This window comes from Ignavibacteriales bacterium, from assembly GCA_026390775.1.
Lineage (GTDB): Bacteria > Bacteroidota > Ignavibacteria > Ignavibacteriales > Melioribacteraceae > Fen-1258.
In genome coordinates this window covers 173,015-1,095,760 of record JAPLFF010000007.1, presented here as the reverse complement: position 1 = coordinate 1,095,760, position 922,746 = coordinate 173,015, and the positions used below count along the sequence as shown (strand labels likewise).

Sequence of the window (922,746 nt, the reverse complement as noted above, 5' to 3'; positions counted from 1 at the left end):
CACATTCACGTTTGGACAGTTGGTGATAATGATATTCATCTGGAAGCGCATGTAAATGTAAATGATATGAAAATAAGCGAGAGCGATAAACTTCGGAATAAAATCGAGCAGCTTCTCGAATTAAAATTTGGAATACATCATATCACGCTTCAGTTTGAATGCAATCAATGTTTGGAAGACGGATTGATTGGAAAGCATAAATAATTAATAATTGAAAATCGCGAACTGAAAATTTTTCTGATTCACTTTTCACACTTGTCCGCCATTAGTTGATTTTGCGCATGACAATAAAACAATACAACATTCCATTTTGTAAAGACTAATCATTCAGTGATTTCATTCTATAACCTATTCCTGGTTCGGTTATTATCATACTAGGGCGGGCAGGATCTTCCTCTATTTTTTTTCTTAGTTGTCCCACAAAAACGCGCAAGGATTGGGATTGCTCAACATAACTTTGGCCCCATACTTCCTTAAGTATAAACTGATGAGTTAATACCTTTCCTAAATTTTTTGCTAATAGTATTAATAACGAATATTCCGTAGCAGTAAGTTTTATTTCCTCATCGCCTTTTGTAACGGTTCTTAAAACAAGATCAATTTTAACTGAACCATTTGTGAATATGTTGCTCTCTTGAACTTGGCTTGCTCTTCTTAAACTTGCTCTTATCCGGGCAAGTAATTCCGCACTATAAAACGGTTTTGTAAGATAATCATCGGCTCCTAAATCCAAAGCTTTCACAATATCTTCCTCAGAATTTCTAACGGACAATATCATTACAGGCAATAAACTCCATGTTCTAATTTCTTTCAAAACGGAATAACCGTCTTGATCTGGTAATCCTAAATCTAAAATTATTAGATTGGGATGTGCGGTAGCTGCTTGAATAATTCCGTCTTTCCCATTCTCAGCCTCGATCACTTTATATTCGGCGGATTCAAGTGTAATGTGTAATATTTTTCTTATTTGAGATTCATCATCAATGATCAAGATTATTGGTTTTGTGCTCATAATTTTTAGATCTTAATTTTGCATCGGAATCTTTATAATAAATACCGCTCCGCCTTCTTTTCGATTCTTTGCAGTAATGCTTCCCGAATGTGCTTCAATAAATCCTTTTGCAATCGATAACCCTAAGCCGGTTCCACCGGTTTTTGTTCCGGGTATTCTATAAAATTTTTCGAATAATTTACTGAGAGTTTCTTCCACAAACCCAGGACCGTTATCCGATATCTCAATTAAACAAATATTTTTTTCCTCTTTTACGCTAATCTTGATCGTACTTTTCTCCGGAGTGTAAATTAATGAATTGTGCATAACATTAATCAAAGCTTGTTCAAGCAATCCGAAATCGAACTTAAATAGCGGGATATTCTCTTGAATATCGGTTTTAACCGTGTGATTAATTAATTCGTTACTCAATCTTTTCAAAACACTTTCAATAAGGTCTGTGATTTCGTTCCAATCTAATTTTAATTTCATCTGTCCGGATTCCAGACGTGTCATATCGAGCAAATTCTCCACAAGACGGTTTAATCTTTCGGCAGCTATATTTATTTCGTTTATCAGACGGGATAGAATAGTTTTGTTCTGTCTTATCTTTTCATCTTTGAATGAGCTAGTTGCACCAATAATAGTTGTAAGCGGGGTTTTCAATTCATGTGAGATAGAATCGAACAAAGTTTTGTAAAGTTTTTCAGATTCGGAAATTATTAATGATTTTTTTGATTCTTCATTTAAGTATTCTTTTTCAACAGCATTTGATATTTGAGCAATAAAAGCATTAAGAAGAATTTGCTGATCAGAACTTAAAGGATTAATACTTTTTATCTCAAGAACCCCGAGAGATTTATTTACGCTGAACAAAGGCATGTGCGTTATTTCTGACGACGGGAGCGTCTTGGTATATTTTCCCGCAGGCTGTCTATTAGTAAAAACCCAGTGAGCTATTTGCCAATCAGTTGCATTTATCTTGAAGAAGCTTAATTTATGTTCACTGCGCGATAATTCCTTGTCAGTACCGCAAAGTAAAATTGCAACATCTATATTAAAAGCATTGCTAATATTTTGGATCGCAATTTCTGCCACTTTATCTAAATTATATGCGGCAGATAATTCTTTCGAAAGTTTATATAGTGCATTAGTTCTTTCTTCCCGTTGTCTAACAAATTTTTCTTGCTTTCTTATTCTTGCAGATAGAACTCCGGTAACCATTGCAACAATAAAAAACATTATTAGCATCAATACATCTTCTATCTTCGAGATATCGAGTGTGAACTGGGGTGGGATAAAAAAATAGTTCCAACTGAAAGCACTAAGTGTTGCTGCAAAAAATATCGGTCCGGGTCCAAAATTAAATAACGGCAACAGAGAAATAGTCAAGAGGAAAATGAAAGAAACTGTTTGATATCCAATGTGAGTCTGGATAGTATAACAGATTACATTTAGAACGGCAATGATCAATAATGAAATTAGATACTGGTTCAAGCTGGATTGAAAAACAAATATTTTTTTTAATATCATTCTTGCGGATTTAATTTTCATGTCCTCAATCATATGAACATCAAATTCTATTCTTATGTGGAGTTATACTTTTATATCCAATTTGAAATTGCAATAGACGAAAGTTTCGATATCGTATTAATAAGATTCCTTTGCTCTAGTAAAATATCTTTATAATTAAATTTAAATCCTACAACACCGATTGTTCCACCGGAAGGAATAGAAATAGGAAGAAAGAACCAAAAAATCTCGGTTAAATTATTCGTACCGCATCCTGCAAGTAAATTTTTATTAAACGCCCAATCTGCAACTCCTAATTCTTTTGCATTCAGTTCGATACGGGAAGAACTCCTTGATAAAGTACGAAGATTATTTTTTTCATCTTTCAGCATCATAATGCAATCGGCTTTTACAACTTTACCGATATATTTGATAACGATTCTAGAAATCTCTTCCTGAATTGATGTTTTAATAACCTTTAAAATATTATCCGGCTGATTGTTTGACTTATCAAAATCTTTAAGAATTTCTTCATGCAAAGGAATGTTTAGAAGCTCTTTGCTCAGATCTTCAATCACGCTCAAGCTCTCTAATCTCATCCTTAATGCTGAATATTGATTCTTGGATTGATTTATTAATTGACTCACCAATGTAGAAACAACAAGGAAGATTAAAAGGCTTACAAAATGTTCCGGTCTGCTTATTGTAAAACTTAAACGCGGTTCAACAAAAAAATAATCGTAAAACAAAACGCTCATTAAAGAAGAAAAAATCGCAGGACCCAAACCATAAAATATTGCCGCTACTATCGGCGCAATAATAAAGATCATTTCAAAGGAGGGAAGAGAAAATAATTTTTCGAGGACGCTGACTGTTATGGTAACTGGAATAAGAATCAAAAAAGAATAAAGATAATTTTTGAAATTAAATTTCTTCTTGCCATGTCTCAATATTTCCGTACTTACGGAGGCATCGGTTTCAGAAAACGGTGTTATTAGCTGGACATCGAACGAACTTTGATCATACATCAGCTTAAATGTCGGAGATCGTTTCAAGAATTCATGTAACGGCGATTTTAGCGGTTTACCGATTAACACGCGTGTAATATTTTTATCTTTAGCAAAATTTATTATCTCATCGGCTATATCCGAGCCGGAAAGTGTAAATATTTTTCCGCCCAAGTTTTCGGCAAGGTTCAGTGCATCCGAAAGATATGCTTGTTCTTTCTGTGACAAATTTTTGAATTTAGGAATCGATACATATACCGCAAACCATTCTATTCCGGCATCATACGCTAAATTATATGCACGCCTAACAATCTGTTTTGAAAATGGACTCGGTGAAACACAAACCATTATCTTATCCGCAATATGCCATGGATTGTCTATGGATCTTGCTTTAACATAATGAAGAAGTTCGCTGTCTATTTTGGTTGCAACTTTTCTTAAAGTTATTTCTCTAAGAGCAGTAAGATTTCCTTTACGGAAGAAATTTTGAATCGCACGTTGTGCTTGTTCAGGTAAATAAACTTTTCCCTCTTTCAACCTTAATAACAATTCTTCAAGCGGAATATCTACTAATCTGATCTCATCGGCTTCATCCAATAAACTATCGGGAATTGTTTCCTGAACTCTTATTCCTGTAACCTGTTCGATAATATCGTTTTGGCTTTCGAAATGCTGGATATTAACCGTGGTCAAAACATCGATACCGCGTTCAAGAATTTCTTTTACATCCAAGTATCGTTTCGGATGGCGGCTTCCTGAAATATTTGTGTGGGCTAATTCATCTACAAGAACAATTTGCGGATTTCTATTTATGATTGCATCAATATCCATCTCCTCAAGCATCAAATCTCTATAAGGAAGTTTCCGTCTCGGCAGAACTTCAAGACCTTCGAGCAACGCGTTTGTTTCATCTCTTTTGTGTGTTTCAATGTATCCGATGACGGTATCCAACCCCCGTTTCTTGAGAGCATGTGCTTCAAGCAACATTGAATAAGTTTTACCAACACCGGGAGCGTAACCTAAAAATATTTTCAGCTTACCTTTTTTATTTTCATTACGCTTTATCTCGGCTAATAGCGCATCCGGGTCGGGTCTTCGATGTTCTTCGGTTTCTTTCATTACATCAATTCATTTTATCTAACTCTAAATTTAATAAAAGAATATTAACAACCGAATTGCCTAAAAAGCCGAACTGGGGTTTTTCCGTTAACGAATTAATTAATTGAATTAATTTTTCCTTTTTAGATTGATCAAAATTTCTGGCTTTGGCAACTCTTTCAACCTGCAGCATTGCCGATAAAGGTGAAATATGCGGATCCACACCACTTGCTGAAGCAAAAAACATTTCGTTTGGAATGATTGATGCGTCTTTGATCATATTTTTTTCTACAAAATTTTTCATTCTATCGTCGTACGACTTTTTTAATGCGGCGCTTGTAGGACCTAGGTTGCTGCCGCTGGAAGGCATAGGATTGTAATCGACCGCAGACGGGCGCGACCAGAAATATTTATCGCTCTCAAATTTTTGTCCTATTAACTCTGAACCGATTATTTTGCCGTCTTTTTTAATCAAGCTGCCGGATGCTTTACCGGGAAAGATTATAATTGAAATTAATGTGATGAATAGCGGGTAAATCAATCCGGTTACGATTGTAATAGCAACAAAATATTTTATGGTAATTAAAAGTTGTTTTTTCATATTATCTTCTCTTGAATTTTCAAATTTTATTAGACCAATTTAATTGCAGTTATGAACAAGTCTATTAATTTTATTCCGATGAACGGAACTATCAATCCTCCAACGCCATAGACCCAAATATTTTTTCTTAATATGGCCGCCGCACCAGCAGGTCTATATTTAACACCTTTCAATGCTAATGGAATTAAAAGAACAATTATTAATGCATTAAAAATAACAGCACTGAGAATAGCGCTTTGAGGTGTTGCAAGTTTCATTATGTTAAGAGCAGAGAGAGGACCGTCTGTAAAATGTGTTGCGTAAAGAAAAGTTGATATCGCCGGGATGATAGCAAAATATTTTGCAACATCGTTAGCAATGCTGAACGTTGTAAGAGCACCGCGTGTCATTAATAACTGCTTACCAATTTCTACAACTTCAATAAGTTTTGTCGGGTTGCTGTCGAGGTCAATCATGTTCCCAGCTTCGCGAGCGGCCTGCGTTCCGCTGTTCATAGCAATTCCGACATCGGCTTGTGCAAGTGCAGGTGCATCGTTTGTTCCGTCGCCGATCATGCCGACCATTCTGCCACCGGTCTGTTCTTCACGGATACGTTTTAGTTTATCTTCCGGTTTAGCCTCGGCAATAAAATCATCAACTCCTGCTTCTGCAGCAATTGCTGTTGCTGTAAGCGGATTATCGCCGGTAATCATAACAGTTTTGATACCCATCTTTCTTAACTGTGCAAATCGTTCTTTAATTCCACCTTTCACAATGTCTTTTAATTCAATTACACCGAGCACTTTAAAATTTTCTGCAACAACAAGAGGAGTAGAACCAGCTTTGGAAAATTCGTTTACGATCTGCTGAACATCCGAGTTAAATTTTCCGCCGTTACTTTCAACATATTTTTTTATTGCATCGGCGGAACCTTTGCGAATAATTCTTTTTGATTCACCATTCGAAGGATGAATATCCACACCGCTCATTCTCGTTTGAGCGCTGAACGGAATAAAATGTGCATCCAATTTTGAAATATCTCTTCCTCTCAAACCGAATTTTTCTTTAGCAAGAACTACAATAGATCTTCCTTCGGGCGTTTCGTCCGAAAGCGAAGAAAGCTGTGCCGCATCTGCTAATTTCTCTATTGGAACACTGTTAACTGGGACGAAGACTGAAGCCATTCTATTTCCCAATGTGATTGTACCGGTCTTATCAAGAAGAAGAACGTCTATATCACCTGCCGCTTCAACTGCTCTTCCGCTCATAGCGATTACATTATGACCGAGCAAACGATCCATTCCGCTGATTCCGATCGCACTTAATAAACCGCCGATTGTAGTAGGAATCAAACAAACTAAAAGTGCAACAAGTACTGGCACAGAAACAATATCACTAACATTCACAGAACCTGTCTGATGGTATTCAATAAAAACTCTTATAGTTAGAACGACAAGTAAAAATACCAGGTTGAATCCGGCGATAAGAGTTGACAATGCAATTTCGTTCGGAGTTTTTTTACGTTTTGCACTTTCAACAAGAGAAATCATTTTGTCTAAATAAGTTCCGCCCGGATCGGCAGTAATTCTAATAACTATTCTATCGCTGATAACTTTTGTTCCGCCGGTAACAACACTTCTATCACCGCCGCTTTCACGAATTACGGGAGCGGATTCACCGGTTAGAGCAGATTCATCAATACTTGCCGCACCTTCGATTACTTCTCCGTCGGAAGGAATAATATTTCCCGTTTCGCAGACAACAAGATCACCGATTCGAAGTTCAATTGCCGGCACATGTTTCTCTTCGCTGTTAACCAACTTTCTTGCAATCGTAAGAGTGCGGGTTTTCCGGAGATTTTCCGACTGTGCTTTTCCTCTTCCTTCGGCAACAGCTTCCGCAAAATTGGCAAACAGCACAGTGAACCAGAGCCAAATAATTATTTGCAGATTAAATCCGGAAAAACTGCCGATGAAAAGATTTTTAAAAAAGAATATTGTTGAAAGAAGAGCGCCCACTGCAACAATAAACATAACAGGATTCTTAACTAAGAATTTCGGATTCAATTTCTTGAAAGAATCTATTACCGCCTGGGTAATAATTTTTTTGTCGAAAAGTTTTCTGTTGATAGATTTATTTGAGTTCATTTTCATTTTCCTATTATTTCAATGCAGTTAAAAAGTAATTCCCTGTCCCATAAGCAGATGTTCGAGTATCGGGCCAAATGATAATGCCGGGAAGAAAGTTAAAGCTCCTACTATTAGAATAACGCCTATTAACAATATACCGAACAGTAAATTTTCCGTAGAGAGAGTTCCGGAAGATGTAGGCGTAATATTTTTTTTGACTAAACTTCCCGCAATAATCATTACAGGGATGAGCACACCGAATCTACCGACGAACATTGTTAGGGCTAACATTAAATTATAAAACGTTGTGTTTGCATTTAAACCGGCGAATGCGCTTCCGTTATTTCCCGCCGCCGAAGAAAAAGCGTAAAGTATTTCCGAATAACCGTGCGGGCCTGCATTAGCAAGACTTGATAATCCTGCAGTTGTTTTCATTGCAATTGCCGAAAAGAGAAGTATACATGCGCTTGGTAATAGTATTGCTACAATAGACCATTTCACTTCCCGCGATTCGATCTTCTTTCCTAAATATTCGGGAGTTCTTCCGATCATTAATCCCGCAATAAAAACAGTTAGAAATACAAAAAGTAAAATTCCATAAAGACCGCAGCCGTTACCGCCGAAAATTATTTCGCCGACTTCCATATTTATAAGAGCAATCATTCCAGCAAGCGGCGATAAACTACTGTGCATTGAATTAACTGAACCGTTTGATGCCGATGTTGTAGCAGTGGACCAAAGTACGCTGTTCATAACTCCGAAGCGGGTTTCTTTTCCTTCCATTAAACCGCCTGCGTGAAAGATCGGATTTGTTGAATACTCAGAATAAACCGAAACCGACAATCCCGCAACAAAAAGGAAAAGCATCACTCCGTAGATCACCCAAGCATGTTTTTTCGAGCCGATCATTCTACCGAATGTAAAGACCAAAGAAGCCGAGATTAAAAGTATTCCAAGCACTTGAATAAAATTTGAAAGTGGTGTAGGATTTTCAAACGGGAAAGCACTATTTGTGTTAAAGAATCCCCCGCCGTTTGTTCCTAACATTTTTATAGCGATCTGGGAAGCTGCCGGTCCTAAAGGAATAATTTGTTTAGCTCCTTCTAACATTGTTGCTTCTTTGTAAGAAGAAAAAGTTTGTACAACTCCTTGACTGACCAATAATAAAGCCCATATTATGGCTAGCGGTAATAGTATATAAATTGTTGAACGGGTTAAGTCCACCCAGAAATTTCCGAGTGTATTTCCTTTTCTTGTTTTCAATGCACGGACTAAAACCAACAAAACGGCAATTGCAGTTGCAGCGCTTACAAAATTTTGAACTGCTAATCCGATCATCTGAACAAAATAACCGAGCGTATTTTCACCGCCATAAGACTGCCAGTTGGTATTTGTTACGAAACTAACAGCAGTATTTATTGCAAGTGTTAGTTCGACATTGGGAAGTCCTTGCGGATTTAAGGGTAGATATGCTTGAAGAAGCTGGATCACTACCAAAAAAATTATTCCAAGTAAATTGAAAGCCATTAAAGCGAAAGTATAGACCTTCCAATCCATTTCTTCGGAAGGATTAATTTTTGAAAATTTATAAACTGCCGTTTCTATTTTCCCAAATATGGGAGTTAGAAAATTTTTCTCGCCTTTCAAAACTTTAGCAAAGAATCCGCCCAACAACGGTGCAAGTGCCGTTAAGACAACTATGTAAAAAATTAACTGAATTATTTCATGTGTTGTTATCATTGTTGATCACCTGACTGTTATTAAAATTTTTCGGGTTTAATTAGTGTGTAAATCACATACACAAAAAGAGCAAGTGCTACTATCAAGGTTAAAACGAGTTCAAATGTACTTTCCATTTATTCTCCAATAATAAAGTTTATTAAACTATTTTTCATATTCGATATAGTAAGGTACAAACTAATTTCTTTTACTCATCAAAAACGAACAAGCGTTGCAAAAATAATACGTGTTTCTGATTTCACGAGGTCAGGTTTCCAATCTATAGGAATTGGAGTATTATTATAACCATCGGGAGATGTAATACCACCTGGACCGGCAAAATATGGTATGTCTGTTTCGCGATGAACAATTTCTATGCGCCATGTCAAAAAATCATTTGGCATCCAATCAAGAGTGGTAGAACAATCCCACCCATGAAATTGGTCTCCAGGGTTTGCTGAGAATGGATGTGTTCCGGTTTGTCCTGAATTGATCGCTGGAATCGGATTCGCATCGCCTGTCGGGTAAAGTACTAAGTAGCGCCCAGGATTATTTATGAATCCACCGCCCACTGTCCAGCCTATATGATCGTTCGCCATCCAAAGACGATGGTAAATCATTCCGCTAATAAAATATTGTGCGGGACCATCAGATCCATTGCTTAAACCACTTACTCCGCCACCCTTTTCAAACCCCATATCACCGGTAATAGAAAACGCCCCGCGAGTTACAAAGCTTGTCGGATTATTATAATAGCGGAATTCAAAACTATTATCTGTGTGGAAACGAATTCGGTCAGGGTGACCCTGGGTATCAGTCCCGTAATAATTGTTTGAAAGCAATTGGATCTCCTCTTTAGGTCTCCACAAGATCTGAGCGCCAACACCAGGACCATTGTTAAATTTTGCGTACGATTGCCAACCGTTGATCAACCATAATTCTACCTTAAGACAATCTGTTGGAAAAGTTTGAATTCTAATTCCGTTAAAGAACCAGGGTGTATTATCAGATGTAAAGGAAGATTGATAAGCCCAGTTCTCAGCATTATAATAAGAGAAGAGGCCAACATACGACATGAAAATGCCGGCATCTACATTTATTCCATGCCATACATTAAAATGATAACCTGCATTTGCCTCACTAATATAGCGGTATGCATTTGCCAGATCGAATTGACCGTGAAGAACACTAAAATCGTTTCTCGGTACTACAGTTGCCCGTGTTCCTATTTGGAGTAATATTCTGCCGCGTACATTATCATAATGGAAATCACCGCCAATTGCTGCAACCGAGACTTCAAATTCATTATCACGGGCAAGCGCGGTTGAGCCCACAACAGTGTGGTCAACCGGATGATTACTTGATGCTGTATAATTCATATCAAGTAGAAATTGTCCTGTGAAGTATTTGCCGTCAAGTAAGACGGTGTGCCGTCTGTCGTTTCCATTGAGCCATGTAAAATCTCCCCACGCAAAAGGCTCTGCCACTGTTTCTATAGTTGTTGCTGTATCAATGGATTGTGAATAGACAACCGAATTATTCACTGCAATCCAGACTGATAAAATGAAATATATAGAGTATAAAGAAAATAATCTTTTCATGTTGTACCTATTTTATTAATAATGAGTTAATTGTTCGATTAGTAATTGCATCTAATTCTTATATATACTCCGAATAGCAAAGAATAAAATGTAAAGGGCAAATAAAACCATAAGTATAACACCGGGTATAAACAAAGTTAGATATGCAAGCGAAAATAAAAACGGCGTTATAGTTTTTAGGTCGTTAGGTATATCGGTAAAATATGATGCGTATTTATGGGGTTGCAGATAAGCCAGTATCGTTGAAATAATAATCCATATTCCATAAACAATAGATAACCATTTTATTTTCTTCGTGATGAAAAAATTCTTTAATTCGATCATTGATTTTTCTCTTGATAGATAATTTGTAAATATTAGATCCATCTTATTAAAATCCTTTTTTACGTGCGTAATAATAATGTAAGAGTTATAAAGCCGTTGCAAATATGTGAGTGAAAAGGATAAAGAAAATGTAAAGACGTTGCGTTTAGTTATGATTTTTCAGGTAATGTTTTTGGAAAGATTACAAATAAACATTAATGCCAAACAAGATAATTATTTTTTGTTCGCGAGAGTTTTAAATGCCACCGCATAAAGCTGGATCTGTTTCATCATAGCGCTTAAACCATTCTTGCGTGTAGGAGAAAGGTGATTATCAATTCCAATTTTTTTAATAAACTCCGGTCGCGAAGAAAGAATTTCATCCGGCGTGTGACTGGAATATATTCTGATCAGCAAAGCGACCAACCCCTTAACTATTGAAGCATCGCTGTCGGCCTCAAATATTATTTTACCCTCTTCAAGTTTTGCATTTATCCACACTTGGCTTTGGCAGCCGCTTAATTTGTATTTATCAGTTCGAATAGAAGGATCAATCTGCGCAAGAGTTTTTCCAAGACCGATGATATATTTATATTTTTCTTCCCAATCTGTAAACTGTTCGAACTCTTTTACTATTTGATCTTGTGTCTCTCGTATTGTCATTTTCAATTCTTGTTCTGATATTTTTAGGGGATGAAAAAAAATATTTATAACAATCTATAATTGATCCCGATTTGTAATCCCTCTTTCACCTGCGTTAACGGCGACTGCGCTTTTTCGTAAACAACCAGATAAGTAAAATTAACCGCAATGATTTTTGTGATTTGAGCCGAGATCATATTATCCAGACGGACGTCCCAAATATCTAAACTTTTGAACTGCGAGAATAATCTTATTTTGCTCTGAAATAAAATGTTATCAGCAAGTTTATAGTTTATGTCGGTAACAGATTCGACGCCGGTTTCAAATATAAACCCGTCAACCATATTAACCGGATCTGTGTATTCTTTGTGCGAGCTCGCGAAGATTTCCTGGAAACCGACACCAAGACGTGTAACAATATTCTGATATTTATCGTATGTAAAACCTATTGTTTGTGTAACGTAGCCAGGATCGAAGAAGTTAGAAGTCTCAACTTCTGGTGTTACTTTATAATTATAACCTTGTGCGACGGACGATCTAATGGAATTAGACACGAACGGACTGACTGCCCAGCCAAAATTGTAGATCGCGACATTTTCAATGTAAAGATCATTGTCGGTTGTTTTATAGATTGACGAACCAACTTTAGATCTTCCGTAGACAGCCTTAATTGAATTTTTGTATGACCAAATATCTCCGGCGAGATCATAATGAAAATCGCCAAAAACCATCCACGCGATTGAATTATCACCGCCCCGAACCCAATTTGTAAATGCAATTTGGTTTATTCCGGCGCTTACTACAAACGACGGAATCCATTTATTTTTAAGCGAGTCTGGCACCTGGCCGAATGTAAACGATGCCGAAATAAAAAGCAGTAATAATATTACCTTTTTCATTTTCTCAACCTGTGGTTATTTGATTTGAACATTACAAATGTACAAAAATATAACTGTTATTATTGAGCAGGCCCATCCGGAATTTTCCCACAACATTTTTTGTTTAGTTGAAAACCGATTTTATATATTTCCAGTTGCTCTTTCACGATCAGAATAAAGAATATGAATAAATTTGAGTTAGTTTCTAATTATCAACCGGCGGGCGATCAGCCCAAAGCAATTGCAGAATTGCTGGAAGGATTGAAGCGCGGAGCCAAGCATCAAGTTCTTTTGGGTGTTACCGGAAGCGGTAAAACTTATACAATGAGCAACATCATAAAAGAATATAACCGTCCAACGCTTATAATCTCTCACAATAAAACTCTTGCCGCACAGCTCTATTCGGAATTCAAATCATTTTTTCCGAACAACGCCGTAGAATTTTTTATCAGTTATTATGATTACTATCAGCCGGAAGCATACGTAGTTAAAAGAGATCTTTACATTGAGAAAGATTTTTCGGTGAACGAGGAAATAGACCGTCTCCGTCTCAAAGCAACAACATCATTAATAGAAGGTCGAAGTGATATAATTATCGTTGCAAGCGTCAGTTGTATTTATGGAATCGGCGCGCCGGATCAGTATGCAAAACAAATTATATTTTTAAAGAAAGGGCAATCAATAGAGCGTAAAAAACTTTTAAGAAGTTTGATAGAAATTTATTACACAAGGAACGATGCAGATTTTACACGCGGCACTTTCCGTGCACGCGGCGATGTTGTTGAAATTATCCCCGCTTATCAATATGAAGAAGCGGTCAGAATCGAATTCTGGGGAGACGAAATAGAAAGACTTTCTATAATAGATTCGATTACAGGGGACGTAATTAAAGAAGTTGAATCAATTCCGATATATCCCGCAAAGTATTTTGTTACTACGAAAGATCAGGTTAACAAAGCTATTGTTTCAATAGAAGAAGAATTAAGAGAGCAATTAAAATATTTTTGGTCGCAGGAAAAATATGTTGAAGCACAGCGGCTTGAACAGCGCACAAAGTTTGATATTGAAATGATGCGTGAGATCGGTTACTGTTCCGGAATAGAGAATTATTCCCGGCACATGGATGGAAGAGCGCCCGGTTCACGTCCTTCGTGTCTGTTCGATTATTTTCCGAAAGACTATCTATTAATAGTAGATGAATCTCACGCGACTATTCCGCAAATCCGTGGAATGTATAATGGCGACCGCTCAAGGAAGGAAGTTTTGGTTGAATACGGATTCCGCCTTCCATCTGCAATGGATAACCGCCCGCTGAAATTTGAAGAGTATGATGAATTGACAAACCAAGTTATTTATGTTAGCGCAACTCCGGCTGATTATGAATTTACGCGAACCAGTGGGTCGTTTGTTGAACAAGTCATTCGCCCGACTGGCTTGCTTGATCCAGAGATTGAAGTCCGACCGGTGAAAGGACAGATTGACGATCTGATTGGTGAAATTAGAAAACGCGTTATGCTTAAAGAGCGGATACTTGTAACAACACTTACAAAAAAAATGGCGGAAGATTTAACTGATTATCTCGACAAACTGAAAATAAAAGTCCGCTACATTCACAGTGAAGTTGAAGCGCTTGAACGCGTTGAAATTATCCGCGATCTGCGCATTGGTGATTTCGATGTTCTCGTTGGAGTGAATTTGCTGCGGGAAGGTTTGGACTTGCCGGAAGTTTCTCTTGTTGCCATTATAGATGCAGACAAAGAAGGATTTTTACGAAGCGAACGTTCTCTAATGCAAACCGCTGGAAGAACTGCGCGCAATGTTAACGGAAGAGTAATTATGTATGCAGATAAGGTTACGGAATCAATGCGTAAAACAATCGAAGAAACAATCCGGCGAAGAAAACTTCAAACCGAATACAACGAAGCAAACGGCATTACTCCAACAACAATTTACAAAAGCGTTGAAGAGATCATGAATGCAACATCAATTGCAGATGTACGTAAGAGAGATCTGGAAAAAGAAGATGCCACATTTCTGAAAGTCGCAGAGCCGGTTATTAGATATATGTCAAACGATCAACGTAAAGAATTACTTGATCAAATGACCGAAGAAATGCTTTCGGCTGCAAAAGATTTGGAATTTGAACGAGCGGCAAGTATGCGTGATGAAATTGAGAAGATGAAGAAGTTGATTAAGTGACATGAAACGCAAAGAAGAGAAAAAAATTATTAAATAAATTAGGAGAACTTTATGATTGGAAGAATTTGGCATGGATGGACAAAACAAGAAAATGCTGATGCTTACGAAAATCTTTTGAGAGAAGAAATATTTTTCGGTATTGCATCGAGAAACTTGACCGGTTATAACGGCATACAGCTTTTCCGTCGCAAAGCAAAAGAAGAAGTTGAGTTTGTTACAATCATGTGGTTTGAATCTATTGAAGCGATAAAAAAATTTGCCGGGGAAGATTATGAAACCGCTGTAGTTCCTTCTAAGACAAGAGAATTGTTGAAGAGATTTGATGAACGCTCCCAACATTACGAAGTTCGGGAAAAACTTGCATATTAAGTCAAATACTTTTTGCTTGTTTATTATCTCTAAAAATATATAAAAACTACTTTTCATAATCAGTTGTTATTCAAAATTGAAATAGAGAATTTTCTTGCCTGTTCCACTCAACGTAATTAATTTGTTAATAACAAAGAGATATAAACTATGTTCATCGGACATTTTGGAGTTGGCTTAGCGGCGAAGAAAATCGACAGCAAACCGTCTCTAGGGACACTCTTTCTCGCATCACAATTTATTGATCTTCTCTGGCCCATTTTTTTGTTAATTGGAATTGAGAAAGTTCAAATCGAAAAAGGCAACACTGCTGTTACTCCGCTTAATTTTATTTCTTACCCGTACTCACATAGTTTGTTCGGAGTACTTATCTGGGCAATTTTATTGGGTGCGGTATATTACATATTGAAGAAAAATTTTAGAACTTCTCTTTTGTTGGGATTGCTCGTATTAAGTCACTGGGTACTTGATCTTTTCACGCACCGTCCCGATCTGCAATTACTTCCATGGAATGATTTCAAAATGGGTTTCGGATTGTGGAATTCGGTAGCACTTACAATAATTGTGGAAGGATCTATTTTTATTCTTGGCGCATATTTTTATCTGAGTACGACTAAATCCGAAAACAAAAAAGGAAAATATGGTTTGTGGGGCTTGCTGATTTTTTTAACTCTGATTTATGTTATGAATATAGTAGGCCCTCCTCCATCTGATACAAATGCTATAGCAATAATCGGATTGTTCCAATGGCTTTTAGTTGCATGGGCATATTGGATTGATAGAAATAGAAGCGCTGTCTAGAATCAATAATTGCATTAATAAGCAAGGTTGCTTTTTAGAATTTGTTAAGATAAGTTGAATTGCAATTCAAAAGAGGAGCGTAAAAAGTGTGTGTAAGAAAAGGGAATAATCCCAAAATCTTTTTTTTGCTTTTTCTATTATTCATTTCGCAAATAACCTTCCCGCAATCAAACAAATACGGACTTGTAATTCACGGAGGAGCCGGGACAATTCTGAAATCAAATATGACTCCTGAAAAAGAAGCGGAGTACGTTTCTAAACTCAACGAAGCATTAGAAACCGGATATAAGATTTTGGAAAACGGCGGTTCATCTCTCGATGCAGTTGTTGCGGTTATAAATATTATGGAAGATTCTCCGCTGTTCAATGCCGGCAAAGGCGCTGTGTTAACAGAGAAGGGCATTGCAGAATTAGACGCCTCCATCATGGACGGGAAAACATTAAAAGCCGGGGCTGTTGCAGGAATTAAGCACGTAAAAAATCCAATTACACTTGCAAGACTGGTAATGGATAAATCGCCCCACGTTATGATGATAGGAGAAGGTGCGGAAGAATTTGCAAAAGAGAATAACATCGAGATGGTTGATAACAATTATTTCATTACGCCGAACAGATTGCAGCAGTATCAAAAAATGAAAGAAGCAAAGGATAAAAAAGCCAAAGAAGAAAAACACGGAACAGTTGGATGTGTTGCTCTGGATAAAAACGGAAATCTTGCCGCGGGTACTTCTACCGGCGGGATGATGATGAAAAAATTCGGGCGAGTTGGTGATTCACCGATAATCGGCGCCGGAACTTATGCCAACAATAATACGTGTGCTGTTTCCGGAACAGGATACGGAGAATATTTTATTAGATTAAATATTGCTCGCGATATTTCTGATTTAATGGATTATAAAAATTTAACTCTAAGCGAAGCCGCTAACGAAGTAATAATGAAAAAATTACCGCAATTGGGCGGCGACGGCGGAATAATAGCAATTGATAAAAACGGAAATATAGCAATGCCGTTTAATACCGAGGGAATGTACCGCGGATATCATATCAGCGGAGAGCAGTTGGTTATTAAAATTTATAAGGAATAAAATTAGAAACATGATTTACGAATTACAATTTCGGATTTTTACGACAGTCGTTAATTCGTAAATCAAAAATCTCAAATCGTAATTCAAAAAGGAGATCCAATGGCTCTTCATGGTCAAGTTAATTATTTAGCAGTTTTGCTTTGCGGGGTAATTGCAATGTTGCTCGGTTCATTTTGGTATAGTCCTTTTATTTTTGGAAAGATATGGATGGAGTCACTGGATAAATCTGAAGAAGAACTTAAAAAAGATTTTAAGCCATTTAAAACTTATGGACTAACATTTATCAGCTATTTGGCGATGGCTTTTGGTCTTGCACAAATAATGACTTTTATGGACGCATATTCAATTCCGCAAGGAATTAGAGTTGCGTTTTTATGCTGGATCGGATTTACAGTTGCACCGATGTTGATCAATACTCTATTCGAAGGGAAAAAAATAAAACTGCTTGGTGTTGATATTGGTTATCATTTAATAGTTATGCTTGTCTTCGGAACAATTCTTGGAGCGTGGCCGGTTTAGATTTATTTCTATCTGCAGAAAATATTTTCAACTCATTGATTAATAATTATACATGAACATTAACCTTGTTGTCTTTGATCTAGATGGAACACTCATCTCTTCCCACAAAACAATTTATAAAGCAACACTTCATGCGCTTAGAGAAATAAATATTTATCCAAAGATGCCCGAAGAGGATTTTTACAAAACAATCGGAATGCATTTCGAAGATATTTTCACTCAATTTGGTTTTAGTGTTCCGGATTTTGAAAAATTTATTAACATTTATAAATCAATCTATTTCGATTACATCGATTTATCGGTCGTTTATCCTGGAGTAAATGAGATCATAAATAAATTGCAGAGAAAAAATATCAAAACAGCTTTGCTTACAACAAAGGGACAAGATCACGCAGAAAGAATTCTTAGTCATTTTAAATTATTTGATAAGTTCGATTATGTAATGGGAAGAAGACCTGGAATTGCACACAAACCATCACCTGAACCGCTGCTTAAAATTTGCAACGATTTAAATATTGATATTGCAGAAACATTGATTGTTGGAGATTCCGAATTAGATGTTCAATGCGGAAAAAATGCCGACTCCAAAACTTGTGCAGTAACTTACGGATATAGAACAGCAGAAGAATTGAAAAAAGAATTTCCGGATTTTATTATTGACAATATTCTCGACGTAGATTATATAGTTAGTAGATAGAATAATTTTTGAGGAGATGAACCATGGATAAGAATGGAAAAGTTACAACAAGTATAATCAATGGAATTGCTACAATTAATTTCATGCATCCTAAAAGCAATTCTTTACCGGCTAAGATGTTGAAGGAGATGACAGAAGCGGTCAACAAATTTGCAGAAGATAAACATGCACATGTTATAGTAATCCGTAGCGAAGGCGAAAAAGCATTTTGCGCCGGTGCTTCTTTCGATGAATTACTTGAGATAAAAGATTTCAAAGGCGGTAAAGAATTTTTTATGGGCTTTGCAAGATTAATCAACGCTATGCGAAAATGTCCAAAATTTATTATTGCACGTGTGCAGGGCAAAGCAGTTGGAGGAGGAGTTGGAATTGCTGCCGCGGCAGATTATACTATTGCCTCTAGCGAAGCATCCGTAAAATTGAGCGAGTTGTTATTGGGCATTGGTCCATTTGTTGTCGGTCCGGCAATAGAAAGAAAAATTGGGAAGACTGCGTTTATTACAATGTCTATTGATGCAGAATGGCATGATTCACTTTGGGCGAAGCAAAGCGGACTATACACAAAAGTCTTTGCAAATAATCACGATCTTGATGAAGCGGTTTCAGCTCTTGTAAAAAAAATTTCAAGCTGTAATCTCGAAGCAATTTCTCAGATGAAAAAAGTTTTTTGGGAAGGAACCGAAAACTGGGACCAGCTTTTGGAACAACGCGCGGAGATAAGCGGAAAACTTGTTCTTAGTGAGTTTACAAAGAATTATATAAAAGCGTTCAAAAACAAATAAATAAATTGACCAACAAAACACGACTGTTGAAAAATCGCTTGATCAATAATAAATTATTACTTTTTGTAAAGTTGTGCTTATCATTTCTTTTTTCGATTTTACCAAACAAGAACAAGATTAATCTAAATAACTGCGGAGTGATTCATGCGGAATGGAGCAGCTAAAATATTTCTAATTTTAATATTAATGGGGGCTCTTAACAATTTCTTTTGTCAAACTGCAAAAAGTAACTGGAACGCTTTTAAATTTTTGATTGGCGAATGGACCGGAGAAGGAACGGGCGCACCAGGCGAAGGGTCCGGTCAGATCACTTTTTATTTTGCTTTACAGGACCAAATTCTGGTTAGAAAAAACCATACTGAGTATCCCGCAACAGCAAATAAATCCGCATTTACTCATGATAATGTATTAATACATTATCATGAGAACAATTTGGTGCGGGCAATTTATTTTGATAACGAAGGACACGTGATTCATTATACAACAAATTTTTCTTCAGATTTAAGTGCGCTTGTCCTAACAAGCGATGTAATTCCGTCAGCGCCAAGATTTCGGTTCACTTATACAAAGCTTGATAACGAGAGACTAAAAGTTTCTTTTGAAATTGCTTCTCCGGGTAAACCCGAAGAGTTCTCAAAATATTTAGATGGGGTTGTAAAAAAGAAAATCTAAACCGAATGCACGCCGATCTAAAATATCATCATCTGGGTATTCCGACAAAAGAAAAACGAGATGGAGAAACCTACCTTGAAGAATTCAAAGTTTATGTCTCCGGTTACGATACAAGTCCGTATAAAATAGAATGGATGCGCTTCGAACAAGATTCGACAACGCCGGAATTGGTAAAAACAGTTCCTCATATTGCATTCGAAGTTGATGATCTGATGAAAGTGCTCGAAGGGAAAGAAATTTTGATTGAACCAAATAGTCCGTCGCCCGGTGTAATGGTTGCTTTTATTGTTGATAACGGTGCACCGATAGAATTTATACAATTATCAAAAAAGTGATCTCCTCATTATGATGTATCAATCATCCATAAGTCTAACAAACAGAAAGAACCTTGAATGGGTTTTGCTGGCATTTTTGATAATCGTCGCTTCTGCAATTCGTCTTCACACAAATTTCAGTACTAAATATATACCTGGCAACAATGGTGCATATTATCTTGTTCAAGCACGGTCATTATTAGAAAATGGACGGCTTGAGTTTGTCGAATTCCCTTTGCTGTTTTGGCTGGAAGCAGGACTTGCCTGGATCTTATTTCATTTAGGTTTTGGCAATATAGATTCTTCCGTTGATTTAGCAACACGGCTTTTCGATTCAATCATTCCCGCTTTATCAATTATACCTGCGTATGCTTTAACAAAAAGAATTTTTGGCAAACAAGAAAAAATCTATTTGCCAGCGCTCATCTCTGCGCTATCAGTTTTATATTTTTCTCCCTTGATGCTGATCTCCGATTTCCAAAAAAACGCACTTGGTGTTTTGTGGTTATTCTGTTTGATGTATTGGCTCTACCGTAGTTTTGAGGAGTCAAGTAGAAAAAATTTTTTGTTAACCTTTTTGTTTTTACTACTTACCGGATTAACTCACTATGGATGTATTTCGGTTGCCGTAACAATAGTTCTTCTCAATTTAATTTTGAAATATGAACTGCGTTATACACTTAAAAAACTTCTAAAGGTTATATCCGGAGTTGTTGTAATAGTTGCAGTATGCATAGGAATCGTTTATATAACAAGTCCGTGGCGAACCAGAGTTTTTATTAATATACCGTTAGAAATATTCCGCAACCAGCTGATCTATTTTATTCTTCAACAGAAACCTGTTATTTCACCGCTTGATATGATTGATATCTTGTTAGTGAATTTGGTTGCAATTATTTCTTTGGTTTTGTTTATTAGAAATTTTAGAACACTGGAACTAAAAACTCGTCCGTTTATTCTGGCTTGCATAATTCTATCGTTCTTTTTGGCTTCTCCTTTTCTTGGAATAGATGCAGCCCAGCGGCTCTATTTTATGAGCTATCTTCCTGTAATACCGCTTCTTCCTTTTATCTACAATAAAATTTCAAGCGTAACCGCGAAATCTTTTTTAACAGAAACTGTTTTGTTAATAATAATTTTTTCGATTTTTATTGTTGTGGGCAAAGGCACACAATCTAATATGAACGAAAAACTTTACGCAGAGCTGGTAGAAATGGAAAAAACTATTCCCCCTAACGGCAATTCGATTATTGTTGCAAGACACGGAATGGAGTTCTGGTCGGCTTGGATTTTCCGAACTGCTGTAACTCGACAAGAATCATTAACAAAAAATTATTGGCGGGCTTACGCTAATGTTTTATTCCTTCAACAGAAAAAAGATAAGTCATCATTCGGTCCCGCCGGCATGATGGGCAATCCATTCCCCGAGCCTGCATTGCCGGAATCTTCACGAATGATTTTTAATGGAAGATATTTTAATCTATATCATGTGCCAACACCGCCGGATAATTTTTCTATCTTTATGGAGAAAAGGCCATAAATGAAGGAATTATTTTTTTTATCTATGATGTTAATATCAACAGTACTTTCTGCGCAAAAGGATAAAACGAATTATGATTCTAATGTCGGAAGAAAAGCATAAACATTCCGTCTTGAAATATAAAACTGGTACAGGTACTAAAGAAGACGGCACCTTTATCGGATGGCTCGTAGGATATGTTGAAAAAGAGAAAAATGTTTATTTATTTGCTTTCAATATTGAGGCAAAAACATTTGATGAAGTTCGTAAGCTTAGAGACGAATCTTCTCGCGCAATATTTAGGAAATTAAAAGTCTTAGAATGAATTAGTAATATGGCAAAATATATTCTTACTGAAATCAACATCTACCCAGTTAAATCCCTTGGTGGAATTTCTCTGCAAAATTCTGATGTAACAGACCGCGGACTAAAACATGACCGAAGATGGTTGATAATCAATAACGAAGGAAAATTTATTACACAGCAAACACACCCGCAGTTAGCGTTGATCAAGACAAAGATCAACGGCAATAAATTAATTTTAGGACATAAGACAAAAGATATTCCTCCGCTTGTAATTCCAATTTATCACGAAAGCGTAGAAATTGTTCTGGTAAGCATTTGGCAAGACCTGGTTGAAGCGCGTGTTGTTGGTAAATATGCCGACGAATGGCTAAGCGATGCATTAGGCATTAAATGCAGATTGGTTTACATGCACGATGGAACACAACGGTTAGTAGATCGAGCATTTGCCGCAGACAACGAAATAGTTAGTTTTGCCGATGCATATCCATTTATGATGATCGGGCAATCTTCTTTGGATGATTTAAATAGCCGGCTTAAAGAAAAATTACCGATGAACAGGTTCAGACCAAATTTTGTTTTCAAGGGAGGAAATCCTTTTGATGAAGACAAATGGAAGATGATAAGAATAGGTGAAATAGTATTTAATTTAGTAAAACCATGTTCGCGCTGTGTTTTAACCACCGTCAATCAAGACACCGCAGAAAAAAAAGAAGAACCCTTAAAAACATTATCTACTTATAGAAGTTTTAACAACAAAATTTATTTTGGGCAGAATCTTTTACACGAAGGAAACGGCACATTAAAAGTTGGCGATGAAATAGAAATATTGGAACTTAAATAAATGCCCACGATTTATGATCTGCTTACGGGCAACGATCTCCGCTCAATAGGAAAATCAAACGAAGTTGTTCAGCTTGTAACAAGTGATCCAATTTTATTTGACGAAGTCTTTGAGGGAATATTTAACAGCGATAAAGTTGTGCGTGCAAGATGTGCCGACGCAGTTGAAAAAGTCGCAGTAAGATTTCCGAAAATGATTCAAAAGAAAAAATCTATAATTCTAAAAAACTTAAATAAGTTTGAACAGAAAGAAGTTATATGGCACATTGCTTTAATGATCGGTTATTTAAAACTTACGCCAAAAGAATTAGTAAAAGCATTTAACGCATTGTATAAATGGCTAAACACATCGGACAGCATAATAGTTAAAGTTGCATGCATGCAATCACTTGCAACGCACGCGATGAAGGAAAGGAAATATTTGAAAAGTGTACGTATGGAGATTGAAAAGCAAATGCTAACCGGTGCCCCGGCAATTAAAGCAAGAGGGAGACATCTTCTAGCGGACTTCAATAAAATTAAATGAACCTAATCACAAAAAATATTACAACACAAAAAACCGCACGATATTTTCTAATTGGCAAACCTTCAGAGAAAATAAAATCAGTTTTAATAGTTTTGCATGGTTACGGGCAGCTTGCAGAATACTTTATTAAATTTTTTGAACCGATAATAAATGAAACTACATTGATTATTGCCCCCGAAGCATTAAATAGATTTTATATTAAAGGATTCAGCGGAAAAGTCGGCTCTACTTGGATGACAAAAGAGGATCGCGAAAATGAAATTAAAGATTATGTTAATTATTTAGACATTGTATACGACGACGTAATCAATTTCGGTTTGTTATTAAAAACCAAAATAACAGTTCTTGGATTTTCTCAAGGAACGGTAGCTGCTTGTAGGTGGATTGCAAAAGGTAAATCAAAAATAGACCGATTAATACTTTGGGGTGGAGGAGTGCCTCCAGATGTTGATCTTGAATTATCGAAAGAATTATTTAATTCGATACAGTTAACCATTGTGGTCGGTGATAAAGACGAATTTATTTCTGTCGAACAAATTAAAGAACAAGAACAGCGCCTGGGGAAAAATAATATTAAATATTCTTTGATACTTTTTGAAGGAAAACATATTATTAAAAAAGAAATTCTTTTAAAATTATTTCATTGATTGTAAAAATAGATAGATTATAAGTTATATTTTTTCTCCAGATCCTTAGCCCTGTATTTAAGTCTATCATTATCCAAATCATCAATAACATCCAGCAAAGTTTTCACTTTTGATTTGTCAACATTCTGTCGAGAATAAATTTCCATTAAATTTTTAACTGCAGAATATTTATCACGATTGTCAGCGGCATTAATTGATTTTTTAAAATATTGCTCAGCTTTATCGAATACACCCCTCTCAAAATAAAATGCACCCAGCAATAAATTAAACTGATCTTCAAATCCTTTTGCTTTACTAAAATTCGGTTTTGATTTAATTAAAGTTTCAATGTCAGCCACTGATTTATCCGCAGCGATTTGAACCGAAAGGTCGTGAAGCCACCTACTCTCCTTCTCGTTATTCTTGATAACCGCAAATAATTCTTTGTAACGGTCATTTAAAGTTGTTTCATATTTTTTTACTTTTGAATTATCTCCGGTCAGCCAGCTATTAAAAACTATAATATAGCGAGAAGCGGCGCCACCACCTCGATATAATTTATTTTCATTTTCTAAAGCTTGCTCTCCGCATTGAATTGCAAGTTGAGAATTGCCTTTGAGGTCACGGAGACGCGCCCTTGCATAATTATCAACAAGAGCTTGCTTGTCGTTCTTAATTATTATTTCTACTTTTTTAAGATCGCCGATGTTCATTAATATCTGGCAGTAAGCATTAAGAGTCCGTTTGTTTTTGGGAAAGCGATTCAAAAAACTTTCAAAATAATTTAGAGAAGCATACTCATTTCCTTCTAAACTTGCATATACCTCAATTAATGTTAGAGCGGATTGCCCGAAAGTTAATTTACCTTTTTCATATGCTGTGTGAAGCTGGGTCAATCCTTTTTCTCTATCACCGGAGAAACCCAAAATTCCGGCAACAAAACTTGTAATTCCGCTTAAGCGGTCGGCATAATAATTCAGCATTCCAAGAACCAAATACGCATCATAAAATTGAGGATCGGATTTTAAAACATCTTCCATAATATTCTTTGATTTCAATCCGCTTTTGAATGCACTCCACCACGAACCATCTATTCCATAAATACGCCCAAGATATGCATAGATAGTTCCGTAATAAAATTTGTTCTCGGTATTTAATTTGTCATTGTCAAACTTATCAATAATGCTTTCACAGTAATCAATTATTTCTTTGTTCAGAAATTTTCTTCCCTCATCACGTTTTTCCGGGTCAAGTTCCGCAACTCTTTGATAGTACTCTAATATCTTTGTGTTAATTAAATAATAATAATACTTAGGCGAGTTGGGATTAAGTTTGATTTGTTCTTGAGATAATTTTTTAGCTTGATCAAACTCCTCATTAAATGTGTGGGAGATTATTTGCAGATCGATTTGAGTAGGTTCATAAGGCTTGGCTGATAGAATAGTGCTTAAGAAAAAAAGGAAGAGCAGCTTTTTCATAAAATACCATCGCAATTGTAAACATCTAATTATTTATGAGAATCAAAATAATCAAAGTTAATAAAGGAATCACTCCAGGCACGCAAGCAAAATAAAAATGAAATTGTACAGCGTAGAATTCAAGAACTACTTGGCGATTCAAGATATTTGAGATGGGAATAATTTTGTAAGAGTAGAGATGCATTGCCATGCGTCTCTACTCTTATTTTATTTTTCTCCTGCATAGAAAACCGTCCATGGTTGTGAAGGACGATCTTTCAAAATCTCATTCATCCAATCGTATTGCGGATGTTCTTCTAAAAATTTCTTTGCATCGAACGAAGTACCACATGCAGCTCCCCATCTCGCAACAAATGACATTTCTTTGGCCATTGTCGCATCAACTACTTTTCCATCAAGTGTTCCTTCGGGAGAAAAAGGAATACCGGTATTGTATAATTGCGGATCCAGCTCCCAGTGTGCACAAAGCATACGCTGACTTGGAGTATTTGATTTTAAATATGGATCGTAATGATCGGATTCAAAACCTTTTGCAAGCTCAAGATTTATTTTGCCTGCGTTCTCTTTCATCAATTGTTTCCATCTAACTCTGCGTGCGATATTAGAATTTTTAATATTCGTATCTTCACTTTTAGTTTCGAAGCGTAAGAGTTTTAAATCTTCAGCAATATTTGATCCAATAAAAAATCCGTCTTTCTTTTTCTCAAACCCGACTTGTTTCAATCCAAGTTCAAGACGCGCAATTTCATTTGTGTTGATATCGCCCAACAGCCATGCGTTTGCATATCCGCCGTTATTATCTTTCTTCATCATCTCGCACCATTCATCAATTGAGTTAGCATACTGAGTTGCGTGACGCATACGTGAAAATTCCGGCGCGCCGTTCGGATCGAATGGATAAAACCCGACGATAGTTGTTTCAGAGCCGACAAGTCCGGCATCGGTTATAAAAAAATCTGTCCCACTGTGAATGAAACCCGTGAACGCCTGCATCAAAATCCTGTGCCCTTTCTCCGGAAGAATATCCAGAATAATATTGCAGAAAGGATCTTCGTAACCGACCATTGAATTATGTCCAAGCACAATTTTTCCGTCAGCAGTCATGCTACCGGTTGCAATGAAAGAACTGCACGCTTCCTTTTTTGGTGGGGGTGAATTTGTATTGAACGAATCTTTTACTGTAGGCCACCAATACCACATTAATTCCATGTAACCGTTAAGAGCAACAAGCTCATCGCGCGTTGTTGATATACCGGCGGCTTCCATTCCTTCTACCATTCCGTCAATCTCGGCAAGATTTTCTTCATCAATTTTTTTTGTTAGAATTACTCCAGCTTTTTGAACAAGCCATTGCCACTCCATCGCGCTCTGATATTTCCATTTAATACTCAGCTTATATAATGATTCTTTGATTTCGTTTGCAATTAAGTAGCCATGTTGAAATCCGCGTTCTCTTGGCGCACCTTCGATGTGGATATATATCCATCCGTTCTTTTCATGACGGTTAGCTTTTTCAAGCCAGGATTTTTGTTGCTGAGTTAGTGAAGATGTTTGTGAAAGAAAAGTTGCCGTTGATGAAAGCAAAAATAAAAAAACTAAAACTAGCCAGAATTTCATTTTAGACTCCAAACCTTATTAACGTTTTAAATTTTGATTCAATCTAACATCTGTTAGCATTTCAATCAAGCAGAAAGGTTAGCCTCTAAGCCACAAAAGGGGATTTTCATCTTGCTTCTCACTTCTTACCTCTCACCTTTTCCAGCAGTTCAAGATATTTTTTGGGTACTCCTTATTTATAAACACTTTTATTTGCCGAATGAAAGTAATCAAGCGCTTGAGATTGCTGTTCTTTTTTTCATAACGAACTCATTTGTGTCTTGATAATCTCTAATTATTTTTCCCCACCCCTTTTATTTTTTCAGCTGCTTAACAAAACGTTCTTATGCTTCTCTAAAAACATTAAATATATAATTTGTTGACTTTTTTGATGTTTGTCAGCATAATGCAATAAGTATTTTTGTTCAGATAATAAGAATATAGAGCTACAGCATTTTTCAATCGGCAATTCTTTTGGGGGATAGATAAAAATAAACCGTCGGAGAGAAAATGAAAAAGAGAATCTTAACAACAACACTGATTTTATTTGCACTTGTGCTTAATTCAAGCGCACAAATGGAACGGTACAGCAGCAACCCGATTCCGAAGTTAAATGTCTTTGGGGTTGCGTTATCAGAAAATGTTGAATCAGCCAACAAAATGTTCAATGAATTTTTCAAAGAGAAAATGCGGCTGGACTTAAATTATAATTATGTTATTGATCCCACCTACAAAAAACTCAAAGATCAGAAAACCCTGGATATTTCATTGTTTGGCAAAAGCGTTAGTGGAAAGAAATTCGAATCGAAGGCTGATTCTATGCTTGAACTGAACGCGAATCTTAATACGCTCTTAATTGTAGACAGGCAAAAAAGAGTACGGGCATTCTCTCAAGTGATAACTATGGATTACGACAAAATGGCGCGTATTGTTGAAGAATTGTTATTGAATATTAACGGCAAAGAATTAATAACAATTGATTCCGAAAAGCCAGACGAAGCCATCGGTTGGCAGACAGACTTGGGGAAAGAGAATGCTGATAAGAAGAAAGACAGAAATACAATTACCATAGACTTTGGTGCCAGCAAAAATTATTGGTATAAATATTTAGGTCAGCCCATTCCAAATGTTGAACTTAAAAAACTCGATGGAAAGGCAACTTCGCTTTATGATGAGTTGAATAATAAAGTAAGTGTTGTTATGGTTTTTGTTGCTTCGGCAGAAGAAGAAATGCAGTATTTTATTGGAGGTACAGCATTTATGCTGAATTTAGGTAAAGAGTTCTACGAAAAATTCACACTTGGTAAAGCAGGACCCGGAGAGGAGTTTGTAAAAAATGCTGTTCCCGATACTCAGCCGGAACAAAAATAATTTTAACACTTTAATGCGAGGGTTTAATTTTTTGTACTATGCAAAGCAAAATAATTTTGTCAACAGATTAGACCCTCACTTCTCACTTCTCGCCTTTTCCAGCGCCTCAAAATATTTTCTAATCAAATCTTCGTAATCTTTCTTATATCCTTCGCGAATTGCTTTCATTAGCTCGTCTTTAAGTTTGTTCTTCCCTTCGTCAGTGTTAAGAATCAAATCGGGCGGTGAATTGCGGTTATAGTCTTTTCCGGCGGCAGATTTTCTATCCTTCTCATAATCGCGCTCGTTCATGGAAGTCTGTGCGTCAAGTAATTTTGATAAAATCTTTTCCTGCTGTTTCACAAGATCGTCATTCACTTTTTCAGATTTAAGATTTGTTACAACCTCTTCCATCTCACTTAAGATCTTTTCAAGATTTGAAGCAAGGCGTTTCGATTGTCCGGCTTCTTTTGCTTCTTGGTTCAATTGTTCAAGCGATTTGCGAATTGATTCCTGCTGCTGAGCAAGGTTCTGCATTTGCGCCATCATCTCCTGAGTCATTTGTCCTTGATTCATCATCTGAGTCAATTGATTTAAATTCATCTGCTGTTGCGAAAGCTGCTGCAGTTGCTGCATTAAACTCATCATACCGCCGCCCTGTCCGCCGCCACTCATCATTTGATCCATTGCGCCTTTCATCAAGCTTGCGGCTTCGTTTAGCGAAGCCATTGCATTTTTTTGCATTTGTGCTGCCGGAGGTCCCTGCTGGTTTTGCATAGCATTTATTGATTGCTGCATATTAGTCAATGCTTTTCCGAGAGCTTTACCCATCTCGGGAGTAATTGCAAAAGTTTTTTGAGAAAGGTCGCGCATCTTCTGCAATATTTTTCCAAGATTGTTTTGTATCTCGCTTTGATCGCGGGAGTTTTTAGAAAACCCCTTTGAGTATGGACTAAGCTGCTCTGTATTATTCTTTAAGCTTTCCTGATCTTTGGAAAGGGTTAAAAGATCATCTAATATTTTCATCATATCATAAAACGTTTTCATCTGGTTCATCTGCTGCATTGCAGATTGTAAGCCTTGCATTTGTTTTCCCGTGTTCTTCATGTTTTGAGAAAGTTGTAACTGGTTCTGCATAGCTTCGGATTTTTGCATTTGTTGTAAGTCTTTTGCCGTCTCGTCCGAGAGTTTTTCATTGTTCTGTTTATCAAACTCTTTCTGAAGTTTATCAAGTTGATCCTTTGGCATATCAGAAAGCCCGTTCATCTTTTCGCCAAGTTTATTTATTTCTTCGTTAAGTTTTTTCAGATCACTCGTTACATCCTGTTGGCGTTTAGACAATTCGTCACGCTTTATTTTATCGGAAAGGTTTGATTGCTCGGTCTTACTTTTTAATTCATCGATTCTCTGTGTAAGTTCATCGGTGCGCTTAATAATTTCGTCAATCTTTTGCTCTATTTGAATTCTTTTAAGAAGATTAAGAGTGCGCTCAATACTTTTCTTTATATATTCTTCGTTTGCCTTCATTTCTTCCATAGACATTTGCACATTATCGCGGTTCAAGCTTTTAAGAGAATCTTGTAAACGCTTAAATGCTTCTTTCATTTCTTCACTGCTCATTTTTTCCAGCAACTCCTGGAGCTCGTTATATTTCTGCAATGTTTCTTCAGAAAGGAGATTGTTCTTTGCGAGATCATTTTTCATTTCAGATAGTTTTTGGGAAACATCGCTGATTTTTTTTGTTATATCCTTAAATTTCTCAACAGCGGATTCAATTCTTTCTTTTTCCTGCCATGAAATTTCTTTCGAGTTTTGCTTGAGATCGTCGCTTAGCTTTTGCATTTCTTGTTTGAGCTGTTCTGCATCTTTAAGTGTTTGTGATAAATCTTTTTCAGATTCTTTTTGTTTATCCTCTGACTTGGAATATAGCTCATTAAGAGAAGGAACCGCGATCGTGAATTGTTTTGTCTTTGTTGATTTCGGTCCGCCAAAGGTATCGTTATCAAAAATTTCTAAATAATAGGAGAGAACTTCTCCTTCTGCAAGGACTAACGGTGCAAGATCCCAAACAAAATAAATCTCTTCTTCTTTTTGCTGATTAGAGATTGTTATCGGAACTTGCGTAAACTCCTTATTTGTAGTGCGATACTTTGATACCGATAGCCGGAAGCTCAAATTCATTTTGCTAAATCCATAATCGTCGCTGATCTTAGAAACAATGGAGATCTTATTTTGATTTCCAAGTTTTATATTTTCATTTGGAGAAATCATTTCGATGGACGGATTTTCATCAGCCAAAGTTTTTATTGAATAAGTAATTGGATTTATGTTTGAGTAACCCTGAGCATCTGCGATAAGCATATAATAGTCGGTTTCTTTGGTAACAATGAAATCAACCGATGCTTTTGTTGAAATAATGCCCATCCTTTTTGATGTGCTGTCGCTAAACATTACAATCGCACTTGAAAGTTCGCGTGATGAGCTCGTTGTCAATTTTATTTTACTTCCAATCAAAGCGGTTATGTTTCCGTTATCTTTTTGTGTTTGTTCCGGTAAACGGGTGTAAGCGGGAGGAATAATTATTAATTCAATATTCGAAATCACAGGACGGTTAATAATAGAAATTTTGTATTTCTCGCTGGTAATATTTTCGGCTGTAGCGAAATATTCTAAAGAACTTTTTACATTATTAATGTAATAAGTAAATATTCCCAGTGAATCAGGGGATAATGTTCTTTCCAAGAACTCAGTTTGTTCTTCGGATTTTTCCAACAGAAAAATGTCTTTCGGCTGCTCGCCGACGGCTTTAATTGTTATTGTAATATTATCGCCCTTTGTAATCTCTTTGTTTCCTGGAACGATTTCAAAAACAAATTTTGGCGGTGGCGTATAATTTTTATTGTAATTAAGAAAACGAAATGCCGCCGAACGAAAAGAGGGAACAAAAAAGACTAAAACAATAGTTGCAATAAATGTTGTAATGTAAAGTTTCCATAATCTTTTTATGGAAGTAAAATCAACAATCGCATTAAAATTTAACTTTTCGGTTTTGGAATAAACATTTTTAAAAGCCGCATCAACAAGTTGATTTGAATAATTGATATTGTTTTCATTTATCAATTGGACTGCATTTGCAAGCTCATCTTTAATATCAGGATAATGGGTACCCACCTTGCTAGCAGTTTCTACATAATCCGGATGAACGTAATAAATAAAATCTTTTATGAAAGGGAACGCAACATACAATCCAATCGTAAGTACGACAATAATAAGAAATGAATAAAACAGAATTGTACGTATGTCCGAACTCAAGTTTCCTACAGCTTCCAAAAGAACGAGTGTGAGAAATAAAACGCATAGAATTGTTAATGAGATAAATAGTTTTCTCAATCCATCTCTTCGTTTCTCGTGCTCAACAACAGAGCGGAGTTTTTTTTGTATTTCTATAAAATAACTATTCATTCATTTTCTTATTAAAATCATTACGTAAAAAAATTAGTTCGTAAGCGCCCAAACAACAATGTTTGTCCCAAATTTCAACGCCTCTTCTCTTTTTGCATGAGGATCTTTATGTACTTCAGGATCAGCCCATCCGTCGCTCGGATTGCTTTCGTATGTGTAATACAAACACAATCTGCCGTTAACAAAAATCCCAAAACCTTGTGGCGGTTTTCCATCATGTTCATGTGTTTTAGGTACTCCCGCATTAAAATCATAAAAGCAATGATACAATCCATAACTGAATGGAAGTTCCATTAAATCTTTTTCCGGGAAAATTTTTTTTATCTCTCTTCGGAACGCCTTGTTCAATCCGTAATCATCATCAACATAAAGAAAGCCGCCGTTCTCTAAATAACTCCGTAATTTTTTTGCTTCCGGATCAGAAAAAACAATGTTGCCGTGTCCGGTCATAAACAAAAACGGATTATCAAAAATATTTCCACTTGTCAGATCAACAAATTCATATACAGGATTTGTTTTGATGTTTGTATTTTGTGCAACGAACTTAAGTAAATTAACTTCTTCCGAAGGATCATTATACCAATCGCTCCCGCCATTATATTTTAAGCGAGCAATCTTAAACCCGCCTTCATTTTGGGCAAGCGATATTGAGGTGAACACGAGTAAAGTTAGTAATATATTATTTGATCGTTTCATTATTCGATTGTTAATTATATAACGAAGATAAAGATTTCAACCGCACTTTGCATAGGTAAATAAATTACACACGGAGATAATGATTATAACCGATTCATCTGTGAAATCTGTTGATTCTGCATATGAGCGAAGCAAATCCGTATGCTATTTATTATTTTTACTGAGAAACAATTCAGGATAATTATGAAAACGTCAAAACTAATTGTGCTATTTCTTTTTTCGGTAATCCTAAAAGCACAAACAATCAACTTCGACGACTATTTCACAGATCAAACGATGAGGATTGATTACTTCCATGTTGGCGATGCAAACAGTGAGATTGTTACGCTTGATCAAGTTTATCAATACGGGACCTGGGCGGGCAGCTTAAAAAATTTGATCGATAATTTTAACAACGGCGCATATTACTACAAAGTATATGATACAGCAAGCGGCAAATTAATTTTCTCACGCGGATTCGACAGCTACTTTAAGGAATATCAAACGAGCGATGAAGCATCGAAAGGAATAAAGCGGACGTATCAAGAAAGCGCGATAATTCCATTTCCTAAAAACAAAATTAAATTTGTTTTGGAGAAACGTGACAGACAAAACAATCTTAACGAAGTATTCTCAACAGAAATTAATCCGGCGGATCTTTACATTATTAAAGATGCTTTGATTGACAAATCAGTAAAAGTTCTTAAAAGTCATTATAGCGGAGATCCGCACAATAACGTTGATGTAGCAATTCTTGCTGAAGGATACACAGCATTAGAACAGAAAAAATTCGAAAAAGATTTGAAACACTACACGAATCTTTTCTTAGGTCATGAACCATTCAAATCGAACAAAGACAAGTTTAATATTTATGGTGTGTTCAAAGCATCACAAGAAAGCGGAATTGACGAACCGGGCGCAAACATATATAAAAACACAACACTAAACACAAGGTTCTATTCTCTTGGTTCAGAAAGATATGTTTTAACGGAAGACAACAAAACCCTGCATGATCTCGCAGCACATGTTCCTTACGATGCAATATATATTATGTGCAACAGCGAGCGTTACGGCGGCGGCGGGATATATAATTTCTACTGCACATTTACCAGCGATAATCAATTTAGTCCGTACATTTTTCTGCATGAGTTTGGCCATTCGTTCGGCGGATTGGCAGATGAGTATTATACTTCTGATGTAGCCTACAATGAATTTTATCCCGAAGGACAAGAACCTGTTGAGCCGAACATTACTCGTATGCTTGATAAAAGTAATTTAAAATGGAAAGATCTTATTACATCAGGTATTAAATTACCAACTCCATGGGAAAAAGAGAATTATGATAAAATGGATTATGCTTGGCAGAAGGAACGAAGAGAAATGAATAAACATATCGCAGAGCTAAAACTAGCAAGAGCTCAGCAAAGAGAAATTAATGCAGCTCAAAACGAATACAACATAAAAGATAAATCTCACAGTGATGAGATAGATAAATATTTAATGAGCAGTAAATATTGTGGTAAAGTTGGTGTCTTTGAAGGCGCAGGATATTCTGCTAAAGGAGTTTATAGATCGATGATCGATTGTTTAATGTTTACTAAAGGAATGAAACCATTTTGCAAAGTTTGTGAAGAACATGTTGTAAAAGTGATAAAGCATTATACGGATTGATATACAAAAAGGGAATTTTAAGTCAAGGCCGGGGCTAACTTGACCTTTTTTATTTTCAAAGTCTTGAATGCCAACCAACTATCTATTAATTTCAAATCCAATTAATCATCAATAAATAGAAGTTATAATATATTATGAAAATATTCTATCTCAACAATCCAGCAGCGGGACATAAGAACGGAGTTAAATATTATCCTCTAATTGAACAATTATTGAAAAAGAAAAATATATTACACGATTCTGTTCAAACCGAGTATGCCGGACACGGAACGGAGATAATAAAAAATATTGATTTTGAAAAGTATGACGGTATAATTGCTTCAGGTGGGGACGGAACAATTTTCGAAGCGCTTAACGGATACTTTGCAAATTCTTCTAAGAAAAGAATTCCTTTCGGTGCAATCCCAATTGGAAGGGGAAATGCATTTGCGCGCGATCTCGATCTTATCCCCGAAAGATGGGAAGAATCGATAGATGCAATTTTATCCGGCAGGACAAAAAAAATCGATGTCGGCGCGTTTACAACCGAAGGGATAAAGTATTATTTCATAAATATTCTTGGATTTGGTTTTGTTACGGATATTGCAGGCACCGCACAAAAGCTGAAAATGTTCGGCGATCTTTCATACGTATTGGGAGTTTTCTATCAGACGGCAGCATTAAAAGCATATAATCTGAAAATTGAAGCTGACGGGAAAATGATTGAACGCAAAAATGTGTTTGTAGAAATTTCCAATACAAGATATACAGGAAAAGATTTTCTTATGGCGCCTTTGGCAAAGCTGGATGACGGACTTCTAGATGTGACTCTTCTTAACAAACTAAGCCGCGCAAAAGTAATGCAGTGTCTTCCCAAGATTTTCAAAGGGACACACGTTTACATGAAAGAAGTAGAAACGTTCCGGGCAAGACATTTGAAAATAGAAACCGACACGCCAAAATTGTTAACTCCCGACGGACAATTAATGGGAAGCACACCGATAGAAGTTGAATGCCTTCCCGGCGCCATTGAAGTTTTTGTAAAATAATATTTCTGAGTGTAGTTAGCCTAGCAGACGGTAACCCAATAAAATATTTTCCCAGCGCGAAATTATGAATGGATTTTAATAATTCTAAATAATATTTTATTTAGCAGATAGTGAACCGGGGAAAAATCAACTAAAAACAAACAAAAAATATGAGGAAACTATGAATATTAAAAAAATCGGGAATTCTTTTTTAGCAATAATGGTCATAACTTTATTGGTCTTTTCTTCTATTAATGCACAGCAAAAGACAGAAACTCAGCAAACACAAATAAATTCAACAGCAGTTCAAATAACATCAGCAGAAGCGCCGGTAATAAAAATTTACGGCGTCCAATTGATAATATTATCTTCTCCCGATAAAACCCAGATTTCTAAAGCGCCCGTTAACAATACCGGAGCTGGGGGATTCAAGGTTTCTAAAGCAGGTACATATTTTATTAAAGTAACATTCGGCAAAAAAGTTGAAGACGAGACCATTAAAGAATTGAACGTTGATATTAAATATCCAGACGGCACTAGAAAAACTTTAACTACCACGCCAGCATCGAATGGTAAATCGATTGAATCGGCAGAGTTCGAGTGGACAGAGCCAGCGAAACCATTATTTGCTTATTTAACAAGTACACAAGGAAAAGTAAATACACTTTTAATGAGTGAAGACAAGAAAAAATAGTCGATAAAATTTCTTTGAAAAGCTGATTTTGTTATACAAGATCAGCTTTTTTATTGAAGTGATCTTAAAATGATCTATGACCACGGCAGTTTTTCCAAATCCACATTTCCGCCGGAGAGAATAAGCGCAACTTTCTTTCCAGAAAATTTTTCTTTATTCTCGGATATTATCGCAAGTGTTACCGCTGAAGAAGGTTCAACTATAATTTTCATTCTTTCCCATATCATTCTCATAGCATTAATTATAGATTCTTCTTCTGCGGCTATTATTTGGTAAATATTATTTTTAATTATTGAAAAAGTTTTTTCGCTAAGATTCGTTAACAGACCATCACAGATAGTTTTTGGATTTACAGACGGATAAATTTTTCCATCACGAATAGACCGGAACGCATCATCGGCTCCTTTCGGTTCTGCGCCGATAACTTTTGTATTAGAAGAAAAATATTTTGTGCTTAGACAGGTTCCGCTTAGCAATCCACCGCCACCAACAGGAACGACTATAAAATCTAAATTACCCAACTCATCATAAATTTCCTTAGCACACGTTGCTTGTCCGGCGATGATCGAATAATTGTCGTAAGGATGGATAAAGATTGCACCGGTTTCTTCAACAACTTTTTTCAATGCTTCTTCCCGGGCTTGAAGAGTCGGCTTGCAGAAAATAATTTTTGCATCATATCCCTGAACAGCATTCTTTTTTATTTGTGGTGCGGTTCTAGGCATCACAATGTATGATGGAATATTTTTCATCTTTGCAGCAAGAGCTAATGCAGCGGCATGATTTCCCGACGAATGAGTTGCAACACCCGACGGTAATTCTGTTTCACTCAAAGATAAAACCGCATTACTTGCACCTCTAAACTTAAACGCCCCAACTTTTTGAAAGTTTTCACACTTGAAATATAATTCGCAGCCAAAGATAGAATTAAGAGTTGAAGAAGTTAGTATTGGCGTACGGTGAATTTGCTTAATAATTCGTTCGTGGGTATCTAGAATGTTTTGTTTTGTCGGCTCGTGTGTTAGCATATTATTTGATTCTGAGGATTCCAAGCGTGATGTCATCGCTTTGTTCGGCGTCTCCTCGAAATAATTTTATTTCATCAAATACTATTTTAGATAATTTGCTAACATCAAGAGTTTTATTCTTAGAAAGAAGTTTTTCAAATCTCTCTTCGCCAAATTCTTCTTCATTCTTATTCATAGCCTCAGGGATTCCGTCAGTGTAAAAAACAATCATATCGCCTGTCTGTAAGTTAATAATTTCGGAACTGTAGGGAAGGTCAATGCTTCCAAGCAACAATCCGCCAGCGGATAGTTTTTCAAAAGAACTGTTACCGTGTTTAAAAAGATATGTCGGATTATGCCCGGCATTAATGCTTATTAAATTTTTATTTGATTGGCCATAAAATCCAAACCATGCTGTGACAAATTTATCCGATGTAGTAGAGGAGATTAAAAATCGGTTAAATGATTGAACGAATTCAATCGCGTTGTAATTCTCTTTTCTAACGATAAAATAGAATTGAAGAAAAGAATATAGAGTAGATACAATTAACGCAGCAGGAATGCTTTTACCGGAAACATCAGCGACAAAAAATAATGTTGTTTCGTTGTCTATCTGGATTACATTAAAATAATCACCCCCGATTTCTCGTGCCGGTTTAAGTTTAATACAGACATCAACATTTTTTACTGTTGGTAGTATTTCCGGAAGGAATCTTTGCTGAATCTTCCAAGCGGTTTCCATTTCATGTTTTGTCTGTTCGGCTTTTATTTCTATTTCATTCAATCGTGCATTTTCTATTGCAACAGCGCACTGAGCGCCAAGGGCTTCGAAAAGATGAAGATCTTCCGTGTTAAATTTGCCACTATTCTTTTTGTTAATTGCTTGTATTATTCCAACTAATTCGTTCTTGTCAATCATAGGAACGCAGATCATATTTCGTGTCTTGAAACCTGTGGACGTGTCAAAATCTTTGTTGAAATGCGGATCGCTGTAGCAATCGTTAATAATAAGCGATTCTTTTTTCATTGCAACCCAACCGCCAATTCCCTCGCCAAGTTTTAAAGGTTTAGATTTTAATGAAGCACCTTTTCTGCCAGAAACTGTGTGAAAGTATAAAACGGATTTGTTTTTATCATACAGCAAAAGAGAAGCAGCTTCGGTGTCTAATAGTTTTTTGCTCGAAGAAATTATTTGATCAAGCAACTCGTGAAGGGGTTTTCTTGCAGAAATTTCATGTATGATAGTTTGAAAAAACTTTATTCTCTTTAGAAGGGAGAGATATTCAAGTTTATCAAGCTCGACCGTAGATTTTGCTGCCATCTACTTCCTTTTGATAATGATAAATGTAATGCGTTAAGAAATATTACGAAATATTATTTTAAGTTTTGATTGCAGACCAGAAAAAATCAATATGCATATTTACGATCTTAAAAACCGCACTCATGTTTTTATTCTCACCAGAGACAAGATGTTCTGTACGTATGAGAAATAACGGAGCAATAAATTGTTCTGCAAGAATCTCGGGATTGAACTGTTTAACTATTTTGGTTTTAATCATTTCACCAAAGATCAAACGGCACATTTTACGGAGCTCGTTTAAGTAATCGGTCGTGGAAAGTTCTTTGTTCCCGATATGCGTAAACTGTTCCATCAAAAGTACGCGAATAAATTTTCTTTCCGGCGGCGTATTCCAATAGTTTATCAATCGTTCTGCAAAGTTTCGCAAGAATTTTTCCGGATTAGACAGATCGTCAAGGAGATCATCGCTTAAAATTTTTTCGCTAATAGTTCTTGATTTGAATTCAGCGAGGATAGCTAAAAATATTTCTTCTTTTGATTTGTAATGATTATAAATCGCGCTTTCCCTAATGCCAACCACACGTGCGATCTGTCTTATTGAAGCTCCATTATATCCATGCCGAGAAAAGAGATCTAAAGCTGTTGATAATATTAGCTGTTTTGTATTTGCCTGTTTCAATTAATAAACCCTTAATGAACACTCGTTCACAATATACAATTTTACTTATTGAATGTATAGTAATGAATAATGAAATGTTATTTTAGATCAGAAAGGATGGTCTTCAATTTATCAAGCGCTTTTTCCCAATCGGCAAGCTTTGTCCTTTCACGCTCTAGAACTTCAGCAGGAGCTTTGGCAACAAACCCATCGTTGGAAAGTTTTTTCTTAACACCTTCAAGCGAAGAAGTAAGACGCGCAATTTCTTTTTCGATCCTGCCGCGTTCAACACCGACGTCAATCAATCCTTCAAGAGGAATAAAAATATCGCAGCCCTTAACCACAGCAGAAGCGCTTGCTTTTGGTTTTGTAATGTTCGCATCAAACTTAAGATCGTTTATGCGGACAAGAGATTTTATGTAGCGGACTTGTTCTTCGGTTACTTTTTCTGTTTTTAAGAAAACATTTATCAGTTTAGACGGAGGAAGATTCATCTCTCCGCGGATATTTCTGATTGCTGAAACGACTTCCTGAACAAAAAGAATTTCTTCTTCGGCTTTCTTATCAATTAATTTATTATTGAATTTTGGAAATGAAGAGGTGGAAATACTTTCGCCTTTTTTACGTTCATCGAGTAATTGCCAAATCTCCTCAGTTATAAAAGGCATGAACGGATGAACAAGTTTCAACATTTCTTCATACAAAAGAACAACTCTTGTTAATACGGCAGATTTCACTTCTTCGGCGCCCTGGTATAATCTATTCTTGGCAAGTTCTATATACCAATCGCAGAAATCATTCCACACATAAGAATAAACAATCTTCGATCCGTTGTTCACTTCAAATTTATCGAGAGTGTCATTAAACTCTTTCATGGTAGTTTGAAAGCGGGACATAATCCATCTATCTGTAAAATCAATATGTTTATCTTTCAATGCGGGATTGAGTGGAATATTTTGTGCGTTCATTAATAAAAATCTTCCGGCGTTCCACATCTTGTTTGCAAAGTTCCTTCCGATCTCAACCATCTCTGAACTAAAAAGAACATCCTGTCCGAGCGGTGCAATGTATGTCATCGTAAAACGCAAAGCGTCTGCACCATATTCGTCAATCAGATCAAGCGGATCGGGGGAATTGCCCAAAGACTTACTCATCTTTCTGCCCTGCATGTCACGCACCAGGCTAGTGAAGTAAACATCTTTGAATGGAATTTCTTTCATGAAGTACAATCCTGCGATGATCATTCTTGCAACCCAAAAGAAAATTATATCTGGTGCTGTAACAAGTAGGTCGGTCGGGTAATAATATTTTTGATCACGCTTGTTAGTAAAAACATCCTGTGCCCAGAGCCAGCTTGAAGCCCATGTATCAAGCACATCATCATCTTGATGCCAATTCTCAATGTCTTTCGGCGGATTAACCTCGCAGTAAATTTCCTTTGTTGTTTTATGATACCAAACCGGAATGCGGTGTCCCCACCATAATTGACGGGATATACACCAATCTCTAATATTGCTCATCCAGTGTTCGTAAGTTTTTGTCCAATGTTCGGGATGAAATTTTACTTTGCCCTCCATAACAAATTGAATTGCCGGCTTGCATAGTTCATCCATCTTCATAAACCACTGTTCAGAAAGATAAGGTTCGATAGGAACGTTGCCGCGTTGGGAGTAACCGACCTTATTAGTGTAGTCTTCTGTTTTATAAAGAAGACCGAGTTCCTCAAATCGCGCTACTACTTTTTTACGGACTTCATAACGGTCAATCTCTTGAAATTCTTTCGGCACATTTCCGTTTGTTGTAGCATCTTCATTAAAAATATTAACGAACTCAAGATTATGACGCTTACCCATTTCATAATCGTTTTCATCGTGCGCAGGAGTTACTTTAACTGCACCGGTTCCGAATTCTTTATCAACATACTCATCAGCAAAAAGAGGAATCTGTCTACCAACTATCGGAAGAATAATTGTTTTTCCGATAAGATGTTTGTAGCGCTCGTCTTCTGGATTAACAGCAACACCGGTATCACCTAGCATAGTTTCCGGGCGAGTTGTTGCAACTATTACAAACTCTTTGGAATCCTTAACCGGATATTTGAAATACCAAAGTTTTCCTTGAACTTCTTTGTAGAAAACTTCTTCATCGGAGATTGCCGACTTCGAAGCCGGATCCCAATTTACCATTCTATAGCCACGGTAGATCAAACCTTTTTTGTAGAGATCTACAAATGCTTCAATCACTTTTTTGTAATAGTGATCATCCATTGTAAACCGCTCTCTTTGCCAATCGCAGCTTACGCCGAGTTTGCGCAACTGCTGAAAAATTATTCCGCCATATTTTTCTTTCCACTCATAACAATATTTTAAAAATTCTTCGCGCGAGATATCGTCTTTAGTAATTCCTTTTTCCTTTAAGAGAGCAACTACTTTTGCTTCAGTGGCAATTGATGCGTGATCAATCCCCGGCACCCAGCATGCATTAAATCCGTTCATCCGTTTGTAGCGGATGTAAATATCCTGCAGGGTGTTATTAAGTATATGCCCGATGTGAAGTATGCCGGTAATGTTCGGCGGAGGAATTACAATTGTATATGGAGTTCTGCTATCATCAACTTCTGAATGATAAAGATTGTGATCTTCCCAATACTTATACCATTTGTCTTCGGCTTCTTTCGGATTATAAGCTTTTGGAATATCTGCAAGATTTTTAGGATTCATTAACGGTTCTTTAATTTATAATAAGTGAATGCAAATATAATAAAAAGAAAAACTGCATAAGAGCAGCTTTCTATTGGGAACTCATATTCTCGCTTAAGCAAACAATTTGTTTAATATTTTTATTTCAAAACCACCCAATCCTCAATAGTTTCAGAAGTCGTAAAATATTCTCCGTTGCAATTAAGCGGATTAGCGTCTCTAGCTTCTTTGGAAATAATAATATCATTGCGAGAGGTAATTCCATGCTGCTGATAATTTTGAAACAGCGTGTCGGTTATAACATCAAAGTATGAGATCAACTTTCGGATAGAATTATAGGGATGATTCGGAATCATATGAACTACTGCAATATCGGAACTAGTTTGTGAACCGATGTGTGTACCGATCTGTTTCCCGGCAATAACTTTATCTCCAACTTTTAGTGGGCTTGATAAATTTATGTGAAAGATTATAAAATAATAATTAGGGTATTGATCCGACCTAATTTGTACTTGCGTCCCCGCCCATTCCTCAATTGTTCTATCAACCGTTCCGTTGATCGGAGAATAAATTTTTATAGTTGACGCGTCTATATAGTCGGAAGGCCTATAATAATGCTTCATACTTCTGCAATGTTCAATTTCGTCCGAGTAATCGTGTCCGGCACTGGAACGGAATTTTGATATCTGAGATATCTTACTCAATTCGATATAATCGTTAATTACAAATTTCGGAATTATAGTCGGATCTGCTTCCTCCGGTGTGTTTGGGTCCGGATTAGCAATTTCATCTGTGTTATTATCTTTATGCGCACATGAAAAAAGGGATATTGAACACAATGCAATGAAGAAAAAGAAAAATATATTTCTAAATCTATGCTGCATAAATAATTTTTCCACAATATGATTTAATCAAGCAGATATAAATAACTCGGTAATTTTATTTTTATTCCCGTGCTATCGCCAACAAGATCACTCCACTGATCACCGATACAAGCAATAATATTATAACCTTTAGAAACTAGTTCTTCGCGTTTTGCCGCTTTCCATTCAGCTGTGGGAATTTTGCGTTCGTTATCCGATCGTATAATCAACGTATCAAATTTTGCGTAACCTTGTTCGATAAGATTTCTCTTCGTTGCTTCACCAACTTCTGCATAACGTCCGGTAACAAATATTACATGTATATTCTTTGAAAGAAGATAGTCATAAAATCGTTTTGTATCCTTGATTGCAGGCGCAATTCCTTTTTGCTGCCATTCGTTCCAAAGCTTATCAACGTATCCGAATCCGATTTCCTTTGTGTATTCATAATTGGAAAGAGCAGTCTCATCAAGATCAAACACTACAGCAGACTTTCCCGAAAGGTTTATTCCGTCTATTTGATCAATTGCATTATCAATTATCTTTGCACACTCGCGGTCAAACTCGCCTGATTCATAATATGCTTGAACAGCATTCTTTGCCGCACCGAGATTCATTATTTGAAGAGTAGGATTTGTTGAAGTGCAGCCTATAATCAATAACGTAAGAAGAATTGTTATATAAATTCTAGGTGATTTCAATTTTTCTCGAATAAGTTTAAACTAAAAATAAATATTTTATAGACAGTTGGAAATATAACTAACCGGAAAGAAAATACTTACAACTTTCATTTTTCTATTAACCTTTTTGCTCCATCAACGATTGATTTGGGGTAGCCGACATATTCTAAAAGAGCAATTGCGTTTTTGCTTGTTGCGTTTCCCTTATGAAGTTTATAATCGAAGTGAAGACCGTCTCCTGTCATTTGTTCCTGGAAGTGATAGTTTAGATAATTCTCTTTCAGTATCTCAGTTAACTGCAAATCATGGGTTGCTAGAATCGTAAAATCTTTTCCGTTTGTCAAATATTTAAGAACTTCAATTGACGCTGCAGTCCTTTCCACTGAATTTGTTCCCCTAAAAATTTCATCAATGATAAACAAATTAATATTATTTGTACATGAAGCATTAACAATTCTAAGAATAGATTCAACTTCCGCCATATAATAACTTTTGCCGGACATTAAATCATCGGCTCTTTCAATGGAAGAAATTATTTTTAGAAACGGGGCCTCATATTTTTTTGCTGTACACATATTTAAGGTTTGAGCAAGAACGGCATTAATGCCAATCGTTTTGAGGAAAGTTGTTTTGCCGGACATGTTGGATCCGGTAAGAAGAATGTTTTTCGATTCAAATCTAAAATCGTTTGAGATGGGATCAACAATTAAAGGATGAAATATTTCTTTAACATTAAAGTGATTAGAATTGTTGCCAAAAAAAGGAGTAGTAAAATTGGGAAACTGCTTCCTGTAGGATGCAATTGAAATCATTGCATCTAAATATCCGACCGTTTCAAAAAGCTTTCGCAAACCGTGAAGATTAATTTTTATCTTATTTAAAGCGGAATAAAATCCGGTTATTTGAGACAAGAAATAAATATTGAAATAAGCAGCAATCGGATTATTCTCACTTAGTTGAAGGGAGTAAATATTATACGCAACCGACCTGACAGGCTTTAAGTTTTTATTTATATCTTCACAGACTTCCGGAAAATCATTTTTTATTAGATCATGAATTTTTCCTGCCACATTGATTAAAACTGCAAGATACTGGAATGACGCAAGAAATTGTTTCAACTTATTCTGATTTAGAAAAAGAACAACTGAATTAACCGCAAAGGGAATAATTATAAAACCAACGTGTAAAAAACCCGAAAGAACTAAAATCAATAACCAGATTGCAAGTGCAGACAGACAATAAAATACGAAAACATATTTTGGCTTTTGCGGAAGAGGAGTCCATAATGAAAAGACTAAATATTTTACATAAGGTCCTGCAAGTGGCAATAAAGCGACTTGAATTTTTTCTCTTAAAGCGCGGTTCTTTGAAACAGCATTAATTATGTTTTCCCGCGCAATTAGTTCTTCTTGAGTTAGAAGCGGTATTCTTAAAAGATCATAAAGATATTGTGCACCGATAGGTGTAATGGTTCTATCTACAGTTTTTAAAAATTCGTCCATATCGAGGTCATTCCACGTACCATCATTTAGTGTGTAATAATCTTCAGATTCTTTTTTCTCTTTGAATTGGAATAATAATTTTGAGATTTCCAGATCTGTAGAATTCTCTGAAAACTTTCCCCATTGATTACGAAGTTTTTTTATTGCGCGGTATCGTTGAACGGCGGAATAAAATTTAGAAATAATAATCGCAACAATAATTACAGAAACAAAGAAAATAATATTTATCGCCATTCTTTATATCTCTAATTCACAAACTTTACAAAAAGAATCTATAAAATATATTTACTCAAATCTCTGTTCTTAACAATCTTGTCAAGTTTTTCATTTACCATCTCTCCGGTGATTTCGATTGCCGCTTCGGGCATTTTATCCGGCACTTCAAATAAAATATCTTCAAGAAGAGTTGTTAAAATTGTGTGCAATCTTCTTGCGCCGATATTTTCTACCTGGTCATTCACGGTCGCAGCTGTTTTTGCGATCTCCGTTATTGCATTATCCTTAAATGAAATTTGAACGCCCTCCGTTTGCAGCAGCGCGGAATATTGTTTGAGCAACGCATTTTGCGGAATAGTAAGAATCTTTACAAAATCATCTTCACTCAGACTTTTCAATTCAACGCGAATTGGAAATCTTCCTTGAAGTTCCGGAATAAGATCGCTCGGTTTTGAAACATGAAATGCGCCGGAAGCGATGAACAAAACATGATCGGTTTTTACCGGACCGTATTTTGTATTTACCGTTGAGCCTTCAACTATCGGAAGAAGATCGCGCTGTACTCCTTCGCGAGAAACATCCGGTCCTTGCTGACTTTTGGCGCCGGCAATTTTATCTATCTCATCAATAAATACAATTCCGGATTCTTGAACGCGTTTAATTGCTTCGCGCTGAACAGCTTCCAGATCAATTAATTTTTCTGCCTCTTCCTGCGCAATAATTTTTCTTGCTTCGCGTATCGGCGTTTTGCGTTTCTTTTTCTTTTTGGGAATCATACTGCTCATCATCTCTTGCAAGTTCATCGTCATATCATCCATTCCCATCGGACCAAGAACTTGCATACCGAATGCTGGCGCAGATGTATCGAACTCAATTAACTTATCATCCATCTCTCCATTGCGGAGTTTTTCTCTCATCCACTCGCGTGTTTTTTCGTTGCGCAATTCTTCGCTCTCGCCATTTTCATCTTCAACCGTTGAAGATTTTTTCTGCGGAGGAATTAGTTGATCTAAAATTCTTTCTTCCGCCACCCGCTCTGCTTTTTCCTGTACTTCGTTTGTCTTTTCGGAACGAACCATACTAACGGCAAGCTCAGCAAGATCGCGTATCATTGATTCAACATCACGGCCAACGTAACCAACCTCGGTATATTTAGATGCCTCAACTTTTATAAATGGCGCACCGGAAAGTTTAGCAAGACGGCGTGCGATCTCGGTTTTACCAACTCCGGTCGGACCGATCAGAATAATATTGTTCGGCATAATTTCTTCCCGCATACTCTCATCAACCTGTCTGCGTCTCCATCTATTCCGTAACGCAATTGCAACAGCGCGTTTTGCATCATCTTGTCCGATGATATATTTGTCCAGCTCTTTTACAATTTGTGTAGGTGTAAGATCTTTTGTGATATTGTTCTTCATTACTCGTTTCCTCATTTGCCGATCACTTCGACAGTAATTTTTTCGTTTGTATAAATGCAGATATCTGCTGCGACTTTCAGTGCTTCTTCTACAATTTCTTTTGAAGAAAGGTTGCTATATTTTTTTAACATCTTTGCTGCGGCAAGAGCATACATTCCACCGCTTCCGATTGCTACAATATTATCTTCCGGTTCGATTACATCTCCGGTACCCGAAACAATAAATGCTTTATCTTCCGAAACGATTGCTAGCATTGCTTCAAGTTTCCGTAAATATTTATCTGTCCGCCAGTCTTTTGCAAGTTCAACAACGGCGCGGTAAACATTACCGCTGTACTGTTCAAGCTTTTCTTCAAATCTTGCTAAGAGTGTGAATGCATCTGCGGTAGATCCTGCAAATCCGCAAATAACTTTTCCATTAAGAAGCTTGCGGATCTTCATTGAGTTATGCTTCATCACCGTGTTGCCGAGCGTAACTTGTCCGTCTCCGCCAAGTGCCGCTTGCCCGTCTTTAATTATTCCTAAAATTGTTGTTGATCGAATTTTCATTTCTCTCTCCAATTTAATAATGTCATTCCGGACTTGATCCGGAATCTATTTTGGATACCGGCTTTTGCAAGTATGACTTCGCAAAAGGGACCAATCGCGGAATATTTTTCTGATATTCTATGTATTCATCGCCAAATTTTTCTACAAGCTTCCGTTCTTCATAAATCGAACCGATATAAAAATAAACAACGATGCAAATGAACATGATAAAGTAAAACAAACTCATTGTTGGACGCAGACCTAAAAACAAAATTGAGAACAAGTAAATCGGATGACGTACAAATTTAAACGCACCTTCGATCCTTAAAGTTTGTCTTTCATCTAGATCTTCAACTTTGTATTCACCACGCAAGTAACGTTCTATCTGAGCTGTTCCGAGAAATTCTTTTAAGTCGATCGGTCGCGTTGCCCAGACTAATCCAATTAGCGAAAGAACTTGGAGTGCAAATGTAATAATATCGAAAGGAAACTGTAAGTCGTAAACAATTACATTAGGTTTTGGTGCTGCCGCATAGAAGACAATAAAAAATAACAATGAGGATAAATTATAAAACAACCGGTAGAAAGCTATCTTTACGCCAAGTTTTTCTGCAAGTGCAATTTTTATTTTATTCGATGCCAGCAGCGTGTGTGAAAAAGCAAATAGTGTGAAGAGTAAAATGATAATAAAAACATCAATAGCAATCATAATTCCCTTCGCAAACGCGCGACGGATATTTTGAGCGCCTCGCGGTATTTAGCAATCGTTCGGCGAGCTACGTGTATTCCTTTTTCCTGAAGTATGCTTGCAATTCTATCGTCACTATAAGGACTGTCCTTCGGTTCGTTGTCGCAAATTTCTTTTATCAGTTCTTTAATATGTTTGTTCGAAATATCATCGCCGCTATCAGTAGAAAGTCCTTCGCTGAAAAAATATTTTAATTCATGAATACCTTGCGGACTCTGAACAAATTTTCCATTTACAACGCGGCTGATGGTGGAAATATCCATTCCAATTTCATCGGCAATATCTTTATAGATCATCGGTTTGAGAAAACGGGGACCCATCTCGAAAAATTCATATTGCTTTTCAAGAATAGCGCGCATGATCTTCATTAATGTATGTCGCCGTTGTTGAATTGATGCAATAAACCATTTTGCAGAATCAAACTTTTCCCTCAAGAACTTATAAGTTTCTTTTTCACGATTGGAAATTTTTCTTTTCCGTTTGTTAGTGTCTATCATTTCAAGATAAGTTTTACTTATTGTTACGGATGGAACACTTCTATCGTTTAAAGTAACAATATAATTCTCTTCAACTTTTTCTATAAGAAAATCCGGCGTGATCTGATTCATCTCTTCGGAATCAATGTTACCTTCTCCCGGCCGTGGATTTAATTTCTGAATCACATCAATTGTTGTGCGTAAAGTTTCTTTTGAAAGATCAAGATCTTTCTGAATAGCATCGAACCGCCTATTTGCAAAATCTTCAAAATGTTCTGATAGAATTTTCTCTGCGATATAAGAATAGTATGGATCGTAAGATGAATTTCTAATCTGGACAAGAAGACCTTCCTGTAAATTTCTTGTAGCAATGCCAATCGGTTCAAGCGTTTGGATCTGCTTAATTATTTTTTCAGCATCCTCAACTGTTACTTTTATATTTTCAAACAAATTTAATTCGTGAACCATCTTTTCTAAACTCTGTTTGAAATAACCGTCCTTATCCAATCCACCGATTATATTTTCGCCCAAGATCGTCTCTTCTTCTGTAAGATCGAGCATATGAAGCTGGTCCATCAAATTTTCTCGTAGGGATTTTTTCTGAGGAGTGATCGGACGAATCTTTTCATCGTCACGGCTTCTATTCATGCGGTCAAACTCATGTTCCGATTCAGCCTCATTCATGTAATCTTCAAGATCGAACTCATCTTCTTTACTGTCGTATTTTTCTTCTTCGTCGGCAGTTTTTAATTCTTCGCCTTCATCAGAATCTTCATTCTCTTCCTGTGATAATTCAAATTCTTCATCAAGAGATTCTTCAAGTATCGGATTTAACTCAAGTTCTGTTTTGATTCGCTGTTCAAGCGCAAGAGTATTCAACTGCAGCAGTTTCTGATATTGGATCTGCTGCGGAGAAAGTTTTTGCTGTAAAGACAATCTTTGATGAAGTGACAACATAGTTAATTATCAACCGCTTTTTTTGTTTCTTCAAACCACTCTTTGCCGAATTCTCTCTCAAGAGCAGTACGGCAGAAATCTAAAATTTTTATTTGAGTATTATTTCCTTTTTCCAATGCGGGCCCACAATCTGAATATCTTTCATAACGCAGTACAGGTCCGCTAAAATTTGAAATTCGAATTGGAAATAAATGACAAGATACAGGCTTTATAAAATCAATCTTTCCGTCGTTATGTGCTTTCTCTATCCCGCACTTTGCAATATCACTATCCCAAGTTACGAAAACGCAGGCTCTCTTGTTTAGACTTCGTGTCATTAACTCATCATTCACATTCATCCAAAATCCGTTCTTGTTGATCTCTTCGACGTGATCTTTCGGTAAATATTCTAATATAACAGGAAGAACTTTATTGATCTCTTCAATTTCGTTTTTAGAAATTGGCGCGCCGAACTCACTTTCCATTGTACAACACGCACCTTTGCATTTTGCAAGATCGCACGTAAAGTTTATATCAACAATCTCTGCGTTGACGAACACATTTTCTATTTCGAGAAATTCGCTATTCATAAATTTTAAATTAGAATTGTGAAAAGATACAAATTTTGTTCTATCTAAAAAAACTGTTGATTTTTTGGTTTAGGATTTAAGAATGACGATTTTGAAATGGAAATATTTTTTTATATGAGATCATTATGAATTTTAATAACAAAGTTGTTTTGATCACCGGCGCCTCTACCGGAATTGGAAAAGCAATAGCAGTTAAACTTTTAGAAGCGAATTGTAAATTAGTTTTAACGGCTCGGCGTACTGAATTGATTGAAAAATATTTACATCAATCACTAATTACCAATAACCAACCACTTATTTTGAAATGTGATGTTAGCAAAAAAGAAGAAGTTGTTTCCGCATATAACAAGATCAAAGAAAAATTCGAAAAAGTTGATGTAGCAATTTTAAATGCTGGCATTGGACATAATGTTACAGTAGAAAATTATAATTCACGTTTTGCAGAAGAAACTTTCGGCGCTAATATTTTTGGAATAGTTTATTGGGTTGAACAACTGCTTCCTGAATTTGTAAAAAGTAAAGAAGGAATGATAGTCGGGGTTTCATCTCTTGCTGATAACCGCGGTTACTCCGGAAGCGGATTCTATGGTGCAAGCAAAGCCGCCGCATCAATTTATCTTGAAGGATTACGCGTTGAATTAAAACGTTATGGAATAAATGTTATTACCGTTAAACCTGGATTTGTAAAAACTCCGATGACGGACCAGAATAAATTTAAAATGCCTTTGCTAATGTCGGCAGAGAAAGCCGCATATATAATAATAGATGGAATAAAAAAAGAGAAACGCGTAATACAATTCCCATGGCAGATGGTTTTGTTAACGAGGTTTGTTGGTTGTCTGCCGGGTAGATTGTATGAATGGCTGGCGATGAAAACCAAAACTTGATATGGAGTTCAATAAATTGAACCCTGGAGAAATTTATTTCAATTCCTTCGATGGAATTTCCTGTACGGTTAAAACTTTTGCAACAGGATACGGCAAAAACATTCCGCCCCATTGCGGCACAAGATATTTATCCCAATAATTCCAATAGAGCAAACCGTCATCAGTTTCCGGTTCAAGCAGATATGCAGCAACATTTGCTAATCGTTGAGATGTACGCACAATTAAACTTCCCGCCGCAAATTCCTTTTTCTCGTTAATATATTCAACCTTGATAGAATTGTTATAATGTCCTTGATTCAAGCGTGCCGCCGGTTTTAACTCTTTTGTTTTTATTGTTTGAACATCAATCGTTATTGTTTTTTCCAATTTTTCAATTTTGATTCCGTGCATCTTAAGAAGATTAATCACTTGAGCATCCGGAATGGTGATAATATAAGCATAAGGAAACTGCACACTTCGTTTGGAAAAATAATCCGCAAGGTAAGGAACGGTAACGGTTTTAACTTTATCGGTTGGTTTTAACCGGTCTCTTCCGTTCGCATCTTTGTACGGTTCCATCTCGAATGCATTAATTATTTCCGGTTGAGGAGTTGGTTTGTAAGTATAATCAACAGAAAAAGAATCTTTTTCAGTTGGATTCATTCCGCGCACAATTGTTTTTGCATCAACTTCTTTCAGCATATTTTTTATTTCATCTTTGTTCGCGGAAACGTAATCCAAGAGTGATCTAAGTAAATTATAGCATCCGGTAACGCGCGTTTTAAAATCTGCATAAACATAGTTCTCGTTCAAAATAGAAAGACGGTTTCTCAAACCGACATAGTTTACAATGTAACGCGGTTGAACTGCATCATAGTACCATCCTTTTTCCGGTGCGCGTTGATCAAAGAACTCTCCATAAAAAACATTTTGCTGTTTATATTTTTCCGTTAAGGTTGTTTTCATCCAAGGCATCATTTTATCGCGCATATAATTTATCAAACCTCTGTCACCGTTTGGATTAACCATCCATGTGTATGTTAACGGCTCTTGATGATAAGAACCGTTCGTTGTGTGAAGATCAATAAATAGAGAAGGGTCCCAGCGATTCATTGCCGATACAAATCCGCGGTCTTCAGGAGATTCAAGTTTCATTGCATCGCGGTTCAGATCAAGCATTTGTCCATTGTGGCGTACGCCAACACCATTAACAGGTCCATTCTGATTGGTTCTGTTTTGCTTGCTGATTTGTTCGTTGCCGTCCGAATTGAATATTGGACAAATTAGAAGAACAACATTTTTTAAATAATCAGGTGTTTCTTTTAATAAAATATCACGAGCGATCATTTGTATTGCTTCTTTTCCTTCAACTTCTCCGGCATGAATATTTGCCTGAACATAAATTACAATGCGTTTATCTTTTGTTAGTTCTTTCGGCGATCTTGGAAGCGGTTTTCCCATGATGATAAGCGGAACATCTCTTCCTTCAATACTTTTTGCAAGAGATTCAATTCTAATATTATTAGGATAATTCTTTTTAAGCTGTTTGAAAAAAAACATCACTTCGCTGTAACGTGATGTTGATTCAAAATTTGTTTTCTCAGCAGTTGTTAGAATTTTTTGTTTGGAAGATGCAGTTAAAAATGATGAAGTTAACATCGCAATGAATAATATTAGTCTGATTAATTTCATAATGTACCCGTAATATTAAGTTGATGTATTATTCGTTAAATTTTTCTTGTGTGGAAATTACAAAAACTTATTCTGGGTCAAAATTTAATTTTAGTTAATTTTGTAGCAATTATATCTATTATAATAGAAAGGGAAGAAATTATGTTCGTAAAACCGCTCAACAACATTCCAAAAGAAGAAGTTAAAGCAGGAGAGAAAACATCAAAGCAAGTTTTAATTTCATCGGAAGAGGGACCAAATTTCGCAATGCGTAAATTTTCGATAGAGCCGGGCGGCGGAATGCCGATGCATACAAACACAGTTGAACATGAACAACTTGTACTCAACGGAAATGCGAAAGTGATTATCGGCGGTTGTGAGTTCGAAGCAAAGAAGGATGATATTGTGTTCATTCCTGCCAACACTCCACATAGTTACAAAAATATAGGCAATGAACCGTTTGAGTTTTTGTGTGTTGTTCCGAATAAGACCGATGTAATGGAAATAGTTGACAAAAAATAAACTCAGTTAATATTATAAAGATTTTCGAACGATAGATTTTTACATGCTTCGGTTTGTGTTGGAATCAGCAATTAAAAAGTAAGCTGGTTATATTATAACAGTAAAATTTTTTTTTACAGTGATCTGGAGAAATAATGAGCAAGTTCAAATATGTAATTAAAAGAAGCGGGGCAGTTGTTCCTTTTAATCCCGATAGAATTGCAAATGTTATTTACAGAGCGGCGGTTTCTGTCGGAGGACGCGATAAAGAAAAATCTTTTGAACTTGCTAAAAAAGTTGTGACTATGATGGAAGAAACATTTGAAGAAGGTTATAGACCGCAAGTTGAAGAGATACAAGATATAATTGAAAAAGTTTTGATTGAGAACGGACACGCTAAAGTTGCAAAAGAATTTATTCTTTATAGGGAAGAAGCAGCTCAAAGAAGACGCGCGGACTCACGCCATTTTTCCAAACCGAACGAATTGATTCCATGGAGAAAAGTTTGGCGCTCTCTTGATTGGGCGGTTACGCATAATCTAAACACAGTTGAAGCTGCCAATGCAAGAATCCGTAATGGAGAATTTCCGCACATCGTTCACGAAGCAGAATCATTTTACGAAACACAACTTGATACTGCTGCTGAACTAATCAAAGAAAGAAGCAGCGAATTAAAAATGGTAATGGTAAGCGGACCTTCGTCTTCCGGCAAAACGACAACAACAATGAAACTTGAACAGCGTTTGAAAAAAAGCGGAATGAGTTTTGTCCCGCTGGTTGTTGATAATTATTTCTTTGATCTTGAAATGCATCCTAAAGATGAATTTGGTGATTATGATTTCGAAACTCCGCAAGCACTCGATCTTGAAATGATCAACGATCATTTAAAACGGCTCGCTGCTGGTGAAGAAGTTAAAATTCCTTACTATGATTTTAAGACCGGTAAAAGACTAGCAGACAGAACACCGCTTCAAATACACGATCATGAAGTTTTGCTTATTGATAGTCTCCACGGATTGTTTCCGGAGTTCAGCAAAGAAATTCCTGCTTCACAAAAATTTAAACTCTACCTTGAACCGTTACTGCAAATGAAAATGCCGAACGGAGAATATATCCGCTGGACTGATTTACGTTTGATTCGCCGCATGCTGAGAGATTCTGTTCACCGCGCTTATAATCCCGAACAAACATTATTGCATTGGCATTACGTGCGGGCATCTGAAAAAAGGAATATTCTTCCATACAGCAATACCGCGGATTATATTGTGAATACTTCCATGCCGTATGAAATTTCGTTATACCGACCAAAACTTTTAGCTCATTTTATTGAATGGGAAAAGAAATATCAAAACGATCCTTTGAGAGAAGATGCATACACGCGCGCTTCACGCGTTAAGAAAATGCTCGAAGCAATTGAACCGATTGAAGACGATTCACCTGTTCCTGGCGATTCAGTAATGCGGGAGTTTATTGGCGGAAGCACGATTGAATATCATTAGAACTAAGAATGTAGAGTGCAGAGCGTAGAACGAAGAACGCAGAGTGAAGAAATAGTATTTATTCTCTCACTATTTGTCTTCCAAGGAATCAAAATGACTAAAAAATATTTTCTTTTACTTATCATCATTCTGTTTTCGACAAATTTTTTAGCGCAGAATAAAACAAAAACTCCTTACGATTATGTTAATCCATTTATTGGTACGGATGATATGGGGCATACATATCCCGGCGCAGCAGTTCCGTTTGGATTGGTGCAGCTTAGTCCCGAAACAGATTCTGTTTTGTACAGTTACGGCAAAGGCTATAATCCCGATGTTTATAAATATTGCGCAGGTTATCAGTACGCAGATAAAACAATTGTTGGATTTTCCCACACGCACATGAATGGAACCGGGCATTCGGATCTTGGCGATTTCCTGATTATGCCGACAATCGGCAAGTTGAAATTAAATCCCGGGACAAAAGAAAATCCCGAAAGCGGATACCGCTCACGATTTTCTCACAACACAGAAAAAGCGAATCCCGGTTATTATGCTGTTCATCTTGATGACTATAATATAGATGTAGAATTAACGGCGAGCGAACGGGTTGGATTTCACAAATACAAATTTCCGAAAGCAAATGATGCACATATAATTCTTGATCTAACTTCCGGCATCTATAATTATGATGGAAAAGTTGTTTGGTCTTCGGTGCGTGTTGAAAATAATAAGTTGGTTACAGGATTCCGGCAGACAAACGGATGGGCGCGAACACGTTACGTTTATTTTGCAATGGAGTTTTCCAAGCCGATAAAATCTTATCAATTACGTAACGATGAACAAAGTGTTTACGGAGGATTCTGGCGGAAGTTTAATCAGAACGAAAATTTTCCTGAACGCGCCGGACATAAAGTAAAATGCGCTTTCAACTTTGAAACTGAAAATGGAGAAATAATTTTAGTTAAAGTTGCTCTAAGCGGTGTAAGCACCGCAAACGCAATCGAAAATCTAAAAGCAGAAATACCTGGCTGGGATTTTGAAAAAGTTAAAGATCGGGCAAAAGAAAAATGGAACAAAGAACTTTCTAAAATTACAATTGAAACGAGTGAAGAGAGAAAAATAAATTTTTATACGGCGATGTATCACAGCTTTTTGAATCCTAATATTTTTTCCGATGTAAACGGAGAATACCGCGGATTGGATCAGAACATTCACAAGTCGAACAAGTTTACAGATTATACTACTTTTTCTTTGTGGGACACATACCGCGCGCTTCATCCTCTCTACACAATCATTCAGCAAAAACGCACGGGCGATATTGTTAACTCAATGCTCGCGCATTACGAGCAAAGCGTTCATAAAATATTGCCGGTTTGGTCTCATTGGGCAAATGAAAACTGGTGCATGATCGGCTACCATGCCGTTCCGGTTATTGTTGATGCTTACATGAAAGGGATTAGAGGATTTGATGTGAACAAAGCGTTTGAAGCAGCTACAGCCAGCGCTAATTATGATTTGTATGATGGAATCGGTGCATACAAAAAATATGGTTTCGTGCCGGAAGATTTGAGTTCGAACTCCGCATCAAAAACTTTGGAATATGCTTACGATGATTGGACGATTTACAAAATGGCAGAAAAGCTCGGCAATAAAAAAGAGGCAGATGAATTTTTGAAACGTGCGAACAGTTACAAAAATATTTATGACAAAGAAACTCATTACTTGCGAGCAAAGAAATCAGACGGAACATTTAAATTTCCGTTTGACCCGTTAAGCGTAATTAACCAAGGCTATATAGAAGGAAACGCATGGAATTATTCTCTGTATGTTCCGCACGACGTGAAAGGATTTATTCAACTTCTCGGCGGAAAAGAAAAACTTGTAACCTGGCTCGATTCACTTTTCACAGTTGATCTGCCGGAAAAATATTTTGGCGAGAGCGAAGATGTTACAAAAGTCGGAATGATCGGCAATTATGTTCACGGCAACGAGCCGTCTCACCATGTGCCGTACATGTATAACTTTGCGGGAGCGCCGTGGAAAACACAAGAAAGAATTCATCAGATAGTAAACACAATGTACAAACCAGAACCGCACGGTCTTTGCGGTAACGATGACTGCGGACAAATGTCTGCCTGGTATATTTTCAGCGTAATGGGTTTTTATCCCGTTGCGCCGGGAAGCAATGAATATGTTATCGGGAGTCCTTGTGTTGATAAAGCAACAATTAATTTAGAGAACGGAAAGAAATTTAAAATTACCGCAGAAAATCTTTCTGAGAAAAATATTTATATAAAAGAAGTTTGGCTGAATGGTAAAAGTATTGACAGAAGTTATCTTACACATAAAGAAATTGTTAGCGGCGGGGAATTGAAATTTGTAATGCAAGATCATCCGAATAAAAATTGGGCGGTTGATAAAAATTCTGCACCGTATTCGATGAGCAGATAAGAGCGTAAAAAGTGAAACGTGAAAGGTGAAACGGAAGACGGAATTAATTCAGAATAATTATAAACGATACTGTTAGAATAAAATGGACGAAAAGACCAAAAGCGAGTTTAAAAGTAACGACCCCTTGTTATTGCTGAATAATAGATACGAAGAAATCGTATTTGCAATAAATTTATGTTTGGAAAACAATTATGTCTTACCAACACTTATGATACTTTTTACCGCTATTGATAGTGCTGGACATTTATACTCAAATAATAAATCTGGACGAAAAAGATTTATTGAATGGGTCAACAGATGGCTAATCGGCGATAAAGAATTGCCATTCACTGCTATTGACTTGTATTCAGCACGATGCGGAATACTCCATACACTTACGGCGAATTCATCTCTTGTCGAAGAAAGAAAAGCTAAAAAAGGTATTTACACTCTAAAAGAAACTAATGAAAAAGAAGCCATCGATGCTTTGGGAGAGGGAATATTGGACGAATATTTCATAATTAGAATCAATTCTTTGGTTGAATTATTTTTGAAAGGGTTTCTAGATTTTTTTGATAATATTCTAACAAATCCAGAGTTGAGGAAAAATGTTACTAATAAATGTATGAGTTATTATAGTAGAACAACAACGGATGAAGTATTAGAAAAATTTAATATCAAAAATGTGTAACAAACTACTCAACAACAACCTCTTCCATATTACTTGTAGAATTGTAAAAGTATTGTAAAAGTTGATTAAAACCGCCATCCGCGCAAAGTTTGCAAAGGATTAATTACTATTTTTAGTTGCGAAAGGAATTAACCCAAGCAACTGAAGATATTATTTATCTCACAAGTTTTATTTCCTCGCAATTGAAATCAGAAACAAACTATTGTACAAATTATTTGGAAAAAAGTGTTTAAATCTTTCGGACATAAATTTCACATTCCCGTTCTCGGTGTTGCTTACTCAGTTGATGCACCTCTTAAAGTAGCGAAGTACGGAATATCGTCTGTTATGTCGCTCGTTGACGATACTTTGGTGGAGCGACTACGCCAGCATTACCTCGAAAAATTAGGCAGACCATACGTAAAAATTGAAGACAGCGATGAAGCACGCTCTCTAAGAATAAGCGCATACTTGAATATGGTTAAACAATTAGTGAAAGAACAATTCGAAGAATTAAAAAACTCTCCGTTTGAAATTGGAAGCGAGATTACAAAATATTTTGAAATGCTTCCGGACTCATCTGAATTGAAAATCAAATATTATGAAATGCTGAACTCTGAAGACGAGCAAGCTCGAATAAATTTACAGAATGAATTACGAAATAATATTTATTCCGGCTCGATTGATGTAAACATTATGACCAAGGTGGACAAAGCAAATTATAATTCTGAGGGCACTCAACTATCGCATGAATTTAATGATGCACATGCTGCCTTGCGCGGATTTGCTATGAGCGATCTTGAAAGCTCAATTGTTTTTTCTGCAGGCATGAATCCGAAATTGTACGGCTACATTGAAACGTTTAAAGATTTTTATCCAAACGAGGAAAGCAGTTTTAAAAAGAAAATTGTTATTAAAGTCAGCGATTACCGCTCCGCATTGATTCAAGGAAAGTTTTTAGCTAAGAAAGGATTATGGATTTCGGAGTATCGAATTGAATCCGGTTTAAACTGCGGCGGACATGCATTTGCAACAGACGGTTTATTGCTCGGTCCGATTCTCGAAGAATTCAAAAATAAAAAAGACGAATTGCTGAACACGTTAAAAGAAATATATCTACCCGCGCTCATCAAAAAAGAAATTTCCGTTGATGCCGAAAAATTAAATTATGATGTAACCGTTCAAGGTGGAGTGGGTAAATCAAGCGAACAGGAATTTCTTCTTCGCTATTACGGAGTTAAATCGGTTGGATGGGGAAGCCCGTTTCTTTTGGTGCCGGAAGTAATGAATGTTGATGATTATACATTGCAGAAACTTTCTGCTGCAGGAGAAGAGGATTTATATTTAAGTGATATCTCTCCATTGGGAATTCCTTTCAACAGTCTGCGCGGCAACAGCAAAGACATTGAAAAAATGGAAAGAATTGAAAACGGAAAACCCGGCAGTCCTTGCCCCAAAAAGTTTTTATTGTCGAATAAAGATTTTTCTGATAAACCGCTGTGCACTGCTTCAATCACATACATCAACAAAAAAATTGCCGAGCTGAAAGAAAATTATACAAACGAAGATGAATACAAAAAACAATTCGATAAAGTTGTTAACAAAGTTTGTTTGTGTGAAGGGCTTACCGTTCCGGCATTGATCGTAAATAATATTGCAACACCAAAATTAAGCCGCTCAGTGTCTGTATGTCCCGGACCTAACCTGGCATACTATTCAAAAATTGTTTCTCTGCACGAAATGGTTGATCACATTTACGGTAGAATAGATCTCATCACCCATCCTAACAGACCGAATATGTTTGTAAAAGAACTCGGGCTCTATATAGATTACCTTCAGAAAAAGATGGATGAAAATGAAAACGAGTTTTCTGCAAAAGATGAAGAGTTTTATAATATGTTTACCGCGAATCTTTTAGAAGGTATTAGCTACTACAAAAAAATGATTTCCGATATTTCGGAAGAATCAGAGACAACGAGAGAAATAATTAAAGAAGGGATCGAAGCATTAGAACAACGGCTGCTTGCTATTTTTTCTGTTGCTGTGGAAATTGATTGAAAGATTATTCCAAGTAAACTCTCGGCACCCGCGTATTTATATTAGTTAGAATTTCATAAGGAATTGTTCCTGCCCAATCCGCTAGTTCTTCAACTGTAATTTTATTTGAACCGTCTTGACCAATCAAAATAACTTCATCGCCGTTAAATGCAGAATCGTTTTCGATGTTCACAACAATTTGATCCATTGAAATTGATCCAACAACAGGATAACGTTTTCCACGGATTAAAACCTCAGCTTTGTGAGTCATGCTTCGCAAATACCCATCTCCATAACCGAGAGGAATAGTAACTGCTCGGATGTCGTGCTCGGGCTTCCACGTTAAACCATATCCGACAGGATGACCCGCTTTGATGATTTTAAAATAAACTACCAACGATTTCCATGTTAATGCCGGATGGACTTTTATCGTTTGTGGGATTTCTTGTGAAGGATAAACTCCGTATAATAAAATTCCGGGACGCACCATATCAAGATTGGCTTCGGACATTTGAAGTATTGCACCAGAGTTTGCGATATGACGAAGCGGCATTTCGATAGAATGTTTTTCGAAGAACTTTAATACATCGTGGAATCTTTCAAGTTGTGTGCGCGTATAGGATGTGTCTCTCAGTTCCGAATTTGCAAGATGAGAATATATTCCGTCTATTCTAATATTTTTACATTTAACAGCGGCATCAAGAAATTTTTCCGCAGTATAATAATGAACCCCGATCCGTTCCATTCCTGTATCAATCTTTAGATGAACTTTAGCTTTTGTTTTCATCATCGAAGCAAGTTCATCTATTTGATTCAACTTACCAATGGAAGACGCTGTAATTGTTAAATCATGTTTTAAGAAAAGCGGAATTTGATTTCCCCAAATTCCTCCCAGTACTAAAATTGGAATTGTAATTCCCTGTTCCCGCAAAAGAATTCCTTCTTCAAGAACAGCGACTCCGACACAATCTGATTTTAGTTCCTGCATCAATCGAGCAACTCTTACCAATCCGTGTCCGTAAGCGTTGGCTTTTAAGATCGGCATCATCTTCGCCGGTGAAACAAACTTTTTTATTTTATTAAAATTATCGGATAAAATTTTCAGATCAATTTCTAAACGCGTAGGACGAATAATTTCGTCCACGCTCATTGTCGGGTGATTAATCGTGTTTGCCATCGCTTAAGTTTTTTGTTAATGTAAAAGTAATATTTTATAATATAACTAGAATGGAATAATGTATCTGCAAGCTATATATTTAATTAAACGACAATCCAGAATGGAGAAAAATGAAAAATTATATTCAGAAAATATTTCTTACCCTATTTTTTTGTTGGGCAATGTTGCCTGCTCTCCAGCTAAAATCACAAGATAAAGCAACAGATAAAGCCACTCCAGTTACAATACACCGCTCACAAGTAATAAATATTACATCAAAAATAAATAGCGTAACCTACCCGATATTTGTTGCACTGCCGGGCAGTTATTCTACATCTAATAAAACTTATCCCGTTGTTTACATGCTTGATGCATATTCATCATTTGGAATTATGGTTCAAATGGCGCGCTTGCTTTCGTTCGATAAAGAAATTCCCGAAGTAATAATTGTAGGTATATCATCCGAGGGCGGCTCTAAAGAATTTAATTATAATCGAGCGCGAGATTTTACACCAACACAGATCCAGCCGGAAAAACTGCCGGAAGAATTTAGATCAACATTCCCAATTTCAGGCGGGGCAGAAAAATTTCTTGGATTTATCAAAGACGAATTGATACCGTATGTTGAATCGAATTATAGATTTAGTCCCGGTGACAGAACAATAGAAGGTCATTCATTGGGCGGACTTTTTGTTTTTTATTCATTGTTTAAGGAACCGGAATTATTTAAAAGATATATCGCAATTAGCCCGGCTTTATTATGGGATGATGGATTATTAATAAAGGAAGAAGCAAAATTCTCGCAAGATCATAAATCATTAAAGTCAATTATTTACACAGCGGTTGGTTCTCTAGAAAACGAAACATTTAAAAATCCCTGGACACAATTAGTTAATAACTTAAAATCACATGGCTATGATGGAATGAAGTTAAAATCCGAAATTGCCGAAGGAGAAACCCACTATACTATAATTCCATATATAGTAACCCATGGATTGAAATCTGTTTTTTCAGAATCAGAAAAATAAATCGGCAGAAATTAGAATTATAAACAAAAATTGAAATGGAGAAAAATGTTTAACAACATACAGCCGATCGTGCTCTTCGGTTACGCTGCATCAGCTATTATTGCAGTTTCTTTGATGATGAGCTCGATTGTAAAACTTAGAATTATAAATCTATGCGGGGCGATGTTATTTTCCAGTTACGGATTAATTATTAAAGCATACCCGGTCTTTATGCTTAACGGGTTTATTACACTCGTTGATGTTTATTATCTGCTTCAGATATTCGGCGCTAAAGAATACTTCCGCATATTGGAGGTGAAAACAAATTCCGAATATTTGGAATATTTTTTGAAATTTCACGAGAAGGAAATAACAAAATTCATTCCCAATTTTATTTTTGAACCGAACGATAAATCCCACGTGATGTTCGTACTAAGAGATACTGTTCCTGCTGGACTTGTCTGCTCGGAATATCTTGACAATGACTGCATCTACATGAAATTAGATTATGCAATTCCCGACTACAGAGATTTTAAGATCGGCAAATATGTATTTCATGAAATACTCAAAGAGAAAAAAATAAAAAAGATTTACAGCGATACTGGCAACAAGAAGCATGAACAATATTTGAAGCGGATGGGTTTTGTTAAATCAAGCTTAGATTCAAAACCGGTTTATTGCCTTGACATTTTATCTTGAACGATGACGGCATCCGCAAAACAAATTAGTACAATTAAGGAAGCGATTAATGGCTGATCAAATTGAAATACTTTTTGAAGACAAAAATGTTATTGCTGTTAACAAACCGGAAGGGCTTGCCTCAATAACAGAAAACGACACAACTGTTGATTCTCTTCATTCACTTCTAGAAAAAAAATACGAACAAAAACTTTTTATCGTTCACAGGTTGGATAAAGAAGTTAGCGGTGTAATTCTATTCGCAAAGAATTCGGATGCACATAAATACTTAAACGATCAATTTGCCGGGAGAAAAGTAAAAAAGTATTATACAGCAGTGGTTCACGGAATTATAAAAGAAAATGACGGCGTGATTAAGAAACCGATTCGCGAATTCGGTTCGGGAAGAATGGGTGTTGATGACCGGAATGGAAAACCTAGTGAAACGAAATTCCATGTTGTTCAAAGACTCCGCGATTATACTTTGTTGGAATTAAATCCATCAACAGGCCGCCGCCATCAACTACGCGTTCATCTATATAGTATTGGTTTCCCGATTGCAGGCGATTTGCGTTACGGCGACAAAACAATTCAAGAAAAATATTTACGAATAATGCTTCATGCAAAGCGTCTTGAGTTTCAGCTGCCGGATAAGAAAAATATTTCAATCGAAGCTCCGCTTACGGAATCATTCCTTGAAGCATTAAAACAAATATCTTAGAACAATTAACTTATTTGGAGTCGTTAACAATGAATGATTTAGCACGCAAATTAAATTCTGTTTTAGAATCATCAGAGAAAAAATTAAAAACAGTAACTGAACAACAAAGCTCAAAGAAATTTTCGCCGGATAAATGGTCATCGAAAGAAATATTGGGTCACTTGATTGATTCCTCTTTTAATAACATGATAAGATTTGTCAACGGCCAATTCAAAAGTGATTTAGAATTCTCCGGTTACGATCAAAACAAATGGGTTGAAGCGCAGCATTACCAGAACGCCGAATGGAATTTTCTAATTGGTTTATGGACGATGAATAATTTACAATTAGTCCGAGTGATCGGGTCAATACCGGATGACGTGTTAAAGAAATCAACAATAAATCACAATTACGATCAGATTGCATGGAAAGAGTTATCTAAAAATGAATCTGCAACCTTGGAATATTTAATAGAAGATTACATCGGTCACATGAAACATCATTTGAATCAAATATTCATTCTATTGGAGGAATAATTTCTTAATAACGGAACAATCGCTCCGGAGCTATTGTTATTAATTAAACACAAAGATGAGGCATCAATGTTTTTGCGGGATGAAAGTAAAGATTTATCAAACAAAAAAGTTTTCGATCTTCAAAATTATATTCGAAGTAGCATTCCAATAACCGATTATATGAATTTCCGTATTGAAGATTTACAACTCTATTCGATCAAACTATCCGCGCCGATAAAACCGAATGACAATCATTATGAAACTGCTTTCGGAGGCAGTCTTTCAACGCTAGGTATTTTAGCCGGGTGGTCAATTTTGCATTTTAGGGCAGCGGAAGAGAAACTCAAATGTGTAATTGTAATTCAAGAAAGCAATATGAAATATTTACGTCCGGCACGCACAGACTTTGAAGCGGTATGCGATACGCTGAATGAAAAATTGTGGAATGAGTTTAAGAACGGTTTGCTTGCAAAAGGAAAAGCAAGAATTTCAATGTTCACAAATCTATATTCGCAAGGCGAACTAGTTGCCACTCATAAAGGAATTTTTGTCGGACTTGCAAGAGCAAAATAAATTATTTGGAATGATAAAATGAAATCATTAAAAGAAATATCAAACGAACATTTAAATTGGATTCAACCAAAAGCCACTCAACAATTATTTGAACTGCGCATTAAAGATGATTTGTTCGGCACGTTATTGTTTCCCAAATCGGTTGGATCGCTTGCCGAGGCGGAAACATTTGACGGAAAATGGACTTTCAAACGGGTGGGATTTTTTACAACACGAATAACAATTAGAAATACCGGAGAGGAAAATGATCTCGCCGTGTTCAAACCGAATCTGATGGCATCAAGCGGGATCTTAGAATTTAATAATGGAAAGAAATATCAATGGCAGTCATCAAATTTTTGGGCTACAAAGTTTGAGTTCAAAAATTCCGACGGTGAATCTGTTGTTATATTCCGTTCAGGCGTTGAAGAACCGAAGTTAAAAGATTGGTTCAAGACACAAGCACGTGTTGAATTTTCGGATCACAAAAAAAATCTTAAAGAACTTTCAATTTTGATTTTACTCGGTTGGTATTTAATAATTGTTCTTCAGATGGATTCTTCCACGGTCGCAGTGGTTGCGGCAACAACATAGGTTGGAATAAACCAAACTTCTCAAAGAAAATTGGTTTATCAATATCTGTATTGCCATGTGTTATTGGCGAAATCATCGGGTTGATACAATTAGAATTAAAAAAACATTGACGGTTAAGTAAAGGAAAAATCATTAAAGGAAAGTATGATGAAAAATTTTTTTGTTTTGCTAGTTTTATCTTTGTCTCTTCTAAACGCACAAGAGAAAGTAAAAGTAACTTTAGAAGTTATTTCGCCAACACTGGAGGACACAACAAAAATTTATGTTGCGGGAAATGTTGATGAGCTTGGCGGATGGCGACCGGACAAAGTAATGCTGGATACTTACGGCAATAAAATCTGGAGTAAGAAATTTGAAATATCAAAAGGAACTCGGCTCGAATATAAATTTACAAAAGGAAGCTGGGCAACCGAAGCTCTCGGAAGCGATTCTTCCGTTCCTCAAAACTCAGTATTAGTAGCCAATCGCGATACTACTGTATCGATAACAATTTTTAATTGGCGAGATAAATTTAATTTCAAAGTGAAAGGACAAATTACCGGAACAGTTAAATATCATAAAAATTTTATTCTTCTCGGATTAAAACCACGCAACATTTTTGTTTGGCTCCCACCGGATTATGAAATCAATATAAAGAAACGATATCCTGTATTTTATATGCACGATGGACAGAACCTTGTAGATCCGAGAACTTCAAATACATTTATTGATTGGCAAGTTGATGAAGCCGCAGACAGTTTAATCCGCGCGGGAGAGGTTGAACCGTTCATCATTGTTGGAATAAATAACACTGACGACCGCGGAACGGAATACAGCAATACACCGCTTGGAAAACTTTATATGAAATTGATAGTGGAACAAATAAAACCTTTCATTGATAAAGAATATAGAACACTACCGGAGGCAAAACATACAGCAATAGGCGGTTCATCAATGGGCGGACTAATTTCGATGATCTGTGCATGGAATTATCCCAATGTGTTTTCAAAAGCAGCCTGTTTTTCCCCGGCATTTATGTTCCGCGATTTTGATTACACTAAAGTCATTCAAGATGATAAATCACCAAAGAAGAAGTTGCTAATATATATAGATAACGGCGGCGTAGGTCTGGAAACAGTGCTTCAACCAGGTGTTGATAAAATGATTGAAGTACTGAAAGAGAAAGGTTATAAAGAAGGGAAAGATCTTTTTGTTTTTCTTGATAAGAACGCTGAACACAATGAAGCTGCCTGGGCTAAGCGTGTTTGGAAACCAATAAAGATATTTTTTGGTGTTCATTAAATGAAAATTCTTGTCGGCTCAAAAAATCCAGTAAAAATATCTTCAGTTGATGATGCGCTTAAAAATTATTTTAAAAATATTGAAGTAATTGGAACTGAGATTGAATCCGGAGTTTCAGTTCAACCGATTAACGATGAAACATATACCGGAGCGCAAAACCGTGCGTTAAGATTGAAAGAGATTAACGATTTGCAAAATCTCGGCGCTGAATTATTTGTGAGAATTGAAGGAGGAATTACGGAACAATTCAGCAAGTGGTTTGCTTTTGGTTGTATCTGTGTTTTAGATAATAATGGAAGAACCGGATTTGGAACGTCTCCACATTTTCAACTTCCACCAAGTGTTGTTGAAAAACTTTTGCGAGGGATTGAACTTGGTGATGTAATGGATGAAATTATGAATCAACAAAACACAAAACAGAAAAACGGTGCGATCGGGTTTTTCACAAATGGTGTTATGAATAGAAAAGAACTTTACGTTGAAGGATTGAAAGTTGCGGTAATTCCTTTTTTGCATAAAGAAATGTATTTTAAATAAATCTTGCTCATGATCTCGATCTGCTCAAATAGAAAACGATCAAGGGCAAAATCATGAGCATGATTACGATTTGAAGGAGAAAAATATGACTTTACCATTATATCAAGTTGATGCTTTCACAACAAAACTTTTTGGCGGTAATCCGGCTGCGGTTATTCCGTTAGAAAAATGGTTAGATGATTCAACTCTTCAAAACATTGCCGTAGAAAATAATTTATCCGAGACAGCTTATTTTGTTAAAGAAGGAGAGCATTATAAAATTCGATGGATGACACCGGCGAGCGAGGTTCCTTTATGCGGACACGCTACGCTTGCCTCTGCATTTGTAATTTTTAATTTTATTGAGAAGAACTCGAACACAATAAAATTCATATCAAAGAGCGGAGAACTAATTGTTGAAAGAAATGGAGAGATGTTGACACTCGACTTTCCCTCACATAAACCAACGCCAATCAAAATTACCGACACAATTAAAAATTGTTTTGATAAAGAGCCGCTGGAAGTTTTACAAAATGGATTTTATGTTCTCGCAGTTTTTGATTCCGAAGATTACATCCGCAACTTTCAACCAAATTTCGAATTGATAAAACAAATTCATCCTCATGCAGTAATAATTTCATCAAAAGGAAAAGAAGCAGATTTTGTATCGCGCATGTTTGCCCCCAATGAAGGCATTAACGAAGATCCGGTTACCGGCTCATCACATACTGTTCTTATTCCATATTGGGCGGAAAAATTAGGTAAGAAAAATTTTCGTGCACTTCAAGTATCTAAAAGAGAAGGAGAGCTTTTTTGTGAAGACCTTGGAAAACGGGTTAAAATATCTGGTAGAGCTGTGCTCTATTCCACAGGAAATTTATTTTTGAGTTTATAATTCAGATTATTTCCTGCATATTAGCTCTGGAAATTGGGGATTTTTAAAGTTGGATGATTTATCTCGCAAATTATTAACATTGAAAATTGTCTGTATGAAAATTTTTCGTAGTCTAATTGTCTTTATGGGTTTGTTGTTCGTTATCTCATGCGATGCGCCAAAACTTAATCCATTGGACCCGAATAATCCGGATTCCAAACTTGGACAGTTTTATGGATTTGTTAAAACACAAACAATTCCTCAACAAGCGATTATGGGAGTAAAAGTTTCCTGGAAAAATGATAATAGAACTCTTGAGACGGATGCTAACGGATATTATAAATTAGAAAACTTACCAATGATTGATGGAATTCTTTATTTAGAAAAGGACAGCTATAGTAAAGATTCAATAAGAATAAATTGGCAAAACCAGAAAAACATTAATCTCGGGACAACTTCACTCAATTCTATTCCCAAGTTAGATAATTTAGCAATCTACACAAGTGTTGAGAACCGATATCAAGATGACCAAAGATATACTTTGTTCGTTCAAGCATCTATTACAGATGTTGAGAATGACATAGACAGCGTTTATGTACGCTGCAATGCATTAAATTTTAATAAGCAATTAATATATAATTCTCAGACTCGTTTATATGAACTAAGCTATCTGTATGGAAGCAAGAATAGTCTTCCTTCAATAGATGATGCGATAGGAAAAAATTTTGATATAATAGTAAGAGACCGACTTGGCAAATTTTTTACTGTGGGTACTTCAACGATAAAGAGAATCATCAAACAAGAAATTTTATTTGAATTACCCGCTAACGGTATAACAGTTGGTTCTAAACCGGTTCTCAAATGGAACAGATTTTTACCTGGATTTAATTTTCAGTATATGCTTCAAATATATACTGATGAAGCAAACTCCCAATTGAAATGGGAAAAGCAAAAGATTTCCAAGGATGATATTGAAGCTATAACTGAAATTAATTTACCTGCCGGAAATTACTATTGGGTAATTTGGGGAATAGATGATTTTCAAAACAGAGCACAATCCAAGCCGGCAACGTTTAATGTTCAATAAAGAGTTTTTTAGAAATTGATGACAACTTTTTTTACAAATAATATTAATCATATTAAGAATTTATCGAAGGATGAATTCGAATCTCTTTATGAATTCAGCCAAATTCTTAATTCAGCGACCAAACAAGAATTATTGATTGAAGACGCAATTGATATTGTGATAAATATTATTAATGCGGAGCGCGGATTATTTGTGAAGTATGATGAAATAAATGACAGCTTTTCTATAATCACCGCGAGAAAAATTTCGAATGAGAGCATTACTGATCTTCATGAATTTTCTTCAGGAATTTTGCAAAAAGTAATCAAAGAAAAGAAACCGCTTCTCTATCATGATGTAATGAGCGATCCGCACCTTTCACAATTTGAGAGCGTGCAAATTCAACGGATCAAATCTGTAATTGGCGTTCCAATTGTCCGCGACGAAAAGGTGTGGGGAGTAATTGTTGCCGATAGCCAGCTTGATCGCCGTGAGTTTACTGAAGAAAATCTTTTATTCTTAAGCTTCTTCTCAAACTTAGTTTCGCTTGCGCTAGATCGGATAATTAGACTGGAAGAATTAGAAAAAGAGAATCAAATTCTTACCAACAGATTGCAGTCATATTTTGAAATCCCGGACATGATCGGTGATAGCCCCGTTATGAATACCCTCTCGCAAATTCTTTATAAAGTAGCACTGACTGACACAACAGTGTTAATTACAGGTGAGAGCGGAACGGGAAAAGAAATTGCGGCACAAGCAATTCATGAATTGAGCAAGAGAAAAGATAAACCGTTCCTTGCTCAGTTCTGTGGATCAATTCCCGACAATCTTCTAGAAAGTGAATTGTTCGGATACAAAAAAGGCGCGTTTACCGGTGCCAATAGTGATAAGCAGGGATTACTTGAAGCCGCAGAAGGTGGAACATTTTTCTTAGATGAAATTGCGGATATTTCCACGGCGCTTCAAGCAAAATTATTGCGTGTCCTTGAAAATAGAGAGATCATTCGGCTTGGAGATGTTAAAGTAAGGAAAATTAATGTTCGAATAATAACCGCGACAAACAAAGATTTACAAGCACTCGTAAAGGAAGGTGCGTTCCGCGAAGATTTGTTTTACAGATTAAATGTTTTTCCAATTCGCATTCCACCATTACGAGAGCGAAGAACTGATATTTCTTTACTTGTTAGCTATTTTATTAAGAAGATGGGCAAAAAAGATATGGCGATAGATTCAGAAGCTATTAAAAAATTAGAAAACTATTATTGGCCCGGGAACATTAGACAATTAATAAATGTAATTCAACGTGCACTTATTCTTTGCGACGGAAATAAATTACACGCGGAACATATTATACTTGAAGATACAGCGGAACATATTATACTTGCAGCAGTCACAGAAAATTTTCAAGGCACTTTACAAGAATTTGAAATGCTGCTATTGAAAAAACGTTTGGAAGAGTTAAACGGGAACAAAACACTTACGGCTAAATCACTTGATGTTTCCGTCAGATGGATACAACTCAAAATGAAAGAAATGGGAGAACAGTAGAATGTCCGCACTCTCTGCTGAAATATTATTCGAGAAGTTCCAAATTATTGAAGTGTTAAAGAAAGACGAACACGCAGCGGTATTTCTCGCCAATCATATTTATCTCAATAAAAAAATTATTCTTAAAGTTCTTAATACACAAAAAATTCACGATCCATCACTTGTTGAAAGATTTAAACGCGAAGCAAAAATATTAGCAAAGCTCGATCATCCGAATATTATCAAAGTTCTAGACTTTGGACTTAGCAAAGAGTTTTTCTACATCTCATTTGAATATATTGAAGGCGAATCACTTCGAAATGTTTTCAAAACAAAAACTCTTACTCAAGAACAAAAAGAACATTTAATGATTCAGCTTCTTAAGGGATTGGATTACGCGCACGCTAATCAAATTATACACCGAGACATAAAGCCGGAAAACATTTTTATTGATAAAAACCTCAACGTAAAATTAGGTGATTTTGGTCTGGCGCTTTCCGCTGAGGATAATTATGTAACCAATCCATATTCAATTGTAGGCACTCCAAGTTATATGAGCCCAGAACAAATACGAGGTTCAAAACTTACAGCGCAAAGCGATCTATTCTCTTTGGGAGTTGTTCTTGCGGAATTGTTTACGGGGCAAAACCCATTCTTAAAAGAAAATGTTAGCCTTACCCTCAATGAAATTAACAGTTATGATGAAACTACTCTCGAAGAAAAACTTTCCGGTGTTCAGGAAAATATAAGAGAGATACTTCTTGTTTTACTTAAGAAAAATATAAATCAACGGTATGAATCCGCCGGAGAGATTTTAGAAGAGTTAAATATACAAGTGGATCAGCCAACAATAGTAGTTAATAATATAGATACTGAAGGAAGAAAATCAAAACTTGCGTGGATTTTTCTTGCAGCAATTGCTCTTGTAGTTATCGGGATTGTTGTTGTACTAATAATCAATGGACAAAAACAAAACTCTTCTCAAGTTCCATTTGGGAAAGACTCGGCTCAACTTAAAAATGATTCCGCGATTCAAAACAATATTTCAAATCAGCAGAAAGATCAAACAAATAATCCGGTTGATCTTAATAAATTGAAAGAGCCACTTGTTGATAATAAAGATCAAGCATCAACAGAAAATCAAAAAACGAATCCAAATTTAAACCCCAGTAATTCAATGGGTACCGGTTCTCTCGATATTAAAACATTTCCGACCAATGTTGAGGTCTTCATTAACGGGGAGAGTTATGATAAAACTCCGTTTAAGAGAGTAATCCCAATGAAAACAGGAGAATTCATAATTAAGTTTATACATCCCAATTATCCCCCTTTTTATAAAACCGTAAAGGTTGAAGTTGATAGTATAACAAAGGTTTATGTTAATCTCGAAACGGAAACTTTGGGATTTATTAATTGTGCAGTTTATCCGTTAGTTGGAGATATCTATATTAACGGAAATTATAAAACACAAGTACCTATGAAAAAAAGTGATTTGATAAAAGTTACGCCGGGTCCAATTACATTGACAATTAAAAATTCTAACTTTCAGGATATTGATACATCGTTTACTATTAAAGCAAAAGATACGCTGAGACTTCAATTTAGATTTAGAAATAAATAATTTTATACAATGAAAAAATTATTAACCATATCATTATTGCTGTTTCTGTTTTATCCGGTTCACGCTCAATTAAAATGGAAAATCACCGGTACTATGCCGTATCCGGTATACGGCGGTCAAGTAGTTTATGATATTGCTTCTCTTAGTAACAAGATTTATATACTTGGCGGATATTCTGAATCACTTCAGCGCGAAGTTGATTGGATTCAGGAGTATGATGTATTTCAGAATACATGGCGAATAGTGGGCAACATGCAGCAAATCAGAAAAGATTTTGTTGCCGGTATCTGGAAAAATAATATTATGTATTACGGCGGAGTTGTTGAAACATCTACTGATAAATACTCAATTGAATCATGGGACTTTAAGCTTACAACATCGCCAGCGATCGTTTTTGATCACAAATCTAATTTTGGAAGATCATTATCCACCGGACATATTCTTGGTGATAAGTTTTATATTATTGGTGGTGATTCATTAAATGCCGGCAGTTCTTCAGATTTTCCATACATTGTTGAATATAATTTGATAACAAAAAAGGATACTGGTATTGCCAAGATTAATTCCTCAAAGGATAAACCACGGCAGCATATGTCGTTCATTGTAGGAGACAACATTTATATTTTCGGCGGAGTATTTAATGGAGTAAACAGATCAATCAGAAAATTTAATATACCGTTACGAACTTTTTCCGATTCGACACAAAAATTGATTGAGGCAAGAGCAGGTGCCGCCGCCGTATATAACCCAATAAGTCAGAAAGGGTTTATTATTGGCGGATATAATGAAACAAATATAGCACTTAACTCAGTTGAAGAAGTTACTATTTTACCTGATGGATCCTTAAACATAGTTTCATCTACTCCCTTAAATTATTCAAGAACAAATTTAATGGCTGTTAATTATAAGGGAACAGTAGCGGTGTTTGGCGGAAAAGATGCGAGCGGAAAAGTTGTTCCTTATGTAGAAATCTCAGAAAACATTACTGATGTTGTATCAAATTTATCTATGCCCAATGAATTTCAACTTAATCAAAATTATCCGAATCCTTTTAATCCAGAAACTGTTATTAGTTATCAGTTAGCGAAGGGAAGTTTTGTTACATTGAAGGTTTATGATATGATCGGTAGAGAAATAGAAACTCTTGTAAATGAATATCAACAGTCAGGAGTATATAATACTCGATTCTCAGTCCTAAACTCTCAATTGCCTTCAGGGATTTATTTTTATCGTTTAACAGCGGGCAGTTATTCCTTAACTAAAAAAATGCTTCTTCTTAAATGATGAAAAAAAAATTATTTATTATAATTCTGTTAATTGGGGCATCATATTCTTTCGCACAGGGTGTATCCTATCAAAAAGTTAAACAGTTATATGAAAAATTCAAGTACGAAGATGTGATTATACTTTCAGATCAACTGCAGCAGCAGGGCGGATTATCCGATTCATTAGCGATAGATGTTTATATAATGAGGGCAAACATATTTTATTCGAACGGTGATGAATTATCAACAAGAAAAAGTTTTGAAAATATTTTATTGATCAAAAAAAATTACACGCCAGACCTATCAAATATATCTCCGAAATTAATATCGATTTTTAACGAAGTGAAAACCGAATATTTGCGCCAGCATCCTGACGTAGTACAAACGCAAGATTCAACACAAACAAAACCGGAAATAAAAATTATAGATCTAAGTACAATGAAAAGTGCGGTTGTGCAGAATATATTACTTCCCGGACTTGGGCAATTCTATATTGGAAACAACACAAAAGGATGGTTTACAACATCTGTTTCAACTTTAAGCTTAGGTGCTATGATTTATTTAGTGCTGAATACTCAAAAGAAAGAAGATGCTTATTTGAATGAAACAGATAAATTATTAATTCAACAAAAGTATGATGATTATAATAAATTTTATAAAATCAGAAATGTACTAATTATTTCATATGCAGTTGTTTGGTTATACAGTCAGATTGATTTACTATTTTTCTCAAATGGTGAACATGATTCTAACAGCAAACTTTCCCAATTAAATAATTTTAACTTTACATCTTCCCCGTTAAGCACATTACAAATAAATATTAGAGTTCCTCTATAATGCTTTTTTATAAGGCATAATTTTCGCGAGTTGCGAATATTATTCGCCCCCATAAATTCATTAGCATATTTCTTTCATATAGAATCATAAATTAATCGTTAAAAAAGCTATAAAACAGCAAAATTTAGCTATTTGGTTATCGTATCATTCAAATTCTGTCATTATTTTCTTGGCATTCAACTTGACTCTATTTATGCACACACACAATAAGGCTCCGTCCTTAAGATTGGCGAAGGGTAAAAGTTTAAAAGGCGTCCTTCGCCTTTCCTTTTTAAACCACTACTACAAAACTTAATCTGTAAATCATTAAGTTCAGTTGATTCCAATTACTGATTATCACAGATCTATTTATTACTATCGAATCATCAAGAATGGATTTACTCCATAGTAATCAAGTAGATCATTATGTGTTTATAAATAGTTCATAATCCGTATTACCCAAATCACATATTAGATTTTTAATTAGTTAAAAAACCCAATGCTCTCACCAGTGTAAATTTGTTTTCTATTAAAGTTAGAATTCATATATTGACTACCCGAAATGAGTTTTAATAATATAAAAAGTCTATGGATTTTAAATCTGATAAAATTGGCGAAATTGCGGTTATACATGTTTATTTGAATAGAGCTACTCTTGCAAAAGCTGTAAAGTTTAAAGAATTTGTTAGCGAAATTATTACAGAGGGTGCGACCAAAATTATCATTGATCTAAGCGTATGTGAATATGTTGACTCAACTTTTTTGGGTTCGATGGTTGCATTGCTCAAGAAAGTTAATTCTATTAATGGCGACTTACGGTTAGTTTATAATAAAGAAACGCCCTCATTAGTTTTTGTTTTAACACGAATGGATAAAGTATTCAAAGTTTTTCCTATGCTGGACGAAGCTATTGATAGTTTTGAAGGTGGAAAACCCAAGTTAACTTGGAAATAATTTTACTCAACAACAGAAACTATTTTATAAACTCTATCATTTGCACGAACCAATTCTTCACATTCAAAAGTAAAATCACCTCCCTTATTAACAGAATTTAACTCGATATCATCTTGAATAATTTTGTTAAGTTTTAATTCCACGACCCCGGTGGTACTTCCGATTATATATATTAAATCTCCAATTGCCAACGAATCAGCTTCTAATCTTACAAATGCGATCTTACTTTTCTTATAATAATTTAAAACTCTTCCGATATAAACTTTTCTTGTAGTAGCAATACTCCCAAAAGTTTTAGTATAACTTTCCGAACCGGGCTGACCGAAATAAAAACCCGAAGAAAATCCGCGGTTATAAACTTTTTTTAAATCTTCTTGGTATTCTAGTTTATGTTCTTGAGTAAGAGTTCCATCAAAGTAACGATCTATTGCTTTTCGATATGTTGATACGGCTTTTTCTATATATTCGGGAGCCCTTTTTCTTCCTTCGATCTTGAATGCATCAATACCCACTTCTATGAGTTTATCAATAAAATCAATTGTGCATAAATCTTTTGGCGATAATACATAATCTTCTCCGAGTGTTAAAGAAAATTTTTCATCCACATCTTTTATTTCATATTCTCGTCTGCATGGCTGAAGACACTCGCCCCGGTTAGCGCTTTTACCAAAAATTTCATGGCTCATAAAACATCTTCCACTAATAGCAATACACATTGCACCATGAACGAAGGCTTCAATTTCAACATTGGTTTTACTTTTTATCTCTTTAATTTTATCAAGCGTGCATTCGCGAGAAAGAACAATCCGCTTGGCACCTAGCCGCTCATAAAATGCTACTGTTGAAGAATTAGATACAGATGCTTGTGTGCTAACACAAAAAGGTATTTTATAATCAATACACTTTTGTATTACAGACATATCCCAACAGATAATCATTTCCACGCCGGCTTTCTTAGCTGCGGGAATAATTATATCAAGTTCTTCTAATTCATTTTCAAAAACAATTGTGTTGAGTGTTAGATGTGCCTTTACATTTTTTTCATTGCAAAATTCAACAATCTTAGGGAGTTCGGAAACATCGAAATTATTAGCGGCAGCGCGCATGCTTAGGTTTTTCAATCCAAAATAAATTGAATCAGCCCCGCTATTTATTGCGACATTTAGCATAATCCAATCACCAGCAGGAGCCAGGAGTTCAGGTTTTTTGATTTTTTCTTTTTCCATCTATCACAATAATAATAAAAGTTGTATAATTAATTTTAACCAAATTATTTAACAATATTACTTTTTAAAAGATATGCGGAATAATTTTATTTTTGCCTTGATCGGCACTGGAGGAATTGGGTTTAGCTACCCCGGTTACAATTATACTGCTTGAACAAAATCATGTGCCGAGCAGAACAATAGGTTTATCGGCGATGGTTGGAGATATAAGCATTGTAATTTTTTCAAGATACGCCGGAAGGCTTAAAAACTCATTCGGAGGAAAAACAATTTTTAACCCGGGAACTTTGTTTCTGCTTTTTCTTTTTGTTCAAATACTATAAAAAGAAGATATTCTATTAGTGCATTCTCTATATTTCCTCACACGAATTTATTATCTTACAACAAAATTTATTAAGAATAGTTGAATGAAACGCGGAAGCGGTAAAACAAAATCATCCGAAAAAGAAAAACTTTTAAAAGATAAAACCGGACAGCTTTTTAGCGAGACGGTTAGTTCTATTAATATAGTTCTTTATTCAATTAATGCTGAAGGAACAGAATATAATTTTATTACAGATGCAGTAAGAACTTTATACGGATTCTCGCCCGAAGAAATTTATAAGAACAAAACACAAATATTGCGGTCAATATATCCTGCACATTTCAGCAATTTTAAAAGTTTTATTAATAATCTTAATAATGGGATTGAGTCAACCGTTGAATACCGGATGAAAGATAGATTCGGCAAAGAGCACTGGGTCAGACACTCCGGATTTCCGATTATTAAAAACAATAAAACCGTACGCGTAGTTGGCGCAATTCAAGATATTACCGAAGAGAAACAAATACTACTGAAACTAGAAGGTTCTGAAGAAAGATTTAGAGCGCTGATTGACACTGCCGATGATTTGATCTTTATTCTTAACGGTTTTGGTTATTTCAGCATGGTTAATAAAAACGGCGCGACTACACTTGGTTATACCCCCGATGAAATGATAGGCAGACATTTTCTTGAATTCATTGATAAAGAAGATGAACCTAAAATAGCCGCCGCATTTACTGAAATATTAAACTCAAACGGAATTACAACTTTCGAAGCAATGTTTCTAGACAGATTTGATAAGGGGATTACATTTGAATTTAGCGCAAAGCCGATGTTAAGCGACGGAGAAGTTTCCGGTATGTTAAGCATCGGACGCAATATTACAAACCGCAAACTTGATGAACAAAAAATAAAAGATCTCAATGCAAAATTAGTTGAAGCTAATCGTATAATTTCTATTGAACGGGAAAGAGCCCAGCATAAGATAACTGTTCTTGAAGAAGTGAATAAATTAAAAAGCGAATTCATTTCAAATGTATCGCACGAACTGCGAACACCGCTTGCATCAATAGTTGGTTTTGCAGAAACAATTTTATCGGATCCGGATCTTCCCAAAGAAACTATTCGTGAATTCAGTAATATTATTTTAATGGAAGGCAAACGCTTAGGCAAATTAATTAATGATGTACTTGATTTTTCTAAACTGGAAAGCGGCGAGGAAGAATTACAAAAATCCTTAATTAATATTGTTAATGTCCTGGATGAATCCTTAATTAATTTTTCAGATCAGATTAAAGAAAAAAAGATTACACTTTCAAAAGAATATCCTAAACATGAATTACAAATTAACGTTGATAAAGACCGTCTAAAAAAAGTTTTTGGAAATTTAATATCTAATGCAGTTAAATTCACAAATGCTGGCGGAAGAATTACAGTAATACTGCAGGACTACGGGAAGGAAATTGAAATAGTTATTAGCGATACAGGTGTTGGAATTCCGGAAAAAGATTTGCCGAATCTTTTTCAAAAATTCAGTAAAATTCAACAATTTGGAACACCGCTGGGCGGCGCTGGGTTTGGTCTTGTAAGCGTAAAACAAATTGTAGATTTGCACAAAGGTTTTATTAAAGTTAGAAGTCAGGTGGATAAAGGAACAACATTTATTATTCGTTTACCAAAGTAGAAATACAGCCGAGGGAAAAATTGGAAAAATTAATCTTTATTATTGATGACGAAGACTCAATTCAAAAAATGCTTACTCATTGGGTTAAAAATCAATGGAATTACAGAATCAAAACTTTTACAACCGGAACAGATGCGCTAAATTCTTTTTCCGACAATCCCGATTTGGTTCTTCTTGATATAATGCTTCCTGATATTAACGGCAATGAAGTTCTTAACAGGATGAAGCAAAAGAGTCCGCACCTGCCAATAATAATGTTATCGGCTCAGGGAAGCGTAGAAGTTGCACTTGAATCTATTCGTCTTGGAGCGTTCGATTACTTTCCTAAACCAATAGATAAGAACCGTCTTGGACCGGCAATTAGAAATGCAATTAAAAATTATGATCTGGAACGTGAACTTGAAAAGCTAAAAGAAAATATTGAGAAAGAATATAGTTTTGATAACATCATCTCTGCAGATAAAAAAATGCAGGAAGCTTTTAAGATGGTATCAAAAGTACTTGATAACGAAATCACAGTATTAATTACCGGAGAAAGCGGAACAGGCAAAGAGTTGGTAGCACGCGCAATACATTTTAATGGAAAGAGAAAAACCGCACCCTTTGTTGTTGTAAATTGCGCTTCCATTCCGCGCGAACTCTTGGAAAGCGAATTATTTGGTCATGAAAAAGGCGCATTTACAGGAGCTCATGTTAGAAAAATTGGAAAGTTTGAACTTGCAAAAGGAGGATCAATTTTCCTTGACGAAATAGGCGAAATGGAAATGTCTCTTCAAGCAAAAATTCTAAGAGTAATTCAACAAAAAGAATTTGAACGCGTTGGTGGAAACGAAGTTATTAAAACAGATGTAAGAATTATTTCCGCAACTAATCGTGATCTTAAATTAGCAGTGGATAATAAACAGTTTAGAGAAGATCTCTATTACCGACTTAGCTCATTCCCAATACATATTCTCCCTTTAAGAGAAAGAAAAGGCGACATAGTAATTTTAATTGATCACTTCATGAAAATATTTAATAAGAAGATCGGTAAAGAAATAAAAAATGTAAGCAAGGCAGCTCTAAAAATTATGTACGATTATGATTGGCCGGGAAATGTGCGAGAACTTGAGAACACTATAGAGCGATGTATGATTTTAAGTGATGGAGATTATATTGAAGCTGATGTCCTGCCGGCAAATATTTCCGGAGCTTTAGGAACACCGAGTTCAAACACTAACGGAGTTCTCTTCGGCGAGGATTCACCCGTAGTTCCTTTCGAAAAATTAAAGGAAGAAGCCATTAGGCATGCATTAAAAGTAACGGAAGGTAACATTGTTGAAGCCGCACGTAAACTTAAAATTGGCAGAGCAACACTTTACCGTCTAATGGATAAATATAAAATCGAATCACCAAAGGATTGAAAAATTAAAGGTAGACCATGAGCATAATTGAAGAAACAATTGATGATATTATTGTTGAGATTGTAAATTTTGATAGAGCCACTCTTCTTGAAGCCGAGGAATTGAAAAGACAAGTTAACGATAAGATTGACAGCGGTTATAGAAAGGTAATAATTGATCTTACATCAGTAGAATATCTTGATTCAACATTTCTCGGGATAATTGTCAACACATTAAAAAAAGTTGCTAAACTTGGGGGAGATCTAAAATTAGTCGGGTTCAAACCTAATGTTCGCTCTATGTTTGAATTGACAAGATTGTTCAGAGTATTTGAATCGTATAGTGAATTACAAGACGCAATAAAAAGTTTTCATAAATGATAATGTAGCGATGATTCTGATCTTGCTTTAGCCGGAGAAGAATCTTTAATAATTGCAAATAATATTTTTGGAAAGCCAGTGACACAAGAAAATAATAAATCCGTAAACACAATCTTATTAGTTGAAGACGAATTTAACATTGCTAAGCTTTTTACTTTCAATTTAACAAAGGCGGGGTTTCGTTGTGAGGTAGCTGGTAACGGAAGAGAAGGTTTTGAGCTGGCAGAAAAAATAAAGCCGGATCTTATAATCAGCGACGTAATGATGCCTGAGGTTGACGGATACGAATTTCGTAAACGCTTATTGGCAAATCCCGAACTCAAACAAATTCCATTTGTCTTTCTTACAGCAAAAGGAGAAGAGGAAGATATTCTTCAAGGATTTGATCTTGAAATAGAAGACTATATTATTAAAACATCCAGTCCCAAAGTTGTAATTGCAAAAGTATCCGCAATTTTGAAAAGTCTTGAAAAAGAACGGGTAAAAGTTGTTGATGAAGTTCAAAAAGCTGCGGACTCAATGGGAGCTAAAGTTGTTCCGGAAGAATTTCCGCAGTTCGAAGGATTTCAAATCAAGCATTGGCACTTGCCCTTCAAAAATGTTCCCGGTGGGGATTTTATTGATTACTTTAAAATGGACGATGATCATATAGCAATAATTTTGGGAGATGTAATGGGTAAACGATGGGGCGCCTGGTATTTTGCGGTTGCTTATGCCGGCTATGTGCGCAGTGCCGCACGGTTTGTGCTTGAATCATCCAAAGATTATCAACCAAGCCACATACTGCACAAAGTAAACGAATCTGTTTTTAAGGATGAAAGAATTTCCGAAGTGTTTATCACGCTTTCAGTAATTATTCTTGACAAAAAAAATAAAATTGCACGCTACTCCGGAGCAGGAGATCTACCGCTGATATATAAATCAAAAACCGTTGAGAGAATAATTTCTAAAGGTGTTCTTCTTGGATTTAGTAAATCGGGAGAATATGAGGATGTTGAATTGAAACTAAATAAGGGGGACGAACTATTTTTAGTTACTGATGGAATTACTGAAGCGAGAAACACAGCCGGTGAACTTTATTCGGAAGATCACTTGATGAAGTTTTTAGAAGAATTAAATCCGAACGAAGACTCACTAGCTCAGATGCAAAAAGAAATTTTTGATTATACCGGCGGAGAGATGGATGATGATATAAGCGTAATAGCAGTTAAGGTATTGTAATGTTTTTTTATTCCTTGCTATTAACTGTTTTCATATCTAAATAAATATCTCACCTATTTTCTTTCTTAGAAATTCAAAATATTCTTTTGTTATAGTTACTTGTTTGTAAATATCAATCACATCGTCTCTGGTAATTTTTAAGAAATCTTCTTCACGCGGGGTAATAATTAAACCGCTCATATCAACGGTGGCAGGACTAATTAGCAACTGATTATCGCCATATGCAAAAAACTGTTTTGGTCTGTGTTTGCTTCGGGGGAAGAAAACTAAACGCCAAATATTTTCCTGGTAATTCGCCAGCATGTTTATTAGAGGCTCTTCATGCGGAGGAGATATCTTTCTAAGTGCATAGATTAAAGTTTTGAAAACATAAAGCAATTCACCTTTGTCTCTGGATTCGAAGGAAATAAAGTAACGCAAATGTTTTTCAAAAAAACGAACCTCTATTTTTCTGTTTCGCAAAACTTCTTTAGAAAATAAATTTATCATTTTATCGAATTCAATTTCTACCGGCATCACATTTTTTGTTACTGCCTGAAAATGCATATGATCCGGCGCGGAGGAACCGCATTTTGGTCCATTATAAAAAACCGAATAATACTTGTCGAGATCACGGGAAAGAACAAGCATCTCCGCAAAATTTCCGATCAAAGTTTGCGGCATATGATTTTTTTTTGAAATCGTAAAATGTTCCGGAAAGATCGGGTATGGATTAGCAAGAACAACAAAATTCTTATTGTAACCTAAAGCTGTTTGTTCTTTCGGAAGATTATCAAGACACAAAAAACATTTGCGCGATTTGATAGCATCTTCACTTACATCCGCAGAAGATGATTTTATTCTGGCGGGGTTAAACTGAACTTTTATTTCAAAACCATCAAATTCAAAAGTTCGAATTTTAGTAGAAGAAAAATTTTGATAATTCTCATTTAGTAATGGCCAAGATTGTCTTTGGTCTTCGAGCAGTTTTTTAGATTGCTCTGCCCACCAATCAGCGCTGGCATTTCTTTCGGGTTTGTCGTTGATGATCATTTAGATTTATTCATTTTTTGCCTCGTTAATATTTCGAATGTACGAAGGCGATCCTTATAAAGATTGTTCAGATTCAGTTTATTAATATCAAGAAGAGAGTCGGTGTTTTCTTCCCAACGTCTGCAATAATAAATTGGCTCGTAGATTCTTCCAATCTTATATTCCCTCGAAATCGTAATTCCCAAATAATAATCTTCACCATAGCTGACATTTGGAATTATTATTTCTCTAAGTAGTGGTGTATAAAAAGCCCGAGGTGCGCCTAAGCCGTTAACTCGAAGTGCGTTGTTAGAACCGTTATCATTGCTCCATTCTTTGTGATCAATTAATCCGGGCGGAATTTGATTTAGAGAAAAATCTGTTAGAATATAAGAACCGATGACCATTGCACATTTTTCTCTATAGAATGTATCAATTATTTTATGAAGTGTATTCCCATCGTAGTAAACATCGTCGCTATCAAGTTGAACAGCAAATTTGCCGCAAGCTTTATTGTTGATGGCTTCATTCCAGCATCCGCCAATTAATAAATCTTCTCTTGATGGAATAATATGAATCAGTTGTTCGTGTTTTGCAGAAAGAGTTTTTAGAAGCTCTGTTGTTCCGTCAGTTGAATGATTGTCAACAACAATTATATTAAAGCGGAAATTAGTTATTTGTTTAAGTGCAGAAGTTACAGCCTCTCCAATTGTTTTTATTCTATTCTTTACCGGGATAATTATGGAAGCTTCTGTGTCGAAAGAACTATTCATCAAATCAACAGTCTTAAAAGTTGGCCTCAAAAATGCATTTATTTTTTTTAAGTGATCAGTTGCGACTTTCTCCATTTCAATTTGTATAGAACGGTTATCCGGATTCACGTAGTCAAACTGCTTTTCACCTGAATTTCTTAGATCCTGTTCATAGGATGTATATAAATATTCCGGAATTCGAAGTATAGAATTAAACCGTGAAATATTAAGTCGTAAATCATAAAGCCCTGAAAACGAGTAATCTTCTTTCATAGAGGATACAGTATTCTTCAATGCTTTTGTGTTAATAAAAAGTAAGGGGCCAAAATTGAAATCATCGCGTATGCTGCCCGGTTGATAATCTATGGTTGGATGTTGCTGAGTCTTATTATTTTTAATTTCATAATAATTTGAGTAGAGTATCCCAGCTTGAATCTCTTGTGCGATTCTTAAAAATCTTTCAAGTGAATAAATGCCTAAATTAATTTCTACTGGTTGAGTAACAAGAAGCACATATTCAGATTCAGTGCTTTTCGCCATAACTCTTATTGAGTTAGTACTCTTAAAATGATCAATAGATAGTTCCAGAACCTTATCACTATTAAATCCTAAATTGAGCTCAGAAAGGATAAATATCTTTTCTATGTGCTGAGAAGCAGAAAGCACTTGCACAATACCACTGGTAATTGAATTATTTAAATAAGGAATAAAGGCGCAAATGTTTCTCATTATAATCTTAGTTTGTTAAGAGTAAATTATGAAAAATGGTTATGACTGTAAATTGGAAGTTACAAGATTACTTTATTTATAAATCTATTGGATGATTAATTATCATAAAATTCACCGGTTGCTTTTGCTTATTAAACTGTTATTTAGAACGATCGCAAATCTCCACTAAAGAGGAAACAGTCTGCTTAAGACTTAATAACTTCTTTTTAGACCAGTCAGCCGGACTCAAATGGTTTAAAAGTATAAAAAAAATCTCCGATCTCATAAATCGCTTAAAAACGAAGTTTTTAACTAATTTATTTTTTGAATTGTGATTTCAGTCCCATTCAAAGATTGGCTGAGATTTCCTAAATGATTAAATTTAGGATGTAAGTTTTCAATAACTAATAGATTATCAATTGAAGTATAGAAATCTGACATATTTTGTTGTTTGGTTAATGCTCGTCTCGACTTTCACTTTATACGCAAGAACCAATACTGATAAAAAGGACTTGGTTATAAAAGTGAATCAGTCTGTTTTAAACCAAAGCCTGAGTCATAATATTGATGGTTTTTTTATCAATGCTTCAGATCTTAACAACCAATCTGGAAAATCTTTGTTTTATGATAAATTTGTATCTTCAGCGGACTTAACTCAACATCAGAATCTAGCTAAAGAATTTTTCCTTCAACAAAATCTTTTTACTAAAGAAAATCTAAGAAGAACCAGCCTTAGACTTCTTACGTATCTGAAAAATTAACTCCACCTGTATTTTCACCTAAAGTTTTCCATTACTCCAACTAAAAGGTATGTTCAACAAAAAAAGAGGTAAAATTTGCGTACGTTAAAAATAGGTTTCATCATCAGTCTGTTTGCTGTAAGTGTCGGGTTCAATCTTAGCGATACTTCTGCAGGCGAGATAAATGGTGTGGCTAAAATAACTGTAAGCAAAGATGCAGAACCCATAATGACATCTGTTAACTTTAACAATTTGGGTGTAATGACCGCATCTTGGTACGGTCCGCGCTTTCACGGAAAGTTAACGGCAAACGGCGAACAGTATAATCAAATGGCGCTTACAGCAGCACATAAGTCATTACCATTTGGAACTATCCTTCAAGTAACAAATCTGAAGAATGGTAAATCAGTTATTGTAAGAATAAATGATAGGGGTCCATTCATTGAAGGACGTGATTTAGATTTATCTAAAGGGACAGCACTTAATCTCGGTATGATTGGCCGTGGTGTTATAAAAGTGAAAGTTTCTGAAGTACTATTAAATTCTGATACTAACCCGATTAATACACTTAATTGATAAATAAAAAAGCCGTCACAAAACTTTCTTGTGACGGCTTTATATTTTTAAACAATCCTATAATTTTATAATCCGAACATCACTCCAGCTACAATTTGAAATCCGTTCGATTTTACCGAGTTAAGACCATTAACTTGTTTGCCCTTATCGTTTAATACGTTTGATAAACCCAAAGAATAACGAACGTCAAGAATAACTGTGGTCAATGGGGTGACCTTAATACCGGCGCCAGCTCCAAAATCTAGCGCAAAAACCATAGAAGTCGTCTGATCCTTAATGTCGGTATCTTGAGACTGCCCACCTCCTTCGGCTAGCTGGTTTGCAGAAAGCACTAAGCCCAGATTTGGTCCTACAAAAGCGTAAGGGGTAACCGATCCTTTTACAGGAATCTTTACTTTAAACAGTATGGGGATTTCGATGTATGATATTTTAAAAGTAACCTTACCATTGGTAAAACCAAAAGGAACGTTATCTAGAACACAACCCCCCTGAGAATACATCGGTTCGATTTGGAGTGCAAACATAGGGGCGAATCCGACTTCTAGAGCACCGCCAAATTTAAATCCAGTTCGGGACGACTTATTAATTCCGCTCGCTATGTCTGGATCAAATGAAAGACTGGCAATATTTAATCCAGCTCTAACACCGAAACTGATATGTGTTTGAGCATTAATATTACTGAATGATAATATCAGTAGTATAGATAGAAATGGTAGTAAAATTTTTTTCATAGAATTTGACCCTTCTTTTAGTTATTAAATTTATGGTAACTCGTACCTTATTCCGGTTGTTATTGCTATATAGAAAAAGTTTCCTCCTGTGACGAAAACCGGGCCCAATTGTAAATCAGCGGGGATATAAAGATTATTTGCAACTTTGAAATTAGCCCCACCGCCAAAACGCAAACCAATATATGGTCCGCCAGTTAAAAACCACAAACCCATTCCTGCGTCTCCATATATTTTAATAGATGGATTTTGAGTAACAAAATAATACTTAAAGTATGCCGCCCACTCAACTGGAGTTCCAGCTTGAGTGTTAATATTTAGTTCGGTACCTAAAGCGATATTCTTATTAAAAAGAACTTCAGCCATCGGTCCCAGTTGTAGCCCGGCAGATGACCCACCGCCTCCGCTACCGATTGATAATCCAAATCTTCCTCCCACCATCCAATTGACTCCAGAACTTGCGGCAGGAGATTCTGATATGGAGGAATTATTAGAATAACTCTGTGCTTGGATAAATGATGTAGATAAAAATAAAATTAAAACGATTGAGAAAAGAGAACTGTTACGAAACATGGTTGATTGTAATTTCATTCTTTCTCCTTTAGTTGTTCTGAAAAAATTTATTAAGTACAGTTGAATTAATTTATTTTGTAATTTATAATCAAATAGAAAATACTATTTACATTTTCTATTGTCAATCTGTCGTACAACATGTTCAAACAAGGAATGACTTAGATCATAAACTGTTTGAGACGGTCATTCGAAATTGAAGTAGCTTAAATTGTCTTGTAATTCTTCGGAAGAGAAACTGAAATTGTTGTTTTGCCATTAGGAATAGAAACCACTTCAATATTTCCACCATGAAGATTTATAATAGATTTAACAACAGATAGACCCAGCCCAACACCGCCTGTTCTTCTTGTTCTTGAAACATCCACACGATAAAATCTATTGAAGATTTTATCAAGGGATTCGTTCGGAATTCCCGGGCCTGTATTTGTAACACTAATCTTAATTGTGTTATTAATTTCTGCAGCGCGCACTAGAACTGTTGTGTTCTCATCGCCGAACTTAAATGCATTATCAATAATATTTGATAACGCCTGTTTTATTAAATCTTGATCAATATCAATACCGATTTTAGCTGTTGGATCAAGGACAAGATCCATATTTTTTTCTTGTCCAAGCAGTTTCATACTTTGGGCTAGATGAGTTAAAAATGAGTTTAATTCAACCCATCTCTTATCTATAGTTATAAGAGCGTTATCGCTCTTAGAAATAAAAAAGAGGTTATCAACAATTTTTGTTAAACGGATAGTCTCTTCGTAATTACTTTTTAACACTTCAATATAGCGCTCGGGAGTTTTTTCCGATTTCAGCGCAATCTCAATCTCGCCTCTAAGTATAGTAAGCGGAGTTTTTAATTCGTGTGCGGCAGAAATTGAAAACTGGTTCATAAAATCCAATGAGGTTTTTATTCTCAGGATCATTTCATTCATTTTGTTTACTAATCTACCGTACTCATCAAAATATTCGCCGCCGGGAATTTTCTCGGATAAGTTCTGCGCAGTTATTTCTTCCGTCTTTTTAATTATGGCGTCTATACGCGATAATGACTTTGTAGAAATAAGCGCGCCGCCAATAATTGAAATAATTAAAAATATTGGCGCCATCACTATGTATATATCTCTCAGATTATTAAGGGTCTGTGCAATATGTTCTATCGGATATGCCACGATCACAACAAATCTCTTTCCTTTCAATTGGCAAATTCTGATTACATCTTTAGATAATAATTCGTTATTATAATCAAAGATTGACTCAGCGTTCTTTTTTTCCGGAAAAGCCAAATGATTTTGCTCTAGATTTGCAGACTTATAGATTAATTTTTGCGATGCTGAGATTTCGATAAAAGTATTTCTTCTGTTGAATACAACGGCATCATAAATAATATCCCAGATTAATTCATCCTCGCTTTTATAAACAGGGCTAGGTTCAAACGTATCAAGATCAAGATGCTTTTCCTCTACAACTCGCAGAATTGCACTTGCCTGTGTTTTTAAATTTAGATCCAAGTTAACGTGAGAAATGTGATAAAGATAAATGTAAACACTTACACCAAGTAATACTTCAAGCAGAAGGAAAAGCGAAGAATACCAAATTGTAATCTTGAAACGCGTTGAAGTAAAAAACAACTTAATGTTCTTTAACATAAAATTTTTTTATTCTTTTATTATGTAACCAACACCGCGAACGGTATGAATTAATTGTTTCTTATTAGGCAAATCGATCTTTGAGCGGAGTTTGTTAATATAAACATCAATCACATTTGTGCCGCTATCAAAATGAAAATCATAAACATGTTCAATCAATTTCGTTCGGGAAACAATTTTATTTTTGTTTCTTAAAAGATATTCCAGAATGGAATATTCCCTTGGGGTTAATATTATTTCTTCATCGGTTCTGATTACTTTATGTGCAACAAGATCCATTCTTAAATCAGCAGCGGTAAGAGTATTATCTTTTTGAGTTTCTTTTCTTCTTAATAGAGCTCTTACTCTTGCGGTAAGTTCTTCAAATGAAAAGGGTTTGGTCAAGTAATCATCTGCGCCGCAGTCTAATCCCTCTACTTTATCTTTAGTGCTGTCTTTAACGGTAAGAAATAATATTGGAGTAATAACTTCATTTTTTCTTATTTCTTTTACAAATTGAATCCCATTCATCACCGGCATCATTACATCGGAAATAATCAAATCATATTCATTGCCGATAACCATTTCCAAGCCTTCCTTGCCATTAGAAGCAAGATCTACTTGGTAAAATTCCTCTTCAAGACCTTTCTTTATGAAAGAGGCAACTTTCTTTTCATCTTCAACAACTAATATTCTCATTAAAGTAAGATAAACAAAAAAGGAGAGTTGTTAAACTCTCCTTTTTTAGTCTTCAACAATTTCAAGAATAATTATCCGTTAAAATTACTTTTTAACTTCTTTCTTGGCAGCTTCAACTTTCTTATCAGCTACTACTTTAGCTGCTTTTACTTTCTTTGCAGCTACCGGTTTAGCAGCTTCTACTTTCTTATCAGCTGTTACTTTAGCAGCTTTTACTTTCTTTGCGGCTACTGGTTTAGCAGCTTCAACTTTTTTGTCAGCTGTTACTTTAGCTGCCTTTACTTTCTTTGCAGCTACTGGTTTAGCAGCTTCAACTTTTTTGTCAGCTACCACTTTAGCTGTTTCAACTTTTTTCTCTGCTACTTTCTTAGCAGCTTCAACTTTAACCGCTGGTTTAGCAGCTTCGGCTTTCTTTTGTGGCTGAGCTTGTGCAAATGCTGTTGCTGTAAATGCAACTACAACTAATAATGCAATTAACTTCTTCATTCGAAACTCCTTGTAATTATGTGTTTGTTATTTATTATTGATTAATTTGTACACTGAAAAGTTAAAGTTCTTGAATTAAGATAGAGTTAAAGAAAGATTAAAAAGATTTAATTATTACTGAAACAACTGAAGAATAGAAGGATTTTTTCAATAAGTGAAGAAACTTTGGAAAATTTGAAGGAGAAAACTGTAAATAAAATTGCATTCTTTAATCTTTTTCAAACGGAGGAATAAATGAGAACGCCGCTTAGGAAAGATGAACAAATACTTTTCGAAACTCACAAACATTGGTATGTGCTTATTATCCCGTTTTTGTTTTCGCTAATTATAATCTCATTATCGCTCTACTTTTATACAAAGCCAAACCCAGTATATTGGTGGTATTTCACTTTTCCATTAATAGCAGTTATCTACTTTGTCTTCAAATATTATTCTTGGAAATTTGATCTTTGGGTAGTTACAAATTATCGTGTCATCGATGAATTTGGCGTCTTCTCTATTAGCTCCAAAGAAAGTCCGATTGATAAAATAAATAATGTGTCTTATCAGCAGTCTCTCCTTGGAAGAATTATGGGATTTGGAAATGTGCAGATTCAAACAGCTGCAGAGATGGGTGAAACGAGCTACACAAATATTTCTCGCCCGCAACAATTAAAAGAAGCTCTTTCAAATGCACAAGAATTATATAAAGAGTACCAGATGAACAAACAGGCGTATAAACTTGCCGATGCTGTTGACGGTGAAATTGGCGAAGAGATGAAAGAGTGTCCATTTTGTGCAGAAAAAATAAAAGCCAAAGCAAAAGTGTGTAGATATTGTAAAAAAGAATTATAATTTCTTTACCGCTTCAACAAACATATCTTTCGAATGGTTCGTGTTAAACCTTTCGCCGGCAAAATTCTTCATGAATTTAATTTTAGTAAATCCAACCGCTCTTAGATAAGCTCCAATTTCATCTTTTGTGTGTGGATAATGTTTTGTCGTAACTAATTTGAATTCTTTCGGCAAGTTTTGTGGAAAAGAAAGAATGTTGAAATCCAGATCATTCTTCCGGAAATCATAAAAGCGGATAATAATTTTTTCGTTACTGTTAGCTATGTTATTAATTCTTTTATTTTCCTTTTTGATTAGCTGATAATTAAGAATGTGAAGAAATATTTTACCGCCCGGAAGAAGCAGACGACACATTACTTTTATAGCTTCTCTTAGTTCTCGTGTGTTAACATGAGCGATTGTATTTCCTACCGAGACAACATAATTAAATTTACCACTGAATCTTTTCGATATTGTTTGGAAAGAGTGAACATGCGAAGAGATGTTAACATTATATTTTGCCGCATTAAGTTTTGCCTGCTCAACCATCTTGGGAGAAATATCAAAAGCTGTTACGCTGTGTCCGTTTAATGCAAGAGCAATCGAATCTAATCCAATACCGCATCCAATATCTGCAACATTTCCTTTAACAAAAAATATTTTCTTGTATGCATTCTCACGCAGAACAAGATTTTTCTTGAAATCAATCATCTGTTCATAAATATCCGAAACCTCGTCGTAGAAGTTGTTAGCACTAATAAGTTTTGAAGGCTGCTGTTTCATCTTTTCTCAAACAAATTTTCTATTACAATTTAGTTAAGATATCATTCAAATATTAAATAAGATAAAAGAAAAAGGCTCGAGCCCTAATTATTATAAAAGTAAAAACAAATTATTTCTTAGAATTTTTCTCCCGTCGCCTCGCGAATATGACTGCCTACGGATCTTATTCTACCCCACATTGAAACAAAGAAGAAAAAAGGTTGGGTTAAGCCAGGCCTTTTTTGTTTTATGAAAGTATTTTTAGATTGGCAGAGAAAGATTAATTAATGATATTTAATGAGCTAATTCATTAATAAGGATTTTAACCGAGCATAGAGCAGTTCAAAAATTTAGAGAGAAAATTTATTTAATCGGCACTTTATTGTTTTTGCTTGTTGTGAATGCTACCGCTCAATTCGAAGAAGGCGCGCTTGTAAAAGGAAACAAATATGCTGTGTATCTGATATCGAAAAGCAAAACATGCTGGATTCCGGGTGAATCTATTCTCAAAGCACTTGGTTACGAATTGAAAATGGTAATTCAAATTCCAAATAAAGAAATGATGCAAACACCAAAATCACAACTTCTATCAAGAGGAAGCGATGATAAAATCAATAGAGCAGAAAACAATAAACGAAGATAGATAACCAACGTAGTTCTTTTTACTCGACTCGGTTACGATCGGAATTCCGTTTTTGACTGTGAGGAATGCTCAATTAAAAAACATTCCCGAGGGCGAACTCATTAAATAGTTTTAGAGAAAACCAAAAGAATAGAAGCAAATTTTTTGGTTGCCCGCAAACATTTTTCTCTCTATGTTATTCAGAGAAAATTTGCAGACTGTCTAGATGAAGAAACTATTTCCACTTTTTATTGCATTTCTTATTTTCACAAATTTCTGCTTTGCACAAAGCACGGTTCAAAATTTTTTTTCGGTTGACTGGGACGCTTCATATAAATCAATTCAGTCACTATTTCCCAAAATAAAATTCACGGAGAAAATATTTCTCGATTTGCGCGAGATCTATTTTAATGAAACTAGTGACTCGATAGATGTTAAGATCGGTTTTTTCTTTAACAACAATAAGGAACTAAGAGCTAAAGCTATTAATAATCTTGGTAAAGACGCTCGGTCCGGCCAAAAGTTTTTTGATGTGTTTAAGAATTATGCTGTAGAACATTTCGGTGATAAATACGAATCTCAAAAAGTTTACTCCGCTTTTGTTATAACCTGGAATTTGGGAACAGACGCAATTGTAATACTCTCTCACAAAGACGAAAAAGCTTCGCTCACGATCACAAAGAAAAGAGAATTTAAAAATCAAAAAAGTGATTAGGATAAAAGATGAACGAAAAAGAATTAGTATGCGACAAGTGCGGAAGAGATTTTAGATGAGTTGAATATTTTGGAAGAATGATGACCAGAAAATAATCTAACAATCAATAAAGTATTTGGGAAAACAACATGAATGCAAACACAAAATTCGGTTTTATTCCTGTTTCAAGCTCAATTACTCAAACCTCAATAGAAGAGATAGCAGGCAATCTTCTTTCTTCATTTCATGATTATGGCGGTGAACGATTTACAGAAGAGATGATTAATCTAAACACGCCGATTTTTTATTTTATAATTACCGGTGGGACAGAAGAGAAAGTTTTAAAACTTTGGCATAAACGGAAGGAAATTTATAATAATGAACCGGTAATTTTAATTGCTCACGCCGGGAATAATTCTCTTGCCGCATCAATGGAAATTTTAGCAAAGCTTCAGCAAGACGGCGAAAAAGGAAAGATCATTTATATAGATAATAATGCAAACAAAGATTGGCGGGACGATTTAGAAAGAAACGTAAAACATCATCAAGTATTTCATCAATTGAAAAACACAAAGATCGGTTTAATTGGAAATCCGTCCGATTGGCTTGTTGCAAGTATGCCCGATCCTTCCGTCATAAAAAAAATTTGGGGTCCTCAAGTAGTAAATGTTGATCTTGAAGAACTAAAAACAAGAATAGCAGAAATAAAAGATGAACAAATCGAAGACGATCATTACAACTTAACAACAAAAGCCGCAGCAATAAAAGAACCCTCAAAGAAAGAAATTAAGAATGTGGTTAAGGTTTATGCAGCGCTTAAAGAGTTGATCAGCGCTCAAGAATTAAATTCAGTTTCAGTCCGCTGTTTTGATTTGGTCACTGATCTTAAAACTACCGGATGTGTTGCATTATCAAAACTGAACGATGAAGGAATAACTGCCGGCTGTGAAGGTGATCTTGTTTCAACACTCGGAATGCTCTGGGCAAATTATTTAACAAATCAGATTGTCTGGATGGCTAACCCTGCACAGATAGATGAACAGAGCAATTCAATATGGCTTGCTCATTGCAGTGTTCCGATGAGTATGACGGAGAATTATAAATTACGCTCGCATTTTGAATCTGGACTTGGAGTTGGTATAGAAGGAGAATTAGCAAAGGGAAAAATTACTTTATTGAGGATTGGCGGAAAAAATCTGAAAAAAATATGGGCATCGAACGGTGAGATATTAGAAACCGGTTCATCGGAAAATCTTTGCAGAACACAAGTGAAAGTAAAATTGCACGGCTCTGCTAAAGTAACAGATTTGCTTAACGAACCGCTTGGTAATCACATCTTGCTCATGCGTGGAAGTTATGCTAAAGAAATGATCGAATGGTGGGAGATGTTTATCAGTTAAAAATGATCCTATACTTTTCATAAATAGTATCATCTTTCGGCAAAGCGCCATTCACCATGCAAATTTCCCAGGCAAATTCATTTGCCAGTTTATTCATTTTACCAATCGGCATTTTGTATAAATAGCCAAGACAAAGTATTGCCGCATAAGCATCACCCGCACCAAGAGTATCAACCACATTAACAAATTCTGTTTTGTAATAATTTGTTTCATTCTTATTGTAAAGTTCTGCGCCATTCTCACCAAGTGTTAATCCGATCAAATCAATATCAAACTCTTTTGTTAATTGTTCGATAGCACTTTTGTTAGATTGATCAAGATTGAAGAACTGTTTAAGCTTGTCTAATTCTTCTTGGTTGATTTTAAGAACATTACATGTCAACAAAGTTTGTTTAATCAATTCCTTTGTGTAAAAATTGTGACGAAGATTGAGATCGCAAAAATATTTTAAGTGCGGTTTTCCAAAGAGAGATTGAATTGTATTGCGGGAAATATCACTGCGCGTTGAAAGCGTACCGAAATACAACAAATCAGTTTCCTTCTCGATAAGATTAGTTGTAGAATTATTTAAGGTGAGATAATCGTAACTGCACTCGGGAGAAATTGTGAATTGCGGTGTTCTATCTTCGCTAAGTTTTACTTGAACTGTTCCTGTTGGATATTTCTTATCTATATATATGTGATTTGTATTGAAACCGATAGAGTTGAGGTAAGAAAGCATTTCTTTACCGTTATCATCATTACCAACACTTGAAATGAAATTTGCTTTGCCCAGTATCTTCCAAATGTGATAAATAAAATTAAACGATGCCCCGCCTAATCTTTTTCTATCAGAATAAACATCGTAAAGTATTTCACCTATCGCAGTAACCCTTAAATTTTTCATTGGGTAATTTATGATTTTTTGTTGTGAGTTAAATTTGATACTTAAAATTAGTTTCTTCTTTTGATTTGAACAACAACAGCTCCGGCAGCAGCAATCAACATTCCGATCCCTTCCCTCCACGTTACAGGCTCACCAATAAATATCCAAGCAAGAAAAGCAATTTGGATTAACATTGTTCCGTTTATTATGCTTGATTCCATCGCAGTGAGAGTTCTCAAAGATAAATTCCAAAGTGTAAATGCAAAAGCTGTATTTACAACTGCAAGCCAAAGTAAAAATAAAATATTTGTTAAACTTAAAAGCGGTAATCCTTGTGTTACAAGACCAATAATCAACATTACGATTGATCCAATCCCCATGCTTATAACTGTAACCGTTAAAGGATGGAATTTACTGCTTCGATTTATTCCGCGGCCCAATACGGAAGAAAATGCGTTGGAGAAAACTCCAACTGCCATCACAATAATTCCAAGAGTTTTGCTTTCGGGCAGATCAACCGGATAAAAATAAGTAAGGATTCCTACAATAAATAAACTTGCCCCTACCCATTGAAGCACTGAAGGTCTTTCAGATAAAAGAAAAATTCCCATTATCGCAACTATGATAGGTGTGAAATTAAGAAGCAGACTTACAGTTACTGCGGGAAGAAGTGATAATCCGATAAATTGAGTTCCTTGAGTAAATGTATAAAAGAGAAGTCCGAGGACAGTTAAACGAAGCCAATCTTTTCTATCTATTTTCTTTATTTCGGAAATTCTTTCTTTTGTTAACGCAAAAGGAAGCAGACAAACAAAAGCTAAGAAGTAACGCAACCCGGCAAAAGTCAACGGGGGAATATCTCGCAATCCCAACTTTATTATTATGAATGATGTAGACCAGAAGAAAGTAACAAGCAATGCAATTAAAACAGATGCGGTTCTTGAAAGCGGTTTTGAGAAAATGTTCGCCTCTTGCTACGCTGTTATTAAATTTTAAATAAGCAGCTATAAATAATTTTTATTTTCCCATCAATAGTTTAAGGGCATAAAGAATAAGAAATACAGCAAAAACTTTTTTCAAAACTCCTTCGGGAAGAGTAAGAGCATATAAAGATGATAAATAACTTCCGATAACAAATGTAACAGCCATTATACCAACGGCTTTAAGATTTACATGCCCGGCTTTATAATAATTCATTACGGCAAGAATACCGATAGGGAGAAGAAGAAGACCAAGCGATGTTCCTTGTGCGTCTTTTTGTGTATAACTTAAAAATCCTACAAGCATTGGTATAATAATTATTCCGCCGCCGATGCCAAGAACACCGCTAACTAAACCGGCAGCGAGACCGATGATTAAAAGAATTATTATTTCATTCATAGAAGTTTTTATTTATTAGAACACATACGAAATATAATGAAACGAAGAATCCCGTGCATAATTGAAAACAGATTCTTCGTTTATAAAGTGAAGGGTAATAACTTATTGTTTAACTGCCTTTAATACCCAATCCATTGGATCAACTGTAAAATCAGATCCTTGTGGTAAATCAATCACGCTAATTCCGTTTTTCATTTCCATGCGAACAATTTTTCCGGCGATACTTACATCAACAGGCATTGGGAAAGGAAGATTATTTTCAGTTTCCCAGCTTAGTTCAACTTTATTGTTGGTGCTTTTCACATTTAGAATCGGTAAAGGTGCGTGTCTAAGATAAACTTCAAAGAACCAATCTAATTTTTTACCGGAAATTTTTTCTGCCATTTCCATTAACTCGTCGGTTGTAGTAATGCGGCATTGTCTTCCGTCTTTTATTTTTTCCATCTCTTCTGTTGGATATGCCCATCTTCGCAGCACTTTGAAAAACATTTCATCGCCCAGGTAATAGCGAAGTGTGTGAACTATCCATCCACCTTTATAATAGATATCGTTATTGTAAGATTCGCTCGAAGTTTTTTCACCACGCTGGGCAACCGGATTTTTATTACTAAAATGTTTTATTGATTTCATATATCGGAAGTATTCGTCTTTACCGAAAACTTTTTCCAAATAAAGCGGCTGCATATAAGTTCCAATTCCTTCATGAATCCAGAAATCGCTCCAATCTCTGCACGTAACAAGATTGCCCCACCACTCGTGAGAAAATTCATGATGATGAAGCCAATCGAACGCAAACTGCGGATGATTCTTCCAGCCATAACCGTATGCAATAGCAGTTTGTTGTTCCATGCCAAGATGAGGCGCTTCAACAACAGCATATTTATCGCCGCGGAAAGGATACGGCCCGATGAGTTCTTCCATCACTTTCATATGAATTAAAAACTGAGGGGCATGTTCTTTTGCCTTCTCATAACTTTCCGGAAGTACCCAAACGGTGAATGGAAATTTTTCTCCGGTTACACTTGTGTAATCGTAATCTATCCGTTTATATGGGCCGAGATAAAAAATTACACCATAATTATTGATTGGAGTTGATACAAACCAGTTCCACGTTTTAGTTCCGTTGTTGTTTTCGTTAGATGAAATAAATCTTCCATTGCTGACAAGAATTAAATCGGAAGGTGCAGTGAAATGAAGTGAAACCGAATCGGGTTCATCAGACGGATGATCTTTACATGGCCACCATGTATCAGCTCCGCCACCTTGACATGTTAGAGTTACCCAATCTTTTCCATCCTTTGTTTTAGCAAGCACCAATCCGTCATCCCACGGCGGACGTTTTGCAATTCGAGGAAGACCCGCATAAGTAATTTTTGTTGAGAAGAACTCACCTTTCTTAATCGTTGCGGGAAAATCAATCCAAACTTTATTGCTTTCGTGGGTAAACTTCAAATCAATTTCTTGTTTGTTGTCCAGAACAGACTGAACCCCATCAATTGTATATCTGCTGTCAAGATCAATCAAGATTTTTTTGAAATCACTTAGAGCTTGTGCACGCATAATAACCGTACCGGCGATAGCTTTTTCGTTTAAGTCTATTGTCAGATTAAGGTCGTAAAATTTTACATCATAACAAGCTTGAAAAGGAGAAAGTTTTCCGCCGGAATCTTGAGAGCCGAATTGTGCAAAGATTTGTGTGGATAAAACAATGAACAGAAGCGATATTATTTTTTTCATAAGGCAATTTTTTTATGATCAATTGGTTCTAAAATAATCAACGGGTGATTAACTTAGACAAATTTTTTAATTTTATTTTGAATTCCTTTTTTTGTGAAGAGATAAAAGAGCCGAATAACTTCATGACTTCTCCAATTAAAATGTTTATCATAACCAATTTTTTATTTATTAGTTTTTCCCGCAGCATTTTATTTCCTTCGATGAGTTGATAAATCCAAATTACAAAAAAGGTGTTTATTTAAGCAATTCAATAACCTATTTTAAATGGAGCGATAAAAGAGGTCTTGCTTAAATGCTTAAGCTTTACACAACAAGTCTGCGCAGTAAAATTCTGCTCGGTTTTACAGTAATACTGCTCATCATGTTCTTTGCAACATTATGGAGTATCTATAATTTTTACCGTCTTAATGAGCAGATCAAAATTACTATGCAGCAGAATTATACAAGCATTATAGCTGCAGATAATATGGGCCGTGCGCTTGATGAACAATTACAGTCAATCGTAATAATGTATAATCAAAATTTTGAAGTAGGCGAAAAGCTTTTTGAAAAAACGAAACAGGATTTCTATTACTGGTATGATCGCGCCCGCGAATCAGTCCCCGCATCCGAAGAAAAAGATATTAGAAATATCTTGGATGATTTAAACTCCGAATACCAAAGGTTTGTTAAAGATATTTCCGATAATATTGATTATAACATTTATATCTCAAACAAACGACAAACATTGCGTAGTGATTTTGTAAGGTTCGTTGATGAAATTCAATCTATTAAAAAAAGAAACAATAGTATTCTCGAAATCAATCACTCCGCATTAAACGGTGCCGTATCGAGAGTAAAAGATATTACACAAGGCGCAACTATTACAATTCTTATAATTCTTTTCGGAGCTATAGCAACCAGTCTAGCCTTTGGATCTCGGTTCTCAGATTATATTGTTAAACCGATTTCAAATCTAAGACAATCGGTGACACACATTGCGGAAGGAAATTTTAATGAACGAATTGAGATTGATGAAAATGGCGACGAGATAAGTTCATTGGCAGAAGAATTTAATAAGATGAGCGAAAAACTTCAGGTTTACGAACAGTTTAATCTAAATAAGATTTTGTATGAAAAGAAAAAATCGGAACTAATAATAGAAAGCATGAACGAACCGGTGTTAATGGTGGACGAGAATTTTGATGTTATGCTTTCCAATAAGACGTTTAATGAAGTATTTGGGGAAAGTCTGCTTACACAGCATAACATTCAAAAAATACTAGCACCGCAAACTATCGGTTCAAAAAATGATACTACACAAGTAAGTAAAGATCTTTATCAAAAAGAGGATATAATAAATATTAAATACGGAAACGGAGAGCAAAAATATTTTAAGGTTATTGCCGCTTCTCTTGATATTCCGGAAAGCAATTTGAAAGGGACCGTAATTGTTTTTAATGATATTACAAAGTATCAAGAACTTGACCGCATGAAGTCCGAGTTTATTGCTAAAGTATCTCATGAACTTAAAACCCCGCTTACTTCAATAGGTATGGCGTTGGGAATATTGGAAGATGGGGTTGTTGGCAGTCTATCTCAAAATCAAAATGAACTTATTCTATCTATGAAAGAAGATTTTGAAAGACTCAACAGACTTGTGTATGAGATACTTGAGCTGACAAAACTCGAGGCTAATATTGGTAAAAGTAAATTCGAAAAATTCGAAGCTCAAAAACTTGCAGAACATATTTCAAAGAAATTTTTAATTCTAGCAAAAGAAAAAAAGATTAATCTTCAGATTATTGATAAAAGTAATAAGTTAAAGATCAACGGCAGCTATGATAATATGATCAGCGCTCTGGAAAACTTAGTGTCTAATTCACTTAGGTTCACACCCACTGGAGGAGAAATAAAAGTTAATTTTTCAAGAAACGATGGAAATTTGCTAATCGAAATTTCCGATACGGGAATTGGTATCAGTCCAGATAACTTGAAAAAAATATTTGATAAGTTTATACAGATAGATGATTCGGCCCCCGGGAGCTTGGGGCTCGGTCTTTCCATTGCAAAAGAAGTGATCGAATTACATAACGGTGAAATAAAAGCGTTCAGTGACCTTGGTAAAGGAAGTACATTTCAAATAAAATTGCCGGAAGCATAAATGCATAAAGGAAAAATTCTTGTAATTGATGATGAAGTAAACATTTTAAAAACTATTGAGCTTTCGCTTAGTTCATACGGCTATTCTCCGGAAGTTTTTGCAAATCCTATAGATGGACTTGCCAGAGCAAAAACAGTTTATTTTGATCTTGCTTTTATTGATTTGAAAATGCAGCCGATGAACGGTATTGAAGTTCTTCATGAATTAAAAAAATCTTCACCCGATACAACAGTTGTATTGATGACTGCACATGGTTCAATTGAATCTGCTGTTGAAGCGATCAAAAAAGGCGCTTACGATTATATTACGAAACCATTTACTCACAAAGAATTCATACATATTATAGAACGTGTATATGAGCATCACCGGCTAAGTAAAAAGTTGAAGGGATTAGCTTATCAAATAGACGAAAAGTTTGACGATGATAATTTTGTAAGTTCAAATAACAAAGTAAAAGATATTTTAAAAACCGCAAAAGATGTTTCCGACAGCAACATTCCGATTTTAATTGAAGGTGAAAGCGGAACAGGAAAAGAAGTCCTTGCAAGATTTATTCATAAAAATAGTTTAAGAAGCAACAATCCGTTTATCATTATCAATTGCTCTGCTATCCCGGAAAATCTTTTTGAAAGCGAACTATTCGGTCATGTTAAAGGCGCTTTTACAAATGCAATTAAAGATAGAATTGGAAGATTAGAGCTTGCCGATACTGGTACGGTTTTTTTAGATGAAGTTGCGGAAATTCCAAAATCTATGCAGGTAAAGTTGCTTCGGTTTCTTCAAAGGATGGAATTTGAAAGGGTGGGCGAAAGCATTACCCACAGTATTGACATTAGAATTATTAGTGCAACAAACAGAGATGTTGAACATGATTTAAGTTCTGGAATGCTGCGCGACGATTTTTATTTTAGAATAGCAGGCGTAAAAATAAAACTACCGCCGCTTCGTGATAGAAAGGATGACATACCTGTTCTTATAGACTACTTCATAAAAAAATATTCCGACAGAAATGAGATTACTATTCCCAAAGAGACACAGAAGCTTCTTGCAGATTATGATTGGCCGGGAAATATTCGTGAGCTTGAGACTGTTATTAAACGACTTCTGGTTTTTGCAAAGGACAGCATAATTAAGTCGGAATACCTTCCTCATGAGATCATAAACTTCAAACCAAAACAGAATATATATTCATTGCAGAAAATTGAAGATCTTGAAAAGTTACACATAATAGAGACTCTAAAAATCGCTTCAAATACTAAAGAAGCTGCAAAGATTCTCGGCATATCCGAAACAACACTGTGGAGAAAGAGAAAACTTTATGGATTATAACTTATTAATTAATACTAATAGTCTTAGTTAAAACGTGATTATGTTTCATTTGTTATATATAATTTCATTTTGAAATACCCGTAAATCCTTTAATTACAACCATTATTTTCTCTTGATTGCAAAATGAAATCGCCTTACTTTCACTATGCATTTTTTCAATTTTCGAGTAGATCGTAATCTTAAACATTCCGATCGTTTTTACGATTTTTTATAGAAAATTTTGCCTTGGGCATATAGGCACGTAAATTGGCTGTACTTTAAGTAACATATTTATTTATTAACAGGAGAGTAACAATGAAACAATCTGCTTTTATCGTAATTCTTTTCTTCGTTGCCTTAGTCGCAGCTTTTATTATTTATTTATTTGTGCTGGGCAATCCGGCTAATTTTGCAGACTATGCAACAAAAGGGACAAAAGAAGTTCCATTGGGCGGTAACATTATGGGTATGGTTTACGTTGGCGGTCCGCTTGTTGCATTATTAATTTGTCTTTCAATTATGGTATTTGCAATTATTATTGAAAGAGCACTTTCACTTAAAAAAGCTGCTGGTAAACAAGTAATTCCAAAATTCTTTAAAAAAGTAATTGATCAGATCAGAGCGAATAAAATAAATGACGCTATAGCTTCTTGTGATGCACAAAGAGGTTCTGTGGCAAATGTTTTAAAAGCAGCTTTAAGCAGATTTCAAGAAGTTACCTCATCCGGTTCAACAGTTGATAATGAAAAGAAACTTGTTGAAGTTCAACGTTCAGTTGAAGAATCAATGATGTTGGAAACACCGCTCTTAGAGAAAAACTTAATTGCACTTTCAACAATTGCATCTATTGCAACAATGGTTGGTCTTTTAGGAACAGTTATAGGTATGATTCGTGCGTTCAAAGCTCTTGCACAAGCAGGCGCCCCGGATGCAATTTCTTTAGCTACCGGTATTTCTGAAGCATTGATCAATACCGCGGGCGGTTTGTTTGCAGCTATTCTTGCTATCGTTGCTTATAACTTTTACGTAAACAAAGTCGATAACTTCACATACCAAATTGATGAAGCAAACTATAACGTTATGCAATTATTAAAAGAAAAGTGAGGTAATTAATGCCGCGCATTAAAAAGAAAAGAGTCTCTGTTCGTATAGATATGACTCCGTTGGTGGATGTGGCATTCCTGCTTCTTACCTTCTTCATGCTTACTACACAGTTTAAACCCACAGAAGAAGTAGAGATTACCTTTCCATATTCGCATGCGGAAGTTAAACTTCCGGAAACCAACACAATGATTCTATATGTAAGCAAAGATTCAAAACTGTTTCTTGGTTTCGATTCATCTATATTAATGGAAAAAATGTTTGGCCAAGCTAATCGGCTTCGCCAGGCTGTTGAAGTTAAACAGGAAAATCTTGGTGATCTTTTAATCAAAGCAAGAATTTCTAATCCTAAACTTATTACTATAGTGAAATCTGATGCTGAATCAGAATTTGGATTAGTTCAGGATATGATGGAGCTGCTTCGAAAAGTTCAGATAACCAGATTTAATATGGTAACAAATTTTAAAGTTGATAAAAAAAGTTAAAATAGGAGAATAATATGGCTGGTGGTGACGTTGGCGGCGATGGCGGTGGACACAAACAGAGAAAAGGTAGTAAAAGGAAACCAAAGAAAAGACTCAATATTCGTATTGATATGACTCCTTTGGTAGACGTTGCTTTTTTGCTGTTAACATTCTTTATGTTAACAACAGTCTTCCGTAAGCCACAAACACTTGAAATAAATCTTCCTCCGGATAAAGATGTTGAAGTTAAAATGGCCGAATCAAATTTGCTAACTATCAGATGCGATGAACAACATAATCTTTATTGGAGTGTTGGATTTGATTTGCCTCATAAACTTACTTTTGAGCAATTACCAAAATTCCTAAAAGAGAAAAGACAAGAGAACCCAAAATTTGTTGTACTTCTTAAGATAGATAGAAAAGCAAAATATCATGTTATGATTGATCTGGTTGACGAATGTGTTCAAGCCAATCTTAACAGTCGTGCTTTTGCACCAATGACTGAAATCGATAAAAAAGAAATGTCAAAAGCAACCATATAAGCCGGAGGAAAATTATGTCTGAAACAATAGCACTTAAAAAAAATGGCGGAATATATGGAGCTTTCGAATTAAAAAAGCTCTACCCAAGAAATTATGCGATCGGAGTAACGATTGCGATACTTCTTCACTTATCGTTGATAGCATCTTATTATATATATCAAGAGATTACTCGCGAAGATTTTGATAATGCGCCGACGGTAGGCAGAGTATTAAAATATAGTGACCTTGGTCCACCGCCTTCTATTACAAATGAAGCACCTCCGCAAATATCTGTTGCAGGCCCAGTAGCTCCTCCTACGGTTGGTGTTCCTGTCCCTGTTCCTGATGAACAAGCTCCACCTGAAGCTACAATTGCTACTCAACAAGAGATGAGCCAGCAGGTTGCGCCAGCTTTGGGTAATGATATAGGCGGACAAACTCAAATCACTCAAGATATAAAAATTGAAGAAGAGCCGGGAATAGATGCTTTCGTAGCAGTGGAGAAATTACCCGAGATGGTAGTTGCCGTAAAACCGGAATATCCTGAAATTGCAAAACGCGCAGGTATAACCGGAAAAGTTTTTGTGAAAGTCTTAGTTGATAAAGAAGGTAAACCGAAAAGGGCAGTAGTAATTAAAACAGATTCAGATTTGTTTAATGATGCAGCGATTGCAGCAGCTATGAAATCGGCTTTTACTCCTGCATTGCAGAATAATCACCCGATTGCTGTTTGGATAGTTTTACCATATAGATTCCAATTACAGGAATAATGAAAAACTTGATGACATATATTGCATACACTGCGGGCGTTATTTTTATTTTACTTGGGCTGGCAATTTTGTTTACAAACTTATTTCCGGCCCATCTTCCTTCTCAACTTAAAATAACGATGGGAATTGTTCTTTTTCTCTATGGCGCATTCAGAATTTTATCTACTATGTTCAAGGTTAAAAGACGCATAAAAAATGAGGACTCTAACTAAAATATCTTTTCTGTTTTTTCATTTTATTTTGATGTTCACTGCTTGCAACGAACGTCAAATATCTCCGCTCAAGGGCTCACTTAAATGTTATGTTGATGAATCTCTTTACAATGTTGTTAAAGCAGCAAGAGATACTTTTGTTGTGCATTACCCCGGCAGCAGTATAGAATTAGTTTCAGTTAAAGCGCGCGAAGGAATTGCATCGGTTCTTAATCAAGAAGCAAAGATTTTTATCAGCACCAGGGAATTGAACGCTGAAGAAAAAGCATTTTCTGAAAAATCAAAATTAGATTTGCACCACATTAATTTTTGTTATGATGCCGTTGTTCCAGTTGTAAGTGAAAACGATTCGAAATATCAGATTACAGTCCAAGAAATAAAAAGTTTAATATCCGGGCAAACAACAAATTATAAAGTTATTGTTCCCGAACACAATTCCGGTGTTTATGAATATTTGAAGGAAAACGTACTTGATAAAAAGGAACTTCAGAATATTACAATAGTTAAAAGTGAAGAAGAAGTAATCAGCAAAATAAAACAGACAAAAAAAAGTATTGGCTTTGTAGGAGTTAACACATTAACTGATGTAAAAGGAATTAAAGTTTTGGAATTAGGTTCAAAAATTAGGAGTGATGGAGAAGTGTTATATTATAAACCATATGCCGCTTATTTGATAACTCAGAATTATCCTTTTACACGGACTACAACTATTTTTCTGAATGAAATTGGTATTGGTTTGGCTTCGGGATTTGCAACTTTCTTAACAAGTTTTGAAGGCCAGAAAATTGTAGCAAAAAATAATTTGGGACCAGCAACTGTTCCAATTAAAATGGTGAAATAAAACAACGGTAAAAAAATGAAAAAAACAGCCCTTTTATTTATTGGAATCTTTTTTGTCTTGTCGTTTAATGTAAATGCACAGAGCTCAGTAGCTGATGGTGAAAAAGCTATTAAAAATAAAGAGTACTCTAAAGCTTTAACTATTGCCAAAGAGTTTATTGATAGCAACAACACAACAGATGCTCTAAGACTTTTAATTCAATTACGCGAAAAGAATTTTAGTGACATTAAACTATTTGAATATTTAGGCGATACATATTCAAAAATGAATGTTGCTGAGAATGCTATTATAAATTACGAACAAGCCGAAGCAATGGACTCATTAAATATTCAATTGAAATTTAAATCTGCAGAATTACTCTCAAAATCAAAAAGATATAAAGAAGCCGGTAATAAATATTTGAAGATTATTCAGATTGACCCAAATAATACCAAAGCAATTTTACAAACTGCTACTATTCTTTATCTGGCGAAATATTATAATGAGGCGGCTACTTATTACGAAAAATATTTAGCTCTTGAACAAACCAAGGATGCATATCAAAAAATCTCAAAAGCTTTTTTAGAATCAAAAAATTATGATAAAGCGTATAAATATGTAGTTGAAGGATTAGTTAAATATCCTGGTGATGCAGCTTTAACTAAGAGTGCAGCAATTGCATCTTTTGGTCTGCAAAAATTTGAAGATGCCGGAAAATATTATTCCGCAATTCAGGATTCTCAGTTAACAGTAAGCGATTTGAAAAACGCGGGCAAAGCGTTTCAAATGATCAAAGCGGATTCCATTGCTATTAAATATTTTGAAAAAGTAATTAAGAAAGATCCCGCTCAATCAGGTCTGTTCATGGAGATGGCAAATATCTATTTCCGAAATAAAAAAGATTCTCTTGCGATAATATATTATATGGCAAAAATTAAAATAGATCCAGGCTACGAGCCCGCATATCGCAATATGGGATTTGCTTATTATGATATGAAAAAATGGGATGGCGCAAGACAATCATTTTTAAAAGCAAAAGAAATAGTTGATACAACTTTTCAAACAAATTATTGGTTGGCGCAATCCTATAGCCAAATGGATTCAACGGATCAAGCCGCAGAACAGTACATTAAATGTCTTAGACTTTCAGAAGGAAAAGAAAAACAGCATAAAGATGAAATTTTTACTGCAAATTATTTTTTGGGAAGACGCGCTTATGATAGGAAGAATTATAGTGCAGCCCTACCTTATTTAAAAAAAATTCTTCTATCTAAGCCAGGAGATGTTGGTACGACAGAGATGATTGCTATTTGTTATCATCAATTACAAAATATAGATGAAGCCATTAAATGGTACAGAGCGGTTCTGAAATTAAACCCTAAAAGCGAAGTTGCAAAAAAGGGGTTGCGAATGTTAAGTGCTGATTAGACTTATAAGGCAACAAGATTAAACCATGACACAAAAAAATATTAGTAAGTATTTCAATCCTTGGCACCATGTAAGTTATGGTGATGATGTTCCGGTATTTGTAAATACAATAATAGAGATTCCGGAAGGCTCTAAAGCAAAATACGAGCTCGATAAAAAAAGCGGTCTTCTTAAGTTAGACCGCGTTTTATTTTCAGCTGTTCATTATCCCGCTAACTATGGCTTTATTCCCCGCACATTAAGTGATGATGAAGATCCGCTTGATATTCTTGTTATATGTTCTGTAGAAGTTGATCCGCTCTGTTTAATTGAAGCAAAAGTTATCGGCGTTATGGAAATGGTTGATAATGAGGAGAAGGATGAAAAAATCATTGCCGTAGCAAAGAATGATATTTCTGTGAATTATATAGACGATCTTGAACATATGCCGCCGCATACAATGATACAATTGCAAAGATTTTTTGAAGACTATAAAAAGTTAGAACACAAAAATGTTGTTGTGGAAAAAATTGTCGGTAAAGAGGAAGCATATAAAATTATTCTTGATGGAATAAAGCGTTACGAAGATATTTATGGAAAGGAATTATGATGGATAAAATTAATTCAATAACTAATTCAGAACAAAATGAAGCCACGGGTAATTACAAACTTTCTAATTCGCTTTTGTACTTATACTCGCTTTTGGGATTTATTTTCCTGGTTATGATTTTTGGTATGGGATATTTTCTTTATTTCATTTTCAAATAGGATTATTCAGTATATCATAATTAAAAAGACGCGTTACCGCGTCTTTTCTTTTTTTTAAAAATTATCTTTTATGTGATACTTCTTTTGCCTGTATTTCCAGAAGAAGTACATTGGCAAACCTGCCGCGATCAATATTAATCCCATCATAGCATTTGATGTATCTGATATAATTGTGTTTGCCAGAAATAAAAATGAAAAGACAATAAATATTATTGGAGTATAAGGGTAACCCCAAACTTTATACGGACGTTCTGCATCAGGCATTTTTTTGCGTAAGACGAACACACCATAAGCGCCAAGCATATAAAATAAATATGCACCGAATATTACATAATCTGTAATGGTATCGAACGAGCCAGACATTACTAATACACATGACCAAATTCCTTGCACAACCAAAGAAACATGAGGAGTTCCAAACTTAGGATGAACTTTACCCAGACCTCTGAAAAACAAATTTGTTCGCGCCATTGCATATGGAATTCGTGCCGTTGCAAGTATACTGCCGTTGAGGGCACCAAATGTAGAAATTATAACGGCAATAGCAATTAATGATCCGCCGTTTGTCCCGAAAATTTTTTCTGCCGCAGTGGCAGCAACAAGCGGAGATTTAGCCATCTCATTAATCGGTAGAACGTAGAGATAAGCAATATTTATTAAAACGTATACACCGATTACAATCAACGTTCCCCACAACAGACTAAGTGGAATATTTCTTTTCGGGTTTATTACTTCGCCAGCAACATAAGTAACGCTGTTCCATGCATCGTATGCCCAAAATGCGCCGGCAAACGCAAGACCAATCATTGCTATTAAATTATGAGAAGTAGATGCCGGAATTGCAAATCCAGTGTATATATTTGAAAAACTTCCGTTACCCAAAAGAAGAAGAAAAACAGAAATTAAAATGATGGAAATAATTTTTACATAAGTAACAATTGTTTGAACAACTCCACCGAAGACAACGCCGATATAATTAACACCTGTTAGGAAAAAAATGCAGAGAATTGCAACTGCTTTAGTTCCAAAATCCAAAAACGGATGGATGTTTCCAACAAGAGGCATGTATATTGCAAAATCCTGCCAGTGCTGTGATAACTGCGGATACTTTATAAAGTAACCGAGATATTCGGCAAAAACATATGCTATTGCAGCTTGGCTTCCAGTTTGAATTACCGAAAGAATAGACCAGCCATAAAGATATGCAGTGAAATCGCCGTACATTTTTCTGAAATAAACATACTGTCCGCCTGTCGCATCAATCATTCCGGCAATTTCAGCATTAATAAGCGCACCAATAAATGTAATGATTCCGGCGGCGATCCAAATTATAATAAGCAATTCGGGAGAACCGAGTTGCTGCGCCATTACTGATGGTTTACGAAATATACCGGAACCGATCATAGAACCGGCAACGATCATTATGGTTGCAGTTAATGTTAATCCCCGGACGAGCTCAGTCTTTTTATTTTTTTCTATCATTTAGGTTGATTAAAAAAGTTGGCACAAAATAGCTAACTATATAGAAAAGTCCAATGAAATTATAAATCCGATTCAATTCTTTTTGAAAGGTCTTGTAATGATGTTATACTTTCTAATAATTCGGGGATGTATTCAACAGAGGTAACGAATGTCCATAAATAAGCAACGATCGAGTAAATATTTCCCAGGGAAAAATTATCCAGATCAATAGCAATATAAAGAACGAACAAAAATATTATTAACAAAACAAATCTCATAATCCCGAAATTAGCCGCACCCCAAGTTGCAATTTTTTCTTGAAGCTTTGCCATTGTTTTATAAATAGTGGTTACTTGTTCGGGCTTTCTCTTTGAAAATGTATCATAAATTGTTTCATAAGTATCATGGAGTTCTGCATGCAGTTTTACAACATTTCTTCCGTAAAGAATGCTTAGAACTATCAGCGGTAAAGAGATTAACAAACAGACCAGCGAAATTCTTAAATCAAAAAAAGTTAAAGCTATAACTGCGCCAAGTATCGCAATAATCTGCTCGGCAATTTCCGGAATTCTATACTGAACAAATGTTACAAATTCTTGTGAGAGATGTGCCCGTGCAACAGTTTTAGAAGTGTCGTGTCTAAATTTATTACCGGCTTCTGCAATCTTAGTAACAAGTTCAACATACATTTTTTGAAATACCCGCGGTTCAAATCTTCTGCGAAAAGTGCCGGAAGCTGAATTTATTAAATATGCAGTTATCCAAAAAATTAATGGAACAATGTGAGCAAATTTATCCGACGGAACAGTTGGATTTGATCTTTGAAGAAAAGCATCTATTAAATTTCCAAATAAAGTTGGCTCAAGAATCCATGCAACATTTTCGAGAAAAATGAGAAAAGTAATTAGTGCAATTCCCTTTCTATGTTCTTTGATTAATTTGAAAAGAGCCATTTAATTTTTTTAATTGCTAAATGATTGTTCCGAATAATTAATTAGTTCAAAATTTTTATGAAATAAAAATAATAACTATCTTGGCAATGTGCATTTAATGTTTTTACTACTTTAAGAAAAATAATGAGGTTTTGATGGAAACTGTCGGCAATAAGAACAAATTAAATGATATTGCTTTCTACTTTTTAATGGGAATTCTTGGATTCTCTATCGTATTTACGGTTGGTTATCTACTATACTCTGTACTTTTCGGTTGATCATACAAGAAATTAAAAAAATACGATAATAACTTACACTCTCATAAATATTTTTTTCTTGTACAAGAATTAACCCCATCAAAGATTTATTCAACTGTTACTTCATCGGCAAAAATCCATGCTTTACCGCCGGCGCCTTTATGCCATGCAGGACAAACGCCAATATTCTTTGCAAAAACTTTTAAGTAACGTGCTTTAACGTTATCAACTTTTGCAGAGAATCTTTTGATCATCAATTCTTGGTTAGTTGTCGGAATATTATTGATGATATTGGCGATCTGCTTAAAATTTATTCCATCATCGGAAGTAGAAAATATAACTTCAGTTGGGAAAAAAATCCAAACATTTGGGTCGTTCAAAAATCCGATTGATAAATTATTTAATTGTGTTGGTTTTGTTAGATCAATCACGGCTTCAAGATCATTTCCTTCAAAGCCCTGCCATTCACCGCTTTGAAAATATGTTGTTCCGAACCTTCCATCCGTAAGAGCCACATCGCCGCCGCCGTTATATCTTTCATTAAAACTAAATGTGTATTTCGCCGGCGGATATTTTGATTTAATGAACTTTGAACTCATTGTAAAGCTACGGTCCTTGTCACTTGTGTAAGCAAAAGCTTTGATCGTAGCGGTTTGATTAATAATAATCGGTTTAGAATAAAGCGGAGAATCAAAAGTCGGTTCGCTTCCATCAATAGTATAGCGAATCTTTGCATCTTCCGTCCTACACATTAATTTTATTGAAAGAGTATCGTAAAAAGTTTCTCCTCTGGAAGAAACATAAGGCATCGAAACTCCTTGTTCTACTGGACGCATTGAAAACATTTCGGAATTATCATTGCCCCACGATTTATTTGGAGTATCGCCCATTATGAAAATTGTTTCTCCGCCATTCATAATTTGTTCATGTGTAAAGTAAGGGTGTTCATAAATTTTACCGTTTGAAGAAGCGAACTGAATATATTTATTCTCATCGGAAGCATTCACCGTATGAATTACAAATTTTTTACCGTTTTCCAAATTGATCGTAACTTTATCGAAGATCGGTGAACCGATTGCGTAAATGTTTTGTCCCGGCGTTACAGGATAAAAACCCATTGCTGAGAAAATATACCACGCCGACATTTGTCCGCAATCGTCGTTGCCGCATAGTCCATCCGGTTTTGATGTGTAAAGTTTTTTCATAATCTCTCTAACATGCCATTGAGTTTTCCATGATGCACCGGCATAATTATATAGATAAGCAAAATTGTGTGAAGGTTCATTTCCGTGTGCGTATTGTCCAATCAATCCGGAAATATCAGGCTGAAATCTTCCTTCGAGTTTATCAGACTCAGCAAATAAACCGTCAAGCTTTTTAACAAAATTTTCATTGCCGCCGTAAAGATCAATCAAACCTTTCAGATCGTGTGGAACAAAGAAACTATACTGCCATGCATTTGCTTCTGTATATTGTTGTGTAACTGCTTTCGGTTCGAACGGAGTAATCCATGAACCATCTGACATTTTTCCGCGCATGAAACCGGTTGTTTTATCAAAAAGATTTTGATAAAAGAGAGAACGCTGATTATATTTTTTATAATCTTCTTTTGCACCAACCTCTTTTGCAAGTTGAGCAATGCACCAATCATCATAACAATATTCAAGAGTTTTGGAAACGGATTCGTTTTCTTTATCGGCAGGAATAAATCCGCGCTCTCTATAAGATTTTTGTCCGTTCTGATCGCGTTCAGCGCTAGTCTTCATTGCTTCAAGAGCTTCCTTAGCATTGAAGCCGCGGAGACCTTTCATGTAAGCATCAAATATTACCGGAACGGAATGATAGCCGATCATGCACCAAGTTTCGTTGCCGTCGAGTTCCCAAACAGGAAGTAATCCGCCATCTTTATATTTTGCTAAAATTGATTTAACAAAATCACCGGCTCGTTTTTGATCTATGATAGTAAAGAGAGGATGTTCGGCGCGGAAAGTATCCCATAAAGAAAAAACAGTATAATGATCATAATCTTTAGCTGTGTGAATCTTGCGGTCCATACCGTAATATTTTTTGTCAACATCGGTAAATAAGTTTGGAGTTATTAAAGTATGATAAAGTGCTGTATAAAAAATTTTTTTCAGATCTTCGTTTTTACTTTCAACTTGAATCCGGTTCAGTTCTTTCTCCCAAATCTTTTCCGCTTGAGCTTTGATTTTTTCAAAATCAAAATTTGGAATTTCTTTTTCAAGATTTTTTCTCGCACCCTTGATGCTCACAGCAGAAATGCCAACGCGGATAAGTATTGCTTCACCTTCATTTGTTATAAAGCGCAGATAAGCTTTTACATTCCTGCCCGAAGCTTCACGGCTTCCATCCTTGAGAACGTCATTCGTAACTGTTCCGAATTGCGTAATCGGTTTTGAAAATTCAGCGACAAAATAAACAGAATGTTCCTTAGCCCAACCGCGTGATTTTCTCATTCCTTCAATTCTGTTGTAACTTACAAATTTTATATATGCTTCTCTGTCGGAATCGAGCCCGTGTTTGAGATCAATAATTATATTCGAGCTGTAGCCTTTAGGGAATGTGTACTTATGCAAACCCGCTCGCAACGAAACAGTTAGTTCGGCTTTTACTTTATAATCATCAAGATAAACGCTGTAGTAACCGGGAGAAGCTATTTCATTTTCATGTTTGAAGCGTGAGCGATATCCTTCGCCGGGTTTCAATTTACTTCCGGGGAAAAAATTTAAATCGCCGACAGTCGGCATAAATAAAATATCGGCTAAATCTGTTGCACCTGTTCCGCTTAAATGGGTATGACTGAACCCCATAATCGAATTATCGGAGTAATGGTAACCGGAACACCAATCCCAACCTTCGATTCCCGTATCCGGAGAAAGCTGAATCATTCCAAACGGGAGAGTCGCACCGGGATAAGTATGGCCGTGTCCGCCTGTTCCAATAAATGGATCTACATACTCGATAAGTTTTTTGTTTTGTGCGGATACATTCAGCACAATAAAAAATGTAAACAATAAAAAAATTTTTTTAATCATAATAACACCATTTTCTTTGCGACCTTTGCAAAATCTTTTGCGTTCTTTGCGTTAAGTTTTTGAAGCGCAGAGTACGCGAAGAAGACGCAAAGTGCGCAGGGTTTATTTAATATAAAACAAACTTACCGGAACAATTCTTCTGCTCATGTCGGCAGTTTCGTATTCAAGTTTCAATGATTGATCGCCTCCGCTTTCAAAGTACAAAATTTTATAGGATATTTCCATTTTTGCCGGTTTGGGTATAATTGAAACAAATTCTTTTTGATAGGCATGATTTGGTATGACGAGTAGAATCAAAGTAAAAAGAATAGTAAAAATCTTTTTCATTATAGAATCCGTGTTAAGGTTGTTTGTCAATTTTAGAAAAATAAATTATCATCTTAATTGTTAGAAAGGACATGGTGATAAGCATAAAAGCAAAATAGATCCAGACAGCAAATGTTAATTTGCCTTTGCCGCTTATATTTGTGTTGTAAACTTCTTGAATTATAAACGTTAAGAATCCTATTGTAATACTTCCAAGCCAGAACATGAATCTACGGAAGACAAGAAAGGTTTCTTCCCGATTCTTCTCGTTTAACCAATAATCTTTATTGGGAAGATTAATCATTGTCTTTGGCAGTTTCGGTACAAAATATATGATGCAAGAAAACATTACCGCAAGAAATACCATTGTTGCAAAATGAATAACGATGGATGTTTGTTTACTTATCCAGGCATCGGGTTCATTTCTCATATTAAAATGTGATGCGATTGTTTCGGGAAGGTGCGGATAGTAAAATACCGGCAGTATTAAAGATAAAGTAACAACTGCAAAAAAGATTATAGCCGGATACCTTAAATTTGACATTGAGAGCTAAGATTTTAATAACAAAATCCGTAAAAATTAGGAGAGAGAAAAGAAGTTTATTAAACAAAGTGTTAAACTTTAATTTCGAAAGATTTTACAAAGACAATTTTTTTACTGGTTTATTCCAAACTGTCCCAAATGGTGTGTAAAATGTTTCTCATGAAAGACATCCCATTCGTTTTTATTGAGTTCGCCAAAAGTGGGATTAACTAGAGTAGCATCGTGGTGTTCTTCAAAGTATTTATAATAATCCTCTAATTCTTTCTCTAGAACTAATTTTGCTTCTTCTAGGTTTTCATATTCTAAAGGTAACAGGCCTTCACCGATAAGCGGATTAACAAATCCTTTCGGTAAAGGTCTTCCGCTCATTAAAAATCTTTTTAATGTTGGAATCTTTTCCGGCGGATTAAAACAGCCGATATTTAATTTACCGTTACTTGTTCTTACTGCCAGAATCAAGTGCTCAATCATATGTTGAGCCGACATTTTTCCCCACAACTGTTTTGTATCTTGATGTAAAGCGACGAGAAGTTCTAGTTTATTTAAAAGGGGTTTATTCAAAACAATCCTTTCTGAAAACATTTTATTCTTGAGTTATAGGAATACTTCATCTATTTACCCGAACCATTCTGGAATAAAGTGAAAGACTAGGATCAAATAAAAATTTAAGCCATAACTTCATCCATGATTTATGTGAAATAAGATTATCATAAAACTCTGGGGCAGTCTTTTTTATTTTTGGAAGATTATTCCACGGCACAGATGGAAAATCATGATGTTCATTATGATAACCAACATTAAGGGCAACAATATTTAGCGGTCCATAGTAACTGTACGTTTCTTGCGGCGGATAAGTTAGAAAATGTTCTTGAATCCAACGGGCTCCCAACGGATGAAGACCGATCGAAAAGAAAAGGGAAACGAGCATATATAAAAATGAAATCCAACCAAAGAAATAAATCAGCAAGACATCAAATCCAAAGACAACGATCCAATTAATTATTGTCCACTTATTTATAAAATCAATTTCTTTTAATCTTGGCGTGCGCAGACCTTGAAATACAGGAAAAAATAAAAGCCATAATGCTTTCCCGATAAAAGTATTCCCGATAAGTTTTGCTTCCCATTTGCTTGCAAGATCGGCATCAAGATAGTAATTGCCTTGAAACGAATGGTGCTTCAGATGGTAACTTCTAAAAGAAATTGCTGATGGAATGCTCATCGGCAGATCGCAAATAATTCCTGCAATCATGTTGGCGGCTCTGCTCTTAAAAATTAAATTGTGAGAAGATTCATGTATTAAAACAAACAAGGTATGATTAGCAAATGCACCAACTAAGTATGCAACAATTAATGCCAGCCACCATTCTTGACCGCTGAGTAAAACAGCTATTGTAATCTGTAAAGCGACAATTGCAATTATATAATAGATGCTGTATGGATTACGGCCAAGAAACTCTCTTACTTCGGGATGTGTTCTTAAGATCTCCCGTGTTCGCTCTTTATGAGGTTCAGGCTTGTCAGAATAGTTAAAATCTTTTTCTCGCTTCAACATATTTTTATACCGTTGTTACTATTAGAATCACTTATAGAATACAAGAAACAAACAACTTGTTTATTCAACGTAATAAGCTATTGTGACTAAGTCAATTCTATGGAGAGGTAGTATCTTATAATTTAGTTATCGAAATAGAACTTCATGGATTATATAAGATATCAATTTTTGCTTGATGGAAAGGCAATTTATTTATATCATATTTGTGTAATAATTAAAGAGTTTGTTTTACTCCGCTTAATCCGCTTTTTATACGGTATTTAATAATATTAAGATGATGCTTTGACAGTTGATAACACAAACTATGTTGAATATTTGATCGAACATTCCAAAGATGGAAGAAAACGATCGTTTATTGATTTATGTGAAATTAATCTCAGAAACGTATACACTATTTCCTACCGCCTCCTTTCCAATGAGGATGAGGCACAAAAAGTCACACTTCATACTTTTGTAAAATCATGGGAAAAAATAAAAGAATATGATGGAAAAATTCCTTTCTCAATTTGGATGAAAAATATTGCCATTGGTTATTCAATAAGTATGTTAAATAATAGAGATGAGAATTATGCTGAAAGAAAAAGACCGATAAAAAGTTCTTCCGAACATGAATTTTTAGAAAGCCACATATTGTCACTTCCCCAAAATGATAGAATCATCATTATACTTCATGATATTGAAGGATACAGCTACAAAGAAATTCACAATTTTTTTGAAGATTTAGAAATTGACGAAATAAAAAGTAAATTAATTAACACCCGGGAATATTTAATAAATAAGATATCCGTATGAATTGCGAAGAGATAAAAATCGGACTCCATGATTTTGTAGATGAACTTTCCGATGATATTATGAAACATAAAATCGAAGTTCATTTACGTACTTGTGATAAATGTTTTAATGAATACAAGAAGCTAAAAAATCTTTTCGATAAACTAAAAGATCTTACTAATACTGTAGAACCTCCGGAAGGAATAATCCAAGCATTTTCATCAAAGCTTTTGGAAAATAGCATAAAGGACGATTTAAAAGAAAAGATTGCTTCGGATCCCGAAAAGATTAAAGAAGAGCAAATTAATCTTGAAAAAAGTATTCGGGAATCTAGCGGTGCCATGCGAAAAAGTATTTTATCAATGACTTTAATGGCGACGGGAGTTTCCAAATCACTTCCCATCCGTTCACGCTTAAATTGGTCTAAAATTATTTTAATTCTTTTACCCTTTGTACTTCTCGGCGTAGCTTATATTGTTTATGATTTGCAAAGAAATAATTCTCCTTGGGAAATAAAAACTGCTGAAGGCAGAATACTTATTAACGGGAAGGACAATAACACTGGAATGATTTCTGAGGATGAAAGTTTATTAAGCAGCGACAATTCAAAAGCGGAAATTTTAATACCTCATATAGGAAGTATTGAAGTCAACCAGAATTCAATAATAATTTTGAAAAAAGCCAAGGATAGCGACAATAGGATTATGTTAGAAAAAGGTTCTGTGAAGATCAAAAATGTTTCTAAGGAACCGGATTTTGCCATAGATCTAAAAAATAGTTCCGTAATTGATCGGGGCGGTGAGTTCACTGTTTCAGTTGATGAATATGGGAATGCTAAAGTCTCTGTAAATTTTGGTTTTACGGAAATTAATTATAATAGTGAAAGCTATTTTCTTAGTGAAAAATATGTCTGCGATATAATGAACGGGAAAAACCCCGGAACCCCTTACCGTTCAGATGCGCCGGATACATTGATAAAGGAAATAAAAAACTTTGATTACAATAATGGCGACGATAATTCTATTGATAATATTATTTCTACGGCACGGAAGTCAGATATGTTAACACTTTTGGCGATTATTCCACGTGCTTCTCAAACAAAAAGAAAAATTTTATTTCAAGCAATCACTAATCATTTTCCACCGCCGGCCAATGTTACTAGAATGGATATTATAAAAGCCGATAAAAAAATGCTGCACTTATGGTGGGAAGAAATCAAAGAGCAGTTAAAATCTATTTCTGATCGTAAGTAAAAATCGGGGTGGAAACATATCTATAAATCTTCCAAGAGCCGTCTTTTTGTTTTTTTAAGATTCTTATACCTTTTTCTGAATAAATCGGATTCAATTTTTTTTCTATAACATCCGGCATTAGAAAAGAACCGCTGCAAATAAAATATGCAAACTCTCCGGAAATATTTCCCTCATCAATTATTATTTCCCATTTTCCTTCTGGAAATTTCTTTTGGGAATTTACTATTTCATTACGAAGCGCATCAACTCCGGCAAGATCGTCGGAATCGGCGACAACACCTTTGTAATCTAAATCAAAAAAAGAGAGTGCTTTTTCTAAATCATTGCTGTTGTAAGCATCAGCAAAACTTTGAATAGTTTTTCGCGCATTATTTTCGTCAGTTGTTTTGATAATTTGTTTTTCAGTTTCCGGAACATCTTTTGTGCAAGCCGGGATCAGAACAAGAAACATTAGAATTACAACTATGAGCCGCATTTCAAATTCCAATTATAATTGAAAAAGTTTTGTACAATTATAAGGATTATATGTTTTATGTAGGAAATTATTTTAAATGATTTTATGAAATCATAAAAAAGTTAAAATAGTGAAAAAATAGGTACTGAATTTTTATATACAAAAATTATTGTCTTTAATTTTCAATTATAATTTGCGAGTATTGTCTCAGTTACTGCGGTGGCTTTTTATAAAATGTTTCTTGCAAACTGAACGAATCAAAAATGATAGGCGAGACCAAACCCCATACCATTATTATAATCAGGATAAATTGACCACGAAGAATTATCACCATCATTTTGTATTAAATTATTTCTGCCCGAGATAACCTTTCCAAACATATATCCTATGGCTACCGCTAAAGGAAAATCGCTGAACCAATGCCACCCTCTTGCAACTAAACCGATTCCTATCAAACCGATTGCCGAGTAGCCAACAGGTTTAATCCAAGAGGCTTCTGAATAATTATCTGCAATTACAGTTAGCACTGCAGCAGATGTTGAAACATGCCCCGAAGGAAATGAATAGTATTTAGTTTCATTGCGTGAATAATCTTGCATGTTTGGAAATGGTCTAAACAATCCGTGAATGTGTGATGCCGATTGGGGACTTTCTCTGCCGCTAATATGTTTTAGAATTTGAACTGTAATTCCTGTAGCAAGCTCGGCTTCAACAATTTGAAGAGCTGTTCTTAATGCTCTATTATCATTTAACGCAAGACCGACTCCGCCAAAAGCCGAGGCCATGATTAAATGAAATTCACCACCGCCTAACCAAGAAATATTTTTACTCCATTCATGTATTGTGGTGGAAGTTCTATAGCTGGACCTAAATGGTTCAATGGTTTTGTGATCAATTGAAATGAGAAACCCGGTTAATATTGTTAGTTCTGCCATTGTACTAATACTATTTGCACTAAAAGCATTTTGACCAAGAGTATAAAAATCTCTAGGAAGTTTTGTAATAGGATCATGCCAATTAAATGTATTTGTGTCTTCTGTTTTTATAATAGGAGATACTTGCTGAATAGTATACGAATGATCTTCGAGTTGAAAGAAAAACAGACTCGGATCTTCTTGTGCGGATAACTTAACAAGATAAATCGTACTGATAAAAAAAAGTATAAAGATAACTCTAAGCTTCTGCTTCATTTTTTAATTATTAATAGTTTTACAGATCCATACGGAAAGAATTGATCGCAATATAACTAAAAAAGCTATTTTCACAATTGGTTATTAAAATTTTTCAATTGGTGGATCCGACCAATTTAAAAAGAGTAGTAAAGAATTGGGCTGGAAAGTTGTGTCTAATAAATGTATTGTTTATATCATCAAAACATTATTTCTTCTTAAAGTATAGGGCTGTATAAAAAGAATTTTAGAATAGCGGCAACCATTACTATCTGATCTTTTGTAATCCCCAGTGTCTCTAATATTTTTTTAAGATCAATTATATCTTCACCATAAATATCCGACAGCATTCTTCTGGTTAGCGATTTGTTCTGCTCGAAAATCATTAGTTCGTCGTTGCTAAGTCCGCTGTTAAGATATTCCTGCGGAAAGCTGTAGATCACAAATTTTTCATCAGCAAATATTTTCTGATAAATTTTCAGATTTAAAGGAACTTTAAAATTATCTTGCAGAATTTCGAGACGATTGAGTCTTTCCGTATCTAAACTATTAGATTTAGTACTTAATTGCTTCTTATCGCTCGGAGTAATCTTTTTATTACTTAAAGTTTTGCTGGTGTCATGTTCTGTTTGAGAAAACAATTGAGCGGTAATTATTATTAAGAGAAATAATGTCTTAAGGAAAAGCTTCATAAAATGCTCAACAATAAGATGATTATTACTCCAATTGTTTTCGCCGCACCTAATATCTTTCTAATTTTAGCAATTGTAGGATAAGTCTCCTCTTCGGAAGGCGGTAGTTTTATCAAACTTTTCACAGCCTCTTTGTTTTTTTTATAGCGAGCCAATTCCTCTTCCGATAGGCCGCTTGCTAATTCATCTGCTGAAAAACTTGAAGTGTCGTCTATTACAATAAAAGGATTTCCTTTTAGGTTTTTAATCTCTTGAAGATCTTTCATTTTAATGATTAGAGTTCTTGGCGGAAGTTGCGGTACAACAAATAATTTATTATTCAGACTATCTTTAATCACCAATTTATTTTTTTCATTTCTTTTAAAAAAGGTTGAATCTTCCTGAGCCATTAAGATAATTGGAGAAAGAACCAGCAATGAGCCAATTATTATGAATTTCATTGTATGCCAAATATGCTGATTCTTATAAAGGAAAGTCGTAAGCTAAGTTCCGTTTAAAATAAAAAACCCCGACTTGGTCGGGGTTTGAATAAGAAACAGAAAAGTTATCTTCCAACTTTATCCAAATGTTCTTTCTTTGCAGCCAATTGTTCTTTCGTTTCTACATGATTTGGATCTGGGGCGATTGCTTCTGTTGGGCAAGCTGGAATGCATTGCGGTTCATCATAAAAACCAACACACTCGGTACATTTTTCTGGAACGATGTATGTGAGTTCTTCCGATAAAGCTGCATATTCTTGTCCCCCTACGTTGTAAGCTAATCCAGGTGAGTAAATAGCGGTATTCGGGCATTCGACTTCGCAAGCGTTACAAGAAATGCATTCCTCAGTAATCATAATTGCCATGAGTATTTCCTCCGGATAAAAAAATATTTTTTTTGAATAATGCTTTCAAAAATAATCAATTCTTTTTAATCTGAATTAAAAGAATTAGAAAAACATTATGATATGGACTCAGTATCCGATTAAAGACGATGAATTGTTAGTGCAAACTATTTAGATGTGAAGGGAGGGATTGTTACAATTAACAATTGACTTTTATATGATGTTAAAGGATTTTATAAGTCAAATAGATTAAAAACGGAATTTATATGAAAACACCTCTCAATTTTATTTTTTCTTCGTTTTTATTTCTCTTCCTCATTGCATTTGGAGGAATTCGTTCACAAATAATTTTTTCTCAACCGTTGAGTCCTCGAATAGCAAATTATGAAATTACGGTCAAGCTAGATGCGGATAAAAAAATGCTTAACGGAAAGGAAATTTTGCGCTGGAAAAATACTTCCCCGGGTATAATAAGTGAACTTCAGCTTCATCTTTATCTTAATGCATTCAAAAATACCAACTCAACGTTTATGAAAGAATCCGGCGGACAACTACGTGGAATAGGTATTGATAAGTATGATGAAAAATCTTGGGGTTGGATCGATATTCTTTCGATGAAAAGAAAAGATGGAAACGATCTGACAAAAAATATCAAATTCATTCAGACAGATGACAACAACAAAGATGATCAAACAGTTATTTCTGTTGCGCTTGATAAACCGCTGAAACCAAATGAAGAGATTCAACTTGAAATAAATTTCAACGCGAAACTTCCTAAAATATTTGCACGTACAGGGTATGCCGATAATTATTTTTTAATCGGTCAATGGTTTCCAAAGATTGGTGTGTATGAATATCCCGGAATTCGTTATGCTGAAAAAGGAGGATGGAACTGTCATCAGTTTCATGCTAACTCCGAGTTTTATGCGGACTTCGCTGTGTTCGATGTAAACATTACTGTCCCATCATCATTCATTGTAGGCGCTGTTGGAGTACTTCAATCGAAAATAAATAATGGCTATGGAACCGCAACTCATCACTATAGAGCAGAAGACGTTGTGGATTTTGCATGGACAGCTTCGCCAAAATTTAAAATTGTAAATGATCAATGGCAGAATGTAAAAATAAAAGTGATGCTTCAGCCGGAACATTTCGCACAAGCAGATCGCCACGTCAAAGCAGTAAAATACGCACTCGATTACTTTGATAAATACTTGGGAAAGTATCCTTACACAACAATTACTGTTGTTGATCCGCCGCTTAACGGATTTGGTTCTGGCGGAATGGAATACCCGACATTTATTACTGCGGGAACTCTTTGGGGATTACCAGAAGGAATAAAACTGCCGGAAATTGTAACTATTCATGAGTTTGGACATAATTATTTTATGGGACTGCTTGCCTCGAATGAATTTGAAGAGGCGTTTCTTGATGAGGGTTTCAACCAATATTTTGAAACGCGAATAATGAATTTTGCTTACGGTGAAAAAACTTCAGCAATAAATCTTTTTGGTTTTAAGATGGGAGATTTTGAATTTACTCGGCAGGGTTACGTTGGGATGAAAAATCCGAAGATAGCAGAGATATATCGTAAATCGTGGGAATATAAAAATGGCGGATATGGAAGTTTAACATACAACAAAACTGCCGTAATGTTGAAAACACTTGAAGGATTAGTTGGTATTGAAACAATGAATGAAATTATGAAAACATATTATGAACGGTGGAAATTCAAACATCCGTGCGTAAAAGATTTTATTGCTATTGCAAATGAAGTCGTAATAAAAAAACATGGAAGAAAATTTGGAGATAACATGAACTGGTATTTTGATCAGGTGCTTTATGGAAGCGATATTTGTGATTACAAAGTGGGTTCAATTTCCAACCAGCAAATTGAAAAGCCAAATGGAATATTCGACGAGAATGGAAAGAAAAAATTTGTGAAAGGACAAACAGAAGAAAATATGTACAAATCTTCTGTTGTTGTTTACCGCTCCGGTGAGGTAAAGCTGCCTGTTGAGGTTTTAATTACATTCAATGATGGGAAAAAAATTGTAGAGAACTGGAATGGACAAGCCCGTACATACGAGTTTGAGTATAAAGGTAAAAGTAAAATTGTCTCAGCACAGTTGGATCCTTTTTACAAAATTCCGCTCGATGTGAATGTTGTCAATAACAGTTTAACTACGGAACCGGAATCCGGAGTGTTTGAAAAATACACCGCTAAACTTTTGTTCTGGTTCGAAAATGTATTGCTAACAGCTTCAATGTTGTTCTAAGAGAGAGGTGAGAAATGAAAATAATTGGTTCATACATAGCAGGACTTAAAGAAGCATTGCGTCAAAAGAAAATTGTAACACTTCTATTTATCATCACGTTACTTCTCAGTGCAGTTTGGGCTGCAACATTTAAATCTGTTATGGTAACTGCCCTTGAAGGAAGATCCAATCTTTACAAACTTCTTAATGATTTTGATTCTACAATTTACTCGGATTTCATGAATAACTACGGCGACTTAGTAAAAGCTTTCATTACTGGAATGGGGTGGTTGTCGATGTTTTACTTTTTATTTACTGTATTTTTTGCCGGAGGCGTTTTCAGGTTAATGAATCAAAAACTTGATAAAGTAAACGGAAAAAATTTCTTTGTTGGTTGCGCACAATACTTTTTAAGATTTCTCCGGCTCGGTTTATACACACTTTTGATCCAGTTGATAGTATTCGGTGTTATAGCAATAATATTTTCTGTTGCGACTATGAATATGACGGAGACCTCTACTGAACCGACTATCTTCTACACTTATTTGGTATGGATGATTCTTCATATAATATTTTTCATTTTCATTACTATAGTCTCTGATTATGCTAAGATAATTCTAGTAAAAGAGGATTCTAAAAAGGTATGGCAGGCGCTACGTAGTTCATTCAAGTTTATAATTAGAAGAATACATTTAGTTTATTCTCTTTATCTGTTAATAATTATTCTTTTGATAATACTCACAATATTATACCTCTGGCTGGATTCTGCGATTGGGATGAATAGTATGATAGCCGTATTAGTGATGATGATAATCCAGCAGTTTTTAATTTGGGCGCGGATGTTTATAAAAGTATGGTTGTTTGGAAGTCAATTCAATTTTTATAATGAATACTATATAGCAAGAACACAACCAATGCAGACTCAAGAAATATTTTTAAATGAAAATTTATAAAGTAATGATCACAAATTTTGCGACCACAACAAACTAAATTATTTCTTTGCGTCAATCTCTTTTAACAATTCATCACAAGCTGCGTTGAATTGTGTTCTACCTCCTTGCTCAAACAAAAATTAATCTCTAACTTTTCTCAGGTAGTTAAGTTGTATAAATCAAAAAGGATTAAAAATGAATTTATTTCAAAAGCATTCGAAAATTTTCTGTGCACTCGTTTTTATGTTCCTCACCGCGCTGATTCAATCTTGCAATATTAATACAAATCCAACAGCACCGAATTGGGATGTTTCTCTGAATGTTCCAATCGCCAACAAGAGCTATACGATGTTTGATATTCTTGAAAGCAAATCATCAACAATCCAACATTACTCAGATGTTACAAATGGAAATTTGCTCTATTATTCAAAAATTCAGCAAATGGATAAGATCGTATTGGGCAATAAACTGCAATCAGATTTACCCGGAGTTAATGGAGCGATTAGCATCAATTCCGATTCAGTTACTTCCGATATTGATTTTTCATGGATAAGTCCGCCTGTTAGTCCCGGTATGCAGGTTGTTCTTCCGCCCATTCCGGAAACAAATGTAACAGGAAATTTTAGTTTAGCCGATCAATTCGAAACCATAAAAATTGAATCCGGTCTTATTGATCTTGAAATTACAAATTATTTTCCTTCACCGGTTAGCATAACTCTTAGAAACATAGTTTTGAAAAATGCGGGATCTGGGGAAATCATCGCACAGATATCAACGCCGATTGAAGTTCTGCCATTGCAAACAGCTAAAGTAAATTCAATTCCAATTTCACCTGGAGTAAAGGTAAAAAATCAGTTGAGTCTAGAATCTAAAATTTCTTCAACAGGAAGCAGCGGACAGCAAATTACTTTACCTGACAAATCATTAAGAATAAAAACAAGATACCGTAGGCTCATGGTCTCTGAATATACGGGGCAATTAAAACCAACCGTGTTGGAAAAAACCAGAAGCGCAGTTTCTCTTGATGTGAAAGACATACAAAAAAAATTGCAGTTTCAGCAGATCAATTTGAAGAATCCTAAAATTGAACTCCGGTTTAGATCAACTGCAAATGTGGAATTTAGTATTGATGGAAGTATTGAAGCGCGGAATGCAATCGGACAACGAAGCGTAATGTCTCTTAGTTCGCGAACTTTGAATACAACTCTTATCTCGCAAACTGATTCAATAATAACATTCAATGCCGACAGCGTAAGTAATTTTTTCAATAAATTTTCACAATTCCCGGATTCAATAGTAGTTTTCACCGGGGGAACAGTTAATCCAAATCATAAAACAATAAGTCTGAACAAGAATGATCAAGTAACAATAAGCAGTAAAATGGAATTTCCATTTGAGTTTGGTTTGAGCGGCGGCGAGTTTAGTGATTCAGTTAAAGTTGATCTATCAAATGATGACCGCAATCAGATAAAAGATGTTAATTCTCTCGGTGCGGCATTAAAAATTACAAATGGTATTCCGGCATCATTTAGTTTTACGGCTAAGCTTTACGATCAGAGCAAAAACTTTTTGATGTATTTCCCGCCTAAGTATTCAGATCAAGATACGATTGTTAGTGTAGACGGAGCTGTGGTTGATGCAAACGGAAATGTTATATCAAACACAATTCAAAACGTAACAGTGAAGACCTTAAAAAGTGAAGTTGATAAAATTTCAAAAGCATCATTCATGCGTGTTCGAATTAGATTTAGTACGTCGGGATCTGGAAACCAGGCAGTAAAGTTTAAGACAGATAACATGATCAAGTTCCTTGCCTCGGGTTCAACTAATTACCACATTAATCCGAAGGGGAACTAAAATGAAACCATACAAATTATTTATCGTTTTAGTTTTCATTTTCTCCGCAAATGCTTATTCACAATCCGGCGGTTCTATTGGAATGAGCGATGCGCGCTCTGCCGCAATGGGAAAGACAAGTGTAACATCATCATTAGGCCTTCGTGCGCTTGGAAACAACCCGGCAAATTTATTTAACGACTCATTAAAACATGTAGAATTTATAGTTCCTTTGCCGCTCCCAAGTATATCCGGCAATATCGGGACAAATTTTATGACGGTTGATGAATACAATTATTTTTTCGGATATAAAACAACCGATGCAAACGGAAAAACAATCGGCCGATATCTAACTGATTCCGATAAAAGCAGATTAAAAAATTTATTTGCCAACGGCGGAGCTATAACAGGTAATTTAAACGTGCAATTTTTTGCAATCTCCGTTAAACCAAATAATGATTTTGGAACGTTTGCGTTTTCAATGGGCGATGTTATTTCTTCTAATGTAACTTTTCCGAAAGGAATAGTTGATCTTGGTTTGGAAGGGAACTTGCTGAACCAAGTCTATAATTTTAATGATACAAAACTGAAAGCATGGTGGTTACGTAAATATTCTCTTTCATATGCGCGCAGTTTGAATATCCTTCCGGTATTTCAACAAATTTCTATCGGTGTTTCGTTCAACTTAATTCAAGGATTTGCTTACGCGGGACTTGATCACGTTGGCACACAATTAACTACAGGTGATGGAAATATTATAACCGGCAAAGGAGATTTTCTTGCGCACGCCGCCTTCTCGCCGGATTTTAATGTTAAGTACGATTTCGATAAAAGCACAACAGTAAAAAAAGATTTTAAGTTTTCTCCATTTCCAACTCCCGCGGGAAGTGGTTTCGGTTTTGATTTTGGAGTGAACGCAAAATTAAATGATGTTTGGTCTTTCGGGTTTGCAATTACTGATATTGGAAGCATTACCTGGAATAAAAATGTTGCGGAGTATTCTTCTAACAAGCCGATCTATCTTGATGATCTTACAAACCAGAGCCAACGCGATTCTTTAGTTAAAGCTCTTACCGGAAAAGACGGCGGAAAATATATCAGCGAATTTTCAACACAGCTTGCAACCGCACTTCGTCTCGGTGCATCAATGAACATTAACAATAAATTGTTGTTGGCATTCGATTACAATCAAGGATTTAATGATCAGCCAAGTAATTCTACCAAACCAAGATTTTCTATAGGTGCTGATTGGCAGTTTGGATTTTTTGCATTGAGATCGGGATTTTCATTTGGCGGATTCGATAAATTTAATTGGGGAATGGGCTGTGGTTTTGATTTTGGATTTCTTGAAATGAATTTAGGAACACCGGATTTTCAATCAGTCGTAAGTCCGAATACCGCAAAGAGAATTACATTTGCTTTTGATTCGAGATGGAAGTTTTAGTTGGTGGCTTGTGGTGAGCATAATTCAGGAATTAGTCTATTAATAGCAATAACATATCCTGAGTTCTGAGAGTCGAATTGTGAAAAACTAGTTGCACATGTATATTTTAATTATATAATTTGTTCCTATAATAAAATAATTCATACCAAGAGGGGAACACATCCATGTCAGAAAATGAAAATGTTGTCAGTTTCCGTCCTACCAAGCGTCTTCTTGTTGAAATAATTACAAAAGATATTAATGTTCATGATAGCATACTTGATTTAATTGATAACTCTGTTGATTCTTATGCTAGGCATAAAATAAAGGATAGAAGAAAAATTGAGATTGAAATGACAAACAAGTCACTAATAATCGAAGATAATTGTGGAGGTATTGATAGGGACACATTAGTGAATCATGTTTTTAGATCAGGAGAATTACCAGGATTTGTTGCTCAAACTATTGGTTACTATGGTATTGGTCTTAAAAGAGCATTATTTAAGCTTGCGAATGAATTTGTCTTTGAAACTTATGATGGGAAAGATTATTCAAAAATATTTATGAATGTTCCAGAATGGGAAAAAAAAGATGATGATGATTGGGATATACCACTGGATTTTAAGGATAATATTTCGCTAAAAGGGAAAAAGCCTTTTACAAAAATCACTATTAGTAAATACAAAGAAGAAATCTCAAGGATCTTAACGACAATTTTTATTAATAAATTTAAAAATGATCTTAGCATTTATTATACTCGTTTTATTGAAAAGGAAATTCAATTTGTATTTAATAATGAACAAATAGAAGCTTTTGATTTAGAAGCTACTTATAGTCCAGAGATAAAACCAATATTTATAAAGGAATCTTATGATAACGTAAAGTATAAAATATATTGTTGGGTAGAAAAAAAAACCGACTCACGTTCAAGAGCTGTTAAGATTCAAGAGAAAAACGGTTGGAATATATTTATGAATAAACGATTAATAATGATTAATGATAAAAGTTTAGTAACTGGTTGGAGTGGACAAAAATATGAACTTCCAAATTATCATAACATTTATAATGATTTTCGCGGTATCGTGATGATTGAATCAAGTGACCCAGGTCTTTTACCTATAAATACAACAAAAAATAATTTTAATTTAGAACATCCATTTTATCATTATATAAAGCAAAAGATGGTAGAAACTGCTAGACCTATAATTACGTATCTAAGTAATAAATATAATAGAGATAAAATCGATAATGTTGATAGAGAAATAGATCAAGAAATTAAGAAAGACAAGGATGATGAAAAAAAATTGGAAACTAAGTTTATTGATGATCTAAAACCACAAGCAAAGTTTAATCCTCCAAAATTGAAAAAGAAAACAGATTTAATTCCCATTTCATATAAAAGACCTCTAAAGCAAATTGAAAAAATAAAACAAACATATCATTTAAAAAGTAATAAAGGAGTTGGTGAATATACTTTTGATTATTTCTGGAATTTTGAGGGACTGAAAGATGAGTAAAAAATATAGCTTTGAAAAAATAGATTATTTGCTAAGACCCAAAAAGCAAATAGAAAGGAAAATATTTATCGATATTCTTAATAAAATTCAAAATATCAGTATAGTAAATCTAAGTGATTATTATTATATAGGAATGGGTTCGATATCTTATTATGACTTTATTTTATTTCACAAGTTCTTGAACATTAAAAAAATGATTTCTATTGACAACTCAACTCTAAAGAGGCGGTTTGAATTTAACAAGCCATATAATTTTGTTGAGTTTTACAATAAAAAATCTACTGATTTTTTATCAGATTATAAAAATGACTCTAATTTTATTCTATGGTTAGACTACGATTTTGGTATCTATGATGAAAACGATAAACAATTTAGATCATTAATAGAAGACGATATCTCTTTGGTTGTTGATAAGGCTATTGGCAAGGATTTTTTTCTTATTACAATTGACATAAAATTAAATAAAACTAATGATCTAGAAGAAGCCGAAGAATATCGAAGAAATATTTTTCATTCTATTGATCAATATATTTCACCACAATACAAACATATTAAATTTATAAAACAAGAATCTTTTGCAAGAATTGTTCAAGATGTTATAATTAATATTATTGAAGAAAAAATAAAGAATAAAAAAAACTTAGATTTCTACAAACTATTTGCTTTTACATATAACGATAGTACGCCAATGTTTACTATTGGTGGTGTGTTTGACGAGAATAATCTTTTGCAAGAAAAGATGAAAAAAGAAAAATTTGTTTCAACAGACGAAACAATAATTGATATTGATGTGCCAATATTAACCTATAGGGAAAAATTATATTTGGATCAAAAGATCGAGAAGAATTTTTTAGATGGTAAAATTTTGAAAAAAGACATAAAAAAAATTACAAAAAACATAGTGTTTGATTTGGAAGATATGGAAACCAATATCAACAATTATTTTAAATATTATAGATACTATCCTCAGTATTTTGAAGGGATTATTTAATGTTGCTTAGATATGAAATAATTGATGCCAGACATACGGAACTGTATTTTAAAAAACGGAAACCTCTTTCACCAAAATTAATTATAACTTCACCCCCATATCATAATTTGAAAAATTATGATAATAAAAAGAACCAAATGGGATATAAACAGACTTATGATAATTACCTAATTGATGTAATAAATGTTTTAAAGCAATGTTTTTCTATTGCTGCAAAAAATTCAACTCTTTGGCTGGTGGTAGATACTATTAGAAAACAAGGTGAGCTAAAACCACTCCCATTTGATATTATTAATAAATTGAGCGATAGCAAATCTTGGAAGCTTAGAGATATTATTATATGGAATAAAAAGAAAAATATTCCTTGGCACGCTAAAGGAAGGTTCAAAAATTCATTTGAATACATACTATTTTTTTCAAAAGGTAGTGAGTACAAGTTTAATATTGACAAAATACGGGAATTGGGAGAGTACAAAAAGTGGTTCAAGAGCTATCCGGAAAGATATAGCTCAAAAGGACAAGCCCCATCAAATATTTGGGAATTTAATTCTCCCCTCAGAGGATGGGGAAAGGGATATCAAAAACATCTTTGCCCATTTCCTTTCGAATTGATTGAAAGAATAATTTCTCTTGCAACTAATGAAAAGGATTTAGTATTTGATCCATTCGTCGGCTCAGGAAGTGTATTAGCAATTGCAAATTTGATGAACAGAAAAGCGATTGGTTTTGATTTATCAACAAATTATCGAAAAGCTTTTGAGAAAGAAGTAAAAGTTGGGGCAAAAAAATTTTTTGAAAAAAGCGAAAAAGAATCTGTGAAAAATAAAAAAGCACTTGGAGAATTTAAGAAAGAAAACATCAAATTGAGAAAAGTAAAAGCAGCGGTAGAACTATCCTCTTTTATCAACAAAAAATATATAAATCAATCAAACCGGTTTTTTGTTCTAACAAATGGAAAACAGAAAGAATTAAATCTTTACTTTGTTACAGATAATATTAAACAAGACAAGTCTCTAATTCTCATGATAGAGACATTAAAAAAACGTGCGCTACAAGAGTATAAACTAAAAACAAATATTCACATTCTTTCCTCAAAGAAATTTAGTGAAGAAAATAATATTAATAAGAAATTATACTTATACGCACCAGAAAAAATTCATCAATATGAGGGTAAGCTTAAAATTTTTGAAATAATGAATGGCAAAGGAGACTCAAAAAAAATATACTCAGATTTGCCCTTGTCAATTTCTTAATACTACTTTTATTTTAAATAACATTAAATTTTTTTTCCATACATTTATTTTCCTTGCTCAAGCTCTAACAATCGTTGCTTTCTCCAAAGTCCTCCGCCGTATCCGCCGAGATTTCCATTCTTATTAACTACACGGTGACATGGAATGACAATCGCAATTCTGTTCAATCCGTTTGCATGTCCAACTGCTCGTTGAGCTTTTGGAACGCCAACCTTTTTTGCAATCGTTTCATAAGAAACAGTTTTTCCAAACGGAATTTTTAACAACTCATTCCATACTTTTTGTTGGAACGGACTGCCGGGATAAATAATCGGAACGGTAAATTCTTTCAGAGATCCTTCAAAATATTTTTTCAATTCTTTACGGAGATGATTGAGGTGTTTGTTTTCACCGGGAACGATCGGAGACTTAAAAAGTTTTCTCAATGTAGTAAACTGTGCATCAAGCATTCTTCGGTCAGAAAATTCGAGTAAACAAATTCCCTCATCAGTTGCGGCAGTTATCAACGGTCCCATCGGGCTTTCAATCCATGCAGTTAGAATGCAATCTTTTGATTTACTTTTGCCCGGCGGTGTGCCGAAAGTTTTTACAAATGCATCGCGGAATCCGCTGTGCGATTCATACCCGTGTCCGAGCGCTACATCATCAAGATCTTTCCCTTGTCGAATCTGCTCGAAAGAAATTCCAAGTCGTCTTCCGCGGCAATATGCTTGAAATGTCATATTGTAATTTTTCAAAAAATATCTTCTTGCTCGTGCCGGATTAATTTTGACAGAACGGAGAAACGCATCGTTGTAACGGGCGGTAGGATTCGCATCAATCATATCAAGCAATTTATTTACCCATTCAGGCGGTGTTCCATGAGTTTCAAGAGGACGGCAGCGTTTACATGGACGATAGCCTGCAAAAACTGCTTCACGTGCAGATGGAAAGTACTCAACATTTTTTGGCAATGGTTTTCTTGCAGAACAAGACGGACGGCAGAATATTCCCGTACTGCGAACAGCGAGATAAAAAATTCCATCGTATGAACCATCGCTCTTTTTGTATGCTTGTTCCATCTCTAACAAAGAAGGAAGTGTGTTTTGGCTTGAAGCTGTGTTCATAAATTAATCCCATCAAAATTTCGACGAGCAATTATACGACCATTCAATTATTGCGTCCACCGAAAATTGAACATGGATATTTTTTAGAAGTATCTGGGTGATCTAAAAAATCATTTTATATACTTAGAAATAAATTCTTCAACCTCAGGCAAACCACCTTGATAGATTAAATAACCATTGCTCGGTTCGCGTTCGGTAATTTCTCCGGCGATAGATGTTAACATTATATCTTTCACTTTTTTCTGATCTGTCGTTTGTCCTAATGCCCAGCATAATTTCATGTAAGCAACTTCGGGCAGCATATTCTCTCCGGGAATTACACCGAGCTCCATCATATCACGACCGGTATCGTAAACATACATTTGTACGTATCCCCAAAGTGTTTGAACTGTCATGTAAATTGAAATTCCTTTTTCGTGTGCACGTTTAAGTGCGGGATACAAAGGTTTGTTCACGTGTCCAAGTCCAGTGCCTGCAATAACAATTCCTTTGTAGTCATTATCAATAAGTGATTCGATGATATCAGGTTTCATATTCGGATAGTAGTAAACAATACTAACTTTTTCTTCGAACGCAGTGTTAATTTTTACATTGCGGTCTTTGCGTCGGCGTTTATAATCTTGTCGCAGAGGAGTGATTTCATCGCGGCTGACTTTTGCAATAGGAATATCGCCGATAGTTCTGAATGTTGAGCGGTAACTTGAATGCATTTTTCGTACACGAGTTCCGCGGTGAAGTAGTCCGTAATAATCCGATGTCGGACCGAACATACAAACCATAACTTCTGCAATATCGCTTTCAGCCGCAGTCTTAACGCTGTGCATTAAATTCAGTGCCGCATCGGAGGAAGGACGGTCGCTCGACCTTTGCGAACCTACCATAACAATCGGAACTGGAGAATTTTGTACCATGAAAGAAAGCACCGCCGCTGTGTGATGCATCGTATCTGTTCCGTGACCGATCACAATTCCATCAACGCCTTTTTCAATTTCTCTTCCTATTGCTTCTGCAGTACCTTTCCATTGATCGGGCCCCATATTTTCGCTGAAGACACCGTAAAGTTTTTCCGTTTCGAGATTGCAGTAGTTGGCAAGTTCGGGAACGGAACCGTAAAGCTCTCCCGGTGAGAATGCAGGAATAACTGCGCCGGTTCTGTAATCAAGACGCGATGCAATCGTTCCGCCCGTGCCGAGAAGTTTTACGTTTGGCTTTGATGGATCGCGCGGAAAATCTTTTTCCGGAATTTTATAATGCGCTTCTTTACGTCCTCTTATTTGAATGTCGGTTACCAAATCGGCGGCAACCCCAATGTTATAACCGACAGGCATTTTGATTACGATGTGAAAAGGATCTGCTGTTTCGGAACGTGGAAGGATGATACCCTTATATTTTCCTTTTGTTGTTGTGATCTCAACATCACTCCACACAAGAGCACTGAAATTTTTTAAAACCGAAAGCGTCTTGCCTCGGTAACCTTTGTAATTGTCATCTGCCATAATTTTTCCTTTGTGTGCTTTGCGAATTTCTCAGCGTCCTTTGCGGTTTAAAAATTTAACGCAGAGAACGCAAAATCCGGCAGCTGCCGGATCGCAAAGAGCGCGGAGATTCAAACATTAATTTTTTTAGTTACTGTTTTTCCTTCAACATTCATTCTTACTTTGTTCATTACTAGTCCCATTAAAACTTCTTTTCTATTCTCATTATTTATCAAGCGCACTTTACTTAATTCATTATTCGTTTCAGCTATAATCTCTTCTAGTTCTTTTGTTGTAAGAGGTTTAGGTAATAATTCGGGATAGAATTTTCCTTTCTTAATAGATTTTTGCATTGCGGTTAAAATTCCGTCTCTGGAAAGCAAACCGTCTTTGTATGACCGGAAAATTTCTCTCATTATTTCTTCATCGAACAGTCTAATATCAAAACTACTTCTCTTTAACCGCTTGGGAAATTGTATTAACACAACTGCGGTAAGTATTGGATCCATTCTCCATTCATCAACAAGAAACTTAAACAACGGAGCGAATTTTGAAATTGATAACTCACGTAACGTGTCTTCTGGAATTCCAAGTTTACAATACCACTTTTCTCTATCCCAAAAATGTTCGGGCAAATTTAAACGAAGTTTTTCCAACCGTTCTTCTGTTATTCTCGTTGGCGGCAGATCAGTATCGGGATACATTCTATCTGCGCCAGGCAAAATTCTTTCAAAGCCATTTGTTCCATCGCGCATCGCTTGCCGTGTTTCCGATGGAACTCCAACAGTAGCTTCTTTTGCGCGGATAATAATTTCCTTCACAGCCATTTCAGTGTCTTGTTCATTTCCCCAAACGAGAACCATTGTATCGTTGTTTGTTGCACCAACCGCACGCTTAATGTTTTGCCAATCAGCGGAAGTTAAAGTATCTCCCTTACTATCCGAATGAATGATGTTTGGAATATTTGTTAAGCAAGCGATCACGCGCACGCGGTCGGAAATTTCTTTTGAAAAATAAGTGTCTGTTTGAGTCTGCCAGTGAAGAAGTCCAAAGTAACCGCGAAGCACAACACATTTCACCAATAATCCCTGATCTGTTGCAGTGCGGATTGGTAAGTAGAGAGCTTTTTTTACAATACGAGTAATGTCGTCGGACTTTGTTTCAAAAGTTTCTTTTGTAATTCCTCTTCGATGAAGTTCATCACGTAAACGTAAAAGATTCCACTGGCGCATTGCTTCGTAATATGTGAGGAGCGGAATTCTTCCGATCTTAGGCACACCTTTAATTTCAATTCGTGTTCCGCCTTCAACACTCACGTTAACATCTTCACGCGCCGATCCGATACCGCGGCGGACTTTGTTTGTACTTCGAACAAGATTCGCACAAATCTCGGCAACTTCTGCAACTTCGAACGGTGTTCGCATATTCGGTCCGGTTACTGTTTCGATGAGCGGCATCCCGAGACGATCTGTTCTGTAAACTCGCAAATGTCCGGAGTCTGATATTTCGCGGCATGAATCTTCTTCGATCGACATTTGAACAATATCTATCGTGCGGTTCTTGTATGGAATTTTTCCATCAAGAGCAAAAATTGCAGTGCGCTGAAATCCAGTGGGAATACTTCCGTCCAAATATTGTTTACGTGCAATATGAAGTTCATCAACGATTGAACAATCGAACAGCATACCGCACTGTAAAGCAATGTCTAATGCATCATCATTTATTAAAAACGGCGGTGTGTCATCCATTTCATAAGTACAAACACTTTCACGATTGATTCTGTAAAGAATATCTTTCTTTGTTTTAAATTCCATCAAAGCGGTACCGTCGTATTCACCAAGTTCTGAAAGAGTGGGACGCATGTGGCGCAGAATTTCAGCATCGTAACGGTCGCTATATTTTCCCGCGGGACAACGGCAGAAAAGTTTTTTCGTAGTGAAAAGCTGCTGATGAATTTCTAATCCGGATTTGAATCCAACCGTTTCATAATCTTTATCGGTCATTTCTTCAAACGGTTTGAACAAAAAATCTTTCATGATCTAATTTGTTTTCGTGGTGAGAATAAATGAAGTGAAAAAGTTTAACATAAACACAAAAATATATTGTTTGCTTATGAAAACTTAGCGAGAGGTGTTATAAGAAGCAAACTTACAGCAGGGAATTATAGGAGATTGCTTGCAAGTTCTGCTAATTCTGATCGTTCTCCTTTCTCAAGATTAACATGTGCGTAAAGTTTTTGTCCTTTGAAATGATCGATCAAATAAGAAAGACCATTTGATTGTGCATCAAGATAAGGGTGATCTATCTGGTAAATATCTCCAGTTAAAACAATTTTAGCACCTTCACCGGCGCGTGTAATAATTGTTTTGATTTCGTGAGGAGTAAGATTTTGTGCTTCATCAACAATAAAATAAATTCTTTGCAAACTCCTTCCTCTGATGTAACTAAGAGGTTCAATTACAAGTTTCTCATCTTTTATCAGCGCGTTAATAAGCTGATAACTCTTGTCGGTTTCCGGAAATTGATCTTGTATAACTTTTAAATTATCCCACAACGGCTGCATGTAAGGAGCCAGCTTGCTTTCTACATCACCGGGCAAGTAACCGATATCTTTATTACTCAAAGGAACCACCGGACGGGCAATATATATCTGCCTATAATTTTTTCTTACTTGAAGCGCACATGCAAGTGCAAGTAAAGTTTTTCCGGTCCCTGCTTTTCCCGTCATTGAAACAAGAGGGATATCGGAATTAACAAGTGCATCAACAGCAAAAGTTTGTTCTGCATTTCTTGGTTTAATTCCATAAGCAACTTGTTTATCAATGCGCTTAAATTTTTCCATCTCTTGATCAAGACAGGAAAGTATGGAACGGCTTGAGTTGCGCATTATAAAAAATTTATTCGGCACAGCTTCATTTTTAATTTTCTTGAGGATTTGTTTAGCGGGAACTTCAAACGGCGGTTGATAAAGCCGCTGTAAAATATCGTCATCAAAATCCTCGACAATAGTTTTGCCGCTGTAAAGCTCTTCTACATTTGTAACCCAGTCGGTTGTATAATCTTCTGCGGGAATACCAAGTGCTTTTGCTTTCATGCGGAGATTTACATCTTTCGTTACAAGAATCGTCCGCTCTTTTTCTTTCCCGGATTTATTAGCTTCGAGAGCAGCACTAAGAACTCTGTGGTCAACATTATCTTCGCGGAATACATCATGGATTTCCTGCGCAAGTCCGCGGGTAATAACGATTCGTACTTTGCCTTTTCCTTTTCCAAGAGATACACCGCCGTTGAAAATTTCATTTCCGGTGATTGAATCAAGTGTGCGGGCAAATTCGCGCGCATTCAAATTAATCACTTGATTACCGCGCTTGAAGTGGTCTAACTCCTCTATCACGACAAGCGGAATGATTATATTATTTTCTTGGAAGTGATTTATGCAAGTAGGATCGTGAAGGATTACGTTTGTGTCGAGAACAAAATTTTTAGGACTGGGTTTTTTCATAAAGAACAATAATTTATTGTGAAAGAATTTCTGAGTAATTTCAGATGGAACATAATAAATTTTTTTTTCTTTATCGAAAAATTCTTTTCTAAGGATGTTATTTAACACAAGCAGGAATAAAATTATGGCTATTCAAACAATTAACCCGTCAACCGGTAAACTCGAAAAGACATTTATTGAACATACTAATGAAGAAGTTCTTAAAATGATTGAGAGCTCGGACACCGCATTTCACAAATGGAGAGGAACAAATTTCACCTTGAGGTCGCAACTCATGAAAAACGCAGCTAAGATTCTTCGCGATAAAAAAGAATATTATGGTAAAATATTAACTCTTGAAATGGGTAAACCAATAACTCAAGCTATTTCTGAAGTTGAAAAGTGCGCTTTGGTTTGTGAATACTATTCTGATAATGCAGAAAAAATTCTTAGTGAAGAAATTGTTCAAACTGATGCTTCACAAAGTTATGTGCGCTTTGATCCTCTCGGAATAGTGCTTGCTGTTATGCCGTGGAATTTTCCGTTCTGGCAGGTATTCCGTTTTGCTACACCCACTTTAATGGTGGGAAATGTTTGTTTGCTTAAACACGCATCAAATGTTCCGATGAGCGCACTTGCTATAGAAGAAATCTTCTTGGAAGCCGGTTTTCCCAAAAACACATTTAAAACTTTACTTATCGGCTCTTCACTGGTTAAAGATGTAATTGATCATCCTTTTGTAAAAGCAGTTACTTTAACCGGAAGTGAACCGGCAGGTAAACAAGTTGCACAATTGTGCGGTGCAAAATTAAAAAAAACAGTTTTAGAATTAGGCGGAAGTGATCCGTTTATTGTTCTTAATGATGCTAACATTGATGAAGCAGTTAAAACAGCAGTAACCGCACGATTGATTAATAATGGTCAAAGTTGTATTGCCGCAAAAAGATTTATTGTTGTAGAAAAAATTTATGATGAATTTGAAAAGAAATTTATTGAAGCAATGGGTAAAGTAAAAATCGGCGATCCGATGGACAAAGAAACCGAACTTGGCCCGATTGCACGTGAAGATTTGTTAAATGAACTTGACGAACAAGTTAAACAATCTGTTGCAAAGGGCGCTGTTGTTTTATGCGGAGGAAAAAGAATTAATAAAGAAGGATTTTATTATGAACCGACTATTCTTTCGAATCTCTCTAAAGGAATGTCTGCTTATGATGAAGAAATATTCGGCCCCGTTGCAAGTTTAATAAAAGCAAAAGATGAAGATGATGCAATTAAAATTGCAAATGATTCTCCGTTCGGACTTGGTGCTTCATTATGGACTTCAAATATTACAAAAGCAAAAGTGTTAGCGAGTAAAATAGAAAGCGGTTCGGTATTTATTAACGGAATGGTAAAATCAGATCCGAGATTGCCATTCGGCGGAATTAAAAATTCAGGATACGGAAGAGAACTTTCTCATTACGGAATAAAAGAATTTGTAAACATCAAAACAGTTTGGATTAAATAGCTATCGGTGATCAGTTATCGGTTGTTAATAATTATTTTTTCTCCGATAACTGATAACAAATAACTTTTAACTAATGTTAAACAAAGGAAACGAGATGAAACAACGTTGCGGCTGGTCAACAAATGATCCGTTATATATAAAATATCATGACGAAGAATGGGGGGTACCGGTTCATGATGATAGAAAACTTTTTGAAATGTTAATTCTCGAAGGAGCGCAAGCAGGATTAAGCTGGATTACCATTCTCCGCAAACGGGAAAACTACCGCAAAGCATTTAATAATTTTGATGCGGAGAAAATTGCAAAATATGATTCAAAAAAAATTAAGCAACTTTTACAAAACGAAGGAATTGTACGTAGCAGATTAAAGATCGCAGTAACAATTCAAACCGCAAAATGTTTTCTTGAGATACAGAAAGAATTTGGATCGTTCGATAAATACATTTGGCAATTTGTAAACCGTAAACCAATTAGAAATAAATGGAAATCGCTCAAAGAGATTCCCGCTATGACAAATGAATCAGATGCGATGAGCAAAGATTTGAAGAAACTTGGATTCAAGTTTGTCGGTTCTACAATTTGTTATGCTTTTATGCAAGCTGTTGGAATGGTGAACGATCATATTGAAAATTGTTATCGTTACAAGCAGCATTAAATGAAACTGCCCGTTTTACCGGGCAGTTCCTAAAATGTTTTTTTAATCTTAGTCGTAAGCAATCTCGCCGTGCAGTGAACTATCCAAACCGGCTTCTTCTTCAGCTCTTGTTACTTTTACAGGTGTTATATAATTGATTATCTTCAACATTATATAAGTGAACAAGAAACAATAAATGCCAACTGCAATAACTGAGATTAATTGTTTCATAAAGAATTCAGCAGAACCTCCAATAAATAATCCATCAACATGAACCATTGGATTTACAGCTTTTGAAGCAAATAGACCAAGCATAATAATACCGATTGTTCCGCCGACTCCGTGAACTCCCCAAACATCTAGCGCATCATCCCATTTGAGTTTATTTTTTAATGCAACGGCAAAGTAGCAAACTATTCCGGCAACAATTCCAATAATTGCAGCATTGCCAATAGTAATAAATCCCGCTGCTGGAGTAATAGTTGCAAGTCCCGCAACAGAACCTGTTAACAGGCCAATAAATTTAGGTTTCTTTTCAAGTATCCACGCAAGGAACAACCAAGTAACTCCGGCGAATGATGCCGCAACATCTGTATTAAGAAAAGCTGTGACAGTGATTGTGTCAACTTTTAATTCGCTTCCGGCATTGAATCCATACCAACCGAACCAGAGTAAACCAGTTCCTAGAGCAACAAGTGGAATGCTATGCGGACCCCGCTCAAAAACATTCCGTTTACCGACATAGAAGACTGATGCCAACGCTGCCATTCCTGCACTTGCATGAACAACAATCCCACCTGCAAAATCAAGAACGCCCCATTGAGCAAGTAAACCGCCGCCCCAAATCATATGAACTAACGGGAAATAAACGCCCACTAACCAGATAGTTAAAAACAAAAAGTAGGCAGGGAAGCGAACTCTGTTTGTAAATGCACCGGTTATCAATGCGGGGGTGATAATTGCGAACATCATTTGATAAGCAACAAATACATAAAGTGGAATTTGATTATTTCCGGTGAAGATAGAATTCAGATTTGTTCCCGATAAAAATGCCATGTTAAGATTACCAATGATTCCTCCTTCACTGCCGCTGAAGCAAAGCGAGTACCCGAACGCAAACCAAAGTACGGTTGTCCAAACTAAAGAGACGAAACTTTGAATCATTATTCCTAATACATTTTTTCTTCCAACTAGACCGCCGTAAAAAAATGCAAGTCCCGGTGTCATAAGCATTACTAAGCTTGATGCGACAAGCATAAATCCAGTACTTCCAGTATCGAACATAATTACCTCTAATTATTTTAATTTAGTTTTTGTTGGACAGAAATTCTGAAAATTAAATAGGAAATTTCTGTTCTGATGTTGTAATAAGACAAAAAAATTTTCGTTCTCCGTTTATAATTTATTTCTTGATTAGTTGAAGAACGATTGACTAATCTTTTCGAATAAAAATGTTGTATGCAAAATTTGAAATATTTTTGTGAGCGAATAATTATATTCAACAAGCGCAGCAATTTTGTCGCAGACGAGTTGATTTTCGAATGCGACAAGATGGCTTAATTGAGAATGCAAACTTATTTTTTAATAAATAATATTGATAAAGGATTTTTCGAAATTGTTTTCTAAGTTTTCATATTAAATCTTGGTGTTTTGTTGAAAAGAATTTTGGTAATCGAGAATGCTAGCGAAGAACTAAAACAAATTGAATTGCTTCTTCCACAAACTGATTTTGATATTTATTTCTCCCACAATAAGAAAGATGGTTTAGAAATCGCCTCGCGATATTTACCAGACTTAATTCTTTTCTTTTTCTCTAACGGCAAGAACGATTTAGAGTTAATAAAAAAAATCTGCAATAACGAAGCTACAGCAAACTTACCTATGATCGTTATTTCAAACAATTCATCGTTTGAACAGCAAAGAGAAGTAATGGAATTAGGTGCCGACGATTATATTCCTATAACTTTACTCGAAATAAGTTTATTAAACTCTGTCCGAAAAAGATTTGAAAAGTTTACTAATGTAAAGATCCATTTGGACAAAGAGATTGATACTTTTGATGAATTTACTTCACGTTCGGGAAATGATGATCACGTTCTCGTTAAGATAGGTAACAAGTTGAAACTCGTAAAATTTTCCGAGATGGTTTGTGTTACTGCAATGAAAGAATACAGCAAAATTATTACAAAAGATGGTTGTAAAATTATTGTAAGAAAATCTTTGAGAAACTGGATAAAAATTTTACCTAAGAATTTATTCTTGCAGATTCACCGCGCTACAATTATTAATCTGGATTGTATAGATAAGATTGTGCGGACAAACGAAAGAACATATACGGTTCATCTAAAAAACATGGAAGAGACTTTTGATTTTAGCCATAGATATGCCAACATTATGCGGCATACTTTCCCGACTTAAAAACCTTTAACGATTGCTTCTAACGATTGTAGCGCATCATCAATTTTCTCAACATCTTTTCCGCCGGCGGTTGCAAGATGAGGACGCCCGCCGCCGCTTCCGCCAACAATTTTAGCGACTTCTTTAACAATATTTCCGGCAAGAATTTTTTTCTCCTTAATCAAATCATCGCTTACAACTGCAACAATTCCTACTTTATCTTCTATTTGAGAGATAAGCACACCAATACCGCTTTTCATTTTTTCGCGGAGTTCATCGCCCATAGATTTTAGTTCATCCATATTAGATGCAGAGACTTTTCCTTTAAATAAATTTATTCCGTTCACATTAATTGGAGAAGAAACAATCGAATTAATTCCGCCAAGCTTTTCTTTAAGCTGAAACTCAGCGAGCTGTTTCTCTAATTTTTTCTTTTCATCATGCAATTCATTAATTCTCAATTCGCCATTCTCAATTCTCAATTGCTGTTCCTTAATATATTTTTCAACTCCCGCACCTGTTACTGCTTCTATTCTTCTAACACCGCTTGCAATAGAGGATTCACTTATTATCTTGAACAAACCAATTTGCGAACTATTCTTTACGTGAGTGCCGCCGCAGAATTCCATTGTGAAGTCGCCGAACTGAACTACATTAACTTTATCGCCGTATTTATCACCGAAGAACATAAGCGCGCCCATTTTTATTGCTTCGTCAAAAGGTATGTCGCGATGATGAATTAAAGGTAAGTTTTCTCTCAACTTTTCATTTACTAAAAATTCAATCTCTTCAAGTTTTGATTCTTTTATTTTTTCGAAATGAGTGAAGTCGAAGCGGAAGCCGTCTGGACCAACATATGAACCAGACTGTCGTACGTGCTGACCGAGAATTTGTCTTAATGCTTTGTGCAGAAAATGTGTTGCCGAATGATTGCGCATTATGTCCCAGCGATTATTTTTATCAACTTCGGCTATCACTTTCGTTCCACTTTCTAGAACAATATCTTTCTTTTCGTTAATGAGTAGGTGATAAATCGTTTTATCGTTTTTCATTACAGCTGTGTAAAATTTTCTATCGTTAACAATTAAATATCCTTTATCTTCAACCTGTCCGCCACCGAAAACATAGAAAGGTGTTTTATCCAATGTAACAAGTAAATTGTTTCCATCTGGAAAAACATTTTCAACAACCGCTTCTGTTCTAAGTTCATCATATCCTGTGAAGATGGTTGGAACAATTATTTTATTTTCCGTTGAATCAATAGTTTTAATTTCCCAAGAAAGAGGCATTTTTAATGTTTTCATTTTTTCTTTCGTTGATTTTCTTGCGCGTTCTCTTTGTTCCTCTATCAATTCGGTAAAGCGAGATTCGTCAATTGAAAATCCTTTTTCGCGTGCCATCATATTAGTAAGGTCTTCTGGAAAACCATAAGTATCTTTCAATTTAAAGACGTCATCGCCTGAAATAACAACATTATCTAAACAATATTTTTTTAATGTTTCCGGATTAATGTTATTGAAAAATATTTTCTCAACATTAACACCATCTTTCTTGTCAATTATAATTCTCCAATCCATATTTTCAAATTCATATATTGCATAAGCATTGTATGGAGTTTTTTCTGAAATTGCTCTACACAATGAGCCAGAAGCAACTTGATTATACTCTTCAATTCCTCGATCGCGTGTTATATTGAAACTTTCTTCTTCAGCTTTAATTATCTTTTCAATATTAGATTGATTCGTTTTTATTTCTGGAAAGACATGACCAAAAGTTTGAACGACAACATTAACTAGCTTAAATAGGAAGGGTTCATTCAAATTAATCTTTTCCGCATATACAGCAGCACGGCGTAATAATCTGCGTAATACATATCCACGTCCTTCGTTACTAGGTAAAGCATCTGGAATTCCGTATTCTAAACCATCTGCAATTGCAAAAGTTAGAGTGCGGATATGATCTGCAATAACGCGCATCGAAATCATATCTTCTTCTTTTTTATAACTCACACCGGAAAGTTTTTCAACTGATTTTATAATTGGAGTGAAAACGTCGGTATCATAATTGGAATTTTTCTTCTGAAGAATCGCACAGACACGTTCAAATCCCATTCCGGTATCAACATGTTTTGCCGGAAGTTCATGAAGTGTTCCTTTTTCATCGCGGTTGTATTGAATGAAAACCAAATTCCAGATTTCAATGCACTCCGGTAATCCGGCATTTACATATTTCGGATTTTCATAATCATCGCTTAAGTTGATGTGAATTTCAGAACATGGACCGCACGGACCGGCTTCACCCATCTCCCAAAAATTATCTTTCTCATCAAACTTTAAAATGTGTTTCGGATTAATATCAGTTTCACTCTTCCAAAATTTTAACGTTTCATCATCCGTCCGATAAACAGTAGCCCAAATTCTTTCTTTTGGAAGTTTCCATACTCCGGTTAATAATTCCCACGCCCAGCCAATCGCTTCTTTTTTATAATAGCCTGCCCCGATTCCGTCTTTTGAAGGGGGGTCGCCAAAGCTCCAGTTGCCAAGCATTTCAAAAAATGTGTGGTGGTAAGTATCGTGACCAACTTCTTCAAGATCATTATGTTTTCCGGAAACGCGGATGCATTTTTGTGTATCGGCAGCGCGTTTATATTCACGCGAACCGGTTCCAAGAAATACATCTTTAAATTGATTCATTCCCGCATTAGTAAAAAGAAGAGTTGGATCACCATGCGGAACAACAGGCGCACTCGGTACAATCCTATGATCTTTGCTTTTGAAAAAATCTAAAAATTGCTGTCGTATTTCGTTCGATGTCATAAGTCAGTCTAAGTTTTTAATGAACAAATATAATAAAAATAGCTTATAGCCGAGCGCTGATAACTGGCCGCATATTGCCAATTGCAATTTTGATAGAGTAATGATACTTTTGATTGTAAACATTCAACAAAATTGAACAAGTGTGAGTAAATTTAAAGAGTTATCGGATTTAGAATTAATGCGGGAGATCGCCCAGTTTGAATCACGTGCGCTGGAAGAACTTTACGAAAGGTACTCATCACTATTATATACAGTTATTAAGAAAATTTCCCCCGATCAAGCCACTGCTGAACAAATACTCATTGAAGTTTTTGTAATCATCTGGCGTAAAATCGGCAAGTTCGATTTAAATAACGGAAATATTTTTAGCTGGCTTGTAACACTTGCCCGGAATAAAGCAGTTGATAGTTTAAGAAGAGCGCGCGCTGCGGGAGCGACAGTTCAATTTTATGATGATGATTATGAGGATTATTTTATTCTTCCCTCTTTTCCAAATGATATGGATAGTTTGGATTTTAACACAGCCTTCACAATTAAACCGAAGATCGAACAAGCATTATCAAAATTAACCGATACGCAGAAATATGTTTTACATTTAGCATATTATGAAGGATATGCGATAGATGAGATTTCCGATAAGCTTAATGTTCCTGTAGAAACAGTACGCGGAAAAATTATGACTGCTTTATCAAGTCTAAGAGATAATCTGGTGGGTGAGTGATGGCAGACAAAGCATTGAGCGAAATGATTGCTGCATTTGCCGCCGGCTGCATGGATAAACAAAATTACATGCAGTTCAAAGATTATATGGATGAAAGCGGATACTTACCGAAAGGAGAATTGGGAGAATTACAAAATATTATTTCAATGATTCCGGTTATTCTTGATTTAGAAAGACCCGATCCGTCAATCAAAGATTTAGTTGCAAAAAAATTGATCGGAATGAAAGAAGAGATCAAAACAAAAATTATTGAAGAGAAGAAAAAAACAACTGCAGCAGCAACAAAATTAAGTAAATCCTCAGTCGGTTCGCCGAAGAATAAATCTATAAGTTTTATAGATAGAAAAGCATCAACAACAACATCGGCTTTTCAATTTGGAGATGATGACGCTCAGATTCCTATTACCCCCAGAAAAACTAAAACACCAATACCCGAACCGAAAACCCCAACCATGGGATCTAAAAAAATAGAATCCCCTGATAAAACAACAACGCCGAAATCTTTAATAGCGCCACCTCAATTAATTGCGCAGGCCACGACTGAACAACAAAGACCAACTTCTCCGGAAAAAGCTTCATCAGGAATTATGGGATTGTCAGCGTTATTGTTATCTATAGTTCTTTTTTCTATTCTAGGGTATTTTACGTTTACATCAATCAAAACCCTCAATGGAACTGTTGATGATTTAACAGCTCAGGTTAACTCACTAAAAAATCAACTTGGTGCAGCAAATAATTTTATAAGCAATTACACATTTTTAATTGAATTTTTTAATTACAAAGATATTATTGTAACCGGATTATCAAGCTCAGACGCAGCAGAAAAAGGTTCTGCACAGCTTTTACTTTCTTTCAATCAAAAAGAAGGATTGATACAATTCAAGAATGTAAAACCGCTGCAGCCGAATCAAGGTTATCAGGTATGGGTTCAGAGTAAAGGTCAATCTTATTCACTTGGTGTGTACCAACCGAGCGGAAGCGAGTATTTGAAAATAAATTCTTTTCCGTTTCTCCCGAAAGAGAATATAGAATCATACTTTGTTACAATTGAATCTAACGAAGGATCACCCACACCTTCAACGATAATTTATTTATCGAGTTCTACGGCTGGTAAAATTCTGAAAGGCAGAGCTAATTAGAGCTATTACTTTTTTCTGTTGACGAAAATTATCATTCCCATTACAATCAATATTACAGGCCAAAATACTTCGGACAAATTTCCAATTCTATTCGCAGCGTTAAGCAATCCCAACTTTTTGAATTGAGTAATGCTTAAATAACTCAATACAAGAAGGGCAATGCCGGCATATAGAAAAATTTTTTCTTTTATGTTTTCTATGAAAAGAATTACTAAAACGGAACCACTTATAAAAAGAACCGAGAAAAAAACTATTCCTCGTGTATCAAGAATCTCAAAATACGATTTTACTAAAAAGACAACTCCGACTAAAAACAGTATTGTTGATGCAGTTAATTTTTCTCTCTCACCATTATTCAACGCAGAATAAACTGTTGGTATCGAATAAAAAACAAAAACAATCCCTACGACATCTTCAAATGTTAGTAAAATTATATTGCGGCCACTAAGCATTGAAAATATGCCGAAAATCAAAAAACTAAGTCCAAGTATGATTCTGTTATTCAAATTTTTGTCCTTCTTCGTAAGGAATAAAAACAACAAGAATAAGATAGAGCAAAGCAAATATTCCTAATGTTAATAATGTAGCAAGGATAAAAATTATGCGAAGTATGGTTGCATCAATCCCAATATACTTTGCAAGACCGCCGCATACTCCGGTTACTTTTCTATCTGCTATTGATCTAAATAATTTTTCCGGTAGTACTGATAAAATTATTTCGGTATTTGAAGGTTTAATTATTAAAAAATAAATTCCAATTGCAAAAGCTGCTAAAGAAAAGATAAAATCATCTGGAAGAATAAAAATTCTAGAACTACTGGCAATTCCAATTATTCTAAAAGCAAAATAAAATCCGAAAAGTATTAATAATCCGCCGACAACAGTTTTGAAATTTTCTTTTCTTATAGATATAATCTCTGGTTGAGAAAGAGGCAAAGAATTTTTATCAACCGGAATTAGTGATGCAGTTATTAAATATGCAACGATACTCCATCCGCCGAATAGGAGCGTTAAGAGTGCAATAACCCGGATGTTTGCCGGTTCCGTTTTCATATACTCAGCAATTCCGGCACAAACTCCAGTTATAACCACATTATTTTTTGAACGGGAAAACTTTTTAATGGGAGAGGACGGAACAGTAGCGTTATCCATTTTATCAAAAAGTTTTTCTTCGGATTGAAGAGATTCGTTTTGATCTTCCGATTTTGATTTGCTTTCGTTCGATTCGATCAGAGCAGCTCCGTACTAATTTTAACAGTTAAATTCATCAGCAATTATTTAGTTTATTTTCTTTTTGAATATATAAAATTATGTTTATGCTAACAATATTTTGATACGTGCAACTGCATATCCATTCTTTTATATTTCTAATTGATACTATGTCTCTTTGGAAAACAAGAATGAATTTGCTAATTCATCTTCCGGTTCACGTAGAATTATTTATCACCAAAAATAGATTAGAAATAATACGAGGAAGACATGCTTACAAAATTTTTCCGCCTAAAAGAACTTAACACAACCATCAAACAAGAAATTATTGCCGGGGCTACAACATTTGTAACGATGGCTTACATCATTATTGTTAACCCCAAGATTCTTGAAGCTGCAGGAATGCCGTTCGGCGCATCAATGGTTGCAACTATCATGAGTGCTTTTTTCGGAACACTTATAATGGGAGTTTATGCAAAGCGGCCTTTTGCAATTGCGCCTTATATGGGAGAGAATGCATTTATTGCCTACACTGTTGTAAATGTTTTACATTATAGCTGGCAGACTGCGCTCGGTGCAATTTTTATCGGCGGAATATTATTTACACTTCTTACTGTTTTTAAAATTAGAAGTTGGCTTGCTTATGCAATTCCGGAAAGCTTAAAGATAGCTTTCGCAGCGGGAATCGGATTGTTTTTAACTTTCATAGGTTTGAATGAAACCGGAATTGTAAAAATTGGCGTTCTCGGTGCGCCAGTCCACGTCGGAAATTTTCACGAGCCCTCTGTTCTTCTTGGGATATTTGCTTTTCTTTTCATCGGTGTGATGATGATTAAAAAAATAAATGGCTCAATATTGATTGGTATTTTAACAACTACAATTCTCGGTTTTATATTTGGCATTACAAAACTTCCAGAAAAAATCATGAGCCTTCCGCCGGATATACGCCCCGTTCTTTTACAGCTTGATATAACTGGAGCGTTAAGCTGGGGTTTCTTTTCTGTTATTCTTGTCGTCTTCATTATGGATTTTGTTGATACAATGGGAACGTTACTCGGACTTGGTTACAAAGCAAAAATGTTAGACAAGAATGGTAATCTTCCTGAAATTGAAAAACCGATGTTGTGCGATGCACTTGCTACAGTGTTTGGTGCGTTATTCGGTACAACAACAAGCGGAGCTTATATTGAATCGGCAACCGGAATTGAAGCGGGCGGGAAATCCGGACTGACTGCAGTAGTAACTGCAATTTTATTTTTGTTTGCTCTTTTCTTCGCGCCGCTGTTTGCGGTAATTCCACCTTATGCTTACGGATCAGCATTAATTATTGTCGGCTTGCTTATGATCTCTCCGGTCTCACATTTAAAGTTTGATGATCTTGCAGAAACAATTCCGGCTTTTGTTACAATGACATTAATGAGCTTTACTTATAATCTCGGAATCGGGATGACTGCAGGATTTGTTGTTTATCCGTTAACAATGTTAATTGCCGGGAGAATCAAAACCGTAACAGTTGGAATGTGGGTGTTGTTTGGATTCTCGGTTTTGTTTTATGTTTTTTATCCATTTTAATCTATAAACTGCAAACTAATGAGGTTTATATGATTGATCATTTTCTACAAGCAGCAATTGATGAAGCCAAAAAAGGATTAAGCGAAGGCGGAATTCCGATAGGCTCAGTGTTAGTAATTGATAATAAAATTGTTGGACGCGGACACAACAGACGCGTTCAAAATGGCAGCGCTATTCTTCACGCAGAGATGGATTGTTTTGAAAATGCCGGAAGATTAACTGCAAAAGATTATCAAAGGGCAACTTTATATTCTACACTTTCACCTTGCGATATGTGCAGCGGTACGGCTTTGCTTTATAAAATTCCCAAGATTATAATTGGCGAGGACAAAACATTCCAAGGACCCGAAGAATATGTTAGATCACGCGGAGTTGAGTTAATAATATTAAATGATTCAACATGTATAAAGTTAATGGAAGATTTTATTTTGAGTAATCCAAAATTATGGAATGAAGATATCGGGGAATAAAAAAGCGAATAGCTTTTAGCTGTTGGTTATTAGCTTTAGTAAAAGCAGAATCTAAACTGAATAATTTTCATCTTATTCTACATGAAAAGCTGAAGGCGGAGGGCTGATTGCTAAAAACGAATTACATGGAGTGAAAATGGCGACAAAGAAAGCATTTGTAAAACACATTAAAGGGGTTACTTTTTTAGGGAAATCAGATTCAAACCACTGGATAACGATGGATGGACCGAAAGAGTTTGACGGAAGCAATGCCGGAACCCGGCCGAAAGAATTATTACTTATTGCACTTGGCGGATGTACGGGAAGTGATGTCGCGACAATTCTTCAAAAGAAAAAAATTAAACTAGATGGATTTGAAATGAATATCTCTGCTGATGTCCAAGAAACACATCCGCAAATTTTCACCAAGATTCATCTTGAATATGTCTTTTATGGAAAAGGAATTCCCAAAGAAGCTGTAGAGAGAGCAATTAAACTTTCGCAGGACACTTATTGCAGTGTTACGGCAATGCTGCAAAAGGCGGTTGAGATAAATCATTCTTATAAAATTATTGAGAGCTGAAAATAGTTAAGAGGAATTTTTAGATTAGTTTCTTTGTAAATATTCTTCCGGTATCGGTTTTCTTCCAGCAAATCCTTCTTCAACACCATGATAAAACCGAATATCATCTTCATCACTTCGCCAGCAGAGTAAAACTTCTTCGTTATCAATAATTGCCGGGAAATCAACTAAGCCAATTTGAAAATTCCAGTCTTTATAAGTACAACCGATATCATTAAGTTCTTTCATAAAAGAATCTATATCAGAAATGAGCTGCTGAATTTCTTGACTGTCTTCTATTTTCCCTCCCCATGATTCCGCTAAATCCTTTATTTGATTTGCATTGATCAAAATATCACGAACGATCTGTTTTACGAGCGGCAACGTCCGCTTTGCTTCGTACCGAGTAAAATATTTTATTTCTGTTTGTGACATAAAGATTATTTTCTTTCTAACAAAAAATTTAGGTTCAAATTTTATTTCCGAACAAATTTAATATTAAATGTGTGACTTGACAAGACATATAAAAAAAATTATTTTGAACTCGTACTAATTATAATTGGTTTATTATTATATGAAGACAGCAAAGAAATACGGGAAAAAAACAGATCTTGCACTTGCAACATGGGTTAAACTTGCCCGTGCATTTTCTTCATTCAACAAAAGATCAATAGAGAGCATTCGGACATTCGGTTTAACGCAACCGCAATTTGCTGTTATAGAAATTATCGGGCATTTAGGACCATTGAAGGTTGGTGAAATTTGCAATAAAATGTTGGTAAGCGGCGGCAATATGACTTTAGTATTAGATAATATTGAAAAATTGGGTTTCATTGAAAGAGTACACAGTTTAGAAGATAGAAGAGCAATATTAATTCAGTTAACACAAAAGGGAAAAGATTTGTTCGATGAAGTTTTTAATAGTCACGCAGACCATGTTGCAAAATTAATGTCTGTCCTTTCAGTCGAAGAACAAAAAACACTGGGAGAACTTTTGAAAAAATTAGGCTTGATGGTTAGTAAACTTAAATAAAAATTTTTCTATTATTATTACTAACTCGTAATTTACTATATCGGCTTATAATTAAACAAATTAACCACGGAAAGGTTGTTATATGATTGAAGTAAGAAAAAGTAATGAACGCGGTCATACAAAAATAGATTGGCTGGATAGCCGCCACAGTTTTTCCTTTGGAGAATATTATGATCCGGGGAATATTCACTTTGGCCCGCTGCGTGTTATGAATGATGATATCATTAAACCGGGTGAAGGATTCCCGACCCACCCTCATAAAGAAATGGAGATTGTAACTATCATTCTCGAAGGAACAGTTGCACACAAAGACAGTTCCGGCGGGGAGGGAACAATCACAGTAAATGAAATTCAAAGAATGACTGCCGGAAAAGGGATTTTGCATTCCGAGTTTAATGCCTCGGATACGGAAATTTTAAAACTCTTGCAGATATGGTTTATTCCCAATAAACAAGGATTAACACCCTCTTATGAGCAAATGAAATTCTCGCACGAAGATAAGAAGAACAAGTTGCTAAAAGTTGTTAGCGGGAAAAAAGAAGATGGAATAATTTTTATCAACCAAGATGCAGAAATATTTCTCTCGGATCTTGAGACAGGAATAAAACTCAATTATGATGTAAAAGATAACCGCGGTGTTTATATTCATTTGGTTGATGGAACTTTTATTGTTAACGGCAATAAAATTGAAAAAGGAGACGCTCTTAAAATTACTGACGAAAAGAACCTTGAATTAATAGCAGAAAAAAACGCAAAAATTGTTTTGTTCGATATAACTCTAGAATTTTAACATATTTTACACATTATAGAATTGTCTTTCCTGCTAATCATTTATATTTTAATCCCAGCATACAATTTCAAGTTGGAGTTTTTAATATGAAAAAGATTCTGTCAGCTGCCGCAATTTTAATCTTCTTCTATAGCGTCACATTATCAAATGCGCAAACCAGCAAAAATTTTTCATTCAAACCTGAAAAACCAAAAGCAGGAGAAAAAATTACAGTTACATATAATCCCGACGGTAGTAAACTTGCAAATGCAACTAACGTTACCATGCTTATTCATGCTTATGGAAAAACAATTTATTATACTGATGAAACCGAACTGAAAAAGAATGGTAATGTTTGGACGGGAGAATTTTCTTCTGCGGATACATGCGCTGGAGTTGTTCTTCGTTTTACAGATGGGACTGAATTTGATAATAACGGATCAAAATGTTTTCCAATTCGTTTATATGGTAAGAAAGGAAAGTTAGCTAAATACGCTTCCTCCGGTTTAGCAGAAGGATATTTAATTTGGTTTAGCGTTTTCAATATTGACAAAGATGTTGAAACAGCATTTAAATTGTTCCAGGAAGAATTAGCTGTTAATCCCTCTGTAAAAAAAGAAATCTTTCCAATGTACATTTATGCTTACGGCAAAGTAGATAAAGAAAAAGCTGCAGAGTATATAAAAAAAGAGACTGCAAATTTTGAAAAGACACTAACTAAAAGCGAAGAAGACCTTGCTTTCTTAATGAGTCTTTACAGCAACCAAAAAATGAAAGACAAGCTTGAAAAAGTCCAAGCAATTATTTTAGAAAAATATCCAGCCGGAGTGACGGCTGAAGCAATAAAGTTTAATGAAGCTTATGGAACTAAAGACGCCGCAAAGAAAGCTGAACTAGCTGAAAAATTTAAAACACAATTTCCAAAATCGAGATATCTCACCCGCCTTTTCCCTGATCCAACACAGGCATTAATACAAGCAGGTAAATATCAAGAAGCTTTCGATGCTTTAAAGAATAACGAAAAAGCTGAAAGCCAAGATTACAACAGCATAGCCTGGGCAATGTTCGAGAAAGATGCTGATTTGAAACTCGCAAAAGATATTGCCGCAAAAGGTGTTGAGTTAAGCAGAAAAGAAGTTCAATCACCTGAAACGAAAAGACCGCCTTACTACACCGAAAAAGAATATTCTAAAATGATGAAAGCTTCTTCATACGCTATCGTTGATACTTATGGTGCCATCCTTCTTAAGCTTGGGGAAAACGCGGAAGCATTAAATTATATGAAAGAGGCTTATGAATTAGATGGAGGAAAAGATGCTGATATAAACGAGCGATATGCAAAAGCATTATTATTAAATGGAAAAATAGATGAAGCTAACAATAATTTAGAGAAATTTATTTCGAGCGGAAAAGGTACTGTCGGCATGAAAGAAATGCTAAAGCAGACTTATGTAAAATCAAAAGGCTCCGATTCCGGTTTTGATAATTATCTCTCTGCTTTAGAATCTAGCGCGCAGAAAGCAGCACTTGATGAAATGAGAAAGAAAATGATTAATGAACCGGCTCCAAAATTTACTTTGGTGGATTTAGATGGTAAAAAAGTTTCTCTTGAGGAGTTAAAAGGAAAAACTGTTATTATAGATTTCTGGGCTACATGGTGCGGACCATGCAAAGCATCTTTCCCCGGAATGCAAAAAACAGTTGAAAAGTTTGCAAACGATCCGAACGTAAAATTCTTATTCATAAATACCTGGGAAAAAAATGTTGACGATAAGAAAAAGAATACCGAAGATTTCATAAAACAAAACAAATATACTTTCCATGTTTTATTGGATAATGACAACAAAGTTATTGAAAGCTATAAAGTGAGTGGAATACCTACAAAGTTTATCATTGATAAAGATGGAAATATTAGATTCAAAAGCGTTGGATTTGACGGCAATGCAGACGAATTAGTTGAAGAACTCTCCACTATGATTGCAATATTGAAATAAAAGTTTCTAAGTTCCTTAGAGCCTGAGTTTACATCTTGGGCACTCAGAAAAACAATTCACACCAAATATATTTTACTCTCATATCCTTAAGTGCTAATTTTCATAAGTAAAATTTTTGAAACTATGGAGTAATTATGGCAGTTATTCGTCCCTTCAAAGCAGTTAGACCAAACGAAAAAGTTGCACATCTTGTCGCTAGCGTACCTTATGATGTTGTAAATCGTGAAGAAGCTGCAGAGTTAGCAAAAGGAAATCCATTAAGTTTTTTACGTGTTACCCGTTCAGAAATTGAAATGAAAAAAGATGTTAATGTTTATTCACATAATGTATATCAGAAAGCAAAAGAGAATTGGGAACGATTAAAAATTGATGCACCCCTAATCAATGATAATAATTCTCACTTTTATATTTATAAGCTTACGATGGGTAATCATTCTCAAGTCGGAATTGCAGCAACGTTTTCGGTTGATGATTATGATGATGATATAATCAAAAAACATGAAAAGACACGTAAAGTAAAAGAAGACGACCGCACTAACCACATCGTTACTACGGAAGCTCAAACCGGCCCGGTGTTTTTAACTTACAAACCGGTTGTAGAAATTGATAAAGTTATTAGCGAAACCTTGAAAAAGACAGAACCGATTTATGATTTTACTTCTTCCGATGGAATTAAACATCAAGTGTGGATTTTATCGAACGAGTATGTAGATATTATTACAAATGAAATTGGCAAAGTAAAAAATCTTTACATAGCTGATGGACATCACCGCGCTGCAAGTGCAAGTCGCGTACGAAAAATAAAAAAAGATCAAAACGGAAATCACACCGGAGAAGAAGAGTATAATTATTTTCTAGGAGTTCTTTTCCCGGCAGATCAGTTGAAGATCCTTCCTTACAACCGTGCGGTATATGATTTGAAGATGAAGAAAAACGAATTCATGAAAAAAGTGGAAAGGAATTTTTCGATTGAAGAAACAAGCTCGCCCAATCCGCCATCGAAAAGAACAATTGCGATGTATATTGATAAAAAATGGTATTTATTGAAGCCGAACGCTAATGTAAAACCCGGCGTCACCGTGGGAGACAATCTTGATGTGAGCATTCTGCAAAATTATTTACTCCATCCTGTTATTGGAATCGAGGATCCACGTACCGACACAAACATTGATTTCATTGGCGGAATACGCGGCGTGGAAGAATTAGAAAAATTAGTTGATAACGGTAAAGCGTCAGTTGCATTTTCAATGTATCCGGTTTCAGTTGATGATCTGATAAAAATTTCTGATGCAGGAGAAACAATGCCGCCTAAATCAACTTGGTTTGAACCAAAACTCAGAGATGGGTTACTTGTACACGTAATCTAAATAACAAAAAGGAAATCAAAAATGGAAAAACGTATTTATAATTTAAGCGCCGGACCCGCTATTCTTCCTGAAGAAGTTTTGCTTGATGCTCAGAAAGATTTATTCAGCTATAAAGGAAGCGGAATGAGTATAATGGAAATGAGCCATCGTGGAAAAATTTTTGATGCGATTATTAAGGAAGCAGATGCAGATCTAAGAAAACTTTTAGGTATTGATGATAAGTTCGCGATTTTATTTTTGCAAGGCGGTGCAACTTTGCAATTTTCGATGGTGCCGCTAAACTTAATGCCGCCGAAAAATAAAGCCGATTATATTGTTACCGGTTCATGGGCGGAAAAATCAGTTAAAGAAGCAAAACGAGTTGGGACAGTAAATATTGCTGCAACAACTAAAGCAGATAATTACACACGCATTCCAAAACAATCAGAATTAACACTTGACCCGGGTGCATCTTATGTTCACTTCACTTCCAACAACACAATTTATGGGACTGAATGGCGCAACGAACCTGAAACCGGAAATGTTCCACTCGTTTGCGATGCATCCTCAGACTTCCTTCACAAAAAACTTGATATGAATAAATATGGTTTGATCTACGCAGGTGCACAGAAAAATATCGGTCCCGCCGGTGTTACTGTTGTAATTATTAGAAAAAACTTGCTTGAAAGATCTTCCGATTCGCTTCACACTTATATGAACTATAAAATTCATGTTGATAATGAATCAATGTACAACACCCCAACTACATTTGGAATTTATATTGCAGGATTAGTTTTTAAGTGGTTATTAAACATGGGCGGACTCGATGAAATGTATAAACGCAATGTTGAAAAAGCAAGAATCTTGTATGACGCATTTGATTCGAGTGATGGTTATTACAAAGGAACAACTGTAAAAGAAGACCGGTCACTGATGAACGTTACTTACAGATTGCCTAATGAACAGCTGGAAGAAAAATTTATTAAGGAAGCATCGGCAAAAGGATTCAGCGGATTGAAAGGACATCGCTCTGTCGGCGGAATACGAGCATCAATCTACAATGCTTTCCCCAAGAAAGGTGTTGAAGAGTTAGTTTCTTTCATGAGTGACTTCAAGAAAAATAATTAAACAAGAAGTCAGAAAGCAGAAATAAGAGTTTAATCGGGGTCGAATATCATTCGACCCTATTCTTTAATGTCTGGAGAGATTGTAATGAAAAAATATTTTCTTCTAATATTTATTTTATTTTCTATCAATGCATGTTCAAAGAAAGAAGAAAAGTTTGAACTTTTCAGCGCGGAATCATTTGCTTATTCAATGGATAACGGCTGGGAATTAAATGCGACAATTCGCGCAAAAGGATTTATGCAAAAGGAAAATAACAATAAATTTTCCGTAAAACTATCTTATTATATAAATATAGAAACACCGGGAGGAAAGTTGTTAGAAAAAATAACATCGGGTGTTCTTGATAAAACTTCGGACGAAAAAATTAGCGACCTTCCAATTGAAGTTCAGATCCAACTAGATTCAACTTATAAAACGGGAATCTACAAGATTATTTTTTATGTAACAGATGAGCCGACTCGTAGAAGGACTGTGTTGTGGAGCCACTTCGAATTAAGTAAATAATAAAAAAGCTCAGACGATCTCTGAGCTTTTTGTTTAATAGAAGCAGTTGGGAAATTATTTTCCGCTAACAGCCATCCACCCGCCACCAATGGCAAAGATTCTTGTGTCAGACCAAGTTTTAACCTGAACTAAAAACCCGTCACGGGAAACACTGATGGTTTTTACTTCATAGCGGAGATTGGTTGTTTTATCGCAATCTATAAAATTTACGGATACCAGCACCTCCGGTTTTACTTCAAATGGTTTGTTGAATGTAACTTCGAGCTGAACAACCCTATCGCCGTCGTTTTTATCCAACGTATAATCAGATAGGTTTCTATCAAACCGATAAGTGCCGGTTTGAACTTGTTGTGCAAACATAGATGAGGTTAAAACTAAAAACATTATGATAAAAATTTTAGAAATTCTCATACATATCCTCCTGTCTAGTTGATTTTTTGTTTTGTTATTAGGTTAAGGTGTCCAATCCTTTTTTTAAACTGCAAAATCTATAACAATATTACAAGCATAATATTAAAGAAAATATTCAAGACAATAGTTGCCGGGTTAATTCGATTAAAAATTTCTAAAAAATAAGGGCTTGAAAGCCTAAATCTTTTCATAGTTAAGAATAAACCATAAATACTATTCTAAACATCCAACCGTCTTTTCAACTTCTTCCAAAATCTCACAGCTTTTTATTACTTCTTTCATTTTTGTATGATCCGGATAAAGCGGGCGATCAACATCAAGATGATCTACATATTTACGAATGACTTGTTTTGCTTTTGCAACTCCGCGTCCAGGGGTGAACTCACGGAAATCAAGCGCTTGAGCCGCAGCAATAAATTCGATCCCTAAAATTCCGAATGCGTTATCAATTATCTGCGCGTTCTTAATTGCAGTATTCATGCCCATCGAAACAAAATCTTCTTGATCAGCTGCTGCTGGTATAGACTGAATCGAAGCAGGTGTAGATAAAATTCTTTGTTCAACAATTAAACTATCTGCAGTGTACTGACTTAACATTAAACCGGAAAACATACCGGCGCCTTTTGTTAAAAAAGCAGGAAGCCCGACACTTAATGCAGGATTCAGCAAACGGTTTAATCTTCTTTCAGACAAAACGCAAACCATAGTAATTGCCATACCAGCCATATCCATCGGTAACGAAACCGGTGAGCCTTGAAAGTTTGCGCCCGTAAGAGTGAGTTTATTTTGAGGAAGGAATATTGGATTATCGCCAACGCCGTTCAATTCAATTTCAACTTGACTCTTTGCATAAGCGATTGCATCGTGAGCTGTACCGATAACTTGAGGTGAAGAACGCATAGAGTAAGCGTCTTGAACTTTCATTTTTAATTTGCCTGTTTGCAGATCGCTTCCCTCGATACATTTCATAATTGATTTTGTACTTCTAACGGCTCCTTTGAATCCTCTAATTTCGTGAAGACGAACATCGTAGGGTTTTAAATTTGCGAACAAAGCTTCGAGAGACATTGCACATGCAATCTCTGCTTGCTTAAGCCATCTGTTCATATCATAAAGATGAATGGCACTCATCGCAGTAAGAAGATTCGAACCATTAATCGTTGCAAGTCCATCTCTTGCTTGAAGACCGGGAATTTTTATGCCGGCTTTTTCTAATGCAACTTTGCCTGGCAATCTTTCTCCATTATAGTAAGCTTCACCTTCTCCCATCATGAGTAAAGCAATTTGGCTCATCGGGGCAAGATCACCGCAAGCGCCGACAGAACCTTTCTGGCAAACTACAGGTGTTACATTTTTGTTTAGCATTTCAACAAGTGTTAGCGTGATTTCCGGTCTGCATCCAGAGTTGCCGTGTGCGTGAACGTTAATGCGCCCTGCCATTGCACCTCTTACATATTCAATCGGGGCGGGATCGCCGATTCCAGCTGCGTGGTTGTAAATCAAATATTTTTGAAAGTCTTTTACTTGATCATCATTAAGCACAACTTCCGAAAATTCACCTATTCCGGTATTTACACCGTACATAATTTCGTGGGCCTTAATTTTTTCTTCAAGCATTGCACGGCAGATTTTAATTCTTTCTAAAGCATCGGGATGTAATTCTACTTTTTCATTGTGGCGGGCTATTGCTACTAGGTTTTCGATTGTTAAATTTGAGCCATCAAGAACAACAGACATATTATTTCCTCCGTGAAATAGAAAATTGACTAATCAAACTTAAGAAGAGTTTGCCAAAAAGTGAGGAAGAAAATTATTGTTAATTTAGAAAGATTTAGATTTTAGTGCGTCTAATTAGATAATAAAAAGGCCGAAGATGAGTTTATATACTATAGTATTCATTTTTGTAACACTGCTTATAGTTATCGGGTTAGCTTTATTCGGATTGTTGATTGCAAAAATTGACAGCTGGATTGATAAGAAAGAGAGAGTGGGTAAGGAAAGCATTTATAAAGAGAAATCCGATTCATGCCCGCCAACAGACAAAATTCAAAATCCGAAATCCACGAATAATCTACTATAATCTGAATTCAATTCTTCGTCTTCTTTTACAAAGACATTAGGACGCATTTTATTGAAAATAACCACGTCATTCTTATTAATATTGCTTTTCATTCTAACATTAAATTGCTAATTTTTCATTGAGTATCTTTCAATTTCGCTCCATTCTCATCCACTGTGATGATGAGGGAACACAAATATAAATCTAAAGTTAACCTAACCTTCTTTTTATTCTTTCTATTAATAATAGAAATTCACCCACTTAATTTTTTTACATCACCACCCGAGAACTGGACTGCATACGTGTTATATGTTAAAGATGGAAAAGCTCCAGTTCTAAAAAGTCCGTCTGATGAAGCCGATACAATTAACTTTGTTTATTACCGCGATAAAGTTTTAATCGTTGAAGAAGAGTGGCAAAAATTCGGCTGGAAAAAAATCGTTTATCCCATAAATGGTTTTATACATGAAAAATCACTCATGACTTACACGGAGAAAAAAGATATTGATAAAAGATTCAATAACCCCGTTGAAGAAAACGAATATTCGAAATGGGAATGGGAGATAATTTATTGTAAGAACGAATATGTTTTTGTTAAAGAAAAGATGGAGAATGCTTCTGCAACAATCGGGTTATTAAGAAAAAATGATAAGGTGTTGATCATAAAAGATCAATTAAACTTTCAAGGTGTTTGGTCCAAAACAGTTTATCCCGATAAGGGATATGTAAAGTTTTCTGAAATGCTTGCCGGCCAGAATTATCCATACTTTGCCGTTGGTGTATCTTATGGCGCTTTACATATGCCTTATGAAAAAAACTTGAAAAATTATTTCAATCCGCTTGGAGGATATTTAGAATACAGCAGGGCAAATTGGAATTTTGGTTTTAGATTAGGTTATAATTACACCGAATCGCGCTTAACTACATTTTATAATAAAACACATCAAGCGTACTTTCATATACTTTATAGATTCTTGAATCTGTTCAATGGTAAGTTAGAAGCATATGCATTAATCGGCGGTAACTATTGGTTCTCAAGTTTTCAGAATACTAAATATGGATCTGTCGGAGGATATTATAATATAGAAAAGGATTCCGGTCCCGGATTAATTACCGGCGGAGGATTAATCTATAACATGAGCAGTTTCTATTTAGAAGTTCAATACATTTTATTTATGTCGAGACAGGCGAAATTCGGCAAAGAACCAGCACCAGGTGAATTTGGTAATTATAATACTTTGTATCCCGGCTCGAATCACTTAGAAGTTATTTTTGGGTACAAATTTATTTTGTGAAAAAAATAATTGTGTTATAGAGATTATGAAAACAAAGATTAAACAATATTTACCGGTTATTATCATTGCAATTTCCATTCTTTTTTTAATGCAATGCACAAAAGAAAATTTTGTAGAACCGATTGATCCGTTTGAAACTCAACGCTTGGAACCAAATCCGCAAACTTTTAAATTAGGTTCCGGCAATAATGCGCTTCTACTTAAAGCCAACAAAGCAAGTGTTATTCAAACCGATTACGGTTACAGGATTAAGGGAAGTGTATACATTGAAAACTCTAAGTATGGAGATATAAGATTATCCAATGGCGATTTTGAATTAGTTAAAGATGCAACCGGAAATTTCTTTTCAAAAATATCTGGACTTGGAATAGCCGAACTGCCGCATGAAGGATTACTAAACAATTTAGCTTTAGAGGGAATGCCGGTTTCAAAGCTTGTTTTTAAAAAGGGAAGTGAATTTGAAAGCGGACCTTTTGCATGGCCTGTAGATCCGGATAGATATTATTTTTATTACGAAAATGATAATCCTTATTCTGCACTAATAACAAAATCTAAGTTTCAGAATATCCGTAAAGTTGCAATAGATCCACTCGATCCTTATTACTTTACATCATGCGACTTTAACGGATCAAAATTAGGCGATCTATCAGATGTAGGAATTGCAGTTTCTGTTCAAGGATTAATTCCGTATACACCGTTAGTAACAAGTTATAACATACCCTCGTTCAAAGGGAATTTTTATCTCTCGGGTACAATACCTCTGAACAAATACCCGATAGCTTTCAGCGGTGAGGCAGTTTTATCTATTGGTTCTTCCGGTTCAAATTCGGATGACTTCTTCGCGAATAAAAATTCAACGTTTAAAATGGGTCTCAACGGAAAAGCAACACTTGATAATCAAGTTTTGGATTGGTTAAATGTTGAAGTCGTTCTTGGAAAGGCAAGTTTATATCTCGGTGTTGAAAATTCAGGTAAGACACAAATAAAATTTGTCGGCGAACGCGAAATGCCGCCCTCTACACCCAGCGATTTTCTTTATCAAGTCATTGGTCAGGATTGGAATTTTTTAGATTACCTAGTTCCGATCGAACAAAAGGAAATATTTTACGGAACGATAGGAACAGAATTCTCCGAGTGGGAATTAGGATTTAAATCCGAATCGTCGCTCAACATATTGGGCAACAAAATAGATATGGGTCATACTTTTCTTGAAATAAATTCTAGTTCAATGCACTTTTCCGGTGAAGTTGTAGTTGCAGGTCTCAACCGTATAGGCGTTACAGGATATGCAGAAAGAAACGGCAACTTTGAGCTTACCGGTTATATGAGTAATGGTTTGAGTGTAAGTAAAGGCAAGTTGCATTTTGGTTATGAATTATCCGCGGATGTAACTCTAAAACATGAGAGCGGTACATTCACATTTAGAGGAAGAGTAAAACTTCATGGTGAAGCTTGTCTCTCTATAGGGAAAATAGATATATGCGTAGATTTTACTATTAGAGCAACTGTTACAATATCATCAAACGGAAATTTTGAAGTCTGCTTCTCCATTGGAATCGGGAAATTAGGTTTTGATGTATGTATCAACTATGAAAGTTCATCTTCTGTGAATGAAAAATTTACCCAGACAATGACGTATAAAGAAATACCGTTGGAACTAGTACCTAAGGAAAATAGATTTGAACCAAAAGATTCTAATTCTGTTTCTATAAAATGATTAAATAATTTCTTGAGGTTGCATTGCTTAAAAGAATATTAATTTTAATTCTGCTTTACATTATTGCAGTTTCATGCAATCCAACTGTGATTGAAGAGAATTACAATTATTCATTTAAAAAAGTATGGTGGTCAGATGTTATTGACGGCAATCAAGACGGCTATGCTCAGTTTAAAAGATTGAACTTCAACATTAATATAGCCGAACAAGTTACTAGGAAGATTCAAGCGCGCGTCTATTACAAACTGAAAAGCTCCTCAAGCTTCACTTTTTACGGAGTAACTCAGGAAACGGAAGTAATCGGAAATAATACCGACAATAATTTGTTTTATTCCATCGGCTTGCCCAATAAAGAGTTAAACAGAGGATACTACGATTTCTCGGTTGAAATTTTCGAAGCCAACAGCAGCAAACTAGCAGTAAAAACCGACAGTTCGAAAACAGCTTTATTAAATAACGCTTTTGAAGAATCAAACAATGATAATTCTTTTACTATCAAATATAGTTGGTCGGATATTTATGACAGGAATAATAATAATTACTGGCGATATGCTACTATGAACATAAATATAAACAACGATAAAAATTTAACAAAGACGGTTGATGTAAATATTTATTACAAAAAAGCAGAATCAACTACATTCACACTTCTTAAGTCAATTGATAACTACAAAGTAATAGGTCAAACTGCCGATACAATAAAATATGTATTCGGCCAGCCGGAACTTAAGCTAACTAAAGGAGAGTATGATTTCCGCATCGAAGTATTGAGGTCAGATATTAACACGTTAGTTGCTCTAAAGGATCAAGATGATCCTCTGTTGAATAATATAAAATTCGAATCGGTAGATGATGACAGTTATTATTATTCAATTCAAAGAGTATGGTGGACATACCCGGTTGATTTGGATGCTGACGGGTTTACCCAAAATCGAATGCTGAATTTTGATGTTGATGTTGATAAAGATGAGAACCGGACTTTATTCGCTAAAATTTATGTGCTTCATCCTGATTCAACAGATTATGCCCTTTATGATTCAACGGCCAATTTTATTATCAAGGGAACAACCGCATTAGATAAATATTCTGTGGGAATCGGATCATCAAAAACCGAATTAGACAGCAATAGATATGATATTCTAATCTCTATATATGATGCACTCGCTTCCAAACAAAAAGTTGAAATAACAACAAGCGGTTCTTCCGATACTACTCTTTACAAGCAAAAATTTGAATCAGTTAAACAAGATACTACGAGACATAGATAAATGAGATTCAAAACTATCCTGATAATTGTATTTATTTCTATTTCTGTTTTTGTTAATGCACAAAACGAACAACTGTTCGAAGAAACACGTATTACCCTTAATGATGCACTAGACAGAAATGCACAAATGTTAAGTTTATCAGATTTTAAAAAATCAACCGAACATTATAACAAGGCAATAGATATTCTAAAACGAAGAGGAAGTACGAGTTCTACAAAAGATGAATTAGAGAAATCTATTGCGCTTCTTACGATATTAAATGAGGATATCGAAAAGAGTAATGAGTTCTTTAAGGAAGTACTGACTACAAGGCAGAATGCATTAAAAATTAATTCTGATAAATATTCTCTTTTCTATTGGGAAAAAGCGGACGGACTTTTTTCTGAAGCCATTGAAAAATATAATGATCACCATTACGAAGAAGCTTCTTCCATGGTTAATACGATAATAAATTATTATTCGCGTGCAAACTTATATACAGAAAAAACACTTGATCTGCTTTTTAATTGGGATCCAATAAAAAAAGCCGACAATTCATTAGCATCTCTTATCTCTCCCGCGGCTTATGAAAAAGGATTGAAATATTATTTTACGGCAATAAATGGATTAGCAGACGGAAAGGAAATAATAGAGATCAATAAAAATATTTCAGAAGCAGCGAAATATTTTACATCATCTGCAACAACCGCTAATGATTTTTCCCGAAAATATTTCAATTGTATTGATGCAAGAAAACAAGCGCAAAGCGCCGGCGCTGAAATATATGCATCGGAAAATTGGGCTGGTGCGGAAGAACTTCTTACAAAAGCCGGAAGGGAGCTTGAAGATAAAGATTATGATTCTGCAAAGGATTATGCTGATAAAGCGGATAAAAAATATATAATCAGCAAAAAGGTTGCTGTTAAGGAAAAGTATTTATCTGTTTCAAGACAAAGACTTGAGCTAGCTCGTGATATGGATTTAGATGATTATGCGCCCAAGACATTTGACGATGCTAAGAAATTATTTTTCCACGCCGAAAGTCTTGTCGAATCTGATAAATATACTGAAGCAGAAGTTGAATCAATTGCGAAAGAATGCGAACAAGAATTAGATAAAGCAAATTGGATTGCACGCATAATAAAATCAATAAAGAAAAAAGAAACGACATGGGAAAATGTTATAATGAGCTGGAATATATGGGATAATCTGAATCAGCCTGTTGTTATGTTTGATAAAAAACCCGACTACGGGAAAAAACCGCAACAGATAAATCAATACGATAAAACAAGCTCACAAACTCTTTCAAAATATAGAGCGAACCAATCTATATTCAATAAAATCTCTGAAGTAGACATTGAAATACTTGAAGATGGCGATAATATACTGATGAGAATTTATAATATAGATTTTAAACCGGTCGGCTATCGCTTGAATGATGAAGCAACTGCGGTTCTTAATGGCTTAATACCCATTTTAGAAAAATTCGATAATTCGAAACATCAAATTTGTTCTTATACTGATAACGTGGGTGCGCAAAGGACTAATATTGAAATCTCTAAGAAAAGAGCAAAAAATATAGCAGACTATTTAAGTAATAACTCTCTGCAGCTTTCCGGCAAAATCTCTGCAATCGGATACGGCGAAGACAATCCGATTTCTTCAAATTCCAATTTCGAAGGAAGAAAAAAGAATAATAGGATCGAAATTATAATCAGTGACTAATTACTCAAATTTTTGAGATAGTCATTAGATTAACAAAGCGATACTTGAAATTTTCTCCAAAAGATAAAATGAATCTTAGTTTTAGATGAAGTATAAATCGCATTGGAGGAATACCGTGATGAGAAAAAAATTACTTTTTTTAATCTTAGTAATATTTTCCGTAAATCTTTTTAGCCAAACAGCAAAGTATCCCTACCCTATTATTTTCCTTCATGGATTAGTGTCGAGTGACAATACATGGACTCAGGCAATTACAGCGCTTGGCGGAAGTGCAAAAGTCTTTGATGTCTGCCTAGACCATGACGGAAACCGAGCGACGGCATCTCTTACAAATGATATTTCAATTATTGGTTGGAGAGATGGAAATTCTACTCCTTCTCCCAATCGTTTGTACGTGATGAATTTTGATAACACCAGATTCCAAGTTACGGGACATTCCTCTCATACATTAAGTAATCAATCTGCTATTTATAAACAGGGAATAGCTCTTAAAGAAATGATTAGAGCAGTACTGACAATTGAAAATGCATCTAAAGTAATTCTTATTGGGCATTCTATGGGAGGACTTGAGATAAGGGAATACTTGCAAAGAGGTTACGATGGAACAACAAATGGACGTGGTAGTAACTGGGTTGATCAATCATCAGCATCAGGACATTCCGTTGCACGCGTTGTTACTTTAGGTACACCTCATCTAGGCAGTAACCATACTGGAGGTATTCTTTTTCTAATTCTAAGCGGTATAGATGAGAGCAGTGAAGCATGCAGAGATTTAAGATTTACAACACCTACAACACCAACCGCACCATATCTTTTCGGCGGAAATGAATCTGCTTATGCATGGAATCCTCAACCATATAACAAAGATGTCAACTGCAATGGTTCACCGGTAGATTTAATTACTGGTTTAAATAGCGGAACATCTTTTAATTCGGCAATACCATTACCATCAAATATTTGGTACACATGGATAACATCAAACTATTTAGGAAGGAACGAAGATGGTCTTGTAGACCTTTCCTGCCAATGGCTTTATTCAGGAACAACTATAACACCCCAATCTGCAGATACACTTTTATTGAACATAAATCATATTGAAGAACCTAATAATGTTCATGCCATAATTCGCGGAATAGATGAACCTTCCGACCCAAATTATGCTTATGAATTGCCGGAGAACCAATTAACAAAAGGATACATTACACACGGGACGAATTGGAATAGTCGCGATGTTGATGCATTTTCTTATAAAGCTTCACAATCCGGCAAATTGGAAATCACGTTTACAAATACAAACTCAGGAGCGGATTCGCTTTATGTATATGATGGGACAACGATACTTAGCAGTAAAGCTGTTCAAAGCGGAACCCAAACCTTTGATGTCAACAATGCTGCTCAAGATAAGATTTATCATATTATAATTAAGGGGACAGCCACGGGAACAAGTTGGCAAAATCCATATTCGATCAGTTGTAAAACAGTCCTCCCCGACGATGTAAACGAAAATGAAATTCCATTATCATTTCAATTATACCAGAATTACCCTAATCCATTTAATCCGGAAACTATCATCAGTTATCAACTACCAACTTCTGGAATAGTGACGTTAAAAATATTTGATATACTTGGAAGAGAAGCAGCCGAATTAATGAATGAAGAGAAAACTGCGGGAAGGTATGAAGTGAAGTTCGATGGGTCAAAACTTCCAAGTGGAATTTATATTTATAGATTAACCGGAAATAATGTAAACATCTCGAAGAAGATGACTTTGACAAAATAAGAATCAAGACAGGGTCACATTAAAAAACCAGAGTAGATTACCTGCTCTGGTTTTTTAATATCAGTTTATTAATTAAATGATGATTCGTTGTACTGGTTCGATAATTAAGAGATACATATTCGTTATTATAATCTATGTTGATAACTTCAGCGAGTTCATAAATCTTCGATATTATTTTTGAATCGGAGTGATTCAGTTTTATTTTATAAGCAGTAAAATTCTGTTCATAAATTGCAAGAAGCATCTTTTTTAAATTGTTTATGTTTATTCCGCGTTCGGCTGAAATAAGAATACTGTTTTTATATTGCTTAACAACATAATCCATTCTGTTTTTATCTTTCAGTGCATCTACCTTGTTGAATATTTTTATCTGCGTTTTCTTGTGGCTGTTTAATTCTTCAAGTGTTGAATCAACAACATTAATGTGATCTTCAAAAAAATCATGGGAGATATCAATTACATGAAGAATTAGATCTGCATCCTTTACAACGTTTAACGTGCTCTTGAAAGAAGCAACAAGATGATGCGGCAGTTTACGTATGAACCCGACCGTATCGCTCATCAGAATTTTTTTATTCTTTTCAATTTCGAAAGAACGTGTTGTGGAATCAAGCGTTGCAAATAATTTATCTTCCGTAAGAACACCGGCTTCAGTTAAACGATTTAGTAAAGTAGATTTTCCTGCATTAGTGTAACCAACAAGACAAGCTGTGATTTGATCTTTTCTCCCAGCGCTTTTAGTTACTTGCTGTGCGGTAATTTTTTTCAAATTTTCTTTCAGCTTACTAATTTTTGTGCGGATAATTCTTCTATCGGTTTCGATCTGTGTTTCACCCGGACCTTTTGTACCAATGCCTCCGTACTGTTTTGATAAGTGTGTCCATGCACGCGTTAATCGGGGAAGCATATATTGAAGTTGTGCAAGTTCTACTTGAGTTTTCGCCTCGCGCGTTTTTGCATGAGAGGCAAAGATATCAAAGATCAATCCGCTTCTATCCAAAACTTTACGCTCAAAAAGTTTTTCAAGATTACGGGCTTGCGTAGCATTTAAATCATCATCAAATATTACAAGCTGAATATCATTTAACTCAATTAGTTGAGCAACCTCTTCAGCTTTTCCTTTCCCGATAAAATATGCAGGATCAGGTCTGTAACGCTCCTGCATAATTTTGAAAACAGTTATTGCGCCTGCAGTGTTCGTAAGTAATTCCAACTCCTCAAGATGCTCTTCAACTTGATCTTTTGAGTAATCCTCGGTTACGAGTGCAATTAGAATTGCTCGTTCTCTTGGAATCGGTTTAAGTTCAATCATTCTTGTTTCCGGATTCTGGTTTCTGGATGCTTGATAGATCTTTTTTAGTGTTTCTTGCCACAAGTGATTCCGTAATTGCTAAAATTAAAACTATAATTAAAAAATATTTCCATAGTTCGGTACCAAAACGCGATTGGTAAATTACTCTTGTAAAATCATCGTTGGGCGAAAGTGAAAAAGATTTTCCCTCAAAACTGATTTGCTTCAAATAATCTTCAAACTCTGAAGAACCAGCCTTGTCGGTAACTGATTCTTTAGGATCGTGATTAACGGAGATATAATCCAGCAATTTATTCGATGAGAAGAATTTGTAAGTCCCGGCTTCATTCGTTTTGGTATAAGTAAAATAAATTTTATTTGTTAGTGAATCCGAATTTACAAATTCATTTTCTCCGTTTGGTTTTTCAATTTTTATTTGAGATATGGAATGATTGGAAATATCAGCGGTGATAGCTTGCCCGGCAAAAAATGTGTTTTGCTCTTTTAATTTAGAAGAGGAATAAAGAACAAGTCTGTTGACCAATGGCGCAAAAAAACCTTTGAGCGGAAAATTATTCCAATTAAGATTTAATGATGAATTAAACAGGAATACTTTTCCCGCGCCGAGTTTATATTCACTTAAGAAAGATGATCCATCGAACATGGAAATAATATTTTTGCCGTTACCACCGGGAACAACCTTGAAGTAATAATAAATTTCCGGCGATTCAACTTGCTGCTGCTTATTGTTTTCAAATAGATCTGCAAAGAGGGGATCTTGATAATTGATTTTATCAAACAGAGCAGGCGAATCCTGGGAATTTATTTTTCCTACGGCACTTACAGGAGAAGAAATATTGAATGCAATACACACCTTTTGAAAATTTGATAAAGTGCTTTGAGAACCGGGCATTAGTATTAAACCCCCGCCGCCTTCAGTAAAGCGGATCAAATTTTTCCAGTCGGTGTTTTTTCCCGAGCCGATGACGATAACTGCATCATAGTTTTTTAAATTCAGAGATGAGACTTGCGACAAACTATTTTCTGTAATCTTCACTTTCAGTTTTGTGGGATCATCTATTGCATACTTAACAAACTTTGCATCATCCCGGGTGTCCGTAAGAAATAGAACAGAAATTTTATCCGGTACATAAACGCTGAAAAATCTTTTGTTGTCTTGAAGAATATCATCATCTTCAAGCTCTGCATAGATTTCAACTAAACCTGTATCTAAAAGAGTTGTTTCGAATGGAATTGTTTTAGATTCACCGGCTGAAAGATTAACACTTTGCTGCGCACTTCTTTTTCCGTTAACAAAGAGCGAAGCAACAGAATTGTTGACAGATTGTTTGGAGTAATTTTTGACCAATACATCAAAGCTGACGGTTTTTCCTTTTTCAAATATTTGATTGTTGGGTTTGATCTCTTCAATGCCGAGATTAACCGGCTCTTTATCAGACAGATCAATTAAATAGAGCCTGACATTGCTATTGAAAATACCGGAAAGATTTGAGAGCTCATTTGACGAATTATAAATTCTACCTTTCTGCAGATCAGTCAGCAAATAAATTTCTTTATTATAATTATTTGATTGATATAAAACTTGCGCCGCTTTTACCAACGATTCGTTAAGAGTTTTACTTACAACGGATATTTCCAGCTCATCAATTTGTTTTGTTAATTGTTTGTTGTTAGTTATTGGTTGAGCTGCTTCATTAGATCGATTGCCAACATCTAACAGAATGATCTCATCGCCATCTTGAAAGTTGGAAAGAAGATTTTTTGCAATTTGCTTTGCGTGGTTTAAGTAAGATCCATTCCCGGTCACCACAGACATGCTGAATGTGTTATCTATTATAATTACAGCTGTAGTTTTAGCCGCGGAAGAATTCCCGATAGAGAAATTTTTTACAGTTGGACGGGCAAAAGCCATTACAAGAAAAATAATTATTGCTATGCGCAGTAACAGAAGCAGCCACTGTTTTAATTTAATCCGTTTGATCTTCGTTTTCTGCAGTTCTTTCAAAAATGCAAGAGTGCTGAACTCAACTCTCTTTAACTTACGCAGATTAAGAAAGTGAAGAACTATCGGAATTGAAGCAGCGATCAAACCAAATAATATAGCGGGGTTAAGAAATGTCATTCGTTAATAAATTTTTTGAATTTGTGCACCGCTGAAATAATGTGTTAGTATCTCATCAAATCCATAACCAAGTTCGCCCATTACCGCTGCGCCTATCTGACAAAGTCCAACACCATGTCCCCATCCTGCGCCATGCAAAATAAATTTTTGAGGAACACCTTTAACAATTTTTTCCTTTCCAACAACAAACGCAGAACTATACAAATGTGTTTTAGAAAGAATTTTTCTTATCTCAAGTTCTTTCCCGATCGTAATAGTTTTTTTAGTGCCGATGATTTTCAATTTTATAATGCGTGTTGAAGGACCCCGTTCGATTGGAACGAGATCAATAATATTTCCAAAATCAATTCCGCTTTTTGTTCTAATTAGTCCGGCTATTTCGTCCTGTGTGTATTCAACATTCCACCGGAAGAAATCATTTGTGAAATGATCAAAGTTGACCAGTACTGTTGAAAGAATTCTTTCGTCGGTTGTATTGCAGAAAGCTTGAGGAGTAGAATTTATCCAATGATCGGCAAACTTTTCTTTTTTAATATCCGTACGGTCATCGTCGAATCTAAATTTATAATCCAAGATAGAACTTAGGTACGGGTGAGGAACATTTTCCCATACATTTTCAAAAACTTCTGTAATACCGCCGCAGCATTTTGAGTAACGAGTATCGCAGATTGTATCTTTATGTTTCAACACCAATCCGCGCGTGGAAGCAATTGCGTTCACGGCATTATCATTAATAATTTTTGTTACACCTTGATATCGCTGGCAATGATCATCAGCGCAAAAATCGTAATTGGTGTGATCTTCTCTATCATACCATCGAATAATTTCGTCCTTACCAATAATTTCGTTAACAGCTTTCTTGTTCTTTTTTTCCAGCTGTGCAAGAAGCCATCCACGCGATACTACTGAATGCGCTTTTAAAAGTTCGATTGAACTGTTAGCGCTCATTTCCGATGAGATAACACTTGTAAGATATTCTTCGAGCGGAAGAATATTAACAGCGGTAATTTGATCTTTCTCTTTTATAAATTTTAATCTTCCGCGAAATCTTTGATTCTCTTTATTTTGCCAGTGAAAACCTTTTCCGATCACCACGTCTCTAAGAAGAAATGATTCCGTCTCAAGATCATTAGGATTAAAAAGTAATTCATCAGCAGAAAAAATTTCTTTTTTCTCCTGGCTGATTGAAATTTTATCACCGCTCAGCTTAGCTTTAAATTTTCCACTATACTTCTTATCCGCTCCCTTCAAAGTAAATTCGCCGTATAGATCAAAGCGGATCTCTTTTTCGGTTACAATTCCAATGCTTACTAAAGGTTCATTCATAAAAAATCGGGTTACTGTATTATTTAACCGAAATATAACAATGGCAGTTATAATTAGATAGGATAATAGATATTAGCAGTCAGTCTAATTCTTATAGTTGTTCAAAAGGAAAATTCATCATTGATGAAAATGTTAATTACAAAAGGTAAAAAAAGTAGGTAACGCAATCCACCAATGGCGGACAAGAATTTACGTTCCCTACAACTCTATGTAACTAAAACTCAGTAAGCGACAATATATTTCCATCTGGATCTGTAAACCAGGCAATCTTTGCTTTACTCGGCGCAGTCCAAATCCCGTTTTCGTCTTGATTCATTCCTTCGTATCGAGCGAACTTAACACCGCGTTTTGACAGTGCATTAACTTCTTTTTTTATGTCGGCAACTTTCCAACCGAGGACTGTATAACCGTGAGGATTTACTTGATCAACTTTCTGAATCCGAAGCATAGTTCCGTTTGCTTCAAAGACTAAAGCAAATTGATCACCGCTTACGAAAGTCAAACCGAGAGTCTCTTCGTAGAATTGCCGTGCCTTCGTGGCGTTGCTTGTTGCGACAAAGCTGATGAGATCGGATTTATTAAGCATAAGAGTATTTTCCGTTTCCAAACGATGGTTGGTAATGCATTATTTCTATTTCATAAACCAAACTTGTGTTTGGAGAAATTGCAAATCGCTTTTTCCCCTCGATCTGTTTTCCGTAAAGCCAGTTATTTTTTCATTTGAAAATCAGTGTGTCCTGTCTGCCACAGACAGAAGGCGAACATATTAGCAAAATTTCTGAATGCAACTTTTTTGTCTTCGGTAAAATGACCGTTGTCGTAATTCACTTGCATCAATACTGGCTTTCCCGAAGCGGATGCATTCTGCAGTGCAGCAGCAAATTTGCCCGGCTGCCAAATGATGACGCGCGGATCATTGAAGCCGCCGACACAAATCACGGCTGGATATTTCACTCCTTCTTTCACATGTTGAAATGCATCCATCTCCATCAAAGCCATACATTCAACCGAGTCTTTGACGGTTCCGAATTCCGGTGTATTAACTGGGCCGTTCGGTGAATTTTCCATTCGCAATGCATTCAAACATCCCACATTGCAAATTGCCGCGCCGAATAGGTCGGGTCGCTCCGTAATTGCTCGACCAATCAGAATTCCACCGGCGCTCGTTCCCATGCCAAATAATTTTGGAGAACTGGTATACTTGTTTTTGACAAGATATTCGGCACAAGCAATAAAATCTTTCCATGTGTTCGGTTTCGTTGTCTTGTAACCGGCGCGATACCATTCCTCTCCTTTTTCCGCGCCTCCGCGTATGTGAGCAACTGCAACGATCACATTTCGATTTATGAGTGCGAGATTCATCGCGCTGAAATAAGGCGTAGCAGAAGAACCATAAGCTCCGTAACCATCGAGATAGCAAATGGCACTTCCATTTCTTTTAATGTTCTTATTGTAAATTATAGAAAGCGGAACCATCACGCCATCGTGACTCGATGTTTCCACTTCATCAACAACTATGTCATTGACGCCGGGATAATTTACTTCAATGTAAAATATGCTTTTTGTAAATGTGCCGGTTACGGGATTGAAGTCGTATCGCACCGTCGGAGTGTTCCATGAAGAAATAAAAGCATTACAATCATTGGTTGTAATATCGTAGCCGCCTGCATACATGGTACCTTTTAGAGGAAGGTTCACATCTTTCCATGTCTTATCATGGTAACTGTATTGATGGAGAAAACTGTTAATACCATCCGAAGTTACGGCAAAAAGATAATCCTTGCATCGTGACAAGTAATTTATGGTGTTCTTGCCTTGTGCCAAAACTTCGTTTGCTTTAGCGATGTCCGGATTTCGTAAATCCGTCACCAGGATTTTGAACTTCGGTGCGTTTTTGTGAGAAAGCAGATAGATCGTATTCCCCTCAACACTAAAATCTGTTACTTCATCTTCCGGTTTCAGTAAGGGTTTCCATGTAATAGTTGCATTTAAAAGCTCACTGGCCGGTGCGTAATACATGGTCAGTTCATTTTGTACCGTTCCCAGTAATCCAAAAATATATTTAAAGTCATAAGATATATTCACTAGAGGAATATCCTGAGGTTTGATCCCAAGCGAAGGATATTTTGACGCAGAAAAGATTTCTTGATCGCTCTTAGGGTTCGAGCCCACTACGTGATAAAAAGTTCTGGTATTCAACTCTCTGTCAATCGCATGTACATCGCTGGATTGCATCAGATTATAGAGAAAGCCCTTCCCATCTTTTGTCCATCCGCCAATGCCGCCCCAGCATGGCGAGATACTTTCTGGGAACATTGTTTTATCATCCACATTCATAATGCGAATGGTAGCAGACTCAGAACCACCTTCGGCAATGCCCAGCACAACCTTCTTTCCATCTTCAGTTGGTAAATAGGATGAAAGAGAAACGCTCTTTCCCGAATTGCCTTCCGTAGGATCGAACAACAATATTTCCTTACCGTTTAGTCCCTCGCGGTAATAGAGTTTACTGACGTTTTCCACAGGTAATGTTTTCCTATAAAAATAACGGCCGCTTTTTCGAATGACAGAACTAAAGCTGGCCGCTCTCATCGCATCGAGCCGGATGAAATCATTAATAAGTGAATCACGCCCCGGAATCTTGTCGAGAATGCCGGCAGTAAAATCATGCTGAGCCTTTAGCCAGTCTTTCACATCGGTGCTATCCATATTCTCGAGCCAGCGATAGTTGTCGTTTACGGCTTTTCCAAAATAGCGATCCGTGACCGGTATTTTTTTTGTTGCCGGATAATTCCATTGCGCAATGGCTTGCTTTGGAGTAAACAACCATGCAACCAGAATAGAAAGAGTGAAGGAAAGAATTATTTTTTTCATAGAACCTCCTTGATGTTTTTTCATATGTTATTATTTTTATTTTTCGTCTCTCAGTTAACTCTAAAAACTAATTTCATGATTTGTGATTTTCGGCGGACGTTTATCATCATAAGCGGGTTCTCTTCTTTTGTTTTACGATGTAGCGGTCAACAAAACAAAAACCAAAATGGCCGAGATACTTTGATTGAAGTAGTGAAGTTGACGAGTAATCGTGAATACCGCAAAAATGACTAACACATAAAATATAATCTGCATTGGCCAGACATTGTCGTTATATGCCTCAAATATTTTGAGGAATTGTTTCGGGAACGACATGTTCATGGTGTTCACTTCATGGTCATCGTTTCAAACACTGTTGGGCATTGCGTATGACTAGTGTAACTACGCGATACTTCGATTGTCCTTCTAATCTTATGAGAAAGTTAGAGAAGTGATATAGCTTTGTCAATCAATTTGTTTTATAAAAAAGCTGACAGCGGTCGGCTATCAACTTTCAGCAAAAAATATTTTAATATTTCTCTATTACATAATCCCACTTAGCTTCTTTTTCCCCTGAATGTTCATCAGCATCAATAATGAAGGGTCGTGCAACTATTATATCCCCCGCATTGATTTCAATTTTCCGTGTAATCGTAGGTCCAACCGTACGTTGATACCAGCTAACACTGAAGATCGCCCGAACTCCAATGATATGTGAACCGGGCTCAATTTCTGCTATCATTCGATCTTCACTTTTTTGATCAATGCTCGCGATTCTTGAGTTCTTAACAAAAATGCTACTCCCTATACGATCTCCCGCTATCAATACACCCTTACCTCTTGGAAGAACCGCGCCTTTTGATTTCAGAAATTCAACTATCTCTTTGTTACCCAAAGCCGCTGCTATGTAAATTGGTTTAAAACTGTCGTACACCCGAACCCCATGATCATCAGCCTCTCTTATCATCAAATTTGAATTTGAGTTTACATCCGCCCCATTGTCAAGCAGATACTCGAGAATTGACTTCGAAATTTCCTTATTCTGCACAGCAGCAATTAACGGCGTCATGGAGGCTGTAGTTGTATCAACAACGTTGTAGTTGATCTTTGCCCCGTGTTCTATCAGGAGTTTTGCCACATCAAGCTTGTTCCCATATGCAGCACATCCCAGCGGTGTCACCCCGTCAATACTCGCGGCATTGACATCTGCGCCTTTTTCCACTAGCAGCTTTACCATGTCCAAGTGCCCATTGGACGAAGCTATCATCAGAGCAGAAAAGGAATGATCATCACTTGTGTTAGCGCTTGTGCCGCTAGATAGGGATTCCTTTACTTCTTCATAGTTCCCGGTTCTGACAGATTGAAGAAAGTTGGAACAACTGCTTAACAGAACGGAAACAGCTAAAATTCCAATAAAGAAAAATGGTTTCATACGCTACTCCTTTTCATAAATCATTGTTTTGAAATAATCGCTAGATACTACTCGGCAAAATTGAAATGTAGAGATTGCGTATACTAGTGTAACTACGCAATCCACCTTCGGCGGATTTCGTTTATCCTACTTTATGGTTGGATAGACGCAATAAATTTTTATTTATTTTGTTTTTGTTATGCGCTATCTATTGAAGTGAAGTAATAATCTATTCAATTGTTTATTGCTGACATGTGTGTTCATCTTGCTTGTCTCTAAGCTTGAATACCCCAATATTTTTTGTATGTGTCTCTAGATTGGATTTTTAATAATCCTTATCGTCTCTAAGAGAAAATTAGAGAAGAGATTTAGCTTTGTCAATCAATTTGTTATATAAAAAAAGCTGGTAAAGACATCAGCAGACAAAAAGATTTTTAAAGGGATTTGAGAAAGGATCGGAATTGATTTACGGAAGTCTTGATCTATTTCCGAATTGAATTTTATAAAGTAGGGAACGCAATCCACCAATGGCTGACAAGACCTTGCGTTCCCTACAGAGCATCATTTTATTATTTCTAATTCATAAATCAAACTTGTGTTTGGAGATATTGCAAACCGCTTTTTTCCCTCAATCTGTTTTCCGTACACAACATTATTTCCATAAGCTAATTTTGATTGAGCAATCACGGTTCGTTGTTCGCCGGGTTTCATATCTGCGATTGATTCATCAAGTGCTGGATTAATTTTAGTCTTTCCGATTGTGTATTCAAAAATTTCCGGTTTATCTAAATCATTTGGTTTTCCTTCAACACTTGTGCTTACAAATTTATTTCCATCTAATAAAAAACTTCCTTTGTACTGAACTTTTAAAACAGCGCCTTCGGCAGGTTTATCACCAGTTCCTTCTTTCAAAATAAAAAATTTTAATCCGCTTGCCGTTTCATTCACGTTAGGAAATTTCTTTTTAATCAATTCCGCCTCTTTCTTTAGTCTCTTTTCTTCATCAGCTTTTATTTTTGCATTAGCTTCATCAACCATCTTCTTAAATGATTCGGTTGTAACTTTAAAGTCCATGGCTTTCTGTCCAACGCGCGAGATCACCACGCTTTTTATTGTATCTCCTTGAGTAATTTTTTCTACCACATCCATGCCTTCAGTCACTTGACCGAATAAAGTATAATTGTCGTCGAGATACGAACGGTCACCAAGTGTAATATAGAATTGACTTCCGTTAGTATTTGCACCGGCGTTTGCCATTCCAAGCATTCCGGCTTTGTTGTGACTTAATCCTTTATATATTTCATTCGGAAATTCATAACCAGGTCCTTCGGTTTCTTTTCCGGTTGCAGGCATTCCTGCTTGTATTACATGTCCGGCTACAACACGGTGCCAGATGCTTCCATTGAAATATGGTTTTTTTTCTTCAACCGCATCGTTCTTAATCGTTCCTTCTGCAAGTCCGACAAAATTTGCAACCGTCATTGGAACGTGTTCGTAATCCAGATTAAGAGTAAATCTTCCTTTGTTTGTATTTAGATCGGCATAAATTCCTTCCGGTGCAAATGCACCTTCGCGCGGTAGAAGATGATCTAAGTTTGCTGCGCCGTATGCAAGCAATGCAATTACAATTGAAGAATGTTCCTGCGCATCGGGAATTACTTCATCGTAAGTATCAAGCGGCGTGTGCCATGTTTTGGTATATTGATGAGGACCTTCAAGACGAAGACCTGGAGCCGGAACGCCTGCCATTATAAAAGAAAAACTGTCTGTTCCTCCTCGTCCCGCTTTTCTAAACGGCTGCGATTCGGTTAGTTTGAACGGATATTTTAATCCGGCTGTTTCAATCGGCTCAACAACTTTTTTCATTTCATCGAACATAACTTTAGGAACACCTAAACTTACGGCTGGATTGGTTCCGCTGTCTTTGTTTATCACGAGAGAAATTTTATTCAGAAGTTTTTTGTTTTTATTCACCCATGATTTTGATCCAACCAATCCCTGTTCTTCGGCAGCATAAAGATGAATCATAATTGAGCGTTTAGGTTTAGCCCCGGCTTTCATCATCAAACGGATTGCTTCCATCATAGCTGTTACACCCGAACCGTTATCAATTGCGCCGGTTGCAATATCAAACGAATCAAGATGACCGCTGATGATAACATATTCGTTCGGAAATTTTGTACCGGGAATTGTTCCGATCACATTGTAATATTTGATTGGACCTGGTTTGAAGAAATTCCGGATTTCAAATTCTAGAATTACTTCCTCATTCTTTTCAACGAGAGATTTTATTTCATTGTATTGAGTATCCACAAGTTTTATATCACAAAGAGTTGGAAGGTTATCCCAAGATTTAACACATCGTGAATCCAAAGTGCGGATCGGAACATGTGTTAATTGAATTGTTCCAAGCGCGCCGACCGCCATTAATTTTCTTGTAAGAGCTACAACAGAATCACGGTCGCGGGGCCAGCCCGTATTTTCTCCGTCAATCATTACCCAAGCGCCGTTCATTTTACTTTTTACTGAATCGAATCTGGCATCTGTCTTCGGCATTATTACAACCGGTCCGCGCTGAATCCCTTTTGTACCGGCAGTATATGATGGAGTTACAAACTCTAAAACTTTTTCTGCCGGCTTTATCATTTTGCCTGCCCAATGTCCGCGGAGAAATCCAACCGGCACTTCACCGACTTCATCTAACTTAACTTTTAATCCCCAGCTTTTTAATTCATTCATAGCCCAATTGCATGCGGTAAGATATTGGTCCGAACCGGTTAATCTTCCTCCGATTCTGTTGTTGAGAATATCTTGATGCCGCATAACTTGATTATCGGTTTTTCCTATCTCAATAATTTTTTTAATTACGGGATCCTGCTGCGGGAAAATGATTGCGGTGAAGACTAAAAACAGTAATGTTGATTTTAATAATAATCGTTTCATAAATGTCTCTGGTTTCTGATTGAATATTTCAATACAAAATACATAAAAACGGTTTTCAATAGAAAAAGAATTTGTTTAAGAAAGGTTAAATTGCTTAAAGTGAGAAGTAAAAAATTGATATTGAGCTTATCGTTCTCCCTTGCCTTGTACAACCTCAAGTAATGCTTTTAGCAAGAGAATTTTTTATTTTATGAATAGATTTTTACAATTGGGGTAATATCAAAATGAAATGGGCGGGAAAATTATTTTTTGTGGTAGTTCTTCTTAGCATCTCTCTCTTATCAGACATTTTTGCTCAAACCGGATCTGTTCTTACATTCAGCGAAATAATGTTCGATCCTTCTGAAACGAACGGCGAGTTTGTTGAGATCTACAATACTTCCACAACTGAAACGGTTGATCTTACAAACTATAAATTCAAATATTATACATCTTCTAATAATAATATTGTTGCTCTGTCCGGAGGAATGCAGTTGGGTCCGGGAAAGTTTGCCGTTATCTTACAAGGCAATTACGATTATACAAACGGGATTTATAAAACCTTAATTCCCGCCGATGCAATTGTTCTTAAGATCAGTTCCAACAGTTTTGGTTCATCCGGTATGGCAAACACAACGAGCAGAGATGTTTATTTAATTAACGCTTCTGGTCAGACAATTGATACTTATACTTATTCAGCCAATAATTCCGCGGGTATTTCTGATGAGAAATATATTCTCTCTAAAGATAATACTGCCGCCAACTGGAAGAATTCATTGACAATAAACGGAACTCCCGGAAAAAATAATTCAGTATCGCCTCTCAACTATGATCTTAATATAACGTTTGCTGGATTTATTCCCAGTGCACCAAAAGCAGAAGACACTTTAAAAATAACTGTGAAAATCAAAAACGCAGGACGGCTTGCAGTAGCAAATTTTAGTGTTGATATTTTTAATGATGCGAATGATGATTCGCTTGGACAGTCCGGAGAATCAATCTTTAATAACAATTACACAAATCTTGCAAGTGGTGATTCAATAATGATCCAGCAGTCTATTTATGCACCGTCTGCGGCAGATTATCATTTTATCGCCGCCGCCAATTTTACGGGAGATGAAAACACTTCCAACAACAAGGCTTTTTTGAAAATCACTGTTGCAGAAATACCCGCGTCAAGAAATGAAATTGTTGTAAATGAATTTATGTATGCACCTTCAAATGATGAACCGGAATGGATTGAACTATATAACACATCTTACAGAGCAATCAATTTGAAAAATTGGAAGATAACAGATAACTCAACCACGGTTACAATTTCTACTACGGATTATTTTTTGAATCCCGGCGAATATTTAGTTGTAGCTAGTGATGCTGCCATTTCAAATTATTATCGGATCACATCTAAATTTTTGATAAAACAACTTCCATCTTTGAATAACAGCGGTGATGATATTATTCTGAGAAGCAATCTCAACACAACAATAGATTCGTTGAAGTATTCTTCATCGTGGGGAGGAACCGGCGGAAAATCTTTGGAACGCATTGAATCAACATCGTCTTCAACCAATTCGTTAAATTGGCGGACATCAACGAATGCTATCGGCGCTACACCGGGATTTATCAATTCAGTATCAAAGAAAAACTATGATGTAAAGCTTCTTCTTCCAAGTATTTATCCTAAGAATCCAATTATTGGAGAAACGGTAAAAATTAATATCGGTATGTGGAATGATGGTAAAAAGCCAGCGGAATTTAAGGTGACTTTGCATGAAATTATGAAAGACGGGAGAAAAATATTTTTGAAAGAACAAATTGTTTCTCTCCCTGCCTTAGTCGAAATAATTTTTTATATCACTCAATTAGAATTAACTGTAGATAATTTATCTGGGGCTAGAACTTTTGAATACTTTGCCGACTTCCCACAGGATCAGGACACAACAAATAATAGAAAAATTATTAAAGTCCAACCAGGTTATCCGTCTGGCTCGGTGGTTATAAATGAAATTATGTACACCCCTGTTAACGGCGAACCGGAATGGATAGAACTTTATAACAACTCACAATATGATATTGATCTGGAAGATTGGTCTATCATAGATGTGTTGATAACTCCGGTAAAGAACAAAATCCAAGCGAAGGATTATATTTTTCCGAGCAAAACATTTTTAGTTGTTGCAAAAGATTCTACTATAAAAAATTTTCACGGAACGATTCCTTCAAAACTTATTGTTTCCACTTTTGCAAACTTAAATAACGATGCGGATGGAGTTGTGTTTAAAGATTCGCGAGATGTTACGATTGACTCTGTCCGCTATGAATCTTTCTGGGGCGGCGCAAATGGAAAATCGCTTGAACGAAAATCTATCAGCGCTTCATCGGTAGATAGAAATAATTGGTCTTCATCAAAAGATATTGAATTGAGCACACCGGGCCGTGAAAACAGCATCACACAGAAAAGATATGATCTGGCAATAAATGCAATAACAACCACGCCACAGTATCCTTTACTTAATGAAGAGGTTGGCGTTAGCGCAAAGGTTATCAATTATGGTTTAGAAAAAGCGACAGACTTCACGGTAAAATTTTATTTGAAAGTAAATAACTCGGCCACATTTTTTGCCGAAGGTAAAGGAATTAACTTAAACGGTAGCGATTCTGTGTGGATCACTGCAAATACAAAATTAAAATTGAACAACAACAAAACAATTTTGTGCAAAGTTATTTTCAGCGGTGATGAAGACACACTAAACAATTCATTTATTGCAGAAGTAAGTCCCGGCGCAAAAAGGAATTCGGTTCAGATCAGCGAGGTAATGTATGATCCGCTTTCGGGTGAATCCGAATGGGTGGAAATTTTCAACTCATCGAACGATCAAGTGAATCTAAAGAATTGGCAGATCAGCGATTTGCTGCCGTCGCCAACAAAAAGTGTTATAACAGTCAAAGATAATTTTTTGAGTCCCGGTGAATATGCAATCATAACTTATGATTCACTGAAGTATCCTTACTATCCTCCGAGGAAATTTTTCCAGGCAAAATTTGGTTCACTCAGTTCAACTGATGGAGTAATGATTTATGATTTTCGAAATTCTGTGATTGATAGTCTGAAATACAATTCAAGCTGGGGTGGTGCTAAAGGTTACTCGATGGAAAGATTTTCTTTTTCAGCAGTTACAAACGATAGTTTAAATTGGGCAACAACACTTGACCCTAATGGCGGTACTGCAGGTTTTAAAAACTCTGTAGTTAACACAACAAGATATTCTTTCGGTTCTCTTGTAATAAATGAAATTATGTTTGATCCGGCAACAGGCAATGCCGAGTATCTGGAATTTTACAATACAACAAACGATTCAATTCAGCTTGGCGGAATGGAAATTAGAATCGGGTCATCGGCAAAATTCAAACTTGCAAATACATTTTACAAACTTCCGCCGCAGAATTATTTTGTACTGGCATCGGATTCTTCTATTTATAGAAGCTTTCCTTGGCTAAAGCTTGAAAATAAAACAAAGATAGCCGGCAGTTCTTCGCTTAGTTTATCAAACGACGGCGCACAATTGATTTTAAAAGATCTACGCGGAGATACATTAGATTCTCTTAATTATTCTTTTTCATGGCACAATAAAAATATTCTTACTACTAAAAGCAGATCACTAGAAAGACTTAATCCGCTTCTCGGTTCTAACGTTAGATCCAATTGGAATACTTCAGTCAATGCTGAAGGAGGATCGCCCGGGAAGCAAAACTCGATTTATTCCGAAAACACTTCACGAGAATTGAAAGTTACGATTAGTCCCAATCCATTCTCTCCTGATAACGACGGTTACGAAGATTACGCAATAATAAATTTTGATCTTACCCAGCCGTTTTCGCAAGTTCGTATAAAAGTTTTCGATAGTCAGGGCAGATTAGTAAGAAGCATAGCAGAAAATAAATTGGCAGCATCAAAAAATTCTGTTATTTTTGACGGACTTGATGATAGCGGGAGACCGCTTCGCATCGGGATTTATATTTTACTCATCGAAGCAGTTGCAGAAGGTTCCGGCAATGTTGAAGTAATGAAGACTCCGGTTGTTGTTGCAAGAAAATTATAATCCCTTCGCTTAGAGTTAGCCGGCAAGTAAAATTTTCATATATAAGGAAAACTTTACACCCACCTTTCTTAAATTTCATAAATAATACAGTTTTCACGGGGCTTAGTTTTTGCATGAGTAGTTATGAATTAATTAACATTATTACTTTCAGACAGGTTCTCTTTTAAAGTGTAAAAAAATCTTTTAAAAAACACCGTAATTGTACTGATAGTATTTGCTGAAAAATTTATTACATTATTTACGGGAAATAAATGGGCGGCGAAATGTTTTACTTTCACAAATATCTTTTCTTAAATAACAAATCATATTAATTAATCGTGGGGGTGCGTCATGTATTATTAAAATAATTTTCTTATAGCTTTTATTACCTTCCAATTTTCAATACGGAAGAGTTCAAATTAAAATTCAACTAAGACAAATATGAAATACTATTTCAAAATTATAGTTTTTGCTTTACTAACAGTTAATTCATTTTCCTTTGCACAGGGCTATGGTAGTTGGTTTGCTACAGATTCCATGATAGAGAAAAGACGTTACCATGCGGGCATACAATTAGATAATGGAAATATTTTAATTACTGGAGGATATGGTGTCTCTGGTCCAGCGAGTAATGGTGCTGAAATATTTAATATAACGAATTTTAAATGGGGTACCGCTATTTCCATGAATAAAGGACGTGGTGACCACAACTTAGTAAAACTTAATGACGGTTCGATTTTGGCAATAGGTGGATATAGTGAGAAAACGTGCGAGATCCTTGATAAGAATTTGACTAACTGGATATTTACGGATTCGTTAAAAATGAGTAGGTGGTACGGACAAAGTGTTGTAATAATGCAAAATGGAAATGTGATGATAATAGGTGGTTATAAAGGAAGTTTAAATGATCCTTCTCAAAGAGCGATTAAGGAATGTGAAATCTACAATTATTCTGGGAAATTTTGGGAGATCACTTCAGAATTAAATATCGGACGCTTCGGACATACAGCCACAGTTCTAAAAGATGAGAGAGTGATTGTTATTGGCGGTAATACGATAAATAATGGAGTAATATTACTTAATTCATGCGAGATATTTAACCCTATCACGAAGAGCTGGACAACTGTTGCACCCATGCATTATTCAAGAGCAGGACACTCGGCAACTCTGCTGTCGAACGGGAAAGTCTTGGTTGTAGGAGGGAAGCAAGCGATTTCCGAATTATATAATCCTTCAACAGATACGTGGGAAGAAGTTGGTCCGGTGATGCTCGCTTCAGGTCACAACAATGCAGTAATTTTATCTAATGAAAAGTTTTTGTTATTGGTACATGATATTATCGGATACGCATACAATCCGGGATGGGAACTATACTCTCTTGAGAATCTTGAATCTGTTTATTGGGGAAAATTCAAAAGATTAATAAGTGACCCGGTTGTTGTCAAGATTGATGATAATAGAGTGTTATTCAGTGGTGGTTATGAATTTATAGAAGAATATTCTCTATATACTGCAGCGAATTTAAGTCAAGTATACGATCTTAATTTAACAAGCGTTAAAGAAAGTATAGCGCCGAATATATCTCCAAATGATTTCTCGTTAAGCTGCTATCCTAATCCATTTAATAGTTCTACAAATATTACCTTCGAATTAAGTTCCCCCAGTTATGTCTCATTAAAAGTTTTCAACATTATTGGTGCTGAAATAAACACAATTTATAACGGAGAACTTTCAGTAGGTAGGCATACTTTCAGATGTGAAATGAATAATTTCTCATCAGGAGTTTATTTTGTCAAAATGAACTCTCAAAAACAAACAAAACTAATTAAAATTATTCTTCAAAAATAATGGGGTTTAACATGTATAAGAAAATAATTATTTCGATTTTAATTTTCATTTTATCCTTTTTAGAAATTCATGGTCAAATAAAAAAATATTCCCCGCCAAATATGTTTTCAGAAGTTGAAATATATAAAGACGAAAAAGGAAACACTTATTCAACAACTGTTTCTGTAAAATTTAAAATAAAAACAATAGACAATAAAAAAGGTGTTAAAACAGCGACACTAAATGATATTTTGCTTCCTGAAATTAGAAATCTTTTTTCAAAGGTAGAAAAAAAATATGGAAAATTTATTTTGGAGAAGGAGTTTATTAATCATATATGGGGAGACACAATAGGAATACATATTGTTTCAAAAAAACCAGTAAAAATTAAGGATTTGTCACAATACTATAAATTGAGATTTAATAATATTATTTGTATTGATAGTCTTTCCACTATTTTAAGAGAATCTGGATGGTTTAGTTTTGTAGAGGGACCTTTCTTTGCATTTTATACTTACAATCCAAATGATTATTCGGCAAGCGAACAATGGTCTCTACCTAGAATTGAAGCCACTAAAACTTGGGATATTACTAAAGGCTCAGATCAAGTAAAAATTGCTTTTCCAGATGGCTGGAAATTTTATTCAAATCCAGAAACAAATCTACACAATGAACTTAGAAACGGAAAAGTAGTATATAATCAAAATAGTAATTCTGGTGGTCATGGTCAGCAGACTTCAGGAGTCGCAGCAGCACTTACTGATAATGGTTCGGGAACAATTTCAAGTATAGGTTTTAATTCAAGTTTAATGTTCGTAGCAGGATCACCATCAGGTATTAATACTGCAGTAGAACAAGGAGCTCATATAATTAATTGTAGTTGGATAAGTGGCAGTTATGGACCACTTGACACTGCAGTATATAATGCTCTTAGTCAAGGAGTAATTGTTGTTGCTTCTGCGGGAAATGATCAAAATAATGTTAGCGGTATCGGGACAATTCCTGTTTGTGTTTATCCAGCTGCTTATAATTTTTCAGATATTGGCAAACAAGTAATTGCTGTTTCCGCAACAGGATTGAGCGGCAGTACTGAATATTTTACGGATTCACCGTTATTTTCTCCTACTTGGAATTATTCACCGGGTACAAATCCTGTTACAGATCCTACAAATTCTTTTATAGATGTTGCAGCACCCGGTATTTCAATAAAAGTTCTACACGATTCACTGACTAATAGTTATAGAACAGTTAGTGGAACCTCATTCTCGGCACCTTTAGTTTCGGGGTTATTAGGCTTAATGCGATCAGTCTATTCAGGTTTAACTCCAGAAATTGCTCATTCAGTTTTGACAAATACTGCTGATAAAATAGGTCAATTTAACTATGATGGTTATGGTTGGAACCAACGTATGGGTTATGGAAGAATTAATGCTTACAAAGCAATTAAATATTTACTGGAGCATTATGGCGGGATATTAACACAAGACTTAACAATCCCATCAGGCGAAACTTGGGATTTCCAACCTGGTGTTACCGTTACTTTTGCAAGCGGAACCTCCCTTATTGTCAACGGTACCTTAAACGCGGTAGGTACTGCATCAGATCCAATCATATTTGATAGAATAGGTTCTAGTGGAACTTGGGGCGGTATAGTCATTAATTCCGGCAGTTATGGAGATGTTGAATATTGTAATATTAATAACGCTTCAACCGGTATTTATCTAAATAATAATGGTAATCATACTTCAATTAAAGATTGCGAGATTAATGACAGCGAATATTATGGAATATATGTATATAATTCTGTACCAACAGTATTAAGAAACAAAATTGTAAATCAAGATACAGGGGCTTTCGGAATATTATGTAATTATTATGCAGTCCCATTAACAAAAGATAATTTAATCAAAGGTTTTGCTACAGCAGGAATTTATAGCGTTGATCATTCCGGACCATATTGGTATAATGGTACCGCCAATAATGTAATTAAAGAAAATTATTATGGCATATATCTAAATTACTACTCATATGCTTGGTTAGGTAATAGCCAATATAACGGATCAAACAGCATTTACTCAAGTACGATCTATGATGTAAAGGCCATAGACAATAGTACAGCGAATGTGCAAAGTACTTGGTGGGGAACATATCCGCCAAACGCATCAAAATTTTATACTTCTGGTAGTTCGACGATTGATAGATCAAATCCGCTAAGCTCAGATCCGAACAATAGTGCAGATATGAAAATTGCCACAGACGATAACAAAAATAGTCATGTAGGTATTTCTTTATCTGTTGCGAATGTAAAATCTAACTTAGCAAGTGAAAATGATCCGTCAAATGAAATAAATACATTATTAGAACTCTTTAAGAAAAACAGCAATAACGAAACCGGAAAAAATTCTTTAATATCACTTGAATATTTATTTACCAAATCCGATAGAAAAGACTTTATGGATTTTTCTAAAAAAGAATTAAGACCGTTAATAAAAGAAGCCGATGAACTCTATCCGCTATTGTTAGAGTTAGAGATGCACCAACTTCTAAATATAGGTAATGTTAAAGAAGCACTAGATTATAATGATACTCTTGAGAAAATGATAAATGATAAGACAGTGAATAAATATGCTTTATTTAGAAAAGGGTTTTTATATCTAACACAAATGAATGATACAAAGAATGCAGAAAAAGTATTTTCTGATTTTGTAAACAAATATCCGGATGATGAATTGGTTTTAATTATAAATAATATAATGAATCATAATAATGGTTTTACTAATTCAATGATTAATTTACAAAAAGACGCTAATGATAAGGAAGAAAAACAAACAGAATCTAGCCTAAATGACTGCTACCCTAACCCATTCAACCCAACAACAAACATTTCATTTTCGCTCACGCAAAGAAGTAATTTAAAGCTTGTTGTATATGACGCACTCGGAAGAGAAGTAGCAAACTTGGCAGATGGTATTTATGAAGCCGGCAAACATGAAATTACTTTTGATGCAAGTAAACTGCCAAGCGGGGTTTATTTTTATAATTTAGTTATTGCAAATAGTTCGTTTACTAAAAAAATGATTCTGATGAAATAGGTTAAAGTTCAAAGTTAATAATGTAGATGCTACAAAACTCAAACCCGATTTTTTAATTGAATTCGGGTTTGTTATTTTTAAATACAAGAAATATTCATATAAATGGGAAAGAAAATGAACTACGAACAAAAAGTAAAAGACTTTCTTAATCAGAAATCAATTGCTATTGCCGGTGTATCGCGCAATCCTCAAGGATCAGTTGGTAATCCAATCTATAAAAAATTTAAGGAAAACGGTTATAACATTTTTCCAGTTAATCCAAATGCAGAAATGATTGAAGGAGACAAGTGTTATCCGAATTTAAAATCTATTCCCGAAAAAGTTGATGCTGTTTTCATCGCAACAAGTCCGGCAATCTCAACTGAAATTGTAAAACAGAGTATTGATGCCGGAGTTAAGACAATCTGGTTTCACCGTTCAATGGGAAACGGAAGTTTCTCAGAAGAGGCGGCAAAACTTGGAGAAGGTAAAGGCATAACTGTAATCAGAAGCGGATGCCCGATGATGTATATTAGTAAAGTGGATCCCTTTCATAAAATGATGCGGTTCTTTATGAAACTCTTTGGAAAGCTGAAATAAAATATTTTAGCTTTGCTTTTACTCCCAACACAACTATTTTAAGGCGTTCATTTCACAAACACAAAAAAGTAATTGAGAAAACTTAAAGAGATAAAATCAATCTGGCTGCCGTATCTGCTTGATAAAAGTTACAGAACAAAACTTCTAATTACGCTTTTTCTTCTTGTTATAATTCTTTTCTTTCTCGCAAAATTTCTTGCATACAACGAAGCACGTCCCGGCTTTACATTCAACGATCCGCTACTGGCTACATTTCATCCCGTTGATGTAACATGGTTAACCTTTGGTTTGATTTATCTTGGATTAATAATTGCTCTAACGTTTTTGATGTTTCATCCCAACAGAATGCTGACAGCACTGCAATCATATACATTAATTGCAGCATTACGATTGATTACTATTTACTTCTTACCGTTAAACGCACCGCTATATATCATACCTCTTAAAGATCCGTTCGTAGAATTTTTTGGCGGAGGTACAACTCTTTTGCGCGATCTATTCTTTTCCGGACATACATCAACAATGTTCCTTTTCTTTTTGACCGCAAAGAGTAAAAAACTAAAAAGTGTTTTTCTAATTTGCACAATTCTTATAGCTGCCTGCGTTTTAATTCAGCATGTCCATTATACAATTGATGTTGTTGCAGCTCCATTCTTTGCTTATACCGGCTATCGGATCTCCCGCCTAATTAATAAACGCAAAAAAAAATCTTCCTAGAGTGGAATTATTTCTCGTTAGTTATCGTTTTATTGTAATTGAGGATAATAAAATGAGTAAAATGATTCTTGAAGCTGTTTATCTGCATTATCTAAATGCACTTCTTGATGGAGATAAAAAGCAGTGCTCACAAATTGTGTTTAACCTTATTGAGCAGAAGGTCAGCATCAAAGAAATTTACATGGAGCTTTTTCAGCGCTCGATGTACAGAATTGGCCAAATGTGGGAACGAGAAAAATGTTCTGTTGCCGGTGAGCATATTGCAACAAAAATTACCGAGGCATTGATCGAATTAGTAAGTACAAGTTCTTTAGGAGATGACGACAACGGCAAACTTGCTCTGATAACTTGTGTTGATAAAGAGTATCATGAACTTGGAGCGCGTATGGTTGCCGGATTTTTAGAAGCATACGGCTGGCGTATTATTTTTATCGGTTCCAACACACCGCAATCGGATATCATAACTTTCGTCAGAGAAAAGAAACCGGATTTGGTCGGAATATCGAACAGCTTTTATATTAATGTTATAAGATTGATTAAATTAATTCAAGCTATCAAAGAAGAATTCCCAGATCAAGAAATAATCATTGGCGGACAAGCCCTTGCCGAAGGACGTGCCGATCAGTTATCCCAATATAATAATGTACACTACATTACCTGTCTAAACGGACTAGAAAAATATTTAACTGAATACTATCCGGTCTAAACCTCTTTTTAATTCTCTTATACCTTTAGTTTTTTTATTTTACACATGAAAAAATTCCACATGGAGATCAACATGAAGTTTTTTAAGCCGTTCTTTTTATTTTCTTTCTTATTTCTTGTTTCCAGTTATGCTCAGAATGGAATACAAGACATTATTAAACCGGTTAATCTCATCGCAGGTAAAACGGATTCAATGTTGATCAGCGATATGTTCTACTCAAATAACTACGATTTGAAATTCAAAGAAAACAAAAAAGTAAAAGTAAATTATAATAAACGAACCGGAAAAATTTATTTCAAAGCAGATATGAATTTTGCGGGGATGACATTAGTAGATTTCAAACTTGCGGGGAATACTTACTCCTTTCCGGTACGATCACGCGTTCAGCAAAAATTTAAATTCTCTTACAAACCCGAAAAGAAATACAATAAACTTACTCTCTTTGGAAGTTTTAACGGATGGGATAGGGGTAATCTTCCGATGAAAGATGAAAACGGTGACGGAATTTTTGAAACGGAAGTTGCGCTTGAACCGGGAAGATATGAATATAAGTTTTGGGGTGACGGAGAGGAAATTGTTGATCCTAATAATCCGAATAAAAAACCAAATGGTTTCGGTGACTTCAATTCACTTTTTAATGTTGCTAATCCGGATGCCGGTAAATTATTTCTTCACGTTGCCGGAAAAGAAATTAGCAAGAATGAATCAGAGTTTTCATTTATCTATGAAAATGAAAAAGATGGAAACGGTATTGAACAGAAAAATATTATTGCATTGCTTAACAATCAGCGAATAGATAAAAAGTATATCAAAATTAAAAATGAAAATATTGAATTCTCATTCTCCAAAAATCATTTAAAAGGAAAAAATCTTTTCTGTGTTGCAATAAATAAAAACGGTAGATCAACAAATATTCAATCAATAATTCTATTGAACGGTATTCCGGCAGACAACAATAATTTTACATGGAACGACGGTATAATTTATTCTTTGATGATAGATAGATTTAACGACGGGGATAAATCACTTAACAAACCGATCGTTCATGATTCGCTTTTTGAAAAGGCAAATTATATGGGCGGTGATTTTCAAGGAATCATAAATAAAATTAATGATGGATATTTTGATTCACTCGGCATCAACACAATTTGGATTTCGCCCGTTTATGATAATCCTGATCAAGCATATAAAGAATCTCCTGCGCCGCACAGATGGTTCTCGGGTTATCACGGATATTGGCCAATAAGTTCTTTTGATGTAGAAGAAAAATTCGGCACAATAGAAAAATTAAAAGAGATAGTTTCAACAGCACATAAACATAAAATAAAAATTTTATTGGATTTTGTTGCTAATCATGTTCATGAAAATCATCCGCTTGTCAAACAGCACCCGGAATGGTTCGGCAAACTTCAACTTCCTGACGGAAGATTGAATCTTAGGTTATGGGATGAACAAAGATTAACAACCTGGTTTGAACCGTATTTACCAAAGTTTAATTTCGTTGGCTCAAAGGAAGTGATTGATTTTCAAACCTCCAATGCAGTTTGGTGGTTGAAGACAACAAATGCAGATGGATTCAGACAAGATGCAGTTAAACATATGCCAAATGAATTTTGGCGCGCACTCAATCAAAAAATAAAGAAAGAAATTGAATTGCCGATGAATGTTTCCATATATCAAATCGGAGAAACCTTCGGCAGTTATGAATTGATAAGTTCTTACGTGAATAACGGACAGCTTTCCGCACAGTTCAACTTTAATCTCTATGATATAGCTCTGCCGACTTTTCTTGATAAAAAAATGTCGTTCAACTCACTTGATGCTGAATTAAAAAAATCGTTTTTAGTTTACGGTGAAAATAATTTAATGGGAAATATTATGGACAGCCACGATAAGAATCGGTTCATGGCATTTGCTGATGGAGATTTAGAATTAAGCCAATGGAGCGCAACGGAAGAAGGATGGAATAATCCGCCGAAGGTTGATAATCCCGCTAACTACGAAAAAGCAAAATTGTATTATGCATATATGAATACGATTCCCGGTCTTCCTGTTATTTATTACGGCAGCGAATTTGGAATGACAGGTGCATCCGATCCCGACAATAGAAGAATGATGCGCTTCGGAAATGATCTGAGTAAAGATGAAAGGAAAATGCTGGAAGATGTGCGAAAAACTATAAATGTTAGAAAAGAGCATCCGGCACTTCGTTATGGAGATTTTTTAACTCTTCGAACCGATGAAAATATTTATTCTTATATCCGTTCGGATATGAACGAGAGAATTTTAATTATTTTGAACAAGAGTGAAAATCCTCAGCAAGTAGAATTACAATTGCCGGATTTTTATAAGATTAATTCCGTCTTGGATGTAATCAGCGGAGAGAAGATAAAAGTTAAAAAAGGAAAGTTAGAAATTACGGTTAAAGGCGTAGGATTTAGATTTTTACTGTTATAATAAAAATAAATCCCTCCTCTGCTCATGAGGAGGGATCTTTATGAAGCCGTAAATTATTTGATCAGCATTAACTTCTTAGTGCTTGAATATTTTGGTGTAATTAACTGATAGAAATAGATTCCGCTTGTTAGATTACTTCCGTCAAATGTAATCTTGTAAATTCCGGTACCTTGATTTTCACTTACAAGAGTTGTTATAACATTCCCGAGCAAATCATAAACCTTTAATTGAACAAAACTATTTTCCGGAATTGAGTAACTAATAATTGTAGTTGGATTAAACGGATTAGGATAATTTTGATCCAGACTAAATTCAGTTGGAATCCGTTGATCCTTTTCTATCGCTGTTACTGTAGAAACAGTTGAAGTACTACTATAGTCGGACTCAGCATTATTGTTAACCGCACGTATACGATAAGTATACGTAGAACCAGCTGTAACATTTTGATCTGTATATGAATTAGAATTTGCCGTTACCGTTTGAACAACAGAATAATTGTTTGCACTGCTGGCATTTCCGTCTTTTCTTTCTATCGAATAACCTGTTTCGCTGGTTGAATTATCAGTCCATGTTAAATTATTCTTAGAACTGCTTGATGTTGCATTCAAATTTGTCGGTGTATTCAATTTATTTGAATATGATCTTATTGGTGAATAACCGCTGGTTAAGTTTGTGCCGAGTGCTCTCACTCTCCAATAAATTTTTGAGCCTTCAAGATTTGCATTGGCAAAGCTGTAAGTCGAGTCCGTCAAACTTGAATTATCAATTAAGATGTTTGTTAAGAAAAACGGATCGGCAGAAATCTGCAATTGATAATTTAAAGCACTGGTCACTTTCGTCCATGTTATTGTAACGGCACCGGATTTATTTTTATCGCCGTTATTCGGTGAAACAGCGCCGGGTTTTGAAAGATTGGTTGAAGAGTAAGATTCATTCTGATTAATATTTCCCGGCGTTGGAACGCCGTAGTTAAAACTAAATTGTGAAAATGCTGTTCCGCTTCCGCTTAGTTGAACTGAAGCAGTTGTTGGTATCATACCTATATCATTGCTAGTTAAACCGGTAGCATCTCCGTCAACAGCAGTAAATGATCCACCGTAACTTATAAATTGATTTTGTATTACGGCTCCTGTTCGACTTATTGCAACACCTGCTGGAGGACCTAATAAATTATTCGATGGAAAAGTTTTATAGTATGTTGTAAGTCCATTACTTGTGGTTCCAACAGTAAATTGATCTAACGTGTATGTTGCATACGATGCACCCGTTTTGCCGTCATACATCGTTACAGTATAATTATTTATATCTGTAATCGTACTTTTTAAAGCTACTTCAACGAACTGTGGAGTTGCTAAATTGCCAGTTACTTTTCGAGGAGCGGCATCGGTAAAAAATTCGTTAAAAAATGCAGCAGCATCTCTTCCTTCTTGAACAACAGGACTTTCTGCAACAACATCTGTTATAAAATTCTGGTTGTTCTGCCCGAAACGCATCCATCCGTTGGCATCAACCGTAACTTGTTCTATATCTTCTCTCAATCCTCCTGTGGCAGACTGATTCCCATCATGTTTGAATGCAATTTTCTTTGTGCCGTCTTGGAATTCATTTAAACCGGTTACATTTACACTATGACCATACCATTTTTGGTCTGTTGGATCCTTCCAGAAATAGTTCATCTCAACGTCTTCGCCATTTTTCATATTCTTTAGCAAATAATCCCAGGTCGGTTTTGGATTAGGATTATTTCTATCATCAAAATTTCTTCCGATTGATTTACCGCTTGTGCTCACCACTCCCACTGGATTATTATTCCAGGAACTTTGAAATTTTACTTCCAGCGGTAAATTATATTGTTCAATGAAATCAAGTTTGCCTGAAATAAAATTATTAATAGGTGTTCCTTGCCCATTCTTTCTTTTCATTTTTCCGCTTAAGGTTTGCTCTGTTTTTTTTAAATTCATATCCGCAGGCAGGCTTACATCAGTATATTTTGACTGCAGCCACTTCATACTATTCGCCGTTGCAGTAGGAACACATGCATTAAGATCGCCTGCATAAGTTGCAGATATTCCATTTTGTGTATTATCTAAATCGAGATTCGGCGCGTCAGGTCTATATTGATAGTTAGTCATTGGATCTCCAACTGATTGTCCTGGACGAACTAAAGGTGTAATGGTTATACCCGGATCAGTTCCATCACCGGCTCCTATTGCGTTATTTTCCACTGTATTTACTGTAATAATTTTTTGATCTACAAAAGTTGAAGGATCAAAAGGATAAAATCCGACCGCATCTAAAAGATGGATGTAAACAGTTAAACTCAATGGTACTGAATATGGAGGTGCAGATATTAATGAAAAATCAAAAGTTGTTGAAAATATTAAAGGTCCCGGGGTTTCGGAACTAGAAGGCAAGTACATATTTGAAACTATAATATTAAATTGGGATGTAGCATTATTGGTAGCTCCAATGCTTAAATATTTTGCTTGAGTTCCTGGAGTAAATGTAATTGTGGCTAAACCGTCGGGAATTTGTGGAGTGTAGTTCCCCCAATGAATTTTATTAATATCAAGAGAGATGGTCGGGAGGGTAGATTGTGATAGAATTTTATTTTGGATAGCAGTTGTTAATAAAAAAATCAACACTAATCGGAAAATATAGTTATATGTTCTTCTCATCGGTCTCTCCTAGGTTATTTATTTTTTCAATAAAGAGGAAACGGAAACAATAAAAGATGACGTATCCGTTATTAAAGTAATTTATTATTCCCTTGAGTGCAATAGAAATTTTATAGAAGTGATATAAAACGAGATAATAGAATCCTCCTCTCGGATTGAGAGGAGGAATAAAAACAACAGAATTTATTTTATTAGATAAATTTCATTCTGTCTTTCGGAAAGGAATTCACAGCCATCTTTTGTTATTAAAACTTCTTCTTCAATTGTAGCAATGCCGTAGTTTGGAATTGTTAATCTTGGTTCTATTGTAAAAACATTTCCTTCTTCAACTTCTAGCATTGGTAGATTTCCATATCGTTCCCATTTAGGTCCTAGCAATGCGCCACCGTCGTGTGCAAATCTACCAACTTGATGACCAAGTCCGTGCGGATATTCTTCGTAACCTTTTATTTGAATAAAATTGCGTGCTATCTCATCTATCTCCCAACCTTTTTTACCGGGCTTCAATTCGTTAGCTGCTCTTGTGATTGATTCCTTAATAACATCAAAACCGCGCTGAACATCTGCCGGAGCTTTATCTTCATGCGGAAAGCAAATGTACCATGTTCTCTGAAGATCGGAACAGTAACCATTATACTTAACACCAAAATCCATATTCACAACATGACCGGTTTCTACAACACGGTTTGTTGGTCCCGAATGTGCGCCCGCAGTATTTGGTCCGGAAAATACAGCCGGACAATGTTCTACATCCCAGGAAAGTTCTAATCCTTTTTTATTGCAGAGATCGAGAACGAATTGTGCAACTTGCTTTTCTGTTATTCCTGGTTTTAGAAACTTTGTTACTTCATCAAAGATCTTCAAAGTTTCTTTAATTGCTTCTTTCATGTTTGCAAGTTCGCCTGCAGATTTTCTTCCTTTTAATGAAGCAATAATTTCTTCTGATGAGATAAACGCGTTAACGTATTTTGTGTCTTTTAAGAGATCCATTAATTCAAGATATAACCCATGCGTTAACCCGTCTGCAAGTGATGAGTTGTGCGAATAATTAATGGCGATCTTTGTCGGTTTTATGGAATCTAATACTTCGATTAGTTTTTCTTTTACAGATTTTAGATAGCTGTGAATATTTTTATATGTCCCCACAGTTTTCATGTTTTCTAATTCAAGCGATCCGATTACAGCGTGTGTGTCTCCGCTCTTTGTTATAATAAAAGCAGATTGCCATGTCGCTCCTGTTCCAACCATCATATCCATCATAGGATCTTTCATGTTTCCGGTTTCACGGACGTATGTCATCCACATATCAATATTTTTTTCGTTTAATATTTTTGCTGCTTGATCAATTTTTTCAAGAATCATTTCTTTTGACATAAATTATTTCTCCGATAAGAACAAATCGTTTAACTTTATGGAAATATTCCTAATGCTAAGTAACTTTCACCTGATTAAGCTTTTGGAAGTGTAAATGTAAATGTTGTACCCACTCCAACTTTGCTCTCAACATGGATCTTGCCGCGGTTTCGTTCTATCATTTCTTTGCAGATAATTAATCCAAGTCCGCTTCCTTTTTCATCTTTAGTTCCGTATGTAGTATGATGAACATCTATTCGAAGAAGTTTCGGCAGATCTTCTTCTTTAATGCCTACACCTGTATCTGTAACTGAAATATCTACAGAGCTTGCTTTGATAAGCGAACGGAAAAGAACGGAACCTGATTCATTTGTAAATTTTATAGCATTTGAAAGCAGATTCTGAATAACTGAAGAAATCATGTCTTCATCGGCAAAGACAACTACATTCGGTGAAACTTCATTTACGAGATGAATTTTTTTGTTCGTTGCATTATCTGTAAGAAGTGAGATAATCTGATTTATCTTAAACGAAATATTAAAGTTTGATGGCTGATACGGGATTTTACCGGATTGGATTTTGGACCATTGAAGAAGATTTTCAAGAAGAGTAAAAACGTTTTTTGCTGATTCGTGGATTTTTTCCGCGAATGATTTAATATCTTCTTTCGGAAGTTCATCAATATCGTCAACGAGAAATTCCGAAAAACTTAAAAGAGAGCTAAACGGACTTCTCAGATCATGTGCTATAATAGAAAAGAATTTATCTTTAGAGGCGTTGGCGTTCTTTAGTTCTTCTTCAGAAATTTTTAACTGATTATTTATATATTCCAAACGTTCAATTAATTGCTTTAACTTACCCTCGCTCTTTTTTTGTTCAGTTATATCCCGAAGTATTCCTCTATATGCTATTATTTTGCCGCTGCTGTCTTTTATCGCAAGTGAAGTTTCATGAACTGTAGCAACAGTTCCATTCAGCCTTCGAATATTTATTTCATAGTCTTTTACAAAGCCGTTCTTTTCAAGTTCTTGCTTAAATTTATTTCTTTCTCTTTCATCCAAATAAAATATTTTTCCTATATCCAGATTTTTCAGTTCATCATTATCTATTGATGAAACACCAAACATCTCCATTCCGGCGGGATTTAAAGCAATAAATTTTCCTTCTGGGTTGCTTTCATAGACAGCATCTTTCAATTCTGTAAATAGTTCCTTAAATCTAATCTGAGCTTCACGAAGAATATTCTCAGATTTTATCTCTTCAGTTAAATCTCGCGCTACTCCAACACGAGCTACCAGATCTCCATTTTCATCGCGGGCTGTGGTTGTATATAATTCAATAAGAAATTCCGTGTTATCTTTTCGCTTATTCCATAATTTACCGCGCCAACCTTGCTTGATAGTTGATGGATGAATTTGGCTGATAGTCTGAAGGTCGTTTTTGTCTGAACGTATAATTGTAATAGATTGTCCTACCAGCTCGGAAAGACTATATCCATATGTTTTTAAAAATGCATCGTTAACGTAAAGTATCTTTTCATTTAAATCTGTAATTGAAATGCATTCGCTGATAGAGTTTAAAGCATAGAGAGCTAATTTTAATTCTTCCATAGACCGAGCTTTTTCATTCAGTCTCTCAAATGTTTTATGTCTTTCTATTTTGATGTTATCGCTCATCTGTATAGTATATAATAAACCTAATTGAAATATAAAAATCGTTTCAGACAGAATGTAGATAAAATTAGCCAATCTTGAATATTCTGTTTCTGGGGAATAATCTCTTTTTTAACTATTTCTGTCGTATTGTTAATATTTTAACAAGCATAGAGAAAAGAACGTTTCATCTCCAAATTATTCTCCTACTATTTCATTAGTGAATATCCAAGTTTTTACTTAGTGCAGTCAATCTAAATGTAATTACTTAAGTTTATTCGCTGCCTTTCTCAACCGGTCCATTATTGCTCTTCCTAAACCTTTTTCTTCAACTGGTTCAACTAGAATCAAATCAAGATTACTTTTTTCGAGTTCGTGAAGATGTGAAAAAAGATTTGCAGCAGCTTCTCTTAAATCTCCCGCCATAGAAAGAAGCTTTACATCAACAAACGGGAAATCAATTTTATTCTCTTTGAAGAAAAGGGCACCGATTTTTTTATTTTTATCAAGAAATTTCTTATTGAAAAACTTTAAAGGAGTTTGCGGTGAATAATGAAAAGGAAGTTGTCCTGGTGCTGTTGGTTTGTTTATATCAACCTTTCTGGTTTTTATTTTTCCAATTTCATTTTCAATTTCCTCTTTGGATAAACCGCCCGGACGTAAAAGATAAAACTCATTTTCATAAAATTGAATTATAGTTGATTCAACACCGATAGAACTTTTTCCTCCATCAAGAATCATATCAACTTTATCACCGAGATATTTCTCAACATGTTTTGCTTCGGTTGGACTTAGATGACCAAATTTGTTTGCACTTGGTGCGGCGATTGGTGTTCCGCATGATTCAATTAATTGAAGAGCTATTGGATGATTCGGCATTCTTACTGCTACTGTTGGATTTCCCGATGTAACTATATCCGGAACGATTTCTGTTTTTGGTAAAACCAATGTTAGGGGTCCGGGCCAAAATTTTTCAATCAACAGATCAATTTTTTCATTTTTAATAGGAGAGAATTTTTCAAGTGAATCTTTATCGGCAATATGGAGTATCAGAGGATTGAATGAAGGGCGTTTCTTCACCTCAAATATTTTTGCAACTGCGATCGGATTTAATCCATCGGCGCCTAAACCGTAAACGGTTTCAGTAGGAAATGCAACAAGTCCGCCGCGTTTAATAATTTCTGCCGCTTGCTGAATACTTTCGCTATTTGCTTTAACTAAACTCATTGATGATACGAAAATATAACTTTTGTGAACGAATTGTTAAACGAATATATTTGAAATAGTTGCTCAATTAAATTATGGTGACGATATGCAAGAGTTAAATGAGTTACGGCATTTCTGTAAATGGCTTGCTGATGAAAGCGGAAAGATCATTAAACACTACTGGCGAACCGGAATAACCGTTGAGAACAAGCCCGATCAATCGCCCGTAACAATCGCTGATAAAAAAGCAGAAGAGTTTATGCGCGAGGCGATTATGAAAAAATTTCCAAATCACGGAATACTCGGCGAGGAATTTGGTGAACATAATCCGAACGCGGGATACAAATGGGTTTTAGATCCGATTGACGGAACGAAAAGTTTTATATGCGGGACTGTTACGTTTGGAACTCTGATCGCACTACTTAAAAACGGTGAACCGATTCTGGGCGTTATAAATCAACCGATACTCAATGAATTTTTAATTGGAGATAATCACGCAACAGAATTAAACGGAAAGCAAGTTTACGTGAGAGAGTGCAATAATCTTTCTGAAGCGGTTTTGCTTACGACTGATCAACTTAACATTGAGAAGTATCAGAACATTATAAAATTTGATGAACTGGTTCACAAAGTAAAACTCTATCGCCAATGGGGCGATTGTTACGGTTACTATCTTGTTGCAACTGGGTATGCCGATATTATGATTGATCCGATTATGAATCCGTGGGATCTATTCGCACTTATTCCAATTATCCGCGGTGCGGGTGGAACAATTACTGATTATCACGGAAACGATCCGCTGAAAGGAAACAGTATTGTTGCAACTGCGGGAAAGATTCATCAAGACATTATTGATTTGTTAAATCCGTCTTAATTGTTAAAAAATGTTAACAACATAAATCCCCCTCTTTTGATAGTTAAAAAAAACTAAATTGTTAAATAGAAAACAAACAACTCTCTCTTTATGACCGCAGCAATATCTTTTCAGATAAAAACACAGACAACAAATAATTCCTTGGAGGAATAATGAAACACAAACGATCATTTATTTTTATTGCTCTTATGCTCTGCTTTAGCATAACAATATTTGGCGGAGAAAAGAAAAAGGAATTCAAGATTCCGTATGAAAAGTACAAACTTTCTAACGGGATGAATGTAATTCTACATGTTGACAAATCAGATCCGATCGCTGCAGTTTATGTAGTTTATCATGTTGGTTCTGCAAGAGAAGTTCAAGGCAAAACAGGATTTGCTCATTTGTTCGAACACTTGAGATTCAACGAGTCGCAAGACGTTCCGCAAGGACAATGGTTCAAAAAACTTCAGACTGCTGGCGCATCAAATGTAAACGGTTCAACAAATGAAGACAGAACTAATTATTTTGAAGTGATTCCGAAGAATGCAATTGAAATGGCTTTGTGGATGGAATCAGATAGAATGGGTTTCTTGTTAAGCAAAGTTAATCAAGAGACATTTGTTACACAGCAGAACGTTGTCCAAAATGAAAAACGGCAAGGCGATAACAGAGATTATTCACAAAGTCAATATATGTCCACTAAGTTAATGTATCCGCCAACACATCCTTACGGACATACTGTTATTGGTGAATTGGAAGATCTTGCCACAGCATCGCTTCAAGATGTTATTGATTTCCATGCTAAATATTATGCGCCAAGTAATGCAACTCTGATTGTTGCGGGAGACATTAATGTTACTCAGACAAAAAAATGGATTGATAAATATTTTGCTGAAATCAAATCCGGACCCGCACCAGCACCGCTTCCGAAAATGCCGGTTACTCTGAAAGAAACTATAAGATCATACTGTGAAGATAATCTTGCAAACGCTCCTAGATTGGGAATGGAATATCCTACGATTGAAGAATTTAATAAAGATGCTTATGCACTTGAATTTTTCGGACGCATATTTGCCGGAAGTAAAAAATCACCGTTGTACAAAGTAATTGTAGAAGAGAAAAAACTTGCACCATCTGTTAGCGCGCGCCAAAGCAGCAGCGAAATTGCGGGAACGTTTGATATTGCTATCACTGCTTTCCCAACAGTAAAATTGGGAGATGTAGAAGATGCAGTTAAAGAAGCATTCCAAAGATTTGAAAAGGAAGGATTCACAGATAAAGATGTAGAAAGACAGAAAGCTGGAATTGAATATGGTTTTTACAGTCAGAGCGCCAGTGTTTTGGGTAAAGCAATGCGTCTTGGCGATTATAATATTTTTAACGGTTCACCGGATTATATAGCAACCGATCTTAAAAATAGAATGAGTGTTACCAAAGAAGACGTATGGAGAGTTTACAACAAATATATTAAAGGCCAGAATTATCTTCTCACCAGCATCGTTCCCAAAGGTAAAGCAGATTTAGCTGCCCCTAATTCAAAATTGTGGGTGGTTCAAGAAGAATCGATAGAGAAACAAGGGACTAAGAAAAAAGATATTGTAAATGCTCCATATGTTCCAATTCCTTCGAAGATTGATAGAACTAAAGAACCGGTTAAAGGTCCTGATCCAGTTGTAAATATTCCTAAAATTTGGAAAGATAAAACCATTAACGAAATTCCAGTTTACGGAATTAAACAAAGTGAATTACCTCTGGTTCAATTCTCAGTTATTCTAAAAGGCGGAATGCTTCTTGACAATCCGGATTTGATTGGAGTTGGTTCATTAACAGCACGATTAATGAACCAAGGAACTAAAACGAAAACACCTGTAGAACTGCAAGAAGCAATACAAGATTTAGGCGCAAACATAAATGTTAATGGTGGAGGTGAATCAATTACAATTTCAGGAAGTTGTCTTGCAAGCAAACTGAATGAAACATTTGCTCTTGCAAAAGAAATGTTGTTCAAACCACGCTGGGATGAAAAAGAATTCGATCTTTCTAAAAGCCAGACGATTGAAGGACTAAAAAGAACTGAAACTTCTCCGGCATCTATTGCTCAAAGTGTGTTCAGTAAATTGGTTTACGGTTCTGATAATATCTTAGCAAATGAATCCGCTGGAACAATCAAATCAGTCGGTAAAATTACTCTCGATGATTTGAAGAAATACTACGAACAATATTTTTCACCTTCAGTTTGTAAAATCAGTATAGTAGGAGATGTAACACAAGAGAAAGCAGTTGCATTGTTCAATGGTTTGAAAGACTGGAATGCAAAAGAAGTGAAAATTCCCAATGTCACAAGTCTTACTCCCGCGAAACCGGGTATTTATTTTGTAGATGTTCCGAAGGCAAAACAATCACAAGTCTTTGCGGGACATGTAGGACCAAGCTACACTAATCCGGATTATTATAAAGCTGTTGTAATAAATCATAGACTTGGTGGTGACTTCAACGGAATATTGAACATGATTTTGCGTGAGAAAAAATCTTTTACGTACGGAGCTCGTTCGGGTTTTAGCGGTGCAACTTATGCAGGACAATTTCTTGCATCTTCTGCGGTCCAGTCTAATTCAACATTCGAGTCTACTCAGATTGTCCGGGATGAAATTAAAAAGTATACTGAAGAAATTTCGAAAGAAGATCTGGATCTAGTAAAGAGTACTTTATTAAAGAGCAATTCAGGACGGTTTGAAACATTGATGCAGCTTAACGGAATGTTGCTGCCTGTTGTTATGTACAATCTTCCATTCGATTACATAAAACAACGAGAAGCAATTGTACAAAAGATGACACCGGAAGAACATACAAAATTAGCACAGAAATTAATTCATCCGGATAAATTGATTTATTTGATCGTTGGTGATAAAGCCACACAATTCGATAAGTTGAAAGAACTTGGTCTCGGCGATCCTATATTATTAGATAAAGACGGAAAAGTTGTAACCAAGTAACAGATCAAGATTAAAAATAAGAGCAAGGGTATGAGATCTTAAATCGTGCTCTTGCTCATGATCTTGTTCTTCTTAGTATCTCCGAATCCTTTCTAAATTCTCTGCATCAAATCAACACAAAAATTTTTTAAGGAGAATAATATGAAGAATATAATAGAAGGAACGGATTCCAATTTCGCACAAGAAGTTTTACAATCTGATACACCGGTTTTAGTTGATTTCTGGGCGCCATGGTGCGGACCATGTAGAATGGTAGCTCCGATAGTAGAAGAAATTGCAAACGATCTTGCCGGAAAATTAAAAGTTGTAAAAGTAAACACAGATGAAAATTCTGGAATATCTGCACAATATGGAATTAGAAGCATTCCCACTTTAGGAATTTTCAAGAATGGAAAAATGGTTGATACTGTAATCGGCGCAGTTCCGAAATCTCATTTAGTTAGTAAAATTAATCCGCATCTTACTGCACTTAATTAAAACAAAAAGCCCTCACAATGTTGAGGGCTTTTTACTGTAAACTGTTTACTGTGAACTATCTAATTACCGCACCATTGCCTTGTATCTGGTAAACCTTTGCAACTTTCTGGTCAGCACAGCAGTTTTTTCCTTTGGAATCTTTAGCCTCTTTGGATTTATCAGCGCAGCAACCGCCATCCTTTTTTTCCTTCATTTCTTTAGTTGCTTTTGCATCTTGAGTTTTACTTTCTTTTGTTTCATCGCAAACGGCTTTGGGATCAGCCTGAGAAACAATTCCTTCCACCAAAGCGGTTTTACCTTTACTATCTTTTGGAAATACAATTACGCCGTCTTCAACTTTTACTTTGATCTTCTCATTCTTCTTTGTGCCTGCAATTTCAATCCAGCATCCTTTATCTTCGCAAACGCCAAGAATTTTTCCTTCAACAAGAACTACCTTGCCGTCAAATTTATCCGGTGAAGAAAGAATTTTCGAAATAGAAGTTTTTTCTTTTAGTGTGATCGCCTTTCCAAATTTCTGATCTTCTGCTTTTACAAAAGTTATAGCTAAAAGAAAAACCAATACAATTAATCTTTTCATTAAAACTCCACTATGTTTTATTATTGATGGCTGCAAAGTTAAAAGAACTGCACCGTTTATGCAATCCATTATTGCATTGATTATATTTGAATAAATAGCATTCAGCAATCAGCGTTTAGCTTTTGAGCTGATTGCTGAGAGACGAAAGCCGAGAGCGAAAAAAATGTTTTGCCAAGTAGTATTTCCATTGCCATTTAGAAAAGCGTTCACTTATTCTATTCCGGATGAATTAACTGATTCCGTTAAAGTTGGTGTACGTGTAGTTGCACCGTTTGGTAAGCGTGTGCTTACGGGATTTGTAATATCTAATTCGAAAATGGCAGATATAAAAGAAAAGATAAAACCGATACGCGACGTACTTGATGAAAAACCAATCTTCGATAGAACAGCGCTTAAATTTTATGAATGGATCTCCGAATATTACCTGAGCTCGTTAGGTGAAGCTCTTAAAAATTCTGTACCGTATGGAACAGAGATTGAGTCTAAACGTAGAATTGTAAGTGATAAAGACTTTTGTGAAAAGCTTTTAAATCAAGAAAGAAAGAAAACATCGCTCTGCGCAAAACTTCTCACTGCATTTTCTCAAAAAGAAGTTCATAGTATTTTTACTCTTCAGAAAGAAGTGAAGAATAAAAATATTTATTCACTACTCCGTTCATTCGAAAAGATTGGCGCAGTAACTCTTCTGGATGAAACAAGCGCCGCAAAAGTTAAAGCAAAAATGGTAAAATTTGTAAAGATTGAAAAATCAATTGATGAAATTTATGAACAAATGCCGGAGATAGAAAAAAAATCTCCCAAACAAGTTGTTCTCTTGCTGGAATTACTTTCATCTAAAGAACCAGTTGCATTAAGTGAGCTCTTACGAAAAACAAAATCCGCAGCATCTACGGTTAATAGTTTAGAGAAAAAAGGATTAGTAAAAATTTTTGATAAAGAAATAGAACGTGTTTATACTGAAACATATAAAGAAGAATCGAAACAGATAATCTTAACGGAACCACAATTGCAAATTGTAAACCGTATAAATGATACTATAGAAAAAAATACTTTTGAAACATTTCTTCTTCATGGAATTACAGGAAGCGGTAAGACACAAGTTTATATCGAACTTGCAAAAAAAATTATCGAGAAGGGAAAGAGTGTAATAATACTCGTTCCGGAAATTTCCCTTACTCCGCAAATCACCTCACGATTCTATAACTACTTCGGCGATCTCACCGCAGTTTTGCACAGCAGAATGTCTCTTGGCGAGCGTTACGATTCATGGCGCAGAATAATTGCGGGAAAATCCAAAGTTGTAATAGGTCCGCGCTCTGCATTGTTTGCACCGCTTCAAAATATCGGTTTGATTGTTGTTGATGAAGAACATGATCAAAGTTATAAGCAATATGATCTGGTGCCGAAATATCATGCAAGAGATGCCGCGATTATAAGAGCTAAGTTTAGCGAATGCCCGGTTGTACTTGGCTCTGCTACGCCTTCCGTTGAAAGTATGTACAATGCACTTAACGGAAAATATAATTTATTAGAATTACCGGACCGGATTGATAATGCAAAACTTCCATTGATAAAACTTGTAGATGTAACGATCGAAAAGAAAATGAAACGGATGGAGAGCATTTTTTCCCGCGAGATCCTCGATGAAATAGGAAATCGTCTAAAGAAAAAAGAGAGTGTAATAATATTACAGAACCGGAGAGGATTTGCAACCCAAGTTTTTTGTAATGATTGCGGAGAAGTTGTTACCTGCCCGGATTGTTCTGTCTCAATGGTTCATCATCTGAATAAAAATATTTTGCAGTGCCATTACTGCGGTATAGTTAAACATGTTCCTAAAGCTTGTACAAACTGCGGTTCTCTTGCGTTAAAATTTTTCGGAACAGGTACACAGCGTGTTGAAGATGAACTCGATTATTATTTCCCGAGTGCAAAGATAGAGCGTGTTGATTCGGATTCAATAAATAAAAAAGGGAAGTTGGGAGAAATATTAAACAGTTTTAGAAAAGGTGAGATAGATATCCTCGTCGGGACACAAATGGTTTCTAAAGGATTGGATTTTTCAAATGTAACTTTAGTTGGTGTTGTTGCCGCAGAAACTTCTTTATGGATACCGGACTTCCGTGCTGATGAAAGAACATTTCAACTTCTTACACAGGTTGCCGGTAGAAGCGGTAGAAGCGAGAAAGAAGGCGAGGTAATTATTCAAACACAGAACCAAAAACATTTTGTTCTACAAAAAGTGCTGATGAATGATTACAAAGGATTTTACGAAAGAGAAATTCTATTGCGTGAACAAGGAGAATACCCGCCGTTCACGCGTATTGGTCTAATCGAAATGAAAGACGAAAAAGAAGATCGTGTACAAGCTGGAATCCGGGAGTTTTTTGATTATTTACGAAAGCATGGCAAAGGTTTGAAAATGACTCCGCCAACTGAAGCTATCATTTATAAAATTAAAGGAATGTATCGTTTCCAAATTTTAATTAAGAGCCACAAAAAATTTGATCCGTCCGGTAAACAATTGCGTAATGCAATTTTAAATTCGTTTGTGGAATTCAATCAAAGATCACGTTACAGAGATATTAAACTGATAATAGATATTGATCCGCAAAGTATAATTTAACCTCACCCTGTTTCCCTCTCCTTAAAAAGGAGAGGGGCTAGGGGACAACAAGAAAATGATAACCGATAAAAAATATTTCATTCTATACAAACCTTACGGTGTATTAACACAATTCACCGATAAAGAGAATCGCAGAACAATACCGTCGCTTTATAGATTTCCCAAAGATGTTTATCCGGTGGGAAGGTTGGATATGGATAGTGAAGGACTTCTACTTTTGACTGACGATAAATCATTAACGGATTACCTTCTTAATCCAAAGAATAAACATGAACGCGAATACTTTGTTCAGGTGGAAGGAATTCCCGCAGAACAAGAATTACAAAAACTCCGTGACGGAATTATTTTGAAAGACGGGAAAACTCTTCCGGCAAAAGTAAAAATAATTGTTGATCCAAATTTTCCACCGCGCATTCCGCCGATCCGTGAAAGGAAAAATATTCCAACTTTCTGGTTAAGTATAACATTGATTGAAGGAAGAAACAGACAAGTGAGAAGAATGACCGCTGCAATTGGTTATCCTACTCTTCGGCTTGTTCGTGTTAGAATTATGAATATTTTATTAGAAGATTTAAAAGTTGGAAGTGTTAAAAAATTAGTGAAAGTGAAATAAGAAGGCTTATGAAATAAAAAACCCAACTTCTTCTTTGAAGTTGGGTTTTGAAAAACTCAAAATAAATTTATCCTGCCAAGAAACTTAAGAAAGGAACAGACTTAGCTAATGCAAAGAAAAGTAATCCAAATCCCAACCATACAGCAACAATTCCAATTATATATTTCAGTGTATTGCTGCTCTTAAACATTTTTGCCAAAGCTACACCGAACACAACATAAAACCAGATTGAAAAGACATCAAGTTTTCCTAATATGAATCCTGCAATTGTATTTTTTTCAGTACCTATAAAATCAGCAACGCTTGTTCCCGTAAAAAGTTTATTCATTGCTAATGCGGCAATAACCATAACTATCGCTTGAATGGCGAGAATATAATGAGGTAAACCATACGCCACCATTGCTTCTTTATAAGTTCCTGTGCCTTTTAAAACAAATTTTGCAAGAATTAAGTACACTCCGGAGACAATAAAGAAATAGAGAAAAACACCAAACGGAATTCCTACAAAAACACTAATCATTCGTATTGCGCCACCGCTTTGTCCCAATTGATCTCTAGTAGATTCAAGCCGTTGATCGGCTTGAGCTTGTGTCATTTGCCCTTTAGCAACTGCATCATTGAATGATTTTTCAACAGCCGCCATCTGTTTTTCTACTAATGCGGCTTTTATAGTAGGATTGTTCATCATTAAAAATTGAGAAAGTATAGTAATAACTATTACGATTAAAATTGGAATTACCCAATCGGCAGTCTTCGGAGGAAATTTTGACATCTTTGAAAACGTGGCATCTGGTTCGGAGAATACACCAACCAGTTTATCAGTGTGGCTCATTTCAAATTCTTCTTGTTCAACAGAGGACATTTTTGGAGCTTCTTGGTTTTGCATTTCTTCCATATTACTTCTCCTCGTTTATTTAATTGTTTAGTGAGGTTTGCTGAACCAAATTTAACAAAAAAATTACATGAAGCAAGAATGGAATAATAACTTTTTATGAAGATTTTGGAGTGTTAACCTTTCTTAAGAAAGATTAATCCCGCAATACCATGAACCATTGTGATTGAAGATATTGATAAGGTTAGCCAGCTATCTAAGATTAGATGCCCGTTAACAGTTTTATCAGTGATAAAATATATTATAGTTAATGCTACAAACTGTAATCCATAGGTTAGATTTCCCGTTTTGTAAAAGAGCTGTAGTTCTCTCTCGTCCGGTATTACTTTTTTCTTCCACGTGATTACAGGTAAGAAAGCTAAAAAAGATAACGAGGCACCTCCGACTGCACCGAATATTAGGATCGCTATAAAACAAAACGTTCCAACTATAGCTTCAAAGTAATATCTAAATTTCATTTTATTTCTCCCTTTCAAAAAGGATATTTCTTCCACTTTTTTATCAGAACGATCTCTTCTTGATAATTTATTTCATAGAAAACAATTTTACTCATTTCTAACAATGATTAATCCAACAATTCCCCACGAAAGAAGGAAAAGCGGAAATATGAGAACTCCCCAAATAACATTTATTTTGTATCCAAAAATAATTATATCATTTAGGTAAAAAAGAATTGAAAGAGCAATAATAAAAATAAGTCCCGCAAAGCTTAATGTCTTAAATAGAAGAAATTTTTCTCGCTCATCAAATTCTCTTTTAAGTTTATTTTTTATTTTACTTCTGTAGTCGTAGTATTGACCACCTATTAGAATTGGTGTTAAGAAAACAAATGAGCGTCCTATTATGACTTGATAATAAGCAAAGAAGAAAAAGAATATCCCGATCAAAAAAATAAGTCCGAAGAAAGACTTATTCATTTCAATGTAAGAATCTGAATTAAAAACTTCGTTTAACGATTTCTTATGATTTTTTATCTTGTTCTTAATGAATTCAATGTTAGTTAAAAATATTCCTAATGTTGAACGAAGAAGAATAAAAAGCGGGGCTAAAAAAAATGGTAAATATTTTTGTAATAACTCACCAGAAAAAGTTTTTAAATTACTTCCAAGTGTGAGGAACAAAACCATTACAATGAGGAAAATTATTGATGAAATAGTCAATGAGATTTCTAGAACAAGTATTTCTTCTTTATGCAGATCTTGTTTTTTTCTATAGATATAAGTTACCGGGTTTAAGACTAATATAACATTCGCAATGCCCACCACGATCATAATGAAGTGATTTGCTGGAATAAAGAGGCAGGTAATGAAAAAACTTAAAAGTAAAATTCCGCAAACTATTTCGACAACAAAAAATTTTGTTAAATTCATTTTGTCTTCTCCAGAAAAAATATTTCTTCAACTTTTTTACCAAATACCTTTCCAATCTTTAACGCAAGCGGTAGACTTGGGTCATACTTTTCCCGTTCAATTGCATTAATTGTTTGACGGGAAACATCCACAAGTTTTGCAAGATCTTCTTGAGATAACCTTCGTTCAGCCCGCAATATGTGGAGTGTGTTTTTCATTCGTACTTCTCTTTTACAAACTCTGCACCCAGTACATAAGCTATAATTGCAATCACTGAAAGAATTACCAATATGTAATTGAGCATTGTCGGTGCGAAATTCAGAAAAACAAAAATTAATGCGAAAAGAAAAACTAAAGTGGTTGTAAAGGCAATGTTCAAAGATTCTAAATGGATCTTTAGTTTTACTTCATCTCCGCGTAGAATTTGGAAATGATATCCCAGAGTACAGTAGATAAATCCAATCGTCCCTAACAAAGTTGAAAGGAAAAGAGTGGCTCGATGAATATATTTTGGGATACGAATTATCTGCTCGATTGGTAACATCGCAAAAACAAACATTGGTACAAAAAGAACTACCGATGATAAAATCAAAATTGATGTCTTATAAGGAAACGAAAAATTCTTTAGAATGTTTTTCATATTGACCTCTAACCAAATTAGTTGCTAAACCTAACTTATAGTATTCTTTACAATAAGTCAAGTATGCTTTACATAGTGTTTTTAACAATTCCTACTTAAGACCTTCGAGGTTAAAACCGAAAACCTCGAAGGTTGTTTGAAAGGGAATTCGTAATTTTGTTCAAAGAAAAAAATTTCATCCTACACTGAGGATTTCATGAAAACCATTATTGAGCCATTTAAAATCAAATCCATTGAACCAATCAGATTTACCACAAGAGAAGAGCGAGTTAAAATTTTAGAAGAAGCCGGTTACAATACTTTTTTGATTCATGCCGATGATGTACTGATTGATCTTTTAACCGATAGCGGAACATCTGCAATGAGTTCCGAACAATGGGCGGGGATAATGCGAGGTGATGAATCGTATGCGGGCGCAAAAAGTTTTTACAATTTTGAAGCGGCAGTTAAAAAAATTACCGGCGATGAATTTATCATTCCAACTCATCAAGGAAGAGCCGCCGAAAAAATTATTTTTTCAATTCTGGGCGGACCGGGAAAACATTTTGCGAGTAATACATTTTTCGATACAACACGTGCAAACATAGAATTCAGCGGCGCTGAAGCTGTTGATCTTTTGGTGGAAATTGGGAAACATCCCGAGCAGCGCGCACCATTCAAAGGCAATATGGATGTTGAAGCTCTCGAAGCGTTCATTAAAAAAGTTGGCAAAGAAAATATTCCTCTCATTGTTCTAACGGTAACAAACAATTCCGGCGGCGGTCAACCTGTTTCGATGCAAAATATTAGAGAAGTAAAAGATGTGTGTAAGAAATACGGCTTACCTTTATTCCTTGATGCATGCCGTTTTGCAGAGAACGCTTATTTCATCAAACTCCGGGAAAAAGGTTACGAGAATAAATCCGTTCTGGAAATTTGCCAGGAAATGTTTTCATACGCAGATGGTTCAACAATGAGCGCAAAGAAAGATGCGCTTGTAAATATTGGCGGATGGCTTTCACTCAACGATGATGAACTCGCGATGAAATGCCGCAATCTTCTAATTGTTACGGAAGGATTTCCAACTTACGGCGGATTAGCGGGACGAGATCTTGAAGCCATTGCTCAAGGTTTGGAAGAAGTTGTTGATGAGCATTATCTAGAATACAGAATTCGCAGTACGGAATATCTCGGAGAAAAAATGTTGAGTGCCGGAATTCCAATTATTGAACCGCCGGGCGGACATGCAATTTACATTGATGCAAAAAGATTTCTTCCTAATATTCCAGCGGAACAATATCCCGGACATTCAATTGTGTGCGAAATTTATATTGAAGGCGGAATACGAGCGTGCGAAATCGGCAGTATTATGTTTGGAAAATATGATAAACAAGGAAAATTAATTCCGGCGATGATGGAACTTGTGCGTCTCGCAATTCCAAGAAGAGTTTATACACAAAGTCATGTTGATTACGTTGCTGAAGTTTTAATCGAGGTTTATAAGAATAGAAGTAAAATGAAAGGCTACAAAATAATTTACGAAGCTCCGATGCTGAGACATTTCACTGCTAAATTCAAACCTCTTTAATTCTTCTCATACTTGCTGGTGGTTTGCACACTCAGTGTTTGAGATTATCAATCAACGAGTGTGCCAAGGAGAAAGATGAAAAAACATTTCACATATAAATCTGATAAACAAATTTGGAGAATTCTAATCTCCGATTCCGATAAACTTATTCTTGAAACACGCGATCTTAACACAAAAGAAGTTTTCTTTAATTGTTATTACATTGAAACCGGAAAAAATATTTTTTGTGATTTTCAGCTTGATGAAAAATGCTGGGTGGGCATTGAGGAAATTTATAAAGATATTATTTTCTTCCACTACTTTCCCAAACCTGATATGCCTTATCATAAGGGAATAATTGCATTTGATATTGCATCGCAAAATATTTTATGGACGAATAATGAATTCTCTTTTCTCTTTGCAAGTGACGAAAAAGTTTACGGATTCAAGCAAGGATTTGAAGAAAGATATTTTTCGGCTTTAAATTATTTAGACGGCGAGCTAATTGAGGAATTCGGCTCAGACCATAAAAAGATAAACGCATTACAAAAATCTGCGGAAAATGAAAAAAATTGGAGTTCGTATCTTTATCCCAAAGTTTTTTCAAATGATGAAATAGATTCTAGAATTGCTGAAGCAATACGAAGACAGACCAATAATACCAGTGTTGAAGGAGAAGTAGAGTATAATTCAAAAAATGATCTGCTCTTCTTTAACTATCACACAACAATATTTGAGAATAGTTTTGTAAATAAATTTCTCGCTGTTAATCTTAACTCAAACAATGTGATTCTATCTGAGATCTTAAATGCTAATGCTTCGGCATTATTTACGGATTCATTCTTTGTTTATAAAAAACATCTTTTCCTTCTTCGCGAAAAGAATGAAGTTATTGTTTATAAGCTAGAGTAAAATGAAATGGAAATAACATTAGAAGAGAAAAAGATTCTTCTCGATACTGCGCGTACTTCAATTAAATCAGTTTTTACCGGAGAGAAAAACCCAGAACCAGATTATGGACAACATCCGGTTTTCAATTCGCACTCGGGAGCTTTTGTAACTCTTACAAAAGCCGGTTCACTGCGCGGATGTATCGGGTACATTATTTCGGATAGTCCGTTATTCGAAACCATATGTGATGCTGCGATACATGCATCGCAAAATGATCCGCGATTTCCTTCTGTCCGTCAATCGGAAATTAAAGATCTCGCAATAGAAATTTCAGTTTTATCAGAACCCTTTCCGCTTAACAGTTATGATGAAATTGAAATCGGCAAGCACGGATTAATTCTTGAAGAAAAAGGAAGGCGCGGACTTTTACTGCCTCAAGTTCCAATTGAACATCATTTGAATCGTGAACAATATCTCGATGCAATATGCCTGAAGTCGGGATTTTCGCCCGGCTATTGGAAAACAAAACAGCTTATGCTCAATGCTTTTACCGCAACAATTTTTAGCGAAGAAGAACAGGGAGTAAAATGAAAAATATTCGAGAACCGGCAGTAGCGGGAATGTTTTATCCCGCATCGCCAAGTAAATTAAAAGACGAAGTAAGACTACTGCTGGATACTTATAAACCACAAGAGAAATTTGAAAATGTTGTCGGTATCGTATCTCCCCATGCAGGATATGTTTATTCCGGAAGAACGGCGGCATTTGCATTTAATGCTGTTAAACAGAAAAAATATAAAACAGTTGTAATTATTTCTCCGAGTCACCGTGAATATTTTCCGGGGATTTCTATTTATAACGGCGATGCATATAAAACCCCGCTAGGCGAAGTTCCGATTAATAAAGAAATGAGATATGGATTGGTGATTGATAGTAAAATCATTTTTAATGGAATAAACGGACACCGCGCCGAGCATGCTGTTGAAGTTCAAATTCCGTTTCTACAAATGGTGATGAATAATTTTTCTATTGTTCCTATCGTGATGGGTGATCAGGATAAAATGTATATCAATGAACTTTCTCAAAGATTAGCCGAAGTTATGGATGATGAGACATTAATTATTGCGAGCTCGGATCTTTCTCACTTTCACTCAAAAGAACAAGCAGACAAACGGGATTCAATTGTAGAAAAACGAATCGCAGAATTTGATTATGAAAACTTGCAGAAAGATTTAGAGACTGGAAAATGTGAAGCATGCGGCGGCGGAGCTATTGTTACAATGATGAAAACAGCTGATCTCTTAAATAAGAAAAAATCCCAAATCCTCTCGCGTACTGATTCTGGCGATATTACAGGGGATAATTCCGAAGTTGTCGGGTATTTAAGCGCAGTTCTCTTTCAATAGCATTTATCTGAAAATAAAAGATCTATTGTATACAATGTTGTAAATAAAATATTTTAATTTAGAGTGTAATTAATCAGCAGTAAATTTTTTAGGTCTTACTTCAATGCCTCTCAGAAATTTATTTTTAGATTTCAATTCATACTTTGCTTCTGTTGAACAGCAGGTCAATCCAAGACTGCGGAATAAACCTATCGCCGTTGTTCCTATGATGGCAGACAGCACTTGTTGCATTGCTGCAAGTTATGAAGCGAAAAAACTTGGTGTTAGAACCGGCACGCTTGTTTCCGAAGCAAAAAAACTTTGCCCGGGTTTACAATTAGTAGAAGCACATCATCGTCTCTACATTGAGTATCATTATAAATTAGTTGAAGCGATAGAGTCGTGTGTTCATGTTGATCAAGAAATGTCTATTGATGAAGTGTCGTGTTCACTTATGGGTAAACAAAAAATTCGCGAGAATGCTATTGAGCTTGCTCTTCAAATAAAAAAAACAATTGCAGAAAAAGTCGGCGAGTATTTAAAATGTTCAATCGGTATTGCGCCGAACAGATTTTTAGCAAAGACTGCTACAGATATGCAAAAACCGGATGGATTAATAGTGATTGAAGAGAAAGATTTGCCGCATTGTCTTTACAGCCTAAAACTTAGAGATTTAACGGGCATTGGAAGAAGAATGGAAGTTCGTTTAAAGCGGCACGGAATCTACACAGTTGAAGTGCTTTGCACATTGCCCAAGTCGCGTTTAAGAGAGGCATGGGGTGGAATCGAAGGGGAAAGAATATATGCGCAATTACGTGGAGAAGATGTTAAGAGACCTCCGACGCACAGACAGACTATAGGTCACTCACATGTTCTTCCGCCGAAAGAAAGAAATAAAGATGATGCCTTTGCTGTGATGAATCGCTTATTGCAGAAAGCGGCAATGAGAATGCGTTACCTTGGTTATGTTACAGGCGCGATGTCTATGGGTGTACGTTTTTTAGGAGGAATAAAATGGAGAGAAGAAATTAGTTTTTCTCATACGCAAAATACTATAACTCTTATGAAGGCTTTGGAAAAAGTTTGGGAAAGATACCCGGCAGGAAAAGAGAAACCACTTGCTGTTGGAGTTACTCTATTTAAGTTGCTGGATGAAGATCAGAGCACGCCAATCTTTTTTGAAGATTATGACAAAATAAAATCTCTTAACAAAGCAGTCGACGGATTAAATAAAAAATACGGATTTACATCCGCATATTATGCAGCCTCACACTTCGCAAGAAAATCGGCACCAATGAGAATAGCGTTTACTCAAATACCAAACTTAGAAATAGAAGATGACGAAAAAGATTTTTGAAAAAATAGGTTGAAGTAATTTTCCGCTAAGTGTTACGAAATAATAAACCATTTTAAGTTTTAAGTTGTCAAAGAGATATAAAAAGAAATTGAAAGGTGTCATCATGATATATCAATCGAAGAAGTATTCAATTTACTTTATACTGATTCTTTTTACCGCAATTAATTTTATTGGCTGTACTTCCTCCAGACTAATTGATGTGTGGAAAGATCAATCATATAAACCAGGCAAGATCAGGAATATTTTGGTTATTGCCATTAACAACAATAAAACGAAAAGAAGATTGTGGGAAAAAACTTACGTTGATGCATTGCAAGATGCCGGCGTAAAAGCTACTCCTTCATACAGCTATTATCCCAATGACGTACCGGAAGAAAAAGATATTCCAAATCTATTTAAAGATAATTATGATGGAATAGTTCTTATTCAAAAAGTAAGCGAAGAGAATAGAAAATACCGCGTTCCCGGACAGCTATATTATCAACCGATTTGGTTTGGATATACTTTTGGAAGAAGATACGGTGCCGGATACAGGATTGTTAGATCGCCGGGTTATATAGAAAAAGAAACTGTTACTCAAATAGAAACTACATTCTGGGAACCGAGCGAAGATGGAAAAATGATTTGGTCGGCTATAACAGAATCAGTAAATCCGTCATCACCGCTTAAGTTCAGCGAAGAAGTTTCCGGTTTGGTTGTTCCTAAAATGATAAATGACGGAATTATTTTACCTAAAGATAAAAAAGACAGAGATGTAAATTCCTCTTTCTGAAAAAAAAGTTGATATGAAGATAAAAACTGAATAATCAAAAAAAATCATAATAAAAAATGTTGAATTCACATTTCAATTAAGATAAATTCTTATTATAATTTTATAAATCTATTGGAAAATTAAAAATGAAATTAAAAGTTCAACTATTAGTTATATTTTTTATTGTTGTTTCAAACCTAATCTTAGCCCAATCGATCGGAAAAGTTAAATCGAAGGATGGAACTGAAATTGCATATACTATTCAGGGAAAAGGAGAACAAGCGCTAGTTTTTGTTCATGGTTGGAGCTGCAATAAATCATATTGGGATGAGCAGGTAAAAACATTCTCGCCTAAATATAAAGTTGTTACAATTGATCTTGCCGGACATGGTGAATCTGGACAGAACAGAAAAAATTTCACGCCAAAATCTTTCGGTGCCGATATAGCTGCGGTTGTGAATAAATTAAATCTTAAAAAAGTAATTATGATAGGACATTCAATGGGAGGAGCGGATATTATTGAAGCCGCAGTGCTGCTTAAAGGAAGAGTTATTGGTTTAATTGGGGCAGATACTTTTCAAGATCTTACACAAACAATGTCGAAAGGACAAGCGGAACAATTTTTAAAACCATTCCGAGAAAATTTTATTCAAGCCGCAAGCGGATTTGTTAAATCGATGTTTACAACTACGTCGGATACAATATTGGTAAAAAGAGTTGTGAAGGATATTTCTTCAGCTTCTCCGGATATTGCTATAAATACTTTATTAAATCTATTTACATATAATGCTGTTCCATCGCTTAAGAAAATAAATCTCCCCATCATTTCAATTAATAATGACCGTTATACCATGCAAATCAAAGAGAACAGCAAGTATGTAAAATCTTTTAAAGTAAAAATTATGAAAGGTATTGGTCATTTTATTATGCTGGAAGACCCGGCAAAATTTGATCAGCTCCTTCAGGAATCAATTGATGAGTTAACAAAACAATAATCACGGAGATTTTTTTTCACTTCCGGTTCCCAAATCACGCTCTAAAATATTTGGTATTAATAAAGGTTGATGCCCTTTCGCAATTATTCGATCGTTATTTCTTTGTGCCGCGACAATTTTTATTGCGTTTAAGTATGCATCATCATAGCTCATTCCTTTATCAAAAAATTCACGTTCCTTAAGTTCACACAAGATGGAAAACTCGGTTTCTTCACAAGAAATATTTCCATCAATCCAAATTTCTTTTGTAGGAATAAAATGATAAGCAAGATCATTTCCGCTTAGACCGAAGTCGGGATAAATATCTCTCCGAACTGCTGCACCATCAACTATCCAAATTGAGACACCGTTTCGCACTTCAATTTTTTGACGATAAATATTTTGAAGAATTATGGAATCCGGCAATTCAAAAATTTGTTTAATTCCATCACAATCAGTCGGCGAAACTTTAGGAATTAATTTTTCATGTTCTTTGGCTATTTTGAAATCGTTCTTACGCATTCGTCTTTCAAGAGCAAGCGAACTATCGTGAGCATCCGAATAACTCATTCCTTGAGTTGCCATTAAATCCCGCTCGTGCAATTCATGTGCTAAAGTGTATGTAAATTCTTCAGCTGAAATAGCATGATCAATCCAGATTTCGTTTTTTGGGATAAATGGATATCTCTCATTGTTCCCTCCATATAAAAACTCGGGGTAAATTTCTCTTCGAATGATCAAACCATCAACAATCCAGATTTTCTTTCCATTCTGTTCACTAACGGGAATGCGATAAATATTTTTAACTACAACAGTTTTTTTGAAACTGTGAGAAACTTGCGCCTCTAATGGAAAGTTCGAAGAATAAAAAATTAAGCAAAGAAGAATTACGAATATGGTTTTAATATGATATCTCTTCATAGGATCTCTCCTAGTTTTCATGCGATCTTAATTAATATTAGACATTATTAATAATAAAAGCGAAAAATTTTTTTTTATTATGAAAAAATTCTGTCGGATTCAATAAATTGTGAAGCGAATAAAATACTTCCGTTGTTTTATCAATATCTTTTCATGGGAGACAAATCATGAATTTCAAGACAGTAACAATGTTTTTATTTCTTTCGATAATAATTTCTGCCCAAGTAAAAAAAGATTATCCGATTCAACCTGTTCCATTTACACAAGTAAAAGTTGATAAAGGTTTTTGGTTCGATCGAATGGAAACCAACCGAACTGTTACGATTCCGTATGCACTTAAACTTTGTGAAGAAACAGGACGAATTAAAAATTTTGCAATAGCCGGAGGATTAGAGAAAAGAGACTTCTGCAGCAAATATTATTTTGATGATTCCGATGTCTACAAAGTAATTGAAGGTGCATCATATGCGTTAATGTTGAAGCCCGATAAAGAATTAGAAAAACAGCTTGATAAAATTATTTTGCTAATTTCTTCTGCCCAGGAAAAAGACGGTTACCTTTACACAGTACGTACTATGGGTTCTCATAAATTTGAAAGAGTAACAGGTTCATCACGCTGGCTGAATGAAGAAGGGAGTCACGAACTTTATAATGTCGGCCATCTTTATGAAGCGGCAGTTGCTCACTTTATGGCGACAAAGAAAAAAACACTTTTAAATGTTGCACTCAAAAATGCTAATCTTGTTTGTAATGTTTTTGGACCCGGTAAAATTAGTCTGCCTTCGGGACATCAAGAAATTGAAATCGGTTTAGTGAAACTTTATAGAGTGACCGGTAAAGTGAAATATTTAAAACTTGCAAAGTTCTTACTTGATATGCGCGGAAACTATGTTAATGGAAGAAAATCTTGGGGCGAATATAATCAAGATCACAAACCTGTTATTGAGCAGGACGAAGCTGTGGGTCATGCAGTCCGTGCCGGATATATGTATTCAGGAATGGCAGATGTTGCTGCGTTAACCGGAGATAAAGATTACCTGAAAGCATTAGATAAAATCTGGAATAATGTAGCGGGGAAAAAATTATATCTAACCGGCGGAGTTGGTGCAACAGGCTCATGGGAAGGATTCGGTAAAAATTATGATCTTCCGAATGCAAGCGCATACAATGAAACTTGTGCCTCGATCGCAAATGTGTTTTGGAATCACCGGATGTTTCTTCTTAGCGGAGATGCAAAATATCTTGATGTTATGGAGCGGACTTTATACAACGCACTTCTTTCCGGTATATCAATGAAGGGGAATTCATTTTTTTATCCTAACCCGCTTGAATCTTTCGGCACGCACGAACGTGCGGCGTGGTTTGATTGTGCATGCTGTCCTACAAATGTAACTCGTTTCATTTCTTCTGTAGCTAATTATATGTATGCTGTAAAAGGAAGCGAGTTGTTCGTTAATCTTTTTACCAACAATGAAACAGAAATTAAACTCAACAACGGTAAAGTTAATTTGAAACAAAGAACAAATTATCCGTGGGACGGAAAAATTACGATAGTTGTTTCTCCCAATCTGAAAGAAGAAAAATTTTCACTTAACATCCGAATCCCGGGTTGGTCTCAAAACGAAGCGATAGCAAGCGATCTTTATAAATTTATTGATCAGCCAAAAGAAAAGATTAATCTGGCTGTAAACGGAAAACCTATAGAGATAAAAATTGAAAATGGATTTGCTGTAATAAATAGAAATTGGAAAACCGGCGATATCGTTGAATTAAATCTTCCGATGGAAGTTAAAAGAATTGCAGCGAATGAAAATGTTGAAGCAGATAAAGGAAGAGTTGCAATTCAACGAGGACCAATAGTTTATGCAGCAGAATGGATTGATAATAAAGATGGCTATGTGCGCAATATTTTGTTAAATAATAATTCAAAGTTGACTGCGGAGTATAAATCGGAACTCCTCAACGGTGTAGAAATTATCAAAGGAAATGTTTTAGGTTATAGATTAGCCGATGATAAAAAAACCTTAAAGCAATCTGAACAAGAATTTACCGCAATTCCATACTATGCTTGGGCACATAGAGGTAAAGGTGAAATGAGTGTTTGGCTTTCAAGTGATGAATCAACCGTCCGACCTTTATCAGGACCAACGATGTTAACAAATGCAAAGTTGACTGTTTCTCACGGGAACAATCTACAGGCAATGATAGATCAATTGGAACCAAAAAATTCGATTGATGAATCACTACCATATTTTCATTGGTGGCCGAATAAAGGAGAAAAGGAATTTGTGCAGATCGATTTTGCAAAACCGGAAGAGGTTTCAGAAGTTTCAATATATTGGTTCGACGATACTGGAATCGGTGAATGTCGAGTTCCAACAACGTGGAAAGTTTTTTATAAAGAAGGAGAAAAATGGCCCGCAGTTTACACTACAGATAAATATGGTGTTGAAAAAGATAAATACAATAGTATTACATTTGAAACGGTTAGAACTTCTTCAATAAAAATTGAAATTCAATCTCAAAAAAATTTCGCCGGCGGAATTCACGAAATTAAATTAAAGTGATATTGGAGGAAATATGTTCAGAACAATCAATGATTTTTTAGATGGATGGGAGTATGAAAGCAAAGCAACATTAAAAATTTTTGAAAACTTAACCGACACTTCGCTGAATCAAAAGGTAACATCAACCGGACGATCTTTAGGATTTATTGCCTGGCATATTACAAATACAATTCCGGAGATGCTTTCTAAAACCGGATTACCATTTAGCTATGAAGAAAATACTACTGTGCCGGCATCAGTAGAAACGATTAAAGATATTTATGAAAAATCATCTAAAGCAGTAACTGACTTGATCTCGAAGAATTGGAAAGACGAAATGCTGAACGATGATATAAATATGTACGGACAAGTTTGGAAACGAACAAGTGTATTATCTAGTTTGATTGCACATCAAGCGCATCACCGCGGACAAATGACTGTGCTTATGAGACAAGCCGGATTAAAGGTGCCCGGTGTTTACGGACCATCAAAAGAAGAATGGGCAGAATTTGGAATGCCGACGCAAGAATAATATTGAATTACCGGTTTTTAAAACCGCAAAATTCATTAAAACAAAAAAGCGGCTAACTTTCTTTCTTATATCTTTCAAGTTTTTTCTTGTGAGCAATAATTTCCGCGTTTATATAAAAGATTAAATCTTCTGCAATATTTGTAGCGTGATCTGCCAATCTTTCAATATGTCTTGATAATACAACAAGGTGTGCACACGGCTCAATGACTTCCGGGTTCGACTGCATTTTTGCAACTAGAAATTTGAATATGCTTTTATTCAATTTATCAACAGCATCCTCATCTTGTAAAACCTTTTCCGCTTGCTCGATATTTTGATTAACAAAAGAATCAATTGCATATTTAACCATCTCGCGAGCCCGTTTGCCCATATCTAAAATTTGTGATTCAATAATTAACGAATGAAAAGCGGCCGTTTTTTTAACTCGCTGAGCAATGTTAACAGCTATGTCTCCACATCTTTCTAATTGATTATTGATCAGAAGTGCCGACATAATAAATCTTAGATCGCTTGCAACGGGTTGAAATAATGCAAGTATATTTTCACACTGAGTTAGAATAAGATTATCGTAAGCATCTATTTCCATATCCTTTGCTTTTATTCCACGGCAAAGTTCAGTATCTCCTGTCTCCAATGCTTTATAAGATCTATCAACCTGTTCATCAACAAGTGAGGCCATCTTGATAAGATTTGTTTTTAGTTCTTCTACTTCTTTTGTAAAATGTTCTTGCATAGAATTATTAAGATAAATTGTTAAGTTTAATACACATATTAAATTAAGCGATAGAATTCAATAATTCCAAATACATAATAGCAGATAAATAATAAGTATTGATGAATTTTATTTTCCTTGTACGTGAAATAATTTATTAATTTAGTACAAACAAAATCCTGTTCTTTCCCAATCAATTAATAATAGAAAAAAGGAAATTTTAAAATGGGTTTTAATCTATTACCAAAAGAATATGAATTCTTCGATATGTTCGACAGTCTGGCAGCACATTGTGTGACAGCCTCAAAACAATTTCAAGAGAACATGAGTAAATCTGTTTTTAGCGATGAAGATGTAAAAAAGATTAAAGAGATTGAACGAACAGCAGACAGCATTGTGTTTAACATTGTGGAGAAATTAAATAAAACCTTTATTACCCCGATTGATAGAGAAGACATTCACGAACTTGCTCACGAACTAGACAGCGTGATTGATTACATTCTGAAAGTTTCCAACCACATGAAAGTTTATAAGATCACAGATATTAATCCAAGATTTAGAGAAGAAGTAAAACTAATTGATAGATCAGTCGAAGCACTATCGAAAGCTGTAAATGGATTACGTAATACAAAAGATGCAAAAAAGATTATGCGGTACTGCAACGAAGTAAATTTAATTGAAGACGAAGGTGATCAACTTAAGAATGATGTTATGGCTGAGTTGTTTGGCGGCGAGACGGATGCAATTTACATTATGAAATGGAAAGACATTTTTCAAACCTCGGAAAAAGTTTTGGATCAATGCGATGATGTTTCCAAAATAGTTGAATCCATTTTAGTAAAACAGGCTTAAGCATGACTATTGCGGTACTCCTACTAATAATTCTTGCATTATTCTTCGACTTTCTAAATGGATTTCATGATGCAGCTAATTCTGTTGCAACAATTGTTTCAACAAGAGTGCTCTCACCTCGGTACGCAGTTTTATGGGCAGCATTTTTTAACTTCATTGCTTTTTTAGTTTTTGGTCTTCATGTCGCTGGAACAATCGGCAAAGGAATTGTTGATATCAAAATTATGGACTCATCAATAATTTTTGCAACATTGATGGGAGCTTGCATTTGGAATCTTATTACATGGTACTTTGGATTGCCTACAAGTTCGTCACATGCTCTAATTGGTGGTTTAATGGGAGCGGCACTCGTTAAAGCGGGTCCGGCTTCCCTCGTTGGAAGTGGAATTTTTAAGACTGTAATTTTTATTTTTATTTCACCAATGTTGGGATTAATTCTTGGTGTTGGATTAGGAGTACTTGTTTATAATCTATTCCGTAAAAGTCATCCCCTCAAAGTAGATCATATATTTAGAAAAGGACAATTAATTTCTGCCGCCGCTTACAGTTTGGGTCACGGCGGAAATGATGCCCAGAAAACAATGGGAATTATTGCAGGGCTTCTTTTCAGCGCAGGCATTCTTCAGAAGTTTGATAGTCCTGGAGATATTCCGCTTTGGGTTGTTCTTTCATGTCACACTGCAATAGCCTTAGGTACTATGTTCGGTGGATGGAGAATTGTTAAAACAATGGGGCAGAAAGTTGTTAAGTTAAGACCTGTGGATGGCTTTTGTGCAGAGCTAGGTGCAGCAACAACATTATTCATTTCAACCGGACTTGGGGTTCCGGTTAGTACCACACACACAATCACAGGTTCAATAATGGGTGTTGGTTCTATTAAAGGATTAAAAAATGTAAAATGGGGAGTTGCAGGTAGAATAGTTTGGGCTTGGATATTAACAATTCCACTATCTGCCGGAGTTTCAGCTTTAACTTATTCTGTTATAAAACTGTTCTAAAAATAAATAGAGATTAAACTTTGTCAATTAAAATAGAATCTCCATCAATAATATCAGCTGCAGGAAATAAACCTAAAATTATCGAAGAGTTTATCGGCAATGTGAATTCCCAAACAAACTTGGTTAGTGTTGCAAGGATGAAAAGTCCGGCAGGATGGATTGAGCCCGGGCAGAAACCTGAATTTGATGAATACACTGTAGTGTTGAAGGGAATGTTAAGAGTTGCTACTAAAAATTCTGTTATTGATATTAATGCAGGACAAGCTATTATTGTGAATAAAGGTGAATGGGTTCAGTACAGTTCTCCCGGCGCAGATGGTGCAGAATATGTTGCAGTTTGTCTTCCAGCATTTTCACCCGGCATTGTTCATAGAGATGAATAAACTCCTCGGTAAAGAAGTGTTCCTCCCTTTCAATATCAAAAAATTTTTATATTCGCATCTATAAAATAGTGAGGTATGCAATCGCAAAGAATCAGAATGAAATTGTAGAAAAGATCGTCTCGCTGGCAAAGAGAAGAGGATTTGTATTTCAATCGTCGGAAATTTACGGCGGATTAAACGGATGCTGGGATTACGGTCCACTTGGTGTTGAACTTCTTAAAAATGTAAAAGAAGAATGGTGGAAAGCGATGACCTACCGCGAAGATATTGAAGGATTGGATGCTTCTATACTAATGCATCCGCGCGTATGGGAAGCAAGCGGACATGTTGAGAACTTTACCGATCCGATGATTGATTGTAAACAATGTAAGGCAAGATTTAGATTAGATACACTTACAGAATTGATCAGTGATAAGAACAAAGAAAAAGCTTTAAAAGAATTTGATGCTGCAATTCTATCCAAAGAAGGTTCACTTGAAGAAAAATTTAATTCTATTCTTGAAGATCAATTATCCGCAACAAAACTTTTGGATTTACTCGGATGTCCTCAATGCAGCAACAAAGGAACATTTACACAACCGCGTAAATTTAATTTGATGTTCAAAACTTTTCTCGGACCGGTTGATGATTCCTCCAACATTATTTATCTCCGTCCGGAAACAGCTCAAGGAATTTTTGTAAATTTTCTAAATGTTGTCAATTCAAGTCGGCAAAAACTTCCGTTTGGAATTGCACAGATCGGGAAAGCATTCCGTAATGAGATCAACACAAAAAATTTCTTATTCCGTACACGTGAGTTTGAACAGATGGAAATGCAATATTTCTGCAAACCCGGTTCAGACAAACAGCATTACGATGAATGGAAAGAAAGAAGAATTGAATGGTTCAAATCATTGGGAATGACCGCAAGTAAATTACGTTTTCATGATCACCCAAAAGATAAACTTGCACATTATGCAAAAGAGGCAACAGACATTGAATATGAATTTCCATTCGGCTGGGGAGAGATCGAAGGGATTCATAACAGAACCGATTTTGATTTGGGAAGACACCAGGAATTCTCAGGTAAATCCCAGCAATATTTTGATGACGAGACAAAAGAGAAATTCATTCCATATATAATAGAAACATCAGCCGGTGCAAGCCGTTCATTCATGGCTTTTTTGGTTGATGCTTATTACGAAGAAAAAGTAAAAGATGATGTGCGCAGTGTTCTACGGCTCCATCCAAAATTGGCACCGACCAAAGCGGCAATTCTTCCGTTAGTAAACAAAGACGGAATGCCGGAGATCGCTCGTAAAATAGAAGCCGATCTTCGTCCTTACCTTAGAATTTTTTATGATGACAAAGGTGCAGTCGGTCGCCGCTATAGAAGAATGGATGAAGTAGGAACGCCATTCTGCATTACTGTTGATACCCAAACTCTGCAAGATGAAACTGTTACTGTAAGAGAACGCGATACAATGGAACAGATCAGAATTTCTATTAGCGGATTGCTAAATTATTTATCAGAGAAGTTGAGATAATTTATTTTTCGAGACGCGATTTATCAAGTCTTTTTTTTATTTGAGACTCGATAAATCGAGTCTCTACATTAACCCCACCGAAATATTTTTCCGTTCGATTTAACTTTTCCTATTTTCAGTCGTATCATTAATTGAAAAAAGAAAATACTGCATGCAGGACCAAATTCATATTGAACAGCTGAACGAGTTAATTCTTAAAGTGAATATGGGTGACACCAAAGCTTTTGAAGTGATTGTTAGAAATTATCATAAGTTCGGATATGCAGTTGCATTCAAAATATTATACAACGAAGAAGATGCTAAAGATGTTGTTCAAGAATGTTTTATTAGAATATGGAAACACTTAAATGAGTATGATAAGAAAATAAAATTTACTACGTGGATGTATAAGATTGTCGTAAACTTATGTTTCGACAAATTGAAATCACAAAAACGGAGAAGAAACATTTTTAAGAATCTTGATGAAAATTCTGTTATTAATACTCCGAGCGGAATTGATCTTGAAAAGGAATTAACCAATAAAGAACTGGCTGCGATGATAAAACATTTTGCAAGTGGGTTGTCGGAAAAACAAAAGACAGTTTTTATTCTTAGAGATATGGAAGATTTATCAATCGAAGAAGTTTCGGGAATAATGAAAATCTCTACGGGCTCAGTTAAAACGAATCTTTTTTATGCAAGACAAAGTATCAGAAAGAAAATAATAGAATGGGAAAATTAAAAATGGACTGCAGACAGGTAGAGGAATTAATCTTTTCAAAACGATTAGATGAATTAACCATGGCTGAAAAAAGTTTAATTGAAAAACATATTTCTTCATGCTATGAATGTAAAAGTATTTATGAGTCGGTTCAGAGGGCAGAAAGCGTGCTTATTAAAATGAAAACACAGCATCCGAGTCTAGATAACGAAGAAATTCTCATCGACTCAATTATGCGAAAAATTAACAATAAGTCCCTCATTCTAAAACATGCGAATGAATTTTATTTTTTTGAAAAACTAATACTATTCGTTTCTCTAAAACCAGTACGATACGCCTTAACAGCGATCTTATTTATAATGGTGTCACTTTATATGTTCGAAGAGTATTCTGCAATAAAAAATATTACTCATCTAGAAAGTCAATTGAACAATACCGCACAAGTTAATAATTCAAAAGCCGAAATTATTTCTTTTGATAATGATATGCTTAAATTTTTTTACGATACGTACAAATTTGCTAGCGGCAATTCATCTTATGTTAAGTTGTCCAAAGATTTACTTTTGGTAAATAAAAAGGATTTAAGAAATCTTTTATTAGACTATGAAAAATTAGATGAACCTACAAAAACTAAAATTAAATCATTACAAAGTGAATTGTTAAATCAAAAAGATCTAATCTTTTCAGAAACAGAAACCGGAAAGATGAAAACATTACAACTTGAAATCGAAAGATTAAATAGCGAACTACAAAAAATTAAAACACGAAGAGGCAAATAAAATGAAGATAAAATATTATTTGACATTTTTAACGTTTGTGTTGAGTATGATTTTGAGCTTTTCCGGATGCAGAGAATATAAGACTACCACAAAAATTAATAGTGATGGATCATGCGTAAGGACAGTAATTGTGAAGGACAAAACCATTGAACCGGACAGCATTGTGTTTCCAGTTCCTGCAGATAATAGTTGGAAGATAGAAAGGACAAAAGCTAAGGACGATACAACTCAAACAGTTTACACAGCAACAAAATATTTTAAGGATGTTAATAGTCTTAATAATGAATATAAGAATAAAAGAAAAATCGGTCTTGCCGTAAATCTGCAGAAAAAGTTTAGATGGTTTTACACTTACTTTGATTATGAGGAAGGCTATCGTTCATATTTTCCATTTAGGAATATTCCTTTAAAAAATTTTCTTACACCTCAGGAGTATGAACTATATTTAAAAAATGACACAACCAAAGCTTTCAAGAAGAAACTGGACAAATTTGCAGAAGCAAATTATTTCGAATATTTCTTAGATGAATTTATAACACTGCTGGGCAAAAATAAAATTGCAGATCTAACCCCGGATTTCGTCGCCGGAAAGAAAAGTGTTATTAAAGAACACATTAGCGAATATGGAGACAAAACCGAAGATCTAATGAAATATTTGGAGAAAGTTCTAGGAACAAAATCTGTTTGGAGATTGAAGGATGGAATTGAAAATATTTTTAAATCAATCAAGGATCAAATGAATCATTTCAGCACTGCAAATGGATCGTTTAAAAACGAAATAACAATGCCGGGTATAATTTTAAGTACAAATGCGAAAACAGTTGAAGGGAATAAAGTAGTTTGGGAATTTGATGAAAATAGATTTTGCTACGAAGACTTTAATATGACGGTTCAATCAAGAGTTGTAAATGTTTGGGCGTTTGTTGTTAGCGGAGTTATTGTTCTTGTAGTTATTATCTTGTTGCTGCTGCCAAAGTTCAAGAAGAAATAAACAATATTAATTTACTCCAAACCAGTCGAGGCAGTATTTATCAACTTGTTGATTTTCATTCCTTAATTTATAGAATAACATACGATAATTCTAAGTGCGTATTAAAAACAACTTTTGTAAAATGAAGTCGTCTTATTATTCACAAAAAAGGAAGAATTTCGTAATTTAACAAATCAATAAACCTCTTAAAGACAAATCAATTAATTTATAAGGAGCGGATTTAATGAAACGCAAACTCATAATATTTTTTATGCTAATGGGATTTATTAGCATAACAGCTCAGTCTAATAAGATTCTATATGAACAGTATAAGCTTGATAACGGATTGAGTGTAATCTTACATAAAGATAATACAAATCCAATTGTTCATGTATCTGTGCTTTACCATGTTGGAAGTAAAAATGAAGATCCCGCAAGAACAGGTTTTGCTCACTTCTTTGAACATTTAATGTTTGAAGGTTCACCTAACATAAAACGTGGTCAGTATATGAAAATAGTTGAATCAGCTGGCGGAAATTTAAATGCTAATACTTCTTTTGATAGAACATATTATTATGAAAATCTTCCGTCAAATCAGCTTGAACTTGGTTTGTATATGGAATCAGAAAGAATGCTTCAATTAAAGATTGATAGCATAGGCGTGGAAACACAACGTAAGGTAGTTAAAGAAGAAAGAAAACAATCTTTAGATAACAGACCTTACGGAACTTTAGTAGAGAAAATATTCAGCAATGCTTACAAAGTTCATCCATATAGATGGATGCCGATCGGTTCCGCACAATATATTGATCAAGCAACAATAGATGAGTTTATTGCCTTTTATAAAAAATTCTATGTCACCAATAATGCTACCTTAACTATTGCGGGCGATATTGATGTTCCCAAAACAAAAGAATTGATAAAAAAATATTTTGGTGAAATCCCTTTGGGGAAAGAAGAGATTGTACGTCCTAAAGAAATTGAACCGGTAAAAACTGCAGAAGTTAGAGAAATAGTTTACGATAAAGTTCAGCTTCCATTAGTAGCTCAAGCTTATCACATGCCGGCACAAGGTACACCGGATTATTACGCACTAAGTATGTTGACCACTCTTTTATCCGGCGGGGAAAGCTCAAGATTCACAAAAGAAATTAAAGACAAACAACAAAAAGCAATGCAAGTAGGATCAGTTCCATTTGCTCTTGAAGATCCGGGTTTATTCATAACTTTTGGCTTATGTAATGTTGGCGGTAAAGCAGAGGATTTGGAAACTGCAATTGATAACGAAATTGATAAAGTTAAAAAAGATTTAGTTGGCGAAACAGAATTTCAAAAAGTGAAGAATCAAATTGAAAGTAGTTTTGTAACAAGATATTCAACTGTTGCAGGTATCGGAGAAAGTCTTGCTAATTATTCGGTTTACTATGGCGATCCAAATCTTATCAATACTGAAATACAGCGTTTTATGAAAGTCACACGCGAAGATTTAAAACGAGTTGCAAATAAATATTTATCCAAAGAAAACAGAGTTGTTCTTTATTATCTGCCTAAATCAATGGAAAAGAAATAAGATTGTTTTTCTAAAAGGTTTAGATAAAAATATAAATTTGAAAACATAATGGAGTTAAAATGAAACGTATTCTGATATTACTTTTATTCTTGAGCATGGCAGCAAGATCTTTTGCTCAAGTTGATAGAACAAAATTTCCGCAAGCCGGACCAGCGCCGGAAGTTAAAATTGGCAATGCAGAATCTTTTGTGTTACCAAATGGTCTCAAAGTATTTGTAGTTGAAAATCATAAACTGCCTAAAGTTACATTTAGCTTGCTAATTGATCGTGACCCGATCATTGAAGGTAAGAATGCTGGGTATACATCAGCTGCGGGCGAGTTATTACGTAAAGGAACAAAGAACAGACCCAAAGACAAACTTGAACAAGAAATTGATTTCCTCGGTGCATTTTTATCTACGTCTTCTACAAGTGTTTTCGCTTCGGGTTTATCTAAGTACACAGATAAGATTATGAATATAATGGCAGATGTTATTTTGAATCCAGATTTTAAGCAAGAAGAATTAGATAAAATAACCAAAGAAACTTTGTCGAATTTAGCTTATTCAAAAGATGATCCGGATGAAATTTCCAACCGCGTTAAAATGACATTGATATTTGGTAAAGAACATCCTTATGGTGAATTTGAAACTGAAGAAAGTGTTAAATCAGTAACACTTGATATGTGTAACAAATATTATGAAACGTATTTCAGACCTAACATAGCTTACTTAGCAATTGTTGGTGATATTAACAAAGCAAAAGCAAAATCGCTTGTGGAAAAATATCTTGGCAAATGGCAGAAAAAAGATGTTCCCAAGAACACGTTTGCAAATCCGAAAGCGCCAATTGTAAATAAAGTTGCATTGGTTGATAGATCAAATTCAGTTCAATCTGTTATATCTATTTGTTATCCGGTTGATTTGGCAATTGGAAGTGAAGATGCAATGAAAGCGAAAGTTGCCAATTCAATTCTTGGCGGTAGTGCAACCGGAAGATTATTTATGAATCTTAGAGAAAGCAAAGCATATACTTACGGAGCTTACTCAAGTTTAAATCCCGATAAACTTGTTGGAAGTTTTAGTGCTTCAGCAAAAGTTAGAAATGTTGTTACCGATAGTGCAATTACAGAAATATTTATTGAGATGAAAAAAATAAGAAACGAAAAAGTATCCGAGAAAGAATTGCAGAGTGCTAAAAATTTATTATCGGGAAATTTTATCCGTAGTTTAGAACAGCCATCAACCATTGCAAGTTTTGCTATCAATACAGCACTTTATAATCTTCCAAAAGAGTATTACAAAAATTATTTGAAAAATATTAACGCTGTTACAGTTGAGGATGTTCAAATGATTGCAAAGAAATATATCAAACCAAATAACGCAATCGTTTTTGTCGTTGGAAACGGAGAAGAAGTTGCAAAGAACCTTTCCAAATTTAGTGTCAGTGGAAAAATTGATTACTATGATGTTTTTGGTGAGAAGATTGATCCAAATGTAAAAAAAGTGCCCGAAGGAGTAACGGTAGATTTGGTTTTAAATAAATATATTGAAGTAATCGGCGGCAAAGAAAACATTCTTAAAGTAAAAGACAGAACAACTAAAATGTCTGGAGCCATGCAGGGAATGAATATTACAATGACTCAAACACAAAAAGCTCCAAACAAATCCTATATATTAATTGATTTTGGAGTTGGGCAACAAATAATGGTCTTTGACGGAGAGAAGGGAAAGATTAGCGCTATGGGACAGGAACAACCGATGCCTGTAGAACAAGTAGAACAAATGAAATTTGGCTCTCTCTATTCCATGCTGGAACACAAAGAGAATGGAATTAAATATGAGTTAACCGGAATGGAAACAATTAATAATAAAGATGCTTATCGTGTTACTTCCACATATCCATCCGGCAAGAAGGGGACAAGTTATTATGATGTAAATACTGGATTCATTATAAGACAACTAGCTGAACAAGGCAGCGGGGTGCAGACGGTTGATTTTGATGACTACCGCGATGTTCAAGGTGTTAAATATGCATTTAAGTTGAGCGTCGGTACGCCGAACGGTGTGCTCGAGATGGTTGCCACTTCGGTCGAAGTGAACACTAATCCAAATAATTCGCTCTTTGAAGTAAAATAAACCATACTTAATAAACCACCAAAGCCCGACTTTATCAAAAAAGCCGGGCTTCTTTTTTTTCTACAAATATTTTTTTATTAAACGGAACTTTTATAAGTTTGGAAACGACTTATACAATATATGTTTCCATCGGAACCATTATTGGACAAATGGTGTTTTATAATAAGCATTAAACAAAGAAAAAATGATTCGAGATATTGAAATAAAAGAAAGAATTCTTCAAACAACTAAAGAAATGTTCTATAAGTACGGTTATTCAAAAGTAACCATGGAAGAAATAGCAGCCGATCTTGGAATTAGCAAGAGAACACTTTACAAACATTTCTCTAACAAAGAACATATTTTAAAAGAAATCGTTAACGGCGCTAAATGCGAGATAGAAGAATACGTTGATAATTTAATTGACGATAAAAAAACAGAATTTATTACAAAGCTACAAAATTTTATGGCGTTTGTAGTCTCGCATTTTTCCCGTCTATCTAATCCGATTGTGCAAGACCTTGTAAAAAACCAGCCGGAAGTTTGGAAAGAGATTCAGGAATTCCGCAAAAAGAATGCACAGGATTGTTTCACTAGATTAATCCAACAGGGAATTAAAAGCGGAATCTTCAGAGATGATATAAACAGCGAAGTGGTTACTATGCTCTATTTTTCTGCAGTTCATGGTATGCTAAATTTAGAAACACTTTCGCAATTACCAGTTACAGCGGACGAGGCTTATAAGATCATAGTTAGGGTTTTATTTGAGGGGATTTTTACCACTGAAGGCAGAAAAAAATTCAAAAACAAAATTCAATAAAAGATAAATATGGAGAATCAATAATATGTACAGATCTAATCGTAGTGTAATTTTTTGGGTTACCATCTTACTATTGTTCAATGTTAAAATTTATGCTCAAGAAAAACTTTCTCTTACGATTGAACAGGCAATCGAAATCGGTTTGCAGAACAGTAAATTGCTTCACTCTTCTCTGATGAAAGTGAAAGGCGCCGAAGCTAAAGTTAGAGAAGTTAATGCAATGCGTCTTCCTTCTTTGAAGTTAAGCTCCGGTTACAGAAGGCTGAGCCCGATTGATCCTTTTTCCGTTACTATACCGGGAATGGGTACCTTCAATATTTCATCGGTTATTCTTGATAACTATTCAGCGCAGCTTACTTTGTTTCAACCAATCTTTACAGGATTCAGATTGCTTGGTAATTCCGATATGAACGAACAACTTTCGAATGCTGTAAATGAAGATTACAATAAAGATAAGAGCGAATTAATTTTTAATATTAAAAATGCTTACTGGGGATTGTTTAAAGCAACTCAGTTTCAGAAAGTGATGGATGAAACTGTTGATCAAATCAAAGCTCACGTTGCTGATGCAAAAAACCTTGAGAAAGTAGGAATGATGACAACAAATGATATTCTGAAGATCGAGGTTCAGCTTTCCAATACTTTATATCAACAAGTTGATGCTGAAAATTCTGTAAAGCTTGCAGCAGTTGCTTTGTGTAATACTCTTGGAATTTCACTTGAAACTAGGATAGAAATTTTATCATCTGCTAATATGAGCTCTGCACAGTTTGATGAATTGAATAAACTTGTTGGTGATGCAATTACAAAAAGATCAGAGATAAAAGCCGCAGATTCAAGAGTTAAGGCAAGTGAAGCTGGCGTTACACTTGCAAAATCTTCATGGTATCCGCAGGTAAGTGTTGTCGGAAATTACTATTACTCTCGTCCTAACCAAAGAATACAGCCTTCTAAAGATCAATTCGATGCAACATGGGATGTGGGAGTGAACCTAAGTTTGAATGTGTGGGATTGGCTTACAACAAAACATCAAACCGATCAAGCAGAGACGCAACTTTCTCAGGCGGTTGATGCAATGGGAATGATTAAAGATGGAATTACTTTAGAAGTAACTCAAAATTATTTGAGTTTTAGTCAGGCCAAAAGAAAAATTGAAATTGCCGAACTTTCTGTTAAACAGGCTACAGAAAATTTAAAAGTAACAAACGATAAATTTAAAAATGGTTTAGCTACTACAACAGAATTAGTAGATGCAGAAACAGCTTTAATCGGTTCCAAGACAAATAATACCACAGCTGTAGTCGATTATGAACTGTCCAAAGCAAAACTTGAAAAATCAATAGGTAAATAAAAATTTAATTATTTGGAGATATAAATTATGAAGAAATGGAAAGTAATAGTTTCGGTGATAGTGATTCTTGTAATTATTATTGCAATACTATTTATGAACAAAAGAAAAATGGCTGCAACAACGGCTGGCGGAATAAAAGATGTTTATTTCGTCTCAGTTGATAAAGTAGCAAAGAAAGATCTTGCAGAAACCTTGTCCCTTGTTGGAAATATTACCGCGAACAACGATGTTAATATTATTTCTGAAACATCCGGAAAAATTACAGCAGTGTTTACAAAAGTCGGCGATTATAAACGAGCAGGCTCAGTTTTGTTTCAAGTTGATGATGAATTAAAGAAAGCTGCATTTATGAGTGCCGAAGCTAATTATGAAAAAGCAAAAAAAGATTATGAGAGATTTAAAACTCTATATCAGCAAAAATCAGTTTCCGATTCGCAATTAGATCAAGCAAAACTTAATGCTGCTATGGCTGAAGCACAATACATAATGGCAAAAAGACAATTGGATGATACACAAATAAAAACTCCAATTTCCGGTTATGTATCAGCACTTTACGTTGATATAGGTTCAATGGTTCAAGGTGCACCGCAATCAACTGTTGTTGCAAATGTTGTTGATATCGGTAGATTAAAAGTAAAACTTAATCTCGCTGAACGAGATGCATTTCTTATAAAACCAGGAGATCAAGTTTCAGTTACAGTTGATATCTATCCTGGTGTAATTTATAAGGGAAGAATCGAATCAATCAGTTCTAAAGGTGATGAATCACACACTTACCCTATCGAGATTACCATAAATAATGAAAGTGCTCATCCGTTAAAAGCCGGTATGTTTGCGCGCGTTGAATTTACTTCATTAAAAAATAGAGACATAATTGTAATTCCCCGCGAGTCGTTAGTTGGTAGTGTGAAAGAGCCACAAGTATTTGTTGTTGAAAATGGAATTGCCAAACTCCGCAGCTTAACTGTAGGAAATCAATCCGGAATATATATTCAAGTATTGCAAGGGCTAATGGAAGGCGAAACAATTGTTGTAAATGGACAAAATAATTTAGTGGACAATTTAAAAGTTGAGATACTCAATAAGTAAAAAGGATTTTTAAAATGACAATTACAGAATTATCAATAAAACGGCCGTCGCTTATAATCATTATATTTTCCGCATTGATTGTGTTAGGTTTGTTTGCGTACCGTCAGTTAAAGTATGAATTGCTGCCGAAAATTTCTGCGCCTGTTATTACGATTACAACTATCTATCCAGGTGCATCTCCTAATGAAGTTGAAACGGGCGTTACCAAACCGATAGAAGATGCTGTTTCCGGAATGGATAAAGTATCGGATGTACGTTCTACATCTTCTGAAGGTGTATCATTTGTTATTATAGAGCTATTACAATCGGCCAATACGGATCTTTCCCTTCAGGATGCTCAAAGAAAAGTTGGACAAATTACATCACAACTTCCGTCAGGCGCAAAAGCTCCAACAATTTCTAAAATCGCTTTAGATGAAATTCCCATATTAAGAATGGGTATTTCTGCTGATATGGATTCACGAGTTTTATATCAATTTGTGAAAGATAAAATCCAACCTTTACTATCACGTGTACCTGGAGTAGGACAGATTGCACTTATCGGCGGAGAAGAACGCGAGATAAAAGTTAATTTAGATTTGCAAAAACTTCGCGCGTACGGCTTATCCATTCCACAAGTTACACAAGTAATTAAAACAGCAAATTTAGATTTTCCTACCGGAAAGATTAAAGATAAAGACGGTCAGTTCATCGTTCGTATTGCTGGAAAATTAACATCGGTTGAAGATTTAAAAAATCTTACAATAGGAGAATCAAGATCAGGCGGCGAGATAAAACTTTCAGCGGTTGCCGAAATTGAAGATGGAATTAAAGATTATACAAATATTGCACGGATAAATTTCCGCAACACAATCGGTGTTGTTCTTCAGAAACAAACCGATGCCAATTCGGTTGAAGTTTCAAAGCTTGTAAGAAATGAAATTCAGAGAATAGAAAATGTTTACAAAAACAATAATCTAAAATTTGAAATTGCACAGGACGGATCTCTCTTTACTATTGATGCAGCGAATGCGGTAAAAAGCGATTTGGCACTTGCGGTTTTGCTCGTTTCTATGGTAATGTTAATGTTCTTACATAGTATAAGAAATTCATTGATTGTTCTTATAGCAATTCCATGTTCGCTTATTTCAACATTCATTGCAATATGGGCGCTAGGTTTTACTTTAAACTTGATGACATTACTCGGGCTCTCTCTTGTTGTGGGAATACTTGTAGATGACTCAATAGTAGTTTTGGAAAATATTTATCATCATCTTGAAAAAGGTGAAGAGAGCAAGGTTGCTGCTTTACGCGGTAGAAATGAAATCGGTTTTGCCGCTCTAGCAATAACATTTGTTGATGTTGCAGTTTTTTTCCCGCTAACTTTAGTCGGAGGAATGATTGGAAATATCTTACGCGAGTTCTCTGCAGTAATTGTGGTTTCTACTTTAATGAGTTTATTCGTTTCGTTTACCGTTACTCCAATGCTTGCTTCAAGATTTGCAAAATTGGAAAGACTTACTTCGAGAACATTGGTTGGAAGCTTCGCTGTCTGGTTCGAAAAGAAATTTAAACAGCTTACAGAAAATTATGTTCTTCTATTAAAGTGGGCATTAAAAAACAGAATGAAAGTTGCTCTGTTAACCATTGCAGCTTTTATTGCAACCTCTTCGTTAATTCCTCTCGGATTTATTGGAGCTGAGTTTATGACTCAAACAGACCGCGGAGAATTTGCTGTTGCATTGGAATTAGCTCCCGGCACTACAATCGAACAGACAAATATTGCTTCACAGAAAGTTGAAAAGATGATTGGCAAAATGCCGGAAGTTGAAAGAATGTATGCTAATGTTGGTGTTTCTTCCGAAGGATTAGTTGGCTTCTCGTCAAGCAATACAACGGAAATCACAGTTACTCTTATTCCGAAAGAAAAAAGAATTAAATCTACTGATGACGTTGGAAATGAGATTAAACAAATGGTGCAAACAATTCCCGGTGTAAAGGTACGTATTAATCCTATTGGTATTTTCGGCGTTGCTAATCAAACACCGCTAATGTTAATAATTAATGGTCCGGACTATGAGGGCGTGTTAAAAACCGCTCATGAAATTCAAAATATTATAAAAGTAATTCCCGGAACTGCCGATGTTCGCCTTTCAGCGCAGGATGGTAATCCGGAAACAAGAATTGAAATTGACAGAAGAAAATTAACAAGCTTCGGATTATCGGTAGCTGAAGTAGGACAAGCTCTTCAAATTGCACTTACGGGCGATAATGATTCAAAGCTTCGCGATGGCGAAACAGAATACGATATTAGAATTGCTCTCGATCAATTTGATCGTTCTAAAACCGATAACCTCGGTAACATCAGTTTTACTAATAGAAAAGGGCAGCAAATTTATTTAAAACAATTTGCAAATGTTTATCGTGCAACAGGCCCAACAAAATTATCACGTGAGGCAAGAAGCGCTGCTGTAACAATTTATTCTCAGGTTCAAGGCGGAAGAACTACAGGCGCTATTTCGCAAGACATAGAAAAACAATTTAAGAATTATAAATTTCCCCCGGGCGTTACTTATTCATGGCAGGGTGATATTAAAAGTCAACGCGATTCGTTTGGAGATTTAGGTCTAGCAATGCTTGCCGCAATTTTGTTCACCTACATGGTTATGGTCGCGCTGTATGATTCGTTTGTTTATCCACTTGTAATTTTATTTTCGATTCCTCTTGCCATGATAGGTGCTATATTGGCGCTTGGTTTAACATTAAAAGCGTTAAACATATTTACAATACTTGGAATCATAATGCTGACGGGACTTGTAGCCAAGAATGCAATTCTATTGGTAGATAGAACAAACTTTATGCGCTCTCAAGGTGAAAGTGTTTTTGATGCTTTGATTGATGGTGTAAGAATGAGAATTAGACCGATCTTTATGACAACATTAACAATGATCTTTGCTATGACTCCGGTCGCATTTTCAACAGCATCTGGTGCGGAATGGAAATCCGGTTTAGCTTGGGCTTTGATCGGAGGATTAATAAGTTCGCTTCTCTTAACCTTGATCATTGTCCCGCTTGTTTATACTAAAGTTGAAGAATACCGCCTAAGAATTCCGGTCTTATTCAAACGGGTTAGTGAAATTTTAAGACTAAAGAAAAAAAGTGTAGTTCCAAATTCAGTAGCGGAAGATTTGGGATTGAGTAAATAACAATACAAATGATTAAAAATAAACCGCAATCAATTCGGTTGCGGTTTTTTTATTACCTAAAATACTTATGAAAAGATATTCTGTAATTGTATTCGATCTTGGAAATGTTCTGCTTCCCTTTGATTATTCGAAACCGATAAGTTATTTCAACGGACTTAAAAAAGGATTGGGAGATAATTTTGCAAAGTTGTATCGGGAGAACTATCACGTTCATAGAGAATTTGAAGGTGGCATATTAAGCAAGGAACAATATTTAAAAACAGTGTTAACATGGCTTGAACACACAGTTACCGAAGAACAATTCTGTAAAATATTCTCCGATATTTTTACTGTGGACAAAAATGTTGTTGAGTTAATACCATTACTAAAAGAAAAATACAAAGTAGTTCTGCTTTCCAATACTAACAGTATTCATAAGCGTTACGGCTACGGTCATCTTGATTTTCTAAAATGGTTCGATCAAATCTTTCTTTCACACGAGATTGGCGCGGTTAAACCGGAAGAAAAAATTTACCGCACGGTTGAATCTTATACTCAAAAAAAATCATCCGAACATTTTTTTATTGATGATATTCAAGAATATGTTGATGGAGCTAAAAAGTGCGGTTGGGATGGAATTCAGTTTAAGAATTATGAACAGCTTTTAACCATTCTTCAAGAAAAAAATATTTTATTGCCATGAAGCCCAAATAGATGGTTGATATCCAATAGTAACTCCCTTTCCATTTCTAACAATCGGTGTTCTTAACAGAAGCGAATCGTTTAACAATTCCTCTTCTATATTAAAAACCATGAATTGAAGATTTCTTTTTTTGAATTGCTTTCCTTCACGGTCAATCAATTCTTCTAACGGAATAGCGCGCACAATATTTTCAAGTTCTCCTTTTGCCAGACCTTTTTCATTCAGATCGCGGAAATGAAACTGAATTCTTCTTTCCTTAAAATACCGTTCAGCTTTCCGGGTATCGCTGCAGCTTTTTACACCTATTATTTGAATGTTCATAATAATTCCTTAGATGCATTGATACTTCATTGTTTAGAGACTTCAAAAAGTTTATTTTTCTTTTGAACAATTATAAATAAATGATAGGAAACTTATGCAGCTACTTAAAAATATTTTATTCATCATTATTGGAATATCTATCATGAGCTGTTCTCCAAATCAAAAAAATAAAGACGACAATTTTAAGTATGTAACCGAGCAATTTGCAGATCTAAGAATCCAACGCTATCAAGTTCCGGGTTTTGAAGAACTCAGTTTAAGACAGAAACAGCTGGCATATTATCTGTATCAAGCATCGCTTTCAGGGCGCGATATGATTTATGATCAAAACTACAAACACAATTTATATATTCGGCGAACACTTGAGGGAATAATAAAAACTTATAACGGTGATAAATCTACACCGGATTTTCAAAAATTTATGATATACGTAAAAAGAGTTTGGTTTTCCAACGGGATACATCATCATTACGCCAACAAAAAAATTATTCCGGAATTCTCGAAAGAATATTTTGCACAGCTTGTACAAGGTGCAGATGAGTACGAACTACCGCTCCAAAATATGGAGACGCCAAACGATCTGATAAAAAAACTCACGCCAATACTTTTCGATCCTAAAGTTGACGGAATGAAGGTCAATCAAAATCCTAATATGGATTTAGTTAAATCATCAGCGGTAAATTTTTATGAAGGTGTTACACAAAAAGAAGTTGAAGCCTTTTACAAAAAAATAGTAGATCCAAATGACTTGGAACCGGTTTCTTACGGATTGAATTCAAAATTGTTAAGAGAAAAAGGAGAAGTGTTTGAACGGCATTGGAAAGCAAACAGTATGTACGCGGCACCGATTCAAAAAATTATCTATTGGTTAGGAAAAGCAGCGGAAGTTGCGGAAAATGAACAGCAGAAAAAATGTTTCCAGCTATTAATTGAATATTATGAAACAGGTGATCTAAAAAAATGGGACGAATACAACATCGCTTGGGTAAAAGATACAACTTCAGTGGTAGATTTTGTAAATGGATTTATCGAAACATATAACGATCCTCTTGGTTACCGGGCAAATTATGAATCAATTGTTTCTATAAAAGATAATGAAGCCACAAAACGTATTAAAGCGATCAGTGATAATGCTCAGTGGTTCGAAGATAATTCTCCGATAATGAGCGAGCATAAAAAGAAAAATGTAAAAGGTATCAGCGCAAAAGTAATTACAGTTGTAGTTGAATCCGGCGATGCTTCACCATCAACACCAATCGGAATAAATTTACCGAATGCAAATTGGATCCGTAAAGAACATGGTTCGAAATCTGTTAATCTTGGAAACATAGTTCACTCATATAATATGTTTGCAAATACAAGCGGAGTATTGGAAGAATTTGCTTATTCCCAGGAAGAAATAGAACGTGCAAAAAAATACGGCGCACTCTCAGATGATCTACATACGGATATGCATGAAGTAATAGGCCATGCGTCAGGTCAACTTAATCCAGGCGTTGGCGAAACAAACGAGACGCTTAAAAATTATGCATCAACATTGGAAGAAGCACGCGCTGATCTTGTGGCACTCTATTATGTGTTTGATCAAAAACTTGTTGATATTGGAGTAATGCCAAGTCTTGATGCAGGCAAAGCACAGTACGATGGATATATTAAAAATGGATTGATGATTCAGCTTGCACGGATTCAACCCGGAGAAAATGTTGAAGAGGCACACATGAGGAACCGCCAGCTAATTGCTAAATGGGTTTATGAAAAAGGATTACAAGAGAGAGTGATTGAGAAAAAAGTTAAAGACAGCAAAACTTATTTTGTGGTTAATGATTACAATAAATTGAAAAATTTATTCGGTCAATTGCTGAGGGAAATTCAGAGAATCAAATCGGAAGGAGATTATGCGGCAGGTAAAAACTTAGTTGAAAATTACGGCGTGAAGGTAGATCTGGAAATTCATAAAGAAGTTCTTGAGCGATACAAGAAACTAAATATTTCACCTTATGCTGGATTTATAAACCCCAAATTAGTCCCCGTTATGAATGGCAGCCAGATCATTGATATTAAAATTGAATACCCGGAAGATTTTACAAAACAAATGTTGGAGTATGCAAAAGAATATTCTTTCTTACCAACGTATAATTAAATTTTGGTTTAGTGAAATGAAAAAAAGCCGTTCTCTTTTATTTTTAATATTCGCATTTGTATTTGCACAAATTGCCTGGATGGGATTATTGGGGCTTTGGATTTATTGGTATGTTTCCAATTATCTAATCTTTAAGCAGGTTGGTGATAAACTTTCCCCCAAAATAATTTTGGACAGCCCCAATGTTGGCGTTTTTGTATTCGGTATCATCTTAATTGCTTGTGTTGCTGTTGCTATTTTTTTGTTTTTTAGAAATCTTACGGTGCAGATGAAACTCACACGTCTTTATGATAATTTTATTGCGAATGTAACACATGAATTAAAATCACCGCTTGCGTCTATTCAACTTTATCTCGAAACTTTAGACACCAAAGATGTTCCAAAAGAAAAACAAAAAGAATTTTATGCCTTAATGACTCGTGATGCAAACCGGCTGAAGAAACTTATTAATTCAATTTTAGAACTATCGCATTTGGAACAAAAAAGAATTGTGCACAATTATCAAGTATATGATGCAGACAGCATATTCCGGCAATTAATAGAAAACTCTATTGAACAATTCCGGATCCCAAAGGCAAATGTAAAAATAGAAGGAAGCACATTGTGTAATTGCGTGATTGATAAAGATTCCATGCAGATAGTATTTGATAATTTAACCGACAACGCAAAAAAATATTCATCAGGCAATGCTGAAATATTGGTTAAGCTGTCAACACATCAAAAACATATATTGATAGAGTTCATTGATAATGGTATTGGTATCTCTGCAAAATATCAGAAAAAAATATTTTATAAATTTTTGCGGATCAGTAATAAAAATATTCCTAATGTTAAAGGTACAGGGCTTGGTTTATATTGGGTGAAAGGAATAATTAAACAGCATGGCGGAAAAGTTTCAGCTTATAGTGAAGGAATAAATAAAGGGACGTGCATAAGAATTGAATTGCCGATATATCAAACATCTAAAAAGTTTTATATTAATTCATTATTGAGAAAGACTGCTCAAAAACAGAAATATTTGGAAAAGCAAGATGGAGAATAATTCATTTAAGAATTCAAAGATCTTATTGGTTGAAGATGAAGAGACACTTGCTGTTGGTCTTGAATATAACTTAACCGACGAAGGTTATATTATTGATTGCGCAAAAGATGGAAAACAGGCATTGAATTTTTTTGATTCTAAGGTTTATGATCTGATCATTCTAGATATAATGCTTCCGTATTTTGATGGTTATGAAGTAGCGGAAAAAATACGTGCTAAATCTCCTCAGATGCCGATTCTTATGCTGACAGCAAGAACTACAGCTGCAGATAAAGTTAGAGGACTTGAAGCAGGAGCGGATGACTATTTAACAAAACCGTTCAATCTGCAGGAACTATTGCTTCGTGTAAAGGGAATGTTAAAGCGAAAGATGTGGTATCAATCGTTTGCCGGGTTACCACCATTATATCAATTCGGTAATAACAAAATTGATTTTGAAAATCTGAATTGTTTAAGCGGATCAAAAAAAATTGCATTGACGCAGCGTGAAGCGATGGTATTAAAATATTTGATCGAAAGAAAAGGGAAGATTGTTTCCAGAAAAGAACTTCTGGAAAATGTCTGGCATCTAAATCCGGAAATTGAAACAAGAACAGTTGATAATTTTATTGCACGGCTGCGTAAATATTTTGAACCCGATCCTAATAACCCTGTTTATATAAAAAGTATCCGCAGTGCCGGATATTCTTTTGTTGATGCAAAATAACTGCCTCTCCTTTTAAGGAATTACTCAAAAACCCCAAAATTGTTTTTCCTGGCAAACCCTGAAGATATTCGGTTGACCTTTAAGGCTCGCAATTAAAAGGACTTTGGGTGACATTTGATTTTGATTGAATGAATGAAATTACTTCATTAGTTTTTATTACGATAAAAAGTTGAGGGTAAAATGAAAAAGTGTTTTCTAATACTTACTTTGCTGTTTTTACAAACTCTCATCCTATCTGCACAAGACACAGGAACTATAACCGGAAAATTAGTTGATCAAAACGGAATTGGTTTAGGGGGATTACAACTTAAGCTTTACATTTCTTCAAGAGATTATCCGCCTATTACCTCAATGCCGGACGGTTCTTTTACTTTTAATAATATTTCTAATGTTAAAGACGAACAACTTCCAACCGGTTATATTGTTTCAGCTAATTATCCAAATCCATTTAATCCTAAGACAAGAATAGACATTACACTACCAAACAGTGGTAATGTTAGAGTTGAAGTTTACAACTTGCTCGGTCAAAGTGTTCGAGATGAGATTGAAAAATATTTTAGTGTTGGCGAAAGTTACATTGATTTAGAACTGAACGGATTACCGAATGGTTTTTACCTCGCTAGGATCACATTAAGTGAAAAATATTCAGTTATAAGAAAACTGATGTTGATTTATGGAGGCCAGCATTTATCTCCTTCAATTGGTGTATCGAATTTCAGGTTGAACAAGTCAACACTTCATGCAAGAATTGATAGTCTTGTAGTTACCGGGACTTCGATTTCAAGAAAAGTATTCACAAATCTGCAAGATTTTACAGTCAGTCCTATGAATCTCGGCAATTTAGTTATTGGGATACCTCCACAAGTTCCATTATTATATATTCCAGTAAATGGCGCAACAAATATTTCTGTTCCACTAACACTGAACTGGTATGCAGTTGGTGGTGCAACAAGTTATACATTACAAGTATCAGCGAACAGTTCGTTTTCTAATTCTATTATTTTTAATCAAAATGTAGGCAATATCTTTAACCAACAAATAACCGGTCTCAATTATTCTGCAACATATTACTGGCGAGTAAGTGCAACTAATAATAACGTTACTTCCGATTGGTCTTCGCCATGGTCATTTACTACTCAAGAAACACCACATGTTCCACCATCTACACCAATATTATCATCCCCATCAAATGGCGAGAAAAATATTTCGCTTTCTCCAACGCTCAGTTGGAATGCTAGCAATTACGCAACAAGCTATACATTACAAGTATCAATTCCAGACAACGCAAATAATTTTAATGAAAACAGAATTATTTGTAATGGTGATGTAGGTAATAATACAAACCAACAATTAACCGGTCTTTATTATTCTACAAAATATGTCTGGCGTGTAAGTGCAACAAATAGTTACGGTACTTCTGCTTATTCACCTTTATGGTTATTTACTACGACAGGAGGACTACCATGCCCAGGAACACCGACAGTTTATTATGAAGGTAAAACATACAACACAGTACAAATAGGAACTCAATGTTGGTTAACTGAAAACCTTAATGTAGGAACTATGGTACAAGGGAACCAAAACCAAAGCGGTAATGGAATAATAGAAAAATACTGCATCAATAACGACACTACTAATTGTACTACTTATGGTGGCTTGTACCTGTGGGATGAAGCAATGCAATATGGAACAGCGGGCAATAAAGGTATCTGTCCAACCGGATGGCATATACCCACACAAGTTGAATTCCAAACATTAAGTGCCGCTGTAAATGGTAACAGTAACTTATTGAAGGCAGCTATACAGCCAACTTCAAACGGAACTGGTACAAATGCTAGCGGTTTTTCCGCATTACTTGTAGGTATGCATTGGACTTCAATGGAATTCCAGGATCTAGGGAGTAAAACTACTTTTTGGAGTTCGTATTCTAGTCAGACGTATTTCGCATATACTATGGTTCTAACCGCTAACAATAGCACCATTGACGTAACCGAGAATGGAAAAAATGCCGGTTTTAGTGTTAGGTGCATTAAGGATTAGAAAAAAAGATGAAACAAAAATGAAAAGAAACATAGAAGGAAAAATATTTTTTTTAATTCTTTTTGGTTTTACTGTAAACACTTCAGTTGCTCAACATATAAGTGTTGAAATAAAAAATTTAGAGAATGAGAAAGCATATTTCTCATCGTTAAGCGGCGAAAAGATTACGCTTATTGATTCTATAAACGCAATTGGAAAAGAGAAATTTAAATTCAATCTTGATAACCCCAAATACCACATTGGCCTTTATCGGTTATCTTTCGATAAAAACAAATGGATTGATTTTGTAAATGATGGCGAAGATGTTATCATAACAACAAATGCAAATAATGTATTAGATAGTCTGCAAGTAGTAAGTTCTTAGAGCAACAAATTGTATTATTCTTTTATTAAACTAAACAAACAGTACAAAATCAAAACTGAATTATTACAACTTATTTTAACCCGTTACCCGAAAGAAGATAACTATTACAAGACAACTCAAGACAGATTAACCCAAATACAAAACGAATACATAGAATTTATAAATGTAACTGCTCAAGCAAGTCCGTCATCATTTATAGCAAAGTATATTAAATCAGCTCAGCTTCCGGTTATTGATAATATAGTTCAGCCGCCGCTTTCATATCTAAAGTCGCATGCATTAGACAATGTTGATTTTAATAATTCATCGCTGATTAATTCAGATGTATTCACAAATAAAACAATAGAGTACTTAACATATTTCCGTAACCCTCAATTGCCGCTTGAGCTTTTAGAAAAAGAATTTATGTCTGCTGTTGATTTAATTCTAAACAAAGCAAAAGTAAACCAACTTGTCTATCAGCATGTTGTGGAATATCTGATTGACGGATTTAAGAAATTCGGTTTTGATAAAGTTTTGGATTACATCGTTGAGAATTATGTAATAAAAGATGATCTCTGTTTGGATGTAAAAACAGAAGGACTAATAAAAAGAAGAATAGACCAAGCCAAGTTTTTGAAGATCGGAAATGTTGTTCCAAATATTATTATCTCTGATTTATCCGGCAAGCAAATTGAATTGAACAAAATGAAAGCAGAGAAAACATTAATTGTATTTTATGCAAGCTGGTGTCCGCACTGTAAAGAACTTTTACCAAAACTGAATGAATTTTATAAAACTCTAATAGAAAATAAAATTGAAGTGCTTGCCATTTCTTTAGATTCAAAAAAAGATGATTGGCAGAATTTTATTACTGCAAATTGTCCATCATTAATAAATGTGTCGGATTTAAAAGGATGGGATGGAAAAGCAAGCGCAGATTATTTTATCTATGCTACACCAACAATGTTTTTAGTAGATAAGGACAAAAAGATAATTAGCAAGCCGATGACAGTTGAAGAGGTAAAAGCTCTATTAAAGTTTTAATTCAATCCGCACATTCCGTTAGCACAGCCTCCGCCATAAGAAGACATATCGCAGTTTCCGTCTGCACATGATGGACCGCTATCAAAATTTGATGAACCGGTAGAAGCGCTGAACGATGAAAGAAGTTTTTTGTAATTCTTCGATTGGCAATCGGGACAGATTACTTCTTCAAGATTTGCAGATGATTTGTGAAGTACTTCAAATTTTTTATTGCAATTGTTACATTTGTATTCAAAGATTGGCATGTGATTCTCCTTGTGTTTTGTCATGTTGAGCACATTCACTTCGTTCAGTGTAAACTCCGCGACGAATCTTTTCAATAATTACTTTGAGATTCTTCTCCCGACTCTTCGGCTTTGCTCAGAGTCGTTATCAGAATGACAAATCTATTTTACTTGTGTTTTTATCTTTCCAATATTTTCTATTTCAGCTTCAATCTTATCACCGGGAATAACTTTACTAACTCCTTCGGGTGTTCCGGTAAATATTAAATCTCCTTTTTCAAGAGTCATTTTTGCGGAAATATATTTTACAATTTCGACCGGAGAAAAAATCATATTTTTAATAGACGAATTTTGTTTTGTAATTCCATTCACCATAAGAGAAATGTTTTCATCACCGCGTAACTGATAATCTTTTTTAAATACAACATCAGTAAGAACCGCCGCAGTATCAAAACATTTTGCAAGTGTCCACGGCTCACCTTTTTTCTTGAACTCCATCTGTAGATCTCGTAAAGTCATATCTAGTCCAACTGTATAGCCTTGGATCGCATTTTCAGCTTGTTCGTTATTTGCATTCTTAACCGGTTCACCTATGTAAAGAACTAGTTCAACTTCGTGGTGTAATTCATTTGAATAAGTCGGATGAACGACAGATTCTCCTGAGTAGATTACATTTGAAGCGGGTTTTAAAAAAATAATTGGAAATTCGGGTACTTCATTACCTAGTTCTTTTGCATGTGCCGCGTAATTTCTGCCAACGCAAACCAACTTACCAATCGGAACTTGTTCACTATTATTTTTGAATTTTAGATATTTCATGATATTTATTAGATGATAGTTATTAAAATTGGTTTCTATGTTTTCTGTTCTTTTTTCTTAGCTGCTGGGAAAAGAATATTATTCAAAATTAATCTATAACCAGGAGAATTTTTATATAAACTTAGATCGGTCGGTGGATCGCCAACAGCATGCTGATAATCTTCAGGATCGTGCCCGCCATAAAAAGTAAATGTACCGCGTCCGTAATTTCCGTGGATATATTTTACTTGATCTGTTCCTGCACGTTCACCTAAAATATAAACAGAGTTCTTAATAAATTTTTTGTGGAACATAGTGGTTTGACCCATGAACCCGTGAATTACATTCACATGATCTTGCGTCAACATTGTTGGCACAGGATCATATTTTGCCGAGAAATCAAATAACGTGAAGTAATCATTTCTTTGGTCTCCAACTTCCAACGGTTGAATATCAATATCGCTGTATTCATAGATAAGCGGATTCATCTCTAACTTAAAATTCTGGAAAGCGAAAGTGTTAGAAAAATCTAATTTATTTTGTGCATCAACATCCGGCGGATCGCCGTCATACATTCGATCAACTATATCTACATTCATTGCTGCAAGAGTAATATCATATGAATCAGTTGCAGAGCACATAGCAAACATGAATCCGCCTTGAGCTACATAATTTTTAATTGTCTGAACAACAGCTTTTTCCATATCCGATACTTTTTTGAATCCTAATTTTTTAGCTTCATTTTCGTAGAGCATCTGTTGTTCAATGTACCATTGTGCACCGCTGAATGACGCATAAAATTTTCCATATTGCCCCGTAAAATCTTCGTGATGAGAATGAAGCCAATCATATTTTTCAAGATCGCCGCGAAGAATTTCTTCAATCCAAATTTTATCATAACTAACTTCCGCATAGTTTAGCGCTAGTATAACAGCATCATCCCATGGTTGGAACCCAGGCGGGACATAAACAGCAATTTTAGGTGCTTTCTCAAGCCGCACAACTTCCATATTTTGATCTTCACTTTGTACGAGTGAATATATTTGTACAGCATCTTGATTTGAAAGAGTTAGGAAGGCAACACCTTTTAATCTGCATCGCAGAGCAAGCTGTTCGGAGTAATCGAACATAAAAGATCCGCCGCGGTAGTTAAGAAGCCAATCAGAAGTAATCCCATCTTTCAGAGCATTGAAAGTTATTCCATATGCTTTAAGATGATCTGTTTGATGCAGGTCCATATAAATAAGAAGTTTTGCCTGCGCAAAAAGTGATGATGAAACAAATAAGATTATAAAAAGAATTTTTTTCATTTAATAAATTTAATTGGCGGGCTTAAAATAAAACCGGCTTAATCCATACTCAATTAATAAATGAATCAAGCCGGGAAAAATTATATAAAGTTCTTACGCTGTTTTTCTATCACTTTCTATATAAACCGGCTTCTCGCCTTTGGTAACAGTATCGCGAGTAACCATACACTTATCAATGTTTTCTTTTGTTGGAAGTTCATACATGATATCAAGCAAAATTCCTTCAACTATAGAACGTAGAGCACGTGCACCGGTTTTTCTCTCCATTGCTTTCTTTACAATTTCTTCCAAAGCATTTTGATCAAAACTTAATTCCACGCCTTCCATCATAAACAATTTTTGATATTGCTTAATGATCGCATTCTTAGGTTCGGTTAGGATATTTTTCATTGCTTTAGAATTTAGTGAAGCAAGCGGTGCAATGATTGGTAATCGTCCAACCAGTTCAGGAATCAATCCGTATTTCACCAAATCTTCCGGCTGAACTTTCTGAATAAGATTATCTCTATCTGTTTCTGACGAATTTGAAATGCTGGTATCAAACCCGATTGTATTTTTGTTTATGCGGGAAGCAACAATAGATTCGATTCCGTCAAATGCGCCGCCGCAGACAAACAAAATATTTTTTGTATTAACATTTATTAAACTTTGTTCCGGATGCTTTCTTCCTCCGCGAGGCGGAACACCGGCAACAGTTCCTTCTAAAATTTTTAAAAGTGCTTGTTGTACACCTTCACCTGAAACATCTCGAGTAATAGAAGTGCTTTCACTCTTTCTGGCAATTTTATCGATCTCATCTATGTAGACAATTCCTTTTTGAGCTTTCTCTAAATTATAATCGGCTGCTTGAAGCAGACGAACTAAAACAGTTTCTACGTCATCACCAACATAGCCTGCTTCGGTAAGTGTTGTTGCATCTGCAATAGCAAACGGAACGTCTAAAATTCTTGCGAGCGTTTGGGCTAATAATGTTTTCCCAACGCCTGTTTGCCCGATCAAAAGGATATTGCTTTTTTCTATTTCGACATCATCCATTTCAAAAAGAGAATTTGTTGCATTGCTTCTTTTGTAATGATTGTAAACTGCTACCGCTAGAATCTTTTTTGCAAGATCTTGATCTATAACATATTCATCCAAACTTTTCTTGATTAGATCAGGAGTTAGTGAGGAATGATAGGTTTCTTTTTTTGGTGTTGCAGTAATATTATTCTTTAAAATATCTATACTGGTCTTGATGCAGATGTCGCAGATATAGACATCAGGACCTGCAACCATTGATGTAACTTCACTGCCATCCCTTCCGCAAAAGGAACATTTAACTGTACGAGGTTCTCGAGGATCGCTCATTTTTAACCATTTTTTGTTGGAAGACTATTTAACGCTTCACGCGCACGGTCAAAATAGAGTGAGTTTGGGAAAGTTTCAAGTAATTTCTGATAGATTTGAGTAGCCTTTTGAAGATCTTTAGTTCCGTATTGATAGCACTGGGCAAGCAAGAAAGTGGCTTTTTCACCGAAAATCGAATTATTCCCATCTTTTGTTATCTCTTCAAAAATTTTAATAGCAGATAGTAGATCATTTTCAGCCAACAACATTTCAGCAAAATATATTTTTGCGAAATCATTTAGAACAAATAAGTTGGGGCGATCACTTAGAGTTTTAAATTCAATCGCCGCCTGTTTGTGTTTATTTTGTATTGCAAGAAGATCTGCATGAGCATACAAAGTAAGATTTAATGAATCTTTTTTAGTTGTACTAATAATTGATGAAAGTTCGATTGCATCATTAGCGAAATCAGCGGAAAGATTTTTTGATACTTCTCTAAATAAGCCGATTGATTTAGAAAAATTATCTTTCCAGAATTCTATTCTTGCTAAATAAAAGTTTGTTTCTGATAAATCATTTGAATCAATACGTTGAGATGATAATGCTTTTTGAAAATAAACTTTTGCTATATCCAAACCGTCTCTTTGGATTGCAATTTCTCCCTGCGCAATAAGTGATTGAACACCATAGTTAGTGTTTGGAGATATTTGAGAAAGTTTTTTATAGAAAGAATCTGCTTTTTGATAATCAAAAATTCTAGTTCTATAAATTTCAGCTATTCTAAATAATGCTTCTATATTGACCGCATTCCCCGGTGTTGTTATAATAAATTCTTCATATGCATTAATAATTTTTTTGTACTCGTCTGTAAAAAGTGGTTCGTGTTTTATAAATGGTTTCCAAGAATCATTACGCTCAAAAAATTTTTGATCTAACGACGCTTCCAAAGTTCTTGCATAACCGATTTTTGAGATCTGATAATAAGGTGAGTTTAAATAATTCTTAGTGATAAAATTGTAAGCTTCCGATGCCCAGTTATATTGTTTATTACGGTAAGCTTCTTGAGCAAATATAAAAACATAAGTTCCATTAACTTTATATTTTTTCTCAATTTCAATTACGTTCTCGAAAGCATCTTTGTAATCATCTGTTGATTGATATACAAATGTTAATAAATCGAAAAGTTCGATTTGTGATTTTGATTCAGAATAATCTTTTACTGCACGGATTGTTTGTTCTGCAGCTCCTGGTCTGTTCAAGTAACTGCTTATTCTTGCTTTTGCGGATTGGATCTGTTCGGGATGAGCTTCAATCAAACTACAAAATTCAATTGCAGCGTCTGAGAATTTAAAATTTGCTGCATAAATATTAGCCAGATCCATTGAAAACATGATAGGATCGCCTGAAATCTTTTTACCGCGTTTCAGAACATCAATTGCTTTCTCGTATGCTCTATTTTCTATAGCATAATTTGCAATTACTCTATAACCTATATAAGAGGATGGATTTATAGCTATCCCTTTTTCCCACGATTCAAATGCTTTCTCCGATTGATCCATAATAAAATATGTTGAGCCGAGCAGGCCGTAGAGGTTGTAATCATTAGGGACCTGATTAATTTTTTGAAGTAGCAGTTTTATTGATTCGTTATATTTTTTTTTTGAGATAAAAATTTTGTTCAATGATTCAAAAAAAACATTATTCATAGGCTGGATTTCAACCAACTCGCGGTAAATAATTTCTGCTTTATCGAATTGACCTGCTTGTTCATAAGTCTGTGCAATACGTAAATGAACATCGGTATTTGCATCCTGTGCTTTTAATACAGCAGCAAAAGACAAAACAATTATTATGAGTAAAGATCTACCTACCATTAGCTGAGTCCAAATATTTCTCGTCGAAAATATTTCCAACATTTAGAATTTTGTTCGGATCAAAAACTAATTTTAGTTTTGCCATCTTTAGAATATTATTTTCCCCATACATCATTTTTAAGTAATCTCTTTTCAATTTGCCTATACCATGCTCGGCTGAAATTGTTCCCTCCAGTCGGACTGCTTCCGCACAAATATTAGCGTAGATCTGTTTTGATTTAAAATATTCCAATTCATTCTTTGGCAGCATATTTAGATGAGGATGGCAATCACCGAAGTGACCATATACAACGTAATCAATATTTTCTTTTTTTACTGTTTCTTTCATCCAATAATAAAATGACCTGAAATGGATTACCGGAACGGATACATCCGTTCCAACTTTTTTAAAATTGTGTTGTGAAATAAACTCATTTACTTTCCAGGAAATGGCATGGCGGAATTCATGAAATTTTTCTTGTTCAATTTTATCAAAAGCAAACCAGACAGAATCATCGTTACAATTATATTTATTTAAAAGAGAGACCCAATTTTCAACGATATCATCGTTATTCGTGTTGTAGTCTTCTTCAAACCAGACAGCGGCTTGCGAAAGCTTTGGAATGTTAGGATAGTCTTTTTGTAGAAATCTTAAAGCTTTTTCATCAAAGAATTCCAATGCGCGTGCTTTTGGAAATGGAGAATTATTTTGTCTTAGCTCTCTCGCCTCATCAATAAAATCTAAAGCATTATTCTCTGTTTGGAAAAATGCAACACAGGATAAAAATTTTTTAGGCAGACCAATCAATTCCAATTTTATTTCTGAAATTATTCCCAGTGTTCCTTCTGATCCAATAAAAAGATCTATCAAATCCATATTTTTTTTACAATAATATCCGGCAGCGTTTTTCGTCTTGGGCATTTTATAATTCGGGATCTTAATCGAAATAACTTTACCGGATTCAGTCTTGATATTTGCCTCATACTGATTAGCAATATATTGCCCCCGCTCGATTGCGATTATTTCTCCATCAGACAAAATAATTCTTAACCCGAATACGTAATTTCTGGTAGCGCCGTATTTAAATGTTCTGGCACCGGATGCATTTGTTGAAACAGTCGCGCCGATAAAACAATTTCGCTCTGTGGGATCCGGCGGATAAAATAAATTTTGCGCTTCAACAAAATCTTGAAAGTCTTTTAACACAACCGCAGGTTGAACAATTACAAATTTTTTTTCAAGGTTCAATTCAAGAATTCGATTAAACTTTTCAAGAGAAATAATTATTCCACCTTCCGGCACACGGCCGCCGGTTAATCCTGTGCCGTTGCCGGAAACGGTTACTCTAATATTTTCCTTACTAAATTTTTTGAGAAGGCCAACTATCTCTTTTTCACTTTCAGGAAGATAAATTGAATCAGCATTACCTTTATAATTGGAAGCGTCCGATAGATAGTTTTGAAATTGTTCAGGATCGTTCTTAATAATCATTCAGTTGGTTTGCCGTGTTTCTTCATTATCTTTTTCCAAACCTCAAGATTGAGTTGCTCTGATTCATCAATAAGCATAATAGGAATATCATCCTCGATTCGGTATCGTCTGCGTGTAGCTTTGTCCGTTGACACCAAATAATTATCATCTAATACTAAATCTGCTTTTGTCTCCGGACAGCAGAGAATATCTAAAAGTTCTTTTGAAATCATAATTGCCTCTCAAAACTAATCTGTTTAATTGGTAAATTTATATTAAGATTTTCTCCAATAAATCTAACTAATTTTTTTACAAATATTCGAGCCAATTTATGTTACAAAATAAAAGACCGCAGGAAATTCCTAAAATTGAAACAGAACGGTTGATTCTCCGAAAAATTACTGTTGATGACGTAAATGATATTTTTGAATACGCATCTATTCCGGATGTTACAACGTTTGTTTTGTGGGATACACATAAAACCAAACAAGACTCAATTGATTTTGTAAAAATTGCTGATGAACAATTCAATAATAATATATCACTCATTTGGGGAATCGTAATCAAAAGCGAAAATAAATTAATTGGGACAATTGATCTCCGTAATTGGAATACAATTCATAATTGTGGTGAAATTGGCTATGTAATTTCAAAAAAATATTGGAATAAAGGATATGTTTCGGAAGCAATAAAGGTGGTAATTAAATTTGGCTTTGAAGTATTACACTTGAATAGAATTGAAGCGCATTGCGAAGAAGAAAATATTGGTTCGTGGAAAGTTATGGAAAAATGCGGAATGAAATATGAAGGTACACTTCGGGAAAAAGTATTTATTAAAGAAAGATTCCGTTCGATGAAAATGTATTCCATACTTAAAAGAGAATGGAAAGAATTATGACTCATGTAAAAATTTGCTGTATTTCTAGTATTGAAGAAGCTAACATAGCTGTTAAGTACGGAGCGTCTGCAATAGGATTAGTCTCGGAAATGCCCAGCGGACCGGGTGTAATTTCAGAAAAAACAATAAAAAAAATTGCCGAACAAACTTCACCATCAATTTCAACATTCCTGCTTACGAGCAAACAAAATGTAGATGAAATTATCGAACAGCATCATCGCTGCGGAACAAATACAATTCAGCTTTGTGACAAAATAATTACCGGCTCTCATTTTCAATTAAAAAAAGCTTTACCAAGGATCAAAATAGTTCAAGTTATTCATGTAACGGATGACGAATCAATTAACGAAGCAATAGAGACATCAAATTTCGTTGACGCAATATTACTCGATTCCGGAAATCAAAAATTAGTTACGAAAGAACTTGGCGGGACAGGAAGAACACATGATTGGAGTATCAGCCGAAAAATAGTTGAGTCAGTAAAAATTCCGGTTTATTTAGCAGGCGGATTAAATTCGCAAAATGTTGTTGAAGCAATTTTACAAGTAAAACCGTATGGCGTTGATATTTGTTCCGGTGTTAGAACTAATTCAAGGCTTGATGAAGAAAAATTGAAATTGTTTTTTGATAGAGTTAAATCAGTCAATAAATTACTGGCGGTGGATAAATAATTTATTTGGTCATTAATTTGTAGCCGGTCCCGTGAACATTTACCAGCTCAATTGATTTATCTTGTTTAAGATAGTTACGAAGTTTTGTTATATACACATCCATACTTCTGGCATTGAAATAATTATCATCGCGCCATATCCTTGTCAACGCTTCAGATCTTTCAAGAACTTTATTCTCATATAAACATAACAACCGAAGAAGTTCACATTCTTTTGGTGTAAGTTTTTGTTCAATGTGTTGGATAACTAATGTACGTCTATCATAATTAAATAAATAAGAGCCGATCTTAAATTCTATTTTTTCAATTTCGTCTTGCGGTATCTTACTTCGCTTTAGTATTGCATTGATACGCAAGATCAATTCTTCCATGCTGAATGGTTTAGTAACATAATCATCGGCGCCGATTTTGAAACCCTCGACCTTATCATCAAGCATTGCTTTAGCTGTAAGAAAAAGAAACGGAGTTTGTTTATCTATCATGCGGATTTTTTTTGCAAGAGTAAAGCCGTCCATTTTCGGCATCATTATGTCTATCAAACAAATATCGTATTTCTTTTTTCTGAATTGCTCAAACCCCTCTTCTCCATTAATGGCTTGAACGATTTCAAATCCCTTAACGGATAAAAATTCTTTTAAAATTGTTCCAAGGTTTGTGTCATCTTCAACTAAAAGTATTTTTGCAATCTGTTTCACTCAACACCATTATTTGGAAGAATAATTTTAAATTCACTACCAACACCAACCTCACTTGTTACAGAAATATCACCGCCTAATGTTTCAACAATTTTTTTAGCATAGCTCAAGCCAATTCCATTTCCACGTACGTTCTGAATATTGCCGCTGGAAATTCGGTAGAATGTTTCGAATATTTTAATTAGATGTTCTCTGGAAATACCAATGCCGTTATCTTTTATTGTTATTATTATTGTCCTGTTCTCATCTCGGGTTGATATTCTAATTTCCGGCGCCCTTTCGTTGTACTTGATCGCGTTGTCGATCAGATTATTCATAATGTTTGTGAGATGAAATTTATCACCGGTTATAACGGCTCGACTTGCATTAAGTTCTAAATTAATTTTACCGCTTTTTCGATTAATAATATTTTCAAACTTTGATGCAGCGGAAAGAATTAGTTCATGTAGGTCTATTTTCTCTTTCGTTAGATTAAACTCGCTCTTCTCAAGCGCAGCTGTATTAAGAAGAGCATCAACCATCATTTTCAATCGGTCGTTTTCTTCTTTAATAATTTTAGAATATCTGGTAACGGAATTCTTTTCAATTAACAAACCGGGTTCGTTTAATGCTTCACAAGCAATCGAAATAGTTGAGATTGGAGTTTTAAATTCGTGAGTAATATTATTTATAAGATCGTTTTTTACAGCCGTAATTTTTTTCTGACTTAAAAACATTTCAACAGTTTTGTAAAAAACACCCACAATTACAAGAATCAAACCTACTGAGAGAACAAGCATACCGCCGACGCTTGCGAGAATATATCTTTTCTGGTGAGGGAAATAAACAATAAGTTGATTTGGATTAAAAAAGATTTCGTCAGGGAACAAATTTACTTTAAAAATAGATTTCTTTAATTCTGTAGTATCTGTTCCTTTTTTTAGCAAAGTTAAACTGTCTTTGTTTGCTCTGTTAACTCCGAAGTAAAATTCGGAGGAGATTCCGTTGCCGCTGAATTCAAACGACAAATCTTTTTCAAGCTGATCGGTGCTGATCCTTTCCTCAATTTTTTTCCTAGCATTGATAGCCATTAGTTCTGTAACAACATTCTGCACAAGCAAATGACGTTTCTGAATAGAAGTGTCCTTAACTGATTTATCGAATGAAGAGGGAGGAATAAAGTAACGTGCATTTCTGTTGCCCGAGAATGCTTTTAATCGGTCAACCATAGTATCATTATCGGCAAAATATTTTACTTCATAATTAAATCCATGGTTGTTTGTATCAATCCTTAGATAACTCATTTTTCTAAGAGAATCTAAGTGTATCGGTTTATTTTTAGATTCATCCTGTAGAAAGAATAAAACATTCCCTTTTCCACTGGATACCTTTTTAACAACTGTAGTTGCAGCTTCTTTCTTTTCAATTTCTTCAGAAACTTTTCTCAGAGAATGAAAAACCGTTCTACGAAAACGATCCTCTTCAACTTTGATAATATTTGCCATCCAATAAAACTGTACGGCAATTAGTCCAATTACCGAAATAGTCATCAAAGCGATAATAATTTTTAATTTTCGTTCTTTCATAATCGCAAATTTAACTTAATCTAAATAAGAAATCTTTACTTTAACAATTTTTAACTAATAGTTAGGGATCGTTTTCCGTATTTGGGTTGTACGAAAAGTATATTTACACAAACAATTAGGAGAATAAAATGAAATTACTTCAAACAAACAAATCAAAGTTCTTAGCTATAATGATTATTCTGATACTCGGATTTTTCTCAATGAAGATCTTAGCTCAGGAAAAAGACGAAACAAAATCTAAACTTGATAATTTGAAAGGTAAGATTGAAAAACTTACGATTAAAGCTGATGGTAAAGATGTTGTCTTTGAAGGAAAGGATGCTGAAAAATTAGTCGGTATGTTAAGAAGTAGTTCGCGTAAAGGATTTATGTTTAAAAGTGATGACGGAAAAATGATGAAGATGAGAGGCGGCAACGTTATGATGTTTAGATCTGAAGATAATGATGCTGATGAAAAAGATGGTGAAAACAAAAAGAATATAAAAGTCGAAGTTAACGACAGTGGCAAAAAAATTACTGTTACAACTATGAAAGACGGTAAAGAAGAAACAAAAACTTACGAAGGTGATGAAGCTGAGAAGTTTTTGAAAGATGAAAATGGCATGAAACATTTTAATATTCAGATTGATGGCGATGAAGACATGCCGAAAGAGAAATTAATGTTCTTTAAGCATATGGGCGGAAACAATTGCGGATGTTCATGCTGTGGCGGCGAGAAGATGATGCGAAAGCATTCCATGGGTAAGAATATGAAGCATATGATAATTGAAGAAAAAGAAGACGATGAAAAATCTGAAAAGAAAGTAGATAAGAAATAAAAATTTTATCTTTTATTTTTTTACAGTAAAGAAAAGGGAATCCAAAAGGTTCCCTTTTTTATTTATGATTATTTTTTCATTATTTTTTTCAGACTCAACATCTTTTTGTCATAAATGTTTTTAAGTTTTATGTTGATTTCAGAATCAGATAAAATTATTTTTAAATCGGAATTCGTGTGTGTATATCTGATTAAAATAAGAATACTTCTTTAGAATGATTCAAACTTCACACCCAAATAATTTTAGAAAGGATAAAACAAATACAATAACCTTGGAGGTATCATAATGGATTCTTCCTCCGAATCGGAAGTAAACAATCAATTAATTACATACTTGAAAAATTTGGAAGCAAGAATTTCCCGGATTGAAGAGAAACTTAATCTTGAGAATCTTCCTTCGGAAGATAATTTTGAATTACCTTCATTGATGCCTCAAAATATTTCAGAACGAGCGGATTCATTAGAAACTCAGATAGGACAATTCTGGTTTGCAAAAGTTGGAATTGTAATTCTTGCGATCGGAATAATTTTTCTAATGACATTTCCGTATCAAAATTTACCTTCCTTTTTTCCTAGTCTTATAGGATATGTTTTAGTTGGATTTCTTTTCTGGTTATCGAATTACTGGAAAAGCTCGCTTCAATTTATTTCCCAATATATTTTTGGCGGAGCGTTACTTCTTCTTTTCTTTTCAACTTTACGGTTACACTTTTTCTCAAACAATCCCACAGTTGAAAATCCGACACTTGAATTACTTATGCTGATAGCAGTATCGATCTTTCACATTTCTTTTTCTTTTAAGAGAAAATCTATATATCTAATGGCTTTTGGCATCTCGCTAATTTCCATTACAGCTTTGATCGGTGATTTTTATTGGTTGATCTTTTTTATTCTAGTTTTGATCAGCGGGTGGTCGGTTTACTTAAAAAGAATTTTAGATTGGAATTCGTTCTATACCTATGCAATACTTTTGGTCTATATAACTCACTTTGTTTGGTTCATCGGTAATCCTGTTGCTGGTAATAAAATTGCTCTCCAAAGTTCTCCATTGATTAATATTTATTTTCTTCTTTTGTACTGCTTAATTTATGCTTACGGCAATTTATCCGGAAATCGAAACGAAAAAGAATCTGTTAATTCAATACTAAATACTTTATTGAATTCATTTCTATGTTTTTTTCTATTATTAATAATCGCACTTTCTAAATTCAGCAGCACGGCGGCTTTATCTGAGTTAATAGCTTCGAGTGTTTTCTTGCTTCTTTCAATTATGTTTTATGAGAGACAAAAAAGTAAATATTCAACTTTCTTTTATGCCATTCTTGGTTACACGGCATTGAGTGTTGCAATAGTAAATAATTTTCCTAAGCCGGAATACTTTGTTTGGTTAAGCTGGCAGAGTTTAGTTGTAGTGGCTACCGCGCTCTGGTTCCGTTCAAAAATTATAATAGTAGCAAACTTTATAATGTATCTGATGATATTCTTTTCCTATTTAGTATTAGAAGAAAAAATTGGTGTAATCGCACTCGGTTTTGGTATTGTGGCATTAATAAGCGCTCGTATTTTAAATTGGCAAAAGCATAGACTTGATTTAACAACTGACGCAATGAGATTATCTTATCTCGGCTCCGCGTTTATCATCTTTCCTTATGCACTCTATCATATAGTTCCTAAAGATTATGTCGGGCTCTCTTGGACGATAGTTGCGATCGGTTACTATGTAATGAGTATTATTCTTAAGAATAAAAAATACCGGTGGCTGGCGCTTTTAACATTTTTATTAACGGTGGTGTACATTCTATTTGTTGGAACAACAAATTTAGATCCAAGCTACCGAATTATTTCTTTCATGTTTTTAGGAATTGTGCTGTTGGCAATTTCAATTTTATACGCAAGAAGAAAGAAAGGAAGCGAGTTAATAAACAATTGAACCGATTGAAAAATAAATAAAAATACTTAAAGCAAAAACGAGTGTATTCATGAAAAATTTTTTACAAAAAATTCCGGAACAGGTTAAACGATTGTCTGTACTTTTACTTGTAGTAGTCACTGCATTTATTTTAGCCACTTCGCTTCTCACTCCGAAAGATTTTGGCTTGGTCGGTCATTATCGTGCCGGAGCTATTCAAAATAATGCTGATAAAAAAATGCAATATGCAGGACAGGAAGCATGTGCCGATTGTCATGATGATATATGGAAAACTAAAAATGCAGGGTATCATAAAAATCTTTCTTGCGAAGTTTGCCATGGACCTTCTGTTAATCACGTTAATGAGCCGGATCAATTCAAACCGGAAAAACCGCGGGATAGGATTTTTTGCCCTGTTTGTCATGAATATAATCCATCTCGACCTACAGGCTTTCCACAAATTGTATCTGCATCGCACAATCCGAGAAAAATTTGCGTAACATGTCATAATCCGCACAATCCAACTCCGCCACAAACACCAAAAGAATGTTCCGCTTGCCATGCTGAAATTTCAAGTGCAAAATCGGTTTCGAGTCACATGGATATTCCTTGTACTAAATGTCATGAATCTACGGAGAAACATAAATTACACCCGAGGGAATATTTACCAACCAAACCTGCAAACAGAGAATTTTGTGGTCAGTGTCATTCCCAAGATGCAAAAGGTGATGAATTTATTCCAAGGATCAATATGACTACACACGAGCCGAGATATGTTTGCTGGCAATGTCACTATCCACATTTACCGGAGGCACAATAATGGAAAACAATATAATTGAAACAGATAAAAAAGTTGAAAGAAGAAGTTTTCTAAAAAAAATTGCCATACTTGCGCTTGCATCAATTGCATTTGGATTTCTAGGCTCAACGGACAAATTAAAGACTATAAAAAAATGGATGCTCATAAACGGTTATATACCCAGCAACCACAAGTGGGGAATGGGAATAGACATTAATAAATGTATTGGATGCGGAAGATGTGCTGTAGCATGTAAAAACGAAAACAATGTTCCAAAAGAACCATTCTTTTTTAGAACATGGGTTGAACGTTACAGAATCTATGAAGATGGTGATGTACAAGTTGACAGTCCAAATGGTTCAATAGACGGTTTCGATAATTCTCGCACAACAAATCAAAAAATGTTAAGAAGTTTCTTTGTTCCAAAAATTTGTAATCATTGTGACAATCCTCCATGCGTTCAAGTTTGTCCTGTTGGTGCAACATTTAAAGGGGAGGATGGAGTAGTACTTGTGGATTCAGATTACTGTGTCGGCTGCAGATATTGCATACAAGCATGTCCTTACGGTGCAAGATTCTTACATCCCGAAACACATACTGCCGAGAAATGTACTTTCTGTTATCATAGAATTGTTCAAGATAAATTGCCGGCATGCGTTGAAGTGTGCCCGACTCAAGCAAGAGTTTTCGGCGAGTTGAACAAAAAATCAAGTCCATTAGTACGTTTCTTAAGAATGAATAAAATCGGAATTCTTAAACCATCGCTCAACACAGAACCAAAAGTTTATTACTCTAATTTAGATATGGAGGTAAGGTAGAATTGGAAGAGCTCATTCAACATTTGACGCCAATACTAAAAGAAGTATGGGGCTACATTTTTCCAAACGAAATTGAACTCCATTGGGGCATTCTTATAGTATTATATCCTTACTTAACAGGATTAGTTGCCGGCGCTTTTATCTTGGCATCGCTGGTGAAAGTATTCAACGTAAAAGAACTTCAACCAACATACCGCTTAGCAATGCTTACAGCGATGGCATTTTTAATTGTAGCACCACTTCCTTTACTTGCTCACTTAGGTCATCCTGAAAAAGCTTACGAGATTTTGATTACTCCAAATAGCACATCTGCCATGGCTATGTTCGGATTTGTTTACGCTTGGTATTTGATGGCGGTATTATGTTTAGAAATTTGGTTTGAGTATAGAAGAGATATAATTCTTTGGTCGCAGAAAGAAACTGGAATCAAAAAATGGATTCACAAAATCATTTCTCTCTTTTCAAAAGATATTTCAGAAAAGGCAATCCACTTCGATAAAAAGTGGGTAAAGATTGTTACAATTATAGGAATTCCTTCTGCATTTCTATTGCATGGTTATGTAGGATTTATTTTTGGTTCGATCAAAGCAAACCCATGGTGGTCAAGCGTACTAATGCCAATCGTTTTCTTGTTCTCTGCAATTGTTTCCGGCATTGCGATGGTTTTAATTCTCTATATGATCATAACACCCGTTCGCGGAAAACAATTAGATATTTTGTGTCTGGATAAATTAGCAAGTTACTTATTCTACGTAATGATCATAGATTTTTCATTGGAAGCGTTGGATTTTGTGCACCGTGTTTATGAATCGGAAGAATCCATTAAAATCTTAGCTTATCTTGTCTCGAATAAATTATTCATCAGCTTAGTAGTAATTCAACTCTTCATGGGCATGCTTATTCCGCTTGCCATGATTGCACTCATTAAAATTTTAAAATCACCGCCAGATTTAAAGAAAATGGTTTATTTTATCTCTGCAATTCTTGTACAAGTTGGAATTTTTTCAACTCGTTGGAATATTGTAATCGGAGGACAATTGTTTTCAAAAAGTTTTAGAGGATTAACCGTTTACAAAATAACTTTTTTCGGGTTGGAAGGATTTTTTGCTTCTGTAATCGTATTTTGCCTTCCGTTCATATTACTTTATGTCCTTACAAAGATTCTTCCACCTTGGGAAGAAGCAAGGAATCCGTAATTAAATAATTTGAACGGTTAAATAATTAAATTGATCATTAAAATTAGAATTAGATATGAAATTGGATAGAAGAAAATTTTTAAATATGCTTTTGGGATTTGGCGGTATAGGCGGTATTCTTTCCGTTTTTTATCCTGTCGTCTCATTTTTAATTCCTCCTAAAACTACCGAGCCAAAAGTAAATTCTGTTAAGGCGGGAATGAGTGCCGAATTTCCTACCAATAGTTCCAAGATAATTAAATTTGGAAGAAAGCCGGTAATTCTTATTAAGACCGACGATAATGAATACAAGGCGTTATCTGCCAGTTGCACTCATTTAGATTGCATCGTTCAATACAAGAATGATACAAAGCAGATCTGGTGTGCTTGTCATAACGGTATTTATGATCTAAGTGGTCGTAATGTTTCCGGTCCGCCGCCCAGACCTCTGGAAGAATACGAAGTAAAAATAGTTAAAGATGAAATTGTTATTACTAAAGTGGGTTAAAAAATGATGAAGAAAATCGGATCAAAATTAATTGATTGGATAGATGAACGGTATGATCTAACTCCGGTACGCAATTTACTTCTACACAAAAAAGTTCCGGAACATAGACACTCTATTTGGTATTATATGGGAGGTGTAACACTCTTCCTGTTTTTAGTTCAGCTATTTACAGGGATACTTCTTCTCTTATACTATAGACCCGGTGAAGACAGCGCTTATGAAAGCGTTCGCTTCATAGTTACCGAAGTTAAGTTCGGTTGGTTAATAAGAAATGTTCATAGTTGGTCTGCTAATCTTTTAGTCCTATTCGCGTTCATTCATATGTTCAGTGTATTCTTTTCAAAGGCATATGTAAAACCAAGAGAGTTAACATGGATTACCGGTTTTATTATTTTGGTTCTTACACTCGCATTCGGATTTAGCGGTTATTTATTACCATGGAATGAATTAGCATTTTTTGCAACGAAGGTTGGAACAGATATCGTTGGAGTAGTTCCTGTAATTGGAGAGCCGTTGAAGATATTTTTACGAGGTGGCGAAGAGGTAACTGGTGCAACACTTTCAAGATTCTTTGGAATTCATGTTGCGATTCTTCCCGCCATCTTTACGTTATTTTTAGTTATGCACTTATTGTTTATTCAACGGCAAGGTATGCATGAACCTGAACATTTTAAGAATCTACCCGAAGAAAAGAAAAAATATATTCCGTTTTTCCCGGATTTTGCTTTGAAGGATCTGTTACTATGGGTTATTGTTTTTAATGTTCTGATTTTTTTAGCACTCTATTCTCCGTGGGAATTGGGAAACAAAGCAGATGCGTTTGCTTCGGCTCCTTCTGGAATTAGACCTGAATGGTATTTTATGTTCATGTTCCAATCGTTAAAACTTCTTCCCGCTCATATTTTATTCCTGGAAGGTGAATTGCTCGGTGTATTGTTCTTTGGTGTTGCCGGTTTTGTCTGGATGTTAATTCCTTACATAAAAGTGAAACACAAACCTAATTGGAAAATTCAACCATTAACCTTAATCGGAATTATTATTGTTGCGTTTATCGTGATAATGACAGTCTTAGGTTACATATTATAGGGAACAACGATATGAGAAAAAGATTTTTTTATTTATCAATATATGCAATAACAATCTTGTTCCTATTTGGTTTCGTTCTCAGTGAAAAGAAAGGCGACAAAACTAAACAAGGTACTAAAGTAGATCAATGTTTTGCATGCCATAAGGAAATAGAAAACCTACCCAAAGATTTTACTGAAAATGATATTCATCGCCACGCAAATCTTTCCTGTTCCTCATGCCATGGCGGGGATCCAAATAGTGATGATCAAGATATTGCAATGAGCCCATCGAAAGGTTTTGTTGGCACACCAAAAAGAAAAGACATTCCAAAATTTTGTGGAAAGTGTCATTCGAATATTAATATTATGAGAGTATATCAGCCGAGAATCGCTACAGATCAAGTTGAACAATATTACACAAGTGTTCACGGCAAAAAACTATTGGCTGGAGACGAGAATGTTGCCGAATGTTCCAGCTGCCACACAGCACATTCAATTCTTCCCGCAAAAGATCCGCGTTCATCCGTATATGCATTAAACGTTCCGAATACTTGTAACAAATGTCACGGTAATTCCACTCTGATGAAAAATTATAATATTCCTGTAAATCAGTTGGAAGAATATTCAAAAAGTGTACATGGTATTGCTTTGCTTAAAAATAAAGATATTAGTGCGCCGGCTTGTAATGATTGTCATGGTAATCATGGCGCTACTCCTCCTGGACTTAAATCTATCTCGCATGTATGCGGAACATGCCACGTTAGCAATATGGAATTTTTCAACGCCACAAGAATGGCAAAAGCATTTGAAGAACAAGATTTTCACGGATGTGAGCAATGCCATGGAAATCATGGTGTTCAAAAACCAAACGATGAAATGATTGGTGTAGGAAAAGATTCAAAGTGTATTGATTGCCATACTGAGGGCGATAAAGGTTTTGCAGTTTCTAAAAAAATATATTCATCACTTACTCAATTGAAAAATGAATACGATGCAGCTAACGCAAAATATTTGGAAGTTAGACAAAAAGGAATGAACGATGTAGAAATCGGGTTCCAGCTTCAAGATGCAAAACAGGCATTGATTCAATCCAGGACTTTGATTCATACTTTTGATTCAGCTAAGGTTGGCGATAAAACAAAAGAAGGAATTGAATTTTCAAATAAAGCGTCTCTGTTGGCTCAAAAAGAAATTGACGACTATTCTACTAGAAGAAATGGATTTGCTATAGCTACTTTAGCTTTTTTGGTTTTTGTTATTGCACTGTATTTTAAAATTAAGGATAAAGAGAAAAAAGCTTCATAACTAAAGAAAATATTTTCCTACCGTGTGAAGTTGAAGTATTCCAATAATTATAAGTTGGAATTCCATCTCGCTCTAATTAATTTTCGGAAGTGATATCGTTTTAAAGACATCAATGAACCATTAATATATAAGGCAAGTAATGAAATTAAAATTACCTCATTCAACTCAGAACTGGGTTTCTCTTATTGGCGCAACTATTGCATTGATCAGTCTTTTTATGATAATCTTTTTATTTGTAATAACCTTCACATCCGGAGGAGGAACTTACTTAGGATTGGTAGTATATATTATTCTTCCGGGATTTTTGGCTTTTGGACTGATACTAATTCCAACTGGAATGTTCTTGAAAGTTCGACGTGATAGAAAAAAACATCTTCTTCCTCCTACTCAATGGCCGCAAGTTAATTTAAATGATATTCACCACAGACATGCATTCTTCATCTTTGCAATAGGAACAACAATTTTTCTTTTTCTTACTGCTTTTGGCAGTTATGAAGCGTTTCATTACACAGAGTCGGTTGAGTTTTGCGGTAAACTTTGTCACAGTGTTATGCAGCCTGAATATACCGCATATCAAAATTCTCCCCATGCTAAAGTCGCTTGCGTTGCCTGTCATGTTGGTGAGGGTGCCGATTGGTATGTGAGATCCAAACTTTCCGGTTTATATCAAGTATATGCCGTTACGTTAGGCACTGTTCCAAGACCGATAGAAACTCCAATATCAAATTTACGCCCGGCACGCGAAACATGTGAACAATGCCATTGGCCTCAAAAATTTTATTCAAGAAAACTAGTAACACAAAAACATTATCTAGCAGATGAAAAAAATACTGAGTGGGATGTTACGTTAACAATGAAGATCGGTGCGCCGTTAAGCGCTTTAGGTCTGCAAGAAGGAATTCACTGGCACATAAATCCAAATGTGAGAATCGAATATAAATCTTCAGATGAAAAGAGAGATAAAATTCCTTGGGTTAGATATACCAACTTAAAAACTGGTGAAGTTTTTATTTATCAAGATAAGAATGAAAGCGCAGGTACGAAAGCACTTGATACGATGGCAACTCGCGTAATGGATTGTATGGATTGCCATAACCGCCCATCTCATAATTATCAACCGCCCGCATTTTTTATTAACAATGCAATCACTGCCGGGTCTATTCCGAAAGAACTTCCTTCGATCAAATCTAAAGCAATGGATATTTTAGGTACCGATTATTCAACAACTGATACAGCAATGATTGTTATTAAGAACAAGATCAATTCATTTTATAAAGAAAAATATCCGGAGATTTACGCCAATAAAAAATATTTGATTGATAGAGCTGTAAGCGGAATTCAAGAAGCATATAAGAAAAATATTTTTCCCGAAATGAAAGTTAAGTGGAGTGTTTACCCGAATAATATCGGGCACATGGAATTTATGGGATGCTTCCGGTGTCATAATGATAATCACGCGGCTCCGCAAGGTAGATTGATAAAGAAAGATTGCAATCTTTGTCATAGTATAAATGCACAGGGACCACCGGATAAACTAGAACTTTCTTCTGTTAATTCTTTCCTACAATTCAAACATCCCGGCGAAGAAGCTGGAGATTCTTGGAAAGAAATGTCTTGTGCCGAGTGCCATACCGGGTTGAATCCGTAATCATAAGTTATTATTAAGTGAATGAAGCCCGATTACAAATACTAATCGGGCTTTGTTATTTTTGTACATATAATATTGAACGAACTCACGAGGTCGAATTGAATTCTTTTCTTTTATATATTCACTTAAGACATTAACAGGTTTCTGCACACCATGATAGAAATTAACAATCTTCACAAAAGTTTTGGAAGCAATCACGTTTTACGCGGGATCAATCTAAATATTAAAGAGGGGGAATCACTTGCCGTAATTGGTAGAAGCGGTTGCGGAAAAAGTGTTCTCTTAAAACATATTGTTGGTCTATTATTTCCTGATGAAGGATTTATAAAATTTGAAGGTAAGATTGTTAATGAACTGGATCGAAAAGAACTTTATGAAGTTCGCCGCCGGTTTGGATATTTGTTTCAAGGCGGTGCTCTTTTTGATTCTATGTCCGTTGAAGAAAATGTTGCTCTTGCTTTAGTCGAGAATAATTTTGGTTATTCAAAAGAAAAAATTCAAACAATAGTTGCAGAAAAACTTGAGCTTGTTGGTTTACCCGGGACACAAAAATTTAAACCCTCGGAGCTTTCCGGCGGAATGAAAAAACGTGTCGGACTTGCACGCGCATTAGTAACAAACCCGGATTATATTTTGTATGATGAACCCACAACAGGACTTGACCCGATAATGTCTGATTCCATAGATGAGCTGATCAAATCATTAAATGAGAAACTTAATGTTACTTCAATTATTGTAACACATGATATGTTTAGCGTAAAGAACACCGCGGATGTAATTGCAATGATGCACGAAGGGAAAATTTATTTTACCGGAACGTATGAGGAAGTACTAAACAGTAAAGATCATGTAATACAAAAATTCATTCAGCGTACAGGATTGTAATGGCAAAGAGTAGAATAAAATATATTTGTTCAAGTTGCGGGCATGAATCATTAAGATGGCTTGGTAAATGTCCTACGTGCGATAGCTGGAATACATTTACAGAAGAATTGATCGAAGAAAAAAAATCTGGCAAAAAGAAATACAGAGGTGAATTAAATATTTCTAAATTGAACACAATCACTGAACAAGACGAAGAAAGAATAAAAACCAATATAGTTGAGTTTGACCGCGTACTTGGCGGCGGATTAATGCCCGGTTCTGTTGTATTGCTCGGAGGTGATCCGGGTATTGGTAAATCAACCTTAGTTATGCAGGCAGCGGCAAAAATTAACGGCGAAGTTTTATATGTAACCGGTGAAGAATCTGCAAATCAAATCAATCTCCGCGCAAAAAGATTAAAATCACACTCAGAAAAAATTTCTGTCCTAACGGAAACAGACCTTGATATTATATTGAATGCAATTGAAAAATATGCACCGGATGTCGTGATAGTTGATTCAATACAAACAACATATAAACCGGATTTTGATAATCCTCCAGGGACCATTACACAAATCCGTGAATGTACTTCCGAGTTGATGCAGCTTGCTAAGAAAAAACATTGTGCGATAATACTTGTCGGACATGTTACGAAAGATGGCGCGATTGCAGGACCAAAAGTTCTTGAACATATTGTTGATACTGTTTTACAATTTGAAGGAGAAAGAAGTTATTCGTACAGAATATTGCGTGCACAGAAAAATCGTTTCGGCAGTACAAATGAGATTGGCATTTTTGAAATGAATGATGACGGATTGCATGAAGTTAAAAATCCGAGCGAAATATTTTTAAGCGAGCGCGAAAAAGAAATTACCGGTTCAGTTGTAACTTCCAGTATTGAAGGCACACGTCCAATCCTTCTTGAGGTGCAGGCATTAGTTACACCTTCTTCGTATGGAAATCCTCAGCGAGTTGCAACGGGATTTGATTACCGCAGACTTTCAATTCTTCTAGCTGTACTAGAAAAAAGAGCTAACCTTCGGTTATCGGCTCAAAATGTTTTTCTAAATATTGCTGGTGGAATTAGGATTGATGAACCGGCTGTTGACCTTGCTGTATGCTGTGCAATCGCATCAAACTTTACTAATAAGTTTGCAAATAATGATACGGTTGTTATTGGTGAGGTCGGCCTTGGCGGTGAAGTAAGAAGCGTAAGTAATATTGATAAGAGAATTCAAGAAGCCGCAAAACTTGGTTTTAAAAAAGTTGTTATTCCCTCAAATAATTTTAAATCCATTAAGATTAAAAACTCGATAGATATTATACCGATTGAAAATCTTCCTTCTGCAATAAAAGAAATTCTTGCTTAAACAAGTGGTTCGTCTATAGTTAATGTGTAGTTATGTTGTAAGAAGGAAAAAGATAATTTAAAGACAATTTCGAGAAGGAGATAATATAAAATGAAACATTTTAAAAATTTTTCTATCACGATTGTAGTTATATACATGTTTTTGATTCAAGCATCGCCTCTCGCCGCGCAGGAATGGTCATCCGCACAAAAAGAGGTTTGGAAAAATGTAGAAGCCTATTGGGCACTTTTTGCTAAAGGCGATTTCGATGGATTTCAATCCTACATTCATACGGATTATCGCGGCTGGTCAAACAGCAGTGCCATGCCAACCACAAAAAAATCTCATGGAAAATTTCTTGAATACAGTATGGAGAATTCTAAAATTCTCGTTTACGATATCACACCGGTCGCAATTCAAATCTATGGCAATTATGCTTTCGTTCATTACTATTTTAAAATGATTGAAAAGGAGAATGAAGGTAAAACAACAAGCAGTTCAGGCCGGTGGACTGATATTTTATTGAAGCAAGGCGACAAGTGGCTGATGATTGGTGATCACGGCGGATAAAAGTAGAAGTATCTGAAACTGCAATGGTAATAACAGTTTGCGGAGCCTACCGCTATCGAATATTACTAGAAGATTGGGATGACAAAGTATAACCATTGTTTCTTTTTAACTGATATAAGTAAATTTATATGAAAAATAAAATTGCTTTAGCCCTTAGAATTGTAATTGGAGCAATATTTCTTTTTTCAGCATATGCAAAATTTATTTCGCCCGGTTTAACAGAAATAATTTTAGTTGATCATGGAATTGTTTCCACACGCGAAACAGCGACAATAATTGTCCGGGTGTTAATTGGTTTTGAATTCGCTTTAGGTATTTTACTCATCCTGCCGTATTCCTTAAAAACGATTGTTATACCCGCGGCAATTATTTTTCTTCTTATTTTCACCGGATATTTAGCTTACACCGGATTCATATTAAAAGACACACAGAACTGCGGATGCTTTGGCGAAATGATAAAAATGTCTCCGCTTGAATCAATAATTAAAAATATTGTATTGATGAGTCTGCTCGTTTTACTTCTCAGATGGAGTGATGAGGAAAAAAATTATTTAGCAGCACCACTGATAATAATTCTTTCTGTTGCTATGGTCTTTATTACTGTTCCTGTAAAATCTCAAAAGGATTTCAAATTTGCCGAGTACATTAATTTTGTGGGACCGGGGAGAGTAGATCTTTCCCGTGGTGATAAATTGATTGCGATAATGAATACCGAATGCGATCATTGTCAATTTCTCGCAAGAGATTTGGCCGGCATGAAGAAAAAAATGAAATGGTTCCCGGAGATATATACTTTGTTTTTTAGTGAGGGAAGCATTTCGGTGGATTCATTTAAAGTAATAACAAATTATGATCTCCCCTATAAGATGATTGATGTCAACCAATTTTTTAATTTGATTGGGCAATCACCGCCTCGAATATACTGGCTGAAGGAAGGCGTTGTGAAAGAAATTTGGGATAAAGATTTTTTAAAAAGCATTGTCTTCAATTTTTCGGGGAATGCCGATAGATAACGATAAGGAATTACTATCAAAAAATGAGGAGTTCAACGCTGTAACCAGTTCTGTATTAGTTGTCCGCCGTATTTCGTCATAATCGATTCAGGATGGAATTGAACACCCCTAACATCATATTCAATGTGTGAGAGGGACATAATTACATCATCTTTACTGACCGAAGTGATTTTTAAGCAATCCGGGAAATTATTTTTAGAGACAGCCCATGAATGGTACAATCCGGCATCAAAATTTTGCGGAATACTACTGAATAAGTAATCATCCGAATCAATTACTTTTACATTAGTTGAAATGCCGTGGCAGACATCTGAAAAGTTATAAAGTTTTCCGCCGAATACCTCAGCTATTGCTTGATGACCGAGACAAATTCCCAAAATGCTTTTTGAAGAAGCAAATTGTTTGATAACTTCTTTCACAAGTCCGGCTTGTGCGGGAATTCCTGGTCCGGGTGAGATTAATATTTTTGAAAATTTATCTATCTCATCTAGAGTAAGTTCGTCATTTTTAATAATAGTATAATCGTAATGAAATTCTTCAACGATTTGTCTTAAATTAAATGTGAAGGAATCGTAATTATCTATTATTAATATTTTGCTATTCATTATCTTTAAAATATGAACATTAATAAATCACTTGCACTAGAAACAATGAATGAATATGGGAAGAATAAAATTCCTTTTCTATTCATTATTGATTTTGATATGCTTGAACCGCAAATCATTAAACTGAATGAAATAAATCCATTGGAGATTCTCTTCAATATTAACGGGAGAAAAAATTACGAAGTAACATTACTCCCGGACAAAAATATTCAATTTGAAAAATATCCAGTTCCGTTCGAAACTTACAAAAAATCGTTTGACAAAGTATTAAAACAAATTCGAGACGGCAACACCTATCTTCTCAACCTAACTTTTCCGACCGAGATAAAAACGAATCTTACACTGAAAGAGATGTTTTTGTTAAGTAACGCAAAATATAAATTGTTTTATAAAAACAAATTCATTGTATTCTCACCGGAATCGTTTATAAGAATAGAAGGAAACACTATTTCATCATATCCCATGAAAGGAACTATAGATAGTTCGATTCCTAATGCTGAAGAAATTATTCTTAGCGATAAAAAAGAAACGGCAGAACATAATACAATTATTGATTTGATAAGGAACGATTTAAGTATAATCTCAAGTAATGTGCAAGTTGAGAAATACCGGTATGTCGAAAAAATAGTTACGAATGATAAATCATTATTGCAGGTAAGTTCAAAAATAACTGGAACACTAAAAGAACATTACAACACTAAAATAGGCGAAATGATATTTACTTTACTTCCCGCAGGTTCTATTAGCGGTGCCCCAAAGAAAAAAACTGTTGAGATAATAAGAGAAGCGGAAATATATTCAAGAGGTTTCTACACCGGTATTTTTGGGTACTATGACGGTTCGGTTCTAGATAGCGCTGTTATGATACGATTCATTGAAAGGGAAGATGAAAAATATTTCTACAAGAGCGGTGGGGGAATTACTTTTTTGAGTGATGCTAAATCTGAATACCAAGAATTAATAGATAAAGTTTATGTCCCGATTAATTGAAAGTATAAAAGTATATAACAAGAGATTGTATAATATCGAATACCATAATGTTCGGATGAATAACTCACGTGCTGAACTCTTGAATGCAAAAGATCAAATTGATCTTAGCCAGATCATTTTATTACCGGATGATTTATCAAATGAACTTTACAAATGCCGTGTTATTTATTCCCAAGAAATTATTAGCGTAGACTTTCAGAAATACAACAAGGAAAAAATAAATTGCTTACAAATTGTACATGATAATGAAATTACTTATTCCCTTAAATTTGAAAACAGAACCATATTTGAAGATCATCTTACAAAATCTAAAGCTGATGAAATATTAATTATCAAAAACGGATTTGTAACTGATACGAGTTTTTCAAATGTTGTTTTTTTTGACGGAACAAAATATTTCACGCCTTCATCACCTCTACTAAAAGGAACTAAAAGAGCAAAGCTTATTGCTAATGGCATTATTCAAGAAGAAGAGATTAGATTAAATGATATTCAAAAGTTCAAGTTTGTTTATTTGATTAATGCTTTCCTGGATTTAAGCGAAGAGAATAAAATTCCAATAGAAAAAATAATTAGGATAGAAAAAACCCCGACTAGGTCGGGGTCTTTAATTATATAAGCTAAAACTTAATTTTCTTTTCAACTTCAGCAGCAACATCGGGTGATACTAATATTCTGCCGCATGATTCACAAGAAAATAATCTCTTGCTCGATTTGATCTCAAGCTGTCGCTGCGGGGGTACCACATTATGACACCCGGAACACGCTGCTCTTATAATTGTAACTACAGCTTTTCCGCCAAGAGCTTTACGGATTCTGCTGTATGTATTGTAATCTGGTTTGCGGACTTTTGTTGCAACCTTATCGCGTTTATCTTTTAACCGAGCTTCTTCGCGTTCATTAGCTTTGATGATTTGTTTTAGTTCCGTTTCTTTCTCCTTCAAATCTTTTGAAAGAGTATCGAGCTGCGGTTCAACTTCACTAATTTCTTTTTTCAATTTCTGAACAAGATCTTCAAGCGCAGAACTTTCCGCCTCAAATTTTGTAATTTGTGCCTCGCTATGATCAATTTCTTTTGTAAGAGCGTCATACTCTTTGTTATTGCGGACCTGGTAAAGCTGGGATTTGAACTTTTTAAGATTGGCTTTAATCCGGTCAACATCTTCATCATTCTGTTTGCGTTTATTGATAGAGCCTTTCTTTTCAGCTTCTTTAGTTTCAATTTGCTCATCAATAGTATTGATCTGAAATTTCAGATCATTAACTGCTGCGGGAAGGTCACCGCGCAATTCTTCAAGTTCATCGAGTTGGTTATCGATCAATTGAAGTTCGTAGAGAACCGAGAGCTTTTCTATCAAAGTGGACTCCTTATTGTTTATAAAATTTGACCGGGTTGGTACTGCCCGAATATTTTAAAATTTTTATACCGTTGCTTTTTGGAATAAAACTATTAATTACTTGTTGAGCAGCTTTTAGTGAAATAATTTCAGTTTCATAATGACCGGCATCAATCAACAAAATTTTTCTTTCGGCTTCTTGATAAGTATGATATTTTATATCTGCAGTTACAAAAGCATCCGCTCCTTCTGAAATAGTTTTTATCAATAGTTCGGAACCAGATCCACCGCAGACGGCAACTTTTTTAATTGCTTTCCCCGTTCCTTCGCAATATTTCAATACTTTTGTTTTTAACGATTTTGAAACGAACGATAAAAATTTATTTTCATTCATTCCTTCTTCAAGTTCACCGATTGCACCGGTGCCATAATTTACATTTTTATTTTTTAGAGAATAAATATCATATGCTGGTTCCTCATAAGGATGAGTTTTTAAAATTGCAGAAATCACTTTATTTAATTTCCAAGAATCTACTATAACTTCCAGTCGAATTTCATTCACATTTTCAAAACGATTTTTCTTCCCGACTTGTGGATTAGATTTAGGAGATCCCTTAAATGTTCCTTCTCCGGAAGATCTAAAGCTGCAATTTTCATACTCGCCGATTATTCCTCCACCTGCCGAAAATATTGCTTCAGAAATTTTATCTAAGCTCGTTGCAGGAATAAATGTAACTACTTTGAATTGATTGTTCTCTTCATTTTGTAGGAATCGAATATTCTTTAATTTTAAAACTTTAGCAAGTTCGAATGATACACCGTCTTTTATGGAATCGAAGTTTGTGTGGGCAGAATAAACGCTGATGTTATGCTTGAACAATTTTTCAATCAGTTCTGCTAAAGAATTATTTTCAGTATCTAATTTTTTTATTGGTTTGAATATGAGAGGATGGTGGGTAAATATAAAGTTACATTTTTTTTGAAGGGATTCTTTTAGGACTTCATCATTAAGCTCAAGACAGAGCATGATGCTTTTGATTTTTTGCCTCCTTGAGCCAATTTGAAGTCCAACGTTGTCCTTCTCCCAAGCGGCTCCAGGCGGTGCCCAATCATCCAGATATTTTGTCAAATCTCCAACTATCATATATAAAAAAAATGCACTCATGATATTGTGAGTGCATTTGGTAATCAGAATCCTCTATTTAAAAGTTCTGTGTTCTTTCTTTTGCCTGATTTGATTAAAAATTTTCTCATATTTGCACACAAAATATACCATAAACGCATATAAGATTCAAACTAATATATAGCGTCAAATTTTAGCTGGTTCTATCCAGCTCCCTTTTTCACGAATAATTTCAATTAATTCATCTACAGCATTTTCAGAATTCACATTTCTACGCACAATATCTTTGCCGCGGTATAGCGTTATTTTATTGGTTCCGGAACCAACATATCCGAAATCCGCATCCGCCATTTCTCCTGGTCCGTTTACTATACAACCCATAATTGCAATTTTAACACCTTTTAAATGCTCGGTCCGTTTACGAATTTTGTTTGTTACCTCAACGAGATCAAATAAAGTTCTTCCGCAAGAAGGGCATGCGATGTATTCTGTTTTAGAAATTCTTGTTCTCGCGGCTTGAAGAATTCCAAAGCACGTTCTATTGATAAATTCTTTTTCGAAATTATTGTTCGATTGATCTTTCCCGGTTAACCAGACACCATCGCCAAAGCCATCTATAAGCAAAGAACCAAAATCTGTTGATGCATATAAACGGAAAGTATCTTCGTCCATTTTTTCATAAGATCTTTTTATGATAACCGGATTTTTTATGTTTCTAAGCATCAACTCAAAAAAAACACGGCGCTGTTCAGCCATACCGTGAAGATTATCTGTTGATAAAACTAAAACAACCGGTTGATCATTTGCTATTACTGAAAGCAGATCGCTGAAAGCTGACTGCTGATTCATTTCAACAAAATTTAGAATAAATGATTTATTCCCGACAGACTTGTATTGTTCAATGGATGAATAGAAAGGAAATCCTTTTGTTTGATCTTCGAGCGTTGACAATTTTTCATAATTGTAAATAACTTTTAGAGTGGTCGGCGGTTCAAAATGTAAATCATTATTGCCTATGAATAAAAGATCGCTTGCCTGATCGGTCATGTTCCATTTATCTGTTCTCGGATCATAAATAAAACCGATTTGAGTTAAATCTTTGTAGTTGATAATTCTTTCTTCACTGAAATCCGAAATTACTTTTGGAACACTTACGCCGCCGATTCCGGCAACCTCAAACGTTTCTCTTCTTTGGTAAGTGTATGGATCTTTAGGTATTTCATCAATTGAAATTATTTGTGAATGGCTTTCTCTTCCTTTATATCTCTGCGTCAAAGAAATTGCAACCGGCACTTCAAACTCCGGCTCTTCTGTTAATGAAACGCGGATTGTATCACCAATTCCATCTTCGAGTAATGTTCCGATTCCAAGAGCAGATTTAATTCTTCCATCTTCACCATCGCCTGCTTCTGTTACACCAAGGTGTAATGGGTAATTCATGTTTTCAGATTCCATTCTTTGAATCAGCAAACGGTAAGCCTGAACCATTACCTGAGGATTACTGGACTTCATTGACAAGACAATGTTATGATAATCTAAGTCTTCACATATTCGTAAAAATTCTAAAGCAGATTCAACCATTCCATACGGTGTATCTCCGTAACGGCTCATAATACGATCTGATAACGAACCATGATTAGTTCCGATACGCATTGCAGTTCCGTACTCTTTACAAATTTTTACCAGCGGAGAAAATTTTTCTCTTATTCGATCAAGCTCGGAATTATATTCTGCATCTGTGTATTCAATAACTTGAAATTTTTTCTTATCTGCATAATTGCCCGGATTCACTCTTACCTTTTCAACAATACGAGCTGCAAGCTCAGCGGCATTAGGAGTGAAATGAATATCAGCAATAAGAGGTGTGTTATATCCACGCTTGTGTAATTCATTTTTAATGTTGCGAAGATTTTCCGCTTCGTTGATGCTTGGCGCCGTGATGCGGACATACTCACAACCTTCTTTAATCATTCTTATAGATTGTTCAACGGTTGCGATAGTATTCATAGTATCTGTCGTAGTCATTGATTGTATTCGGATCGGATTGTTTGCGCCGAGAGGGACATCGCCGATAAAAACCTCGCGTGTTTTGTAGCGGGAATATTGAGTTAGACTATTACAATATTTCGTAATTTTTTCAATCATGATACAACATAACTAACAAGAATAAATGGCGAGAAGTTCTAATTTGTTTTTGCAAGTTCGTATAAAAATGTTTTGATGAACTCAGGGGCGGCCGGGGGATTTTGTGCTGTAATAATATTTTTCTGTATAACAACAGGTGAATCTTTATAATCAACGCCTTGTTTTTCAAGTTCCTTCCTATCATCCGAATGGCAAGTAGCACATTCGGAAAGTATTCCGGCTTTAGCTAAAATAATTGCTGCACTGCAGATTGCGCCGATCGGCTTTTTACTTTTAGAAAATTTTTGAGCAGTTGATTGAATAACTGGATCGTTCCAATAATTTCTCATACCGCTTCCGCCGATAAGTATTAATCCGCCAAAATTACTTTCGTGAATGTTATAAAGCTGGACATCATTTTTAACTTTTAATCCGTTTGAACCGATACAGAGTGAGTATGAATCCGATGCAATGAATATTTTAATATCGGCTCTTTCGAGAGCATTGGTAATAATTAGATATTCTTCTTCGTTGAATTTTTGTGCCGGAAGGATTAATAAAACACTTTTCTTAATCAAAAATTTAACTCTTTCTTGTTTCAGTAATCAAAATACAAATATAAATTTTGATCGGCAATCTTATGGAAGTTTGGTTTGACGGAATAAATTTCTAATTTCGTTTGTATAAAGTTCACCACGAAGGCAAAAACTTATAAACATGCGTATTCCCGAACAAAAGATCGAAGAAATAAGAAACTCCGCTGATATTGTGGATCTTATTTCCGGTCACGTTCATTTGCGGAAGCGTGGAAAAAACTTTGTTGGGTTATGTCCATTCCATCAAGAAAAAACTCCATCATTTACTGTAAGCGAAAATAAACAGATCTATCATTGCTTCGGCTGCGGAGCGGGAGGAAATGTTTTTAAGTTCTTAATGGAATTAAAAAATATTTCTTTTGTTGAAGCTGTTGAAGAAATAGCCGAACACCTCGGAATAAAGATAGATTATGAAAGCCATCCTTCCGATTCACAACAGAATGAACTTGAAGAACTATATGAATTAAATGTTCTTGCTGCGAGATTCTTTTTCGAAAATTTATTGAAAAGTACCGACGGCGAAGAAGCTCGGGAATATTTAAAAAGAAGGAACATCAAACAGCCGACACAAAAAACATTTGGGATCGGTTACGCTCCGTTCGGATGGGATAATTTTCTTTCTCACGCTAAAGAAAATAAAGTTGATCTTGCTAAAGCAAAACTTCTTGGGCTGATTGACATCAACGATAAAGGCGAGTATTACGATAAATTCCGCGGACGTATAATATTTCCAATCTTCTCACCAAACGGAAGAGTAATTGCATTCGGCGGACGAATTTTAGAAAATCAAGAGAATGCCGCTAAGTATCTAAACTCACCTGAATCACAAATTTATTCTAAGAGACGATCTCTGTACGGATTGTTCCACTCCAAAGACGATATAAGAAAATTAGACCGCGCAATTCTTGTTGAAGGATATATGGATTTGATTTCCTTGTATCAAGCCGGAGTAAAAAATGTAGTTGCATCTTCCGGTACATCTTTAACAGAAGAACAAGTTCAGCTTCTTTCCCGATTCACTAAAAATATTATAATTCTTTTTGATGCCGATCCGGCAGGACAAAAAGCATCGCTTAGAAGTATTGAAATATTACTAAAGCAAGATTTTGAAGTGAAAGTTATTGCATTACCGAAAGGCGAAGATCCGGATTCATATATCATCAAATACGGTAAAGAAAAATTTGAAGAAGAAGTATCGCGTGCAAATAACTTCTTAGAATATCAAACTGCACAGTTTGAAGAACAAGGTTTGTTCGAAGACCCGGCTGAAATGACAAAAGCAATTCGCGAGCTTGTGAAGACTTTAGCTTTGGTCGGTGATGAATTAAAACGGAATCTTTTAATGAAAGCCATCGCCAAGCGATTTAATTTACGCGAAAAATTGATTGAGTCGGAATTAAACACATTTTTACAGCAGCAAAAAGAAAAGAGCACTGCTTCAACAGCACGTCCCGAACAAAGAAACGCAGTTCAGCAAACTCAATCACAACTTGCATTATCTTCAAAATCAGCCGACGAAAATCCTTACGAGAAAGAATTAATCCGCTTACTTTACAGCGGTGAAGAAGAAATTATTTCTCACATTCTCAATAAAATTTCCATTGAAAATTATAATAATCATAGCCTAAGAAAACTTGCCGAGATTGTTCAAGACGGGTTCAATGAGCAGAAATTTTCTCCTGCATATTTGATTGATAAAATTGAAGATGAAGAGTTACAAGAATTTATTTTTGAATTAACTCTTGCCGATGAATCTATAAGTAAAAAGTGGGATGAACTTTCTTATAACGGCAAAATTGAAAAAGATACACTCGATCATGCACTTGAAACAATAAAAAACTTTCTTCTATTTCAAATTGATCAGCAAATCAAACTGAATAATCAATTCATTACTGATTCCAAGGATGAACGGCTGCATTTAGAAATGATGAAACGAAATCAAGAATTGCAGGACGAAAAAAAATCGCTTCTTGGTTCAAAGAACAAACAACTATGAATTAAAGATGCTTTACAATCAATCTCTTTACGAAATTAATACCCGTATCTGGCTCCGAAGATTTGATCAAGGAATTATCAAATCAACTTTGAACGATGTGCCGAATTCATACTGGGACAATCTCGCGAAAAAGGGAATCGATTATATCTGGTTAATGGGAATTTGGAAAACATGTAATTCAGTAATTGACAGATGTTGTTTTGAAGAAGGATTAAAAAAAAGTTACGACCGTGCATTAAAGGGTTGGAAACGGGAAGATGTGGTCGGTTCGCCTTATGCAGTAGATGTTTACGAAATCAATCATGAGTTAGGCGATCATAAATCTTTGCTTGAATTAAAATCCCGCTTGAATAAAAAGGGAATGAAACTCATTCTTGATTTCGTTCCAAATCATTTTAGTGCGGACACCAGGTTAATCAAAACAAATCCCGGTATTTTTCTTTCGGTTGATAAAGAACTCTTCAACCGCGATCCGCACACGTATTACCAGCCAAATAATAATGAGCAGAAATATTATGCTCATGGCAGAGATCCTTTTTTCCCGGCATGGCAGGATACTATCCAGATAAATATTTTCAGCAAAGAGGCAAGACAGTTCCATATTAACACTCTGATTTCATTAACAAAAGTGTGTGATGGTGTCCGCTGCGATATGTCAATGCTTTTACTTAACAATATTTTTAAGAATACTTGGGGCGGAGTGTTAGGTAAAAATGGTTTTGATAATTATGAAACAGAATTCTGGACGGAAGCGATATCAGAAATTAAAAATGAGAGAGCGGATTTTATTTTTATTGCCGAAGCTTACTGGGATCTTGAATATGATCTTCAACAGATCGGGTTCGATTTTACTTATGACAAGAAATTGACCGATCGTTTGAAATATGCACCGGAAAAAGAAATTCACGATCATCTTCTTGCAGATTATGATTATCAAAAAAAATCATTGCGCTTCATTGAAAACCATGATGAAGAACGGGCAGCAGCTATTCTTGGAAAAGAAAAATCTAAAGCAGCGGCGGTAATAATAAGCACAATTCAAGGAATGCGTTTTTATTATGACGGACAATTTGAGGGGAAGAAAATTAAACTTCCGGTACAACTTGTAAGAGAACCCGAAGAGCAAACGAACATTGAGTTAAGAGATTTTTATAATAAGCTTCTAACGATTACTTCGCACGAAATTTTTAACAGAGGTAAATGGATACTTTTAGAACCGGAATCTTCTTTGGATAATAACACTACATTTTCAAATATCCTTGCTTGGATTTGGAGCTTTAAAGATGAGAAGCGTCTTGTAGTGGTTAATTATTCTGAAACTCTTTCAACTTGCCGTATAAAATTGGATGTTCGCGGTTACCCTGAAGATTTTTTAATTAAAGATTTATTGAATGATCAATCCTATATGCGATCGGCAGAGGAAGTTTATAATAGCGGTTTATATATAGAGCTAAAACCTTTCCAATCACACATTTTTACTTATTGAAAAATTCTATCCAGGTTGTTTAACCTTCATTCAAAATATTTTGAAATGTTTCTTGAATTACATTCCACGCTAATTCAACATGTTTTTCTTCAGTACGTAATCCCGAAACACATAATCGTATTGTAAATATTCCGTTCAATTTTGTGTGAGTAATAAAAATTTTTCCGGTTGCGTTTACTGCGTTCAATAATTTTTCATTTAGCTCATTTATTTTTACTTCATCATTCCATCCGTTTGGTTTTGCACGGAAACAAACTGTACTGAACGGTGTTGGTGCCAGCAATTCAAATTTAGGATTTTCATCAATCCATTTTGCAAAAAGTTGTCCGAGACGGATGTGCTCTCTCAATCTTGTCTGCAATCCTTCAACACCAAAGTAACGCAGTACAAACCAAAATTTTAATGATCTAAATCTTCGCCCGAGCTGTATTCCGTAATCCATATAATTATTAACTGATGAGTCTTCTGCGGTTTTTAAATATTCTGCAGAAAGTGAGAATGCCTTCTTAAGAACTTCCGGTTTGTGCGTATATAAAATGCTTAAATCAACCGGAACGAACAACCACTTATGCGGATTAACAACAAACGAATCTGCATGCTCTACACCTTTAAAATGTTTGTTCATCTCGGGCAGCATTGCAGTTACACCGGCATGTGCCGCATCAACATGAAACCAAATTTTTTCCCGCGTGCATATTTTCGCTATCTCTTCAACCGGATCTACGCTTGTTGTTGATGTTGTTCCGATTGTCGCAACAACACAGAACGGAACACTGCCATTTGCACGATCTTCTTTAATTGCTTTCTCCAACTCGGATGGAATCATTCTGAATTCCGAATCAACCTGAATTTTTCTAATTCCATCCAAACCGATGCCGAGCGTGATAGCACTTTTATCAATTGAATTATGTGCTTGTTCGGAACAATATAGCTTTAGCTTTGGCGCTCCGCACATTCCTTTTGCTCGAATATCTAATCCAATATTTTCACGTGCAGCTGCAATAGCATGCATTGAACTCACCGAAGCGGTATCGTAAATGATTCCCCAAAATTCTTTTGGAAGATTAATTATTTCTCTGAACCAATTTAAAACGGTTTCTTCAAGTTCGGTTGATGCTGGTGCGGATTTCCAAAGCATTGAGTTAACATTAAACGTGGCACTGATAAGTTCTGCAAGAATTCCGGGTCCGCTTGCGGTTGAATTGAAATACGCCATAAAGTTCGGATGCTGCCAATGAGTTGTTCCCGGTAAAATAATTTTATCTAAGTCTTCGATGATTTTATTTATCGGCTCGCTAGATTGCGGTGCGTGATTAGGTAATTTGTTTTTCACATCTCCCGGTTTAATTTTAGGCAGAACAGGAAATGAACCAACATTCTCAATATAGTTTGCCGCCCAGTCAATTAATTCATATCCGTACTTTTTAAATTCTTCTGCAGGCATATCGCCATAACTCTTGATCTTGCTCATGCTCTTTCTCTAAAATTTTATTTGGTTTACCCAATCTGAAATTAGTCTCATCAGTTGAATCCGTTTTTCGGAAAAGGAATGACCGGCTTCAAGTATGAAATCTTTAACGTTAGAATTTGCGAGTTTGAGTGCACCAACCACAGGCTTATGATGCAATTCTATAGGTGCTGTTGTATCATTCTTAGCGCTTATGATAAGAAGATTTTTTTGTGAAAGTTTTTCGGCATGATTAATAAGATCCCAATCGTTTTTATGTTGGATCAATTCATCTAAAAGTTTTTCCGGAGAGGGACAGTTCACAAAATCCTTTGCACGTAACATTCTTTCCGAACTATTTTTTTTTATTTCTTCAGTCATTGTTAATAATTGTCCAAACATTCCGAAGTTAAACGGCGCTATCGCACAAACATTTTTTATATCATCAAATTGAATCGAATTCAAGAGGGCAGAGAATCCTCCCATACTATAACCAACAAACACAATTCTATTTTTATCTACTTGAAATTTTTCTCTGCATAAATTATCTTTTAAAAATGTTACTGCCGCAGGTATATCTTCAATAAGATTCTTCCAGGAAAATTCACCTTCACTTCCCCATGAACCGCGGCTATAAAACGTGAACACATTAAATCCCTGGCGCTGAAGCATGTGTGCAATATCGTAATTCACTTCATTGCCCGGGAAACCGGTTAAGAGCAAAACAGTTGGATGCAGTCCTTCACCGGAGGTAATAAACATTGTACCTAAAACTTTTGATCCGCCGCTAATAAAAACAGCTGGGGATAATGATGATGGAAATTTAGAATTGGCATTAGGGTTATCTTGAGTTACAGGATCAAAATCTGTCATTGCTCATACCTTGGCATTTGTCATTTCTTCTATTCAAAGATAAGCAGAAAAAGATTTGTCTGAAATCAATTTACTCATTCATTCAAAATTTCCATCTCGCTTCTTCATTTCTTATCTTTGTCCATAATTTTCTAACAAAAACAATATTGTAATGAGAGTAAGTAAATCGTTTATTCCGACCTTAAAAGAAGTACCTAATGATGCGGTAATTCCGAGTCACATTTTAATGATCCGTGCTGGATTAGTAAGACAAGTATCAGCCGGAATATATTCATGGCTGCCGCTTGGATATAAAGTTCTAAGAAAAATTATGGATATCATCCGCGAAGAGATGAATGCAATCGGCGGACAGGAATTTCATTTTCCGGCATTAAATCCAAAAGAAATTTGGGAACAGACCGGAAGAGTTGAAGCATTCGGAGATATTCTTTTTCATATTAAGAACCGCGATTATGTTTTAGCTCCGACGCACGAAGAGATTGTTGCATATCATGCTAAGGGTTCCATCGCTTCTTACAAAGATCTGCCGCAAATCTGGTATCAGATACAGACTAAGTTTAGAAATGAACCGCGTCCGAGAAGCGGAGTTATACGCGGAAGACAATTTATTATGAAGGATGCTTACACACTCGACCGTGATGAAGCCGGGTTGGATGTTGGTTATGCTCTTCATGATAAAGCTTACCGGGCAATTTTTGACCGCTGCGGGTTAAAATATTTTGTTGTAGGTGCTTCAAGCGGTGCAATGGGCGGAAGTAAATCCGAAGAGTTTATGGTTAAGAGTGATGCTGGCGAAGATACTGTTGCTTATTGCGAGAAGTGCGGATATGCTTCCAATGCTGAAGTTGCACAGTCTGTTGCTCAATCAGTTCAGCGTCAAAAAGAATCGAAGGAACTTTTTGAAATATCAACACCGAATGTTCACACAATAGATGAACTTTGCGAATTCTTAAAAATTGATGAACACGAAACCGCTAAGTCAAGAATTTACATTCACGATAGCAAACCTGTTTTAGTTTTAATGCTCGGTAACGATGAAGTGAATGAAACAAAACTAGCAAATGTTCTCGGCGGGAATGTTCGTCCCGCACATCCTGAAGAACTGAAAGAGATTTCTGGTGCAGATGCCGGTTCAATCGGTCCGATCGGATTTCCACATAGAATAATTGCAGATAATCTATTGAAGGATGGAAATAATCTTTACAGCGGTGCGAACAAAAATGATTTTCACATCGGCGGAATAGATTTGAAGCGTGACGTTCAGAAATGTGAATACTTTGATCTGCGTACAGCAGAGAACGGAGAAAAATGTATCCGATGCGGTTCAACTTTAGATGTGTTCAAAGCAATAGAACTCGGACACATTTTCAAACTCGGGACAAAATATTCTGTAGCGCTTGGCGTACTTTATCTTGATGAAAACGGGAAAGAACATCCGATAGTGATGGGAAGTTACGGTATTGGTGTGGAAAGAATCTTTGCTTGCTTCCTTGAGCAGAATTATGATGAGAAAGGAATTATTTGGAAAAAACCTCTCAACCCATTTGATATTCATTTGATCGGATTGAATATGAAAAACGATCTCGTTTCCAAAACTTGTGAAAAACTTTACATTGATTTGATTGCAGAAGGTTACGAGGTGCTGTTTGATGACCGTCTTGAAGCGAGTGCAGGATTCAAATTCAATGATGCGGATTTGCTTGGAATGCCTGTTCAATTAATTGTAGGCGAGAAAAATTTGAAGGACGGCAAAGTTGAAGTGAAAAACAGAAAAACCGGTGAGAAAAAAATAGTTGAACTTAACCAATTGAATTCTATTCTAAAAGAATTGATTTAAAGCTAAACGCAAAGACCGCGGAGAATACGCAAAGTCCGCTGAGAAAAAACTTTGCGATCTTTGCATTGAACTTTGCGAACTCTGCGGTTAAAAACATGAATTCAAAGCTGTACATTGTTTCTACACCTATCGGTAACTACAAAGATATTTCTTTCCGTGCGGTCAACGTTCTAAAGTCGGTTGATTTTGTTATTTGTGAAGAATTCAAGGAAGCGAGACGATTACTTTCTCACTATCAAATAGAAAAAGAATTAATCTCACTTAATGAACACAACGAAAAAGAATCTTCTCAAGAAATTCTTCAAAAAATCAAAGAAGGAAAATCTGCTGCGTTAATCTCTGATTGCGGCACTCCACTCTTTTCAGATCCCGGAAACCTACTTGTCCAAATGTGTGTAACAGCAAAGATTGACGTTGTTCCAATCCCCGGCGCAAGTTCATTGCTGCCCGCACTTGTTGGTTCGGGTTTCAATCTTGATAAATTCTATTACGCCGGTTGGCTCTCACAGAAAAGTGATATGCGCAAGAAAGAATTACTTAGGTTAAAGAGCGTTAAAGAATTAATTGTTCTAATGGAAACGCCATACCGGTTAAAAGCAATCTTAACTGACATTTCAAAAATATTCGGCGGTTCAACAAAAATTGTTGTAGCATTCAATCTAACACTTCCAACAGAAAAGTTTTTTAGAGGAACTGTTTCTGAGATATTAAAATCAGTATCCGAGAAAAATCTTAAAGGTGAGTTTGTTCTATTAATCAATAATAAATAATAGGGCTGCGCGATGAAGACTCTATATCAAAAAGAAGTTGTTGATGGAATTATTAACAGAGTAAATAAACTTTCCCCTAACATTCAAAGGCAATGGGGAAAGATGAATGTTGATCAAATGCTGGCACATTGTTCAATCGGTTTGGAAACGGCAATCGGTACAAAATTTTTTCCGCAACTCCTTATAGGAAAGTTAATTGGTAAATTCTTTAAATCTTCTGGAGTCGGAGAAAAACCGATCAAGAAAAATAGTCCCACAAATCCAGCTTTTATTATTAAAAACCCGGAAGCATTTGAAAACGAAAAACAAAATCTTATCGGATTGATTAATCAATTTCATCAAGGCGGAGAAGCAAAGTGCACTACAAATCCGCATTCCTTTTTCGGAAAATTAACGCCAGCCGAGTGGGGTTCATTGCAGTATAAACATCTTGATCATCATCTTACACAGTTTGGTGTTTGAGTTTATATTTTTTTATGTATAAGGATTAACTAATGCCAGAGAAATATATAATTGCACATGATATGGGTACAAGTGCTGATAAAGCAATTCTTGTTACCGTAACCGGCAAGATTATTGATTCAGCAAAAAAACATTATCCGTTGTATCACCCAAAACCAAATTATGCAGAACAAGATCCGCTTGATTGGTGGGATGCGGTCTGCGAAACAACAAGAGATGTAATTCAAAAAACTTCGATCAATCCGAAAGATATTGTCGGAATGACTTTTTCAACACAAACTCAAAATGTTGTTGCGTTGGATAAAGACGGTAACCCGGTTCGTAATGCTATTAGCTGGCTCGATGGAAGAAGTGCCGATATCATTCGCGAAAAGTTTTGGAAGAAACCAAGAGTGATGGGATACAACATCTTTCGGCTTCCTAAATTCTTAATTAAAACCGGAGGAGCGCCGGGTACAACCGGAAAAGATCAGATAGGAAAAATTTTATGGATGAAATATAATGAGCCGGAATTATTTGCGAAGACCAGAAAATTTATTGATGCAAAAGATTTTATCATTTATAAATTAACCGGAAGTATGGTAACATCTGTTGATATTGCAGTAATCTGGTGGTTTCTAGATACAAGAAAAAATAAAAATGTGTGGGATGTAAAACTTTGTAAGTATGCAGAGATTACTCCCGATCAATTGAGCGAAGTAAAACCAAGCGCAGCCATTGCAGGCTATGTTACAAAAGAAGCATCTGTTAAAACCGGATTATTGGAAGGAACTCCGATTGTAAACGGCGCCGGAGATTTGGCATCTGCCGCTTTAGGTTCCGCAGCTATTGATGAAGGTGAACTTCACATCAGCTTAGGAACAAGCGGTTGGGTTGCCGGGCATTTTTCAAAAAGAAAAATTGACCTTGCACATTATACAGGTTGTATCGGAAGTGCATATCCAGATAAATATTATTTGGGAATGGCACATCAGGAAACTGCGGGAATTTGTCTAGAGTGGTTGAAAAATAAAATTCTTTATCACGAAGAAATACTAAAAGAAGAATAGCATCGTGCAAATCTCTATGAAATAATGGATGAACTTGCAGTTAAAGCCGGTCCTGGTGCAAATGGTTTAATGTTTACTCCTTGGATGTTTGGCGAAAGATGTCCTCTTGATGATGAGCATGTGAGAGCGGGATTATATAATGTAAGTCTGGATCATTCAAGAGAACATCTTGTTCGTGCTGTGTTCGAAGGAATTGCTTTCAATACTAGATGGGCAATGGAGACGCTTGAAAATTTATATTCGAAGGTGGAACAATTAAATATTATTGGCGGCGGTGCAAAGAGCGATATCTGGTGCCAAATTTTTGCAGACATATTAAACAGAAAAATCAACCGTGTTTCCGATCCTCAACAAGCCGGCGCAAGAGGAATCGCTTTGCTTGCTAGCATGACGCTCGGTTATATCCAATCATTCGATGATATCAAAAAATATATAAGTATTGATAAAACATTTTATCCTGATCCGACAAAACGTGATTTGTACGATAAACTTTTTGTCAACTTCAAAAACATTTACAAAAACAACAAGCGTTGGTACAAACGAATGAACAAAAATCGTTCTTCATCTCAATTCTAATATGGAAATTAATTTAATAGAATTCTGTGCACCAGGAACAATATTCAAAGAAGAGATGATTCCCATCTCTGAAAATGTTCAGCTCAAACTAATCACATTCACTCCGCCTTTAATAAATAATAATCCGGCAGTTGTTTTCGTTCCCGGATGGATTTCTATGATTAAAGGCTGGCATGAGGTTTTGAAGGAGATGACAAAAGATTTCACGGTTTATTATCTAGAGACAAGAGAAAAAATTTCATCTCAGATAAAAGAGAAAGCCGATTACAGCGTTGAAGAAATAGGTAATGATATAATTCGGCTAATTGAGATTTTAAAACTGCAAAACCGAAAATATATTTTGTTGGGAAGTTCTCTAGGAGCAACATCAATATTGAATTGTTGTAAAGATTTACAAGTGAAACCATTTAGTTTAATTCTCATTGGTCCCAATGCAGAATTCCGTATACCGCCGTGGGGCGTTCTTGTTATAAAATTATTTTATCCTCCTCTATATAATTTTATTAAACCGTATTTAAAATGGTATTTAAAAACTTTTCGGATGAATGTTAAACATGATTACGAACAATATGAAAAGTACAGCAGCGTTTTGAATTTTGCAGATCCTTGGAAACTGAAAAAAGCAGCACTTTCTGTTTACAAATATTCTGTTTGGAATTTACTGGATAAAATTGAGTATCCGACTTTAATTCTTGGTGGATCAAAAGATAAACTGCATGAACCGGAAAATTTAAAAAGAATTGTATCATCAATGAAAAATGCAACATATGTTGATATGGAGACCAATAAAGGAACTCATAGCAAAAAAGTGGTTTATGAGATTAGAAAATATCTTGCAAACATCTGAATCAAAACAAAGATTTTAACATGTTAATTAATTTCTCTCACTTCATAACTTGAATCCCTAACCAATTTTTGATAATGTTGCAGCGAAACTAATTTGAAATACTATTTGTTTAGGAAGAAAAGGAGTTAAATATGTTACTAGTTCAAGATGTAGATCTTACACCGAATCCGCAGGCACTTAAATTTGTTATAAATGAAAAACTTTTAATTAAAGAAACGCGCAATTTTAAAACAAAAGAAGAAGCTCAGAATGATCCGCTGGCAAAAGGCATTTTTGAAATTTCCGGAGTTGTTTCTGTTTTTTATATGGATAAATTTATTACGATCGAAAAAGAAGCTAAAGTTGCCTGGGGACAAATACAGCGTCCGTTTGTTGAGTTCATCAAAAATTTTGATAAGTCGTTGATACCGGCAGAAAATGTAAGTACAATAGTCAACAGCGAAGAAGAAACTGCACTTCTTAAAAAAGTAAATGAAATATTAGATCAGCGTGTTCGCCCCGCGCTTGCAGGAGATGGCGGCGGACTTGAAGTTACCGGGATGGAAGGTTATATACTTAAGATTAAATATCAAGGCGCTTGTGGCAGCTGTCCCAGTTCTATTAGAGGAACTTTGGTAGCAATTGAGAATTTATTACGCCGGGAAGTGAATCCTTCCATAGAAGTAGTTTCTGCAGATTAACAGAATTACTTTTCCTTAAAATGAAAAACCCCGACGAGGTCGGGGTTCTTTGTTTTAAGCAATAATTTTTATTTAAGGGTTGTCACTTTGCTGATATCATCAAGCTTAACAAACTTCTCATGAAATTTATAACTGTTACCGCTTTTTACGGTTTTAATAAATTTCACATTTACAACACTTGACTTAACCTTTCCTTTCGCTTTATCACCGAAGGACTGTTGCTTTGCCATGGTTTATCTCCATTAATTTTGATGGCAAATTTAAGAAAAATCCATTTAACAGCAAAAGGAAGCCTCTTTAAATTAGATCGAGAAAGTCAGCATTAATTAATAATGCCAAGTCAGAGGGAGATATGTTTACTTGAATCCCAACCATGCGTCCCTCTCATTAGTAAGGGGAGGGAATAAAAGGAGAGAAGGAGTTCAACCAATTTTTGCTAAAATTAAATCCGCTAGAATTCTTCCGCTTTCTTTTAATTCAAAATCAGTCACTTTTGTTTTAGGTACTTCAACTTCTTTTTTATCATCAATTTTTAATCCCAAATATTTTGCCCGCTCTTCATCTTTCTTCTTTTTATTAACTTCAGCTTGATCACGCTCCTGCTTACGAACAGATTCGTTTAGCGAAAGTGTTTTTTTATCTCTGTTTTGGTTAAACGCTTTTATATCATCCAACATAAAATTGAATTCAATATCATTTTTTATTCTATCGTTATGTTCCTTTTCCAAAAGAGGAAAATATTTTGATAGATCAGAGTACGGTTTAAACTGTGCAGATTGAATTTGATCCCAGGGTAATGCACTTGGCTGTGAACTTTCTCCAAATTCTTTTGCTGTGAACTGTGAAGGGAAACTAATATCAGGTTTAACGCCGAGACGTTGAGTACTGCTGCCTGTTATCCTATAAAATTTTTGTATAGTTATTTTCAATTGACCTAATTTCTTATTTGTCATTGGTAATGCCCGGTTAAGGTCAATCATATTTTGAACAGTACCTTTACCGTAAGTATTTGAACCAAGAATAAGTCCTCTGCCGTAATCTTGAATTGCAGCGGCAAAAATTTCTGATGCCGAAGCACTAAATCTGTTTGTCATAACAGCAAGCGGTCCATCATAAAAAATAGTTGGATCGGGGTCTTGATCAACTTCTACCATGTTTGAGGAATTCTTTACTTGAACAACTGGACCATCTTTGATAAACAAACCGGTTAATTGAATTGCTTCTTGAAGCGATCCGCCGCCGTTATTTCGCAGATCAAGTATTACTCCGTCAACTTTTTGTTCTTTGAATTTATTGAGAATAATTTTTACATCACGTGTTGTGCTTTTATAATTTGGATCACCTTTCTGTTGAGCTTCAAAGTCAGTATAAAATGAAGGTAGTTTAATTACGCCAAGCTTAAAACTTTTTCCGCTTTCTTCGATGTTTAATATTTCATCTTTAGCAGCTTGTTCTTCAAGTTTAATTTTTTCTCTTACGATTTTAATTTCTGTTGGAGGATCACCTGGTCCATCTTTAGCTTTCATTATTTGCAAACGAACAATTGTACCTTTCTTTCCGCGAATCAACTGAATAGCATCATCAACACGCCATCCAATTATGTCCACCATTTCGCCGTCATCACCTTGGGCTACACCGATTATTTTATCTTCTTCATGAAGTAGTCCGCTCTTATTAGCTGGTCCCCCCGGGACAATGCTTGCAACAACTGTATAATCATTGTCTTGACGTAATGTTGCACCAATTCCTTCTAAAGATAATCTCATAGCAATATTGAAATTTTCTGAAGCAGCAGGTGAAAAATAATCTGTATGCGGATCGTAAACTTGTGTAAATGAATTCATGAAAAGAGCAAAGATGTCTTCCGCCTCATATTGCAAAACTATCTTGTGATAATTATGATAACGTTTTGTTAACATGTCGGAAGTTCCTTTCCAATCTTTTCCAGATAAAATTAAATTAAGAGCATCATTTTTTATTCGTAATCTCCAGAGCTCGTCAAGTTCATCGGGCGTTTTTGCCCAATCCGATTTTTCTCGATCAGGTGCAAAGGATTCGTCAATACTAAAATCAAATTTATTTTTTAGAAGAGAATCAATGTATTTAATTCTTTCCCCCAGTCGCTTTTTGAAAACATAAAATATTTCAAATGCAGAATTGATATTTCCTTCTTTTAAGAAATCATCAATCTGAAATCTATATTTTTCAAAATTATCTAAGTCGGATTTAACGAAGTATAATTTATTATTATCAAGTGTGTTGATATATTGATCGTAAATAACCGACGATAAAGAGTCATTCAATTTTTGTTTTTTATAATGATACATGGAAAGAAATTGTGTAATTACCTGACTAACACGTTTGTATGTTTCATCGGGCAGAATTACTTTATTTGTATCTATTGAATGATCTTTTGAAAGAACTTCATTAGGATTTTGTGCATAGGAGTTAACCGCAAACACGAATAACAGTAGAATTATAAACAGTTTCTTCATTTGGTTCCCATTTCAGTATTGTTGAATAGTGTTACACCAAAATAATAGTTTAGTTTCAAAAAAATGAGATAAATTATATATAGTCTCATAATAGGAGAACAAAGACAGATATAAAAAAAATTCGCAAACATTGCTTAAAAAAGGTATCTATAAAAGGAATTATAAGTTACTGCTTAAGCATGACCTGAATGATCTAACTTTAGGAGGTTCCCTCAATTTATTTATTAAACCGGATCTACGTGCACAAAAACTTTTTGAACTTCTTCAAGTTTTTCAAGCGTAAATTTAACTTCATTGCCGATATCATGAGAAACAACCGTACTTAAATCTTTATCAACTTCAATATGAATTTCAATATGAAATTTATTTCCAACGTAATGAGAACGAAGATCGTTAATACCTTTAACACCTTTAATTTCTCTTGCAATACTTTTTAACTTTTCATCAAACTCTATGGTTGCAGATCGCCCCATTAAATAATCAAGATTTTCTTTTGCAACTTCATAACCTGTTTTGAAGACAAACATTGCAACCATGATTCCCGCAATGCTGTCAATAAATTTTAAATTATAAGATGCACCAATCACACCGACCAATGCAATTGAAGAAGCAAGCACATCGTTAATGCTGTCTATAGATGCCGCTTTAATTGCAGGACTGTTGAACATCTTGCTGATTTTTACTTGATAACGATTAAGAGAAATTTTTATAATCATGGTTATAATTAAAACAATATAGACGGCGGGAATTGTATTAATATTTTGCGGTGTGATCAATCGTTTAACGGATTCTTCGATGATATTTATCCCGACTACAAAAGCAAAGACGGAAAGAATGAATGCCGCAATCGGTTGAGCAGGCGTATGTCCGAACTGATGTTTTGAATCCGGTTTTTCCCGCGAAAGCTTTACAGCATATTTAATTCCTAATGAAGAAAGTATATCGGTAAGAGAATTAAGAGCTTCGGAAATTACTGCAATGGAATTTGAAAGTATTCCTACAATTGATTTAATGATAAACAGAAAAATATTTATTACAAGAGCAATGTCGGTTGCTCGTTTTAATCTATGGGGCATATTTAAATAAAACTCTTTCTATACGGATTAGAAATTATTTCACATCAACCTTCATACATAATCCATCAACCATCATGCTTTCTCTTCCCAAACATTTGCAAGAGTTACAATCATCTTCACAGCCGCTTCCATATCTTGAATTGCAACGTATTCAGTGTAAGCATGGAAATTATGCCCGCCGGCAAATAAGTTCGGCGTAGGCAATCCTAAATAACTTAAGCGTGAGCCGTCAGTTCCACCGCGTATAGCAGAGTTAATCGGTTTTATTCCCAATCGCTTCAGAGCTTCGATCGCATTTGCTTCGATCTCGGGGTGCTGATCAAGAATGAATTTCATGTTGCGGTATTGTTCGATCACTTCAAACCCCATTGTTGAACCCGGGAATTGTGCAATTGTTTTTTGGCAGAGATCTTTTAAGAATGATTCATATTCTTTCAACTTTTCTGCATCAAAATCGCGGATGATAAATTTTATTATTGTTTGTGTTTCATTTCCATTGATTTGTGTCGGGTGCACATAACCTTCGCGCATCTCTGTAGTTTCAGGTGAAAGGTTATCCTTAGGAAGCATTTCTAAAAATCTGGAAGCGATCTTAACAGCATTGATCATTTTTCCTTTTGCATATCCGGGATGAACATTCTTTCCGTTGAATTTAATTACTACAGCATCGGCGCTGAATGTTTCCGTTTCAACCTCACCGCGTGTTGATCCGTCAATGGTATAAGCATATTTTGCATCGTACTTTTTAACATTAAATTTTTCTGTTCCGCGTCCAACTTCTTCATCCGGAGTAAAACAAATTCTTATTGTACCATGTTTAACTTCCGGGTGTTGAATTAAGTAATTCATTGCATCTATAATTTCTGCAATACCAGCTTTATCATCAGCACCAAGTAAAGTTGTTCCATCGGTAGTTATGATGTCGAGACCGATCATTTCTTTCAGTTCAGGATTCTCTGAAGCAACAATTACTTTTGTCGGATCTTTTGGAAGAACAATATCTCCGCCTTGATAGTTTTTATGTATCACCGGATTTACATTCGTTCCTGTTACAGCGGGGCTTGTATCTACGTGAGAAATAAATCCGATAGTGGGGACATTCTTTGTTGTATTCGACGGCAGAGTTGCCATGACATAACCATATTCATCCATAACAGCATCCTTCAAACCAATCTGCTTTAGTTCTTTAACTAACGCTTTACTAAGTTCAATCTGTTTCGGATCGCTCGGAAATGTTGTTGAATCTTCGTTCGATTGAGTATCATATTTTACGTATTTTAGGAAGCGGTCAACGCAAGTAAACTTGTAATTAGGATCAAACATTTTTGCCTCTATTCTGTTTTGATGATTATTTGTGATGGCAAGTTAATAGAAATTGATAGAGAGTTCAATCGAAAATAATTACCCTTAACCGGTTTATTCTTAATCATAATCTTATTCTTATTTGGAGTTATATGAACACTGTAGAACTTATCAGAAAAAAACGAGACGGAGAATCTTTAACCGACGAAGAAATCAAATATCTGGTTTCAAATTTCACAATGGGGAAAATTCCAAATTACCAATTCTCATCGTTTCTAATGGCTGCTTATCTGAAGGGATTGAACAAAAAAGAAACAGCATGGTTAACTAAGGCAATGCTATTTAGCGGAAGTGTTATTAATCTTGATTCAATAAAAGGAAAAAAAATTGATAAGCATTCTACAGGCGGAGTAGGCGATAAAACTTCGTTAGTTCTTGCACCTATTGTAGCAGCAGCCGGAGTTAATGTGCCAATGATTAGCGGCCGCGGACTTGGGCACACTGGCGGAACTCTTGATAAGCTAGAAGCAATTCCGGGATTCAAAACAAAAATTAGTTTGTCTAAATATAAATCAGTATTGAAAAAATGCGGCGCAGTTTTAGCAGGACAAACAAAAGAAGTCGCACCGGCAGATAAATTAATTTATTCACTAAGAGATGTAACGGCTACTGTTGAATCTATTCCGCTTATAACGGGAAGTATAATGAGTAAGAAATTAGCAGAAGGAATTGACGGATTAGTTCTTGATGTTAAAACCGGCTCCGGCGCTTTCATGAAAACGTATAATGATTCATTAGCACTAGCAGAATCTCTTACCGATACTGCAAAAGCATTCAATAAAAAAGTAATTACATTTATTACGGATATGAATCAACCGCTTGGTAATTATATCGGCAACTGGCTTGAGGTTTATGAATCAATTAAAGTTTTGCAAGGAGAAATGTTCGGCGATCTTGCTGATTTATCACTGAATTTATCCGGTGCGATGATTTATCTTGGCGGTAAAGCATCATCCATAAAAGAGGGAGTGGAAATCAGTAAAGAAATTATTGCAAGCGGAAAAGCATTCAATAAATTTTTAGAGATTGTAAAACTTCAAGGCGGTGATGTTGCGATGATCAAACATCCTGAGAAGTATCCGAAATCAAAAATCCGTGAATCGTTAATAGCAGATAAAACCGGATATATAAAAACAATTAATAATTACGAAGTTGGTATGGCGTCGCTTGAACTTGGTGCCGGAAGAAAAACAATGGAAGATAAGATTGATCCTAAAGCCGGAATAATTTTCTATCCCAAGATCGGCACAAAAATTAAGAAAGGGGAAGTGATCGCTGAATTATATACAGATAGGGAAGAGAATGTAGCTTCGGTAAAGAAAAAACTTCTTTCAGCAATTACAGTTTCAAATCAAAAAACTCAATCGGTAAAACTTATTAAAACTATTATGGGGGTTTAGAAAAATATTTTTTTTGTACTTAATTAATTAGTAACTAATGATAAAGGAGGAAGTATGTTTTTTATATTTGCATTAATAATTTTTGCGGTATCAATTCTGGTTTACATCAATACTAAAAAAACGGGAAGAGTCCAGGAGGCAAAACTTTCTATAATCGGGATTGTGCTTGGCGGAGTCTTAGCGCTGGTTCAAATTTTCACTGTAGTTCCGGCAGGAACTGTTGGAGTTGTTGATTTTCTTGGAAGTGTTAGTAGCACAACTCTAAAATCCGGTGTGAACTTTGTTAATCCATTAGCTAACGTGATCAAGTTCAGCATTAAAACTCAAGAATTAAAAGAAACTATGAATGTTCCTTCGAAAGAGGGATTGAGCGTTCAGCTTGAGATAAGTTTGCTTTACAGTCTTGATCCGGATAACGCATCAAAGATTTATAAATCGGTTGGAGAAAATTACGAGGAAATTATTATAGTTCCACAATTCCGCTCAGTAGTTCGCGGTGTAACCTCTGAATACGAAGCCAAAGCTCTTTACACAGAATCTCGTGAACAGTTAGCAACGAAGATGAAAGATCAATTAGAAAAGTTAGTTGGTCCAAGAGGAATAACCATAGAATCCGCACCTATGCGACAGATAATTTTACCGGCTGGACTCACTGCGTCAATCGAGCAAAAACTTCAGGCAGAACAAGCCAGTCAACAAATGCAATTTGTTTTGAAGAAAGAAGAACAGGAAGCAGATCGTAAGCGAATTGAAGCGAAAGGTATCGCTGATTTCCAAGAAATTGTTGCAAGAGGTATTAGTCAAAACTATTTACAATGGAAAGGTATTGAAGCAACCGAAAAGCTATCGAATTCTACTAATGCGAAAATTGTTATAATAGGATCAGGTAAGAATGGATTGCCGATTATCTTAAATCAATAATGTGAAGGGTAAGAAGCTAGACGTGATTTTAAATTTACTTCTCATTTCCATTTCCCATTTCTTGTTTCTAACTTCTTGCGGAATAATATGAGCGTTCCAACTAAGATAAAATTACATAAGCAAGAACATCTTGAAATAATTTGGGATAACGGAAAAGTAATTAAATATCCGCTCAAATTTTTACGCGATGAATCGCCGGACGCAGGCAATAAAGGTGAGACAATTCTTTGGAAACATTACGCCCCGCCAAAAAGAGCGCCGCTTAAATCAGAAGCGTATAAGGTTGAAAAAATTGAAATGGTGGGTAACTATGCAATTCAAATTAAATGGAAAGACGGTTACGATTTTGGAATTTACTCTTGGGATCTACTGAAACAATACGGAGATTATTTAGAAGTGAGAAATAATCTTCATCAGGATTTTGATCACGAACACTGACGAAAGATTAAGATTATGAGAAAGAGCAAGAAAAAGAATTGATCTTAATCTTGCTCTTAATCTTTATAGTAACTTCTTAATATGATTTTCATAAGTTGATTTCGGCATCAAACCTTCATAGCTGGCTACTATTTTACCTTGTTTATCAATTACAAATGAAGTTGGTATTGCTCTTACACCGCCGTATGCTTGAGCAACAATAGAGTTTCCATATACAACCGGATAATTCATTCCCTGGTTCTTTATGAAAGGAACAACATCGCTTTTGGTATCTGTATCAAGTGAAACACCAACTATTTCAAATCCTTTACTGCCGTATTTCTTTTTCAAATCAATTAGATCCGGAATTCCTTTGCGGCACGGGGGACACCAAGTAGCCCAGAAATCCACAATTACCACTTTACCTCTAAGATCAGATAACTTCAGAGTCTTACCATCTGATGTCGGTAATGTAAAATCCGGCGCTAGTGTTGTTCCTTTTTGAGCTGCGGGAATATAATTAGGCGGATAAGGTCCGTTCTCTTCCGCTCTTCCGAATAAATAATCTGAGTTGTTAAAAAGGAATAACAATATAATAACACCGATAAAAAATCCTGTGTAGATCCAGCTTCTATGTTTTTTAGTTAAACCGCCAAATGTTTTTTGTTGATCGTTTTTATTCTGATTCATTATATCCTCTGAATTAATCTGTTAATAAAATAAGAATTTATTCTCATTGGAAAAAATTAGTTAGTCTTTTCATTTTTAAGGTTGTTCAAATCATTTACAAATGATTCTATTTCTAAATCATTAAACCCTTTTTCTTTCGCTGCGGTTTCAAGCGTACTCCAAATTGGTTCACCGCACCTCAAACATCTTATACCTTTTTCCATCAAATAAGTTACCGCTTTTGGAATTTCTTTTATAAGATCTTCTATTTCAATTTCTTTTGTTATCATCTGTGTTTTTCTTTTTAGTTGAAATAGTCCAGACCAAACCGATCAGTGCACCGTATAATGTGGAAATGTAATGGCTTCCTGTAATTGGACAAGATCCTGTTCTGCAGCCGATAAAATAATAATAAGCAAAACCTAAACTGGCTCCGGCAAGAACAGGCAACATTTTTTTTAGCTTCATTATAAACAATTCTGATTATATCATATTAGATGAGATGATTCATCCTTGGATTCAGTTACTTTTACTTTTTTCCTTTACCCCACTCAAGAACCTCCACTTTAACTTCTTGAATTCCAACATTAACCATATCCAGTTCCTGAGCGCATCCAAGTGAAAGATCAATAATTCGATCCGGACGGAATGGCATTTTATCATTTACCCGAATAATTACACTTTTATCATTATAAAGATTTGTAACACGAATAACCGTTCCCATCTGATATGAAGGATGAGCTGCACTCAAACCATACATATCATAAACCTCACCGCCATAAGTAATCTTCCCATCGTATTGATCTGCATAATAGGAGGCAACTCCAGTAACGGTTTCAAGCGGCTCGACATTTTTATATCGCTCTAAATTTTCAGTTGGAGGTGGTGTTCTTTTCTCAAATCGGGATTCTCTTGATGTAAAGCGCGGAGCTGATCCGCAAGCTGTTAATACAATAAAAATAATTAAGATAATTGCAATGTAAGTTAATCTTCTATTCATTAGACTTTTTTTTGTTCGGTTTAAAATTACAAAAGGGAACGATAATACGCTCCCTTTTGCATTAATACGTATAGAGAGTTGCCAGCCGACCGATTCTCTACACGAATTGATATCCATAAAAAATTAAACATCAATTGGAATATTTTAGTTCCGCATCACTTGACTTACGAATAAAAAGTTATTCCTATCTGAAATATTTTAGGAAAGAGTTAAAGAAATATAAATCAAAATTTAAACAATGAGTTTGAGAGTATTGATCTTTCAAACTCATAGAAATGAATTAATTAGGCAGATATCCGAACGATTTAATATAAGTTGCCTCGATCGGCATAGTTAACAGATTATTACTTTGCGATGGCAGATGGCGGTTGATTGTATAAATAACCATTCAGAATCCAGGATATTTACTGCCAGACTTAGGATAGTAAAGTTTTATATTCAATGTAGATATCTGGCATAGAATACTGCAAGATTGCCGTTTAGCCGAAAAAAATTTTGTGCGCACAAATAATTTTTTTACCTTCGTGCAATCAATTTTGAATTTTTTCCTCCCTTCACGCAATCAAAAAAATTATTAGGAGTCCGAAAAGAGGTTGAACAAGAAAACTGCACACGCTCAAACAACAAAATTAATATTAGAAGATGGAAATATTTTTGAAGGAAAACTTTTCGGTTATCATAAATCTATAGCAGGAGAAGTTGTTTTTAATACAGGTATGGTCGGATACCCCGAAACATTGACCGATCCGTCTTACAAAGGACAAATTCTTGTAATGACTTATCCGCTTATTGGCAATTATGGCATTCCATCAATGAATGAGGGAATACCGGAAAATTTTGAATCCGATCGAATTCAAGTGCAAGCTTTAATTGTCTCAGAAGAATCAAAATCATTTAATCATTGGAATGCGGTTGAAAGTCTTGATCAATGGTTTAAGCGCTTCAAGATTCCCGGACTTTACGGAATTGATACACGCCGCCTGACAAAAATTTTGAGAGAACGGGGAACGATGCTTGGTAAAATTGAAATCGGGAAAGAAAAAATTAAATACTACAATCCGGATGTAGAAGATCTAATTTCAAAAGTAACTGTTAATAAAGCAGAGAAATTTGGAAATGGTAAGAAAAGAATTTTATTGATTGATTGCGGCTGCAAGAAAAGTATTTTTTCAAATCTGATTCAAAGAAAAGTAACCGTTCTTCGTGTTCCGTATAATTATGATATAGACAAAGAAGATTTTGATGGGGCTGTAATTTCCAATGGTCCCGGAAACCCAGTTGTGTACAAACAACTTGTTGCTTCGGCAAAAAAACTTATTCAAAAACAAATTCCCACATTAGGTATCTGCTTGGGTCATCAGATACTTTCTCTTGCTGCTGGCGCAAAAACTTATAAATTAAAATATGGTCATCGCAGCCAAAACCAGCCGGTAAAGCAAGTAGATTCGAACAAGTGCTATGTTACTTCGCAGAATCACAGTTTTGCCGTTGATACAAAATCATTACCGCGTGGATGGCAGCCCTGGTTCGAAAATTTAAATGATTATTCAAATGAAGGTGTTCGTCATGAAAAACTTCCTTTCCGAAGTGTTCAATTTCATCCAGAAGCATCACCCGGACCAGCAGACACCGCATTTATTTTTGATGAATTCTTGAAGGATGTGAAGTGAAACATAAAATTAAAAAAGTTTTGATCATCGGTAGTTCAGCACTAAAGATTGGTGAAGCCGGCGAGTTTGATTATTCAGGCTCCCAGGCAATAAAAGCTCTTAAAGAAGAAGGACTTTATACAATTTTAATTAATCCCAACATTGCGACAATCCAAACATCAGACTACCTCGCCGATAAAGTTTACCTACTTCCAATCAACACTAACTATGTTGAAAAAGTTATTGCTAAAGAAAAACCTGATGGAATTATACTTGGATTCGGCGGACAAACTGCTTTGAACTGCGGATTGGCTCTTCATAGAGAAGGGGTGCTAAAAAAATATAAAATACAAGTTTTGGGAACCCAAATTGATGCGATTGAAAATACTGAAGACAGACAGTTGTTCTGTAATAAGCTTTCAGAAATAAACATAAAATTTCCGCAGAGTAAAGCTGTAACAAGCGTTGATAAAGCCATTGAGTTTGCAAAAAAAATTGGTTATCCGGTTATTATTAGAATTGCTTATGCACTCGGGGGATTAGGTTCAGGAGTTTGCAGAAATCAAAATGAAGTTAAAAAGCTTGCAGCAAAAGCGCTCTCTTATTCTTCTCAAATTTTAGTTGAAGAATATCTTGAAGGATGGAAAGAGATTGAATATGAAGTTGTCCGCGACAGATATGATAATTGTATCACAGTCTGCAATATGGAAAATATTGATCCGATGGGAATTCATACTGGAGAAAGTATTGTAGTTGCACCCAGCCAAACACTTACCAACAACGAATTTCATATGCTGAGGGAAATTGCAATTAAAACTATCCGCCATCTTCGAATTGTCGGTGAATGCAATATTCAATATGCACTTGATCCAAACTCTCAAGATTATAGAGTAATAGAAGTTAATGCGCGTCTTTCAAGAAGTTCTGCGCTTGCATCGAAGGCAACCGGTTATCCTCTTGCATTTGTTGCCGCAAAACTTGCTCTTGGTTTTGGTTTGCACGAATTACCAAACTCAATCACAAAAACGACTAAAGCATTTTTCGAACCTGCACTTGATTATATAGTCATAAAAGTTCCTCGCTGGGATTTGAAAAAGTTCCGTCTCGTAAAACGTAACCTCGGTTCCTCAATGAAATCTGTCGGCGAAGTGATGGCGATCGGAAGAAAATTTGAAGAAGCGATTCAGAAAGCAATGCGTATGCTGGATATTGGTGTTGAAGGATTAACCGCAAGCAGAACAAAAGTCGAGTTTGAAGAATTAGAAGAAGCACTGCGCAATCCAACCGAAGAAAGAATGTTTGCTGTTGTTCAAGCTTTGAAACAAGGATACTCCATTGACTGGGTTCATTCGCTAACTCATATTAATAAATGGTTCCTTTATAAAATTCAAAACATTGTTGATATAGAAAAAAAGATTTCAGTAACAAAAGGAAAATTATCTACAGAACTTCTGATAGAAGCAAAGCAGCATGGTTTTTCCGACCGTCAAATTGCAAACGTAATTGGAAAAGATGCACATGATATTTATTTGCTAAGAAAGAAAAATAATATTCATCCGTTCATCCAGCATATAGATACACTTGCTGCAGAATATCCTGCAAAGACAAATTATTTATATCTCACATACAATTGTTCTATTCATGATTTCGAGTTTAAATTAAAGAAAAGTGTTTTCATTTTAGGATCAGGTCCGTACAGAATTGGCAGCTCGGTAGAATTTGATTGGTGTTGTGTGATTACCGGGAAAACATTACGCGAGATGGGTTACAAAACTGTAATGATAAATTGTAATCCGGAAACTGTAAGTACTGATTACGATGAGTTTGATGCTTTGTTCTTCGAGGAACTAACAACCGAAACAATTTGGGAAATTTATGATGTATTAAAACCGCTTGGAGTTGTTGTTTCTATGGGCGGACAAACTCCGAATAACCTCGCACTCAAACTTCATAAGATAGGTGTAAAAATTCTCGGCACTTCACCTGAATCAATTGATGCAGCGGAGAACAGAAGTATCTTTTCAGCTATGCTTGATGAACTTGAAATAGAACAACCTGTGTGGAGTAAGCTAAGTACTTTGGAAGATGCGTTACAATTTGCTAACAAAGTCGGCTATCCGGTTTTAGTTCGTCCTTCTTATGTATTAAGCGGCGCTGCAATGGCAATAGCAACCGGCGATTTTGAATTAACTGGGTTCCTACAAAAAGCGGTTGATGTCTCTCCGGAACATCCGGTAGTGATTTCAAAATTTTTAGTTAATGCAAAAGAATTAGAATTTGATGCGGTTGCACAAAACGGAAAAATTGTTTGCTCTGCGATCTCTGAACATGTTGAGAATGCCGGAGTACATTCCGGCGATGCTACATTGGTTTTGCCGGCGCAACGAACCTATCTTGAAACTATGCGGCAGATTAAACAGATCTCTTCAGATATTGCCAAGAAATTAAATATCAATGGTCCTTTCAATATTCAGTTTATCGCAAAAGATAATCGTGTAAAAGTTATAGAATGTAATTTGCGTGCATCGAGAAGTTTTCCTTTTGTATCTAAGACACTCAAGAAAAATTTTATAGAAATCGCTTCCAAAGTTATTATAGGTAAGAAAGTTGAGAAGTGGGATGATCAAACTTTGACTTACGATTATGTCGGAGTAAAAGCGCCGGAGTTTTCATTTACACGTCTTGAAGGAGCTGATCCTACAACAGGAGTTGAAATGGCATCAACCGGAGAGGTTGCATGTCTGGGTCAGGATTTTGATGAGGCATTTTTAAAAGCTCTTACATCTGTCGGATATAAATTTCCGATCAAATCAATTTTAATATCATCAGGTTCGATTGTTTCAAAATCAGAATTACTAGAACCAACCAGACAGCTGGTAAAACTTGGAATAAAATTTTATGGAACACAAGGAACGTCTAAGTTTATGAATGCAAACGGAATTCCCGTAGAAACTTTGGAATGGCCTCTAAGCAGTAAAACTCCGAATGCAGCTGATTATATTAAGTCTGGTAAGATTGATCTTGTGATAAACATTCCTAAAAATTTCCAGGAAGAAGAACTAACCAACGATTACATCATTCGCCGTACCGCCGTAGATTATAAAATTCCGTTAATTACAAATCGCCAGCTTGCAATGCGTCTGGCAGAAGCATTAACAAACAAAGATCCGTTAAATCTAGAAGCAAAAAGTTGGGATGAGTATTAAGTCCAAGTAGTTAGTATTTCTTATGATTATTTAAATACTTATTTTATTCTTGAAGTTAAATTTGAATACGGAAAAAGGGTAAATTATTTGGATAAAAAGAAACCCAGACTTCTTGTTGTAGAAGATGATTTAGAAAATCAAAAATTTCTCCGCATTTTTCTTAAAAGAAATTTTGATTTGGATGTTTGTGATTCAGCAGAATCATTTTATGAAAAACTTAATGAAAACAAATATGATATAATCTTGATGGATATATCACTTCGCGGGGCAAAAGACGGTCTTCAACTCACAAAAGAACTTCGCTCTCAAGAAAAATACAAAAATATGCCTATCGTTGGTCTTTCCGCACATGCATTTCAAAAGGATAGAGATAATGCTTATGAAGCCGGGGTTGATATATTTATAACTAAACCTGCTCAGGGAAATTTTCTGATGGAAAATCTCCTAACCGCACTTAAACAAAAAACCGGTATCATTATAGCTTGATAAGCTACTCACATTAATTCTATTTTTTTTGAAAATGATGTGTAACAATTCTTAATAGAATTCGTCTAAAGCTAAAAAACCGATAGGAGGGAGTTAATATGATTCGTAAAATATTATTACTTTCTGCAGTAATTGTTCTATTAACAAATATGAATTTGTTCGCTCAGAACGGAAAAGATTCGACCGATGAAAAATGGAATGATGAAAAGTGGTTAAACTGGAAAGATTACGAATGGTTCCACTGGGAATTTCATGGCAGACCATTTATAGAAATTAATTACGGATTTGGAAAAGCTGATAACAAAAAACTTAAAAGCAATTTTGCCGATAACGGATCTCTGGAATTAAAACTCGGTTATGCTTCACGTTCAACATACTATACTGAAGATATTATTCAATTCAGCGAGAAATATCTTTTTGGATCTAAGTTCAGTGCGGATTTGAAATCTTCTTCGACGGCAATTGGCGAAATGAAATCCGATTTATGGAGATTTGGTTTTGCTAAAAGAGAAGGATATGCTTATAAACTTAATAATTTTTCAATCATGCCGTATAACAGTAGCGGTTTTGTTTGGTCCCGCCTCGATATGATTGATTACCCCGCGAAATTTTATTTGCTGACAAATCCGCCAATGAGTTTGGATGATGCTGTTAACGACACCGAAATTCTCAACAGATTTCATCAAGAATTCAGATTTGGAACAGTGAATGAAGGAGGAATTAAGTTTGATATTTTCTCTTCAGTATCATTAAATGTTAGTTATGAAGCGGCTGTTATTTTCCCGCGGCATTTATTTTGGAAACATCTGGGAAGTATGATGATAGAAGAAAGTGCCAAGCATTTTTTGGGTAATTTTATTGATGAAGTAAGTGATTCTTCGCCATATGCAACGCCAATTGTAGATTTTCTTTTGAACAATGGTCTTTCTTATGCATTCTTTACATTGAAGAAAGATAGAATGAATTGGCCGTTTGAAACAGAAGCACCGTTAACTTATGAAACGATCAAATTTGGTATAACTGTTACTTTTTAAATAACACTAAAAAGATTTAAAATGAAAAGAGCGGTTGTTTTATGCCGCTCTTTTTTATTCCTATACTATAAATTCTTTGCCATCATTGCAATTTGATTTGCCTGCTTCTGATTATACTCAAAAGCAATTTTTTTGTGATTCACCAAATCAATTATTGTCCCGATCATGCAGATACCTCCGGTAAGTAAATAGAGAATTCCCATACCAATCTGATCTGTTAAAAATCTTTGTATGCCGGAGATACCAAGAAATCCAACCAGGGTTACTAGTAAAATTGTTTGAGGATCTTTTCTTCGTGCACGATAAATATTGGCAAACTGTTGTGCTTGTTTGTCATCCATGTTTTTAATTAAACTGGATATGTACATTTGTTCTTCGCCCATAATTTCAGGCAGCATTTCTAGAACGTTAGCCATAGATAACCTCTTTAGTTTTGTGATAGTTGTGATACATTTTATGTGAAAGTTTTATAATGCGAATTGAGATAAGTATGAATGCAATAATTCCGAGAGGATGTGTTTGAAGAGAACGAAAAAAATCGCCATGATAAAAGAACGAGATTGATCTGCCTAATCCGCAGCCGGGACAAAATGTTATTCCAAGATTATGAAAAGGACAGAACGAAAATTGCTGAATTTGATACGGATTGATAGTTAGTAGAAACACTAACCCTGCAAACCAAAGTACGGCTTCCCATTCAACAATTTTCAATGTGGATTTAATACGTTTCATCTTCTTCTTAGATAAACTCCGATCAAATTATACTCGAATTTTTATCTTGAATCAAGCATCAGATATTTAGTCGTTTAGGGAAGAGAATAGTTATAATTAAAGAGCAAAAACAAAAAGCCCCGATTGAATCGGGGCTAATTGAATTTATTATGTTATCGTTTAAGCAATAGTTACTTCTTTACACAAATAAACATCTTGGATTGTGTTAAGGAGTTTTACACCTTCTGCCAATGGGCGCTGAAATGATTTACGTCCGCAGATCAATCCCATACCGCCGGCACGTTTATTAATGACTGCAGTTTTTGTTGCTTCGGCAAAATCGTTTTCACCGCTTGCACCGCCGCTGTTAATTAAACCTGCACGACCCATATAATTGTTCATCACTTGATAGCGAGCCAGATCAATAGGATGATCTGTTGTAAGTTCCGAGTAAACGCGTTTATCAATTTTTCCGTACGAAGAATTTCCCATATTAAGTGCAGTGTATCCTCCGTTATTTTCCGGAAGTTTTTGTTTAATAATATCAGCTTCGATTGTTACGCCAAGATGATTTGCCTGTCCGGTCAAATCCGCAGAAACATGATAGTCTTTATCTTTTTTGAATTGAGGATTTCTAAGATAACACCAAAGAATTGTTGCCATTCCAAGTTCATGTGCGTATTGGAATGCTTCACTGACATCTACGATTTGACGACCGCTTTCATCAGAGCCAAAATAAATTGTTGCACCAACTGCCGCCGCTCCCATATCGTAAGCTTGTTCAACTCCGGCAAACATAATTTGATCGAACTTATTTGGAAATGTAAGAAGTTCATTGTGATTTATTTTAACAATGAAAGGAATCTTGTGTGCATATTTTCTTGCCGTCATTCCAAGAACACCAAGAGTTGAAGCAACAGCATTACACCCGCCTTCAATTGCCAGCTTAACAATGTTTTCCGGATCGAAGTAATCCGGATTTTTAGCAAATGAAGCTCCTGCTGAATGTTCAATACCTTGATCTACAGGAAGAATTGATAAATAACCGGTACCGCTCAATCGTCCGGTGTTATACATCCATTGAAGATTTTTTAAAACATTATTATTTCTATCCGAAGGGAAAAAGATTCTGTCAACAAAATCAGGACCCGGCAGATGTAATTTTTCTTTCGGAAATTTTGCTTTGTAGTTGAGAAACGAATCAGCATCACTTCCTAAATATTCTTTGATCTTTTTAATCATTTTATCCTCATATATTTTCTTGAAATTTTTTATGGATTGAAATAAGCAACAACACCAACATGAATTGTGAAAAAATCAGTCTTAGATTTTTTTGCATTATAAATAGTTTGACCTTGATTATTTACAGTAATGCTTTGTTCGGTAAGATAACTTGCTTCTGTTCCAAATAAGTAGCGTGCTTTTATGTCAAGATATAAAGCGCTGATCTTATCAAGATTATCGGTCAACTTGAAAAGAATACCGCAACCACCGCCGTAATTCCAAGTAAAATCATTATAATTTGTCGTTGAGGCAATTTGCCAATTTCCATTTTCGTTTTTCACTTCTGATGATGTCCAGATAATCGCACCGCCAAATAAACCTTCGAAATAAGGGCGTACTGTACCAAAGAATGGACTTACTTGAAACATTAAATGTAGATTTGCCATGCTATTTGTTCTGGTTAAATTTAGATATACACCAGGAAACCCGGGCCATTCTCTACGATCGCTCGTGTGTCCGTAAACTAAATATCCTCCATCAAGTCCAATTGTAAAAGGTTTTTCATGTGTCGGTTCCCAAAGTGTTCCTTGAATTTGAAATCCAAATCCCAACTGATCAACATTTTTCCTGAAATCACCTTGCGGATAACCAAGCATAAAACTTCCGCCAGCTGTCTGCGCCATTGATAAAGACGCAAAAATTAAAATCATGATCACAGATAAATGTTTTTTCATACTTTACCCTATTTGCTAGGTTGAATTAACCTTCCTGTTGATTTTATATGTAAATATACAAAAAATCTTTAGGCTGATTAATTGAGTTTTTTTAAATAAAGTTAATATCTTTTTGGTATGATTTTAATAACAATTCTGCAAACTCTTGGAATGAAATTTCTTTTGCCCCAAACATCTTCAAATGATCGGTTTGATACTGAACATCGAGCAGTGTAAATCCTTTTTCACGAAGTCTTTCTAATAATTTAACGAGCGCACATTTAGAAGCTTGCGGAATTTTTGAAAACATTGATTCACCAAAGAAAGCTCCTTGATAAGTAACGCCGTATAAACCGCCTATCAAAATATTTTTTTGATAAACTTCTACCGAATGAAGATTACCCAGTTTCTGTAAGCCCCGATATGCTTCGATCAATTCTTTTGAAATCCATGTTGATTCACGATCGGCACATTTTTTAATTACTCCGATTGTATTTGAGTCATAGCGGAATTCAAAATCGGTTTTTTCTAAAATTTTTTTTAACGAGCGGGGTAGATTAAAATCATTTATCGGAATTATTGTGCGTGTCTCCGGCATGTACCAATTTATACCGCCGGTTTCATCTGCCATAGGAAAAGCACCGCGCGCATACATTAAAATCATATTCTCCGGTTTAAGCAGATCAACCTTCGAAAGATTTTTTTCTCTACTCATGAGATTTTACTTCGTACGAAATAATATCATATCCTTTTTTTGTTTCGAATCCGGCAAATACAATTCCTACAAGAACAAATAACATTCCAACCAAGAATGAGCTAATAATAAAATAATTTAATTTACCAATCGAAAGAAAAGAAGAAACGCCAAGAAGCAATGAGGTAAAAACAAATAATGCAACAGAAGTGGTGTAACACAAAACAGTATTTCTCACTAATTTTGCTCTGTACACCAAAGCATTAATTTGAATCGCTATACTTTCTAATCTAATGTTATCATCCGTTGAATGCTTACCATCTGCAAGCTTACTGAGCAATCTTCTTTTTTCTTCATTCAGTAATCTAATTCGGTTAGCGACTAAAGAATATTTGTTATTAATGCCGAGCAATAATAAACCGCAAGCGCTTATCATTACCGCTGGTGCAACCATAAGTTGAATTATTTGCAATGCGTTAAGAGTTAACTCTCTGAATGGGTCCATAGTTTTTGCTCCTTATTGTAGTAAGCAGATCATAAATTCAATTTGACAATTGAAAATTAATCATCTTGGCAATTAAATACGTAAAGGAGGTAAGAAAATTTTTCTAATTAAATTTATCTAGCGTAAATATAATTTTGAAGAACTTCAATAGTTTCTTTGTGATCTTTTATATCAACTTCCAAAAGATCTTTAATAGATAAAATTCCGGCTAGCTTTTCTTTATCAACAATTAAAATGTGACGAGTGCCTTTATCTTTCATTTTTTTTAAGCATTGTTCGTGGGTCTGGCTGATCTCTGCAACTAATAGATCCTTTGTCATCACGTCGTCAACACCTGTTTTTTTCAAATCTAATCCTTGCGCAATTACACGGCGGACTAAATCACGTTCTGAAAAAACACCTAAAAGTTTTCCATCTTCTCCTAATACCGGAACAAGTCCGATATTATGCTTTGCCATAAAACAAGTAACATCATAAATACTTGTTCCCGTTTTAACAGTTAAAATTGTTTGCGAGATCAAAATTTCTTTTAATGATTTCATTTATGCCTCCATTGGAAAACTTTCATAGTCTTCCAGAGTATCTTACGGTTTCAAAGGATTTATTGCAAGTAAAAAATGAAATAAATAAAAAACCCCGCATTTAGCGGGTTAAATGAATTTACTTTTCCGACATGAACGAATAACGGTAATCATGAGGCGGAATAAAATTTTCTTTTATTGTACGGGCAGAAACCCAGCGTAGGAGATTCAAATAACTTCCTGCTTTATCATTAGTTCCGCTTGCACGCGCACCGCCGAACGGTTGTTGACCTACAACTGCACCCGTTGGTTTATCGTTGATATAAAAATTACCGGCGGCATTCACCAAGATTTTATTTGCAAGTTCTACTGCATATCTGTCTTGTGCGAAGATAGCTCCGGTTAGTGAATAAGGAGAAGTTTGATCGCATATGTTAAGAGTCTCTTCGTATTTGCTGTCATCGTAAACATAAAGCGTTAGAACGGGACCGAAAATTTCTTCTTCCATTGATTTGAATTTTGGATTTGTTGTTTCGATAACGGTTGGTTCTATGAAATAACCTTTAGTGCTGTCGTAATTTCCGCCGGAGATAATTTTAGCTTCGTTCGATTTCTTTGCGTAATCTATGTAACCAGTAATTGTATCGAATGCACCTTTATCAATTACGGCATTCATAAAGTTAGAGAAGTCACGCGGATCGCCCATCTTAACAGTTTTTAATTCGCTAACAATAAAATCTTTTAGTTCTGGCCAAATTGATTTTGGAATATAAGCGCGTGAAGCGGCAGAACATTTTTGTCCTTGATATTCAAACGCACCGCGAATCAAAGCAACACCGAGAGCTTTTACATCTGCACTTTGGTGAGCAAAAATAAAATTTTTGCCGCCTGTCTCACCCACAATTCTTGGATAAGATTTATACTTAGGTAAATTATTCGAAACTGTTTTCCACATTCCTTGAAATACAGAAGTACTTCCGGTAAAATGAATTCCTGCAAAATGTTCTGAATCCATTACAGGATTTCCAACTTTAGAACCCGCGCCCGGAACAAAATTTATTACACCCTCAGGCAATCCTGCAGCTTCCAATAATTTCATTATCCAATAAGCAGAATAAACCGCACTTGATGCTGGTTTTAATAATGCAACATTTCCCATCAAAGCAGGTGCACTTGGTAAGTTTCCGCAGATAGATGTAAAGTTGAACGGAGCTACTGCAAAAATAAATCCTTCGAGAGGACGGTATTCCATTCTGTTCCACATTCCAATTGGGGAATGAAGCGGCTGCTCTTGATAGATCTTCATAGCGTAATAAGCATTGAAGCGGAAGAAATCAACCAGTTCAGCAGCAGCATCAATTTCAGCTTGAAATGGATTTTTGCTTTGTCCTAACATTGTTGCAGCGTTTAGAATATATCTCCATTCGGTTTGACTTAAAAGATCTGCAGCTTTTAGGAATACGGAAACTCTATCTTGCCAATTCATTCGTGACCAATCTTTATGTGCTTTCATTGAGGAGGCAATAGCATCATTAACTTCTTTCGTTCCTACTTTATGATATTTACCGAGAATATGTTTATGGTCATGAGGCATTACACAATTGTCCGTATCGCCGGTTCTGAATTCTTTTCCGCCGATAATAATTGGAATATCAATTGTCTGCTTAGCCATTTCATCAAGCTTTGCTTTCAGTGCAGCTTTTTCCGGTGATCCGGATGCGTAATTTTTTACCGGTTCGTTTGGTGGAAGTTGAACATTAAATATTGCATTTGCCATGTTTATACCTTTTTCATTCAAGAGGAAATAAATTGATATACGAAAATTAGGAAAATTATCTGGTGAGTTCACAATCTATTTAATCTGTGTTGTAAACTTATTTGATTTTTAGACTATCGTGGTTATGACAGTTTATGCCTTGTTGAAATTTTTCCTTAATTCTGTTTTCTCTTAAAAAATTTTTTAATAATTGCGTTAATGTTCAGTCCAAATCCCATAAAGTTTGGTTTAAGTTCAATAACGTCATTTAGGTTTATATTCGACTTATTGTTTGCTTTGATATCATCTTGCCAATACTTATCAATTTCTTTTATAAATGATTCGAGTAGAATTTTCGCTGTATTCAAACCATCCTTAAAATATTTTACATCTGTTTGATCATTTACAACAGTACTCAGAAATCTAATACTAGGCCTAAATTTTAATTTAATAAAATCTTTCAGTTGGCGGCTATCGCTGTTAAATATGTCAGAAAGGAGACCTTCAGTTTTTTTTCTCCAGTCTTCAAATTGTTCTGAGAACAGTTCACTTGGGTTAATAGAATCAATTACAGATATCTGACTTTGTATTTCAGTTATTGCTATGGTTTTAGTATAAGGAATCATAATGAACTCTTTATTTTAATAAATCATTTACTCCGCCGTCTTAGAAATTCTTCGCATAATTCAGGATGACAATCAAAATTGTTTTAGTAAGCTTGCAGTTACTAGTATTTGTTTTAGCTGCAGTTTATCCGGCTCACTCAATACCGAAAGCGGCGCTCGTGGTTCACCACCGAAATAGCCAAGCATATCCATTGCCGCTTTTAATCCGGCAACACCATACTTAGATGTAATAGCTTTGTTCACTGGTAACATTTTCTTCTGTAATTCAAGTGCTTCCGAATATTTTTTTTCTTCAACAAATTTTTGAATCTGCACACACTCATTAGGTGCAATATTTGCAAGCGCAAGTATTCCACCAACGGCTCCGGCAGCCAAACCCGGATACAATACGGAGGCAGTTCCAATAATTACTGCAAAATCTTTAGGTGTTTGATCAATCATCTCTATGGTTTGTCTAATATTTTCAGAACTGTTTTTTATGCCTACAATATTTTTATGCTCGGCAAGTTTTGCTACTGTCTCGGCTTCAATATCAACCCCGGTAAACTTTGGTACGTTGTAGATTATAACCGGGATTTTTGTTTTATCAGCTACCGCGGGAAAATATTTTATATATGCTGCGGGGTTCATTTCGGATTTATAAAAAGAAGGCGTTAGAATTAAAACATAATCAGCGCCGCGCTCAGCCGCATCATTCGATAATAAAATTGTTTCTCTAATAGAATCTGAACCCGTACCGGCAATCAGTAATTTATCATCAGGGATATTTTTCTTCACTTCTTCAACAAGTCTTAATTTTTCATTTCTTGTTAAGAAAACGGATTCACCGTTCGAACCCATAACTACAAATCCGCTCAATCCAGTTTTGTTCCACTTAGAAAAATTTTGTGCCAGCTTTTCATATGCAACTTCATCGTTAACAAATGGAGTTGCTATTGGAGGCATTATGCCTTTCAACTGTTTCATGTTTCCTCTTAACCTCCCCCGTGTCCCCCTCCTTAAGTAAGGAGGGGGAATAGAAGGGGGTGGTCTGATAATTTAAAAAATATTTTTTAAAACAAACCAAACATTGGATGGTCGCTCAGCTAATCTTCTCATGTACCATGGATACCAGAAATCGCCGTAACTGATCAACACTTTTAATTTGTAACCGAGTTTAACCAATTCGTTTTGGAAATTAGTTTTTATACCGTACAACATTTGAAATTCAATTTTGTTTTTAGGAACACCTAAATATTTTGATTCTTTAATTATAGCATAAATCAAATCTTCATCGTGAGTTCCAAACGCAACATGAATATTTTCTTCTTTGGCGGCAATCATTAATTTTTTGGAAATCTCAAAGAAAGAATGATCTACATCTTTCTTTTTGGGGAATGCAATTTCATGTGATTCTTTGTATGCACCTTTAACCAATCTTATATAAGGATTAATACTTAGCAGGTCATAAATATCTTTTTCAGTACTGTACAGATATGCTTGAAGGCATAAACCGACATTTTCATACTCACTTCTGATTTTTTTATAAAACTCAATTGTTTTCTGTGTATATGCACTGCCTTCCATATCGATCCAAATTACATTTCCGAGTTTTTCTTTTACTTTTTTAGTTATGGCTTTAAATCTTTCATACGTTTCATCAAATGAAAGATCAAAACCAAGTTGGGTAAGCTTTAAGGAAATTTCAATATCAAGATTTCGTTCTGCAATTTTATCTATTAATCTCAAATAATGATCACGTACAACTAATCCTTCGGAAAGATCGGTAATATTTTCACCAAGTTTCGTAAAGATTGTTGGAATGGTTTTATCTTGGAAAATTTTTGCAGCATTTAAAGCATCTTCAACTTTCTCGCCGGGCATAAATTTTTTTACAGCACTTTTTACAAATCCCAAAGAAGGAACATTTTTACGCATCCATTTATTTTCAGAAGCCCAGAGAAGAATGTTGCGTGATAAACTCATTAAAGAATCCTTTTAGTTTTATGATAGAGTAATGTAAAGGACATAACCAAAAAGGTTATTAGTTATGGGTTACGTTTTAATTCTAGCTGATTTTTTTACTCTGTATCTATTTTTCTTTTCATTTACAAATAAACTTAATTGATTTGTTTGCTTGTATTGAAGTCGAACCAATTTATATTTTTCTACAAGTTCTTCTGGGATCCCGAGTCTTTCTAAATTTCTTGGTTCAACTTTAATTGCACCTGAACCATAACTTTTACCAACGAGTAACAAATTTTTAATTGTATCAGGATGATTTAACACTTTCCAAAGATTGTGTACAAATATTTCATCTTTATGAATAGGATAAACACAAAGAAATCCTGTTAAAGGTAATACTTCGGCTTGATTTAAAATAAACCGAGAATTCCGGCGGCCCAAATACGTAAAAAGAATTTGAGGAATTTCTCTTCTTTCCATTCTGAACCATGGTTTTCTTTGTTGAATAAGTGCTCTATACGGTAAGCCCATCTCTTGGCCAAGTTTCAAATACTGAACTACCGACTTAGGTAGACTATCTTTATGATCTTCAATAGAAAGAAGGCGAGTTGGGCGTTGCTTAAACTCAAGGTTCTTGATTTCATTTGTTTCGAGAATATCACCAGTGACATCTTTAGTTCTTCCCACTGCTAATTTAAAATACTTTTCGGGAATCTTTGATTCTTTCACTTGGTCATTTGTTAAAAAGAAAAATTCGTTTGAACCGGTTGCAATTCCACGCATGACTTTTGCAAAGTCAGAAAGATGATATTTAAATCCATTCCCATTTTGTTGTGGTCTGGAAAATCCTGTTTCTAAGGCTTCCTGAATTTTTCTTTGCGTAACCGATATTGTTTTGTAATGTCCTGTTTGGAAACTACTTTTTATAAACAATGTCAGATCATCCGAATGTGGTTCATTTACTCTAACCCAAATAAGATTTTCCAGCGGTTCTGCTTTTTTAATCAAGAAAATTAATGGATTTGTATCTACAGATGGGAACGGAGTGGCTGAACTATCGAAAGTAATGACGCATTCAATAGCATATTTTTTTGAAATCCAGTTCCATAATTTTTTTGCGAATGTCCCTTCGCACGTATCCGCGGGCATGATAAAAGCAAGTTTTCCATTCTCTTCAAGATGATTCAGCGCTTGTAGCAAAAAGAAAATGTGATAACCTGTTCTTCCATCTAATGTAAATCCAGTAATGTTTGCAGTAAGTTTTTTTAAAAAAAGTTTTGTCGCACTATCGATGCGATGATGACGAATATATGGTGGATTAGCAATGATTGATTTGAAAAGTTTTTTCGGAGGGTCCTTAATGAAATCTCTTTTTTCAACAGAACAATTATTATCGCTAAAAATTGTATCACGCAAAACATCTTGGTCAATATCAGTTCCGTAAAAAGAAATTTTTTTATTTGTAGTTCTTCTTAACGCTTCTAAAAATGCGCCTCTCCCAACTGCGGGATCAAATATTAATTTTGTATTGTCTAAAACATAACTAACCATTGCATCTGCAACCCATGGCGGAGTCCAGAACTGACCTTTCTCTCTCAGCTTTTCTCTTTTGTCCCAGTTAGTTGGAATTAATTGAACCGCTTTATTTGTCATCGTAACCTTTCTAATTCTTCTAATGCTTCGTTCATAATTTTCAATTGACCGCCTTCAAACATTACATAAGGGAGTATATGACCATTTTTATCTTTAATGTAAGCAGGTATTAACTTTGGTTCTTGCGTCGAAACCCCTAATGGATAAGCATAGTGATAATAAACTTTATAAATGATTTTTTTTGTGGTTGCACCTCCGGGTGCTTGAAAGACCTGCTCAGTAGGAAGTATAAGCTTTCTAGAAATTAAGCTTTTTAATCTATTATAAGAGATTCCAAAAGCTAAATCATAGAAACCATGCCAAATATGAATAGTTTTTTTATTGCTTGTCTGCCATCTAGTTAACGGTTTTAAATCCTCTTCTTTTACAATGATTGTTGGAAGAACGGCAGATTTTTTTAACCCTAATTTTCCGTTCAATCTTTTTTGTGGGGTAAGTTCACTTCCATAAGCGGGCATATCTTTCGCAACCCAAAGCGAGTTTTCACATTCAACACCAATTAATGATTTTTCTATGAGTGGTTGTAAATCTTTTTCTTTTATGAATGGTAACTCCTGTTCCCCTCCAACATCATTGAGAAAATTGTCTACAAATTCTCGGTCTTCAATTTTATAGATCAACAAATCTGGTCGTTTGATATTTCCTAGTCCTGCTTTATCTAATCTTTCAAAGTATAATTCAAATTCTCGTACATCATCTGATGGTGCAGCACTACTTGGTCCATATTGAACAGCAAAATATTTTTTTGTTGAGTTCACTGCCTCAATCAATCTGTGTTCGCTCCAAACACCTTGCGACCAACGCATCAAGAAGTCGCTTCCACGTAATCTTCGCGGATTCAACAAAAAATCAGACCATTCAATTTTGCCTATACTCTGAAGTAGAATTGTAATTTCTTCTTTACTTACACTTAACTCTTCTTCAAATGGATGCATATTCTCTCCAAATTAATTTTGAGATTCCTCTCCCGACAAATCGGGATCGAAATAACATATATGTTAAATTTTGTCAGAAGCTATAGCCTCAACATCATCAACGGCTTTAGGAATTGGTTTGCCAAGTACGCGACATCCTTTCTTTGTTACAACAACATCATCTTCAATTCTAACGCCGCCGAAATTTTTGTACTGATTAACTTTGCTGTAGTTGATGAACTCAGTAAACTTTTTCTCTCCTTGCCATTTATCTATCAACTGAGGAATGAAATAGATGCCCGGTTCAACTGTAATAACGGTTCCGGGAACAAGCGGTTTTGCATAACGTAAATATTTTAAACCGAATTGTGTACTTCGTTTTGTTTTTTCATCATAGCCAAGATTATTCTCGCCATAATTTTCCATATCGTGAACATCAAGACCCATTAAATGTCCAAGTCCATGCGGGAAGAACAAAGCATGTGCACCGGCTTCAACAGCATTTTTCATATTTCCTTTCATCAATCCAACTGCTTTCAAACCCTCTGCAATTACTCTGGCTGTTTTAAGATGAACCGATTTAAAATTTATATCCGGTTTAATTTCCGATATTGCTACAAGCTGTGAGAGAAGAACTATTTCGTAAATATCTTTTTGACGCGGAGAAAATTTTCCGTTAACCGGAAATGTGCGTGTTATATCACTTGCATAATGTAAAGCTGATTCTGCACCGGAATCATTTACAACCAAATCGCCATTCTTAAATTTATTTCCGTAAAAATGATTGTGAAGAGTTTCTCCGTGACGTGATAAAATTACCGGGAATGATGTTCCGCTTCCAAGCGACATTGCTAATCCGGCAATAAATCCCATTACATCGCGTTCGTACATTTCGGGTCTTGCAAAACGCATGGCAGAAGTCTGCATCTGATAAGAAATTGCAATTGCTTTTTCAATCTCTGCTAGTTCTTCGTTGGATTTTATCATTCTCTGTTCGGCGATTGCTTTAATCAATTCTGTTGAAGCAAAATTATTTATACGGCTGGACATTATTCCAAGAATTCTGTGCAAAGTAAAAACATTATCATATCGGTATTGAGGAATAAAATGAATTTTTCTTCCTTGCTTAATTGCATTAGCGCACATAGTTTCAAGATCATTCAATGATGCAGTTTGTTTTACTCCGTATTTCGATGCAAGTTGTTTAACGGTTTGTTGCGGTCCCATCCAAACTATATCATCGAGTGAGAAATCATTTCCGAAAACAATTTCCTTATTCTCATCAACATCTATAACTGCAGCTAATTCTGATCTATCCAATCCGAAGTAATATAGAAAAGTGCTGTCCTGACGGTATGAGTAAGTGTTATCTGTATAATTCATCGGCGCTTCATTGTTGCCCAGGAACAAAATCAATCCTTTACCGATCTTCTTTTTTAATTCTGCTCTGCGTTGAATGTAAGTTTTTGATTTGAACATGGTGTAGTTCCTTCAATTATGATTGTCATTCCAAAATAAAGTGTTCTATTTCTTTTACTTGCTAATATGTAAATGTAATACAGCATTGCTTATGGATTCTGGTCCTCCTGCCGGTAGGCAAACTTTCGCCAAGATGATATTGTTGATTTATTCACGCACCAGTATGTTCTGTTCTTCTAATAATTTCATTCTGTAAATCTTCGCCGAGATCAACGAAGTAATCACTATAACCGGCAACTCGAACAATAAGATCCCTGTATTTTTCAGGATGCTTTTGTGCTTCGCGCAAAGTTTCTGCATTAACAACATTAAACTGCATATGATGTCCGTCCAACTTAAAATATGTTCTGATGAGATAAAGAACTTTTTCAATTCCCTCATCGGTCTCAAGAAAGTTAGGAGTAAATTTTTGATTAAGCAATGTTCCGCCCGTCCGTAGATGATCAATCTTTGATGCAGATTTAATAACAGAAGTAGGACCATGTACGTCAGCGCCTTGCACTGGAGAAATTCCTTCGCTTACAGGTTCTTTTGCAAAACGTCCGTCGGGTGTTGCGCCAAGAACACTTCCAAAATAAATGTGACAAGTAGTTGGCAACAGATCAATTCTGAAATGCCCGCCTTTTGTATTCGGCCTTCCATCTACAGCTTTAAAGTAACTTTCAAAAACTTTTCGCAATATATCATCAGCATAGTCGTCGTCATTACCGTACTTTGGAGTAAAGAACAAAAGTTTTTCTCTCTCCTCTTTTTTGTTTTCGAAATTACATTTAAGAAGTTCAAGCATTTCACTCATTGTAAAATTCTTATTATCAAACACGTTGAACTTGATTGAAGAAAGTGAATCGGTAATGGTTCCTATACCAACTCCTTGTATATAAGATGAATTGTAACGCGCTCCGCCGGCATTATAATCTTTTCCTTTCTTGATACAATCGTCAATCAATATAGATAAGAACGGTGCGGGCATGTATTCAGCATAAATTCGTTCGATGATGATATTTCCTTTAATCTTAATATCTATGAAATGATTGAGTTGTTTTTCGAAAGCAGAATAAAGTTCATCAAATGATTTGAATGATTCCGGATTTCCGGTTTGTAACCCAATTTGTTCTTCTGTTAGCGGATCTAATCCGTTGTGAAGAGTGATTTCCAAAATTTTAGGAATGTTGAAGTAGCCGGTAAGAATGTACGCTTCTTTTCCGAATGCATCGGCTTCAACGCATCCGCTTGCACCGCCGCATCGTGCGTCAATTATTGATTTACCTTGCCGTGTTAGTTCTTGAATTATCGCATCAGTGTTGAAGATAGACGGCTGACCATAACCGGTTTTAATGATTTTCAAAGCGCGTCTTAAAAGTTTATCCGGATTTTTTTTACTTACCTGTACCATCGAGCTTGGCTGAAGCAAACGCATTTCTTCAATAGTATCAAGAAGTATGTAGCTCATCTCGTTGGATGCATCATCGCCTTTTTCAGTAACGCCGCCAATGTTGATCAAACAAAAATCCGTGTAAGTATTACTTTCCTGTGCAGTCACACCGACTTTCGGGGGAGCAGGTTGATTGTTAAACTTTATCCAGAATGATTGAAGAAGTTCGCACGCTTGTTTTTCGTTCAGCAGTCCGCTTTCAATATCTCGTTTATAAAATGGATAAAGATGCTGATCAAGCCGTCCCGGATTGAATGAATCCCATGTGTTGAGTTCTGTTGTAACTCCTAGATGAACGAACCAATAATATTGAAGTGCTTCCCAGAATGTACGCGGTGCATTTGCCGGAACGCGCTCGCAAATACCTGCCATTGTTTCAAGTTCGTTCTTGCGTTGTTTATCTTTTTCTGTTTCAGCAAGCTCGGAAAGTTTTTTGCTGTAACGTTTCGCAAATGCAATTAAAGCTTCAGCAGAAATTTCCATAGCGTGCAGTTCTTCGCGTTTTGAGAACGCTTCCGGATCGTTATAAAAATCTAACTTGCTGATTGCTTCTTGAATCTCTTTTTTGAAATCAAGCATTCCCTTTTTAAAAATTTTATCATCGCCAACCGTATGTCCCGGAGCGCGCTGTTCCATAAACTCTGTGAAAATTCCGGCTTTGTATGAATCGCGCCATTCTTGGTCAACTTCTTCAAAGATTTTTTCGCGAATACTTTTTCCTTTCCAGAAAGGAGCCACTTCATTAAGAATTACGTTACGAGTTTTATCACTCGATTTGAACCATACTTTTTCGCGGTTGTGAAGAATTTCCAAATCTTGCTGTGAGTGAACACAGAGTTCCGGATAGGTCGGTGTTGCTTTTGGCGCAGGTCCTTTTTCACCAACGAAAAGCTCACCATCATTTATACAAAGTTCTTTATGCTCTAAAAGGTATTTGAAAGCTAAAGCGCGTGCAACCGGAACGGAATGTTTTTGCGGCTCTCCGCTTTTGTAAAATTCAGTTAAAAGTTTTGCACGTTCATGCGAAAGCGTGGGAATTGCATCAAGTGATTGCTGTCTGAGTTTTTTTATTTTTTCGTTCATTTTTATCCTCCGACCTTGATCGGAATGCCAAGTTGTAGGAATCTATTTCTTAATTCATTCATATATTCTTTTGTAGGCGGTACTAAATTAACAACTTTGTTCTCTTTTTGCATCCGTTCGTATTTAGATTTTGCCGTGCTGTGAAAGGGAAGCAGATCAATCTCGCGGATGTTCTTTAATGTTGAGATAAAAGAAATAGTTTGAGAAATATTTTCTTCTGTGTCGGTTATTGTAGGAATAATAGGAAGACGTAAAATAATTTTATCACCGCGGGAAGAAAGATTTTTGAGATTTTCATGAATCAGTTTATTGGATACACCGCAATATTCAAAGTGAATTTTATCATCCATGAGTTTCAGATCGTAAAGAAAAATATCCGTTTTATCATAAATTTTTTCAAAGTCACTGAACGGTACGTAACCGGTAGTATCAACAGCGGCGTTAATATCTTTCTTTTTGCATTCAGCAAGAAGCGATTGCAGAAAATCAATTTGAAGCATCGGTTCACCGCCAGAAAAGGTTGCGCCTCCGTTTGATTCTTCGTAGAAAGGAAGATCTTTTTCGATTTCTTTCATCACTTCATCAACAGAAACTTGAGAACCTATCTTGTTCCGCTGTGATTGATCGTGTGAGAGACTCCATCTAAAAATGCAGTTATCAACTTCTTCAGGTTCTGTGTGTTGAGATTCGGGATTATGACACCACCAGCAATTGAGCGGACAGCCTTTGAAAAAAACGGTTGTGCGGATTCCCGGTCCGTCATTAACCGAGAACTTTTTTATATCAAAGATGTAACCTTTGTCTTGCACAGTAAAACGGGCGTTATTATTTTTTTTTGTGCGGTTAATATAATTGAAAGGGGTGTAAAGAAAAAGAATCGACTTAGTTACCGCTTTTATTATATGAGAGAAGAGTGAAGCTCAGAGAGATTAAGACAAAACAAACGTCTGCCCGATTTCTTCCAGACCGATTTTAATATTATAATTTGGAGCAATTCGTTTCATCCAGTCAATTGGTTCGTTGAACGGTTCTACACCCTGCTGAAACGTTTTAGTGTGCATCGGAATGAAATATTTTGCGTTGATCTCGGTTGCCATTTGTAATGCTTGTTCCGGATTGCAATGGTTTCTTAACCAAGGATTGTAAGCGCCAATGGGCATAAGTGCAACATCGATATTTTCATTTTTTAGCTGGTGGAATTTATCCTGCAAAGATGTATCTCCGCCGAATAAAATTTTCTTGTTTTTATATTCGATCAAATATGCGTTGTAGCTTCTTCCATCCTTGAAATATCCGCGCGAGCGGTCTTTCTCCCACGGAAAACGCCAGCCGAAATGTTTTACTTCGTTAGCTCTGAATCTTATATTGTTAAGAATCAGTTCATCATTCCAATCCATTACGTGAAGTGATTTCCATGGCAGATCATTAATAACATCTTTTGTTAAGTAAGCTGTGATAACATCAATTTCATTCGGATAATGTTCAGCAATAGTTTTTAGTGTTGGATAATCCATGTGATCCATATGTGCATGCGAAAGAAGAATAATATCCGGTTTGGGTATTTCATGAACTTCAAGCGCCGGAGGCGTAAGTCGTGCCGGACCGATAGAACCGCCGAAGAAATATACACCGATCCGTTCGAATAAAACCGGATCTGTTATGATCCACTTACCCAAAAAATTTATTAATACTGTTGACTGCCCGATCCAGGCAAGTGTTAATTCATTGTCATTCCATTTATGCGGTTCGGGTTTATAATTTAGTTTAACACTTGGTTTTGCTTTTGAATCGGAATTAATAAATAAGGGAGCTAGTATTATTGCGCCCGCGGCTAAGAAACTTTTCTTTATAAATTCTTTTCGTTTCATGAAGTTATAAACAGAGATGTGAGCTAAAAAATTTCCGTACAGTTAGCAGTGGGCGGTTTGCAGAAAAGATCATTCGATTACGATCTCATTGGAGAGCTCGTTTGTATCGTCTGTTTTTATAGGAAAGTGATTTGAAAGAATTTTACCGACTCTTTCAATTCCCCAAATTAATCCTTCTGGAAAATTTCCGTTCTTAAAATGATCTTGTATTTCATCACGAACTTTATGCCAAGTTTCATCGCCGACTTTTTCATGAATACCTTTATCGGCAAGTATGTAGAATTGTCTTTCATTCAAAAGTAAATAAAGAAGTATTCCGGTCTTATCGCGTGTGTTGTGCATGTTAAGCTTATGGAATTCCTTTTCTGCCAGTTGACGAATATTTTTTTTGCGGTCGAGAAAATGTTTCTTTTCTTTTACTGCAACGCGGATTTCCCCGGAAGTATTTTTCTCCATCTCTTTGATCTTATTTGAGATGCGCAGAAAATCATCATCACTAAAGAAATTATAAATCAGACGATCCATTTGGCTCACACTTTTGCAGCAAAGATAACAGAAGATGCAATCAAAAGAAACTCTCCTCTTTTCAAATTTTCCTATATTTGCCAAAGCATTTACAACAATTATGGAAATTAAAAAATGTACAAAGTAGTATTACTAAGACACGGTGAAAGCGAATGGAATAAACTAAATCTTTTTACCGGTTGGACGGATGTTGATCTTTCGGAAAAAGGATTGGAAGAAGCTAAACAGGCCGGAATTGTTCTTAAACAAGAAGGTTATACTTTTGATATCGCATTTACATCTGTTTTGAAACGAGCTATAAGAACTCTCAACATTACTCTCGAGGGATTGGATCTGTTATGGATTCCGGTCATCAAATCGTGGCGATTGAATGAAAGACATTACGGAGCGCTTCAAGGATTGAACAAAGCAGAGACGGCAGAAAAATATGGTAATGAAAAAGTAAAATTGTGGCGAAGAAGTTACGATGTTCCGCCGCCATCGCTTGAAGAAAATGATGAAAGATATCCAGGCAAAGACCGACGCTATGCTGATCTTGATAAGAAAGATATTCCATTAACAGAAAGTTTGAAACTCACAGTTGATCGTTTTTTACCGTATTGGCATGATACAATCGCACCGACTATCAAGAGCAGAAAACGTGTTATTATTGCTGCACACGGAAATAGTTTGCGCGCGCTTGTAAAATATCTTGATAAAATTACTGAAGCTGAAATAACCGAATTAAATATTCCAACCGGTGTACCTCTAGTTTACGAACTTGATAAAGATTTGAAACCGATCAAACATTATTATCTAGGCGATCAAGAAGCAATTAATGCGGCAATTAATGCAGTTGCAAAACAAACAGATAAAAAGTAATATTGTATCAACGAAAAGGAGAAAGCAGATAGTTATTTCTACAATAACTAATTCAGAAGGAAAGCAATCATGAAAAAATCAGTTCTTGCATTATCCTTTCTCCTTTGCTCAATCACATCAATTCATTCCCAAACTGTAATTGGCAAATATGCCGGAGAGTTTTTAGCTATTGGTGTTGGCGGACGTGCGCTTGCTATGGGTAGCGCTCAAACTGCTATTGTTAATGATGTTACTTCCGGATACTGGAATCCCGCAGGACTTGCACGTATTAACTATCCACAAGTTGCTTTAATGCACGAAGAACATTTTGGAAGTCTTGTTAACTACAATTACGGTGCTGTAGCAATTCCTTACGGAAAAGATATGAGTTTTGGTATAAGTATTATGCGTTCAAGTGTTGATGGAATTCCGGATACCCGAAATGCATTGTACGATGCAAATGGTGACGGCATTCTTGATATTCACACCGACCGGCTTGATTACTCTAAAATTTCCGAATTCAGTAATACCGATTGGGCAATGTATCTAACATTTGCAAAACGTTACTCGGATGATTTTTACTGGGGCGCAAATGTTAAATTGATTTCGAGAAGTCTTGCCGAATACAGTGCGTTCGGAATTGGTTTTGATCTTGGCGCTGTTTACGTCCCGATGGAAAATTTATTTTTCGGTGCTAATATTCAAGATATTACTACAACGCTTGTTGCATGGAGTACAGGACGTAATGAATTAATTTCTCCGACAGCAAAAGTTGGTGCGGCATATGCTTTAAAATTTCTTGGTGGAAGAATAATGCCTGCTATTGATTTTGATCTTCGTTTTGAAAATAGAAAAACAGCTTCAACATTTAATATTGGACCCGTAAGTTTTGATGCACATGCCGGATTCGAATTCAATTATAAAAATATTTTTGCTGTGCGCGCCGGATACAATGATGTAAAACAATTTACTGTTGGTGCAGGTGTAACTTTACCAAAACTTCAAATTGATTATTCTTTTGCGCGGTTTAGTCAATCTGAAACGGAACGGTTACCGGATACACACCGAATTTCGTTAATCCTAACACTAGAACAGCCCAAGTTCATGCGTGACGGGATGTAATTTTTTTGTAGAGACACACGGCAATCGTTAATTTATAATTTTGAGACGACCCAACAGGTCGTCTCTACGTTTTAAACCATTCAAAATCTTTTCGTATTTTACCATTGTGTAATATTGTTTATAAAAATTATTTATAGGAGATAAACTAGATGTTAAAAATTGGTCAAGAAATTCCGGACTTTAAATTTGATGTTTACCATAACAATGAGTTCAAACAAATGAAGCTATCCGATACGCGCGGCAAATGGACAGTGCTTTTATTTTATCCGGCAGATTTTACTTTTGTATGTCCAACAGAGTTGGAAGAAGCCGCACATTATTACGAAGAATTCAAAAAAGCCGGCGCCGAAATTATTAGTGTTAGTACGGATACAAAATATGCTCACTTCGCCTGGCATGATACATCAAAAGCAATCGGTAAAATTAAATATCCGATGGCTGCAGATCCGACCGGAACTATGTGCAAAGCTTTTGGAACTTACATTGATGAAGACGGTCTTTCTCTACGCGGAACATTTATTATTGATCCGGATGGAATTTTGAAGACGATTGATATTCACGATAACAGCATTGGCAGAAGTTCAAAAGAAATTTTACGGCGTGTTAAAGCTGCCGCATATGTTCGCCAACATCCCGAACAAGTTTGTCCCGCGAGCTGGGAACCGGGTGATAAAACTCTTGTACCGGGTGAAGATCTTGTTGGAAAAATATAATTTAGAATTAAATGCGGATTCTTTTATGAGAGTTCGCATTTTAATAACAATTTGAAACGCTACATTAAAATATTTTTTGCATTTATTCTGCTTGGTATAGTTCAATCATGTTCAAGCGGATTATCCTCGTTGTATGATTCCAACTTTACACTTACAAATGAATTTGCAAAAGCAAAATCATCACAATTATCTGTTAAAATTCCGCAAGGCTGGTTCACTGCAGAAGACAATGAAAACAAGTTGATTGACCTCTGGCTTGTAAAAGATGATTACTCCGCCACACTAAATTTTATTACACTAAATGTTGATTCTCTTACTATGAAGGAAATTCAAAGCGATGAAATAAAATCCGTTGTTGAATTCAGTAAAGCTTTTAAAAAAGCAAAGTATGAAAAAACATTTGGAGGTTTTGTAAATCAAGAAACCTTCGAGATCAACAAACAGAAATTTTTTGCTTACGAGTATTCAGATGGCGCAAAGAGAAACATCCGCGTGGTGGTATTTAAGTCGGGCAATAAATTTTACGAACTTTCCGCTATTCCGGTAAAGACGCAAAACCTACAAGAACTCTATAAAATTCAGAATTCCATTTTATCCTCTATAAAAAACCCACTCTATTAGAGGACTTTTTGTTACAAACTAATTATGTCATTATAAATTATAAACGCCATCAACAAAAGTAAAAGTACAAATCCCGCGTTTTGAATTGCCATTTTAATTTTGATCGGCAATTCTTTCTTAAACAAACCTTCAAGCAAAATAATTACAAAATGTCCACCGTCTAAAACGGGGAAAGGAAGAATATTTATAATTGCCAAACTTAAACTGAGCATTGCAAGAAAGAATAAGAAATCCATTCCCCCTTTATCCGCGGAGGCAACAGCGATTTGAGCAATCTTAATTGGTCCGCCAAAAGCTTCCTTAAAAGCAATCTTACCTGTAATAACATTTTTCAACATTCCAAAAGTAAGTACTGTGTATTTGGCGGCATCATCGAGCGCATGAGTAATGGAAGAAAAGAAATTGTAAGTAATAAACTCACTTGGACCGGTATACGTGATTGAATGTGAAATACCAATTTTTCCATCAGGACCAGGTTTAACAGTGGTTGTAACTGTGTCTCTACCTCTTAAAACAATAATCTTAAGATTCTTTTCTTTAAAAGAAGAAATAATATCGTTAACCTGCTGTAATTCACTAATATTAATTCCATTAATTGAAATAAAAATATCGCCAGCTTTTAGTCCGGATTCTTCAGCCGGAGAATTCTTCATAACTTCTACAACCAAGGGTTTTGAAGGACTGGGCTGTATGAAAAATCCTTTTTTAGAATTTTGAGAAACTAAATGACGTTCAACAGTTATGATCTTTTCTTTCCCATCACGTTGGACTTTTATAACAACATCGCTTGTAGAATTTTGAACAAATAATTGTTCAACAGTTTTCTGCCAATTGTTAGCTTGTTCGCCATTAACCGATAAGATTTTATCGTAGGATTGGAATCCGGCTTTCTCTGCATCACTGCCGGGTAGAACCTTATTAATTGTAGTAGTTTTAAAAACTAGTTTTCCCTGGAAGAAATTAATTCCCCAGAATATCATAAGTGTAAGAGTAAGATTCATCATCACGCCGGCGGTGATAACAAAAAGTTTGGGTAAAGTTTTCTTTGCTCTAAATTCGTACGGCTTTGGTTCGGATTCTGCAAATTTGGTATCGAAACTTTCATCCACCATTCCGGCAATTTTAACGTAGCCGCCCAGAGGAAGAAGGCATAATCTGTAATCAGTATTTCCCTGTCCGTCAAAATCTTTTGGTAAATCACCGAATGTGAATCCGGTTAATTTATTCCAACCGAATAATCTCTTACCGAAACCGATGGCAAAAATATCAACGCGCATCTTGGAAATTTTTGCCGCGGCAAAATGTCCGAACTCATGTACAAAAACCAGAATTCCGATTGTAATCATGAAATAAATTATATAATCCATTCAACTCCCTTAGTTCAATTTTTTATTTAGGTATTCTCTCGTCATTGAATCGCATTCAATTATTGTTTGAAGATCCGCATTGTGTTTTATAGCGATAGTATTTAATGCATCATTAATTATTTCCGGAATCCGGGTAAACTTAATTTTACCCGAAAGAAATTTTTCTACTGCAACTTCATTAGCTGCATTAAGGATGCACGGTGCAGTTCCGCCCTCTTCAATTACCTTATATGCAATTTTAAGACATTCAAATTTATTAAAATCTGGTTCAAAAAATGTTAACAGATTAATTTTCTTGAAATCGGTATTAACGGTTTCAAAATAATACCTTTCTGGGAAAGTTATTGCATATAAAATTGGCAATTTCATATCAGGTAAACTTAATTGTGCTTTTATAGATCCGTCACAGAATTCAACCATAGAGTGAATTACTGATTGAGGATGAACTAATACCTCAATTTTTTCTTTAGGAAGATTAAAAAGCCAAAATGCTTCTATAACTTCGAGACCTTTATTCATCATAGTTGCGGAATCAATCGAGATCTTATTTCCCATTTTCCAATTTGGATGATTTAGAGCTTCTTCAATTGTTACGGTTTCAAGTTCGGTTTTATTTTTATTTAAGAATGGTCCACCGGAGGCGGTTAGAATTATTTTCTTAATATTTTTTTTGTCCTCACCGTTCAAGCATTGAAAAATTGCACTATGTTCGGAATCAACGGGAATTAATTCGGCTCCGTATTTTCTGCAAAGATCAATTATAATTTCACCGGCAGTTACCAGAGTTTCTTTATTCGCCAGAGCAATTCTTTTTTTTAACTTGATTGCCTCAATGGTTGGGGCCAATCCGGCAAATCCTACAAGTGCTGAAAGCAGAATATCATAATTATTACGGCGTGTTAATTCCAATAATCCTTCATCACCAATAAGAATCTCGCATCTGTTTCCGATTCTGTTTTTTAATTCTAATGCATTTTTCTTATCTCTAACAGCAACAGCACCGGGATGAAATTCTGAAATTTGTCTCTCGAGTAATTCTATATTATTGTTAACGGAGAGCCCGACAATCTCCAAGTTATCTGGAAATGTTCGTGCGATTTCTAAAGTGTTAATACCTATCGAGCCTGTTGATCCAAGGACTAAAATTTTTTTCATGTCAATTATAATTAAACAAAAAAAAATATGTGTGATCGCTAAAAGAAATTTAATTAATACAATAAAATTAATTACCACATTCTACTTAAAAAGCTTATTCAGATTATTATAAACATCATCGCTTAACTGTTCGTTTTTTCCAAAATCAATACCGATTGTAGTTCTAACCTTTTTTTTGAAGTAGGTGTGATCATTAATCCTATTATAATTAACAATATAACCATAAGAATTTATTTTGCATGTTTATTTTTGGTATTAAAAAAAGCCATGCTATTTACTCTTCCCTAATGGAAGGAATTTTAATTCAATCTTCTTTTAGCTTCATCAAACTCTTTGATTAATCTTTCTGTCAAATCTTTAACAGTAAGAATTTCTTTTATTAATCCTGCGCCTTGCCCTGCTTCCATCATTCCGTTTTGTTCGTCTCCTTCAAAGATTCCGAGCCGTTCCCGTTTTTCTCCTAACAAAGATTTTAATTTATCCTCATCAGCACCATTCAATTCTTCTTTATGAACGATTGAAGTAAAAACGTTCTTGATCATTCTTGCCATTCCGATTTTTTTTAGAACAAGTATAGTATCATTATTTTTCGCTTCAACTATTTTCTTCTTATAGTTGGGATGCGCAGAGGATTCTTCTGTTACAGCAAAACGAGTTCCGATCTGCACACCTTCTGCACCAAGAGAAAGCGCGGCAAGAATTCCTCTCCCGTCTGTTATCCCTCCTGCAGCAATGACCGGAATTTTTAAAGCATCAACAAGCTGAGGTATCAAACAAAAAGTTGTGATCTCATCTGCGCCGTTATGTCCTCCGGCTTCAACACCTTCACCTACAACCGCATCGCAACCAACGCTTTCTGCTTTGAGTGCATATTTTAATGACGGCACAACATGAACAACAGTAATATTATTTCTTTTCAACTCATCAATAAATTTTCCAGGATGTCCGGCAGATGAAAAAACAATTTCTACATTTTCTTCGATTATTACTTTTATCAATTCAGCAGCGTCTCCGCGAAGAAGAGGGACATTTACACCGAATGGTTTATCTGTTGCAGCACGGCATTTTTGGATATGTTCACGTAAAAGATCAGGTTTCATTGATCCGGAGCCGATTAAACCTAATCCGCCGTTATTAGAAACTGCAGATGCAAGTTTCCATCCGCTTACCCAAACCATCCCAGCTTGTATGATCGGACGTTTAATTCCAAAGAGTTTTGTAATGCGGTTATTAATTTCCATTATCTATCACATTTAATGTTCTGTTTATTTTCTTACATTCAAAATCTTAAATTCAAAGCTCAAAATCCAAAATTCGAGATATATAATTCATAACTTATAATTGCTTCTTCGTTGGGTTTGATATACGCCAACCTATTAATTAAATTGCCACGTGATTTTAAACAACGAAGGAAATTTTTGAGGGCAGTAATACCGGCAGCAGGAATTGGCACACGCCTTAAACCGCATACATATTCTCTTCCTAAAGTTTTGCTCAATGTTGGCGGCAAACCGATTCTCGGGCATATAATTGAAAAATTACTTGCCGAGAAAATTATCAAAGCTACTTTTGTTACAGGATATCTCGGTGAAAAAATTGTTGAATATGTTCATAAAGAATTTCCATCTCTAAAAGCAGATTTTATTGAGCAGGAAGAAGCGCTTGGATTAGGACATGCAATTCAAGTGGCAATACCAACTTTTGACGATGATGAAATATTCATAATACTTGGCGATACAATCTTTGATGTTGATCTAAAAAAAGTTTTTTTGAAAAAGAACAGTTCACTTGGCGTTAAGATTGTTGACGATCCTTCAAGGTTTGGAGTTGCTGTTTGTGAAAACGAAAAAATTATTAAACTAATTGAAAAACCAAAAGAGATTATCTCAAAACTTGCCTTGGTTGGTTTATATTATATCACGAACGCTAATTTATTGAAAGATTCGTTGAACGAACTTTTTAATAAGCAAATAAAAACTTGTGGAGAATATCAATTAACTGATGCACTTCAAATCATGATTGATAAAGGAGAAAGTTTAACAACATTCCAAGTAGAAGGATGGTACGATTGCGGTAAGCCGGAAACTCTTTTATCTACAAATCAATTTCTATTGACAAAACGTGGAACCAATAGACGAGTGGAAAATGTTGTTATTAATGATCCGGTTTTCATCTCTGATAGTGCAGTAATAAAAAATTCTGTTATTGGTCCATTTACAACAATATCAGATAATTGTGAAATCACTGATTCAATTATTCGCAATTCAATTATTAGTTCCGGTGCAAAGATTGAAAAAGCAATGCTTGAAAATTCGATCATTGGCAGTAATGCAATTGTTCGAAGCAACTTTAGAAAGTTAAACACCGGCGATTCATCCGAAATAGAATTTAATTAAATAATAGAGGAACAGATGTCATACTTATTCACTTCGGAATCCGTCTCGGAAGGTCATCCGGATAAAGTCTGCGATGCAATATCAGACGGAATACTCGATGCGATCTTTTCAAAAGATCCCAAAGCACGTGTTGCCTGCGAAACTTTTGTTACTACGGGACTTGTTATAGTCGGCGGTGAAGTTACAACAAGCGCTTACATTGATGTTGAATCTGTCGTAAGAAAAACAATTCGTAACATTGGTTATACAAAAGCAGAATATAAATTTGATTCAGAATCTTGCGGTGTGCTGAATGCAATTCACTCACAATCACCCGATATTGCTATGGGTGTTGATACAGGCGGAGCGGGGGATCAAGGAATCATGTTCGGTTATGCATGCGATCAAACTCCCGAGTTAATGCCGATGCCGATCGTTTATGCACATAAATTAGTTAAACGACTTGCGGAGGTGCGCAAAAAAAATCCGCGACTAATGCCTTACTTGAGACCTGACGCAAAATCTCAAGTAACAATTGAGTATGATGATAAAAATAAACCTCTGCGTGTAGATGCGGTTGTAATTTCTACTCAGCATGATGGTGATGTTTCTCAGAAAAAAATTAAAGATGATGTTATTAAACACATCATTAAAAAAGTTATTCCGGCAAAATATATTGATAGCAAAACAAAATATTTTGTTAATCCAACAGGAAGATTTGAAATTGGCGGACCGCATGGAGACAGCGGATTGACCGGAAGAAAAATTATTGTTGATACTTACGGCGGATGGGCACCGCATGGTGGTGGCGCATTCTCTGGTAAAGATCCATCCAAAGTTGACCGCAGTGCAACATACGCTGCACGGCATATTGCTAAAAATATTGTAGCCGCAAAACTCGCTAAAGAATGTTTGGTTCAGGTTGCTTATGCTATTGGTGTTGCAGAACCGGTATCAATTTATGTTGATACTAAAGGCACGGGAAAAATATCTGATCTTAAAATTGCAGATATGATAAAAAAGGAAGTGGATCTGACACCTCGAGGAATTATAGAAAGGTTGAAATTGCGCAGACCGATCTATCAGAAAACTTCTTCGTACGGTCACTTCGGCAGAAACGAAAAAGACTTTACATGGGAACAATTGGATCTTGTTCCAACGTTTAGAGAATATTTATAATTAAAAAGGGAAGTAAAATGAGTCAAGCAGTTGAAACGAAAGTTATGAATTATAAAGTAAAAGATATATCTCTTGCCGAATGGGGAAGGAAAGAAATTAAATTAGCAGAAGCTGAAATGCCCGGATTAATGTCGTTGAGAAGACAGTATGGCAAAGTAAAACCATTTAAGGGAGCTCGAATTGCAGGATGCCTTCACATGACAATTCAAACCGCAGTTCTTATTGAAACATTGATTGAATTAGGGGCTGAAGTAAAATGGTCTTCATGCAATATTTTTTCTACACAAGATCATGCCGCCGCCGCAATAGCTGCTGCCGGAATTTCTGTTTATGCGTGGAAGGGAATGACGCTCGAAGAATTCGATTGGTGCATTGAACAAACTTTATTTTTCGGTGAAGACAAAAAACCGTTGAACATGATTCTTGATGACGGCGGTGATTTAACCAATATGGTTTTAGATAAATTCCCGGAGTTAGTGAAAGGTATAAAAGGAATCTCTGAGGAAACTACAACGGGTGTTCATCGTTTATACGATAGAGTTAAACAAGGTACGCTTCCAATTCCAGCATTCAATGTAAATGATTCAGTTACAAAATCTAAATTTGATAACAAATATGGCTGCCGAGAATCTTTAGTGGATGCAATTCGAAGAGCAACAGACTTAATGATGGCTGGTAAAGTAGCTGTTGTTGCCGGTTATGGCGATGTAGGAAAAGGTTCTGCTCAATCTTTAAGAAGTGCCGGAGTTAGAGTAATCGTTTCTGAAATTGATCCTATTTGTGCACTGCAAGCTGCAATGGATGGTTATGAAGTTAAGAAGATGAAAAATGCAGTTCCTCGTGCGGATCTTATAGTAACAGCAACCGGAAATATAGATATCATAACAGAAGAACACTTCCGTCTTATGAAAGACAAAGCGATTGTTTGTAACATTGGACATTTTGATAATGAAATTGATATGGCTTGGTTAAACGACAATTATGGAAACACAAAAGACACTATCAAACCTCAAGTTGATAAATATACTGTGGATGGTAAAGATATTATTGTGTTGGCTGAAGGAAGATTAGTTAATCTTGGCTGTGGAACAGGGCATCCGTCTTTTGTTATGTCCAATTCATTTACAAATCAAGTGCTTGCACAGCTTGAGCTTTGGAATCATTCTGATAAATATGAAAATAAAGTTTACACGCTTCCAAAACATCTAGATGAACAAGTAGCAAGATTGCATTTAGAAAAAATTGGTGTGGAATTGGATTTGCTAAATGAGAAACAGGCAAAATATATTGGTGTTAAAGCAGACGGTCCTTACAAACCGGATTATTACAGATATTAATTTTTGTAAAATAATTCTTTTACAAAAAAGCCCCGCCTTACGCGGGGATTTTTTTATGATGTGGCAAAACCCTGTACGTGATTAGATCCTACTAAAGTTATTCCCTTCTCTCGTAGAAGATCAAATAATGAGTTAAGAAGAGTATGAATATCAGATGGTTTACTTAAATAAACATCACATCCGGCATCAAGAGCATTTAATCTGTCTTTATTAAATGCATGTGCAGTATAACAGACAACAGGGATGTTAGAATAATTCGGATTATTCTTTAACTCTCTTGTTAATTCAAGACCGTCTTTCTTTCCTTTAATAGAAATATCCATAAGGATGATATCATATTTCCCGTTATTCATTAAAGCATAGAAAGATTCGGATGAATCGCATATGTCGATTGTGAAATATTTCTTGAGAAACAATTCAAGAAATTTTTGATTTTCATAATCGTCTTCTGTTATAAGAAGTTTGGGTTTTTGTTCTACTAAATTCCCCATTTCTTATCTCCATTTAAAATTACTGTGAATGTTGTTCCTACATTTAATTCACTTTTTACTTTAATCTGTGCTTTATTTATATCTATAAAATTTTTTACAAGCGCTAACCCTAATCCTGTTCCCTCGTATCTTCTTGTATATCCCATTTCTTCCTGTGAAAAAGGAGCGAACAGTTTATTAATATATTCTTTAGATATTCCTTTGCCTGTATCGGTTAAATCAACGCAAATATTTGTGTTATTTCTGTAAATATTTAAGTTGATCTCACCTTTATTTGTGTATTTGATCGCATTATCTAAGAGATTTGCAAATATTTGAGTAATCGAATAATGATCTGCAACAACATTAGCATCTTCTTTAATTGGATTAGTCAGATTAATAATTAATCCTCTCTCTTCGGCTAAAGATGTGTACTCGCTTTGGAGAGTTTTTAAAAGTGCATAGAGATCAACTTTTTCCAAGCGAACATCGTATTTACCCGTTTGTAGCTGCGACATATTTAACAGCAGGTCAAATGTTCTATATAATCGCTTGCTGTTATTTTTCATTGAACGCAGAATAGAACCGAACTCACTTTCGATCGCATCGTTAGATTCTTCAAGCAAAAGATCAGTACAACCAACTATAACATTCAACGGTGAACGGATCTCATGTGAAATTTGCGCTAAAAAGAATTCCTTTAAACGTTTAGATTCTTCCGCATTAACTAACGCTACTTTTAAATTGCTTTCTGTGTTTTTCAATTCGGTTATGTCGCGGCCGTAAACCTGGCAGATATTAAGTTTACTAATACCTTCGAGAATGAATTGAAAATAATTATTTCCTATTAATGCAGATTGATTGATAGTTTTTTCTTGATCTATGATCTCTTTGATCTCTTTATCTTGTAAAAAAGGGAAAATGTTTTGTACTGTTTCACCAAGCAACACTTGATGTGGAAAGATTTTGTGTGCGGAATTATTTGCTAGAATAATTTTTCCGGATTCATCAAGCCTGAAAATAGGGTCTGGAGAAAGCTCTGCAAAAAGGGCAATAGATTCTGCTTTCTCAAGACGCATGTTCTCTTCTGCTTTAAGATGCTTCTTCCTCATCGGTATTATTACAAAGCGATAATAGATAAAAGTTATCGCCAAGATTAGGACCAGCAAGAATAAAGAAAATAATAAAGGATTCTCTACACTAAACAGTTTTTCCGAGCTTATTTTCTCCGCGGACTGAAAAGAAGAGTCCAAAGAGTATTTGCGCGATTGTTGTAATACTAAAAAAAGCAGTGGCATCAGCAAAACCTATAAGAACAATTAAAAATTTAGAAATAATTGTAAGGATGTAAAAAACTAATGCTAAATAGAAAACATTGAATTTAGAATTAATTGCGTATTCTACGATAAAAGTTTTTAGAAATACAATAAGAAGAATAAATTGAAGAATAATTGCGATGAAAAGATGATCTCTTGCTGTGAAATTAATTGTGAATAATAATATTAAATAAAATATGCCACCTACAATTAAGGAATAGTTTATTTCAGATTTATTTTTATTCCAGAGAATACTGACGAGCAATAAATAATTTCCCACTAAATAATAATTAAAAGAAATATCATTATGAAAAATTTCACCATATAAAAGTGCAATAGGATCCATTAAAGCAAGTATCAAAAAAAAGAAAAACTTGCTTGAGCGAAATTGTCTGATTGGGGGGAACAACCAAACAATAATACTGAAATAGACTAAGTACTTTATCAAATTTTTGTTTTAATTAAACAAATTATATTATTATAGAATTAATTCGAACATATTGGAGGACATGGTAAAGCAAACTCAAGAGTAGTTTCGCCGGCTGTTAAAGTTAAAACTGATGCTCTTACTTCAAAAGTAACTACAGGATCAGTAGTAGCCATTGCAGTTAATCCTTTTGATTTCCTTGGTTTCGCAAAATTCAGTAATTGTTCAACCTGGCTCTTGCTGAAAATGTATAATACATCATTATCATCAAGATATTCGTTCTCTTCCGACAATGAATTTTTCTTTTCATCGCGAATAACAACGCGGTTGTTTTTAATTGTAAATAAAACATATTCCTTATCATTTTTAAGAGCATCTCTTAAATCTTGGGCAGGAATATCAATTGAACCAATGACCTTACCAAACAAAACTTTTGCTTCTTGCTTGCTCATTAATTTACCAACAACACCAAGTTTACCTTGGGCACTAACAACTGATGAACCGATCATCAATATGATAGTGAAAAAAGTAATAAGTACTTTCAACTTTTTCATAATAGCTCCAATATATAAATTGAAAAAAATATTTTTTTCCGAAGGATTTTTCTCTTGAGAGATATATCCCCCGCATCAATATATTCATAATAAATTAATTTATACAACTACTTTTTTAAGAAAAAACACCCGCAATTAAAATGCCGCACGAAGGACATTTATTACCTGTTATCTTATAACTCTTAACAGAATGCCAGTCTCTAACAATAAGTTTATGACTGCAATGAGGGCAATAAGTATTTTGTCCAATCGAATCGTGAATATTACCCACATAACAAAACTTAATTCCAGATTGAAGCGCAATCTGTCGTGCTCTTATTAATGTTGGTGCCGGAGTTGGCCCTTTATTTATCAACTTAAAATCGGGGTGAAACGCAGTAAAATGTAGCGGCACATCATCTCCAAGATTTTCCAAAATCCACCCGCACATTTTTTTTGTTTCTTCTTCGGAATCATTCTCACCGGGTATTAGAAGTGTAGTTATTTCAAACCAAATAGCAGTTTCTTTTTTTAACCATATAAGAGTATCAAGAACATAATTAAGATGTGAGAAAGTTAATTTGTGATAGAAAGTTTCTGAAAAAGCTTTTAGATCAACATTGGCAGCATCAATATATTTGAAAACATCTTTACGTGCATTTTTATCAATGTAACCGGCAGTAACCATTACTGATTTAATATTTTCTTCCTTGGCAATCTTAGAAATATCTATAACATATTCACCAAAGATAACAGGATCATTATATGTAAAAGCTATAGATGGAACATTATGTTTCTTAGCAAGAGCAACAACATTCTCCGGTGAATAAGAAAGGGAATGAACGCTGTCTAATTTAGCTTTGCTGATTGACCAGTTCTGACAGAATTTGCATCCAAGATTACATCCTGCTGTACCAAAACTTAAAATTTCAGTTCCTGGGAGAAAATGATTGAGTGGTTTTTTTTCTATCGGATCAATTGCAAAGCCGGTTGGTTTTCCATATCCGGTTGAATAAAGTTTTCCTTCGATGTTTTGGCGGATGTAACAAAATCCTGCTTGTCCTTCACCAATTGTACAATAGCGTGGGCAAAGCGTGCAGAGCAACTTACCGATTTCAGTTTTTTCCCACCATTTTGCAAGATGATATTTTTCTGTTTGCAGATTTATCACTTGATTTCGAAATCCAAAATTCAAAACTGTTTTGAATTTTGGATTTTGTGATTTAAATTTTTTGCCTACACCCCAAAATAACATAAATATAAAAAAGATGTTGTTGATAGAATTAAAAAGTCAAAAGAGGATTAAAATAAATGGATAAGTGTAAAAACATGTCTCTATTTGTTTTAGTGCTAATTTCAAATACTTCTATGAAAATAAATGGTAATTGTACTGATAGTATTTGTTGAAAAATATATTATATTATTTGCGGGTAATAAATGGGTGGTGAAATGTTTTACTCTCACAAATATCACTTCTTGAATAACAAGTCATATTAACTAAGTATGGGGGAAGTTAACATATTAGAAAAATAATTAATCAACTTAATTTAGACATTCCATACTTCCAAAGATTGGAATAAAAATAAGTTTAACGAAATAATTTTAAAATAAAACTGATAATCGCTATGAATAAAATAATTGTAACAATAATGGTAATATTTTCTATCAAACTTTCAGCCCAAGATTACCCGCTTGCACCGGAAGTTTGGAGCGAACCAAAAAGAGTTGAAGATATATACATAAAAGGAATAGATGCAGATAATCCGAGCCTGACAAAAAATCTTGACACAATGTATTTCTACAGAAGCGGTGAAATTTATGTAACTACATTAAAAGAAGGGAAGTGGCAAACACCAAAAAGATTGAACAATAATGTCAACGCTGGTGGCGCAATGAGAAATCCATCAATAAGCAAAGATGGTAGAAGAATATATTATGCAGCATGGGGTGGTTACGGCGGCTGGGATCTATGGTACAATGATTGGGATCCACTTACTAATGACTGGGGTTCTTACAAGAACCTGGGACCAAAACTTAACTCGCCAACAATGGATTGGTACCTCTATGAAGTAAGCAAAGACACCCTTTTTATCCTTGACGATAAAGTAGCAACACCTTCTCCGATACTATATGTTTTCAACAAGACCAAGAACGATTGGGCAATCGCAGATAGTTTTTATTATCACAAGTTGGGTTGCTGTAGCGTTCAAGGTATAAGCATGCCTGCGAATAAAAAGAAAATATATTATAGTGATATAAATTTTTCATGGAGCAATGGTAATTATAAAAAACGTTACTCAGAATTGTGTATAGTATACTGGGATGAGAATAAGAATTATTGGAGTGACCCATATTTTCTAAATATAAATTCAGAAGCATTTCAACCAGACCCTAATAATCCATTCAATTGGACTGGCGGAGTAGATGAATTTCCATGGATATCCCGGAATGGTAAAACTTTATACTTCCATTCAAGTAGAAGAGAAGCAAGGGAAGATAGCAGTAACGCTTATAACATTTATGTAAGTTATTTACTAATAGATGAAAACGGTAAGCCTGTTTCAGTAGAAAATGAAAACAAAATACCAACGGGATATAAACTTTACCAGAACTACCCGAACCCTTTCAATCCATCAACAAAAATAAAATACAGCATTCCTGAAACAACATTTATCTCTCTTACATTATACGATATAAGAGGAAGAAGAATAACAGAATTAGTTAATGAAGAAAGACATCCGGGAGAATATGAAGTAGAATTAAATTCAAATAAATATAATCTATCCAGCGGAGTGTACATATACCAGCTTCGCACTTCCCGAGCAGTTCTAACTAACAAATTAACACTAATTAAGTAGGGGGTGATTTATGAAACGCCAAATTATTGTTTTATTGTTTTTAATCTTAATGTGTGAAAAAACAACTCCACAATCAAATACTATTAATTGTTATGTCCCGCCGGGTTACAAATCCTCTTTTGTTCTACAACAGGGAAAAAACAAAAGTATCTCGTCAATTACTGCGGTTACCCCTTTAAGCGAAGTAATTATTGTTGCAAAAGATTATGGAGCTAACCCTACATTGCCAGTTTGGTTTGATCAGGTAACTGATAGGTTACCTCAATATTTTAGCGAAGCAACCTTTGGTAATTTTTCTTACACGGGCACTGTATTAAAAGATGGTGGAGTAAGAGCATATATAATGCCCGCACCATATACTCCACCATTTGACGGCACGTGCCAGCATGTACATTCTGAAAGTAACATTAGAGCAGTACTTGCTTTAGCAGATGTAGACTATAATTTTGCAAACTATGCTGATGCAAATAACATAGTTAACGCACACTTTGTCTCTATAGAAGGTTCTGGAAACGGCGGTGTTGTTTGTCAAATTGATTATTTGTCAAACGACTATAAGAACGGCAGCCGTGTAACTGTTAGAATTGAAAGACAAACTAGAGGAAATGACCAGAAAAATTTCTTTAATATTTTCTGCCATGAATCAGGGCATTATTATTTCGGATTACCTGATATGGAACACAGTGCTTCTCAAACTTATGACCATTGGTCGCTCGGCTCTTTCGAGGTTATGAGTACTCTTGGTTTTGGTAATATACCATCATTATATAATCCGGTCTTTAGAGTAAATAACAATTGGTTTACTCCAACAACAATTACTTCCTCTCAGAATAATGTAACATTACAGGATTTTCAAACTTCAAAACAATGTTATGTTTACAATTCAAACTCTTCTCAAGGCGGTATGCTGTCAAGTCAAAGGTTTTATATTACGCACCATAATCGAAACGGTTACTTTTATAGTAATTGGCCATATCAAGACCCGCAAAAGGGCGGAGTTTTAATCTGGCATGAAACAGGCGGTGGTAGTTATGCTGACTGGCGAAGAATGGATATTGATTTAGAAGCAGCACACGGAAAATACGATTGGACAATATCACCACCTAATGCAACAAACACAGGAGTACAAAATCCTTATACCGGTAGAGACAGTTTAGAAATAAGAGTTGTTAGCAGCGGAAGAGTTGTAGGTGGTCCATATTATAACAGAGATGTTGGGAGCGGTTCAATATTTTTTACTCCCGATGCCGGAAAAACTTTTACACCAACATCTAATCCAAATTCAAATTGGTATTCAAGTAATACAAATAATTATGCACAAACCGGTGTTTCAGCTCTAAATGTAACTAACATAAGAAGCAACAGTGGAAGTGCTTTAGTGGATTTTAGCTTTAACAGTAATTATACAATCATTCAAGATATGTCGTTTAGCTCTTATGCATGGAGCTTTGACACCGATGTAATAGTAAACAGCGGTGTTACTTTAACTATATTACCCGGTGCATCAATTTATTTTACACCAGGTAAAAAATTAATTGTTTATGGTACACTAAATGCAACCAATACAACTTTTACTTCTGTATCAAGTTGGGGTGGTATTACATTTCAAAGTGGTGCTACTGGTATTATGGACGGTTGCACAATCAATTATGTCGATACCTATGGTGGTGCAGCTATAGTAATTAATAATTGTTCTCCTACCATTCAGAATTGTACCATTCAACCCAGAAATATTTCTAATGGTATTTCGGTTTTATCAAATAGCACTCCATACATCTATAATAATACAATTAGAATGTTTGGTACCAGCACGAACGGTATATATGTAAGTCAATCAAGTCCATATATTAGAAAAAACACTATTATTGGAAAAAATAATAGTGGCAGCACAGGTGTGTATGCCTACTATATTTCACGCCCATTTTTTGGTGTACCTTATGGCAGCACCGAAGGTAAAAACGAAATACAACAATTTTACGATGGGATCTATGCCTTTTACTACTGTACTGTAGATGCTGGTTCCGCTACTTTGGCAAGAGATAATGTGATTTATTTTAATACTAATTCTAATGTTTATGCAGACTATAATTCTACTGTAAATGCACGATATAACTGGTGGGGTCTGTATCCCCCAGATCAAACAAAATTCAAAGCTTATAATGGGTCTAGTATTTATTGGGATCCAGCGCTATCTTCTCCACCTGCTCAAGGATTACTTGCTGTTAGTACTCAAAACACCAGCATCTCACCTGACGAAGAATTATTGGAGAAAGCAAATGAATTGAGACAAAATAAAAAGTATGATGAATCAATAAAAATTTATAAATCGCTTCTTAGTTCAAGTGCTAATTCTAATGTTGTAAAGAAAGCTCTTGTGGGAGTTGCATTTATTTATTCGGGAACGAAATCCCCTGAATTGATGAGTATAATTGATGCTTATACACAACTTAAGAATGATAAATATCAAATGGAACCGCTTGCTTTCGAACTCCTTTCTTTACTTTATACAAACAACGGCGATAACTTAAAAGCTATTGAAGCAAACAATAAACTTGTTATAAAATTTGTTAATACAGAAAATGGGAATAATGGTTTGATGAATCTGTTTTATATTTATTACAATAAGAAGGAATATGATTTAGCTGCCTCAATACTTTCAAAGGTGAAGGCAAATAGAGCGAATGATTATGAAATATTATCTGCAAAATGGCTATTAAATGTTGTTGGAAAATGGGATTTTAATACAACTCTATCAAAAGGAATAACGGAATTATCAGAAAAACCATCGGCTGTTATTGAAAAGAATGATGGTGAAATATTGGAAAATTATCCTAATCCATTCAACCCAACAACAAAAATTAGTTTTTCTATTCCCCAGAAGAGTCAGATTAAATTAAAAGTGTTTGATGCATTAGGAAGAGAAGTAGCAAACTTAGCTGACGGAGTTTATGATATTGGAAAGTATGAAATAACATTTGATGCAAGTAAATTACCAAGCGGAGTTTATTTCTATAATCTAACAACAGGAAGCAATTCCATTTCGAAGAAAATGTTGTTGATCAAGTAATGCAACACGAGAAGTGAGACTAAAAAGGCGATCAAAAATTGGTCGCCTTTTTCTTTGTTTTCAATTCTCAATTATTTTTTTCTCTTTAATGATTTTCCCTCGTGATTACCGTTCGGTTTTGAATTATTCTTCTTTGATGACGGCGGGCGTATTCTCTTTCTCATTGCAGTAAGTTCTTTTTCTACTTCTCCGAAGATAGTATCTGATTGATATCTTCCATTGGTTAACTTTTTACCGGCACGTAAACCTGTAAGAATCTCAATAGCTTCTTCAACTTTAGAAACTGCATAAACATGAAATTGATTTTTCTTCACGGCATTTAGAACTTCATCTTTCAGCATCAAATCTTTTACATTTTGTAATGGAATAATTACTCCATGCTTTCCTGTTAAGCCTTTCATTTTGCAGACATCAAAAAATCCTTCTATCTTTTCGTTCACTCCGCCGATTGGTTGTATCTCGCCTTTTTGATTTACAGATCCGGTAATTGCAAAAGATTGTTTTATTGGAATGTTTGAAAGTGCAGAAAGCAAAGCACAGATTTCCGTAATGGATGCACTATCGCCGTCAATCATTCCGTATCCTTGTTCAAAAACCAAGCTTGCTTGAAATGAAAGCGGAATTCGATTTCCAAAATTTTCTCTAAAGTATCCCGAGATGATGAGCACACCTTTGTTGTGTGTATTCCCGCTTAAACCTGCTTCGCGTTCAACATTAATTATAATCCCATTGCCTAAAGAAACCGAAGCTGTAATACGCGTAGGTTTCCCAAATGAATGCTGACCGCTTTCATAAACAGCGAGACCGTTGATCGTCCCTACTCGCGCGCCATCTGTATCAATTAAAATTGTTCCGTCATTTATCATTTCAGAAAGTTTTGATTCATAGAGTCCATGCCGTTCTTTTGATGCATTGAATGCCGCATCAACATTTTTTTTAGTAACCATTTTATGCCCGATACTATGCGCCCAAAAATTTGATTCCCGCACGAGATCGGCTATATAAGCGAAACGAGTTGTTAATTTATTTTTTTCCCCTGCATAACGGGCACCGTATTCAATAATTTTTGCTATTGCCGATTTATCGAACTCCAAAAGTTTTTCACTCTCAATTAATTTTTTAATGATCATTGCATATTCGGTCATTGCAGTATCAGTGCGTTTCATTTCATAATCAAAATCAGCTTTGATCTTAAAAATTTTATTAAAGTCGTCTTCATAAGAAGAAAGTATTGAATAGATGTTTGCGTTACCGATCAAAATTACTTTTGTGTCAATATTGATCGGTTCTGGTTTTATTATGCTGGGAGAAAACTGATAGATATTTGCAAGATCTTGAATCTCCAACTGCCCGAATAGTAAAACACGTTTTAAGGTTTTCCAAACACCGGGTTCACCAAAAGCATCCATTGCATTAATAATTAAGTAGCCGCCGTTAGCACGCAGCAGCGACCCGGCTTTTATTTTTGTGAAGTCTGCGTACCAGCCGCCTTTGCCGTCGCTGTATTTTTCTATTGTGCCAAAAAGGTTGTTATATGTTGGTGATGTCTCAACTATTACCGGACATTTTTTTATGGAAGAATTGTCAAGTATGATATTTACTTCATATTCTTTTAAGTAATCAATTACAATTCCGCCGCCGGTTTCTTCGCGTACCGGTTTTTGTCCCTTAAACACATCAAGGTTTTGCAGAATACTTTCATGCATCTGATCTAAATATTCTTTTACCGAATGCGTTTTATATTTCTTTTTGAGATCATCAATTGTAACCATGATGAATCCATTTACAAAATCCGTTTCGAGCTGTGAAATTTTTTCTTGGAACTCCTGCGTTAGTTTTAAACTTTGTTTGAATAGAACCTGAAGTTCATCTTGATAAGAAGCATACTTTGTAATTATTTCTTGAGCTTTTTCTTTTGATAATTTTTCCGAACGAACCAGCTCATCTAACTGCTGAACAAAAACCGGCTTATCTTCAACCACTGCTAAAATTTCGGGACGGACCAATTCGCCTACTTTAACCTGTCCAAGTGTAAAATTATCTTTTCGTAATTTTTCTTCAAAGTCGTTCATCATCTTTTGCTGCGTTTGTCCAAACTCATTAAGCATTTGTTTCTTCTGAGATGTGAACGGATCGGTAGAAAGTAATTGCGGGATCTTTTCCTGTAAAAATTTTATTACCCATAAAAGATCTTTCCTAAATTTAGTTGCCTGTCCGGAAGGAAATTGAAGCAGTGTCGGTCGGTCTTCATCTTGAAAATTGTTTACATATGCATAATCGTTTAGATGAGAGTAATTGTGTGCGATTGATTCCAGCATTTGTTTTATTGCTGTAAACTTTCCCGTGCCTGATAGTCCTGTAATAAAAATATTGTAACCTGGACTTTTTAAATCAACTCCCAACCGTAATGCTTTCAGTGCTCGTTCTTGTCCTACAATTCCTTCAATCGGTTTTACTTTTTCGGTGTCTTCAAAATCAAAAACTTTGGTATCACAAGTCCATTTTAAATCTTCGGGTTTTAATTCTTTTGGTAGATGTGCCTTTAGAAGTGCCATTGTAAATTTCCTGCGATTAGTGAATGGAAATCCGTATCAAAAATAATATAAAAATGATGTTATTGAAATATCATTATTACAGCTATAAAATTTGAAGTAATTAACTTACTTTTACCAAGGTAATTTTGAAAAATTCCTCTTCGCTTCTGCGAGGAAGGGTGTTCTGTATTTTAAAGAAAGGGAAAATGAAATCAACCTCCGATGTTCTTCTAGACTCACTTCAATCTTTGCGCGAGTTAAAAGAAAAGATTTTTATTTTAACTCAGCATGAAAAGATTTTTGTCTCACCATTTGCCGGTTCATCAAAATCTCTTTTCATAAAATCTATTGTCGAGAAAGAAAAACAAATTCTTCTTCTCTGTCCGACGGTTCAATCTGTAAATGAAACTAAAGTTGAGCTGAATATTCTGGAATTGGAGGATTTAATAGTATCAGCTGATGAATTAAATGCCGAAATTCTTCAAGAAAGATTGACCGATCTTAACAAGAGAAACAAATTTATTCTTATTTCAACTTATGAAATTCTTAAACTGAAATTGCCTTCAAAGAATACGATAGATAAGAACACAACTAAAGTAGAAATCGGCGGCAACTTAACGTACAATGATTTGATCGAATACTTTAACTCGATTGATTACAACCGCGATAAGTATGTTGACGGTGCGGGTGATTTTGCAGTACGCGGTTCAATAATTGATTTCTGGTCTTACAGCGAGAAACAGCCGGTGCGGTTGGAATTTGACGGAGATTTTATAGAATCAATCCGTCACTTTGATCCTGATAACCAGCGCTCGCTTGATAAATTATCTTCGGCAACAATTGCCGCATCAATCAACGCAGAGGAATTAAGCGCAGATATTTTTGATTATTTGAACGATCCGCTTGTTTTTGTCGACGAATTTGAATTGCTAAATCTGTTCAACAAAAAAACAAATACAACTCCGCAAAAGTATGAAGAAGAAATTGATGATGATTTGAAAGAAGAACTTTATGAAACGAGCGAAGCAGCAGAAAGGAAAGAAGAAAAGACGGAAAGAAGAAATGATAATTTTGATTCGGTAGAAAAACTATTTGAGACAAACGCACGATGGATAATTGAAGATGCGATTGGTCAGCATGACGAGAGAATTAATCTTCAACTTAACCAAGCCCCGGCAATAAATTCCAACTTTGAATTGCTGTTTACATTTTTAAAAGATTATGCAAACAAAAATTTTCAAATAATTATTGCAGTAGAAAATGAATTACAGAAACAGCGTCTCTTTGAATTGCTGACAGATTATAAAAAAGAATTGGCAGAATTATTCGAAGCTGGAAAGATCAAAATAGTTGTATTCGGAATTAAGAGCGGGTTTATAGTAAAGCAGGATCATCTAATTCTTCTCACCGATTACGAAATTTTTAACAAACCTTATCGAACTAAACTTTCGACAAAACTTAAGTACAAAAAATCACGCATTAAAGATTTTGCTTCGATTAAAAAAGGAGATTTTGTTGTTCATGAGAATTTTGGAATCGGGCAATTCGTTGGATTAGAAACAATTAAGATCGGAACAACCGAGCAAGAATCAATAAAAATATTGTACGCTGAAAGCGGAGTAGTTTATGTTAATCTGAATTATCTGTCGCTTGTTAAAAAATTTTCTTCTAAAGATAATATTGCACCTAGACTTTCTGTCCTTGGCGGCGGTGAGTGGAAATCAACAAAGAAAAAAGCTAAAGCAAAGATCAAAGAAGCCGCACGGGAACTCATTACTCTTTATGCAAGAAGGAAATCCGCACAAGGATTTTCTTTCAGTGCAGATTCCATCTGGCAAAAAGAATTAGAGGCATCATTTTTTTATGAGGATACACCCGATCAAACAAAAGTTACTGAAGAAGTTAAACGTGATATGGAAAGCGAGAATCCGATGGACCGCCTTGTGTGCGGCGATGTAGGATTTGGTAAAACTGAAATTGCTGTGCGCGCTGCGTTCAAAGCAATAAATGATGGTAAACAAGTTGCTCTACTTGTACCAACAACAATTCTTGCTGAACAGCATTACAATACTTTTAAAGATCGGCTGACTCAATTTCCGGTTAAAGTTGAAGCGCTTTCTAGATTTAAAAACAAATCCGAACAAATGGCGATTACAAAAAAACTGGAAAAAGGTGAAGTTGATTTAGTAATTGGAACTCACCGCTTGCTTTCAAAAGATATTTCTTTTAAGGAACTCGGTTTGCTTATCATTGATGAAGAGCACCGCTTCGGGGTTATGGCTAAAGAAAAATTACGTTCATTAAAAGCGAATGTTGATACTTTAACCTTAACTGCAACGCCAATTCCTAGAACGCTGAATCTTTCATTGCTTGGTGCTCGAGATCTTTCTATCATTGCAACTCCGCCGCCGAACCGGCAATCAATCTATACAAAAGTTGATACGTTCGATATCCATAAAGTGCGGGAATGGATTTTAACAGAGGTGAAAAGGAACGGACAAATATATTTTGTACATGACCGTGTTCAGTCAATCGAAAAAATTGCAGCGTATGTTCAAAAATATGTACCGGAAATAAAAATCGGTGTTGCACACGGACAAATGAAACCGTCACAACTTGAAGACGTGATTCATAAATTTTTAAATAAACAATATCACATGCTGATCTCCACAAAAATAATTGAGAGCGGACTTGATATTCCAAATGTTAATACAATTATAATTAACCGCTCCGATCGTTTCGGCTTAGCAGAACTCCATCAGCTAAGAGGAAGAGTCGGCAGAAGCGATAGACAGGCTTACGCATATTTTCTTGTTCCGTCATTAGACACAATTACAAAAAAAGCAGTTAAGAGATTGCAGGCAATAGAAGAATATACAGATCTTGGTGAAGGATTTAATCTATCTATGCGCGATCTTGAAATCCGCGGTGCGGGAAATTTACTTGGTACCGAACAGAGCGGATTCATTGATACGATCGGCTTTGATATGTATATAAAACTTCTTGATGAAGCTGTGGACGAATTAAAACAAGACGAGTTCAAAGAAGTATTCAAAGACCTTCCGAAGCAGCAAGAGCGTTCTTCGCCAACGATAGATACATTTTTCGAGATCGGTATTCCTCACTCATATATGCCGGATCAAGCAGATAGATTAAGTTTTTATACCGCACTTTTTTCAATGATAAAAATTGAAGAGCTTGAAGAAATTAAAGAAGAAATGATTGACCGGTTTGGAAAAATGCCGCCCAATGTTGAAAGATTAATCCTTGCGGCAGTTCTAAGATTCTATTCTTCGTTCGCACTGTTTGAAAGAGTATTAATTCAATTTAATAAGATTACCATTGTTTTGCCGAAAGGCGACAAAGAGAATTTCTATCAGAAAAAATTTATTCCGCTTTTGACTTTCATCAACGAGAATTACTCAAAAGATATTAAATTTGTACAGGCAAATGAAATAATGAAATTTGAAATGAATAATAAATTCGGTTCCGCTGAAGCAGCAATGAATTTTCTAATCAAATTTTGCAAAGAAATTATTGAAGTAATTTCAAAGATCAGTTAATAATTCTTGTTTTATCTTTTTAAAAGATAAAAGTAAGATCATGCTAAAAAAGGAGTTTTTATGAAAATAGGTCGAGTATTTTTTGTCTTATTGATTCTCGCTTTCATTGGAATACAGTTCGTTGAGGTAGAACGGACAAATCCTCCTGTAAATGCAGATATAAATGCGCCTACTGAAGTAAAGAATATTTTTAAAAGCTCATGTTATGATTGCCATTCAAATGAAACGGCATGGCCGTGGTACAGTAAAATTGCACCAATCTCCTGGTTGATCGTAGATGATGTAATGGACGGAAGAAAAAAGTTAAATTTTTCTGAGTGGGAAAAATTTTATTCCGACAAACGAACTAAACTTAAAAAGAAAATATTGGATGAAATAAATCAAGATGAAATGCCGAAGGATATCTATACCATCATGCATACAAATGCAAAATTAGATATAATTCAAAAAAACATTATTAAGAAATGGGTTACTGAGTAAATTAATATTATACAATGGCTGAATTAAGAATCGGAACTTGCGGCTGGAAGTATGAATCATGGAAAGGGTTATTATATTCGGATAATTCTGATATAAATTATTTAAAAGAGTATTCAGCATATTTTAATTCTGTTGAAATTCCACAATGGTTTTCTTCGCTTTACGGAATAAATAATATTATTATGCCTCATAGTTATGTAGTAAAAAACTATAAAGAATCCGTAACGCCGCAATTTAAGTTTTCAATTAAACTTCCAAACACTATAACGCTTACACATCTGAACAAATCAGATATAGACCAACAACCTGTTATCAATCCTCATTTTCTCTCAATAGATTTACTTAAAGAATTTATACATTCGATAAAACCGCTGCATAAAAATCTTGGCCCGCTCATGTTTCAGTTTGAATATCTTAATAAAGAAAAAATGAAATCTCAATTTGAATTCCAAGGACTCTTTAGAGAATTTGTTAGTAACCTTCCGGATAGATTTTTATTTGCAATAGAAACTCGTAATTCGAATTATCTTAACGAGACTTATTTTCAGTTTCTTAGAGATAATAAATTGGGACAGGTATTTATGCAAGGATATGATATGCCGCCGATTTATGAAATTTATAACCGCTACAAGGATTACATAAAAGATTTTACAGTAATAAGATTACACGGACCGGATAAGCAGGGAATTGAAACAAGAACAGGCGGTGAGTGGAATAAAATTGTGGATCCTAAAGATGATGAACTTGAAAAAATTTGTTTAATGGTTATACAATTACTTGAGAGAGATGTTGATGTTTACTTAAATGTGAACAACTATTATGAAGGTTCAGCACCGTTGACGATTCGCAAAATTAAAAATCTATTAAAACATAATTAATGGAGTCTATATGGATCATTCACTCATTACAACTACATTTACAATTGACGGCTGCAAAGTTGTAAAAAATCTTGGTGTAGTAAAAGGAATCGTAGTTCGTTCTCGTTCGGTTATCGGAACCATCGGAGCCGGATTACAAACAATCTTTGGCGGAAACATTACACTCTTTACAGAACTTTGCGAGAAAACTCGCTCGGATGCATTTGAATTAATGGTTCAGCACGGACAAGCTATTGGTGCTAATGCATTACTCGGTGTTCGATATGATGCAACAGAAGTTATGAGCGGCGTTACAGAAGTTTTATGTTACGGTACCGCAGTAGTTGTTGAAAAGATAAATTAGTTTAATTGACAAGTATTAAGTTTACTTACATCAAAAAACAATTTTACTTCTTAAATGAGTAATTCTAGTTTAGCAACAAAAGAGAAAAAATCAATTGCTTTAACTTCGGTTGCAGCTGCAATCTTTTTGACCGGCTTTAAACTTGTGATTGGATTATTAACCGGAAGCTTGGGAATTCTTTCTGAAGCGCTCCACTCTGCGTTAGATCTAGTTGCAGCCATCATTACTTTTTTTGCAGTTAAGTTTGCCGATGTTCCCCCGGATGAAGGACACAATTACGGTCATGGTAAAATCGAAAATTACTCAGCTCTTATTGAAACATTGCTGCTTGTTATAACTTGTATATGGATTATCTACGAAGGGATAAGAAGATTAGTTACGCATGAAGTTCACATCGAAGTAACAGTTTGGAGTTTCATTGTTATTCTCACTTCGATAGTTATAGATATTTCCCGTTCGCGAGCGTTGTACAAAGTTGCCAAAAAACATGACAGCCAGGCACTCGAAGCAGATGCACTTCACTTCTCAACAGATATTTGGAGTTCTTTCGTTGTCTTGATTGGGTTGATCGGAGTTACTTTTAATTTTGATTACGCGGATCCGATCGCAGCTTTAATTGTTGCAATAATTGTTCTTACAGTATGTTACCGGTTGGGTAAAAAATCGTTTGATGCTCTAATTGACAGAGCTCCAAAAGGATTACATGAAAGAGTAGAAGATATTGTGAAAAATTTACCGGAAGTAAAACAATTTCATGATATAAAAGTCCGCGAATCCGGTCCGTATAAATTTGTTGATCTAAATATTCATGTTGATAAAAATATGACCATAGATCAAGCGCACGAAATTTCTCACATGGTTGAAGAAGCAATCAGCAGTAAAATTAAAAATGTAAAAGTGATGGTTCATGCGGAACCGGATAGATAGGTTTTAATCTGACAAATTCGTTTTACGGAAAAGATTCTCTCTGTACCTGCGGCTCATATTTAATTTTTCACCATTCTTTAAAATCACGATATAATCACCGTGGGACCATGGCTGCATTTCTTGAATCTGTTCGACATTAACAATATATGAACGATGGATGCGTGCAAACTTTTCCGGATCTAGCGATTCTTCAACATTGTTCATCGTATCTCTTAATAGATATTTTCCTTTTGCTGTATGCAGTTCAACATATTTTTCTGCGGATGAAATAAATATTATTTCTCTAACAGCAACAAAAAAGTATTTGGAACCAAGACTTACCAAAAACCTCTCTAAATATTTCCTTTCCTTTTTAACTTCATCTAGAATCAGTTTAATGTCATTGGTATTTCTTTTCTTGAATTTTATTTTTTCAGTTACACGATGAAATGATTTTGAGAATCTTTCCTTGTCAAATGGTTTCAAAAGATAATCCACTGCATTTACATCAAATGCATTGATAGCATATTGATCATAAGCAGTAACAAAAACTACCGGCGGCATATTTTCAGAGCCAATCTCTTTTATAACTTCAAAACCATTTAAGCCCGGCATCTGTATATCAAGAAAAATTATTTCTGGCTTTTCACTTTTTATTTTTTTTATTGCTTCAATTCCATTCCCGGCTTCTAGAATTTGTTCTATTTCACTTTCATCTTTTAAAAATGAAATAATCTTTTTTCGTGCCGGCTGTTCATCGTCAACGACTAATACTTTCAATTTTGTTCTTCCTCTTCTTTGAATGGGATTTCTATTGTAAGCAGCAAACCGCCTTCATCTAAATTAACCCAATTGAATTCGAAGTTGTTTCCATATAATTTCTCCAACCGTTCAACAGTGTTTGATAAACCAACACCACTGTTTAATACTGCAGCGTTTTCTTTCTGAATGCCGGGTCCATTGTCTCTTATTTTTATAATCAATTTGTCTAAAGATTTTTTAGCAGAGACTTCAATTTTAGTGCTTGTTAAATTTTCCATTCCGTACTTAATGGAATTTTCCACGAGCGGCTGAAAAATAAAATTAGGGACCAGAGCTTCGATAGTTTCTTCATCAATTTGTAATACAATCTCAAGTTTATCTTTAAAACGTGCTTTCATTATTTCTATGTAGAGATTAAGAATGTCAATCTCTTTTGCCAGTATGTTTTCACCTTTCGAAGAACTTTTTAAAGTGATTCTGAGAAGGTCGCTTAAGTTTGCAATCATTTTATCGGCGGCTTGTGTGTCTTCGTACATTGTGGATGAAATCATGTTCAATGTATTGAAAAGAAAATGTGGATTGAGCTGCATCTTTAAAGTTTCCAGTCTGGCTTTTGTAAGCTGTTCTTCAAGTTGTGCCGTCTTGATTTTATGTGCTTCTTTTTCTTGGAATGTTTTTATCAAAGCATAAACAGTAAACACTCCCCAGAATATGACGAACTGTTTTAAATACTCCATCACAATTCTAAATGGAATGTAACCGTAGTCATAGTTTCCCCAATGAAGAATCGGGTATATTATTGAGCGTGAGATGTACATCATTGAAGTGTGAGTTAAACCAACAATAATCGATGCTATTAAATAGAGAGGAAATTTGTGGAACCAATTTTCTTTTGTCAGCGGTACCCTTTTAAAAAAAATAAGCAACAATGGTAGAAGTAATACAAATGTGTAAGCTCCGGTTAACTCATCAACTAAAGGGTAACTAATCTTTACAAAATCTTTTGAAGTTAGATTGGTAAAATTTTCAGCTAATTCCGTTGTAACAACAACCGCAAAGCTCATCAAACCAATAACAGTTGCAACACCAAACATTATGAGAGAGAATTTAATTCTCTTCTTTGTTTTCACTTTAAGCATTTTATTCGGAATCATTTTATTACATAAATAATTTATGAAATTCTTGAATCTAATATTACAAATAGAATAATGATTCCCATTCATTATGGTATAAAAGGGATTTACAGTGGTATAAAAGGGAAACAACTTTAAAGTAATTACTATGAAATCACAAAATTAGTTTAAGTCTCCATTCATTCATTCCAACATGTACGAAATTACATTGGAGTTTATCCCGCTTATGTACAATAAATCTCCGCTCATGACAATTCATCTCTAAAAATAAAACCGACACAATATTTTTCCCGTCGAAATTAATAAACAAAAGGAGTTACAATGGAAACGAAAGAAAAACGTCACGATATAGATTGGCTGAGAGTAATAGCATTCTATATTTTAATATTCTTCCACGTAGGAATGGTGTTCGTTCCATGGGAATTTCACTTAAAGAATAATCAAACAGTTGAATGGTTCGAAACTTGGATGGCATTTCTGCATCAATGGCGACTGCCGCTATTGTTTATGATTTCCGGAATTGTTCTTTATCATTCAATGGGCGCTCGTCTTGGAAAATCATTTTTTGCAGAGCGAAGCAGAAGACTTTTGATTCCTCTCATATTCGGGATGTTAGTTATTGTCCCGCCGCAAATCTATTACGATAGATTATTCCATGGATTTCATTTCGCGAATTATTGGGAATTTTGGAAAACAGTTTTCAATTTTGTCCCTTATCCAATGGGCGGAAGTTTAAGCTGGCATCATCTCTGGTATGTGCTCTACATTTTTATTTATTCTTTAATTGCTTATCCACTTTTCAAATATTTAAGAAATGAAAAATCGCTCAACTTTAGAAATAAAATCGGATTGTTTATTAAAAAACATCCAAATTCAATTTATTTACTCATAGTTCCATTACTAATTTATTATTACACGCTTAGCCAAAAATTTCCTGAGACACATGGACTAATTGATGATTGGTATCTACATAGTGTTTCATTTACTTTATTCATTGTAGGTTTTGGTATTTCTGCAATCAATGGATTTTGGGATGTACTAGTTGCAAAAAGGAAGCAATCATTAATTCTTGCTCTTATTCCAACTTTAGTTCTCGCGCTTTTTGTTTGGGGTCCTACTTTTACAATCGTAAATGAAGATGCAGATTGGTTCATATATGTGTATGGTATTTTCAAAATGGTGATGATTCCTTCCTTACTCTATGCAACACTTGGATACGGAAGAGTTTATTTGAACAAGCCAAGTAAAGTGCTTTCATATGCAAATGAATCGGTTTACCCATTGTACATTTTGCATCAAAGCGTTGAATTGATTTTCACTTACTATATAATTCAATTGGATTGGGGAGTCCTGCCGAAGTTTGTTTTATTGGTTTTTGTTACGTTCGGTATAAGTTTATTGATTTACGAATTATTCATTAAACGTTATAATATAACGCGCTTACTCTTTGGAATGAAGCCAATTCGCAAAGCTGAAGCTATCATTCATATACAAACAACAGAAAAAGTTCTGCAAACTGAGATCAACAATTAACATTTTTGTTTTTGTTACGGGGTACAAGTTCATGTGCCCCGACAAAATATTGAACTTACCCTTCACAGACCTCGTTATCTATTGTAAGAACATTCTTGACTAAGTAGAATAGAATTCAAGCAACAGAATTATTAAATTTATGTCCGCATTTAGCGGGCACTCAAATTTATATTCCTATTATCAATTAGACTGAAGAGAAAAAGGATTATATACAATGAATGAAAATAATAGCAACGGACGTTCTGGCTTGGATGAAATTGAAGTCCGTGAATGGTTGGAATCATTAGAATATGTATTGCAATCAGGCGGACCGGAAAAAGTAAGAGAACTGTTGCATAATCTTGATACTTACGCACATGAATCCGGTGTTGATCTTCCGTTCACTGCAAACACACCTCACATAAATACAATCCCGAAAGAACAAGAACCTCCTTTCCCAGGTGGAAGAGAAATTGAACGCAGAATAAAAAGTTTGATCCGTTGGAATGCAATGGCAATGGTTGTCCGTGCAAATAAAGAAGAAACTGGAATAGGCGGACACATTTCCACTTACGCATCAGCGGCAACACTCTACGAAATTGGTTTCAATCATTTCTTCAGAGGTAAAGACGGTGACTCGGAAGGTGATATAATTTATTTTCAAGGTCATGCTTCACCCGGAATTTATGCTCGCGCTTTTCTTGAAGGAAGAATATCAAAAGAGCAGGTAGAAAATTTTAGAAGAGAATTAAAACCGGGCGGCGGGCTTTCTTCTTATCCGCATCCTTGGTTAATGCCTGACTTCTGGGAATTCCCGACCGTATCGATGGGACTAGGACCAATTCAAGCAATCTATCAAGCAAGGTTCAACAGATATCTTGAAGACCGTGGATTAAAGAAAGTTAGCGATCAAAAAGTTTGGGCATTTCTTGGCGATGGTGAAACAGATGAACCGGAAGCATTAGGTGCAATTTCTTTAGCATCGCGAGAGAAACTTGATAATTTAATTTTTGTCATCAATTGCAACTTACAAAGACTAGACGGACCGGTTCGCGGTAATGGAAATATAGTTCAGGAACTCGAAGCAAATTTCCGTGGTGCGGGATGGAACGTAATAAAAGTTATTTGGGGAAGCGATTGGGATCCTTTACTTGTTGCAGATAAATCGGGATTACTGATTAAAAGAATGAATGAAATTCTCGACGGTGAATCTCAAAATTATATTGTGCACGATGGAAAATATATCCGTGAAAATTTCTTTGGTAAATATCCGGAACTCCAAAAACTTGTTGAAAAATATACTGATGAACAATTAGAAAAAATGAAACGCGGCGGACACGATCCGGAAAAAGTTTATGCAGCTTACAAAGCTGCCGTTGAACATAAAGGTGCACCGACAGTAATTCTTGCAAAGACAGTTAAAGGTTACGGACTCGGTGAAGCGGGCGAAGGAAAGAATATTACACATCAACAAAAAAAAATGAATGAAGAAGAGTTGAAAGAATTTAGAACACGGTTCTCAATTCCTATCAGCGATGATGAAATAGCAAAAACGCCATTCTACCGTCCTCCCGAAGATTCTGCCGAGATCAAATATTTAAAAGAAAGAAGGAAAGCTCTTGGCGGTTACGTTCCCAAAAGAGTTACTAAAGCCACTCCGCTTAAAACTCCTTCTGAAGAATTATTTGAAGAATTTTATTCGGGCACAGAAGGGCGTGAAGTTTCAACAACAATGGTGTTCGTAAAAATTCTAGCAAAACTTTTACGTGATAAAGAACTTGGTCATTTAATTGTGCCAATAGTTCCAGACGAAGCGCGTACATTTGGTATGGAAGCTTTGTTCAGACAAATCGGAATTTATTCTCATGCAGGTCAACTTTATGAGCCGGTTGACAAAGACAGCTTGCTATATTATAAAGAAGCAAAGAACGGACAAATCCTTGAAGAAGGAATTACCGAAGCCGGATCGATGTCGTCATTCATGGCTGCCGGAACTTCTTATGCAACACACGGCATTAATACAATTCCATTCTTTACCTATTATTCTATGTTTGGCTTCCAAAGATTTGGTGATCTTGCATGGGCGGCGGGCGATATGCGATGTAAAGGATTTTTACTAGGTGCGACTGCAGGACGAACAACACTTGCAGGTGAAGGTTTACAGCATCAAGACGGAAATAGTCACTTGCTTGCATATACAATTCCAAATGTTGTTGCTTATGATCCGGCGTTTGCTTACGAGCTTGCTGTAATTATTCGAGATGGAATTTACCGCATGTATGAAAAGCAAGAGAATGTTTATTACTACACTACAATTATGAATGAGAATTATGCCCAGCCTGAAATGCCGAAAGGTGTTAAGGATGGAATATTAAAAGGAATGTATAAATTTAGAGCGAGTGGAGTTAAAGACCAAAAAGTAAAAGCTCACTTGCTTGGCAGCGGAACAATTTTAAACGAAGTAATCAAAGCGCAAGAAATTCTTGAGAGTAAATACAATGTCTCAGCCGATATTTGGAGTGTAACCAGTTACAAAAATTTACATCTTGATGCACAAGAAACTGAGCGCTGGAATATGTTTCATCCGGATAAAGAAGCACGGGTTCCTTATATCTCTCAAGTTACAAAAGGTGAAAGCGGAGTTTTTATTTCTGCTTCCGATTATGTTCAGCTATCGAGCGATGCAATTTCGAAATGGCTCCCGGGTCTGCTTCATTCTCTCGGTACATTCGGATTCGGAAGAAGTGAAGGAAGAACGTCTTTGCGTGATTTTTTCGAAGTAGATGCAAAACATATTATTTACGCAACACTTTATTCTTTGATGAAAGAAGGAAAGATAAAAGCAGAAGTTGTAAAAAAAGCGGCTAAGGATTTGGGAATTAATCCGGATAAAAAGAATCCGGCAAAAGCATAAAATATTCATTGTTATTACGATCCCGAATTTATTCGGGAGAAGTAATTTTATATAAAGATTGCTTCACCCGACAAGTCGGGACTCGCAATGACACTTAAAGGAAAAGGAAATGATTGTAGATTTTAGATTACCGCATCTTGGAGATGGCATTCACTCGGCTGATGTTATTAAGATACTTGTCAAAGAAGGCGATAATATTAATACGGATCAAGTTGTTGTTGAGATCGAAACAGATAAAGCAACAGTAGAAATCCCCTCTGATATTTCCGGAATAGTAAAAAAAGTTTATGTGAAAGACGGACAAAAAGCTGAAGTAGGCGAGCCGTTGGTAGCTATTGAAGTTAGCAGTTTGCAGTCAGCAGTTGGCAGTGAGAAGGAAGAGGTTAGAAAAGAAAAGGAATCAGAAATAAGAAATAAGAAATCAGAAGGAGAACTCGTAGTAGAACCAGTCGTCAACAACCAATCACTAATCACTAGTAACCGATCGCTGATCACAGAAAACGAACAATCTTCAATTCCTTCACCAATAGATCTTGTTCACCATATGCCGAAAATTATTACAGTACCAAAAAATATTTCCAAAGTTGTAGTTCCTGCAGCGCCCTCTGTAAGAAGATTTACACGTGAGATCGGAGTTGATATTTCACTAGTACGAGGCAGCGGATCAAGCGGAAGAATATCTATTGAAGACGTTAAGGCTTATGCAAAAACTTTGAACGAACAAATTCAAACTTGGCTGCCGGGGCAGCAAGGTGGGTTTACTTTAGGTGGTGTTGGAGCTGTAAAAGAATCGCTTCCCGATTTTTCAAAGTGGGGAGAAATAGAACACCAGTCGATGAGCAACATCCGAAGAAAAACGGCAGAACATTTATCATATTCATGGTCAACTGTTCCGCATGTAACTCAATTTGATAAAGCAGATATAACTGAACTAGAAAATTTGCGGAAGCAATTCGGGAAAAAAGTTATTGAGGCGGGCGGCAAATTAACTGTAACTGCAATTCTTCTTAAAGTAATTGCATCAGCATTTAAAGTTTTTCCTCAATTCAACACAAGTGTTGATGTGGATAAGAGCGAGATCATATTCAAAAAATTTATAAATGTTGGTGTTGCCGTAGATACTGACCGAGGTTTGCTTGTTCCTGTTATTCGAGATGTAGATAAGAAAAATATTATTCAGCTTTCAATTGAACTTCAGGAAGTTTCTAAAAAAGCACGCGATAAGAAACTTTCTCTTGAAGAAATGCAAGGAGGTTGTTTTACAATTTCTAATCTTGGCGGAATTGGCGGAACGTATTTCACTCCGATTGTTAATTCGCCTGAAGTTGCAATTCTTGGTGTTTCAAAATCGTCTTATGAACCGGTTTACATAAACGAGAAATTTGAACCACGATTGATCATGCCGTTATCACTTTCGTACGATCATCGAATAATAGATGGAGCTGATGGAATTAGATTTTTGAAATGGGTTGTTAACGCTCTTGAAAATCCTTTCTTGCTTTCTTTGGAAGGATGATTCTAAATTTGAAATTAAATCAAGGCGGACAATTTTAGTCCGCCTTTTTTATTTCTGTTTTTTCCTAAAATTAAACTCCTAACAAATACTGCACTTTAACGAAGTATTGTTGATTAGTATTAGAGAATCCGAATCCTTCACCATAATCCGAATAGTTACTTGTGGCGCCGGCGTAGAAAGTTGTAAAAGCACTTAGCTTATAACTGAATAGCGGATAAAATTGAAATGCTTTATTAAAGGAATCATATTGAAAAATAGTACGGAATAAAATCTCAGAGGAAAATTGATAATTGCCCACTGCACGATAAATATTCCCGTCATAAAATAATTCATTTGTTTCGTTGTCTGATAATCTTGCACGTGAATAAGAAAAAGAAATATTTAATTGCGATGTTGGTTTTAAAGTAACACTCGCAGAAAAATCATGTCCGTAACCCATTGTAGGTGAACTTGCTCTATAAATGAATTTACCTAACTCTGCATATGAAGATAAAGATATTTCATTAATAGGATTAGAGCTTAAACTCATAAAAATGCGGTTAATTCCTTTAAAAAATATTCCGCTAAATTGTTCATCGTTAACAAGAAGATAACCGACATATAAATTAATTGGTCCTTTTAAACTTGCATTGACATGTGGTTGGATTACTTGTTCTCTTTTAAGTCCATCATAATTGAACTTCAAATAAGATGAAATTCCTATCGAACCTCGATCAATGAATGAATCCTTTGGATATATCATGTATTGATTATTAAAATTTATAGAATGATATGAATTAGAATTGAAAAGTCCGTTATAAGTCTGATAAGTAGGTGAATAACTATTAATATTAAGTCCTGCATAATAAGCGGTGGAATTATAATTGACTTCCAATCGAATACCGTTTCCGGAATACTTCTCACCGTTAAAAGCGGCATTATATTCAGTACTTCCAAACATTCTTGAAGAATTGAAAATTGCCGGTTCATTCAACTCTTGAGTTTGTGAAAGAAATCCTTCTCCTAAGAAATTCCAATTGTCCCAAAATCTGTAATTCCAATCAACGCCTAATAGATAATTATGACCGCCATCTAAATTTCTTGTCATAATGTAACTACCTACATACGATTCATTACCTAAATTATATCTAAGTCTGCCAATGTTTACAAATGATTTTAAATTTGTTGCTACAGTATTGCTTCTTTCTTCACCGGGAATTACGAAAACAGTATTTCTATCATAAGCTCCCATATACAAATATGAAAGAGAACCTGTCTTACCGTTGATTCTTGCGGCAGCGAGAGGATCATTAATTGAACGTGAGTAATACATTTGTGTCTGCAATAACTCTTGACCAATTAAGAAGAAAGGACGCTTTTCATTATAGTAAAGAGCGAATGTTGTATTTACACTAATCTGTGCGGCATCAGATTCGATTTGACTGAAATCCGGATTAATAACGGCATCTAAAGAAAAGTTAGTGCTGGGAGAATATTTTATACCGCCGCCAAAACGGGTTTGAATAGGATCGAATTTGAAATCCGAGTTTGGATTACTCATGTTTGAAAAAGAACCCATTTTTTGACCGACGGCATAAGGTAATAGTTCGATGGAACTGCCTGATTTAATATTTTGAATACCGGTTAAATATCCAGCTTGAGACATGAAACCGGGAATGTTTCTGTCTTGTGAAGTCCATGAAATTTGAACGCGGCTGCTTCTTGGAATTGTACGAAGAATATTAGCTCTGAAATTTTGTACTTCAGCATCGGGAAAATTTAAACTTGAAAATGGAATTTTCATTTCTGCAGTCCAACCGGTTTCATTTTTAGATGCAGATGCATGCCAAATCCAATCAACGCTTGCATCTTCACTATTATTTGTTGCGAGTAAATCTCCCATTATACCGAATGGGTTAACGCAAAACTCATAAGATCTTTGAAAGTCGCCATAAGTGTCTAAACCAACAAACACCCAATCATCCTGGTACAATTTGTCGCGGTCGGAAATGTTAGCGCGTATCAATTCCGGGTTAGTATCAAAGCACTGGAATCCAAAATAAATATATTTTTCATCATAGAGTGCTCTAACAATTGTTCTCTGAGGGGAGGGTGTGTTATCACCCGGGGTAATCTCATACTTAAGCTCTATCGGTTCAGCTTTTGACCAAATAGGATTATCAAGTTTACCAGTTAATTCCAACTCCTTACCGATTTTTAAAATAGTCATTATTGGTTTTTTAATATCGCTCTCTGCTTGAGAATAGCTTTTAGATGTGATTATTAATACTGAACACAAAAGAATAATCATAGAAAATTTTGTTATCATAACTTGGTTCCAGGGGGTTTGTTAGAATAAATTAATAGTTAATACCAGCTATTTAGACTAATGAGTCAGTAAAAAGTTTCTTTTAATGCTAATAATATTACTTGTAAGACAGTGTATAAAATTTGCCATAATTCTTATAAATCTCTCTTATTGATTTTTTGTTCGCTATAGAACTGAAAATGGAATAATTAAAAAAATGAAAAAACTAGATTTTTAAGATGGATCATTAACGCTTTTGAGAATCGCTTCTTACTTTCTTTGGAAGGATAATTTATTATGAGACGTACCGTTGTATGTTTCTACTCTGCAACCTTTCTAATATCAACACAACCCAATATTTTTTTCTCAGAACCTTTCAGAACTACATTTATCATTGCCTTGCCAAGCTCTTCAAGTGTAATAACAAATTTCGGGAAAAGAATTTTCCAAAACGGATAATACAAAGCGAGTACTTTATAAATCTTGTAAGTGTTTCTCAGTCCTTTTGTTGGCTGAATATAACCGGGCCTAAACATATAAGTGGCTTTGAAAGGAAGTTTCAACAAATCATTTTCCGTTTTGCCTTTTACACGTGCCCACATGCTTTTTCCTTTTTCGGTACTGTCGGTTCCAACTCCCGATACATAAGTAAAAACCATTTCCGGATTTAATCTTAGAAGAGTATTTGCGAAATTTATTGTTAAATCATAAGTGATTCGCTTATACTCTTCTTCCTTTTTTCCAACAGAAGAAACTCCTGCGCAGAAGTAACATGCATTATATCCTGATAGTTGACTTTCGACCTGCGATAAATCAAAAAAATCTTTATGAATGATTTCTTTTAGTTTATCGTGCATAACTCCGCATGGTTTTCTATTTATTACAAGTACTGATTCGACATCGGGGTGTTTGAGGCATTCATAAAGAACACCCTCGCCCACCATTCCTGTTGAACCGGTTATTATAGTTTTAATTTTCATAATGATAAAAATCTAATTTCTCCACAAGTAAGACATTTTGAAAAAGAAACCTCTTTGTGCTTCAAGAAAATTATTGTTGTCAACATACCTATTTTGAAATTCATTCCATTCCGTTTTTTGATAAAGTGATCCGTAACCTAAATGTATTACTGTTCCAGGCACGTATGTAAATGAAACTAGAAAATCGCTAAGTAATTGCCTTTTGTATTTATTGTACTCAACTATTCCGCGGAAAAAAAGATATTTATTTAGTTGGTAAGTTAATCGCTCTCTGAATATAGGATACTCATAAATCAATTGAGAATCGGAATCGCGGTAGAAATCAGAGAATGTAAAAGTCGAGTAAGATTCAAAATTTTCTGAAAGATTATAAACCATAATTGCGCTAACGCGGTTACTCTTTCCTTGATAAGGATTTTGTGAATAATATATTGAATTTGTTCTCATGTAGGATAAAAAAACGGCAAGCCGTTTAGTAAATTGACTTCCAAAACTGACTTGAAATCCTCCGGTTTTAAATTTCTCAGTTAAAAATATTTCTGTTGAATATGAATATTTCAATTTAAAATTCCACGAACCGAGAAAAAAAGCTTGAGCTGAAACATAGTTATACGTTTCCCACATACTGCTTGGCTTATCTTGTGTTTGCGCAGAGAAAGTTTCTAAATCAATTCTTTGTATAAATGATGAATTAGGATAAATTTTTGGTCTGATTAATCCGGTTAGAGCAAAAACTCCGGTACGAGTTAAGTAGCCAGTCTCAACATTAAAATTTTCCGAGATTTCTTTTCCGGTAAAACTGTAATACAAATTCCTTGAATCGTAATTATAAACTAATCCTAATGCGTGCCCAGCTTGAATTTCTTGAAGAATATTTGAATTCGAACTTGAATAGAAAGCATTCCATTCAAGAGTGCCGGCATCGGTTAGTCTTAACATACCATCAATTCCAATAACTCGGTCATAACTATTTTTTATTTCTCTGTCCGTAAAAACTCCGCCAATATAACTATCATCCGAGAGAGAATGTTTATATCTAAGTATCGGTACATAAGAATAGCCGCCTGATAATGCCGTCGTATCTAAAGGTAGTCTATCCACAGCGAACAAAAAAGCAATAGTATTATTGGAACTAACTTTTCCAGAAAGTTTAATTCCTGTTAATGGATTTATAATTGTTCTTGTATGAACTAAAGATATAAGCGGATCAATTTCAGATGATTTAGTAGCGGCGATATTATAAATTTCATTTCCTTCCAGAAAAAATGGCCTCTTTTCAGGAAAGTACAATTGATATCTTAAGTTTACATCTACTTGTCCTGCATCTGCTTCGATTTGACTGAAATCTGGATTGTAAGTTCCATCGAGAATTAGATCTGAAGTAATTCCATATTTTGTAGTTAAACTTATTTCTCCTTGGTTTACATTTTTTTCTAATTGACCGGCATTGAGATTGTATTTTTGATTGTAAGTAAACGCGGGAAGTACTTCGAACAAGGTGTAATGTTTTAAATCATAATAAACTAGAGGCATCATCTGAGTGAGAAATGCAAATCCTTTAGCCGGATCCAATTCGGGATAAGAATCATGCTCGGAGAATCTGCTAATATATCTCTCGAAGAAGACAGACATAGTAATAGGATTTCCTTCTGAATATCGGATACTTTTTAGCGGTATGCTTATCTCAACACTATAACCATCCGAAAGTTTTTGTCCGGCGCTATACCAAACAAAATCAGCACTAACATCTTCCTGTCCAGATGCAAACCGGCTATCCATTTGTATTCCTAAGGGATTTACATAAAAAGCATACAGAGATTGCTGATCATTGAATGAATCAAGATTTATGCACACCCAATCATCGGGACGAATATTATCGCGGTTAGAAACACTTGATTTTATTTTACTCGGATCCCTATCATAACAGCGGCAAGCGAAATAAAGATTCTCACTATCATAAGCAGCATAAGATATAGTTTTTTCTGTGCCTTCTTTTCCAAAATCCGGTGCAAATGTTTTAAATCCCGAAACAGATAAAGCATCTTTCCATAATTGATCATTGAGATTACCATCTATTATAGGTGGTCTATCGGTTTTAAACGGTTTGAGATTGCCTTGTGCAGTTATTTGTTGCAATGCAAGAAGTGAAAAGAAAAAAAACGTAAATCTTATGCGGTAAACATTCTTCAATTTGCCCCCAACTTTATTCTAATGTGTATATATTTCTAATAATTAAATGAGTGAATATTCTTAAATAAATTTTTGTAGCGATTCTTACTTTTCCTAAAATAATAACAATAATAGTAATTCCAAAATATTCTTAGTGTAATAATTCATCATAAAATTAATTCATGTCTTTTTTCTTATTTTACTCACATTAAAATTAACTGATTGGTATAAACGATGTCAACTAAAACACAATTGGCAGTAATCGGTGGTGGACCCGGCGGATATGCCGCTGCATTTCTTGCAGCCGACTTAGGTATGCAAGTCACATTGATTGATCTAGAAAAAAATCCTGGTGGCGTATGCTTATACCGCGGATGTATCCCTTCGAAAGCACTTTTACATATTGCTAAACTTATTAAGGAAGCTGAAGAGGCAAAAAGATGGGGCGTTGAATTTGGCGAACCGAAAATAGATATTAATAAACTACGCGATTTTAAAAATGGAGTCGTGAATAAACTCACCAGTGGACTAGGTCAATTAGCCAAACAGCGCAAAGTTAATTTCATTCAAGGAAAAGCATCGTTTGTAAATTCGAATACTCTACTTATAAATAAATCTGATGGCACAACCGAAGAGATAGTTTTTGAAAAAGCGATTATTGCAACCGGATCAACGCCCGCAAAAGTGCCAGGGCTTTCCATAGATTCTCCCAATATTATGGATTCAACATCTGCACTTGAATTAAACGATATTCCTAATCGGCTTCTTGTTATTGGTGGCGGATACATCGGTTTAGAACTAAGTACAGTTTATGCCGCACTTGGGAGTAAAGTTACTATTGTAGAAATGTTACCTGGAATTTTGCCCGGTGCTGATCGTGATCTTGTGGCTGTTTTGGAAAAACGTGTTAAAGCAATGATGCAAAATATTTTTGTAGAAACTAAAGTTGTTGAACTGAAAGAAACAAAAGAAGGAATTCAAGTTAAGCTTGAAGGAAAAAATGTAACAGAGCCGGTACAAATTTTTGATAAAATTTTGATATCGGTCGGACGTAAGCCGATAACAAATGGATTAGGTTTAGAAAAAACAAATGTAAAAGTAAATGAACGCGGATTTATTGTTGTTGATAAAACATTAAGAACAGATGATCAAAATATTTATGCGATCGGGGATGTTGTTGGTAATCCTATGTTGGCGCATAAAGCAGCAGCCGAAGGAAAAGTTGCTGTTGAAGCAATACTTGGTCATAAAGTTGTGTTCGAACCAAATGCAATTCCTGCAGTTGTATTTACCGACCCTGAACTTGCATGGACAGGATTAAGCGAAACAGAAGCAAGAGAAAAAGGAATTAAAGTTGAAGTTGCAAAATTTCCGTGGGGTGCAAGCGGACGTGCTACTACATTGGATAGAAATGACGGAATGACTAAGTTAATTATTGAACCGGAGACTGAAAGAATTCTTGGTGTGGGTATTGTTGGAGTTGGTGCCGGAGATATGATAGCTGAAGGAACATTAGCAATTGAAATGGGTGCGGTTGTAAAAGATTTGGAATTAACCATTCATCCTCATCCGACTTTATCTGAAACGATGATGGCAGCTGCAGAAGTTTTTTACGGACGTGCAACAGATATGTATCGTCCAAAAAGAAAATAATAATTTCTTAAGAGGAAAATAAACATGCTTATTAAATCTAGGGAATTAAATCTCATTATTATAAAAGTGGCAAAAAGCCATTTTGGTAACAGTATATTTAATAGGCGTAGCCTTATGGATGCTGCAGAAAGAGCAATTAGAGCAAAAGGATTTTGGGAAATTGAGGATGATTTCGTATCTGAATCTGCAGGCGTTAAATCAAAAGGATTAGCAAAAATTGATTGGGGAATATCTAAACTAAAAGAACAAGGTAAATTATTAAACATTAGTCGCGATGAATGGAAAGTGGCTTAAAATCCTTTGAGGATAATTTACTGACAACGTTGATTCATCTGATTACTATGATTAGAAAAATTATCTAATAATTATTTATGAAATTAAAAAAATACATACTATTATTTTTTTTATTAGTCACTTTCAGCATCTCCGCTCAAAATTATAATTGGGTCAAGCATGATTCACTTGTTAAAGCCGGAGTGAATCAAATTTACGGTATCGAATTCGATAAAGCAGAAAAGACTTTCGATGTTGTAACAAAAGATTATTCAACACATCCTTCCGGAAAATTTTTTAAAGCAATGATTACATGGTGGAGAATTCTTCTTGATCTTGATAACGAAAGTTTAGACGAAAAATTTTACAATCAGCTTGAAGAGTGTATTGAGATATGCGACAACATTCTTGATAAAAATGATAAGAGTGTTGATGCAATGTTTTTCAAAGGCGGTGCACTTGGATTTAGAGGACGCATGCGTGCAATACGCGAAAGCTGGTTCAAAGCTGCGCTTGATGGAAAAGACGGACTTGCTCTTGTGTTCAAATCCTACGCAGAGAATTCGAAAAATGTTGATGTGCAATTGGGATTTGGAATCTATCATTATTATGCGGATGTAATTCCGCAAAAATATTCAGCAGTAAAACCATTCATGGTCTTTTTCCCGAAAGGTGATAAAGCAAGAGGTCTGAAAGAACTTGAAAACGTTGCAATAAACGGACGATATGCCCGTCTTGAATCGCGTTACTTTTTAATGACTCTCAATTTTCAGTTTGAAGATAATATGAATGAATCGCGCAAGTGGGCGCGAATTTTATTAGCTGATTTTCCGAATAATCCCAACTTTCAAAAATATTTTGGTCTTTCTTTTGTAAAAGAAAATAATTATTCCGAAGCGGTTAAAACTTTTAGGGATATTTATAACAAATGTAGAAGTGGTATACCCGGTTATAATAAACGCTTTGCACGCGAAGCAACTTATTATCTCGGAATGGATTTTAAATTAAAAGAGAAAGTTGATTCTGCTGCGGTTTATTTTGAAAAATCAGAAAAACTTTCCCGAGAATTAGATAAAGAAAATGAATCCGGTTTTTTAATTAATACTGTCTTTTATCTCGGGACGTTGTATGATCAAATGGGAAAGCGCGATAAAGCAATCAAATATTATAACGAGACTTTGCAATTACGTGATCGGAATGATTCTCATAAGTTAGCCGAACAATATCTCAAAACACCGTATAAAAAATAATTGAGAATTGAAAATTGCAAATTGAAAATTATCTAAAATCATTGAATTTTCAATTCTCCATTCGCAATTCTAAATTGTTCTTATAGGTTTGTCGAAATCCCAAATCTGTGAAGCGCACCAATTGACCCCATTGATGAGAATGAATAATCAACATTGTATTTGCTGACGATAAATCCGAGTCCTACACTGAACCCGGCTAATCCTGCAGAAGTTCCAATTTTCATCTCGCGTCTTTTCTCATTATCATAACCGAACCGCAAACGCATGCTTTGACCTAAACGGAATTCTCCGCCAAGTGTAATTTGACCGAAGCGGTCAAAAAAATTGTTTTGTCTCTCGTTGAGTTTGTTAAATGACCAATAAAATTTAAATGGAAGTTTTTCAAGTTCCTTTGAAAATCCCAAACGCATATCAAGAGGTAAATCTTCTTTAGTGCTGAAGTAACTTGAAAGTTGTTTGCCAAGATTTAAAATAGAAAAACCAAAATTCCATCTTGATTCCGGTATTGCATAATGCAGACCGAGATCAATAGCTAACCCTGTTGAAGATTGTCCTGCAATACTTGAATAAATAAATTTTAGATTAGCACCGTAATAAAAATTGTTATCAAGTTGATTTCCATAGCCGATAAGTAAAGCCATCTCTCCAGCGCTAAACTCGCCAAGTTTTGTTCCGCTTGCGTCTGCCTGAATAAACGAACCATAATTTATGTATTGAATTCCGGCTGCAAATCTTCCAATACCTTCAAACTCTTTTGAATATGCTAAACTTGCTGAATTGATATCTAACAGATGCTTTAAAAATGAAAATGAAACTGGTGTACCTGTAAGTAAATTAATCCCAGCAGGATTATAGAAAACAACATTGGGGTCATCATTGTTAGCTACAAAACTTCCGGCAACAGCAGCAGCGCGCGGACTTGTATCTAATTTTAAAAATTCAAATGTGCTTTGTGCAAAAAGTGTAGACGAAATTAACAATGTTGTTAAGACAATTGAAATCTTTTTCATATTCCCGGCAAATTTTGATGCGATTTTACAGATAAATGCCAATAAAGGCAAGCCAAACTTCAGCCGCTTTTTATTTTGGAACAATTTAATTTCAATATCTGTTAGAATAACAACTCTAACAAACTTGATAGAACTAAACTTTCAACCTAAATTTGATTCAAAAAAAGGAGTAATTGATGAACGGCTTTAAGACAGTTATACTGATGACTGTGATGATGGTGTTATTTATACTCGTCGGAAATTTGATCGGTGGTCAGTCCGGAATGATGGTGGCATTTTTAATTTCGCTTGTAATGAATTTTGGTTCGTACTGGTTTTCGGATAAAATAGTTTTAAAGATGTATCATGCACAGGAAGTTACACGCGAGCAGTATCCTCAACTTTATGATTCTATTGAGAACTTAGCAATGAAAGCTGAGCTGCCGATGCCAAAAGTTTATGTAATGGAAAATCCAACACCGAACGCTTTTGCTACAGGAAGAAATCCACAGCATAGTGCGGTAGCAGTAACAACAGGAATATTAAGTCTATTAAAGCGGGAAGAACTTGAAGGTGTAATTTCTCATGAATTAACTCATGTGAAGAACAGAGATATTTTGGTCGGAACAATAGCGGCGACTTTAGTTGGAACAATTACTTTTATTGCAAGAATGGCTGGATGGGCGGCAATGTTCAGCGGCGGAAGGAATGAACGTGATAGAGGAAATGTTTTTTCTGATTTGGCTTTAATAATCATAGCACCAATAGCAGCATTATTAATCCAAATGGCAATTTCACGATCCCGTGAGTATATGGCAGATGAAGGCGGAGCGCAAATCTCAGGCAACCCGCTTGCATTAGCTTCTGCATTGAATAAGCTTCAGCAAGGCAATAAATTAATTCCTATGACAAATGCCGGAACATCTTCTGCACATATGTTCATTGTAAATCCATTGAGCGGAAAATCTTTGATGAAGTTATTTTCAACACATCCGCCTATTGAAGAAAGAATTGCACGTCTTCAGGAAATTGCTGCTGGAAGAAGATAGATCTTATGTATGTCATTGCGAATCACTACGAAGTAGTGATGAAGCAATCGCTAAGCAAGAGATTGCTTCACTTCTCCCGATAGTCGGGATCAGTTCGCAATGACAGAGCTGGAGGATTCAAATAAATTATTGTTTGGATTTACTTTCGTGAATTTCTAATTTGAAATCAATCCTCAACAAAATTTGTAATTAATTGAAAACAAAACCGTTTATAATTCCAATTTTAACTTTATTGATTTCCGTTTCATCTATCGCTCAGACAAAAACCAATATTGATGTTATTTATAAATTAATTGACAGATCTGTTTCAAGAGCAGATTCTATTCTTGGTACAAAACAAACAATTAATCTTTCATTTACATCGTCTCCAATTCTCGAAGTTCTTAAACCGAAAATATTTCAAACATTCAATGAACACGGATATTTATTAACAACTTCCGCTAATGAATCAAACTCAGCAGTAAATTATACAGTCACTTCTCTAAAAGTAGAATACAGAAATCCTTTTTCCGGTGGTTTGTTTGGCGGTCTTTTGCTGTATAGGGAAATATCGTTCAACTATTCTTTAACTATTACAAGAACCGATAAAACTATTAAGTCATTTAGTTATACAGAAAATCAAATTGATACCGTAAAACTTGATGAAATATCCGGATTGGAAAATCAAACACTACCGTTTACACAATCATCAATACCATCAACACCTCTTTTATCAAATTTATGGGAACCGATTATTGTTGTCGGGACTCTAATCGTAACGATTGTTTTACTATTTAGCATTCGCGGTAAATAGCGTAGAATTGGTATTTCACAGCTAACCTAAATTGTTTATTTTTACAACGTTTAAAAGAGAGGAAATACTTGTTAAACAAGATGAAATTATTAGCGGTCATTCTATCTTTATCATTTATAATCGGATGTTCAAACTCTGCAGATACAAGCAAATTCAACGCAGAACAATATTATAATTATATTTATCAACTTTATAATGATGAAGATTATGAACAGGCAATTCAGCAATTCCAGAGTTTTCTATTACAATATTCCGGCAGTGCATTTAATGATGATGCACAATATTATTTAGGGATGACCTACTTCAAACGCGGGCAATATTTATTATCAGCGTATGAATTCAGTAAACTGATCAGGAATATTCCGGCAAGTCCGTTTGTACCGGAGGCACAATTCATGCTTGGTGAATCGTATTTTCAGTTATCACCGCCTTATCAACTTGATCAAGCATATACTAAAAAAGCAATTGAGGAAATGCAGGCGTTTATAGATTTTTTCCCTGCAAATAAGAAAGTTGAAGAAGCAGAACAAAAAATAAAAATACTCACAGAAAAATTGGCTCAGAAAGATTATCAAAGCGCGTTGATTTATGAAAAAATGAAATATGAAAGTGCAGCTATAAAATATTACGGCACTGTTGCAGAAACATATCATGATACTAAGTATGCACCATTGTCTCTTTACAATAGAATAAAGTTAGAGATGAAAAAAGGATTGAATAATGATGCGCTTGCGGACATAAGTTTATTTGTTAATCGTTACCCCGATAACACAAACGCAAAAGAGCTTAAAGAAACAGAAACGCAGTTAATGAGCAAAAAATGATCGAACCAAGAAAAAAAAAGAAAGTAAGCGAATCAATTATTACAATGACCGAACTCGTTCTACCAAATTATACGAATCAACTCGGAAATTTATTGGGCGGTCAACTAATGCACTGGATAGATATTTGCGCAGCGCTTTCTTCCGCCAAACATTCTCAACGCGTTTGTGTTACTGCTTCTGTTGACCGGATTGATTTTCATCATCCCATTAAACTTGGCAATGTTGTAACTTTAATTGCATCAGTGAACCGTGCATATAGAACTTCTATGGAAGTTGGAGTAACGGTATTTGCAGAATCACTCTTAGATGGAATACGCATTCACACTAATACAGCATACTTAACTTTTGTTAGTGTAGATGATAATGGAAATCCGGTTGATACATTCGAAATTGCACCTGAAACAGATGACGAAAAAAGAAGATTTGATGAAGCACTTCAAAGAAGAAAAAATCGTCTCGGCGGTTAAACAAATTATATTATATTCATTTCTTGTCACTCTCTTTTTTTTCTCCGACATCATTGCTCAAATTCCAATAAACGGTTTTTGCAGATACAGGGAATTTTCTGTAAAGAAGAATTTCACTAATATATTTCCCATAGATTACAACTCAGATGGTTATAGAGATTTATTGATCTATAATTCATTGAACAATAAATATGTTTCGGCTCTATCAGATAAAAAATCAGACCTAATAAATCTATCAGAAAAATATTCTCCGATTGCCATTTCTAATATTCATTCCTTTAGTAATAATTCATCTGGGAAAAAATTTATTTTTCTCTCGCGCAAAACAAGACAAATCGGAGTTGCTTCATTCTCTAAAACCGGTACGATCTCTTCACAAAGTAAAATTAAATTGAATGGTTATCCTTCAAACATTGATGTTGGTGATATAGATGGTGACGGAAAACCGGAAGTATTAGTTTCCGGGACTTCGCTCAACGGACTTTCTATCATAAAAGAAAAAAATAGAAGTCTTCATGAAACAAGCATTGAACCCGGGAAAGTATTTTTGGCTTCAACATTTATTGACTTGGATTACGATTCATTCCCGGATATTGCTGCTGTTGATCTCTATTCAAATTCTATTTTGTTATTCTATAATAACGGATCTGGAAATTTTACAGAATCTCGTTCTATCGGATTGAACGGTGATATAAGCGAATTCAAAACTGCCGATTTTAATTCCGACGGATTTAATGATTTGGTTTATATCAAGGATAATCATTTCGAAGTTCTGCTTGGGGATTCGGTTTCCTCATTTCAAAAAAAGTTTATTTTAGAAACCCCTGTTAAGCCTGATAAATATGCAATTCTTGATTTTAACGGAGACGGTTATAACGATATTGCTTTTATAAATACTCAAAGCGGAACATTATATATTTCATTTGCGAAAAGTACAAATGAGTTTTACCCGCCAATTATTTATCTGCAGAAAAATGGACTTGCAGACTTAACAGCATACATAGATCGAACCGGAAAGAAATTAGCTCTCATTAGCACTGAAGGGAAAATATACCTTATTAACAAACCGGGAATTAATGACGATTCTTTTTCGATTTCGCTTGGACTTAAACCAACCGCATTAACAACTTTTGATTATCTGAACGATAAATTTAAGGATGTTTGTTTTATTGATGAGACAGAGAATGCACTAAAACTTGTATTAAGTGAGAGAAGAAATTTGTTCAGAACATATTTTAGTATTCCGCTTCTATCTGATTGTACAGACATAATTGTTGATGAAAATAAATCAAGAATAAAAACTTTCTATTGTTATTCAAATAAAAGCACGATTGAAATTATTAGAATGAATTTTGACGATCATAGTTACAAAAGACAAACTTTGTACGCGGACGGTTTACTTGAAGATTTTAAAGTAATAAGTGATCGTTTGAAAGACCGTCAAAATATTTATGCGTTGATTATAAAAGATAATAAAACATATTTACAGGAATTCGAGTTTAGAGATTTCAGTCTTTTCTCTTCACAAATTAATTTAATTGATTCTAACGTTGAAAGATCATGGTTAACATTCGGAATTTATAAAGATATATACAGTGTTGAGAAAAAAGAAAATCAAATCAATCTGGTTAAAACAGTTTTTGATAATAAAGTTATTGATCGTAAAATTCTTCTCAATTTTAATTTGAATGAAAGAGATAAATTTAATTATACAGTTATTTGTCTAAACGAATTAATCGGCCGGGCAAAACCCGTTACATTCTGGATTACTAACAATAACAATTCTTTTCTTTATACATTCAGCAATAGCAAGATGAACAAGTATCACTTAAAAATTTCTATATATAAAAATGTAACAACCGCATATAATATAAGCAGCGATGGTGATGAACTGTCTTTTTATTTTTATAATGCAAGCGGTAAACTTCGGAGAATTTCATTTATGGGTGTAGAAAAAACACCAATCGAAAAGGATTTATTTGTTTCAAAAAATATCAATAATTATCTTGTTACTGTCTTAAACAATAGAAAAACATTTTTGATCTATTCAAACAGCTTACTTAATACAATAACTTTTGAAAAAATTAAATGAAGAAATTTTCAGTACTTCTTTTTGTTATCCCGGTCTTAATATCATCAGCACAAAATATAGATTCATTGTACAATGAATTTTTACGTGTAAGAGGAATAAATCAAAATGTAAAAACGCAAATTACCGGCGAAGCCAATCTTCCTATCAAATGCGGATTCGGGATTGTTAATCAAGTGAAAATGAATTACGATAAATTTAGTGTACAACAAAAAACTCTTCTTAAATCAGTACTGAATAGACCTACAACCGATACAAGTTTTGTAAGCCCTTCTAAAATATTCAGGATACATTTTAACAAAGCCAACTTCCCAGATTATGTTCCTGAGAATATTCGAAATACATTATCTGCTGATCAATTGACGATCTATAAAAAGAAGTATTTGGACTCATTAGCCATTGCTGCGGATTCTACTTATAACTATGAGGTTGGATTTCTGAATTATCTTCCGCCACCCAAAGATTTTCTAAATGGCGGTGATGATCGCTATGATATTTATCTTATATCAGGTTTAGGTTATTACGGGGAAACTGTACCTGAAGATTCATTAAATCCCCTATCTTCTACGAGTTATATTATAATGGATAACGCTTTTGGAACAGGGTTTTACACGCATAGAATAAATGCTGCTAAGGTAACAATTGCACACGAATTTCATCACGCAATACAGCTAGGTCATTACGGCTTCTGGCCAAAAGATTTATTTTATCATGAGCTAACATCAACATCAATGGAAGAGTTTGTTTACGATAACATTAACGACTATTATCAATATTTGGACACATATTTCAGAAATCCGCAAAGAGCATTTTCTTCTAACGATGGATATGATCTTGCAATCTGGAATATCTTTCTTAAAGACAGATTCGGGGCAAACATTATTAAACTAACATGGGAATTAATGCCGGTAGAGCGTGCACTCAATGCAATTGACAAAGCAATCCAGCAACAGCAAACTGGCTCTGATTTTAAAACAGAGTTTAACAAATTTGGACAGTGGACATATTTTACGGGTGGGCGATCCATTCTTAATAAATATTTCAAGGAAGCAGCCAACTATCCTCTTATTAACCCGACTGAAATTACAAATTCTATTACTGTGAGTTCCGAAGCCGTATCGAATAATTTTTATAAGATGTATTCTAATTCAAACGGTGGAAAAGATTCTGTTATTACACTTATCACCAATAGTGATATTGCCGGCGGAATTTCTTCACCTGTTTCTACTTTATCTTTTATATATACTTTATCTACATCATCAATAACTGGCGGGAAAAAGATTGCGGAAAATTTCTACTCAAAGCTGGAGCCACCAAGCAATAGTTTAACCGAAGCAAATGTATTGAGCGGTAATGTTATGTTTACTGTGATAGATTATCCTTTCCCGCAGCCGTTCAAATATTCTTTGTATAATGTAATAAACTTTCCGGTTGCCGCTAACGGTGAAAAAACAGCACAACTTTACATTTATTCTGTTGATATGAATTTGGTTTATTCAGGTCTAATTAATATTGTTGGCAATCAAATAATTTCGTGGAATTGTTTGGATAATAACAGCAAGAAGTTGGGAACTGGCGTTTATATCTTTGTAACTAAAACGGGGGATACAATTAAAAAAGGGAAGTTCGTTATTCACAATGATTAATTACACAGTAGAGCTAAATAATCTTGTTAAATATTTCGGAAGACGACTGATCTTTGACGGAATTAATTTTTCTTTTTCATCGCAACATATTTATGGAATATCCGGACCGAATGGTTCAGGCAAATCAACGTTAGTAAAAATTATTGCAAATTTAATTTCACCCACGCGCGGAAAAGTTATTCATAAAAATAATTTGAAAGAAGTGGAATCCGTCAAACTTCACAATCACATTGGTTTTGTTTCACCATATCTTTTTCTTTATGATGAATTCACCGCCGAAGAAAATCTTTTACACTTTTCGAATATTAGAAGGATTAGTTTCGATAAAGAACGTTCAGACTACTTACTTAATGAACTAAAACTTATTGACAGAAAAAATGATCTTGTCCGCGGGTATTCTTCAGGAATGAAACAACGGTTGAAATTTATTTTTGCGCTTCTGCACAAGCCATCTCTAATAATTTTAGATGAACCAACATCAAATTTAGATAATCTCGGCAAAGAAAAAGTTTATGAATTAATTAAGAAAGAAGCTGAAAATAATTTGGTTATAATTGCTTCAAATGAAGATTCGGACATTGCATTATGTAGTCAAGTAATTGAATTGGAAAAATTTAAAAGAGCAAATTGATAGATGAAAGCATATTCGCTTTTTAAAAAGGATTGGCAATCGGAACTGCGCACGCGTTATGCAATTAATGCGCTCGCGATGTTCATCATGGTTACAATCAGCGTAATAATGTTTTCAATTGGAAGTGAAAAGATCTCAGAGTATCTAACTGGCGGGCTTTTATGGGTAGTAATATTTTTTTCAGCAATGTCGGGACTCTCACGCGCTTTTGTATCAGAAGAAGAGCGCGGAACAACAATGACACTTCATTTAATTGCTGCACCATCAACTATATTTTCAGGCAAACTTATTTTTAATCTCTTGCTCGTTTTCTTAATGAACTTTGTAATTACTTTTCTTTTTTCGATCCTATTCAATTCTTTCATAATAAAAAATTTCACATTATTTGCAATTGCATTTCTGTTTGGAAATATCGGAATTGCAATTTCATCAACGATCATCGCAGCAATAATATCCAAAGCCAGTTCAAAAGGAACACTCTACCCGGTTTTATCTTTCCCGATTTTACTTCCATTAATTCTCACACTTCTTGAGCTAACCAAATTTGCAATGGATGGTAATTCCGTCAGCAGTTCATTTGTAGAAATTGCCGTTCTCGTTTGTTACGATGTAATCATGTTAACGGCTTCCTATCTGTTATTCGATTTTATTTGGGAAGAATGATTGTCTAATCCTTTTTTTGATTCAAAAGAGCATATTTGCTTAGTTGCTTTATTAACCGCCTATTATGTAAATTTGCTATCACAGCCGAACGCCAAAATCTATTTTGTCTCTTAGGCTGCTATCTTCAAGTCAGTTAAAGACAAACCATAAAAAAAGGTAAACTTGATAAATTGGAATATAAGCCCTGATATTTTCTCGATCGGTCCTGTTACAATTCGCTGGTATGGACTTCTTTTTGCAATGTCGTTTGTTGTCGGATACCAGATTATGATGATCATTTTTAAGAGAGAAAATAAATCAGAACATGATCTAAACGATTTAGTTTGGTATATGATTCTTGGAACTGTTCTCGGTGCACGCCTCGGTCATTGTCTTTTTTATAATCCCGATTATTATTTAAGTCATCCGTTAGAAATACTTCAAATTTGGAAAGGCGGTTTGGCAAGTCATGGTGCGGGAATTGGAATAATAACAGCTCTTATGCTTTATACCCGAAAGAAAAAAGAAATTTCATTTTTATGGATTATGGATCGTGTTGTTATAACAGTTGCGCTCTCAGGATTTTTTATCCGTTTGGGAAATCTATTTAACTCGGAAATAATTGGTAAACCAACTAATGGAAATTGGGGATTTATATTTGTCTCTGTGGATAATATTCCACGTCATCCGGCTCAGCTTTACGAAGCAATTGCATATTTGTTAATCTTTATTTTTTTGCTTTCGTTTTATTTTAGAGTTAAAGGAAAATTCAAGAATGGACTGCTGTTCGGATTGTTTCTTATCTCCATTTTCGGGTTCAGATTTTTTGTTGAGTTTTTTAAGGAGAATCAATCCCTCTTCGAGCAAAAATTATTTTTGAATATGGGACAACTCTTAAGCATTCCTTTTGTGATCATGGGAATTTATTTTCTATTCCGCAAAGATAAAAAAGTCATTAAAATTCAGTAACCTTTTAGAAAGAACAAACTTTGATGAAAAATAAAATTATTTCTTCGCGAACTTCTTTATTACTAATTCTTTTTGTAATGCCGTTACTTTTTTCTTTTACATCAACGGTGCAAAAACAAAATTATAATCCATCGTTAGACACACCTCGGTTTACCGGTGAAACTCATCTTCGTAACATAAAACAGCTTACCTTCGGCGGGAACAATGCCGAAGCATATTGGAGTTTTGATAATAAACAATTGACATTTCAAAGCGATTGGAATGAAATTAATTCACAACCGTGCGATCAAATTTTCAAAATGAATATTGATGGCTCTTTACTTGAAAATGGGAAACGGTATGAATTAATTTCAACAGGAAAGGGAAGAACTACTTGCAGCTATTTTCTTAAAGATGGAAGAATTATTTATGCCTCTACTCATGCTGCAGGTGATAAATGCCCTGAACATCAGACGTTTAGCGGCGGAAGATATGTTTGGCCGTTGTTCAACAGCTATGATATTTATATTGCAAACAAAGACGGATCTAACCTAAAAATATTGATTGGCGGAGAAGGTTACGATGCCGAAGCCACTGAATCACCGGACGGTAAATATATAATCTTTACTTCAACACGTTCAGGTGATTTGGAACTATGGCGGTATGAAATGAAAACAGGAAAATATTTACAACTTACTAACACATTAGGATACGACGGCGGCGCTTTCTTTTCTCGCGATTCTAAAAAAATTATTTGGCGTGCCAGCAGACCGCAGGGCGATGAAGCAGAAACTTATAAGAAATTGCTTTCTGAAGGTTATGTTGAACCGAAAGAACTAAATATTTTTATGGCTGATATTGACGGCAAGAATGCAAAACAAGTTACGCACCTTCCGGGTGCTAATTGGGCTCCTTTCTTTCACCCTAATGGAAAAAAGATTTTGTTCTGTTCTAATAATCACTCGGTGGATAAGGGTGGAAGGACATTTGATGTTTTTATGATTAATATTGACGGTACCGGGCTTGAAAAAATCACTAATTCAGAAACGTTCGATGCATTTCCTATGTTTTCATACGATGGTAAAAAAATAGCTTTTAGTTCTAACAGAAGAACAGATAGGAAACCGTCACACGATACTAATGTTTTTGTTGCTGATTGGATTGAAAACCCGGAGGCAGTTGATATAAATTTTAAATCGGTAAAATAATTTTCAATTGTCAGTGCAATCCCGCTTTAGCGGGAGAATCAATCTTTAATTGAAACCAGATCACTTCCCCCGAAGTCTCTCGGGGTCGTGATAACAAAAACTTAATTTTTTTATTTAGGTCATGACAGAAAAAGAATTTACACAAAATTGGGTTGAGAAAATCAAAGAGAAGTTAAAATCATTCCCGGATGATTTTATCGGCTCGGCTGAATACGAAGAAATTTCTCTTCCCGGAAAAATTCTCTTTCTTCCACCGCCATTTTTTGACAGCTACCAAATCACAAATGAACCTGGCGACACTATTTTTACTACTGACGATCACTTTAAAGCAAAATATGTTCTCTATGCAAACAGATTAAAACCACTTCAGATAAAAATACCGAAGGAAGGAATGCATGTTTATGAAACCGTGCGCGATTACGAAAAACATCTTGACTCATTCTTAAAAGAAATGGAAAAAGAATTCAAACAGAATTTTCCGAACTCGAAAGGATTTAAAAGAATTTCAATACAAGTATTCAACTCACTCAACCTCACACGACAATAGTTTGATCGAACTTAGCAGTAACATAACAGATTATATCCGCACGCACCTCGGGGAAGAATTTCTAATTAATTATAAACAATATCATAACAGCCAGTACAAACCTTATCTCAGAACTTCTTTACTGAATGATAATTATGATCTGGAAGAACGTTTAAGGAGTTACGGAATCAATCTCCAGACTATTCCCAATATTAAAAATGCATTTCGTATAATCTCCGGCGAAGAAGTTGTAAGCAAAACGCTCGAGTTTATTCTCGGCAAGTATTATATACAAAGTTTGTCGTCAATGATCCCGGCACTTGTTCTTAATCCAAGCAGCAGCGATGCAGTTTTAGATTTATGTGCTGCACCGGGTTCTAAAACAACACAGCTCGCAGAGTTAATGAATAACCACGGAACATTGATAGCAAATGAAATTTCCGTTGACCGGTTGAAAAGCTTGGTTTTTAATGTAGATAAAATGAGTCTGGTGAATGTTGGTATTCTTCACGGCAAAGGAGAATTGCTGAGTAAGCAATTTGAAAACCGGTTTGATAAAATTTTAGTTGATGCACCGTGCAGCGCTTTGGGAATCGTTCAGAAAAAAGGTGAAGTTAGTAATTGGTGGAATCAGCGCAAAGCTGAAGGAATGTCAGACTTACAATTACGGCTTCTTATTGCTGCTATAAAAATGTGCGCGATAGGCGGCGAAATTGTTTACTCGACATGTACGCTTACGTTTGAAGAAAATGAAATGGTAATCAATAAAGTGTTGAATAAATATCCTGTTGAACTGGAAGAAATAGATTTGCCAGTTAAAAGCAATGAAGGATATACAAAATTTGGAGATGAAACTCTTAGCAGTGAGTTAAAGAAAACCCGACGGATCTTTCCTTGGGAAATTGAAAGCGAAGGTTTTTTTGTTGCCAAACTGAAAAAGATTGATAAGACCGAACCGTTAGAGCGAACCGTGAGACAAGAAAAAAAATATGATCTGATCAAATCATCCAGCGGGAAAGTAAATAGTTATCTAAAAATTCTTTCTGATTATTATGGAATAGATCGAAATAAATTTGATGACTTCAAATATTTAATCAAGAACAATTATATTCATTTTGTTAGTAACGATTGGAACAGCGATCATCTCGAATCCTTTAATAGAATTGGAACACGACTTGGTACTATTGATAAACGCGGCATCCTTCAACTAAATCCGCTTGCAGCTCAGGTTTTTGGTGTAGCAATTACTAAAAATATTATTGAACTTGAGAATGTCTCCGAACTTAATATTTACTTCAGCGGCGGAACAATAAAAAAACATTTAGAAGTTGGTGGGCAAAAAGTTGTTAAATACAAAAACTATTTTCTAGGAACGGCAGTTGCGTCCAAAGAAGGATTGAAAAGCCAATTCCCGCGAGCATTTAGAACGCAAGAGATAATTTTACAACATTAATAAAACTTTTTAACAATCATTCCTACTTACAAATCAAATTAAGATAAACGCCTGCTGGTTATCTCGGATTTACAAAAATTAGATTGATAATGTTAATCTTATAATTTATCTTATTATAAAAGTATATCATGTCTTGTACTTCACTTCCATCAAATGAAAAAATATTTTTTTTGAAATTAGTATTCGACTTGTAAATTCGTTGTCCGGTTCACAACGGAAAATGATTTCAAATAATTTGTATAAACAATAAATATCTAAGCAGAGGATATAAAATGAAAGAAATAGAATTCTGTAAAAGTTTTTTCGTAAAATTATTTTTTACGATTATGTTAGTACTGCTTTATCATGGAAGTATTTTCGGGCAAAGTGCCGGCAAAGAAACTAAGAGCGATTGCTGGATATGGATAGATGCGAAGACAGGAAAACAAGTCCCCACAAAGCCACGCGGCAGTGATGTCGATCTCGACGGTAAACACGCCTTTAACTCCAAAAGTGGTAAGAATTATTTCTTAGATGACAATGGAAATTGGAGAGACTCAAAGACTGGTCAGTCTATTCCTACAACACCACACGGGAGTGATGTCGATCTCGACGGTAAGCACGCTTTCAACCCTAAGACCGGCCAGAATTTTGTCCGCGTCCCATGTCCACTGTCCACAACCAGCACTACACCCGAGTCGCCTAAGGTTTCCTCTTTAACTCCCGGTTGGTCAGGCATGTATCTTGTGGCGGTGAGCTCATGAAGAATTCGGGTCGTGTCCGATCAACGGAAACTTCGGCTGCTACCGGAGCGGTTACCAACCAGTTCACAGATTCGGGCGATCCGTTAGGAGCAGACATAGTTGCGGGCTACAACTTGGCGCTGTGGAACAATAATATTGTGGGTGGTCCGTTCATCTCATTCGATTTAATCAACCAGACCATCAACCACACGTTCGGCGGCGGAACTTTCCTCGGTACCACAACGCATTGGATTGCCGCTGCAGGAGTGAAGGGAGGCGTCGTAACAACTTCGGATATTTTCATTTACGGGATCGGTGGCGTGAGCTTGCTTAACCACGATCTCAACATCAACTTCGGCGGACCCGTTACATCGAGCAACACGACAGTGCTGGGTTTCACTCTCGGTATCGGTGGTGAATTCCAGCCGAGCTTCTTGCAGAGTTTCGGAAAGCCGGTATCGCTGACAATACAATATCAACACACTTGGTGGCTGGTCGCGAACCTCAACAATCCCACGGCATCACCAGGGTATAACTACGCCTTCAGCCGCGAGGACAATACCTTCAAGCTCGGTGTGAATATTTTCCTTTGGCAGGCAAAGCCATGATGAATTTGCTTAACAGTTATCGAAGACAAGCGCTTTATCTCTTCTGCGAAGAATTGTTATTCAAAAAATATTGTTTTATAAAATAATATCTAATTGGAGGAAATAAAATGAAACGAATTCTTCTAAATTTTTCTTTGCTCTTTATACTTTTTATTTCGAGCACAGCCTTTGGCCAAATTCGTAACTTTAAATCTATGGAAGGAACATGGACCGGACAATGGGTAAACAATTATTATGGTAGTACGGGAAACATAAGTGTTGTAATCACTGTTGATGAAGTTCAGCAAAAAGCTCATGGCAATTGGACTGTTGGAGGCGCTATATTAGGCGTAGATAATAGACCGGGTTTTTTAACAGATATTACTCTAACATCAACCGGATTTACAGCAAACTTTAATTCAATAATTTGGGGTGATATAAGTGGCACCGGTTTTTATACAGGAGCTTATTCCGGTACAGCAATCAATATTCCAAATCCTAATGCAAGTAATATTGCAGCTACAGGCACATTCAACAATCTTAATATTAATGGTACATTTTCATTTCGCTGGACTCCGGCAGGTTCTAATCCAATTAGCGGAACTGTACAAATAACAAAACAGAATCCGGTTGCTGATCCATCTAATTTAATTATTAATGAAAATCCTGCTAAAACTATTAATCTGCAATGGAATGATAATTCTAATAATGAAACGGGATTTAGAATTGATAGGAAGAAAACTGCAACTGGTGCCTGGACAGAAATTGCAATTGTCGGCGCTAATGTAACAACATATAAAGATCAAAGCTTAGATGTTGAGACTGAATACACTTACAGAGTTGCAGCATATAGCGCAAGTACGGAATCAGAATATACTCAGGAAGTAAAACTTAAAACTCTGACTTCTATAGATAATGTAAGTATAATTCCTTCTGATTATTTACTTCTTCAAAATTATCCTAATCCGTTTAATCCAAGTACACTTATTCGTTATGATCTACCACGCCAAAGCCAAGTTAAAATTTCTATTTTTACAATATTGGGAGAACATATATCTACTTTAGTAAATGATATCCAAAATGAAGGACACTATGAATTAAATTTTAACGGCAGTAATCGTTCAAGCGGCGTTTATCTAGTGAAGATGATAGCTCAATCAGTTGAAAGCGGGAGAAAATTTGTGGAAGTAAAAAAGATGTTGTTAATAAAATAATAGGTAATTTACAGTAAAGGCGGATAAATATCCGCCTTTGATTGTTTTTAATATTTTCTATCTATACTAATTTTTTATACATCATAGTACATTTCAAATTCAAAAGGATGAGGACGTAATGCCATTGGCTTTATTTCTTTAGTGATCTTATAATTTATCCATGTATTAATAACATCTTCTGTAAACACATCACCCTTTAATAAATATTCATGATCATCAGCTAAAGCTTCCAAAGCTTTTCCAAGAGATTCTGGAGTTGAAGGAACATCTTTCAATTCTTCCGGTGACAGATCGTAAATATCTTTATCTAATGGATCACCTGGATCAATTCGATTTTTCACTCCATCAAGACCGGCCATCATAATAGCAGAGAAAGCAAGGTAAGGATTACTTGATGGATCTGGACAGCGGAATTCAACACGTTTAGTTTTTGGATTGTTAGAGAACATTGGAATTCTTATGGAAGCGCTCCTGTTCCTTTGCGAGTATGCTAAATTTACTGGAGCTTCAAAACCCGGAACTAATCTCTTATATGAATTAGTTGTCGGGTTTGTAAAAGCAAGTAATGATGGCGCATGTTTTAAAAGTCCACCGATATAATAAAGAGCCATTTCACTTAAACCTGCATAACCGACGCCTGCAAAAAGAGGTTTACCTTTCATCCATAGACTTGTATGTACGTGCATACCGCTTCCGTTATCTCCAAAGATCGGTTTTGGCATGTATGTAACGGTCTTTCCGTTTTTCTTTGCAGTATTTTTTACAACATATTTAAACATTAGTAATTGATCGGCAGCTTTTAATAACGGCGCAAATCGCAAATCAATTTCGCATTGTCCTCCACTTGCAACTTCGTGATGTTGTGTTTCAACTTCAATTCCCATGTTCATTAGATTTACAACCATTTCATTTCTAAGATCATTTAGTTTATCAGTCGGAGGAACGGGAAAGTAAGCTTCTTTATAGCGAGGTTTGTAACCAAGATTTGGATCTTCTTCACGACCGCTATTCCATTTTCCTTCTACAGAATCAACAGAGTAAAAAGAAAAGTTTGGTCCTGAATCAAAGCGTACATCGTCGAAAACAAAAAATTCGGCTTCAGGCCCAAAGTATGCTGTATCGGCAATGCCGGTTGATTTCAAATATGCCTCGGCTTTTTGTGCAATGTTGCGCGGGCACCGCGAATATTTTTCTTTTGTAGCCGGTTCATATACATCACAGATCATAGAGATTGTCGGCAATGTTATAAACGGATCGAGGAACATTGTTGTTGCATCCGGAATGATAAGCATATCGCTTTCATGGATTTGTTTCCAACCACGGATTGATGAACCGTCAAATCCGAATCCGTCCTCAAAAGAATCTTCACTTAATTGATTGACAGGAACAGAGAAATGTTGCCACTGTCCGGGAAAATCCATGAACTTGAAATCAACGAATTGGATCTTGTTCGTTTTTATGTACGCAAGCACATTGAGTGCGGGAGAATTTGCTTTTGCCATTGCTACTCCTTTTTAGATTGTAAGTTTAAACTTGTTGTCTCTTTCATTGACGATAAAACAAAACTTGTTATAGTTCGCGTAACTCCCGGCCAAGATTGAATCTTGCTTAGAAGTAATTCAAGGGCTTTAGTTTCTTTTACTACAATTTTTAGAATATGAGATCCTTCGCCAAGTATTGAATGACATTCAAGAATTTCTGGAGTCTTTTTTACCAGGTCGGAAAATTTTTCATAATTCTTTGATGAATCCATAATCACAGAAACAAAAGCCATCATATCTAAACCAAAAACATGACGATTAACTTTTGTGTAGTAACCTTCAATTACGCCATTGTCTTCCAACTTTTTTAGACGCTCGCTTAGAGAAGGAATGGATAAACCAATTGCCTCAGCCAGTTCATTTCTTTTAGTCCTTCCGTTTTCCTGTAGTTTTCTAAGTATTGTTATATCTAAGTCATCAAGCATATATTTTCTAAATTATTTAGGCTATTCTATAAATTCGACTGAAAATATAAGGCGGGTTGAGTAAATATGCAAGTACCTGTGCGAATTAAAATTGCATTGTCTTAAGACCATTCTTTTTTAAATTAGCAGTAGCAATTAGGGTTTATCTTGATTAGAAAAATTACCTTCTGTTTTATTTTAATAGTGCGGAAAATGGTATTAGCTAAATAACGTTAAATCGGAGAGATTCTAATTTTTTTTTTATTTCAGGATCAGCAAAATTTAATTTGATTGTATAATTGTTAAACTCACGTCTTACCGGATAGTTTTTTCTAAGATCATCGAAATGTTTTGCTTGCTGATGCATGCCTAAATTTATTCCTTCTCGTAATAATTTATCATCCTTCTCAATTGTATAAATTTGGTTGATGATATCGTTCAATAATTCTTCTAAAGATAATCTCCTGTCAATTGTGATTACTGAATTAGAGATTGCTGGATATTTTGCTTCCCAATTTGGGGTAATGCCTAAGAAGTCACAAAGTTTATTATAAATTATTTCTGTACCGTTAACTTTCCCTTCAAGTGAATAACCCGCAATATGTGCCGAGCAAAGATTTACCATCTTGAGTAATTCAAAATCTATATTTGGTTCATTCTCCCAAACATCTAAAACCGTGATTAGATCATTTTTGTTTTGTAATCTTTTTTTCAAAGCTTCGTTATCAACAACTTCACCGCGCGAAGTGTTAATTAAAATTGTTCCACTTTTTATTTGATTAAGATTTTTCTCGTTCAGCAAATGATATGTTTTATCAATTCCCGAATGAGTAAGCGGAACGTGAAGTGAAATAATATCACATTGAAGAATATCTTCGAGAGGTACAAAATCTTTTACACCCGATTTTCTTTCAATCGGCGGATCGTTTTGTAGTACATTAAAACCAAGGGCTTTTGCAAAGCTGGCCACTTTGCTTCCGACATTACCAATTCCAACAATGCCTAGACTTTTTCCATTAAAAGAAAAATTATTATTCGAAAAAATGTTAGATAAAGCAGCAATCAAGTACTCAGCAACCGAAAAAGAATTGCAGCCGGCTGCATCGGCAAAAGTTATTTTATTCCTAATTAGATATTCTTTATCAACATGATCTGTACCGGCTGTTGCAGTGGCAACAAATTTTACATTTGTGCCGGTTAATAATTTTTCATTAACATTAGTGATTGAACGAACTAGTAAGACATCAATATCAGCTAAAAGTTCTTTCGAGATTTTTCGTCCGGTTGAAAATATTAATTCCCCAAAACTATCAAAAGCTTCACGGGCTTGAGGAATATTTTCATCTACAACAATCTTCATTTCGTTATTTACGAATTAATTACTTGTAAATATAATTCAACACGTTCAAAGAAACCGTATCTAATCCCTAATTTGAATACCCCTTCTTAAATGTTTATCTTTGCCCCTAAATTTTATTATGGAGTTATAAAAGGTTTATGGAATTCAAAAGAAGAACGCATACATGCGGAGAACTAAGAGAGAATAATATTGGTCAGAATGTAGTTTTGAACGGGTGGGTTGCAGTTCGACGCGATTTAGGCGGTGTAATTTTTATAGAGATGCGTGACCGCCACGGAATAACACAAGTTGTTTTTGAACCTTCCTATAATTCAAATGAACACGAACATGGAAAAAAATTAAGAAGTGAATATGTAATATCTATTGAAGGAAAAGTCAGAAAACGCCCTGAAGGTACCGAGAATCCGGCATTACCTACTGGGCAAGTAGATGTTATGGTAGATAAACTAATCATCCTAAATCATTCAGAGACTCCTCCATTTCCAATTGAGGATATGATTGATGTACATGAAGATCTACGGTTGAAGTACCGTTTTTTGGATCTGCGCCGAAACGAAATGCAAAAAAACCTTCTGCTTCGCCATAAGATGTATCAAATAACAAGAAAATATTTTGATGAAAACGGATTTGTTGAAGTTGAAACTCCAGTGCTAATGAAAAGTACTCCTGAAGGAGCGCGTGATTTTTTAGTTCCAAGCAGAATGCATAAAGGAAAATTTTACGCATTACCACAGTCACCGCAAACATATAAGCAAATCTTAATGGTTGCCGGACTTGACCGATATTTTCAGATTGTAAAATGTTTTAGAGATGAAGATTTAAGGGCAGACCGCCAATATGAATTTACACAGATTGATGTTGAAATGTCTTTTGTGGATGTAGAAGATATTTTTGAGATGGTAGAAGGATTGATGAAAGAATTTTTAAAAAAAATTCTTAATTATGAAATTACTTTGCCGCTTCCCCGTTTGAGTTATGATAATGCAATGGAAAAATACGGAAGCGATAAACCTGATCTGCGTTTCGATCTTGAAATGATTACTCTGAATGATGTATTCGAAAACTCTGATTTTAGAGTCTTCAAAGATTCTGTAACTAACAACGGTACTGTTACCGGATTACTTGCAAAAAATTGTGGCGATTATACCCGCAATCAACTTGATGTGCTTACGGATTTTGTAAAAAAACTTGGCGCCGGCGGATTGATTTGGATGAGAGTAAAAGAAAATGATCTAGAAGCTCCAATAGCAAAATTTTTATCCGAGGATGAAAAACAAAATATTATTAAGAAAATGAATGCAGCGCCAGGAGATTTACTTTTCATTTTAACCGGACAGAAAATAAAAACACTTTCGATCATGGGCGCTCTTCGTCTTGAAATGGCAAAAAGAATGGAATTAATCAAACCGGATTCAAAACCATCGCTACTCTGGGTTACAGAATTTCCGTTATTTGAGTGGGATGAAGAAACAAAACGATTTTATGCTATGCATCATCCTTTCACTTCTCCAAGATTAGAGGATGTTTCTTTAATGAAAACTGATCCTGCCAAAGTGAAAGCTCGTGCTTATGATTTAGTTCTAAACGGTAATGAAATTGCCGGAGGAAGTATTCGAATTCATGATTCAAAATTGCAATCTAAAATGTTTGATGCTTTAGGTATTGGGGAAGAAGAAGCAAATGAAAAATTTGGATTTTTAATGAATGCATTTAAATTTGGCGCTCCACCGCATGGAGGAATAGCATTTGGTTTTGATAGATTAGCAATGCTATTTGCCGGTGTATCATCAATAAGAGATGTTATTGCATTTCCAAAAACTTCTAGTGGTATTTCATTAATGGATGATTCTCCTTCTCATGTGGATGATGCACAACTTACAGAGCTTCATATAAGAGTAAAGTAACTCTAAAAGGCAGTGATAGTCTGGTAGTGTCCTAAGTTGAATTAGGTAAATAAATTTACCTCTTAAGTTTATAAATACTTTATGTTAAGGTTAAAGATGCACGGAAACATGATCTCTCCCAAAATATTTTTAAGAGCTAACTCATTACAATATAATAACTTGGGAAACTGACTACCCTAAGTCCCCATTTTGTTCTTGACATATCATCTCACTTAGACTATATTCGCACTAACAAAAATAATTAAGTCGAGGTTAAAATGTCAGCAGATCTTACAAGTGCGATTGAGTCTCTTTACGCTGAATTAGAAACTCTGACCAAAAGAGCCAACGAAATTAAAAAGAACATTAATAGTCTTTCCGCATTAATGGGAAAAGAGCAACCTTTTACCGATTCTGAATTTTCTTCTATCGGTAATTCGGCGAACATCAGACCAGATCAATTCTTCGGCAAGGGTCTGGCTACCGCTGTAAAAGAATATCTAAAGATGCGTGGACAAGCTGTAACAGCAAAAGAAATTTATGACGCTCTTAAAACTGGTGGTTTTGAGTTTACGGGAAACAAGAATGAAGCCATTCAATATCGCAATCTTGCAATTTCATTAGGCAAAAACTCAAGTGATTTTGTTTATGTGAAAAGTAGTAATGCTTATGGGCTATGGGAGTTTTACCCAGATAAAAAGAGAGAGAAAAGAAAAGCCGATGTATTAATTGATGAAAAACTTGAAGTGAAAAAAGAAGAAAAAGAAAGTTAGAAAAGAAAGGGTAGCTCGAACTACCCTCTAAATAACTGATTACGCTAATAATATGAAAGGAGTAAAGGTGAAAACGTTGTTGAAAATAATATCGTTGCCCGTTTGAATAGAACGGGCTTTATAAACGGGTCTGCAAGTGCGCTAACACCTACAAACCCTAAACTAATAGCCTGCGTGAACAAGCTATCAATCTCAAATCAAATATAATTCATAGCAGGCGTTTAATCAATGTAAAAATAAGGATGCCTGTAATGAATAAGTTATCAATCGAAAAACAAGTTTTAATTTTACAATCTCTTTGTGAGGGGAACTCAATCAGATCAACAGAAAGACTTTCCAATACTCACCGAGATACAATTATGAGACTTTTAGTCTCTGCAGGAAATAGAGCACAAGAAACTATGAACGAAAAATTTGTGAACTTAAAATCGAACTACATTCAAGCAGATGAGATCTGGACTTACTGTTATAAAAAAAGAACCACCCAATCTAAAGACGAAAAGAAAAATATCGAAATCGGCGATCAGTATGTTTTTGTCGCTATGGATTCAGAGACTAAACTTGTTCCCGCTTTTTATGTCGGCAAAAGAAATCTTGATTCTACCGTAACGTTTATAAATCAACGAAGAGAAAGAATTGTTAATCGGTTTCAGCTTTCTACTGATTCTTTCCCCGCTTATTGTGAAGCTGTTAATGAATCTTTCGGCGAGAACATTGAGTTTGCACAAATTTCTAAAATGTATGCAAACGATAACCAGTATGAGAGAAGATATTCACCACCCAAAATAATATGTTTACACAAAAAATGGATTAACGGAAATCCTGAATTTTCGAGAATCTCAACTTCTCACATCGAAAGACAAAATTTAACTATGCGAATGAATATGAGAAGATTCACAAGATTAACAAATGCTTTCTCTAAGAAACTTGAAAACTTAAAATGTGCGTGTTCGCTTCACTTCTTTTACTACAACTTTATGCGTGTTCATCAGACGTTGAAATCAACTCCGGCGATGGAATCAAATATTACAAATCGTATTTGGAGTTGGGAAGAATTTTTAGGAATTTCGGTAAAGCAAAAACAAGTTGCTTAAATTTAATTTAATAGATTTATTAAGCTGTCTTTGTTTTGCCAAGTGACTGTTTGTGAGAATTGATTTAGAATCTCTAATGAATGTGCTGTCCATTTATCTTCGGGATTCAGAACGCTTATCCAAGCAAAATTTGTATGATTCTCTTTGATATCGTAATAGCTAAATCCTGATTTGATAACTTTGGTTTGTAAGTCGGAGCCTGAAATTACATTAATAAAATTATCTTTCTCTTTTTTATAATGAAAATCAATTCGATGTTCTGTTGTTCTGCCATTAATTTTCTTGTTTGGAGTATAACTTAAATTTTTCCCTTTGAGAAACATTTCTACTTCGAATCTAAAAACATTTGAAGAGCTTGCCTGATGAAGATATATTAAATCATTAGCAGATTTAACGGCGTTTATTAAATCAATAATTGCTTCGCCAAGATAATCAACTTCAATTATTTTTTGAATTGTCCAGCCATTGACTTCGACATTATAAGTTCTGCATATATCTTTTAATAATTCTTCTCGGTGAGAATTATCAACTATTTTAACTCCTCTCAAGAAAAGAGATTGTAAGGTTTCGCCATTATCGTGAACTTTAATCTTGTTATCAGATTCATTAGCGAACACAGAAATATACACTCCGTGAGAATGCAGATATGGAGTAATAAGCACACAGTTATCTTGAATGCGTCTAATTTCAGAGTTGTTTGCTACAGCTCTTAAGTAACTGTCTAATAAGATTTCACATTTCATTTTATTTTAACTCCAATCTTAATTGTTCCCGATAGTCAATTTTCCAAAGTTTAAGAATATAATTTATCTGTCTATCGGAGGGAATATGTTCAAAGTCATTGTTTGGAAATTTATCGTTATCTTGATTTTTGTTTGACCATTTATGTTCGTGAACACCAGAATTTTTTTTACCATAACAATCTATATACGACGTATGATAATCTAATCCACGTATTCTCTTGTTATTAAATAAATATACAAAATTAGGAACTGCAATAGCGGTATCATTTTTAGTAGCACAAAAGCGAAGTTCTAAATTCTCCTCGTTTTTAATTGGTAAGTCAATTAAATATGAATTCTCTTTCCTTGCCCACACCGGATCGGCATCAAGCCAAGTTCTTAGGGAATTGATAATATGCTCTATAGTTGCTTCGTCTACTTGCAAAAAGTAACAACCCATATTTTAACATATATAAAATATATGCTGACTACTTAATATATACAAGCGTAATTTATATCTGTGCATTTCTATCCAATCTACTTTGAGATTGCAATCAATCAATATTTTTAAGAACTTCTATTTATTAAAAAATAACAAAACAAAAAAAGTCGTTCAAATTAGGACACTACCATAGTCTTACCCATCTTTACATGTAAGTATTACTTCACGGACAAATCCATCCAACTTAAAGTAGATTTCTCTTTCTATTAATCTTTCCGTTTTTTATATTCCTTTCAACGAAAATGCACTTTTTATTCTATCTAAAAGTTGGTTTGATAATTGACTTATTAGAATTCTCAAATAAGAATGGAGAGAAAGTTGGGCGGAAGAATTTACCGATTATCAAATGCAGCGGAGAATTAGGTGGGTCAACAGCAACTATTACTTATAGCGCTGGGAGTTATTATAGTTGGAATTGCGATATTCGTTGGTATCAATCTTTTTAGAGCTAATGCTATCGAAACTAAGCGGAATAATGTTACAAATGAATTGGTAAATTTAGCTTCAATGGCCCAGCAATACTACATGAAGCCAGGTGCTATGGGTGGTGGTTCAAGAACTTTTTCGGGTTGGACTATTCCAACCGAATTATCTGTGACTGCCAATGGTAATTTTACTGCGGTCGTTTCTCTGGATAATGTAATCATTACGGGAGTAGGTAATGAGGTTGTAACTGGTAATGACTCTGTAACAGTAAGAATAAATGTGACATCTACTTCATTTACAACGACCATAATTAAATAAATTGTGAGGGATTAAAGATGGGTCAACAGCAACTACTATTTATTGTTCTTGGTATAATAATTATCGGAATAGCTATAGTAGTTGGAATAAATTATTTTTCATCAAGTTCAGGAAAAGCAAATAGAGAAGCAATTATTGCAGATTTAACGAATATTGCTTCCATGGCACAAAAATATTATAGAGAACCAATAACATTAAAGGGCGGCGGTCATACATTTACAGGATGGATAGTTCCTGCAAACTTATCATTAACCGCAAATATGAGTGTAGCAGTAACGTATACAGTAGCAGCACAATCGGTAATACTTGTTGGTGTTGGTACCGAAAAAGGTAATGATGGAACTACGGTTGTTAAAGTAACAATGCTAGTCGGGCCAAATGCAATTACTTCAACAACAATTAATAATTAGTAAGTCACCTTACGCAAATTAAGTTGATTAATAGCCACGATGTGAAGAGAATTCGTTGGCACAGAAAATGAACAAGGATATAACAGAACATGAAATATGAAAGTAACTATATAGTGGGACTATGTTTGGTTACTTCGACAAAAATTGACAATTATTTCAGGATATATATTCTTTAATCTAATTAACAAACACAAACAAACAAGAAGGAGTTACAAAAATGGGTCAACAACAATTATTACTAATCGTTCTTGGTGTAATTATAGTTGGTATCGCAGTAGTTGTGGGTATCAATGTATTTACAGCAAGTGCATCACAAGCTAATCGTGATGGAGTTATTGCAGACTTAACAAACTTATCATCACTTGCACAACAATTCTATAGAAAACCTACAGCTCTTGGCGGCGGCGGTAATGCTTTCAACGGCGGCGCCGGCTGGACAGTTCCGGCATCTTTAAATCCAACAGCAAATATGAGCGCGGCATTAACAGTTACAGTAGCTGCACAAGTGGTAACCCTTGTTGCAGTAGGAACTGAAACAGGTACTGATGGATCTACGAAAGTTAAGGTAACTATGACAGTCAACCCAAGTTCAATCTCAACTGTGATAAACAATTAATTTTTAACAATAATTTTGTTAAATTGAAAGCCGATAGTCCCAACTAATTGGGATTATCGGCTTTCTTTTTCATATTAGATTTTACTTATGATAGAAATTAGATTTACTGCGCAAAAGGCAAATGGACAGGTTATAAGCGGATCATTTAGCGAGCCGACTTTTTCTGAAGCAAAAAAGAAAATTGAAAAACTTGCTAAAAAAAATCAGCTTAAAGTTCAATCTATTGAAAAGAAAAACACTTACCTTTATAAAATCAAAAAAGGGAAAGAAAAACCAATAAGAGGAGAGCAACGCGCATTTAATAAAGAAGAAGTAGTTGCTGCTCTTAGAAAACTTGGTTACGAAGTACTTTCGATCAACAGAAAACTTTTAGAACTTAATTTTAAACCTCCACAGAAAGATATAGTTTCATTTGTTAAAATTAGCGCTGAACTTCTTGATCAAAAACTTCCTTATAGTGAGATTCTTACATTACTTGTTAATGACATCGAAAATAAAACATTGAGGGAAACACTAAAACAAATTAACAATGAAATGAAAAAAGGCGCTGATAGCGAAGCTACATTTTTACGTTATCAATCAGTATTTGGAAAATTTACTGCATACATGTTGGGGTTAGCTTCTAAGAGCGGTAATATGGCAGAAATTTATAAAGCTACAGCAAAATTTTTAGAAAGACAGCAAGAGTTCAAGAAAAATATACGAAGTGCTCTTATTACTCCAATGGTAACTTTATTCGTACTTTTCCTAGCCGTACTTTTTTATGTCGGATACATCTTTCCTGCCACGGCAAAACTTTTTGTAAAGTTTAATATAAAACTTCCGCCTTTAACTGCAGCTACGTTAAATATTAGCAACTTTTTAATGAATAATGGTTTACTGGTTGCTCTTGTCTGTATCATTCCACCAATTGCACTTTGGCGATTCGGTAAGACAGAAGCTGGCAGATTGATAATTGATCGTTACATGCTCAAGATGCCAATCATGGGTTCCTTGATACATAAAACTCTTATTGAAGTTTTTTGCAGAGTATTTTATACTTTATACAGCGGATCGGCAGAAAGCATAGAACCAATACGAATAGCAGCAGAAGCGGCGGGTAATACTTATTTTGAACATCAAATTAAAAATGTAGCTATACCTTTAATGATAAAAAAAGGTATTGGCATTACTGAAGCTTTTACTGCTTGCGGTGTTTTTACTGAAACTGCTCTTTCAAGATTTCATTCAGGCGAAGAAACAGGTACAATAAAAAATACTGCACTACAACTGGCAAATTATTATGAAAGTGAAACAGTTTACAGATTGAAAAATGTTATTGAATTAATTCAAGTTGGAATTGCAATGGTTATAATGGTTGTTATGATTGGTCTTACTCTTGTATCTGCTGAAACTGCAACCATAAGCCCTAAATCACCAATGATGAAATAACAGATAGGAAAAACGATGCTTGATGCTCAGTTAGAAATGACCGATAAGATCGGTTATCTCCTTCTAAAAAAAGGAATTATTGATCACAAAATTTTAGAACAATCTCTCAAAATAAAAGATAGCGACCAAACCAAACTTAAAAGAAATCTTGCTCAAATTTTGGTAGACGAATTTGGTTATGATCATGATATGATATTTAGAGAAGTTGCAGTTCTTTATGCTTTCAAAGAATTAAATATTCATCCCGAAGAATTACCTGACGAACGTATTGCCGAAATTAAAAATTTAATGACCCGGCAAGGAAAAGAAGTTCAGAAAATGCTTCTTGAACACCGCGTTATTCCTTTTAAGTACGATGAAAGACAAAAAGACAAATTGATTCTTGCAGCGGTTGATCCAACTGATAGAAATATTGCAAAGGTAGCATATACATTAAACATTAAAAAGTATGAGATAAATTACCTCAGAAAAAAAGATTATGAAAAATTAATTTCTCTTCTTGTTACTTCCGAAAACGAATATTTGAAATTAGTTCAGGAAGCAGGAGAAGAAATTCAAGTAGTTCAGGATGAAGCATCAGTTGACGAAGAAGAACTTGATGCAGAAATTAATAAAAGTGCGTTAATCAATTTAGTTGAAGCTGCACTTATTGAAGGAACTCGAAAAGGTGTAAGTGATATTCATATTATTCCAAAGTCCGGCAACAAAACAGAAATACATTTTCGCTTAGATGGTAAATTAATGCTTTGGCATACTCAGGAAAACACATTACCCGAGGCCGTAATGGCAGTTGTAAAAGATCGATCGAAAGGACTGGACAGATTTGAGAGAGAACGTGCTCAAGATGGTTTTATGCAAAGAGAAATCGATGGACATATTATTCGTTATAGAGTTTCTGTTCTCCCTACTGTTGGCACAGAATTAAAAAATAAATTTGAAAGTATAGTAATAAGAATTCTTGATGATAGAAAAGTAATCCGGGATTTAGGAAAATTAGGTCTTACTGGTTACGCAAACACAGCATTTGTAAAAGCAATAAGTCAACCCCAGGGAATGATTATTTTAACTGGACCAACAGGAAGCGGTAAATCAACAACATTAGTTGCAGCACTTTATCAGGTAATCAATCCCACAAAAAATGTTTTAACAGTAGAAGATCCTGTAGAATATGTTATCGAAGGAGCGCGTCAGCTTAAGATTGGTTACAAAATGAATTTTGAACAGGCAATCAGATCAATCTTACGGCACGATCCGGATATCGTTCTCGTTGGTGAGATGCGTGATAAAGAGACAGCCGAAACAGCTATTAAACTTGCCAACACAGGTCACTTAACATTTTCCACATTACATACAAACGATGCACCCAGTGCCGTTGCGCGTTTATTTAAGATGGGTGTTGAACCATTTCTAATTGCTTATGCTATTAACATTATTGTTGCCCAAAGACTTATCAGAAAATTATGCGAAAGTTGTAAGAAGAAAATTGTGAATCTCGAAGATCATATACTTCCAACTGGACTCGATATAAAAGATTGGATGGGACATGAAATTTATGATGCTGCAGGATGCGAGAAGTGTAATCACAGTGGTTATAAAGGAAGAATGGCAATACATGAAGCTCTTTATTTTACAAAAGAAGTTAGAAGATTAATTGTACGTGCTGGCGAAGAAATTGATGAAGAATCATTACGCGATCAAGCAAGAAGAGACGGGACAAAAAGTTTGCGCGATTCAGGTTTTGAGAAAGTACAACTTGGATTAACTTCTATTCAAGAAGTAATTGGCGCAACAATGGAAGACTAATTCAGCAATCTTTTTTTTATATTGTAATTAAAGTATAATTCACCTTGCTATTTATTCATTTAAGTGGCGGATATTAATGATTTCAGATGCAAAACAGATACTTACGGCTTTTACTGCAAAAATTCCTTCTACTGTTCTTGGCCCCGAGCGTGTTAATTATATAACAGAACACATTCACGAGCTTCAGGTTGAACAGCGGCTTCACATCTTACAATTGATCAATAGTATTTTAGAAATAATGATAGACCGTCAAGCATCTGATGTTGAATTAGGCGGACACGGTGCTCAAAATTATGTTTGGTTCAGAATATTTGGAAAAAAAGAACGTGTTGCAGATATTCCTCAATTTACTGAAGATGAAACATCTACTCTTGTAATGACTTTACTCAGTAAAAACCAAATAGATTTTTTATTACAAGAAAGAAATCTTGATTTCAGTTATTCATTCCATTTCGATAAAGCAAACTTAGACGTTAGATTTAGAGCCGATGCATATTTTGATTTGGATAGTGTTGCTCTAAATATGCGATCAATACAGACGCGAATACGTCCGATTGAATCTTTAGACTTTCATCCTGTCGCAATTAAAACAATGAGCCATAGTTATATTAAATTCGGTCTCTCGTTGATTACAGGAATTACAGGATCTGGTAAATCAACCACACTTGATGCAATTATTGATTTTCATAATGATACTAACCCATGCCATATTGTAATTATTGCTTCTCCAATAGAATATGTCCACAAATCACGAAAAGCAATAATCAAACATCGTGAGGTTGGCAGAGATGTAAATTCGTTTAAAGAAGGAGTTATTCAAGCATTACGTCAAGATCCCGATATTATTGTAATTGGAGAAATGAGGGATTCCGATACAATCATGGCGGCTTTAGAAGTAACAGATACCGGGCATAAAGTATTCTCAACATTACATACATCATCTGCTGTAGAATCTATAGATCGTATAATTGCAGAGGTTAATCCCACAGAGCAAGAAAGAGTAAGAAACCGTCTGGCAGACGTTTTAATTTCTGTCGCATCTCAGAAACTTGTACCAAGTTTAGACGGCAAAAGAGTGCTGGCTAAAGAGGTTTTAATTGTTACTCCTTCGGTTAGAGCGGCAATAAAGAACAATAATACCAGTGAAATTTACATGATGATCAATCAAGGAGGCCCTCAGGGCATGGTTACGATGGAACAGGATTTGTTACGTTTATGTGCCGAAAAGAAAATCTCTAAAGAAAGTGCTATTGCTTATGCTAACAATAAAACTAGAATTCTTCAATTATTAAAGGGATAGATGAAACAGATTGTCTGTCTATATTGTGAAGGCACCGATGCTAAACTTGCTGTTTTATCAAGAGATAAAGACGGTATTAATATTCATAGTGTTGGTTCTCTTACTATGTCCCGCACGCTTCAGTCGTCTTTAAAACAAGATGTAATGGCTGAACTTGATGGACAGGATCTAATCTCTGCAGATCAAGTCTCTTTTGATAATCTTGATACTGAAGGAGTACTTTCATCTTCATCTATACCGATTGATCAATCTGATGTAGGTCAACTCAACTCTCTTCTATCTGAACTTAAACTTAGTAATATGCTTTTCATTCCAATTGTAACAGAACCTGTAATAAATTTTCATACTTATGAAGGGCAGAGTGATACTAATAAGAAAAAGTTGATCGAAAATGTTATTAGTGATTTGAAAACCTCTAAAGGAATAGAAGTAACTGAAGATTTGATAGATGTTTTTGAGTTGAATGAAAAATCTATGCTTGGAGTATTTATTGAAGGAGAGATTCCTTGTGTTGGTTTGATAAATCAACTAGCCAATTATAATAAGAAACGATATTTAAAAATACCTACAATTAAAACCGCAGAATTATCATTAGCATATTACGTTTCAAAATCCACAAAATTTTTTCCTGAAGATTACTCTCTAATAGTTTATATAGGAAAAGAATATAGCAAGCTGATCTTTATGGAAGGACAAAAACTTACTCATATCGGATCAACTTTAGATATTGGGACAAAAAATCTTCATACTTATGATGTTTATTTTTCAAAGATACTTCTGGAGATGGAGAATGGCGGTATTCCTAAGTTAGATAATATTATTATATGCGGTGAAGACAGATCTGAAAATTTAATCCTTTCTTTCTATGGAACATTTCCCGAAGCAAATGTCTCCGAGCTTAAATTTGAGAATTTTAATACTTCTTCAATTAGTGAAGAAGACAAAACAAATTTAGCTTTGTATGCAATTCCAATCTCCGTTGCTGTAGAATATTTTGACGAACTTGATAAAACATATGTAGGCGTTAATTTTTTGCCGAAGTACATTCAGGAGAATCAAAAATTCCTGCAATTCGGATGGCATAGTTATGCTGTTATGCCTCTGCTTTTTGGAGCGGCATTTTATTTTACGTTTCAAATACTTTCCAATATTCGTGAAATGAAGGATCTGGATTATGAAATTGCCCGGCTTAATCAGAGACAAATTGAAAATCAAGCTCTTGTTGCTGAAATAGCCCCTATTGATGAAAGAATTAGAAATTTCGATGCTACTCAAAAAATTCTAGATCAAGCCGCAGAAGGTTCCAGTCTTTGGAATAAAACAATTTTTAAAATGTCCGACTTTATTGAAAGAAGAAGAAATTTTTGGGTAACTAAAATTGAAACAGTAACGCCTGACGAAATCAAATTGAATGGTTATTCATTAAATAGAAGTGTACTTACCGAGTTTGCAGATCTGAATAAAGGGTCCTTACTGAAAAGTATTAATTATGAACAACTTCGAGAAAAAAGCGCTTTTGCATACATTCTTAATTTGAAGTTAATGAAGGAGACTCTTACTACAAAATGAGCAGTAAAGTAAAAAATACAATCATAATTTTAATAATTTTTATAGCCATCCTTGTTGGCGGGGGATTCTTCCATTTCTTTTTACAAAAAGGAAAAATTAATGATAAGCAAAAGAAGATCAAAGAATTAAAACTTTACCAACTTGATACCGATGCTCTGAATCAACAATTAGATCTTCTCAAAAAACGAGTTGCTGAACTTGATTCAATATTAGCAAATAGAAAGTATAACATACCCTATAATCTTACACAGGCATCGTTCTTCAATTTTGTGAATCAAGTGAGTTTTAATTTTTCACCGAACTCATATGTTAACATAGAATATGTTGAGACAGAAACTTCTGCTGATTACAATATTTATCATTACACTTTAAATGGCATTGCTGAATTCAATGATTTTGTTAAACTAATTTATGCATTAGAGGAAAGTAAACAACTTAAAAAAGTTAGTGACATTGATTTAACAAATAATGTTAAAGTAGAGCAAGACGGTACGCCGCATTATCTAGTAAGTTACAAGTTTAAGGCAAAAGTATATTATTCGAATGATAATCGTTTTTTTGTAAAGAATTTTAAAGAAAATCAGATAATTCCAAATCCGGTTTATGATTTCTTCTTTCCTCTTATTAGAAACGAGATCCCGCCGAATAAGGATAAATTATTGGATGCTCAATCAGCTCATTTGCTAGCGCTAATTCCGGACGGGGCTTTCCTTTCTGATGCAAGCGGCAACACATATTTATTATGGGAAGGTGATCAGGTATATCTCGGTTATCTTACAAATATTAATTATCAGAACAGCGAAGTAAATTTTGTACTTAATAAAGGCGGAGTAATCGAGAATTACAATTTGAAACTTGAAAAAGAAAAAAAGCAGAGTAAATAAAATGAAAAAGCTAATCGTAATTTTAATTCTATTCGGATTTATGTTAACTACTCATGGTCAAATTGATTTGAAGGATAAATTAAAAGGGTATGTTAATCCGGCTGAGCTTGTTACGTTATCAGAAAGCATCAGTTTTGACCAGGCTATACAAGTAATAAGCAAAGTTAGTGAGAAAATCTCCGGTAAGAAGGTTGTATCGCCGATAACTATCACAACTCCGATCGGAATTGAAATTGATAAGATGCAGTACAAAAAAGCGTTGGTCATAATTGTTCAATACAATAATCTGATTTTTGAAGAAACAGAATCAACAATTATCGTTAGGAGAAAAACAGATACAAAAATTGGTTCCGATACAAGTTCTGTTTCCATTGATGAAAGAGAAGTAAAAATATCGGCAGTAATGTTTGAAGCAAATGTTCAAGAGATGAAAGAAAAAGGTGTTAATTGGGAATTCATGTTGTCTCAAACGGGATTAACAGTCGGCGGAAAATTGGTTTCTCTTCAAGGCCAGGCTTCTTCATCTACAACAACTCAACAGCAACAAGTTCCTACAGACTTTAATTTAAGCAGCAAGTCAACTTTTTCTATGGGTCCGTTTGATGGAACCGCTACTTCGTTATTGAAATTTTTTGAGGAAGAAAATCTTGGTAGAATAATTTCCCGTCCGGTTATTACGGCAATAAACAAAAAATCTGGAAAAACACAAGTAGGTTCGGATTTCTCTATTAAAGAAAGGGATTTCTCTGGGAACTTGGTTGATAAGTTCTTTCAAGCCGGAACGATCATTGATGTTACTCCAACAATTTTAAATCAAGACGGAATAGACTATGTTTATCTAAAAGTTAGGATGGAAAGAAGTTCTGTAATAATCGGTTCGCTATCAACTGAAAAACCGAAAACTGAAGTAACAACAAATCTTCTTTTACTTGACGGAGAAGAAACTGCGATTGGCGGATTGATTGTAAACGAAGAAACAACTGTGCGAAGAGGAATTCCGTTGTTGAGAGATCTTCCGTGGTGGTTTTTAGGTCTAAGATATATTTTTGGATACGATCAGACTACAGTTTCTCAAAAAGAAATAATTCTTTTGATAAAAGCTGACATTCTTCCAACTTTAAGGGAAAGATTTTTAAGACCGAAGGCACAAAACACATTACAAAACACATTAGAGCAGCAGAAGAACGATATCGAGAAATATAAAGAGCAATCCAAGAAAAAAGAAGACGATAAAAAATAGTATTAGAACAAATTATTTTAATGCGGTTAGTTATCTTACCGTCAAGCAATTAACAATAGCTTTTCATTCCGTTTTAATACTCATTAAACCGGAAGGTAAAATCACGTAATGAAGCTTAACTATAGATTTATATTGATTGCTTTTCTTATCGTTCTTGTCATGTCCATTGCTTCAACTTTTGTTTTCTATTCATTAACGGGAAAAGTTTTAACTCAGCAACAGTCAAAAATTGTTTTAAATTCTACTAATGATTTTGCATTTGCATTCCAAAACGAACAAGTAAAATTGGAAGAGGATTTTCGTCTAATCTCTTCTTTCGTTAATTCTTTTAATAGAATAAATCTAGATTCAACTTCAATAGATTTTTGTTTTACACTTGTAAATGATTCTCTTATTAACAATCGGGAATTCAAAGTAAAATCCGGCTCATATCTCAATATTAGATCTTCATCATTTAGACAATTTTTTTCCGATAATCCAAATGTAATTCTTAAATATGCACAATTTCCCCACGGCAAAACTGTTTATTACGGAAATCAAATTTCGTCCAAGTATTTAAATCGAATCTCCCAAAAAATACGCGCTGAAGTTGCTTTGGTAATTAATAATTCTCCGGATGAGATCTCCAATCCGGAAAAAAACCAAGTTCATCTTTTAAGTATAATAAATGCAGTACGGAATTTAAAATACCGTAATAGTTTTGATTTATTTACTGCCGAGTTGGACAATGCAGATTTTACCGCTGCACTATTTATTCCAAAATCTATTCTAACTCCAGGTGCAAAAATTAATTTTATTGTTTTTAATGTTTATAAAGAAGGTGTTGAATTCCGGGATACATTAAGATTAGTAATGTTGCTTGTTGTAATTGCAGGAAGTGTTATAACCTTTATTGTAGTTTGGGTTTTTACTGCTAAGCTTAGAGAACAGGTCTCTCTATTAAGTCAGGCAGCAGAAATCACAGGGAAGGGAAATCTTGATCACCGCGTCCCGATTCTTACAAAAGATGAAGTCGGTAAGTTCGGTGAAACATTCAACCATATGCTTGATGAATTAGTCCGGAATAAAAGAGCTGAAAAAGAATATTCTGAGTTCTTAACTCTCATTAACCAAAACCCAACCTTAATTGAAATATCCGATGCCTCACTTTCTAAAATAATTAAGTCAACCGGATTAACATTTGGTGTACTATATCTTGTTGAGCAAAAATCTTTAAGATTAATATCGTCATTTGGAATCAGTAAAAAATTTATTGAATTAAAACAAGACGTGAGTCTATATAGTAATGCGATTGAGAAGAAAGAAAAAGTTGAATTCCGGTTCAGCGATAACTTCCCCGAAATAAAAACTGGTATAGCTTCTATAAAGATTAAGTATTTAATGATATACCCGATTATTTATAACAAAGAGACAATTGGAGTACTTGAATTAGCTGCAGAGTCCGACCCTCATACAGATGTTCGTAATTATATTGATAATATTCATGAACAGCTTGCAGTTGGAATTATCAATGCAAAATCTTTTGAACAGCTTGAAAATTTTATTGGTGAATTGAAGAAACTCAATGAAGAATATCAAAAGCAGAATAAACAGATCATTAAGCAAAACGATGAATTGAAAGAACTACACGAGCAATTAAAAGACAAAGCTGATGAAATTGAACGACAGAGAATCAAAGCAGTTGAATTAACAAAAGTGAAATCCGAATTTTTAGCTAGTATGTCTCATGAACTCCGAACACCTTTAATTTCTATTCTTGGATTGACAGAATTATTGATTAAAGATAGTTCGGTTGTTATAAAAGCTAAGGACCGCTTGAATATAGTTCATCGAAACGGGAAAAAATTGCTTTCTTTAATTACCAATATTTTGGAATTCTCAAAATTTGAGTCCGGCAAAATTGAAGTTAAGAAAGAGAGCTTTTTGTTGAATGATATACTTGAAGAAATTTATCCGAACATTCAACAAATCACATCAGAGAAAAATATTGAGTTTAATTTTGATGTTAAGAGAAATTCTAATGTTCTTCTTAATACTGATAGGAGTAAGCTGGAACAGATTCTAATTAACTTATTGGTAAATGCAGTTAAGTTTACCGATAAAGGATCTGTCCGACTTGGTATTAAACTAATCAATGGAACTGATATCGAGTTCAGTGTAACTGATACAGGCATAGGCATCTCTGATGAAAACAAGAAAATTATTTTTAGCGAGTTTAGACAGGTAGACAGCAGCACATCCAGAAAATATGGTGGTGCAGGTTTAGGTCTTGCTATCTGTAAAAAATATGTTGAACTGCTTGGAGGAACACTTTCTCTTCAAAGCGAATCCGGAAATGGTTCACGATTTTATTTTATGTTACCTGATACCGTACTCGATGTTGTTGAAGTTCAAGAGCATCAATTTTTAACTTTAACTGATCCAGAAAAAGAAAGACAACTGACAAAATCCATACTCATAATTAACGATAATATTGATACGCAAAAGTTAATTGGTGATTATTTGGCTTCATATGATTACAATGTTATTATAACTTCAAACACTGATGACGGGTTACGTTTGGCGAAAGAAAAGTTACCATATGCAGTTATATTTAACCCATTTATAAATGAAGGTAATCTATGGACTTTTATTCCTGCTATGAAAAGCAACGCATCAACACGGCACATACCGATTGTTCTTACAATAATTGTAGAAGAAGAAAAAGTCGGATGGGAACCGGAGATCTTTGATTTTATTATTGAAAAAATTAATTACAATGAGTTTAAGGAATTGATATCGAAGGTTGAATCGCATTTTGAAAAAAATATTCGAAAGATTATTTTTATAGATACCCATCAAAATGAATTTGAAACACTCAAAAAATCTTTTGGAGATGCTTTTGATATTGCTATTATTTCTACTTCAGCAAATGTTGGTGAGCGAATTCAAAATGAGAAACCGAATTTGATTATAATAGATATTGCTACCTTTATGGAACAATCATTACAAATGATTTATGAAATATCTCAAGACAGACAGTTAAAAAATGTTCCGGTTATATTAAAGGTACCAAAAGTCTTCACTCACGATCAAATAAATAAATTGAATAATAAGTTTAAGGAAATAGCATTAATAGTTAAATCACACCCGTTGGATGTGTTGAAAGTATTACGCGACAGATTAAAGATTGATGACGATACTACAAATAGAAAAAATAATCTTATTGAAGAAACGTATCCAAATGAACAAACAAATTATTATCTGAAGAATGAAAACAGCAAAGATTCGAAACCAACAGTTTTAATTGTTGATGATGATAACGATGCACTTTTTACTATTGGTGAGTTCGTTAAGGAAATGAATTGTAATACCATATTTGCACATAATGGGATGGAATGTTTATTAACATTGAATCATATTGAACCGGATTTAATATTTTTAGATATAATGATGCCGCAGATGGATGGATTTGAAACAATAAAACAAATACGTAATGAAAAAAGATTTGAAAATATTCCTGTAATTGCACTAACAGCTTATGCAATGCTGGATAATAAAGAGGTTATTGAAAAAAATGGTTTTAATGATCTAGTAACAAAACCGATAAACTCACAAGTACTTGCCTCGAAATTAAAAAAATATTTAAAAGCCAAAGTTAGTTAACCACCAATGAAAAAAATTCTGATCATTGATGATAGTCCGGATAGCGTCTTTTTACTTCAAGACAGACTGGAGCGTGAAGGTTTTGAAATTGCAAAAGCTTATAATGGTGAAATGGGGATTCAAAAAGCTGTTGATGAAAAACCGGATCTTATACTTTTAGATATTATGATGCCTGATATTTCCGGTTATGACGTCTGTAAAACTTTGTCTTCTAAAGATGAAACAAAACTTATTCCGATAATTTTATTAACCGCTTTGACAGAAGCAGACAATTTAAAAAAAGGATTGCAGTCGGGTGCTTTCGATTATATCAAGAAACCTTTTAACCGCATTGAATTAATTGCACGAATAAATTCAGCGCTTAGATTCAGTGAGACAAATAAATTTCTTATTGAAATAGAAAAGATTAAAACATTTGCTGCAACTGTTGTAACTGCAAATCACGAGATAAAACAACCCTTAACATTGATCAATCTTTCAACTGCAGCTATTCGTAGAGAATTTTCTAAAACAAATTATTCTTCAGAAAACATCTTAAAGAGAATTGAGTTTATTGAAAATGCCGCAAGAGATATTATTGCGGTTCTTAATAAGCTTGGTTCTATTAAAAAACCGGTAATCACGCCTTACGTTAACGATCTTAATATAATTGATTTGAAGTCAGATGAGAAAAAAGACCTACCCAATTAATTCTTTTACTAAAGAATGCAATTCCTCAAAGTTGTACGGCTTGTTGATGATTTTACTTATAAAATTATTGGGAAGAGTTTCATCAAATTCAGAAGGTGAGCCTGAAGCAAGGACGATTGGTAAAACGTAACCTGCTTTATTAATTTCATGCAAACATGTTAGTCCATCCATCTCAGGCATTTTTTTATCAATGATCAGTAGATCTGGCGTTCTCACTTTAAGTATATCCAGAACTTCAATTCCGTTTGTTGCAGTAAGTATTGAGTAATCATAAGATTGTAAAAGTTCTGTAAGAAGTTCGCGAAGTATATCTTCATCTTCTGCAATCAAAATTGTTTTTCCGCTTTGTGCAGGTTTATCATGCAGTATCGGTGCAGAATTTAATGTGATAGTAAATTCAGAACCTTTGCTTACTTCACTTGAAACGGAAATAGTTCCATTATAATCTTCAATAATCTCTTTAACGATAGATAATCCAACGCCGGAAATTTTATTTTTATTTTTAGTTGAATAGTCTTCATTGAATACTTGAGAAAGAAACTGCTCTTCGATACCGCTTCCGTTATCGTTTATGATAATTTGAATTTTATCTTCATTTTCTAAATTGCATGTTTTAATTCTTATTAATCCATTCCCATCAATTGCTTCAATTGAATTAATTACGAGATTTAAGATTACCCGATAAAAATCAGAATACTTGCCGTTTACTTGTTTAAGGTTTTTTTCAAGTGAAAGGTGAAAACCAATTTTGTCTTTTTGTTGTAAAGTATATGAACGGACTATATCTGCGATAATCGAATTTAAATTAATTTTTCGCTGGATAATTTTATTTGAAGTATTGCCAAATGTATCATCAATCATCTCTGATGCAAGATAAGTGCCGCTTTCAATGTTATTCAGGATAGGAAGGATAGAATCAATGTTAGCAACTTTTCTTTTAAGAAGGTCTATACTGTTAAGTATGCGTGTGAAAATATTATTAAGATCATGTGCAAGATGTTTTACAGAGGAATCCTTTTTCATTCTATTTAAGATTGAACTTTAGAATTTTTGAATAGAGTGTCTTTTGGCTAATATCTAAAGCGCGGGCTGTATTTTCGCGGTTCCAATTATGATGTTCTAAAGCCCGCTTAATATGAATTTTTTCCAATTCATCCATAGTTAGAAGAGTGCCGTCATCTTTTACAAAGTTGGCAAAATCAAAATCTTCTTTAGGCACGTTCAAATCTTTAGATTGAATTGTATCGCTTTCGGAAAATATTATTGCCCGCTCAATTATATGTTCCAGCTCTCTAACATTACCGGGGAAGTTATAACGCTGCAAATCATTTTTAGCATCGGTAGAAAGTTTTTTGATCGAACGAACCGGTGATTTCTTCTGAAGAAAATATTCTGAAAGCAGAAGCACGTCTCCTTCACGTTCACGCAACGGAGGAATTGTTAATGTGATAACATTTAGTCTAAATAACAGATCGCGGCGAAAATTTTTCTTTTCCGCTTCTTCCATTAAATTTTTATTTGTTGCACCAATAACACGGACAGAAGAATTCAAATTTACTACTCCTCCTACCCTTCTGAATTCTCCATTCTCAAGAAATCGTAAAAGTTTAGGCTGTAAGGCTAAACTTAATTCACCAATCTCATCAAGAAAAAGTGTGCCTCCGTGTGCGATTTCGACCAATCCTTGTTTAGAAGATTTTGCATCAGTGAAAGCCCCCTTTTCATAACCGAAAAGTTCGCTCTCTATTAGCTGATCCGGAAGAGATGCACAATTGATAGCAACAAATGGTTTATCGGCATGATTGGAATGTTTATGAATAAATTCTGCGAATAATTCTTTGCCGGTTCCGGTTTCGCCTTCAAGCAAAATATTGGAATCAGATTTTGCCGCACGTTCTGCCAAACGATTAATTTTTTTTATTACATCACTCTCCCCGATAATTGTATTGGAAGGGAGTTGACTAATTTTTGATGTAAGTATTTTATTTTTAATCAGCAGGTCTTTATGATCAAGTGCGCGTTCAATAATTACACAAAGTTGACCGAACTCGTATGGTTTAGTAATGAAATCATACGCACCTTGCTTAATGCAGTCAATAGCTGTTCGCATATCTGACTTTGCGGTTAAAACAATTACTTGTAACGAAGGATGATTTTCTTTGGCATAACCTAAAACTTTTTCTCCATGAACTTCGCGCATTTCAAGATCGAGTAATAGAATATCATAAAAACGTTTCTTCAAATTTTCAATGGCATCTTTTCCATCATAAACAACATCTACCGAGTACCCTTCGTTTACCAATTCTTCTTTTAAAAGGTAACAAAGGGTTTCATCGTCATCGGCAATTAAAATTCTTGAGTCTTTCATATGTGGTAATTTTTACTTGTGTTTCAATATATAAAAAAAGAGTGAGAAAAATAATTTATTAGTGTGCGAATAAGTCGCTTTGGAATTTAAAGGGGAGAGGTTTATATTTACGCCCGCAATTTTAATGGTGAGGGCGCGTAGCTCAGTGGTAGAGCAACACCCTTTTAAGGTGAAGGTCGGTGGTTCGAGCCCACCCGTGCTCACAAAGCCTAATACAACGTGTATTAGGCTTTTTTATGTCCCTGACACATGGATTTTTAGATCTCGGTTCTTACGAAATGTTTTTGGAAAACCAGCTTGAGAATTATTCCGGTGTGGCAAATTACATTAAAGTTGCAGTAGGATAATAATCCAGTAGAGACGGGACAACTTGTCCCGACTTGTCGGGATATCCCGTCTCTACATTACTTTCCACACATACAATATTTTTTGATATTTTGGGTTAGTGAATTCAATAATACAAATATTTTTAGGAAGTCTTCTGCTTAGCTTGGTTCACGCTACAATACCAAGTCACTGGCTTCCTTTAATTGCAATTGGCAAAGCTGAGAAGTGGACCGACAAAGAAACGTTAACTGTAACTGCAATCACCGGGGTTTCACATACAATTAGCACTGTTATTATTGGAATTATTGTTGGCTTGGTCGGTTATAAACTATCCGAGTCTTATCATTACATTACTCATTATGTTGCACCGGTAATTTTAATAATTCTTGGCATTATCTATTTCTACTTGGAATACCAGCACAGTTTAATCAAAACAGCTCATCACCATCATCATATTCACATTGATGAAATAATCGAAAAACGAAAGAGTAAAAGATCAATTGTACTAACGCTAAGTGTAGCAATGTTCTTCTCCCCATGTTTGGAAATTGAAGTATACTATTTCACCGCCAGCCGTTTAGGATGGTTGGGAATTGGAATTGTCTCTGTAGTTTATTTTTTCGTTACAGTTCTTGGAATGATGTTTCTTGTGCACTTTGCTTCGAAGGGTGTTCGCAAACTTAATTGGCATTTTTTAGAGCATCATGATAAACTAATTAGTGGAATAGTTTTGATCATTGTTGGTGTGCTCGCATTTTTTGTGGAGTATTGATGACCACCCCCTTTTATTCCCCCTCCTTATAACAAGGAGGGGGATATGAGAAAGGTTTTTACAATCCTATTTCTTTTAATATATTCTCTGCACCACCGATCTTATCCATAACCCACAAAACATAACGTATATCAACACCTATTGAACGGCTGTAAGATTCATTCCAGGCAAAATCATTTATTGTTGCTTCATACGCACGGTCAAAATTAACTCCGATCAAATTTCCGTAAGCATCTAAAACCGGACTGCCGGAATTTCCTCCAGTTGTATCCATATCGTAAAGCATAGCAACCGGAAGTTTGCCGGTTTTCTTGCTTACATATTTTCCAAAATCTTTTTTATCATAAACTGTTCGCAACTTATCCGGAATAACAAAATCATCACCGCCAGTAGCACCTTTTTCAATTACTCCTTCAATTGAAGTGAACGGTTCCATATAAACTGCATCTACCGGATTATAACCTTTAATATATCCGTATGTAAGCCGCAGTGTGCTGTTCGCATCCGGAATGAAATTGGTTTTCTTCCACAGCATTTTTACATCAACAAGATCACCATAAAGTTTATTAAGCTTGCCTTCATTCTTTTGGTTTTCCTTGTCACTTACCTGGTTCTGCATTCTAAGTTTTCTGGTAAAAATGAAGAGAGGATCTTGTAATGCTGCAATCTCTTCGGGCTTCTTTGTTATAAGTGAATTGAAATATTCTTTGTCGCGGATTTTTGAGCTGATAATATTACTACTGACAAAAAACTGAAAAGCTTCTTCGGGATTAACTCCGTTTCCTTCTAGTATCTCATCAACTGCCAAAATTCGAGAGGACTCTTTGAATTCATTTGCATCCATGAACATTTTCATAAGCATCGTTTTTTCAAAATCTGCATTGTAATTCTGCTTTGAATTTTCCATTGCTGCAAGAGTTTGTTTGATATTTTTCTCCTGGTAAGCCAGTCTTCTTTCATTATCAGGCTTTTGGGCGTCTTCCGTATAATTTAAAACAAACGTAGCAAGTTGAAGTGCTGGAGAAAAGTTATTGATTTGTCTTAACCACAAATCTGATATAGCATTTTGATTTACCTTTTCAAAAACATTTTTTATCTCTTCCAATAGATTACCGTATTTTGTTTTCAAAGCAGGATCGGAATTAATAAATAGCTGCAGCTGCTTTTCTTCTTCTTGTTTTTGTGCAACAAGATTAATCTTCTTCAAACCTTTAATCTTACCTTGATAATTTTTCATTGTGTTAGCAAGACCTTTTATGCGGTTCGCAAAAGCAAGTGTAAGTTCTTTATTTCCTGCACTAAGTTCTTGCATTGTTTCTATTGCATACTGGTAAAGATCGGAAGTGTACGGAAGTAAATAATCTTGCTGATATTTCAAATACTGTGCAGGACGATGGCGGAATGTTCTGCCCGGGTAGCCAAGTTGAAAAACAAAATCTCCTTCTTCAACTCCATTAGGATTTATCTTTAAGAATTTTTTTGGTTTGAAGGGAACATTATCTTTTGAATAAGTAGCCGCTTTACCGTCAGGTGCAACGTAAGCACGCATCAACGAAAAATCTCCTGTGTGTCTTGGCCAAACCCAATTATCGGTTTCACCGCCAAAATTACCGATCGATTGAGGAGGAGCGTATGCAAGACGGACATCGCGAATCACTCTATACTTGAACAAAACGTATGTCTTGCCGGCAAACATTTCGGAAACTTCTGCAACGATAGATTCTTTCTCATTTGCGGCAGCGTCTGAAAGTTCTTTTATCTTTTGCGCAATTACTTTTGTGCGTTCTACGGGATCAGTTACATTTTGAATTACACCGAGAATTATATCAGAAACATCCTGATAAGATTCAGTAATTCTGCAAATACCTCCTTGTGATGGGATTTCTTCTGCAAGTGTCTTTGCAAGAAAACCATTTTCAAGATAATTATTCTCTACGGTACTGGCTCTTGTAATTGCACCAAAAGCACAATGATGATTGGTTATAATCAAGCCATTATCGGAGATGAACGATCCAGTACATCCGCCAAGACTTACAAGTGCATCAACAAGACTAACTCCATTAGGATTATAAACTTCTTTAGAATCAATTTTTAATCCGGCTTTTTGAAGATCAATTTTATTTATCTCACTTAAAGGATACATTCCTTCTTCAGGTGAAACCGGAATCATTCCAAGTATGAACGACAATAAAACTAACGAGATTAATAATTTGACCGGTTTAGGTAACGTAAAATGATTTGTCATATTAACTCCACTATAAGGTTAATTCAAAAATAATATTAAGCGGAAGAATAAAGAAACAAGAATAAAAAACCGTTAAACTATCAAACAGTTTCTTCGATTAATAATCCAATTATTATTACATTTGAACGGAGACAATTAATAATTGGGAGGCCACAAATTGGAATCACATAATCTTTCATCTGTTCTTAATACTGTTGAATCATACTCTTCACAATTTGAATATAAAAATAAAGAGACCGTAATAATTTTAGCAGCCGGACACGGGAAACGAATAAAATCGCAAACCTCAAAAATGCTTCATAAAATATGGAAAGTACCAACTGTAGAACGTGTTTATAATGCATGTAATAAAGGATTGATCGATTCAAACATTATTATTGTTGTCGGTATTAAAGCTGAAGATGTAATTAAAACGATCGGGAAGAAAAGTACAGTATCATTTGCGTACCAAGAAGTTCAGAATGGAACTGGTCACGCAGTACAAATTGCTCTTGATAATATTAAGGACAAAAATTATAAAGGAACGGTTTATATTTTTCCTGGCGATATGGGTCTAATTGATTCAAAAACGGTAAAATTTTTCAAAGAAGAGTTTGAAAAATCTAATGCTGATATGATGGTATTAACCGGGATTTTTGAAGGTGCGGTTGAAGATAATTATTACGGCAGAATTTTACACGTTAAGGATAAAGATGCAAAGAGTATAAAATTGAAAAATAAGAATAAGGTAATCAAAATACTCGAATACAAAGACATTCTTAGTCTTGATAAGAAAAAACCATATACAACAATCTATAGTAAAAAAAATTATAAGTTTACTCAGAAAGAGCTTCTAGAAAATCGGGAATTTAATTCCGGTGTTTATGCATTTAAGTTCAAGCCACTGAACGATCTAATTAGCAAAATTCAGAGCAACAATGTTCAAAATGAAATCTACCTAACGGATTTGATCGGGCTATTTAATAACAACGGATATTCGGTAGAAGCGATTAGCCTGCCTACCGGTAGGCAAGGTCCGCAAGAACAATATGTATTAATGGGCTTCAATAATAAATCCGTACTTAAAGAAATGGATGCCATAGCGCGTAAATTGACTTACGAAAAGCTGAAAGATATCATCACGATTGAAGACCAGGATGATTTTTTTATTGAAGAAAATGTTGTTGATGAAATTTTAAAGATGGATAAAGATGGAATTCCGTTGGATATACAAATCGGCAAAGGCGTTTACATTGGCAGAGATGTAAAATTAAACTATGCATTAAAGCTCTCAAAAAATGTTTTCTTAGAAGGAAAAATAAAACTTGGGAAAAATATTGTAGTTAAGGATAATGTCCAGATTTCTTGTTTCTATGGACAAACCATAAGCATAGATGATAACGTTGAAATTTATTCAGGCAATATTATAAAAGGGAATGTTCACATTGGGAAAAACTCAAAAATAAAATCCGGCGTTCGAATTTCGGGTAGTGATAATTTCCCGACGCACATTGGTTCAAATGTTACGGTAAAAGGTCTCTCATATATTTTCGGTTCATATGTTAGCGACAATATCATGATAGAACATTCTGTTATATCTAAAAAGAAACTAATTAAACCGGAAGGAATAAAAGCTGATATCTATCATGTAAAATATATTTTACCGGAAGCTGAAGGATTAGATGCAATACAAGATTTATAAAAATGAAAAAGGCAACTCGAAAATGAATTGCCTTGAATAATTTGTTAGACAAAGCATAAATAAAAATATTCTAATCCTTTATGCAACGAACACTACACCCGTCCCCATCATTGCCATGGTTGTCTAAGTCGATGTAACTACTACTGTTGCTCAGGCTCATGGTGCTATATGTAGAACTCCAAAATTTAGCAATATCCCCTAAACCGTAGAATTGAGTAGAATAGCCGTTGGAATAGCCGTTGGAGCCCGCAAGCAACGCAGAAAAGCCGCTGGTATTGTGGTCCCTATTGCTATTAATGCTTTGCCATCACTATTAACCGTAACCGCTGTTTTTAATGTTAGAAACTCTGTTTTTGGTGGTATATGCCAACCCGATGGAGCAATATTTCTACTGTCAGTTACAGCAGAATAATTATATAGATGACCATAAGTAGCACTATTTCCTGCACTATTATCATAATTACAATAAGCTCCACTCTGAATATTAATCCATTGATGGCCGTCGGTTAAATAGGGTATTGTGTCACCATTGCGGTATTTGGTAACTTTTAAGTTTTCTACCATCCACACTTGCGTGCCAATTGTTACGGTATGGTAAATGTTGCCGTCAATGTCGGTTACTGTGCCTTGCTGATTTGGCGGGTTGGTGATATTGCTATCATCTTTTTTACAACCGCTAATGAAAATAAATAACAATACTGAAAAACGAATAAATGTTTTCATATAATTCCTCCTTACTTTAATTTAGCAACGCTTTAACAAATTAAAGTCAGACACCCGCGCATTGCCGTAAAGCCAAATGCCTATCTATTAATTTCCCTGCTAATGTTTATTAATTCCGTTTTTTAATGTGTCTTTTTTTAAAACAAAAAAAGGACGCAACTTCCATTACATCCTTAATAGAGGCACTGCCGTGCCCGACTCAAAGACATAAGAAAGCGCGTCCAACATGGACGCATCTCTCTTGCTTGTTCTTGAGTCTTGTAACTTGGCAGTTTTCTGTTAAGAACAACGCAATAGCTGCGTTAATTATTTAGTTCGGCAATAGCCGTTAATAAAGTTTAGTTCATCTCCAAAATGTTATTTATAAATTTCTTTTCTATGTCCAACTTGAATGATTAAAACTTTCTGTAATAGATCGTCAATCTGGTAAATAACCCTGTAGTTGCCGAATCTAATTCTATATTCATCATCTCTTCCGGTTAATTTTCTTGTGCTTTTCATTCGCGGTTCGTTTTTAAGTTTCTGCAGCTTATCCCAAATTTTAATTTTATCATTTTGTGGTATCTTGTTAAAATCTTTTATTACTCTCTCTTTTAATTCGAGTGAATACATTATTATAGTTTAACTCTTTTTTGAAATTCTTCTTCCGAAATGTTAGAATCACTCTTTCTGTTCTGGATAATCTTGATGCACTCGTTATCCTCGATCAATTCCAACATCTCCTGATAAGTTTTATAGTCCACCAGCACGCTTTTAGGTCTACCACTTTTTGAATATATAATTTTCTCTTTGGTTTTTAATTCAAACATAGATGTTCCTTTTTGACTGTTATTTTTTCTTTTTTGTCGGATCGCTAGCATAAATACCCCGTTTGCTTTGAGTGACTATTTTATCTTGTGAGAATTTAATTTATTGGTAAATTAAAACCAAGTGATTATTAACATTTACTTGGAAATAATATCTTAGAGGTTTAGAGGCATTTTTTTGCAAAATGAAAAGGCAACCCGGAACCGAATTGCCTTTCTGAATAATTCTTAATTACAAAAATTATTTAGCTGCAGATAATTTATTGACGTGTTTTGTAAGAGCAGATTTTTTTCTGGCAACTGTATTTTTATGCATTCTGCCTTTTGAAGCTGTTTTATCTAGAAATGCAACTGCTTCTTTCAAAGATTCCTGTGCTTTTGCCGTGTCTTTTAAGTCGAATACTTTTTTAACAAGCGTTTTAATTTTTGTTAAAGCTGCTTTGTTTCTCTCTGCTCGTTTTTTAGTTGATCTAACTCTTTTTTTAGCTGATTTGTGATGCGCCATTAATAAAACCTTATTTTGTTGAAAATTGGGTCTAAATATAGCACTCAAGGGTTAACAAATCAAACTTAGAGTTGATTTACTTTTTTCTCAAACATAGTGTTATTATCTTTGCGCCACTTTAAGGATGAATTAGATCATTTATGCTCAAGATCAACGAAATATATTATTCTATCCAAGGGGAAAGTTCTAAAGCCGGACTGCCGTGCGTCTTTGTTAGATTAACCTACTGTAATCTTCGATGCTCTTACTGCGATACCGAATATGCATTCTACGATGGGAATGAAATGACTATTGATGCAATTATTGATCAAGTAAAAAAATATAATTACAAATTAGTCGAGATTACAGGCGGCGAACCCTTATTCCAAGATGAATGTTTTGAGTTGATGAAACAGCTTTGTGATGAAAGATTTGATGTTATGCTTGAAACCGGTGGAAGCTTACCGATTCAAAATGTAGATAAACGCGTAATGATAATTTTAGATTTGAAATGTCCATCAAGTAAAATGATGAAAAAAAATCTGTACGAAAATTTGGATTATATAAAACAATCCGATGAAATAAAATTTGTAATTGGTACGCTTGAAGATTATGAATGGGCAAAAGAAATCATTGGCAAATATAATTTGGTTAAAAAATGTTCAATTTTATTTTCTGTAGTTTTCGGCTTGTTTGAACCGGTAAAACTTGTAGAATGGATTTTAAAAGATAATTTAGAAGTACGATTTCAATTACAAGCGCATAAATTTATTTGGGAACCAAGCAAAAAGGGTGTTTAATGAAAATTGCTAAAGAGTTTACATGGGAGATGGGGCATCGTCTTCCTTTTCATACCGGTAAGTGTAAAAATCTTCACGGGCATTCCTACAAATGTATGGTTGAATTAACAGGCGATCCGGATAAAAACGGAATGGTAATGGATTATTACGATTTGAAAAAAGTAGTTGAACCGATTCTCGATGAGTTAGATCATGCTTTTATGGTTTGCAAGAAAGATATCGAAATGATTGAAGCCCTTGAGAAACTAAACTCACGTAAAGTTGTTGTTGATTTCGAAACAACTGCAGAAAATATTTGTGTTTATCTGCTTAATAAAATTAAATCAGCAAAACTTCCACAAAACATTCATTCGATTAAAGTACGTGTGCTTGAAACAGAAAATTCTTATGCTGAAGAAGAAACAAAAATTTAGTTTTTGATTTTTTTAATCTCTTCCACAACCTTTGGCAATATCTCTCCTGCTTTTCCAAACAAAGAATAATCTGCAAATCGAGATAATTCAGTTGGTTCGATATTAATTTCAACCAAATAAGAGCCGGCTCTCTTTGCGCTAATTGGAATGTGTGCTGCGGGATAAACAACTGCGCTGGTTCCAACAACAAAACAAATATCGCTCCACTCGGCAGCTTTTTCTCCTCCGCTAAATTCATCTTGAGGTAACATCTCGCCAAACCAAACTACATCGGGACGAACAAGTCCGCCGCACTTTTTACATTTTGGTACGGTGTTAGTTGTTTCAAGATCCGGAGAATTATAAAAAGTGTGGCACTCAATACAGAAATTTCTTTCAATGTTTCCGTGCAGTTCAAATATTTTTGTTGAACCGGCACGTCTATGCAGATTATCTATGTTTTGTGTAACGACTGATACTTCATAAAATTTTTCTAATTCTGCAATTGCAGTATGTCCTGCATTCGGCAGAGCATTGTTAACGATATTTCTTCTATGTTGATACCATTCCCAAACCAGATCGGGATTGCGAATGAATGCATCAAAGTTAGCAAGTTCTTCCGGTTTCATCTTGTTCCAGATTCCATCTTTACCGCGGAATGTTGAGATGCCGCTCTCTGCAGAGATTCCCGCACCTGTGAAGAACACAATTTTTTTTGCGTCTTTGAGTTTATCTAGAAATTCTTTTTTGAAATGCATTCGAAAAAAATGTTGTGGTTACAAATCTAATAACCTCGAAGGTCATAAAGAAAGACCCTCGAGGTTATAATGACAATAAAAATTTATTCGTTCTTAATATCGTTCAAAGTTTTCTTTGCTTCGGCTAATCTCTTCTCATCTTCTTGATGCTGGAATTGACAAGTAAGTGCCTTATTCAACATCTCGCGTGCAGTTTTGTAATCATCTTCGCGGATTAATGAATTAGCATAATCAACATAGAACATCATATAACCGGGATAAATCTCTATAGCTTTCTTGTATTCTGCAATAGCGATTTCATTATCAGCCCAGCCAAGACCAAGTATAGCTCTTGCCGGTTTCCATTTTTCACTTGTCTTAGCGTGTGTTCTTGCTAAAACATAATGAGCAACACCTTGAATAAAATTTCCGTCATTGCCCAACTGAATTGCTTTTTCAACATCAGCTCTAACGCTGTTAACAACTCCAGCTACAGAAAAGACACCCTTGAACAAAGCGATCTTTCCGTTTGCGATTGATTTACGTAAGAAACCAACAGACTGATCGGGTTTTTGTTTGATAGCTTTTTCCGCATAATCTAATGCCTTTTGAAAAACAGCAAGCTGCGCATCTTCTTGTTCGCCTGTACTTTTCGGCATCTTATCTGCAATGTCTACGTATGTGCGGGAAAGACGCCAGAGTACATCAAAATTATTTGCATCAGCTTTTTCTGCATTCTGCAGAACTTCCAGGGCTTTTTCATTATTAAATTGTTTATAATATTTTTCTGCATCTTCAATCGCTTGATCAACTGATTGAGCGATTGTTTTTGAAAATGCAACTGATAAAGCGAGGAATAGAAAAAGAATAAGCTTGTTTTGTTTTTTCATGTTGCTGTTCCTCTGTTGGTTTAAGAATTTGTAATTATGAATAATCATTTTCATTCGGTATGTATAAAGCAGTATTGGCGAGTGGAAGGAATCTAGTCCATCTTCCGCCTTTGTTTCTATCTGCTTCGATTGCTTTCTTATATGCATTTGTTTTAGCACTTAATTCATCTGCCTGGTAAAGTACAATTGCTTCAAGAGTGCGCGGTTCAACCGGAGAAGCAAATTCCAATTTACCCTGATGACTAAGAATCAAATGTATTAATTGATCTTTCAAATCTTCAGGAAAATTTTGAATTAATGCAGCAGCTTTTTCAACTTCTAAAGCACCAATCATAATATGTCCGATCAATTTTCCTTTGTCTGAATAATCAAAAACAGAATCGTATGTAAGTTCTTCTGTTTTACCAAAGTCATGCAGAAGTGCACCTGTAATTAAGAGATCTCTTTTTAATTCCGGATGAACAGTACACATCAATTCGCAGATTCTAATTATTTCTAAAGTGTGTTCTAATAATCCGTGAATATAAGCATGATGCCATCCTTTTCCGGCAGGAACTTTTGAATATTTTTCAAGCTTGCCATCTTTTAATATTACTTTTATCAACTGATTGAGAAACGGATTCTTAATTGATGCTATAACTTGATCTAATTCATTAAACATTTCAGAAAGTGATCTTTGAGATTTCGGAAGAAAATCTTCGGGCTTAACATTATCGCTTTCTTTTGCCGGACTAATTTTTCCGATCCTAATCTGTAAAGCACCTTTAAAATCTTCTATTTGTCCCGTGACTTTAACTACAGTTCCTTCTTTTAGTTTTTTTGAATACTCCTCTGCATTATCCCAAACTTTTGATGGGAGTGCCGAAGACTTATCGCGCAATTCAAGATTAAGGAATTGTTTTCCATTGATGGAAGTTTTGACTTCACATTTGGTGACAATAAGAAACATTGTAAATTCATCACCGATGGATAAATCATTAAGTTCTTTTTGATCAAGCATAATACATCATAAAATGGGTATGTAAATATGATTCAATTTACTAAAAAATAATCTGATCTGCTTGAAGCATGTAATGATGGAAGAATTACTTTTCAAGAATTTTGAAACCACTTTCTTTCGGCAGTCGTACCATAATGGAGCGATGTATTAGATCAACAGAAACTGCAAGCCATTTATCTTCTTGTGTTCCCGTTACAACTCCAATAACGCTATTCGAGTATAAGAAAATTCTTAGTATAAACATTCTCTTATCATTTGGATGAACTTATCATTATCTACAGGCTTTGTAATAATTCTATCAACACCCAGCTTATTATATTTTTTTGATATATCATCATTTAGTTTTGTCGATATAACAATAACCGGGACTGTTCTATTAGATTCTTTTTTCTGAATAGCTTCCACTAATTGTATTCCGTTCATTAACTGCATATCGTGATCGGTAATAATAATTGTAGGAATAATATCATGGTATAATCCGATTGCTTGATAACCGTTATCGGCAAATTTAACTTCAAAATTTGGTAACGCTTGCTCAATAATATTTTTATAAAGTGTACGTACTTCTTTGTCGTCCTCAACTAAAAGAATAATATTTTTAGATTCGGCTACGGTGAAATGGAATTCACTTCCTTCACCTATTTGTGTGTAAAACCAAATCTGTCCGCCATGTTTATCAATAATTTCTTTTACAAGAGTTAAACCAAGTCCGCTTCCTCTTTCGCCCGTAGTACCAACAAGAGAAAATTTTTGATCTATCTTAAAAAGTTTTGTTTGATTCTCTTCGGCAATTCCTAAACCTTCATCCCGTATAACTATTTCAATCATTCCTTCCTTAAAGCGGCTTGAAGAAACCAACACTTCTTTACCTTCGGGTGTAAACTTGATTGCGTTGCTTGTTAAATTATAAACAGCCTGGCTTATAAGACGCTCATCAGCATTAATATTTAAGTCGGTAGGAATATCAATTTTTACATCAATATTTTTTCGAACAGCATCGCCTGTTAAAGGAGTGATCGCATTGGAGACCATAGTTTTAACATTTAAGCGAACGGGATCAATTTTAATTCTTCCGGTTTGCAAACGCGACCAATCAAGTAAACAGTTGATTAATTCAAGTTGACTTTTCGATGCATCATAAATATAACGCAGATATTCATTCTTTTCGTCTTCAGTTAGATCTTGTTCGTTAAGAAGAATTTCTGAAAATCCCAGCAGAGTAGTAAACGGAGCGCGCAAATCGTGAGAAATAATGGAAATGAATTTATCTTTAGTTGTATTAAGTTCTTTTAGTGCATCGTGTGATTTCTGGAGTTCGTTCTCATTGATTCTTATGTCAGTGATATTTTGAACAACACTTTTAACTGCAAGTATTGTAGAACTTTTTGTTGCTCTCTCTACATTGATTAATTCCTTTAACCAAATTTCTCTACCATCTTTATGTTTGATTTTATAGATAAGATCAAGTGTGTTGAGTTTATCATTATCATAAAATTCCACTAGCTCTTTAGTTATTCTTGGCTTATCGTCAGAGGTAATTAATGAATAATGACTTTCCGGTAATTTTTTTATTTCTGAAGGGGAATATCCTGTAACAAGTTGTACAGAATCGGAAACAAAGTTTTCATTAGAACCGTTGAAATACTTGACAGTGAAGAAGATACCGTTAAGGCCTCTGTTAAAGTTCTCTAGGGTTTTGAAATCAATCTTGTTCGGTTCCATTCCTCTCGCAATTCGGTGAGTACTAAATCAAATATAATAAATAATTTCAATTTAATTATTAGAGAATATATTCAGCAGATTTGATGAAGTAGATATAAAGAAAATCACACTTATAAAAAGGATTTACTATTTATTCTTCTTCTTTAGATGATTTGGTTGGAATATTCAACTCATCCATCTTTCTGTACAGTGATGAAAGACCGATCTCTAAAGCTTTAGCAGCTTCATCTTTATTGTAGTCGAACTTTCTAATTGTTTTAAGAATATGCTCGTGTTCAAAATCTCTTAGTGCATCTTTTAAGGAATCCGGATATCCAAGCTGAGTATTTCCTTTAATGTGTTCTGCTAGGTCGTTAACTGTTAGATATTCTTTCCCGGCAAAAATAATTGCCCGTTCAATTACATTTTCTAATTCACGAACACCGCCGCGCCAGTCATGATACAAAAGCACTTTCATTGTTTCATTATCAACACCAAGAATTTTTTTACCCATTTCATTACAATATTTTTCAATAAAATGATTGACAAGAAGCGGGATATCTTCTTTACGGTCGTTGAGAGTCGGGAGTTTTATTTCAACTACATTCAATCGGTAAAAAAGATCTTCTCTAAACTCTCCGGCTTTTGTTTTTTCAAAGAGATCTTGGTTTGTTGCAGCAATAATTCTAACATCCGTACTAACGGATTTGATTCCTCCAACAGGAATAAATTCTTTGTCTTCAATAGCTCGTAAAAGTTTTACTTGCAGATTAAGAGGAAGTTCGCCAATCTCATCTAAGAACAGTGTTCCGCCATCGGCAACTTTAAAAAGTCCAAGTTTATCATCTGTTGCTCCAGTGAACGCGCCTTTTTTATGCCCGAAGAGTTCACTCTCTATTAAGTTTTCAGAAATGGCTCCACAGTTTATTGGAAGAAATATTTTTTCTTTTCTGCTACTATTATGATGAATTGCCTTTGCAACAAGTTCTTTACCGGTACCGCTTTTGCCAAAGATCAATACATTAGAATTTGTCGGCGCTACGCGTTTAATTAATTCAAAAACTTTTTTCATCGGCTCACTTCTACCGATTAAATTAGTAAACCCGGTATCGAGTGATATTCTTTGACGTAAAGATTTATTTTCTGCAGCAAGTTTCTTAAACTCAATCAGCCGTTTTACACGTATAATCACATCATCAAACTCGACCGGTTTGATTAAATAATCATACGCACCTTGGCGTAGGGAATCAATCGCAGTTTTAACCGAGGCATAAGCAGTCATTATTATAAAAAAAGTTTCGGGTGATATTTTGGAAGCGGATTCTAAAAGCTGCATTCCGTCCATTCGGGGCATTTTAATGTCCGTTATTACAACATCGTAAACATCTTCTTGAAGTCTTTGAAGTGCGTCTTCGCCGTCGCTTGCAACTGTTGTAGAATATCCTTCATCATCTAAAACTAATTTGAGTGAATCGCGTATTGGTTTCTCGTCATCAACAATTAAAATTTTTGCCGGCATTATTTCTCCGTCAGTTGTTATGAATGGGAAGAACTATAGTAAATGTACTTCCTTCGTTTAATTTACTTTTAACTTTTATTTCGCCATTAAATTTTTTTATAATTCCGTAACTAACGGAAAGACCCAGCCCGGTGCCTTTACCAACTTCTTTTGTTGTGAAGAACGGATCAAATATTTTTTCTAATGTTGCTTCGTCCATACCGCATCCGTCATCGCTTAATTCAATATAAATATTCTTTAAGTCAAAATTCGATTTTACCGCAATAATTCCGTTACCGTTAATTGCATCAAGTGCATTTATCAGAATGTTTACAAACACTTGGAGAAGCTGGTCGGCTGCAATATTTATATTTGGAAGATTTTTTTTCAAATCTGTTTCAAAATTAACTTTACGAACCCGCTTGTCATATTTTACAATTCCCAAAGCAGTTTTAATAACATCGGTAACATCTTGATCCGATGTTTCATAACTGGGTGGGCGGGAGAAATCAACAAGCTCTCGCACAATTTTTGTAATGCGGTCAATGTTTTCTTTTATATTAACAAGCTGTTCATTCATAAATGAATCTTGGCTTTTCCTCTGAAGTATTTGTACAAGAGAAGAAATTGAAGTTAACGGATTTCCAATCTCGTGAGCAACACCGGCGGCAATCTGTCCTATAACCGCTAATTTTTCCGATTGATCTATTTGTGCTTGAAGACGCTTGAACTCAGTATGATCTTTAATAATAACAGAACGTCCGGCATACTCATTTTTTTTATTTGGCAATCTTGATACACTTAATCGCACACTTATAATATCACCGCTTTTGGTTTTTCTTTCAGTCTCAAGAATTAAAGATTGTCCGTTTCTTTTAACATCATTTTGAATTCTATAGAGTTCATCTACATATTTATTTCCTACAGGTAAAAGTAATGAAGAGGGTTTTCCAATAACTTCAGCATCTGAAAATCCAAATATTTTTTCAGCACCTTTGTTCCATGAAATAAAAATCTCATTATCATCAACCATCATTATAGCCTGGTCCGAAGTGTATAATATATTAGTTAAATATAGATTACTTAGTTCAAGTTTGGATGCAAGACGGTCACGGTCGCCTTCCAACTCTTTCATTTTTGTCTCTTGATGTAGCATACCGTAACGTGCATAGATCTTTTCAATCAACTCATCAAAGAAGCCGAGTAAAATTACCGGATCGGTGTTTTCTGCTTTATCTTTTTCAATGCAATTAAGCACGGCAAATCTTCCGCAGCTAAAGAGCTGACTAACTTCTAAAAGATTTAAATTGGAATTTGAGAATAGCGTATAGATATCAATCAAGTACTGATCTGCCGAACTGTAATCACCGGTTTCCATTACATCTAAAATCGTATTAAGACTATTTTCAACAAAAGTGTGAATTTGTGTTTCGGTAAGCTTACTGTTGGTTTGAATAAGCTGCGCCGTCCAATTTTCAATTATGGCAATAAAATGTTTTTTTATGAGTTCGGTTAATAATTTTTTCATATATCCTAAAAATTATACTTAACAGATCAGATGAAATGAGGTGAGCCCTCAATTAAATCGCATGAAAAATAATGAAAGTGGCTCTATAAAGAAAGATGATTAGTTTATATAATAGCACGCATCAATTTTTATGGAACAGAAAAAATCAGTTTATGTATAAGAAACAGTTTGATTATCTTTGAACAAACAGAGAGAGGTATATTATGAAAAAAGTTATTTATACTTTTATTACCGCTTTAATTATTTCACAGACTTTTTTTGCCGCAGATAATATTTTAGTTAAACCGTCTCTCTTGAACGTTAAGATTTTTTTGAGAGGTGCTCAATTAAGTTATTCTGCAAGCGTTAAAGTTGATAAAGGTTTTAATGATATTGTTTTTACCGGATTGGCATCTAACATTGATAGAAACAGCATTAATGTTTCGGCAAAAGGAGACGCAATCATTATGTCGGTTGTCCAGCGCTTCGACTATTTACGCATTGCGGAAAAAACTCCTCAGATAAAAATGCTGGAAGATTCTCTCGAATCACAGAATAAATCTTTAGCTTTTAATCAAAATGAAATAGATGTTTTGAAATCCGAAATTGAATTAATCCTCGCAAATAAAAATATTGGAAATGAAAAAGTCGGCGTTTCTGTTACGGAGTTACAGAAAATGGCTGAGTTCTACCGGAAGCGTCTTCCGGAAATAAAAAATAAAATGTTCGATCTAACATTGAATGCAAAAAAAACCCAGAAGAATATTGAACGGATACAAAATCAATTGAATGAACTGAACAATCAATTAAACAAACCAACTAATGAAATTGTAGTTACAGTTTCAGGTAAAACTTCAGGTACGGTTGAAATAGATCTATCATATTTGATTTATGACGCCGGGTGGCAACCTGCTTACGATGTTAGAGTTGATAAAATAAATTCCCCCGCACAATTGAGTTACAAGGCAAATGTTTGGCAGAACAGCGGATTCGATTGGAAAAATATTGAGATCGTTCTTTCCACAAGAAACCCAAATGTAAATAACAATAAGCCGGAACTTTATCCTTGGTTTATAGATTTTATGCGTCCGGTTGCATATCGTGAAATGATGAAATCCGGTGTTGCTGCAAACGCTGTTGTTTCACAGGCACAAATGCCAATTAAAGACGAAGCATCTCAAGCAGAAACAATGGCAAATTATTTTGAGGTTGTTGAAACACAACTCTCGGTTGAATTTACTCCAACAATAAAATATTCAATTCCTTCAGATAGCAAACCGCATTCGGTTGCACTGCAGGATTTTTCCGTCCCCGTTAAGTATGAATATTATGCCTCTCCAAAACTGGACAACAACGCATTTCTTGTCGCACGTTTAACAGATTGGACAGATTATAATTTATTACCCGGGCAAGCCAACATCTATTTCGAAAACTCTTATGTCGGGCAATCTTTGATTAATCCGGCAACTACAAAAGATACACTTTCGTTGTCACTCGGCAGAGATCAGAATATTTCTGTCTCCCGCGATGTGCTGAAAGATTTTTCGGAAGATAAATTTTTGAGCAGTAATGTTGAGAGAACATTTGCGTTCGATATTAAAATTAAGAACAACAAAAAAGCATCAGTTAAAATTGTTGTAGAAGATCAAATCCCAATCTCCAAGAATGAAGATATCGTTGTGAAGATGATTGATTCATCCGGTGCTGTCTATGATCAGCAAAGCGGAAAATTAAAATGGGCGATTGAAATTGAAGCGGGGAAATCAATTTCTAAAAAGATGGTTTATTCAGTAAAGTACCCGGGAGATAAACAAATCCAAGGATTGTAAAATTCATTTCAACTAGTTGGGGGCTGAATATTTTCAGCTCCTACTTTTAAAACTTCTAAACACAAAAACAAACTGTCTGAAAAAAAATATTAGAGATTTTTTCCACCATAATTAGGAAACGGTAATATTTGGTTTTACTCTTCTAAGTTTTTCAATATTTTTCTGTTCACTTTCATAAACTTTTTTTATTCCGTCACCAAGAGCTTTTTCGATATCCCGTATATCATGAACAAGCTTCTGCATACCCGATACTTCCACCGATGCTGCTTGATCGGTTCCCCACATTGCACGATCGAGCGTAATATGCCGTTCAACAAATCTTGCCCCAATTGCAACGGCAGCAAGCGTTGGCGACAAACCTGTCTCATGCCCTGAATAACCTATAGGAACTTCAGGAAAAATTTCTTTGTAAGTCCCGATTACCTGTAAATTTAATTCCTCAACAGGACACGGATATGTAGATGTTGCTTGTGCGATCAAAAGATTTTCGGTACCGAGAATCAAAACAGCTTCTTCAATTTCCTGAATAGTTGACATACCGGTTGATATGATAACTGGTCTGCCTGTTGCTTTTATTTTTCGAAGAAGAGAATGATCAGTTAAAGATGCGGACGGAACCTTGTAAATCAAAGGTTTGAACTTTTCTAAAAAATCTACAGAGTTTTCATCCCACGGTGAAGCGAACCAATCAATTCCTTTTTCTCTACAATAACCGTCTATCTCAAGAAATTCTTCAAATCCAAATTCAACTTTGTGACGATATTCGATATAAGTTATTCTTCCCCATGGTGTATCGCGCTCAACATACCATTGATCTTTAGGAACACAAAGTTCAGGTGTTCGTTTTTGAAATTTTACAGCATCACATCCGGCATATACAGCTCCGTCAATCAGTCTTTTTGCTAATTCCAAAGAGCCGTTGTGATTGATTCCAATCTCAGCAATAACATAAACGGGCTGATCTTCGCCTATGAATTTGTTACCGATCTTAACTTTGTTTGGCATTACTATCGTCCTTTCTAAATACTTTCTTTTTTGTTTTAGCTTCGATGATTAATTCTGCAAAATCACGGAACGCTCCGTTGCCGCCTTTACTATCAACAATAATGTCGGCAATATTTTTAGCAAACATAGTTGCGTCTTTGGGACAGGCTGTTAATCCGGCAAGTTTCATTATGGTAACATCGTTTGAGTCATCACCAATGTAAGCAACTTCTTCCGCTTTTAAATTTCTTCTGGATAATATTTCATTGAATACTTCATCTTTACGATTGATTCCCAAATGTATTTCTTTCATTTGAAGTTTGTTAGCACGCACACGTACAATTTCAGTGTCTTCACCGGTTACTATTCCGGTTTCAACGTTGGCATATTTTCTTAAACGTTCAACACCCATTCCGTCACGAATAGAAAAACGTTTCATCATTTCTCCCTGAGAAGAGTAGTAAACACCTGTATCGGTTAAAACGCCGTCGCAATCTGCTAATACTAATTTTATTTTTGAAGCACGTTTTAATAGCTGTTTTTTTGTAAGTTTTTTCTTTGCCATTTTAAGTTCCTAAGTAACTGAGAATATATTTAAGGTTCATCATAATACTGCGTACTTCATGAATTAACCCCACGATTTATCGTGGGGTAACACAACAATTAGATTAGGGCTTTAGCCATGATGATTAAACCCGAACTTTGTTATAAATTTCTCATACTCACTCTTGAATGTTATTTTTTTATGATGTTCTTCTTGACTTTTGATGTAGTCCCGAACTTTATTTAGCATTGATTCACTGACAGATACCGCAAAGTACTCATCCGCCCATTCCAATTTCGATTTTAGCAACGAGTTTTTATTTGCCCAATATGCGGCTTCCCCTTTTATCAGTTGCATAACTTTTGCGATCGTCATATCTGCATTTAATGCTAACAAGCAGTGTATGTGATCTAAATCTCCATTAATGAAATCAATATAAATCTGCTTCTCTTTTGCGTTCTCCCTCACATGCTGAAAAAGTTGTTTTCTAACATCTTTAGAGAGAACGCGCTCATGGTTCTTCGTACACCAAACTGCATGTATCCATATTTTAACGTTTGACATAATTTTTGTTATGGCTAAAGCCATGTGTTGTTTTTAGTATTGCCATCCCCACGCTGAAGCGTGGGGTTTATGGATAGAAATATCTGCTTGGTATTCATGATATAGGTGCGCTTCATTATGATTAACCTTATTTATTTACCAGCAAGTCCAACCGCCATCTACTATTAAATTAGCTCCCGTCATATAACTTGATGCGTCGCTTGCAAGAAAAATTAATGCGCCTTTGTAATCCGTCGGTTTTGCCATTCTTCCTAAAGGAGTTTTAGAAGAATATTTTTCGATGAAGAATTCATCTTGATTATTTTCTACTCCGCCCGGCGTTAAAGTATTTACACGAACGCCGTCTTTTCCCCAATAAGCAGCAAGATATTTAGTAAACATTATAACTGCGCCTTTAGTAGCAGAATAAGCAGGCGGTTTGAAGAATGATTGAGTCCCATCTTTTTTTATGTAGAGCGATTGGTCAGGTGCCGTAATGCCGTATGTAGAAGCTATATTAATAATACTTCCGCTTTTCTGTTTTGCCATTTCAGTTCCAAGAATTTGCGAACACAAAAATATTCCGGTTAAGTTAACATCAATTGATTTTTGCCAAAGCTCAAGCGGATAATTTTCAAACTTTGATTGCTCGGTTGCAACTTTTGGATTTTCGAACATATCGTTTATCGCTGCATTGTTAACGAGGATATCAATATGTCCGAACTGATTCAGCACTTTATCCCGCAAATTTTTAATTGAATCCGAATTTGTAACATCAAGTTCTAAACAGAGCGATTTTGTTTGAAGCGACTTTGCAAATTCTATGCACTTGACTTCATTAAGATCTGCAACAATAACATTTGCACCGGCTTCGCTTAATGCTTTACAATGTTCTTTCCCGATTAATCCTAATGCACCGGTTACAATTGCAACTTTATTTTTGAGTGAAAACAATTCCATTTATAAAATCCTTCAATTAACTCAACGTTCTTCGTTCTACACGCTGACTATTTCTTCATTGGCTTCATATTAAAATTATCAACTTTCCTAAACACAGGTTGTACAGGAATCCCGTGTAATGATTCTTTTAATTTATTTTCTTGAACAGCTTTTTTCAGAATTAAAAGAGATTCTTCCAAAGCTTGAAGTGTGTAATCAACATCTGTATCACTGTGTGAGAATGACATATTAAAAAATCCTTGCCAGAGAATTCCGCGTTTGATCATTTCCTGCTGCATCAAAGATTTTTGAATTAGCGGATCCCCGGCTTTTTCATCAAACGTTGCTATCGAACGCCAATTGTAGCCAATTGTTTTTGTGAAATCCAATCCCAATTTATTAACAATAGAATTATATCCGTCTTTTAATTTTTTTCCTTGATCATTTAAAAACTTTGGCACATTCTTATCACGTAATTCCTTAATTGTCGCTTTAGTTGCCGCAAGAGATAAAGCTTCACCACCGAAAGTTGTGTAAAAGAAAATATCTTCATCTGCAAGATCCATTATTTTTCTTTTGCCAGTTAGAATTGAAATCGGCATACCATTAGCAACTGCTTTAGAATATGTTGCGAGATCGGGAGTAATTCCAAAATATTCTTGAGCGCCTCCAAGAGCCATTCTAAATCCCGTCCACATTTCATCGAAGATCAAAACTATTCCTTTTTGTTCGCATAACTCTGCAAGCTTGTGAAGAAAGTTATCTTTCGGTTCAGCGAACACAACCGGCTCAAGAATTATTGCAGCAACATCGTCATCAATTGAATTCTTTACAGAATCAATATCATTATAATTAAATGTAAATGAAAGAGCCTGCACTGCTTCGGGAATACCATGATTGCGTGCGGTAACTGCGATATACCAATCATGCCAGCCGTGGTAACCGCAGCATAATATTTTATTTTTTCCCGTATAGGCACGAGCAAGGCGGACAGCAGCACTTGTTGCATCAGCCCCGGTTTTACTGTAACGGACTGCTTCTGCATTCGGAATAATATCCCGAATCATTTCAGCAACTTCAACTTCGAGCGGGTGCATCATTGAAAATGTAATTCCGTCTTCCAATTGTTTTTTAATTGCTTCATCAACTTTTGTATAAGCATAACCAAGAGATAGAGGACCAACACCCATCATGTAATCAATATATTCGTTACTATCAACATCCCAAACATGAGAGCCTTTTCCTCTTACCAAATATTTCGGTGCAACTCCGTTTATCCATTGTCCCGGACCTTTTGCAAGTGTTTGGGTAACGGAAGGAATTAATCCTAGTGCACGATTGTAAAGCTCGTTGGATTTTTTTATTTCAGGGAAATTGTTGTTTAGAGATAATTTATTAGCCATTGAAAAAACTCCGCTAATAGCTGTTAGCGTTTAGCTATTAGCAATTTTTATTAAAAGTCCATTTAACATTTTTTTTATTTCGTTTATCTCGATTATCAGCTCTTTAGAATGAGATTCATTCAAATATTTTAAATCAGTTGATAATGTAAGTAAGTATTCCGTTTCACTAGTTGATCCAGCTGATATACTTATATACCTTGCGAAATCTTTCTCTGTTTGTTTACCACAGCCTTCAGCAATATTAGTTGGTATTGAAGCCGCAGCTCGTCGTAATTGAGAAGTGATTCCATACAATTCCTCTTTTGGGAAAGACTTAGTTGTCTTATAAATGTTAAGTGTGAACGCATGAGATCTTTCCCAAATTTTTAATTTTCTAAAATCTCTCATAATACCCTCCCATTTAATTTTTAAGAAGCTAAAAGCTAATGGCTAAAAGCTAACTGCTTAATAATTTTTTGAGTTATCTGTTCTGCAGTAAATCCCTCATACTCCAGAACGTCATTTAATAAACCCGGCTTGAACCATTTGTTCATGAAAGCAAAGGGAAGAACATTAGCAGTTTTTCTGTTTCGTAAAAGCACTTCGGCTAGAATTGAATATAGTCCGCCGGTTATAAAATGATCTTCAATAGTAACAATAAGTTTGCATTCATCGACAGCTTTCAAAATTGCATCTTCATCAATCGGTTTTGGTGTGCGGATGTTTATAAGTCTAACAGAAACGCCCGTTGATTCTAAAATCTCTTTTGCTTTGAATGCTTGTCCGAAAAGAAATCCATAAACAAGAATTGCTACATCTTTTCCGTCGCCAAAAATTTCTGCTTTACCAAATTCAAATTTGCCGTGCTCTACAACCGGTTTTGTATTGTTATAACGTATGTAAAATGGGGAAGAGTATTCAAAAATTTTTGGTAAACATTTCAGCATGTCATCTTCGTCTGCCGGACAAAATACATTTACATTCGGGATGCCGCGCATGATAGAAACATCTTCTATTGCTTGGTGAGTTGGTCCGTTGCCGTCTGATAAAAATCCTGGAACAGCGCCGACAATCTTAACCGGCAGATTTCCGATTCCAATATCTGTTCGTATAAACTCAAATGCGCGCATAGTTAAGAATGTTGCAAGTGCATGAACGATTGGAATTCTACCGCGTAATGCTAGTCCTGCTGCCATTCCGATTAATGTCTGTTCCGTTATTCCGGTATCGATAAAATTATTTTTGATTTTAGCCGTAATGTTTCTCATTGCCGCTCTGTTTTCGGAAGTCATGATCATGTAGCGATCATCTTTATTGACCAGTTCAAATATTAAATCTTCGTAAGTCATCTTATCTCGCCACAATAGTTTTTGAAGTTAACTTTGTTCTTTTACTGCCGTGAAGTTCTTTTAACAGTTGTTCAATCTCTTCTTCTTTGAAATTTACGAACCACCGGTCAGCTCGCTTTTCAATACTTGGTAAACCTTTACCTCGTACAGTCTCAGCAATTACTACCGAGACTTTATTTTTCTCAAATGGGATTTTCGAAAAAGTTTTCTTCATTTGTTCAAAATTATGTCCGTTAATTTTTTTTACTTTACATCCAAACGACTCCAATTTTTTATTTAACGGTTTAAGTGGGATCAAATCTTCAGTCTGCATGTTAGCCTGAAAATGATTCCGGTCAACAACTATATAAAGGTTATCAAGTTTATATGCAGAGGCAACAAGCAAGCCTTCCCACATGGATCCTTCGTTAAGTTCTCCATCACCAACAACAACCACAATTTTATTTTTCTGTTTACGTAACTTGCAATCAATTGCAACACCCATTGCAACTGAAAGATTATGTCCGAGTGAACCGGAATGAAACTCAATGCCGGGAATTTTACGGTTAGGATGCCAGTAAATGTTGTCGGTTGTCTTAAGATGATTCTTTAATCTTCCTTCTTCAAGCCAGCCAAGCTCAACATAAGTTCCGTAAAGAGCAGGAACATCGTGTCCTTTCGAAAGGAAAAAATAATCACGTTTCGGATCTTGAAAATTTTTTGGTGAGACATTTAAAAATTCTTTGTAGAGATAAACGATAAGATCGGTACATGATAATGATGCGCCGATAAAACATCCGCCGCTGCCGCTCATTCGAATAATATGCTCACGTACACGTAAAGCCGTCTGCTCAAGATCTTTTAATTTTTTCTTATTCATTTTTCTTGATTTTATTTTTGTATTCGTCAATGTGAGTTAATTCATCAAGATGGTTTTCATACCAGTATTTACCGAGATACTGCTGATTTATTTCTGCGATTTCCGGTTTTTGTTTCAGCAAAGTTAATATATCGTTCAGACTAAAAGCGGGATTATTTGAATAGAGTTCATCATAAACTTTTCTTATGAACTCGTAATCTTCCGGGAAATCAATCGTCCATCTATGAGTAGAAGAAAAATCACACCCGGTTTCCCAAGTAACATTTCCAACACAAAAAACATCTTGGTGTTCCCAAATAAACGGGGTTGTATGCTCACGTTCGTAATCTTTTGTTGCATCTTTCCATGCACACTCAAGTGATTCGAAAGAAAATATTTCAACGTCATTTCCATCAGGATAAGTTGCCGGATGTAGATTACTAACAAAATCAAACTCATCGGAATTAATGTAATGCTTAATAACTTTATCAATCACTTTAGGATCTATGAGAGGACAATCGGAAGGAATTTTTACAACAGCTTCTGCATTAAATTGTTTTGCAACCTGGTAATGCCGGTCGAGAAGATCCGTTAGATGTCCGCGTGAACAAATTAAATTATTTTGATTACATAAAATTTCAATCTTGTCATCATCGGCGTTTGTTGATGTAGCAACTATTACATTACCGACAAGTTTTGCTGCGTTAACACGTTCAATCATACGGATCAAAAGCGGTTTACCTAATAACGGCAGCATCACTTTACCGGGCAACCGGGTTGATGACATTCGTGCTTGTATGACTGTTATAATTTTCATCTTATATTAGAATTGTACTCAAAGTTTTTGCGAATCTCATTTAAGGAAGTGTCCGGATAATTAAGTAAATGTTTTCCAATCCGTGCAATTTTTTCTGCTGATGTTCCGTTGTTTTGAATCGGCATCATTCGTTTCAGGTCTTCAATATTAAAAGCGGAATGAACTTCTTTGCCGAACAAAATGCCTACATAAACTGTAGAAGAAAATTGAGTGATCAATGCATCGCAGTTGGCAATCATGTAATTGATATTTCCGCTTGTGTAGATCAGGGCGCCGGGTGCATATTTATTAATCTCTTGTGTTGCGCGTTCAATATTTTCGTTTGGATGCAGTTTGAAAATAAGCTGCCGCCCTGCTGCAATTTTTACGCAATCGTTGATCAACTTTTTTCTGTTCTCAACTTTATAAGTTTCGCGCGCATCGGAAGTTGCTACAAGGACAAAATTTTTGTGCGGGAAGTCGCTCTTTGTGAATTGCTGCAGGTTATCAAAGTTCGGAATTCCGGTTACAATAATTTTCTCCGGCTTAACACTTTTCCGGCGGATAAAAAAATCTTTATAACCTTCGGAAGCAACGCAGAATAAAGTATATTGATCCGACATTCCCATTGTTGAAGTGCTTGCAAGCCAACGCGGAAGTTTGAGATACTTAACTATATGAAAAATTAATGTTTCCGGATCGGTCATACCTTCCTGAACAAGAATTACTTTTTTCTTGCGGATGTTTTTAGGCATGATCAAATCAGCGCATGTATATATCAAATCATAATCATAGCTGACTCCGCGGTAATCAAGTTTAAGATTATTTTTACGAAGGTAGTCTTCTGTTTTCAGCCGGAATTGTCCGTTGAGAATTGAAAATTTTATATACCCAATGCTGACAAGATAGTTTATAAATCCATCGGTGTAGTATGGTGTAAAGAAACAATTGAAATCTTGCAAGTGTTGCGAGATTTGGTGCATCATCGAAGTCTGATTAAGTGATCCGCAAATGAAAAGAATTTTCTTCTTATCCATGTTCATTCAATAGCTATTTGTAAAAACACTGCAAAATTAGGATTTAACTGTTACTAAATTGTTAAAAATTGGTTAACAAATTGTTAAGAAGAGAAATTTTACAAAGATTTAGTCAATTTTTTCTCATTCTTTCAATATAAATTTAATTATTTCCTGTCTAAGATGGATATTGAGTTTGTAAACGAATTGAAAGATTCAAAAGCTTTATTTATTATGTCACATCAAAAATGAAAGCATTAATAATGAAAGTTACATCACCATCTGTTTTAGTTTATGGAGCGAATGGATACTCTGCGAAATTAATTATTGAAGAACTGATTTCTAGAGGTATAAAACCAATTCTTTCCGGAAGAAATGAACCAGCATTGAAAGAACTTTCTCGTAAATATGATTGTGAATATAAAGCGGTTGATCTTTATGATAATGAAAAATTAGATGCCGCATTAAACGGAGTACATACTATTTTAAATTGTGCAGGTCCGTTTAAGTTCACTGCAAAAGAAATAATGGAAGCATGCTTACGATGCAAATGCAACTATCTTGATATAACCGGAGAGATTCCGTCAATGTATCTGGCATTTTTCTTATCTCAAAAAGCGAAAGAGGCGGGAGTTGTATTCTTACCAAGTGTGGGATTCGATATTATTCCCTCTGATTGTCTTGCCAAGCGATTAAGCGAACAAATGCCGGATGCAACATATTTGAAATTAGGATTTTCAAACAAGGGAGGAAAAATTTCTCGCGGAACTTGGTTAACAACTTTGGAATTTCTTGGCGGAACCGGAAGAATACGCCGCGATGGAAAAATGATAGAATCAAATATTGGCGAGTTTACGGTTGATATTAAAATAAAAAATTTTTCGTTTTGCGGACTTTCAATTCCGTGGGGCGATGTTTATTCATCGTATCAATCAACAAAAATCCCAAATGTGGAAGTTTATATTGCTTTGCCGCGACTAATGGTTAAAGCAAAATCACTTGTTCTTTTCTTTTTGAAAATTTTAAAGATGCCTTTAATGAAAAATATTGTAGCAATATTTATGAAGAAAACTTTAACGGGTCCTAATAAATCAAAACGCGATTCGACTAAAACGTATATCTGGGGCAGAGTAGAAAACTCAAAGGGTAAAATGATTGAAGAAGTTTATCAAGTTATGGAAGGATACAATCTAACCGCAATTGGAGCCGCTGAGAGTGTAGAAAGAGTTTTGAAAAATACACTTAAACCCGGAACCTACACTCCGTCACTTGCATTCGGAAGTAAGTTTATGGATCAGTTTGTTATTGAAAGAATTATTTAACAAGCTCTCCTTCTTTATATTCTGATGAGGAAATAATTTTTCCATTTTCATCATACATAAAACATTTTCCATCAAGCAAATTATTTTTATAAATGCGGAAATCGGAAAGATTACCGCTTGGGAAATAATATTTTGTAATTCCGTCTTTCAATCCGTTATGATATTCTACTTCAGCATTTAGCAATCCGGACTTTGAATAGAATTTTACAATTCCGTTTAGTTTGTCGTTTCGGTAAATCTGTTCGGATTCAACTTCTCCGCTAAGATAAAAAGTTTTTGCTGAACCTTCGCGCAAATTATTTGTGTAGTTTTCTTCTGACGTTTTAACACCATCTTTATCAAATTTTGTCGTCATCCCGTTCTTCATATTGCTAATGTATTGTGCAATCTCAGCAAGAGTTCCACCGTCGTTGTAATATTTACTTTCGCCTTCTAAAGAACCGTGCTTATAATTTAATTCAGCTTTGATAAATCCGCTGGCGTAATATTCTTTTATTAATCCGTCAAGTTTTCCTTCTCTGAAAGTAACTTGTCTTTTCAATGTACCTTCATCCCAGTATTCATCAAAATTCTCTTCCACTTTACTGACCTTAGCGCCGTAATCAAATCGTTTGCGCTTAATGATTTGACCGTTTTCGTAGGTATCTATTACTTTAATCTTACCGTCGGGATAATAGAGGTAAGATATTCCTTCGAGTTGATCGTTCTTGTAATTTGCATCTAAAGCAATTGTTCCAAAATCATAATAGACTTTGCTTTTCCCCTCAAGTTTATCATTAACATAATTACGTTCTACTTCAACTTTTTCATTTTCAAAAAATATTTTTGATTCACCGTTGAGTTTACCATTCTTGTAATTCCAGACCGCCTGAAGTTTACCGCTTTTATAATAAGTGTTGCTAAAACCGTCTTGAACATCATTCACATAAACCGGTTCTGCCCAAAGCTCGCCTGTCTCATAATACCATTTGGATTTCCCTTCGAGCTTTCCGCTGCGGTAATTCCATTCCATACTTTTCTTACCATCTTCGAAATACCAAACTGAAAGTCCTTCTTCCTTTCCGTTTTCAAAATTCCATTCCTTCCAAAGTTTTCCGCTTTCATAAAATTCTTTATATAGACCATTCCTTACACCGTTATCAATTGTGCCTTCGGATTTAAGTTTACCGTTTGAATAATATCCTCTTTTGATCTCACTCTGAGCAGATAATAAATACGGGACGATCAAGAATATTATTGCAATAAAATATTTGATTTTATTTATTTGCATCATTTCGCGTAAAAATTTTGTACCAAATTAATCACAAAAAAGTTAATGTGAAATGGATAAGAGTTGATTAAATTTACAGTAATAAAAGAGAAAAACAATGTTCACGACAAAAGTGAAAGTCTATTTTTATGATGCCGATCCGGCAGGGATTATTTTTTATGCAAGTTTATTTAAATACGTTCACGCTGCATACGAAGATCTTATGAGAAGTTTCCACACCGAAAGAGATTATTTTTTTGATAAGGAATACATCTTGCCGATCATTCATGCTGAAGCCGATTATGTTAGACCGATAAAAGTTGGCGATGAACTTCGAATTGATGTTATTGTTAGTCTTCTAAAAAATTCTTCTTTTGAAATAAGTTATAAATTTTACAAAAATGACGGTACATTTACAGCAATTGCCAAAACCGTTCATGTTTGTGTGCTGAAAGAACAATTTAAAAAGATTGAGTTGCCAAAAGAATGTTACGATAAGTTAAAATCTAACATAGCTTAAGTTGTTTTAATAGTTCAGTTCTATTTGCTTTTCCCATTTCATTTCTTGGAATTTCATCAATAATAAAAAAACGCTTGGGAATTTTATACGAAGCAATTTTCTCTTTAAGAAAATCTTTTATCACATCTTCTGAAATAGTTTCTGATACAATTGCTGCGCAAACGATTTGTCCCCATTTTTTATCTTGAAGAGCGAACACAAATACATCTTTAACAAATGGATGTTTTTTTATTGCTAATTCAACTTCATATGAAGTAATATTTTCTCCGCCTGAAATTATCAGATCGTCCCGGCGAGATTCGATATAAAGATAACCCTCATTATCTATTCGCCCAAAATCGCCAGTGAAGTACCATCCGTTTTTAAATTTGCTGTTGGTTGATAGTGAATCGTTGTAATATTCCTTAAAAAGAGATTTTGAAAAAACAACAACTTCGCCAAAATCATTCTTGTTCTTGCTCATGATCTTGATCTTGTTCTGTCCGATAAGTTTTCCTGAAGAATCCGATTTAGATTTTATTTCATCCGGATGAAGTGCTGTTATCATAGAACACGTTTCCGTTGAGCCGTAAACTTTTACTATCGGCCATGATTTTTTTACAGCTTCCGTAATTAATTCGGTTTGAGAAGGACTACCTCCAAGAAAAACATATTTGAGATTTTTGTTGGGGGAGATATTCTCTTTGAGTAAACGATCTAGAGTTGTGGGCACTAATGAAATATGTGTAGGGTCTGACTGTTTGATTGTTTGATTGATGTCTTCAAATTTTGGAGATGCAGGGAATACAACTAAACTACCAGATAGCAATGACCGGCAAAGAATCATGAATCCGCCGATATGATATAACGGTAATGAGGCGAGCCAAATATCTCCTGATGATAATTGAGCGAAAGAATCTAATGCTTGAGCACTTTCGTACAAACTTTGAAATGAATGAACAACTGCTTTAGGGTTTCCTGTGCTGCCGGAAGTAAACATTATTAATGCAGAATTATGAATTTTGAATTTTGAGTTATGAATTATGAAATTATGATTTCGTGTTTCATGTCTCATAATTATGTTCATGTTGAGTACGTTCTGAAAATTCAAAGTTGAGAATTGTAATTTGAGAACATCGTCAATAATTAAAAATTTTATATCAGCAAGACGGATTTCATTTTCAATTTCATTTGTTGTCTTTCTTGAATTTAGAGGAACCGGAATAGCCCGTATAAACCATAGTGCATTTACTAATACAAAAAAATCATAAGTGTGTCTGCATAAAATCCCAACATGATCATTTTCTTTAATATCTAATGTCAGCAGATAATTAGTTGTCAAATTGCTCGCTTCAAAAAATTTTTGATATGAAACAAAACTTTGCTCTGTTTGGATTGCTCTGTCGTTTGGGCGTTTAGCTGCTTGTTCGTATAACCAATGTTCTTTATTGCTAATCGTGATCATGTGAACTTCAAATTAAACTGTGGCGGATAGTTTTCGAGAGTAAAAGTAATCTTTCCTTTTTCTACTTTGAACGAATCTGCACAAATATCTTTCTCGAAAAATTCTGATGTATCAAGTCCGTGAGCAAAATTATGATTTGTAATTGCGGCAAGTAAAGCCAATCCGCTTTTCCCAACTGCACTTTCGAATGAGGACGAGATAATTACTTTTTTATTTTTCTTTTCAGCTTCTTTAATTATTCTAAATGAAGAAATTAATCCTCCTAACACCATCGGTTTTATAATGATTATTTCGATCTTGCTGTTATTTATAATTTCTAGAGCCTCACCTATAGATATCAGCGATTCATCTACTGCAATTGGAATTGGTGAAACTTCAGCAAGCTTTATTAATTTGTTCAAATTAGTACACGGTTCTTCAATGTATTGAATGTTGGAAGGAGAAAGCCGTTCTAAATAATTTTTTGCATCTTCAAATTTCCACTTTCCATTAGCATCTAAACGAATTGTAATACTCTTGCCGAATCGTTTTCTGACTTCATCTATTAATATAATATCATCTTCAAAATTTTCTCTGCCGATTTTAATCTTAAAAGTGTTATAACCGATTTGTAGTTTTTTTTCAATCGCAGTAAAAATATTTTTGCTTTCTCCAAATCCAAACACAGCATTTACATTGATTTCTTGTTTAGTAGCGCTAAAATATTCCTCAATAAATTTTTTATTTCTTTTTATTATGAGACTTATTAGTGCCTGTTCAAGAGAAAAACGAACAGACGGAACCAACTCGAAAGTTGAGAGTTGATCATTGATCATTGAAAGATCTTCCTTAAGAAATAGATTTGCAGATTTGGATTTTATTTCCGATAAATTTTGGATTAGATCATTTTGAGTTTCTTTACTAAATCCGGAAAGTGGAGAAGCTTCACCGAAAGATTGATTTCCTAATTCATCACGTAGAGAAATAATAAATCCGTTTCTTTGTTTAATTATTTGAGCTGAAGATCGAAAAGGAATTTTGAGTTGAAGTGAAAAAGGGAAGTATTTGAAATCTTTTATTATCATAAAAGAATCCCGGCTGCAAATAGCAAACCGTACAAGGCAGATAATTTAGCCGTTAATTCAAGTGTCTTATTCAATTCTCTGCCGCGTAAAGTAAAAATCATCCGAACTAATTTGATTGATAGAGGAAGAGAAAGGAGAGGGAGAAATATCAAAAGACTTTTCTTAAATGTGAAATAAACAATAAACAGAATTGTATAAGAGACAATCATAAAAAAAACATATTGAATACGGGTGAATTTATCTCCAAAGATAACAGCAAGTGTATTTTTTCCGTTCGAGTGATCTTCTTCGCGATCGCGGTAATTATTTACAACTAAAATATTTGTTATAAGCGCACCAACTGGAATTGATGACCAAAATACCATTGCAGTAATTTCATTTGCCTGAACATAATATGTTCCTACCGTGCCGACAAATCCAAAAAATATAAATACTGCGATATCACCAAGACCGTTATAAGCAAGCGGAAACGGTCCTGCGGTGTAAGCTATGCCGGCAACAATAGAAAAAATTCCAATTAGTAAAATGAAAATTCCGCCAAGATAAACCAGATATAATCCAAGGATGAAACTCAATCCAAACGTAAAATAAATTCCAAGTTTCATTTCATACTTGGATAATAAACCTGAAGCTGTTGCGCGTTGAGGACCAACTCTATCTTTTTTATCTGTACCGTGTAAAAAATCAAAAAGATCATTTACCAAATTCGTTCCTATCTGAATTAACAGTGAACATAACAATGCAACAAGGGCTGCTATTGGATGAAATACGCCATCTCGGAGAGCTATAGAACTACCAACTATTACAGGCATAACTGCTGCAGCTAATGTTCTTGGACGGCTTGCAAGAATCCATGCATCAAATTTTGAAATTGTATTTGTCTGTGTTTGGATCATAACAATTATGGCACTCTAGGAAATTTTTTGAAATCCGGTTTGCGTTTTTCGTTGTATGCGTTTCTGCCTTCTTGCGCTTCATCGCTCATGTAATAAAGTAAAGTTGCATTGCCGGCAAGCTCCTGAATTCCCGCTTGTCCGTCAAGTTCTGCATTGAATGCGGACTTAAGTAGTCGAATTGCAAGCGGACTTTTTTCTAAAATTTCTTTTGCCCATTTAATTCCTTCTTCTTCAAGTTTTTTAACCGGGACAACTTTGTTAACTAAACCCATATCAAGCGCTTCTTGAGCATTATACTGACGGCACAAATACCAAATTTCACGCGCTTTCTTTTGTCCAACAATTCGTGCAAGATAACTAGTGCCAAAACCTCCGTCGAAACTTCCAACCTTTGGTCCGGTCTGTCCGAAGATTGCATTATCAGCCGCGATAGTTAAATCGCAAACAACTTGAAGTACGTGCCCGCCACCGATTGCATATCCGGCGACAAGTGCAATCACCGGTTTGGGAATACTTCGAATTTGTTTTTGAACATCAAGAATGTTAAGACGCGGCACGCCATCTTTTCCAACGTAACCTTTATTACCGCGGATTGATTGGTCTCCGCCGGAACAGAATGCATACTTACCATCTTTTGCCGGACCTTTTCCAGTTAAGAGAATTACACCAATACTGTTATCTTCACGCGCTTCAGCGAATGCATCATAAAGTTCAAGAGTTGTTTCAGGTCTGAATGCGTTTCGTTTTTCAGGACGGTTGATTGTAATTTTTGCAATTCCGTCCATCTTTTCATAAATAATATCTTGATATTTTTTAACGGAAGTCCACTTGTAAATCATATTCACCTTTCAATTGAATTCAAAAAATCTAAAACAAATTTAGTAAAAAGCTCCGGCTTTTCTAAGTGAACATTATGACCGCATCCAGGAATTGATTTTTGAATCGCTTTAAGCAGTTTATTTTTCATCTCATTGTTAATATCAGTGTATTTTTCATCTAGCTCGCCGCTTAATAGTAGAACGGGAAATTCGAGCAACGGAAGTTTTCCCCACAAGTTGGGCATCAATCCGGGGCTGAAACTGGAGAGACTATTTGCTAATCCTGTTGCATTATTTTGATTCCGTAATTTTTTTTCATGTTCAAAGTGTGGAAGTTTCTTCAAAGATTCGAAAAGTGGAATGCTGAACCAGTATTCGATAAATGATTCGACACCTTCGTTTTTTATTTTATCTGAAAGAAGAAAATCAAATTCAACTCTTTCTTTCTTTAGACCGAAATCTTCAATTCCGGGCGATGTGCTTTCTAAAATAGCGGCTTTAATCTTTTGAGGATTTTTGAAACTATAAGCGAGAGCAGCTCTTCCGCCCATCGAGTAACCCGCAATAATAAATTTTTTAATATTAAGTTGATTAATTATAGAATCAATTTGGCGAACGATTGCGTGACAAGAATAGAAATCTTGATTTTCCGGTGAATCAGTTTCACCATGTCCGACAAGATCAATTGCGATCGGAAAAAATTTCTTTGGGACTTTATCAAAAATAAATTGCCAATCGGTGGCTCTTCCAGTAAATCCGTGCAGAAAAACTATTGGTGTCTTTTCATTACTAAAATCGGATTCATTGATAAGAAGATTAAATTGAATATCGTCAACTTTTAATTTCATTTATATATAAATCTACTTCGTTTGAAACAGCTTTCCAATATTTATCTCTTAGTCCCTTTGATTTTTTTGCGTTAGTACGAATTTCAAGAACAGTGATCTTTTTATTCTTTTTCGAAGAACTGATGGTAGAGCTAAATTCCTTCCAATTTTTAATACGGATAAATTTTCCTCCATAAGCTTTAACCAATTTAGAAAGATCAAGTTCCAACGGGGTTAAGAAATTTTCGAGAAGAAATTCTTTATAATCCGATATTGGTAATGATTCAAAAATTCCCCCTCCGTTATTGTTAATAAGAACTACAGTAAGAGGAATTTTGTATTTAATTGCATTATGAAGACCGTTCATATCGTGATAGAATGCAAGATCTCCAATTAAAAGATAAGTTGGTTCTTTCGATGTTTTTGCAATACCAAGAGCAGTAGAATTTATTCCGTCTATACCACTGGCGCCGCGGTTTGAAAATATATTTATGTTCTTATTATTTGATGAAGCAAAAAAATCTATATCTCTAATCGGTAACGAGTTTGAGATCATCAGATTGGATTTTTTGGGTAATGATTTGATCAATTCATTAGCTATTCTTCCCTCGAACGGGAATTCTGCATTGAAGAGCAATTTATTTTTTAATTCCGCTGCTTTATTATTCATTACTTGAAGATCAATTAACCAGCAACTGTCTCTCTTTATGTTCCTTCCAATATTTTTTAGAATAGAAGAACAAAATTCAGTCGGATTAATTGCGAAGATTTTTTTTGCTGAATGGGATGGATCGTTCCTATCTCCGAATTCGTTAACTAATATTTTCTCCGCTTTAGAGTTTTTAAAAAATTCCAGCAGGACATTAGATGTAGGAGTTCCTCCGAACTGAATGATTAATTTCGGATCAAAATATTTCTGAAAGTTTTTAATTCGGGCAAATGCTGTAAAATTATCAATGAAATATTCTTTTGAGTGACTGCCAAACCTTAATGAAGATGATCCGTCAGCATATATTGGATAACCGAAAGTTTTTGAGAACTGAACAAGTTTCTTTGTAAAATCTTTGTTATAATTATTTGAGCCGACTAATAGGATTCCGCGTTCAATACTATTAAGTTTTTTAATAAGCGAATCAAAATCTATTGCAACAATTTTCTTTTCATTAAGAACTAAAGAAGATTTTGAAAATATTTTTTGGATTTTAGTTATCTCAATCTTATCCGTATAACTTCTAGGCTCAAAAGGTTTCTCGAATGAAAAATTTATATGAACGGGACCTTTATCCAATAGACTTGAATTTAAAATCAGTTTATCAGCTAAATCACTAATATAATTTAGATTTTTAAGATTAGGCAAACCGGCATCGGCAAAATAACGAATGTGATTCTTAAAAATATTTTGCTGATTAATAGTTTGGTTCGCACCGCTGTTTCTAAGAGCAGGCGGGCGGTCAGCAGTACAAATTATCAAGGGAACACGCTGGTAATATGCTTCGATGATTGCCGGGTACAATTCAGCAACGGCAGTACCCGATGTGGTTACAACAGCAACCGGCGATTGAGTATTCTTCGCAATTCCAAGTGCAAAAAAAGCAGATGAACGTTCATCAACAATAGGAAAAAGATTAATTGATTTGTTAGATGCAAAAGCAAGAGTCAGCGGTGTACTTCTTGAACCGGGTGAAATGCATGCATAGCGAACGCCAAGCTCGGCAAGTTTATGGACAAATACATCACACCAAAAAGTATTACGATTTATTGATAGTTTCATTTGTGAATAGAGATAATATTGGTCTTAGTTTTAATTCTGTTTCGTTGAACTCAGATAAACTTTCTGAACCTGCAACAATTCCGCATCCTGCAAAAGCGCGTAAGAATTTTTTGTGTAATAAAGCAGATCTTAATCCGACAATAAATTCACCTTCATTTTCAAGATTGAACCAACCTAAAACTCCGGCATACATTCCGCGATCGAAATCTTCCAATTCGTTAATAGTTTTTAAAGCTTCGGTCTTTGGCATTCCGCAAACGGCAGGTGTAGGGTGAAGTAATTCTAACAAAGAGAAAATACTTGTATCATGTTTTAGTTTTGCCCGTATCTGTGAATAGAGATGCTGAATATTTCGATATTTTTTTATTGACGGCTGTGAATCGAAAAGGATTTTTTCCGTAACGGGAGTAAGCTGTTCAAGATAAAAATCAATTACACTTTTATGTTCTGCTAAATTTTTTTTGCTTTGAAGAAGTTCTTGTGTGTAATTATCGTCCTCGTCTTTAGTAGTTCCGCGGGGGATTGAACCGGCAAGTGCATCAGTCTCTATAAATCCATCAGATATTTTAAAAAGTTTTTCCGGGGAAACGCCGAAAAACACCGAATCGCCATTCCGATAAGCGAAGGTATAACAATTTTCAAAATTCTCTTCCAATCTTTGAAGAAGAAAAAAAATGTTATGCGATTCGATAAATTGCAAATCCTTGCATCGCGCAAGAACAACTTTGTTTAATTTGCCCGCGGAAATCTTTCCTAAAGCAGAATTTATTTGATTGGACCAGTTATGAATTTCTGAATCCGTAGAATTATTTCCAAAAGGTACGGGTTCTGAATCATTCATAGTCTCTGTTTTATATTTTAGATCAGCCATTAGACTAGCAATAATATCGTCTGTATTCTCATAACTAAAAACGTCTACCAAGAAATTAAAAGTAATCGAGAATTCATCATTCATTTTTAGAAGAAGAATCTTAGGTATAAACCATTTTTCGGTATTAAAATTTTTCCACATTAAATCATTTTTTGAAGAAGGGAATTTAATTCCGCCAACAAATAATGGATGCTTTAATTTCCGCGATGAATTTGAATAAACCCGCGTTGAGAAATCGTTCAAGAACTCATTTTTTGACACTGAATTATTTAACGGGAAAGAGAATATTTCTTTATAGGCAAAAAATGAAAATACTTCATTCGGCTGAGACCAATAAAACGAGATTTCATGATTGTTGATAAGATCTGTTATTAAACTTTTGTAATCTTGTTCAAGAATTAGTTGTGTATAACTTATAACAGATTCTTGTGATAATTCTTTCAATTTTAAATTGCCCATAAACTCTATAAATTCTTTTCGATTTATCATATAAGTTGGTTTAGAATCACATTTTTTTATTTCGATAATATAGTTTTTCTGCTTATAGATTCAAACTCATACATATTATATAAAACTTTATTGAACAATAAAACTTTTTATCATTCAAATCCAAATTAAAAAATATTATGTCTTTTTAACTTCATCCGAATTTATTTTGACTGGAAGGTTAGTTAAATTGTTAACTGGTTATAATTAACAAAATTACGATGAAATATTCTAAGTTCATGAATTATCATAATAAAGAATATAATGGGAAGGGTTGTTTGTTATGTTGAACGATAATATAAATCTTGCTTTAGAATTATGTGAAAAAATTTCTAGAGCAAATGATAAATTTCGAAAAGTACAAGCAAGACAAATGTTTGAACAAAAATTAACCTCTCCTCAATTCGGCGTTCTCGAAATACTTTACAAATCCGGACCGTTATCCTTGAATAAAATCAGTAATGAAATGATGGTTACCGGAGCTAATATTACTTGTGTTGTTGATAATCTTGAAAAAGAAGGATTTGTAAAAAGAATTCATTCCAAAGAGGACCGGCGTGTGATTCTTGCCGACTTAACAGAGTCCGGAAGGAATAAAATAGAATCAATTTTACCTGAGTATCATAAAAATATTTCTATAATGGTTTCATCACTAAGTGAAAGTGAACAGAAAGAGATTATCATTTTGCTCGATAAGTTTTAATTTTAGTTTCTATTACAATTGAAAAACCAGCGCACACCACTCATCCATTGTATTTTTTTCGATCAGCTTAAATTGAAGGCGAGTATATTTTTCTACAATATCATTTTCATCAATTATTAGAAGTCCCGATAGAATTAGTACACCACTTTTTTTAATCTTAATTTTTAGTTCTTCAGCGATGTCTAGTAAAATATGTTTATTAATGTTCGCAGCAATTAAATCAAATTCTTTTTCTTCAACCTGCTGAATTTCAGCTAAACGAATTTCAACTTTCTCTTCAAGATTATTTGCTTTAACATTTTCTTTTCCATTAAGTAAACACCATTCATCATTATCTATACAAAGAGCAGAAGCTGCACCAAGCATAACAGTGCTGATACCTAAGACAGCTGTTCCTGATCCAACATCCAGCACTTTTTCTCCACCATGGATATATTTTTCAATCAGTTGAAGAACTAGCCGAGTAGTAGCATGTTCGCCGGTGCCAAAAGACATTTTAGGATCAATTGTAATAATGATTTGATCAGGTTTAGAAATATATTTCTTAAATGATGGTTTAATAACAATTTTTTCAGTTACTTCAATTACGCGCACATTTTTTTCGTATTCCTCGTTCCAGTTCTTGTCTTCAAGCGTTTCTTCACTGATATAAAAAGATTCAATAAGTCTCTCGGAAATCATCTCTTTTAAAATATTTCCAATATCATCACGGGTAATATTTTTTGAAGAGCTAGCAAAGGCTACAATTCCTTCATCTGTTTCGTTGATACCATCAATATCCAACTGCCATAATAATCCGCTGACTAATTCATTGTTAGGCGGTTCAGAAGTAATTAAAAATTTCTTGTAAGTTTTCATTGATTGCATTCTCAATTCATCTCGAAAATAATTTCGCATAATTTATCTTGAATCGAACGTGCTTGAGTTGATGTGCCGACAAAATTCTGGATTAATATTGAGAAGGCAATCATATGTCCATTCTTGCTTTCGAGATATCCTGAAAGATTGCTTACTCCGCTTAAACTTCCGGTTTTTCCATGAACACGTTTGAACACTTTACTATCTTTCATCCGATTCTTCAATGTTCCGTCTATGCCTGATATTGGAAATGAACTTAAAAATTTTGAGAAAAGATCAGGCTTCTTGAAATAATAATATTTTAGTATTTCAGTTAATAGTTCTGCAGAAAGAAGATTATAATTAGAAAGACCCGACCCGTCAACAAGTCTATAATTTTTTGGATTTAATCCTGCAAGAGTAATCAGACTATCGATAAACCGAATTCCTTTCGCGGCTGTCGCAGGTTTATTGGAAGAATTTAAAGCAAGTGCACGTAGGATCATTTCTGCGCTGAGGTTATCGCTCATTTTGTTTGTACTTATAATTACCGGTTCAATGTTACGTTCATAAGTAAATATTTTTTTTGCACCATCCGGCAGAGATTGTGTATCAACATTTCCTTTGAAAGAAATTCCATTTTGTTCAATATTCTCTTTCATCAGATTTAGGAAATAAAAAGTCGGATTAAAAACGTTTAGTGAAATCGTATCCTGTTTTGATGTTCTTGTAATATTTCCATTAACAAAAATTGTGTTGTTCCGGTTTATCCAATCTCTAGTTATTCTTATAGTTGTTTTCCCAGTATCAATTGTTAATGATGAATTGTTTAATTGAAAAAAAATTGTTTTGGGTATTATTTCGATGATAGTTTCTTTACCAATCTCACCAGGCTCATAAACAACTTGAACACTATTTTTATTTATGTTCAGAGGAGTAAGATAAGCGGCAAATGGTTCTGGATCATCATCCCACATCCAACCTTCTCCCCAGAATAAAGAATCCATTGCAGAAACATCGCTGTAAAGATTTCCTCTAATTTCTTTTATCCCGTAATGTTTGATTTCACTAACAAGAGAGTCCAAATCGCGTGAAGAAAAATCCGGATCGAAACCGCCAACAATATAAATATCACCGTTACAGATAGAATCTTTCACTTCTCCCGTGTAGTAAACAGAAGTTTTGAATTTATAATCCTCTCCAAGAAATAAATATCCGGCAGCGGTTGTTAATATTTTTTGATTTGATGCCGGACGAAGTAAAAGTTTTTCGTTGTGCTTGAATAAAGATTTTTTCTCAGTTAGATCGTAAACGGAAATTCCGGCTTGAGTAGTTTTTAAAAAATCAGTGTAGAGTAAGCTGTCAATTCTATTTTGAAAAGATTGGGGAGTAGGTTGAAACGAAGCGCACGATTGGAGTACGAACAAAAGTAAAATAAAGAGAAAGAGAATGATTTTTTTTTGCAAGTACATAAGATCTCAAATTAAATTAGAAATATTCTCTCTCACGGAAATCAACACCAACTTCTTCGGCAACAAACTTTTTAGCTGCTTCGGAATCCACTTCGCTAAGTCCAACAATAGAAAGTACAACATGAGTGTAGTTTTTTGCTTTTCTAGCAAAGTCCAACATCTCTTCATGCATGGTAGAATCAACGCGCATCAGCTTACCATATTGAACCGGATCAGTTGAGTTCAAACTGATTGAAACAGTATCAATCAATCCTTTAAGTTCTGATGTGATATCTCTCTTATTGATAAAATTTCCATGTCCATCTGTATTCATTCGAGTATTACCGCCAAATTCTTTTACATACTTTGCAACTTGCTTAACAACTTCCCATCTGATAGTTGGTTCTCCATATCCGCAAAAAACAATTTCTTTATACTTTTTCGGATCGCTGATTTCTTTAATATAAACTTCCGCTTTCGGTTCTTCCGATTTCGACATTTTTAAATTATAGCCGTTGATAACAGCTTCACCTTTACGATCGCAGAAAACACAATCTGCATTACACTGGTTAGTAACGTTAATGTAAAGCGCTTCTCCAATTTGATATGTAAAACTCAATTTGGGTTTTTCTCCAACACCAAAAAGTTTATGAGCATTGTACGATGTAGCTTTGCCGACATCTTCTGTTGTCAAGTGATGAACCTCCGCAATTTTTTCTGCGATCAATTTTATATATGCCGGTTCATTCCGTTCTCCGCGGTGAGGTACCGGCGTCATAAACGGTGAATCGGTTTCGAGTAATAAATTTTCTATTGCAACACGGCTTAAAACTTTGCGTACTTTTTCAGCATTCTTGAATGTAACAATTCCAGGAAAAGAAATATAATGATGCATCTCTATAAGTTCGCGTGCATCAGCAATTGATCCTGCGAAACAGTGATATTGCACCCGCAAGCCGGAGTCTTTGTATTTGCGTGCAATGTTCATTATATCTTCGTTAGCTTCCCGATTATGAACTATGATGGGTAGATTTAGTTTTAGTGCAAGTTGAATCTGAGATTCGAAAGCTTTGATTTGAATTTCGCGCGGAGAAAAATCATAATAGTAATCCAAACCGATTTCACCAATCGCAACGACTTTTTTATTCTTAGCAAGTGCTTCTAGTTTCTCTATTATTGAATCATCCCAATCTTTTGAATCGTGCGGATGAACACCGACGGAAGCATAAATATTATCATACATCATCGTAAGTTCGATTGCTTGGAGTGAAGTTGCAAGATCAGTTCCCGGGACAATCATATAATCAACACCGGCTTGAACAGCGCGTTCAATTACTTTATCAACCTCATCTTCGAAGTTTGGATAGAAAAGATGTGTGTGTGTGTCTGTGAACATAATTTTTTACCGAATTTAAATATTTGTCATTCTGAGTTTCGACGAAGCCTGCCTACCGCAGGCAGGTCGAGACGAAGAATCTAAATAAAGTAAACTGAGAGATCCTTCATCCCGATAAATCGGGATTCAGAATGACATCTACGATGTCACTTCTCCAATCACAATTCCGTTTTCATTTATCTTATTTGAAAGAGAAAAAGTTTTATCAACATCACTTTTATCCACGATTGCAATCAAACCAATTCCTAAATTAAATACCTCTCTCATTTCTTCATCTGTAACTTTTCCAATTTGTTGTATCAACTTAAAAATCGGTAGCACTTCCCAAACATTCCAATCAATTTTTAATTGTAAATTTTTTGGAACAACACGTTTTGTGTTTCCAATAATTCCTCCGCCGGTTATGTGTGAAAAAGCTTTCACAGAAATATTTTCCTTTAATTCCCAGATTAGTTTTAAATACGATCTATGAATTTTTAACAATTCTTCCCCGATGGAAAGTTCAAGTAGATCGTGTTTATCATTTACGGAAAATTTTTCTAACAGAATTTTTCTTGCCAATGAATAACCATTAGTATGCAGTCCGGTAGATTTATAACCAATTAATACATCACCTTTTTTCGCATTGTGTCCGTCAATAATTTTTTCACGTTCTACAAATCCAACAATCGTTCCCGACATATCATACTCGTTCTCATCATAAAGTCCGGGCATCTCTGCTGTTTCGCCACCGATCAAAGCAACATTATTTTCTTTACATGCAATTGAAAAACCTTTTATGATCTGTTCGGCTTTTTCAGGAAAGAGTTTTCCGAAGGCAAGGTAATCCATAAAATATTGTGGTTCGGCTCCGCATACTGCTATATCATTCACGCAGTGATTCACTAAATCTTGTCCAACAGTATCATGCTTATTCATTGCGAAAGCAACTTTTAATTTTGTGCCGACACCATCAACACTTGAAACAAGAACCGGATTTCTCCATTTGTTAAGATCAATTTCATAGAAAGCGCCGAAGTGTCCAATTCCGGAAAGAACATTTTTATTAAAAGTTGATTTTGCAAGCGATTTTATTTTTTCAACTGTTTCATCGCCAGCTTGAATATTAACACCGGCAGATTTGTAAGTAGGATCCAACACAACTCCAAAAAAAATCATTTCGATACAAAATATACGGAAAATCTTTTGCGAAACTTAAATGCACAGCTTTTTGTGACATAAATTCAATAATATAAAAGTTTAAGAAATGAAAAATTTCTTAATTTTTAATAACTTTGAACCCGCGAAAATTGAGTATGTTTGATTTACAATGGAAGAATATCTATTAAAAGATAGGGAAAAGGCGATTCTCCGGTTTGTTATCCATCAATTTATTCTAACAGCAAATCCGGTTGGATCACGTAATGTTTCTAAACGATACGATCTTGGGCTATCTCCCGCATCAATTAGAAATGTTATGGCTGATCTAGAAGAATTAGGATATCTAAATCATCCGCACACTTCAGCAGGCAGAGTTCCCACAGATAAAGGTTACCGTGTTTATGTTGATTCACTTATGGACCCTCCAAGACTTGAAGAAAAAGTAAAACAAATTATTGACGCTAATTTAGGTTCTGCAGCGTCTGAAACGGAAGATCTTCTAAAGATTACCTCAAGCATTTTAAGTGAATTGACAAATCAACTTGCTATGGTAACGTATCCCAAATTTGAACAGGCGGTTCTAGAAAAAATTCAAATTGTTCAACTTTCATCAACAAGGATTTTGGTGGTTGTAAGTGTTCAATCGGGATTAATAAAAACTATTACGCTTGAAATAGATGCAGAAGTAAAAGAAGAGCAGATAGTAATTGTTCAACAATTTTTAAATGAACGCCTCTCTGGGTTACGATTTTCAGAAATTAGAAATACTATTGAAGATAGAGTTAAAGATTTTAATTCAGAAGTTTACAGACCGATCATACGCGTTTTTCTGGATTCGGTTGATAAAATATTTACCGACTTAAGTAGTGAGAAAGCAATTATCTCCGGTACAAAAAATATTTTGATGCAGCCGGAGTTTGAAGACTCACAAAATTTTCAGAGTGTTATAGAACTAGTTGAAAATAGAGATATCATCATTCACATTCTCGATAAGAATAAATCCATACCATTAACAGATCTTACCATTACAATTGGCGAAGAGAATCGTGATGAAAAGTTATCTGAATACAGCATGATCACCAAAGAATATAAAATCGGCGATATGACAGGAACTCTTGGAATTATGGGACCGAAGAGAATGGATTATTCAAAAATTGTTGCCGCTGTAGTTTATATCGCTCAACAACTAACTCAAGAATTAACCAAACACAGATAGAAATTAATTTATGGAAGAGAAGGAATTGAATAAAGAACAAAATATACCGGAAGAGAACGAAAATAATATTCCCATCGAGAGAGAAGACTCTTCTGAACCTAAAATAGAAAATCAGCAAACTGAACTTGCATTAAAAATTTCAGAACTGGAATCGGCAATTCAAAAAATTGTAGAGCAGGAAAAACAAAATTTGGAATTGAAGGATACTCTGCTTCGAAAAGTTGCTGAGTTTGAAAACTATAAAAGACGCAATGAAAACGATCAACTAAATATTTTGAAATATGCGGCAGAGTCTTTCATCCGCAATATTTTACAGGTTTATGATGACCTCGAGCGATCACTATTACACATAGATGAAGCTAATAACTTTGATTCAACAAAAAAAGGATTGATGTTAGTCTTTGAAAAATTTGGAAAAATTTTAGAAAATCAAGGAGTGAAAAGAATAGATGCAAAAGGTAAACCGTTTGACGTTCATCTTCACGAGGCTTTAATGCAGCAACCGGCAGAAGGAGTTGCTCCTCATACAGTACTGGATGTTCTTGAACCGGGTTACATGTATAAAGATCGAGTCTTAAGACATGCGAAAGTAATTGTGAGTTCGGAAACTGCTTCCAATGAAGAAATGAATTCCGAAAAACAATCAGATGATAATCAAGAAGGGTAAGTAAAGAATGGCAAAGAGAGATTATTACGAAATCTTAGGTGTTGGTAAGAGTGCGTCTCAAGATGAAATTAAAAAAGCTTATAGAAAACTTGCTATGCAATTTCATCCGGATCGCAATCCCGGAAATAAAGAATCAGAAGAAAATTTTAAAGAAGCAGCAGAAGCTTACGAAGTTCTAAGCAATGATGAGAAACGTACAAAGTATGATCGTTTTGGTCACAGCGGATTACGAGGCGGGCAAGATTTTCACAGTTACACAAATGTGAATGATATCTTCTCACACTTCTCGGATATTTTTGGCGGAGCTTTCGGCGGTTCATCTATCTTTGATGATTTCTTTGGCGGTTCTTCGCAACAGAGATCGCGTCAGCGTTCTTCGGGGCAGCCCGGCTCTGATTTAAAAATCACTCTTAAATTAACACTCGAAGAAATTGCTGCAGGCACTACAAAAAAAGTTAAGATCAAAAAATATAATAAGTGTACAACATGTAACGGTACAGGTGCAAAAAGTTCTTCGGCATTCAAAACATGTTCGGTCTGCAACGGTACCGGAGAAGTTCGTCAAGTATCAAGATCAATATTCGGTCAGTTCGTTAACATAGCCCCGTGCAACAATTGCGGCGGTACGGGAAAAATAATTTCAGAACCATGCTCTACTTGTTCCGGAGACGGAAGAGTTCAAGATGAATCTACAATTAAGATAAATGTCCCGGCAGGTGTGTTCGATGGAAATTACATGACGTTACGCAGTGAAGGAAATGCCGGAAAAAACGGCGGACCTGCGGGCGACATAATTGTAATTTTCGAAGAGTTACATCATGAATTTTTTGCCCGCGATGGTGATAACGTAATTTATGAATTGTTCATAAGTTTTCCGGAAGCAGTGTTAGGAACTGAAGTTGAAGTACCGACATTAAATGGAAGAGCTAAATTAAAAATCGAGCCCGGGACTTTGCCAGGAAAATTTCTAAAGATGCGGGAAAAAGGAATTCAACATCTTAACAGTCATGGTGCAGGTGATCAATTGGTAAAGATCAACATTCACGTTCCTAAAAATGTTACTGCAAAAGAAAAAGAAATGTTGAAAGAACTTCAGAAGCTGCCTAACATAAAAATTAGCGGTCAGCAGTAAAAAATATCTCCTATTTTTCTTTATTCAGCCAATTAATTAAACGGGGGGTTGATGAAAGCATTAGAGAAGATTTCAAAGAAATTCGGTTTTACCCGCACAGAAACAAACGTAATTATTTTCATCTTGTCTGCTTGTTTAATCGGTCTTGCTGTAAACATTTTTAAAAACATCAAAAATGATCAACTTTATCTTGAGTTTGATTATAAAAAGCAAGACAGTCTTTTCAATGCTGTTTCGAATGAACCATTAAATGGCGATTCAATTAAGAATAAAGAAGAAAAAAAGATTGATTCTCACCGTGAACTTTTGGATTTTACTAAAGAGAAATTAACTAATCCTAAAGCTGGAAAATCAACTTCATCATCGAAGATTATAAATATCAATACCGCGACAATTTCGGAATTGAGTTCATTACCCGGCATAGGCGAAAAAACAGCAAAAGGAATAATTGAGTATCGCGAGAAACACGGTAGAATTAAGAATATAAGCGAACTATTAAAAGTAAAAGGAATCGGTAAAGCAAAGCTGAGCAAGATCAAAGACAGAATATCAATCGAATAGTTTTGCGGGATTAATAATTTTAAAAGAAAAAGAGATCAATGTTTAATAATCATGCAGGAATAAATTTAACGGAATCAAAACTGCAGCTTGTTGAAATCTGCTATAAAGAGGATTCATTTTTTTTAGAGAACGTTGAACAGGCGGTTCACTTCGAAAGTTTAACTCCCGATCTGAACGAAAGCAAGATTATTACGATTTTGAATGAATCATATATTAAGATTACAAAGAAAAAAAAATTAAGTTCAAAAAATATATCATTTGCACTCCCGAATAATTTTTTCAAAATTTTTGAAATCCCCTACGAAGAATCGCTTGTAAAAAAAGATTTGAACGAACACTTCCGTTGGGAAATATCCGTACTCTTTCCCCAATGCGATAAAGACAATTTTTATATTCAGCACGTCGAAGTTGATAAAAGTACGATTCGTACTGAAAAAAGAGCAATCATTTTTGCAATTGATAAGAACTTAATAACTGCCATCAATAAATTTTGTATTCAAAATTCTCTCGAACTAAAATATATTGATAACGTTCATCTTGCATCGAACGCTTTTTTATATTTAGATAAACCTAAAACTGCAAATGAAATTTCTCTCAGTATTTATATTGATTCGAAATATTCTTCCTTATCAGCATTAGACGGAGTGTTTCCGTTCTATTTTAAGGTTTTGGATCCCGAAGCACCGAATATGTTCGATGAATTAACATCAGCAGTAAATAAATTGAATGAGTTCAATTTATCATTGGGTGATTTCAAAAAAATACTGCTTTACGGACAAGATGTGACCGGAGAGTTTGAGAGCAAACTAAAAAATTTCTTTGGCCTTCCGCTGCATAAAGTTAATCCGTTTGAAAGATTAAAAGCGGAAGAAAGTTTGCTAAACAATCCGCTCTATAAATTCAAAAACAATTCATTCACCGCCGCTACGGGCATAGCAATTAGAATTGTCTGATGAGAATCATAGCCGGCAAGTTCAAAGGAAGAACAATTAAATTCCCAAATTCAAAATTGGTTCGTCCTACAACTGATAAGATAAAAGAATCAATATTTAATTATTTAGTTCACTCAATAGATTTTGACGGAATTAAAGTTTGCGATATCTACGCCGGATCAGGTTCGCTTGGATTAGAAGCATTAAGCCGCGGTGCTGAGGTTGTCCATTTTGTTGAAAAGGATTTTCATGTTTCTAAAATGCTGAATGAAAATATTGATTCTCTTGATGCGGGTGATTCATGTAAAATATTTCGGATGGATGCAGTTCGGTTTTCAAAAATAACTGATCACGAACAATATGATCTGATACTTGCCGATCCGCCGTTTTTTAAGAACGATATTTATTCTGTGGTTAAAAATATTTTAGAAAAAAAATTTCTTAATGAAGATGGATTAATGATTGTAGAAAGATCGGTTCAAACTAAGAAAGAGGATCAAGAAGCTTTTAATATTGAACCGTTCAAACGATTGGGCGATAGTTTGATCTATCAATTCTGTTAATGCAAAATTACTTATATCAAATGATTTTTTATTGAATCTAAAGAATTATATTTTATCAACAACAAAATCAGAGAATTATCATGGCTAAAGTAATTTATCCCGGAACATTCGACCCCGTAACCAATGGTCATATTGATATTGTTAGTCGTGCTGTAGAACTGTTTGATCAGGTAATTGTAACAGTAGCCAAGAATCCCGGCAAGACAGTTCTCTTTACTGTTGACGAACGAGTAGAAATGCTGAAGGAAAGTTTTAAGGATTTGAAAAAAGTTGTTGTTGATTCATTTGACGGTTTGGTTGTTGATCATGCAAGAAAATTAAATGCCATAGGAATTATTCGCGGACTTCGTGCTATAAGTGATTTCGAATATGAATTCCAAATGGCATTGATGAACCGTAAACTTGCCGGAGAGATTACAACAATTCTTTTGATGCCGCATGCAAAATATACTTATCTAAATTCAACAATAGTGCGTAACCTTGCACAATTTCACGGCGATATTTCCGAATTCGTTCCGCCGATTGTTGTCGAAAAACTTAAATTGAAATTTCCGCATAAATAATAAGTCCAACTTACTTTGGGACTTTTTTTCTTAATATATTCTTTTGTCACTTAATCAACACAAATTTTTTGGTGTCAACAAAACTCCCAGTACGTAACTGATAAAAATAAGTTCCGCTTGGTAGAGACGTTGCGTGCAACGTCTCTACATATTTACATATTGGTTTTCCGGATGTATTGTAATCTGGTCTGCACTTTTTACAATTGGTAATTTTCTGTACGGAAGAATTAATTATGCATTAATACTTCTTGCAGTTTTTATTGTTAGCGGAATAATATTAATAAGAGCAGTAAACAAACTCTGGACGAACGGGAAACAGTTAAGCTCTTAATTATTTTATTTGTTTGTTTTTGCATTCCAAACAAATAAGACCAACAAGCAAGATAAAATAGAGGAACCAATCCAGAAAAGATTTATAAGTGTGAAATCATAAGTGCTGATTCCATTAACAACAATTTTGTTATGTCCCATCAAATACCCGCTGACAATGTCCTGAATACCGGCACCTACATAACTGGCAACGCCCATTAATCCCATTACTGCACCAGATGCTTTTTTCGGTGAGATATCAATTGCCATCAATCCGCCCAGGTAACAGACCAGCACGCCGATCGACAATCCGAAAAAAACCATACTGACAATATCAATCCACGGATGGCTTTTAGGATTTAATAAAAAAACTGTTAAAGCTGCTGCATTCAAAATTCCAAAAATCAATGCCGGAATATTTCTTCTTGCCTTAAATAATTTATCTGAAATCAAACCGGAAGACATTGTACCAACCAAACCGAAAATAGAACTGACGGAGATAATAGAACTTGCTTCTAAAGAGGAATAACTTTTTTGTGTTTGAAGAAACAACATTCCCCAGCTGTTAATTGAATACCGCACAACATAAATGAACAAACTTGATAAAGCTAAAATCCAGATCGCCGGATTTTTCAATAATCCAAACTGAAGTGAAGTAACGGAATTTTCTTTTGTAGGTTTTTCTTCGTAGTCATTTTTATATTCAGCTATCGGCATTAATCCTTTGCTTTCGGGGGTGTCATGGAAAAATTTAAATACCAGGAAAGCTCCAAATAATCCAATAATTCCGGAACTCCAAAAACCAAATCTCCAACCTGCCGCCGTAACTATTAAGGATGTAACAATAAATGTAAATACTTCTCCTATGCTCAAGCCCGAACTACCTAATCCGTAATATGTTCCTCTTTCTTTTTTGCTGAACCATCTAACTAAACCAACCACACTTGTAGTAGAACCAATTGATTGGAACCACCCGTTGATACCCCATAAAATTATAAAGATAAAAAACAATGATTGAAAGCCAAGAATTAGGTTAACAATTGCGGAGACAAATAATCCTATTGCCATGAAACGCCGTATGTTAATGTGATCAGCAATAAATCCATTCACTAATTTTCCCGCTGCATAAGAAAAAAACAATGCTGAACCTATTATGCCGAGTTGAGTTTCCGTCAAAAGACCTTCATCAATAATCGGTTTTTTTATGACGTTGATACTCAGACGACAGATGTAATAAATTGAATACCCTATTGTTGAAGATAAAAAAACTGACCAGCGATATTTTTTATAGTTTTTATCAATTTTTGTTTTGCCAGTTTCTCTGGGTATTGGCAAATCGGGCTGAAAGAAGTTGATTAATTTCTTAATCATAATAATCCAGGTTATTATTTATTGTGATGTTGAACTTTCAAATAAGAAGACGTTATAACTTTTAGTATTTCAAAATTTTTCATCTTTTATGAAAGTAAAATGTAACTAAAAAATAAATTTTCAAAAGTCGCTGGACAAATTAGTAGGCACTCGCCGTAGACGCAAATGAATTTTCAATTATTTAGCCAGAAATTTGTTCGATAAACAAAAATTGCATTTGAGACGCTGTGTTTCTAAATTAACCGCCTAAAATTTTACTATTTCTAAAGCGGAGGTTGTTTTTATGCCGATGATGGCACGGATGAGAAGTTTAGCTCCTTGGTTTATGCTTACGGTAGGTGGTATTTTTGTTCTATTCATGGTTCTATCTGATTCAAAAGTTACAGATTTTTTGCGTTCATCAAAGCAAAATGTAGGCTCTGTTGATGGTGAGGATATTACTTATCAAGAATATTCCGCTACGGTAGATAATTTTAAAAAACAACAAGAACAAGGCGGCCAAACCATTGATGAATCTCAAATGGATTATTTTAGAGATCAGGTTTGGGATAGACTTGTAACTCTGAAATTAATAAATAAAAAAGTTCAGGAATTTGGAATTGTCGTTACTGATAATGAAGTTAGAGAAACGCTTCTTGGTCCAAATCCACCTGCTCAACTCAGACAACAATTTACCGATTCTACAGGTAACTTTAATCGTCAACTTTATGAGACAGCGTTAAGAGATCCCCGTAATAAACAAATTGTAATTACTGTTGAAGAACAGATCAAAGAACAATTGATCCAGCAAAAATTACAAAATTATGTTTCCGCTTCTGTTTTTGTAAGTGATGGGGAAGCTAAAGATCAATTCATCAAACAGAATATTAAAATGAAAGCTAATTATGTTTGGATTGATCTAAATGCAATACCGGATACTGATGTTAAAGTAAGCGATGATGAATTGAAAAAATATTATGATGAGCATGCAGAAGATTTTAAACAAGTAGCCGAAAGAAAAATAAAATATGTTCTATTCAATAAACTTGCTTCTAAAGATGATTCTTTAAGTATCAAAAAAAATCTCGAATCAATCGTTACTAAACTAAAGAACGACACTGCATCATTTAAGAAATATGTTGAGCTCTATTCCGAACGGCCATACTCAAAAGATACAGTTCAACTTTCAACTCTTGTACCGCAAGTAAGAGATGTTTTGGTAAAAGCTAAAACGGGTTCTGTTCTTGGTCCCTATAATACATTTGAAGGTTATGTTGTTTACAAAGTTATTGGTAAAGTGAAATCGAAGAAAGAACAAGTTAGGGCTTCGCATATTTTAATTAAAACAACCGGAAATGATAAAGCCGATCTTCAAAAAGCAAATGATATTTATAATCAGTTAATGAAAGGTGCGGACTTTGCAACAGTTGCTAAAGAAAAATCAGATGACGGAAGTAAGTTTCAAGGCGGAGATCTTGGATGGTTTGGACGGGGTCAAATGGTTAAACCGTTTGAAGACGCTTCATTCAACGGCAAGATTGGTGTAATTCAAAAACCAATTAAATCTCAGTTCGGTTATCATATTATAAAAGTAATTGATCGTTCTAACGAAGATTTGGTTTTGGAAAAGATCGTAAACAAAATTCAAATTTCAGCTTCAACCTCTGATAAACTTTATACAGATGCTCAAGATTTTGCATTCATAGCTAAGAAAGACGGATTTGAATCCGAAGCAAAGTTAATGAAGTATAGCGTTATTGAAACTCCGTCATTCAATGAAGAATCACAAGCTTTGCCTGGTATAGGAGTTAATCAAGCGCTTGTTAAATTTGCTTTTGAAAACAGTGTCGGTGAGATAAGCGATGTTTTCAGAGTTCAAGCAGGATATGTTGCAGCTATGGTTTCCGATGTTATAAAACCCGGATTGAAAAAGTTTGATGATGTAAAAGCACAAATCAAAAATTTGGTCTTAAAAGAAAAGAAACTTGAAAAATCATTATCAGTCGCTAAAGACATTCGTTTAAAAATGAGTGATGTAGGAGATGCGTCAGTTGCAAAATCAATTTGGGCAGCGGCTAAAGTTGATACAACTGCAGAATTTACATCTGTCGGAAATATTCCCGGAATCGGTCGTGAATTTGCATTCTCTGATTATTCATTAGAAGCTGAATTGAATAAATGGTCTCAACCAGTTAAAGGCAGTCTAGGTTCGTATCTGATCAAAGTAAATTATAGAGTTAAATTTGATCAGGGAACATTTGAGATCGAAAAACCAACGATCAAGAAACAAATGCTTCAGACTAAGAAGAGCAGTTATTTTGGGCAGTGGGTTCAGGACTTAAAGAAAGAATCGAAAATTGTTGATAATAGATATCACTTCTACAGATAAAAATTAAAAGCCGTGACTTAGTTCACGGCTTTTTTTTACACTTTAAATTCAATCCGTAATTTCTGAATTTCCCTTTAGTTTTATGACAAAATTGATAAAAATATTATTTCTCATTTCCATTCTACCGATCATTTCTTCCGCACAGGCAAACGGAAAAGATTTTGGAATTTCATTTAATCTAAATTATACAACTACTTCCCAACTTTTTTTACAGCCTGATTCTCCCGATCTGATATTGAGAGGAGTACATCAGACTCTTGATGATATTTATAGTTATTCTATAGATGTCCGCTATCAAATTTCAGAATCTATTATTCTTGGTTTAGGTTCGGAATCAATAAAAAAAACTTTCGATAACAGTATTAATCTTGGCGGAATTAGAGCATCAATGAAAGATGGTTATAAAATGATTCCGATTGAATTATCGGTATATTATTTAATTCCATTTTCAACTGAACGATTTAAATTTTATATGGGCGGAGGTTTTGGGTTATATATCGGCGAACAGATTCGTGAATTGGGAGATGTGTCTATTTCAAACGAAAGTAAAAAAATCGGCTATGGAATTCAGGTGTCTGTCGGAATGGATTATTTAGTTAATCAGTTCTTATCAGTCCGGACACAGATGCGGTTTCGAGATCCGGAGTTTGGAATGGAAAGTAAATATTCCGGCACAACAGTTAACTATAATGGAAGATCATTTATTTTACCGGCAGAAAAGTTTACTTCAAAAGTTAATATTGATGGAATTACATTTGCTATAGGCGCTGTAATCAATTTATAGTTATCTGTTCTATCCTCTCCTAAAACATTCTTTAAAATTATCCATCCGTATTCTTTATATTATATATCAAATGTTAGTAATTAACAATTTATATGAACGAAAAGAGAATTTATCTTACCGGATTTATGACGAGCGGGAAAAGTACGCTTGGTCCCATTCTTGCAAATGTACTTGGCATGGAGTTTTTTGATCTAGATAAGGAAATTGAAGAAAAAGAAAAACAGACAATAGTTGAGATCTTTGAAAAGGAAGGGGAATCATACTTCCGCGAGGTTGAACACGGAATTTTGGAAGATCTTTCAAAAAAAGATTGTGTTGTAATTTCACTTGGCGGCGGTACAATGACAAATAAAATTAATTTTGATCTTTTGCAATCTACAGGAAAGATTATTTACTTAAAAGTATCAGCAAATACTTTATATAAAAGATTGAAAAATAAAATTGATCGCCCATTGTTTAGAGATCTTGTATTGGGCGAAAAATCCGAAGAAGATTTTCTGGAAAAGATAAAAGAACTCTTGGAAAAGAGAAGAGAATATTATGAAAAAGCCGATCTTATCATTGAAACAGATATGCAGCCGATCGGAAGAACAGTTGATAAAACCGCAAATAAAATAATGGCTCTCTTTAATGAAAAAAGTTGAAGTTAATATACCCGGCAAAGAATATTCCGTCTTGATTGAACAGCATTTATTCGACCGGTTGGAAAAAATTATTCTATCAAAGAAATCGAATAAGAATTTATTCATTGTAATAGACCGGAAAGTTCTGGAGTTACACAGGACCAAAATAATCCGATTCGTTTCAAATTTCCCCGGGAAGTACTTCATCCATGAATTTATATCTGATGAATCTAATAAAAGTTTTTCGTCTGCCGATAAAATGTATAGCGATTTAATATCACAAAAATTTGGGCGCGATACTCTTATGCTTTCTATTGGCGGCGGAATAACGGGTGATATTGCCGGTTTTGTTGCTTCAACATTTGCAAGAGGAATTCAGTTCATACAAATTCCTACAACCCTTCTTGCCGCTGTTGATAGTTCTATCGGTGGTAAAACCGGGATTAATTTTAGCGACACAAAAAATATTATAGGAACGTTTTATCAGCCCGAAATTGTTTTAATTGATACTGGATTTTTGAAAACCCTACCGGAAGAAGAGATCATTTGCGGAATCGGGGAGATATTAAAATATGCTTTTTTAATAGATCAGAAATTTTTTGTTGCAATGAGAAATAATTTATTTAAGCTGATCAAACTTGATTCCTCATTCACATCAAAAATTATTGAATCGTGTATCGCATTTAAGGGAGATATTGTTGCTGCCGATGAAAGAGAGGGCAGCTTACGAAAGATTTTAAATCTAGGTCATACATTTGCCCATGCCATTGAGATTGAACAAAATTACCGGATCAAACACGGACAAGCTGTTATAGTCGGGTTAGTTTGCGCGTTAGATCTTTCCCGGAGAATGGAGATCTTAGATAAAAAACTATTTGAAGAATATTTACAGCTTCCTCTTTTATTGAGAAATTATATTTCAATAAATAATTTTGATACAGATCATATTTATGAAATTATGAAACGTGATAAAAAAAGTCTCAATAATAAAATTAAATTTGTTTTGGTAAATTCGATCGGAGAAATTTTAGTTGACGTTGAAGCTGAAGAAAGTGAAGTGCTTCAATCAATTCAACAGGGAATCGGTTATTTCAAAAAGTAGCATAATCTTCCTATGTGTATAAATAAATTAAAAGAAATAAAATTCCTTTCTTCATTTCTACTGCCTCTCATATTCTTGTTAATTACATTCCAAAGCATTACTGCTCAAACTGAAAGAGAAACTCGTGCCGTTTGGGTTGCAACAAATTTCAGATTGGATTGGCCTCCTCCTACTTTCGACCAGGAAAAACAAAAACAAGCTCTCATGGAGATCCTCGATGATATCAAATCGAAAAATCTCAACACAGTTTTTTTCCAAGCCGGTTTTAACGGAACTGTTTTGTTCCAGTCGTCATTTGACCCTTACTCTCCATACATAACCGGCGAAGTTGATCAGGAGGGAACTTACGATCCTCTTCAGTTCGCAATCGAGCAGGCGCATAAACGCGGACTGGAAATTCATGCTTGGATCAATTGCATAAAATGTTTCAGCGGAACTGAATTAAATATTTTGAATAATCCAAATCATATTTCTAAACGTAAACCGGAGTGGGTTATTGGAGACGTACGTGACGGACAAAAATCTTATTGGCTCGATCCCGGACTTCCCGAAGTTCGCGAATATCTTTCTGATATGATCGCAGAAATGGTTGAGAAATATGATGTGGACGGAGTTCACCTTGATTTCATCCGTTATCCGGGGAAAAATTTTGAAGATGAGTTTTCTTACAGTGTTCACGGAACAGGATTATCGCGCGATGAATATAGAAGAAAAAACATAACCAATCTTGTTGAACTTATTAATAAAAAAATCAAAGCAGTAAAACATTTTGTAAAACTTGGTGTAGCGCCGATCGGAATTTTTAAAAATGAAAATGGAATAGCTGGCTGGGAAGGCTATTCGGAAGTTTATCAAGATTCCCGTGAATGGCTTAAACGCGGATTGGTTGATTATTTAGCACCGCAAATCTATTGGGGATTCGATGATAATCCGCGCTTCGGATTAGTTGCAAAAGAATGGACTGAAAATTCTTTTGGCAGAAGCATCATACTTGGAATTGGAGCATACAAACCAAACGTAAAATCTGAAATTAATGCAATGATACAATACGCCCGCACGATCAATGCCGGCGGTGTAGCATTTTTCCGTTATCAAAATATTAAGGATGTTGAATTCGATTCGTTTCAGTACAAAACTTATCCCGCTGCTATGACGTGGCTTGATGGAATATATCCGGATCCGCCAACAGAATTGAATTTCAAAAAAAGCGAAACAAATAAAAATTTATTTTCTCTAAGCTGGAATTTTCAATTAATGAAATCTCAAAGCGATAGCGTCCGCTATTTTGCTTTGTACAGTCTGCCAAATTCTAATTCAGAACTTCTACCGGATTATCTGTTCGATGTTATTCCGGCTGATAGAACATCTGTTACACTTGCAATAGATAGACCGCGACGAGTTAATTATTACTACACGTTAAAATCGGTTAGTAAATTATGGAATGAGAGTATTGAATCATCCAACGTAATAGAAATAAAATTTCCGGAGTTAAATTCGCTTGCTCAACTTGATGATACTCTGGCAAAACCGGTATTACTTAAAGATCAATACGGTAACTCAAAGATTCTTCTCTTCACAAAAGAAAAAGAAAAAATTGAAATCTTTGGAACGAAAGGAAAAGAGAATGAAATTATTTTAGCTGAAAATGTTTTACCCGGTAAAAATATTTTATCGCTCAGGAAAAATTTGTCCGGCTACCAATCATTAAAAATAAATTTTAGATCATCCAATAGAGAAGTTGAGTTGAAGTTGTAAAATTAAATCGGTTATATATAATTAATCGGGAACATTAAAAATCATTGATTAGTTTAACCACTAACTAATAGATCAAATCAAATGTCGAAGAACAAAACTCAATTGTCGAAAAAACAATCCAGAAAAAATTTATGGATGCAGATTACCGTTGTCGTTGTATTAATATCATTTATTGCATATTTCATCTTATCGAACGTACTAGTTAATAATGAATCTAAAAATAATGATCTGGAAAAAGCAGTGGGCAAAAATACAGCATACTCATTTGTAAAAGAAGGTGATCTTTCATTCACAAATCCCAACGGTGATTCAATCGCTCAGATAGAAATTGAAATTGCAGATGATGAACAGCAAAGACAAACAGGATTAATGTTCCGCGATAAGATGGGTGAGAATCAAGGGATGTTATTTATTTTTGACAGTGAGGCACCGCAAGCATTTTGGATGCATAATACAGTTCTTCCGCTCGATATTATTTATGTTAATTCAAAGATGGAAATTGTTCACATCGCAAAAAACGCTAAACCGTATGATGACAAATCACTTCCTTCCGTTAAGCCTGCTCAATATGTTGTAGAAGTTAATGCCGGATACTGTGATAAAATTGGAATTAAAGATGGGGACAAAATTGTGTGGAGAAGAAATTGATTTTAATGTGAAAGGTGAAAAAATAGAAGCTAGAATTTCTAGCTTCTATCTTGTAATAATTATTTTTTTAACTTTTTCTTAACTACTTTTTTCTTTACAACCAATTTTGTTTTCTTCGAACTTTTACTTTTCACCTTTGCTTTTTGACCTTTCACATTTTTCGTTTTCTTCTTAACTACTTTTTTCTTAGCAACAGATTTTTTCACAACCGGTTTCTTCTTAGCAATTGGCTTCTCAACTATTCTTTTCTTCTCACTAACTTTTTTCTTGCTGACTGCTGACCGCTGAAAACTCTTAGCTATCAAATTCAACGCGCCGCCCGCTTTGAACCATTCTATTTGTCCAGTGTTGAATGAATGATTTAGCATGATCTCATCAGCAGAACCATCGCTGTGTTTAACAATTAGTTTCAATTGTTTTTCCGGAGCGAACTCGTTTAATCCGACTAAACTTAATTTATCATCTTCTTGAATCTTATCGTAATCGCCCGGATTTGCAAAAGTAAGTGGAAGCATTCCTTGTTTCTTTAAATTAGTTTCATGAATACGTGCAAAGCTTTTTGTTATGATTGCTTTTCCGCCGAGGAATCTTGGTTCCATCGCTGCGTGTTCACGTGATGAACCTTCACCGTAATTTTCATCACCAACTACAATCCAGCCGTTACCGGTTGCTTTGTAGTCACGCGCAACTTCATGCACTTGTTTATATTCTCCGGTGAATTGATTTTTAGCTTCGCCCGGTTTATTTGTAAAAGCATTGATTGCACCAATGAACATATTTCTTGAAATGTTATCAAGATGACCACGGAAGCGGAGCCATGCACCTGCCGGTGAAATATGGTCTGTAGTGCACTTACCTTTTACTTTTAACAGTAAAGGAAGATCTACAAAATCTTTTTTATCCCATGGTTTGAATTGTTCCATAAATTGCAGACGTTCACTCTTCGGATCAATTATAATTTTTGTTTTATATCCGTCATCTGATGGAGCGATAAATCCTTCAGTATCTTTTTCAAAACCGTGAGAAGGAAGTTCATCACCGAATGGAGGATCGAGTTTTACTTGTTCGCCGCTCCCGTTTACTAAATAATCTGTTACCGGATTGAATGAAAGACTTCCGGAAATTGCAAGAGCTGTAACTAATTCCGGACTTGCAACAAACGCAAGTGTTTCCGGATTGTTATCATTTCTCTTCGCAAAATTTCTGTTGAAGGATGTAACAATTGTATTGCGCTCTCCGGTTTTTGTATCCAATCTTTTCCACATTCCAATACATGGTCCGCATGCATTTGCTAGAACCATTCCGCCAATCGCAGTTAATGATTGAAGTTGTCCGTCCCGTTGAATTGTTGCACGCACTTGTTCTGATCCGGGTGTAATTGTGAATTGTACTTTAGCTTTCAATCCTTTTGCTAAAGCTTGTCTTGCAATGTTTGCTGAACGGTCAATATCTTCGTAGCTTGAATTAGTGCAACTACCGATTAGAGCAACGCTGATGTTATCAGGATAATTATTTTGTTTTACTGCATCTTTCATTTTTGAAATAGGCCATGCTAGATCCGGAGTGAACGGACCGTTAATATGCATTTCTAATTCGCTCAGATTGATTTCAATAACTTGATCGAAGTATTTTTCAGGATTCTCGTAAACTTCATCATCGGCTTTCAATTCATCGGCAAGATATTTTGAAAGACCTGCAACATCTCTACGATCGCTTTTGCGTAAGTAAGCAGCCATTTTTTCATCATAAGCAAAAAGAGAAGTAGTTGCACCAACTTCTGCACCCATGTTGCATATCGTTGCTTTTCCTGTGCATGAAATTGAATCGGCTCCTTCACCAAAATATTCTATGATCGAACCCGTTCCGCCTTTAACGGTAAGGATTCCTGCAACTTTAAGAATTACATCTTTAGGCGAAGTCCAACCCGAAAGTCTTCCGGTAAGTTTAATGCCAATTAGTTTTGGCCATTTTAATTCCCACGGCATTCCAGCCATAACATCAACAACATCGGCACCACCGACACCAATGGCAATCATTCCAAGTCCGCCGGCATTTGGTGTATGGGAATCCGAACCGATCATCATTCCGCCGGGGAAAGCATAATTTTCTAAAATCACTTGATGAATTATTCCCGCACCCGGTTTCCAAAATCCCACTCCGTATTTTCTGGAAATACTTTCAATGAAATCATAAACTTCTTTGTTCTCATCAATTGCTCTTTCAAGATCTTCCTTTGAACCGGTCTGAGCAACGATTAAATGATCGCAGTGAGCAGTAGCCGGAACCGCTGTAGATTTTCTTCCTGCATGCATGAATTGAAGAAGCGCCATCTGAGCTGTTGCATCCTGCATCGCTACGCGATCGGGTCCGAAATCTGCAAATTCTTTCCCGCGCTGCAGTTCGCGTATTGCAGGATCCCAAAGATGTGCATAAAGAATTTTTTCTGCGTAGGTCAATGGTCGTCCAACCACTCGGCGTGCATTTTCAACTTTATCTTTGAAACCCGCGTAATTTTTTTGAATCATGTCAAAATTTGCTGTCATTTTACAATCCGCTAATAATTTTTTTGAATAAAAAATAAAATAATTTTAACTATATAATTCTACCTCAACCAACTCACAAATTATATGCGCAAGTGTAATGTGTCCTTCTTGAATGCGTTGGATATTTGAGGATGGAATAACTATGGGTAAATCAACCAAACTTTTTAATTTTCCTCCGGTACCGCCGAGGAAACCAATTACGAACATTTTTTTCTGGTGAGCTTTTTCTACTGCTCTAATAATGTTGGGAGAATTTCCACTTGTTGATATTGCAAGCAAAACATCTCCTTCGTTTCCTAACCCCTCAACATTACGAGCAAAAACGTTTTCGAATCCAATATCATTACTACCGGCTGTTAGATTTGATGTATCAGTAGTAAGTGCAATTGCTGCAAGAGCGGGGCGATTAATATTATGATTTAATCTGATCATAAGTTCAGTAGCGATGTGCTGGCAATCTGCCGCGCTTCCTCCGTTACCGCATAACAATAATTTTTTCTTGTTTTTGTATGCTTGAGAAAGTGTTTGCACAGCAAGAAGAATTTCAGCTTTGCATGTACTTTCCATCTTTAGTTTTACTTCTGAGCTCTCTTTTAGAGAATCCACGATAAATTTTTCTTTGTTCAAGATTTCCTCAGTTCATTTATTAGTAAAAATAACAAAGTTTGGTGTAATTCTCTAAGTTCTTTGTTCATAAAGGATCCGTTATTTAGAATCTGGCATCTAAAATCTAGAATCAAAATTCCGTTGTCCAATAGGACAACATTTCCTAAGTTGCACTAAACTTTTCAAAAATTATTCTAGGAAAAACATATGAAAAGAACAATTCTATTTTGGATCCTTGCAATAGTTATAACATTAATATCAGCATTCTATCAACGTGTTACCGGTCCTTCGTATCCAATCTCAGGAAAAATTAATTTTGATGGTAAAGAAATTTCTTACAAACTGGAACGAAGTCACAGTTCATCTTCCAATTATGCGTTGGAAATAAATACCGGTGATCCTTCCATTCATGGAGTCTTATACATTAAAAAATTAAATTTCAATAATGGATTTACAGAAGTTGAAATGACGGGGACAGGAACTTTAAAAGCAGAAATGCCGGCACAACCGCGTTTGCACAAACTTGAATATTTTATAAGACTTTTCAAAGATCAAATCTCAGCTCAAATACCGGCTGATAATCATGCAGTTATTCGTTTCAAAGATGATGTACCAATTTGGATTTTGATCCCTCATATCTTCGCAATGTTTTTTGCAATGATGCTCTCAACTCGCACCGGGTTGGAATTTTTCAACAAAGAACCTAAACTTGACAAACTTGCATTATGGACGGTCGTATTTCTTTTCATAGGCGGATTTCTTCTTGGTTTTGCAATGAATGGATTTGCATTTGGAGAAGTTTGGGGCGGCTGGCCATTTGGGCTTGATGTAACTGACAACAAAACTCAGATTGCCTTTATTGCATGGCTGATCGCTTTTTATTTTATAAAGAAAAACAAAAATGCAAAACTCGCAGCTCTGCTTGCTGCAATAATTATGATTGCTGTTTATATGATTCCGCATAGCGTGTGAGCTTATGCCGAAACGATTAAAATATAATTCGAATTTTGTACGGACAACTTTATGAAAATTAAAAGGTGATTCATGAAAATAAAAATATTTCTATTCGTCCTACTATGTTCCTTCAGTCTTGCATTGGCACAAGATTACACACAAACGTTCTTATCATTAAAGAATACCGGCGTTGAAGATTTCTTAAAGAAATATCCGCAGTATGATGGAAGAGGAACGATAATTTTTGTTTTGGATACCGGTCTTGATATGGGAATAGACGGATTAAAGAGAACCTCAACTGATCAGGTAAAAGTTATCGACGTTCAGGATTTCACCGGTGAAGGTGATATCAATTTTGTTCCTGCAGAAATAAAGGAAGAGAACAACGTAAAATATTTTGTTGATGAAAAAGGCGTATATAAGGTTGCCGGTGTAGATAAACTCTCTTATAAACCGGAAGACGACAAATATTTCATCGGTGTGCTGCCGGAAAAATTATGGCTCAACTCATATTCCGGTGTTAGAGACGTGAACGGAAACGGTACCGAGAACGATCAATTTTATTTTGTCACATTCAAAACTAAAACAGATGGAAAAGAATTTTGGGTTTTGTACCTTGATACAAATTTGAACGGCGATCTCTCAGATGAAAAACCGTTTAGGAACTACAAAGAAAATTTCGATTCGTTTGTAATTCCAAACGCAAAAGGTTTACCGCGCTTTACGATGGGTGTGAATATTTTCCCAGAGGAGAAGAGAGTTTCATTCTTTTTTGATGACGGCGGGCACGGAACTCACTGCAGCGGAATTACAGCTGGATTTAAAATTGGAGAGCAACAACTTAACGGTGTTGCACCGGGCGCTAATCTAATCGGTTTGAAAATTGGCAATAATAATTATCCCGGCGGCGCTACTGTAACCGAGAGTATGAAGAACGCTTATCTCTATGCAGATAAAATTTCCAAAGAGAAAAAAGAACCGTGCATCGTTACGATGAGTTTTGGTATCGGTTCTGAGATCGAAGACCAAGCTGATATGGAAAAATTCCTTGAGGATTTAACCGCGAAGAATCCTTATCTCTACATTTGCACTTCCAACGGTAACGACGGACCCGGAATTTCAACTGCGGGATTGCCTGCATCTTCTTACGCCGTTCTCTCTTCGGGTGCTGCGCTGGCTGAAGAAGTTGGAAATGATCTTTACGGTGCAATGACAGGAAAAGATATCATACTTCATTTCAGTTCTCGCGGGGGCGAAGTTAGAAAACCCGATATCATTTCTCCGGGTGCAGCTGTTTCAACTATTCCTAATTATGCAGGCGGTGATGTGTCTTGGGGAACAAGTATGGCTTCTCCGTATTCAGCCGGAGTTGTATCGTTGTTGTTAAGCGCAGCGAAAGTTGATTTCCCGGATGTTAAAATTCCAGCTCCGTTCCTATTTAAGGTGATTAGGGAAAGCGCTACAAAACTTTCAGGCTATACTCATCTAGACCAAGGCGGCGGGTACATCAATGCAGCAAAGGCATATGAATTGTTGGCTAAGTATATCAAAGCTGGAGAGATCGGAAAATTTGAAACTTACACAACCACATCCTTCGCTCCGAACATGCCGAAACAGCAAGCGCAAAATTTATATATCCGTAACGGAGCGTATATAAAAAGCACGGATAGTTTCACTTTTACAATCAAACGAAACAATTTTTTGAAGCAAGATAAATTTTACAGAATCTACAGCATCAAGAGCGACAGCGATTGGCTGATTCCGACACAGAGAAAACTTCATCTGAGAAACGATCAAAACGGATTTGTTAATGTTAAACTTGATCGGTCAAAAATGACTGAGCCCGGTCTTTACAATGGAATGATTTACGCCACACGCGCGGATCAATCCAACTATCCAGAGTTCGAGATGATGGCGACTGTTGTAATCCCGTACCAGTTCAATAGTCAAAATGATTATTCGATAATTGGCGAAGATCAAGAACTCGCACCTGGAATTCTCAAAAGATATTTTCTTGAAGTTCCTTACGGCTCATCGGTTCTTCATTTAAGATTTTCTGCTGAAGAAAATAAATTCGCTTCAGCCCGCTTTATCGTTCACGATCCCAACGGAACCGCGCAGATGTTTGGAATTTTTAATGCTCAAGGAACGGAAGATTTTGTTGACCGTTATTTAACAAATCTTGAGTCCGGAGTTTATGAACTTGTTGTACTTGGGAATTTCAATTCGAAAGCGAATTCAATTTTTAACTTACTAGCGGAAGTTGACGGTATTAAACGCATGGATGAAGATTTGCTCGGCGAAAAGAATCATTCAATACAACTAGAGAACATTTTTGATAAAGTTTGCACTTATAATGTAAGCGGAGAGATTTCGGGTTACCAGAAAGAATACGAAGTTCACATGGATAGTGTTAAGACTTATGATATTCCGTTCGTGCTTAAAAAAGGAGAGACATCGAAAACATTTAATGTCGAAATAAGTAAAGAAGATTTTAACAAGGTTACGGATTTTACTTATGTTGTTTCCGATTCATCCGGAAAAACTTTGTCTGCCGGAGGATTGAGCAACCGCACCGGCGAGATCTCAATCGATAATAATTTTAAAAGTGATTTAACAAAACTAAGACTAGTTCTTATTCCTGCTTATGCTAACGCTGCGGGGAAAATGGACGTGAAAATTAGCGAGGTAACAAAACTGGAAAATCATTCTCCAGTAAAATTCAAAAGCGGTTCGTTAACATTTTACCCGATGGTAAATCAAACCGTCTCCTTGGATTTTAAGAAACCGGATTGCGTAATACCGGCTGATTCAAAGTTCAGCGGAAAGATTGAATTCAAATCGACACGAACGGACAAAACAGAATTTGAAATGCCTCTGTTGTTTGCGTTCTGATACAGTTTAAGTTAGAGTAAGATTAAGAACAACAAATAAATCTCGAATTGTCTAATAGGAGATAATTGAATGTCTACACAAGAAACTCCCCAAACAAATGGTCTTCCAACAAACGCTTATACTGAACTTAAACCAGGTGAAGATTACAAACCAATAATGTCACCGCATATTGATTTTCCAGAGGTTACATCATATTCGCTTTTCACCGGATTGGTAATGGCAGTTCTATTTTCTGCCGCTGCAGCCTATCTTGGCTTAAAAGTCGGACAAGTATTTGAAGCAGCAATTCCAATTGCGATACTTGCAGTCGGGTTAACAAATATACTCGGAAAGAAAAACGGCATGGGACAGAATGTAATTATTCAATCTATCGGTTCTTCTTCCGGCGCGGTTGTAGCAGGCGCAATTTTTACATTACCCGGAATTTATATTCTTGGATTGCAGGCAACATTTTTTCAAATGTTTTTTGCGTCGCTCTTCGGCGGATTTTTAGGAATTTTATTTTTAGTTCCGTTCAGAAAATATTTTGTTTCCGAAATGCACGGCAAACTTCCATTCCCGGAAGGAACCGCTACAACAGAAATTTTAGTTGCGGGTGAAAAAGGCGGAAATCAAGCTCTCGTTTTAGTTTCTGCCGGTTTGATTGGCGGTATTTATGATTTTCTTGTTGCAACATTCGGTTCCTGGGCGGAAGTATTTACTTCCCGTGTCGTTGGCGTTGGAGAAATGATAGCCGATAAATATAAAATGGTTTTTAGATTGAATACGAGTGCGGCAGTTGTTGGTTTGGGATATGTAATTGGTCTGAAGTATTCAACAATAATTGTTGCGGGTTCTTTCTTATCATACTTCGTTTTTGTTCCGCTAATTTCTTATTTCGGCAATGACCTCACAGTAACTATCGGCTCTGGTGTAACTCTTCTTGTAAAAGATATGTCGGCAGAATTGATTTTTAAAAATTATGTCCGTCATATTGGTATTGGCGCTATTGCTATGGCTGGTTTTATTGGAATTGTGCGGTCATCCAAAGTAATTCGTTCTGCGTTTTCTTTAGCTGTTAAAGAAATTTTTGGCGGTAAAGTAATTGAAAGTACAACAATCCGCACACAACGCGATTTGTCAATGAAAATAATTGTTATCGGAACAATCGTTACCGCAATTGCAATATTTATCTTTTTCTTATTTGGTGTTGTTAGCAATTTGCTTCACGCATTTATTGGATTATTGATTGTAATGATTATGTCATTCCTATTTACAACTGTTGCTGCTAATGCTATTGCAATTACAGGAAATAATCCTGTCTCCGGAATGACATTGATGACATTAGTTCTCTCATCAATAATTTTAGTTTCAGTCGGACTTTCCGGACCAACCGGAATGGTCTCGGCGCTGATCATTGGCGGAGTTGTTTGCACGGCGTTATCAGTTGCAGGGTCATTCGTTACAGATTTGAAAATTGGTTACTGGCTTGGTTCATCACCGCATAAACAGGAAAGATGGAAATTTGTCGGTGTTATTGTTTCTGCTGCAACTGTAGTTTGGATAATTTCTTTGTTGGATAGAATTTATGGATTTGCCAGCGGCGGATTACCTGCACCGCAAGCAAATGCTATGGCAGCCATAATACAACCGTTGATGTCAAATCAACCGGCGCCATGGATGTTATACATTGCAGGTGCCTGCATTGCTTTAATCTTAGCAGTGATCAAAGTTCCTGTTCTTGCATTTGCTTTAGGAATGTATTTGCCGCAAGAAATAAATACTCCGTTATTAGTCGGCGGATTAATTTCCTATTACGTTTCAACAAGAAGTAAAGATGAAGCATTAAACAATTCACGCAGAGAAAGAGGAACACTAATTGCATCCGGATTTATAGCCGGCGGGGCATTGATGGGTGTTGTTTCTGTAATTATCAGATCATTCGGAGCTAATTGGTTAATGAAAGAATGGTTCGAATCAAATTCTGCGGAAGTTTTATCTTTTGTTATGTTCTGCTTGTTATGTCTTTACACAATTTGGGATTCGATGAGAGCAAAGAAAGAATAATTAATTAACCTTGAGGATTTTCGTTTAATCCTCAAGGTCTTTCTAATTGAAAACCCTCAAGATCATTTACGAATTAAATTGAGAGAAAACCATGAAACTATTTTTTATTTTTTTAACAATTTTATTGGCGGTTACAATGGCATCAGAATCTACATTTGCTCAGAATCTGGAACGTAAAGATGTTCCGGAAAAATTGAAGTGGGATAATTCAGTTTTATATAAAAATATTGGTGAATGGCAGAAAGATAAACAAGCCATCGTGACACAAATAAAAAAAATATCCGAGTATAAAGGTAAGCTTGGAGACAACGCTAATACTTTTTACAACGCTCTCCGTCTTTACTTTGATGTGTACAAAAGCTTTTACAAATTGTCAGATTATGCAAACAGAGTTAGTGATGAAGACCTTCGCAATAGCGGGAATCAATCATTAACTCAAATAACAAATACTTTGGGAACACAATTTGGTGAAGCTTCTTCGTATTTAAGTCCTGAACTATTAAGCTTACCGCAGGATAAAATCAAAAACTTTTTTAATGAGAAGAAAGAGTTAAAAGAATTTAAATTCTTTGTTGATGATATTCTAAGACTACGAGAGCATACTTTAAATGCAAGCGAAGAACAAATTCTTGCAAGTGCGGGATTAATTACTACAACCCCCGGAGAAGTTTACGGAATTTTTGATAATGCAGAAAAACCAAATCCTAAAATCAAGCTATCAACCGGAGAGGAAGTTGAATTGAGTTCTGCGGCATATACTAAATATAGAGCGTCACAGGTAAGAGAAGACCGCGAAAAAGTTATGAAAGCAGTATTTGAAAATTATCAGAAATTTCAAAATACAATTGGTTCAAATCTGGCAGGTAAAATAAGGGCAGATTATTTTTTCTCAAAGAACAGAAAGTACAATACTGTTCTAGAAGCTTCTCTCAATGCAAACAAAATTCCAGTTTCGGTTTATGAAAATCTTGTTTCTCAGATTCACAAAAATCTGCCGACACTTCATAGATTTCTAAAACTAAAAGCTAAAATGTTAGGCGTTGATCAGCTTCATTATTATGATTTATATCCGCCTCTCGTTAAGTCGGTTGATTTTAAGTTTACAGTTGATGAAGGACAGAATCTTATTCTGGATGTTTTCAAACCGATGGGAGAAGAATACGTTTCAACAGTTAAGAGAGCTTTTAATGAAAGATGGATTGATTACGCTTCAACAGTTGGAAAAAGAAGCGGAGCTTATTCATCCGGTTCCGCTTATGATTATCATCCTTACATCCTGATGAATTGGACCGATGATTATGAATCTGTTTCTACACTTGCTCACGAACTTGGGCACACAATGCACAGTTATTTTTCCAATAAGAGCCAACCTTTTGTTGATGCTCAGTATGCAACGTTTGTTGCGGAGATTGCTTCTACAATCAACGAAACTTTGCTGAATAATTATATGGTGAAGAAAGTAAAAACAGATGATGAAAAATTATACTTGCTCGGTTCTTATTTGGATTTACTGAAAGGAACAATCTTCCGTCAGACACAATTCGCGGAATTTGAATTAGAGCTTCATAAAAAAATTGAAAACGGAGAACCGCTCACCGGGGAAAGCATAAGCAAGATCTATTTTGATATTGTAAAAAATTATTACGGAAATGATCTTGGTGCATGTGTTGTTGATCCTTATATCGCTTACGAGTGGGCTTACATACCTCATTTTGTTAATTATACTTATTACGTGTATCAATATTCAACTTCGCTTATTTATGCAACTGCATTTGCAGAGAAGATTGTTAAAGAAGGACAGCCCGCAGTTGATAAGTTTTACAATATCTTAAAAGGCGGTAGTTCTGATTATCCGATTGAGCTTATCAAGAAAGCCGGGATAGATCCGTTATCTTCCGAAGCATTCGATTTGACGATTGCTAAAATGAATAAAGTTATGGATCAGATTGAAGAGATAATTAGCAAGAAGAAATAATTTAATTGAATCCTTTCTCGGCGGTCAAGGTCTATACCTTGACCGCATTACTTCTCTTTACGTCAAGGAATGGTCCTTGACGACACAATGGTTCGTTTCGCATTCTTAAAAAAATCTTTCTTAATTTAACCGAAGAAATTATTCGGAGATTATTTTGGAAATTGAAGAAGTAAGAAAACTATTCCCGCATTTGCAAACCGATCAAATTTATTTCAATCATGCGGCGCTCGGTCCATGGTCCACTCTTGTCCTCGATCGTATTAAAGAATATATGGATGAAAGAAGCGGACTTAACGTGATGAACTTTGAATCTTTTGTAAAATGGAATTTTAGTGCAAAAGAAAAATTAGCAAAACTATTAGGAACCAGCACTACCAGATTATCATGGGTTGATAATGTTGCAAACAGCATGAGCATAATAGCTCAAGGTTTAGATTGGAAGTCCGGCGATAGAATTATTTTGAACGATATTGAATTTCCTTCGAATGTTTATCCATTTCTAAATCTAAAAAAGCACGGAGTTGAAATTGATTTTGCTAAATCGCGAAATGGAATTGTAGATATAGAAGATCTTGAAAAATTAATTACTCCTAGGACAAAACTTATTTCAATAAGTATGGTGCAGTTTCTTTCGGGTTACAAAGCCGATATTGATGCAATCGGTGAACTGTGCAAACAGAAAGGAATAATATTTTGTGTTGATGCGATTCAGGCTGTTGGCGCTGTTCATGTCGATCTAAAAAAATCTCCAATAGGTTTTCTTACCGGAGGAACACAGAAATGGTTAATGAGCAGTCAAGGTCTTTCATATTTTTATATAACAGAAGAATTGCAAAATAAAATTGATCAAAAAAATGTTGGGTGGACATCAGTTGAAGATTCTTGGAATTTTTTGAATTATGATCTGACTTTGAGATCTAACGCGGAGAAATTTCAAACCGGAACTTTAAATGCGTTCGGTATAGCAATATTTGATGCCGCACTTAACATCTTTAAGCAATTGAGAATTGAGAACCTGCCTGCCGGCAGGCAAGGTTGCGAATTGAGAATTTTAGAAAACACGAATTATTTTATTAACAAACTTTCCGAGATCGGTATCAAACCATTACTAAAAAATGTTTCTAACGAACACCTTGCCGGAATTGTAACGTTCAAACATGAAAAATCAAAAGAAATATTTTCTGAATTAGAAAAAAGAAAAATTTATGGTGCAGTTAGAGAAGGAATGATTCGCTTTTCACCACATTTTTATAATACAAAAGATGAGATTGATAGAGTAGTTAATGAGTTAAAAAGTATTGTGGGATAAAAAAGAGGGGAGAAGAGCCAAAACCTAGGTTGGGGGGAGACCTAAGTCTCAGCCGCAACTCCCCAAAAATTTATTCTTCAGGATTGTAACTTAATTCAATTTTTATATGAAAGTCTGCGCCGCTAAATAATGTATACTTTACTTCACTGATAGTACATTTATAATCTTCACCGACCATATCACTTATAACTTTTGCAACAGCATTTTCTATCGAGCCAACGCTAACAGACTTTAATTTATTTTTTAAAATCTTATCAACATCTATTGCTCTTTCTTGACCCGCTGCCATTTCTATTTCCTTCTTAACATCAATATTTTATCGTTTGATACAAAAAGTTTCAAAAGCTAATAGCAATATAACTATCCTCTAATAAATTTCAATAGCTCATTTGTTTTTTCATGCATCAATTTTTCATCGCTCTTAGATTCTACATTTAATCGTAGCAAAGGTTCCGTATTACTCATCCTAATATTAAAACGCCAATCGTGATATTCAACACTAAGACCGTCCAATTCGTCATTTATTCCGCCAGTATATCTTTTTTTGATCTCTCTAATTTTTTCCGTTGGATTACTTATTGTTGAATTAATTTCACCCGAACAAGGATATAAACGTATCATAGAGTCAACAAGCTCCGAAAGTTTAGCTTTTTCATCGGACATTAACTGAAGAATAAGGACGAATGGTATCAACCCGCTATCGGAATAAAAGTTATCTCGGAAATAATGATGTGCTGACATTTCCCCGCCATAAATTGCATTTACTTCTCTCATTTTTTGTTTGATAAAAGCATGACCACTTTGAGAAACAACAGCTTGACCTCCGGCTTTTTTTACTATTTCGATCGTATTCCAAATCAGCCGAGGGTCGTGTACAATTTTTTCACCGGGATTTGTTTTCAAAATAGATTTTGCAAGTAAACCCACAATATAATATCCCTCGATAAAATTGCCTTTTTCATCAAAGAAAAAACACCGATCATAATCGCCGTCCCAAGCAACGCCAAGATCAGCTCCATTTTTTTTGATTGCATCAATAGTTGGCTGTCTGTTTTCAGGTAAAAGAGGATTGGGAACACCGTTAGGAAAGGTTGAATCGGGTTCCGGGAAAATCTTTATCATTTTAACAGGTAAATATTTTTCTAGAGCATCCAAAGCGGGACCTACGCAACCATTACCGGCATTAACAACAACTTTATATGGTTGGATTTTTCTTGCATCAAAAAATTTTGTGACTTTAGTAATAAAGTCTTTCATAATATCTTTTTGAAAAACTTTTCCTTTCTGATCTGAGATTTCACCAAGGTCATTATTCAATATCATCTTTTCAATTTCATTCAGACCGGAATCGTAACCCATCGGTACCGAGCCTTTTTTTACAAATTTTAATCCGTTGTATTCAGGCGGATTGTGGCTTGCTGTTATCATAATCCCGCCATCGGCATTTAGGAATGGAGTTCCGAAGTAGATCATTTCTGTTCCGCACAAACCAAGATCGATAACATCACACCCGGCATCGTTTAATCCTTGTGATAATGCTTCCGATAATTCCGGCGATGATTTTCTTACATCGCGGCCAATTACAACTGATTTTGCACCTAAATATTTTGCAAATGTTCTGCCTATTTTATAAGCAAGGTCAGTATTCAAATCATCAGGTACTTTACCTCTGATATCGTATGCTTTGAATGATGAAATTTTGTTCATTAATTCTCCGAAATGATTCTGAACTATTCATTAAACGAAAAATAAGTAAAACTAAATAAACTAACGGCAGTAGCGGATAAATTTTTGCATAGCCAAGTATCATCATCAGAGTTATTTTTTGAATGCTTTTCTAAAAGGAGGTAGCCATCAAAATCTATTCTACGAAACCGTTAAAATTTCACACTGCACAAATACTAAATGCAATTCCATTTTCCCCGTTTTTCAATAAGAAAATTTCATAGATACGGATTTTCTTTGTCCTAACTGTGAGGAAAAATTACACACGTATCATTATCGTTCAATGCAGTCATTGTCAATCAATAGTAAACTTTCTTGATCTTGATGATGGGGAAGAGTCAATCGTCTTTTATGTTAAAAAATGCCAGCATTGTAATGGCACTGAAGAAGACGAAAGACGATTACAGTTTTTCTGCTTTCCGGAAATTCTGATGTAAAAAGCCGGTAACAACTTTTTCTTATTGAATTATTATTATGTGGGAACTTTATAACAATGATATGGGTTATACCAATATATGTTACAACATTATTACTAATTCGTGATAATTTCATAAACAAAATAAAGAGGTTAAAATGCAACATCTTCGTAATACAGTAATTCTTGTCTTATTCGCTGTTTTATCATTAAATGCTCAAACTAAATGGAATACAGATAAAGCACATTCAAAAGCTCAATTTACAGTCACACACTTAATTATCTCTGAGGTTACCGGAGAGTTTAAGACATTTGATGTAAATGTTCAGGCATCAAAGGATGATTTTTCAGATGCTAAAATTGATTTCTCCGCTGATATAGCAAGTATCAATACCGATAACGAGAAAAGAGATGCTCACTTAAAATCGGATGATTTCTTCAACGCAGAAAAGTTTCCTAAAATGACTTTTAAAGGAAAATCAATGAAGAAAATCGACGAGAAAAATTATAAGCTCGTTGGCGATCTTACAATCCGCGACGTAACAAAAGAAATTACTCTTGATGTTATTTATAACGGAACAATTCAAGCATGGGGACAAACAAAAGCGGGTTTCAAAATTAAAGGTGAAGTTAACAGACTTGATTACAATCTTAAGTGGAACGCTTTAATGGAAGCAGGCGGTGCAGTTGTAAGCAAAACAGTTTATATCACAATTGATCTTGAATTACAGAAATCATAATGAAACTTGAACAAGAAATAAAACAGCCCAAATTTAGAAATGAATATCATAAGCTTGCCGTTAATGTACTTTACACTAACGGCTGGCTTGTTAATTTGTATTCAAATCTATTTTCTAAGCATGATATTACAAGCAATCAGTATAACATTCTTCGAATTCTCCGCGGGCAATATCCCAATCCCGCAACAGTAAACTTGTTAAAAGAAAGAATGCTTGATAAAATGTCTGATGCATCACGACTTGTTGAACGGTTGCGCATAAAAGGATTTGTTAAACGCGATCTCTCTTCAAAAGACCGTAGATGTGTTGATATTATAATTACCGAAAAAGGACTACATCTTTTAAAAGAAATTGATAAGCTAAATGATAAACATGATTCATTCCTTAAAAACTTATCTGAAAGCGAAGCTAAAAAGTTAAATAACTTGTTGGATAAACTCCGCGATTGAGTAATGATTTTTATTTTTTAATATTAGCCCTCTAAATGAGGGCTTTTTTATTTAACATTTTTTAACTCTTACATCATTCAAGTTAATTGGTTTAGAAAGCACTTCCTTTTATTTTTGGATGTGTTCATCTTTATAAAAATAACTCAGGTGTTGCTATGAAAAAATTATTATCTCTTCAAAAATTATCAATTGTTTCTTTACTATTTGTTTTTGTCTTTGCGTTTCAATTAAGCGCACAAGTAATTAATCAAGATACAGTTAGATCACAAAAACTTGATACCGGAAAAATGTGGACGTTCGAGTTTCCTCCATTTGATTATTTAGAAAAAACTTACGGCTTTAAAGCAACTCAAGAATGGTTTGATGATGTTCGCTTATCAGCACTTCGCATTCCCGGATGTACCTCATCATTTGTTTCTGAAGACGGTTTGATTATGACTAACAACCATTGTTCACGAGGTACAAGAAGACAGATCCAAAAAGAAGGCGAAGACCTTGCTGCTACCGCTTTTTTTGCACCGACATTAGCGGATGAAAGAAAAGTACCAAACTATACTGCCGAACAATTAGTAATGCTCAAAGATGTTACAAAAGAAGTTTTATCTGCACAGCAAAATGGAAAAGATGAGAAAGAAAAAATTGCTCTTCGCGATGAAAAGATGAAAGAATTAAAAGATCAATATGAAAAAGAAACTAAATTAAAATGTGATGTAATTTCTTACTACAACGGAAGTTTATTCTTTGTACAAGGATTCAAAACTTATACTGATATTCGTTTAGTATTCCAACCTGAAGAACAAATTGCTTCTTACGGCGGCGATCCTGATAATTTTACTTATCCTCGATATGACCTTGATTGCACTTTCTTAAGAATCTACGGTGATGACGGCAAACCAATTAAATCCGAACATTATTTTAAGTGGAGCCAAAACGGTGCTGCTAACGGAGAATTAGTTTTTACAGTTGGAAATCCGGGCTCCACAAATAGATTGAGAACCGTAGCTCAATTGGAATATTTGCGCGACATTCAATATAGAAACAGTGCTTACTTATCGGATAATGTTTACAATCGTCTGGAACAGCTAAAATCTGTTAATCCGAAAAATGCAGATGAATACGTAAAAAAGATTTTGAAAAGAAACTTCAAAAAGTTGTTTTTAATGATCCGGAACTAAATAAACAATACGGACATGTTTGGAAGACAATTGAAACTACACGAAACGAACTTAGAAAAATTGAACCAAAGCTGGCAGGTTATTCCGTTAATCCTCAATATTTTTCGCGTTACTTACAAATAGGAAATGCTCTCGTTTCATATGCAAAATATCAAATGCTTCCTGAAGAAAAGAAGAAAGAATTAGAAGCTCAAAGACAAAGAGCAGGTGGATTTGGCGGCGGACAGAGAGGTGGCGGAAATCAACAACAGGGATTTAGAGATAACCTATATCCGGATAATTTTGACAACTTACTCGAAGAAGCAAAACTCGAAATCAATATTGATTATATAACAATGAATCTTGGCAAGAACGATGTTGCTGTGGTAAAAAACTTTGGTAACAAAGCAGGAAAAGATGTTGCAAAAAGTTTGATCGCAAAATCACTTTTCAAAGATAAAGCTGCAGTACAAGAACTTTTCAAAAAAACTCCTGAAGAAATCTTAGCACTCGAAGATCCCTTCATACAATTCTACGCTAAGAATTATGATCAGCTTGAACCGTTGAGAACTCAACAAAAAGAAATTATGGATACTGAAAATATTGCATTCGGATTGCTCGGACAAATTCTTTATAAGACATACGGAACATCCATTACTCCCGATGCTAACAGAACTTTAAGATTGAGCGATGGTCTTATGAAAGGTTATGAATACAATGGAACAACAGCGCCAATTAAAGCTACCTTCTTCGGAATGTATGATAGATTTTACGGCTTTGAAGGGAAATATCCTTTCAACTTACCGGATAGATGGAAAAATATTCCTAAAGATCTTGATCTATCAACGCCGGTAGATTTTGTTGCAACAAACGATATCGTTGGTGGTAACTCCGGAAGTGCTGTGATCAACAAAAACGCAGAAGTTATCGGTCTTGCATTTGACGGCAATATTGAAAGCTTGCAAGGCAATTTTATTTATTTACCGACGTTCAATAGGACTGTGGCTGTGGATTCAAAAGGAATGTACGAAGCAATTAAGAAAGTTTATAAATTTGACCGTCTTGCAGATGAATTAAAAGAAGGAAAAATGAAATAATAAAAGTTAAATTTTAGAAACCCAATTTCTTTAAGAAATTGGGTTTCTTTATTATGAAACTTTTTTATTAGTTTTCACTTGTTATTTGGGAGAGAAAAAGAAAGGGAATTAATGCAATCCGATGTAACCGTCACTTCACCGTGCAATAATCATTGTATTATGAATGCTACTAATAATTATTGCGATGGATGTTTTAGGACGATAGAAGAAATTGTTCATTGGTCTGTTTATTCCGATGAAGAAAAAAAGCAAGTATTGCAGAAGGTTGAAAGAAGAAAAGTATCTTTAACGAAAGAAAATAAAAATTAAATTTTGTTACGCAACTAACTTTTTGCAGAACGCTGATTACTGGCAGCAGACAACTTCCTCTCGTAAGCAAAATCAACAATCATCTTCAAAGTTTTCTTATAAGAATATCCGGCATGTTTTGCCGAACGCATAAATCCTGCACCTTCCTGCAGATCGGGATTTGGATTTACTTCCAGCACATAAAGTTTGTTATCTTCCTTTGAAAGACGCATATCAACACGTGCATAATCACGGCATCCTACAGTACGAAAACATTGCAGCGCCATACTTTCAGCTTCGGCGCGGGTTTTATCAGGTAATTGTGCCGGGCAGATCGGAATTGTTTTATGGTATGCCTCATGCTGAGGATCCCACTTAGCCTGGAAACTTACTATCGGATATAAATTATCCGGCATATTTGAGAAATCAATTTCACTAATCGGAAGAACTTTAGGATCTTTATCACCAAAAACTGCAACGTTTAATTCTCTGCCGAGTATAAATTCTTCTACGAGAGCAGCTTGATTGAAAGAATTGAAAACATATTCAACCCGCTTCTTTAGTGTATCTACATTATTTACAATTGAATCGTTATCAATTCCAACACTTGCATCTTCCAATGCCGGTTTAACAATAAGAGGATAACGCAAACCTAAGCGGAATGAACGCTCCATGTTTTTAATAATTTTATATCGCGGAGTACGGATACTGAGTGAACTTAATATTCTTTTGGTGAGAGTTTTATTTTGGCAAGTTCCAAGTGACATAGGAGGTGCACCTGTATATGCGATACCCAGTAATTCTAAAATTCCAGTAAAACTCATTTCTAATCTTGGCTGATCTTTGAAAAGTTCTACCAGATTAAAAACGACATCCGGTTTATTTTTTTCATAATCTTTAATAAAAAGCTGGAGATTATCCATAATATTAAGCGTATAAGCTTCATAACCGGCTTTTGTAAGGGATTTAGCCATATACTCATACTCGGAAATGGGGTTATTCTCATCCATTCCGAATACGGGTTTGAAATCCAAATCCTTTGTACGAACCTTCTTAGATTGATAAATCTCGGGGTTAACCTCATTGAATACTACAGCTACTTTCATTCAGCCCTATTTTTTTTTTGCAAACTAAACAAAAATGTTTTGCATATCAAAAGTTTTGTTATTTTTGCGCCACATATGATAAGGAAGGATTTAGTAAAATGAGTTTTTATCCGCAGCCTAACAAATATCAATGCGGACCATTTGCGTTGAAATATGCTCTTGTTATGTTAGGTGTTTTCAAAGATGAAGATCAGATTGGAGTTATTGCCGGCAGTACATGGTGGGCAGGTACTGATGAGTTTGGTCTTGCACGTGCTGCTAGAAGATTCAACTGCAGAATGAAACATTTTCAATCCAGCAATCCCGATGATGCACGCCGTATGTTGATCCAACACTTAAAGAAAGGTTATCCGTGTATTCTAAGTGTAAAAAATTGGGAACATTGGTGTACGGTTGTAAGTTATCAAAAAGGAAAGTTCGTTGTTATAGACAGCGAACTGGATAAAGTTGTTTCCGTACAAACAACTTCACGTCTATTAAGAAGATGGAAGTATGTAGAGGAAGATACCGGAATAATTAGTTATGACGGCTACGCTTTGATTCCGAAAATTAAAACAATAACACATGCGCAATTCACACCGGAAAAAGCCAAGCTTCTTATGTATGATAAGAATGAAGATATAGCAAACAAATGGGATCAATACACAAACGACTTAATAAATATTTGCAGACCGCGTACTAAGCTAAGTCAAAATATCATTACGTTTTCAGAGTTTCTCCGCCGCAACGAACAGAATTTAATTAAACGTGTTGCTAACTGGCACGGTGAACCGACATATTCCGAACTCAAAAAAATATTATCCAACATGAAGTTTATTGCCGATGTTTATGATTTTATCATTCCCGAAGATGAAGAGAAACGTGCGACGATTGATATTGCATCGTTATTGATGATGTATTCTTGCGGTAAGTATGGAATGAATCCAATATATTAATTGAGAACCTTGCAGGCATGTTGAGAATTGCGAATTAAAACTTTCATTTATAACTAACCGTTAACAACATGAACCGTCATTCCAAAATATTACAAAGAGAAAGATCAGCTTTACTTGTGATTGACATTCAAGAAAAACTTCTTCCGGTTATTTATGAAAGCGAACGTGTTGTTGAGAATGCTATTAAACTTATTAACGGATTCAAGATTTTAAATTCGCCCATTTACTTTACCGAGCAGTATCCGAAAGGATTAGGTCCAACCGAACCGCGAATTAAATCAGCGCTGGAAGAGAGAAACGCAATACATAAAATGTCGTTCAGTTGTTTTGGTGCAGGTAATTTGTTTGAAGAGTTGAAAAGTAAAAGTGTTCAGCAAGTTGTTGTTTGCGGAATTGAATCTCATGTTTGCGTCATGCAAACAGCTCTGGATTTAATTGCAAACGAGTTCCAAGTTTATGTAGCAGCCGATGCGGTTTCTTCCCGCCGTAAGTTTGATTATGAAATCGCTCTTGAAAGAATGAGATCGAGCGGAGCCGAGATCTCATTAACGGAATCTATTTTATTTGAAATGTTAAATATTTGCGGTACGGATGAGTTTAAAGCGATATCAAAATTAGTTAAGTGATCACTTCAAAGATTTTTTAGGGTATTCTAACAAAATAATCTCACCGCAGTTCCTCTCAACTTCACTCCATGAATTTACTTTTAATTCTATTCCAACTACTGCACAAGTCGGCAACTCCGGTAGAAACTTATTACCAAGAAGGTTTGCAGTGTTTGATAACCCGGGATTATGTCCGAAGAGCATTACTATATTATACTCGTCATTTATTTTCCGGATAGTTGTTATTAAATCGCGCATAGCAGCTTCATAGATTCTTTCATCATTTATAATTTTATTTTTATTGTAATGAAATTCATTGGCAAAGATTTCTGCTGTAGATATAGCACGGACAGCAGGACTGGAAATGATTAAATCCGGAATAATATTTTTCCCCTTAATCAATTTAGCCATCAAGGGAGAGTCTTTTAATCCGCGATCGTTCAATGATCTCTGAAAGTCCGATAGACTTGAATCATCCCAGCTTGATTTAGCATGGCGGATAAGATAAAGTGTTTTTGTAATTGGCATATTTAGGATTGAATGAAAAGTTAATCAATATTATTGGTGATTTGTTGAAGTTGTTCATTAAGCAGACGAAGGTTTTCTTTTTTTTGATCAGTGAAATTTCTTTTTGCATAATCCGTGTGGAAATTTTGATTTTTTACAAAATCAATTGTCTTTACTAACCAATCCTGTTCACTAAGTTTATGCCCCAGATGATTTTCAAACTCAACTCTATATTTATCATTCCGGTTAAAGAATATTTCTTTGCCGAAATGAAAAAGATCTGCATCGCATAATATTTTTTCAAATTTATTTTTTGGTTTTTGAGGGATCTTAGTTGCAAGAATAGCTTCAATTATTATTTTAATCTTGTTTGAAGGATATTGTAATTCAGTTAAAAATTTTCGCGCATATTCAACGCTTACTTTTTCATGTCCATCTGTTTTTTCAATATATCCTACATCATGGAACCATGCAGCGATCTGGACCATTTCAAGCTTGTCTTCAGAAAGTTTTTCGCCAATTCCAATTTCGATGGCTGATTGAACAACTTCTTGCGTATGATTCACGTCGTGATAGAAATTTTCGACGAGAGTTCTTGTAGTAAGAATTGACAAAACATAAGTACGAGTACTGTTCAAATAAGATTTTAGCATTAATCCGCTTTCGATGAATATTTTCTTATAAGCAATTTAAGAAAATATAAATAAGTGTAGAATAAAATTATTGGCTGATTCTTCCTAAAAAGATATAGAAGGTTATCGAATTAAATTTCTATTCATTTTTATATTAACTTTGTAAAAACTTTTTGAGAAAATAATGAAATCGTTAAAAGGAAAAACTGTTTTTATTACCGGCGTGACTTCCGGGATTGGAAAATCTTGTACGTACGCTTTTGCAAATGAAGGAGCTAATCTTATTATAAGTGCAAGAAGATTAAATCTTGTTAAAGAAATAGCTGATGATATAATTAAAAAGTACAGTGTAAATGTTCATCCAATAAAATTAGATGTAAGCAAGCGTGATGAGGTGAATAAAGCGGTTGGTTCTCTTCCTGCAGAGTTTAAAAAAATTGATATCCTCATTAATAACGCTGGACTTGGACGCGGATTAAATAAATTTTACGAAGACAATCCCGATGGCTGGGAGGAAATGATAGACACCAATGTTAAAGGATTACTTTATGTTACAAATGCAATTCTTCCTCAAATGATTGAAAGAAAAAGCGGACACATTATTAATATTGGTTCTATAGCCGGCCGCGAAGCTTATCCTAAAGGAGCCGTTTATTGTGCAACTAAACATGCTGTAGATGCAATAACACGATCACTTAGAATGGACGTTATTGATAAAAACATTCGCGTTAGTACTGTAGATCCGGGATTAGTTGAAACGGGTTTCAGTAAAGTAAGATTTTATGGCGATGAAGAGAAGGCTAAGAATGCTTATAAAGGACTGAAACCTTTAACAGGCGATAACGTTGCTGAAGCAGTTGTATTTACTGCAACACGTTCAGAACACTTTAATGTTGCACAGATGATTTTATTTCCAACTGCTCAGGCATCAACAACTATATTTTATAGAGAAGAATAAATAATATCTTAAAAAATGTTTTTGAAAAACACATTGTGTCCCCATTACTGAGAAATTTTCTGTTCTTATTTGTATATTATGGTTGAAATTATTGTCACTAATATTCTTTTCTTTTTTTTCTTCACTCGGTAAATAATAGGAGGTACAGATGAACGTACAACCTATAGCCGATCCCAAAACTCAGCTACAGTGGGTCAATCAACGCAATAAAACTCAAAAGCAACGCGAGGAATCTTTAATGAATATCGAAGATGGAATTGCTTTTGTAACTGATTTTTCTTCACCGGCTGATAATAATCAATCGTCTCAATCTTCAAAAACTAATTCTGAAAAGCCTGTAAAGAAAAACAGACGACTATCTTATACTTCTGAGAACTGGATAGGTTAATTAAAAAAATGAATGATGGATAACCTCTTTACTAATTGAATTAATTCCTAAATAGGAAGAAGGAAATATTTTTAAAATTTATTAACTAAGATTGCGGCCGAAAATTTCTTAAAGAAAACCAAATCTAAAAAAATCAAACAAAGAACATACTTAGATCACCTGCCCCTTCTCTAATTATTTCAGGTTCTTCGCCACTTAAATCAACTATGCTTGAAGGCTTTCCTTCTAAAGCACCTGCTGATAACATCAAATCTATTTGTGAATTAAATATCACTTGAATCTCGAGCGGATCAAATAAAATTTCTCCCTTCCGTGTTGTAACGCTAGTGCTTACAATTGGATTGCCAAGTTCAGTAGCAAGTGTCAAAGCAATATTATTATTTGGAATTCGAATACCGACAGTTTTTCTTTTAGTCCAAAGTTTTTTTGGAACTTCATGTGCTGCAGGTAAAACAAAAGTATAAGGTCCGGGTAAAAGCTTTTTCATTACTCTGTAAGCATAATCCGATACTTTTGCATACTTGGCAATATTTTTCAAATTAGGACAAATAAAACTGAACAATTTTGTTCCGGCATCTTGTTTAATTGCATAAACTCTATCAAGAGCTTCCTTGTTGAATATATCACAACCAATTCCGTAAACAGTATCGGTCGGATAAATTATCACTCCGCCGTTCTTCAATACTTCTACCGCTTTATTGATAAATCTCATTTGTGGTGTTACATGATGTAATTCATAATATTCCATTAGCGGCTCCTTCTTTTTAATTTTTCTCTCTGAATAAATAATTTCATACGTATGATAAGAAGTTCTTTATAAGGTGTGTTATGAATCTTTCTTCCTAAAAGAAAGAAGTTATTTGCAAATTGTCAATAGAAATTTGTAGGAAAAATGAAATTCATTTTAGAAATTTACTATCATGACAAAATTCAAAAACATATCACGCTCGGTTGTTATACTTGGATTGATCAGCTTCTTCACTGATTTCGCAAGTGAGATGCTTTATCCAATTACTCCGATCTTCTTAACCGCTGTTCTCGGTGCTTCAATGTCGGTAGTTGGATTGATTGAAGGAATTGCAGAAGTAACTGCGGGATTTTTAAAAGGATATTTCGGAACTCTTTCGGATAGAATAGGCAAACGCTCAATCTTTGTTGTAATCGGTTATAGTCTATCGGGATTAGTAAAATCATTACCGGGACTATTAGCAACGGTACCAGCAGTAATCTTTTCCCGCATTGTTGATCGAATAGGAAAGGGAATCCGTACAGCACCGCGAGATGCACTTCTGGCAAGTTATGCAAATGGAAATTCAGGAGCTGTTTTTGGTTTTCATAGAGCTATGGATACGCTGGGCGCAGTTGCAGGTCCGTTGGTAGCACTTTTACTTCTTTACTTTTTTCCCGGTAAGTATTCATGGATTTATCTCTTCGCAATTATTCCGTCATTATTTGCTATCGGATTTACTTTTGTGGTGAAAGATGCAAAAGGAAGTGTCAAAAATTCTAAGAAAAAAGTTTACCGCGAGTTTTGGAAAGCTGCACCTCGAGAATATAAAATGTTACTTCTTGCACTCACTGCGTTTTCACTTGTTAACAGCAGCGATGTTTTTCTAATTCTAAAATCGAAACAAATAGCTCACTCGGATATAATAGCCATTCTTGGTTACGTATTTTACAATTTAGTTTACGCATTCGCATCTTATCCGGTTGGAATTTTAGCGGATAAGTTCGGCAAAAGAAATATTTTTATAATCGGGTTGATAATATTTTCCGCTGTCTATTTTGGATTTGCGATGAACGAAGATCATGTAATAGTTTGGCTTCTCTTTGCGTTTTATGGAATTTATGCATCATCAACCGAAGGTGTATCGAAAGCTTGGGTTTCTGATCTTGTACCGGATCAATTCCGTGGTTCTGCAATTGGTTTACTAACTGCACTTTCAAGTTTTGCCATAATGTTTGGTTCACTTTTTACCGGAGTTCTGTGGGATAAATTTGGAGCGCAAGTACCGTTTGTTATTTCATCGATTGTCAGTTTTGTTATTGCAGCCGTTTTATTTTTTCTAAGGAAAGACTAAAGCTCTGCGGTCTTTGCTGTTAAAAGCTTTAACGCTAGAATGCGCTAAGTTCGCAGAGTACTGAATCAACCTTTCATTCTCAAATTCCAATTTGCTATTTTTACCAATGTTTAATAAGATTTTATTATGATGAAAGAAAAATTAGCTGTCGTTGCTGTTAGCGGAGGAATGGATAGTTGTGTTACCGCAGCGATTGCGAATCAAACATACAAACTCGCACTCATTCATATAAATTATGGGCAGCGCACCGAAAACCGCGAGCTAAAAGCATTTTATGAAATTGCTGATTTTTACAAAGCGGAAAAAAGATTGGTAATTGATTTCGAACATTTTACAAAGATCGGTGGCTCGTCTCTTACTGATAAATTAATTGAAGTAGCTAAAGCGGATCTTTCAAATAAAGAAGTTCCAAGTTCGTACGTTCCGTTCCGCAATGCTAATATTTTAAGTGCATGTGTAAGCTGGGCGGAAGTAATTGGAGCAGAAGCAGTTTTTATCGGTGCTGTTTACGAGGATGCAAGCGGTTATCCGGATTGCCGTCCGGATTTCTTTGAAGCATTTGAAAAAATGGTCGAACTCGGCACAAAGCCCGAAACAAAAATTAAAATTACTACGCCGATAATTCATTTTTCAAAAGCCGATATTGTGAAGAAAGGAATTGAATTAAAAGCGCCGTTACATTTAACCTGGTCATGTTATCAAAATGAAGATGAAGCTTGCGGTGTTTGCGATAGCTGTGCTTTCCGTCTCCGCGGTTTTCAGCAAGCGGGAGTGGAAGATCAGATTCCGTATAAAGTAAAACCGAGGTATTTTTAATTGAGAATTGAGAATGGCGAATTGAGAATGCAGAAAGAACTTGTTTTATTATTTACATGGAGTTAAAATGAGTGAATATATAACAGAAAAACTAGAAGTTGATGAATTAGTATATGCTATAAATGTTTGGGACGTTCAGACATTAGCTAAAGAAAGAATAGGAAGAGAACTTGATTTTCATGAAATGAACGCTGTTAAAAAAGGAATTGAATGGGGATTTTTTGATTGGGATGATGTAGTGAAAGTTGCGATCGATGAGACAATTCGCGAAAGAAACAATCACATTTAATCATAAATCATAAGCTCAAGTATGAAAAACAATAATTCACCAACAGACAATTTAGTTGAAGAATTTCTGGAACAAGCAAGAAGCCTTCATGCGAATATAGAACCTATTAGAGTTTTACGTGCAAGAGTTTTTAAAATTGGTGGAGCTAACATTCTTGTAAGAGCTGCCACTATGCTGACAACTCAAAAATATTTTTTTGGTATCAATTATATAACATTGGAAGAAATGGCTAACCTTGAAAATCCATTTATAGTTTTCATCTGTGGTTCAATGGAACGGTGCATATTTATCCCTGCTCAATTATTTTTCAATTACCTATCAGAAATAAGTCACGACAGAAATGGTGAGTATAAGATTAATATTGATAATGAATTTAATATTGTTCTAAAAGGCAGGAACAATAGACTTCGTTGCACAGAATTTGTTAATTCCTGGAATTTGCTTTTGAAACCAGAGTCAATTCAAAAGTCAAAAAGTACAGCGGAGGAAAGCATTCATGCTGTTTTACAGGGAAGATTGATTGAGGTTGGAAACATTAGAGGTTATAAAACATTTTGCCCTGATAAATCAAAATCATTTAACAATAAACCTCTGTCTGAAATATCTTCCATCAAGACTTGTCCAAGACTTGAATTTGCAAATTATGATGTACTCCGAAATATTGATGTTATTTGGTTTACTGAAAAGCGAGAAAGTCTAATTCCTGAATATGCATTTGAAGTTGAACTGTCTACTGGTACATGGTCAGGTGTTGGTCGCCTTGCAACACTGATTGATTATCGCCATGTGCGCATGTACGTAATATCTAACGACACAAAAAAGTATCAACAAGTAATGCATTCCTTTGCTGATTATACTGAAAGATATTCACACGTGACAACAGATAATTTAGGCGAGCTATATTCAGCTGAATTAAATCTTAAAAAACTCCGATTTGATGTTGGACTGTAATATATATTATTGATTAACTGTTAAATAGGTACACCATGCTTAGCAAAACAAAACTCTTAGAAACATTCCCAAATCCAAATCCGGAAAGAGATTACACAATAATTCACACAGCACCGGAGTTTACTTCACTTTGTCCTAAAACCGGGCAGCCGGATTTTGCTACAATAATTTTAGAATACATACCCGATAAGATTTGTGTTGAACTAAAGAGTTATAAGTTTTATCTCCAATCTTTTAGAAACGACGGAATCTTTTTCGAAGCTGTAACAAATAGAATTCTTGATGATCTTGTAAAAGTTTGCAAACCGAGATACATGAAGATCACTGCAAAGTTCAACACACGAGGCGGAATTTCATCGGAAATAATTGCAGAACAGAAAAGAAAAAAACTTAAGAAAAAGTTTGTATGAAGAATGATGATTTGAAAACATGATAACATTTAACACGTAACTATAAATAAAAATTTGGAGAGACAATGGCTGCAAAAAAAGTAATCAAAAGAAGCTGGGCTGAACCGTTCAAAATAAAAATGGTTGAGCCGATCAAAATGACAAACAAAGAGCATCGAGAAAAATGCGTAAAGGAAGCCGGCTATAATACTTTCTTACTTAAGAGCGAAGATGTTTACATAGATTTACTTACCGATAGCGGTACCAATGCAATGAGTGATTATCAATGGGCGGGAATGATGCTTGGCGATGAAGCATACGCCGGAAGCAGAAACTTTTACAACTTGTGGGATAATGTAAAAAAATATTACGGAATGCCTTACTTCGTTCCAACTCATCAAGGACGCGCCGCCGAACATATGATCTCTAAAATATTGATCAAACAAGGGGATTATGTTCCCGGTAACATGTATTTCACTACAACTCGTTTACATCAAGAACTTGCCGGTGCAACTTTTATTGATGTTATTATTGATGAAGCACACGATCCGCAGAACACACATCCGTTCAAAGGGAATATTGATCCGCAAAAACTTGAAGACTTAATTAAAAAGGTCGGCGCTAAAAAAATTCCTTATGTAAGTATGGCCGGACCGGTTAATATGGCAGGCGGTCAGCCGTTCTCTATGGCAAACTTAAAAGAGATCTACAACCTCACAAAAAAATACAATGTTAAACTTTGGTTCGATGCAACACGCGCAACAGAAAACGCATACTTTATTAAGATGCGCGAAAAAGGTTACGCAAATAAAACGATCGCGGCAATCTTAAAAGAAATGTGTTCTTACTTTGACGGATTGTGGGTGAGTGCGAAAAAAGATTTGATGGTGAACATTGGCGGATTTCTTGCAACATGTAACAAAAAGTTTTACGAAGAAGCGCGCAACATGGTTGTAATTTATGAAGGACTTCATACATACGGCGGACTTGCCGGACGCGATATGGAAGCTATGGCTCGCGGGATTGAAGAGATGGTAATGTTTGATAATATTAAAGCAAGAATAGGACAAGTTGAATATTGCGGTAAACAGCTTGAGAAGTATAATGTTCCTTTGGTTTATCCGTTCGGCGGACATGCAATATTTCTTGATGCAAAAAAATTCTTACCTCATCTTAAACAAGATCTATTTCCTGCTCAAACTCTTACTTCTGAAATTTATGTTGATTCCGGTGTGCGCGGAATGGAACGCGGAATTGTTTCATCCGGAAGAGATCCTCTAACGGGTAAGCATCGTTATCCAAAACTTGAATTAGTGCGCTTAACTTTCCCTAGACGAGTTTATACTCAAGCACATATTGATGTTATGGTTGAATCTGTTGCGCAAGTATTTGATGAGAGAAAAAAGATCAAAGGATTGAAGATGGTTTACGAACCGAAATATTTAAGATTCTTCCAAGCAAGATTTAAGAAGCTGTAATTAATATTTGTCATGCTGATCCCTACCATGCCTACCGGCAGGCAGGCTTGTCGGGAGAAGCATCTCAAACTCAATATTTGTCATTCTTCGTCCGGATCAGCCGGACTCAGAATGACCGAAACAATTATGGGCGAGAGGGACTCGCCCAATTTTTAAATTATGGAACTACTTAAACTTAAAGAAATATTTTTCGAGGACCGGGATAGAATCTTCAACACCGAGAATCTTCTCAAAGATCCGTTTAAATTCTCCGTTAAGTGGAGTATACTTGTTGAAGAATATATTCTAAAAGTATTGAAAGGAATAAAACTTAATTGTGCCGTTGCGTCAGTCGGAAGTTTTAGCAGACGCGAACTTTCTCCTTACTCCGATATAGATCTGATGTTCATTTTTGAAAAAGTAGATGGGAACGAAGGATTAATTAATAATTGTATTACTATGCTTTGGGATGCCGGCATAGAGGTCTCCCATACAATTCGTGATTTTTCCGATATTCAAAAATTTCTTGATCAAGATCTGCATGCCTTCACACAATTTTTTGAAACGAGATATATCCTCGGTAATGAAAAGCTTTACCACAAATGGAACAAAAAGATTTTTGATTCTTTAACTGAAAAACACAAGCAGAAATTAATTCTCGATTTTTTTGAAGACATAAAACTTCGTTATGCTAAATACGGCGAGTCCGCAAAAGTACTAGAGCCGAATGTTAAATATACTGCCGGCGGTTTGCGCGATCTTCAAGTTATTGAGTGGATATTTACCTTAAAAAATGATTTGATGCTCACCTCTCAAGAAGAAATTACACAGACGCAAAATTTCTTAAGCATTATTAAAAAGAATAAGATTCTAATACCGCGCGCGGCTGCACGATTGCAGGAAAGCTATCGTTTAATTCTTAATGCCCGCAATCATCTTCACTTGATTAGTAAATATAAAAATGACCGGCTCGAATTTATCTATCAAGAAAAAATTGCAAATGTATTGGGTTTTTCAGGAGACGGCTGGCATGCCTACATGAGAAAATATTTCGATGCGGCGAATATCATAAAAAGATTTACCAGCACAATGATAAAACGTTTCAGTGAGGAATTTACATCACCTATTAGCGATTTCTTATTAATCCATCTTGATGATGATTTCTCCCTCAAGGGGAATGTCATTTATCAGACAAGTAAAACTGAACTTTCGTTGTCTATAATTTTACGCGCATTATATTATAGAGGATTATACGATGCACGTTTTGATGAACATCTCCGAACAAAAATTATTGAAGCAGTTATTGATCATGAAGAAACACAAATTTTAGAAGCAAGATCATCTGTTTTCTTCCGCGAGATTCTTAAACTTCCCAAAAATGTTGGAAAAACTTTAGCAACTATGAATGAACTTAGTGTTCTCGGTACATTTCTTCCTGAGTTTAAGGAATTGGTCGGATATTTTCAGCCTGGAGTTTATCATTGTTATACCGCTGATGAACATACGATAATTGCTTTGTCCACACTTGAAATGCTTTCCGAAGAAACTTCATTACTTGGCAGATTATTTCAGGGTATAAAGAATAAAGATATTTTATATCTCGCAGTTCTTTTTCATGACATTGCTAAACCAATAAGTTTGTCTGGGCACGAAATCATAGGTGCTGAGATAGCAAATTCAATTATGGAGCGGCTCGGTTACAGCTTTGAAGAAATTGAAACGGTTCAATTCTTAGTCCGCCATCATTTAACAATGGAACAAGTGGCATTCCGCCGTAATCTTAACGATCCATCAACGTTAAATAGTTTTGCGGAGTTCTTTCCTAATTCAGAATGGCTCGATCTTTTATATTTACTCACTTATGCTGATCTCTCGGCAGTCTCACAAGTCGTTTGGACTCAATGGAAGAGCGATCTTTTAAACGAGTTATACCGAAAAACAAAAACAATGCTGGATGATAGAATCAGCGGGCAGGAATTACTTTCATACAACTTAAAAGATTTAATACAAAGTTCAGATGTTTATTCGGAAGAATCATTCAAAGATCATATTGAATCAATAAATGATATAAGTTATCTGCAGCATTTTTCCACAGAAGAAATCAATCGCCATATTGAAGAAATTGAAAAAGGATCGCCGGTTTCTGTTTTCTTTAAGGAGGAAAGCGACTTTACGGTGGTAACTATAATTACACGCGATTCAGAAGCATTGCTTTCTCGAATGTGCGGTGCACTTTCAATTAATGATCTGAATATTCACGATGCAAAAATATTTACGCGTAAGGACGGAATTGTTATAGATAGCTTTAATGTTTCAGATTTCAGAACCGGCAGCATAGTTGATGAGGCGCGTTATCCAAAAATTACAAATGATCTTTATCTTGCCGTAGAGAATGAATTACAAATCATAAAAGAGTTTAACAAAATAAAATCTAAGTGGTGGCGAATAGAGAATAAGCTTTTTAAAAGGAAAGGAAAGATCAAAATTGTTTTTGAGAAACATGATAAGTATACAATCATAGATATTTATTCTCCAGATCGTATCGGGCTTCTTTATCAAATAACAAAAAAAATGAACGAACTTGGTCTTTCGATTTACTTTGCAAAAATTTCTACCAAGGGGGATGATGTTGTAGATTCATTTTATATTCTCGATCGCAATAGAAAAAAGATTTCTACCGATGTTTATCAATTAATAACTCACGAATTAAATCAAACAATTGAAGAAATGTTATAGGTGATAAATTGAATTTCATGAATAAAACAAATCCGATTGGTTTTTTCGACTCAGGTATTGGCGGATTAACTGTTGTTAGATCGGTTACACGATTAATGCCGAACGAAAACATTGTTTACTTTGGTGATACTGCACGCGTTCCGTATGGGTCAAAATCTAACGATACTGTTGTTGAATATTCTCTTCAAGCGGCAAATTTTTTATTAAGGAAAAATATTAAACTGCTTGTTGTTGCTTGCAATACTGCATCTTCTGTTGCGCTTAAAGAATTAAGAAAATTTTTAACGATCCCGGTCATTGGGATGATTGAACCCGGTGCAAAAATGGCGCTTCAAGAATCCATGAATGGGGTAGTAGGAGTAATTGGAACACGTGCGACAATCAATAATAAAGCTTATGCGCATGAGCTGAAGAAATTAAATCCAAAAGTAAAAGTTTATGAGAAAGCTTGTCCTTTGTTTGTTCCTCTTGCAGAAGAAGGCTGGCTTGATCACAAAGTAACCGAGCTTGTTGCTAAGGAATATTTAGGAGAGTTTCACAAAAAGAAAATAGATAGTTTAATTCTTGGCTGTACTCATTATCCGATACTTCAAGATGTAATTCAAAAAGTTGTTGGAGAAAATGTTAAGCTGATTGATTCCGGAACTCCTGCGGCAAGATTGGTTGAAGATTATTTGAATGGAAGACAACTGCGGAACCAGTCAGTGAATCACGGACAAAGTGAATTTTATGTTAGTGATGTACCGATAAAATTCAGAGAAGTAGCGGAAAGATTTCTTGGTAAGAAAATAACTCACTTACATAAAGTTGAGTTGGATGAACTTACTAACGAATAATGAATGTGGAGCATTGAAAAATTTTACAAACTGAATTCTGCTTTCAAAGATTCATCTAAATAATGAACTGGTAATATGAATCGGTTACTTATTTCTTCCATATTTATAATTTTCTTTTTTTTCCTTAGTTGTTCTAAAGATAATATTGTTGATTCAAATCCGATTGATCAAGAAGAAGATTATGCATTACCAAATCCGCCAGGTCTCAATCTAAAAGTTGATCCAAGGATGGAACTGCTTGCGGTAGTTCAACATTTTACCACATGGGCTAGCCAGAGACACACAAAATTTGATATTGGTTACAAGCATGATATTGATAATTACTTCTCGAATTTTTCCAATCACCCTGCTATACAAAAATCGCAAGCATTGACTAACAGCAATTTTACATATGATGCACCAGTAGCATTTGTACTTTACCATAGCAATCCGCCGGAGTTTACTCAAATCACACCTTATTCAGATTATCTTATAACACGCGCTGGCGGCGAATCTGTTCTAAAAGATTTTGCAGATAAACTTAGAGCTTTTGCAAAAGATACTGATTTTATGAAGTTCTACAACAGCAAACAAAAATTCTATAATCATATTCAAAATGATATGATTAAAACAATTGGAGATACAAACTATACAAAGCTGCTGGAAGATTATTATGGCGAAAAAAAACACAGCTATAATATTTTGCCTGCACCACTTTTCCACACTGGTGGTTATGGACCTCAAGTCGAGAATGCAGAAGGATTGGATGTTTATAATGTTGCCGGGCCAATGGCTTACGCAAATGGTTCCCTCTCATTTGGCAACAAAGATTATCTTCTCTATATATTATTGCACGAGTTCAGTCATTCGTTTGTCAATCCAGTTACGACAAAATATTCTGCTCAGATTAATAATTCGAAGGCACTGTACGAACCAATCAAAACCCAGATGCAAGCGCAAGCATACTCTCAATGGGAAACTTGTGTGAATGAACATTTAGTTAGAACTGTTGTTGCAAGGTTAGCTTTGAAGCTGAGAGGGGAAATTTATAAAAACATGGTAATCAGCCAGGAGATGAGTTCGGGTTTTATATATATCCAAAAACTTGACACCTTAATGGTTGAATATGAAAACGATCGCGTTAAATATCCTAACTTTGAAAGTTTTTATCCCAGAATAATCAATCTTTTTAATTCTCTGCTCTGATAAAAAAATTATTCCATCTATCGGAAATCAAGAGTTTCTTTTAAGGAAATGAATTCCACAAATTGTTTTTGCATCAACAATTTTTCCATTACTGATTTTATTTTCGATTTCATCAAGAGTAAGTTCAACCACTTCCATTCCTTCTTCACCTTCCTCCCGCGCATGATTCCCTGGTGTTAAATCTTCGGCAAGATAGATATGTAAAACTTCATCGCAGAAACCCGGAGTAGTATAAATCTTTCCAAGTTTTGTAATCTTGTTCGAAGTATAACCGGTTTCTTCGGTAAGTTCTCGGGTGGCACATATAAATGGATCTTCATCTTTTTCAAGTTTACCGGCTGGGAGTTCTAAAAGTATTTCGTTATGCGGATAACGGTATTGAGAAATCAAAACAAACTTACCATCACTTTTTAACGGCAATACAACTGCACCGCCCGGATGCACTGCAACTTGTCTGAAAGATTTGTTGCCTGTTCCATTATATTCTATTTCGTCAACTTTCACATCAAAAACTTTCCCATGGAAAAGTATTTCGGATTTCTTTACAGAAAAATTCATTCTATCCTCAGTTGTTTATACAAAGATAAAAAAAGTTGTTGATGATTATGTAAAAACAAATTTATTGGAAGAAATGCTTTTTGTAATTATTTTTAGAATAGATGGGAGGATAAATAAAAAGTAAATAGAAAGAAATATATAAATGTACTATCTCAGGATTCTATTTCAATGGCATTAGTTTTTTATTGATGATATAATAAAATCATTAAACAAACCGAATTTTCTATTTTCTTCTGCGGAAAATTTTTCGGCATAGCGGATCATTTCGACTTTGAATCCAATGTTTTCCAAAGTTCTCTTAACATCCACTCCATACCATCTAACGTGGTCCCACTGGCCAAAATGTTTTTCTCTTTCTTGGGGTGAAGTAATATTCGAATCTTCGTAGGTCGTTTCAAACTTTTCATTGATTGGAATTGTAATTATTGCCGTTCCATCTTTTTTTAGTACACGGTAAATTTCCTTCATCGCTATTTTATCATCCGGTGCATGTTCAAGAACATGATTACACAGGACATAATCGAAGGAGTTATATTTTAAATTCATATTCATAATATCTAAATATTCAACTCCGTCTTGTTTGCCGTAACCTTCTACCATTTTATCACCGGGAAAGTAGCTCAAGTTCTTTAAGCCTTTAAACTTATTTATAAAACAGTACTCAGGTGCAATATGAAGGAGAGCAACATTTTCGCTGAATATTTTGTTTCATTCTTTAAAAAGAGCCATACTAACCGGTGTCTGCTGTGTGCACCGTTATCCGGAGTTTGATTGTATGTTCTTATCTTCAAAAAACATTTATAATTTTTTCCGGTGGTAGGACAGTGAACATCACCTCTCATACCTTGAAGATATACTTGTTTCAGGTAAATCAACTTCCAGTTAAGTTTTCTGAAAATAATTCTTATAGAAAAAGGAAGAATTTTTTAGCAAGATTTGTAATTATTCTCATTAAACTCCTTAATCATAATAGGGAACAAGCTCATGACCCATGAACTTGACTACGGCTGTAATCACTCCAAGATCATCGAGATAACCAACCAGCGGCACTACGTCCGGTATTGCATCTATCGGACTTATAAAATAAATCAATGCTGCAATAACAATTGATTTACGATACCAAGGCACATGTTTATCAACCATGTATCGGTATAATGCTTTTACCTCATTTGCAAATCGAATTTTATTTCCTACACGTTCGACTTTTTCCCAGAGACGATCTTCAACATAATCATTGCCGCGCTTAACTTTTTCTTCAGTATCAAAACTGTTTTCATCAATTGCTGTTGAGTTCAGATATTCTCTTTCATCGTAATCCATTTTGATCTCCGATTATTTTTTGTATTGGTCGAACCACTCAAAAACAGTTCTCCACCAGAGTTGGGCATTTTGCGGTTTTGTTACAAAGTGAAATTCATCCGGGAAATACAAGAACTTGCTCGGTACTCCTTTGCGTTGAAGTGTTGTGAAAAGTTCGAATGCTTGTCCTTCAGGAACTCTATAATCAAGAGCGCCGTGCACAATTAGCATCGGTGTTTTAAAATTATTTGCAAATTGATGAGGCGACCACTTTTGATGTAATGCTCGGTTTGAGTAAGGAGTTCCTTTCATCTCCCATTCCGGGAACCAAAGCTCTTCAGTTGTACCCCACATACTTTCAAGATTGAAAACACCATCATGGCAAAAGAGTGCGTTAAATCTTGTTGTGTGTCCTTCGATCCAGTTGATCATATATCCGCCGTAAGAAGCACCTGAAGCAAAAGTATTTTTTGCATCAATGAATTTGAAATTCTTTAATGCATAATCGTAAGCATTCATCAAATCGGTATAAACTTTTCCTCCCCAATCGCCGGAGATTTCATCCGTAAATTTTTGTCCGTAGCCAGTACTACCTCGCGGGTTTGGTGCAACAACAACGTAACCTTTTGCAGCAAACATTTGCAAATTCCATCTGTAATGAAAATCATCCGCCCAGTTTCCTTGGGGTCCGCCGTGAATTAAAAACATTAGAGGGTATTTGTTATTCGGATTAAAAAACGGTGGTTTTACAATAATTGATTGAACCTTCGCCTTGTTTGCGCCGGTACTCCAAAATGTATCAAACTCGCCGAACTCGATATTAGAAACTAAATCGCTGTTGATGTTCGTGATCTGTTTTAGATTATTACCGTTTGTATCCATTGAAAAAATTTCTGTTGGTAAAGTTGTTCTGTGCCGTAAAAAGTAAACCGTATTTCCATCCGGAGAAAGTTTCATTGAACTGTTCGTTCCGTCTTTAATAAGCAAAGTGTTTTCACCGGTTTCAAGATTGTATTTATAAATTGAGTGAAACGCTTCGCGGTCAGAATCGTAATAAATAAATTTTCCATCTGGAGAAAACAAAATCTGTCCGATTGAGATATCGAGTTTTTCGGTTACATTTTTTAGTTCGCCTGTTACACGGTTGTAAAGAACTAAAGCTTGTTTGTCTGCTTCAAATCCCGCACGGGCCATTGAATGAAACGCAATAAATTTTCCATCAGGAGAATAAACAGGACCATTATCATTTCCACCGCTAACAGAAATTTTCTTGTAGGATCCGGGGGACTTCTCATTGGTAATAAATATGTCATTGTTGGTGCTCGTAGCTAAAACTTTGTCAGCATTCATAGTGAAAGCAACTTCGTTGCCGTCCTGAGAGATTGCGTAATCAACATCTCCGCCGAGTGCAATTGGAGGTACATCAAACTTACTGTTTAATGTTAGATCAACATATTCTTTCGTTGAAACGTTTAGAAGAAATAGGTGGCTGCGTTTATCCCCGCGCCATTCGTTCCAATGACGGTACATTAATTCGGTAAATATTTTTGCCTTTACTTTACTTTCTTCTGCTTCTTTATCTTTCTTTTCGTTGCAGAGTTGAGTTGTGCAATCTGGATAAACGCTTGAAACAAATAAGGCAAACTTTCCGTCTTTAGACCAAACTAATCCGGAAGCACCTGTGTAAAGATCTGTTAATTGAACATTGTTTGATCCATCGAGATCACAGAGCCAGATATTATTCTTAAATTCGTAAGCGATCTTATTTCCATTGGTGGTAAATTTTGGCGCACTCTCTCCGACCTCTGAGTTTTTGATAGCGTGCAAATATTTTCCTTCACTGCTTATCATCCATACATCACTATTCCCTTTATTCTTATCCATATCATAAGAGGTTGCTGCAAAGACAATACTTTTTCCATCGGGTGAAAGATCAAAACTGGTGATACGTTTCATATTCCACATGTCTTCAATTGTCATAGCACGTTTCTGTGCGCTGATCGTTAAAGCTGATATTGATAATAATAGAATGAGAAAAAATCGTTTCATCGCTGCCTCTGTTGGTTTTTATTTTGTAAGTAAATTATGAAAAGGAGAAAGAAATTAAAAGAGTGATAATATGTCTTTAACATGTTTTCTTGATAACCCACCCCATTTTTCCTAACTTTGACTCCAATTTTCACAAATATTGCAATTAGAATGAAGTATCCTTTTGAAGAAATCGAATTAAAGTGGCAGAAATTTTGGAAAGAGAAGAAAGTCTATAAGACCGACTTAACCAATGCTGAGAAAAAACTCTACTGCCTTGTTATGTTTATATATCCATCCGCTGCTAAAATGCATATCGGGCACTGGTATAATTACGGACCGACAGATTCATATGCACGGTTCAAAAAGTTAAAAGGATTTAATGTTTTTGAACCGATCGGTTATGATGCATTTGGTCTTCCTGCAGAAAATTATGCTATCAAAACCGGCGTTCACCCTAAAGACAGTACGTTGCAAAACATAAATGATATACGTGTAATGGTTAAACGGATGGGTGGAATGTATGATTGGGATGCGGAGTTAATGACTTGCGTTCCCGAATATTACAGATGGAATCAGTGGCTCTTTTTACAGCTATACAAAAAAGGATTAGCGTACAGAAAAAATGCACCCGTAAATTGGTGTCCTTCCTGCCAAACAGTTCTTGCGCATGAACAAGTATTAAATGATGGAACCTGCGAAAGATGCGGAACAACTGTTGAGCAGAAAAATCTTACTCAATGGTTTTTTAAGATTACCAATTATGCCGAAGAACTTCTTGATGGTTTGAATAAAATTGACTGGCCCGAAAAAACAAAACTGATGCAAACCAATTGGATTGGTAAAAGCATCGGCGCAGAAGTCAATTTTAAAATTGACGACAGCGATGATCAGATAAAAATTTTTACTACAAGACCTGATACACTCTTCGGTGCAACATATATGGTGTTAGCACCTGAACATCCGCTTGTTGAAAAACTTACTACAAAGGAATTCAAAGAAAAAGTTGAAGCATACAAAGACTCAATAAAATCAATGACTGAAATTGACCGCACATCAACTGTTAAAGAGAAGACGGGAATTCAAACCGGTGCGTTTGCAATTAATCCGGTTAACGGTAAAAAAATTCCAATCTGGATTGCTGATTACGTATTAATGACTTACAGTACCGGTGCAATTATGGCTGTACCCGGGCAGGATGAACGCGATTGGGAATTTGCTAAGAAGTTCAATCTTCCGATTGTCAGAACTGTTCAACCACCGGATGATTTTGTAGGTGAAGCATTTTTGGGTGATGGTCCTGCTATCAACAGCGATTTTCTAAACGGTCTTTATGTTGATGATGCAAAGAAAAAAATAATTAAGTGGCTTGAAGAAAAGAAAATTGGAAAAAGTACAATTAACTATCGTCTTCGTGATTGGCTGATTTCCCGACAAAGATATTGGGGAACGCCGATACCAATTATCCATTGCGAAAAGTGCGGTGAGGTTCCTGTTCCCGAAGATCAATTGCCAGTTGTTCTCCCTTATAATGTAAATTTCAAACCCGATGGCGGTTCTCCGCTTGCAGGCAATAAAGAATTTGTTCATGTAAAATGTCCGAAGTGTAACAGTAATGCTAAACGTGATGTTGATACAATGGATACTTTTGTTGATTCGTCATGGTATTACCTGCGTTATCTAAATCCAAAATATGATAAAGGAATGTTTGATCCCGATCTTGCAAAAACATGGACACCAGTTGATACTTATGTTGGCGGGGCAGAACATGCAGTAATGCACTTACTCTATGCGCGGTTCATTCACAAATTTTTGCGCGATATCGGATTGGTAAACAGCGATGAGCCGTTCCAAAAACTTATTCATCAAGGAACGATTACAAATCAAGGCGCAAAGATGTCGAAGTCGAAGGACAATGTTGTTGATCCGAATGCATTACTGAATCAATACGGCTCCGATGTGTTCAGAATGTATTTGATGTTTATGGGTCCGTACGAACTTGGCGGTGATTGGAGCGATAAAGGAATTGTTGGTGTTGATCGTTTTGTACAGAGAACTTATACAATGTTTGAAGCACACAAAAATCTAGCAAAAGAAAATCCCGCAAAAGAGAAATATGATTTAAATGAATTGAACGACAACGAAAAAAATATTTACCGCAAGACAAATCAAACTTTGGAGAAAGTAGGAATCGAGATAGAGCATTTCCGTTTTAACACTGCTGTTGCATCATTAATGGAATTGCTCAACGGACTTAAAAATTTGAGCGAATGCACAAAAGATCTTCAAACTTATACTCTGGAAAGATTTGCAATAATGGTTTCTGCATTAGCTCCTCATCTTGGAGAAGAATGCTGGCAATTGTTGGGAAAAGAAAAATCCGTTTTTGAAAATCCAGTTTGGTTTGATGTTGATAAGAATGCATTGAGCGTAGATATTATTACTATTATAGTTCAGATAAACGGAAAAGTAAGATCGAAAATTGATTTAGCAGTTAATACATCCGAAGCCGATGTTAAGAAAGCTGTCTTTGCCGATGAAAAAGTAAAATCATACACGGACGGTAAAGAAATCGTAAAAGAAATTTATGTTCCAAATAAAATTTATAATATTGTTGTAAAATGAAATCAGCGTACATCCACATTGTCTGCGTTCCATTTAATAGCACACGGATTAAACGGATTTACGCGGATAATAAGAAGAGGAAAAAATGTTAGATGTAAAATTTATTCGTGAGAAGCCGGAAGCAGTTAGACAAGGACTTCTAAATAAAAACGAAAAAGATATTGTTAATGAAGTTCTTGCTCTTGATGAACAACGAAGATCGTTCATATCAAAAACGGAAGATCTAAAAGCAAAGAAGAATCAAGTCTCAGCGCAAATTCCGCAAATGAAAAAAGCAGGACAAGATACATCATCGGTATTTGCAGAAATGAAACGAGTCGGTGATGAAGTTGCTTTGCTAGATGGCCAGCTTCGCGATGTTGAAGAAAAGTTGGAAAATATTTTACGTCATACACCGAACTTAGCTCATTCGTCTGTACCAATTGGAAAAACCGCAGAAGATAATGTTGAAGTCCGTCAGTGGTTACCAAAAGAATTCTCGTACAAAAATGATTTCAAGGTTTTGGATCATGTTGAACTTGGTAAGAAACTTAGAATTTTGGATTTCGAAAGAGGAACCAAAATTTCCGGTTCGGGATTTCCTTTATACATGAGAAAAGGTGCTACGCTTGAACGTGCACTTATTAATTTTATGCTGGATACTCATTTGAAAGATCACGGTTATTCGGAAATTTTTCCGCCGATTCTTGTTAACAGAGAATCAATGAAAGGAACGGGACAAATTCCGAAGTTGGAAGATGATATGTATTTTATCGAGAAGGACGGTTTGTATCCGGTTCCAACCGCTGAAGTACCGATAACAAATATTCATCGTGATGAAATTCTTGCGGAAAAAGATCTACCAATTAAATATGTAGGTTACTCTCCGTGTTTTAGAAGAGAAGCCGGTTCATACGGAAAAGAATCAAAAGGATTTTTGCGTGTTCATCAATTCAATAAAGTTGAGATGGTAAAATTTTCCAAACCGGAAAATTCTTATGACGAATTGGAATTAATGGTAAAAGATGCTGAAGATATTTTACATGCATTAAATATTCCTTATAGAATTTTATTATTATGTACTGGTGATTTAAGTTTTTCGGCTGCAAAATGTTATGATATAGAAACATGGTCTCCGGCAGAAAACAAATGGCTTGAAGCATCATCATGCAGCAACTTTGAAGCATTCCAGGCGCGCAGGGCGAACATTAGATACAGAAAAGAAGAAACGAAGAAACCGGAATTTGTACATACTCTTAACGGAAGCGGTTTGGCAACGAGCCGATTAATGGTTTCTTTACTTGAAAATTATCAGACTCCGGAGGGGAAAATAATTGTTCCCAAAGCGTTACAAAAATATACCGGATTTGAAGTAATAGGATAATCTAGTCTAGAACGAAGAGCGTAGAGTTTCGAACACATTTCGAATTTTAATTGTTAAAGATAGAAAGGATTCTTTCAACTTTGTTTGGCAATCTCTCCCATCTTAAAAAATATTTTGTTAGATATAAAACCAAGTTGGTGCTAGGAATTATTTTTATTCTCGGCTCTAATCTTGCAAACGTTTATATACCTTTAAATGTAAAACAAGGAATTGATTCGCTTAGCAAACAACATGATATTCAAGTAATTATCAACCTAGTTATTCTTTTGTTAGTAGCCGCAACCATCAGCAATGTTTTCCGTTTTTTTATTCGTCAAACAATAATTGTTGTTTCCAGAGAAATTGAATTCGATCTCCGGCAGGACTTTTGGACGCACATCCAAAAACTTCCATTAAGATTTTTCCAAAACAATTCTACCGGAAACATTATGTCTCATGCAACGAACGATATAAGCGCAGTTCGTATGTATGTTGGTCCGGCGGTTATGTACACAATTGATAACGGAATTAAATTTATTCTAACTTTTGCCGTAATGATTTCTCTTAGCCCGCTCCTAACACTTTATGCTCTTATGCCTTTGCCGCTTCTCTCGTTTGTGGTATACATCGTAATGAAAAAAATGCATGTAAAATACACAAGGATACAAGAAAAAATTTCAGATCTTACAACTAAAGCTCAAGAAAACTTTTCCGGTATAAGAGTAATAAAATCCTATGAGAGAGAAGATCATGAAATAAAAGAATACACAAAAGAGAGTGCAGAATATCTAAATTGTAAAATGGATCAAGTAAAACTTCAAGCGCTGTTCATGCCTGTCTTTTTTATAATAGCCGGACTTTCGGCAATTATTGTAGTCTTAGCCGGCGGAAATATGGTGATCAACAAAACTTTGAGCATTGGCGTAATAGTAGCATTTATGTTGTTTCTGGTAGATTTAATTTGGCCGATGATTTCTTTCGGTTGGGTTGCTAATATGATCCAGCAGGCAGATGCAAGTATGAAGCGCCTGTTAAAAATATTAAATGAACCTTACGAAATTTCTAATGAGGATACCGATAATAGCATACAAGAAATTAAAGGTGATATTGAATTTAAGAATGTTTCTTTCCGTTACTCGGAAAATTTACCGTGGATACTTAAGAACTTAAGTTTTAAAATAAAACATGGTCAGACAATTGCATTTATCGGCAATACAGGTGTAGGTAAAACAAGTTTGATAAATCTTTTACCGCGTCTGTACGATGTTACTGAAGGTCAGGTAATGGTAGACGGAAATGATGTGAGAAAGATTCCACTTGAAGTATTAAGAAAAAATATCGGTATGGTTCCTCAAGAAACTTTTCTCTTCTCGGATACATTAGAAAAAAATATTCTTTATGGATTAGATGCTGAGAATCAATCTCTTGTTGATAAAGTTTCCGAGATCTCACAATTATCAAAAGATGTGTTTGCTTTTCCGCTTGGCTACCAAACAATTCTAGGTGAACGGGGAATTACACTTTCAGGAGGACAGAAACAACGCTCCACACTTGCACGTGCATTAGCCATTGATCCTAAGATTTTAATTTTAGATGATTCATTCTCCGCAGTTGATACAAATACTGAAGAAGAAATATTAAAGAAGTTGAAAGATTTTATGAATGATCGAACAAGCATAATCATAAGCCATAGAATTTCAACTGTTAAAGATTCCGATAAGATTTTTGTGATTGATCAAGGAGAAATTGTTGAAGAAGGAAATCACGAACAGTTGGTTGCCAAGGGCGGAATTTATTCTGAACTCAACGCAAAACAGTTATTAGAAAAAGAACTTTTGGAAATGAACTAGAAAGAATAAGAATGGCTGAAGCACAGAAAGATGATGAAATATTAGGCAAAGCTTACGACGCAAAATTGATGCGGCGGTTGCTTCAGTACGTTAAGCCGTATAAAAAGTACGTAATCATTGCTATACTTATGAATATTATTGTCGCAGCACTTGGACCTGTTCGTCCATATTTAACAAAAATTGCTTTCGATGACAATATTAAGAATAATGATTTTCATGGGTTGCTTATCATCTGTGGAATTTTATTGGTGTCTCTAATACTTCAAGCATCAATTCAATATTTTCTTACTTATTACACAGAGTTGATGGGGCAAAAAATTGTTTATGATCTTCGTGTTCAAATATTTTCTCATGTACAAAAACTTGCTTTAAGATATTTTGATAAAACTCCAGTTGGAAGAACAGTTACCCGCGTTACTAATGATGTTGACTCACTTAACGAAATGTTTTCATCGGGAATTGTTTCGGTTTTCAGCGACATATTTGTAATCGTCTGGATTTTTATTTTCATGTTTGCTATGGCATGGGATCTTTCTCTTGTAACTCTTTCGGTAATGCCTGTGTTGATCTATGCAACATTTTTATTCAGAAAAAAAGTACGCGAAACATATAGAGATGTTCGTCTGCACCTGGCAAGATTAAATTCTTATATGCAGGAACGCGTAACGGGTATGAATGTTGTGCAGATATTCTCTAAGGAAAAAGAAGAACTAAAAAAATTCTCAAGTATCAATGACGATAACAAAGTTGTAAACATTAAATCCATTTTCTACTATGCAGTGTTTTTCCCGGTAGTTGAAATGCTCAGTGTAATTTCTGTTGGACTTATTATTTGGTACGGCGGCGGAGAAGTTATTCAGAGCCGTTTGACAGTTGGTGTTTTAATTGCATTTTTTCAATACACTGAAATGTTTTGGCGTCCCGTTCGTGATCTTTCCGAAAAGTATAATATTCTTCAAACTGCAATGGCTTCTTCTGAAAGGATATTCAAACTTTTGGATGATAAAACAATAATTGAGAATCCGGATAATCCTTCACAGCTTCCAACAGTTCGCGGTGAGATCGAATTTAAGAATGTTTGGTTTGCTTACAATCCCGAAGATTATGTTTTAAGGAATGTTTCTTTTAGAATTAATCCCGGCGAAACCATTGCCATTGTTGGCGCTACCGGTGCTGGTAAAACAAGTATAATAAATATTCTAACCAGATTCTATGATATTGCCAAAGGTAGCATCACTCTTGATGGAATAGATATTCGGAATTTAGACAAACGCGATCTGCGGAAATATATTGCAATTGTGCTGCAGGATGTTTTCCTTTTTTCTGGAACTATAAAATCGAATATTAATCTCGGTAACGAAAAAATAACCGATGAGCAAATAATAGAAGCGGCAAAAACAGTCGGAGCTCACAAATTTATTTCTCAGCTTCCGAACGGTTACGATGAAGTTGTTAAAGAAAAAGGTGCAACTCTCAGCGTCGGACAAAAACAATTGATCTCATTTGCAAGAGCGTTGGCGTATAATCCTCAAATACTAATTTTAGATGAAGCAACTTCCAGCATTGATACTGAAACCGAACAGATCATTCAAAACGCTATCGAAAAACTATTAGTAGGAAGAACCTCGATAGTAATAGCGCATCGTCTTTCTACGATTCAGAATGCGGACAAAATTCTTGTAATGCACAAAGGCGAATTAAAAGAAATTGGAACACATCAAGAACTTCTGGCAAAAAGGGGAATTTACTACAAACTTTATCAGTTGCAGTATAAAGATCAAGAAGTTGGACAAAACATCTCTTAGTATGTTAAGATCTAAAACATAGATTGACACATCAAACTCTATTAATTAAATTGCTTTCGCTTAACATCAAAAAGTTATAGAAAAATTACTGGAGAAAATTAATGGCAACAAAACGATTCATGACATTACCACGCCATATTATGGAAGGTGAAAAACTCCACCCTGAAGCAACCGGTGAACTCTCGGCAATTCTGCTCCAACTTAGTCTTGCTGCAAAATTAATTTCTCTCGAAGTAAATAAAGCGGGACTAGTGGAAATACTCGGATTTACCGGTGATGAAAATGTTCATGGTGAGAAAGTTAAGAAGCTTGATATTTATGCGCACGAGATGTTGATCAAAGCGATGGATCACGGCGGATACTTTTGTGTTATGGCTTCAGAAGAAGAAGAAGATATAATACATTTACCTCCGCATCACAAAATTGGAAAATATGTTTTGCTTTTCGATCCGCTCGACGGTTCATCGAACATAGATGCAAACATCAGCATCGGAACGATCTTTTCTATATATAAAAGGATCAGCCCAGGCAACGGACCAGGAACACTTCAAGATTGTTTACAGCCAGGTTTTCAGCAAGTTGTTGCCGGTTATGTGGTTTATGGTTCAAGTACAATGCTTGTTTATACATCGGGACACGGTCACGGCGTTCATGGTTTTACATTAGATCCGGCATTCGGAGAATTTTTATTATCTCATGATGACATTAAAATTCCAAGTCACGGAAGAATTTATAGTCTTAATGAAGGAAATTATTTTACCTGGCCGCAAGGATTAAAAAATTACATAAAATATCTTCAATCAAATTTGTTTGATGGGAAACCGTATCAAGCTCGTTATGTAGGTTCGATGGTTGCTGATATTCATCGCACATTGTTGTATGGCGGCATCTTTATATATCCTGGTGATAAAAGAAATCCAAAAGGTAAACTTCGATTAATGTACGAATGTAATCCAATGGCATACATAATGGAAGAAGCAGGTGGAAGAGCGAGTGACGGAAAAGAAAGAATTTTAGAAATACAACCCACTGGTTTACATGAGCGTACTCCGATCTTTATAGGAAGCATGGAAGATGTTCTGCTAGTAGAAAAGTATTTAAAAGATGGGCGAGACAGATATTAAATTGCGAACCTGCCTACAGGCAGGCTCTAAATTATAAATTGATTTTTGACAATTCTTCAGTTAATCGTTTAGCAAGTTCTGCTTTTGTCATTCCTTCGATTTTAATCTTTGTAGACTTAACTAAAATTTCGGGAGAATCACCTTCGCCAGTCATGTATTTGTAGAGATTAAATCCGAGTCTGTTCCTATCATTCATGATCGGTATATTTTCCTTAAACATTTCTACAATGTTGTAACATTTTTTTTCAATTGAGCTTTCAGGGAATACTTTTGTGGCTGGGGGCGGTAATGTCGTCATGATAAAACCTTCTAATTTTGTATTGAACAAAAATAAACAAGAGTCATTTGACTAACAACTCTTTTGAGATTCTTGATGTAAGCAGGTTGGAAGCAATTCTTGAATTGGTTAGATTTGTATATAAAACAAAGGTTAAACCTATTGTCGGATTCAACAAAATATAAAATTCTTATTATAAGATTAAGCTCGCTTGGAGATATTCTACTCACTACACCGATACTTAGAGCAATAAATAAAAAATATCCCAATTCACAGATTGATTACGTTGTTAAGAAACAATACTCATCTTCTTTACAGTACAATCCACTCATCTCCTCTCTTTACCTTTACGAAAAAGAAAAAGTAAAAAGTATTAAAGACCAAATCCATAAAACGAAATATGATATGGTCATTGATCTTCAGAACAATTTACGGAGCTGTGCTCTTACATTTGGATTAGGAACTGAAGTAAAACGTTTTAAGAAACCGACTTTTAAAAAATTATTATTAGTATGGACTAAAATTAATTTGCTGAAGGAAATTAAACCAATACCAATGCGTTATGCCGAGATTGCAGCGCTTCAGCTTGATGATAACGGATTGGATCTTTTCATTCCCAAAAATATAAATCCCCAATTGGCTGCGGGTAAAAAATATATTGGAATTTGTCCCGGCGCAAAACATTTTACAAAACGGTGGCCGGAAGAATATTTTATCAAACTTGGAAATAGATTAAGCAGTCAACATTTCACTATAGTAATTTTCGGCGGAAAAGATGATCGGGAATTGTGCAAAGCAATATCTTCTAAAATTGAAAACAGTATTAATCTTTGCAACAATAATGATCTTTTGCAGACAGCAATTGATATGAAGCAATGTCAGCATATCATTTGTAATGATTCAGGATTAATGCATACAGCAACGGCTGTAAGAACGCCTATTACTGCAATCTTCGGTTCAACAGTTAGTGAATTTGGTTTTATACCGTATCTATCCGAAAATTCAATCTTAGAAAATAATTCTTTATCTTGCCGACCGTGCAGTCATATTGGAAGATCAAAGTGCCGGCAAACGCATTTTAAGTGTATGAAAGAGATTAAACCGAATTCAGTTTTTGATCATGTAAAATCTTTCTTATAGGATTATGAAAAACATCTGGTATCTTTTCTATAACGGTATTGTTATTCCTTTTGTAAAATTATTTCTATTTATTGCTCAATTTTTTAATAAAAAAATTAAAATAGGAATTAAAGGAAGAAAAAAATTATTTGAGAATTTAATAATTGATCTTGCCGGAATTGACCGCAGCAAAAAAATGATTTGGTTTCATTCTTCTTCTATGGGAGAATTTGAACAAGCTAAACCTATTATTGAAAAATTACGTGCTGAAAAAAAAATAAATGTTATTGTTACATTCTTTTCGCCTTCAGGTTATAATAATTCATTAAAGTATCCGCACACTGATATTATTGCATATTTCCCTTACGATACTCCAATTATGACTAGCCGTTTTCTAAATCTTGTGAGACCGAATTTAGCCGTCTTTATGAGATATGATATTTGGCCAAACATGATATGGCAGCTCGAAAAGAAAAAAATCCCGAGTTTTATTGTTGATGCAACTATGAGATCTAAAACTTCGCGCAAATGGATTATATCGAAGAGTTTTCACAAAGCGCTTTATTCTTATGTAACCAGAATATTAGCAGTCTCAAATAGTGATGAAGAAAATTTCAAAGAGTTCAATATTGATGGAGATAAAATTAAAGCGGTTGGAGATACAAGATTCGACCGCGTTTATCAAAAAAGTCTTCAAGCAAAAGGAAAAAAACTTTTTAAGGATGGATTTTTTGATGGTAAAAAAGTTTTTGTCATCGGCAGTTCATGGGAAAGCGATGAAGAAGTTATGCTTCCTGCTTTAATAAAACTTATGGAAGTAGATCCGGAAATAATTACGATTATTGTACCGCATGAGCCGACGGAATTACACATTGAATCTGCTGAACACAATTTTATAGGTAAATTCGATTCAATCCGATTTTCCTATTTGAACAATTATAAAGGTGAACGTGTAATCATAATTGATTCGATAGGAATACTTCTTACGCTATATACTTATGCACATGCTGCTTATGTGGGTGGGAGTTTTAAGCAAGGCATTCACAATGTTCTAGAACCGGCTGTGTACGGAATACCGATTTTGTTTGGGCCGAAATATGAAAACAGCCAGGAAGCAGTTAAGCTGGCCGAAATCGGCGGCGGAATTGTTGTAAGAAATAAAAGAGAAGCATATAAGGACCTCAGAAAAATATTCACAGATGAAAAACTAAGATTGAGTTTAGGTAAAATTTGCGCTGATTATGTGGAGAAAAACATTGGCGCTACATCAAAAATATTAGATGAAATTTCCCGTTTTATCTAACCGGCCAGATAATAACATGCTGAATTATCAAGGTTTGGCTGACTTAGTAACTATTAACCACCTTTCTTATTTAATTTAGTCTCTCTATTTCATAAATTAATAACACATATAGTTTGAGATTATTTAATGTCATCATCGCTCGATAAAACTTTTGAAAAAACCAGATCGGAATTTTCTTTTAAGGAAATTCTTGATTTTACACCCGTTGGAATATTAATATTTCAACGCGATTGGAAAATTAAATTTGTTAATACAACCTTTTTCCAATTCAGCGGGGTTATGGGTGAAATTCCCGAGGATCTAATAGGGAAAAGTATTTTTGAGAACAGACTATTTAGCGATGCAGATATTCGTGATGATCTAACTTTAGTAAAAAATGGTCAAGCATTTGAAAGAGAAATTATTTCAAAACAAACATTAAGCGGAGGGAAATATTCAATTCATCTTAAAGGAGCTCCTGTAGTTCTTGACGGAGAATATACAGGCGGTGTTTTAGTTCTTGAAGATCTAAAAAGCAGTCCCGAAAAATCTTATACTTCTTTGATTCAAACAGATGATTTCCAAAAATTTCTCGGAACGATAAGCGATTTTTATTTAGTTACCGATAGAGAAGGTTCTATTAAAGTAATGCAATCTTCCGAAGCCGAGAATTATGATTTTATATTTGAAACAGATACTAGCAAGAAAAATATTTCTCAAAACCTCTCATCTATTCTATTTAAAAAACTGTTAGAGAATGTAGTCTCCTCAAATAAAGTACTTACAACACAAATTCCCTTTATACGAAATCAAAGAGAAATTAATGCCCGTATCACACTCATACCTTTTAGTGATAATGGAAACGAGGTTCATTGGGTTGTTCTTTTATTAAAAGATTTGAGTAAAGATTCCGAACATGTTGGCTTATCGGAAGAAGAGATAAATGAACTTACAAAATACCAGCAGATAACGGCAACAGTGATGGACGGTCTTATCGGGACAAACAAGAACGGTAAGATCACTTTCTGGAATGAATCTGCTGCTAAACTTTTTGGGTTAACCCGCAGTGAAGTTTACGGTAAAAATATTGGTAAAATTTTTCCAACTCTTAATGATAATTATTTCGAAAAACTATTAAAGGAAATTAAAATCTCTAAAATTTGGAGAGAACAATTTCACATTAGCGAAGATGAAAGTATTGCCGAATACTATGATGTTAAAATTGGAATAATTGGCGAAGACGAAAATGAAACAATAATTTTCTTGTGTACCGGCGTTTCAGACCGTATTAAGAATGAAGTGTTGCTCAAGAAATCCGAAGAACGTTTCCGAAATATCGTTACAAATTCTCACGAATATATTTGCACGCTAGATCTCTCTGAAAAAATTACATATGTCAATCCACGCTTTCTTGAAGTTTTTCAATATGAAAAAGATGAAATTAAAAAACTCATTTTTTCAGATCTGGTTGATCCGAATTTCTTATCAAAAGAAAAATTTGATTTCCAGGATATCGCTGAAAGGGAGATGCAGTCAATTGAACTTCCTCTAATAACAAAACTTGGGCAAAAGCTTTATGTACTGGCAAGCTTTTCCTCTGTTAACGATCTAAGCGGGAATGTTCAATATTACAATGTCATCCTCACTGATATCACACTTAAAAAAGATTCAGAAAAAGATTTGATGATGATCCGCTCTGTCTTCGAAGCTTCACTAGATGGGATAGTATTGGTAAGTAAAAATAAAATCGTACTTGTAAATGACTCTTTCGTTCAGATATTTGGATATAAGAGTGCCAGCGAAATTTTCGGACTTAATCCGTTGGAGTTCGTAAATATCAAAGACAGAGAAAAAATTTCCAGCTACATGGAATTAACAGAAGCCGGCAAAGATTCTCCTCCTCGTTATTACTTTACAGGAAGAAAAAGAAATGACGAATCATTAGAAGTTGAAAATTCAGTTTCTCTATACCAAATTGAAAATGAAAGATTTGCAGTCTGGGTTTTGAGAGATGTAACCGAGGAGAAAAAAGCTCAAAGCGCGTTATTGCTTTCCGAAGAAAGATATAGAAGTATTTCTGAAAACATTAATGAATGCATTTGGACTGCCGAAAGACAAGACGGAAAATTAAAAGCAGTATTTTATACACCCGCAGTTAAAAAAAATACCGGCTATAGCGCCGAAGAATATTTAAATGATTCTTCATTATGGAAAAAAATTATTCATCCCGATGAAACAGAAGAAATAGTAAATAAATTTTACAATTTTTATGGTGATATAGTAAGAAATTCAGAAGTGTTTGAATATAGAATTATCGACACACTTGGAAATATAATCTGGATCGAAAACAGAATAACACTTGTGCGCGATATAAAAGGAGAAATTCAAAAAATATTTGGAATATTAAGTGATATTAGTCTGTCAAAACGCGCCGAAGATGAATTAAAAAAATCTGCTCTGAATCTTCAAGAACTTAATGAAACAAAAGACCGGTTCATTTCTATTATCTCTCATGATTTGCGAACGCCGTTCAGTTCAATTCTTGGGTTCACAGATCTTCTTCTAAATGATAAAGATATTGAAGAAGAGAGAAGAACTCAGTATATCCAGTATATACAAGATTCATCAAAAAGTATGTTGAGTCTGGTCAATTCGCTTTTAGATTGGACAAGATTACAAACAGGCAGTATCAAATTTGAACCTGATAGGATCAACGCAAAATACTTAATAGATAAATCAATGCAGATTTTATCCGGAGTTGCTATACAAAAAAGAATTAAACTTATCTCTGAACTGGAAAAAGATTTTTACATACATGCTGATGAAGGATTGATTTCCCAAGTTTTTAATAATTTATTATCGAATGCAATCAAGTTTACAAAAGCAGACGGGACAATACGTATAAGTGCACATGCAAATATCGAAAAGAAACAAGTTGAGTTTAGTGTTAAAGATAACGGTGTTGGAATTCGCAAAGAAGATATTTTTAAGCTCTTTAAGATAGACACTAAATATACAACAAGCGGAACTGCAGGAGAGAAGGGAAGCGGATTAGGTCTATCTTTAGTAAATGATATTATCCATAAACACGGCGGTGAAATTTGGGTGGAAAGTGAAATTGGTAAAGGAACAACATTTACTTTTTCAATTCCTGTTGCTTCCGCGAATATTCTTTTAGTTGATGATGCAAAAACAGACCGCATGCTCTATGCAAAACTTATCAAGAGCTTGGTATCAAACTACAATATATTGGAAGCGGTTGACGGTAAACAAGCTCTCGAGATCATTAAACAATCTCTGCCTGCATTGGTAATTACAGATCATAAAATGCCGGTAATGAGCGGTTACGATTTGGTAAAACAATTAAACATTACTGAACTAAAATATAAACCGCCTGTAATTATTTTAAGCAGCGATATAAATAAATCCATTGAAGCTGAGTATAAGGAATTAGGCGTTGAGTATGTATTTCAGAAACCGGTAAATCTTGCTAATTTCAAAAATGCTATTGAACGCTCGTTGAGGAAGGCAATATTTAATTGACAATTGTCCATGTGGAGACGCTCCATGGGACGTCTCTACGAAAAATTATTTTTGTTTCAAAATCATTCCGGTTGTAGTTTCTAAAATAATCTTACCTTTAACTTCATACATGGGTTTTGTTCCGGCAGAATTTTTATCAACTAAAACATCATATCTTCCTACCTGAAGAGTAAACTCTAATTCTTGTTTTGGGTCTGCATTGAAGATTACTATGAATTCATCTTTCTCGTATTTTAAAATGTAGCTGAAACCAAATTTGCTTTTTGTATGGTCGGTGAAAATAATGTTTTCATATTCAGCATGGCGAAATGCCGGATATGTATTTCGCAAAGAGATTAATCCCTTGTAATAATCAACAAGTTCTTTGTTGATCTTAGCATGTTTATAATTAATATAATTTGTTTCGTTGTCTTTGTTATATGAATTATGATCAATCTTGCCTCTATCGTTATCACTCGCTTTAATATTAAACGGAATTACTTTCGATCTTGCAAATTCCTGTCCCTCATGAATCATAGCAATACCTTGCGAGGTAAAAAGGAACAGTGCACCAAGTTTATTAAGCTTCATTTGATTTGGTGAAAGCTTTACATTTTTATCTACATCTTTAATTATTTTTTCCGGATCAACTTCGCGGGAACCTAGTCTAATAAAATCACCAAGCGTATAACCATCGTGTGATTCTAAATAATTTACCGAATGTTCTTTCTTCTGAAAAAGTCCGAGAGTGTCTTGCACTAATGTTCCATTAACATAACTCTTAATTCTTTTCGGAGAATTATTTCCATACCATTGACCAAAGATCCAGCCGAGTCCGTTATTTGGATTTTCTCCTTTGATGCCGTTACGGATCTGATCATTCCAGGGTGCCCAACCGCGTAAAGAAAATCCCGCAGGGTCGTATCCGCCGCCCCAGGGTTCACATGTAAAAATAACATTGGGATTTACTTTTTTAGCTTCTGAAATAATTTCTTCAATTGTTTTCCAATCTAAAAGTTTTCCAAGATCAAAACGGAAACCGTCAATGTGATATTCTTTCATCCAATACAAAATACTTTCAATGATTAACCGCCGCATCATCGGGCGTTCGGTTTTTAAATCATTACCGCAATAACTTTCGGCAATGTAATTTCTCTTTGAATCCAATCTGAAATAATATTCTTTATCAATCTGTTTTAAGTTGCCTGTCTCATATTCCGATAGATGATTGTAGACCACATCCATCATTACTGCAATGCCTTCTTTGTGAAATGCCTTAACCATATCTTTAAATGATTTTATCTGCGAACCGTCTTCCCCAATCCATCTATGCCATTTCAGTTTATCCCAACTTTCATTGTAGTAAGCAGCAGGTGCAAAAAAGTTGGAAGTCATATATCCCCAATGATTTCGTTCGTATGGATTCCATGTGTTGTATTTTCCGGAAAGTGAATCCTTAAATGGAATTTCAATATTTCCAAATTCTTGTGATGGTAAAAGCTCAACTGTATTAACCCCAAGAGATTTAATGTAACTGAGTCCTCCGGTAATATTTTTTTCTGTTAAACTTTTGTATGAACCGCGATTCTTAGCTCCGGACGATTTATGTGCGGTTATATCACGCACGTGCATTTCATAAATGATAAGATCCCGCCAATCTCTCTGGATCCAACTTGTTCCCTCCCAATCATATTTTTCTTCTTTTGTAACGATAGCAAGCCGCGGATTCATGTAAGTAGTATAAGATGTAACAGCTTTTGCATAAGGATCTACACACACAGGCATATTCGAATTAGAAAGATCATCTCCGGTATGATAAACTTTATATCCGTAATATTTTTCGTAGAGTTCCCCATCAAGTTTAGTTTCCCAAACACCATTTTCATCTTTTGTTAAGAAATATTCTTTACTGATTTTATTTTCTGGTTTGTCGTACAAACAAAGGGTTACTTTTATAGCAGAAGGAGTAAACAATTTGAAATAAGTTTTCTTGTTCTCAACGTAAGAGCCGAGTTTTTTATCTGAGAAGAATTTATCCAGACCTGAATAACGTTTTTGAAATTCAATCGTGTCTGTAATTGTTTCTGGAGATTTTATTTCTTTGAGATACAATTTTTCACCCGTAGTTTTCTGTGATAGGAGAGTAATACTAGCAATTAATAGAACTGTAATTATTTTCGTAATTCGCTTCATATTATCTAATATTTTATTTGAATATTTAGGTTTCCGACATCGTCAGCATTTATCTGTAAAATATTTTTTTCTTTATCAAAAGATACTGCCGAACTCTGTAATTCTTTATCATTTAGAAATATTTTTTTAGGCTGTTTTGTATCAAGTAAAGTAAAAAGATATTTCTCCCGGTCACTCTTAAAATCCGCTTTTAATTTAGTAACAAGTAATTTAGTAATCTTAAAATCTCTCTCTAAAGAAAATTTAGTTAATGAATATTTTCCGGTTTCATATTGATAACTTTGCCCGTCATCTTCATAAAGAATATACTCTGATCTCCCGGAAGGAAAGATAACGAGTTCAAGCTGTTCTATCTTTTTCTCTCCGATATAATTCTGCACTTCCTGCATGGGAACTATACCACCTTCTTTAATGTAGAGAGGAATTTTGTTCAGCGGAACTTCTATCACAGACCACTGTCCGCCGGCTACTATTTTATTCCCATTCCAATCATACCATTTACCTTCGGGCAGATAAAACTTTTTGAAACGATCTGTTGATAGCAATACAGGTGCGACTAATAAATTTTCTCCGATCATAAATTGGTACTGGGCTTCATTGCTGTAACAATTTTCATCTTTCGGATAATTCACAAACATAGAACGCATTATCGGTAATCCGGATTGTGAGGAAACATAAAACTCATTATACCAAAAGGGCAGAAGTTTATAGCGAAGTTGAATTGCTTGACGAGAATATTCTTCGACAGTTTCGTTGAATGCAAAAGGTTCGCGTGCTTTTGTATCAATGGCAGAATGACCTCTGAAGAATGGTGTAAACGCGCCAAGCTGCATCCATCTAACATACATATCATTGGTCGGTTCACCCATAAATCCTCCGACATCATAGCCGACGAAAGAAACTCCGCTTAATCCTAAGTTTTGAGACATTGTGCATGCGAGTTTTAAATGTTCTTCTGTTGATTCATTATCACCTGTCCAGACCGCAGAATAACGCTGTACTCCGGCAAATCCAGCTCGAGTTAAAATAAAATGTCTCTTGCTGGAATATTGTCTTAATCCTTCCCTTGTTGCTCGGGCCATCGAGAGTGCATAAACATTATGTATTTTTTTATGATCTGTATTGAATCCGTTATCATCAAATTGTACTATGTCGGGAAAACTTTGTCCCCAAGTTGAAGGTTCATTCATGTCATTCCAAAATCCTTCAATGCCGAGATTTAGAAATGTAGAAAGATTTTTTCCCCACCAATCTCTAGTCTCTTTTTTTGTGAAATCCGGAAAGTAAGCCCAGCTTGGCCAAACTTCTCCTTGATAAGGAATTCCATCCGGATATTTTGCAAAAAGATTTTTTTCTAATCCTTCTTTTGCGGCAAAATATTTCAGATCTGCTTTAACTCCGGGATCAATTATAGGAACGATCTTAAATCCTTCTGACTTCAAATCAGAGATCATTTTTGCCGGATCGGGAAAACGATTCTTATCAAAAGTAAATACTCTATATCCGTCCATATAATGAATGTCGAGATAGATTACATCACAAGGAATATTTTTATCGCGGAATGTTTTAGCAATTCTTCTAACCGTTTCTTCCGGATAATAACTCCATCTGCTTTGCTGATAACCTAATGCCCACATCGGGGGTAATTCAATTCTGCCGGTTAATTTTGTGTAATCAGAAATAACTCTTTTAATTTCCGGTCCGTAGATGAAGTAATAATCCATTTCACCTTTATCAGCACCGAACCAATAAAAACGGTTGTTGCTTGCACCCATGTTAAAATATGATTTGTAAGTGTTGTCGAAAAATATTCCGTAGGCTTTATAGTTGCGGGTACCAATGAAAAAGGGAATAGAAACGTAGAGTTCATCTTTTCTGCTTGTGTAGGTAGGGTAATCCGAATTCCACATTGTATATTGATTACGGTTCTTTAAAAGATCATCCGATTTTTCTCCAAGTCCATAAAATTTTTCATCATTAAATAATTTTTTGAAACACCGCACTTCATTATTATCGAAAGAAACGCCAAAACTTTCTTCATCTGAGTTAAGAAGATTCATTTGTTTATCATAGATAGATATTCGGCACGGATTTTTTTTAATATGAACTGTTAACTCATTTGTGGTAAGAACAAATTTTTCTTTTTCTTCTTTGAATTCGAATTTTGTTTTCTCGGACTGTTGATAGACTACAGCGTAAGAAGGCGCTTGAGAAAAATCTTTTTGATTCGTATACCGGAAACGAATCAAGTTTTGTTCAACTATATAGATGTTTAGCTTTGCATTACTAAGCGTAAACTCAACACGGTTAGATCCTAATTTGAAATTATTTATTCCACCGACGAAATCAAATCCGGCATAAACAACAGAAATATAAAAGAAGAATACTAATGAAGTAAAGATCACTCTTTTCATATTAGTTCCTAAGGTTGATATATGTGGGATGAAAAATATGAATTGTGCGGCTGAATGGAAAATTAATGTTTCGCTGATATTTTTTAAATCAACTTCATACAAAATTTAATCTGTTACAGAGAAATAAATTTATTATCGAACAGTTTTATTTTCATTGAATAGAGGCGCTCGGGGAAAAATAGTAATCAAGATTGGCAAACAGCCAATCTTGATTATAGAATTTAATTATAACTTGAACACCAATTTTCCGTAAAGAAATCTTCCGCTAAAGCCCATCTGAACAGCATCCCACAAACCACCGGATTCTGTTGCGCCCGGATCCTGCTTGTTAGGATATACATCAAACAAATTTGTGCCGCCGATAATCAAAGAAAGATTTTTGGTGAAATCGTATGCGAAGCTAAGATCAGTTGTAATCTTAGAATCGTAAACATTTTCTGCATCATTCCAGTCAATCAAAGTAACTTTACCAAAGTAAACAAGACGAAGAGAGGTGTGTATATTTTCAAAGCCGTGTTCTATACCAAAAGACATTTTTGATTTAGGTGCAGATGCCAGCAGAAAATATTTTTCACGTCTTCCAAAATAAATATCTTCTTTACCTTTGAGTTTAGAACTTGTTTTAACAGATCCTAATTCCATATTGTTGAAATTACCGGCATAAGAGATTTTGAAAATATGAGAATCAATATTTTTAGAGTAAGCAAGAATCACATCCACACCGGTAGTTTTAGTGTCGAGTGCATTCGCAAAAAATTGGGCTGCGCCAACATTTGATGCCTTAAGCTGCGCTCCGATATCCGGATCGTCGTTTTGGAAAGAGCCGGTTAATACAATTCTATCATTAATATTCACAATATAACCATCAATAGTTGCAGCGAAACCATCAAATGGTGTAGCGGTTAAACCGAGACTTCCGTTTACTGCTGTCTCTTGTTTCAATGAAGGAATACCAAGTGCATGAGTAATTGTACTGTTGTTCTTTGCTATAATTTTATCTACTGCAACTCCTGCAACAAAATCTGTGTATGTTGAGTTAAAATAAATTTGTGCAAGAGATGGTGCCCGGAAACCTGTACTTACAGATGCTCTTAAAGCAAGATCATCTGTTATCTTGAATCGAGTTGCGAATTTGGCGTTTAATGTATTTCCGAAATCGCTGTAATTTTCCCAGCGGGCAGCGGCGCCAATCATCCACTGAGGAGTAACATCCAATTCTACATCTACGTAAGCACCAAGGTTAGTGCGTGATTCGTTCAATACATTTTCCGGACGGAACCCAGGAAAACCTTGTGCGCCTCCTGCTTTACCAAGTATATCTATTTTTTGAACTCTGTTATTGATAACAGAATCAATCACGCCATAATTTTTCCATGATCCTTCTTCGCCAGCGAAGATTTCATAATTCTCAATTCTATATTCCATACCGAACGCAATATTCAATCCCTTCAAATATTCTTTGAAGTACCTTGTGAAGTTAAGTGATGTTGTATTTTGTGCAAGTTGAAATCCGCCTGCATCAAATCGTGTTGGTGATTTATCTAAAAGAGAAGTATTCAAAGTTCCATCAACAAAGTAATGAAAACGGTTAACGCCTATTGTGTTGTTGAAATCTAAATCCCACTCACCAAGTTTCGTCTGCATACCTGCAGATAATGACTGATCTTTAATGTTAGATAAAATGTGAGGATCAAAACCGTTCGGATAAATCTGAGGAATATTGCGATCGCTGCCGGCTTCGCGTGTCCATGCAAATGCATCTGTGTTTCTGTTGTTGAATCCGCCGAATGCATAAAAAGTTGCATCATTGTTTATGCTGAATCTAGAATTGAAAAATGTTCCGAAGTTTTCAAGACTTGCATCGCCGAACTGATTGCGGTATATAGAATATTGATTGGGGTCTGCAGGCCTGTTAGTAAAACCTTTGCGCGAGTAATCTAACGTAACATTTAAGAAACCATTCTCGCCAACGGAAACACCATAATTGCCGCCAAGATTAAATTCTTCACCGTCGAATTTTCTGTCGGTTCTTAAAGAAGCAGAATGAGCGCCGGAACTTAATCCTCCGCTAAATTCATTAACACTTTTCTTGAGAACAATATTTATAACACCGGCAATTGCATCGGAGCCATATTGCGCACTTGCACCATCACGCAAAATTTCCACGCGGTCAATTGCAGAAAGAGGAATAGCATTAAGGTCAGTTCCTGTGTTACCTCTTCCTCTTGAGCCAAACATATTTACAAGCGATGATTGATGACGGCGTTTGCCGTTAATAAGAACTAATGTTTGATCTGGTCCTAATCCGCGCAAAGTTGCCGGATCAATATGATCAGCGCCATCTGCACCCGATTGACGGTTTGAATTAAATGATGGTGCAACATATTGAAGGATTTGATTCATATCGGACTGACCAAAACGTGTAGCGGCATCCTTCAAATCGAGGACGTCAATTGCCACTGGTGATTCTGTACTCGATCTATTATAGCTGCGCGTTCCTACTACAAATATTTCGGAAAGCTCAACACCTTCTTGCAAAACGATATCTAATTCTGTTTTGCCGGAAGTTTTTGTTTCCTGTTTTTTATATCCAACCATGCTGAATACCACAACATCTTCCGGCGAGTTATACTTGAGGGCATATTTACCAAATTTATCAGAGTTAGTTCCAATTTTGGTCCCCTTCAGATAAATGTTTACTCCAATCAAAGGGCTACCGTCATTGTCTTTAACAGTTCCTCGTAATGTATTTTGCTGTGAGTACTGTACGGATGTGAAGATAAAAAGAATTGAAAAAATTGCATAAGTAAATTTTACGAATTTCATCTACGATCCTCCGGTTGGTTAAATAATTAGTTAGATACCTAAGTTAGAATTACGATAAGTTCAAATTGAAAGTACAAATTTGTTTAGGGACACGCAATCAAATCATTTTTAAACCGGAGTTACATGCCTTAGATTAATGCGGAGAAGAAAATCATTTTAAAATGATCATCTTCTTGGTCTCTGAATAGTTTCCTGCTTTAAGCGTATAAAAATAAATGCCGCTTGCTAGTTTGTAATTATTGGGATCAAATCTTACTTCATAAATTCCTTTACTTTTCTTTTCATTAATGAGACTAGTAACAAAAGAACCTAACTCATCATATATATTTAATGTTATGTAACTGTCGATGGGTAATTCGAATCGTATGGAAGTGCCAGAATTAAAAGGATTGGGATAGTTTTGATCTAATGTATAATTAGTAGGGTAAAGATCAATATTTTCTTGATATGTAGTTTTCATTACTGTCTTTAGAATCCAATTACCCGGATCAACCTGAATCGCAGATGGTATTCCATCAACAATTAGATCTATAGATTGCACTTGAGCGTTGTTTATGACCGTCGTGTTAACAAGTCCCTTTGAAGTTGTTATAGCTATTTGTATCGGCATTGTAAAAAAACTTGGATTGCTGTTCACACTTTGAGTAATCTTTAAAGAAACTTTATAATTTTCATTCACATCTTGTTTGTAACTCCAGACTACGGAATAAACAGGAAAGTTCTCACCATGAATCCATTCTTGAAAGAAATAATTTAGATCAATCCCACTTACTCGTTCTGCTATACGTTGAAAATCTTCAGTCGTTGCAACGTTGTAAGCAAGTCCGGGTTCATTAGCATATTGCTGCATTATCTTAAAAAAGTTATCATCGCCAACAATTCCACGCAGCATGTGCAAAACTATTGCACCTTTTTTGTATTCACGTGCCGAATTAAAAATTTCGTTTATACTATTAATATTCTGTACATAAATAGTTCCAGCAGCACTTTTCGCTTGACTCATAAAATTATCTACGTAAGATTTAAAATCTGCAGTGCCGTACTTCGCTTCTCTATAAATGCATTCACAGTAAGAGGCAAATCCTTCGTTGAGCCAAATGTTCTGCCAATCTTTACAAGTAACTTTATCTCCGTACCACTGATGAGCTAGTTCATGTACAACGAGCATTTCACTGAATGAAACTAATGATGTAATTGTTTGATGTTCCATCCCACCGCCCCAACCAAACTGAGCATGTCCATATTTTTCTCGTAAGAAAGGATATGGCCCAAATTTCTGAGAGAATATTTGAAGCATGTTAACCGTATTGTCTAAGTTTGATATATTTTGTTGAAGGTTTTCCGGAAAGACATAATGAGTAACAGGCATAGGACTGCTGCCACCGTAATTAAATTGATTTTGATATAGTGAATAATTAGTCATTGCAAGGGAAATCAAATAACCTGCAATCGGGTAACTATTTTTCCATTTATAAGTTTTTGTTCCATTGCCATTATCAGTTTCGGAAATCAATTTTCCATTTGATACTGAGACATAATTACTCGCCGCTGTAATCCACACATCGGATGAATCAGCTTTATCACCGGGAGTATCTTTTGATGGCCACCAATCTTTTGCACCATACGGTTCGCTTAATGTCCACATAATCGGTTGACCGCTATGAGTTGAAAATATAAAACTTCCAAATCCTCCTGAGCCAGGTGTTCCTTGATAAGAAATATCAACTGAAAATTTTTCACCAATTCCATAAGTCCGATCGAGTGTAATTCTCAACTGATCAGAACCGCTCGGTTGAGAAAAAGTTAGATCTGTAATTCCATTGAGCTTTACAGATGTTACTGTAAGTTGATTAACAATATCCAAAAAGAATGTAGCGAGCTGATTTTGTGTTGCTTTTGCATCTATGGTTACTATTCCAGAAATGTTTCCCGGATTACCATAAGTTAAAGAGAGATTTAGTTTATAATATGTTACATCAATACTGCTGTCACCTGGATATTGCACTTGAGAAATTTTATTCAATTGTGCAAAAGCTTTTATTTTTGATTGAGAGCAAATTTCTCCAGCATCCTGCCCGAATGAAAAATTTGATATGCTTAAAAAAATAGCCAGCAGTTGAATTATTTTTTTCATATTATTTTTCCGTTCTTCAAAGTAAAGATATTTAACATTATTTTTAATCGAAAGGAAAATTTGATTACATATTTAACATTCATAGTATAGAATCTTTGAAATAGTATTCGCTATATTGAAACAACAATTTCAATTAATTAAAAAATTATTTATGTGGCAGAAGATTAAAAATATCAGCTTAACTAAATGGATAATTATTTCCATGGTTGTTGGTGCAACCTGCGGCGTGCTATTTCCTGAACATTCGCAAGATATTAGAATTGTTTCAAATGTTTTTTTGAGAATGATCAGGACTATTATTGTCCCGTTGCTTTTTGGAACATTAACAGTCGGCATTGCCGGCCATAGTGACGATCTGAAAGCCATTGGCAGACTTGCGCTAAAAACAATTTTCTATTTTGAAGTTGTAACAACACTTGCTCTTTTTATTGGATTAATAGCTGTAAATATATTTCAACCTGGAGTCGGTATTTCTCTAAATGTAACTGCTCCTGTTGATCCGACTCTCTCACAGAATAAAATCACGTTTCAGGGAATGATTGAACATATAGTACCGAGAAGTTTTTTTGAATCTGCTGCGGCTAATGAAGTTCTTCAAGTCGTTTTCTTTGCAATTCTTTTTGGTGTAGCATTAACGCAAGTAAAAGGAAGACCAAAAGAAACAATATTAAATTTCTGCGAAGGACTTTCTGAAGTGATGTTTAAATTCACAAATATAGTTATGAAGTTTGCACCATTCGGCATTGGTGCTGCGATGTGGTATACTGTTGGGCATAGCGGTGTATCAATATTAATTAATCTTGGTAAACTTATCCTAACTTATTACGGAGCGTTGACGGTTTTTGTCCTTCTTGTTTTTGTTCCTGTTATTATGATTGCAAAAATTCCACTAAGGAAATTTTTAAGTGCGGTAAAGAATCCTGCTTTAATTGCATTTACCACTACCTCATCAGATGCAGCTCTTCCGGACGCATTTAAAAGAATGATAAACTTCGGTGTACCTAAAAGAATTGTGTCGTTTGTTTTGCCAACCGGCTATTCATTTAATCTGGATGGATCAACATTGTATCTTTCTGTCGCCTCAATTTTTATAGCTCAAGCTGCGGGAATTCATTTAACTATTTCGCAACAATTGTTGATGATGTTAACTTTGATGATAACCAGCAAGGGAGTTGCAGCTGTACCTAGGGCATCAATAGTAATTCTTTCCGGAACGCTAATGTCATTTGGTTTACCAATGGAAGGTGTTGCTGTAGTGCTCGGTGTTGATGAGATAATGGATATGGCGCGCACGACAGTTAATCTTGTTGGTAATTGTCTTGCTTCGGCTGTTATGGCACGGTGGGAAGGAGAGTTAAATATAAATTCAGGAGAGATTGAAACAGCTAGTTAATTAAAAGTTAAATTATTTCTCATTCTTTTCACATAATTCAATTAAAACTCCGTTTGTAAATTTCGGATGTAAGAAAGCAATATTCAAACCTTCCGCACCTTTACGCGGTTTTTTATCAATCAATTGAATTCCTTTTGACTCTAATTTTTTAAGTGCTTCATTAAGATCATCTACTGTATAAGCTATATGGTGAATGCCTTCACCTTTTTTTTCAATAAACTTTGCAATTTGTCCGTCCGGTTCTGTTGATGCGAGCAATTCTATTTTAGTTTCTCCAATCTTGAAAAATGCTGTCCTAACTTTTTGATCTTTCACTTCTTCAATCGAGTAACATTTCAAATTGAGTACACTTTCATAAAATTTAATTGATTCTTCTAAATTCTTTACTGCAATTCCAATATGTTCTATATGTGTTAATTCCATTTTTACCTCCTTTAAAAAATTCTACGTTCTGCACTCTTCGTTCTATGTTAAATTACCACGTGTTCTTTATACTCACCAAAAACTTCACGCATCGTGTTGCAGATTTCTCCAATACTTGCATAAACTTTTACTGCATCAAGAATAAATGGCATAAGGTTAGAGTCGCTTTGAGCGGCAGTTTTCAAAGCATTGAGTTTTTCTTTTACATGAATATTGTTCCTCTGTGAACGGATCTTAGTTAAGGATTCAATTTGATTCCGCTGAACTTTTTCGTCTATTTTTAATAATTCAGGGTGATTTTCTTCCGACTCCTGATATTTATTAACACCAACAACAATTCGTTCATTGCGTTCAAGTTCTTGATTGAATTGATAAGCTGATTTTTGTATTTCTGTCTGAACATAACCCTCTTCGATAGCCGCTATCATTCCGCCAAGGGAATCAATCTTTTTAATATAATCTTCCGCTTCTTTTTCAATTTGATCAGTAAGAGCTTCAACATAAAACGAACCAGCGAGCGGATCAACAGTGTTTGTTACTCCGCTTTCATGTGCGACAATTTGCTGAGTACGCAATGCAATTTTAACTGATTCTTGATTAGGCAGTGCAAGAGCTTCATCCCGTGAATTAGTATGCAAGCTTTGTGTTCCGCCAAGAACAGCAGCAAGTGTTTGAATAGTTACTCTAACAATATTGTTATCAACTTGTTGTGCAGTTAAAGTTGAGCCTGCAGTTTGTGTATGGAAGCGAAGCATTTGTGATTTAATTTTTTTAGCTCCAAATCTTTTCTTCATAATCTTCGCCCACAAACGGCGCGCTGCACGATACTTTGCGACTTCTTCGAACAGATCATTGTGTGCATTAAAAAAGAAAGAAAGTTGTCCGGCAAATTCATCTACATCTAATCCGGCTTTTATTGCAGCTTCAACATAAGCGATTCCGTCTGCGAGAGTAAATCCAACTTCTTGAGCGGCAGTAGAACCTGCTTCGCGAATGTGGTAACCAGAAATTGAAATAGTATTCCACTTTGGAATTTCTTTTGAACAGAATTCAAAAATGTTTGTAATAAGCCGCATCGAATGTTTGGGTGGATAAATATAAGTACCGCGAGCGAAATATTCTTTTAAGATATCATTCTGAATTGTGCCGCTGATTTTATTTCTTTTCACTCCTTGTTTTTCTGCAACGGCGATATACATTGCAAGAAGAACAGAAGCCGGTGCATTAATTGTCATTGATGTAGAAACTTTATCAAGTGGTATTTGATCGAATAAAATTTCCATATCGGCAAGTGTATCAATTGCAACACCGACTTTTCCAACTTCGCCAAGCGCCATCTGATCATCACTATCATAACCAATTTGTGTAGGAAGATCGAATGCTACAGATAAACCGCTCTGTCCTTGAGAAAGTAAATAACGATATCTCTCGTTAGATTCTTTTGCCGTTCCGAATCCAGCATATTGTCTCATCGTCCAAAATCTTCCGCGGTACATTGATGGTTGTACACCTCGAGTAAAAGGATACTGCCCGGGAAATCCTAATTTCTCATTATAATTTTCTAATTCATTTTCACTAGGAACATAAAGTGGCTTGACAGGTGTGAATGATTGTGTTGTAAATTCTTTCTGTTGCTCTGGTGTTTGGGATATTGTTTTTTTGTAAATGGTTTCTTCCCAATTCTTGAAAGCCGTTTGTATTTTCTTTCTTAATTCATCGGGTTCATTCATAAATATGCCTTCTAAAAATTTCTTTTCCGTATCAAAATATAAGATTAATTAAGAAAATATAGTCAACCCGAACATGATTGAAGTATGTAAACAAAGTAGCTCATAAATACGAAAGCCCTAAATCAAGTTCAGGGCTTTGTCTTTTGGCTCCATTTGATAGACGAAGTTCGAACCTATTTTCTTCTAACACATATAAATGAATTTTGATATGATTTACTGAATAGAAAGGGCTCGATACTTCAAGTCCTTTTTATATCCAATTTGCGGATCAGAACAAAAGAGCTGACAATGATGTTGCTCTTTCACTTTACTCTCCTCTCGGAATTGATCCTGAAAAGACTTTCCATTTCCATTCGTTTCCCCTTTTGATCATAACGGCCGTGATGCGATATGGCACTTTAGAAACTTTGCCATTGCTTCCTGTATGTACCATTTTACTCTCCACAAATACCCATGCTATATTTTCACTGTGATTGATTATCACCTGATCCATATCAAACGAAAACACGAAAGGCATAGAAACAATTACTTTCATAAACTCTTGAACTCTTTCTCTGCCTATGAATACTTCTCCCGAATCAGATCCCACCACCATTATGTCATCCGAATTGTCGTATACAGTCATGACTGTCTGCAAATCTTTTGTCGCCAGCACTTCGTTCATCCGGTTGAGGCATCTACGAATCTCAGAGTTTGTATCAGCTTGTTGCTTTTTATTTGTTGTTTGAGGGATAGATTCACTTTTAACATTATTCACTATAATAAGTGAGAGGAAAAAGAAAACAAGTAATCGGAGATGGTAGCTTAACATGGTTCGCATATTGGATTGTTCCTTTATTTTTTTTGAAAATATTGTTCCAGAGACTGATATCTGTATTGATAGTCTATAACATTTTTCATTTCTTTTTATTTGCAGTGTTACTTTGTTGAATTATTTCAGGAAGAGCAGAAGCACCTTTATAAATTACTTTCCACTCCTCATTAAATTTTTGGAATAAAAATGATGCAACATTTTTGTTGATAACTAATAAACTGCCATCTCTCATCTTTCCTTCAATTTTGCCCAGCCACACATACAGCACTAGATCTTTCTTCAGTATCCTAAATTCCTCTTTTTCGACAGTTAATTTCATTGTACTCATAGCTTTGAATTGTTCTTCAACATCTATTTTAAATTTAGGAAAATCGTTCACTGCCCCATCGGCATTGACTGAAATAAAGTCAGCTGAATTTCTGTAAAATTTTAAAATTGATTCTACATTTCCTAGCTCATAACTTGTTATCAGGTTACTCACCACTGGTAACAATTCCTTTTTAATCTGATCTTTATCTTGTTGTGTTAGTTCTTGTTTATTTGAACTACATGCCGCACAGATAATGAGCAATATCACGGCTAAAAAATTCGTTTTCATATAATCTCCTTGTCTTAAAAATTTGTTCTGTTTTAGTCTATTATTTTATCAACCAATAAATTTTTAAGAGCTATGATTCTTTATAACAGTTCAGCATCATCAAAATTTCTTTCAGTAAACATTTAATACTATTATGTGAATTCAAGTTACAACAAAATAGATCGTCTGATTAAATAATTTTTAAAATAAAAAACCCCGACTCATCATCGGGGATTTAGTAGCTCCACTTGATAGACGAAGTTCGAACCTATTTTCTTCTAAATTCCAATATCAATGATGTTCTTGAAATAATTTGTTAAATCGAAAGGGCTCCATTATTCGTGCCCTTTTTATATCTTCTAAAATGAAATTGACATTTGCTTCATGAGAAAAAATAGAGATTCGATTAAATATTAATAATGTTGCACGTTAGTTTCTAACTACAGTTTTTAGAAAAGCTGTGACTATATTGAATTTATGTAAAAAAACTATTTATGTTTACTCATGAATCGAAGCCAAAAAAGATTTCGGAAAATTCGTCGTAGCTCCTTTATGGGAAAATACTGTCACTTATGAAAAGTAAAATATCATTTTTGCTCATCGTTTTTCTTTCGAGCATTTTATATTCACAAACTGAATCACTAAAAGGAAAATTAATTGATTTTAAAAATGGTAACCCCATTCAAGGAGCTGTGGTTTTTATTTCTTCCCAATACATGGCTTACTCAAATGATGAAGGTGATTATTCAATAAAAAAAATTTCTCATGGAAAATACTACATTAAAGTATCTCGGCTTGGATATAAACCGCTTTCTGATACAGTCATTATCGATTCCAATTCTATGGAAAAAGATTTTACTCTCGAAGCTTCACCGATAGAACTTGACGAGGTTATTGTGAGCACTGACAGAACTGACAAATATCTTCGCAACTCTCCTTATTCGGAATTGTTAGTTGGCAAAGAGCAAATCGAAAGCAAACCGTTTCAATCGCTTTCCGATGCGCTAAAAGAAGAACCGGGCATTTCCCTTTTGCGCGATTGTGTTTGGGGAACTGAGGTTAGCATACGCGGACTCAATCGCGAAAATGTTGTTACACTAATTAACGGCTATAGAATTGCTACTTCAACCGAAGTCGCTGCGCGGTTATCGACGATTGATTTGAATGATGTTGAAAGAATCGAAATAATTAAAGGTGCTTCTTCTTCTATTTACGGTTCTGGGGCTAGCGGCGGAATTGTAAACATTATTACAAAATCTCCGCAATTATATGATAAGTTTTCGATGAATGGAAATTTCTCGACCGGATACAACTCTGTAAATAATATGTCATCTTGGTCGGGCATACTTTACATCGGCGATTCGTTTTGGTCATCAAAGTTTTCCGGCTCATACAGAAAAGCTCAAAACATACAAACTCCTGTAGGTGAATTAAAAAACAGCCAATTTGAAGATTACAGTTTTTCAGGAGCTTTAAATTTATTACCCTTTGATAATCATACGCTTAAAATTGAATATCAATTACTAAAAGCAAATAATATAGGAATTCCCGGCGCTTCTGTTTTTCCAAACAATGCAGATGTAAGTTATCCCGATGTGAAAAGAGAATTAATATCCGCCGGATATGAGATACGAAATATTTCAAAAGTTCTTTATAAACTTTCTGCCGCATATTCTTATCAATTTATCAAACGTGATCTTGAGAATATTCCTTATACTGTTCAGAACATTCAGGCAACTGAAACGACCCCGGCACGCAGAGTTAGTATATTAAAAATAACTCCTGGTGCAGATCACAAAAACAATAATTTACAGATTCATGGAAATTTTTTGTTGACAGAGAAAAATAATCTCGTCCTCGGTATTGATTATTGGGATAGAAGTTACAACGGGGAAAGACAAAAATATCAATTGATCGAAGTTCTTAATTCTGTGGGAGACGTTGTAAGCACTACAAACAAAGTTATCAATGAAAAACCATTGCCCGATTCAAAGTATAAAAGCTATGGTCTATTTGCTCAAGACGATGTTGAATTATTCAAAGACAAATTATCTCTCTCACTTGGTGTGCGCTATGATAAAATTAACGTTAGCGGCGAAACAACTCTTAATCCAATTTATGAAATTGTAAACGGAGTTATCAATTATTCACCTCCAGGACAGCAAATAATATGGAATAAGATAAACGTCAACGATGCTTCTTACAGTGGGAATATTGGTATAAAATATTCTGTGAATCAAGACTTCGATTTTACTTTAGGGCTTGGTTTGTCTTTCCGCTCACCATCTCTTGAAGAAAGATTCCAATATATAGATCAAGGTAGTTATGTTCGCGTCGGCAATCCTAACTTAAAACCGGAAAGAGGAAAATCCGTTGATCTGGGAGTCCGTTATTATTCATCCGGACTTAAAATCATTTTAAGTATTTTCTTTAATTACTTCAATGATCTTGTTACTGAAATACCTGGCACATTCGATGGAAGAAACGCTTTTGTAAAAACAAATATCGGAGAAGCACGGATGTATGGATTTGACCTCCATGCAGATTATAATTTTTATGACAACCATATTCTTTATGCAACTGCTTCGTATGTTAAGGGTGATGACATAACAACGGCCGGTAATCTTTCCGAAATTCCACCTTTGAACGGAAATGTTGGTATTAAATTCGGCTTGAATGAAAAATTGCAGGCAGACATTTCATCAACAATTTTTGCTCCACAAAACAAAGTTGCCACCGGTGAGATAACTACGCCTGGCTATGAATATTTTAATTTTTATCTTAATGCTGGTTTCTTCAAATTAAGCTCAATCAACCTTAAAATTTCCGCCGGAGTTGAAAATATTTTTAATAAGGAATATAGAAACCACTTATCTACAACCCGCGGATACATAATAGTTGAACCGGGAAGAAATTTCTTTATTAAACTGGTTATTAAATGGTAATACAAATCAGAGAGTTAAAATGAACTGGTTTATACTGGCTTTTATATCCGCATTATTTTCAGCAGCATCGGCTGTTTACGAGAAAAAAATTTTATTCTCACTTAGCGCGCTTGATTTTTCTTTTATTATTTCAGCATCCACTCTGCTTTTTTCTTTGCCGTTTTTCTTTTCGGTTCATTTAGCCGAAATATCTCCGATCAGTTTATCTATACTATTCTTCAAAACAATTCTAAGCGCGGGCGCATTTTTGTGCGTTATGTTTTCAGTAAAGAATTTGGAAATAAGCGAAGCGCTTCCGCTCCTAGCATTATCGCCCGGGTTGGTTGCGATAGCAGGAGCAATTTTTATCAACGACATATTAAACATAACAGAATGGCTCGGAATTATTTTAATGTTAATAGGCGCTTACTTTCTGGAACTACGGAAAGGCAGTAACAATATGCTCGCCCCATTCAAGGTAATGTTCAGCAGTTCAAAATACTCGTATGTGTTTATCGCTTTAATTTTATTCACGGTAACCTCGCTACTCGATCGGATTCTCTTAAAGGAATATAAACTTCCGCCGTATACATTCATGGCGTTTCAGCAATTGTTTTATGCGCTCATCTTTTTTGTAATTATTTTAATCAAGCATAGAAACATTATTACGCAAGTAAAGAGTATTGATAAAAAAGTATTCTATACGGTAATTGCTATTTCATTCTTCACAGTTATTTACCGCTATACTCAAATTGAAGCCACAAAATTAGCTCCGGTTGCTCTGGTTCTTTCAATAAAGAGGCTTTCGGTTTTAATTGCTGTGATAGCCGGCGGTAAATTATTTAGGGAAGAATATTTATATAGAAGGGTTGCAGCTGTAATTTTGATCCTATCAGGTGCGGCCTTATTAATGAATAATTAATGGATAGAAAATTAGAAATGATCGGAATGAATTTATATAGATGCAATCGGTAGAACTGCAGCAATTCAAAAGTCTATTCTAATAATTACTATTGTTTATTAAGTAACCTTCATTGTTAACTTCAAATTTATCGTTCTCCGAATTTCTTAGTGAGTACGGAAGAACTATTTCAAATTTGCTACCAGGTTTACCTTCTTCTGCTAATGGCGATGGGCTAGTTATTTTAATTACTCCACCCAACCTTTCAACAATTTCTTTAACTATCGCTAATCCCATTCCAGTGCCCCCATGAACTTTTTTATCAATGTTGGAAGCCCGGTAAAATTGCTCGAATATTTTTTTTGACTCTTCTTGCGGAATACCAATCCCATTATCGCAAACTTCAATAGAAAAATTTTCACCCAAATCATTCACATTAACTTCTACAACTCCATTCTCATCAACATACTTAATAGAATTTGCAATGAGATTAGAAATTAATAGTTCAAATAAAATTTTATCAGATTTTATGACTAACAGCTTGCCACTTTTATTTTTATAAAAAATGTTTACGGATTTATCTTTAGCGGATTCCATGAAATTATCAATAACCTTAGCAATAAATTCATCTAAATTAATATCATCAGTCAACTTTATTTCAAGTAATTTTACTTTTGAAATTTTTACAATATCGTTGATAAGTTTAAGTGCTTCTTCTGTTCTAAGTTCCGCCCTTTCAATTTTTCGATCTACCTCATCGCTTATCGATCCTACAAATCCTTTGTGAATTATGTCTAAAATTGAACGTACAGCGGCAATTGGTGTTTTAATCTCATGGACTATACCAATAGTATATTTTTGTTTTGCAATCTCCGCTTCATTTAGTTTTTCAAGTGATGTTCGTAATTGCTGTTCCCTTCTGTACAGTTGATGAGCTATTCTGTTGGCTATGTAAACAGAAATAAAAAGCATTAGAGTGAAAATAATTATGAAGAGTATATCATAAGTTAATGTATGAAGGTGTGAACCAACCGAAAGTCCGGAAATGAAATGATTTTTTATAGAATGTAATCTTTCGAATAATGCAAGAATAGTAAAAGAAAAACTGATCAATCCCGCAGCTAAATAAACGATATATCCCGGGAGAACCATACTTCCAATAATCATGTGAAAAATAAAAAATAAATAAAGTGGCGATTCGATCAATCCTGTATAATAAACCAGTATCATTAGAAATGTAAGATCGAGAATCATTTGAATCAGTGATAGATGCAGACAATTGAATTTATTAGGATCGTTTCCTGCATAATTTTGAAATTTATGAAGTATGATATTGTAAATTAGAATTAGGAAGGAAATGCTGAGAATTGCAATAATCTGATCCTTGGAAAAATTAAGATCAAGAAGAAATTCACCAACGAGAAAAAAACCACAAAGTATTAATGCGGCGAAATACCGGAGTCTAATGAACCATAGATTACGAACTCTAACAGCTCTCCAAAATTCCCCATAATGTTGAGCCCAATCTGGTACAAGAGGTAGCATATCTATTAAGTAATGTTATTGTTTCCTTACATCATTCTATTGTAAATATATAGAAAAAGTAAAAATAAAATCTTGGTTAATGAAATGGTTTTATTATTGCGACAAGGATAATCACAATAAAGGTAGCTAATATTAATTTTGCCTGCCAAGTTGCAAAATTTATTGTCCAACCTATCCCGATTCGTTTTGGAACAAAAACTTTTTCATTCTTAGGATTAAAATAAATTATTCCAAGCTTCCAATGCGAATTATCATTTTGATCTTCTGTCATTTCATCACTTTCAAATGTAAGGTTTCAATATATTGAACTCCTTTGAATATAATTACGCTATATATCTGCCGCGTTTTATATAATGCGTATGTAACAATTTATGTGATAAATGTCCACAAGGTCCATCTGTTAAGAATTCTTTGTAGATCTGAACTACATGAGGATTCTCATGAGATTTACGAAGTTCCAGAGATTCATCTTCAGCATAAATTGCTTTTGCTCTTAACTTACGGATCTCAGGTGTTGTAGGAATCGGCTGGCCGCCTCCGCCAAGACATCCGCCTGGACAAGCCATAAACTCTATGAAATGACATTCGGAGAATTTTCCTCCGGCCTTTATATTATCCATAATCTTTTTAGCATTAGCTGTTCCGTGAGCAACTGCTAATTTCAAAGTTGCACCTTTGAGCCAATCCCAATTAGGAACGAGATGTTTAATTATTTCCGGAACGGGACCGACTTTATATCCTATAGGAATTTCCATATACTTTACACCATCAAATCCACGTAGAGGAATAATGTTTGCTCTTTCAAAAATATCTTCCGCTTTTTTACCGAGAACAAATTCAACAACAGAACGAATTGCTGCTTCCATAACTCCACCGGTTGCACCAAAGATTAATCCTGCACCTGATGCTTCACCAAACGGATTATCAAAATCACTCTTCGGCATCTCGGGTAAATTAATCCCGGCTTCACGAATCATTCGTGCAAGTTCTCTCGTGGTTAAACCGTAATCAACATCTTTAAAACCGCTGCTATTCATTTCAGGACGATTGCATTCAAATTTCTTTGCAGAGCACGGCATTACAGCAACAGAGACGACATCAGCCGGATCAACTCCTGCTTTCTTTGCATAAAATGTTTTTATCAAAGTACCGAACATTTGCTGCGGAGATTTTGCTGAACTGAGGTTATCAAGGTACTCAGGATAATAATGCTCAATAAATTTTACCCAGCCCGGAGAACATGATGTAAATTGCGGCAGTGCAACATTTTCTTTTTGTACCATCGCTTTGTATAAACGAATAATTAATTCTGTCCCCTCTTCAATGATAGTAAGATCAGCTGTAAAATTTGTATCGAACACTTTATCAAAACCAATTCTTCTCAAAGCTGTATTCATTTCACGTGTCATAGAATGACCTGCGCCCAAACCAAATTCTTCTCCAATAGCTGCGCGAGGAGATGGTGCAGTTTGAATTACTACATGTTTCTTTGGATCATCAATTGCATCCCATATCTCATCTGAAGGATCGTTTGCACGAAGCGCAGCAGTTGGACAGCGGTTAATACATTGACCGCAATTGATACATATTACATCACTAAGAGGTTTATCTAAAAATGTGCTTATATGAGTTTTATCTCCGCGATCTACAGCTTCAAGTACTCCAACTTCCTGAAGATCAATACACGTTCTTACACAGCGTTTACAAAGAACGCATTTACTCATATCCCGAATTACTGAGTATGAAGAATTATCAGTTTCATATTTTGGTTTATTAACGTGACCGAATGTATAACTATCTACACCATAATCTTTAGCGAGAGATTGCAGTTCACACTTGCCGTTTTTAAAACATGAATAACATTCTCCATAATGTTCGCTTAACAAAAGATCAATTATATGTCTGCGTGCTTTTCTTACCATAGGAGTAGAAGTTTTTATTTTCATCGGAGCTGTAATTGGAAAAGCGCAAGATGCTTGAAGTGTTCTCATACCTTCAACTTCAACAACACATATTCTGCAAACTCCGGCAACACATAAATCTTCATGATGACATAATGTTGGAATACTGATTCCCGACATTTTACATGCTTCCAGTATTGTTGTACCAAGTGGAACAGTTATCTTTTTTTCATTTATTTCAACAGTAACGGTACCGCCAATAGTAGTCAGGTCTGTTGGTTTCTCAATCACTAATGCTTTTTGACTACCCGGCGCTCTTAAGATCTCCTTACTTTCCATTATTCCCTCCGTTACCGTTCAATATCTCCTCCTTAAAGTTTTCTATGATTGAGATGAATGAGTTTGGGCTTGATTGTCCTAATCCGCATTTCGATGAAACCTGCATTGAATGTCCCAGTTCTTTTAATTGATTGATATAAGAAAATGTATATTTTGAATTTTCAATCAATTCTACGCCTTCTAATAATTTTACATTTCCAATTCTGCATGGCGTACACTGACCGCAAGATTCTTCAACAAAGAATTCCATAAAGTTTTTTAGAACGTGAAGCATATTTCTGCTTTCATTGAAGATAATTATCGAACCACCAGTTGGTATATCTTCATATGCAAGAGTACGTTCAAATTGAGATTTAGGAATACATACGCCAGAAGCTCCACCTATTTGAACTGCTTTTGTATTTTTTGCACTAACTAATTTCAATAGTTCTGAAATTTTAGTTCCCCAAGGCAATTCATATACTCCCGGTTTTTCACAATCACCAGAAACAGAAAATAATTTTGAGCCCGTTGATTTATCTGTGCCATATTTTCTAAACCATTCACCGCCTTTTGTAATAATGTGTGCAACTGATGCGAGAGTCTCTACATTATTAACTGTTGTTGGTTTGCCTAAGAATCCTGTTGTAACCGGAAATGGAGGACGATTTCGTGCTTCACCTCTATTTCCTTCAAGTGATTCAATTAATGCAGTTTCTTCACCGCAAACGTATGCACCGCTTCCCATTCTAATTATTATATCAAAGTCGAATCCTTTCTTGCCTTGAATATTTTTCCCAAGCAGATTATCTTTTCTCATACTTTCCAAATAATCTTCAAGAGACTTTTTCATGTATTCATATTCACCACGCAGGTAAACTATTCCGGTTTTAGAGCCAATTACATATCCTGCTATAACCATTCCGTCAAAAACTGATTCCGGATATTCAAGAAGAAGTACACGATCTTTAAATGTTCCGGGTTCTCCTTCATCTGCATTACATATAATATATTTTTCTTCTGATGATGCGGCGGAAACTAAGGTCCACTTTGTTGCAGTTGGGAATCCTGCACCGCCGCGCCCTTTTAATTTAGAATCGCGAATTTCAAATAGAATATCTTCTCGTGATTGTGAAATTGCTTTTTTAATTCCTTCACCCTTTTTGTATTCGGAAAACAAAACAGCACCTTTTCTATTTATCTTTTCCATCATTTCACCACTTTCAGAATTTGCACAGCTTTTTCAGAATTAATTTTCGAATAAACTCTTTCGTTGATTAATAATGCCGGACCTTGATCGCACATTCCAAGACAATTCACATACTCTAGTGTAAATTTATTGTCCTTGGTAGTTTCACCGAATTTTATTCCAAGTTCACGTTCAATTGCATTAGCAACTGATTTTTTTCCAGCTAAATCGCATGTTATAGTTTGACACAGCCGTACAATATTTCTCCCTTTAGGTTTTGTATTTAAGAATGAGTAAAAAGAAATTATACTGTAGATTTCAACAGGATGAATATCAAGCAGGCGTGCGATTTCTTGTTGAGCATAATCCGGAATGTGTTTATGTTTTTTCTGAATTTCCTGTAGAATTGGTAAAAGAGATGATCGGTCATTACCGAATTTATCAACTAATCTTTCAATCTCGTCTGTCATAGCATTTTTTTCTAGAACTAACATTATTTTTTCTCCTTAGCTTTTTGCAATAATGCAGTTACTTTTTCAACAAGTTCTTCTGGCGAAATCGGTTTTTCTACAAAGTCATCTACAGGAACCATTTCGTTTTTGCCAAAATCCATTCCAATTGCTTTTGAGACTGAAGTGTACATTAATATCGGTGTGGTAACTTTTTCTTTTCTAAGTTTTTGAGCTAAGAAAAACCCATCATCAGGCTCATCCATCATTACGTCTAGAATAATTAAATCTGGTTTTTTTTCTTTAATAAGTTTGTAACCATCATTGGGATTAGTTGTTGTTAAAACATTGTAACCTTTCGATTTCAAAACCAAACTGCTTGCATCAAGAATATCGGGATCATCATCAATTATAACTATTATGGCCATTGTCCTACTCCTTACCTATTTATTATAATTAAAACAATACGTCATTTACTAAATCATTTATTCAAAAAGATAATAGATTGTTAGTCCTTAACTCTTGATAATTTATTTTGATAAAATGTAATGACATATTACGTGCCATACAGTTTGGAGGGATTGGATGTAAATATCTTTTAGATTTATTACTTTTTTAATGAGATATAACCTCGATTCCTAAGTATGAGAGTGATTTTCTACTTATTTCAATATTTTATTAGGGATGACTAAAACTTCTAGGTGAAAAACTTCTTAAGATTATCATTTTGTGTAAAATAGAAATGAAAGAGAAAATATTTTTTAAAATAAAAAATCCCGATTCACCATCGGGATTGAGTAGCTCCGCGGGCAAGGCTCGAACTTGCAACCCTGCGGTTAACAGCCGCATGCTCTACCATTGAGCTACCGCGGAATTTTTATTATCTAAAATTGGTGCGTAAAAATAGATTATTGATCAAGGTTTGTCAAGTCTGGTCGGTAAATACTATATCGGTTCTTCAAAAATTCGCAGAAAAGATTAACCCACCATAACTCAATAGAGAAAAGATTCCGACTTGTCGGAACCGCGGAGCCAAAAGACAAAGCCCTAAATCTTATTTAGGGCTTTTTATTTTCGGGGTTGTAATTCTTTACATATTTCATCAAATTCATCATCAAAATTTTACATTATAATCTCTAGAATTTTTTTACGAAGTTATTTTTAATTAAACAATAACAAACGAAATACAAATGATAAAATTTATCAACGGTTTACCCAAAGCAGAGTTGCATCTTCATATAGAGGGGACTTTAAACCCCGAGTTGATGTTTAAAATTGCTAAACGGAATAAAATAGAAATTAAATACAAATCAGTTGATGAATTAAAAAAGGCGTATCATTTCAATAATTTACAAGATTTTCTAAACCTTTATTATGAAGGTGCCGCAGTTCTTCTTACAGAAGAAGATTTTTATGAGATGACCATGGCCTATCTTGAAAAAGCTTCTTCGCAGAATATCCTCCATTGTGAAATATTCTTTGATCCCCAAACACATACTAATAGAGGAATTAAATTTGAGACGGTGATTAACGGTATTCATAAAGCTTTGACGGATGCCGAGAATGATTTTGGCATTTCCGCAAAACTAATTATGTGTTTCCTTAGAGATCTAGATGAAGACTCTGCTATTAAAACTCTGCAAGAGGCATTACCTCACAAAGATAAAATTATTGCGGTCGGATTGGACTCCGCTGAAGTAGGAAATCCTCCATCAAAATTTAAAAATGTATTTAACATGGCACTCCGTGAAGGCTTTCTTACTGTAGCTCACGCCGGAGAAGAAGGTCCGGCAAATTATGTTTGGGAAGCCTTGGAACATCTTAATGTTTCCAGAATAGACCACGGTAATAATTCAATGGATGATAACAATCTGATTGATCAATTGGTTAAATCACAAATGCCGCTAACAGTTTGTCCGTTATCAAATCTAAAATTGAAAGTTGTTGATGATCTTAAAAAACATCCGTTGAAAAAAATGATTCAAAAAAATCTTTTGGTTACAATAAATTCTGATGACCCGGCTTACTTTGGCGGATATGTAAATGAAAATTATTCAGCAATTGCACAGGCTCTAGATTTATCGAAAGAAGAAGTTTGTAATCTTGCAAAAAATTCTTTTCAAGCTAGCTTTCTTGATAATGATCAAAAAGAAAAAATGATTGATAAGATAAATAAATATGTTGAAAATCATCGAAGCTGAGGAAAACCTACAGATTTTTTATTCCCCATCAATTATCTTAAGGCAAAGTGGAAAATAATATTAACCCGGTAATCCTGTCTGCACTTGAACTTGAAGTTCATTATGGTGAACAAATAGTTTTAGATAAAGCTTCGCTAAGTGTTCACGAAGGTGACCGCATTGGATTAGTGGGAAGAAACGGAGCGGGGAAATCCACATTTCTAAAAGTTATATCCGGAGTTATAGTTCCCGATACCGGTAAAATTGCTAAGAAGAAAGATCTTGTAATTGGATTTCTATCACAAGAATTTACTCTTGATGAGACAAAAAAAGTTCATGATAATATTTTAGATGGCGCTGTACGTATTATTGAATTAATACACGAGTATGAAAATCTATCGCATGATTCATCGAAAAGACATATTCTAGAAGAAAAAATTTCACAACTCGATGGCTGGAATCTAGAACGAAAAATTGATCTGCTTATTAATTCATTGCACGCACCCGAACCTGGAAGAGTTGTTGCAACATTATCCGGCGGTGAGAAGAGGCGTGTTGCTTTATGCCGTGCTTTAATTTCTCAACCCGATTTACTAATTCTTGATGAACCAACCAACCATCTTGATACCGATTCAATTGAATGGATCGAAGATTTTCTTTCGCACTACAAAGGCACATGTATTTTTGTAACGCACGATCGTTATTTTCTAGATAGCATTGCAAACAGAATTGTTGAACTTGCTTCAGGGGTATTTTTTTCACATCAAGGTAATTACACCGACTACTTAATTAACAAGACGGAAAGACAAACAGTAAAAGAAATTGAAGAACAGAAACGGCGAAATTTCTTACGGCGCGAACTTGAATGGGTTAAACGTGGTCCGCGTGCAAGAAGGACAAAAGCAAAAAGCCGGCTCGATAATTTTTACGAAGTTGCTTCACAACAAAACACCGAAGTTGAACTCGATGTTGAACTAATTATCCCTCCCAGCGAGAAATTAGGCAATAAAGTCGTTGAGCTAAAAAATGTCGGTATTAAACTTGGTGAAAGAATTCTGTTCAATGGATTGAACTTTAATTTTATACCCGGAAGAAAATTAGGTATAATTGGTAAAAATGGAATTGGAAAAACAACACTGCTCAAAATTATTTTAGGAATTCTTCAGCCGACGTTTGGTAAAATTGATACCGGAGAAAAAACAGAATTCAATTACGTTGATCAAGCAAGGTTATTATTAAATGATGATGACACTGTAATTGAAGCTATAGGCGAAGGGAGTGAAACACTTAAGTTTGGTAAAACGGAAATAAGTGTGTGGACATATCTTAGACGGTTTCTTTTTTCTGATGATCGAATTAATACAAAAGTCGGAAGACTTTCCGGAGGAGAAAAAAGCCGGCTTACATTGGCGAGGATTTTAAAAAACGGCGGGAATTTTTTACTTCTTGATGAACCAACAAATGATCTTGATCTGCCTACTCTGCGTGTTTTAGAAGAAGCGCTTATCTCTTTTGAGGGATGCGTAGTTGTTGTTAGTCATGATAGATATTTTCTGAATCGTGTTTGTAATGGAATTCTTGCATTTGAAGGAAACGGAGAGACTTATTTCAGTGAGGGTGATTATGATTATTATATCGAGAAAAGAAAAACACGTATAAAAAATAATCTTACTCCAGAAGTAAAAGAGAAAAAAGATGATCCTCGTGTAAAACCAAAAACAAAAAAATTAACTTGGAAAGAATCTAAAGAGTTAAAAACTATCGAAGAAGAAATCATAAAAACAGAAAATGAAATAGAAAGAATTGAGGGAATATTCTCTTCGCCGGATTTTTATGATAAGTATGCAGCACAAACAAACGAACTCAATACACAATTAGAACAAGCTAAAACGAAAATAAAAAAATTGTTTGATCGGTGGGAAGAGTTGGAAAAAATTAATAACAGTTAATTAATTCATACAATAATTTATTTCTTATCATCTTTCGGTTTTAATTCCTTCACATTCGGAGGATTCCATCCTACAACCGAACCGGATCTGATAACAGAGAAATATGGTGATAGTGTTGTACCCGGAAGTGTTCTAACATTATCTTCAATTTGAATCGGTCCCATACCGGTTCCGGCGCCCAATTTACAATTATTGCCAATCTCAATTAATCCGTACCGAAATTTACCCGCACCTTCGTAAGCGTGAACTGTTAATTGAGTGTATGCACCGAGGAGAGTGTTATCACCAATGAAAATTAATTCAGGCCGAAAGTGATCTAACCAAGTCATCTGCATAATTTCTGCACCTTTCCCGATGTGTGCGCCCATCCATTTATAAAATTTATTTTTTATTGGAGTACCTTTTAATAAAAAAGAAATCGCCACTTGAAATGTTAAAAGTGTTCTCCTGCCAAACGGAAGGTTTAGTGAACGCCAATGAATTGCGTTAGGTTCTTCGGGAGAGCCTAATCCGGAAAAAGTGTAGTGTCTTCGAATGGGAGTAAAAAATTTTTCTAAATTAATTTTGCCTTCATTTGTTTTTGGATTAAGTGTAAGGACGTCTGTCCCTTTTCCGCCCGAAGTAATACTAATATATATAGATCGTTTTTTTTTACTTCCAAGTTTGATTGCGCGTTCAATAATTTCTGTTGTTACTAACTTAATTACTTCTTCAGGAGATTTGTTTCGATATTTTTTCATTTCAGATATCTCTCAAAATTATCTTATAGCAAAAAACGAATAATTCTATTCGCTGTCAAGAAACAATTGTTGGAATAAAAAAAAAGAGGCAAACTTTTATGTCTGCCTCTTTGGAAAATCACTGGATAGTTATTTGTTAAGTTCTGAAAAAGATTAGTCTATTTTCTTAACGTTAGCTGCTCCCGGACCTTTTGGCCCATCGACGATTTCAAACTCTACTTTATCGCCTTCAGCTAGAGTTTTAAATCCATCAGATTGAATTGCAGAATGATGAACAAAAACGTCTGGTCCAGATTCTGGAGTAATAAAACCAAACCCTTTTTTGTCGTTGAACCATTTTACTGTTCCCTTTGCCATACTGTGTTGCTCTCCTTTTGATGTTAAAACATTCTTACCAACTATAGTAAGAATTTAATACCCTAAAAGTATATGACTTTTTGATTATATCAAATAGTCTTTCCAAGATTATATCTTTTTCTGTCATTTGCGTCTAAATGCAATTTTCTTAAACGAATTGATTTTGGCGTAACTTCAACCAATTCATCTTCAGAAATATATTCCAAAGCTTCCTCCAAAGAGAATTTTATTGCCGGGGTTATTTTAACAGCTTTATCCGATCCCGAAGCGCGCATGTTTGATAATTTTTTCCCACGTTGTATGTTAACTTCAATATCATTCTCTTTAGTATGCTCGCCGATTATTTGTCCTTTGTAAACAATGTCACCCGGATCAATAAAAAATTTACCTCTATCCTGAAGAGAATCAATGGCATAAGCTGTAGATGGCCCTTCATCCATAGAGATCAGTACACCGCTTGTAACTTTGTTTATTGCGCCTTTAAAATATTCATATTGAAAAAATCTGTGATGCATTATTCCTTCACCAGAAGTTGCAGTTAAAACTTTTGTACGCAGACCAACAATTCCTCTTGTTGGAATATGAAATTCAAGTTTATTCAAATTTCCTTTGGATTCCATTTTTAATAATTCACCTCTGCGTTGACCAACAAGTTCAATAACTTTTCCGGCAAGCTCTGAAGGAACATCAACAACAAGAACTTCGATAGGCTCTGCCTTTTTTCCTTTGATCTCTCTGTAAATTACTTTCGGTTCGCGAATCTGAAGTTCATATCCTTCACGGCGCATATTTTCAATTAATATTGAAAGATGTAATATTCCTCTGCCGGAAACTTTGTAAGAATCCGGTGAGGCTGTGTCTTGCACTTTGAGAGAAACGTTGTGTTCTAATTCTTTATAAAGTCTGTCTCTTAGTTGACGCGACGTAACGTATTTTCCTTCTCTTCCGTAAAAAGGAGAATTATTAACGGTGAAAGTCATGCTAATGGTCGGTTCATCTATCGAAATAATTTCAAGCGGTTCAGGATTTAGTGCATCACAGATTGTATCGCCAATATCTATATCTTCAATTCCAACGATTGCACAAATGTCTCCGCATTGAACTTCATCAACTTCAGTTCTAGTAAGACCATCAAAAACGAATATTTGTTTTGGAACAGTATCACGAATTGAACCGTCTCTTTTTATGATAGATAATTTTTCTTCCCGTTTTAATGTTCCTCTGAAAACTCTGCCGATTCCAATTCTTCCTACATAATCACTATAATCGAGCGAAGTAACTTGAATCTGAGTTGTACCTTCTAGTACAGGAGGTGAAGGGAGATCATTAATTATTGAATCTAAAAGGGGACTGATATTTGTGCGCGGATCTTTTAAATCTTTTACTGCCCAACCTTCTCTTCCACTTGCATAGATTACCGGAAAACCAAGTTGGTCCTCGTGTGCATCTAAATCTATGAACAAATCATAAATCTCGTCAAGTACTTCTACCGGACGATTATCAGTTCTGTCTATTTTATTGATAACGACTATAGGTTTTAAATGAAGAGCTAAAGCTTTTTCAAGAACAAATCTTGTTTGCGGCATTGGTCCTTCAAATGCATCAACAAGAAGCAATACACCATCTGCCATTTTCAAAACGCGTTCAACTTCACCGCCAAAATCAGCATGACCGGGTGTGTCAATCAAATTAATTTTATAATCTTTGAATGGAATGCTGATGTTTTTTGCAAGGATGGTTATTCCTCGTTCCCGCTCAAGATCGTTTGAATCTAAGAATCTTTCCCGCACTACTTGGTTTTTTCTGAAAACGCTGCACTGTTTTAATATTTGATCAACTAATGTTGTTTTGCCGTGATCTACGTGCGCTATAATAGCAATGTTTCTAATTCCTTTCACTACTTCTCCAATTGTTAAAATATGGTAATTGATTTCGATATGTTTTTAAACTAACAGTATGATGAATGGTCAACAAAAAAGGACTTACAATTATCTAAAATGTAAGTCCTCTAATTTTTCTGCAAATCTTACAATGTTAAAAACTATCTGTACAAATATAACAATAAACTTTTTAAGAAATAAATCAGAATAAGCTTAAAAGGTTCATTCAAATAATTTTATTAGCACTACACCGTGTGAAGGAACAAGAGTTTCAAATTTCTCTTTGAACTTTCCTAAATCTTTCTGCCGCCATAGATCACGAACCTTTGAGTTTGTTTTTATTCCAATCTCCGAAAAATCTAAGGAATATTTTTTGGATTCACTTCCAAGATTAAAAATCCCAATTGCTTTATTTCCGTCTTCCAAGTCCTTTACCCAAACTTGAATATTATCTTTGATGATTTTTGGTGTTGCCTGCTTTCCAAGCGGATCTTGATCTATTGCAAGTACATCATCATTTGTTAATAAGTTCAGAGTAAAATCATCCAGTCTTGTAAGATCGCAACCGATGAGAAGCGGAGCAGAGAGTAAACTCCACATGCTGATATGTATGTATTGCTCATCGGGAGTTAATTTTGTCGGATGCAGACTTGGTCCCCAACCAACCCAGCCAACAACAAGCATATCGGGATCGTTCCAGTTACCTGGTTTAGCATATTTTGCATTTTCAATTTGACTGAATCCAATATCACTTAAACTTTGCCATGTGTCGTTAATATCGCCGGTTGTGCGCCACAAATTTCCTCCAACACTTCCACCCCATTCCCAAACTTTGCTCATTCCATATTGGCACAAGCTGTACACAATATCACGGTCAATTTTTTGCAGAGCTTCTTGCATAATTATGTATGGTTTAATCCTCTCGGCGCGCGAAGTGTCTTTTGCAATATTATCGTATGAACACCAATCATATTTCAAATAATCAATACCCCAAGAAGCAAACGATTTTGCATCTTGAAGTTCATGCTGATATGTTGCGGTATAACCGCCGCACGTAAGTGGACCCGGCGAACTATAAATTCCGAATTTAAGTCCGAGTGAATGGAGACTATCGCCAAGTGCTTTCATATTTGGAAATTTAGAATTGCATAAAATATTTCCGTCCGCAGCACGTTTGGGATCAGGTGAGTTACCGACAATTTCCCAACCGTCATCAATATTAATAAAAGTCCATCCGTGATTCATCAATCCTTTTTCTTTATAAACTTTTGCCGAAGCTAAAACTTTTTCCTGGTCAACAGTTAATCCCCAAACGTTCCAACTGTTCCATCCCATTGGCGGAGTGAGAGCAAGTTTATCACCTATTTCAATTCTTAATTTGCTCTTTGCTGAACCAAATTTATTTTTTGCTACAAGTGTTACATTGTATTCTGCTTTGTCGGAAACTTTTCCTGCAATAATTCCGGTTTTTTTATCTATTGATAATCCTTTTGGAAGATTGACTGCATCAAACATCATTGGTCTCACACCGGTTGCAGCTATTGTGTAGAGAAAAGGTTTGTTCGATCGTTGTCCGTAAACTTTAGCACCGTTAATCTTTGGTTTTTGAGATTGCGCTAAAGTTAATATGTATGGAGTTTCTTCCTTAAAAGTAGTTTGTTCTTTGTTGTGAGCAAATTCAAATATGTAATTCACATAACTTGATTGATCTTGATTCATCAAACTGAAATCAAATTTCCGTGAATCGTTTGGCTTGAGTTTAATTTCTGAGGATTTTTCATAAATAATTTCTTTGTTCAATTTGTTTTCTGCGCGGATGATAAACTTTCCGCTAATTATGAGCTTATCGGAAGTATTTTTTATTGTTAATGATTTTGAAGCGGTTTTATTTTTAAAGAGAAAGGGAACTTGCTGGTAATCAAGCGATAAATACTCGCTGATATGAACCATACTAATTGCGGCATTACCGGTGTAAATTCCTCCTTGTCCGCCTTGATCAAAAACACGAACAGCTATTACATTTTCTTTATCCCACAAAATTCTTGGATCATTTACATGAAGAGTATAACGGCGGTTGTAATCCCAAAGTATTGTTGGCGCATTAAGAAAGCTTGTATCAATAATTGTAGTTGCACTTACATTTTTTCCGTTGATGCCGAAAATATTTCCGTTGATAAATGATTGATCAAAATTGTTCACCTTACCTAGAAATATTTTCAAACTGTCTTTTAAGAATGAATTATTTTTTAATGAAGAAGGAATAAAAATCTTAATACGAAACCAAGCATAACCATCTAGTGGATCGTAACCTTGCTGTTCCCAAATTTTATCAACTTGAATTCCTTTCCATTGACCATCATCATATCCTGGTTTTGCATAATCTAAATTATCACCGACCTTGAATTTCCATCCGTCCTTAAGTTGAATTGATTGTTCTGTTTGTGCTGATAAGAAGCTAAACGAGAAAAGAGCAGCAATAAAAAATAAATGAAGCTTTTTCATTTTTTCACCTTGTGAAAAGATTTTATATAAGTAAAATAGTCCGATTAGATCAATGACTCAAAGAATATTTTGAATCTATTTTTTCACCCGGATTATTCCACTTTCCTTCAAATTAAAATCGCAGTATTTTATAATTAATATCTGTTCAAAATCTGTTTTTCTATACTAAGAGTGTACATCTTAATTTTGTAAAGCAGGGGGTTCACAATGAAAAAAATTGTTGTCGTAATTGCATTATTTATCCTATTTTTTTTGCAAGGAATTCAGTATAGCCAGGTTCAAGAGACTAGAGGAAATTTATTACGGATAAGTTTTACAAAACCAAACATTGATTTAAGCGATACTCTATGGAATTGGGTTAGTAGAAATGATTCAGGTGAGACTTATTCAACAGGTTGTTCAAATGTTTTTGTCCATGATTCCACGACATATTTACTATTTAATAGTTCTGGTGCGGACAGAGTTTATCATTATCCATGGATTAACGGGCATTTGTATAATGCAGCCACCGGAAGCAGCCGTTTATTGTTTGCAGATCATCCTGGTTACGATGCACTTGATTCGTATTATTATTTTGACTCGCAAATAAGAAAGACTTCTACAGGTGCATGGATTTATTATGGCAGAAGGGGCGCTGCCGTTTTTTTAAGGAACGATTCATTATACCAATTTCAAAAAGTTAATGATAATACTTTAATTCACTTTGTTGGTAAGGTGGATGGTCAAGATTTGGTTGTTCTCGAGGGACCACATCCATATACTTTCAGTTTTTATCTCGAAGATCTTTCTATTTCTCCGGAGCTACAACTCAATAAAAGAATAAACATTAGTGATAGTAGTAGTATTCACAACATGAATGCCTCAAAGATTAATTATATATCCAACAATTTATATTTGGTTCAAGAAGATATTTGGGGAATTTTCCATTTGTGTTCATTTGAAAATAATAAGATTACTATTATGAAAAGATTGAAACCCGCAGGAGATCATATAACAGTTCCGATATGGCTTACGTGGAGGTTCGTAAATGGAAATCTATATTATATCGAAAGCGGGAAATTGGTAAAAGAAAATCTTGACCTTAATTCATATTCTTTCGCAAATAAACAAGTTGTAATCGGTAATATCGGTTCAACATATAATTTTGATAAAGAAGGTATTTTATTCGCCCATGTTAAAAACGATTCTTTATTTATTTTTTCGATCAAAGAAGAAAAGAGAATCTATGCCTTAAACATAAAAGATGTAAAGCTCAGAGGGACTCCGATAATAGATTCGCCTTATGTTTATCTTCACCAAATAACGGGAAGTTATACGGATGTAGAAGATGAAAAAGTATTACCAACTGATTTTTTGTTAAAAGGAAATTACCCTAATCCATTTAATCCGAACACAACAATAAATTTTGTTCTGCCCCAACGTGAAAACGTCTCAATTATTATTTACAATTCACTTGGAGAAAAAGTAAGAGAGTTATTAAGAGAAGAAAAAAATGCCGGTGAACATTTTGTTATGTGGAACGGTAAGAATGATTTTGAAAAAGAAGTTTCTTCCGGAATTTATTTTTATTTAATAATGCATAATCGAAAAGTAATAGGCGGTAAAATGGTTTTACTTAAATAAATCCCCTAAACCAACTTGACTTGCTGAAAACTTTAATTTAGTTATTACAGAAAAATTTTTTTATCTGTTCAAATCTGTTTAATCAATTCAATCTGCGTGCTATTCTTTCTTCAACTTATCCGCAAAAACTTTTTTGAATTTTTCGATCTTCGGTGTTATCACAAAACTGCAATACGGCTGATTGCCATTTTGGTTGTAATAATTTTGATGATAATCTTCTGCTTTATAAAATTTTTTGAATTGACTTATTTCTGTTACTATCGGATCGCTCCATATTTTAGCCGACTCTAATTCGTTCTTGTATTTTTCGGCAAGCTGTTTCTGTTCGTCATTGTGATAAAAAATTACTGAACGGTATTGAGTGCCTGAATCGTGACCTTGACGATTAAGTGTTGTTGGGTCGTGAGTTTTCCAGAAGACTTCCAGCAGTTCTTTGTAAGAAATTATTTTTGGATCGAAAGTTATTTGTGTGCATTCAACTTGTCCGGTTTTTCCGGTACAGACAGCTTCGTAAGAAGGATTGGGAACGGTTCCGCCGCTGTAACCGCTTTCAATTTTTACAACTCCTTTTAATCTTTGGAATACAGCTTCCGTGCACCAGAAACATCCCGCTCCGAAAGTTGCAACTTCATATTTATTTTGATCATTCATTTTATCCTCAATTTTTGGTTGAGCATTAACTTCAGCTGTTGATAAATTGTTTTTCATGTTTGAATTACAACCAAGAAAAATTAATAATGATAACAAAGATAGTTTTACAATAATTTTCATATAATTCCTTGTTGAGGCAGATAGTCTTAATTCAATATTAACATAAATTATTTAACAATAATTCCATTTCTTTTTATAAGATTTTTTTAATTTTCACTAACACTAACTGCAAACCTCCCTGCAAAGAGCGTATGTACATCTGCGTGTTTATGATATGCTTGCTAAGGAAGTTACATTTAACGAATCATATCTTCCGAGCGGTGCTTACTTCTATAAATTAGAAGCCGGAAATTATATTGAAGTGAAAAAGTTATTATTGGTAAAATAATTTTTTTATAATCCTCTTTCATGAAGCACTCGGTTGAGTGTCTTTTTTATTACTTCACTTCCAAATTAAAAATGTTATCTTAAGTCAGTAAATATTTTATTGAGATTATAAATTCATTATATTTTCAGCAAGCAAACTTCAGTTTGAATTATTCTTCCTGTTATTTGATGTGTTACTTAAATTCATTTAATAAATTTTTCTTATTCTTGAACTGATTCCGCTAAATATTTTAGTAATAAACAAATAAACAAGAGTTATTAATGAGCATAATTCTAAAAGAAGTAAATACGAGAAGTGAGCTAAAACAATTTATTCAATTCCAATTCTCCCTTTACAAAGAGAATAAATATTGGGTTCCACCGCTGATCTTCGATGAACTTAAAACATTGAGAAAAGATAAAAATCCCGCATTTGATTTTTGCGAAGCAAAATATTGGCTTGCTTATAAAGATGATAAAATTGTTGGAAGGATTGCGGGGATAGTTAATCACAAATACAATGAAAAGTGGAATCAAAAATCGGCAAGATTTGGATGGATTGATTTTATTGATGATGAACAAGTATCACAGAAATTAATCGAACTTGTTATTAATTGGGCTAAAGAAAAAGGAATGAATAAAATTCATGGCCCACTTGGTTTCTCAGATTTTGATGGCGAAGGAATGCTGATAGAAGGATTTGATGAACTTAGTACTTTCGGCTCAATTTACAATCATCCTTATTACAAAAAACATATTGAGAAACTTGGTTTTGAAAAAGATGCGGATTGGATTGAGTTCTTAGTAAATTTTGATCCAACTGTTTCCGGACCGGAAAAAGTTTCGCGGATTGCTGATGCAGTAGCAGAAAGAAATCATCTTCACATTCTAAAAGTTAAAAAAGCAAAGGAGATGCTTCCTTATGCCAGAGAAATTTTTTATTTGATAAATAAAGCTTATAAAAATCTTTTTGGTTTTGTTGAATTAACTGACAGACAGATTGACATGTATGTTAAAGCATATTTTGGATTTATAAAACCAGGTTATGTTCCAATAATTTTAGACCACAATAATAAAGTTGCGGCATTTGGCATTACAATGCCTTCACTTTCCGTTGCTGTTCAAAAAAGTAAAGGAAAATTATTCCCATTCGGATTCATTCATATTTTAAGGGCGATGAAGAATAATCCTAATGTTGATTTGTATTTAACTGCTGTTCGTCCGGAGTTACAGAATAAAGGTGTAAATGCAATGCTGATTAATGAAATGTATAATGTCTTTGTTCGAAATAAAATCCAAAAAGTGGAGACCAACCGTGAACTGGAAGAAAATTCTAAGATTCAAGCTCAATGGCGGTTCTTCGAAAACAGATTACACAAACGGAGAAGGTGTTATAAAAAATCAATATAATATTAAAAGACGTCCTCGCGGCGTCTTTCTTATGTCTATTATCTAAAAATGTATAGCATTATGTTGGAATCTTTTCTCAGCTTATTGCATCGTATAGTTAACAATTAGGAGTTAATATGAAAAAGAATGTTGGAGACTTTGATAAAGTCTTACGTTTAGTGCTTGGCTTAGTAATAATTGCACTTGGTATTTTATTTCAAAGTTGGTGGGGTTTATTAGGGGTTATTCTGCTTTTTTCAGCATCGACTGGCAGGTGCCCGCTTTATCTTCCGTTCGGGTTATCTACTTGTAAAGTTGATCCGAATGTTAAAAAATAGTATCCAGTACTTGAAAAGTTCATTTACACAAATACTCAGTTTGTAGTTCCGGTCGCTCGGTAATTATATCACGTTGTCCTACTTGAATAAATTTCATCCTTGTTTAGACTTTGGACTTATATCACACTTTTTTATATTGCCAAAGTAAAAGAGGATGTGAATCAGTGGTTGAACAAAGTTTCCATATTAATAGCGATTACGGAAATGTTACATTAGTTAATAAACAGATTCGTTTTTTTCTGGAACTACATGGTATTGAACGGCATATAAGTAATGCAGTTGAAATCTGCTTAACTGAAGCTCTTAATAATGTAATCAAACATTCGTATAAAAATGATGACACAAAGTTTATTGATCTTATAGTAAAAAAAGAAACCAATTATTTTGAGATCGCTATTATTGATAATGGGCAGCCAAGAGAAAATTTAACTATTTCAAAACTCGACTTTGACCCGCAGGATATTAACAATTTACCGGAGAGCGGAATGGGTCTTTACATTATTGAACAACTAATGGATGAAATGAAATATTACACTAAGGACGGGAAAAATTATTTCTTCTTAAAGAAGTGGCTCATCTAACAAATTAACGAGTACAATACATCGGAAAGATTTTGCGCTATTTTATATTTCTATTTTTAATCATATCAACTTCTCTATTTGCTCAAGATTCTACACGCAGTCAAGCTTTGAAAGAAAACGCTCCGCGTAAATATCCTATCATCAAAGCAAAATATCCTTCTTACTCATTAATAGCCGGTTATCTATTAGTAACTGAAGCTAATCGTAACGATCCTTTTGCTCAGCACGAATTAGGATTACGTTATTTGTTGGGTAACGGATTTCCGGCTGATACAGTGAAAGCAATTTATTGGATCCGTAAAGCGGTTGATCAAAATCTTCCATCCGCCAGATTTAATTATGGAATAATGCTTTATAATGGAATAGGTGTTCCATGGAATCCATTTGAAGCTTATCAAAATTTTATGAGCGCCGCTTCTGCCGGATTACCGGAAGCTCAATTTGCTACTGGATTAATCTATACCGATAATCTGACTATAAATAAAAATTTAAATATTGCTTACAAATATTTTATGCTTTCTGCAGAAGCTAATTACATTCCGGCAAAGGAAGCTTTGCAGCAATTACTGAAAAGCGGTTTTACTCCCACAATTGATTCTGCTTCTATCTCAAATGAAAAACAAGCTAAAAGAATTGATGAAATGGCATCTGTAATTGATCCTAATTGGGATTTAGATTTTTATGATTTCGATGAACAAAAGGGAAAGGATAAAAAAGAAGATGTCATTTCAGTGGTTCTTAAGAAAAAACCTTCGGAGCTAAAAAGATTTTTAGGATTAGATGAACTGCCGCAAGAATCAATGCCAAAAGATTCAAGTGCAATAAGTCTATTAAAATTTGCAGCGGAAAGTGGTAGCCCGGAAGCTTTAATGATTATCGGAAAAGGTTACGAACGGGGAACTGTATTTGAAAAAGACTTAATACTTGCCGCAGTTAATTATTTACGAGCTTACCGGCTTGGTTCAATGAAAGCCGGAGAATATTTATTTACAATGATTCAATCAAAAGAATTATTTGGAATGTTGAAAGAAAAAATAAATCGCGAAGATCCAAACACAATGTATGCATGGGCCGGTATTTCAGCTCTTGGATTCGATAACCAAATGTCAAATCAACAAGCGTTAGATTTTCTTAAGAAAGCTGTTGAGAAAAAACATATTTCATCAATGATCGAGCTTGGACTTTTATATTCAACAGGAAAAATGGTGGAAAGAAACAGAGATAAAGCTATTCAATATTGGGAAACAGCCAAAGCACTTGGAAGCAAAGAAGCTTCAATTAGAATTATCATGAGTAATTTGTTTGATTCAACAGTTGTAAAAAATTTTACTGATGATATTACAACATTGCACAACATCGCAAATGAAGGATCTATACTTGCACAAACCGCACTTGCTTTATGTTATGAAAAGGGAATCGGTGTTAAAGAGAATAAACCAACAGCTATTAGATATTACCGTCACGCTGCTCAGAGGGGAAGTGAAACAGCTTACAATTCACTTAAAAGAATGTATGATGAATTAAGACCCGATGATGAAGAATTTAAGATTTATCTTCAGAATGAGTAGCTTTCAAAATTACAAAAGTTAAATCATCATTCTGATTTGCAGTACCACGGAAATTAGTAACAGCATTTAGTAAGGCACTCTTTATATCTTCTACTGATTTATCACAATTATTTTTAATTATTCGTTTAATATTTTCTTCGCCGAATTGTTCTCTAAGAATATTCATTGCTTCGTTTACGCCATCAGTATAGAAAAAGACAATATCTTTCTCTCCCGGTTGAAAAGAAAATTCTTCTAATGTTTTTTCGAAAACACCTTTATCATTTAATCCAATACCAATTCCGTTGGGACAAACAACTTCAAATTCTTTTTTATCATACTTAAACCACAAAGCTGGGGGATGACCGGCACGTGCAAAATTTATCTTGCCGTCTTTTTCAATAGAAGCAATTGATAGTGTAAGAAAATATTCTCTCCGTAATGATTTAGAAAAATATTTTTTGATATTTATTATCAGATTTCTAACATCAGAAAAACTATCGAGCAATAAATAAATGATAGATTGAACACGAACCATATAAAGAGCGGCAGCCATTCCTTTACCGGAAATATCTCCAACCACTATATAGTATCGTCCGTTCGATTCAATTACATCGAAATAATCTCCTCCAACCTCACGGGCAGGTTCGTAGTAAGAAACGATCTGGTAATTGAAAATAGTTGAAGAATGTTTTGGTATTAAATCGAATTGAATCTTGCGTGCAACATCAAGTTCGTTTTTGGCAGAAAGTTTATCTGCCAGTTCAAAAGCTATAAGTAGATTGAAAATTAAAAAAGAGAGCAGCAAATAAGCAGGCGATGGCTGAGAGTATCCCACAATAAAAAATAACAAAGCTGCTAAATAAAATATTCTTCTTGCAGGTGTTAGTTTTAACAAAAAAGCGTTGAATAAACTTCTTACTAAAATAAATCCACGGATAATTTTATTTTTTGAAGGATTTGGTTTTGGAATATCCTTGGCAAAAAATTCATACACCTCTCCGGCATCGCGTTTTATTAAGCGATTTATTTCCTCCGCACTGAGATCGCTCGTGTAGAGATCGAATAATCTTTTTATTGGATTTGAGTTAGACAATGGTTTTATATATTGATTTTTCTACTTATTAAGACGATTTCAACATTATTTAGTTAGATTAAATTAACATTATTGAATATCATTTTACATCTTTGAATATCAAGACTCAATTGCCTATTTTTGAATCGTAATTTATTAATTACTCAATTTTTTTATCATCAGAAAGCGTAATAATGATTTGGAAAATAATTCTTTTTATCCTGATGTGCTTTGTTATAATTACCGGAATTTCATTCCCAATAGTTGAACACCCTCAAGGTTGGATGCAGTTTCCAATAATACCGGGTCTCGGCGAAAAGGCAAAAATAATTTTCTTTCATATACCTACAGCTTGGCTTTCTGTGCTGGCATTTTTAATGGCAATGGTTTATGGTGTTAGGTATCTGCGAAAGAAAAATTTAGATGACGATGCAAAATCAGCCGCATCATTACAAATTGGAATGGTCTTCTGCGTGCTTGCAACCGTTACAGGATCAATCTGGGCAAAATTTAATTGGGGAACATTTTGGAATTGGGATCCGCGGGAAACAAGCATCTTCATTCTATTATTGATTTACGGCTCACTGTTTGCTCTTCGTTCTGCAATTGAGAATGAAGATAAACGTGCGCGTCTTTCAGCCGTTTATTCAATAATAGCTTTTTTAACTGTGCCTTTTTTTATTTTCATCATGCCAAGAATAATGTTGGGCCTACATCCCGGTTCGCTAGAAGTTGATCCTAATACAGGTAAAATAGTTCAGGGAACAAGTCCGGTTGTAGATTTTAAGATGAATGGTAATATGCGGTTAGTATTTTTCACATCGTTAGCTGCATTTACAATTCTTTATTTCTGGATGTGGAAAATCAGATCCAGGGCAATAATTATTAAAGAAAATCTTTCTAAAAAATTAATTTGAGGTAAAATTGGAAGGCGGACTAGTGGAATTCCTAGAAAAAAATTCAATATACATTGTATTGGCTATAGTTCTTGTTGTATGGACAGGAATATTTTTATTCCTTCTTAATACAGATAAGCGACTTAAAGCGATCGAAAAAGAATTAAAGGAGAAATAATTCAATGAAAAATAAATATATGTTCGGCGGAGCTATCATAATTGTATTTCTTGCTGTGATGGTTTATTTATTTACACAAACTAATGTTCAGTACGAAAGCAGTTTTGCGAAACTTATGCAGAACGGTAAAACAGTAAAAGCAACCGGAAGTTGGGTTAAAGAAAGAAATTATGAAATAGATAAAACAAATAATCTTTTTTCTTTTTACATGAAAGATCCGGAAGGCAACATGATGAAAGTTATTTATCATGGTGCAATACCAAATAATTTTGAATCTTCAACAAGTGTTGTTGTAACCGGCAAATATCATGACGGAAATTTTCACGCATCTGATATTCTCACTAAGTGCCCATCAAAGTATCAAGATCAAGCTGGACAAAAAGCTAACTCGTAAGAGTAGCAGTTAGGAGATTTTATGATCGGTAATATTTTACTCACTCTGGGTTTAATAGCCGGAGTGTTTACGGTTGTAATGTATTATCTAACCTACCGAGGTTATCAAAATACATTATCTTTAGCACGGATTGGTTTTCATACGACAGCAATTATGGTAATTGCTTCTGCTGCATTGCTGCTTTATGCGGTATTAACTCATCAGTATCAATACAAATATATTTATAATTACAGCGGAAGCGATCTTCCAACCGGATTACTCATGTCCACTTTTTATGCCGGACAGGAAGGCAGTTTCATGCTATGGACTTTTTTTACTGCTGTTATCGGATTGGTTCTATTGGATTACACTTCAAAACGAGGAGACCTTGAACCAAGAGTAATGATGACTTTTTCTCTTGTACTTTCATTTTTATTAATCATGGTAAGTCCGCTTCTTAAATCCCCATTCAATTTTATCTGGATGGATAATGATTTTATAGATTTGAAAAATATTAATCAAGCATTTCTTTCTTTACCTGCTCTTCAAAGTTTTATTTTCAGCGATCCGCAAGCAAACAAACAATTTGTTCAGATGGGAAAAGAACTACATGCGGTTTTAGTTTCCAATAATATTTCCGTTAATGATTTTATTATTCAAGGGAAAGGATTAAATCCGCTGCTTCAAAATTTTTGGATGCAGATTCATCCGCCAATTTTATTTATTGGATTTTCAATGTCTGCAGTTCCGTTTTCATTTGCACTTGCAGCAATTCTAAAAAATGAATATCGCGATTGGGTTAAACAAGCAATGCCATGGATTCTTGCCGGGACATGTATTCTTGGATTAGCAATTATGCTTGGCGGTTACTGGGCTTACAGCATTCTTGGCTGGGGCGGATATTGGGGATGGGATCCGGTTGAAAATTCAAGTTTAATTCCGTGGATTGTTGGTGTTGCATCAATTCATACAATTTTAGTGCAGAAGAAAACTCAAGAAAAAGGCGGAGGCAGCAGGTTTGTAAAAACAAATTTGATATTAAGCATTATGACTTTCGTTCTGGTTCTTTATAGTACATTCTTAACACGCAGCGGAATTCTTGGTGATGCATCTGTACATTCATTTGCAGAACCGGGCATGGCTGTTTATCTCTTCTTAATAATCTTCCTTGCATTCTTTGCTATTATTGGAATTGGCGGAATTGTTTACAGATGGGAATTTCTTACCGAACATTTTTCTTTTGAAGAAAATATTTTATCGAGAGAACTTGCTTTGTTCACCGGCTCTGTTGCTTTGATAGCTTCTGCAATTATAATTGCTGTTGGAACATCAGCCCCAATTTTCGGCACAACGGTACAAACAAGTTTTTATAATGAATTGAATCTTCCAATTGCTATCATCATCGGGTTCCTGAATGGAACGAGCATTTTATTAAAATGGAAACATACCGAAGGCAAACAGTTATGGAAGCAATCACAATTTGCCGTTATTGCCACAGTTGTTTTAACACTGTTAGTTATTTTCATTGGCGGAGTTCATCAACTGATGTTGATCATCTTAACTCTCTCTTCTTCATTTGCATTTTTTGTTAACTCAGAAATAGCTTATAAGATATTTAGAGGAAAGAAATCACATCTTGGTGCTTATGTTGCCCACATTGGTATCTCTTTATTCTTAATAGGCGTACTTGCTACTGCCGGTCATTCGCAACAAAAGCAGGTTGATTTGGTGAAAGGTCAAAAGGTAAATGTACTTGGTCATGAATTAACATTTACAGGATACACAACTTTTGATAACGGTAAAAAGTATCATATGAACATTGAGGTAAAAGATGGGAACAACGTCCGTATTGTTTCTCCCATTATGTTCATTGCAGAGTTTAACAACAGTTTAATGCGCGAGCCGGATATTTTAGTAGGACTTACAAAAGATTTTTATGTAGCTCCTGTAAGTTATTCTGATAATCAAGAAAATCCGCAAGGAACGCCTGCCACAATGAAAGGTGGTGATAAAGTTTCCTACGAAGGTAGAGAAATTACTTTTAATAAATTTGTTCTTCCAAAAGATATGTCTGCAATGTCAAGCGGTGCTAAATTCAGAATCGGTGTTGATATGACTGTTGCTTATCAAGGCAAAGAATACAAAGTTGAACCTTATATGGAAAATGAAGGACAAGGTCCTACATATTTTCATGCTGAATTAAAAGATGCTGATTTGAAAATTTCCATTGCGTCTATGAATGCAACAAATGCTCAGGTAAGTTTATTATTCTCATCAATTAGTAAAGGGCAGTCAGTATCAACAACACCAAAAGAAATTTTAACTGTTGATGCTAGTGTAAAACCATTTATTAGTTTGGTATGGATTGGTGTTCTTACGATGGTTACTGGATTTATTATAGCTTCGTTTAGAAGGTCGAAAGAATCTTTAGTCTAATATTAAATACATGAAAAATTAAAACCCAACTTCATTAAGAGGTTGGGTTTTTTTATGTCTATTAAAAAAATCTTACTGTTTATTTAGTAGAACAAAATTTATTTTAATACATCCAAATAAGAGCAATTAGAAAGATATTACTGGCACTTAAGTTGTCTTTGTATTCGGTCACTAAAAGGCGAGAAATGAAATGAGAAAAATAATTTATTTGTTCATTGTTTTGATTCCGGTAATTCTATCGGCACAAACAAAATTTGGAACAATAAAAGCCGGATTATTCAGTCCGTCTGCTACAGAATCCGGTTTTATACTTGGCTATGAAGGCGGGTGGATCATAGATGATAATTTTTTTGTTGGCTGGAGCGCTGATTGGTTTAATAAGAATTATGTGGATCAAAAATTTGTTAACCAGATAAACGATGTCTATGGTCCAAACAGCACGCTTAATGAATTGCGCGCAAAAACAAATCTTCATTCAATTCCATTGATGGGAAGTGTTACAGGCAATTGGCTTATTGCAGAACGCACACGGGCATTTGTTACAGGCGCTGCAGGTTTGGAAGTCCTTTTGGTTTTCTATCGGGATTACACAAATCCAAACGATAATAAATTCCAAGGTGCTTTTGATTTCTGCTGGCGTTTAGGATTTGGTGTTATGTATGAACTTGGAAAGAGATCGGATGCCATTGCAGAAATTTCTTATCACTCTTCAACACCAAGCTGGCAGTATAATGTTTTAGATGCTAATACAGGAACAAGACATACCTTTGAACGAAGTTATGATATGAGCGGATTGCTTATGCGCGTTGGTTTTAGATTCTATTTTTAATTTTCACTTAAACAAATTAGACACACAATCCCCTTATCGTAAGGGGATTTTTTTTATCTGCATTTCGATGTGTAAATTTCCAATTACTTTTTAAGCAAATAAAAATTGCAAAATATATAGGTGAAAAAGTGAAACAAAGAACTCTTCCAATGTTATTTGAAGAAAGTGTAGAAAAATTTTCTAACAATATTTTAATGTTGGAAAACCGTGGGGAAGGTTATGTTGGAACTACTTACAATGAAATGCAGAAACTGATTCACGGAATTGCCGCAGGGTTAATTAATTATGGAATAAAAAAAGGAGATCGGATTGCGCTGATTTCCGAAGGAAGAAATTACTGGGTAGCTAGTGAGCTTGGTGTTTTGTTCACAGGTGCAATTAATGTTCCAATTTCGACTAAAGTAGAAGAACTATCCGATCTGAAATTTAGATTGGCTCACTCGGGATGCAGACTAGTTATTGTCTCGCAAAATCATGTTTCAAAAATCAGAAAAATAAAAAACGATTTACCTGATTTAGAAAAAACAATATTACTGGATAAACTTGATCAATTGGATTCGGATGAAATTCTTATTGACGATATAATTAAAAATGGGATTAGAATACTTTCATCATCTAGAAAAGAATTTGATGAAAGATGGCAATCCATTTCGGAAAATGATTTTGCTAATATATGTTACACTTCCGGCACAACTGCCGATCCCAAAGGAATTATTTTAACCCACCGCAATTATACTTCAAACATTGAACAGTCTTCAGCATTGCTGCCGATTCCGGAATATTATACTTCACTTTTAATGCTGCCATGGGATCATGCATTTGCACATACTGCCGGGATTTACACCTTAATGAAAAATGGTGCAAGTATGGCTTCTGTTCAACAAGGGAGAACTCCTTTAGAAACTTTGAAGAATGTTTCCAAGAATATCAAAGAAATAAAACCAACATTTTTATTAAGTGTTCCTGCACTTGCAAAAAATTTCAGAAAGAATATTGAAAAAGGAATTCATGAAAAAGGAAAAGCAATAGAAAAACTTTTTAACAACGCTCTTAAAATTGCCTATACTTATAACGCAAACGGCTGGAATAAAGGAAATGGTAAAAACATATTTCTAAAACCGATTTACAAACTTTATGATAAAATTCTTTTTAGTAAGATCAGAAACGGTTTCGGCGGTAGGTTGGAATTTTTTATTGGTGGCGGTGCTTTGTTGGATATAGAGCTGCAGCACTTCTTTTATGCGATCGGTATTCCAATGTTTCAAGGTTATGGCTTGACTGAGGCTGCGCCGGTTATTTCTGCCAACGTTCCGGCAAAGCATAAACTTGGTTCATCTGGATTTATTGTTAAAGATCTGCAAATCAGAATTTGTAATGAAGACGGTAAAGAACTTCCAGTTGGTGAAAAAGGGGAGATTGTTGTAAAGGGAGAAAATGTTATGGTAGGTTATTGGAAGAATGAACAAGCTAGTAAAGAAACAATTAAAAACGGCTGGCTTTATACAGGCGACTTAGGATATTTAGATGAGGATGGATTTCTATATGTGCTCGGCAGATTTAAAAGTTTGTTAATCAGCGGTGATGGAGAAAAATATAGTCCCGAAGGAATTGAGGAAGCTCTAACAGAAAGCTCAGAATTCATTGATCAAATTATGTTATATAATAATCAGTCACCCTACACAATTGCACTGATAGTACCGAACAAAGAAAATTTATTAAAATGGCTGAAGGAAAATAATTTATCTCATCATTCAGTAGAAGGACAAACTACCGTTCTTCGAATGCTTGGGAATGAAATAGCAAAATTTAAATCCGACGGAATTTATGGCAATCAATTTCCCGAAAGATGGATCCCTTCAGCAATAGCTTTGCTTGGTGAAGCTTTTACCGAACAGAATAAATTTATGAACAGTACATTAAAGATTGTTCGCAGTAAGATTGCGGAGTTTTATAAAAACAGAATTGATTATTTATATTCTCAAGAAGGGAAAAATATTTGTAATCATCAAAACAGAACAATTATTAATAGATTGGAATGATTTGATTCTTGAACGGATTTTCTCTACCCTCATTAAAATACGGACGATAGCTTTCCGAACTTTCCATTTCCTGTATCCATCCGTTGTGTAAGCCGTACTTATCCATTAGTTCTAAGGCTTTTTCATATTCCGATTCGCTAAGCGTTCGGTTAATTAAAATATCATTCGATGCTTTGTTGGAAGGATAATACTGAGCCATTAACGATACGTGAACATTCGGGCTCAACTCTTCTGCGATGAACTTGAAAACTTTTTCCGATTCTGCTAATCCATTTGGCAGAACAAGATGACGAATTATTAGTCCCCGCACAACAACATCTTCTTCATAAACCAATTCATCACCAACTTGATTGAACATTTCTTTAATTGCTTTCTTAGATTCATCAAAATAATTATCAATCTTTGAATAAGTTTTTGCCGATTGATTATCTCCATATTTCAAATCCGGTAAATAAATGTCAATTACATCATCATAAAGTTTTAATATTTCAACAGAATCATATCCGTTAGTGTTGTAGATGATAGGAAGAAATAATCCTTTCTCTATTGCCAAACAAATTGATCTTAATATTACGGCTGAGAAATGAGTTGGAGAAACCAATCCAATGTTATGGCAATTTCTTTTTTGAAGCTCGATCATAATATCGGAAAGTCTCTCAGATGAAATCTCATGTTCTCTTTCAACTTTCCAATTCTGACTGATTTCAAAATTCTGACAGAAGATACACCTCATGTTACAATTACCGAAGAAAATATTTCCCGCACCTTTTGTTCCAGATAATACAGGTTCTTCACCAAAGTGTGCGGTGTATGAAGAAACAATCGGGAGTTCCAAACTTTGACAAATTCCATATTCACCGCGTGTGCGGTCAACCCTACAATTGTGCGGACAGCTTTTACATGATTCGAGAATTTGAAAAACTTTTTCAGCTCTTTCTTTCAACTCTCCGTTTTGAAACAATTTTATGTATGATGGAATGAAGCTCAGACTATTGCCTTCAATGATTCGTAATTAGCTTTTATGGTCTTATCCAAATCTTCTTTTGTGTGGGCAGTTGAAACAAACAAAGCTTCGAATTGAGCCGGCGGTAAATATATTCCGCGGTTCAGCATTTCATGAAAATATTTTCCATAAAGCTTTGTGTCAGATCTTACGGCAGAATTAAAATCGGTTACTTTTTCTTCGGTGAAGAATAATGTCATCATTGATCCGACTCTATTGAATTGAAATTTCTTCCCAATAGAATTTATTCCTTCATTGATTCCGTTTTCAAGGTAAAATGATTTTTCTTCGAGAGTTTTATAAATGTCCGGATTGTTTTTTATATATATGAGTGCCGCATAACCGGCATTCATTGCTAATGGATTACCGCTTAAAGTTCCCGCTTGATAAACCGGTCCGCTCGGTGAAACCATTTCCATAATTTCTTTTTTACCGCCAAAAGCACCAACCGGAAGACCGCCGCCTATTATTTTCCCGAATGTGGAAAGATCCGGTTTAACTCCGAGAATTTCTTGTGCGCCGCCTTTGGCTAATCTGAATCCAGTCATTACTTCATCGAAGATCAAAACAATTTTTTCTTCATCACATATCGAACGTAATTCTTTGATAAATAAATCATCAGCACGGACTGTTCCCATATTTCCCACAACAGCTTCGATAATGATTGATGCAATTTCACTTTTATTTTGCTGAACTAATTTTTTAACTGAGTTGATATTGTTGAAATCGGCAACAAGTGTATCAGCTGCATTTCCTTTAGTTACGCCAGGACTTGTAGGAACACCAAAAGTTAACGCGCCGCTTCCGGCCTTAATCAAAAAGAAATCGCCATGGCCGTGATAGCATCCTTCGAACTTTATAATTTTCTCTTTACCTGTATAACCGCGAGCAACACGAATGGCGCTCATAGTTGCTTCTGTTCCGCTGTTAACCATTCTCACCATTTCGATTGAAGGAACGAGTTCGGAAATAAGTTTTGCCATTTTGATTTCTATTTCAGTTGGTGCACCAAAACTTGTTCCGTTCTCAATTGCATTTAATAATGCTTTTTTAATGAATGAAGGATTATGTCCGAACAAATGCGGTCCCCAGCTTCCGATGTAATCAATATATTCATTATTGTCTGCGTCAAATATTTTAGAACCGATTCCTTTTGTAATAAAACGCGGAGTTCCGCCAACGGATTTAAACGCACGTACCGGTGAGTTTACTCCACCCGGAATATATTTTTTTGCTTCTTCAAAAAGTTTTTCACTTTTACTTAAATTCATATTTCCTCTTGAATATCAATTCTCGAATTAAATTATTTTTCTCAACTTAGGAGCGTAAAACCAAACAACTGCAACAAAAATAAAAAGTATTATTGAGTTTAAAAGTATTGCCATTGGAGATCCGAAATGTTCTGCCAGCATTCCAATCCAGAGAGCACCAAGCGGCATAAAGCCAAAGAAACTAAAACTGTAAACACCCATAACTCGTCCACGGTATTCTTCGGAGACTAATGTTTGCGTTAATCCATTTGCTAAATTATTTGTTGCAATGATCGCTGCCCCTACCCCAACTAAGATCATAGATGAAATTATAAATGAATTATTTAAGGAAAATAAAAACATAAAAATAGGCAGTAAAATTAATCCAGTTGTTAATATTTTCCCTCTAACAATATATCGGCTAAAGGAAGCAATAAATAAAGAACAGAGAACTGCACCTATCCCCCTTGCTGTTTGCAGAAAACCATTCGTGGCCGCACCACCGTGTAAAATTCCAACTGCCCATGCTGGAAATAATGTTGTTATACTTAATCCAAAGAATGTGGAAAAAGAAACTACCAGCATTATTAGAAGAATTGTTTTTTGAGATTTCAAATATTGTAAACCATCTTGTAATTCTTTGAATGCAGATTTGTTAGCAACTCTTTTCTGGATCGGTTGGAATTTCATAATAAGTAAATTATAAATAACTGCTAAAAATGAAATACCGTTAATTATAAAGCACCAGCCCGGACCCAATACCGCATAAGTTATTCCGGCAACAGCAGGTCCCACTGCGGCAGCAGTATGAAACATCATTGAATTAAGAGCAATAGCGTTTAATAAATTTTCTCTTGAAACCAACTCATTTACAAAAGCTTGACGAGCAGGTGCATCGAAAGCATTTGCAACTCCTAAACCAAATGTTAATATAAGAATGTGCCATGGCTCTACTGTATGTGTGAATGTTAATGCAGCTAAAATAAAAGCGAGAAACATCATTATGGTTTGAGTTGCAATCATAATTTTTCTTCTTGAAAAACGATCTGCTATTACTCCACCGTAAACCATAAAGAGCCATGTAGGAATACCGTTTGCAAATCCTACAAAACCAAGAAAAGCAGGGGAGTGGGTTAATTCATAAATAAAAAATCCTTGTGCGGTCATTTGCATCCAAGATCCGAACAATGAAATAATTTGCCCGATGAACCACAAGCGATAATTGCGGTGCTGTAAGGCTGCAAAGGTAGCTTGCCAGCTTAATCGTTGTTTTCCCGGAGTTAATTGTTTTTCATCAGCGGTATTTTCTGTGGGCTTATTAACAATTATTTCCGGTTCTTTAGAATTATTATCCATACAGAGATTGTTACTTAATATTGTCTAAGTACTTCACTACATCTTTCGCAAAGTAAGTTAATATCATATCAGCACCGGCACGTTTAATCGCAGTTAACGATTCAATCATAACGCGCTGTTCATCAATCCAATTATTTCTTCCGGCGGCTTTTATCATTGCATATTCTCCGCTAACTTGATATGCAGCGGTCGGCATACCGAATTTTTCTTTTACACGCCAAATAATATCAAGATAAGCTCCAGCGGGTTTAACCATAATAATATCTGCACCTTCTTCAATATCGCTTTCGGCTTCTCTCAATGCTTCATCAGAGTTCGCAATATCCATTTGATGTGATCTTCGGTCACCGAAAGCAGGAGTTGATTCTGCAGCATCTCTAAATGGTCCGTAGAAACCTGAAGCATACTTAACTGCATAGCTCATGATGGGAATTTCAATAAATCCTTTTTTGTCCAATGCTTTTCGGATCTCACCAATGCGTCCGTCCATCATATCAGATGGGGCAATGATATCGGCACCGGCTTCAGCATGAGAAACTGATTCTTTCGCAAGTAGTTCAACTGTTTCATCATTCAATATTTTTTCACCTTGTAAAACTCCGCAATGACCGTGAGAAGTATATTCGCATAAGCAAACATCAGTAATGACTAAAAGTTTTTTTGTTTCTTTTTTAATTGCGCGGACAGCTTGTTGAATAATTCCATTCGGATCGTATGCACCTGACCCAACTTCATCTTTATGATCAGGTATTCCGAAAAGAATTACAGCAGGAATTCCAAGCCGTTCAACTTCTTTACATTCTTCAACTACAACATCAACTGACATTTGAAATACGCCAGGCATTGAGCGGACTTCGTTCTTTATTTTTTTACCAGGAACAACAAATAGTGGATAGATCAAATCATTTTTTGTTAATACTGTTTCGCGGACCAAATCGCGTACAGTCGGATTATATCTTAATCTTCGTAATCGTTTTGTGGGATAAGTAGCCATATAAACCTCAATTTATTTTTGCAATTATTTTCTTATAAACTGTTTCCGAATTCTTTACGCAGTCTCCTACAGAGATTCCGCCTCGGTAATTACCGCTTAGAAATATTCCCGGATTCATATTCTCAAATCTATCAAAAAAATTCTCGTGTTCAATGTAACCGAGATTGTATTGCGGAATAGCCTTTTGCCAAATTTTTGAATTAACAAAAATCGGGTCACCGCTTATTTTCATAATCTCCTTAAATTCGTTGAGCACTCTATTTGTAAGCTCTCCTTTATCCATATCGAATAGATGAGGTGAACGAGCGCCGCCGACGAATAGAGTAAATGCAGCTTTATCTTTTACACAACGGTTTGGAAAAATTGTTGAACTCCAAATTGCACCAAGAAATATTTTCTTTTCTTTAGATGGAATTAAGTAACCAAAGCCATCAAGCGGTTGACTAATTTGTTCTTTCTTAAATCCTAAATATAGAACCATCACCGGCGGATAATAAATATCATCAGCATGCTTTTTAAATTCATGATCTAATTCAGGAAATATTTTAGAAGCTTCGTAAACCGGAATGGTAGATAATACATAGTCAGAAATTATTTCATGAACCTTTCCGTCTTTTTCAAAAGCAACTTTCCATTTTCCATTTTCAGATTCAACACTCTGCACTCTACGTTCTACATTCTTTACTCTCGATCCGTATAATATTTTTCCTTCCAGTTTTTTAGCAATAGCAATTGGAAAAGACTGCATACCATTGATGAACGAGAACATTTTTGCATTTTGCTTTGACTGTTCAGCTCGCTTCTTTCTTTCACGCGCACCCTTGATCATCCCTTTAACAAGTCCGCCGTAAACTTCTTCCAGACGGTATAATTTTGGGAAAGCAGATTTTACACTCAGCTTATTCGGATCGCCGGCAAATACACCACTTACAAAAGGATCAATTGCATAATCAAGAAACTCTTGACCAAGTCTTCTGCGGACAAACTCTGCAATGCTTTGATAATAACCGTCATTGGATTTTCCGATAAATGGCTCGCACGCTAATCGAATTTTTCCTCTCAAAGAAAATAAATTTGATTTAATTAAAGCAGGCAGGGAAGTGGGAAGCGCATGTAATTTACCATTACGAAGAATATATCTTTTGTTGGAAGATTCATTCGCATAAACCATTCCATTGGATAAACCAATTTCATCAACAAGCTGCCGAATTAAAGGTGTTGTTTCCAATCCGCTGTTCGGTCCGTAGTCAACAAGGAAACCATTCTCTAAAGAAGTTTCCATAGATCCGCCGGGTTTGCTATTGGCTTCAAGTATCTGAACATCAAATCCGTCTTTGTTAAGCCAGTATGCTGTTGCTAATCCGGAAATCCCGGCACCGAGTATTGTAATTTTCTTTTTATTATTCATTGAGTTTTGTTTTTACAATGTCAGATAATGCTTCGATAAACAGTTGTGAGTCATTTAATCCTTTCATGACAATATAATTTTCAATGCCAACTTTTTCGGCAACGTGTCTATATTCAATATCAAGTTCGAATAAAGTTTCAACATGATCTGAAACGAAACTGATTGGTACGATCAATAAATATTTTTTGTTTTGAGAAGCGAGTTCTTCTATCATTCTGTTAGTTGCAGGTTCCAGCCATTTCATAGGACCAACTTTACTCTGAAAACATAAGTGATGATCGTGGGAATGTTTTCTAAGTTTCAATACCGCTTCGACAGTCTGTTTAATATGTTTACTATATAAATCCCCTTTTTTTACCAAACTTATTGGTGTACCATGCGCACTAAAAACTATTTGGATATCGTTTCTCACTCTCTCTGGAAAATGTAAAATAGTTTCATCAATTCGCTGATTAATTGCTTCAATGTATTTTGGATTAATATAATAATCATTTACAAAAATTAACTTTGTTCTATCGCCTTTGTAATGGCGGTTCCACTCATTAAATGAAGAACCGGTAGTGGTGATCGAATAATGCGGATAAAGAGGAAGCAAAATTATCTTATCATAATTTTTGCTTTCTATATTAGCTACAACTTCTTTTGTCAGCGGATTCCAGTAACGCATGGCAGTGTAAACATCAATTGATTCATAATTATTCCGAAGGCTAACTTCGAGCATTGCTCTCTGTTTTTCTGTCCACTCATTTATTGGCGATTTGCCGCCGATCAGTTTGTATTCTTTGGCAACTTTAGGAGCTCTCCGGCTCGAAATAAATTTTGCAAACAACTTTTGTCCGAACGGCAAATTAAAAATATCCGGATCGCAAAAAAGATTATATAAGAACGGTTCAATTGCTTTAATTGAATCCGGGCCTCCAAGATTAAATAATACTACGGCAAATTTTCGCACTAATTTTTCCTATCTCTAAAATTCTTCGCAAACATTTTGTGAATTTCTTTATCTCCGTACTTATCATTTAAAATATTTTTCATTTCAACATTTGAGTAACCGGAGCTAATACTTAAAACAATTACCTTTTTCTTATCAACTTTATAATTGATTCTCCAAGTTCTGTAAGCTAACACAAATCGGGTGTCATCATTAGTATTAAGTATAGAAATTCTTTTTCTCGTTGCATCAGTCGGATTGAACTCAAGCTGAAGTCTTGTAAAACTTTCTAAATTTATTTCAGCATTTTCATTTAACCAGACGCACTGTTTCTTTGCTTTTGTTTTGAATTCGACTTTGTAAATATTTTCAATATCATTTACAACCCAACCGGTTTCGGCATCAGGAAATGAATCCGAATAAGGAAGGTAGGGTTTAATATCTATAACAGGAGAACCATCAAGAATATCTGATCCGGAAATAAAAATTTTTAGTCCTTCAATCTTTTCTAATTTAACACAACTCATTCCAATATGATTTGGTCTATACGGAGCTCTTGTTGCAAAAACTCCAACTTTCTTTCTTATATGTCTTGGAGGGTTAACCAACGGTTTCCAATTATTGTTTAAATGAAATTGATATAAAACCCAAATCCTCTCAAATCCATCTAAGAATTTTAATGCCTGTTGAAAATTATTTTTTGGAATCAATTCAATTACGGAAATTTCTTTGCCGGCTAAAACTCCTTGTCTTGGAGTTTCGTATCGATGGGAAAGTTTAGAATGTATTTTTCCGATCGGCTTTATAGTAATATCATCAAGCAGCATAAAATTTATTTTTTAGGAAATTAAACCGTTCTTGAATATTTGGCATTATCTTCTTTTCGTTCTAGATATCTGTCAAAGTTCATAGCAATATTTCGAATGAGCAGCCGTCCCATTTGTGTGACTACTAATTTTCTATTCTTAATCTTTACAAGTCCGTCATCAATAAACTCTTGCATTCCATCAAGCGCAAAACTGAAATATTTTTCAAATTCAATATTGAACTGTTTATCTACAGATTTGAAGTCAAGTTCAAAATCACACATAACTTTTGTAATAACATGACGGCGAAGAATATCATCTTCTGTTAAATAAACACCGCGTTCTATCGGTAGTGTTTCATTATTTAAAGCATCAAAATATTCCCGCTCTTTCTTCAAGTTCTGTGAGTATAATTTTCCTATTTGACTAATACTTGTGATACCCATTCCGTACAAATCAGTTCCCGCATGTGTACTATAACCTTGAAAGTTGCGGTACAATTTTTTATTTCTTTGAGCAACAGCAAGTTCATCGTCCGGTTGGGCAAAATGATCCATGCCTATAAATACATATCCTGCGCTTGTAAGTTTTTCGATCGTCATTTTTAGAATTTGAAGTTTTTCTTCCGGCGTTGGCAAATCTTCCGGTTTGATCAGAGCCATATGTTTTTTCATCCACGGAACATGGGCATAATTAAATACAGCTATCCGGTCGGGGGAAATATTTATCGTCGCATCTAGAGTTTTCTCAAATGTCTCAAGTGATTGAAACGGAAGTCCGTACATCAAATCAAGATTGATACTTTTAAAACCAAGTTCTCTTACCCATGAAACTACTTGTCTTGTCATTTCTTCCGGTTGAAGTCTGTTGACAGCTTTCTGAACTTTATCATTAAAATCCTGAACACCCATGCTGATACGGTTGAATCCGCCACTTCGTAACGCTTCAAGATGTTCCTTAGTTAATCCGCGCGGGTCAATCTCGCATCCTTCTTCCGCATTAGAACAAATTTCAAAACTTTTATTTATGAATAAAACAAGATCAATAATTTCATCCGGATTAAGATGAGTTGGTGTTCCGCCGCCCCAATGAAGCTGAACAACTTTGCGATCGGTTTTAATAAATGTTCTTAACAGATCAATTTCATTTTTTAAATACTTTATATATTCTTGAATGCGATCACGATTTCGTGTGATAATCATGTTGCATCCGCAGAAATAACAAAGCGTATCACAAAATGGAAGATGGTAATAAAGAGAAAGATCGGGAGGATTAACTTCGTTGTTTGTGCGGATTATTTCATCGAGATATTTTTCATTCGTAAATGATGAATTGAAATGCGGAGCGGTTGGATAACTTGTGTATCGCGGTCCGGGGCGATCGTATTTTTTAATTAATTGAAGATCTATGTTAAACATTTTAAATCCTTATAAAGGAAAGAATCACTTCGAAAGTTTAATGAAATTTTTTACTCTCTTCTTTTACAACATCAACTAAAAATTTTGCGTTCTCCGATTTTACATTCGGCAAAATGCCGTGACCAAGATTGAAAATATGACCGTTATTTTTACCAAACGATTTCAAAACTTTCACTGCTTCATTTCTGATCTTCTCTTTATCACCATATAATATTGTCGGATCAAGATTACCTTGCAAAGCAACTTTGTTGCCAATCTTACTTCTAACTTTTCCAAGTTCCATAGTCCAATCAAGACCGATTACATCCGCACCGCAATTTGCCAGCTTATTTAATTTGTAATGAACTCCTTTTGCAAACACAATCACAGGCTCATCTTTACGTTTTACCTGTGAAATAATTTTTTCAATATATCTTAACGAAAACTCTTCAAAGTCAGCAGGAGAAAGCAATCCACCCCAAGTATCAAAGATCTGAACGGCATCAGCGCCGGCTTCAATCTTGGCGGAAAGGTATTCGGCAACAGCATCTGCAATTTTATCAAGCAAAATGTGAGTTGATTTTGGATCGTTGTAAATAAATTTTTTAATTTCAGAAAAACTTTTTGAACCGCCTCCTTCAACCATGTATGTCATTAAAGTCCAAGGTGAGCCGGCAAATCCTATTAAAGGAACGCGTCCATTCAATTCTTTTTTTGCTAGCGAGACTGCATCAAGAATATATTTTAGATCTTTTGAAGGATCAATTTTTCTTAAACGATTAATATCACTAATGCTTCTGATCGGATTATAAAGTTTTGGTCCTTTACTTTCGATCATTTCTAATTTCATTCCCATTGCTTCGGGAATTACAAGTATATCCGAAAAAATTATTGCTGCATCAACGCCAATAATATCAACAGGTTGAATTGTTATTTCAGCGGCAAGTTCCGGTGTTTTGCACATTGTTATAAAGTCAACTTTTTTGCGTACGGCCCGATACTCGGGTAAATATCTTCCCGCTTGACGCATAATCCAAATCGGTGTGCGCTCAACTTTTTTTCTTTTACATGCTCTTAGAAATAAATCATTTTTAAGCTTAGTCAAAAAATCCTCCGTTAAACCATATTAACCGTAAGTTTGAAATATTTTAATATCGCTTCAGAAATTCCTTGTAGGGAAAACATTTTTGGAACAATATGAACTGTAAGTCCGAAACTCTTAATTGCGCTTTCTGTTGTAAAACCGATCGAACAAATAATATTATTTTTAAAATAATCGGCGACGTTTGTAATGTTCATTAATCTAATAAAATTATTAAACGATGAAGGGCTTGTAAATATATATATATCAGGTTGCCGACTTATAATTTCTTCATATTCTTTTGTTAACTCAGAAAGATCATTCGGAACAACACCATACACATTAACTAAGTCAACTTCAGCTCCTAACTCCATTAACCCAAATTTTAAATCTTCATTAGAAAGTGACGAACAAGGAATAAATATTTTTTTTCCGTTAAGATCGAATTTGGAGAAAGTTTTTATCAGTCCTTTAGAACTGAATTCATCCGGTAAGATATCTACATTAATTCCATTCGTAGAACATTCTTCAGAAGTTTTTTCTCCAACCGCAGCTATTTTAATATTTGTTAAATCGAGTGAACTACTTTTGATAATTTCTGCCAATACTTTTACTGCGTTTGAAGAAGTAAAAATCAAATAATCATATTCTGCAAAGCGATTTATTGCATCTGTTAACTCGGAAGAATCGTATTTAGGAATAACCTTGATTGTGGGGAAATAAATAATATTCGCACCTTCATCTTTTAACTGATAAAAATATTTTTCAACGGTTGCTTTTTTCTTAGTAACAAGGATTGTCTTGTTTTTAAGTGATTTCACTTTACACGCGACCTATTAAAAATATTATTTAATATTACATCAGCACCGGCTTTGAGCAGATCATCGGCTAACTTTTTACCAAGCTTTTCCGGATTGGTTTTTGCACCGCGGATTTTTTTTCTATAAGTAATAGAACCATCAATTGATGCAACAACAGCATCGAGGTATAAACCATTAGGTTTTACTTCAGCATAAGCACCAATGGGAACTTGGCATCCGCCTTCTAATTCTTTGAGCAGAGAACGTTCTGCAGTTACTGCTATATATGTTTTTTCATGATGGATTTTTTTCAGCATCATTTCCGCAAATTTATTATCACTCCGGATTTCAATCCCCAGCGCACCTTGTCCGACAGCCGGTAAAATATCTTTAGTGTTAATGATGGAAGAGATATGTTTATTTAGTTTTAATCTTTCAACACCTGCACGCGCTAGTATAATTGCATCCCAACCTGATTCAAGAAGTTTTTTTATTCTTGTTGGAACGTTACCGCGAAGTTCTTCGATTTTAATATCCTGTCTGATGTGAAGAAGTTGTGAACTTCTTCTTAATGAACCTGTAGCAACAATTGCACCTTCAGGCAATTTTTTAATTGTTGTTCCTTTTTTCCGTGCGATCAAAACATCTTCAACAGAATGACGTTTTGTAACAGCGGCAAGTTTTAAATCTTCAGGCAAAATTGTGGGAAGATCTTTTAAGCTGTGTACTGCAATATCAATCGACCCTTTAAGTAATTCATTCTCAAGTTCTTTAGTGAATAAACCTTTATCACCGATCTTGGATAAAGCAACATCAAGAATTTTATCACCTTTTGTGTTGATGATCTTTATTTCGACATAAAGGTTCTTATTTTTTCGTTCAAGTTCTTTTTTAATAAACTTCGCCTGCCAAAGTGCAAGATCACTTCCTCTCGAACCAATAATCAGTTTATTCTTTTTCATTGATACTATCCGCTTTATTCTCTTCTTCATTAATTTCTTTTCCGTTTGACGGAACTTCACCGAGATTGAAAAGTTCTTTAAGAATCATTGTATGTGCAGTAACTTCTTTAATATTAGCACCGGTCTCTGCAAACTCCCGTAATTTTACAGTTGGGTTATGCAAAATTCGTCCCATCATTCTTCTAGACATATCTTCAATCTTAATAAAATCCTCTTTACTTACTTTGTTTTTTATTTTTTCCAATTCATCATTTCGGATTTCTTCGAAAAATGACCGCATCGCTTTTATAGTAGGAACAACACCAAGCGTGTTAAACCAGCCGAAAAATCCGATCATCTCTTCCATAATTATTTTACGTACTAAAGGAACTTGCTCTTTTCGTTTCTGTAAGTTCTGATCAACTATGATCTTCAGTGAATCCATATCATGGTAAAAAACATTTTCGATTTTTTTTACATCCGGATCAATATCTCTCGGTACTGCAATATCCATCAAAACAACGGGAGATTTTTTTCTTTTTTTTATGGCTGATTTAATATCCTCATATGAAATAATAAAATTATCAGAACTTGTTGCACTAATGATAATATCAAAGTTGTGGAGCCGCTCTTTAAGAAACTGGAATGGGATGATTTCACCGTGAACTTTCTCGGCTAATTTTTCTGCTCTTTCAATAGTTCTATTTGAAATAACTAACTTACCAATATTTTTATCTCTAAGATGCACCGCTGCAAGCTCACCGGTTTCTCCGGCACCGATTACAAGTGCAGATTTTTTATCTAAGTTCGAAAAGATCTTTTCCACTACTTGAACTGCAGCATAACTGACGGTTACGGCACCTTCGCCGATTTTAGTTTCTTTAATTGCACGTTTGCCCGTTTTGATTGCGCTATCGAATATCTTTCTAAGTGATGTGCCCGCAAAATCTAAATCTTCAGAAATTTCAAATGCTTCTTTTACTTGCCCTAATATTTGGCTGTCACCGATAATCATTGAATCAATTCCTGAAGCAACAGAAAATAGATGTCTTACAGCACCGCAAGAAAAAAATTTTAAAAAATGTTCTTGCTGAATTCCTTTAACCATCTTGAATTGAATTAATTCATTGATAACAGGCGAGAGATTAATTTCATAATCTTTAGGAAAACCAAAGATTTCAGTTCGGTTGCAAGTTGAAATAACAACACCTTCGGAGAATAATGAATTTTTTAATCGCGGAATGAACGCAATAATTTCGTTGTGATTAAAATGAAGCGCTTCTCGAAGTTCTAAAGGGGAAGTCTTATGATTTATTGATATACCGACTAAATTCATTTTAAGCTTTCAATAAAACGAGTGAAACGTTTTTCCTAATGTGTTTGTTATAATCAAAGACATTATTGCAACAACAAATCCAATTAACGAAAAAAGTATAACCTTCTTACCATAAAAGTTTCCGAAAAGTTTTCTTAATATTCCTATTCCGTATACTATCCACACAAAAAATGTTCCAATCAATTTTGGATCAAAGTAACTAAAACTAGGAAATGCGTTAGGTAACCAAATTATTCCAATAATAATTGCAATCGTAAGAAGAATAAAACCGATTACAGCAGAATAATAACTGAGTTTTTCTAATATTTCTAAACTCGGAAGCCTATTAAAAATCAGACCAAACTTGTTTGCTTTTAAATTTTTGTATAATAGAATAAATAATAATCCATAAACTGCCGAAATTGTTATCCCGGAATATCCCAATAGCGCATTAATAACATGAAGTCCGAGAAGACGGTTTCTAAGAACCTCCGGAACAACAAAATTATGTTCGATAAAAAGTGAAGATGCTATTTGGAATACGAGTGAAAATAATATTATGAAAGCTCCGGTTCCTCTGATGTCGGTTAACAATTCAAGAATGAAATATGAAAATCCGATCGAGAATGCTATGATAGAGAATATTTCAAACTTACTTGTTATTGGCGGATGATCAAATTCAATTGTGCGCGAGATTAAATAAAGCGCGTGAAGGATTAGCGTAACAAAAAGAATAATTCTTTTCGAATTACTTACAAATTTTTTCTCTGTAAAAAAATCATAGGTATATGCTGCAAAAACTAATGCGTAGAGAATTGGTAATAGTATGTTTAAAAAGTCAATCGGTTGTAGCATTATTATCTATTCTAATTGTTCGAAACTACTACGAATATTGTGCCATAGCTAATATTTTGAGGGCGAAATTTATGAAATTATTAACTGATTTTCTGTGGTAAAGGACATTAATTTCGATAATTCAAAGTTAATTGTGATAAAAATTATTTCATTTCAAAATCCGTAGTAACAATTATCATTTTTGGAAGACTGTGATTTTTTTTAATTGCGGGATATGGTAAAAATAAAAAAGCCCCGCAACCCGAACGTAGTCGAGAAGCGGGGCTTAAGATTTATAAAGTTAATTTCCGAATACGTCAATTTTTCCGTTCATGTGTTTTGTCTTATCAATTATTCTTCCATGATCATCAACAACACCTGTATGGCAAGTGCCGCAGCCCTTTAGATCAGCATCCATATGTCCTCGTGGCGGTAAGCCATGGCAGGTACCGCAAGCAGCTTGAGTTCCATCAACTTTATTCCAGGTCGGTTGGAAGTTTTCTCCTTCCATATTATCTGCTGTATAAGCAAATGCCCATTGTGAAGTTGCTTTAGAAAACGAAAAATTTCCATGACAATATGTATTAGAACATTTGTTTGTGTTAGGATCATATATTCCGGTACTAACTTGATAATCGGAATACTTGGCTGTTAAAATTACTTCTGCTTTTGAAGTCGCATCAATATGTCCTGGTGAATTTAATGCAGTTGGAACAACATGACAATCAGAACATTTAACAGTACCGATCTTTGAGTTAATTAAGTGAGAAGAATGAGCACCAACACTTGCAAGCGTTACGTCTGTTTTTCTATTTCTATCAACTGGCGGTGCGATTAAATTAGGATTATTAAAATCACCATGGCACGTATTACAAGCTTCGGGACCGCCGAGATTTGTATGACACGTATTGCATGAAGGACTAGCAATGCCGCCTGCATAATTATTTCCGTGACACTCAGTACATTTACTCATATCCCAATTTAAGGAAGCAATAAATTTTCCATGAAAATTTGAAGAAGCAGGATCACTAATTCCATTTTTATGAGCAGCAATTTTTGTGTGGCAATTTGTACAAGCCGGGCTTGCAGTTCCGCCGGCATAATTATCGCCATGGCATTGATTACAATCGCTCATAAGAATTTTTTTATCAGCAATATATTTTCCATGATAGTTAGTTGAAGTTGGATTGTTAATTCCGTCCTGATGAACAGCTATATTTGGATGACAATTGGTTGTAGCACAACTCTTCTTAGCTGTACCACCATCGAATTTTGCTGCATGACATTGTTTACAGCTTTCTAATCCTTTTTCCTTAACAGTTGCACCGTGAAAGTTCAATGAAACTGGGTTTAGGACGTTTACATCATGAACAGAAATTTTTGATGGGGCAGTAAGATCATTTTTTATATCGCTGCATGAATAGAATATCAATCCGATTGTAGCAATTAAGATTAAATAAAATTTTGAATATCTCATATTCTTTCCCAGAGGTTAAATTAATTAACGATGACAATAACCACAGAATCCAACTCCTCTAACACCGCCGGGGTGAGCATTAGCATCAGTATGACAAGAATAACAGACCGAGCCGCGGTCGTTATGCCAATCTCCTTCTTCTGAGCTCATAAAGTTAATAGCATGAGTTTTTGGATTTGTCCCTTTAACACCGTCATTATCTGTGTGACAAAGAATGCAATTTGCATCAGCACCTTGTAGATCATGACAAGCAGCGCAACTTTCAATATCTCTTCTTGCTAATAAAGCATGCTGACCGCCGCCGGTTCCCACTCCAATTGTCACAAAGTTCGGCATTTTGTGAGATACAGGTACAGTACCTTCTAAAGCAAAATCTCCGCCTTTCGATTCATGACATGTAGCACAAAAAGTTTCTGTTTGATGGCAAGTCTGACATTCGGCTGATTTACCTTTTAAATCTATTCCATGTGTGTAGCGATAATTAAGATCGTGAACGCGGGTAATATTTTGCTGTTTGGTGTTGTCAATAAATTTATGCGGTGAATAAGGTGTAACAAAATTTCGTGATGAATTATTCTCAGTTATCATTGTTGTTGAAGCGTGGCATGATTCGCAAAATGAATTATCATGACACATTTGGCACTTAGAGTTTTCTTTTAACGCATTGAATTTGTGCGAACGTAAAAATGAAACTTCTTTATGATCAGTTGGAATCAGATTGGCAGTTGATATGTGACAAGATTCGCAATCATTGATAGCAACAGTTCGTCCATTATGGCAGTCAGTACAAATCTCCATTGATGGTTTATAATTCGCCGATTCAAAACTATAAGCAACATCAGATAATCCTTTGTGGCAGTTTTCGCAAGCTAATTTTTCATTAGTTAAATGAGCTTGGTGATTGAAGATCATCTCTGCTTTTTTCTGAATCAGCGGTTCATACTTTTCGCCGTAATGACATTGACCACAATTTTTATCATCGTTAACATCGTGGCAAGTTGCACATGCAGATTTTTCCGGAAGCAGACGTGTATTTAGTGATGTACTTTCGCCTACATTGGTATGGCATGTTGCGCAATCTGCAATATCTTTATGAAAACTATGCGAAAATTTTATTACGTCTTTATTTGTCTTTACGGGTTCATCACCACCACTGGAATTGATCGCCGCAATGGTTAAAAAAGAAATTATTAAAAGTGCTAGGGCAGCGTAAAAATATTTTATCTTCATAATCTGTTAGAAATTAGTATTAAACCAATGATTTACTTTGAACATAATTCTAAAATCATTCTTGTAAATCTTGTTGTTAAAATATTGTCCTTGAAGATCGAATGAATAATTTGTCCAAGGTCTTAAATTAAATCCGCCTAAAAAAGAAAGTATGTTATTTGTCTCAGCATCTTTTGATAATTTGTAAGAAGTATATGCAATTCCAACTGACGGAGTAAAAAATCCATCAGCAAAAGAGTATGCTGTGTAAGCAGAAATTGCATCGAGTTCACCAGCGTATCCAAGTGTTTTTCTATAACTGAAACTTCCAAACTTTGTGTTAGTGCCGATTGTTAAACGTTGAGAATTTTCATCTTCATAAGTAACATTTCCGAATTTTCCAAAGAGAGAAAATGATTCGGAAATCTTGTAATCAACTCCACCTTCAATTTCTTGTGAATTGCCGTAATTGAAAACAGAAAAAATAGAATTGTATCTGATTTTTGGTTCGCGAAAATTATAATAAACATCAATACCTAATTGATCTGTAGCCTGAACCCGGCCGCTAATTTCAAATTTTGATGTAGTCATAAAATTAACATCATATTGATAACGAGTGTCAATATTCAATAAGCCGTTTAAATTGTATGAAGCATCAGCAGATAAGAATTTATACTGATTAGATTTTTGCTCAATAAGAACATTAACAAGATTGTAATCTGAATTTAATCTTAGAGTATTATAATCTGCCGCTTTAAAATTCTTATCAATGTAGTTTAAACCAAAAGTAAAATGATCTAGAAAATATATGTCGAATTTGCCGCCCAAGACATAATCATTCTTTAAATCATTAGTAAGTTCTAACTTCTGATACGCAGGAACATTTCCACCGTAAAAACCGCTTAACGATGCATTAGCGTATTTAAATTTTATATTAACACCGTCAAACAATCCACCGGCAACAGGAGTAAACAATGGTTGTCTGCCAAATTTCAGAGTGAACATTTCAAGAATATTACGAGCTTCAAGGTATAGATTGTAAAATCTCAATCTCGGATCATTATCTAATCCTTTTCCAATATTAGTTTCGAAGTTCGTTCGAGTTCTAATTGAGAAATCTTTATAATTAAGATTAAGTGTAAGTGCTTGAAATGTTCTTAGAAAAGTATCGGAAGTTTTTGTGGTGTCAAATCTTTCAAATGTGTAGAAGGAAGAAGAAAATCTACCGTTAAGATTCTGGGCGGGAATCAATAACGGTAGACATACAAAAATTAAAAAAAATATTTTTTTCATTTTTCGCCCTGTAGATATGTATTATCCTTTCGGAATTGAATGAGCAATTTTTTCCCACATTTTATCATACTTAAAATCTTTGAAAAAAGGACTTTCGGAATTGTGGCAGGTCTTGCAGAATTTTGCGCCATCATCATGAATCATTAAACCTTTTTTCTTTGCATCATCTTTCTTCTTCATAACAGCCATCGTTTTATAACCTGAACCAGGTCCATGGCATGTTTCGCATTGAACTCCGTCTTCAACTTTGAACTTTGCACCGATTAAAGCTTTATCAACATTATAACCGGAGACATGGCATTTCAAACATTCCGGTGCATCAACAGCTTTCTTGTTGTATTTTTTCATAGCGATTTCATTTGATTTATCGCTTAGAAGTGCCTTATAAGCTTGTGCATGCTTACTTTCAGACCAAATTTTTAATTGTTGGCCTTGTTTTTCAGTTTTATGACACATACCGCAAACTTGAGCACCTTCATAACCGTAAGGTTGTGCTTGTGATGTGCTTATTGGAAGAACCAAGTATGCAGCCAAGATGAAACAGAAAAGAACAGCTTTTTTGTGTAACATTTTAATCTCTCCTTCAATTATTATTGTTGATTTGGAGTTAGTTTGATCATTATTAAATAAAAGAACATTAAAATCCTATTTGAATATAGCCCAATTTGAGTTAATTGGCAACTTTCAATGTTTGCAAAAATTACTTCTTTTCTTCAACTTTTTTCTCTTTGGGTTGAAGTTTTTCTTCCAACCAGACCCTAAGTTCAGGATCGTTATCTATTTCGTGCTGAAGTATTGTATCGGGTATTAGGCCTTTCTTTTCAAAAGCAGAGATGAAAAGATTTGTAGTATTACTTACTTTTTTAAGATCACGTTTTCCGCTTTTGAATTCTTTCCACTCAAGAAGAACTCTTCTAAAGTGTCGTTCATGATGATGTCGGTAAGTGTGAAGAGACATTTTTCCATCGATCCAAGTAACACTCATGGGATATTCATGCGGATGGAAGATTACAAAGAACCAATGCCATACTACAATTGCTAATGTTGCTAGGATCGCCTCGTAAAAGTGTATTAACTCACTAACTTTTATTAACCATACAGGAGCCCAATCTCCAACAATAGTGGGGAACCAAAGTATGAATCCTGTTGCACCCATAACAATTGTACCCCAAATAAGTGCCCAGTACTCAGCTTTTTCTGTGTAATCATAAGCATCAAATTTGGGACGCTCTTTCTTTAGTTTGAGGTAATAAAGAATGTTGTCTCTTGCTTCAGTTAAATCACTCATACGTGGAAGTAGGGTTATTAAAATATCTCGACCGCGTGGTGTGAAGAACAAATAAAAGAGATGATAAACTCCCGCTACAATCATTACTACTGCTGCAGTACGATGTGTATATTGGCGGACAGTTTCATTCAATCCAAATGTCCTTAACAAATCAGCCCACCAACTTTCATGATACTTCAAAGCGAAGCCTGTAACAGAAAGAGTAATAAATGAAATCAATAATATATAATGTTGAACAACTTCATTCTTTGTAAATCTCGGAATAGTTATTTCATTTTTTAAATGTTTGCGTTTTTTTCTTACTTCAAAAATGAAGATCATTAAGTTGTGAAGAATCATTCCGCCGATAACAGAAACGATAAGCCAGAAATAAATTGTTGAAACTACATCTTCAACTTTGGAAGCAGTTTTATCTAATGTTTTGTGAGAATAACTTTTTGAAAATGTTTCGGTTGCATTCGAATGACATTTTTTACATGTGGCAGTTATGTTTGCAACATTAACTGTTGATTCTGGATTATTCTTTGGCAAAATTTTATGGACACTGTGGCAATCTACACACATAGCTGCGTCTTTATCACCACGCATCACTGCTAAACCATGATAGCTGTCCTCATATTGTTTTGCTTGTCCGCCTGACCCGCCGAATCTTTCGACGATGCGGGGATCTTCGTGACAGATCATACAGGTTTTTTGCTGAAGTTTTTTTGCTTCTAACTTTTTATCTACAGTATTAACAGCATGTATACTGTGTTCGTTATGGCAGTCATTACAAACCGGAGCTTCGCGGACTCCTTTTTTTGCTCTGATCCAATGAATAGACTGTTCATATTCAAAGGCAATTTCTGCATGGCATTGACCGCAAGTCTGCGGGACATTAAATGATGAAATCTTTGAACCCGGTTGCACTTTGTTTTTAATATCATGAACACCATGACAAATACTGCAATTAGCAGCATCCAATCTTCCTTTTGCGACCAACATTCCGTGAACTGATTGTGAGAAGAGAAGTCCAGGATTTTTTATACTGAAAGAAAATTTTTCAACAAGTTTTGGATTATCATGACAGATGCCGCAAGTAGCACCAAGATTTTTTGGGTACACTAAACTTTTAGGATCTTTAACTTTCTGAATATCATGCGAGCCATGACAATTCCAGCACATTGCGGCTTCATCAATTCCTTCATTTAACGAAATTCCGTGAATGCTTTCTCTATGTTCTTTCGCAATTGCAGAATGGCACAAGTAACAATCAGCTTTTTGAGTAGCGCCTACATTCTTTGGATGATTACCAAGATTATTCGAAATATAATTATGGCAATCCGCGCATTCTAAATTTTTATGAACAGATTGAGTTAGTTTGATGTAACCGTTTTGTTTATGACAGCTAATACATTTATTTCCTTCAACAGATTTTGAGTGATAAGGATTGGCAAGCACTAAACTTGTATGACACTTAGAACAATATTCTTTTACTTTTAACTTATTTTCTTTTGGTGGAGTTTGAACTTCGTGAGTGCCATGACATTTTTTACAATCGGGAGGATTTTTTACTTTTCCTTTTAAGCGATGATGTATATCGCTTTTTACTAAATCTGAATATTCTTCGTGACAAGTTTCACATTTAACTTTTTGATATTTTTTTTTCTCAACATGACTTTCATCTTTAATATTCTGATGACAATCCTGGCAGCTAATAACATCATTATGAACTGATTTTTGAATTACATTTTCATGGCAATCGGCGCATTTGAAATCTTGAGCACCCATTGTTTGATTAAAAAAAAGAATTAAGGAAAAAGAAAAACCGATCACAATTAATTTTTTGGGAAAAGAAAACATTACAACTCCGTAAATAGAATTTTATTGATACAAGAAAATCATAGAATAAATAATCAGTAGAACTAGAATTATTCCTGTTGTTAAAGCAGTAAAACCGAATATCCTTGCGGCTCTGCTTAAAAATACCGGCGGCGGACCGCCTAACTTTTTCTGCAATTCAGGATCATGCATTATAGTTTCATATTCACGCGGACGATCTTCTTGCAATTCATCAAGACTTACTTTCCCGGTAAAGATAACCGTATCCATCGGAAATTTATCCGGTCTAAAATGAGTATTGAAAAAATGGTATGTGAATATAAATCCAACAGCAAGCAGAGCTTCATCGCTGTGAATTATTGTTGCAATATTTATAAAAGTTCCGGGAAGACCAAGATTTGTAAAAAATTCTGGGAACCATAATATCAATCCGCTTGAACCAATAATAGCAACACCCCAGAACACAGCCCAATAGTCAAACTTTTCCCAATAAGTCCATCTCCCGTACTGCGGACGCGGACCTTTTCCAACAAACCATTTCATCGTAGCAATTAATTCTTTAAAGTCATTTTTATTTGGGACTAAAGAATTTTCTCCTATAAGAAAGGAAGCGTATGAAATTCCTTTTTTCTTTTTTTTGCGGAAGAGATATCCGATGTGTAGAAAGAAATAAATAAAAGTTACTACTGCTGCAACTCTGTGGATAAATCCGGTTACAGCATAACCACCCATCATTTTGGAAATTGTTTGAAAGATTCCGATTCCGGAAAATTTTATAATCATTCCTGTCAATGCAAGAGAGATAAAACTGGTGATCACAAGTATGTGTAGAAATCTTGAGTATGCATCAAATCGTTCGTAATATTTTTTATTTGTGTTCAATGGTTCAATCATATATCTACTTTCTTTCTGTTTTATGTTTAATAATTAATTTAACAATTTTAAAATCTAATCATGTCTTTCGTAGTCTTCCTCAATAGGTTGAGAATTTTCAATAACTTTTTTCTTTTCGATCTTATGTCTCTTCTTTTCCCTTAATGATTTAGTAAACCACATTATAGTATGAATACCAAAGAAAGAAAATGTTCCAACTAAAAGAAAAACCATTGCCCAGAAAGTATAAAACAGATAAGGATATTTATCACGGTTATGATGAGTAGCGTGAGTTAAATATCCAACAAATTTTCTATTTGAGTTTGGATGACATTTTTGACAGGTCTCAATTATATTATGCCTGCTTAATTTTGATTTAGGATTGCTTGCCGGAAGAATATTATGTGCACCGTGGCAATCATAACAACGAGCAGCACGGATTGAACCAAGTTTGGAAACTTTACCGTGGAAAGTATCAAAATATGTTTCCGAAACTTTCTCGTGGCACTTTCCGCATTGACTTATTATTTGAGTTCTGAAATCGCTTAGATCAACTCTATTGATCTCATGTGAACGGTGACAGTCATTACAAACCGGAAGTTTTTGATCTGTCTTTGTAACATCTGGACTGTGAATGCTGCTCTTAAATTCTTCATAAACACCAAGATGGCATTGAGCACAGGTAGTAGCAATGTTGTTTGGATTTACTGTAGAACGCGGATCTTTCTTAGGTAATTCCCTGTGACTAGAATGACAATTAACACAGGTTGCCGTGACAAGCAATCCGCTTTGAAGTAAACCTTTACCGTGAATACTTTCTCTATAGTTTGCAACAATTCCTAATTTACTTTCATCCAAAGCTGTAGCAATATTTTTTCCTTCACGATGACATTTACCGCACAGTTCAGGAACATTCCGTGCAAATGTTGGAGATGTCGTACTTTTCTTAGATTGTGCATTATGGCTTGTATGGCAATCCACACAGTACGGAGCGGTTTTATCTCCTTGAAAATGTTTTTGTCCATGTAAACTAATATTGTAATCATCAACTTGTGCAGTGTGACAGATAGAGCAATCCACTTTCCCGCTATTCAAGCAGACTGGATTTTTTGAATTACTAATGTTTGTATGACATTTGATGCAAGAATTATTAGTATGTGCAGAACTTTTAAATTGATCATAATTAACATAAAGCGAAACAGATTTACCATCTACAATTTTAGTTAATTCTTTTTGTCCGTGACATTTCATGCACTTATCATCAGGAAAACTATCATCATAAAAAACTTTGCGAACTTTGTGCGGGGCGTGGCAATCAATACAAACGGGAATTTTATTCGGTTGTTTTTCCCAAAGAGAACCGCGTATAACTTTTGTATGAACTTGTTCTATTTGTCTGTGGCATTGTGTACATGTTTTTGCAATGTTGTTTCGGTTAATAGTTGATAAGGGATTTGTGTGCGGAAGAATATCGTGAGATGTATGACAACTAGTGCAAACTGCTGTTACAATTAACCCTCTCTTAAATAATCCTTCACCATGAATTGATTCTGAATAATCGCTTAAAACTTTTCTTTCTTCTGGATTAACTAAGGATGACACTTGTGTTCCCTCTTTATGACATTGTCCACAAAGTGCCGGAATATTCATCACATATGTTTTGGAATTCACATTTTTAGAAGTGAGTATTTCATGTTTGCTATGGCAAGAAACACAAGTAGGCGCTAATGTTAAACCTTTTTTTAATGCTTCTGCGTGAAGACTTCTTTCGTAATGTGCAACCGGAGTTTCATGGCAAGTTGCACAATTAACTTTACTCAATTTTTCGGAATGAGGAAGATTATTAGAATCTACATCGGAGTGGCAGCCGGTGCAACTAATTTCTTCGTGTATAGAACCAGCAAAAGATTTGCCATTAACAAAAAGAGAAACTTGTTTTCCATTGCGAGTTGTAGTTAGTGTTTTATCTCCATGGCAATCAAGACAAACTTGATCATCTTTACTCTGTGCAAAAACAGAAGTTAGTAGAATCAAAGTTAGAAAGAGAAGTGTAATAAGATTTTTCATAAAAATATTCTATAAATGAATTACTCTTTAACTAACAAAACTTATACTTAATTATTATTGCAAATAGTATTTTTGGTAAGTTAATGAGAGCAACGGAAAACACTTTGGATTCTGCAAAATTTTATTGAAAATTGAGCAATCAAATTAAAATACCAGATAAAAGACATTAATGTCTGATCAAAAATATTCAGTTCATAGGACTTTGTCAATGTTCAAAAATAAAAAAGGAGAAGGGCGAACTTCTCCTTAATACTAGTATTAAAATATTATTTCTTAAAAAACTCTCCGGTTATTATGTACCAATCTTTTTCTTCTAAGTTTTGCAGTTGACCCCAGTAAAGTTCAAAGTTATCTTTTTTATCATCTCCGTTCTTAATAAAGTCTTTGATACGCTTTGTGTATCTCTCTATTTCATCTTGATAAAAGTTAACCGCGTTCTTTCCGATTTTGAGTTGTGCTAATTCAGAATCTAATTTATCCGCATCAATAACACAGATCCAATTTTTTTCATAAGTGGAATAATCAAGCGCATCCAGGCTATCACCAAGATCCAAATTTACTTTTGCAACTTGTCCGCTAACCGGTGAATTAAATTGAATTGATTTTTTCCCTTGTTTAATACTGAATAATGGTTGTCCTTTTGCGATTGCCATTCCAAGATTAGGAAACTCGATATCATCAATTTTACCGATTAATTTTTTTGCAAAATCATCTATACCAATTCTAACAGCTCCTTCTTGAGAAATGCCTGCCCAACAATGTCCCTCCGAAATAAAAACGCCGCCTGGAATTGCAAATTCGCCAACATTTAATTTTTCATTTTCGTTAAGATGAGTAATATGTACACGCGGTTTTAATTGCTTTTGGATTCGGTCTTGTCTCTTGATCAAAGATTTTTTTGTGAACTCAAGAAGTTCATCTTCGGTAAATGGTTTTTGAACATAATCGAGCGCACCGAGTTTCATACAATCAACAGCAGTTTCAACTGTAGCATAACCGGTAATGATTATTACATCTATATCCGGCCGTAAAAATTTAACCGTTTTAGTTACCTCAACACCATCCATTTCAGGCATTTTCAAATCCGTAAAAACAAAATCATAGTGATGAGATTTAATTAAATTTATTGCTTCCGGACCGGAGCTTACGGTGTCAACTGTATAACCATCAAGAACTAATATTTTTCGGAAACTATCCAGTATCACATTCTCATCATCAACACATAAAATTTTTGCTTTTGGATTTGTTACTTCAACACGCTTGAGAGAAACAGCTTCTTTGCTGAAATCAATGTTCACACTTTCTTCAAGTATTGTTTCTCTCTCTTTGCGAGTTTTCTTTTCATTTACGATCTTGATCGCGTATCTTATTATTACATCGGCGATGATAAAAATGATTACTGCTAAAATGAAGAGCGGCATAATTATTCTCCTTAATTAATAAACTTAAGATCTATCTGAACTGCATGGAATTAATAATTTCATTTCATATTCAAGTTCTGTTGGAACAATCCTGTAAATCCATCCATCGAAATAAGGATCTTTCTCCAATAACTCCGGTTCGTTAATCAATCTTTCATTACCGGCTAAAATGATTCCGCTTATAACGGAATATAGTTGGTGGACTAAACCATCCTCGGTTTCAAACTTTACAGCCGGTGTTGCCTGAGTTAATTTTTCATTTGTACTGAGTAACTCAATTTTTTTTATTTGATCAATTGTTTTTATGAAAGAATCTGTTGCGCCGATAAGAACTGATCCGTCGTTATCTTTATTCATCCAACCCGAATAACCCAAGCGATAATATTTTGCCGGACATGGAACAAGTAAAATTGAATCATTATTTAATCTTTTTAATTTCATAAGAGCACTGTATTTGATACCACGCCGTATAACACTTATCATCTCATCAACTGTAAATGGTTTGGGAATAAATTCAATCGCTCCGGTGTAAAGTGATTTAACGGCATTTTCAATTGTCGAATAACCTGTCGTCATTATAACTGGTGTATCAATCCGTTTAGATTCGAGTTCCGCTAGAAATTGAAACCCGTCCATTCCGGGAAGCATAATATCGCAAATGATGAGATTATATTTTAATGATGAAATTTTTTGCAGTGCAGAAAAAGCATCTAGAACAGAATCAACTGAATATCCTTCCAATGTTGCAATCTTTGAGATCGAACTTATAACTACTTCTTCGTCATCAATGATTAATATGTTAGTTTGTTCTTTCATCAAATATTTTTTGAAATATCATTGTTGAGGTAATCGAACCGAAAATGTTGTGCCTATGCCGACTTTACTTTCAACTGTAATGGATCCGTTATGATTATCAATGATTCCCCAAATAACGGAAAGACCAAGTCCGGTTCCACGCTGACCTTTTGTTGTAAAAAAAGGTTCAAAGATTTTATTTAAGTTTTCAGGTGGAATTCCGCAGCCGGAATCTGTTACATTTATTTCAACAAATTTTTTCTCACCGGCTCGGTCAACAAAATCCCATTTTTGCCAATCATCTTTGAATGAAGCACATCCTTCAAGAAATCCTTGATTTGGTATTTGAATTTTATAAATCGGTCCGTCGCACTTTGGGCATTTACTATTCTTATCTAAAAATGAAATATCGCAAACCGGGCAAGCAAGATTTACACTGCTGTTTTTATCGTATGCAATTCCAAAGTAGTGACGATGACTTCCGTAAACCGGATCTATGTTGACAAATCCTTCATTACTGTTAGATTTAATTTTTATTCTCAGTGATGGCATTCCTCCGATTTTATGTTCTGCATCAATCAGACTATGAGTTTTTGCACACACTGCACTTTTGATCTGTGTAATTCCTCTTGGAGATAAACTGATTTGCGAAGTTTTCACAGTTAGTGTTCCGCCGTTTTGACCGATTGCATCAATGCCATTTACAAATAGATTTAAGAAAACTTGCTGAATCTGATTTGCATCAGCTGTAATTTTTGGAAGCGATGGATCGAATTCTTTTACAAGATTTACTTTATTCAGTTTTAGTTGATTGTTTACAACCGCAATGGCATGATTAATTATATCGTTTACATCAATAGAACTTTTCTTTGGTGTTGACTGCCGTGCAAAATCAAGTAACCCTTTAACAATTTCACGGCTTCTCAAAGTCTCGCGTACAATTACATTAAGGTCTTCCTGCATTTGCGGATTGTCTTTTGTCCGTTTCAACAAAAAACTGCTGTAGGTTAGAACTCCGGTAAGAGGATTATTTATTTCGTGTGCAACGCCTGCAGCCAATTGTCCAAGTGAAGCCATTTTGGTTGATTGATATAATTGTTGACTTGTCTCATCAAGCTTCTTGATCATATTATTGAATGATTTCCCCAGCGTTCCTAATTCATCAGAACTTAGATTTTTAATGATGTAATTCAAATTACCGGCGGCTACCTGATCTGTTGCATTTACTAATTCTCTAACCGGATGATCAACCCAGCGTTTTACAAAAAACCCGATAATGAATCCAATAGCAGTAATTGCAATAACTGCAAATAATATTTCACGGATTTCATTTTGATGTATCTGCTCATCAACATCTAAAAGTGAAATTGTTATATCGAGAACACCAAGAACTTTGGCATTTGCAGAATGTGCATGGCAATCAGCTTGGTAACATGATTTCTCATTGTATATAGGATTAATTATTCCAAGGATGCGTGATGAATCGGAGTGTGTTTTGAAAATCCTTGTCCGCTGTTGAATGGGTAATTTTTCCAATGCTTTATTTTCTGCGTGACATGCATAACAGCTCTCTGCTTGTTTATCCAGCATCTTGCCGATGTCATCAGGATGAGCAGAGTAAATTATTTCACCTTCTTTGTTTAAGATGCGAACGTTATCAATCGCCGGGTCTTTTCCGATTCTGTTGATCATCTCTTGAATATGATCACGTTGATTCAATAACATTACATAACGTGTCGAGTTTTTTACCGATTCACTTAATTGATTTGCATGACGCTCAACTTCGGCAAGTAAAACATCACTTTGTGATGTGACATTGAAATATGAATAAACTCCAATTATTAAAATTGCAGTTACACTAACTACGCCAATTAGTTTTAAGCTGATCTTCCCAAATATTTTTCTAGTAAGTATCATCCGTTCTTCTTAATTAATTTTCCCGGAACATTTTTAGGGAATGATTTATCTTCGTGACAATTGGTGCAAATTGGTTTAGAATAATTCTTTTCTTGATGACAGTCTTTGCATTCCAATGTTAAGTGCGTTTCATCTAGAATAACACCGGTAACTTTGTGTTGGAAATTTTCCTGAGTCCATTTACCATGACAATTAATACATTCTGAATTAAGACCGGTGAATTTTCCTTTTTCAGTATGGCAAGTATTGCAGGAAACTTTTCCATGAAACTTGGTAATATCAAATCCGGTTTTTATTGCGTGATTAAATCCTTCTTTAACAGAATTGGAATGGCAATCACCGCAGTTTTGTTTTGTGTTATGACAGCTGGAACAAACTGCGTGTTTCTGCTCAGTCGTTTTAGTTATTAAAAGTGAAGTTTTATTTTTTGTATGACACTTCGCACAACTTTCATTTGTATGGCAACTTTGGCATTCCAATCCAAATAAATCAACATGTTGCGAATGATAAAAAGTAACCATCTTACCGGATGCTTTAGGAGTATCGAATTTTAAAGTTGTTGGCGCAATAATTTTAGGATGAACACGCTTTGAACTTTTTTCAGTTAACGTTTGTGCTTTTATGTTTTGTGATGTACCATTTAAAGTATGGCAAGATTCACAATCAACTTTTCCGCTCCATGTGCGATGGCATTCCATACATTGACGATGATATGCGCCTTTAAGATCGGGCTTACTTACATCTGTACGTTTACGCATTAGCTCGTGACAATCGGAACATCCGATCACTTGACCAGGTGGATTGTAATGATGACACATTTTACAACCGCCGGACATACCGCTCATTTCTGCATGTAACCGGTGTGAAAAAATTACAGGACTATAAATATCAGTCTGTTTTTTAAATTTATCTATTGTTAAAACCGAAGGACCTTCTTCAGGTGATTGATCAATGGAAACCATTTTCGCGCGCGGGCAAGGTATCACACAAGGATTTTCTTTTGTTGGAATATCACATGAATGACAAGTTTTACAAGTTATACCATTAAGATTCGGATGAACTTGCTTCTTAGTCTGAGCATTAATAACTAATAAAAAGAAAAAAAACAAAATAAATATTTTCATTTTCATTGTGCACCTCCGCGGATCGAATATTTTGTTCGTTGTGCTGATGTATTAGGTACACTTACAATCGGGAAAATCATTACTGCAATTCTGAACAAGAGAATTTCGAATGCAATGAAACCGACTGTAACTGAAATTTCTCCGATGGAAGGGAAATAAGAATGAACTTCATACGGCGGAGTGTAAGCAACTAAAAAGTTATTCAGACGATTCAGAAATACTCCCATGATAACAAGAAACGAAGCAATTAATAATCCAAGCGGTGATTTATTTACTTGTCTTGACATAAACATTCTTAAAGGAATGATCACACCGAATAATAATTCAACAGTGAACATTACACTTGCGGCACTAAATGTAGTTAAGTAAACAAATGTTTGGCGAATCATCATATCACCGATTTTGAATGCTAGATAAATTCCAAGCAGAGGTGCAACCATACTTCCAAGATTAGAAAGAATATGTATCTCAGGTTTTAAACCAAAAGATTTTGATGTTATTAATGATTCCATGATTACCATTGGCAATCCAACCGAAACAGCAGAGAGTAAAAAAAGTAAAGGAAGAATTGGTGTTTGCCAAAGCGGATGCATCTTCGGTCCGGCAATTACCATCAACGTTCCAAGAGATGATTGATGCAAGCAAGAAAGCACAACGCCCGCAATAATGAAAATGAACATTGTTTTTTCTAATCCTTTATCAAGGATTCGCAAAACTTTATCAATTGGATTATTTAATGATTTCAACAATCCCGGAAGTTTTACTCTTCCAATAAATCTCTCGCAGACTATTGGTAAGAATTCAATATATAGTACAAACAAGTAAATAATAACACATATACCAACTTCAAAAAGGACAGAACTTCCGTTCCACATAACAAGTGGATGCCAGATATAATAGTAACGTCCGAGATCTATCATTACACTTACGGCTACAAAAGTATAACCAAGTGCCGCAGTTAAAAGTGCAGGACGAATAATTGTATGATATTGATCTTTGTGCATGATGTGACCTAATGCAGCAGTAGTAAATCCGCCCGCTGCAAGTGCAACTCCGGCTGCAACATCAAGACCGATCCAAATTCCCCACGGATGTTGATTATCAAGATTTGTTACTGAACCAATTCCGAAAATGAATCGAGCAAGTAAGAACATTACTCCGTTTAGGACTAAAACGGCTAATCCAATAACAACAGGAGTAAAATATTTTTTTTTCATTAGTGTTGGTTTGAAATCTTCCATAATCATATCTCCTCATTCTCGGATTTCTTTTTATTTTTATTGATCCACATAACTCCGCCGAGTAATGCATAAAGGGCAACGGGCGGAACAAAGTAAGCGAAGATTCCATGCTGGATTGCTTCACTAACTCCGGGTGCGGGATCTTTTCCGAGTTTCGGAAAATCCAATTTCTCAAATTCTGTATTTGCTAAATAGATCCATGAAGTTCCACCGACTTCATATTCACCAAACACACGATTGATGTAACGATCGGGATAGTTTTTAATTTTTTGATGTGCCGCTTTAACAAGATCTTCTCTTCTTCCGTAAGTTATGGCTTCAACAGGACAAATTTCCGTGCAAGCAGGAAGTTTTCCTTCTTTAGTCCGTTCGTAGCAGAAATCGCATTTTTTAATATCAGGTTTTAATGCATTCTCAAACTCGAATGCCGGAACTTGAAATGGGCATGCAACCATACAATAACGGCAGCCGATGCATTTGTCTGTATCCCAAATTACCGATCCGTTTTCTTGTTTCGATAAAGCACCAACTATGCACGCAGAGACGCATGCCGGATGATCGCAATGCATACATTGTACTTTTACATTGATCGGAAATTTTTCCTCATCAGGATTCTTATATTCATTTACAACCGTTAATGCTTTAGAACCGGGTCGTCTCATTGTTTTAAAAACACTTCTATCATCATAAGCTTCAATAGAAAGAGTTTCCAAATTGTGAGCAATTTTACAAGACCATTCACATTTACGGCATCCGATACACACTGTGGTATCAACTAACACACCCATTCGATCTTCAGATAAAATATTCTTTGGTGCTGCTTTTGTCTTTGATGATAATCCGGTAACTGCTGTTCCAACAAGTGCGGCTGTCTTTAAAAAGTTGCGGCGGGATTGATTTACCATAAATAACCTCCTATATGATAAACTAAATTGAGGTTTATGAATTACTGAATAACGGAGATTTATATCCAATTCAAAATTAGCAACTATTTAATATCTAATCAATCAATAAACGTAAATCAATTTTTTTTAACGTAAAAAAATTTATACCTTCGACCCACAATTTGAGAAAACTGAATATAAAGATGAGAAAAAAGAAAAAAGAGAATATTTCGAAATTAAGAGAAAAGATTAATCAGTTGGATTCCGAGCTGATAAAACTGCTGGCAGACAGAAGAATGTTGAGCAGAGAAGTTATTCTAGCAAAAGAAAACTCTCAAAAACCAATAAGAGACCAGCAAAGAGAATCGGAACTATTAAATCGTTTAATTAAGATCGGTAAGAAAGAAGGATTAGATTCCCATTTTCTTACAAAAGTTTTTTATGAAATAATTGAAGACTCCGTTCGGCTTCAGCAAAATTATGTTCAAACAAAATTGAACAGAAAAGGGGAAAAGAAAAAAACTATTACAGTTGCTATTCAAGGTATTGAAGGATCTTACAGTTATCTCGCATCGCAAAAATATTTTACTCATCGCAATGCCGATCTGCATTTTGTATCTAAGAAAAGATTTGATGAAGTAGTTGATGCTGTTGAAAAAGGTGAAGCCGATCTTGCAGTATTGCCAATCGAAAATACTACGTCTGGCGGGATCAATGAAGTGTATGATCTTCTTCTTCATACAACTTTATCAATTGTTGGTGAAGAAAAATTTCAAGTGAAACATTGTTTGGTTGCAAGTGAAGAGATTTCGTTTAGAAAAATCAAAAAAGTTTATGCTCATTATCAAGCGGCAGCTCAATGCAGTAAATTTTTAGAAACGATTCCTAATGTATCCATTGAATATTTTGATGATACCGCTATGTCAGTTCAGAAAATTAAGGAAGAAGGTAATTCTTCATACGCGGCTATTGCAAGTGAAGAAGCAGCAAAACTTTTTCGGCTAAAAATTTTGAAAACAGATATCGCAAACCAATCGGAAAATTTTACAAGATTTTTAGTTGCTTCGCGTAAACCAAATGAAGTTGATTTCCGTATTCCATGCAAGACATCAATTGTTATGGCAACATCGCACACTCCCGGTTCTCTTGTTGAAGCGTTAAATGTATTTCGAAAATCTAATGTGAATTTAACAAAACTTGAATCCCGACCAATCATTGGAAATCCTTGGGAAGAAATGTTCTATCTCGATTTTGAAGGAAACATTACAAGTGAGTTGGTTCAAAAAGTTTTAGATGAATTAGGACAGCACACAAGGTTTATGAAAGTGTTGGGAAGTTATCCATCGCAAGAACTTGAACGGACAAAATTAGAATATCTGAATATTTTAAATGAACATTCTGAATCTGCACCAAACGAACAAAAAACAGAAACAGAAATTCAGCCGACGAAGAAATCAAAATCAAAAAGTTACCGACTTGCTAGCCGGGAATACAAAAGTGATGATACGATCATCAAAGTTAAAGATGTTGTTATTGGAGGAAATAATTTTATAGTAATCGCTGGTCCGTGTTCTGTAGAATCGGAAGAGATGATTTTAAAATGCGCACTTGAAGCAAAAGAAAACGGTGCACAAATTTTACGTGGCGGATGTTTTAAGCCAAGAACTTCTCCTTACAGTTTTCAAGGATTAGGCCTAGATGCTTTAAAATTCTTAACTGATGCCGGTAAATATTATGAGATGCCGGTTATTACCGAAGTTCTTGATACCGAACATGTAGTTGAAGTTGCAAAGACCGCAGATATACTTCAGGTTGGTGCACGCAATATGCAGAATTTTGCTTTGTTGAAAGAAGTTGGTAAATCTCACAGGCCTGTTATGCTTAAGCGGGGATTGATGGCTTCAATAGATGAACTGCTCAATGCGGCGGAATATATTTTATCGCAGGGGAACAGACAAGTAATGTTGTGTGAAAGAGGAATTAGAACATTTGAAACTGCTACAAGAAATACTTTGGACTTAAGTGCTATTCCGGTATTGAAAGAGTTAACTCATCTTCCGGTTATAGTTGATCCTTCGCATGCAGTAGGCGAACGGAACAAAGTTATTCCATTGGCAAAAGCGGCAAAGATTGTTGGTGCACATGGAATTATGATCGAGTTTCATCCTGATCCGCCAAATGCTTTAAGCGATCCGGAACAAGCATTGTACTTTCAGCAGTTCGAAGAGTTGATGAGAGATCTGTATAAGTTGTAGTGATTCTTAAAAGTAATACTGAGTTTGAAGGAAAACTAAAAGATAATTTGCAGTTGTATGAGTGAAAGTTACTCCGTAATCCATGCCCAAGCTGAGAGAAAAACCGTTCAAGTTATTTTTTCGAAAATCATAACCGGCTAATGCACTAAAGCCAACGCCGACTTCCCAAATATTTACATCGCTAAATGTTCTATCATTGAGATAAATTAATCCGGCTCCTTCTTCAATATAAATTGGAAAAGAAATGTATTGCTGAGAAAATCCTTTTAGCGAAAAAATTTTTAAGAAAGGATAATACTTTCCGGAACGGTTTTCCGGCAGAAATTTTTCTACCATTTGTGAATAAGTGAATGATGCACGGAAAGAAACTACATTTTCGAACCAAGGATAGAAATCAAAAACAACAGATCCGCCCAAACTTGAAATTGATGGTGAATTTCCGCTGATGTTTCCAATATGTAAAGAGCCTCCTAAACTTGGCGATTGAATTTGCGCTTTAGTAGAAGCGGTGAGAACAACAAGCAGTATAATTGTAAAAAATATTTCTCTAATCATAATTCATTAGTGATGTATTGTTAACCAAAAAGTTTTTTGATTGGGATCTGTCCAATCAACTCTATGTTTTTGATGAGCCGGAATAATTAAATAATCACCGGGCTTCAGTTCAAAATTATTTCCATCATCAAAGCTTAATTTTGCTTTCCCTTTGAGAAGAATAACAAATTCATTCTTGTCCTGATCATACCAAAAATTAGGTGGGGAAGTATGACCTTCCGAAATTATTCTTTCGAGTTTAAAATCTTTTGTAGATATAATTTCTTCGAAATACTCTTCTCTCAATTCTTTCGGAAGATTTTCAAATATGTTTTTAAGTGCGTTCATCTAATCATCTAGTCCCGCAAAAAGTTTTACAACTTTGATAGAAAGTTACAAAATTTTTAATCTCTAATTCCTTTTTCAGAAAATTAGAATTAGTAAATAATATTCATTCACACATCAAAAAAAATATTATCTTTCAGCCTCTTTTTTGAAAGAAAAATTATGGACAAAGAAAAAAACACGCGGGCATATTTTGCATTATTCTCTATTTATATTATTTGGGGAACAACGTATTTAGCTATTAGAATTGGAGTTGAAAATTTGCCACCGTTTTTATTTACCGGTTTGCGTTTTATAGCTGCCGGACCGTTGCTTCTTATAATTTTGTTATTAAGAAAATATAAACTGCCCAATAAAAACGACTTGTTTCATCTTTCAATTAGCGGATTATTATTACTTGGCGGCGGAACGGGTTTAGTTGTATTTGCAGAACAATGGGTTCCGAGCGGATTAACAGCTTTATTAATAACAACAGTTCCATTCTGGGTTGTTGGAATTAATGCAATAATTCCGCAAGGTAAAAAAATAAATTCGACAGTATTTCTTGGGTTATTACTAGGCTTAGTTGGTGTAGGAATTATTTTCGGTGAAGATTTCGTCCGGTTATTTGATCCAGCATACCTTAGAGGTGTTATAGGATTGATGTTTGCGGTTGTTCTATGGTCGGTCGGAACTCTTTATTCGAAATACAAAAAAATCAGTGTACATCCGCTGATGAGCGCAGCAATGCAAATGATTATTGCCGGAGTAGTAATAACTACACTAGGATTAATTTTGGGTGAAGGAAGTAGATTACATTTTACGAATTCTAGTTTTTATTCATATCTGTATTTAGTGATTGTAGGATCATTAGCCGGTTACAGTTCGTATGTTTATGCGGTTGCACATCTTCCCGTTTCATTAGTAGCAACTTACGCTTATGTAAATCCAATCATAGCATTATTTTTAGGTTGGTTAGTGCTTGATGAGAAAATATCATTATGGGTTATACTTGCAGCGGTTGTAATTCTAATTGGAGTTACTTTGGTAAAGAAGGGAAGTGAAAAAAATATTTTAGTTCGGAAAAAGAGTTGAATCTTTTATAGATCAATTCAAATCGGCTAACAATAATCCGCTTGCAGTTTTAATAAATCTAAATGTAGTAACAAGTTTTTGATCACCGCTAACAAAATTAACTTCTATAGTATAGCTTTCTTTTTCGACATCCTTTTGAATATTAAATTTACCAAATTCATGTTTGGAACTAAGATCTATTAAAGCTGAGATCTTTTTGCAAATTCTTTTCACTTGGTTTAATTCATCTTTATTGACAGCATTAAAAGATTCTTTTCCTATATGGTTTTTATCTTCACCATCGTACGCAATATAAGATGCAGCTTTTTCATAAGATTTCGATTTACTGAAATCAAATAATTTGTTCAAAGTTGTTTTCATTGCGTTCTCGGATTCATTCTGTGCTACTAAAATATTTGGTCCGGATATAACAACAATCAAGACTAACAATATACTTTTCATAATTTTTTCCATTTTTATTTCCTTTCTAAGCATTGTCCACTTATTACTACGCATTCTGTTCACTTAGTACGAATAATAGTTTAGAAGTATATCAAATTCCATTAAGATTAATCATGTTTCCCAATTTTCACTTATAAAGAACTCAATATCAATGCCAGTAATTTAGAATGTAAAATGCTTTATTGCTTCGCCTTTACTGCCTATTTCAGTCATTGCTTCAATACCGATATTTAAGTGCATATCAACAAACTGCTGAGTGACTGCACGATCTGATTCTTCAGTTTTTACTCCTTCAGGAAACATTGGTAGATCGGAAACTAGTAAGAGAGCGCCGCGTGCAATTTGATTTGCATAACCAACTATAAAAACTGTAGCTGTTTCCATATCAATTCCAATCGCGCCCAGTTTTCTTAAATAAATTTTGAAATCTTCGTCCCATTCCCACAAACGTCGGTTTGTTGTATAAATTACTCCGGTTCGATATTCAATGTTCTTAGAAATGATTTTATCAGAAACAAATTTGTGTAACTTGAATGAAGGAAGAGCGGGAACTTCAGGCGGAAGATAATCATTACTTGTTCCTTCACCCCGAATAGCAGCAATTGGTAAAATAAAGTGTCCGATTTCCGTAGAGAGTTTTAATCCACCGCATTTACCAAGAAACAAAACACCTTTTGGTTCACGTGCCACAAGTAAATCCATAATTGTTGCCGCATTAGCAGATCCTATTCCAAAATTTATAATTGATAAACCGGCGCTATTAGTAGCAGATTGCATAGGTCCTCCCAAACCTTGAACATCGCACTTAAATTTTTCTGCAAATTTTAGAACATAATTTTGAAAATTTGTTAACAACAAATAATCGCCTAAGCCATCAATACTAGTACCCGTGTAACGCGGTAGCCAATTTTTCGCAATTTCAAGTTTAGTTTTCATTTTTTCTCATTTAGTTATTTGAATTCTACACGTTCATATTTATCTGTAATTTTCGTTTGTTTCATTGAAATAAAACTATCTATTTTCTTAACTATAAAAGCAAATATATAACCGAAGAACATACCGATTAAAGCGCCTCCAATTGCATCTGATGGATAATGAACACCTACATAAGGTCTGGAAAATGCCATTAATATTGCTACACTAAAAAACGACCATTTATATTTAGGGAAAATTTTTGTAAAGAACATTGCCGCACCAAAATTGTTTACCGCGTGTGAAGACGGAAATGAAAATGATTCTGTGCAAGTAACAAGCACATTTAAATCTGAGTAAACATTGCAGGGTCTAATTCTGCCGACTAAATTTTTCAAAAAGTAACTGCTGAACTGATCTGTGGCAACAATTAGTAAGATCATAGCGAAAGCAGCAATTCTACCAATTCTTCCGCCCTTAACAATTAGAATTAAAAATAATATTATGTAAGCTATATACCAGTTTTTTACATCAGTGATAAATGGGAAAAGTTTATCGAAAAATGGATTAGATAACGTATGATTAATAAAATAAAGGAATTTCAAGTCTATTTGATATAGAAACTCCAACATATAATACCTTGTCTATTTTATTTAAGTTTGATTATTTAGCTAATTTTCTTTATTTAAGTCCTTAGATAAAAGAAGTTTGTAAAGTTTTTCTTGTTAATAAAACACATTTTCTAACTAAGTTATCCAAAATTTACGAAAATTATTCTACCATATTTAAATAAACTTATAGAGTGCTGTGAGTACTGAAAATAAATTTAAAAATACTCTTGAAAGAAAAAGCTTCGAATATTTTCAAGACGAGAGTAAACGTAATTTAATAGCTCCTTTTCAAGCATTGGCAAAATTTACCGTGGTAGCCGGTATTTTAGCAATGATTTTGGAAGTCCGATACTTCTCAGCGCATAGTGTAGAAATTTATATTTCCCGTCTTTCGGCAATTCTAATTGCATTTTTACTTTTAATCATTTCAAATTTTAATTTTGGGAAAAAGCACCCCATAATATTAATTCATACCCTTCTTCTTTCTATTATATGTTCTTTTGGTGTGATGATCTATCTCATACCAACAACTATAATTTTTAATTCCCACATTATTAGTCTAATCATTTTTATAGCAGCGTTATTTCTAAGCTGGGAAGTTTCAAATCAGATAATAGTTGCTATCTATTATAACGTTGTATTTTCTGTCTCAATTATTTTTAACAGTAAGAGTATTACAATACTACCAAATATGTTCGAATCTATCTTTTTGGTAATTGTAATAAGTATAATGGCCATCGTTGCAAGTTATATCAATTATAAATTTAGACAAGAAGCAGTTATAAAAACTTTTGAAGTTTCTCAATCGGAGAAAAAATTTAGAAATTTATTTGAGAATTCCGCCGAAGGAATTTTTCAGCTAACCCGCGAAGGAAAATTTACTACAATAAATCCTGCATTGATTAAAATGCTCGGGTATACAAATGAAGATGAATTTAAAAAATTAATTTTACAATCAGACGTACTCCAAAGAAAAAACGATTGGGAATTATTAACCAAACTTCTTGAGAAACAGGGTAAAGTTAGAAACTTCCGCGTTCCGTTTAAGAAGAAAGATGGAGATGAAATTACAGTTCGAATGAACGTTAAAACTAACGAAGATGAAGAAAGCGGACTAAATGTTTATGAAGGTAGTTTACAAGATATAACGCAGCAAGTTCAGGCAGAGAATGAAAAACAGAATGCTCTTGAAGCACTCCGGACTGAAAAATTGAAAGCAGAAACTGCTGCTAAAAAATCTCAGCAAGAAAGTAATTTCAAATCGAAATTTCTAGCAAGTATGAGTCATGAAGTTCGAACACCAATGAATTCCGTTATGGGTTTTCTTACTTTGATTGAGAATGATCTTTTCGAAAGTAAAGATGAACTTAAATTATTTGCTAAAGATGCCCATTTAGCTGCTGAGTCTCTTCTGGATATAATAAATAATATTCTTGATATATCTAAAATTGAAGCGGGTAAGATGGAACTAGATGAAATTGATTTTAATATTAACGATGAGATTGTTAAGGCATTTTCTATTATTGCACAGACGGCCAAAGCTAAAGGATTAACTCTTGAAAAAAATATTGATAGTAAGATTCCAAACAAAATGTTCGGAGATCCAACTAGGTATAGACAGATTATCCTCAATTTATTAAGCAATTCGATTAAATTTACTGAACATGGCAGAATAACTCTTAATATATCTGTTCAAGCAAAAACTGAATTTTTTGTTGAGCTACTAACAAGCGTTGAAGATACAGGAGTAGGAATACCAAGCGATAAAATTTCTACTTTGTTTGAACCTTATATCCAAGTGAAAACCAAGAAAAGTTCAAAAGAAGGTACCGGACTTGGTCTTATGATTTCCAAAGAGTTTGTAAAGTTGATGCATGGCGAAATTAATGTGGAAAGCAAACTCGGTTTGGGCAGCAAATTTTATTTTTCCGTAAAAATGAAATTACAACCGAACATAAATATGGACCAGCATTTTCATATTTCGGAGAAAGTAACTTCGGGACAAACACATACTGCTGATGGTATTATAACGCAGCATTCTGAAGAAAATTCAGGAACCGTTCAAAGAAAGAAATTATTATTAGTTGAAGATAATCCGATTAGTCAAAATCTTGAACTCAAAATATTGCGTGAAGTTGGATATGAAGTAGAAGCCGTCTCTACAGGGCATGATGCAATTGAAGCAATTAAAACAGGAGCATTTAATTTAGCTCTAATGGATGTTGAAATGACTGATATGGATGGAATTACAGCAACTAAAAAAATACGCGAATCATCCGGCAGATATTCTAAGATACCAATAATTGCAGTAACAGCACATTCAAGTATGAAAGATAGAGAAAAGTGTCTTGCAGCCGGGATGGATGATTATATTGCAAAACCAATTAATATACACTTCTTAAAAATTACAATAGACCAATGGCTTAATATTCCGCCGCGTGCTTAGTAATATTTTCCTTTAAATTCATTTCCTTCATAATGTCTTGTAAGAAAATAAAATCTGCATTGATAACTGCATTTTCAAATTTCTGTACTTCGGAACTATAGATTCTTTTTGATAAATTTGATATAACAGTTAAACAAATATTGGGACATCATGCTGACTCAGGATTACATCTTATTAGAAGAAAAATACGGCGCGCATAATTATCATCCGCTACCGGTAGTATTAACAAAAGGCGAAGGCGTTTTTTTGTGGGATGTCGAAGGGAAAAAATATTATGATTTTCTTTCTGCTTATTCTGCGGTAAATCAAGGTCATTGTCATCCAAAAATTGTTGAAGCACTTTGTGATCAAGCGAAAGTTCTTACTCTAACATCCCGAGCTTTTTATAATGTTTGTCTCGGTCCGTATGAAAAATTTATTACCGATTTTTTCGGATACGATAAAATATTACCAATGAACTCCGGAGCCGAAGCTGATGAAACAGCTCTAAAACTTTGCAGAAGATGGGCATACGATAAAAAAGGAATCAAAGAGAACGAAGCAAAAATAATTGTCTGCGATGGAAATTTTCATGGAAGAACAATAACCGTAATATCAATGTCGAGCGATCCGGATTCTTATAAAGGTTTTGGTCCTTACACACCTGGATTTATTAAGATTCCATATAACGATTTGAATGCATTAGATAAAGCACTTCAAGACCCGAACGTTGCCGGGTTTTTAGTTGAACCAATACAAGGGGAAGCTGGCGTTGTTGTTCCGGACGAAGGTTATCTAGCAAAAGCATATTCAAGGTGTAAAGAAAAAAATGTTTTATTTATAGCCGATGAGGTTCAGACCGGACTTGCGAGGACAGGAAAATTACTTGCATGCGATCATGAAAATGTTAAACCCGATATATTAATATTAGGGAAAGCACTTTCCGGCGGAACAATGCCTATCTCTGCGGTTCTTGCAGATGATGAAGTGATGCTTGTAATTAAACCAGGAGAACATGGTTCAACTTTCGGGGGAAATCCATTAGCATGTAAAGTCGCAGTTGCTGCTCTTCAAGTTCTTAAAGAAGAAAAATTGTCGGAGAATGCAGAAAGACTCGGGAAAGTTTTCCGCGAGGAAATATCAAAAATAAAAACAGATATGATTAAACTAGTACGTGGTAAAGGTTTACTCAATGCAATTGTTATTAAACCGAAAAACGGAAAAGAAGCTTGGGATGTTTGTTTGAAAATGAAAGAGAACGGATTACTTGCTAAGCCAACTCACGGGCACATTATACGTTTTGCACCGCCATTAGTTATAACCGAAGAACAAGTGTTAGAGGCAGTAGCTATAATTAAAAAATCAATCCTTGAAATCAACGGGGAATTAAATTAATCTTAAAACAAATACTTAAAAGGATACTAAATTGAAAAAAATATTTTCAACCTCGTTCTTGTTAATTCTATTGTCATCATTAATAGTTTATGGATGGGGAGACAAAGGACACAAAACTATTGCCGCATTTGCAATGAAACTGCTTCCGGCAGAAATGAAATTCTCCGATCAATTCAAATCTGCAATCACCGAACATTCTGTTGATCCTGATAATAGAAAAAGAGATGATAAATCAGAAGGTCCGAAGCACTTTATTGATATTGATTACTATAAAGAGTTTACGGATGGGATTGTAATCATGTCGCGTGATTCACTTAATAAATTATATGATGAGAAAGTTGTTACAAAAGAAGGAATTCTTCCATGGGCAACTGAAGAAACTTTTTTCAGATTGATAAACGCATTCAAAGAAAAAAATAAAGATAACGTACTTCTCTATACTTCCGACTTAGCACATTATGTTGCGGATGGACATCAGCCGCTTCATGCAACCGTGAATTACAACGGACAGTTGACTTCGCAGAAAGGAATTCATTCCCGTTATGAAATTGATATGGTGGATAAATATTTAAATGTGATAGGAAATAGTTTTGAAGAGAATAAGCCATACTACATACAATATATCAAAGATTACATTTTCGATTATATCGTTGAAGCAAACGATTATGTTGAGATGATTCTTTCAGCAGACAATTATGCTTCAGGTAAAACCGACGGTAAGTTCGATACAGATTATTACAGATTACTCTGGTTCAAAACTAAATATGTTACTATAACTGAAATTAACTCTGCGGCTCTCTGTTTGTCTTCGCTAATTTATACTGCTTGGTTAGATGCAGGCAAACCAATCTTGGAAAACTAATGTACGAAAACAAAAAATTCGTAACTGTCTTTGGTAGTTCTATATCTCGTGAAGGTGATGATGAATATGAAATCGCCTACACACTCGGGAAAAAATTAGCTGAGAATAAAATCAATGTTTGTTCCGGCGGTTTCCAAGGTATTATGGATGCAGTTTCAAAAGGAGCTAATGAGAAAGGTGCGGAAGCAGTTGGAGTTACATTAGACATTTATCACGCTTTGGCGAGCAAACATCTTACCAGGCAAATTGTTGCTCATACATTATTTGATAGGTTGAAAACTCTTGTTGAGATAGGTGATGCTTATATTATTCTTCAAGGCGGAACCGGAACAATGCTGGAGCTTTCTCTTGTTTGGGAATATTTAAATAAAGGAATAATCGATCAAAAACCGGTTGCATGTCACGGTAAAATGTGGACAAAAATAATTTCTTTGATGGAAGAACAAATAATAAAAGAAAAAAGAAGAATCGGATTGATTAAATGCTTCGGTGAAATAGATGAGTGTGCGGAATTTATTATCAACATACTAAAATAATTACGAAAGACAATTAACACTCAAATTTTTACAGCAAGAAATTCTTTTGCTTTTTCATACACCAGATCAACCGATAGATCTTTTATACATTTGAATTTCAAATCACTGCGGGAACATGTTAATGGTTTTGGCGAATAATAGAAACATGGCGAGCAGTCAAGATCGAGAGAAGCTATTTTATAATTTGTCTGCCATGGATAGATATAATTTTTATTTGTTGGTCCGATAATAAAGACAATATTAAGTTTTAGTGCCGCTGCAACATGCATCAAGCTTGAATCGTTAGTGATAAATAAATTGCACCTTTGCATAACAGCTGCGCTGTTTGATAAACTGTGTGCATTGACCGAATAAACATTTTGAGAATCAATCTTTGCAGAAATAATATCTTTTAAAATCTTTTCTTCACCACCTCCGAATAGCAGTACTTTAGCATTGTAATCTTGGATCAATTTTTTTCCTAACTCGGCAAATTTATTTGTTTCCCATCTTCTCTTTTCATGATTTTTTAAAGTTGAACAGCCGGGGTGAAATCCGATTACTATATCATTATTGGAAATTGATTTATTCTTGAAGAAGTTATTTGCAAAAGTAAGATCATCATTCCTTAAATTTAGCTTGAGCATTGGAATAGAGTCTGATTTCTTGCTGGTTAGTTTTTCGCATAAAAAGAAATTCTCTTCAACATTATGAAGATTGTCGTTTTCTTCTAGACGTGTATTGTTTAAGAATCCAAAATTTAAAAAGTCTTTGCGCAGATATTTTATTGCTAATCGTCGTTCCGCTCCTATGATCCTGCTAATTAAATTATATTCTCTTCTGTTAGATGGATAAATATTTATTGTTGCGTCATATTTATTCCTGAGCTTTAGAATATAAGAAAGTGATTTGAGTTTAGAACTGTTTAGAAAGTCGAAATATCTAACTTTTGAAATCTGCGGAAGTTTTTCGTAGATATCTTTTACTCCTTTATACATAACGAGAACATCTAGTTCAGCATTTGGAATTTCTTCACTCAGTTTAACAAGTGAAGGAGTAAACATTAAAGCATCACCAATTCCGGAAAGTGCTATAATAAGAATATTCATAAAGATCGGATTATAATTATTATTTAAAAACTGAGACGCCCGATTGAGCGCCTCAGAGATTATTTATTTCTTATTAAGCTGTTTAGGAACAACTTCAGAAACTTCCATTCCAGCTTTCTTTCTAAATTCATTTAAGAGACTACGGACACTTTCATCGCCCGGGGCATAAATTTGTAGCTGCTGTAGAACCGCAACAGCTTCTTTATACATTTTTAGATTATCGTAATGAGTTAGAAGAAGATCATAAGGATTATACCAGCTTGAAAAATCGCGCGGATTTAGTTCCAAATGTTTTTTTGTTTCTTCAATAACTTCACGTGCGTAAATCTCGTAAAGTTTCATATCTCCCGCGGAATATAAAATTTTGGAAATATCGTGCTTAATTCTATAATCCATAGGAATTACCGAACGCGGTATTCTTTTTTCCATTTCTTCAATTGTATTGATAGTTTTTTCGTTGTTCTTTTCTTTATACAAGTAGTGAAGAGCTAACCGCATAAATGCGTTACGGTAATTTTGAGTTAAGCGTTCATGATTTTCATCAAAGAAAATTGTTTTATCATTTAATCCGCGGAATAAAAATCCCGGCTGATAATCTTTGCTAAATCCATTAGTCGGCTGCTCAAACAATTGTTTCCTTAAGATCGGTTCATTGATATACTCTATCTGACGCACGTCATTCTTTTTAGGAACAACACGCATTGCCATTCCTTCCATCTCAATATAATCATCTAAATTTAAACGACTGTCATCGGAACATGTAACTGCAAAATAAACCGGTCTTTTCCATTTTGCTTGTATGATGATATCTAATGCTACAATATCTTGTCCGCGTATAAATTTAATATCTCCGGATTGGCCGGTATTTTTCATTATCCATTTTACTTTTTTGTCTTTAACAGTTGCGCTATCGGTAATATTCCATTCCTTCATAACATCAGGTGGTACATCAACAGAAACTTCAGTAGGATTCCAACGTTGAAGACCTATACGATCAATTTCCTCATCACTTAAACTCATTTCAACCTTTTGTGATCCGAACGGTGTAGTGTTTTTTAATTGTTTAACGTACCAAGGTGTATTCACTAAACTCAAACAAGCAACACGAACATCGCGTCGGACTCCTTCTACATTTTGAATATACCAAAGCGGAAATGTATCGTTGTCTCCGTTAGTAAATAAAATTGCATTTGGCGCAACGCTTTGCAAAAGATTATAAGCATAATCCCACGGCACATAGTTGCGGGATCTATTATGTTCAAACCAATTTGCTTTTGCCATATTAACCGGAACACCAATAATTCCCAAAACAATAACTCCGATCAAAATTGGTTTCAATATTTTCTTTTCTTGGAATTTTTCTTTTAGGATTTCAATTATTCCGCGCATACCAATTGCAATCCATAATGAGAATACAAAGAAAGCGCCGACATAAAAATAATCTCTCTCTCGCGGTTGGGGCTGCTGTTGATTTTGGTAGAATGCAGTAAGATATCCGAGAAAGATGAACATCATGATAAACACTGATGCCATTTTCCAATCTTTACGGAAGTGATAGTACAATCCAAACAGTCCGATGAAGAACGGAATGCCCCACATATCGCTCCATTCAACTCCGCTGTCTTGATAGGTTGATTCTCTTCCTATGTAATTCCAAAACACATAACGATTGAACATATGATTTAATTGGTACCGCCATAAGAAATCGAGATCGCTTGAGTAATCGGTATAAATATTTTGTTGATGAGGTTCGTTTGAATATCTTCTTTTAAAAATAGGAAAGTCACCGTATTGTTCTCTGTTGATATAAGATTCAAGCTCAGTAAAAGTTTTTGGACTGTTCATATTTATCGGCGGTTCCTGGTTTGCACGAATAATAATCATTGCAAAACTTGATGAACCGACAATTGCAAAAAATAAACATTTGAAAATTAAATTAAGAACAGGTTTACCCTTTTTGCTTGACCAATAAACACCAAAACCAACAGCAGCGAGAATTGCAAATCCGGCAAAAATATTCATCTTGAAATCATTTTGACCAAGTATTGTAATCAGTTTTGGTAAATATTTTACTAGTCCGGGATAAATCACCATTAATGCAATTCCACCCACTACAATTGGTATGTAAAAAGAATTTCTTTGAAAGATTTTTTTATATAACGCTCCCATAAATAGAGCAGTAATAGCAACCAAAATCATTAGAAAACGTGAGTCAAGTCCTCCGAATTGTTCAGGTGTTGGATTAGTTGTATCTGTCTGCGATGCCCAAATAACTGCTGCAACAACAAGAATGATAACAGTATGTACAACAAATAGTATTCCGGTTTTTTCAAGCGCTTTTTCATCGGTTACAAATTTTCTGAAGTAAACTGTCATCATCACCGGAACGATTGCAAGTACCGACATTAAATGAACGCCCGTTGATAGGCCAATCAAATAAAAAATAAAGACTAGATATTTTTCACTATCGGGTTCATCTGCTTTTTCATTCCAAACAACCATTAACCAAACAACAAATGCAATAAAAAAAGTTGATGTTGCATAAACTTCGGATTCTACCGCATTGAACCAGAATGTATCGCTGAAAGCAAAAGAAAGTGCACCGATTGCAGCAGAGATGTAAAGTGCAAATGCATCAAATAAATTTTCCAATTCTTTTTTTCTATAGTTCTGAATTACCTTAACAGCAACTAGATATAAAAACAAAATTGAAAATGCACTTGCCAATACTGATACGGTATTTACTCTATAGCCGATATTGTTAGCAAAAGGAATCATTGAAAATAATCTGCCGAGAAAAAGGAAGAATGGTGTTCCGGGAGGATGAGGCACCTGCATTAAATATGATGAAGCGGTAAATTCACCGCAATCCCAAAAAGAAACCGTAGGCTGCATTGTTGCAAAGAAGGTCAATGCAGCAATAATAAAAACGACCACTGCAAAAATTTTGTGTAAAAGTTTTTGATTCATTATTTCACCAAAAAATTATCAATTATGAAGATTGGTCTTCGGAATCTGTTTGTGGAGTTTTAAAGAACTGATCGAAATTTTTTCTATCTCTGTTTGCGTGATATTTATCGTAAAGTTTTTTTAGCCGTTGCATTGAAAGTTTATCTAAATCTTCATCGTCTTTATGACGTTTGACAAGCATTTTATAATCGTTTAACTCATCACTTTCGAACTTTCGTTCATAGCGTTTAAGTATGCTAAAATAATCTCTTTGTTCGCGTGAACTCATCAAAAAAATCTTGTGTTTTTCGAATTTTGGTTGATGAAATTAATCAAAAAATTATTCAATAAAAAACTATATTTGACTCACTTAATATCAGTAAACAAGAAAATTAATATGCAGGTTTACAAATCATATAAGCCGGTTGTTTCCATTATTATGCCTTCTTTCAACCGCGCAGGCTACTTAAAAAGATCAATTGAATCCGTGTTAAACCAGACTTTTAAAGATTGGGAATTAATAATTGTAGATGACGGAAGCCTGGACAATACATTTAAGATCATTGATGAATATTTGCTTAAGTATGAAAACATTCGATATATGAAACATTCGAAGCGCCGCACTCCTCTTACAACTAACGCGGGAATACTTGCATCATGCGGGGAAGTTATAGCATTTTTGTGTAGTGATGATGAATGGAAACCGGATTATTTGAAACAACGGATTGAATTTTTGCAAGCACATCCGGATATTGATCTCATTCACGGCGGTGTTGAAATTATCGGACATCCGTTTGTGAAAGATAAAAATGATTTAACTAAAGAGATTCATCTTTCCGAATGTGTTATCGGGGGAACTTTTTTCGGGAAACGGAATGTTTTTTTTGAATTGGATGGATTTAAAAATTTAGTTTATAGCGACGACTCGGATTTTTTCGAACGAGCTGAAACAAAATACAAAATCGCCAAGGTAAATTTTCCTTCGTACATTTATTACCGTGATACACCGGATAGTATTTGTTCAACAATCGAATAAGAATCTAAGGAAAAGTATTTCTAATGAATATTTTGATGACACTTTCTCAACTTGAAGTTACCGGCGCAGAGGTGTTCGCAGTATCAATTGCTGATGAGTTAATTTCTAGAGGTCACAAAGTATTTATCATCTCAGATACGTTAACAAAAAAAACGCAAGCAAAGTATATTCCCACACCATTATCCAAACGTACTTTATTATTTAGAATTAAAAATATTTTATTTCTTAGAAAATTTATTCTCGAGAATAATATTCATATTGTAAATGCACATTCAAGAGCAAGCGCTTGGGTTTCTTCTCTAGCGTGTAAGCTTACAAAAATTCCATTAGTCGTTTTTGTCCACGGAAGACAGGCAACTTTTTTGTCAAGGAAAATATTTCATGCTTATGGTAATTATACTTTACCAATCTGCGAGAAATTACAAGAACAGTTGAGTGATGTGTTCAAAGTTCATCCGGATAAGATGGAAATTTTTAGAAACTGTTTTGATTTGGAAATTATCAAGCCGTCGCAAGAAATTACGAAACAAAAAACTGTTTCATTTATCACTCGACTTTCCGGGCCTAAAGGTGATCTTGCATATAAATTGTTGGAATATATTTCATCCCGCTTAAATGAATTTAAGAATGTGAAGTTTCAAGTTGTCGGCGGACAAGTAATACCGGAAAGATTTCAAAAATTTACCAATCAATTTGTGTTTAGAGGATTTGTGGAAAATTTAGAAAAAGTAATTAACGAATCCTCGGTTGTAATTGGTTCGGGTAGAATTGCCATTGAAACAATTCTGCTTAATAAACCATTAATAGCAATCGGCGAGGCATGCACAATAGGATTGGTAAATAAAAACAATCTCAATTTTGTTCTTGAAACAAATTTCGGCGATATGAACGTAATTGAAAAGATTTTTGACTTTGAGAAAATTATCAACGATCTAAAAGTATCACTTGATCAGAAAAGATGTGATAGTAAAGTGTTTGATAAAGTTAGAGATGAGTGTGATCTAGAAAAGAATGTTAGCCGTCTTGAATTTATTTTTCAGAGTGTGGTAGTTCGTTATTATAAAAAGGAAATCCCGATAATATATTATCACAGAATAGTAGAAAGGTTGGATGAAGCAGGTAAACATGGTATTTATGTTACCGCAGAACAATTCGATAAGCACTTGAGCTATCTTAAAAGAAGCGGCTATAAAACAATTACTTTTGAAGAAGCACTTGAAATAAAAAGGAACCGATCCGAAGGAAAATTTGTAATTATAACATTCGATGACGGATATGAAGATAATTACCGATTAGCATTTCCGATCTTAAAGAAATATGGTTTTAAAGCAATTATATTTTTAGTTGCCGGATTGGAATATAATTCATGGGATTTGAAAAGTAATGAGCCGAAGTTAAAAATGATGAACAGGCAGCAAATCCTAGAAATGCAAAATTATGGAATTGAATTTGGATCTCACACTCTTACACATTCTGATTTAACAAAAATTTCATATGAGGAAGCAAAAAATGAATTAGCAGAATCAAAAAAAATACTGGAAGAAAAATTGGGGAGGGAAATAAAGTCATTTGCTTTTCCATACGGTAATTGTAACGAGGAAGCAAAAAAGATTGCCCGTGAAACTGGTTATAAATTGGTTTATGCTACGGATAATGCGCCACTTGGCTTGCATGAAGATATTTTTCAAATAAGAAGAATTGGATTATTCCCAAATACAACTGTGCGCGGATTAGCTAGAAAAGTAAAAGGTAATTATATATTTAAAAGACTGAAAAAAGATTCTCAATATTTACGTATTCCACTTTGACTTTTTTATTATTGCACTCCAATTTTATCAAGGTTTAAAATGCTATTTCGAAAAAATTATTCTGGTTCCATAATTAACTTATCCATAATAATTTTTGTGATAAATATCTCTACTTAAGTTTCAAAATTTTCTGTTTTGATTTTCACACATTGTACTTTTGGATTATATCTTCAGGAATTCTAGCCGGTTTTCCATTTGCAATAGAAATTAAAGTGTATACTGACCATCCTTCCGCTGCTACTTTATTCGTTTCTACTTTAATAATCCAAAAATTTACTTTTACTTGAGCGCCTTCAAAAGTATTTACCTGCGTTCGCACTACAATTTTATCACCTAATTTTATCTCTCTCTTAAAATCAATATGTGTTGTAGAAGCTACCCAGGAATATCCGCGCTCAACAAAAACTTCCATAGGTACTTTATAATCTTTTTTCATTTGATCATATCGCGCCATCAAGAGGTAATCTAAATATTTTGAATTGTGAACATGATTGTTCATATCAATATCATCCGGGCGCACAATTATTTCTGTCTCAAAAATTGAAAACATTTTTACTCCATGGAAATTATCTTGAATGTAATATAATACAAAGAAGAGTTCCCATTTTAGTTATTAAGTTTTTATTTTTTGCGGGAGTTTACATTTTTAATTTTCTTAGTTTTGGTGAGATATAACTCATAACACTTACAGTCGCAACTGTCATACTTCCGCCAAAAATAATTGAAGGAATCAAACCCAGCAGTTTTGCAGCAACTCCGGATTCGAAAGAACCCAATTCATTCGAAGAGCCGATAAAAATTCCATTGATTGAAGAAACTCTTCCACGCATTTCATCCGGTGTGAATAATTGAACAATTGTCTGGCGAATTATTACGCTGACATTATCGAACATTCCGCCTAACATCAGTAAGGAGAAAACAAGATAGATGTTATTTGATAATGCAAAGAGAATTGTAGTTACACCAAATCCTAAAACACAGATTAGTAAATTTCTTCCGGCATTCTTAAAAAGCGGATTATGTGCTTGAACATACGACATGATTAAAGCACCGACTGCAGGTGCGGCTCTCAACAATCCTAAACCTTCAGCGCCAGAGTGTAAAATTTTATCTGCAAAAATTGGCAGAATGGAAATAGCTCCTCCGAAAAAAACAGCGATCATATCCAAACTGATTGCACCGAGTATGACCTGATCGTTAAATACAAATTTTAATCCGGTTGATAAACTCTGCCAAATATTTTCTTCTTTTGTTCTTTCAGGCATCGGTTTCTTTTTAATTAGAAAAAAGAAAAACCAGCTAAGTGCACTGAAGAAAACAACAAAGAAGTATGCTTGACCAATTCCCCAGAAGCCATAAACTAAACCGCCGAATGCCGGACCTGTTATTGCAGCTGTTTGCCATAGCATGCTATTCCACGTTGAGGCATTACCGAATAAATGTCTTGGTACAAGTTGTGCGGCAAAAGCATTTAGTGCCGGAGAAATGAATCCCCGTGCTAATCCGGTAATAAAGATGATTGCAAAGATTGGGTATACACCAAACTTAATAAGTATTGGGTGTAATTCTGTCGAAACAAAAAACAGCAAAATAGCGCAGAGTAAATAAATTGATCCGGCATAAAGAATAATTTTTTTTCGATTGATTGTATCGGCTATGTGACCGGCAAACAATGCAATGCATAAATATGGAATTGCTTCTGCAAGTCCGATCATTCCAAGCGAAAGTGCATCGTGTGTTAATTCATAAACTTGCCATCCAACTATAACAGATTGAATTTGAATTGCAAACGTGAGTGTTACGCGCGCAATGATAAACCAGCGGTAATCTTTTATTCTAAGCGCCGCATAGGCATCGTTGTTTATCATTTGTTATTCGGAATCATGAAATGATTAGTCAAGTATTTCCTCAAGTTGTTTTCCGGTTACTTTTAATAATCCATTTGGAAGCAGACGCGGAGTTAGATCTTTCCAATTCTTATCTCTCTTAAAAATTTCTTTGAACATTGGAACAGCTTCTTTCATCATTCCTTTATTTGCTAACGCAACTGCTGTCCAAAATTTCATTTCAAGATTATCCGGAAACATTTTCATTGCTGAAGAATATTCCATCATTGCTTTATCCATATCATTTTTCTCTACTGCAAGATCACCATTGTTCATGTGTTCATATGCCCGGTGAACTTTTAGAAGTCTTCTCAATTCGGGAAGCGGTGCGGAACTATCATCAATGCGGATATCAACTAAACGATCTTCCCAAATTTTTCCGGTTGATTTAGCACGCACAACAAGAAGTGCTGCAGATTGTTTTCCGCGCACATCACCGCCGGCTTTTTCTGCAGCTTCAAGTGCAGCGAGCATTCTTTCTGCAAGTGGTCCTTTTGATTTTTGAAATGCTTCTGCCATAGCAGGCCAAATTTTATCGTTAGACATTAAGTTTGCCTGTACAGAAAAATTTTTACCAACAATATTTCCGGCGGGTTGAATGCATAATTTACCAGTAAATGAAGCAGCGTTACCTTTTGAATCAAGAATTGCAAGCTGGCGGAATTCCCTACCTTCATCACTCTTTAATAATTCATCAACCGCTTCTTGGGGTGTCTTTCCTTTACTTAACAAATCTAAACCGCCTGGTCCAAAGGCAGGATTAACAAATGATTGTGTAGCAACAACGCCAACTCCAGCTTCGCCCCATGTAACAATTGTTCCAACTGAGAACCAATGCGACTGAACCGCAACACCCATATCGCCGGTCTTCTCATCAAATGCAACGATGGAATATGTGTGTGCGAAAGGTGAATCTGGTTTATAGAATTGAGCGTTAATAATTGAGAACCTGCCTGCCGGCAGGCAGGTTGCGAATAGTACTATGAAAAATAAACCTAATTGGAATTTGGGTTTCATTTTTACCTCCAATAAAAATCTAAATCAAATTAAATTATTTCTTATCAACCAACAACTTACTAAACATTGAAAAAGTTTAAATCCCAAAAATCGATAATCAATTTGCTAATAATAACCAATGAGCTTATTTTCACAACCCATAAATATTAATATGAACTATTGGAGAAGAAATGAAGCCATTAAAAGTTATTTTAATAATCCTTCTTGGATTATCGGTAACATTTGCACAAAATAAAAATCAAACAAAAGAGAAATCACCATCGAAAGTGAAAGCTCAATCATCGGTAACATTAAAAACACAGGGTGATTCCGTTAGTTATGCAATTGGTCAAAATATATTCCAAAATTTGACCGATCCATTCTTACAAATAAACTTTAATGTTCTGATAAAATCTATTCAAGATGCAATGAACGGTAAATCCGATATGACCAAAGAAAAGGTTATAGAAGTATTAACTGCTCTCAATAAAAGAGGACAAGAACGACAGGCAGCAATGCAAAAAATAGAGAATGAAAAGAAAAAAGCTGAGATGGCTCCTATTATAGAAAAAAATAAAAAAGATGGTGAAGCATTCCTTGCTGAAAATAAAAATAAGGAAGGTGTTAAAACCACAGCCAGCGGGCTGCAATACAAAGTTCTTGTAAGCGGTACAGGACCATCACCTAAAGATACAAGTAAAGTAAAAGTACATTATGCAGGAAAACTATTAAATGGAAAAGAATTCGATAGCTCTTATAAACGCAATCAACCGGCAGAATTTCCTCTTAATCAAGTTATAAAAGGATGGACCGAAGGGTTACAACTAATGCATGTCGGCGACAAATTTGAATTCTATATTCCCTATCAACTTGCTTATGGCGAAGAAGGAAAGGGAGAAACAATTCCACCGGCTTCTGTTTTAATCTTTGAAGTTGAGTTGCTTGATATTGTAAAATAGTGATTAGTTATTGGTGACTGGTTCTTAGTTTTTAAAATCACCAACCACCAATAACAAAATTATTAAGTAGGTTCGTTTGCAGGTTCTTGATTAATAGTTTCTTCTTTACCTTCAAGTTTCACTTTCACAACAACCTTTCTAACTTCTTTCGGAATATTAATTGCCATACCGGGCATATGTACATCTGAAGGAAAGAATATTGCAAAATGTCCTTCATCGGCAATTAGAAAATTTCCTTCACCTTTATATATAGCATAGTCATTTTCTTCATTGTATTCTTCCATAACAATAACTTTAGTTGTTTCTGTAAATCCTATTTTTTCTTTACCGGAAACAATGTATTGAACATCTATATATTTTTTGTGTGCTTCCCATTTGCCAGAGCTAAACGGTTTTGTGTTATATGTCTGAACCAGAGCAAAAATATTTTCGCCGTCAATTTCATATTTGCCAGGCTCAAGATTTGTAAAATCTGTTTGTGATAAATATTGAAGAGCTTTAGTAATTCTTTCACCAAGTGGAAAATATTGGTTAGCATTTTTGAGACGATCGAAAACCATACAACCTCAAGAATTATTTTTGAAAGATAATAAGTTGTTTAGTACAGCTTAAACATTAATCCAACGACAATCATGTAAAAGTCGCTTTTTAAATCAGATGTAGTTCTAACATTATTAAATTTTGCCTTTTCTATTACATAGCGTATATCCCCTGTCAATATAATGTTTCCTAATGGTATCTCGGCACCGGCACCGGCATGGTAGCCAATATCGCTATATGTTTCTGAAGGAGCGCCAGCAAATATTCCGCTGTATTCAACTTTTGTATTATACCAACCGATTCCGGCTTCTAAATGTATAAATGGCAATAAGCCAAGAAAACCGGTAAGCATCATTGGGTAGGTTGTTGTTTTGATTGCACCGTCCAAATATTTGTCGGATTTATATCCGATAGAGCCTTCAACGGATAATCCGCCAAGACCAATTCTTACTGCAGCAGCGGGCATAATTACACCGTCAGCATCTTGCGATTTTACGTAAGCTCCTTGTGCCCCGATTGCTATACTTTGAGCGTTAATTGTTCCAGCAACAATTATTAATATTATTACGGTAAACAACTTTTTCATTCTAACCTCCAAGTTTAGTTATTATAACATAATCAAAAAATTTATAGAATAAAATTTATTTCATAACACCAAGCGAGATGTTAGACGGATACTGTTTTGAAAAATATACCCGGTTAAATGCTTTCTGGAAATCACTTTCCTTGGCGTTATAAATATCAACAAATTTTTGCGGATTACGGTCAATGAACGGGAAAAAACTGCTCTGAATTTGAACCATTATTTTATGTCCTTTCAAAAATGTATGGTCAACATCATTCAAATTAATCTTCACTTCAGTTACTTTATTAGGGACAAAAGGTTCCGGTTTTTCAAAACTATTTCTAAACTTACCTCTCAATACTTCGAAACGTATCAATCGTTGATAACCGCCCATTTCAATATTATTAGGATTTGGATCCGGATTAATAGCACCATCAGGATATACATCAATCACTTTCACAACCCAATCGGCATCAGTTCCGGTGGTGGCGACAAATAGATCTGCTAGTATTGGTCCGGCAACAGTTATGTCTTTTTCAAGCAGTTCGGTTTCATAAACAAGAACATCGGGGCGGGCAGATGCAAAACGTTGATCATCACTCATGTAAGTTCTATAGTAATGCAATCCGGAGTCATGAAATTTCCAAGAATAAGGAACCGGTTTACTTGGATCGCTTAAATATTCACCGAATAAATTTTTCTTTTCAGTCGGCTTATTCCAATTCAGTTTATTGTTTGGCGAGAGATAGATAGATTTTTTTTCTACATTAATTGGCGGCCATTTATCATAATTAACCCAAGTGTTAGAACCTGTTCTGAATATAATCGCTTCGGGTAAATTTAATACGCCGGTTCCTTTCAAATAATAATTGAAAAAGGGAAGAAGAATATTTTTGTTGTAGTACTCACTTGTATTTTCTCCAAACTTAAAATCGCCGAATGAACTTCCATCGCTACGAGACCAACCGCCGTGATACCACGGACCCATTACAATATGGGTTTGGTTTTTTGAATTTTTCTCTTCGATGGATTTGTAAATATGAAGTGGTCCGTATAAATCTTCGGAATCGTACCAACCGCCAACAATCAGTACAGCCGGTTTTACATTTTTGAAATAGGGAAGATTGCTACGCGATTTCCAGAATTCATCGTAATTACCATGCTTTAACATTTCATTCCAAAATGGAAGTTTACCTTTTAAATATTTTTCATTGGCATTTGACAGTGGTCCAAGTTGTAAAAAGAAATTGTACATATCAGGTGAATCATATTTAGGTGCTGGCTTCCAAGTTGTTGTTAAAGAATCGCGCTGCTGATCAAATCCTTTGAAAAAATTAAACGACATTGAAAGTGTTAAAGCACCGCCATGATGCATATCGTCGCCAATAAACCAATCTGCAATCGGCGCTTGAGGCGATGCCGCTTTTAGTGCGGGATGAGAATCAATAAGTGACATTGCAGCATAAAATCCGGGATAAGAAATTCCCCAAATGCCAACGTTACCGTTGTTGTGTTTTAAATTCTTAACAAGCCAGTCTATAGTATCGTATGTATCCGTAGTTTCGTCAATATCTTTATTGCTTTTTTTGTTTGGTATGTATGCCCGCATGTTGTCGAATTTGCCTTCGCTCAAAAACATACCGCGTACATCTTGAAAAACAAAAATGAATTCATCTCTTGCAAATGTTTCATTTGGTCCCAAGTTCTGCGGGTATTTATCTTCACCATATGGCGCAACAGTATATGGAGTTCGTAACATGAGGATAGGATTATTTTTTGTAGTGTCTTTAGGAGAATAGACAGAAGTAAACAATTTTATTCCGTCGCGCATTTCAATGCGGTAATCTTTTTTTATGTAATGTTCTTTGATCCAATCAATGCCTTGTGCAAATGAGGATGTAAAAGAATAAAACAATATAATTGAAAGAATAAAAGTGAATATTTTTTTCATTTTAATTTCCTTTTAAATTACTTTAATGATTTTTTCTGCTTCCATCAAATTCTCTGTTTTCCCAAGATCAATAAATAATGATCCGCTGTGATCAAAATAAGAGATTCGTTCTTTAGAAGCGATGGACAAATATAGATCAATAAGAGAAAAAATATTTTTCTCAGGCATAAATTGAAAAATTTTAGGATCGATAATTTGGATACCACTGAACGCAAGTTGTATTAATGAGCCGATTTGTTGACGGGCAATTTTTGTCTCAAGTGGTTTTTCATTTTTCCATCCGCAGAGATTTTTATCTTCATCAAACAAAAAATATCTGGATGATTTTCTGTTTTGTACTGCAAGAGTTGCAATAGAATTTGATCTTAGATGATAATGATAAAGCTCGAATAAATTTAGATCTGAGAGTATATCAACATTATGAACAAGAAAAGGCTTATCATCATTGAAAAATTCAGAAACTTTTTTTAATCCGCCGCCGGTATCTAACAATTGATCCCGCTCATCTGAAATTTTAATATCAACGCCGAAATTGTTTTTTTCTTTTAAAAAATTAATTACTTGATCCCCAAAATGATGAACATTGATAATAATGGAATCAAATCCGAATGAAATTAATCGTTTAATTATATGCTCAAGAAGAGTAACCCCGTTAATTTGAACTAATGCTTTGGGTGTTGTATCGGTTAAAGGTTTTAGTCTTGTACCTAACCCGGCTGATAAAAGAAATGCGCGCATGCTTAAAATTTTGTATGGTTTAAAATAACATTGACATCAAATTTCTTTTTCAAATGATCGGATAATTTAATCGCACAATAAACAGATCTGTGTTGTCCTCCGGTGCATCCGTAATTTACCATAAGATCGGACCATCCGCGTCCAATATAATTCTCAACGGTTTTATCTATGAGATCGAAAGTTTCATTCAAAAATAATTGAACCTCAGGTTGAATTGCTAAAAAATCTTGAACAGGTTTATCGGTACCGTTTAAGGATTTATATTTTTCATATCGTCCGGGATTTGGAATTGCTCTGCAATCAAAAACAAATCCGCCGCCGTTGCCTGAAATATCCATTGGTATTTTATCACGATAAGAAAAACTATTGATGCGAACAGTAAGTTTCCCTGCAGGTGAATCTTTCCAATTAAACTTTTGAAGTTCTTTAGATTTTATTATTTGTTCTAATGTATTATACAATTCCGGTAATTTAACCGTGCTTTTAATTTTTGATTTCAATAAAAGCCATTCTAGATTCTTTACAGCGTAGGGAATACTTTCTAAGAAATGAGCTTTGCCTTCAAAATAACCGCGGTAACCGTAAGCCCCGAACATTTGAAGTAAACGAATTAAAACATATCCATTGTAATATTTCAAGAATTCTTTTTTATTAATCCGCTTAATTTTATTTGCTGATGCGATGTAATGATCTAAAAATTCCTCTCTAAGATTTTGAGGTAAGCTTGCTTTCGAATCAAAGAGTAGTGAAGCAATATCATATTGAAGTGCGCCTTTGCGCCCACCCTGGTAATCTATAAAATATGGTTCACCATTCTTGATCATTATGTTACGCGAGTTAAAATCGCGGTATAAGAAATAATTGCAATCAGCACTTAAAAGAAAATTTGTAAGGATGTTAAAATCATTTTCAAGTTTCTGTTCATCAAATTCTATCTTCGCAAGTTTAAGAAAATAGTGTTTGAAATAATTCAAGTCCCACATAATTGATTGAGAATCAAATTTACTGCGCGGATAACAGTTATTGAAGTTTAATTTTTTTGATGCGGTTATTTGAAATCGGGGAAGTAGTTCTAAAATATTTTTGTACAGTTCAATAACGTCTCCATTAAATAAATTCCCGTTTCGGTTTAGCTCGGTGAAAGAAAATAAAGTTACATCGCCGAGATCTTCTATTAAATAAATATTGTTCTCTAAATCATGAGAGTAAATTTTTGGAACATTGAGCTTCAAACTTAGAAATTGTTTGGTGAGATAAATGAAAGCACGATTTTCGCGTTTATCGGTATTATAAACACCTATTGCAGATTTATTGTTACTTGTAATTCTAAAATATTTTCGTGATGAACCGGATTCCGGAAGGGGAGAGATACTAATTTTTTTTTCTCCGCTCCATTTCTTAAAAAGTTTTTCTAAATGATTTATTGATTGCATCTATTTTAAGTTCCTGAGTGTCTTAGTTCCTGAGTGCCTTAGTTCCTGAGATTACATCTTAGTTACTCAGGCACTCAGTTGCTTTCATTAAAACTGTGGTCTGCGTTGCTGTACTGTATTCGGATCGAAATATTTTCTTGGTAATTTTTCGTCGCGCATTGCCGCATTATAAACAAATGCTGCCATAATAGTTGCCGATTGAACTAAATCAGCTCTGCTTGTATGATCGTAAACATCCATATTGGAGTGATGCGTTCTCGTATCATATTCTAATTGATCTTGTATGAATTGGAAACCGGGAAGACCTGCACTATCAAACGATTGGTGATCCGTTCCTCCTGTATTTCTTAATGTAACGGTAGAAGCGCCAAGATCATTGAATGGTTTTAACCACTCTTCAAAGATCGGCATAACTGCAAAATTACCTTGTGTGTAAATACCGCGAATTTTTCCTGAACCGTTATCATAATTAAAATAAGCAGCTAATTTATCGTAATCCGGTTTCTTTTCTTTTTTCTCTGCATCAAAAAAATGATTCTTAACATAATTACGGGATCCGATCAAACCTTCTTCTTCTGCATCCCATAAAGCAATTCTTATAGTTCTTCTTGGCTTAACATTAAGTGCTTTAAGAATACGCACAGCTTCCATAGCAATTACACTTCCGGAAGAGTTATCAGTTCCACCGGTTCCTGAATGCCACGAATCAAAATGTCCGCCAAGCATTACTACTTCATCTTTTAATTTTTTATCTGTGCCGGGAATTTCTGCAATAACATTATAACCGAGAGAATCTGTGTCAACAAAGTTAGCTTGAATTTCAAATTCTAAAGTTACCGGAACATTTTTTTGTGCGATGCGAACCATCCTATTATACTGTTCTACAGAAACAACAATTGAAGGTAATGGCATTTCAGAACCTTTTTTGTAAGATCCTCCGCTCTGAACGAAAATTGTTCCGTCGGTTCCTCGGGATGGTTCAAGTACAACTAAAGCGCCTTCATCTTTTAAAAACTTTGCAACTTTTTGTTGCAGTTCTCTTTGCGCCTGAAGCGTTGCTCTTTGAGCCGGATCAAAATTTCTCCCGCCGCCTTCTTGAGCAAGTTGTAATTTTTTTAAATCTTCGTCATTATAACGTTTTCCATCAGCATCCATTCCAAGAGTTATCGGTTGTTCTCCGCGTGAAAGAACAATCGCGCCTTTTAATTTTCCTTTGAATGCATCTAAATCTGCTTCAGATTTAATATCCATTAGCACAGCATTTCCTTTTACAACTCCTTCCAAACCCGGAGTCCATGCTTTAGGATAAGCAATAAACGGCATGTATTGCGGTGAAGTCATAGCAGCATAAAACTTTTTTAATTCCCAACCTCTGCCAAGAGTTCCCCATGATTCCATATTTGCATTTTCAAGACCGTATTCTTTTAATTTACCAACAACCCATTGACCTGCTTGGCGGAATTGTGGTGATGCTGCAAGCCGAGGTCCATATATATCACAGAGATAACTCATTAATTCCATCACCTTGGAATTTTGAAGTCCCTCTTGACGAATACGCTGCATCATTTGGTAATCAATTTTTTCTTGAGAGAAAATTTGAATTGAGAAGATTAAAGAGAAGATCACTAACAGTAACTTTTTACTTTTCATGATAACTCCGTACTGAATTGTTAAGAAAAATTTTAATGAGAACCATGGATTCTCATAAAAGTTAAATTAGAGAATATGGAGATTAATCACAGTTAAAAATTGTTAAATAAATCAGCACCGGTTTCATTTTTGTGAAGCCATAAACTTTTCAATTTGTCTTCTATGTCTTAGAATATGAACAATAGCATGCTCAAACATCATTTCAATATTGTATAAACCCCAACGTGTTTCCGTTTTAGTTGCTGCGATCTCTTCGCGAGTCATCTTTAAATTTTCTTTTACAATTTCGGCTGTAAAGAAAATAAAATTTTCCAATTCATCTATTGCGTGAACAACGTTATAGATATGATAGTTATGATTTACAGCCGGTCTTTTTAGGAAATCACAAATTTGATCTGCATATCTATATCCGGCGCTTACCACATGTTTCATTATAGATTGAATTGAACGGCAGTTTTCATCTCGAGTGTACGGATCAAAAACTTTAATAAACTCTTCTTGAGAAATTGTACTCAAAAGATTTTTTAATTCGAGTGCAACACGCTCGTATTCATCCAACAATGCACCGATTGCACCGGGGCGGAATGTTCTTTCCATTTAACCAATCTCCTCGTCGTAATTTAAAATTGGTCTAAGCCATTTCTCGGCTTCTTTTAAACTTATTCCTTTACGTTTTCGGTAATCTTCTACTTGATCTTTGCCGATCTTTCCAACTGTAAAATATTTAGAATCCGTATGAGCAAAGTATAAACCGCAGACAGATGCGGCAGGAAACATAGCTAAACTTTCTGTTAATATTATTGAAGTATTTTTTTCAGCATTAAGCAATTTCCAAATTTTTAATTTCTCAGTATGGTCAGGTTGAGAAGGATAACCGGGTGCAGGACGAATACCTATATATTTCTCATCAATAAGATCTTTGTTAGACAATTTTTCATTTGCTGTATAACCCCAGAAATCCTTTCTTACTTTTTCATGAAGCAATTCTGTAAATGCTTCGGCAAGTCTGTCTGCAACAGCTTTTGTCATAATCGAATTGTAATCGTCGTGCTGTTTTTCAAATTGTTCGATAATCTTTTCAATTCCTATACCTGTAGTAACAGCAAACATTCCTATGTAATCTTCCGAGTCATTTTCTTTCGGAGAAATGTAATCTGCTAATGCAATATTTGGAATTCCGCCTGACTTAACGGATTGCTGACGGATAGTATTTAATTTTTCAAGAATACCTGTCCGTGATTCATCAGTATAAATTTCTATATCATCATCAAAAGAGTTGGCGGCAAAAAGTCCGCAAACGCCATTTGCAGTTAAAAGTTTATTCTGAATTATATTATCCAGCAACTGATTTGCATCATCAAAAATTTTCTTTGCTTCTTTTCCGTAATTAGTGTTATCAAAAATTTCAGGGTACTTTCCTTTTAATTCCCAAGTCATAAAGAATGGTGTCCAGTCAATATACTTACGGATTTCTTCCAGTGAATAATTTTGCAAAACTTTTACACCGAGTTTTTTCGGCTTTTTAATTCGGTAGTTTGACCAATCAATGTTGAGTTTATTCTTGCGGGCTCGTTCGATTGTTAAAAAATCTTTTTCAGATTGTTTCTTTGCATGTCCCAATTTCAGTTTACCGTATTCTTCTTTTATTCCTTTGGAAAACATTTCTTTGGCATCTTTATTTAAAAGACTGCTGACAACGCCAACACTCTTCGATGCATCCAGCACATGCACTGTTATTCCGCTGAATGCGGGAGAAATTCTTACAGCTGTGTGAAGTCTTGAAGTTGTAGCGCCTCCGATAAGAAGCGGCAGATCAATCTTCATCCGCTCCATCTCTTTTGCAATATGAACCATCTCATCAAGGGAAGGAGTTATTAATCCGCTTAGACCAATTACATCAACATTTTTTTCAATTGCGGTAGATAAAATTTTATCTGATGGAACCATCACTCCAAGATCAATGATATCATAATTGTTGCAACCGAGAACAACTCCTACAATATTTTTCCCTATATCGTGTACATCACCTTTCACAGTAGCAAGCAAAATTTTTCCTTTTGCTTTTGTCATACCGCTTTGTTCTTTCTCAACTTCGATAAAGGGAATTAAATAAGCGACAGCTTTTTTCATGACGCGTGCGCTTTTTACAACCTGAGGTAAAAACATTTTTCCCGAACCAAATAAATCTCCAACAACATTCATAGCCGTCATTAATGGACCTTCAATTACATCCAGCGGTTTAGAATATTTTTGTCTGGCTTCCTCAATATCTTGGTCAATGTAATCAACAATACCTTTTACTAGAGCGTGTTTCAGTCTATCTTCTACTGAACCCTTTCTCCACTCACCCTCTTGCTTCTCGCTTTTTACTTCTTGCGATAAAGTGTTAGCAAACTCAACTAATCTTTCAGTTGCATCCGGTCTTCTATTCAACAAAACATCTTCAACGCGTTCCAGAAAGTCTTTCGGGATTTCTTCATAGACAGTAAGTTGTCCCGCATTCACAATTCCCATATCCATTCCTGCTTCTATGGCATGATAAAGAAAAGCCGAATGCATAGCTTCCCGGACAAAATCGTTTCCCCGAAATGAAAATGAAATATTGCTGACACCGCCGCTAACTTTTGCATGAGGTAAATTTTTCTTTATCCATCGGACTGCTTCAATATAGTTGAGAGCGTATTGATTATGTCCTTCAATTCCCGTTGCAACTGCAAAGATATTTGGATCGAGAATAATATCTTGCGGAGGGAAACCAACTTCTTCGGTTAAAATTTTATATGCACGTTCGCAAATCGAAATTTTTCTTTCGAGTGTATCTGCTTGTCCTTGTTCATCGAATGCCATAACAACAACCGCCGCACCATAACGTAAAATTTTCCGTGCGTGTTCCTTAAAAATTTCTTCACCTTCTTTCATAGAAATTGAATTAACAATTCCTTTGCCTTGCAAACATTTTAACCCTGCTTCAATAACACTCCACTTAGAAGAATCAAGCATTATCGGAACTCTTGCAATATCAGGTTCAACAGCAAGAAGTTTTAAATACTTTGTCATCGCTTCTTCGGAGTTGATCAATCCTTCATCCATATTTATATCGAGGATTTGTGCACCGTTTTCAACTTGTTCTTTGGCTACGGATAAAGCATCTTCATATTTATTCTCTTTAATGAGCCGTGCAAATTTACGAGAGCCGGTTACGTTTGTGCGTTCACCGATATTTATAAAATTTGTGTCAGGTCGTAGTGTGAGCGGTTCAAGTCCGCTTAATCTCAAATATTTTTTTACATCAGGAATTTTTCTCGGCGGATATTTTTTTGCGATCTCTGCAAATGCTTTTATATGTTCGGGAGTTGTTCCGCAGCATCCGCCAACGATATTTAAAAATCCTTCACTTGCATATTCTTCCAGAACTTTAGACATGACTTCCGGCGATTCATCATATCCGCCGAACTCATTTGGTAAACCGGCATTCGGATATAAGCTGATAAAAACATTTGCAATACACGATAATTCCGAAATGAAGGGACGCATTTGCTTTGGTCCAAGCGAACAATTAAGTCCAACACTCAATAAATTTTTTGTGTGAGAGATTGAATTCCAAAATGCTTCTGTGTTTTGTCCGCTTAATGTTCTTCCGCTCAAATCAATAATGGAACCCGATACCATTATTGGAATATTATTCTTTGTTTCTTCACACAATTCCATAATTCCATAAAGAGCAGCTTTAGCATTTAGTGTGTCTATCATTGTCTCAACAAGCATAACATCAGCGCCGCCGTCAATTAACCCGCGCGCTTGTTCCTTAAATGAAGCAGCCATTTGATTAAAAGTTACAGCTCTATACCCCGGGTCATCAACTTTCGGCGACATTGACAAAGACTTGTTTGTCGGACCGATCGTCCCGGTTACAAATCTCGGTTTTCCTGAATTCTTTTTTGTGTATTCGTCGGCAGCTTCTCTTGCTATTTTTGCCGCTTCAAAATTTATCTCGTAAGAAAGATTTTCAGTTTGATAATCTGCCTGAGATATTGAAGTACCGTTAAATGTGTTTGTCCCGATAAAATCCGAACCGGCATCGAGATGCTGATGATGAATATTTTTAATTATTTCCGGCTGTGTTAAAACAAGAATATCGTTATTTCCTTTGAGATCAACCGGATGATCCTTAAATCTTTTCCCGCGGAAATCAGTGTCCGAAAGTTTATAGCTTTGTATCAATGTCCCTTTCGGTCCGTCGAGCAGTAAAATTCTTTCTAATAAGAGTTTTGAAAGTATTGCAAGATTATTATTCATTAATTCCATTTCTAATAGGAAATCAGATAATTATGATTGATCAATAAATCATAAGTATCTGCGTTCTATTTTATTTCATTTTTAATAGTGATATATTTTCACTCAAATATAATAAATAATAGAGAAGATAATGATAGTAGTTACCGGCGGTGCAGGATTTATCGGTAGTGCGATTGTATGGAAGTTAAACAAGTTAGGGTATGATAAGATTATTATTGTTGATGAACTCGGCAAAGATGAAAAATGGAAAAATCTTAACGGGCTTAAGTATTCTGATTTTTACAATAAAGATGATTTTATGGGATTGGTTTTACAGCGAGGTCTTCCTTTCAAAGCAACTTCAATAATTCATCTGGGTGCATGTTCTTCAACAACAGAAAAAGATGCCGACTTTCTTATGGACAACAATTATCATTACTCGCAAGAACTTGCAAAGTATTGTTTAGAAAACGGAGTTAGATTTATTTATGCATCTTCTGCCGCTACTTATGGCGACGGATCTAATGGATATAACGATGATGAAAATTCACTTGGCGAGTTAAGACCAATGAACATGTATGGTTATTCAAAACATTTATTTGATACTTGGATCAAGAGAAATAGTCTTGCTGATAAAGTTGTTGGACTAAAATATTTCAATGTGTATGGACCAAATGAATATCATAAAGGCGAGATGAGAAGCGTAGTTCACAAAGCTTTTGAACAAGTGAGAGATACAGGAAAAGTCCGGCTTTTTAAATCTTATAAACCGGAATTTAAGGATGGTGAACAGAAACGTGATTTTATTTATGTGAAAGACGCTGTTGATATGACTTTATATTTTCTTGATCATCAGGATAAGAACGGAATTTTTAATATCGGTACCGGACATGCTCAAACATGGGCCGAACTTGTAAAAGCGTTGTTCGATGCAGTTGGGAAGCCGGTTAATATAGAATTTATTGATATGCCGGATGAGATTAGAGAGAAGTATCAATATTTCACTGAAGCAAATATGAAAAAATTAAGAAATGCCGGTTATGATAAAAATATTCTGAACGCCCGTGATGGTGTTACAGACTACGTAAAAAATTATCTCTTAAAAGATATTTATTTAGGAATGAGTAAAGAGTAGAGGAAAGTATGCAGCTTGAAACAACTAGATCCAGAGGAGAGTTTAGAAAAAGAATTTACTTTTTCACGTTAAAGTTGATTGAGTTTATAGATTCACTTCCCAAGGATAATGTTTCTCAAAGAATCGGCGATCAGCTATTCGGGAGCGGGACAAGCGTAATCAGTAATTTTATTGAAGCCACTGCCTCGTCAACAAAAAAAGAATTGAACAATTACACAATTGCATCTCTCAAATTTGCTAATGAAACAAAACTTTGGCTGGCATTAGTCCGCGATAGCAAACGTGCAAAAGCAGAAAAAGTAAAATGGTTCTTAGACGAACTTGACGACATTTCCTCAATACTAGCATCATCAATTAATCATTAAAAATTTACTTCACAAGAAGAGAGGACTAAGAAGAAGCAATGCAATTAGCAACTCTTTGTTACATTATAGATAAAGATAAAACTTTAATGCTTCATCGAATAAAAAAGAAAGATGATGTGCATGAAGGAAAGTGGAATGGGCTCGGCGGTAAGTTTGAACACGGTGAAACTCCGGAAGAATGTATCATTCGTGAAGTAAAAGAAGAAAGCGGTTTGCTGATAAAGAGTCCAAAGATGCACGGTTTTATAACTTTCCCAATGTTTGACGGAAAGAAGGATTGGTATGTTTTTCTATTTACAGCGAGAGAGTTCAAAGGAAAATTAATTGATTCGCATGAAGGAAAACTTGAATGGATACAGAACAATCAACTTCTCAAACTGAATTTATGGGAAGGCGACCAGATATTTATTCCATGGCTTTTGGATGATAAGTTTTTCAGTGCAAAGTTTATTTATAAAAATGGAATTTTGAAAAGTCATAATGTAGAATTTTATTAAAAATCATATCCGATTGTAAATTTCTTTACGGAGTTTCAGATTAATGCGAAATTTTTTTCAAACAAACGTTTTCCCAAAAGTAATTCCTCCGGCTAAAAAAAACCAATTATCAAGTATTCAAGTCTCCTCTCAACTAATTGAAATATCACAACTCAAACATCAAGAAGTCTTCGATAGACTTAAAACTTCTCTACTTGGCTTAACTAATCAAGAAGCTGAAATCCGCTTGGAAAACTACGGACTTAATGTTGTTGTAAAAGAAAAGAAGAGTACGTGGATAAAATTGATAATAGATGCGGTATTGAATCCACTGGTAATTCTACTTTCTGTTATTGGAATTGTTTCAATACTTACTCATGATTATGAAACTGCAATAATAATTTTCATAATGGTCCTTCTTGGATTAGTGCTGCGTTTTGTTCAAGAATATAAAGCTGATAATGCCGCCGCTAAATTGAAAGCAATGATTCATGTAACTGCAACAGTGATTAGAAATGGAATAGAAGAAGAAATTCCGTTGTCAAAATTGGTTCCAGGCGATATTGTCAAATTATCAGCCGGCGATATGATCCCCGCAGATCTCAGAATTTTATCAAGCAAGGACTTGTTTATCATACAAAGCGCTCTTACCGGCGAGTCTATACCTGTAGAGAAATTCGAGACAAATGATGATTCCAATTCTAAGTCCTCTTTAGAAATAAAAAATATTTGTTTCCTGGGAACAAGTGTTGAAAGCGGAAGCGCTACCGGGATTGTTGTTACGACGGGTGCAAATACTTATTTAGGCAAAATGGCAAGCGCAATTACTACAGAACAAGTTCAGACAAGTTTTGATAAAGGTGTAAAAAGTTTTACGTGGCTAATGATAAAATTTATGATGGTAATGGTTCCCCTAGTTTTTTTGATAAACGGATTGACTAAACACAACTGGCACGAAGCATTCTTCTTTGCCCTGGCTGTTGCTGTTGGATTGACACCTGAAATGCTGCCAATGATAGTAACTGTATGTTTGTCTAAAGGTGCTATGGCAATGTCTAAGAAAAAAGTAATCATGAAGCGATTAAATGCAATTCAAAATCTTGGCGCTATGGATGTTTTATGTACTGATAAAACCGGCACATTAACAATTGATAAAGTAATTCTGGAAAAACATTGTGATGTTGTTAGAAAAGATGATGAAGGTGTTCTTCAAATGGCTTATTTGAATAGTTATTTTCAAACCGGATTGAAAAATATTCTTGATAGGGCAATTCTTGTTCATAAAGAAGCTGAAGATGAATTACATATAGCCAATTACAAAAAGGTTGATGAAATTCCATTCGACTTTTCACGAAAAATTATGTCGGTTGTAGTAGAAACTCCTAATGGGGTACACCAAATAATTACAAAAGGAGCGCCTGAGGAGATATTTTCCAGGTGCACACATTTTGAGCTGGACGGCGAAATATTGCCGGTCGAATCAGTATTAATCTCTGATTTAAAAGAGGAATATGATGATTTGAGTAAAGATGGATTTAGAGTTCTGGCGTTGGCGTATAAAGATTTGGAAAAGAAAGAAGCTTACAATAAAGATGACGAATCAAATCTTACTCTAATAGGGTATCTCGCATTTCTCGACCCTCCGAAGGAAACTGCAGCAGCTGCAATTGTTGCTCTTCAAAATCATGGGATTAGCATCAAAGTTATCACGGGCGATAATGAATTAGTAACTATGAAAGTTTGTAAAGAAGTTGGAATCTCCACTGATAAAGTTTTACTCGGTACGGACACTGAACGGATGACTGACGATGAATTATCAAATGCTGTAGATGAGACAACAATTTTTGCGCGGCACTCACCTACGGATAAACAGAAAATTGTAAAAATATTACAAAAGCGAGGGCATACGGTTGGATTTTTAGGCGATGGAATGAATGATGCCCCGGCACTGCGAGTTGCTGATGTTGGAATTTCTGTTGACTCAGCCGTTGATATTGCAAAAGAAACTGCAGATGTAATTCTATTAAAGAAAAGCTTAATGGTGCTTGAAGAAGGAGTTCAGGAAGGGAGAAAAGTTTTTGCTAACATTCTTAAATACATTCGTATGGGCGCCAGTTCAAATTTCGGGAACATGTTCAGCGTTCTCGGCGCAAGTATTATTCTACCGTTTTTACCAATGATGCCAATTCAAATTTTAGCGAACAATCTATTGTATGATTTTTCACAAGTACCGATTCCAACTGATGGTGTTGATCCTGAACTTATTGCAAAACCAAGACCGTGGTCAATGGGTGCAATATCAAAATTTATTTTGTTCATTGGTCCAATCAGTTCAATTTTTGATTACGCTACCTTTTTTATAATGCTTTATGTTTTTGGATGTTGGGATTTAGGAAAATCTTCATTGTTTCAAACCGGGTGGTTCGTAGAATCTCTGCTTACTCAAACGCTTATCATTCATGTTATTAGAACAAATAAAATACCATTTATTCAAAGTCGCGCAAGTATTCAATTAATTGCAACAACATTTTTAATAATGATAATTGGAATTTGGCTTCCGTTTTCTCCATTTGCCAAAGGTTTATCCCTTGTTGCTTTGCCGGCGTTGTATTGGCCTTTACTTGCTATGATTTTAATTTCTTATTTGATGCTTACACAATTTGTAAAAGTTTCATTGATCAAGAGATTTATTCCGGACGGTTTTTAGCAGAAGATAATTAGTTGAATTTATTGAGAGCATGTAAGACTAGTATTAAATATATTTGGATGTAATTCAGGAATTATAATGTCTACCAATTCGAACTTGAACCAAGAATCAACTGCTGCCGAAAATTTATTATATCAGCGGTTAATAATATTCTTGATAGTTTTTTCGGTATTTGTTCTCGGGGCTGTTAGCTCACAAAGAAAAATTTTATTCTTATCAATTCTTTCATTGGGCGTCATAATATGCTGGGTCCTTACGTTTATCATAATAAGAACAGCTAAAAGAATAGATAAGAAATCCGGCGGAAGACTTATTCGTTTACTGCTTGGATATCTTGTGCCGATCTTTTGTTCACTATTATTAACTATAGCTTTGACTGTTGGTTCTTTTGGGTTCGTTGATCCATATCTATTTAATGTTGATTTGAAACCGGTTCAGATTGAAAAAAAAGTTAATGAAATTACAAATGAGATTAAGAATCAACTAAAACCCAAAGTAGATACTACTTCACAGAATTTCAGAAATATTGATAGTGTAATAGCGGGGAATAAAGCCGGAACAAAAAAGAAGTTAATTCCCAATGAAGGTAAAGATTCAAAACATTTCAAGAGCATTGAAAGTATAATAAAAGAAAAAAAGAAATAATATCATTTCTTAATAACTAAACTTTTCTTTTCAGAAAGCCCAATATTAAATCATTAACGCATTCGGGATTTTCAAGCGGGGACATATGTCCTGCACGCGGAATGATTGCAAACTCAGATCTTGGAATTTTTTCTGACATAGCGCGCATAACTAACGGCGGTGTAAGTTTATCGAATGAACCGCAGAGAACAAGAGTAGGAATATTTATTTTGTGTAAGAAAGAAGTTGTATCTGTTCTACTCATAATTGCAATAAACGCACCTTTAACTCCGATCGGATCGTGTTTGTGAGCTTTGAATAATGTTAATAGGAACATTTTTTCCTGTTCTTTGGGAGTTTCTTCCGCAAAACAATTTGTTACAAATGCCTCAACAAATTTTATTAATCCTTCAGTATTAATTTGATTAATACCTGCTGCGCGTTTCAACTTTGCGGCATCGTCATCGGCTTCAGATTTAGTATCGCATAAGATCAATCCTTTGAATATTTCCATACTTCGTTCAACGGAGCGCAAAGCAATATATCCACCCATTGATAGACCGCATAGAATTGGGCCCTTCAATTTTAATTCATTAATAATTGAAAAAAGATCATTTACATAAGCTTCCATCGTATATTGACCATCACCGACGTAACTCTCTCCAAGTCCGCGGACATCATAAGCAACACAGAAATATTTTTCTTTTAGAATGTTAATTTGATTTTCCCACATAGTGTGATCGTACGGAAATCCATGAATAAATATTATTGGCTGATTGTTCTCATCCCCGAATGTATTAACAGATAGACTATTAATCGAAACTTTCATATTCAACCTTTCTTTTTAATATAACTTGAAAAAAATTATTAGTAAATTTCTCCCAGTTTCCGGTGGCAAATTTAATCTCTTATTAGTAAGTATCAAAAAATTATGATACTTATTTAAACCTTTGAGATTAGTTGTTTGTCAAAATTTCGAAAAGAACTAATAAAAGGAACGTAAAATGAAAAGATTCAAATCATTATTAATTTTAGCTGCATTATTAACTCTTCCGCTTATTTATTTCACAGCTTGTAGTAATAAAAGCGAGGTTAACGGACCAAACCAAATAAATTTCGACTCACCTCAATATGCAGTAATTGATTATACCGATCTAATGAACGGTGTTGAAGATGCAACACTGAATAATGATATGACCTACGATAATTCGCTTTATTCTTATGGATTCTTAAGCATGTCCAGTTTTGTGCAAGGAAATGCTTCCGGTATGATGAACGGCGGAATGATGTCTGTCAATGGTGGTGGAACCAATTGGATAATGAAATTTGATTTTGGAAAACATCTTGGGTTGTTCTTTAGAAGACTTAATTTAAGTGATCAACAAAAATCCGATTTAAAAGCGCTTATGGTGAAATTTCATGATGATATGAAACCTTTAGTTCAACAGTTTAGAGATGCAAATGCTGATATAATTAAAGCTGCAAACGAAGCGCGCAAACTTATAGTTGAAGATCTAAGAGCCGGTAAAATAACCAGGCAAGAAGCCGCTGCAAAATTAAAAGTTTTGAATGATGATACTCGCCAAAAAATTAATGATAATGCTGCTTCACAAACAATTAAAGCAAGTATGTGTGCATTAAGAGCAACTTTGTTTACTGATATTGCCAGTAAATTAACAGGTGATCAAGTTACAAAATGGACTGACTTCTCATCAAAATTTCCGAACCCGTGCTGATATAATATTTTTGTGATTAAAAAGCCCCGTCTCTCGACTACGCTCGAGGTGCGGGGCTTTTTGTTTTTCAGACCGAATTAAATTTTTAGAAGTAATAAAGATATTTTATTTTGAAGACTGACACACGATCCGTCATATCCAATGTTCCCATTGGATTGTTTCTATCATGCACTTCGTTCAAAGCAAAATAGATCCAACTCTTTGGAGAAAATTGATAAGCAAACAAACCACCGATGAAAATTCTTTCCATTCTATCTGTGGAACGTACATAAAGATTATCAACATAAATAGTTGCGCTCATATCATTGATCGGAGTTAAAGTGAAAAATGGACGGGCGTTGTATGTTATGTCTTCTATATTTCCGTCCGGTTTTCTTTCCATCCAGATATTGAACGATGACCCGACTTCGAGAACATCCAAAGCTTTCCATGAAAACTGTCCGCCTATAGATCCGAAAGAGCCAAGATAGTTTCTGTAAAAATTGTAAGTCTTGCTGTAACTGCCGTACAGATTTGCATTCCATTTTGCTTGGTTGATCCACATGTTCGGATCAATCTCGTATGAATCGTATTGAATGCCGGAATCTTTGGATCTGCCGGCGGACATATCAATTTCGAAGCCCCAATTACTTTTGAACTGCATATTATAAACGAAAACTGCTGAATGATCGGTGTACCCTTCAATTTTTTTATAATTGAGTGACGCACCACCGAAAATAAGTATCTGAGAAATTTCTCCATCCTTTGGATACCAGATCGGTCCAGATATTCCTGTTAACTCAGCTGTTCCAAGCCAAGGAACAAATCCTACTTGATTGATATCAAAATTACTACCGACATATCTGCTGCGAATCATCGTAACCCAAGAAGTTCCGAACTGCGTGAATCCGGCAGAAGCGGCATAATCTCCTTCAGAATTTTTTATTGAACGTGAAAATTGATACGCAAGCTGCCAATCAGATTCCCTTAAAGCTCCGTCTATATCAATAACACCATATGTGTTATTGGCAGTTTGCTTTCCTACGAACAAAACACCGAGTGATGAATTTTCCATGATCTGTTTTTTCACTCTTCCTGCAACAAATACTGCTGAAGGTTCGGTCGCTTTTGATCCGTCTAAATCCGTGTAATCCATTTCTCCGGTTCGTGCAACAAATCCGCCATACTCCCAATCATTAAATCTGCCGAAAGCTTTTGCGCCGAATGAAAGTGGAACCTCGGAACCGTCCGGTAATTTCCTTCCAATTCTGCGTGAATAAAAAAGATCCAGCGGGCTATAGAAACCGGTGTTGCGCTGTTTACCGGAAGGCATAAAAATTTCGTTACCTTGAATAAAAAATGGCCGGCGCTCGCTGTAATATGTTTCATAACGTGAGATATTAAATGTGTATGGATCGGCTTCGATCTGCGCAAAATCGGGATTTGCTGTTGCCTGAAAAGTTAACTGTGGAGAGGGATTGTAGAAAACATCTAAACCGGCGTGAGGATCAACTTTATATTTGTTGTTGCCAAGGTAATCTATCTTTCCGAACACGACAGGGTATAATTCAAGATTTAAACCTTTTATAGTAGGATGAAAATCTTCGAAAACGAGTTTTCCAAATTTAGAAATACGTTGACCTTCATTCTGTTCATATTCGCACCAATATAAGTCTTCTGAATTGATAGGTCTCCACCGGTCAAAATCTAATCCCCATGAAGTTAATTTTTCATCATACTGAATAGATTTATACGGGATTTCCATTTCTACCACATAGCCCCAATCGTAAATTTTTGCTGCAGAAAACCAGATACCATCCCAACTGTAATCCCTATCGCGAGCATCGTCTAGCAAACGACAATCAGCTCTGGCACCGGCAGCATTAACAGCAAACTTGTAAGCTGTTCTTCTATCGTTAAATGTATCAAGCATTATTGATACAATATCGCCGCCTCCATCATCAAGCTTACCTGTATGCTGTTGTATATTTGCTTTTTCATCGTAACAGACTATTAAGCAATAGAGAGCAGTTTCTGTAGTTAGTACTTTAGCATAACTTTTTCTAGAAGGTTCTTTTCCAACATAAGGTTGAAGCTGGAAAAAATTTGTTGCCGAGTCTGCTTTACTCCACGCATCATCTATATATCCGTCAATTTTTATTGGAGAATCAATTTTTTTTAGTTTAAGAACTTTTTCATTATTTGAAGCTGATATTATAATCGGAAGGAAAAGTAAAATGGTAAGATATTTTTTCATAACTCAGCCCTTAATTTTGTTTTGAACTTTAGACGTTTTCCAAAATGAAAAGGTTACGATAACCTTTCTTAATAGGTAATAAATTATGGAGAGCTTATATCGAATTGATTCTGAGAATGTTTGTTTGTAAGTTTTTTACAGGATGATTGAATGAAACGTGCATTAATATATTGTTTATTTAGTCTTGTCTTCTTTTTAAATAGTTACCTAAAAGGATTAAATATTGATAGTGATGATCAATCAAAAGAACTGTATAAAAAGGGGATAGAAGCTATTCGATACAAAGACACGCTCAATGCAGAAAAATATTTTAAAGAATCAATTTGGGAAAATTCAGATGCAGCTTCATATTATGAACTTGCCAAGATTCAATTTCATCATAACACTTTTAATTCTAGAAATCTCGCATTTGAAAATTCGCACATGGCTGTTTGGAAAGAGCCCAAAAATTTAGAGTACAATTATTTTTATGCAAACATCTGCAAAAGTTTTGCACGCTTCACTTCTTTCGATCAATACCATAAAATTTTAGAATTAGACAGCAGCCAGGTTGATGCATGGTATAATCTTGGGTTGTTAAAAGATGAAGACTTCACCGAGTATAATAATTCTGTCCGTAACTTGGATGGATTTATGGCACCGCTTCAAGAATATGCCGATGAAGATTTTAGCGAAGCAGAAAAATATTATCTGAATGCTTTGAAGATTGATTCGGTTAATTATCAAACAATTCTCAAATTAAGTTTGATGTATGATAAAGGGAATAAACCGGAAAAAGGAGTTCCTTTTTTACAAAGATTAATTAAAATAAATAAAGCTGATAAAGAAATTCATCTTGCACTTGGACTTTTATATTACAAAACTTCAAAACTCAAAGAATGTTTTACGGAATATCAGATAGCAATTGAGTTGATGCCGGAAAATGAAAGAGAAGATTTCACTTTTAATTCTGTAAAATCTTTATTGCAGCCTGCTTATGATTATGTTATGAAAGAGATGAGCGATTATGAACTGAAAGAATTTATTGATCTCTATTGGAAAGTTTCCGATCCGCTTTATATAACAGATTACAACGAACGTTTGCTCGAACATTATTCCCGTGTTGCTTATGCTAATCTTAATTTTAGTGTTCCTTCAATGAATGTTGTGGGATGGAAATCAAATCAAGGTGAAGTTATTTTACGTTACGGTGAACCTTTGAACTGGATGAGAATCAGACCATCAATGGGCAACAAAGTAAATATGAAAACAGAAGTTTGGGATTATAACGGATTCACGCTTGGCTTTACGGATATGGCGCAAAGCGGCAACTTTATTTTTGCCGCACCTGCCGGGGAAAAAGATAAAACAGCCCCGCAATTTAACGGCGACACTCAAACTTTTATGAATGATCTGAGACGTGGATACTTCACTTACTACGAACCTAAATATGAAGGGCCAAAGTTCGATATAGTTTATGAATTCTTTCAATTCAAAAGCAACGAGTTGAGAAACCACACAGACATATATATTAATTACGGATTGAATCCAATTGATAGTTTGGTCAATAATGGAATACTTAACGTTGAACATGATGCTGCATTTTTCTTTTTTAATAATAATTCTGAAGAACAAATAAAAAAGAAAGAACATTTCAAATCACTCGGCTCAAGAAATATAGTAAGTACAATTACTCACCCGATACTTTATACAAATACTTTGCAAGTATCGGCAATTACTGATTCCGGTTATTACTCTTTGGAAGTTTTGAGAAATGTTGATAAAGGAGTTTCCTCCAACCGTGGAAGAATTGGAATAAAAAAGTTTAGCAATATACATTTAGATATTAGCGATATTATTCTTGCATCAAGAGTTGAAACCGGAAGTCAATCTAAATACAGTATTAATAGAAATAAGATCAGCATATTACCAAATCCAACCAAGCAGTTTATGAAAGGTGCACCAACTTACGTTTATTATGAAATCTATAATTTAAAAAAGAATTCTTCCGGATTAACCGACTTTGAACAGGAAGTTGAAGTGAAAGAATACTCTGAAGAGAATGGATCAGGGTTAGAAAAAACTATTTCAGATATCGGTAAGTTTTTGGGATTTGGTAAGGGAGAAGGCATTTCGTTTTCTTCGAACTATCAATCTGCTGAAGTTAATCCGCAAATATATTATCAGCTTGATTTATCGAAAGCTAAGACGGGTAAGTATTTAATAACTATCACGGTTAAAGATAAAGTTGACGGTTCAAAAGTTAGTGCACAAACTGTAATTGATTGGACGAATTGATCATTATAGATTATAAAGTTAGTAAACTATTTTTCTATTCGGTCCAATCTATTTGTTGTAATCTTTTTATTTCATTTTCAATTTTTTCAAACCTTTATTCGCGTTGGCAAGAAGTTCTTCATTTGTAATTCTGATAAACCCAAGGCCAAAGTCTTCAAGGTATTTTTGTCTTTCTTTATCATAGACTTTTTGGTCTTCAAGTTTGTGAACGTCACCGTCTATCTCAACAGCTAATTTGAGTTTCGGGCAGAAAAAATCAATAACGTAATTATCAACTGAGTATTGACGAAGAAATCTTTCCTTCATTTGTCTTTTGCGAAGATACATCCAGATAAGTTTTTCACAATAAGTCATACTCACACGAAGTTGCCTTCGTCGTTTTTTCATTTCTTTTTTGTTAAAGTGTTCAGTCATACCACAGCCTTTTTCGAACCCACCCCAGCCCTCCCTTTAACAAAGGGAGGGAGTTTAAAAACCCTCCCCTTTAAAAAAGGGGAGGGCAGGGTGGGGTTAGACTCCTCGCTTTGTTTATATGAAACAAAAAACCTTCTGGAAATCTATCAATGTTTTTTTTTACCGCTATTGTTTTTAAGCTGGTCGCGTTTTGCGACCAGCTCTTTTTTAAGAGCTTACAAATTTGAACCTCTTACTAAAACAACTTAATATTTATTAATCAACAAAAACGCAACAATTATTATAGTTGAATTACAAAAGGAAGAAAACTGAATAAATATATTAATACGAACTGTCAGAACGGATTATATTTCATTATAATTTTACATTAATACAAAAATAAATATTTTTGTAATTTATAATCGGATATATGGATATATCTCGATTCCCTAATAATTCAAATTGTTTATTATAAGTATTTCTTATCGATATAGTATTAATTATGCTAAAAATATAAACTAATCCAGCAGCATCATAACAAAGTTGTGAATTATTTTTATCTTTAGTCTGAATTCCGCCATATACTGCAATGCCCATTAATCCAATATTTATTAAAGCAGTACCAAATTCTCCTTGAGTTATCTCGCCTAAACCAGGAATTATAGAAAGATAACTATGTATAATAGATCTTTTATAACTAGATAATAATTCTAATGATTTGATTTTATATGAATTATCCAAATTTGATGCAGCAGTAAGATTTATCATTCCATTAGGTATATTATAATCTAGTTCTTCTATGCCTAATAAATAGTTTGACTTAGCTAAAAGATTTTCATTAGAATCGAAAACATGAGAATCATAGGAAACTGCTTTTTCGTATGATATAATTGCTTCTTTATAATTATTAGAATTCATACATGTATTAGCTATTTCTTTATAATGAATAGCAATTTGATTTTTTAATTTCATTTTAGTCTCATCATCAATATATTTTAATAATAAGGATTTTTTCAATATTTCAATAGAATTGTTGAGATCATTAGGTTGAAATTCCTTTGATTGTTCAATTGAAAGATTAAAAATTATTTGGGATAAACCCTTTTTATCAGAAATATTTATAGACAATGCCTCAACATAAGAATCAATTGAATTTTGGTATTGTTTATTCTCGGAAAAATGTTCAGCCTTCTTAATGACTGATAAATACTCTAATTCTGATATACGAGTTTCCATTGATTTTATTTCTGATTTAAGAGTACTAATTGCATTTCTTAAATTCTCCATTTTTACTGATGCTTCCTTATCTGGAATATCGCCAAATACAAATACAACCACATCACCACCAAATGTATTTTTACTATATCTCTTTTCAATAAAATAATGTTCACCCTCAGTATAATAATTATACTGCATATTAGATTTCAATGGATTCTGAACAATGATATTCCCATTTTGAATTAAAGAACCATATGTATTAAAATCTTGATTTACAGGATAAGCGATGCCCCATAATTGAATAAAAGATAATTCACGATCCCGATCTTTTATTTCACCAGTAATTTTAAACAAAGGGTATTTTAATTCTAATTTTGATAGATCATTTGCTTTTGAACTAAGATTAAATTCTTTAGCTTCAACTTCTTTCTTAAGGTTATCAATATCTTGAGGGTAAATAAAATTAAAAGCAAACATTAAGAAGAAGAATAATAAATACTTCTGCATAATTTCCTCTATTTAATAAAACATAATTATATTAATTTAACAATTATTGAAGAGTCAAAATAAAAGAAAAAAGAAATAATAAATTTTTTTATATATATAAAGTCTTACGACTTATAATTAGCAAGTGTTTATATGAAAGGATTATTTGAAATCGTTTCCCCATTGCGGGCACGCCTTTGTTACTAATGCAACTTAAAGTAAAAATTAATTCTAGTCAAATGGTAAGAGGCAAGAAGCTAGAGGTAAGAAAAATCAATGATCAAAATAGCATTAACTTAAGAAAATTATCACAACCGTTTTAAAATAACCAAGGTCATATCATCGTGCTGAGGGTAATTATCCACAAACTTTTTCACTTCTTTTAGAATAAGATTTAATAAATCTTTAGAAGAAATATTTCTGTTGTTCTCTATCAGTTTGATTAATCTTTCTTCTCCATATAATTCTTGTCTTTCATTCATTGCTTCAGTAAAGCCATCGGTATAAAGAACAAAAATATCTCCGTTATTCAATACGATCTCTTCTTCTAAAAGTGTAGAGCTAAAGACACTTCCTTCTTCAAGACCAAGTGCCATACCTTTGCTAAAAAGTAATTTTGTTTTTCCGCCACGTTCGCTACAAAGAATCCCGGGATTATGCCCGGCACGAGAATAAATTATATGATTATTGCTTGTATCAAGAATTGCATAGAACATACTTACAAAAGAATTTTTCTCAATTGTTTTGTAAAGAAGACGATTAACTTTTCCTAAAACATTTTTTGGAGAAACATCTTCTTCCGCATGTGCTTGAAGAATTCCCTTTGTTAACGTCATATAAATTGCAGCTCCGATACCTTTACCGGAAACATCACCGATTGCAATGCCAAGCTTATTCCCGCTAAGTTTTACGAAATCAAAATAATCTCCGCCTGCTTCAACTGCCGGAATGCTGATTGCAGAAATTTCGTATCCTGGAATTTTCGGTTCTTCTTTAGGAAGCAAACTCAACTGAACTTTAGCTGCAATCTCTAATTCTTTCTTTAACCGTTCTCTTTCAGAAATCCTTTGAATGTGTGAAGGCATACCGTAATTCTCGAGAACAAATTCTTGATTCTTAAATCTGCTGACGAGATAAATAATTGGAGGAATAAAAAAGACAATACCGACTAAAACAAAATTTATTGTGTAGAAAGAATTATTTGCTGCATATAATGCATAAGAATGTGTTGTAAGTGTAGTGTAGAAAAGAGCACTTGCAATTGTTAATAGATCAAAACGAAAATAGAGATAAGCTAAAAAAGATCCGAACAAAAAATATGAAAGCAGATCAACTGCAAAATTATTAAGTGATGGAGGAGTAGAAGCAATAGTAATTCCTAAAACTGTTACTAATCCGGAAAGTAAAATGGAAACCCATTTCTTTTTCCAACGCTGATAAGAAATATTTACAATAAAGAAAGTTATTGCAATACTTGCAAGAGAAGCCGTTATGAATGCACCTAATATTACACTAACAGCCGGAAACCATCCGATAAATATTTCCATTGAATGACTTGGTACAATATAAAGATTGCCTTCAGGTTTGTTAAGAATAATTCCACCAAAAAGAAAACTTAATGCAATCGCCATTCCGATTACCATTCCTTTCATTAATCCGGCACCGGAATGGATAGAAAAAATATGTCCCTTAATGAAAGAATCAACCCCTTTAAGTTTTTCCGGCCAGAGAGATCTCGCATAAGATTCACCAACTGTCCAGCTTGCAAAGACAAGAAGTGCAATAAAAAATTGAAGAATTAATCCATTCATCAATAGAATAATAATCTTTGTGAAGAGGAATGATATGTTACCAATCGTAGTACCTTGTCCTAAACCGGGCCACATGTTTATTACATCAACTAATGATAACAGAAAGAAAACAATAAAAATAGAACGGCCGACATTTACCCAAATTTCACCTTGATGATATTTTTTTAAGAAAAGGAAATATGCGATCATCATTAAAAAAACTACAAAGACAACAGAAATTGTTCCGAAGATTGCATCTGCAGCACGGAAATATTCTCTATCCGCCTGCGGTACCTCAAAATAATAATTGTATGACCCGACCTGGTCACCCTGAACTTTTGCTGTTAATATTGTTTTTGCATTGACATCGGCTTCTTCTTTTTCCCATCGGAAAGAATAATCAGTTCTCTTCCTATATTGTTCTTCTTTAGATTCTACCAATTTAAAACTGTTGAACGCACTTCCATATTTTTTCATCAAGAATGAATTAATAAGATCAGTTGCTTCTGTCTTAGCTAAAGATTTCATTTCAATTGAATCGGGAATTTCCCTTCTATAACCAAATATTGAACCGTCTTGTGCAACATCAATATGGTAAGTAGTCTGTTGAATTTGTTTTGGTAAGTTTTGATGAACCATCACAGTCCAACTAAGATTAGTCGGGTGAGTTTTCAAGTATTCCTTAAAACCTTTACCTCCCAATTTTTTTATGAGGTAACGCATTTCAACAGGTGAATTGTCTATGAAAGCTTCAGTCGAAAATCCATTTATGTTGGTATTTTGTTCAGCAAGAAACTTGGTAGCAACATCAATTGCTTCGGGACGAGTAAGTTTCATACTCAAACTATTGTAAACACCTAATGGATATAACACAATAATTAATGCAAGAAGAGCAATCCCGGAGATTAACCAAAACCTGTGGTCTTTGAATGATGCTTTCATTTTTATATCCGTTTAATATTCTTATTGTTGTTTGTTAAGACGGCTTAAAAATAGAAATGTTTACAGTTAGTATCAATCAGCACTTTTTCTAAGAGAGAATGAAAAATGTTATATTACACAATCAAAAGAGAAAATTTTATTTGCTGATGAAAGAACCCGAAGTAAACATAAACTTAGCCCGCGAGCATGGATTAACTGACGAAGAATACGGTTGGATTTGCGAACGATTGGGTCGCGTTCCAACTTTTACTGAACTTGGTATTTTTAGTGTTATGTGGAGCGAGCATTGCAGTTATAAAAATTCGATTGCCCTTCTTAAAACTTTACCACGAAGCGGCGGAAGATTACTTGTTAATGCCGGAGAAGAAAACGCCGGATTAGTTGATATCGGGGATGGACTTGCAATAGCTTTTAAAATAGAAAGTCATAATCATCCATCAGCAGTGGAACCTTATCAAGGAGCGGCTACCGGTGTCGGAGGAATTCTAAGAGATATTTTTACTATGGGCGCACGTCCGATAGCATGTTTGAACTCATTACGATTTGGTCCATTAACCGATCCTAGAACAAAATATCTTTTCGAAGGAGTTGTAAAAGGAATTGGCGATTACGGAAATTGTTTTGGAGTTCCTACAGTAGCCGGAGAAGTTTATTTCGATGACTCCTATAAAGGTAATCCGCTTGTAAATGCAATGGCTATCGGAATTGTTGATACTAAACATGTTATCTCAGCTACCGCAAAAGGAAATGGTAATCCTGTAATGATAGTTGGTTCATCAACAGGACGCGATGGAATTCACGGTGCTACATTTGCATCGGAAGAAATTTCTGAAAAGTCGGAAGCAAAACGTCCATCGGTTCAAGTAGGTGATCCTTTTACAGAAAAACTTTTACTTGAAGCTACACTTGAGATTATCAAAGAGGATTTAGTTGTTGGAATACAAGATATGGGTGCGGCAGGAATTTCATGTTCAACTTCCGAAATGAGCGCTAAAGGTGAATCGGGAATGATAATAGATCTGAACAAAGTTCCTCTTCGCGAAGATTCAATGACTGCTTATGAAATTATGCTTTCGGAAAGCCAGGAAAGAATGCTGGTTGTTGCAAAGAAAGGATGCGAAGAAAGAGTTAGAGAAATTTTTTCTAAGTGGGATTTACACTGCGAAATAATCGGTGAGGTAACGGATAAGCAAAAAGTAATTATTAATTATAATGGCGAGAAGAAAGCAGAAATTTCTCCGATCGAACTTGTACTTGGCGGTAATGCACCTGTTTATTTTAGAGAAACCGCAGAGCCAAAATATCTTGAAGAGACAAGAAAATTTAATTGCAGAAAATTACCGGAGCCGGAAAGTTTAGGTGAAGTATTCGAAAAAATATTTTCATCACCAAATATTGCATCTAAACGATGGGTATACCAACAATATGATTCAATGGTTAGAACAAATACAATTGTTGGTCCGGGTTCCGATTCAGCTGTGATTTATATAAAAGATACAAATAAAGCCATCGCGGCAAAAACTGATTGTAACGGAAGATATGTTTATCTAAATCCGAAAGAGGGAACCAAGATTGCTGTTGCAGAATCTGCACGCAATGTAGTTTGCAGCGGCGCAATTCCTCTTGCAATTACAAACTGTTTGAACTTCGGCAATCCATACAAACCCGAAATGTTCTGGACTTTCAAAAAAGCTATTGAAGGAATGGGAGAAGCATGCAGATTCTTCAACACGCCTGTAACCGGCGGTAATGTTAGTTTCTATAATGAAAGTCCTGATACTTCAGTTTTTCCCACTCCGGTTATTGGTATGGTAGGACTGATTGAAAATTTAGAAAATATTACAACAGCAGAATTCAAAAAAGAAAATGATTTGATCTACTTGCTTGGCGAAGATTACGAAGAAGTTGGCGGAAGCGAATATTTAAAATTGATTCACAATTTAGTTACCGGTGAAATTCCGCGGATTGATCTTCAAACAGAAAAAGATCTTCACAAACTTGTTCTTCATCTTATTGATAACGGATTACTTAATTCTGCTCACGATATTTCAGACGGCGGAATAATTACTGCTATCGCCGAAAGCTGTATAATCAATCCGGAAAAAGCATTGGGTGCAAAAGTAAAAATTCCAATAAAGAAGCGTGAGGATTTTTCTTTTTTCTCCGAATCACAATCAAGAGTTATTGTTTCGGTTGATCCCGCATCGCAAGAAAAATTTGAAAAAATAGTTTCAAAAAGTTTTACCCCGTTTTTGTTGTTGGGAAAAGTTGAAGGAACAAGTTTGAATGTTAATGATCAGTATGATTTTCCAATTAACCAGTTAATAGATCTTTATTATTCTACAATTCAAAAGAGAATGGATTTTGCGCAATAAGATATTAAAATCAATCGGTTCTGTAATTTCTTCATTAACCTACAGAAAGATAATTTCTTTTCTAAAACATTATGTTCTTGGACTTTTCAAAAAAATGGATGAGAACAATACTTTTTTTGCCGGAGCCGGGATTTCTTTTTCTCTTTTACTTGGTATGATTCCATTTCTACTACTTGTATTTTCTCTTCTAGGAAATATTTTTGATTCTTCGGTGATTGAATCTCAAGTAAATAATTTTATAGATCAGACAATTCCATACGCGGCGTATGCAAATTATATCAAACGAATGATAAGTTCGCGTTTGCCTGAAGTAATTGAATACAAAACATTAGCGGGGTATGTTGGTGTTATTGGATTATTGTTTACTTCAACATGGATCTTCAGCAGCATAAGAACAATTTTGAATCATATCTATCATGTTAAAATACGGAAAGGTTACCTGTATGGATTAATACGTGATATTCTTATGGTAATTCTATTAGTCTTTATCATTACAATTTTCACTTTTATTGTTCCCGCATTAAATATCATTTATGAATTAACTAAAAATTATGAATTTGTTCAATCTTATACTCAAAGCTCAATTTGGAATATTTTAGTTTATGGAGTCTCGCTATTATTAATGTTTGGATTATTCTTCGCTCTCTATTATTTAATTCCTTATGAACAATTAGGGAAAAAAGTTGCAGCAGTAAGTGCATTATGGACGACATTACTTTGGGAAATCGCCCGCAGTGTTTTTGGTTATTACGTTAATAATATATTAAGCTCAAATCCGTTGTATGGAGCTTTTGTTTTGATCATTGCAATTTTATTATGGCTCTTTTATTCTGCATGTTTATTTATTGTTGGTGCTGAGATAGGACAGTTGTACAGAGAGAGACAAATAAATAAAATTATTCGTGCCAGCGGGGATTCTTAATTGTAATTCTTTATAAAAAATACTTTTTTGAATTCAAGTTTTGAATACAGGTACTATAAATAATTATCGAGAATAAAAAATCCTCAACTAAAATGTTGAGGATTTAGAAATAATTGCTTCGGCAATCTTATAATTTCCAATCACATCCAATTTCTAAAGAGCCATATTTTAATGTTCCGAAACCCAGTCTGCCTGAAATTGCAAAAGTTGATGATACCCAATATCTTCCTCCGCCTTGAAATCCAAGCCACAAACCTCCGTGAGACGGCGATGGATACATACCGGAAGTATTCCCTTTGTATTTTACATATCCGGCATCAAAGGCAAGAATAAGACCCGCCCATAGATCAATTTTTTCATTCGTTAACTTAAAATGGTAATTACCTTGTGCACCGATTAAAAAATCTTGATAACCCCATTCTCCTCCAACAAACGAATCATTAAAAGACCAGTAACGAAGGATTCCGCCAAAACCTACATCGCCAAAATTTTTTAAGTTAATTCCGTACTCGTAATTAAATCCGATTTGTGGAACTGTACCAAGAAAAGATAATCCTAATGAAGGACCGAGATGATGTTTTCCAACTTCAAATTGTGCATTGGTTATTACGGGAAGAATTATAAAAAGAAAAAATATTGAGAATTTAATTTTACGCATAACTATCTCCTTAATGTTCGAATAAGTACCGATCAAAATTTAATAATATTAATATTAAGAGACTTCTGAAAAATTAACAATTGTCATGTTGATCCCGATTCATCGGGAGAAACATCTCAATTTTATAACGTAAAGAGATTCTTCACTCCACTTCGTTCCGTTCAGAATGACACTTTGCTTAAGATGACTTATTAATTCATTCTTCAATCTTGTAATACAACGTCTGATATAGTGTTATTTGACATTCGGGCATTCCTTCGATATATTTGTGCCCCAAGTAAAGAAAAACGTTTTTATACAAATAAAAATTACATCGCGGGGTGGAGCAATTGGTAGCTCGTCGGGCTCATAACCCGAAGGTTACAGGTTCAAGTCCTGTCCCCGCTACAAAGAAAGCCTGATTTGTTTTGAGATCAGGCTTTTTACATTCTATGAATAATTTCCTCTCTCATTAAAACTTGATACTTAACCTTTCATTCACAATATTCGTAACAAAATTATTACAGAAAGTATGCTCAAGACACTTCTCATTAAAGATTATGCACTCATAGAAAACATCGAAGTTGAATTCGGTAAAGGTCTAAATATAATTACCGGAGAAACGGGCGCTGGTAAATCTATCTTAATTGATGCAATGGGATTATTACTCGGTGAACGTGCATCTACTGAAGTTGTAAGAAAAGGTTCCGAGAAATCTGTTGTGGAAGGTCTCTTTGATGTAACGGGGAATAAAAAAGTACAGCAGCTTCTTACAGCGAATGAAATTGAATTCAATTCAGAATTAATAATTCGGCGTGAGATTTCCTTAAAAGGAACTAACAGATGTTTTTTGAATGATACTCCTGTTCCTCTTAATCTAATTAAAGAAACGGGCGACCTCTTGGTAGATCTTCACGGACAGCATGAACATCAATCTTTATTACGAGCGGAAACACATATCGAAATGCTGGATGAATTTGCAAATCTCGAAACACAATTGAATGAATTTAGATCGGCGTCACGGCAGCTTTCTGCTTTGTCGAAAGAGCTACGGGAATTAATTCAAAAAGAAAATATACTGAAAGAGAAAAAAGAATTATATGAATTTCAGATTAAAGAAATAGATGCGGTTTCGCCTCAAGAAGGAGAGGAAGAAAAACTTTCTGACGAATTAAAAATTTTAGAAAATTCAGAAAAACTTCTTTCGTTGACAAATGATATTTATAATGCGATTTATGAAAATGAACATTCCATTCAAGAACAAATTGCAGATGTTAAAAATAAAATTTTAGAACTCACGAAAATTGATAAATCATTTAATGAAAATTTGAACGAAGTTGATTCAATCTTGGCTTCTCTAGTTGATATCTCGTCTTTCATGCGGAGTTACAAAGACAGAATTGATATTGACCCAAATCGTTTGGAAGAGATAAGAGAACGTCTCGGCGCACTAATTCTACTGAAGAAAAAATATGGCGGTTCGCTTAAATCCGTACTTGATCATCGGGAGAAGATTGGTGCTGAGTTTGAACTAGCAGAGAACTTTTCCTTAAAGATAACTCAGCTCGAAAAGAAAATAGATAATTCAAGAAAAGAATGCGGCTTGCTGGCAAAAAAACTTTCGCAAGAAAGAAAAATAGTTTCAAATAAAATTAAAAAAGAAATTGAAGATGCATTGAAGTATCTAGGAATTGCCGATTCTGTTTTCAAAGTAAAATTAGAAAATGAAATCGTCTCGAATGCAGCGGAGAATTTTATTATAGCAGATGGAAAGAATTATAAATTCAACGAGCATGGTTTTGATAACATAGAATTTTTCATTTCAACAAATACCGGCGAAGATCCCAAACCGCTAGTTAAAGTTGCATCGGGCGGTGAAGTCTCGCGCATAATGCTTGGGCTAAAATCCATACTTGCAAAATCGGATAAACTTCCTATTCTCATTTTTGACGAAATTGATACAGGTGTAAGCGGACGTATTGCTCAGAAAGTAGGACAAGTTTTGAAATCGCTTGCATCATATCACCAAATTATTGCCATAACTCATTTGCCTCAAATTGCTGGACTTTCGGATTTCCATTATGCAGTCGAAAAGAAAAAAGCCGGAGATCGCGTAGTAAGTTCGATACGAATTCTAAAGGGTGAAGAGCGCATTAAAGAAGTTGCAAAACTAATGAGCGGTGAGAAAGTAACCGAAGCAACTCTAAATGGTGCGCGTGAGCTAATGGGATTATCTAAAAACTAAAAATTGTTTTTTAGCACAATTCTGTTTTTCCAACAATATTTCCTTTGTGATGAAAATTTTGTTCATTAAATTCAGAGCAAAGGAAATCAATAATAGCGGAGGTTGTATGATTAAGAGAATACTTTCTTTATTTATTGTGAGTGGTTTATTTTTTTCAGTTAATCTGAAAGCACAAAGTTTGCAAGAAACTCTTTCCAAATTGTCATCTACTGTTGGGGCGCAATATGTAAAACCGGTAATTTCAGCATTTGGCTCAAATCTAAATTCAGGCTGGGTTACAAATGCACCATCCGCAAGTAAATTGGAATTTCATCTTGATGTAAAAATTATTGCAATGGGGTCATTTTTTTCGGATGATGTAAAAAACTTTGTTGAAACCGGTCAGTTCTATTTTTCTCAGGATCAAGCTTCTGCAATTCTGAATAATACGACTGGTCTGGCACAAGGATCGCCGACTTATGTTCTACTAAGATCTCAACTTCAAAATACACCAATGAGCGTAACATTTTCCGGTCCTACTATTGTAGGGAAAAAGAATCAAAATCTGAACATTATTTTTCCCGGACAATCTTTTCAAGGATACAATTTACCTGCGACAACATTTAGTATGTCTGGTGTTAGCGGATTTTTAGATGAACTTCCGGTTTTACCTACAGCAGCGGCTCAAGTTACTGTTGGAACAGTTTTCGGGACTAATTTTGCGTTCCGTTATTTCCCTGATGTGGATATTAAAGATATGGGCAAATTTAGTTTTTGGGGTGCTGGATTAATTCACAACCCTGGAGTTTGGTTCCCAAATCCAATACCGGTCGATTTTGGTATAGGATACTTTATTCAAAAAATGAAAGTCGGAAGTATGTTTGAAAGTACAACATCTCAGTTTGGAGTTTATGTTAGTAAAACCTTTGGAGCGATTATTTCTTTTACTCCTTATGCCGGATTAACAATGGAAACCTCTAAAACAACTGTTTCATATAATTACCAATCCAATCAAGTTGTGAGCGGAGCTACTGTTCCACCAATTAATATTGCCTTTGAAATTGAAGGTGAAAATACAAGCTCTGCTGTTGTAGGATTTACTCTTCATCTTGCTGCAGTTAACATTAATGCTGATTATAAATTAGCTAAAACAAAAACAGCTAGTGCAGGTATTTCATTTGGATTATAGCAAAAATTAATTTTCCATTAAGGGGGCTGAACAAGCCCCTTTTCTTTTTGTATTTTCCTATTATTATTTCACCGGGCATAAATTGAGAGAAACTGCAATATATATTCATATTCCATTCTGTGATCACAAATGTATCTATTGCGATTTTTACTCAATTATTTCTTACGATAATGTTTCTTCTTACTTAAAAGCATTAAAAAAAGAAATTGATTTTTACTCTGCGCAATATTCCGAAGGAAGGAAAATAATTTCCATTTTCTTTGGCGGCGGAACTCCATCTTTTATGGAACCTCATTACATTTCTGAAATTATACAACACATTAAAGAAAAATTTTCTGTGAATGAAGCTGCAGAAATAACACTCGAAACAAATCCCGGAACAGTCAATATTGAAAAGTTAGCCGAATTCAGAAAAATCGGTATCAACCGTATTAGCATTGGAATACAATCATTCAACGAAGATGAGTTAAAATTCCTAACTCGAATACACAATTCGCAAACTGCAATTCAAACTGTTCGTGATGCTGCTGCAATTGGATTTGAAAACATAAGTGTTGATCTAATTTTTAACTTACCTTCTCAAACAAAAAAGAAATGGCAATACAATTTAGATCAAGCGATTAAACTGCCGATCAAACACATATCTGCTTACAGTTTAATTTTAGAGAAAGGAACAATTCTTAATAAAATGGTTCTTGATGGTAAAGTAAAAATGCAAAATGAAGATTACGATGCCGACCTTTATGAATTAACAATTGATTTTCTAACTCAACAAGGATTTGAACAGTATGAAGTTTCCAACTTTTCTAAAAAAGGATTTGAATGCATACATAACAATGCATATTGGAGATACAAAGATTACCTAAGCTTTGGTACATCGGCACATTCATTCGTAAACCTGCCTACCGGCAAGGCAGGCGGAAAACGCTGGTGGAATTATTCAGCATTGAATTTTTATAATGCGGCTATTGAATTAAAAGGGAATGCAGTAATTGGAGAAGAAATTCTTTCCGAAAAAGAAAAATTGAACGAATATATTATGCTTGCACTTCGCAGCAAAGGACTTGATCTGCTCGAACTGAATAATTTTTTCGGAAATGAATGGCTAATGAAAAACAAAAATTATTTGGATCAACTTAAACAAGAAAAATTTCTTATCGAAAAAGATGGGTTGATTAAATTCACACCAAAAGGTTATGCTGTTTGCGATGAGATACTCATCAAATTTTATACTTAAAAAGAGTTCTTGCCTTATTTACCAAATTATTTGAGTTGCGTTTTAATCTATTAATCGTAGCTTTCAATTAGAAATTATCTAGGGGTTGAAATGAAAAAAGTAAAATATTTTTTGTTTTTATTTTTCTTCGTTTTTTTTAATGCAATAATTTGTTTTGCACAAGATGATTGTCCAAAATACTCGCCACTTGCCAAACAACTTGGTAGCCCAAGCCTAACAAAAATGAACATTAACAATATTTCTACCATCATTCAAAATGATGGTGTGGATGATTTTAATAAGAGTACTAATCGTGCTGGTTTTGTCTATCCAAGGTCAAGCGGAAAGACTGCAGTTTTCACTTCTAATTTATTGTGGGGTGGAATTAGTGGAGGAAGTGTTTTAGTAGGCGGAGTTTATTATAGAAGCGGAATAACTCCTGGAAAAATTTTACAAGATGGTACTCCGCAAAGTCCTAATTTGCCCAATGTTAGGATTTACCGTGTACGCCCCGATTATAAGACTAGTACATTTGCGAACGAAATGGCAGACGGAGAGGGAAGTGCCGATCAAATAAAAACCCAATATGAAAAGGATTGGAATGAATGGCCGGCAAATGACGGCGCTCCTTACAAAGATGTTAATAAAGATGGGATTTATGATCCGCAAGTAGATATTCCTGGGGTTCCCGGTGCAAATCAAACTATTTGGTATGCTGCAAATGATTTTGATAATGTTAAATCTTATAGCATAGCAATAAGCGCCCCGCTCGGTTTAGAATTACAAACAACAGTTTGGGCATATAACAAATCTTACGCTCTTGGTAATACAATTTTCAAAAAGTATAAAATTACAAACAAAAAAAATACAGTTATTAACAATATGTACCTTGCATTCTTTGTTGATCCCGATATTGGAGATGGTGCTAAAGATTTTGCCGGTTGCGACACTACATTAAATTTAGGATATGCTTATCATAGTAAAGATGTTGATGTCGTTTATGGAACAACTCCCCCTGCTGTGGGGTTTGTGGTTGTTCAGGGACCAATAGTAGGCGGCAATGGTTCAGATGTTGGTATATATAATCAAATAAAATATAACGTTCAAAAAAATCTTGGGATGAATGCTTTCGTTTACTTCACATGTGGTGGAACTATTTTCCCTTGTCCTGGTATTGGAAGGCCCGGATCAAATTTGGTATGGTATAATTATTTTCAAGGATTACACCCTAACACAAACGACTACTTTCAAGTACCCTCAGAATTTGGCGGAGGAAAGACAAAATACACTCTCAGCGGCGACCCTATTGCGGAGACAGGGTGGATTGATGGAATTCAATATCCAGCAAGTGATCGATATTTCAGTATGTCTACCGGTCCGTTTAATTTAGCACCTAATGAAACTCAAGAATTAGTTATTGCTGAAATAGCAGCGATGGGACAAGATAGACTTGATGCAGTAAAAGAATTGAAAGATTATACGAGATTTATTACAAATATTTACAGAGATAGTTTGTATCGTTATCCTGAAGTATTGACTGATGTTGATGATAGAATTAATTCTGTTCCTGCCAAATTTTCCTTAAACCAAAACTATCCCAACCCATTTAATCCGTCAACAGCAATAAGCTATCAGCTTTCAGCATTTAGTTATGTAACATTAAAAGTCTACGATTTACTTGGAAGAGAAGTTGCGATTCTTGTTGATGAATATCAGCAAACGGGTAATTACAATACTAATTTTTCAATTCGAAATTCTCAATTGCCAAGCGGAATTTATTTCTATACATTGATGGCAGACAATTATGTAGTAACAAAAAAAATGGTTTTGATAAAATAAATTAACTTCACTTTTTGAAAACATATATTATCTTATAACTAACCAAAAGTCGAGTTAATTATGAACGAGAAATTCAAATACATTATCCCGGTTTCTATTCTTGCGGCAGCCATTCTTCTCTCCGTAATTATTTTTTCATTTGTTTGGAAATCAACAAAGAATGCGGATCAAACTATAACTGTTACTGGTTCCGCAAAGAAAGAAATTGTTTCAGATCTCGGTATTTTACGTGGAACGTTACAAGCAACAAGTTCCATCAGACAAAATGCTTATCAGGTTGTTCAACAGCAAATGCCGACAATTCTAAAATATTTGGAAGCACAAGAATTTAAGAAAGATCAAATTGAAGTTTTTGGAATAAATGGTTCCCCGGTTTTTGAAGTTGCCGAGAATGGGGTGCAAACGCAAAAAGTATCTCATTATGTTTACAGCCAGCGCTTCGAAATAAAATCCAATGATGTAAAAAAAATAAAGGAACTTTCGGTTTCACTCAGTTCTCTAGTTGAAAAAGGTTTGGATATAAATGTTGAAGCCCCGGAATATCTTTATACTAAAATTGATGACTTGAAAATTGAAGTACAGGCTGCTGCATCAAAGAACGCAATGGATCGTGCGGTTAAAATTGCAGAAGCAACAGGCAGAAGTCTTGGTCCGCTTCGTAATGCAAGAATGGGAGTCATTCAAATTACCCCGCGCAACTCAAATTTAGTTTCAGATTATGGAATGAACGATGCGACATCTATAGAAAAAGAAATAACTGCCGTTGTAAGCGCATCATTTGAAATCAAATAGCTAAAAGCTATTGGCTATTATTGTTTGCTTATTCAAGCTAATCTTTCTACCTTTGCATTGTCTATTTCGCCCCTCGAGGGCGATTTTTATTTATGGAATATGGAAAAACAGCAAATTTTCAACAGATTCGAAGAAATTGTTAAGACTCAAGGCTTTGTTCTTATCGATTTAGTTACACGCGGCGATAACCACCTTCGTATTATCGAAGTATATATAGATAACGAAAAAGGAATCACTACTGTTGACTGTTCTAATGTTAGCCGAATGTTGAACGAAATTATCGAATCTGAAAAACTTATTGATTCTCATTATAGACTGGATGTTTCTTCTCCGGGTGTTGAAAGACCGCTTAAATTTTTAGTTCAGTACGGTAAGCACATCAATAGAAAATTTGAAATTGAATTCAATGATGCCGAAGAAATCAAAAAGTTGAACGCAAAATTAATCCGTATGGAAGGTGAAGACCTTTTCTTCACTGAAAAAAACTTAGAGTATAAAATAAATTTTAATAAAATTATCATAGCAAAAGTATTAATCAGTTTTTGATCACACAGGAGTAAAAATGAACACCGAGATAGTAGAATCCTTTGCTCAGATGGTCCGGGAGAAAAGTCTTGACAAAGATGTTCTTGCAGGAATCATTGAAGAAATTTTTGGAATTATGGTTAAGAAAAAATATGGACTTGAAGCTAAGTATGATGTGGTCGTTAATATGGATAAGGGCGATATAGAAATATTTCTTGAAAGAACAATTGTTGAAACAGTTAATGATCCCGGTACCGAAATCAGCATTGTTGAAGTTAACGAAAAAGGGAATGCGGACAATCTTGAAGTCGGGGAAGACTTTGTTGAAAAGATCGAGCTAAAAGAATTTGGAAGAAGATTGATTAATCTAGCACGCCAAAGTTTAAACCAAAAGATCCGCGAGATCGAAAAAGAATTAGTTTATAATGAATACAGCGAAATGCTCGGCGAGATCGTTGTTGGAGATATTTATCAAGTTAGAAGAAATGATGTACTTATCAATCACAATAAGAATGAACTTATTCTTCCGCGTAACGAACAAATACCAAGAGAGAAATACAGAAAAGGTGATACAATCCGCGCAGTCATTAAGGATGTTAGAAAAACTCCGAACGGACCGCTTATTGTAATATCACGCGGAGATAATCTTTTCTTAAGAAGATTATTTGAAATTGAAATCCCCGAAATCTATGACGGAGTAATAGAGATAAAAGGAATTGCACGTGAACCTGGCGAAAGAGCAAAAATTGCTGTTGAATCAAATGATGCCCGTATAGATGCGGTTGGAGCTTGCGTTGGTATGAAAGGTGTTCGAATTCATGCAATCGTACGTGAATTGAACAATGAGAATATTGATGTTATAAATTATACCGATGACTCGATTGTATTTATTCAAAGATGTCTTGCACCGGCTAAGCTAAAGCAAATCGAAGTTGATGAAGAAGCTAAAAAGTGTGTTGTTACTGCCGATAGTGATCAAGTATCATTAATTGTTGGTCGTAACGGTGTTAATATCCGGCTTGCAATTAAACTCAGCGGTTATGAGATCGAAGTTATCAGACAAGAAAAACCATTTGAAGAATATGATGAAGATATAGAACTTGTTGAATTAAAAGAAGAGTTAGGATCTGAAGTAGTTGATCTCTTGATTAATAACAGATTAGATACTGCGCTTGAAGTTCTTGGAGCCGGTATTGATAAGTTAAAAGAAATTGAAGGCGTTGATGAAGAAAAAGCCAAGCAGATAATTGAAACTCTTGAAAATCAATTTGAAGAAGAAGAATAACCAATTGCACAAATACAGGTAATTACAAAATGCCGGAAACAGTAAAAGACAAAAAATTACGACTATACAAATTTGCTACTGAGCATAATCTTGCTACTGAAACTTTAGTTGAGTTTTTACAAAAGAATGGTTACGAAGTAAAATCTCATATGGCTCTGTTGACCGATGAAATGGTGGCTGATATAAAGTCATTTTTCAAAAAGGATATTGAGAAAGCTGAAAAGCATTATAAGAAAATTTCGGATTTTCAGAAAAAGAGAAGTGACCACGATGAAGCGGAAGCCGCTTTAGAATCATCAAAGAAAGCTGCTGGAAAAAAACAGACCGGAGAAAAAGAAAGTGATCTATTCAAAGGAAAAGATACTGTTGCAGAATCGGCAGCAACTGTTCAAGCCGCTGAAATTACAGAAACCGTTACTGAAGCTGAGCCGGCTGATGAAAAAATTGAAGAAGTTTCTGAAGAATTAAAATCTTATAAAACAGAAACTGAAATTGCTATTGAAGGAAGAAGGAAAGGATTAACTATTGTTGGCAAGATGGATCTGAAGGAACGGAGAGAAAAACCGGAAACAGTTTCAACAGCTCCTCAGGTTAAACCATCAGAAGTTGCTGCGGGAGATAAAGATGCCGACAAGAAAAGTAAGAAGAAAAAGAAAGTTCTAAAGTCCAAGAAAAAAACAGCCGGACCCGGTGAAGGTCCCGAGGAAGTTACAGTTGCTAAGAAGAAAAGAAAAATAAAACGTCTGGAAATTGATAAACGTGAAGTTGAAGATGCAATTAAGCGAACATTACTAAGTATGGATGAATCTGCAGTTGGAGATAGAGCATCAATCCGTAAAAGAAAGAGAAAAGAGAAACAAGATATTCAAGATCAGATTCTACAGCAGAAAGAATTAGACAAAACAAAAATTTCAGTAACGGAATACATTGCTGTTAACGAACTTGCAAATCTTATGAGTGTTTCAGTAAGCGATGTAATTTCAAAATGTATTTCACTTGGATTGATGGTTTCTATTAATCAACGGCTAGATGTTGAAACAATTACACTTGTTGCTGATGAATTTGGATTTGAAATTGAACTTCAAGCTGCATATCAAGCTGATATTGATGCAGATGTTCCGGATACTATTGAGTCGCTCAAGCCCCGTCCGCCTGTTGTTACAATTATGGGCCACGTTGATCACGGTAAAACATCTTTGCTGGATTACATCCGCAGAGCCAACGTAGTTGCTGGTGAAGCCGGCGGAATAACTCAGCACATAGGTGCTTACAAAGTAATCACCGAAGACGGCAAACAAATTTCATTTCTCGATACTCCTGGTCACGAAGCATTTACTGCTATGCGTGCACGCGGTGCAAGAGTTACAGATATTGTAGTTTTGGTCGTAGCCGCAGATGATGCAGTGATGCCTCAAACTGTCGAAGCGATCAATCATGCTCAAGCGGCAAATGTTCCAATAATAATTGCTATCAATAAAATAGATAAACCGAATTCCAACATAGAAAAGATCAAACAACAGCTTGCTGATAGAAATGTTTTAGTTGAGGAATGGGGCGGAAAATATCAGTGTGTTGAAATCTCTGCCAAATCCGGAAAAAATGTTGACCTTCTTTTAGAAAAAATTGCTCTTGAAGCAGAATTGCTGGAATTAAAAGCAAACCCGGCACGGTTGGGACGCGGTACAATCATTGAATCTCAGCTCGATAAAGGAAAAGGCATTACTGCCACTGTCCTTGTTCAAAAAGGCATTGTAAGGATAGGCGATCCGTTCATTGCTGGTGTTGTACACGGACGTGTGCGAGCAATGTTCGATGAACGGAATAAAAAAGTTTTTGAAGCCGGACCATCAACACCTGTACTTGTGCTTGGTTTTGAATCAGCACCTCAAGCAGGAGATAATTTTACAGTTGCAGAATCTGAAAGAGAAGCGCGCGAAATTAGTTTGAAACGAATGCAGTTGAAACGCGAACAAGATCATCGTCAAGTACATCATATTACTCTTGACGAAATTGCAAGTCAAATTAGTCATGGCGGATTTAAGGAACTTCCGGTAATCGTTAAAGGCGATGTGGATGGTTCTATTGAGGCATTATCAGATTCGTTAATGAAATTATCAAATCAAGAAGTTTCGGTTCGTGTTATTCACAAAGGTGTTGGTGCAATTTCAGAAGGTGATGTTCTTTTAGCGGCAGCATCCGGTGCTATTATAGTTGGATTCCACGTACGCCCAAATACAAATGCAAGAAAACTTGCTGAAGCCGAAAAAGTAGACATTCGTCTCTACAATGTTATTTATGATGCAATCAACGAAGTCAAATCTGCTCTAGAAGGATTACTCTCTCCTGTTGTTTCCGAAGAAGTTGTTGCTACTCTTGAAGTCCGAGATATTTTCAAAGTTCCGAAAGCGGGAACAATTGCCGGATGTTCTGTTCAAGATGGTAAAATTACTAGAGGAAATAAAGTACGGTTGTTCAGAGAAGGAATTGCTGTTTACGAAGGCGAGATCAGTTCATTAAGAAGATTTAAAGATGATGTCCGTGAAGTTGAGAAAGGTTATGAATGCGGTCTCAGCATTGCAAACTTTAATGATATTAAAGTAGGCGATGTTGTTGAAGCTTATAAAATGATAGAAACCAAAAAGAAATTAGAGTAATGACTCATAGAATAGATAAAGTTTCAAGTTTGATTAAAGAAGAATTGAGTTTGATTTTTCTTCACAAAGTTCAGGATCCAAATTTCGGAATGATCACTGTTACGAACGTGAAGATGAGTCCGGATTTGAAACACACAAAAGTTTATTTATCAGTTTATGATAAAGAAAAACGTGCTTTAGTTCTGGAAAAAGTAAATGAAATAAAAGGAATGATCAGATCGCAATTAGCAGGAAGGATTCAAGTTAGATTTGTTCCTGAACTTCATTTTTTTATTGATGATACTTTAGACTACGTAGAAAAAATGGAAGATTTATTTAAGAAAATTCATGAAAGCGATAACGAAAAACACGATAGCTGAAATTGATCCGAACTTTGTTGACGGAGAAATTATTCTTTTTGATAAAGCATTGTTAAAAAGTGCTTTCGATTGTGTCTATAGGGTAAGGGAAACTATTGGTGTTAAAAAAGTTGGACACGCAGGAACGCTTGATCCGATGGCAACTGGATTGATGATTGTTTGTACGGGAAAAATGACAAAAAGAATTTCTGAAATTCAAAATCTTGAGAAAACGTATAAAGGCATTATTACTCTCGGAAGAACGACACGCTCATTCGATACGGAAACAGATTTTGATACGAAAAATAATTTTGATGATGTAACTGAAGATAAAATTGATAAGGTGCGTAACAAATTCATCGGGAAGATATTTCAAACGCCGCCAATGTACTCGGCTGTTAAAAGGAACGGCAAATCGCTCTATCGCTTAGCGAGAAAAGGAATTGAAGTTGATCGTGAAGTACGTGAAGTTTTTATTTCAAAATTTGAAATTGAGAAAATTGATCTTCCTGATATCTACTTTGAAATTACTTGTTCTAAAGGAACATACATTAGAGTACTTGCAAGTAATTTTGGCGAACAACTTGGATGCGGAGCTTATCTAAAAGAATTACGGCGTACACATATTGGCGAGTTTGATGTTGATGATGCATTATCAATCGAAGAATTTAAAGAATTCGCAAAAAATTATTTTATTGCCGAACCAGAAATAGCATAATGAAAGTTTATACAGATAATTCTGAAATAGTTAAAATAAAAAAAGCGGTTATAACCGTCGGCTCGTTTGACGGTTTACATAAAGGACACATTAAAATATTTGAGAAAGTTCTTGAACTTTCTAATAAGAACAACGGAACAAGCTTTGTAATTACTTTTGAACCGCATCCTCGTTCCGTAATCTCAAAAGATTTTGATTTGAAAATATTAACATCGCTTGATGAGAAGAAAGATGTTCTTGAAAAAATCGGTATTGAAAATTTGATGGTGGTAAACTTTACAAAAGAATTTTCTCAATTAACATCTGATAAGTTTATCAAACAATACATTGTGGATAAGATCGGTTCATCACAAATGGTAATTGGTCACGATCATAAGTTTGGCAAGGACAGGCTTGGAGATGAAAAGAAATTGCGGGAAGTTGGTAAGATTTACAATCTTGATGTAACTACCGTTCCTCCGGAAATGTTGGATGGAGAAATTATTAGCAGTACAAAAATTAGAAATGCACTATTTGCAGGTGATATTGAAAAAGCAGGATTACTGCTTGGAAGAAATTATACATTAGCCGGAATAATTGTTAAAGGAATGCAGCGAGGACGATTACTCGGTTTCCCAACTGCAAACATTCAACCGGATGATGAAAATAAGGCTTTGCCGATGAACGGTGTGTACATTGTAAAATGTTTGCTTGAAAATGAAACTCATTTTGGAATTATGAATATAGGTTACAGACCAACATTCGAAAATAAACATGAAGTAGTTTCCGAAGTACATATATTAAATTTCGACAGAGATATTTACGGAAAGTATTTTAAGGTAGAATTTTTGAAACGTCTTCGTAACGAAAAGAAATTTGAATCAAAGGAAGACCTGATTCATCAAATTGAAGCTGACAAAAAAGAAGCACAAAAATTTATAGAAAATTAATTAACTAATAGATCCCGGTTTATCCACCGTAGGCGGATTAATTCTGGGGTTTTATCGAACAATCAACTTAAGGAGTAACACAATGTCTTTGTCAAAAGAAGAAAAACTTGAGATCATCAAAAAATTCGGTAAAGGAGAAAAAGATAGCGGAACTGCCGAAGTTCAAATAGCATTATTAACAGCAGAAATAAATCGTCTCACCAGTCATTTCGAAGCGCATAAAAAAGATCATGCTTCGCGACGCGGATTGATGCAGATGGTTGGAAAAAGAAGAAGGCTGCTTGATTATTTAGCTAGTAAAAACATAGAAAAATACCGCAGCATAATTAAAGAATTGAACATAAGAAAGTAACGGAGTATCTAAATGGTTTATACCAAAGAAGTACAAATAGGAAAACAAAAATTAATTTTTGAAACAGGAAAACTTGCCAAGCAGGCAAACGGCGCTGTTATGGTTCGCTATGGCGATACAATGGTTTTAGTTACTGCTGTAGCAGGAGAATTACGACCGGGTATTGATTTCTTTCCGCTCAGTGTTGAGTATAGAGAAAAAGCATTTGCTGCCGGAAAGGTTCCCGGTGGATTTTTTAAACGCGAAGGCAAACCTACAGATAAAGAAGTTCTTACATCACGATTAATTGACCGACCGCTTCGTCCACTCTTCTCTGATAATTACAAAAACGATACTCAAGTTGCCGCATTCGTTTATTCTTACGACAGTGAAAATGATTCGGATGTAATTGCAGCATGTGCCGCATCAGCAGCACTTACTATCTCAGACATTCCATTTCTCGAACCGATTGGCGAAGTTCGTGTTGGAAGAATCAACGGCGAATTAATAATCAATCCCACTCTTAAAGAAACTGAAGAGAGCGATCTTGAATTAGTTATTGCCGGAACTGAAAGTTCGATCATGATGGTTGAAGGCGAAGCAAAAGAATTGAGCGAACAGGTTATGCTCGATGCTCTTAAATTTGCTCACACTGAAATCAAAAAAATTATTGAAGTTCAAAAAGAACTAAGACAACTTTGCGGTAAACCCAAAATGGTAGTTGCTGAAAAAGTTGTTGATCAAAATTTACTGAACGATATCACAGCACTTGCACATGATAAATTCAAAACGATTGTCTCATCAGTTTTGGCAAAAGAAGAAAGATCGGCACAGAACCATGCTTTAACAGATGAAGTTCTAGCAGCACTCGCTGAAAAATATCCTGAACAAGAAGTTGCAATCAAAGAAATTCTTCATGATATGGAAAAAGATTTGATGCGTAAAAGAATTCTTGATGAAGGGTTACGTCTTGACGGAAGAAATACAACTCAGATAAGACCAATTACAATCGAACTTGGAATTCTGCCGCGCCCGCATGCAACAGCTCTTTTCACACGCGGAGAAACTCAAAGCTTAACTACTTTAACTTTGGGCGCTAAAGGCGATGAACAAATTATTGACGGACTTCAACCGGAATATAAAAAACGATTTCTACTTCATTACAACTTTCCGCCATTCAGCGTTGGTGAAACCGGAAGATTCTCCGGCGTTGGAAGAAGAGAAGTCGGACACGGTAATCTGGCAGAACGCTCACTAAAAAATATTATTCCATCAGAGGAAAAATTTCCTTACATCATTCGCTTGAACTCGGATATTCTTGAATCGAACGGATCATCATCTATGGCGACTGTTTGTGCAGGTTCACTTGCATTGATGGAAGGCGGGGTTCCGGTTAAATGTGCTATTGCGGGAATTGCAATGGGACTTGTTAAAGAAAAGGAAAAATTTGCAATTCTTACCGATATACTTGGAAACGAAGATCATCTTGGTGATATGGATTTTAAGGTTTCAGGTTCTGAAAATGGAATTACCGGCTTGCAGATGGATATTAAAATTCAAGGTATCTCATACGAGATCATGGAAAAAGCTCTGGCTCAAGCAAAAGAAGGAAGATTGCATATTCTTAAGATCATGAATGAAGCAATAGCCGAAGCAAGACCAAATATTTCCAATTATGCACCAAGAATTTTTACAACTAAAGTTCCAACAGAAAAAATTGGTGCGGTTATCGGACCTGGTGGAAAAGTTATTCAGAAGATGCAAAAAGATTTTTGTGTAGATATTAATATTGAAGACGATGGAACAGTAAGCATAGCAGGACAAGATGCAACACTTGCCAAAGCTGCAAAAGAATATATTAAACTACTTGTTTCAGAACCTGAAGTTGGAAAAAATTATACCGGTAAAATTATGAAGATTACTGACTTTGGCGCCTTTGTTGAAATTATACCCGGGACCCAAGGACTTCTCCATATTTCGCAGATAGATAACAAACGTGTTAATAAAGTAACGGATGTTTTGAAAGAAGGAGAAATGATAAAAGTTAAATTGCTTGCAATTGAAGGTGGAAAATTCTCTCTTTCTAGGAAAGCATTATTGAATGAATCCGTAAGTCAGGATTCAGAGGAAAAAGAATAGTTAAATAAAAATGAATCCCAATTTAATTGGGATTCATTATAATTCAGCAAATTGTTTTTTGGAAATTTTGGTAAGAGTTATTAAATGAAAGTCGGAAATCTCGATATAGGTAAAAAACTATTTTTAGCCCCAATGGCTGAAGTCACCGACTCTTCTTTTCGAAAAATATGTAAAGAGCAGCAGGCGGGTATAACTTTTACGCAGATGGTAAGTGCGGATGGTGTCGTAAATAATAATTTTGAAACTCTTCGCCATTTCTCATTTAGCCGTTCTGAAAAACCAATCGGTGTTCAAATTTTAGGAAATCATCCGGAAACTTTGTTTGAAGCAGTAAAAGAAATTTCTAAAATGAAACCCGATTTAATTGATCTAAATTGCGGTTGTCCCGTTGATAAAGTTTGTTCTAAAAAGATGGGCGCAGCATTATTAGATGATCCTAAAACACTTTCTAACTTAGTTCGCAAAATGGTAGACGGATCAAATGGGGTTCCTATATCAGTTAAACTTAGATTAGGAAAAGATAAATCAACAGTAAATATTTTGGAAAATGCAAAAGTAGTTGAAGATAACGGCGGAGCTTTAATTTTTGTCCACGCAAGAACGCGTGCGGATAAATATAATATGAGCGCTGACTGGAGCTGGCTTAAAAAAGTTAAAGAAGCCGTAAATATTCCTGTAGTTGGAAACGGATCTATGTTTACGCCTCATGATATTCAAGAAATGATTGATTCAACCGGATGTGATTCTGCAATGATAGCACGCGGTGCGCTAGGTAATCCGTTTATATTTTCACGTTTTAATGTTTTGATGGAAAAAGGAATTGATCCCGGAGAACCTGATGCTTTTGTTATTAGAGATACTTTATTAAAACATATAAAATATTTGGAAGAAGAATTCGGTGAACTGCTGGCTTTAGATAAAGCTAAAAAACATTCTATCTGGTATTTCAAAAATTATACTGGAATTAATTCTCTACTTGAAAAAGTTTTTTCTGTAAAAAAATTGGATACACTTCGCGGACTCATTACGGATCATGCGGAAAAAATAATGAAAGGTTCAAAAGAAATTCATATTAAGGAAGAGATCCACAAAAAATTTCAAAAGAAAGTTCTGTTCTGGCTTGCTGATCAAAATATCAGCGCACTTGGATAGGAACTAAAAAGGTTTTAAAATGAATAAAGAAATAATTATTAGTTCTTCAACATCGCAGAACCATGTTGCGATAACTGAAGACAGCAATCTGGTTGATTTCTTCGTAGATCATCCGGAAAAAAGAAGAATGGTGGGAGATGTATTTTTAGGAAAAGTTGCCAGAGTATTACCCGGCATCCGCGCAGTATTCATAGATATCGGATTAAAGCATGATGCTTTTCTTCACTTTTCTGATATTGGCGACCGTACCGATGCATTAAAAAATATGCTTGATGAAGATGAAGAAGCAGATGACGGAACGGACGAAGAAGAAGCGGAACCTCAAGCTCAAGATCAAACTACTGCACAAACTCAACCGCAGGAACAAAAACCGGTAAGAGATAAAGATAGACACGAACATCGAGAGCAGAGACAAATTCCTAAACTGCATAAAGGGGAATCAATATTAATTCAGATTATTAAAGAGCCTGTTAAAGATAAAGGCGTTAGATGTACTTCATCTATTTCTATTCCAGGAAGATTTTGTGTTTTACTCCCTTTAGATAATAAGGTTGGAGTTTCAAAGAAGATCTACGATTTTAGAGAGCGAAAAAGATTACGAAGAATTGCACGGGGAATAATTCCTTCCAATTGCGGATTGATAATTAGGACTGCAGCTAGAGATCAAACAGAAGAAGCGCTTTCCGGCGACTTGAAATATCTTGTAAAAATTTGGGAAGACATGCAGGAAGATGCAAAGAAACAAGAACCGCCTGCGCTTTTATATAAAGATCTTAGTACTACAATCAGCGTTATACGGGATCTATTTACTCCTGATGTTTCAAAAATTTTCGTTGATTCTAAAAAACTTTACAAAGAAATACGCAATTATGTTCAGTTCATTCAACCGGCACTTCTTGATAGGATAGAATTATTTAAACAAGATGAACCGATTTTTGAAGCATTTAAAATTGATGAACAGATTAAAGGTTTGATGGGACGAAAGGTTTCTCTGCCAAGCGGAGGACACATTGTAATTGAACATACTGAAGCAATGGTTGTTATAGATGTTAATAGCGGTCGTTATGCAGCAAAAAAAGAACAAGAACTTAATTCTCTCAAAACGGATTTGGAAGCATCGCGGGAAATTGTCCGCCAGCTCCGTCTACGTGATATCGGAGGATTGATAGTTGTAGATTTCATTGATCTTGAAGATGAAAAGAATCGTAAAAAGATTTATGATGAACTTAAAAAAGAATTCAAGAAAGACCGCGCAAAGATTGCATTGCTTCCGATGACGGATTTTGGGTTGATGCAAATTACACGCGAACGAATCCGCGAAAACATTATGCAGTCTATGAATGATGCTTGTCCGTATTGTGCAGGTACAGGATTGCTTACTAAAAAGTCAAACTTGATTCATGAAATTGAGCATTGGTTAAAACGTTATCATGTTGAAGGGAAATCCAAATCATTAACCTTAAAAGTTCATCCTTCACTTGGATTAAAACTTAAAGAAGGATTTATTTCTCGACTGACGAAATTCCAATTAAAATATTTTGTAAAAATAAAACTTCAAGAAGAAGAAAAAATAAATCCTCAGAATTATTATTTCTTAACAACTAAAACGGGCAAAGATATAACTAACGACTTTAATTAAGAGAAAATCTTAACCCGTATAATTAAGATCAATTTTTATTAATTTTCAAACAACAAATTATTTATTAATATAGTAAGAGAATATTATGAAATTCTTTATTGATACCGCAAATATTAACGAGATTAAAGAAGCCGCTTCTTATGGTTTGCTGGATGGTGTAACAACGAACCCGTCTCTAGTTGCAAAGGAAGGAAAAAACTTTCGTGAACTTCTTGCTGAAATCATAAAGATAGTAGACGGACCAATCAGCGCGGAAGTTGTTTCCACAGATTACGATGGAATAATGAAAGAAGCGCATGAGCTGGCAAAGATCCATAAAAATATTGTTGTTAAAGTTCCGCTGATCAAAGAAGGAATCAAAGCAGTTAAATCTTTAAGCGGGGAAGGAATCAATACAAATGTTACTTTGTGCTTCTCGCCTTCACAAGCATTGCTAGCTGCAAAAGCAGGCGCAACTTATATCTCCCCGTTTGTTGGAAGATTAGATGATATTAGCCAAGATGGAATGGGATTGATTAAGCAGATTGTCCAGATATACAATAACTATAATTATAAGACTCAAGTTCTTGTTGCAAGTATCCGCCATCCTCTTCATTTGGTTGATGCAGCAATGATGGGTGCACATGTTGCAACAATGCCGTTTGATGTAATTAATAAATTATTTAAACATCCGCTTACTGATCTGGGTCTGGAAAAATTCTTGAGCGATTGGAAAAAATTAAATCAATAGTTGTTATGAAGAAAACAAAATTTTATTCGATTCACGAAAAACTTGGTGCTAAAATTGTAGATTTCGCCGGTTATAGTATGCCCGTACAGTATTCATCTATTATTGCGGAACACAAAGCTGTTCGTACTTCTGTTGGAGTGTTTGATGTTTCCCATATGGGTGAAATATTTATTAAGGGAGACAGAGCATTGAATTTTGTTCAACATATTACTGTGAACGATGCATCTCTTCTTACAAACGGAAGAGTACAATACTCCGCAATGTGTTATCCTGACGGCGGAATTGTTGACGACCTTCTTGTTTATAGAATCAATGAAAAAGAATTTATGCTTGTAGTTAACGCTTCTAACAAGGATAAAGATTTTAATTGGATGCAAGAAAATAATAAGTTCGGTGTTCAAATTAATGATGAGAGCGACGAATATTCTCTTCTGGCAGTTCAAGGACCAAACTCAAAAAACGTAATTCAAAAAATTTGTGATAAACCTTTGGATTTAGAATACTATCATTTCTTCTTTGCCAAAGTTGCCGGAATTGATATGATCATTTCCCGCACAGGATACACTGGCGAACTTGGTTATGAATTATATTTCAAAGGTAACGAAACCGATGCAGAAAAAGTTTGGAATGCTTTATTCGAAAACGGTAAAGAATATGATATTCAACCCGTTGGTTTAGGTGCCCGCGATTCTCTTCGTTTGGAAATGGGTTTTTGCCTTTACGGAAACGATATTGATCAAACAACAAATACTTTGGAAGCCGGACTTGGCTGGATAACAAAATTGAAAAAGCAAGAATTTATTTCTAAAGATATTTTGGTGAAAGTTAAGGAAGAAGGATTGAAAAGAAAATTAGTACCAATTGTTTCCAATGAGAAAGCGTTTCCAAGACATGGTTATGATTTATCAGTAGACGGTAAAGTTGTTGGGCATATAACAAGTGGAACAGTAAGTCCAATACTAGAAAAAGCAATTGCGTTAGGTTATGTTGAAATTCAGCATGCTAAAGAAGGCGGAAAAATAAATTTTTTAATTCGGGGCAAGGAAGTACCTGCTATTATTACTAAACTACCTTTTGTGAAAAACTAATATGAAAATAAACATTCATTATACACATCAACAATTTGATGAACTCTATTTTACGGGAAAGACTTCCGTTGTAATTGATGTTCTGCGTGCTTCAACAGTAATAGTTACAGCGTTAAAAAACGGTGCACGCGAAGTTATTCCGGTTGGTACCGTTGATTTTGCTATGAAGGTTTCCGGTAATGCATTTGGCGGGCAGACAATTCTTGGCGGTGAGCGCAACACAAAAAAAGTTGAGGGATTCAATCTTGGTAATTCCCCGTTAGAATATAAACCTGAAATCGTATCAGGTAAATCAATTATCCTTTATACAACTAATGGCACTAAAGCAATTGTAAAAGCAAAGTTTTCGGAAAATCTTTATATCTGTTGTTTCAATAATCTACCGGCAATAGCTGATCAGCTGTTAAAACTTAATAAAGATGTAGAAATTGTTTGCGGTGGTTCAAACGGAAATTTTAATATGGAAGATGCGGTTTGCGCCGGTAATTTAGTTAGCGAATTACAAAAAGTTGATAAGACCATTGAAATCACTGATTCCGGAAGAGCTAGTTCTGTTCTTTATAAATCTTTTGGAAAAAGTATTGCAAAGATGTTAAAGCAAACCGAACACGGTAAGCTATTGGTTGAAAATGGATTTACTGCCGACATCAAAGAATGCGCTCAGTTTGGAACTACAGATATGATTCCGTATTATCTATCGGGTGCTATTAAAAAATTAGAAATTGCAGCACCCCTGAACGATAACGTTAACGAACCTAAAACTATATAAAAATGCCGAAGAAAAATAAATCAAAAGAAAATTCTTCTTCCGTGGGAGAAAATTTTTTTGTTGTTTCTCCGGAAAAGAAAAAAAAGCTGCTTGGTATATTCTTAGTTATTCTTGCACTTCTAATTTTTTTAAGCATTCTTACGTACTCAAGATATGATGAATCATATTTCTCATATAAATTTTTAGACCTGTTTGGATTCGGATCAAATCCCGAATTAGCAAATAAAGCTGCTACCACGCATAATTGGCTTGGAATATTGGGTGCATACGTCTCCCATTTTTTGATTCGCTCAACCATCGGTTACTTTTCTATTATATTCCCGGTAATAATGTTTATCTGGGGTTATTCTATATTACGTAGGGTCAATGAGTATAAACTTCCCCTTTATCTATCCAATTTTTTAATCGTAATGGGAATCTTACTCTCAACATTTTTTGGGATGATTCAATTTACTCCCGAGATTTCTCTTTTAACTGATTATTATGAGCTATCAGGTAAGATCGGATTTTTCTTCGGAACTGTGATCAGCAGATTGTTAGGTGGTCTTGGAAGTGTAATATTTCTTAGCACTGCTATGTTGGTTACAATGATCATTGCGTTTGATTTTAAGTTTAGTTCGGTGTGGGAATTTCTAAAAGGTCTTTTCAGCAGGGAAGAAACTGATGAAGAAATAAAAATTAAAGTTCCCGCAGATGATAAATCAGATGAAAATATTTCGAAGATTAAAAATTTACGCGGTGAGAGTAAATTAAGATCTCTATTTAAGAGTAAGGATGAAGAATTAGATGCAGAAGATGAAACTCCCGCAGAAACAAAAATTACAATCGTTAAAAAAGATCAGCCGGAAAAATTTTCTGAATCAGCCGATAAAATAAGTGATCAGCTTAAATCTAAAAAAACTGAATCAAAACTGAAGGATGATGATGAAATTATTCCTGCAGTAGATAAAGATGCTGAAGCTGCTATGCCAGATCAATGGGATGAAAAAATTAATTATACTCCACCAACTTTAGATCTTTTAATTCCACCCGGCGATGAAGAAATTAAAGTGAACGAAAGCGAATTAAAGAAAAATGCTGCATTGCTTAAAGATAAATTAGCTTTGTTTGATATTCAGATTGATGATATTACTGTTACACCGGGACCGGTTGTTACACTTTATGAAATTGTTCCCGCACCCGGAGTTAAAATCAGCCGCATTGTAAGTCTTGAACATGATATTGCATTAGCGTTAGCTGCGCGTGGAATCCGAATTATTGCACCTATTCCCGGGAAGAGTGCAATAGGTGTTGAGATTCCCAATGCGCACGCTACTATTGTAAGAGCAAGTTCTGTACTGAAAAAATTAAGTGAATCTAAAGATGAATTACCGATGGCATTAGGTAAAACAATTTCCGGCGAAGTTTACATTACTGATTTAGCTAAGATGCCTCACATGCTGATTGCAGGGTCAACAGGTTCGGGTAAGAGTGTTGGCCTTAATATGATTCTTGCCAGTTTAATTTATGCTAAACATCCGTCAGATGTAAAATTTGTGATTGTTGATCCTAAAAAAATTGAGCTATCATTATATAAAAGATTAAGTAAACATTTCCTTGCAGTCTCACCTGACCTTGAAGAAGAAATTATAACCAATCCATCTAACGCTCTTCTTATTCTTAAAGCTGTAGAATATGAAATGGAAAAACGATATGATAAACTTGCTAAGGTCGGAGTTAGAAATATTATTGACTACAATAAAAAAGTTCTGAATCCGAAATCGAGACCTAAAGATACAGACGAGATGAAATTTTACAAACTACCTTACATTGTTATTGTTATTGATGAATTGGCAGATCTAATGATCACTTCAGGTAAAGAAGTGGAAGAACCTATTGCCCGTCTTGCTCAACTTGCACGCGCTGTTGGAATACATTTAATTCTTGCAACGCAACGGCCTTCAGTTAATGTTATTACCGGCGTAATTAAAGCAAACTTCAGCGCAAGGATGGCTTACCAAGTTGCAACAAAGATAGATTCAAGAACAATTCTTGATATGAACGGTGCCGAACAGTTGTTGGGACAGGGCGATATGTTGTTTTTACCTGGCGGAATGCCGAAGCCGATCCGTATTCAAAATGCTTTTATTTCTACAGAAGAAGTTGAAAAGTTTACTAATTTCATTTACGTTCAAAAAGGATTTTCAAAAAGATATTTTCTTCCGTCTTTGTATGATAAGAAGAAAGAAGCACTGGGTGATTTTCTGAATGATCTTGATCCGATGTTTGAAGACGCTGCAAGAGTGATTGTACGGCATCAGCAAGGTTCGGTATCTTTGCTTCAGAGAAGATTAAAATTAGGTTATTCACGAGCGGCTAGAATTGTAGATCAACTTGAACAAGCAGGCATTGTTGGACCTTCGGAAGGAAGTAAAGCACGCGAAGTTATTGTTGATAATGAAGAACAATTGGAAACAATATTAAGATCGTTATAAAATGAAAACTAAACTAATATTTTTTCTTTTTGTAATATCATCGCTGATCTTTGCTCAATCTGCTAATGATGTACTAAAAAAAATCCAGAACAAGTTTAGCTCAATAAATAATTTTACAGCGAACTTCGCACAAAATTATTTTAATGCCAAAGGAAATGATGTCGGTAAGACTAACGGCAAATTCTCCTACAAAAGAAAAAATAAATTTATCGTTGATTTAAAATCTCAATTAATTATTTCAGATGGTCAAACAATTTGGAATAACGATAAGAGATTTAACAGAGTAGTTATCAGTAATTTATCCGATGACCCAACATCTTTTTCGCTGGAACAGTTTATCTTCGATTATCCGCCGCTTTGTAAAAGCCGCGTGGTGAAAGATGAAACTGTAACAAGCGGAGAATTCTTAATGGAAATGGTTCCTAAAGACCAAGATCTTCAATTTAAGATTGTAAAAATTTGGGTTTCCGCAGACGGAATGGTAAACAAATTAGAAATTGTGGATAGAGGTGAAATGCGATATGCATTTCAGTTCTCTGAGATTAAAATAAATCAAGATTTACCTGACACAAAATTTACTTTTATTACTCCCAAAGGGATACAAGTTATTGACCTCAGATAATGTAAATAATAATCAACTCACAAAGGTTGTCGGTTATACTTTTCCAATCTTAATTACAATTCTGTTCCTTTATTTTGCTTTCAGAGGTGTAAATCTTAGTGAATCATTTTTGATTATTGCAAAATCCGCAATCCTACCTCTAATACTTTATATAGTTGTTTTTTTCTTTTCACATCTCGCAAGGGCAATCAGATGGAAATACATAATTAATTCTGTAAAGAAAGATGTTTCCATGTTTCATCTTTTCGGATCAGTTATGGTTAGTTATGGTGTTAGTTGTGTTGTACCCAGGTTAGGGGAATTATACCGAGGATTATTTTTAGGTAAGTGGGAAGGAATCTCACGTTCTACAGTAATTGGAACAATAGTAGTCGAAAGAATTATTGATATCGCGGCATTTGCATTTGCCGCATTGATAAGTGTAAGTATTTTTCAGGTTAATCTATATGATAAAATTCTGTGGTTAAAAACTTCACTCATCATCGGGTTCTCGCTTATGTTCTGTCTTACATTATTTCTAATCTTCCTTGTAAAATTTCAAGAAAGATTTCGAAATGGTTTAATTAAAATTTCTAAAAAATTTAGCGATAAAATAGCAAACCGTATGAAATCAATTTTTGATACTCTTCTAAGCGGGCTATCAAGTATAAAGGGAACAAAAAATATTATTTTTATTGTTATATGGACAATACTAATACTTCTTTTATATGCACTTAGTTCGTATGTCGGTTTTTACATTTTAGGAATGGATTCTTCCGGTTCGGTTACATTTAAGATGGCTTGGATTTTAATGACAATCACTTCATTCGGCGTTATGATTCCTACTCCCGGAGGAACCGGACCATACCATGCAATTACAATTTTAGTACTAACACAATTATTTTTATTCAGCAATGAGATTAGCGCCGCTTATGCTATTCTTACTCATTTTATTAATTATGTATTGTTCATTCTCTCAACTCTTCTCTTTATTTTTATAGTTAACAGACAAAGAGAAAAAAAAGGATTACAGAAAGAAACTTTCCTTTCGGTATTTAATCTCAATACGGAAGAAAAATGAAACGGATTTTAATTTTACTTTTTATTTTGGTATCGCTTAGTAAAGTTGATGCACAGTGGAATCTAAATTTTGCTATGGGACTCGATTTTAAATCTTCGCCGTCATTTCGAGATTATGTTAATTCAAGTTATGCTTTGCCGGGTAATCAAGTTACTTCTTTTAAAAGTTCTGTCGGATTTTCGACTGAAGCTGATTATAAAATTCACGATAACTTTGCAATAGGTATTGAATATAATCTCCAAATTGATTCTTACACAGCTCCTTTTGGAAACGGTGGTGCGTATGAAATTTCTTACTATCAGCATCGTCCAAGTATAATTGCATATTATGTTATTCCGGGAAATGGTTATCAATTCAAATTTGGCGGCGGACTTGGTTACAGATACGTCGCACTTAGCGAAAAAGTCTTTACAAGTACAAATTATAATGCTTCCGGTGTAGGATTTTTGTTACGAGCAATTGGAAACACATTACTCAGCAAAGATTTTTATGTTTTGATTGGAGCCGATCTTAGATATGATTTGCCTGGTGAGCTATCAAATGGAAGTAAGTCGCTTATTAATAATGTCTCCGGTCAAAAATTAAACTTGAATTCTATTTCAGTCGGAATTTATTTAGGTATTACTCTAACATTGTAAAGGATTAACATGAATATATTAGAAGCAATAATTCTAGGAATCATACAAGGAATAACAGAATTTCTTCCGATCAGCAGTACCGGCCACTTAACAATTGCGGGAAAGTTGATGAATCTAATTTCATTAGATCATCCCGAACATTGGACAGCGTTCATTGCAGTTATACAGCTCGGTACTTTGTTAGCAGTATTAATTTATTTCTGGAAGGATTTAATACTTATCATAAAAGATTTTTTAAACGATAATCTTTTTCAAAGAAAAAATTTTCGTGATCAAACAATTAATTCTAAGATGGGTTGGTATATAGTTATTGCAACAATTCCCGTTGCTATAATTGGATTAGGATTCAAGCATATCATAGAAGGAGTGCTAACAAAAAATTTATATGTAATAGCATCCAGTTTAATAGTGCTTGCTGTTATTCTTACTATTGCAGAGAAACTTGGTAAATTTAACCGCGAGACAAAAGATATAAAATGGTACGATGCATTAATAATCGGAATAGCTCAATCATTTGCGTTAATACCTGGTTCATCGCGTTCCGGAACAACTATTACAGCAGGATTATTCCTTGGATTAAAGCGAGAGACTGCTGCACGATTCTCTTTTTTGATGAGCATTCCAGCGGTAGCCGCTAGCGGTCTGTTGGAATTTTATCAATCTCTCAAATACATTAATTCGATGGAGATAATTAATCTTATTGCGGCTACAATAGTCTCAGCCATCGTTGGTTATATTTCGATAGAGTTTTTACTTAGGTACTTAAAGAAGAATTCCACTTTAATATTTATTATTTATCGCATAATTGCAGGTATCATAATATTGTTGTTATTGAGTAAAGGTATTTTACAACCTTAATGGATTAAAAATGTTTTTACGTAAAATTATTTTAGTTGTTTTATTTACATTCATATTTTTTTCCTGCCAGAGAAATTATAAAACTATTATTCTTAATAATGAATATAAAAAAGGAGTTAGCTTGGATACATTAATGAATCTTAAAGATAATGAACAACTCGTTGCAACAATAGAAACCAGTCTTGGTAAAATTGAAATTGAACTATATGCAAAAGAAGTACCCAAAACTGTTAAAAATTTTGTTGGTTTAGCTCTTGAAGGATATTATAGCGGAGTAATTTTTCACAGGGTAATAAAAGATTTTATGATTCAAACCGGAGATTCAACCGGTACCGGAATGGGAGGGAAAAGTATTTATGGAAATGATTTTGAAGATGAGTTTGTTAACAGTTTGCACCACAATACCCCCGGTATTCTTTCAATGGCAAATGCGGGACCAAATACAAATAGAAGCCAATTTTTTATAACTGTAGCACCAACTTTATGGCTTGATAGAAAGCATACAATCTTTGGTAAAGTAACTGATGGGATGGATGTTGTATACCAAATTAGTAATGTCCAAACCAGTCGCGGTGATAAACCCGTAAAAGATATTGTTATGAAAAATATTACAATTGAAAAACACATTTTTTAAGCATCAATGGCAAAAAAAGAATTACCCTCAATAACTGAAATTGCAAAATTTCTTTCTAAGGAAAATTTTCTTCCGATTTATTTTTTATGCGGAGAAGATCAATACACGATAGATCTTGCAGTTGAGACATTAGAGAAAGCTGTAACGCCACACCTTCTTTCGGATTTTGATAAAGAAATCATATCAGCGGATAAGAATTTAAGCCTTACACAAGTTTTAGATCTTGCATACTCATTTCCATTTGGCGGAGGGAAGAAATTAATTATCCTAAAAAACTTTGAGAAAATTGGTGATAAAAAAGAACTCGTTTCATACGTTAATAGTCCATCTGAATTCACAGTTCTTATAGTTATTCAATTCGGAAAAATTTCTGATATTTCAAAGGAACCATACTCAATTTTATTAGAGAAAAAAAAACTCTTTGAAGCACGCATTGCAACAGGCGAAGAATTAGTTGATTGGGTTGTAAAAAAAACCAAGAAACTTGGAATAAATTTTTCGCAAGATAATGCAAGGGCTTTAATTGAAATTGTTGGTGAAGATAAATCGCTTCTTGAAATGCAATTCCAAAAAATAATTAATTACATGAACGGCAAGAATGAAATTACTTATGATGATATCAAAAAAATCTCTTCTCCGACCAAAGAATATTCAATTTTTGATTTACAAGACTCTCTTGGAAAAGGTGATAAATCACGATCAATTGAAGTCGCTTACAATCTTTTAGATGCCGGTGTTGAAATAGTTTTTATAATAAATATGCTGGCGAAATTCGTTCTTACGGTCGCTCAAATTACCGATCTCGTCAGATCAAAAGTAAATGATAATGAAGCAGTTAAACTGGTTGGTGTTAGTTGGGGATATTATTTTAATTGTAAAAAAGCAAAATATCTTATGTCGGATGATCGGCTTCTAAATGCTTCCAGAGCTTTATTAAATGCAGATTTAGCCGTAAAAACGACCGCAACAGACTACCATACAGTTTTATTAATGTTAATTTGTGAAATTCTGGGTGAGGAAGTAACATCAAGTATTGTTTCCTGACCAATTATTGCATTTTTTTATTGAATAGCTAAAATTAAATCAAAAATTTTGAAACATTTTTATCTAAAAAGGGTATAATTTTCGTTGAGTAAGCTTTTGACAGAACTTTCGGATGAAGATTTAATTAAAGAGTATCAGGATAATAATACTCCTGAAGCGTACGATATTTTAGTTAAACGTTACAAGGATCCATTAATGAATTTTGTTTACCGATTTGTTGGTGATCGCGATATTTGCACTGATGTTGTTCAAGATACTATGATAAAATTTTATTTGAACAAAGATTCTTACCGTTCGTTTGCAAAATTTTCAACGTGGATTTACACAATTGCAGGGAATCTTGCCAAGAACGAACTGAAGCGAAGACGAAGAAGAATTATTTTTTCAATTGATAACAGTGATGATGAAAGATCGCCTCAGATTGAAGACAAGATGTTCATAGCTCCCGATAAAGCTGCGGATGGTACAATACGCAATGAGATTATTCAGAAGGCGCTATTGAAAGTTAAACCTGTTTATCGTGAGGTTGTTATTTTAAGAGATATACAAGATCTTTCGTACGAAGAGATTTCTGAAATTACCGGACTTGCAATCGGGACAGTTAAATCAAGAATTAATCGCGGAAGAGCACAATTACAAAAACTTTTAAAACATATCTACAGAGAGTAGCTTATGAAAAAAATCTACAACAATGAAGAAAATAAATTTTCAGAAATGTTGAAGGATCTAAAAGAATTACCCAAGATTAAAGCACCCGATAATTTTGAATATAATTTATTAACACGTATTCAAAATAAAAATTTTGGAAAGACGGAAAAAGAAAGACCACAATTCAATTGGGCAAAATTTCTCGCTCCTTCGGCTGTAGTTGTTTCAGCAATTATTCTCTTTTTTATTTTCTTTCCTTCATCACAGGAAAATAATAATCAAATATTACAGCAGACCAAACTGCAGGATAAACAGTCAGCAGTTAATAATTCCACATCTGCTAAGAATGAATTGAATAATCAGCAATCAGTTCCATCTACCACCAAATTACAATCTAATTCATCCAGTCTCTTGGGATCAAATGATCGAGTAACTAAACCCAGTGCACGGTCTCCATTATATGATTCAAGATCAATCAAACTTGATGATTACATTTCAGGATCTAATAAGAACCAAAATAATACGAATAGAGGTAATATTGTAAACAACGGTGAAGAATCTTCACAATATGATGGATTAATTGTTTCAGAAAAACCAGACAAAAAAACGTTAGAGAGGTACCGAGCTGTTGTTGACTCAATCAAAAAAGCACAGTTGAAAGCAGATTCTTTAAAAAAGGTTCGGAAATAAGCTTTATCAAAGTAATAGCAGTTTGTTTTTTAGCTTCAGCATAGCTAAATTTGTGCCCAAAATAATCAAGGAAGTAGTAGTAAATGAAAAAAGGTATTCATCCAAATTATAAGAGATGTGAAGTTACATGTGTTTGTGGAAATACATTTGTAACACGTTCAACTGTCAGCAGTATTAAGATTGAGCTTTGTTCGAATTGTCATCCTTTCTTTACCGGAAAACAAAAAATTGTTGATTCAACCGGACGAGTAGAAAGATTCAAGAAAAAATACGGTTTGAAAGAAGCATAAATTTTTCAGCTTTCAGTTAGAGGGCTGTATTACCAGCCCTTTTGCTTTTTAAATACCCTTCCCGTTATTCAAGGTATAGATTAATTAATTTACAGCACCTAAAATTATTGTTTGATATGGAACAGAATAACGATTCATTTGAACTCAATCTTTATCAAGGCGTAAGAGGGCATGCTGTAAAAATCTTAAACCGCATTGATAGAACAGATGCTTATCTAGATAAACTCCTCGATATAGAGTTAAAAAATTCCAACCTTTCGGGACTCGATAAATCATTACTCTTCGAAATAGTGCATGGTGTAACTCGCTGGCTTGGTAGAATCGATTGGATACTTAATGGTTTTTATAAAGGACAATTTTCAAAATGTATTCCTAATGTTAAGAATGCTATGCGAGTAGCCTTGTATCAAATTTTGTTTCTTGACAAGGTTCCGGAATATGCTGCCGTTAACGAAGCCGTTGAGTTTGTTAAAAAACTTCAAGGACAAAAGCCTGCCGATATAACAAATGGTGTATTAAGAAATATCATTCGAAGCAAAGATTCAATTCGTTATCCGGATCCTAACGAGGATATCATTGCCTACTTCAGCGCTTATTATTCTCATCCTAGTTGGATGGTTAAAAGATGGATCACCAGATACGGAAAGGATGAAACAGAGAAGCTGTTAATTTCGAATAACAATAAACCTATACTAACAATTCGTGTTAATGGATTAGTTTCCAATTATGAAGAAATGAATTCTTTACTAAACAGTGTAGATCTGAAATTTACAAATGGAAAATTTTTGCCGGAATTTATTCGTCTTAACGTTCTTTCAAATATTACAGATTGGGAATATTTTCATAAAGGTTACTTTACTGTTCAAGATGAAAGCACCGGACTACCGATTAAATTATTAGATGTAAAACCGGGAATGAGAGTATTGGATTTATGTGCCGCTCCCGGAGGAAAAACGGCCTTCATTGCTGATGTAATGCAAAACTCCGGAGAAATAATTGCTTTAGACAGATTTGAGAGCAGGTTGAAAATATTACAGAAAAATTTGGATAGACTGAAAGTAACCAATGTAAAAACAATTACTATTGATGCTAATGAATACGAAGATGAGCAAGGATTTGACAGAGTTTTAGTTGATGTACCTTGTTCCGGATTGGGAACATTGACCAAAAAACCAGATCTAAAATGGAAAAGGGACTTGGGGGATATCAGAAAAATTGGACTTGGGGGATATCAGAAAAATTGTTAATATTCAATACGAGTTACTGAAGAAGGGCGCATCATTATTAAGTAACGGCGGTTTCATAGTGTATAGCACATGTACTATTGAACCAGAAGAGAATTTTGAAATCATAAAAAAATTCTTATTAGATTTTCCCAACTTTAAGTTGATTAATCCGGGTAATGCGCTTTCAGCAGAGCTTATAGATGAAAATGGCTGCGTTAGAACTTTAACTCACTTACATGGACTTGATGGTTCGTTTGCAGCAAAATTAGAAAAGAGTTATTAAGAATTAAGTTAACTCAATGGCAACAGAGGCTCTAAAAAAATTTGCTGATGAATTAAAAACTGCCCGCGAAGTTAAAGAAATATCTCTATCTCAAGTATCAGCAAAAACCAAGATTGATCTTAAATTTCTTCAAGCAATTGAAGATGCAAACTTTGATGTTCTTCCCGAAATTTACATACGTGCTTTCATAAGGGAATTTGCTCAAACTATTGATCTCAATTCTAAAGAAGTATTACAAAAATTTGATATTGCAAGATTGGGTAAACCTGAAGAAAAACCACAGCCGCAATTGGAAAATGCAAATAGAGAAGATCCTGTTAATTTACATGAAACATCAGAGACAAAAGAATTTGATTCAACTGAAGTACTTCAACCAACAACTTTAGGGCCGGGAAAAGCGGCCAAGAGTTTGAAACTAAATTATATTATTGGCGGATCAATATTATTTGTAGCACTGATTGTTGTTTACTTTGCGTTTATTAGAAATTCATCACCCGAAATAATTCAAGAAAAATTTGATCAGGAAACTAGTACAGAAAACACTCAACGATTTGAAATTGATAAATCATCACAATCTCAAACTTCCGGATTTGTTGATCAATCGGCACTTGCACCTGATAGTCTGCATTTATCAGTGTTTGCAGTTGCACGTGTTTGGATTAAAGTTACGACGGATGGCAAAACTGTTCATCAGAATATAGTTCAAGCAAACACAAGATTAAATTTTGCTTCAACCAAAAGCTTCAATGTAAGTGTTGGTAATGCCGGTCTAGTACAAATATTTTTTAATAACAAACAAATTGAAAATGTCGGCAAGTTGGGTGAAATAAGAAATCTTTTTATTACTCATGATAATATCCGCTATTTTACAATAGCTCCTCAATCAAAGAATGAAAAAAAATCCTCAACAAAGAATTGAAGAACTTCGCGAGCTTATTAGAGAACATGATTACAATTACCATGTTCTTGCTCAACCATCAATTACCGATTTTGAATATGATCAACTCATAAATGAATTGATCCAACTCGAAAAGGATCATCTCCAATTAATTACACCAGATTCTCCAACGCAGCGTGTCGGATCTGATCTAACAAAAGAATTTAAACCGGTTCAGCATAAAATTCCGATGTTGAGTTTATCTAACACTTACAGTGAAGAAGAATTATATGATTTTGACAGAAAGGTGCGCGAAGGATTGCCTAAAGAGGAAACACCCGAGTATGTGTGTGAACTGAAAATTGACGGTCTTTCAGTTAGTTTACGTTACACAAATGGTAGACTAAATGTTGCAGCGACACGAGGCGATGGTACAGTTGGAGAAGAGGTCACTAATAATGTTAAAACAATTCGTGCGGTACCTTTAATAATTAAAAAGCCGTCTTTAATCAAAAAAAAATTATCAAACTTTGAAGTTCGTGGCGAAGTTTATATGGAGATGGAAGCGTTCAATAGATTGAATGATGAACGCGAGTTGAACGGTGAAAAAACATTTGCTAATCCGCGCAATTCATCAGCCGGCACATTGAAATTACAAGATCCCCAGACCGTAGCGAAACGTCCTCTTCAAATATTTCTATATTATTTTTATTCAGAGAATGAAGAATTAAAATCTCAATATGAAAATTTAAAACTTCTTAATGAACTTGGTTTTAGAGTAAATAATAATTTCAAATTGTGTAAAGATTTATCGGAAGTTTTAACTTTTTGTAAGAATTGGGAAAATAGAAGATCGGAATTACCTTATGAGATAGATGGAGTTGTAATAAAAGTAAATTCATTACAACATCAAAAGATACTTGGCAGCATAGCTAAATCTCCAAGATGGGCAGTTGCATTTAAGTTTAAAGCAAAACAAGCAGATACAAAATTAAATAAGATCACTTGGCAAGTAGGAAGAACAGGAACCTTAACACCAGTTGCCGAATTGGAACCTATCTTACTTGCCGGTTCTACAATAAGTCGCGCAACGCTTCATAATATTGATGAAATAAAACGTAAAGATATTCGTGAAGGTGATTGGGTTATAATAGAAAAAGGCGGAGATGTAATTCCAAAGGTTGTATCTGTTGATCTTTCTAAACGATTAAAAAATTCTGTTGAAGTAAAAATTCCATTAAAATGCCCGGTATGCGGATCAAAATTATTTAAGCCGGAAGAAGAAGTTGCTGTTTATTGTGAAAACAATTTATGTTCTGCTCAAGTAAAAGGAAAGATTGAACATTTCGCAGCACGTGGAGCAATGGATATTGAAGGATTGGGAGAAGCATTGATAAATTTATTTGTGGATTTAGGTTACTTAAAAGATTACTCAGATATTTATCTACTTAAAGAAAAAAGGGAAGAATTGATTAATATCGAACGATTAGGTGAAAAGAGTATTGATAATCTTTTGAATGCAATTGAAACAAGTAAACAAAAACCATTTGAAAAAGTTTTATTTGCAATAGGAATTAGATATGTCGGTTCAGGTGCTGCAAATAAAATAGCAGATCATTTTCTTTCGATCGAAAAATTAATGAATTCTACGAAAGATAATATTGAAGCAATTCATGAAATTGGACCAAGCATAAGTGAAAGTGTAATCAGATTTTTTAGTAATTCTCAAAATCGAAAAATAATTGAAAAGTTAAAAAAATCGGGATTAATTCTTGCTTCAAGAGGGAAGTTAAAAAAATCTGACCGTTTGGAAGGTAAATCATTTGTATTAACCGGAACGCTGGCTACTATGTCGAGAGAAGAAGCTAAAGAAAAAATACAAAATCATGGCGGTTCTGTTGTATCTTCAGTAAGTAAAAATACTAATTATGTAATAGTCGGTGAAAGTGCCGGTTCTAAGTTGGATAAAGCACAAAAACTCGGGATTGAAATACTCTCAGAAGAACAATTTTTAGAATTGATTGAAGAATGAAAAATGTTTGAAGGAATAAAACGAAAGATTGGTCATTTTGTTGTAAAAAGAAAATATTTGCGCAAAAATATCGAACAACTTACTTATAACAACGTCATAAGTAGTGCAAAAGATTTCTTTTTTGTAATGCCGAGTTTTGACAAAGATTTTTATCATACTCTTGAAATATTAAAATATTATCAAAACCAGAAAAAAGTGATAACATTGTTTTTACCTGAACATAAATACAATTTGATCCCCGATAAAGAGAAATACAAATTTATTTCTTTTCTTCCGCACCAAGTTTCAAGATTTCATTTGCCTGAAAAAAGTCTTGTTGCGAGACTTAATACAAAAGAATTTGATGTAGTTATTGATCTAAACCGTTCTGAAAATATTTTTTTCAGTGCGATTTCTAATATTGTAAAATCAAAAATCCGTATCAGTTTTGTAAAAGAGCTGTCTGAAAGTTATTACAACCTTCAAATAGTTGGTAAACAAGGTGATTCTGAAATCTCATATAAAAATTTTTTAAATTACCTACAAATGTTCTAATTAAAAACGTTGGGATTATTTAACCGAATTTGTAGATTAGAGGTGTAAAATTATACTTTATAGTAGCGAAAGATGAGCGAGAATTTCAATTACGAATTAAAAAAAATAGGCGATAGCGCAATTTTTAAGTTAAATGAAAAGCGTTTTGATGCTTCCATCGCCGGATTTGTAGAAGGTGAATTTACCATACTTCTTCATACTGAAGATGTAAAAAAACTTATTATTGATCTTTCCGAAGTTGATTATTGCGACAGTTCGGGATTAAGTGCTATCCTACTGGCTTTTAGAATTCTCCAATCAAATGAAGGTCATATTCGCATTGCTTCTCCGACAAAGAATGTTAAGACTCTTATTGAAATTTCTCAGCTTGATAGAGTCCTTCATGTTTGTAATACTGTAAACGAAGCATTAAAAGAATTAGAGAATTTATAGAGGATTGCAACTACTTTAATCAATTCTAATAAACACCCTCAACAAAACGTGGTGAAAATAATAATTTGAAATCATCACAAGAATTTGCCTCAATTAACTTTGAAATCATTATTTTTACACAATCTTAGTTGTAATTGGTGATTGGTATAATAATAAATCACTCTTTGATACAGACGCTCTAAAGATTGCCGTTGCAAGTGCTATTCCTGAACTAAAAAAATGGCAGATATTGTAACTAAGAGATCGAACAATGAAGATGGAGTTGCAGAATTTTTGAAAATGCTTCTTCATTCAAAAAAATAATATGATGAATTCAAAAATGGTTGAAAAATTAAGATCTAGTTTACACGTTAAGTTTGCGATCATTCTTATTACAGCTTTATTAATAGTATTAATGTTTCCAAGGGGTGAATCAATTGAATCTGAAGTTACGGTTGGCTCCGTTTGGATTCATGAAGATCTTATTTCTTCAACCACTTTTGAAATCTTAAAAGATCTTAAGACTTATGAACGAGAAAAAATTCAAGTTGCCAGAGCAATACTTCCTATCTTTCTCCGAGATATCAGTTTAGAAAAATTGTATTTGGATTCACTGAAAGATTCAAATTTATTTCTTACCAAAGTGTTATCTAAAAACAATAATGCTCAAAACTCAACTAAATTACTTAGCGATGGATCTTATTCTACTTTTTATAAATTTACACATAAACAAAAACCATTTACCGGATCAAGAATTTCCTCGATCACACAAGTTTTTAGTAATGCTTCACAAATATTAAATAAGATTTATCAACGCGGACTGCTTAGTGTTAGCTATAAAGATATTCCAAGAGACAGCATTGCATTAAGAGACGGCAAGTTTGAAAACGCTTTTCCCAAGACAAATTATCTGGATCGTAATTCTGTAAATAATTTTATTCAATTCTATCTAAATGGAAACGTAAGCAGTGATACGGAATTAAATGTTGCTATTGAGGAATACATAGCTAATTTTATTAAACCGAACTTGGTTTTTAGCAGGCAATTAACAGATGCAGCTGTTCAAAATGCAAAAGATAAAGTTCCGCCAAATGTCGGTATAGTCAATGAAAACGAACGCATTGTTGCAAAACATGACCGCATTACTCCTGATGTAAAATTAAAAATAGATTCATATAAAATTGCAAAAGGGCAGGGAACCGGATACTGGGAACGCTTCTCTCAAAATTTCGGTAAGTTTTTACATATTCTGATTGTTCTATTACCGTTCATTATTTATATCGTTCTTTTCAGAAAAAGAATTTATGGCGATAACCTTAAAATAGTTCTCATCGCCTGCATTATTCTATTCATAAGTTTTTTAACTTTTCTTATTTATCAACTTGATGTTCCTTCACCTGTAGAATTTCTCGTACTTGTTCCCGTTGCATCAATGCTGTTAACAATTATTTTCGATTCACGTGTAGGATTTTATGGAACTGTAATTATTTCTCTAATAGTAGGAGGTCTACGCGGTAACGACTATGCATTTGCTCTAACCAATATCATCGCTGGCGGACTTGCAGCTTTTACTGTACGTGATATTAAGAATCGTACTCAAATTTTCCGTTCATTTCTTTATATCTTTATCGGTTATGCATTAAGTATTATTGCCTTTGGCTTTGAAAGATTTGATTCTTTTAATCAACTCCTCTCTTCTTTTGCTTTTGCTATTTCGAATGCTTTGATGAGTCCGGTTTTAACTTATGGTCTTATAATTTTTGTCGAAAGGATTTTTAAAATCACTACAGATTTAACTTTGCTGGAATTAACAGATTTTAATAAGCCGTTATTAAAAGAATTAGCCAAGAGCGCACCCGGAACTTTTAATCATTCGATTACTATTGGAACACTTGTTGAAACTACTGCAGAAGCAATTGGAGCCAATTCTACACTTGCACGTGTTGGCGCATATTATCATGATATAGGCAAAACGATTGACCCGGAAAGTTTTGTTGAAAATCAGATTGATTCTAAAAATATTCATGAGCAATTATCTCCGGAAAGAAGTGTTAAACTTATTTTAGATCATGTTAAAAAGGGAATTGAATTGGGTCAAAATTATTCACTTCCAAAAGAGGTAATAGATTTTATCCCGATGCATCACGGTACAATGATAATATCTTATTTCTATGAAAAAGCAAAAGAGTTGTATGGAGAAGCTAAGGTTGATTTGAATGATTATCGCTATCCGGGACCAAAGCCGAACACAAAAGAAACGGCAGTCGTTATGCTGGCTGATGCGTGTGAATCAACTGTACGTTCTTTAAATGAAGCCGATTCACAAAAAATTGAAAATGTTATTAACAATTTGATCAACAGCAGAATAGATGACGGACAACTTGATGAAGCTCCGCTTACGTTTAAGGATATCAAACAAATTAAAGAATCGTTTTTAAGTATTCTCGTTGGTCATCAGCACAAGAGAATTAGATATCCAAAGCAAGAGGAATTGGAAAACACTAAGAGTGAAGAATAAATGCGATGGAGGAATTTCTAAAAGAATATTTAACTATTCTTCGTTACGAAAAAAATCTTTCCGAGAATACTACTAAATCATATAAAAACGATCTTCAAAAATTTTTAACATTCCTCTCTGAAACCAAAGTAAAAGATTTTAGTGAAGTTACATCAAACATAATTGCAAAATTCTTTGAACGTCAGCGAAAGTCTGGTGCAGACAGCGCAACATCAGCTCGTTATATGTCCTCCATTAAAGGTTTTTTTAGATTCTTAGAAAACAACAGTTACATCGAAAAAAATCCAACAGAAAAACTCTCTCGAGTTAAAAAAGCTCGTAAGCTGCCATCTGTATTAACTCTACCGGAAGTAGAGATGATCCTTAATGCACCGCAGACAGGTGATACAACAGGTTTGCGTGATAAAGCAATTCTCGAAACATTTTATTCTTCAGGTCTACGTGTATCTGAACTTCTCAACCTAAAAATAAACGATCTTTTTTTTGATGATGAAGTAATAAGAGTATTAGGTAAAGGTTCAAAAGAAAGAATAGTTCCAATTGGAAGCAGTGCAATAAATTGGATTAAGGAGTATCTAATTCGTTCAAGACCGCACTTAGAGAAAAAAACTAAGAGTCAGAATTTTGTATTTCTAAATAAACGCGGTACAAAACTTTCACGCATGTGGATTTGGAAAATCTTTGATCATTATGCAAAAGAAGCAGGCATAAGTAAAAATATTCATCCTCATATTTTCCGGCATTCTTTTGCGACACATCTTTTAGAAGGAGGAGCCGATCTAAGAGCTGTTCAAGAAATGTTAGGGCACGCGGATATTTCTACTACTCAAATCTATACACATGTTGACCGGAATTATATAAAACAAGAACACAAAGATCATCATCCGCGCGGTTAATATTGAATCCACATTTCTTATCTTTAGATCATGAACCGTAATCGTTATAAAATATTGATCTCATTTATTTTTATGGTTCTTATCTTGAATAAATGTACCAAATCTGACCATGATATTGACCTAAACACTAAAATTAAATATTCAATCTTACTTGGTGAATTCAAAACTGAAGAAGAAGCTGTTAAGCTAAAACCCATTCTGGAAAGCAAATTAAATTCATCATTAAGAATTGAGAAAACTGTTAAAAATAAATTCCAACTATTATTCGGCGATTTTGTCTCTTCGTTTGAAGCGGGTGAAACTGCTTTTGATATTTATTCTAATTCATTAATTAAAGATTACAAAATAGTACAAAACGGAAAACCGGTGGATGATGTTTTCACAAATGTATTATTTGTTGCAAAGTATATAGGAAGACCATCGGTTTATAGTTACAATTTATTAACAAAACAAAGTTCAATTGAGTGGAGTAAATGGGAAAGGAAAGTAATTTCATTAAATAATTCGATTGATAATCAAAGCGCATTCATTACAACCGTGCTTGGTTACGAAAGACAAAACGGGTTCACGTATATTCATGAAGCAAAAATTTATTTTTTGAATAGGGCCATTGATCAAGCAGATGAACTTGCTGAACCGGGCGATGGAGTTCAGCTTTATACATATTGGGAATCGAGCGATACGTTTAAGGTTAATTTTTCTATGTTAGATTCTATTAATACTAAAATTGTAATACAAAATATTTATCCATTTGATATAAATGGTAAACTGGGTTCGATTCAAAAAAGAAAATTTGATATACTCAAACATGGATTTCCTTCCGTCCCAAGACGAAACCCGGTTGAATATTCACCGAACAAGGAATTCCAATTTAGAAATGTTCGATCAGATGGCGAATCAAATATTTACTTAAAAAATCTAAAACAGCATTCCGAAGAATTAGTAGTTACAACAAAAAGAAATATTAACGATGCACGTTGGTCTGAAAATGGGAATTACCTTTTCTTAATTACTGATAACCTGACTGTTGATTCTAAAGGTGTTAAAGCGGAAAAAACCGGGGAATTAATCATAATAGATGCTTTTAAGATGAAAATTGTCAAAATTTTTTCCGGATTTCGTTTCGAAAATGTATTAGTTCATGGAAAGTTATTATTTTTTGATGAGCGCTTAAAAGATATAGCCCAAATTGCAGTTTATGATTATACTCGAGATAAATTATTGAATTCAATTTCAATATACGGCGGATGCGGTATAAATAATCTTCCAATGTGAGAATTAGATGACTACCTACAAAAGAGTTCTTTCTTATGTTAAACCTTACCGGAAACATTTATCTGCGTCGGTGTTTTTTTCGATTCTATATGCTCTTCTCAATACAGTCTCCGTTTATATGTTGAGCCCTTTACTCAGCACACTTTTTCAAGAGAAGGGCGCTTTACAGTTACAGTCTAAGACAATCACCCACACAGTAGATAATCCTGTAAGTAATTGGTTTTCAAAAATTGGAACCGAAATTACCGACTCGTTTAAAAATTATGTTTTTAGCGGGACCGAAAGGGAAATTCTCCTTAAAATTTGTTTTTTAATTTTGCTCGCATTCTTTCTAAAAAATATTTTTGGATACTTACAAGCATACTTCCTTGCTTATGTTGAACAGGGAATGATCCGTGATTTACGGAATCAATCTTATATACATTTGCATAAATTGCCGATGAGCTATTTCAAGAACGAAAAGACGGGTAACTTAATTTCCAGAATAACTAATGATGTTAACGTAGTTCAGTCTAGCGTTTCTGCAGTTTTTCTAAATATGATTCGTGAACCTCTTACAATTTTATTTTTTATCGGATTGGCAATGTCAATAAGCTGGCGGTTAACACTTTTTTCGCTTCTGGTTTTGCCTCCTACTATTGGAATAATTAGTTGGATCGGTCTAATTCTTAGAAAACAAAGCGGACTGCTTCAAGAAAAGATGGGGAATATAACTACATTATTACATGAGACTATTACAGGTGTAAAAATTGTAAAAGCGTTTGGAATGGAAGACTACGAGAATGAAAAATTTAAAACTCAAACACAAAATTATTTCAAATTAGTACTGAAAATGGCACGTGTTAGAAATACTGCATCGCCCGTAACCGAATTTTTAAGTGTTGTACTTGGTGTAGCAATGATTTATTACGGTGGCGAACTTGTCCTTGTTAATAAAACTCTTAACGCAAGCGAGTTTATTGTATTTCTACTTGCCATTTTTCAAATGATGCCTCCAATAAAAGAATTAAGCAGCGTTAATAATAGAATTCAAGAATCAAGCGCAGCTGCAGAAAGAGTTTTTGAAATCCTTGATACGGAACCAAGAATAAAAAATATCGAATCACCTGTATCTGTTACTAAATTTAAAGATATGATCGAATTCCTTAATGTATCATTCCATTATGATGATTCTGAAGAACTGGTTCTGGATAAGGTCAATCTACAAGTTAAGAAGGGAAAGGTATTAGCGATTGTAGGCAGCAGTGGTGCAGGTAAAACAACTCTTGCAGATTTATTGCCCCGGTTCTTTGATCCAGCAGATGGTAGAATTTTGTTAGATGGAATTGACATTCGTACTATACGAATTGAAGATCTGCGTAAGCTTATGGGAATTGTTACACAAGAAACCGTCCTCTTCAATGAATCCGCCCGCAATAATATAGCTTATGGATTAGATGATTGCTCTGAAGAAAGATTAATAGCCGCAGCAAAAGCTGCTAATGCGCACAATTTTATTCTAGAACTACCGAATGGTTATAATACTATCATTGGCGAGAAGGGAACAAAGCTTTCCGGTGGTCAGCGTCAACGAATCTCAATAGCCCGTGCATTATTAAAGAATCCTCCTATAATGATACTTGATGAGGCAACATCATCTCTTGATAATGAATCGGAAGTATTGGTTCAAGAAGCTATTGAAAGATTAATGCACGACCGCACTACATTTGTTATTGCACATCGTCTAAGCACAATTCGAAATGCAGACAGAATAATTGTACTTGACCGCGGTAAAATTGTTCAGGATGGAAAACATGAGCAACTTCTTTCTCAAGTAAATGGCATTTATAAAAAATTATATGAATTACAATTCAGAGATTAGATGATTACAAAACACTTCACCGGAATTAAAACGATTGATAAAATTATTTTAGAATTAATTTCACTTTTTGTTGTTACTCTTACTAACTCGATCTTTGTAAATCAGATCTAAAAAACACAAAGGCAGATTAAACTTAAGATGGCTGAAAACATTAAAATATCATCCATAATAATTGCACGCGATGAAGAAGCCAATATTAATCGCTGTATCAAAAGCCAGGTAAATATTGTTGATGATATTGTTGTTATTGTTGACTCAAGAACGACTGATAAAACAAAACAGATTGCATCATCATTCCAAAATGTTAACTGCGAGATTGTAGGATGGAAAGGATTTGCCGGAACTAAAATTTATGCTTTATCTAAAACAAAATTTGATTGGGTTCTTTGGATTGATGCCGATGAAGAAATTACTTCTGATCTAGCTGAAGAACTGAAACAATTCAAACAGTCTGCACTTGAGTATCATGCTTACGATGTAGCGCGAAGAGCATTTTTCCTTGGTAAATGGATTAAACACAGCGGCTGGTATCCTTCACGTGTTACAAGACTCTTCAATAAAAAATTTGTGTTTTTCAATGAAAAAGAAGTTCACGAGCATCTAAAGGTTGAAGGAGTTGTTGGCAAACTCCAAAATGATCTTAATCATTATACCGATCCTTCAATTGAACATTACTTCACTAAATACAATTCTTATACTTCACTTGCAGCTAAGGAACTATTCGAAAAAGGTAAACGTGCAACTGTTATAGACATACTCATCCGCCCAATTTTTCTTTTTTGCAAAATGTATATCTTTCGATTAGGATTTCTTGACGGACTTCATGGATTGATACTGGCTGTGTTCTCATCTTCGTATGTATTTACAAAGTATTGCAAACTTTGGGAAATGAATAGAGAAAGATCAAAATGACAATAGGGATAATTCCAAATACTTCGAAAAGCGATATTCTTGGTATCGTAAAGAAAATCATTGTGCAACTTCAACAAAACGGATTCGACTTCATCTTAAGCGATTCTATCTTAAAATATAAAAATGAATTTGACAATGCAGCTAAGTTTTTATCTTACACTGATCTAAGTAAGAACTGCGATATGCTAGTATCTATCGGCGGTGATGGTACAATGTTAAACACAGCGTTTGAAGTAAGGAACTCAAGTACTCCTATCATTGGAGTTAATTTTGGTAAACTTGGTTTCCTTGCTGAGTTCGATCTTACCAGTTTTTCCGAACTTCTCCACGATATAAAAACAAAAAATTATACAATTGAAGAAAGAATGGCTTTGATTGCCAAAAGCTCAGGATCGGTTAATGATGAATTATACGCGATCAATGATATTGTAATTGATAAAGGTCCTTGGCCAAAAATGATTGAGCTGACGATAAAAGTTGATGATGATTATGTTTCTACTTTTTCAGCAGATGGTTTGATAATTGCAACACCTACAGGCTCTACCGGCTATTCATTGTCAACAGGCGGACCGATAGTGAACCCTAAAGCTGATGTGATTACACTCAGTCCTATAGCTCCTCATACTCTTACAATGCGTCCATTAGTTATTTCAAGCGGACAAAAAATAACAGTGATGGTTAATTCACCTTCCGAAAAAATTCAAGTAAGCTGTGACGGACAGCGCGTTAACTTTTTTAATTCACCGGCTCAACTTACAATAGAAAAAAATAAACAGCCGGTCAGATTAATTCATTCCAACCGTACCAACTATTTTGAAATCCTACGCAATAAATTGTATTGGGGACTTGACGTTCGCAAATCGAATAATTCTAAATAGAGGTAGTGATGAAAAAGTTTTTTCTTTTATTGATGATCCTATCCGCAGTAATTTACGCTCAAGAAAAAAACAAATTGGTTACGGAGGAAAAATCCGGCAAACCGATGCTTATCGGTCTCTGTGATAGAACCGCATTTGCCGATTCAAATTTTTCATGGTGGTTCAATTCAGAATATGATTATTACCCGGCTGATTCTGTAGCAGTAGTAAGATTCTCAAAAAAACTTCAAGATGTGAAAATTACAATTGTAATGGGTACCTGGTGCAGCGACAGCAGAAGAGAAATACCAAGATTCTATAGAATATTAGACCAAGTCGGTTTCAACACAAAAAATTTAACTGTGATTTGTGTTGATAGAAATAAAACAGCTCCGGATAATCTTGTTGAAAAACTCGATATCAAATTAGTACCTACTATTATTTTTATTAGGGATGATAAAGAAATTGGAAGAATAGTTGAAACACCTAAAGAAACTTTAGAAACTGATTTGGTAAAGATAATTGTTAAATAAGGATGTTTGTCGCTAAATTAAAAACCCCGCTCATCACGGGGTTTTTATATTCTATTTTTTTGATTCCTAAGAACAAGTCAATTATTGCTCGTGGCAACTTCGGTAACTTCAACTTTCTCTTTGTAATTCTTCGGTTTCTTCGATGAACCGTTCGATCCATTCCCATTGGAACCGTTAGAACCATTTCCGTTTGAGCCATTACCGTTTTTCTTGTCAACTAGTTCTACTGGAATTTTCACATCCGGTTTAGCTTCTCCGTTGTGTGCTTCTTTGTAAACAAAGATCTCACCTTTGTAATTCTTCATTACAACTCTGTCTTCATCGCGATGCAGAACGTATTGCGGAAGAATAGGAATCTTACCGCCGCCGCCTGGTGCATCAATTACAAAATGCGGTATTGCAAGTCCACTTGTATAACCGCGGAGCTTCTGCATTATCTCAAGACCGGTTTCGAGAGAAGTTCTGAAATGATTAGCGCCGCGTGTTTCATCTGCCATATATAAATAGTAAGGTCTTACTCTTATCTTGAGAAGTTTCGTGAAAAGCTCTCTCATTACCTCAGCATCATCATTTACGCCTCTCATAAGAACTGCCTGGTTACTAACCGGGATCCCGGCATTAGCGAGCATCTCGCAAGCCTTGCTGCTTTCAGGAGTAATTTCCCACGGATGATTGAAGTGTGTGTTAACATAAACCGGGTGATACTTCTTGATCATCTCAACCAATTTTGGTGTGATGCGGTGCGGAAGGACGCACGGCATTTTTGAACCGATACGAATAATCTCGATGTGAGGAATTTGTCTCAATCTCTTTAAGATTTTTTCAAGCATAACATCTGTAAGCATCAGCGGATCGCCGCCGGACATAATTACATCGCGGATTTCGGTATGCTGTTCCAGATACTTGAAAGCGGATTCGAGTTCTTTCATCGAAATTTTATCTGAGTTTCCTACTTTTCTTTTTCTTGTGCAAAAACGGCAATACATTCCGCATTGGCTTGTTGTTAGGAATAATGCTCGATCCGGATATCTATGTGTAATATTAGGAACGGGGCTCATTCTATCTTCTTGAAGCGGATCTGAAAATCCTTCCAGATCATCTAATTCAGCTTTATCGGGTACGCATTGTTTCCAGATCGGATCACCCGGATATCGAATTAAACCAAGATAGTATGGATTTATTCGAGCTTGGAAAAATTCATCCAAACCTTCTGCTACTGTTCTATCAATCCCGAATTTTTCAACAAGTTGATCAACAGAGTGAACGCTATCTCTAACCATTTGCTGCCAGAGTTCCATGATAGTTACCCTTTATATTTATTCCATTTTATGTTTTTATGTATTTACCAAATACAATCAAGTTATCGTTGATTGCGTAAAAATCTTTTATCTGTGAGACTATCGAGTAATTATTCCTCATATAAAAATTTCTTGTAGCGTTGTAATCATCTTTGGAAGATGTCTCAGCAAGAATCCATCGTCCTTTATTTTCTTTTACAAAATTTTCTGCGTGATCTAATAATTGCTTTCCTATTCCTTTATTCTGTCCGCTGTTATCAACAACAATCCAGAACAGATCAAACACACCGTCGGTTAATGCTCTCTTGCCGATACAATGATATCCGGCAATCTTTCCATCATTTTCATAGATATAAACATTGTAATCTTCATCGTTCGGATTTGCAATCGCTTCATCAATTAATTCAACTGCAACGTTCTTCTCTTCATCATTAAAATTATCTGTTTTATTAATGATAGAGACTAATTGTTCCCGATCATTAGCTTGCAGCTTGCGTATCATAAGCTATTCTCTTCAATGCGAACTTTGAAAGTGTGTAGAGCAATTGATCATAACTAATTCCTGCAGCAGCAGCTGATCTAACGAAACCGGTATCCGGAGAGATATCCGGATTAGGATTTACTTCAATAACATAAGGAACATTTCTTTGGTTCAATCTTATATCAACGCGAGCATAATCTCTGCATTCTAATGCTTCAAATGCTTCGTGCGCCATTTTTTCAACTTTAAGTTTTAGAGTATCATCCAAATCTGTCGGACACTTTGGGGTTGTATGTTTAAAATATGTACTCTCCGGTGACCATTTAGCTTCGTAGGTAACTATCTTAGGAAGTTCATCCGGTAATCCGTCGAAACGGATTTCGGATATCGGAAGAATTTTATCACCAAGTATCGCAACATTCAATTCGCGTCCTTCAATATATTCTTCAATCAAAACTTCCTGGTTAAAAGAAGTGTAGAGATAATTTAATCTTTCCAACATAGTATCGAAATTCTGTACAACTGAAAGTTCCGAAATGCCGATGCTTGCATCTTCACGCGCAAGTTTTAGTATAACCGGAAATCTCAAAGAGAATTTATTTTTATCTGGGATTTCATTTACTTCAGTAATAAAATGTTTTGGAGTTCTTATACCGTGTGATTGAAGAATCTGTTTTGTTCTGGATTTGATCAGGCAATTACCAAGAGCGATAGCTCCGTTGCCTGTGTAAGGTATTCCGAGAATATCAAAAAGTCCCGCTATGTAGCTTTCTAGATTTGTATTACCTTCTACCGATTCAACGAAATTAAAAATTGCATCGGGAGAATAATTTAATATTTTTTTAATTGCACTCTTGATATCGCTGTTAACGGGAAGTGTTTCTACACTCATATATTTCTTTGAAAGGGATTTCTTGATCATTGCAATCTGTTTTAAGAATTCCCTTTCGGAAAGATCAATATTATCTTTTGAATCAGTTATATTCTTACCAAGATAGTTGTCATAGTATCTGGTTGGTTCATTATAACAGATCAATATTTTTTGTTCAAAATTCATATTAAGCTATATCTTCTTGCTGCAGTGAATAAAACTTTGTTTATCATTTCTTCATAAGATAGACCGCTGGTTCTTGCAGCTTTAGGAAAACATGAATTGTCCTTCGGATCGGGAAGAATTCCCGGCAGCGGATTGATTTCAATTATATTCGGTTCACCGTTCGAATCAAGGCGGATATCTATTCTACTCCAATCGCGGCATCGTAATACTTTATAAGTTCTCAAAGCTATATTTCTAATTTTTTCTTCCAGACTTGCATCTATGTGAGCAGGACAGGAAAAGATATTCAACGGGTTATCGCGTGTATCAACAATCCACTTTGCCTCGTACGAGTAGATAGGAGCCAATTCTTTTGGCAACTCGCTTAAATTTATCTCTACAATAGGCAAAACTTCAGCATCCTCACCATTTCCAATAATAGCAACGGTAAATTCACGTCCCGGAAGAAATTCCTCAACAAGGAACGGTTGATTATAGGATTGAAGATTGTTAATCAAATTCTCTTTTAGTTTATCCAAACTGTTTAATAGGGAAGAATTGAAAATACCTTTGCCGGAACCTTCTGCAACTGGCTTCACAATTACCGGAAAACGTAAATCAAAGTCCTTCAAATCGGAAATTGATTCTACAAAAAGGAATTTTGCAGTTGGAACGTTGTGATATGATAAAACTTCTTTGGTCCTGGCTTTGTCAAGACAAGTAGCTAATGTTAAAGGATCGGATCCGGTGTAAGGAATTTGCAGCATGTCGAGCATTGCAGGTATCTGAGCCTCACGACTTATACCGTTTAAACACTCGGCTACATTAAAAACCAAATCTGGTCGTAACTTTTTAAATTTTTCGAATGCGTTATTGTCAGCTTCGATCAAAGTTACGTCATGAAACAGTTCCAAGGAATCTTTTAGAGCATTAATTGTCTCGATGGTATCCCACTCAGCATAAGTTTCGTTGTAAGAAATTGGTGATTTTGAGTTTAGAGTGAGAGGTGTAGGGTCGGAAAATTTTTTTTCTTCCGGTTTTACGTTATATGTCAGAGCAATTTTTAATTTTTTATTTGGTAGATAAGAACTAATAACTTTTCCTTAATTTTTTCTGATTGAAATATAACCATTTAAAAATTTTATGCAAGAAATTGTTCGAAATTTTTTTTGGAAAAATATTTTTTGGCACGAGTAATGTAGAGGTGAAAAAAATATTTATGACCGGTGTGTCTGAAGAAAATTTTTTTGAGAGATAGTTATGCTATCCTAGCGAAGTGAATATGATTGGAATAATTTTCCGTGAGAGTTTTTTTTATGATTAAATTATTTTGATCGGAGAGATTGCTGTCACTCTCAATAATTTTAAAAGCAGTTTCTCTTGCGTCAGATAAAATTTTTATGTCTTCAATAACATTAGCATATTTTAATTCCGGTAAACCGCTTTGCTGAGTACCAAAAATATTTCCCGGTCCGCGTAATTTTAAGTCTATCTCCGCAAGATCAAACCCGCTTGAGTATTTAACCATCGAGTTCAAACGTATGATTGATTTATTCCTTTCAATTTGTTCCGGAGATAAATAATCAAAATTAAAATTGAATTGATTTGACTTTACAGCAAGTTCATCTTTGGCAATAAGTAAGCAGTAAGCTTGTTTGTCGCTTCTTCCAACTCTTCCACGTAATTGATGAAGTTGTGATAAGCCAAATCTGAATGCATCATTGATGACAATTATATTCGCATCGGGGATATCAATCCCAACCTCAATTACTGTGGTTGAAACGAGCACATCATATTTCTTGGCAGCAAACTCGAACATTATCTTTTCTTTCTCTTGCCAGCTCAGTCGTCCGTGAATCAAGCATAATCTCAAATCTTTTAATTGGTTAGTGCTTAGTTCGTTAAAATATGTTTGAGCGGCTTTCAATTCTATCTTTTCTGATTCTTCAACAAGCGGGTAAACTAAAAAAGTTTGGTAACCATTTTTAACTTTTGATTTTATGAAGTCATATATGTCGGGCAACTTACTCTCACCACGTAAATATGTTTTAATCGGTTTTCTATTCAACGGCATTTCATCAATAACAGAAATATCAAGATCACCGTAAATTGTCATCGAAAGTGTACGCGGTATCGGTGTAGCAGTCATAATTAGAACATCAGACTGGAATCCTTTCTGAACTAAGATTGATCTCTGCATCACTCCGAAGCGGTGTTGCTCATCTATCACAACCAAACCGAGTTTTTGAAACTCAACATTCTCTTCGATCAATGCGTGAGTGCCGATAATTATGTTTGTCTTTCCTTCCCGGATATTTCGCAAAACTTTTTCCCGTTCGAATTTTTTCTGCCCGCCGATCAATTCATCCACAATAAATCCAAACGGCTTCATCATTTCCGTAATTCTCTTAAAATGCTGATCAGCTAAAATTTCTGTTGGTGCCATAAGAACCGCCTGATAACCGTTCTCGACAACAATCAGCATACTGATCAAAGCAACAATAGTTTTACCGCTGCCAACGTCACCTTGAAGCAACCGGTTCATCGGTTTACTGCTTTCAAGATCTTTTCTTATCTCACTTAAGACTTTTAACTGTGAAGGAGTGAGGGTGAAGGGTAATGACTTTAGAAAATTTTTCAAAGGGACGGCTTGAGCTTTAAAAGAAAAACCTTTTTTCTTTTCACTATAAAATTTCTTTCTTAGAGCTACAAGGCATTCAAGATAAAATAGCTCTTCAAACTTTAAACGGTATTTTGCAATTTCCAAAGAAGGGTAATCTTTTGGGAAATGCATATTGCTGACAGTTTCAGTCAAAGCAAGAAGATTTTTTTCTTTTATAATATGATCGGGAAGAGTTTCAGTAAGATCGTTCGAAAATGATTCAACAGCTTGGTGGATGATTCGCCGTAAACTAAGATCGCCAAGATTTGTTTCCCGCAGTTCTTTTGCCATTCTATAGAAAGGAATAATCTTTCCTGTGTTTAAGAAATCTTTTGATTCTTTTTCAGCTAGTCTGTCGAAATCCGGATGGACAAATTGCAAATGTCCGTATTTAGTTAAGACCGGTTTAGCAGAGATTGCAAAGTGATTGCCGGTTTCGAAAACATTCTTGAAATATTTTGCACCTTGAAACCAGACGCATTCAAAAAACCCGGAAGCGTCTTTCATCCGGACCTTAAAAATTTGTTTCTTATGATAGTAATGCACTTCGGAATCTATCACTTGACCGATTATAGTTACTTCACCTTGATAACCTTCGATTAAATGCTGCACAACCTTTACAGTGTTTAAAAGAGTAGAGCGGTCTAAATATCTGGTAGGAAAGTAGAAGAGTAAATCTTTAATTGTGTTTATACCAATCTTAGCAAACGATTCAGCCCGTTTTGGTCCGACAGATTTCAAATATTGAACTGATGTAGAAAGTTTTTCGGGCATGAATCAAATGATTTCGTTTTGGATTGAAGGAAATATAAATAAAAAAATGGAAGGTAAGAAGTATATTACTCCTCTTCGGCTTTCATATCGCGGGTCATTAATTCGTATGTGGCTTTGGTTGGGTCTTTCTCTTCGAATAAAATTTTGTAGACTGCATTGGCAATCGGTGTTTCAATTTTATACTTGTTAGAAAGTTGACAAACCGATCTGCAAGTTTCAACACCTTCTGCAACCATTTGCATTTTCTTCAGAATATTTTTTAGTACAATTCCTTTACCAAGTTGTTCACCGACAAAACGGTTACGGCTATGCTTGCTCATACATGTAACAATTAGATCGCCCACTCCGGATAAGCCGGCAAACGTTTCCGGACGAGCACCGAGAGCAATTCCAAGTCGGGATATTTCTGCAATACCTCGAGTCATGATTGCAGCTTTTGTATTGTCGCCAAATTTTGCCCCGTCTATTATACCGGCACCTATTGCCATTACATTTTTTAAAGCTCCGCCGTATTCAACACCAACAATATCTGTTGATGAATAAACTCTGAAATATGATGTAATAAAAGCCGATTGAATTTGTTTGGCAGTAAATGAATCTTTTGAAGCGGCAACTACAGCTGTAGGAATTTTTCTTGACACTTCACCTGCAATACTTGGTCCGGATAAAACTCCAATGCTGGAATCGGATATATTTTTCAATTCGTCTTTAATTATTTGTGAAACTGTCAATAAAGTATCCTTCTCAATACCTTTAGCGACACTAACAAAAGTTGTATCGCTAAAATTAATTTTCTTCATTTCCCGCAATACACTACGGATAAATTGAGACGGGACAGCGAGAACGATCATATGTTTATTCTCGCAGCTTTCTGAAAGTGAATGTGAAATTGTAATTTCTTTAGGAATTTTTATTCCAGGTAGGTAAACTTTATTTTCACGGGAACGATTAAGAACTTTAGCATAACTTCGTTTGTATTCCCAAAGAGTAACATCATGCCCGTTAAAATGAAGAAGAATAGCTAAAGTAGTTCCCCAGCTTCCGGCGCCGAGAACGGAAATTCTCATTTTATTGATTTCTTTTTTACAAATGAAATTTTACTTTCGCTGCCGTTGATAAGGCGGTCAATATTTTTTCTGTGTGTATAAATTACTAATAGAGCAAGCATTATACAGAATGGAAGAACTGTATTGTAGCCAGGTATATCAACGCCAAAAATATTTTCTCTTATAACAAGTATTAAAGGAACAGCAACTGCAGCAGCTAAAGAACCAAGCGAGATATATCGAGATAAAGCCACAACAATAAAAAATACTCCTAGTGCAAGAGCCATATCAATTGTAACTAACATTATTAGAACGCCTAATCCGGTAGCAATACCTTTTCCACCTCGGAATCCTGCAAAGACGGTCCATACATGTCCAATTACAGCGGCTACACCGCAAATAATTTGAACGAGAGTAAAATCATCAAATGGAGTTATATTCTTGAAAGGAAAACTATCTAAATAAAAACGAGCTACAACAATAACGGCAAGCGCTCCTTTTAGAGCATCCAGCAAAATAACCAGTATGCCGAATTTCCAACCTAATACTCTAAAAACATTTGATCCGCCGGCATTACCACTTCCGTGTTCTCTTATATCTATTCCACGAACAAGTTTGCTAACTATAATACTAGTAGGAATCGAACCGACTAAGTAAGAAAGGATTACAACAAAAGCTAAATTCAACATTAAATGTTCCTAAATTTTGGATCAAAATTAGAGAAAAAGTATTTTATAAACAAGGAATAGATTTCCAAATATGTTTAAGTGATTGATTATAAAAATTTTGTTTGAATAGCAAAGACGGCTAGTCATTGCCGTCTTCTGTCGGTTTACTTTTCTTGATTATAGATTATTTCATCAGCAGCATCTTTTTCGATTGGAAAAATCCGTTTGCACTCAGTGTATAAAAATAAACTCCACTCGAGATATTTGTTCCGTCAAACTTCACTTCATAATTACCCGGAGATTTTTCTTCGTTAACAAGAATAGCAACTTCACGACCTAATACATCATAAACTTTTAATTGTGCGGGCACAACATGTCCTGTTCCTATATGAGGAATGGAATATTTTATTGTTGTACTTGGATTAAATGGGTTGGGGTAATTCTGGTAAAGCATAAAAGAATTTGGTATAACACCCTGATTCTCTTTTACATCAACAACTAAAGGAGTTTTACCAAATGCAAGACTATCATAAGGCAAAGATTTTAACAGTGCAACTTTTTTTCGTAATCTTGTTATGCTTTCTTTATAATCTTTGCCGAGCGCTGGAACTAAAGCAACCATTACCCATTGTGTGTCGTTAGGAGCCAAAGTAAATGGGCCGCTGAACATATTGAATCCAGCACCGCCACCTGTGTATTCCTTCCGAATCCACCCTGAATTGGTAACCGGATCTCCGGAAAATGTATATTTAGTTTTCTTTCCTGTTGTTGAATCAATTTTTACCGTGCCGTCGGGATAATAACCCCGGGCAATATTCCAAGCTTTTTGTCTTGTGAAAGCAGGTTCGCCTAGATTTCCAACTGCAGCGTCTCCAAATATTGAATGGAAAGACGACATATCAAGATTCTTAAAATTGTTTTTCAACCTTCCTTTATAAACTGCACGATCTCCGTTTGATGAAACAGACGGGCCGTATAATAATGCATAGCCAGCTGTCAATTGAGGAGTCTGAGAATTATTAGACCATAAATATCCTAAACCAAGGGATGTATCTACCTGCGGAATATTATAAGCTGAATTCAACCAAAGATCAATATCTGTCCACAAAGAAAAATAAGTGGAATCAATTGTTTCATTTCCTTTGTTGATGATTGTCCATTCTTCAAAAACTATATTAGAAAAAATATCAGCTTCATCGTTCAAATTTCCTTTTCTCGCGAACACTGTTTGTTGTATTTCTACAGGCATAACGGGTAAAGAATCCAAGTGTGTGTTCCAATACTCCCGGTAACTCCTTGTCGAATCCAATGCATTGTAAACAGTCCAAATTGTTTGGTCGCCGTAAAGTTTAGGGCTGCCGTTTGAATTAACCGGCGCCCCAAAATCTACAGGCCAGTTACTATAATCCGGATTACTAGCATTATCTCCCCTTGAAATTTTGTAGCATCTATACCGCATTGAGTCTTGAGGAGCGGTATACATAGCGGGTTTGTTGTTAATTATGGGACCGGGTGAAAAAATTGAAGATGGGACATCCCACCATTGTACCATTCCAACATATACTTTGTTTTTTATTTTGCCAATTACCCACGGACCTTGATCAAATACAATCACCGAATCCCAACGCTCTACACTTGGTAATGAATTCCAATATCCGCCTCCAACACCATCTACATATTTTAGATTTCCAATGTTCTGCAGATACAGATGTATATTGTTTATATCCAGACGTTTATAAGTAATATTTTGAGCAGATATTGAATAAAGGCAGGAAACAAAAAGAATTAAAATTATTTTTGTTTTCATATCAACCTCATTTAGATATTATTAATTTTTTTGAAGTTGTAAATAGTTGGCTCTTAATACAATAAATATAAACACCGGATGACAAAAAGGAACCATTAAAATTAATCCTATGAATTCCTTTTGCATAATCACCATTCGCTATAGTTAATAATTCTTTTCCAAGGACATCATAGAGTTTGATAGTAATATGACTATCTTCCTTTAAGCTGAAACTGATTTCTGTTGATGGATTAAAAGGGTTCGGATAGTTTTGAAAAAGAGAATTGTCAAATTCAATTTTCTCGCAGGTTGCGTTTGTTTCGTCAACCGGTTTAAATTGTGCTATTGATTGAGGTATAATATTTATACTGACTACATTCGAAAATTGAGATAATTTATTCGCATTTCTTTTGCAAACTTTATACCACGCAATCGCTCCTTGGCCTACGGTGTATCTTGTATCGTAATAAGAAGTGCTGCCCGCGCTTAAGGTAGCTATGCTATTCCAATTACTTGGTGGACCCGAATACGTTAAAGCACGATAAACTTCTACGGCTGTCCAATAGTCTTCAAGTTCATTATTATTCCATACTAATAGCGGGTGACCACCTAAGTTAGATACTGAAAGATTCGTTGGCGGTCTTGGTTCAAATTTATCAGTTTCTTGTGTCGGCGTTAAACCTGGTGTATAATCCCATGCATTTACTATGGATCCAGTTATATCTTCCCCTGAAGACTCAATAGAGAATTCGTTTAGTCCATAATTATATACCACGTGTAGGTCAGGACTAATATGATGATCCCAATCTTTTGATGTTCTAATATCATATATAAAATAAGTCCTTATAGTATTATCGCTTGTTTCCGCATAAATATAATAAATACCTTTACCCATTCCAATTGGATAACCATCTCTCCAGTACATAAATGTACTGGTGGTAACACCAGTTTGCGTTTGTCCGGTATAATCTGAATTCCATACAATATTGTTTTGGAAATTCCAATGTGTAGTATTTTGAATTTTTACAGACTGGAAAGTTAGACTCACATTTTGTGGATTATTTGAAACATGAATGAGTAGCTCTCCAAGTATTAGCGGGTTATTAATGTGCTGCGCATTAATGAGATTACATAAAATTAGTAAAAATAATAATTTTTTCATTTTTCGCTCCCATCGAAAGTTATTAAATCACATTGTATATGCTTTGTAAAGCATGCTGGTCATTTTTAAGATTTTAAATATCTCACACAGAGCTATACAAAATAAAAATATCTATAACGCATGAAGCGCTTGGATATAAATATTTCCTATTAAATTTCGAAGGAGAAATTAATTATGAAAAAAATATTGCTCATTAAAAACTCCCGCCACAATTTTTAATCAGTTAACCCCAGAAAGAAGATTAAATCGAAACAGAAAAGATTAGCCAATAATTTCTTGAATAAGGTATTGTTAATATGAATTTAAGTCAAGAGAAAAATATTTCTTATTTGGTGCGGGTGATTAATTCAAAAAGTTTAATATCGTCCTTATTCGTGATTTTGAAATTCAGCGATGAACCTTCAACTATTTTTACTTTATAACCAGCACGTTGAACAAGCATAGATTCATCCGTTCCGATAAAATTTTCCTTTTCAGCTTGATTCATAGCATCCAAAAGAATTTTATATTGGAATACTTGCGGAGTTTGTGCATAATAAACATCTTGCCGATCAATATATGAAACAACAGAATCCATTCCTTTGATCAGCGTATCTTTCGCTTTGATAGCAACCACAGCACTTCCGGATATTTTTGCTGTCTCTATTGACTTGATAAGAATATCATTCGGAAGTAGCGAACGGACAGCATCATGTACAACTATTAAATCATTATCCTTTGCATTGGTAGATTTTAATGCATTAAGAACCGAATGCTGGCGTTCATCTCCGCCTTCTACAATTTTTGAGATCTTAGAGAATGAATAATTGTTTTTTATTGTTCGAAGGAGATCAAAATAATCTTTGCAGGCAGAGATAATTATCTCATCAATCGATTCGCATTTTTGAAAGACTTCTAAAGTGTAAGCAATAATTTCTTTTCCGTTGATACGGATATATTGCTTAGGAACTTGCCTGTCCGGCAGGCAGGGCGGATTATTCATTCGCAAACCAGAGCCGCCCGAAGGAATTATTGCAAATACTTTCATTAGACAATTAACATTGCATCGCCATAACTTAAGAAGCGATAGCCGTCTTTTAATGCTTTCTTATAAGCTTTCATGATAAAATCATAACCGGCAAATGCGGCAGCCAGCATCATTAAAGTTGATTCCGGCTGATGAAAATTTGTTACCAATTTTTTTGTCACTCTAAATTCGTAAGGTGGAAAAATGAATTTATCAGTCCATCCTGAATTTGGTTTTGCAAATCCATCTGCTGTAACACTGCTTTCAAGTGCTCTGCAAGTACTTGTTCCAATCACAAAAACATTTTTCTTATCTTCAAGAGCTTTATTAATAATTTTTGTTGTCTCTTCAGAGATTTCAAAATATTCAGAATCCATTCTATGTTTTGTTAGATCTTCTACTTCAACGGGACGGAAAGTACCAAGACCGATATGCAGAATAACAGGGACAACCTTAGCGCCAATCTTTTCAACTTTCTTAACAAGAGCAGGAGTAAAATGCAGACCGGCTGTAGGAGCGGCAACCGATCCATCTGTTTGAGCAAATATTGTCTGATAGTGTTCTTTATCCGATGGAACTGCATCGCGTTTAATGTAAGGCGGTAAAGGAGTGTGCCCGATCTTTTCAATCGCCTTAAAAATATCTCCGGCATCTTCATTAAAGCGGACGGTTCTTCCTCGGGATGTTGTATTATCAATTACTTCACACCAGAGTTTATCATTAAAATAAATTCTGTTGCCGATTCTAACTTTACGTGCAGGATCAACAATTACATCCCAAATGTTTTCCTCCTTGTTCAATTCTCTAAGAACGAAAACTTCAATCTTAGCATTTGTCCGTTCTTTTTTTCCGAACAAACGGGCTTGCATAACTTTTGTTTGATTAACAACAACTACATCACCTTTCTGTATGTAGTTTACAAGATCTGAAAATTTGTGATGTTCAATTTCACCGGTTGCACGGTTAAGAACCATCATGCTTGCTTTATCGCGCGGATTAGCTGGATTCTTTGCGATCGCAGTTTTTGGTAAGTTGTACTTGAAATCTGATAACTTCATTTATTCTCCTCTTTAAGTTCTTCTTTCCTGTCATTCTGTGGAGTATAAGTATGAAGAATCTCTGTTAATATTTTATTCGAGATTCATCTCCCGCTCTAAAGCGGGATCAGAATGACAATTTATTTATTTCTTCTTTGTGGTTCTTTTTACTTTTTTCTTATTTGATTTTTTTACTACAGCTTTCTTAACCGTCGGTTTTACATTTTTTGATTCCTTAACTACAGCATGAGCGGCTGCAAGTCTTGCAATTGGAACACGGAAAGGAGAACAGCTTACATAGTTCAATCCGATCTTATGACAGAACTCAACTGATTTTGGTTCGCCTCCATGTTCGCCACAAATTCCAATTTTAAGATCAGGACGAGTAGCACGTCCACCTTCGACAGCCATCATCATCAGCTTACCAATTGCTTCTTGATCAATTGTTTGGAATGGATCAACCGGAAGGATTTTTTGTTCGAGATATTCTGGTAAGAATCCACCAATATCATCTCTTGAGAAACCAAATCCCATTTGAGTTAGATCATTCGTTCCGAAGGAGAAAAATTGAGCAACCTCGGCAATCTTGTTAGCTGTTAAACAAGCACGAGGAATTTCTATCATTGTTCCAATAAGATGTGGAATTTTTTTTAATCCGAATTTCTCACAAACTTCTGCATGTACTTTGGTAATTATTTTGTACTGATGTTTGATCTCATTAACATGACAAGTTACCGGAATCATGATTTCAGGAAATGGTTTTTTCCCTTCTTGCAGTAATTCTGCAGTTGCCTCAAAGATTGCACGAACTTGCATCTCGGTAATTTCGGGAAATGTAATTCCAAGACGTACACCGCGGTGTCCCATCATCGGATTGTTTTCATGTAATGAATCAGCACGTTTATTTAATTCTTGAAGAGAGATACCCAAACTATTTGCGAGTTTTTCTCTTTCATCTTGACGTGTAGGAACGAATTCATGAAGTGGGGGATCTAGAGTTCTAAATGTTACTGGATAACCATCCATAGCTTCCATAGTTCCTTTTACATCGTGTTTAACATGAGGGAAAAGTTCATTCAAAGCGCCTCTTCTTTCAACTTCGGTATTTGAGTGGATCATTTTACGAAGTTTAAATAACGGCTCTTCAGAATTTTTTCCATAGAACATATGCTCGGTTCTAAATAATCCAATACCTTCAGCGCCGAATGCTCGTGCGCGTGCTGCATCTTCTGGTGTGTCTGCATTTGTTCTAACTTTTAATTTTCTAACGGCATCGCAAATTTTCATAAATGCCTGGAAGTCGGGATTCTCTTCGGCGGCTTTAATCATTGGTAATTCACCAAGATATACAGTTCCTTTGGAACCGTTTAGAGTTAGCCATTCACCTTCACGCACCGTGTAATTTCCAACAGTAAAATATTTTTCATGATAATTTATTTTAACGGCACCTGCGCCAACGATACAACATTTACCCCAACCTCTGGCAACGAGTGCAGCGTGTGATGTCATTCCACCGCGGCCTGTTAGTATTGCTTGTGCGGCTCGCATTCCTTCAATGTCTTCCGGATTTGTTTCTTCACGCACAAGAATTACTCTCTTACCTTCTTTAGCCCAAGCTACAGCATCATTCGCTGAGAAAACAACTTGTCCAGATGCACCGCCAGGTCCTGCAGGTAATCCTTTTACAACAACATTAGATGTAAGTTCGGCTTTCGGATCTATAATCGGGTGAAGAAGTTCATCCAACTGAGAAGGTTGAACCCGCATTACAGCTTCTTCTTTGGTAATTAATTTTTCTTTGTACATATCAACAGCCATTCTTACAGCAGCCGGTCCGTTTCTTTTTCCAACACGGCATTGAAGCATATAAAGCTTTGTCTCTTGAATTGTGAATTCAATATCAAGCATATCGTGATAATGTTTTTCAAGTGAGCGTTCTATTGCATGAAGTTGTTTGTAAGCCGGAACCATTGCTGTTTCAAGTGATGGAAGATGTGCTGTGTGCTCACTCTTACCAATTTCATTAATAGGGTTTGGTGTTCTGATGCCCGCAACAACATCTTCACCTTGTGCATTCGGCAGCCATTCACCATAAAAATAATTTTCTCCTGTTGCAGGATTACGTGTAAACGCAACACCCGTTGCCGATGTATCTCCCATATTTCCAAATACCATTGATTGAACATTTACTGTGGTACCCCATTCATCGGGAATATTTTCAATTCTTCTGTAAGAGCATGCACGTTTGCCCATCCAGCTTTGGAATACGGCAGAGACAGCTCCCCATAATTGATCCATAGGATTTTCTGGAAAAGGTTTACCGAGTACTTCATAAACTTTAGCTTTGTAAATTTCTATAAGTTCTTTTAAATCTTCCGAACTTAGATCAGTATCATTTTTTGCACCGCGAACTTCTTTCATATTGTAAAGTTCTTTTTCTAATTGATGACGGACACCTTTACCTTCTTCCGGTTCGATGCCGGCAGCTTTTTCCATTACAACATCTGAATACATTTGGATCAAGCGGCGGTGTGAATCATAAACAAAACGGGGATTATTTGTCTTTGCTATTAAAGCTTCACGCGTTTCATTGTTCAATCCAACATTTAATATTGTTTCCATCATACCGGGCATTGATGCACGCGCACCGGAACGAACCGAAACAAGCAACGGATTTATTTTGTCTCCAAACTTTGCACCCATTTCTTTTTCAACTTTTGCAAGAGCAGTTTTAACTTGTTTATCTAGTTCTTTAGGATATTTTTTATTGTTTTTATAATATGCCGTACAGACTTCTGTTGTAATTGTGAAGCCGGCCGGAACCGGTAAACCGATGTTAACCATTTCAGCCAAGTTCGCACCCTTACCTCCTAGAAGTTCTTTCATATCTGCTTTACCTTCAGCACGTTTGCCGCCGAAATAATAAACATACTTTTGTGTTGCTCGAGCCATTGATCATTCCTCCAATAGTAGTTTTCTTTTACTTTGTTTTGTTCATTTGTTTTAGGATTAATTTATTAAATAAATCTTGTTCATCGAGTTTTAGTTCGATCTTCAAATAAAAAATATCTATATCATCTAAATCTTTAGAGAATTTATTCAGTTTAACTGCATCCTTCTGAGTTGTTAAAACAGAATAGCAATTTGTATCGTAAAATTTCTTTCTGATATCCTGTACTTCTTTAAGAGTATAATTTTTATGATCCGGGAAAATCATTTTATTAGTAATATCAATTTTGTTCTTTTCAAGTGCATTTAAGAATGAGAAGGGAAGCGCCACACCGCAAACGACCAAACTTTTCTGCCCTTGAAATTCATTCATATTAAAAAAGTTATGTGACTTAACATCGTAAATTCCATCAGCTTGATAAAAACCGTTAAACACATTTTTGTTTTCGAAATATCTTTTCAATTTATCCGGTATCTTAATTTTCTCGGAAAATTTTCTATTAATGATAATAATATCTGCCCGCTCCATAGAATCAAAAGGTTCTCTCATCGAACCAAGAGGAAGCAAATGCTGTTCAATCTGCCCGGGTTTATCCAAAAAATTTTGATCAAAAATCAGAACATCAACATCCCGATGAATCCATCTATGTTGAAATGCATCGTCAAGGATTATTGTATCAACTTCAGCATCCTTAATAAATTGAAGAGCTCCGTCAACGCGTCTTTCAGAAACGGCAATGGGAACTCTTAGTTCCTCAGACATGAAATACACTTCATCTCCGCATTCATCAACAGTTGAATTGATATTTTTTCCATCGCTAACATATATGTAGCCGAGAGAATTTCTGCCGTAACCGCGGCTTAAAACTCCGACTTTTTTATTTATAGATTTCAAGTATGAAGCGATCATCATAACAGTTGGAGTTTTTCCGGAACCACCGACTGTTATATTACCAACAGATATTATCTTTGCATTTACTTTAACAGCACTGAAAATATTTTTGTCAAAGAACCAGTTTCTAACTTTTATTATAAAAGAATAGACGAACACTAAAGGAGATAATATCAATCTGAAAAATTTTAACACAACTGCAACGCATCCTTCTGCAATTTATTTAGGAGTGCTTCGCACTCAATTATTTTTTGATTTGTTTCATCATAATTAAAACTGTCATCAATTAATACCGGATCAGAATAAAGCACAACAACTTTGGAAAAAGGTTTGGGCACTTCGAAATGATCCCAACTTTTTAGAATAAATTTTTTCTTAATGCCAATGCCTGTTAAGAATAAGGGCACATTAGTTTTTTTTGCCGAAACCACAGCACCGGCTTTCATTTTGTAAATAGGTCCTTGCGGTCCGTCCGGTGTAATTGCAAGAGAATGGTTCTCGCGGATTAAATCAATCATAACAGATAACGCCTCATTTCCACCAATCGAACTGGAACCTCGTATAACTTTATAATTCCATTTCTCAAGTATTTTTGCAAGTACTTCGCCGTCTTTGCTTTGACTAACAAGTGCGGCAGCATTTTCGTTCCTATGTATATACCAGCCGATCATCATACTGCCATGCCAGAAAGCAGAAACAAAATTTTTCTTTTCGCTTGCGAACTTTGAAATTGTTTCGCCGTTGATAATTTTAATTCGCAGTGTTTTGATTAGAACCCTAATTGCAGCACTTGCAAATTGTATTCCAATATATCGAAGAATATTTCTCTGAAAATCACTAAGCTTCATTTAACAATGTGTATATTTTTTGGGCGGTTTTTTTTGAAGCTCCGCTTCCGCCAAGTTCTTCTTTTATCAAACCAAGTTTGCTCCTGATGGAATTATATCTTTGCTTGTCTTTTAATATTGCTTCAGATTTTGAATATATATTTTTTGTATTAACATCGTGCTGAATCAATTCATCAATTACATTCTCACCAAGGATTATGTTAGCCATTGCAATATTTTTAATCTGAGCTAAAATTCTTCCGAGCATATACGTTAAATAATTAGTTGAATAAACCACAATAAAAGGAAGCTGAAACAATCCCGCTTCAAGTGTAGATGTCCCGGATTTAATAATTCCGAAATGAGAATTCTTCAACAGATCGTAAGTATATCCTTTTACCAGCTTGTAATTATTTTCTGTAGTTAAGTTTGTGAAGATACTTTCCTCTATATTTTCCGAACATGCAACAACAGTCTGTAAATTAAAATCTTTTGAAAGTTTTACCGCAGCGTTTATACACTTTGGAAAAATTTTTTTAATCTCTTGTTTTCTGCTGCCGGGCAAAAGAAGCAATATTTCTTTTCCTTTTTCCAGATTTAGTTTTTTGTAAAGTTCTTCTTTGTTCATTAATGAATAATTCTCAACGTGTTCAACTAAAGGATGACCAACATATTCTGCATCAACATTATAATTACGATACATTTTTTCTTCGAACGGAAATACAACAAGCATTTTATCAACCACTTCTCTAATCTTATCTATTCTACCTTTACCCCAAGCCCATACTTGCGGTGATATATAATAGATAACTTTCTTACCAAGCTCGTGCAGTTTTTTAGCAATGTTCAAGTTAAAACCCGGATAATCTATCAATACAATTGTTTCAATTTTTTCTTCAGCAATTTTACGAAGTAATTCTTTTTTTACTTTCGATATAAACGGAAGATGTCTTAACACTTCTATAAATCCGAGGAATGCCATTTGTTTAATATGGAATTGTGCATTCATTCCGGCTGAAATCATTTTGTCTCCGCCAATTCCAAAAATCTGTAACGACTGATCTAACTTGAACAATTCCTTGATCAAACTAGCACCGTGTAAATCACCCGATGCCTCACCGGCAATTATCATTAATTTTTTATTCAATTCAATACAAAACGGATTATTACTAAAAAAGAGATTGCTAAAATTGCCTGCATAGTTCTAATTTCTGAACGCAGGCCGGCTTTTATATTTAATGGCGGCTGTTCAATTCCGGAATTGCTATACTTACTTAAACTTGGAATAAACTTCGGAACAACTTTTAAATAATCTTCATAGTTTTTCCCGAACTTTGTTCGAAGAAATCCTTCTTCCTCTTTTATGATTACTGTATACTGCCAGAAAAAAAAGAGAAGTGCAGCAATTTGAAGAAAAGGGAATAACGCCATAGACATAATTCCAACACCGAGGTACATCAGCATGTTGCCCAGATAAAGCGGATTGCGTACGTATGCGAATGAACCGGATACAACTAAATATGTCCCGCCGACTCCATCAGTTGTTCTTGTTTCACTTCCTGCATAACTAACGCCCCACAATCGGAAAAACTCTCCACAGAGTACAATTGCAAAACCAATTAAAATGCTTGTGACAGTAGCTTTTTGAAAAATCAGCATTAGCAATACAAATGGAAGTGGTGTGTAACTTCTGTACTTGAAAATTTTTTGAGCAAAATTATTCATCAATTTATCCTTGAATAAAAACTTCTCTGCGTTTAAGTTCTGCTTGATGTCTTTTCTTAAGACGTTTTTTGCCTTTAAGCTCTTCTAACTTTTCAATCACATCGTGAAAAGTTGAATATGGGAAATAGGTAATTCTATTTACTTCGCAATATTTTAAAAGAGAGTTCTTCGCAAAAATAAAATCACAGAATTGTGCCGGGCAGAAATCTGTAAATCCATCACCAACATAAACCGTATAATCCTCATCGCCGCTAAAATTGAGAATATGATTGCGTTTGCAGTTCGCACATTTTGTGCATTCTTCATCTGTGAATGGAAAAACAGGTACTAACTGATTTTCATTTCCAAAAAATAATTTGTTTGTTCGGACTTCAACGTGACTCAATCCTTCTCTATTGAGAAATTTATCAATGTAATAATCAAATCCATCGCTTAGAATTCTTAATTCGGATTGTCCTTGACTGCACCAATCAACAAATTTTACAAAACCGGGATCAATTTGAATACATGTAAGAAATTTATCGAATTCAGCATGGTCTAATTTCTTTATTGTTTTGCAAGTGGCTGTCCATGCATCTGTCGCTTTAATTTTATAACTCATCCATTCGTTTGCAATCTCAAGAGCTTTTTCAGAATCGCCGAAATGAAGGAACATCGCTTCGCCAACATCCTTCTGAGAAATTGTACCATCGAAGTCAACAAATATTTTAAAGGATTTATCAAACATAATTTTAATCTGTCGAAGGCATACCTTCCGAATTATTCTTTTACTTCATTCTCCGGTATCTCTTCAAAACTAACACCGACTAATTTTGAAATTCCTTCTTCCTGCATTGTAATACCGTACATAGTCTCGGAAGATTCCATTGTGCGTTTGTTGTGTGTTACTATAATGAATTGAGTTTTTATGCTGAACTCTTTTATAAGTTTTGTAAATCTATCAATGTTGGCATCATCCAGTGGTGCATCAACTTCGTCCATGATACAGAACGGACTTGGTTTGACTAAATAAATTGCAAACAGAAGTGCTGTTGCTGTTAAAGTTTTTTCCCCTCCGGATAAAAGTTCGATCGAAGTTGGACGCTTGCCTTTCGGTTTAGCCATAATCTCGATCTTTCCTTCTAACGGATCAATTCCTTCTTCGAGATATAGATCTGCTTCATCACCGGGATCAAATAATGTTTGAAAGATTGTTGTGAAGTTCTGCCGAATTTTTTCAAACGTATCCATAAACAACTGCTGGGCTGTTTCATTGATCTCATTAATTGTTTTGATGAGATCTTTTTCCGAATTGACCAAGTCATCGCGTTGTTTATGTAAAAAGTCTAAACGTTTTTTCTCTTCTTCGTATTCTGAATAAGCCAGCAAATTGACGGGACCGATGTTCCTTATTTTTTCTTTTAGATTTTGAACTTCATGTGTTGTACCTTCGAAATCAAAAGTATCAAGATCGTCAAATTGCTTTAGCACCAATTCGATCGAATAGTTTTCTTTAATATGTTCGATCAAATTTTCTGTACGAAGTTTGAATTCATTTTCTTTTATTTCAAAAGAATGAACCTGATCCGAAACCGTTTGCCGTTCATTTCTTAATGCATTAAGCTGATTTTCAAATTGCGCGGCTTCATCCTTAACAACTTTTAATTTGTCATTAATCTCTTTTTCTTCTGTAAGTAGTGTTGTCCGGGATGAATTAATCTGAACTAACGATAAATTCGATTCATCAATATTTTTCTGAAGAGAATTAGTCTCAACTTCATTTGATTGCAAATCGGTCTTACGTTTTTCTATTCCGTTTGTAATTGATAACTGATTTGCTACGGTTCGCTTTATCGCATTGTGAATATTTTCGATTTGCCCTTTTAATCTTTCAAGTTCAAGTTTTCTTTCGTTCTGAAGATTAACAAATTGATTAAAATCATTTTCAAGGTCGCTCAATTCATTTTCATGCTTTGAAATATTTTCGTCAACGGAATTCTTTTTCTCAAGAAGAACATTGATCTCTTTTTCTAATCCTGAAGTTTGGACAAAAAGCGAATTTGATTTATCGGCAAGTTCTTGAATATCTTTTTGTGAAGACTCGATCTCTTCATTGGCTTTATTCTTTTCAAATTCGAATTGAGAAATTTGTTTCTCGATGTTTGAAATATCATTCGAAATAAGTTTTTCGCTGTCGCTAAGATTCTTTAAGTCAATTCGGGCTATTCTGCCTTCTGTCTCTGCTATAAGAGCATGCAGTTTGGCAAGATTAGATTCGTGTTTAGGATACTCTTTGATCAAATTATCAAGAAGTTGTCTTCGTCCAAAAATAGTTTCATCTTGTTTAGGCAGTGAACCAGCTTCTACAACTCCATCGTGTTTTACAAAGTCACCATCTAAAGTTGTAAAATTAAAATCCGGATATTTTGAATTCAGTTCTATTGCAGATTTAAGATCGGTAGTAACAGCAATTTTAGATAAGGCTTGTTCAAAATAAGGGAGCCAATTGTTTTCTGTTTCTACAAAATCTTTTGCCCAACCCAGAAATGATTCTTCCTTCACAAGTTTTTTTTCTTTTCTCTTTAGATTGAACGATGTTAAACTATCAAGAAGAGATTTTTTAGAATTGTTATTCGAGCGAAGCAGATAAAATGAAGCTTTACCAAGATCATTTTTCTTTAAGTAGTTGATTGCATTTTGAAGATCATCAAAACTATCTACGAGCAGGTTATTCAAAACAGACTTTAATGCGGCTTCAAGAGCGAACCTGTACTTTTCTTGTGTGTTTCCAACATCGGCAAAAATATTTTTATTCTTCTTAGTCCACTCTTTATTTTCTAAAAGTACTTTAGCGCCTTTCGAAATACCTTCAAGATTAGCGATCAGCGTTTGAATGAAAGCAATCTTTTCTTTGAGTCCGGCAAGTAAAGTTTTTTCTTCAATCTCTTTTTGTTTAAGTGAATTTAATTCATGTTCGAGTTCTTGTTTTTCTTTTTCACGATGAGCTATTAATAAACCTGCTTCTTTAAGTTTATTCTCCGCGTTGGATTTTTCAGCGTTGAGTTCTTCTATAAATCCGACTGTCTTTGCAATTGTATTAGTAATACTTTGAATTTTATGATTAAGTTTTTCAATGTTAGAATTATGACTAGCAAGCTCTTTCTTAATACTAGCTAAATAATTTTCCTTGTCGGAGATTTCGCGAACAAGATCAAATTTTTCTTCGTTAGTCTGCTTTAGCAGTGCACGTTTATTCTCTGAAGATTCCTTTTTTTCAACTATGGTTTGCTCGTTATCAATAATTTCATTGTTCTTATCTGATAAACTATTCGAGTGAGATTTAAGTTCGTTGTTACTTCGTAATATATACTGATCAGCATCTTCAAATGACTGCTGCAGTTCTGCAATTTCTGTTTGTAACCGTTCGTGGTTATTTAAAAGAGATTTAAATCGTTCTTCTGAAACGGAAATATTTTTTTGAGTATTATGGAGTTGTTCAGTGTTCGAAGAAAGTTCGTCCCGCTTATCCTGTAGTTCAGAATCAATAGCATTAATTCTATTCCGGTATTCGATCAATTCATTTTCAATTTTTCTAATATCAAGATCAATCTGATCTTTCTTTACCGAGTATTCTGAAATATCATTTTTTAATATGCTTAATTTTAGATTTAACGAAGCAAGATCGCGTTCGGCAAGGTCAATTTCTTTTTCTCTTAAAACAACTTGGATTTGATTATACTGGTCGGCACGTTTTGCCTGGCGTTCGAGAGATCGAACATTTTTTTCAACTTCGGAGACAATATCATTAACACGCGTAAGATCGGATTTTACATCGTCAAGTTTTTTTAGAGAAAGACGGCGCCGTAATTTATATTTATTAACGCCTGCTGCCTCTTCAAACATTTTTCTTCGTTCTTCTGTTTTGCTGCTAAGAATAGTTTCAACCATTTTCAATTCAATAACTGAATAAGCGTTTGTGCCCATTCCGGTATCCATGAAAAGGTTAGTAATATCTTTCAAGCGGCAAATATTTTTATTTAACAGATATTCGCTTTCACCGGAACGGAAGATTCTTCTGGTTATAGTCACTTCAGTATATTCTGTTGGAAGAACGCCTTGATCGTTTACAAGTGTAAGAGAAACCTCCGACATACCCATTGGCTTCTTTTCTCTTGTACCATTGAAGATTACGTTTTCCATCTTGTCGCTGCGGAGAGTCGTTGTCTTCTGTTCGCCAAGAACCCAGCGGATCGCATCAACTATATTTGTTTTACCGCAGCCGTTGGGACCAACAATTCCCGTAATACCGCGGTTAAAATTTATGAATGTTTTATTAGCAAAAGATTTAAAACCAAATATTTCTAATTTGGATAGAAACAAAATATGCCTCTAGAAAATCATTGAGTTGTATTGTTTAAATGTGTTATTAATGTAATAGAGTGTGGAACTGGAAAGTTGATACTTTAGCAGAATCACCCCGACGACAATAATGATAGTGAGAAAACTATAGATATAAACCTTCATTGGACGAACATCAAAAATTACGTAAATGCCTTTAAGTATTCTTTGAAGTATCCATAACATGAATAGAATTAAAAAGATAATTACGATAACACTAAAATTTCCGTTTACTAAAATCTTAAATAGAATTAACTCAACCGGTAGCAGAACTGTAAATGGTAAAAAAGTCCAAACAACCGTATAAAATATGCTGGTAAATTCTACTTTTGTCTTTATAAAAAGCGAAGCAAATTTTATTACTGATGAAATCAAAGCAAACTTTATTATGATTAAAACAAATAGTACAGCGAAACAAACTTGTGGATTCCATGAAAGGTAGGAGATAAATTTTAATAAACTATGATGACCAAATGATAAGACAATTTTTTCTAATAAAATATTTGATTTATAAAAGTATAATAATATAGTCATCAAAAGAGAAACTGAACCGGCCTGTATTAACATTAATATTGCAGTATGAACACCGGAAATAATTCTGTGATCGCGCACATCGGCAAAAAAATTGTACGGGCGTAACAATGCACGAGTACAATCTTCACGAAATTTCTTCTTGGTGTTAATCAGTACCGCCATAATTATAGAAATCAAAAGTGCAAGAATTATAAATATTATTGGGTTATCATCTTTACGAGTCCCAATTGGAATTGTAACTTTACTATTGCCGCTTAGTTTAGCAGCGAGAACTTTGTAACCAATACTATTTAGATTACGGGATTTATCCAGCAATCCAAATTTGTAAATGTAATTTTCTGAATAACCACCGTACAGCGATGCATACTCGCCTTTATATTCAAATAAACTGTTAATAATAATTCCGGATAATTTTAATTGGCTCGATAAATCTATCATATCACCCAAATATTTTGCTTGGGCATCAGAGGAATATTTTGTTAAATATCCGCTCATATTCCCCTTATAATTAGGATATGATACTTCACTAATGAAAATTGAATTCTTACCTAATGCATCAATTGATTTTTGTAATTGATCTTTTGTTTCATCAATTGGCGATGAGTACAATTCAATTCCATAAAAATCTAAATCCTTAATTTGCGTAGTCTGAGTTCCAACAAAAGATGCATAAGACAAAAATCCCTTTCCTTTTATTGTACTAGCTTGACTCGAAATAAAATTGCTGCTTATCTCAGAATTAGGAATGAAAGAGCTTCCAACTCCAACTATAATAGTATTAGAATACTCGCTGTAACTAGAAAGAAAATTTTTAGTAAGTCGTGCTGCTCTTAATTGAAAATCATTATGAGATATAATTCCTTCAGGAACAGAATTTATTGGAAGTTCGATCATCGCAAACATTCCGAGTTCCTGACAAAGTTTAACGGCATAAGGGTTAGGAAATTGTTTTGAAAAACGAACTGCATTGAAACCGGTATTCTTAATCAAAGTAAGATCATCTTTTATTTTATCGTAAGCATTCATTTTGCGAAGCGAGGTTTCATCGAATAAATATGTAGTACCTTGAAGTGAAAATGGACTCCCGTTTAATGTTAAAGCACTTTCATCTTTTTTTAATTGATAGAATGCAATCTGTTGAATGGATTTATCTATTGTCTGGCCATTACGCATTAAACTTACATCACATAAATAATTGATCGGTGTTTGAGGCGACCATAATTGCGGATTACTAATTTCTAATCTGCACGTGACTTCGTTTTCTTCTTGAGAAATTTTTTGAACAAAATCTCCTTTAGCTTGTGGGGATGAAGAACCAGGCGAAAATAAATTTATTCTGATAATTACATCGCTGGAAAGAGAATTCGTTTTGAAATCTGAGTTTGCAATTCCAATATTAAAATTTATAACTGCTTTTGATAGATTCAGATCAAACGAATAAGAAAAAGAATTATTAGTAATATGAATTGTTGAGACGGTTTTAAGATAGACATCCCTAATAATTCCACCGCTTAGACTTGAAAATAAAAATCTTTGAGTTGATGGAATTGAATATTCCGAATCAAGTTTGTTACTGATTTTTATAGTTATAACTGAATTTTCTTTTAAGATATCTTTTGGAAGAATAAGTTCAAAAGGATATGAACCGCCGGAATGTTTATAAATATTGTAACCGTTGATTGAGATTTCTGCTGAGTAATTTATCCCAAGAAATCCCAAAACGAGTTGCGAACTTTGAATTTGAGTTTGAGATAAAGAGATTTGTTTTTCAAATATTAGTGATTCTTCACCTTCAAAAATTGCCGGTATTGAAACAGAGACTTTTTTCTCGGAGTCACTCTCATAATATACTTTCCAATCAGTATTCATCAATTCCACATTGCGGTAATCATTCTTGTCAAAGAAAATTGGATCAAAAATACCTCGTTGATTTTGAGGAAGAGATGTTACTTTAATCTGAGCTAAAAGTAGGTTTTGAAGTAAAATTATAAGAATGAAGAGACGAATAAGAACTTTTGTCATAATACCAATAATTTATCGAAAGAATCATACAAATATACAAAATCGAGGGGGGGGGTATCAATAAAAATCCTAAAAATATAGGTTCTAATTGAGCTTATTTTGAAATAAAATCAAAGCATTCAAAATTGCCTAAGCGGCATTAATGATTTTAATAAATGAATCTGCTTTTAAGCAGGCTCCTCCAACCAGAGCGCCGTCAATATCGAGTTGAGAAAGTAGTTCTTTAGCATTATCCGCTTTTACACTTCCGCCGTATTGAATGACTAATTGACGGGCAAAATTTGCAGAGTACAATTTGGAAATTAATCCACGGATAAATTGATGAACTTCTTGTGCTTGCTGAGGGGTAGCATTTCTTCCGGTGCCGATTGCCCATACAGGTTCATAAGCTATAATTAGGTTCGATAAATCACTTTCACTTAAATCTTTTAATCCATTTTGAACCTGAGTCTCAACAACTTTAAATATAATTCCTTTTTCTCTCTCTTCTAAAGTTTCGCCGATACAAAAAATTGGTTTTAGTCCAAACTTAATTGCTGTTTTGATTTTTTTGTTAATGACTTGATCGCCTTCACCAAAGATTATTCGTCTTTCCGAATGACCAAGAATTACATATTCGCAACCGACACTTTTTAGCATTGAAACAGATACCTCGCCTGTGAAAGCACCGCTTTCTTCGAAACTCATATTCTGCGCACCAAGTTTGATAGTAGAATCTTTTAATAATGTAGATGCAGTTTCCAAACTTGTGAATGGTGGACATATAATTACTTCGGCTTCAACATTCTTTCCATTCAATTCTTTTTTGAGATCTGAGATAAGACTCACAGTTCCATGAAGATCATTATTCATTTTCCAATTTCCGGCAATTACTTTTTTACGCATGGCTGATCCTTAATTTATTACGAAAAAAAAGCTGTCAATTGACAGCTTCAACTCTTCTTATTCCCGGAACTTCTCTTATAAGTGCGCGTTCAACACCGGCACGTAATGTCATCTGAGACATAGGACAATCGCTGCAAGCTCCGGTAAGTCTAACTTCCACAATACCTTCATTGGTTACTTGTACAAGCACCACATCACCGCCATCAGCTTTAAGATAAGGTCTAATTGTCTGCAAAGCTTTTTCAACTTTCTCGTGAAGAACTTCGTTCATCATTTACTCCTTTTAATTTTCATCATTCAAAGATATTTCAATTTTTGGTGAAGTGGATGAGTAATTATTTTTACTAATTTCAGCCGCCATGTTTCTGCTGATCTCTAAAAACTTTTTAGATTGTTCAGAATTCGGTTTATCAAAAACAACCGGTTTACCTTTATCGCCACCCTCACGAGTTTCTTGATTGATCGGGATTGAACCAAGTAACGGAATAGATAATTCTTCAGCAAGTTTTTTCCCGCCGCCGGTTCCAAAAATATCATATCGTTTGCCTGTATCGGGTGCAATAAAATAACTCATATTTTCTACAATGCCAAGTATAGGAACATTAACACGTTGAAACATTTTTAAAGCTTTTTTTACATCAATAATAGAAACATCTTGCGGAGTAGTAACAACAACAGCACCAGATAGGGGAATTGTTTGCACAAGTGTAAGTTGAATATCACCAGTTCCCGGAGGTAAATCAAAAATCAAGTAGTCGAGTTCATCCCAATGTACATCACTCATAAATTGTTTTATAGCTCCGCTTGCCATTGGCCCCCGCCAAATTACCGGTGCATCATCATCAATTAAGAATCCAATAGACATTACTTTTACACCATAATTTTCAAGAGGAACCATTTTTGCAGTAGCAGTATCTTGAAAAATTTTTGGTTTACCATTTATTCCCAGCATCATTGGAACGCTTGGCCCATAAATATCTGCATCAATCAATCCGACTTTAGCGCCTTCCAGTGCAAGAGCTACGGCAAGATTTACAGCAACTGTACTTTTTCCAACACCACCTTTTCCGCTTGCAACAGCAATTGTATTTTTTACTCCGGGTAAAATCTCACTCATTCTTTGGTTCGTGCTATGTTGGACTTTTGCATTCATTGTGATTGAGATTTTTCCTACCGAAGGGTTTTCTTTTTTGATTGCATTAACACAATCTTGTTCTATTTTTTCTTTAAGCGGGCATGCGGGAGTTGTTAATTCAACAGTTACAGAAACGTTATCTCCAATTATATTTATTTCTTTTACCATTCCAAGAGTAACAATATCTTTATGCAAATCCGGATCGTTTACTTTTCTCAATGTATTCAAGATTGATTCTTTAGTTAACATTATAACTCCAAAATTTGGTTTCAAAAATAGCAATTTTTTATGTTACACATCTTTGTAAACAAAATTTATTTTTAAGAGGTTCATAATCCAAAATCATTAAAATTGAAAACCGATTGATAAACTTAAAATACTCAAATAGAAAATTCCTTTCTTGATATAGAAATATTGTTCAAGTAAATTGCTAACAGATTGTTTGTTCTCAAACTATTTAGATGGATAATGAATCAAATAAAGAACACTTCAAAAGAAAATAATTTAGATCAACTCGAAAATTCCGTATCAGTAAAAAAACGCGGATGGTTCCGGCGGCTCTTTGCATTTGCCGGTCCAGCATATTTAGTAAGTATTGGATATATGGACCCGGGCAACTGGGCAACAGATTTAGAAGGAGGCGCACGGTTTGGATATACGCTGATTTGGGTTTTGTTAATGTCTAACTTGATGGCAATTTTACTCCAAACTTTATCTGCACGTTTAGGAATTGTTACCGGTTATGATCTTGCCCAAGGATGCAGAAAAGAATATTCGAAAAGATTGAGCTTCTTTCTGTGGATACTTGCAGAGATAGCAATTGCCGCATGCGATCTTGCCGAAGTGCTTGGAACAATAATTGGATTGAATTTACTTTTTGGATTACCACTTATGTGGGGATGTTTGGTTACGGCATTCGATACATTTTTACTTTTAGCAATTCAACGGCTTGGTGTTCGGAAGATGGAAGCGTTTATTGTTATGTTGATTTCTACAATAGGAATCAGTTTCATTATTGAAATATTTTTTGCTCAGCCAAATTGGGGAGGAATAGTTTCGGGATTTATTCCTCATCTTGATGCCGGCGCATTATTTATTGCAATAGGAATTATTGGCGCTACGGTAATGCCTCACAATTTGTATTTGCACTCATCTTTAGTCCAAACTCGTGCAATTTCAAACACTCACACCGGAAAAGCGGAAGCTTGTAAATTCAATTTGATTGATTCTGCAATTGCATTAAACGGAGCTTTTTTTGTTAACGCTGCAATCTTGATAATGGCTGCCGCAGTTTTTTATAGTCGGGGCATTGTTGTTACTGAAATTCAGCAAGCACATCATTTGCTTCAACCAATTCTAGGAACTCATATAGCACCAATTGTTTTTGGCATAGCACTCATTGCTGCGGGGCAGAGTTCAACACTTACCGGAACAATTTCCGGACAGATAGTAATGGAAGGTTTTCTGAATCTTAAAATTAGTCCTTGGTTAAGACGAATAATGACTCGCGGATTAGCACTTGCACCAGCTGTTATTATAATTGCGCTATCAGGTAATCAAGGCACTTTTAAGTTGTTAATATTTTCTCAAGTCATTCTTAGTTTGCAATTACCGTTTGCAATTGTTCCACTTATACATTTTACTTCCGATAAAAATAAAATGGGGAATTTTTCAAATCCGCTGTGGGTAAAACTTCTGGCTTGGTTAGTTGCTGTTATCATTATAGTGTTGAATTTCAAATTGATCTTTGATGCATTTTCCGAATGGATTGGCGGTGGTCTATGGTGGTTGATTATTCTTGTGCCTGTATTGTTAATTATTTTAGGAGTGTTGATTTATATAATTTTCGCTCCATTTATTAAAACCAGTGCACCGTGGGAATTGGGTGTTACAACAAGCAGTAAAGATATAGCTTCACGTATCCAAACAAAAAAATATAAAAACATTGGTGTAGCAATCGAACATGGTGATGGTGATGCTGTTGTAATTTCTGAAGCGCTAACATTAGCTAAACTTCACAATGCGAAATTAAGTCTCATTCATATCGTGGATACAGCCGGAGCTATGATACACGGTTCGGAAGAAGAAAGTCTTCATAGCAGGGAAGATCACGCCTATATTGAAGAGCTTGCAAGAGAGATCGAAGGACATGGGTTGCCGGTTGAAACAACGATCCGTTATGGAAATCCATCTGAAGAAATTGTTAAATCAGTTGAAGAAGAAGGTTATGATTTTCTTGTGTTAGGTTCTCACGGACATCAGACTTTTGGAGATCTATTTTTTGGACAAACTGTTGAAAGTGTGCGACATTCAATAAAAATTCCAATCATGGTTGTAAGAACGAGCCGTGATAATCGTGAGCGACCGCAAAGAATTAAGTAAATAGTAATGTGGTATTATGAAGAAGAAATTTCTTTTAATAACCTTTCTAACAATTGTTTTATTCTCTTATGGAATTATTGCTCAATCAGAAATTCCCGAGTTAGTAACTGATCGCCCGGATAATACAGATTCACCAATAGTTTTGCCTATTGATTATTTTCAAATAGAGACAGGATTTTTATTTGAAAAACAAAAATTTTTAGAATCCGGTCTTACTATAGAAAAAAACAATCTTATTCTTGGATCTACTCTTTTACGTTGTGGTGTTAGTACGAATTGGGAATTTAGATTTGGAGGGGAATATATTATCACCAGATCATTTATCAGTAGTAATGAGTTGTTAACTCAAGGTATGCAAAATATTTTTTTTGGTGCAAAATATCAGTTTAGAAAAGATCAGGAAATTCTTTCAAACGCGGGATTTATATTTATTTTTGGTTTACCATTTGGAAATGAAAAACTTAGACCAAATAATATTGAACCCGGAATTACGTTAGCGTTAGAACATGATTTTTCAGATGAAATATTTTTTTCCGTGAATGCCGGAATTTATAATAATTCCACTCTAGGAAAAAATATTTACGATCTTTCAGCTTCACTAGAATATGGGTTTAATTATGAATTTAGTGTCTTTGCAGAAGTATTCTCATCATATATTTCTAATTTATCACCCAATCATAATGTTGATGTTGGCTGCGAATATCTAATGAAGAAAAACATACAAGTTGATTTTTCAATTGGTACATCTGTGTTTAGTGATGATACTGATTATTTTGGCAGCTTAGGTATTTCAATCCGGTTACCTCATTAAATTACTTCCACATTTTTTTTGATTATTAATCCTTCTTTTATAATCTCTTTAAGATGCGGCAATATATTTTTTACTTTTTCTTCATTATCTATGAACATGATCATTAGGGGACCCTCATCTGACCCGCCGAATTTTCTGGGAAAGTGAAGATGATGTTTCGTTCCATATCCGCCCATAGCGGTAAATATAGTTGCGCCATTTATTTTATGATGAAGAAGATATTGAAGAATATACTCGTACAGTGGAATATCATTAAATCTATCGTCTTCATCTAAAAAAATATTTATTTCCACCATAGTAAACCTCGTTTTCTTTTTTTGTTTATGATTTGTTTTTCTTTTTTATGAGTTAGAACTAAATACATTGACGGAAGCGCCAACAAAATTAATATCAAAGCAGTAAACAGACCTCCTACAATTACAGTTGCCAACGGCCGCTGAACATCTGATCCAATTCCCGAAGCAAGAGCAGCAGGAATCAAACCGAAAAGTGCAAGCAGCATTGTCATTAAGCTCGGTCGCAATTGAATTGCAGCCGCTTCTTTAACTGCTGTGTGTATATCTAAGCCTGAATCTTGTATTAAACGATTAGTACGTGATACAAAAAGAACACCTGATAAAATTGATATGCCGAAAAGTGAAATAAATCCAACGCCGGCAGAAACATTAAAATGATAACCTCTAATTAAAAGAGCAGAAATACCGCCAACAATTCCGAATGGAATACATGACATTGCAACGGCTACTTGACGGAAGTTTTTATAAAAAGCAAACAACAATAAAAAAATCAATAAAATTGTAATTGGAATTACGACAGCCAGCCGTTTACCAGCACGCTCAAGATTTTCAAATTGTCCTCCCCAAGAAATTGAATATCCTTTCGGAAGATTAATTGATTTATTTATTCTTGCTTGAGCTTCTGATACAAAACCTCCTTGATCTCTTCCTTTGATATTTGTACGAACGGAAACTTGACGAATACCATCTTCTCTTTGAATTATTGTTGGACCATCAACTAATTTCACGGAAGCTAATTGCGATATTGGAATTCTTCCGCCGGTTGGTGAAATCACCTGCATACTTTGTATTGCTTCGATTGATGATCTGTATTCCGGCGAATAACGAACGACAATATCAAATCTTCCTAAACCATCATAAAGTTTACTTATTGTTTTACCGCCGATTGCGGCCTCAATCATTTTTTGAATATCACTTACATTAATTCCAAAACGTGCAACTGAATTTCTGTCAATTTCAATTTTTAGCTGCGCTTGATTTCCTTCCTGTTCAATTCCATAATCTGTTGCGCCTGGAATCGTTTTGATTATTTGCAGTATTGAATCAGCTTTAGCTCTAATGAAATTGAGGTCATTACCATTTACAAATATTGCAAGATCAGCAACGCTGCCGGTTACTGCTTCGGTTACGTTATCTAAAATGGGTTGAGAAAAAGAAAACAAACAACCCGGTAAATTTTTTTCAAGTTCAACTTTTACTTTTGAAAGTAATTCTTCTTTCGTTGTATCTTTTGTCCATGTTGAATAATCTTTTAATCCGACGAGAACTTCTAATCTATTTGGACCGTAAGGATCAGTACCGTCATCATTTCTTCCTAATTGTGTGACAACGACATTAACTTGTTTGTGTTGAGTAATTATTTCCCGAATTAATGGAGTATATTTTTTTGCTTCATCAATTGAAATTCCAACCGGAAAGAAACAACGGATGTTCATTGCACCTTCATCAAGTTCCGGTAAAAATTCTGTTCCAATAAATCTACCTAAGAATAAAATTAAAAAAATAGAAACACCTAAAGCTGTTAATGCTGTAGTTTTTGGAAAGCTGGTTAGGTATTCAATAACATAACGGTATTTTTTTTCTATCCAACTATATATTGGATTATGCCATTCCAGTTTTTCCGGGTTCTGAGAAGTAAAATATTTTTTGTAAAGGAAAGACATAAGAATTGGAATAAGTGTAAGTGCTAGAATCATCGAACCGGTGATTGCATAAGCCAGCGTGTAAGCCATTGGAGAAAAAAGTTTTCCTTCTACTCTTTGAAAAGTAAAAATAGGCAGGTAGGCTAAAATTATTATTGTGATTGAGAAGAAAATTTCTTGCCCAACTTCTTGTGCTGAAGAAAGTGTGAAGCGGATTATACCTTGTCCTTTTTGTTCAGGCGTTGCATCTCTATAGCGACGCATAATGTTTTCAACCATTACCACGGCACCATCAACAATGATTCCAAAATCTATTGCGCCAAGCGAAAGAAGATTTGCCGGAATTCCGGTTAGCTTCATCATCATAAATGCAAATAGAAGTGAAATAGGAATTGTTGTAACTACAACAAGTGCAGAACGCACACTTCCCATAAAAAATATTAATACTATAATTACAATTGAAATCCCCATGAAAAGAGTATGCGTAACAGTATCCAATGTATAATCAACTAAATCGCCTCTATCATAAATAATAGTAAGATGAACTTCTGCAGGAAGAGCATTTTCATTAATATCTTTTATTTTTTCTTTAACTGCATTAACAACCTCGGTAGGATTTTCACCGCGGCGCATTGCCACTAGTCCTTGTACGCCTGAATTTATATCTCGGCTTGGCTCTTTAAATTTTTGAATTGTAGCGCCAAGTATTCCTGATGGAGGTAACGGCGATTCTTCAACAGTTCCGATATTTTTAATAAATATTGGAACTCCATTTTGAGTTGTGATGACAATATTTTCAATATCCTGGATAGTTTTAATAGAACCGATTTCTCGTACAATAAAACCCTGACCACCTCTGTGAATTATATTTCCACCGGTATTAATGTTGTTCGAAGTAACAGCATCAATCACATTTTGAATTGAAAGATTATATCGAAAAAGTTTTTCCGGAGATGTGATGACATGAAACTGTTTAACCAGACCGCCAAAGTTAACAACATCAGCAACACCATTTACTTGAAGAAGCCTCGGGACGATAACCCAATCTTGAAGTGTTCGTAATTGCATTGGTGTATAAGTTTCAGGAGCTTCAATCACGTAGCGTAAAATTTCGCCCACCGGTCCCGTAAGAGGGCCTAATGATGGTTGTACTCCGTCAGGTAAAACCGCATCTTGCAATTTTTCCATTACTCTTTGACGAGCGAAATAATCGTCAGAGGCATCATCAAACGTAAGCTGAACTACAGACAACCCAAAAATTGTTTTTGATCTTCTATTAATTACATGAGGTACTGCATTCAATGCACGTTCAAGCGGCTGAGTAATTTGTTGTTCAACTTCTTCAGCAGCTCTGCCGGGATACTGTGTTATTATTGTTACTTGTGTGTCGCCAACATCCGGATATGCTTCTTTCTTCAATTGACTCCAAGACCATATTCCGACTGCTATCACAAATATTACTAATGCAATTGTTCCTAATCGTTCGTTAAGTGCAAAGCTTAATAGTTTACGTATCATATATTTTTCAAAAATTTATTTTTTATGAATGAATTATTTTAATAACCAAAACTGAGACCTTTCAAAAGAATAGCTCCATCGGTTACAACCTTCTCACCGTTTTCAATTCCTTTGAGAATTATAATCTCTGAAGAATCTAATTGTCCGATGAAAACTTCTCTTCTTGTAAAAACACCCGCCGAGTTTTCAACAAAAGCATAATCTTTTCCTTCAACAGTAATGATAGATGAATTTGGTAAAGTAACTACTGAATATATTGGGTCGCCGAAATCAACAATTGCATACATACCCGGCAAAAATTTTTCATAATTCGACATAGAAATTCTGACTTTTACGGAACGAGTCACGAGGTCAACTACATCACCTATTGCCTCGGCTCTTCCTTCTAACTTTTTTTGAGGTAACGAAGAAAAATAAATATCAACACTTTCACCTTTCTGAACTTCTTTGAGCTGAGATTCGGGAACATCTGCAATCAGCCATAAAGTATTTGGATGTGAATTTTCCAAATCAACCGGATTAAAACCAAGCGAACGAAATCTGGCTTCCATTTCAAGCATCAATGTTCTATTGTTTATTATCTCGTTATCAGCGTCATTCAAATCTTTTGCTGTTGCCATCTGATTTTCATACATATCTTTGACTCGTGAATAATTACGTGTTGATCTTTCAAAGTTGGCTTTACTTTGTCTATAAGAACTGTAAAGGGAATTCGTTTCCGGGGAATCAAATAGTATCACTTTTTCTAAACCGGAAAGTGACTGTGTAATAGATGCAACAACGCGGGCAGGTATTCTAACCGAGTGTAAGGCGGTTCCTTTTTGAACTGTTGTAGTTTTTATTTGATTTAACCCCGGATTACCTTGGCTGAAAATTATTGTTCGGCCGTTATCGGTTACTATTACTTTTTGTTTCTTGAGATTATTTATGTCGTCGTCTTTGGAGTTACTACATCCCGCTAAGAATAAAGCACAAAAAGAGAATAGAAACATTGTGCGTATTTTATTTTTTACTGTTCTCATAATTTTAGTTTCTCATTTTAATGTTTCATGTTCAATTGTTAAGTAAAGTTTTTCCTGCTGCGTAGTTAAGATCTTCGAATGCAGTTAATCTATCTACTTGCAGTTGGTTAATCTGCACCATACTGTTACGATAAGATTCTATAAAGTCTGTAAATTCAATTATTCCAAGATTTCTTTTTTGATAGTTGTTAGTAGTTGCTTCTAATAGACTTTTATATTCAGCAGTAAATTTTTTATCAATACTTCTATAAAAATGATCAAGAGAACTTGCTTTATCGAAAGCTGTTTTAACATCATTAGTAATTGAGAGAAGAGAATGTTGGCTGGTTAAAATATTAGCCTGCAAATTTAATTCCGATGCTTCAATGTTTCCTTGATTTCGGTTGAAAAATGGTAATTCAACCTGAAGAGCTAACGCAAAGTAATCTGGTATATAACTACCGGCACGAGAATATCTAACGCCGAGTGTTACATCGGGTACAGCAAGTGCTTTCTGTAATGATAGGTTTGCTTCCTCATAATCTTGATTTAATTTTGAGGTTATGTAATCCGGTCTGCATTCTTGGGCTGTCTTCAATACTTCATCTAACTGATATTTGTCAATAGTTTCTTTATCAATTTTATCTAACTCAACTTCTGGACTAAAATATTTTTGTTGTTTTAAGTCTAGATGCAAAAGCAGAGATAGTTGATTTGTGGTTTCTGAAATTTTGTTCTGCAAATTGAGTTGATCGTTTTGTAGAGAAAGTAAAAGCGTTTTTAAGCGAATTACTTCGGAAAGCAAGACGAATTTTTTCTCATAACCATTCTCAGCAATGCTAATAGTCTTTTGTAAAATCGGAACTGTTTCTTCATAAAATTTTAGTGACTTCTGTTGATAGTAAAGCTGAAAGAATAATTTTCTTAGTTCATACTTAAGCGTTCTAATAAGATCAAGGAAAGAATTCTCCGATATTTTAGAATTTACATTAGCAAGTTTAAGTTGTTTGTTTTTTTTGCCTGCTAAAGAGATAATCTGATCAATGCTATAATCAGTATTTCCGCTACTTGTAAAATCGAAATATTTATGTGTGTATTGATTATAAATATTCTGCTCTACACTAAAGACCGGATTGTTCCATAAAGAAACCTGTGTTTCTAATGCTTTGCTGGCTTTGATGTTAAATTTTGCAGCTAATAATTGTAGATTTTTTTCTAGAAATAATTGCTCTGCTTGAGGGAGATTAAATTTAACAGTATCAACTGCTGTTTGGGCATTTGTAAGTACTGAAATAAAGAATATTATAATTGAAATAGTTTTTAACTTTTTCATGATAGTCTTAAAGGATAATTAAAGAAATAATGATCATTTCTTTCTGAAAAAGAAATGTCAAGCTAGTTTTAATAAGAAATATTTCTAGAAAAGAAAAACCGGCTTAAATAAGAAGAGAATGATTTGTTATGAAAAGATTTTCTGAATAATTAATAGAATTGTATGAAACACTTTCATCTTGTTGTTGAAAGTTTGCAGTAAATTCTTCAGTAATGTTATCTAACGGAAGAGACGGGCTGTCTTCATCGAAAAATGTTCTTGGAATGGAGTTAACTGTTTTATTTGTACTGACAGTTTTTTCGATAGGTGAATGGTTAATATTATAGAATGATTGATTCTCTGTAATTCCACTAGATATTTCATCAGTAACTTGATATGAAGGGAAAATGATGTCTTGTATATTAATGCTGTCAAAAAAGAATGTAGGGATTAATATCCACAGTAAAATAAATTGCGAAATGAATATTTTCTTAAATGTTCTTATCATTAAAGTAAAATTTAAAGGTTTTAGTATTTAAGATATATAACAGAGGATAATAAGTTTAAGTTCCAAATTTAATAAAATTAGTAACTGAGGTCTTATTCTACAACTTCTCGCTGAAGTATTTTTTTGCTTACTGTTGTTTTTCTACTCATTAAAAATTCTTGATGATTGACCTTCTCTTCGTTTAAGACCCTTCTATTGAAAACAAATTTTCCGGTCGGCAACAATATTCTCGCTTTTTCATTATCCGCAATTGATGTCTCTAAAATCTTTTCTTTGATATATTTCTTTAATTTTTCATCAAGAATAGGAAAAGTTGTTTCAATTCTTCTATCTAAATTTCTCTGCATCAGATCAGCACTACTGCAGTAAACTTCTTCTGTTCCGTTATTATAGAAATAATAGACGCGTGCGTGCTCTAAAAATCTTCCTACAATACTAATAACACGAATGTTTTCACTTAGACCGGGTACTTGCGGAATCAAACAACAAATACCGCGAACAATTAAATCAATCTTAACATTTTTTGCTGAGGCTTCATACAAAGCAGCAATTAAAAGTGGATCCACTATGGCATTTAGTTTGAAAATTAAATGTCCCTTGCCATTTGTTTTTGCATTCTTAATTTCTCTTTCAATTAGATCAAGAAATTTTTGTCGTTTATTTACCGGTGCGACCCATAATTTTCTAAATGTTTTCTGCTCGGAGTAACCGGTAAGATAGTTAAATATTTCTGAGACATCAGAACAGATATCTTGGTCAGCAGTGAACAAACCAATATCAGTATAAATTTTAGCTGTATCAATATTATAATTACCCGAACTTAAATGAACGTAGCGTTTAACCCCATCAATTTCTTTTCTAACAACAAGGGTCATTTTAGCATGAGTCTTCAATCCTAATAAACCATAAACAACATGCACTCCGGCTTTTTCAAGCTCGCGCGCCCAAAAAATATTATTCTCTTCATCAAAACGTGCTTTAAGTTCAACTAAAACAGCAACTTGTTTTTTACGTTCGGCAGCTTCTATTAAATATTTTACAATAGGGGAGTTTGGTCCAACTCTGTAGAGTGTTTGTTTTATTGCTAATACTTCAGGATCTCTAGAAGCAAGTTTAATAAATTCAATTACAGGATTAAATGAATCGTATGGATGATGCAACATAATATCTTTTCTTCGAATGAGAGAAAAAAGATTTTCTTCTTCTTCGAAAATAATTGGAGTAACCGGATGAAACGGTTTCTCTTTCAAGTGCGGAAGTTGTAAATCATAAAGTAAAATGACATCGCTTAAACCGAGATTACCATCAATTACATGAAGATCATCGCGAGATATTTCTAGATTTTCAATTAATATATCAATCATATATTCCGGCATCTGTCTTTCCACCTCAAGCAGAACAACTGAACCGAATTTTCTTTGCTTTATATTTTCTTCTATCATCTGCAGAAGATCGTCTGCTTCATCTTCTTGAATTTCAAGATCGGTATCCCGTGTAATTCTAAACAGATAGGCTTCAAGTATTTCAAGACCCGGAAAAAGTAAACTTAAATTTGATTTGATAAGATCACCTATCCAAACGTATTTGTATGTACCGTTAGAACCATTTTTAGGTCTAGATTTTACAATGTTGTCAATACGAAGTAATCTTGGAATAATTCCCGGAACTTTAACACGCGCAAAATGCTTTTCGCCCGAGGGTTTTTTAATTAATATGGCAAAGCTTAAGCTTAAATTTGAGATATAGGGGAATGGTCTGCCGGGATCGAATGCTAAAGGAGTTAAAACTGGATAAATTTCTTTGAGAAAATATTGATTGAGTGCATCCCGTTCTTCTTTGGTAATCTCATCTAAATTATTATAAATATAAATTTTATTTTCTTTTAACCTGGGAATTATTCCTTCCTGCCAAAAATCAGACAGTTGTTTCAACATTGGCTGAATTGTACTTTCTATTTTTCGTAGCTGTTCTATTGGTGTTAGTCCATCAATGGAAGTATCAATAACTTTGGCGCGCAATTGTTCTTTTATTCCGGCAACGCGGATCATGTAAAATTCATCAAGGTTGGAAAAGAAGATAGAGACAAATTTTATTTTGTCTAATAACGGTAATTCGGGATTGAGGGCTTCTTCAAGGACTCTGCGGTTAAATTCAAGCCAGCTTAGATCTCTGTTAAAGAAATTTTCCGGCCTTAAATATTTCTCAAGATATTCTTTACTTAATTTCATTTTCTGCCGGTCAATTAAGGGTGATGAGAATAATGTATTCTGAATTCATTTCTATTCCTTTATCGGTATCAATTATTATTTGAATTTTTTTGCGGAGCTAAAACGTTCAAGATCATATTCAATATTTTTATTTGGGATTGATAGTCTTTTAATTTTAACGTTTGCTTTCTTAAAAAACTCTTCTGCCAATGTATCGTGGTAATCAGAAAATATTACTATTTCTTTTATACCTGCGGTAATTAGAGCTTTTGCACAGTTTGTGCAAGGCATGTTTGTTATATATGCAGCCGATCCCTGCGTACTTATACCGTGAGATGAACATTGAAGTATTGCATTCATTTCCGCATGAATAGTTCGAATACAATGATTATCAACTATTATACATCCGTCGTCTTCACAATGTCCATCGCCAGGAATTGAACCATTATACCCAGTTGAAAGTATTTGTCTATCTCTAACAAGTACACAGCCGCAATGCATTCTGGGACAAGTAGCACGTTCAGAAACTAACATTGCAACTTTTAGAAAGTATTCATCCCATGAAGGACGTTTGGTATTAGAATTATTCATTAATCCGCTAAGATTATTTGAGGGGCAAATTTACAAAATATTATGGTTTGATATTAATCAATTGTTTTGAATTAACGTGGGAAATAAACTGCTATGGTTGAGGGCGAACCATAGCAGTTTGATCTGTAATATAGGAGGGTTAACACATTCAATAATTGGAGCTCTATTATCTACTCAAAGAACATACCAATTAAATTTTTAGAAAATTTTAGTATTACTTCTGATACAAGAAGTGCATATCCTTGAGTTTGGGAATAAGAATAAGCGTTTTCTTGAAATTTGGAAACGAATTTCCCGATATATTACTAATCAGATTATAAATCGGGATATCTAGGGGCGTACTTTATAGGAAAATATTTCAGGTAATTTCTTCGGATGAATTCAAAATAATTTTAAAAGTAGTACCGACATTAATAATTGATTGTTTTACAAAAATTTTTCCATTGTGATAATCTTCAATAATTCTTTTTGATAAACTTAATCCCAAACCCCAACCCCTTCTTTTAGTGCTATAACCAGGCCGAAAAATATCTTTTCTTCTGTTGTGTTCTATCCCTTTGCCGTTATCGGTAACTTCAATTTCAATCTTGTTGCGATTATGCTCCACTTTAAAAGTAATTTTCCCTTCTTTGTTTTCAATTGCATCGAGTGCATTCTTAATTAAATTTTCGATGACCCATTCAAATAATTCAAGATTTAGTTTTACTTTTTGTCCTCTATTGCCCTCAATAGAAATCAAAACGTTTTTGCCAAGCTGAGGTAAACGTCGCTGAAAATAATTGATAACATTTTCTATAATTTCATAAGGATTTTCATCTATTAATTCTGGTTTTGAACCGATTTTTGAAAATCGTTTTGTAATTTTACTTAATCGTGTTAGATCGCTACTAATCTCATCTGAAATATCCAGTACTTTATCATGATTAGAATAATTCATTTTCAACATTTCATTCCAGCCCATAATACTAGAAATAGGTGTACCAAGTTGATGAGCTGTTTCTTTAGACATTCCTACCCAAATATTTCTTTGCTCACTTTTTTTAACGTAACTGAAACTTGTATAAGCGATGATCAGAAAAACTAGAGCAAATAATATTTGCAGATAAGGGTAAAAACGAAGACGCTGGATTATATCAGAATCACCATAAAAAATCTTTGAAATAATTTTATCGTCAGGTGATTTAACTAAAATGGGAGCGTGTTGTTTAGAGAGCTCAGTTACTTTTTCCTGGAGAAAAATTTTTAATTTTTGATCGGATAGTTTTGGATCGTGTCCAATATTTTTGTAACCGCTTACAATTCCAGTGGAATTTACCTGGTCATTTTGATCAGTTAGAATAAGAGGGAAATCAATTCTTTTAATTATGTTTTGAAAGACAAATGTAAAGTCGGAATTTATCGTTTCTGTACTTGCGCCGTATTCAAGACTACTGGCATATAACTGAACAATATCTTTTTCTCGTTGCTGTAGTCTGCCGACTAGATTTTGAGTGTAATAAAGTGTTCCGAGCGCAATCGTTGCACCAACAATAATTAGTGCAAGTTTAATATTCATTGAGGCGGGACCGCCGGTCATTTTCATTTTACTCTCCTAAGAGAAATAATTCTAAATGGAATTTACAAAAACGGATTTTGTTAATTAAATTTTAGATATGGTAAAAATTATTCTATAATTCTATTGTCTGATCTCGTTTGGGTCCTACTGAGATAATGCTGATCTCAAACCCGCTTTTTTGTGAAATGAATTGTAAATAATCTTTTGCTTCAGAGGGCAATTCGTTATAATCAGTAATGTTGGTTAAATCGGTTTTCCATCCTGGAAGCGATTCATAAATCGGAGTAACATTCATAAGTTTGTTTACATCTGTTGGGAAAGATTTTAATTTCTTACCTTGAATTTCATAAGCAACACAAACTTTTATTTGATCAAAATTACTTAAGACATCAAGTTTAGTTATTGCTGCGCGTTCGATTCCATTGATCATGCGAGAGTAACTCAAAAGAAATGCATCAAACCAACCGCATCTTCTAGGCCTTCCGGTAGTCGCTCCGTATTCAGCGCCAATTTTTCTTAATCTTTCTCCTTCTTCACCAAGTAATTCAGTTGGAAAAGGACCTAAGCCAACACGTGTCGTATATGCTTTTACAATTCCCATTACAGAAGAAATTTTTGTCGGCGGTATTCCGGAACCTGTACTTGCACCGCCTGAAGTAGGATTTGAAGAAGTGACAAATGGATAGGTGCCGAAATCAACATCAAGCAAAGCACCTTGCGCCCCTTCTAAAAGAATTGATTTGCCTTCTTCTATGGCATTGTTCAAAACAGTTGGAACGTCAGTTATATATGGGTCAATAGCTTTATCAAATTCTATATATTCTTTAATGATTGCATCTACATTAAGCACTTCTTGATTGTACACTTTCTTGAGTAAATTATTTTTCTCTTCGATATTTAGTCTAATTTTTTCTTCAAGAACTTTGCGATCTAATAGATCAACAATTCTAATTCCTTTTCGTGCATATTTATCAATGTAACACGGTCCAATACCTCTTCCGGTAGTTCCTATCTTAGAATTTCCGCTTTCATTAATCGAATCTAATAGTTTATGATAAGGCATAATCAAGTGAGCGTTTTGACTAATGAAGAGTCTCCCAGCAATACTAATTCCCATTCCTTCTAATAATTTTATTTCGTCAAGTAAAGCTTTGGGATCTATAACTACACCGTTACCAATAAAACATAAAACGTTTTCACGCAATATTCCTGATGGAATAAGATGTAGAATAAATTGTTGATCTCCAACCTGAACTGTATGTCCGGCATTAGCCCCGCCTTGATAGCGCACCACAATTTCGTAACGCTCACTTAGGATATCGACTATTTTTCCTTTTCCTTCATCGCCCCACTGACTGCCTACAATAACAGTAACGCTCATCTATGCCTCGGTAAAAAATTTGGTAGGGAAAAAATACCCCCGGCATTTTATACCGGAGCTATAAAGTACAATAATTCTGCAAAGATTATTTATAACTATTAACAGCGTCTTCAACAGATGTATAATGTTCAAAAACTGTTATAAGTTTTGTAATTACAAGTAAACTCTCGATCTTTTCTGTAGCATTAGCAAGTTTCATTGAACCGCCGCCGTTCTTCATAGTTGTGTAACCGCTTATTAACATACCGAGACCGGAACTGTTCATGAATTTTGTTTCAGCTAAATCAACTATTACATTTTTCTTATCGTCATCAATAAGTTTATGAAGGGTATCGCTGAATTCCTGAGCTTCAGGACCGCCCATAACATTCCCTTTTAATTCAATTACAACAGCCCCATATTTCTCAATTGTTTTAACCTTCATAGTTACTCCTGAATATTAGTTTAAGTTATATCTCGATTTTATATTTTACAACGAAAATCAAAATAAAAATTTACAGATTGGATATAATAATGCACAAATAATTATATTCATAAGTAAATTATTGAATACTCGAGTAAAAAGAAAGTCATTTTATCTCTGTTTCTTTTGAAAAATGATTTCAGAAATGCTTAGTTTGAAAGGAACAATAAACCCCCATCATCGTCTAAAAGTATGGATTTATTAAAAGACCAAGAGACATTTGATTTTAGCGAAGGCAAGAATGAGAAAGATGAAGACTTTATATTAATTAAAGCCTTCATTAAAGGTAATGATACAACATTTCGAACACTAGTCATCAAACATAAAGATAAGGTTAGAAATTTAATCTTTTTAACTTTGGGCGATGCAGAATTTGTGGATGATATTTCTCAGGATGTTTTTATTAGTGTTTATCATAAGCTCAAAGAATTTCGGTTTGAATCAAAATTTACTACATGGTTATATAGAATAACAGTTAACAAGTGCAGAGATTATCTTCGTAAAAAAAGAGTGCGAAGCATTTTTGTCCCTATAAAAGATTCTGATACTGAATATGGTACCGGACCATTTTCTGAAAATGTTGATATTCCAAATCTGGTAAGAAGAGCAATTGAAAAGCTTCCTGAAAAATTGAGAACTCCTCTTGTGATGAGAGATATTGATGGATTTAGTTATAAAGAAATTGCAGATCAAATGGGAACAGAGGTCGGAACAATTAAATCAAGAATATTTCGTGCGCGTGAAAGTTTAAAATTGATTCTTGAACCATATCAAAAAGAATTAAGAGCTTAGCATATGGAAGGACAAGCAAAAAAAAAAACAACAAACTTTGATAAATTAAAAAAAATAATCCCCTATATTATTTTATTTTTGCTCACTATAGCACTGATGTTCTTTTTCAAATATAATAGGAGAGACATTAGCAGAATAATCGAAACAGGAAAAAACAACTTACTTGCTTTAGCTAAAAATTTAAAACCGCTTCTCTTTGAGACTGAGATTAACAATGAAGATGTTTTTAACTTTGCGTTGTATCAGAGCATTCCGCTTGATAAAGGGAAAAATAAAGTTCTGTTGATTTCGAAAGATGAACCTGGTAATAATATATATGAAATAAAACCCGCCTCCTATAACCAGCAGACTAAAAATTATGATACATTTGTAAAACTTCTTGGATTGAATGAAAAACAAAAAGCTGAAGCTGATTCGATATTAAATTCGTATAAAAAAGAAATCTACTCATCTGTGTTAGTAAATGATAAAAGTACAATTGCTGTAAATCCAAGACTACCAGTCTTACAGCAGGCTGTACTTGCGGATATTCTATCATTTGCACAAAAAGTTGATGAAACTAAATCGAAAGAACTTTTTCCGAATGCTTATAAATTTTATAACAACGAAAAAATTTCGAACATGATCGCTTCAGCTAAAGAAATTCCACAGAATGAATATATTCTTATTTCACCCGATACTGTTGCCAGGACTTATTTTAAGTGGGATCAGGAAAAGTTCAATAAACATTTGGCAGATTTTGAAAAGAGTAAATCTGCTGGACATCCTCCAATGCCTAAGTATGATTTTAATTTCGATGTTATGCCAGAGAAAGTAAAGAATAAACATTCAATTGCGGCTGAATCCGATTATTCATTTAAATTAGATTCTAATCTCTTCAAAGTTGTTATTCCTCCCGAGACTATGAACGGTCTTACTAATATGATCTCAGACACTATTAGAATTAAACTAAATGAAGCCGCAAAACAATTAAAGAATATTTCTCTTCCAATTTATTTTTCCAAAGGAAAATCCTACAAGCCACCGAAAGTACCCTCTTCGCCTCATGCACACTCAGATGTTCAATCGAAACTTATTGATCCTTATGAAATAGTTAATAAAACTATGGAAATACTTTCTAAGCAGGATTTTAGCAAACTGGAAGAGTTTGGTGCGAAGATGGATTCAATCACTGGTCATAAATACGTTGCAAAAGATTCATTGGCAAAAGCAAAAATTCGTGAAGCTATGATGAAATTGAAAAAAGATCTTAAAAAGTATGACCATCGGAAAACCGATTCAACAAGAGTGAACTAACATTATGGTAATTGTAAAAATAAATTTATCAGGACCCAAATTGTAAAATATGCGCAATCAATTAAAAAATATTGCTCGTTCGCAAGGATTAGAAAACGCTATTCTAGTTTCCATATTGCTTTTTTTATTCAACTTGATCTTTCCGCTTCATGAGGCAAATGTTCTTGCTATTATAAATGAGTTACTTGTATTTCTCTCAGTTTTTTTCCTTTATCATTATGTCCACCAGTTCTTGAACTCTAAAGTTGATTCTCCTTTAACTTTAGTATTAAATGCTGGAATTCTTGCCGCACTAATATTCTTTATAGTTTCAATTGCAAATTCAATTTTAGGTTCTTCAGATAGCAGTAAGGGAATTGGATTTTTCAATTCTCTGTTTTCTGTGTTATTAACATTTGTTTTTATCGGATCAATAGTTTATATCTTTTCAACATTCCGTGAATTATTTTTTCTACGACAGAAGAAAGATCTCAGCACTTTCTATAACACTATGCTTGTTTTCTTTGCCCTGAGCTTTTTCTCTAATATATTAATTCTCTTTGACTCTTCATTCGATTATCCTAAAGATGCATTTTATGTAGTAACAATTGTTTTAATTTGTCTTAATTCTACCAGAGTTTCTTGGATTGCCTTCCTAACAAAAAAACAGAAATATTATTTATTGATAATATCAGTAATTCTATCCGCTTTATTCGGAATGAATTTTGCAACTTTTACTAATAATAGTATAATGCGTCAAATCGTTTACTCCTTTTCTCCGGGGCTTCATACATTTATGAGCCTGGTTATGATTTACGGAACAATAAATTTTGGTGTAATATTTTTTACAACTCTTTTCCATCTACCTACAGCAGAAGCATTTGATAGGAAAGCTGAAGAAGTTTCTTCTTTAATGGACTTAACTAACCTTATCACTCAAGTTTTTGATTTTAAAGAATTAGCCGAAACTATAACTACAATAACAACAAGAGTTTGTAATTCTGATTCTGCTTGGTTAGTCTTAAAATCCGATAAAAATATTGAGCTAAGTTCAGTTCATAATATAGGGTATGTTGATGCGGATAAAATTACTAATAATCTTTTGGGATCCGGTGAAAACGATTATGATTCCATTGAAATTATTCAGCATGATTCAATCATATCTAACACAAACGAAGATGGACAGAAATTCAAATCTATCGCAATTGCACCGTTAAAAGTTCATAAGAAAATTAACGGGTATCTTTTTGCTGCAAGACAGAGAGATAATAATTTTGATCAGGATGAGAAAAAAGCAGTTCAAGCATTTGCAGATTATGCTGCTGTTGCATTAGAAAATGCTAAGTTGATCGAAGAATCAATCGAGAAAGAAAGATTAGAAAAAGAACTTGATGTTGCCAGAGATATTCAAAGGAAAATTCTTCCAAGTACAATTCCAACTTCTAACCAGCTTGAAATTTCTGCATTATTTGTTCCGGCATTTGAAGTCGGCGGGGATTACTACGATTTCTTTGAACTTACAGACGATCTACTTGGATTTGTCGTTGCTGATGTTTCCGGTAAAGGAATTAGCTCAGCATTTATTATGGCAGAAGTAAAAGGTATTTTTGAATCGTTATCGAAAATTATTACAAACCCAAAAGAGCTCTTGATCAAAGCAAATGATACATTAAAAAGAAGTTTGGATAAAAGAAATTTCGTAACTGCTATTTATGGTATTATAAATAAAAAGAATGGTATACTAAATTTTGCAAGAGCAGGTCATACACCAATCTTACTATGCAGCGGCGACAGAATAGAAAGCATTCAACCGCCTGGAATTGGTCTGGGTCTCGATTACAACGCTGGATTTGCTTCTTCATTAAAAGAGATGGAAATTCAATTAAAGAATAATGATATTATTATATGTTATTCTGATGGTATCCCGGAAGCTAAGAATCATAAGGAAGAAGATTTCGGCTATGATAGATTAGATACCATTATTCTCAATAATCGCGAAAAAAGTTTAGATCTAATTTCTAGTGCAGTCATGAAAGAGTTGAGTCTGTTTTCAAAAAATCATTCTCAACATGATGACATCACGCTTGTAATATTCAAGTGGAATAAAAATAATTAATTAAAGCGGAGATATTTAATGGCGGAGTTCAATGTAAACTTACGGGGTGTCGGTTCCGTAAGTGTAATTGATGTGAAAGGGTATCTTGATGCCCACACAGCGCCCGAGCTCGAAAATATTTTCAACAAACTGCTTGATGAAAGACAGTTTAAAGTTGTTGTTAACTTCAACGAGTTGAAATATATCAGCAGTGCGGGGCTTGGAGTCTTTATGGCTTATGTGGAAACTATGAGGGAAAACAAAGGCGACATAAAGTTTTCCAACATGAAAGATAATGTTTACAACATTTTCGATCTTTTAGGATTTCCTATTTTGTACGAATTCTACAAAGAAGAAAAAGAAGCTGTTCACAAATTTGGCGATCAAGGATAGTCTTGAATTCTTACAGCAAAATATTTGAGAAAGAGCTTCTCATTAAAAGCACAACCGACAATCTTGCCGTCATAAGAGATTTTATAAAATCTGCTGCGAATCATTGCGGATTTTCTGAAGATACTACCGGTAAGATAATACTTGCTGTTGATGAAGCTTGCACCAACATAATTAAACACGCTTATAAAAATTCTCCTGAAGGAAATATAATTATAAAAATAAAATTTAGTGATCCGAAGTTCAGCGTTTCCATTACAGATGAAGGTTCACATTTTGACCCAAACACAGTTCCCGAACCTAATCTACGTGAATATTACAAAGAGAAACGGGTAGGCGGTCTTGGAATGTTTTTGATAAAGAAACTTATGGATGAAGTGAATTACTCTACTCTCAGCGGAAATAAAAACCAAGTCATATTAGTTAAATATCTACCAAATTAGGCATGCAGCAATCAGATAATAATGCAGTTCTTAGAAATTTTTCAGCTCTCGTTGATTTCAGCAACCTTATTAACTCAACTCTCGATCTAAATTTCAGTCTTAATAATATTCTGCTTACTTGTTTTGGAAAATTTCATACAACAAAAGGTATGATTGCACTTCTAAACGATGAAAATTATTTTGAAGTGAAAGTATCAAAAGGTATTCCTAATAATATTATTTCGAAATTTCCAAAGATTACAATTCACAATTATGAAACAAGCGGTGAGTTGAGTTCATATATCGAAGAAAATAATTTTCCAATCGTTCAGGATATTAAATCATCCGAGGGGTTGAAGGGCATATTAATTCTCGGTCAAAGATTAACAAGCAAACATTACGAAGAAGAGGATATTAATTTTTTAAAAACAATTCTCAATGTCGGATCAACTGCAATTGAGAATTCAATAATGGTAGAAAAGTTAAAACGTGTAAATCGTAATCTGGATGCAAAAGTTAATCAGCTTAGTTCTTTGTTTGATCTCAGTAAAGAGTTCAGCGGAATATTGCAGATAGAAATGGTAAGCAAAATGCTTGTCTATTCTTTGATCGGGCAGATGCTTGTCTCTAAATATGCTGTGATATCCTGCGCAGCCAATACTTTACATTTTCTCGATAATAGATTTGATGAAAATCATTTAAGAAATATTCTCAAAGAATGTGAATCAAGCCATTTTACAAAACCTCTTACCCGAAATGAATTAGTTGATAAATACAAACCATTTGCCGAAGTAGGCGTTGACCTTATTGTACCAATGCAGATAAAAGGGGAAACAAAAGGATTAATTCTTCTTGGAAAAAGAAAGAATGAACTTCAGTATACTCAATCTGATATTGAATTTGTTTCTTCAGTAGGGAGTCTTGCAATTATTTCAATTGAAAATGCACGTCTCTTTAAAGAAACACTTGAAAAGCAGCGGCTTGAAAAAGATTTGGAGACTGCAAGAAATATTCAGAATAATCTTTTGCCGAAATCAATTCCCAAATTTTCAAATTTTGAAATGGCTGCATTTAATAAATCTGCACGCATGGTTGGCGGTGATTATTACGATATTGTAAAATTAGATGAAAATAAAATCTTGTTTGCAATTGCCGATGTTTCCGGAAAGGGAGTTCCTGCTGCTTTGTTGATGGCGAACATTCAAGCATTCTTAAAATCAATTTGCAAAATGAAAATGCAACTTGCAGAAGCTACCAATTTAATGAATGATCTTGTTGCTGAAAATACAATTATGGGAAGCTTTATCACTTTCTTTTGGGGAATAATTGATAATGATAAAAAAGAACTTACTTATGTTAACGCCGGTCATAATCCTCCGCTTCATATAAGAAATTCCAATATTACAAAACTTAAAAAAGGCGGAATGATACTTGGCGTTATGGAAACAATGATTCCATATATCTCCGAAACTATTCAGCTTAAAAGCGGTGATGCAATTATTCTTTTTACAGATGGAATAACAGAAGCCATGAATGATAAATGGGAAGAATTTTCAGACGAGAGATTAGAAACATTAGCTCTTCAAAAATATGAAGAAAGCGCTCAAAATATTCTTGCACATATTAAATTCAAGGTTGAAGATTTCACACACGGAGCCGAACAATCTGATGATATAACAAGTTTAGTAATAAAGGTGAATTAATGTTAAATAACATTAAGAGATTCTATACGAAGCAGAAGCAAGTATTAATTGTAATTTCAACAGCGTTTCTTGCTATACTATCGTTTATTAACTTCTATTTTATCTTTAATGTAACTGCTCAATCAAATGATGAATGCTTATGGAGCGAAAAAATAATTAATGGTAACAATACTATTGTTTTCGAACAAGTAAAAGTAGATGGTGTTACATGGAAAGCAGGCATCAGAGACGGCGATTATCTGTTCGCGATTGATGGAACAAAAACTTATAATGCATTAGTTGCCACCAAAGTACTCGATAAAATTTCTTACGGAGATTATGCAACCTATAAAGTTGTAAGGAACGGCAATGAGTTTGAAACAAAAGTTTTTGTAAAAAAATTGATTGACATAGGCGGTTTGAGTATAAATCTAATGTCGCTTATTTGGTTATTGGTTGCTTTCGTAGTTGTAATGTCAAAAGTTGAAGGAAAAATTCAGAATTTATTTTATAGAGTTGCAATATTTTCGGTATTCTATTCTACAACTGCGCTTGTTTACCGTGGTCAGCAGGTAGATAATATAATTTTTCAAAGTCAGGTTTTAGTTTCATTAGTTGCATTTTCAATAGCAGTAGGAGTAATTCTTTTTCCTATAGCACTGGTGCACTTTTTTAGTGTTTTCCCGCGTGAATATCCCTTCGTATCAAAAAAATGGTTCAAGATAATTTTTTATAAAGTGAGTGTCGGTTTTTTCTTAATATACTATTGCATTCTGGGGTATGAATATTTTTTAATAAAGAAAACACCTATTTCAAATGTTTTAGGTGTTGCGATTTTTTTTATGGGGTTTGCACTTTTCATTTTAGCTTTTATACTTCTCGCTGTCAATTATTACAAACTGCCAACTAAGAAAGAGAGAAAACCAATACTGATAATCCTTATTGCATTTCTTATTGCTGTTCTTGCAAGAATATACTTTACTTTTTTGGCTCAACCAATCGTAGGATTAGCTTTCAATAATCCCCAATATTTTACACCAATTCTTTTAATTGCACTTGTTCCAATCGCTTTTGGTTATTCTATCTTTAAATATTCCTTAATGGATATTAAAGATTTTGTAAAGAATGCAATTGTTTACGGCGTAGCAACGTTTACTGTTGCTGGGATCTATTATTTTGTTATTTATTTGTTAGGGCAGTTAGTTAGCAGTGCAGTTGGGACAGAATATCAGGTAATGATTGCAGGTGCGGTATTTGTTGTTTTTTCTTTTGTATTCCAATCTACTAAAGATAAATTCCAAAATATTCTTACAGAAAAATTTTATCCCGAGCAATTCACATTTCAAAAAGCATTGTTAAAATTCAGCAGTGAAATTGCAAGTACAGTTGGAAAAGAGAATATTTTTGATTCGATCCAAGAACTTTTTGTTCACTCACTACGTATTCAAACATTTGGACTTCTTTTGAAAAATGAAGATAATTTATTTAATCTAATTCGTCATAAAGGAATTAACGATTTAGATTTGAACCTTGTTGATGATGACTTCCATGTAGCAAATTATTGTTTGGAGTGTAATAAATTTGGGAAGAAACAAGTTCTTGAACGTCAAGATTTTAAGGAAGTGCTGGGAGACTCATCTGAAAAATTTCTTTCTGAAAATATTTATACAATAATTCCTCTTTTCATTAAATCAAAAATTATTGGATTTTTATTATTCGGTCTTAAGCAATCCGGTTCTCAATTTGCCGGGAAAGATTTAGATCTGTTAATTGCTGCCGCTACTCAAACAGCAATTTCAATAGATACTGCCCGTCTTTATGAATCTGAAGCGGAGAAACAAAAATTAGAAAGAGATCTGGAGAATGCACGTAGAATTCAAGAGACACTTCTTCCAAAAACATTTCCTCAAATTGATCGGCTTGATATTGCCGGTAAAATGATACCTGCAATGCATGTCGGCGGTGATTATTTTGATCTGATCAAAATCTCCGATAAAAAATTATTTGTTGTAATTGGAGATGTATCCGGCAAGGGATTAAGTGCTTCGTTTTATATGTCTAAACTTCAGACTATGATAGGGCTTTATTGCACCGAAGGTAAATCACCGAGCGAAATTTTAGTTGAAGTGAATAAAAAAATCTATGAGAATATTGAAAAGAACTGGTTCATAACAGTGTCATTAGCTTTTTTTGATAGTTCAGAAAACTCAGTAAAATTTTGCCGTGCCGGTCATACTCCATTAATTAGAATTCGAAATAAAATTGTTGAAGAGTTTCAACCATCAGGATTGGGTGTTGGTTTGGAAAGGGGAGAGCTGTTTCAATCTTCTTTAGAAGAAATTACCATTCCATTCAAACCAAATGATTTATTTTTGAACAATTTGGAGAAGAAAAATTAAAAGAATTATTACTTGATAATTCAAATAGCAGTTGCTCGGAAATTCAAAATCTTTTAATAAAAAAATTGAATGAGTTTCGCAGTAAAACTCCTCAATATGATGATGTAACTTCTATCGTTATCAAAATAAAATAAAGTTGACCTCACCCCTCCCCCTCTCATAATTTAGGAGAGGAATTTAAGGTGGGGTCGGAAAGAAACTCATGTAGTGTTGCTTTAATGGTTTAATAAAATTAGTTTATACAAGAATTAATATTCATAAAATGTTATTTCGGTTTAATAATATTCTACTCCTAAATTCCTTTTTAAGTTAATTATTTATTAATATAAATTTTCTGCTATTAAGTAAATGATTGTTCTTAGGAGGATCTATGAAAATTATACGAAGGATTAAAGAAAATTCTTATTTATTTGTAATAATTTTATCATTTACAATTTATCACTGTAGTAAAGACGACAATCCCGTACAAACAGGCGAAACTAATTTTAATGGAATATGGACGGGAACTATCTCTTCAAATTTAGTAACAACACCAACAGGAATAATAATTAATATTACCCAGACGAATAATACTATATCGGGCACCTACAGCGCCTTAACAGGTGCTTACGGTACAATCTCCGGAACAATTAACAATAATTCGTTTAATTTCACTTTGACTCAAACAACCCCAACATGCATAGGTAGTTTTACAGGTCAGGGAACAATTTCTAATACAACAATTACGTTTACCTATAATGGTAATGATTGCTGGGGTTCTCATAACGGAAGCGGTAGTGTAACAAAGTATAATCCTGGCACAGATGTAATTTGTCCTTTGTATGTTGGGATTAGTTGGACGTACATTGATTCAACATTTGGTACGACCGGTACATTTACATCAAGAGATTCTTCAAGGTTGGGAATAATTGGTAAAGGTACTTATAACTATCAAGGTCAAAACATAGAATTATTTTACTGGAATTGGATTAATTTACAAACCAATAAACCGCAAAAATATTCCTGGCTTATGAGAAATGATAATGACGGATTAAATTGTTATGGTGGGTATTTCAGAAATCAACCTTCAACATTAATTAAATCATTAGGCAATAAATTTCCTGCAAATGCCGGAGAAATATATAATTCACCTCGCTGGACTTTTAATGTAAGGGATTCAGTTTTTTATATACCGGATACAACAAAATATACTTGTTTGGCAACAAGTGAAATATTTAAAACTCCTGCTGGTAATTTTAGTTGTTATGTTTATACTTATCAGAGGAAATACACTAGTAATAATCAATCTATGACAGACGATACTTATACTTATTATGCAAAGAATAAAGGTTACGTGGGTCTGGTAGGTAAAACGAATGGCATTCTGAGATATAAAAAAGCTCTTAAGTATTGAAATCAGAACAGCTAATAATTTTATCCATAAAAAACCCCGATACAGATCGGGGTTTTTAATTGTTTGAAAAATTAATTATTAGAACTGAATATTCTTTTTTGTCCTATGTGCATATTCAAGAACGAAAGCACTTGCTACAAATATTGAAGAATAAGTTCCGGTTATCATTCCAATAAACAAAGCGAAAGCAAAACTTCTTAAAACTTCTCCGCCGAATATCAGCAGCACAATAATTGAGAGCAAAACAGTAAATACAGTTATAAGTGTTCTACTCATTGTCATATTGATTGCATGATTCATATTCTCTTCTATAGAAAGGGTTTTATGAAGCTTCATCTGCTCACGAACTCTATCGAACACAATAACAGTATCATTAGTTGAATAACCGACTAGTGTTAAAAATGCGGCAACAACAGTAACAGAAAATTCCAAATTTAATCCTGGTATAACACCATATAAAGCAACAAAAATTCCCAATGTAAGTAACACATCGTGAAAGAGTGCAATAACAGCTCCTAGAGCAAATGCAAACTTAAATCTAAATCCGAGATAAATAAGAATTGCAACTAGAGATAAAAGAACAGCAAGCACAGCATTACGTTCAAGTTCCTTACCAACCTTTGGACCAACTTTATCTTCTTTCAAAACAGTAAAGGAATTATCTTTAAATTTTTGTGATAAATTTTCTTTGATTACATCTGCGATACCAAGACGAACAACAACAGCAGTATTTGAAGCTTCTGAAGAACCTAGAACAGTTTGATAACCAGCTTCAAATAATTTATTGCTGATGACCGATGCTATTTGCGGATCTGGGAAGGAATATGTTATAGAATTGGAAGCTGAGTCCTTTATTGTTTTTTGAACGCCCGGATATATATTACCGATCAGAGTTTCAATTCTTGCTTTTACATGAGGAAGTACGCTCTTAGGAATTTCTTGAAGTTCAGTTCTTAATAAAATTCCTGTAGAACCGCCAAAAGTTTTAACTTCCATATTTCCTAAACCAAGTTTATCAACTTCATTTCGAATAGTTGCAATTTCAACTGGGTTGTCAAATTGAAGCGCTATTTCAGAGCCACCTTTAAAATCTATACCAAATTGTACTCCTTTGATAATAATTACGAGTAAACCGAGAAGCAAAATGGTACCAGAAATAAAATAGAAGGTAGTGCGCTTACCCATGAAATCAATATTTAAGTTATCGAAAAGTCGCATCTATTTTTAATCTCCTAAAATTTAACCAACATTAATTTTATAACCTTTATCAACCATATAATCAAAAATTACTCTCACAATAACTAACTGGCTGAACAAACTGACTACTAATCCGATCATTAACGTTAAAGCAAAACCTTGAATAGGACCACTTCCAAATTGATAAAGAATTAATCCTGTTATAAATGATGTTACGTGTGAATCGAATATTGGTGCAAATGATAATTTAAATCCACTTGCTACAGCAGCTTTTAATGTCTTGCCATATTTAATCTCTTCTCTAATTCTTTCATAAATAATAACGTTTGCATCAACTGCCATACCCATTGTTAAAACTATACCGCCTATACCTGGCAAAGTTAAAGTTGCACCAAATCCAGCAAGTATTCCCATCAAGTTTAAAATAGTTACCATCAATGCTACTCCCGAAAAGATACCACCCGTTCTATAATAAAATGCCATAAATAAAACGATGAGGATAAATCCTAATAAAGTAGAATTGAATCCCTGACTTATTGAATCTTGCCCGAGTGATGGTCCAACTGTTCTTTGTTCAAGAATTTCAATAGGAGCCGGTAGTGCACCAGCTTTTAATACGATCTCAAGAAGTTTTGCTTCATCAAGATTAGCGGAACCTGTAATTTGTGAATTACCCGAAGGAATTTTTCCAATAATATTTGGTGCTGAATAAACAACTCCGTCAAGAACAATTGCACACCGTTTATTAATATTTGATCCTGTAATCTGAGCCCAATCTCTTGCGCCTTCTGAATTCATTTGCATATTAACTACAGGAGCTGAAGTTGAAGGATCAATGTTGGATTGAGCATCAACTATTACTCCGCCTGTAAGAGATGCTTCTCTATTAACCATATACATTCGAAAATATTTTTCTCCGCTAGGATCTTTTTCCGGTCTTTGATCATAAATGAATTCGATATTATCCGGAACAACTTTCTTCACCTCAGGATTTTCTAGGAATGCGTTTATTTTACTTTTATCGCTTTCTTTAACATACGCATCTGCTATTCTTCCTTGAGTATCGAGTAAACGGGCAATAGCAAAGAACGGATGTTCTTTTGCAAATTGTTCGGCGGTTAATTTTTGATCTTTCTTTGTAGTATCGGTTTTTGAAGCAATATCTTTTTTTGCTGAAGCAGAGTCTTTTTCTGTTTTACCTGCAAGTGCTTGATCAATTTGATTCATTATAGGAATAGCAAAATTAGCATCTTTAACTAATTTGAATTCCAATAAAGCACTGCCTTGAAGTAATCTTTTTGCTTCTTCTTCTCTAGCAATACCTGGCAATTCAATAACAATTCTTCTTGAACCTTGTTTTTGAATACTTGGTTCAGATACGCCGTATTGGTTAACTCTATTGCTAATAATTTCGATAGCTCTTGTTACAGCATCTGCTTCTTGTTGAAGAAGTTTAGACGTTATTACACCATCATCTTCTCGTATAGAACCGAAATACCTGCTCATTCTGATTCCTTGTTGCTTCATTTTTCTAGCAAGAATTGAAACAACATTTTCATCAGAAAGTTTTGATTCAGCTTCGGAGGATTTTAAGATTTGTTTGAATGGATCATCAGGATCTTTTGCTAATTTTTCTAAAAGTTTAGCAGTGTTAACTTCCATTACAAGATACATTCCACCTTGGAGATCAAGGCCAAGTTTAATTCTTTTTTCTCTAGCTGAACGATAATCGGGATTGTTTGTTAGAATGCTGTCTTTTTTAGATGTTATAATATCTTTGATTTGAGCATTTGTGAATGAGGGGTTGCTCTTTTTAATACTTTGCTGTAATCCTTCTAACTGAACAGTAACTGTTTTATTGTTCTGATAATCTTTGTAAGTAGGATAGAGTAAGTATAAACAGAGAGCAATTGCGCCTGCAATCAAAATGATTCTGAATCTTAGCTCTTTCATTCTGGTATATGTTTTTTAGTTTTAAAATTAGTATTAAAATATTGTTTAAATAAAACCCCGAAAATAATCGGGGCAGTAAAATATTTTTTATCTATTCTCTTACAACCCAAGTCTTAACGGTAGCAGAAACACTCGGGTGAAGTTTAATTGAAACAGTGTAAATTCCGAGTGACTTGATCGGTTCTGTAATTTCAATTTTTCTCTTCTCAATATCGAAACCTTTTTCTTTTAATGAGTCGGAGATCATCTGGTTTGTAACTGTTCCGAAAATTTTATCTTCTTCGCCAACCTTAACCGGAATTGTAATTGAAACTTTTTCAAGATTAGATGCAAATTTTTGAGCAGCTTCTAATTCTTTGACTTCTTTTTTAAGAATCTGTTTCTTTTCTTCTTCAAGTGCTAGAATATTTCCTTTAGTTGCTTGATAAGCAATTTGACGGGGGATTAAATAATTTCTTGCATAACCGTCTTTTACAGTTAATACGTCGCCAACTTTTCCAAGCTGATCGAATTTTTTTCTTAATATTACTTTCATCTTATCTCTCCTACTTAACTGCTTCTGAAACGAATGGCAAAATTGCTAATTGTCTTGCTCTCTTAATTGCCTGGACTAATTCTCTGTGTTGTTTAGCTGTTAGCCCGGTAATTCTACGAGGAATTATTTTACCTTGATCGGTAAGAAATCTCAGAAGTTGTTTTGATTCTTTATAATCAATATAACTATCAATTATTCTTTTAACTTTCTTCTGAGTTCTCATTCCGTTATTTCTTTGTTGTGTTGGTCTCATGCTTTACCGCCTTTCATTAAGTCGGATTCCTCATCAGTTAAAAATTTATCGAATGAATTATCCTCATAATCTGCTTCATCAGGTTCAACAACTACATCTTCGCCATTGGTGGTAGTTTTGCTGAATTTATTTAAGAATTGAATTCTCTTTGCTTTTATTTCAACAATAGTTCTGTTTTTACCATCATCAGTTTTGAAAGTTCTGCTCTGAAGTTCTCCATCAATTAGTACTGCACTTCCTTTTTTAAGACGGTCTTTGCAACTATCGGCTAATTTATTCCATGCAACAACACCAACATAACAAACATCTTCCTGCCATTGATTACTGCTGTCTTTATAACGTCTGTTTGCAGCTACATGAAAATTTACAACAGGTGTGTTGTTTGAAGTTTGTCTGAATACAGGATCTTTTGTTAAGTTACCTGCAATAATAATACTATTAAGTTCTGGCATCTTAAGTTCAGCCATCATTTCCTCCGTTACTTATCTTATGTTTAATTATACTTGGCTTTCAGTTACTTTAGTTTGAGCTTCTAGAGCATTCAGTTCTGCATTTTTAGAAGCTTCTTTTTGTTTTGCAATTGCTTCAAGTGCAAATTTATCCAGTTGAATGGTTAAATATCTTATAATGTTTTCATCCAATCTGTAATTACGTTCAAGAGTTGCAACCAGATCAGTTGTAGCGCTAAATCTGAAAACAACATAGTAACCGCTTTTGGATTTTTTGATAGGATATGCAAGACGTTTTCTACCCCACTTATCCAGTTCAATAAGTTCTCCGCCGTGTGTAGTAATTGTTTCTTGCACTCGTGAAATTGTTGCTTCGACTTGCTCGTCTTCGAGAGTTGCGTTGATAATTACAACGCTTTCGTAGGTTCTTTTACGCATTGTTACTTTACCTCCCTATGGTCTAATGGCCTCCCGATTAATCGGGAAGCAGGGTTTATAAATTGGGTTCAAAAAATATGATTAATTAAGTAGTGGTGCAATATTTTATTAAAGTTCTTTTAAAGTTAATTACCGGTAATATTCAGATTTTCAGCATTATTCTTATCTTTCAATTGTTTACTGAAGTGATCCAACATTGATTTATAACCCCCGGCAATAAATTGTTCTATTAATTCAACTGCAAATGCCATGTTTTCTACAACTAATTTCATCTCATTACTGCTAAACTTATCAAGAACGAATTCCGCCATGTCACCTTTTTCAAATTCACTTCCTATACCAAATCTTAAACGAGGAAAAGAATCGTTTTGAAGATGATAAATAATTGATTTAATTCCGTTATGACCGCCATCGCTTCCAGATCTTCTTAATCTAATTTGGCCTGGTTGAAGATTTACATCATCGTAAACAATTAAGAGATCTTCTAAATCAATGGAATACTCACTAACAAAATCTAAAACCGCAACACCACTTAAGTTCATGTATGTTGAAGGTTTTATCAAAAAAAAATCGGAAGATCTTAATGAACCTTCCGAATAAAAATAATCCCTTTTAGAGGCCTTAAATTTTATCTTATTCTTTTTTGCAAACTGATCAAGTATTTGAAAACCTACATTGTGCCTGGTAAAATCATATCTCTTGCCTGGGTTTCCGAGTCCTACAATACTACGCAAACTGTAATTATTCCTCTTCTTCTTCTTCTGTCGGTTTACCTTTGCTAATAACTTCAGGTTCAAGTTTCTCTTCACCCGGAACAACTTCTGCAGGTGTTGGTTCAACAACTGCTCGAGGCATAACAACGGAAACAATTATTTGATTTTCTGAATGCAAGAATTTTACTTTATCAAAATTAAGATCGCGTACATGCACAGATTTTCCTAAACTTAACTCTGTAACATCAATAACAATATGCTCTGGAATATCTCCAGGTAAACAAGAGATGCTCAATTTGTGCATTGTATGTTGAACAATACCGCCTTCGCGTACACCTATAGCTTGTCCTTCAAGAACGACTGGGACTTCGATTTCAATTTCTTGATCAGCTGATATACCTAGAAGATCGAAATGTGCAACTCTGTCTGTAACAGGATCGAATTGAATATTTTTTAATATTGATTTTCTCTCTTCGCCTTCATCTATTTTAAGATTGATAATGTGTGTCTCTGATGTGAAAACAAGAGGTTTAAGATTACGTTCTGTAATATATATTGCAATAGGATCAACACCTTTTGCATAGTAAATTCCCGGAACGTTACCATCTCTTCTCAATTGGTTAACAGCACCTTTTGTAGTGAGAGGTCTTGTGTTTGCCTGTACTAATAATTCTGACATTGCTTAATTATCTCCCGAAATAATTTCTTTTTTAATTTTTGTCTATTTCAAACAATGAGCTGATAGACTCATTTCTGTGTGAACGTACTATTGCTTCTGCTAATAAACCGGATGCTGTTCTAACAACAATCTTCTTACTGAGTTCATCTTTTAAAGGAATGCTGTCAGTTACATACAATTTAGTAATTGCCGAATCCTCAATTTTCTTTATAGCATCGCCAGAAAGCAGGGCATGAGTAACTGCACCATAAATTTCTTTAGCACCTTTTTCTTTCAATGTATTAACAGCTGCAACAAAAGTCCCGCCTGTATCAATTAAATCATCAACAATAAGGACATTTTTACCACCTACGTCTCCAATGATATTCATAGCTTCAACTTGATTATGTTTTGGTCTTCTTTTATCAATTACAACTAAACCTGCATCTAATCTTTTTGCATAAGAACGAGCAAGTTTTATTCCTCCAATATCAGGGGATACTACAACTAAATCTTTAGGTAAATCTTTGAACAATCCAGTGAAAACAGGAGATGCATATAAGTGATCAAATGGTATATCAAAGAATCCTTGAATTTGAGCCGCATGCAAATCCATTGTGATAACACGATCTGCACCTGCAACTGTAATTAAATTTGCAACAAGTTTAGCACTAATAGAAACTCTTGGCTGATCTTTTCTATCTTGCCGGGCATAACCGAAATACGGTATTACTGCTGTTACTTTTGTAGCAGATGCCCGTTTTGCAGCATCAATTGTTATCAGTAATTCCATTAGATTTTCTGCAGGTGGATGTGTTGATTGTACTATGTACACATCACGCCCCCTAATGTTTTCCATAAACTTAACCCAGATTTCACCATCACTAAACTTTCTTGCGTCGATAGTACCTTGGGCTAAATTCAGATAATTGCAGATTTTAAGGGTTAGTTCCCTATTGGAAGTACCGGAAAATATAAACGGTTGCTGCTCCAAAGCTTAAAATCAAATCCTATTTCTAAAAATGGTTGCCAAATATAAAGAAATCAAAAAGGGATGTCAACTTAAAGAGCAGTTGTAACAGCCTGTGATCTGAGGGTTATTTCATCCTTTTACTGAATAAATAAACTATAACTACAACTAATACAAATAGAGCACACATGAAAATCCAAGTTGGAGTTTCTTTTAGTTTGAATGCGCGGTAGGTTGCAGATATATATTTACCTGTCCCGATTTCATCTAAAGAATATTTCCATGTAAGTTTATTTCTGTCAATTTCAGTAGCATTATGACTTAATATTTCACCAGGTAAATAATAAATATAAGAGATTGAAAAATTTTTGTTTTCAAAACCAAAACCTGTAGCAATTGCTGGAATAAATTGAGAAAATATCTTTGTGTTTTTTGGCCCATCTTTAATAGATAATTCAGACTTACGAAATGCAGGCGTGAGATTTAAGGAATCTAGACTACTAAAGTTAAGTTCGACTTTTGCATGCATGCTGCTATCTGCAGGGTTTTTATATACCTCAACATTCGTTATGGCACTATATTCAGATGAGAATTCCTTAAAGACAGAATCTTTGCTAAAAATACCAAGCTGTTCAACGATAGATGAATCTTTTGGTGTAGCCCATTTCATCCAATAATGGATGAACATATTTCCAGAACCATCTGTTTTGATAGTTGTAATCTGGGTGTAATTGAGACATCCGTTAAGTAATACAGAAATTGCGAACAGGGATAAGATTCTAAGTTTCATAACTCAAATTATTTTGAACAAATATGCGAAAAAAATGATTAACAAAATAGAAGTTTGATTTGTTAATCTCACTGTTTATTTTCTCATCCAATGTTTTGAAAATTATTTAAGGAAGAAAATGCCCACATACGATTATAAATGTTTAGACTGCGGTTATACGTTTGAGCATTTTCAGAGGATAACTGAAGTGCATTTGACAATCTGTCCCCAGTGTAAAGGACACATCAAAAGATTAATAGGTGCCGGTTCAACACCAATCTTTAGGGGGAGTGGTTTCTATCAAACCGATTATAAGAAGTCTGAAAAAAAATCAGAAAACAAACCAGAGAATAAACCAGTAGAAAAAAAATAGATCCTACCGGTAATGAAAAAAAGTAAATCTTTATACGATTTATTTCTTCTAAAAGTCTAATCCAAGTGATAAATAATAACGCGGTTCAGAGAATTTATCTAAATTATATTTCCATGCAACATCCACTCTCCATAAGAATAACATATATAATCTAAATCCAACACCGGTTCCAATCAATAGATCCTTTGTAACTGTATTACCATTATCATCTTTACCAACGAATTGTAATTTGCTTGTGTTATTCCAAGCCGAACCGGCATCAATAAATGCAACGCCCAAAATATTTTGGAAGAAAAGTGGTAATCCACCTGTTAATAGATATCGAATTATTGGTAATCGTAATTCGAGATTTAACAAGCCGTATTTTGTGCCTAATTGCTGGGCATAATCATAACCGCGTAACGGAAGTGCAGGGGTTAAGAATGCAAAATCATTAGCATTGGATATTGGAATACCGCCTGTTGCAAAACTCCTATTAATCCAGTTCTCGGTTCCACCGATAAAAAATCTCTGGGCATTAGCACCGCCGGAAAGTCCGCCGGAAAGTCTGAATACAAATCCGTTATCAAACCAAAAACGGAAATATTTTCTATAATCAACAACAATGGAATAAAAACTTTGTGTGCTTCTGGTAAAACCAGGATCACCAAATACAGTGAGTGAATAGCGCGTTCCTTCTATTGGGGAAGTATAACCCCACAATACATTATCTTGGACAAAACTAAATGAAGGTAATATATATGTGTTATGATCTGCTGGGACTGATGAATTATCCAAATTTTCCGCACTAACACTTAATACACTGAAACCGAAATCCATTCTATGAAAGCGATCCAGCGGATAGCTTGCCATTCCGATTAAACCGAAATTTGTGAATCGGTACAATTCTGAACCTAAGTTTGAATCCCTGTAAAGGAATCTTGCTGTATGAAATGCCTGGATACCAAAATCTACTCTCTCTTTTAAATAATAATAAGCTAAACCGTAATCGCTATTCTTAATATCTACTTGTAAACTTGTTTGACCGATTAAACGGTGATTACCAAGAACATCGCTGAATGAAAGTATAGTTGTGCCCAATAATCCGTATAGTGTGCTGTAACCAGCATTAGCATAAATTAAATCTGGAGAAAAATTGATTTTGTATCTGTTGACTAGAAAGTTACCGTTCTTATCCAGAGTCTCGTGGAAAATTTGATTTCTTTTTTCAATTCGTGCACTATCGCTTTCGGATGGATCATTTACGAAAACATATTTACTGTAATCGGTTTGTGTTGAATCTTTAACAGATTTTTTATTCTTCTCAAATTGTCCTACAAATATTTTTGTTTTTTGATTTGTTGAATCAGCAATTGCAACTTTATGTTGATTTGTAGAGTCTTTTAAAATAATTGTCTGAACAGCAGCTTTTTCTTCATTACTACTTTTTGCAGTAACTACAGATTTCATATAATCAGTATATTTTAATGAATCGGTTTCAAGTTTCATATCAAACGGATTGTTCAACATAAAAATGTTATAACCCAAATTATAAAGAGCAGTAAATACTATTTTTTTACCATCATACGAAAGTGACAATTGACCAAGATCGCTAAGAGAATTAGTGATTGGAATAGCTTTTGGAAATGATGATGAATGATTTTCTAATGAATCAATTTTTATTCTGTAAATATTATTGATACCATTTTTATCCGACACAAATAATAGTTCTTTACCATCAGAAGAAATAGCAGGAGATTTTTCATCGCTGTACTGCCAATCTGTTATACGGTCAATATTTTTTGTATCTACATCAATCGAGTAAAGATCGAGTTGCTTAAATGGATGATTAAACATTTGAAAATCTACTGTTGGTATTGTCTGTTTTAGATCATTACCGCGGTCTGACGAAAAAATTATTTTTTTCCCGTCGGGTGTCCAAATCGGATCTGTATCACTAAAAATATCGTTTGTTAGGTTAGTAAGATTCTTAGTTGAAAAATCATAAATGTAAACATCCGATTGCTGAGAGTTGTAAGCAATAAAAGCTAATTTATTTCCATCTCTGGACCAATTAACTGTTTCAATACCAGGTAGTTTGAACGGAAGTTCATAACTAATTTCCGTCTCTGCGTCAATAATTGTAATGACATCATATCCTCCCGATTTAGAAGAGAGAGCAACACGTTTATTATCCGGCGCCCAAGTTAATGATGGATGTAGAACTGTTAACTCTTCAAAATCGGTAGTCTTTCCACTTTCAACAATTTTTTTCAAAACCTTTCCATCTTGTGCATCCATTATATATACATCAAGATAAATATCACGATCAGAGATAAATGCAATTTTATCTCCTTGTGGTGAAAGGACAGGACTAGTATTATAAAACCCGCCGATTTTTTTATTATCGGTTAATCTTTTAGAAAGTTCATCAGGGTCTTGTTTGACAGCAATATCAGGCCAGAATTGTTTTTTCAAACTTTTTTTCCATCGTTCATTTAATTCTTCTAAGCCAATGCCTATAGATGCTTTCAGTGTTTGTTCAAGTGTACCATAATTTTGAATTTTATTTAAAATCTCGCCGACTTTTTGCCGACCGTAAGTATCAGCAATATACCTGAATACTGATTGACCGCCGCGGTATGCCAAATATCCCTCAAGCTGATTTATATCCGGAAGTGTTTCGCTAATAATAGAATTGCGTATGAACATATCGGTATTGGTTTCCCAACCCTGCGAAAGATATTCTGCACTTCCTTCCATAAACCAAGTTGGAACCTGAAGAGTTATTCCTTTTGCAATTATATTTTGAATAGTTCCGCCGAAATACATATCGCGCATTACTGCATGGACTAATTCGTGAGCGATTACGTGCTGAAATTTTTTATATGAACCTTCGAAAGGGAATACGACACGATTTTTAAATGGCTCAGTAAAACCGCCTGTGCCTTTTCCTGTATATTCATCGGTAACATTGGTTTCTTGAAAATCATTATGACTGTTATAAACAATAAGTGAGACCCTATTATTGAGTTGGTAATTCAAATCTTTCTGAATACCTGAAAGAGCATCTTCGGAAGCAGAGGCTGTAAATTCAGCTATCTTTTCGCCGCCAACTGTAAAGTAAATATCAAAATGTTTAGTCTGAATGTAGAACCACTCGGTATCTTTATAATTCACTTTATTTTGACCAAACTGTGCGAAGAGAGCAGTTGAAAAAAGTGTATATATTACAATTGTCTTAAATATTTTTTTCATAGTTCAACCTTTCTTAAACTTTAGTCTGAAAGTAAAACAAAATCAATTTCGCGTTTTTCCTGATCTACACGGATAAGTTTAACATTCACTTTGTCTCCTAAACGTATTTTTCTTCCAGTTCTTTTTCCTATGATTGAATAATTTTTCTCATCAAATACATAATAGTCATCATTCAAATCTCTTAATCTTATCAATCCTTCTGCAAGTGTTTGGCTTAGTCCAATAAAAATTCCAAAGTGTGTAATGCCCGAAACAACTCCGTGAAAATCTTCACCTACTTTACTTTTCAAATACTCAATTTGTTTCAATTTTACAGAAAGGCGCTCAGCATTTACAGCATTTCTTTCTTGCGCAGATGCATGATCACAAATTTCTTCTAATTCTTCCAGTGATAAATTTTTCTCTAGCTTCTCATGGTCGTAGCTAAATATCAAACGATGGACTATAAGATCCGGGAAGCGTCGTATAGGTGAAGTGAAATGTGTGTAATACCTAAAACCCAGTCCATAATGTCCAATGTTTTTTGTTGAATAAACTGCCTTAGCCATAGAACGAATCGCTATCTCATTTACAACTGCTTCTTCTTCTGTCCCTTTTACTTCTTCCAACAACAATTGAAACTGAACAGATTTGTTTGCTGAATTAGGATCGAAATGATAACCGAGCGATTTAACAAATCTTGAAAATTCAATAATTTTTTCTTTATCGGGTAAATCATGTATCCTATAAACAAATGGAATCGCCTTTTTGTTCTCTTTAGCTTTAACATGTTCTGCAACTATTTGATTTGCCAATAACATTAGTTCTTCTATAAGATTATGACTTTCACGGACTTCTTTAATCTTTATTTCAATTGGAATTCCGTTCTCATCCAACTTAAAATTAACTTCGGGAGAATAAAAATTTATGCTTCCTTTCTTCATTCTTTTTTCGCGGAGAGTCTTTGATATCTGATTTAATTGTGTGATCTCATCCTTAAAGTCACCATTACCACTCTCGATAATTTCCTGAACTTCATCATAACTAAATCTTCTTTTGCTGTTTATAATTGTTTTTTTAATTTCATAAGAAACAATTTTACAGCGCGGTGTCATTTCAACTATAACAGAAAAAGTAAGACGGTCCTTGTATGGAACTAATGAACAGATATTATTAGATAATTTTTCCGGAAGCATAGGAATAACTTTGCCGACAATATAAACGCTTGTGCCTCGTTCTAAGGCTTCATCATAAAGCGCCGTTCCTCGTTGAACAAAGTGACTTACATCCGCAATATGAATGCCGATTAAATTATTTCCGTTAGGAAGAACTTCAATTGAAACAGCATCATCAAAATCTTTTGCATCTTCGGGATCAATAGTAATAACTATTTTATTACGAAGATCGAGACGATTGTTTATTTCGGTTTGAGGAATTATATCTGTGAATGATTCTGCTTCACTTAAAACAGCTTTCGGGAATTTATAAGTCAAACCAAATTCGCGTGCAATTGATGCTATCTCAGCATCGTAGCTTCCGGCTTTTCCTAAAATTTCAATTACTCTGCCTTCCGGATTTAGAAGAGGAGCTTTCCATTCAATATCGCCAACAACAACTTTTTCTCCCTCTTTTGAGCCGCTTAGTTTATCGGAAGGGACGTATATATCACGGTGGATTTTGTCGTCATCAGGGGCAATAAAATAAAATGATTTACTTTTATGTAACGTCCCAACGATTTCCTTCCGCTTTCTTTCAATAACACGAACAATTTCTCCTTCCAAACTTTTACCGCGCCGTGATGGTATTAAAACAGCTTCAACTAAATCTCCGTTAAAAGAAGTATTTAAATTTTTCCCCGCCACAAAAATGTCTTTTATCTGCTTGTCTTTAAGCAAAACAAATCCGTATTCGCCGCCGTTAATAATCTGAAGTGTACCGATCAGTTTTCCTGTATCGAACTTATTCAGTTGATAACGTTTGCTTTCTTTCTGAAGGAATCCTTCATCTGTAAGTGCATGAAGAAAATGCCTCAATTCAGCGTAAGCGAATTCATCGTTTGCATTTAGTTTCTTTGCAAGTTCTTTCGACTTGAGCTTTATTGAAGGATGATTCTTAAAAAATGCTTTGATTTCTTTTTTCATTTAAAATTCGAATTTATATTTAAGTGCCATTTCGTTTATTTTTTCATCCAAGCCAAATGAAGTAACTATAGGATCTTTCCTTTCTAGTCTAATTAAGAATTTGGGATTGATAAGATATTCAACTTTGATGTTTGCTTTATTTATATTTTGGAAAACTTCCGTTGTACCGCCAAAACTATAACGAAGATTTTGAATCCTTCCCGAGAGAGAAAATTTTGTAAAATAGCTGGATTGTGTTATTTGTATATTATTCACCAAATCGCCAACTTGCGAGTTAACGAAACTAGTTAGAACAGAACCAAGAAATGAAGAAGAAAGATTGCCAACAAGATTTGTCTGCCCGGCAACTTGAGTTTTATCCTGGGCAGTCAGATCATTTTTAAACTTACCGGAAATAATAAATGCAAGCGCATCGGCGTAATCATATCTTGAATCGCTGATATTGTTCTGAATGTTTCTTGCGCCGATATAAACACTAAGGCTTTCCTGATTATTAGCTAAATTTTTTCCAAGATCTGACAAAGCGCTTTTAATTTTAATTTTAACTGCAACATCTTGAGGAACACTGCTTACATCATGCGGATCTCTATAATCGCTAGTATAAGTTGCAACAATATCTAAATAAGGATTTGTAACATCGCTTTCAAAACGGATAAACCCAGCTGCCTCAAACGTTTTAAAGAATTCTAATTTTGAACCTTGTAAAAGTTCGAACGCACCTTGTGCTCTTGACTCTCCGCCAAAACTTGAATATTTCAAATCGCCCCGCATCTCAACAAATAATTTTTGATTAACAGCTTGTGAAAGTATAAAAACAAGTTTAGCGTTATTCTCTGCGCTGATTCCAATTTCATAATCAAAGCTGAGAGGTTTTTCTGTTTTTTGAGATGATTGTTCTTGTAATACTTTCTCTTTTAATAAAACTTTCTGGAATAGAGCTAGCTCTCGATCAATTTTAGTAGAGTCTTGAATAAAAATAAAATTGAAATTTTTATTTTGAGACTCACCGTTTGCTTGTCCGGTTGTATAAACTAGATCGGTATTCTTCATTAAGAAATTTCCTTTGAAAAATATCCGATCGCCCGGTTTACTCAAAACCCAGTCGCCGTCGCTTCCAATCAAAAGATCACCGTAAAAATTAGGGCTCACAGATTGCGATTGCTGACCGAGTACAGCAAGGTCTCCATTGAAATGAAGATCCATATCTTTCAAACTGAATCCGTCAAATGAAATCCCTCCGGCACCGTAAACTGTTCCGGAATATTTAGATCCGCCGGCGTTGGATAAAATAAAATTATCTAATTTCATTTCCTGATTTTCGAAATGAGTTTTTGCAGAACAGTTGTAATCTAAATTATTGTAAACTGATTTAAAGTGTCCATCAGTTAAATTAATGTATCCTTTATAAATCGGATTTTTAAATGATCCGCTGAGATCAACATCTGCAGAAAGAGTTCCTTTTTGATCTGTTATACCGGGAATTATTCTACCAAGTGAACTAAGATCAAAGTTTGCTGACTTTAATTTTATACTTAAAGGTTCATTCTCAAGAAATCGTTTGCTGACAGTTGATAAGCTTAGATCTATAGGCAAACTGCCTTTAAGAGAAAATAAAGGATTTTGTTGGTTGGTATTCAGATCAAGAAACACAAAATCAGTTGTAAGTTTTTTATCTGAATAATTTAGCGATCCTCTAATACTGCCGAGCTTAGTTGAAGAAATCTGTAAATTTCTCAGATCGAATAAAATATTCATCACGGGGTTTTCAAATTTACCTTCTATCTTTCCATCCAATGATCCGTTTGCTATTAACTGATTATCTTTATAACCCAATAAATATCTTTCCAATAAATTTCCGGAAATGCGGTTTGCATTAATATTCAAATTTTGATTTCCTGATCTTTCAATTTTTCCACTTAGGCTGATTGTTGATGTATCGTGCTGAACAGTGCATTGAAGTATTTTGAAGAAATCCGGATTAAAAAGAATTTTTACTGTGTCTTTGTTCGACCATTCTAATCTATCATATGTTACAGATAATTTATTAACAGATAGTAATTGTTCATTCGGGGTCATGTTAATAATTCCATCGGCTTCGGCATAAATCATATCCTCAATATTTGCCGAGCCGCTGAAAAATAATTTGCTCTGATTGAATGCAATATCCGCAGAGATTGATTTTACATTACTGCCGGAATAAAATCGTTTTCCTGTTAGTGAGGCCGTACCGAATAATTTATCAAATGAGAGGGAACTGTTATCGCGGGTGAAATTAATATCGGAATCAAGATCGGATATATAAATTGTAGTTTTGTCTTGCATCATTACAAGATAATCTAATTTCATTTGGTTTGAGATGGAGAAATTCCCGTTTTCATTTTTTACTATTCCTTTACCATTGCCGGAAATATCAAGCTGATCATTTCCTAGAAGCATTGCTATTAATTCGAAATCCTTAAATTTAAAATCGTAATTAAATTTTAGATTCTCATTAACTATATCCGGCACAGTAGTATCAATTTCAATTTTACTCTGTTGATTACTGACAATCGAAATTGGGTTTAATTCGCTAACTTTTTTTGTGATTATATCGGTAATGGTTTTCGATTCATACGAAATAAGAGCGATAGCTTTTTTAAGTGAAAAATCCCCATCAATTTTGAAATCTACAAAATCTGAAGTAAGTAATATCTCACGATTTGATGGATCATTTTTGATAGAACACTGAATATTCGAATGATCAATTTTTTTATTTTTGAAGCGTGAAGAATCTACCCCGAACGCAAATGAACCGGTAAGTTTATCGGGATCAAAGTTTTTACTATCTGCGGAAAAATAAAAATTTAAATTGCTTTCATATTTTTGATCTTTTAAGAAAGTGGCAAGATTTAATTTATTTAATTGTCCAACTAAATTGTATGAAGGTATTGTATCTTTATCGAAGGACAAGTTACCTTTCACAAGTGCGCTAGTATTGCCGCTAAGTCCATCTATGTTTAAATCTATTACTCTGTTCGCTGCATTTAAATTTACAATAAATCTGTCAAGCGGATAACCGTTGAACGAAGATCCGTCAGCGTTGAATTTAAAATCAGCATTGAAATCAACAGGGGAGACCCCTTTCCCCATTAAACTTCCTTTAGAATTTAAAAGCGTGTTAATATTTATCACAGTTGCAAGATTTAATTCATTCGTTTCAAATTTGATATCATAAGCCATCGGATTTGCATTAAAGTTTAATGAAGCATCAAATGAAACTTTACCATTCTCAATATTGCCTACAAACTTTGTCTTGAAATTTGTCGGTTGTCCTTCATATTCAATATTGACACCTTTCAGATGAAGTAAAGCGTACTCAGGTAACTTCAAAGTTGGTAACAATGCATTAACATCTTCATAATTAATATCAGTATTGTAAATCTTAGCCTGAATAAAAAGATTTCCCGGAGAATTGAGATTTAAAATTTTTCCATCAATCCTGAGATGAGTATTGCGGTAATCTAATGCAAGTTTTTCAACTCTAAAATCACCGAACTTTCCGCGGACTTTTAATTCCATAGAAGGATTACCCTTTAAAAATTTTGTACTTCCTATGAAAGATGAGAGATCATCGAAGTTGAATGATTTTGCATCGGCATTAATTGTAACTGGATAATTCTTAAAATCATCCAAGTGAACATTCCCGAATAGATTTAAACTATCTATCCGCGCATTTAATTTAAATTCACTGCTGTCTGTTAAGAAATACAGATTATTAATACTTGCAAAATTTTTAGTAATTGCAAATTCACCGGAAATATTTCTTAAACTAAAACGCGTAAGGTTCGGCTTAAATGATAGTTCTTTTAAGATCAGTAAATAGTTGGAATTATCAACATCAACAAACGCTTGGGCTACAAAGTGTAAATTATTAATTCGAAGATCGTCCATATTCATCATTGGATAATTTTGCTGCGATTTATAATTCGCATAAGATTGCCGCATAAATTGAATGTTATGCAATTGTAAATCATTTACTTGAACAAAAAATGGGAATGACGTTTTTGTAGTGTCTTTGGGTTTAGGCTTAATTAATTTGGAAAAATTCCAAGCGCCAGATGAATCTTGAAGCATAGCAATCTTTACATCATCCAAAAGTATTTTTCTAACGTAAATCTTTTTTAATAATATCTGTAGAGGACTGATCTTAATCTCAACATTTCGTGCGTAGAAAAGAGTATCATTACCAACAGCCACCGATGTATTTTGAAGAAAGAGAGATGTGAAAATAGTACCATCTAATTTTTCAATGTTTAGTTTACCGTTAATTTCTTTGTTAACTAAGGAAATTACTTTTTCGCGTAGCGTTTCTCTAAATGTTTTGGTCTGAGTGAATCCTAGTAAAATTAGAAAGATTAAAATAAATCCCAGAAAAATGCCGATGAAAATATTCACAGTTTTATGGAACGGACTTCGCTTAACTTTTGGGGAAGTCTGTTTTACTTCGTCGGTATTTTTTTTTTCTTGATCAGCCATTACTTCTTAAATCTTTCCAGAACGGTTTTAATTATATTAGTTGTAGAAATATTATTTATAAATTCAATTGTTTCTACTTTACCTCCGTTAGCTTCTACAATATCACGTCCTACAATATTTTCTATAGACCAATCTGCACCTTTTACTAAAACATCCGGAATAATTTTTTTAATTATTTCATATGGAGTTTCTTCATCGAAGATCACAACATAATCAACCGGTTTGAGAGAAGAGATAATAAAAGCCCGTTCATTCTGCGGTACAATTGGGCGAAGTTCGCTTTTAATTTTTTTTACGGACAAGTCGGAATTAACTGCTATGATTAAAATATCACCTTTGGATTTGGCCTTGGTAATGTAATCTACATGTCCGGCGTGTAAAATATCGAACACACCATTTGTAAATACTACCTTTTTGTTTTGCAGTTTCAGTTCTTTTCTGATTTCCGCAAGCTCGTTAATGTTTTTAATATTACTCATTTCAACTCTTTTGACACTGCGTTAAATAAAGTGTTTAATTCTATTGGAACAATTCCCACTTCCTGACAAACCAAGCCGCCGGCATAGTTAGCTAAATATGCAGCATCAAAAATTTCTGCGCCTGCGCTAAGTGCCATTGTTAATGTTGAGATAACAGTATCGCCGGCACCGGATACATCAGAAACTTTTCTGGCAATGGTTGAAACTCTTCTTTCAAGTTTTCCCTTTTCGAAAAGTGCAATCCCTTTTTCTCCTAATGTAAGAAGTACATATTTGCAGTTAAGCTGTTCAAGTAATCTAAATCCGGCTTTTGTAATATCTTCTTCGGTTTTAATTCTGATTCCAAAAACGTCTTCAGTTTCTTTCCTGTTTGGTTTGAAAACCGTAACATTCTTGTATGAAAAGAAATTCATGAATTTAGGATCTACGGTTACAATAATATTTGCACTCTCTGCAAGCTTAATGATTTGTGTAATTAGATTTCCGGTAAGCACGCCTTTATTATAATCTTGAAGTATTATCGCATCAAGTTTTTTAAGTTCCTTTCTAAGCAATCCTAATATTTTCTTTTCTGTAGATGGAGATATTGCAGCAGTTTTCTCTTTATCAATCCGTACGATGTGCTGCTTATCGGCAATGACTCTTGTCTTTGCAGTAGTTGGTCGCTTCGGATCAATTACAATTCCTTTATCAGTAATTCCACTGTCTTTCATCAACTTGCGAATAATTTTTCCTTCATTGTCATCTCCAATTACACCGATAGGAAAGGGTATTCCGCCGAGTTTTAAAATATTATAAGCAACATTCATTGCACCGCCGAAGCGGAAAAATTCTTCATCAACTTCAACAACTGGAACGGGAGCTTCGGGTGAAACTCTTGAAACTCCACCCCAGAAATAACAATCCAGCATCAGATCGCCGATAACCGCAACACGTTTTCCCGAGAAATTGTTTTTAAGTGAATTCAATTTTTTGAATGAGACGTTCATCATTTTTTCACTCCGCTTTTGGTACTGCTATGGATTCCTATCCACTGTGCAAGCTTATTGAAGAAATTAACTTTAATCAACCCGGTTTCTGTTCCGAGCCACAACTTTGTTCCGTCGAAAAAGATCGAGTAAACTGTTTGCGGAATTCGATCATCGCGAATTGGAATTATTTTATTTGTCATTCTGTCTATCAAAACAATTCCTCTTCCAAAAGTTTCTTTTGCGTTTTTACCAAACTGATATAACGATACCCAAATATACTTACCGGTTCGTTCTAAATCATAAATTCCGTTAGCCGGCAAACCTTTTGAATCATCGAACCTGAGCCAATCATTTTTTCTATTGAACCGGAACAATCCGCCTACATTAAATTCAGGTCTTTCAGGTGTAATAAACTCATCCAATCCGATCCAGACAAAATTTCTGTCGAATAAAATTGAAGTAATGGAAACTTGCTCACCTTCTCCATCAAAGTAATTGTATTTAGTATCATAAAAAGTTAAAGAGTTCTTATCATTAAGGTCTTTCGATTTATCATACTTGTGTAAACCGGCTTCAGTTCCAAACCAAACTAGAGAATCGCCATCCACCTGAATTGATTTAATGGTGTTGGTCTTCTCGTTTCCTTTCACGGTTAAATCGTAATCGTTGTATTTTTTTTCTTTCAGATCGAACTTGGTAAGATATTTAAATCGTCCGATCCAAAGCGCTTTTTCAAATTTATCATAAGCTAAAGCGCGGATCCAATTAGCTAACTGACCACCAAGACCAAATTTTCTTTTTGTCCATGAGTCATGTCTCTTATCTAAAATAAAAAGTCCGTCTGTTGAACCTGCCCAAACATAATCTTCATTAGCGGCAATGCAATAAAAGAAATCGTGTTGTAAATTTCCAAATGAAGTTGAATACTGCATCCATGCATTTGTTTTGGGCATATATTTAAAAATACCGTTTCCGTTTGTAGCGAACCAGAGATTAGAACCGTCGCTGGTTATACCCATAACTTGAGCACCGCCTAGAAAAAATTCAAGATCGGATTGCTCTTGAGCGTGAACATTTATTCCAAACAAAATGAAAAGCAAAAACAATATTTTCTTCATTACAGAAATTATCAGTTAGTGAATAGCTTCGATTTCTATTGGGAAATTTAACACTAAGTAAGTAGGGATGGAAATGTTTATGAAAGATTTTTGTTCCATCGTATTGCGCTATAAAAAATGTCTAGACTACTGGAGCGACCAAACTTTTTTGGAAAATATTTATTACATTAATCATGTAAACAGTCGGTATTATATTGTCTTCAGGCTTATACGTTTATAAATTAATAGTAGGAAATACCACGCAAGCTAAAAAATTATTATTGGTGAAATAAGGAAAGATCATATGAAAAGGTTAATACTGATAATGACAATCCTATCTAGTACTATTCTTGCTCAATCTCCTGTGAATTACAGAATTTTGGATATCAATAATATTCGTCTCCACTTAAATAATATTGGTGGTTTAAATTATTCACCAAGCAGCGAAGGCGGAGGATATTGGCTTCAATTGCATCAAGACTCTATAATTGTTTTTGATCAGGGACCCTGGGTAATAGGCAAAATCAACAGACGAATAAGCGGCAGTTATGTTGAATGGTTTATTCGTACTTCATCAAGTTTTTCACCGGGACCAATAATAAACGGCGTACCTGCAATGCAGTCTCAACCACAAGATTCAACTTTGTATAGAATTTATAAAATTAGCAGAGGTGATGGAATTGGTAATCCAGATTATAGAGATTGGTCTAAAAGTTTTGGAGCTCCAGTAAATATTGATGGTACACCAAAAATTTACGGAGATCAAATGTTATGGACGGTTTACAATGCACTGGATGCAAATACAAAATCAAGAATTGCATGGAATAGAAGCGGCGATTCATTAAAAGTAATGCCCGTTGAAATACATCAGCTTGTTTATGCACGTAAGGGCACTTTGCCCGATAACCAAGATTTATTTTCGAACACAGTGTTTGAAGAATTCACTATAATAAATAAAGGGGATACAGATATTGATTCCCTCTATTTTTCATTGTGGGCTGATGTTGATATCAATACAAGTTTTTTCCCGCTTTATAATGAACCTGCTTCAGACACAACATTAGACTTAGGTTACTGTTGGGACAAAACCGGCAGTACTTCATATCACCCGGCGGTAGGTTATGCTTTGTTGTATGGTCCTTCAATTCAATCAACTGGCAATACGGCGATCATTAAAGGAAAGATAAAAAACAATTACAAAAATCTTTCTATGACGGCATTTCACGGAATAATTGACGATGCTGATCCCGTTCCTCCTGGTAACCCAGCATTTACAACTACTCAAGCATGGAATATCGCTCGCGGATACTTTACGGATGGTACACTAAAAATTGATCCAACAAATGGAAGGCCAACAAGATTTACATGGGACGGTGACCCTGTTTCAAACACTGGTTGGATATTAAATCAAAACACGGGTGGTGGTGCGGGGTTCAATATGTTTGCAGGTCCTTTCACAATGACGCGGGGAGATACTCAATGGGTGATGATGGCTTTAGTGCCGGCGTTGGGTGCTGATTACAAAGAAAGTATTACAATGATGAGAAGAAAGGTAGCGTTGTTGAGATCAACGCCTTACGATAGTTTAGCATTTGGTAAGATGCCATTGATTGTAGGTGTAAAAGAAAATAAGCTCCAATTTATTCCGACGTCTTACAATCTTTATCAGAATTTTCCTAATCCCTTCAACCCGACAACAACAATCAATTACCAACTTCCGATAGAGGGATTTGTTACAATAAAAGTATATGACGTAATTGGAAGGAAAGTAGCAACGCTCGTCAATGAAAAGAAATCTGTCGGTTATTACAAAATCAATTTTGATTCAAGCAAACTGACGAGCGGTGTTTACATTTACACAATCACTGCAAATAATTTTATTCAATCAAAGAAAATGTTGTTGATGAAATAAATTTCTTTTTTGTAGGGGTTCAACCTGCCTGCGGTAGGCAAGTATATTGAACGCTACAAGTCATATCGAAAATGCTTCCACGGGTTGTTCAAATTTTATCTGCCATTCCAATTCAAATCCGACTATTAAACATGTCTTCAACTTCTGGTAATCAATATCTTCGTTAAGAATAGTTCCGAGTTCTGTGGTTTTGGTATTCAATTCCAGCGATAAAATATTTTTGGTTTCTTGATCTGAGTTAATGTAATCAACGAGTTTTTTATGAAACGGTCCGCATAATATTGAGCCATGCTGAAGAATAACGTTGTTCAATTTTCTCTGAGCACTTCCAATAAGTTTTTTATCGTTAAATTTTACTTCATTTCTTGCTGTGCTTGCAAAACATAAAACTCCGGTTGGTCCTTCCAAGAGTTTCGGAAAGTTCGGTTGATAATCTTCAAGTTGTGATTTTGCAAGAATGGGATTGTAGATTTCCAAACCGCGCATTAGCGCATTGGAGATTCTAAAATAAATCTCACGCGGTGATAGTTCAAAATTGTAGGGAAGTACAACAGAATAAGTTAATTCCTCTGCGTGGAGAATGGCTCTTCCGCCGGTTGGTCGTTTTACAATATCAATTCCATCGGTTTTGGTTTTGTCTTGATTAATGTCATCAAAACTTTGGTTGGCTCCAAGCGAAATGCAATAAGGATTCCATCTATAAATTCTAAAGTAAGCTTCATCGGGTTTACAGATGTTTGCGAGTTCAATATCGAACTGCATATTGTAGTTACCGGTGTTTGCACCTGAATTAATGAAGTGCCAATTCATTTGCGAACTATACCGCGTGTTGCTTTGGAAATAAAATCTAAAATTTGTTTTACCACTTCGTGATGACCGAGTTCTTTCACTATTCTTATTTTTGCATCACTAAACAATAATCCGGATAAATATAAAATCCTGTAAGCTTCTTTTATAGCTTCTAATTGTTCCGCAGAAAATCCTCTTCTCTTCAACCCGACTTTGTTAATTCCTTCAAATCTTGCAGGCACACCTTGCACGATCAGAAAAGGGGGAACATCGCTGGTGATTTTAGAGTGAGTGCCGACCATTGCATGAGCGCCGATTTTTGTAAACTGATGAACTCCGGCCAATCCGCCGATAATAACATTGTTTTCAATCTCTACATGTCCGCCGAGTTGAACATCGTTGGCAAGAATAACATTATTTCCTACAACGCAATCATGTGCAATGTGGCAGTAAGCCATGAGCAAACAGTTTTTTCCTACAATAGATTTACCGGTAGCATGTGTTCCTCTATGAAGCGTAACAAATTCTCTAATCTGTGTGTCATCGCCGATGTAAAAATAAGAAATCTCGTTGCCGAATTTTAAGTCTTGCGGTATGTTGGCAACAGACGAACCCTGAAATATTTTTACACGGTTACCAATACGAGTACCATCATACAGTACAGCGTGAGAATCAATTTTGCAGTCATCACCAACTTCAACGTCATCATGAATTATTGAATATGGGCCAATTGTAATATTATTTCCAAGTTTAGCTTTCGGGCTAACAATTGCGGTGGGATGAATATTTACCATAGAATTATTTGTTATTGTTTTTATTTTCTTTAGGAACTACAGCAGCCATAAATTCCGCTTCGGAAACTACATTACCATCAACAAGCGCTGTTCCTTTAACGGAATAATATTTTTTACTCTTAACTGAAATAAGTTCAGCTTCTAAAACTAATTGATCACCGGGAAGAACTGGCTTTCTAAATTTCGCATTGTTGATACTCATAAAATAAACAAGGTGATTTTCTGGATCTAAGAAAGAGCTAATAAGCAGAATACCACTAACCTGTGCCATAGCTTCAATTTGAAGAACACCCGGCATTACCGGTTGACCTGGAAAGTGACCATTGAAGAAATGTTCGTTCCTTGTAACGTTTTTAATACCAACAACTTTTTTATCGAGTTCAAGATGAATAATTTTATCTACCAGAAGGAAAGGATAGCGGTGCGGTAGAATTCTCTCGATTGCATTTACGTCGAAAACAATTCCTTCTTTCTTAACAAACTGGTATTTACGTACAAATTTTTTCTGATGATATAATTGTCTTATCTTTTTTGCAAATTCTACATTAGCTTTATGTCCCGGTCGTGCTGCTAAGACCTGTGCTTTAATAGGAACACCAATTAAAGCAAGATCACCAATCATGTCTAAAATTTTATGTCTTGCCGGTTCGTTCTTGAATCGAAGTTTGTTATTATTTAAATATCCGTTAAATACTTTTAAATCGTGTTTTAAATTTAGTTTGTCCTTTAACCGTTTTAGTTCTTCTTCATTTATATCGTGATCTATTATTACAACAGCACTGTCAATATTTCCGCCTTTAATCAAACCTTGATCAATCAGCATTTCAACTTCACTTAAAAAACAAAAAGTTCTGGCCGGCGCAAATTCACTTATAAATTCTTTTTCAAGATCGAACAAACCGGAATGCTGGCTTCCTAAAGAAGGATTTTCGTAATCTACCATTATTGAAATTCTAAAACCATCTAATGGTAAAGCAACGATATCAACTTTCTCTTTTTCATTATGGTATTCTACAGTCTGATCTATTACCAAATAATCTTTAGGAGTTCCCTGGGTTACAAATCCTGCTTCTAACAATTTTTCTACGTACTGAAGAGAACTTCCATCACCGATCGGCGGTTCCATTCCATCCAATTCGATAACCAGATTATCTATTTGTAATCCAACAACAGCGGCTAAAACATGTTCAACTGTAAAAACTTTTGCATCACCTAAGCCAAGTGTAGTGCCGCGTGAAATATCTACTACATAATCTGCATTGGCAGGAATTTCCGGTTTACCGCCAAGATCAATTCTTATAAATTTAATACCCGAGTTATCTGGTGCCGGCTTAAAAGTCATGGTACAAGATGTACCAGTATGTAATCCCATTCCCGAAATCGAGACCGGTTTTTCAATAGTACGTTGAAGTTCTAGCATCAGTTACCCTTCGAAATTAATTGAGAAATTTTCTCTTCCAAAGATGCAATTTTTTCTTCTAACTTTTTAATTTTTTCTGCGTAAGTCGGTATGTTTCTGAGATGAGCTTCGACTTTTAGCATTGAACTCAATTCCTGTGTTGGAGAACCGCGATATTTTCCTGGCTTTGAAATCGATTTCGAAACACCCGATTGAGCTGTAATAAATACGTTATCTGTAATTTCGATATGTCCTACAATTCCTACTTGACCGGCAAGAATACAATTTTTACCGATCGTAGTACTGCCGGCTATTCCGCTTTGAGAAGCTATTGCTGTATTTTCTCCAATAGAAACATTGTGTGCAATCTGAACAAGGTTATCAATCTTAACACCTTTTTTTATTTTTGTTGAACCAAGCGCGGCGCGGTCAATCGAAACATTTGAACCAAGTTCAACATCATCTTCAAGAACAACATTTCCAATTTGCGGTACTTTTTGATAAACACCTTTTTCATCTGGAATATAACCAAAACCATCAGAACCAATAACTGTATTTGAATGAATGATGACGTTGTTTCCAATAACACAATTTTCTCTTACAGAAACGTTTGGATAGATCAAACAATTAGAACCGACTTTTACATTTTCCATTAATACTGTGTTGTGATAGATAATTGAATTATCACCGATGGTTGCACCAGCTTCAATAACAACATTTTTACCTACAGAAACATTTTTACCAATCTTCACGGAATCATGTATTGAAGCGGTTTTATCTATTCCTTTAAGAGTTATTTTTGGCTGAAGAAATGTTATAATAATTTTTTGAAGAGCAACATTCGGATTTTTTACTTCGATATAGTTGATGTCTGTTCGTGTTTTTTTGAATTCCGGACTGATAAGAACAGCCGATGCTTCAGTTGAATTTAGAAATTTTTCGTATACAGGCAGATAGAGAAAAGTTAAATCACCTTTTTTTGCTTCTTCAATTTTAGCGATACCGGTTAATTCAATTTGAGGATCGCCAATAACAACACCGCCGACTAAGTCGGCGGCTTCTTTCAATTTTATCTTCATAAAAACTCATTTAAGTTTTTCAATTACCAAGCTTGTAACATCATATTCTTCTTTTGCATAGAGGAAAATGATATCGCCGCTTCTATCAAAAATAAAATCGTAATCTTTTTCCTTTGCAACTTGTTGAATAGCAGTAAAAATTCTATTCTGGATCGGCTTCATTAATTCTTCCTGTTTCTGGAAGAGTTCGCCCTTAACACCAAATTTATCCTGCCTGTATTTGGAAGTTTGATTTTCCAAAGTAACTAATTCTTTTTCTATCTCAGCGCGTTTTTGCTCACTAAGAATAAGTTTTCGTTTATCGTAATCATCATACTTGGTTTTCCAATCTCTTTCCATTTTGGAAAGTTCTTCCTGCCAATCTTTAATTATTGCATCGAGTTTTTTCTGTGCATCTTGAGCTTCAGGAAGTTGTTTCATAATTGTATCACTATCAACATAACCAATCTTTGGTTGACTGTAAAGTTTACCCGATGATACAACTGATAGAATTACGAATAAAATTAATCCAAGTTTTTTCATGATTTATTTCCGGTAATTATTTTTTACCTCTTTTAAGATAATCAAGAACTTTATAAGTAATATCAAATTCAGGATCAGCTTTTACAAGAACTCCATCTAATGCTTTGTCAAAAACAAATTGCATTCCTAAATCTTTAGAGATTTCGTCTATTGCTTTGTAAATTTTTTCTTTAACAGGTGCTAATAGTTGTTCTTGTTTTTGATAAAGTTCGCCATTTGGTTGAGCAAATTTTGCTTGATTATACTGTGTATATTTTTGTTCTTTTTCTGCTAATCTTTGCTGAACTTTTTGTAATTCTTCTTTTTTCATTGTCTCAGCTTGTTTTTGATTATCGGCAAGAAATTTTTGATAATCAGTCTGCATACTGTCCAGATCTTTTCTCCATTTTGATACCATGCCCTCAATATCTGCCTTAGCTTTTATAGCTTCAGGTAATTGAGCAAGTATAATCTGTGAATCAACCCAGCCAAGTTTTAATGTGGTTGTTTGAGCTTGTTGTGTCTGTGCAAATGCAGAGACAGTAAAGATAATAAGTACAAATAAAATAGATTTTTTCACGTTAACCTCTAATAATGTTTTTAAAAACCTTTTCCAAATTGAAAATGGAACATCCACTGAGGATCTTGTCCATCAACACTTTTTCTGTCAAATCCGTAACCATAATCGAAACCGATCAATCCGATCGGGTTCAATAAAATTCTTGCACCGATACCAACTGAGCGTTTCAAATTAAATAAGTCAGTATGTTTTATATCCACATAAACATTACCTGCTTCTGCAAAAGCAAGTAAATAAATAGGAATCGGCTCCAATGCCAAAGCCACTCTAAACTCCGAAGTAAATTTTGCCATCACACTACTTCCTCTTACATTATTTGTTACAGGGTCTCTCAATCCTAAACTTCGATCTTCATAACCTCGTAAAGAAGTAGTAGCAATTATTAATCCGCTGCCTCCCATATAGAAATATTCAAACGGTTGTATAGGAGTTCCATCTTTTAACACCCCAATATAACCGAGATCAGCGGAAGTGTAAAGTACAAATCTATTAGAATTAAAAATTGATTTATACCATTCGGATTTAAAATCAATCTTAAAATAATCTACATTACCCGGTAAAAATGGTCCGCCGGTTAATTCACCGCTTAGCGTAAACTTTGAACCACGAGAAGGAAAGATCGGGTTATCAATGTCGGTTCTGGATATGGTTGTGCCTATGGAATATTGTCTGGTTAATCCTGTTGGATAATATCCTGCTCCATCAATTACGTCGTTATACTGAAAACGGAGAGTTCCCATAAGATAGAAAAAATCATCTGGCCAGGTTAATCTTCTTCCAACTCTAAAAGTTATACCTGATTGTTGTAGATCGTAAACATATCTTTGTCGAGTATCAAAAAGATCAAAGCCAAGTGATGTTGGTGTATCCATAAACCAAGGTTCGGTAAAACCTAGAGAGAATGTTCTGTAAAAATTGCCAACGCCAAATTGCCAATTAAAATTTAATACTTGTCCGCCGCCCATTCGAAACGGTTCTGCGATAGAAAAATTTGTTAAAGTAAAACCAACTGCGCCGCTGAATCCAAACGCTCCGCTGTAACCAATTGAAGCATTCAGATAATCGCTTGATTTTTCTTCAACTTTATAAATAATATTGACAGTACTATCATTGTAAGGGCGGTAGTCCACTCCGGTTTTATAAAGCTGTTCTACATTGAAATATTGAAGATTTGAAAGTTGCTGGATACTTCTTAAAATATATCCGCGGCTGAAGTAACTTCCGGGGATTGTATATAATTCCCGGCGTATTACTTTATCTTTTGTTTTGTCATTTCCAGTAATATCAACTTTACCAATTTTAAATCGGTTTCCTTCATTAACTTTTATTCTGATATCAACAGAATCTTTAGCAGATTTTTCTTCTTTAGCATCAAGTTGAAAGCCAAGATACCCGGTATCTTGATAAATTGATGATACGTCAGTTTGTTTTTCATTGTAATGTAAATTCTGATTGAATTTTTCGTAATCAAAAATATCACCTTTTTTGAAATCTAATCTAGCATTTAATTCTTCACTTGGATAAACTGAATTACCTTCCCAAATAACATTACGTACTTTGTATTGATCACCTTCATATACATCAACTATCACATCAATATGTTTTTTGTCTTTAGAAAAAACGAGACTATCACGGAGAACTACAAAATCTCGGTAACCCTTTTTTCTATAAAACTTAGTGATTAATTCTTTATCTTTTTCAAACTTATCACGCTTAAATTTCGGAGAAGTCCAAAATTTCCACCATGCTGATTCTTTTGTGTCGTCAAATTCACCACGCAGCGTTCCATCATCAAAGGCATTGTTTCCGTTAAAAATAATATGACGAATTGTTATCTCATCACCTTCTTTTATATCAAGCAATACAAGTGTACGTTCTTTAATTCTATTTACCGAATTTATAGATGAAGTTTTATCAATTTCATAAGTGGTTTTCAGTTCTTTGGAAAGATCTTTTTCATCCCGCCAAGTAACTGTAATCTCTTTTTTAGAAGTGTCTGCTTGAAAGAAAGTATAGTTATGCGGTGTAATTGTAGCGTTTAAGTATCCATCCTCTTCATATAAAGACTTTATTTTATTTGTTAAGCGAACAATTTCATTCGGTTTTAAGGTTTGTCCGCGTACAATTGAAATTTTCTTATTTATGTTATCTTCACTCAACTCGTCGTTGCCCCTTAAAACAAATTTCTCAAGGCGTGAATACTCTTTGATTATTATTTGAAGAAAAATTCCGTTATCAATTTTCTTTTCGATAATAATTTCTGCATCCTGAAAAATTCCCAAATTCCAAAGTCTTTTTATTGCACTATTAGTTTGATCACCGGGGACACTAATCTCATCACCAATTTTCAATCCTGTATTGGCAATGATAGTAGCAGCATCGGCGGATTTATTTCCAACGACAGAAATGCCGAGGATTTTATAATTAACCTTTTGGGTCTGAGCATTAACTTGTACTAATGAAATTATCAATAAAATAATTAGACTAAGTATTTGCTGCTTACTTGGAGTGTGTTTTAACATTCTGAACTTTTTTGTAGTTGGTCAATAATTGTTCACTAACTAATCCGAATCTTCTTTCTCTTTTCTGGTAATCCTTTACAGCTTCCAATAAATGTTTACAACGGAATTCAGGCCATAAAATATCGGACACAAAAATTTCTGAATAAGCAATTTGCCATAAGAGAAAGTTGCTTATTCTAAATTCACCACCGCTTCTTATCAATAAATCCGGGTCTTGCATTCCGGAAGTAGTTAGAAATTGAGAAATTGTTTCTTCACTTATTCCTTCAATTTTTAATTTACCTTTAATCACGGCATCGGTTATATGTTTAACTGCCTCAACAAGTTCCCATCTTCCGCTGTAACTCAAAGCAAGATTTAGTGTCATTTTTGAATTGCCTGCAGTTTTGTTTAAAGCAGCTTGTAATTCTTTTTGAACAATTGTCGGTAATGACTTGGTATCGCCAATTGTTGTTAACCTAATATTATTAGTGTTGAGTTCATCAGTTTCATTTTGAAGACTTTTTACAATCAAACGCATTAAAGTGGAGACTTCATCTTTCGGTCTTTTCCAATTTTCAGTAGAAAAAGTATAAAGGGTAAGAGTTTTAACGCCAAGTCCTACGCAAGTCTCAACGGTTTCGCGTACAGAATCAACTCCTCTTTTATGCCCGGCAACGCGTGGAAGACTGTGTTTCTTAGCCCATCTGCCATTGCCATCCATTATTATTGCAATGTGCTGAGGAATATTTCCTTTTGCTTTAACTTCTTCGATTAATTTCTTGTCGGTCGTGCTAAGTTTTATTGCCAACTTAACTTTTCACCCTCGAATTTTAGCCCGAAAAAATAGTTCGCATGGAGGTAAATGTCAAGATTAATACACCAAGAGTAAATTATGTTTAATTTGCTTTTGTCTCAGGAAGAGTAACAATCTTTATATGTTTTTGGGTTTCTTCGTTGAGTGATGATATCAAAAGAGATGCTTTAACTAAAGAGTTGTTGGGGACACCGAGGAATAAAGTAATTTTATTCTGTGGAAAACGTGCATTATAATTTGCAAGAAAATCCAGCTTACTTAAAAAAGAATGTTCATTCAATTCTTCTTCGGAGACTGTTAATCCTATAGCAATTTTCTTTTTATATTTTGCTACAGCATCTACTTCATAGTTGCCAATCATTGGAGGTGCAGGTAAATATTTACCAAACTTTCGGCTCAATGTTAAATAACCATGCTGCCACAAGTGGTCAATCAAATAATCAACTTTTTCTCTTTTTAATTTTGGTTTCATATTTTTTTTAATTAAAGCTTGGGATTATTGGTATTACTGGAGAAAATTTTTCATAAACAAATACTTTGATATTACACATCTTATCGTACTCAAATATTTTAATCTCATTTGTATTACCAATTTTTCCGTACAAAACTTTCTTACCGGTTTTATTCCTGCTGATATAATAAGGTTCCAGAATAACTTCTTGAAAATTGTATAAAAATTTTACTCTGTTTCTGTTAATTATTGCTCTCATGAATAAAAATGATTTCATTTTATCCTCCTTCAAATCAATTATATGTTCTGAAAACACCAATTACTTTACCAATTATCGAAAAATCTTCACGCTGATTAACTTCTATTGGTTGGTATCGTTCATTTTCCGGCATCAGGTAAATTATATTTTCATTTACTATGAATCGTTTCATTGTTGCTTCATCATGAAGTAGTGCAACTACAATATCTCCGTTAACAGCATTTTGTTGAGGAGAAACAATTACAAGGTCTCCTTCAAAAATGCCGGCATTGATCATACTATCGCCTCGGACTTTCAAACCAAAACATGCCGTCTTCGTTTTGACCATGGTAGCATCTAGTAATAAATTTCCTTCAATATTTTCTTCGGCAAGAATTGGTTGTCCGGCTGCAACGCGGCCAACTATTGGAATTCCAATAACATTATTGGAAACTTGTTTTGGTTTATTATATACATCGCCTAATAAAGAAAGAGTTCTACTGGTTTTACTTTCATTAGAAAGAAATCCCTTTTTAACAAGTGCATCTATGTGACGCTTAACTCCGAATGTACTTGCCAGATTAAAATGTTTTGCAATTTCCCGGAAGGTTGGGGGGAATCCTTTGATGCCTAAATACTCTTGAATGAAATCAAGAATTTCTTGCTGCCGGTCTGTAAGCTCATTTTTCATAATAGTGTTCCTTTGTTCACTTAAAATATAGTGAACACATGAACACTTGTCAAGGAATATTTTTGGATATCTTAGATTCTGAACTTGGTAGGCCTATTTCCAGCTCTTTTTGGGTTCTATATAATTGATAAGTTTTCTACCAATAATAAAATTATTCTGTATTCCGTTAAAATTTTCTGAACCAATTCCATAACTAAAAATACCAACTAAGTTAGCCGTATGTTTTTTTGTCACCCAACCTAGATTAATTTTATTTTCTTTAAGGTTACCGGAGATGATTGACATTCCGCCAGTCTCATGGTCAGCAGTAATTACAACCAAAGTGTTTCCGTCTTTTTTAGCAAACTCGAGTGCCGTTTCAATTGCTGAATTAAAATCATTCATCTCTTGAAGTAAATATTCTTCATCATTATTGTGCGCAGCCCAATCAATTTGTGACCCCTCAATCATCAAAAAGAAACCGTTATTATTATTGTTAAGATGTGAGATAGCTTTCTTAGTCATATCTCCAAGAGAATAATTTCGGTCACTAGCTTTTGCAATGCCATTATGCCCCAGTATAGCAGCAACTTTTTTTATTGTACTTGATACATATATTTCAGAAAAATCTTGGAAGATTGTATATCCATAAGAAGAAAGAGTATCTAAAAAATTTTTATGATCTTCACGCTTACCTCCGAAATCCAGAGGGACAAAAAAATCAGTTCCTCCACCGATAACAAAATCAACTCTGCTGTGAACAAACTGTTCGGCAATATCAAATTCCATGTTCCTATGTTTTACATGTGAATAAAAACAAGCGGGCGTTGCATTTGTAATTGAACTTGTTACAACCAAACCGGTACTCATTTTTTTATTTTCAGCTATCTCCAAAATGGTTTGAAGATAATTTCCTTGCGGATCTTGACCTACAACAGCATTGTTCGTAAGATAACCTGTAGCATATGCAGTTGCACCGGCAGCTGAATCAGTTATTAAATTATCTGCAGAACAAGTATTAACAAGACCGATTGTATAGAATTTTTTGAATTGATCATTTTTTGAAAAGAGAACTGAAGTCGAAACTTGACCTAGTCCCATTCCATCGCCAATTAATAAAATAATGTTTTTTGGTCTTGGATTGTTCTTAGAATAAAAAACGGTCGCACTTAAAAAAAATACGACCGTTATTAAAAGAAATATTTTCTTAATCAAATAACTGCTCCGGAATTAATCTATATAAGTCATCCAACCATGTCGGTCTTCTATTTTTCCGTAATAAATAGCGGATAATTCATTATACAATTTTGTACCGAGTTCACCGGCTTCTTTGTCGTTGAATTGCAGTAGGTTCTCATTGAATTTCAATTTACTAACAGAAGAAATTATTGCAGCGGTACCAGTTCCGAAGATCTCAATTAATTCACCTTTCTTATAAGCATTAATAATTTCTTCTATGCTGATCATTCTTTCTGTTACATTATATTTCCAATCTTTAAGAATTTGTAGCACAGACATTCTGGTAATGCCCGGAAGAATAGAACCGGTTAACATTGGCGTAGTAACTTCGTTTTTAAATTGAACAAAAATATTCATTGCACCTACTTCTTCAATATATTTTTGTTCTATTCCATCAAGCCACAGTACTTGTGAATAACCTTCTTCTTTTGCTTCTTGTTGACCCATCAAACTTGCAGCATAGTTACCGGCTGTTTTAGCTTCACCAATTCCTTTGCGGACTGCACGTACATATTTATTAGTTACCAGAATTGGTACAGGTTTGAATCCTTCGGGATAATATGGCCCAACTGGACTTAGCATTATTATCAATTTGAAATTTTCTGAAGTTCGCACTCCAACAAGAGGTTCTGTTGCAAACAATACAGGACGGATGTAAAGTGAATGTCCCGGTTTAGTAGGAATCCAATCCCTATCAATACGAACTAATTCAAGCATAGCTTGAAGAACTAGATCAGGATCAATTTCCGGAATACACATTCTTTTTGCGGAGCGGTTTAATCGTTCTACATTTTTTTCTGGGCGGAATAAAGCTATTCTACCATCAACTTGTTTGTAAGCTTTAAGACCTTCAAAAATAGTTTGACCATAATGAAGAACCATTGCTGCGGGGCTAAGATTAATGTTACCGAATTTTCTTATTGTAGGATTATGCCATCCTCCCAAATCTTCATCGTAGTCTATTTCAAACATATGATCCGAATAAATTTTCCCAAACACTATTTTTTCGGGTAAAATAACTTTCGTTTCTCTTTCAAGTATTTCAATATTGAAATCGTTCATAGTTTCACCATTCTTTCTTTTTGTGGAATGGAAATAATTAAATAAAAAACCCGGTCTGTATATAGCCGGGCTCTCTTAAAAATCTAAATTATAATCACAATGAAACCAAGGATAATGATATTTATTTCGAGTATTTTTTTCATTGTCTCTTAAGGAAATTTGCATCCAACTTTCTACTATAAAAAATATGTAAAAATAAAAGTAATTGCCAATAGTAAAAGTTTGTTATCTTAGTCAAGATATCTTAAACATTTTAATAATAAAAATGGAAACAAAGTAATATGGTTTTCGGAATATTTGCTCTTACCATTAGATTTTCTTCAAATTGTATGATACTACTAGCAGAAACTGAATCTAAATTACCGGAAGAAGTAATTTCAAAATTGAAACAACTTTCTTAGTTTTGTTTCGAAATAAAATTAGTTTATATGATAACTGCCATAGTTCAAAATGTTGGAAGAAAGACGTTAGATTTTCTTCAGGAGTTCGGACAGGTCGTTCAACTTTTTATTGAGATTATAAAATCTATACCTCACCTTTTTAAAAATCGGCGAAATTTCTTTTACCAGATGGAACATATCGGCGTTAATTCACTTCCCTTAGTTTTTATTATTGCAGTATTTACAGGAGGTGTAGCTGCCTGGCAAGCCGCATATCAATTAAAAGGATTAGCTCCATTATCTTTTCTTGGTGCCGCAACTAGCAGATCAATCATTACAGAGTTAGGTCCGGTACTAACTGCAATTGTTTTAGCTGGAAGAGTCGGCGCTTCGATAGCTGCTGAACTAGGTTCAATGAAAGTTACCGAACAAATTGATGCTCTTGAAACAATGGGAATTAGTCCTGTTGCATTTCTTGCAACTCCAAGAGTATTAGCTTCATTATTAATGTTGCCTGTATTAGTAATTTTTGCCGATGTTGTTTCAATTACGGGTGCGTATTTAATTTCAAATTATTTTCTCGGAGTTTCATTCAATGTATTTTTTCTTTCAGTTAAACGTTATTTTATATTTAGTGATTTTGGTTTCGGATTAATAAAAGGAATGATGTTCGGCGGGGTTACATCATTGTTAGGCTGCCATATTGGATTTAGAACAGAAGGCGGCGCTGAAGGTGTTGGTTCTTCCACAATTCGTTCATTTGTTCTCAGCTCTGCACTTATACTTATTCTGGATTATTTATTATGGACTTTATTATTTTAAAATAAAGTGAATGCATTTTATTCCATTCAATAATGTATATGCTGAATTATAGAATAATAAAAAGAATTTTAGATATACTCTTCGCGATTATACTCAATTAAAATTCCTTCAAATTGGTGGTATATGAATGATTCATATCCGAATTTCCGCAAAAAAATATTACAATAATAAAAATCATCGATTGGGAAGAATTAAAACGTAAATCATCTTAAACAAGTAATACCATAAAATAATTGTCGGTCTTACCATTTATTTCATTACAAAATTAAGATTTAACTTTTTTTAAGGATTTATTTTTTACAAATAGCTTTTTTCTCTTGCACAAATTTTATAATGAGTTTAATTTGCTTACCGAAAATGGAAGTCAATTATCCTTTTATGATAATTTGTAATAGCTTCACAAAAAATAGATTTCCGGTTTTAGGAACTAACCACGCAATTGCTTCATTAGCTTCAAAGCATTACTGTAACTTTCACATAAATTTTTCTTTCCCCGAAGGAGTGTCCGAAGGACTCCTTACGGAGGATTCCCATTATCTCTTTCTATTAATAAATCAATTATTCACAAATAACACACGAGGAAGTTATGTCAGAATTTGTTAAGAATTTGATGGCTCAAGTGAAAGCCAAGAATCCTAGTGAACCTGAATTTCATCAAGCAGTATTTGAAGTTGCATCTTCATTAGCAGTAGTTTTAGAAAAACATCCAGCATACCGTAAAGAAAAAATTCTTGAAAGACTTATTGAACCGGAACGGGTTTTTATGTTTAGAGTTCCTTGGGTTGATGATCAAGGTGAAATCCAAATCAACCGCGGTTTCAGAATTCAAATGAATAGTGCAATAGGTCCTTATAAAGGCGGATTGCGTTTCCACCCGTCTGTTAATCTTGGCATTCTAAAATTTTTAGCGTTTGAACAAGTATTCAAAAATAGTTTAACTACTTTGCCAATGGGCGGAGGTAAAGGCGGATCCGATTTCGATCCCAAAGGAAAAAGTGACGGCGAAGTTATGCGTTTCTGCCAAAGTTTTATGAGTGAATTGTTCAGACACATTGGATCCAATACAGATGTGCCTGCAGGAGATATCGGAGTAGGCGGAAGAGAGATAGGTTTCTTGTTCGGTCAATACAAAAAACTCCGCAACGAATTTACCGGAGTTCTAACCGGTAAAGGATTGAATTGGGGTGGCTCATTAATTCGTCCTGAAGCAACCGGTTACGGCTCAGTTTATTTTGCCGCAGAAATGTTATCTACAAGAAAACAAACTTTAGAAGGAAAGAAATGTTTGGTTTCAGGAAGCGGCAATGTTGCTCAATATACAGTAGAAAAGATTTTACAGTTAGGCGGTAAGGTATTAACATTATCTGATTCCAACGGTTACATTTATGATGAAGCAGGAATCACAACAGAAAAATTACAATTTGTAATGGATCTAAAAAATGTTCGCAGAGGAAGAATGAAAGATTATGCAGACAAATTCAAAGGTGCAGTTTATACCCAAATAGATCCTAACGCAGATCATAATTCGTTATGGAATCATAAAGCTGATTGTGCATTCCCGTCTGCAACACAAAATGAAGTTAATAGTAAAGACGCGGCTAATCTTTTAAAGAACGGTGTTTACGTTATCAGTGAAGGCGCAAATATGCCGTCAAGCATAGAAGCCATTGATCAATTTGTTGCGGCAAAAATTCTTTATGGACCTGGCAAAGCTGCAAATGCCGGCGGTGTTGCTACATCTGGTTTGGAAATGGCACAAAACAGTATGCGTTATGGCTGGACACGCGAAGAAGTTGACAACAGACTTCAATTAATTATGAAGAGCATTCACAAAACTTGCGTTGATACTGCAGAAAAATATGGTACTCCTGGTAATTATGTTAATGGTGCAAATATCGGCGGTTTTGTTAAGGTTGCTGATTCAATGTTAGATCAAGGAATTGTATAATATAATAGTATAGAAAATGGGGCGAGAGATCGCCCCACTTTTTATAATAGAAATAAAAAAGGTTATTGATTACTTTTACGCCAACCGATTTAGAGCTTTCATTATGCATTCTCAAACAATCAAGTTTGATAAAGAATTAATTCAGAAAAGCCGATATTCTAAATTTCAAGACTTCCATAACTTGATGCGTTTTCGCATTCGCGATATTCTTCTTGTTTCCAGTTTATATGATTCTTACATCTTTGAAGAGGATGAAAGACTTTACGAATTGATTCGGCAAGAATACCAAGGATTGAATTTGAGCCATTCGCCGGAATTGATTCAAGTTTCAAACGGTGAGCAAGCATTAAATATGGCAATGGACGAGAAACGTTTTGATTTGATTATTACTACTCTTCATATTGAAGATATGTCGCCGTTAACTTTTGCCAAAAAAGTAAAAATGAGTGGGTTAAATATTCCCGTCGTATTGCTAAGCTACGATAACCGCGAAATGACTGATTTAATTTCTACAAAAGATATTTCTGTTTTTGATAAAGTTTTTATTTGGCAGGGTGATTATAGAATCGTACTTGGTATTATTAAATTTTTAGAAGATAAGTATAATGTTGAACATGATACTCAGCAGGTGGGTCTTCAATCTATAATATTAATTGAAGATAATATTAGATTTTATTCTTCCTATTTGCCGATAATTTATACAGAAGTATTGAAGCAATCGCAAAGTTTAATTTCTGAAGGAGTAAATTTATCTCATAAATTTTTAAGAATGCGTGCACGTCCCAAAATTTTACTTTGTTCTACATACGAAGAAGCCTGGAATTATTTTGAGAAGTATGAAGAATATATTCTTGGAATAATTTCCGATATAGAGTTTACTCATAATTCAAAACCGGATCCTGAAGCGGGAATTCTATTTGCAAAAAAAGTGAAAGAAAGACAGCCTGATATTCCGATACTTTTGCAATCAACAAATCTTTCTAAAGAAAAAGACGCTCTTTCTGTTGGAACAACATTTCTAAAAAAAGATTCACCTACTCTGCTTGAAGATCTTAAAAGATTTATGATAAATCATTTTGGATTTGGTGATTTTGTTTTTAAAAATGAATCCGGTCAAGAAGTTGGAAGAGCTCATACATTAAATGAACTGCAAGAACAATTGGAAAAAGTACCCGATGAAAGTATTTTATTTCATGCTTCAAGAAATCACTTTTCTAATTGGTTAAAAGCTAGAACGGAATTTTGGCTGGCACATCAGCTTCGCCCAAAGAAAGTTTCTGATTTTGAATCAGCATCTGCTTTAAGAAAATTATTAATAGAATATGTACGGGAGTTTATAAAATCCCGGCAGATCGGGGTTATCTCAGATTTCAACAAAGAAATGTTTGATGTAACAACAACTTTCGCTCGTATAGGAGGCGGTTCTTTAGGAGGGAAAGCAAGAGGATTAGGATTTGTAAATAATCTCCTCGCAAATTTTGAGATACGCTACCGATTCGATAAAGTTAAAATATTTGTTCCTTCCGCCGTTGTATTAGCAACGGATGTTTTTGATCAATTCCTTAATGATAATAATCTTCTTGATTTTGCACTGCGCTCTCGAGATGATGATGAACTAATGAAAAGATTTTTTAATGTGAAAAAATTTCCTAAGAATGCTCTTCACGAATTAAAATTATTTTTAGAAATTGTAAATGAACCATTAGCAGTTCGTTCATCAAGTTTGCTTGAAGATTCCCAAGGACAGCCGTTTGCAGGTGTGTATGAAACTTTTATGCTTCCGAATAATCATCCCGATCTAAACGTGAGGTTGAAACAATTACTTCACGCAATTAAGCGGATATATGTTTCGGTCTTTTTCAAGAAATCAAAAGATTATATAAAAGTTACAACCTACCGTCTTGAAGAAGAAAAGATGGCTGTGATTATTCAAAAATTAGTTGGTGCAGAACATAACGGAAAATATTACCCGGAATTTTCCGGAGTTGCAAAATCATATAACTTCTATCCAAATTCTCCGCTCAAATCAGCTGATGGAACTGTTGCAGTAGCTCCGGGACTTGGTAAAACAATTGTTGATGGAGGATTAAGTTTTAGATTTTGCCCAAAGTATCCTACGCATCCGATGCAGTTCGGCAGCTTAAATGATCTTTTAAAATATTCGCCGCATGATTTTTATGCTCTTGATCTTAAAGAAGAATACACCGATAAAAATATTAATGAAGATCGGTTGGTAAAAAAATATCCTCTCACGGAAGCTGAAAAAGATAATACTCTTGCAGCTGTTGGTTCTGCTTATTCGCATGATAACAGAACCATCTATGACGGTGTAGAATATCCTGGACCGAAAATATTTACGCTTGCACCAATTTTAAAATACAAAGTATTTCCTCTTCCGGAAATTTTAGATATGCTTTTAGAAATGGGCAGTTGGGGAACAGGTTCTCCGGTTGAACTTGAATTTGCAGTTAATTTGACCGTACCCGAAGGGAAACCAAAAGAATTCGGATTACTTCAAATGCGTCCACTTGTTGTTAGTAGTGAAATCGAAGAACTGGAGTTGGATAATTTTGAAGCGAAAAATCTTCTCTGTAAAAGTGAACAAGTCCTTGGGCATGGAATAATTAACAATGTTAGAGATATTGTTTGTGTTGATATAGAAAAGTTTGATAGAAAATTATCCCGAGAAGTTGCACACGAGATTGCACAATTTAATGCAAAACTGGTTGGAGAAGAAAAACCTTATCTATTAATAGGAGTTGGCAGATGGGGTACTCTTGATCCTTGGTTAGGAATTCCGGTTACATGGGAACAGATCAACGGTGCTAAAGCAATCATAGAATCCAACTTTACCGATTTTAATGTTTCTCCTTCGCAAGGTTCACATTTTTTTCAGAACCTTACTTCGTTTAAGATCGGATATTTTACAATAGATAATTTTATGGAACAAGGATTTATTGATTGGGACTGGTTACAAAAACAAAATATTACAGAGAAAAAAAATTTTACGAAACATATTAGAATGAAAAACCCGATAACGATAAAGATAAACGGACACCGCAACAAGGGAATAATTATTAAACCAAATTAATTTTAAAACTTACCTCAATACAATCTGATCTGGAAAATAGATTTCAAAAAGACTAATTTTTGTTTGTGTGATTGAAGAAATGGAGAATACATGTCAAACTTTGTAATCAAACCTGCAGTTAGAACAGAAAATATTACTTATGCCGTGCGCGATGTTATAATTCTTGCCAACGAAGTTGCTAAGACAGGGAAAGAAATGTTATACCTGAATATTGGCGATCCCAATATTTTTGATTTTGAACCTCCCAAACATTTGGTTGAAGCTACTTACGAGGCGATGAAAAAAAATTATAACGGTTACTCGCCGTCATCCGGTATTAAACAAGCCATAGATGCAATTGCTAAAGAAGCTGAGAAGAAAGGAATTAAAAACATTCAAGATATTTTTGTTACAACCGGTGCAAGCGAAGCAATTGATATTTGTCTAACAGCTTTAGTGAACAACGGGGAAAATGTTTTAACACCTACGCCCGGATATCCTCTCTACACTGCAATCCAAAGCAAGTTACAGACTATGGAAAATCCGTATTACTTAGATGAGAGTAACGGATGGCAGCCGGACATTGAAGATATAAAAAGTAAAATCAATTCTAAGACGCGGGCAATAATATTAATCAATCCGAATAATCCAACCGGCTCAAATGCTTCGCCGGAAACTCTTAAGAAAATTATTGATCTCGCTATTGAACATAACCTTGTGATTTTTGCCGATGAGATTTACGATAAACTTTTGATGGATGGAAAAAAACATACATCAATAGCATCGTTAAATTCTGAAGTGCCGATGGTAACTTTCGGCGGACTCTCAAAAAATTATATGGTACCGGGATTTAGAATCGGATGGGGAATTGTAAGCGGAAATAAATCTGTTTTAAAAGAATATATCGAAGCGATAAATAAAATTTTGCGCGCACGTTTATGTGCAAATCATCCGGCTCAATATGGAATTGCACCGTCGTTGCTTGGAGATCAAACTCATCTGGAAATTGCTAAACAAAAACTAACTAGACGAAGAAATCTTACTGTGGAAATGATGAATGCAATTCCGGGAATCTCTTGTGTGGAACCGGAAGGTGCATTTTATGCTTTCCCAAGAATAAATAATATTTCCAACGATGCTCATTGGACTTCAGAACTTATAAAAGAAACGGGAGTTGTTGTTGTTCCCGGAAGCGGATTTGGACAAGTGCCTGGAACAAATCATTTTAGAATTGTATTCCTTCCTCCGGAAAATATTTTGGAGAAAGCATACAAAGCAATTGCACAGTTTCATAAAAAGTATGTTGAGAATTTTGCTGTAAAAGTGTAGAACGAAGAACGTAGAGTATTGAATGTAAAGAAAGATTTTCACTCTACGCTCTAAGCTTAGTTCAATACATTCATTTGATAACCAAATCAACCTTCTCTATATTTGTCCCACAATTTTTCTTAACTATAATATATATCCTAATTGAAAAATATAAATGTAACCGAACTGCCAAACGGAATAAAAATAATTTCGGAAAAAATAAATTATGTTAAATCATTTTCTCTCGGATTTTGGTTTAATGTTGGTTCTCGGGATGAAAAAGAAGAGAACAGCGGTATAAGTCATTTTCTGGAACACATGTTCTTTAAGGGAACAAAAAAACGTTCCGCAAAAAAAATTGCAGAAGATATAGAATCACTCGGTGGTTATTTAAATGCGTTCACATCAAAAGAACATACATGTTTTTACGGCAGAGGTTTAACGGACCATGTAGAAAAAACTTTTGAAGTACTAGCCGACATGGTTCAGAATTCAATCTTCGATCCTAAAGAAATTGAAAAAGAATCTGCAGTAGTTATTGATGAATTATATGACATTGAAGATTCACCTGATGAATTGATCTTCGATAAATTCGAAAGCAATGTTTTCCATGGCAATTCTCTTGGAATGCCGATTATCGGAACGGAAAAAAATCTGCGAAGCTTCAAACAAAAAGATCTTTTCAAATATGTAAATGAAAATTACACCCGGGATCGTTTCTATGTTGTTGCTTCGGGAAATATCAATCACTCCGATCTGATTCGCTTTGCTAAGAAATACATTTCAAAAAATCTCAAAGCAACAAATGATAATAAACGGGAACTGATTGTAAATCTAACCGGCGATCTTCATGTTTCTAAAGAGACTCAGCAAGTTCACTATATTTTAGGAAGATCAACATACGGCCACAAAGAAAAAAGCCGGGTTAAAGTAAGTGTGCTTTCTCATATTTTAGGTGAAGGAAGCAGTTCACGTCTCTTTCAAAAAGTAAGAGAAGAGAACGGAATTGCTTATCAAATAAATTCATTCCTTAATTCTTTTTTTGATATCTCAACATTCGGCATCTATCTTTCTACTAATGATAAATCGGTTAATAAAGCACAAGAGTTAATCTATGAAGAGATTGAAAAGATCAAAAAGAAAAAAGTTGGAAATGTTGAACTTGAAAGAGCAAAAGAATATTTAATCGGCAATATGCTGATGAGTTTGGAAAGCACTACTAATAGAATGTTAAGAATTGCACAGTCAATGATCTACTTTAATAAAATTAAAACCATTGAAGAAACAGTTAAATATATTCAAGCAGTAACAGCAAAAGATATTCGAGATTTATCCAACGAAATATTTGAAAATGGTACCCTAACAAGAGTAATTTTGTCTTCGAAAAATCCATTGCTTCATAAAGTTGCCTGAGGAAAGTGATATGCCAACATTTACTGTTGACGGAAAACCGGTAGAATTTAAACAAGGACAGACTATAATTGAAGCAGCGCGTTTTGCCGGAATAGAAATTCCACATTTTTGCTGGCATCCGAGTTTATCAATTTCCGGTAATTGTCGAATTTGTTTAGTAGAAATTGAAAAGATGCCGAAGCTTGCAATTTCGTGTTCAACGTATGCCTCTGACGGAATGGTAGTTCATACACAATCTCAAAAAACTATTGAAGCTCGAAATGCCGTGATGGAATTCATTCTCATCAATCATCCTCTCGATTGCCCAATCTGCGATGAAGCAGGTGAATGTAAACTACAAGAATATGCGTACGACAACGGAAAGGGCGAAAGCAGATTTGAAGAAATTAAAAACAGAAAAGAAAAACGTGTTCAACTTGGACCTCATATTAAATTTGATGGTGAACGTTGTATCTCATGTTCAAGATGCATTCGATTTTCAGATGAGATTGCAAAGAAGAATCAACTTACATTTGTGCAGCGAGGAGATAAAGTAACGATTACAACTTTTCCTGGTGAATCGTTTGATAATCCATATACATTAAACACAACTGATATTTGTCCCGTGGGTGCACTTACAAATCAAGATTTTAGATTTAAATCTCGCGTATGGGAAATGTCTAAGACAGATTCTATTTGTGTCGGATGTTCACGCGGATGCAATACGGAAGTTTGGGTTCGCAACAACGAGATCTTAAGATTAACACCAAGACATAATGAAGATGTTAACAGTTACTGGATGTGCGATAAAGGAAGACTTGAAACATTTAAAAATGTAAACGCCGGAAATCGTATTGACGGAACTTACATTCGTAAAGAAGGACAACTTCAAAAAGTTTCCTGGAGTGAAGCTTTAAATGTTGCTGCAAAAAGTTTGAAAGATTATAAAAGCGGAGAGATCGCATTTATAGGTTCAGCTTATGCAACTTGCGAAGACAATTATGCACTTGTAAAATTTGTTAGGTCACTTGGTGTTACAAATATTGATTATGCTGATCATGTTATTCCGGGCGATCAAGATGATATTTTAATTCGCGAAGACAAAACTCCAAATTCATTCGGAACAGAATTAGTTGGAGTTCAGCCCGGTTCAAGCGGAATTAATATCTCAGCAATTTTAAAAGGAATTAAAGAAGGCAAGATAAAAGCATTATATGTTTTAGAAGATGATGCTGTTTCATTTAATGAGGAATGGGAATCAACAATCGGAAATCTTGATCTCTTAATTGTGCATGCAACAAATGAAAATAAAACAACGGCATTAGCGGATATAGTTTTTCCGGCATCAACATTTGCGGAAAAGAACGGCACATTCGTAAACTTTCAAGGAAGAGTTCAGAGAATTCGTCCTGCTGTTGCAACTGAAGAAATGGATCGTGCATTAGATGGAATGGAAATGAGTCGCTGGGATAAATTTGGAACTGAGTTCGACCGCTGGATGCAAGGACATAAATACGATTCTAAACCAAGCTGGAAAATTTTTGTAGCTCTTTCTCAACTTCTTGGTTTTAAAATGAAATTTAATATGGCAGAAGAAATCTTTGCCGAAATAGCAAATTCGATTTCTGCTTTCAAAGGATTAGATTACGATGAAGTTGGAAAACACGGTGTACAATTAAAAATCAAACAAACAGTAAATGCATAAACGGAGTTTGGTTTAATGAACATTTTGGAAATAATAATTATTTCGCTGATCAAAATTTTGATCATTGTTGTTCTATTGTTGTTATCGGTTGCGTACATGGTGTATTTTGAGAGAAAGATCAGCGCTTGGGTTCAAAATAGAGTTGGGCCAAATCGAGTCGGATGGTTGGGATTACTTCAACCGTTTGCCGATGTGTTTAAACTTCTTCTTAAAGAAGATATAGTTCCCGATGCTGCTAATAAACCGTTACACACACTTGCACCATTCATTGCACTATTTGTTTCGTTTACTACTTATGCTGTTATCCCGATTGGTCCGCCAATAGAAGTCTTTGGTTATAAAATTAATTTGGTTGTAGCTGATGTAAATATTGGTGTGCTTTATGTTTTTGCTTTAACGTCTCTTGGTGTTTATGGAATTACATTTGCCGGTTGGTCTTCCGGAAGTAAATATTCTTTGCTTGGCGGAATTCGTTCTTCTGCACAAATGATATCTTATGAAGTCTCAATGGGATTTTCGATTGCCGGCGTTTTATTAATGTCGCAATCATTAAGTCCAATGAAAATTGTTGAATCTCAATACGGTTGGATGTGGAATGCAATTATTCAGCCGGTAGGATTCATAACATTTGTAGTCTCGGCATTTGCAGAAACAAATAGGTTGCCATTCGATCTACCCGAAGCCGAACCGGAACTCGTCGGAGGATATCACACCGAATACAGTTCATTCAAATTTGCCGGATTCTTTTTAGCAGAATATGCAAATATGATTATTGCAAGCGGCATGATAGTTACGTTGTATCTTGGCGGTTGGCAAGTTCCTTATATTGATAAACTTAGTTTGAGTACGACAATAACAACGATAATTCAAGTAGCTGCATTTTTATTTAAGATGGGTGCAATATTGTTTTTCTTTATTTGGGTAAGATGGTCAATACCTCGGTTTAGATATGATCAGTTAATGAATCTTGGTTGGAAAGTTATGTTTCCACTGGCGCTTGCAAATTTAATTTGGGTTGCGCTACTGATAATGATTTTCAACTTATAAAAAGTTTTAAAGGAATAAGATGCCCGGGCAAAAAAGAGAAAAAGATTTGAACATTTTTGAAAAATTGTACATTCCCGAAATTGCAAAAGGAATGGCGCTCACATTAAAAAGTATGTTTCGGCCAAATGTTACTTTGCAATATCCTGAAGTAAGATTTGAACCGCCGGCATCTTACAGAGGTCGTCCTGTTCTCGTTCAAGAAAATAATGGAGTTGAACGTTGTGTTGCATGCGGATTATGTTCACGAGTTTGTCCGGCTCTTGCGATTGAAGTTCAAGCTTCTGAAACTGATTTAGACAAAGAAAGATATCCGGTAAAATTTGAAATTAATATGCTGCGCTGTATCTTCTGCGGTTTCTGTGAAGAAGTTTGTCCCGAAGAAGCAATTGTAATGAGCAAAGATTATGAGTTGGTTTTCAAAAATAGAAATGATGCAATTTTTGGAAAAGATAAACTTTTAGTTCCAGTCGAAAATCTGAAAGACAGGTTAGAATTTTTAAGAAAGTTTAAATAAAATTTTTAGTTCTCTGTCACATGTTTTTATTGGATGATTTTTTTGTAGATTGAAATCATAAAACTGGGGGCAATAAATGTTTTCAAAAGTTTTATCCGGGGCAACATTAGGTATAGATGCATTCTTAGTAGAAGTTGAAACTCATTCGGATAAACAACTTCCCTCAATTACAATCGTTGGATTACCTGATAATGCAGTTAAAGAAAGCCGCGAGCGGGTTACGGCTGCAATCAAAAATTCTGGAATAGAATTACCTCACAGAAAACACACAATAAATCTTGCGCCTGCAGATATAAAAAAAGAAGGAAGTGCATTTGATCTCGCAGTGGCAATCGGACTTCTTTCTTCAAATGAAATTGTTAAACTAGATTTATTAAACGAAACGGTTTTATTAGGAGAACTTTCTTTAGATGGTTCTCTACGAAAAATAAAAGGTGCACTACCAATCACTGTTGAAGCAAGAAGAAGAGGAATTAAAAAAATAATTTTACCATTTGATTCAGTAAAAGAAGCTTCAATAGTTGATGGCATTGAAGTCTTTGGACTTCATAATCTAATGGAAGTAATTCAATTTCTAAACGAAGAAGAAAAATTTACACCTGTTTATACGAACAAAGATGATGTGTTTGCTCAAGTCAATACATACGCTCTCGATTTTTCCGATGTGAAAGGGCAAGAGAATGTTAAACGCGCTTTAGAGATTGCCGCTGCCGGAGGTCATAACATTTTAATGATTGGTCCGCCAGGCTCAGGCAAAACAATGTTAGCAAAAAGATTTCCATCTATTCTGCCTCCACTTAATTTTGAAGAAGCACTTGAAACAACTAAAATTCATTCTGTAGCAGGCATTCTTAGAAAAGATCAAGCATTAATAACTGAACGACCATTTAGAAGTCCACACCATACAATCTCCGATGCAGCACTTATTGGCGGCGGAACTATACCGCGCCCGGGTGAAGTTTCTTATGCACATCATGGAGTTTTGTTTTTAGATGAGCTGCCGGAATTCAAAAAAAATGTGTTAGAGGTTTTAAGGCAACCATTAGAAGATTACAAAGTAACGGTTAGTCGTTCGAAAATGTCTTTAGAATTTCCCGCAAATTTTATGCTTGCTGCTGCTATGAATCCGTGCCCGTGTGGTTTCTTCACCGATCCGTCAAAAGAATGCACATGTAATACGATGCAGATTCAAAAATATATGGCAAGGATTTCAGGTCCACTCTTAGATCGTATTGATATTCACATTGAAGTACCGGCAGTAAAATTTAAAGACCTAGCATCTAGTTCTGTGGGAGAAAGATCTACCGACATTAGGAAAAGAGTAATAGTAGCAAGAGAAATTCAGCATGACAGATTTATTGGATTGAAAAACATTTATAAAAATGCTGATATGTCATCAAAAGAATTACGTAAATTTTGCAAACTGGATTCTAATAGTGAAGAACTTTTAAAAATGGCTATGACACGACTTGGTTTATCAGCGCGTGCTTTTGATAGAATTATAAAAGTTAGTCGTACAATTGCAGATCTTGAAAAATCTAAAGATATCTTACCTCAATTTATTTCCGAAGCGATACAGTACAGAAGCTTAGACCGTGAACTCTGGGGTCATTAATACTACATTTAAGAAGAATTATTATATACATTTATTGCTTTTTTAACCAAGTCATTCTATATTTGAAGCTCGGTTTTTACAGAAACGGGTGAAATACGTCTGGGCGGACGCCGGAGTTGGAGAGCCGGGGCGGACTGTAAATCCGTTGGCATACGCCTTTGGGGGTTCGAATCCCTCGCCGCCCACGAGTTCTTTACGTAGTGTTTTATGCGGGAGTAACTCAGTTGGCTAGAGTCACAGCCTTCCAAGCTGTTGGTCGCGGGTTCGAGTCCCGTCTCCCGCTCTAACTGCTGATGTAGCTCAGTTGGTAGAGCACTTCCTTGGTAAGGAAGAGGTCATCGGTTCAATCCCGATCATCAGCTCAATGCCGAATAATAATTCGGGAAATAGTTTTAATAAGGAAAGGTGAAATGGCAAAATCAAAAAACGTTAGACAAATAATTGTATTAGAGAGCACTGCTAATACAGGATTTCGTTACTCAACAAAAAAAAATAAAAGAGAACATCCGAATCGAGTTGAGTTTAAGAAATATGATCCGGTAGTTCGTAAACACGTAGTTTTTAAGGAAACTAAATAATACGTCAGTGGCTCAATTGGTAGAGCAGCGGTCTCCAAAACCGCAGGTTGGGGGTTCGAGTCCCTCCTGACGTGCAACCAATAAAAAGAAAAAATTTCATGAAAGAAAAAATAGTCAACTTTGTTAATGATGTAGTAAAAGAAATGAAAAAAGTTACTTGGCCAACTCGTGAAGAATTGAAAGAATCAACTTCAGTTGTGATCATAGTTTGCTTAGTCCTTGCGGCTTTTACATATATAGTTGATATGGCCGTAAATAAAATATTACAAGGAATTTTTTAATCTTGGAAAACGAAAAAGCTAGATGGTATGTTGTCAGAACCTTTTCTGGTCATGAGAATAAAGTTAAGACATTGATAGATGCTGAATTAAAAGAGAATGAAGAACTTCGTTCAAGAATCTTTGATATACTTGTTCCAACCGAGAAAGTTTTTGAAGTAAAAGACGGCAAGAAAAAAACTAAAAAGAAAAATTTTTTTCCCGGTTATATCTTGATTTGTGTTGATCTCAATATTAAAGCAAAAGATTTTATTATCAACACACCATCTGTTATGGGCTTTTTAGGATCATTAAATCATCCTGTACCGCTTCAACCTGAAGAAGTAAAAAGAATCGTTGGTAGATTATCTCAGGATAATGAAACAGAAAGAACTGAGACTATTTTTAGGACAGGCGATTTTGTAAAAATTGTTGACGGTCCTTTTAATAATTTTTCTGGTTTTATACAAGAAGTGAATGAAGAAAAATTAAAAATCAAAGTCATGGTTTCGATCTTTGGAAGAAAAACTCCGGTCGAAATTGATTTTGCTCAAGCTGAATTTGAAAAATAAATTGATATAGGTTAAACAATGGCAAAAAAAATTGATAGTTATATTAAATTACAAATACCCGCCGGTGCAGCTAATCCTTCGCCACCAGTAGGCCCTGCTTTAGGTCAGAAAGGTGTTAATATCATGGAGTTTTGCAAGCAGTTTAATGCAAGAACTTCTGATAAACAAGGGTTAATTATTCCTGTTGTGATAACAGTTTTCTCCGACAAGTCCTTTACCTTTATTACAAAAACACCTCCGGCTGCAATCTTATTAAAAAAAGCTGCAAAAGTTGAAAAAGGTTCTGCTGAACCAAACAAAACAAAAGTTGCTCAAGTAACAAAAGCTCAAGTTCGTGAAATTGCACAGATGAAAATGCCGGATCTTAATGCTCATGATGTTGATCATGCAATGAGCATGGTTTCTGGTACTGCACGAAGTATGGGTTTTACTGTCGAAGACTAATTTTAAAATAATTTTTTACTGGAATCAAAATGAAAGTTACCAAAAGAATTAAAGCTGTCAATAAAAATATTGATAGAACAAAAGATTACACTGTTGAAGAAGCTATTAAACTTTTAAAAGATAATGCAAAAGTTAAATTTACCGAATCACTCGATTGTGCAATGAGACTTGGTGTTGATCCCCGCCATGCAGACCAAATGGTAAGAGGAACAGTTTCACTACCGCATGGTACCGGGAAAAAAGTTACTGTTCTTGTAATTGCAAAAGGTGCACAAGCAGAAGAAGCTTTAAAAGCCGGTGCTGAATTTGCTGGGTTTGAAGAATATCTCGAAAAAATTAAAGGCGGTTGGGCTGAAGTTGATGTTATTGTCGCTACGCCGGATTCAATGGGCGAGCTTGGTAAACTTGGCCGTGTTTTAGGTCCAAAAGGTTTAATGCCTAATCCTAAAAGTGGAACAGTAACTAACGATGTAGCAAAAGCTGTTAAGGAAGTTAAAGCAGGTAAAATCGAATTCAGAGTTGAGAAAGCTGGAATAATTCATACATCGCTCGGCAAAATGAATTTTAGTGTTGAACAACTTGCCGAAAATACAAGAGCTTTTCTTCAAACAATTATAAAAATGAGACCTTCATCCGCTAAAGGAATATATGTAAAAAGTTTATATCTCTCCTCCACTATGGGTCCCGGTTTAAAAATTACTAAAGATGAAACAACCATTGCTACAAAGCACGATTAAATAAAATTTTACGCACTCATAAATGCTTCTACATTATTAAGTGTGCAGTTATAACCGATTGGGAGTACGATGAAAAAGGAAGAAAAAGCCGAAAGAATTGAACAGATTAAAAAGCTTGTGAAAAATTCCTCTGCAATGTTTCTTGTTGATTACCGTGGTGTTAATGTCGCTGATATTAATAAGCTGCGATCAAATTTTAGAAAAGATGGAATTAATTACAAAGTTCTAAAAAATACTCTGTTCAAAAAAGCTTTGGAACAAGTTGGTGGATTTGAAAAATTCAATTCACAACTTGTTGGAATGACAGGTGTTGCTTTTGCTGGTGAAAATTTTGTTGCACCTGCCAAGATCATTAAAAAATATTTTGATGAATCGAAAAAGTTTACTTTTAAAGGATGCTATATTGAATCAGCATTTTACGGTGCTGATCAATTGGATACTATTGCTTCGATGCCTACAAAAGAAGAAATCATGGCAGGTATTGTTGGTAGTATTGCAGCCCCAGCGAGTGGAATTGTCGGTTCAATCAATGCAGTTATCAGAGATCTCATTAGTGTTATTGATGAGGTTGGGAAAAAGAAAGCTGCATAATCAATCATAAATTTGAATAATTAATTAAAGTAATAGGAGTAGTAAAATGTCAGAGAAAATTGTTGAAATTGTAGAAAAGATTAAAGCGCTTACACTTGTTGAAGCTTCTGAATTAAAGAAAGCATTAGAAGAAGAATTCGGAGTAACCGCAGCAGCTCCAATGATGATGGCTGGACCGGCTGCAGGTGCAGCAGCAGCTCCCGTTGAAGAAAAAACTGAGTTCGATGTTATTCTTCAAGCAGCTGGCGCTACCAAAATTAATGTAATCAAGGTTGTTCGTGCACATACAGGACTCGGCTTAAAAGAAGCTAAAGATTTAGTTGATGGTGCACCGAAACCTGTGAAGGAAGCAGTTTCAAAAGACGAAGCTGAAAAGATCAGAAAAGAACTTGAAGCAGCTGGCGCGACTGTTCAAGTTAAATAAACTGATTCAATTCCCTTCATTCGATATAAATTGAAGTGGCAAGAAGGTAAAATCCGTCTTGCCACTTTCTTTCATTTTTTGATGAGAGAAAAATTGACAAAAACCACATTGGAGGTTAGGGTTGGAAAAACAAAAAATTAACAAAAGCACTGGAAGAATTACCTTTGCTCAATTTTCTCAGTCGGTTAAAGTTCCGGATCTTCTAAATATTCAGTTAGATTCATTTGAAGAATTTATTCAATTAAAAGTTTTACCGTCACAAAGAGAAAACAAAGGTTTACAAGCGGTATTTAATACCAACTACCCAATCTTCGACAATAAAGAATTTTACAGATTAGATTTTATTGAGTATTACATTGAGAAGCCCCGCTTTTCAATGGCAGAATGTGAAGAGAGAGGATTAACATACTCTGCACCTTTAAAAGCAAAACTTCGTCTTTCAACTAAAGATGATGAAACAGGCGAATATGTAAATTCTGTTGAACAGGAAGTTTATCTCGGTAATCTTCCTTATATGACAGGACGAGGTACGTTTATAATTAACGGTGCTGAAAGAGTAATTGTAAGTCAATTACATCGTTCACCCGGTGTTGCTTTCTCTCAAACTTTACATCCAAACGGAACCCCGATTTACTCCGCAAGAATTATCCCATTCAGAGGTTCATGGGTTGAATTTGCAACAGACATTAATAATATACTTTATGTTTATATAGATCGCAGAAAAAAATTCCCTTCAACAACTTTATTAAGAGCTCTCGGTTATGAAACAGATGAACAAATTTTAAATTTGTTCAATCTTATTGAAGAAGTAACAGTTAAACATTTAAGTATTGATAAACACATTGGAAGAATTGTTGCTAACGATGTGATTGATACAGCGACCGGAGAAATTTATGCATCCAAAGATGCCGAATTAACAGAAGAAATTATTGAAAGTATAAAAGGCTCAGGTGTATCTAAAGTTCAATTACTAAGCATTGAAACTACTTTTGAACAAGACTTAATAATAAATACACTTAAAAAAGATACATCAACAAATAAAGAAGAAGCTCTATATGCAATTTACAGACAATTGCGTTCGGGCGAAGCTCCTGATGTTGATGCTGCTGTTGGTTTAATTGATAAATTATTTTTTAATGAGAAAAGATATGATCTGGGTGAAGTTGGTCGTTTTAGAATGAATGACAAATTAAATCTCAACGTTCCAGAAAATATTAAAGTGCTTACGGTGGAAGATATTATTGCAATCATGAACAATATCATTAAACTGAAAAACGGTAATGTTAATGTTGATGATATAGATCATTTAGGTAACAGAAGAGTAAGAACTGTTGGCGAACAGTTAATGCAGCAATATAATGTTGGTTTAGCAAGAATGGCGCGTACAATAAAAGAAAGAATGAACATACGCGATAACGAAAATATGCAGCCGCAAGATTTGGTAAATGCAAGAACTATAAGCAGTGTTATAAATGCATTCTTCGGTACTAACCAGCTTTCGCAATTCATGGATCAAACTAATCCGCTTTCAGAGCTTACACACAAAAGAAGAATTTCTGCGTTAGGACCTGGCGGTTTAACACGTGAACGTGCAGGCTTCGAAGTACGTGATGTTCACCATTCTCATTATGGCCGTTTATGTCCAATCGAAACGCCTGAAGGTCCGAACATCGGCCTTATTTCTTCACTTACAATTTTTGCACGTGTTAATCACTACGGATTTTTAGAAACACCATATAGAAAAGTTAAAGAAGGAAAAGTTTCTAACAGTATTGATTTTTTAAGTGCTGATCAAGAAGATGAATTTATTATTGCACAAGCGAATGCGCCTTTAGATGACCAGGGTCGTTATGTTTTAGATAGAGTTAAATGTAGAGAGCGCGGTGATTTTCCTGTTGTTGCTCCGGAAGAAGTTCATTATATGGATGTAGCTCCTGCTCAAATTGTTTCTGCTGCCGCTGCATTAATTCCATTCCTTGAGCACGATGATGCAAACAGAGCATTGATGGGATCTAATATGCAACGTCAAGCAGTTCCGCTTCTTGTTCCTCAAGCTCCAATTGTTGGAACCGGCATGGAACAAAAAATTGCTCGTGATTCACGTTCTATTATTATTGCTGAAGATAACGGTGTTGTTGAGTATGCAGATTCAAAGAGAATTATTGTTAAGTATGATGTTGATGAAAGCGCTCCTGAAACATTAGTAAGTTTTGATGACGAGAGAAGAGTTGAACATGTTCTTACAAAATTTAATGGTACCAACCAGGAAACATGTTTTAATCAAAAACCGATTGTAGTAACCGGACAACGTTTGAAAAAAGGTGAAGTCATAGCTGATGGTCCTGCTATTGATAAAGGCGAACTTGCACTTGGAAGAAACGTATCGGTTGCATTCATGCCTTGGCGCGGATATAATTTTGAAGATGCAATTGTCTTAAGTGAACGACTTGTAGCTGATGATGTGTTTACATCTATTCATATTGAGGAATTTGAACTTCAAGTTCGCGAAACAAAACGTGGAGAAGAAGAATTAACAAGAGATATTCCTAACGTTAGTGAAGAAGCTACAAAGGATTTGGATGAGCATGGTATTGTCAGAGAAGGCGCTGAAGTTAAAGAAGGTGATATTCTAATTGGCAAGATCACCCCAAAAGGTGAAACAGATCCTACTCCGGAAGAAAAATTATTAAAAGCAATCTTCGGTGATAAAGCCGGCGATGTGAAAGATGCATCTTTGAAAGCACCTCCAGGATTGAAAGGTGTTGTAATTAAAACAAGATTATTCAGCCGAAAAAGAAAAGATGCTGATTCAAAGAAAGTTGAAAAAAAATTGATGGATAATCTTGAAACCGATTATAAGAAACGAAAAGAAAATCATTACAACAAACTGGTAACTAAATTAACTCGAATTACTCATGCAAAAACAACTTCGGGTATTCGTGATTTGGACGGCAGTGTTGTATTGAGAAGCGGTACCTCAATCAAGGATGAAACATTTACAGATATAGAGGATATTTCAAAATTAGATTACACAAAAGATTGGTTCGAAAGAAAAAACACAAACGAATTAATCAAGCATTTATATTCAAACTATTTCACACTCTTAGCAGAAATAGAAGAAGACTACAAACGCGAGAAACTAAAAATACAAAGCGGCGATGAACTGTCTCCGGGAATTACTCAACTTGCAAAAGTTTATGTAGCCAAGAAGAGAAAAGTTTCTGTAGGTGATAAAATGGCTGGCCGTCACGGCAACAAAGGTGTTGTTGCAAAAGTTGTTCCCGTTGAAGATATGCCACATCATGAAGACGGAACTCCGGTTGATATAGTTCTAAATCCGCTTGGCGTACCTTCACGTATGAACTTAGGTCAATTATATGAAACAGCTCTTGGATGGGTTGGAAATAAACTTGGCGTTAAGTTCGAAACACCAATTTTCGATGGCGCAAAAGTAAGCGATGTTGAAGCTTGGTTGAAGAGTGCGGAATTAAGTGAAGGAAGTAAAACCTGGTTGTACGATGGAAGAAGCGGAGAAAAATTCCATCTAAAAGTTACAACCGGTTATATATATATGATGAAGCTTGGCCATATGGTTGATGACAAGATTCATGCTCGTTCCATTGGTCCTTACTCGCTTATTACTCAACAACCTCTAGGCGGTAAAGCTCAATTTGGCGGTCAGAGATTTGGAGAAATGGAAGTTTGGGCTCTCGAAGGTTATGGTGCTGCGCATGTTCTTCAGGAAATCTTAACAGTGAAGAGCGATGATGTAACAGGAAGAGCAAAAACCTACGAGGCTATCGTTAAAGGAGAAAATTTACCTGAACCAAATATTCCCGAAGCATTTAATGTGTTGATTAAAGAGCTTCAAGGTCTCGGTCTTGATATAAAAATTAACTAAGCTATTCCGATTGAGTTTAATTCAATCGGGATCAACCAAGAGTTTGACTAAAGGAGTAGAAAATGCGATTTAAACCGCAAGAAAATAAGATTAGACAGATCGAAAAAATGACGATCAGTTTGGCAAGCCCTGATGATATCTTATCAAGATCTCACGGAGAAGTTACCAAACCGGAAACAATAAACTATCGTTCATTTCGTCCTGAAAAAGATGGTTTATTCTGCGAGAAAATTTTTGGTCCCGTTAAAGATTGGGAATGCGCATGCGGAAAATATAAAGGAATACGTTATAAAGGAATTGTGTGCGACCGCTGCGGAGTTGAAGTTACGTTAAAGAGTGTTCGTCGTGAAAGAATGGGACACATTCAGCTTGCTGTTCCTGTTGTTCATATTTGGTTTTTCAAAGCGTTACCGTCAAAGATTGGTAACTTAATTGGAATGACCACAAAAGAACTTGAGAAGGTTATTTATTATGAATCTTATGTTGTAATTAATCCCGGGCCAACAGGTTTGAGTAAGAAGGATTTGATTTCTGAAGATCAGTATTATGAAATTATGGGTTCACTTCCGCATGATAATGATTCTCTCGAAGATGAAGATCCGAAAAAGTTTCTGGCTAGAATCGGCGGCGATGCAATTAAAGAATTATTAAAGAAGATTGATATTGAAGTTACTTTTGCTGATTTGAAATCTCAACTTGGACCTGACACATCTCAACAAAAACGCGCTGATTTATTAAAAAGATTAAGAGTTCTTGAGGCTTTTCGTGAATATGAAGGAAAAGTTCCAAACAAACCGGAATGGATGGTATTAAATGTTGTACCGGTAATTCCACCGGAACTTCGTCCGCTTGTTCCACTTGAAGGCGGAAGATTTGCTACATCAGATTTAAACGATCTTTATAGAAGAGTGATTATTCGTAACAATCGTTTAAAAAGATTAATTGATATTAAAGCGCCGGAAGTAATTCTTAGAAACGAAAAGAGAATGCTTCAAGAAGCTGTAGATGCATTGTTCGATAATTCTCGTAGAGCAAGTGCAGTTCGCAGTGATGGTAACAGACCGTTGAAATCTCTCAGTGATATGTTGAAAGGTAAGCAAGGTCGTTTCCGTCAAAACTTACTTGGTAAACGTGTTGATTATTCAGGCCGTTCTGTTATTGTTGTTGGTCCCGAATTGAAATTACATCAGTGCGGTTTACCGAAAGATATGGCAGTTGAACTTTTCAAACCATTTATTATTCGTAAACTTATTGAACGTGGAAATTTCAAAACAGTAAAGAGTGCACGAAAAGCTGTTGATAGAAAAGATGCAACTATTTGGGATATTCTTGAAAAATTGATTGACGGTCATCCGGTTATGTTGAATCGCGCTCCTACATTGCACCGTCTCGGTATTCAAGCATTCCAACCAATCTTAGTAGATGGAAAAGCAATTCAACTGCATCCGTTAGTTTGTACTGCATTCAATGCGGATTTTGATGGCGATCAAATGGCAGTTCACATTCCGTTATCATACGAAGCACAACTTGAAGCATCAATTTTAATGTTAAGTAGTCATAATATTTTATCTCCACAAAATGGTTTGCCTATCGTTCTCCCATCTCAAGATATAGTTTTAGGACTCTATTATTTGACAAAAGTTCGTGCCGGTGCAAAAGGTGAAGGTAAAATATTTGGTAGTATTGAAGAAGTGCAGATCGCATACAATTCTAAAGTAGTTGATCTTCATGCGAAGGTAAAAGTAAAAATTGATAAAGAATTTGTAGAAACTACAGTCGGACGTGTAATTTATAATGAAATTGTTCCAAAAGAAATGGGCTACATTAACGAGTTACTTGTTAAGAAAAGTTTCTCGGGATTTATTTATAAAATGTTTATTAAAATCGGTAACGAAGCAACTGCAAAATTCTTGGATGATCTTAAAGAGCTCGGTTACCGTTATGCAACAGCAGCAGGAATCTCTATCAGTTTCAGCGATATGATTGTTCCTGATGAAAAAGTAAAATTGATTGACGATTCAAATAAAAAAGTATCCGGCATTCTTAGTGAACACGAACAAGGTTTGATTACAGACGCAGAAAGATATAATAAGATTGTTGACGTCTGGACTCATACTACAAACAACGTTGCAAAATCATTAATGGATAGAATCAAAACCGATCAAGGCGGATTCAATTCATTGCATATGATGGTTGATTCAGGTGCAAGAGGTTCGCAAGATCAAGTTCGTCAGCTTGCCGGTATGCGTGGCTTGATGATGAAACCGCAAAAAAGTTTAACTGGTCAATCCGGAGAAATTATTGAGAATCCTATTGTTGCGAATTTCAAAGAAGGATTGTCTGTACTGGAATATTTTATTTCTACTCACGGTGCTCGTAAAGGGTTAGCAGATACAGCTTTGAAAACAGCAGATGCTGGTTATTTAACTCGCCGTTTATGCGATGTTGCTCAAGATGTTATTATTACTGAATTAGATTGCGGTACTATTAGAGGTGTTTACATTTCCGCTCTTAAAGATATAGAACTTGAAAGAGAACCATTGGCAGAAAGAATTATCGGTCGTGTAGCACAAGAAGATATTTATGATCCCCGTACAGATGATTTATTGATAGAAGCAGGCGAGGTGATTACTGAAGATATTGCAGAAAAAATAGATGAAGCAAATATTGATCAAGTTTATATCCGAACAGTTCTAACATGCGAAGCTAAACGCGGTGTTTGTGCAAAATGTTATGGACGTAATTTAACTACAGGTCAGCTTGTAGAAAACGGCGAAGCTGTAGGAATTATTGCGGCTCAATCAATCGGTGAACCCGGTACACAATTAACATTGCGTACATTCCACTTGGGTGGAACTTCATCACGTATTGCATCTCAATCACAAGTTGAAGCAAATGTAAACGGCACGGTTAAGTTTGATAGAATTACATTTGTCGAAAAAACTGATTTCTTTGGAAAAGTAAAAGTAGTTATCGGTCGTAGAGGATCAATCGGACTTTACGATGAAGATAATAGACAGATCAAGAAATTTGAGATTCCTTACGGTGCAGAATTATTGGTTTCTGAAGAACAAGAAATTAAAAAAGGTCAACCGCTTTACAATCACGATCCATACAACTCTGTAATCGTTGCTGATAATGCAGGTAAAGTTTCATTTATAGATTTATTAGACAACGTTACAATTCAGCAAGTTGCTGATGAACAAACCGGTCACGTTCAAAAAGTTGTAATCGAATCAAAGGATAAAACTTTAACACCAAGTATTCTTGTCAAAGATAATAAGGGAAATGAAAAAGTATTTAATATTCCAACACGTGCATATCTATCCGTTGAAGAAGGCGAAGAGATTCAAGCAGGAACAATCCTTGCTAAGATTTCAAAATCTTCAACTAAATCACGTGATATCACTGGCGGTTTACCTCGAGTTACAGAACTTTTTGAAGCAAGGAGTCCGCATGATCCAGCAGTCGTTTCTGAGATTGAAGGTAAAGTTAAATTTGGTGTACGTAAGAAAGGTTCGCGTGAAATTATTATTGAATCATTAGACTGTTCTATTCAGAAAATTTACAATGTTTCTTATGGTAAACATATTCTTGTTCAGGAAGGTGATGAAATTCCTGCTGGCGAAAAAATAACAGACGGTCCGATTGATCCTCATGATATATTAAAAATTAAAGGGACTAATGCAGTACAGGAATATTTAGTAAATGAAATTCAAGATGTTTACCGTTTACAAGGTGTTAAGATCAACGACAAGCATATTGAAGTTATCGTACGACAAATGCTACAAAAGCTTCAAGTAATTTCTGCTGGTGATACTATTTTCATCGAAGAGGATTTAGTTGATAGAAATAAATTCATCGAAGAAAATGAAAAAGTTAAACAGATGGTTTATATAGAAGATCCTGGACAATCAAAGTCTAAAATGGCTCAGCTTCTTACTAAAACGAAACTAAGAGAAATTAATTCTGATTTAACTAGAAAAAGTAAAAAGCTTATTAAAACTCGCGATGCAGAACCTGCAACATTTGATAATATTTTGTTAGGTATTACTCATGCAGCGCTTTCAACTGAGAGTTTTATTTCAGCAGCATCATTCCAAGAAACAACAAAAGTATTAACAAATGCAGCAACTGAAGCTAAGGTTGATAATTTAATTGGTTTGAAAGAAAATGTTGTTATGGGACATCTTATACCTGCTGGAACTGGGTTGAAGAAATACCGTAGCATAATATTAACTGCTGATGAAACTGAATCTACAGTTGTTAAAGAAGAAATAGATGCAGAAAAAGAATCAGCATAATGTATAAAAGTTAAAAAATTAGAACAGGCTTGCTTGACAATTCAAGCGATTATCAATAAATTCAAAGTCTGAATTTTTATCAAAAAGTATAATTTTGGAGGAATTTGCGTGCCAACGATAAACCAGTTGGTTAGAAAAGGAAGAGTAGTTGTAACCTCAAAAAATAAGGCTCCGGCATTAGATGCGTGTCCGCAGAAAAGAGGTGTTTGTACAAGAGTTTATACTACGACTCCTAAAAAACCAAATTCAGCATTAAGAAAAGTTGCAAGAGTAAGATTAACAAATGGAATGGAAGTTACTGCATATATTCCAGGTGAAGGTCACAATTTACAAGAGCATTCTATAGTTTTAATTAGAGGCGGTAGAGTTAAAGATTTACCAGGTGTACGCTATCATATTATCAGAGGTACATTAGATACAAGTGGTGTTGAAGATAGGAAAAAAAGCAGATCTAAATACGGTACTAAAAAACCTAAAGTAAAATAATTACTATGAGAAAAAAAAGATCAGAGAAAAGATATTTAAAACCAGATCCAAAGTATAATGATATACTAGTTTCGAAATTCATTAACTATTTGATGTGGGATGGTAAAAAATCTACAGCAAGGACTATTGTCTACAATAGCTTCGGTTTGATTGAACAAAAAACAAAGAAACCTGCTCTAGATGTTTTTAAGAAAGCGGTACAGAATGTTCAGCCTTTGGTAGAAGTTAGAAGTAGAAGAGTTGGTGGAGCTACATATCAAGTACCAATGGAAGTAAGACCTGAAAGAAGGACTGCATTAGCATTTCGTTGGATCAAAACATATGCACGAGATCGTAAAGATAAATCTATGGCATTAAAGGTTGCATCAGAATTAATGGCTGCTGCAAACGGTGAAGGTTCTGCAGTTAAGAAAAAAGATGATACACATCGTATGGCAGAAGCGAATAAAGCTTTTGCACATTTTAAATGGTAGTTGAAAGGAATTATTAAGTTAGATGTCAAAACGTGTCGAAATAAATAGAGTAAGAAATATTGGTATCATGGCTCATATTGATGCTGGAAAGACCACTACAACTGAACGCATTCTATATTATACTGGAAAATTACACAGAATGGGTGAGGTTCATGATGGTGCAGCAACTATGGATTGGATGGAACAGGAAAAAGAAAGAGGAATAACAATTACGAGTGCTGCTACCACAACATTTTGGAGAGATCATCAAATAAATATTATTGATACTCCCGGGCACGTTGATTTTACTGTTGAAGTTGAAAGATCTCTGAGAGTTCTTGATGGTGCTATTGCACTTTTTTGTGCTGTTGGCGGAGTGGAACCACAATCAGAGACGGTTTGGAGACAAGCTGATAAATATAATGTTCCAAGAATTTCTTTTGTAAATAAAATGGATAGAGTAGGAGCTGATTTTTTCCATGCTGTTCAAATGATGAAAGAAAAATTAGGAGCCCCTGCTGTACCACTTAATTTACCTGTTGGTGAAGGCGATCTCTTTAGAGGCATTATCGATCTAATGAAAATGAAAGCAATAATGTTTATTGAAGAATCTCTTGGTGCTGAATTCGAAATTGTAGATATACCTACTGATCTGTTAGCATTAACTCAAAAATATAGAACAGAAATGCTTGAAGCTGTATCAGATGTTGATGATACATTATTGGGAAAATATCTTGAAGGTAAAGAAATTTCTGAAGCAGAAATTAAAAACGTATTACGTGAAGCTACAATTCAAGGGAAAATTATTCCTGTATTATGCGGATCATCGTTTAAGAATAAAGGCGTTCAGCAGCTGCTTGATGCTGTTGTGGATTTTCTGCCATCTCCTTTAGATTCAGGAGCGCTCTCTGCTCATCATATTTTTAAGAATGATCACATTGAAAGAAAAATATCTCCCAATGAAAAATTTGCTGCTCTTGCTTTTAAGATTATGACAGATCCATATGTAGGAAAGTTAACATTTATTAGAGTTTACACAGGTGAATTAAAAGCCGGTTCTTATATTTTTAATTCTGTCTCTGATAAAAAAGAAAGAGTTAGTCGTGTTCTTCAGATGCATGCTAACACAAGAGAAGATTTAGAAGAAATTAGATGTGGTGATATTGCTGCAATTGTTGGTTTGAAACACACAAGAACCGGAGATACTCTTTGTACAGAAGAGGATGCTATTGTTCTCGAGAAAATGGTATTCCCAGAACCTGTAATTCAAATTGCAATTGAACCTAAAACTAAAGCGGATCAGGATAAACTTTCTGAATCATTAGCAAAACTTTCTGATGAAGATCCAACATTTAAAGTAAAAGTTGATGATGAAACTGGTCAGACTCTAATTAGCGGAATGGGTGAATTACATCTCGAAATTCTTGTTGATAGAATGAAACGCGAATTTAAAGTAGAAGCTAATGTTGGTAAACCTCAGGTTGCTTATAGAGAAACAATTTCTAAAACAGTTCAGGCTGAAGGTAAATTTGTTAAACAATCCGGCGGTCGTGGAAAATATGGACATGTTTGGATTGAACTTTCTCCGAATGAACCTGGAAAAGGTTTTGAATTTGAAAATGATATTGTTGGTGGAGTAGTGCCAAAAGAATATATTAATCCTATTATGCATGGTTTACAGGACTCTATGAGAAATGGTGTTTTGGCTGGTTATCCCGTTGTTGATGTAAAAGCAAGATTATACGATGGTTCTTACCATGATGTTGATTCGGATGAAATTTCATTTAAAGTCGCTGCTTCAATGGCATTTAAACAAGGTGCACTAAAAGCTAATCCTATTTTACTTGAACCAATGATGAGTGTAGAAGTTATTACTCCTGAAGAATATTTAGGCGATGTTATGGGCGATCTAAATTCAAGAAGAGGAAAGATTGAAGGTTTCACTTCCAGAAAAGATGCGCAGGTTATTAAAGCAATGGTTCCATTAGCACAAATGTTTGGTTATGCTACTACACTAAGATCTGCCACACAAGGACGTGCGATTTACTCAATGCAGTTTGCACATTATTCCGAAGTACCAAAATCTGTTGCCGAAGAGATTCAGGAAAAATCTCAAGCGAAGAAACATGTTGAATCTTATTAGACAATAAATAAATCATTAAAGAAATAAAACACATTAAGGAGAGTATTTAAGATGGCAAAAGAAAAATTTGACCGTAGTAAACCTCACGTTAATATTGGTACTATCGGACACGTCGACCATGGTAAAACTACTCTTACTGCAGCAATCACCATGGCACTAGCAAAAAAAGGTTTATCTCAAATAAGAACATTTGACAGTATCGATAACGCACCTGAAGAAAGAGAAAGAGGTATTACTATCGCTACTGCTCACGTTGAATATTCAACTGCAAACAGGCACTATGCTCACGTTGACTGTCCAGGTCACGCAGATTACGTTAAGAACATGATCACTGGTGCTGCTCAAATGGACGGTGCAATTCTTGTAGTTGCCGCAACAGATGGTCCTATGCCACAGACACGCGAACACATTTTGCTTGCACGTCAAGTTGGTGTTCCAAAAATTGTAGTGTTCATGAATAAAGTTGATGCTGTTGACGATCAAGAATTAATTGACTTAGTCGAAATGGAATTAAGAGAGTTATTAACAAAATATGAATTCCCTGGCGACGAAATTCCAATTATTAAAGGTTCTGCTTTGCATGCATTGGAAGCAGGTGCATCTGGTGCGGATCCTTCAGATCCTCGATACAATTGTATTTGGGAATTAATGAATGCTGTTGATACTTATATTCCTGTTCCTGAAAGAAGTATTGAGAAACCGTTCTTGATGCCTGTTGAAGACGTATTTTCTATTACAGGTCGTGGTACTGTTGCAACAGGAAGAGTTGAAAGAGGTCAAGTAAAATTAGCAGAAGAAATCGAATTGATCGGTTTAGGAGTTCATAAGAAAACAGTTGTTACCGGTATCGAAATGTTCCGTAAAGAACTTGATGCAGCTATAGCCGGTGATAATGCCGGTATTCTTTTACGCGGTATTGATAAAGATGAAATCGAAAGAGGAATGGTTCTTGCAAAGACAGGTTCCATTACCCCTCATAAGAAATTTGAAGGTAAAGTTTATATTCTTTCAAAAGATGAAGGCGGACGTCATACACCGTTCTTCAATGGTTACAGACCACAATTCTATTTCAGAACAACTGACGTTACAGGTATTGCAACATTGCCTGAAGGTACAGAAATGGTGATGCCTGGTGATAGCGTACAACTTAAGATTGATCTAATTTCTGAGATTGCTATGGAAGAAGGATTGAAATTCGCTATTCGTGAAGGCGGTAGAACAGTTGGTGCAGGTTTCGTAACAAAGATTATAGAGTAAAATAAATTATTTGAGTCCCGCTAATGCGGGGCATTATGTTGAACAAGGAGATCAGAAAAAGTGTCCGGTCAGAAAATTAGAATCAAGTTGAAGTCTTATGATCATATTCTTATTGATAAATCAACTGAAAAGATTATCAAGACTGTAAAAAGTACTGGTGCTGTTGTATCCGGTCCTATTCCGCTCCCAACACGCAGAACCGTTTTTACAGTTTTAAGATCGCCTCACGTTGATAAAAAATCACGAGAGCAATTTGAGATCAGGGCTCATAAAAGAATTATAGATATTCATAACTCAAACAACAAAACAGTAGACGCGTTGAGCAAGTTAGATATTCCTGCCGGCGTCGATATTGAGATTAAGTTATAGGAACCATAGAAATGCCTGGCTTGCTAGCAAAAAAATTAGGAATGACAAATATATTCTCGGAAGACGGTCAAATTATTCCCGTAACTATCTTGGAAGCCGGTCCGTGTAATGTTTATGCTGTGCGTTCAAAAGAAAAGGATGGCTATGAAGCTGTTCAACTTGGTTTCGGAGAAAAGAAAGAAAAGAGAACAAGTAAACCTCAGCTCGATTATTATAAAAAACACGGATTAAAAATTCCACAGACTCTAAAAGAGTTTAGAAACTTTGAATCTTCTCAATTTAAAATTGGTGATGAAGTTAAAGTAGATATTTTTCAGATCGGTGATAAAGTTAAAGTTTCAGGTAAGAATAAAGGTAAAGGTTTTCAAGGAGTAATGAGAAGACATAACTTCGGCGGTGTCGGCGGTACAACACACGGCCAAAGCGATAGATTAAGAGCTCCCGGATCTATTGGTTCAAGTTCTTATCCATCAAGAGTTTTCAAAGGTCAACGTATGGCTGGAAGAATGGGTTTTGAGAATACAACTATTTCCAATCTTAAAGTTGTAAAAGTAATTGCTGATAAAAATATTGTTATGGTAAAAGGAGCTGTTCCAGGCTCCATTAATTCAATTGTAGCTATCAATAAATAATTTTTGAATAAGATGAAATTAGAAGTTTATAAACAAGACGGTACAAAATCTGGCGAGACAGTTGAGCTCTCAAAAGAAATTTTCGAAATCGAACCAAACGATCATGTGATTTACTTAGCTGTCAAAGCTTACCTTGCAAATCAACGTCAAGGTACTCACAAAGCAAAAGAAAGAAGTGAAGTTAGCGGCGGCGGTAAAAAACCTTGGAAACAAAAAGGTCGTGGCGGTGCTCGTGCAGGTACAACACGTTCTCCTCTTTGGATTGGCGGCGGATCAATATTTGGCCCTAAACCTAGAGATTATAGACAGAAACTCAACAAGAAAGTTTTAGCTCTTGCAAGAAGATCAGCTTTATCATACAAAGCAAAAGCTAATCAAATTCTTATTGTGGAAGATTTCAATTTTGAAGCGCCGAAGACAAAAGATTTTATTTCAATTTTGAATGCTTTGAAAGTAAAAGGTAAAAGGACTTTACTACTTACAAATGGCACGCAGGAGAATGTATATAAGTCTGGACGAAATGTTCCTAAGATAAATATTCTTGAAGCAAACAAAGCTTCAGCATATGATCTATTGAATAATCAAGTTTTAGTTTTACAAAAAAGTGCAGTTAATCTTTTAGAAAGCTCAATTAATTAAACTGGTTTAAAAATGAAAAGTGTTTTAATACGCCCTTTAGTTACTGAAAAGATGAGTGGTATCAGCGAAAAACATTCTAATAAATTTGGATTTATTGTTGCAGTAGATGCTAATAAAATTCAAATCGCAAAAGCCCTCAAAGAAAAATTTAATGTTGATGTTACTTCCGTGAATACAATTCGATATAAAGGGAAAATGAAAACCCAGCTTACTAAAAAAGGCAAATTTTCTGGAAGAACAGCTAAATTCAAAAAAGCAGTTATTACCTTAAAAGAAGGTCAGACAATAGATATTTTTAGTCAAGCATAGTATTACCGAATCGGAGCTTAAATTAAATGGCAATTAGAAAATTAAAACCAAATACTCCCGGAACAAGATTTATGAGTATCTCTTCGTTTGAAGAGATTACAAAATCTACTCCGGAAAAATCTTTGACCGGTGTAATAAAAAAATCCGGTGGAAGAAATAATCTTGGTAGAGTGACTTCACGTCATCGCGGCGGTGGACATAAGAGACGTTACAGAGTAATTGATTTTAAACGTGATAAAAATGGAATTCCTGCAAAAGTTTTTTCAATTGAATATGATCCTAATAGAACTTCAAGAATAGCTCTTCTTAATTATGCAGATGGAGAAAAAAGATATATTATCGCTCCTGACGGTTTGAAAGTTGGTGATTCTATTATTTCCGGTAGCGGTTCAGAAATAAAAGTCGGTAATGCATTACCATTAAAAGAAATTCCACTTGCAAGTTTTATTCATAACGTGGAAATGAAACCCGGTAAAGGCGGACAGCTTGGAAGATCAGCAGGTGCATCAATTCAGTTAATGGCACGTGAGGGAAAGTTTGCTCAATTAAAAATGCCATCAGGTGAAGTAAGAATGGTTAGTGTTGAGTGTATGGCTACTTATGGTGTTGTTGGAAATATTGATCATGAAAATATTAGTCTTGGTAAAGCAGGAAGAAGCAGATGGTTAGGTATTCGTCCACATACTCGTGGTGTTGCAATGAATCCAGTTGATCACCCGATGGGTGGCGGTGAAGGTAAAACATCAGGTGGAGGACATCCGGTTTCACCTTGGGGACAAAAAGCAAAAGGTTTGAAGACAAGAAAGAAAAAAAATAGAACTAACAAATACATAGTTAAAAGAAGAAAATAGGTTAGAATAAAATATGCCAAGGTCAGTAAAAAAAGGTCCATACATCGACATTAAGTTGATGGAGAAAGTAAAAAAGCTCAACGAAACTAATCAGAAAAAAATAATCAAAACCTGGTCACGTTCAAGCACTATTACTCCGGATTTTGTGGGACATACAATTGCTGTTCATAACGGTAATAAAATGATTCCGGTTTATATTTCTGAAAATATGGTTGGCCATAAGCTCGGAGAATTTTCACCGACAAGAATTTTCAGAGGTCATCCCGGTACAAAAGCTGAAAAAGCATCTAAAGTTAAAGAGTAATAAGGATAGGATAATGGAAGCTAAATCAATTCATAGATATATTGGAACATCTCCCCGTAAGATGAGATTGGTGGTGGATATAATCAGAGGTAAATCTGTAGATCAAGCAATTGAGATACTTCACTTTTCGCCAAAGCATTCTTCAAAGGATGCGGAAAAAGTTTTACGTTCCGCTGTTTCTAATTTAATGAATAAAGATGATAATACTAAGCACGAAGTCTCTGACTTATTTGTTAAAGAAGCTTTTGTAAATGTAGGACCAACACTAAAGAGAATTTCTCCCGCACCAATGGGGAGAGCATATAGAATAAGAAAACGATCTAATCACGTAACAATTGTCGTTGCTACAAAAAAGTAATCTGAGGAGGAAGTTTTGGGTCAAAAGGTAAATCCAATTGGTTTTAGAGTAGGTATCATTAGAGGATGGGATTCGAATTGGTACGAAAACAAAAGTTATGCAACAAAACTTGTTGAAGATAAAAAACTTAGAACCTATATAAGAAAAAGATTACAAAATGCAGGTATCTCATCTATTATAATAGATAGAACTTCCAAGAATATAATTTTGACTATTCATACATCAAGACCCGGTGTAGTAATTGGCAAAAGTGGAAAAGAGATAGCACAGATCGAAGAAGAATTAAGAAAATTAACCGAAAAAGAAGTTAAGATTCAAATTACAGAAATTAAGAGACCTGAACTTGATGCAGCATTAGTTGCAGAAAACATTTCACGTCAGATCGAAGGAAGAGTTTCATTTAGAAGAGCCATGAAGCAATCAATTACATCTGCTATGAGAATGGGTGCTGAAGGAATAAGAATTATGTGCGCAGGAAGATTAGCCGGTTCTGAAATGGCCCGTACCGAACAATATAAAGAAGGAAGAATTCCGTTGCACACAATCCGAGCAGATATAGATTATGCAACGGCAACCGCGCATACAATTTATGGTTCGATTGGTGTTAAAGTTTGGATTTGCCGCGGAGAAATTTTAGGTAAACGTTCATCCGAATAAAGAGCTTGAGGAGTTTTTCTAATGTTAATGCCCAAAAGAGTAAAGTTTCGTAAAGCACATAGAGGTAGAAGAGCCGGAAAAGCTACACGCGGTTATCTTGTTAACTTTGGCGATTACGGATTGAAAGCATTGGAACCGGCTTGGATTACAAGTCGTCAGATTGAAGCATGCCGTGTTGCTTTATCACGTCATATGAAGAGAGATGGAAAAATGTGGATTAGAATTTTTCCGGATAAACCAGTTACTAAGAAACCTCTTGAAACAAGAATGGGCAAAGGAAAAGGTCCACCGGAATTTTGGGTTGCTGTAGTAAAACCCGGTAGAATTATGTTTGAGATTGGCGGTGTTGATAAGAAGACAGCAGTTGAAGCATTAAACCTTGCTTCTCATAAACTACCGATCAAAACAAAAATTACTCAACGTCCGGACTTAGAATCATAAAAGGATTTAAGAGAAAATGAAGATTTTTGAAATAAGAGAAATGTCTACTGATGAGATCAAGAAAAGAATTCTTGAGGATCAAAAAAATTTAGTGGATCTGAAATTTCAACAGGAATTAAAACAATTAACTAACACAGCAAAACTGCGTCTTGTCAGAAGAGATATTGCAAAGATGAAAACTATTCTAAAAGAACGAGAGATGCAGGAAACAAAAAACTCAAAGGCAAATAAATAAGGAGTATTCGATTTCCTATGGAGAAAAGAAGTATTAGAAAGACAAGGATCGGTACTGTTGTTAGCAATAAGATGCAGAAAAGTATTATAGTAGCTATTGAGAGACGCATTGCTCATCCGCTTTACAAAAAATATTTTAAGAAGACCACAAAATTAATGGCTCACGATGAGAAAAATGAATGCACTATCGGAGATGTTGTTAAGATTATGGAAACTCGTCCTTTGAGTAAAAGAAAAAAATGGCGCTTGGTTGAAGTTGTTGAAAAAGCCAAGTAAATAAGCTTGCCGGCAGGCAGGTTTGATGAGGAGCAGATAGATCATGGTACAAGAAGAAACAAATTTAGTTGTTGCGGATAATTCCGGAGCCAAGAAAGTAAGATGCATTAGAGTACTTGGCGGAAGTAACCGTCGTTATGCTAGTGTTGGTGATGTTATTGTTGTTAGTGTTAGATCCGCTATTCCAGGCGGCGGCGTTAAAAAAGGGGAAGTATCTCGCGCCGTTGTTGTTAGAACTAAAAAAGAAGTTAGAAGAAAAGACGGTTCATATATACGCTTTGATGAAAATGCTGCAGTATTATTAAATCCTCAAGGTGAACCGAAAGGAACACGTATCTTTGGCCCGGTTGCAAGAGAACTAAGAGATAAAAAATTTATGAAAATAATTTCTCTAGCACCAGAAGTTTTATAAGGATAGAAAATGAAGATCAGAAAAAACGATAATGTTATAGTGATAGCCGGAAATAACAGAGGTAAAACCGGAAAAGTTTTAAAAGTATTACCAAAGATTAATAGAGTTATTGTGGAAGGCGTTAATCTACGTAAACGTCATACAAAACCGACTCAGAAAAATCCTCAAGGTGGAATCACAGAAAAAGAAGCTCCGGTTAATGTTTCTAATATTATGATTCTTGATCCTAAAACAAATGAAAAAACAAGAATCGGTTCTAAATTAATTATAGATGAAAAAACTGGCAAAAAGAAAAGTGCAAGAGTCAGCAGAACAAGCGGCGAAATGCTTGGTTAATAATTTTAAGGATGCATAATCGCAATGGCAAAAGAACAAAAAGAGAAAAAAGAGCAGAAAGAAAAAAAAGGTAAGGAAGCAGAAGTTAAAAAAACTGCTGAACCTAAAGTTGTTGAACCTAAAATTCCTGCTCGGTTAAAAGAAAAATATTCTAAAGAGATCGTTCCAAAACTTAAAGAGCAATTCGGCTACAAAAGTATTATGGAAGTTCCTCGGTTAGATAGGATAGTTGTTAATATGGGTGTTGGTCAGGCAGTTCAAGATCCTAAAATATTAGATGAAGCTGTTAAAGATCTTGAAACAATAACCGGTCAAAAAGCATCCGTACGAATTTCTAAAAAATCAATATCCAATTTCAAGTTGCGCGAAGGAATGAAAATTGGTGCAAAAGTAACTTTACGAAGAGAAATGATGTATGAATTTTTAGATCGTTTCGTTTCTCTTGCATTACCTCGAGTTCGAGATTTCCGCGGTGTACCTGATAAATCATTCGATGGTCGTGGAAACTATACTCTTGGAATAAAAGATCAAATCATATTCCCTGAGATCAATTCGGACAAAGTAACAAAGATTTTAGGAATGGATATTACATTTGTTACAACAGCAAAAACAGATAAAGAAGCTTTCGAATTGTTAGTTGCTTTTGGGTTACCGTTTAGAAAAAAAGAAATTAATTAAAGGGAAAACATGGCAAGAAAAAGTTTACTCGCACGCGAAGAAAAAAGAAGAGTACTCAATGAGAAATTCGCAAAGCAGAGAAAAGAATTGAAAGAGAAGGGTGATTATGATGCATTGCAGCTCCTTCCCAGAAATTCTTCTGCCACCCGTTTGCATAACAGATGTAAAATGACCGGAAGACCGAGAGCTTATTACAGAAAATTTGGTGTCTCTCGTTTAGTGCTTCGCGAAATGGCTTTGCGAGGTGAAATTCCCGGTTTAAAAAAAGCAAGTTGGTAATCGAAGGAGAAATGTAAATGAATACTACCGATCCGATTGCGGATTTTTTAACTAGAATTAGAAACGCTGCTAAGGCAAAAAAGAAATTTGTTGATATTCCATCATCAAAAATGAAGATTAGTTTAGCAGAGATTTTAAAGAACAACAAATTTATCAGAGATTTTAACGTCGTTGAAGATCATAAACAGAATGTTCTTAGAGTACATCTTCAGTATGTTAACGGAGTTCCATCAATTACCGGAATAAAAAGAATTTCAAAACCCGGCTTAAGAAATTACGTAAGCAAGGATGAACTTCCGCGCGTGTTGAATGGACTTGGAATGGCAGTTCTTTCAACACCCAAAGGTTTATTAACTGGTAAACAAGCAAAAAAAGAAACTGTTGGTGGAGAAGTAGTCTGCCACGTTTGGTAAAAAATTTTAATAAGGAATAGAAATTGTCACGAATAGGTAAAAAACCAGTACCGATCCAAGGAGTAACAGTAACGAAGACCGACGGGACCATAAAAGTAAAAGGTAAACTAGGCGAACTTCAAATGAAAATTCATCCTAATATGATAGTTGATATTCAAAAGGATGAAATTATTGTTACAAGACCGGATGATCAAAAACAAAATAGAGCGCTTCACGGTTTAACACGTGCACTTATTGCAAATATGGTTAAAGGTGTTACCGAAGGATATTCTAAATCTCTAGAAATAGTTGGCGTAGGTTATAAAGTTGAAGCAAAAGGAGAAGCAGCATTATTTAATTTGGGTTATTCTCACCCGATTCTTCTTATGCCTCCACCAGGAATTAAATTTGAAATTCCTCTTCCTACGCAAATAAAAATATTCGGAAGCGATAAAGAGTTAGTGGGATTAATTGCAGCTAAAATAAGATCATTCAAGAAACCTGAACCTTACAAAGGTAAAGGTATTAAGTATACCGGAGAAGTTATTGTCCGCAAAGCTGGCAAAACTGCAGGTAAGTAATAGGAGAATTTGAAAAATGTTTTTGAAAGACAATAAAAGAAGAACAAGAAAAAAAGTTAGAGTTCGTAAAAAACTTTCCGGGACTGCAGATCGTCCGCGTTTAACTGTGTTTAGAAGTTTGAACAACATGCATGCTCAGTTGGTTGATGATGTAAAAGGTGTAACATTAGTTGCTGCATCTTCACTTTCGAAAGAAATAGTTGAAGAAGTAAAAAGTTTAAAAGGAAAAGTTTCGAAAAGTAAAATGGTTGGAAAATTAGTAGCAAAGAAAGCATTGGAAAAAGGTATTACCACTGTTGTATTTGATAGAAGTGGTTATGAGTACCACGGCAGAGTTCAAGCTGTAGCCGAGGGAGCTCGCGAAGGCGGATTAAAGTTATAGAAACTGCCGGGTCGTCTAATGGCAGGACAACGCCCTTTGGAGGCGTCTGTAGAGGTTCGACTCCTCTCCCGGCAGCCAGGTTAGACGGTTCAAAAAAAAGTTGATTAATAAAGTCTGTAAACAAGGGAGTTAAAATTGAATTTCAAGTACAAAAAAGTATCCGGTCTTGAGAATTTAAAAGAAAAAATTGTTCACATTAACAGAGTTGCAAAAGTTGTTAAAGGCGGTAGAAGATTCAGCTTTAATGCAATTGTTGTTGTTGGAGACGGAAACGGTCATGTAGGCGTTGGTCTTGGTAAAGCAAACGAAGTTACCGATGCTATTTCGAAAGGCGTAGATGATGCAAAGAAAAATGTTTACCGTGTACATCTATTAAAAGGAACAATTCCTCATACCATTATTGGCAAGTTTGGAGCCGGTTCGGTTCTATTAAAACCAGCTACTCCCGGTACAGGATTAATAGCAGGCGGCGGTGTTCGTGCTGTTCTTGAAGCTGCAGGCGTGCAAGATATTTTGACAAAATCTCTCGGTTCAAGTAATCCGCACAATCAAGTAAAAGCAACTTTAAATGCTTTGCTAAATCTTGTTGATGCTAGAGCAATGGCTCGTAAACGCGGATTGAAAGTTTCCGAGTTATTCAATTTGTAATTGAGGATTATAATGGCAAAGAAAATAAAAATTACTCAAGTAGGAAGTGTTATTGACAGACCTGTTCCACAAAAGCTAACGATTAAAGCATTAGGTCTTAACAGACCTAATCATTTTGTTGTTCACAATGATACTCCTCAAATAAGAGGAATGGTAAAAAAAGTTCATCATCTTGTTAAAGTAGAAGAAATTGAAGCATAGAGGAATAAATGGATATTCTAAGTAATCTAAAACCTGCAAAAGGTTCTCATAAAAAAATTAAAAGAATAGGACGAGGCGAAGGTTCTGGGCACGGAGGTACGGCTACGCGTGGTGAAAACGGTCAGCGTTCGCGTTCCGGTGCAAAATTTCCTGCTTGGTTTGAAGGCGGTCAGATGCCGCTTCAAAGAAGAATTCCTAAAAGAGGATTTCACAGCCCGTTCAAAATTGTTAATCAAGTTATTAATCTTGCAAGATTACAAAAATTGGTAGATGATAAAAAAATTCAGGATGGAGTAATCAACGCAGTTTCTTTATATAAGAATGGAGTAATTTCTAAAGCCGCAGCTCCTTTTAAAATTCTTGGCTTTGGAGAACTAAAAGCAAAGTTAAATATCGAAGCTCATTTTTTTAGTGTCTCAGCAAAAGAAAAAATTGAATCTGTCGGTGGAACTATTAAAGAGATTAAATTTTAATGGCAAAAATTCAAGAAACATTCCGGAATATTTTTAAGATTCATGAATTGCGTCAGAGGATTCTTTACACACTTGCTCTGCTTGTAATCGTTAGAATCGGTACGCATATTACATTACCGGGCATTGATACTACATTGCTTCATGCCGCAACGCAAAATAAAACTTCAGATAATTTATTCGGTCTGTACGATTTATTTGTAGGCGGTGCATTTTCAAATGCTGCAATTCTTGCGCTTGGAATTATGCCCTACATTTCTGCTTCAATCATTTTGCAGATCGCTGGTGCTGTAATTCCATATTTTCAAAAATTGCAGAGAGAAGGCGAAGAAGGAAGAAAAAAATTAACTCAGCTAACACGATACGGAACTGTACTGATATCTGCTATGCAAGCATGGGGAGTAACAATTCATTTGTTAAATATTAGTGTTCCTTCAGGCGGATCAATTGTACCAGAAGCAGTTCGTGGAGTGTTATGGAGTTTTTCTACAATAGCTATTTTAGTCGCCGGCACAATGTTCATTATGTGGATGGGTGAACAGATCACTGAAAAAGGAATTGGTAACGGAATCTCCTTAATAATTTTTATTGGCATTATTAACAGATTTCCTTTTGCTTTACTTGATGAATATAGATTAATAGCTGCCGGGCAACGTAATTTAGTTATTGAAGTTGTTATTATTTCTTTGATGGTGTTGATTATTGCAGGTGTTGTACTTGTTACTCAAGGAACCAGGCGAATTCCAGTTCAATATGCTAAAAGAGTTGTCGGAAGAAAAGTTTACGGCGGAGTTACTCAATACATCCCATTGAGAGTTAACACAGCCGGAGTTATGCCGATTATTTTTGCTCAGTCAATTATGTTTATTCCAAGTACTTTATTTTCATTTTTCCCTAATAGTGAATTTATAGGTACGTTAGCAAATTATTTTCATTATCAGTCCGTAACATATTCAGTTATCTATGCGTTGATGATTATCTTCTTTACATATTTCTATACAGCAATTGCATTCAACCCGCAGGACGTTGCAGAGAATATGAAAAAGCAGGGCGGATTTATCCCCGGTATAAGACCAGGAAAACAAACTGCAGATTTTATAGATAATATTTTAACAAAGATTACATTGCCCGGATCATTCTTTCTGGCAATCATTGCAATTCTTCCGGCGTTCATCTCAAAATTTGGTGTTAGCGGTAGTTTTGCTTCATTCTTTGGCGGAACAAGTTTGCTTATTATTGTTGGTGTTGCACTTGATACGTTACAGCAAATTGAATCTCATTTGTTGATGAGGCATTACGATGGATTTATGAAATCCGGAAAAATGAAGGGAAGAAGATTCTAATTAAGTTTTAATGTGATTCTAATAAAAAGTAAAAAAGAAATTGATTTAATTCGTGAAAGCTGTTTTATAGTTGCTGAAGTTCTACAATTAGTGAAGAGTTATGTTAAACCGGGCATAGCGACTATTGAACTGGATAAGATTGCTGAAGATTATATTTTAAGTAATAATGGGAGACCGGCATTCAAAGGATATTCTCAAGCAGGTTCTTTTGATTTTCCCGGTTCTATTTGTTCTTCAATTGATGACGAGGTTGTTCACGGGATTCCCGGCAACAGAGTTCTAAAAGAAGGTGAAATTCTTTCGATTGATGTTGGTGTTGAAAAGAATAAATACTTTGGAGATGCGGCTCTTTCGGTTGCAGTTGGAAATATTTCCAATGAGAAACAAAAATTGATGGATGTAACTGAAAAATCATTGTACTTAGGTATTGAACAATTGAGAGAAGGAAACAGACTTGGTGATTATTCCAGTACTGTTCAAACACTTGTTGAAGAAAACGGATTCTCGGTAGTACGAGATCTATGCGGTCACGGAGTTGGTAAACATCTTCATGAAGATCCGCAAATTTCCAACTACGGAAAAAAAGGAAACGGACCTTTAATAAAGAATGGTATGACACTGGCTCTTGAACCGATGGTTAATATGGGATCTTATAAAGTTATTGTTGCTGAAGATGGTTGGACAGTTTTAACTGCAGACGGAAAACCTTCTGCACATTTTGAACATACTGTTTTAATAATTGATGGTAAACCAGAAATATTAACAAAGTGCTGATAAATGGCTAAACAAGGACCGATAAAGGTTGACGGAATAGTTACTGAAACTTTGCCTAATGCACATTTTAAAGTCCGCCTCGATAACGGTCATGAAATACTTGCTCATATTTCCGGTAAAATGAGAATGCATTTCATAAAAATTTTGGTCGGTGATAAAGTTGCAATCGAACTTTCACCATACGATTTGAATAAAGGTAGAATTACATACAGATATAAATAACGGAGTTGAAATGAAGGTTCGCTCATCAGTTCGCAAGATTTGTGAGAACTGTAAGATAATTAAAAGAAAAGGGGTTGTTAGAGTTATTTGTAAAAACCCTAAACATAAACAGAGACAAGGTTAAACTTAGGAGGTTATAGATTTGGCTCGTTTAGCAGGTATTGATTTACCAAAAAATAAAAAAGCTTTCATCGGCCTTACCTACATTTTCGGTATCGGTGATAAATCGGCAATGGAAATTCTTACAAGAGCGAATGTTAATCCGAATAAAAAAGTTAGTGAATTAACAGAAGAAGAAATTGCAAAGATTCGTTCTGTAATGACTGCTGATTATAAAGTTGAAGGTTCATTAAGAAGTGAAGTTCAACAGAATATTAAACGATTAATGGATATTGGTTCATATCGCGGTCTCCGTCACAGAAGAAGTTTACCTGTTCGCGGACAACGTACAAGAACCAACTCAAGAACACGTAAAGGAAAACGTAAAACAGTTGCCGGCAAAAAGAAAACACCGGCTAAGAAGTAATTAATTATTTTTTATTGAGGAGTTAAATTGGCAAAAGTAGTTAAAAAGACTAAAAAGAAAGTTCATGTTGATGCGGTTGGCGTTGCACATATTAAAGCCACTTTCAACAACGTGATAGTTACGATTACCGATATTTATGGAAATACTATTTCTTGGTCTTCAGCCGGTAAAAACGGTTTTAAGGGTTCAAGAAAAAATACTCCATTTGCTGCACAAGTTACCGCAGAAGCTGCCGGTAAAGAAGCGCATGCTTTGGGTCTAAGAAAAATTGATGTGCTTGTTAAAGGTCCCGGTTCTGGAAGAGAAGCAGCAATTAGAGCATTAAATACAGCAGGATTGGATATTCTATCAATCAAAGATCAAACGCCAATTCCTCATAACGGTTGCAGACCACCAAAACGCAGAAGAGTTTAATCAGGAGAAACTTTAGATGGCAAGATACACTGGCCCGAGTTGCAGATTATGCAGAAGGGAAAAGACAAAATTATTTTTAAAAGGATCTAAGTGCTTATCCGAAAAATGTCCGTTGGAACAGAAGAATTATGCACCGGGGCAACACGGCTTAACACGAAGAACAAAATTTTCGGAATACGGCGTTCAACTTCGAGAAAAACAGAAAGTAAAAAGAATTTATGGATTGCAGGAAACTCAATTCCATAATTATTTTGATAATGCAATTCGTCAAAAAGGTGTTACCGGCGGTAACTTAATTAAACTTTTAGAAAAGAGATTGGATAATACCATTTTCCGTCTTGGGTTTGCACCTTCAAGAAAATCTGCCCGACAATTAGTTCTTCACAGACACTTTACCGTTAATGGGCAAATTGTTAATATTCCTTCATTCTCACTTTCTTCCGGCGATGTAATTTCTGTAAGAGAAAAAAGTAAAAAGCTTGATGCTATTCACAATTCCTTAAGAAGAACAAAAGACAACGTTTACAGTTGGTTATCCGTAGATAAAGCTACTCTCTCAGGTACATTCTTAAATATTCCTGAAAGAGAAGATATTCCATTGAATGCAAACGAACAGCTAATAGTAGAGTTGTATTCTAAGTAATTTAAAATTATAAAGAGGATACTAAATGAGTTATCCATTCATAAAGATGCCCGATGGTGTCGTACTCGATGAATCTTCAAGTAAAGAAAATTTTGGAAGATTTATGATCCAACCTCTTGAGAGAGGATTTGGAGTTACATTAGGCAATGCTTTAAGAAGAGTGTTGTTATCATCCCTTACCGGAGCTGCAGTTACTGCTATTAAGATTGAGGGAGTTTTACACGAGTTTTCAACAGTTCCCGGTGTAGTTGAAGACGTTACAGAACTTATTCTTAATTTGAAAAAAGTAAGAATGAGAATTGTTAATAAGAAAGTTACCGGTTGTGAAATTTCTTTTAACGGTTCAAAAGAATTTAGAGCGGGAGATATTCAAAAAGCTTGTCCGGATATTGAAATATTGAACCCGGAGCTTCACATTGCTCGCTTAAACTCTGATGCAAAGTTGAATATGGAATTAAAGTTCGGAATTGGAAAAGGATATGTTCCTTCCAATGAGCAGAAAATTCCGGAAATGACTATCGGAACAATTCCGATTGATTCTATATTTACACCAATAGTTAATGTTCATTACAATATTGAGAATGTACGTATCGGTGAAAGAAATGATTTTGAAAAATTATCGATTGATATTCACACTGACGGATCAGTAACACCGGAAGAAGCTCTTTCTTGTTCTGCAAAAATTTTGAAAGATCATATTCAAATGTTCATCAATTTTGATGCTGAACCAGAAGAAGAAAAAGTTGAAAATGAAAAAGATGCTGAAGCAGAAAGAATCAAAAAGATTCTTTTAACAGGTGTAGACGATCTTGAGTTGAGTGTCCGTTCACATAATTGCTTAAAAGCTGCAAACATCAAGAACTTATCCGACCTTGTTAAGAGAGATGAAAGCGAGATGCTTAAGTTTAGAAATTTCGGAAGAAAATCTTTGGCTGAGTTGATCGAGATCGTTGAAAATTACGGACTTGAGTTCGGTATGGATGTTGACAAGTATATAAAAGATAAACCAGAAAACAACTAGTATTTCCAGAAGGTTAAAGAATGAGACATAGAGTTAAAGGTAGAAAATTAGGCAGAACAGCAAGTCACAGACTTGCATTATTGAGATCATTAGCTGCATCTTTATTAAAGCATAAAAAGATTACAACTACTACAGCAAAAGCAAAGGAACTGCGCGGTTTTGTTGAACCTCTAATCACAAAAGCAAAAATAGATTCTGTTCATACAAGAAGATATGTCTCCGCACAAATTAACGATAGAGAAATTGTGTCGGGATTATTTTCAGACATTATTTCTAAAATTGGTGATAGAGCAGGCGGGTACACTCGCGTTGTTCGTTTAGGACGAAGAAAAGGCGATGGCGCTGAAATGGCAATTATTGAATTAGTTGATTTTAGCGGAATAGTAAAACCAAAAACACCAAAGAAAACTAAAGATGAAGAGAAGCCAACAGATACTAAAGTAGAAGAAACTAAAACTGAAGAGAAGAAAGCTGAGAAACCGAAAAAGAAAACAGCTCCAAAATCCAAAAAAGAAAAATCACCCAAAGAAAAACCCGGCGTAAAAGAGAAAAAAATTAAGACGACTAAAACTCCGCAGAAAAAAGGCAGTTGATAAAATAAATCATAAATTATTTTTGGAAAGAGTAATCGGCTTCGGTTACTCTTTTTTGTTTCTATGAAAAAAATAGAATTCATAAAACCGGTTTATAATCTGATCGAATTACCGAAACGAAATTTACCAACGGTTGTTCTTTGCGGTCGTTCAAACGTGGGAAAATCTTCATTTATAAATTCCTTGTTTAATACAAAATTAGCCAAGACTTCATCTCATCCTGGTAAAACACGTTCCATCAATTACTATTTGGTAGAAAACAAATTTTTTTTAGTTGACTTGCCTGGATTTGGTTATGCAAGAGTTTCAAAAAGTGAACGGGACGCTTGGCAGCTTTTGCTGGAAAAATATTTTTCACTTAATAAAAATATTGATCTTGCTGTTCATATAATTGACAGTCGCCACGACCCAATGCAGTTGGATATTGAACTAAATGAATTCCTGCACAAACAGAGAATACCGTATTTTGTTATTCTTAACAAATCTGATAAACTAAAACAATCCGAACTTGCTTCAGCACGAAAGCAAATCAAAAAATTTTTCCCTGAACTCATATACGGCGAGAATATGCTTTTCTATTCCACGATAAAAGGTACTGGCAAAAAAGAAGTTGTAAAGTTGCTTACCTCACTATTCCTTATATGAAAATCTCTTAAATCTTTCTTATTATTGAATGTAAAGTTGTAAGGAATAATAATTTAGAACATATTTCTTTCACAAGATCTTAAGAAGGGCGGATGGGAATTACAGAAAAAATCAGAAAGAGAATTTTCATTTTCATATTTATTCCAATCCTTGTAGTCATTCCATTTTTTACAGATGATTTAACCCTCAAAATGATTTCCGGTGTTATTCTTATTGTTTATGCCGGCTTCATTATTTTCTTGCGCGATTCCATGAAAAGTAATGCAATTGATAATGATATTGATTTGCAATCAGATCTTTTTGAAGAAGATAATACAAATGAGAATGACCGATATGAGACAGATGCCGGTGAAGATTTCAAAATAATTTCTCCTACAAAAAATATTGAAGTAATTACAGCTGATAATTTTGCTTCGGGGATTAACCGCGGCAATAAAGATCTTTTTAAACCGCCTGACTTCAAACAAAATTTTGAAAGGATTGTTCACGAACAACTTCCGGAAGATGTTAATCATGACGAACAATTCGGTTTTGTTCTTGAAAAAATCTTAAGTGTAGTTAAAGATTCTTTCATGGCTCACACCGCGGCTTTTTTCTGGTACAATAAAAACAGAAAACGATTAACGCTTGAACGTTATGTAACCAGCTCATCTCAAATCACACAACAAAAATTTGATCTTGAAGATGATATACTCGGAAAGATTGTACAAAAAGAAGAACCGGAATTATTGACCGACATTTCTTCAAATGCCGAAATTGATGTGATAAGATATTACAGCGCCCCACAAGGAATTAAGAGTTTTGTCGGTGTGCCATTGTTTTATGGTAAATCATTAACCGGTATTCTTGTTCTCGATTCTAAAGTAAATGATGCATTTGGTATTGAACAAGTTTATGCACTTGGTAGAATTGTCCGTGTTATTTCGATTATAATAACATTATTCGAAGAAAAATTTTCCGAATCACAAGCAGAGCTGAGATTAAATACTCTGCTCAATATGTTGAGTCACGATAAAAAAATTGAATCGGAATCCGATCTTCATAAAACTATTGAAAATGCAGTTCAAGGTTTAATGGATTGGGATTCTTTTACTTTTGTTTCTTATTATACGTCGGAACAAAAATTTAAAACTTCGAAGATCATTAATAAAACTTCGTTAAAGTATGTCGGTGAAAATTTAGAAATTGATCTTGCGGGAACTTTGGTTGGAAGAGCTATATTAAGTGCAACTCCTGTTAAGATTGATGATACTTCAATTTCAGAAATTCCTCGCTTTGCAAAAAGTGAAGATGTTAGTTTCGATGGTTCTTTCTTAGCAATTCCTTTAGTTTATGATGAGCAAAACTTTGGAGTTCTGTGTTTCGAAAGTTTGAAAAAAAATGTTTATTCAAATAATGAAGTCACTTTTATCAAGAATGCGACTAAGATATTTGCTTTTATACTTCATTCGTATTCAACCATAACTGTTCTAAAAAGTTTGCTTTCTGTTGATGCAGAAACAAAAACTTTGAATTATGATTCGTTCCTCGAGCGGTTTACCGTTGATCTTGTTCGCAGTAAAGAATTAGGAATTCAAGGTGCAATTGCGATGATCAAAATTGATGATTTTTTAGAACAAGATTCATTATTTGAAAGCGACCCTTTCCCTAAAATTGTACGTGTGATTTCTCAGATTATTAAAGATGAAATGACACCGTTAAATTTAATCGGGCGATTAAGTCAAAAAGTTTTTGCAGTATATTTTTTCAATATGTCACCGAAAGATGTTTTTCTATGGGCAGAAAAATTACGAATTAAAATTGCCCGCAAACCGATTGCTATAGTTTCTAAGCAAACAACATTTACTGTTTCGATCGGAGTTGCTTCAACAACAAACAAAACCGATGTTCAAGAGATCTTAACTAATGCCGAACTTGCACTTAATAAAGCATTAGAAAAAGGCGGCAACACGGTAAAAAGTATCAACTAACATTCGAAAGTACCCTGGTGAACAATTTCTTTGTTATAGTTCTCGATGGTATCGGGATTGGTGAACTGCCCGATGCTAAAAATTATTCAGATCAAGGAAGCAATACACTTGGCAATATGGCAAATCGTCTTGGCGGTTTGAATCTACCTAATCTAGAACAATTTGGATTAGGCAATATTAATCCTATACTTGGTATTAAAGCACAAAACCAACCATTAGCTTCTTATGGAAAGTTATCAGAGATCTCTCATGGAAAAGATTCTACCACCGGGCATTGGGAATTAGGCGGATTAAAAGTAGAGATTGAATTTCCGTTTTATCCTAATGGTTTTCCACAAGAACTTATCAATAGATTTTTAAATGCTACAGGCTTAAAAGATATTCTAGGGAATTATGCCGCATCGGGAACAGAAATTATTAAGGACCTCGGTGCGGAACATGTAAGAACCGGATACCCGATTGTCTACACTTCTGCTGATTCTGTTTTTCAGATTGCAGCACATGAAGAAATAATTCCATTAAATAAACTTTATGAAATCTGTTCAATCTCACGTGAAAAAGTTTTTGTTGGTAAAGATGCTGTTGGAAGAATTATAGCGAGACCATTTATCGGGACGGAAGGAAATTATACCCGTACAACAAATCGAAAAGACTTTTCTCTTGATCCGCCATCACCAACAATATTGGATTATTGTTTGAATGATGGAATTGAAACCTATGCAATCGGGAAAGTAAATGATCTATTCAATTACCAGGGGATAAAACACAAACTGAAAACAAAATCAAATCAAGAGGGAATTGAAAAAATAATCGAGACAGCAAAAAATGTTAAAGGATCTTTCATTTTCACAAATCTTGTAGATTTTGATGTTTACTACGGACATCGAAACGATCCCGAAGGACTTCACAACGCTCTTAAAGAATTTGATACACGATTACCCGAGATCGTAAACTGTCTTGATGAAACAGACCGTTTAATCCTAACAGCCGATCATGGTAATGACCCGACCGATATAAGCACAGATCATACCCGGGAATATGTACCTCTTCTCTATTATAGAAAAAATATTCAAGGTAAAAATTTAGGCACACGTAAAACCTTTTCTGATGTTGCTCAAACAGTTGCACATTATTTTAAGATCAATAATGATTTGAAAGGGACAAGTTTTTTGAATGAATAAAGCAAACTAAAACAACCGTCAATTATCTTGTTTCGGTTTGAACATTACAGATTTTTTTAATAAAGTTGCGACCACACGTGACGCAATTGTTTGTTCAGTTGCAAAAAACAATAAACTTCCTATTTTTACAAACGATAGTTACAGATATAAAGAGAGCGGAATTAAAATTATTACATCATTAGAATAGAGAGGATGATTTGATACTCGGTAAAGTTATTGGAACTGTATGGTCGACGCGTAAAGATGAAAATCTGGTCGGAGCCAAATTTTTAATAGTTCGTCACATTGATCTGGAATATAAACCGAAAGAATCAACAGTGATCGCAGTTGATTCTGTTGGTGCTGGGGTTGGTGAAATAGTAATTGTTGCACAAGGCAGTTCCGCACGCCAAACAGCATTTACAAAAAATAAACCTGTGGATGCAGTAATTATGGCTATTGTTGATAAACTTGATATCTCAGTAAAAGATAAACAAAAAGAAACCGTTGTGTTCTGATGCAGCTTGGCAAAATCATAGGGACTATTTGGGCAACAAGAAAAGATGATGCTGTTACAGGCTATAAAATGCTGTTTGTCCAGCCAATTAATTCCGAGGGGAAAAATATTGGAGAACCGATTATTGCTTTAGATACGGTTGGAGCCGGTTCAGGAGAAATAATTTATTACGTAACAGCAAGCGAAGCTGTTATACCTCTTGATGTTGATATGGCTCCGGTTGATGCTTCAATCGTTGGAATTGTTGATTCAATTAATATAGAATCCTAGCGGAGATGTAATTTTGAAAATCACAAAACAATACACTAATAGAGAAAGTCAATCTTTAGATAAATATCTTCAAGAAATTGGTAAAGTAGATCTATTAACACCAGACGACGAAATTGAACTGGCAATAAGAATAAGAAAAAATGATTCGTTGGCATTAGAAAAATTAGTTAAAGCAAATTTACGGTTTGTTGTTTCGGTTGCTAAACAATATCAAAATCAAGGGCTCTCGCTTGGCGATTTGATTAATGAAGGTAATTTGGGTTTGATTAAAGCGGCAAAAAGATTTGATGAAACGCGCGGATTCAAATTTATTTCGTATGCTGTTTGGTGGATTCGTCAATCTATTCTTCAAGCATTGGCGGAACAATCAAGGATTGTAAGATTACCATTAAATAGAGTTGGTGCATTGAACAAGATCGGGAAAGCTTACAGCAATCTTGAGCAGGAATATGAACGTGAGCCGAATGCACATGAACTTGCACAAGAACTTGATATGGATATAAGTGAAGTTTCAGATACTCTAAAAATTGCGGGACGTGCTGTTTCAATGGATGCACCGTTTAATCAAGGTGAGGAAAATCGGTTGCTTGATATTCTTGAAAATGATGAGGAGCCATCACCGGATTTCACACTAATGTCGGAATCTCTACGAAGTGAAATTGAGCGGGCGCTTTCTACTCTTTCTGAAAGGGAAGGTGAAGTAATAAAACTTTATTTCGGACTGAATAAGGAACATTCTCTTACACTTGAAGAAATCGGCGAGAAATTTAATCTAACCCGCGAGCGCGTTCGTCAAATAAAAGAAAAAGCAATTAGAAGATTACGACATGCATCTCGCAGTAAAAATTTAAGATCTTACTTAGGTTAAGTTTGCTTATGATTATACTCAACAGAATTTTCAAAAAAATTATTTGTTCAGTTTTTGTATTCATGATCTTCAGCGGTTGTTCTTCTTCTTCAAGTACACAAAGATTTAAGCAAAGTAAAAGTGATAGAAACGGTAATTCAAATCCGAGATTTGAATCCTCAGATACAACAAAAAGATATTCACGCACAACACCTAAAAACGAGCGAATTATTTTTAATGATCTACCTGCAGATACTTCGGCTGAATTTGATGAAATACCGGTTGAAGAAAATCCCGTTGATAAAACAAATTTTGTATCTCACTTTGAAAAACTAAAAACATTCAATGTTGCTCTTACACCACGCGAAAAAGTTTTGTTCGAAGTGATTAAATATTTAGAAACGCCTTACAAATATGGCGGCAATACGCAAAAAGGAATGGATTGTTCTGCCTTTACTTTGCAAGTTTATCAAAATTCTCTTGCTATCGAAATTCCACGATCAGCAAGTGAGCAATATTCTGCCGGAGAAAAAATTTCTATGGATGAATTGAAATTCGGCGACCTGGTTTTCTTCAATACTACAAAAAGATCTTTTCCGGGTCATGTAGGAATTTATCTCGGTGAAAATCAATTTGTACACGCAAGCCGTTCAATTGGTGTTACTGTCTCTTCTCTTGAAGATGCATACTACAAAAAACGTTTTGTCGGTGCAAGACGTGTAGAGACAATTGGAGAACAATAATTTAGATTCATTCTTAACCGCTCAAATCTTACCTAAAACCTCGTTGATAATAAAACCATATTCTATTAATTTGACAAAGCAAACAAAAACCTATTGGAGCTAAAATGGAATACAGAATTGAAACCGATACTATGGGTGAAATGAAAGTCCCCGTTGATAAGTATTATGGCGCGCAGACAGCAAGATCGTTAATGAATTTTAAAATTGGCGGAGAAAGATTTCCTGCTGAGATGATTAGAGCGCTGGGTATTGTAAAAAAAGCTGCAGCAATCACTAACAATGAATTAGGAATTTTACCTAAGGACAAACTTGATTTGATTGTAAAAGCAGCTGATGAAGTTATTGAAGGAAAATTGAATGATCATTTTCCTTTAGTTGTTTGGCAAACCGGAAGTGGTACTCAAACAAACATGAATGCAAACGAAGTTATCTCCAATCGTGCGATCGAAATGGCAGGCGGAGTTATGGGTAGCAAAAAGCCGATCCATCCGAATGATGATGTGAACAAAGCTCAATCAACTAATGATGCTTTCCCAACATCAATTCATGTTGCAGCGGTAGAAGAAATTCATCGCCGATTAATTCCTATGGTAACAAAGTTGCGCGATTCATTAGATGCAAAAGCAAAAGAATTTAAAGACATAATCAAAATCGGCAGAACACATTTAATGGATGCAACTCCACTTACACTTGGTCATGAATTTTCGGGCTACGTTCAACAATTAACAAACGGATTAGCACGTATTAGTGATTCACTAAAAAGATTATACGAAATTCCTCTTGGCGGAACTGCTGTAGGTACAGGATTAAATGCTCATCCCGATTATGCAGTTAAAGTTGCTGAGACAATTTCTAAACTAACCGGAAAGCCATTCAAAACCGCACCGAATAAATATGAAGCGATGGCGGCAAAAGATGCTTTAGTAGAAATAAGCGGTGTACTAAAAACACTTGGTGCTTCATTATTAAAAATATCAAATGATATCCGTTGGCTTGGTTCCGGACCGAGATGCGGAATAGGTGAAATCTCTTTACCGGAAAACGAACCTGGCAGTTCAATCATGCCCGGAAAAGTTAATCCAACGCAATGCGAAGCTATGACGATGGTTTGTACTCAAGTTTTCGGGAATGATGTAACTATAAACATTGCCGGTTCAAGTGGAAATTTTGAACTGAATGTTTTTATGCCGGTTATAGCATTCAACGTTCTTCAATCAATAAAATTAATTGCAGATGCTTGCGAAAGTTTCAGCGAACATTGTGTGGAAGGCATTACAGCCAATGAAATCAATATCAAGAGACACCTCGAAAATTCATTGATGCTGGTTACTTCTTTGAATCCGGTTATTGGTTACGATAATGCTGCGAAAGTTGCCAAGAAAGCTCACAAAGAAAATAAAACTTTGAAAGAAGCTGTACTTGAACTCGGTCTATTAACTGCAGAAAAATTTGATGAAGTTGTTCGTCCTGAAAAGATGATTGGTACAAAAAAATAATTAATTGTAGGGACAACTCGCGCTTGTCAACCTTTGGTGTGAAGTTGTCCCTACTTTAATAAATTAAACCATGAAACTTCCGGTGAAAAATATTTTTCTGGTGACGGTTGTTTTCCTTTTATCAATTTCATGCTCATCACTTGAATCCGATGTTAAATTCACAACCGGAACAGTTAAATATATTTCTCTTGAAGGCGGATTTTATGGAATCACAACAGATGATAATAAAAATCTTGACCCGCTCAATCTATCAAAAGAATTTCAAGTTGACGGTAAACGAATCTACTTTAAATATGTAGAGAAAAAAGAGATGGCAAGCTTTCATATGTGGGGTGCGATAATCGAAATTCTTGAGATACGAGAATTAAAATAAATCAAGGAGAATTTATGTCTGATCCAAAGATTGCTCAAAAATTGCCAATCGTTTTGACGATGCAGCCTGGAAAATATTATTGGTGCGCATGCGGTAAATCAAATAGTCAACCATTTTGCGATGGTTCTCACAAAGGGAGTGAATTCTCTCCGCTCATTGAAGAGATCACTGTAGAAAAAAAAGTTGCTTGGTGCGGTTGTAAACATTCATTCACAAAACCATTCTGCGACGGAACGCATAGAGCTCTATAGCTCTATTATGAAATTAATGATAAGGTTTTTGAAAGAAATTTTGATTTGAGTGAATATGGTAAGTCTCATGCAAGGAGATTATTCTTGAAAGATAGAAGACCGGAATTATATTCTGATTGGTTATAAAAAATTTAGTTCTAAAAATGAGAGTTCTGTATGAAACTTGACGGCATAATTTCCTTATTGATCGCATGTGTTGAATTACTCTACATTATTAATCTTCTAATCTTTGCTAAGAAGAACTCTATAAACAAACTTGTAATTGGGATGATTTTCCTTTTGTTTGGTTATCAGTTCATTGAGTTCTTGATTTGCTTTGTAGGTTTGCAGAAACAAATATTAATCTATCTCGCATTCTTTGATATATCTCTTCTTCCGCCGCTTGGATTGTACACGGTAATTAAATTTTTTGCAAAAGAATCTCAATACAGTAAGCTTGTTTTCATTCCGGCATTATTCTTTATCATTTATTATCCTTTTGTTATTGAACAATTCGCAGTTACAAAATGCACGGTGCTGTATGCATCATATCATTACCCGCTTGGAGATTTGTATGGAATATTCTATTACTTACCTATTATTTTTTCAATGATCATTCTTAACAAGAAGTGGGGTGCAGAAACCGATCCACTCCAGAAAACTCTCACCCGTACATTTCTGTTCGGGTATCTTTTCACTTTCATTCCGTCAATGATTCTTGCTATAGCAATCCCGGCATTCATAACAGCGGTTGATAGTTTATTGTGTAAACTCGCATTTGTTTTTGCAACATTCTTAATGATATTTGTACTGAAGAACAAAACAATAACCAAATAGGACTTTTATTGGAAACGATTCTAAATATTTACCTGATCATTGATAATAATTTTGTTACAGCTTTCAAAGCAAAGTCATACCAAATGGAAGGAAGCGACAAAGAAAAAATAAAATTTCTGAAAGAACGTGCAAAGGAAGATTTAAGTACTTCATTTCATTTTAGTGCACCTCAGAATAAAAATGACGAATTCATGTCGTACAAAAAATTTTCCAAGATCGAATCGCAAGGATTACAATACAAATTGTTTGAAGAGATATTTGAAAAATTCCGTGTACCGGAAAAACCCATTATCTGTGTAACCCCTGTTGTTGATGGCGAGGTCTGGGCGAAATAGTTTTCCTGCAATTTGTTGTAACATATTTGCATAAACGGGGTCTATTTACAAAGTCAATTTTAGGATTTAAGTGAAACGAGAAGAAGAAAAAACTGTAAAAGAATTGTTTTCTTCTTATTCCAATGACATTCTAAACTACTCAATGAGTCTGCTTAAAGATTACGACGATGCAAAGGATGCTCTTCAAGAAGTTTTTATTAAGTATATCAATAGTAAAGATTCCTTTCGCGGTGAGTGCAGTTACAAAACATGGCTTTTGACAATAACACGGAATTATTGTTTTAAAAAACTTAACGGCAAAGCAAACAAACCAATACCACTTGACGAAAACTTCTTAAGAACTTATGAGCCTAAATATGAAGATAAGATTTCACTTAACGATGCAATGTCGAGACTAAGCCATGAAGAATATGAACTGATTTACTTGCGTGAGTATGCATGTCATTCATATCAAGAAATGGCTGAGATACTTGGAATCTCTATCGATAACGTGAAAGTAAAACTATTTCGGGTTCGTCAACAATTAAGAAAATATTTAAAATGAGGTGCGGAATGAAACACTATGATTATGAAATCAATTTATTTATAGATGGGGAACTTGAAGAAGAAAACAGGGAAGAATTATTTCTTCACCTTGCCGAATGCAATGAATGCCGGAATACATTTGCCGATTTACTGCTGCTTAAAGAGAAATCTAAAGCGCATTGCTCTGAAAGTATAAATCAGTTAAAACAGAAACCAAGTGTAGCAAAGTCGTTTTACAAGTTTGGATTCTATGCAGCATCTGCTGCAGCTGTTTTTCTTTTATTTTTTTTAGTTTTACAGAATCCAAAAGATACATTTATTACTAAGAACCAAGCCAGGGTCGACACTGTCTTTGTTCAAAAAGAAATTCCAACTGCTCAGAATCAAATAACAAACACCAACTCTTTAACTCCCGGGAAGAAAGAGTACATACAAACATCTCAACAAGAATATCTGCATTATGTAATGAGCTTGCGTACGGAGAAATTTACAGAAGCAGATTTAATAAAATTAGATAATGGGAGTATACAATGAAAAAGATAATTATTTTTTTAATAGTGCTAACAAATCTATTCTTGTTTGCACAGACTGAAAAGAAAACAAAACATAGAAGTGTTGAAGAAGTAGTAAAAAGTCTTTATGGTAAGCTCGAAAAAACTGCTCTGGAGAATAATGTGGTAAAACCTAAATTGAATTTAGGTTTGGAGCTATTAAGAACGGATAAAAAAGATCAACAGATTTGGTTGAAGAAATCAGAATATCCTTTAGGTTTTAAAACTACAAAACTTTTTAATCCCAACAATTTCAAGTTGAGTATCTATGAAGGTAAAATAATAATCCCGCTGCAGATCTATAATACTGCCCAAAAGGATCTTGCATTAAAATCTAAAAAAATACAGGATGCACAAATTACGTATGTGCTGGAAATAATCCCGATTGATAAAAAAGGAAGCACTTACACTTTGAATGTTAACATTATTAATATTTTTGAAGATTTTAGTTATTACACTCCAGAAGGTAAGCGAATAAACTCTAATTCTTCTGGTTTTGAATATTCAAAGAAGATTGAATTAACTATTGGTGAAAAAGTAAAATTAAACACAGATAATTTTCATTCATTCCAGTGGTTTGTTGAAGATATTGTTGATGGTAAAAAGGTAGTTTTTGAAAGTAATAAAGATTATTACGACTATTTTAATGATTACCTCATCCTTTCCCTCGAAAGCGATAAATAAATTCTTTTCTTAAATGAAAAAGGACTGAATATCTTCAGTCCTTTTTTCTATCTATCGCCCCAACCTTTTATTTGCATTTTTTCATACCCCACCTTATCTTGAACAGCAACTTAATAGGAGAGATCAATGCCAATCTATAAAGACTTCAAAACAATCTCGCAAATGTTTCAAATTATTACTCAGGATTTTGGAAAGGGAAAAGAAAGACCGGTACTTAAATATAAAGCTAATGATCAGTGGTTGGGAATTAAGTATGATGAAGTTTATAGAGACACAGAAAGTTTTGCATTAGGTCTTGCTACGTTGGGTGTTAAACGGAACGATAAGGTCGCTATTATAGCTGAGAACCGACCTGAATGGGTTTATGCAGATATGGCGGTACTCGGATTGGGCGGTATTGACGTTCCGCTCTATCCAATCTCAACTTCGGAAACTATAGAGTTTTGTCTCAACAATTCCGAATCTGTTGGAATAGTTGTATCGAATAAATTTCAGCTGAATAAAGTGTTGAAGGTGAGGAATGAATGTAAAACTCTTAAGTTCATAGTTGTAATGAATAATGAAGACAAAGGAACGGAGAAAAATGTATTCAGTTTCTCGGATGTTAAGGCAAAAGGGATGGACTTCGGTAAAGATCATCCGAATTATTTTAGAGAGAGTTCTAAACTCACTCAAGAGAATGAGCTTTGCACAATTATTTATACTTCAGGTACAACCGGTGTACCTAAAGGGGTAATGCTGACTCATAAAAATATTGTATCCAATATAAAAGCAGCACATGAAATTCTTGATATCGGCGAGAATGATATATTTCTTTCATTCCTACCGCTTTGCCATATCTTTGAAAGAATGGGCGGATACTATACTGCATTCTCATGCGGAGCCACTGTAGCTTACGCAGAAAGCATAGAAAAAATTGCGAGCAACATGGAAGATATTCATCCTACAATAATGACTGCGGTTCCGCGTCTCTTTGAACGAATGTACAGCAAGATAAAACGCAATGTTGAATCACAACCGGAGAAAAAACAGAAAATATTTAATTGGGCTATTGAAATTGGTAAAGAATATTGTGTTGCAAAAAAATCCGGTCATCCAATTCCAATCTTTTTAACACTTAAACATAAACTTGCTGATAAGCTTGTCTTCCATAAATTGAGAGAAAAAACAGGCGGAAAATTGCGTTTCTTTATTTCGGGCGGTGCAGCTCTTGCCCGTGAGTTAGGATTATTTTTTGAATCTGCCGGAATTTTAATTATAGAAGGATTTGGTCTAACCGAGTCATCTCCGGTAATAGCTGCAAACAGAGTAAACGATTATAAATTTGGAACAGTAGGCAAACCATTGCCGGGCGTGGAAATAAAAATTGCAAAGGATGGAGAGATCCTCGCTTTCGGTCCTAACATTATGCAAGGTTATTACAAAAACAAAAAAGAAACAGATGAAACAATTAAAGACGGCTGGCTCTACACTGGCGACATCGGTGTTTTTGATGCCGAAGGTTTTTTAATTATTACTGATAGAAAGAAACATTTGTTCAAAACATCCGGTGGAAAATATATTGCACCGACACCAATTGAGAATATGTTCTTGGCAAGCAAATACATTGATCAATTTATTTTGATCGGTGATCGCAGAATGTTCGTGAGTGCTCTTATTGTACCGGATTATGATGCTCTTAAAGAATATGCCGATGCAAATAGAATCCAATACAAGTCAATTGATGAACTCGTGGAGATGAAACAGATCTATGAACTGCTTGATAAAGAGCTTGATCAATTCCAGAAAAAACTTGCCAACTTTGAACGCGTGCGCAAGTTTGCAATTTTGGATAAACCATTTACGATCGAAACAGGTGAACTTACTCCTTCACTTAAAATAAAACGTAAATTTGTTGAAGAGCGTTACAAAGATTTGATTGAGGGTATGTACAAGGGTCTCGAAGGTTAAAAATATCTTAATCTTGCTCTCAGTCTTGTATTCATTATAGATTGAGAGCAAGAATATTTCATTCTGCTCAATCCTTTCTCTTATTTTTCTTATATTTACCCGCAAATAAACCACAATATTGAGTTATATCTTGGCTAAAGAAAAAGTTTTAGTTACTTCAGCGCTCCCATATGCAAATGGAAATATTCATCTCGGACACTTAAGCGGTGCATATCTGCCGGCTGATATTTATGTCCGCTACAAAAGATTGAACGGCGATGATATCCTTTACATCTGCGGTTCAGATGAACACGGTGTGCCAATTACAATTACTGCCGATAAAGAAAAGATCTCACCAAAAGAAGTTATAGACCGATTCCATAATGCAAACAAATCCGCTTTTGAAAAATTTGGAATGAGCTTCGACATCTATTCACGAACGAGTTTACCAATCCATCACGAAACAGCGCAATCTTTTTTCAAGTCATTCTATGATCAAGGAATTCTTGTAGAAAAGAAAACGATGCAATTCTACGATGAGAAAGTAAAAATGTTTTTACCGGATCGTTATGTAGAAGGAACTTGTCCACGATGCGGAAATGAAGAAGCCCGAAGTGATGAATGTGAGAAATGCGGTTCGCTTTATGATCCTTCCGAATTGAAAAATCCAAAGAGTAAGATCAGCGGACAAACTCCTGTATTGAAGGAAACGTCTCACTATTATTTCCCTTTAGGAAAATATCAAGATCGGTTAAAAAAATATATTGATGAGATGAATGAAAAATATGGTTGGAAAGATAATGTTCTTAATTATTGCAGAGGATGGTTCAACGATGGTTTGAAAGACCGCGCAATTACCCGCGATCTTGACTGGGGCGTTAAAGTTCCGCTGGACGGAGTGGAAAACAAAGTTCTTTATGTTTGGTTTGAAGCAGTTCTTGGTTATATCTCAGCTACAAAAGAATTATCGCATCAGCGTAGCGAACCGAATTTGTGGAAAGAATATTGGCAGGGAGAAAAAACAAAATACATTGCTTTCATCGGTAAGGATAATGTTGTTTTTCACACAATTATTTTTCCGGCAATACTTATGGCGTGGAACGATGCTAACAAAGATAAATTTATTCTGCCTCAGAATGTTCCTGCAAATGAATTTTTAAATTTTGAAGGGAAGAAATTTTCTAAAAGCCGCGGATGGGGAATTGATCTTGAAGAATTCCTTCAGTTATTTCCAGCGGATCTTCTGCGTTACACACTTGCTGCAAACTTACCGGAGAATAAGGACACGGACTTCTTCTGGAAGGAATTCCAATCGCGTACTAACAGTGAACTTGCTGATATACTGGGAAACTTTGTAAACAGAACATTTACTTTTGCACACAAACATTTTGATGGTAAAGTTCCGGAAAGAAGTAAGCTGCAGAAAATTGATGAAGAGATGCTTGATTATTTAACATCTCAACCTCAAAAGATTGCAGATTTAATTGAGCGTTATAAAATTAGAGATGCAGTCTTCGAAATGATGAACCTCGCACGTGCCGGGAACAAATATTTTAATGACTCAGAACCTTGGGTAACTTCAAAGAAAAATAAAGAGCAATGCGCAACCACAATCAATATTTGCTTGAACACAATTTACACTCTTGGAGTAATTTTTGAACCGGTAATTCCTAATACTAGTGTTAAAATTTTAAAAATGTTGAATGCGAGACCGACTGAGTGGTCAAAATCCGGAAACTCAATTTTACAAGCGGGACAAAAACTTAATGAAGCAGAAATTTTATTCACAAAAATTGAAGATAAAGTGATAGAAGAACAAATTAATAAACTCGAACCAATGGCAGATAAGCCAATAGAATCAATAGAAGAAATAACAATTGATGAATTCAAGCGGATAAAGTTAAAGGTTGCAAAAATTATTGCTGCTGAAAGTGTGAAGAAGAGTGATAAACTTCTTAAGCTTCAAATTGATTTAGGTGGTGAACAGCGTCAATTAGTTGCCGGAATTGCGAAAAGTTATAAACCGGAAGAGCTTATTGGAAAGAAAGTTTTAATTGTTGCTAATCTTAAAGCGGCAAAATTATTTGGAATTGAATCTCAAGGAATGATCTTAGCTGTTGATACTCCGGAAGAAGGAAAAGTAAAGATCATTGAAATAGACGAAACAATTGAGCTCGGCAAAACAGTAAAATAATTATAGCCCCGATCTTCAGATCGGGGATTAAAAAAAACCACGAGCTAAAGCTCATGGCTATAAGAAAACTAAACAAATTGAATAAACCCAAATCACCACGCAACAAAACAATTACTCTTAGTAAAAGCGAAATTGCGAAATATTCTAAACGTTTAATAAAACTGAATGACCAAACTTCTTTAACAGAAATTATTAATAAGACTATCAACCAAAACTTATCTGATATTTTAGATTTTTTACCGGAAAGATTTGTTGACTTGATTATTATTGATCCGCCGTATAATCTTACTAAAGTTTTTAATTCAAATTCTTTCAAAGAAAAATCTGTTCTTGAATATGCTGAATGGATAGAAAGTTTTGTATCAAAACTAAAACGAATATTGAAACCAACTTCTTCAATTTATTTTTGCGGTGATTGGCATACTTCGATTTCCATTCCTCTTGTTCTCGAAAAATATTTTATTGTTAGAAATCGAATTACATGGGAAAGAGAAAAAGGGAGGGGAGCTCAAAAAAATTGGAAGAATAATTCGGAAGATATTTGGTTCTGCACTAACTCAAATAAATATACATTTAATACTGATACTGTTAAATTGAACAGAAGAGTTCTTGCCCCGTATCGTGATTCAAATGGGAAACCGAAAGATTGGAGTTCACTGAAGAATGGCGATTACCGTTTAACTTTTCCTTCTAATATTTGGAATGATATTTCAGTTCCGTTTTGGTCTATGAGCGAGAACACTCCTCATCCTACTCAAAAGCCGGAGAAGCTGATTGCTAAATTAATTCTCGCCGGATCCAACAAAGGCGATTTGGTTTTTGATCCTTTCCTTGGCTCGGGAACTTCATCTGTTGTTGCCAAGAAGTTAGACCGCAAATTTGTTGGTATCGAATTAGACAGATTTTTTGCATGTATCGCTGAAAAACGACTCGAAGAAGCAGAAAAAAATAAAACAATTCAAGGATATAAATTTGGTGTTTTCTGGGAACGCAATACCGCACCAATTAGTATAAAAACTCAACGAAAGAAGCATTAGCACTTAAAGAACAACCGCTTCATTCCTTGATTTTCTAACCCTCAATGGGTAAAATAGCAAACTAAAATTTACACTAATGGAGGTTTCCGAATGCATAGAACGAAATTACTCTTACTCATTTTGCCATTATTTATTTTCATCTCATGCTCATCCCAAAACCAAGGGATAGTTGTTGCAGAATACGGCAATTACAAAATTTATTTAGATGATTTTGAAAAAGCTTATGAAAGAAATTCCGGCGGATTTGAAAAAGCTAAAACAGATTCGTTGAGTTCTTATCAAAAATTTCTCGATCTCTATCTTAACTATAAATTGAAATTACGTGATGCAGAAGTCCGGGGTTATACTAAAGACTCAGATATGCAAAAAGAATTACGTGATTATAAGATAAACATTGGTTCTACTTTATATTTAAGCGATAAATTATATGAACCAAATATGCATAAGCTTTATGAAAAAAGAAAAACGGAATATAGAGCGAGTCATATTTTTCTAACACCGGATTCAACTATGAATGTTGATAAAGTGAAAGAACTGGGTAATGAGCTAATAAAGCGTATTCAAAACGGAGAAGATTTTGCAACGCTGGCTAAACAATATTCCAAAGATACCTATTCAAAAAATAATGGTGGAGATGTTTACTATTTTACTGCCGGTTTAGTAAATAATATTGCAATTGAAGATGCTGTTTACGGGACCGAACTAGGAAAAATTTATCCTGAATTAGTCTTTTCCGGTTCAGGGTTTCATATAATAAAGATAACAGAAAAACATCCACGCAGACCATCACTTACATTAGAACATATCCTAATTACTTTTGCCGATTCAACAGGCAAAGCGGATACTGCCAATGCATTCAAAACAATTCAAGATATAGAGCAGAAAATTAAAGGTGGTGCTGACTTTGGTGAAATGGCGCGTAAATATTCTCAAGATAAAGGAAGCGCTGTGCAGAGAGGTTCTATAGGATCAATTTCACGTAGACGTACTGTAAAAGAATTTGAAGAAGCTGCTTTCAAACTAAAGAAAGGTGAAATTTCTCCAATTGTTAAAACGCAATATGGTTATCACTTAATAAGATTAGCTGATGAATCACCATATCCCACCTACGATCAAGAGAAAGAAGAGCTTAAAGAGATTTACGACCGGATGCGTTATAAAACAGATTATGAACAATTAACTGAAAAATTAAAAGTGGAATTGAAGTATTCCATAAATAGAGAAACATTTGCCAAGATAATGGCTAACAGCGATACAACAAAAATCGCAGAGAGTTACTGGAAAAGTAAACTGCAAAAAGTAGTTGGAAGCCAAGAACTATTTAAAATCAATAATAAATCTTATCCATGCGATAGTTTGTTCGCTTATATGATCAAACATGGTATCAGCTTAAATATGGTTATAAATTCATCGGTACTTGAAGAATCGTTAAAAATATATTCCAGAGACGTATCAATCAAAGAAAAAGCTTTGATATACGATAATGAGAATCCCGAATTTGCAAAACTGATTGACGAATACGAAAAAGGAATTTATTTATTCCAAATTCTTGAAGAGGAAGTATGGTCTAAAATTTCTGTTGACAGTGCAAAAGCTTATTCTTTTTGGGAACAGAATAAACAAAACTATAAATGGAAAAATCGAGTTGAGTTCAAAGAGATCTTCTGTCAATCAGATTCTTTGATGAACAAGTGTTATTCACTTGTAACATCAAGTACTAACTATGATACTTTGTTTGCAAAGTACAATCAAAGAACCGGATATGATAATACTCCCGGTTATCATGGTTTAGTAGATATTGATTCCAATGAATTATCAAAACAATCAAACGAATTGAAGAACATAGGTGATATTTCCAAACCTTTCCATTTTGAAAAAGGTTGGTCAATTGTAAAACTAATTAAACGCGATTCAGCCCGCTTAAAAACTTTTGATGAAGCAAAAGCAGAAGCAAGCAGTCAATTACAGGAAAGCGAAAGCAAACGTCTTGAAGATGAGTATTTGAATAAACTGAAAAATATTTATAAACCAAAACTCTATTATGAAGAACTCAGCAAAGCATTTAAGAAGTAACAATTATTATATTATAATAATTTTTGCTTTTGCTTTCACTCAGTATGGTTGTTCTAAAGAAGAGAAACCATCAAAGCATGTTGCAAAAGTGAACAAGTCCGTATTAACGGAGGATGATGTAAAATCTGCTTTATCGGAAGAACGTAATAAAGGTATATATAGAGAAGAGTATATCAACAACTGGATACAAACTGAAATTCTATTTCAAGAAGCGGCTAATAAAGGATTATTAAATGATAAAGAGTTCAAATCATTGTTGGACCGCACTAAAAAAGAATTAGCTTCTGCTTTATTCATTAGGAAAATAGTTGATGAGAATAAAATCGAACCGACTGATGACGAAATAAAAAAATATTTTGATAACAATAAAGATGATTTCAAACTAGTTGATGATGCATATAGATTTAATGAAATTAAATTTAACGATTATAATAAAGCAGTTGAATTCAGAAATTCTTTACTTGAAACCGAATGGAATCGAGCATTAAATCAATACCGTAATGATCAATCAATAATCGAATTACAACCACAAAAATTATTATTGAAATATCAGATTCAACCGACTACATTGCTTCGCGTTATCACAACTTTAGGTATAAACGAAGTAAGTGTTGTCTTCGAAACGGAACCGATGAAATTCACGGTTGTTCAACTTCTTGAAAAGATTGGTAAAGATCTTATCCCGCAGCTTGATATTGTGAAGAATGAAGTAAAAGAAAGATTATCAATCATAAAAAGAAATCAGTATATAAAAGAGTATATAGACAAATTAATTGCAGATCATAATTTGGAAATTGAGAGGTATTCAGAATGAAGAAAATATTTTTAATCATGTTGGTAATTGCCGGAGTAATAAATGCGCAGCAAGTAATAGATAAAATTGTTGCTGCTGTTGATAATGAAGTCATTTTACAATCAGAACTTGATTTCAGAACTAATATGGAAGCTGCACAAAAGAATCTGAATCCGGCAGATATAAATTTACGTCATCAGATTCTAAATGCAATGATCGAAGAAAAACTGCTTTATGCACAAGCAGAACTTGATTCGATAACTGTTACTGATGATCAAGTGAAACAACGTCTTGAAGACCAGATGAATTATTTTATTCAGCAATACGGCTCACGTGAGAGACTTGAACAAATTTACGGTATGCCTTATGAAAAAATCAAACGATCACTCCAAGATGATACTCGTAAAGGATTAATGTCTTATATGCTTCAGCAAAAAAAATTCGGTCAACTTGATGCTACTAGAAAAGAAGTTGAGGATTTTTTTGCAACTTTCCGTGATTCTTTGCCGGACGTACAGGAGAAATTTGTTATACAGCATATCTTCCAAAATCCTAAAACCGGGGAACGAATAAAAAAGAAAGCAAAAGATTTTGCGCTATCTTTATTAGATTCACTAAAGAACGGCGCTGATTTTGCTTCACTTGCAAAAAAATATTCTGATGATACCGGCAATGCATCGCAAGGCGGCGATCTTGGTTCCGTTAAAAGAGGTGCATTAGTGCCGGAGTTTGAAGCGGCTGCATTTGCATTAGCTCCAAATCAAATTTCGGGCGTTGTAGAAACTGTTTTTGGCTTTCATATAATTCAACTTTTGGAAAGACGCGGCGAATCTATCCATTGCAGACATATTCTTATTAAAGTTAAGAGCGATGACGAATCCGATCTTAAAGCGATTGAATTTCTAACTGACTTAAGGGACAGTGTTGTTCGAGGTAAAAATACTTTTGAGCATTATGCACGCCAATATAGTGATGATAAAGAATCTGCTAAGTTCGGTGGAGAACTTGGAACGTTTGAAGCAAGCCAGCTTGACAAATCTCTTCTTGATGTTATTTATAAATTAAAAGAAGGTGAAATAAGTTTTCCAAAACGACTTGAAGTAGATAAAAATGTTTACGGTTATCATATCGTTAAATTGGTAAAAAGAATTCCGGCTCATAAAGCAAACCTAGATATTGACTATCCGGAAATAAAACGAATTGCTGAGTATTACAAAAAACAAAAATTATATGCTAAGTGGATGGACGAAATTAAAAATAAAATTTATTGGGAAATTAAATTATAATAACAAAATATTTTTCATTCTCTAAAGTATAATCATAGGAACAATTTTGACTGATCAAAAGAACACAAATGATGTACGGACTGTTGAGCAGTTAGCTTATTCCGTAAAACAGATTAAACAAGAAATTGCAAAAGTAATTATTGGTCAGCATCAAATTGTTAATGATCTTCTTGTTAGTCTTCTTGCGCGTGGCCACTGTCTGCTTGTAGGTGTTCCTGGTTTAGCAAAAACTTTATTAATAAAAACTCTTTCGGAAGTTCTCGATCTAAAATTCAACCGAATTCAGTTTACACCGGATTTAATGCCGAGCGATATTACGGGCACAGAAATTATTGATGAAGATCCAGTAACTAAGAAACGTATATTCAGATTTATTCAAGGTCCGGTTTTTGCAAATATTATTTTAGCTGATGAGATAAACAGAACTCCGCCAAAAACACAGAGTGCACTTCTTGAAGCAATGCAGGAACACAAAGTAACCGCAGCAGGTGTAACACGAACGCTTGAAGAACCATTCTTTGTTCTAGCAACACAAAATCCAATCGAACAAGAAGGGACTTATCCTTTACCAGAAGCTCAACTCGACCGTTTCATGTTCAATTTATGGTTAGATTATCCAAGCTTTAAGGAAGAAATAGAAATTATAAAATCCACTACAAGTGATTATAAACCAGAACTAAAAAAAGTACTTAGTTCATATGAACTGATAAATTTTCAAAATTTAATTAAAAGAGTCCCTGTTGCTGAAAACGTAATTGAATTTGCAGTTAATTTTGTTAACAACACACGGCCAACAACTAACAACCAACATGTTTTTATAAAAGAACACGTAGCTTGGGGAGCCGGTCCGCGAGCTTCTCAATATTTGATATTAGCGGCTAAAACTAAAGCTGTTATGGAAGGAAGATTCACTCCTTCAATTGATGATGTAAAAGAATTTCTAACACCGGTTCTTCGTCATAGGATAATTCCAAATTTCTCTGCTGAAGCTGAAGGTATAAATTCGGTTGAGATAATTAAGAAATTAATCTGATGCGAAATAGAACTCAATTCTACCTAAAAATATTTTTTTTACTTTCACTTGTTTTATTTTTTACTTCATGTAAAAGTGAAAAGCAAAAAACTAAGAACCAAGAGTTAAAACCAAATCAATTTGGACTAAGTGTTACAAATCTTATTGAGGTACGCGATACAATAGAAGCAGATCAAACTCTTTCCGATATTTTGATCCCTCATGGAGTAACTCAGCAAAAGATCAATCAAATTGAAAAAGCGGCTCGTGATATATTTCCACTTCGTAGTTTTAGAGCATATGACGAATTGTATATTTATGCAAAGTGGGATTCTGTAGAAACCGTTAAATATTTTGTGTATGTACAAGATCCGGTGAATTATGTGGTGTTTGATATTGGCGACTCTGTTAATATTTACAAAAAACAAAAACCGGTTACGATTAGAGAAAGAACAGTTTCAGGGGTGATCAGTAATTCTTTATATCAAACACTACAAGAAAAAAAGATTGAATTGCAAGTTGCAGCGAGACTGGAAGATATTTACGCATGGCAGATTGATTTCTTTAGAATTCAACCGACGGACAGCTTCAAAGTAATTTATGAACAAATTTTAGTTGATGGTGAATCCGTTGATGTTGGAAAAATCCGTGCTGCAAATTTCTTTTCCAATAATGAAAATCATTTCGCTTTTTACTTTGATAAAGAAAAAGGCGAAAATTATTTCGATGAAAAAGGCAATAGCCTTAAAAGACTATTCTTAAAAGCACCTTTGAAATACAACAGAATCAGTTCGCGTTTTTCCATGAACCGTTATCATCCAATACTGCATAGAACCAAAGCACACCTAGGAACGGATTACGCCGCACCAACTGGAACACCGATCATGACAGTGGGTAATGGAGTTGTAATAGAGGCAAGCTACACGAGTGGTAACGGCAATTATGTCAAAGTTAAACACAACGCTACTTACACAACACAATATTTACACATGTCACGTTTTGCAAAAGGAATTCATCGAGGCGTTTCGGTTACTCAGGGTCAAGTGATCGGTTATGTCGGAAGCACCGGACTAGCAACCGGTCCACATGTATGTTTCCGTTTTTGGAAAAACGGAAGACAGGTAAATCCGTTAAGAGAAAAATATCAATCATCGGGTCCAGTTGGTAAAAAATATAAACAAGAATTTGATGTAGTCAAAAATGATTGGATGAAAAGACTGGTGTCAGTCGAAAATAATTTTTCAGAAATCGCAACTAAATCGAAATCAAAAAGCTGAAAGCTTATTGCCGACGGCCGAAAGCTGCTCTGCATCTTCTTGCACCATTATGAATAATTATTCATTAAGCGATTGACCGAAATTTGCCTCACTAAACTTCGAATTAATTTTTTTTAATCTCTCATCAAAATCATTGCATTGAAAAAATTAGTTTCATAGTTTTGCATCACTTTATAAACTTAAGGATATGTTATGAAAACAGAATGCCCGGTATGCGGTGCGCAGATCGAACTCGCTTCTGATGCAGTTCAAGGTGAATTAATTGGGTGCCCCGATTGCGGAACTGAATTGGAAGTAGTTTCTGTTAATCCACCGCAAGTAAAAGAAGCACCTCAAGAAGAAGAAGACTGGGGTGAGTAAATTGATCTGGGTATTAGATTCAACTTTACGCGAAGGCGAACAAACTCCGGGTGTTTATTTCGATAAACATATAAAACTTGCAATAGCAAGTCTGCTTGATGAAATCGGTATAGACATTATCGAATCCGGCCACCCGATGGTTACACCCGAAATTCATGCTGCTGTAAAATCAATTGCACAAAAAGGATACAAAGCAATAGTTGGAGCTCACGCTCGTTCACTTCAAAGCGATGTTGATCTTGCTCTTGAATGCGGTGTCGGATTCCTCGGAATTTTTTATTGTGTCTCAGATGAAAGATTAACAACAGTTTTCAAAAAAGATTTAGATGCTGCAATCAAACAGATTACAGATGTAATTAAATATGCAAAATCACAGAAACCGGATTTATTAATTCGTTACACACCGGAAGACACGGTTCGTTCTCAATTTGAAAATGTAGTTAAAGCCGCATCTGCTGCAGTTGAAGCTGGTGCAGATATTATTAGTGTTGCAGATACAACAGGTTATATGGTTCCGGGAACATCTAGAAGTATGTATGATTATATATCACGATTGATTCAAGAATTAGACAAATTAAATTTACATCCAAGAATTGCTGTACATTGCCATAACGATCGCGGTTTAGCACTTGCTAATGCACTAGATGCATATCGAGCCGGTGCAAGTATAATTGATGCCGCAGCTTTAGGTTTGGGTGAACGAGCTGGTATAGTTGATCTCGCTTCGCTTTTAGTTGTGTTAACTGTAGATTATAATGAAACTAGATGGAATCTTTTAAAACTTGTTGAACTTTACGATTTAGTTAGTAAACATTCCGGGATTCCAATTCCGGCAAATTTTCCGATCACCGGAAAGAATGCTTTCACGCATTGTGCAGGTGTACATACACATGCGGCTTCGATCAATCCAATGCATTATGAAAGTTTGAATCCCGAAATTCTTGGGAGACCAAGAAACTTTGCACTTGACCATATGTCCGGTATAGCATCATTGAGATATGCATTAAACTTGATTGATGAAGACTCATTAGATGAACCTCATCAAATGGATGTTCTTAAAGAAGTAAAATCTGTTGGTCAGCGCGGTCGTACAGTTGATCTTGCCGAACTTAAACATATAGTTGATGCAGTTAAACATCACAAGTCATTTAATAGCTGAGATAATTTTCTCAGCTCTACCTTTTTAAATTTATTTGAACTAGGAGAGTAAAAATGAAAATCGGGTTGCTTCATTCGTTGATTAGAAAAGATGAAAAATTTCTTATTGATGAATTCAATAAGATAAAGGGAATTGAATTGGTAATGATAGATGACCGTGAAATTAAATTTAATATCGGTAAAGATAAATTTGATCTTGATATTGTTGTTGAACGGTGTATTAATCACTCAAGAGCATTGCATGGTTTGAAGTTATTTGAAACAGCCGGAATTAAATGTGTGAACACATATAGTGTAGCAACCATTTGCGGCGATAAATTACTAACATCTTGTGCTTTGGCAGATTACAAAGTTCCTCAACCTGAAGTTCGTGTAGCATTCACAGAAGAATCGGCACTAAAAACAATTGAAGAGATGGGTTACCCGGTTGTATTAAAACCTGCTGTGGGTTCTTGGGGAAGATTGCTTTCAAAAGTAAATGACCGCGATGCTGCTGAAGCAATCTTGGAACATAAAGCTGTCCTTGGTTCATATCATCATTCGATTTTTTATATGCAAAAGTATGTTGAGAAAAAAGGAAAAGATATTCGCAGTTTTGTTGTTGGTGATAAATGTATAGCTGCGATTTACAGAACATCTTCTCACTGGATAACAAATACTGCGCGCGGCGGTGTTGCAACTAATTGTCCGGTTACAGATGAATTAAATCATATCTCGGTACGCGCGGCAAAAGCTGTCGGCGGTGGAATTGTTGCAATAGATGTTTTTGAAACTGCACAAGGATTAATGGTAAACGAAGTGAACTATACTATGGAATATAAAAACAGTATCACAACAACAGGAGTAAATATTCCGCAGAAAATGGTAGAATATATTTTGCAAGTTGCTGAAGGTAGAAAATGAAATTAAAAGTTTCGATCATTGGCGCTTCAGGTTATACAGGAGGAGAATTACTTAGACTTTTACTATTTCATCCTAAGGTTGAGGTAAATCAAGTTACATCTGAAAGCTATACAGGAAAATTTGTTTATAAGATTCATCCGAACTTACGTAAATCAACAATGCTAAAATTCAGTTCTGCAAACGAACTTCAGCCGTGCGATCTTTTATTTTTATGTCTACCCCATAACAGATCCCAGAATAAAATTGATGAATTTAAAAAATTGGCACCAAAGATTATTGATCTTAGTGCTGACTTCCGACTGAAAGATGTTAATGAATATGAAAAATGGTACGGACATAAACATGCACGTCCGGATTTATTGAATGAATTTGTTTACGGTATTCCAGAACTTCACCGCGAAGAAATGAAGAAAGCAAATTACATTTCGAGTGCGGGGTGCAATGCAACAGCCACCATACTTGGTTTGTATCCACTCTATAAAAATAATTTAGTTGAATTAGATAGAACGGTTATTGAAGTTAAAGTTGGATCAAGTGAAGGCGGTAATAAAGGAAACGAAGGATCACATCATCCGGAGAGAGCCAATGTTGTGCGTTCCTATCAACCCACTCAACACAGACATACTGCTGAGATGCTTCAAGAACTATCGTTTGGACAAAAACTTACAATTCACTTCTCTGCAACAGCGATAGATATGGTTCGCGGGTTGCTCGCTACTTGTCATGTTTTCTTGAAAGATGATCTTCAAGAAAAAGATATTTGGAAAGTTTACCGCGATGCATACGGTAATGAACCGTTCATAAGAATAGTTAAAGAGAGTGAAGGCATTTACCGTTATCCCGAACCGAAATTATTGATCGGTACAAATTACTGCGATATTGGATTTAAGAAAGATGAGTTTTCAAATCGCCTTGTTGTTATAAGTGCGATTGACAATTTAATGAAAGGCGCCGCAGGTCAAGCGCTTCAAGCATTTAATATAATGAATGGTTTTGATGAGCGAACCGGATTAGAATTTCCGGGACTTCATCCAATTTAATATCATGCTCATGCTCTTGATCTTAATCTTGATCTATCGAGCACGAGCAAGAACATGATCAAGATAAAGATTAAAACATGTGCAGATTACTTTACGTTAATTCAAAAAATAAATTTTCATGTTCAGAGTATCTCAATAAGTTTTCAGAGATTTCCAAGAACAGTAAAGAATTTCAAGGACACGGCTGGGGATGTGCGTATTTTCAAAACGGGAAATGGAATTATTATAAAAATGTAAATCCTATTTGGGAAGATGATCTTTCACAATTCGGTGATTCAAATCGCTTGATTGCACATGCCAGAAGTGCATTCAAAGATGAAGGAATAGCTGTCGAAAATAATATGCCGTTCTATGATGACAAGTATATATTTATTTTCAACGGTGAACTAAAAGGTGTAAAAATTAAAGAAGAAGGGAAGATCGGCGCAGATAAAATCTTTAATTATATAAAAAGATTTGATAAAGGTAATATCAAGGACGCTTTAAGCAAAGGGACTGAGATAATTAAAAAGAAATCCAGTTATATCCGTGCGATGAATATTATTATGACTAACGATAAATCAGCGTATGTCTATTCTCATTTCAATGAAGATGAAGACTATTTTACGATGAAGCTTATAAAAAACGATAACATGTTAATTGTCTGTTCAGAAAAATTATCGAATGAAAATGATTGGATACCTATTCAGAATAATTCATTAACGGAGATTCCATGCTTTTAATTAAGATTGGCGGAGGGAAGGATTTAAATCTTGTTGGGATTGTAAAAGATTTAGCGGCACTTAACGAAAAATTTATTATTGTTCATGGTGCCAATGCTTTGCGTGATGATCTTGCAAAAAAACTTGGTATTGAAAAAAAAGTTATTACTTCGCTTTCCGGTTATGATTCTGTCTTTAGTGACGAGAATACAATTGATCTTGCTATGATGGCATATGCCGGTTTAAGGAATAAAAGAATAGTAGAATTATTTCAGAAGAATGGAGTTAATGCAGTTGGTCTTTCCGGTTTAGATGGCAAAGTTATACAGGGTAAACGAAATAGTGGTATCAAGGTCCGTGAAGGCGGGAAGACATTATTGTTAAGAGATTTTTCCGGTAAACCGAAGGCGATAAATAAGCAACTCTTAGATTTGTTGTTATATAATGGTTACACTCCTGTTCTTAGTGTTCCGTTGATTGATGAAAATAATTTCGCGATAAATTCCGAGAACGATGACATTATAGCTTTGCTTCAAAAAGAATTCAAGGCTGAAAAAATAATTTCTCTAATTGAAGCTCCGGGATTTTTATTAGACAAAAACGATCCTTCATCACTTGTCTCTAATATTTCAAAAGCTGAACTTGAAGTAATGGAACAAAAGGTGGAAGGAAGAATGAAAAGAAAAATTCTTGCTCTAAGAAAATTATTCGAGTCGGGAGATACAACTGTTATTCTTTCAGACGGCAGAACAGAAAATCCAATTAAAGATGCACTAAATGGAAAGGGAACAACAATACAATGAAAGATTACAAAGCAATCACCCAGCAATACGAAATTGATGTTTATCCGCGCCGCGATATTGTATTGGTAAAAGGTAAAGGAGCGCGAGTGTGGGACGATCAAGGCAATGAATATATCGACATGGCGGCGGGAATAAGTGTAGCAAATGTCGGACATGCTAATGATAAAGTTGTTGAAGCAATTTCTAAACAGGCTGCAACTCTTATTACTTGCCCAAATACTTTTTACAATGATACTAAAGCAATCTTTTTGGAAAAACTTTTCAGTATAGTACCTAAGAATTTAACTAAGACATTCCTAACGAACAGCGGAACCGAAGCAATTGAAGCGGCAATAAAGTTTGCACGTTTGAACACAAAGAAAACAAAATTCATTGCAGCAATGAAAGGCTTTCACGGCAGAACAATGGGTGCGTTAAGCGCAACTTATAAAAAAGAGTACCGCGAAGGATTTAAACCGCTTGTGCCGGGTTTCTCTTTCGTTCCTTTCAACAATTTTGAAAAGCTTGCAGAAGCCGTTGATGATGATACCGCAGGGATCATTCTAGAACCGATCCAGGGCGAAGGCGGAATTAATATTGGGCAGAAAGAATATTTCCAAAAAGTTAGACAGCTTTGCGATGAAAAAAATATTCTTCTGATTATTGATGAGATACAAACTGGATTCTGCAGAACCGGAAAAATGTTTGCGATTGAGTATCTAGAAATCGAAGCAGATATGATGACGCTTGCAAAATCAATCGCCGGCGGATTTCCGATGGGTGCATTACTTTGTTCTGATAAAATAACAGTTGAAAAAAGTAAACACGGCTCAACCTTTGGCGGCAACCCGCTTGCATGCGCCGCGGGAATAGCTGCAATAGATTTTATGCTTGAAAATAAATTGTGGGAACAAGCCGAAGCAAAAGGAAAATATTTCAAAGAGAAATTGGAAAAACATCCGCTCTCAAAAGTCCGTGAGATTAGAATCATCGGATTGATGATCGGCATAGAATTAAAAGATAAATCTCAGCCGGTAATACTTGAATTACTTAATCATAAAATACTTTCTTTACCTGCCGGAACAACTGTATTACGTATGCTACCGCCATTGGTAATTAGTTATGAAGACCTAGATACTGTGGTAGAAAAATTAATTGAAATTCTTACTTAAAAGTGTAGAGTTTAGAGTGTAGAGTATAAAATGGAATTTTACTCTACACTCGTTCATTCTACACTCTACATTCCGTTTTGCTTTATAACCCCAATTCGTTTATTTTTCCCGTGCAAAAAATGAAATATTTCTATGATATTTGATTACATACCTATTATTCTAGTAATAATTGTAGCTGCTGCTTTTGGAGGAATAGTTGTTTTTTCCTCAACTCTTTTTGGCCCACAGCGTCCCAATAAAATTAAAACAATGACTTATGAAAGCGGTAAAGATCCTGTTGGTTCAACACACGAAAGGATTTCGATTAAGTATTATCTTGTTACAATGATGTTCATCATTTTTGATATCGAAGTAATTTATGTTTATCCATGGGCGGTACAATTCAAAAAATTATTTGCCGATCTTGGAATTTTTGCTTTTATGCCAATGCTTATCTTCTTAATTGTACTTGAATTGGGATTTCTTTATGTCTATATGAAAGGCGGATTGAAATGGGATTAGAAGCGGTACTTCAAAAGGATGGATTTTTAACAACTACAATAGATGCAATAGTTGCGTGGTCTCGCAAAAGTTCGGTATGGCCAATGCCGATGGGAATTTCCTGCTGTGCAATTGAAATGATAGCTACTGCAGATCCTAAATATGATATAGCAAGATTTGGTTCCGAAGTAATGCGTTTTAGCCCGCGTCAATCCGATCTTATGATTGTAGCCGGAACCGTAACATATAAAATGGCTCAAGTTGTTAGAAGAATTTATGATCAAATGCCGGAACCAAAATGGGTTATTGCAATGGGCGCTTGTACTTCTTCCGGCGGAATGTACCGTTCATATAGCGTTGTGCAAGGGATAGATCAATTTCTTCCGGTTGATGTTTACACTGCCGGCTGTCCGCCTCGTCCGGAAAATTTATTAAATGCATTAATGACAATTCAAGATAAAATTGGAAAAACCAAAGCACGCGATTTTCAAAACAGATCACTTGCTGAACTTGAACACTCTCAAAACTGACCGATGAATACCAAAGAACTAATTGTTGAAAAAGTAAAAGAAAAATTTGGCGAATCCGTAGAAGAAGTTTCAGATTTTAGAGACGATCTCTGTATTACAATTAAGAAGGATCAGATTGTTAATCTTGGAAAGTTTTTGAAAGAAGATCCCGATCTTCAATTCATTATGTGTAAAGATGTAACTGCAATTGATTGGGCAACCCGCAAAAAAAGATTTACAACAGTTTACCACATCTATTCTTTCAAATTAAATTACTCGTTAAGACTTAAATCGAATATTGATGATGATCCTCCAACAATAGAAACTGTCTCATCTGTTTGGCAAAGTGCTAATTGGTATGAACGCGAGACGTGGGATATGTACGGAATTAAATTTATCAACCATCCCGATTTTAGAAGAATGTATATGCCCGAAGGATTTGAATACCACCCGTTGAGAAAAGATTTTCCTGTTCTGGGTATTCCCGGTTCATTGCCACTTCCTTTTAAAGCAGAATAGAATGGATAGAATTAAACAAATATATAATGACGAAAAACTTCTGAAGAAACTTCAAGAAGATCAAAACCTTACTATTGAAGATGTTCTTGAAAACGAAATGGTAATCAACATGGGTCCACAACATCCGGCAACTCACGGTGTACTTCGACTTGTGTTGCGTCTTGATGGTGAAACGGTTGTTGGAATTGTACCGGAACTTGGTTATCTGCATCGCGGTTATGAAAAGATGGCTGAGAACATGAGCTACATCGAATTTATTCCTCATACAGACCGTCTTGATTATACTGGAACTATGTGTAATAATGTTGGATACGTTCTTGCAGTAGAAAAACTTGCTGGAATCGAAGCACCAAAACGCGCACAATATATTCGAATGATAGTTTCTGAACTTTCAAGAATTGCGGCACACATGGTAGCAATTGGAACATTTGCAATGGATGTTGGAGCTGTAACTATGGTAATGTGGACATTCCGTGAACGTGAAAAGGTTAATAGTATTTTCGATAGAATTGCCGGTGCAAGATTTACTACAAGTTATACACGCATCGGTGGCGTTGCTTCAGATATTGATGATCAGTCAATTGCAGAAATTATAAAGTTTTTATCTGAGCTGGAACCAGCATTGGTTGAAATGGATAAGCTGTTGCTCTCTAATAGAATTTTTATTGACCGTCTTGAAGGAATTGGAATTCTTCCCAAGGAAGATGCAATTGCACTTGGTGTTACTGGTCCAAACTTACGTGCAAGTGGAGTCGAATATGATGTTCGTCGAGCGAAACCTTATTTATTTTACAACGAAATAGATTTTAAAATTCCAACTTTCTCTCAAGGTGATTGCCTTGCAAGATATTTCCAAAGGGGTGATGAAGTAAAAGAAAGCATAAAAATATTACGACAATGTTTGGATAAAATTCCACAAGGCGAAGTAATTGCAAACAATCCGAAGAAAGTTCTTCCACATAAAACAGAAATCTATTCCAAGATGGAAGAGCTAATTCATGATTTTATGATTATCAATTTTGGAATTAATCCTCCGGTTGGCGATACATATTTTTCTGTAGAGAACCCAAAAGGCGAGTTGGGATTTTATATTGTAAGTAATGGAAGCGGACAACCTTGGAAATTGAAAATTCACTCTCCTTCATTTTGCAATCTTCAAGCATTATCACAATTGTGCAAAGGAGCCATGGTTTCCGATGTTATCGCAATTATTGGAAGTCTTGATCCTGTAATGGGCGAAGCAGATAAATAAATTAAGAGTAAGATTAAGAGAAAGAGTAAGAACAAAGGTTTAGAGTAATATGCCATTTAAGTTTACTGAAGAAAGTATTAGACGAATAGAAGCGGCAAGGAAAAAATATCCTACCTCACTTGCTGCCGTTATGGATACTGTTCATATCGCTCAAGAACAGAATGGATTCATCAGCAATGAAGTAATGGAAGAGATTGCAAATGTTCTTGGTATTGATAAAGTAAATGTTCTAAGTGTTGTTACATTTTATACAATGTATCACACCAAACCGATGGGTAAATATCACATCCAAGTTTGTACCAATGTTTCATGTATGCTACGTGGCGCTTATGAAATTTGGGATGGTGTTAAAGATAAATTGGAACTTGATCACATGAAAGTTTCTCCGGATGGAAAATATTCTCTCGAGGAAGTTGAATGTATGGGCGCTTGCGGTTATGCGCCTATGATCGCTGTTAACGAAGATTATTTTGAAAATCTAAATAAAGAAAAAGTTTTTGAAATTTTGGATTCGCTCAAATAATGGAAAAAATAGTTTTACCACAAATAGAAAATTTCAATCAGATAGAAGTCTATCTTGCTAACGGTGGATTTGAATCTGCAAAAAAAGCATTTGCAAAAACTCCCGATGTAATTATTGATGAAGTAAAAAAATCCGGATTGCGGGGTAGAGGCGGTGCTGCATTTTCTGCCGGATTGAAGTGGAGTTTCATGCCGAAGACTACAGATAAGCCGAAGTATCTTTGCGTCAACGGCGACGAAAGCGAACCCGGTTCTTTTAAGGACAGACAAATTTTTGAAGACAATCCGTTTCAACTTATTGAAGGTGCAATCATAACAAGTTATGCAATCGGTGCTAAGGTTGCATATCTATACATCCGCGGTGAATATCATAAATGGATTAAGCTTATGCAGAAAGCTGTTGATGAAGCTTACTCTCGCGGATTTCTCGGTGAGAAGATGAAGGAAACATTTGGAATAAATTTTAGTTGTGATCTTTTCATTCATAAAGGTGCCGGTGCTTACATCTGCGGTGAAGAATCTTCCTTGATGAATTCCATTGAAGGACTGAGAGGTTATCCGCGCGTTAAACCGCCGTTTCCTGCGCAGCGTGGTTTGTGGGGTTGTCCAACCACTATCAATAATGTCGAAACAATTACAAACGTTCCTGCAATAATTAAAAACGGTTGGGAATGGTTCTCGAAAATCGGTGCACCAAAACATCCCGGTACAATTTTATTTGGTATAAGCGGACATGTTAACAAACCCGGTGTTTATGAATTACCATCAGGTGCTCTTCTAACTGATTTAATTTACAATGTAGCGGGAGGAGTTTCCAATAACAAAAAAATTAAATGTGTAATTCCGGGTGGTTCATCAATGCCGCCATTGCGTGGTGACCAACTAGAAGGTGTACGCATGGATGCAGAATCACTTAAGGAAGCGGGTTCTGCAATCGGCACCGGCGGAGTAATGGTGATGGATGAAGATACCAATCTTCTAAAAGTTCTAATCCGGATCGCTCATTTTTATCATCATGAAAGTTGTGGGCAATGCACTCCTTGTCGGGAAGGTACCGGTTGGATGGAAAAGATTCTGCATAGAATAGACGAAGGACATGGAACATCTGCAGATTTGGATTTACTTATAAGTGTTGCGAATAATATTGAAGGTAATACGATTTGCGCTCTTGGAGAAGCAGCGGCATGGCCTGTAAAGTTTATGATCACACGTTTCCGTGATGAATTTGAAAAATATGTGAATAAAAATATTTCCATTCCCGTTCCTAACAAAGTTCACTCGATGAGAGGAACCGCAGTTCCTTTAGCAGAAATACAAAAATAATTGAGAATGCAGGCGAATCTTTGGTTCGCCTTTATTATTTAATAACTGGTAAATCAATCTCAAAGATAGATAGATGACAAGAATTAGAAATATCATGTTTCTTTTAGTTGCCTTCATATTTGTGTTCAATTCGTTTGGATTCATTTATTATTTTTTGATCGAAAGAGAGAATGCAAAGGAAGAAGCATTTGAGGAAATAACTTTGTTAAAATCTAAAGATAAGATTGAAGTTCTTTCTATTTCTAAATCCGTGATCAATGAAGGCAAAGTTTTTCAACGTATCAATAAAAAGGAAATTAGATATGAAGGAAAGATGTATGATATTGTTAAGGAAGAAAAGCAGGCAGATAATATAATTTTTTATTGTGTTCATGACGAAAAAGAAGACAAACTTGAAAATGAGTTTGCCAACACTATTAACAAAAATCTGAACCAAAAAACTGTAACAAACACATTTATAAATTTTAATCATCTGATTCAGTATGCCGAATATGGAAGAGTGCCGGGAATTGAATCGCCAATTCAAAAAGTAAAATATTCAAACTATATGAATAATAATTACCATCTAAACACACCGCAAGTATTAACTCCGCCTCCAAAGTTTTCACTCATCTAAACAAAACTTTTAATTAAATCATTCCTCTTCTATCGTAACAAGAATGAAGTATTTTCTTTTTGCTTCAACTCGTTAAACAGGAATGATTATTAATCAAAAAAATAATATATGAATTTGGCGGAGTTTACATGAAAAGAATTATTCTTTTTATTCTTATATCAATTTCATTTGTACAAGCACAGCAAAAAACTCAAACAGACACTTTAACTTATGAGATGAAGCAAATTTCAGTTACTGCAACTCGCTATGCTGAAAATCTTTTGGAAATTCCTTACGCAGTTTCAATACTTCAATCGCAACAGTTGAAAAACTTACGCGGTTACGGATTGGATGAAGCTCTTTCTACAATTCCCGGAGTATTAGCGCAGTCAAGGTCGGGTAATCAAGATGTACGGCTTGTGATTCGCGGATTTGGAGCTCGTGGTGCCGGTGACAGATCTAATTCAGGTACATCACGAGGAATCCGTGTTATGGTTGATGGAATTCCCGAAACAGAACCTGATGGAAGAACTTCTTTCGATCAAATTGATTTGAGCATTGCCGATAACATAGAAGTAATACGCTCAAATGCTTCTGCAATTTGGGGCAATGCTGCCGGAGGAGTCGTAAATCTTTCTACTGTTCCTACAGGTATAGATGAAGGAATTTCATTGCGTTCTCTTGTGGGAAGTTTTGGATTCAATCAGCTCCAAGTGAAAGCTAATACCAATTTTCAGAACGGAAAGATTTTCTCATCACTCTCAAATAGTAATTTAGATGGTTGGAGAGATCATTCTTCTAGTTTTAGAACTCTATTTAATTTAGGATTGATTTCTAATCTTGGTGAAGCAACAAAACTCGGAGTATTTCTTTCGGGTGTCTCAAATACATTTCATATTCCCGGACCGTTAACGCAGAAACAATTCGACGCTGATCCTACTCAATCAAATCCAGCATACGAACAAAGAGATGAACGTCGTTTCAATCGCTTGGGTAAAATTGGAATTACTTTGAATCATGATTTTGATAATTCAAATGGTATTTCGGGAATGGTTTTTATAAATCCAAAATATTTACAGCGTTCGGAACGCGGGACCTTCCGAGATTTCACACGTTATCATGTCGGTGGAAATTTAATGTATAATAATTATTCCCAGCTTTCTTCTACAATACAAAATAAATTCGTAGTTGGAGCCGATGAAGCATACCAAGACGGTGCAATTTTATTTTACAGTTTGTCACCGACCAATTCGCGCGGTGATGTATTAAAGGATAATAAAAGGGAAGGGGCTAATACATTTGGTGCTTTTGTTCAAGATGAAATTCTCTTCAATGAAAAGTTGAGTATTATAGTTGGTGCACGATATGATAATATTACTTATTACAGTGAAAGTTTTATAACATCCGGATACGGATTACAGACAAAATCGTTTGAACATTTTACTCCAAAAGCTGGAATTACATATCGTTTATCTCCTACGCAAAGTTTGTATGCAAATTTAGGCGGAGGAATTGAAGTCCCGGCAGGAAATGAAACCGATCCCGCCGGTACATACGGACAAGATCTAATCTATTTATTAAATCCTTTACTTGATCCAATCATCTCTACTACTTATGAAGTCGGGACAAAACATTTAATAGCTCTTGAGAATAATGATCTGTTAAAATATTTATCCTATGACTTAGCTCTTTACTACATAGACGTAAAGAATGATATAATTCCGTATAGAGGCGGAAGATTTTATTTTACAGCCGGTAAGACTCGAAGAATGGGTATTGAACTAGGCACATCTGTTCAATTTACTCGTGGATTTTCATTCAATGGCGCTTTTACATTCTCGAGCAACAAGTACCAAGAATATTTTGTTGATTCGGTCCATTATGATTTGAACAAGGCAGGTAAGTTTGCTAATTACAAAGACAATAAAGTTGCCGGCATTCCGGATTTCTTTTATAATGTTGGATTAACATACGCACCTGTTGAACTGAACGGAGTTTTTGTTTCAGTTACATTAAATGGAATTGGAAAATATTTTGTTGATGATGCTAATACTTTATCGGTTCCATCGTTCAATGTCTTAAACACAACAATTGGATTGAACAAACCGATTAAGTTAATTGGTGATCTTTCGTTTACAGGATTTTTGACAATCAATAACCTATTTGATTTAAAATTTGTGTCGTCTGCTTTTATTAATCCGGATATTGTTAACAACGAAGCTGTGTACCTTGAACCCGGAATGCCGAGAAATGTAGTGTTGTCAGTTTCGTTTAGTTATTAATTACTACTTAGTTATATAAATAAAGAAAGGCGAATCAATTATGATTCGCCTTTCTGTTTACTGCGAACTATTTCGCAATCAATTCGACATTGAAAGTCATTTCTTTTCCATCTCGTTGGACAACAACATCAACTTTATCACCGGCTTTGTAATCTTGAACAGCATACATAAAATCATAAATATTGGCAACTGTTTTAGGACCAAATTTTACAATGATATCACCCGCTTTCATTCCGGCTTTAGCTGCAGGACTTCCTTCAGTTACTCCGGATAGTTTATAACCTGTTCCACTAAAGCCAAATTCAGGAATTGTTCCTACTGTAACGCGAGTTTTTCCTCCGTCACCGCCTCTTTGTGCGGGTTCTTCAACTTTAACATAATCCGGCCGTTTTTCTAAATTATCAACTGCAAGAGCAATATCAAAAACATAGTTAGCAACTTTAGCTTCGCCGTCGCAATTTATTTTTTCAGGTTTATCAGATGGTTTGTGATAATCCGAATGTGTTCCGGTAAAGAAAAAAAGAACCGGAATGTTTTTATTTGAGAATGCTTGATGATCACTGCCGCCCGATCCGCCATCGCTCATTCCTAATTTAAAACTGTAACTGTTTTTTTGATTTAACAATTCCTTCCACATTGAAGAAGTACCTGAACCAATGATGGTCAAACTATTTTCTTCATTCAAACGTCCGATCATATCCATGTTTAACATTGCATCAACATTTTTAATATCAACAGGAAAATTATTCGTCATGTAAGTTGAACCAAGAATTCCAAGTTCTTCACCGGAGAAAGCAACAAAGATTATACTGCGTTTCAATAGTCCTTGCATAGAGCCAAATTTTTCAGCGACTTCCAACACTCCTGTTGTACCGGATGCATTATCATCAGCGCCATTGTGAATTTGTTTGTCATTACCTTTATACATCGAAGATTCTTTAAGCTGATCAATTCCAAGATGATCGTAATGTGCGCCGATTACAATAAATTCATTTTTCAAAACCGGATCACTTCCTTCGATCATCCCCGCAACATTTCTTCCTTTCTTCTCAATTTCTTTTACTTCGGTTGAAAGAGAAACTTTGGCATTTTTAAATGCAAATGAAGATGGTTTTTTTAAAGCATCAATTTGTTTCTGGGCTTCGACGAAGCTCAGCCCATCAATCTTAAAAAGATCTTCTACAAAACTTCTTTTTACATGTTGAACAGAAATACCTTTCATTGCGGGTGCACCATCGTAGTGGAGTTCCATCAATTGATCATCATAGTTTTTGGGTGCGAATCCATTGACTAAGATAATTGCAACTGCACCTTTCTCTTTTGCTACTGTAGCTTTGTTTCTAAAGGAAGCATATTTATCAAACTCTGATCTGGAACTGTCATGTTCGGGATGATACCTCATAACAACTACGGTTTTTCCTTTAACATCAATACCTTCATAGTCATCGTAATTTAATTTAGGTGCGGAAATACCATATCCTGCAAAAACTAAATCTCCATTAATTTTTCCTTTTCCGGAATAGGCAACGGTTGTATAATCATTTCCGGTTTTAAGGTTTTGCTTTTTACCCTTTACGTCAAAAGAAAGGGAATTAGCTTTTGTCATTTCAACTCTTTCAATAAAAGGAAATTCTTGGAACCAATTTCCATTGAAAGCAGGTTTTAATCCGTAAAGTTGAAATTCACTTTTAATATAATCTCCTGCTATTCTTTCTTCAGGACTTCCGGTGAATCTTCCTTTCATTGCATCTGATGCGAGATAGAAGACGTTGGCTTTAATTTCTTCTGCAGTTATTTCAGGTCTGTGAATTTTATTTTGTGCTTGAATTGAAACGACAAATAGAATTATCAATAGAAATGAAATTCTCTTCATGATTTTCCTCTGTAGTTTAATATTGTGGTTGCCAAAATAATATTATTGGGGCACATGCACCAAGAAATATTCCTTAGCAGTTTTTCCGATTTGTGTTGCTTGTTTGATAGTCATGTGTAGATCAGAAGTCGAATCATCTTTAGCTCCAGCTTCAATAATTGCAAGATTTGAATCTTTCGCATTTTGGACTAAAGATTCGCAATAGGCAGTATCGCCGCCGTAACAAATTGATTTGCCGTCATAAATGAATTTAAATCCAAGAGATGGAATTAATTCTGATGAATTGCCGTCTTCCGATGGTTCTCTATGATTAACTTTGAATGGTTTGATCGTAACTGAATCGCGCTTAAAACTTTTCACCGAATCAATTGGTTTTAAATTTATTTGATAAGAAACTTCTTTGCTGTAAACTTTAATAAATGCGCGATAAATACTTTCGATCTCCTTACAGCCCTTTGGATAAAAAATATTGAGCGGGCTTTTTTTCCTCATAACAGATAAATATGTAAGAAGCGACCAAACGCCTCCAACATGATCGTGATGACCATGGCTGATGAAAATATCGGAAACTTTTAGAATTATAACAGCACCAACATCTTTATTAAGATCGCGCAAAATTCCATCGCCCGGATCAGCAATAAATGTTACTCTGTCGGTTGTAATTAATATTCCTGTTGCTATGTTAGGAATAGAACAGTAAATCTTTATGAAGAAATCTTCTTTGCGCCAAATTATTGGATATTTTTGATATTCGTTTTTTTTCATATCAGATTACTATTTGTGCAACGATTCCACCGACTAAAAAAGCAGCGATCCAAGTTCCAAACCATATCATCATTCCTTCTTTCCAACCTCTTTCTTTAAGCATAACAACGAACGAAGCGATACACGGAACGAAAAGAGTAATTGTAATAATTGAAACTGTCTTTTGCATTATTGATAAATTCATATGGAAAAGTCCAGCCGCACCAAAATCTCTACGAACCATTCCCATTACAAAAGCATTTGCGGCTTCTTTAGGAAGCTTTAACCATGTTGTTGTAAAAGGTGCTAAAACATCCTGCCAAACTTTTAACATTCCGCTTATTTCCATAATACCAACTGCAAGTGCACCGATAAAAAACCAAAAGCTAGCTTCTTTCATGAAACCAAAACTTCTAAAAAAAGTTTTTTTGAAAACATTACTCATTCTTGGAAAACGAATCATGGGAAGATCAATTAATAGGGGAGAACTTTCGCCGGGAAGCATTTTATTTAAGACAGTTGAAAGAACAATAAGAACAGTTGAAATAACTGAGATATAAAGCATCATCGGTGCAAATCCGGCTCCGCTTAGAAGAGCAGCGATTACAGCTAATTGTGCTGAGCACGGAATTACAAATTGAAGAATTGCTGTAACAATTGATTTTTCTCTTTCTGTTCCAAGCATACGTGTAGTAATATTTGCCATTGTAATACAACCGAAACCAAGCATTATCGGAATTACAGCTTTACCATTTAAACCGATTTTATTAAATGAACGATCAAGCATAGTTGCAAGACGAGGAAGGTAACCACTGTCTTCTAATAAAGCCATTACAAAATAAAATCCAATTACTAATGGTAGAAGTAAAAACAGTAAGTAAGTTACTGTCATTGTTATAACACCAAATTCACCGAAGAAAAGTTTTACAAATGGATTTTGAAAATAAAAATTCGTCCGTGCGTTTTTTTGTTTCGATAATTCAGAGAATTCTTTTTGAAGAGTCGGATTAGCACTTATACCGGAAGGGAAGTTGAAAGTTTTTTTGCCGATCTCAATATTGTTACCATCAAAAATTGTTACGTCAACATTTACAGGAGTGTAATTTCCTGAAAACGATTTAATATTATATTCGAAAAAATCTTTACCAATTTTATTTTCTGTAAAATTAACAATCCTTTGAGAAACCAAATCGCCAATGAAAAAGTACATTAGAACAAGCATAAACAGTAAGATTGGTATGCCGGTCACTGGATTTAAACATAATCTGCCAAGCTGATTGAAGATCTCTCCCTTTTTTGAATCTTCATATTCAACAAGATCCACAATCTCATTTACACGATTTCTTCTGCTGATGTAAATTCTTTCGCGTTCATCTGCGGTGCCGCACAATACATTATTTTTTTGTGCAATCGCTTCGTCGCCTTCTAATATTAAAAGTGAATCGGATTGAGGGACCGATCTTTCCATTTCCTGATTTAGTAAAAAATGAAGATCGAGTTCTTGCTTACCAACTCTTGCAGATTTAACTGCCTCTCCGAGTTTATCAAATCCTAATTTATCAACTGCAGCAGTCTGGTAAACTTCAACGCCAAGTAAGTCGGAAAGTTTTTTAGTATCAATTTTAATTTTTCTTTTCTTGAGTTCATCGCTGAAATTTAAAAGTACTGAAACCTTTTTTCCCATATCAATTAATTGAAGAGTGAGAAAAAGATCACGATCGAGATTAAGAGTATTGACTACATTAAGAATTATATCAGCGGAAAGAATTATATCGCGCGCTACTTTTTCTTCATCATTAAACGAACCGACACCGTATATTCCCGGTGTATCAAAAACATCATTACCTTGAAAATGACTTTTTGTTATTGATACTGTCGTGCCGGGGAAATTGGAAACATCAACATACATACCGCTCATGAAATTAAAGAAACAAGATTTACCCACATTCGGATTGCCAACGAGGACAACTTTCTGAAGTTTTTCAGGCTCAATGAAAGTTTTTAAGGGTGAGACTATTTTATCATTTTCAAGATTAACTACATTATCTGTTTTCATAAACTTTCTTACTGAATAAGTACGTGAATTTTTTTCGCGAGATCAAATCCTACTGCAATTTCTTGCCTATTTTTTTGAACCACGATTGTTCCTCCGGGAAGACGTTGTATACATTTCAATGTATCTCCTTCAGAGATTCCAAGTCGTATCAATTGAGATTTAATATTTCCGGATGGTAGTTTAACTACAGTAATAGGATTTCCCTTTTTAGCTTTATCTAATGTGCTATTTGGCATTTTTGTTTTGACCGCAATTAGGATTAGTGCATTTTCCAAAAATGTTAAATGAATAACCTGTAGAATCAAAGCCGATCTCAGATGAAATTTCTTTAACTATTTTTTGAATTTTTGGTTCTGAAAATTCTTTGATAGCTCCGCAATTAGTACAAATTAAATGATCGTGACTTGTCTTTCCGACATTAGATTCATAACGAGTTTTGTTCTCTCCGAAATTTCTTTTTGAGAGAAGCTCACATTGAGCTAAAAGTTCAAGCGTATTGTAAACCGTTGCACGGGAAATATTGGAATCACTACTCTTCATCTTAATGTACAATTCATCCGCTCCAAAATGTCCTTCATAATCCATTGCAAAGTCAAGAACTTCAAAGCGTTCCGGTGTAACCCGATTGTCACCTCGTTTTAGAAATCGTCTGAATTGTTCGTGTGCTTGTTCTATTTCCACTTAAACCAACCATTATTTAGATTTAGTCTATATAAAAATAGAAACTGCTACCATGAAAAGCAAAAAAATAATGATTCATAAAAGAGAAACGTTATTGAGGATCACTTTCTTTAATCTTACTTCCTAATAAGCTATTTTAATTTCAAGAATTATTCACTTATTAATTGAATTGAACTTTTTAATCAAATAATGAGGTTAATATGTCAAAGACGTTCGAAGTAATAGACAGAGTTGGAATTTCAACAGAAGGAGTTACTGAAGCAATTAAAGAAATTGTTCTTGAAGCTAACTCAGAAATAAAAGTGGGTTGGTTTGAAGTTGTGGAACAAAGAGGCAGAGTAACTTCAGAAGGAAAAGTTGAATTCCAGGTTAAAGTTCGAATTGGCAGAAAACTTAAAGAATAATCTCACGAAAGGAGAATTATATGTCATTGAAAGTAGGAGATGTTGCACCAAATTTTAGTTTAAAGAATACAAATAATGAATCCGTTTCGTTATCTGACTTTAAAGGAAAGAAGAACGTGGTTATACTTTTTTTCCCGGCTGTAGGAACTTCAGTTTGCGAAAAAGAGCTTTGCTCAACCAGAGATGGGATGAAAGATTATGAAAATCTGGATGCTCAAGTTTTAGCAATTAGCGTTGATGGTCCATTCGCACAAAAACTTTGGACAGACAAACATCAATTTAACTTTCCTGTTCTCAGCGATTTTAATAAAGAAGTATCACCTGCGTATGGATCATTTTATGATGTTTGGCTTCCTGGCAAGTGGGATTTGAAAGGTGTCTCCAAGAGATCAGCATTCGTTGTTGATAAGAAGGGAGTTATCCAATATGCTGAAGTTTTAGAGGTTGCCGGTAATGAACCGAACTATGCAACGATTCAAGAAACATTAAAAAAATTATTATAATTAAGTTAATCGTTTTTACGGGATGGAATAAATTAGTCCTCTACTTTTTATTTAGATTGTTTAGAGAAAGCAGTTTAATATAAATTCTTAATGGAGAAAAAATGTTAGAGGTCGGGAAAAAAGCACCTTCGTTTTCATTACTGGATTCAAATGGAGTAAAGGTATCTCTCAATGATTTCAAGGGATGGAAAGTTGTTCTCTATTTTTATCCGAAAGATATGACATCAGGCTGCACAAAAGAAGCGTGCGATTTTAGAGATATTTTTCCAAACTTCAAGAGAATAAAAACAGTTGTTATTGGAATAAGTGCCGATTCTGTAGAATCACACAAAAAGTTTGAGAGTAAATACAATCTTCCCTTCACACTTTTAAGTGGTGAGAAAAAAGAAGTTGTTTCTAAATATGGAGTCTGGAAAGAAAAAAGTATGTACGGTAGAAAATATATGGGGATTGAACGTACAACATTTATTATTGATGAAAATGGTTTAATTAAAAAAATATTCCCAAAAGTTAAAGTAGTGGGACATGTTGAAGAAGTATTGAAAGCACTCAAAGGATAGTGAAATGATTTTCGTAACAAGGCGAGAAACTTTTAGTGCATCGCACCGGTTATTTAATCCAAATTTTTCCAATGAAGAAAATGATCGGCTATTCGGCAAATGCAACAACTTAAACGGTCACGGACATAATTATATTTTAGAAGTTGTAGTAGCAGGTGAAGTTGATCCGAATACCGGTTATGTAATAGATCTTAAAGTTCTAAAAGAAATAATTAAAAAAAATGTGATAAGTAAAGTAGATCATAAAAATTTGAATCTCGATGTTGGTTTCCTAAAAGGGAAGATACCGACCGCTGAGAACATAGCTATAGGCATTTGGTATCAATTAGTTGATAAACTACCGTCCGGTAAACTTTACTCGATTAAACTTTATGAGACTGAAAATAATTTTGTTGAATATAAAGGAAAGGCGATCAATTGAATTACGAAATAATTGAAAAATATGTCAAGAATCTTCTTGATGAAGTTGGTGAAAATTCAGAACGAGAAGGATTAAAAAAAACACCACATCGTGTTGCCAAAGCGTATGAATTCTTTACTCAAGGTTATAAAAAAGATATTAATAAAATTCTTAATGGTGCAATTTTTACTGAGAAATACGACGAAATGGTTATTGTAAAGGATATTGATTTTTACAGTATGTGCGAACATCATTTGCTTCCATTCTATGGAAAAATCCACATTGCTTATATACCGAATGGAAAGATAGTCGGGTTGAGTAAAATACCAAGGATAGTTGATATGTATGCACAACGGCTGCAAGTACAAGAAAGAATGACACAGGAAATTGCAGATACGATTGAACAGTATCTTAATCCCCGCGGCGTTGCAGTTGTTGCTGAAGGTTATCATATGTGTATGATGATGCGCGGTGTACAAAAACAAAACTCCATAACTACTACAAGTGCGATGCATGGAATTTTTACTGAAGATGCCCGAACACGTAGTGAATTTCTAAATCTTATTTCAAAAAAGATTTGATGGCTGACAAAAAAAAAATAGTTTGGATAACCGGTGCAAGTTCAGGAATTGGTAAAGCGCTTACATTTGAGTTTACCAGAAATAATATATTTGTTATCGGAACAGCTAGACGGTTAGAATTACTAAACAGAATAAAAAAAGAATTAGCTGATTACGGAAATAATTTTGAACCCCATCAGTTGGATGTAACTAATTATGCTGCAATAGATAAATTCCACAAAAATATTCTATCCCATTATAAAATTGATTGTCTGATTAATAATGCTGGTACGACATCATTCAAAAAGGCTGTAGATGATTCAATTGCCGATATTGAAAATATTTTACGTGTAAATTTATTTGGCGGCATTTACACAATTAAAACAGTTTTACCTGGAATGATTAAAAGACAATCCGGAACAATAATTAATATTTTATCTATGGTTACTCAAAAAGTATTTACTTCCAGCAGTGCATACACAGCTTCAAAATCCGGATTGCTGGGTTATGCAAAAGTTTTACGTGAAGAAGTTCGTGATAAAAATATTAGAGTAATAAATGTTTTACCCGGTGCAACTTCAACAGAAATGTGGTCGAACGAAATAAGAAACAAACATAATGATTCAATGATGAATGCTGATGATGTAGCTAAGTTTGTGTTTAGGATTTTTTCTGAAAAAAGTAATATGGTTGTTGAGGATATTATTTTGCGTCCGGCTAAGGGTGACTTGTAATTTTAAAATAAAAAACCCCGCAAAAGCGGGGTTTGCCATTTTAGAAATTGCGATTCATTCGCATTGGTCTTCGATTCATCATGAAATTTTTAATCTTACCTTTTATTCTTTCTCTTATTGCTTGCGGATTAGTCATTTGTAAAATATGTTTAGACCAAATAGCTTTCTGCTCATCGTTAAGTAATTTATAAATTTCAAACCAATTCCTAACTGCAGAACTTTTCAAATTACCCTGAAGTTTACTATTCTCATCAGTTAATTGGAAAAGATTTTTCTCATCAATCTTATTGTCTTTAACCATTCTTTCCAACTCAAGACGATTTTTTTGTATCTTAGCATGAATATCAACTGCATCTTGTTTATGCTGATATGTAAGATCATCAAATTTTTTCTCTTGTTCCGCAGTTAATTTTAACAGCATTTTAATACCGCCTTCTCTTTGTCCCATTGGTGGCTCGTCTTGCCTCTGCTGCGAAAAGAGCGAAAAATTTGTTAGAAAAATTAAACTGAGTATTAAAAACCATTGCTTTTTCATTATAACTTCTTTTTTTTGTTATGAATTATTTCTTTTGCAATTTTGACAGTAGTTTTAATTCTTTGGTTTAATAAATTCTCATTAAACCACATTTAAGTAACTAGTGTCTATTATAAGAAACATTGTATGAGAACTGTGCAGGATAACGACTTTGAATTAATCAACAGATTTCTATCCGGAGAAGAAGTCGCTTTTAATCTGATAGTAAAAAAGTATCAAAAAAAAATTTATTGGCATGCACGGCAAATGATGGGAAACCATCTTGATGCAGATGAAGTTACGCAAGAAGTATTAATTGTTATTTTCAATAAATTGAAAAATTTTAATTTCAATAGTTCTTTATATACTTGGATATATAAAATTGTAACGACTAGAAGTCTAAATCAAATAAGAAAGAAACAAATCAAAAGATTTTTCTCTATTGATGATAATGACGCAACTGAGTTACAAGACAAGCATGATATCGTCGAAGACATGGATTCAAAAGAAAAATTGGAAAGAGTGAAAAAAGTGTTGGAGAAAATTCCGCCAAAACAAAGACAAATATTTATTATGAGAAATTTCGAAGATCTTTCTTATGATGAAATTTCAGAGATCACAGGTAAAAGTGTCGGTGGTTTGAAAGCAAATTATTTTCATGCTTTGAAAAAAGTATTGGAGTTAACAAATGAAAACAAATAAAGAGAAAATTCTAAAATATATTTCTGGTGGACTTACTCAGGAAGATCAGATAATGTTTGAAGAAGAACTGAAAAAATCTGATCAGCTTAAAACAGATTATGATAATATAAAATTTCAGCTTGATGAAATTACTATAACTAGAGAGTCTAAGACTGATGAAATGTATTTTGCAAATTTACTTCCAAGAGTTTATCAAAGAATTGATAAGAAAAAGAAATTCCGGAAATTCAGAAATATTTATTATTTAGTTCCAACAGCTTCCGCGGTCGTAGTTTTATTCTTATTCTTACTTAATACTAAGACTAATTATGATACCGGATACAAAGATTTAGCAAATGAAGTAGTAAATAATTTATCTGATCAGGAAGTATCTGATAAATATTTAACTGAATTGGAAATAGATCCGAGTGATTATGTATTAAATCAGAATAACGATGAACTTAGCGTTCAAATACCATCTAGTTTAGAATTGAATAGTGATTCTTATACAAGATTAATTGGTGATCCTTTAGCAAATGAATATTCAACTTTAAGAAATCTTACTGATAATGATTTAGAAACGGTTTATAAAAAATTAAATTCGACAACCTCTCAAAAGGTACTAAAATGAAAAAAATATTTTTACTGCTCTTTTTATTCTCAATATTACTGTCAATATCATATTCTCAAGAAAGAATGAGGCAGGGAAAAGATCAGAGACCTCTTCAAAGAATTGAACAATGGGAAAAGATAAAATTGATTGACGCATTAAACCTCGACGAAGATACAGCAATAAGGTTTTTTGCCAGAAGACACGAGAATCAAAAAAAGATGAAAGAGATTCTAGATCAAAGAGATGATGCGATAAAAAGCATAGAGGATGAAATCAAAAATGGTAACCAAAATGATGCTTCTTACAAAGATAAAGTTAATAATTTACTTTTATTAGAAGGTAGTATTAGTAAAGAGAGAGAAAATTTTCTCAGATCATTGAGCGATCTTCTTTCTCCCATGCAAATTGCAAAAATGATGGTATTTGAAAATAGATTTAGAAGAGAAATCCGCGAAACGTTGATGGGAAAAGGAAGACAACCAAAAGATAATTAATACCAATTAAACGAATCTTCCGTAAATGCTGTTGCGTTTTGTTTTGTTCTCTAATATTTTTGGCTCGGATTTTTGCGGAAGTGGTGAAATTGGCAGACACGCTACTTTGAGGGGGTAGTGCCCGTAAGGGCGTAGGGGTTCAAGTCCCCTCTTCCGCACCAAATTCATAAAAGCATTTCATTAAATCTATTCTTCATTTTTTCAATTAACATTTCGTAATTCTCATCTTAACTAAAAACCTTTTAGATAAAACCTCATTTGTTTATATTCGTAAAAAATTTTAAGAATTTATTGTAATTATCTAACCAAACAGTTCAAAATGATCTTAAATGCAAATGTAGTATCAGTTAATACGGTGTTAATCGGGATTTTATTTGCAGCATTGATCGCCGGAATTTCTTTTAGAGTTAAGTTCTTAACACTTAGCGGATCTATAGCTACATTTATTTTAGCAAGTTTTATTTTTGGATTAGGTGGAATAAAATGGTCTATTCCAATTTTAACATTTTTCATTTTATCAAGCATACTCTCTAAGCTTCGAAAAAAGAAAAATGAAAGTGTTGAAATCTATTTTGAAAAAAGCGGAGTTAGAGATTACTTACAAGTTATTGCCAACGGTGGATTGGGAGGAATACTTGTAATTATTAACACCATCAATCCCAATGAAATATATTATTTGATTTATTTAGCGACCCTTTCTGCTGTATGTGCAGACACTTGGGCAACTGAAATTGGAACTTGGAAAAAAACGGCTACGTATAATATTTTAAATCTAAAGCCGGTAGCTCAAGGTGTTTCAGGTGGAATTTCAGTCCCCGGAACAATTGGTGCAGTCCTAGGATCAATAGCGATTTTGTTTTCGGGTATTTTATGGATAGATATTTCTTACATTCATTATACAATTTTAATAATAACCACCGGAGTTTTCGGCAGTATGATTGATAGTATTCTTGGCGCTACAATACAAGCTCAAAATAAATGTTTGGTTTGCAATAAAGTAACTGAAAGAAATATTCACTGCGGTTTTGATGCAGATCATTTCAGTGGCTATAGATGGATTAACAATGATGTTGTTAATTTTTTCTCGGGAATTGCAGGAGCCCTTTTCTTGCTATTCTTGAAAGCAGCAATAAAAACCTAATTATTATGAAAAAAATTACAATCCTTTTATTAACATATATTATTTCTATTTCGGCTCAAGATCTTCCCGATAATTTTACAAATGCGTTAAATGCGTACAACAGTCGTGATTTTGGAACTGCTTACCAACTTTTCAGGACAGCCGCTGAACAAAATGAATTAAATGATCTTCAAATTGTCTCAGCAAAATTCTACTCGGCTAATTGTCTTCTAAATTTGGATCAGCTCGATGGTGCGGCATCAGAATTTGAATCTTTCATAGATCAAAATAAGTTTTCTAATTATCGTGAATCTGCTTTATATACTCTTGGAACTATTTATTATAAAAAAGGTGAATATAGAAAAGCACGTGAACGGTTAACCTCGCTGCTTAATGAATATCCATCAAATGAATTTACCGGTACATCATATTACTGGATTGGTGAATCATACTTAGCCGAAGAGAAATATATAGATGCTGAAGAAAATTTTAAAAATGCAATAACTCATGAAAGAACAAATAAATTTATTGTCAACTCTATCTACTCTCTCGCTCAAGTCTATGAAAAATCTGATAATTATAAGAAAGCGGTTGAAGAATATGATGAACTACTTGCTTATTACAAAGATCACGAGTTAGGTCCTAAATCTCAGATGAGGATTGGAATCTGTTATTTCATTCTAAAAGAATATGATAATGCTATTATTGAATTAAATGATCCTTTGATTAAGCAGCTTCCAAAACAAGAATTAATCGAATCAAAATATTTTCTAGCAAGTTCTTTTGTCCGGTTGAAAGAATATAAAGAAGCTTCGCAAGTTTACAATGAGTTACTTACCACTGTAAGCGATAAATCTAACAAAGATAAGATCAATTATAGTTTGGCTTGGATAAATTTCCAGCAGGAAAGATATGATGATGCATACAAATTATTTAAAGAGCTTGCCGATGCTGGATTTGATTCGTTAAAGGCGGATGCTTTATTCTGGAGTGGAGAAAGCAAGAGATATTTAGGCGATACAAAAATGGCAGGTGAAATCTTCAACAACTTCATTGCAAAATATCCCGGTCATAGACTTGCTTCAAGAGCTCAGTTAGGGATCGGTTCTACATTAATTGGTCAGAGCGAAGGGCCGGATGCAGAAAAAGCTTTGCTGAATGCAACAATTTCAAATGATATACAAACACGTAGCAAAGCATATACTTTGCTTGGTGAATCGAGATTAAATAAAAAGAATTACAACGATGCCAAAAAATATTTTTCTGAAGCGTTAAAGCTAACTCAGGAACAATCTGAATTAAAGAATAGGTCTCTACTCGGACTCGCAGTTTCGGATTATTACCTGAACGATTATGATACTTCAATTAAATATTTAGAAGAGTTGAGATCTCGCTCAAAAGAATTTGAACCGGATAAAGTAAATTTCTATTTAGCTGAAGTTTATTTCCAGCAAGCAAAATTTTCTGACGCCTTAAAAAGTTATAATTCCATCAATCCCAATTCTGAATTGCTAAAACAGCAAACTCTTTTAGGAAAAGCATACACCTATTTCAATCTTAAAGACTTTACAAATTCGATCTACTATTTCAATGAGTATTTATCAAAATATAAAAATGATCCGAATACGAACGAATATACACTCCGTCTTGCCGATAGTTATTTCGGGATTAAAAATTTTGCAAAAGCCAGTACTATTTATCGAGAATTATTTTCAAAAGAAAAAGCTGTCTTGAATAACGACCTGGCTTATTATCAATATGGACAGTCACTATTTAAATCGGGCAAAGCAAATGAAGCAATAGATGCTTTTGAAAAACTTCAAGAGAAATATCCCACTTCAAAATACACGGACCAATCTCAGTATATAATCGGGTGGATTCATTTTCAACAGAACGATTTTAATAATGCAATACGTTCGTACAAATTACTTCTTAATAAATATCCACGATCATCCATGAGACCAATCGTTTATAATTCGATCGGTGACTCATATTATAATTCAGGTCAATACGATTCTTCAATTGTTTTTTATTCAAAAGTATTAGCTGAACATCCGGCTACGCAATATATATTTGATGCTGTTAGCGGGATTCAGTATGCTTATGTTGCGAAAGAACAACCCGGTGAAGCAATTAAATTTATAGATCAATTCATAACATCAAATCCTAATTCGAAATACAGCGACCAAATATTTTTTAAGAAAGGTGATCTCTACTATAGCATCCAGGATTATAATTCAGCAATAAGATCATATAAGGAGTTTATAGCAAACTATCCAAATAGTTCACTTATTCCGAATGCATATTATTGGATTGGTAAAAGTGCTGCTAATATGAAAAACGAGACAGAAGCAATTAATAATTTTACTCTTGCTAAGATACGTTCGCTGAAATCGGAAATAGGTATTTCCTCGGTTATAGAACTTGCGCGGATTTATTCTGATAAAAAACAATACTCATCAGCAGTAAATGTTTTAAAGGAAGCTTCAGATGCAGTTCCAACTTCAAATCGTGTTCCCGAATTGTTATATCAGCAAGGTGTTAATCAAGCAAAGGATAATAAAATTGTTGAAGCATCATCAACTTTCGATCAGATCATAACTTATTACGATGGTTCGATTTTCGCTTCCAAAGCAAAAGTAGAATTAGGTGTAATTGAATTGCAGAATAATAATTATGAAAATGCACAAACGCTTTTTAAGGAAATCAGTGAAAAGAGAACGGACGATATTGGTGCAGAAGCACAATATTATTACGGAGTATTATTGTATAATCAAAACAAAATTGATGATGCAATCACATCCCTTGTACGTGTGCGTTCTGTTTTTGCTTCTTACGATGAGTGGTATACAAAATCATTATTAAAGCTAGGCGATTGCTATGTAAAGCTTAAGGACAAAAAGCAAGCGAGGGAAATGTACCGCGCTGTTTTAAGCAGACATGATTCCGGTGAATTTGCCGATGAAGCGAAAAAGAAAATCAAACAATTATGAAAAAATATTTTATTCTAATAATATTATTCTTGAACACATTTCTATTTGCTCAAACGGAACAGCAAAGTATTGAACTGCCGGATTTTGTAATTACCGGAAGACAGAATATTGATATACCTATTGCTGTAAAAAGAAAACCGGATTTTGTTTCAACAATTTCTAAAGATTTCTTAACACCACAATATTCACCGGAAGAATTTCCTTTGTTATTTTCTTCTCTGCCGGTTCAGATTCAACCCGGTATTAAACTTTTCGATGATTATTATAATGGAACTATAAAAATTCAAGCCGGTAGATATTCACTTCCAACCGGTATGTTAAGTATGAACCAAAATTTTGATAATTATCTTTTCAATGCAAGTATCTGGGGCTCAAATATACGAGAGTACATTCCAAACTCGGGTTATAATAATATTGGTTTCTCATTAAGTAATGAATTATTCTTAAGTACAAGATCAGATCTTCTGCCAGGATCTAAAATTAAATTTGGTGCAAATTATTTTCGCGATTCGTATCATCTATTTGCAACAAAGGATCCATCCTTTTTGCGAGAGCGGAACAACGGTTCAGCAAATATTTCTATCGAGAGTTCATACAATCGTTGGGTCAGTTATGGATTTGGTCTTAAGGGAAATATTTATTCATTAAGTGAAAGCGGATTGAAAGAAACTAACTTAAATGCTAATGGTTTATTCGAATTCAAATTAGACAATTTTACTATCGGTGCACTTGGGAATTATAAAAAGCAGTCGCTTGAAAATAATATTAGTGGTAGTAATGGTAACAGTTTTTATTCAATTGAGAGTTATGTAAAAATATTACCAATTCGATCTTTACTACTAACTTTTGGAATTGATTATGCATCGAATTCTTCGAATTCGTTCTTTTCACCATTTGGCTTATTTGAATTTAATTTTGAAAATGGATTCACTCTTTCATGTGAATATAAACCGCATGTAGGCTACTTCAATACAACAGATATTTTTAATATAAATAGATATTTTAATCAGGGTGTGACGGATAATGTATTTCTTAAGTATAAAACAGACTTAAGTATTTTATTGAAGTACGAATACAAAAAAATGTATTCATTATCTTTATCCGGCGGGTATTCTAAAATTGAAAATTATTTTTGTTTTCAAGATGCGGTTGATATTGGCAAATTTGATTTATTAGTACTTCCTGAAGTATCAATCTTCTCTGCCGGAATAGATTTTATTATAAACCCATCTTACTATGGTACTTTTTCAGCAAATATTAAATTCAAAGATGTAAAGGATAATTTTGATAGGACAGTTCCATATGAGCCAAAGATTTCCTCAACTCTTTCTTACGGTTACAATTTCAGTTCAAGTTTCGGGTTCAATGTAAAATATTTATTGGAACTAAATTCTTATACTGATATTATTAATTCAAATAAATTAGACAATTATCACAACATTTCTTTTTCGTTGTTTTATGAATTATTAAAAGGATTTAAACTCACAGCCGACTTTCAAAATATTTTGAATCAAGGTAACTTTGTATGGAAACAATATCAAGAAAAACCGTTTGATCTATTTTTTGGTATTGAATACAGATGGTAAATGAGTAATAAGTAAAAAAAATGAAACTAGCCGAACTGCAAAAAAAAGTAACCGATGTACTCGGAGTTTCCGTATCTCAAAAAGAATTATCATTTGAGATATTTATAGAAAACATTTCCGAGGTTCTTGGAGAGGGAATTACTTTGAAAGTTCCTCGCATCGGTTTCTTCCAGCAAAAAGCTGTTTCAACCGGTAATGATGTAAGTCAGTTAATATTTTCCCCACTCCCCGAAGATTTTACTCATGAAATGCATAATCTTTATTTAACAATTGAAGTTCTTCCCAAAGTAAAAACCAAACTTGAATTTGATGCTACGGTATTCAGCATTGGTGTTGGTAAACCTCTGCTGCCTCTATCAATAGATGAATTTCCAGATACAGAAACTTCTTATGCTATGTTGAGAAAATCAATTGAAGAAAGAGTTAAAGAATTAATCGCTGAGTCAGATCAAATTCCAAACTTCAGTATTTGGGATGATTACTATAAATCGCCTGAAGATTATGAAACCGAAAAACTTGGTGATATACAATCGCAACTAGCAGAGTTGACGGCTGATATTAATTATAAAGATCAAACCGAACCGGGAAGTATACCAAATAATTTTTTTGAGGATGATGTTTCTAAAACAATAAACGATGAACGAATAAATACATTTGATGACAAAACATCAGATAAAATTTCTCTTCAAGCAAATGAAGAAAATAAATTTTCAGACCTCGATAAAATTATTAAAGAAGAGAAAATTAATATTATTAAAGAAGAAGCAGACAGTGAAACAAGTTCACTGAAATCAAATTCTACTACGGAAGAAGAACAAAACGATTATTCTGCACTTGAAGAAACGGAGGTCTCAGCAGGATCATTAACCGTTGCCGATCTGTTGGATGATTCAATATCAATCCCTAAAGAGAATTTACATGTTCAAAATGAAGTGTCTGAGCCGGAAATTAGTAGCCCACTGGAAATACCAATAGATAAAGTTAAAGAGACAGAGACGGGGAAAAAAATAATTGATCAAGAAGAAAAGGACGTTACAGAAACAATAGTTGATGAAAAAGAAAATGTTGATGTTGAAACAGAAGATGAAGATTTAGAAAGGGAACAACCGCAACTTGATGAGAAGATCGAATGGAATTGGGGTGACGAATTAAAAGATGAATTCGGTGTAATTATAGAAGAAGAAGCTAACTTCGAAATGGTTGATCAATTTAATGATGATGATAACTTGGAATTAATTGATCAAAAAGTTGGTACCGATAAAAAATTTACAAAGGATCTATTCAAAGAATTAGAGAAAACACTTGAGCGCGAAATCATTGAAGAAGGCGAACGGTTAAATGGAGATAGACTTAAATATAGCAGACGATTAACTAACGAAAGATCATTCAGATTTAAGAAACCAACAGATGAATATTCCGATCATCCTAAAAAAGTTGTATTGGAGTTTTCCGGTCCTCCTGTTAAGTATGAATTTGTTGAAGACCTGAGAATTGGCAGAGAAAAAAATAAAGCAATAACACTTATTGATGAGGATGATAAAAGATATGATGATGATTATAATAAGCTGAGGATAAAACCAGTCATGAAAGAAAAAGATAATTATTTTAATAAAACATTTATTTTGATCTTTTCTGCATTTGTTTTAGTAACCTCAATAATAATTTATCTGATTATGAGAGGAAATAATCCGAATGAACCTCAGCAGACAAAATTGGATGCTAATAATTCTCAGCAACCGATTCAAAATACTATTGATTCACCAAAGACTATAATACCAAACCAAACAATTGCTAAACAAAATAATTCTACACAGAATAAAAATGTTACTTCACAACCGATAAACGATGAGTTAAGTGATTTTCCAATTTCTGCAACTCCGCCTGTTCCGATCAAACAAGAGAAAGCTCTTCAAAATCAAGGATCAAAAACAACTTCAAATAATTTAAGAACAGAACCAAAAACAAAATCGGTGAATAATGATTTGTATAAAACTCCGGCTACAGATACGCGTGTAAACAAATCAATTTACTACGATGGAAAGAGTTATAGCTATCAGACTTCATCTTGGCCTCGGAAACTTAGAGCCGAACAAGAGGTTAAACGATTGCGCTCTCTCGGTATTAATGCGTTTATTGTTGAAGCTTATCTTCCTCAAAAAGGAGGAACATGGTACCGTGTACGTGTTGGTTCTTTTAATTCAGAAAAAGAAGCGCAAGATTATATCAATAAAAATAAATTTTAATATATCCCTGAAGGTTAGATATGAATTTAATACAAATGTTTTTGAAGGGCGGATTAGTAATGTGGCCGATCCTTGCATGTTCAATTATTGGTTTAGCGATTGTGATAGAAAAATTTTTGGTTATAAAAAAAGCAAAAATTAATGTGCCGGCATTTTCTATTAAGATAAGAGGAATACTAAAAAGAAAAGATCTTGCCGGAGCTATCAATTATTGCATGGAGGAGAAATCGCCAATCTCAAATATTATCCGCAGGGGATTAAAGAAACACAAGTTTGGACGCAAAAGAGTAATTGAATCAATTGAATCAGCTGGTAAACAGGAAATAAGTAAACTCGAAAAAGGATTAGCAACTTTGGCTACAGTCGCCGGAGCTGCACCGATGCTGGGTTTTCTTGGAACTGTTACCGGAATGATTGCTGCATTTATGAAAATACAAGAACTTCAAGGAAGTGCTAGCCCGGCTGATCTTGCTTCCGGTATTTGGGAAGCATTACTTACAACTGCATTTGGTCTGTTCGTAGGAATTCCTGCGCTTGCTTTATATAATTATTTTGTAAATCTAATAAGTAAAATAGTTTTGGATATGGAAAGAGTTGCAACTGATATTCTTGATGTCTTAGATGAAACGGGTAAAGATTTTTCGGATGATGAAGAAATAGAGCTATAGGTGAAAAAATGAAATTTGAATCCCCTCATAAATTAATAAGCGCTTTCAACTTTTCTTCTTTGACTGATATTGTGATGCTGCTATTAATATTTTTTCTCTTGTCATCGCAGTTTGTTCTTCAAACCGGTGTCAAAGTAAAATTGCCGGGCGCAAAAAATAACGAACAAGCTCAAGCAACAAATTTTTCCGTTACTATAACAGATCAAGGGAGAATTTATATAGGATCCGATGAGATCTCGCTCAATGCACTTGCCGGAAAGCTCTCCACAATTAAAAAAAATCAGAGTGAAAATCTTACAATACGTGCTGATAAATCTGTTAAGATTGATATCATTATTAAAGTAATTGATGCAGCAAAAGGAATTGGAATTGATAAATTCACAATTCAAACCGAAAAAGTTTCTTTCTAATGTTTATAAAAGAACCTCGAAATATTTCATATTTGGTTTCAATCTCATTTCATTTGATACTTGCATTAATATTTCTTTTCGTAAAAATGTCCGGTGAATCTAATCCTCAGGAATATTTGCTGGTTGGATTTGGTTCGGGGAGCGGGTTTGGAAGTCCGGGCGCACAATTCCAAAATACAGCGGATGATAAAAATAAAACTCCCGAAGAAAAATCAATTAAAAAGAAGGAAGAACTTAAAAAAATAGAATTGCCAAAATCAAAACAAACAGATGAAGATAATTTGATTGCATCAGATAAGAAGAAAGAAAAAGATGAAGTAAATAATTCAAAGGTTAAACCGCTTGTTCAAGGAAACTCAAGAAAAGAAGGAAGTGAATTAGGAGGCGAGGGGAGCGGTGGTTTTGGTTTTGAATTAGATTTTGGCGGAACAGGGAAGAGACGTATTTATAGTTATAATTTACCGGAATATCCGGAAGGAGTTTCAAAAGAAATAGATGTTAAACTAAGATTTACAATATTGCCTGATGGAACAGTTAGTAAAATATTCCCGCTCATTAAAGCAGATGCACGATTGGAATTTACCGCAATCAATTCATTAAAAAATTGGCGGTTTGAACCGTTACCAAGAAATGCAAAACAAATTGATCAAACTGTGGTAATTACTTTTCCGTACCGGCTTCAGTAGCTGGTTGATCATCCCTATAATAAAATCTATAGAAGAAAAATTCTGCAATTGAAAGAAGAGTTAATGAAATTGCATCTGAATCGAATTGAATCCCGAAACCTTTACTGTCAACAAATATTTTTACAACAGAAGTTGAAATGGACCAGCCGACTGCAAATAAAATTATAAGCAAAGCTAAATTTGTAAATGCTGAACTTAAGGATTCATCCTGCCATTTTTTTGTGAAGATGACCAGGATAAAAACTAAATGAGCACTAAAAATTAATGCGGTTATCATTCTATCTACCGTTCGATTGATTATGAAGTCTGCTATTAATTATTTGTGCGCCTATTAAACCGCCAACGGATCCAAAAATTGAATTAACAATAAAATTATTTACAATTACAGAAAAGGTATAAAGAATGGAAAATCCGTTTTTCAGAATATCTTCTCTCACTGATTGAAAGATATTGAGTACTTCTTTTTTTATATCTTCACTAAGCGGCAGGTTTTGAACTATACGCTGAAGATCGGTAAAGGATGCTATTACATCATTATGTTTTGTAATGAAAGTTATAAGTATTTCAAAAACAGATCCGAATAAAGCAGCAAATAATCCGGTGAATAAACCAAATAGCAGAGCTTTTTTCATTGGAATTTTTTCGAAATTTCTTGTTGCTCGTTGATCTAATAACAAAGAAATGAATGCAGCAAGAGGTAAAATCATACAGCAGGAAAAACTTTTTACAAAAGGAACGATCTGTAAAACCCCGGCTCCAAAACCGCATATAAGTGCCGCTAAATATTTCTTCAAATTAATCTCATTTTTTAAGTTCTAGAATTAAATTATTCAAGCCGGCGTAAAGATAAAAAAATCCAAAAGAACCTAAAAGCAATCCTGTGAAAAACGCAATTAATTTGGAATAGGCATAAATGTTTAATGAGGTAAGTAATACATCGGCAATCATTGGTGCTGCCGCAACAAGAAGAATTTTAATGTGCAATTTCCGTTTTGGTAATTTAAATAATACAAGCAATGAAGAAAGTAACAATCCTAAATATATTCCTGTGCAACGAGCGCAAGTTAATGTCTCGATTCCATCAAAAAGTAATAATTTATTTTTTTCTTGATGGCAAACTAATGAATAAGTTTTTTGTAGATAAGGAAGAGCAAAAACAAAATGCTCGTCTATTTTAATAAACCATTCGATGAAAATCCCTAAGAACCAAATCAAGAATAGAAAAAATAAGATCAAACTATAACTGCGCTTCATTAATCTGGCTTAATTAGATTGAACAATTTTGTAAATAAGGATCGTGCTCTTTGTGAGAAGATATATTTTTGAGTTGTATAAAAATGAATCTTCGATATCATCTTCTAATTTCGGCTTGAATATTGTCGGATTGAAATTATTTGATTCAAGATCGGAATCAGCAAAGTAAGCGATTTGTGATTTATCGTTGACACAAATTGTTTGGAATGTTGCATTAATATTTACCGGTTCAAATGGTAATTGAATTTTCTTAATACCGTTCCCGAACTGATCGAACATAATAAGGTTTTGAGAATCCGCAACTAATACTTTTGTATTACTTGTAATTGCAAAATGTTTAGGATTTACAAGTGCAAATGGACCGGCTTCATAATTGCCAATTGATGTTTGAAATTCCCATCTTTGATTAAATTTCAAAATTCTTCTATTATCGGAGTCCAAGATAAATATATCACCTTGTGATGATATCGCAGAACTTAGAGGATATCTGAACTTAATCCTATCATCATCAGAATCCTGAGTCGAGAAGTAAGAAAGAAAATTCAAATCTTTATCAAATAACTGAATCCGGTTATTATTCTTATCAGCCACATAAATATTCAATGGTGCAGCAAAAACATCAATCGGGTAATCGAATGAAGATTCTTTCCAACCGTATCCACCAATTGATTTAATTACTTTTCCGAGTGTATCCAATTTTATTATTTCATTGGAAGAAACATCAGAAACATAAATATATCCTAGAGAATTGATTGAGAAAGATTTTGCAGAATTGAATGACCCAATTTGACCGGAATAAATAATGGTTTGTGGTAATATGTAATTTACAGATGAAAAAAGTAAAATTGACAGGTAAAGTTTAAATTTCATCTCTATGAATCCTTGAACTAACCTAATTTCGGGTACAAAGTTAGGCACACTTTCTGAAAGAAATTCCTTAATAAAAATAATAAAATTTATTAACTTTACTTCAAGTAGAATATACGTACTAAATTTATAACCGAGGAAGCAATGCAAAGATTATTAATATCGTGTTTGGTTGGTTTGTTAATTCTCTCCTCATGTAAGTTAAAAGACAGTGTCACCTCTCCTCAGCCCGGTACCGGCGATACTAATATCAAGGTGATTTCTCCAAATGGAGGAGAAACGTTAGCAGAGGGTTCAAGTTACCAAATTCAATGGACTGGAACCGGTACACTTTTAGTCCGGGTTCAATATTCCATAGATAACGGAACAAGCTGGTCACTCATTAAAGATAGCTTAAAAAACACAGGAATTTATACTTGGTTCCCGATTCCCAATACGGTTTCCAATCAATGCCGCGTTCGTGTTTCATCACTTGATGGTGTAAGCAGCGCGCAAAGTAATCTAGTTTTTGCAATAGTAAAGAATTCTAATAAAAGTTTAAAAATAACTTCTCCTATTGGCGGCGAAACATGGCAAGCTGGTTCTTCCAAACAAATTACATGGTACAGTTCCGGTATAGATTCAGTCAAGATTGAATATACAATTGATAACGGTCAGAATTGGATAGTACTTTCAAACTCAAGTAAAAACACAGGCGTTTATTTTTGGCAACCGATTCCAAATACTCCGACCACGCTCGCAAAAGTTAGAATCCGAGACGCGCAGGATGGAGTTACAGCAACCGAAAGTCCCAACCCATTTCAGATTTTACCTCAACAGACAATTAAAGTTGTTTCTCCAAACGGTGGCGAGGAATGGTACGCCGGTTCCAGCAATAACATAAAGTGGCAATCAACCAATATCGAGAATGTAACGATCGAGTATACAATAAACGGCGGCGCTACATGGACAACAATAGTTTCAAGTACACCAAGTACGGGCGTTTATAGTTGGAATGGAATTCCAAATGTCAGTTCGCTACAATGCAAAATTCGCATCAGTAATGCAACTAATGGAACTCCAAGTGCTGTATCGGATAATAATTTTACGATTACTTCGCCTGGCAGCCAGTTGATAACGGTGACAAGTCCAAACGGTGGCGAGAAGTGGGCTGCCGGTTCAACACAAAATATTACTTGGGCTTCATCCGGCATAACCAATGTTAAGATCGAATATACAATCACCAATGGAATATCCTGGAATACAATTACTTTAAGCACACCGAGCACAGGTTTTTATACATGGACGCAATTACCGAATACACCTTCAACAAATTGTAAGATTCGCATTAGCGATGCGCTAGACGGAACGCCATCAGATGACAGTGATAATTTATTCTCCATCACACCGGCACCGTCTATAGTAGTAACCTCTCCTAACGGCGGCGAAGTCTGGACAAGCGGCTCAAATCAAACAATAAAATACACTTCCCAGAGCGTTCCTAATGTGAAGATAGAATACACGACCGATGGAGGAGCCAACTGGACAACTATTACTAACTCTACACCACCCGACGGCGCTTATCCTTGGAATAATATTCCTAACCTCACTTCCTACCAATGCAAAGTTAGAGTCAGCGACGCTATGTATGGAAGTCCATCCGATATATCGGATAATAATTTTACGATTATTTCGCCCGGTAGCCAGTTGATAACGGTGACAAGTCCAAACGGCGGTGAGAAATGGTCTGTTGGTTCAATGCAAAACATTACGTGGAATTCATCCGGCATAACCAATGTTAAGATCGAATATACAATCACCAATGGATTATCCTGGAATCCAATTACTTTAAGCACACCAAGTAGTATAGGTTTTTATACTTGGGATCCAATTCCAAATGCAATCTCACCAAATTGTAAAATTCGCATTAGCGATGCGCTAGACGGAACACCATCAGATGACAGTGATAATTTATTCTCCATCACACAGGCACCGTCTATATTAGTAACCTCTCCTAACGGTGGTGAAGTCTGGGCAAGCGGCTCAAATCAAACAATAAAATACACTTCCGTGAACGTCTCTAATGTGAAGATAGAATACACAACCGATGGAGGAGCCAGCTGGATAACTCTCACTAACTCTACGACACCAACCATCGGCGCTTATGCTTGGAATAATATTCCTGACCTCACTTCCTACCAATGCAAAGTTAGAGTTAGCGACGCAATGTATGGAAGTCCATCCGATGTATCGGATAATAATTTTACGATCACCAATCAAGTGATTAAGTCGATAACATTAACAAGTCCCGTCGGCGGTGAAGTTTGGGAGGCCAATACATCGAAGACCATAACTTGGGCAGCTGATGGTGTTACTAACGTAAAGATAGAATACACAACCAATAACGGATTAATGTGGAGTACAATCCAGAACTCAATATCTAATACCGGCTCGTACAACTGGGCGGTTCCCAGCACTCAATCAACTCAGTGTAAAGTGAAAGTAAGCGATGTTAGCGGCAATCCTTCTTCCGAAAGTCCAAGTACTTTCACAATCAAACCGGCTGCTTCAATTACTTTGATTAGTCCGAACGGGAACGAAGTTATCAGAGCAGGTGAAGCATACAACATCACCTGGACAGCCGTGGGAATAGATAATGTAAAAATCGAATACACAATGAACAATGGTGTAACCATTAACGATTGGTTCACTATCGTATCGAGCACACCTGCCGCTGTCGGTTCCTATTCATTCGCGTTTCCAAAACCATCTACCGAATACAAAGTAAGAATTTCTGAAGCCATAACCGGTTCTCCATCTGTTACGAGTGCAGGTACATTTACTGTATTACCCAAAACATCAATTACAGTTGCATTCCCAAATGGCGGTGAGAGTTGGATCCTAGGAGAAAAATACCAGATTCAATGGACCTCGGTTAATGTTGCCAAAGTTAAAATTGAATACACATTGAATGAAGGAATGGGGTGGACGGCTATTGGCCAGAACTTGGATAATACAGGATTTTACGATTGGGTTGTACCGACAGACTTAACTTTACCAACTACTACCGGCGGCTTCATAGGCTCGGAGCTTTGCAAAATACGAGTATCTGAATACGATGCAGCCAATCCAACGGTTGCGGGTGCGTTCGGTGAATCGGCCAATGTATTTTCAATCTATAAGAAATTCATCCGTGTAGTTACACCTAATGGTGGAGAACAATGGCCGATAAGTACACCGAAACGCATCGAATGGCTATCGAAAGGTGTTAATAACGTAAACATTGATTATACTTTAGACAATGGTCAAACGTGGACGAATATTATAAGCAATGTACAGAGCACCGGCGCATACGATTGGACAACCCCTGCGACTGTTTCTTCTTTAGGCAAGATAAGAATAACAGACGCGAGCGATGCAACAGTAACGGATGAATCTGATGGATTCTTCAGTTTGATTAACGCAGCAAAATAGTTTTGATTTAGTTTTGTATAATCATAAGGGCGCTTCCGGTATGGAAGCGCCTTTTCATTATCCAGAAGAAATTTGATTAATTTTTAGAAAATAGAAACGATCAACACATTTTGGTTTCTTGAATAATGTTAGTTAATTTTGAATAAAGTTTTATTGCCCTGTAGTGTAATTGGCAACACGTCTGACTCTGGATCAGAAGACTTCAGGTTCGAACCCTGACAGGGCAGCAAATTTCAAAATCTCAGGCAACTTCATTACCTTAAATCTTTACTATACCTATAATCGCTAAAGTTCTCTCTCCATGATCTTTCGATAATAATTCAGATTTACAATACCGTAATTCTACTGTATGAAATCTGGGGAAATGACTCTGTCTCAAATTAAAGTCCTCAAAATGACTGATTTTCACATCTTCACCATTGAATGTGGGAAAAATACACTAAAAAATTTACAGTAATTCTACTGAGGTTCTAAAATTGAAAGCTTTGTAAATTTGGTATATATGAAACATCTCCACTGAAGTTATTTTAATTATAAATTCTTAAGTGAAAATTAGTTTATGTTAAGCAAACTCAAACCATTACCAAAATTATTAATCGTTGAAGACGATCTTGAAAATCAAAAATTTTTACTCTTTTTCTTAAAAAAATATTTTAGAATTGAAATTTGTGATTCAGCAGAAATGTGTTATGAATTTTTATTTAAGGAACGATCGGATATTATATTAATGGATATTTCTATTAAAGGTTACAAAAATGGATTAGATCTAACCAGAGAACTAAAGAGCCATCCCTTGTTCTCAAAGATTCCAATAGTTTGTTACACCGCTCATGCATATAATGAAGATAGAATAAATGCAATTGAAGCCGGTTGTGATGCGTATATCAGCAAACCGACCAATTATAATATTTTGCTTAATACACTTTTTAAGTTGGTTAAAGAATCAAATGATGATAAGCATTTATCAATATTTGACCGAAATTAGTTTGATCTACAGTTTCAATAAATACTGCACTGTTTCAAGATTTTTCATAATCCATAATTTGGAATTGGGTTTATTTGTTTATAACTATTAGTTTAATAGTAAATTGTCATTGAAAAGATTAAAGTAGAAGTGTTAATTTTTTTTAGATAAAAATTTTTATAAGATGAATAGAAACGACTATGAATAGTTTGGATAATTATTTTAAGCAATTCTTAACCTTTGAGAACCCTCTATTCTTTGCATTTATATTAAGTATAAGTGTTATTGGTGTTATTATTCTAATCTTTTATAAAGTAATTCTTCCGCTTCAAAAAAAATTCGTTACTGAAAATCAAAGATTTTTATTAGAGAAAGCAGAATTAATGGCTCTCTTTGCAGAAATGGATCCGGAACCATTGATCAGAACGGATACATCCGGAAATATTATTCAAACAAATGAAGCATCTAGAAAAATATTTTCCAATATTGAAGAAAAGGAGATAAAGATTAATGAAATTTTACCGTCACTCAAGAATAAATCCGCAAACGGTACATTTACAGAAAATATCAGTGGGAAAATTTTTTCAGTTATTGCAAAAGAATATCCTCAACTAGGGATTACAAATTTTTATCTTCATGATATAACCCGATTAAAACGATATGAATCAGATCTTGAAAATTATAAGAATCGATTAAAAAATTTCGCTGATAAACTCGATAAAGATTATGATGAATTGAAAAAGTCTATTGCTGCCGAATTACATGATGACATTGGACAAAAGTTAATAATAATTAAATTAAAATTATCCAACCTGGAAGACTACGAAAAGGACGTAATTCAAACTGATTTGGAAGCTGTTTATCAAAGGGTTAGAGAAATATCAAGAACTTTAAAATTATCTGAAGTTACTAACTTAGGTCTTAAAATTAGTATTCAGAGTTTAGTACATTATATATCAGAAAGTTCTAAGATCAATGGATCATTTGAATTTCTTGGTAAAGAAGAAAAACTCAGTTCTGAATTGGAAATATGTATATATCGAGTTATTCAGGAATCATTGAATAATATTATTAAACATTCTAAAGCAAATGAATTTTCGGTGCAGATAGAGCTAAATGAGAAATATGTTAACATTGTTATTTCAGATAACGGAATTGGGATTCCCGAAGATTACTTTAACGCACGAGAGTTGAAGAGTGCAGGGACAGGTCTTTTTAGTATTAAAGAAAGAATTGAGAAGTTACGTGGAAAATTAAAAATAAATTCAAATCAAAATGAAGGAACGGTACTAGTTATTAAACTTCCCAAAGAAGGTGCAGTGCATGCGAAAAATAAGATTGCTGTTAGCTGACGATCATAATATTCTAAGACAAGGATTAGTAAATATACTTGAAAGATATGATGACTTCTGTATTGTAGCTGAAGCTGAAGATGGATATAGTATGGTAAATAAATATTTCAGTTTTCATCCAGATGTAGTTTTATGTGATATTGAAATGCCTGGTATGAACGGTCTTGAAGCAGCACAAGAAATTTTGGAAAAAGATAAAGATGCAAAGATTATTTTTCTCTCCATGCACAACTCCGATGAATACGTTTATAAGATTCTTCAAATTAACGCATACGGTTTAATCCCCAAAGAAATAATTAAAAATGAATTAGTCACTTCTATTCGAGCTGTAGCCAAAGGTGAAAAATATTTTATGGGCAAATCAGATCAAGAGGTTGAAAAAATTAAAGCAAGATTCAGCAATTTGAAAGGAGTATATGAAAGCAAAAAATCGTTGAACTTAAATTCATTGGAGGAAAAGATTTTACTGCTTGTAGCTGAAGGAAAAACAAGTCAAGAAATTGCTGATATTTTACATAAAGCAAAGCGAACAATTGATTCTTCCAGAGCAATAATTATGAATAAATTAAATCTTGAAACTTTACCACAACTTATTAAGTATGCTGTACAATATTCATTTTCTAGAAAAACGAATGGTGATAATTGATTAGCTTTTTTGTTTTAGGGAAAAATTTTTGGCCTATCTATTTTTGGGCAAATTAACTAGATCAAAACTCATTATAACTTATTAATGAACATTCCTATTCTCATACAGTATCTTTCAATTTTAATCTGGTTAGTGCCGCCGATCAGACAATACAAGACACAGTATTTTACTTTCTTTTTGATACTTGCTCTGTCCGATCCGATTCTTTATTCTATTTATTTAATTTTTGGAATCCAAGCTTTAAGATTTTATCCTATCATGACTTTTTTACTAATTATTTCTTTTAGTAATATTAAAAAACATTTTTTATGGATTACATCTTCCCTAGTAATTCTTATTCTTACTTATATTTTCAACAATGATCCGACAAGACTTTATTTTTTATGTATAATTTTGTTTACAGTTGTTTTGTTTCAAATTATAAATAAACTAATACAAATTTTAATTCAGAAAAGGCTATTGAATTTATTTCTAAGTCTGTTATTATTTTATACTTTAATAAATGAACTTAAATTCATTGCTATTGCACTTAATTTATCTCAAGGAAGTATTAGTTATTATCTAGCGACATTTACTCAAATATTTTTCGGAATTACTTTTTCTTTCATAACAATTACCACCAAAAATTTTCCTATCTCCTCAAAGTTATCATAATATGTAATTCCGACTTCGTAGTTCACAGTAAAAAAATATAATAAGACTATTGGTCCCAATACCGTAATTGTACGGTATAATAAGAGTAAATTTTATAGAGTCTCTAATAACTTTAGCAAAAAAATGCAAAATTTTGTAAAAAACGGATAATTCAAGACCTAATCTTTTTAAAAATATACCGTAATTCTACTGATGTAATTTTATTCATTCATATTTACATTGAATGGAGAAAATAAATCTCTGTATAAATCAAATCTTAAAGCCTCTCAAATAAAATATATCTTACCCCAGAGGGGGGTGGGGAAGATATTCTTAAACGCCGATCATCATTTCTGCTTTTAATATTATATTCATAAACAGAAAATATGTTTATTGATTAATCAGTAATTAAAAATGAATAAAAGACAATTAGGAAAAAACGGACCGGAACTTACAAATATTGGTTTTGGTACATGGGCAATAGGTGGTCCTTGGCAGTTCGGTTGGGGAAAAGTTGATGATAATGTTTCAATCAAAGCAATACATGCAGCTCTAGATAATGGAATTAACTGGATCGACACTGCCGCTGTTTATGGGTTTGGTCATTCTGAAAAAGTTGTCGGAGGTGCTTTAAAAGGAATTCGTGAAAATGTGTTCTTAGCTACAAAATGCGGATTAGTAAATGATGGTTTTGGAAATGCAATTAATAATCTAGATCCAAAAAGTATAAGAAATGAAATTGAAGAGAGCTTAAAACGTCTTCAAACAGATTATATTGATCTTTATCAAATTCATAAACCAGATCCCAAAGTACCGGTAGAAGATTCTTGGGGAACTTTGGTTGAATTGAAAAAAGAAGGGAAGACAAAATTTATTGGAGTTAGCACATATGATAATTCTCTTCTTGAAAAATGTATAAAGATCGAACAAGTACAATCCTTACAACCTCCATATAGTATGCTTAAGCGCGACTATGAAGAATCAATTTTTTCGTACTGCTTAAAGAAGAATATCGGAGTGGTAGCTTACAGTCCTATGCAAGCCGGCCTTCTTAGCGGAAAGTTTGATATTAATAAATTAGCAGAAGACGATTGGCGGAGAAAAAATTTCTTCTTCAAAGAACCTTATTTAAGTAAAGCTTTATCATTGGTTAAAAAATTACAACCCATCGCAAAAAAAACTGGTAAAACTGTAGGACAACTTGCGGTCGCATGGGTATTAAAGAACCCGGCAATAACTTCAGCTATTGTGGGCGATAGAACTGCCGAACAGTGCAGAGAGAATATTAAAGCTGCGGATTATATTTTAAGTGAAGATGAGATGGAAGAAATAAATAAATACTTAGAAGAGTTTCAATGATAAAGCTAATGGGAAATTGATTTAGTGTCTAACCAAACTGATAATAATATTCAGCTCGATTATGTAATTAATAGATATCAAAAATTATTTACGAGATGAACTAATATTTGTTAATTCACTCCATTAAGTTATTTTTGTGTAGCAATTAAATTAAATGGCGCGTTCGTCTAGTGGTCCAGGACGCCGCCCTCTCAAGGCGGAGATCACGGGTTCGACCCCCGTACGCGCTACTAAAGGGAAATTTATTATTTCCCTTTTTTGTAAAATATTTTTAATAAATCAAATGCCAAGATTCGAAAAACATATTTTTATTTGTGAGAACAAAAGGGAAACGGGGCATCCTAAAGGATGTTGTGTGGATAAAGGTTCGGCTGAGGTCCGTGTGTTATTTAAAAAAAGATTAAAAGAACTTCGACTCAATACAAAAGTCCGGGTGAATAGTTCCGGTTGTTTGGATGCATGTGAGTTTGGTCCTACTGTTGTAATTTATCCGGAACAAATTTGGTATGGTGGAGTGAAACGTGAAGATGTAGAAGAAATAATTCAGAATCATATTATCAATAGTAATCCGGTAAAAAGATTGTTGATTAAGGATAAGAGATTTTTAAGTGATTAACAAAAAAGATAAATCTCGTGCAAGAAAAATATTTGATATTCTTTCTAAAGAATATCCTGGTGTCCGTCCTGCATTAGAATATACATCTGCATTCGAATTATTAATCTCAACAATTTTATCTGCTCAGTGTACCGATGAGCGTGTAAATATTATTACAATAAAACTTTTCAAAAAATATAAAAAGCCTCAGGATTATCTAAAAGTATCTGCAAAGGAATTAGAGAAAGATATTTTTTCAACAGGGTTTTACAGACAGAAGGCAAAAAGTATTCGTAACTGCTGTACACAACTTATTGAAAATTATAACGGTAAAGTCCCCAAAGATTTTGACGAGTTAACAAAGTTATCCGGTGTAGGCAGAAAGACAGCGTCAGTTGTTGCGGGCAATGCATTCGGAATTCCTGCAATTGCAGTTGATACCCATGTTAAGAGATTATCTAACTTGCTTGGATTTATCAAATCAAACGATCCTGAAAAAATTGAGTACCGCTTAAAAGAATTACTACTAGAAAGTTATTGGATTAATGCGTCTCACTGGTTAGCAACACACGGAAGAAATATTTGTTTTGCTAGAAAACCGAAATGCTTTGCTTGTATACTGGCGGATGATTGTCCTTCTTTCAATCCGCGATCAAAATAGAAGGAGTAAAAATGAGTTCTAATATTATGAGAGACAGAAATTGTTGTTTATCTATTCTTCAAGAATATACTAAGAGTGATAGTTTGTTAAAACATGCTTATGCCGTAGAAACTTGTGTAAAAGCATATGCTGAAAAATTTGGTGAAGATGTTGAATATTGGAGCTGCGTTGCTCTACTACACGATTTTGATTACGAAATGTTTCCAACAGCAGAACAACATCCATACAAAGGATCGGAAATATTAAAAGAAAAAGGATTTGATGAAGAATTCAGAAATGCAATAATGTCTCATGCAGATTATACAAACATTCAACGCGATACACTTTTAAGAAAAACTCTTTTTGCATGCGATGAATTAGCCGGATTAATTACCGCTGTAACATACGTAAGACCGAGTAGATCAATTGAAGAAGTTGAAGTGAAGTCCGTTATCAAGAAAATGAAAGATAAAGCTTTTGCCAGAGCTGTTAACCGTGAAGATATTACAAAAGGCGCCGAAGCTTTAAGTATTTCTTTGGAAGATCATATAGGATTTTGTGTTAGTGCTATGAAAATGAATAAGGCCTTACTTGGTTTATAAGGATAACAGATTATGTTTCAGTCTTTGATCCATAGTAAATGAAAGGAAATAAACTCCATATATTAAATGTGATTTGATTTTATGTAATTTTGTTTTGACTTGACATCTTGGTATATCTTGCCTAAATTTTGCCCAGAAAATTTGGAGAAAAACTATATAGAGTTTGTTTACCGCTTTGAATTCCTATACTGAAGAAAATTTTTGAAAACATTACTAAATCATTCAACAGAGCGATGAAATACAAATTCTTTTTAGTTATTCTCTTTTTTATTTTAAATCTGATTGCCAATGCACAGGATTTAAGAATTTTATCTTCCGATAGATCTTCTATTGTAATTGAATATCGCCCTATCTATAAAGACACTCTAACTATTTCAGTTTCAGGTAATTCATTTAAAAAATTAAATCTGCTTGGCGGATTTATTGAGAATATTACTAAATCAGGGCTTCCACAAATTCCGGTGAGGGAAATCAATGTCGGTGTTCCGTCAGAATTGGGGAATACTATTCAAATTTTGAGTGCAGATTATTCTACATTGAACGGACAATATGTGCCTGTTCCCCAATTACAAAAAGATTCAATTTCATATGTTGAGAATTATATCGTAAGTGATAAGTATTCAAATTTTTCTGCTCCGGATATTGCTGCATTTGGTGAATATGGATTATTTAGAAACTTGCCCGTGCAATCAATTAAAATTCATCCGGTCATTTTTGATGTATCATCAAATGTTATTAAGATTTACAAAAAAATTGTTCTAAAAATTTCGTTTGCACCTTCTCCTTCTAATAGAGAATTAATACAGGATAATACTTTTCAATCCATCGTCCTAAATTGGGAGATAGCTAAGAATTGGGGAATCTCAGAAAAAAAAATACTCAAGACTTCAGCTTCAGTTTTAGCTGCAGGTGATTGGTTCCGATTCGAAGCTCCGGACGAAGGTATATATAAAATAGATAGAACTTTTTTACAAACAATTGGAATTGATGTTAATGCAACTGATTTTAATCCAAAGACAATAAAAATTTATAACAACGGCGGTTACACGCTTCCTGAAGATTTAAGTATATCAAATAATCAAGGGCTAATCGAAAATGCTATTACAGTTATTGGTGAAGAAGACGGTAGATTTGATCCCAGCGATTATATAATCTTTTACGGCAGACCTCAGGAATTTTGGGAATATAGTTCATCTGCAAAAAATATTGTCCGGATGAAACAACCTTATTCAAAAAAGAATTATTACTGGCTAACTTATGGCGGTGTTAACGGAAAACGTATTTCGAACAAGCAATCAACGAACTTCACTAATGCATATCAGCAGACTTCAACATTAGCATTTAAGAGTCTTGACAAAGACAGTGTAAATATTGGAAGAAGCGGAAGAGATTATTTTGGAGACCAGTTAGATCTCAGTACTAAAAGCAGAACATATCTTACAACTCTAAACGGCATTGTTCCATCAAGTATTATAAAATATAATTTCCGGGTTGCTAATGCTTCAACTACTATAACTCCTTATAGTGTTGAAGAAAGCGGAAGTAGGATTTATTCATCCACTGTTCCGGGTATTTATTCTTATATCTATGGAATAGAAGATATTGGTTCCGGAATTTACGGCGGACAATTATCATTGGACGAAAGAAGTAATCTAAAATTTTCAATCAACACATCATCTTCAAGTGCAAGATTATTATTAGATTATTTCGAGATAGCTTACCAAAGACAATTAACATCATTTGTCGATAATTTACTTCTCTTCTCTAAAGACACAACCGCAACGATTGAATATACGTTTACAAATTACAGTTCAATTCAATTTTTTGATATTACTGACTATGCAAATGTGAAAAATATTTCAAATGCTATAATCAGCCTCGGTCAAATAAAATTTCAAGCCGCAGAGACAAAAGGCAACGTAAGTAAATATTTTGCGGTTACATCGGCTGCCTATAAAACTCCAATTAACGGAGTAAAGATTACTAACTCGAACATTCGCGGTAATCTTAGAGGTAGTGAAATGATAGTAATAACAGCTAAAGATTTTAAGACTCAAGCTGATCGGTATGCTGCATATAGATCTCAACAATCACCTTATATATTATCAACACAAATATTCTATGTTGATGAGATTTTAAACGAATTTTCTTGTGGTTCTTTAGACCCAACAGCTATAAGAGATTTTCTCAAATTTGCTTATGAGAACTGGCAAATAAAACCTTCTTATGTTTTACTTCTAGGCGATGGTGATTATGATTATCTTAATACGGAAAAATTAAATAAAAATTTTGTTCCTGTATACGAAACGGCTGAATCACTTGATGAAATACAATCTTACCCCACAGATGACTTTTATGCACGTATCTCCGGTAATGATAAACGAATTGATATAGCGATAGGGAGATTAAACATACAAACAGCAGCTGAAGCCGATGTTGTAATTGATAAGATAATAAAATATGAAACCGGACTTGAGAAAGGATTGTGGAGAAATAATATAACGTTGGTAGCGGATGACGGACCTCAAGCAGTTGGTTACGATGATGGAAGTTTGCATACATCACAATCTGAAAACTTGGCGAATAAAAGAATTCCAAAATATTTTGATCTTGATAAAATCTATTTAGTAGCGTATCCAACAGTTTATACCGGATTGGGCAGAAGAAAACCGGAAGTTAATAAAGCAATAATAAATGCAATTAACGACGGTACATTAATTATCAACTACGTAGGACACGGAAATCCGGGTGTGTGGGCTCATGAAAGTGTATTTGAAAGATCGGCATCAATACCTCAGTTGAAGAATTCAAATTATTTTTTCTTAACAGCTGCTACTTGCGATTTCGGAAAGTATGATGATCCGACCGAACAAAGTTCAACAGAAATATTAATGAATATGAGCGGTGGAGCGATAGCTGCTTTTTCAGCTTCAAGAGTAGTTTATTCTGTTGCAAATGCTACTATAAATGATTCTCTTTACAGCAGACTTTTCCAGACCAGAGAGGCAGGAAATCTTCCGATCAGAATAGGCAAAGCTTATCTGTTAGCCAAACAATTATTAACCGAAGAGAACGATGAAAAATTTCATTTGTTCGGAGATCCGGCTATACGTTTAGACGAACCTCTCAATCCTACTTCTGTTGATTCTGTTAATGGAAAATCCTTAAAATCTTTGGTGCAGGTCAATGCATTAGGATCTGTCAAGATAAAGGGAGCAGTCAGAAACACTAATGGAACTTTAGCCCAATATAATGGCGATGCAATTGTCAGTATGTATGATTCCGAACGATCAATTTATTTTAAGGAAATGGATTACACTGTAACAATGCAGGGCGGATTGATTTATCGTGGAAGAACTTCTGTTATAAACGGTGAGTTCCAAACAGAATTTGTTGTACCAAAAGATATTTCTTATGAAAATAAAAATGGAAAGATAGTTGCATATATATCTAACAGCACATCCGATGGTGTTGGTTATTCAACTAATGTTGTTGTCGGTGGTACAAACCCGGATGCTGTTAATGATGGAAAAGGTCCCGAAATCTCTATCTATTTTGATGATATCAATTTCCAAAGTTCATATCTCGTTAATCCCGATTTTATGTTAATAGCAAAACTTTCGGATCGAACCGGATTGAATACTACAGGAACCGGTATCGGTCATAAGCTTGAAGCAATTTTAAATGATGATGAAGTTAATCCAATTGATCTTACAAATAGTTTTGTCGGCGATTTGAATTCCGGTGGTAAATCCGGATTAATAAAATATAAATTTACCGGAATGACACCTGGCGATTACAAAATAAAAGTTAAAGCTTGGGATGTATTCAATAATTTATCTTCTCAAGAAGCGAACTTCTCTGTTGTATCGAGTGATAATGGAATTGTTCTGCGTGATGTTGTGAACTATCCGAATCCGTTTTCATCAAATACAACATTTACTTTTCAGCATAATGTTGCAACTGCCATAAATGTAAAAATAAAAATTTATACAATTGCTGGAAGAATGATAAAGCAAATAGAGCAATCAAATATTCTTGATAAATTTGTCCGTATTGATTGGGATGGGCGCGACGCGGATGAAAATCAAATTGCCAACGGTACTTATCTTTACAAATTAATTGTGGAATCAAATGATGGTAAGTATAAAGATAATGTACTTGGAAAATTGGCAGTAATTAGATAAAATACATCTTAACGAAATAAAAAAAATATCTTATTTGGAGGTAGTACAAATGAAAAAAATATCGATGCTTTTGATTGTGTGTGCATTGATAATGTGGTTTAACAAGATTTCAGCTCAAGGCGAAGCAGCAGTACCGTTTTTGCTTTTAGCTCCGGACTCAAGAGCTGGCGGTATCGGCGAATCAGGTTCCGGATTAGCAGATAACTCTGCTGCTATTTTTTGGAATCCAGCCGGCATTGCATTTTTAACCGGATCGGAAATCAGTTTCACTCATAGCAATTGGCTTCCGGCATTTAATCTTGACCTTTTTTACGAATATGCAACTTATCGTCAATACATAGAAGATCTAAGCGGCAGCGTAACTGCTAGTGTAACTTTTATGAACTTTGGTGAATTTGTAAGAACAAGTTCAAACTCTCCTGACCCCATTGGAACATTTAGATCATTCGATGCGGCATTGACTCTGGGTTATGCAACTAAGTTAAGTAATAGTTGGGGACTTGGATTTAATTTCAGATTAATACATAGCCGTTTGGCAGATAAACCAACTGAAGCAGAACAAGGCAAAGGCGTTGCAACTTCAGTGAGCTTTGATGTTGCTGCAATGTGGCGTCCCGAACATTTTGAAATACCGTTCTTGGGTGATCTTGGAAATCAATTTAGTCTTGGTATGAACTTAAGTAATTTGGGACCAAAAATTTATTACATAGACCAAGCTCAAGCAGATCCGATCCCGACAAATCTACGTCTGGGGTTGGCAGCAAGAATATTTCAAGATGATTACAACTCCCTTACTTACACATTAGATTTTAGTAGACTCTTGATTGGTGTTGCAGATAGTACTGGAAAACGCCCCGATTTTTACAAAGCAATATTTACATCTTGGACAGATAGGCCATTCAGTGAAGTAATGAAAGATGTTGTTACTTCTATGGGATTGGAATATTGGTATGGTAATGTTGCAGAAGGATTTCAGTTTGCATTACGTGCTGGTTTCTTTTACGAAGATCCTGATCATGGAAATAGAAAATTCATAACACTTGGTGCAGGTATCCGTTATGAAACATATGGTTTTGATTTTAGTTACATAACTACAGATATATTTAAAGGAACTGAAAATCATCCTCTATCAAATACACTTCGTTTCACTCTTTCGGTCGGATGGGGATCTCAAATAAAACCTACATTGGGTTTCCCGCGCGGAATATAAACCGAAATGAAAAAAGTTTTTTTGATCATACTTATGATTATTGGATTGGGCAGTTTATCTGCCCAATCTTTTGTAAAACCGTTTAACTCAGGTTTTAATCAAAACAGATCTGTACAATCTAATGATACATTGAAAATTCTTGCTGTCATTGTAGATTTCCAGGAAGATAAGTACGATGCAACAATTGGTACCGGAAAATTCGGCTCTCATTATACTCAAGATTATGGCAAAGCAATACTAGATCCGCTTCCGCATGATTCAACTTATTTTTCAGATCACCTCCTCTTCGCTAAAAATTATTATCAAAAAGTCTCCCGCGGCAAATTAAATATTACTTATAATGTTCTCCGTGATGTTATAACTGTTTCTAAAACAATGCGGGATTACGTCCCGGCATATCAATCAAAAGATTTTACTCCACTAGCAAATTTTGCAAGTGAAGTTTGGAAACTCGTAGACGAAAAATATTCTAACATTAAATTCTCTGACTATAATCTCTTCATAATATTCCACGCCGGTGTTAGCAGCGGTTTAGACCTCGGAACTTTTTCGATTGATCGTAACTTGCCTTCGCTTTATTTAGGACAAAATGCTTTCAAGAAAGTATACGGAGATCAGTTTACCGGAATTTCCACTCGAAGTGGCAAGATCATAAATTCAATAATACTTCCCGAAACAGAATCGAGAGAACTAACTGCAATTGATAATTCTAAATTGTTGCAGCAAATTACAATTAACGGCGAATTGGTTAATAACATCGGTAACTATCTTGGTCTGCCGGATTTGTTTAATACGGAAACGGGGCTTAGCGCTATTGGAAGATTTGGCCTAATGGATGGACAGGCAATCAGTGCAAACTTTGGAATGTTTCCGCCTGAACCATCACCGTGGGAAAAAATGTTTTTAGGTTGGGAACAACCGGTAACTCTCAGCATCAATAATTTCCACCCAAAAATTGCGGCAAGATTAACAGCTTCTATACAAGATACTTCTCTTCTAAAAGTGCCGATTAATTCATCAGAATATTTTCTAGTGGAGAATAGGCAGCAAGATGCAAACAAAGATAAAGTTAAAATTACTTACAAAAGGAACGGACAAACATTTAATACAATAATTCAAGCCGATACAAGCGGATTATTCAACGTAACACCGGATAAAATTGACGGCGGTGTAGTGATTGATGTTGATGAATTTGATGCGGCTGTTCCCGGAAACGGAATTGTTATTTGGCATATTGATGAAAAAATAATAAATGATAAACTTTCAGATAATAAGATCAACAGTGATCCAAACGCAAGAGGTGTTTATGTTGAAGAAGCCGATGGAATTTTTGATATAGGCAAACGGTTTGATACAATTTTTGGGATTGCCATCGGAGAAGGAACTAACGAAGATTTTTGGTATTCCGGCAACAAGGCAAAATTATACAAGAACAAATTCAGTCCCGATTCAAAACCAAATACAAATTCTACCAGCGGTGCAAACAGTTTGATCACAATGGAAAATTTTTCTACAATATCAAATAAGATGAGTTTTGATATCAGCTACAACAGCGGAAACTTAAACTTGATTTCTTCATCAAATCTAAATTTAACTAGCGGGCAAAAATATTTATCCGCTGCCGTATCTGGCAGTAAAAAATATATTTATGTAACGGACAATAAAACAACTTACGTCTATGATTACTTTGGTAGTGAGTATGCAACATTTCCGAATTTCAGCAATACTGCACCGGCATTAATTGATCTTAATGGTCAAATTAGGTTTGTTGGTACCGACAGCAATACAGTTAAACTGAGAGGCGGTACTGCGGCAGATCTTCAGCTACCGTCACAGATCAGCGCAACAGCTGTTATTGATCAAACAGGCAGCAATGCTAAAGCTTACGTTGGAACTTCTGATGGAACTTTATATGTAAGCAATAATTTAGCTGAAGCTTTTAGCAATTTTAATTTTAAATTTACTGTTGTGGCAAAAACTGTAAATGAACCGATCAAACAAATTAGTGCAGCGCCAAATTATTATTCTTATATAACTCAAAATTACTTTGTTGATGCAAATCAGTCGCAAATACATTTATTAAATCCTTCCATTAAATTGATCAGTACACAAAGTAAAGATTCAAATCCGATCAGTATTGTTCTTACAGAAAAAAATGGTTTTGATATAATTGTCAATGGGAAATTGCAAAAAACATTTGTAGTTAATTCTTCGGTGATGATTAAGAATTTTTCAGTTGCAGATCTGTTCAATGATGGTCAAAACTATATTTTGATTTCAAACGGCAATTCTGTTGAAGCTTACAATTTCGAAGGAGTGATGGCCAAAAATTTTCCGTTTACAATTACAATGGGAGAAAATTTTATTGGAACACCCTTAGCTGTTGATCTAAACCGGGATGGATTTTCCGAAGTAATTGGATTCACAGATAAAGGGAATATCATTGCGATTAATCCTATCACAGGAAAACTTGTTGATGGATTTCCAATTTCAAGCGGCGCTAAAATTTCTACTACACCAATATTGATTGCTGAAGAATTACCAACTATGGGACCTCTGCCAATTTACAAACCTTACCTTGTACTTATTAATCAAACAAATCAACTATATGTTTGGAATATTGCACCAACGCAAGGGAAATCATATTGGAGCGGAGAATACGGAGATGCAATCAATTCTTCTTTTGTTGCGGTGCCATCATCATCGCAGCAAGTAACAGATTTCTTTCCTGTGAATAAAGCTTACAACTGGCCTAATCCGGTTTACGGCAGCTCAACAAATATTCGTTATTACGTTTCGGAAGATTCCGATGTGAAAATAAAAATAGTAGATCTTGCCGGAGAATTGGTTGCGGAATTGAATAGTAAAGCAAGAGGCGGATTTGATAACGAAACTGTTTGGGACGTTTCTAAAATTCAAAGCGGTATTTATTATGCTTATCTCGAAGTAAAAGGCAGCAGCGGAAATTCTGCGAACAAGATCATAAAAATTGCGGTTGTAAAATAATATTTGATGAAAAAACTATTTCTAATATCGTTCTTAATTTTATCCTACAGAGTTCTTGCTCAAATCAGTGATTATAATCCCGACTTTAACTGGCTTACTATCAAAGGCAAACATGTTCGCGTACATTATCATGAAGAAGCCGAACGCACCGCAAAGACAGTTGCTAAAATTGCCGATGAAGTTTGGGGACCGATAACTTCTCTTTATCAATATGAACCGGATGTAATTGATTTTGTAATTAAAGACATTGATGATTATTCGAACGGTGCAACTTATTTCTTTGATAACAAAATTGAGATCTGGTCATCATCGCTCGATTTTGATCTTCGCGGAACACACAATTGGCTACGCAATGTAATCTCGCACGAGTTTACACACATGGTCCAGATTCAGGCTTCAATGAAGTTATCGCGAACTTTTCCAATACTTTATCTTCAATTCATGAATTACGAAGATAAACGCAGACCCGATATACTTTTCGGTTTCCCAAATTTTATTGCATCATATCCGATACCGGGAATAAATGTTCCGGCTTGGTTTGCCGAGGGAACTGCACAATACATGCGCAAAGAATTCAACTATGATAGTTGGGATACTCACCGCGATATGATCTTGCGCAGTTATGCATTGAATGATAAGATGCTAACATGGAATCAGATGGGTGTGTTTGATAAAACCAGTCTTGGTAATGAATCAGTTTATAATTCCGGTTTTGCACTTGTAAGATATTTAGCACAGAAATATGGCGAGGATAAACTCCGCGAGATTAATAATAAACTTTCCAAATTAACAAACTTCACGATTGATGCGGCGTTCAAAGATGTACTTGGCAAGGATGGAAATGAAGTTTATGATGAGTGGAGTAAATTCTTAAAATCCGATTACAAAAAAAGAATTGCCGAAGTTGAAAAAAATCAAGTTGCCGGAGAGATGATCTGCAAAGAAGGATTCGGAAATTTTTATCCTGTCTTTTCGAATGATGGTTCAAAAATATTTTACATTTCAAATAAGTCGAACGACTATTTCAGTTCATCTTTTTTGTATATGCTTGATCTGAAAACAAAAGAAGAAAAAGAAATTATTTCACAAATTCGTTCTAGTGTAAGTGTCGTTCCCGGAACAAATAAAATTGTATATTCAAAGTTGAGCGATAGTAATCCGCGTCTTGTCAATATTCACGATCTATATATTTATGATCTCGATGAGAAGAAAGAAATTCGTTTAACATTCGGACTTCGTGCTAACAATCCTTCCGTTTCGAACGACGGTAAGAAAATAGTTTTTATTTTTCAGAATGACGGAACTGTTAATCTTGGTATGGTTGATATTGACGGAAAGAGCCTGCCTACCGGACATGCAGGTTTTAAGCAACTTACTTTTTTTGATAAAGGAGAACAGGTTTTTAATCCGAAATTTTCCACTGATGATACATTCATCCTTTTTGATTATTCATATAGTGATAACCGCGATGTTGCACGAATCAATTCGGATGGTTCAAATTACAAACTGATTACAACATCAAATGCAGATGAACGAAATCCGATTCAAGCAAAAAACGGAAAATTATATTATTCAAGCGATAAGTCCGGCATATTCAATATTTACTCGCTTGATCTTACTACAGGAGAGAAGAAGCAGATAACAAATGTAACAGGCGGGGCATTTATGCCGGCTGTTAATACAAATGGAGATCTTGTCTATACCGGTTATAACGCTGATGGATTCAAAATATTTTTCTTACCAAAGAATGATGAATTAAAAATTGATCCCGCAAACAAATATGTTTGGATTGGTAATCCGCCATTGGGAGAGGATAAACCAAAAGGGGACTTAGCTAAATTTAATATCAATGCTTTAAGAAATTTTGACGACAAAGAGTTATCAATTTACACTCCGGAAAAATATTCCGGTTTCTTTTCGAAGATAAGCATATTGCCGTTCATTAGATTCGATAATTACAATACATCAAATTCCGGTTTAGATAGAATCAAACCTGGAGTTTATGTTGCATCAAGTGATGTGTTGAACCGTTTCTCAATTTTTGGAAGCGCTTCATTGAACAGAAGAATGGAACGCGATCTTTTTTTACAATTCGAATACAAGAATAAAATTCCGTTGCTCTATAATCTCGGATTAAAACCTCAGATTGGTTTTGAAATTTACAGTATTAGCCGTAAAAATAATATTAATCTTCCTTTCGGAATAGATTCTACATTTATTCCGCCGAGGGTTGATTATAACATTCCTGCCGAAGTCACATATAATTTATTTGAAGTTGATTTTATTGCTCGGCACAAAATCTTTTCGGAAGGGAATAATATTGAATCGCGATTTATTTTCAGCCAATATGTTTCAACACTAAGCAGTTTTATTTTACCCGAAAGCGGAAATTATTTATATCCGGCAAGTGATGATAAATATTATATCGGCAGAAATATTCAAATTAAATTCACACACGAAGAAATTAAACCGCAGATAGATTCCGATATCAATCCGGTAGGTAGAAAAGTTGAGTTTCAGTACAACTATGAATTTAACCGTTTTAATAATGAGGGTAATTACACTGTAGTTGGCGGATTTCTTGAACCGCTTTACAATGATTTTAATTTTCACAGACTTGAATTGAATTGGAGAGAATATTTTGCTTTAGGATCGGGGCAAACATTAACCGCCCAATTCCGTGCGGGTTCAATTCTCGGCAAAGCAGTCCCGGATTTTTTTGATTTCTATCTTGGCGGATTAATCGGTATGAAGAGTTATCCTTTCTATGCTGTTAGCGGTAATAAAGTCGGGTGGATAAACCTTACTTATCGGTTTCCGCTCTTCAAAAATATTGATACACGCATAGGACATTTGTACGTTGATAAAATTTACTTATCTGTTTACGGAGATTTTGGAAATGCATGGACAGGAGAATTTCCATCACTTAATAATTTTAAGAAGGGTGCCGGTGCAGAAATAAGAATTAAGATGAATTCATTTTATTTATTCCCGACAAGTTTATTCTTCAACGCCGCTTATTCATTCGATAAATTTTCCAGAAAGATCTTAGGAGAAAATGTTTCTTACGGCAAAGAATGGAGTTTCTATGGCGGAATACTTTTCGATTTTAGTCTATAATTATTTTGGGTGATAAGATGAAAAAAATATATTTATTAATTGTTGTCAGTTGTCAGTTGTCAGTTGTCAGTGGGCAGTCTAGTTTATCAGGTTCATTAAACTTGGATTCAAAAATTTCTTTTGATAGATCAGAAAAGATTTATAAGGATGAGACTAAGAATGTAAACAATAATAAAAAATCCCCTTTATTAGCCGGTGTCTTATCATTTGCAGTGCCCGGTGCTGGAGAGTTCTATTCTGAAAGTTATATTAAATCTGCAGTTTTCGTAGCTTTGGAAGCCGCAGCGATAACCATAGGATTGATCTATGATAAAAAAGGCAATGATCAAACAAATTTTTTCCAAAACTATGCTGATGGAGCTCAAGGATGGTCTGTGCTCAGATATGCTCAATGGACTTTGATTCATATCAAGGATCTTAATCCAAATCTTAACCGCAGTGATTATGAAAATAAAGTAATTCAAAACGGAAAAGTAAATTGGAATGAACTGCACATTTTAGAAACTGCAGTTGCAGGCAGAAACGGACAGGATGGGTCAGTGCCCGGCAGTTATTATTCTCATAATCTACCCCTTTACGGTGAACAGCAGTACTATGAACTTATCGGTAAGTACCCGCAATTTGCTGTCGGATGGTATGAGTTCAGCGGAACGGATTTAAATAAACCTTTTGTTTATGGTGATCCTCTCCCTCAACAATTTCTTGATTATTCAAAAATGCGCGGTGATGCAAATGATTTTTATAACGTCGCTTCCAAAGCTGTGATAGTTGTGGTTGTAAATCATATTATCAGTGCGTTAGATGCAGCATGGTCCGCACATGGTTATAATAGTAGTCTTCAGATGCATGCAAGCATTGAAAAGTATAACACTGGTTTTAATACCGTATATTACCCTCAATTAAATTTGCAGTATAGTTTTTAACATATTCTAATCAAAAATGAGCACACCTTTAGTTTTAATTGTCGGAAGACCGAATGTTGGTAAATCAACTCTGTTCAACCGTCTTACACATAGCACAACAGCGATTGTTGATGACACAAGCGGAGTTACACGCGACCGGATTTACGGCGATGTTGAGTGGAATGGAAAATATCTCCGTGTGATTGATACAGGCGGATACGTACCAAACTCAGAAGATCTTTTTGAAACTGCAATTAGGGAACAGATCGAAATTGCAATGGATGAGTGCGATGCGATACTTTTTGTTGTTGATGGTAGAATCGGATTAACACCAATTGATAAAGAAGTTGCCGACATTCTTCGAAAATCAAGCAAACTGGTTTTTCTTCTTGTTAATAAAAGCGATACACCTAGTTATGAAGTGACAACGGCAGATTTTTATTCGCTAGGACTTAAACATCTCTATGATGTTTCAGCACTCAACGGAAGAAATCTCGGCAATCTTCTTGATGATTTGATGACCCACTTGCAATTTTCGGATGAGATTGATACTGAAACACGTCTGCGTCTTGCAATCATTGGTAAACCGAATGTTGGTAAATCTTCTCTGGTAAATGCTCTGCTCGGTTATGATAGAACAATCGTAACAAATATTCCCGGAACTACAAGAGACAGTATTGATTCCATATTAAAATATTATGGCGAAGAAATTGTTCTTGTTGATACAGCCGGACTTCGTAAGAAAACAAAAATTAAAGAAAATATTGAATTTTTTTCCAATGTGCGGACGTACAAAGCGCTTTGGAGTAGTGATGTTGCAGTTCTATTATTGGATTCTACTTTGGGAGTTGAAAAACAAGATCAGAAAATTATTGATGAGGCAGTCCGAAGAAGAAAAGGATTGATCCTTGCCGTTAATAAATGGGATCTTCTCGAAAAAGATACAGGCACAGCTAAAATATATACCGATGCCATTCACGATAAAATGGGTTCAATTGATTATGTGCCGGTAATTTTTATCTCTGCTTTGACAAAGCAAAGAATATTTAAGCTGATCGAAATTGCAAAAAAAGTCCATGATGAAAGACATAAAAAAATTCCTACTCATGTACTTAATGAAGTACTATTACCCGAAATTGAAAACACCCCGCCGCCGTCTTCTCCAACAGGCAAAGAAGTGAAAATTAAATATATTACTCAAGTTGGCGATCATTATCCTATCTTTATTTTCTTTGCTAACGAACACAGATTTATCCCCGATCACTACAAAAGATTTTTAGAAAAGATGATCCGCAGACATTTTGGTTTTGAAGGTGTGCCGATAACTCTTTCGTTCAAAGCAAAATAAAATTATGTATGAAACACCGGAGGCGGATTAAGAAAAGTGTTATAATCCTTTAATGATATTGATCTTGTACTAACTGCATTAGTGTAAATAATTTTTAACTTATTGATAAAAGAATCTTTACTAAAATATCTTTCCACATGATTTCTTGCGGCAACACCAAATTGCTTTCTTCTAATTGGATCATTAATTAACAAATTTAGTTTCTGCTCCATATCATATTCATTTTTTCTTTGGAATAACAATGAAGTCTTTCCGTTCACAGCAATATCAAGAACGCCGCCGTAGTTTGTACAGACCGTAGGTAATTTCATACTCATTGCTTCAATCAAAGCAATACCAAAAGCTTCATCGTGAGATGGGAAGACAAAAATATCGAATGCTGCTAAAACTTCTGGTATATCATTTCGGTACCCGGTAAAAATTAATTTATCATGTAATCCTAAGTCGTATGCAAGAGATTTTACTGAAGCTGCATATTTATCCTCACCTCGGCTTGCTTCACCTACGATCATGAATTTTAAATTTTTATGTTTTAACAATAATTGTTTTGCTGAGTGCAAAAACTCCTCATGACCTTTACCGAAAGTCATTCTCGCATTCATCCCGATTAATAGTTCATCATCGCTTATATTGAATTCCTTTCTAACCTTTGATCGGTCTATCAATGCCGGATTAAATTTGTTAACGTCAACAGGATCATGTAGCAAACAAATATGATCATCATTCAGCGGGGTAGTTTCAATAAGATTTTTTTTTATAACATTGCTGATTGCAAAAATCATATTAACACGATGATAGATCCAACGGTGAAGAAGATCTTTCTTTTTAATATATGAACCAACATGTTTTGTTAGAAATAACGGAATATTTATCGAGGATAGTTTTAATGCGGGGACGACTAGCCACAAATCCTTTGAGGCTTCTGCATGGATTACATCAAAATTTTTATTTCGTAAATGCTGATTTAAGTTGAAAATTAGTTTAGGACAGAAATAATGATCGAAAGGAAATTGAAAAACCGGAATTTTATTTCTTACTGCTTCTCTATGAATTCTGGATCCCGGGTAACAAAGCAGTTCAACTTCATAGCCAAGTTCTAAAAGAAATTGGGAGGTTTGGAGCGCGTACATTTCCATTCCGCCCCAACTTTTTGAAAGACATGTCTTTAAAATTTTCATCTGCCGCACTCAAAATTGACAATTAATAAATACATCCTTCGTATTATTAGTCACTGTGAAGTGCGAAAAAGTTTAAAGGGAATTGAACTTAAATAAGAACTCTAACCTTATTTTACTTTCTTTACATTTATCTTTCTGGTGAGTATCTAAAACTCTTTATGATTAACTCCACCTCATTACCGTCGGAAGGGGGTTGCCCCGAACGAAGCCAGAAGTTTATATAAACCGGCATTGGCATTTGCGGAATGTAGTCACTATTGCTGTTTGATACCAATGTTGAAGATGGAATAAAACTCCATCTTCTTATTTCATTAATATCATCATCACGATGACCCGCCAGGATTTGAAATAATAGGGAATCCGAATTCCATTTGTAGCGGTGAGTTGTATAAGTCCCCGATAATCTAATTACAAAATTATCATTGGTATAATCCAATCCGCTTTTAGAAGGATAAACACTGAAGTTACCGACCTCAGCAGAATCATTACCAAACTTTGCCATTTCAATATCAATTTCATTTTGCCCATCAGGTCCTCGGTATTGAAATAAACCGAGCACAATATTTTTGTCGAATGAATCTATACGGCCAATTACATTCCATTGATAAGTCCCAAATGAAAGCGCCTCAGTCGAAATAACTTCCGCGCAATACCATTTGTTATCGGTTTTAGAATAAGAAATTTTTAGATGAAGCTGATCTAACGAATCAACCCAAGCGTTGTTTCCCGACCAGTTATTATTTCCCGGCGGGGTTCTTACTGAAGTTGATTTGATCTTCCATTCTCTTCCGGCAAACTTTAATGTTTGTCCAATGTTAACAAAAGAAACAAGAAGTATAATCGTACAAGTTATTAATGATGTTCTAATAATTTTCTCTTTTCATTTATGAGGTTGTCACAGCATAAGTTTGTCACCAGTAATTTTTCATAAGTTCAGTAACCCAATTTGGCTGCTTAACTTTTGAAATGTCATTAGGTAAGTACTCTTTGAAAACTGGTTTTATATCAATAACCGGTGTTTGATCAATCGCATCTAAACCTTGAACATAAATTCTTTTGCCTTCAACTTTTAATATTTCGCAAATAGTTGTGCCTAATAGATTTGGTCTTGCTTTTTTCCTTTGTGAAAAGATTCCAACTTTTGGCCAATTTGGGTTTTCACGCGGATGTTCTGACTTACTAACTATTTCTGATGGATTTACTTTATGGAAATGGTAAATTACTTCTAAATGAGAGAACTCATGCAAGCCATCAAGACTTTCTTCAGAAAAATTATTATTAAGTTCTATCCAAGATTTTACTTCCTTCCAATTATCGTCAACCGCTTCTTTGCGCTCAGAATAAACATATCCAATTGGTTCAATAGTAATTTTCATTTATAATCCTATTTTAGAATGCAAAAAAAATCTAATTCATTTTTCGAATTCGCACTTCACAATCTTTCTTGTCTTTCAAAAGTTCTACCAACTCATTCACGTTGGAATTCGCATAATGATATGGATAAAGAATTTTCGGGTTGAACATTTTAACAGCTTTTACGACCATAACCGGAGTCATAGTATAGGGCAAGTTCATAGGAAGAAAAGCAATATCAATCCCGTTAAGATTTTTCATCTCTGGAATATTTTCTGTATCACCGGCTATATAAACTTTCACATTTGAAAAGGTTAACACATAACCGTTTCCCACTCCTTTCGGATGAAAAGCTTCTCCGGTTTCTCTTTTATTAATGATGTTATAAGCCGGTACTGCAGAAATTTTAATTCCTTTATAAGAAGCTGCTTCACCGTTCTTCAGAACAGTTCCGCCCGTCGCTGTTGGAAGAGATGCTTCATTGCAGAATAATTTTGTATCATCTTTTTTTATCACTTCAATTGCTTTTGGATCAAGATGATCAGGGTGATCATGAGTGATTAAAATTATATCAGCTTTTGGTAATTTGGAATAATCAGCGTATCTGGAAACCGGATCAATATGAATTATCATATTATTAAATTCAAAAATTAAGGATGCATGACCAATAAAAGTTATATTAAGATCACCGGCTGATGTTTTTATTATATCGGTAATAAAATTATTCTGTGCTTTTAGAATATAAACCGATAATAACAAAACTATTATTGTAATTAGATTTCTCATTTCTTCACTCCTAAATTTTTATTTCCCGCGCTTCGCATCTAGACTCCACAATCCTGCACCGGCAGCCGAGAAATAGAGCCAGACAAAACAGTAGAGTATAGCAGGCACTCCTCCGTTCATAATAGGCCAAAAGCCCTTTGGAAAGTGAAATTGAAAATAAGCTACAGCCATCTCACCAGCTAAAATAAATGCAACTGGACGAGTAAAGAGACCAAGTAAAATCAAACTGCCGCCGAACACTTCGAGTAAACCGCCAAGGCCCATCTGGGATATTAGAGGAACAGTGCCGCCATTTGGAAGCATTCCAATCGGGAAAGCGAAGAGCTTCATTGTGCCAGTAAGTATGAATATGAATGCAGCTACGATTCTAAGAACACTGAGCAAGTACGGTTCCATCGCTAACCACTTATTTTTAATAATTGTTATGTTCATGATGCATCCTCTTTTTTTGGCAGTCAAGGTTCTAACTTGACTGAAAACTATTTAGTTATTTCTGTCAAGTTTACCCGTTCATCTTTCTTGGCGGGGATTGGTTCTTGACGACCGAGCAAAAGTAATTAACTTCCTCCCGCTCGAGCTCTTTTAATTGCATCTCTTGTAATACCTAATTCCTTAGCTAACCGGTTTGGTTTTCGGTTAACCATAATCAAAACTATTACTAATAATATTCCTCCTAGCATAAAACTTCCCATAGCAAGAAAGAGAATTACATTTAAAACAAGCAGCCCAACAAAAACCATAATAATGTTTTTATCTGCTTCCAGTACTGCTTCTTTCCATTCATCAAATTTTTCCGGATCAACCCCCGGAAAATCTTCAGCGGTTAATTCCTTAAATTTCTTTGGTCCAACGGATTTTTGAGGTAAATCGAAATTACATTGCGGACATTTTAAATCTGTGTTAGAGATTTCACTTCCGCAATTTGAACATGTTTTCTTTTTTGTAACTACTTGTGAATAAGGTTTGTGCTTTTCCATACCGGTTAGAACACGATTACCAGTTTTAGAATCAACAAAATACACTTCCCCATCTTGTGTGGCTATTCTTTTAAGTGCCATTTTCTTGTTCCTTATTAGTTTGACAAACGTTGTTGCGCTTAAACCGCCGCCCAAAAAAAGAATGGCGGTTATATCAACCTGCCTACCGCAGGCAGGCGCAACTATTTATTTAAAATCAGTTTGTTTACTAATCACACACTAAAAGAACAACTTGCACTGAAAGACCAAACCCTAAAAACTCACTACAACCGATTCGAACTTGTCTGCCGTAGGCAGAGAAGCGGTCGGGCTGAGACGCGGGTTATGTGCAATCTTTATATTGCATTTATCAAATTGCTTTTTAATAATTTATTATTATTTTATTTTTATTAGAGCTAACGCTTTTTCATATTCTTCACTAAACTCTTTATTCTCAGAATTGCTGTTATACAAATCAACGCATTTTCTCAAATATTTTATTGCACTTTCGTTTTTATTATCGCTTAATAATTTGCCTAATGAATAATTCAGCAAGAATGAGTTTGGAAATTCTTGAATCGCTAGCTCATAAATTTTATAAGACTCATTTTTTAATTCGTATTTATTATACAGTTCTTTTCCCAGTTGATTGAATTCATTATCATTTATAAAATAATTTTTATTTTCCTTGAGTGTATAATACTTTCTAATAGCTGCATCAATATTTTCTTGACCGATTATGTAACCCAAATCTTTTGCAATGGACTTTTTAGGTAATGAATATTCTTTACCATAAAGTATGTCAATAATCTCATTTGTAGTGAAATAATCAAACTTAACTCCGAGTTCTGTTCGGAAATAATTGTTTTGAAAGAGAATAATATCCGTGGAATCTTGAACAATTCTGGTTAAATATGCTTTATATCCATCTGTGCTTCCGCCATGACTTATCAAGGTTAATGAATCACCGTTAATAATACGGTTGGTAATCCACCATCCATAACCATAATATTGCCAGTCCTTAATATAAGGCGTAAACATTTTTTTGTATAAGTCTTTTGATAAAAGTTCTTGAGTTTTAAAACACTCGTTACTGAATTTGGCTAAATCTTCGACGGTTGACAAAATTCCTCCGGAACCTTTGACATGGCACATTTCAAGATAAGAAGGGTTCATATAACCTTCTAATAAATGATACTCATAACCGTCAGCTCGCTTTGTATCGATATCGAGATTTTTATCATGTTTTGTGTTTTTCATTTCTAGTGGTATAAAAATTCTTTCTTTTAATAGATCGCCAAAATCTTTCTTTGTTACTTTCTCGCAAATTATAGCAAGAATGTTATAGGCAATTCCACTATACTGAAAACCGGTTCCAGGTTCAAATTTTGATTCAACTTCATTGATTAGTTGTAAATATTGGTCTGAATTATAAATCCATCGAACTCGTTTCTTTGAATAATTCGGAACTGCCCCATGATCAGGAATACCGGATGTGTGCGTTAACAGTTGATGAATCGTTGCTTTATTTTTTGCCGGCCCGGAATATTCAGGGATATAATCATTAATGGTAGCATTTAAATTTATTAATCCATCGTTTACTAATATTAGTGTCATTAAAGCAGTAAATGGTTTTCCAATAGAACCGATTAAAAATTTAGAATCGACAGTGTTAAGTATATCCCATTCACGATTTGCATATCCAAAGGCGTTCTTATATATAATCTTTTCGCCTTTTTTAACAAGAATTGTTCCATTGAATTGTCCATTTTCAGCGTAGGCATTCATCAACTCGTTTATCTTGTATTCTGCACTTTGCGAGAATGCAATGGAAGTTATCATTAAAAAACATAAAAGTAATGTTGTAAATAAATATTTTCTCATTTTTGTTTCCTTTTATTAAAATGAATACTGCTTGTTAGACTTTGGTAAAAAAGAAAAAGTTGTAATGATTTTTATACTCTTGAAATATCATTCTTAATAGCCAGCACTGATGGCGTTTGACATCCAACAATTGCAGGAGCTTCATGGATGAGTTCGTCATTGTTGATAGCTTCAACCATAAATAAAGCATAATCTACGCGACGAGTTAAATTACTCTTAAGAATGGGATCTCCAACATGTTTACTCCACATTGGCAAACCTTGACTCTCACCTTCTTCAAGATCACTACCGCGCACTACCGTCCACCGTCTATCACTAGAAAATATACGGTGACAAGCCTCCACTTGATCATTGATATCAATTAAACGCAAAAACTTGCCGATCCAACTTGTAATTTTCACCATTATTTTGAACGTATAAGAATACCTATCTTGACCATCACGGGTTATATGCCATCCGCAAGAGAAAATAAGACGCGCATCTTCAGATGCAAAATCCAATACTGCTTGAGCGGTTCCAGAAGAGTAATTGTGAACACCCCAAGGGACAAGCACAGTCAGAACTGCATCACATTCTCTTATCGCCTTTTCGATTACTTCACGGTTGTTGGTTGCACCAAGTATAATTGTCATCCTATCTTTGAATCTATCAAGTTTAGTCACACTTTTCTCACGACAAACACCAATCACCTCATATCCACGATTAAGCGCATGTTGAACCATATACTGTCCTAGTTTTCCAGATGCCCCAACTATACAAAGCTTCTTCATATTTCTTCCTTATTCTTAGCAGCACATAACTATTACTTTTGTGCAGTTACTCATTTTATCATCGGTTCCACACTAACTGGAATTTAGTTTTAGCTTTTAATCGATCATTCAAAAACATAATTCTTAGTTTCCAATTCCTCTCTAAATATTTTGATATTTGCAAATTCATTTTTTAGTTGAGTAGCTACTTCATTATATTTATTAAATTCGTCATGATGAATGTGCATTAATACAATGTGTTTTGCATTTATATAGTTTTTTACCAATTCAATTCCGTTGCAATTAGATTTCCAAATAAAACCTCTACCTAAAAATGCAATATCTATATTTTCCTTATCTAGTCTAAAGTGTTCATATTCCGCAATTCCATCTTCATTTGAGTCCCCGCTGTGAAATATTTTTACTCCATCTATATTAAATAGAAATCCAATATTTTGAACGTTTTGGTGTCTGTTGATTTTTTCTCCGGTCTTAGGATCATCTGTAAAGTATGGGCCATGGGCTAGTCGATATACTCTTATCCCAATACCGTTAATTGTTGTGTCTTTGTAGCTAAAATTATCAGGCGTGATTTCAAATAAACGATTTTTAACCTTGTCATACTTATCTTGTTTTTTTAGGTTATCAATAGATTGTTTACATGAAATAAATTGACCTTTTGTATTACTCATTAAATGTTCAATTACAAATGGCGAATAGAAATGGTCAACGTGTGCATGAGTTGTTGCTATTAAATCTATATTCTTAAAAATATTTTCATTTTTTAAAATTGAATTCATTGTCTCTTCTTTTGGAATATCGCAGAATCCGTAATCTTTATCCCCGAACAATGCATCAATTAATATTTTTTTATCACCCACTTTTATCAAAAAACCTTCATTAGCAATGTAAGTAACTTCAACATTCCTCACTTTGTATTCATTGTTATTTGAATAGCATATTTGAATTGCAATTAACATGACTAGTAATAATGTAATCTTTCTCATAAATAATCTTCCATGATTTATTATTTTTTAGCACATAATGACGTTGTTTTTAAGCCGCCGCCCATAACAGCAATGCAACATTGAAAAGACAACGCCAATAATTTATTAATTACTTTGTTTACACAACTACACTCAAAGAGCAACAAACTTTTGTAACGCAATTTTATCCTAAGCATATGCCAAACAGTTTAAAGCGGTCGGCCTTGAAGAACTTGTTAGGCAAAGCTTGATAAATATTTTTAATCTTTGATGCAACGAATACTAAGACCAGCTCCTTTAAAGCCATGCGCAAAGTAAATATCTTTAGAATTACAGCTTAAGTAAATACAGCACGACTCATAAGCATTGTGCCATGTGGAAGTCCACAAAAAACAGCTTTCGTCTATGTATCGAAAAAAATCTTTGTTACCGACATAGGCATGTTCACGGTAACCTCCAAGCAATGCAGTAAAACCGCTTCTGTTTGTGCCTGTTCCCTCACCAATGGCTTTTAAGGCATCGCTATTTTTTTTGCCTACTGCTATAGCTAGTTTCTGATACTCTTCATTTGAAGGTATATGCCAACCTTCTGGTGCTACTCCCCTCTTGTCATAGATTACATACCAATTATAAAGTATACCATACTTCTTACCATACTTTTTCATATTATTATAGAAACAAGATGCAGCTTTGCTTTCCTCTCCAGCGCGTGTCCACTCATCGTCACTTTTAACTATGGGAATGGGATCACCATTCCGGAATCTGCTAACATTTAAATTTCTTGACATCCAGACTTGATCACCTATTTTGATAGATTCATAAGTAACGCCTACTAGATCTTCCACACCCAAAGTATTATTCTCTTTACCGCACTTCGAACATTTATCTCCGTCCCATTTATGAAAACCAAGTTGACAAAAAAGATTCACACAAACTCCATTTTTTCTTTGCCTAACTATTAGTTAACCCGCCAGCGGACAACATGGCGGATGTTGTTTATCTACCAGTATATTCTTTGTTTTCATTCCATTTTCAAATTTTTTAGCGTGATATCGTTCCAACTATTTTTTCCATAAATAAGCAGACAGAAAAGGTAGATCTATTTTCTTTGTTCAAACTTTCAAACAAAGTACCCCGCTGAAAGAATTGATTTGGTACTAACCCAACTTAGCTTAAAAGAGAATTGTTGTCAAACTTTATTTCAACCTCACCCCCAGCCCCTCTCCTTACTAAGGAGAGGGAGGCTCCGATTCATCGGAGACGGGTGAGGTGTGATGTTAAGGTATCTCTTCAAACCTAACATTCTGAACTGTATAAGATTTCCAATCTTTGTAATCAAAATGCCACCATTCAAATTCGTACACGGTAAAACCTTCGCTTTCCATTTCGGTGCGGAGTAAGTCGCGCAGTTTTCTTTGTTCATCCGTTCCGCCAGAATAATTTGCGTAAGCACGTTCGGACATTTCATCATAAAGACTCGGCATCACTACCGGCTTTCCGGTTTTAAGATCAAAGAGAGTAAGATCAACAGCACATCCGCGGTTATGTTTAGAACCTTTGGATGGATCGGCTACAAAATTATGCAGATCAACAGGAGTAGCATCCCAGAAAACTTTTGTAATGTACCACGGACGATATGCATCGTGAATTAGTAAACCGTAACCTTTGAGCAGTAATTTTTTATTAACACGCACCACGGCTTCGGCAGCAGGCCGCTGTAAAAAAGCACGCGCCTGACTGTATAAAGGTGTGCTTAGAAAATTATTATTTGTTGCGTAACCGATATCAAGACGGATCGTTGAATCAAGTTTTATCAATTCAACAAGTTCTGCTTGCCTAAACTCTCCAGTCTCAACGGGCGGGGAAGCGGTTAATGCTTCTGCAATTAGTTCATCAACCGGACGAACGGGTGAAATGTGAAAAAACTCCGCACTTGAACATGCTGAAAGAGTAATGAAGAGAGAAAGGAAAATAATTTTTATAAAAGAAATTCTATCAGTTCTAATTTTTCGCATAATTAAGTTATCCAATGAGTTGGTTTCAACTTAGTTCAAATGGTAATTGATGTCAACACCCACCCCGACCTCCCCGTCTCCGATGAATCGGAGCCACCCTCTCCTTGTTAAGGAGAGGGGCTGGGGTGAGGTGGGTGAATTCTAAATTAATTATATTACTACCGAAAGAATTCGCTTAGGAACTATGTATCAGCTAAATGTGCAGAAAAATATTATAGTAATCGGAGGCAATGCTGCTGGTCCCGCTGCGGCGGCAAAAGCAAAACGCACCGCTGACGATGCAAACGTTATGATGATCGAAGCGGGCGAGTTCATTTCCACCGGCACGTGCGAGCTTCCGTATGTTCTTTCCGGCGATATAAAAAATTATGAAGATATTGTTTTCTTCAACGCAGATTCCTTCGAAAAAGAAAAAGGTGTTAAGGTTCTCACTTCTCACTTTGTTGAAAAGATAGACCGCAGTAAAAAAATTCTTACCGTAAAAAATCTTAAAGATGGAAATAAATTTGAACAGCCGTACGATAAACTGATCTTATGCACCGGCTCAAATGCAAAATCAATTCTGTCATTGCCGGATAATCTCTCAAATGTTTTTACTCTCAAATCTGTTCGTGATCTAATTAATATTAAAAATTATTTAGAACGGAATACCGCCCGCAATGTCCTTGTTATCGGCGCCGGATATATCGGTCTGGAAACAGCGGATGCACTTAAAACTTTGGGTTACGCGGTAACAATTTTAGAAAAAGAAAATCTACCAATGCAGGGATTTGAAAATGAAACACGCAATTTGATCCTCGATCTTCTTGAGCAGAATAATGTTGAGTTTATTGGTGAAGCAAAAGATTATAGAGTAAAACAAGACGGACAGAAATTCTTAAACCTGAAATTACAAGGAAGAGTTCTTGAGTACGATCTTGTTCTTCTCTCGATCGGATTTGAACC

At 34.9% G+C, this 922,746-nt stretch carries 819 protein-coding genes, 11 tRNA genes and 3 pseudogenes (2 of these 833 only partly in view); 482 read left to right on the top strand and 351 right to left on the bottom strand.

Annotation, left to right across the window (positions count from 1 at the left end; translation table 11 throughout):
* A protein-coding gene (locus NTZ27_10075) for a cation diffusion facilitator family transporter (protein ID MCX6175087.1) crosses the window boundary here: on the top strand, window positions 1-204 show its 3' portion. The gene continues 705 nt to the left of window position 1, outside the view; the window shows 204 of its 909 coding nt (coding positions 706-909); the start codon falls outside the window, past its left edge; its stop codon occupies window positions 202-204.
* A 115-nt stretch (window positions 205-319) separates the two neighbouring features.
* Here NTZ27_10075 and NTZ27_10070 read toward each other — a convergent pair whose 3' ends face one another.
* The 11 genes from NTZ27_10070 to NTZ27_10020 form a co-directional block, all read right to left on the bottom strand.
* Window positions 320-1,012: a response regulator gene (locus NTZ27_10070; GenBank protein ID MCX6175086.1), complete on the bottom strand. Its 693-nt coding sequence runs from the start codon at window positions 1,010-1,012 to the stop codon at window positions 320-322.
* A 12-nt stretch (window positions 1,013-1,024) separates the two neighbouring features.
* Window positions 1,025-2,545: a DUF4118 domain-containing protein gene (locus NTZ27_10065; protein ID MCX6175085.1), complete on the bottom strand. Its 1,521-nt coding sequence runs from the start codon at window positions 2,543-2,545 to the stop codon at window positions 1,025-1,027.
* Between the two features lie 50 nt (window positions 2,546-2,595).
* Complete coding sequence (locus NTZ27_10060; protein ID MCX6175084.1) at window positions 2,596-4,629, bottom strand: DUF4118 domain-containing protein; 2,034 nt, start codon at window positions 4,627-4,629, stop codon at window positions 2,596-2,598.
* A gap of 4 nt (window positions 4,630-4,633) precedes the next feature.
* Window positions 4,634-5,209: a potassium-transporting ATPase subunit KdpC gene (gene kdpC / locus NTZ27_10055; protein MCX6175083.1), complete on the bottom strand. Its 576-nt coding sequence runs from the start codon at window positions 5,207-5,209 to the stop codon at window positions 4,634-4,636.
* A gap of 29 nt (window positions 5,210-5,238) precedes the next feature.
* Window positions 5,239-7,335, bottom strand: a complete 2,097-nt coding sequence (kdpB, locus tag NTZ27_10050; GenBank protein MCX6175082.1) for a potassium-transporting ATPase subunit KdpB — start codon at window positions 7,333-7,335, stop codon at window positions 5,239-5,241.
* A 27-nt stretch (window positions 7,336-7,362) separates the two neighbouring features.
* Window positions 7,363-9,057: a potassium-transporting ATPase subunit KdpA gene (gene kdpA / locus NTZ27_10045; GenBank protein MCX6175081.1), complete on the bottom strand. Its 1,695-nt coding sequence runs from the start codon at window positions 9,055-9,057 to the stop codon at window positions 7,363-7,365.
* A 20-nt stretch (window positions 9,058-9,077) separates the two neighbouring features.
* Window positions 9,078-9,173, bottom strand: a complete 96-nt coding sequence (gene kdpF, locus NTZ27_10040; protein ID MCX6175080.1) for a K(+)-transporting ATPase subunit F — start codon at window positions 9,171-9,173, stop codon at window positions 9,078-9,080.
* Window positions 9,174-9,251: 78 nt separating this feature from the next.
* A complete protein-coding gene (locus tag NTZ27_10035; GenBank protein MCX6175079.1) occupies window positions 9,252-10,637 on the bottom strand; it encodes an outer membrane beta-barrel protein in 1,386 nt (461 codons plus the stop codon).
* 51 nt (window positions 10,638-10,688) lie between these two features.
* Entirely contained in the window at window positions 10,689-11,003 is a 315-nt protein-coding gene (locus NTZ27_10030; protein ID MCX6175078.1) for a hypothetical protein, read from the bottom strand.
* Window positions 11,004-11,174: 171 nt separating this feature from the next.
* Window positions 11,175-11,603 (bottom strand): SufE family protein, encoded by a 429-nt coding sequence (locus tag NTZ27_10025; protein MCX6175077.1) that lies wholly within the window; start codon window positions 11,601-11,603, stop codon window positions 11,175-11,177.
* A gap of 44 nt (window positions 11,604-11,647) precedes the next feature.
* Window positions 11,648-12,481 (bottom strand): DUF3078 domain-containing protein, encoded by an 834-nt coding sequence (locus NTZ27_10020; protein MCX6175076.1) that lies wholly within the window; start codon window positions 12,479-12,481, stop codon window positions 11,648-11,650.
* Between the two features lie 162 nt (window positions 12,482-12,643).
* Between NTZ27_10020 and uvrB the strand changes: the two genes are divergently transcribed.
* The 14 genes from uvrB to NTZ27_09950 all read left to right on the top strand — a co-directional run bounded on the left by uvrB (window position 12,644) and on the right by NTZ27_09950 (window position 23,733).
* Window positions 12,644-14,659 carry an excinuclease ABC subunit UvrB gene (gene uvrB, locus NTZ27_10015; protein ID MCX6175075.1) on the top strand — a complete coding sequence of 672 codons (2,016 nt, stop codon included), beginning with the start codon at window positions 12,644-12,646 and terminating at the stop codon, window positions 14,657-14,659.
* Window positions 14,660-14,710: 51 nt separating this feature from the next.
* Complete coding sequence (locus NTZ27_10010; GenBank protein MCX6175074.1) at window positions 14,711-15,028, top strand: hypothetical protein; 318 nt, start codon at window positions 14,711-14,713, stop codon at window positions 15,026-15,028.
* Between the two features lie 147 nt (window positions 15,029-15,175).
* Window positions 15,176-15,826, top strand: coding sequence for a metal-dependent hydrolase (locus NTZ27_10005; GenBank protein ID MCX6175073.1), 651 nt, complete (start codon window positions 15,176-15,178; stop codon window positions 15,824-15,826).
* Between the two features lie 86 nt (window positions 15,827-15,912).
* Entirely contained in the window at window positions 15,913-16,911 is a 999-nt protein-coding gene (locus NTZ27_10000) for an isoaspartyl peptidase/L-asparaginase (GenBank protein ID MCX6175072.1), read from the top strand.
* A 99-nt stretch (window positions 16,912-17,010) separates the two neighbouring features.
* A complete protein-coding gene (locus NTZ27_09995) occupies window positions 17,011-17,430 on the top strand; it encodes a DUF1761 domain-containing protein (protein MCX6175071.1) in 420 nt (139 codons plus the stop codon).
* Window positions 17,431-17,482: 52 nt separating this feature from the next.
* Entirely contained in the window at window positions 17,483-18,127 is a 645-nt protein-coding gene (locus NTZ27_09990) for an HAD-IA family hydrolase (protein MCX6175070.1), read from the top strand.
* A gap of 23 nt (window positions 18,128-18,150) precedes the next feature.
* Window positions 18,151-18,909, top strand: a complete 759-nt coding sequence (locus tag NTZ27_09985; GenBank protein ID MCX6175069.1) for an enoyl-CoA hydratase/isomerase family protein — start codon at window positions 18,151-18,153, stop codon at window positions 18,907-18,909.
* Between the two features lie 144 nt (window positions 18,910-19,053).
* Window positions 19,054-19,581, top strand: a complete 528-nt coding sequence (locus tag NTZ27_09980) for a hypothetical protein (GenBank protein ID MCX6175068.1) — start codon at window positions 19,054-19,056, stop codon at window positions 19,579-19,581.
* Window positions 19,582-19,586: 5 nt separating this feature from the next.
* Entirely contained in the window at window positions 19,587-19,916 is a 330-nt protein-coding gene (locus NTZ27_09975; GenBank protein MCX6175067.1) for a hypothetical protein, read from the top strand.
* Between the two features lie 10 nt (window positions 19,917-19,926).
* Window positions 19,927-21,435 (top strand): glycosyltransferase family 39 protein, encoded by a 1,509-nt coding sequence (locus NTZ27_09970; GenBank protein ID MCX6175066.1) that lies wholly within the window; start codon window positions 19,927-19,929, stop codon window positions 21,433-21,435.
* A 73-nt stretch (window positions 21,436-21,508) separates the two neighbouring features.
* Window positions 21,509-21,739, top strand: coding sequence for a penicillin-binding transpeptidase domain-containing protein (locus NTZ27_09965; protein MCX6175065.1), 231 nt, complete (start codon window positions 21,509-21,511; stop codon window positions 21,737-21,739).
* Between the two features lie 9 nt (window positions 21,740-21,748).
* Window positions 21,749-22,561, top strand: coding sequence for an MOSC domain-containing protein (locus NTZ27_09960; protein ID MCX6175064.1), 813 nt, complete (start codon window positions 21,749-21,751; stop codon window positions 22,559-22,561).
* A complete protein-coding gene (locus NTZ27_09955; protein ID MCX6175063.1) occupies window positions 22,562-23,086 on the top strand; it encodes a hypothetical protein in 525 nt (174 codons plus the stop codon).
* A complete protein-coding gene (locus tag NTZ27_09950; protein MCX6175062.1) occupies window positions 23,083-23,733 on the top strand; it encodes a dienelactone hydrolase family protein in 651 nt (216 codons plus the stop codon). Before NTZ27_09955 ends, NTZ27_09950 begins: the two co-directional genes overlap by 4 nt.
* 17 nt (window positions 23,734-23,750) lie before the next feature.
* Here NTZ27_09950 and NTZ27_09945 read toward each other — a convergent pair whose 3' ends face one another.
* Entirely contained in the window at window positions 23,751-25,190 is a 1,440-nt protein-coding gene (locus NTZ27_09945) for a hypothetical protein (protein MCX6175061.1), read from the bottom strand.
* Window positions 25,191-25,397: 207 nt separating this feature from the next.
* A complete protein-coding gene (locus tag NTZ27_09940) occupies window positions 25,398-26,807 on the bottom strand; it encodes a C45 family autoproteolytic acyltransferase/hydrolase (GenBank protein MCX6175060.1) in 1,410 nt (469 codons plus the stop codon).
* 489 nt (window positions 26,808-27,296) lie between these two features.
* Here NTZ27_09940 and NTZ27_09935 point away from each other — a divergent pair, with 489 nt between their 5' ends.
* Entirely contained in the window at window positions 27,297-28,157 is an 861-nt protein-coding gene (locus NTZ27_09935) for a hypothetical protein (protein ID MCX6175059.1), read from the top strand.
* A 75-nt stretch (window positions 28,158-28,232) separates the two neighbouring features.
* Here NTZ27_09935 and NTZ27_09930 read toward each other — a convergent pair whose 3' ends face one another.
* Entirely contained in the window at window positions 28,233-31,598 is a 3,366-nt protein-coding gene (locus NTZ27_09930) for a hypothetical protein (GenBank protein ID MCX6175058.1), read from the bottom strand.
* Window positions 31,599-31,631: 33 nt separating this feature from the next.
* Entirely contained in the window at window positions 31,632-32,294 is a 663-nt protein-coding gene (locus NTZ27_09925) for a DUF4159 domain-containing protein (protein ID MCX6175057.1), read from the bottom strand.
* 183 nt (window positions 32,295-32,477) lie between these two features.
* On the opposite strand from NTZ27_09925, the gene NTZ27_09920 reads away from it, so the two are divergent.
* The 3 genes from NTZ27_09920 (at window position 32,478) to NTZ27_09910 (ending at window position 35,645) form a co-directional block, all read left to right on the top strand.
* Window positions 32,478-33,944, top strand: coding sequence for a M64 family metallo-endopeptidase (locus NTZ27_09920; protein ID MCX6175056.1), 1,467 nt, complete (start codon window positions 32,478-32,480; stop codon window positions 33,942-33,944).
* 134 nt (window positions 33,945-34,078) lie between these two features.
* Window positions 34,079-34,972, top strand: a complete 894-nt coding sequence (locus NTZ27_09915; GenBank protein MCX6175055.1) for a diacylglycerol kinase family lipid kinase — start codon at window positions 34,079-34,081, stop codon at window positions 34,970-34,972.
* A gap of 160 nt (window positions 34,973-35,132) precedes the next feature.
* Entirely contained in the window at window positions 35,133-35,645 is a 513-nt protein-coding gene (locus tag NTZ27_09910; GenBank protein MCX6175054.1) for a hypothetical protein, read from the top strand.
* Between the two features lie 74 nt (window positions 35,646-35,719).
* Here the strand turns inward: NTZ27_09910 and NTZ27_09905 are convergent, their stop codons facing one another.
* From NTZ27_09905 to NTZ27_09850, 12 genes are all read right to left on the bottom strand, one after another.
* Window positions 35,720-36,709 (bottom strand): threonine/serine dehydratase, encoded by a 990-nt coding sequence (locus tag NTZ27_09905; GenBank protein ID MCX6175053.1) that lies wholly within the window; start codon window positions 36,707-36,709, stop codon window positions 35,720-35,722.
* Window positions 36,675-37,973 carry a SpoIIE family protein phosphatase gene (locus NTZ27_09900; GenBank protein ID MCX6175052.1) on the bottom strand — a complete coding sequence of 433 codons (1,299 nt, stop codon included), beginning with the start codon at window positions 37,971-37,973 and terminating at the stop codon, window positions 36,675-36,677. Before NTZ27_09900 ends, NTZ27_09905 begins: the two co-directional genes overlap by 35 nt.
* A gap of 58 nt (window positions 37,974-38,031) precedes the next feature.
* A complete protein-coding gene (locus tag NTZ27_09895; protein MCX6175051.1) occupies window positions 38,032-38,631 on the bottom strand; it encodes a TetR/AcrR family transcriptional regulator in 600 nt (199 codons plus the stop codon).
* A gap of 77 nt (window positions 38,632-38,708) precedes the next feature.
* Window positions 38,709-41,330: a valine--tRNA ligase gene (locus NTZ27_09890; GenBank protein MCX6175050.1), complete on the bottom strand. Its 2,622-nt coding sequence runs from the start codon at window positions 41,328-41,330 to the stop codon at window positions 38,709-38,711.
* A 119-nt stretch (window positions 41,331-41,449) separates the two neighbouring features.
* Window positions 41,450-42,193, bottom strand: coding sequence for a hypothetical protein (locus NTZ27_09885; GenBank protein ID MCX6175049.1), 744 nt, complete (start codon window positions 42,191-42,193; stop codon window positions 41,450-41,452).
* A gap of 23 nt (window positions 42,194-42,216) precedes the next feature.
* The gene (locus NTZ27_09880) at window positions 42,217-42,873 is read right to left on the bottom strand and encodes an HAD family acid phosphatase (GenBank protein ID MCX6175048.1); all 657 of its coding nucleotides are present in this window, start codon (window positions 42,871-42,873) and stop codon (window positions 42,217-42,219) included.
* An 86-nt stretch (window positions 42,874-42,959) separates the two neighbouring features.
* Window positions 42,960-44,588, bottom strand: coding sequence for a hypothetical protein (locus NTZ27_09875; GenBank protein ID MCX6175047.1), 1,629 nt, complete (start codon window positions 44,586-44,588; stop codon window positions 42,960-42,962).
* A 38-nt stretch (window positions 44,589-44,626) separates the two neighbouring features.
* A complete protein-coding gene (gene hslU, locus NTZ27_09870) occupies window positions 44,627-45,991 on the bottom strand; it encodes an ATP-dependent protease ATPase subunit HslU (protein MCX6175046.1) in 1,365 nt (454 codons plus the stop codon).
* Between the two features lie 11 nt (window positions 45,992-46,002).
* Window positions 46,003-46,539 carry an ATP-dependent protease subunit HslV gene (hslV, locus tag NTZ27_09865; GenBank protein ID MCX6175045.1) on the bottom strand — a complete coding sequence of 179 codons (537 nt, stop codon included), beginning with the start codon at window positions 46,537-46,539 and terminating at the stop codon, window positions 46,003-46,005.
* Window positions 46,540-46,561: 22 nt separating this feature from the next.
* Entirely contained in the window at window positions 46,562-47,227 is a 666-nt protein-coding gene (locus NTZ27_09860; GenBank protein MCX6175044.1) for an isoprenylcysteine carboxylmethyltransferase family protein, read from the bottom strand.
* Window positions 47,224-48,699, bottom strand: a complete 1,476-nt coding sequence (rpoN, locus tag NTZ27_09855) for an RNA polymerase factor sigma-54 (GenBank protein ID MCX6175043.1) — start codon at window positions 48,697-48,699, stop codon at window positions 47,224-47,226. Before rpoN ends, NTZ27_09860 begins: the two co-directional genes overlap by 4 nt.
* A 2-nt stretch (window positions 48,700-48,701) precedes the next feature.
* On the bottom strand, window positions 48,702-49,268 hold the full coding sequence (locus NTZ27_09850) for a DUF3109 family protein (protein MCX6175042.1): 567 nt from the start codon (window positions 49,266-49,268) through the stop codon (window positions 48,702-48,704).
* Between the two features lie 125 nt (window positions 49,269-49,393).
* Here NTZ27_09850 and NTZ27_09845 point away from each other — a divergent pair, with 125 nt between their 5' ends.
* Window positions 49,394-50,155, top strand: a complete 762-nt coding sequence (locus tag NTZ27_09845) for an SDR family NAD(P)-dependent oxidoreductase (protein MCX6175041.1) — start codon at window positions 49,394-49,396, stop codon at window positions 50,153-50,155.
* Between the two features lie 33 nt (window positions 50,156-50,188).
* Here the strand turns inward: NTZ27_09845 and NTZ27_09840 are convergent, their stop codons facing one another.
* Window positions 50,189-51,826 (bottom strand): M14 family metallopeptidase, encoded by a 1,638-nt coding sequence (locus tag NTZ27_09840; protein ID MCX6175040.1) that lies wholly within the window; start codon window positions 51,824-51,826, stop codon window positions 50,189-50,191.
* A gap of 141 nt (window positions 51,827-51,967) precedes the next feature.
* On the opposite strand from NTZ27_09840, the gene NTZ27_09835 reads away from it, so the two are divergent.
* The 5 genes from NTZ27_09835 to NTZ27_09815 all read left to right on the top strand — a co-directional run bounded on the left by NTZ27_09835 (window position 51,968) and on the right by NTZ27_09815 (window position 58,945).
* Entirely contained in the window at window positions 51,968-52,327 is a 360-nt protein-coding gene (locus NTZ27_09835) for a cupin domain-containing protein (protein ID MCX6175039.1), read from the top strand.
* A gap of 134 nt (window positions 52,328-52,461) precedes the next feature.
* Window positions 52,462-53,805 (top strand): ATP cone domain-containing protein, encoded by a 1,344-nt coding sequence (locus NTZ27_09830; GenBank protein ID MCX6175038.1) that lies wholly within the window; start codon window positions 52,462-52,464, stop codon window positions 53,803-53,805.
* A 93-nt stretch (window positions 53,806-53,898) separates the two neighbouring features.
* Window positions 53,899-56,238, top strand: coding sequence for a GH92 family glycosyl hydrolase (locus NTZ27_09825; GenBank protein MCX6175037.1), 2,340 nt, complete (start codon window positions 53,899-53,901; stop codon window positions 56,236-56,238).
* A gap of 82 nt (window positions 56,239-56,320) precedes the next feature.
* Window positions 56,321-56,908, top strand: coding sequence for a hypothetical protein (locus NTZ27_09820; protein MCX6175036.1), 588 nt, complete (start codon window positions 56,321-56,323; stop codon window positions 56,906-56,908).
* A gap of 225 nt (window positions 56,909-57,133) precedes the next feature.
* Complete coding sequence (locus NTZ27_09815; GenBank protein ID MCX6175035.1) at window positions 57,134-58,945, top strand: hypothetical protein; 1,812 nt, start codon at window positions 57,134-57,136, stop codon at window positions 58,943-58,945.
* 4 nt (window positions 58,946-58,949) lie between these two features.
* On the opposite strand, the gene alr is transcribed toward NTZ27_09815, so the two are convergent.
* The gene (alr, locus tag NTZ27_09810; protein ID MCX6175034.1) at window positions 58,950-60,101 is read right to left on the bottom strand and encodes an alanine racemase; all 1,152 of its coding nucleotides are present in this window, start codon (window positions 60,099-60,101) and stop codon (window positions 58,950-58,952) included.
* 110 nt (window positions 60,102-60,211) lie between these two features.
* Between alr and NTZ27_09805 the strand changes: the two genes are divergently transcribed.
* From NTZ27_09805 to NTZ27_09735, 15 genes are all read left to right on the top strand, one after another.
* Window positions 60,212-61,108 carry an alpha/beta hydrolase-fold protein gene (locus tag NTZ27_09805; protein MCX6175033.1) on the top strand — a complete coding sequence of 299 codons (897 nt, stop codon included), beginning with the start codon at window positions 60,212-60,214 and terminating at the stop codon, window positions 61,106-61,108.
* A gap of 45 nt (window positions 61,109-61,153) precedes the next feature.
* Entirely contained in the window at window positions 61,154-61,786 is a 633-nt protein-coding gene (locus NTZ27_09800) for a hypothetical protein (GenBank protein ID MCX6175032.1), read from the top strand.
* A gap of 49 nt (window positions 61,787-61,835) precedes the next feature.
* Window positions 61,836-62,486 (top strand): RluA family pseudouridine synthase, encoded by a 651-nt coding sequence (locus NTZ27_09795; protein MCX6175031.1) that lies wholly within the window; start codon window positions 61,836-61,838, stop codon window positions 62,484-62,486.
* A gap of 29 nt (window positions 62,487-62,515) precedes the next feature.
* The gene (locus NTZ27_09790) at window positions 62,516-63,001 is read left to right on the top strand and encodes a DinB family protein (GenBank protein MCX6175030.1); all 486 of its coding nucleotides are present in this window, start codon (window positions 62,516-62,518) and stop codon (window positions 62,999-63,001) included.
* Window positions 63,002-63,034: 33 nt separating this feature from the next.
* Window positions 63,035-63,553, top strand: coding sequence for a YiiD C-terminal domain-containing protein (locus NTZ27_09785; GenBank protein ID MCX6175029.1), 519 nt, complete (start codon window positions 63,035-63,037; stop codon window positions 63,551-63,553).
* A gap of 18 nt (window positions 63,554-63,571) precedes the next feature.
* Window positions 63,572-64,126 carry a hypothetical protein gene (locus tag NTZ27_09780; GenBank protein ID MCX6175028.1) on the top strand — a complete coding sequence of 185 codons (555 nt, stop codon included), beginning with the start codon at window positions 63,572-63,574 and terminating at the stop codon, window positions 64,124-64,126.
* 147 nt (window positions 64,127-64,273) lie between these two features.
* Complete coding sequence (locus NTZ27_09775) at window positions 64,274-65,407, top strand: alpha/beta hydrolase-fold protein (GenBank protein MCX6175027.1); 1,134 nt, start codon at window positions 64,274-64,276, stop codon at window positions 65,405-65,407.
* On the top strand, window positions 65,408-65,944 hold the full coding sequence (yjjX, locus tag NTZ27_09770; protein MCX6175026.1) for an inosine/xanthosine triphosphatase: 537 nt from the start codon (window positions 65,408-65,410) through the stop codon (window positions 65,942-65,944).
* Window positions 65,945-66,029: 85 nt separating this feature from the next.
* A complete protein-coding gene (locus NTZ27_09765) occupies window positions 66,030-66,818 on the top strand; it encodes a PhzF family phenazine biosynthesis protein (protein ID MCX6175025.1) in 789 nt (262 codons plus the stop codon).
* 94 nt (window positions 66,819-66,912) lie between these two features.
* On the top strand, window positions 66,913-67,884 hold the full coding sequence (locus NTZ27_09760) for a hypothetical protein (protein ID MCX6175024.1): 972 nt from the start codon (window positions 66,913-66,915) through the stop codon (window positions 67,882-67,884).
* Window positions 67,885-67,902: 18 nt separating this feature from the next.
* Window positions 67,903-69,414, top strand: coding sequence for a sigma 54-interacting transcriptional regulator (locus NTZ27_09755; protein ID MCX6175023.1), 1,512 nt, complete (start codon window positions 67,903-67,905; stop codon window positions 69,412-69,414).
* Between the two features lies 1 nt (window position 69,415).
* Entirely contained in the window at window positions 69,416-71,014 is a 1,599-nt protein-coding gene (locus tag NTZ27_09750) for a serine/threonine protein kinase (protein ID MCX6175022.1), read from the top strand.
* 9 nt (window positions 71,015-71,023) lie between these two features.
* On the top strand, window positions 71,024-72,298 hold the full coding sequence (locus tag NTZ27_09745) for a T9SS type A sorting domain-containing protein (GenBank protein MCX6175021.1): 1,275 nt from the start codon (window positions 71,024-71,026) through the stop codon (window positions 72,296-72,298).
* Window positions 72,295-73,116, top strand: coding sequence for a hypothetical protein (locus NTZ27_09740; GenBank protein MCX6175020.1), 822 nt, complete (start codon window positions 72,295-72,297; stop codon window positions 73,114-73,116). Before NTZ27_09745 ends, NTZ27_09740 begins: the two co-directional genes overlap by 4 nt.
* A 567-nt stretch (window positions 73,117-73,683) precedes the next feature.
* Window positions 73,684-74,049, top strand: coding sequence for an STAS domain-containing protein (locus NTZ27_09735; protein ID MCX6175019.1), 366 nt, complete (start codon window positions 73,684-73,686; stop codon window positions 74,047-74,049).
* A gap of 2 nt (window positions 74,050-74,051) precedes the next feature.
* On the opposite strand, the gene NTZ27_09730 is transcribed toward NTZ27_09735, so the two are convergent.
* The gene (locus NTZ27_09730; protein ID MCX6175018.1) at window positions 74,052-75,275 is read right to left on the bottom strand and encodes a U32 family peptidase; all 1,224 of its coding nucleotides are present in this window, start codon (window positions 75,273-75,275) and stop codon (window positions 74,052-74,054) included.
* Window positions 75,276-75,391: 116 nt separating this feature from the next.
* Here NTZ27_09730 and NTZ27_09725 point away from each other — a divergent pair, with 116 nt between their 5' ends.
* From NTZ27_09725 to NTZ27_09705, 5 genes are all read left to right on the top strand, one after another.
* Window positions 75,392-75,598, top strand: coding sequence for a hypothetical protein (locus NTZ27_09725; protein ID MCX6175017.1), 207 nt, complete (start codon window positions 75,392-75,394; stop codon window positions 75,596-75,598).
* Between the two features lie 84 nt (window positions 75,599-75,682).
* Window positions 75,683-77,263: a PAS domain-containing sensor histidine kinase gene (locus tag NTZ27_09720; GenBank protein MCX6175016.1), complete on the top strand. Its 1,581-nt coding sequence runs from the start codon at window positions 75,683-75,685 to the stop codon at window positions 77,261-77,263.
* Window positions 77,264-77,283: 20 nt separating this feature from the next.
* On the top strand, window positions 77,284-78,666 hold the full coding sequence (locus tag NTZ27_09715; GenBank protein MCX6175015.1) for a sigma-54 dependent transcriptional regulator: 1,383 nt from the start codon (window positions 77,284-77,286) through the stop codon (window positions 78,664-78,666).
* A 17-nt stretch (window positions 78,667-78,683) separates the two neighbouring features.
* On the top strand, window positions 78,684-79,025 hold the full coding sequence (locus NTZ27_09710; protein ID MCX6175014.1) for an STAS domain-containing protein: 342 nt from the start codon (window positions 78,684-78,686) through the stop codon (window positions 79,023-79,025).
* Window positions 79,026-79,103: 78 nt separating this feature from the next.
* A complete protein-coding gene (locus NTZ27_09705) occupies window positions 79,104-80,246 on the top strand; it encodes a SpoIIE family protein phosphatase (protein MCX6175013.1) in 1,143 nt (380 codons plus the stop codon).
* Window positions 80,247-80,282: 36 nt separating this feature from the next.
* Here NTZ27_09705 and NTZ27_09700 read toward each other — a convergent pair whose 3' ends face one another.
* Window positions 80,283-81,278 (bottom strand): DUF4922 domain-containing protein, encoded by a 996-nt coding sequence (locus NTZ27_09700; protein MCX6175012.1) that lies wholly within the window; start codon window positions 81,276-81,278, stop codon window positions 80,283-80,285.
* Window positions 81,275-82,738: a glycosyltransferase family 2 protein gene (locus NTZ27_09695; GenBank protein ID MCX6175011.1), complete on the bottom strand. Its 1,464-nt coding sequence runs from the start codon at window positions 82,736-82,738 to the stop codon at window positions 81,275-81,277. The genes NTZ27_09700 and NTZ27_09695 overlap by 4 nt, the downstream gene beginning before the upstream one ends.
* A 971-nt stretch (window positions 82,739-83,709) precedes the next feature.
* On the opposite strand from NTZ27_09695, the pseudogene NTZ27_09690 reads away from it, so the two are divergent.
* Window positions 83,710-84,033: pseudogene (locus NTZ27_09690) on the top strand (septal ring lytic transglycosylase RlpA family protein).
* Window positions 84,034-84,098: 65 nt separating this feature from the next.
* Here the strand turns inward: NTZ27_09690 and NTZ27_09685 are convergent.
* The 5 genes from NTZ27_09685 to NTZ27_09665 form a co-directional block, all read right to left on the bottom strand.
* On the bottom strand, window positions 84,099-84,764 hold the full coding sequence (locus NTZ27_09685) for a porin family protein (protein MCX6175010.1): 666 nt from the start codon (window positions 84,762-84,764) through the stop codon (window positions 84,099-84,101).
* A gap of 30 nt (window positions 84,765-84,794) precedes the next feature.
* On the bottom strand, window positions 84,795-85,352 hold the full coding sequence (locus tag NTZ27_09680; protein MCX6175009.1) for a hypothetical protein: 558 nt from the start codon (window positions 85,350-85,352) through the stop codon (window positions 84,795-84,797).
* 185 nt (window positions 85,353-85,537) lie between these two features.
* Window positions 85,538-86,974: an ATP-binding protein gene (locus NTZ27_09675; protein ID MCX6175008.1), complete on the bottom strand. Its 1,437-nt coding sequence runs from the start codon at window positions 86,972-86,974 to the stop codon at window positions 85,538-85,540.
* A gap of 9 nt (window positions 86,975-86,983) precedes the next feature.
* On the bottom strand, window positions 86,984-87,652 hold the full coding sequence (locus NTZ27_09670; GenBank protein ID MCX6175007.1) for a response regulator transcription factor: 669 nt from the start codon (window positions 87,650-87,652) through the stop codon (window positions 86,984-86,986).
* 84 nt (window positions 87,653-87,736) lie between these two features.
* The gene (locus NTZ27_09665; GenBank protein ID MCX6175006.1) at window positions 87,737-88,138 is read right to left on the bottom strand and encodes a hypothetical protein; all 402 of its coding nucleotides are present in this window, start codon (window positions 88,136-88,138) and stop codon (window positions 87,737-87,739) included.
* 234 nt (window positions 88,139-88,372) lie between these two features.
* Here NTZ27_09665 and NTZ27_09660 point away from each other — a divergent pair, with 234 nt between their 5' ends.
* A complete protein-coding gene (locus NTZ27_09660; GenBank protein MCX6175005.1) occupies window positions 88,373-88,972 on the top strand; it encodes a PH domain-containing protein in 600 nt (199 codons plus the stop codon).
* Here NTZ27_09660 and NTZ27_09655 read toward each other — a convergent pair.
* Window positions 88,967-89,734 (bottom strand): class I SAM-dependent methyltransferase, encoded by a 768-nt coding sequence (locus NTZ27_09655; GenBank protein ID MCX6175004.1) that lies wholly within the window; start codon window positions 89,732-89,734, stop codon window positions 88,967-88,969. The two genes, NTZ27_09660 and NTZ27_09655, sit on opposite strands and share 6 nt — an antisense overlap.
* A 361-nt stretch (window positions 89,735-90,095) precedes the next feature.
* Between NTZ27_09655 and NTZ27_09650 the strand changes: the two genes are divergently transcribed.
* The 3 genes from NTZ27_09650 (at window position 90,096) to NTZ27_09640 (ending at window position 92,429) form a co-directional block, all read left to right on the top strand.
* Entirely contained in the window at window positions 90,096-90,356 is a 261-nt protein-coding gene (locus NTZ27_09650; GenBank protein MCX6175003.1) for a hypothetical protein, read from the top strand.
* Window positions 90,357-90,561: 205 nt separating this feature from the next.
* Entirely contained in the window at window positions 90,562-91,050 is a 489-nt protein-coding gene (locus NTZ27_09645) for a hypothetical protein (protein ID MCX6175002.1), read from the top strand.
* Between the two features lie 128 nt (window positions 91,051-91,178).
* Complete coding sequence (locus NTZ27_09640) at window positions 91,179-92,429, top strand: hypothetical protein (protein ID MCX6175001.1); 1,251 nt, start codon at window positions 91,179-91,181, stop codon at window positions 92,427-92,429.
* On the opposite strand, the gene NTZ27_09635 is transcribed toward NTZ27_09640, so the two are convergent.
* From NTZ27_09635 to NTZ27_09620, 4 genes are all read right to left on the bottom strand, one after another.
* Window positions 92,422-93,315 (bottom strand): PfkB family carbohydrate kinase, encoded by an 894-nt coding sequence (locus tag NTZ27_09635; GenBank protein ID MCX6175000.1) that lies wholly within the window; start codon window positions 93,313-93,315, stop codon window positions 92,422-92,424. The genes NTZ27_09640 and NTZ27_09635 overlap by 8 nt on opposite strands.
* Before the next feature lie 47 nt (window positions 93,316-93,362).
* A complete protein-coding gene (locus NTZ27_09630; GenBank protein MCX6174999.1) occupies window positions 93,363-94,211 on the bottom strand; it encodes a DMT family transporter in 849 nt (282 codons plus the stop codon).
* A gap of 100 nt (window positions 94,212-94,311) precedes the next feature.
* Window positions 94,312-94,674: a sulfite exporter TauE/SafE family protein gene (locus tag NTZ27_09625; GenBank protein ID MCX6174998.1), complete on the bottom strand. Its 363-nt coding sequence runs from the start codon at window positions 94,672-94,674 to the stop codon at window positions 94,312-94,314.
* Window positions 94,675-94,776: 102 nt separating this feature from the next.
* On the bottom strand, window positions 94,777-96,411 hold the full coding sequence (locus tag NTZ27_09620; GenBank protein ID MCX6174997.1) for a M1 family metallopeptidase: 1,635 nt from the start codon (window positions 96,409-96,411) through the stop codon (window positions 94,777-94,779).
* A 292-nt stretch (window positions 96,412-96,703) separates the two neighbouring features.
* Between NTZ27_09620 and NTZ27_09615 the strand changes: the two genes are divergently transcribed.
* The 9 genes from NTZ27_09615 to NTZ27_09575 all read left to right on the top strand — a co-directional run bounded on the left by NTZ27_09615 (window position 96,704) and on the right by NTZ27_09575 (window position 105,767).
* Window positions 96,704-98,554, top strand: a complete 1,851-nt coding sequence (locus NTZ27_09615) for an ATP-binding protein (protein MCX6174996.1) — start codon at window positions 96,704-96,706, stop codon at window positions 98,552-98,554.
* Entirely contained in the window at window positions 98,555-99,883 is a 1,329-nt protein-coding gene (locus NTZ27_09610) for a sigma-54 dependent transcriptional regulator (protein MCX6174995.1), read from the top strand. It abuts the gene before it with no gap.
* Between the two features lie 294 nt (window positions 99,884-100,177).
* On the top strand, window positions 100,178-100,966 hold the full coding sequence (locus NTZ27_09605) for a MotA/TolQ/ExbB proton channel family protein (GenBank protein ID MCX6174994.1): 789 nt from the start codon (window positions 100,178-100,180) through the stop codon (window positions 100,964-100,966).
* An 8-nt stretch (window positions 100,967-100,974) separates the two neighbouring features.
* Entirely contained in the window at window positions 100,975-101,448 is a 474-nt protein-coding gene (locus NTZ27_09600) for a biopolymer transporter ExbD (protein MCX6174993.1), read from the top strand.
* Window positions 101,449-101,462: 14 nt separating this feature from the next.
* Window positions 101,463-101,969: a biopolymer transporter ExbD gene (locus NTZ27_09595; GenBank protein ID MCX6174992.1), complete on the top strand. Its 507-nt coding sequence runs from the start codon at window positions 101,463-101,465 to the stop codon at window positions 101,967-101,969.
* A gap of 14 nt (window positions 101,970-101,983) precedes the next feature.
* Window positions 101,984-102,718 carry an energy transducer TonB gene (locus NTZ27_09590; protein MCX6174991.1) on the top strand — a complete coding sequence of 245 codons (735 nt, stop codon included), beginning with the start codon at window positions 101,984-101,986 and terminating at the stop codon, window positions 102,716-102,718.
* 195 nt (window positions 102,719-102,913) lie between these two features.
* On the top strand, window positions 102,914-103,771 hold the full coding sequence (locus NTZ27_09585) for a substrate-binding domain-containing protein (GenBank protein ID MCX6174990.1): 858 nt from the start codon (window positions 102,914-102,916) through the stop codon (window positions 103,769-103,771).
* A gap of 15 nt (window positions 103,772-103,786) precedes the next feature.
* Window positions 103,787-105,178, top strand: coding sequence for a tetratricopeptide repeat protein (locus tag NTZ27_09580; protein MCX6174989.1), 1,392 nt, complete (start codon window positions 103,787-103,789; stop codon window positions 105,176-105,178).
* A gap of 25 nt (window positions 105,179-105,203) precedes the next feature.
* The gene (locus NTZ27_09575; protein ID MCX6174988.1) at window positions 105,204-105,767 is read left to right on the top strand and encodes an inorganic diphosphatase; all 564 of its coding nucleotides are present in this window, start codon (window positions 105,204-105,206) and stop codon (window positions 105,765-105,767) included.
* 212 nt (window positions 105,768-105,979) lie between these two features.
* Here NTZ27_09575 and NTZ27_09570 read toward each other — a convergent pair whose 3' ends face one another.
* Window positions 105,980-107,407, bottom strand: a complete 1,428-nt coding sequence (locus NTZ27_09570; protein MCX6174987.1) for an amino acid permease — start codon at window positions 107,405-107,407, stop codon at window positions 105,980-105,982.
* A 59-nt stretch (window positions 107,408-107,466) separates the two neighbouring features.
* Window positions 107,467-108,339 (bottom strand): ABC transporter six-transmembrane domain-containing protein, encoded by an 873-nt coding sequence (locus NTZ27_09565; GenBank protein ID MCX6174986.1) that lies wholly within the window; start codon window positions 108,337-108,339, stop codon window positions 107,467-107,469.
* Between the two features lie 134 nt (window positions 108,340-108,473).
* On the opposite strand from NTZ27_09565, the gene NTZ27_09560 reads away from it, so the two are divergent.
* Window positions 108,474-108,596, top strand: a complete 123-nt coding sequence (locus NTZ27_09560; GenBank protein MCX6174985.1) for a hypothetical protein — start codon at window positions 108,474-108,476, stop codon at window positions 108,594-108,596.
* 86 nt (window positions 108,597-108,682) lie between these two features.
* On the opposite strand, the gene NTZ27_09555 is transcribed toward NTZ27_09560, so the two are convergent.
* The 5 genes from NTZ27_09555 to NTZ27_09535 all read right to left on the bottom strand — a co-directional run bounded on the left by NTZ27_09555 (window position 108,683) and on the right by NTZ27_09535 (window position 114,036).
* Complete coding sequence (locus tag NTZ27_09555; GenBank protein MCX6174984.1) at window positions 108,683-111,631, bottom strand: GH92 family glycosyl hydrolase; 2,949 nt, start codon at window positions 111,629-111,631, stop codon at window positions 108,683-108,685.
* 102 nt (window positions 111,632-111,733) lie between these two features.
* Window positions 111,734-111,958 carry a hypothetical protein gene (locus NTZ27_09550; GenBank protein ID MCX6174983.1) on the bottom strand — a complete coding sequence of 75 codons (225 nt, stop codon included), beginning with the start codon at window positions 111,956-111,958 and terminating at the stop codon, window positions 111,734-111,736.
* Between the two features lie 13 nt (window positions 111,959-111,971).
* Window positions 111,972-112,481 (bottom strand): DUF1648 domain-containing protein, encoded by a 510-nt coding sequence (locus NTZ27_09545; GenBank protein MCX6174982.1) that lies wholly within the window; start codon window positions 112,479-112,481, stop codon window positions 111,972-111,974.
* Between the two features lie 111 nt (window positions 112,482-112,592).
* Window positions 112,593-113,042, bottom strand: coding sequence for a DUF1569 domain-containing protein (locus NTZ27_09540; protein MCX6174981.1), 450 nt, complete (start codon window positions 113,040-113,042; stop codon window positions 112,593-112,595).
* 46 nt (window positions 113,043-113,088) lie between these two features.
* Window positions 113,089-114,036 (bottom strand): fatty acid desaturase, encoded by a 948-nt coding sequence (locus NTZ27_09535; protein ID MCX6174980.1) that lies wholly within the window; start codon window positions 114,034-114,036, stop codon window positions 113,089-113,091.
* A gap of 282 nt (window positions 114,037-114,318) precedes the next feature.
* On the opposite strand from NTZ27_09535, the gene NTZ27_09530 reads away from it, so the two are divergent.
* On the top strand, window positions 114,319-114,828 hold the full coding sequence (locus tag NTZ27_09530; GenBank protein MCX6174979.1) for a hypothetical protein: 510 nt from the start codon (window positions 114,319-114,321) through the stop codon (window positions 114,826-114,828).
* Window positions 114,825-116,060 carry a FecR domain-containing protein gene (locus tag NTZ27_09525; GenBank protein MCX6174978.1) on the top strand — a complete coding sequence of 412 codons (1,236 nt, stop codon included), beginning with the start codon at window positions 114,825-114,827 and terminating at the stop codon, window positions 116,058-116,060. Before NTZ27_09530 ends, NTZ27_09525 begins: the two co-directional genes overlap by 4 nt.
* On the opposite strand, the gene NTZ27_09520 is transcribed toward NTZ27_09525, so the two are convergent.
* The 5 genes from NTZ27_09520 to NTZ27_09500 all read right to left on the bottom strand — a co-directional run bounded on the left by NTZ27_09520 (window position 116,041) and on the right by NTZ27_09500 (window position 119,219).
* Window positions 116,041-116,535, bottom strand: coding sequence for a hypothetical protein (locus tag NTZ27_09520; protein MCX6174977.1), 495 nt, complete (start codon window positions 116,533-116,535; stop codon window positions 116,041-116,043). The genes NTZ27_09525 and NTZ27_09520 overlap by 20 nt on opposite strands.
* 236 nt (window positions 116,536-116,771) lie before the next feature.
* Window positions 116,772-117,704, bottom strand: coding sequence for a phosphatase PAP2 family protein (locus NTZ27_09515; GenBank protein MCX6174976.1), 933 nt, complete (start codon window positions 117,702-117,704; stop codon window positions 116,772-116,774).
* A 197-nt stretch (window positions 117,705-117,901) separates the two neighbouring features.
* Complete coding sequence (locus NTZ27_09510) at window positions 117,902-118,375, bottom strand: hypothetical protein (GenBank protein MCX6174975.1); 474 nt, start codon at window positions 118,373-118,375, stop codon at window positions 117,902-117,904.
* Complete coding sequence (locus NTZ27_09505; protein ID MCX6174974.1) at window positions 118,372-118,815, bottom strand: hypothetical protein; 444 nt, start codon at window positions 118,813-118,815, stop codon at window positions 118,372-118,374. The genes NTZ27_09510 and NTZ27_09505 overlap by 4 nt, the downstream gene beginning before the upstream one ends.
* A 104-nt stretch (window positions 118,816-118,919) precedes the next feature.
* Window positions 118,920-119,219, bottom strand: coding sequence for a 4Fe-4S dicluster domain-containing protein (locus NTZ27_09500; protein ID MCX6174973.1), 300 nt, complete (start codon window positions 119,217-119,219; stop codon window positions 118,920-118,922).
* A gap of 245 nt (window positions 119,220-119,464) precedes the next feature.
* On the opposite strand from NTZ27_09500, the gene NTZ27_09495 reads away from it, so the two are divergent.
* From NTZ27_09495 to NTZ27_09465, 7 genes are all read left to right on the top strand, one after another.
* The gene (locus NTZ27_09495) at window positions 119,465-121,477 is read left to right on the top strand and encodes a M1 family metallopeptidase (GenBank protein MCX6174972.1); all 2,013 of its coding nucleotides are present in this window, start codon (window positions 119,465-119,467) and stop codon (window positions 121,475-121,477) included.
* A gap of 14 nt (window positions 121,478-121,491) precedes the next feature.
* A complete protein-coding gene (locus tag NTZ27_09490; GenBank protein ID MCX6174971.1) occupies window positions 121,492-122,409 on the top strand; it encodes a hypothetical protein in 918 nt (305 codons plus the stop codon).
* Between the two features lie 174 nt (window positions 122,410-122,583).
* On the top strand, window positions 122,584-124,245 hold the full coding sequence (locus NTZ27_09485) for a hypothetical protein (protein ID MCX6174970.1): 1,662 nt from the start codon (window positions 122,584-122,586) through the stop codon (window positions 124,243-124,245).
* A gap of 1 nt (window position 124,246) precedes the next feature.
* Entirely contained in the window at window positions 124,247-125,668 is a 1,422-nt protein-coding gene (locus tag NTZ27_09480) for a DUF5723 family protein (protein MCX6174969.1), read from the top strand.
* Between the two features lie 164 nt (window positions 125,669-125,832).
* Complete coding sequence (locus tag NTZ27_09475) at window positions 125,833-127,164, top strand: ATP-binding protein (protein ID MCX6174968.1); 1,332 nt, start codon at window positions 125,833-125,835, stop codon at window positions 127,162-127,164.
* Entirely contained in the window at window positions 127,157-128,155 is a 999-nt protein-coding gene (locus NTZ27_09470) for a hypothetical protein (GenBank protein ID MCX6174967.1), read from the top strand. The genes NTZ27_09475 and NTZ27_09470 overlap by 8 nt, the downstream gene beginning before the upstream one ends.
* Window positions 128,155-129,408, top strand: coding sequence for a site-specific DNA-methyltransferase (locus NTZ27_09465; protein MCX6174966.1), 1,254 nt, complete (start codon window positions 128,155-128,157; stop codon window positions 129,406-129,408). The genes NTZ27_09470 and NTZ27_09465 overlap by 1 nt, the downstream gene beginning before the upstream one ends.
* A 44-nt stretch (window positions 129,409-129,452) precedes the next feature.
* Here NTZ27_09465 and NTZ27_09460 read toward each other — a convergent pair whose 3' ends face one another.
* The 4 genes from NTZ27_09460 to NTZ27_09445 all read right to left on the bottom strand — a co-directional run bounded on the left by NTZ27_09460 (window position 129,453) and on the right by NTZ27_09445 (window position 135,491).
* Entirely contained in the window at window positions 129,453-130,514 is a 1,062-nt protein-coding gene (locus NTZ27_09460; GenBank protein MCX6174965.1) for a methylated-DNA--[protein]-cysteine S-methyltransferase, read from the bottom strand.
* 110 nt (window positions 130,515-130,624) lie between these two features.
* On the bottom strand, window positions 130,625-132,010 hold the full coding sequence (gene gatD, locus NTZ27_09455; GenBank protein MCX6174964.1) for a Glu-tRNA(Gln) amidotransferase subunit GatD: 1,386 nt from the start codon (window positions 132,008-132,010) through the stop codon (window positions 130,625-130,627).
* 110 nt (window positions 132,011-132,120) lie between these two features.
* Complete coding sequence (gatE, locus tag NTZ27_09450; GenBank protein MCX6174963.1) at window positions 132,121-134,025, bottom strand: Glu-tRNA(Gln) amidotransferase subunit GatE; 1,905 nt, start codon at window positions 134,023-134,025, stop codon at window positions 132,121-132,123.
* 125 nt (window positions 134,026-134,150) lie between these two features.
* Window positions 134,151-135,491, bottom strand: a complete 1,341-nt coding sequence (locus NTZ27_09445; protein ID MCX6174962.1) for a PhoH family protein — start codon at window positions 135,489-135,491, stop codon at window positions 134,151-134,153.
* 124 nt (window positions 135,492-135,615) lie between these two features.
* Here NTZ27_09445 and NTZ27_09440 point away from each other — a divergent pair, with 124 nt between their 5' ends.
* Entirely contained in the window at window positions 135,616-136,980 is a 1,365-nt protein-coding gene (locus NTZ27_09440; protein ID MCX6174961.1) for an NAD-dependent succinate-semialdehyde dehydrogenase, read from the top strand.
* A 94-nt stretch (window positions 136,981-137,074) separates the two neighbouring features.
* Window positions 137,075-137,635, top strand: a complete 561-nt coding sequence (locus NTZ27_09435; protein ID MCX6174960.1) for a DNA-3-methyladenine glycosylase I — start codon at window positions 137,075-137,077, stop codon at window positions 137,633-137,635.
* A gap of 48 nt (window positions 137,636-137,683) precedes the next feature.
* Here NTZ27_09435 and NTZ27_09430 read toward each other — a convergent pair whose 3' ends face one another.
* On the bottom strand, window positions 137,684-138,898 hold the full coding sequence (locus tag NTZ27_09430; protein ID MCX6174959.1) for an ammonium transporter: 1,215 nt from the start codon (window positions 138,896-138,898) through the stop codon (window positions 137,684-137,686).
* Between the two features lie 369 nt (window positions 138,899-139,267).
* Between NTZ27_09430 and NTZ27_09425 the strand changes: the two genes are divergently transcribed.
* Window positions 139,268-140,032, top strand: coding sequence for a response regulator transcription factor (locus NTZ27_09425; protein ID MCX6174958.1), 765 nt, complete (start codon window positions 139,268-139,270; stop codon window positions 140,030-140,032).
* Here the strand turns inward: NTZ27_09425 and alaS are convergent.
* Window positions 140,029-142,827, bottom strand: coding sequence for an alanine--tRNA ligase (gene alaS / locus NTZ27_09420; GenBank protein MCX6174957.1), 2,799 nt, complete (start codon window positions 142,825-142,827; stop codon window positions 140,029-140,031). The two genes, NTZ27_09425 and alaS, sit on opposite strands and share 4 nt — an antisense overlap.
* A 142-nt stretch (window positions 142,828-142,969) precedes the next feature.
* On the opposite strand from alaS, the gene NTZ27_09415 reads away from it, so the two are divergent.
* Complete coding sequence (locus NTZ27_09415; protein ID MCX6174956.1) at window positions 142,970-143,548, top strand: sigma-70 family RNA polymerase sigma factor; 579 nt, start codon at window positions 142,970-142,972, stop codon at window positions 143,546-143,548.
* Entirely contained in the window at window positions 143,548-144,687 is a 1,140-nt protein-coding gene (locus tag NTZ27_09410; protein ID MCX6174955.1) for an anti-sigma factor, read from the top strand. Before NTZ27_09415 ends, NTZ27_09410 begins: the two co-directional genes overlap by 1 nt.
* Window positions 144,688-144,692: 5 nt before the next feature.
* Here NTZ27_09410 and NTZ27_09405 read toward each other — a convergent pair whose 3' ends face one another.
* Window positions 144,693-145,193: a hypothetical protein gene (locus tag NTZ27_09405; GenBank protein ID MCX6174954.1), complete on the bottom strand. Its 501-nt coding sequence runs from the start codon at window positions 145,191-145,193 to the stop codon at window positions 144,693-144,695.
* Window positions 145,186-145,839: a PspC domain-containing protein gene (locus NTZ27_09400; protein MCX6174953.1), complete on the bottom strand. Its 654-nt coding sequence runs from the start codon at window positions 145,837-145,839 to the stop codon at window positions 145,186-145,188. Before NTZ27_09400 ends, NTZ27_09405 begins: the two co-directional genes overlap by 8 nt.
* Before the next feature lie 327 nt (window positions 145,840-146,166).
* Between NTZ27_09400 and NTZ27_09395 the strand changes: the two genes are divergently transcribed.
* The 3 genes from NTZ27_09395 to NTZ27_09385 all read left to right on the top strand — a co-directional run bounded on the left by NTZ27_09395 (window position 146,167) and on the right by NTZ27_09385 (window position 148,500).
* Window positions 146,167-147,468, top strand: a complete 1,302-nt coding sequence (locus tag NTZ27_09395) for an NCS2 family permease (protein MCX6174952.1) — start codon at window positions 146,167-146,169, stop codon at window positions 147,466-147,468.
* Between the two features lie 29 nt (window positions 147,469-147,497).
* Entirely contained in the window at window positions 147,498-147,938 is a 441-nt protein-coding gene (locus tag NTZ27_09390; GenBank protein MCX6174951.1) for a nucleoside deaminase, read from the top strand.
* Window positions 147,939-148,074: 136 nt separating this feature from the next.
* The gene (locus NTZ27_09385) at window positions 148,075-148,500 is read left to right on the top strand and encodes an OsmC family protein (GenBank protein ID MCX6174950.1); all 426 of its coding nucleotides are present in this window, start codon (window positions 148,075-148,077) and stop codon (window positions 148,498-148,500) included.
* 24 nt (window positions 148,501-148,524) lie between these two features.
* Here NTZ27_09385 and NTZ27_09380 read toward each other — a convergent pair whose 3' ends face one another.
* On the bottom strand, window positions 148,525-148,914 hold the full coding sequence (locus tag NTZ27_09380) for a DUF2203 domain-containing protein (GenBank protein ID MCX6174949.1): 390 nt from the start codon (window positions 148,912-148,914) through the stop codon (window positions 148,525-148,527).
* 139 nt (window positions 148,915-149,053) lie between these two features.
* Here NTZ27_09380 and NTZ27_09375 point away from each other — a divergent pair, with 139 nt between their 5' ends.
* The 6 genes from NTZ27_09375 (at window position 149,054) to NTZ27_09350 (ending at window position 155,253) form a co-directional block, all read left to right on the top strand.
* Window positions 149,054-149,512, top strand: coding sequence for a MarR family transcriptional regulator (locus NTZ27_09375; GenBank protein MCX6174948.1), 459 nt, complete (start codon window positions 149,054-149,056; stop codon window positions 149,510-149,512).
* An 82-nt stretch (window positions 149,513-149,594) separates the two neighbouring features.
* Complete coding sequence (locus NTZ27_09370) at window positions 149,595-150,302, top strand: pirin family protein (protein ID MCX6174947.1); 708 nt, start codon at window positions 149,595-149,597, stop codon at window positions 150,300-150,302.
* Between the two features lie 86 nt (window positions 150,303-150,388).
* Window positions 150,389-152,275: a redoxin domain-containing protein gene (locus NTZ27_09365; GenBank protein ID MCX6174946.1), complete on the top strand. Its 1,887-nt coding sequence runs from the start codon at window positions 150,389-150,391 to the stop codon at window positions 152,273-152,275.
* A 134-nt stretch (window positions 152,276-152,409) separates the two neighbouring features.
* The gene (locus tag NTZ27_09360; protein MCX6174945.1) at window positions 152,410-153,642 is read left to right on the top strand and encodes a DUF1015 family protein; all 1,233 of its coding nucleotides are present in this window, start codon (window positions 152,410-152,412) and stop codon (window positions 153,640-153,642) included.
* Between the two features lie 21 nt (window positions 153,643-153,663).
* The gene (gene serC / locus NTZ27_09355; GenBank protein ID MCX6174944.1) at window positions 153,664-154,749 is read left to right on the top strand and encodes a 3-phosphoserine/phosphohydroxythreonine transaminase; all 1,086 of its coding nucleotides are present in this window, start codon (window positions 153,664-153,666) and stop codon (window positions 154,747-154,749) included.
* A gap of 84 nt (window positions 154,750-154,833) precedes the next feature.
* Window positions 154,834-155,253 carry a hypothetical protein gene (locus NTZ27_09350; protein ID MCX6174943.1) on the top strand — a complete coding sequence of 140 codons (420 nt, stop codon included), beginning with the start codon at window positions 154,834-154,836 and terminating at the stop codon, window positions 155,251-155,253.
* 54 nt (window positions 155,254-155,307) lie between these two features.
* Here NTZ27_09350 and NTZ27_09345 read toward each other — a convergent pair whose 3' ends face one another.
* Together NTZ27_09345 and NTZ27_09340 are read right to left on the bottom strand one after the other, a co-directional pair.
* Complete coding sequence (locus NTZ27_09345; GenBank protein MCX6174942.1) at window positions 155,308-155,664, bottom strand: H-type lectin domain-containing protein; 357 nt, start codon at window positions 155,662-155,664, stop codon at window positions 155,308-155,310.
* Window positions 155,665-155,877: 213 nt separating this feature from the next.
* Entirely contained in the window at window positions 155,878-157,401 is a 1,524-nt protein-coding gene (locus NTZ27_09340) for an aromatic amino acid ammonia-lyase (GenBank protein MCX6174941.1), read from the bottom strand.
* A gap of 136 nt (window positions 157,402-157,537) precedes the next feature.
* On the opposite strand from NTZ27_09340, the gene NTZ27_09335 reads away from it, so the two are divergent.
* From NTZ27_09335 to NTZ27_09310, 6 genes are all read left to right on the top strand, one after another.
* On the top strand, window positions 157,538-157,744 hold the full coding sequence (locus NTZ27_09335) for a hypothetical protein (GenBank protein ID MCX6174940.1): 207 nt from the start codon (window positions 157,538-157,540) through the stop codon (window positions 157,742-157,744).
* A gap of 281 nt (window positions 157,745-158,025) precedes the next feature.
* Window positions 158,026-159,018 (top strand): hypothetical protein, encoded by a 993-nt coding sequence (locus NTZ27_09330; GenBank protein MCX6174939.1) that lies wholly within the window; start codon window positions 158,026-158,028, stop codon window positions 159,016-159,018.
* A 25-nt stretch (window positions 159,019-159,043) separates the two neighbouring features.
* Entirely contained in the window at window positions 159,044-160,735 is a 1,692-nt protein-coding gene (locus NTZ27_09325; GenBank protein ID MCX6174938.1) for a hypothetical protein, read from the top strand.
* 23 nt (window positions 160,736-160,758) lie between these two features.
* A complete protein-coding gene (locus NTZ27_09320; GenBank protein ID MCX6174937.1) occupies window positions 160,759-162,003 on the top strand; it encodes a choice-of-anchor H family protein in 1,245 nt (414 codons plus the stop codon).
* Window positions 162,004-163,707, top strand: coding sequence for an OmpA family protein (locus NTZ27_09315; protein MCX6174936.1), 1,704 nt, complete (start codon window positions 162,004-162,006; stop codon window positions 163,705-163,707). It abuts the gene before it with no gap.
* Window positions 163,708-163,825: 118 nt separating this feature from the next.
* Complete coding sequence (locus tag NTZ27_09310) at window positions 163,826-165,487, top strand: T9SS type A sorting domain-containing protein (protein MCX6174935.1); 1,662 nt, start codon at window positions 163,826-163,828, stop codon at window positions 165,485-165,487.
* 37 nt (window positions 165,488-165,524) lie between these two features.
* Here the strand turns inward: NTZ27_09310 and hflX are convergent, their stop codons facing one another.
* From hflX to NTZ27_09275, 7 genes are all read right to left on the bottom strand, one after another.
* Window positions 165,525-166,799: a GTPase HflX gene (gene hflX, locus NTZ27_09305; GenBank protein MCX6174934.1), complete on the bottom strand. Its 1,275-nt coding sequence runs from the start codon at window positions 166,797-166,799 to the stop codon at window positions 165,525-165,527.
* Window positions 166,792-168,921, bottom strand: a complete 2,130-nt coding sequence (locus NTZ27_09300) for a BatA and WFA domain-containing protein (protein ID MCX6174933.1) — start codon at window positions 168,919-168,921, stop codon at window positions 166,792-166,794. The genes hflX and NTZ27_09300 overlap by 8 nt, the downstream gene beginning before the upstream one ends.
* 3 nt (window positions 168,922-168,924) lie before the next feature.
* Entirely contained in the window at window positions 168,925-170,247 is a 1,323-nt protein-coding gene (locus NTZ27_09295) for a SpoIID/LytB domain-containing protein (GenBank protein MCX6174932.1), read from the bottom strand.
* Between the two features lie 214 nt (window positions 170,248-170,461).
* Window positions 170,462-170,833, bottom strand: a complete 372-nt coding sequence (locus tag NTZ27_09290) for a VOC family protein (GenBank protein ID MCX6174931.1) — start codon at window positions 170,831-170,833, stop codon at window positions 170,462-170,464.
* A 122-nt stretch (window positions 170,834-170,955) separates the two neighbouring features.
* The gene (locus tag NTZ27_09285) at window positions 170,956-173,121 is read right to left on the bottom strand and encodes a prolyl oligopeptidase family serine peptidase (GenBank protein ID MCX6174930.1); all 2,166 of its coding nucleotides are present in this window, start codon (window positions 173,119-173,121) and stop codon (window positions 170,956-170,958) included.
* A 508-nt stretch (window positions 173,122-173,629) separates the two neighbouring features.
* On the bottom strand, window positions 173,630-174,532 hold the full coding sequence (locus NTZ27_09280) for an ankyrin repeat domain-containing protein (GenBank protein MCX6174929.1): 903 nt from the start codon (window positions 174,530-174,532) through the stop codon (window positions 173,630-173,632).
* Between the two features lie 540 nt (window positions 174,533-175,072).
* Window positions 175,073-177,454: a M20/M25/M40 family metallo-hydrolase gene (locus NTZ27_09275; GenBank protein ID MCX6174928.1), complete on the bottom strand. Its 2,382-nt coding sequence runs from the start codon at window positions 177,452-177,454 to the stop codon at window positions 175,073-175,075.
* Window positions 177,455-177,678: 224 nt separating this feature from the next.
* Here NTZ27_09275 and NTZ27_09270 point away from each other — a divergent pair, with 224 nt between their 5' ends.
* From NTZ27_09270 to NTZ27_09240, 7 genes are all read left to right on the top strand, one after another.
* A complete protein-coding gene (locus tag NTZ27_09270) occupies window positions 177,679-181,533 on the top strand; it encodes a lamin tail domain-containing protein (GenBank protein ID MCX6174927.1) in 3,855 nt (1,284 codons plus the stop codon).
* Window positions 181,534-181,953: 420 nt separating this feature from the next.
* Window positions 181,954-183,360 (top strand): T9SS type A sorting domain-containing protein, encoded by a 1,407-nt coding sequence (locus NTZ27_09265; protein ID MCX6174926.1) that lies wholly within the window; start codon window positions 181,954-181,956, stop codon window positions 183,358-183,360.
* Between the two features lie 11 nt (window positions 183,361-183,371).
* Complete coding sequence (locus NTZ27_09260; protein ID MCX6174925.1) at window positions 183,372-186,431, top strand: S8 family serine peptidase; 3,060 nt, start codon at window positions 183,372-183,374, stop codon at window positions 186,429-186,431.
* A gap of 114 nt (window positions 186,432-186,545) precedes the next feature.
* Window positions 186,546-187,010 carry a CoA-binding protein gene (locus NTZ27_09255; protein ID MCX6174924.1) on the top strand — a complete coding sequence of 155 codons (465 nt, stop codon included), beginning with the start codon at window positions 186,546-186,548 and terminating at the stop codon, window positions 187,008-187,010.
* Between the two features lie 72 nt (window positions 187,011-187,082).
* Window positions 187,083-187,727: a phosphatase PAP2-related protein gene (locus tag NTZ27_09250; protein ID MCX6174923.1), complete on the top strand. Its 645-nt coding sequence runs from the start codon at window positions 187,083-187,085 to the stop codon at window positions 187,725-187,727.
* A gap of 52 nt (window positions 187,728-187,779) precedes the next feature.
* Entirely contained in the window at window positions 187,780-188,433 is a 654-nt protein-coding gene (locus NTZ27_09245; GenBank protein MCX6174922.1) for a cobalamin-dependent protein, read from the top strand.
* A 72-nt stretch (window positions 188,434-188,505) separates the two neighbouring features.
* The gene (locus NTZ27_09240) at window positions 188,506-190,890 is read left to right on the top strand and encodes an alpha-amylase family glycosyl hydrolase (protein ID MCX6174921.1); all 2,385 of its coding nucleotides are present in this window, start codon (window positions 188,506-188,508) and stop codon (window positions 190,888-190,890) included.
* A gap of 53 nt (window positions 190,891-190,943) precedes the next feature.
* On the opposite strand, the gene NTZ27_09235 is transcribed toward NTZ27_09240, so the two are convergent.
* From NTZ27_09235 to NTZ27_09220, 4 genes are all read right to left on the bottom strand, one after another.
* Window positions 190,944-193,568, bottom strand: coding sequence for a T9SS type A sorting domain-containing protein (locus NTZ27_09235; protein ID MCX6174920.1), 2,625 nt, complete (start codon window positions 193,566-193,568; stop codon window positions 190,944-190,946).
* 183 nt (window positions 193,569-193,751) lie between these two features.
* Entirely contained in the window at window positions 193,752-194,942 is a 1,191-nt protein-coding gene (locus NTZ27_09230) for a Xaa-Pro peptidase family protein (GenBank protein MCX6174919.1), read from the bottom strand.
* A 74-nt stretch (window positions 194,943-195,016) separates the two neighbouring features.
* Window positions 195,017-196,669: a PAS domain-containing sensor histidine kinase gene (locus NTZ27_09225; protein MCX6174918.1), complete on the bottom strand. Its 1,653-nt coding sequence runs from the start codon at window positions 196,667-196,669 to the stop codon at window positions 195,017-195,019.
* 168 nt (window positions 196,670-196,837) lie between these two features.
* A complete protein-coding gene (locus NTZ27_09220; protein MCX6174917.1) occupies window positions 196,838-197,800 on the bottom strand; it encodes an L-threonylcarbamoyladenylate synthase in 963 nt (320 codons plus the stop codon).
* An 85-nt stretch (window positions 197,801-197,885) separates the two neighbouring features.
* On the opposite strand from NTZ27_09220, the gene hisN reads away from it, so the two are divergent.
* The 3 genes from hisN to trxA all read left to right on the top strand — a co-directional run bounded on the left by hisN (window position 197,886) and on the right by trxA (window position 202,105).
* Entirely contained in the window at window positions 197,886-198,653 is a 768-nt protein-coding gene (gene hisN / locus NTZ27_09215; GenBank protein MCX6174916.1) for a histidinol-phosphatase, read from the top strand.
* 152 nt (window positions 198,654-198,805) lie between these two features.
* The gene (locus NTZ27_09210; GenBank protein ID MCX6174915.1) at window positions 198,806-201,628 is read left to right on the top strand and encodes a pitrilysin family protein; all 2,823 of its coding nucleotides are present in this window, start codon (window positions 198,806-198,808) and stop codon (window positions 201,626-201,628) included.
* A 141-nt stretch (window positions 201,629-201,769) separates the two neighbouring features.
* Window positions 201,770-202,105, top strand: a complete 336-nt coding sequence (gene trxA / locus NTZ27_09205) for a thioredoxin (GenBank protein MCX6174914.1) — start codon at window positions 201,770-201,772, stop codon at window positions 202,103-202,105.
* Window positions 202,106-202,160: 55 nt separating this feature from the next.
* Here the strand turns inward: trxA and NTZ27_09200 are convergent, their stop codons facing one another.
* Window positions 202,161-202,685, bottom strand: coding sequence for a DUF4920 domain-containing protein (locus NTZ27_09200; GenBank protein MCX6174913.1), 525 nt, complete (start codon window positions 202,683-202,685; stop codon window positions 202,161-202,163).
* 163 nt (window positions 202,686-202,848) lie between these two features.
* On the opposite strand from NTZ27_09200, the gene priA reads away from it, so the two are divergent.
* Together priA and NTZ27_09190 are read left to right on the top strand one after the other, a co-directional pair.
* A complete protein-coding gene (priA, locus tag NTZ27_09195; protein ID MCX6174912.1) occupies window positions 202,849-205,311 on the top strand; it encodes a primosomal protein N' in 2,463 nt (820 codons plus the stop codon).
* 55 nt (window positions 205,312-205,366) lie between these two features.
* Window positions 205,367-205,924, top strand: coding sequence for a pseudouridine synthase (locus NTZ27_09190; GenBank protein ID MCX6174911.1), 558 nt, complete (start codon window positions 205,367-205,369; stop codon window positions 205,922-205,924).
* Window positions 205,925-205,991: 67 nt separating this feature from the next.
* Here the strand turns inward: NTZ27_09190 and NTZ27_09185 are convergent, their stop codons facing one another.
* The 5 genes from NTZ27_09185 to NTZ27_09165 form a co-directional block, all read right to left on the bottom strand.
* A complete protein-coding gene (locus NTZ27_09185) occupies window positions 205,992-206,819 on the bottom strand; it encodes a YIP1 family protein (GenBank protein ID MCX6174910.1) in 828 nt (275 codons plus the stop codon).
* 113 nt (window positions 206,820-206,932) lie between these two features.
* Window positions 206,933-207,274 carry a hypothetical protein gene (locus NTZ27_09180; GenBank protein ID MCX6174909.1) on the bottom strand — a complete coding sequence of 114 codons (342 nt, stop codon included), beginning with the start codon at window positions 207,272-207,274 and terminating at the stop codon, window positions 206,933-206,935.
* Window positions 207,275-207,361: 87 nt separating this feature from the next.
* The gene (locus NTZ27_09175) at window positions 207,362-208,186 is read right to left on the bottom strand and encodes a hypothetical protein (protein MCX6174908.1); all 825 of its coding nucleotides are present in this window, start codon (window positions 208,184-208,186) and stop codon (window positions 207,362-207,364) included.
* Complete coding sequence (locus tag NTZ27_09170) at window positions 208,183-208,383, bottom strand: helix-turn-helix transcriptional regulator (GenBank protein ID MCX6174907.1); 201 nt, start codon at window positions 208,381-208,383, stop codon at window positions 208,183-208,185. Before NTZ27_09170 ends, NTZ27_09175 begins: the two co-directional genes overlap by 4 nt.
* Window positions 208,380-208,805 (bottom strand): hypothetical protein, encoded by a 426-nt coding sequence (locus NTZ27_09165; protein ID MCX6174906.1) that lies wholly within the window; start codon window positions 208,803-208,805, stop codon window positions 208,380-208,382. The genes NTZ27_09170 and NTZ27_09165 overlap by 4 nt, the downstream gene beginning before the upstream one ends.
* Before the next feature lie 196 nt (window positions 208,806-209,001).
* Between NTZ27_09165 and NTZ27_09160 the strand changes: the two genes are divergently transcribed.
* The 7 genes from NTZ27_09160 to NTZ27_09130 all read left to right on the top strand — a co-directional run bounded on the left by NTZ27_09160 (window position 209,002) and on the right by NTZ27_09130 (window position 215,730).
* Window positions 209,002-210,372 carry a tryptophanase gene (locus NTZ27_09160; GenBank protein ID MCX6174905.1) on the top strand — a complete coding sequence of 457 codons (1,371 nt, stop codon included), beginning with the start codon at window positions 209,002-209,004 and terminating at the stop codon, window positions 210,370-210,372.
* A gap of 75 nt (window positions 210,373-210,447) precedes the next feature.
* On the top strand, window positions 210,448-211,263 hold the full coding sequence (locus NTZ27_09155; protein ID MCX6174904.1) for a DUF4905 domain-containing protein: 816 nt from the start codon (window positions 210,448-210,450) through the stop codon (window positions 211,261-211,263).
* Window positions 211,264-211,269: 6 nt separating this feature from the next.
* On the top strand, window positions 211,270-211,833 hold the full coding sequence (gene amrA, locus NTZ27_09150; protein MCX6174903.1) for an AmmeMemoRadiSam system protein A: 564 nt from the start codon (window positions 211,270-211,272) through the stop codon (window positions 211,831-211,833).
* Window positions 211,830-212,648, top strand: coding sequence for an AmmeMemoRadiSam system protein B (amrB, locus tag NTZ27_09145; protein ID MCX6174902.1), 819 nt, complete (start codon window positions 211,830-211,832; stop codon window positions 212,646-212,648). The genes amrA and amrB overlap by 4 nt, the downstream gene beginning before the upstream one ends.
* Window positions 212,649-212,751: 103 nt before the next feature.
* A complete protein-coding gene (locus tag NTZ27_09140) occupies window positions 212,752-213,984 on the top strand; it encodes a hypothetical protein (GenBank protein ID MCX6174901.1) in 1,233 nt (410 codons plus the stop codon).
* Between the two features lie 103 nt (window positions 213,985-214,087).
* On the top strand, window positions 214,088-214,756 hold the full coding sequence (locus NTZ27_09135) for a hypothetical protein (GenBank protein MCX6174900.1): 669 nt from the start codon (window positions 214,088-214,090) through the stop codon (window positions 214,754-214,756).
* A 125-nt stretch (window positions 214,757-214,881) separates the two neighbouring features.
* Window positions 214,882-215,730 (top strand): alpha/beta hydrolase, encoded by an 849-nt coding sequence (locus NTZ27_09130; GenBank protein MCX6174899.1) that lies wholly within the window; start codon window positions 214,882-214,884, stop codon window positions 215,728-215,730.
* On the opposite strand, the gene NTZ27_09125 is transcribed toward NTZ27_09130, so the two are convergent.
* Complete coding sequence (locus NTZ27_09125; GenBank protein MCX6174898.1) at window positions 215,731-216,630, bottom strand: hypothetical protein; 900 nt, start codon at window positions 216,628-216,630, stop codon at window positions 215,731-215,733.
* A 167-nt stretch (window positions 216,631-216,797) separates the two neighbouring features.
* On the opposite strand from NTZ27_09125, the gene NTZ27_09120 reads away from it, so the two are divergent.
* Window positions 216,798-219,197: a glycoside hydrolase family 127 protein gene (locus NTZ27_09120; GenBank protein ID MCX6174897.1), complete on the top strand. Its 2,400-nt coding sequence runs from the start codon at window positions 216,798-216,800 to the stop codon at window positions 219,195-219,197.
* Window positions 219,198-219,210: 13 nt separating this feature from the next.
* Entirely contained in the window at window positions 219,211-219,708 is a 498-nt protein-coding gene (locus NTZ27_09115) for a hypothetical protein (protein MCX6174896.1), read from the top strand.
* Window positions 219,709-219,760: 52 nt separating this feature from the next.
* Here the strand turns inward: NTZ27_09115 and phoU are convergent, their stop codons facing one another.
* Window positions 219,761-220,441, bottom strand: coding sequence for a phosphate signaling complex protein PhoU (gene phoU / locus NTZ27_09110; protein ID MCX6174895.1), 681 nt, complete (start codon window positions 220,439-220,441; stop codon window positions 219,761-219,763).
* Between the two features lie 204 nt (window positions 220,442-220,645).
* Here phoU and NTZ27_09105 point away from each other — a divergent pair, with 204 nt between their 5' ends.
* From NTZ27_09105 to NTZ27_09040, 14 genes are all read left to right on the top strand, one after another.
* The gene (locus NTZ27_09105) at window positions 220,646-221,272 is read left to right on the top strand and encodes a DUF47 family protein (GenBank protein MCX6174894.1); all 627 of its coding nucleotides are present in this window, start codon (window positions 220,646-220,648) and stop codon (window positions 221,270-221,272) included.
* A 2-nt stretch (window positions 221,273-221,274) separates the two neighbouring features.
* Complete coding sequence (locus tag NTZ27_09100; GenBank protein ID MCX6174893.1) at window positions 221,275-222,270, top strand: inorganic phosphate transporter; 996 nt, start codon at window positions 221,275-221,277, stop codon at window positions 222,268-222,270.
* Between the two features lie 20 nt (window positions 222,271-222,290).
* Window positions 222,291-222,653: a cupin gene (locus NTZ27_09095; GenBank protein ID MCX6174892.1), complete on the top strand. Its 363-nt coding sequence runs from the start codon at window positions 222,291-222,293 to the stop codon at window positions 222,651-222,653.
* A 68-nt stretch (window positions 222,654-222,721) separates the two neighbouring features.
* Window positions 222,722-224,179, top strand: coding sequence for a glycine--tRNA ligase (locus NTZ27_09090; GenBank protein MCX6174891.1), 1,458 nt, complete (start codon window positions 222,722-222,724; stop codon window positions 224,177-224,179).
* Window positions 224,180-224,330: 151 nt separating this feature from the next.
* On the top strand, window positions 224,331-224,900 hold the full coding sequence (locus tag NTZ27_09085; protein ID MCX6174890.1) for an RNA polymerase sigma factor: 570 nt from the start codon (window positions 224,331-224,333) through the stop codon (window positions 224,898-224,900).
* Entirely contained in the window at window positions 224,888-225,658 is a 771-nt protein-coding gene (locus NTZ27_09080; GenBank protein MCX6174889.1) for a hypothetical protein, read from the top strand. The genes NTZ27_09085 and NTZ27_09080 overlap by 13 nt, the downstream gene beginning before the upstream one ends.
* A 1-nt stretch (window position 225,659) precedes the next feature.
* A complete protein-coding gene (locus NTZ27_09075; protein MCX6174888.1) occupies window positions 225,660-226,649 on the top strand; it encodes a hypothetical protein in 990 nt (329 codons plus the stop codon).
* 223 nt (window positions 226,650-226,872) lie between these two features.
* Window positions 226,873-228,198: a pitrilysin family protein gene (locus NTZ27_09070; protein ID MCX6174887.1), complete on the top strand. Its 1,326-nt coding sequence runs from the start codon at window positions 226,873-226,875 to the stop codon at window positions 228,196-228,198.
* 59 nt (window positions 228,199-228,257) lie between these two features.
* Window positions 228,258-230,315, top strand: coding sequence for a pitrilysin family protein (locus NTZ27_09065; GenBank protein MCX6174886.1), 2,058 nt, complete (start codon window positions 228,258-228,260; stop codon window positions 230,313-230,315).
* Window positions 230,316-230,499: 184 nt separating this feature from the next.
* Complete coding sequence (locus tag NTZ27_09060; GenBank protein ID MCX6174885.1) at window positions 230,500-231,114, top strand: TetR/AcrR family transcriptional regulator; 615 nt, start codon at window positions 230,500-230,502, stop codon at window positions 231,112-231,114.
* Between the two features lie 25 nt (window positions 231,115-231,139).
* Entirely contained in the window at window positions 231,140-232,465 is a 1,326-nt protein-coding gene (locus NTZ27_09055; GenBank protein MCX6174884.1) for a TolC family protein, read from the top strand.
* 27 nt (window positions 232,466-232,492) lie between these two features.
* Complete coding sequence (locus NTZ27_09050) at window positions 232,493-233,554, top strand: efflux RND transporter periplasmic adaptor subunit (protein ID MCX6174883.1); 1,062 nt, start codon at window positions 232,493-232,495, stop codon at window positions 233,552-233,554.
* Between the two features lie 14 nt (window positions 233,555-233,568).
* Window positions 233,569-236,739, top strand: coding sequence for an efflux RND transporter permease subunit (locus tag NTZ27_09045; GenBank protein ID MCX6174882.1), 3,171 nt, complete (start codon window positions 233,569-233,571; stop codon window positions 236,737-236,739).
* Between the two features lie 67 nt (window positions 236,740-236,806).
* Window positions 236,807-237,421, top strand: a complete 615-nt coding sequence (locus NTZ27_09040; protein MCX6174881.1) for an HAD family phosphatase — start codon at window positions 236,807-236,809, stop codon at window positions 237,419-237,421.
* Here NTZ27_09040 and NTZ27_09035 read toward each other — a convergent pair.
* Window positions 237,410-237,742 carry an arsenate reductase family protein gene (locus tag NTZ27_09035; GenBank protein ID MCX6174880.1) on the bottom strand — a complete coding sequence of 111 codons (333 nt, stop codon included), beginning with the start codon at window positions 237,740-237,742 and terminating at the stop codon, window positions 237,410-237,412. The two genes, NTZ27_09040 and NTZ27_09035, sit on opposite strands and share 12 nt — an antisense overlap.
* A 94-nt stretch (window positions 237,743-237,836) precedes the next feature.
* Between NTZ27_09035 and NTZ27_09030 the strand changes: the two genes are divergently transcribed.
* The 6 genes from NTZ27_09030 to NTZ27_09005 all read left to right on the top strand — a co-directional run bounded on the left by NTZ27_09030 (window position 237,837) and on the right by NTZ27_09005 (window position 245,060).
* Window positions 237,837-239,882 carry a dihydrofolate reductase gene (locus tag NTZ27_09030; GenBank protein MCX6174879.1) on the top strand — a complete coding sequence of 682 codons (2,046 nt, stop codon included), beginning with the start codon at window positions 237,837-237,839 and terminating at the stop codon, window positions 239,880-239,882.
* 16 nt (window positions 239,883-239,898) lie between these two features.
* The gene (locus NTZ27_09025) at window positions 239,899-240,924 is read left to right on the top strand and encodes a HAMP domain-containing sensor histidine kinase (protein MCX6174878.1); all 1,026 of its coding nucleotides are present in this window, start codon (window positions 239,899-239,901) and stop codon (window positions 240,922-240,924) included.
* Window positions 240,914-241,630, top strand: coding sequence for a response regulator transcription factor (locus NTZ27_09020; GenBank protein MCX6174877.1), 717 nt, complete (start codon window positions 240,914-240,916; stop codon window positions 241,628-241,630). Before NTZ27_09025 ends, NTZ27_09020 begins: the two co-directional genes overlap by 11 nt.
* A 180-nt stretch (window positions 241,631-241,810) precedes the next feature.
* Window positions 241,811-243,670 (top strand): T9SS type A sorting domain-containing protein, encoded by a 1,860-nt coding sequence (locus NTZ27_09015; GenBank protein MCX6174876.1) that lies wholly within the window; start codon window positions 241,811-241,813, stop codon window positions 243,668-243,670.
* Window positions 243,671-243,689: 19 nt separating this feature from the next.
* Window positions 243,690-244,034: a hypothetical protein gene (locus tag NTZ27_09010; GenBank protein ID MCX6174875.1), complete on the top strand. Its 345-nt coding sequence runs from the start codon at window positions 243,690-243,692 to the stop codon at window positions 244,032-244,034.
* Window positions 244,035-244,043: 9 nt separating this feature from the next.
* Window positions 244,044-245,060: a TlpA disulfide reductase family protein gene (locus NTZ27_09005; GenBank protein MCX6174874.1), complete on the top strand. Its 1,017-nt coding sequence runs from the start codon at window positions 244,044-244,046 to the stop codon at window positions 245,058-245,060.
* On the opposite strand, the gene NTZ27_09000 is transcribed toward NTZ27_09005, so the two are convergent.
* The 7 genes from NTZ27_09000 to NTZ27_08970 all read right to left on the bottom strand — a co-directional run bounded on the left by NTZ27_09000 (window position 245,057) and on the right by NTZ27_08970 (window position 252,275).
* Entirely contained in the window at window positions 245,057-245,305 is a 249-nt protein-coding gene (locus NTZ27_09000) for a zinc ribbon domain-containing protein (protein ID MCX6174873.1), read from the bottom strand. The genes NTZ27_09005 and NTZ27_09000 overlap by 4 nt on opposite strands.
* A gap of 141 nt (window positions 245,306-245,446) precedes the next feature.
* Window positions 245,447-246,103: a fumarylacetoacetate hydrolase family protein gene (locus NTZ27_08995; GenBank protein MCX6174872.1), complete on the bottom strand. Its 657-nt coding sequence runs from the start codon at window positions 246,101-246,103 to the stop codon at window positions 245,447-245,449.
* A gap of 35 nt (window positions 246,104-246,138) precedes the next feature.
* On the bottom strand, window positions 246,139-247,392 hold the full coding sequence (locus NTZ27_08990; GenBank protein MCX6174871.1) for an asparagine synthetase B: 1,254 nt from the start codon (window positions 247,390-247,392) through the stop codon (window positions 246,139-246,141).
* A 93-nt stretch (window positions 247,393-247,485) separates the two neighbouring features.
* A complete protein-coding gene (clpX, locus tag NTZ27_08985) occupies window positions 247,486-248,739 on the bottom strand; it encodes an ATP-dependent Clp protease ATP-binding subunit ClpX (protein ID MCX6174870.1) in 1,254 nt (417 codons plus the stop codon).
* A 2-nt stretch (window positions 248,740-248,741) separates the two neighbouring features.
* Entirely contained in the window at window positions 248,742-250,592 is a 1,851-nt protein-coding gene (locus NTZ27_08980) for a tetratricopeptide repeat protein (GenBank protein ID MCX6174869.1), read from the bottom strand.
* Window positions 250,582-252,063 carry an FAD-binding oxidoreductase gene (locus NTZ27_08975; protein ID MCX6174868.1) on the bottom strand — a complete coding sequence of 494 codons (1,482 nt, stop codon included), beginning with the start codon at window positions 252,061-252,063 and terminating at the stop codon, window positions 250,582-250,584. Before NTZ27_08975 ends, NTZ27_08980 begins: the two co-directional genes overlap by 11 nt.
* Entirely contained in the window at window positions 252,060-252,275 is a 216-nt protein-coding gene (locus NTZ27_08970; GenBank protein MCX6174867.1) for a hypothetical protein, read from the bottom strand. The genes NTZ27_08975 and NTZ27_08970 overlap by 4 nt, the downstream gene beginning before the upstream one ends.
* A gap of 98 nt (window positions 252,276-252,373) precedes the next feature.
* Here NTZ27_08970 and NTZ27_08965 point away from each other — a divergent pair, with 98 nt between their 5' ends.
* Window positions 252,374-252,940, top strand: a complete 567-nt coding sequence (locus NTZ27_08965) for a GNAT family protein (GenBank protein MCX6174866.1) — start codon at window positions 252,374-252,376, stop codon at window positions 252,938-252,940.
* Window positions 252,937-253,611, top strand: coding sequence for a phosphoribosylanthranilate isomerase (locus NTZ27_08960; protein MCX6174865.1), 675 nt, complete (start codon window positions 252,937-252,939; stop codon window positions 253,609-253,611). Before NTZ27_08965 ends, NTZ27_08960 begins: the two co-directional genes overlap by 4 nt.
* 1 nt (window position 253,612) lies before the next feature.
* Here NTZ27_08960 and NTZ27_08955 read toward each other — a convergent pair whose 3' ends face one another.
* Window positions 253,613-254,305: a response regulator transcription factor gene (locus NTZ27_08955; protein MCX6174864.1), complete on the bottom strand. Its 693-nt coding sequence runs from the start codon at window positions 254,303-254,305 to the stop codon at window positions 253,613-253,615.
* The gene (locus tag NTZ27_08950) at window positions 254,302-255,870 is read right to left on the bottom strand and encodes a HAMP domain-containing sensor histidine kinase (protein MCX6174863.1); all 1,569 of its coding nucleotides are present in this window, start codon (window positions 255,868-255,870) and stop codon (window positions 254,302-254,304) included. Before NTZ27_08950 ends, NTZ27_08955 begins: the two co-directional genes overlap by 4 nt.
* Window positions 255,871-255,998: 128 nt before the next feature.
* On the opposite strand from NTZ27_08950, the gene NTZ27_08945 reads away from it, so the two are divergent.
* From NTZ27_08945 to NTZ27_08885, 13 genes are all read left to right on the top strand, one after another.
* Window positions 255,999-256,688, top strand: coding sequence for a hypothetical protein (locus NTZ27_08945; protein MCX6174862.1), 690 nt, complete (start codon window positions 255,999-256,001; stop codon window positions 256,686-256,688).
* A 285-nt stretch (window positions 256,689-256,973) separates the two neighbouring features.
* Window positions 256,974-258,617 carry a hypothetical protein gene (locus NTZ27_08940; GenBank protein MCX6174861.1) on the top strand — a complete coding sequence of 548 codons (1,644 nt, stop codon included), beginning with the start codon at window positions 256,974-256,976 and terminating at the stop codon, window positions 258,615-258,617.
* A gap of 49 nt (window positions 258,618-258,666) precedes the next feature.
* Window positions 258,667-259,416, top strand: coding sequence for a hypothetical protein (locus NTZ27_08935; GenBank protein MCX6174860.1), 750 nt, complete (start codon window positions 258,667-258,669; stop codon window positions 259,414-259,416).
* Window positions 259,416-260,213, top strand: a complete 798-nt coding sequence (locus NTZ27_08930) for a 4Fe-4S dicluster domain-containing protein (protein ID MCX6174859.1) — start codon at window positions 259,416-259,418, stop codon at window positions 260,211-260,213. Before NTZ27_08935 ends, NTZ27_08930 begins: the two co-directional genes overlap by 1 nt.
* Window positions 260,214-260,215: 2 nt before the next feature.
* Window positions 260,216-261,409 carry a polysulfide reductase NrfD gene (gene nrfD / locus NTZ27_08925; protein ID MCX6174858.1) on the top strand — a complete coding sequence of 398 codons (1,194 nt, stop codon included), beginning with the start codon at window positions 260,216-260,218 and terminating at the stop codon, window positions 261,407-261,409.
* Between the two features lie 55 nt (window positions 261,410-261,464).
* Window positions 261,465-261,896: a Rieske (2Fe-2S) protein gene (locus NTZ27_08920; protein ID MCX6174857.1), complete on the top strand. Its 432-nt coding sequence runs from the start codon at window positions 261,465-261,467 to the stop codon at window positions 261,894-261,896.
* Between the two features lie 3 nt (window positions 261,897-261,899).
* Window positions 261,900-262,982 (top strand): cytochrome b N-terminal domain-containing protein, encoded by a 1,083-nt coding sequence (locus NTZ27_08915; protein MCX6174856.1) that lies wholly within the window; start codon window positions 261,900-261,902, stop codon window positions 262,980-262,982.
* 11 nt (window positions 262,983-262,993) lie between these two features.
* On the top strand, window positions 262,994-264,268 hold the full coding sequence (locus tag NTZ27_08910; protein MCX6174855.1) for a cytochrome c3 family protein: 1,275 nt from the start codon (window positions 262,994-262,996) through the stop codon (window positions 264,266-264,268).
* Between the two features lie 139 nt (window positions 264,269-264,407).
* Window positions 264,408-265,916: a NapC/NirT family cytochrome c gene (locus tag NTZ27_08905; protein MCX6174854.1), complete on the top strand. Its 1,509-nt coding sequence runs from the start codon at window positions 264,408-264,410 to the stop codon at window positions 265,914-265,916.
* 153 nt (window positions 265,917-266,069) lie between these two features.
* A complete protein-coding gene (locus tag NTZ27_08900) occupies window positions 266,070-266,801 on the top strand; it encodes an ABC transporter ATP-binding protein (GenBank protein MCX6174853.1) in 732 nt (243 codons plus the stop codon).
* The gene (radA, locus tag NTZ27_08895; GenBank protein MCX6174852.1) at window positions 266,801-268,150 is read left to right on the top strand and encodes a DNA repair protein RadA; all 1,350 of its coding nucleotides are present in this window, start codon (window positions 266,801-266,803) and stop codon (window positions 268,148-268,150) included. Before NTZ27_08900 ends, radA begins: the two co-directional genes overlap by 1 nt.
* 90 nt (window positions 268,151-268,240) lie before the next feature.
* Window positions 268,241-268,699 (top strand): nuclear transport factor 2 family protein, encoded by a 459-nt coding sequence (locus tag NTZ27_08890; GenBank protein MCX6174851.1) that lies wholly within the window; start codon window positions 268,241-268,243, stop codon window positions 268,697-268,699.
* 128 nt (window positions 268,700-268,827) lie between these two features.
* Window positions 268,828-269,712, top strand: coding sequence for a hypothetical protein (locus NTZ27_08885; protein MCX6174850.1), 885 nt, complete (start codon window positions 268,828-268,830; stop codon window positions 269,710-269,712).
* Between the two features lie 32 nt (window positions 269,713-269,744).
* Here the strand turns inward: NTZ27_08885 and NTZ27_08880 are convergent, their stop codons facing one another.
* A complete protein-coding gene (locus NTZ27_08880; GenBank protein ID MCX6174849.1) occupies window positions 269,745-270,317 on the bottom strand; it encodes an aminodeoxychorismate/anthranilate synthase component II in 573 nt (190 codons plus the stop codon).
* 12 nt (window positions 270,318-270,329) lie between these two features.
* Between NTZ27_08880 and NTZ27_08875 the strand changes: the two genes are divergently transcribed.
* Window positions 270,330-271,307: an aminodeoxychorismate synthase component I gene (locus NTZ27_08875; protein ID MCX6174848.1), complete on the top strand. Its 978-nt coding sequence runs from the start codon at window positions 270,330-270,332 to the stop codon at window positions 271,305-271,307.
* Window positions 271,291-271,926, top strand: a complete 636-nt coding sequence (locus tag NTZ27_08870; protein ID MCX6174847.1) for an aminotransferase class IV — start codon at window positions 271,291-271,293, stop codon at window positions 271,924-271,926. Before NTZ27_08875 ends, NTZ27_08870 begins: the two co-directional genes overlap by 17 nt.
* A 1-nt stretch (window position 271,927) precedes the next feature.
* Here the strand turns inward: NTZ27_08870 and NTZ27_08865 are convergent, their stop codons facing one another.
* From NTZ27_08865 to NTZ27_08850, 4 genes are all read right to left on the bottom strand, one after another.
* Window positions 271,928-272,665: a C4-type zinc ribbon domain-containing protein gene (locus NTZ27_08865; GenBank protein MCX6174846.1), complete on the bottom strand. Its 738-nt coding sequence runs from the start codon at window positions 272,663-272,665 to the stop codon at window positions 271,928-271,930.
* A 10-nt stretch (window positions 272,666-272,675) separates the two neighbouring features.
* Entirely contained in the window at window positions 272,676-273,773 is a 1,098-nt protein-coding gene (locus NTZ27_08860; protein MCX6174845.1) for a Nif3-like dinuclear metal center hexameric protein, read from the bottom strand.
* A gap of 180 nt (window positions 273,774-273,953) precedes the next feature.
* Complete coding sequence (gene ispG, locus NTZ27_08855; GenBank protein ID MCX6174844.1) at window positions 273,954-275,912, bottom strand: (E)-4-hydroxy-3-methylbut-2-enyl-diphosphate synthase; 1,959 nt, start codon at window positions 275,910-275,912, stop codon at window positions 273,954-273,956.
* Window positions 275,913-275,950: 38 nt separating this feature from the next.
* The gene (locus tag NTZ27_08850) at window positions 275,951-276,469 is read right to left on the bottom strand and encodes a DJ-1/PfpI family protein (protein MCX6174843.1); all 519 of its coding nucleotides are present in this window, start codon (window positions 276,467-276,469) and stop codon (window positions 275,951-275,953) included.
* Between the two features lie 139 nt (window positions 276,470-276,608).
* Between NTZ27_08850 and dnaG the strand changes: the two genes are divergently transcribed.
* Both dnaG and NTZ27_08840 read left to right on the top strand, forming a co-directional pair.
* Window positions 276,609-278,483, top strand: coding sequence for a DNA primase (dnaG, locus tag NTZ27_08845; GenBank protein MCX6174842.1), 1,875 nt, complete (start codon window positions 276,609-276,611; stop codon window positions 278,481-278,483).
* 7 nt (window positions 278,484-278,490) lie between these two features.
* Window positions 278,491-279,969: an alpha-amylase family glycosyl hydrolase gene (locus NTZ27_08840; protein MCX6174841.1), complete on the top strand. Its 1,479-nt coding sequence runs from the start codon at window positions 278,491-278,493 to the stop codon at window positions 279,967-279,969.
* A gap of 19 nt (window positions 279,970-279,988) precedes the next feature.
* Here the strand turns inward: NTZ27_08840 and NTZ27_08835 are convergent, their stop codons facing one another.
* Both NTZ27_08835 and NTZ27_08830 read right to left on the bottom strand, forming a co-directional pair.
* Window positions 279,989-281,440, bottom strand: coding sequence for a pyridoxal-dependent decarboxylase (locus NTZ27_08835; protein ID MCX6174840.1), 1,452 nt, complete (start codon window positions 281,438-281,440; stop codon window positions 279,989-279,991).
* 9 nt (window positions 281,441-281,449) lie between these two features.
* Window positions 281,450-282,289 (bottom strand): acetylxylan esterase, encoded by an 840-nt coding sequence (locus tag NTZ27_08830; protein ID MCX6174839.1) that lies wholly within the window; start codon window positions 282,287-282,289, stop codon window positions 281,450-281,452.
* A gap of 151 nt (window positions 282,290-282,440) precedes the next feature.
* Between NTZ27_08830 and NTZ27_08825 the strand changes: the two genes are divergently transcribed.
* The 7 genes from NTZ27_08825 to NTZ27_08795 all read left to right on the top strand — a co-directional run bounded on the left by NTZ27_08825 (window position 282,441) and on the right by NTZ27_08795 (window position 288,510).
* Window positions 282,441-284,126 (top strand): proline--tRNA ligase, encoded by a 1,686-nt coding sequence (locus NTZ27_08825; GenBank protein ID MCX6174838.1) that lies wholly within the window; start codon window positions 282,441-282,443, stop codon window positions 284,124-284,126.
* A 95-nt stretch (window positions 284,127-284,221) separates the two neighbouring features.
* Complete coding sequence (rsmI, locus tag NTZ27_08820; protein ID MCX6174837.1) at window positions 284,222-284,896, top strand: 16S rRNA (cytidine(1402)-2'-O)-methyltransferase; 675 nt, start codon at window positions 284,222-284,224, stop codon at window positions 284,894-284,896.
* 12 nt (window positions 284,897-284,908) lie between these two features.
* The gene (locus NTZ27_08815; protein ID MCX6174836.1) at window positions 284,909-285,358 is read left to right on the top strand and encodes a DUF1569 domain-containing protein; all 450 of its coding nucleotides are present in this window, start codon (window positions 284,909-284,911) and stop codon (window positions 285,356-285,358) included.
* 32 nt (window positions 285,359-285,390) lie between these two features.
* Entirely contained in the window at window positions 285,391-286,407 is a 1,017-nt protein-coding gene (locus NTZ27_08810) for an FGGY family carbohydrate kinase (protein ID MCX6174835.1), read from the top strand.
* A 24-nt stretch (window positions 286,408-286,431) separates the two neighbouring features.
* On the top strand, window positions 286,432-286,983 hold the full coding sequence (locus NTZ27_08805) for an FGGY-family carbohydrate kinase (GenBank protein ID MCX6174834.1): 552 nt from the start codon (window positions 286,432-286,434) through the stop codon (window positions 286,981-286,983).
* Window position 286,984: 1 nt separating this feature from the next.
* A complete protein-coding gene (locus tag NTZ27_08800; GenBank protein ID MCX6174833.1) occupies window positions 286,985-287,830 on the top strand; it encodes an alpha/beta hydrolase in 846 nt (281 codons plus the stop codon).
* A gap of 131 nt (window positions 287,831-287,961) precedes the next feature.
* Entirely contained in the window at window positions 287,962-288,510 is a 549-nt protein-coding gene (locus NTZ27_08795) for a NifU family protein (GenBank protein MCX6174832.1), read from the top strand.
* Window positions 288,511-288,578: 68 nt separating this feature from the next.
* Here NTZ27_08795 and NTZ27_08790 read toward each other — a convergent pair whose 3' ends face one another.
* The 4 genes from NTZ27_08790 to pepT form a co-directional block, all read right to left on the bottom strand.
* Window positions 288,579-288,740: a hypothetical protein gene (locus tag NTZ27_08790; GenBank protein ID MCX6174831.1), complete on the bottom strand. Its 162-nt coding sequence runs from the start codon at window positions 288,738-288,740 to the stop codon at window positions 288,579-288,581.
* A 192-nt stretch (window positions 288,741-288,932) separates the two neighbouring features.
* Window positions 288,933-291,005, bottom strand: a complete 2,073-nt coding sequence (locus NTZ27_08785; protein ID MCX6174830.1) for a carboxy terminal-processing peptidase — start codon at window positions 291,003-291,005, stop codon at window positions 288,933-288,935.
* Window positions 291,006-291,229: 224 nt separating this feature from the next.
* Window positions 291,230-292,081, bottom strand: a complete 852-nt coding sequence (locus tag NTZ27_08780) for a cation diffusion facilitator family transporter (protein ID MCX6174829.1) — start codon at window positions 292,079-292,081, stop codon at window positions 291,230-291,232.
* A 72-nt stretch (window positions 292,082-292,153) separates the two neighbouring features.
* Complete coding sequence (pepT, locus tag NTZ27_08775; protein ID MCX6174828.1) at window positions 292,154-293,404, bottom strand: peptidase T; 1,251 nt, start codon at window positions 293,402-293,404, stop codon at window positions 292,154-292,156.
* 131 nt (window positions 293,405-293,535) lie between these two features.
* Between pepT and NTZ27_08770 the strand changes: the two genes are divergently transcribed.
* The 3 genes from NTZ27_08770 (at window position 293,536) to NTZ27_08760 (ending at window position 296,202) form a co-directional block, all read left to right on the top strand.
* Window positions 293,536-294,843 (top strand): thymidine phosphorylase, encoded by a 1,308-nt coding sequence (locus tag NTZ27_08770; protein ID MCX6174827.1) that lies wholly within the window; start codon window positions 293,536-293,538, stop codon window positions 294,841-294,843.
* A gap of 54 nt (window positions 294,844-294,897) precedes the next feature.
* The gene (locus NTZ27_08765) at window positions 294,898-295,764 is read left to right on the top strand and encodes an SPFH domain-containing protein (protein MCX6174826.1); all 867 of its coding nucleotides are present in this window, start codon (window positions 294,898-294,900) and stop codon (window positions 295,762-295,764) included.
* 87 nt (window positions 295,765-295,851) lie between these two features.
* Window positions 295,852-296,202, top strand: coding sequence for a DUF971 domain-containing protein (locus NTZ27_08760; GenBank protein ID MCX6174825.1), 351 nt, complete (start codon window positions 295,852-295,854; stop codon window positions 296,200-296,202).
* Window positions 296,203-296,265: 63 nt separating this feature from the next.
* Here the strand turns inward: NTZ27_08760 and NTZ27_08755 are convergent, their stop codons facing one another.
* The 4 genes from NTZ27_08755 to NTZ27_08740 form a co-directional block, all read right to left on the bottom strand.
* On the bottom strand, window positions 296,266-296,871 hold the full coding sequence (locus NTZ27_08755; GenBank protein MCX6174824.1) for a TlpA disulfide reductase family protein: 606 nt from the start codon (window positions 296,869-296,871) through the stop codon (window positions 296,266-296,268).
* Between the two features lie 56 nt (window positions 296,872-296,927).
* A complete protein-coding gene (locus NTZ27_08750) occupies window positions 296,928-297,140 on the bottom strand; it encodes a DUF1858 domain-containing protein (GenBank protein MCX6174823.1) in 213 nt (70 codons plus the stop codon).
* Entirely contained in the window at window positions 297,121-297,318 is a 198-nt protein-coding gene (locus tag NTZ27_08745) for a DUF6132 family protein (GenBank protein ID MCX6174822.1), read from the bottom strand. Before NTZ27_08745 ends, NTZ27_08750 begins: the two co-directional genes overlap by 20 nt.
* Window positions 297,319-297,379: 61 nt before the next feature.
* A complete protein-coding gene (locus tag NTZ27_08740; GenBank protein MCX6174821.1) occupies window positions 297,380-297,850 on the bottom strand; it encodes a septal ring lytic transglycosylase RlpA family protein in 471 nt (156 codons plus the stop codon).
* A 593-nt stretch (window positions 297,851-298,443) separates the two neighbouring features.
* On the opposite strand from NTZ27_08740, the gene carA reads away from it, so the two are divergent.
* The 4 genes from carA to NTZ27_08720 all read left to right on the top strand — a co-directional run bounded on the left by carA (window position 298,444) and on the right by NTZ27_08720 (window position 304,225).
* A complete protein-coding gene (gene carA, locus NTZ27_08735) occupies window positions 298,444-299,520 on the top strand; it encodes a glutamine-hydrolyzing carbamoyl-phosphate synthase small subunit (GenBank protein MCX6174820.1) in 1,077 nt (358 codons plus the stop codon).
* A complete protein-coding gene (gene carB / locus NTZ27_08730; protein MCX6174819.1) occupies window positions 299,517-302,705 on the top strand; it encodes a carbamoyl-phosphate synthase (glutamine-hydrolyzing) large subunit in 3,189 nt (1,062 codons plus the stop codon). Before carA ends, carB begins: the two co-directional genes overlap by 4 nt.
* Window positions 302,706-302,792: 87 nt before the next feature.
* A complete protein-coding gene (locus NTZ27_08725; GenBank protein MCX6174818.1) occupies window positions 302,793-303,191 on the top strand; it encodes a response regulator in 399 nt (132 codons plus the stop codon).
* A 98-nt stretch (window positions 303,192-303,289) separates the two neighbouring features.
* On the top strand, window positions 303,290-304,225 hold the full coding sequence (locus NTZ27_08720; GenBank protein ID MCX6174817.1) for a hypothetical protein: 936 nt from the start codon (window positions 303,290-303,292) through the stop codon (window positions 304,223-304,225).
* 65 nt (window positions 304,226-304,290) lie between these two features.
* Here NTZ27_08720 and NTZ27_08715 read toward each other — a convergent pair whose 3' ends face one another.
* The 18 genes from NTZ27_08715 to NTZ27_08630 all read right to left on the bottom strand — a co-directional run bounded on the left by NTZ27_08715 (window position 304,291) and on the right by NTZ27_08630 (window position 321,873).
* Entirely contained in the window at window positions 304,291-304,641 is a 351-nt protein-coding gene (locus NTZ27_08715) for a TM2 domain-containing protein (GenBank protein MCX6174816.1), read from the bottom strand.
* Window positions 304,634-304,957, bottom strand: a complete 324-nt coding sequence (locus NTZ27_08710; protein MCX6174815.1) for a DUF2752 domain-containing protein — start codon at window positions 304,955-304,957, stop codon at window positions 304,634-304,636. The genes NTZ27_08715 and NTZ27_08710 overlap by 8 nt, the downstream gene beginning before the upstream one ends.
* A gap of 159 nt (window positions 304,958-305,116) precedes the next feature.
* Window positions 305,117-306,178, bottom strand: a complete 1,062-nt coding sequence (locus NTZ27_08705) for a class I fructose-bisphosphate aldolase (protein MCX6174814.1) — start codon at window positions 306,176-306,178, stop codon at window positions 305,117-305,119.
* 29 nt (window positions 306,179-306,207) lie between these two features.
* On the bottom strand, window positions 306,208-306,894 hold the full coding sequence (locus NTZ27_08700) for a hypothetical protein (GenBank protein MCX6174813.1): 687 nt from the start codon (window positions 306,892-306,894) through the stop codon (window positions 306,208-306,210).
* A gap of 91 nt (window positions 306,895-306,985) precedes the next feature.
* Window positions 306,986-307,588: a leucyl/phenylalanyl-tRNA--protein transferase gene (gene aat, locus NTZ27_08695; protein MCX6174812.1), complete on the bottom strand. Its 603-nt coding sequence runs from the start codon at window positions 307,586-307,588 to the stop codon at window positions 306,986-306,988.
* Entirely contained in the window at window positions 307,581-308,072 is a 492-nt protein-coding gene (locus NTZ27_08690; protein MCX6174811.1) for a DUF2721 domain-containing protein, read from the bottom strand. The genes aat and NTZ27_08690 overlap by 8 nt, the downstream gene beginning before the upstream one ends.
* A gap of 113 nt (window positions 308,073-308,185) precedes the next feature.
* Window positions 308,186-308,614 carry a CBS domain-containing protein gene (locus tag NTZ27_08685; protein MCX6174810.1) on the bottom strand — a complete coding sequence of 143 codons (429 nt, stop codon included), beginning with the start codon at window positions 308,612-308,614 and terminating at the stop codon, window positions 308,186-308,188.
* A 118-nt stretch (window positions 308,615-308,732) separates the two neighbouring features.
* Window positions 308,733-310,370: an L-glutamate gamma-semialdehyde dehydrogenase gene (gene pruA / locus NTZ27_08680; protein ID MCX6174809.1), complete on the bottom strand. Its 1,638-nt coding sequence runs from the start codon at window positions 310,368-310,370 to the stop codon at window positions 308,733-308,735.
* A 155-nt stretch (window positions 310,371-310,525) separates the two neighbouring features.
* Complete coding sequence (locus tag NTZ27_08675; protein MCX6174808.1) at window positions 310,526-310,975, bottom strand: hypothetical protein; 450 nt, start codon at window positions 310,973-310,975, stop codon at window positions 310,526-310,528.
* A gap of 72 nt (window positions 310,976-311,047) precedes the next feature.
* Window positions 311,048-311,941, bottom strand: coding sequence for a dihydrodipicolinate synthase family protein (locus tag NTZ27_08670; GenBank protein MCX6174807.1), 894 nt, complete (start codon window positions 311,939-311,941; stop codon window positions 311,048-311,050).
* Between the two features lie 72 nt (window positions 311,942-312,013).
* Window positions 312,014-312,940 carry a proline dehydrogenase family protein gene (locus NTZ27_08665; protein ID MCX6174806.1) on the bottom strand — a complete coding sequence of 309 codons (927 nt, stop codon included), beginning with the start codon at window positions 312,938-312,940 and terminating at the stop codon, window positions 312,014-312,016.
* A gap of 69 nt (window positions 312,941-313,009) precedes the next feature.
* Window positions 313,010-314,572, bottom strand: coding sequence for an N-6 DNA methylase (locus NTZ27_08660; protein ID MCX6174805.1), 1,563 nt, complete (start codon window positions 314,570-314,572; stop codon window positions 313,010-313,012).
* On the bottom strand, window positions 314,569-315,507 hold the full coding sequence (locus tag NTZ27_08655) for an AccI family restriction endonuclease (protein ID MCX6174804.1): 939 nt from the start codon (window positions 315,505-315,507) through the stop codon (window positions 314,569-314,571). The genes NTZ27_08660 and NTZ27_08655 overlap by 4 nt, the downstream gene beginning before the upstream one ends.
* 63 nt (window positions 315,508-315,570) lie before the next feature.
* Window positions 315,571-316,965 (bottom strand): aminopeptidase P family protein, encoded by a 1,395-nt coding sequence (locus tag NTZ27_08650; protein MCX6174803.1) that lies wholly within the window; start codon window positions 316,963-316,965, stop codon window positions 315,571-315,573.
* Window positions 316,966-317,116: 151 nt separating this feature from the next.
* Window positions 317,117-319,480, bottom strand: coding sequence for a glycyl radical protein (locus NTZ27_08645; protein MCX6174802.1), 2,364 nt, complete (start codon window positions 319,478-319,480; stop codon window positions 317,117-317,119).
* 2 nt (window positions 319,481-319,482) lie between these two features.
* Window positions 319,483-320,289 (bottom strand): glycyl-radical enzyme activating protein, encoded by an 807-nt coding sequence (locus NTZ27_08640; GenBank protein MCX6174801.1) that lies wholly within the window; start codon window positions 320,287-320,289, stop codon window positions 319,483-319,485.
* Between the two features lie 120 nt (window positions 320,290-320,409).
* Window positions 320,410-321,348 (bottom strand): MBL fold metallo-hydrolase, encoded by a 939-nt coding sequence (locus tag NTZ27_08635; GenBank protein ID MCX6174800.1) that lies wholly within the window; start codon window positions 321,346-321,348, stop codon window positions 320,410-320,412.
* Window positions 321,349-321,417: 69 nt separating this feature from the next.
* Window positions 321,418-321,873, bottom strand: a complete 456-nt coding sequence (locus tag NTZ27_08630; protein MCX6174799.1) for a TPM domain-containing protein — start codon at window positions 321,871-321,873, stop codon at window positions 321,418-321,420.
* A 114-nt stretch (window positions 321,874-321,987) separates the two neighbouring features.
* Here NTZ27_08630 and gpmA point away from each other — a divergent pair, with 114 nt between their 5' ends.
* From gpmA to NTZ27_08610, 4 genes are all read left to right on the top strand, one after another.
* Entirely contained in the window at window positions 321,988-322,734 is a 747-nt protein-coding gene (gene gpmA, locus NTZ27_08625) for a 2,3-diphosphoglycerate-dependent phosphoglycerate mutase (protein MCX6174798.1), read from the top strand.
* 69 nt (window positions 322,735-322,803) lie between these two features.
* Window positions 322,804-323,835: a PorV/PorQ family protein gene (locus tag NTZ27_08620; GenBank protein ID MCX6174797.1), complete on the top strand. Its 1,032-nt coding sequence runs from the start codon at window positions 322,804-322,806 to the stop codon at window positions 323,833-323,835.
* Between the two features lie 149 nt (window positions 323,836-323,984).
* Entirely contained in the window at window positions 323,985-324,548 is a 564-nt protein-coding gene (locus tag NTZ27_08615) for a redoxin domain-containing protein (protein ID MCX6174796.1), read from the top strand.
* 51 nt (window positions 324,549-324,599) lie between these two features.
* Window positions 324,600-325,169 (top strand): hypothetical protein, encoded by a 570-nt coding sequence (locus NTZ27_08610; protein ID MCX6174795.1) that lies wholly within the window; start codon window positions 324,600-324,602, stop codon window positions 325,167-325,169.
* Between the two features lie 11 nt (window positions 325,170-325,180).
* On the opposite strand, the gene rseP is transcribed toward NTZ27_08610, so the two are convergent.
* From rseP to NTZ27_08595, 3 genes are all read right to left on the bottom strand, one after another.
* Window positions 325,181-326,536: an RIP metalloprotease RseP gene (gene rseP, locus NTZ27_08605; protein MCX6174794.1), complete on the bottom strand. Its 1,356-nt coding sequence runs from the start codon at window positions 326,534-326,536 to the stop codon at window positions 325,181-325,183.
* A 9-nt stretch (window positions 326,537-326,545) separates the two neighbouring features.
* On the bottom strand, window positions 326,546-327,691 hold the full coding sequence (locus NTZ27_08600) for a 1-deoxy-D-xylulose-5-phosphate reductoisomerase (protein MCX6174793.1): 1,146 nt from the start codon (window positions 327,689-327,691) through the stop codon (window positions 326,546-326,548).
* Window positions 327,692-327,990: 299 nt separating this feature from the next.
* Complete coding sequence (locus NTZ27_08595) at window positions 327,991-328,932, bottom strand: nitronate monooxygenase (protein MCX6174792.1); 942 nt, start codon at window positions 328,930-328,932, stop codon at window positions 327,991-327,993.
* A 177-nt stretch (window positions 328,933-329,109) separates the two neighbouring features.
* On the opposite strand from NTZ27_08595, the gene NTZ27_08590 reads away from it, so the two are divergent.
* Genes NTZ27_08590 through ahcY form a run of 3 tightly spaced genes read left to right on the top strand, consistent with a single transcriptional unit; the run spans window position 329,110 to window position 332,582 of the window.
* Complete coding sequence (locus NTZ27_08590) at window positions 329,110-330,087, top strand: sugar phosphate nucleotidyltransferase (protein ID MCX6174791.1); 978 nt, start codon at window positions 329,110-329,112, stop codon at window positions 330,085-330,087.
* 15 nt (window positions 330,088-330,102) lie between these two features.
* Window positions 330,103-331,245, top strand: coding sequence for a methionine adenosyltransferase (metK, locus tag NTZ27_08585; GenBank protein MCX6174790.1), 1,143 nt, complete (start codon window positions 330,103-330,105; stop codon window positions 331,243-331,245).
* A gap of 17 nt (window positions 331,246-331,262) precedes the next feature.
* Window positions 331,263-332,582, top strand: coding sequence for an adenosylhomocysteinase (ahcY, locus tag NTZ27_08580; GenBank protein ID MCX6174789.1), 1,320 nt, complete (start codon window positions 331,263-331,265; stop codon window positions 332,580-332,582).
* A gap of 53 nt (window positions 332,583-332,635) precedes the next feature.
* On the opposite strand, the gene NTZ27_08575 is transcribed toward ahcY, so the two are convergent.
* The 5 genes from NTZ27_08575 to amrS form a co-directional block, all read right to left on the bottom strand.
* A complete protein-coding gene (locus NTZ27_08575; GenBank protein MCX6174788.1) occupies window positions 332,636-333,073 on the bottom strand; it encodes a response regulator in 438 nt (145 codons plus the stop codon).
* The gene (locus NTZ27_08570) at window positions 333,061-334,164 is read right to left on the bottom strand and encodes an ATP-binding protein (protein ID MCX6174787.1); all 1,104 of its coding nucleotides are present in this window, start codon (window positions 334,162-334,164) and stop codon (window positions 333,061-333,063) included. The genes NTZ27_08575 and NTZ27_08570 overlap by 13 nt, the downstream gene beginning before the upstream one ends.
* Before the next feature lie 88 nt (window positions 334,165-334,252).
* Window positions 334,253-334,714 (bottom strand): hypothetical protein, encoded by a 462-nt coding sequence (locus tag NTZ27_08565; GenBank protein ID MCX6174786.1) that lies wholly within the window; start codon window positions 334,712-334,714, stop codon window positions 334,253-334,255.
* Window positions 334,715-334,854: 140 nt separating this feature from the next.
* Window positions 334,855-335,349: a hypothetical protein gene (locus NTZ27_08560; protein MCX6174785.1), complete on the bottom strand. Its 495-nt coding sequence runs from the start codon at window positions 335,347-335,349 to the stop codon at window positions 334,855-334,857.
* A gap of 115 nt (window positions 335,350-335,464) precedes the next feature.
* On the bottom strand, window positions 335,465-336,499 hold the full coding sequence (gene amrS / locus NTZ27_08555; protein MCX6174784.1) for an AmmeMemoRadiSam system radical SAM enzyme: 1,035 nt from the start codon (window positions 336,497-336,499) through the stop codon (window positions 335,465-335,467).
* Window positions 336,500-336,953: 454 nt separating this feature from the next.
* Between amrS and NTZ27_08550 the strand changes: the two genes are divergently transcribed.
* Both NTZ27_08550 and NTZ27_08545 read left to right on the top strand, forming a co-directional pair.
* Complete coding sequence (locus NTZ27_08550) at window positions 336,954-338,186, top strand: T9SS type A sorting domain-containing protein (GenBank protein MCX6174783.1); 1,233 nt, start codon at window positions 336,954-336,956, stop codon at window positions 338,184-338,186.
* A 10-nt stretch (window positions 338,187-338,196) separates the two neighbouring features.
* Window positions 338,197-341,253 (top strand): T9SS type A sorting domain-containing protein, encoded by a 3,057-nt coding sequence (locus NTZ27_08545; GenBank protein MCX6174782.1) that lies wholly within the window; start codon window positions 338,197-338,199, stop codon window positions 341,251-341,253.
* 71 nt (window positions 341,254-341,324) lie between these two features.
* Here NTZ27_08545 and NTZ27_08540 read toward each other — a convergent pair whose 3' ends face one another.
* Entirely contained in the window at window positions 341,325-343,808 is a 2,484-nt protein-coding gene (locus tag NTZ27_08540; GenBank protein ID MCX6174781.1) for an ATP-binding protein, read from the bottom strand.
* Window positions 343,809-343,993: 185 nt separating this feature from the next.
* Between NTZ27_08540 and mfd the strand changes: the two genes are divergently transcribed.
* The 5 genes from mfd to NTZ27_08515 are packed head-to-tail and all read left to right on the top strand — an operon-like array spanning window position 343,994 to window position 349,978.
* On the top strand, window positions 343,994-347,350 hold the full coding sequence (gene mfd / locus NTZ27_08535) for a transcription-repair coupling factor (protein MCX6174780.1): 3,357 nt from the start codon (window positions 343,994-343,996) through the stop codon (window positions 347,348-347,350).
* A gap of 60 nt (window positions 347,351-347,410) precedes the next feature.
* Window positions 347,411-347,830 (top strand): heme-binding domain-containing protein, encoded by a 420-nt coding sequence (locus NTZ27_08530; GenBank protein ID MCX6174779.1) that lies wholly within the window; start codon window positions 347,411-347,413, stop codon window positions 347,828-347,830.
* A 14-nt stretch (window positions 347,831-347,844) separates the two neighbouring features.
* Window positions 347,845-348,708: a DUF72 domain-containing protein gene (locus tag NTZ27_08525; protein MCX6174778.1), complete on the top strand. Its 864-nt coding sequence runs from the start codon at window positions 347,845-347,847 to the stop codon at window positions 348,706-348,708.
* A gap of 10 nt (window positions 348,709-348,718) precedes the next feature.
* Window positions 348,719-349,051 (top strand): YbjQ family protein, encoded by a 333-nt coding sequence (locus NTZ27_08520; protein ID MCX6174777.1) that lies wholly within the window; start codon window positions 348,719-348,721, stop codon window positions 349,049-349,051.
* A 54-nt stretch (window positions 349,052-349,105) separates the two neighbouring features.
* On the top strand, window positions 349,106-349,978 hold the full coding sequence (locus NTZ27_08515; GenBank protein MCX6174776.1) for a cation diffusion facilitator family transporter: 873 nt from the start codon (window positions 349,106-349,108) through the stop codon (window positions 349,976-349,978).
* 3 nt (window positions 349,979-349,981) lie between these two features.
* Here NTZ27_08515 and NTZ27_08510 read toward each other — a convergent pair whose 3' ends face one another.
* Together NTZ27_08510 and NTZ27_08505 are read right to left on the bottom strand one after the other, a co-directional pair.
* Entirely contained in the window at window positions 349,982-350,737 is a 756-nt protein-coding gene (locus NTZ27_08510) for a LytTR family DNA-binding domain-containing protein (protein MCX6174775.1), read from the bottom strand.
* On the bottom strand, window positions 350,734-351,873 hold the full coding sequence (locus tag NTZ27_08505; GenBank protein MCX6174774.1) for a histidine kinase: 1,140 nt from the start codon (window positions 351,871-351,873) through the stop codon (window positions 350,734-350,736). Before NTZ27_08505 ends, NTZ27_08510 begins: the two co-directional genes overlap by 4 nt.
* 300 nt (window positions 351,874-352,173) lie before the next feature.
* On the opposite strand from NTZ27_08505, the gene NTZ27_08500 reads away from it, so the two are divergent.
* From NTZ27_08500 to NTZ27_08490, 3 genes are all read left to right on the top strand, one after another.
* The gene (locus NTZ27_08500; protein ID MCX6174773.1) at window positions 352,174-353,385 is read left to right on the top strand and encodes an acyltransferase family protein; all 1,212 of its coding nucleotides are present in this window, start codon (window positions 352,174-352,176) and stop codon (window positions 353,383-353,385) included.
* Between the two features lie 214 nt (window positions 353,386-353,599).
* On the top strand, window positions 353,600-356,278 hold the full coding sequence (gene aceE / locus NTZ27_08495) for a pyruvate dehydrogenase (acetyl-transferring), homodimeric type (protein MCX6174772.1): 2,679 nt from the start codon (window positions 353,600-353,602) through the stop codon (window positions 356,276-356,278).
* A gap of 109 nt (window positions 356,279-356,387) precedes the next feature.
* Entirely contained in the window at window positions 356,388-357,794 is a 1,407-nt protein-coding gene (locus NTZ27_08490) for a 2-oxo acid dehydrogenase subunit E2 (GenBank protein ID MCX6174771.1), read from the top strand.
* A 70-nt stretch (window positions 357,795-357,864) separates the two neighbouring features.
* Here NTZ27_08490 and NTZ27_08485 read toward each other — a convergent pair whose 3' ends face one another.
* The 3 genes from NTZ27_08485 to NTZ27_08475 all read right to left on the bottom strand — a co-directional run bounded on the left by NTZ27_08485 (window position 357,865) and on the right by NTZ27_08475 (window position 363,251).
* On the bottom strand, window positions 357,865-360,102 hold the full coding sequence (locus NTZ27_08485) for a DUF5916 domain-containing protein (GenBank protein MCX6174770.1): 2,238 nt from the start codon (window positions 360,100-360,102) through the stop codon (window positions 357,865-357,867).
* A gap of 299 nt (window positions 360,103-360,401) precedes the next feature.
* Window positions 360,402-361,061, bottom strand: a complete 660-nt coding sequence (locus NTZ27_08480) for an NAD-dependent epimerase/dehydratase family protein (protein MCX6174769.1) — start codon at window positions 361,059-361,061, stop codon at window positions 360,402-360,404.
* A 12-nt stretch (window positions 361,062-361,073) separates the two neighbouring features.
* Window positions 361,074-363,251, bottom strand: coding sequence for a DUF5916 domain-containing protein (locus NTZ27_08475; protein MCX6174768.1), 2,178 nt, complete (start codon window positions 363,249-363,251; stop codon window positions 361,074-361,076).
* 213 nt (window positions 363,252-363,464) lie between these two features.
* Between NTZ27_08475 and lpdA the strand changes: the two genes are divergently transcribed.
* The 3 genes from lpdA to NTZ27_08460 all read left to right on the top strand — a co-directional run bounded on the left by lpdA (window position 363,465) and on the right by NTZ27_08460 (window position 366,406).
* Window positions 363,465-364,883 (top strand): dihydrolipoyl dehydrogenase, encoded by a 1,419-nt coding sequence (lpdA, locus tag NTZ27_08470; GenBank protein ID MCX6174767.1) that lies wholly within the window; start codon window positions 363,465-363,467, stop codon window positions 364,881-364,883.
* A 24-nt stretch (window positions 364,884-364,907) separates the two neighbouring features.
* On the top strand, window positions 364,908-365,177 hold the full coding sequence (locus tag NTZ27_08465) for a hypothetical protein (protein MCX6174766.1): 270 nt from the start codon (window positions 364,908-364,910) through the stop codon (window positions 365,175-365,177).
* 77 nt (window positions 365,178-365,254) lie between these two features.
* On the top strand, window positions 365,255-366,406 hold the full coding sequence (locus NTZ27_08460; protein MCX6174765.1) for a tetratricopeptide repeat protein: 1,152 nt from the start codon (window positions 365,255-365,257) through the stop codon (window positions 366,404-366,406).
* Window positions 366,407-366,486: 80 nt separating this feature from the next.
* On the opposite strand, the gene porQ is transcribed toward NTZ27_08460, so the two are convergent.
* Window positions 366,487-367,416 (bottom strand): type IX secretion system protein PorQ, encoded by a 930-nt coding sequence (gene porQ / locus NTZ27_08455; protein ID MCX6174764.1) that lies wholly within the window; start codon window positions 367,414-367,416, stop codon window positions 366,487-366,489.
* Between the two features lie 176 nt (window positions 367,417-367,592).
* Here porQ and htpX point away from each other — a divergent pair, with 176 nt between their 5' ends.
* The 15 genes from htpX (at window position 367,593) to NTZ27_08380 (ending at window position 382,194) form a co-directional block, all read left to right on the top strand.
* Window positions 367,593-368,444 carry a zinc metalloprotease HtpX gene (htpX, locus tag NTZ27_08450; GenBank protein MCX6174763.1) on the top strand — a complete coding sequence of 284 codons (852 nt, stop codon included), beginning with the start codon at window positions 367,593-367,595 and terminating at the stop codon, window positions 368,442-368,444.
* A 193-nt stretch (window positions 368,445-368,637) separates the two neighbouring features.
* Complete coding sequence (locus NTZ27_08445) at window positions 368,638-369,237, top strand: hypothetical protein (protein MCX6174762.1); 600 nt, start codon at window positions 368,638-368,640, stop codon at window positions 369,235-369,237.
* An 80-nt stretch (window positions 369,238-369,317) separates the two neighbouring features.
* Window positions 369,318-370,061, top strand: coding sequence for an outer membrane protein assembly factor BamD (gene bamD / locus NTZ27_08440; GenBank protein MCX6174761.1), 744 nt, complete (start codon window positions 369,318-369,320; stop codon window positions 370,059-370,061).
* Window positions 370,058-370,528 carry an acyl-CoA thioesterase gene (locus NTZ27_08435; protein ID MCX6174760.1) on the top strand — a complete coding sequence of 157 codons (471 nt, stop codon included), beginning with the start codon at window positions 370,058-370,060 and terminating at the stop codon, window positions 370,526-370,528. The genes bamD and NTZ27_08435 overlap by 4 nt, the downstream gene beginning before the upstream one ends.
* Window positions 370,488-372,620, top strand: a complete 2,133-nt coding sequence (locus NTZ27_08430) for a VCBS repeat-containing protein (protein ID MCX6174759.1) — start codon at window positions 370,488-370,490, stop codon at window positions 372,618-372,620. The genes NTZ27_08435 and NTZ27_08430 overlap by 41 nt, the downstream gene beginning before the upstream one ends.
* The gene (locus NTZ27_08425) at window positions 372,617-374,263 is read left to right on the top strand and encodes a hypothetical protein (protein MCX6174758.1); all 1,647 of its coding nucleotides are present in this window, start codon (window positions 372,617-372,619) and stop codon (window positions 374,261-374,263) included. The genes NTZ27_08430 and NTZ27_08425 overlap by 4 nt, the downstream gene beginning before the upstream one ends.
* On the top strand, window positions 374,256-374,894 hold the full coding sequence (locus NTZ27_08420; protein MCX6174757.1) for an ABC transporter ATP-binding protein: 639 nt from the start codon (window positions 374,256-374,258) through the stop codon (window positions 374,892-374,894). Before NTZ27_08425 ends, NTZ27_08420 begins: the two co-directional genes overlap by 8 nt.
* 3 nt (window positions 374,895-374,897) lie before the next feature.
* On the top strand, window positions 374,898-375,557 hold the full coding sequence (locus NTZ27_08415; GenBank protein MCX6174756.1) for a heme exporter protein CcmB: 660 nt from the start codon (window positions 374,898-374,900) through the stop codon (window positions 375,555-375,557).
* A 162-nt stretch (window positions 375,558-375,719) separates the two neighbouring features.
* On the top strand, window positions 375,720-376,505 hold the full coding sequence (lgt, locus tag NTZ27_08410) for a prolipoprotein diacylglyceryl transferase (GenBank protein ID MCX6174755.1): 786 nt from the start codon (window positions 375,720-375,722) through the stop codon (window positions 376,503-376,505).
* Between the two features lie 23 nt (window positions 376,506-376,528).
* Window positions 376,529-377,692 carry a hypothetical protein gene (locus NTZ27_08405; GenBank protein MCX6174754.1) on the top strand — a complete coding sequence of 388 codons (1,164 nt, stop codon included), beginning with the start codon at window positions 376,529-376,531 and terminating at the stop codon, window positions 377,690-377,692.
* A gap of 121 nt (window positions 377,693-377,813) precedes the next feature.
* Complete coding sequence (locus NTZ27_08400) at window positions 377,814-378,239, top strand: hypothetical protein (GenBank protein MCX6174753.1); 426 nt, start codon at window positions 377,814-377,816, stop codon at window positions 378,237-378,239.
* A gap of 1 nt (window position 378,240) precedes the next feature.
* Window positions 378,241-379,671: an RsmB/NOP family class I SAM-dependent RNA methyltransferase gene (locus tag NTZ27_08395; GenBank protein MCX6174752.1), complete on the top strand. Its 1,431-nt coding sequence runs from the start codon at window positions 378,241-378,243 to the stop codon at window positions 379,669-379,671.
* A 272-nt stretch (window positions 379,672-379,943) separates the two neighbouring features.
* The gene (locus NTZ27_08390; protein MCX6174751.1) at window positions 379,944-380,414 is read left to right on the top strand and encodes a hypothetical protein; all 471 of its coding nucleotides are present in this window, start codon (window positions 379,944-379,946) and stop codon (window positions 380,412-380,414) included.
* Window positions 380,411-381,001, top strand: coding sequence for a hypothetical protein (locus tag NTZ27_08385; GenBank protein ID MCX6174750.1), 591 nt, complete (start codon window positions 380,411-380,413; stop codon window positions 380,999-381,001). The genes NTZ27_08390 and NTZ27_08385 overlap by 4 nt, the downstream gene beginning before the upstream one ends.
* 107 nt (window positions 381,002-381,108) lie before the next feature.
* Complete coding sequence (locus tag NTZ27_08380) at window positions 381,109-382,194, top strand: fibronectin type III domain-containing protein (GenBank protein MCX6174749.1); 1,086 nt, start codon at window positions 381,109-381,111, stop codon at window positions 382,192-382,194.
* A gap of 74 nt (window positions 382,195-382,268) precedes the next feature.
* On the opposite strand, the gene glnA is transcribed toward NTZ27_08380, so the two are convergent.
* The 3 genes from glnA to NTZ27_08365 form a co-directional block, all read right to left on the bottom strand.
* Window positions 382,269-383,696 carry a type I glutamate--ammonia ligase gene (gene glnA / locus NTZ27_08375; GenBank protein MCX6174748.1) on the bottom strand — a complete coding sequence of 476 codons (1,428 nt, stop codon included), beginning with the start codon at window positions 383,694-383,696 and terminating at the stop codon, window positions 382,269-382,271.
* Between the two features lie 2 nt (window positions 383,697-383,698).
* A complete protein-coding gene (locus NTZ27_08370; protein ID MCX6174747.1) occupies window positions 383,699-384,160 on the bottom strand; it encodes an Lrp/AsnC family transcriptional regulator in 462 nt (153 codons plus the stop codon).
* 202 nt (window positions 384,161-384,362) lie between these two features.
* The gene (locus NTZ27_08365) at window positions 384,363-385,499 is read right to left on the bottom strand and encodes a 4-phosphoerythronate dehydrogenase (protein ID MCX6174746.1); all 1,137 of its coding nucleotides are present in this window, start codon (window positions 385,497-385,499) and stop codon (window positions 384,363-384,365) included.
* Window positions 385,500-385,636: 137 nt separating this feature from the next.
* Here NTZ27_08365 and aspS point away from each other — a divergent pair, with 137 nt between their 5' ends.
* The 3 genes from aspS to NTZ27_08350 all read left to right on the top strand — a co-directional run bounded on the left by aspS (window position 385,637) and on the right by NTZ27_08350 (window position 389,249).
* Window positions 385,637-387,403, top strand: a complete 1,767-nt coding sequence (aspS, locus tag NTZ27_08360; protein MCX6174745.1) for an aspartate--tRNA ligase — start codon at window positions 385,637-385,639, stop codon at window positions 387,401-387,403.
* A gap of 257 nt (window positions 387,404-387,660) precedes the next feature.
* Window positions 387,661-388,155: a hypothetical protein gene (locus NTZ27_08355; GenBank protein ID MCX6174744.1), complete on the top strand. Its 495-nt coding sequence runs from the start codon at window positions 387,661-387,663 to the stop codon at window positions 388,153-388,155.
* Between the two features lie 251 nt (window positions 388,156-388,406).
* Window positions 388,407-389,249: a hypothetical protein gene (locus NTZ27_08350; GenBank protein ID MCX6174743.1), complete on the top strand. Its 843-nt coding sequence runs from the start codon at window positions 388,407-388,409 to the stop codon at window positions 389,247-389,249.
* Between the two features lie 2 nt (window positions 389,250-389,251).
* Here the strand turns inward: NTZ27_08350 and NTZ27_08345 are convergent, their stop codons facing one another.
* Window positions 389,252-389,992: a DUF1828 domain-containing protein gene (locus tag NTZ27_08345; protein MCX6174742.1), complete on the bottom strand. Its 741-nt coding sequence runs from the start codon at window positions 389,990-389,992 to the stop codon at window positions 389,252-389,254.
* Between the two features lies 1 nt (window position 389,993).
* Window positions 389,994-390,416: a hypothetical protein gene (locus NTZ27_08340; protein ID MCX6174741.1), complete on the bottom strand. Its 423-nt coding sequence runs from the start codon at window positions 390,414-390,416 to the stop codon at window positions 389,994-389,996.
* 420 nt (window positions 390,417-390,836) lie between these two features.
* Here NTZ27_08340 and NTZ27_08335 point away from each other — a divergent pair, with 420 nt between their 5' ends.
* From NTZ27_08335 to NTZ27_08285, 11 genes are all read left to right on the top strand, one after another.
* A complete protein-coding gene (locus NTZ27_08335; GenBank protein ID MCX6174740.1) occupies window positions 390,837-391,217 on the top strand; it encodes a hypothetical protein in 381 nt (126 codons plus the stop codon).
* Window positions 391,218-391,234: 17 nt separating this feature from the next.
* Complete coding sequence (locus NTZ27_08330; protein ID MCX6174739.1) at window positions 391,235-391,627, top strand: hypothetical protein; 393 nt, start codon at window positions 391,235-391,237, stop codon at window positions 391,625-391,627.
* Between the two features lie 217 nt (window positions 391,628-391,844).
* Window positions 391,845-392,243: a hypothetical protein gene (locus NTZ27_08325; GenBank protein ID MCX6174738.1), complete on the top strand. Its 399-nt coding sequence runs from the start codon at window positions 391,845-391,847 to the stop codon at window positions 392,241-392,243.
* 87 nt (window positions 392,244-392,330) lie between these two features.
* Window positions 392,331-393,674 carry a type II secretion system F family protein gene (locus tag NTZ27_08320; GenBank protein MCX6174737.1) on the top strand — a complete coding sequence of 448 codons (1,344 nt, stop codon included), beginning with the start codon at window positions 392,331-392,333 and terminating at the stop codon, window positions 393,672-393,674.
* Window positions 393,675-393,689: 15 nt separating this feature from the next.
* Entirely contained in the window at window positions 393,690-395,477 is a 1,788-nt protein-coding gene (locus tag NTZ27_08315; GenBank protein ID MCX6174736.1) for a GspE/PulE family protein, read from the top strand.
* Between the two features lie 76 nt (window positions 395,478-395,553).
* Window positions 395,554-396,777 (top strand): PilT/PilU family type 4a pilus ATPase, encoded by a 1,224-nt coding sequence (locus NTZ27_08310; protein MCX6174735.1) that lies wholly within the window; start codon window positions 395,554-395,556, stop codon window positions 396,775-396,777.
* The gene (locus NTZ27_08305; protein MCX6174734.1) at window positions 396,778-398,346 is read left to right on the top strand and encodes a hypothetical protein; all 1,569 of its coding nucleotides are present in this window, start codon (window positions 396,778-396,780) and stop codon (window positions 398,344-398,346) included.
* Entirely contained in the window at window positions 398,343-399,230 is an 888-nt protein-coding gene (locus tag NTZ27_08300) for a hypothetical protein (GenBank protein ID MCX6174733.1), read from the top strand. The genes NTZ27_08305 and NTZ27_08300 overlap by 4 nt, the downstream gene beginning before the upstream one ends.
* A 1-nt stretch (window position 399,231) precedes the next feature.
* Window positions 399,232-400,470 (top strand): hypothetical protein, encoded by a 1,239-nt coding sequence (locus tag NTZ27_08295; protein ID MCX6174732.1) that lies wholly within the window; start codon window positions 399,232-399,234, stop codon window positions 400,468-400,470.
* A 108-nt stretch (window positions 400,471-400,578) separates the two neighbouring features.
* Window positions 400,579-404,115, top strand: coding sequence for an ATP-binding protein (locus tag NTZ27_08290; protein ID MCX6174731.1), 3,537 nt, complete (start codon window positions 400,579-400,581; stop codon window positions 404,113-404,115).
* Window positions 404,116-404,121: 6 nt separating this feature from the next.
* A complete protein-coding gene (locus tag NTZ27_08285; GenBank protein ID MCX6174730.1) occupies window positions 404,122-404,805 on the top strand; it encodes a response regulator in 684 nt (227 codons plus the stop codon).
* On the opposite strand, the gene NTZ27_08280 is transcribed toward NTZ27_08285, so the two are convergent.
* Window positions 404,794-405,828 carry a response regulator gene (locus NTZ27_08280; protein ID MCX6174729.1) on the bottom strand — a complete coding sequence of 345 codons (1,035 nt, stop codon included), beginning with the start codon at window positions 405,826-405,828 and terminating at the stop codon, window positions 404,794-404,796. The genes NTZ27_08285 and NTZ27_08280 overlap by 12 nt on opposite strands.
* Before the next feature lies 1 nt (window position 405,829).
* Window positions 405,830-407,173 carry a sigma-54 dependent transcriptional regulator gene (locus NTZ27_08275; GenBank protein MCX6174728.1) on the bottom strand — a complete coding sequence of 448 codons (1,344 nt, stop codon included), beginning with the start codon at window positions 407,171-407,173 and terminating at the stop codon, window positions 405,830-405,832.
* A 131-nt stretch (window positions 407,174-407,304) separates the two neighbouring features.
* Between NTZ27_08275 and NTZ27_08270 the strand changes: the two genes are divergently transcribed.
* A tRNA-Lys gene (locus NTZ27_08270) sits at window positions 407,305-407,376 on the top strand.
* A 242-nt stretch (window positions 407,377-407,618) separates the two neighbouring features.
* Window positions 407,619-408,272, top strand: coding sequence for a sulfite exporter TauE/SafE family protein (locus tag NTZ27_08265; protein MCX6174727.1), 654 nt, complete (start codon window positions 407,619-407,621; stop codon window positions 408,270-408,272).
* A gap of 58 nt (window positions 408,273-408,330) precedes the next feature.
* Here the strand turns inward: NTZ27_08265 and NTZ27_08260 are convergent, their stop codons facing one another.
* On the bottom strand, window positions 408,331-410,517 hold the full coding sequence (locus NTZ27_08260; protein ID MCX6174726.1) for a S46 family peptidase: 2,187 nt from the start codon (window positions 410,515-410,517) through the stop codon (window positions 408,331-408,333).
* Between the two features lie 157 nt (window positions 410,518-410,674).
* Here NTZ27_08260 and NTZ27_08255 point away from each other — a divergent pair, with 157 nt between their 5' ends.
* Window positions 410,675-412,198 (top strand): NTP transferase domain-containing protein, encoded by a 1,524-nt coding sequence (locus NTZ27_08255; protein ID MCX6174725.1) that lies wholly within the window; start codon window positions 410,675-410,677, stop codon window positions 412,196-412,198.
* 198 nt (window positions 412,199-412,396) lie between these two features.
* Here NTZ27_08255 and NTZ27_08250 read toward each other — a convergent pair whose 3' ends face one another.
* The 4 genes from NTZ27_08250 to rpsT form a co-directional block, all read right to left on the bottom strand.
* Window positions 412,397-412,921 (bottom strand): fibrobacter succinogenes major paralogous domain-containing protein, encoded by a 525-nt coding sequence (locus NTZ27_08250; protein ID MCX6174724.1) that lies wholly within the window; start codon window positions 412,919-412,921, stop codon window positions 412,397-412,399.
* 357 nt (window positions 412,922-413,278) lie between these two features.
* Entirely contained in the window at window positions 413,279-413,533 is a 255-nt protein-coding gene (locus NTZ27_08245) for a type II toxin-antitoxin system RelE/ParE family toxin (protein ID MCX6174723.1), read from the bottom strand.
* 2 nt (window positions 413,534-413,535) lie between these two features.
* Complete coding sequence (locus NTZ27_08240) at window positions 413,536-413,781, bottom strand: hypothetical protein (GenBank protein ID MCX6174722.1); 246 nt, start codon at window positions 413,779-413,781, stop codon at window positions 413,536-413,538.
* 187 nt (window positions 413,782-413,968) lie between these two features.
* Window positions 413,969-414,232 carry a 30S ribosomal protein S20 gene (rpsT, locus tag NTZ27_08235; protein MCX6174721.1) on the bottom strand — a complete coding sequence of 88 codons (264 nt, stop codon included), beginning with the start codon at window positions 414,230-414,232 and terminating at the stop codon, window positions 413,969-413,971.
* Between the two features lie 140 nt (window positions 414,233-414,372).
* Between rpsT and NTZ27_08230 the strand changes: the two genes are divergently transcribed.
* Both NTZ27_08230 and queD read left to right on the top strand, forming a co-directional pair.
* On the top strand, window positions 414,373-415,011 hold the full coding sequence (locus tag NTZ27_08230; protein MCX6174720.1) for a radical SAM protein: 639 nt from the start codon (window positions 414,373-414,375) through the stop codon (window positions 415,009-415,011).
* Entirely contained in the window at window positions 415,011-415,424 is a 414-nt protein-coding gene (gene queD / locus NTZ27_08225) for a 6-carboxytetrahydropterin synthase QueD (protein ID MCX6174719.1), read from the top strand. Before NTZ27_08230 ends, queD begins: the two co-directional genes overlap by 1 nt.
* Here queD and NTZ27_08220 read toward each other — a convergent pair.
* From NTZ27_08220 to NTZ27_08190, 7 genes are all read right to left on the bottom strand, one after another.
* Window positions 415,421-416,161, bottom strand: a complete 741-nt coding sequence (locus NTZ27_08220) for an NAD-dependent deacylase (protein ID MCX6174718.1) — start codon at window positions 416,159-416,161, stop codon at window positions 415,421-415,423. The genes queD and NTZ27_08220 overlap by 4 nt on opposite strands.
* 83 nt (window positions 416,162-416,244) lie before the next feature.
* Window positions 416,245-417,030 carry a hypothetical protein gene (locus tag NTZ27_08215; GenBank protein ID MCX6174717.1) on the bottom strand — a complete coding sequence of 262 codons (786 nt, stop codon included), beginning with the start codon at window positions 417,028-417,030 and terminating at the stop codon, window positions 416,245-416,247.
* A 34-nt stretch (window positions 417,031-417,064) separates the two neighbouring features.
* Window positions 417,065-418,030, bottom strand: coding sequence for an HD domain-containing protein (locus NTZ27_08210; protein MCX6174716.1), 966 nt, complete (start codon window positions 418,028-418,030; stop codon window positions 417,065-417,067).
* A gap of 85 nt (window positions 418,031-418,115) precedes the next feature.
* Window positions 418,116-418,274 carry a hypothetical protein gene (locus NTZ27_08205; protein MCX6174715.1) on the bottom strand — a complete coding sequence of 53 codons (159 nt, stop codon included), beginning with the start codon at window positions 418,272-418,274 and terminating at the stop codon, window positions 418,116-418,118.
* Window positions 418,262-419,752 carry a response regulator gene (locus NTZ27_08200; protein ID MCX6174714.1) on the bottom strand — a complete coding sequence of 497 codons (1,491 nt, stop codon included), beginning with the start codon at window positions 419,750-419,752 and terminating at the stop codon, window positions 418,262-418,264. Before NTZ27_08200 ends, NTZ27_08205 begins: the two co-directional genes overlap by 13 nt.
* Window positions 419,753-419,882: 130 nt before the next feature.
* The gene (locus NTZ27_08195; GenBank protein ID MCX6174713.1) at window positions 419,883-421,250 is read right to left on the bottom strand and encodes a sigma-54 dependent transcriptional regulator; all 1,368 of its coding nucleotides are present in this window, start codon (window positions 421,248-421,250) and stop codon (window positions 419,883-419,885) included.
* A gap of 10 nt (window positions 421,251-421,260) precedes the next feature.
* Window positions 421,261-422,757 carry an ATP-binding protein gene (locus tag NTZ27_08190; protein ID MCX6174712.1) on the bottom strand — a complete coding sequence of 499 codons (1,497 nt, stop codon included), beginning with the start codon at window positions 422,755-422,757 and terminating at the stop codon, window positions 421,261-421,263.
* A 203-nt stretch (window positions 422,758-422,960) separates the two neighbouring features.
* Here NTZ27_08190 and NTZ27_08185 point away from each other — a divergent pair, with 203 nt between their 5' ends.
* Window positions 422,961-424,565: a mucoidy inhibitor MuiA family protein gene (locus NTZ27_08185; protein ID MCX6174711.1), complete on the top strand. Its 1,605-nt coding sequence runs from the start codon at window positions 422,961-422,963 to the stop codon at window positions 424,563-424,565.
* Between the two features lie 111 nt (window positions 424,566-424,676).
* Here NTZ27_08185 and NTZ27_08180 read toward each other — a convergent pair whose 3' ends face one another.
* The 10 genes from NTZ27_08180 to NTZ27_08135 all read right to left on the bottom strand — a co-directional run bounded on the left by NTZ27_08180 (window position 424,677) and on the right by NTZ27_08135 (window position 432,977).
* The gene (locus NTZ27_08180) at window positions 424,677-425,570 is read right to left on the bottom strand and encodes an N-acetylneuraminate synthase family protein (protein ID MCX6174710.1); all 894 of its coding nucleotides are present in this window, start codon (window positions 425,568-425,570) and stop codon (window positions 424,677-424,679) included.
* Complete coding sequence (locus tag NTZ27_08175; GenBank protein MCX6174709.1) at window positions 425,554-426,114, bottom strand: HAD hydrolase family protein; 561 nt, start codon at window positions 426,112-426,114, stop codon at window positions 425,554-425,556. Before NTZ27_08175 ends, NTZ27_08180 begins: the two co-directional genes overlap by 17 nt.
* Before the next feature lie 111 nt (window positions 426,115-426,225).
* A complete protein-coding gene (gene tnpA, locus NTZ27_08170) occupies window positions 426,226-426,657 on the bottom strand; it encodes an IS200/IS605 family transposase (protein MCX6174708.1) in 432 nt (143 codons plus the stop codon).
* Window positions 426,658-426,792: 135 nt separating this feature from the next.
* Window positions 426,793-427,596, bottom strand: a complete 804-nt coding sequence (locus NTZ27_08165) for an SDR family oxidoreductase (protein ID MCX6174707.1) — start codon at window positions 427,594-427,596, stop codon at window positions 426,793-426,795.
* Window positions 427,597-427,643: 47 nt separating this feature from the next.
* Window positions 427,644-428,978 (bottom strand): aminotransferase class III-fold pyridoxal phosphate-dependent enzyme, encoded by a 1,335-nt coding sequence (locus NTZ27_08160; GenBank protein ID MCX6174706.1) that lies wholly within the window; start codon window positions 428,976-428,978, stop codon window positions 427,644-427,646.
* Window positions 428,979-429,008: 30 nt separating this feature from the next.
* The gene (locus tag NTZ27_08155) at window positions 429,009-429,365 is read right to left on the bottom strand and encodes a four helix bundle protein (protein MCX6174705.1); all 357 of its coding nucleotides are present in this window, start codon (window positions 429,363-429,365) and stop codon (window positions 429,009-429,011) included.
* A 35-nt stretch (window positions 429,366-429,400) separates the two neighbouring features.
* A complete protein-coding gene (locus tag NTZ27_08150) occupies window positions 429,401-430,306 on the bottom strand; it encodes a hypothetical protein (protein MCX6174704.1) in 906 nt (301 codons plus the stop codon).
* A 1-nt stretch (window position 430,307) separates the two neighbouring features.
* Window positions 430,308-431,165: a thiamine pyrophosphate-dependent enzyme gene (locus NTZ27_08145; protein ID MCX6174703.1), complete on the bottom strand. Its 858-nt coding sequence runs from the start codon at window positions 431,163-431,165 to the stop codon at window positions 430,308-430,310.
* Window positions 431,158-431,961, bottom strand: a complete 804-nt coding sequence (locus NTZ27_08140) for a glycosyltransferase family protein (GenBank protein MCX6174702.1) — start codon at window positions 431,959-431,961, stop codon at window positions 431,158-431,160. The genes NTZ27_08145 and NTZ27_08140 overlap by 8 nt, the downstream gene beginning before the upstream one ends.
* Window positions 431,958-432,977 carry a hypothetical protein gene (locus tag NTZ27_08135; protein ID MCX6174701.1) on the bottom strand — a complete coding sequence of 340 codons (1,020 nt, stop codon included), beginning with the start codon at window positions 432,975-432,977 and terminating at the stop codon, window positions 431,958-431,960. The genes NTZ27_08140 and NTZ27_08135 overlap by 4 nt, the downstream gene beginning before the upstream one ends.
* 227 nt (window positions 432,978-433,204) lie before the next feature.
* Between NTZ27_08135 and NTZ27_08130 the strand changes: the two genes are divergently transcribed.
* The gene (locus NTZ27_08130; protein MCX6174700.1) at window positions 433,205-434,278 is read left to right on the top strand and encodes a saccharopine dehydrogenase NADP-binding domain-containing protein; all 1,074 of its coding nucleotides are present in this window, start codon (window positions 433,205-433,207) and stop codon (window positions 434,276-434,278) included.
* On the opposite strand, the gene NTZ27_08125 is transcribed toward NTZ27_08130, so the two are convergent.
* Entirely contained in the window at window positions 434,271-435,548 is a 1,278-nt protein-coding gene (locus tag NTZ27_08125) for a toxin-antitoxin system YwqK family antitoxin (protein ID MCX6174699.1), read from the bottom strand. The genes NTZ27_08130 and NTZ27_08125 overlap by 8 nt on opposite strands.
* Window positions 435,549-435,645: 97 nt before the next feature.
* Here NTZ27_08125 and NTZ27_08120 point away from each other — a divergent pair, with 97 nt between their 5' ends.
* Window positions 435,646-436,047, top strand: a complete 402-nt coding sequence (locus tag NTZ27_08120) for a thioesterase family protein (protein MCX6174698.1) — start codon at window positions 435,646-435,648, stop codon at window positions 436,045-436,047.
* On the opposite strand, the gene menE is transcribed toward NTZ27_08120, so the two are convergent.
* From menE to NTZ27_08085, 7 genes are read right to left on the bottom strand one after another with little or no spacing between them, the layout of a single operon-like run.
* Window positions 436,034-437,491, bottom strand: coding sequence for an o-succinylbenzoate--CoA ligase (menE, locus tag NTZ27_08115; GenBank protein MCX6174697.1), 1,458 nt, complete (start codon window positions 437,489-437,491; stop codon window positions 436,034-436,036). The two genes, NTZ27_08120 and menE, sit on opposite strands and share 14 nt — an antisense overlap.
* On the bottom strand, window positions 437,488-438,555 hold the full coding sequence (gene menC / locus NTZ27_08110; GenBank protein MCX6174696.1) for an o-succinylbenzoate synthase: 1,068 nt from the start codon (window positions 438,553-438,555) through the stop codon (window positions 437,488-437,490). Before menC ends, menE begins: the two co-directional genes overlap by 4 nt.
* Complete coding sequence (locus NTZ27_08105; protein ID MCX6174695.1) at window positions 438,552-439,451, bottom strand: 1,4-dihydroxy-2-naphthoate polyprenyltransferase; 900 nt, start codon at window positions 439,449-439,451, stop codon at window positions 438,552-438,554. Before NTZ27_08105 ends, menC begins: the two co-directional genes overlap by 4 nt.
* 5 nt (window positions 439,452-439,456) lie before the next feature.
* Window positions 439,457-440,290: a 1,4-dihydroxy-2-naphthoyl-CoA synthase gene (menB, locus tag NTZ27_08100; protein MCX6174694.1), complete on the bottom strand. Its 834-nt coding sequence runs from the start codon at window positions 440,288-440,290 to the stop codon at window positions 439,457-439,459.
* Between the two features lie 2 nt (window positions 440,291-440,292).
* Window positions 440,293-441,117, bottom strand: a complete 825-nt coding sequence (menH, locus tag NTZ27_08095) for a 2-succinyl-6-hydroxy-2,4-cyclohexadiene-1-carboxylate synthase (GenBank protein MCX6174693.1) — start codon at window positions 441,115-441,117, stop codon at window positions 440,293-440,295.
* A complete protein-coding gene (menD, locus tag NTZ27_08090; protein ID MCX6174692.1) occupies window positions 441,101-442,867 on the bottom strand; it encodes a 2-succinyl-5-enolpyruvyl-6-hydroxy-3-cyclohexene-1-carboxylic-acid synthase in 1,767 nt (588 codons plus the stop codon). Before menD ends, menH begins: the two co-directional genes overlap by 17 nt.
* Window positions 442,845-444,197: an isochorismate synthase gene (locus tag NTZ27_08085; protein ID MCX6174691.1), complete on the bottom strand. Its 1,353-nt coding sequence runs from the start codon at window positions 444,195-444,197 to the stop codon at window positions 442,845-442,847. The genes menD and NTZ27_08085 overlap by 23 nt, the downstream gene beginning before the upstream one ends.
* A gap of 310 nt (window positions 444,198-444,507) precedes the next feature.
* On the opposite strand from NTZ27_08085, the gene NTZ27_08080 reads away from it, so the two are divergent.
* Complete coding sequence (locus tag NTZ27_08080; GenBank protein ID MCX6174690.1) at window positions 444,508-444,927, top strand: MarR family transcriptional regulator; 420 nt, start codon at window positions 444,508-444,510, stop codon at window positions 444,925-444,927.
* 12 nt (window positions 444,928-444,939) lie between these two features.
* Here NTZ27_08080 and prmA read toward each other — a convergent pair whose 3' ends face one another.
* From prmA to purM, 4 genes are all read right to left on the bottom strand, one after another.
* Window positions 444,940-445,785 (bottom strand): 50S ribosomal protein L11 methyltransferase, encoded by an 846-nt coding sequence (gene prmA / locus NTZ27_08075; GenBank protein ID MCX6174689.1) that lies wholly within the window; start codon window positions 445,783-445,785, stop codon window positions 444,940-444,942.
* A gap of 11 nt (window positions 445,786-445,796) precedes the next feature.
* Window positions 445,797-447,236: a D-alanyl-D-alanine carboxypeptidase/D-alanyl-D-alanine-endopeptidase gene (dacB, locus tag NTZ27_08070; protein MCX6174688.1), complete on the bottom strand. Its 1,440-nt coding sequence runs from the start codon at window positions 447,234-447,236 to the stop codon at window positions 445,797-445,799.
* A 16-nt stretch (window positions 447,237-447,252) separates the two neighbouring features.
* Window positions 447,253-448,611 (bottom strand): YchF/TatD family DNA exonuclease, encoded by a 1,359-nt coding sequence (locus NTZ27_08065; GenBank protein ID MCX6174687.1) that lies wholly within the window; start codon window positions 448,609-448,611, stop codon window positions 447,253-447,255.
* A 138-nt stretch (window positions 448,612-448,749) separates the two neighbouring features.
* A complete protein-coding gene (purM, locus tag NTZ27_08060; protein MCX6174686.1) occupies window positions 448,750-449,748 on the bottom strand; it encodes a phosphoribosylformylglycinamidine cyclo-ligase in 999 nt (332 codons plus the stop codon).
* A gap of 172 nt (window positions 449,749-449,920) precedes the next feature.
* Here purM and hrcA point away from each other — a divergent pair, with 172 nt between their 5' ends.
* The 8 genes from hrcA (at window position 449,921) to NTZ27_08020 (ending at window position 455,716) form a co-directional block, all read left to right on the top strand.
* Window positions 449,921-450,967: a heat-inducible transcriptional repressor HrcA gene (gene hrcA, locus NTZ27_08055; GenBank protein MCX6174685.1), complete on the top strand. Its 1,047-nt coding sequence runs from the start codon at window positions 449,921-449,923 to the stop codon at window positions 450,965-450,967.
* Between the two features lie 25 nt (window positions 450,968-450,992).
* Complete coding sequence (locus NTZ27_08050; GenBank protein MCX6174684.1) at window positions 450,993-451,634, top strand: nucleotide exchange factor GrpE; 642 nt, start codon at window positions 450,993-450,995, stop codon at window positions 451,632-451,634.
* Window positions 451,635-451,641: 7 nt separating this feature from the next.
* Window positions 451,642-452,766, top strand: a complete 1,125-nt coding sequence (gene dnaJ / locus NTZ27_08045; GenBank protein ID MCX6174683.1) for a molecular chaperone DnaJ — start codon at window positions 451,642-451,644, stop codon at window positions 452,764-452,766.
* A 51-nt stretch (window positions 452,767-452,817) separates the two neighbouring features.
* On the top strand, window positions 452,818-453,327 hold the full coding sequence (locus tag NTZ27_08040) for a helix-hairpin-helix domain-containing protein (protein ID MCX6174682.1): 510 nt from the start codon (window positions 452,818-452,820) through the stop codon (window positions 453,325-453,327).
* A 38-nt stretch (window positions 453,328-453,365) separates the two neighbouring features.
* Window positions 453,366-454,280 (top strand): hypothetical protein, encoded by a 915-nt coding sequence (locus NTZ27_08035; GenBank protein MCX6174681.1) that lies wholly within the window; start codon window positions 453,366-453,368, stop codon window positions 454,278-454,280.
* On the top strand, window positions 454,280-454,822 hold the full coding sequence (rsmD, locus tag NTZ27_08030; protein MCX6174680.1) for a 16S rRNA (guanine(966)-N(2))-methyltransferase RsmD: 543 nt from the start codon (window positions 454,280-454,282) through the stop codon (window positions 454,820-454,822). Before NTZ27_08035 ends, rsmD begins: the two co-directional genes overlap by 1 nt.
* An 80-nt stretch (window positions 454,823-454,902) precedes the next feature.
* On the top strand, window positions 454,903-455,385 hold the full coding sequence (gene coaD, locus NTZ27_08025; GenBank protein ID MCX6174679.1) for a pantetheine-phosphate adenylyltransferase: 483 nt from the start codon (window positions 454,903-454,905) through the stop codon (window positions 455,383-455,385).
* Window positions 455,386-455,518: 133 nt separating this feature from the next.
* The gene (locus tag NTZ27_08020) at window positions 455,519-455,716 is read left to right on the top strand and encodes a hypothetical protein (GenBank protein ID MCX6174678.1); all 198 of its coding nucleotides are present in this window, start codon (window positions 455,519-455,521) and stop codon (window positions 455,714-455,716) included.
* Between the two features lie 5 nt (window positions 455,717-455,721).
* Here the strand turns inward: NTZ27_08020 and NTZ27_08015 are convergent, their stop codons facing one another.
* A complete protein-coding gene (locus tag NTZ27_08015; protein ID MCX6174677.1) occupies window positions 455,722-457,065 on the bottom strand; it encodes an MFS transporter in 1,344 nt (447 codons plus the stop codon).
* A 283-nt stretch (window positions 457,066-457,348) separates the two neighbouring features.
* On the opposite strand from NTZ27_08015, the gene NTZ27_08010 reads away from it, so the two are divergent.
* The 6 genes from NTZ27_08010 to NTZ27_07985 all read left to right on the top strand — a co-directional run bounded on the left by NTZ27_08010 (window position 457,349) and on the right by NTZ27_07985 (window position 464,345).
* Window positions 457,349-459,433, top strand: coding sequence for a peptidylprolyl isomerase (locus NTZ27_08010; GenBank protein MCX6174676.1), 2,085 nt, complete (start codon window positions 457,349-457,351; stop codon window positions 459,431-459,433).
* Window positions 459,434-459,515: 82 nt separating this feature from the next.
* On the top strand, window positions 459,516-460,217 hold the full coding sequence (locus tag NTZ27_08005) for a hypothetical protein (protein MCX6174675.1): 702 nt from the start codon (window positions 459,516-459,518) through the stop codon (window positions 460,215-460,217).
* A gap of 92 nt (window positions 460,218-460,309) precedes the next feature.
* Complete coding sequence (locus NTZ27_08000) at window positions 460,310-460,861, top strand: shikimate kinase (GenBank protein ID MCX6174674.1); 552 nt, start codon at window positions 460,310-460,312, stop codon at window positions 460,859-460,861.
* Window positions 460,848-461,942, top strand: coding sequence for a 3-dehydroquinate synthase (gene aroB, locus NTZ27_07995; GenBank protein MCX6174673.1), 1,095 nt, complete (start codon window positions 460,848-460,850; stop codon window positions 461,940-461,942). Before NTZ27_08000 ends, aroB begins: the two co-directional genes overlap by 14 nt.
* Before the next feature lie 12 nt (window positions 461,943-461,954).
* Window positions 461,955-463,697 (top strand): family 10 glycosylhydrolase, encoded by a 1,743-nt coding sequence (locus tag NTZ27_07990; GenBank protein ID MCX6174672.1) that lies wholly within the window; start codon window positions 461,955-461,957, stop codon window positions 463,695-463,697.
* Between the two features lie 81 nt (window positions 463,698-463,778).
* Complete coding sequence (locus NTZ27_07985; GenBank protein ID MCX6174671.1) at window positions 463,779-464,345, top strand: DUF192 domain-containing protein; 567 nt, start codon at window positions 463,779-463,781, stop codon at window positions 464,343-464,345.
* Window positions 464,346-464,404: 59 nt separating this feature from the next.
* On the opposite strand, the gene NTZ27_07980 is transcribed toward NTZ27_07985, so the two are convergent.
* Window positions 464,405-466,888, bottom strand: a complete 2,484-nt coding sequence (locus NTZ27_07980; protein ID MCX6174670.1) for an aconitate hydratase — start codon at window positions 466,886-466,888, stop codon at window positions 464,405-464,407.
* A 45-nt stretch (window positions 466,889-466,933) separates the two neighbouring features.
* Entirely contained in the window at window positions 466,934-467,515 is a 582-nt protein-coding gene (locus tag NTZ27_07975; protein MCX6174669.1) for an SIS domain-containing protein, read from the bottom strand.
* Window positions 467,516-467,701: 186 nt separating this feature from the next.
* On the opposite strand from NTZ27_07975, the gene NTZ27_07970 reads away from it, so the two are divergent.
* The 5 genes from NTZ27_07970 (at window position 467,702) to NTZ27_07950 (ending at window position 476,673) form a co-directional block, all read left to right on the top strand.
* A complete protein-coding gene (locus NTZ27_07970; GenBank protein MCX6174668.1) occupies window positions 467,702-468,466 on the top strand; it encodes a hypothetical protein in 765 nt (254 codons plus the stop codon).
* Between the two features lie 72 nt (window positions 468,467-468,538).
* On the top strand, window positions 468,539-471,343 hold the full coding sequence (locus NTZ27_07965) for a S8 family serine peptidase (GenBank protein MCX6174667.1): 2,805 nt from the start codon (window positions 468,539-468,541) through the stop codon (window positions 471,341-471,343).
* A 69-nt stretch (window positions 471,344-471,412) separates the two neighbouring features.
* Complete coding sequence (locus tag NTZ27_07960; protein ID MCX6174666.1) at window positions 471,413-473,389, top strand: oligopeptide transporter, OPT family; 1,977 nt, start codon at window positions 471,413-471,415, stop codon at window positions 473,387-473,389.
* Between the two features lie 91 nt (window positions 473,390-473,480).
* Window positions 473,481-475,364, top strand: coding sequence for an oligoendopeptidase F (gene pepF / locus NTZ27_07955; protein ID MCX6174665.1), 1,884 nt, complete (start codon window positions 473,481-473,483; stop codon window positions 475,362-475,364).
* Window positions 475,365-475,518: 154 nt separating this feature from the next.
* Window positions 475,519-476,673, top strand: coding sequence for an aminotransferase class V-fold PLP-dependent enzyme (locus NTZ27_07950; protein MCX6174664.1), 1,155 nt, complete (start codon window positions 475,519-475,521; stop codon window positions 476,671-476,673).
* A gap of 70 nt (window positions 476,674-476,743) precedes the next feature.
* On the opposite strand, the gene NTZ27_07945 is transcribed toward NTZ27_07950, so the two are convergent.
* Together NTZ27_07945 and NTZ27_07940 are read right to left on the bottom strand one after the other, a co-directional pair.
* Window positions 476,744-476,962 carry a hypothetical protein gene (locus NTZ27_07945; protein MCX6174663.1) on the bottom strand — a complete coding sequence of 73 codons (219 nt, stop codon included), beginning with the start codon at window positions 476,960-476,962 and terminating at the stop codon, window positions 476,744-476,746.
* A gap of 71 nt (window positions 476,963-477,033) precedes the next feature.
* A complete protein-coding gene (locus tag NTZ27_07940; protein ID MCX6174662.1) occupies window positions 477,034-478,380 on the bottom strand; it encodes a phosphomannomutase/phosphoglucomutase in 1,347 nt (448 codons plus the stop codon).
* Window positions 478,381-478,971: 591 nt separating this feature from the next.
* Between NTZ27_07940 and NTZ27_07935 the strand changes: the two genes are divergently transcribed.
* The 4 genes and pseudogenes from NTZ27_07935 (at window position 478,972) to NTZ27_07920 (ending at window position 482,562) form a co-directional block, all read left to right on the top strand.
* Complete coding sequence (locus NTZ27_07935) at window positions 478,972-479,553, top strand: YceI family protein (protein ID MCX6174661.1); 582 nt, start codon at window positions 478,972-478,974, stop codon at window positions 479,551-479,553.
* The gene (locus NTZ27_07930) at window positions 479,553-480,002 is read left to right on the top strand and encodes a MarR family transcriptional regulator (protein ID MCX6174660.1); all 450 of its coding nucleotides are present in this window, start codon (window positions 479,553-479,555) and stop codon (window positions 480,000-480,002) included. Before NTZ27_07935 ends, NTZ27_07930 begins: the two co-directional genes overlap by 1 nt.
* Window positions 480,003-480,289: 287 nt before the next feature.
* Window positions 480,290-482,253, top strand: a pseudogene (locus tag NTZ27_07925) (S46 family peptidase).
* 111 nt (window positions 482,254-482,364) lie between these two features.
* Entirely contained in the window at window positions 482,365-482,562 is a 198-nt protein-coding gene (locus NTZ27_07920; protein MCX6174659.1) for a DUF1289 domain-containing protein, read from the top strand.
* 14 nt (window positions 482,563-482,576) lie between these two features.
* On the opposite strand, the gene NTZ27_07915 is transcribed toward NTZ27_07920, so the two are convergent.
* Window positions 482,577-483,647 carry an ATP-grasp domain-containing protein gene (locus NTZ27_07915; protein MCX6174658.1) on the bottom strand — a complete coding sequence of 357 codons (1,071 nt, stop codon included), beginning with the start codon at window positions 483,645-483,647 and terminating at the stop codon, window positions 482,577-482,579.
* A gap of 98 nt (window positions 483,648-483,745) precedes the next feature.
* On the opposite strand from NTZ27_07915, the gene NTZ27_07910 reads away from it, so the two are divergent.
* Entirely contained in the window at window positions 483,746-484,582 is an 837-nt protein-coding gene (locus tag NTZ27_07910) for a cysteine peptidase family C39 domain-containing protein (GenBank protein MCX6174657.1), read from the top strand.
* Between the two features lie 68 nt (window positions 484,583-484,650).
* Window positions 484,651-485,208: a hydrolase gene (locus NTZ27_07905; GenBank protein ID MCX6174656.1), complete on the top strand. Its 558-nt coding sequence runs from the start codon at window positions 484,651-484,653 to the stop codon at window positions 485,206-485,208.
* Here NTZ27_07905 and NTZ27_07900 read toward each other — a convergent pair whose 3' ends face one another.
* A complete protein-coding gene (locus NTZ27_07900) occupies window positions 485,209-485,715 on the bottom strand; it encodes a histidine phosphatase family protein (GenBank protein MCX6174655.1) in 507 nt (168 codons plus the stop codon).
* Between the two features lie 20 nt (window positions 485,716-485,735).
* Window positions 485,736-486,347 carry an HD domain-containing protein gene (locus tag NTZ27_07895; GenBank protein ID MCX6174654.1) on the bottom strand — a complete coding sequence of 204 codons (612 nt, stop codon included), beginning with the start codon at window positions 486,345-486,347 and terminating at the stop codon, window positions 485,736-485,738.
* 163 nt (window positions 486,348-486,510) lie between these two features.
* Between NTZ27_07895 and NTZ27_07890 the strand changes: the two genes are divergently transcribed.
* Both NTZ27_07890 and NTZ27_07885 read left to right on the top strand, forming a co-directional pair.
* Window positions 486,511-487,284 carry an SDR family NAD(P)-dependent oxidoreductase gene (locus NTZ27_07890; GenBank protein ID MCX6174653.1) on the top strand — a complete coding sequence of 258 codons (774 nt, stop codon included), beginning with the start codon at window positions 486,511-486,513 and terminating at the stop codon, window positions 487,282-487,284.
* Between the two features lie 148 nt (window positions 487,285-487,432).
* Window positions 487,433-487,672, top strand: coding sequence for a hypothetical protein (locus tag NTZ27_07885; protein MCX6174652.1), 240 nt, complete (start codon window positions 487,433-487,435; stop codon window positions 487,670-487,672).
* 133 nt (window positions 487,673-487,805) lie between these two features.
* On the opposite strand, the gene NTZ27_07880 is transcribed toward NTZ27_07885, so the two are convergent.
* Window positions 487,806-488,420 (bottom strand): L-threonylcarbamoyladenylate synthase, encoded by a 615-nt coding sequence (locus NTZ27_07880; GenBank protein ID MCX6174651.1) that lies wholly within the window; start codon window positions 488,418-488,420, stop codon window positions 487,806-487,808.
* Window positions 488,421-488,592: 172 nt separating this feature from the next.
* Here NTZ27_07880 and NTZ27_07875 point away from each other — a divergent pair, with 172 nt between their 5' ends.
* The 9 genes from NTZ27_07875 (at window position 488,593) to NTZ27_07835 (ending at window position 498,412) form a co-directional block, all read left to right on the top strand.
* Window positions 488,593-489,753: an MFS transporter gene (locus NTZ27_07875; GenBank protein ID MCX6174650.1), complete on the top strand. Its 1,161-nt coding sequence runs from the start codon at window positions 488,593-488,595 to the stop codon at window positions 489,751-489,753.
* 126 nt (window positions 489,754-489,879) lie between these two features.
* Entirely contained in the window at window positions 489,880-490,569 is a 690-nt protein-coding gene (queC, locus tag NTZ27_07870; protein MCX6174649.1) for a 7-cyano-7-deazaguanine synthase QueC, read from the top strand.
* A 67-nt stretch (window positions 490,570-490,636) separates the two neighbouring features.
* Window positions 490,637-490,858, top strand: coding sequence for a hypothetical protein (locus NTZ27_07865; protein ID MCX6174648.1), 222 nt, complete (start codon window positions 490,637-490,639; stop codon window positions 490,856-490,858).
* Between the two features lie 21 nt (window positions 490,859-490,879).
* On the top strand, window positions 490,880-491,809 hold the full coding sequence (locus tag NTZ27_07860) for a hypothetical protein (GenBank protein MCX6174647.1): 930 nt from the start codon (window positions 490,880-490,882) through the stop codon (window positions 491,807-491,809).
* Between the two features lie 35 nt (window positions 491,810-491,844).
* On the top strand, window positions 491,845-492,219 hold the full coding sequence (gene queF, locus NTZ27_07855) for a preQ(1) synthase (GenBank protein MCX6174646.1): 375 nt from the start codon (window positions 491,845-491,847) through the stop codon (window positions 492,217-492,219).
* A gap of 65 nt (window positions 492,220-492,284) precedes the next feature.
* Window positions 492,285-493,676 (top strand): tyrosine phenol-lyase, encoded by a 1,392-nt coding sequence (locus NTZ27_07850; protein MCX6174645.1) that lies wholly within the window; start codon window positions 492,285-492,287, stop codon window positions 493,674-493,676.
* Window positions 493,677-493,835: 159 nt separating this feature from the next.
* Complete coding sequence (locus tag NTZ27_07845; protein ID MCX6174644.1) at window positions 493,836-496,391, top strand: HD domain-containing protein; 2,556 nt, start codon at window positions 493,836-493,838, stop codon at window positions 496,389-496,391.
* Between the two features lie 17 nt (window positions 496,392-496,408).
* Window positions 496,409-497,227, top strand: a complete 819-nt coding sequence (gene murI, locus NTZ27_07840) for a glutamate racemase (protein ID MCX6174643.1) — start codon at window positions 496,409-496,411, stop codon at window positions 497,225-497,227.
* A 75-nt stretch (window positions 497,228-497,302) separates the two neighbouring features.
* Complete coding sequence (locus NTZ27_07835; protein ID MCX6174642.1) at window positions 497,303-498,412, top strand: DUF4932 domain-containing protein; 1,110 nt, start codon at window positions 497,303-497,305, stop codon at window positions 498,410-498,412.
* A 27-nt stretch (window positions 498,413-498,439) separates the two neighbouring features.
* On the opposite strand, the gene NTZ27_07830 is transcribed toward NTZ27_07835, so the two are convergent.
* The 4 genes from NTZ27_07830 to NTZ27_07815 form a co-directional block, all read right to left on the bottom strand.
* The gene (locus tag NTZ27_07830) at window positions 498,440-498,970 is read right to left on the bottom strand and encodes an NUDIX hydrolase (GenBank protein ID MCX6174641.1); all 531 of its coding nucleotides are present in this window, start codon (window positions 498,968-498,970) and stop codon (window positions 498,440-498,442) included.
* A gap of 174 nt (window positions 498,971-499,144) precedes the next feature.
* Window positions 499,145-499,570 carry a class I SAM-dependent methyltransferase gene (locus NTZ27_07825; protein MCX6174640.1) on the bottom strand — a complete coding sequence of 142 codons (426 nt, stop codon included), beginning with the start codon at window positions 499,568-499,570 and terminating at the stop codon, window positions 499,145-499,147.
* A gap of 360 nt (window positions 499,571-499,930) precedes the next feature.
* The gene (locus NTZ27_07820; protein MCX6174639.1) at window positions 499,931-500,290 is read right to left on the bottom strand and encodes a YkvA family protein; all 360 of its coding nucleotides are present in this window, start codon (window positions 500,288-500,290) and stop codon (window positions 499,931-499,933) included.
* A gap of 12 nt (window positions 500,291-500,302) precedes the next feature.
* Window positions 500,303-502,318 carry a S9 family peptidase gene (locus NTZ27_07815; GenBank protein MCX6174638.1) on the bottom strand — a complete coding sequence of 672 codons (2,016 nt, stop codon included), beginning with the start codon at window positions 502,316-502,318 and terminating at the stop codon, window positions 500,303-500,305.
* A gap of 150 nt (window positions 502,319-502,468) precedes the next feature.
* On the opposite strand from NTZ27_07815, the gene leuS reads away from it, so the two are divergent.
* From leuS to fbp, 5 genes are all read left to right on the top strand, one after another.
* Window positions 502,469-504,922 (top strand): leucine--tRNA ligase, encoded by a 2,454-nt coding sequence (gene leuS / locus NTZ27_07810; protein ID MCX6174637.1) that lies wholly within the window; start codon window positions 502,469-502,471, stop codon window positions 504,920-504,922.
* A gap of 85 nt (window positions 504,923-505,007) precedes the next feature.
* Window positions 505,008-506,285, top strand: coding sequence for a serine--tRNA ligase (gene serS, locus NTZ27_07805; GenBank protein ID MCX6174636.1), 1,278 nt, complete (start codon window positions 505,008-505,010; stop codon window positions 506,283-506,285).
* Window positions 506,286-506,335: 50 nt separating this feature from the next.
* On the top strand, window positions 506,336-508,114 hold the full coding sequence (locus tag NTZ27_07800; protein ID MCX6174635.1) for an ABC transporter ATP-binding protein: 1,779 nt from the start codon (window positions 506,336-506,338) through the stop codon (window positions 508,112-508,114).
* Window positions 508,115-508,125: 11 nt separating this feature from the next.
* Window positions 508,126-509,919 carry an ABC transporter ATP-binding protein gene (locus tag NTZ27_07795; protein ID MCX6174634.1) on the top strand — a complete coding sequence of 598 codons (1,794 nt, stop codon included), beginning with the start codon at window positions 508,126-508,128 and terminating at the stop codon, window positions 509,917-509,919.
* A 101-nt stretch (window positions 509,920-510,020) separates the two neighbouring features.
* Window positions 510,021-511,043, top strand: a complete 1,023-nt coding sequence (fbp, locus tag NTZ27_07790) for a class 1 fructose-bisphosphatase (GenBank protein ID MCX6174633.1) — start codon at window positions 510,021-510,023, stop codon at window positions 511,041-511,043.
* Between the two features lie 31 nt (window positions 511,044-511,074).
* Here fbp and NTZ27_07785 read toward each other — a convergent pair whose 3' ends face one another.
* Window positions 511,075-511,341 (bottom strand): hypothetical protein, encoded by a 267-nt coding sequence (locus NTZ27_07785; protein ID MCX6174632.1) that lies wholly within the window; start codon window positions 511,339-511,341, stop codon window positions 511,075-511,077.
* A gap of 141 nt (window positions 511,342-511,482) precedes the next feature.
* Between NTZ27_07785 and waaF the strand changes: the two genes are divergently transcribed.
* The 3 genes from waaF (at window position 511,483) to NTZ27_07770 (ending at window position 517,264) form a co-directional block, all read left to right on the top strand.
* Window positions 511,483-512,460, top strand: coding sequence for a lipopolysaccharide heptosyltransferase II (gene waaF / locus NTZ27_07780; GenBank protein MCX6174631.1), 978 nt, complete (start codon window positions 511,483-511,485; stop codon window positions 512,458-512,460).
* Between the two features lie 4 nt (window positions 512,461-512,464).
* Complete coding sequence (locus tag NTZ27_07775; GenBank protein ID MCX6174630.1) at window positions 512,465-513,742, top strand: 3-deoxy-D-manno-octulosonic acid transferase; 1,278 nt, start codon at window positions 512,465-512,467, stop codon at window positions 513,740-513,742.
* Between the two features lie 126 nt (window positions 513,743-513,868).
* Window positions 513,869-517,264 (top strand): PAS domain S-box protein, encoded by a 3,396-nt coding sequence (locus tag NTZ27_07770; GenBank protein ID MCX6174629.1) that lies wholly within the window; start codon window positions 513,869-513,871, stop codon window positions 517,262-517,264.
* A 45-nt stretch (window positions 517,265-517,309) separates the two neighbouring features.
* Here NTZ27_07770 and NTZ27_07765 read toward each other — a convergent pair whose 3' ends face one another.
* The 4 genes from NTZ27_07765 to NTZ27_07750 form a co-directional block, all read right to left on the bottom strand.
* Window positions 517,310-519,436: an alpha-amylase family glycosyl hydrolase gene (locus NTZ27_07765; protein ID MCX6174628.1), complete on the bottom strand. Its 2,127-nt coding sequence runs from the start codon at window positions 519,434-519,436 to the stop codon at window positions 517,310-517,312.
* A gap of 5 nt (window positions 519,437-519,441) precedes the next feature.
* Window positions 519,442-521,850: a glycoside hydrolase family 31 protein gene (locus tag NTZ27_07760; protein MCX6174627.1), complete on the bottom strand. Its 2,409-nt coding sequence runs from the start codon at window positions 521,848-521,850 to the stop codon at window positions 519,442-519,444.
* 225 nt (window positions 521,851-522,075) lie between these two features.
* Window positions 522,076-524,676, bottom strand: a complete 2,601-nt coding sequence (locus NTZ27_07755) for a TonB-dependent receptor (protein MCX6174626.1) — start codon at window positions 524,674-524,676, stop codon at window positions 522,076-522,078.
* A 151-nt stretch (window positions 524,677-524,827) separates the two neighbouring features.
* The gene (locus tag NTZ27_07750; GenBank protein MCX6174625.1) at window positions 524,828-526,810 is read right to left on the bottom strand and encodes a M1 family aminopeptidase; all 1,983 of its coding nucleotides are present in this window, start codon (window positions 526,808-526,810) and stop codon (window positions 524,828-524,830) included.
* Window positions 526,811-526,961: 151 nt separating this feature from the next.
* On the opposite strand from NTZ27_07750, the gene NTZ27_07745 reads away from it, so the two are divergent.
* Window positions 526,962-528,203, top strand: a complete 1,242-nt coding sequence (locus NTZ27_07745) for a dicarboxylate/amino acid:cation symporter (GenBank protein ID MCX6174624.1) — start codon at window positions 526,962-526,964, stop codon at window positions 528,201-528,203.
* A 12-nt stretch (window positions 528,204-528,215) separates the two neighbouring features.
* On the opposite strand, the gene mce is transcribed toward NTZ27_07745, so the two are convergent.
* The 4 genes from mce to NTZ27_07725 all read right to left on the bottom strand — a co-directional run bounded on the left by mce (window position 528,216) and on the right by NTZ27_07725 (window position 531,768).
* The gene (mce, locus tag NTZ27_07740; protein ID MCX6174623.1) at window positions 528,216-528,626 is read right to left on the bottom strand and encodes a methylmalonyl-CoA epimerase; all 411 of its coding nucleotides are present in this window, start codon (window positions 528,624-528,626) and stop codon (window positions 528,216-528,218) included.
* Between the two features lie 47 nt (window positions 528,627-528,673).
* Window positions 528,674-530,356: a methylmalonyl-CoA mutase family protein gene (locus NTZ27_07735; GenBank protein MCX6174622.1), complete on the bottom strand. Its 1,683-nt coding sequence runs from the start codon at window positions 530,354-530,356 to the stop codon at window positions 528,674-528,676.
* Between the two features lie 307 nt (window positions 530,357-530,663).
* Entirely contained in the window at window positions 530,664-531,176 is a 513-nt protein-coding gene (locus NTZ27_07730; GenBank protein MCX6174621.1) for a nuclear transport factor 2 family protein, read from the bottom strand.
* 76 nt (window positions 531,177-531,252) lie between these two features.
* Entirely contained in the window at window positions 531,253-531,768 is a 516-nt protein-coding gene (locus NTZ27_07725) for a hypothetical protein (GenBank protein MCX6174620.1), read from the bottom strand.
* Between the two features lie 551 nt (window positions 531,769-532,319).
* On the opposite strand from NTZ27_07725, the gene NTZ27_07720 reads away from it, so the two are divergent.
* Both NTZ27_07720 and NTZ27_07715 read left to right on the top strand, forming a co-directional pair.
* The gene (locus tag NTZ27_07720; protein ID MCX6174619.1) at window positions 532,320-534,692 is read left to right on the top strand and encodes a TonB-dependent receptor; all 2,373 of its coding nucleotides are present in this window, start codon (window positions 532,320-532,322) and stop codon (window positions 534,690-534,692) included.
* 19 nt (window positions 534,693-534,711) lie between these two features.
* The gene (locus NTZ27_07715; GenBank protein MCX6174618.1) at window positions 534,712-535,593 is read left to right on the top strand and encodes an EamA family transporter; all 882 of its coding nucleotides are present in this window, start codon (window positions 534,712-534,714) and stop codon (window positions 535,591-535,593) included.
* A 78-nt stretch (window positions 535,594-535,671) separates the two neighbouring features.
* Here the strand turns inward: NTZ27_07715 and NTZ27_07710 are convergent, their stop codons facing one another.
* The 7 genes from NTZ27_07710 to NTZ27_07680 form a co-directional block, all read right to left on the bottom strand.
* A complete protein-coding gene (locus NTZ27_07710) occupies window positions 535,672-537,117 on the bottom strand; it encodes a HAMP domain-containing sensor histidine kinase (protein ID MCX6174617.1) in 1,446 nt (481 codons plus the stop codon).
* A 76-nt stretch (window positions 537,118-537,193) separates the two neighbouring features.
* Window positions 537,194-537,388, bottom strand: coding sequence for a DUF5808 domain-containing protein (locus NTZ27_07705; protein ID MCX6174616.1), 195 nt, complete (start codon window positions 537,386-537,388; stop codon window positions 537,194-537,196).
* Between the two features lie 52 nt (window positions 537,389-537,440).
* Window positions 537,441-539,357, bottom strand: coding sequence for an NADH-dependent [FeFe] hydrogenase, group A6 (locus NTZ27_07700; GenBank protein ID MCX6174615.1), 1,917 nt, complete (start codon window positions 539,355-539,357; stop codon window positions 537,441-537,443).
* Window positions 539,347-540,546 carry an iron hydrogenase gene (locus NTZ27_07695; protein ID MCX6174614.1) on the bottom strand — a complete coding sequence of 400 codons (1,200 nt, stop codon included), beginning with the start codon at window positions 540,544-540,546 and terminating at the stop codon, window positions 539,347-539,349. Before NTZ27_07695 ends, NTZ27_07700 begins: the two co-directional genes overlap by 11 nt.
* The gene (gene nuoE, locus NTZ27_07690) at window positions 540,546-541,019 is read right to left on the bottom strand and encodes an NADH-quinone oxidoreductase subunit NuoE (protein ID MCX6174613.1); all 474 of its coding nucleotides are present in this window, start codon (window positions 541,017-541,019) and stop codon (window positions 540,546-540,548) included. The genes NTZ27_07695 and nuoE overlap by 1 nt, the downstream gene beginning before the upstream one ends.
* Window positions 541,019-541,402 carry a response regulator gene (locus NTZ27_07685; GenBank protein ID MCX6174612.1) on the bottom strand — a complete coding sequence of 128 codons (384 nt, stop codon included), beginning with the start codon at window positions 541,400-541,402 and terminating at the stop codon, window positions 541,019-541,021. Before NTZ27_07685 ends, nuoE begins: the two co-directional genes overlap by 1 nt.
* Before the next feature lie 373 nt (window positions 541,403-541,775).
* A tRNA-Asn gene (locus tag NTZ27_07680) sits at window positions 541,776-541,847 on the bottom strand.
* A 317-nt stretch (window positions 541,848-542,164) separates the two neighbouring features.
* Here NTZ27_07680 and NTZ27_07675 point away from each other — a divergent pair.
* Together NTZ27_07675 and NTZ27_07670 are read left to right on the top strand one after the other, a co-directional pair.
* Window positions 542,165-543,175 (top strand): adenosine deaminase, encoded by a 1,011-nt coding sequence (locus tag NTZ27_07675; GenBank protein ID MCX6174611.1) that lies wholly within the window; start codon window positions 542,165-542,167, stop codon window positions 543,173-543,175.
* Window positions 543,176-543,222: 47 nt separating this feature from the next.
* Complete coding sequence (locus tag NTZ27_07670) at window positions 543,223-545,103, top strand: ATP-binding cassette domain-containing protein (protein MCX6174610.1); 1,881 nt, start codon at window positions 543,223-543,225, stop codon at window positions 545,101-545,103.
* Between the two features lie 17 nt (window positions 545,104-545,120).
* Here NTZ27_07670 and NTZ27_07665 read toward each other — a convergent pair whose 3' ends face one another.
* From NTZ27_07665 to NTZ27_07650, 4 genes are all read right to left on the bottom strand, one after another.
* Complete coding sequence (locus tag NTZ27_07665; protein MCX6174609.1) at window positions 545,121-545,843, bottom strand: hypothetical protein; 723 nt, start codon at window positions 545,841-545,843, stop codon at window positions 545,121-545,123.
* Between the two features lie 153 nt (window positions 545,844-545,996).
* Window positions 545,997-546,200 carry a cold-shock protein gene (locus tag NTZ27_07660; protein ID MCX6174608.1) on the bottom strand — a complete coding sequence of 68 codons (204 nt, stop codon included), beginning with the start codon at window positions 546,198-546,200 and terminating at the stop codon, window positions 545,997-545,999.
* Between the two features lie 89 nt (window positions 546,201-546,289).
* Window positions 546,290-548,098 carry a translational GTPase TypA gene (gene typA, locus NTZ27_07655; protein MCX6174607.1) on the bottom strand — a complete coding sequence of 603 codons (1,809 nt, stop codon included), beginning with the start codon at window positions 548,096-548,098 and terminating at the stop codon, window positions 546,290-546,292.
* Between the two features lie 204 nt (window positions 548,099-548,302).
* Window positions 548,303-550,582, bottom strand: a complete 2,280-nt coding sequence (locus tag NTZ27_07650) for a putative Ig domain-containing protein (protein ID MCX6174606.1) — start codon at window positions 550,580-550,582, stop codon at window positions 548,303-548,305.
* 207 nt (window positions 550,583-550,789) lie between these two features.
* Here NTZ27_07650 and NTZ27_07645 point away from each other — a divergent pair, with 207 nt between their 5' ends.
* Window positions 550,790-552,205, top strand: a complete 1,416-nt coding sequence (locus tag NTZ27_07645) for a T9SS type A sorting domain-containing protein (protein MCX6174605.1) — start codon at window positions 550,790-550,792, stop codon at window positions 552,203-552,205.
* 99 nt (window positions 552,206-552,304) lie between these two features.
* Here NTZ27_07645 and msrA read toward each other — a convergent pair whose 3' ends face one another.
* A complete protein-coding gene (gene msrA / locus NTZ27_07640) occupies window positions 552,305-552,976 on the bottom strand; it encodes a peptide-methionine (S)-S-oxide reductase MsrA (protein ID MCX6174604.1) in 672 nt (223 codons plus the stop codon).
* A 528-nt stretch (window positions 552,977-553,504) separates the two neighbouring features.
* Here msrA and NTZ27_07635 point away from each other — a divergent pair.
* The 4 genes from NTZ27_07635 to NTZ27_07620 all read left to right on the top strand — a co-directional run bounded on the left by NTZ27_07635 (window position 553,505) and on the right by NTZ27_07620 (window position 557,098).
* Window positions 553,505-554,632 carry a hypothetical protein gene (locus tag NTZ27_07635; GenBank protein MCX6174603.1) on the top strand — a complete coding sequence of 376 codons (1,128 nt, stop codon included), beginning with the start codon at window positions 553,505-553,507 and terminating at the stop codon, window positions 554,630-554,632.
* Between the two features lie 116 nt (window positions 554,633-554,748).
* The gene (locus NTZ27_07630) at window positions 554,749-554,949 is read left to right on the top strand and encodes a DUF2892 domain-containing protein (protein ID MCX6174602.1); all 201 of its coding nucleotides are present in this window, start codon (window positions 554,749-554,751) and stop codon (window positions 554,947-554,949) included.
* A 164-nt stretch (window positions 554,950-555,113) separates the two neighbouring features.
* Window positions 555,114-555,530 (top strand): ATP-binding protein, encoded by a 417-nt coding sequence (locus NTZ27_07625; protein ID MCX6174601.1) that lies wholly within the window; start codon window positions 555,114-555,116, stop codon window positions 555,528-555,530.
* A gap of 32 nt (window positions 555,531-555,562) precedes the next feature.
* A complete protein-coding gene (locus tag NTZ27_07620; protein MCX6174600.1) occupies window positions 555,563-557,098 on the top strand; it encodes a tetratricopeptide repeat protein in 1,536 nt (511 codons plus the stop codon).
* Here the strand turns inward: NTZ27_07620 and NTZ27_07615 are convergent.
* Window positions 557,073-558,173, bottom strand: coding sequence for a PP2C family protein-serine/threonine phosphatase (locus NTZ27_07615; GenBank protein MCX6174599.1), 1,101 nt, complete (start codon window positions 558,171-558,173; stop codon window positions 557,073-557,075). The two genes, NTZ27_07620 and NTZ27_07615, sit on opposite strands and share 26 nt — an antisense overlap.
* A gap of 173 nt (window positions 558,174-558,346) precedes the next feature.
* On the opposite strand from NTZ27_07615, the gene ccsA (NTZ27_07610) reads away from it, so the two are divergent.
* From ccsA (NTZ27_07610) to NTZ27_07585, 6 genes are all read left to right on the top strand, one after another.
* The gene (gene ccsA / locus NTZ27_07610) at window positions 558,347-559,069 is read left to right on the top strand and encodes a cytochrome c biogenesis protein CcsA (protein MCX6174598.1); all 723 of its coding nucleotides are present in this window, start codon (window positions 558,347-558,349) and stop codon (window positions 559,067-559,069) included.
* 22 nt (window positions 559,070-559,091) lie between these two features.
* Window positions 559,092-559,226 carry a CcmD family protein gene (locus tag NTZ27_07605; GenBank protein MCX6174597.1) on the top strand — a complete coding sequence of 45 codons (135 nt, stop codon included), beginning with the start codon at window positions 559,092-559,094 and terminating at the stop codon, window positions 559,224-559,226.
* A 4-nt stretch (window positions 559,227-559,230) separates the two neighbouring features.
* Window positions 559,231-559,620 (top strand): cytochrome c maturation protein CcmE, encoded by a 390-nt coding sequence (locus tag NTZ27_07600; protein MCX6174596.1) that lies wholly within the window; start codon window positions 559,231-559,233, stop codon window positions 559,618-559,620.
* 21 nt (window positions 559,621-559,641) lie between these two features.
* On the top strand, window positions 559,642-562,035 hold the full coding sequence (gene ccsA / locus NTZ27_07595; GenBank protein ID MCX6174595.1) for a cytochrome c biogenesis protein CcsA: 2,394 nt from the start codon (window positions 559,642-559,644) through the stop codon (window positions 562,033-562,035).
* A gap of 190 nt (window positions 562,036-562,225) precedes the next feature.
* On the top strand, window positions 562,226-562,864 hold the full coding sequence (locus NTZ27_07590; GenBank protein ID MCX6174594.1) for a hypothetical protein: 639 nt from the start codon (window positions 562,226-562,228) through the stop codon (window positions 562,862-562,864).
* Window positions 562,865-562,992: 128 nt separating this feature from the next.
* Window positions 562,993-564,903 carry an AMP-binding protein gene (locus NTZ27_07585; protein ID MCX6174593.1) on the top strand — a complete coding sequence of 637 codons (1,911 nt, stop codon included), beginning with the start codon at window positions 562,993-562,995 and terminating at the stop codon, window positions 564,901-564,903.
* Here NTZ27_07585 and NTZ27_07580 read toward each other — a convergent pair.
* The 26 genes from NTZ27_07580 to NTZ27_07455 form a co-directional block, all read right to left on the bottom strand.
* The gene (locus tag NTZ27_07580; protein ID MCX6174592.1) at window positions 564,887-565,846 is read right to left on the bottom strand and encodes a radical SAM protein; all 960 of its coding nucleotides are present in this window, start codon (window positions 565,844-565,846) and stop codon (window positions 564,887-564,889) included. The genes NTZ27_07585 and NTZ27_07580 overlap by 17 nt on opposite strands.
* 41 nt (window positions 565,847-565,887) lie before the next feature.
* Complete coding sequence (gene hemL / locus NTZ27_07575; protein ID MCX6174591.1) at window positions 565,888-567,177, bottom strand: glutamate-1-semialdehyde 2,1-aminomutase; 1,290 nt, start codon at window positions 567,175-567,177, stop codon at window positions 565,888-565,890.
* 27 nt (window positions 567,178-567,204) lie between these two features.
* Window positions 567,205-568,512, bottom strand: coding sequence for an MFS transporter (locus NTZ27_07570; GenBank protein MCX6174590.1), 1,308 nt, complete (start codon window positions 568,510-568,512; stop codon window positions 567,205-567,207).
* A 10-nt stretch (window positions 568,513-568,522) separates the two neighbouring features.
* Window positions 568,523-569,506, bottom strand: a complete 984-nt coding sequence (hemB, locus tag NTZ27_07565) for a porphobilinogen synthase (protein MCX6174589.1) — start codon at window positions 569,504-569,506, stop codon at window positions 568,523-568,525.
* A 7-nt stretch (window positions 569,507-569,513) separates the two neighbouring features.
* Complete coding sequence (gene hemG, locus NTZ27_07560) at window positions 569,514-570,914, bottom strand: protoporphyrinogen oxidase (GenBank protein ID MCX6174588.1); 1,401 nt, start codon at window positions 570,912-570,914, stop codon at window positions 569,514-569,516.
* Window positions 570,907-571,866, bottom strand: a complete 960-nt coding sequence (gene hemH, locus NTZ27_07555) for a ferrochelatase (GenBank protein MCX6174587.1) — start codon at window positions 571,864-571,866, stop codon at window positions 570,907-570,909. The genes hemG and hemH overlap by 8 nt, the downstream gene beginning before the upstream one ends.
* The gene (tsaA, locus tag NTZ27_07550; protein ID MCX6174586.1) at window positions 571,866-572,672 is read right to left on the bottom strand and encodes a tRNA (N6-threonylcarbamoyladenosine(37)-N6)-methyltransferase TrmO; all 807 of its coding nucleotides are present in this window, start codon (window positions 572,670-572,672) and stop codon (window positions 571,866-571,868) included. The genes hemH and tsaA overlap by 1 nt, the downstream gene beginning before the upstream one ends.
* 20 nt (window positions 572,673-572,692) lie before the next feature.
* Window positions 572,693-574,069, bottom strand: a complete 1,377-nt coding sequence (hemN, locus tag NTZ27_07545) for an oxygen-independent coproporphyrinogen III oxidase (GenBank protein MCX6174585.1) — start codon at window positions 574,067-574,069, stop codon at window positions 572,693-572,695.
* Between the two features lie 37 nt (window positions 574,070-574,106).
* Entirely contained in the window at window positions 574,107-575,153 is a 1,047-nt protein-coding gene (gene hemE / locus NTZ27_07540; GenBank protein ID MCX6174584.1) for a uroporphyrinogen decarboxylase, read from the bottom strand.
* An 11-nt stretch (window positions 575,154-575,164) separates the two neighbouring features.
* Window positions 575,165-575,950, bottom strand: coding sequence for a uroporphyrinogen-III synthase (locus tag NTZ27_07535; protein MCX6174583.1), 786 nt, complete (start codon window positions 575,948-575,950; stop codon window positions 575,165-575,167).
* A complete protein-coding gene (gene hemC, locus NTZ27_07530) occupies window positions 575,947-576,891 on the bottom strand; it encodes a hydroxymethylbilane synthase (GenBank protein ID MCX6174582.1) in 945 nt (314 codons plus the stop codon). The genes NTZ27_07535 and hemC overlap by 4 nt, the downstream gene beginning before the upstream one ends.
* On the bottom strand, window positions 576,878-578,206 hold the full coding sequence (gene hemA, locus NTZ27_07525; protein MCX6174581.1) for a glutamyl-tRNA reductase: 1,329 nt from the start codon (window positions 578,204-578,206) through the stop codon (window positions 576,878-576,880). The genes hemC and hemA overlap by 14 nt, the downstream gene beginning before the upstream one ends.
* A gap of 9 nt (window positions 578,207-578,215) precedes the next feature.
* A complete protein-coding gene (ccsA, locus tag NTZ27_07520; protein MCX6174580.1) occupies window positions 578,216-579,040 on the bottom strand; it encodes a cytochrome c biogenesis protein CcsA in 825 nt (274 codons plus the stop codon).
* Window positions 579,041-579,320: 280 nt separating this feature from the next.
* Entirely contained in the window at window positions 579,321-580,496 is a 1,176-nt protein-coding gene (locus NTZ27_07515) for a hypothetical protein (GenBank protein MCX6174579.1), read from the bottom strand.
* A gap of 24 nt (window positions 580,497-580,520) precedes the next feature.
* Window positions 580,521-581,726, bottom strand: coding sequence for a cytochrome C (locus tag NTZ27_07510; GenBank protein MCX6174578.1), 1,206 nt, complete (start codon window positions 581,724-581,726; stop codon window positions 580,521-580,523).
* 6 nt (window positions 581,727-581,732) lie between these two features.
* Window positions 581,733-582,998: a hypothetical protein gene (locus tag NTZ27_07505; protein MCX6174577.1), complete on the bottom strand. Its 1,266-nt coding sequence runs from the start codon at window positions 582,996-582,998 to the stop codon at window positions 581,733-581,735.
* A gap of 21 nt (window positions 582,999-583,019) precedes the next feature.
* Window positions 583,020-583,568 (bottom strand): cytochrome c family protein, encoded by a 549-nt coding sequence (locus NTZ27_07500; GenBank protein MCX6174576.1) that lies wholly within the window; start codon window positions 583,566-583,568, stop codon window positions 583,020-583,022.
* 130 nt (window positions 583,569-583,698) lie between these two features.
* Window positions 583,699-586,128 (bottom strand): cytochrome c3 family protein, encoded by a 2,430-nt coding sequence (locus NTZ27_07495; GenBank protein MCX6174575.1) that lies wholly within the window; start codon window positions 586,126-586,128, stop codon window positions 583,699-583,701.
* Between the two features lie 21 nt (window positions 586,129-586,149).
* Window positions 586,150-587,025 (bottom strand): cytochrome b/b6 domain-containing protein, encoded by an 876-nt coding sequence (locus tag NTZ27_07490; protein ID MCX6174574.1) that lies wholly within the window; start codon window positions 587,023-587,025, stop codon window positions 586,150-586,152.
* Between the two features lie 30 nt (window positions 587,026-587,055).
* Window positions 587,056-589,047, bottom strand: a complete 1,992-nt coding sequence (locus tag NTZ27_07485; protein MCX6174573.1) for a hypothetical protein — start codon at window positions 589,045-589,047, stop codon at window positions 587,056-587,058.
* 266 nt (window positions 589,048-589,313) lie between these two features.
* Entirely contained in the window at window positions 589,314-590,468 is a 1,155-nt protein-coding gene (locus tag NTZ27_07480; GenBank protein ID MCX6174572.1) for a response regulator, read from the bottom strand.
* Window positions 590,469-590,492: 24 nt separating this feature from the next.
* Window positions 590,493-591,284, bottom strand: coding sequence for a response regulator (locus tag NTZ27_07475; protein ID MCX6174571.1), 792 nt, complete (start codon window positions 591,282-591,284; stop codon window positions 590,493-590,495).
* 18 nt (window positions 591,285-591,302) lie between these two features.
* Entirely contained in the window at window positions 591,303-593,180 is a 1,878-nt protein-coding gene (locus NTZ27_07470) for an ATP-binding protein (protein MCX6174570.1), read from the bottom strand.
* Window positions 593,177-594,310 carry a cytochrome c3 family protein gene (locus NTZ27_07465; protein MCX6174569.1) on the bottom strand — a complete coding sequence of 378 codons (1,134 nt, stop codon included), beginning with the start codon at window positions 594,308-594,310 and terminating at the stop codon, window positions 593,177-593,179. The genes NTZ27_07470 and NTZ27_07465 overlap by 4 nt, the downstream gene beginning before the upstream one ends.
* The gene (gene hybB, locus NTZ27_07460; protein ID MCX6174568.1) at window positions 594,307-595,545 is read right to left on the bottom strand and encodes a Ni/Fe-hydrogenase cytochrome b subunit; all 1,239 of its coding nucleotides are present in this window, start codon (window positions 595,543-595,545) and stop codon (window positions 594,307-594,309) included. The genes NTZ27_07465 and hybB overlap by 4 nt, the downstream gene beginning before the upstream one ends.
* A 2-nt stretch (window positions 595,546-595,547) precedes the next feature.
* A complete protein-coding gene (locus NTZ27_07455) occupies window positions 595,548-596,450 on the bottom strand; it encodes a 4Fe-4S dicluster domain-containing protein (protein MCX6174567.1) in 903 nt (300 codons plus the stop codon).
* Between the two features lie 182 nt (window positions 596,451-596,632).
* Here NTZ27_07455 and NTZ27_07450 point away from each other — a divergent pair, with 182 nt between their 5' ends.
* Window positions 596,633-598,684 carry a bifunctional 3-deoxy-7-phosphoheptulonate synthase/chorismate mutase gene (locus NTZ27_07450; GenBank protein MCX6174566.1) on the top strand — a complete coding sequence of 684 codons (2,052 nt, stop codon included), beginning with the start codon at window positions 596,633-596,635 and terminating at the stop codon, window positions 598,682-598,684.
* Window positions 598,685-598,690: 6 nt separating this feature from the next.
* Here NTZ27_07450 and NTZ27_07445 read toward each other — a convergent pair whose 3' ends face one another.
* Together NTZ27_07445 and NTZ27_07440 are read right to left on the bottom strand one after the other, a co-directional pair.
* Entirely contained in the window at window positions 598,691-599,239 is a 549-nt protein-coding gene (locus tag NTZ27_07445; protein ID MCX6174565.1) for a hypothetical protein, read from the bottom strand.
* 6 nt (window positions 599,240-599,245) lie between these two features.
* Window positions 599,246-599,566 (bottom strand): cupin domain-containing protein, encoded by a 321-nt coding sequence (locus NTZ27_07440; GenBank protein MCX6174564.1) that lies wholly within the window; start codon window positions 599,564-599,566, stop codon window positions 599,246-599,248.
* A 159-nt stretch (window positions 599,567-599,725) separates the two neighbouring features.
* Between NTZ27_07440 and NTZ27_07435 the strand changes: the two genes are divergently transcribed.
* Window positions 599,726-600,637, top strand: a complete 912-nt coding sequence (locus NTZ27_07435; protein ID MCX6174563.1) for an EamA family transporter — start codon at window positions 599,726-599,728, stop codon at window positions 600,635-600,637.
* A 12-nt stretch (window positions 600,638-600,649) separates the two neighbouring features.
* On the opposite strand, the gene NTZ27_07430 is transcribed toward NTZ27_07435, so the two are convergent.
* The 3 genes from NTZ27_07430 to NTZ27_07420 form a co-directional block, all read right to left on the bottom strand.
* A complete protein-coding gene (locus NTZ27_07430; protein ID MCX6174562.1) occupies window positions 600,650-601,078 on the bottom strand; it encodes a hypothetical protein in 429 nt (142 codons plus the stop codon).
* Between the two features lie 162 nt (window positions 601,079-601,240).
* Window positions 601,241-602,014 carry an AMP nucleosidase gene (locus NTZ27_07425; GenBank protein ID MCX6174561.1) on the bottom strand — a complete coding sequence of 258 codons (774 nt, stop codon included), beginning with the start codon at window positions 602,012-602,014 and terminating at the stop codon, window positions 601,241-601,243.
* Between the two features lie 14 nt (window positions 602,015-602,028).
* Complete coding sequence (locus tag NTZ27_07420; GenBank protein MCX6174560.1) at window positions 602,029-602,622, bottom strand: phosphatase PAP2 family protein; 594 nt, start codon at window positions 602,620-602,622, stop codon at window positions 602,029-602,031.
* Window positions 602,623-602,797: 175 nt separating this feature from the next.
* Here NTZ27_07420 and NTZ27_07415 point away from each other — a divergent pair, with 175 nt between their 5' ends.
* The 4 genes from NTZ27_07415 (at window position 602,798) to NTZ27_07400 (ending at window position 607,819) form a co-directional block, all read left to right on the top strand.
* On the top strand, window positions 602,798-605,047 hold the full coding sequence (locus NTZ27_07415; GenBank protein ID MCX6174559.1) for an ATP-binding protein: 2,250 nt from the start codon (window positions 602,798-602,800) through the stop codon (window positions 605,045-605,047).
* Between the two features lie 147 nt (window positions 605,048-605,194).
* Window positions 605,195-606,421: an ornithine--oxo-acid transaminase gene (gene rocD, locus NTZ27_07410; protein ID MCX6174558.1), complete on the top strand. Its 1,227-nt coding sequence runs from the start codon at window positions 605,195-605,197 to the stop codon at window positions 606,419-606,421.
* A gap of 31 nt (window positions 606,422-606,452) precedes the next feature.
* Window positions 606,453-607,283 carry a hypothetical protein gene (locus tag NTZ27_07405; GenBank protein ID MCX6174557.1) on the top strand — a complete coding sequence of 277 codons (831 nt, stop codon included), beginning with the start codon at window positions 606,453-606,455 and terminating at the stop codon, window positions 607,281-607,283.
* A complete protein-coding gene (locus NTZ27_07400; protein ID MCX6174556.1) occupies window positions 607,283-607,819 on the top strand; it encodes an LOG family protein in 537 nt (178 codons plus the stop codon). Before NTZ27_07405 ends, NTZ27_07400 begins: the two co-directional genes overlap by 1 nt.
* 20 nt (window positions 607,820-607,839) lie before the next feature.
* Here the strand turns inward: NTZ27_07400 and NTZ27_07395 are convergent, their stop codons facing one another.
* From NTZ27_07395 to NTZ27_07385, 3 genes are all read right to left on the bottom strand, one after another.
* Window positions 607,840-608,907 (bottom strand): glycosyltransferase family 9 protein, encoded by a 1,068-nt coding sequence (locus NTZ27_07395; protein MCX6174555.1) that lies wholly within the window; start codon window positions 608,905-608,907, stop codon window positions 607,840-607,842.
* Between the two features lie 63 nt (window positions 608,908-608,970).
* Complete coding sequence (locus tag NTZ27_07390; GenBank protein MCX6174554.1) at window positions 608,971-611,877, bottom strand: DUF2723 domain-containing protein; 2,907 nt, start codon at window positions 611,875-611,877, stop codon at window positions 608,971-608,973.
* Between the two features lie 22 nt (window positions 611,878-611,899).
* Window positions 611,900-612,145: a hypothetical protein gene (locus tag NTZ27_07385; protein ID MCX6174553.1), complete on the bottom strand. Its 246-nt coding sequence runs from the start codon at window positions 612,143-612,145 to the stop codon at window positions 611,900-611,902.
* A 33-nt stretch (window positions 612,146-612,178) separates the two neighbouring features.
* Between NTZ27_07385 and NTZ27_07380 the strand changes: the two genes are divergently transcribed.
* Complete coding sequence (locus tag NTZ27_07380; GenBank protein ID MCX6174552.1) at window positions 612,179-612,892, top strand: glycosyltransferase family A protein; 714 nt, start codon at window positions 612,179-612,181, stop codon at window positions 612,890-612,892.
* Between the two features lie 23 nt (window positions 612,893-612,915).
* On the top strand, window positions 612,916-614,700 hold the full coding sequence (locus tag NTZ27_07375) for a polysaccharide deacetylase family protein (GenBank protein ID MCX6174551.1): 1,785 nt from the start codon (window positions 612,916-612,918) through the stop codon (window positions 614,698-614,700).
* 142 nt (window positions 614,701-614,842) lie between these two features.
* On the opposite strand, the gene NTZ27_07370 is transcribed toward NTZ27_07375, so the two are convergent.
* The 3 genes from NTZ27_07370 to NTZ27_07360 all read right to left on the bottom strand — a co-directional run bounded on the left by NTZ27_07370 (window position 614,843) and on the right by NTZ27_07360 (window position 617,603).
* Window positions 614,843-615,250 carry an acyl-CoA thioesterase gene (locus NTZ27_07370; GenBank protein MCX6174550.1) on the bottom strand — a complete coding sequence of 136 codons (408 nt, stop codon included), beginning with the start codon at window positions 615,248-615,250 and terminating at the stop codon, window positions 614,843-614,845.
* An 88-nt stretch (window positions 615,251-615,338) separates the two neighbouring features.
* Window positions 615,339-616,568, bottom strand: a complete 1,230-nt coding sequence (locus NTZ27_07365; protein MCX6174549.1) for an MFS transporter — start codon at window positions 616,566-616,568, stop codon at window positions 615,339-615,341.
* Between the two features lie 24 nt (window positions 616,569-616,592).
* Entirely contained in the window at window positions 616,593-617,603 is a 1,011-nt protein-coding gene (locus tag NTZ27_07360; GenBank protein MCX6174548.1) for a DUF1028 domain-containing protein, read from the bottom strand.
* A 170-nt stretch (window positions 617,604-617,773) separates the two neighbouring features.
* On the opposite strand from NTZ27_07360, the gene NTZ27_07355 reads away from it, so the two are divergent.
* A complete protein-coding gene (locus tag NTZ27_07355; protein ID MCX6174547.1) occupies window positions 617,774-618,541 on the top strand; it encodes an FKBP-type peptidyl-prolyl cis-trans isomerase in 768 nt (255 codons plus the stop codon).
* Between the two features lie 62 nt (window positions 618,542-618,603).
* Here the strand turns inward: NTZ27_07355 and NTZ27_07350 are convergent, their stop codons facing one another.
* The 8 genes from NTZ27_07350 to metH form a co-directional block, all read right to left on the bottom strand.
* Window positions 618,604-619,101, bottom strand: coding sequence for a YhcH/YjgK/YiaL family protein (locus NTZ27_07350; protein ID MCX6174546.1), 498 nt, complete (start codon window positions 619,099-619,101; stop codon window positions 618,604-618,606).
* A gap of 38 nt (window positions 619,102-619,139) precedes the next feature.
* Window positions 619,140-619,667 carry a hypothetical protein gene (locus tag NTZ27_07345; protein MCX6174545.1) on the bottom strand — a complete coding sequence of 176 codons (528 nt, stop codon included), beginning with the start codon at window positions 619,665-619,667 and terminating at the stop codon, window positions 619,140-619,142.
* A gap of 55 nt (window positions 619,668-619,722) precedes the next feature.
* Window positions 619,723-621,597, bottom strand: coding sequence for a CocE/NonD family hydrolase (locus NTZ27_07340; GenBank protein MCX6174544.1), 1,875 nt, complete (start codon window positions 621,595-621,597; stop codon window positions 619,723-619,725).
* 12 nt (window positions 621,598-621,609) lie between these two features.
* Window positions 621,610-622,335 carry a nucleotidyltransferase family protein gene (locus NTZ27_07335; GenBank protein MCX6174543.1) on the bottom strand — a complete coding sequence of 242 codons (726 nt, stop codon included), beginning with the start codon at window positions 622,333-622,335 and terminating at the stop codon, window positions 621,610-621,612.
* 2 nt (window positions 622,336-622,337) lie between these two features.
* Window positions 622,338-623,768 (bottom strand): phosphotransferase, encoded by a 1,431-nt coding sequence (locus NTZ27_07330; GenBank protein ID MCX6174542.1) that lies wholly within the window; start codon window positions 623,766-623,768, stop codon window positions 622,338-622,340.
* A gap of 87 nt (window positions 623,769-623,855) precedes the next feature.
* Window positions 623,856-625,418: a M20/M25/M40 family metallo-hydrolase gene (locus NTZ27_07325; protein ID MCX6174541.1), complete on the bottom strand. Its 1,563-nt coding sequence runs from the start codon at window positions 625,416-625,418 to the stop codon at window positions 623,856-623,858.
* Window positions 625,419-625,541: 123 nt separating this feature from the next.
* Window positions 625,542-626,015, bottom strand: a complete 474-nt coding sequence (locus NTZ27_07320) for a hypothetical protein (protein ID MCX6174540.1) — start codon at window positions 626,013-626,015, stop codon at window positions 625,542-625,544.
* A complete protein-coding gene (gene metH, locus NTZ27_07315; protein MCX6174539.1) occupies window positions 626,016-629,714 on the bottom strand; it encodes a methionine synthase in 3,699 nt (1,232 codons plus the stop codon). It lies immediately after the preceding gene.
* Between the two features lie 130 nt (window positions 629,715-629,844).
* Between metH and rfaD the strand changes: the two genes are divergently transcribed.
* From rfaD to NTZ27_07290, 5 genes are all read left to right on the top strand, one after another.
* Window positions 629,845-630,828 (top strand): ADP-glyceromanno-heptose 6-epimerase, encoded by a 984-nt coding sequence (gene rfaD / locus NTZ27_07310; GenBank protein MCX6174538.1) that lies wholly within the window; start codon window positions 629,845-629,847, stop codon window positions 630,826-630,828.
* A gap of 8 nt (window positions 630,829-630,836) precedes the next feature.
* The gene (locus NTZ27_07305; GenBank protein ID MCX6174537.1) at window positions 630,837-631,193 is read left to right on the top strand and encodes a four helix bundle protein; all 357 of its coding nucleotides are present in this window, start codon (window positions 630,837-630,839) and stop codon (window positions 631,191-631,193) included.
* 38 nt (window positions 631,194-631,231) lie between these two features.
* Window positions 631,232-631,690 (top strand): 8-oxo-dGTP diphosphatase, encoded by a 459-nt coding sequence (locus NTZ27_07300; GenBank protein ID MCX6174536.1) that lies wholly within the window; start codon window positions 631,232-631,234, stop codon window positions 631,688-631,690.
* Window positions 631,691-631,733: 43 nt separating this feature from the next.
* Entirely contained in the window at window positions 631,734-634,376 is a 2,643-nt protein-coding gene (gene mgtA, locus NTZ27_07295; GenBank protein MCX6174535.1) for a magnesium-translocating P-type ATPase, read from the top strand.
* 78 nt (window positions 634,377-634,454) lie between these two features.
* On the top strand, window positions 634,455-635,021 hold the full coding sequence (locus NTZ27_07290) for a hypothetical protein (GenBank protein MCX6174534.1): 567 nt from the start codon (window positions 634,455-634,457) through the stop codon (window positions 635,019-635,021).
* 16 nt (window positions 635,022-635,037) lie between these two features.
* Here the strand turns inward: NTZ27_07290 and NTZ27_07285 are convergent, their stop codons facing one another.
* On the bottom strand, window positions 635,038-635,829 hold the full coding sequence (locus NTZ27_07285; GenBank protein MCX6174533.1) for an alpha/beta hydrolase: 792 nt from the start codon (window positions 635,827-635,829) through the stop codon (window positions 635,038-635,040).
* Between the two features lie 175 nt (window positions 635,830-636,004).
* Between NTZ27_07285 and NTZ27_07280 the strand changes: the two genes are divergently transcribed.
* The gene (locus NTZ27_07280) at window positions 636,005-636,736 is read left to right on the top strand and encodes a hypothetical protein (protein ID MCX6174532.1); all 732 of its coding nucleotides are present in this window, start codon (window positions 636,005-636,007) and stop codon (window positions 636,734-636,736) included.
* 85 nt (window positions 636,737-636,821) lie between these two features.
* Here NTZ27_07280 and NTZ27_07275 read toward each other — a convergent pair whose 3' ends face one another.
* Complete coding sequence (locus NTZ27_07275; protein ID MCX6174531.1) at window positions 636,822-638,972, bottom strand: DUF5916 domain-containing protein; 2,151 nt, start codon at window positions 638,970-638,972, stop codon at window positions 636,822-636,824.
* 150 nt (window positions 638,973-639,122) lie between these two features.
* Between NTZ27_07275 and NTZ27_07270 the strand changes: the two genes are divergently transcribed.
* Entirely contained in the window at window positions 639,123-641,249 is a 2,127-nt protein-coding gene (locus tag NTZ27_07270) for a GWxTD domain-containing protein (GenBank protein ID MCX6174530.1), read from the top strand.
* 66 nt (window positions 641,250-641,315) lie between these two features.
* Here the strand turns inward: NTZ27_07270 and NTZ27_07265 are convergent, their stop codons facing one another.
* The 3 genes from NTZ27_07265 to NTZ27_07255 form a co-directional block, all read right to left on the bottom strand.
* Window positions 641,316-641,663 (bottom strand): endonuclease domain-containing protein, encoded by a 348-nt coding sequence (locus NTZ27_07265; GenBank protein ID MCX6174529.1) that lies wholly within the window; start codon window positions 641,661-641,663, stop codon window positions 641,316-641,318.
* Between the two features lie 354 nt (window positions 641,664-642,017).
* A complete protein-coding gene (locus NTZ27_07260; GenBank protein MCX6174528.1) occupies window positions 642,018-643,367 on the bottom strand; it encodes a hypothetical protein in 1,350 nt (449 codons plus the stop codon).
* A gap of 287 nt (window positions 643,368-643,654) precedes the next feature.
* On the bottom strand, window positions 643,655-646,078 hold the full coding sequence (locus tag NTZ27_07255; protein MCX6174527.1) for a PP2C family protein-serine/threonine phosphatase: 2,424 nt from the start codon (window positions 646,076-646,078) through the stop codon (window positions 643,655-643,657).
* Window positions 646,079-646,176: 98 nt separating this feature from the next.
* Here NTZ27_07255 and purL point away from each other — a divergent pair, with 98 nt between their 5' ends.
* Together purL and NTZ27_07245 are read left to right on the top strand one after the other, a co-directional pair.
* Entirely contained in the window at window positions 646,177-648,453 is a 2,277-nt protein-coding gene (gene purL / locus NTZ27_07250; protein ID MCX6174526.1) for a phosphoribosylformylglycinamidine synthase subunit PurL, read from the top strand.
* Window positions 648,443-649,375, top strand: a complete 933-nt coding sequence (locus tag NTZ27_07245) for a YihY/virulence factor BrkB family protein (GenBank protein MCX6174525.1) — start codon at window positions 648,443-648,445, stop codon at window positions 649,373-649,375. Before purL ends, NTZ27_07245 begins: the two co-directional genes overlap by 11 nt.
* A 127-nt stretch (window positions 649,376-649,502) precedes the next feature.
* On the opposite strand, the gene NTZ27_07240 is transcribed toward NTZ27_07245, so the two are convergent.
* Window positions 649,503-650,033 (bottom strand): hypothetical protein, encoded by a 531-nt coding sequence (locus tag NTZ27_07240; protein MCX6174524.1) that lies wholly within the window; start codon window positions 650,031-650,033, stop codon window positions 649,503-649,505.
* 314 nt (window positions 650,034-650,347) lie between these two features.
* Here NTZ27_07240 and NTZ27_07235 point away from each other — a divergent pair.
* From NTZ27_07235 to NTZ27_07030, 42 genes are all read left to right on the top strand, one after another.
* A tRNA-Met gene (locus NTZ27_07235) sits at window positions 650,348-650,420 on the top strand.
* Between the two features lie 124 nt (window positions 650,421-650,544).
* On the top strand, window positions 650,545-652,257 hold the full coding sequence (gene recN / locus NTZ27_07230; protein ID MCX6174523.1) for a DNA repair protein RecN: 1,713 nt from the start codon (window positions 650,545-650,547) through the stop codon (window positions 652,255-652,257).
* Between the two features lie 106 nt (window positions 652,258-652,363).
* The gene (locus NTZ27_07225; GenBank protein ID MCX6174522.1) at window positions 652,364-653,425 is read left to right on the top strand and encodes a hypothetical protein; all 1,062 of its coding nucleotides are present in this window, start codon (window positions 652,364-652,366) and stop codon (window positions 653,423-653,425) included.
* Window positions 653,426-653,507: 82 nt separating this feature from the next.
* Window positions 653,508-654,662, top strand: a complete 1,155-nt coding sequence (hemW, locus tag NTZ27_07220) for a radical SAM family heme chaperone HemW (protein ID MCX6174521.1) — start codon at window positions 653,508-653,510, stop codon at window positions 654,660-654,662.
* A gap of 90 nt (window positions 654,663-654,752) precedes the next feature.
* A complete protein-coding gene (locus tag NTZ27_07215; protein ID MCX6174520.1) occupies window positions 654,753-656,480 on the top strand; it encodes a T9SS type A sorting domain-containing protein in 1,728 nt (575 codons plus the stop codon).
* 60 nt (window positions 656,481-656,540) lie between these two features.
* Window positions 656,541-657,272: an SIMPL domain-containing protein gene (locus tag NTZ27_07210; protein MCX6174519.1), complete on the top strand. Its 732-nt coding sequence runs from the start codon at window positions 656,541-656,543 to the stop codon at window positions 657,270-657,272.
* Window positions 657,273-657,371: 99 nt separating this feature from the next.
* Window positions 657,372-657,818, top strand: a complete 447-nt coding sequence (locus NTZ27_07205) for a hypothetical protein (GenBank protein MCX6174518.1) — start codon at window positions 657,372-657,374, stop codon at window positions 657,816-657,818.
* Between the two features lie 16 nt (window positions 657,819-657,834).
* A complete protein-coding gene (gene nusA, locus NTZ27_07200; protein MCX6174517.1) occupies window positions 657,835-659,082 on the top strand; it encodes a transcription termination factor NusA in 1,248 nt (415 codons plus the stop codon).
* Window positions 659,083-659,111: 29 nt separating this feature from the next.
* A complete protein-coding gene (gene infB / locus NTZ27_07195; protein ID MCX6174516.1) occupies window positions 659,112-661,736 on the top strand; it encodes a translation initiation factor IF-2 in 2,625 nt (874 codons plus the stop codon).
* Window positions 661,736-662,095, top strand: a complete 360-nt coding sequence (rbfA, locus tag NTZ27_07190) for a 30S ribosome-binding factor RbfA (protein ID MCX6174515.1) — start codon at window positions 661,736-661,738, stop codon at window positions 662,093-662,095. Before infB ends, rbfA begins: the two co-directional genes overlap by 1 nt.
* On the top strand, window positions 662,064-662,792 hold the full coding sequence (truB, locus tag NTZ27_07185; GenBank protein ID MCX6174514.1) for a tRNA pseudouridine(55) synthase TruB: 729 nt from the start codon (window positions 662,064-662,066) through the stop codon (window positions 662,790-662,792). Before rbfA ends, truB begins: the two co-directional genes overlap by 32 nt.
* A complete protein-coding gene (locus tag NTZ27_07180) occupies window positions 662,792-663,721 on the top strand; it encodes a bifunctional riboflavin kinase/FAD synthetase (protein MCX6174513.1) in 930 nt (309 codons plus the stop codon). Before truB ends, NTZ27_07180 begins: the two co-directional genes overlap by 1 nt.
* An 82-nt stretch (window positions 663,722-663,803) precedes the next feature.
* Complete coding sequence (gene rpsO / locus NTZ27_07175) at window positions 663,804-664,073, top strand: 30S ribosomal protein S15 (GenBank protein ID MCX6174512.1); 270 nt, start codon at window positions 663,804-663,806, stop codon at window positions 664,071-664,073.
* 12 nt (window positions 664,074-664,085) lie between these two features.
* Entirely contained in the window at window positions 664,086-666,191 is a 2,106-nt protein-coding gene (gene pnp / locus NTZ27_07170; GenBank protein MCX6174511.1) for a polyribonucleotide nucleotidyltransferase, read from the top strand.
* An 84-nt stretch (window positions 666,192-666,275) separates the two neighbouring features.
* A complete protein-coding gene (dusB, locus tag NTZ27_07165) occupies window positions 666,276-667,343 on the top strand; it encodes a tRNA dihydrouridine synthase DusB (GenBank protein MCX6174510.1) in 1,068 nt (355 codons plus the stop codon).
* Window positions 667,344-667,362: 19 nt separating this feature from the next.
* Window positions 667,363-668,982: an Rne/Rng family ribonuclease gene (locus tag NTZ27_07160; protein MCX6174509.1), complete on the top strand. Its 1,620-nt coding sequence runs from the start codon at window positions 667,363-667,365 to the stop codon at window positions 668,980-668,982.
* A gap of 85 nt (window positions 668,983-669,067) precedes the next feature.
* Window positions 669,068-669,712, top strand: a complete 645-nt coding sequence (fsa, locus tag NTZ27_07155) for a fructose-6-phosphate aldolase (GenBank protein MCX6174508.1) — start codon at window positions 669,068-669,070, stop codon at window positions 669,710-669,712.
* Window positions 669,691-670,800 carry a glycine cleavage system aminomethyltransferase GcvT gene (gcvT, locus tag NTZ27_07150; protein ID MCX6174507.1) on the top strand — a complete coding sequence of 370 codons (1,110 nt, stop codon included), beginning with the start codon at window positions 669,691-669,693 and terminating at the stop codon, window positions 670,798-670,800. Before fsa ends, gcvT begins: the two co-directional genes overlap by 22 nt.
* 1 nt (window position 670,801) lies before the next feature.
* Window positions 670,802-671,569 (top strand): 2-phosphosulfolactate phosphatase, encoded by a 768-nt coding sequence (locus NTZ27_07145; GenBank protein MCX6174506.1) that lies wholly within the window; start codon window positions 670,802-670,804, stop codon window positions 671,567-671,569.
* A gap of 2 nt (window positions 671,570-671,571) precedes the next feature.
* Complete coding sequence (locus NTZ27_07140; protein MCX6174505.1) at window positions 671,572-674,043, top strand: DNA translocase FtsK; 2,472 nt, start codon at window positions 671,572-671,574, stop codon at window positions 674,041-674,043.
* Between the two features lies 1 nt (window position 674,044).
* Window positions 674,045-674,665: an outer membrane lipoprotein chaperone LolA gene (gene lolA / locus NTZ27_07135; protein MCX6174504.1), complete on the top strand. Its 621-nt coding sequence runs from the start codon at window positions 674,045-674,047 to the stop codon at window positions 674,663-674,665.
* Window positions 674,652-675,725 (top strand): lysylphosphatidylglycerol synthase transmembrane domain-containing protein, encoded by a 1,074-nt coding sequence (locus NTZ27_07130; protein ID MCX6174503.1) that lies wholly within the window; start codon window positions 674,652-674,654, stop codon window positions 675,723-675,725. Before lolA ends, NTZ27_07130 begins: the two co-directional genes overlap by 14 nt.
* Window positions 675,722-676,363 (top strand): hypothetical protein, encoded by a 642-nt coding sequence (locus NTZ27_07125; protein ID MCX6174502.1) that lies wholly within the window; start codon window positions 675,722-675,724, stop codon window positions 676,361-676,363. The genes NTZ27_07130 and NTZ27_07125 overlap by 4 nt, the downstream gene beginning before the upstream one ends.
* Before the next feature lie 9 nt (window positions 676,364-676,372).
* Window positions 676,373-677,221, top strand: a complete 849-nt coding sequence (gene uppP, locus NTZ27_07120) for an undecaprenyl-diphosphatase UppP (protein ID MCX6174501.1) — start codon at window positions 676,373-676,375, stop codon at window positions 677,219-677,221.
* A 10-nt stretch (window positions 677,222-677,231) separates the two neighbouring features.
* The gene (locus NTZ27_07115; protein MCX6174500.1) at window positions 677,232-677,855 is read left to right on the top strand and encodes a peptidylprolyl isomerase; all 624 of its coding nucleotides are present in this window, start codon (window positions 677,232-677,234) and stop codon (window positions 677,853-677,855) included.
* Window positions 677,856-677,861: 6 nt separating this feature from the next.
* Complete coding sequence (gene holA / locus NTZ27_07110) at window positions 677,862-678,899, top strand: DNA polymerase III subunit delta (protein MCX6174499.1); 1,038 nt, start codon at window positions 677,862-677,864, stop codon at window positions 678,897-678,899.
* A 96-nt stretch (window positions 678,900-678,995) separates the two neighbouring features.
* Entirely contained in the window at window positions 678,996-679,568 is a 573-nt protein-coding gene (locus NTZ27_07105; protein ID MCX6174498.1) for a sigma-70 family RNA polymerase sigma factor, read from the top strand.
* Between the two features lie 3 nt (window positions 679,569-679,571).
* Complete coding sequence (locus NTZ27_07100) at window positions 679,572-680,237, top strand: hypothetical protein (protein ID MCX6174497.1); 666 nt, start codon at window positions 679,572-679,574, stop codon at window positions 680,235-680,237.
* A gap of 83 nt (window positions 680,238-680,320) precedes the next feature.
* A complete protein-coding gene (gene rpmE, locus NTZ27_07095) occupies window positions 680,321-680,527 on the top strand; it encodes a 50S ribosomal protein L31 (GenBank protein MCX6174496.1) in 207 nt (68 codons plus the stop codon).
* Window positions 680,528-680,643: 116 nt separating this feature from the next.
* On the top strand, window positions 680,644-681,774 hold the full coding sequence (gene rsmB / locus NTZ27_07090; protein ID MCX6174495.1) for a 16S rRNA (cytosine(967)-C(5))-methyltransferase RsmB: 1,131 nt from the start codon (window positions 680,644-680,646) through the stop codon (window positions 681,772-681,774).
* Window positions 681,749-682,036, top strand: a complete 288-nt coding sequence (locus NTZ27_07085) for a hypothetical protein (protein MCX6174494.1) — start codon at window positions 681,749-681,751, stop codon at window positions 682,034-682,036. Before rsmB ends, NTZ27_07085 begins: the two co-directional genes overlap by 26 nt.
* A gap of 16 nt (window positions 682,037-682,052) precedes the next feature.
* The gene (locus tag NTZ27_07080) at window positions 682,053-682,955 is read left to right on the top strand and encodes a DUF4115 domain-containing protein (protein ID MCX6174493.1); all 903 of its coding nucleotides are present in this window, start codon (window positions 682,053-682,055) and stop codon (window positions 682,953-682,955) included.
* A complete protein-coding gene (gene ligA, locus NTZ27_07075; GenBank protein ID MCX6174492.1) occupies window positions 682,927-684,945 on the top strand; it encodes an NAD-dependent DNA ligase LigA in 2,019 nt (672 codons plus the stop codon). Before NTZ27_07080 ends, ligA begins: the two co-directional genes overlap by 29 nt.
* 3 nt (window positions 684,946-684,948) lie before the next feature.
* A complete protein-coding gene (locus NTZ27_07070) occupies window positions 684,949-685,479 on the top strand; it encodes a hypothetical protein (GenBank protein MCX6174491.1) in 531 nt (176 codons plus the stop codon).
* A gap of 72 nt (window positions 685,480-685,551) precedes the next feature.
* Window positions 685,552-685,911 carry an STAS domain-containing protein gene (locus tag NTZ27_07065; GenBank protein ID MCX6174490.1) on the top strand — a complete coding sequence of 120 codons (360 nt, stop codon included), beginning with the start codon at window positions 685,552-685,554 and terminating at the stop codon, window positions 685,909-685,911.
* Between the two features lie 304 nt (window positions 685,912-686,215).
* Window positions 686,216-688,408: an HDIG domain-containing protein gene (locus NTZ27_07060; GenBank protein MCX6174489.1), complete on the top strand. Its 2,193-nt coding sequence runs from the start codon at window positions 686,216-686,218 to the stop codon at window positions 688,406-688,408.
* Window positions 688,409-688,413: 5 nt separating this feature from the next.
* A complete protein-coding gene (gene xerD / locus NTZ27_07055; protein ID MCX6174488.1) occupies window positions 688,414-689,304 on the top strand; it encodes a site-specific tyrosine recombinase XerD in 891 nt (296 codons plus the stop codon).
* A 30-nt stretch (window positions 689,305-689,334) separates the two neighbouring features.
* Window positions 689,335-690,579, top strand: coding sequence for a hypothetical protein (locus NTZ27_07050; protein ID MCX6174487.1), 1,245 nt, complete (start codon window positions 689,335-689,337; stop codon window positions 690,577-690,579).
* A 7-nt stretch (window positions 690,580-690,586) separates the two neighbouring features.
* The gene (locus NTZ27_07045) at window positions 690,587-692,440 is read left to right on the top strand and encodes an ABC transporter ATP-binding protein (GenBank protein ID MCX6174486.1); all 1,854 of its coding nucleotides are present in this window, start codon (window positions 690,587-690,589) and stop codon (window positions 692,438-692,440) included.
* A 138-nt stretch (window positions 692,441-692,578) separates the two neighbouring features.
* Window positions 692,579-693,352, top strand: coding sequence for a glycosyltransferase family 2 protein (locus NTZ27_07040; protein ID MCX6174485.1), 774 nt, complete (start codon window positions 692,579-692,581; stop codon window positions 693,350-693,352).
* Window positions 693,349-694,230 carry an NAD(+)/NADH kinase gene (locus NTZ27_07035; protein ID MCX6174484.1) on the top strand — a complete coding sequence of 294 codons (882 nt, stop codon included), beginning with the start codon at window positions 693,349-693,351 and terminating at the stop codon, window positions 694,228-694,230. The genes NTZ27_07040 and NTZ27_07035 overlap by 4 nt, the downstream gene beginning before the upstream one ends.
* Before the next feature lie 8 nt (window positions 694,231-694,238).
* Window positions 694,239-694,742 (top strand): thioredoxin family protein, encoded by a 504-nt coding sequence (locus NTZ27_07030; protein MCX6174483.1) that lies wholly within the window; start codon window positions 694,239-694,241, stop codon window positions 694,740-694,742.
* A gap of 77 nt (window positions 694,743-694,819) precedes the next feature.
* On the opposite strand, the gene NTZ27_07025 is transcribed toward NTZ27_07030, so the two are convergent.
* From NTZ27_07025 to apbC, 22 genes are all read right to left on the bottom strand, one after another.
* Window positions 694,820-696,040, bottom strand: a complete 1,221-nt coding sequence (locus NTZ27_07025) for a KamA family radical SAM protein (protein ID MCX6174482.1) — start codon at window positions 696,038-696,040, stop codon at window positions 694,820-694,822.
* A 28-nt stretch (window positions 696,041-696,068) separates the two neighbouring features.
* Window positions 696,069-696,542 carry a GNAT family N-acetyltransferase gene (locus NTZ27_07020; protein ID MCX6174481.1) on the bottom strand — a complete coding sequence of 158 codons (474 nt, stop codon included), beginning with the start codon at window positions 696,540-696,542 and terminating at the stop codon, window positions 696,069-696,071.
* A complete protein-coding gene (locus tag NTZ27_07015) occupies window positions 696,520-697,578 on the bottom strand; it encodes an ATP-grasp domain-containing protein (GenBank protein MCX6174480.1) in 1,059 nt (352 codons plus the stop codon). The genes NTZ27_07020 and NTZ27_07015 overlap by 23 nt, the downstream gene beginning before the upstream one ends.
* Entirely contained in the window at window positions 697,575-698,471 is an 897-nt protein-coding gene (locus NTZ27_07010) for an ATP-grasp domain-containing protein (GenBank protein ID MCX6174479.1), read from the bottom strand. The genes NTZ27_07015 and NTZ27_07010 overlap by 4 nt, the downstream gene beginning before the upstream one ends.
* Before the next feature lie 344 nt (window positions 698,472-698,815).
* Window positions 698,816-700,993, bottom strand: coding sequence for an ATP-dependent DNA helicase RecG (gene recG / locus NTZ27_07005; protein ID MCX6174478.1), 2,178 nt, complete (start codon window positions 700,991-700,993; stop codon window positions 698,816-698,818).
* 65 nt (window positions 700,994-701,058) lie between these two features.
* Window positions 701,059-702,060 (bottom strand): NAD(P)H-dependent glycerol-3-phosphate dehydrogenase, encoded by a 1,002-nt coding sequence (locus tag NTZ27_07000; protein ID MCX6174477.1) that lies wholly within the window; start codon window positions 702,058-702,060, stop codon window positions 701,059-701,061.
* On the bottom strand, window positions 702,057-702,728 hold the full coding sequence (plsY, locus tag NTZ27_06995; protein ID MCX6174476.1) for a glycerol-3-phosphate 1-O-acyltransferase PlsY: 672 nt from the start codon (window positions 702,726-702,728) through the stop codon (window positions 702,057-702,059). Before plsY ends, NTZ27_07000 begins: the two co-directional genes overlap by 4 nt.
* Before the next feature lie 163 nt (window positions 702,729-702,891).
* On the bottom strand, window positions 702,892-704,514 hold the full coding sequence (locus NTZ27_06990; GenBank protein ID MCX6174475.1) for a T9SS type A sorting domain-containing protein: 1,623 nt from the start codon (window positions 704,512-704,514) through the stop codon (window positions 702,892-702,894).
* 7 nt (window positions 704,515-704,521) lie between these two features.
* Window positions 704,522-705,655, bottom strand: coding sequence for a T9SS type A sorting domain-containing protein (locus tag NTZ27_06985; protein MCX6174474.1), 1,134 nt, complete (start codon window positions 705,653-705,655; stop codon window positions 704,522-704,524).
* Window positions 705,656-705,980: 325 nt separating this feature from the next.
* The gene (gene ispD, locus NTZ27_06980; protein MCX6174473.1) at window positions 705,981-706,682 is read right to left on the bottom strand and encodes a 2-C-methyl-D-erythritol 4-phosphate cytidylyltransferase; all 702 of its coding nucleotides are present in this window, start codon (window positions 706,680-706,682) and stop codon (window positions 705,981-705,983) included.
* Window positions 706,682-707,719 (bottom strand): tRNA preQ1(34) S-adenosylmethionine ribosyltransferase-isomerase QueA, encoded by a 1,038-nt coding sequence (gene queA / locus NTZ27_06975; GenBank protein ID MCX6174472.1) that lies wholly within the window; start codon window positions 707,717-707,719, stop codon window positions 706,682-706,684. The genes ispD and queA overlap by 1 nt, the downstream gene beginning before the upstream one ends.
* Before the next feature lie 123 nt (window positions 707,720-707,842).
* Window positions 707,843-710,650 (bottom strand): pyruvate, phosphate dikinase, encoded by a 2,808-nt coding sequence (gene ppdK, locus NTZ27_06970; protein MCX6174471.1) that lies wholly within the window; start codon window positions 710,648-710,650, stop codon window positions 707,843-707,845.
* A 28-nt stretch (window positions 710,651-710,678) separates the two neighbouring features.
* Window positions 710,679-711,734 carry a tetraacyldisaccharide 4'-kinase gene (gene lpxK, locus NTZ27_06965; protein MCX6174470.1) on the bottom strand — a complete coding sequence of 352 codons (1,056 nt, stop codon included), beginning with the start codon at window positions 711,732-711,734 and terminating at the stop codon, window positions 710,679-710,681.
* Entirely contained in the window at window positions 711,728-712,387 is a 660-nt protein-coding gene (locus tag NTZ27_06960; GenBank protein MCX6174469.1) for a lysophospholipid acyltransferase family protein, read from the bottom strand. Before NTZ27_06960 ends, lpxK begins: the two co-directional genes overlap by 7 nt.
* Window positions 712,377-713,513 carry a lipid-A-disaccharide synthase gene (gene lpxB, locus NTZ27_06955; protein ID MCX6174468.1) on the bottom strand — a complete coding sequence of 379 codons (1,137 nt, stop codon included), beginning with the start codon at window positions 713,511-713,513 and terminating at the stop codon, window positions 712,377-712,379. Before lpxB ends, NTZ27_06960 begins: the two co-directional genes overlap by 11 nt.
* Complete coding sequence (locus NTZ27_06950) at window positions 713,510-714,091, bottom strand: isoprenylcysteine carboxylmethyltransferase family protein (protein ID MCX6174467.1); 582 nt, start codon at window positions 714,089-714,091, stop codon at window positions 713,510-713,512. The genes lpxB and NTZ27_06950 overlap by 4 nt, the downstream gene beginning before the upstream one ends.
* Window positions 714,092-714,095: 4 nt before the next feature.
* The gene (locus tag NTZ27_06945; protein MCX6174466.1) at window positions 714,096-714,818 is read right to left on the bottom strand and encodes an MtnX-like HAD-IB family phosphatase; all 723 of its coding nucleotides are present in this window, start codon (window positions 714,816-714,818) and stop codon (window positions 714,096-714,098) included.
* A 32-nt stretch (window positions 714,819-714,850) separates the two neighbouring features.
* Entirely contained in the window at window positions 714,851-718,450 is a 3,600-nt protein-coding gene (smc, locus tag NTZ27_06940) for a chromosome segregation protein SMC (GenBank protein MCX6174465.1), read from the bottom strand.
* A 9-nt stretch (window positions 718,451-718,459) separates the two neighbouring features.
* Window positions 718,460-721,024 carry a hypothetical protein gene (locus tag NTZ27_06935; GenBank protein ID MCX6174464.1) on the bottom strand — a complete coding sequence of 855 codons (2,565 nt, stop codon included), beginning with the start codon at window positions 721,022-721,024 and terminating at the stop codon, window positions 718,460-718,462.
* A gap of 129 nt (window positions 721,025-721,153) precedes the next feature.
* Entirely contained in the window at window positions 721,154-721,909 is a 756-nt protein-coding gene (tpiA, locus tag NTZ27_06930; GenBank protein MCX6174463.1) for a triose-phosphate isomerase, read from the bottom strand.
* Window positions 721,910-721,943: 34 nt separating this feature from the next.
* Window positions 721,944-722,180, bottom strand: a complete 237-nt coding sequence (locus NTZ27_06925; GenBank protein MCX6174462.1) for a NifU family protein — start codon at window positions 722,178-722,180, stop codon at window positions 721,944-721,946.
* 12 nt (window positions 722,181-722,192) lie between these two features.
* The gene (gene apbC / locus NTZ27_06920; GenBank protein MCX6174461.1) at window positions 722,193-723,293 is read right to left on the bottom strand and encodes an iron-sulfur cluster carrier protein ApbC; all 1,101 of its coding nucleotides are present in this window, start codon (window positions 723,291-723,293) and stop codon (window positions 722,193-722,195) included.
* 219 nt (window positions 723,294-723,512) lie between these two features.
* Here apbC and NTZ27_06915 point away from each other — a divergent pair, with 219 nt between their 5' ends.
* Entirely contained in the window at window positions 723,513-725,426 is a 1,914-nt protein-coding gene (locus tag NTZ27_06915; protein MCX6174460.1) for an Nramp family divalent metal transporter, read from the top strand.
* A 16-nt stretch (window positions 725,427-725,442) separates the two neighbouring features.
* Window positions 725,443-726,237, top strand: a complete 795-nt coding sequence (locus NTZ27_06910) for a transporter (protein ID MCX6174459.1) — start codon at window positions 725,443-725,445, stop codon at window positions 726,235-726,237.
* On the opposite strand, the gene NTZ27_06905 is transcribed toward NTZ27_06910, so the two are convergent.
* The 10 genes from NTZ27_06905 to NTZ27_06860 form a co-directional block, all read right to left on the bottom strand.
* On the bottom strand, window positions 726,234-726,533 hold the full coding sequence (locus tag NTZ27_06905; GenBank protein ID MCX6174458.1) for a DUF190 domain-containing protein: 300 nt from the start codon (window positions 726,531-726,533) through the stop codon (window positions 726,234-726,236). The genes NTZ27_06910 and NTZ27_06905 overlap by 4 nt on opposite strands.
* A complete protein-coding gene (locus NTZ27_06900; protein MCX6174457.1) occupies window positions 726,521-729,694 on the bottom strand; it encodes a CusA/CzcA family heavy metal efflux RND transporter in 3,174 nt (1,057 codons plus the stop codon). The genes NTZ27_06905 and NTZ27_06900 overlap by 13 nt, the downstream gene beginning before the upstream one ends.
* 38 nt (window positions 729,695-729,732) lie before the next feature.
* Window positions 729,733-730,716, bottom strand: coding sequence for an efflux RND transporter periplasmic adaptor subunit (locus tag NTZ27_06895; protein MCX6174456.1), 984 nt, complete (start codon window positions 730,714-730,716; stop codon window positions 729,733-729,735).
* 31 nt (window positions 730,717-730,747) lie between these two features.
* Window positions 730,748-732,028 carry a TolC family protein gene (locus tag NTZ27_06890; protein MCX6174455.1) on the bottom strand — a complete coding sequence of 427 codons (1,281 nt, stop codon included), beginning with the start codon at window positions 732,026-732,028 and terminating at the stop codon, window positions 730,748-730,750.
* Window positions 732,029-732,131: 103 nt separating this feature from the next.
* The gene (locus NTZ27_06885) at window positions 732,132-732,515 is read right to left on the bottom strand and encodes a hypothetical protein (protein ID MCX6174454.1); all 384 of its coding nucleotides are present in this window, start codon (window positions 732,513-732,515) and stop codon (window positions 732,132-732,134) included.
* A 92-nt stretch (window positions 732,516-732,607) separates the two neighbouring features.
* Window positions 732,608-734,743 carry a polyphosphate kinase 1 gene (gene ppk1 / locus NTZ27_06880; protein MCX6174453.1) on the bottom strand — a complete coding sequence of 712 codons (2,136 nt, stop codon included), beginning with the start codon at window positions 734,741-734,743 and terminating at the stop codon, window positions 732,608-732,610.
* A gap of 75 nt (window positions 734,744-734,818) precedes the next feature.
* Window positions 734,819-735,313, bottom strand: coding sequence for a deaminase (locus tag NTZ27_06875; protein ID MCX6174452.1), 495 nt, complete (start codon window positions 735,311-735,313; stop codon window positions 734,819-734,821).
* 358 nt (window positions 735,314-735,671) lie between these two features.
* Window positions 735,672-736,895, bottom strand: a complete 1,224-nt coding sequence (locus tag NTZ27_06870; GenBank protein MCX6174451.1) for a HAMP domain-containing sensor histidine kinase — start codon at window positions 736,893-736,895, stop codon at window positions 735,672-735,674.
* Window positions 736,896-736,980: 85 nt separating this feature from the next.
* Complete coding sequence (locus tag NTZ27_06865) at window positions 736,981-738,249, bottom strand: adenylosuccinate synthase (GenBank protein ID MCX6174450.1); 1,269 nt, start codon at window positions 738,247-738,249, stop codon at window positions 736,981-736,983.
* 85 nt (window positions 738,250-738,334) lie between these two features.
* Window positions 738,335-738,673, bottom strand: a complete 339-nt coding sequence (locus NTZ27_06860) for an STAS domain-containing protein (protein MCX6174449.1) — start codon at window positions 738,671-738,673, stop codon at window positions 738,335-738,337.
* Between the two features lie 231 nt (window positions 738,674-738,904).
* Between NTZ27_06860 and NTZ27_06855 the strand changes: the two genes are divergently transcribed.
* The 8 genes from NTZ27_06855 to NTZ27_06820 all read left to right on the top strand — a co-directional run bounded on the left by NTZ27_06855 (window position 738,905) and on the right by NTZ27_06820 (window position 749,160).
* On the top strand, window positions 738,905-739,504 hold the full coding sequence (locus tag NTZ27_06855) for a sigma-70 family RNA polymerase sigma factor (GenBank protein MCX6174448.1): 600 nt from the start codon (window positions 738,905-738,907) through the stop codon (window positions 739,502-739,504).
* A 3-nt stretch (window positions 739,505-739,507) separates the two neighbouring features.
* Complete coding sequence (locus NTZ27_06850; protein ID MCX6174447.1) at window positions 739,508-740,800, top strand: hypothetical protein; 1,293 nt, start codon at window positions 739,508-739,510, stop codon at window positions 740,798-740,800.
* 49 nt (window positions 740,801-740,849) lie between these two features.
* On the top strand, window positions 740,850-742,895 hold the full coding sequence (locus tag NTZ27_06845) for a SpoIIE family protein phosphatase (protein ID MCX6174446.1): 2,046 nt from the start codon (window positions 740,850-740,852) through the stop codon (window positions 742,893-742,895).
* A gap of 18 nt (window positions 742,896-742,913) precedes the next feature.
* The gene (locus NTZ27_06840; GenBank protein ID MCX6174445.1) at window positions 742,914-743,267 is read left to right on the top strand and encodes an STAS domain-containing protein; all 354 of its coding nucleotides are present in this window, start codon (window positions 742,914-742,916) and stop codon (window positions 743,265-743,267) included.
* A gap of 2 nt (window positions 743,268-743,269) precedes the next feature.
* The gene (locus NTZ27_06835; GenBank protein ID MCX6174444.1) at window positions 743,270-743,707 is read left to right on the top strand and encodes an ATP-binding protein; all 438 of its coding nucleotides are present in this window, start codon (window positions 743,270-743,272) and stop codon (window positions 743,705-743,707) included.
* Between the two features lie 2 nt (window positions 743,708-743,709).
* Window positions 743,710-745,389: a SpoIIE family protein phosphatase gene (locus NTZ27_06830; GenBank protein MCX6174443.1), complete on the top strand. Its 1,680-nt coding sequence runs from the start codon at window positions 743,710-743,712 to the stop codon at window positions 745,387-745,389.
* Window positions 745,389-747,767, top strand: a complete 2,379-nt coding sequence (locus NTZ27_06825; GenBank protein ID MCX6174442.1) for a SpoIIE family protein phosphatase — start codon at window positions 745,389-745,391, stop codon at window positions 747,765-747,767. The genes NTZ27_06830 and NTZ27_06825 overlap by 1 nt, the downstream gene beginning before the upstream one ends.
* 370 nt (window positions 747,768-748,137) lie before the next feature.
* A complete protein-coding gene (locus tag NTZ27_06820; protein MCX6174441.1) occupies window positions 748,138-749,160 on the top strand; it encodes a hypothetical protein in 1,023 nt (340 codons plus the stop codon).
* 78 nt (window positions 749,161-749,238) lie between these two features.
* Here the strand turns inward: NTZ27_06820 and secF are convergent, their stop codons facing one another.
* The 10 genes from secF to NTZ27_06770 form a co-directional block, all read right to left on the bottom strand.
* Window positions 749,239-750,378 (bottom strand): protein translocase subunit SecF, encoded by a 1,140-nt coding sequence (gene secF / locus NTZ27_06815; GenBank protein MCX6174440.1) that lies wholly within the window; start codon window positions 750,376-750,378, stop codon window positions 749,239-749,241.
* Between the two features lie 21 nt (window positions 750,379-750,399).
* A complete protein-coding gene (gene secD / locus NTZ27_06810; GenBank protein MCX6174439.1) occupies window positions 750,400-752,310 on the bottom strand; it encodes a protein translocase subunit SecD in 1,911 nt (636 codons plus the stop codon).
* Between the two features lie 91 nt (window positions 752,311-752,401).
* Window positions 752,402-752,845 (bottom strand): 50S ribosomal protein L9, encoded by a 444-nt coding sequence (gene rplI / locus NTZ27_06805; protein ID MCX6174438.1) that lies wholly within the window; start codon window positions 752,843-752,845, stop codon window positions 752,402-752,404.
* Between the two features lie 10 nt (window positions 752,846-752,855).
* Window positions 752,856-753,068, bottom strand: coding sequence for a 30S ribosomal protein S18 (gene rpsR, locus NTZ27_06800; protein MCX6174437.1), 213 nt, complete (start codon window positions 753,066-753,068; stop codon window positions 752,856-752,858).
* 26 nt (window positions 753,069-753,094) lie between these two features.
* The gene (locus tag NTZ27_06795) at window positions 753,095-753,565 is read right to left on the bottom strand and encodes a single-stranded DNA-binding protein (GenBank protein ID MCX6174436.1); all 471 of its coding nucleotides are present in this window, start codon (window positions 753,563-753,565) and stop codon (window positions 753,095-753,097) included.
* A 30-nt stretch (window positions 753,566-753,595) separates the two neighbouring features.
* Window positions 753,596-753,985 carry a 30S ribosomal protein S6 gene (rpsF, locus tag NTZ27_06790; protein MCX6174435.1) on the bottom strand — a complete coding sequence of 130 codons (390 nt, stop codon included), beginning with the start codon at window positions 753,983-753,985 and terminating at the stop codon, window positions 753,596-753,598.
* A 125-nt stretch (window positions 753,986-754,110) separates the two neighbouring features.
* Complete coding sequence (gene pth / locus NTZ27_06785; GenBank protein ID MCX6174434.1) at window positions 754,111-754,719, bottom strand: aminoacyl-tRNA hydrolase; 609 nt, start codon at window positions 754,717-754,719, stop codon at window positions 754,111-754,113.
* Between the two features lie 7 nt (window positions 754,720-754,726).
* Window positions 754,727-755,377 carry a 50S ribosomal protein L25 gene (locus tag NTZ27_06780; protein MCX6174433.1) on the bottom strand — a complete coding sequence of 217 codons (651 nt, stop codon included), beginning with the start codon at window positions 755,375-755,377 and terminating at the stop codon, window positions 754,727-754,729.
* Window positions 755,378-755,408: 31 nt separating this feature from the next.
* On the bottom strand, window positions 755,409-756,350 hold the full coding sequence (locus NTZ27_06775) for a ribose-phosphate pyrophosphokinase (protein ID MCX6174432.1): 942 nt from the start codon (window positions 756,348-756,350) through the stop codon (window positions 755,409-755,411).
* 103 nt (window positions 756,351-756,453) lie between these two features.
* Window positions 756,454-757,116: a hypothetical protein gene (locus NTZ27_06770; GenBank protein MCX6174431.1), complete on the bottom strand. Its 663-nt coding sequence runs from the start codon at window positions 757,114-757,116 to the stop codon at window positions 756,454-756,456.
* 118 nt (window positions 757,117-757,234) lie between these two features.
* Here NTZ27_06770 and NTZ27_06765 point away from each other — a divergent pair, with 118 nt between their 5' ends.
* A complete protein-coding gene (locus NTZ27_06765; GenBank protein MCX6174430.1) occupies window positions 757,235-757,468 on the top strand; it encodes a zinc ribbon domain-containing protein in 234 nt (77 codons plus the stop codon).
* A 48-nt stretch (window positions 757,469-757,516) separates the two neighbouring features.
* Here NTZ27_06765 and NTZ27_06760 read toward each other — a convergent pair whose 3' ends face one another.
* From NTZ27_06760 to NTZ27_06735, 6 genes are read right to left on the bottom strand one after another with little or no spacing between them, the layout of a single operon-like run.
* On the bottom strand, window positions 757,517-760,705 hold the full coding sequence (locus tag NTZ27_06760; protein ID MCX6174429.1) for a peptidase MA family metallohydrolase: 3,189 nt from the start codon (window positions 760,703-760,705) through the stop codon (window positions 757,517-757,519).
* A 20-nt stretch (window positions 760,706-760,725) separates the two neighbouring features.
* Complete coding sequence (gene rnr, locus NTZ27_06755; GenBank protein MCX6174428.1) at window positions 760,726-762,825, bottom strand: ribonuclease R; 2,100 nt, start codon at window positions 762,823-762,825, stop codon at window positions 760,726-760,728.
* Entirely contained in the window at window positions 762,826-767,340 is a 4,515-nt protein-coding gene (locus NTZ27_06750) for a hypothetical protein (GenBank protein ID MCX6174427.1), read from the bottom strand.
* Complete coding sequence (rfaE2, locus tag NTZ27_06745; protein MCX6174426.1) at window positions 767,340-767,819, bottom strand: D-glycero-beta-D-manno-heptose 1-phosphate adenylyltransferase; 480 nt, start codon at window positions 767,817-767,819, stop codon at window positions 767,340-767,342. Before rfaE2 ends, NTZ27_06750 begins: the two co-directional genes overlap by 1 nt.
* Window positions 767,816-768,811 carry a D-glycero-beta-D-manno-heptose-7-phosphate kinase gene (rfaE1, locus tag NTZ27_06740; GenBank protein ID MCX6174425.1) on the bottom strand — a complete coding sequence of 332 codons (996 nt, stop codon included), beginning with the start codon at window positions 768,809-768,811 and terminating at the stop codon, window positions 767,816-767,818. The genes rfaE2 and rfaE1 overlap by 4 nt, the downstream gene beginning before the upstream one ends.
* Window positions 768,808-769,908 (bottom strand): hypothetical protein, encoded by a 1,101-nt coding sequence (locus NTZ27_06735; GenBank protein ID MCX6174424.1) that lies wholly within the window; start codon window positions 769,906-769,908, stop codon window positions 768,808-768,810. The genes rfaE1 and NTZ27_06735 overlap by 4 nt, the downstream gene beginning before the upstream one ends.
* Before the next feature lie 283 nt (window positions 769,909-770,191).
* On the opposite strand from NTZ27_06735, the gene NTZ27_06730 reads away from it, so the two are divergent.
* Window positions 770,192-771,799 carry a T9SS type A sorting domain-containing protein gene (locus tag NTZ27_06730; protein ID MCX6174423.1) on the top strand — a complete coding sequence of 536 codons (1,608 nt, stop codon included), beginning with the start codon at window positions 770,192-770,194 and terminating at the stop codon, window positions 771,797-771,799.
* Between the two features lie 60 nt (window positions 771,800-771,859).
* Here NTZ27_06730 and NTZ27_06725 read toward each other — a convergent pair whose 3' ends face one another.
* The 13 genes from NTZ27_06725 to NTZ27_06665 all read right to left on the bottom strand — a co-directional run bounded on the left by NTZ27_06725 (window position 771,860) and on the right by NTZ27_06665 (window position 783,919).
* Window positions 771,860-772,609, bottom strand: coding sequence for a hypothetical protein (locus tag NTZ27_06725; protein ID MCX6174422.1), 750 nt, complete (start codon window positions 772,607-772,609; stop codon window positions 771,860-771,862).
* On the bottom strand, window positions 772,606-773,382 hold the full coding sequence (gene lpxA, locus NTZ27_06720) for an acyl-ACP--UDP-N-acetylglucosamine O-acyltransferase (GenBank protein ID MCX6174421.1): 777 nt from the start codon (window positions 773,380-773,382) through the stop codon (window positions 772,606-772,608). Before lpxA ends, NTZ27_06725 begins: the two co-directional genes overlap by 4 nt.
* Before the next feature lie 4 nt (window positions 773,383-773,386).
* Window positions 773,387-774,802: a bifunctional UDP-3-O-[3-hydroxymyristoyl] N-acetylglucosamine deacetylase/3-hydroxyacyl-ACP dehydratase gene (locus NTZ27_06715; protein MCX6174420.1), complete on the bottom strand. Its 1,416-nt coding sequence runs from the start codon at window positions 774,800-774,802 to the stop codon at window positions 773,387-773,389.
* Window positions 774,802-775,860, bottom strand: coding sequence for a UDP-3-O-(3-hydroxymyristoyl)glucosamine N-acyltransferase (gene lpxD / locus NTZ27_06710; GenBank protein ID MCX6174419.1), 1,059 nt, complete (start codon window positions 775,858-775,860; stop codon window positions 774,802-774,804). Before lpxD ends, NTZ27_06715 begins: the two co-directional genes overlap by 1 nt.
* A 6-nt stretch (window positions 775,861-775,866) precedes the next feature.
* On the bottom strand, window positions 775,867-776,382 hold the full coding sequence (locus tag NTZ27_06705; protein ID MCX6174418.1) for an OmpH family outer membrane protein: 516 nt from the start codon (window positions 776,380-776,382) through the stop codon (window positions 775,867-775,869).
* Window positions 776,383-776,398: 16 nt separating this feature from the next.
* Window positions 776,399-776,941: an OmpH family outer membrane protein gene (locus NTZ27_06700; protein ID MCX6174417.1), complete on the bottom strand. Its 543-nt coding sequence runs from the start codon at window positions 776,939-776,941 to the stop codon at window positions 776,399-776,401.
* 20 nt (window positions 776,942-776,961) lie between these two features.
* The gene (bamA, locus tag NTZ27_06695) at window positions 776,962-779,463 is read right to left on the bottom strand and encodes an outer membrane protein assembly factor BamA (GenBank protein ID MCX6174416.1); all 2,502 of its coding nucleotides are present in this window, start codon (window positions 779,461-779,463) and stop codon (window positions 776,962-776,964) included.
* Window positions 779,441-780,253, bottom strand: a complete 813-nt coding sequence (locus NTZ27_06690) for an isoprenyl transferase (protein MCX6174415.1) — start codon at window positions 780,251-780,253, stop codon at window positions 779,441-779,443. Before NTZ27_06690 ends, bamA begins: the two co-directional genes overlap by 23 nt.
* 88 nt (window positions 780,254-780,341) lie before the next feature.
* Window positions 780,342-780,731: a hypothetical protein gene (locus NTZ27_06685; GenBank protein MCX6174414.1), complete on the bottom strand. Its 390-nt coding sequence runs from the start codon at window positions 780,729-780,731 to the stop codon at window positions 780,342-780,344.
* Window positions 780,732-780,738: 7 nt separating this feature from the next.
* On the bottom strand, window positions 780,739-780,987 hold the full coding sequence (locus NTZ27_06680) for a hypothetical protein (GenBank protein ID MCX6174413.1): 249 nt from the start codon (window positions 780,985-780,987) through the stop codon (window positions 780,739-780,741).
* 16 nt (window positions 780,988-781,003) lie between these two features.
* Window positions 781,004-781,639, bottom strand: a complete 636-nt coding sequence (lexA, locus tag NTZ27_06675; GenBank protein ID MCX6174412.1) for a transcriptional repressor LexA — start codon at window positions 781,637-781,639, stop codon at window positions 781,004-781,006.
* A gap of 93 nt (window positions 781,640-781,732) precedes the next feature.
* Complete coding sequence (locus NTZ27_06670) at window positions 781,733-782,833, bottom strand: alkaline phosphatase (GenBank protein ID MCX6174411.1); 1,101 nt, start codon at window positions 782,831-782,833, stop codon at window positions 781,733-781,735.
* A 15-nt stretch (window positions 782,834-782,848) separates the two neighbouring features.
* Window positions 782,849-783,919: a branched-chain amino acid aminotransferase gene (locus NTZ27_06665; protein ID MCX6174410.1), complete on the bottom strand. Its 1,071-nt coding sequence runs from the start codon at window positions 783,917-783,919 to the stop codon at window positions 782,849-782,851.
* 428 nt (window positions 783,920-784,347) lie between these two features.
* Between NTZ27_06665 and NTZ27_06660 the strand changes: the two genes are divergently transcribed.
* From NTZ27_06660 to NTZ27_06190, 95 genes and pseudogenes are all read left to right on the top strand, one after another.
* Entirely contained in the window at window positions 784,348-785,121 is a 774-nt protein-coding gene (locus NTZ27_06660) for an ABC transporter permease (GenBank protein MCX6174409.1), read from the top strand.
* Window positions 785,122-785,707: 586 nt separating this feature from the next.
* Complete coding sequence (gene gdhA / locus NTZ27_06655) at window positions 785,708-787,069, top strand: NADP-specific glutamate dehydrogenase (protein MCX6174408.1); 1,362 nt, start codon at window positions 785,708-785,710, stop codon at window positions 787,067-787,069.
* Window positions 787,070-787,172: 103 nt separating this feature from the next.
* Window positions 787,173-790,160 (top strand): histidine kinase, encoded by a 2,988-nt coding sequence (locus NTZ27_06650; protein ID MCX6174407.1) that lies wholly within the window; start codon window positions 787,173-787,175, stop codon window positions 790,158-790,160.
* Between the two features lie 90 nt (window positions 790,161-790,250).
* Window positions 790,251-791,468 carry an aminotransferase class I/II-fold pyridoxal phosphate-dependent enzyme gene (locus NTZ27_06645; protein MCX6174406.1) on the top strand — a complete coding sequence of 406 codons (1,218 nt, stop codon included), beginning with the start codon at window positions 790,251-790,253 and terminating at the stop codon, window positions 791,466-791,468.
* 141 nt (window positions 791,469-791,609) lie between these two features.
* Complete coding sequence (locus NTZ27_06640; GenBank protein MCX6174405.1) at window positions 791,610-792,860, top strand: pitrilysin family protein; 1,251 nt, start codon at window positions 791,610-791,612, stop codon at window positions 792,858-792,860.
* Window positions 792,861-792,870: 10 nt separating this feature from the next.
* The gene (locus NTZ27_06635) at window positions 792,871-794,544 is read left to right on the top strand and encodes a molybdopterin-dependent oxidoreductase (GenBank protein MCX6174404.1); all 1,674 of its coding nucleotides are present in this window, start codon (window positions 792,871-792,873) and stop codon (window positions 794,542-794,544) included.
* Window positions 794,545-794,559: 15 nt separating this feature from the next.
* A complete protein-coding gene (nuoH, locus tag NTZ27_06630) occupies window positions 794,560-795,591 on the top strand; it encodes an NADH-quinone oxidoreductase subunit NuoH (GenBank protein MCX6174403.1) in 1,032 nt (343 codons plus the stop codon).
* A gap of 19 nt (window positions 795,592-795,610) precedes the next feature.
* Window positions 795,611-796,105: an NADH-quinone oxidoreductase subunit NuoI gene (gene nuoI / locus NTZ27_06625; protein ID MCX6174402.1), complete on the top strand. Its 495-nt coding sequence runs from the start codon at window positions 795,611-795,613 to the stop codon at window positions 796,103-796,105.
* A 76-nt stretch (window positions 796,106-796,181) separates the two neighbouring features.
* Window positions 796,182-797,720, top strand: a complete 1,539-nt coding sequence (locus tag NTZ27_06620) for a YifB family Mg chelatase-like AAA ATPase (GenBank protein ID MCX6174401.1) — start codon at window positions 796,182-796,184, stop codon at window positions 797,718-797,720.
* Window positions 797,721-797,821: 101 nt separating this feature from the next.
* Window positions 797,822-797,905: transfer RNA gene (locus NTZ27_06615), tRNA-Tyr, on the top strand.
* Window positions 797,906-797,929: 24 nt separating this feature from the next.
* Window positions 797,930-798,003 (top strand) — tRNA-Gly (locus tag NTZ27_06610).
* Window positions 798,004-798,009: 6 nt separating this feature from the next.
* Window positions 798,010-798,082: transfer RNA gene (locus tag NTZ27_06605), tRNA-Thr, on the top strand.
* A gap of 48 nt (window positions 798,083-798,130) precedes the next feature.
* Window positions 798,131-798,298, top strand: a complete 168-nt coding sequence (gene rpmG, locus NTZ27_06600) for a 50S ribosomal protein L33 (GenBank protein MCX6174400.1) — start codon at window positions 798,131-798,133, stop codon at window positions 798,296-798,298.
* Window position 798,299: 1 nt separating this feature from the next.
* Window positions 798,300-798,372 (top strand) — tRNA-Trp (locus NTZ27_06595).
* Complete coding sequence (secE, locus tag NTZ27_06590; GenBank protein MCX6174399.1) at window positions 798,370-798,579, top strand: preprotein translocase subunit SecE; 210 nt, start codon at window positions 798,370-798,372, stop codon at window positions 798,577-798,579. The genes NTZ27_06595 and secE overlap by 3 nt, the downstream gene beginning before the upstream one ends.
* Window positions 798,580-798,581: 2 nt before the next feature.
* Window positions 798,582-799,127, top strand: a complete 546-nt coding sequence (nusG, locus tag NTZ27_06585; GenBank protein MCX6174398.1) for a transcription termination/antitermination protein NusG — start codon at window positions 798,582-798,584, stop codon at window positions 799,125-799,127.
* An 18-nt stretch (window positions 799,128-799,145) separates the two neighbouring features.
* On the top strand, window positions 799,146-799,571 hold the full coding sequence (gene rplK, locus NTZ27_06580) for a 50S ribosomal protein L11 (GenBank protein ID MCX6174397.1): 426 nt from the start codon (window positions 799,146-799,148) through the stop codon (window positions 799,569-799,571).
* Between the two features lie 29 nt (window positions 799,572-799,600).
* Window positions 799,601-800,308 (top strand): 50S ribosomal protein L1, encoded by a 708-nt coding sequence (gene rplA / locus NTZ27_06575; protein ID MCX6174396.1) that lies wholly within the window; start codon window positions 799,601-799,603, stop codon window positions 800,306-800,308.
* 69 nt (window positions 800,309-800,377) lie between these two features.
* Complete coding sequence (gene rplJ / locus NTZ27_06570; GenBank protein ID MCX6174395.1) at window positions 800,378-800,899, top strand: 50S ribosomal protein L10; 522 nt, start codon at window positions 800,378-800,380, stop codon at window positions 800,897-800,899.
* 46 nt (window positions 800,900-800,945) lie between these two features.
* Window positions 800,946-801,323, top strand: coding sequence for a 50S ribosomal protein L7/L12 (gene rplL / locus NTZ27_06565; GenBank protein MCX6174394.1), 378 nt, complete (start codon window positions 800,946-800,948; stop codon window positions 801,321-801,323).
* Window positions 801,324-801,444: 121 nt separating this feature from the next.
* Window positions 801,445-805,224: a DNA-directed RNA polymerase subunit beta gene (gene rpoB, locus NTZ27_06560; protein ID MCX6174393.1), complete on the top strand. Its 3,780-nt coding sequence runs from the start codon at window positions 801,445-801,447 to the stop codon at window positions 805,222-805,224.
* Window positions 805,225-805,286: 62 nt separating this feature from the next.
* Window positions 805,287-809,528 carry a DNA-directed RNA polymerase subunit beta' gene (gene rpoC, locus NTZ27_06555; protein ID MCX6174392.1) on the top strand — a complete coding sequence of 1,414 codons (4,242 nt, stop codon included), beginning with the start codon at window positions 805,287-805,289 and terminating at the stop codon, window positions 809,526-809,528.
* A gap of 108 nt (window positions 809,529-809,636) precedes the next feature.
* On the top strand, window positions 809,637-810,014 hold the full coding sequence (gene rpsL, locus NTZ27_06550; protein ID MCX6174391.1) for a 30S ribosomal protein S12: 378 nt from the start codon (window positions 809,637-809,639) through the stop codon (window positions 810,012-810,014).
* Between the two features lie 5 nt (window positions 810,015-810,019).
* Window positions 810,020-810,487: a 30S ribosomal protein S7 gene (rpsG, locus tag NTZ27_06545; GenBank protein MCX6174390.1), complete on the top strand. Its 468-nt coding sequence runs from the start codon at window positions 810,020-810,022 to the stop codon at window positions 810,485-810,487.
* A gap of 22 nt (window positions 810,488-810,509) precedes the next feature.
* The gene (gene fusA, locus NTZ27_06540) at window positions 810,510-812,609 is read left to right on the top strand and encodes an elongation factor G (protein MCX6174389.1); all 2,100 of its coding nucleotides are present in this window, start codon (window positions 810,510-810,512) and stop codon (window positions 812,607-812,609) included.
* A 51-nt stretch (window positions 812,610-812,660) separates the two neighbouring features.
* Complete coding sequence (tuf, locus tag NTZ27_06535; protein ID MCX6174388.1) at window positions 812,661-813,866, top strand: elongation factor Tu; 1,206 nt, start codon at window positions 812,661-812,663, stop codon at window positions 813,864-813,866.
* 60 nt (window positions 813,867-813,926) lie between these two features.
* Window positions 813,927-814,235 carry a 30S ribosomal protein S10 gene (gene rpsJ, locus NTZ27_06530; protein MCX6174387.1) on the top strand — a complete coding sequence of 103 codons (309 nt, stop codon included), beginning with the start codon at window positions 813,927-813,929 and terminating at the stop codon, window positions 814,233-814,235.
* A gap of 11 nt (window positions 814,236-814,246) precedes the next feature.
* Window positions 814,247-814,867 (top strand): 50S ribosomal protein L3, encoded by a 621-nt coding sequence (gene rplC / locus NTZ27_06525; GenBank protein MCX6174386.1) that lies wholly within the window; start codon window positions 814,247-814,249, stop codon window positions 814,865-814,867.
* A gap of 12 nt (window positions 814,868-814,879) precedes the next feature.
* Window positions 814,880-815,506 carry a 50S ribosomal protein L4 gene (gene rplD / locus NTZ27_06520; GenBank protein ID MCX6174385.1) on the top strand — a complete coding sequence of 209 codons (627 nt, stop codon included), beginning with the start codon at window positions 814,880-814,882 and terminating at the stop codon, window positions 815,504-815,506.
* A gap of 12 nt (window positions 815,507-815,518) precedes the next feature.
* Window positions 815,519-815,815: a 50S ribosomal protein L23 gene (gene rplW / locus NTZ27_06515; protein ID MCX6174384.1), complete on the top strand. Its 297-nt coding sequence runs from the start codon at window positions 815,519-815,521 to the stop codon at window positions 815,813-815,815.
* 26 nt (window positions 815,816-815,841) lie between these two features.
* The gene (rplB, locus tag NTZ27_06510; protein MCX6174383.1) at window positions 815,842-816,666 is read left to right on the top strand and encodes a 50S ribosomal protein L2; all 825 of its coding nucleotides are present in this window, start codon (window positions 815,842-815,844) and stop codon (window positions 816,664-816,666) included.
* Between the two features lie 13 nt (window positions 816,667-816,679).
* Window positions 816,680-816,970: a 30S ribosomal protein S19 gene (gene rpsS / locus NTZ27_06505; GenBank protein ID MCX6174382.1), complete on the top strand. Its 291-nt coding sequence runs from the start codon at window positions 816,680-816,682 to the stop codon at window positions 816,968-816,970.
* Window positions 816,971-816,983: 13 nt separating this feature from the next.
* Window positions 816,984-817,328, top strand: a complete 345-nt coding sequence (gene rplV / locus NTZ27_06500; protein ID MCX6174381.1) for a 50S ribosomal protein L22 — start codon at window positions 816,984-816,986, stop codon at window positions 817,326-817,328.
* Between the two features lie 15 nt (window positions 817,329-817,343).
* A complete protein-coding gene (rpsC, locus tag NTZ27_06495) occupies window positions 817,344-817,985 on the top strand; it encodes a 30S ribosomal protein S3 (protein MCX6174380.1) in 642 nt (213 codons plus the stop codon).
* 21 nt (window positions 817,986-818,006) lie between these two features.
* On the top strand, window positions 818,007-818,426 hold the full coding sequence (gene rplP / locus NTZ27_06490; GenBank protein MCX6174379.1) for a 50S ribosomal protein L16: 420 nt from the start codon (window positions 818,007-818,009) through the stop codon (window positions 818,424-818,426).
* Between the two features lie 16 nt (window positions 818,427-818,442).
* A complete protein-coding gene (gene rpmC, locus NTZ27_06485; protein ID MCX6174378.1) occupies window positions 818,443-818,661 on the top strand; it encodes a 50S ribosomal protein L29 in 219 nt (72 codons plus the stop codon).
* A 17-nt stretch (window positions 818,662-818,678) separates the two neighbouring features.
* Complete coding sequence (gene rpsQ, locus NTZ27_06480) at window positions 818,679-818,936, top strand: 30S ribosomal protein S17 (GenBank protein ID MCX6174377.1); 258 nt, start codon at window positions 818,679-818,681, stop codon at window positions 818,934-818,936.
* 43 nt (window positions 818,937-818,979) lie between these two features.
* Window positions 818,980-819,348 carry a 50S ribosomal protein L14 gene (gene rplN / locus NTZ27_06475; GenBank protein ID MCX6174376.1) on the top strand — a complete coding sequence of 123 codons (369 nt, stop codon included), beginning with the start codon at window positions 818,980-818,982 and terminating at the stop codon, window positions 819,346-819,348.
* A 9-nt stretch (window positions 819,349-819,357) separates the two neighbouring features.
* Complete coding sequence (rplX, locus tag NTZ27_06470; GenBank protein MCX6174375.1) at window positions 819,358-819,684, top strand: 50S ribosomal protein L24; 327 nt, start codon at window positions 819,358-819,360, stop codon at window positions 819,682-819,684.
* 123 nt (window positions 819,685-819,807) lie between these two features.
* The gene (gene rplE / locus NTZ27_06465) at window positions 819,808-820,362 is read left to right on the top strand and encodes a 50S ribosomal protein L5 (GenBank protein MCX6174374.1); all 555 of its coding nucleotides are present in this window, start codon (window positions 819,808-819,810) and stop codon (window positions 820,360-820,362) included.
* A gap of 9 nt (window positions 820,363-820,371) precedes the next feature.
* On the top strand, window positions 820,372-820,641 hold the full coding sequence (rpsN, locus tag NTZ27_06460) for a 30S ribosomal protein S14 (protein MCX6174373.1): 270 nt from the start codon (window positions 820,372-820,374) through the stop codon (window positions 820,639-820,641).
* 17 nt (window positions 820,642-820,658) lie between these two features.
* A complete protein-coding gene (gene rpsH, locus NTZ27_06455) occupies window positions 820,659-821,054 on the top strand; it encodes a 30S ribosomal protein S8 (GenBank protein MCX6174372.1) in 396 nt (131 codons plus the stop codon).
* Window positions 821,055-821,077: 23 nt separating this feature from the next.
* Window positions 821,078-821,614: a 50S ribosomal protein L6 gene (rplF, locus tag NTZ27_06450; GenBank protein ID MCX6174371.1), complete on the top strand. Its 537-nt coding sequence runs from the start codon at window positions 821,078-821,080 to the stop codon at window positions 821,612-821,614.
* Window positions 821,615-821,630: 16 nt separating this feature from the next.
* Window positions 821,631-821,996, top strand: coding sequence for a 50S ribosomal protein L18 (rplR, locus tag NTZ27_06445; protein MCX6174370.1), 366 nt, complete (start codon window positions 821,631-821,633; stop codon window positions 821,994-821,996).
* A gap of 4 nt (window positions 821,997-822,000) precedes the next feature.
* Window positions 822,001-822,074, top strand: a tRNA-Gln gene (locus NTZ27_06440).
* 57 nt (window positions 822,075-822,131) lie between these two features.
* Window positions 822,132-822,644: a 30S ribosomal protein S5 gene (gene rpsE, locus NTZ27_06435; GenBank protein MCX6174369.1), complete on the top strand. Its 513-nt coding sequence runs from the start codon at window positions 822,132-822,134 to the stop codon at window positions 822,642-822,644.
* A 12-nt stretch (window positions 822,645-822,656) separates the two neighbouring features.
* The gene (gene rpmD / locus NTZ27_06430) at window positions 822,657-822,845 is read left to right on the top strand and encodes a 50S ribosomal protein L30 (GenBank protein ID MCX6174368.1); all 189 of its coding nucleotides are present in this window, start codon (window positions 822,657-822,659) and stop codon (window positions 822,843-822,845) included.
* An 8-nt stretch (window positions 822,846-822,853) separates the two neighbouring features.
* Entirely contained in the window at window positions 822,854-823,318 is a 465-nt protein-coding gene (rplO, locus tag NTZ27_06425; GenBank protein ID MCX6174367.1) for a 50S ribosomal protein L15, read from the top strand.
* Complete coding sequence (secY, locus tag NTZ27_06420; protein MCX6174366.1) at window positions 823,318-824,658, top strand: preprotein translocase subunit SecY; 1,341 nt, start codon at window positions 823,318-823,320, stop codon at window positions 824,656-824,658. The genes rplO and secY overlap by 1 nt, the downstream gene beginning before the upstream one ends.
* A gap of 12 nt (window positions 824,659-824,670) precedes the next feature.
* On the top strand, window positions 824,671-825,432 hold the full coding sequence (map, locus tag NTZ27_06415; GenBank protein ID MCX6174365.1) for a type I methionyl aminopeptidase: 762 nt from the start codon (window positions 824,671-824,673) through the stop codon (window positions 825,430-825,432).
* Between the two features lie 3 nt (window positions 825,433-825,435).
* A complete protein-coding gene (gene infA / locus NTZ27_06410; protein MCX6174364.1) occupies window positions 825,436-825,654 on the top strand; it encodes a translation initiation factor IF-1 in 219 nt (72 codons plus the stop codon).
* A gap of 10 nt (window positions 825,655-825,664) precedes the next feature.
* Window positions 825,665-825,778 carry a 50S ribosomal protein L36 gene (gene rpmJ / locus NTZ27_06405; GenBank protein ID MCX6174363.1) on the top strand — a complete coding sequence of 38 codons (114 nt, stop codon included), beginning with the start codon at window positions 825,665-825,667 and terminating at the stop codon, window positions 825,776-825,778.
* Window positions 825,779-825,796: 18 nt separating this feature from the next.
* On the top strand, window positions 825,797-826,180 hold the full coding sequence (gene rpsM, locus NTZ27_06400; protein MCX6174362.1) for a 30S ribosomal protein S13: 384 nt from the start codon (window positions 825,797-825,799) through the stop codon (window positions 826,178-826,180).
* Between the two features lie 27 nt (window positions 826,181-826,207).
* Complete coding sequence (gene rpsK / locus NTZ27_06395) at window positions 826,208-826,594, top strand: 30S ribosomal protein S11 (protein ID MCX6174361.1); 387 nt, start codon at window positions 826,208-826,210, stop codon at window positions 826,592-826,594.
* Between the two features lie 16 nt (window positions 826,595-826,610).
* Window positions 826,611-827,237 (top strand): 30S ribosomal protein S4, encoded by a 627-nt coding sequence (gene rpsD / locus NTZ27_06390; protein ID MCX6174360.1) that lies wholly within the window; start codon window positions 826,611-826,613, stop codon window positions 827,235-827,237.
* Window positions 827,238-827,262: 25 nt separating this feature from the next.
* A complete protein-coding gene (locus NTZ27_06385; protein MCX6174359.1) occupies window positions 827,263-828,258 on the top strand; it encodes a DNA-directed RNA polymerase subunit alpha in 996 nt (331 codons plus the stop codon).
* A gap of 20 nt (window positions 828,259-828,278) precedes the next feature.
* Window positions 828,279-828,629: pseudogene (gene rplQ, locus NTZ27_06380) on the top strand (50S ribosomal protein L17).
* Between the two features lie 285 nt (window positions 828,630-828,914).
* Window positions 828,915-829,496 carry a ribosome biogenesis GTP-binding protein YihA/YsxC gene (gene yihA / locus NTZ27_06375; protein ID MCX6174358.1) on the top strand — a complete coding sequence of 194 codons (582 nt, stop codon included), beginning with the start codon at window positions 828,915-828,917 and terminating at the stop codon, window positions 829,494-829,496.
* A gap of 92 nt (window positions 829,497-829,588) precedes the next feature.
* On the top strand, window positions 829,589-831,466 hold the full coding sequence (locus NTZ27_06370) for a GAF domain-containing protein (protein MCX6174357.1): 1,878 nt from the start codon (window positions 829,589-829,591) through the stop codon (window positions 831,464-831,466).
* Window positions 831,467-831,483: 17 nt separating this feature from the next.
* On the top strand, window positions 831,484-832,647 hold the full coding sequence (locus NTZ27_06365; GenBank protein ID MCX6174356.1) for a phosphopentomutase: 1,164 nt from the start codon (window positions 831,484-831,486) through the stop codon (window positions 832,645-832,647).
* A 197-nt stretch (window positions 832,648-832,844) separates the two neighbouring features.
* Window positions 832,845-833,144, top strand: coding sequence for a EutN/CcmL family microcompartment protein (locus tag NTZ27_06360; protein MCX6174355.1), 300 nt, complete (start codon window positions 832,845-832,847; stop codon window positions 833,142-833,144).
* Entirely contained in the window at window positions 833,144-833,413 is a 270-nt protein-coding gene (locus tag NTZ27_06355; protein ID MCX6174354.1) for a EutN/CcmL family microcompartment protein, read from the top strand. The genes NTZ27_06360 and NTZ27_06355 overlap by 1 nt, the downstream gene beginning before the upstream one ends.
* A gap of 13 nt (window positions 833,414-833,426) precedes the next feature.
* Window positions 833,427-834,281, top strand: coding sequence for a sigma-70 family RNA polymerase sigma factor (locus tag NTZ27_06350; protein MCX6174353.1), 855 nt, complete (start codon window positions 833,427-833,429; stop codon window positions 834,279-834,281).
* 8 nt (window positions 834,282-834,289) lie between these two features.
* Window positions 834,290-835,003: a C40 family peptidase gene (locus NTZ27_06345; GenBank protein MCX6174352.1), complete on the top strand. Its 714-nt coding sequence runs from the start codon at window positions 834,290-834,292 to the stop codon at window positions 835,001-835,003.
* Window positions 835,004-835,107: 104 nt separating this feature from the next.
* A complete protein-coding gene (gene fumC, locus NTZ27_06340) occupies window positions 835,108-836,499 on the top strand; it encodes a class II fumarate hydratase (protein ID MCX6174351.1) in 1,392 nt (463 codons plus the stop codon).
* An 82-nt stretch (window positions 836,500-836,581) separates the two neighbouring features.
* Window positions 836,582-836,872: a hypothetical protein gene (locus NTZ27_06335; protein MCX6174350.1), complete on the top strand. Its 291-nt coding sequence runs from the start codon at window positions 836,582-836,584 to the stop codon at window positions 836,870-836,872.
* A 14-nt stretch (window positions 836,873-836,886) separates the two neighbouring features.
* Window positions 836,887-837,123, top strand: coding sequence for a CDGSH iron-sulfur domain-containing protein (locus tag NTZ27_06330; protein ID MCX6174349.1), 237 nt, complete (start codon window positions 836,887-836,889; stop codon window positions 837,121-837,123).
* A gap of 156 nt (window positions 837,124-837,279) precedes the next feature.
* Entirely contained in the window at window positions 837,280-837,939 is a 660-nt protein-coding gene (locus tag NTZ27_06325) for a hypothetical protein (GenBank protein ID MCX6174348.1), read from the top strand.
* An 8-nt stretch (window positions 837,940-837,947) separates the two neighbouring features.
* Entirely contained in the window at window positions 837,948-838,274 is a 327-nt protein-coding gene (locus NTZ27_06320; protein MCX6174347.1) for a hypothetical protein, read from the top strand.
* 70 nt (window positions 838,275-838,344) lie between these two features.
* On the top strand, window positions 838,345-838,818 hold the full coding sequence (locus NTZ27_06315; GenBank protein MCX6174346.1) for an RNA polymerase sigma factor: 474 nt from the start codon (window positions 838,345-838,347) through the stop codon (window positions 838,816-838,818).
* An 8-nt stretch (window positions 838,819-838,826) separates the two neighbouring features.
* The gene (locus NTZ27_06310; GenBank protein MCX6174345.1) at window positions 838,827-839,333 is read left to right on the top strand and encodes a zf-HC2 domain-containing protein; all 507 of its coding nucleotides are present in this window, start codon (window positions 838,827-838,829) and stop codon (window positions 839,331-839,333) included.
* On the top strand, window positions 839,330-840,034 hold the full coding sequence (locus tag NTZ27_06305; GenBank protein MCX6174344.1) for a hypothetical protein: 705 nt from the start codon (window positions 839,330-839,332) through the stop codon (window positions 840,032-840,034). Before NTZ27_06310 ends, NTZ27_06305 begins: the two co-directional genes overlap by 4 nt.
* A 126-nt stretch (window positions 840,035-840,160) precedes the next feature.
* Window positions 840,161-841,984 carry a long-chain fatty acid--CoA ligase gene (locus NTZ27_06300; GenBank protein ID MCX6174343.1) on the top strand — a complete coding sequence of 608 codons (1,824 nt, stop codon included), beginning with the start codon at window positions 840,161-840,163 and terminating at the stop codon, window positions 841,982-841,984.
* A gap of 130 nt (window positions 841,985-842,114) precedes the next feature.
* Window positions 842,115-844,157: a methionine--tRNA ligase gene (gene metG, locus NTZ27_06295; GenBank protein ID MCX6174342.1), complete on the top strand. Its 2,043-nt coding sequence runs from the start codon at window positions 842,115-842,117 to the stop codon at window positions 844,155-844,157.
* 53 nt (window positions 844,158-844,210) lie between these two features.
* Window positions 844,211-845,194, top strand: a complete 984-nt coding sequence (locus NTZ27_06290; protein ID MCX6174341.1) for a site-specific DNA-methyltransferase — start codon at window positions 844,211-844,213, stop codon at window positions 845,192-845,194.
* 90 nt (window positions 845,195-845,284) lie between these two features.
* On the top strand, window positions 845,285-847,267 hold the full coding sequence (locus NTZ27_06285) for a peptidylprolyl isomerase (protein MCX6174340.1): 1,983 nt from the start codon (window positions 845,285-845,287) through the stop codon (window positions 847,265-847,267).
* Window positions 847,236-848,081: a peptidylprolyl isomerase gene (locus NTZ27_06280; protein ID MCX6174339.1), complete on the top strand. Its 846-nt coding sequence runs from the start codon at window positions 847,236-847,238 to the stop codon at window positions 848,079-848,081. The genes NTZ27_06285 and NTZ27_06280 overlap by 32 nt, the downstream gene beginning before the upstream one ends.
* The gene (locus NTZ27_06275; protein ID MCX6174338.1) at window positions 848,078-849,346 is read left to right on the top strand and encodes a peptidylprolyl isomerase; all 1,269 of its coding nucleotides are present in this window, start codon (window positions 848,078-848,080) and stop codon (window positions 849,344-849,346) included. Before NTZ27_06280 ends, NTZ27_06275 begins: the two co-directional genes overlap by 4 nt.
* Before the next feature lie 46 nt (window positions 849,347-849,392).
* Window positions 849,393-850,379: a MoxR family ATPase gene (locus NTZ27_06270; protein ID MCX6174337.1), complete on the top strand. Its 987-nt coding sequence runs from the start codon at window positions 849,393-849,395 to the stop codon at window positions 850,377-850,379.
* Window positions 850,379-851,635 carry a peptidoglycan DD-metalloendopeptidase family protein gene (locus tag NTZ27_06265; GenBank protein ID MCX6174336.1) on the top strand — a complete coding sequence of 419 codons (1,257 nt, stop codon included), beginning with the start codon at window positions 850,379-850,381 and terminating at the stop codon, window positions 851,633-851,635. Before NTZ27_06270 ends, NTZ27_06265 begins: the two co-directional genes overlap by 1 nt.
* A 192-nt stretch (window positions 851,636-851,827) precedes the next feature.
* Entirely contained in the window at window positions 851,828-851,995 is a 168-nt protein-coding gene (gene lysW, locus NTZ27_06260) for a lysine biosynthesis protein LysW (protein MCX6174335.1), read from the top strand.
* A gap of 1 nt (window position 851,996) precedes the next feature.
* Window positions 851,997-853,154 carry a 2-isopropylmalate synthase gene (locus NTZ27_06255; GenBank protein MCX6174334.1) on the top strand — a complete coding sequence of 386 codons (1,158 nt, stop codon included), beginning with the start codon at window positions 851,997-851,999 and terminating at the stop codon, window positions 853,152-853,154.
* A 53-nt stretch (window positions 853,155-853,207) separates the two neighbouring features.
* Complete coding sequence (gene lysX / locus NTZ27_06250; GenBank protein ID MCX6174333.1) at window positions 853,208-854,056, top strand: lysine biosynthesis protein LysX; 849 nt, start codon at window positions 853,208-853,210, stop codon at window positions 854,054-854,056.
* Window positions 854,053-855,096 (top strand): N-acetyl-gamma-glutamyl-phosphate reductase, encoded by a 1,044-nt coding sequence (argC, locus tag NTZ27_06245; protein MCX6174332.1) that lies wholly within the window; start codon window positions 854,053-854,055, stop codon window positions 855,094-855,096. Before lysX ends, argC begins: the two co-directional genes overlap by 4 nt.
* A 77-nt stretch (window positions 855,097-855,173) precedes the next feature.
* Window positions 855,174-855,818: a class II glutamine amidotransferase gene (locus tag NTZ27_06240; GenBank protein ID MCX6174331.1), complete on the top strand. Its 645-nt coding sequence runs from the start codon at window positions 855,174-855,176 to the stop codon at window positions 855,816-855,818.
* The gene (locus NTZ27_06235) at window positions 855,809-856,600 is read left to right on the top strand and encodes a [LysW]-aminoadipate kinase (GenBank protein MCX6174330.1); all 792 of its coding nucleotides are present in this window, start codon (window positions 855,809-855,811) and stop codon (window positions 856,598-856,600) included. The genes NTZ27_06240 and NTZ27_06235 overlap by 10 nt, the downstream gene beginning before the upstream one ends.
* Window positions 856,597-857,751, top strand: a complete 1,155-nt coding sequence (locus tag NTZ27_06230; protein ID MCX6174329.1) for an aspartate aminotransferase family protein — start codon at window positions 856,597-856,599, stop codon at window positions 857,749-857,751. The genes NTZ27_06235 and NTZ27_06230 overlap by 4 nt, the downstream gene beginning before the upstream one ends.
* 132 nt (window positions 857,752-857,883) lie before the next feature.
* On the top strand, window positions 857,884-858,252 hold the full coding sequence (locus NTZ27_06225; GenBank protein ID MCX6174328.1) for an NADH-quinone oxidoreductase subunit A: 369 nt from the start codon (window positions 857,884-857,886) through the stop codon (window positions 858,250-858,252).
* The gene (locus tag NTZ27_06220; protein MCX6174327.1) at window positions 858,243-858,761 is read left to right on the top strand and encodes an NADH-quinone oxidoreductase subunit B; all 519 of its coding nucleotides are present in this window, start codon (window positions 858,243-858,245) and stop codon (window positions 858,759-858,761) included. Before NTZ27_06225 ends, NTZ27_06220 begins: the two co-directional genes overlap by 10 nt.
* Window positions 858,762-858,764: 3 nt before the next feature.
* The gene (locus NTZ27_06215) at window positions 858,765-859,259 is read left to right on the top strand and encodes an NADH-quinone oxidoreductase subunit C (GenBank protein ID MCX6174326.1); all 495 of its coding nucleotides are present in this window, start codon (window positions 858,765-858,767) and stop codon (window positions 859,257-859,259) included.
* Window position 859,260: 1 nt separating this feature from the next.
* Window positions 859,261-860,511, top strand: a complete 1,251-nt coding sequence (gene nuoD, locus NTZ27_06210; GenBank protein ID MCX6174325.1) for an NADH dehydrogenase (quinone) subunit D — start codon at window positions 859,261-859,263, stop codon at window positions 860,509-860,511.
* A 49-nt stretch (window positions 860,512-860,560) separates the two neighbouring features.
* On the top strand, window positions 860,561-861,034 hold the full coding sequence (locus NTZ27_06205) for an NAD(P)H-dependent oxidoreductase subunit E (protein MCX6174324.1): 474 nt from the start codon (window positions 860,561-860,563) through the stop codon (window positions 861,032-861,034).
* The gene (gene nuoF, locus NTZ27_06200) at window positions 861,034-862,356 is read left to right on the top strand and encodes an NADH-quinone oxidoreductase subunit NuoF (GenBank protein ID MCX6174323.1); all 1,323 of its coding nucleotides are present in this window, start codon (window positions 861,034-861,036) and stop codon (window positions 862,354-862,356) included. Before NTZ27_06205 ends, nuoF begins: the two co-directional genes overlap by 1 nt.
* A gap of 73 nt (window positions 862,357-862,429) precedes the next feature.
* Window positions 862,430-862,972, top strand: a complete 543-nt coding sequence (locus NTZ27_06195; protein MCX6174322.1) for a hypothetical protein — start codon at window positions 862,430-862,432, stop codon at window positions 862,970-862,972.
* A 128-nt stretch (window positions 862,973-863,100) separates the two neighbouring features.
* Entirely contained in the window at window positions 863,101-865,233 is a 2,133-nt protein-coding gene (locus tag NTZ27_06190) for a TonB-dependent receptor (GenBank protein ID MCX6174321.1), read from the top strand.
* Between the two features lie 67 nt (window positions 865,234-865,300).
* Here NTZ27_06190 and NTZ27_06185 read toward each other — a convergent pair whose 3' ends face one another.
* The 5 genes from NTZ27_06185 to NTZ27_06165 are packed head-to-tail and all read right to left on the bottom strand — an operon-like array spanning window position 865,301 to window position 870,587.
* Window positions 865,301-867,106 (bottom strand): M20/M25/M40 family metallo-hydrolase, encoded by a 1,806-nt coding sequence (locus NTZ27_06185; GenBank protein ID MCX6174320.1) that lies wholly within the window; start codon window positions 867,104-867,106, stop codon window positions 865,301-865,303.
* Between the two features lie 42 nt (window positions 867,107-867,148).
* On the bottom strand, window positions 867,149-867,871 hold the full coding sequence (locus tag NTZ27_06180) for an MBL fold metallo-hydrolase (GenBank protein ID MCX6174319.1): 723 nt from the start codon (window positions 867,869-867,871) through the stop codon (window positions 867,149-867,151).
* Window position 867,872: 1 nt separating this feature from the next.
* Complete coding sequence (locus NTZ27_06175; protein MCX6174318.1) at window positions 867,873-869,906, bottom strand: ferrous iron transporter B; 2,034 nt, start codon at window positions 869,904-869,906, stop codon at window positions 867,873-867,875.
* A gap of 8 nt (window positions 869,907-869,914) precedes the next feature.
* Window positions 869,915-870,142 carry a ferrous iron transport protein A gene (locus NTZ27_06170; GenBank protein MCX6174317.1) on the bottom strand — a complete coding sequence of 76 codons (228 nt, stop codon included), beginning with the start codon at window positions 870,140-870,142 and terminating at the stop codon, window positions 869,915-869,917.
* Window positions 870,132-870,587, bottom strand: coding sequence for a transcriptional repressor (locus NTZ27_06165; GenBank protein MCX6174316.1), 456 nt, complete (start codon window positions 870,585-870,587; stop codon window positions 870,132-870,134). Before NTZ27_06165 ends, NTZ27_06170 begins: the two co-directional genes overlap by 11 nt.
* 200 nt (window positions 870,588-870,787) lie before the next feature.
* On the opposite strand from NTZ27_06165, the gene NTZ27_06160 reads away from it, so the two are divergent.
* The 6 genes from NTZ27_06160 to NTZ27_06135 all read left to right on the top strand — a co-directional run bounded on the left by NTZ27_06160 (window position 870,788) and on the right by NTZ27_06135 (window position 873,748).
* Window positions 870,788-870,991: a dodecin domain-containing protein gene (locus tag NTZ27_06160; protein MCX6174315.1), complete on the top strand. Its 204-nt coding sequence runs from the start codon at window positions 870,788-870,790 to the stop codon at window positions 870,989-870,991.
* 20 nt (window positions 870,992-871,011) lie between these two features.
* Window positions 871,012-871,494, top strand: a complete 483-nt coding sequence (locus tag NTZ27_06155; GenBank protein MCX6174314.1) for a redoxin domain-containing protein — start codon at window positions 871,012-871,014, stop codon at window positions 871,492-871,494.
* A 101-nt stretch (window positions 871,495-871,595) separates the two neighbouring features.
* Window positions 871,596-872,054 carry a thioredoxin-dependent thiol peroxidase gene (bcp, locus tag NTZ27_06150; GenBank protein ID MCX6174313.1) on the top strand — a complete coding sequence of 153 codons (459 nt, stop codon included), beginning with the start codon at window positions 871,596-871,598 and terminating at the stop codon, window positions 872,052-872,054.
* Between the two features lie 4 nt (window positions 872,055-872,058).
* Window positions 872,059-872,475, top strand: coding sequence for a 6-carboxytetrahydropterin synthase (locus tag NTZ27_06145; protein MCX6174312.1), 417 nt, complete (start codon window positions 872,059-872,061; stop codon window positions 872,473-872,475).
* Window positions 872,472-873,035 carry a GTP cyclohydrolase I FolE gene (folE, locus tag NTZ27_06140; GenBank protein ID MCX6174311.1) on the top strand — a complete coding sequence of 188 codons (564 nt, stop codon included), beginning with the start codon at window positions 872,472-872,474 and terminating at the stop codon, window positions 873,033-873,035. Before NTZ27_06145 ends, folE begins: the two co-directional genes overlap by 4 nt.
* Window positions 873,035-873,748, top strand: a complete 714-nt coding sequence (locus tag NTZ27_06135) for an SDR family oxidoreductase (protein MCX6174310.1) — start codon at window positions 873,035-873,037, stop codon at window positions 873,746-873,748. Before folE ends, NTZ27_06135 begins: the two co-directional genes overlap by 1 nt.
* 40 nt (window positions 873,749-873,788) lie before the next feature.
* Here NTZ27_06135 and NTZ27_06130 read toward each other — a convergent pair whose 3' ends face one another.
* Complete coding sequence (locus tag NTZ27_06130) at window positions 873,789-874,283, bottom strand: periplasmic heavy metal sensor (protein ID MCX6174309.1); 495 nt, start codon at window positions 874,281-874,283, stop codon at window positions 873,789-873,791.
* 126 nt (window positions 874,284-874,409) lie between these two features.
* Between NTZ27_06130 and NTZ27_06125 the strand changes: the two genes are divergently transcribed.
* The 11 genes from NTZ27_06125 to NTZ27_06075 all read left to right on the top strand — a co-directional run bounded on the left by NTZ27_06125 (window position 874,410) and on the right by NTZ27_06075 (window position 885,756).
* Window positions 874,410-874,964 carry an RNA polymerase sigma factor gene (locus tag NTZ27_06125; GenBank protein MCX6174308.1) on the top strand — a complete coding sequence of 185 codons (555 nt, stop codon included), beginning with the start codon at window positions 874,410-874,412 and terminating at the stop codon, window positions 874,962-874,964.
* The gene (locus tag NTZ27_06120; GenBank protein ID MCX6174307.1) at window positions 874,951-875,574 is read left to right on the top strand and encodes a hypothetical protein; all 624 of its coding nucleotides are present in this window, start codon (window positions 874,951-874,953) and stop codon (window positions 875,572-875,574) included. Before NTZ27_06125 ends, NTZ27_06120 begins: the two co-directional genes overlap by 14 nt.
* Window positions 875,571-876,050, top strand: a complete 480-nt coding sequence (locus NTZ27_06115) for a hypothetical protein (protein ID MCX6174306.1) — start codon at window positions 875,571-875,573, stop codon at window positions 876,048-876,050. Before NTZ27_06120 ends, NTZ27_06115 begins: the two co-directional genes overlap by 4 nt.
* Before the next feature lie 74 nt (window positions 876,051-876,124).
* Window positions 876,125-876,211, top strand: a tRNA-Leu gene (locus tag NTZ27_06110).
* Window positions 876,212-876,369: 158 nt separating this feature from the next.
* Window positions 876,370-877,191, top strand: coding sequence for a DUF92 domain-containing protein (locus tag NTZ27_06105; protein ID MCX6174305.1), 822 nt, complete (start codon window positions 876,370-876,372; stop codon window positions 877,189-877,191).
* Window positions 877,192-877,196: 5 nt separating this feature from the next.
* Window positions 877,197-880,163 (top strand): tetratricopeptide repeat protein, encoded by a 2,967-nt coding sequence (locus tag NTZ27_06100; protein MCX6174304.1) that lies wholly within the window; start codon window positions 877,197-877,199, stop codon window positions 880,161-880,163.
* Window positions 880,160-881,749: a hypothetical protein gene (locus tag NTZ27_06095; GenBank protein MCX6174303.1), complete on the top strand. Its 1,590-nt coding sequence runs from the start codon at window positions 880,160-880,162 to the stop codon at window positions 881,747-881,749. Before NTZ27_06100 ends, NTZ27_06095 begins: the two co-directional genes overlap by 4 nt.
* Before the next feature lie 20 nt (window positions 881,750-881,769).
* Window positions 881,770-883,992, top strand: a complete 2,223-nt coding sequence (locus NTZ27_06090) for an SPOR domain-containing protein (protein MCX6174302.1) — start codon at window positions 881,770-881,772, stop codon at window positions 883,990-883,992.
* A gap of 20 nt (window positions 883,993-884,012) precedes the next feature.
* Window positions 884,013-884,660 (top strand): MotA/TolQ/ExbB proton channel family protein, encoded by a 648-nt coding sequence (locus NTZ27_06085; GenBank protein MCX6174301.1) that lies wholly within the window; start codon window positions 884,013-884,015, stop codon window positions 884,658-884,660.
* Between the two features lie 8 nt (window positions 884,661-884,668).
* Window positions 884,669-885,070 carry a biopolymer transporter ExbD gene (locus NTZ27_06080; GenBank protein MCX6174300.1) on the top strand — a complete coding sequence of 134 codons (402 nt, stop codon included), beginning with the start codon at window positions 884,669-884,671 and terminating at the stop codon, window positions 885,068-885,070.
* Window positions 885,070-885,756, top strand: coding sequence for a TonB family protein (locus NTZ27_06075; GenBank protein MCX6174299.1), 687 nt, complete (start codon window positions 885,070-885,072; stop codon window positions 885,754-885,756). The genes NTZ27_06080 and NTZ27_06075 overlap by 1 nt, the downstream gene beginning before the upstream one ends.
* Here NTZ27_06075 and NTZ27_06070 read toward each other — a convergent pair.
* The 4 genes from NTZ27_06070 to NTZ27_06055 are packed head-to-tail and all read right to left on the bottom strand — an operon-like array spanning window position 885,731 to window position 887,880.
* The gene (locus NTZ27_06070; protein ID MCX6174298.1) at window positions 885,731-886,033 is read right to left on the bottom strand and encodes a hypothetical protein; all 303 of its coding nucleotides are present in this window, start codon (window positions 886,031-886,033) and stop codon (window positions 885,731-885,733) included. The genes NTZ27_06075 and NTZ27_06070 overlap by 26 nt on opposite strands.
* A gap of 1 nt (window position 886,034) precedes the next feature.
* Window positions 886,035-886,550: a DUF4199 family protein gene (locus NTZ27_06065; protein MCX6174297.1), complete on the bottom strand. Its 516-nt coding sequence runs from the start codon at window positions 886,548-886,550 to the stop codon at window positions 886,035-886,037.
* A 7-nt stretch (window positions 886,551-886,557) separates the two neighbouring features.
* The gene (locus tag NTZ27_06060) at window positions 886,558-887,010 is read right to left on the bottom strand and encodes a DUF2085 domain-containing protein (protein MCX6174296.1); all 453 of its coding nucleotides are present in this window, start codon (window positions 887,008-887,010) and stop codon (window positions 886,558-886,560) included.
* A gap of 9 nt (window positions 887,011-887,019) precedes the next feature.
* On the bottom strand, window positions 887,020-887,880 hold the full coding sequence (locus tag NTZ27_06055) for an NHL repeat-containing protein (protein MCX6174295.1): 861 nt from the start codon (window positions 887,878-887,880) through the stop codon (window positions 887,020-887,022).
* Between the two features lie 141 nt (window positions 887,881-888,021).
* Between NTZ27_06055 and NTZ27_06050 the strand changes: the two genes are divergently transcribed.
* From NTZ27_06050 to der, 16 genes are all read left to right on the top strand, one after another.
* On the top strand, window positions 888,022-891,330 hold the full coding sequence (locus NTZ27_06050; protein ID MCX6174294.1) for a hypothetical protein: 3,309 nt from the start codon (window positions 888,022-888,024) through the stop codon (window positions 891,328-891,330).
* A gap of 154 nt (window positions 891,331-891,484) precedes the next feature.
* Window positions 891,485-891,557, top strand: a tRNA-Gln gene (locus tag NTZ27_06045).
* 332 nt (window positions 891,558-891,889) lie between these two features.
* Window positions 891,890-892,315, top strand: a complete 426-nt coding sequence (locus NTZ27_06040) for a response regulator (protein ID MCX6174293.1) — start codon at window positions 891,890-891,892, stop codon at window positions 892,313-892,315.
* 179 nt (window positions 892,316-892,494) lie between these two features.
* A complete protein-coding gene (locus NTZ27_06035; protein ID MCX6174292.1) occupies window positions 892,495-893,646 on the top strand; it encodes a sensor histidine kinase in 1,152 nt (383 codons plus the stop codon).
* Complete coding sequence (locus NTZ27_06030) at window positions 893,618-894,292, top strand: response regulator transcription factor (GenBank protein ID MCX6174291.1); 675 nt, start codon at window positions 893,618-893,620, stop codon at window positions 894,290-894,292. The genes NTZ27_06035 and NTZ27_06030 overlap by 29 nt, the downstream gene beginning before the upstream one ends.
* Window positions 894,293-895,339: 1,047 nt before the next feature.
* Entirely contained in the window at window positions 895,340-896,284 is a 945-nt protein-coding gene (locus NTZ27_06025) for an aldo/keto reductase (protein MCX6174290.1), read from the top strand.
* A gap of 156 nt (window positions 896,285-896,440) precedes the next feature.
* A tRNA-Glu gene (locus NTZ27_06020) sits at window positions 896,441-896,514 on the top strand.
* A gap of 125 nt (window positions 896,515-896,639) precedes the next feature.
* Window positions 896,640-896,900: a (2Fe-2S) ferredoxin domain-containing protein gene (locus tag NTZ27_06015; protein ID MCX6174289.1), complete on the top strand. Its 261-nt coding sequence runs from the start codon at window positions 896,640-896,642 to the stop codon at window positions 896,898-896,900.
* On the top strand, window positions 896,893-897,540 hold the full coding sequence (gene nth / locus NTZ27_06010) for an endonuclease III (GenBank protein ID MCX6174288.1): 648 nt from the start codon (window positions 896,893-896,895) through the stop codon (window positions 897,538-897,540). Before NTZ27_06015 ends, nth begins: the two co-directional genes overlap by 8 nt.
* Window positions 897,541-897,551: 11 nt before the next feature.
* The gene (locus NTZ27_06005; GenBank protein MCX6174287.1) at window positions 897,552-898,121 is read left to right on the top strand and encodes an HDIG domain-containing protein; all 570 of its coding nucleotides are present in this window, start codon (window positions 897,552-897,554) and stop codon (window positions 898,119-898,121) included.
* A gap of 233 nt (window positions 898,122-898,354) precedes the next feature.
* Window positions 898,355-902,308 carry a type IX secretion system sortase PorU gene (gene porU, locus NTZ27_06000; GenBank protein ID MCX6174286.1) on the top strand — a complete coding sequence of 1,318 codons (3,954 nt, stop codon included), beginning with the start codon at window positions 898,355-898,357 and terminating at the stop codon, window positions 902,306-902,308.
* 49 nt (window positions 902,309-902,357) lie between these two features.
* Window positions 902,358-903,518 (top strand): type IX secretion system outer membrane channel protein PorV, encoded by a 1,161-nt coding sequence (porV, locus tag NTZ27_05995; protein MCX6174285.1) that lies wholly within the window; start codon window positions 902,358-902,360, stop codon window positions 903,516-903,518.
* A gap of 6 nt (window positions 903,519-903,524) precedes the next feature.
* The gene (locus NTZ27_05990; GenBank protein ID MCX6174284.1) at window positions 903,525-906,524 is read left to right on the top strand and encodes a T9SS type A sorting domain-containing protein; all 3,000 of its coding nucleotides are present in this window, start codon (window positions 903,525-903,527) and stop codon (window positions 906,522-906,524) included.
* A 6-nt stretch (window positions 906,525-906,530) separates the two neighbouring features.
* The gene (locus tag NTZ27_05985) at window positions 906,531-909,644 is read left to right on the top strand and encodes a biopolymer transporter Tol (protein MCX6174283.1); all 3,114 of its coding nucleotides are present in this window, start codon (window positions 906,531-906,533) and stop codon (window positions 909,642-909,644) included.
* 17 nt (window positions 909,645-909,661) lie between these two features.
* Entirely contained in the window at window positions 909,662-910,567 is a 906-nt protein-coding gene (locus NTZ27_05980) for a hypothetical protein (GenBank protein MCX6174282.1), read from the top strand.
* Window positions 910,568-910,583: 16 nt separating this feature from the next.
* Window positions 910,584-911,894: a ribosome biogenesis GTPase Der gene (gene der / locus NTZ27_05975; GenBank protein ID MCX6174281.1), complete on the top strand. Its 1,311-nt coding sequence runs from the start codon at window positions 910,584-910,586 to the stop codon at window positions 911,892-911,894.
* A 2-nt stretch (window positions 911,895-911,896) separates the two neighbouring features.
* Here der and NTZ27_05970 read toward each other — a convergent pair whose 3' ends face one another.
* From NTZ27_05970 to NTZ27_05920, 11 genes are all read right to left on the bottom strand, one after another.
* The gene (locus tag NTZ27_05970) at window positions 911,897-913,072 is read right to left on the bottom strand and encodes a glycosyltransferase family 4 protein (protein MCX6174280.1); all 1,176 of its coding nucleotides are present in this window, start codon (window positions 913,070-913,072) and stop codon (window positions 911,897-911,899) included.
* A gap of 127 nt (window positions 913,073-913,199) precedes the next feature.
* Window positions 913,200-913,574 carry a hypothetical protein gene (locus NTZ27_05965; GenBank protein MCX6174279.1) on the bottom strand — a complete coding sequence of 125 codons (375 nt, stop codon included), beginning with the start codon at window positions 913,572-913,574 and terminating at the stop codon, window positions 913,200-913,202.
* Between the two features lie 409 nt (window positions 913,575-913,983).
* The gene (locus NTZ27_05960) at window positions 913,984-914,448 is read right to left on the bottom strand and encodes an SAM-dependent methyltransferase (GenBank protein ID MCX6174278.1); all 465 of its coding nucleotides are present in this window, start codon (window positions 914,446-914,448) and stop codon (window positions 913,984-913,986) included.
* A 31-nt stretch (window positions 914,449-914,479) separates the two neighbouring features.
* Window positions 914,480-915,211: an MBL fold metallo-hydrolase gene (locus tag NTZ27_05955; protein ID MCX6174277.1), complete on the bottom strand. Its 732-nt coding sequence runs from the start codon at window positions 915,209-915,211 to the stop codon at window positions 914,480-914,482.
* A gap of 18 nt (window positions 915,212-915,229) precedes the next feature.
* Window positions 915,230-915,643, bottom strand: coding sequence for a DoxX family protein (locus tag NTZ27_05950; protein ID MCX6174276.1), 414 nt, complete (start codon window positions 915,641-915,643; stop codon window positions 915,230-915,232).
* A gap of 125 nt (window positions 915,644-915,768) precedes the next feature.
* Entirely contained in the window at window positions 915,769-916,269 is a 501-nt protein-coding gene (locus tag NTZ27_05945) for a zinc ribbon domain-containing protein (GenBank protein ID MCX6174275.1), read from the bottom strand.
* A gap of 294 nt (window positions 916,270-916,563) precedes the next feature.
* The gene (locus tag NTZ27_05940) at window positions 916,564-918,051 is read right to left on the bottom strand and encodes a serine hydrolase (protein ID MCX6174274.1); all 1,488 of its coding nucleotides are present in this window, start codon (window positions 918,049-918,051) and stop codon (window positions 916,564-916,566) included.
* A gap of 71 nt (window positions 918,052-918,122) precedes the next feature.
* Window positions 918,123-918,821, bottom strand: a complete 699-nt coding sequence (locus NTZ27_05935) for an NAD(P)H-binding protein (GenBank protein MCX6174273.1) — start codon at window positions 918,819-918,821, stop codon at window positions 918,123-918,125.
* Window positions 918,822-918,925: 104 nt separating this feature from the next.
* The gene (locus NTZ27_05930; GenBank protein MCX6174272.1) at window positions 918,926-919,807 is read right to left on the bottom strand and encodes an MBL fold metallo-hydrolase; all 882 of its coding nucleotides are present in this window, start codon (window positions 919,805-919,807) and stop codon (window positions 918,926-918,928) included.
* A 239-nt stretch (window positions 919,808-920,046) separates the two neighbouring features.
* A complete protein-coding gene (locus NTZ27_05925; GenBank protein MCX6174271.1) occupies window positions 920,047-920,715 on the bottom strand; it encodes a fibrobacter succinogenes major paralogous domain-containing protein in 669 nt (222 codons plus the stop codon).
* A 348-nt stretch (window positions 920,716-921,063) separates the two neighbouring features.
* Window positions 921,064-921,801, bottom strand: coding sequence for a M15 family metallopeptidase (locus NTZ27_05920; GenBank protein MCX6174270.1), 738 nt, complete (start codon window positions 921,799-921,801; stop codon window positions 921,064-921,066).
* A gap of 184 nt (window positions 921,802-921,985) precedes the next feature.
* Between NTZ27_05920 and NTZ27_05915 the strand changes: the two genes are divergently transcribed.
* On the top strand, window positions 921,986-922,746 hold the 5' portion of the coding sequence (locus NTZ27_05915) for an FAD-dependent oxidoreductase (GenBank protein MCX6174269.1). It continues 607 nt past the right edge of the window; only the first 761 of its 1,368 coding nucleotides appear in the window; it begins with the start codon at window positions 921,986-921,988; the stop codon falls past the right edge of the window.

Coding starts and splice junctions, on each gene's coding strand:
- NTZ27_10070 (MCX6175086.1), bottom strand. CDS start 1,012: ATGAGCACAAAACCAATAATCTTGATCATTGATGATGAATCTCAAATA.
- NTZ27_10065 (MCX6175085.1), bottom strand. CDS start 2,545: ATGAAAATTAAATCCGCAAGAATGATATTAAAAAAAATATTTGTTTTT.
- NTZ27_10060 (MCX6175084.1), bottom strand. CDS start 4,629: ATGAAAGAAACCGAAGAACATCGAAGACCCGACCCGGATGCGCTATTA.
- kdpC (MCX6175083.1), bottom strand. CDS start 5,209: ATGAAAAAACAACTTTTAATTACCATAAAATATTTTGTTGCTATTACA.
- kdpB (MCX6175082.1), bottom strand. CDS start 7,335: ATGAACTCAAATAAATCTATCAACAGAAAACTTTTCGACAAAAAAATT.
- kdpA (MCX6175081.1), bottom strand. CDS start 9,057: ATGATAACAACACATGAAATAATTCAGTTAATTTTTTACATAGTTGTC.
- kdpF (MCX6175080.1), bottom strand. CDS start 9,173: ATGGAAAGTACATTTGAACTCGTTTTAACCTTGATAGTAGCACTTGCT.
- NTZ27_10035 (MCX6175079.1), bottom strand. CDS start 10,637: ATGAAAAGATTATTTTCTTTATACTCTATATATTTCATTTTATCAGTC.
- NTZ27_10030 (MCX6175078.1), bottom strand. CDS start 11,003: ATGGATCTAATATTTACAAATTATCTATCAAGAGAAAAATCAATGATC.
- NTZ27_10025 (MCX6175077.1), bottom strand. CDS start 11,603: ATGACAATACGAGAGACACAAGATCAAATAGTAAAAGAGTTCGAACAG.
- NTZ27_10020 (MCX6175076.1), bottom strand. CDS start 12,481: ATGAAAAAGGTAATATTATTACTGCTTTTTATTTCGGCATCGTTTACA.
- uvrB (MCX6175075.1), top strand. CDS start 12,644: ATGAATAAATTTGAGTTAGTTTCTAATTATCAACCGGCGGGCGATCAG.
- NTZ27_10010 (MCX6175074.1), top strand. CDS start 14,711: ATGATTGGAAGAATTTGGCATGGATGGACAAAACAAGAAAATGCTGAT.
- NTZ27_10005 (MCX6175073.1), top strand. CDS start 15,176: ATGTTCATCGGACATTTTGGAGTTGGCTTAGCGGCGAAGAAAATCGAC.
- NTZ27_09995 (MCX6175071.1), top strand. CDS start 17,011: ATGGCTCTTCATGGTCAAGTTAATTATTTAGCAGTTTTGCTTTGCGGG.
- NTZ27_09990 (MCX6175070.1), top strand. CDS start 17,483: ATGAACATTAACCTTGTTGTCTTTGATCTAGATGGAACACTCATCTCT.
- NTZ27_09985 (MCX6175069.1), top strand. CDS start 18,151: ATGGATAAGAATGGAAAAGTTACAACAAGTATAATCAATGGAATTGCT.
- NTZ27_09980 (MCX6175068.1), top strand. CDS start 19,054: ATGCGGAATGGAGCAGCTAAAATATTTCTAATTTTAATATTAATGGGG.
- NTZ27_09975 (MCX6175067.1), top strand. CDS start 19,587: ATGCACGCCGATCTAAAATATCATCATCTGGGTATTCCGACAAAAGAA.
- NTZ27_09970 (MCX6175066.1), top strand. CDS start 19,927: ATGATGTATCAATCATCCATAAGTCTAACAAACAGAAAGAACCTTGAA.
- NTZ27_09965 (MCX6175065.1), top strand. CDS start 21,509: ATGATTCTAATGTCGGAAGAAAAGCATAAACATTCCGTCTTGAAATAT.
- NTZ27_09960 (MCX6175064.1), top strand. CDS start 21,749: ATGGCAAAATATATTCTTACTGAAATCAACATCTACCCAGTTAAATCC.
- NTZ27_09955 (MCX6175063.1), top strand. CDS start 22,562: ATGCCCACGATTTATGATCTGCTTACGGGCAACGATCTCCGCTCAATA.
- NTZ27_09950 (MCX6175062.1), top strand. CDS start 23,083: ATGAACCTAATCACAAAAAATATTACAACACAAAAAACCGCACGATAT.
- NTZ27_09945 (MCX6175061.1), bottom strand. CDS start 25,190: ATGAAAAAGCTGCTCTTCCTTTTTTTCTTAAGCACTATTCTATCAGCC.
- NTZ27_09940 (MCX6175060.1), bottom strand. CDS start 26,807: ATGAAATTCTGGCTAGTTTTAGTTTTTTTATTTTTGCTTTCATCAACG.
- NTZ27_09935 (MCX6175059.1), top strand. CDS start 27,297: ATGAAAAAGAGAATCTTAACAACAACACTGATTTTATTTGCACTTGTG.
- NTZ27_09930 (MCX6175058.1), bottom strand. CDS start 31,598: ATGAATAGTTATTTTATAGAAATACAAAAAAAACTCCGCTCTGTTGTT.
- NTZ27_09925 (MCX6175057.1), bottom strand. CDS start 32,294: ATGAAACGATCAAATAATATATTACTAACTTTACTCGTGTTCACCTCA.
- NTZ27_09920 (MCX6175056.1), top strand. CDS start 32,478: ATGAAAACGTCAAAACTAATTGTGCTATTTCTTTTTTCGGTAATCCTA.
- NTZ27_09915 (MCX6175055.1), top strand. CDS start 34,079: ATGAAAATATTCTATCTCAACAATCCAGCAGCGGGACATAAGAACGGA.
- NTZ27_09910 (MCX6175054.1), top strand. CDS start 35,133: ATGAATATTAAAAAAATCGGGAATTCTTTTTTAGCAATAATGGTCATA.
- NTZ27_09905 (MCX6175053.1), bottom strand. CDS start 36,709: ATGACATCACGCTTGGAATCCTCAGAATCAAATAATATGCTAACACAC.
- NTZ27_09900 (MCX6175052.1), bottom strand. CDS start 37,973: ATGGCAGCAAAATCTACGGTCGAGCTTGATAAACTTGAATATCTCTCC.
- NTZ27_09890 (MCX6175050.1), bottom strand. CDS start 41,330: ATGAATCCTAAAAATCTTGCAGATATTCCAAAAGCTTATAATCCGAAA.
- NTZ27_09885 (MCX6175049.1), bottom strand. CDS start 42,193: ATGCAGCATAGATTTAGAAATATATTTTTCTTTTTCTTCATTGCATTG.
- NTZ27_09875 (MCX6175047.1), bottom strand. CDS start 44,588: ATGGCGATAAATATTATTTTCTTTGTTTCTGTAATTATTGTTGCGATT.
- hslU (MCX6175046.1), bottom strand. CDS start 45,991: ATGAAGAACAATATCACAAAAGATCTTACACCTACACAAATTGTAAAA.
- hslV (MCX6175045.1), bottom strand. CDS start 46,539: ATGAAAATTCGATCAACAACAATTTTAGGAATAATTAAAGACGGGCAA.
- NTZ27_09860 (MCX6175044.1), bottom strand. CDS start 47,227: ATGATTGCTATTGATGTTTTTATTATCATTTTACTCTTCACACTATTT.
- rpoN (MCX6175043.1), bottom strand. CDS start 48,699: ATGTTGTCACTTCATCAAAGATTGTCTTTACAGCAAAAACTTTCTCCG.
- NTZ27_09850 (MCX6175042.1), bottom strand. CDS start 49,268: ATGAATAGCGAATTTCTCGAAATAGAAAATGTGTTCGTCAACGCAGAG.
- NTZ27_09845 (MCX6175041.1), top strand. CDS start 49,394: ATGAATTTTAATAACAAAGTTGTTTTGATCACCGGCGCCTCTACCGGA.
- NTZ27_09840 (MCX6175040.1), bottom strand. CDS start 51,826: ATGAAATTAATCAGACTAATATTATTCATTGCGATGTTAACTTCATCA.
- NTZ27_09835 (MCX6175039.1), top strand. CDS start 51,968: ATGTTCGTAAAACCGCTCAACAACATTCCAAAAGAAGAAGTTAAAGCA.
- NTZ27_09830 (MCX6175038.1), top strand. CDS start 52,462: ATGAGCAAGTTCAAATATGTAATTAAAAGAAGCGGGGCAGTTGTTCCT.
- NTZ27_09825 (MCX6175037.1), top strand. CDS start 53,899: ATGACTAAAAAATATTTTCTTTTACTTATCATCATTCTGTTTTCGACA.
- NTZ27_09820 (MCX6175036.1), top strand. CDS start 56,321: ATGGACGAAAAGACCAAAAGCGAGTTTAAAAGTAACGACCCCTTGTTA.
- alr (MCX6175034.1), bottom strand. CDS start 60,101: ATGGCAAACACGATTAATCACCCGACAATGAGCGTGGACGAAATTATT.
- NTZ27_09805 (MCX6175033.1), top strand. CDS start 60,212: ATGAAAAATTATATTCAGAAAATATTTCTTACCCTATTTTTTTGTTGG.
- NTZ27_09800 (MCX6175032.1), top strand. CDS start 61,154: ATGTTTAACAACATACAGCCGATCGTGCTCTTCGGTTACGCTGCATCA.
- NTZ27_09795 (MCX6175031.1), top strand. CDS start 61,836: ATGGCTGATCAAATTGAAATACTTTTTGAAGACAAAAATGTTATTGCT.
- NTZ27_09790 (MCX6175030.1), top strand. CDS start 62,516: ATGAATGATTTAGCACGCAAATTAAATTCTGTTTTAGAATCATCAGAG.
- NTZ27_09780 (MCX6175028.1), top strand. CDS start 63,572: ATGAAATCATTAAAAGAAATATCAAACGAACATTTAAATTGGATTCAA.
- NTZ27_09775 (MCX6175027.1), top strand. CDS start 64,274: ATGAAAAATTTTTTTGTTTTGCTAGTTTTATCTTTGTCTCTTCTAAAC.
- yjjX (MCX6175026.1), top strand. CDS start 65,408: ATGAAAATTCTTGTCGGCTCAAAAAATCCAGTAAAAATATCTTCAGTT.
- NTZ27_09765 (MCX6175025.1), top strand. CDS start 66,030: ATGACTTTACCATTATATCAAGTTGATGCTTTCACAACAAAACTTTTT.
- NTZ27_09760 (MCX6175024.1), top strand. CDS start 66,913: ATGAAAATTTTTCGTAGTCTAATTGTCTTTATGGGTTTGTTGTTCGTT.
- NTZ27_09755 (MCX6175023.1), top strand. CDS start 67,903: ATGACAACTTTTTTTACAAATAATATTAATCATATTAAGAATTTATCG.
- NTZ27_09750 (MCX6175022.1), top strand. CDS start 69,416: ATGTCCGCACTCTCTGCTGAAATATTATTCGAGAAGTTCCAAATTATT.
- NTZ27_09745 (MCX6175021.1), top strand. CDS start 71,024: ATGAAAAAATTATTAACCATATCATTATTGCTGTTTCTGTTTTATCCG.
- NTZ27_09740 (MCX6175020.1), top strand. CDS start 72,295: ATGATGAAAAAAAAATTATTTATTATAATTCTGTTAATTGGGGCATCA.
- NTZ27_09735 (MCX6175019.1), top strand. CDS start 73,684: ATGGATTTTAAATCTGATAAAATTGGCGAAATTGCGGTTATACATGTT.
- NTZ27_09730 (MCX6175018.1), bottom strand. CDS start 75,275: ATGGAAAAAGAAAAAATCAAAAAACCTGAACTCCTGGCTCCTGCTGGT.
- NTZ27_09720 (MCX6175016.1), top strand. CDS start 75,683: ATGAAACGCGGAAGCGGTAAAACAAAATCATCCGAAAAAGAAAAACTT.
- NTZ27_09710 (MCX6175014.1), top strand. CDS start 78,684: ATGAGCATAATTGAAGAAACAATTGATGATATTATTGTTGAGATTGTA.
- NTZ27_09700 (MCX6175012.1), bottom strand. CDS start 81,278: ATGATCATCAACGACAAACCCGAAAGAAATGCCAGCGCTGATTGGTGG.
- NTZ27_09695 (MCX6175011.1), bottom strand. CDS start 82,738: ATGAGAAACATTTGCGCCTTTATTCCTTATTTAAATAATTCAATTACC.
- NTZ27_09685 (MCX6175010.1), bottom strand. CDS start 84,764: ATGAAAAAAATTTTACTACCATTTCTATCTATACTACTGATATTATCA.
- NTZ27_09680 (MCX6175009.1), bottom strand. CDS start 85,352: ATGAAATTACAATCAACCATGTTTCGTAACAGTTCTCTTTTCTCAATC.
- NTZ27_09675 (MCX6175008.1), bottom strand. CDS start 86,974: ATGTTAAAGAACATTAAGTTGTTTTTTACTTCAACGCGTTTCAAGATT.
- NTZ27_09670 (MCX6175007.1), bottom strand. CDS start 87,652: ATGAGAATATTAGTTGTTGAAGATGAAAAGAAAGTTGCCTCTTTCATA.
- NTZ27_09665 (MCX6175006.1), bottom strand. CDS start 88,138: ATGAAGAAGTTAATTGCATTATTAGTTGTAGTTGCATTTACAGCAACA.
- NTZ27_09660 (MCX6175005.1), top strand. CDS start 88,373: ATGAGAACGCCGCTTAGGAAAGATGAACAAATACTTTTCGAAACTCAC.
- NTZ27_09655 (MCX6175004.1), bottom strand. CDS start 89,734: ATGAAACAGCAGCCTTCAAAACTTATTAGTGCTAACAACTTCTACGAC.
- NTZ27_09645 (MCX6175002.1), top strand. CDS start 90,562: ATGAAGAAACTATTTCCACTTTTTATTGCATTTCTTATTTTCACAAAT.
- NTZ27_09640 (MCX6175001.1), top strand. CDS start 91,179: ATGAATGCAAACACAAAATTCGGTTTTATTCCTGTTTCAAGCTCAATT.
- NTZ27_09635 (MCX6175000.1), bottom strand. CDS start 93,315: ATGAAAAATTTAAGGGTTACTGCGATAGGTGAAATACTTTACGATGTT.
- NTZ27_09625 (MCX6174998.1), bottom strand. CDS start 94,674: ATGAATGAAATAATAATTCTTTTAATCATCGGTCTCGCTGCCGGTTTA.
- NTZ27_09620 (MCX6174997.1), bottom strand. CDS start 96,411: ATGAAAAAAATAATATCGCTTCTGTTCATTGTTTTATCCACACAAATC.
- NTZ27_09615 (MCX6174996.1), top strand. CDS start 96,704: ATGCTTAAGCTTTACACAACAAGTCTGCGCAGTAAAATTCTGCTCGGT.
- NTZ27_09610 (MCX6174995.1), top strand. CDS start 98,555: ATGCATAAAGGAAAAATTCTTGTAATTGATGATGAAGTAAACATTTTA.
- NTZ27_09605 (MCX6174994.1), top strand. CDS start 100,178: ATGAAACAATCTGCTTTTATCGTAATTCTTTTCTTCGTTGCCTTAGTC.
- NTZ27_09600 (MCX6174993.1), top strand. CDS start 100,975: ATGCCGCGCATTAAAAAGAAAAGAGTCTCTGTTCGTATAGATATGACT.
- NTZ27_09595 (MCX6174992.1), top strand. CDS start 101,463: ATGGCTGGTGGTGACGTTGGCGGCGATGGCGGTGGACACAAACAGAGA.
- NTZ27_09590 (MCX6174991.1), top strand. CDS start 101,984: ATGTCTGAAACAATAGCACTTAAAAAAAATGGCGGAATATATGGAGCT.
- NTZ27_09585 (MCX6174990.1), top strand. CDS start 102,914: ATGAGGACTCTAACTAAAATATCTTTTCTGTTTTTTCATTTTATTTTG.
- NTZ27_09580 (MCX6174989.1), top strand. CDS start 103,787: ATGAAAAAAACAGCCCTTTTATTTATTGGAATCTTTTTTGTCTTGTCG.
- NTZ27_09575 (MCX6174988.1), top strand. CDS start 105,204: ATGACACAAAAAAATATTAGTAAGTATTTCAATCCTTGGCACCATGTA.
- NTZ27_09570 (MCX6174987.1), bottom strand. CDS start 107,407: ATGATAGAAAAAAATAAAAAGACTGAGCTCGTCCGGGGATTAACATTA.
- NTZ27_09565 (MCX6174986.1), bottom strand. CDS start 108,339: ATGGCTCTTTTCAAATTAATCAAAGAACATAGAAAGGGAATTGCACTA.
- NTZ27_09560 (MCX6174985.1), top strand. CDS start 108,474: ATGGAAACTGTCGGCAATAAGAACAAATTAAATGATATTGCTTTCTAC.
- NTZ27_09555 (MCX6174984.1), bottom strand. CDS start 111,631: ATGATTAAAAAAATTTTTTTATTGTTTACATTTTTTATTGTGCTGAAT.
- NTZ27_09550 (MCX6174983.1), bottom strand. CDS start 111,958: ATGAAAAAGATTTTTACTATTCTTTTTACTTTGATTCTACTCGTCATA.
- NTZ27_09545 (MCX6174982.1), bottom strand. CDS start 112,481: ATGTCAAATTTAAGGTATCCGGCTATAATCTTTTTTGCAGTTGTTACT.
- NTZ27_09535 (MCX6174980.1), bottom strand. CDS start 114,036: ATGTTGAAGCGAGAAAAAGATTTTAACTATTCTGACAAGCCTGAACCT.
- NTZ27_09525 (MCX6174978.1), top strand. CDS start 114,825: ATGAATTGCGAAGAGATAAAAATCGGACTCCATGATTTTGTAGATGAA.
- NTZ27_09520 (MCX6174977.1), bottom strand. CDS start 116,535: ATGCGGCTCATAGTTGTAATTCTAATGTTTCTTGTTCTGATCCCGGCT.
- NTZ27_09515 (MCX6174976.1), bottom strand. CDS start 117,704: ATGAAGCAGAAGCTTAGAGTTATCTTTATACTTTTTTTTATCAGTACG.
- NTZ27_09510 (MCX6174975.1), bottom strand. CDS start 118,375: ATGAAGCTTTTCCTTAAGACATTATTTCTCTTAATAATAATTACCGCT.
- NTZ27_09505 (MCX6174974.1), bottom strand. CDS start 118,815: ATGAAATTCATAATAATTGGCTCATTGCTGGTTCTTTCTCCAATTATC.
- NTZ27_09500 (MCX6174973.1), bottom strand. CDS start 119,219: ATGGCAATTATGATTACTGAGGAATGCATTTCTTGTAACGCTTGCGAA.
- NTZ27_09495 (MCX6174972.1), top strand. CDS start 119,465: ATGAAAACACCTCTCAATTTTATTTTTTCTTCGTTTTTATTTCTCTTC.
- NTZ27_09490 (MCX6174971.1), top strand. CDS start 121,492: ATGAAAATAATTGGTTCATACATAGCAGGACTTAAAGAAGCATTGCGT.
- NTZ27_09485 (MCX6174970.1), top strand. CDS start 122,584: ATGAATTTATTTCAAAAGCATTCGAAAATTTTCTGTGCACTCGTTTTT.
- NTZ27_09480 (MCX6174969.1), top strand. CDS start 124,247: ATGAAACCATACAAATTATTTATCGTTTTAGTTTTCATTTTCTCCGCA.
- NTZ27_09475 (MCX6174968.1), top strand. CDS start 125,833: ATGTCAGAAAATGAAAATGTTGTCAGTTTCCGTCCTACCAAGCGTCTT.
- NTZ27_09470 (MCX6174967.1), top strand. CDS start 127,157: ATGAGTAAAAAATATAGCTTTGAAAAAATAGATTATTTGCTAAGACCC.
- NTZ27_09465 (MCX6174966.1), top strand. CDS start 128,155: ATGTTGCTTAGATATGAAATAATTGATGCCAGACATACGGAACTGTAT.
- NTZ27_09460 (MCX6174965.1), bottom strand. CDS start 130,514: ATGAACACAGCTTCAAGCCAAAACACACTTCCTTCTTTGTTAGAGATG.
- gatD (MCX6174964.1), bottom strand. CDS start 132,010: ATGGCAGATGACAATTACAAAGGTTACCGAGGCAAGACGCTTTCGGTT.
- gatE (MCX6174963.1), bottom strand. CDS start 134,025: ATGAAAGATTTTTTGTTCAAACCGTTTGAAGAAATGACCGATAAAGAT.
- NTZ27_09445 (MCX6174962.1), bottom strand. CDS start 135,491: ATGAAAAAACCCAGTCCTAAAAATTTTGTTCTCGACACAAACGTAATC.
- NTZ27_09440 (MCX6174961.1), top strand. CDS start 135,616: ATGGCTATTCAAACAATTAACCCGTCAACCGGTAAACTCGAAAAGACA.
- NTZ27_09435 (MCX6174960.1), top strand. CDS start 137,075: ATGAAACAACGTTGCGGCTGGTCAACAAATGATCCGTTATATATAAAA.
- NTZ27_09430 (MCX6174959.1), bottom strand. CDS start 138,898: ATGTTCGATACTGGAAGTACTGGATTTATGCTTGTCGCATCAAGCTTA.
- alaS (MCX6174957.1), bottom strand. CDS start 142,827: ATGACATCGAACGAAATACGACAGCAATTTTTAGATTTTTTCAAAAGC.
- NTZ27_09410 (MCX6174955.1), top strand. CDS start 143,548: ATGGCAGACAAAGCATTGAGCGAAATGATTGCTGCATTTGCCGCCGGC.
- NTZ27_09400 (MCX6174953.1), bottom strand. CDS start 145,839: ATGGATAACGCTACTGTTCCGTCCTCTCCCATTAAAAAGTTTTCCCGT.
- NTZ27_09395 (MCX6174952.1), top strand. CDS start 146,167: ATGCTTACAAAATTTTTCCGCCTAAAAGAACTTAACACAACCATCAAA.
- NTZ27_09390 (MCX6174951.1), top strand. CDS start 147,498: ATGATTGATCATTTTCTACAAGCAGCAATTGATGAAGCCAAAAAAGGA.
- NTZ27_09385 (MCX6174950.1), top strand. CDS start 148,075: ATGGCGACAAAGAAAGCATTTGTAAAACACATTAAAGGGGTTACTTTT.
- NTZ27_09380 (MCX6174949.1), bottom strand. CDS start 148,914: ATGTCACAAACAGAAATAAAATATTTTACTCGGTACGAAGCAAAGCGG.
- NTZ27_09375 (MCX6174948.1), top strand. CDS start 149,054: ATGAAGACAGCAAAGAAATACGGGAAAAAAACAGATCTTGCACTTGCA.
- NTZ27_09370 (MCX6174947.1), top strand. CDS start 149,595: ATGATTGAAGTAAGAAAAAGTAATGAACGCGGTCATACAAAAATAGAT.
- NTZ27_09365 (MCX6174946.1), top strand. CDS start 150,389: ATGAAAAAGATTCTGTCAGCTGCCGCAATTTTAATCTTCTTCTATAGC.
- NTZ27_09360 (MCX6174945.1), top strand. CDS start 152,410: ATGGCAGTTATTCGTCCCTTCAAAGCAGTTAGACCAAACGAAAAAGTT.
- serC (MCX6174944.1), top strand. CDS start 153,664: ATGGAAAAACGTATTTATAATTTAAGCGCCGGACCCGCTATTCTTCCT.
- NTZ27_09350 (MCX6174943.1), top strand. CDS start 154,834: ATGAAAAAATATTTTCTTCTAATATTTATTTTATTTTCTATCAATGCA.
- NTZ27_09345 (MCX6174942.1), bottom strand. CDS start 155,664: ATGAGAATTTCTAAAATTTTTATCATAATGTTTTTAGTTTTAACCTCA.
- NTZ27_09340 (MCX6174941.1), bottom strand. CDS start 157,401: ATGTCTGTTGTTCTTGATGGCTCAAATTTAACAATCGAAAACCTAGTA.
- NTZ27_09335 (MCX6174940.1), top strand. CDS start 157,538: ATGAGTTTATATACTATAGTATTCATTTTTGTAACACTGCTTATAGTT.
- NTZ27_09325 (MCX6174938.1), top strand. CDS start 159,044: ATGAAAACAAAGATTAAACAATATTTACCGGTTATTATCATTGCAATT.
- NTZ27_09315 (MCX6174936.1), top strand. CDS start 162,004: ATGAGATTCAAAACTATCCTGATAATTGTATTTATTTCTATTTCTGTT.
- NTZ27_09310 (MCX6174935.1), top strand. CDS start 163,826: ATGAGAAAAAAATTACTTTTTTTAATCTTAGTAATATTTTCCGTAAAT.
- hflX (MCX6174934.1), bottom strand. CDS start 166,799: ATGATTGAACTTAAACCGATTCCAAGAGAACGAGCAATTCTAATTGCA.
- NTZ27_09300 (MCX6174933.1), bottom strand. CDS start 168,921: ATGACATTTCTTAACCCCGCTATATTATTTGGTTTGATCGCTGCTTCA.
- NTZ27_09295 (MCX6174932.1), bottom strand. CDS start 170,247: ATGAATGAACCTTTAGTAAGCATTGGAATTGTAACCGAAAAAGAGATC.
- NTZ27_09290 (MCX6174931.1), bottom strand. CDS start 170,833: ATGCTTAATAAATCCGATCTCATCAGCTTTGTCGCAACAAGCAACGCC.
- NTZ27_09285 (MCX6174930.1), bottom strand. CDS start 173,121: ATGAAAAAAATAATTCTTTCCTTCACTCTTTCTATTCTGGTTGCATGG.
- NTZ27_09280 (MCX6174929.1), bottom strand. CDS start 174,532: ATGAAACCATTTTTCTTTATTGGAATTTTAGCTGTTTCCGTTCTGTTA.
- NTZ27_09275 (MCX6174928.1), bottom strand. CDS start 177,454: ATGAAACGATTATTATTAAAATCAACATTACTGTTTTTAGTCTTCACC.
- NTZ27_09270 (MCX6174927.1), top strand. CDS start 177,679: ATGAAATGGGCGGGAAAATTATTTTTTGTGGTAGTTCTTCTTAGCATC.
- NTZ27_09265 (MCX6174926.1), top strand. CDS start 181,954: ATGAAATACTATTTCAAAATTATAGTTTTTGCTTTACTAACAGTTAAT.
- NTZ27_09260 (MCX6174925.1), top strand. CDS start 183,372: ATGTATAAGAAAATAATTATTTCGATTTTAATTTTCATTTTATCCTTT.
- NTZ27_09255 (MCX6174924.1), top strand. CDS start 186,546: ATGAACTACGAACAAAAAGTAAAAGACTTTCTTAATCAGAAATCAATT.
- NTZ27_09245 (MCX6174922.1), top strand. CDS start 187,780: ATGAGTAAAATGATTCTTGAAGCTGTTTATCTGCATTATCTAAATGCA.
- NTZ27_09240 (MCX6174921.1), top strand. CDS start 188,506: ATGAAGTTTTTTAAGCCGTTCTTTTTATTTTCTTTCTTATTTCTTGTT.
- NTZ27_09235 (MCX6174920.1), bottom strand. CDS start 193,568: ATGAGAAGAACATATAACTATATTTTCCGATTAGTGTTGATTTTTTTA.
- NTZ27_09230 (MCX6174919.1), bottom strand. CDS start 194,942: ATGTCAAAAGAAATGATTCTTGAAAAAATTGATCAAGCAGCAAAAATA.
- NTZ27_09220 (MCX6174917.1), bottom strand. CDS start 197,800: ATGAGTTTAGTTAAAGCAAATAGCGAAAGTATTCAGCAAGCGGCAGAA.
- hisN (MCX6174916.1), top strand. CDS start 197,886: ATGCAAGAGTTAAATGAGTTACGGCATTTCTGTAAATGGCTTGCTGAT.
- NTZ27_09210 (MCX6174915.1), top strand. CDS start 198,806: ATGAAACACAAACGATCATTTATTTTTATTGCTCTTATGCTCTGCTTT.
- trxA (MCX6174914.1), top strand. CDS start 201,770: ATGAAGAATATAATAGAAGGAACGGATTCCAATTTCGCACAAGAAGTT.
- NTZ27_09200 (MCX6174913.1), bottom strand. CDS start 202,685: ATGAAAAGATTAATTGTATTGGTTTTTCTTTTAGCTATAACTTTTGTA.
- priA (MCX6174912.1), top strand. CDS start 202,849: ATGTTTTGCCAAGTAGTATTTCCATTGCCATTTAGAAAAGCGTTCACT.
- NTZ27_09190 (MCX6174911.1), top strand. CDS start 205,367: ATGATAACCGATAAAAAATATTTCATTCTATACAAACCTTACGGTGTA.
- NTZ27_09185 (MCX6174910.1), bottom strand. CDS start 206,819: ATGGAAGAAATGCAAAACCAAGAAGCTCCAAAAATGTCCTCTGTTGAA.
- NTZ27_09180 (MCX6174909.1), bottom strand. CDS start 207,274: ATGAAATTTAGATATTACTTTGAAGCTATAGTTGGAACGTTTTGTTTT.
- NTZ27_09175 (MCX6174908.1), bottom strand. CDS start 208,186: ATGAATTTAACAAAATTTTTTGTTGTCGAAATAGTTTGCGGAATTTTA.
- NTZ27_09170 (MCX6174907.1), bottom strand. CDS start 208,383: ATGAAAAACACACTCCACATATTGCGGGCTGAACGAAGGTTATCTCAA.
- NTZ27_09165 (MCX6174906.1), bottom strand. CDS start 208,805: ATGAAAAACATTCTAAAGAATTTTTCGTTTCCTTATAAGACATCAATT.
- NTZ27_09160 (MCX6174905.1), top strand. CDS start 209,002: ATGAAAACCATTATTGAGCCATTTAAAATCAAATCCATTGAACCAATC.
- NTZ27_09155 (MCX6174904.1), top strand. CDS start 210,448: ATGAAAAAACATTTCACATATAAATCTGATAAACAAATTTGGAGAATT.
- amrA (MCX6174903.1), top strand. CDS start 211,270: ATGGAAATAACATTAGAAGAGAAAAAGATTCTTCTCGATACTGCGCGT.
- amrB (MCX6174902.1), top strand. CDS start 211,830: ATGAAAAATATTCGAGAACCGGCAGTAGCGGGAATGTTTTATCCCGCA.
- NTZ27_09140 (MCX6174901.1), top strand. CDS start 212,752: ATGCCTCTCAGAAATTTATTTTTAGATTTCAATTCATACTTTGCTTCT.
- NTZ27_09135 (MCX6174900.1), top strand. CDS start 214,088: ATGATATATCAATCGAAGAAGTATTCAATTTACTTTATACTGATTCTT.
- NTZ27_09130 (MCX6174899.1), top strand. CDS start 214,882: ATGAAATTAAAAGTTCAACTATTAGTTATATTTTTTATTGTTGTTTCA.
- NTZ27_09125 (MCX6174898.1), bottom strand. CDS start 216,630: ATGAAGAGATATCATATTAAAACCATATTCGTAATTCTTCTTTGCTTA.
- NTZ27_09120 (MCX6174897.1), top strand. CDS start 216,798: ATGAATTTCAAGACAGTAACAATGTTTTTATTTCTTTCGATAATAATT.
- NTZ27_09115 (MCX6174896.1), top strand. CDS start 219,211: ATGTTCAGAACAATCAATGATTTTTTAGATGGATGGGAGTATGAAAGC.
- phoU (MCX6174895.1), bottom strand. CDS start 220,441: ATGCAAGAACATTTTACAAAAGAAGTAGAAGAACTAAAAACAAATCTT.
- NTZ27_09105 (MCX6174894.1), top strand. CDS start 220,646: ATGGGTTTTAATCTATTACCAAAAGAATATGAATTCTTCGATATGTTC.
- NTZ27_09100 (MCX6174893.1), top strand. CDS start 221,275: ATGACTATTGCGGTACTCCTACTAATAATTCTTGCATTATTCTTCGAC.
- NTZ27_09085 (MCX6174890.1), top strand. CDS start 224,331: ATGCAGGACCAAATTCATATTGAACAGCTGAACGAGTTAATTCTTAAA.
- NTZ27_09080 (MCX6174889.1), top strand. CDS start 224,888: ATGGGAAAATTAAAAATGGACTGCAGACAGGTAGAGGAATTAATCTTT.
- NTZ27_09075 (MCX6174888.1), top strand. CDS start 225,660: ATGAAGATAAAATATTATTTGACATTTTTAACGTTTGTGTTGAGTATG.
- NTZ27_09070 (MCX6174887.1), top strand. CDS start 226,873: ATGAAACGCAAACTCATAATATTTTTTATGCTAATGGGATTTATTAGC.
- NTZ27_09065 (MCX6174886.1), top strand. CDS start 228,258: ATGAAACGTATTCTGATATTACTTTTATTCTTGAGCATGGCAGCAAGA.
- NTZ27_09060 (MCX6174885.1), top strand. CDS start 230,500: ATGATTCGAGATATTGAAATAAAAGAAAGAATTCTTCAAACAACTAAA.
- NTZ27_09055 (MCX6174884.1), top strand. CDS start 231,140: ATGTACAGATCTAATCGTAGTGTAATTTTTTGGGTTACCATCTTACTA.
- NTZ27_09050 (MCX6174883.1), top strand. CDS start 232,493: ATGAAGAAATGGAAAGTAATAGTTTCGGTGATAGTGATTCTTGTAATT.
- NTZ27_09045 (MCX6174882.1), top strand. CDS start 233,569: ATGACAATTACAGAATTATCAATAAAACGGCCGTCGCTTATAATCATT.
- NTZ27_09040 (MCX6174881.1), top strand. CDS start 236,807: ATGAAAAGATATTCTGTAATTGTATTCGATCTTGGAAATGTTCTGCTT.
- NTZ27_09035 (MCX6174880.1), bottom strand. CDS start 237,742: ATGAACATTCAAATAATAGGTGTAAAAAGCTGCAGCGATACCCGGAAA.
- NTZ27_09030 (MCX6174879.1), top strand. CDS start 237,837: ATGCAGCTACTTAAAAATATTTTATTCATCATTATTGGAATATCTATC.
- NTZ27_09025 (MCX6174878.1), top strand. CDS start 239,899: ATGAAAAAAAGCCGTTCTCTTTTATTTTTAATATTCGCATTTGTATTT.
- NTZ27_09020 (MCX6174877.1), top strand. CDS start 240,914: ATGGAGAATAATTCATTTAAGAATTCAAAGATCTTATTGGTTGAAGAT.
- NTZ27_09015 (MCX6174876.1), top strand. CDS start 241,811: ATGAAAAAGTGTTTTCTAATACTTACTTTGCTGTTTTTACAAACTCTC.
- NTZ27_09010 (MCX6174875.1), top strand. CDS start 243,690: ATGAAAAGAAACATAGAAGGAAAAATATTTTTTTTAATTCTTTTTGGT.
- NTZ27_09000 (MCX6174873.1), bottom strand. CDS start 245,305: ATGCCAATCTTTGAATACAAATGTAACAATTGCAATAAAAAATTTGAA.
- NTZ27_08995 (MCX6174872.1), bottom strand. CDS start 246,103: ATGAAATATCTAAAATTCAAAAATAATAGTGAACAAGTTCCGATTGGT.
- NTZ27_08990 (MCX6174871.1), bottom strand. CDS start 247,392: ATGAAAAAAATTCTTTTTATAATCTTATTTGTTTCATCATCACTTTTT.
- clpX (MCX6174870.1), bottom strand. CDS start 248,739: ATGAGCGATCCTCGAGAACCTCGTACAGTTAAATGTTCCTTTTGCGGA.
- NTZ27_08980 (MCX6174869.1), bottom strand. CDS start 250,592: ATGGTAGGTAGATCTTTACTCATAATAATTGTTTTGTCTTTTGCTGCT.
- NTZ27_08975 (MCX6174868.1), bottom strand. CDS start 252,063: ATGATTATTAAGAACGATCCTGAACAATTTCAAAACTATCTATCGGAC.
- NTZ27_08970 (MCX6174867.1), bottom strand. CDS start 252,275: ATGATTTCAAAAGAACTTTTAGATATTCTCTGCTGTCCGGAGACAAAA.
- NTZ27_08965 (MCX6174866.1), top strand. CDS start 252,374: ATGTTACAAAATAAAAGACCGCAGGAAATTCCTAAAATTGAAACAGAA.
- NTZ27_08960 (MCX6174865.1), top strand. CDS start 252,937: ATGACTCATGTAAAAATTTGCTGTATTTCTAGTATTGAAGAAGCTAAC.
- NTZ27_08950 (MCX6174863.1), bottom strand. CDS start 255,870: ATGAAAGAACGAAAATTAAAAATTATTATCGCTTTGATGACTATTTCG.
- NTZ27_08945 (MCX6174862.1), top strand. CDS start 255,999: ATGAAATTACTTCAAACAAACAAATCAAAGTTCTTAGCTATAATGATT.
- NTZ27_08940 (MCX6174861.1), top strand. CDS start 256,974: ATGGATTCTTCCTCCGAATCGGAAGTAAACAATCAATTAATTACATAC.
- NTZ27_08935 (MCX6174860.1), top strand. CDS start 258,667: ATGAAAAATTTTTTACAAAAAATTCCGGAACAGGTTAAACGATTGTCT.
- NTZ27_08930 (MCX6174859.1), top strand. CDS start 259,416: ATGGAAAACAATATAATTGAAACAGATAAAAAAGTTGAAAGAAGAAGT.
- NTZ27_08920 (MCX6174857.1), top strand. CDS start 261,465: ATGAAATTGGATAGAAGAAAATTTTTAAATATGCTTTTGGGATTTGGC.
- NTZ27_08915 (MCX6174856.1), top strand. CDS start 261,900: ATGATGAAGAAAATCGGATCAAAATTAATTGATTGGATAGATGAACGG.
- NTZ27_08910 (MCX6174855.1), top strand. CDS start 262,994: ATGAGAAAAAGATTTTTTTATTTATCAATATATGCAATAACAATCTTG.
- NTZ27_08905 (MCX6174854.1), top strand. CDS start 264,408: ATGAAATTAAAATTACCTCATTCAACTCAGAACTGGGTTTCTCTTATT.
- NTZ27_08900 (MCX6174853.1), top strand. CDS start 266,070: ATGATAGAAATTAACAATCTTCACAAAAGTTTTGGAAGCAATCACGTT.
- radA (MCX6174852.1), top strand. CDS start 266,801: ATGGCAAAGAGTAGAATAAAATATATTTGTTCAAGTTGCGGGCATGAA.
- NTZ27_08890 (MCX6174851.1), top strand. CDS start 268,241: ATGAAACATTTTAAAAATTTTTCTATCACGATTGTAGTTATATACATG.
- NTZ27_08885 (MCX6174850.1), top strand. CDS start 268,828: ATGAAAAATAAAATTGCTTTAGCCCTTAGAATTGTAATTGGAGCAATA.
- NTZ27_08880 (MCX6174849.1), bottom strand. CDS start 270,317: ATGAATAGCAAAATATTAATAATAGATAATTACGATTCCTTCACATTT.
- NTZ27_08875 (MCX6174848.1), top strand. CDS start 270,330: ATGAACATTAATAAATCACTTGCACTAGAAACAATGAATGAATATGGG.
- NTZ27_08870 (MCX6174847.1), top strand. CDS start 271,291: ATGTCCCGATTAATTGAAAGTATAAAAGTATATAACAAGAGATTGTAT.
- ispG (MCX6174844.1), bottom strand. CDS start 275,912: ATGATTGAAAAAATTACGAAATATTGTAATAGTCTAACTCAATATTCC.
- dnaG (MCX6174842.1), top strand. CDS start 276,609: ATGCGTATTCCCGAACAAAAGATCGAAGAAATAAGAAACTCCGCTGAT.
- NTZ27_08840 (MCX6174841.1), top strand. CDS start 278,491: ATGCTTTACAATCAATCTCTTTACGAAATTAATACCCGTATCTGGCTC.
- NTZ27_08835 (MCX6174840.1), bottom strand. CDS start 281,440: ATGAGCAAGATCAAGAGTTATGGCGATATGCCTGCAGAAGAATTTAAA.
- NTZ27_08830 (MCX6174839.1), bottom strand. CDS start 282,289: ATGACAGATTTTGATCCTGTAACTCAAGATAACCCTAATGCCAATTCT.
- NTZ27_08825 (MCX6174838.1), top strand. CDS start 282,441: ATGAGAGTAAGTAAATCGTTTATTCCGACCTTAAAAGAAGTACCTAAT.
- rsmI (MCX6174837.1), top strand. CDS start 284,222: ATGAATTCAAAGCTGTACATTGTTTCTACACCTATCGGTAACTACAAA.
- NTZ27_08815 (MCX6174836.1), top strand. CDS start 284,909: ATGAAGACTCTATATCAAAAAGAAGTTGTTGATGGAATTATTAACAGA.
- NTZ27_08810 (MCX6174835.1), top strand. CDS start 285,391: ATGCCAGAGAAATATATAATTGCACATGATATGGGTACAAGTGCTGAT.
- NTZ27_08805 (MCX6174834.1), top strand. CDS start 286,432: ATGGATGAACTTGCAGTTAAAGCCGGTCCTGGTGCAAATGGTTTAATG.
- NTZ27_08800 (MCX6174833.1), top strand. CDS start 286,985: ATGGAAATTAATTTAATAGAATTCTGTGCACCAGGAACAATATTCAAA.
- NTZ27_08795 (MCX6174832.1), top strand. CDS start 287,962: ATGTTACTAGTTCAAGATGTAGATCTTACACCGAATCCGCAGGCACTT.
- NTZ27_08790 (MCX6174831.1), bottom strand. CDS start 288,740: ATGGCAAAGCAACAGTCCTTCGGTGATAAAGCGAAAGGAAAGGTTAAG.
- NTZ27_08785 (MCX6174830.1), bottom strand. CDS start 291,005: ATGAAGAAACTGTTTATAATTCTACTGTTATTCGTGTTTGCGGTTAAC.
- NTZ27_08780 (MCX6174829.1), bottom strand. CDS start 292,081: ATGCCCCATAGATTAAAACGAGCAACCGACATTGCTCTTGTAATAAAT.
- pepT (MCX6174828.1), bottom strand. CDS start 293,404: ATGTTTGATCCTAATTACAAGTTTACTTGCGTTGACCGCTTCCTAAAA.
- NTZ27_08770 (MCX6174827.1), top strand. CDS start 293,536: ATGAACACTGTAGAACTTATCAGAAAAAAACGAGACGGAGAATCTTTA.
- NTZ27_08765 (MCX6174826.1), top strand. CDS start 294,898: ATGTTTTTTATATTTGCATTAATAATTTTTGCGGTATCAATTCTGGTT.
- NTZ27_08760 (MCX6174825.1), top strand. CDS start 295,852: ATGAGCGTTCCAACTAAGATAAAATTACATAAGCAAGAACATCTTGAA.
- NTZ27_08755 (MCX6174824.1), bottom strand. CDS start 296,871: ATGAATCAGAATAAAAACGATCAACAAAAAACATTTGGCGGTTTAACT.
- NTZ27_08750 (MCX6174823.1), bottom strand. CDS start 297,140: ATGATAACAAAAGAAATTGAAATAGAAGATCTTATAAAAGAAATTCCA.
- NTZ27_08745 (MCX6174822.1), bottom strand. CDS start 297,318: ATGAAGCTAAAAAAAATGTTGCCTGTTCTTGCCGGAGCCAGTTTAGGT.
- NTZ27_08740 (MCX6174821.1), bottom strand. CDS start 297,850: ATGAATAGAAGATTAACTTACATTGCAATTATCTTAATTATTTTTATT.
- NTZ27_08720 (MCX6174817.1), top strand. CDS start 303,290: ATGATTCGTAAAATATTATTACTTTCTGCAGTAATTGTTCTATTAACA.
- NTZ27_08715 (MCX6174816.1), bottom strand. CDS start 304,641: ATGGCTAACGTTCTAGAAATGCTGCCTGAAATTATGGGCGAAGAACAA.
- NTZ27_08710 (MCX6174815.1), bottom strand. CDS start 304,957: ATGAAACGTATTAAATCCACATTGAAAATTGTTGAATGGGAAGCCGTA.
- NTZ27_08705 (MCX6174814.1), bottom strand. CDS start 306,178: ATGATTAAAAAGATCAAAGAATATTTAGGAAGTGATGCTGATTCGTTT.
- NTZ27_08700 (MCX6174813.1), bottom strand. CDS start 306,894: ATGAAAAAACATTTATCTGTGATCATGATTTTAATTTTTGCGTCTTTA.
- aat (MCX6174812.1), bottom strand. CDS start 307,588: ATGAGTAGAGAAAAAAATCTTTCGAAGGTTGATCTGCTTAAACCGGAG.
- NTZ27_08690 (MCX6174811.1), bottom strand. CDS start 308,072: ATGGACCCATTCAGAGAGTTAACTCTTAACGCATTGCAAATAATTCAA.
- NTZ27_08685 (MCX6174810.1), bottom strand. CDS start 308,614: ATGAAATCATTAAAAGAAATTTTGATCTCGCAAACAATTTTAACTGTT.
- pruA (MCX6174809.1), bottom strand. CDS start 310,370: ATGGCAAATGCAATATTTAATGTTCAACTTCCACCAAACGAACCGGTA.
- NTZ27_08675 (MCX6174808.1), bottom strand. CDS start 310,975: ATGATTCCTTATACTAAAACCATAGCAATAACTGAAATACAAAGTCAG.
- NTZ27_08670 (MCX6174807.1), bottom strand. CDS start 311,941: ATGAAACAGTTGAAAGGCATAATGCCTCCAATAGCAACTCCATTTGTT.
- NTZ27_08665 (MCX6174806.1), bottom strand. CDS start 312,940: ATGAGTTTATCACGCAACATTCTTCTCTGGGCTTCTGAAAATAAATGG.
- NTZ27_08660 (MCX6174805.1), bottom strand. CDS start 314,572: ATGACAAATAAAGCGGTTCAATTAATTCCAACTAACTGGGACAAAAGA.
- NTZ27_08655 (MCX6174804.1), bottom strand. CDS start 315,507: ATGCATCCATTTGAAGAAGAGTTAAGTGTAAGTAAAGAAGAAATTACA.
- NTZ27_08650 (MCX6174803.1), bottom strand. CDS start 316,965: ATGTTCAAATCAAAAACTTACATTCAACGCAGAGCAGAATTAAAAAAG.
- NTZ27_08645 (MCX6174802.1), bottom strand. CDS start 319,480: ATGAACGAAAAAATAAAAAAACTCAGACAGCAATCACTTGATGCAATT.
- NTZ27_08635 (MCX6174800.1), bottom strand. CDS start 321,348: ATGAAACGAAAAGAATTTATAAAGAAAAGTTTCTTAGCCGCGGGCGCA.
- NTZ27_08630 (MCX6174799.1), bottom strand. CDS start 321,873: ATGGATCGTCTGATTTATAATTTCTTTAGTGATGATGATTTTCTGCGC.
- gpmA (MCX6174798.1), top strand. CDS start 321,988: ATGTACAAAGTAGTATTACTAAGACACGGTGAAAGCGAATGGAATAAA.
- NTZ27_08620 (MCX6174797.1), top strand. CDS start 322,804: ATGAAAAAATCAGTTCTTGCATTATCCTTTCTCCTTTGCTCAATCACA.
- NTZ27_08615 (MCX6174796.1), top strand. CDS start 323,985: ATGTTAAAAATTGGTCAAGAAATTCCGGACTTTAAATTTGATGTTTAC.
- rseP (MCX6174794.1), bottom strand. CDS start 326,536: ATGGATTATATAATTTATTTCATGATTACAATCGGAATTCTGGTTTTT.
- NTZ27_08600 (MCX6174793.1), bottom strand. CDS start 327,691: ATGAAAAAAATTTTAGTCCTTGGATCAACAGGCTCGATAGGTATTAAC.
- NTZ27_08595 (MCX6174792.1), bottom strand. CDS start 328,932: ATGGAAATTAATAACCGCATTACAAAACTCTTTGGAATTAAACGTCCG.
- metK (MCX6174790.1), top strand. CDS start 330,103: ATGTCATACTTATTCACTTCGGAATCCGTCTCGGAAGGTCATCCGGAT.
- ahcY (MCX6174789.1), top strand. CDS start 331,263: ATGAGTCAAGCAGTTGAAACGAAAGTTATGAATTATAAAGTAAAAGAT.
- NTZ27_08575 (MCX6174788.1), bottom strand. CDS start 333,073: ATGGGGAATTTAGTAGAACAAAAACCCAAACTTCTTATAACAGAAGAC.
- NTZ27_08570 (MCX6174787.1), bottom strand. CDS start 334,164: ATGAGGAAGAAGCATCTTAAAGCAGAAGAGAACATGCGTCTTGAGAAA.
- NTZ27_08565 (MCX6174786.1), bottom strand. CDS start 334,714: ATGGATCCTATTGCACTTTTATATGGTGAAATTTTTCATAATGATATT.
- NTZ27_08560 (MCX6174785.1), bottom strand. CDS start 335,349: ATGAAAAAGTTGAAAGTACTTATTACTTTTTTCACTATCATATTGATG.
- NTZ27_08550 (MCX6174783.1), top strand. CDS start 336,954: ATGAATAAAATAATTGTAACAATAATGGTAATATTTTCTATCAAACTT.
- NTZ27_08545 (MCX6174782.1), top strand. CDS start 338,197: ATGAAACGCCAAATTATTGTTTTATTGTTTTTAATCTTAATGTGTGAA.
- NTZ27_08540 (MCX6174781.1), bottom strand. CDS start 343,808: ATGGCACTTCTAAAGGCACATCTACCAAAAGAATTAAAACCCGAAGAT.
- mfd (MCX6174780.1), top strand. CDS start 343,994: ATGAAATCAACCTCCGATGTTCTTCTAGACTCACTTCAATCTTTGCGC.
- NTZ27_08530 (MCX6174779.1), top strand. CDS start 347,411: ATGAAAATAGGTCGAGTATTTTTTGTCTTATTGATTCTCGCTTTCATT.
- NTZ27_08525 (MCX6174778.1), top strand. CDS start 347,845: ATGGCTGAATTAAGAATCGGAACTTGCGGCTGGAAGTATGAATCATGG.
- NTZ27_08520 (MCX6174777.1), top strand. CDS start 348,719: ATGGATCATTCACTCATTACAACTACATTTACAATTGACGGCTGCAAA.
- NTZ27_08515 (MCX6174776.1), top strand. CDS start 349,106: ATGAGTAATTCTAGTTTAGCAACAAAAGAGAAAAAATCAATTGCTTTA.
- NTZ27_08505 (MCX6174774.1), bottom strand. CDS start 351,873: ATGATTCCGAATAAAATGCTTAAAGTGAAAACAAAGAAGAGAATTAAA.
- NTZ27_08500 (MCX6174773.1), top strand. CDS start 352,174: ATGGAAACGAAAGAAAAACGTCACGATATAGATTGGCTGAGAGTAATA.
- aceE (MCX6174772.1), top strand. CDS start 353,600: ATGAATGAAAATAATAGCAACGGACGTTCTGGCTTGGATGAAATTGAA.
- NTZ27_08490 (MCX6174771.1), top strand. CDS start 356,388: ATGATTGTAGATTTTAGATTACCGCATCTTGGAGATGGCATTCACTCG.
- NTZ27_08485 (MCX6174770.1), bottom strand. CDS start 360,102: ATGATAACAAAATTTTCTATGATTATTCTTTTGTGTTCAGTATTAATA.
- NTZ27_08480 (MCX6174769.1), bottom strand. CDS start 361,061: ATGAAAATTAAAACTATAATAACCGGTTCAACAGGAATGGTGGGCGAG.
- lpdA (MCX6174767.1), top strand. CDS start 363,465: ATGTCAACTAAAACACAATTGGCAGTAATCGGTGGTGGACCCGGCGGA.
- NTZ27_08465 (MCX6174766.1), top strand. CDS start 364,908: ATGCTTATTAAATCTAGGGAATTAAATCTCATTATTATAAAAGTGGCA.
- NTZ27_08460 (MCX6174765.1), top strand. CDS start 365,255: ATGAAATTAAAAAAATACATACTATTATTTTTTTTATTAGTCACTTTC.
- porQ (MCX6174764.1), bottom strand. CDS start 367,416: ATGAAAAAGATTTCAATTGTCTTAACAACATTGTTAATTTCGTCTACA.
- htpX (MCX6174763.1), top strand. CDS start 367,593: ATGAACGGCTTTAAGACAGTTATACTGATGACTGTGATGATGGTGTTA.
- bamD (MCX6174761.1), top strand. CDS start 369,318: ATGAAATTATTAGCGGTCATTCTATCTTTATCATTTATAATCGGATGT.
- NTZ27_08435 (MCX6174760.1), top strand. CDS start 370,058: ATGATCGAACCAAGAAAAAAAAAGAAAGTAAGCGAATCAATTATTACA.
- NTZ27_08430 (MCX6174759.1), top strand. CDS start 370,488: ATGAAGCACTTCAAAGAAGAAAAAATCGTCTCGGCGGTTAAACAAATT.
- NTZ27_08425 (MCX6174758.1), top strand. CDS start 372,617: ATGAAGAAATTTTCAGTACTTCTTTTTGTTATCCCGGTCTTAATATCA.
- NTZ27_08420 (MCX6174757.1), top strand. CDS start 374,256: ATGATTAATTACACAGTAGAGCTAAATAATCTTGTTAAATATTTCGGA.
- NTZ27_08415 (MCX6174756.1), top strand. CDS start 374,898: ATGAAAGCATATTCGCTTTTTAAAAAGGATTGGCAATCGGAACTGCGC.
- NTZ27_08405 (MCX6174754.1), top strand. CDS start 376,529: ATGAAAAATAAAATTATTTCTTCGCGAACTTCTTTATTACTAATTCTT.
- NTZ27_08400 (MCX6174753.1), top strand. CDS start 377,814: ATGACAGAAAAAGAATTTACACAAAATTGGGTTGAGAAAATCAAAGAG.
- NTZ27_08390 (MCX6174751.1), top strand. CDS start 379,944: ATGAAAGAAATAGAATTCTGTAAAAGTTTTTTCGTAAAATTATTTTTT.
- NTZ27_08385 (MCX6174750.1), top strand. CDS start 380,411: ATGAAGAATTCGGGTCGTGTCCGATCAACGGAAACTTCGGCTGCTACC.
- NTZ27_08380 (MCX6174749.1), top strand. CDS start 381,109: ATGAAACGAATTCTTCTAAATTTTTCTTTGCTCTTTATACTTTTTATT.
- glnA (MCX6174748.1), bottom strand. CDS start 383,696: ATGGCAAAAGCAAATTCTCCCGCACTCAATGTGCTTGCGTACATAAAA.
- NTZ27_08370 (MCX6174747.1), bottom strand. CDS start 384,160: ATGCTTGATGACTTAGATATAACAATACTTAGAAAACTACAGGAAAAC.
- NTZ27_08365 (MCX6174746.1), bottom strand. CDS start 385,499: ATGAAGATTGTTGTAGATGAAAATATTCCTCAAGCCCGTGAAGCTTTT.
- aspS (MCX6174745.1), top strand. CDS start 385,637: ATGGAATTCAAAAGAAGAACGCATACATGCGGAGAACTAAGAGAGAAT.
- NTZ27_08355 (MCX6174744.1), top strand. CDS start 387,661: ATGTCAGCAGATCTTACAAGTGCGATTGAGTCTCTTTACGCTGAATTA.
- NTZ27_08350 (MCX6174743.1), top strand. CDS start 388,407: ATGAATAAGTTATCAATCGAAAAACAAGTTTTAATTTTACAATCTCTT.
- NTZ27_08345 (MCX6174742.1), bottom strand. CDS start 389,992: ATGAAATGTGAAATCTTATTAGACAGTTACTTAAGAGCTGTAGCAAAC.
- NTZ27_08330 (MCX6174739.1), top strand. CDS start 391,235: ATGGGTCAACAGCAACTACTATTTATTGTTCTTGGTATAATAATTATC.
- NTZ27_08325 (MCX6174738.1), top strand. CDS start 391,845: ATGGGTCAACAACAATTATTACTAATCGTTCTTGGTGTAATTATAGTT.
- NTZ27_08320 (MCX6174737.1), top strand. CDS start 392,331: ATGATAGAAATTAGATTTACTGCGCAAAAGGCAAATGGACAGGTTATA.
- NTZ27_08315 (MCX6174736.1), top strand. CDS start 393,690: ATGCTTGATGCTCAGTTAGAAATGACCGATAAGATCGGTTATCTCCTT.
- NTZ27_08310 (MCX6174735.1), top strand. CDS start 395,554: ATGATTTCAGATGCAAAACAGATACTTACGGCTTTTACTGCAAAAATT.
- NTZ27_08305 (MCX6174734.1), top strand. CDS start 396,778: ATGAAACAGATTGTCTGTCTATATTGTGAAGGCACCGATGCTAAACTT.
- NTZ27_08300 (MCX6174733.1), top strand. CDS start 398,343: ATGAGCAGTAAAGTAAAAAATACAATCATAATTTTAATAATTTTTATA.
- NTZ27_08295 (MCX6174732.1), top strand. CDS start 399,232: ATGAAAAAGCTAATCGTAATTTTAATTCTATTCGGATTTATGTTAACT.
- NTZ27_08290 (MCX6174731.1), top strand. CDS start 400,579: ATGAAGCTTAACTATAGATTTATATTGATTGCTTTTCTTATCGTTCTT.
- NTZ27_08285 (MCX6174730.1), top strand. CDS start 404,122: ATGAAAAAAATTCTGATCATTGATGATAGTCCGGATAGCGTCTTTTTA.
- NTZ27_08280 (MCX6174729.1), bottom strand. CDS start 405,828: ATGAAAAAGGATTCCTCTGTAAAACATCTTGCACATGATCTTAATAAT.
- NTZ27_08275 (MCX6174728.1), bottom strand. CDS start 407,173: ATGAAAGACTCAAGAATTTTAATTGCCGATGACGATGAAACCCTTTGT.
- NTZ27_08260 (MCX6174726.1), bottom strand. CDS start 410,517: ATGACAAATCATTTTACGTTACCTAAACCGGTCAAATTATTAATCTCG.
- NTZ27_08250 (MCX6174724.1), bottom strand. CDS start 412,921: ATGAAAACATTTATTCGTTTTTCAGTATTGTTATTTATTTTCATTAGC.
- NTZ27_08245 (MCX6174723.1), bottom strand. CDS start 413,533: ATGTATTCACTCGAATTAAAAGAGAGAGTAATAAAAGATTTTAACAAG.
- NTZ27_08240 (MCX6174722.1), bottom strand. CDS start 413,781: ATGCTAGCGATCCGACAAAAAAGAAAAAATAACAGTCAAAAAGGAACA.
- rpsT (MCX6174721.1), bottom strand. CDS start 414,232: ATGGCGCATCACAAATCAGCTAAAAAAAGAGTTAGATCAACTAAAAAA.
- NTZ27_08230 (MCX6174720.1), top strand. CDS start 414,373: ATGCTCAAGATCAACGAAATATATTATTCTATCCAAGGGGAAAGTTCT.
- queD (MCX6174719.1), top strand. CDS start 415,011: ATGAAAATTGCTAAAGAGTTTACATGGGAGATGGGGCATCGTCTTCCT.
- NTZ27_08220 (MCX6174718.1), bottom strand. CDS start 416,161: ATGCATTTCAAAAAAGAATTTCTAGATAAACTCAAAGACGCAAAAAAA.
- NTZ27_08215 (MCX6174717.1), bottom strand. CDS start 417,030: ATGAAAAAACAAAACAAGCTTATTCTTTTTCTATTCCTCGCTTTATCA.
- NTZ27_08210 (MCX6174716.1), bottom strand. CDS start 418,030: ATGCTTGATCAAAAAGAACTTAATGATTTATCCATCGGTGATGAATTT.
- NTZ27_08205 (MCX6174715.1), bottom strand. CDS start 418,274: ATGTTTATACTAAGAATTTTCTTATACTCGAATAGCGTTATTGGAGTT.
- NTZ27_08200 (MCX6174714.1), bottom strand. CDS start 419,752: ATGGAACCGAACAAGATTGATTTCAAAACCCTAGAGAACTTTAACAGA.
- NTZ27_08195 (MCX6174713.1), bottom strand. CDS start 421,250: ATGCCGGCAAAAATTTTAATTGTTGATGACGAGAAACCAATACGCGAT.
- NTZ27_08190 (MCX6174712.1), bottom strand. CDS start 422,757: ATGAAAAAATTATTAACCGAACTCATAAAAAAACATTTTATTGCCATA.
- NTZ27_08185 (MCX6174711.1), top strand. CDS start 422,961: ATGAAAAAAGTTATTTATACTTTTATTACCGCTTTAATTATTTCACAG.
- NTZ27_08180 (MCX6174710.1), bottom strand. CDS start 425,570: ATGCCAAACAAAGTTAAGATCGGTAACAAATTCATAGGCGAAGATCAG.
- NTZ27_08175 (MCX6174709.1), bottom strand. CDS start 426,114: ATGGCAAAGAAAAAACTTACAAAAAAACAGCTATTAAAACGTGCTTCA.
- tnpA (MCX6174708.1), bottom strand. CDS start 426,657: ATGTCAAACGTTAAAATATGGATACATGCAGTTTGGTGTACGAAGAAC.
- NTZ27_08165 (MCX6174707.1), bottom strand. CDS start 427,596: ATGGAATTGTTTTCACTCAAAAATAAAGTTGCAATTGTAACCGGTGCA.
- NTZ27_08160 (MCX6174706.1), bottom strand. CDS start 428,978: ATGGCTAATAAATTATCTCTAAACAACAATTTCCCTGAAATAAAAAAA.
- NTZ27_08155 (MCX6174705.1), bottom strand. CDS start 429,365: ATGAGAGATTTTAGAAAATTAAAAATTTGGGAAAGATCTCATGCGTTC.
- NTZ27_08150 (MCX6174704.1), bottom strand. CDS start 430,306: ATGACTTACGAAGATTTAATATTTGAACTGGTCAATAAAGATGATCGC.
- NTZ27_08145 (MCX6174703.1), bottom strand. CDS start 431,165: ATGAATAAGAAAAAATTAAAAGATCTTGAGCAGACGGCTTTACGTGTA.
- NTZ27_08140 (MCX6174702.1), bottom strand. CDS start 431,961: ATGAAAATTATAACAGTCATACAAGCACGAATGTCATCAACCCGGTTG.
- NTZ27_08135 (MCX6174701.1), bottom strand. CDS start 432,977: ATGGATAAGAAGAAAATTCTTTTCATTTGCGGATCACTTAATCAGACT.
- NTZ27_08130 (MCX6174700.1), top strand. CDS start 433,205: ATGAAAGCATTAATAATGAAAGTTACATCACCATCTGTTTTAGTTTAT.
- NTZ27_08125 (MCX6174699.1), bottom strand. CDS start 435,548: ATGCAAATAAATAAAATCAAATATTTTATTGCAATAATATTCTTGATC.
- NTZ27_08120 (MCX6174698.1), top strand. CDS start 435,646: ATGTTCACGACAAAAGTGAAAGTCTATTTTTATGATGCCGATCCGGCA.
- menE (MCX6174697.1), bottom strand. CDS start 437,491: ATGATCACGATTAGCAATAAAGAACATTGGTTATACGAACAAGCAGCT.
- menC (MCX6174696.1), bottom strand. CDS start 438,555: ATGATAATAAAAGATTTCAAATACTTCCCTTTTTCACTTCAACTCAAA.
- NTZ27_08105 (MCX6174695.1), bottom strand. CDS start 439,451: ATGATCCAAACACAGACAAATACAATTTCAAAATTTGATGCATGGATT.
- menB (MCX6174694.1), bottom strand. CDS start 440,290: ATGATTTACAAGTGGACTTCCGTTAAAAAATATCAAGATATTATTTAT.
- menH (MCX6174693.1), bottom strand. CDS start 441,117: ATGAAATTAAAAGTTGACGATATTCAATTTAATCTTCTTATCAATGAA.
- menD (MCX6174692.1), bottom strand. CDS start 442,867: ATGAAACTATCAATAAATCGTAATACTTTTTGGTGTGATGTATTTGTC.
- NTZ27_08085 (MCX6174691.1), bottom strand. CDS start 444,197: ATGGGCAATTTAAAATTGAAAGAATTATCACAAGAATCTGTTATAAGT.
- NTZ27_08080 (MCX6174690.1), top strand. CDS start 444,508: ATGTTGAACGATAATATAAATCTTGCTTTAGAATTATGTGAAAAAATT.
- prmA (MCX6174689.1), bottom strand. CDS start 445,785: ATGAAAACTTACAAGAAATTTTTAATTACTTCTGAACCGCCTAACAAT.
- dacB (MCX6174688.1), bottom strand. CDS start 447,236: ATGTACTTGCAAAAAAAAATCATTCTCTTTCTCTTTATTTTACTTTTG.
- NTZ27_08065 (MCX6174687.1), bottom strand. CDS start 448,611: ATGTTCACAGACACACACACACATCTTTTCTATCCAAACTTCGAAGAT.
- hrcA (MCX6174685.1), top strand. CDS start 449,921: ATGGAAGAATATCTATTAAAAGATAGGGAAAAGGCGATTCTCCGGTTT.
- dnaJ (MCX6174683.1), top strand. CDS start 451,642: ATGGCAAAGAGAGATTATTACGAAATCTTAGGTGTTGGTAAGAGTGCG.
- NTZ27_08040 (MCX6174682.1), top strand. CDS start 452,818: ATGAAAGCATTAGAGAAGATTTCAAAGAAATTCGGTTTTACCCGCACA.
- NTZ27_08035 (MCX6174681.1), top strand. CDS start 453,366: ATGTTTAATAATCATGCAGGAATAAATTTAACGGAATCAAAACTGCAG.
- rsmD (MCX6174680.1), top strand. CDS start 454,280: ATGAGAATCATAGCCGGCAAGTTCAAAGGAAGAACAATTAAATTCCCA.
- coaD (MCX6174679.1), top strand. CDS start 454,903: ATGGCTAAAGTAATTTATCCCGGAACATTCGACCCCGTAACCAATGGT.
- NTZ27_08015 (MCX6174677.1), bottom strand. CDS start 457,065: ATGATTAAGAAATTAATCAACTTCTTTCAGCCCGATTTGCCAATACCC.
- NTZ27_08010 (MCX6174676.1), top strand. CDS start 457,349: ATGCCGATGATGGCACGGATGAGAAGTTTAGCTCCTTGGTTTATGCTT.
- NTZ27_08005 (MCX6174675.1), top strand. CDS start 459,516: ATGACAAAATTGATAAAAATATTATTTCTCATTTCCATTCTACCGATC.
- NTZ27_08000 (MCX6174674.1), top strand. CDS start 460,310: ATGAACGAAAAGAGAATTTATCTTACCGGATTTATGACGAGCGGGAAA.
- aroB (MCX6174673.1), top strand. CDS start 460,848: ATGAAAAAAGTTGAAGTTAATATACCCGGCAAAGAATATTCCGTCTTG.
- NTZ27_07990 (MCX6174672.1), top strand. CDS start 461,955: ATGTGTATAAATAAATTAAAAGAAATAAAATTCCTTTCTTCATTTCTA.
- NTZ27_07985 (MCX6174671.1), top strand. CDS start 463,779: ATGTCGAAGAACAAAACTCAATTGTCGAAAAAACAATCCAGAAAAAAT.
- NTZ27_07980 (MCX6174670.1), bottom strand. CDS start 466,888: ATGACAGCAAATTTTGACATGATTCAAAAAAATTACGCGGGTTTCAAA.
- NTZ27_07970 (MCX6174668.1), top strand. CDS start 467,702: ATGAAAAGAACAATTCTATTTTGGATCCTTGCAATAGTTATAACATTA.
- NTZ27_07965 (MCX6174667.1), top strand. CDS start 468,539: ATGAAAATAAAAATATTTCTATTCGTCCTACTATGTTCCTTCAGTCTT.
- NTZ27_07960 (MCX6174666.1), top strand. CDS start 471,413: ATGTCTACACAAGAAACTCCCCAAACAAATGGTCTTCCAACAAACGCT.
- pepF (MCX6174665.1), top strand. CDS start 473,481: ATGAAACTATTTTTTATTTTTTTAACAATTTTATTGGCGGTTACAATG.
- NTZ27_07945 (MCX6174663.1), bottom strand. CDS start 476,962: ATGGCAGCGGGTCAAGAAAGAGCAATAGATGTTGATAAGATTTTAAAA.
- NTZ27_07940 (MCX6174662.1), bottom strand. CDS start 478,380: ATGAACAAAATTTCATCATTCAAAGCATACGATATCAGAGGTAAAGTA.
- NTZ27_07935 (MCX6174661.1), top strand. CDS start 478,972: ATGCAACATCTTCGTAATACAGTAATTCTTGTCTTATTCGCTGTTTTA.
- NTZ27_07930 (MCX6174660.1), top strand. CDS start 479,553: ATGAAACTTGAACAAGAAATAAAACAGCCCAAATTTAGAAATGAATAT.
- NTZ27_07920 (MCX6174659.1), top strand. CDS start 482,365: ATGCAATCCGATGTAACCGTCACTTCACCGTGCAATAATCATTGTATT.
- NTZ27_07915 (MCX6174658.1), bottom strand. CDS start 483,647: ATGAAAGTAGCTGTAGTATTCAATGAGGTTAACCCCGAGATTTATCAA.
- NTZ27_07910 (MCX6174657.1), top strand. CDS start 483,746: ATGAGTTTTTATCCGCAGCCTAACAAATATCAATGCGGACCATTTGCG.
- NTZ27_07905 (MCX6174656.1), top strand. CDS start 484,651: ATGAACCGTCATTCCAAAATATTACAAAGAGAAAGATCAGCTTTACTT.
- NTZ27_07900 (MCX6174655.1), bottom strand. CDS start 485,715: ATGCCAATTACAAAAACACTTTATCTTATCCGCCATGCTAAATCAAGC.
- NTZ27_07895 (MCX6174654.1), bottom strand. CDS start 486,347: ATGCTAAAATCTTATTTGAACAGTACTCGTACTTATGTTTTGTCAATT.
- NTZ27_07890 (MCX6174653.1), top strand. CDS start 486,511: ATGAAATCGTTAAAAGGAAAAACTGTTTTTATTACCGGCGTGACTTCC.
- NTZ27_07885 (MCX6174652.1), top strand. CDS start 487,433: ATGAACGTACAACCTATAGCCGATCCCAAAACTCAGCTACAGTGGGTC.
- NTZ27_07880 (MCX6174651.1), bottom strand. CDS start 488,420: ATGGAATATTATGAATTACATCATGTAACACCACAAATGAGATTTATC.
- NTZ27_07875 (MCX6174650.1), top strand. CDS start 488,593: ATGACAAAATTCAAAAACATATCACGCTCGGTTGTTATACTTGGATTG.
- queC (MCX6174649.1), top strand. CDS start 489,880: ATGATGAAAGAAAAATTAGCTGTCGTTGCTGTTAGCGGAGGAATGGAT.
- NTZ27_07865 (MCX6174648.1), top strand. CDS start 490,637: ATGAGTGAATATATAACAGAAAAACTAGAAGTTGATGAATTAGTATAT.
- NTZ27_07860 (MCX6174647.1), top strand. CDS start 490,880: ATGAAAAACAATAATTCACCAACAGACAATTTAGTTGAAGAATTTCTG.
- queF (MCX6174646.1), top strand. CDS start 491,845: ATGCTTAGCAAAACAAAACTCTTAGAAACATTCCCAAATCCAAATCCG.
- NTZ27_07850 (MCX6174645.1), top strand. CDS start 492,285: ATGGCTGCAAAAAAAGTAATCAAAAGAAGCTGGGCTGAACCGTTCAAA.
- NTZ27_07845 (MCX6174644.1), top strand. CDS start 493,836: ATGGAACTACTTAAACTTAAAGAAATATTTTTCGAGGACCGGGATAGA.
- murI (MCX6174643.1), top strand. CDS start 496,409: ATGAATAAAACAAATCCGATTGGTTTTTTCGACTCAGGTATTGGCGGA.
- NTZ27_07835 (MCX6174642.1), top strand. CDS start 497,303: ATGAATCGGTTACTTATTTCTTCCATATTTATAATTTTCTTTTTTTTC.
- NTZ27_07830 (MCX6174641.1), bottom strand. CDS start 498,970: ATGAATTTTTCTGTAAAGAAATCCGAAATACTTTTCCATGGGAAAGTT.
- NTZ27_07825 (MCX6174640.1), bottom strand. CDS start 499,570: ATGGTAGAAGGTTACGGCAAACAAGACGGAGTTGAATATTTAGATATT.
- NTZ27_07820 (MCX6174639.1), bottom strand. CDS start 500,290: ATGGATTACGATGAAAGAGAATATCTGAACTCAACAGCAATTGATGAA.
- NTZ27_07815 (MCX6174638.1), bottom strand. CDS start 502,318: ATGAAACGATTTTTTCTCATTCTATTATTATCAATATCAGCTTTAACG.
- leuS (MCX6174637.1), top strand. CDS start 502,469: ATGAAGTATCCTTTTGAAGAAATCGAATTAAAGTGGCAGAAATTTTGG.
- serS (MCX6174636.1), top strand. CDS start 505,008: ATGTTAGATGTAAAATTTATTCGTGAGAAGCCGGAAGCAGTTAGACAA.
- NTZ27_07795 (MCX6174634.1), top strand. CDS start 508,126: ATGGCTGAAGCACAGAAAGATGATGAAATATTAGGCAAAGCTTACGAC.
- fbp (MCX6174633.1), top strand. CDS start 510,021: ATGGCAACAAAACGATTCATGACATTACCACGCCATATTATGGAAGGT.
- NTZ27_07785 (MCX6174632.1), bottom strand. CDS start 511,341: ATGACGACATTACCGCCCCCAGCCACAAAAGTATTCCCTGAAAGCTCA.
- NTZ27_07775 (MCX6174630.1), top strand. CDS start 512,465: ATGAAAAACATCTGGTATCTTTTCTATAACGGTATTGTTATTCCTTTT.
- NTZ27_07770 (MCX6174629.1), top strand. CDS start 513,869: ATGTCATCATCGCTCGATAAAACTTTTGAAAAAACCAGATCGGAATTT.
- NTZ27_07765 (MCX6174628.1), bottom strand. CDS start 519,436: ATGAAGCGAATTACGAAAATAATTACAGTTCTATTAATTGCTAGTATT.
- NTZ27_07760 (MCX6174627.1), bottom strand. CDS start 521,850: ATGAAAAGAGTGATCTTTACTTCATTAGTATTCTTCTTTTATATTTCT.
- NTZ27_07755 (MCX6174626.1), bottom strand. CDS start 524,676: ATGAAATTCGTAAAATTTACTTATGCAATTTTTTCAATTCTTTTTATC.
- NTZ27_07750 (MCX6174625.1), bottom strand. CDS start 526,810: ATGAAAAAAATAATTCAACTGCTGGCTATTTTTTTAAGCATATCAAAT.
- NTZ27_07745 (MCX6174624.1), top strand. CDS start 526,962: ATGTGGCAGAAGATTAAAAATATCAGCTTAACTAAATGGATAATTATT.
- mce (MCX6174623.1), bottom strand. CDS start 528,626: ATGGAATTAACACATATAGAACATATTGGAATTGCAGTAAAGAATTTA.
- NTZ27_07735 (MCX6174622.1), bottom strand. CDS start 530,356: ATGAATGAACCCGATGAATTAAGAAAGAAAATACAAACGGCTTTCAAG.
- NTZ27_07730 (MCX6174621.1), bottom strand. CDS start 531,176: ATGCGAACCATGTTAAGCTACCATCTCCGATTACTTGTTTTCTTTTTC.
- NTZ27_07725 (MCX6174620.1), bottom strand. CDS start 531,768: ATGAAAACGAATTTTTTAGCCGTGATATTGCTCATTATCTGTGCGGCA.
- NTZ27_07720 (MCX6174619.1), top strand. CDS start 532,320: ATGAAAAGTAAAATATCATTTTTGCTCATCGTTTTTCTTTCGAGCATT.
- NTZ27_07715 (MCX6174618.1), top strand. CDS start 534,712: ATGAACTGGTTTATACTGGCTTTTATATCCGCATTATTTTCAGCAGCA.
- NTZ27_07710 (MCX6174617.1), bottom strand. CDS start 537,117: ATGCTACCTCTTGTACCAGATTGGGCTCAACATTATGGGGAATTTTGG.
- NTZ27_07705 (MCX6174616.1), bottom strand. CDS start 537,388: ATGACAGAAGATCAAAATGATAATTCGCATTGGAAGCTTGGAATAATT.
- NTZ27_07700 (MCX6174615.1), bottom strand. CDS start 539,357: ATGGAAAGTAAGGAGATCTTAAGAGCGCCGGGTAGTCAAAAAGCATTA.
- NTZ27_07695 (MCX6174614.1), bottom strand. CDS start 540,546: ATGGAAAAGATAAATAGAAAAGGTGCTGTTTTGTTTTCCGAATACAAA.
- nuoE (MCX6174613.1), bottom strand. CDS start 541,019: ATGTTAGTTCTAGAAAAAAATGCTATGACAGACGAGATTGAAAGATTA.
- NTZ27_07685 (MCX6174612.1), bottom strand. CDS start 541,402: ATGGCCATAATAGTTATAATTGATGATGATCCCGATATTCTTGATGCA.
- NTZ27_07675 (MCX6174611.1), top strand. CDS start 542,165: ATGATAAAATTTATCAACGGTTTACCCAAAGCAGAGTTGCATCTTCAT.
- NTZ27_07665 (MCX6174609.1), bottom strand. CDS start 545,843: ATGAAAAAATATCGAAACAAATCTCCTGAAGAAGTAATTAAGTTAGTA.
- NTZ27_07660 (MCX6174608.1), bottom strand. CDS start 546,200: ATGGCAAAGGGAACAGTAAAATGGTTCAACGACAAAAAAGGGTTTGGT.
- NTZ27_07650 (MCX6174606.1), bottom strand. CDS start 550,582: ATGAAAAAGCTTCATTTATTTTTTATTGCTGCTCTTTTCTCGTTTAGC.
- NTZ27_07645 (MCX6174605.1), top strand. CDS start 550,790: ATGAAAAAAATTGTTGTCGTAATTGCATTATTTATCCTATTTTTTTTG.
- msrA (MCX6174604.1), bottom strand. CDS start 552,976: ATGAAAATTATTGTAAAACTATCTTTGTTATCATTATTAATTTTTCTT.
- NTZ27_07635 (MCX6174603.1), top strand. CDS start 553,505: ATGAGCATAATTCTAAAAGAAGTAAATACGAGAAGTGAGCTAAAACAA.
- NTZ27_07630 (MCX6174602.1), top strand. CDS start 554,749: ATGAAAAAGAATGTTGGAGACTTTGATAAAGTCTTACGTTTAGTGCTT.
- ccsA (MCX6174598.1), top strand. CDS start 558,347: ATGATTTGGAAAATAATTCTTTTTATCCTGATGTGCTTTGTTATAATT.
- NTZ27_07600 (MCX6174596.1), top strand. CDS start 559,231: ATGAAAAATAAATATATGTTCGGCGGAGCTATCATAATTGTATTTCTT.
- ccsA (MCX6174595.1), top strand. CDS start 559,642: ATGATCGGTAATATTTTACTCACTCTGGGTTTAATAGCCGGAGTGTTT.
- NTZ27_07590 (MCX6174594.1), top strand. CDS start 562,226: ATGAGAAAAATAATTTATTTGTTCATTGTTTTGATTCCGGTAATTCTA.
- hemL (MCX6174591.1), bottom strand. CDS start 567,177: ATGAATTTAAGTAAAAGTGAAAAACTTTTTGAAGAAGCAAAAAAATAT.
- NTZ27_07570 (MCX6174590.1), bottom strand. CDS start 568,512: ATGGATAATAATTCTAAAGAACCGGAAATAATTGTTAATAAGCCCACA.
- hemB (MCX6174589.1), bottom strand. CDS start 569,506: ATGGCTACTTATCCCACAAAACGATTACGAAGATTAAGATATAATCCG.
- hemG (MCX6174588.1), bottom strand. CDS start 570,914: ATGAATAATAAAAAGAAAATTACAATACTCGGTGCCGGGATTTCCGGA.
- tsaA (MCX6174586.1), bottom strand. CDS start 572,672: ATGCTGCTTGATGATATTACTATAAAGCCGATCGGAAAAATACATTCT.
- hemN (MCX6174585.1), bottom strand. CDS start 574,069: ATGTTTAACATAGATCTTCAATTAATTAAAAAATACGATCGCCCCGGA.
- hemC (MCX6174582.1), bottom strand. CDS start 576,891: ATGAAAAAGAATAAACTGATTATTGGTTCGAGAGGAAGTGATCTTGCA.
- hemA (MCX6174581.1), bottom strand. CDS start 578,206: ATGAATTTAGTCGGTATATCAATAAATCATAAGACTTCCCCTTTAGAA.
- ccsA (MCX6174580.1), bottom strand. CDS start 579,040: ATGCTACAACCGATTGACTTTTTAAACATACTATTACCAATTCTCTAC.
- NTZ27_07515 (MCX6174579.1), bottom strand. CDS start 580,496: ATGAGATATTCAAAATTTTATTTAATCTTAATTGCTACAATCGGATTG.
- NTZ27_07510 (MCX6174578.1), bottom strand. CDS start 581,726: ATGAAGATAAAATATTTTTACGCTGCCCTAGCACTTTTAATAATTTCT.
- NTZ27_07505 (MCX6174577.1), bottom strand. CDS start 582,998: ATGAAAAAAATATTTTTTTTAATTTTTGTATGTCTACCGTTATTGATT.
- NTZ27_07500 (MCX6174576.1), bottom strand. CDS start 583,568: ATGTTACACAAAAAAGCTGTTCTTTTCTGTTTCATCTTGGCTGCATAC.
- NTZ27_07495 (MCX6174575.1), bottom strand. CDS start 586,128: ATGTTTTCTTTTCCCAAAAAATTAATTGTGATCGGTTTTTCTTTTTCC.
- NTZ27_07485 (MCX6174573.1), bottom strand. CDS start 589,047: ATGAAAAATCTTATTACACTTCTCTTTCTAACTTTGATTCTACTAACT.
- NTZ27_07480 (MCX6174572.1), bottom strand. CDS start 590,468: ATGCCGCTCTTCATTTTAGCAGTAATCATTTTTATCATCGCCGATGTA.
- NTZ27_07475 (MCX6174571.1), bottom strand. CDS start 591,284: ATGAAAGAACAAACTAACATATTAATCATTGATGACGAAGAAGTAGTT.
- NTZ27_07470 (MCX6174570.1), bottom strand. CDS start 593,180: ATGATACTTACTAGAAAAATATTTGGGAAGATCAGCTTAAAACTAATT.
- NTZ27_07465 (MCX6174569.1), bottom strand. CDS start 594,310: ATGAAAATGAAAATATTTATTTTGTTTTTTTTCTTTTTATTAGTTATT.
- hybB (MCX6174568.1), bottom strand. CDS start 595,545: ATGGAAGATTTCAAACCAACACTAATGAAAAAAAAATATTTTACTCCT.
- NTZ27_07455 (MCX6174567.1), bottom strand. CDS start 596,450: ATGGTAAATCAATCCCGCCGCAACTTTTTAAAGACAGCCGCACTTGTT.
- NTZ27_07450 (MCX6174566.1), top strand. CDS start 596,633: ATGAGAAAAAAGAAAAAAGAGAATATTTCGAAATTAAGAGAAAAGATT.
- NTZ27_07445 (MCX6174565.1), bottom strand. CDS start 599,239: ATGATTAGAGAAATATTTTTTACAATTATACTGCTTGTTGTTCTCACC.
- NTZ27_07440 (MCX6174564.1), bottom strand. CDS start 599,566: ATGAACGCACTTAAAAACATATTTGAAAATCTTCCGAAAGAATTGAGA.
- NTZ27_07435 (MCX6174563.1), top strand. CDS start 599,726: ATGGACAAAGAAAAAAACACGCGGGCATATTTTGCATTATTCTCTATT.
- NTZ27_07430 (MCX6174562.1), bottom strand. CDS start 601,078: ATGAAAAGTATATTGTTAGTCTTGATTGTTGTTATATCCGGACCAAAT.
- NTZ27_07425 (MCX6174561.1), bottom strand. CDS start 602,014: ATGAAAACTAAACTTGAAATTGCGAAAAATTGGCTACCGCGTTACACG.
- NTZ27_07420 (MCX6174560.1), bottom strand. CDS start 602,622: ATGTTGGAGTTTCTATATCAAATAGACTTGAAATTCCTTTATTTTATT.
- NTZ27_07400 (MCX6174556.1), top strand. CDS start 607,283: ATGTACGAAAACAAAAAATTCGTAACTGTCTTTGGTAGTTCTATATCT.
- NTZ27_07395 (MCX6174555.1), bottom strand. CDS start 608,907: ATGAATATTCTTATTATAGCACTTTCCGGAATTGGTGATGCTTTAATG.
- NTZ27_07390 (MCX6174554.1), bottom strand. CDS start 611,877: ATGAATCAAAAACTTTTACACAAAATTTTTGCAGTGGTCGTTTTTATT.
- NTZ27_07385 (MCX6174553.1), bottom strand. CDS start 612,145: ATGAGTTCACGCGAACAAAGAGATTATTTTAGCATACTTAAACGCTAT.
- NTZ27_07380 (MCX6174552.1), top strand. CDS start 612,179: ATGAAATTAATCAAAAAATTATTCAATAAAAAACTATATTTGACTCAC.
- NTZ27_07375 (MCX6174551.1), top strand. CDS start 612,916: ATGAATATTTTGATGACACTTTCTCAACTTGAAGTTACCGGCGCAGAG.
- NTZ27_07370 (MCX6174550.1), bottom strand. CDS start 615,250: ATGTTTTCAATTTTTGAGACAGAAATAATTGTGCGCCCGGATGATATT.
- NTZ27_07365 (MCX6174549.1), bottom strand. CDS start 616,568: ATGATAAACAACGATGCCTATGCGGCGCTTAGAATAAAAGATTACCGC.
- NTZ27_07360 (MCX6174548.1), bottom strand. CDS start 617,603: ATGAAACCCAAATTCCAATTAGGTTTATTTTTCATAGTACTATTCGCA.
- NTZ27_07355 (MCX6174547.1), top strand. CDS start 617,774: ATGAAGCCATTAAAAGTTATTTTAATAATCCTTCTTGGATTATCGGTA.
- NTZ27_07350 (MCX6174546.1), bottom strand. CDS start 619,101: ATGGTTTTCGATCGTCTCAAAAATGCTAACCAATATTTTCCACTTGGT.
- NTZ27_07345 (MCX6174545.1), bottom strand. CDS start 619,667: ATGAAAAAGTTGTTTACCGTAATAATATTAATAATTGTTGCTGGAACA.
- NTZ27_07340 (MCX6174544.1), bottom strand. CDS start 621,597: ATGAAAAAAATATTCACTTTTATTCTTTCAATTATATTGTTTTATTCT.
- NTZ27_07335 (MCX6174543.1), bottom strand. CDS start 622,335: ATGCGCGCATTTCTTTTATCAGCCGGGTTAGGTACAAGACTAAAACCT.
- NTZ27_07330 (MCX6174542.1), bottom strand. CDS start 623,768: ATGCAATCAATAAATCATTTAGAAAAACTTTTTAAGAAATGGAGCGGA.
- NTZ27_07325 (MCX6174541.1), bottom strand. CDS start 625,418: ATGAAAAGTAAAAAGTTACTGTTAGTGATCTTCTCTTTAATCTTCTCA.
- NTZ27_07320 (MCX6174540.1), bottom strand. CDS start 626,015: ATGGAAAGAACATTCCGCCCCGGTGCAATCGGTGCATTGTTGGATGAA.
- metH (MCX6174539.1), bottom strand. CDS start 629,714: ATGAATAATAATCTTGCAATACTTTCAAAACTCTTATTAGAAAGAATT.
- rfaD (MCX6174538.1), top strand. CDS start 629,845: ATGATAGTAGTTACCGGCGGTGCAGGATTTATCGGTAGTGCGATTGTA.
- NTZ27_07305 (MCX6174537.1), top strand. CDS start 630,837: ATGCAGCTTGAAACAACTAGATCCAGAGGAGAGTTTAGAAAAAGAATT.
- NTZ27_07300 (MCX6174536.1), top strand. CDS start 631,232: ATGCAATTAGCAACTCTTTGTTACATTATAGATAAAGATAAAACTTTA.
- mgtA (MCX6174535.1), top strand. CDS start 631,734: ATGCGAAATTTTTTTCAAACAAACGTTTTCCCAAAAGTAATTCCTCCG.
- NTZ27_07290 (MCX6174534.1), top strand. CDS start 634,455: ATGTCTACCAATTCGAACTTGAACCAAGAATCAACTGCTGCCGAAAAT.
- NTZ27_07285 (MCX6174533.1), bottom strand. CDS start 635,829: ATGAAAGTTTCGATTAATAGTCTATCTGTTAATACATTCGGGGATGAG.
- NTZ27_07280 (MCX6174532.1), top strand. CDS start 636,005: ATGAAAAGATTCAAATCATTATTAATTTTAGCTGCATTATTAACTCTT.
- NTZ27_07275 (MCX6174531.1), bottom strand. CDS start 638,972: ATGAAAAAATATCTTACCATTTTACTTTTCCTTCCGATTATAATATCA.
- NTZ27_07270 (MCX6174530.1), top strand. CDS start 639,123: ATGAAACGTGCATTAATATATTGTTTATTTAGTCTTGTCTTCTTTTTA.
- NTZ27_07265 (MCX6174529.1), bottom strand. CDS start 641,663: ATGACTGAACACTTTAACAAAAAAGAAATGAAAAAACGACGAAGGCAA.
- NTZ27_07260 (MCX6174528.1), bottom strand. CDS start 643,367: ATGCAGAAGTATTTATTATTCTTCTTCTTAATGTTTGCTTTTAATTTT.
- NTZ27_07255 (MCX6174527.1), bottom strand. CDS start 646,078: ATGAAAGCATCATTCAAAGACCACAGGTTTTGGTTAATCTCCGGGATT.
- purL (MCX6174526.1), top strand. CDS start 646,177: ATGAAAAATGTTATATTACACAATCAAAAGAGAAAATTTTATTTGCTG.
- NTZ27_07240 (MCX6174524.1), bottom strand. CDS start 650,033: ATGCGTAAAATTAAATTCTCAATATTTTTTCTTTTTATAATTCTTCCC.
- recN (MCX6174523.1), top strand. CDS start 650,545: ATGCTCAAGACACTTCTCATTAAAGATTATGCACTCATAGAAAACATC.
- NTZ27_07225 (MCX6174522.1), top strand. CDS start 652,364: ATGATTAAGAGAATACTTTCTTTATTTATTGTGAGTGGTTTATTTTTT.
- NTZ27_07215 (MCX6174520.1), top strand. CDS start 654,753: ATGAAAAAAGTAAAATATTTTTTGTTTTTATTTTTCTTCGTTTTTTTT.
- NTZ27_07210 (MCX6174519.1), top strand. CDS start 656,541: ATGAACGAGAAATTCAAATACATTATCCCGGTTTCTATTCTTGCGGCA.
- NTZ27_07205 (MCX6174518.1), top strand. CDS start 657,372: ATGGAAAAACAGCAAATTTTCAACAGATTCGAAGAAATTGTTAAGACT.
- nusA (MCX6174517.1), top strand. CDS start 657,835: ATGAACACCGAGATAGTAGAATCCTTTGCTCAGATGGTCCGGGAGAAA.
- infB (MCX6174516.1), top strand. CDS start 659,112: ATGCCGGAAACAGTAAAAGACAAAAAATTACGACTATACAAATTTGCT.
- rbfA (MCX6174515.1), top strand. CDS start 661,736: ATGACTCATAGAATAGATAAAGTTTCAAGTTTGATTAAAGAAGAATTG.
- truB (MCX6174514.1), top strand. CDS start 662,064: ATGAAAGCGATAACGAAAAACACGATAGCTGAAATTGATCCGAACTTT.
- NTZ27_07180 (MCX6174513.1), top strand. CDS start 662,792: ATGAAAGTTTATACAGATAATTCTGAAATAGTTAAAATAAAAAAAGCG.
- rpsO (MCX6174512.1), top strand. CDS start 663,804: ATGTCTTTGTCAAAAGAAGAAAAACTTGAGATCATCAAAAAATTCGGT.
- pnp (MCX6174511.1), top strand. CDS start 664,086: ATGGTTTATACCAAAGAAGTACAAATAGGAAAACAAAAATTAATTTTT.
- dusB (MCX6174510.1), top strand. CDS start 666,276: ATGAAAGTCGGAAATCTCGATATAGGTAAAAAACTATTTTTAGCCCCA.
- NTZ27_07160 (MCX6174509.1), top strand. CDS start 667,363: ATGAATAAAGAAATAATTATTAGTTCTTCAACATCGCAGAACCATGTT.
- fsa (MCX6174508.1), top strand. CDS start 669,068: ATGAAATTCTTTATTGATACCGCAAATATTAACGAGATTAAAGAAGCC.
- NTZ27_07145 (MCX6174506.1), top strand. CDS start 670,802: ATGAAAATAAACATTCATTATACACATCAACAATTTGATGAACTCTAT.
- NTZ27_07140 (MCX6174505.1), top strand. CDS start 671,572: ATGCCGAAGAAAAATAAATCAAAAGAAAATTCTTCTTCCGTGGGAGAA.
- lolA (MCX6174504.1), top strand. CDS start 674,045: ATGAAAACTAAACTAATATTTTTTCTTTTTGTAATATCATCGCTGATC.
- NTZ27_07125 (MCX6174502.1), top strand. CDS start 675,722: ATGAAACGGATTTTAATTTTACTTTTTATTTTGGTATCGCTTAGTAAA.
- uppP (MCX6174501.1), top strand. CDS start 676,373: ATGAATATATTAGAAGCAATAATTCTAGGAATCATACAAGGAATAACA.
- NTZ27_07115 (MCX6174500.1), top strand. CDS start 677,232: ATGTTTTTACGTAAAATTATTTTAGTTGTTTTATTTACATTCATATTT.
- holA (MCX6174499.1), top strand. CDS start 677,862: ATGGCAAAAAAAGAATTACCCTCAATAACTGAAATTGCAAAATTTCTT.
- NTZ27_07100 (MCX6174497.1), top strand. CDS start 679,572: ATGAAAAAAATCTACAACAATGAAGAAAATAAATTTTCAGAAATGTTG.
- rpmE (MCX6174496.1), top strand. CDS start 680,321: ATGAAAAAAGGTATTCATCCAAATTATAAGAGATGTGAAGTTACATGT.
- rsmB (MCX6174495.1), top strand. CDS start 680,644: ATGGAACAGAATAACGATTCATTTGAACTCAATCTTTATCAAGGCGTA.
- NTZ27_07080 (MCX6174493.1), top strand. CDS start 682,053: ATGGCAACAGAGGCTCTAAAAAAATTTGCTGATGAATTAAAAACTGCC.
- ligA (MCX6174492.1), top strand. CDS start 682,927: ATGAAAAAAAATCCTCAACAAAGAATTGAAGAACTTCGCGAGCTTATT.
- NTZ27_07070 (MCX6174491.1), top strand. CDS start 684,949: ATGTTTGAAGGAATAAAACGAAAGATTGGTCATTTTGTTGTAAAAAGA.
- NTZ27_07065 (MCX6174490.1), top strand. CDS start 685,552: ATGAGCGAGAATTTCAATTACGAATTAAAAAAAATAGGCGATAGCGCA.
- NTZ27_07060 (MCX6174489.1), top strand. CDS start 686,216: ATGATGAATTCAAAAATGGTTGAAAAATTAAGATCTAGTTTACACGTT.
- xerD (MCX6174488.1), top strand. CDS start 688,414: ATGGAGGAATTTCTAAAAGAATATTTAACTATTCTTCGTTACGAAAAA.
- NTZ27_07050 (MCX6174487.1), top strand. CDS start 689,335: ATGAACCGTAATCGTTATAAAATATTGATCTCATTTATTTTTATGGTT.
- NTZ27_07045 (MCX6174486.1), top strand. CDS start 690,587: ATGACTACCTACAAAAGAGTTCTTTCTTATGTTAAACCTTACCGGAAA.
- NTZ27_07040 (MCX6174485.1), top strand. CDS start 692,579: ATGGCTGAAAACATTAAAATATCATCCATAATAATTGCACGCGATGAA.
- NTZ27_07035 (MCX6174484.1), top strand. CDS start 693,349: ATGACAATAGGGATAATTCCAAATACTTCGAAAAGCGATATTCTTGGT.
- NTZ27_07030 (MCX6174483.1), top strand. CDS start 694,239: ATGAAAAAGTTTTTTCTTTTATTGATGATCCTATCCGCAGTAATTTAC.
- NTZ27_07025 (MCX6174482.1), bottom strand. CDS start 696,040: ATGGAACTCTGGCAGCAAATGGTTAGAGATAGCGTTCACTCTGTTGAT.
- NTZ27_07020 (MCX6174481.1), bottom strand. CDS start 696,542: ATGATACGCAAGCTGCAAGCTAATGATCGGGAACAATTAGTCTCTATC.
- NTZ27_07015 (MCX6174480.1), bottom strand. CDS start 697,578: ATGAATTTTGAACAAAAAATATTGATCTGTTATAATGAACCAACCAGA.
- recG (MCX6174478.1), bottom strand. CDS start 700,993: ATGCCCGAAAAACTTTCTACATCAGTTCAATATTTGAAATCTGTCGGA.
- NTZ27_07000 (MCX6174477.1), bottom strand. CDS start 702,060: ATGAGAATTTCCGTTCTCGGCGCCGGAAGCTGGGGAACTACTTTAGCT.
- plsY (MCX6174476.1), bottom strand. CDS start 702,728: ATGTTGAATTTAGCTTTTGTTGTAATCCTTTCTTACTTAGTCGGTTCG.
- NTZ27_06990 (MCX6174475.1), bottom strand. CDS start 704,514: ATGAAAACAAAAATAATTTTAATTCTTTTTGTTTCCTGCCTTTATTCA.
- NTZ27_06985 (MCX6174474.1), bottom strand. CDS start 705,655: ATGAAAAAATTATTATTTTTACTAATTTTATGTAATCTCATTAATGCG.
- ispD (MCX6174473.1), bottom strand. CDS start 706,682: ATGAAAGTATTTGCAATAATTCCTTCGGGCGGCTCTGGTTTGCGAATG.
- queA (MCX6174472.1), bottom strand. CDS start 707,719: ATGAAGTTATCAGATTTCAAGTACAACTTACCAAAAACTGCGATCGCA.
- ppdK (MCX6174471.1), bottom strand. CDS start 710,650: ATGGCTCGAGCAACACAAAAGTATGTTTATTATTTCGGCGGCAAACGT.
- NTZ27_06960 (MCX6174469.1), bottom strand. CDS start 712,387: ATGAAGCTTAGTGATTTTCAGAGAAATATTCTTCGATATATTGGAATA.
- NTZ27_06950 (MCX6174467.1), bottom strand. CDS start 714,091: ATGAATAATTTTGCTCAAAAAATTTTCAAGTACAGAAGTTACACACCA.
- NTZ27_06945 (MCX6174466.1), bottom strand. CDS start 714,818: ATGTTTGATAAATCCTTTAAAATATTTGTTGACTTCGATGGTACAATT.
- NTZ27_06935 (MCX6174464.1), bottom strand. CDS start 721,024: ATGACAAAAGTTCTTATTCGTCTCTTCATTCTTATAATTTTACTTCAA.
- tpiA (MCX6174463.1), bottom strand. CDS start 721,909: ATGCGTAAAAAAGTAATTGCCGGAAATTGGAAAATGAATAATGATCTT.
- NTZ27_06925 (MCX6174462.1), bottom strand. CDS start 722,180: ATGAACGAAGTTCTTCACGAGAAAGTTGAAAAAGCTTTGCAGACAATT.
- apbC (MCX6174461.1), bottom strand. CDS start 723,293: ATGTTAACTAAAGAATCAATCTTGAATACATTGAGAAAAGTAAACGAT.
- NTZ27_06915 (MCX6174460.1), top strand. CDS start 723,513: ATGAATCAAATAAAGAACACTTCAAAAGAAAATAATTTAGATCAACTC.
- NTZ27_06910 (MCX6174459.1), top strand. CDS start 725,443: ATGAAGAAGAAATTTCTTTTAATAACCTTTCTAACAATTGTTTTATTC.
- NTZ27_06905 (MCX6174458.1), bottom strand. CDS start 726,533: ATGGTGGAAATAAATATTTTTTTAGATGAAGACGATAGATTTAATGAT.
- NTZ27_06900 (MCX6174457.1), bottom strand. CDS start 729,694: ATGATACGTAAACTATTAAGCTTTGCACTTAACGAACGATTAGGAACA.
- NTZ27_06895 (MCX6174456.1), bottom strand. CDS start 730,716: ATGAGAACAGTAAAAAATAAAATACGCACAATGTTTCTATTCTCTTTT.
- NTZ27_06890 (MCX6174455.1), bottom strand. CDS start 732,028: ATGAAAAAGTTAAAAACTATTTCAATTATAATATTCTTTATTTCAGTA.
- NTZ27_06885 (MCX6174454.1), bottom strand. CDS start 732,515: ATGATAAGAACATTTAAGAAAATATTCATTTCGCAATTTATTTTACTG.
- ppk1 (MCX6174453.1), bottom strand. CDS start 734,743: ATGAAATTAAGTAAAGAATATCTTGAGAAATATTTAAGGCCGGAAAAT.
- NTZ27_06875 (MCX6174452.1), bottom strand. CDS start 735,313: ATGAATAATTCTAATACCAAACGTCCTTCATGGGATGAATACTTTCTA.
- NTZ27_06870 (MCX6174451.1), bottom strand. CDS start 736,895: ATGAAAATGACCGGCGGTCCCGCCTCAATGAATATTAAACTTGCACTA.
- NTZ27_06865 (MCX6174450.1), bottom strand. CDS start 738,249: ATGAGCGTTACTGTTATTGTAGGCAGTCAGTGGGGCGATGAAGGAAAA.
- NTZ27_06860 (MCX6174449.1), bottom strand. CDS start 738,673: ATGAAGGTTAAAACAATTGAGAAATATGGGGCTGTTGTAATTGAATTA.
- NTZ27_06855 (MCX6174448.1), top strand. CDS start 738,905: ATGGATTTATTAAAAGACCAAGAGACATTTGATTTTAGCGAAGGCAAG.
- NTZ27_06850 (MCX6174447.1), top strand. CDS start 739,508: ATGGAAGGACAAGCAAAAAAAAAAACAACAAACTTTGATAAATTAAAA.
- NTZ27_06845 (MCX6174446.1), top strand. CDS start 740,850: ATGCGCAATCAATTAAAAAATATTGCTCGTTCGCAAGGATTAGAAAAC.
- NTZ27_06840 (MCX6174445.1), top strand. CDS start 742,914: ATGGCGGAGTTCAATGTAAACTTACGGGGTGTCGGTTCCGTAAGTGTA.
- NTZ27_06830 (MCX6174443.1), top strand. CDS start 743,710: ATGCAGCAATCAGATAATAATGCAGTTCTTAGAAATTTTTCAGCTCTC.
- NTZ27_06825 (MCX6174442.1), top strand. CDS start 745,389: ATGTTAAATAACATTAAGAGATTCTATACGAAGCAGAAGCAAGTATTA.
- NTZ27_06820 (MCX6174441.1), top strand. CDS start 748,138: ATGAAAATTATACGAAGGATTAAAGAAAATTCTTATTTATTTGTAATA.
- secF (MCX6174440.1), bottom strand. CDS start 750,378: ATGCGACTTTTCGATAACTTAAATATTGATTTCATGGGTAAGCGCACT.
- secD (MCX6174439.1), bottom strand. CDS start 752,310: ATGAAAGAGCTAAGATTCAGAATCATTTTGATTGCAGGCGCAATTGCT.
- rplI (MCX6174438.1), bottom strand. CDS start 752,845: ATGAAAGTAATATTAAGAAAAAAATTCGATCAGCTTGGAAAAGTTGGC.
- rpsR (MCX6174437.1), bottom strand. CDS start 753,068: ATGAGAACTCAGAAGAAAGTTAAAAGAATAATTGATAGTTATATTGAT.
- NTZ27_06795 (MCX6174436.1), bottom strand. CDS start 753,565: ATGGCTGAACTTAAGATGCCAGAACTTAATAGTATTATTATTGCAGGT.
- rpsF (MCX6174435.1), bottom strand. CDS start 753,985: ATGCGTAAAAGAACCTACGAAAGCGTTGTAATTATCAACGCAACTCTC.
- NTZ27_06780 (MCX6174433.1), bottom strand. CDS start 755,377: ATGTCAGAATTATTAGTACAGGCAAACACAAGACCTCTCACTACAAAA.
- NTZ27_06770 (MCX6174431.1), bottom strand. CDS start 757,116: ATGAAACTTAGAATCTTATCCCTGTTCGCAATTTCTGTATTACTTAAC.
- NTZ27_06765 (MCX6174430.1), top strand. CDS start 757,235: ATGCCCACATACGATTATAAATGTTTAGACTGCGGTTATACGTTTGAG.
- NTZ27_06760 (MCX6174429.1), bottom strand. CDS start 760,705: ATGAAAAAAATATTTAAGACAATTGTAATATATACACTTTTTTCAACT.
- rnr (MCX6174428.1), bottom strand. CDS start 762,825: ATGAAAAAAGAAATCAAAGCATTTTTTAAGAATCATCCTTCAATAAAG.
- NTZ27_06750 (MCX6174427.1), bottom strand. CDS start 767,340: ATGGCTGATCAAGAAAAAAAAAATACCGACGAAGTAAAACAGACTTCC.
- rfaE2 (MCX6174426.1), bottom strand. CDS start 767,819: ATGAGTAATATTAAAAACATTAACGAGCTTGCGGAAATCAGAAAAGAA.
- rfaE1 (MCX6174425.1), bottom strand. CDS start 768,811: ATGATGAACGTCTCATTCAAAAAATTGAATTCACTTAAAAACAATTTC.
- NTZ27_06735 (MCX6174424.1), bottom strand. CDS start 769,908: ATGAAGAAAATATTGTTTTTGCTTTTCATTTTGTTTGGAATAAATGTT.
- NTZ27_06730 (MCX6174423.1), top strand. CDS start 770,192: ATGAAAAGGTTAATACTGATAATGACAATCCTATCTAGTACTATTCTT.
- NTZ27_06725 (MCX6174422.1), bottom strand. CDS start 772,609: ATGAATTGGCACTTCATTAATTCAGGTGCAAACACCGGTAACTACAAT.
- lpxA (MCX6174421.1), bottom strand. CDS start 773,382: ATGGTAAATATTCATCCCACCGCAATTGTTAGCCCGAAAGCTAAACTT.
- NTZ27_06715 (MCX6174420.1), bottom strand. CDS start 774,802: ATGCTAGAACTTCAACGTACTATTGAAAAACCGGTCTCGATTTCGGGA.
- lpxD (MCX6174419.1), bottom strand. CDS start 775,860: ATGAAGATAAAATTGAAAGAAGCCGCCGACTTAGTCGGCGGTGTTGTT.
- NTZ27_06705 (MCX6174418.1), bottom strand. CDS start 776,382: ATGAAAAAACTTGGATTAATTTTATTCGTAATTCTATCAGTTGTATCA.
- bamA (MCX6174416.1), bottom strand. CDS start 779,463: ATGTTAAAACACACTCCAAGTAAGCAGCAAATACTTAGTCTAATTATT.
- NTZ27_06685 (MCX6174414.1), bottom strand. CDS start 780,731: ATGAAACCAAAATTAAAAAGAGAAAAAGTTGATTATTTGATTGACCAC.
- NTZ27_06680 (MCX6174413.1), bottom strand. CDS start 780,987: ATGAAATCATTTTTATTCATGAGAGCAATAATTAACAGAAACAGAGTA.
- lexA (MCX6174412.1), bottom strand. CDS start 781,639: ATGAAAAATGAGCTTACAGACCGGCAGCAAGAAATTCTTGATTTCATT.
- NTZ27_06665 (MCX6174410.1), bottom strand. CDS start 783,919: ATGAACGATTTCAATATTGAAATACTTGAAAGAGAAACGAAAGTTATT.
- NTZ27_06660 (MCX6174409.1), top strand. CDS start 784,348: ATGATAACTGCCATAGTTCAAAATGTTGGAAGAAAGACGTTAGATTTT.
- gdhA (MCX6174408.1), top strand. CDS start 785,708: ATGTCAGAATTTGTTAAGAATTTGATGGCTCAAGTGAAAGCCAAGAAT.
- NTZ27_06650 (MCX6174407.1), top strand. CDS start 787,173: ATGCATTCTCAAACAATCAAGTTTGATAAAGAATTAATTCAGAAAAGC.
- NTZ27_06645 (MCX6174406.1), top strand. CDS start 790,251: ATGTCAAACTTTGTAATCAAACCTGCAGTTAGAACAGAAAATATTACT.
- NTZ27_06635 (MCX6174404.1), top strand. CDS start 792,871: ATGCCAACATTTACTGTTGACGGAAAACCGGTAGAATTTAAACAAGGA.
- nuoH (MCX6174403.1), top strand. CDS start 794,560: ATGAACATTTTGGAAATAATAATTATTTCGCTGATCAAAATTTTGATC.
- nuoI (MCX6174402.1), top strand. CDS start 795,611: ATGCCCGGGCAAAAAAGAGAAAAAGATTTGAACATTTTTGAAAAATTG.
- NTZ27_06620 (MCX6174401.1), top strand. CDS start 796,182: ATGTTTTCAAAAGTTTTATCCGGGGCAACATTAGGTATAGATGCATTC.
- rpmG (MCX6174400.1), top strand. CDS start 798,131: ATGGCAAAATCAAAAAACGTTAGACAAATAATTGTATTAGAGAGCACT.
- rplK (MCX6174397.1), top strand. CDS start 799,146: ATGGCAAAAAAAATTGATAGTTATATTAAATTACAAATACCCGCCGGT.
- rplA (MCX6174396.1), top strand. CDS start 799,601: ATGAAAGTTACCAAAAGAATTAAAGCTGTCAATAAAAATATTGATAGA.
- rplJ (MCX6174395.1), top strand. CDS start 800,378: ATGAAAAAGGAAGAAAAAGCCGAAAGAATTGAACAGATTAAAAAGCTT.
- rplL (MCX6174394.1), top strand. CDS start 800,946: ATGTCAGAGAAAATTGTTGAAATTGTAGAAAAGATTAAAGCGCTTACA.
- rpoC (MCX6174392.1), top strand. CDS start 805,287: ATGCGATTTAAACCGCAAGAAAATAAGATTAGACAGATCGAAAAAATG.
- rpsG (MCX6174390.1), top strand. CDS start 810,020: ATGAGAAAAAAAAGATCAGAGAAAAGATATTTAAAACCAGATCCAAAG.
- fusA (MCX6174389.1), top strand. CDS start 810,510: ATGTCAAAACGTGTCGAAATAAATAGAGTAAGAAATATTGGTATCATG.
- tuf (MCX6174388.1), top strand. CDS start 812,661: ATGGCAAAAGAAAAATTTGACCGTAGTAAACCTCACGTTAATATTGGT.
- rplC (MCX6174386.1), top strand. CDS start 814,247: ATGCCTGGCTTGCTAGCAAAAAAATTAGGAATGACAAATATATTCTCG.
- rplD (MCX6174385.1), top strand. CDS start 814,880: ATGAAATTAGAAGTTTATAAACAAGACGGTACAAAATCTGGCGAGACA.
- rplW (MCX6174384.1), top strand. CDS start 815,519: ATGAAAAGTGTTTTAATACGCCCTTTAGTTACTGAAAAGATGAGTGGT.
- rplB (MCX6174383.1), top strand. CDS start 815,842: ATGGCAATTAGAAAATTAAAACCAAATACTCCCGGAACAAGATTTATG.
- rpsS (MCX6174382.1), top strand. CDS start 816,680: ATGCCAAGGTCAGTAAAAAAAGGTCCATACATCGACATTAAGTTGATG.
- rplV (MCX6174381.1), top strand. CDS start 816,984: ATGGAAGCTAAATCAATTCATAGATATATTGGAACATCTCCCCGTAAG.
- rplP (MCX6174379.1), top strand. CDS start 818,007: ATGTTAATGCCCAAAAGAGTAAAGTTTCGTAAAGCACATAGAGGTAGA.
- rpmC (MCX6174378.1), top strand. CDS start 818,443: ATGAAGATTTTTGAAATAAGAGAAATGTCTACTGATGAGATCAAGAAA.
- rpsQ (MCX6174377.1), top strand. CDS start 818,679: ATGGAGAAAAGAAGTATTAGAAAGACAAGGATCGGTACTGTTGTTAGC.
- rplN (MCX6174376.1), top strand. CDS start 818,980: ATGGTACAAGAAGAAACAAATTTAGTTGTTGCGGATAATTCCGGAGCC.
- rplX (MCX6174375.1), top strand. CDS start 819,358: ATGAAGATCAGAAAAAACGATAATGTTATAGTGATAGCCGGAAATAAC.
- rpsN (MCX6174373.1), top strand. CDS start 820,372: ATGGCAAGAAAAAGTTTACTCGCACGCGAAGAAAAAAGAAGAGTACTC.
- rpsH (MCX6174372.1), top strand. CDS start 820,659: ATGAATACTACCGATCCGATTGCGGATTTTTTAACTAGAATTAGAAAC.
- rplR (MCX6174370.1), top strand. CDS start 821,631: ATGTTTTTGAAAGACAATAAAAGAAGAACAAGAAAAAAAGTTAGAGTT.
- rpmD (MCX6174368.1), top strand. CDS start 822,657: ATGGCAAAGAAAATAAAAATTACTCAAGTAGGAAGTGTTATTGACAGA.
- rplO (MCX6174367.1), top strand. CDS start 822,854: ATGGATATTCTAAGTAATCTAAAACCTGCAAAAGGTTCTCATAAAAAA.
- secY (MCX6174366.1), top strand. CDS start 823,318: ATGGCAAAAATTCAAGAAACATTCCGGAATATTTTTAAGATTCATGAA.
- infA (MCX6174364.1), top strand. CDS start 825,436: ATGGCTAAACAAGGACCGATAAAGGTTGACGGAATAGTTACTGAAACT.
- rpmJ (MCX6174363.1), top strand. CDS start 825,665: ATGAAGGTTCGCTCATCAGTTCGCAAGATTTGTGAGAACTGTAAGATA.
- rpsD (MCX6174360.1), top strand. CDS start 826,611: ATGGCAAGATACACTGGCCCGAGTTGCAGATTATGCAGAAGGGAAAAG.
- NTZ27_06385 (MCX6174359.1), top strand. CDS start 827,263: ATGAGTTATCCATTCATAAAGATGCCCGATGGTGTCGTACTCGATGAA.
- yihA (MCX6174358.1), top strand. CDS start 828,915: ATGAAAAAAATAGAATTCATAAAACCGGTTTATAATCTGATCGAATTA.
- NTZ27_06370 (MCX6174357.1), top strand. CDS start 829,589: ATGGGAATTACAGAAAAAATCAGAAAGAGAATTTTCATTTTCATATTT.
- NTZ27_06355 (MCX6174354.1), top strand. CDS start 833,144: ATGCAGCTTGGCAAAATCATAGGGACTATTTGGGCAACAAGAAAAGAT.
- NTZ27_06345 (MCX6174352.1), top strand. CDS start 834,290: ATGATTATACTCAACAGAATTTTCAAAAAAATTATTTGTTCAGTTTTT.
- fumC (MCX6174351.1), top strand. CDS start 835,108: ATGGAATACAGAATTGAAACCGATACTATGGGTGAAATGAAAGTCCCC.
- NTZ27_06330 (MCX6174349.1), top strand. CDS start 836,887: ATGTCTGATCCAAAGATTGCTCAAAAATTGCCAATCGTTTTGACGATG.
- NTZ27_06325 (MCX6174348.1), top strand. CDS start 837,280: ATGAAACTTGACGGCATAATTTCCTTATTGATCGCATGTGTTGAATTA.
- NTZ27_06310 (MCX6174345.1), top strand. CDS start 838,827: ATGAAACACTATGATTATGAAATCAATTTATTTATAGATGGGGAACTT.
- NTZ27_06305 (MCX6174344.1), top strand. CDS start 839,330: ATGAAAAAGATAATTATTTTTTTAATAGTGCTAACAAATCTATTCTTG.
- NTZ27_06300 (MCX6174343.1), top strand. CDS start 840,161: ATGCCAATCTATAAAGACTTCAAAACAATCTCGCAAATGTTTCAAATT.
- NTZ27_06290 (MCX6174341.1), top strand. CDS start 844,211: ATGGCTATAAGAAAACTAAACAAATTGAATAAACCCAAATCACCACGC.
- NTZ27_06285 (MCX6174340.1), top strand. CDS start 845,285: ATGCATAGAACGAAATTACTCTTACTCATTTTGCCATTATTTATTTTC.
- NTZ27_06280 (MCX6174339.1), top strand. CDS start 847,236: ATGAAGAACTCAGCAAAGCATTTAAGAAGTAACAATTATTATATTATA.
- NTZ27_06275 (MCX6174338.1), top strand. CDS start 848,078: ATGAAGAAAATATTTTTAATCATGTTGGTAATTGCCGGAGTAATAAAT.
- NTZ27_06265 (MCX6174336.1), top strand. CDS start 850,379: ATGCGAAATAGAACTCAATTCTACCTAAAAATATTTTTTTTACTTTCA.
- lysW (MCX6174335.1), top strand. CDS start 851,828: ATGAAAACAGAATGCCCGGTATGCGGTGCGCAGATCGAACTCGCTTCT.
- lysX (MCX6174333.1), top strand. CDS start 853,208: ATGAAAATCGGGTTGCTTCATTCGTTGATTAGAAAAGATGAAAAATTT.
- argC (MCX6174332.1), top strand. CDS start 854,053: ATGAAATTAAAAGTTTCGATCATTGGCGCTTCAGGTTATACAGGAGGA.
- NTZ27_06240 (MCX6174331.1), top strand. CDS start 855,174: ATGTGCAGATTACTTTACGTTAATTCAAAAAATAAATTTTCATGTTCA.
- NTZ27_06235 (MCX6174330.1), top strand. CDS start 855,809: ATGCTTTTAATTAAGATTGGCGGAGGGAAGGATTTAAATCTTGTTGGG.
- NTZ27_06230 (MCX6174329.1), top strand. CDS start 856,597: ATGAAAGATTACAAAGCAATCACCCAGCAATACGAAATTGATGTTTAT.
- NTZ27_06225 (MCX6174328.1), top strand. CDS start 857,884: ATGATATTTGATTACATACCTATTATTCTAGTAATAATTGTAGCTGCT.
- NTZ27_06220 (MCX6174327.1), top strand. CDS start 858,243: ATGGGATTAGAAGCGGTACTTCAAAAGGATGGATTTTTAACAACTACA.
- NTZ27_06215 (MCX6174326.1), top strand. CDS start 858,765: ATGAATACCAAAGAACTAATTGTTGAAAAAGTAAAAGAAAAATTTGGC.
- nuoD (MCX6174325.1), top strand. CDS start 859,261: ATGGATAGAATTAAACAAATATATAATGACGAAAAACTTCTGAAGAAA.
- NTZ27_06205 (MCX6174324.1), top strand. CDS start 860,561: ATGCCATTTAAGTTTACTGAAGAAAGTATTAGACGAATAGAAGCGGCA.
- nuoF (MCX6174323.1), top strand. CDS start 861,034: ATGGAAAAAATAGTTTTACCACAAATAGAAAATTTCAATCAGATAGAA.
- NTZ27_06195 (MCX6174322.1), top strand. CDS start 862,430: ATGACAAGAATTAGAAATATCATGTTTCTTTTAGTTGCCTTCATATTT.
- NTZ27_06190 (MCX6174321.1), top strand. CDS start 863,101: ATGAAAAGAATTATTCTTTTTATTCTTATATCAATTTCATTTGTACAA.
- NTZ27_06185 (MCX6174320.1), bottom strand. CDS start 867,106: ATGAAGAGAATTTCATTTCTATTGATAATTCTATTTGTCGTTTCAATT.
- NTZ27_06180 (MCX6174319.1), bottom strand. CDS start 867,871: ATGAAAAAAAACGAATATCAAAAATATCCAATAATTTGGCGCAAAGAA.
- NTZ27_06175 (MCX6174318.1), bottom strand. CDS start 869,906: ATGAAAACAGATAATGTAGTTAATCTTGAAAATGATAAAATAGTCTCA.
- NTZ27_06170 (MCX6174317.1), bottom strand. CDS start 870,142: ATGCCAAATAGCACATTAGATAAAGCTAAAAAGGGAAATCCTATTACT.
- NTZ27_06160 (MCX6174315.1), top strand. CDS start 870,788: ATGTCAAAGACGTTCGAAGTAATAGACAGAGTTGGAATTTCAACAGAA.
- NTZ27_06155 (MCX6174314.1), top strand. CDS start 871,012: ATGTCATTGAAAGTAGGAGATGTTGCACCAAATTTTAGTTTAAAGAAT.
- bcp (MCX6174313.1), top strand. CDS start 871,596: ATGTTAGAGGTCGGGAAAAAAGCACCTTCGTTTTCATTACTGGATTCA.
- NTZ27_06145 (MCX6174312.1), top strand. CDS start 872,059: ATGATTTTCGTAACAAGGCGAGAAACTTTTAGTGCATCGCACCGGTTA.
- NTZ27_06135 (MCX6174310.1), top strand. CDS start 873,035: ATGGCTGACAAAAAAAAAATAGTTTGGATAACCGGTGCAAGTTCAGGA.
- NTZ27_06130 (MCX6174309.1), bottom strand. CDS start 874,283: ATGAAAAAGCAATGGTTTTTAATACTCAGTTTAATTTTTCTAACAAAT.
- NTZ27_06125 (MCX6174308.1), top strand. CDS start 874,410: ATGAGAACTGTGCAGGATAACGACTTTGAATTAATCAACAGATTTCTA.
- NTZ27_06120 (MCX6174307.1), top strand. CDS start 874,951: ATGAAAACAAATAAAGAGAAAATTCTAAAATATATTTCTGGTGGACTT.
- NTZ27_06115 (MCX6174306.1), top strand. CDS start 875,571: ATGAAAAAAATATTTTTACTGCTCTTTTTATTCTCAATATTACTGTCA.
- NTZ27_06105 (MCX6174305.1), top strand. CDS start 876,370: ATGATCTTAAATGCAAATGTAGTATCAGTTAATACGGTGTTAATCGGG.
- NTZ27_06100 (MCX6174304.1), top strand. CDS start 877,197: ATGAAAAAAATTACAATCCTTTTATTAACATATATTATTTCTATTTCG.
- NTZ27_06095 (MCX6174303.1), top strand. CDS start 880,160: ATGAAAAAATATTTTATTCTAATAATATTATTCTTGAACACATTTCTA.
- NTZ27_06090 (MCX6174302.1), top strand. CDS start 881,770: ATGAAACTAGCCGAACTGCAAAAAAAAGTAACCGATGTACTCGGAGTT.
- NTZ27_06085 (MCX6174301.1), top strand. CDS start 884,013: ATGAATTTAATACAAATGTTTTTGAAGGGCGGATTAGTAATGTGGCCG.
- NTZ27_06080 (MCX6174300.1), top strand. CDS start 884,669: ATGAAATTTGAATCCCCTCATAAATTAATAAGCGCTTTCAACTTTTCT.
- NTZ27_06075 (MCX6174299.1), top strand. CDS start 885,070: ATGTTTATAAAAGAACCTCGAAATATTTCATATTTGGTTTCAATCTCA.
- NTZ27_06070 (MCX6174298.1), bottom strand. CDS start 886,033: ATGATAACCGCATTAATTTTTAGTGCTCATTTAGTTTTTATCCTGGTC.
- NTZ27_06060 (MCX6174296.1), bottom strand. CDS start 887,010: ATGAAGCGCAGTTATAGTTTGATCTTATTTTTTCTATTCTTGATTTGG.
- NTZ27_06055 (MCX6174295.1), bottom strand. CDS start 887,880: ATGAAATTTAAACTTTACCTGTCAATTTTACTTTTTTCATCTGTAAAT.
- NTZ27_06050 (MCX6174294.1), top strand. CDS start 888,022: ATGCAAAGATTATTAATATCGTGTTTGGTTGGTTTGTTAATTCTCTCC.
- NTZ27_06040 (MCX6174293.1), top strand. CDS start 891,890: ATGTTAAGCAAACTCAAACCATTACCAAAATTATTAATCGTTGAAGAC.
- NTZ27_06035 (MCX6174292.1), top strand. CDS start 892,495: ATGAATAGTTTGGATAATTATTTTAAGCAATTCTTAACCTTTGAGAAC.
- NTZ27_06030 (MCX6174291.1), top strand. CDS start 893,618: ATGCGAAAAATAAGATTGCTGTTAGCTGACGATCATAATATTCTAAGA.
- NTZ27_06025 (MCX6174290.1), top strand. CDS start 895,340: ATGAATAAAAGACAATTAGGAAAAAACGGACCGGAACTTACAAATATT.
- NTZ27_06005 (MCX6174287.1), top strand. CDS start 897,552: ATGAGTTCTAATATTATGAGAGACAGAAATTGTTGTTTATCTATTCTT.
- porU (MCX6174286.1), top strand. CDS start 898,355: ATGAAATACAAATTCTTTTTAGTTATTCTCTTTTTTATTTTAAATCTG.
- porV (MCX6174285.1), top strand. CDS start 902,358: ATGAAAAAAATATCGATGCTTTTGATTGTGTGTGCATTGATAATGTGG.
- NTZ27_05990 (MCX6174284.1), top strand. CDS start 903,525: ATGAAAAAAGTTTTTTTGATCATACTTATGATTATTGGATTGGGCAGT.
- NTZ27_05985 (MCX6174283.1), top strand. CDS start 906,531: ATGAAAAAACTATTTCTAATATCGTTCTTAATTTTATCCTACAGAGTT.
- NTZ27_05980 (MCX6174282.1), top strand. CDS start 909,662: ATGAAAAAAATATATTTATTAATTGTTGTCAGTTGTCAGTTGTCAGTT.
- der (MCX6174281.1), top strand. CDS start 910,584: ATGAGCACACCTTTAGTTTTAATTGTCGGAAGACCGAATGTTGGTAAA.
- NTZ27_05970 (MCX6174280.1), bottom strand. CDS start 913,072: ATGAAAATTTTAAAGACATGTCTTTCAAAAAGTTGGGGCGGAATGGAA.
- NTZ27_05965 (MCX6174279.1), bottom strand. CDS start 913,574: ATGGCAAAGTTTGGTAATGATTCTGCTGAGGTCGGTAACTTCAGTGTT.
- NTZ27_05960 (MCX6174278.1), bottom strand. CDS start 914,448: ATGAAAATTACTATTGAACCAATTGGATATGTTTATTCTGAGCGCAAA.
- NTZ27_05955 (MCX6174277.1), bottom strand. CDS start 915,211: ATGAGAAATCTAATTACAATAATAGTTTTGTTATTATCGGTTTATATT.
- NTZ27_05950 (MCX6174276.1), bottom strand. CDS start 915,643: ATGAACATAACAATTATTAAAAATAAGTGGTTAGCGATGGAACCGTAC.
- NTZ27_05945 (MCX6174275.1), bottom strand. CDS start 916,269: ATGGCACTTAAAAGAATAGCCACACAAGATGGGGAAGTGTATTTTGTT.
- NTZ27_05940 (MCX6174274.1), bottom strand. CDS start 918,051: ATGAGAAAATATTTATTTACAACATTACTTTTATGTTTTTTAATGATA.
- NTZ27_05935 (MCX6174273.1), bottom strand. CDS start 918,821: ATGAAGAAGCTTTGTATAGTTGGGGCATCTGGAAAACTAGGACAGTAT.
- NTZ27_05930 (MCX6174272.1), bottom strand. CDS start 919,807: ATGAGAAAGATTACATTATTACTAGTCATGTTAATTGCAATTCAAATA.
- NTZ27_05920 (MCX6174270.1), bottom strand. CDS start 921,801: ATGCGAAAAATTAGAACTGATAGAATTTCTTTTATAAAAATTATTTTC.